Below are 702,906 nucleotides of genomic sequence, written 5' to 3' on the forward strand. Positions count from 1 at the left end.
CCACCGCCGACGTCCGAGTCATCGAGGTCAACCGGACAAACCGGCTGGCCCGGCGGATGGACGGCAAGTCCGATCGCCTGGATGCCGAGCAGATCGCCCGGGCTGTTCTGGGACAGACGTCGACCGCGACTCCGAAGGCCAAGTCCGGCATTGTCGAGGTGATTCGCACCCTGCGGATCACCCGTTCCAGCGCGGTCAAGGCCCGGACTCAAACCTTCAACACCCTGTGGGGCGTGATGATCGGTGCCCCTTCGCCGCTGCGTGACGACCTGGTGGCACTGACCAAGAGGACCCTGATCAACCGATGCCTGCAGCTGCATCCCGAGACCGATGACGTCCTCACCCTCATCGATGCACCCGCACGGCTGCTCACGGCCGGAGTGACCACGGCACTGCGTGATCTCGCCCGCCGCTGGAAAACCTTGGACGCGGAGATCAAAACCCTCGACAAGCAGATCGAGGCTCTGGTCCGCGCCACAGCCCCGGAACTGGTCGAGCTTCACGGTGTCGGGATCGAGCTGGCCGGACAGTTCCTCGTCACCGCCGGCGACAACGTGCACCGCATCCGCAGCGAGGCTGCCTTCGCCAAACTCTGCGGGGTCGCCCCGCAACCAGCCAGCAGCGGCCGCACCACCGGACGTCACCGCCTCAGCCGCAGCGGTGATCGCGCCGCCAACAGCGCGCTCTACATCGTGACCATTGTCCGGATGCGCCGCCATCAACCCACCCGTGACTACGTCGAACGACGCACGGCCGAAGGACTCAGCAAACGCGAGATCATCCGCTGCCTCAAGCGCTACATCGCCCGCGAAATCTACGCCAACCTTCCTCGAACAACACCCCACTCACAACCACCGCACCCCCATGCCGCTTGACGAATATAGGAGCATCGAACGGTTCCACCGCACCCTGGCCGAGGGGTGGGCTTACGCCCGCTTCTACCCGTCGGAGACGGTGCGGCGGGCAGCGCTACCGGGCTGGCTGCACTTCTACAATCATCATCGACCCCACAGCTCAACCGGCGGCAAGCCGCCGGTCACCCGGCTGACCAACCTCCCTGGGCATCACATCTAGCCCCACCCGGGTCGTGAGTGGTCAGGGCGGTCAGGACCGCCCTGACCACTCACGACCGGTGGGACGGCAGGACGCAGACGACGTCGAGACCCAGGACGTGGTTGAGGCGCCCGAAAGCCAGCCACGCGCCGAGGCTCATGCTGAGCTCGACGATCTCCTGCTGGCTGTAGCAAGCGGACATCCGCTTCCAGAACTCGTCGTCCAGGTTGTGGTGGTCGAGGGTGTACCGCTCGGCGTACTCGGCCGCGAGGCGGGTGCGCTCGTCGAAGCGGTCCGTCGTGCGCCACTCGATAACGGCGTCCGCGAACTCCTCCTCGACCTTCTGCCCGTCGCGTTCGGTCCGCCAGTCCAGGCAGAAGACGCACCCGTTGAGCTGCGCGATCCTCAGCCGCGCGGCCTCGAACTCCCGCAGCCCCAGCGTGGTGTGCTCGTACACCGCGAGCGAGAACTGCGAAGCGGCGATCCCGATGCCGGGCACCAGCTCGCCCCACACGTACCCGATCGGGTCCTTGCCCTCGGGGATGTCGATGTTCACGAGCGCCTCCTTCCGAGCTTGCCGGCTGCCGGGCGCAGCGGGACGTCGAGTGCGTCGTAGAGACCGGGTTCCGCGCCGGCCAGCCAGTCGATGGCGCCGACGAGCCGGCCGACGGCGGTCGCGTTGCCGCCCGCGGACCGGTTTTCGCCTTCGTCGGAAGCTTCGACGCTGACCTCGATGCGCGGCCGGCCTTCGATGATCACGCGGTGCGCGCCGTCCCCGCTCGGCGGCGTCGGCCAGTCCGGCGCGCACGACGGGTGGATGCGGGTGACGTGCTCGACGACGATCCGCGGCTCGCCGTCGACGATCCCCTGGACCTCGAACCGCACCGCGCCCTGCGTGCCCTTTTCGAACTCGCCCATGGTCCGCGTGGACACGGTTTCCTCCAGGGGCCGCCGGTCGAGCGTCTCGCGCAGCTCGGCCACCTCGACGCCGAGGCCGCGCGCGATCAGCCGCACCTGGCCGCCCCACACCATCGACGGCACGCCGGTCATCAGCATCGGCGGGTCGTAGTCCATCGGCTGGCCCATGCCGACCAGGTACCGGACGGAGTCGGGCTGCTCGTAGGTCGAGTAGTCGAAGATCTCCTGGCAGCGGATGACGTCGACGTCGGTGCCGAGCCCGCTGATCAGCAGCGGCAGCACGTCGTTGCCCCAGCCGGGGTCGACGCCGGAGACGAACAGCGAGCCGCCGCCCTCGTCGATCGCCTTCAGCACCGGGTCGCGCAGCTCCGGCGGCGCGTTGCGCTGGTCGTAGAGCGGGTAGAGGGCCGGCGTCACGACGACCGCGCCCGCCCGGACGGCCCGCACGATGTCGGCGAACGCGTCGTCGAACCGGACGTCACCGGAAGCGGCGTAGACCACGGCTCCCGGGCTCGCCGCCAGCACCGTCTCGACGTCGTCGGTCGCTTCGACCCCCAGTTCGACGTCGAGCCCGGCCAGCGCGCCCGCGTCCTTGCCGACCTTCGCCGGGTCGTGGACGAGCACCGCGGTGAGCTTCAGCGCCGGATGGGCGTCGACGGCCCGGATTGCCGCACGGCCGACGTTGCCCGTGCCCCACACCACTGTGGCGATCATGGCCCGAGTTTTCGCCCGTGCGCGACGGTCCGGGAAGGGATTCGTTCCGCCCAGCGGACCGTCCGGACGTTGGTAGCATGCAGTTCGTCCGGACGTCGTATCGGAGGCCCACGATGACGATCGACCCCAAGCCCCGCAGCCGCACGGTGACCGACGGGATCGAGGCGGCACCCGCCCGCGGCATGCTCCGCGCCGTCGGGATGGGGGACGGCGACTGGCGCAAGCCGATCATCGGCGTCGCCAGTTCCTGGAACGAGATCACGCCGTGCAACCTGTCGCTGGACCGGCTGGCGCAGGCGTCGAAGGAAGGCGTGCACGCGGCCGGCGGCTACCCGCTGCAGTTCGGCACGATCTCGGTGTCCGACGGCATCTCCATGGGCCACGACGGCATGCACTTCTCGCTGGTTTCGCGCGAGGTCATCGCGGACTCCGTCGAGACGGTCATGCAGGCCGAGCGGCTCGACGGCTCGATCCTGCTGGCCGGCTGCGACAAGTCGCTGCCCGGCATGCTGATGGCCGCGGCGCGCCTCGACCTGGCGTCGGTGTTCCTCTACGCGGGCTCGATCGCCCCCGGCTGGGTGAAGCTCACCGACGGCACCGAGAAGGACGTCACGCTGATCGACGCCTTCGAGGCCGTCGGCGCGTGCCGGGCGGGGCGGCTCAAGACCGACGACCTGGACCGCATCGAACGCGCCATCTGCCCCGGTGAGGGCGCCTGCGGCGGCATGTACACGGCGAACACGATGGCTTCGGCCGCCGAGGCGATGGGCATGAGCATGCCCGGCTCGGCCGCGCCGCCGTCCGCGGACCGCCGCCGCGACCACTACGCGCACCTTTCGGGTGAAGCCGTGGTCGGGCTGCTCGAGAAGGGCATCACCGCGCGGGACATCCTCACGCGCGAGGCGTTCGAGAACGCGATCACCGTCATCATGGCCCTCGGCGGTTCGACCAACGCCGTGCTGCACCTGCTGGCCATCGCGCACGAGGCGAAGGTCGAGCTCACCCTCGACGACTTCAACCGCGTCGGCGACCGCGTGCCGCACCTGGGCGACCTTAAGCCGTTCGGCAAGTACGTCATGAACGACATCGACCGCCACGGCGGCATCCCGGTGCTGATGAAGGCGCTGCTCGACGAGGGCCTGCTCCACGGCGACGCGATGACCGTCACCGGCCGCACGGTCGCGGAGAACCTCGCCGAGCTGGACCCCGAGCCGATCGACGGCGAGGTCCTGCGCCGGCTGGACAACCCGCTGCACCCGACCGGCGGCATCACCATCCTGCGCGGCTCGCTCGCCCCCGAGGGCGCCGTGGTGAAGTCCGCGGGCTTCGACACCGCCAACTTCGAGGGCCCGGCGCGCGTGTTCGAACGCGAGCAGGAGGCGATGGCGGCGCTGAACGAAGGCCGCATCGAGGCCGGCGACGTCGTCATCATCCGCTACGAGGGCCCCAAGGGCGGCCCGGGCATGCGGGAGATGCTGGCGATCACGGCGGCGATCAAGGGCGCCGGCCTCGGCCGCGACGTCCTGCTGCTGACCGACGGCCGCTTCTCCGGCGGCACCACCGGCCTGTGCATCGGCCACGTAGCCCCGGAGGCCGTCGACGGCGGCCCGATCGCGTTCGTCCGCACCGGCGACCGGATCGCTGTGGACATCAAAGCGCGCAGCATCGACCTGCTGGTCGACGCGGCCGAGCTGGCGCGGCGGCGCGAGGGCTGGGAGCCCCTGCCGAACAAGTTCCCGGAGGGCGTGCTCGGCAAGTACGCGAAGCTGGTCCGCTCGTCGTCCTACGGAGCGGTCACGAGCTGAACGAGGGTGGGCCGGCGGCCCCTCACGAGCTGAACGCGGCCCGCAGCGCGCGCTTGTCGACCTTCCCGACTTCCGTGAGCGGCAGCGCGTCGAGGAAGTCCACGCCGGCCGGAACGTAGTGTTCCCGGCCGAAGGTGGCCCTCGCGTGGGCCCGGACCTCCTCGGCGGTGACCTCCCCAGCGGCGACGACGACGGCGTGCAGCAGCTGGCCGTCCAGGCCGGGCACGCCGAACACGGCCGCGCTCGTGATCGACGGGTGGGTCGCGATGGCGTGCTCCACCACGGTCGTGGGGACCTTCGTGCCGTGCTCGCCGACCACGACGATGTCGTCCGCGCGGTCGAGCAGGGAGAGGTAGCCCTCGTCGTCGAAGCGGCCGAGGTCGCCGGTGCGGAGCCAGCCGGGGCCGATCTCCGGGCCGCCCAGGTAACCGTCCATCATGGACAGTCCGCGCACCTCGACCTCGCCCTCGGCGGTGAGGCGGGCTTCCATGCCGGGCACGATCCGCCCGACCGAGCCCAGCCGCTCCGGGCGGTCGATCAGCTCGGCCGCGGAGATGCTCGCGATCATCGGGGCCTCGGTGAGGCCGTAGCCCTGGCCGACGACCGGCCCGAACACCTCGAGGGCCTGCGCGAGCCGGTGCGGTGGCAGCGGCGCGGCGCCGAGGGACAGCGAGCGGACGCTGCTCAGGTCGGTGGCCGGCCGCGCGGGGTGGTCGAGGACCGCCGCCAGGCGCGGTGGGGTCAGCGAGAGCGTGTCGATCCGGTGCTCCCGGATCGCGGCGAGGACCGCGCCCGCGTCGAAGCCGTCGTGCACCACGACGGTGTCGCGCCGCAGCAGCGCGCCGAGCACGGTGGCGTTGCCGGTCATGTGCGTCATCGGGGCGACGAGCAGCGTGCGGCCCGGGCCGTCCGGCGACGGCGCGAAGATGTGCGCCATGCCGTCGTAGATGCCGCTGTGGCGGATGAGCTTCGGGGTGCCGGTGGTGCCGCCGGTGGGGAAGAGGAGACGGACCGTTTCCGGCGGGTCGAGCGGCTCCGGCTCGCCGTCGAGCTCGGGGAGCGTCCGGACGTCGGTGCCCGGCCAGTGCTGCGGGCGGTCGGTGACGACGGTGGTCACGCCCGCCCGTTCGTAGCGCTCGCCGTCCGGTGCGGACGCCGGGACCAGCAGGACGGTCGCCCCGCGCAGCAGGGCGGCGAGCTGGACCAGGACCGTCTCCGGGCGGTTGCGGAGGTCGACCGCGACGACGCCGGTGCCGCCGAGGCCCGCGTGCAGCCGGCGGAGGCGGGCACGGGCCTGGTGGTAGGTCGTGACGCCGCCGGAGATGAACAGGGGGCGGTCGCCGCCGTCGTCGAGCGCGGCGAGGACCTTCGTCAGGAAGAAGCTCACCCGGCGACGGTACTCAGTCCTGGTAGGAGAGCTTTTCGAGTTCGGTGTCGAAGTCGAACCAGTCGCTCTCGCTGCCGGCCGGCACGACGTCGTAGGTCCGGTCGAGGAACGCCGCGATCTCCTTCGCGGGCGCTTCGAGCACGGCGGCGCCGTCGGGGGAGTTCAGCTCCACGACGACGAGGGCGGGGTCGCCGGCCGGCCCGATGCGGACGTCGCCGTCGCCGCAGCGCGCGAGGAGGCCGTCGGCCAGCAGGTCGCGGCCGAAGAGCCAGCGGACCGCGCTCGGGCCGGCGTGCAGCACCACGGCGACCGCGTACGGGTCACGGGTGTCGTAGGCCAGCTCGGCGGGCACCGGCCGCGGACCGGCCCCGAAGGTGCGCAGGGCGAAGTCGATGCTGGCGCTGGTCTGGCTGTGCGGGTCGGTCATCGGACCGCCTTTGCTACTCGTCGGTTAACTTCGGCTGGTTCCACAGATAACGCATAGTGAGTTCAACGCCCAGCGTTCCGAAAAACTTTCACACTTCGGGGTGATCAAGAAGTGTCGGAGGTCACCGCCGGCGTGGCCGAACGGGCACTTTCTCACGCACCGTGACGCGCCCCGGGAACTTCGCGTCCCAAGTTTTCGGAGCTGCCCGGGTGCCGGATGGGTCGGCGCCCCGGAGTTGGGCCTTCCGGGTGGGAAGGACCACTGCACACCAGTCCGCGCCGCCGTCCAGCCGCGAACCCCTGTCGAGGCCGGAGGGCGTGGTGGGTGACGTGGAGGTTGCCGGACATGGGTGAACGTGGACGGCTACGGCTGCATCCGGGTGAGGTGCCGGTGCCCGCGCCGGGTGCCGAAGAACTGCTCGGGCGGGTGGCGGTGGGGGACGAGACGGCGTTCTCGGCGCTCTACGACCTGATCGCCGGCCCGGTGCTCGGGCTGGTGACGCGCGTGCTGCGCAACCACGCGCAAGCCGAGGAAGTGGCTCAGGAGGTTCTGGTGGAGGTGTGGCGCAAGGCCGCGAGGTACGTCCCGGAGCGCGGGAGCGCGCTTTCGTGGGTGCTGACGATCGCGCACCGCCGGGCCGTGGACCGCGTGCGTTCGCACCAGGCCGTGCTCGACCGCGAAGACCGGGCGGGCCGGATGGACGTGCGGCGGCCGTTCGACGAAGTCACCGAGTCCACTTTGGCCGGTCTGGACCAGCAGCGGGTGCGGCAGTGCCTGTCCGCGCTCACCGACCTGCAGCGCGAGTCGATCGTGCTCGCCTACTACAACGGCTACACCTACCCCGAAGTCGCCGAGGTGCTGAAGGTGGCGCCGGGAACCGTGAAGACCCGGATCCGCGACGGCCTGATCCGGCTGCGTGACTGCCTGGGGGTGGACCGATGACCGCCGAGCTGCACACGCTGACCGGGGCCTACGCGCTCGACGCCGTGTCCGATGTGGACCGGGCCGAGTTCGAACGGCACCTCGGGGAGTGCCCGGCCTGCCGCCAGGAGGTCGAGGAACTGCGCGCGACCGGCGCCCGCCTCGGCGCGGCCGCCGAAGTGACGCCGCCGCCGGAGCTGAAGCTGGTCGTGCTCGCCGACGTGGCCCGCACCCGCCAGCTGCCGCCGAGGGTGCCGGTGGTCCGCAAGCTCAGCCGCGCCAAGACGTGGCAGCTGCGCATCGCGCTGTTCGGTGCCGCGGCGGCGGCCGTGGTGGCGGTGATCGTGGCCGGCGTGCAGACCACGACCACGGTCCCGCAGCAGAAGGCCGACCCGGTGCTGGCCGCCCCGGACGCCACGGCGATCCAGGGCTCCGGCCAGGGCAGCGCGACGCTCGTGGTGTCCCGCAGCCGGAAGCAGGCGGTCCTGCTCGCGTCCGGGCTGCCGGCCCTCGACGCGGCCCACGTCTACCAGGTCTGGCTGATCGGCAAGGGCGGCGCGCACTCGGCCGGCCTGATGCAGCCGGAGTCCCCGGACCGCATGCGCCCCATGCGGGCGGAGCTGCCCCCGGGCGTCGACCGCATCGGGATCACGGTCGAGCCCGCGGGCGGTTCCCCGGGCCCGACGACCCCGGCGGTCACCCGGATCGACCTGACCTGATCTGACCTGATCTGACGACCGGGCGTCACTGTCGTTTTCCATTTCCAGGGCCGCGCTTTCCCAAAACGGTGATCTGGATCACCTGATCGGGTACCAATCCGATTTCCGCGTAGTTCCGAATACCCGTCAAGAAGAAGTTCTCAGCTGATTGTGGGAGTGATTTTTGTGACCAAGCTTCGTGTCGCCGGAATCGGCGTCGCCGCTGTCGCCGCCCTTTCGCTGGCCGCGTGCAGCAGCAGCGACACCGCTTCGTCGGGCAGCTCCAGCGCGCCGGCCCCGTCCTCCTCGGTGGCCGCCCCGTCGTCCAGCGCCGCCTCGGGTGGCGATGGCATGACGACCAACGCCGACGTGTTCGGTCCCGCGTGCAGCCAGCTGCCGCAGGGTTCCGCCCCGGGTTCGCTGGACTCGATGGGCCCGCAGCCGGTCGCCTCGGCCGCCTCGACCAACCCGCTGCTGACCAAGCTGGTGGCCGCGGTCAAGGCCACCAACCTGGTGGACACGCTCAACAGCGCGCCGGCGATCACGGTGTTCGCGCCGGCGGACCCGGCGTTCGCGGCGCTGGGCGACGCCAAGTTCGCCGAGCTGGCGGGCAAGCCGGCCGAGCTTTCGCCGATCCTGCAGTACCACGTCGTGGGCAAGCGCTACGACGCCAAGGGGCTCGCGTCGGCGGGTTCGCTGGACTCGCTCAACGCCGCCGGTGGCCCGCTGAAGATCGAGGGTTCGGGCGAGAACATGACCGTCAACGGCGCGAAGATCCTGTGCGGCAACATCCCCACGAAGAACGCCACGGTCTTCGTGATCGACAAGGTGCTGACCCCGGGCACCAACAAGTAAGTCAGGAATTCCGGCCCAGTGCCGGGCCGAGGCGTTCCGCGATGTCGGTGAGGATCTGCACGTAATCTTCGTGGTCGAAGGTGAACGGCAGGGCGAAAGCCACCTCGTCGACTTCGCGGAACGCCTTGTGCGCGTGGAGGCGTTCCGCGATTTCCGCGGACGTGCCGACGAAATCGGGGGAAAAGAGCATCCGCGCCGGGCCTTGCGGTTCGGCCGTGCGCGGCAGCCGTTTCCGGGCGTATTCCTCGTACTTCGCGCGCTGCTCCGCGGTCGCGCTGTCGGTCGGGATCACGACCAGGCCCTGCGAGACCCGGGCGGCCTCGCCGTCCGGGTGGTGCGCGCGGAACGCCCTGATGTGCGACAGCTGGATTTCCGCGAAGTCCGTGCTGTCGCTTTCGGCCTTGACCACGCTGCTGGTCAGGAAGTTCACCGCGTGCTTGCCCGCCCACGCGGCCGAGCGCAGGCTCGCACCGCCGTACCACATCCGGTCGCCGAGCCCGGGTGCCTGCGGCTGCACCCGGTCGGAGAACACCTCGAACCCCTGGGTCCCGCTGAACCCGGTGGCCGGCTTGCCGCGCACGAAGCCGAGCAGCCGTTCCACGCGGTCGTAGGAGAAGTCCTCGACGTCGGCGGTGTCCGGGTAGAGGGCGCCTTTGACGTCGTCCCAGCGCATCGGCGGCCCCACGCTGAGGCCCGGGTTGAGCCGCCCGCCGGAGAGCAGGTCGACGGTGGCGAGGTCCTCGGCGAGCCGCAGCGGGTTCTCCCAGCCGAGCGGGATGACGGCGGTGCCGAGGTGGATCCGGCTGGTCCGCTGCGACGCGGCGGCGAGCACGGCGACCGGCGACGAGATGCCGTACTGCAGGTGCCGGTGCCGCACCCACGCGCTGTCGAACCCGAGCCGCTCACCCAGTTCGATGATCTCGAGGGTCGACTCGTGCCCCCGGCGCGGGTCGGCCGCGTCGAAGAGGCCGATGGTCAGGAAGCCGAGCTTCCGCAGAGGTCGTGCCACCCCGCCGATTCTGCTCCGGTGCTCCGGGGTGTCCCACGTGGTGGACTACCGCACCCGGTCCAGCCCGTCGAGGATCAGGTCCAGGCCGAACTCGAACTCCGCCTGGTCGTCGCACCAGCCCAGCGTCGAACCCGGGTGGTCGTGGGCGATCTCGCTCAGCATGGCCACCAGGTTCGGCAGCTGCGCGGCCACTTCCGCCGAGACCTCGGCCGACGCGTCCGGGCCGGGGTCGAACGGCTCCTGGCTGAACCCCAGGGCCCGGCTGCCGAGCGCGTGCAGCGCGTGGTGGATCCGGTCGTGCGAGAACCCGCCCTCGCGCATCAGGCCGACCAGGTTGTCGTAGTACTTCAGCACCGCCACGCTGGTCGAGGACCGCGTCCCGAACAGCGCCGGCGCCCAGCGGTGGCGGAGGAGCACCGCACGCGCGGCGAGGATGCGCCGCCGGGCCGTGTCCTTCCAGTCCGGGCCGGCGTCCAGGCGCGCGACGGCCTCGTTGATCTCCTGGGCCACGACGTCGACGATCCCGGCGAGCACGTCTTCCTTCTTGGCCACGTGGTAGTAGAGCGACATCGCTTCGGCGCCGAGCTCCTCCGCGAGCCGGCGCATCGTCACCGCGGCCAGGCCGTGCTCGTCGGCGAGCGCGACGGCCGTGCGCAGGACGCGCTCGCGGCTCAGCGGGATCCGGGCTTCGGTGGTCACGCGCAAGATCGTACAGCGTAAGTCTTCCTTGACGCGGCGTCGTGCCCGGATCTACCTTACGACGTAAGACTTACAACGTAAGGGAGACGTCATGAAGGCCATCGTCCAGCGTGTGTACGGCCCGCCCGACAGCATGAACTGGGAAGACGTGCCCGATCCGGTGCCGGGCGAAGGCGAAGTGCTGGTCCGCGTGCACGCCACTTCCGTCAACCCGTACGACTGGCACTTCCTCAGAGGCGAGCCCTACGCGGCGCGGCTGATGACCGGCGGCTTCGGGCTGCGCCGCCCGCCGGTGGGTGTCCTCGGCTGCGACCTCGCGGGCCGGGTCGAGACCGCCGGGACGGAGTTCGGCCCCGGCGACGACGTCTACGCGCTGCTGCCCCGGGGTGCGCACGCCGAGTACGTCTGCGTGCCGGAGAGCCTGCTGGCGCGGATGCCGGCGAACCTCTCCCCCGAGCAGGCCGCGACGCTGCCGATGGCGGGCGTCACGGCGCTGCTCGCCCTGCGCGGGGTGCGGCCCGGGCACCGGGTCCTGGTCAACGGCGCTTCCGGCGGTGTCGGCACCTTCGCCGTCCAGCTGGCCAAGGCGCTCGGCGCGCACGTCGACGCCGTGTGCGGCGCGGCCAACGCCGACCTGGTCCGCTCGCTAGGCGCCGAACACGTCGTCGACTACCGGACCGAGGACTTCACCCGCGTCGGCCGCCGCTACGACTTCGTGCTGGACATCGCCGGCGGCCGGTCGGTGTTCGCCTGCCGCCGGATCCTCGAGCGCGGCGGGACGTTCGTCGCCGTCGGCGGCCCGGCCGGGCGCTGGCTGCAGCCCGCCGGGCACGTCTTCGCCGCGCTGGCCGCCGGGCCGTTCGCGCGGCGGCGGGTCGTGCTCGCCGACGCGGTGGGCTGCCCGGACAAGAAGGCGGTCCTGGGTGAGCTGGCGGCGTTCGCCGAGCGCGGCGAGCTCACCCCGGTCGTCGACCGGACCTACCCGTTCGACGACCTGCGGGCCGCGTTCGCCTACCAGGAAGCCGGGCACACCAGGGGAAAGGTCGCCGTCACCCGCGCAGCGCGGTGATCGCGGCGAGCTCTTCGGGGCTCAGGACGAGGTCCTGCGCGGCGAGGTTCTCCCGCACGTGCGCGAGCGACGTCGTCCCGGGGATCGGCAGGACGGCGGGCGAGCGGTCGAGCAGCCAGGCGAGCGCGACCTGGGAGACGGTGGCGCCGTGGCGCGCGGCGATCGGTTCGAGGACGCCGCGGACCGCCGCCGGGCCTTCGGTGTCGGTCGGCGCGCCCGGCGTGCTGAGCGAGACCGGCTGCCAGGGGACGAAGACCGCGCCGGCCTCGGCGGCGGCGTCGAGCAACGGCTGTTCGTGGCGGTCCACCAGGTTGTAGTGCGCGGTGACGGCGGTGATCTCGACGATCTCCCGCGCGGCCTTCAGCTGCTCCAGCGTCACGTTGGACAGGCCGATGTGCCGGATCACGCCTTCCCGGCGCAGCTCGGCGAGCGTGCCGACCTGGTCTTCGAAGGACGCGTCCCGCGCGTAGCCGCTGTGCAGGTAGTAGAGGTCGATCCGCTCGACGCCGAGGCGGCGCGCGCTCAGCATCGCGGACTGGCGCAGGTACTGGCGGTGCCCGATCGCGGCGATCGTCGAGAGCTCCGGGCCGCTGCGGACGAAGCCGCCCTTGGTCGCGAGCAGCAGGTGCCCGGGGTAGGGGTGGAGGGCTTCGCGGATCAGCTGCTCGTTGGTGTGCGGGCCGTAGACGTCGGCGGTGTCGATCAGCGTCACGCCGGCGTCGACGACGCGGCGCAGCAGCTCGAGGCCCGCGGCCCGGTCGGGGTAGTCACCCCAGTGGCCGGGGCCGGTGAGCCGCATCGCGCCGTAGCCGATCCGGCCGGTCGTCAGGTCGCCGAGGGAGAGGGTGGTTCGTTCGGTCATGGCTCCACCGTCGCCCGGTCCTCCGGTGGCGGCCAGGGAGGGAACTGCCTATGCAGCCTGGTACCAGGCACGCGGCGGGCGGTCTTGCGACACTGGGGGCATGGCAGCCACCGAACTGGGCGAGTTCCTGCGGGCTCGTCGCGCGGCGCTCGACCCGCGACGGGCCGGGGTGCCCGACGACGGCCGGCTCCGGCGCGTCCCCGGCTTGCGCCGGGAGGAGCTGGCCCAGCTCGCGCACATCAGCATCGACTACGTGGTCCGGCTGGAGCAGGGCCGCACGCGGCGGGTGTCCCGGCCGGTCCTCGACGCGCTCGCGGACGCGTTGCAGCTGGCCCCGGACGAACGCGCGTACCTGTTCACCCTGGCCGACGTCGCCCCGGAGACCCGGGCGCCGGCCGGGGACCACGTCGCCGGCCCGCTGCGGCAGCTGCTCGACGGCATGCCGGACGTGCCGGCGATGGTGCTGAACCGCCGTCAGGACGTGCTGGCCTGGAACCGCGCGGCGGTCGCGCTGCTGGGCGACTTCGGCGCGCGGCCGCCCGCCGAGCGCAACCTGATCCGGCTGACGTTCCTCGACGAGGACTACCGCGCCCGGTACGCGGACTGGCCGCGGGCGGCGGGCGCGTGCGTCGAGGTGCTGCGGATGGAGTCGGGCCGCGACCCGGCCGACCCGGTGCTCGCCGCCCTCGTGCGCGAGCTGCTGGAGAAGGACGCGGACTTCCGGACGTGGTGGGAGCGCCACCAGGTGCGCGGGGCCCGGGAGCTGACCAAGACCTACCGCCACCCGGTGGCCGGCCCGGTCACCCTGGACGTGCAGCAGTTCGCCGTCGAGACGCACCCGGGTCAGCGGCTGGTGGCCTACACCGCCGAACCCGGGTCGCCGTCGGAAGAAGCGCTGCGGTTCCTGCTGCAGTGGTCCGCCGAGCCCGCGCAACGCTGACCGCGGGCCCGGCGGGCCGGGTGTCAGCCGTTGTGCGGGCAGTTGCCCCGGTAGTCCGAAATGGACAGGCTGGTGCCCGGGATCGGGCAGAGGAACTGCTCGTAGCGGGTGTCGTTGTCGATGAACCGCTTGAGCCAGGACAGCGTGTACTTCGCGATCGTCGTGTTCGACGAGTTCGGCGCGAAGTGGCTGGCACCGCGCAGTTCCAGGTACGCCTTGTCCAAAGAGGACGGCAGGCTGGTGTAGAACGGGATCGAGTGCGTCGCCACCGGCGCGATGGTGTCCGCCTCGGCCCCGACGACCAGCGTCGGCACGCGCACCGTGGACCAGCTCTTCGTCAGGTTCCAGCCGGTCAGCGGCACCGCGGCCTGCAGCGACGGCCGTGAGCGCGCCGCTTCGAGCGTGCCGCCGCCGCCCATCGAGTGCCCGACGACGCCGAGCCTGCTGCTGTCGATGCGGGACCGCACCGAGCTCTGCTGGGTGAGGTAGTCGAGCGAGGCCAGCAGCTGCCTGCCCCGGCTGTCGGGCTGGTCGCTGGTGGTCAGGGTGTCGATGGTGAACACCACGAAGCCCTGGGACGCCAGGCGCGGGCCGAGCCACGCCATGCTCGACTGCGTGGCGGTGAAGCCGGGGGCGATGGAGATCGCGCCGAAGGTGCCGGCGGTGGTGGTCGTCGGGTAGTAGATGGTGCCGCCGCCGAAGCCGGAGACGGACAGCCGCGAAACGGTGACGGTGCTGGTCGCGAAGCTGCCCCGGCTGGCCTCGATGCTGGCCGTGGTCGGGGCGGGCCCGCGTTCGTAGGGGTTGTCGGCGGCGGGTGCCGGCGAGGCGACCGCGGTGGTCACCGCCAGCGCGGCGGCGATGACCCCGGCGGCCTTGGCGCGCCACGGTCGGCGGCGGGAAATTTTCTCACCCGGGCCAGACGACGTCGGCGGGCTGGTGAGTAAGGACATGGATCGCTCTCTTTCCCCGGGCAGGCGAAAGCGGGCCCGGACACGGACGGGCGGACCGATGTAACCGTTGCACGGCAACGAAGAGCGTGCCGTCATCCCGGGTGCGGGGAACCGCTTCCCGGTCGCCCTATGAAACACTTCGTCGAAATGTTCCACAACGGCCGAACGGGTGAGTGGTTGACAGACTGGGCGGTCGCTCAGTGGGCCGGGGAGGCGCGGCACTCACGCGCGTGACAAAACCCCCGGGTCCCGGGTCCCGGGCGCCGGTCGCTCAGCGGCCCGCACTTTCACGTGAAAGTGCGGGCTCAGGGGGTGGCGCTCGGCTCCAGCGCGCCGCGGACGAGCGTGTCCAGCAGGGTCGTGGCCACCGTCAGGTCGACCGTGCGCGCGGCCAGCACGTCCGAATACAGGAACGACTCCCCGAGCCGTACCACCGCGAACGCGAGATCCGGCAGCCCCACCAGCGGTGTCAGCCCGGCCGCTTCGGCGTCCGCGCGGAAGAGCTCCACGTGCTCGTCGACCAGTGCCGGCTGGACCGCGCCGCGCGGATCGGTCAGCACCCGCAGGGCGACCGTCGACTCCGCCTCGATCAGCTTGCGCATGCCGTCGCTGGCGGCGACCTCGCGGCGGTACTCCTCCATCACCCACAGGCAGCGCAACCGGCCCTCCGGCGTGCGGACCGCGTCGCCGTGCGTGGTGCGCCAGCCGTCGAGCGCGCGCTGCCAGGTGCGGTCGGACAGCAGCCGCAGCCCCGCGCCCATGAGGTCGTCGCGGTTGCCGACGCGGCGGAAGAACGTCGTGCGCGAGATCCCCAGTTCGGCGGCCATCCGGCCGAGGTCGAGGCGGGTGCCGGTGACCAGCAGGCGGGCGGCGTGCCGGACGATGTCGTCGGTCGAGACGGTCACCGGGCCAACCCTATCCCGCAGGTCGCGGACAGTTACCTTGAAGTGCGCGGGGCCCGGTCGGTTAGCGTGGACGTCGTGCGCGTAGACATCTGGTCCGATCTGGTCTGTCCCTGGTGCTATCTCGGCAAACGCCGCTTCGAGCAGGCGGTCGCCGAACTCGGGGTCGACGTCGAGGTGGTGCACCACTCGTTCCAGCTCGACCCGTCGTTCCCGCGCGGGACTTCCCGGCCGACGCGCGAGGTGCTGTCCGAGAAGTACGGCCGGACACTGGAAGAAGCCGACGCGATGGAAGCGCAGATGGAAGAGCGCGCGGCCGCCGACGGGCTCGAATACCACCTGGACGGTGTCCACATGGGCAACACCGTCGACGGCCACCGCCTGGTCCACCTCGCCACCGACCGCGGCGTGGCCGACGCCGTCGTCGATCGCTTCTACCGCGCGCACTTCACCGAGCGCCGGTCGCTGTTCGACCGCGATTCACTGGTGGAGCTGGCCGCCGAAGCGGGCCTGGACGCGGCGGAAGCGCGGGCCGTGCTCGAATCCGACGCCTACGAAGCCGAAGTCGCGGCGGACGGCGAGCAGGCCCGCGCCCTCGGCGCGTCCGGCGTCCCGTTCTTCGTGGTCGACCAGCGCTTCGGCGTCGCCGGAGCCCAGTCGCCCGAGGTGTTCGCGCAGGTGCTGACGCGCGCGGCGGAGGTCAGCGGCGCCGCCGCCGGCTGAACCGCGACCGGTCGGTGGCGACGCCGGCCAGGTGCAAGGCGACGCACAGCAATCCGGCGGTGGTCAGCGTGCCGGTCGTGACGACCGGACCGAGCCCGAACCCGGCCAGCTCCATCAACAGGGCGAGCCCGAAGAGCACGGCGGCGAGAATGGCGAGCATGAGACCCTCGTTTCGGTGGGGATGACGCCGAATGGTCCACACCATTACGACGTTCGCGGTACCGGTGGTCCCGGCTTGGCTGGCCGGTAATGCCCCGGCTTCCGCGCGGTGAAACGAGAACTTCCGCGTGGCTGCCGCCCCCATTTTCCACGCTACCGGCCGGCACCGACAATTCCACTGGGGGAGCCGAGCCGGACTCCGCGTCGCGTCAGGACGGGGGAGGCGCGGTGCTGGAGCGCAGGACCAGTTCCGTCGGCACGCTCACCGGTTCCCCCACCTCCGCGCCCGTCTCGATCTCCGCCAGCAGCGCCGCCACCGCGTAGCTGCCCACCGCCTCGAACGACTGGCGGATCGTCGTCAGCGGCGGCCAGAAGTGCGCCGACTCCTCCATGTCGTCGAACCCCACCACGCTCACCTCGCCCGGCACCGCCCGGCCCGCCTCGTGCAGTGCCCGCAGCAATCCCAGCGCCATCTGGTCGTTCGCCGCGAACACCGCCGTCACCGTGGGGTCCGCCGCCAGCGCCACCCCCGCCTCGTACCCCGACGACGGCGACCAGTCACCGGTCAGCACCGGGGGCACGAACGCGCCCGCGAGCTCCAAAGTGGACCGCCACGACTTCCGCCGCCGTTCGGCCGAATAGGACTGCGGGGGCCCCGCGATGTGCCACACCGTCTCGTGCCCCAGCGAAAGCAGGTGCCGGGTCGCCGTCGCGGCGCCGTCCGCCTGGTCCGTGTCGACGACCGGGTAGTCGTAGCGCGCGCTGGAGTCGATCACCACCACCGGGAGCCCGTGCGGGAGCTCGATCGAGCTCTGGTCGAGCTGGTGCTGCTCGATCAGGATGATCACGCCGTCGACCGCCTGCTCGTTGAGCTTGCTGAACGCGCCCGTCACCTCGCCCTGCGTCGGCCGCGTCACCGGCATCAGGATGATCGAAAACCCCTGGGCGACGACCGCCGCCGCGATGGCGTCCAGGGTGCGGCTGTTGCCGAACGTCGGGAGCGCCGAAATGATCACGCCGATGCTGCGGAACTTGCCGTTGCGCAGTGCGCGGGCCGCGCTGTTGGGACGGTAGCCGATCCGGCGCATCGCGGCGAGGACCCGGTCGCGCGTGGCGTCGTCGACGTTCGTCTTGCCGTTCGCGACCCGGGACACCGTCTGGCCGGAGACCCCAGCCTCGCGCGCGACGTCCGCCATCGACGGTCCACGGCGCGGGGAAGCAGTCGGCACGGGTGGCTCCTCGAAGTGTCCTGGACATGTTTACGTCAACACGTTACCCTCCGACCGTCCATGTTGACGTAAACATCTGCACGAACACCGGAGGGACGATGACGTCCACAGCGCCACCGCCGGTCGCGGCACCGGCCCGCCCGGCGCCGCCGGCCCGTCGCCGGCGGCGCAACTGGCGCGGCTGGCTCTTCGTCGCCCCCTTCATGCTGGTGTTCGCGCTGACGTTCATCGCGCCCGTCGTCTACGCCTTCGTCCTCAGCCTCTTCCGGGACCAGGCCTTCTTCGGTGGCACGGTGTTCGTCGGCGCCGACAACTACGCGCAGGTGCTCGCCGACCCGAAGTTCTGGGAGTCCTTCCAGCGGGTGCTGGTGTTCCTCGCCGTGCAGGTGCCGATCATGCTGCTGCTCGCGATGGTCGCGGCGCTCGCGATCGACAGCGCCCGGCTGCACGCCGCCGGGTTCTTCCGGATCGTGATCTTCCTGCCCTACGCCGTGCCCGCCGTGGTCGCCGCGCTGATGTGGGGCTTCATCTACGGTGACCACTTCGGACTCGCCGCGGACCTCAACCACCTGCTCGGCACCGACGCCGTGAAACCGCTGTCCCAGAACTGGCTGCTCACGTCGATCGGCAACGTCGTCACGTGGGAGTTCGTCGGCTACAACATGCTCATCTTCTACTCGGCGCTGAAGGTGATCCCGAAGGAGCTGTTCGAAGCCGCCGCGATCGACGGCGCCGGCGCGTTCCGCACGATCGTCTCCGTCAAGCTCCCCGCGATCCGCGGCGCGATCGTGATCGCGACGATCTTCTCGATCATCGGCAGCTTCCAGCTGTTCAACGAACCCAACATCATGCGCAACCTGGTGCCGAACGTGATCGGCACCTTCTACACACCGAACATGTACGCCTACAACCTCTCCTTCGCCGGCCAGCAGTACAACTACTCCGCCACGGTCGCGATCGTGATGGGCGTGATCACCGCGGTCATCGCCTACGTCGTGCAGCTGCGCGGCACCCGGAAGGGGATGTGACGTGGCCACGCTTTCGGTGACGCGCCCCAAGAAGTCGCGCACGCTCACCGCCGTCATGGCGCTGTACCTGCTCTACACCCTGGTTCCCCTGGTGTGGCTGGTGATCAACGCGACCAAGACGCAGGCGGCCCTGTTCTCGACGTCGGGCCTGTCCTTCGGCGGCCCGTTCGCGCTGTTCGACAACATCGCCCAGACGTTCACCTACAACAACGGGATCTTCTTCCGCTGGCTCGGCAACACCCTGCTCTACGTCGTGGTCGGCGCCGGCGGGGCGACCATCCTCGCCACGGCGGCGGGGTACGGGCTGGCCAAGTACCGCTTCCCGGGCCGCCGCGCGGTGTTCGCCGTCGTGCTCGGTGCGGTGGCCGTGCCCGCCACCGCACTCGCCGTGCCGACGTTCCTGATGTTCAGCAAGCTCGGGCTGACCAACACCCCGCTCGCCATCATCATCCCGTCGCTGATCAGCCCGTTCGGCCTCTACCTGATCTGGGTCTACGCCGCCGACGCCATCCCCGACGAGCTGCTGGAAGCGGCGCGGATCGACGGCGCGGGCGAGTTCCGGATCTTCCTCACCGTGACGCTGCGCCAGCTCGTGCCCGGGATCGTCACCGTCGCGCTGTTCACCGTGGTGCAGACGTGGAACAACTACTTCCTGCCGCTGATCATGCTCAGCGAGCCCAAGTGGTACCCGCTGACCGTCGGGCTGAACCAGTGGAGCGCGCAGGCCAACGGCGCCGGAGCGCAGCCGATCTTCAACCTGGTGCTCACCGGTTCGCTGCTCACCATCATCCCCCTCGTCCTCGCTTTCCTGCTCATGCAACGGTTCTGGCAGTCCGGGCTGAGCGCGGGCAGCGTCAAGCAATAGCCGTCACACCGTCGTGAAGGGACATTCGATGCCACGCATCCGCAGTCGCGCCAAGGCGTTCGCCGCCGTGGCGCTGGCCGCCGCACTGGCGGCCGGTTGCTCGTCCGGGAGCTCGTCCGGGCCCGCCGCCGCCACCGGCACCCAGGACTCGGTCGACGCCGCGCTCAAGGCGGGCGGGGAGATCACCTACTGGAGCTGGACGCCGTCGGCCAAGGACCAGGTCGCCGCGTTCGAGAAGGAATACCCGAACGTCAAGGTCAACTACGTCAACGCCGGGACGAACAAGGACGAGTACACCAAGCTGCAGAACGCGATCAAGGCCGGCTCCGGCGCCCCGGACGTCGCGCAGATCGAGTACTACGCCCTGCCGCAGTTCGCGCTGACCGATTCACTCGCCGACCTGAACCAGTTCGGCTTCGGCTCGTTCGAAAAGGACTACAGCGCCTCGACGTGGGCGCAGGTCAAGAACGGCAACGGGGTCTACGGCCTGCCGCAGGACTCCGGGCCGATGGCACTGTTCTACAACAAGGAAGTCTTCGACAAGAACGCCATCGCCGTGCCGAAGACGTGGGACGAGTACATCGCCGCGGCGAAGAAGCTGCACGCCGCCGACCCCACCAAGTACATCACCTCGGACACCGGTGACCCGGGCTTCGTGCTGAGCATGATCTGGCAGGCGGGCGGGCGCCCCTTCGCCGTCGAAGGCCGGAACGTGAAGGTCAACCTCGCCGACGCGGGCACCAAGAAGTGGACCGCGATGTGGGACCAGCTGATCCAGGGCAAGCAGCTCGCCCCGGTCAAGGAGTGGTCCGACGACTGGTTCCGCGCCCTCGGCGACGGCACCATCTCCTCGCTGGTCACCGGCGCCTGGATGCCGGGCAACTTCATCTCTTCGGTGCCCGGCGGGGCCGGCAAGTGGGCGGTCGCGCCGATGCCGACCTACGACGGTAAGCCGGTGACCTCGGAAAACGGTGGTAGCACGCAGTCGGTGCTCAAGCAGAGCAAGAACCCGGCGCTGGCCGCGGCGTTCGTGCGCTGGCTCAACCACGGCGGCGGTGTCCAGCCGTTCATCAAGAGCGGCGGCTTCCCGTCCACGACGGCGGACCTGGGCGCGCCCGCGTTCGTCGACCAGGCCGTGCCGTACTTCGGCGGCCAGAAGGTCAACGAGGTGCTGACCCAGGCGTCGAAGGACGTCGCACCGGGCTGGACCTACCTGCCGTACCAGACCTACGCCAACAGCGTCTTCAGCGACACCGCGGGCAAGGCCTACCTCAACGGCACCGGGCTCGACGCCGGGTTGGCGGCCTGGCAGCAGGCCATTGTGGACTACGGCAACCAGCAGGGCTTCACGGTCAGCGCGGGATGACCGTCCACATCGAAGGTGACGCGGGCCAGGTCGTCGGCCCGGTCCCGCGTCGCCTCTTCGGCTCGTTCGTCGAGCACATGGGCCGTTCCGTGTACACCGGGTTGTACGAGCCCGGACACTCCACTTCGGACGAACGCGGGTTCCGCGGCGACGTCCTGGAGCTGGTGCGGGAACTCGGGCCGACCGTCGTCCGGTACCCCGGCGGCAACTTCGTCTCCGGCTACCGTTGGGAGGACGGCGTCGGCCCGGACCGGCCCGTCCGGCTCGACCCGGCCTGGCACAGCGTGGAATCCAACCGCTTCGGCCTGCACGAGTTCGTCGCGTGGGCCGAAGCCGCGGGTGCCGAGGTGATGTACGCGGTCAACCTCGGCACCCGCGGCATCCAGGAAGCCGTCGACGTCCTGGAGTACTGCAACCACGCCGGCGGCACGGCGCTGAGCGAGCGGCGGCGCGCGAACGGCGCCGACCACCCGTTCGGCTTCAAGCTGTGGTGCCTGGGCAACGAGATGGACGGCCCGTGGCAGATCGGCCACAAGACGGCCGACGAATACGGGCGCCTGGCCGCCGAAACCGCGCGGGTCATGCGGATGATCGACCCGGCCGTCGAACTGGTCGTCGCGGGCAGCTCGCACGCGGACATGCCGACGTTCGGCGAGTGGGAACGCACGGTGCTGCGCCACACGGCCGGCCTGGTCGACCACATCTCGCTGCACGCCTACTACCAGGAACTGCACGGCGACACCGACAGCTACCTGGCCAGCGGGGCCGCGCTCGACGCCTACATCGGCAAGGTCGCCGGGATCATCGACGAGCTCGGGCTCGGCGGCCGCGTCGGGATCAGCGTCGACGAGTGGAACGTCTGGGACCTGCGCCGCTGGAACGAAGTCGACCAGGCGCGCTTGGCCGAAGGCGGCTGGCGGGAGCACCCGCGAATCATCGAGGACGACTACACCGTCACCGATGCCGTCGTCGTCGGCTCGCTGCTGAGTTCGCTGCTGCGCAACGTCGACCACGTCACCATGGCGAACCAGGCGCAGCTGGTCAACGTCATCGCGCCGATCCGCACCGAGCCCGGCGGCCCGGCCTGGCGGCAGTCGACCTTCCACCCGTTCCGGCAGGTCGCCGCACTGGCCGGCGGGTCGAGCCTGCGCCTGACCGTCGACGGCCCCCGGCTGCGCACCGCGCAGCACGGCGAAGTCGACCTCGTCGACGTCGCCGCGACGGCCGAGGAGTCCGGGCGCGGCGCGGTGTTCCTGACCAACCGCGCCACGGCGTCGCCGACCGAGGTCCGCATCCGGCTCCGCGGCGCCGGGTTCGGCGTGTACGCCGCCGAAACGCTGACCGCGCTGGAGGGCGAAACCCGGCATGCCGTCAACACCGCTGTCTCGCAACCGGTCCGGCCGGTGCCGCTCCCCGGCATCGCCGTGAACTCCGACCCAGGGGGGACCACCATCACCGCGACACTGCCACCGCTGTCCTGGACCGTGCTCCAGCTGAGCCCGGAGGCGGGCCGGCATGCCTGAGTTCGCCGTCGGGGACACCGACTTCCTGCTGGACGGCCGCCCGTTCCGGATCCTTTCCGGTGCCCTGCACTACTTCCGGGTGCACCCGGACCTGTGGGCCGACCGGATCGACAAGGCCGGGCGGATGGGCCTCAACACCATCGAGACGTACGTGCCGTGGAACGCGCACGCGCCCGAGCCCGGCGTCTTCGACCTCACCGGCGGGCTCGACCTGGACCGCTTCCTGCGGCTCGTCGCCGACGCCGGGATGTACGCGATCGTGCGGCCCGGCCCGTACATCTGCGCCGAATGGGACAACGGCGGCCTGCCGGCGTGGCTGTTCCGCGACCCGGACGTGGGGGTGCGGCGCTTCGAACCGCGCTACCTCGCCGCCGTGCGCGAATACCTCACGCGCGTCTACGAAGTCGTGGTCCCGCACCAGGTCGACCGCGGCGGGCCGGTGCTGCTGGTCCAGGTCGAGAACGAGTACGGCGCGTTCGGCGACGACAAGCGCTACCTGAAAGCGCTTGCCGAGCACACGCGCGCGTCGGGGATCACCGTACCGCTGACCACAGTGGACCAGCCGACGCCGGAGATGCTCGAGGCCGGCAGCCTGGACGGGGTGCACCGCACCGCTTCGTTCGGTTCCGGCGCGGTGGAGCGGCTGGCGATCCTGCGGGCGCACCAGCCGTCCGGGCCGTTGATGTGCAGCGAGTTCTGGAACGGCTGGTTCGACAACTGGGGCGCGCACCACCACACGACGTCCGCCGCGGATTCGGCGGCCGAGCTCGACGCGCTGCTCGCGGCCGGCGCGTCGGTCAACCTGTACATGTTCCACGGCGGCACCAACTTCGGGTTCACCAACGGCGCCAACGACAAGGGCGTCTACCAGCCGATCGTGACGTCGTACGACTACGACGCGCCGCTCGACGAAGCCGGTGACCCGACGCCGAAGTACCACGCCTTCCGCGACGTGATCGCCCGCTACCACAAGGTTCCCGACACCGTCCCGCCGCCGGCGCGCCCGGCACCGACCCCGCACGGCGTCCTGCGCGACCCGGTCCGCCTCCTCGACGCCCCGGACCGCTGGGGCACCTGGGAGTTCCACGAAGAGCTGCCCGCGTTCGACGGCCTGACGCCGATGCCGCGGCTGGCGTTGCTGCGCTGCGCCGTCGAGGGGGACCGGCCCGGCGTGCTGACCTTCGGCGAGGTGCGCGACCGCGCGACGGTGTTCTTCGACGGCGACCCGGTGGGCACGCTCTCGCGGGAGCACCACGACCGCGCGATCGCGCTGCCGCGGGCGGCGGGCGAGCTGCTGGTGCTGGTCGAGGACCAGGGCCGCGTCGACTACGGCCCGCGGATCGGCGAGGCCAAGGGGATCGTCGGCGGCGCGGAGCTGCACGGCGAGCCGCTGACCGGCTGGGACGTCCTGCCGCTCGACCTGGCCGAGGTGCCTTCGCTGCGGTCCGCGACCAAGGCCGTGGTTCCGGGCCCGGTGGCGGGGCCGGTCCTGCTGCGCGCCGACATCGATGTCGACGCGCCCGCCGACCTCTTCCTCGACACCGGGGAGTGGGGCAAGGGCCTGGCGTGGTTCAACGGCTTCCCGCTCGGCCGGTACTGGCGGCGCGGGCCGCAGCGGACGTTGTACGTGCCGCGCCCGGTGGTCCGGGCCGGCGGCAACGAACTCGTCGTGCTCGAACTGGGCACGATGCTCGACCCCGGGGCCCGGTTCACGCCGCGGCCGCTGCTGGGCCACACGGAGGCCTGAGAGAAGTCCCCCCCCGCACCGAAGGGCAGTTCGACGATGAACCGCAGGCGTTTGCTCACCGTCCTTTGTGTACCTCTGATCGGCGCCGCGGTGGTCGCGGCACCGGCGGTGGCGGCCACCGCCGTCACGGTCAAGCCCGACCCGACCTACCGGCAGCAGCCGTTCGACGGCTGGGGCGCCAGCCTGGCCTGGATGGCCGAGGCGACCGGCGGCTACCCCGACGCGATCCGCAACCGGCTGGCCGACCTGGTCTTCGGCGCCGACGGGCTGAACCTGAACATCGCCCGGTTCAACGTCGGCGGCGGCAACGCCCCCGACGTCCCGCCGTACCTGCGCGCGGGCGGCGCCGTCCCGGGCTGGTGGAAGGCGCCGGCGGGCACCACGCGCGCGGACAAGGACTGGTGGACCCCCGGCGACCCGGCCGAGTTCGACACCGCCGCGGACCCGAACCAGCGCTGGTGGGTCGACAGGATCAAGCAGCGCGTCACGAAGTGGGAGGCGTTCAGCAACTCGCCGCCGTACTTCCAGACCGTGTCGGGATACGTCTCGGGTGGCTTCACCGCCACCGACGAGCAGCTGCGCCCGGACAAGATCGGCGACTTCACCGCGTACCTGGCGCAGGCGGTGCGCACGCTCGAACGCGCGCACGGCATCAAGTTCACCTCGGTGAACCCGCTGAACGAGCCCAACACGAACTACTGGAAGACCACCCTCGGCGCCGACGGCAACCCGACCGGCGGGCGGCAGGAAGGCGCGCACATCGGCCCGTCGGTCCAGGCGCAGCTGATCCCGGCGATGGCGGCCGCGCTGGCCGGGTCGAAGACGATCGTGTCCGCGCCCGACGAGACCAATCCGGACATCTTCGCCGCGGACTGGTCCGGCTGGTCGGACGCGGCCCGCGCGGCGGCGGGCCGGCTCAACGTGCACACCTACGGCACCGGCAACCGGCCGATCCCGCGGGACCTGGCCAAGGGCGCGTCGAAGCCGCTGTGGATGAGCGAGGTCGGCGGGAGCTGGCTGGACCGGCAGGACTTCACGTCGATGGACCCCGGCCTCGGGATGGCCGAGCAGATCACCGACGACCTGCGCCTGCTGGAGCCGAGCGCGTGGGTGAGCTGGCAGCCGATCGAGGACTACAACAACATGAAGCCCGGCGGGGAGTCCGCGGCCGGGATGAACTGGGGCGAGATCCAGGTCCCCTTCGACTGCCCGGCCTCGGCCACGCCGCAGACGTGCCGGATCCGGACCAACACGAAGTTCGACACGATGCGGAACTTCACCCACTACATCCGGCCGGGTGACCGGCTGACCGGGGTGGACGACCCGGCGTCGACGGCCGCCATGCGCGGCGAGGACCTGGCGACGGTCGTGCACACGAACGCGGGCACGGACGCCCAGGACGTCACCCTCGACCTGTCCGGCTTCCGCGGCATCCGCCCGGGTGCCTCGGTGACGCCGGTCGTCACCGACGTCACGGGTGCGTTGAAGCGGGGCAAGCCGGTGAAGGTGACTTCGGCGCACGCCACGTTGCGGGTGCCCGCGCGCTCGGTGACGAGCTTCCTGGTCGACGGCGTCTCCGCGACGGCGGCCGGCACGGGCCTGGGCTCGGGCAAGCCGTTCGCCTTCACCGGCGTGCAGAGCGGCAAGACGCTGTCGGCGGAGAACGGCACCCTGGTCCAGCGCACGACCGACGCCTCGGCGGCCGCCCAGCGCTGGACGCTGGCCGACCGCACCGGCCGCTACGGCAACCGCGACCGGTTCACGATCACCAACACGGGCACCGGCCAGGTGCTGGCCACGGCCGGCGGCGCGGTGGCACTGGCCCCGGCGGGCACGTGCGACCCGGCCGCGCAGTGGACGCTCTCCACGACCGGCGACGGCACGTGGACGTTCGTCAACGCGGCGACCGGGCAACTGCTGGACGTGCCGGGCGAGTCCCGCGACGACGGCGCCCGGATCGGCCTGTACCGGCCGACCAACGGCCCGAACCAGCGCTGGCAGGCCGTGGCCCGCTGACCGCGGTCCGTCGTCGGCGGCCCACCGGCGCGGCCCTCGCCGGACCGGGGGCCCTGGGCCGGTAGAGTTCACCCGGACCCGTTGAAACGCCAGCGGTGGTCTTGGTTGACGCTGCTGGCGAGCTCATCCCCGTGCTCGCCGCTTGACGCATGGGAGGGGTGGGCCTTGCCGACCACTGGCGACGGCATGGCGGAGCGGGTCGACGAGCTGAACGCCGTACTGGCCGATCTCGTCGGGGTCCTCGAATCGGTGTCCGACACACCCGGGCTGCTCGACGCGGTCTGCGGCGAGGCGGTCCGCGTGGTGCCGGACGCGGACCTGGCCAGCATCATGGTGGTCCGCGACGGCGTGACGCAGACGGCGGCCTTCACCGACGAGCGCGCCCGGCGCATCGACGACGTACAGTACGCGGCGGGCGACGGTCCCGGCCTGGTCGCGGCGCTGACGGGCGAAGTCGTGCGGGTGACCGTCGGCGAGACGGACGAGCAGTGGCCCGAGTTCGTGGCCGCGGCGAAGGAAACCGGCGTCGGCAGCTACCTGGCGGTCCCGCTGCGCGTGGACGACACCCTGGTCGGCGCGGTCACGCTGTTCGGCTTCGGCGCCCACGGCTACCACGAGTTCGACACGAAGGTGCTGCGCCTGTTCACGTTGTGCGTGGAGACGGTCCTGCGCCTGACCCGCCGCTACCGCGAAGCCCGGCGCCTGGCCGACGAGCTGCGCAACGCGATGGAGACGCGCGCGGTGATCGAGCAGGCCAAAGGCATGCTGATGCTGATCCACCGGGTCAGCGAGGACGCCGCGATGCAACGCCTGATCGTGGAGTCCCAGCACACGAACATCAAGCTCCGCGACGTCGCGGCCCGCTTCACGAGGAGGATGAGCTCGGCCGACGGCGGCCCGCCGCGCCACTGAACATCGTCCCGAGACCATCCTGGACCGGCTCCGCACCGAGCCGGTCCAGCGCGTCCCAGACGGTGACGGCGGTGGCGGTCAGCACCGGTTTGCCGAGCCGCGCTTCCAGCTCACCGAGCAGCGGCGTGGTGTGCAGGGCGGTCTCGGGCAGGAGCACGGCTTCGGCGTCGTCGTGCGCGCCGGCTTCGGCCAGTCCGGTGATCCGCGCCGGGCTCCAAGTGGCCAGGTCCCGGTCCGAGCCGGCGCCGGCCGAGACCGCGTGCACCGTCTCGACGCCCGCCTCGGCGAGGAACGCGGAGAACCGGGCGGTCAGCTCCGGGTGGTAGACGGAAGCGAGTGCGACGCGCCCGGCGCCCAGCCGCTCGAGCGCGGCGAGGTAGGCGAGTGAAGTGCTGCTCGCGGGCACCCCGAGGTGCGCGGCGAGCGCGCCGGCCTGGGCGCGGCGCCGTCGAGCCCGCGGGTGAAACTGCAGCTCGAGCAGGCCCAGCTGACGACGTCCGGGGTGGTGGCGAACGCGTCGGCGGCCCGGGTGAGGCGCTCGGGCGCGCCGATCTCGCGCACGGCCGCGGTCTGGCCTGCCGCGTCCGACCGGCCGGCGGCCGGGCCCCACGCCGGATAGGCGAAGCCGACGCCGATGGCCGGGTCGAGCCGCCGGCACAGCTCGGCGAAGTCGTCCTCGCCGCGGTCGCGGGTCGGGTACAGCAGTCCGAGTTCCACGCCCCCGGGCTACCCGGATTTGGCGGACGGGCGCCGGTGCAGGAGGTCGAACCGCGACCACATGGCCTCCGCCGCCTCGATCGACTCGCTCGTGCGGGCCGGGTCGACCGCCGCCAGCTGGGCGACGATCGCCTGGACCAGGGCCATGCCCGCGGTCAGGGACGGGAAGAACGTCACGCCCTCGGCGGGCACCATCAGCACGTGCTCGGCCGCGCCCGCGAGCGCCGGGCTGGCGGCGTCGGTGACGGCGAAGACGCGCGCGCCGCGGCTCTTCGCCTCGTTCGCCGCCAGGACCGTGCTCTCGTAGAGGCGCCAGAAGCTGATGGCGACCAGGACGTCGTCGCCGGTCAGCTTCGCCGTCTGGTTGGCGAGCTCCGCGTCGCCCGCCGTCACGGCGTGGACGTCGTAACCGGCCAGGCGCGCGTTGTGCGCCATCGCGATCCCGACCGCCGCGTAGCTGCCGTCGGCGATGACCAGCGTGCGGCGGGCCGCGCCGATCGCGCGGGCGACTTCGCGCAGCACCTCCTCGTCGAACCGGCGGTTGAGCAGGGCCAGGCCGTCGAGGTCGCGGCGCAGGGACGCCGAGCCCGGCGAGTCGACACCCCGGTGCTCCTCGGCGACCTGCGGCGCGCTCAGCGACGACATGTACCGCGCCCGCAGCTCCTGCTGCAGCGCCGGCCACCCGGCGAAGCCCAGCGCCTGCGCCGTGCGCGTCACGGTCGCGACGTTGACGCCGGCGAGCTGCGCCAGCTCGGCCGTCGACCCGAACGACGCCCGCCGCGGCTGGGAGACCAGCACCTCCAGCACGGCGGCCGACTTCGGCCGCAGGCCCCGCGCGGGCAGCCGGTCGCGCAGCCACGTCTCGAAACCGTCGTCGGTCTCCGCCACTTCGGTGCCTCCCCTCGTCCGCGTAGACCGTAACGCAGCGAGTTCGTCTTGCAATGAACGTTGCAAATTCCGAGAAACGCAGTATACGTTGTCCGCACTCCCCGACGCCCGGACACGGAAGGCGTTCCCCATGACCCTGCTGGCGCGACTGGACCGGCTCCCGCTGAGCCGGCCCCACTACAAACTGCTGCTCATCGGCGGGCTCGGCTACACCTTCGACGGCATGGACTCGGCGGTCGTGGCCTTCCTGCTGCCCAGCGCCAAGGCCGCGTGGGGGCTCGACAACGGCCAGCTCGGGCTGATCGGCTCCGCGACGCCGTTCGGCTTCCTCTTCGGCGCGATCGCGGCCGGCCTGCTCGGCGATCGCATCGGCCGCAAGAAGGTCATGATGTACGCGCTGGCCTTCTACGCGCTGTTCTCGGTCATCGCGTCCTTCTCACCCAACTACGAGGTCTTCCTCGGCGCCCGCGTGCTGGCCGGCGCCGGTGCGGGCGCGGAAAGCGCGATCATCGCGCCGTTCCTGTCCGAGTTCGTCCCGGCCAAGCGGCGCGGCTGGTTCGTCGGCGCGCTCGCCGGGTTCTTCTCCTTCGGCTTCGTCGCGGCCGCGCTGATCGGGCGGTTCGTGGTGCCGTCGTTCGACGAAGGCTGGCGCGTCGCGCAGCTCGTCACCGCGCTGCCGATCGTGATGCTGCTGTGGTGGCGCCGGTCCCTGCCCGAGTCGCCGCGGTTCCTGCTGGCGCAAGGGCGGTCGACCGAAGCCGAAAACGTCGTCGCGAAGCTGGAGCGCGACGTCGAACGGGCGACCGGCGCGGTCCTGCCGCCGGTGCCGCCGTCCGGCGCGCAGCCCGCGACCGAGACGCCGAAGGTCAACCTGTTCAGCGCCCTGAAGTTCCTGTGGAGCCCCGCGATGCGGCGCCGGACGGCGGTGATCTGGACAGTCTGGTTCGTGATCACGTTCTCCTACTACGGTTTCTTCTCCTGGATCCCGACGCTGCTCGTGGAGCGCGGCATCACGGTGACGAAGAGCTTCGAGTTCTCGATCATCATCTACCTGGCCCAGGTGCCCGGGTACTTCTCGGCCGCGTGGCTGTCCGAGCGGCTCGACCGCAAGCACACGATCGCGCTGTACCTCGCGGGTTCGGCGGTGAGCGCGTTCTGGCTGAGCCAGACGAGCGCGCCGTGGTCGATCACCCTCGCCGGCGCGGTGCTGTCGTTCTTCCTCAACGGCACGTACGCCGGGGTGTACTCCTACACGCCCGAGGTGTTCCCGACCTGGATCCGCGCCAGCGGCACCGGCCTGTCCAGCGCGTTCGGCCGGGTCGGCAGCATCCTGGCCCCGACGATCATCGGCCTGTCCGCGGCGAGCCTCGGCTTCGCCGGCGTCTTCGGCCTGACGACGGCGGTGCTGGCCGCCGGCGTGCTCTGCGTGCTCGTCTTCGGCCTGTCCACCGCGGGCCGGTCCCTGGAAGAACTGACCGAACACGGCGCCCCGAAGGCGGTCGCGAAGGAGATGACGAAGTGACACTGTCCACAGTGGAAGAACGGGTGCGGACCGAGCTGGGCGTGCGGCTGTTCACGGTCCTCGCGTGGATCCCGGAGCGCGGGGCGTTGCGGCGCGTGCACAGCAGCCACCCGGCGGAGTACCCGGTGGGCGGCGAGAAGACGGTGGAGGTCGCGGCCGGCTGGCTGGACCGCTGCATCACCGCGCGGGAGCCGTACTTCGGCCCGGACCGCGCGGCGGTGCGCGAGATCTTCGCCGACCACGAGCTGATCGAATCCCTCGGCTGCGGCTCGATCATCAACGTGCCGGTGGTGTCCGGCGGCCGCACGCTCGGGGTGCTGAACATCCTCGACGCGGAAGGCGCGTACGACGAGAAGTCGGTCGCACTGGCCGAATCCCTGGCCCCGCTCGCGGTGCCGGCCCTGCTGGAGGTGACCCGGTGAACCTGGTGCTGCGCAACGCCCGTCTGCTCGACCCGCGCTCCGGCGAATACACCGAGGGCGACCTGCGGTGCGCCGACGGCCGCATCGTGGAAACGGGCCCCGGGCTCACCGCGCCCGACGTGCCTTCCCTCGACCTCCGCGGCGCGGTCGTGCTGCCGGGCCTGGTGGACGCGCACGTCCACGTCACGGCGTCGACGGCGGACCTGGGCTCGCTCCCGTCGACGTCACCGTCCTACGTGACCGCCCACAGCGCCCGCACGATGAGCCGCATGCTGGACCGCGGCTTCACGACGGTCCGCGACGCGTCGGGCGCCGACTACGGCCTGGCGGACGCCCAGTCGGAGGGCCTGTTCCGCGGCCCCCGCCTGCTGTTCTGCGGCCGCGCGCTGAGCCAGACGGGCGGCCACGGCGACAGCCGCACCAGGGGAGCCCACGCGAAGGACGACCACCCGTGCTGCGCGGGTCTCGGCCGCGTGGCCGACGGCGTCGACGCGGTCCGCGCGGCCGCCCGCGACGAGCTGAGGAAAGGCGCCCACCACATCAAGGTGATGGCCTCGGGCGGCGTCGCCTCCCCGACGGACCGCATCGATTCGACCCAGTATTCGGCCGACGAACTGCGCGCGATCGTCGAGGAGGCATCGGCGGCCAACCGTTACGTGGCGGCCCACGCGTACACGGCTCGGGCGATCAACCGCGCCCTGGAACTGGGCATCCGGTCGATCGAGCACGGCAACCTGCTGGACGAGCGGAGCGTTTCGCTGTTCCTGGAGCACGACGCGTACCTGGTGCCGACGCTGGTGACGTACTGGGCGTTGAAGGAGGAAGGTCGCGAGCACGGCCTCCCGGAGTCGAGCTGGCGCAAGGTGGACGACGTCCTGGGCGCGGGGTTGTCGGCCCTGGAGCGCGCGGCCCGCGGCGGGGTGAAGATCGTCTACGGGACGGATCTGCTGGGCGGGATGCACCGGCACCAGAACCACGAGTTTCGCCTGCGCGGAGAGGTCCAGACGCCGTTGGAGGTCATCCGTTCGGCCACCTCGACGGCGGCGGACCTGGTGAACCTGACGGGGGAGATCGGCACACTGGCGGTGGGTGCGTATGCGGACCTGCTGGTGGTGGCGGGGGATCCGCTGGCGGACATCGGGGTTTTGGCGGAGCCGAAGAACTTCACCCACATCGTGCAGGGCGGGACGGTGGTCGGGGGTACGGCCGCCTGAACTTCGGGGGGTGGGTGGTGCCCCGGTGTTGCCGGGGCACCCACCTGCGCTACATCAGCAACGCCACCACTGGACCGCGGCGAGCGCGGCGGCGGCGATGGCTGCGTAGGTGGAGAAGTAGTGCACGAATAGCTCCTTGAAGAACCGCTGTTTCGGGGGATAGGCCATGCCGGCTTCGGGGGCCTAACATGGATCAAGCTACCCGGAGTAGACCGAGAGTCGCGGACTTCAAACCGAGAAGCGGTATCACCGCGCTCTCAGAAACCACTCCGGGTGCTGGTGTGCTTGATCGCAAGCACCCTGCGGGTGAAATAGTGCCCACGATCAGGCACTGTTGCAAGGATGTGACGCGACTTCACCCGTTAGTGGCGGTGTGGCCTGCTGTTTTGCGGCGGACACGCCATGGCGACCGTCCCCTCGTCTCCTCTGCGCGCGTCGGGGATGAACCCTTCGACGTCCACCGTGACCTCGTCCAGCCGCGCCTGCAGCCGGTCCGCTTTGAGGTCGCGTCCGCGGCCCCGGTAGAACGCGATGGCCTCCGTCCACGCCTCGATCGCGTCGTGCGGGTTGTGCAGCCCGCACAGGATCTCTCCCAAGGCCTCCAGCGCCCGGGCCTGGCCCGATGCCGTATGGGCCTTCCGTGCCAAGGCCACAGCGGCCCACGCCAGCCGCAGTGATTCGCGGGCGCGGCCTTCGGTGTGCGCGAGCCGGGCGCGGACGGTGCAGAGCTTCATGGACGCCGTCAGGTCTTCGCGGTCTTCGAGGTTGGCCAGCGCCTGGCGGCAGTGCATGTGGGCGAGCTCCGGGCGCCGCTCGTACGTGTGCAGGGCGGCAAGGGCCGTGTGCGTCGCGATCTGTCCCATCGTGTCGCCCAGGACGGTGCGGGCGTGCAGGGCGCGGTGGTAGTGCGGGAGGGCCTGCGCGTGCTGGTCGAGGTCCGCGAACGCATCGCCGAGGTAGTGCTCGGCGATGCCTTCCCGGACGGGGTCGGGTGACCGGCGCGCGAAGTCGATGCACCACCGGAAGAGACTGATCGCCTCGGCGTGCTCGCCGCGGCGGTGGTGGAGGCGGCCGAGGTTGATCTTGACCGTGAGGATCCCGACGGTTTCGTCGTACTCCGTCGCGATTTCCAGCGCCCGATCGAGGTAGTGGCGAGCTTTCTCGCAATCACCGAGGGCCAGGTGGCGTTCCCCGAGGTCGTTGAGGGACGACGCTTCGGCGACGACGTCCCGCGTGGCCCGGGCCGCCCGGATCGCCACCTGCAACCCCTGGGTGATGGCCGAAGTGCACCCGTGGCGTTCCCAGCTGTCGGTCAGCAGGTGCGGGAGCGCGATCGCGTAGTCCCACTGCGCACGACGTTCGCATTCGCGGATCAAGGCGGACAGGTTGTCGCGCTCGCGCAAAGCCCACTGCGTCGCGGCCGTGGCCGTGTCGAACGTGAGGGGCACGATCCCGGGCTCGGCCGGGAGCATCGGCGGGCGGCCGCGGTAGGGGTGCGCGATCAGGTGGGCGCGCAGCGCGGTCTGCAGGTAGTGCGACGACAGCCGGCGCAGCGGGCCCGGGTCGTCGTCCGGGATCAGGGTCCGCGCGTACCGGTGGAAGATGTCGGGGACGCGGTAGCGATCGGGTTCGCCGGGCTGGTCGACGAGGTGCCACGCGACGAGGTTCTCCAGGGCCCGGTGGGTGGCTTCGGCCGGGTGATCGCTCGCGGACAGCAGCGTGCCGACGTGGATTTCGGTGCCGGGGTGGTACCCGAACAGCCGGAAGACGTCCTGGGCGGTGGGGTCGAGGGCCTGGTAGGACCCGGAAAACGTGGTGCGGAGGCCGACGTCGTCCCCGTCGTCGCCGATGCTCAGCAGGGTTTCCGGGTCCCGCAGCTGGTCGAGCATGGTGTCGAGGCTGACCCCGGCCCGCCCGGCGGCTCGCTGGGCCAGCAGGGTCAATGCGAGCGGAAGTCCGTCGCCGAGCAGCGTCAACGCGCGCGCAGCTTCCGGCTCTTCCTCGGCCCGTCCGCGCATCCGCTTGCTGAGCAGCGCGAACGACTGTTCTTCGTCGAGGTGGCCGAGCTTCGTGGTGGGGATGTCGTGCCTGCGGGCCAGCGCGGCGAGGGAGTTGCGCGAGGTGAGCAGCACCGTGCACGACTCGAGGACGTCGACGAGGTCGTCCACCTGGTCCGAACCGCCCGCGTTGTCGAGGATGACGAGCATCGGCCGCCGGACGGCGAGCAGCGAACGCAGCTGGGTGGCCCGTGCCGTGGCGCTGACCAGGTGGTCGACCGGGTAGTCGAGCGCGGTGAGGGTCAGGTCGACGACCTCGTCGGTCGTCCTCGCCGGTCCCGGCCCGAACCCCCGCAGGTCGATGCAGACGATGCCGCCGGGGAAGTGGTCCGCGGACCGGTGCGCCCAGTGTGCGGAGAGGGCGGTTTTCCCGATGCCCGGTAGTCCGCTGACGATGGCCGCGTGCGCGTGGCCGGTGCCCGGCGCGAGCAGGTGCCGGTCGAGCGCGTCGAGCGCGTCCGCCCGGCCGACGAACCCGCGGAGGTTCCGGGGCAGCCCGACGCGGATCGCGCCGGCGGCGGGCTTCGGGGTGGGCCGCGGCACGGGCTTCGCCTTCGTGCCCGGGTAGCGGTCCCGCAGGTGCGAGTGGTGCTCCCGCAGGTCCGTGGCCGCGTCCCGGTCGCCGGCCGCCGCGAATTCCTTGAGCACCGCTTCGACGTAGGTGCGTGCTTCGTGCGACTGGCCCAGTGCGTAGAGGGCCGTGACCCGGAGCTTCACGAACGTCGGCTCGCCCCCGTACGGGTGAGGTACTTCGCTCAGCTGCTTGAGCGCTTCGCCGGGCCGGCCGGTCGTCAGCAGTTCGGCGGCGAGGAAACTGTGCGCGGGTGCCCAGTCCGCGGCCATCGTGTGCCGCCGCCAATTCTGCGCGGGTTCGGTGGTCAGGCCGGCGAGCGGCTCGTCGCGCCACAACGCGAGGGCTGCACGTGCGACCTCGCATGCATTTTCATGGTCGCCGTCGACGCTGGACCGCCGGGCGCGGTGCATTTCGTCGGTGAATCGGCGAAAATCAACGAGATCGGGAGCGATATCGAGGAGATAACCACCGTTCAGTGCGCGGATCGAAGGCGGCTCGTCGGTCTCGTCGAGGCTCTGCCGCAGGCGGTTGATCGCTTTGTACAACGCTTCTTTGGGATTGGCCGGTGGGGCTCCGTCGCTCCACGCCCAGTTCAGCAAGTGGTCCTGCGAGAAACGCTTTCCCGGGTCGGTGAGCAGGGCAGCGAGCAGGTGGCGCGCTTGCCGGGACCCCCAGTCCTCGGTCAGGTTCCCGTGCATCCGCACCGTTGTCTGCCCGAGAATTCCGTACGCGATCTCCATTCTTCGTTCCTTTCCCCTCTCCTTCCGTCAGCCTTGCATCGTTTTGGTTAATCGGCGACGACGGCGCGATAACGATCGATTGTGTCGGAGAACTGGCCAAGGTTTGTCCGTGCTTTGTCCGTCGCGTGGGAAGCCCGCCGGGAGCGCGGCCCCGGAAGCTCTCGTCGCGGAACACCCGACGACGGCGAGGGGATGCTCGATGAGCGAGTTGTGGGTACGAGGGCCGGTCGGCCTGGACGCCGGTGCGCGCGTCACGCGACCGCGGTGCCGCGCGGTGCTGGTCGTGGTCCCGTCGGTGACCGCCGGCACCCGGCTGGTCGAGCTGGTTTCCCTGCTGGAACCGGATTTGCGCGTCCAGGTGGTCTACACCGTGCCGCACACGACGGAACGCTGGCCGGGCGCCGAAGAGTTCGTCCGCGGCCTGCACGGCCTGGTGCTGCCGTGGGAGCAGGCCGTCGCCCACCGGTTCGACCTGGTGCTGGCGGCGAGCCCCCGCCAGTTGGCCGAGCTGCACGGTCCCGTCCTCCTGGTCGGGCACGGCGCCGGTCCGGTGTCCCGCCGGTTCAGCCGGAAGGCGGGCCACGCCACCGAACCCACCACCGGCTTCGACCGCGAGCTGCTGACCTTCCGCGGGCGGGTGCTGCCGTCGGTGCTCGGCCTCGGCACCGACGCCGAGGCGGACCTGGTGCGCGAGCGGTGTCCCGAGGCGCTGCCGAACGCCGTGGTGGCCGGGGACATCTGCTACGACCGGATGCGGGCGAGCCGGCACCGGCGTGAGGCGTACCGCGCCGCGCTCGGGGTGGCGCCGGACCGGCGGCTCGTCGTGATCAGCACGACGTGGTTCACCGATTCGGCGTTCGGCAGGCTGCCGCGGCTGTACCGGGACGTGGTCGACGCGCTCCCGGCCGGGGAGTTCGCCGTCGCCGCGGTCCTGCACCCCCTCGTCTGGGCGGTGCACGGACGGCGCCAGGTCAGCGCGTGGCTGTCCGACGCGGTCGCGCGCGGCCTGCTGCTGATCCCGCCGGAATCCGGGTGGCAGGCGACGATGCTCGCCGCCGACTGGGTGATCGGCGACCACGGTTCGACGACGGGCTACGCGGCGGCGATGGGCTGTCCCGTGACCTACGTGTCGATGCCGGCCGGGCAGCCGCGGGAGGGGAGCGTCGCCGCCGCGGTCCGGGCGCACGCCTTGCCACTGACCTGGGGACGCCCGCTGCCCGGGCAACTCGATTCCGCTCGTGCACGCGTTGCCGGGCTCTCGGCGGCCGCGGCCGGGGCGATCACGTCCCGGCCGGACCGCGCGGCGGAGATCCTGCGGGACGCGATGTACCGGCTGCTCGAACTCTCGGCTCCCGGCGCCCCGGCCGTGCCACCGCTGGTGCCCGCCGCGCTTCCGCTGCCGGAGTGGTCGGCGTGACGGCCCCGGGCGTGTGGCGGGTGCGCGTCCGGCTGGCGCGGTCGAGCGTCGCGCTCCTGGTGGCCGACGCCCGCGCCGCCGCCGAGGCGTGGGCCGTGTGCGCCGACGTCGTCCTGACCGGCGTCCACGGTTCTCGCGGTGCGGCGGTGACCGCGATCCGCCGTGCGGCCGGGCGTTACCCGGGCGCCGCCGTGGCGCTGGCCTGGTCCGACGACGGCGCGCTGCTCGCCGGGTCGCGGTCAGTCGTCGGTGAGTTCCCCGGCCCGGGGGTCGCCGAGCTCGGCGTAGAGCCGCCGGGCTTCCGCGCGGTGCTCGCGGGCGTGCTCGAGGTCGTCGTGCCGGGCCTCCAGCTCGGCGAGCGCGGCGAGGATTTCGGCGGTGTAGTACGGCGAATCGAGCGGGCGGATCACCGCCAGCGCGTCGAGTAGCCGCGTCCGGGCTTCGCCGGGACGGCCGTGGCGCTCGTGCAACCGGGCGAGCGCCGTGACGACGCGGGCGTGCTGGTTGGCGTCGCCCAGCTCGGCCATCGCCGTGGCGGCCGCGGTGAGCTCGGCGGCGGCCGCCTCGTCCCGGTTCAGCTCGATGAAGAGTTCCCCGCGGCGACGGCGGGCCAGCGCCACCCCGCGCCGCAGGCCGATCTGCGTGTGCAGCTCGGCGCTGCGCTCGTACAGCTCGAGGGCCCGCTCGAGGTCGCCGTCGCGCCGCGCCGCGGCGGCGAGCCGGGACACCGCGGTCGCCCGCGTCGGCCCGTGGTTCTCGCGTTCACCGATCTCGAGCGCCACGGCGTTGTGGGCGGCCGCGTCGTCGAACCGGCCGAGCTGTTCCAGCGCGTACCCGAGCTGACTGTGCAGCCGCGCTTCGACCAGCGGCCGGCCACACCGCCGGGTCGCGGCGATGCCCACGGCGGTGAGTGCGAGGAAGGGTTCGTAGTCGCGGTTGTAGAGGAAGTACCCCCAGGACGCCTCGCACAGCTGCCACACCTCGGTGTCCCAGCCCCGCGCCGCGGCTTCGCGGACCACCACCCGGATCACCTGCTGGTCGCGTCGCCACCAGTGGATCGCCTGGTCCCGGTCGGCGAAGGTCCCGGTGGCCGGCCCGGCGAGCGGGGCGAACCGCGGCCGGAACGGGTGGATGAGCTCGTCCGCGGCGATCGCGCGGTCGACGTACCAGCGGACGTACGCGCGCACCGCCGTCAGGCGCTGGGGTTCCGGCGTCTCGCGTTCGCACCGGGCGCGGGCGTCGTCGCGGACCACGTCGTGCTGGCTGACGACGTCGTCGTGCTCGCTCAGCAGGTTGGCCTCGACCAGTTCGTCGGTCAGGCCGTCGAGGCTGTCGACCGGCGTGGCGAGGACGTGGGCCAGCGCGTCGAGGGCGAGGTGCTCGCCGGGCAGCAGACCGCAGAGGCGGTAGAGCTCGGCTGCGGCCGGTGACAAGGATTCGTACGACGCTTCGAACACCTTTCGCGTGCTTTCGGCCGCCGGTGCGTGGCGGAATTCCCGGGCGAGGCTTCGTTCGGGACGCGTGCGAAGGCGGGCTCCGACGACCGCGATGCGCAGCGGGAGACCGCCGCAGGCGCGCAGGATGCCCGCGGCCGCGGCCGGATCGGCGTCGAGGCGCCCGCGCCCGGCGCGGACGTCCAGGAGCGCGTGGGCGTCCCGGTCGGCCAGCGGTTCGACCGGGACGATGTCCGCGCCGTCCAGGCTGAGCCCGCTGAGCTGGGTGCGGCTGGTGACGAGGACGAACGCGGTCGGGGCCGCGGGCAGCAGGGCGCGGACCTGTCCCGCGAAGACGACGTTGTCCAGCAGGAGCGCCAGCGAGTGCCCGCTGGTGAAGGCGCGGAACAACGCGGCGCGCTGGCCGGTCTGGGCGGGGATGTCGTCCGCCGGGACCCCGAGCGCGGTGAGGAAGCCGTGGAGCGCGATGTCGGGCGATTCCGGGCTTTCGTCGTCCGACGCGAAACTCGCGTAGAGGACGCCGTCGGGGAAATCGTCGCGGCGGGTGGTGAGCCAATGGACGGCGAGAGCTGTTTTTCCGACGCCGCCGACACCGGTCAGGACGGCGATCCGCGGGTGCTCACGACGGTGCCCCCGCAGGGAATCGAGCTGGGCGAGTTCGCGGTCACGCCCGACCATCCCGGGTGGCGGTGGTGGCAATTGGATCGGTCTCGGCCGCGCTGTGTGGTGGTAACGTGCCGTGCGGCGCTTCTGCCCCGGACGCGTCATGGTTCCCCTCCCCGATGCAGGCCCGACCTTCCGGTCTACCGGTTTTGCGGCCGCGGCGGGAGGTCAGTGTGCGCAGTTACACAACACGGAGAGTGTCACTCCATTGTGGACTACTCTCAGTTCATCGAATTGCTCACTGTGTGCTATTGCTTTCCCCCGCGCGGGCGCATCGGGACGCGGTGTTGTTGCAGCAAGCGATAGATCTTGCCGTAGGAGACGTCGTGTGCGTCGGCGAGCGCGCGGACGGTTGCGCCGTCCAGGTAATCGGCGATCACCTCGTCGGTGTCGAGCTCGCGTTTGATGCCGCGACCGGTTCGGGGCAGGTCGGCGCCGTTGCGGCGCAGCAGAACGCCGGTCCAGCTCAGTGAGAGCCGGTAACGCCGGGCGATTTGCGTGACGGTCGCGCCGTTCTCCCAGTCCTGCACCATCCGGCGATTGCGATCGCTGCGCCCGGCGGCGTCCCGATCGGGTTGTTCCGGCGTGTCCATGCGTGCTCCCGTGACAGTCGCGTGCGTGGTGCTCGGTTCTCGCGATTGTCCCGCATGCCCGGGCTCGAATCGAGCGGCATCCGAGCGTTTCGGTGACGGGGTTCTCGTGCAGGTGCACGCGTGCTGCGCATGGATTCAGTGTTGCCGTCGCAAAGCCAGAACGTCGAGCCGTCCGGCCGGGGCCGACGGGTGAAACTCCACAGTGGACCGGCGGGGTCGGCGGCGGGCGCCGCCGACCCGTGCCGGCTACCAGTTCCGGACCGCCGGTGCGTAGCCCGCCGGCTTGGTGCCCACCTTCAAGCCCGGGCTCACGATCCAGTTCTGGTACTCCGCCGTGAACATCCGGTACACCGACGCCGGCGCGACCGCGCTCGCCTCGTCCAGCAGCTTCCGCTGCTCGGCCGGGAGCTCGAAGTCCAACGCGGCCATGCTCTTGCCCAGCTGCTCGGCACTGCTGGCGCCCACGATCGCCGACGCGATGCCCGGCTGGGTGGCCACCCAGTTGATCGCCACCTGGGCCATCGTCACGCCCAGCTGGGCCGCCACCTGCTCCAGCGGCTTCAGCAGCTGCCAATCGCGGTCGGTCCACTGGTTGTCCGCGTCGCTGAAGCGGCCCGCGCCGCCGTTGCGGTACTTGCCCGTCAGGAAGCCGCCGGCCAGGGGGCTCCAGGCCGTGACGCCCAGGCCCAGTTCCTGGCCCATCGAGACGTGCTCGGTCTCGATCTCGCGCTGCACCAGGGAATACGGCAGCTGGAGGTTGATCATCGGGGCCAGCGAATGGGCCTCGGCGTACGTCTGGGCGCGGGCGGCGTACCAGCTCGGGACGTCGGACAGGCCCGGGTAGCGGATCTTGCCCGCGCGGACGAGGTCGTCGAACGTGCGGACGACCTCCTCCACCGGGGTGATGCGGTCCCACGTGTGCAGCAGGAACAGGTCGACGTAGTCCGTGCCCAGCCGGCGCAGCGACGCCTCCAGGGCGCGGATCATGTGCTTGCGCCCGTTGCCGCCCGCGTTGGGGTCGGCCGGGTCGACGCTGTTGGTGAACTTGGTGGTCAGGACCACCCGGTCGCGCGTGCCCGTTTCGGCGATCAGCTTGCCGAGGATCGTTTCGCTTTCGCCCGCCGTGTAGAAGTCCGCCGTGTCGAGGAAGTTGCCGCCTTCGTCGAGGTACTTGCGGAAGATCGGGCGGACCTCGTCCTCGGTCTTCCCGTAGGCGGCGTGGAAGCCGCCGGTGCCGAAGTTCATCGTGCCGAGGGCGAGCCTGCTCACGCGCAGACCGGAGCGGCCGAGGAGGTAGTACTGGTCGAGAGGCATGGGAAGGGCTCCTGGGAAAGGGAAATCCGTTGACTTCTCCACCGTGCCCGCGCATTTTTGGACCCGCAAGTCCACTAGTGGTGGCCGTCACCCGAGGGCACGACGAAACTCACCGTCTTGCTGTCCAGCACCTTGTGGGTGGGGTCGGCGAGCCCGATCCACACGCGGTGCGGACCCGGCGGCAGCGCCTGGATGATGAGCGGCTCGCCACTGGCGTCGGCCCAGTGCCACGGCGCGTCGTCGACCGTCACGTGGATGTGGCCGACGCGTGGGGAGACGTCGAGGGCGGCCGGGCCGTAGACCGGGACGATCCGCAGGTTCTCCGCGCGGTACCGGAGCACCACGAGCCCCATCGCGAGCTGCTCGGGCAGCGGCGCGTCGACGACGAGCGCGGGCGGCGGCTGCGAAGGGAGCGGGACGACCGGCGCCGGGGCCCAGCCGGCCGGGGCGGCGGGTGGTGCGGGCGGCGCCGCGCTCGGCGAACAGGCGGCGGCGAGCGCGACGACGGCGGTCAGGACGGCTCCGCGGATCAGGTGCGTCATGCCCTCGACGCTAGGTTTTCCATGGTCGGCTTCGCGCCCGTCGGACGACGCTGCCGGCGTACGTCGCCGGGCAGGCGCCCCGATGCGGTGGGGTCGGCCGCATCGGGGCGCGTGGACTCAGCGGCAGCGGTAGCTCGCCGCCGTGGCCGGGTCGCCGTGGCCGGTGTAGCGCGAGACCTTCGGGTACGCGCACAGGTCACGGGTCGCGCCGCTCGCGGTCGCCGCCGCGAGGGTGGCCGGGGCCTTGCCGTGCTCGACCCAGTCGACCAGCGCGCCCAGCGGGTTCGACGGCTGCGGGCCGATGCCGCCGCCGCAGTGCTCGACGCCCGGGGCCAGGAACAGCCGGTAGAAGTCGTTCACCCGCTGCGGGCCGCCCAGTGCGCGCTCGACCTGCTGGCGGTAGTACAGCGCGCCGCCGGGCGGGATGAGCTGGTCGCTCGTGCCGACGTAGGTCAGCAGCTTGCCGCCGGAGCGGCGGAACGCCGACAGGTCGGGGTCCGACGTGCCGATCACGCCGTCGTACTCGCGCACCGACTGCCGGAAGACGTCCCGGTACTGCGCGTACGTCAGCTTGGAGGTGTCGAAGCCCGGCTGCTTCTCGAGGAACGACTGCACCCACAGGACGGCCACCTGGAAGCCCGGCGCGGTCAGCGTGCCGTCGGGTCCGGCCTGCGTGCCCGCGACCCACGTGTAGTCCGCGCCCTTCGGCAGCCCGGCCCACAGCTTGCGGCCGCGCTCGTCGGTCGGCCCGGCCCAGATCTTGCGCATGACCTCGGCGTCGGCCGCGGTCACGGTGAACTCGTTGCCGTCGCAGACGACCTTCGTGCCGACCAGGCTGCGCGGGTCGTAGCTGCACTCGTCCGGGTGATCGATGATGCCGTCGGTGACGCCGTCACGCGCGTCGCACGCCTGCACCGCGGCCTTCTGGAACGCCGAAAGCACGCAGTTGCTGGGGAAGTCGTGCTCGTTGTTCATCACGACCTGCGGCCAGAGCGTCGCGACCGCGAACTGCGACCACTCGACGGCCGGGGCGTTCGCGAGGATGCCGTCGAAGTCGCCGGCGTGGTTCTGGGCCTCCGAGTAGCCCTGGCGGCCGCCGGTCGAGCAGCCGGTCCAGTAGGAGAACGTGATCGGCCGCTGGTAGTGGCGTTCCGTGACGGCCTTGCCGAGCACGGCCTCTTCGTGGGCCGACCGGGTGGCGAAGTTCGTCAGCAGGGTGCGGTCGACCTTGCCGCCGGCGGTCAGCGCCCACGACGTGTCGAGCGGGTTCGCGGACACGCCGGCGTCGGTCGTCACGGCGCTGTAGCCGTCCTTGACCGCCTGGGTGAACGGCGCCCCGGACTCGCCGGCGGCGTAGGCGCTGCCGCCGAGGGCCTGCAGGCGCCCGGTCCAGCCGGATTCGGGCAGCCCGACGACGACCTTGACGTGGTCGTGGCCGTCGTGGGTGAGGGTCACGGTGATCCGGCAGAACGCGGGCGCGTCGGTCTTGCGCTCCGCCGACACGGATTCGACCTTCGCGCCGGGCGGGGCCGGCACCGCGACGGCGGCGCACGCCGGCGCGGCCGAAGCCGAGGCGGCGGGTGCGAGCTGCGTGACGGTGGTCAGCAGGAGCGGCACGGCGGCCGCGAGGAGTATGCGTCTCATCGGTCTCTCTGATCGCTTGCGTCTTTCATCCGCTGCGAAAGCTAGGTGCCGGGCCGGGGGCACCGCGCCCGTCGGGTGACGCTGTCGATGTACGTCACTCGGCGCTGAACTGCGGAAACGTGCGTTGGGTAAGGTCGTTTCCATGGTGCTGCGTGGCCGGGAAACCGAGCTGAAGGAGCTGGGCGAGCTCGTCGACGGCCCGGAAGACCGAGCCGGGGTGCTGATCCGCGGCGAAGCGGGCATCGGCAAGTCCGCGCTGGTGACGGAGACGGCGGCCGCGGCGTCGGTCGCCGGGCTGCGGGTGCTGCGCACGACCGGCGCCGAGGGCGAGCAGAACCTCGCGTACGCCGGGCTGCACCAGCTGCTGTACCCCGTCCGTGGCGGGGCGGCCGGGCTGCCGGCGCCGCAGCGTGACGCCCTGCGGACGGCGCTGGGGCTGGCGGACGGCGCTGAGCCGAGCGCCTACCTGGTGGGGCTGGCGGCGCTGACGTTGCTGGCCGAGGAAGCCGTGGCGAAGCCGTTGCTGCTGGTCGCGGAGGACGTGCACTGGCTGGACCGCGCGAGCGCGGACGTTCTCGCGTTCGTCGCGCGGCGGATCGAGACCGAGCCGGTCGTGCTGGTCGCCACGCTGCGCGAGGGCGCGGAGTCACCGCTGCTCGACGCGGGTCTGGCGCCGATGCCGCTGGATCGGTTGGCGGCCGACGACGCGGCGGAGCTGCTGGACTCGGTGGCGCCGCGGCTGGCCCCGGCGGTCCGGACGCGGTTGCTGGCCGAGGCGGCGGGCCACCCGCTGGCGTTGACGGAGCTGCCGGCGGCGGCGGCCGAGCTGGACGGGCTGGACCCGGTGCTGCCGTTGACGGAGCGGCTGGAGCGCGCGTTCACGGCCCGGGTGGCGGCGTTGCCGTCGGCGACGCGGACGGCGTTGCTGGTGGCGGCGCTGAACGAGACGACTTCACTGGCGGAGACGCTGGCGGCGACCAGCACACTGCTCGCGGACGGCGCGCCCGCGACCGGCGCCGGGCAAGGTGCGGCGGCCGACTCTCCCACCACCAGCGCCGATCCCGAAATCCTCGCCCCCGCCGTCGAGGCTCGGCTGATCGAACTCACCGCCGGTGTCGTCACCTTCCGCCACCCCCTCATGCGCTCCGCCATCCCCGCCGCCGCCAACGCTCTCGACCGGCGCCGGGCCCACCTCGCCCTCGTCGAAGCCCTCCAAGACCAACCCGACCGCCGCGCCTGGCACCAGGCCGCCGCCACCGCCGGGCCCGACGAAGCCGTCGCCGAAGAACTCGAGCGCACGGCCGAACGCGCCCGGTACCGGGGCGGAGCCGCCGCCGCGATCGCCGCGCTGGAACAGGCCGCTCGGCTCAGCTGTGCGCCCGGGCCGCGGGCCGATCGGCTGCTCAAGGCCGCCGAACTGGCCGTCGAATCGGGACGGCGGGAGACCGCCGAACGGCTGGTCCGCGAAGCCCGGCCCGCCGACCCTCGACGCCGGGCCACCGCGAGCCGGCTGCTCAGCGAGTTCGAAGACGGCGTCCGCGAAGATCCCGCGCGCGTCGCCGAGCTGGCCGAGGTCGCGCGGGCCGTCGCGGCCGACGGGGAGCACGACGCCGCCATGCGGATCCTCTGGAGCGCCGCCATGCGCTGCTTCTGGACCGAGCCCGGGCCCGCCGCGAGGCAAGCGCTGCTCGACGTCGCCGACCTGCTGCCCGTCCCGGCCGACGACCCGCGGATCGTGGCCGTCACCGCGTACGTCGCGCCGTTCGAGCGGGGCGAGGCCGTCCTCGGGCACCTTCGGGCGCTGGTCGCGCGGACCGGGGCCGATCCCGAGGTCGACCGGTACCTCGGCAGCGCCGCGCTGCAGGTCGGCGCCTTCGACCTCGCCGCCCGGTTCTCCGCGGCCGCCGCGCCCGGGCTGCGCGCGCAGGGGCGGCTCGGGCTGCTGCCGCGCGCGCTCGCCGTGCTCGCCTGGAGCCGCGTGCGGCTCGGGGACCTGGCCGGCGCCGTGCCCGCCGCGGCGGAGGCGGCCCGGTTCGCGCAGGAGACCGGGCAGCCGTTCATGGCCGGGCTGGCCACCGCCGTCCAGGCCGAGATCGCGGCGCTGCGGGGTGACCACCGGCAGGCCGGGGCGCTGGCCGCGGAGGCCGAACGCGCCGGGCTCGCCGCCGGGGCGCGGCCGGTGCTCGCCACCGTCCAGCTCACGCGTGGTCTCGTCAACCTCGGCGAGGGGCGCTTCGAGGACGCCTTCGCCGACCTTCGCCGGCTGCTCGATCCCGCCGACCCCGCGTACCAGCTGGCGTTGCGCGCGTACTGCGTCGCCGAGCTGACCGAAGCCGCCGTCCGGGCCGGGCAGACCGACGTGGTGCGGGACATCCTGGCCGAGCTGGAGCGCCTCGGCTCGACGTCACCCGCGCTGCACATCGGGCTGCGGTACGCGCGCGCCGTGCTCGACCCGTGCGACGAGCGGTTCGCCGAAGCGCTGCAGGCCGACCTGGCCGGCTGGCCCGCCGAACGCGGCCGCGTCCACCTGGCGTTCGGCGAGTGGCTGCGGCGGCAGCGGCGGGTCGTCGAATCGCGGACGCACCTGCGCACCGCCCGCGAGACGTTCGACGCGCTCGGCATGACGACGTGGGCCGAGCGGGCCCGGCGCGAGCTGCGCGGCGCGGGCGAGTCGAGCCCGAACCGCGGTCCGGACGCCCGGGACAAGCTCACCCCGCACGAGCTGAGCATCGCGCAGCTGGCCGCGGAGGGGCTGACGAACCGGGAGATCGGGCAGCGGCTGTACCTTTCGCACCGGACCGTCGGCACGCACCTGCACCGCATCTTCCCCAAGCTCGGCGTGAGTTCGCGCGCCGACCTCGCCGGGACGCTGAAGGCCCTGGAAGGGTGACTTACACCCGCTGCGTCACCTGACGGGCGCGCAGCTCACCGGACACTCCCTAACGTCGTGAAAGTCCCACAGTCTTTCGCGCAGGAGTCACGATGATCAGCAGGAGAAGGTTCGGGCAGGCGTTCGCGGCGGGACTGGCGGCGACCTCCTTGGCGGCCTGCTCGTCCCCGGCCGCCCCCGTCGCGTCCACGGCACCCGACCTGCGGGCCGGGTCCGGCGAGCACACCTCGCTCGGCGAGGTCAAGCACGTCGGCGCCGGGGTGCTTGACATGGCGTACTTCGAGGCCGGCCCGGCGACCGGGCAGCCGGTGGTGCTGCTGCACGGCTGGCCGTACGACCCGTACAGCTACGTCGACGTCGCGCCGATCCTGGCCGCGGCCGGCTACCGGGTGATCATCCCGTTCCTGCGCGGCTACGGGCCGACCGTGTTCAAGTCGGCGGCGACCGTCCGCAACGGGCAGCAGGCCGCGGTGGCGCTCGACGTCGTCGCGCTGATGGACGCCCTCAAGATCGACAAGGCCGTCCTGGGCGGCTACGACTGGGGCGCGCGGACGGTCGACATCATCGCGGCGCTGTTCCCGCAGCGGTGCAAGGCGGTCGTCGCGGTGAGCGGGTACATCGTCACGAACCTGGTGGCCAACCAGAAACCCCTGGCGCCGCAAGCGGAACTCGGCTGGTGGTACCAGTACTACTTCGCGACCGAGCGCGGCCGCGCGGGCTACGCGGCGAACCGCCACGACTTCAACAAGCTGATCTGGAAGACGGCGTCCCCGGCGTGGCACTTCGACGACGCGACGTACGACCGCAGCGCGGCGGCGTTCGACAATCCGGACCACGTGGCCATCGTCGTCCACAACTACCGCTGGCGCCTGAGCCTCGCCCCGGGCGAGCCGCAGTACGACGCCTACGAGCAGAAGCTGGCCACCAGCCCGGCGATCACGGTCCCGTCGATCACGATCGGCAGCGACTTCGACGCGGCGGCCAAGGACGGCAAGGCGTACCGCGCGAAGTTCACGGGCAAGTACGAACACCGGGTCCTCGACGGGATCGGCCACAACGTGCCGCAGGAAGCCCCGAAGCCGTTCGCCCAGGCCATTGTGGACGCCGACCGGATGTGACGTGGCCGGTCGTGAGTGTTCAGGAGGGTCAGAACCCGCCTGAACACTCACGACCGGCGCTCAGCGGGACGCGCGGTGGATGACGTCGACGACGGCGTCGGGAGCCGCCGACGCGATCGCGTGCGGGGAGGGCACCTCGGTGATCGACGCGTGGGCGCGCCGGGCCTCGAAGCGTTCCGCCGCCGGGGGAATCGCCTGGTCGCGCGTCGCAATCAGTGCGTACTTCGCAATGGCAGAAGGGGCTGTGGAGAGCACCTTCTCGTCGAACGCCGCCGCCAGGATCGGGCGCTGGCCCGCTGCGGCGACCGCGGTGTCCAGGGCCGGCAGGCCCGCGGCGAAGAGCGAGGGGTAGCTCGCCGCGTTCACGAACAGGTCCGGGCCGACCGCGTGCGTCGTCGACGGGCCGATCAGCGAGCCCGGGAACCGGGCGTTCAGCTGACCCGCCGTCTCGCCCGCCTCCGGGATGAACGCCGCCGCGTAGACCAGCGCCTTCACCTCGGACGTCGAGCCCGCCAGCTCGCTGATCAGCAGCCCGCCGTACGAGTGCCCGACGAGGATCTTCGGGCCCGGCACGGAATCCAGGACCCCTTGCAGCGAAGCCACATCCGCCGCGACGCCGCGCAGCGGGACCGCCGGCACGAGCACCGGGTAGTGCTCGGCCAGCAGCCGTCGGGTCACCGGGGCCCACGCCGACGCGTCCTCGAACGCGCCGTGGACCAGCACGACCGTCGGCTTTGGGTGCGACGTCACGGCGGCGCCGGGGGTGGCGGCGGTGAGCACGCCCGCCCCGACGACCGCCGCGACGCCCAGGACGCCGAGCGCGCGCTTCATCACGCGACCGTCGCGTCGAGGGTGACCTCGATGTTGCCGCGCGTCGCCTTCGAGTACGGGCACACCTGGTGCGCGCCGTTGACGAGCTCGTCGGCGGTGGCCTGGTCGATACCGGTCGCCTCCAGGTGCAGCACGGCGCTGAGCTGGAACTCGCCCGCTTCGGTGTCGTGGTGGAGAGTGACCTCCGCGACGACGGCGAGGTCGTTCAGCGGCACCTTCTTCACGCTCGCGACGCGGCGCACCGCACCGACGAAGCAGGACGCCCAGCCCGCCGCGAACAGCTGCTCCGGGTTGGTGCCGTCGCCCGCGCCGCCGAAGGCCTTCGGGACGGCGAGGGTGACGTCGAGGGCGCCGTCGTCGGAGGTCGCGCGGCCGCCGTTGCGGCCCTCCGCGGTGGAGGTGGCGACGGCGGTGTAGGTGACTTCGGACATCGTGTTCCTTTCAGCGGGTGATGGCACCACGCTAGGAATCCGGGCACCCCCGCGGCGACCGTCGTGCGACGTCACCCGTGTAAGTCACCGTTTTCCAGGCGCAGCCACCGGTCGACGCCGATCGCGTCGAGGAACCGTTCGTCGTGGCTGACGACGACGAACGCGCCCCGGAACGCCGCCAGCGCGCTCTCCAGCTGTCCGGTGCTCACCAGGTCGAGGTTGTTCGTCGGCTCGTCGAGCAGCAGCAGCTGCGGCGCCGGTTCGGCGAACAGGACGCAGGCCAGCGTGGCGCGCAGCCGTTCCCCGCCGGAGAGCACGCCGACCGGCAGGTGCACGCGCGAGCCGCGGAACAGGAAGCGGGCCAGCAGGTTCATCCGCTGCGCCGTCGGCAACGCGGGAGCGGCCGCGGCCAGGTTCTCGGCCACCGAGCGGTCGTCGTCCAGCAGGTCCAGCCGCTGGGAGAGGAACGCGATCCGGCCGTCGGCGCGGGACACCGCACCGCCGCCGGGCTCGAGGTCGCCCCGCAGGATCCGCAGCAGGGTCGACTTCCCGGCGCCGTTGGGGCCGGTGAGCGCGATCCGCTCGGGGCCGCGGATGGCGAGGTCGACGCCGGTGCCGAAGAGGTCGCGCACGCGCAGGCCCTCGCCGAGGAACAGTGTCCGGCCCGCCGGCACCACCGTTTGCGGCAGCTCCAAGCTGATCTTCTGCTCGGTGCGCAGCTCGCGCTCGGCCTGGTCGAGCTTGGCCTTCGCGGCGCCGACGCGCGCGGTGTGCGTGCCGTCCGCCTTGCCCGCCGACTCCTGGGCGTTGCGCTTCATGGTGCCGGCGAAGATCTTCGGCAGCCCGGCGTTGCCGAGGTTGCGCGACGCGGTGCTCGCCCGGCGCGCGGCGCGTTCCCGCGCCTGCTGCAGTTCCCGCTTCTCGCGCTTGACTTCCTGTTCGGCACTGCGGATGTTCTTCTCCGCGACCTCACGCGCGGCTCGGACGGCCGTTTCGTACGACGTGAAGTTCCCGCCGTGGAACCGGATTTCGCCGCGGTCGAGCTCGGCGATCCGGTCCATCCGGTCGAGCAGCGCGCGGTCGTGGCTGACGACGAGCAGGCAGCCGGACCAGTCGTCGAGCACGGCGTGGAGCTTGCGCCGTGCGTCGAGGTCGAGGTTGTTCGTGGGTTCGTCGAGCAGCAGCACGTCGGGGCGCTTCAGCAGCTGCGCGGCGAGACCCAGCGAGACGATCTGGCCGCCGCTGAGGGTGCCGAGCGTGCGCTCGAGTGCGACGTCGCCGAGCCCGAGCCGGTCGAGCTGGGCGCGGCTGCGTTCCTCGACGTCCCAGTCGGTGCCGATGGTGGTGAAGTGCTCCTCGGCGACGTCCCCGGATTCGACGGCGGCGAGCGCACGCAGAACCGGCGCCACGCCGAGGATTTCGGCGACGGACGGCTCCCCGCTCAACGGCAGGTCCTGCGGGAGGTAGCCGAGCATGCCGTCGGTGACGACGCTGCCGGCCGACGGGGTCAGGGTGCCGGCGACGAGCTTCAGGAGCGTCGTCTTGCCGGCGCCGTTGGGCGCGACGAGCCCGGTGCGCCCGCCGGGGAAGGTGGCGGAGAGGCGGTCGAAGACGGGGGTGTCGTCCGGCCAGGAGAAGGACAGGCCGGACAGAACGATTTCGGACACGGTGAAGACCTTTGTGGAGGGTGGCGGAAAAGGTGGTCGACAAGGGCGGCCCGCACCGGCGCTGCCGGGGGCCTGCCTGCTCCGGAGCTATCCGGAGATGTCGACGTCACCTGCCACGCTTCCGAAGATAGCAGGGTTGACCGCCGGGGTGCGGGGTAGCCGCCGTGCATGCGCGTAGTCGTCACCGGAGCAACCGGCAACATCGGGACGGGCGTGGTCGCCGCCTTGCGCGCCGACCCGCGGGTCGGCACGGTCGTCGGGCTGGCCAGGCGGCCGGCGGAGGGGATCATCACGGCCGACGTCGAGCGCGACGACCTCGTGCCGCACTTCCGCGGCGCCGACGTGGTCGTGCACCTGGCGTGGCTGTTCCAGCCGGCCCGCCGTCCCGAACGGACGTGGCGCGCGAACGTCCTCGGCTCGATGCGGGTGTTCGACGCGGTGGCGGCCGCCGGCGTGCCCAAACTCGTGTACACGTCTTCGATCGGGGCGTACTCCCCGCGGACGGACGACGAGCCGGTCACCGAGGACTGGCCGACGCACGGCTGGCCAGGAGCGGCTTACACGCGGGAAAAAGCTTATCTGGAGCGGTACCTGGACGCGTTCGAGGTCCGGCACCCGGAACCGGCCGTCGTCCGCCTGCGGCCGGGATTCGTGTTCCAGCGCGCCGCGGCGACCGAACAGCGGCGGCTCTTCGCCGGGCCCTTCGTCCCGGGCTCGCTGGTGCGGCCGGGCTTGATCCCGGTGGTGCCGGACGTCCGCGGGCTGCGTGCGCAGATCGTGCACACAGCGGATCTCGCGGACGCCGTTCGCCGGGCGGTGACCCGGCCGGTGCGGGGGGCGTTCAACATCGCGACCGGTCCGGTGGTGGACGCGCGGTTCGCCGCGGACCTGCTGGGCGCCCGCACGATCCCGGTGCCGGCGGCCGTGGTCCGGGCCGCGGTGGCCGCGGCCTGGCGCCTGCACGCCGTCCCGGCGACGCCGGGGCTGTTCGACGCCGTCCTGCGGCTGCCGCTGCTCGACACGAGCCGCGCACAGTCCGAATTGGACTGGCAGCCGCGCCACGATGCCGCGGACACGCTGAAGGAGTTCCTCGCCGGGCTGCGTGCGGGTGCCGGGGCGGACACCGCGCCGCTGGCCCCGGACCGCCACCGCCTGCACGAGATCGCCACCGGGGCCGGCCGGAAGCCGTGAGTCAGCCGCTGGACGGAGCCCTGCTGAGGTCGACCACGCAGAAGCGGTTGCCGTCCGGATCGGCGAGCACGACGAAGTCCGGGACGGCCGGGTAGCGGTCCCACGCCACCTCGGACGCCCCGAGCCGCAGGAGCCGGGCCACTTCGGCCTCGTGCTCCTCGGTCGTGTCGACGAGCAGGTCGAGGTGGATCCGCGGGTACGGCTCGGGTACCGATTCGCTGGACATCAGCCCGAGGGCGCGCCCGGAGCCGTCGGCGTGCTCGAGGGTGCGCCAGCCCTCGCTCGCCCACTCGTCGGTGGCGACGAGGTTCAGCGCCGCCGTCCAGAAGGCGGTGGCGCGCGGGACGTCGGAGACGCCGATCACCGGGAAACCGAGCCGGAGCACCTCAGCGGCCCTGCTTCTCCGGCTCCGGGTACTGTCCCCGCGCACGATCCGCCGCGGCCGTCGCGATGCCGGTGGCGATCATCGCCACTCCGAGACCCAGGTGCAGCCAGTCGTCGGCGTTGTCCATCGGGAGGAAGTTCGCCGCGCTGTCGTGGTCCATCGCCAGGCCGAACACCCACAGCAGCACGTAAACCCCGCCGCCGATCATCAGGAACGCCCGCGAACTCCCGTTGGCGCGGGAGGCCAGCACGCCGAGCACACCGAACAGCAGGTGGACCAGGTTGTGCAGCACGGACACCGTGAACACGCCGAACAACTGCGCACCCGACTCGTGCCCGGCGAACCGCAAGGCACCGTAGTCCGCGGTGATCCCGGGGACGAACCCCAGCACCCCCACCGCCAGGAACGCGATCCCGAACAGCGCCGCGGCGGTCCGGGCGGTACTGCGTCGAACTCGCACATCCGTCATGGGCCGGGGCTACCCGGCGGCCGCGCCGGCAAACGGACCCGGCGTCAGGCGAGCTCGGCCGAGACCACCGCGGGCAACGCGCGGAGCTGCTCGAGCAGACCGTCGATCTCGTCGCCGCCCAGCAGGACGGCGCAGACCATGCTGCTCTCCCGGACCCCGTCCCTGATGTCGACGGACAGCTCGTGCACCGAAGTGCCACCGAGCGCGCGGACCAGCGCCGGGATTTCCCCGGCGCCACCGGTGAAGTACGTGGCGATGCGGCGGCGCAGCAGCATGGCCGGGCGGGTGGCGAAAGACGTGGGACTGGACATGGCGTGATCTCCACGGGGAAGTGCGGATGGGATCGGGGCCAGGTCCCGAAAGAGGTGCCGCGGGGAATCCGCGATCGCCGGAGCTGCGCGCCGGCGACCTGGGTTCAGCCGGCGCGCCGGACTACGAGTCGCGAGAACATCGTGGGGCGCTGCACGGCGACAGGCTAACACGCCGGGGCAAGTCCCTCAGCTCGCCCGGATGACTCCCAGGCCCAGCGGCGTGATCTCGTGGATCTGCGACTTGCCCGACCGCGCGCTCGTGATCAGCCCGCTCGCCCGCAGGATCGACGCGTGCTGGCTCGCCGTGGCCAGCGAAATCCCCGTCAGCTCCGCCAGCTCGCTGGTGTTGCAGCGCGTGATCGCGACCGTCATCAGCACCCGCGCCCGCGTGTGGCCCAGCAGCGCCGCCAGTGACGGGCCCGGCTCCGCGTCGCTGTCGAAGCGCGTGTGGCTGATCGAATAGACCAGCACCGGGGGCAGGCCCGGGTCCTTGTACGTCGTCGGCATGCCGTGCGCGAAGAACGTCGGGATCAGCCGGAGCCCACGGCCGTCCAGGTGCAGTTCCTGCTCGATCGGGAAGCGGACGCGCAGCACCGGCGGGGTCCACGTGATGTCCGGGTGCAACGTCGACAGCAGCAGCTGCGGGCCGCCGCGGTCCAGGCCGGACTGCAGGCGGCGGCGGTCGCGGGCGACCGCGCGGCGCACCGCCGGCCAGTCCGGGGCCACGCACTGGCGGTAGTAGTCGTGCAGGGCCGTGCCCAGGCGCCGCAGTTCGGCGGGTTCGCCCTCGCCGAGGCGCCGCAGCCACGGCGGCACGCGGGTGCCCTGCGCCGCCAGCTCGGCGACGTCGGCCGCCAGCACCGGGGACGTCGTTTCGAGCACCGTCGAGACGCCTTCGCCGATGGTGCGGGCGCCGGCCGGGGTGAGGAAGTCGGGGCAGTAGCCGTACGGCGGGACCGCCGACATGAGCAGCCGGCCGGACTGGGGGACTGCGGAGCGTGATCCCCGGCGCCACCGGCCGAACAGCGGTTCGCCTTCGGGGCGCCGGATCCGGTAGCTGCTCATCAGCAGCTCCCACATCGGGTCGGCGTCCTCGGCGATGGTCACCCGCGCCAGGTCCGCTTCCGTGAAGTGAATTTTCAACAACGCCGACCGCTCCCTTCCCGGCTGAGGATAGCCCTGGTGGAGCGGGTTTTCGCTGGCACGGGCCCGACGTCACAGAGGTTCCGGAATTCGGGTCCCGAGTGGACGTTTCGGGCTGGCGCGAAACGTTTTCGAGCCGGTTGACGCTGCTCGCGCGCCGCTGGCACGTTCGGCTCGACGAGAGTGTCTTCACCCGGCCGGGGGACAACGTGGTGACGATCTGAACACTTTCCGTCACTGGGGCTGAACTTTACTGGGGAAGGCGGACGCCCGCATGACGAACGACGCACGCAGAGCGCGGTTCCTCCGGCGCGCCGGAGGACGCCGATGACGGCCGACGAAGTCTCGTACCGGTCCGTGCCGGTGCGGACCCGGCCGGCGCCCGTGCTGACGCTCCCGGCCTTCACGGACCTCAAGTACCGCCTGCTCGGGCCGGTGTCGGCGGTCGGCGTCGACGGGCCCGCCCGGCTCGGCGGCCCGAAGCAGCGGACCGTCCTGGCCGCGTTGCTGCTCAACGCCAACCAGGTCGTCTCCGAAGACCAGCTGATCGAACTGCTGTGGGAAGACCGCCCGCCGGCCAGCGCGCGCGGGCAGCTGCAGGTGCGCGTCTGGGAGCTGCGCAAGCTGCTCGGCCGCGAAGTGATCGTGCGCCGCGAACCGGGGTACCTGATCGAGGTCGGGCCCGGCGAACTGGACACCGAGCTCTTCGACGACGTCGCCAAGGACGCGCGGCGGCTGATCGAGAGCGGGGAGCCGCGCCGGGGCGTCGAACGCCTGCGCGCGGTCCTGGAACTGTGGCAGGGCCCGCCGCTGGGCGGGGTCACCGACGTGCTCGTCCGGCGCAGCGGCCAGCTCCTGGCCGAGCAGCGGATGACCGCGCTCGAGACGCTCTTCGACGCCGAACTCGCCACCGGCCGGCACACGCACGTGGTGCGGGAGCTGCGCCACTTCGTCGACGAATACCCCTTCGGCGAGCGGCTGCAGGAGCAGCTGATGCTCGCGCTGCAGCGGTCCGGCCGGACGCCGGAAGCGCTGGAGGTCTACACCGCGACCCGCGAGCGCCTCGACGCCGAGCTGGGCGTCGAACCCGGCGAGCGGCTGCGGGCGATGCACCTGCAGGTCCTCAAGGGCGAGGGCGACGAGCCGCCCGAGCCGCCGGCGCCGGTGGGCGAGGTCGTCGTCCCGGCCCGGCCCGCCGAGCTGCCCCGGGACGTCCGTGGCTTCGCCGGGCGGACCGAACAGCTGGCGCAGCTGGACCACCAGCTCGCCGCGCGCGCCGGGTCCTACGCGTCGGACGTCTGGCTCGTGCACGGCATCCCCGGCGTCGGGAAGACCGCGCTCGCGCTGCACTGGGCCCACCGCGTGCGCGAGCGGTTCCCGGACGGGCAGCTGTACGTCAACCTGCGCGGGTTCGACGCCGATCGCGAGCCGATGGAGCCGGCGGTCGCGCTGGCCCAGCTGCTGCGCGCGCTCGGCGCCGACCCGCGGCGGATCCCGGAGGAGGTCGACGCGCAGGCCGGGCTCTACCGGTCGCTGCTCGCCGACCGCCAGGTGCTGCTCGTGCTCGACAACGTCCGCGACGCCGAGCAGGTCCTGCCGCTGCTGCCGCCGACCGGGACGGTGCTGGTCACCAGCCGTCACCGGCTCGGCAGGCTGGTCGCCGAGTACGGCGCGTTCTCCCTCGGCCTCGGCGCGCTGACCGAGGCCGACTCGCGGGCGTTGCTCGGCGGCGTGCTCGGCGAAGGCCGGGTGGCGGCCGAGCCGGCGGCGGCCGGGGAGCTGGCCGAGCTGTGCGGGCACCTGCCGCTGGCGCTGCGGATCGCCGCCGCGAACATCGCGACCGGCCCGGACACCACGGTCGCCGCGATGGCCGCGGACCTCGCCAAGGGCGACCGGCTCAAGCAGCTCGTCGTGGACGGGGCGGAGGAGAGCGCCGTGACGCGGGCGTTCGCCGTCTCCTACGAGGCGCTCGCCCCGGAGCTGCGGCGGCTGTTCCGGCTGCTCGGCCTGGCTTCGTCCGCCGACTTCACCGCCCGCGGCGCCGCGGCGCTCACCGGCGACCCGGTCGACACGGTGGCGCGGCAGCTGCGGCTGCTGGCCGCGGCGCACCTGGTCGAGCAGCACGTGGCCGGCCGCTACCGGCTGCACGACCTGCTGCGGGCGTACGCGCTGCGGCAGGCCGGGGCGCACGAAGCCCCGGCGGCGCGGGCCCGGGCGTGGCGCCGGTTCGTCGAGCTGTACCTCTCGGGCGCGGATGCGGCCGAACGGATCTTCGGCAGGCGGCACGACCCGCGGCTGCCGCGCGAGCCCGCGGTGGTGCCGGCGAACCCCCTCTCCTTCGCCGACTCCGCCGAGGCCGCCGCCTGGCTCGACGCCGAGCACGAGAACCTCTGCGCCGTCGTCACGCAGGCGGTCACCGACGGGCCGTACCCGATCGCCTGGTACCTCGCCGACGCCGTGCGCTCGGCGTTCTACCACCGGGGACGGCGGGTCGAGTGGGTCGACATCGCGACCACGGTCCTGGCCGCCGCGCGCCGCCTCGACGTGCCCGCGGTGGAAGCGGTCACCGCGCAGAGCATCGGCCTGGCGTTCGTCCACCGGGAACGGCACGAGCAGGCCGTCGAGTGGATGACCGAGGCGCTGCGCGTGTTCGAGCGCGTGGACTGGCCCGAGGGCAAGGCCGCCGCGCTCAACGCGTCCGCCATCGCGCTGCGGGTCGCCGGCCGGTTCGAGGAGGCGGCTTCGCAGTTCGAGCTGGCGCTGGAGCTGCAGCGGCAGTCCGGCTACCGGCTGGGCCAGGTGAGCGTGCTGAACAACCTGGCTTCGGTGCACCGGCAGCGCTGCCTGCTCGACGCGGCCCGCGCGTGCCTCGACGAGGCGCTGGAGCTCGCGGTCGCGGAGGGCTACCAGCTCGGGGAGGCGGTGGTGCTCGTCGGGATCGGCGTCGTCCAGCGGCTGCAGGGTGACCTGCCGGGCGCGCGGCGGTCGCTGACCCGGGCGTTCGACCTGCACAAGGCGCACTCCCACCCGTACGGCCAGGGTTCGGCGCTGTGCGGGCTGAGCCTGGTGTCGATCGACCTCGGCGAGTTCGAGCAGGGCCGCGCGCAAGCCGTGCAGGGGCTGGAGATCGCGCGTCAGGAACAGAACCGCGAGACCGAAGTGGGCGCGCTCAACGCGCTGGCCAGGGCGGAGGCGGCGCTGGGGGAGACGTGCTCGGCGGTCCGCCACCAGCAGGAGGCGGTCGCGGTGGCCCGGCACTGGGGTTCGCCGTGGCACGTGGCGGAAGCGCTGAGCGGCATGGCGGCGGTCCACGGCGCCCGCGGCGACCACGCGGAGGTCCTGCTGATCGGCACGGAAGCCCTCGACCTGGCCCGCGGCGGCGGGTTGCGCCTGATCGAGGTCCGCTGCCTGCTCGCGCTGGCCCGCGCCCACGCGGGCCAGGGGCGGCGAGAGGAAGCGCGCCGCCTGTGCGGCGAAGGCCTGCGGCTGGCGGCCGGGCTCCCCGCGTTGCAGACCCGCGCCCGCGAGGTGCTGTCCCGCCTCTGATGAAGTCATGAACGACTCGTTCACCTCGCCTGACGCGATGAACGAGTCGTTCATGACGTCCGTGCCGCGCGTGCTTGCCGGGGGAAGCGGATTGGAAGCGGGCGCGCCTAGCGTTCCGACCGTCCCTTCCGGCGAGAGAACCTTCGGAGCTTTGATGAGATGGGGTAGAGCCGTCGCCGCGGTCGGTGCCGCGGTCGCGCTCGCGGTGTCGGGGGTCGCCGGTCCGGCGGCCGCCGGTGAGGCGAAGTACGTCGGGGAGCTGGCGCTCACCGAGACCGGCGTGGTCCGCGGGACCGCGGCCGCCGACCTGGTGACGTTCAAGGGCGTGCCGTACGCCGCCCCGCCGGTCGGGGCGCTGCGCTGGCGAGCACCGCAAGCCGCGAAGGCGTGGGACGGCGTCCTCGACGCCACGAACTTCCGCAGCCAGTGCGCGCAGCTCGGCGGGCTCGGCGGGATCATCGAGTCCTACGAGGAGAACTGCCTCTACCTGAACGTCTTCGCGCCGAAGACCGCCGGGGTCAAGCCGGTCGTCGTCTGGTTCTACGGCGGCGGTTTCCAGAACGGCACCAGCTCCACCTACGACGCCGCGCGCCTGGCCGCGCAGGGTGACGTCGTGGTCGTCACCGTCAACTACCGCGTCGGCGTGCTGGGCTTCCTCGCCCTGCCGTCCCTCGACGGCGAGACGCCCGGCGTGCAGTCCGGCAACTTCGGCATCCAGGACCAGCGCGCGTCGCTGAAGTGGGTGCAGCGCAACATCGCCGGCTTCGGCGGGAACCCGGGCAACATCACCATTGGCGGCCAGTCCGCCGGCGCCGGGTCCGCGTGCATCCACCTCGCTTCGCCCGCCTCGGCCGGGTTGTTCCAGCGCGCCATCGGCGAAACCTACAGCTGCGGCTCGCCGCTGCTCACCAAGGACGCCGCCGAAACCATGGGCACGACCGTGGCCACGCAGTCCGGCTGCGCCGACGCCGCCACCGCCGCGAACTGCCTGCGCGGCAAGACCGACGTCAAGGCGCTGATGCAGGCGTGGCCGCCGCTGCCGCAGGGGCCGGTGGCCGGGGGCAGCGAACAGCCGCTGCAGCCGATCGACGCGTTCCGGCAGGGCAGGTTCAACCGCGTGCCGATGCTGTGGGGCAACAACCGCGACGAGATGCGGCTGATCGTCAGCATCCAGTACGACGCCGCGGGCAACCCGGTCACCGCCGAGTCGTACCCGCGGATCATCCGGAACACCTTCGGCGTGGACGCCGACCGCGTGCTGGCGAAGTACCCCGCGGCCGCGTACCCGACGCCGGGGCTCGCGCTGTCGCAGGTGCTCAGCGACGCCGGGGACGACCAGCTCGCCACCTGCCAGCACGTCACGGCGTACCGCGCCGCGATCGCCGGGCAGGCCAAGCTGTTCGTCTACCAGTTCTCCGACCGCACGGCCCCGCCGGTCGTCGACATCCCCGGTTTCGACGAGGGTGCCGAGCACGGCGCGGAGCTGAACTACCTGTTCCCGAAGTTCACCGGCGCGACGCTGAACGCGCCGCAGCAAGCGCTCTCCGACCAGATGGTGAAGTACTGGTCGACGTTCGCCCGCACCGGCGACCCGAACGCCTCGGGGCTGCCCGCGTGGCCGCGCTTCAGCACGGGAACGGCGCGTGACGCGCTGTCGCTGGACCTCGCGTCCGCCGGCGGCAACCAGAAGATCGACCTGGCGACGCGCAGCCAGTGCGACTTCTGGGCGACCGTGCCGCCTCCGCCGGGAGCCTGAAACCCGTTGGTGCCGAAGGGGACTGTCCGCGAGGGCAGTCCCCTTCTTCGTGTCCGGGGGACACCACGGATCGCGTCGCTCCTGTCGCGGCCGGTGACTTTCAGGCCCGGGGAAGCCGGTGGAAGCGAAGCAGAAGCCACTCCTTCTAGATTTTTTCAGGTACCGCAAGAAAACTGTGAGGAGGGCCCATGCCGGACGGGATCGCGATCGTCGGCCTGTCCTGCCGGCTGCCCTCGGCCGCGGACCCCGCCGGGTTCTGGGCGCTGCTGCGCGAAGGCCGCAGCGCGATCGGGGAACCACCCGCCGGCCGCGCCGCTTCCCCCGGCGCGCCGCCGGCGGCGTACCTCGAGCGCGTCGCGGACTTCGACCCCGCGTTCTTCGGGATCTCGCCGCGGGAAGCCGCCGCGATCGACCCGCAGCAGCGGCTGATGCTCGAACTCGCTTGGGAGGCCGTGGAAAACGCCGGTCTCGTGCCGGGACCGCGGACCGGCGTCTTCCTCGGCGCCGACTCCGACGACTACGCCACCCTGCTCGACCGCGCCGGTGCCGACGCCGTCACGCGGCACTCCATGGCCGGGATCCGCCGCGGCCTGATCGCCAACCGCGTCTCCTACGCGCTCGGTCTGCGCGGGCCGAGCTTCACCGTCGACTCCGGACAGTCGTCGTCGCTGGTCGCGGTGCACCAGGCCGTGGAAAGCCTGCGCCGCGGGGAATGCGCGGTCGCGCTCGCCGGCGGTGTGCACCTCAACCTCGTGCCGGAAAGCGCTGTCCTCGCCGAGCGTTTCGGCGGGCTGTCGCCCGACGGCACCGCCCACGTCTTCGACGCGCGCGCCAACGGGTTCGTGCGCGGCGAGGGCGGCGCGGTCGTCGTCCTCAAGCCCCTCGACCAGGCTCTCGCCGACGGCGACCTCGTGCACGCGGTGCTCCTCGGCGGCGCGGTCGGCAACGACGGCGGCGGCGCCGGTCTCACCGCGCCGGACGCCGACGGCCAGGCCGAAGTCCTGCGGCGGGCGTACGCGGAGATCGACCCGCGGTCGGTCCAGTACGTCGAGCTGCACGGCACCGGCACGACGGCCGGCGACCCGGTCGAAGCCGCCGCGCTGGGCCGGGTCCTCGGCCGCCCGGACGCGCCGCTGGCCGTCGGGTCCGCGAAGGCGAACGTCGGTCACACCGAAGCCGCGGCCGGGATCACCGGCCTGGTCAAGGTGGTTCTCGCGCTGCGGCACCGGAAACTGCCACCCACCCCCGGCTTCGAGACCTCGGCGATCCCGTTGGCGGAACTCGGCTTGCGGGTCCAGACGTCGTTGTCGGACTGGCCCGAGCCCGGCCGCCCGCTCGTGGCCGGCGTGTCCTCGTTCGGCATGGGCGGAACGAACTGCCACCTGGTCCTGCGGGAGCCGCCCGCGCGGGAGAAGGCGGCACCGGACGTCCCGCACGCGTTGCCGTTCCTGCTGTCGGCGCGTACGCCGGAAGCCCTGCGCGATCAGGCTTCCCAGCTGTCCACGATGTCCGAAATGGACACCGTCGACGTCGGTCTTTCGCTGGCGACCACGCGCAAGCACCACGAACACCGGGCCGTCGTCATCGGCCGGGACCGCGCGGCGCTCCTGGCCGGCCTGCGCACGCTCGCCGCCGGCGGCAGCGCCCACGAGATCGTCCGGGGCCGGGTGGCGGACCGGGGCGCACTCGCCTTCCTGTTCAGCGGGCAGGGCAGCCAGCGCGCCGGGATGGGCCGGGAGCTGGCCGAAGCCTTCCCGGCGTTCGCCGACGCCTTCGCCGAGACGTGCGCGGCCTTCGACGGCCTGCTCGACCGGCCGCTGGCCGACGTCGTCCTCGAAGACGCCGTCGACCGGACGGAGTACACCCAAGCCGGCCTTTTCGCGTTCGAAGTGGCGCTGTTCCGGCTGTTCGAGGCCGCGGGGGTGCGGCCGGACTTCGTCGCCGGGCACTCGGTCGGCGAGCTGGCCGCCGCGCACGTCGCCGGCGTGTTCTCCCTGGCCGACGCGGCCCGGCTGGTCGCCGCCCGCGGCGCGCTCATGCAGGCCCTCCCGGCCGGCGGGGCGATGGTCGCGGTGGAAGCCGCCGAAGCCGACGTTCAGCCGATGCTCGGCGAGCGCGTCTCGCTCGCCGCGGTGAACGGGCCGTCGGCGGTCGTGCTGTCCGGTGACGAGGACGCCGTCCTCACCGCGGCGGCGGAGCTGGCCGCGCGCGGGCACCGCACCAAACGGCTGACCGTCAGTCACGCCTTCCACTCCGCGCGGATCGAGCCGATGCTGGCGGCGTTCGGCGAAGTCGCGAGTGGACTGTCCTATGCGGACGCACGGATCCCGGTGGTGTCGAACGTGACCGGCCGGCTCGCGACGGCCGAACTGGGCACCGCCGCATACTGGGTGCGGCACGCGCGCGAGGCGGTCCGGTTCGCCGACGGCGTCCGGACGCTGGAAGCCCGCGGCGTAACGGACTTCGTCGAGATCGGCCCGGCCGGGGTGCTGACCGAGCAGGTGCGCGCGACCGTCGCGCGGGCCACCGTCGTCCCCGCCCAGCGCGGCGCGCGGTCCGAGACCGCTGCATTGCTGCGGGCGCTGGCGACCCTGCACGTCACCGGTCGCGACGTCGGCTGGGCCGCGCTCTTCGCGCCGTGGCAAGGCAACCGCGTCGAGCTGCCGACGTACCCCTTCCAGCGCGCCGGCTACTGGCTGCCCGCCGAGCTGCCGGACCGGCGGGACATCCTGACCGCCGGTCCGGTTGCCGAGCGGGTCCCCGAACGCGGGGCCGGGGACCCGCTCGTTCCCCTCGACCTGGTCCGCGCCGAGGTCGCGGCCGTCCTGGAGTACGCGTCGGCGGCCGAGGTCGACCCGGCGCGGAGCTTCCGCGACCTCGGCGTCGACTCGCTGACCGGCCTCGAGCTGCGTGACCGGCTCGCCGAGGCGACCGGCCGCGCGCTGCCCGCGACGCTGCTGTTCGAGCACCCGACGCCCGAGGCCGTGGCCGCGCACCTGGCCGGTGCCGCCGAATCCCGCGACGACTTCGCCGCCGCGTCGGACGAACCCATCGCGATCGTGGCGATGGCCTGCCGGTTCCCCGGTGACGTCCGCACGCCGGAAGACCTCTGGCAGCTGGTCGCTTCGGGCCGGGACGCGGTGTCCGCGCCGCCGTCGGACCGCGGCTGGGACAGCGACGCCGTCCGCGAGGGCGGGTTCCTGACCGGTGCGGCCGAGTTCGACCCGGCGTTCTTCGGCATCAGCCCGCGCGAGGCGCTCGCGATGGACCCGCAGCAGCGGCTGGTGCTGCAGGCGGCGTGGGAGGCCTACGAGCGCGCGGGCATCCGCCCGGAGACGGTCCGCGGCCACCGCGACGGCGTCTTCCTCGGCGCGACCTCGCACGAATACGGCCCGCGGCTGCACGAAGCCGAGGACGGCCACCTGCTGACCGGGACGTCGCCGAGCCTGATCTCCGGCCGCGTCGCGCACGTCTTCGGGCTGGAAGGCCCGGCGATCACGGTGGACACGGCGTGCTCGTCGTCGCTGGTCGCACTGCACCTGGCGGTGCGGTCGCTGCGGGCGGGCGAGTGCGGGATGGCGCTCGCGGGCGGGGTCACGGTCATGTCCGGGCCCGGGATGTTCGTCGAGTTCGCCAAGCAGGGAGGCCTGTCCGCCGACGGCCGCTGCCGCGCGTTTTCGGCCGACGCGGCCGGCACCGGCTGGGCGGAAGGCGCCGGGGTGGTGCTGCTGGAGCGGCTGTCCGACGCGCGGCGCCACGGCCACCCGGTGCTGGCCCTGGTCCGCGGCACAGCGGTGAACTCCGACGGCGCGTCCAACGGCCTGACCGCCCCGAGCGGCCCGGCCCAGCGACGGGTGATCCGGGCGGCACTGGCGGACGCGGGACTGACGGCGTCCGAGGTGGACGTCGTCGAGGCGCACGGGACGGGCACGGTCCTGGGCGACCCGATCGAGGCGTCGGCGGTCCTGGCGACCTACGGCCAGGACCGATCGAGGCCGTTGTGGCTGGGCTCGCTGAAGTCGAACATCGGCCACGCCCAGGCGGCGGCCGGCATCGGCGGCGTGCTGAAGCTGGTGCTGGCGATGCGGCACGGGATCCTGCCGAAGACGCTGCACGTCGGCGAGCCGACCCCGCACGTGGACTGGACGTCGGGCGCGGTCGAGCTGCTCACCGAGAGCCGCGCCTGGCCCGAGGTCCCGCGCCCCCGCCGGGCGGCGGTCTCGTCGTTCGGCATCAGCGGCACGAACGCCCACGCGATCCTGGAGGCGCCCCCCGAGCACCCCAACGCCACATCGGGGCGCTCGGTCTCGCCGTGGGTGCTCAGTGCCAAGACTCCGGATGCGCTCCGGCGGCAAGCCCTTGACCTGCGGGAACACCTTCTCGCGCACCCCGAGCTGGCGTCCGGCGAGGTGGCGGCCACGCTGGCCGCGCGGAGCCGGTTCGAGTACCGCGCGGGGATCGTCGGCGGTCAGCTCGACGCGCTCGAAGCGCTGGCCGGGCACGGCACCGGCATCCACCGCACGACCCCGGGCAAGCTCGCTTTCCTCTGCACCGGCCAGGGTTCCCAGCGCGCCCGGATGGCCCAGCCCCTCTACGAAGCCGACCCGGTCTTCGCCGCCGCCCTCGACGAGGTTTTCGCGGCGCTCGACCCGCACCTGGACCGTCCACTCAAGACTGTCGTCTTCGCCGACGACACCATTCTCCTCGACCGCACCGCCTACACCCAGCCCGCGCTCTTCGCGGTCGAAGTGGCGTTGTTCCGGCTGTTCGAGCACCACGGCATCCGGCCGGACTTCGTCGCGGGGCACTCGATCGGCGAACTCGCCGCCGCGCACGTCGCCGGGATCCTCGACCTCGCCGACGCCGCCCGGCTCGTCGCCGCCCGCGGCGCGCTCATGGACGCACTCCCCGCCGGCGGGGCGATGGCCGCCATCGAAGCGACCGAGGCCGAAATCCCGCTCGGCGACGGCGTTTCCCTCGCCGCGGTCAACGGGCCCCGGTCCGTCGTCGTCGCCGGCGACGAAACCGCCGTCGCGAAGATCGAAACGCACTTCGCCGGACTCGGGCGGCGGACCCGGCGCCTCACCGTCAGCCACGCCTTCCACTCCCCGCACATGGACGGCATGCTCGACGCCTTCCGCGCGGTCGCCGGGTCGGCCACGTTCCACCCGGCGCGCATCCCGCTGGAGGTCGACGGCGATCCCGCGACGCCGGAGTTCTGGGTCCGGCACGTCCGCGGCACCGTCCGCTTCGCCGACACCGTCGCCCGCCTGGCCGACGACGGCGTCACCACCTTCGTCGAGCTGGGGCCTGACGGCGTCCTGACCGCCATGGGCCGCGATTGCCTGCCGGACGGCGACTTCCTCCCGACCCTCCGCTCCGGCCGCGACGACGTCCAAGCCGTGTACCCGGTGCTGGCGGTGCTCGGCGAAGCGATCCAGAGTGCGTCCACAGTGGACCTGCCGACCTATCCCTTCGAGCGGCAGCGCTTCTGGCTCCCGCCACGCTCGCTGCGCGCCGACGTCGCGGCCGCGGGCCTCACCCCGACCGGCCACCCGCTGCTCGGCGGCGGCGCCGAGGTCGCCGGCACGGACGGTGTCCTGTTCACCGGCCTCCTGTCCGTGCGGACCCAGCCGTGGCTGGCCGATCACGTCGTGCTCGGCGCGAACCTCCTGCCCGGCAGTGCTTTCGTGGAACTCGCGCTGCTCGCCGCCGGGCAGGCGGGCTGCGACCGGCTCGACGAGCTCGTCCAGGAGACCCCGCTGGTCCTGCCCGCGGACGGCCGCGTCCAGCTCCAGGTTTCCCTCGGCGCACCCGACGAGTCCGGCCGCCGCGCGGTGGCCGTTTCGTCGCGGCCCGACCAGCCGTCGGTGACCGCGGGCTGGACCCGCAACGCCGCCGGGTCCGTCTCCGCCGGTGGAGCCGTGCCCGCGCCGGAGCCGGTCTGGCCGCCGGAAGGAGCCGAGCCCGTCGACCTCGACGGCCGGTACGACCGCATCGCCGCCGCCGGGTTCGGCTACGGCCCCGAATTCCGGTGCCTGCGCGCGGTCTGGCGGCGAGGCGACGAGCTGTTCGCCGAAGTGGCACTGCCCGAGCACCGCGTCGCCGAGGCCGCGGACTACGGCCTGCACCCCGCCTTGCTCGACGGCGCCCTGCACGTCGTCGCCTTCGGCGACCCGGAAGGCGTCGAGGCGGGCCGGATCCCGTTCTCCTGGCACGACGTCCGCCTGCACGCGGCCGGCGCGAGCACGATCCGCGTCCGCTACACCACGGCCGCCGGAATGTCTATTGTAGACACCGAAGGTGCTCCGGTCGCCGAAGTCGGTGCCCTGTCCCTGCGGCCCGTCGCCGCGGACCAGCTGACGGCCACCGTCTCCCGCGACGACCTCTACCGCGTCGCCTGGACACCGGTGCCCGCCCCCGCCACGGCGGCCACCTGCGTGCTCACCACCGGCCTCGACCTGGCCGAGGTCCCCGACTTCGTGGCGGTGCGCACCGCACCCGGCACAAGCGCGGTGCCGGACCGGGTGCGCACCGCCACGAACCACGCGCTCGGCCTGATCCGCACCTGGCTCGCCGACGCCCGCTTCGACGGCGCCCAGCTCGTCTTCGTGACCAGCGAACTCGCTGACGCCGGGGTGCGCGGGCTGGTCCGCTCGGCCCAGACCGAGCACCCCGGCCGGTTCGTGCTCCTGGACACCGACACCGAGCTGACGCCGTCGGAAATCGCCGCCGTCGCGGCCACCGGCGAACCGGAACTGGCGTACCGGGACGGCGTCGTGCTCGTCCCGCGGCTGGCCCGGGCCACCGTGCCGGACGCGGTCCCGGCTCCGCACGGCACCGTGCTCGTCACCGGCGCGACCGGCGGTCTCGGCCGCGCGCTGGCCCGGCGCCTCGCCGAACAGGGCGTCCGGCACCTGCTGCTGGTCAGCCGCCGCGGTCCCGCCGCGGAAGGCACCGGAGAACTGGTCGCGGAACTGGAGGAGCTGGGCGCGGAGGTGACCCTCGCTGCCTGCGACGTCGCCGATCGCGACGCACTGGCCGCGCTGCTGACCGAACACCCGGTGACCGCGGTCGTCCACGCCGCCGGTGTTCTCGCCGACGGTCCGGTCGAGACGCTCACCACCGAGCAGCTCGACGACGTCCTGCGCGCGAAGGTCGATGCCGCCTGGAACCTGCACGAGCTGACCGGCGAGCTGACCGAGTTCGTGCTGTTCTCCTCCGTTTCCGGCCTGCTCGGCACGGCGGGGCAGGCCAACTACGCGGCCGCCAACGCTTTCCTCGACGCACTCGCTGAACATCGGCGTGCGCAGGGACTTCCGGGCACGGCGCTGGCGTGGGGCCTGTGGGAGACGGCGGACGGTATGGGCGGCGGGCTGGCCGCCGCGGACCGGACCAGGATGTCCCGCACCGGCGTCGGCACGTTGTCCACTGTGGACGCGCTCGACCTGTTCGACACCGCCCGCGGCGCCGCAGACGCGCTGCTCGTGCCTCTGCGCGTCGACGAAGCCGGACTGCGTGCCGCGGGGACGGTGCCGTCGTTGCTGCGGAGCGTCGTCCGCTTGCGCGCCGGCCGCGGTGCGACGAAGACCGCGGTGACCGTCGAGGGGATCGCCGACGTCGTCCGCGCCGAGGTCGCGGCCGTGCTCGGGCTGGGGAACCCGGCCGCGGTCGAGCCGGGCCGGGCGTTCAAGGAGATCGGGTTCGACTCGCTCACGTCGGTCGAGCTGCGCAACCGCCTGGCCGCCGCGACCGGGCTCCGGCTGCCCGCCACGCTCCTGTTCGACCACCCGACTCCGGCCGCGGTGATCGACCGCCTGCACGCGGAACTGGGCGGCGGCGAGGAAGCCGCGGAAGCCGCCACGCAGACCGCCGTCGCGGGGGACCCGATCGCCATCGTCGGCATGGCCTGCCGCTTCCCCGGCGGCGTGACCGGCCCGGACGAGCTGTGGCAGCTGGTCGTCGACGGCCGGGACGCGATCAGCGAGTTCCCGGTCGACCGCGGCTGGGACGTCGAGGCGCTGTACGACGCCGATCCCGACCGCCCCGGCCGCACGTACACCACCCGTGGCGGGTTCCTGCACGACGCGGGCGAGTTCGACGCCGAGTTCTTCGGCATCAGCCCGCGCGAGGCCACCGCGATGGATCCGCAGCAGCGCCTCCTGCTCGAAACCTCCTGGGAGGCCTTCGAAAACGCCGGGATCGATCCGCTCGGCCTGCGCGGCAGCCGCACCGGCGTCTTCGCGGGCGCGATGTACCACGATTACACCGCGCGCCTGGCCCCGCTGCCCGAGGAAGCGGAGGGCTACTCGTTCACCGGCGGGTCCGGCAGCGTCGTTTCCGGCCGCGTCGCCTACACCTTCGGGTTCGAAGGCCCGGCCGTCACGGTCGACACCGCGTGCTCGTCGTCGCTGGTCGCGCTGCACCTCGCCGCGCAAGCCCTGCGGCAGGGCGAATGCGGCCTCGCGCTCGCGGGCGGCGTCGCGGTGATGGCCACTCCCGGCTCGTTCGTGGAGTTCAGCCGCCAGCGCGCGCTCGCCCCGGACGGCCGCTGCAAGCCGTTCGCGGCCGCCGCCGACGGCACCGCCTGGGCCGAGGGCGCCGGGATGCTGCTGCTGGAACGCCTGTCCGACGCCCGCCGCAACGGGCACCCGGTGCTCGCCGTGCTGCGCGGGTCCGCGATCAACTCCGACGGCGCGTCGAACGGCCTCACCGCCCCGAACGGCCCGTCGCAGCAACGCGTGATCCGCGCCGCGCTCGCGACCGCGGGCCTGACGACGTCCGATGTGGACACCGTCGAGGCGCACGGCACCGGCACCCCGCTCGGCGACCCGATCGAGGCGCAGGCCCTGTTGGAGACGTACGGCCAGGGCCGGGAAACGCCGCTGTGGCTGGGTTCGCTCAAGTCGAACGTCGGGCACACGCAGGCCGCCGCGGGTGTCGGCGCGGTCGTGAAGATGGTTCAGGCGATGCGGCACGGCGTGCTGCCGAAGACGCTGCACGTCGACGAGCCGTCCCCGCACGTCGACTGGACGTCGGGCGCGGTCGAGCTGCTCACCGAGAACCGCGCCTGGCCCGAGGTCGCACGGCCGCGGCGCGCGGCGGTGTCGTCGTTCGGCATCAGCGGCACCAACGCGCACGTGATCCTCGAAGCCGTTCCGGAACCGGAGCCGTCCGCGACAGCGAACGAGCCGGTCCCGTGGGTGCTCTCGGCCCGCACGGAACCCGCACTGCGTGAGCAAGCCAGGCGCCTTCTGTCCCTTGTGGACGGCGATCCCGCCGGAGTCGCGCGGGCGTTGGTCGAGCGATCGGTGTTCGACCACCGCGCCGTCGTCACCGGTGACCTGAAGGCGGGGCTCACCGCGCTCGCCGAGCGGGGGACCGGCGCCGGTGTGGCGCGGCCGGGGCGCCGGGTCGTGTTCGTCTTCCCCGGTCAGGGTTCGCAGTGGGCCGGGATGGGCCGGGAACTCCTCGAGACCGAACCGGTGTTCGCCGAGCGGATGGCCGAGTGCTCGGCCGCCCTCGACTCCTTTGTGGACTGGCACCTCCTGGACGTCCTCGGCGACGCCGAGGCGCTGCAGCGGGTCGACGTGGTCCAGCCCGCGCTGTGGGCGATGATGGTGTCGCTCGCCGCCGTCTGGCGAGCGCACGGCGTCGAACCCGCCGCCGTCGTGGGCCACTCCCAGGGCGAGATCGCCGCCGCGGTCGTCGCGGGTGGACTGTCGCTTTCGGACGGTGCCCGCGTGGTCGCGCTGCGCAGCAGGGCGTTGCTGGCGCTGTCGGGACGCGGCGGCATGGTGTCCGTGGCCGCTCCGGCCGATCGGACGCGGGAACTCATCGCTCCTTGGCCGGGGCTCGCGGTCGCCGTGGTCAACGGCGGCGCCTCGACCGTGGTCTCCGGTGACGCCGACGCGCTCGACGAGCTGCTGGCTTCGGACGTCCCGGCCAAGCGGATCGCCGTCGACTACGCCTCCCACTCGCCGCACGTGGAAGTCCTCGAAGACGAGCTGGCCCGCGTGCTCGCCCCGGTGCGGCCGCGGTCGGGCGAGATTCCCTTCCACTCCACCGTGACCGGCGAACTCACCGACACCGCCGACCTCGGCGCCGCGTACTGGTACCGCAACCTCCGTCAGCCCGTCGAATTCGCGCGCACCACAGAAAACCTCACCGAAACGGGCCATGACGTCTTCATCGAGTGCAGCCCGCACCCGGTCCTCGTCAGCGCCCTCGCCGAGACCACCACCGCCCTCGGCACGCTCAAGCGGAACGACGGCGGCCCGGTCCGCGTGCTCGCGGCACTCGGCGAGGCGCACGTCCACGGCGTGCCGGTCGACTGGGTGCCGCCCGCGGGCACCCGCGCCGCCCTGCCGACCTACCCCTTCCAGCGCGAACGGTTCTGGCTCGACGCGGTCGAAACCCCCGCCGGCGTCGACGGGCTCGGCCTCGACGCGGCCGGGCACCCGCTGCTGGCCGCGTCGACCCGCCTCGCCGACCCGGACGTCCGGCTGTTCACCGGCCGGCTGTCGCTGCGGGCGATGCCGTGGCTCGCCGACCACGCCGTCCTCGACACGCCGTTGCTGCCCGGCACCGCGTTCCTCGACCTCGCCCTGCACGCGGCCCGCGAAACCGGTGCCACCGTGGAAGATCTGACCGTCGAAGCGCCGCTCGTCCTGCCGCGCCGCGGCGCCGTGCTCGTCCAGGTCACCGTCAGCGAAGACGCCTTGAAGATCTTCGCCCGTACCGAGGACGGGCCTTGGACGCGGCACGCCTCGGGCACCCTCGGCCCGGCCACCACCGCGGTCCGCCCGCCGCTGACCTGGCCGCCTGCCGGGACCGAGATCGACGTCGAGAAGTTCTACGTCGCCGCGGCCGAAGACGGTTTCGACTACGGCCCCGCCTTCCAGGGCCTGGCCCGGGCCTGGCGGTCCGGCGACGACGTCCACGCCGAGATCAGCCCGGCCGAGCCCGGCACCTTCGTGGTGCACCCGGCGCTGCTCGACGCCGCGGCCCAAGCGGTCCGGCTCGGCGGCTTCTTCGCCGACGACGCCCCCCGCCTGCCGTTCGCGTGGTCCGGGGTCACCGCCCACGCGTCCGGCGCCCGGGCGCTGCGGGCCCGGCTTTCCCCGGCCGGCCCGGACGCGGTGTCGCTGGCGGTGGACGACGAGGACGGCCGCCCGGTGCTGACGGCGGAAGCGCTGACCCTGCGCCCGTTCTCGCCCGCGCAGCTCGCGGCCGGTTCGGACTCGCTGTACCGCCTCGCGTGGCAGCCGATCGAGACCGGCGCGCCGGTCGAGGGCGACGTCGTCGTGTCCGCCGGCACCGGCGAAGTCCGCGAAGTCCTCACCCGGCACCTGGATCTCGTGCGCGAGTTCCTGGACTCGCCCGCCGACGGCCGGCTCGTGGTGCTGACCAGCGGCGCGACCGAAGACGACCCCGCCGGCGCCGCGCTCTGGGGGCTCCTGCGGTCGGCGCAGGCGGAGCACCCGGGCCGGATCGTGCTGGCCGACGTCGACGACGATCCGCGTTCGCGGCAAGCCCTGCCCGCCGCACTCGGCACCGGGGAGGGGCAGCTCGCCCTGCGTGCCGGGGTCGCGTACGTCCCGGCGTTCGCCCGCGCGGACGTCCGCGCCGCCACCGGGCCGCTGCTCGACGCGGCCGGCACGGTCCTCGTGACGGGGGCGCTCGGCACGCTCGGGCGGCTCGTCACCCGGCACCTCGTGCTCGCCCACGGCGCCCGCCACCTGCTGCTGCTCAGCCGCCGGGGACCGGAAGCCGACGGCGCGGCCGAGCTCGTCGCCGAGCTGGCGGAGCTGGGCGCGGCCGCCGAGGTCGTCGCCGCGGACGCCGCCGACCGGGACAGGCTCGCCGAGGTGCTCGCGGCGATCCCGGCCGAGCGCCCGCTGACGTCGGTCGTGCACGCCGCCGGGGTGCTGGCCGACGCGACCTTCTCCGCGCTCACCGCCGAGCAGCTCGACACCGTGCTGCGGCCGAAGGTCGACGCCGCCCGGCACCTGCACGAGCTGACCGCGGGACTCCCGTTGCGCAGCTTCGTCCTGTTCTCCTCGGTCGCGGGCACGCTCGGCACCGCGGGGCAGGCGAACTACGCGGCCGCGAACGCCTACCTCGACGCGCTCGCCCGGCACCGCCGCGCGAACGGGCTGCCGGCGTTGTCGCTGGGCTGGGGCCTGTGGGCCGAGGTGAGCACGATGACCGGCGGGCTGGACCGCACCGACCTGGGCCGGCTGGGCCGCACGGGCGTGCTGCCGCTGTCGAACCGGCAGGGCCTGGACCTCTTCGACGCGGCCTGGGCGGCCGGGGAGGCGGTCCTGTACCCGGTCCGGTTGGAGACGTCGGCCGCGCGGCTCGGCGAGGTCCCCCCGCTGCTGCGCGGGCTCGTCCGCGCTCCGGCCACCCCGGCGAAAGCGCGGATCGAGCTGACCGACGTCCCCGCCGCCGAGCTGCCGAAGGTGCTGCTCGACCTGGTCCGGGGCGAGGTCGCCGCGGTGCTCGGGCACCAGGGGACGGCCGCGATCGACCCCGCCCAGCCGTTCGCCGAGATCGGGTTCGACTCCCTGACCGCGGTCGAGCTGCGCAACCGGCTCACCGCCGCGACCGGGGTGCGGCTGCCCGCGACGCTCGTCTTCGACCACCCGACGCCGTCGGCCGTCGCCGCGCACCTCGAACGCGGGCTGGTCACCGACCCGGCCCGCCCGGAGGCGCTCGACCACGTCGAGCGCCTCGAGCACGCCCTCGCCGACGTCGACGAGTCCGTGCTGGCCACGGTGCTGGCCCGGCTCGAAGCCCTCGGCGCCCGCCTGCGGCGGCCCGAACCCGAACCCGGCGACCCGGCGCAGCACCTGCGCACCGCTTCGGCCGACGAACTACTCGACTTCATCTCCAAGGAGCTGGGCAACCATGGCTGAGCACGACGACCGCGTGCTGGAGAACCTCCGCTGGGTCACCCTCGAACTGCACCAGGCCCGCGAAAAGCTGCGGGCCGCCGAGGAGCCGATCGCCGTCGTCGGCACCGGCTGCCGGTACCCCGGCGGCGTCACCACGCCCGAGGACCTCTGGCGGCTGCTCGACGGCGGCACCGACGCCATCACCGAGTTCCCCGGCGACCGCGGCTGGGACGTCGAAAGCCTGCACCGGCCGGACGAACCGGGGCACTCCAGCACCCGCCACGGCGGGTTCCTCGCCGAGCCGGGCGCGTTCGACGCCGGGTTCTTCGGCATGTCCCCGGCCGCCGCCGAGGTCACCGACCCGCAGCACCGGCTGCTGCTCGAACTGTCCTGGGAGGCCGTCGAACGCGCCGGCATCGACCCGCAGTCGTTGCGCGGCAGCCGGACCGGCGTGTTCGCCGGGACGATGTACGCCGACTACGGCACCGGCGCGGCCGACGCGGACCTCGCCGGCCGGGTGCTGATGGGCACCTCCGGCTCCCTGGCCTCGGGCCGGATCGCTTACACCTTCGGCTTCGAAGGCCCGGCGCTGACGCTCGACACCGCCTGCTCGTCGTCGCTGGTCGCCGTGCACCTGGCGGTGCAGGCGCTGCGCCGGGGCGAGTGCACGCTCGCGCTCGCGGGCGGGGCGACGGTGCTCGCGACGCCGTCGGTGTTCGTCGAATTCTCCCGCCAGCGCGGGCTTTCCGCCGACGGGCGCTGCAAGGCGTTCGGCGCGGGCGCCGACGGAACCGGCTTCGCCGAGGGCGCCGGGGTCCTGTTGCTGGAACGGCTTTCCGACGCGCGCCGGCTCGGGCACCCGGTGCTGGCCGTGGTGCGCGGCTCGGCGGTGAACTCCGACGGCGCGTCGAACGGCCTGACCGCGCCGAACGGTCCCGCGCAGCAGCGGGTCATCGCGCAGGCGCTCGCCGACGCGCGGCTGGCACCGTCCGATGTGGACGTCGTCGAGGCGCACGGGACCGGTACCGCGCTGGGCGACCCGATCGAAGCCCAGGCGGTGCTCGCCGCGTACGGACAGGATCGGGCGGAGCCGCTGTGGCTCGGGTCGGTCAAGTCGAACCTCGGGCACACCCAGGCCGCCGCCGGCGTCGCCGGGCTGCTGAAAATGATCCTGGCGCTGCGGCACGGCGTGCTGCCGAAGACGTTGCACGCCGACGAGCCGTCACCGCACGTGGACTGGACGGCGGGCGCGGTGTCGCTGTTGACCGAACCGCGGCCGTGGCCCGCGGGGGATCGCCCGCGCCGGGCCGGTGTGTCGTCGTTCGGGGTCAGCGGGACCAACGCGCACGTGATCCTGGAGGAGGCGCCCGCGGCCGAACCGGCGGTCTCGTCGCCGGACGTTCCCTCGGCACCGTGGGTGCTGTCGGCCCGGAGCGCCAAGGCGTTGCGTGACCAGGCCGCCCGGCTGCTGTCCGTTGTGGACGAGAACCCGCTCGACGTCGCCCACTCGCTGCTGAGTTCACGCAGCCGGTTCGACCACCGCGCGGTCGTGCTCGGCGAGGACCGGCGCCGGGGGCTCGCGGCGCTCGCCGCCGGGGAGGAATCGTCCACTGTGGTCACCGGGACCGCCGACGCCGGGCCGGACGCGGTGTTCGTCTTCCCCGGCCAGGGTTCCCAGTGGGCCGGGATGGGCCGTGAGCTGCTGGAAACGTCTCCGGTGTTCGCCGCCCGGCTGGCCGAGTGCGCGGCCGCGCTGGTGCCGTTCACCGACTTCGACCTGCTGCGCGTCCTGCGCCGCGGCGACGAGCTCGACCGCGTCGACGTCGTCCAGCCCGCGCTGTGGGCCGTGATGGTGTCGCTGGCGGCGCTGTGGGAGTCCCACGGCGTGCGGCCCGCGGCCGTGCTCGGGCACAGCCAGGGTGAGATCGCCGCCGCCTGCGTCGCCGGTGCACTGTCCCTTTCGGACGGTGCGCGGGTGGTCGCGCTGCGCAGCAAGGCACTCGCCGCGTTGTCCGGCCAGGGTGGCATGGTGTCCGTGCGGCGCCCGGTCGGCGAGGTCGAGCAGCTGCTGGCACCGGGGCTGTCGATCGCCGCGGTCAACGGGGCCGCGTCGGTCGTCGTGTCCGGCGCACCGTCCGCATTGGACGAACTCGTCGAGAAGTGCGGCGAGCACGCGAAACGGATTCCGGTGGACTACGCGTCCCACTCCGCGCAGGTCGACTCGCTGCGGGAGCGGCTCCTCGCCGACCTCGCGCCGATCCGGCCGCGCCGGGCCGAGGTCCCGTTCCTCTCGACGGTGACCGCGTCGGCGTTCGACACCACCGGGCTGGACGCGGAGTACTGGTTCACGAACCTGCGGCAGCCGGTGCTGTTCGACCCGGCGCTGCGGGCCGCGCTGGCCGAGGGCTGGACCGCGTTCGTCGAGCTCAGCCCGCACCCCGTGCTCACGCTGGGCATGCAGCAGACGGCGCCGGGCGCGGTCGTCGCCGGTGCGCTGCGCCGCGGCGACGGCGGCCTCGGCCGGGTCCGGCTGGCGCTGGCCGAACTGGCCGTCCGCGGGATCGACGTCGACTGGGCACTCCCGGCGGGACGGCGGATCGACCTGCCCACGTACGCGTTCGACCACCGCAACCACTGGCTCACCACCACACCACTATCACTTTCACGTGAAAGTGATCCGGAGGAGCCCCCTCCAGATCACTTTCACGTGAAAGTGGTGGGGCTGACCGGCGCCGAGCGGCGGCGGGCGCTGGTGAAGCTCGTCCGTTCCGCCGCGGCGGCCGTGCTCGGCCACGCCTCGACCGACGACGTCCGGCCGGCCGGGTCGTTCCGCGAGCTGGGCTTCGACTCGGCGGCCGGCGTCCAGCTCCGCAACCGCCTCGCCGCGGCGACCGGGCTGGAGCTGCCGGTGACGGTGGTGTTCGACCACCCGACCGCCGCTGCGCTGGCCGACTACCTGCTGGCTTCGCTGGCGGACACGCCGTCGGACGGCCTCGACCGCCACCTCGACGCGCTCGAGGCCGGCCTGCGCGACCTCGACGGCGCCGCGCGCGACCACGTGCTGACCCGGCTCCGGACGCTCGTCGCGGCCGGGCCGGCCGCCGCGGCGGAACTGGCGGGCGCCACGGCCGACGAGATGTTCGCGCTGCTCGACGAAGAACTGGGTGCCGCCAAGTGACGAACGAACAGAAGCTCCTCGACTACCTCAAGCGCGCCACCGGCGACCTGCGCGAAGCCCGCGGCCGGGTCCGGGAGCTCGAGGACCGCGCGCACGAGCCGATCGCCGTCGTCGGGATGAGCTGCCGGTACCCCGGCGGTGTCGCTTCGCCCGCTGACCTGTGGACGCTGGTCGACGAGGGCCGCGACGCCGTCACCGAGTTCCCGGCCGATCGCGGCTGGGATCTGGCGAAACTGGCCGATCCCGCGTCGGCTTCCGGCACGAGCTACGTCCGGCACGGCGGTTTCCTCGACGACGTCGCCGGGTTCGACGCGGCGCTGTTCGACCTCAGCCCACGCGAAGCCACGGCGATGGACCCGCAGCAGCGCCTGCTGCTCGAAGCCGCCTGGGAAGCGTTCGAACGGGCCGGCATCGCGCCGGATTCCGTGCGCGGCAGCCGAACCGGCGTCTTCGCAGGCACCAACGGCCAGGACTACGGGCCGCGGCTGCACGAGGCACCCGCCGACGTCGAAGGCCACCTGCTGACCGGGCTGGCCGCGAGTGTCCTTTCCGGACGGATCGCCTACGCGTTCGGCCTCGAAGGCCCGGCGCTCACGGTGGACACCGCGTGCTCGGCGTCGCTGGTCGCGGTGCACCTGGCGATCCGGTCGCTGCGCGCGGGGGAGAGCACGCTCGCGCTGGCCGCCGGCGTGTCGGTGATGAGCACGCCCGGCGGGTTCGTCGAGTTCAGCCGCCAGCGCGGGCTCGCCCCGGACGGCCGCTGCAAGTCCTTCGGCGCCGGCGCGGACGGCACCGGCTGGGCCGAGGGCGTCGGCGTCCTCGTGCTGGAACGCCTGTCGGACGCGCAGGCGAACGGCCACGACGTGCTGGCCGTACTGGCGGGTTCGGCGGTCAACTCCGACGGCGCGTCCAACGGCCTCACCGCGCCCAGCGGCCCCGCGCAGCAGCGCGTCATCCGGGCCGCGCTGGCCGACGCGCGGCTCGTCCCGTCCGATGTGGACGCGGTCGAGGCACACGGCACCGGCACCGTGCTGGGCGACCCGATCGAGGCTTCGGCGCTGCTGGCGACCTACGGCCAGGACCGGGAAACGCCGCTGTGGCTGGGATCGCTCAAGTCCAACATCGGGCACGCGCAGGCCGCGGCGGGGATCGGCGGGATCATCAAGACGGTCCTCGCCCTCCGCGCGGGGAAGCTGCCGCGCACGCTGCACGCGGACGAGCGCTCACCGCACGTCGACTGGACGGCCGGCGCGGTGTCCCTCCTGACCGAAGCCCAGCCGTGGCCCGCGGGGGATCGCCCGCGCCGTGCGGGGGTCTCGTCGTTCGGGGTCAGCGGGACCAACGCCCACGTGATCGTCGAGGAGGCCCCCGAGCGCCCCGATGTGGCGTTGGTTGCGTCTGACGCACCGAACGCCACATTGGGGCGCTTGGGGCCGTGGCTGCTGGCGGGCAAGTCGCCCGAGGCGTTGCGGGCTCAGGCTGCTCGGCTGGGTGGGGTCGAGCCGAGCGTCGACGTCGCGTTTTCGCTGGCCACGACCCGGGCGCAGCTCGAGCACCGGGCCGTTGTCGTCGGGGAGCTGCCTGCCGGGCTGGCCGCGTTGGCTGCGGGGTTGCCCGCCGCCGGGCTCGTCCAGGGCCAGGCTCGCGCCGAGACCAAGCTGGCCTTCCTGTGCACCGGCCAGGGGGCCCAGCGGCCGGGGATGGGCCGCGAGCTGTACGCCGCGTTCCCGGCGTTCGCCGCCGCGTTCGACGCCGTCTGCGCCGAGATCGACGCCCGCCGGGACGGCGCGCCGCCGCTCAAGGACGTCGTCTTCGCCGACGTCGGCACGCTGCTCGACCGCACCGACCACGCGCAGGCCGGGCTGTTCGCGGTCGAGGTCGCGCTGGCCCGGCTCGTCGAGTCGTGGGGCATCCGCCCGGACGTCGTCGCCGGGCACTCGCTCGGCGAGATCACCGCGGCGCACCTGGCCGGCGTGCTCTCCCTCGCCGACGCGGCCGCGCTGGTCGCCGCGCGCGGCCGGCTGATGGCGGCGGTGCCCGCGGGCGGTGCCATGGCCGCGATCGAGGCCGGGGAAGCCGAACTCGACCTGCCGCCGGACGTCGACCTGGCCGCCGTCAACGGGCCGGCCGCGGTCGTCGTCTCCGGCCCGGAAGACGCCGTCGCGGACGTGGTCGCGCACTGGGCGGCCCGGGGACGCCGGACCCGGCGGCTCACCACGAGCCACGCCTTCCACTCCGCCGCGATGGACCCGGTCCTCGAGCCGCTGGCGGAAACCTTGCGGACACTGGACTTCCGGCCGCCGGTCGTCCCGCTGGTGTCCACCCGCACCGGACAGACCGCCAATATGTCCACAGTGGACTACTGGACCGCGCAGGTCCGGGAGCCGGTCCGCTTCGCCGACGCCGTCGCGACGTTGGCCGGGCAGGACGTCACGGCCTACCTGGAACTCGGCCCCGACGGCGTGCTCACCGCGATCGCCCGCGGCCTCACCGACGCCGTGACGGCGGTCGCGCTGCGCCCGGACCGCGACGAGCCGGCCACCCTGCTCACGGCGGTCGCCACCCTGCACACGCACGGCGTCCCGGTCGACTGGACCGCCTTCTTCGCCGGTGCGCGGCGCACCGACCTGCCGACCTACGCCTTCCAGCACGAGCGCTACTGGCTCACCGCGGACGGCCGCACGCCGGCTCGTGCCCGCCCCGAACTTCCCGTAGCGGGCGGGAACCTGACCGACCTGGTCCGCGCGCAGGCCGCGGCCGTCCTGGGCCACCCCGAAGCCCTCGACGCCGAGCGCGCGTTCGCCGACCTGGGCTTCGACTCGCTGACCGCCGTCGAACTCAGCTCCCGGCTGGGCACCGCGACGGGGCTGACGCTGCCCGCCACGCTCGTCTTCGACCACCCGACCCCCGCCGCGCTCGCCGCGTGGCTCGCGGGCAAGACGCCGACCGGGGCGATCACCGCCCACGCGGGCTCGGCCGACCCGATCGTCGTCGTCGGCATGGGCTGCCGCTACCCGGGCGGCGTCGCGTCCCCGGCCCAGCTGTGGGACCTGGTGCTGAGCGGCACCGACGCGATCAGCGCGTTCCCCGCCGACCGCGGCTGGGACGTCGACGGGCTGCACGACCCGGAACCCGGCCGGCCGGGCAAGACCTACGTCCGGCACGGCGGGTTCCTGGCCGACGCCGCCGGGTTCGACGCCGGCTTCTTCGGGCTCAGCCCCCGCGAGGCCCTGGCGACGGACCCGCAGCAGCGGCTGCTCTTGGAAGTCGCCTGGGAGACGTTCGAGCACGCGGGCATCGACCCGCGCGCGGTCCGCGGTGACGCCGTCGGCGTGTTCGCCGGGACCGCGTCCCAGGACTACGGGCCGCCGCTGCACGAGGCTCCCGAGCACGTCGGCGGCAACCTCGGCACCGGCACCGCGGCCAGTGTCCTTTCCGGACGGATCGCCTACACGTTCGGCTTCGAAGGCCCGACGCTGACCGTCGACACGGCGTGCTCGTCGTCGCTGGTCGCGCTGCACCTCGCGGCGCAATCCCTGCGCGCGGGCGAATGCACGCTCGCCCTCGCCGGCGGGGTCACGGTCATGTCGAGCCCCGGCGCGTTCGTCGAGTTCAGCCGCCAGCGCGGGCTCGCGCCGGACGGCCGCATCAAGTCCTTTTCGGACACCGCGGACGGAACGGCGTGGGCGGAGGGCGCCGGGATGCTGCTGCTGGAGCGGCTTTCGGACGCGCGGCGGCTCGGGCACCCGGTACTGGCCGTGATCGCCGGGTCGGCGGTCAACTCCGACGGCGCGTCCAACGGCCTCACCGCGCCCAACGGGCCGTCGCAGCAGCGGGTGATCCGGCAGGCACTCGCCAACGCCGGACTGTCCGCTTCGGACGTCGACGCGGTCGAAGCTCACGGCACCGGCACGGTGCTGGGTGACCCCATCGAGGCGCAGGCCGTCCTCGCCACCTACGGCCAGGACCGGACGGCGCCGCTGTGGCTCGGGTCGCTGAAGTCGAACATCGGCCACGCGCAGGCCGCGTCCGGGGTCGGCGGGATCATCAAGATGATCGAGGCCATGCGCCACGGCGTCCTGCCGCGGACCCTGCACCTCGAATCGCCATCGGCCAAGGTGGACTGGACGGCCGGTGCGGTCGCGTTGCTGACCGGCACCACGCCGTGGCCCGAGACGGACGTCCGGCGAGCCGCCGTGTCGTCCTTCGGCGTCAGCGGCACGAACGCCCACGTGATCCTCGAACACCCGGCGGGCACCGCCGCACCGGACGGGTTCACGGGCCCGGTGCCGTGGCTGCTGTCGGCGCGCACCGAGACGGCGTTGCGCTCGCAGGCCGGGCAACTGCTCGAGGTCGACGCCGATCCCGCGGAGGTCGCGCGGGTCCTCGCTTCCGGCCGGGCCGCGTTCGCGCACCGGGCGGTCGTTCTCGCGGCCACGCCCGAGGAACGTGCCGCCGGGCTCGCCGCGATCCGTGACGGCCGTGGTGCGATCACCGGGGAAGCCGGACCCGGCCGGACGGCGTTCCTGTTCACCGGCCAGGGTTCCCAGCGGGCCGGGATGGGTCGCGAGCTGTACGGGACGTACCCGGCGTTCGCGGCCGCGTTCGACGCCGCGTGCCCGGATCCGCGGGTCCGGGAGGTCGTCTTCGCGGGCGGCCCCGAGCTCGACGGCACCGAGTTCGCGCAGCCGGGCATCTTCGCGGTCGAGGTCGCGCTCGTGCGGCTGCTCGAATCGTGGGGCGTGCGGCCGGACGCCGTGCTGGGCCACTCCGCCGGCGAGATCGCCGCCGCCCACGTCGCCGGCATCCTGACCCTCGAAGACGCGGTCACGCTGGTCACCGCGCGGGGCCGGTTGATGCAGGCGCTGCCCGAGGGCGGCGTGATGATCGCGGTGCAAGCGTCCGAAGAGGACGTCCGGCCGCTGCCGGCCGGGGTGTCGCTGGCCGCGGTCAACGGGCCGGACGCCGTGGTGCTGTCCGGGGAAGCGGCCGCGGTCGCCGAGGTGGCGGCGCGGTTCGCCAAGACCAAGCGGCTCGCCACGAGCCACGCGTTCCATTCGCCGCTGATGGCCCCGATGCTGCCGGACTTCCGCGCGGCACTCGAAACGGTGTCCTTCGCCGCGCCCGCACTCCCGTTCGTCCCCACCGGCGGGACCGGCCCGGAGACGGCGGAGTACTGGATCGGGCAGGTCGAAGCCACCGTCCGGTTCGCCGACGGCGTCGAGGCCCTGCGCGCCGACGGCGTCACGACGTTCGTCGAGATCGGCCCGGACGCCGTGCTGGCGGCGCTGGTCGAGGACGCCGTGCCGGTGCTGCGCGCGGACCGGCCCGAATCCGAGACGCTGCTGACGGCGGTGGCCCGCCTGCACGTCCAGGGCAAGAGTCCACAGTGGACGTCGATCCTGGGTTCGGCGACCACGCGGGTCGACCTGCCGACGTACCCGTTCGAACGCGAGCGGTACTGGCTCGACCCGGGTACGCCCCCGGCGGCCGACCCGGCCGGCGCGCGGTTCTGGGCCGCCGTCCGCGACGGCGACGGCACCGGGCTGGCCGAAACCCTCGGCGTCGAAAGCTCCACAGTGGACGCCGTGCTGCCCGCGCTCGCCCGCTGGCGCGGCGAAGCCGACGGCGGGACCACCGGCTGGCGGTACCGCGTGGCCTGGCAGCCGATCGACACCCCGGCCGCGCTCGACGGCTGGTGGCTCGCCGTCGTCCCCGAAGGCAGCGACGTGCGGCTTCCTGAAGGCGTCACGGTGCTGGAGGTGCCTGCCGGGATCAGCCGCGCGGACCTCGCGGCGCGGCTGCCGGAGACCGACGGCGTGCTGTCGTACCTCACCGCCGCCGAGGACGTCCTCGTGCTGGTCCAGGCCCTCGGGGACGCGGGCCGGGACGCGCCGCTGTGGTGCGTCACGCGCACCGCCGTCCAGGTCGGACCGGGCGAGCCGGTGGACCCCGCCGCGGCCGGGATCTGGGGTCTCGGCCGCGTCGTGGGGCTGGAGCACCCGCGCCGCTGGGGCGGGTGCGTCGACCTCGCGGACGGCGCCGACCTCGTGCTCGGCGGCGGCGAGGACCAGATCGCGGTGCGGCCGTCCGGGGTGTTCGGACGGCGGCTCGTGCGGACGACCGGGCGGCAGGTCCGCGAGTGGCGCCCGCGCGGCACGGTGCTGATCACCGGCGGCACCGGCGCGCTCGGCGGGCACGTCGCCCGGCGCCTGGCGGCCGGCGGCGCCGAGCACCTGGTGCTGACCAGCCGTCGTGGCCAGGCCGCACCCGGGCTCGCCGAGGACCTGACCGCGCTCGGCGCGCGGGTGACGGTCCGCGCGTGCGACGTCGCCGACCGGGCCGCGCTGGCCGCGCTGCTGGCCGAATTCCCGCCGTCCGCGGTGGTCCACGCCGCCGGCGCGGCCGATCCCGAGCACCTGGCCGGCACCTCCGTGGCCGAGTTCGCCCGCGTCCGCGCGGCGAAGGTGCTGGGCGCGGCCCACCTCGACGAGCTGCTCGGGGACACCCCGCTCGACGCGTTCGTGCTGTTCTCGTCGATCGCGGCCACCTGGGGAAGCGGCGGCCAGGGCGCGTATTCCGCGGCGAACGCGGCGCTCGACGCCGTCGCCGAATCACGCCGGGCCCGCGGCCTGACCGCGACGTCGATCGCCTGGGGCCCGTGGGCCGGGCCGGGCATGGCCGAGGGCGAGGCCGGCGTCCGGATGGCGCGGCGCGGGGTGCCCGGGCTGCCGCCGGAGCGCGCGGTCGCCGAGCTGATCGCGGCGGTCGAGCGGGACGAGCCCACGGTCGTCGTCGCGGACGTCGACTGGGCGCGGTTCGTACCGGCGTTCACCGCCCAGCGCCCGAGCCCGCTGCTCGGCGAGCTGCCCGAGGTCCGCGAGGTCCTGGCGCTCGAACCGGCGGCCGGCGGCGCGGTCGCGGAGATCCTCGGCACCGCCCAGGGCCCCGAGCTGGACCGGCTCCTGCTCGACATCGTGCGCGGCGAGATCGCCGTGGTGCTCGGGCACGCGACGCCGGAGTCGGTGGACGTCCGCCAGCCGCTGCGCGACCTCGGCCTCGACTCGCTGGCCTCGGTCGAGCTGCGCGACGGGCTGTCCCGCGCGACCGGGCTCGTCCTGCCCAGCACGCTGGTCTTCGACCACCCGACGGCCGAAGCGCTGGCCGCGCACCTGCGCACCCGCGTCGAGCCCGCGCCCGACGGCCTCGCCGAGGAGCTGGACCGCCTCGAAGCCGGCCTGACTTCGGCGGGTGCCCAGGACCGCGGCCGGGCGCTGGCTCGCCTGGAGGTCCTGCTCGCCCAGTGGCGCGAGGACCGCGAATCGATCGCGGAACGCCTCGACTCGGCCGACGACGACGAGATGTTCCGCCTGCTCGACACCGAATTCGGCATCTCCTGATGCCGCCGACGACTCCCTGTTCCCCGAGGACCACCCATGTCGAGTGAAGACAAGCTCCGCTACTTCCTCAAGCGCGTCACCGCGGACCTGCACGACGTCCGCGCGCGGCTGCGTGAGGCCGAAGAGAAGGCCGGCGAGCCGATCGCGATCGTCGGCACCGCCTGCCGGTACCCCGGCGGGGCGGACACGCCCGAACGGCTGTGGGACCTGGTCGCCGCGGGGACCGACGCGATTTCCGGCTTCCCCGCCGACCGCGGCTGGGACACCGCGCGGCTCTACCGGCCCGGCGGCCCCCGGCCCGGGCACAGCTACGTCCGGGAGGGCGGGTTCCTCGCGGAGGCCGCGGACTTCGACCCCGAGTTCTTCGGGATCTCACCGCGTGAAGCCGTCGCCATGGACCCGCAGCAGCGGCTGCTCCTCGAGGTCGCGCACGAGGCGTTCGAGCGCGCCGGCCTGCCCGTCGACGGCCTGCGCGGCAGCCGCACCGGCGTGTTCGTCGGCGGCATGGCCCAGATCTCCGGCCCGTCCGAGGAGCAGATCGAGGCCCTGTCCGGGTACCTCCTCACCGGCAGCGCGGCCAGCGTGTTCTCCGGCCGGATCGCCTACACCTTCGGGCTCGAAGGCCCGGCGATCACCGTCGACACGGCGTGTTCGTCGTCGCTGGTCGCCCTGCACCTCGCGGCGCAGGCCCTGCGCGCGGGCGAGTGCACGCTCGCTCTCGCCGGCGGGGTCACCGTGATGACGACGCCCGAGGGGTTCGTCGAGTTCAGCCAGCAAAACGGGCTCGCGGCCGACGGCCGCTGCAAGGCGTTCGCCGAAGCCGCCGACGGCACCGCCTGGGGCGAGGGTGCCGGGATGCTCGTGCTGGAACGGCTTTCCGACGCCCGCCGCCACGGCCACCCCGTGCTCGCCGTGCTGCGCGGCTCGGCGGTGAACTCCGACGGCGCGTCCAACGGCCTCACCGCGCCGAACGGCCCGTCACAGCAACGGGTGATCCGGGCCGCGCTGGCCTCCGCGCGGCTGGCACCGTCCGATGTGGACGTCGTCGAGGCGCACGGCACCGGGACTTCCCTGGGCGACCCGATCGAAGCCGAGGCGCTGCTGGCGACGTACGGCCAGGACCGCGACCGGCCGTTGTGGCTGGGCTCGCTGAAGTCCAACATCGGGCACACGCAGGCCGCCGCCGGGGTCGGCGGGGTGATCAAGGTGATCGAAGCGATGCGGCACGGCGTGCTGCCCCGCACGCTGCACGTCGACGCGCCCTCGTCGCACGTGGACTGGACGGCCGGGCAGGTCCGGCTGCTGACCGAAGCCGTGCCGTGGCCGGAAACCGGCGCGCCGCGGCGGGCCGGGGTTTCGTCGTTCGGAGTCAGCGGGACCAACGCCCACGTGCTCATCGAAGCGGTCCCGGCCGAGGCGGACGAACCGTCCTCGTCGCTGCCCGTGGTGCCGTGGGTGCTGTCGGCCAAGACCGGTCCGGCGCTGCGCGATCTCGCGCGTGCGCTGCGAAACCACGACGGTGACCCGGTCGACGTCGGCCGTGCGCTGGCCACCACGCGGTCGGTGCGCGAACACCGGGCCGTGGTCCTCGACGCCGCCGGGCTGGACGCGGTCGTCGACGGTGTCAGCGAGCCGGCCGACCCGGGCGACGTCGTCTTCGTGTTCCCCGGGCAGGGCTCGCAGTGGACCGGGATGGGCCGGGAGCTGCTCGGTTCCTCGCCGGTGTTCGCGGCGCGGATGGCCGAATGTGCTGCAGCGCTGTCGTCATTCGTGGATTGGGACCTGCTGGAGGCCCTCGACGGCGACCTGGAGCGGGTCGACGTCGTGCAGCCCGTGCTGTGGGCGGTCATGGTGTCGCTGGCGGCGGTGTGGCGCTCGTACGGTGTCGAGCCCGCCGCTGTGGTGGGGCATTCGCAGGGTGAGATCGCGGCCGCGGTGGTCGCGGGTGGACTGTCCCTTGAGGATGGTGCTCGGGTGGTTGCCTTGCGGAGCAAGGCCATCCTGCGGTTGTCCGGACTGGGCGGCATGGTGTCGCTGGGCGCGTCCGTCGAGCGGGCGCGAGAGCTGATCGCGCCGTGGGACGGAAGGATTTCGGTCGCCGCGGTGAACGGCCCGTCGTCCGTGGTGGTGTCCGGTGAGTCCGGCGCTTTGGACGAGCTGCTGGCGTCGGTGGACGTCCGGGCGCGCCGGATCGCTGTCGATTACGCGTCCCACTCCGCACAGGTCGAGTTGCTGGCCGACGAGCTGGCTTCCGTGCTGGCCGAGGTGAAGCCGCGCTCCGGCCGGATCCCGTTCGTGTCCGCGGTGACCGGGGAGGTGCTCGACACGGCGGAGCTGGACGCGGCCTACTGGTACCGCAACCTGCGTGAACCGGTCCGGTTCGACCAGGCCGTCTCGACCCTGCTCGGCCTGCGCGCGACGGTCTTCGTCGAGTGCAGCGCCCACCCCGTGCTCACCGTGGGCGTCGAAGAGACCATCGACGAGGCCGGGGCGGCCGCCGCCGCGGTCGGCACCCTCCGCCGGGGCGACGGCGGCCTGACCCGGGTTGTCACCTCGCTGGGCGAGGCGTTCGCCCGCGGTGCCGACGTCGGCTGGGCCGGGCTGTTCGCGGGCACCGGCACTTGCCGCGTCACCCTGCCCACCTACCCGTTCCAGCGCGACCGCTACTGGTCCGAGGCCGCGCCCGGCCGTCGCACGGCCGTCGACGACCTGCGCTACGAAGTCACCTGGCGGCTCGTCCCCGTCGAACCGTCCACTGTGGCGGGTACCTGGGTCGTGTGCGGCCCGGACGACGACCTCGCCGACCGCATCGCCCGAGGCCTCACCCGCCACGGCGCCGAGGTGATCCGCACGGCCGAACCCGGCGATGTCACCGGTGTCACCGGCATCATCGCCGTCGCCCCGGCCGGGCGGACTCCGGACCACCCGGACGTTCCCGCCGGGCTCGCCGCCGCGTTGGCCCTCGTGCACACCGACGTTCCCCTGTGGATGGTCACCCGCGGCGCGGTCTCGACCGGCGCCGCGGACCCGGTCACCGACCCGGAGCAGGCCCTCGTCTGGGGCCTCGGCCAGGTCGTCCGCCAGGAGCAGCCGAGCCGCTGGGGTGGCCTCGCCGACCTGCCCGCCGACACCGGCGACGCCACCGTCGACCTGTTCCTCGGCGCCCTGACCGGCCCCGAGGACGAACTCGCCGTCCGGCCCGACGGCGTCTTCGCCCGCCGCCTCACCCGGCCGGCCGCCACGAGCGCCCGGCGCACCTGGCGTCCCGAAGGCACCACGCTGATCACCGGCGGTACGGGCGCGCTCGGCGCCCACGTCGCCCGGCGGCTGGCCGCCCAAGGGGCCCCGCACCTGCTGCTCGTCAGCCGCAGTGGCCGTGCCGCCGAAGGCGCCGCGGAGCTGGCAGCCGAGCTGACCGGCCTCGGGTCCCGGGTCACCCTCGCCGCGTGCGACGCCGCCGACCGCGACGCGCTCGGCGCGCTGCTCGGCGACCTGCCCGCGGACGCGCCGCTGCGCGCGGTGGTCCACACTGCCGCCGTGCTCGACGACGCCATGCTCGGCGAGCTCACCCTCGACCAGGTCGGGCGCGTGCTGCGGGTCAAGGCCGAGGCCGCGCTCGCCCTGCACGAGCTGACCCGCGACCTCGACCTCGACGCGTTCGTGCTGTTCTCGTCCCTCGCCGGCACCTACGGCGGCGCGGGCCAGGGGAACTACGCTCCGGGAAACGCTTTCCTCGACGCGTTCGCGCGCTACCGCCGCGGCCTCGGGCTGCCGGCGACGTCGATCGGCTGGGGCCACTGGGCGGGCGGCGGCATGGCCGACGGCGGCCTGGAGACGAAGCTGCGGCAGCGGGGGGTCCCGCCGATGCCGCCAGAGCTGGCCCTCGACGGCCTGCAGCGGGTCCTCGACCTCGACGACACGGCCGTCGTCGTCGCCGACGTCGACTGGACGGCCGCGCAGGAGCCCGGCCGGCTGCTCGCCGACCTGCTCCCGCACACCGGGACCGACGCCGCCGAGCCCGGCCTCGCGGGTCTGGCGCCGGGGGAGCGGGACCGGCGGCTGCTCGAGATCGTGCGCACGCAGATCGCCGCCGTGCTCGGGTTCGCCGAGCCGGACCGGATCGACCCGGCCCGCGCCCTCCGTGACCTGGGGTTCGACTCGCTGACCGCGGTCGAGCTGCGCAACAAGCTCGGCGCCGCGGTCGGCCTGAAACTGCCCGCCACGCTCGTTTTCGACCACCCGAGCCCGGCCGCGCTGGTCGGCCACCTCGCGTCGCACTTCGGCGGCGCGACCGCTACCACCGAACTCGTCGAGCGCGGTGCGGCCGACGAGCCGATCGCGATCGTCGCGATGAGCTGCCGCTTCCCCGGCGGCGTCGGCTCGCCCGAAGACCTCTGGAACCTCCTGGCCGAAGGCCGGGACACGGTCGCGCCCTTCCCGGCGGACCGCGGCTGGGACGTCGATGCCGTGTACGACCCCGACCCGGAAACCCCGGGCCGGTCCTACGTCCGGCACGGGTCCTTTGTGGACGACGTGACCGGTTTCGACGCCGCGTTCTTCGGGATCAGCCCGCGCGAGGCCCTCGCGATGGACCCGCAGCAGCGGCTGCTGCTGGAGACGTCGTGGGAGGCGTTCGAACGCGCCGGGCTCGACCCGTCGGCGCTGCGCGGCAGCCGGGTCGGCGTGTTCGTCGGCACCAACGGCCAGGACTACGGTACCCTGCTGATGAACGCCCGCGACCAGGTCGAGGGCTACCTCGGCACCGGCAGCTCGGCGAGCGTCTTCTCCGGCCGCGTCGCGTACGCGCTGGGCTTGGAAGGACCGGCGGTCACCGTCGACACGGCGTGTTCGTCGTCGCTGGTGGCACTGCACCTGGCGGCGCAGGCGCTGCGCTCGGGTGAGTGTTCGCTGGCGCTGGCCGGCGGTGTGACGGTGATGTCGACGCCGATCGGGTTCGTCGAGTTCTCGCGGCAGCGCGGCTTGGCCGCCGACGGCCGCTGCAAGCCGTTCGCGGCCGCCGCCGACGGCACCGCCTGGGGCGAGGGCGCCGGGCTCCTGCTGGTGGAAAGGCTTTCCGACGCCCAGCGGCTCGGCCACCCGGTCCTCGCCGTGCTGCGCGGTTCCGCGGTGAACTCCGACGGCGCGTCGAACGGGCTGACCGCGCCGAACGGGCCGTCGCAGCAGCGGGTGATCCGGGCCGCCTTGGCCACGGCGGGACTGACACCGTCCGATGTGGACGTCGTCGAGGCCCACGGAACCGGGACCCGCCTCGGTGATCCCATCGAGGCGCAAGCGCTGCTGGCCACCTACGGGCAGGACCGGGCGGAGCCGTTGTGGCTCGGTTCGGTGAAGTCGAACCTCGGGCACACCCAGGCGGCGGCCGGGGTCGCCGGGGTGATCAAGGTGGTCGAGTCGTTGCGGCACGGTGTGCTGCCCCGGACGTTGCACGTCGATTCGCCGTCGTCCCAAGTGGACTGGTCGGCGGGTTCGGTTCGGCTGCTGACGGAGTCGGTTGCTTGGCCTGCGTCCGACCGGGTGCGGCGGGCCGGGGTGTCGTCGTTCGGGATCAGCGGGACCAACGCGCACATCGTGCTGGAGGAAGCGCCCCGTACCGCCGACCCGGTCGAGACGTTCTCCGGGGGAGTGGTGCCGTGGCTGGTTTCGGCGCGGACCGAGGAAGGTCTGCGGGCGCAGGCTTCCCGGCTGCTGTCGTTCCTCGAAACCGGTCCGGATCTCGTCGCGACCGCGCGGACGCTCGCCACGGGCCGGGCGTCGCTCGAATGCCGGGCGGTCGTGCTCGCCGCGGACGTCGAGGGCTTCCGCCGCGGGCTGACCGGGCTCGTCGAGGGACGGCCCGTCGCCGAAGTGGTGCGCCCCGGGGGTGTCGGCAAGGTCGCTTTCCTGTTCTCCGGTCAGGGTTCGCAGCGCGTCGGGATGGGCGAGGAGCTGTACGTGGCTTTCCCGGTCTACGCGACGGCGTTCGACGCGGCGTGCGCGCACCTGGACCCGCGGCTTCGCGACTTCCTCGGTTCGGCCGAGACCGAGTTCGCCCAGCAGGGCATCTTCGCACTGGAAGTCGCGCTGTTCCGGCTGCTGGAGTCGTGGGGTGTCCGGCCGGACTTCGTCGCCGGGCATTCGGTGGGTGAGATCGCGGCGGCGCACGTCGCCGGGATCCTGTCGCTGGAAGACGCTTGCGCGCTGGTTTCGGCGCGAAGCCGGTTGATGCAGGCGCTGCCACCGGGTGGCGTGATGATCGCGGTCCAGGCGTCCGAAGAGGACATCGAGCTTCCTGCCGGTGTGTCGCTTGCCGCGGTGAACGGCCCGGACTCGGTGGTGCTGTCCGGCGAGGAAGCCGCGGTGACCGAGTACGCGTCGACGTTCGCGAAGACCAAGCGGCTCACCACGAGCCACGCGTTCCACTCGGAACTGATGGAGCCGATGCTGGCCGAGTTCGCCGCGGCGATCGACGGGCTGGTGTGCGCCGAACCGGTCATCCCGTTCGTGTCCACTGTGGACGATTTGGTGGTGACGCCGGGGTATTGGGTGCGGCAGGTGCGGGAGCCGGTCCGGTTCGCCGAGGCCGTCGATCGGCTGCGGGCTTCGGGGGTGACCGGGTTCGTCGAGCTGGGCCCGGACGCGGTGCTGACGCCGATGGTCGACGGGGCGATCCCGACCCTCGTCGCCGGCCGCCCGGAGGAGAGCGGCGTCCTGACCGCGCTCGCCCACCTCGACGTCGGCTGGGCGCGGGTGGTGGGCGCCGGTCCGATCCGCACGGACCTGCCGACGTACGCGTTCCAGCACGAGCGGTTCTGGCTGGACGCGGCCGCCGAGGGGCAGCCCGGCACGCTCGGCCACCCCCTGCTCAGCGCGGCGGTGGAGCTGCCCGAATCCGGCGGCCAGGTGCTCACGGGCGTCCTGTCGACGCGGAATTCGCCGTGGCTGGCGGGCCACGCGGTGCACGGCACGGTCATCCTGCCCGGCACGGCGTTCGTCGAACTCGCCCTCCGCGCGGGTGCCGAAGCCGGTTGCGGGACTCTGGAGGAGCTGACGATCGCGGCACCGCTCGCGCTGACGGAACCGGTGGGTGTTCAGGTGGCGATCGGTTCGCCGGATGACGCCGGTCGCCGTCCGGTCACCGTCCATTCGCGACGTGACTCCGAGCCGTGGACGCGGCACGCGACCGGCACCCTGTCCGACAGCGCTTCGGCGGCCGAGGAGCTCGGCGAGTGGCCGCCGCCCGGAGCGTCCGAAGTGGACGTGACGGACCTGTACCAGGGCTTCGAAGACCGGGGCTTCACGTACGGCCCGACGTTCCAGGGACTGCGATCCGCGTGGCTCCACGAAGGTTCGGTGTTCGCGGAGGTGGCCCTGCCGGCCGCCGACCACGACGCGGCGGCCCGCTTCGGCGTGCACCCGGCGTTGCTGGACGCGGCCCTGCACGGCCTGGGCCTGGGCGGCCTCCTCCCCGACGACGGCCAGGGCCGCCTCCCGTTCACGTGGACGGGAGTGACCCGCCACAGTTCGGGCGCGGCGTCGCTGCGGGTGCGGCTGACGCCGATCGAGCCGGGCACGGTGTCCCTGACGGTCGCGGATGGTGGGGGCCGGCCGGTGCTGACGGTGGCATCGCTGGTGCTGCGTCCGGTGCTCCCGCAGGTGAGCGACGCGCTGTTCCGCCTGGAGTGGCGCGAGGCCGAGCCCGGTACGGCGGCGGTGTCACCGGTGTTCACCCCGGTCGAACCGGCGGACGTCCGCACGACGACGGCGACGGTCCTGGCGGCGATCCGTGCGTGGCTGTCCGGAGACCGCGACGGCGAGCTGGTGTTCGTGACCAGGGGAGCGGTCGCGGCGGCGGACGGCGACGAGGTGCCCGACCTGCCCGCGGCGGCGGCGTGGGGCCTGGTCCGCGCGGCCCGGACGGAGCACCCGGGCCGCTTCCGCCTGCTGGACCTCGACGACTCCCCGTCCCCGGAGCTGCTGCCGGACGGCGAGCCGGAGCTGGCAGTCCGCGCTGGGCGGCTGTTGGTCCCGCGCATCGCCAGGGGCACAGCGCCAAGCCTCGACCTGCCCCCGGGCGACTGGCAGCTGGTGGTGACCGCCCCAGGCACGGTCGACGGCATCACGGCGGTCCCGCTCCCCGCGGCGGCGGGCACTGTGACGGGCCCCGCGGGTTCGCTCGCCACCGGCGCGGACATCACCTCGCACCGCGAGGCCGCAAGCCCGGCGGCTTCGCTCGCCGAGGGTGCGGATGGAACCCACCCGGCGCCGCTCGCCGCCGGGGAGGTGCGCGTCGCCACCCGTCCCGCGCCGCTCGCCGAGGGTGCGGATGCCACCCGCCTCGCGCCGTTCACCGCCGGGGAGGTGCGCGTCGCCACCAACCCCGCGCCGCTCGCCGCCGCCGAGGGCGCGGATGCCACCCACCCCGCACCGCTCGTCGCCGGGGAGGTGCGTGACGTGACCCGCTCTGCGCCGCTCGTCGCCGGGGCGGCGAGCGACGCCACCCGCCCCGCGCCGCTCGGCGCCGGTGAAGTGCGCGTCGCCGTCCGGGCCGCCGGGGTCAACTTCCGTGACCTCCTCAACGTCCTCGGCCGCTACCCCGGCGGGCCCGTCCCGCTCGGCCAGGAAGCCGCCGGTGTGGTCACCGAAACCGGCCCCGGCGTCACCACCCTCCACCCCGGCGAGCGCGTCTTCGGCCTCTTCCCCGGCACCTTCGCCACCCACGCCACCACCGACCACCGCCTTCTCAAACCCCTTCCCGCCGGCTGGAGCTTCGCCCAAGCCGCGACCACTCCCGTCGCCTTCCTCACCGCCTACTACGGCCTCGTCGAGCTCGCCGAGCTCAAGCCCGGCGAGTCCGTCCTCATCCACGCGGCCGCCGGTGGGGTCGGGATGGCCGCCGTGCAGGTCGCGCGGTACCTCGGCGCCGAGGTCTACGCCACCGCCAGTCCCGGCAAGCACGCCGCCGTCGACGTCGAGGCGAGCCACCTGGCCTCCTCTCGCACCCTCGAGTTCGCCAAGCGCTTCCCCCGGATGGACGTCGTCCTCAACTCGCTGACCGGCGAGTTCATCGACGCCTCCCGGAAGCTCCTCGCCGACGGCGGCCGGTTCCTCGAGATGGGCAAGACCGACGTCCGCGAGGCACCGGGCTACCGCGCCTTCGACCTCGCCGAAGCCGGGGCCGAGCGGCTCGGCCGGATGCTCACCGAAGTCCTGGAGCTCTTCGCCGCCGGCCACCTGCGGCCGCTCCCGGTGCGCGCGTGGGACATCCGGCGCACGCCGGACGCCCTGCGCTTCCTGAGCCAGGCCAAGCACATCGGGAAGCTCGCCCTGACCGTCCCGCGCGCGCTCGACCCGGACGGCGTCGTCCTGATCACCGGCGGCACCGGTGCGCTCGGCGCCGCCCTCGCCCGGCACCTCGTCCGCGGCGGTGCCCGGCACGTCGTGCTCGCCAGCCGGCGCGGGATGGCCGCGCCCGGTGCGCGGGAACTCGCCGCCGAGCTGCCCGAGGTGACGATCGCCGCGTGCGACGTCGCCGATTGGGACGCCGTGGCCGAGCTGGTCGAGACGCTGCCGCTCACCGCGGTCGTGCACGCCGCCGGCGTGCTGGCCGACGCGACCGTCGACCGGCTCACCGACGACGACCTCGCGGCCGTCCTGGCCCCCAAAGCCGACGGCGCGCGGCACCTGCACGAGCTGACCCGCGACGCCGACCTCGCCGCCTTCGTGCTGTTCTCCTCGGTGTCCGGTCTCGCGGGCACCGCCGGCCAAGGCGCGTACGCGGCCGCCAACGCCTACCTCGACGCGCTCGCGGCCCACCGCCGGGCCGACGGCCTGCCGGGCACCTCGATCGCCTGGGGCGTTTGGGAAACCGGCATGGCCGGAGAACTCGCCGAAGCCGACCGGGCCCGGATGAGCCGCTCCGGCCTGCTGCCACTGTCCACGGAGGACGGATTGGGCCTGTTCGACGCGGCGGTCGCGGACGCGGCGAGCCTGCTCGTCCCCATGCGGCTCGACCCGGCGGCCCTGCGCGGCGACGACGTCCCGCCGCTGCTGCGCGGGCTCCTCCGGGCGCGGGCGCAGCGCACGACCCAGGCGGCCGACGCCGCCGGGCTGGTGCGGCGGCTGGGCGGGCGGACCCCGGCCGAGCAGGACGGGATCGTGCTCGACCTGGTCCGCGAGGCGATGGCCGCCGTGCTCGGGCACGCCGACGGCACCGGCGTCGACCCCGGTCGCGGGTTCCTGGACGTCGGCTTCGACTCGCTGACCGCGGTCGAGCTCCGCAACCGGCTCGCCACCGCGACCGGGCTGCGGCTGCCGTCCACCCTGGTCTTCGACCACGCTTCACCCGCCGAGCTCGCGGCGCACCTGCGCGGCGAACTCACCGGCGCCGAGCCGGACGCGGACCGGCTGCTGTCCGAAGTGGACAGCCTGGAAACCCGCCTGCTGGCCGCCGATCTGGACGACGCCGCGCGGGCGGCCGTGCACGGCAGGCTCCGGACGCTGCTGGCCAAGTGGTCCGGCACCGCGCGGGCCGCCACCGTCCCGGACCGCCTCGCCACGGCGTCCGCGGACGACCTCTTCGACTTCATCGACAACGCACTGGGGAGCTGACGGTGTCCAACGAGGACCGGCTGGTCGAGTACCTCCGGCGGGTGACCGCCGAACTGCAGCAGACGCGCACGCGCCTGCAGGAGGTCGAGTCCGGCGAACCCGAGCCGATCGCCGTCGTCGGCATGAGCTGCCGGTACCCCGGTGGCGTGGCGTCGCCCGACGACCTGTGGGACCTGGTGCGGGACGGCCGCGACGCCGTCACGCCGTTCCCGGCGGACCGCGGCTGGGACCTCGCCGCACTGTCCGATCCGGACGGTCGCGGCACGAGTACCGCGGCCGCCGGCGGTTTCCTCGACGACGTCGCCGGGTTCGACGCGGACTTCTTCGGCATCTCGCCGCGCGCCGCTCTCGCGATGGACCCGCAGCAGCGGATCCTGCTCGAATCGGCGTGGGCGCTGTTCGAGGACGCCGGCGTCGACCCGGCGGGCCTGCGCGGCGGCCGCACCGGCGTGTTCGTCGGCGCGTCCTCCTCCGGCTACGGCAGCGGCTGGTCCGTGGCCCCCGAGGGGCTCGAAGGCCACCTGCTCACCGGCAACGCGGGCAGCGTGATCTCCGGCAGGCTGGCCTACCAGTTCGGCCTCGAAGGCCCCGCAGTCACGGTGGACACGGCGTGCTCGTCGTCGCTGGTCGCGCTGCACCTCGCCGCCCAGGCCCTGCGCGCGGGCGAATGTTCGCTCGCGCTCGCGGGCGGGGTCATGGTGCTGGCCTCGCCGACGTTGTTCGTCGAGTTCAGCCGCCAGCGCGGGCTGGCCGCGGACGGGCGGTGCAAGTCCTTCGCCGCCGCCGCGGACGGCACCGGCTGGGCCGAAGGCGTCGGCCTGCTCCTGCTGGAACGGCTGTCCGACGCCCGCCGCAACGGTCACGACGTCCTCGCCGTGGTCCGCGGTTCCGCGGTCAACCAGGACGGCGCGAGCAGCGGTCTCACCGCCCCCAACGGCCCGTCGCAGCAACGGGTCATCCGCGACGCGCTGGCCGGGGCCCGGCTCGCACCGTCCGATGTGGACGCGGTCGAGGCACACGGCACCGGCACCCGGCTCGGCGACCCGATCGAAGCGCAGGCCGTGCTGGCCACCTACGGCCGCGACCGTCCGCACCCGCTGTGGCTGGGCTCGCTGAAGTCGAACATCGGGCACGCCCAGTCCGCCGCCGGTGTCGGCGGCGTGATCAAGATGATCCAGGCCCTGCGCCACGGCGTGCTGCCGAAGACGCTGCACGTCGACGAGCCGACCCCGCACGTCGACTGGACGGCCGGGAACGTCCGGCTGCTCACCGAGCCGGTGCCGTGGCCCGAGACCGGGCGGCCGCGCCGGGCGGGCGTGTCGTCGTTCGGGATGAGCGGCACGAACGCCCACGTCATCCTCGAGCAGGCCCCGGCGGCCGAACCGGCCGGGCTGACCGCGTTGCCGGTCACGCCGGTGCTGCTGTCCGCGCGGACCGCGTCCGCCTTGCGCGAGCAGGCCGAACAATTGTCCACTGTGGACGCGGATCTGCCGGAGCTGGCGGCCGCGCTGGCCACGCGGGGCGGGCTGGACCACCGGGCCGTCGTGGTCGCCGGCTCGCAGGACGCGCTTCGGGCGGCGTTGCGCGAGTTCGACGTCATCCAGGGCGAACCCGGCGGCAAGACGGCGTTCCTGTTCACCGGCCAGGGTTCGCAGCGGGCCGGGATGGGCCGCGAGCTGTACGAGGCGTTCCCGGCCTACGCGGCAGCCTTCGACGCCGTGTGCGCACACCTCGACCCGCGGGTACGAGAGCTTTCGGGGTCGGCGGAGACGGAACTCGCCCAGCAGGCCATCTTCGCCCTCGAAGTCGCGCTCTACCGGCTGCTGGAGTCGTGGGGGGTGCGGCCCGACCTGCTCCTCGGGCACTCGGTGGGCGAGATCGCGGCCGCGCACGTCGCCGGCGTGCTCTCCCTCGAAGCCGCCTGCACGCTCGTCGCCGCGCGGGGCCGCCTGATGCAGGCCCTGCCGGAAGGCGGCGCGATGATCGCCGTGCAGGCCACGGAAGCCGAAGTCCTGCCGCTGCCCGAAGGTGTTTCACTGGCCGCGGTGAACGGCCCGGACTCGGTGGTGCTGTCCGGGGTCGCCGAAGCGGTCGAGGCGGTCGCCGCGAAGTTCGCGAAGACCAAGCGGCTCAAGACCAGTCACGCCTTCCATTCGGCGCTGATGGAACCGATGCTCGCCGAGTTCCGCACCGTCCTCTCCGGACTTTCCTACGCCACCCCGGCGATCCCGCTCGTGTCCACTGTGGAAGAGGACGCGGCCTGGGACGCGGACTACTGGGTCCGCCAGGTGCGGCAGCCGGTCCGGTTCCACGACGGCGTCGAGCGGCTGCGCGCCCAGGGCGTCACCGTCTTCGCCGAACTGGGCCCGGCCGCGGTCCTCGCCCCGCTCACCGACGGCGCCGTCCCGCTGCTGCGCGCCGACCGGCCCGAGGCCGCGACTCTGATCCGCGGCCTGAGCACCCTGCACGTCCACGGCACGGCCGTCGACTGGCCGTCGTTCTTCGGTGGCGCACGACGCCTTCCGCTGCCGCACTACCCGTTCGAGCACGAGCGGTTCTGGCTGGCCTCGCCCGTCGCGCCCGGCGACGTCACCGCCGCCGGGCTCACCCACCCCGACCACCCGCTGCTCGGGGCCGCGCTGGCGCTGGCCGACGGCGACGGCTTCCTGTGCACCGGCCTGCTTTCGCCGCGGTCGCACCCCTGGCTCGCCGACCACGTGGTGCTCGGCTCGACGCTGGTGCCGGGCACGGCGTTCGTGGAGCTCGCCCTGCGCGCCGCCGAGCAGGCCGGCTGCGACGGCATCGGCGAACTCACCCTCGAAGCGCCGCTCACCCTCCCGGACAGCGGCGTCGAGGTCCAGATCGCCGTCGGCGCCCCCGGCGCAACGCGCACCCTGCGGATCTACTCGCGCCCGGCCGGCTCGGCGTTCGACGAGCCCTGGACCCGGCACGCCACCGGCACGCTGACCAGCGGAAACCGGCTCGCGACCAGCGCGGTCGAGTGGCCGCCCGCGGGTGCCGAACCCGTCGACGTCGACGACCTCTACACCCGGTTCGGCGACCGCGGCTTCGGCTACGGCCCGGCGTTCCAGGGCCTGCGCGCGGCCTGGCGGCGGGGAACCGACGTCTTCGCCGAGGTGCAGCTGCCCCTGGACAACGCGGGGAAGTTCGCGCTGCACCCGGCGTTGCTCGACAGTGCGCTGCACGCGATGGCGCTCGGCGTTCTCCCGGACACCGGTGCGGGCCGGGTGCCGTTCAGCTGGACCGGCGTGACGGTGCTCGCGCGCGGCCGCTCGACCCTGCGCGTCCGGCTGTCGGCCACCGGTCCCGAGACGATCACGCTGGTGGCCACCGACGAAGCCGGGGAGCCGGTCGTCGCGGTCGAGGCGCTGACCGTGCGGCCCGTGGCGGTGCCGCGGCAGTCGCTGTTCGCCCTCGACTGGCCGCAGTTGCCGCCGGGCGGCACGGCCGAGGACATCCGGGCGGCGTTCCTGACCGTCGACGCCGGTACGGATCCCGCCGCGGTGCACGCTGAGACCGCGCGGGTGCTCGCCGAGCTGCAGGACTGGCTCGCCGCGGATCCCGCACCGGACGAGCGCCTGGTCGTCGTGACGCGGGGCGGGGACGACCTCGTGGGTGCGGCCGTGGGCGGTCTGGTCCGGGCCGCGCAGGCCGAGCACCCCGAGCGGTTCGTGCTGGTGGACACCGACGACGTCGAGGGGCTGACCCGGTTCCCGGCCGGCGAGCCGCAGTTCGCGGTCCGCGAGGGCCGGGTGTTCGTGCCCCGCCTGACCCGCGCCGCCGTGCCGGCGGCCGATTTCCCCTCGTGGGACAAGGTTCTCGTCACCGGTGGCACCGGCGCGCTCGGCACCGCGCTCGCCCGGCACCTCCTCGACCGGGGCGTCGGACGCGTCGTCGTCGCGGGTCGCCGCGGTCCGGCCGCCCCCGGGGCGGCGGCCCTCACCGAGCTGGGTGCCGAGGTCGTGGCCTGCGACTTCACCGACCGGGACGCCGTTTCGGCGCTGGCCGGCTCGCTGCCCGGGCTCTCGGCGGTGGTGCACGCCGCCGGAGTGCTCGACGACGGCGTCCTCACTTCTCTGACACCGGAGCGGCTCGAGGCCGTGCTGCGGCCGAAGGTGGACGCGGCCTGGCTGCTGCACGAACTCGTTCCCGACGCGCACCTCGTCCTGTTCTCGTCGGTCGCGGGCGTCTTCGGCGCGGCCGGACAGGCGAACTACGCCGCCGCCAACGCCTACCTGGACGCGCTGGCGGACCACCGTCGCGCTGCCGGTCTCCGGTGCAGCTCGATGGCCTGGGGTGCTTGGGAAACCGGCATGGCCGACGGCCGCGCCGGACTGTCCATCGAGGACGGTCTCGCGCTGTTCGACGCAGCGTTGTCCGCGGATCAGGCGGTCACCCTGCCCGTGCGACTGGACCTCGCGGCCTTGCGCGGCGGTCCGGTGCCGGCGTTGTTGCGCGGTCTCGTGCGTACCCCGGCCCGGCGCGTCCGCCCGGTTTCGTCGTTCGGCGACCGGCTGACCGCCGCGCCCGCGGCCGAGCGGGAGACGTTGCTGCTGGACCTGGTGCGGACGGAAGCGGCGGCCGTGCTCGGGCACGAGCCGGGTGCCCGCGTCGACGCCACGCGTGCGTTCAGCGACCTCGGCTTCGACTCGCTGACCGCGGTCGAGCTGCGCAACCGGCTCGCCGAGGCGACCGGGCTCCGGCTGTCGTCGACGCTCGTCTTCGACCACCCCGGCGCGGACGCGCTGGCCGCGTACCTCGGCGCGGAGCTGCTGGGCACGTCGGTGTCGGAAGTTCCGGCGACGGTCGTCCCGGCCGACGAGCCGATCGCGATCGTGGGCATGAGCTGCCGGTACCCCGGCGGCGTCGCCTCGCCGGACGACCTGTGGCGACTGGTCGCGGAAGGCCGCGACGGCATCGGGTTCTTCCCGGAAGACCGCGGCTGGAACGTAGAACACAGCACCGACCCGGAGCGTTCGGGCACGACCTACACCCGTGAAGGCGGGTTCCTCTACGACGCCGCCGAGTTCGACGCGGCGTTCTTCGGGATCTCGCCGCGGGAGGCGCTGGCGATGGACCCGCAGCAGCGGTTGCTGCTGGAGACGTCGTGGCAGGCGTTCGAACACGCGGGCATCGCGCCGGATTCGCTGCGGGGCAGCCGGACCGGCGTCTTCGCCGGCTTGATGTACCACGACTACGGCGCCCGGCTGACGACCGCACCGGCGGACGTCGAAGGGTTCCTCGGGATCGGGAACTCCGGCAGTGTCCTTTCCGGACGGATTGCGTACTCGTTCGGACTGGAAGGCCCGGCGGTCACGGTGGACACGGCGTGTTCTTCGTCGCTGGTCGCGTTGCACCTGGCTTCGCAGGCGCTGCGGTCGGGCGAGTGTTCGCTCGCGCTGGCCGGGGGTGTCACGGTGATGGCGACCCCGGCGACGTTCGTCGAGTTCTCGCGCCAGCGCGGACTCTCGGCCGACGGGCGGTGCAAGTCGTTCGCCGCCGCGGCCGACGGCACCGGGTGGGGTGAAGGCTCCGGCGTCCTCGTTCTGGAACGCCTGTCCGACGCCCGGCGCAACGGGCACCGCGTGCTCGCGGTGGTCCGCGGTTCGGCGGTCAACTCCGACGGTGCGTCGAACGGCTTGACGGCGCCGAACGGGCCGTCGCAGCAGCGGGTGATCCGCGCTGCGTTGGCGACTGCGGGTTTGACACCGTCCGATGTGGACGTCGTCGAGGCGCACGGCACCGGTACTCGACTCGGGGATCCCATCGAGGCCCAGGCTGTGCTCGCCACCTACGGGCAGGATCGCGCGGAGCCGCTGTGGCTCGGGTCGATCAAGTCGAACATCGGCCACACGCAGGCGGCGGCGGGGGTCGCGGGTGTGATCAAGATGGTGCAGGCCCTGCGGCACGGGGTCTTGCCGAAGACACTGCACGTCGACGAGCCGACCCCGCACGTCGAGTGGACCGACGGTGCGGTTCGGCTGCTCACGGAGTCCGTCGAGTGGCCGGCTTCCGGCCGGCCTCGGCGGGCCGGCGTGTCGTCGTTCGGGATCAGTGGGACCAACGCGCACGTGGTGCTGGAAGAGGCTCCCGATGCCGTGGTCGCGTCGGCCGGGCTGCCGGTCGTGCCGTGGGTGCTCTCGGCCAAGTCGCCTGCTGCTCTTCGTGAGCAGGCACGACGGCTGATTGCGGCGCCGGAGCAGCCGGTCGAGGCGGTGGCTCGCACGTTGGCCACCGGACGCGCGGCGCTGGACCACCGGGCTGCGGTCGTCGGTGCGGACCGGGCCGAACTGCTGCGCGGGCTCGAGGCCGTGGCGGCGGGGTCGGGTGCCCACGTTGGACAGGCCGAGAGCGGCAAGGTCGCGTTCCTGTTCACCGGGCAGGGTTCGCAGCGGGCCGGGATGGGCCGGGAGTTGTACGAGACCTTCCCGGTCTACGCGGCTGCTTTCGACGCTGCCTGCGCCTATCTTGACCCGCGGGTCAAGGAACTCTCCGGGGCAGCGGATACCGATCTCGCACAGCAAGGCATCTTCGCTCTCGAAGTGGCTCTCTTTCGCCTGGTGGAATCGTGGGGTGTCCGGCCCGACGTCGTCGTGGGGCACTCGGTGGGCGAGATCGCGGCGGCGCACGTCGCCGGGGTACTGAGTCTCGAAGACGCGGCCACGCTGGTCGCGGCGCGGGGGCGGTTGATGCAGGCGCTGCCCGAGGGTGGCGTGATGATCGCGGTCCAGGCGTCCGAAGCGGACATCAAGTTGCCGGAGGGTGTTTCCCTGGCTGCGGTGAACGGGCCGGACTCGGTGGTGCTGTCGGGCGAGGAAGCTGCCGTGACCGAGTACGCGTCGACGTTCGCGAAGACCAAGCGGCTCAACACGAGTCACGCTTTCCATTCGGCACTGATGGAGCCGATGCTGGCCGAGTTCGCGGCGGCGATCGACGGGCTCGCCATGGCCGAACCGGTCATCCCCTGGGTGTCCACTGTGGAAGGCGACGGCTCGGGCTACTGGGTGCGTCAGGTCCGGGAGTGTGTCCGGTTCGCTGATGCGGTCGCGGCCACGGACGCGCGGACGTTCGTCGAGATCGGGCCGGACGCGGTGCTGAGCGCGATGGTCGACGGTGCCGTTCCGGTGCTGCGGGCCGGTCGCGCCGAAGTCGCGTCGGCGATGTCCGCGTTGGCCCGGCTGTACGTCAGCGGGGTTACGCCGCGGTGGTCGGCCGTGTTCGCCGAATCGACTCCCGTCGATTTGCCCGGTTACGCCTTCGAGCGCAGCCGGTACTGGCTCGACGCCGGTCCGGCCGCGGGGGACGTGACGGCGCTCGGCCAGTCCGCGCCCGGGCACCCGCTGCTGGGCGCGGCCGTCGAGCTGCCCGACGCGGGGACGGTGTTCACGGGTTCGCTGTCGGCTCGGACGGTGCCGTGGCTGGCCGAGCACGAGGTGCTGGGCACGCCGTTGCTGCCGGGTTCGGCGTTCGCGGAACTGGCGTTGCGCGCGGGCGCGGAACTGGGCTGGCCGGTCGTCGACGAACTGACGTTGGGCGCGCCGCTCGTCCTGCGCGGCGAGGTCACTCTCCGCGTGAGGGTGGGATCCGATCGCACCGTGACCATCCACTCGCGACAGTCCGATGAGGACGTTTGGACGCTGCACGCCACCGGCAAGGTGAGCGCGGAAGCCGTCGAAGGGGAAGACCTCACCGAATGGCCGCCCGCGGTCGCGGTGCCGCTGGACGACCTCTACGACCGCGCCGCGGAACAGGGTTTCGGTTACGGACCTGCGTTCCAGGGCCTGCGGGCGGCTTGGCGGGACGGCGAGACGGTGTACGCCGAGGTCGCGCTGCCGTCGGAGTACGCGCCGGAGGACTACGGCCTCCACCCGGCCCTGCTCGACGCGGCTCTGCACGGACTCGGCCTCGGCGGCTTCGTCGACGGCCCGCACCTGCCGTTCTCGTGGACGGGCGTGTCCCTGACGGCGGCCGGTGCGGGCGCCCTGCGGGTCCGCATCCGGCCCGCGGGCCCGGACGCGGTGACACTGACCCTCGCCGACGAGACCGGCCGCGCGGTGGCGAGCGTGCGCTCGCTGGCCTTGCGCCCGGTGGCGGCTGCGCAGGTCACGCATCCCCTGTACCGCCTGGACTGGGTCCCGGCCGACGTCACCGAGCCGGTGCCGGTGGTCGCCGTCGAGTGGGAGTCGTGTGACCTGGCCGAGGCGGTGGCGAACGCTCTCGCGCTGGTGCGGAACTGGCTCGCCGACGAGCGCTCCGCCACGGCCCGCCTGGTCTTCGTGACCCGGGGTGCCGTGGCGACGCGGCCGGGGGAGGACGTCACCGACCTGCCTGCGGCCGCGGCTCGCGGCCTGCTGCGGACCGCGCAGCTGGAACACCCGGGCCGGTTCGTGCTGGCCGACCTCGGCCCGGACGACGAGCTGCCCGCGTTGCCCGGCGAGCCGGAAGCCGCGGTCCGGAACGGCCGCGTCCTCGTGCCGCGACTGGCCCGCGCCGAAGCGGCCGGCGACCCCGTGCGGATCGCCGGCCCGCGGGGGACGGTCCTGATCACCGGCGGCACGGGTGCCCTCGGCGCGGCCATCGCGCGCCGGCTCGCGGAGCAGGGGACCGGGCACCTGGTGCTCACCTCCCGCCGCGGCCTCGACGCGCCCGGGGCCGAGGACCTCGTCGCCGAGCTGGAAGCCGCCGGGGCGAAGGTCACCGTGGTCGCGTGCGACGTCGCCGACCGGGCGGCCGTGGCGGACCTGGTCAAGACGCTGCCCCCGACCGCGGTGGTGCACGCGGCCGGCGTCCTCGACGACGGCCTCCTCGCCACCCAGGACCCGGCCCGCCTCGCCGCGGTGCTCGCCCCGAAGGCCGATGCGGCCCGGCACCTGCACGAGCTGGCCCCGGACGCGAACCTGGTGCTCTTCTCCTCGGTCGCGGGCGGCTTCGGCAGCGCGGGGCAGGCGGGGTACGCGGCAGCGAACGCCTACCTCGACGCACTCGCCACCCACCGCGCGGCCCACGGCCTCCCGGGCCGATCGCTGGCCTGGGGCCCATGGCTGGACGGCGGCATGGCCGCCGAGCTCGCAGCGACCGAGCGGCGCCGCATCGAGGGCGGCGGCGTGGGTGCGGTTGATGCCGAGGCCGAGGCCCGCCGTTTCGACGGTGGTGGTCTGCGTGCGGTTGATACCGCGGCTGAGGGCCGTCGTTTCGAGGGTGGTGGCGTGGGTGCGGTTGATGCCGCGGCCGAGGGTGGTGGCGGTACCGCACCCCAGGTTGCTGCGGCCGAGGGCCGCCGTATGGAGGGTGGTGGCGATACCGCAGCCCAGGTCGCCGCAACCGAGGGCCGCCGGATCGTGGGTGGCGGCGGTACCGCTGCCCAGGTTGCCGCAGCTGAGCGCCGCCGGATCGAGCGCAGTGGTATGCGCTCGATCGATACCGAAACCGGGCTGGCGATGTTCGACGCCGCCCTCTCGCACGCCGAACCCGTGCTCTGGCCGGTGCTGCTCGACCACGCCGGCCTGCGGGCCCGGGGCGAGCACCTCCCGCCGATCCTGCGCGGGCTCGTCCGGGTGCCGATCCGGCGGGCCGCCTCGGCACCTCGCACCGAGAACCTCCTCGAGGTCGTCCGGGCGGAGGCAGCCGCCGTGCTCGGGCATGCGTCGGCCGCCGCGGTCGATGCCGGGCAGGCGTTCTCCGAGCTGGGGTTCGACTCGCTGACCGCCGTCGAGCTGCGCAATCGGCTCGACGCCGTCACCGGGCTGCGGCTCGCCGCGACCGTCGTGTTCGACTACGCCACCCCCGCCGCACTGGCCGAGCACCTCGAAGCCGAGCTGACCGGGGAACGCGCGGACTCGGAAGCGCCGGTGATCGCGGCCGTCGACGAGCCCATCGCCATCGTCGGCATGAGCTGCCGCTACCCGGGTGGCGTCACCAGCCCGGACGACCTCTGGCGCCTGGTCGCGGAAGGCCGTGACGGGATCGGCGAGTTCCCGGCCGACCGCGGCTGGGACGTCGAGTACGACCCCGACCCCGAGCGCACCGGCACGACCTACACCCGCGAGGGCGGATTCCTCTACGACGCGGCGGAATTCGACGCGGCGTTCTTCGGGATCAGCCCCCGCGAAGCCCTCGCCATGGACCCGCAGCAACGACTGCTGCTCGAGACGTCGTGGGAAGCCTTCGAGAGCGCCGGAATCGACCCGGGTTCGCTGCGCGGCAGCCGGACCGGTGTCTTCGCCGGCCAGATGTACCACGACTACGGCGCTCGCCTGACCACCGTTCCCGAGGGCGTCGAAGGGTTCGTCGGCATCGGCAACTCCGGCAGTGTCCTTTCCGGACGCGTCGCCTACTCGTTCGGGCTCGAAGGCCCGGCCGTCACCGTCGACACGGCGTGCTCGTCGTCCCTGGTCACCCTGCACCTCGCCGCCCAGGCGCTGCGGCAGGGGGAGTGCTCGCTCGCGCTCGCCGGCGGGGTCACGGTGATGGCGACGCCGGCGACGTTCGTCGAGTTCAGCCGTCAGCGCGGCCTGGCGCCGGACGGGCGCTGCAAGCCCTTCGCGGCCGCCGCCGACGGCACCGGCTGGTCGGAAGGCGTCGGGGTCCTCGTGCTGGAACGGCTGTCCGACGCCCGGCGCAACGGCCACCACGTGCTCGCCGTCGTGCGCGGGTCCGCGGTCAACTCCGATGGCGCGTCCAACGGCTTGACCGCACCGAACGGACCCTCGCAGCAGCGGGTGATCCGGGCGGCGCTGGCGACCGCGGGGCTCAAACCGTCCGATGTGGACGTCGTCGAAGCGCACGGCACCGGCACCCGCCTCGGCGACCCCATCGAGGCTCAAGCGGTGCTCGCCACCTACGGGCAGGGCCGGGAAACCCCGCTGTGGCTCGGGTCGATCAAGTCCAACCTCGGCCACACCCAAGCGGCCGCGGGGGTCGCGGGCGTGATCAAGATGGTGCAGGCGCTGCGCCACGGCGTACTCCCCAAGACCCTGCACGTCGACGAGCCGACCCCGCACGTCGACTGGACCGCCGGTGCCGTCCGGCTCCTCACCGAGCCGGTCAGCCTGCCGGAAGGGGTCCGGCGGGCCGCGGTGTCGTCGTTCGGGATCAGCGGCACCAATGCCCACGTCATCCTCGAGGCCGGTCCGGAACCTGCCGAAACGGCCGTCCCGGCGCACCCGTGCCCGCCCGTCGTGCTCACCGCCAGGTCGCCGGCCGCCCTGCGCGCGCAGGCGATCCGGCTGCGCGCGCACCTGGCCGGCCACCCGCTCCCGGCCGTGGCGCACGCGCTGGTCACCGCGCGGGCGCAGCACGCCCACCGCGCCGTCGTCGTCGGCGACGTCGAGGCCGGGCTGGCCGCGCTCGGCCGTGGCGAACCCGGCGTCGTCACCGGCGCCGTCGTGCCGGACGGCCGGACCGCGTTCCTCTTCACCGGCCAGGGCTCGCAGCGGCCGGGCATGGGACGTGAGCTGTACGAGGCGTTCCCGGTCTTCGCGGAAGCGTTCGACGCGGTTTGCGCGCACCTCGACCCGCGGCTGAAGACCGTTCTCGACACCGCCGAACTCGATCGCACCGAGTTCGCGCAACAGGCGATCTTCGCACTGGAGGTCGCGCTGTTCCGGCTCCTGGAAGCGTGGGGCGTCCAGCCCGACGTCGTCCTGGGCCACTCGGTCGGGGAGATCGCGGCCGCGCACGTCGCCGGGGTGCTGAGCCTCGAAGACGCGGGCACGCTCGTGGCCGCGCGCGGTCGATTGATGCAGGAACTCCCCGAGGGTGGCGTGATGATCGCCGTCCAAGCGTCCGAAGTGGACATCCGGTTGCCGGACGGCGTCTCCCTGGCCGCGGTCAACGGACCGGACTCGGTGGTGCTCTCCGGTGAGGAAGACGCGGTCACCGAGTACGCGGCGACGTTCGCCAAGACCAAGCGGCTCAACACCAGTCACGCCTTCCACAGTGGACTCATGGAGCCGATGCTCGAAGAGTTCCGAGAGGTCGTCGAGGGCCTGACCTTCGCCGACGCCGTCATCCCGATCGTGTCCACAGTGGAGGACGGCGACCCGGCCACGGCGGCGCACTGGGTCCGTCAGGTCCGCGAGCCGGTCCGGTTCCACGACGGCCTGCGCGCCACCGGTGCCACGGACTTCCTGGAACTCGGCCCCGATGGCGTGCTGAGCGCGATGGTCGGCGACGGCGAGGCCGTCCCGACGCTGCGTGCCGGCCGGCCGGAGGTGGCAACGCTGCTCACCGCGCTGGCCCGGCGGTACGTCCGGGGCGGCGCGGTCGACTGGGCCGCCGGCTTCGGCCCCGGCGGCGGGCACGTCGACCTGCCGACCTACGCCTTCCAACGCGAGCGGTTCTGGCTGGCCGCCGCGCCGACCGGCGACGTCACCTCGGCGGGCCTGGCCGCGACCGGCCACCCGCTGCTCGCGGCGGTCGTGCCGCTGGCGGACGAAGACGGCGTCCTCGGCACGGCCCGGCTCTCGCCGCGGACGCACCCGTGGCTGGCCGACCACACCGTCGGCGGCACCACGCTGCTGCCGGGCACCGCGCTGCTGGAGCTCGTGCTGCGGACCGCGGCAGAAGCCGGCTGTGACGTCGTCACGGAGCTGACCCTGGAAGCGCCGCTCGTGGTGCCGGAGCAGGGCGTTCAGGTGCAGGTCACGGTCGGTGCTCCCGAAGCCGGCGCGCGGCCGGTGCGGGTCCACGCCCGCCGGGACGCGGCCGAGCCGTGGACCCGGCACGCCGAGGGCACAGTCAGCGAGGGCGCCAAGCCCGCGGTGGCCTTGACCGAGTGGCCGCCCGCCGGTGCCGAGCCGGTCGCGGTCGACGACGTCTACCCGCGGTTCGCCGAGGCCGGGTTCGGCTACGGGCCGGCGTTCCAGGGCCTGCGGGCCGCGTGGACGCGGGGCGAGGAGCTGTTCGCGGAGGTCGGCCTGCCCGACGTCCCGGCGGGATTCCTGCTGCACCCGGCGTTGTTCGACGCGGCCCTCCACACGGCGGCGCTGCGAGGCGACGGCACCGCGAAGCTGCCGTTCGCCTGGACCGGCGTGCACCTCACGGCGACCGGGGCGACGAGCCTGCGGGTCCGGCTCACCCCGGTGCCGGAGGGGTTCGCGCTCGCCCTCGCCGACGGGACGGGCGCTCCGGTGGGGGTCGTCGACGCACTGGCCCTGCGGCCGTTCTCGGCCGAGGGCCTCGGCGTGCGCGACGCGCTGTTCCGCGTCGACTGGGTTCCGGCGGCGGTCACCGAGCGGCCGTTCACGAGCTGCGCGGTGCGCGATGACGACCCCGACCTGGTCGCCGCGCTGGAGCGGTCCGGTGCCGAGGTCGTGAGTGGGAAACAGTGTTCCAACCCCGGTTCCCGCTCACGACCGGAGGTGGTGTTCCTGCCGGTGCCGCGGCTCGAAGGCGCGGTGCCGGACGTGGTGCGGGAGACCGTCACGAGCGTGCTGGACACCGTACGGGAATGGGTGGCCGGGGACGGGGCACGGCTGGTCGTCGTGACCCGCGGGGCCGTCGCCACCCGGCCCGGCGAAGACGTGCCGGACCTCGCCGCGGCCGCGGTGTGGGGCCTGCTGCGCTCCGCGCAGGCCGAGCACCCGGACCGGTTCGCGCTGCTCGACCTGGACGACCCGGCCGCCGTGCCGGTGCCGACCGGGGAACCGCAGGCGGCGGTCCGCGACGGCGATCTCCTGGTGCCCCGGCTGGCCCGCGTCCGCGCCGGCGACGGCGAAGTCCCGGCGACCGGCGGAACCGTTCTGGTCACCGGCGGGACGGGCGCGCTCGGCGCCGCCGTCTCACGCCACCTGGCCACGCGCGGGGCCGAACACCTCGTACTGGTCAGCCGACGCGGCGAGGCCGCGCCGGGGGCCCCCGAACTGGCCGCTGAGCTGCGCGAACTCGGCGCGGACGTCACGCTCGCCGCGTGCGACCTCGCCGACCGGGACGCGGTGGCCGCGCTGCTCGCGGAACACCCCGTCACGGCGGTGGTGCACGCCGCCGGGGTGCTCGCGGACGGTGTCGTCGAGACCCTCACGCCGAAGCAGGTCGAGACCGTGCTGCAGGCCAAGGCCGACGCCGCCTGGCACCTGCACGAGCTGGCCGGCGACGTCACGGAGTTCGTCCTGTTCTCCTCGGCCGCGGGCACCCTCGGCACGCCGGGGCAGGCCAACTACGCGGCCGCGAACGCGTTCCTCGACGCGCTCGCCGCCCACCGCCGCGCGGCGGGCCTGCCCGCGCAGTCCCTCGCGTGGGGCCTGTGGACCGGCGGCATGGGCGACGGCGAACGCCGGGGCGGCGTCACCGCACTGTCCACGGAGGACGGACTAGCGCTGTTCGACGCGGCTCGCGCGGACGGCGGCGCGACGCTCGTCCCGATGCGGCTCGACCTCACGGTGCGCGGCGAAGTGCCCGCGCTGCTCAAGGGTCTCGTGCGGGCCCCGGCCCGCACGGCCGCACCCGCGCAGCTGCGGGAACGCCTGGCCGCGGTGCCCGAAGCCGGGCGGCTCGACGTGCTCGTCGGGTTCGTCCGCGCCCACGTGGCGGCCGTGCTCGGGCACGCCGACCCGGACGCCGTCCCGCCCCGGCAGGCGTTCCGCGACCTCGGCTTCGACTCGCTCACCGCGGTCGAGCTGCGCAACCGGATCGGCGCCGAAACCGGCCTGCGGCTTCCCCCGACGCTGGTGTTCAGCTACCCGGACGCGACCGCGCTCGCGACGCACCTGGAAGCCGAGCTGCACGTCGAACCGGCCGAGCCCGACCTGGCCGCCGTGCTCGCGGCGATCCCGGTGGACCGGCTGCGGGAAGCCGGACTGCTCGACGCGGTGCTGCGGCTCGCCGACCCGGCCGCCGGTCTCACCCGAACCGCCGAACCCGCCGAAGCCTCGATCGACGCCATGGACGTGGACGACCTCGTCTCCCTGGCCCTCGATCTTCCCTGACCAGAACGAAACCGCGGAGACCGACCACCATGGCCACAGCACCGGACAAGATCGTCGAAGCCCTGCGCGCGTCGCTCAAGGAGAGCGACCGGCTGCGGGAAGTCAACCGACGGCTCGAAGCGGCGGCGGGCGAACCGATCGCCGTCATCGGGATGAGCTGCCGCTACCCGGGCGGCGCCGGGTCCCCCGAAGCACTGTGGGACCTCGTCGCCCGCGGCGGCGACGCCGTCACCGGCTTCCCGGCCCGCCGCGGCTGGGACCTCGAAGGGCTCTACGACCCGGACCCGGACGAGCCGGGCAAGGTCTACACCCGCGAAGGCGGCTTCCTGCACGACGCCGACCACTTCGACCCGGCGTTCTTCGGCATCAGCCCGCGTGACGCCCTCGCCATCGACCCGCAGCAGCGGCTCCTGCTGGAGGTGTCGCACGAGGCGTTCGAGCGGGCCGGGCTGACCACGGACGCGGTGCGCGGCAGCCGCACCGGCGTGTTCGCCGGCGTGATGTACAACGACTACGCGGGCCGGATGTACCAGGTCCCGGAGGGCTTCGAGGGCCTGCTCGGCAACGGCAGCGCGGGCAGCGTCGCGTCCGGGCGGCTCGCCTACACCTTCGGGCTCGAAGGGCCGGCGGTCACCGTCGACACGGCGTGCTCGTCGTCGCTGGTCGCCGTCCACCTGGCCGCGCAGGCCCTGCGCCAGGGTGACTGCAGCCTCGCGCTCGCCGGGGGCGTTGCCGTGATGGCGACGCCGTCCGCGCTGATCGAGTTCAGCCGGCAGCGGGCGCTGGCCCCGGACGGCCGCTGCAAGGCGTTCGCGGCCGCCGCCGACGGCACCAGCTGGGCCGAGGGCGCCGGAGTCCTGCTCCTGGAACGGCTTTCCGACGCCGAGCGCCTCGGCCACCCGATCCTCGCGGTGGTGCGCGGCACCGCGGTGAACTCCGACGGCGCGTCCAACGGCATGACCGCGCCCAACGGTCTTGCCCAGCAGCGCGTGATCCGCGCGGCGCTGGCCAACGCGGGGCTGACCGCGTCCGAAGTGGACGCCGTCGAGGCGCACGGCACCGGGACTTCACTGGGTGACCCGATCGAAGCCGAGGCGCTGCTGGCGACGTACGGGCAGGACCGGGAGCGGCCGCTGTGGCTGGGGTCGCTGAAGTCCAACATCGGGCACACGCAGGCCGCCGCCGGGGTCGGCGGGATGATCAAGATGATCCAGGCGATGCGCCACGGCGTGCTGCCTCGCACGTTGCACGTCGACGCGCCTTCGCCGCACGTCGACTGGGCGTCCGGCGCGGTCGAGCTGCTCACCGAGCCGGTGGAATGGCCGGAGACCGACGTCCGGCGGGCGGGCGTCTCGTCGTTCGGGGTGAGCGGCACGAACGCCCACGTAATACTCGAAGCCCGGCCGCGACCCGAGCCCGTCCCCGCCGTGGCGGATCCGGTGGTGCCGTGGGTCCTTTCGGCTCGCAGTGAGCCGGCGTTGCGTGACCAGGCCCGGAACCTGCTGTCACTTGTGGACGGTGACCCAGCCGCCGTCGGGGCCGCGCTCGTGCGGACGCGGCAGGTGTACGAGCACCGGGCCGTCGTCGCCGGGGATCTGCGGGCCGGGCTGACCGCGCTGGCCGAGCAGGGTGTCGGCGCCGAAGTCGCACGCGGGACGCGCAGGGCCGTGTTCGTCTTCCCGGGTCAGGGTTCGCAGTGGGCCGGGATGGGACAGGAACTCCTGGCGACCGAACCGGTGTTCGCCGCGCGGCTGGCCGAATGCGCGGCCGCGCTGAAGCCCTTCGTGGACTGGGACCTGCTCGACGTCCTCGACGGCGACCTCCAGCGCGTCGACGTCGTGCAGCCCGCGCTCTGGGCCGTCATGGTGTCGCTCGCCGAAGTCTGGCGCTCCCACGGTGTCGAGCCCGCCGCCGTGATCGGGCACTCCCAAGGTGAGATCGCCGCCGCCGTCGTCGCGGGTGGACTGTCGCTTGAGGACGGCGCGCGCGTGGTCGCGCTGCGGAGCAAGGCGATCCTGCGGCTGTCCGGTCGCGGTGGCATGGTTTCGCTCACCGTTCCCGTGGCACGCGCGGAAGAGCTGATCGCGCCGTGGGGCGAGCGGCTCTCGATCGCTGCTGTCAACGGGCCGACCTCGGTCGTCGTCTCCGGCGACGCCGCCGCCCTCGACGAACTGCTGGCCCAGGACGTCCCGGCCAAGCGGATCGCCGTCGACTACGCGTCCCACTCCGCCCACGTCGAGAGCATCGAAGCCGAGCTCCTCGAAGCGCTGGCCCCGATCCGCCCGCGCACCGGTGACGTCCCGTTCCACTCCACCGTCACCGGCGACCTGCTCGACACCGCCGCGCTCGACGCCGCGTACTGGTACCGCAACCTGCGCCAGACCGTCCACTTCGACCGGGCCGTGCGCGGCTTCGGCGGCAAGCCCGTGTTCGTCGAGTGCAGCCCGCACCCGGTGCTCGTCCCCGGCCTCGACGACGCCGCGGTCGGCACCCTCCGCCGCGGCGACGGCGGCCGCGCCCGGCTGCTCACCTCGCTCGGCACCGCCTTCGGCCACGGCGTCGCCGTCGACTGGGCCCGCGAGTTCGACGGCGTCGACGCGACCGGCGTCGAACTGCCGACCTACCCGTTCCAGCGGACGCCGTTCTGGCTCGACGCCCCGGCCGTCACCGGTGACCTCGCCGGGCTCGGCTCGGCCGGGCACCCGCTGCTCGGCGCGGTCGTCGCGCTCGCCGACGGCGACGGCTACCTGTTCACCGGCCGGCTTTCGCCGAAGTCGCACCCGTGGCTGGCCGACCACGTCGTCCGCGGTTCGGTCGTGCTGCCCGGCACGGCGATGCTCGAACTCGCCGCACGGGCCGCGCAGGAGACCGGCACCCGGGTCGTCGAGGACCTCGTCCTGGAGACCCCGCTGGTGCTGCCCGAGCAGGGCGCCCTCGAGGTCCAGGTCTCGGTCGGCGCGCCCGACGGCACCGGACGCCGCCCGGTCGGCGTGTTCAGCCGGGACGGCGACGACGGCTGGACCCGGCACGCGAGCGGCGTGCTCGGCGGCCCCGAGCCGGCGGGCACGGACCTGCTGACCTGGCCTCCGACTGGCGCCGAAGCCCTCGACGTCGACGGCCTCCACGACCGGTTCGCCGCCCAGGGCTTCGCCTACGGCCCGGCGTTCCGCGGGCTGCGCGCGGCCTGGCAGCTCGGCGAGGAGCTCTACGCCGAAGTCGCGCTCCCGGCGGACCTCGCCCCCGAGGCGGCCCGGTTCGGCCTGCACCCGGCGCTGCTCGACGCGGCCCTGCAAGCCGCGGCCCTCGGCGGCGGCGAGCGGGCCATGATGCCGTTCGCGTGGTCCGGCGCGGTCCTGCACGCGGGCGGCCCGGCCACCCTGCGCGTCCGCATCCGGCCGGCCGGCGACGACGCCGTCGCGCTCGACATCGCCGACGGCACCGGGGTCGCCGTGGCCACCGTGTCGTCGCTGGTCCTGCGGCCCCTCGCCGCGCAGCAGCTCGTCACCGACTCGCTGTTCCGTCCGGAGTGGACACCGGTCACGGTGCCGTCCGATGTGGACACCGACTTGACGCTGGTGCCCGTCGCCGGTGACCCGGCCGACGTCGGCGGGAGCGTCCGGCGCGTCCTGGCCGAGGCGCTCCGGGTGATCCAGGACCACCTGGACGGCGACGGCCGCCTGGTGTTCGTCACCCGGGGCGCGACCACCGGCGAAGACCCCGCGGCCGCCGCCGTCTGGGGCCTGGTCCGTTCGGTCCGCGCCGAGCACCCCGGCCGGTTCCTGCTCGCGGACACCGACACCGACGACCTCACCCCGCTCCTCGCCGTGCTCGCCGCGGGGGAGGAGCCCGAAGCCCTCCTGCGCGACGGCGTCGTGCTCGTACCGCGGCTGGCCCGCGCCGAGCAGCCGGACGCCGAGGCCGCGCCCGCGTTCGACGTCAGCGGCACGGTCCTGATCACCGGCGGCACCGGCGCGCTCGGTTCGCTGCTGGCCCGGCACCTCGTCACCGAGTACGGCGCCCGCCACCTGCTGCTGACCAGCCGCACCGGTGCGCCCCACCCCGGCCTCGCCGACCTCGACGCGGACGTCCGCGTCGTCGGGTGCGACGTCGCCGACCGCGCGCAGCTCGCCGCGGTCCTCGAAGACGAGCAGGTCACCGCCGTCGTGCACGCCGCGGGTGCGCTCGCCGACGGCGTCGTCGAGTCGCTGACCACCGAGGACTTCGAGAAGGTGCTGCGGCCCAAGGTGGATGCCGCGCTGGTTCTGGACGAACTCACCGACGCCCCGACGTTCGTGCTGTTCTCCTCCGCGACCGGCACGCTCGGCAGCGCCGGGCAGGCCGCCTACGCCGCCGCGAACGCGGTCCTCGACGCCCTCGCGCGGCGACGGCCGGGCGCGCAGTCGCTGGCCTGGGGCCTGTGGGCGCGCAGCGGCGGCATGACCGGCGCGATGACCGACCTCGACCGGCGGCGGATGACCCGCGCCGGCTTCCCGCCGCTGGCCGACGAGCAGGGCCTCGCGCTGTTCGACACCGCCCGCACGCTGGCCGACGAGGTGCTCGTGCCGGTGAAGCTGAACGTCGCCGCGCTGCGCGACCAGCCGGTGCCGCCGGTGCTGCGCAAGCTGGTCCCGGCCCGCGCGGCCGCGGTCGACCCCGGCCTGCGGTCGCGGCTGGCCGGGCTCGACGAAGCCGGGCGCGAGCGCCTGCTGACCGAGATCGTCCGCACGCAGGTCGCCGTGGTGCTCGGCCACGCCGACGTGTCCACTGTGGACGTCTCGATGGCGTTCCGGGACCTGGGGTTCGACTCGCTGACCGCGGTCGAGCTGCGCAACCGGCTCTCGGCCGCGACCGGGCTGCGGCTGCCCGCCGCGCTCGTGTTCGATCACCCGACGCCGGTCGCGCTCGCCGCGTTCCTGCGGACCGAACTCGGTGGGGCCTCGGCCACCCGCGAGACGGCGGCCGTGGCCGCGTCGGACGAGCCGATCGCGATCGTCGGGATGAGCTGCCGGTTCCCGGGCGGGGTGACCTCGCCGGAAGACCTCTGGCGGCTGCTGGACGACGGCGTCGACGCCATCGGCGAGTTCCCGGCCGACCGCGGCTGGGACGTCGAGGGGCTTTACGACCCCGAGCCGAAGCCCGGCAAGACCTACGTCCGCGCGGGTGGGTTCCTCGACGGCGCCGCGGACTTCGACCCCGGCTTCTTCGGCATCTCGCCGCGGGAAGCCCTCGCCATGGACCCGCAGCACCGCCTGCTGCTGGAAGCGGCGTGGGAGGCGTTCGAGCGGGCCGGCCTCGACCCCGGCACGCTGCGCGGCAGCCGGACCGGCGTGTTCGCCGGGCTGATGTACCACGACTACGGCCCCCGCCTGTCCGACGGCCCGGACGACGTCGAGGGCTTCCTCGGCGTGGGCAACTCCGGCAGCGTCGCCTCGGGCCGGATCGCCTACACGTTCGGCCTCGAAGGCCCGGCGGTCACGGTCGACACGGCGTGCTCGTCGTCGCTGGTCGGCCTGCACCTGGCCGTCCAGTCGCTGCGCTCGGGCGAGTGCACGATGGCGCTGGCGGGCGGCGCGACGGTGATGGCCACCCCCGGCACGTTCGTCGAGTTCTCGCACCAGCGCGGCCTTTCGCGCGACGGGCGCTGCAAGGCGTTCTCGGCCGACGCGGACGGCGCCGGCTGGGCCGAAGGCGTCGGCATGCTCCTGGTGGAACGGCTTTCCGACGCGCGGCGGCTCGGGCACCCCGTGCTCGCCGTGGTCCGCGGGACCGCGGTGAACTCCGACGGCGCGTCCAACGGCCTCACCGCGCCCAACGGCCCGTCGCAGCAGCGGGTGATCCGCGCCGCGCTGGCGAACGCCGGGCTGCGACCGTCCGATGTGGACGTCGTCGAGGCGCACGGGACCGGGACGTCGCTGGGCGACCCGATCGAAGCGGACGCGCTGCTGGCGACCTACGGCCAGGAACGCGCGCACCCGTTGCTGCTCGGCTCGGTGAAGTCGAACATCGGGCACGCGCAGGCCGCCGCCGGGGTCGCCGGCGTCGTCAAGATGGTGCTCGCGCTCGGCCACGACACCGTGCCGCGCACCCTGCACGCCGCGACGCCGACCCCGCACGTGGACTGGTCGTCCGGCGCGATCCGGCTGCTCTCGGCGCCCGAGCCGTGGCCGTCGACGGGCCGGCCGCGGCGGGCGGCGGTCTCGTCGTTCGGGATCAGCGGGACCAACGCGCACGTGATCCTCGAAGCGGCTCCCGCGGTGGAGCCGGCCGCGGTCGAGCGGGTGGTGCCGCCGGTGGTGCCGTGGGTGTTCTCGGCCCGGAGCGCGGAAGCTCTGCAAGCTCAGGTGGGTTCGCTGAGCGGCGATCTGCTGGACGTCGGGTTCTCGCTGGTCACCACCCGGGCACTGTTCGAGCACCGCACGGTCGTCCTCGACGGCGACGCGATCACCGGGGTGGCCCGGCCGGGGCGCCGGGTGGTGTTCGTGTTCCCGGGGCAGGGTTCCCAGTGGTCCGGGATGGGCCGGGAGCTGATCGGTTCGTCGCCGGTGTTCGCGGCGCGGATGGCCGAGTGCGCGGCGGCGCTGGAGCCCTTTGTGGACTGGAAGCTCCTGGACGCGCTCGACGGTGATCTGGAGCGGGTCGACGTCGTGCAGCCGGTGCTGTGGGCCGTGATGGTCTCTCTGGCCGAGGTCTGGCGGTCGTACGGCGTCGAGCCTGACGCGGTCGTCGGGCACTCACAGGGCGAGATCGCGGCTGCGGTGGTCGCGGGTGGACTGTCTCTTGAGGACGGTGCTCGTGTGGTCGCGCTGCGGAGCAAGGCGATCCTGCGGCTGTCGGGCCTGGGTGGCATGGTGTCGCTGGCCGCGCCGGTCGAGCGGGTCCGGGAGCTGATCGCGCCGTGGGACGGGCGGATCTCGGTGGCGGCGGTGAACGGTCCGTCGTCGGTCGTGGTGTCCGGTGAGGCCGCCGCGCTCGATGAACTGCTGGCTTCGGTGGACGTGCGGGCGCGGCGGATCGCCGTCGACTACGCGTCGCACTCGGCGCAGGTCGAGCTGCTGGCCGACGAGCTGGCTTCGGTACTGGCCGAGGTGACGCCCCGGTCCGGGCGGATTCCGTTCGTGTCCGCGGTGACCGGGGAAGTGCTGGACACCGCCGGGCTGGACGCGGCCTACTGGTACCGCAACCTGCGCGAACCCGTGCGGTTCGACCAGGCCATCGGCGGGTTGCTGGAATCAGGGCACACGGCGTTCGTCGAGTGCAGCGCGCACCCGGTGCTGACGGCGGGCGTCGAGGAGACGGCCGACGCTCGTGAGGTGGTGGCCACCGGCACCCTGCGCCGGGACGACGGCGGTGTCGACCGGCTCACGCGGTCACTGGCGGAGGCGTTCGTGGCCGGTGTCCCGGTCGACTGGACGGTGGCGTTCCGCGGGACCGGCGCGGCCCGGGTCGAGCTGCCCACGTATCCGTTCCGGCACCGGCGGTTCTGGCCGAGCGACCCGGAACCGCGCACGGCGAACCCGGTCGACGACCGGTTCTGGGACGCGCTCGAGCGCGCGGACCTGGGCGCACTCGGCGTCGACGAGGAACAGCGTGCGGCCCTGGACTCGGTGCTGCCGGCCCTGTCGTCCTGGCGGCGGCGCAGCCAGGACAAGTCCACTGTGGATGGCTGGCGCTACCGCGTCACCTGGCGGCCGCTGAAGCCCGCCGCGGCCCAGCTGAGCGGCCGCTGGCTGCTCGTGGTTCCCGAAGGCGGCACTGATTCGCTCGAGGCCTCGCTCACCGCGCGCGGGGCGGAGGTCACCCGGCTGCCCGTCGACCCGGCCGCCGGCCGCCCGGCGCTGGCCGCGCTGCTGGCCGGACACGAGGACGTCGACGGCGTCGTCTCGCTGCTCGCCGCCGCGTCCGGCCGGCACCCGGCGTACCCGGCCGTCCCGCTGGCGCACGCCGCCACCGTCACCCTCGTCCAGGCACTCGGGGACGCGGGTGTCGAAGCACCGCTCTGGGTCCTCACCCGGGGTGCGCTGAGCACCGGCCCGGCCGACCCCGTCGAAGATCCCGAGCAGGCCCTCGTCTGGGGCCTCGGCCCGGTCGTCGGCCAGGAGCACCCCGCGCGCTGGGGTGGCCTGATCGACCTGCCCGCCACGGGGGACGTCGCCGACCAGGTCGCCGCCGTGCTGGCGGCGCCGGGCGGCGAAGACCAGCTCGCGGTCCGGGCCTCCGGTGTGCTCGCCCGGCGGCTGGCGCACGCCACCGGCGGTGGCACCGCGAAGGCGTGGCGGCCCCGGGGAACCGTGCTCGTCACCGGCGGCACCGGGGCCCTCGGCGCGCACGTCGCCCGGTGGCTCGCCCGCGGCGGGGCCGAGCACGTCATCCTCACCGGACGCCGGGGTCTCGACGCGCCCGGCGCTCCCGAGCTGGTGGCCGAACTGGAACAACTCTGCCGCGTCAGCGTGTCCACTGTGGATCTCGCCGACCGCGAGGCGCTCGCGGCGCTGCTGGACGGCGCCGGGCTGACCGCCGTCGTGCACACCGCCGCCGCGCTCGACGACGCGCTCCTCGAGCAGCTCACCCTCGAGCAGGTCGAGCACGTCCTGCGGGTCAAGGCCGAAGCCGCGGTCAACCTCCACGAGCTGACCCACGACCTCGACGCGTTCGTGCTGTTCTCCTCCTTCGGCGGCATGTTCGGCGCCGCGGGCCAGGGCAACTACGCCCCCGGCAACGCCTTCGTCGACGCCCTCGCGCGCCGGCGGCGGGCTGAAGGGCTGCCCGCGACCGCCGTCGTCTGGGGGCACTGGGCCGCGGGCGGCATGGCCACCGGCGCCGTCGAGGAGCGCATGCTCTCTCGCGGCGTCCCCGCGATGGACCCCGACCTGGCGATCGCGGCCCTGCAGCGCGTGCTCGACCACGACGAGACCAGCGCGGTCGTCGTCGACATCGACTGGGCCCGCGTCGTCGCCGTGTCCGGGACGCCGAGCCCGCTGTTCCGCGAGATCCCCGAGGTCCGGCGGCTCGTCGCCGAGGCCGCCCCGGAAGCGGCGACCGACTTCCTCGGGGTCGTCCGCGCGCAGGTCGCGGCCGTGCTCGGCTACGACTCCGGCGCCGACGTCGACGCCGACCGGGCGTTCCGCGACCTCGGCTTCGACTCGGTCACCGCCATCGAGCTGCGCAACCGCCTCCAGGCGGCCACCGGGCGGCGGCTGCCCGCGACGCTCGTTTTCGACTACCCGAACCCCGAAGCGCTGGCCCGGCACCTCGGCGGCGAGCAGGAGACCGCCGCCTCCGTCACCACGGCGAGGACCGACGAGCCCATCGCGATCGTCGCCATGAGCTGCCGGTTCCCCGGGGGCGTCGGCTCGCCCGACGACCTGTGGCGGATGCTCGACACGGGCGGCGAGGGCATCTCCGGGTTCCCCGCCGACCGCGGCTGGGACCTCGGCGGCCTCTTCGACCCGGACCCGGACGCCCCCGGCAAGACGTATGTGCGGGAAGGCGGTTTCCTCGACGGCGTCGCGGACTTCGACCCCGCGTTCTTCGGGATCAGCCCCCGCGAAGCCCTTGCGATGGACCCGCAGCAGCGGCTGCTCCTGGAGACGTCGTGGGAGGCGTTCGAAAGCGCCGGCATCACCCCGGCCACCCTGCGCGGCAGCCGGACCGGCGTCTTCGTCGGCGCGAGCACGTCGTCCTACGGCGCCAACCTGGCCGAACCGCCGGAAGGCACCGAAGGGCACCTGCTCACCGGCACCTCGATGAGCGTCACCGCCGGCCGGCTCGCCTACACCTACGGCACCGAAGGCCCGGCCGTCACGCTCGACACGGCGTGCTCGTCGTCGCTGGTCGCGCTGCACATGGCCGGGCAGTCCCTGCGCAGCGGGGAAAGCGAGCTGGCGATCGCCGGCGGCGTGACCGTGATGGCGTCGCCGGCGCCGTTCGTGCTGTTCAGCCGTCAGCGCGGGCTCGCGAAGGACGGCCGCTGCAAGGCGTTCTCCGCCGACGCGGACGGGATGGGCATGGCCGAGGGCATCGGCATGGTCGTCCTGGAACGGCTTTCCGACGCCCAGCGCAACGGCCACCCGGTGCTCGCGGTCATCCGCGGTTCGGCGGTCAACTCCGACGGCGCGTCGAACGGTCTCACCGCGCCGAACGGCCCGTCGCAGCAACGGGTGATCCGGCAGGCGCTCAGTGTCGCCGGGCTGCAGCCGTCCGATGTGGACGCCGTCGAAGCGCACGGCACCGGTACGTCGCTGGGTGACCCGATCGAGGCGCAGGCCCTGCTGGCCACCTACGGCCAGGACCGTGCCGAGCCGTTGTGGCTGGGCAGTGTCAAGTCGAACATCGGGCACACGCAGGCCGCTTCCGGGGTCGCGGGCGTGATCAAGATGGTCATGGCCCTGCGCCACGGCGTCCTGCCGCGCACGCTGCACGCCGCCGAGCGCTCGACCCACATCGACTGGACGGCGGGCTCGGTCGAGCTGCTCACCGAGCCGCGGCCGTGGGAACCGGGCGACAAGCCGCGCCGCGCCGGGGTTTCCTCCTTCGGCGTCAGCGGTACCAACGCGCACCTGATCCTGGAGCAGGCGCCCGGAACGACGCCGGCCGAGCCCGTGACGCCGCCCGCGGTCCCTTGGGTGCTCTCGGCTCGCACCGCCGATGCACTGCGGGAACAGGCCGCCAACCTGCTGTCGCGAGTGGACGCCGCGCACCCGGCTGACGTCGGGTTCTCGCTGGCGACCACGCGGTCCGAGTTCGCGCACCGGGCTGTCGTCGTGGGCCGGGACGTCGCCGAACTGCGGGACCGGCTGGGGAAGCTGACCGGGCCCGGCGTCGCGGAAGGCGTGGCCGGGACACCCGGCAAGGTCGTGTTCGTCTTCCCCGGCCAGGGTTCGCAGTGGACCGGCATGGCCGCCGAACTGCTGGACGCCTCCCCGGTGTTCGCCGCGCGGATGGCCGAGTGCGCGGCCGCGCTGACGTCCTATGTGGACTTCTCGCTGCTGGACGTCGTCCGGGCGGGCGAGCCGATCGAGCAGGTGGACGTCGTGCAGCCGGTGCTGTGGGCGATCCTCGTGTCGCTCGCCGCCGTCTGGGAGTCGCTCGGCGTCCGGCCCGACGCCGTGCTCGGGCACAGCCAGGGCGAGATCGCCGCGGCCGTGGTCGCCGGGGGACTGTCCCTCGAGGACGGTGCCCGGGTGGTCGCCCTGCGCAGCCAGGCCATCCGTGAGATCGCCGGCCGGGGCGGGATGGTCTCGGTCGCGCTCGGCGCCGACGCCGTGCGTGCCCGGCTGGCGGACTACGCGGACCTCTCGGTCGCGGCGGTGAACGGGCCCGGTGCGGTCGTGGTGTCCGGAGGTGCGGCCGAGCTGACCCGCTTCCACGACACCTGCGCCGCCGACGGGGTGCGCGTCCGGCGGATCCCGGTGGACTACGCCTCGCACTCGGCCCACGTGTCCCGCATCGAGGACCGGCTGGCCGGGCTGTTGGCCCCGGTGCGCCCGGTGCCCGGCCGGGTGCCGTTCTGCTCGACGGTGACCGGCGAGCCGGTCGACACCGCCACGCTCGACGCGTCCTACTGGTACCGCAACCTGCGTCAGACCGTGGAGTTCGAACAGGCCACGCAAGCGCTGCTGGAGTCCGGGCACGACGTGTTCGTCGAGTGCAGCCCGCACCCGGTGCTGACGATGGCGATCGGCGGGACGGCCGAGCGCGCCGGACGTCCGGTCGTCACCGGTGGCACCCTCCGGCGGGACGCCGGCGGCGCCGACCGGGTCCTGCTGTCCGCCGGCGAGTTGTACGTCCAGGGGGTGCCGGTCGACTGGGCCGGGGTCTTCCCCGGGGCCGGGCGCGTCGAGCTGCCGGTGTACCCGTTCCAGCACCAGCGGTTCTGGCTGGACTTCCAGCTGCCCGCGGCGGCGAAGGCGGAAGACGCCGGATTCTGGTCCGCGGTGGACGCGGGCGACCCGGCCGGGCTGGCCGCGGTCCTCGGCGCCGACTCCGAAGCGGTGGCGTCGGTGCTGCCCGCGCTGGCGCGCTGGCGGGCCGACCGCGCCGAAGAGTCCGCTGTGGACTCGATGCGCTACACCGTCGAGTGGGAGCCGGCCGCCGAACCGGTCGCGGGCGAGCCGGGCCGCTGGCTGGTCGTCACCGCGGACGGCGGCGACCCGCTCCTCGCGGAATTCACCCGCCACGGCCACGAAGTCGTGGTCGCCGGGCCGGGCGGAGAACTCGCCGGCGAGTTCACCGGCGTCGTCTCGCTGCTCGCCGCCGACCGCTCCGAACTGCGGCCCGGCGTCACGGCGGGGCTCGTCGCGAACCTCGTGCTGTCCCAGAAGCTGACCGAAGCCGGGATCACCGCACCGCTGTGGTGCGTGACCCGCGGGGCCGTACGCGTCACGACGGCGGACCTCCCGCCGGACCCGGTGCAGGCCCAGACCTGGGGTTTCGGGCGCGTGCTCGGCCTCGAACAGCCGCAGCGCTGGGGCGGTCTGGTCGACCTGCCCGCCGACGCGGACGAGGACGCGCTCCGGCGCTGCCTTGCCACCATCACCGGCGGCGGCCCGGAAGACCAGGTCGCCGTCCGCGCCGACGGCGTCTTCGGCAGGCGGCTGGTCCGCGCGGCCAAGCCGGCCACCGCGCCCGCGCCGTGGCGGCCGCGCGGCACCGTCCTGGTCACCGGCGCGACCGGCGCGCTCGGCCCGGTGATCGCCCGCAAGCTCGCCGCGGACGGCGCCGAGCACCTGGTGCTCACCAGCCGCCGGGGCAGCGCGGCGACCGGGATGGCCGAGCTGGCCGCGGAACTCACCGAGGCCGGGGTCGGCGTGACCGTCGCGGCCTGCGACGTCGCCGACCGGGACGCACTGGCGACGCTGGTCGAGAAGACCGAGGCCGACCACGGGCCGATCCGGTCGGTGGTGCACGCCGCCGCGCTGATCCGGCTCACCGCGCTGGCCGAGTCCACTGTGGACGAGTTCGCCGACGTCCTCGCGGCGAAGGTCGCCGGGGCCGCGCACCTCGACGAACTCTTCGCCGGCCGCGACCTCGACGCCTTCGTGCTCTTCTCCTCGATCGCCGGGGTGTGGGGCAGCGGCGACCACGGCGCCTACGCGGCGGGGTCGGCCTACCTCGACGCGCTCGCCGAGCGGCGGCGGGCGGACGGCGGCACGGCGACGTCGATCGCCTGGGGCGTGTGGGACGCCCGGCACGTCCTCGACGACGGCGTCGTGGTCGAGGACCTGATGGACCTCAACCCCGAGTGGCACGGCCTGTCCCCGATGGCGACGGCGGCCGGGATGCGCGGGATGCAGCGGGCGCTCGACCTCGGCGACACCTTCGTCGCGGTCGCCGACGTCGACTGGGCGCGGTTCACCGCCGCGTTCACCTCGGCGCGGCCGAGCCCGCTGCTCGGCGGGATCGAGGACGTCCGGCGCATCCTCGCCGCCGAAGCGGAGGCCGACGCCGCCGCTATCGGGACGATGGAAGCGTTTCGGGAGCGGCTGCTGGCAATGTCGGTCGTCGAGCGGCAACGGACCGTGCTGGAGCTGGTCCGGGGCATGGCGGCGACCGTGCTCGGGCACGATTCGCCGTCGGCGCTCGACCCGGCCCAAGCGTTCCAGGAGCTCGGGTTCGACTCGCTCACCGCGGTCGACCTGCGCAACCGGCTCGCGACGGCCACCGGGCTGCGGCTGCCCGCCACGCTCGTCTTCGACCACCCGAGCGCACAGGCCCTCGCCGCACACGTCCTCGCCGAGCTCCTGCCCGGCGACGCGGGCGCGGGCCTGGCGGAGCTCGACCGGCTGGAGGCGGCGCTCTCCGGCGGTGTCGCCGACGGCCCGGCGCGCACGGAGCTGGCGCTGCGGCTGACGACGCTGCTGAGCCGGCTGACCACCGCCGAACCGGCGCCCGGGGACCGCGACCTCGGTGCGGCGACCGACGACGAGCTGTTCGACGTCCTCGACGGCCTGCGCACCCCCTGACCTTTCGCACCTAGGAGCACCACGATGGACACCCCCGAAGAGAAGCTGCGGGAGTACCTCCGCTGGGCCACCACCGACCTGCGCGACACCCGCAAGCGGCTGGCCGACCTCGAAGACCGGACGCACGAGCCGATCGCGATCGTCGGCACCGGCTGCCGGTACCCGGGTGGCGTCCGCTCGGCCGCCGACCTCTGGCGGCTGGTCCACGAGGGCGGCGACGCGGTCGGCGAGTTCCCCGCCGAGCGCGGCTGGGACGTCGAGGCGCTCTACGACCCCGACCCCGACAGCCAGGGCACGACGTACGCGCGCGGCGGCGGCTTCCACCGCGACGCGGGGAAGTTCGACGCGGGCTTCTTTTCGATCAGCCCGCGCGAGGCCCTCGCGATGGACCCGCAGCAGCGGCTGCTCCTGGAGATCGGCTGGGAGGCGTTCGAAAGCGCGGGCATCGACCCGGTGTCGGTGCGGGGCGAGCAGGCGGGTGTGTTCGTCGGGGGCGGGTTCTCCGACTACGGCGGCGCGATGCAGTCCGCGCCCGAAGGCGTCGAAGGCCACCTCGTCACCGGCAAGGCCGGCAGTGTCCTTTCCGGACGGATCGCCTACACCCTCGGCCTGGAGGGGCCGGCCGTCACCGTCGACACGGCGTGTTCGTCGTCGCTGGTCGCGCTGCACCTGGCCGTGCAGGCGCTGCGGCGCGGCGAGTGCACGATGGCGCTGGCCGGCGGCGTGACGATCATGTCGACCCCGGCCGTGCTGATCGAGTTCAGCCGCCAGCGCGGGGTCGCCCCGGACGGGCGCTGCAAGGCGTTCGCGGCGGCGGCCGACGGCATGGGACTGGCCGAGGGCGCGGGCGTGGTGCTGCTCGAGCGGCTTTCGGACGCGGTCGCGAAGGGCCGGACCGTGCTCGCGGTCCTCCGCGGCTCCGCGATCAACCAGGACGGCGCGTCCAACGGCCTGTCCGCCCCGAGCGGCCCCGCCCAGCGGCGCGTGATCCGCCGGGCCCTCGCGGACGCGCGCCTCACACCGGCCGAGATCGACGTCGTCGAGGCGCACGGCACCGGCACCGAGCTGGGCGACCCGATCGAGGCGCAGGCGCTGCTGGCGACGTACGGCCAGTCCCGGTCGGGTGCGCCGTTGTGGTTGGGCAGCGTGAAGTCGAACATCGGGCACGCGCAGGCGGCGTCCGGGGTCGCGGGTGTCCTCAAGATGGTCGAGGCGCTGCGGCACGGTGAGCTGCCGAAGACGTTGCACGTCGACGAGCCGTCGCCGCACATCGACTGGGCGTCGGGTGAGGTTTCGCTGCTCACCGAGGCCCGGGAGTGGCCGGCGGCGGACCGGCCCCGGCGGGCGGCGGTGTCGTCGTTCGGGGTGAGCGGCACGAACGCCCACGTGATCCTGGAGGAGGCGCCGGAAGTTGCGGTGTCCTCGAGCCGCGGCGGGCCGGGGGTGGTGCCGTGGGTGTTGTCGGGCAAGACGCAGAGCGCGTTGCGGGCTCGGGCTGCGCAGCTCAGTGCGGTCGAGGGGGCGCCGGCGGACGTCGGGTTTTCGCTGGCCACCACCCGGACCGTGCTGGAGCACCGGGCCGTCGTCCTCGGGGACGGGGACGAGCTGCGGCGCGGGCTGGCCGCGCTGGCCGCCGGTGAGCCTGATCCGGCGGTCGTCGAGGGGACGCCGTCGGGTGGGGGCGGGGTCGTGTTCGTCTTCCCCGGTCAGGGCTCGCAGTGGGCCGGGATGGGGCAGGAACTCCTGGCGGCCGAACCGGTGTTCGCGGCCCGGATGGCCGAGTGCGCCGCGGCCCTGGAGTCCCATGTGGACTGGAAGCTCTTCGACGTCCTCTCCGACGAAACCGCGTTGCAGCGCGTCGACGTCGTGCAGCCCGCGCTGTGGGCCGTGATGGTGTCGCTGGCCGCGGTGTGGCGCGCCCACGGTGTCGAACCGGCGGCCGTGATCGGGCACAGCCAAGGGGAGATCGCGGCGGCCTGCGTCGCCGGGGCACTGTCCCTTGAGGACGCCGCCATGGTCGTCGCGGTGCGCAGCCGTGAACTGTTGCGCCTGGCAGGCGGGGGCGGGATGGTCTCGGTCGCGCAGCCGGTCGCCGCGGTGACCGGCCGGATCGAAGGCACCGGGCTGGCGATCGCCGCCGCCAACGGGGCCGCGTCCGTGGTCGTGTCCGGCCCGGCCGACGCACTCGAGAAGCTCCTGGCCGGGTGCGAGGCCGACGGCGTCCGCGCCCGGCGGATCCCGGTGGACTACGCCTCGCACTCCGAGCAGGTCGAAGCCATCGAAGAGCGGCTTCTCGAAGTCCTCGCGCCGGTGCGGCCGCGGGCGGGGGAGCTGCCGTTCTACTCGACCGTCACCGGCCGCCCGGCCGACCCGACCCAGCTCGACGCCGGCTACTGGTACTGCAACCTCCGCCAGACCGTCGAGTTCGAGCAGGCCACGCGCAAGCTGCTCGCCGACGGCCACGGCGTGTTCGTCGAGTGCAGCCCGCACCCGGTGCTGGCCACGGCCGTGCAGGAAACGGCGGAGGACGCGGGCCGCGAGATCGTGGCGGTCGGCTCGCTCCGCCGTGACGACGGCGGCCGGCCGCGCCTGCTGCGCTCGATGGCCGAGGCCTTCGTGCGAGGGGTGCGCGCGGACTGGGCCACGGCGTTCGAGGGCGCGAACACCGTCCCGCTGCCCACCTACCCGTTCGAAGGCGAGCACTACTGGCTCCCGGCCACGGCGGCCGCCGCGGACCTCGGCTCGGCGGGGCTGGCCTCCGCCGGGCACCCGCTCCTCGGGGCGGCGGCCGAGCTGCCCGACGACGGCGGATTCCTGTTCACCGGAAGGCTTTCGCTGCGCTCGCACCCGTGGCTGGCCGAGCACGCCGTGCACGGCACGATCCTGCTCGTGGGCACGGCGTTCGTCGAACTCGCCCGGCACGCCGCGGCCGAAGCCGGGTGCGCCGAGGTGGAGGAGCTGGCCTTGGAAGCGCCGCTCGTGCTGCCGCCCGAGGGCGCGGTGCTGATCCGGCTCACCGTCGGCGCGGCCGGCGACGACGGCCGCCGATCCTTGACGCTGCACTCGCGGCCGGAGGACGACCTGCTCGGTGAGTGGACGCGGCACGCCGCCGGGTTCGCCGCGCCGGGTGGCGCCGTCCCGGCGGCCGGGCTCGCGCTGTGGCCGCCGGCGGACGCCGAGCCGGTGCCGCTCGACGACGTCTACGGGCGCGCGGCCGACCGCGGGTTCGCGTACGGGCCGGTGTTCCAGGGCCTGCGGGCCGTCTGGCGGCGTGACGACGAGGTCTTCGCCGAGGTGGCGCTGCCGCACGAGCACCACGCCGAGGCCGCGCGGTTCGGCGTGCACCCGGCGTTGCTCGACGCCGCCCTGCACGCCGTCGCGCTCGGCTCGTTGAACACCGAAGGCACCGGGCGGCTGCCGTTCTCGTGGGCCGGGGTCCGGCTGTACGCGGCGGGCGCGACGGCGTTGCGCGTGCGCCTCACGCCGTCCGGCACGGAGACGCTGACCGTCGAGGTCGCCGACGAAGCCGGGGCACCGGTCGCGGTGATCGACGCGCTCGCCTCGCGCCCCGTCGTGCCCGGCCAGGTGCGGGCGGCGCGCCGGTCCGGCCCGCTGTTCCGCGTCGACTGGGTGCCCGGCGGTCCCGGTGCCCGGGTGGACGCCGAGTTCGTCCCGGTTCCGCGGGGCGGCGTCCGGGAAGTGCTGGGTGCGGTGCTGGCCCGCATCCAGTCCGATTTGGACGGTGACCGGCGATTGGTGTTCGTCACTTCCGGGGCGACTACCGACGATCCGGCCGCCGCGGCCGTCTGGGGACTGGTGCGTTCGGCGCAGGCCGAGCACCCGGACCGGTTCGTCCTGCTCGACCTGGAGCACCCGGGCGACCCGGTGCCCGCCGAGCTGCCCGCGGACGAGAACCAGCTGTCGGTCCGAAGTGGACAGATCTACGTGCCGCGCCTGGCGCCGGTCGCCGCCGAACCGGCCGAGCCGCCGTCGTTCGACGGCAGCGTGCTGATCACCGGCGGCACCGGGACGCTCGGCCGGCTGGTCGCCGGGCACCTGGCGCGGAACGGGACGAAACGGCTGGTGCTGGTGAGCCGGCGCGGGTACGCCGCCCCCGGCGCCGCGGACGTCGTCTCCGGCTTGACCGCGCTGGGTGCCGAGGTGACCGTCGTCGCGTGCGACGTCGCCGATCGGGCCCGGCTCGCGGAGGTCCTCGACGACGTGCCCGACCTCGCCGCCGTGGTGCACACGGCGGGTGCGCTGGACGACGGCGTCGTCGAAACCCTGACACCGGAACGGATCGACGCCGTGCTGCGGGCCAAAGCAGACGCCGCGTGGCACCTCCACGAGCTGGCTCCCGCCGCGCACCTGGTGCTGTTCTCGTCGGCCGCGGGCACGTTCGGCACGCCGGGGCAGGGCAACTACGCCGCCGCCAACGCTTACCTCGACGCGCTGGCCCGGCACCGGCGGGCGCTGGGCCTGCCCGGGCAGTCGCTCGCCTGGGGCCTGTGGGCGGACACCAGCGAACTGACCGGCACGCTCGGCCCGGCCGGTTTGGACCGGTTGCGCCGCACCGGGTCCCGGGCCTTCACCGCCGAGGACGGACTCGCGGCGTTCGACCTGGCGCTGGCGTCCGGCGAGCCGGTGGTGGTGCCGGTGCAGCTCGACCTGCGCGTACGCGGCGACCAGGGCGTGCCGCCGTTGCTGCGGGGGCTGGTCCGCGCGCCGCTGCGGCGGACCGCGGCCGTCGACACCTCGCTGCGCGGTCAGCTGGCCGGGCTCGCGCCGGAGGAACGGGACCGGGTGCTGCTCACGCTCGTACGGGCGCAGGCGGCCGCGGTCCTCGGGCACGCCGGGCCGGGCGCGGTCGAGCCGGGCCGCGGGTTCCTCGACCTCGGGTTCGACTCGCTCACCGCGGTCGAGCTGCGCAACCGCCTGCAGGCCGCGACGGGCGCGCGGCTGCCCGCGACGCTCGTGTTCGACCACCCGACGGCGACAGCGCTGGCCCGGTTCCTCGCCGAGCGGCTCGGCACGGACACCGCTCCGGCGCTCGCCCCCGCGCTCGCCGAACTCGGCCGCCTCGAGACCGTGCTGGCGCCGTTCACCGGCGAGGCCCGCGAGGTGATCACGGTGCGGCTCAAGGAACTGCTCTCCCGCTGGAGCACCGAACCCGAAGCCGGCCCGGCCGCCGACATCGACGCGGCCACGGACGACGAGCTGTTCGGCGTCCTCGACGAGCTGCGCACCCCCTGACCCCCGCCCGCCGGGGCACACCTTCCTGGAGCCATCGGATGTCGAACGAACAGAAGCTGCGCGACTACCTCAAGCAGGCCGCCAAGGACCTGCGCGAGGCCCGCGGCCGGGTGCACGAACTCGAGGAGCGCGACCGCGAGCCGATCGCGATCGTCGGGATGAGCTGCCGGTACCCCGGCGGCGTCACCTCGCCCGACGAGCTGTGGCGGCTGGTCGCCGACGGCACCGACGCCATCTCGGGGTTCCCGGACGACCGCGGCTGGACCGCCGGCGACGTCTACGACCCCGACCCCGAGACACCCGGCAAGTCGTACGTGCGCGAGGGCGGGTTCATGTCCCGCCCCGCCGACTTCGACCCCGGCTTCTTCGACATCAGCCCGCGCGAAGCCCTCGCGATGGACCCGCAGCACCGGCTGCTGCTGGAGACGTCGTGGGAGGCCTTCGAGCGCGCGGGCATCGACCCGGCTTCCGTGCGCGGCCACAAGATCGGCGTCTACGCCGGCGTGATGTACCAGGACTACGCCGCCCGCCTGACGTCCGTGCCCGAGATCGTCGAGGGCTACCTCGGCAGCGGCAACGCGGGCAGCGTCGCCTCCGGGCGCGTCGCCTACACCTTCGGCTTCGAGGGCCCGGCGATCACCGTCGACACCGCGTGTTCTTCGTCGCTGGTCGCGCTGCACCTCGCCGTCCAGTCGCTGCGCCGCGGCGAGACGACGATGGCCCTCGCCGGCGGCGTGACGATGATCGTGACACCCGCCGGGTTCATCGAGTTCAGCCGCCAGCGCGGCCTCGCCCCGGACGGCCGCTGCAAGTCGTTCGCCGGCGCGGCGGACGGCACCGCGTGGGCCGAAGGCGTCGGAATGCTGCTGGTGGAACGGCTTTCCGACGCGCGGCGGCTCGGGCACCCGGTGCTCGCCGTCGTCCGCGGCACCGCCGTCAACCAGGACGGCGCCAGCAGCGGCCTGTCCGCACCCAACGGGCCCGCGCAGCAGCGCGTCATCCGCGCCGCGCTCGCCGACGCCGCGCTGACGTCCGACCTCGTCGACGCCGTGGAAGCGCACGGCACCGGCACCGTCCTCGGCGACCCGATCGAGGCACAGGCCGTGCTGGCCACCTACGGCGCCGAGCGACCGGCCGACCGGCCGCTGCTGCTCGGCTCGTTCAAGTCGAACGTCGGTCACACGCAGGCCGCGGCCGGCGTCGGCGGCGTGATCAAGATGGTCGAGGCCATGCGCCACGGCGTCCTGCCGAAGACCTTGCACGTCGACGAGCCGACCCCGCACGTCGACTGGGAAGCGGGCGCGGTCGAGCTGCTCACCGAGGCCCGGGAGTGGCCGGAGACCGGCCGTCCGCGCCGGGCCGGGGTGTCGTCGTTCGGCGTCAGCGGCACCAACACGCACGTCATCCTGGAGGAAGCGCCGGACGCAGAAGCGCCGGAAACCGCTGCGGCGCCCGCGATCCTGCCGTTCGTCCTTTCCGGACGGACCGAAGCCGCGTTGCGCGCCCAGGCCGGGCGACTGCTGGACGTCGACGCCGATCCGGTCGACCTGGCGGCGTCGCTGGCGCTGAACCGGGCGCACTTCGGTGAGCGGGCCGTCGTCCTCGGGGACCTCGACGCGGGGCTGCGTGCGCTCGTCGCCGGGGAACCGTCGCCGTCGGTGATCCGGGACGCCGTCACCGCGGGTGAAGTCGCGTTCCTCTTCTCCGGCCAGGGTTCCCAGCGCGCCGGGATGGGCCGGGAGCTGTCCGAGACGTACCCGGTCTACGCGGCGGCGTTCGACGAGATCTGCGCGGGTTTCGACCCCCGCGTGCGTGAGCTGGTCCTCGACGGCGGCGCGGACCTCGACCGCACCGAGTACGCCCAGGCCGCGCTGTTCGCCGTCGAGGTGGCGCTGTACCGGCTCGTCGAGTCGTGGGGCGTCCGCCCGGCCGCCCTGCTCGGGCACTCGATCGGTGAGATCGCCGCCGCGCACGTCGCCGGGGTGTTCTCGCTGGCGGACGCGCAGACGCTCGTCACGGCCCGCGGCCGGCTGATGCAGGCGCTGCCGGACGGCGGGGTCATGGTCGCCGTCCGGGCGAACGAGGACGACGTCCGGGCGGCGCTGCGCGAGGGCGTGTCGATCGCCGCGGTCAACGGGCCGCGGTCGGTGGTGCTCTCCGGCGAGGCCGGCGCCGTCGCCGGGGCCGCGGCCGGGTTCGGGAAGGCCAAGGCCCTCACCACCAGTCACGCGTTCCACTCCGCGTTGATGGACCCGATGCTGAGCGAGTTCCGGGCGGCCATCGACGGAATGGCGTTCGACGAACCGCGGATCCCGCTGATCTCCGACGTGACCGGCGCGTTCGCCACGCCGGGCCTGCTCACCAGCCCGGACTACTGGGTGCGGCACGTGCGCGAGACGGTCCGCTTCGCCGACGGTGTCACGGCGCTGCACACCGAGGGTGTCCGAACGTTCCTCGAACTCGGTCCCGACGGCGTGCTGAGCGCGCTGGCCCAGGACTGCCTGCCCGGCGACTCGGCGGCCGTCGCGGTCCTGCGCGCCGGACGGCCGGAAGCGCGTTCGGCCGTCGCCGCCCTCGCCCGGCTCCACACCCGGGGCGTCACCCCGGACTGGCGCGCCTACTTCGCGGGCAGCGGCGCTCGCCGTGTCGACTTGCCGACTTACCCGTTCCAGCGGACGCGCTACTGGCTGGAAGCCACCGGGTCCGGCGAGTTCATCGAGCCCGCCGTGAAGCCGGAACCGCCCACGGGAGCGCTGGCGGCCCGGCTGGCCGGCGCGCCGGCCCACGAGCGGATCCGGGTGCTGACCGACCTGGTCCGCGGGCAGGCCGCGGTCGTGCTCGGCCACGGGTCCGCCGACGAGATCCGCGCGGACCGGCCGTTCAAGGAGCTGGGTTTCGACTCGCTCACCGCCGTCGAACTGCGGACGCTGCTGGCCACCGCGCTCGGGCGCGAGCTGCCCGCCACGCTCGTCTTCGACCACCCGACGCCGTCGGCGCTGGCCGCGTTCCTCGACGGCGAGGAGATCGCGGCGCCGGAAACCGTGGTGGCGCACGACGAACCGATCGCCATCATCGGGATGAGCTGCCGCTACCCGGGCGGAGTTGGTTCGCCCGACGACCTGTGGCGGCTGGTCGCCGACGGCACCGACGCCATCTCGCCGTTCCCCGCCGACCGCGGCTGGGACATCGACGCGATCTTCGACCCCGACCTGTCCCGGCCGGGCACCACGTACTCGATCGAGGGCGGGTTCGTCGACGGCGCCGCCGAGTTCGACGCCGCCTTCTTCGGCATCTCCCCGCGTGAAGCGCTGGCCATGGACCCGCAGCAACGGCTGCTGCTGGAGGCGTCCTGGGAGGCGTTCGAGCACGCCGGCGTCGACTCGACGGCGTTGCGCGGCGCGAAGGTCGGCGTCTTCGCCGGCACCTCGGCGCAGGACTACAGCTCGCTGCTCGCCACGATCCCGGCCGAGGCCGAGGGGTACGTCGGCACCGGCACCGCGTCGAGCGTCGTCTCCGGCCGGATCGCCTACACCTTCGGTTTCGAGGGGCCGGCGCTCACAGTGGACACGGCGTGCTCGTCGTCGCTGGTGGCGCTGCACCTGGCCGCGCAGGCGCTGCGTTCGGGCGAGTGCTCGATGGCGCTGGCGGGCGGGGTGACCGTGATGTCCACCCCGGCCGGGTTCATCGAGTTCAGCCGCCAGCGCGGCCTCGCCCCGGACGGCCGTTGCAAGTCGTTCGCCGCGGCGGCCGACGGTGTCGGCTGGTCGGAAGGCGTCGGCGTGCTGCTGGTCGAACGGCTCTCGGACGCGCTGCGCAAGGGACACGAAGTTCTCGCCGTGGTCAAGGGTTCCGCGGTGAACCAGGACGGCGCTTCGAACGGGCTCACCGCACCGAACGGGCCCGCGCAGCAGCGGGTCATCCGCGCCGCACTGGCTTCCGCGCGGCTGGCACCCTCCGATGTGGACGTCGTCGAGGCGCACGGCACCGGCACGGTCCTCGGCGACCCGATCGAGGCGCAGGCTGTGCTGGCCACCTACGGCCAGGACCGGCCGGAGCCGCTCCTGCTGGGCTCGCTCAAGTCGAACATCGGCCACACGCAAGCCGCGGCGGGCGTCGCCGGCGTGATCAAGGTGGTCCAGGCGATGCGCCACGGCGTGCTGCCGGCGACCCTGCACGTCGACGAGCCGTCGCCGCACGTGGACTGGACGGCCGGCTCGGTCGAGCTGCTCACCGAGGCCCGGCCGTGGCCCGCTTCCGACCGGGTCCGGCGGGCCGGGGTGTCGTCGTTCGGGGTGAGCGGCACCAACGCGCACGTCATCCTGGAGGAACCGCCGGTCGTCGAGCCGCGGGAAGGGGAAGCCGGGCCGGTGCTGCCGTTCGTGCTGTCCGGGCGGGATGCCGAGGGCTTGCGGGCGCAGGCGGCGAAACTGCGGGCTGCCGACCTCCCGTTCGCCGATGCCGCTCGGACTCTGGCCACCGGGCGGGCGGCGCTGGAGCACCGGGCCGCGGTCGTCGCCGCGGATCGGGACGAGCTGATCGAGGGGTTGGGGGCGCTTGCGGAGGGGCGGGCGCACCGGTCCGTCGTGCAGGGCACGCCGGTGAGCGGCGGGGTGGCGTTCCTGTTCACCGGTCAGGGTTCGCAGCGGGCGGGGATGGGCCGGGAGCTGTACGAGACGTTCCCGGTGTACGCGGCGGCGTTCGACGCGGCCTGTGCGTTCCTCGACCCGCGGGTCGGGGAGCTGTCGGGTGCGCCGGACACCGATCTTGCGCAGCAGGGGATTTTCGCGGTGGAAGTGGCGTTGTTCCGGCTGCTGGAGTCGTGGGGTGTGCGGCCGGACGTGGTCGTGGGGCATTCGGTGGGGGAGATCGCGGCGGCGCACGTCGCCGGGGTGCTGAGCCTTGAAGACGCGGCCACGCTGGTCGCCGCCCGGGGGCGGTTGATGCAGGCGCTGCCCGAAGGCGGCGCGATGATCGCGGTCCAAGCGTCCGAAGCGGACATTCAGGTGCCGGAGGGTGTTTCCCTGGCTGCGGTGAACGGGCCGGACTCGGTGGTGCTGTCCGGTGAGGAAGCCGCGGTGACCGAGTACGCGTCGACGTTCGCGAAGACCAAGCGGCTCAACACGAGTCACGCTTTCCATTCGGCGTTGATGGAGCCGATGATGGCGGAGTTCGCCGCGGCGATCGACGGGCTCACCGTTGCCGAGCCGGTCATCCCGTGGGTGTCCACTGTGGAAGGTGGCGGCTCGGGCTACTGGGTACGTCAGGTCCGGGAGTGCGTCCGGTTCGCCGACGCGGTCAAGGCCACGAACGCGAGCACGTTCGTCGAGATCGGGCCGGACGCCGTCCTGAGTACCATGGTCGACGGTGCCATCCCGGTGCTGCGCAAGGACCACGGCGAAGTGCGGACCGCGATGGCCGCCTTGGCGCGGCTGCACGTCCGCGGGGTGACGCCGGACTGGACGCGCGTGCTGCCCGGCGGCCGGAAGGCCGACCTGCCGACGCAGGCGTTCCGGCGCGAGCGGTTCTGGGTGGAGCCGTCCTGGAACGCGGGGGACGTCACCGCCGCCGGGCTGGCCGCCGCGGACCACCCGCTGCTCGGTGCGGCCGTCGAGCTGCCCGGTACCGGCGGGTGTCTGCTCACCGGCTCGCTGTCGGTCAGGACGCACCCGTGGCTGGCCGACCACGCCGTGCAGGGCACCGTGCTGCTGCCCGGCACCGCGTTCGTCGAGCTCGCGCTGCGCGCCGCCGACGAGGTGGGCTGCGCGGCGATCGAGGAGCTCACCCTCGCCGCGCCGCTGATCCTGCCGCCGAAGGGCGCGGTCCGGGTCCAGGTCGCCGTCGGGGCGGCCGACGACGACGGCAAGCGGCCGGTCACCGTGCATTCGGCCACCGGCGACGACGACCAGGCGTGGCAACTGCACGCCACCGGCACCCTCGCCCTCGAGGCACCGGCACCGGGCAGCCTGAGCACTTGGCCGCCCGAGGGCGCCGCGGAGATCGACGTCACCGGGCTCTACGACGGCTTGCAGGACAACGGTTTCGGCTACGGTCCCGCGTTCCAGGGCCTGCGCGCGGCCTGGTCGCTCGACGGCGCCGTCTACGCCGAAGTCACCCTGCCCGACGAGCAAAAGGCCGCCGCGGGCCGGTTCGGGCTGCACCCGGCGTTGCTCGACGCCGGTCTGCACGCCGTCGGGCTCGGCGACTTCGTCACCGCCAAGGGACAGGGGCACCTGCCGTTCTCGTGGAACGGCGTCACGCTGCGGACGTCCGGTGCGGCGAGCCTGCGGGTTCGGCTGGCGCCGGCCGGGCCGGACACGATCAGCCTGACCGTCGCCGACGCACAGGGCCGGCCGGTCGCGTCGGCGGAATCCCTGCTGCTGCGCGCGATCTCGGCGGCCGGCATCGAAGCGCGGGCCGAGTACCACCGGTCGCTGTTCCGCCTCGACTGGGCGCCCGCCGCCACCGGCGCGGTACCGGCGGCCACCTGCGCGGTGCTCGGCGACCCCGCACTGGCGGCCGCCTTGCGCGGTGCCGGAGCGGTCGTCAAGACGGGCGGCGAACCGGCGGACTACACATTCCTGCCGATCACCGGCGACGACGTCCACCAGGTCACCACCGAAGTGCTCCGGACCGTGCAGGACTGGTCCACCGGGCGGCTGGTGTTCGTGACCAGGGGTGCGGACCAGGACGTCGCCCTGGCGGCCGCGTGGGGTCTCGTGCGCACCGCCCAGGCCGAAAACCCGGACCGCTTCACGCTCCTGGACCTCGACGGCGACCTCGACGGCCGCGCCGTCCTGGCGGCCCTCACCGGCGGCGAACCCCAGGTCCGGCTGCGTGGCGGCGAGACCTTCGCGCCCCGCCTGGCTCGCGTCCCGGCGGGGGAGGCGGCCGCACGCGAGTGGAACCCGGACGGCACCGTGCTCATCACCGGCGGCACCGGCACCCTCGGCGGCCTGCTCGCCCGGCACCTCGCCGCGAAGGGCATCCGGCACCTCGTGCTCGCGGGCCGTCGTGGACCGGACACGCCGGGTGCCGCCGAGCTCGTGTCCGCATTGGACGGTCTGGGGGCGCGGGCGGAAGTCGTGGCGTGCGACGCCGCCGACCGCGACGCCTTGGCGTCGCTCCTGGCCGGGATCCCCGCCGAGCACCCGCTGACCGCCGTCGTGCACACCGCCGGCGTCCTCGACGACGGCGTCATCGCCTCGCTGACCCCGGAGCGGTTCGCGACCGTGCTGCGGCCGAAGGCGGACGCCGCGTGGCACCTGCACGAGCTGACCGAGCACCTCGACCTGGCCGCGTTCGTGCTGTTCTCTTCCGCGGCGAGCACGCTCGGCAACGCCGGGCAGGCCAACTACGCCGCCGCCAACGCCGTCCTCGACGCGCTGGCCCGCCACCGGCACGCCCGCGGCCTGCCCGCGACGGCGCTGGCCTGGGGTCTGTGGGAGCAGTCGAGCGGCCTGCTCGGCGAGCTCACCGACGTCGACAAGCGCCGGATGAACCGCGGCGGCTTCGGCGCGCTGGCCACGGCGGACGCGCTCGCGCTGTTCGACACCGCCCTCGGCCTGGCCGAACCGGTGCTGCTGCCAATGGAGCTGGACCTCGCGGCGATGCGGACGCGGATCGGGAATGGCCCGGTGCCGCCGCTGTTCCGCGGGCTCATCCGCGGCGCCCGCCGTCCGGCCGCCGCGCCGGAGGAAGGTGCGCTGGCCGCCCGGCTGGCCGCGGTGCCCGCCGAAGAGCAGGAAGCCGTCCTGCTCGACCTGGTGCGGACGCAGGTCGCGGCCGTGCTCGGGCACGCGTCCGCCGACGCCGTCGACCCGGAACGCGGGTTCGGCGACTTCGGGTTCGACTCGCTCAGCGCCGTCGAGCTGCGCAACAACCTGGCCGCCGCGACCGGCCTCCGGCTGCCCGCGACGCTGATCTTCGACTACCCGGACCCGCGGGTTCTCACCGGCTTCCTCCTCGCGGAACTGGGCCGGGGCGAGACCGGCGTGGCCGATCCGGCGCTCACGGCGTTGGCCCAGCTCGAGGCCGGTCTGGCCGCCGGGGAACCGGCGGAAGCGACGCGGATGGCGCTTAGAACCCGTTTGGAAGTGCTGCTTGCGACCCTCTACCCGCGGACCGGTGACGAGGGCGGCACCGGTGCGGGCCTGGACACCGCGACGGACGAAGAGCTGTTCGCCCTGATCGACCAGGACTCCGAGGTCCACTAGCGGCCGCCCGCCGACCCACCGATCCACCGAGGAGACGCCCGGAATGGCGAACGAAGACACCCTCCGCGACTACCTGAAGCGGGCCACGGCCGACCTGCAGCAGGCCCGGCAGCGGCTCGGCGCGACGCGCTCGCAGCTGGCCGAGCTCGAAGCGCAGGCCAGGGAACCGATCGCCATCATCGGGATGAGCTGCCGCTACCCCGGTGGCGTCGGCGACCCCGACGGGCTGTGGGACCTGGTCGACACCGGCCGGGAGGGCATCGGTCCGTTCCCCGAGGACCGCGGCTGGGACCTGGGCAAGCTCTACGACCCGGACCCCGACCAGCCCGGCACGTACTACGTGACCGAAAGCGGTTTCCTGCGCGGGGCCGCGGACTTCGACCCGGCGTTCTTCGGTATCTCGCCCCGCGACGCCCTCGCCATGGACCCGCAGCAGCGGCTGCTGCTGGAGCTGTCCTGGGAGGCCGTCGAAGCGGCCGGGCTGGCCCCGGCGTCGCTGCGGGGCAGCAGGACCAGCGTGTTCGCCGGCGTGATGTACAACGACTACGCCGCCCGGCTGCAGCCCGTGCCCGACGGCTTCGAAGGGTTCATCGGCAACGGCAGCGCGGGCAGCATCGCGTCCGGGCGCGTCGCCTACACCTTCGGGCTGGAAGGCCCGGCGCTCACCATCGACACGGCGTGCTCGTCGTCGCTGGTGGCGCTGCACCTGGCCGCCACCGCGCTGCGCCGCGGCGAGTGTTCGCTGGCACTGGCCGGCGGCGTGACCGTGATGTCCACCCCGACCGCGTTCATCGAGTTCAGCCGGGCCCGCGGGCTCGCGCCGGACGGGCGCTGCAAGTCCTTCGCCGCCTCCGCCGACGGCACCAGCTGGGGCGAGGGCGCCGGGATGCTGCTGGTGGAACGGCTTTCCGACGCCCGGCGGCTCGGCCACCCGGTGCTGGCCGTCGTCCGCGGGACCGCGGTGAACCAGGACGGCGCCTCGAACGGCCTCACCGCGCCGAACGGCCCGGCCCAGCAGCGGGTGATCCTCGACGCGCTGGCCGCCGCCGGGCTCTCACCGTCCGAAGTGGACGCTGTCGAGGCACACGGCACCGGCACGGTGCTCGGCGACCCGATCGAGGCCCAGGCGGTGCTCGCCACCTACGGCCAGGACCGCGCGGAGCCGCTCTACCTGGGGTCGCTGAAGTCGAACATCGGGCACAGCCAGGCCGCGGCCGGCGTCGGCGGCGTGATCAAGATGGTGCAGGCCATGCGCCACGGCGTGCTGCCGAAGACACTGCACGTCGACGAGCCGAACCCGCGCGTCGACTGGACCGCGGGCGCCGTCGAACTGCTCACCGAGGCCCGGCCGTGGCCGCAAACCGGGCGGCCGCGGCGCGCGGGCGTGTCGTCGTTCGGGGTCAGCGGCACCAACACGCACGTGGTGCTCGAACTGCCCGAGGAGACCGACACCGGCGAGCGGACCGTGCCGCCGGTGCTGCCGTTGCTCATTTCCGCCCGCAGCCAGGACGCACTTGCCGCCCAAGCGCGGTCTCTTGTGGACCGCATCGACGAGGAGTCCCTTGTGGACACCGCGTTCACCACGACAACCCGCGCGCGGCACCCGCACCGGGCTGTCGTGCTCGGCCGCGACCGCGAGGAACTCCTTGCCGGGCTGGCGGATCTCGCGGCCGGGAAGCCCACCGCCGTCACGGACACCGCGGCGCCGGGCAAGACCGCGTTCCTCTTCTCCGGGCAGGGCGCCCAGTACGCGGGCATGGCGACGGAGCTGTATGAGGCGTACCCGGTGTTCGCGGCCGCCCTCGACACGGCTTTGGCCGAGCTGGACCCCGCGGTGCGCGGGGCGGTGTTCGACGGCGACCGCCTGGACGACACCGAATTCACCCAGCCCGCGCTGTTCGCCGTCGAGGTCGCGCTGTTCCGGCTCCTCGAAGCCTGGGGCGTGCGGCCGGACTTCCTGCTCGGGCACTCGATCGGCGAGATCGCGGCCGCGCACGTGTCCGGCGTCCTCTCGCTGGCCGACGCGGCCACGCTGGTCACCGCCCGCGGCCGGCTGATGCAGGCCCTGCCCGCGGGTGGCGTGATGGTCGCGGTCGAGGCCGGCGAGGGCGAAATCGCCCCGACGCTGCCCGACGACGTCGCGATCGGCGCCGTCAACGGGCCCGGCGCGGTGGTGCTCTCCGGCCCGGCCGAATCGGTCACGGCAGTCGCCGCGGCCTGGGCGGACAAGGGCCGCAAGACCCGCGAACTCGTGACCAGCCACGCGTTCCACTCGCCGCTGATGGCGCCGATGACCGCGGACTTCCGCGCCGCGCTCGCCGGGCTCGCGTTCGGGACGCCGTCGATCCCGGTCGTCTCGACCGTGACCGGGAAGCCGATCGCCGACGAGTTCGCCGACCCCGGCTACTGGGTCACGCACGTGCTGGCCACGGTCCGGTTCGCCGACGGCGTTTCGACCCTGCGCGAGGCGGGCGTGACGACGTACGTCGAGGTCGGGCCGGGCGGCCGGCTGGCGGCGCTCGTGCCCGAGGACGCCGTCGCCGTCGCCACGCTGCGGCCCGAGCGGCCGGAACCGCTGACCTTCGCGGCCGCGGTCGCCCGGCTGCACACGCGCGGCCGCGAACCGGACTGGGCGGCGCTGTTCGAGGGCACCGGCGCGCGGCGGATCCCGCTGCCGACGTACGCCTTCCAGCGCGACCGCTACTGGCTGGAAGCCAAGGAAACCGCCGGTGACGCGGCTTCGGCCGGCCTGGGGGCGACCGAACACCCGCTGCTCGGCGCGGCGGTGTCGCTGGCCGGCGGCGACGGGTTCCTCTTCACCGGCGTGCTGTCCCGGCGGGCGCACCCGTGGCTCGCCGACCACGCCGTGCTGGGCACGGTGCTGCTGCCGGGCACGGCGATGCTGGAACTCGCGCTGCGGGCGGGGGAGCAGGCGGGCTGCGGACGCGTCGAGGAGCTGACGCTGGAAGCCCCGCTGGTTCTCGGCGACGACGGCGTCCAGGTCCAGCTTTCGGTGGGCTCGCCGGACGCCGAAGGGCGGCGGAGCGTCGGCCTGCATTCGCGCCCGGACGGCGCCGCCTTCGACGAGCCGTGGGTGCGGCACGCCACCGGCTTCCTGGCGCAGGGGACGGCCACGCCGGGACCGGACCTGAGCGAGTGGCCGCCGCCGGGTGCCGAACCCGTTTCGGTGGAGGGGATCTACGACGCCGTCGAGACGGCCGGATTCCACTACGGACCGGCGTTCCGCGGGCTGCGCGCGGCTTGGCGCCGTGGCGACGAGGTGTTCGCCGAAGTCGCGCTCGACGCCGAGTACGACGCCGGGCGCTTCGGCGTCCACCCGGCGTTGCTGGACGCGACCCTGCACGCGGCGGGCCTGGCCACGCCGGACGCGACGCCGGAAGGGCGGCTCCCGTTCGCGTGGACCGACGTCTCGCTGTTCGCCTCGGGCGCCTCCGAGGTCCGGGTCCGGCTGGTCCCGGCGGGCACCGATGCGGTGTCGCTGACGCTGGCCGACCCGGCCGGGAAGCCGGTCGCCACCATCGGTTCGCTGGTCTCACGACCGGTGTCGGCCGACGGTCTGGACGCCGCCCGCAGCCTGCGGGACGCACTGTTCACCGTGGACTGGCAGCCGGCGCCGGAAGGGGACTTCGCCGGGCCGGTCGAGGTCGTCGAGCTTCCGGCCACCACGGGCTCGGTGCCTTCCCGGGTCCGGGCGGCGGCCGCCGCGACGTTGAAGCTGCTCCAGGACTGGCTCGCGGGCTCGTCGGAAGCCCGGTTCGGGCTGGTGACGCGGGGTGCGGTGGCCGACGAACCCGACCTCGCCGCGGCCGCCGCGTGGGGGCTCGTGCGGGCCGCGCAGTCGGAGAACCCGGGCCGGTTCGTGCTGCTCGACATCGACACCGGCGAGCTGTCCGACGATGTCCTCGCGGCCGCCGCCGCCACCGGGGAACCCCAGCTCTCGCTCCGCGACGGCGAACTGCGGATGCTGCGCCTGGTCCGCCCACCGAAGTCCGATGTGGACGCTCCCGTGCTCGACGGCACGGTGCTGATCACCGGTGGCCTCGGCAGCATCGGTGCGCTGACCGCCCGGCACCTGGCCGGGCAGGGGGTGCGGCGGCTGGTGCTGACCGGGCGTCGCGGACCGGACACCCCTGGTGCCGCCGAACTGGTCGCAGAACTCACTTCGCTGGGCGCCGAGGCCGTCGTGGTGGCGTGTGACGTCGCCGATCGTGAGGCGCTTGCGAAGGTGCTGGCGGACATCCCCGACCTGACCGCGGTCGTGCACGCGGCGGGCGTGCTCGACGACGGCGTCGTGGAATCCCTGACGCCCGAACGGTTCGAGGCCGTGTTCCGGCCCAAGGTCGACGCCGCTTGGGCGTTGCACGAGCTGACCGTGGACCGGCCGCTGTCGGCGTTCGTCGTGTTCTCGTCGGCTGCCGGTGTCATGGGCGGTGCGGGTCAGGGCAACTACGCCGCGGCCAACGCGTTCCTCGACGCGCTGATGACCCGGCGCAGGGCCGCCGGCCTCCCGGGCACCGCAATGGCGTGGGGCGCCTGGGCCCAGGGCATGGCCGCCGACCTCGCCGACGCCGACCTGCGCCGGATGAGCCGCGGCGGCATGATCCCGCTGTCCACAGTGGACGGACTTGCGTTGTTCGACGCGGCGCTCGCTTCGCCGTCACCGGTGCAGCTCCTGAGCCGGCTGGACCTCGCCGTGCTCGGCAAGCAGGCCGCGTCCGGGATGCTGCCGTGGCTGCTGCGCGGGCTCGTCCGGACGCCGATGCGGCGAGCGGGCGAGGCCGTCGACACCGGGCTCGCCCAGCGGCTGGCCGGACTGGCCGAGCCGGCGCGCCGGGAAGTGCTTTCCGACGTCGTCAGCACGCACGTCGCGGCCGTGCTCGGGCACGGTTCGACGGCCGCGGTCGACCTCGACGGCGCGTTCAAGGACCTCGGGTTCGACTCGCTGACCGCGGTCGAGCTGCGCAACCGCCTCGGCGGCGCGACCGGCCTGCGGCTGCCCGCGACGCTGATCTTCGACTACCCGAGCCCGGCCGCGCTGGTCGAGCACCTGGTCACCGAGCTGGGCGGCGCGGCCGCCCCGGTGGTCCCGGTGACGACGTCCGTCCCGGCCGACGAACCCCTGGCCATCATCGGGATGAGCTGCCGCTACCCCGGCGGCGTCCGCTCGCCGGAGGAGTTCTGGGAGCTGATCGCGGCCGGCCGCGACGGCATTTCGGGCTTCCCGACCGACCGCGGCTGGGACCTGCCCGAGACGGACTTCGTGCCCGAAGGCGGGTTCCTTTACGACGCCGACCGCTTCGACCCGGAGTTCTTCGGCATCTCGCCGCGCGAAGCGATGGCGATCGACCCGCAGCACCGGCTGCTGCTGGAGACGGCGTGGGAGTCGTTCGAGCGCGCGGGCATCGACCCCGGCTCGGTCAAGGGCAGCCGGACCGGCGTGTTCGCCGGGCTGATGTACCACGACTACGTCTCGCGGCTCACCGCCGTGCCGGACGACCTGGCGGGCTACCTCGGCAACGGGAGCGCGGGCAGCGTCGCCTCGGGGCGCGTGGCCTACACGTTCGGGCTGGAAGGGCCCGCGGTCACGATCGACACGGCGTGCTCGTCGTCGCTGGTGGCCCTGCACCTGGCCGCGCAGTCGCTGCGTTCGGGCGAGTGCACGATGGCGCTCGTCGGCGGCGTGACGGTGATGTTCACGCCGACCGCGTTCCTCGAGTTCAGCCGTCAGGGCGGGCTGTCGGGCAATGGGCGCTGCAAGTCCTTCGCCGCGTCCGCCGACGGCACCGGCTGGGCCGAAGGCGCCGGAATGCTGCTGGTGGAACGGCTTTCCGACGCACGGCGGCTCGGGCACCCGATCCTGGCCGTGGTCCGCGGGACGGCGGTCAACCAGGACGGTGCGTCCAACGGCCTCACCGCGCCCAACGGCCCGGCGCAGCAGCGCGTCATCCGGGAAGCGCTGGCCGGAGCCCGCCTTCGGCCGTCCGAAGTGGACGTCGTCGAGGCGCACGGCACCGGGACCTCGCTGGGCGACCCGATCGAGGCGCAGGCGTTGCTGGCCACCTACGGGCAGGAGCGCTCGGAGCCGCTGTGGCTGGGCAGCGTCAAGTCGAACATCGGGCACACCCAGGCCGCGGCGGGGGTCGCGGGCGTGATCAAGATGGTCCAGGCCATGAAGCACGGCGTGCTGCCGGCAACGCTGCACGTCGACGAGCCGTCTCCGCACGTCGATTGGGAAGCGGGCGCGGTCTCGCTGCTCACCGAAGCCCGCCCGTGGCCGGAGACGGGCCGTCCGCGCCGAGCGGCGGTCTCGTCGTTCGGGGTCAGCGGCACCAACGCCCACGTCGTGCTCGAACAGGCTCCTGACCTGTTCGCTCCCGCCGAGAGCCGGTCGGCGGGTGTCGTGCCGTGGGTGTTGTCCGGGCGGAGTGCCGGTGCGCTGCGGGGGCAGGCCGAGGCGCTCGCCGCCGTGACCGCGGAGCCGGTGGACGTCGGGTGGTCGCTGGCCACCACGCGGGCCGCCTTCGACCACCGGGCCGTCGTGCTCGGGCGGGATCTCGCGGACTTCGCCACCGGCCTCGGAGGTGCCCAGGTGGTGAGCGGGATCGCGGGCCGGCCGGGCAAGGTCGTGTTCGTCTTCCCGGGGCAGGGTTCGCAGTGGGCCGGGATGGCGGTCGAGCTGCTCGGCTCGTCGCCGGTCTTCGCCGAGCGGCTCGCGGAGTGCGCGGCCGCGCTGTCGTCCTTTGTGGACTTCTCCGTGCTCGACGTGCTGCGGGAGAACCGTGACCTCGACCGCGTCGACGTCGTCCAGCCGGTGCTGTTCGCCGTGCTGGTATCGCTGGCCGCCGTGTGGCGGGCGCACGGGGTCGAGCCGGCCGCCGTCGTGGGGCACTCGCAGGGCGAAATCGCCGCCGCGGTCGTCGCCGGTGCGCTGTCCCTCGAGGACGGTGCGCGCGTGGTCGCCCTGCGCAGCAAGGAAATTCTCGCGCTCGGCGGAGACGGCGGGATGGCGTCCGTGGCGCTGTCCGCCGAAGCGGCCGCCAAGCGGCTGACCGACTGGGGCGGCGAACTCTCGCTCGCCGCGGTCAACGGCCCGTCCTCGGTCGTCATTTCCGGTGACGCCGGTCTGCTCGCCGAGTTCGTCGCGGGCTGCGCGGCCGACGACGTCCGCGCCAAGCTGATCCCGGTCGACTACGCGTCGCACTCCGCGCACGTCGACCGCATCCACGACCGGCTCCTGGAAGTCCTGGCGCCGATCACCCCGCGCACCGCCGACATCCCGTTCTGCTCCACCGTCACCGGCGGCTTCCTCGACACCGGCGGGTTGGACGCCGCCTACTGGGCCCGCAACCTGCGTGAGACCGTAGACTTCGCCGGTGCCACGAAAGAACTCCTGTCCGACGGCTACGGCGCCTTCGTCGAATGCAGCCCGCACCCGGTGCTCACCATGGCGATCGAGGAGACGGCGGAGCGGGCGGTCGTCGCCGTCGGCACCCTCCGGCGCGAGGACGGCGGTCCGGCCCGGCTGCTGACGTCGCTCGCCGAAGCGTGGGTGCGGGGCGTGCGCGTCGACTGGACCGCGGCGCTCGACGGCGGCCGGCGCGTCGACCTGCCGACCTACGCCTTCCAGCGCGACCGCTACTGGCTCGAATCACCGGCCGGTGCGGGCGACGTCAGCTCGGCCGGCCTGGCGACGGCGGACCACCCGCTGCTCGGCGCGGTCGTCCCGCTGCCGGAGTCCGGCGGGCTGGTGTGCACGGGCGCGCTGTCGCTGCGCACGCACCCGTGGCTGGCCGACCACAGCCTGCTCGGGACGGTCCTGGTCCCCGGCACGGCGCTGGTCGAGCTAGCGCTGCAGGCGGGGGCGCACGCCGGGCGTCCGGTGCTGGACGAGCTGACGCTGGAGGCGCCGATCGTGCTGCCCCCGGTGGGCGGGATCCAGGTGCAGGTCGTGGTCGGCGCGTCCGGCGAAGTGACCGTCCACTCGCGACCGGCGGGCTCCGAAGACCCGTGGCAGCGCAACGCTTCCGGCGTCCTCGGCACGAGCTCGGTCCCGGGCCTGTCCCTGACAGAGTGGCCGCCGGCGGGAGCCACCGCCGTCCCGATCGAGGGCGCGTACGCGGCGCTGGCCGAGCGCGGGTTCGGCTACGGCCCGGCGTTCCGGGGACTGCGCGCGGTCTGGCGCCGGGACGAGGAGGTCTTCGCCGAGGTCGTGATCGACGACGCCGACCGCTTCGGCCTGCACCCGGCGCTGCTCGACGCGGCCCTGCACGCGGGGATGGTCGCGGGGGACGGCGACGGCGGCGCGCGGATGCCGTTCGCGTGGACCGACGTCGTCCTGCACGCGACCGGTGCGTCGGCGATCCGCGTCCGGCTGACCCCGGACGGGCACCTCGACGTCGCCGACCCGACCGGCGTCCCGGTGGCGACCATCGGCTCGCTGGCGACGCGCCCGGTCTCGACGGTGACCGCGGGCCGCGACCCGCTGTTCCACGTGCAGTGGACGCCGGTCGGCTCGCCGGTCGCGACGGGCCCCGCGGAGCTGTTCGAGGTCCCGGCGGGCTCGGTGCACGAGGTCACGGCGTCGACGCTGGCCAAGCTCCAGGAGGAATCGGCGCGGCTCGCGATCGTGACGCGCGGTGCGGTGGCGACCCGGCCGGGCGAGGACGTCCCGGACCTGGCGGCGGCCGCCGTGTGGGGCCTGGTGCGCTCCGCGCAGACCGAACAGCCGGGCCGGTTCGTGCTGCTCGACGCCGAGGCCGGCACCCCGCGTGAGCTGCTGGAACGGCTCGCGGCGGGCGAGGAACCCCAGGTCGCGGTGCGAGACGGGCAGGTACTCGCCCCGCGCCTGGCCCGCCTGCCGGTCGAGGCCGCCGAAGCGGACGGCTTCGACCCGGCCGGGACCGTGCTCATCACCGGCGGCACCGGGCTGCTCGGCAGCCTCGTCGCCCGGCACGTCGCCGCGGCCGGTGCCGGGCACATCGTCCTGACCAGCCGCCGGGCCGCCGAACGGGCCGGACAGCTGGTCGCCGACCTGACCGCGGCCGGTGCGCGGGTCACCGTCGCCGAGTGCGACGCCGCCGACCGCACGGCCCTCGCCGGCGTCCTGGCCGCCATCCCGGCGGAGTTCCCCCTCCGCACCGTCATCCACGCCGCCGGCGTCCTCGACGACGGGCTGCTCGCCGGCCTCACCCCGGACCGCCTCGCCACGGTGCTCAAGCCCAAGGCCGACGCGGCCCGGAACCTCCACGAGCTGACCCACGACCTCACCGGCTTCTTCCTCTTCTCCTCGGCCGCCGGCATCCTCGGCAACGCGGGTCAGGCCGGGTACGCCGCGGCCAACGCCTACCTGGACGCCCTCGCCGCCCACCGGCGCGCGAACGGGCTCCCGGCGACGTCGCTGGCGTGGGGCCTCTGGGACGAAGCCAGCGACCTCACCCGTCAGCTCGGCGACGAAGGACGCGCAAAGGTGAGTCGCGCCGGGTTGCGGCCGCTCTCCACCGAGGAAGGCCTGCGGCTCTTCGACACCGCCCGCACGACGGCGGAAGCCGTGCTGGTCCCGATGCACCTCGACGTCGCCGCGCTCCGGCGGCAGTTCGGGACCGGGGGCGTGCCGCCGCTGCTGCGGGGGCTCGTCCGGCCGGCGATCCGCAAGGCCGCCGCCGCGGAAGCCGTGCCGCTCACCGGGCTCACCGGGGACGCGCTCCGGGACGTCGTCCTGGCGCAGGTGGCCGGCGTGCTCGGGTTCGCCGGGCCGGAAGCCATCCCGGCCGGGGTCGGCTTCCCGGAGATGGGCTTCGACTCGCTCACCGCCGTCGAGCTGCGCAACCGGCTGATCGGGCTCACCGGCCTCCGGCTGCCCGCCACCCTCGTCTTCGACCACCCGACGCCGGACGCGCTCGTCGAGTTCCTCGGCGGCGAGCTCGTCCCGGCGGAACCGGAAGCGTCCACAGCGGACACCGCGCCGGAGGAGGAGACCGGCAGCATCCAGCTCCTCTACCGGAAGGCCTGCGACGAAGGGAAAATCGCCGAAGCCGTCGAGTTCATCAAGGCGGCCTCGCGCCTGCGCCCGGCGTTCGACCGCCTCGACGACCTGAAGCAGCTGCCGGAACCGGTCCGCCTCGCCCGCGGCGACACGACCCCCGCGCTGCTCTGCTTCGCCGCGCCGGTCGCCATCACCGGGGCCCAGCAGTACGCGCGGTTCGCCGCCGGGTTCCGCGGGGAACGCGAGCTGACGATGATCCCCGCACCCGGGTTCCGGCCCGGCGAGCTGCTGCCCGCCACCGTGGAAGCGACCGTCGAGCTGCAGGCCGAACTGGTCTGGAACGCCGCGGGCGGCACGCCGTTCGTGCTGCTCGGGCACTCCTCCGGCGGCTGGCTGGCGCACGCCGTCGCCACGCACCTGGAGCAGCTCGGCTCGCCGCCCGAAGGCATCGTGCTGATGGACACCTACGTGCCGCAGAGCGGGCAGATCGACCGGTTCAAGAGCACCTTCGTCACCAGCGCGCAGGACCGCGAGGAGGAAGCCGGCGGCATCGACGACCGCAAGCTGACCGGCATGGGCTGCTACTTCCGCGTGTTCGCCGACTGGACGCCGGCGGAGACCGCCGTGCCGACGTTGTTCGTGCGCGCCACCGAATCCCTCCAGTCGGTCGGCGGGGAAGCGGCCGAAGGTGACGCGTGGCGGCCGACCTGGACGCCCGCGCACGTCGGCGTGGACGTGCCCGGCAACCACTGGTCGATGATGGAAAACCACGCCACGACGACCGCCGACGCCGTCCGCGCCTGGCTCGAAGACCACTGAAACCCGAGAAAAGGAAGAAAATGACCGACTTCGTCATGCCGCAGATCGACCCGGCGCTGCTGCCGCCGTCCGTCCGTTATGGACTGTCGGACACGCTGCCGTGGCTGGGCCGGATGCGTGCGGCCAACCCGGTGCTGCGCGACCCGTTCGGCATGCACCACGTGTTCACCCACGCCGAGGTGCAGCAGGCGCTGGCCGACCCCGGCACGTTCTCCAGCGACCCGTCGCACGTGATGCCGCAGGCCGCCGCCGAGCTGTCCGCCGGCATGCTCGCGGTGATGGACCCGCCCGCGCACACCAAGGTCCGCCGGATCGCCAGCGCCGCGTTCACCCCGAAGCGCGTCAAGGACCTCAACGACCGCATCGCGCAGATCGCCGAGGAGCTGCTCGACGCCGCGCCCGGCGACGAGTTCGACTTCGTCACGGCGTTCTCGCAGTACCTGCCGCTGGTCGTGGTGTCGGAGCTGCTCGGCATCCCGAAGACCGACCTGCCGCAGTTCATCGCCTGGACCGAGGCGCTGCTCCAGGTCACCGTGCCGAACCCGAACGACGCCGCCGAGATGGACGCCGCCATGCAGGCGGCCATGTTCGGCCCGCTCGTCCAGATGCAGCAGTACATGGCCGGCTTGTGCGCGGAGCTGCGTGCGAACCCGCGTGACGGCTTCATCAGCGACCTGCTCCAGGCCGAAGTGGACGGTGAGCGGCTCGCCGATCACGAAGCCGTCAACCTCGCCATCCAGCTGCTGCAGGCCGGGCACATCACGTCGGCGTCGGTGCTGGCGAACTTCGTGCTGCGGCTGGGCGAGCACCCGGGCGTCGAGGCGCGCCTGCGCGCCGACCCGGCGCTGATCCCGGCTGCCGTCGACGAGGCACTGCGGTTCACCCCGCCGGTGCCGCGCCTGCAGCGGTTCACCACCACCGACACCGAGCTCGGCGGCGTCGCCATCCCGGCGAAGAGCATGGTCTTCCTGTCGCTGCTGTCGGCCAACCACGACGAAAAGGTGTTCGCGAACCCGGACGCCTTCGACATCGACCGCGGTGCCGCCCGCAACCTCACCTTCGGCCACGGCATCCACTACTGCTTCGGCGCGGCGCTGGCCAAGACCGAGGCGAAGTTCGGCATCGAAGCCCTGCTGCGCCGGTACTCCTCGATCGAGGTCCTGACCGGCGAGCCGGTCGAGTTCTACGAAAGCGAGCTGTTCACGCCGAAGAGCGTCCGGGTGCGGGTGCGGCGGGCGTGACCAGCGCACTGTCCACCGAGGACGTCCCGTCGGCGCGGTTCGGCCTGGGCGAGCAGCTCGCCTGGCTGCGGCGCAAGCGCGAGGACGGCGGGGTGCACGTCGACGCGTCCGGGGCGCACCACGTCTTCTCCCACGCCGACGTCGAGCGCGTCACCAAGGACCCGGCCACGTTCTCCAGCAACCCGGCGCGGGTGCTGCCCGAGGACGTGCCGAACATGACCGAGGGGATGATGCTCGTCGCCGACCCGCCGCAGCACGGCAAGCTGCGGCGGCTGGCGGCGCAGGCGTTCACCCCGCGCAAGATGCGCGACCTCGGCCCGCGGGTCACCGAGATCGCCGAGGGCCTGCTCGCCCGCGCGCCGGAAGGCGGCTTCGACGCGGTCGAGCACTTCACGGTCGAGCTGCCCGCGACGATGATCGCCGAGCTGTTCGGCATCCCGGCCGCCGACGCGGGCGCGTTCCGGTCGCTGGTCGAGCAGATCATGGCGATCGAGCCGCCGGACCTCACCGACGAAGCCGCGGTGCGGGCGGCGGCGGACAGCGCGCTGGGCGGCCCGTTCCTCGAGCTGATGGGCTACCTGCTGCAGCTGTGCGCGCGCCGGCGCGCCGAACCGGGGCCGGGGTTGATCTCGGACCTGGTGCGCGCGCGGCTGGACGGCGAGCGGCTGGCCGATCCGGAGGTGGCGAGCCTGGCCGTGCAGATCCTGCAGGCCGGGCACCTCACCACCGCCGCCGTGCTCGGCCACGCCCTCGTGCTGCTGGCCGAGCACCCGGAAGCGCAGGCCGCGCTGCGGGCCGACCGCGCGCTGATCCCGGGCGCGGTCGAAGAAGTGCTGCGCTGCCGGCCGCCGTCCACGCGGCTGCAGCGCTACACCACGGTGGACACCGAGGTCGCCGGGCACGGGATCCCGGCGGGCGCGGTCGTCGTGCCGTGGATGCTCTCGGCCAACCACGACGACGCCGTGTTCGACGCCCCGGACGTGTTCGACATCCGCCGCAGCCCGAACCGCCACCTGACGTTCGGGCACGGCATCCACTTCTGCCTCGGCGCGATGCTCGCGCGCGTCGAGCTGACCGGTGCGCTGAACGCGCTGTTCGACCACGTTCCGCTGTGGACGGTCGACGGCGTCGTCGAGTACCAGGAATCCCACCTGCTGTTCGGACCGAAGCGGGTTCCGCTGGTCGTCAGCACCACCCCCATCGATCGGAGAGATCTCCCGTGACCGAAACCCTCGACACCGCGACCGGGGTGCCGTCGTTCCCGCTGCCGCGCGGCAAGTGCCCGTACCACCCGCCCGCCGCGTACGCGGAGCTGCACGAGAAGGCACCGCTGTCCGAAGTGGAGCTCGTCGACGGCAAGCGGGCCTGGGTCGTCACCGGCTACGCGGAAGCCCGCGCGCTGCTGTCGGACCCGCGGCTCTCGGCCGCCCGTTCGCACCCGGACTTCCCGAACAACGCCAAGATCATGCCCGGCACCGGCATGCCGCAGCCGGTGCCCGAGGGCGACGCGCTGACGTTCGCGCAGCTCGACGACCCGGAGCACAACGCCCAGCGCAAGCTGGTGATCCCGAGCTTCACGCTGCGCCAGGCCAAGGCGATGCGCCCGAAGATCCAGAAGATCGTCGACGAGCTGATCGACGGCATGCTGGCCGACGGCCCCGGTGCGGACCTCGTCTCGGCGTTCGCGGTGCCGTTCCCGTCGATGATGATGGCGGAGCTGTTCGGCGTGCCGGAGGAGGACCGCGCGGTCTACACCGAGCACGTCCAGTACCTGGCGACCCGGCCGGACATGATGGTGCCGGCGATCTACACGCTGTCCGACTTCTACACGAAGCTCTTCGAGCGCAAGCGCGCCGAGCCGGCCGACGACCTGGCCACGCACATGGTCACCAGCTTCGACGAGCGGCCCGAGGAGATCGGCTTCCAGCAGCTGCTCAACTCGGCGATGCTGGTCACGGTGTCGGGCAACGAGTCCACGATGACGATGATCTCGCTGGGCGCGTTCGCGGTGCTGGACAACCCGGCGCAGGCGGACGTCCTGCGTGCCGACCCGGCGGGCGCGGCCCCGCGCGCGGTGGAGGAGCTGCTGCGCTACATCTCGGCGGGCGACATCATTTCGCGCCTGGCCACCGAGGACATCGAGATCGGCGGCCGGACCGTCCGCGCGGGCGAGGGCGTCATCCTGGCCACGCCGGCGGTCAACCGCGACCCCGAAGCGTTCCCGGCGCCGCACGAGCTCGACCTGCGCCGCGACCACAAGACGCACCTGACCTTCGGCCACGGCCCGCACCAGTGCGTCGCGATGAACTTCGCGACGGCCGCGCTCGAGGTCGTCTTCTCGACGCTGTTCACCCGCCTCCCCGGCCTGCGGCTGGCGGTCCCGTCGGAGGAGGTGCCGCCGGGCGGGCTGGGCGTCCACCGCGTCGCCGAGCTCCCGGTCACGTGGTGACCGCGGACCGCTGGTTCCGCCGGTTCCACGAGGCGCCGGCGGCCAAGGCGCGGCTGGTGTGCCTGCCGCACGCGGGCGGTTCGGCGTCGTTCTACTTCCCGGTGTCGCGGGCGCTCGCCCCGGACGTCGAAGTCCTGTCCGTGCAGTACCCGGGGCGGCAGGACCGGCGGAAGGAACCGTTCGTGCCCACCGTCGAAGGGCTCGCCGACGAGATCGCCACCCTGCTGCGGGGGCTCGACGAGCGGCCGCTGGCGCTGTTCGGGCACAGCATGGGCGCGATGGTCGCGTACGAGGTCACGCGGCGGCTGGAGGCCGGCGGCCCGGAGCCGGTGGTGCTGTTCGTCTCCGGCCGCCGCGCGCCCGACCGGTACCGCGACGACCGCGTCCACACCCGCTCCGACGAGGGGGTGCTGGCCGAGGTGCGCCGCCTGAGCGGCACGGAGGCGGACCTCCTCGGCGACGACGAGGTGGTCCGGATGATCCTGCCGGTGCTGCGCAACGACTACCGCGCGGTGGAGACCTACCGGCACCCGCCGGGCGTCCGGCTGGCGACGCCGGTGGTGGCGTTCACCGGCACCGAGGACCCGGTGGCGTCGGTGGACGAGGTCTCCGCCTGGGCGGAGCACACCACCGGCGGCTTCGAGCTGGTGCCGCTGCCGGGTGGCCACTTCTTCCTGACCCGCCACCAGGACGCCGTGCTGCGGACGATGGCCGACCGGCTGGGCCGGGTCCCCGCCTGAGAGCGGACCGCGGGGTGCGGGTGGTCAGCACCCCGCGGTCTACTCGGAGTAGCGCGGTTGCGACGTCCGGGCTATTTCCGGCCGGATCGGTCACACCGGGCCCCCTTTCGTCGATGTGCCCCGCGGGGATCCCCACCGCGAGTGTGGGGACGGGACACATCTGGGGGGATGACTCGTGCTGCTTTCCTTGCGATCGCGCGGCCGGATCGCCTTGGCCACCGCGCTCACCGCGGCGTTCGCGCTGCTCGTACCGGGGGTCGCGCACGCGGCGCCACCGTCCGACGACGACTTCGACCAGGCGACGGTGATCACCGCGCTGCCGTTCACCGCGCAGCAGGACACGAGCGAGGCCACCCGGGCGGTCGACGACCCGTCCTGGTGCCAGTCGTCCGACGTCCGGGCGTCCGTCTGGTTCCGGTACACGGCCACCGCGGACGGGTACCTGCGCGCCTCGACCAAGGGCAGCGACCCGGAGATGATCCTCGCGGTCCACACCGGGACCCGGGGCGCGCTCCGCGGCGTCGACAACGGCTGCGGCATCGGCGCGGACGCGACGTTCCTGGCGAAGGCCGGCACCACGTACTCCATCATGATCTCCGGCTACGACGTCCCGGGCGGCGCGCTGTCGCTGAGGCTGGACTCCGTCCCGGCCGCGGCCAACGACGACTTCGCGAACGCGCAGCCCGTGCCGTCGCTGCCGTTCTCCGCGCAGCCGGACTTCTCGGTCGCCTCCTACGAAGCCGACGACCCGGAGTCGACCTGCCAGTCCGAGGCCAACCTCGCCCCGTCGGTCTGGTACGCCTACACCAACACCGGCGAGGCGAAGTCGGTCACCGCGCGGACCACCGGGTACGGCTCGGCCCTCTCGGTCTACACCGGGAGCAGCCTGCCGGAGCTGAAGCAGGTGGCCTGCAAGAACGACTCGTACGGGCAGCCGACCGCGTTCCGCGCCGCCACCGGCACGACCTACTACGTCCGCGTGACCGGGACGGCCGGTTCGTACGAGCCCGTCACGCTGTCCCTGGCCGACGCGCCGGCGCTGGACCCGTCGATCTCCCAGTCGCCGTCGTACCCGACGGTCTACGACACCGTTTCGTTCTCCGCGGGCTCCTGGAACGAGATCGACCGGCCGATGACCGCCGACTGGGACTTCGGCGACGGCGCCACGGCCCCGGCCGGCACCGCGCCCGTCTCCCACCACTACGCCACCGACGGCACGTACACCGTCACCATGCACGCGACGTCGCCGGACGGCCGCACGGCCACCAAGACGACGCTCGTCACGGTGACCACGCACGACGTCGGGATCGCCAAGTTCACCGTGCCCACCGCGGCCCGCGTGGGCGTCAGCAAGCCCATTTCGGTCGACGTCAGCAACACCCGCTACGCCGAAACGGCGACGGTCGTGCTGTCCCGCAACGACGGGACCTCCTGGCGGCAGGTCGCCACGCTCACCCTGACCGTGCCCGCGCGGCCCACCAAGACCGTGCGGTTCCCGTTCGCCTACACCTTCACCCCGGAGGACCTGGCGGACGGCAAGGTCACCTTCCGAGCGAGCGTCTCGCTGGACTACCCGATCCGCGACGCCCGGCCGGCGGACAACGAAGTGATCGCCATCGCCACGACCGTCAAGCCGGCCGCCACGCGCATCACCGCCGTCTGAACACTGGGGGGAACAGAATGAGGACCACCGCTTTCCGGCGCCTGCTGGTCGCCGGCCTGGCCGTCGCGGCCGCACTGGTGGCACCGGCCACCGCGCAGGCCGACACTCCGGCCAACGACGATTTCGACACCGCCACCACCGTCACCGCCCTGCCCTTCCGGGCCACCCAGGACTTCGGCGAAGGGACGAAGGCCGCCGACGACCCGACCTCGTGCTACGCCTGGATCGCGACGAGCGCGTGGTACGACTACACCGCGTCCGCCGACGGGTTCGTCCGGGCCCTGCCCACGGGCGCCGGCCAGTTGCCGTTCATCGCGGTCTACACCGGCTCGCGCGGGGCGTTGTCGCAGGTGCCCGGCGCCTGTGCGGAGTGGAACTCCGGGCCGTCGGTGACGTTCCCGGTCACCGCCGGGCAGACGTACCACATCATGGTGTTCAAGCCGTACGCCGGCGCCGGCCAGGTGGCCACGCTGGACCTTTCCAACGTCCCGCGGGAGGCGAACGACGACTTCGCGGCGGCCGCGGTGGCGACGCTGCCGGGGACGTTCTCGGGTGACCTTTCGCGGTCCACGAGCGAGCCGGGCGAGGTGACGGCGAGCTGCGATCCCGAGGCCGACCACTCGGTGTGGTACCGGTACACACCGGACCGCACCCGGCCGATCAGCGTGGAGCGGCGGGGCGGCCGGACGCCGTCGGTCGCGGTGTACCGCGGCCCGGAACTGTCCGAAGTGGACTGCGCGGGGGAGCTGGACGGCACCAAGCGCGTGGTCTTCACGGCGGAGGCCGGCCGGCAGTACTGGCTCCGGGTGGCCACCGACGCCGACGGCGCGTCCCCGTACGACATCCGCCTGACGACCGCGCCGGCGTTGACGCCCAACGTGTACCTGTACTCCGGGGTGAATTCGGTGTTCGACGACATCCAGATGTTCCCGAACGCGGGCGACCACCTCGGCCGCCCGCTGGTCAGCGGTGAGCTGAAGTTCGGCGACGGCACGTCGGTGGCGCTCACGTCGAACGCCGCGCTGACGCACCGCTACGCCGCGGACGGCGACTACCGCCTGGAGATCAGCGCGACGACCGACGACGGGCGCTCGGGGACCGGCAGCCAGGTGGTGCACGTCGAGACGCACGACGTCGCGCTGACCGGGCTGTCCCTGCCCGCGCAGGCGCGTGCGGGGCAGACGAAGCCGGTCAAGGTGTCCGTGGTGAACAACCGCTACGACGAGAAGGTCGTCGTCTCGCTGCGCAAGAAGGGCGAGAGCGGGTACTTCGAGGAGGTCGGCACGCTGACCCAGTTCGTGCCGGCGGGCGGCCGGGTGGAGTTCCCGTTCGCGTATTCGTACACGCCGGCCGACGCGGCGGCGGGACAGGCGGAGTTCGAGGTGACGGCCACGCTCGAGGGCCGTTACGACGGCGACGCCCACCCGGTGGACAACCGGCTGACCGGCGTCACCAAGGTCCGCGCGAGCTGAGTCCCCCGCCCGGGCGCTTGCCGGCGCCCGGGTGAGGTGACCACGGTCCGTGGCCGGTCGGCGGTGTGCGCCGGCCGAGTCCACTTTCGCCTTGGCGGGGCCCCTCGTCCCGCCAAGGCGGAAATTCACCTACCTCGCAGGGGACCCCGTGCATCCTTCGAATCGTTCTCACCCTCCGCAAGGGTAAAAAGCCGCGCGGTGGAAGTTCACCCTGTGTAGCTGATGCGTACGGGGGAAACGGCTCGCGTTCCTTGACAGCACCGGTCCCGCCGGAGTTATGTCACCGCCTGAATTCCGCGGAAAAGGAACCGGAAATCGTTCTCGGGCCACCGGTACGAATCGAGCCACGCCACCGATGAAAGAAGACCCACGTCGTTCCGCCCCCTCCTGGAATCCGGGTGACTGGGGGCTGCGCACCAAGATCTCCGTCGTGCTGCTGCTGCCCGTCCTGGTCGCCTTGCTGCTGGCCGGGGCCCGGGTGCAGGGCGAACTCGCCCGGGCCGGCGGGCTCAGCGCCGTGCGCGACCAAATGCCCGTCGTACAAGGGATTTCCGAACTCGCCGGGCTCGTCGACGACGAGATGATCCACGACGGTGCCGCCGCGCAGACCGCCGCCGTCGACGGGAAAGCCGCGTCGGTGCGCCGGGACGCCGCATTTTCGCAGCTCACCCCGCAACTCGCCGGCGCATTGGAAGATCAGCTCGGTAAATTGGCCGAGCTGCGCCAGCAGACCGGTTCCGCGGCCGCCAAAACCGCCGCTTACCACGACTTCACGGTCGTGCTCGGCGAAGTGATCCCCGGCGTTGTCGGCCAAGCCGGGAATGCCGATCTCGGCGCGTCGGCGAGCCTCAGCGCGGCGTTGGTGCAGCTGAGGACCGTGCTCGCCGTCCAGGAAGCCGTGGCGGGCGACCCCGGTGGCGCCGCGGTGGCCGAGCGCGCCGCGTCCGAAGAGGCCGTGCTCACCGGTCAGATCCGCCGCGTGACGCCGGCGGGCGCGGCGGCGGCCCGGTTCGCCGCGGCGACCAGCCCGGGTGCCGGCGGCCCCGCCGCGAAGCGCGCGGTGCTCGGCACCGTGCTGGCCGAACAGGTGAAAACGCTTTCGGACGCGGTCGGCGTGCAGACCAACCTCGCCCGCTCGGACGCGCTGCGCGACGCCGCGCTGGTGCTCGCGGCCCTGCTCTGCGCCCTCGCCATCGCGCTCGCCGTCGCCCGGTCGGTCGTGGCCCCGATCCGGCGGCTGCACGCGGCCGCGCTGGACACCGCGCGCCGACGGCTGCCCGGCACCATCGAACGCATCCGGGGCGGCGAGGACGTCGACTGGCGGGCGACCCCGCCGCTGCCGGTCGACTCGGAGGAGGAGGTCGGCCAGCTCGCCCGCGCCTTCGACGACATGCACCGGCAGGCGGTCCGGCTCGCCGTCGGCGAGCAGGCCGAGATGCGGATCCAGGTCAGCGAGATGTTCATGACGCTGTCGCGGCGCAGCCAGTCGCTGGTGGAGCTGCAGCTTTCGGTGATCGAGGACCTCGAAGCCGACGAGCAGGACCCGCAGCGGCTGGCCGAGCTGTTCCAGATCGACCACATCGCCACGCGGCTGCGGCGCAACGGCGAAAACCTGCAGGTCCTCGCCGGTGGCCGGCCGGTGCGGCGGGAAACCGGCCCGGTGGCGACGGTCGAGCTGCTGCGGGCGGCGACGTCGGAGGTCAAGGACTACCAGCGCATCACCCTCGGCAACGCCCCGCGCGGCTCGGTGCAGGCCGAAGCCGCGGCCGACATCGTGCACATCCTCGCGGAGCTGCTGGAGAACGCCATCCGGTCGTCGCCGCCGGGGGAGCAGGTCGTGCTCACCGCCGACCGCGGCTTCGACGGCGGCGTGCTCGTCGAGGTCGTCGACGTCGGTCTCGGCATGACCCGCGAAGACCTCGAAGCGGCCAACGCCCGGCTGGCCGCCGGCGCGTCGGTGAGCCCGGAGACCACCCGCCGGATGGGCCTGTTCGTGGTGAGCAGGCTGGCCGCCTCGCACGGGATCACCGTCCGGCTGCGGCCGACGACCACGCGGACCGCGAGCGCCGGCATCACCGCCAGCGTGCACGTGCCCGGTGTGCTGGTCCTGGTCGACCTGCCGGCCCGGCCCGGCCCGCTCGCGCTGCTCCCGGCCGTCAACGGCACCGCGCGGCCCGAGCTCGAACCCCGGTGGCCCGCCGAAGAACCCGGCCCCGCGCCACCGGCGGACCCGCTGACCCCGATCTTCGACCAGATGCTGTCGCACTGGTTCGCCGAAACCCCGCCGGAAGCGGCGCGCCCGGCGGGCTGGGCGAGCCCCGCCGACCAGGTGCGGCAGGCCGCCGAAGCCGCGGTCGGGACCGTCGGCGAGCCCGAGTTCACCGACTCGGGCCTGCCGACCCGGCAGCCCGGCGCGCAGCTGGCCCCGGGCTCGGCCGCCCCGCGCCACCCGCAGCAGGGCGACCCGTCCTTCCGCGACCCGGCGGCGGTGCGGAGCAACCTTTCCCGGCACTACAGCGGTATGCGCGCGGCCCGCCACCGGGTCTCGGCCGAGCCGGACGCGGAGCAGCGATGAGTACCCGGCAGGAAGGAATGGAAGTGACCGACGGGTCCCGGAACTGGCTGGTGTCGGCGTTCACCCAGGAGGTGCCCGGGGTGGCGCACGCGGCGCTCGTCTCGGCGGACGGGCTGCTCGTGGCGGCGAACGACACCCTGCCGCGCGACCGCGGCGACCAGCTCTCGGCGATCGCGTCCGGGCTCGCCAGCCTCGCGCTCGGCACGGCCGACCTGTTCACCGCCGGCCGCGTCGTGCAGTCGGTGATCGAGATGGAGCAAGGATTTCTGCTGCTGATGAACGTCGGGGACGGCTCGAACCTGGTCGTGCTGGCCAACCCGGGCTGCGACATCGGGCTGGTCGGCTACGAGATGACGTTGCTGGTGGACCGGGTCGGGAAGGTGGTCGAGACCCCGGCGCGGCCGGCGGCCTCGCCGGGAGCGGCCCGGTGACCGACGGCCGGCGACGCGAGGGCGGGCGGCACGCGGCGTCGCTGGCCCGCCCCTACGCCTGGACCGCCGGTCGCACGCGGCCGAAGGTCGACCTGGCGGTGGAAGCCCTCGTCGAGACGACGGCGGAAGGCCGCACCGCGTCCTTCAGCCCGACCAACCCCCTGGCCGCGGTGATGGAGCTGTGCCTGCACAAGCGTTCGGTGGCCGAGGTCGCGGCCCACCTCGGCGTGCCGCTCGGGGTGGCCAGGGTGCTCATCGGCGACCTGCTCAGCGCCGGCCAGGTGTCCATCCGCGACACGCTCACCGCGGACGCCTCCTGGGACGAACGCAACGACCTGCTCGAAAGGGTCCTCAGTGGACTACGTGCACTCTGACAAACTGATCACGTCGGCCAAGATCGTCGTCGCGGGCGGCTTCGGGGCCGGGAAGACGACGTTCGTCGGCGCCGTCTCGGAAATCGACCCGCTGCGCACCGAAGCGCTGATGACGTCGGCGGCGGTCGGCGTCGACCGGGTCGAAGCGGTGCCCGGGAAGGTCGCGACGACGGTCGCGATGGACTTCGGCAGGCTCACCCTCGCCGAGGACCTGATCCTCTACGTCTTCGGCACGCCGGGCCAGCACCGGTTCTGGTTCATGTGGGACGACCTGGTCTGCGGCGCGGTGGCCGCGATCGTCCTGGTCGACACGCGCCGGCTGGCGGACTCGTTCGCGTCGATCGACTTCTTCGAATCCCGCGGCCTGCCGTTCCTGGTGGCCATCAACCAGTTCGAGGACACCCGCCAGCACCCGCCCGCGCAGGTGCGCGAAGCCCTCAAGGTCCCGGCGGCGGTGGAGGTCGTCACCTGCGACGCGCGCTCCCCGGAGTCCACGAAGCGGATCCTCATCGCCGCGGCCGAGCACGCGCTCGCCGAGCACCACTCACCACGATCGCGGAAAGCCTGACAGGAGCCCGGAATGCCCATGAACCACGACGATTTCGCGATGGGGCACTGGCTCGTGGTGCTCGCCTACCTGACATCGGTGGTGGGGTGCGCCCTCGGGCTCGCCTGCACGCTGCAGGCGCGTTCGACCGACAACCCGCGCGTCCGGCTGACGTGGCTGGGCCTCGCGGCGCTGTCCATCGGCGGCGTCGGCATCTGGGTCATGCACTTCATCGCGATGCTCGGCTTTTCGACCCCGGGGATGCCGGTGCGCTACGACATCCTCCGCACGGCGGTGTCGGCGCTCCTCTCGGTGGTGGCGGTGTTCTGCGGCCTGCTGGTGTTCGGCGTCCGCAACCGCTTCGCCTGGCGCCGCCTGCTCCTGGGCGGCCTGCTCACCGGCCTCGCGGTGGCGGTGATGCACTACACGGGCATGTGGGCGGTCCAGGTCAAGGGCACGATCGGCTACGACCCGACGCTGGTGGTGCTGTCGGTCCTCATCGCGGTGGTCGCGGCGACGGCGGCCCTGTGGTTCACGGTCGGCCTGGACAAGCTCCTGCCCCGCCTGGCCGCGGGCCTGGTGATGGGCGCGGCGGTGACGGGCATGCACTACACGGGCATGGCGGCGGTCCGCCTGAACCTGGACCCGGCGGCGCCGGACCCGTCGGGCACGGAGGTGTTCTCGTTCCTGTTCCCGGTGTTCGTGCTGGCGGCGCTGGCGATGGCGGTCCCGATCTGCGCGGTGCTGATGGCGACGTCGAGTTCGGAGGCACCACGGCACACGACGGTCGGGTCCTGAGCGGCCTTGAATCAGTCCGTGGGCACCGGGAAGCGGTCCGCGCTGAAGTGCACCAGGATCGCCGTCGCCGTCGCGCAGACCTCGTCCCCCGCACGCAGCGTGCCCGACGCGTGCAGCTTCCGCCCGTCACGGCGGACGAGCCGGCCCTCGGCGACGAGCGGGACCGCGTACGGCGTGCCGCGGTGGTAGTCGACCGTCAGCGAGGCCGTCATCCCCGGGTAGCCCGCGGCCGCCGTGGCGCGGCCGAGGACGTGGTCGAGGACCGCCGCCACCCAGCCGCCGTGGACCCGGCCGGGCGGCCCTTCGTGCGCGGCGCCGAGCAGCACCTCGGCCCGCACCGACTCCGGGCCGACGGCGACCCAGGCCAGCGGCGGGGCCAGCGGGTTCCCGGGCCCTTCCAGGGGGTTGTTGACGCTCAGGTGCCCGCCGCCTTCGAGGGCGGCCAGCAGCAACGGCGGCGCCTCCCCGGCCGCGCGCAGGGCCGTGGTCACCGCTTCGACCCGGCGCGCCGCCGCGGCCAGGTCGGCTTCGTCGTCGCGCACGCGCACCGAGGCTTCGATCAGCTCGCGGATCCGGGTGCCGAGCAGGGCACGCCCGGGCGGAACGCCGTCGATCACCGGGAAGGTCATCGCACCCCCTGAAACTAGAACGTGTTTCAGGTTACCAGGTCGGGCGGGCGGTGACGCCGCCGTCGACGACGAGGTCGTGGCCGGTCACGAAGGACGCCAGCGGGGAGGCCAGGAAGACGCACGCGTTGCCGACGTCGGCCGGGGTGCCCAGGCGGCCCAGCGGGGCCGAGCGCTGCCAGCGCTCGACGCCCTCGGGCCAGTCCCGCGCGAGTCCCGGCCGGTCGATCAGCCCCGGCGACACCGTGTTGACGCGGATCCCGCGCGGCCCGTACTCCAGCGCCGCGCCGCGCGCGTGCACGACCAGCGCCGCCTTCGCCGCGCTGTAGTGGACGTGCCCCGGTGCGGGCTGCCGGGCCTCGATCGACGCCACGTGCGTGACGCTCCCGCCCTCGCCCAGCAGCCGGGCCGCCGCCCGGGTGCAGGAGAACGCGCTGGTCAGGGTCGCGTCCAGCATCGCCCGCCAGCGCTCGGCCGTGATGTCGGCAAGGGGTTCGACCGGCTGGACGCCGGCGTTGTTGACCAGCGCGTCGAGCCGCCCGCCCCACTCCGCGACGGCGTCGAGCAGGGCGTGGCAGGCGGTGTCGTCGGTGAGCTCGGCGGCGAACGCGCGGGCCCGCCCACCGGCGGCTTCGATCGCCTCGACGACGTCGTCCGCGGCGCCGGGACGCCGGTGGTGCACGGCCACCGCGCTGCCCGCCTCGGCGAACCGGAGCGCGATGCCGCGCCCGATGCCCCCGGACGCGCCGGTGACGCAGGTGATCGTGCCGGAGAGATCGAGTGCGCTGCTCATCGCCTCGATCGTAGATCCGCGCCCCGGTCCGTCGTACCTTGTGGGCATGGCCAAGACCCAGAAGTTCGCCGAGCTGCTGCGGACCCAGATCCGCCACGAGTTCACCGCCGCCCAGCAGTACATCGCGCTCGCCGTCTGGCTGGACGCGCGTGACCTGCCGCGGCTGGCCAAACGCTTCTACCGGCAGGCGATCGAGGAGCGGAACCACGCGCTGGCGATGGTGCGCTACCTGCTCGACCGCGACCACCCGGTGGCGATCCCGGGCACCGGCGACGTCCGGAACGACTTCTCGAGCGTGCACGAGGTGATCGAGCTGGCCCTGCAGCAGGAGCGCGCGGTCACCACGGACATCGAGGCGATGGCGAAGGCCGCGCGCGCCGAGGAGGACTACCTCGGCGAGCAGTTCATGGGCTGGTTCCTCAAGGAGCAGGTCGAGGAGGTCGCCCAGATGACGACACTGCTGGCGGTCGTCGAGCGGGCCGGCGACAACCTGTTCGAGGTCGAGAACCACCTCTACCGCGAGGCGGCGACCGAGGCCGAGGACGCCCCGGACATGCCCCCGGTGGCGGGCGGCAAGCTCTGACGGCGTGAGCACGGGTGGCGCCGGGGGCGGGTCGTGCGTCGCCGGGCTGGGTCCCGCGTCGGACTGGTACCGCAACATCGAGGCCCGGCCGCCGGTCGAGGTCGTCGTCGGCACCCGGCGGTTCGCGCCGCGGCACCGGGTGCTCGGCGAGGCCGAAGCGGCGGAGGTCATCGCCGCCTACGAGCACCGCAACCGCTGGGCGCGCCCGATCCTGCGGCGGTGCTGAGCAAGCTGCTCGGCTGGTCCTACGACGGCAGCGAGGCCGCGCGCCGCCGGCTGGCCGGGCAGCTGCCCCTCGTCGCGTTCGGCGATCCGTCCGTCCACCGAGGACCCGGCGGAAGCGGCATCCCCCCGGGCGATGCCGCTTCCGCCTTTTCCTTCAGTGGCAGAAGGAAACTTCCGGGAACCCCGGCCGGTCGAGTAGTGGCCGCGGCTCGCCGCGCAGGTGCTGGTCGAAGAAGGCGTTGACGTAGGCCCGGGTGATGGCCTGCGTGCGCACGCCACCCGTCGTGGCGCCCATGTCGATGCCGAACTCGTCCGCCAGCAGACCGACGTCGGTGAAGGACGCGTGCTGCGTGCCCGCCACCTCCGCCCAGCGCTTCCAGCCGGTCAGCTGCGCCCAGTCCCGTTCCCACGGCTCGTTGCCCGGCGCGCACGCCGTGGCCGCGAGCTGGTGGCTCACGAACATGAACGGCCGGTCCAGGCCGGGCGCGGTGAGCGGGACCTCGGTGGTGCCGTCGATGTCCATCCCGGCCCGCACCCGGGCGTCGGCGACCATCGTGGGCAACGAGCTGGCTCCGCCGACGGAGTGCCCGGCCATGCCGATCCGGGACGCGTCGATCAGTGACCCCCACTTCGAGCGCGTCAGCGAGTCCAGCACGAACGACACGTCGGCGGCCCGGCCGAGCACCAGTTTCCGCCAGAAAGCGCTGTCGTGCGGCACTTCGCACGACGCGCACCCGGCGAACCGCCCGCCGGGCATGCTCTGGCCACTGTTTTCGTAGGTGTGGCCGATGACCGCGACCGCGTAGCCGTGGCTCGCCAGGTCCTCGGCGAGCGCGGAGAGCGTGGCGCGCGGCTTGGTGTAGCCGGGGGACAGGACGACCAGCGGCAGGTGCCGCCCGCCCGGCCGGGCGTCGGCCACGGAGTTCGTCACCATCGTCGTGAGCAGGTCCGGCGGCACGTCCAGGCCGCTGCCCTCGAGCAGGGCCGCGGATTCCGCCGGCGTGAGGTACTGCGTCTTCGGGCCGGTCGAGGCCGCCGCCGGGTAGAACAGCGTGACCATCAGCTCGCGGTAGGGCACCGACGGCACCCACGGGTCAGGCCGCGAAGTGTCCTTGAGGTACACCGAAGTGCTGCCCACCGGCCGGTCCCCGGTCGGCGCGGGCAGGTACGGCGTCGACGTCCGCGCGAAGCCCACTTCCGGGTACCGCGCGGACGGCTGGGCCAGCAAGGGCTGGGGTTCGCCGCTCAGGTGCTCGTCGAAGAACGCCCGGACGTACGCGGCGGTGACGGCCTGGACGCGCGCGGCCGGTGTCGTCGCGCCGAAGCCGACGCCGAGCTGTTCGCCGATCAAGCCGAGGTCGGTGAACGACGCGGAGACCGTCCCCGCCACGACGAGAGAGCGCTTCCAGCCCGTCAGCCGGTTCCAGTCCGGTTGCCGCGCTTCCGTGCCCAGGAAGAGGAACGGCCGGTCGAGCGCGGGCGGCGGGCCGTCCGTGGTGCCGTCGAGGTCGAGCCCGGTCCCGACCCGCGGATCGGCCGCCACCGCGTCGATGGTGTTCGCGCGCCCGGCCAGCCCGATCCGGGACGGGTCGATCAGCGGTGCCCACTTCGAGCGCAGCAGCGAATCCAGCACGGCCGGAACGTCCGCGGTCCGGCCGGTCACCGCGACGACGGTGCCGTGGCTCGCCAGGTCCTCGGCGAGCGAGGTCAGTTCGGCGCCGGAGGAGAGGACGACCAGCGGCAGGTGCCGCCCGGCCGGACGCGCGTCGACGAACGCGTCGGTGCGGACCGCGGTGAGCGCCGACGGCGGGATCGTGGTGATCCCGGCTTCCGCGAGGGCGGCTTTCGCCTCCGCTCCGGTCATGAACTGCTTCCGCTTGCCCGATGCGGAAACCGCCGGGTAGAACAGGTCGCCCCGCGCCAGGGCAGCCGTGCCCACCGGCCGGTCGCCGGTCGGTTTCGCCAGTGCGGGCGCCGGAGCCGCCGACGCGGCGGGTGCGGACAGCGTGAGGGCGAGCGCGGTGATCACCATGAGGCTCTTCATCCGATGAACGTCACTTCCGGGTAGGCGGGCGACGGCGCGGCCAGCAGGGGCCGCGGGCGGCAGCGCAGGTGCTGGTCGAAGAAAGCGCTTACGTAGGTCCGCGTGACGGCCAGCGCGCGCTCGGCGTCGATCGACGCGCCGAGGTCGACGCCGAGTTGCGCGGCGAGCACCCCGAGGTCGGTGAACGACTGGTGCACCGTGCCGGACACCATGAGCCAGCGCTTCCACCCGGTGAGGTGGGTCCAGTCGGTTTCCCAGTCGTCGTACGGTCCCTGCTGCCCCGGCGTGTAGCCGTCCATGCTGCCGAGGAACAGGAACGGCCTCGCCAGTCCGGACGACGGCAGCGGCACGTGGACGCTGCCGTCGATGTCGGCGCCGGCGCGGATCCGCGGGTCGGCCAGCATCGCCTGCGTCGTGACCGCGCCGCCCGCCGAGTGCCCGGTCATGCCGATCCGCGCCGGGTCGATGAGCGCGCCCCACTTCTTCGAGCGCAGCAGCTCGTCGAGCACGAACGACGTGTCCTTCGACCGGACCCGCGTGAACTTCTCCCAGAAGCCGGGCTGGTCGTCGGCTTCGCACGCGGCGCAGCCGGTGACGTGCCCGTCCGGGAAGGTGGTCGCGCGGTTTTCGTAGGTGTGGTCGATCGCCGCCACGGCGTACCCGCGGCCGGCGAGTTCCTCGGCCAGCGCGGTGAGCGTGGCGCGGGGCTGGGTCCACCCCGGCGACAGCACGACCAGCGGCAGGCCGTGCCACCGCCCGGCCGGCCGCGCGTCGACGACGGCGTTCGTCCGGACGGTGCTCAGGACGTCCAGCGGCAGCCCGGGGATGTTCTCCCGTTCGAGGTTGCGTTCGGATTCCAGCGGCGTCATGTACTGCTTCGTGGGCCCGTTCGCCGAGGTCGCCGGGTAGAACAGGGAGACCATCAGTTCCCGGTAGGGCACCGACGGTACCCACGGATCAGACCGCGAAATGTCCTTAAGGGACAGTGAAGTGACACCGACGGGCTCGTGACCCGTCGGACGGGGCAGGTGGGGCGTGGTGCTCGCCTCGGCGGGTGCCGCGGACAGCGTCAGGGTCAAGGCGGTGGCCACCGCGAGTGTGCGCATGATTCCCCCAGGAACCGGATCAGGAGAGGTGGCGGAGACGACGGAAGCAGAACCAGGTGAGCAGCGCGGTTATCGCGAGGTAGAGCGCGAGTTCGAGCCACTGCAGCGGCCAGAACCGCGAGCCGGGCTGGTAGGTGAGGCGCTGCTGGTAGCCGTGCTGCCCCAGCTGGGACATGCACGCTTCCATGCTGCCGCGCTCCGGCGGGCCCTGGCCGGGCCGCGGGGCGCAGTTCTGCACGAACGACGGCAGCGGGGAGGCGATGGTGCCCGCCGGGTCCACGGTTTCGTTCGCCAGTACCCACGCTCCGGCCGGGTTGCGCACGCCGATCTCCAGGATCCCCTGGGTGTCGTCGCCGGTGATGTTCGTGATGTCCTCGCCGACGATCGCGACCGTCATCGTCTGCGGCGGGATCAGGTACGGCCGCACGAAGTTCGGCACCAGGAGCAGCACGGCGGCGAGCACGGCGAGCGTGACGGCCATCGCGGCCACCGTCCGCTTCAGCAGCATCCCGACCGCGACACCGAGCGCGAGCGCGAAAGCCGCGTAACCGATCGGGGCGATGCCGCGCGCGCCGAACACGACCGGCGCGATGCGCGAGAGCATCCCGCGGTCGGTCTGCGCGGCCGCGAGCGCGTCGATCGGGCTGGCCCACCACGACACCGCCCAGCCGAGCAGGCCGGCCGCGACCATCGCGACGAGCAGGCCGAAGCCGAGTTTGGTGGTGAGCCACCGCTTGCGCGTGACGGTCTGGTTCCACACGAGGTTGTGCGTACCGCTTTCCAGCTCGCGCGTGATCAGCGGGACGCCCCAGAACACGCCGATCGCCGCCGGCAGCAGGTAGAGCACCAGGATCGTCCCTCCGAAGAGGGCGTCCTGGTCGGAGAAGTTCGTGCGCCCGACCAGCTCCGGGCCGGTGATCGCGAGCACGATGCCGATCACGAGCAGCACGGCGAACACGGACAGCGCGGGGGCGCGGAACTGGCGCCAGGTCAGCCAGGTCATCGCAGGACCTCCAGGGCGGGTCGGGCGGCGGCGGGGTTGCTCATGTACTCGAGGACGAGGTCTTCGAGGCCGATCCGCGCGACCGTCCACACGGGATCGAGGATCGGCGCCTCGGTGCGGACGAGCACGGTGGTCTGCCGGTCGGTGTGCTTCGCGGAGATGACGTGCTGGTCCGCGGGCAGCGTTTCGACGTCCCGCCGCGGCCCGGAGAGCCGGTGGTGCGTGGCCAGCAGGTGCTCGACTTCGCCGATCACCCGCACCTGCGAATCGACGAGCACGATGAGGTGGTCGCAGACCCGTTCCAGGTCGTTGACCAGGTGCGAGGACATCACCACGGACAGCTCGTGCTCGGCGACGGCTTCCATCAGGTCCTGCAGGAACTCCCGCCGCGCCAGCGGATCCAGCGCGGCGACCGGTTCGTCGAGCAGCAGCAGCTCGGGCCGCTTGGCGATGCCGATCGTCAGCGCAAGCTGGGCGCGCTGGCCGCCGGACAGCTTCCCGGCGTGCTGCTTCGGGTCGAGCCCCAGGCGTTCGATGCGCTTTTCGGCGAGCGAGGTGTCCCAGCGCGGGTTGAGGTGCGCGCCGAGCCGCAGGTGCTCTTCGATGCTCAGCCCGACGTAGACCGGCGTGTTCTGGGCGACGTAACCGACTTTCGCCAGCTGGTCCGGTCCGCTGCCGGGCACCCCGCCGCACACCTCGATCGTGCCGGTGGTCGGCTCGAGCATGCCGGACGCGATGTTCAGCAGGGTCGACTTGCCGGCCCCGTTCGGCCCGACCAGCCCGGTCACGTGGCCGGGCTCGATTTCCAGGGTGCAGCCGGACAACGCCCAGGTGCGCTTGTACTTCTTGCCCAGTCCCCGGGCACGCAGGACGCTCACGCTATGTCCTCTCTGGCGGAGTCGCGAAACGTGGACATCAACAGGGCCTCGATGCTCTCTTCGTCGAGACCGGCCTTGCGCGCCTTGCCCAGCCAGCGGCGCAGGTCCTGCCGCAGTGGCCCGAGCACAGCGAACGACGCACCGCCGTTCAGCGTGGCGGTGACGAAGGTGCCGACGCCGGGCCGGGCGGAGACGAGCCCGTCGTGCTCCAGCTCCCGGTAGGCCTTCAGCACGGTGTTCGGGTTGATCGCGAGGGAAGCGACCACGTCCTTGACCTTCGGGAGCTGATCCCCCTCGTCCAGCAGGCCGAGGCGCAGCGCGTGCCGCACCTGCTGGACCAGCTGCTGGTACGGCGACAGGCCGGACCTCGCGTCCAGGTGGAACTCGATCATCGGTTACTCCATTTATCTAGTTGCCTAGTACTATAGACATGCAGCACAAGTCCGCGCCACTGATCTTTTCCGGGGGCCCGGCCAACCTCACCGCCCCCTCACCCGTCTGGGGAGGTGATCGTTTCCGTTCTTCGAAAGGACTTCCTTTGCGTCGTCTCACTGGGGGAGGCTTCGTGCGCGGCTTGGTCGTCGCGCTCGGGGTCGCACTGGCGGTGCCCGCGGTGGCCTCCGCCTCCGTCGACAGCGTTCCCACGCCGCAGCTGAGCTGGACCGATTGCCAGGACGGCTTCCGATGCGCCACGGCGAAGGTGCCGCTGGACTACGACCGCCCGGCCGGTACGAAGATCGACCTCGCGCTCATCAAGGAACCCGCTACCGATCCCGCGCGCAAGATCGGCACGCTGTTCGTCAACTTCGGCGGCCCGGGCGCGTCCGGCCTGCAGCGGCTGCGGGAGCGCGGCAAGTGGCCGTGGCTGTTCTCCGCCGAGCTGCGCGCGCGGTTCGACGTCGTCTCGTGGGACCCGCGCGGGATCGGCGCCAGCACCGCGGTGCGCTGCTTCGACACCCTCGCCGAGCAGGAGTCCTTCTTCGGTTCCTTCCCGGAGATGCCCGGCGACCCGAGCGGCAATTCGGCCTTCTACGCCAAGTCCGAGGAACTGGCGGACCGCTGTGCGGCCAAGGCCGGCCCGGTCCTGGAGCACGTCTCGACGGCGAACACCGCGCGGGACCTGGAAATGCTGCGCCGCGCGGTCGGCGACCCGAAGCTGACCTACCACGGCATTTCCTACGGGACCCAGCTCGGCGCCACCTACGCGAACCTGTTCCCGAACCGGATCCGCGCGATGGTGTTCGACGGCACGATGGACTTCGCCGGCAACGCGACCGGCCACGACGGGGCCGGCAAGACCGTCCCGCTGGACACCCGCCAGGACGTCGCCACCGGGATTTCCCGGACGTTCGAACAGTTCCTGCGCCTGTGCACCGAAGCCGGCCCGAAGTGCGCGTTCTCCTCGGGTGACCCGAAGGCGAAGTGGACGGCGCTGACCGCCCGCGCGAAGCAGGCGCCGATCACCGTCGACGGCGAGACCTGGACGTATTCCGGGATCGTCAACGCGGCCGCCGACCTGTCGGACTCGCGCGGCTGGCCGGACATCGCGGCGCTGCTGCAGCGGCTTTACGAGGCCCCGCAGGCCCAGCAGGCTTCGCAGGCGTTCAAGGCGGGCGAGCCGTACACGTCCAACCGCACCGAAGCGTTCAACGCCATCCAGTGCAGTGACAGCGATGTCCCCACCGACCCGGCGATCTACAGCCGGTACGCCGAATCCGAAGACCGGCGCGTCCCGTACTTCGGCCGGATCGCCGTGCTGGACATGATGAGCTGCGCGTTCTGGCAGGCGAAGGACACCGACCGGTTCACCGGCCCGTGGAACCGCCCGACGTCGGCGGAGATCCTGGTGCTCAACAACCGGTACGACCCCTCGACGCCGCTGGCCGGGGCCCGGGACGGCGCCGCGGAACTGGCGCGCGCCCGGGTGTTCGTGACCGAGGGGTACGGGCACTCGTCGATGTACGTGCCGAGCACGTGCACCGAGCAGGTCAAGCGGGACTACCTGATCTCGGGCGCGTTCCCGGCCGCGGGCAAGACCTGCGCCGTCGACGCGAGCCCGTTCGCGGGCTGAGGCGGGCGGGCCGCGCCGGCGACGGTGCGGCCCGCTGCCACGAACGCGCCGTGCCCGCGGACCTTCTCGGACGCGCCCCGGCGACCGGCGCGGTCAGCACCGGCCACCACGAGTGCGCGCGGCCGCACCTGGAAGTCACCCAGGTGGGTGGTGCGGGGCGGGGTTCACGAGCCCCGCGTCAGTCCTCCGGTGTCTGCAGGCCGATGGTGGGCCAGGTGGACGGCGTGGTCGTCCCGAGCACGTCCCGCCGGCCGCGGCGGCCGGTCAGCGCCTGGCTGCGGTCGGCGACGTTCGACGAGCGGGGGAGCACGAGCGGGCCGACGGGGTCCTCCGGCAGTGCGTTCTCGGTCATGAGGGTTCCTTCCGTGGTCGAGGGCACCGCTTACACGTCCGCCGGTCCCGATCGGTTGAGCCCGGCTTGACACGGGGCCCCGTCGTCTCGCACTATGCGAACAAGTGTTCGATGATTCCCCTGGGTTCGCTCGCGGCTTCCGTTCGCGGGTGTCTCCGGTGCGAGTACGTGGTGCTGGAGGTGCGTGGCGATGGCGGTGCCGGAGGCGCTGGCGGGGATCCCGGGGGTCCGCACGGCGGCGCAACTGGGCGAGCCGGACCCGGCGGGCCGGCTGACGGTCTTGCCCGCACTGGCCGGGCTCCTCCCCGGAGGCGCCCTGCGGCGCGGCACGACGGTGTCGGTCCGCGGCGCGACGTCCCTGGTGCTCGCTTTGGTGGCGGCGGCCACCCGCGACGGCTCCTGGGCGGCGGTCACGGGCCTGCCGGAGCTGGGCCTGGCCGCGGCCGCGGAACTCGGCGTCGACCTGGACCGCATCGCCTTGGTGCCGCACCCCGGGGCCGAGCCGGCGGCGGTGGTGTCGGCGCTGGTGGACGGGTTCGACCTGGTGGTGCTCGGCCGGTCGCTGGCCGGGAGCGTCCCGCCTCAGCTGGCGCGTCGCCTGGCCGGCCGGGTCCGCAACCGGGGCTCGGTGCTGCTGGCGGCGGGGTCCTGGCCGGGCGCGGATCTGGAGCTGACGGTTTCGGACCGCCGGTGGCACGGCTTGAGCGCGGACGGCCACGGGCACTTGAGGTCTCGTTCGCTGGTGGCGACCAGCCGGGGCCGGGGATCGGCGGGCCGGCCCCGGTCGTTGCCGCTGCAGCTGCCGGGCCCGGCGGGCGCGTTGGCGACGGCGACGCGCGCGGAGGCCCCGGTTTTCCCTGCGCGCGTGGGGTGAGAGCACGTGCGATGGCGGGCGTGGTGCCCTGGCCCGGTGTCGGCTCGGCGACCGGCCGGGTGGCTGGGTGATCTGGTCGGCCGAGACCGCGGGGCAGACCGGCCGAGGGGTGGTCGGCTGGTCGGCTTGGCGTGGGCTGCGGGAGGTGTTCGTGGCGTGGGCTGTGGTCGGTCGAGGGGTGGTCGGCTGGTCGGCTTGGCGTGGGCTGCGGGAGGTGTTCGTGGCGTGGGCTGTGGTCGGTCGAGGGGCGGTCGGCCGGGTGGCCTGGCGCGGGCTGCCGGAGGCGCTCATGGCGTGGGCCGTGGTCGGTCGAAGGGTGATCGGCTGGTCGGCTTGGTGCAGGTTGCCGGCTGTGTCCATGGCGTGGGCCGTGGTCTGTCGAATAGTGGTCGGCGGGGCAGCCTGGCGCGGGTCGCCGGCTGTGATCGCGCCAGGCCGGGCCGGTCCCGGCGGCTTGCGAGCCACTCGGTCACCGCGCGGCCGTCGAAGTCCGAGCACCTCGCCGAAGGCGTCCGGTGAGCGATGCGCCGCGGCTGCTGGTGCTGTGGTGCCCGGACTGGCCGGTCGTCGCCGCGGGGGCCGCCGCCGGCACGCCGCCCACCGCTCCCGCCGCCGTTTTCTCCGCCAACCGCGTCGTCGCCTGCTCCGCCTCCGCGCGGGCCGGCGGGGTCGGGCGCGGGATGCGCCGGCGGGATGCCCAGTCCCGCTGTCCCGGCCTGGTCGTCCACCAGCACGACCCGGACCGCGACGCGCGGCTCTTCGAATCCGTCGCCGCCGCCGTCGAAAGCCAGGCGGTCGGGGTCGAGGTCGTCCGGCCCGGGCTGGTGGCCGTGCCGGTCACCGGGGCCGCCGGGTACTTCGGTGGGGAGGCCGCGCTCGCCGAGCTGCTCATCGACGAAGTCGCCGCCCGGGCCGGGGTCGAGTGCCAGGTCGGGATCGCCGACGGGCTCTTCGCCGCGACCCTCGCCGCCCGGCGGTCCGCGCTCGTGCCGTCCGGGCGCGCCGCCGGGTTCCTCGCGCCGCTGGCGATCACCGAACTGGACCAGCCGGGTGACGACCGCGGTGAGCTGGTCGCGTTGCTGCAGCGGCTCGGGCTGCGCACCCTGGGCGCGTTCGCCGCGCTCGCCGAGCGGGACGTCGCCGGCCGGTTCCCGAAGGACGCCATCACCGCCCACCGCCTCGCGCGCGGCCTTTCCGAACGCCCGCCGCTGCGCCGTGCCCTGCCGCCGGACCTGTCGGTCACCGAAACCTTCGAGCACCCGCTGGCCCGGATCGACGAAGCCGCGTTCGTCGCGAAGACGCTCGGCGAACGCTTCTTCGCCGGCCTCGCCCGCCACGGCCTCGCCTGCACCCGGCTGGCCGTCGTCGCGGTCACCGAAGCCGGCGAGGAACGCGTCCGCGTCTGGCGCTGCGCCGAACCGCTGACCGCCCGCGCGACGGCCGACCGCGTCCGCTGGCAGTGCGAGGGCTGGCTCAACGCCCGCGACCGGCCCACCGCCGGCATCGTCCGGCTGCGCCTCGACCCCGAAGAAGTGGTCGGCGGCCAAGCGCTGCAGTTGCAGTTCGGGTCGCTGGGCCGCGACGCCGACGCCGCCGAGCGCGCCGCCCGCGCCCTGGTCCGCATCCAGGGCCTGCTGGGCCCGGACGCGGTCGTCACCCCGCTCCTCGACGGCGGCCGCGGCCCGGCCGAGCGCGTCCGGCTCGTCCCGTGGGGCGAGCCCCGCACCCCGGCCACGGCCGACCAGCCCTGGCCGGGCCGCCTCCCGGCCCCCTCCCCGACGGTGGTGGCCGCCCGCCGCATCCCGGCCACGGTCCTGGACGCGGCGGGCAACGAGGTCCGCTGCACCCCCCGCGGCGAGCTGAGCCGCCCACCCGCGACGGTCACCACCGAGGACGCCCCGCCCCGGCCCGTCCTCGGCTCGGCGGGCCCCTGGATCGTCCACCACCGCGGCGACCGGCTCGCCCGCGTCCAGGTGGTCCTGGACACCGACGAAGGCGACGTCGCACTCCTGCTCAAGGCCACGATCGGTGATGATCCACAATGGACGGTCGAAGGCTGCTACGACTAGTGCTCGCGGTGGCGGTCCTGTGACGACCACGACTCCGCCACGGTCCACAGTTGACACCGCCCGCTCCCCGGCTCAGGATCGAAGCCAGCAGTCGTACGTGTGTTCGATCGGTATTCGCTGGCTTCCCCTCAGTGAACTTTCCCTGCGGGAGCTGGCTTTGGCGTTCAACAACCCGAGCGTGCCGTGGTCCGAAGTGGAGCGGGTCGCCTCCGGGCGGGCGCCCGTGCCCGGGGACGGCAGTGATGCCCCGGCGTGGTCGCGCAAGCGCGAAGGGTATGGCGGGGCGCCCGACGATCTGCGGGCGCGGAGGCGGCGGGACGACGGTGGGGACCGGATCCGGGCGCCCTACGCCGAGCTGCACGTCCACTCCAACTTCAGCTTTCTCGACGGCGCCAGTCATCCCGAGACCCTCGTCGAAGAAGCCGCGCGGCTGGAGCTCGACGCGCTCGTGCTCACCGATCACGACGGTGTGTACGGCGCCGTCCGGTTCAGCGACGCCGCCCGGGAGCTCGGGGTGCGCGTCGGGTTCGGGGCCGAGCTCTCGCTCGACCTGCCCGCGCCGCAGGCCGGTGAACCGGATCCGAAGGGGTCGCACCTGCTGGTGATCGCCCGGCAGCAGGACGGGTACCACCGGCTGTGCCGCGTCATCTCGCGCGCCCAGCTCGCCGGCGGGGCGAAGGGGCGGCCGGTGTACGACGTCGAGGAGCTGGTCGACGAGCTGGCCGGGCACGTCGTCGTGCTGACCGGGTGCCGGAAGGGCGCGGTCCGCCAAGCGCTCGCCCGCACCGGGCCCGCCGCCGCGCACGCCGAGCTCGCGCGGCTCGTCGACCGGTTCGGGCGGCAGCACGTCGCCGTCGAGCTGATCGACCACCGGCTGCCGCTCGACGACGCGGCCAACGACCTGCTCGCCGAAATGGCCCGCGACCTGCGGCTGCCGACCGTCGTCTCGAACAACGCGCACTACGCCCGGCCGGAGGACGCCGTCGTGGCGGACATGGTCGCCGCGGTCCGGGCGCGCCGGTCGGCCGAGGACCTCGAGGGGTGGCGGCCGCCGTCGGGGCAGGCGTTCCTGCGGTCGGGCATGGAGCAGCGGCGCCGGTTCGAGCGCCGCTACCCCGGCGCCGTCGGCCGCGCCGCCGTGCTCGGCGTCGAAGTGGCGTTCGACCTGCGGCTGGTCGCCCCGGACCTGCCGCCGTTCCCGGTGCCGCCCGGGCACGACGAGATGTCGTACCTGCGCGAGCTGACCCGGGCGGGCGCGGCGGACCGCTACGGCCCGCGCGAGGCGAACCCCCAGGCCTACGCCCAGCTCGACCACGAACTCGCCGTCATCGAAGCCCTCGGCTTCCCCGGCTACTTCCTCGTCGTCTGGGACATCGTCCGCTTCTGCAAGGAGGCGAACATCCTGTGCCAGGGCCGCGGCTCGGCCGCGAACTCCGCGGTCTGCTACGCCCTCGGGATCTGCCACGCGGACCCGGTGAAGTGGAACCTGCTGTTCGAGCGGTTCCTGGCCCCGGAGCGGGACGGGCCGCCGGACATCGACATCGACATCGAGTCCGACCGGCGCGAGGAAGCCATCCAGTACGTCTACGCCAAGCACGGCCGCTTCCACGCCGCGCAGGTCGCCAACGTCATCACCTACCGGGCGCCTTCGGCGATCCGCGACGCCGCCAAGGCGCTCGGGCACAGTCCCGGGCAGCAGGACGCCTTCGGCAAGCTCGTTGACCGCTGGGGCGGCGTCACGGCCACGAAACAGCAGTCCTCCGGCGAGATCCCCGATGATGTGCTCGACCTCGCTGCCCGGATCGAGGACTTCCCGCGCCACCTCGGCATCCACTCCGGCGGCATGGTGATCTCCAAGCAGCCGGTGTCCGAAGTGGTCCCGGTCGAGTGGGCGACGATGGCCGATCGCAGCGTCCTGCAGTGGGACAAGGACGACTGCGCCGCCGTCGGGCTGGTCAAGTTCGACCTGCTCGGCCTCGGCATGCTTTCCGCGCTGCACTACGCGATCGACCTCATCGCCGAACACCACGAGTCCACTGTGGACCTCGGCCGGCTCGACCTGGCCGACCCGGCCGTCTACGACATGCTCTGCGAGGCCGACGCGATCGGCGTCTTCCAGGTCGAATCCCGCGCCCAGCTGGCCACCCTGCCGCGGTTGCGGCCGCGGGAGTTCTACGACCTCGTCGTCGAAGTCGCGCTGATCCGGCCCGGCCCGATCCAGGGTGGTTCGGTGCATCCCTACATCCGGCGCCGTCGCGGCGAGGAGCAGTGGCAGCACGCGCACCCGTTGCTGGCGTCCAGTTTGGACCGCACGCTCGGCGTTCCCCTGTTCCAGGAACAGGTGATGCAGATGGCCGTCGACGTCGCGAGCTTCACCCCCGCCGAAGCCGACCAGCTGCGCCGCGCCATGGGCGCCAAGCGGTCGAGCGCGAAGATGAAGGCGCTGATGGCGCGGTTCTTCGCCGGCTGCGAAGCCAACGGGATCGGCCGCGAGCTCGCCACCCGGATCTTCGAGCAGATCCACGCCTTTTCCGGGTACGGCTTCCCCGAAGCGCACTCGATGTCGTTCGCGCTGCTGGTGTACGCGAGCGCGTGGGTCAAGCGTTACTACCCGGCCGCGTTCTGCGCCGGGCTGCTGCGCGCCCAGCCGATGGGGTTCTACTCCCCACAGTCGCTGGTCGCCGACGCCCGGCGGCACGGCGTCCACGTCCGCGAACCGGACGTCAACGCCAGTCTCGCCCACGCCACCCTCGAACCCGATCCCGGCAGCACCGGCGGCGTCGCGCTGCGCCTCGGCCTCGCCGGCGTCCGCCACCTCGGCGGCGACGTCGCAGAGCAGATCGTCGCCGAACGCGAGGCCAACGGGCCGTACGGCGGCGTCGGCGACCTCACCCGCCGCGTCCGGCTGAAGAAGAACGCCGTCGAAGCCCTCGCGACCGCGGGCGCGTTCGGCGGCGACCGGCGGCAGGACCTGTGGGCGGCCGGCGCGGCGGCGGCCGCCCGGCCGGGTCACCTGCCCGGCCTCGCGCCGGGGCTCGACGCGCCCGCGCTGCCGGGCATGACGCGGCTCGAGATCACCGCCGCCGACCTCTGGGCCACCGGCGTTTCCCCGGACAGCCACCCGGTGGAGTACCTGCGCGAACTGCTCGACGCGCGCGGGGCGATCACCACCGCCGAGCTCACGCGCGTGCGGGACGGCACGCGCGTGTGGGTCGGCGGCGCGGTCACCCACCGGCAGCGCCCGGCGACCGCGGGCGGGATCACGTTCCTCAACCTCGAAGACGAGACCGGCATGGCCAACGTCCTCGTCTCGCCCGGCCTGTGGCGACGGCAGCGGCTGGTCGCCCGCACCAGCGCCGCGCTGCTGGTCCGCGGCCGGGCCCAGGCGGCCGAAGGGGTGGTCACCCTCGTCGCCGACCGGCTCGAACGCATCGATCTTTCGATGCGCGCGGGGCCGTCCCGGGACTTTCGTTGACTTGCGGGCCGCGCGGTGGTTCTCTCTCTCTCTGAGAGCGCTCTCAGCCATCCGTTCGTGCCCGACGAGAGGATGGACTTCCCATGACAGCACGACGTCTGCGCTGGGCAGCGTGGCCGGTGATCGCCGTGCTCGCCGCGGCGGTGCCCGCCGCCGAAGCCGCCGAACCGCCCGGAGCGACGGTCACCGTCGACGTCCGCGCGGGGCTGGCCACCGTGCCGGACACCGGGATCGGCGTCAACCACGCGGTGTGGGACAGCCAGCTGGGGACCGACGCCGTGGCGGACCTGCTCGGCGGCGCCGGCGTGCGGATGCTGCGGTACCCCGGCGGGTCCTACGGCGACATCTACCACTGGAAGGACAACACCGCGCCGGGCGGCTACGTCGCTCCCGACACCGATTTCGACACGTTCATGGGCGGTGTCCGGCGGACCGGGGCCCAGCCGATCGTCATCGCGAACTACGGCACCGGCTCGCCGCAGGAGGCGGCGGACTGGGTGCGGTACGCCAACGTCGAGAAGGGCTACGGCGTCAAGTACTGGGAAATCGGCAACGAGAACTACGGCAACGGCCACTACGGGGCCGACTGGGAAGCCGACGACCACGCCGACAAGAGCCCGGCCGCGTACGCCAACGAAGTCGTGGCGTACGCCGACGCGATGAAGGCCGCCGACCCGGCGGTGAAGATCGGCGCGGTGCTGACCACCCCGGCGAACTGGCCGGACGGCATCGTCGGCGAGGGCGACACGGCGACGTGGAACCAGACGGTGCTGTCGATCGCCGGCCCGCACGTCGACTACGTCATCCTGCACTGGTACCCCGGCGGCTCGACGGCCGCCGAGGCGCTCACGAAGACCGAGCAGGTGGGCGACATGATCTACCTGGCCCGCGAGCAGATCGCGCGGTACGCGGGCCGCCCGCTGGGCATCGCGATGACCGAGACGAACACGCCGGTGGGCATGAACACCCAGCCCGGCGCGCTGTTCGCCGCCGACGCCTACAGCGCACTGCTCGCCAACGGCGTGTTCACAGTGGACTGGTGGAACACGCACAACGGCGCGACGAAGGTGTCCACTGTGGCCGGTTATCCGGACTACGCCGACTTCGGCCTGCTGTCGAGTGCGACCTGTCTCGCGGACGGCTGCGAGCCGGCCTTCAACACCCCGTTCGCGCCCTACTACGGGTTGAAGCTGCTGAGCGGGTTCGCACGTCCCGGCGACCAGTTCGTCCGGGCGGGTGCGGACGACCCGCTCGTCAGCGCGCACGCCGTCCGCCGCCCGAACGGTGACCTGGCGGTGCTGCTGATCAACAAGGACCCGGACGCGTCGCGCGCGGTGACGCTCGACTACACGGGTTACACCCCGGCCGCGGCCACGCCCCAGGTGTCGACCTTCGCCAACGGCGCGACGTCGATCACCACCGGCGCTTCGGGTTCGGCCGGCGCGCAGACGCTGCCGCCGTACTCGCTGACGACCGTGGTCCTGCACCCGGTTTCCCCCTCGGCCGGCCCGGGCGCGCCCGGGCAGCCGACCGGCACGACGACCGACCGCACGGCGACGGTCGCGTGGCCCGCGGCGGCGCCGGCCGGGCACCCGATCGCGAAGTACGAGGTGTACGCGGACGGTCAGCTGTGGGGCGAGACGGCCGGGACGACGTTCACGGCCCGGAACCTGGTGCCGGGCAGCCGGTACGCGGTGAACGTGCTGGCTCGTGACACGGCGGGGAACGTGTCGTGGGCGTCGCCGCCGTTGACGCTGACGACCGGCGCCCCTGCCGCGAGCAGCTGCACGGTCCGGCTGACGGACGTGACGGACTGGGCGAGCGGCTTCGTGGGCGGCATCCACGTCGTTTCGCCCGCGGTGACGGGGGATTGGACGCTGACGTTCTCGTGGCCGACCGCGCGCCAGCGGGTGACGAGCGGCTGGAACGGAACGTGGACGCAGACGGGAAGCACGGTGACGGTGACGTCGACGGCGTCCGTGGCGTCGGGCGCCGACGTGGGATTCGTGGCGGACTACGGCGGGCCGAACATCCTGCCGGCGGCGTTCACGCTCAACGGAACCCTCTGCTCGGTGGCGTGAGCCGGCTGCGGTCAGTCCGCGTTCGCCAGGTGGGCGAGGGCTGACCGCAGCACCCGCCGCGTTTCCGCGTCCAACCCCTCGAGCAGCTCGTTCTCCACCACCCGGATCGCGTCGCGCACCGCCGCGTGGCGGCGGGTTCCGAGAGGGGTCAGGCGGACCACGCGGGCGCGGCGGTCCGCCGGGTCGGGGTCGCGGCTGACCAGGCCCTCCGTCACCAGGCCGTCCAGCAGCGCGATCAGGCGGGTCTTGTCGTAGCGGATCTGCTGCGCCAGGACCAGCTGGCTCGGCGCCGAGCCGCGGGCCAGTGCCGACAGCACCACGTACTGCCACATCGAGAGCCCGTGCTCGGTCAGCACGGGCTGCTCGGCTTCGGCCAGGCGGCGGCCCGCCCACGCGCAGAGTGCTCCGAGATCCTCGTCCACCCGCCGGATTTTACGCGTGGACAAATGATACGCAGCTGCGTACGGTTAACCCCATGACAGCATTCCGTCCGGGGCGCGCCGAGACGCGCACGACGTCCATCGCCGCTTCGCCCGAACGAGTCCTCGGCTACCTGGCCGACGCGCGCAACCTGCCCGACTGGGCACCGGGGTTCGCGCCCGCCGTCGAGCACGACCACGACGACGTCTGGCGCATCCCGGACGACGCCGGCCCGCGGCTCGTCGCGGTCAAAACCGCGCCGGAGCACGGCGTCGTCGACTTCGTCAGCGCGGCGGCGCCGAACCTCGGCCTCTTCACCCGCGTCGTCCCCAACCTGACCGGCGCCGAGCTGATCTTCAGCCTGTTCTTCCCCGAGGGCACCGACCCCGCCGCGGTCGACGCGCAGATGGCGGTCGTCGACGACGAGCTGCGGACCGTCAGAGAGCGCGTCGAACGCTAGGGCACCCGGCGGAACCCGGGCGGCGGCCGCAGCTCGGTGACCTCGCCGGTGGCGTCCGCCGCGACGTCCGGCGTGCCGCCGCCAGGGAAGTCCCCGCACCCGCAGCGCCCCGACCGGGCTCGTGGGGTTCACCCATGGCACCTGCGAAGGAGCCGACAGGTAGCTCAGCGGATCAGCTCGTCGGTGACCCACCGCACGACGCCGTCCGGGTACGGGTTCGCCAGGCCCAGTACGACGTGCCCGAAGCCGGCGCCGACCGCTTCCTCGATCTTTTCCCGGGTGGCGGCGGGCTTGTCGTAGTCGACCGGCAGGAAGATCGAGCGGGTGATCTCCGCCGGGTCGCGGCCGATCTCCGTGCAGTAGCGGTCGAGCAGCCGACTGCGGCCGGCGAGGTCTTCGATGTCGCCGCCGCCGGGGATGTTCCACTGGTCGGCGTGCTCGGCGACCACCCGCAGCGTCGCGCTCGCCCGGCCGCCGATCATGATCGGCAGGTGTGCCTGGACCGGTTTCGGATTCCCGAAGGCGCCCCTCAGCTGCACGTACTCGCCGTCGAAGTCGAACGGTTCCGGTTCCGTCCACAAGCGACGGATGACCGTGCACGCCTCGGCGAGCGCGGCGACGGCGTCGTCCCGGGAGTGGTACGGCAGGCCGTGCCCGTCGTATTCGCGCCGGGCCAGGGGGTGGCTCGGCCGGGAGCCGGCGCCGATGCCGAAGTCGAGGCGCCCGCCGGACACGACGTCCACCGTGGCCGCGATCTTCGCCAGCACCGCGGGCGGCCGGAAGCGGTTGCTGGTCACCATCAGGCCGAGCCGGATCCGCTCGGTCTGCGCGGCCATCGCCGAGAGCAGCGTCCAGCCTTCGAAGATCGGGCCGTCCGGGTCGCCGCCGATCGGCATGAGGTGGTCGAACAGCCAGGCGTGCTCGATCTCGGGGATCGCGTCGGCCTCGCGCCAGACGCGCTGGATCTCGTCGTAGCCCACGTTCATGGGCGGGGTCATGATGCCGAAGCTGGTCATCAACGCCTCCGGAGGGACGGGTCGAGCAGGGCGGGCGGGGTGTCGAACTTCTCGTGCGCGGCCAGGTCGACGCCGGGGGCGACGATCGCGTCGATCTCGTCGAGGACGTCGGCGGGCAGCACGGTGTCGGCGGCGGCGAGCTGCGACTCGAGGTGGCCGGGCGTGCGCGGGCCGATGAGCGCGCTGGTCACGGCCGGGTGCGCGGTGACGAACCCGAGCGCGAGCTGAATCAGCGAAAGTGCCGCCTGGTCGGCCAGCTTGGCGAGCTTCTCGACGGCGTCGAGGCGGGCCTGGTTGGCCGGGTCGGTGAGGTCGAAGCGCTGGGGGAGCGCCTGCGAGCGGCTGGTCGTGATCTCCTGCCCGGCGCGGACGGCCCCGGAGAGCCAGCCCGACGCGAGCGGGCTCCACGCGAGCACGCCGAGGCCGTACTCCTGCGTCACCGGCAGGACGTGGGCTTCGATGCCGCGCTGCAGGATCGAGTAGCTGGGCTGCTCGGTGGCGTACCGGCTCAGGTGGTGCTCGCGCGCCGCCCACTGGGCCTGCACGATCCGGTACGCGGGGAACGTCGACGAGCCGAAGGCGCGGATCTTGCCGGCGCGCTGCAGGTCGGTCAGCGCGGAAAGCGTTTCCTCGTCGCTCGTGGCCGGGTCCCAGCGGTGGACCTGGTAGAGGTCGACGTGGTCGACGTCGAGGCGGCGCAGGCTGTCGTCCAGCGCCTTGACCAGCCAGCGGCGGGAGCTGCCGCGGTGGTTGCGCTCCTCGCCCATCGGCATGGCCGCCTTCGTGGCGAGCACGAGGTCGTCGCGGCGGTTCTTGATGGCCCGGCCGACCATGACCTCCGACTCGCCTTGGCCGTACATGTCGGCGGTGTCGATCAGGTTGATGCCGCCCTCGATGGCGGCGTCGACGATGGCGGTGGCGTCGTCCTGGGTGGTGCGCCCGATGGCGCCGAAGTTCATCGCGCCGAGTGCGAGGGCGCTGACCTGGACGCCGGTGCGGCCCAGAGTGCGGTACTGCATTTCGATGGCCTCCGTGGCAGGATGGCAAGCGGAACATTGCTCCGCTAACGATACGGAACAATGTTCCGGTTAGCAACCCTGGAGGTGTGGTGAGCCCGAGCAAGCCCAAGCGCGCCGACGCCCGGCGCAACGAGAAGACGCTGCTGGACGCGGCGGCCGCCGTCTTCGTCGCCTCCGGCGTGGACGCGCCGGTGCGGGACATCGCGGCGAAGGCGGGCGTCGGGATGGGCACGATCTACCGCCACTTCCCGACCCGGGCGGACCTGATCATCGCCGTCTACCGGCACCAGGTGGAGGCGTGCGCCGAAGCCGGGCCCGCGCTGCTGGAAGCCGCCGGCTCGCCGCACGCGGCGCTGGCGGAGTGGATCGACCTGTTCGTCGACTTCCTGGTGACCAAGCACGGGCTGGCGGGCGTCTTGCAGGGCGACGGCTTCGACACGCTGCACGCGTACTTCCTGGACCGGCTGGTGCCGGTGTGCGCCCGGCTGCTCGAAGCCGCCGACCTGACCGCGCGGGTGCGGCCGCTGGAGCTGATGCGCGGCGTGGGCAACCTGTGCATCGGCGCGGAGGACAACCCGGACTACGACGCACGGCGCCTGGTCGGCCTCCTGATCGCGGGGCTGCGGGCGTGATCGACCAGCTCACGGCCGACCCGTACCCGCTGCTGTCCCGGCTGCGCGCGACCGAGCCGGTGTCCTGGCTGCCGGAGCTGAACGGCTGGCTGGTCACGCGGCACGACCTGGCGCTGGAGGTGATGCGCGACGCGGCCACCTTCACCGTGGACGACCCCCGCTTCTCGACGGCCCGGGTCGTCGGCCCGTCGATGCTTTCGCTGGAGGCGGCCGAGCACACCCGGCACCGGGCACCGTTCGCCCGGCACTTCCGCCCCCGCGAGATCGCGGACCGCTTCACCGGGTTCGTCCGCGCCGAATGCACCCGGCTGGTCGACGGGTTCGCTGCGGCCGGTCACGCGGAACTGCGGCGGGAGCTGGCCGGCCCCCTCTCCGTCGCGGTGGTCGCCGACGCGCTCGGCCTCGACGACACGGACACGGCGAAGGTGCTGGCCTGGTACGACGCCATCGTGTCCACAGTGGACTCAATTTCGGCGGGTGGCGCGCCGGGTTCCGGTGGCGCGAAGGCGTTCGGCGAACTGCGTGCCCACATCGAGGGCTCGGTCGGCCGGCGCTCACTGCTGACCGAGGCGGCTTCGGCGTTGGCGTTGCCGGAGGTGGTGTCGAACGCGGCGGTGCTGATGTTCGGCGGCATCGAGACGACCGAGGGCATGATCGCGAACCTCCTGCGGCACCTGCTGCGCGAGCCGTCGCTCCCGGACCGCGCCCTCCTCCCGGCGGCCATCGAGGAGTCGCTGCGCCTGGAACCCGCGGCGGCGGTCGTCGACCGTTACGCGACCCGCGACGTCTCGCTCGCGGGCGCGTCGATCGCCCGCGGCGACCTCGTGACGGTCTCGCTCACGGCCGCCAACCGCGACCCGGCGGTGTTCGAAAACCCGGACGTCTTCGACCCGCACCGCCCGGACCTGCGCAAACAGCTGGCGTTCGCGCACGGCCCGCACTTCTGCCTCGGCGCCGACCTCGCCCGCCTGGAGGCGCGGATCGCCGCCGAGACCGTGCTGGACCGGCTGCCCGGCATCGCGTTGGCGGAAGATGTCCCGCCGGCCGGGCTGGTGTTCCGCAAACCCGCGGCCGTGCCCGTGCGCTGGGTGCCATCATGACCGCATGACGGCGTGGCGGGAGTTCGAAGCGGCGGAACCGGAGTTCGCCGGGCGCGTGCGGACGTTGTTCGACGCGCACAAGCACAAGACGATCGCCACCCTGCGAGCCGACGGCTCGCCGCGGATTTCGGGGATCGAGACGGTCGTCGCGGACGGCGAGCTGACGTTCGGCTCGATGCCGAACGCGCGCAAGGGCGCGGATCTGGCCCGGGACCCGCGGTTGGCGCTGCACAGCGCGACGGTCGACCCGGTGGAGGGCGCCGAGGCGGCGTGGCCGGGGGAGGCGAAGATCTCGGGCCGGGCGGTGCCGGCGGACGGCGGGGGTTTCCGGGTCGACATCGCCGAGGTGGTCCACACGCACTTGAACGCGGCGGCGACGTTGCTGGTGGTGGAGTGGTGGACGCCGGCCGGAGGGCTTCGCAAGGTCGAGCGCGAGTGAGCTGGACCGCTCGCCGGATGTCATGAACGAGTCGTTCATGACGTTCGGGTGGCGGGGTGCGCGGCTTGCTCGGGGGTGTTGACGCCGCCGCCGCTCGGCCCCGGCTGCCCGGCTCGGTGCCGGCCTGCGGCGATGGGGCTGCGCTGCAGGCCGCCTCACCGGGTCTTAAGTCAACTGCTTGACTTAATGGTCGATCTTGGCCATCCTCGAGAACAGGGGACATTCACCAACGAGGAGCCCGTGATGACGCCGACCCACACCGATCCGCTGCCGCGCTTCCCGTTCGAAACCGCGTCCGCTCTCGAACCGCCGGCCGAATGGGCCGAGTTCCGCGAAAAGTGCCCCGTCGCCCACGTCGCCCTCGCCAGCGGTGACCAGGCGACCCTGATCACCCGCTACGACGACGTCAAGACCGTCCTCTCCGATCCCCGCTTCACCCGTCCGACCCCCGCCGACAACGCCGCGCGGGTGGCCGACACCGAGTCCGGTGGGGTCTTCAACTCCGAGATGGCCACCGTGCTGCCGCAGCACGGCGAAGCCCACATCACCTGGCGGCGCACGCTCGGGAAGTGGTTCACCGCCAAGCGGATGAACGCGCTGCGGCCCGGGATGGCCGCGATGGCCGAGCAGCTCATCGACGACCTGGTCGCCAAGGGTGCGCCCGGGGACCTCAAGGCGGGCGTCGCCTTCCCGCTGCCCGTCTGGGTCATCTGCGACATGCTCGGCGTGCCCGACGCCGACCGGGACCGGTTCGCGCACTGGTCCGACGTCATGCTCAGCATGACCCGCTACACGCAGGCCGAATTCGACGCCGCCCAGCGGGAGTTCGGGCAGTACATGGGCGGGCTCATCGCCGGGAAGCGGGCCGAACCCGGGGAAGACATCCTGAGCGCGCTGCTGCCCGAAGGGTGGCCGGACCCGATGCTCGTCGCCACCGGGATCGGCCTGCTCATCGCCGGGCACGAGACGACCGCGAACATGATCGCCAAGATGGTCGCGATGCTGCTGGCCGACCGGAGCCGGTGGGAGGCGCTGCTCGCCGACCCGTCGCTCGTGCGCACCGCCGTCGAAGAATCGCTGAGGCTGGACGCCAACGCCGGCGTCGGCATGATGCGCTACCTCGGCGAAGACTTCGAAGTCGGCGGCACCGTGTTGCCGCGCGGCACCACCGCGATGTGCAGCATGGCCGCGGCCAACCGCGACGAGCGAGCGTTCGGCGACGCCGCCGAGATGGACCTGGGCCGCAGCCCGAACCCGCACCTCGCCTTCGGGGCCGGCGCGCACGCGTGCCTCGGGCAGCCGCTGGCCCGCACCGAGCTGCAGGTCGTCCTGGAAGTGCTGCTGCGCAAGCTGCCCTCGCTCGAGCTCGCCGTCCCGGCGGACGAACTGCGCCGGGTCGAAGGGCTCGCGGTCGGCGGCCTGCGGGAACTGCCCGTCCGCTGGTGACGGACCGGGCGCAGGCGACGCGGGAGCTGATCCTGACCGTGGCGGAACGGCTCTACGCCGAGCACGGCGTGCTCGCCGTGTCCAACCGGCAGATCAGCGAGGTCGCCGGGCAGGGCAACAACACCGCGGTCGGCTACCACTTCGGCACCCGCGCCGATCTGGTGCGCGCCATCGCGCGACGGCACTCCGCCCGGGTCGAGGAGCTCCGCCAGGACATGCTGGCGGAGCTCGGCGGCCGCGCCGGCCTGCGGGACTGGGTCCGCTGCCTGGTGCACCCGTCGACCGAGTACCTCGCGACGGCGGGCCCGCCCAGCTGGTTCGCCCGGTTCACCGCGCAGGTGATGACCGAGCCGTCGCTGCGGGCGGTCGTCGCGGCGGAGACGCTGTCTTCGCCGTCGCTGGCGCGGACCGTCGAGGGCCTGGCCCGGTGCCTGCCCGAGCTGCCGCCCGAGGTCCGCGCCGAACGCAACGCCATGACCCGGCAGCTGCTGATCCACACGATGGCCGAGCGCGAACGCGCGCTGGCCGAAGGCGGCGACACCCCGAGGTCCACCTGGCGCGAGGTCGCCACCGGCCTGACCGACGCACTGGTCGGCCTGTGGCTCGCGCCCGTCACGAACCACCCGAGGGAAAGGAACGGCCGTGAAGGTCACCGTCGATGAGGAAAAGTGCTGCGGCGCCGGAACTTGCGTGCTGCTCGCGCCGGACGTGTTCGACCAGCGCGAAGACGACGGGATCGTCGTCCTGCTCGAGGAGCGCCCCGGCGAGGAGCACCACAAGATCGTCCGGGAGGCGGCCAGCGTCTGCCCCGGCGTCGCGATCTCGGTCAGCGAGGACGCGTGAACGTCCTCGTCGTCGGGGCGTCCGCCGCGGGACTCGCCACGGTGGAAGCACTGCGCCGCAAGGGGTACGAGGGCAGCGTGACGGTGCTGGGGGCGGAGGCACACCTGCCCTACGACCGGCCGCCACTGTCCAAACAGGTTCTCGCCGGGGCCTGGGAACCCGAGCGGGCCCGGTTGCGCCCGCCGGAGGCCTTGGCCGGCCTCGCGGCCGACTTCGTGCTGGGCGACCCGGCGGTCCGGCTCGACGCCGCCGCGCGGACCGTCCACACGCTGGGCGGGCGGGAACTGACCGCGGACGCGATCGTGCTGGCCACCGGTCTGCGGCCGCGCACCCTGCCCGGCCAGCACGGCCTGGTGGGCGTCCACGTGCTGCGCACCCTCGACGACGCGCTCGCCCTGCGCGCGGACCTCGCGCCGGGCAAGCGGGTGGTGGTCGTCGGGGACGGGGTGCTGGGCGCGGAGATCGCGGCCACCCTGTGCGGGCTCGACGTCGAGGTCACGCTGGCCGGGCCGCAGGAAGCGCCGCTGGCGTACCAGTTCGGCCCGCTCGTCGCCGGGGCGCTCGCCGCGCTGCACGCCCGCGGGGGTGTCCGGCTCCGGCTCGGGGCCCCGGTCACCGGGCTCACCGAGGCGGACGGGCGGGTCGCCGGGGTGCGGCTCGAGTCCGGCGAGGTGCTGCCCGCCGACGTCGTCGTGGTGGCCTTCGGTGCCGCGCCGGCGACGGAATGGCTGGCGGGCAGCGGCGTGCTGTGCGACAACGGCGTGGTGTGCGACTCCCGGTGCCGCGCGGCCGAGGGGATCTACGCGGCGGGCGACGTCGCCCGCTGGCACCACGAACGGCTCGATGTCCTGCTGCGGCTGGAAAACCGGACCAACGCCACCGAACAGGCGATCGCCGTCGCCGGCAACGTCCTCGGCGAGGACCGCCCGTACACGCCGGTGCCGTACTTCTGGACCAACCAGTTCGACGCCCGGATCCACGTGCACGGCACGCCGGCCGCGGACGCCGAGGTGTCCATTGTGGAAGGAAATCCGGCGGGGGGCCGGTTCGTCGTGCGCTACCACCGGGGCGGCGCCGTCGTCGGTGTGCTCGGCTGGAACATGCCCAAGCAGGCCCGGCTGCGGCGGCAGGAGATCGACGGCGCGGTCTTCGCCGGGCGGTCCTGAACCGGGGAAACCCGCCATCCGTCGGTTGACGGCGCCGCGGGGGACGGCCGATCCTTGTTCGCGTTAACACCGCGTGGGAGGGAACGGACATGAGGAAGAGAGCGCTTTCCCGCATCCTCGGCGTGCTGGTGGCCGCGGCCCTGCCGCTGCTGCCCGCCACGCCGGCCGAGGCCGCGGTGGCCGCGGTGAAGATCGGGGACACGCAGCTCGACCCGGCGGCGCTGTACTTCGTCTCCTACGACGGGCTGGTGAACAACGACTCCTTCCAGCAGAGCGGCATCTTCAGCTACGCGGGCTACCAGTACGCGGCCTGGTACACCGCCGACCGCAGTGCCGTGCTCGCCCGGCGCGCCGGGTTCACCGGTGCGTGGCAGACCCTCGTGCTGCCGCACAAGCTCACCGCCGACGACTCGCACAACGTGATCTCGATGGGGGTTTCGCCCGACGACGGCCGCCTGCACGTGGCCATGGACACCCACGGCAACCAGGTCTACTACACCGGATCCGCGGTGGGCCTGCTCTCGTCGCCGGCCTCGCACGCCTGGACGGCGTCGGCGTTCGGCCCGGTGCAGCGCACCCTGGACGGTGTCGACCTCGGCGCGATCACCTACCCGCAGTTCGTCGTCACGCCCGAACGGAAGCTGCAGCTCAGCTACCGGACCGGCGGTTCCGGCAACGGCGTCGACGAACTCGCCGAGTACAGCGGCGGCAGCTGGCGCAAGCTCGGGCCGTGGACGTCGGCGACCGGCTCGTGGACGGCCGGCAACGGCGTGACCAGCACGACCCGCAACATGTACCTGCACGGCCTCACCTACGGGCCCGGCGGGCGGTTGCACGCGGCGTTCACCTGGCGCGAGGGCAACACCGGCGTGCTGTGCAACGCCGGCGGCCTCGCCAACCACGACACCGGGTACGTCTACAGCGACGACCGCGGCCGGAGCTGGCGGACCAGCTCCGGCGCTGCCGTCGCGACCCCGGAGTCGGTGAGCATGCCAGGCACGGTCGTCGACCCGCTCGGCGTCGACCACGGCCTGATGAACCAGGAGAGCCAGGCCGTCGACGCCGCCGGGCAGCCGCACGTCGTGATCAGCTACGTGCCCGGCCGCTTCACCCAGTGCGTCACGAACTACTCCGCGCAGCGCAAGCAGTACGGGCGCACGTTCTTCTTGAGCCGGGCGGCCGACGGCGGCTGGACCAAACGCGAAGTGCCGGTGGCGCCGGAATCGACCCAGCGCACGAAGCTCGTGTTCGACCGCGCCGACAACGCCTACCTCGTCATGCCCTACGGCCGGATCGTCGCGGCGACCAAGGCGAGCGGGTGGACCGACTGGAAGACGGTGTACACCCCGGACCTGCGCGCCTTCGGCGAAGTCGACGTCGACGACTCGCGGCTGGCCGCCGACGGCGTGATTTCCGTGATGTACCAGCAGGTGTCGGCCGGGACGACGCCCTCGCCGATCCGGGTGGCCGACTTCCGGCTGGGCTGACGCTCACTCGACGGTGACGGACTTGGCCAGGTTGCGCGGCTTGTCGATGTCGTAGCCCAGGCTGAGCGCGGCGTGGTAGGCGAGCAGCTGCAACGGGATCGTCAGCAGGATCGGGTCGAGCTCCGGCTCGGTCTTCGGCACGACGATCCGCGGCACGTCGAGCTCGCCGAAGTCGACGTCCTCGTGCGTCACGGCCAGCACCGCGCCGCCGCGGGCCTTGATCTGCTGCACGGCGGCCAGGTTGCGCCCGGTCAGCTCGTCCGAGGGCACGATGGCGACGGTCGGGAGCGCCGCGTCGATCAGGGCGAGCGGGCCGTGCTTGAGCTCGGACGTCTGGTACGCCTCGGCGTGGCGGTAGGAGATCTCCTTGAACTTCTGCGCGCCCTCGCGCGCCACCGGGTACCCCCGGACGCGGCCGACGAAGAACAGGCTGTTCGCGGTGGCGACCTCTTTCGCGTGCTCGGCGATGCGCGGTTCCTCGTCCAAAATGGACTTGATCTGGCCGGGCATCGCGCGCAGCGCGTCGATGATCCGCTGACCGTCCGCATTGGACAGGTCGCGGACCCGGCCGAGCGCGAGCGCGATCAGGGCGAAGCCGATCGCCATGTTGGTCAGCGCCTTGGTCGACGCGACCGCGATTTCGGGACCGGCGTGCAGGTACACGCCGCCGTCGCAGGCGCGGGCGATGGTCGAGCCGACGACGTTGACCAGGCCGACCACGCGGCCGCCCTTGCGCTTGATCTCCTCGACGGCGAAAGCGGTGTCGATCGTCTCGCCGGACTGGCTGACCGCGATGTAGAGCGTGTCGGCTTCGACGATCGGGTTGCGGTAGCGGAACTCCGACGCGGCTTCGGCGTCGGCGGGGATCCGTGCCAGCTCCTCGATCATCGTCGCGCCGACCTGGCCGGCGTAGTAGGCGGAACCGCAGCCGAGGATCTTCACGCGGCTGAAGCCGCGCAGCTCCCGGGGCGTCAGGTTGAGCCCGTCGAGGCGCGCGACGCCGAACCGGTCGTCGAGCCGGCCGCGGATGATCCGCTCCACGGATTCCGGCTGCTCCTGGATTTCCTTGGCCATGTAGTGCGGGTAGCCGCCCAGGTCGAGGTCTTCGGCGGCGATGTCGATCTCGGTGGCCGGCTTGGTGGTGTCGCTCTCGTCGACGGTGAAGGTCCGGTAGCCGGTGGCGAAGACGGTCGCGAACTCGCCGTCGTCGAGGTGCGCGACCTGCGAGGTGTGCCGGACGAGCGCGGCGAGGTCGCTGGCGATGAACATCTCGCGCTCGCCGACGCCGATGATCAGCGGCGAACCGTTGCGCGCGATGACCAGCCGGTCCGGGTATTCGCTGTCGGTGACGGCGATCGCGTACGTGCCGGTGATCCGGGAGACGGCTTCGACGACGGCGTCTTCGAGGGTGCCGGCGCCGGAGCGGGCGATCAGGTGGGCCAGGACCTCGCTGTCGGTCTCGGACGTGAGGGTGACCCCGGCGTCGGCGAGCTGGGCGCGCAGGGCGTCGGCGTTGTCGATGATCCCGTTGTGGACGACGCAGATGCGGCCGTTCTCGGAGGTGTGGGGGTGGGCGTTCGCCTCGGACGCGGGCCCGTGGGTGGCCCACCGCGTGTGCCCGATGCCGACCTTCCCGGTCAGGCGCTTGGGCAGCGCCGCGGCGAGGTTGCGGACCCGCCCGACGACCCGGTGCACCTGGGCGGTGCCCTTGGCGCCGAGCACGGCGATCCCGGCCGAGTCGTAGCCGCGGTACTCCAGCCGCGTCAGGCCTTCGAGCAGGATGGGGGCGGCGTTCTGGCCGCCGATGTAGCCGACGATTCCGCACATGGCGAACCTCTTCTAGCCGTAGACGATGCGGCGCAGCTGCCGCTCGGACAACGCGGGCGCGGCGACGAGGCGCCCGCGGAGCTCGGCGGCGATGAGCGGGAAGATCTCGGGGTTCTTCCGCCCTTCGGCCTGCAGCTCGGTGTGCCGTCGCCGGACGTAGGCCTCGGTGGGCGTCCGGTAGAAGGCGAGGACGTCGTCGACGACCCGCGCGGCGACCCCGGGCGGGAGCCCGGTGGACGCGGCGACGCGATCGACGATCTCGGTGTCCGGCACGTCGGCCATCATGCACTGCGTGGATGACGAAACCCAAATTCTTGCCCGAAATCGGGCAAGTTCGCTTCGATCAAGGGGAGACGCACGGTCGCGTGCGGGAGGATCCCCAGCTCCACCAGGGCGGCCTTGGCCATCGCGGTGCCCGGGCCGGCGTGCATGACGGCGTCGATCACCGGGTTGAGCGCGTGCTGGATCCGGCGCGCCGACGCCAGGTCGCCGGCGCGCACCGCGCGGATGAGGTCCGCGGTGCGGTCCGGCACGACGTTGCCCACCACGCTGACCAGGCCCGCCGCGCCGCACGCGAGGTACGGCAGGTTCAGCTCGTCGATGCCGCAGTAGTACGCCAGCGACGTGCGGGCCAGCACGGTCATCGCTTCGAAGAGGTCGCCCTTGGCGTCCTTCACCGCGCGGACGCGGGGGTGGCCGGCGAGCTCGACCAGGGTCTCCGGCGCCATGGCGATGCCGGCCCGCGCGGGGACGTCGTAGAGCATCACCGGCAGCTCGGTGGCGTCGGCGACCGCGAAGCAGTGGGCGAGCACGCCCGCCTGCGTCGGCCGCGAGTAGTAGGGGCAGACGAGCAGCAGCCCGTCGGCGCCGGCCGCCTCGGCGTCGCGGGCTCGGCGGACGCTCTCGGCGGTGTCGTAGGTGCCGACCCCGGCGATCACGGTCGCTTGGCCGCGGGTCCGGGCCACCACGCTCCGGACGAGCCCGGCCGACTCGGTCGCGCTCAAGGTCGGGGCTTCGCCGGTGGTCCCGCCGACGACCAGGCCGTCGGCCCCGCCGGCGAGCAGGTGGTCGACGAGCCGGGTGAGGCCGGGTTCGCTGAGCGTCCCGCCGGGCCCCATCGGGGTGACCATCGCGACGAGGTTGGCGCCGAAGTCCGTCATGGCGTCGACCCTGCCCGTGGTGAATGCTGCGGTCCAGCGATGCTTTTTTGCCGGTACTGCGTAGCCTGGCTTCATGATCGAGGTCGGTGCACTGCGGGCGCTGCGTGCGGTGGCGGCGCTCGGCACGCTGGCGAAAGCGGCCGACGAGCTGGGGTTCACGGCGTCGGCGGTGTCGCAGCAGCTCAAGCGCCTGGAACGGCAGGTGGGCGTGCCGGTCCTCGCCCCGGCGGGCCGCGGCGTCGTGCTGACCCCGGCCGGCCAGGCGATCGCCGACTCGGCGCCGGAGGTTTTCCAGGCACTGGAGCGCTGCGCCGAGGCAGCCCGATCGGTGTCGGAGGGCGCGCCCCGCGGCACGCTGCGCGTGGCCGCCTTCTCGACCGGCATCCGCGGCCTGCTCGCCCCGGCACTCGGCCGGTTGTCCGCGCGGTGCCCGGAGTTGCGCCTCGACATCACCGAGCAGGACCCGGACCAGGCCCTGCGCAGCGTCGACGCGGGGACGGCCGACCTCGCCCTGATCCACGACGCCGACGGCCTGCCGGCCGTGCTCCCGCCGTCGTTGACGCAGCGGCACGTGCACACCGACGTCGGCGACGTGGTGCTGAGCCGCCACCACCCCCTGGCGGCGGTCGACCGGCCGCTCGGTGCGGAGCTCGCGGGCCACGCGTGGGTGACGAGCCCGCCGGGAACCGTGTGCCACCAGTGGTTCCGGCGCCTGTTCGAGACGGCGCCGGAGGTCCGCCACCTGGTCGACGACTTCGCGACGCAGCTGTCGTTGGTGGCGGCGGGCGAGGTGATCGCGCTGATCCCGAGGCTGGCCCGGCCGCCGTTGGGGGAGGAGCTGGTATCACGGCCGTTGCGGCGCCCGCCGAAGCGGGAGGTCCACGCGGCTTGGCGGCGCAGCGCGGACACGAGCCCGGCGATCCGGGCGGTGCTAGCGGAGGTGGCTACTCGGCCTTCTCGTCCGGAGCACGCCGGCTGAAGAGCGGGCCCGCCGCGCGCCCCGTCACGAAGATCGCGACCACCGAAACCGCACCCGCGCCGAGCGCGACGCTGGCCTGCGTCGGTGCGCCGTGCCCGATGAACTGAGCGGCGATCAGGGCGAAGACGACGAGCGCGCCGAACCCGAGCAACGCCGAAGCCGCCCGGAAGCCGAACCAGGCCCACTCCAGCCGTCTCCGGTGCCGGGCTTCGACGACCTCCGCGTCGTGCCGTTGCCCGAGCCGCAGCTCGACCAGCTTCAGGACCCGATCGGCGCTGTCGGGTTGTTCCTTGTAGAGGTCACGCACGTGTTCGAGCACCCGCATGCCCAGCCACTCGTCGACCAGCGAAGAGCCCGACGTGGTCTGTTCGGTCATCGTCGGTCCCCTGCTTCCGGCGTGAGGGCGGCGTGCTCCGAAACGACCAGGGCGAACTCGCCGAGGACGTCCCGGGTGGCACCGGTGACGTCCCGGCAGGCGGCCACGACACCGGTCGCCGGGTGGTGCCGCGGTGGTGGCACCAGGCCGAAGGCGCGGGCGAGGGTACGTACCCAGCCGCGCCGGGGTTCCGGTGCGGCTTCTTCCCGGGCTGCCTTGCGGAGCAGGAGGGCGGCCTCGAGGTCGTCGCGTGCGGTGCGCCGGCCACGGCGGGGCCCGGGCACGCCGGAAGTCGACAGCCGCCAGATCTTCTTGAACAGCCGCGCTCTGGTCGGGCCGATCGCGCCGGCGGGGATCTCGGTGTACCGCGCGACATCGGCGTAACCGGAGCCGCCGCGCAAGATGATCAGGAGCAGGTGCCGCTCGGTCACCGACAAGCTGCTCAAGGTCCGGTCGACTTCGGAATACCGGCCTGCCGGGTACTCCCGCACCGCCCGCAGCACCCAAGCGATCAGCGAGTCCTCGTCGTCGATGCGGTGCACCTCCCGGCGCAAGCGGGCGGGTACGTCCGCCGCGATCGATTCGCCGGTCGGGGGATCGATCCCCGCGCCTCGAACCAGCGTCGTCAAGAACGGTTCGACCATGGCCAGGAGGTCCGACCAAGCGGCTTCGTCGCCGTCGCGGGCGGCGGCCAGCAGTGCCGAAGTGCGTTCCCGGCCGGCCTGTTCCCGCCACTGCGGCGTCACTGAGGTCCGGCCGGGTTCGTCCACCTTCCCACTGTCGCCGTGGCCGTCCCGCCCGGCAAGGGGCCGGTCCGGTGACCGACGCCTGGCACGGCGGCGCGGAAGCGGGCTAAGCTCGCCGGCGAACGGGTGCGGCGTCGGAACGCCCGTTCGGCGACTTCCCTTGGCGCATCAAGCGGAGGAGTGCGCCTTGCCCACGTTCGCCGGGATGAGCCTGCCGGTCGCCAGTCTCGATCGCTCGCTTCCCTTCTACGAATCCCTCGGGTTCACCACCGAAGTCCGCAACGGCCGGTTCGCGCTGCTGCGGCTCGGGGCCGGCACCCTCGGGCTCCTCGAGCTCGGCGACGCCGTCGAGCGGGACAGTGGCCGGCTGCGGGCGTTCGTCCAGGTCGAGCTGCTCGCCGACGACCTCGACGAGCTGTACGCCGACTTCCTCGCCCGCGGGGTGCCCGTTTCCGGGCCGCCCCGGGACCGCGGGTTCGAACGGCAGCTCCAGCTGCGGGACCCGGACGGCTTCACCGTCGAGTTCGCCGACCACAGCCCGCGCTAGCCGGGGGGCGGAGGTCGGCCGCCGGGTTCGCGGAGGCCTTGTGCTCCTGACGTACGATTCCGGCACCGGCGGGAGGGGGCAGGGTGTTCGGTCGGAAGAAGAGGCTCGACGATCTGAACGATCTGATGGCGCAGCTCAGGCCCGACCTGAGCCGGGAATCGCTCGGCGTCGGCCCCGATTTCCCGGGCGTCGCCCCGAACCCGCTCCTGAGCGGTGGTGCGCGGAATCGCACCGCGGAACTGCGTGCGGGGGTGCTCGCGCTCGGCGTTCTCGTCGACTGGCGGGAGGTCAACAGCAATCCCCGCGTGGTCCTGATGTTCGACGTGGAGACCGCCGACGGCCTCTCGTTCCGCGGTATCGCGGACGAAGACCTCACGCTCACCGAGCTCACCCGGCTCGCCCCGGGGCAGACGTGGCCCGTGCGCTACCGGCCGGCCGTCATGGACCACTACGTCGCCCTTGCCCGGGACGCGGACCCCGCCCACGTGCAGCAGCTCTCCGATCGGATCGCCGGCCGCAAGCGGACCTGACCCCGGGTGACGGTGCGGGAGCTTTGTCCCCCACGCCCTAACCGTGCGCGGTGATGGCCGCTTCGGCGCTCGGGTACGTCGGGAAGAAGTCCGCCAGCCCGATCAGGCCGAACGTCCGGCTGAGCCGGGCGGGGACGGCCGCCAGCGCCACGCCGGCACCCGCCGCCTCGGCGACGTTGCGGGCCGCGATCAGGGCGGAAATGCCGCTGGAGTCGCAGAACGTCACGCCGGCCAGGTCGATCACCAGCAGCTGCCGGCGGTCCAGGGGCGCGGAGGCGATCGCGGCGCGGAGGCGGGGTGCCGTCGCCACGTCGAGCTCGCCTTCGACCGTGACCACCGGGCCGGATGCGGTGGTCCGGGTGGTGGTCGAAAACTGGGTCACGATGGATCGCCTCCGGGGAACGGGATGCTCAGCGCGAGCAGCGCGGTGTCGTCGTCGACGCCGTCGCCGAAGCCGGCGAGCAGCTCGGTCACGGCCGCGACGACCGCCGGTGCGGTGGTGGGCGCGCGGCCGGTCAGGTACGCCTGCAGCTGCTCCCCGCTGTAGCGGGTGCGGCCGTGGACGCGGGCTTCGGTCAGCCCGTCGCTGTAGAGGAGCAGGGTGTCGCCCGGCGCCAGCCGGACGTCCACGGTGGCGAAGCGCGCCTGCGGGAACGCGCCGACCAGCTGCCCGCCCGGGATGTCGAGGAACGCCGACGTGCCGTCGGCGCGCAGCAGCAGGGCCGGCGGGTGACCGCCGGAGCCGAGGGTGACCGCCGCGCCCTCGTCGTCCGGGCGGACGACGCCTTGCACGACCGTGCAGTAGCGCGGGTCCGCACCGCGGTATTCCTGGTGCAGCACGGTGTTGAGGTGCGCCAGCACGGTGGCCGGCGCCGGGTCGTACGCCGCGGCCGCGCGCAGCGTGTACCGCGCCAGCGACGTCACCACCGCGGCGCCGGCGCCCTTGCCGGAGACGTCGCCGAGGAAGAACCCCCACGCGTCGCCGGTCAGCGCGAACAGGTCGTAGAAGTCGCCGCCGACCTCGTCGGCCGACGCGGGGTGGTAGTACGCCGCGACCCGCACGCCCGGCACCTCGGCCAGCGCCGGCGGCAGCAGGGTCTGCTGCAGCGTCCGCGCCAGCCGTTGCGCCCGGTCGCGTTCGCGTTCGGCGGCTTCGCGTGCCCGCAGCAGCTCCTGCTCGTAGGCGCGCCGGTCCCGCGCGTCGAAGACGGTGGTGCGGATGAGCTGCGGCTGCCCGTCGGTGCCGACTTTGACCGTCGACGTCACGAGCACCGGCAGCCGCGTGCCGGTGGCGGTCTTCAGCTCGAACGCGACCCCGCCGAGCTGGCCCTGCATGCGCAGCAGCGGCGCGAAGTGCGTCTCGTGGTAGATCCGGCCGCCGACGGTCAGCAGGTCGGCGAACCGGCGCCGCCCGACGACGTCCTCGCGCTCCCAGCCCAGCCAGCCGAGCAGCGTGGCGTTGATCTTCGCGATCGTGCCGTCGAGCAACGTCGAGAGGTACCCGCAGGGCGCGTGCTCGTAGAGGTCTTCGGCGCTGTCTTCGAGCAGCGCCGAGAACGCCGGGCCGGCCTGGTCACCGGCGTCGCACATCATGGCCGGTCCACGAACGCGGTGATCGCGGCGGCGGTGGCCTCCGGCGCGCTGAGCTGCGGGCAGTGCCCGGTCGCGTCCAGCGTGACGAGCACGCTGCCCTCGATCCGCTCGTGCGTGAACTGCCCGACCTCCTGCGGCGCGATGGCGTCCTGCGCGCACTGGACGACCAGCGTCGGCACGGAAACCTTCGCCAGGTCGGCGCGGTTGTCGGAGAGGAACGTCGCCCGGGCGAACACCCGCGCGATCGTGGGATCGGTGCGGCAGAAGCTGTTCGTCAGCTCCTCGCCGAGCTCCGGGCGCTCCGGGTTGCCCATGATCACCGGCGCCATCGCTGCCGACCAGCCCAGGTAGTTGGAGTCGAGCGCTTCGAGCAGCTCGTCGATGTCCTCGCGGCTGAACCCGCCCCGGTAGTCTCCGTCGTCGAGGTAGCACGGCGACGGCGTCAGCAGCACCAGCTTCGCGAACCGGTCCGGCTCCCGGTTGGCGGCCAGCACCGCGATCATCGCGCTGACCGAGTGCCCGACCAGGACGACGTCCCGCAGGTCGAGCTCGTGGCAGATCGCCAGGACGTCGTCGGCGTAGCCGTCGAGACCGCTGTAGCGCCCGGCGGTCCACGCCGAGCTGTCCGACTGACCGGCCCCGGTGTGGTCGAACAGCACCAGCCGGTAGCGCTCGGCGAGCGGCGGGACGACGAGGCGCCAGAGGTTCTGGTCACAGCCGAAGCCGTGCGCGAGCAGCAGAGTGGGGCCGTCCTCGTTACCGGCGACGACGACGTTGTTCCGGTGGCGCATGCTCACCGGTACATGCTCCCACCCGGCGGCCCGGATCGCGTGGTTCAGCGGGCGAGAGCTTCGTCGCGGGTGGCCGTGACGGCCAGTGCCTCGCGCAGGCCGGTCAGCTGCAGGGTCCGGGCGACGACGCTGCGCTCGGGCGCGACGACCCGCACCCGGGTGGCGGTGCCGGCGCCGCGGCGGGCTTCGAGCAGGGCCGTGATGCCGATGGAGGCCAGGAACGAGACCCCGGTCAGGTCGATCACGAGCAGTTCCGGCGGGTCGGCGAGCGCCGCGGTGATGCCTTCGCTCAGCACCGACGCGCTGAGCAGGTCGACTTCGCCGGCCACGTCCAGGACGACCGCGCCGCCGACGCGTTCGGGCGTCACGCGCACCAGGTCCTGGGGCCGGAGCCGATTGCCGTCCGTGCTCACGTGGTGCTCCTCCTCTGCCTGGTCTCCACCGAATGGTGGCTTACCCAGACCGGGTGACGGCCAAACCTCACCACCTCCGGCGCCCGGGCCAGGGGAGATGTCCGTCTCGCGGTGCCGGCGGGGTGTAACGGATCACCCGGTCGGCCGATAGCCCGATCGTGTCCGGGCGTGGCCCGGCCCTCATGAACGGACTATCCGATGCGACGCCTGTCCCTCGCCGCCGCCCTCGCGGCCGGCACCCTCGCCCTCGCCGCCTGCTCCGGCACCTCCGGCACGGTGGAACCCGCCGGGGCCACCTCCTCCGCGGCCGCCGCCGCGCCCAGTTCGACCGCGCCGCAGGCGCTCGAGGCCGCCAAGGTCGGGTCCGCCGTGGCCGACGCCGCCAAGCAGGCGTCCTCGGTGCGCGTGAAGGGCACCATGGCGAGCGAGGGCAACATCAACCTGGACCTGCAGCTCAACCAGGACAGCGCGAGCGGCACCGTGGTCAAGGACGGCATCGAGATCCCCGTCCTGCGCGTCGGCGACAAGTACTTCTTCCGCTTCACCGACTCGCTGGTGAAGGAGGCCGGCATCCCGGCCTCGATCGGCAAGAAGCTCACCGGCAAGTGGGTCCCGTCCACCGCCAAGATCGGCGCCGGCATCGGCGACGCCTTCAAGGTGTTCCTCGACTACAAGTCGTTCACCGAGAACACCGTCGGCGAGCTGGCTTCCGCGAGCTTCACCGGCGGCGAGCCCACCACGCTCGGCGGCGTCCCGGCGCTGAACTTCACCAGCCCGGACGGCACCGCCACGGTCGCCGCCGACGCGCCGCACTACCTGCTGCGCATGCAGGACCCCAAGAGCGGCGCCATCGAGTTCAGCGACTGGAACAAGCCCGCCCCCGTCGAGGCGCCCCCGGCGTCGGAGATCTACTCCGGTCCCGGCGCCTGAAGCCGGACGGGGACGCCGCCCCGGACCGTGCCCAGGTTGGTCAGCGCGACGTTCTCCAGGCCGTTGCCCGGACCGCCGTCGCTGGTCACCGCCAGCGCGAGCGTGTTGCGCCCGTGCGGGTCGAGGACGCCGGTCGGCAGCACGAACGTGTGCTGCGGGCCGACGTCCGCGACGTACTGCCCGAGGTTCCACCCGTTGACGAAGATCAGCGCCCGGTAGCGGCCACCCGATCGCGGGACCGCCGGGTCGCCGATGGTCAGGCCCAGTGAGGCGTCGTGCCCCTTCGGCACGGCGAGGGTGAAGTCCGTGCGGTACCAGGTCGTCCCGGGTGCCGCGGTGGCGGCGGGCACCTGCCCCGCCGCCCACCCCGCGTCGGAGTGGCGGGGCAGGGTCCAGCCGGCCCGTTCGCCGTCGAGGCCGCCGTTGTTCAGCGGGCCCCGCACGGGATCCGCGACGCCGCCGCGGATCTTCCACGCGACGCCGTCGAGCGACGCCGAGATCAGCCCGCGCCCCTCCTTGTGGGCGTCGTTGACGCCGCCGTCCTCGTTGTGGCCGTTGTTCCGCACCATCACCGACAGCACGTGGCCGCCGTCGCCGCGCAGGTCGGCCGGCACGGTGAAGCTCGCGGTGCCGGTCGTGGGCGGCGAAGCGAGCGCGCTCGGCAGCACGTGCTGGCCGAGGTAGCGCCCGTCCAGCCACGCCTGCAGCATCCCGGCGCCGCCCCCGCCGTAACCGAAGCTCAACGACTCGGGAACCGGGCCGCCGAAGTGCCCGCGGTACCAGACGTCGCCGGTGTGGAAGCCGTAGTCGTCCGCGGTGAGCGCGGGTTTGTCCGCGGGCAGCCACGCCGAGTCGTCGTAGGCGGCCGCCGCCTCGGGCGAGCCCGGGGCCTGCTTCCAGCCGGTCAGCGCGGGCAGGGGCACCGCGTCCGGGCCGGGGAGCCGGGCCGCCGCCAGCAGGCTCGACGACGACGTCCGCCGGGCCGGGACTCCCCGCCCGTTCCACGTGACCCGCGTTCCCGGGCCCCACACCTCGAGGTCGCTCGCTTGGGCGGTGTCGCCGGTCAGCGCGAGCACGTTGCCGTCGAGGCGGGCCGTCCGCAGCAAGGCGGGTCCGCGGACGAGGGCGGGCCCCTGCCGCCAGAACGTGTCCGCGGTGGCGTCGTCGGCGAGCAGCAGGGTGACCGGTGGCCGGCCGGCGCCGGACACCCGGACCCGAATCAGTCCACCGTGGACGTAGTTCAGCCGCAGGTCGCCGCGCGCCGCGTCCCAAGTGGACGTGACGTCGCCCGCCAGCACCTCGACCTTCGGCTCCCGGGCGTAGCGCAGGACCGTCTCACCGTCCTCGCCCGGCCGTCCGTGCAGCAGGGCGGTTCCCCGGACCACGGTCATGATCTCCGACGTCGAGTACACCAGGTGCTGGCCCGCCAGCTCGAAGTTCGCCACCAGCTGCTTGGCGTCCTGGCCGCGCACCCGCAGCGTGCCCGCCTGCGGCACGGTGTAGGAACCGTCCGGTGTGGACAGCGGGAAGGTGAAGACGTCGTCCGTGGTGTCCTTCGAAGGGTTGTGCATCGGCACGTAGAAGTGCGTCAGCGTGTCCGGGTTGACGTTGTGGTACACCTTCACCGCGGCCGACGACGGCGTGACGGGCTCCGCCTTGTCCTGCTTGGTGATCGGTGGTACCGCCTGCAGGAAGTAGCCCAGTTCCTTCATCGTGAACGCCTTGGGCCGCAGCTGCCGGGCCTCGTCGATGGCCGCGCCGTAGTCGTAGGAGCTGAAGACGACCGGTGCCGGCAGCCAGCCCCACGACGTGCCGCCGAAGGTCATGTAGAAGTTCTGGACGGTGAGCCCGTTCGCGATGTTGGTGCCGTAGAAGACGCGCTCGTACCCGGGTCCCTGGCGGACGGCCGTGCACGGGTAGGTGCCGTTGCTGCCCCAGTAGTCGAACCAGCCGCCGCCGAACTCGGCGGTGAAGCCGGGGGTGTCCGGCGACGCGCTCGCGCCGCCTTTCGCTCCGCCCGGGCCGTACAGACCCCAGTCCGGTGCGGTGTTCGGGGTACCGGGCGTGGCGTCGGGGCGGCAGGTGCCGCCGGGGTAGGTGTCCCACGCGTAGAGGTCGACCTTGCCGGGCACGGTCCCCGGCACGCCGGAGTCCGGCGGCACCCAGATCCCGTTGCGGCCCTTGTCGTTGTGGAAGATCGGCACGCCGATGCCGTCCGCGCGGACCTTGTCGTAGAGGTGGGCGATGTAGTCGCGCTGGCTTTCGCCGGTCGCGGCCAGTTCGTTCTCGATCTGGTACAGGATCACCGGACCGCGGCCGTCGACGTACTGGTGCCGCGCGATGACGCGGTCGATCGCGGTCAGCCACTCGTCGGCCGCGGCCAGGTAGTCGGGGGCGTCGCTGCGGGCCGTGCCCGCCTGGGTGGTCAGCCAGCCGGGGAAGCCGCCGCCGGTGACCTCGGCGTTGATGTACGGGCCGGGCCGCGCGATCACGTACAGGCCGGCCTCGCGGGCGAGGTCGAGCACCTTGTCCATGTCGCGGACCCCGGTGAAGTCGTACACGCCGGGCGCGGGCGAGTGGTAGTTCCAGTCGAAGTAGATCGACACGGCGGTGTAGCCGGTCGCCTTCATCTTCTGCAGCACATCGCGCCAGAGGTCCGGGCTGGGCAGCCGGAACGGGTGGAACTCGCCGGACCAGACGAACTCCCGCCGTCCGTCGAGCAGCATCGAATACTTGTCGAACGTGATCCGGTGCTTCGCGGTGGTGACGGCCGCGGCGGCGGTGGGCGCGGTGCTCAGCCCGGCCGCGGTGACGAGAACGAGGAACAGGGCGAGCAGACGCCTCATCGTCGAAGCCTTCCGGGACGCAGGAACCGCGCGAGCGGCAAGCGGGCCTCGGCGACGGCATCGGCGACGAGCGCGGCGTACCGCTCGGCGCCGTACCGGCTGAGGTGGGTCGCGTCGTCGACGCCGTCGTGCGCGAGGGTCAGGTAGAGCGGCCACGAAGCGGCTTCGCCGAGGCCTTCGACGAGAGCCTGGCTGCGCGCGGTCAGGTCGAGCAGCGGGATCCCCTCGCCCCGGGCGACGTCCCGCATGACCGCGGGCAGGTCGACGCCCAGGTTGTTGACGACGAGGCCGAGCGGGGTGAGCTTCCCGTCCGCGCCGAACCGGTGCCGGACCGGCGGCGTGACCAGCACCGCGGCCCCGCCCTGCTGCCGGACGCCGTCGACGAGGAGCGCGAGGTTCGCCCGGTAGCCGGCCTCGGTCGTCTGCTTGTCGTTGTGCGCCAGCTGGATCAGCGCGGTGTCGCCGGGCCGGATCATCGGGCGGACGCGCGGGAAGTAGCGGGGATCGGTGAGATAGCCGGCCGTGCCGGCGCCGGACTGGGCGTAGTTCCGCACGCTCGGCCCGGCGCGGAAGAACGCGGGCAGCGCCTGGGCCCAGCCGTTCTTCGGCGGGTTCGCCCAGTCGGCGGCGGTGGAGTCGCTGAGGACGAAGATCCGCGGGGCGCGCGGCCGGGGTGTCACGGCGAGCCACGCCGGGCGCGGCACCGGACCGGTCAGCCGGACCTGCAGGGGAACCGGGACGCCGTCGGCGGTGTGCAGGGCCAGCGGGACGTTCCGGGACAACGTTCCCCGCGGCCAAGGGACGCCGAAGGTGCAGTCCGCCGCGGCCGCCGGGCCGCCGTCGAGCCAGTGCAGCCGGACCTCGGGATCGGCCGCTCGCGTGGCGGCCGGGCGCGCGACGGCCGTGGCGGCCAGCGCGGACACGCCACCGAGGAAGACGCGCCGGGTGAGCGGGAACTGCGGGGACATCGCCGGCCTCCGGTCAGCTCGCGACCGCTGTGGTCGAGCCGATTCAAGCCAGCGGCGTCCGGGCTTGTCAACCTCGGGGACCCGATCAGTCCAATACCCCAGTAAGCGCTTTCTCCGGAAACCGGCGGTCCTCAAACCCGCACCCGCGTGCTAGCGTGGGAGCGCTCCCAGATCGAACTGTCCTGTCGAGCGGTACTCCAGGAGGTCGGTATGAAGTGGCGTTTTCCCCGCGCGGCCGTGGCCGGCCTGCTGCTGGCCGCCTGCGCTGTCGTGACCCCCACGCCGGCCGGCGCGGCCACGCCCACGCGCGTCATGGCGCTGGGTGACTCCATCACGGGGTCGCCCGGGTGCTGGCGGGCCCTGCTGTGGCAGCACCTCCAGCAGACCGGGCACACCGACGTCGACTTCGTCGGCACGCTGCCGCTCCAGGGCTGCGGGTTCACCTACGACGGCGAGAACGAAGGCCACGGCGGCTTCCTCGCGACCGGGATCGTGCGGGACAACCAGCTGCCCGGCTGGCTGTCCTCGACGCACCCGGACGTCGTCCTGATGCACCTGGGCACCAACGACGTCTGGAACGGCATCGCCGCGAGCACGATCCTGGACGCCTACACCACGCTGCTGGGGCAGATGCGCGCGAGCAACCCGGCGGCCAAGCTGATCGTCGCGAAGATCATCCCGATGAACCCGTCGAACTGCGCGGCCTGCGCCCAGCGGGTGGTCGACCTGAACGCCGGCATCCCCGCGTGGGCCGCGGCGCACAGCACGGCGGCGTCCCCGATCACCGTCGTCGACCAGTGGACCGGGTTCGACACCGCGGCCGACACCACCGACGGCGTGCACCCCAACGGCACCACCGGGATCGCGAAGATGGAGAGCAGGTGGTACCCGGCCCTGGTCGCGGCGCTGAGCCCGGCCACGCCGGCCGCCACCGGGCTGCACGTCGACGGCACCCGCGTGCTCGAGGCGAACGGCGCCGCGTTCGTGATGCGCGGGGTCAACCACCCGTACGCCTGGTACACCGGCCAGAACAGCGCCTTCGCGAACATCAAGTCCTTCGGCGCCAACACCGTCCGGGTCGTGCTCGGCAGCGGCAAGCGGTGGGGACCCACGTCGGCGGCCGAAGTCACGAACATCATCTCGCTGTGCAAGCAGTCCCGGCTGATCTGCGTCCTGGAAGTGCACGACACCACCGGCTACGGCGAAGAAAGCGCGGCGGCGAGCCTCGACCAGGCCGCCGACTACTGGATCAGCATCGCGAGCGCGTTGAAGGGCCAGGAGAACCACGTCGTCGTCAACCTCGGCAACGAGCCGTTCGGCAACAACGCGCAGGTGAGCGCGACCTGGGCGAGCGCGACGTCGAGCGCCATCACGCGGCTGCGCGGTGCCGGGCTGCAGCACCTGATCATGGCCGACGCGCCGATGTGGGGTCAGGACTGGCAGAACATCATGCGCGACAACGCGGCCTCGGTGCTCAACGCCGATCCGCAGCACAACACGGTGTTCTCGATCCACATGTACGGCGTCTACGACACCGCGGCGGAGATCACCGCCTACTTCGACGCGTTCCGCACCGCCGGGTTGCCGCTGGTCGTCGGCGAGTTCGGCAACATGCACAGCGACGGCAACCCCGACGAGGACACGATCATGGCCCAGGCGCAGGCCCGCGGCCTCGGCTACCTCGGCTGGTCGTGGAGCGGCAACGGCAGCGACGTCGCCTACCTCGACATGACCAACGGCTTCGACCCCACCAGCCTGACCGCGTGGGGCGAGCGGTTCCTCAACGGCACCAACGGCGTCCGCCAGACGTCGAAGGAAGCGACGATCTACGGCGGGGGCACCGTCGACACGCAGGCGCCGACGACGCCGGGCACCCCGGCCGTCTCGGGCGTGACCTCCTCCGGCGTCACGCTGAGCTGGACGGCCTCGACGGACAACGTCGGCGTCACCGGCTACGACGTCCTGCGCGCGCCCGGCGCGTCCGGCGGCACGTTCGCCGTGGTCGGCTCGGCCGCGTCGACGACGTTCACCGACTCGGGCCTGACCGCCTCCAGCACGTACCGCTACCAGGTGCGGGCCAAGGACGCCGCGGGGAACACCTCGGCCGCGTCCGGTGCGGCGTCGGCGACGACCGGCGCGGGCGGCGGGAGCGGGGCGTGCAAGGTCGCCTACGCCGCGCCCGGCTGGGGTGGCGGCAACGGGTTCACCGCCTCGGTGACCATCACCAACACGGGCACGAGCCCGGTGACCGGCTGGACACTGGCCTTCACCTACACCTCGGGTCAGCGGGTGACGCTGCCCGGCTGGGGCGCGACGTTCACCCAGTCCGCCGCCGGCGCGGTGACCGCGACGAACCTGGACTGGAACGGCACCCTCGCGCCGAACGCCTCGACCGGCATCGGTTTCAACGGCACCTCCAGCGGCACCAACCCCGCGCCGGTGTCCTTCGCCCTGAACGGGAGCACTTGCACGATCGGCTGATCGAGTCTACTTCGGACGGAGAAGGTCATGTCCTTGCGCACATCCGCCTTCGGCCGGCTGCTGGCCGTGGGCCTGCTGGCGGCCGGGCTCGCCCCGGCCCCGGCGGTGGCGGCCGCCGCACCGCAGATCGACGAGCTGAACCGCGGGGTGATCAGCGTCCACGGCGCGGCGGGCAACCGGGTCGGCTGGCGGCTGCTCGCCGGCGACCCGGCCGGTGTGTCGTTCGCCGTCTACCGCGACGGCACCCGGGTGACCACGACCCCGGCCGGTGGTCCGACCGGCTACCTGGACGCCGGGGCGCCCGCGGGGGCGAAGTACACCGTGCACGCGGTGGTCGACGGCGTGGAGCGGATGTCGGCGTTCGCCGCGGAGGAGTCGCTGACGCTCGACAGCACGGCCGCGGCGAGCACCCGTGACGTGCCGATCCAGGTCCCGGCCGGCGGCACGACGCCGTCGGGCGAGAGCTACACCTACAGCGCGAACGACGCCAGCGTCGGCGATCTGGACGGCGACGGGCAGTACGAGTTCGTCGTCAAGTGGGATCCCGGCAACGCCAAGGACAACTCGCAGTCCGGCTACACCGGCAACGTCTACGTCGACGCCTACCGGCTGGACGGCACGCGCCTGTGGCGGATCGACCTCGGCCGCAACATCCGCGCGGGCGCGCACTACACGCAGTTCCAGGTCTTCGACTACGACGGCGACGGCAAGGCCGAAGTCGCGATGAAGACCGCGGACGGCACGCGCTCGGGCACCGGCCAGGTCATCGGCAACGCGAGCGCGGACTACCGCAACTCCAGCGGGTACGTGCTGTCCGGCCCGGAGTTCCTGACCGTCTTCAACGGCCAGACGGGCGCGGCGGCGGCCACGGTGAACTACGACCCGCCGCGCGGCACGGTGTCGTCGTGGGGCGACAGCTACGGCAACCGCGTCGACCGCTTCCTGGCCGGCACGGCGTACCTCGACGGCTCGCGCCCGAGCCTGATCATGAGCCGCGGCTACTACACGCGCACGGTGATCGCGGCCTGGGACTTCCGCGGTGGCGCGCTGACCGAGCGCTGGAAGTTCGACTCGAACACGGCCGGCTCGCAGTACACCGGCCAGGGCAACCACCAGCTGGCGATCGCCGACGTCGACGCGGACGGCCGTGACGAGATCGTCTTCGGCGCCATGGCGATCAACGACAACGGCAGTCCACTGTGGAACACCCGGCTCGGCCACGGCGACGCGATGCACGTCGGCGACCTGATCCCGGGCCGGCCGGGGCTGGAAGAGTTCAAAGTGGACGAAGACACGTCGAAGCCGGGCGCCTGGATGGCCGACGCGAAGACCGGGCAGATCCTGTGGCAGTTGCCGTGCGGCTGCGACAACGGCCGCGGGGTGTCGGACGACATCTGGGCGGGCAGCCCGGGTGCGGAGTCCTGGTCGTCCGGGGTGGCGGGGCTGCTGAACACGAGCGGCCAGAACATCGGGCGCAAGCCGTCGTCGGCCAACTTCGTCGTCTGGTGGGACGGCGACGCCCAGCGCGAACTGCTGGACGGCACGCACATCGACAAGTACGGCACCGGCGCGGACACGCGCCTGCTGACGGCGTCGGGCGTGCACGCCAACAACGGCACGAAGAACACGCCCGCGGTGCAGGCGGACCTGTTCGGGGACTGGCGCGAGGAGGTCGTCTGGGCGACGTCGGACAACCGGGCCCTGCGGATCTATTCGACGACCGACCCGACGAGCATCTCGCACGTGTCGCTGATGCAGGACCGGCAGTACCGGGAAGCCGTGGCGTGGCAGAACACCGCGTACAACCAGCCGCCGCACCCGAGCGTCAATCCAGCGTGACGGGCGCCGAGCTTTCGAAGCGGTAACCGACCCCGCGTACGGTGGTGATCGGATCGAGGTGCGGCTCGAGCTTCGCCCGCAGCTTGCGGACGTGCACGTCGACGGTCCGGTCGTTCCCGTCCTGCCGCGGCCACAACGCGCTCTTGAGCGCGGTGCGGGTGAAGACGCGGTCGGGGTGGGCGCGCAGGTAGTGCAGCAGATCGAATTCGAGGCGGGTCAGCTCGAGCGGGCGACCCAGCAGGATCGCCCGCCTCGAGCCGGCTTCGATCCGCAGGAGCGGATCGGGAACGGCCCGCAGGTGCCGCCGCGAGCTGACGACGTCGACACTCGCGACGCCGTCGAGCGCACTGGCCAGCCGAGCGGCGACGGTGGCGGCGTCGACGGCCCGGCCGACGAGGTCGATCCGAATCCCCACGTGCAGAACCTCGGCGTCGGCTCGCCGTTCCGGCAGGATCTTCATGCGGACAGATTGTCGAGGTCCGACCGGGGGAAGGGTAGTGCGCCCGGCTGGTGAAACGACTTGCTTCCCGCCGGGCCGGCCGCGGGGCAGGATGGCCACCGTGGTGGAGATCAGCTTCCTGACCGAGTCCGACCGCGCCGCCTGGGAAGTGCTGGCCCGCGGGAAGGACACCTACTTCGCCGTCGACCGCGCGGCCGCCGACTACGACCGGACCTGGCGGCGCCTGCTCGACGACGACCGGATCCGCGGCATCGCCGCCCGCCTCGACGGCCGGGTCGTCGGCATCGCGCACTACCTCTTCCACGCCAGCGTCTGGTACTCCGGCAAGTGCTACCTGGCCGACTTGTTCGTGGATCCCGCGGTCCGGCGCCAGGGCGTCGCGACCGCGGTGCTCGGCTGGGTGGCGCGCGACGCCGAGGAGCAGGGCTACCCGGGTCTCTACTGGAACACCCTCGAAGACGCCCCGGCCCGCGCGCTCTACGACCGGGTCGGCCGGCTGCACGAAGGGCTCATCCACTACGGCTACCGCCGCGGGCCGGGCTGATTCCCAGCATGTGGGTGCAGTCCGCCGGACTGGTTAGAGTCCGGGCGTGACCTCGACGATCCGCGCCGCCGCGCTCGTGCTGATGGCCGTCGTCGTGCTCGCCGGGTGCCGCCACGATCCGCCCGCCGCACCGGGAAAGCGGTGGCCCGTCGTCGCCGAGGCGGCCGAGCCGAGCCGGGGTCAGTCGAGTCCGAGGTGATCGCGCAGGGTTGTGCCGGTGTAGTCGGTGCGGAACGAGCCGCGCTCTTGTAGCAGTGGGACGACTGTGTCGGCGAATTCGTCCAGGCCGCCCGGGGTGACGTGCGGGACGAGGATGAACCCGTCGCTCGCGTCGGCTTGCACGGGGGAATGGGTGGGCTGAGGCGGCCGAGCCGAGCCGGGGTCAGTCGAGTCCGAGGTGATCGCGCAGGGTCGTGCCCGTGTACTCGGTGCGGAACGAGCCGCGCTCTTGTAGCAGTGGGACGACTGTGTCGGCGAATTCGTCCAGGCCGCCCGGGGTGACGTGCGGTACGAGGATGAACCCGTCGCTCGCGTCGGCCTGCACCAGCTCATCGATCGCGTCGGCGACCGTCGACGGCGAGCCGATGAACGTCTGGCGGGCCGTGACTTCGATGATCAGCTCGCGGATCGACAGGTTCTTCGCCTCCGCCAGCTGCCGCCACTCCCGTGCCGTCGCCAGCGGGTCGCGGTACATCCGGACGCTCGCGCGGCCGCGGGCGATCGTGTGGTCGCCGAGGACCGGGTCGGACTCCGGCAGCGGGCCGTCCGGGTCGTACGAGCTGAGGTCGGTGTTCCACAGCTGCTCGAGGAACTTGATCGCGGTCTGCCCGCTGACCTGCTGCCGCCGGACGACGTGGGCGCGCTCGTGGGCGTCCGCGTCGGTGTCGCCGAGGACGAACGTCGCCGCCGGCAGGATCACCAGCTGCTCTGGCGTCCGGCCGTACTTCGCCAGCCTGCCCTTGACGTCGGAGTAGAACGCCTGCCCCGCTTCGAGCGTGCCGTAGCGGCTGAAGATCGCGTCGGCGGTCGCCGCGGCGAACTCGCGGCCCTCCTCGGAATCGCCGGCCTGGATGATCACCGGACGGCCCTGGGGGCTGCGCGGCACCGGGAACCGGCCCTCGATGTCGAAGTGCGCGTCGTGGTGGGCGAACGCGCCCGCCGACGGGTCAAGCAGGAACACCCCGGTTCCGGCGTCGGCGGCGACCTCGTCACCGCGCCAGGAGTCGAACAGCTCCCACGCCGTGCGCAGGAACGTCTCCGCGCGCTCGTAGCGCTGGTCCTGCGGCAGGAAGCCGCCGCGGCGGAAGTTCTCGCCGGTGAAGGCGTCCCACGACGTGACGACGTTCCAGGCCGCGCGCCCGGCCGAGAGGTGGTCCAGCGACGCGAACTGCCGGGCCACCTCGAACGGCTCGTTGAACGTCGAGTTGATCGTCCCGGCCAGCCCCAGCCGCTCGGTGACCGCCGCCAGCGCCGACAGCACGGTGAACGTGTCCGGGCGGCCGACGACGTCGAGGTCGTAGATCTCCCCGTTCTGCTCGCGCAGCCGCAGGCCCTCGGCCAGGAAGAAGAAGTCGAACTTCGCGCGCTCGGCGGTCTGCGCGAGCTTGACGAACGAGCTGAACTCGATGTGGCTGCCGGCCGCGGGGTCGCTCCACACGGTCGTGTTGTTGACGCCGGGGAAGTGCGCCGCGAGGTGGATCTGCTTGCGGGTCATCTCGGTCCTCCTCAGACGGCGGCGTAGCGGTTGGCCGGGCGGGCGAGGCCGAGCAGCCCGCGCAGGGTGCTCGCCTCGTACCCGGTGCGGAAGGCCCCGCGGCCCCGCAGCTCGGGTACCAGTCCCCGGGTGATGGCGGTCAGGTCGTGCGGCACCGCGCCCGGCCGCAGCCGGAAGCCGGACAGCCCGGCCGCCTGCCAGTCGAGCAGGAGGTCGGCGAGCCCGGCCGGGGTCCCGGTGAAGACGTGCGCGTCGGAGGTGTACCGGGCGCCGGACAGCTCGTCGAGCCGCGCCTTGCGGTCCGCGGCCGCCTGCTCGGTCTCGCCGAGGAACACGACGACGTCGCCGAAGACGTGCAGCGTTTCGGCACCGCGCCCGGCGAGCTCCTGCTCGTCCCGCACCTCGGCGACGATCGACGCGGCCCGCGCGCGGTCGGACGGCGTCACGTAGACGACGTCGGCGGAGCGGGCGGCGAGCCGGTAGGGAACGGCGGCGTGGGCCAGCGCGGTGACCGGCGGCTGGCCCTGCGGCGGCCGAGGCGTGATCGACGGGCCCTTGACCGAGAACCAGCGGCCCTCGAAGTCGATGTAGTGCAGCTTCCCGCGGTCGACGAACCGGCCGGTGGCGACGTCGCGGATCTCGGCGTCGTCCTCCCAGCTGTCCCACAGCCGGCGCAGCACCTCGACGTAGTCCGCGGCCTCGTCGAACAGGTCGCGCAGCGGGCTCGGCTTGCCCGGCTCCGCGGAGTCCTCGAGCCGGAACTCGCCGAACTCGCGGCGCCCGAAGTGCCGGTTGTCCTCGGCGCGCCCGGCGACCTGCACGCGGACGCCCGCGCGGCCGGTGCTGACGTAGTCGAGCGTGGCGATCGCCTTGGACAGGTGGAACGGCTCGGTGTGGGTGACGACGGCGGTCGGCACCAGCCCGATGTGCGAGGTCAGCGGCGCGACGCGGGCGGCGATCAGCACCGCGTCGAGCCGTCCCTGGACGATGCCGTCCCGCTCGCCCGGCCGGTCGAGCGGGTGCACGGTCTGCAGGGCCAGCGAGTCTTCGAGGGTGACGAAGTCCAGCAGGCCGGCCTCGGCTTCGCGGACGACGTCGGTCCAGTAGCCCGCGGTGAGCAGCTCACCGGGCCGCGCGCCGGCTTCCCGCCAGGCGGCGGGGTGCCACCCGGCCCCATCCAGCGCGACGGCGATCCGTGGTCCTGTCATCCCCGCGTCCCTTCTCTCGGCCCGTCCCCGCAGTGTGCGCCGGTTGCCGCGGGACGGGCCGGAGTGGCCAGTGGCTGGGACGAGCCGGGTGCGCCGGAATAAACCGCGGGTCAGCCGACTTCGTTCAGCTTCCCGGTGGCGACGTCGAAGACGAACCCGCGCACCGAGTCCTTCTTGGGGACGAACGGGCTGCCCTTGATCCGCGCGATCGACTGGCGGACGTCTTCGTCGAGGTCGGAGAACGCTTCCGCGGCCCACGCGGGCTTGACGCCGACGTCCTGCTGGATGGACTTCTTGAAGTCGTCGTCGGTGAAGGTGAGCATGCCGCAGTCGGTGTGGTGGATGAGGATGATCTCCTCCGTGCCGAGCAGCCGCTGGCTGATGGCGAGCGAGCGGATCTCGTCCTCGGTGACGACGCCGCCGGCGTTGCGGATCACGTGCGCCTCGCCTTCCTGCAGCCCGAGCACGCCGTAGACGTTGATCCGGGCGTCCATGCAGGCGAGCACGGCGACGTGCTTGGCGGGCGGCAGCGGCAGCGGCCCGGCGAAGCGCGCGGCGTATTCGGCGTTGTTGGCGAGCAGCTCGTCGGTGACCGACATGGTGGTCCCTTCCGCGTGGGTGTGGTGGGCCGAGTGGACGCGTCGCGTGCACCCGTGCGCAACCGTGCCCACCACCTGGACTGTCCACTGTGGATTCCGGTTCCGCTCCGTGGACGTCCTGGCCGGGCGGTCGCGCCGCCGCCGACAATGCCCCGCATGACGAGCGAAGAAACGGCGTACGACCGGACCCGCCTGGCCCAGTGGCGGGACGGGGAGGCACGCCTGCCGGGGCTGAGCCGGCGCGACCTGCTGTGGCTGACCGCGGCCGGTGGTCTCGCGCTGGCCGCGGGCACGGCCACGCCGGGGGTGGCCGCCGCGGAACCGGGACCGATCGTGAAACCGCTGCCGCCCGAGCTGTTCGACGTCCACGGAACCAACGCCGAGATGCGCTGGGAGTCGATGCGCGGCCAGGGCTACCTGACGCCGGTCGACCGGTTCTTCGTCCGCGACCACACCTCCACGCCCCTGCTGGACGCCGCCGGCTGGCGGCTGAAGCTGTTCGGCTCGGGCCTGCGTGGCGCGCCGACGGCCGGGGCGCCGATCGAGCTGTCGTACCGCGACCTGCGCGCGCTGCCGTCGGAGACGATCACCGCGTTCGTCGAGTGCACCGGCAACGGCCGCGGGTTCTTCACCAGCCAGCAGGGGCAGACGGTCAGCGGGACGGCGTGGAAGCTGGGCGCGGTCGGCGTGGCGCGCTGGCGCGGCGTCCGGCTCGCGACGGTGCTCGCGCGGGCCGGGCTGACCCGCGACGCCGTCGACGTCCTGCCGGAAGGGCTCGACCCCGACTACACCGCGGCGGGGGTGAACCTCGGCAAGGTGCGGCGGCCGCTGCCGGTGGGCAAGGCACTGCAGGACACCCTGCTGGCCTACGAGATGAACGGCCGGCCGCTGCCGCCCGATCACGGTTTCCCGGTGCGGCTCGTGGTGCCGTCGTGGGCCGGGATCGCGTCGATCAAGTGGCTCGGCCGGATCGAGGTCTCGGCGACGCCGCTGGTGTCGCCGTGGAACACGCAGTTCTACCGGCTGCTGGGCCCGGACTACCCGCCCGAGGGCACGCTCGTCACCGAACAGGTGGTGAAGAGCGCGTTCGAGCTCCCGTGGGACGCGACGCTCGCGGCCGGGCAGCGGCAGGTGCTGCGCGGCCGGTCCTGGTCGGGCCACGGCCGGATCCGGCGGGTCGAGGTGAGCACGGACGGCGTCACGTGGGCGCCCGCCAAGCCGATCAGCCCGGCACTCGACCGCGGCTGGCTGCAGTGGGAGTTCCCGTGGCGGCCCCGCACGGCCGGGTCGTACACCCTGCGGGCGCGCGCCACGGACGTCACCGGCACCCGGCAGCCGGACGTCTCGCCGTACAACACGCAGGGGTACCTGTTCGGCGCGGTCGTCCGGCACCCGGTGACGGTGGCCTGACCAGGGCGTGGTTGGTCGCGGTGAACTGACGGAGAAGGCGTGGGCCCTGGAAACCGCGGATGAGCGGCTGCGGTTGTGGACCAAAGACGGCAGTTCCGTGACCTGGCCACCCGCTATGCCGAACGTGCCGCCTACTACCAGGCCGAACTCACCATCGCCGCCATCGTCCTCCGGCTCCGATGACTTACAGGACAGCTCTTAGGGCAGCCCGAGGTGCTCCCGCAGCGTCGTGCCCTCGTATTCGGTGCGGTAGACGCCGCGGTCCTGCAGCTCGGGCACCAGCCGGCCGACGATCTCGTCGAGGGTGGCCGGGAGCAGGTGCGGGCTGATGGTGAAGCCGTCGACCGCGCGGGCGCGGACGTAGTGCGCCCACTCGTCGGCCACCTGTCCCGGGGTGCCCACGAACCCGTGCTGCCGCGGCTGCACCCCGAGGACCAGCTGGTGGATCGACAGCTGCTTCGCCTCGGCCAGCTCGCGCCAGCGCCGGATCCGGTCGAGCTTGCCGGTCCGGTCCTCGATCGAAACGGTGCCGCGGGAGGGGTCAAGCTCGCCGTCGACCGGTTCGACGGCCGGGAGCGGGCCGTGCGGGTCGTGGTCCGACAGGTCCCGGCCCCAGTACTGCTCGAGGAACGCGAGCGCGCGCTGGGGCGTGATCTGCCGTCGCCGGACGTCCTCGGCGCGTTCGGCCGCGTCGGCCGGGGTGTCGCCGAGCACGACGGTCGCGCCGGGCAGGATCCGGACGGCGTCGGCGGGGCGGCCGTGCCGGGCGAGCCGGGCGCGCAGGTCCTCGGCGTAGGCGAGCGCCTTGCCGAACTCGGTGTTGGCGGAGAAGACGACGTCGGCGTACTTCGCCGCCAGTTCCCGGCCGCCGCCGGAATCCCCGGCCTGGAACAGCACCGGCCGGCCCTGGGGGCTGCGCGGCACGGCCGGGGTGGTTCGCACGCCGATGAGGTCGGTGTGGCGCGCGACCGGCCCGGTCCCGGACCAGAGCGCGAGCGCCGCCTCGACGAACTGCTCCGCACGCTCGTAGCGGCGTTCGTGCGGGAGCCAGCCGCCGCGGCGGAAATTGGCGCCGGTCCAGGCGTTGTCGGTGGTGACGATGTTCCAGCCGGCCCGGCCGCCGGACAGGAAGTCCAGGGAAGCCAGCCGCCGGGCGAGGTCGGCGGGGAAGTTGTACGTCGTGTTCTGCGTGGCGACCAGCCCGATCCGGCTCGTCGCCGCGGCGAGCGCGCTCAGCTGGGTGATCGCGTCCGGGCGGCCGGCGATGTCGAGGGCGTGGACGCGGCCGCGGTTTTCCCGCACCCGCAGGCCTTCGCCGAGGAAGAAGGCGTCGAACAGCCCGCGTTCGAGCGTCCGGGCGACCGCCACGGCGGTGTCGATCTCGGTGTGCGGCGCGTTCGACGGGTCGTCCCAGAGGAACTGCGGGCCGACACCGGGGTAGAACACGCTGAGGTGCAGCCGCGCGCTCACGCGAACAGGCTTTCCGGGCGGCGGAGCCCGAGCGACGACCGCAGCGTCGTCCCGGGTTCGGGCGGGATCAGCAGTCCTTCGCCGCGCAGGGCGGGCAGGACTTCGCCGATCAGCACCGGCAAGTCGGTGGCGGGCACGCCGGGGCGCAGGTGCACGCCGTCGACGCTGGTGGCGAGCCAGCCGAGCAGTTCGGCCAGCCCGGCCGCGGATCCGGTGTAGCGCAAGCGATCGCCGCGCGGCCACGGACCGTCGGGCGCATCCGGGCCGAGGAGGACTTCCAGCTCGGCGAAGACGAGGGGAGCCCCGGCGGCGCGGGCCCGCACGGCTCGGGTGCGCACGTCGCCGAGCCCGGCGCCGCCGACGAGGACGACGTCCGGGCGCGCGGCTTCGGCGAGGTCGTCGGCCGCGACGACGACCGGACGGCCCTGCGGTGGCCGCGGGGTGATGAGCGGGCCCTTGACGGAGAACCGTTCGCCGGTGAAGTCGACGTGGTGCACCTTGGCCGGGTCGAGGTACCGGCCGGTGGCGGTGTCCTTCACGACGGCGTCGTCGTCCCAGGAGTCCCACAGGCGGCGCACGACTTCGACGACGTCGGTCACTTCCCGGTGCAGCGCGGCGGGATCCAGCCGGGTGCCGCCGATCGTGGCGAGTGCTTCGGCGGATCCGTCGGCGGCGACCACCCAGGCGGCGCGGCCGTGCGAGGCGTGGTCCAGGCTCGCCAGCTGCGCGGCGAGGTGGAACGGTTCGGCCGTCGTCACGTTCGCCGTCGCCGCGAGCCCGAGCCGGTCGGTCAGCGTCGAGACGTACGCCGCGCGCGTGGTCGCTTCGAGCCGGAACCCGTCGCGGGGTGGCACCGGCGAGTCGGGGAACGTCACGAAGGTGAACCCGGCGGTCTCGGCGCGCGAGACGGCTTCGGCCCACGCTTGCGGTGCCGGCGGATCCGGCGCGGTGTCGAGCTCCACCGCGACGTGCAGGCTGCGAGAAGTCATGCCACCACCAGTATCCGCCGTGCCGCCCGGGCGCATGCGCGTTCAGGATGTGGAACCCGCGGCCGGTTCGTTGACCGGGCTCGGCCGAGCTTCTTAAAGTCTGAGCGTCCACTGATTTTCCTTCCACTTTCCGGGAAACAGGTACCCCCATGCCCGAATCCGTCTGGGTGGCCCAGTCCGATCCGCGGGTCCGGCCACTGCTCGCCGATCTGGCCCGCGAATACTCCGCCCGTTACCACCGCGTGCTCACCGACGTCCACTTCGAACTCCGCGAATACCCGGCCGAGCGCTTCGCCGCCCCGGACGGCGGATTGCTGTTGCTGGTGGCGGACGGGCACGCCGTCGCCGGCGGCGCTTTCCAGCACTACGAAGGCGAAACCGCCGAGCTCAAGCGGATCTGGACGCACCGGGCGCACCGCGGCCGCGGGCACGCCCGGCGCGTGGTCGCCGAGCTGGAGGCCGAAGCCGGGCGCCGCGGGTACTCGCGGATCCACCTGACCACCGGCCCGAACCAGCCCGAGGCACGCGGGCTCTACCTGGCCACCGGGTACACGCCGCACTTCGACGTCGACGTCGTGCCGACCACCCGGTTGCCGTTCTCGAAAGCGCTTCCCGCGCCGGTGGCCGCGGGATGACCAGCGACGTCGGGACCCGGCCCGCACCCTCGGCGGCACCGGAAGAATCGCTGAAGATCGTGCCCGCGCGGCACCCGGCGACGTGGGTGGCGGCCGTCGTCGTGGCGGTGCTCGTCGCGATGGCGGGCCACGCGCTGGTCACCAACCGGGCGTTCGACTGGCCGACGTTCGCCCGGTTCGTCTTCCAGAAATCGATCCTGGAAGCCGTCGCGCTGACGCTGGAGCTGACGTTGTTCGGTGTGGTGGCGGGATTCCTGCTCGGCACCGTGCTCGCGTTGATGCGCATTTCCCGGAACCCGTTGCTGCGCGGGGTGAGCTGGACCTACACGTGGATCTTCCGGTCCGTGCCGCTGATCCTGCAGCTGCTGTTCTGGTACAACCTCGCGATCCTGTACAACGAGATCTCGTTCGGCGTCCCGTTCGGGCCGTCGTTCTTCTCGGTCGGCACGATGAGCCTGATCCCGCCGTTCCTCGCCGCGGGACTTGGCCTCGCCCTGCACCAAGGCGCGTACGCCGCGGAAATCGTCCGCGCCGGGTTCCTTTCGGTGGACGCGGGACAGCGCGAAGCCGCGGCGGCGCTGGGCATCCCGGCGGGCCGGCAGTTCCGCCGGATCGTGCTTCCCCAGGCGTTGCGTACGATCGTGCCCACCGCGGCGAACGAGATCATCGGTCTGCTGAAGGCGACTTCGCAGGTCTACGTGATGGCGTTGCCCGAGCTGTTCTACCAGGTCCAGGTGATCTACACGCGCAGCGGCCGGGTGATCCCGCTGCTGCTCGTCGCGACCGCCTGGTACCTCGCGCTGACCACCGTGCTGTCGGTCGGGCAGTACTACGTCGAACGACGGCTGGGGCGTGGGGCGTGACCGGGGAATTCATGGTGGACGTCCGGGGCGTGCACAAGAGCTTCGGCGCGCTGAGCGTGCTCGAGGGCGTCGACCTCCGGGTGCGCCACGGGGAAGTGACCGTGCTGCTCGGGCCGTCCGGGTCCGGGAAGTCGACGCTGCTGCGGCTGATCAACCACCTCGAACGCGCCGACCGCGGCTTCATCAGCGTCGGCGGCGAGCTGATGGGGTACCGGCGCGCCGGCGACCGGCTGCACGAGCTCAAGGAACGCGAAATCCTCAAGCAGCGCACGAAGATCGGCTTCGTGTTCCAGAACTTCAACCTGTTCGGGCACCTGACCGTGCTCGAAAACGTCGTCGAGGCCCCGGTTTCCGCGCAACGCCGCCCGCGTGCCGACGCCGAGGCCAGAGCGCGGGAGCTGCTCGCCCGGGTCGGTCTCGCGGAGAAGGCGGCCGAATACCCGCGCCGGCTGTCCGGCGGGCAGCAGCAGCGCGTCGCGATCGCGCGGGCGCTGGCCCTCGAACCGGACGTGCTGCTCTTCGACGAACCGACGTCCGCTCTCGACCCCGAACTGGTCGGCGAAGTGCTCGCGGTCATCCGGGACCTGGCGAAGGCGGGCACCACGATGGTCGTCGTCACGCACGAGCTGGGTTTCGCGCGCGAAGTCGCCGACACCGTCGTCTTCCTCGACCAAGGCCGGGTGGTCGAACAGGGCCCGCCCGCCGAAGTCCTCGACCACCCCCGCCACGCCCGGACCCGGGCCTTCGTCGACAAAGTCCTTTGAGGAGAGTCATGAGAAAGCTCGTGCTGGCTTCGGTGCTGCTGCTCGCCGCGTGCGGCACCCCCGAAGCGGCCACCACCGCCGCGCCCTCGGGTGGGGTCAACATCACCGCCGACCAGCACCGCGTCCGCGCGGAGCAGGTCGCCGCGATCGCCGCGCTCGTGCCGCCGGAGGTCCGGAACCGCGGCACCCTGGTCGTCGGCACGACCGGCAACGGCACCCCGCCGCTGTCCTTCCGCGCCGACGACGACAAGACGGTCATCGGCGTCGAACCGGACCTGGCCCAGCTGGTCGCCGACGTGCTCGGGCTGAAGCTCGACCTGCGGGCGTCGTCGTGGGAAAACCTGTTCCTGTCGGTGGACAACCGCCAGTTCGACGCGGGGTTCTCTAACATCACGGTGACCGAGGAGCGCAAGGACAAGTACGACTTCGCCACCTACCGCAAGGACACGATCGCCTTCGAAGTCCGCGGTGAGAAGACCTTCGAAGTCCGGGAACCGAAGGACATCGCGGGGTTGACGGTCGGGGTGAGCGCGGGCACGAACCAGGAGCAGATCCTGCTGCGCTGGGACCAGCAGAACAAGGCGGCCGGGCTGCCGGCGGTGAAGTTCCAGTACTACCAGGCGACTTCGGACTACTACCTGGCGCTGCAGTCGGGCCGCATCGACGTGTACGCGGGCCCCAACCCGACGTCGGCCTACCACGTGGCGGTGGAGGGCAAGACGAAGATCGTCGGCACCGTCTCGGGCGGCGGCACGATCCCGGCCGACATCGCGGCGATGACCAAAAAGGACAACGGGCTGGTGAAACCGCTGCGGCAGGCGCTGGACTCCGTGATCCGGAACGGGAAGTACGCGGAGGTGCTGAAGCGGTGGAACCTGACGTCGGAGGCCCTGCCGACGTCGGAGGTCAACCCGCAGGGCCTGCCACGCAAGTGAAGCGCTCAGCGGTGCGTTTCCATCGCGTCCTCCTTCCCCGTCGTGCTTCCGACGGTAGGAAGGGGAGTGGGGGTGGAAGCCGGCCGTCGCAGTGAAAAACCGGCCGGCAACAACCCTTGACAACGGGGTGCGGCCGAACGGGCCCGGCGCGTTCAGCGGATGCGGCGGGCCCGTTCGCGGCAATTCTGCAACGCCACTGGCCCCGCGCGGGCTCCCGGGTGTTCGCTGGAGCGGGAGGGCGTGCGATGCGGAAGGTGAACGCGGGACGGCGGATCGGCTGGCTGCTGCGGACGAACCGCGTGCTCGGCGCCCGGCCACGCTACCGCCGCCTCGCGGCCTTCGCCGCGGATTTCGACGCCGACGGCGTGACGCCCTCGGTGTCCATCAGCACCCTGTCCCGCTGGGAGAACCGCGTCACGACCGTGCCGGGCGCGGCGGTGCGGCGCTACGAACAGCTGCTCGACCTGCGTCCCGGCCTGCTCGCCGCGGTCAACGACACGGTCGCGCGGTACCTCACGCCACCGACCCAGGCCGTCCCGCCGTGGGCCCGGCACCGGCGGCCGAACCCGGGCGCGCCGCTCGACGAGCTGGTCGACCTGGCCGTCACCGATGCCGTCCTCGGCAGCGAGGAATGGGACCGCCTGACCGAGCTCCTCGCCTGCCGGCCGCAGCTGATCCTGAGCCCCGCGTCGACGTGGGACCGGCTCTCGGAGCGGCTGCTCACCGAGATGTGCATCGCGGACGGCGTTTCGTGGATGCGCCGGGCCGAGGCGTTCCACCGGCTCATCGTGCACCCGGTCGGCCAGCGGGCGGCGATGACCACGGCCGCCGCCGCGGCGGCCGACACCTCCGCGCAGAGCCTGATCGGCACCCTCGGCGTCTTCAGCGCGAGCGCCCACCCCGACGCGAGCTCGTCGGTCGTCCGGCACCTCACCGACCCGCTGACCGACCGGACGTTCTACGGAGCCCTGCTGACCAGCGTCAAGAAACTGCGGTTCGGGCACTTCGACGACCGCCAGACGGCGGCCCTGCTGCCGATCCTGTGCGCGCTCGTGGCGGCGGGCGGCGGCGAGCGGACGTCCCTGGCGGCCCGGTTGCTGCAGCTGTTGCCCCGCGAGCTGCAGGCGAAGGTCCCGAGCCGGGTGTGGGCCGCGGCGACGGCGGCGCTGTGGCCGGCGGCGGCCCCGGTCGCGGAACGGCTGTCCGCCGAGACCCTGGAAGCGATCGAGGAGCCGCCCGCCGACCCGCTGCTGGCCGTGTTCGTCGACGAAATGCTGCACGACCCGGTGTTCGACGTCCGGCTCTGCACGATGTTCCTGCTCTACGCGACGCCGTATCGCGCGCCGTTGGCGCACGCGCTGGCCGGCGAACTGGTCACCACCCTCCGGCGGCGCGGCCGCCCCGACTGGGTCCAGCGGCTCCTCGACGCACTGCGCATCCTCGGCGGCGCGGAGGAACGACGGCTGATCGAAGCGATGGTGCTGTCCGAACACCTCGGACCCGCGGTGCGCGATTCCGCCGCGTACGCACTGGGCCACGTGGGCGGCGCGAGCCCCGACGACTTCTACCGCCGGGCGTTCGCGTTGCACGCGCGCCACGAGGAGAGCGCGCACTCGACGTCGGTGCTGGACCGGCTGGTGTACTGCATGGGGATCACCGACCGCCGCGCCCTGCTCGGCGAAGTGGTCACCCGCCCGGAACTCCCGGCCCGCATCCGCACGGCGGCGACGTGGTGGACCGGGCTGCCGGCGTACATCCGGGAGAGCGCGGCGCTCTAGCCCGGCTCACTTGTCCGTGTCCGTGTCCGTGTCCGTGTCCGTGTCTGGGTCCGTGTCCGGCTCCGGGTCGGTAGGGAGTCCGCCACTCGGCTGGTCGTTGATGAACGGGTCGCGCTCGATCCATTTCTTCCCTTCCGCCGCGATGCCTTCCAAGATGTGCAACGTGTGGGAGAATCCGGCGGCGTCCCGGCCCATCCTCGCCAGCGATCGGGGATCGTTCTGCCCCGGCGCTGCCTTGTCCGCTGCCGCGGCCGGGTCGGTGACCCGGATGTTCCGCGACGGGCCGTTCATGAGGGTCAATTCGAGTGTGGAGCTGAGGTCGTCAGGGGTGGCGACGTGGACGGAGGAAACCGCGTCGAAGCGGTAGTTGTTGCGCTCTTGGCCGTTGCGTTTGGCGTGCTCGAAGTCCATTTCGACGCTGACTTCGCGCACGCCTTCCTGGGTGATCAGGAAGATCCGGATGTCGTACTTCGAGTACCGCCAAGGACCGAACGGGTCACGCGCTCGCTTGTAGTCGCGGCCGGGGGCTTGCAGGAACGCGTGGGTGAGGACGTCCCGCCAGGCGAGCCGGTAGTGCTTCAGCGTTTCGTCGAGCACCATGATCTTGTCCGCCGTGAGCCACTTCTCCATCTGGGTCTCGTTAGGTCGGGTCGATTTCAGTTTCCGCACCCAGCGGTCGTATTCGGCCTGCCGGTCGCTCATCGTCTTGTCGTGGTCCAGCTCGCCCTCTTTGATCCGACGGCGTTCTTGGAGGATGTGCGACCAGCCCGCGCCGGCGACCCAGACGCCGACCACGGCCACGAAGGTCGCCGCCGCGTTGGGCAGGATCGCCACCCGCAGGGCCGCCGAAACGACGTAAGCGGAAAGACCCACGAAAGCGATTCCGGACACCACGCAGCGGGCTTTCATCGCCGCGGTGACCCGGTACCGGTCACGGTATCGGTGCAGTGTTCCCGCGGCCCAGCGGGCGACCGTGTCCCTGGTCAGGTAGCGGATGAGCCAGTTGACGCGGCCGGCGGTGAACAGCTTCTCGCGGTAGAGTTCGACGACCTCATCGCGCAGTGCGGCGCGGAAGCCTTTGGTATCGTTCAGCCACTTCTTCAGTTTCACGTCTTCGGGCCGGTACTTGACGAAGTAGCGGTCGAACGATTCGTCGACGTCGTGGGCGAAGATCGAGTCCAGTCCCGGGTCGGAGCCCCGCCTGCTGCGATGCCGGCGTTCTTCGGCCGAGAGCCGTTCTCGCCGGTATCCCCAATCAACGCCGTGCTTGGCCACGACGTAGGCCGCGGCGGTGGCGAGCAAGCAGGCGAAGATCGGCAGGGGCCGGGAAGCCAGGATCGTCGTTTTGACCAAGTACCCGATGGCGGGTCCGCTCGCCAGTGTGCCGATGGCGGCACGGGCGCGGTCCGCCAGCGTGGTGGTGCTCGGAGCCGGACCGCGAGCTCGCGGCGGGATGGGGTCGGGCTGGAAGTAGGCCCAGACGGATTTCTGTCGCTTGTCGGCGAACCGCATCCTCTCCGCGTTCTGCCTGGTATCGGCCCAGAAGGTGTCCCTGAGGCTGCCGGTCAGGACGAGGTCGAGGTGGCGCACGATCATCTCGCGGTGGTCGGCGGGCAGCTTCTCCAGTTCTTTGAGGGCATGACCGGGGTCGCTGCCGGTCTTGCTGAAGTACTCGAGGAACTCGCACACGGCGTTCAGTGACTGCGTCCAGTCGTCGACCGGCAAGTTCGCGCAGGTGATCGGCATGGTGGCCAGCTGCTTGCGCTCGTCGGGGGTCAAGTCGCGGTAGGAGCGTTTGCTGAGCATGGCGAGCACCCAGTGGAACTCGACTTCGGCGCTGTCGTAGCCGCGTGCCTTCGCTTCCTGGATCAGCCGGCGTGCCTCGGACGGTACGCCGTCCCGGAGGTAGGCAAGGCCTACTCGGTACTTCTCTTCCGGCGAAGCGTCCTGGTGCAGCTGGTAGACAGTCGAGTTGTGGACTTCGTTGGCCTGGATGCCGACCTGCGAACCGGTAGCGGTGTTCTCCGTCTTCGGTTTTTCATCGGTCACGACAATCCTTTCGCCGCCACTATGAGGGCCGCGATCTTCGCGGCGGGTCCGGCGAGGTCCCCGAGAAGCCCGCCGAGCCGCTTGAGCGCCAGCACGAACTTCTGCTTACCCTCGCGAGTGGTGGCCCCGAGTGCTTCGTCGGCGATGTCGAGCTCGCTGCGGGCTGCCTGGTAAGTGGCGTCGTCGAGCCGGCCGCTGGAGTGCTCCCGTGTGACATCGGCTCGTAGTGCGGCCAATTCGGTGCCGAAGTCGGTCGGGCCATCCCCGCGCCGGGTGATGTTCTGGTGAACGGTGCTGCCGGTGACGGTGTGGGCCTGGATCCCGACCGGACCGGTCGTGACGTTCCGGACCGTGCCGCGGTCGTCCGAAGTGGTGTTGTCGTCCATCGCGATGAGCTCCTGTTCCTTGATCAGTTCGACGGCGAGCCGAACGGCGAACGCGGCCGCGTTCGCCGCCGCCGTGGGTTGCCACTTCCGGTCTGCCTCGGTGGTCTTGCTGCCATCGGCCGGATCGCTGATACCGCGCACGATCGCGATGGGCGCGCCGTTCAGGTGGCCGGCCTGTGCTACGCCCGCGGCTTCCATCTCGACCGCCAGAGCGTCGTTGAAGTGCTCGCGGATCCAGCGCCGTTCCGCGGACGAGCGTGAATTGTGGACGACCTCGCCGGCCGCGATGGCACCGAAGTGGACCTCGGTGCCGGGCGGAACGTCCCGGGCCCAGTGGCCCGTCCGCGCCACGTGCTGCGCGACCTGGCTCACCCCGTGCGCGGTCTCCCAGACCCGCGGCCGGGCTTTGAGCCCGTCGTCTTCGCTGGTGGCGCCGTGGTAGGCGTAGACGTGGGTCGCGACCACGACGTCGCCCAGCGGCGTGTCCCACAACGCCCCGGCGAGACCGACGAAGACGAGCGCCACCGGGGAGAAGTGCTGTATCGCGCGTTCGGCGAGGACCGCGGCGGGCTGAGTTCCCTTGCCGGTGAGGCCGAGCGCGACCCGGCAGGAGGTGCCCCGGATCGTCCCGACTTCGAACCGGGTGCCCCGGCTGTGCTTGAGCACTTCCGTGCCGGTCAGCCGCTCGCGGACTGCTTTGTACTCTTGGTTCAAGGCGGTGAGCATCACCACCAGGTCGTCGGTCATGTGTTCCCCTTCGTCGTGGTTGCCGCTACAGGCCGGACGAGTGGCGGGTGGAGCGTGGTCCGGTCACCGGCCTTGAACAGGCGGGCCGGTCGGCCCCGGCCGATCCGGCGCTCGGCGCCGACGGGCACGATGAAGTCGTTCACCGCCTGGACTTTCCGGTAGAAGTTGCGCAGATCGAGATCCACGCCCCACACCGCTTCGTAGACCTGCTGCAGCTCGTTGATGGTGAAAGTGCTGGCGCAGAACGCGGTGGCGAGAGCGGACGACTCGAGTTTCGAGCGTGCTCGTTCCAGCCCGTCGTCGAGGATGTCCCGGTGGTCGAACGCGAGCTCGGACCGTCCGGCGAGGATCTCGGCCACCGGTGTCCAGGAAGCGCGTGCGGCGTCGGTCCCCGCGAGCGGTTCCGGAAGGCCCGGAGCGATGGCGAGGTAGGCGACGGAGACGACTCGCCCCCTGGGGTCGCGGTCCGGGGCGCCGTAGGCGCCCAGCTGCTCCAGGTGCAGCCGCGACGCGTCGAGGTCGGCCTCCTCGCGAAGCTCTCGGTGGGCGGCGGCGAGCACGTCTTCCCGGTCGTGTTCGAGAAAGCCGCCCGGAAGGGCGAGCGAGCCGCGGAAAGGACTGACTCCGCGTTCGATCAGGAGCACGTGGAGGGCCGACTCGCGCAGCGTGAAGATCACCAGGTCGACGGCGAGCAGCACGGGCGGAGGGGTCCAATCTTCGTCAGTCATGCGATCGACCGTAATTTACTGTCATGTCGACAGTAAAGATGCGTTCGGCGTAACGCTGCGTGGCAGCCGGAGTCCGTACTGCAAATATAGTTTTAACTTTGACTACCTGTCGTGGCCGCGTTAGGCTGCGCCCCGTGCAGGACGTGACCGCCGCCGAGCTGGACTTCTGGTCCTTCGTGGCGCTGGCCAACCGGCGGCTGGCCGAGGAGTACGGCTTCCGGCACCAGCTCGCCACCGAGGTGCTGCTGACCCTCAACCGCGCCTCCGACCTGGTCACCTACGACCTCGAAGCCGCCGTGCACCGGCCGCGCGGGCGGTCGTGGTCGGCCTTCCGGCTGCTCTTCGTGGTCTGGCTGGCCGGCCCGCTGGAGCCGAAGAGCGCCGCCCGGCTGACCGGGATGAGCCGCGCGGCCGTGTCGAACCTCGCCAAGGTGCTGGTCGCGGACGGGCTGCTCGACCGCACCCCGGACGAGCACGACGGCCGCTCGGTCCGGCTCTCGCTGACCGACGCGGGCCACGACGAGATGGTTTCGGTGTTCCAGGAGCACAACGAGCGCGAGTTCGGCTGGACGGACGCGCTCACCGAGACCGAGCAGCGCATCCTCGTGATGCTGCTCGGGAAGCTGATCACCAGCCGCGCCGGCTTCGACGCGCGCAGCCGTAGTTAGTAAAGGTGTGAACCAAGTTGGCTGAGGAGGCGCCCACCGTGATCCCCGCACTGTTCACCGGCTTGTGCGACGACGCCGCGGTGTTCCCGCCCGGCCTGGCGCCGCTGCCGGACGCCGTAGTTGCACACGACGGGTACTCGACGGCCTGGTACGCCGACCTGGTCGGCCCGCTGGTGGTCGCCGCCCCGGCGCTCGGCGAGCTGGCCGGCGTCCTCGGCGCCCGCGAGACGCCGTTGCCGCTCGCGGTGACGCTGCCCGGCGGCCCCGCGCAGCTGCCCGGCGTGCTGGCCGCCGTCCCCGCGCTGCCCGTCGACCTCCAGGCGCTCGAGATCGCGGTGCCGGACGGCATGGGCCCGGCCGAGGTGCTCGACGCGGTGTCCGCCGCGACCGCACCGGTGTACGTCGAGATCCCGCGCGACGACCGGCGCGTGCCGCTGCTGCGGGCGCTCGCGGGCACGGGCCACCGGGCGAAGTTCCGGACCGGCGGCGTCCGCGCCGAGCTCTACCCCGGCGACGCCGAACTGGCGGCGGCGATCCGGGCCGCCGTCGACGCGGGCGTCCCGTTCAAGGCGACGGCCGGCCTGCACCACGCGCTGCGCAACACGGACCCGGAAACCGGCTTCGAGCAGCACGGCTTCCTCAACCTGCTGCTCGCGGCCGCCGACCCGGACCACGCCGAGGCCCGCCTCGCCGAGCGCGACGGCCGGGCGGTCGCCGCGCTGGTGCGCGACCTGCCCGCCGGCGTCCGCGCGCGGTTCACTTCGTTCGGCACGTGCAGCATCACCGACCCCCTGACCGAACTGGCCGAGCTCGGCCTGCTGCCCCGAGGAGAGGCATGACCACGATCGCGATCCCGGCGGATTCCCCCTTCGGGACCGGCAACCTCCCGTACGGCGTGTTCTCGCCCGCCGGCGGCACCCCGCGCGTCGGCGTCCGCGTCGGCGACTCGGTGCTCGACCTGGCCCGCGCACTGGGCGACGACGTGTTCGACGCGCCGACGCTGAACCCGTTCATGGCGCAGGGCCACGACCGCTGGGTGGCGGTCCGCGCGCAGCTGACGTCGCTGGTGACCGGCGAGGTCCCGGACGACGCCGTGCACGCGCTCGCCGACGTCACGATGCACCTGCCGATCGAGGTCGCGGACTACGTCGACTTCTACGCGTCGGAGCACCACGCGTCGAACGTCGGCCGCCTGTTCCGCCCGGACGCGGAACCGTTGCTGCCCAACTGGAAGCACCTCCCGGTCGGCTACCACGGCCGCGCGGGCACGGTCCTGGTCTCGGGCACGGACATCGTCCGCCCCAGCGGCCAGCGCAAAGCCGACCCGGCGCCGGTCTTCGGGCCGAGCACCCGCCTGGACATCGAGGCGGAACTGGGTTTCGTGGTGGGCACGGGAACGCCGTTGAACACCCCGATCTCCCCGGACGACTTCCCCCGCCACGTGTTCGGCGCGGTGCTGCTCAACGACTGGTCCGCGCGGGACATCCAGGCGTGGGAGTACGTCCCGCTGGGCCCGAACCTCGGCAAGAGCTTCGCGACTTCGATCTCGGCGTGGGTGGTCCCGCTGCTGGCTTTGGAAGCCGCGCGCGTGCCCTTGCCGGGCCAGGACCCGGAGCCGCTGCCGTACCTGCGGGAGAGCTCGCCGTGGGGCTTGGACGTCGAGCTGGTGGTGGAGTGGAACGGCGAGGAGGTCAGCCGCCCGCCGTACCGCGAGATGTACTGGTCACCGGCCCAGATGCTGGCCCACCTGACGGTGAACGGCGCGTCGTCCCGCACGGGTGACCTGTACGGCTCGGGCACGATTTCCGGCCCGGAGAAGCACCAGCGAGGGGCGTTCCTGGAGCTGAGCTGGGGCGGCGCGGAACCGTTGACGGTGAAGGGCGAGCAGCGGTCGTTCCTGCAGGACGGCGACGAAGTGGTGATCACGGCAACGGCCCCGGGAGCGGACGGCACGCGCCTCGCGTTCGGCGAGGTGCGCGGCCGCATCCTCCCGGCGGGGGAGTGAGTCAGCGGGCTTCGGCCAGCCGGCTTTTGGGGCAGCAAAGCCCATCCCCTGTCGTGAGCTGTGCGAATGCCTCGAGCCACGGCCCCCGCCCTCGTCCGGCGTGGGGGCCGACGGCGGGCAGTGCCGAACGGGCCCGGCTCATTCGAAGAACTTCAGGCTCCACCCCGTGTCGGTGTTCGCGCCCGGGACGCTCGCCCGCCGGTAGGTCGTCGACCCCCACCAGCAGAACGTTCCCGTGTACCAGTACCGGTTCGCCCACGAATACGGCGTCCCCTTGGCGACCGCGTGGTACATCAACGGGAACTTGGGCCCGGCAGGCGGGCTCGTCGCAATATCGCCGTTCAGCAGGACGAAGCTGTTGTGCCCCGGCCCGTTGACGTACAACGTCGGGTCCCAGCCCGCCATCATCGTGGCCCGGTTCGAGCCGAACAGGCAGCCGTTGGACTTGTACCAGTCCCACACGTACGTCGGGTCGCCGCCGGCGCGCAGGCGCAGCTCCGCGATGCAGTACTGGTCGCTCCAGCTCCCGTTGGCCGAATAGACGATGTGCAGCTGCCCGTTCGGGTCCTTGATCGCCTCGGGGGCCTCGTTGATGTACGGGTTGCCGACGACCCGCTCCCAGCTCTCCCGCGGCTGCGAGATCACGTACCGCGCGCCGGACGGCGTCGTCGGGGTGCTCATGCGGGCGATGTACAGGTTCTGCTCGACGTTCGTGTCGCCGGCCCAGCCCGACCAGACGAACCACCGCTGGCCGCCGAAGGTGAACATCGTGCCGTCGATCGCCCACTTGCCGTCGGGGAGCGCGAGCTGCGTTTCCGCCGTGTAACCGCTGTCGGCGACGGCCGAGCTGATCACGTACATCCGGTGCGCCGCCCCGGTTCCGGCCGTGAAGTAGACGTAGAACCGGCCGCCGTCGGTGACGATCTCCGGGGCCCACACCTCGCCGAGCCCGCGGCTGTCCGACCAGATCCGCCGCGCGGGCGCGCTCGCCAGCCCGTCGGTGGACGCGGCCTGCCGCACCACGATCCCGCCACCGGACGACTGGACGGCGACGTAGGTCGACCCGACCCGCAGCACGCTGGGATCGGCCGCGCGCAGAGCGGTCTGCCCGGCCTCCGCGGTCCCGGTGGTCACTGCGGCGAGGAGGGCGAAAACGAGAACGAGGCGGCGGAACACGACGACCACATCCCTCGGTCGATCCAGACGGGGGAACTGAAGGATCACCCGCGACCGGCCGCGTCCGGTAGAGCTTGCTCGATCAAGGTGGCACCAGATTGGTCTGAACCGGTGAGCTGAGATCATGGTCACGCCCGCCCCTCGCCCCCACGGAGGACCCCGATGACCACGCCGGCTCGCGACGCACTGGTGGCCGTGGCCACGCTTCTGGCCCCGGACACCCCCGAGGTCCCCGCCCGGGCGGCGGCCGCCCTCGACGACCCCGCCGCGTACGTGCGGGAGCACGCCGACCGCCTCGACGACCGCGGCATCGACGAGCCCTTCGACGGCCTCCCGTGGATCGCCCTGGTCGACGCCCTCGCCGACCACGGCCTGCTCGCCGAGGTCGACTGGAAGGAAGCCGCCGACGAGATCACCGCCCAGCTGCGTGCCCTGCGCTCGGCCCCACCGGCCGATGAGCTGTGGACGTCTCTGGCGGCGAGCGAACTCCCGACGTACGACTTCCTCGAGACGGCGGGGAACCGGCTGCGCGAGACGGGAACGGCGCTCGCGGTCCTGGACATCGAGTCGGACTGCTACCCGCTCGTCCTCCTGCCGGCGACCGACGCGGAGAAGCTGACGACTTCCTCTACCGCAGCCGGCTTCACAGCGGAGGTGCTGGGCGGGTAGCTCAGAACAACGTCGCCGGCTCGATCGGTTCCGGCTCCGGAAGCGCCTCGAGATCGGGCACCAGCGCTCGTACGTCGTCGTGGAAGCGGCGGGCCAGTGCCGGGGCCTCGTCGTTGTCCGGGGTGTGCACGAAGACCGTCGGTGTCCGGCCCTCGCGCAGCCAGCCGGCGACCACCTCGGTCCACGGCTGCCAGCCCGCGACCGTCTCCTCCACCGAGTCCCGGCCCAGGTAGCGGACGACCGGCTGGTCGGTCAGGGCCCGCGTTCGCCGCGGTAGCCGCGGTTTCTTGCCCCACGCCTCCTGCTCGGCCTCGCTGATCGGCGGGCTCGCGAAGAAGACGGTGGTGTCGAACGGCACCCACTCGGCCTCCGCGCCGGCGAGCGTCCCCTCCAGCAGCGACGTCGAGCGTGGGTCGGTGAAGAACTCGGGGTGGCGCACCTCCACCGCGCGCCGGAGATCGGCGGGGAGGCGGCGCAGGAAACGGGCGAGGGCGTCGACGTCCGCGGGGCCGAACGAGCCGGGCAGCTGGGTCCACAGGACCGCCCGCTGACCCAGGGGTTCGATCGCGTCCAGGAACGCCCGCATCTCGGTCTCGACCCCGGTGAACCGGCGCTCGTGCGTGACGACCTTGGGCACCTTGACCACGAACCGGAAGCCGGGGCCGGTCTGCTCCGCCCACGTCTCGGCGGTGCCGCGGGCCGGCGTCGCGTAGAACGTCGTGTTGCCTTCGACCGCGGTGCACCAGCCGGCGTAGGCCCGCAGGCGCTCCTTGGCCGGCAGCGACGGCGCCAGGAACCGCCCCGGCCACGCCTTGTGCGTCCACATCGCGCAGCCGACGTGCAGACGTGCCACCCGCGTCAGCTCCCGTCGAAGACCCCTTGCCGTGGTCGGATGGTACCGCCCCGGCGCGTCAGCGAGTCCGTGCTCCCCGCTTCTCCGCGGTGTACCGCAACCGGTGCGGGCCCGCCCAGGGCTCCTCGGTGGTCGCCAGGACGCCGCCGCGGGTCTGTCGGAACGTCCAGAGGTGCACGCCGGTGATGCCGTTCACGGGAGCGCCCCACGCGGTGCAGCGGGCCGGCTTCACGGCCGTGACCGTCGACTCGACGTGCATGTTCTGCAGCGACCAGGAAAACACCGAGCCCGGCCGCAGCGGTCCCGGTTTCCCTTGTGGGCGGGGGTGATTTCCGGGATCCAGCGCTGCCGGCGGTCGATATCCGTGTGCAGGTGCCGGATTTCCGCCGGCGGCGCCTTGATGAGCACGCTCGCCCGGCTGATCACCGGCGCGGTTTCGTCGACGGTCACGCCCCGGCACTTCTGAAAGGCGGGTGAGCTCGCCGAGGCCGCGGAGGAAGGCGTTCGTCGTGGTCGATCCTTTCGCTCAGAAGATGGCCAGCGGGTTCACCGGCAGCCCGGTGGTGCCGAGGATGCGCGGAACCGCGGCCACGAAAAGGAATGTGCAACGGCCCTGCTCCCGGCAGACCGCCGCGAGTTCCTCGCCGCGGGCGCCGTCGATCAGCACCAACCCGAGGCGGGCGAGGCCCAGCCGGTGCAGGGCGCCGGGGAAGTCGTCCTGCACCGGCGGCGACGCGTCGCCGATGTCCCCGGCGTAGACGGCGATCCCGTGGTCGTGCATCCACCGGACGGCCCCGGAAGTCATTCCCGGCAGCGCCCGGCCGTGGTCGGGGACCCGGTCCCAGCCCGCGCGCACGACGAGCGCGTCACCCGGCTCCACCACGACGTCCGCCCGCGCCGCCGCCGCGTCCAGGTCGTCGGCCGTGACCGCGTGGCCGTCGGGCAGCTTGCCGTCCGGGGCCAGGTCGAGCAGCACGCCGCGGGTCACGATCCCGTCGGCGAACACGTCCGCCGCGCCGTGGGTCACGCCCGCGGGCCCGGAGCTCTCCGCCTGCGCGATCCCGGGGTAGACCTGCCCGTCCACGACCATGTGCGACAACGCATCCAGGTGCGTCACCTCGGGGTGGTGCGTCGTGACCAGCATCAGCTCGGCCATCGCCAGCGGCGGCGAGCCGGTGAACGACATGATGGTCTGCACGCCGGTGGTGTCCGCCCGCAGCGCGGCCATCGGCCCGCCCATCAGCGGTGCGGTCGGGGTCTTGCGCGCCAGTGACACCGTCAATCCCTTGCGCGCCTGGGCAACGCCACGCGCGCGGGCCTCGGCGGTGATCAGGTTGACGGTGCCGAGCTGATCGGTGGCACCCCAGCGTCCCCAGTTGCTGGGGAACTCTTCGGGGTTCTGAACCATGGCTGCTTCCTTCGCTCGGGGACAACGCCAAGATCGTCACCGAGCGGGCCCGCGGCCACCAGCCCAGCCACTGCCCGTTCGGTGCCCACTCCGGTCGGCGGCGATGGATACAGTCGGGTGCATGACATCACTCGGCCGGACCGTGCGGGAGCTGCAGCGGCGGGCTTTCACGGGGCGGGACGAGGAGGTCGCCCTCTTCCGCGACGCGCTGGGCGCGCCCGGCGTGCTCTTCGTGCACGGCGTCGGCGGGGTGGGCAAGAGCGCGTTGCTCGACGTCTTCGCCGACGTGGCGGCCGAGAAGGGCTTCGAGCCGGTCCGGGTCGACGCCCGGCACCTGGCCCTCGGGCGGGCAGCCCTGCCCGCCCCGGCCGGCGACGTGCTGCTGATCGACACGTACGAACTGCTGGAGCCGGTCGACGACTGGGTTCGCGACCAGTACCTGCCGTCCCTCCCGGCGTCCTGCCTGGTGGTGATCGCCGGGCGGCGTGGTCCCGGGCCGCGGTGGCGCGCGGACCCGGCCTGGCGGGCCCTGATGAGGGTCGTCGCGCTCGGCAACCTCTCGGCCGAGGAGGGAAGCGCGTACCTGACCACCCAGGACGTTCCCGGCGAGACGCACGACCGGTTGCTGAAGATCAGCCGCGGCCACCCGCTCACCCTGTCGCTGATGGTGGACGCCGTACGCCGCGGTGCCGCGCCGCGGACGCTGTCGGACCTGCCCGACGTCGTGGGCGCGCTGCTGGCGCAGATGCTCGACGAGGTGCCGAGCGCCCGGCACCGCACGGCGCTGGAAGTGTGCGCGCTGCTGCTCGTCACGACCGAGGACCTGCTGCGCTCGATGGTCGGCGGTGACGCCGGCGAGTTGTTCGCCTGGCTGCGCACACAGGCGTTCGTCGACGAGTCCCCGTACGGGCTCTACCCCCACGACGTGGTCCGCGACGCCATCACCGCGGACCTGCGCTGGCGCGATCCCGGCCGCTACGCCGACCTGTACCGCCGGAAGCTCGCCGTGTTCCACGACCAGGTCCGGGCGACGGCGGACGAGCGGGAGCGGCTGGACCTGGTCGTGCTGACCGTCGTGCTGAACGGTGCCCGTTCCCCGTTCGCCGCGCTGGCGTCGCTGCCGCCGACGATGGGGGCGCACGCCGACGGGCTGCGCGACGGCGACCGGTCGCCGATCGTCGCCATGACCGCCGAGTGGCAGGGGAGCGCGCAAGCCGAGCTGGTGGCGCACTGGCTGCGGCGCCGGCCCGGGGACTTCCGGGTCTTCCGCACCGAGACCGGCGAGCCGCGCGGTTACGGCGCCTGCCTGGACCTGACCGAGGCCGACCTCGGCGTCGACCCGGGCACCGACGCGATGTGGGGCTGCGCCGCGAAGTTCGGGCCGCCGCGCGCCGGGGAACGGGTCCGCGCCTGGCGGTTCTTCCTCGACCGCGACCACGGACAGCGCCCGTCCCCGTCGCTGACGCTGTTCGTCGCGTGGCAGATGCTGGACATCCTCCTGGTCGGCGCCGACACGGCGTGGAGCTTCGTCGGCGCGTTCGGCGACGGGGAACTGTGGGCACCCGCGATGGAATCCCTCGACTTCTGGGCGGCCACCGAAGCCGGTTACGAAGTCGGCGGCGCGCGGTTCCCGGTGTTCGCGCACGACTGGCGCCGGACCGGCATCACGACGTACACGGACCTGCTGCACACCCGCCAGCTGGGCGCGCCGGCGCGACCCGCCGGGCAGGACCTCGACGAGCCGGTGCTGTCCGAGCCGGAGTTCACCGACGCCGTCCGCTCCGCCCTGCGCACCCTGCACACGCCGGAACTCCTGCGCTCGAACCCGCTGCTGCGGTCACGGCTGGTCCGGCAGCACGAACGAGCCGGCCGCACCCCGGCCGAGATCCTGCGGGACCTGCTCGACGAAACGGCGGCCACGCTGAAGCCGGATCTCGGCGTGCTGATCGAGCGCACGTTCCTGCGCCCGATCGGCGTCCAGGAGCGCGTGGCGAACTCCCTGCACCTGTCGTTCAACACCTACCGGCGGCACCGCGACAAGGCGGTCGCGCAGCTGACCGAACTGCTGTGGGCCCGCGAAACCGGCTGATCAAGCCGGCAGCCAGTCGGCGAGGGCCGGGTGGCGGCGGAGGGCGACGAAGACCGCCTTCTCGTCCGCGGGGCGGGCCGGGTCGAAGAGGACCTCCGCGCCGCCGGGCCCGACAGCCAATTCGGTCTCGCGGCTGCGGCGGGTCGCCCAGCGGCGGACGCCGGCCGGGTCGGTGTAGGACACCGTCACCGTCGAGCCGACGATCCGGGTGCCCGACTCGTCGCCCGCGAGGCGGAGCTTGACGTCGACCACGGCCGCGGGCACCCGGCAGCCGTGGGCCAGCAACCGGTCGCGGGTCGCGGCCAGCCGGGTCTGCCGGCGGCCGTCCGCCACGGCCCATCCCAGCGTGAGCAGCGTCAGCCCGAGCAGCAGCGCGGGCGCCCACCAGTCGGCGTAGTAGCACACCCACGCCCAGAACCCCCAGGGTTCGTCGTGGTGGAAGACCGGATCGACCGCGGTGCCGACGGCGAGCGGCGGAAGCCAGTCCCGGGCCGAAACCGCAACGCCCACAGTGCTTCCGGCCAGTGCCAGGACCGCCGGGAACACCGGCCCCGACGGGCGTGCCCGGTAGCGCCGCGCGGCGGCACCGGCCAGCGTCGCCGCGAGGAGGCAGCCGAGCAGGCCGAAGGTGCCCCACATGAGGACGTAAGGCGGGTCTCCGTCCCCGCGGTCGTCGAAGACGCTGTCGATCGCCATCGTCCGGAACTGCTCGAGGATCCCGCCGAAGCCCAGCCCGGCCAGGAGACCCAGGGCCGGCGTGGCCACCGACGCCACCGCGATCCCGGCGAGCAGCCAGGGGTTCCCGTGCCACCGCTCAAGACGCTCTCGCCGGGCCCGCGCCGGATCCACCGTGTTCACCACGCCCACCTCCGTTCGGCGGGGCCCAGCCTCCACCGGGCCGCGCGCTACCGAACCCGGGTTTCGGCCACGCGGCGACGCGGGTGCCGAGGTGCGGCACCCGCGTCACAGGGGGTGAAGTCAGGAGACCTGGGCGACCTCCGTGTCCGTCAGCGCCTTGCCGACCACGCGGACGTCGTCGACCGCGCCGGGCCAGAAGTCGACGTTGCGGCCGTCGTACTTGGCGCGGCCGACCGTGAACGCGCCGGTGCTGACCAACGCCGGTCCGGCCGGGGCGGTCGCGACCTTCACGCCGTCCACGTAGAGCCGGATCTCGGTGCCGGCCCGGACGCCCGTCAGCTCGTACCAGCGGCCGGTCTCCGGCACGACCTCGTACCGGGCCCGGTTGCCGCCGGGCGTGCTGAACGCGAACGCGCCCTGCCCGTACTGCAGGTAGAACGGGCTTTCCCGGTCCCGGCCGTCCTGGCTCACCGCGGTCGCGTAGTTGCCGGGCAGCTGGTCGAGCCGCACCTTCGCGGACACGGTGTAGTCGCCGGTCGTGTCGACGACCGGGCCGTAGGTGTCGGCCGAGCCGCCGCTGAACTGCAGCGCGCCGTCCTTGAAGGCCGCCCCGGTCGGGGTGAGCGTCAGCGGGTTCTTGCCACCGCTCGAGTCCTTCGCGGTCGTTCCGCCGCGCTCGTCGAGGTTCCACGAGCCCTTCCCCGCGTACGGGTAGGGCTTGCCGGCGCCGGCACCGGCTTCGATCACCCGCCGGTTGATCTCGCGGACCGGACCCGGGTCGACCTTGATGCGTTTGCGGTCGTAGGTCCAGAGCCCGTTGAGCTCGCCTTCCAGGTCGGTGACCTGCGTGTACACCGACGCCGACAGCTCGGCCCGAGCCTGCCCGAGGTAGAACGTGCGGGTGTTGTCGACGTACTTCGCCGTCAGCGCCGCCTTGTCCGCCACCCCGCTGTAGATCGCGATCGGCGCACCGGGCCACTGGTGACCCGGCGTGCGCAGCGTGAAGCCGCCGTGCTCACCGTCCATCGCGACGCGCTTGCCGTCCGAGGCCGCCGGGTCGGTGTTGTTGTAGTCGTGGTGGTCGATGACGTCGCCCGCGCCCGAGTCACCCTTCGAGGCACAGCAGTTCACCCCGCTGTGGGCGTTGACGATCCGGCTCGGGTCGGTGGCCTTGACCTGGTCGGTGATCCGGCCGGTCGCGGTCTTGTCCCACTCGCCCCAGCCCTCGTTGAACACGATCCAGGCGTAGACCGACGGGGAGTTCTGCAGCTGGTGCATCTCCTCCAGGCCCTGGCTGAGCCACGCCTGCTGCGCCGCCGGGTTGTTGCCGTCCTCGACGGACACGAAGTCCTGCCACACCAGCAGTCCGAGCTGGTCCGCGTGGTAGTACCAGCGGGCGGGCTCGACCTTGATGTGCTTGCGGACGGCGTTGAAACCGAGGTCCTTCTGCGCCTTCAGGTCGAAGACGAGGGCCTCGTCGCTCGGCGCGGTGTTCAGGCCGTCCGGGTAGAAGCCCTGGTCCAGCTGCATCAGGTTGAAGATCGGCTTGCCGTTGAGCGTCAGCTTGGGCGTGCCGTTGACGTTCGTGATGCCGGTGGACCGCATGCCGAAGTAGCTCTTGACCCTGTCGCCGCCCAGCTTGACCTCCAGCTGGTACAGGTACGGGTCGTCCGGCGTCCACAGGTGCGGGTTCGGCACCGGAATCTTCAGGTTCGCGTTCGCCGGCCCGGTGACCGTACCGACCTGCCGGCCACGAGCGTCCTTGGCGACCGCCGTGACGGTGGCGTTGCCCGCGGACTTGACGGTGAGCGCCAGCGAGTTCGTCGTAAGGTCGGGCGTCGTCTTGATCTCGTCGATGCCCTTGTCCGCCACCGGTTCCAGCCACACCGTCTGCCAGATGCCCGACGACGGCGTGTAGAAGATGCCGCCGGGGTTGGCGGACTGCTTGCCCTTGGGCTGGTACGGGCCGGTCGTGTCGGTGACGGCGACGACGATCTCCTGCTCGTCACCGCGCTTGAGCGCGTCGGTGATGTCGGCGCTGAACGCCGTGTACCCGCCGGTGTGCTCGGCGACGACCTTGCCGTTCACCCAGACCTTGGCCTGGTAGTCGACCGCGCCGAAGTTGAGCTTGAGGCGCTGCCCGCCGCCGATCTTCCAGTCGCGCGGGACGCTGACCGTGCGGCGGTAGAACATGTGGTCCTCGTGCCGTTCGAGCCCGGAGAGCTGCGACTCGATCGGGAAGGGCACGATCACCTTCTCGGGCAGCTTCTTGCCGAACGCCGGCTGCTGGCCCTCCTTGGCGGCCGAGAACTCCCACGGGCCGTTGAGGTTGACCCACTTGTCGCGTTCGAGCTGCGGCCGCGGGTACTCCGGCAACGGGTGGCGCGTGTCGACGTGCTCGCCCCACGGCGTCTTGAGCCGTTCGGCCGACGCGTTCGCGACGATGCGCGCGGCTTTGCCGATCTTCGTGCCGTCCACCGCGAGCGCGCCCGCGCCGTCGTAGTAGAGGGTGACCCGCTGGCCCTTCAGGACCGCCTCGGCCAGCCGGATCGTGACCCGGCTGCGGCTCGCGGTGAGGGACGAGACGGGCATCGGCGTCGCGTCGACCTCGATCCGCAGGTGGTCCGCCAGGTCGCCGGTCCCCGAGACGCGGCCGTCGAAGTCGGCCGTGAGCGTGCGGCCGTCCTGGGAGACGTCCGCGGTGCGCGGCACGGCCCGGAAGCCGGCCGGCGGCGTGAACGCCGAGAGCGGCACGATCTGCTTCGCGATGGCCGCGCTGGACCAGCGCAGGAACATGTTCGCGCCGCCGGTGTCCTGGAACATCTCCAGCTTGAAGTCGTGCTGCGTGCCGGCGGCCAGCGTGACCGGAGCGCTGGTCTGCTCCTTGTCCCAGTCGCCGACCCAGTGGTCGATCACCGGCGCGCCGTCGATGAACAGCCGGAACCCGTTGTCACCGATCGCGTAGAAGGTGTAGTCCCCGGTCTGCGGCACGGCGAGCTGCCCGCTCCACCGGGCGGTCGTGTTCTCGGTGCGCCCGGTGACCAGCCCGAAGACCGAGGTCAGGTCCGGGTGGTCGACCTCCCCGTCGAGCGCGGTGCCGGCCAGGTTCGCGAAGTCGTGCGCACCCGGCGCCGACATCGTGAAGTACTCGGCCTTCAGGCCGTGCACGGCCTCAGCGGCACTCGCGGGCGGCGTTCCCGACGCCACGCCCAGCGCCACCAGCAGGGCCAGGAGGACAGAAGCGGCTCTTCTCATCGGCGGGGACCCTTCACTTTTACAACGTTGTAAAACGCTCCTGGTGAGATCCAATCAGATAAATCGGACTCCTGTCCAGGCCGTCTCCCGGGGCGGCCGCTCGTCTGATCACGGGCGGTGGGCCGGTTGGCACCGAGCAGGCTTGACGGCGGTGGGCGCCGGCGTGGGCGAAGGGGAGGGCGGGGTGAGCCGTGGAGCGGCCATCGCCCTCGAACCGGTGGCCGCTCGCTGAACTCCCCGCGAACCCTTCACCTTTTACCGTTGTCCTCCCCGGCGAACGCGGGAACCATTCACGTTCGTCCCGGCACTCGGCGGAGGGAGCGACATGCGCGTGCGAAAGCTGCTCGTGATCGGCGCGGCGGTGACCACACTCGTCAGCGGGATAGCGGCCCCGGCATCGGCCGTCGTCAGCGCGGTAAGCCTGGAGGGCGCCAAGAACTTCCGCGACATCGGCGGCTACCCCACGACCGACGGCCGCACAGTCCGCACCGGCGTCGTCTACCGATCCAACAAACTTTCCCACCTCACCGACGCGGATCTCCAGCGGCTCACCGCGTCGGACGTCTCGCTGGACGTCGACCTGCGCAACGTGCAGGAGCGCCACGACGAGCCGGACCGCGTACCCGCGGGGGCCCGCTACCAGGTGGCCGACGTCGTCTCGCTCGCGCACGGCCTGCGGTTCCACGACAACGCCGCCGTCACGCTGGTGAAGGCCATCGCGGCCGGGCTGCTCAACGGATCGGACAACCTGGGCCAGTCGATCGGCTACCCCTTCATGGTCGACTTCGTCGGCGCGGACCACGCGTTCGGCGACCTGCTGCGCGCCATCGCGGCGAACGGTTCCGGCGCCACCGTCTTCCACTGTTCGGCGGGCAAGGATCGCACCGGCTGGGGTACGGCGATCCTGCTGAGCCTGCTGGGCGTGCCGCGCGCGACCGTCGAGGCCGATTTCCTGCTCAGCAACGACAAGCTGGGCGACCCCGAGGCTGTCGAGCTGAGCTGGCTGCGCGCGGCTTTCGCCGAGGTCGATCACCTGTACGGCTCGATGGACGCCTACGCCCGTCAAGGCCTTCGCCTCGACGACGCGACCATCGACGCGCTGAAGGCCCGCCTGCTGGCCTGACCTCCGGCCGGACTCAGCGAGCCGCGAGCGCCCGGCGCACCTCCTCCGCGCCCAGCACCACGTGGGAGTGCAGGGAGCCGACCTCGTCGATCTCGATCTCGACCACGTCGCCGGGTCGCAGCCCGAGGTCGAGCCCCGGCACGACGGACGTGCCCGTGGAGAGCACCGCGCCGTCGGGGAAGTCGTTGTCGCGCCACAGGTATTCGACCAGCTCCGCCGGTTCGCGGTTGAGCTGCGAGGTGTTCGCTTCGCCGGCGAACACCTCGTGGCCGTCGCGGCGGATGCGCATGCGGAGCCCGAGCGACAGCGGGTCCGGTACCTCCCAGGCCGGGCGCACCCGGGCCGACACCGCGCACGAACCCGTGTAGATCTTGGCCTGCGGGAGGTACAGCGGGTTCTCGCCTTCGATGCTGCGGGAGCTGACGTCGTCGACGACCACGTACCCGGCGACCTCCCCGGTACTGGTCAGCAGCAGGCCGAGTTCCGGCTCCGGCACGTTGTTGGCGGAATCGGCGCGGACGGCGATCGGTTCGCCGTCGGTGACGACGCGCCACGCGGCCGACTTGAAGAACAGCTCCGGCCGCTCCGCGCGGTACACCCGCGCGTAGACGTCCTCGTCGGCGCTCTCCTCACGGCGGGCTTCCTCGGACCGCTGGTAGGTCACCCCGGCGGCCCACACCTCCATCCGGCCGTCCAGCGGCGGCAGCAGGCGCGCCCCGCCCACGGGTGCGCCGGCGGCCTCGGTCAGCTCGCGGATCTCCGCCACGGAGCGGCGCAGCAGGTCACCCATCGACGCCACCGCGAGCGGCCGCAGTTCCGCGTCGGCGAGCAGGCCGACGCGGACGCCGGTTCCGTCGGAGAATCGCACCAAGTGGCTCAAGCCGGACCTCCTGTCACCGGGTTTCGAAGACCCCGTAGCCCGCGACCGCGTGGGCGCGGACGCCGTCCATGTCGAGTTCCACGCCGATGCCGGGCGTGTCGGGGAGCGTGATGTAGCCGTCCTTGACGATCGAGCCGCTCCCGTCGGGGACGTGGACGTAGCTGTCCCACACCGCGCGCTCCTCCAGAGCGTGCCACTCCTGGACGAAGAAGTTGGGGATCGCCGCGCACTGGTGCGAAGTCGCCATCGTGCCCAGCGGCGTCGACACCAGGTGCGGGGCGAACGGGACGTAGTGCAGCTCCGCGAGGTTGGCGATCTTCTTCGCCTCGGCCAGGCCGCCGCACTTCGGGACGTCCGGCTCGATGAAGTCCACGGCGCCGCGTTCGAGCAGTTCGCGGAATCCCCAGCGCAGGTAGAGGTTTTCGCCCGCGCAGATCGGCGTGCGGGTCTGTTCGCGCACCCGCACCAGCGCGTCTACGTTCTCCGCCGGCAGCGGCTCCTCGAGCCACATCAGGTGGAACGGCTCGAGCTCCCACGAGATCCGGCACGCGCTCGGCACGTCGTAGCGGGCGTGCAGGTCGATGGCCAGGTCGACGTCCGGGCCGATCGCTTCCCGGACGGCGGCCACGCGCTCGACCATCGAGCGCAGCTCGGCGGCGTTGACGGTGTGGTTGAAAGCGTCGAACTTGGCCGGGTGGTGCAGGTCGTCGATGTCGAACTTGAGGGCGGTGAAGCCTTCGGCGACCATCCGCTGGGCCCGGTCGACGCAGCCGGCGACCGAACCCGCCGGGTCGTCGCCGTCGCCGCAGTCGGCGTAGAGGCGGACGCGGTCGCGGAACTTCCCGCCCAGCAGCCGGTACACGGGCTGACCCGCGGCCTTGCCCGCGAGGTCCCACAGCGCGAGCTCGATCCCGGACAGGGCGATCACGAACACCCCGCTCTGGGCGCCCGCGAACACCTTGCTGCGGCGCAGTTTCTCCCAGCACCGCTCGACGTTGCGCGGGTCCTCGCCGAGCAGAAGGGGTGTCAGGGACTCGATCATCCCGACGACGGCACCCGCGCCGGCGTCCGGATTGGCCTCGCCGAACCCGCTGAGGCCCTCGTCGGTGTCGATGCGCACCAGCGTGGCTTCGCCGTGGTAGGCGACCACCGCCGTCGTGATGTTCACGATCCGCATTGCTCTCCTGCCGCAGGGTCATGCAGATGAACGGGCTAACGTGAAGTGCAACTTGTCCGATAAGCTGATGACATGCAAAGGAGACAAGAGTCTCCGGACGCTGTCAAGGTCCGGACCCTCCCGGTGCAGGTGGCCGCCCACCTGACCCGCCGCATCGTCAGCGGCGGGTTCGAGGACGGCCGGGCTCCGTCCGAACTCGACATCGCCGGCGAGTTCGGGGTTTCTCGCGTGGTGGCGCGGGAAACGCTCAAGATCCTCGCCTCGCTCGACATCGTCGACGTCGCGCAGGGCCGCCGGGTCGTCGTGCGCCCCCGCGCGGAGTGGGACTACCTGAGCCCGTTGCTGATCGAGTGGCTGCCCACGGAGATCGTCGACGAGCTGCTGCAGGAACTGCACCAGATGCGCGCGCTGCTCGAACCCGAGCTGGCCGCGATGGCCGCGGCCGGCATCACCGACGAGACGCTGGCCCGGCTCGGGGACGAGGTCGAGCGCATGGCGGCGCTCGAGACCGATCCCGAGGCCTACCTCGAGGTCGACCACGAATTCCACATGGAGATCTGCCGGGCGGCCGACAACCGCATCCTCGACCGGATCATGTACTCCGCCCGCTGGCTCGGCACGGCCAGCCGGCGCCTGACCAACGAGGCACCGGCCGGCCTGCGCCGCGCCACCGCTCAGCACACGAAGATCTACGAGGCGCTCGTGGCGCGCGACCCGGAATCGGCCCGCGCGGCGATGCGCGAGCACCTGAACAACAACTTCTCCACGCTCGTCGCGGAGAAGGAACAGCGAAGCAAGCGGGCCGCCGAGCGGCGTTAGCAGACTGCACGACCGAGTTCCGGAACCGATGACGAGGACGGACAGGTATGGCGGCACCGGCTATCCCGCCGATCCGGCTGGGGCTGATCGGCACCGGGCTCGCGGTCGAGAAGCTGCACTGGCCGGCGTTGCGCACGCTCACCGACCGGTTCGCGCTCACCGCGTTCACGGACTCCTCCGCCGAGCAGGGCAGGAGGTTCGCCGCCTACAGCGGAACCGATCCGGCCCGCGCCACCGCCGACCGGGCCGCGTTGCTGGCCCGCGACGACGTCGACGCCGTGCTCATCTCGGTGCCGATCCCGCACCTGTACGAGGTGGCGCGAGACGCGCTCGCGGCGGGCAAGGACGTGTTCTGCGAGAAGCCGACCGGCGTCGACGCGGAGCAGGCGGAAGACTTCCTGGTGCTGGCGGCCGGGCACCCGGACCGCACCTTCATGGTGGGGGAGAACTACTTCTACCGCGACGACCTGCGCTACACCCGCGCGTTGCTCGACAGCGGCGCGATCGGCCGCCCGCACCTGATGGCGTGGCGGCACGCCGGGCAGTCGGTGCCCCGGCCGGGCGGGTTCACCAGCACGCCGTGGCGGCAGCGGCCGCAGTACCGCGGTGGGGTGCACCTCGATTTCGGCGTGCACCACATCGCCCAGATCCGGCTGCTCTGCGGCGACGTCGCCCGCGTGCACGGCGCCGTGCAGACGGCCAACAGCACGATCGACGGACCGTCGGACCTCACGCTCAACCTCGTCTTCACCGGAGGCGCCATCGGCAACTACACCGCGTCCTTCCCGGAAATCCCGGTGCCGCCCGAACCCAACGACATGCGGCTGTACGGCACCGAGGGCGTGCTCGTGCTCGCCGGATCCGACGCGGAACGCCGCGTGACGCGCAGCAGCTCCGACGCCACCACGCACACGACCGTCTTCCGCGGCATCGACAACGGCTACCGCGCGGAACTCGCCGACTTCGCCGACGCCGTGCAGTTCGGGCTGCGGCCGGTCGGCAGCGTCGCGCAGAGCGTCGCCAACGCGATGGTCGTCCAGCGGGCGCTCGACTCCGCGGAACAGGCGGCCGCCCTGACGCTCGACCCCGTGCCCGGCGCGGGCGCGGTGCCGCTGTGGCGGCCCCGCGGCTCGACCGGGCTGTTCGACGGGCTGCCAGGACAACGCAGCAGCAGTACGGCGTCCTTCGCCGCGTGAACGACCCGCAGCGCGGTACTCGCCGCGCTGTCCCGCCGGTTGCAACGTCGCCCGTCGGTACGAGGAGTTGTCATGGAAGAGAAAACTGACCTGTCGAGGCGCACGTTCCTCGGAGTGAGCGCGCTGGGCGTGCTCGGTCTCGCCGGGTGCGGGAGCGGTCCCGCACCCGCACCGCAAGTCGACGTCCAGGTGCCGCAGGCACTGCTCGACCAGGCGGCGCGGCTCCGCGGCGGGTCCGTGGGGATGTTGTCGCAGAAGCTGTACTCGGAGGCCGCCAACAAGGCGCTGGACAAGTCCCTGCAGGTGTTCGCGCAAGCCACCGGCACCACGATCCGCAACGACCTGGTCTCCGGCGACGCCGGTGACATGGTCGCGAAGATGGACGCCGAGGTGAAGGCGGGCACCAACCGCGACCTGGCCTTCTTGAGCGACCGCCGGTTCGTCGGCCAGCTCCACAACCTCGGCGCCCTCACCGACGTCACCGACGTGGTCGAGGAGATGAAAGCGCTTTACGGAGAGCCCGCGACCGAGGCGAACGACTACTGCGTGTTCGACGGGCGCTGGTTCGCGATCCCGTACCACTTCATCGCGTCCGGGATGTACCTGCGCAAGGACTGGTACCAGGAAAAGGGTCTTCCGCTCAAGCCCTACTACACGTGGGAAGAGCTGCGCGACAACGCGTTGGCGGTCTCGGACCCGGCGAAGCGGCGCTTCGGCTGGGGACTCACGGTGAACCGCTCGGGTGACGCCAACGGCTTCATCCAGAACGTCGTCAACACCTACGGCGGGGCGATCGCGGACAACACCGGCACGAAGGTGGTGTTCAACTCGCCGGAGACCGTCGCCGCCGTCACGTTCATCGGCGACATCTACACGAACCCGAAGTACCGGCCGATGCTGCCGCCCGGGATCGGCAGCTGGACCGATTCGAGCAACAACGAGAACTGGCTGGCCCAGATCCTCGGGCTCACGCTCAACCAGTTCAGCGTCTACGCCGATTCGAAGACCAAGAAGAACCCGGTCTACGCCAACACCCACGTGTTCAACGGGGCCACCGGGCCGGCGCTCGACCGGCCGCTGGCGTTCGGCGAGTCCAACTCGTTCGTCGTGTTCAAGGGGGCGAAGAACCCCGACCTCGCCAAGCTGGTCGCGAAGTTCATGGCCGGCGGGAGCGCGCTGCTCGGGGTCGCGAAGGAAGCACCGTGCCTGGTGAACCCGTCGTGGAGCAAAGTGTGGGACTCCGACCCGTACTACACGAGCGGTGACCCGGCCTACCCCGCGTTGCGGGAGCAGACCCGCGCGCAGCTCCCGGTGACCACCAAGACCGGGTACGCGTTCCCCCAGGCCCCGAGCCCCGGCGAGCAGGCCGCCCTCGCCGCCTACCTGCTGACCGACATGATGCAGTCGGTCATCCAGGGCACCCGGCCGGCCGACGCGGTCGCCGCGACGCACACCCGGATCGTCCAGATCTTCGAACAACAGGGCTACCGGCAATGACCACCCTGCGTCCGCGCCCGGCGCCGGCCCGCCCGGCGCCGGCCGCGTCGTCCTCGCTCACGCCGACGCAGCGGCGGCTCGGGCGCGACTGGCGCCTCGCCGCGGTGTTCATCGGGCCGACGCTGGTGCTCGTCGCCGGCCTGATCCTCGTCCCGATCGTCAGCTCGATCTTCACCAGCACCACCGAACGCCACGGCGCGGAAACGGTCTTCGTCGGGCTGGACAACTACACCGCCCTCGTCGGCGACGGCTTGTTCCACCAGGGCGTGCTCAATTCGTTCGTCTTCACCGCCTACGCCGAGATCTTCAAGGTGACCTTCGGGCTCATCGCGGCGTTGATGCTGCACCACATGCGCCGCGGCAAGGCACTGGTCGCCGCGGTGATCCTGCTGCCGTGGGTGATCCCGACGGTCGTCACGGCCTTCACCTGGCGCTCGCTGCTCGACCCGATCTTCGGCAGCGTCAACGTTCTGCTGACCGACTCCGGGATCGGCCCCGGCCTCGCCGCGATCGGGCTCGTCGACAAGTGGCCCGCGGAGTGGCTGTCCGATCCCGCGCTCGCGATGCCGGCGGTCATCCTGGTCAACGTCTGGAAGGGCATCCCGTTCTTCACGGTGACGTTCCTCGCCGGCCTCAAGGCCATCGACCACGGTCTCCACGAGGCGGCGATGGTGGACGGCGCGTCGCAGTGGCAGCGCTTCCTGCACATCACGCTGCCGGGGCTGCGTCCGGTCATGATCGTCACGGTGCTGCTGTCGTCGATCTGGACGTTCAACAACTTCGACCTGATCTGGCTGATGACCCAGGGCGGGCCGGGGGACGCGACCGCCCCGTACGTGATGGTGGCCTACTCCAAGGCGATCCAGCAGCTGCAGCTGGGCGCGGGCGCCGCGGTCACGCTGGTGATGCTGCCGGTCATCGCGATCCTCGTGGTGCTCCTCGTGCGGATGATGCGCCGCAGCGACCAGCCCGGCGCGGCCGACCTGGGACGCACGCGGCTGACTCCGGCGCAGCGCAAAGCTTTGCCGTGGGCGGTCGTCGTGGTCGCGCTGCTCCTGCTGGCCTGGGCGTCCCCGCACATCGTGTGGAAGGCCGCGCTCGTGCTCGGCGTGTTCGTGGTGCTGGCCGCGGCTCTCGGCCGGGTCGTCTCCGCGCTCGCCATCCGGGGCAACCGGGTGGCGGCCCGCCTGGTCGGCGGCGCCGGGTCGGGGCTCGCGCTCGTGGGTCTGCTCGGCTTCGTGCTCGCGCCGCTCTACTGGATGACGGTCACGGCCTTCAAGTCCGACGACCAGATCGTCGCGCGCACCGACGACCTCTGGCCGACCCCGTGGAGCACCGAGCAGTTCACCAACCTGTTCACCGGCCGCGCGTTCGGCACCTGGTACCTCAACACGATCCTGGTGTCGGTGGCGTCCACCGTGATCGCGCTGGTCTGCGCGGCGCTGGCCGGGTACGCGTTGGCACGGCTGAAGTTCCGGGGTTCGGAGAGCTTCACGGTGACGATCCTGCTCACCTACGTGATGCCGGGCGCGCTGCTGTTCATCCCGCTGTACCAGCTGATGAGCGGGATCGGGCTGAACGACTCGTTGTGGTCGCTGGTGCTCGCCTACCCGACGTTCACCCTGCCGTTCGCGACGTGGCTGCTCGTCGGCTACTTCAAGTCCATCCCGGCCGACCTCGAGGAGGCCGCGCTGGTCGACGGCTGCACGCGGTTCGGGGCGTTCCGCCGGATCGTGCTGCCGCTGGCCAAACCGGGCCTGCTCGCGGTCGCGCTGTTCACGCTCACCAACGCGTGGAACGAGTTCCTCTTCGCCTTCGTGTTCATCACCAAGGACGACTACAAGACGCTGCCCGTCGGCATGCAGTCGATGATCTTCGGCGACGTCGTGCCGCAGGGGCAGCTGGCCGCGGCCTCGCTGCTGATCAGCATCCCGGTCGTGCTCATGTACGGGTTCGGGCAGCGGTTCCTGACCGAAGGCCTCACCGCCGGGGCGGTGAAGGGGTGATCACGGAGGAGCACGTCGCGACGGCGTCGCGCCCGAGCGACCTGCGCATCACCGACCTGCGGGTGGCGAACCTGACCGGCGTGCCGTTCCGCTCGTCGCTCATCCGGATCGACACGAACCAGGGCCTCGTCGGCTACGGCGAGGTGCGCGACGGGGCCAGCGCCACCTACGCGCTCGTGCTCAAGAGCAGGCTCGTCGGCGAGAACCCCTGCAACGTCGACAAGATCTTCCGCAAGATCAAGCAGTTCGGGCACCACGGCCGCCAGGGCGGCGGGGTCTCCGGCGTCGAGATGGCGTTGATGGACCTGGCGGGCAAGGCGTACGGAGTGCCGGCGTACGCGCTGCTCGGCGGCCGGTTCCGGGACGAGATCCGGTGCTACGCGGACACGCCGTCGCTGCCGGACCCGCACGAGATGGGCGCCCGGCTGCTGGAGCGCAAGCGGCGCGGGTTCACGATGCTGAAGATGGACGTCGGCGTCGACCTGCTGTGGGACGTGCCGGGGGCGCTGATCGCGCCGCCGGGTGCCCGCGCGGACGACACGACGATGCACCCGTTCACCGGCATCCAGGTGACGGCCACGGGTGTCGATCACCTGGCGTCCTATGTGGACACAGTGCGGTCCGTCGTCGGCTACGACGTCGCGCTCGCCGCCGACCACTTCGGCCACATCGCCCTCGACTCGTGCATCCGGATCGGCCGCGCGCTGGAGCCGTTCACGCTGGCGTGGATCGAAGACCTGATCCCGTGGCAGCTGACCGACCAGTGGCGCCGGCTCACCGAGGCCGTCGCCGTCCCGACGTGCACGGGGGAGGACATCTACCTCTTGGAGGGTTTCCGGCCGCTGCTGGACGCGGGCGCCATCCGCGTCGTGCACCCCGATCCGGCGACGTCGGGCGGGATCGCGGAGACCAAGCGGCTCGGCGACTACGCGCAGGAGCGCGGGATCGCGATGGCGCTGCACCTGGCGGCGTCACCGATCGCGACGATGGCGTGCGTGCACCTGGCGGCCGCCACGGAGAACTTCCTCGTGCTCGAACACCACGCGGCCGACGTGGAGTTCTGGAGCGACCTCGTCACCGGCCCGCTGATCCGGGACGGCCACATCACGGTGCCGGACACACCGGGACTGGGCTTCGGCGACCTCGACGAGGAACTGGTGCGCCACCACCTCGACCCGCGCGCCCCGGTGTTCTTCGCCGAAACGACGCACTGGGACGCGGAGTCGAGCCACGACCGCCTGTGGAGCTAGGCGCGGCCCTGTTCGGCGCGCCACCGTTCGTACTCGGGCCGGGCCTCGTCCGACAGCGGGTAGTACCGCCGCAGGTCGCCGCCTTCGGCCAGCCGGATCCGGGAGAACTCCTCCCATTCCGCGTGCTCCTCGGCGTGCGCCACCAGAGCCGGGGCGAGCTTCACCGGCACCACGACAGCCCCGTCGTCGTCGGCGACCACGATGTCCCCCGGCTCGACGAGCGTGCCCCCGCAGGCCACCGGCACGTTGACGGCGACCGGCACGATGCCGGTCTGGGTGTGGAAGTTCGGGGTGGCGCCCCGGATCCACAGCCCGAGTCCGAGCTGCTTGGCCTCACCGGTGTCGCGCAGGCACCCGTCGACGACCACGCCGGCACCGCCGCGGCCCTTGAAGTAGGTCAGCATCATCTCGCCGAACACCCCGCTGCCCATGTCCCCGCGCGCGTCGACGACGATCATGTCGCCGGGCTGGGCGTGGTACATGACGTGCCGGTGCAGCTGCTTCTCCGGCTCTTCGTATTCCTCGACGGGGTAAAGGTCTTCCCGCTTCGGCAAGAACTGCAGCGTGAGCGCCGGCCCCGCGACGCGCACACCGGGCGTCACCGAAACGGGCCCGCTGATGAACGCGCTGCGAATCCCCATCCGGCTGAGCTCACCACTGGCGGTCGCGCTGCCGATCTTCGCGAGCGCCGCACTGAGCTCGGCGGGCGGGCGGACGATGTCGTGCGTCTCGACCACTTCGGTGGCTCCCTCGGATCCGCGCTGACTTCCGGTTCCAGCCTAGCCCGGCTTTGGCGTATCCGGCCCGTTTCGTTCGTGGCTGGTGGTCATCCGGTCCGGGGTGGCGACCCGTTCTGCGTGTGGCCGGCCGGCCACACGCAGAACTCGGTGCCGTCCGGATCCGCCAGCACGACGGTGCCGTCGTCACGGACGCCGAGCCGTGCGGCGCCGAGGGCGACCAGCGCGTCGACCGCCGCCCGCTGATCACCGTCCGCGGCGAGCAGTTCGAAACGCTGCCGGCCCGGCTCCGCCTTCGACGTCACGGGCGCGCCATCCCACACGTCCCAAGCGACTTTGGTGCCACCGCGCGGTGACTGGATCGCGGTCTGCTCGCCCCGGTCCCACACCAGGGGCCAGCCCAGCGCCGCGCCCCAGAACAGGCCGGCCTGCCGAGTGCCGGCACAGGTGAGCTCACCCAGCGGCCCGCACCCGGCGAGGTAGCCGTTATCGGGCTCGATCACGCAGAATTCGTAGCCCGCCGGATCGGCCAGGACGACGTGCCCCTCCTCCGGCCGCTGCCCGACATCGACGTGACGGCCGCCGAGCCCGACCGCGGTGGCCACGGTGCGCCGCTGGTGGTCGAGGTCGGCACTGGTCAGGTGCAGGTGCATCCGGTTCGCCCCGAGCCGCCCACCGCGGCCCGGCACGAACCGCAGGCCCAGCTGGGTGTCCCCGCCCGGCAGCAGCACACCGCCGGCATCGCCGACGACTTCCCGGCCGAGCAGGCCGGCCCAGAACCGGGCCGGCACAGCGGGGTCGTCCGCCTCGAAGGTCACCGCCAGCAGTCGCGAACGCACGAGCGGAACGTAGACACCGCCCTCGTGGAGCGGCAAGCCAATATGGAACCGGGGAAACCCGATCGCTGGGTCGAGAGCCGGGAGGGGCTGCGGCGTGGACCGGCGCATACACGATCCGGTAACCATCAGTCGTCGGGCGAACCACTCAGCCGCTTCGTCGGGTCCTCATGCGGCCGCGGCTGCCTGGCATCCACCGCCGGGTCAAGACCCGTGCCATCCTGCTCAGGCGGATCGTTGCCGTCCGAAGTCCCGGAGCCGATGCGCGCGGGGAGCGCCTCATCCATCGGCACAACGGTCGAAGCCCTCGCCCTGCTGCGCTTGGACTCCTCGATCCACTCGCCGACCTTCGAGCCGCAACCCGAAAGGTCTTCCCGAAGACCATCGAGGTCGTCGAGTGCGCTCAAGAACGGCAGGTGCCATGTCCCGAAAAGCGCGAGGGCCAGTAGAACCGCCGCGATGGTGAACCCGGTTACCGTCGAATGCTTGTGGCCGGCGGAGCTGGGTGCCCATTTCAAGGACTCCGCTCCGGCCAAATAGTCCCGAACCCGCCGTTCCACCGCTGATTTCGTACCTGCAACGGTGCGGGAGAGCCGGACTCCGTAGAGGCCATGCTGTCGCGAGGCCAAGGAAGGTACATCCGTCACCTGACGGATGTACGTGTGTCTGTCTGTTTTCCCTCGGCTAAGGCTCCTCGCAATGACCGCCACCGTCAGCTCAGCCGCGTGGACCAGCCGAGCACCGTCGCCCTGCACCCGAGACATGCACACCAGCCCTGTCGCCGGCGTCCACATCACAAACGTCCTCAATTCGGCACGCGCGCACGATCGCCAGGGCAGGCCACTCGCCGTCGGGTTGAACCGGAACACGCGGGCGTAGGCTTTCGGGGTGCGGATCGGCGAACTGTCCCAGCGCACGGGCGTCAGCCCGCGCTCACTGCGGTACTACGAAGACCAGGGCCTGCTGACCAGCGCCCGCTCCGAAGCGGGACAGCGCCACTACGCCGACACCGCGGTCCAGCGCGTCACGCTCATCCGCCGGCTGTTCGACGCGGGCATGTCCAGCCGCGTCATCGCCACCGTGCTGCCCTGCGTGGACGTCCCTGACGATCTGGATGTCGCCGAAGAGACGTTCGCGGCGATGATCCGCGAGCGCGACCGGATCGACGCCGACATCGCGCACCTGGTCGAGACCCGAAAAGCGCTCGACGTGCTGATCAAGGCCAACAGCCGGCACCGGGCACAACTGGCGCTGTGACCCGCGCCTCAGCCGGTTGCCCCTCACACCGGTGTCAGCGGTGAGGATGGCGACAGCGCCCGGAAGCACCGGGCCGGTCGGGCGAGAGGTGGCAGAAAATGGGGCAGGCGTGGGGTTTCGGCAGCTACGGCGGGCCCGAGGTGCACGAGTTCTTCGACCGGCCCGATCCCGCCCCCGGCCGCGGTGAGGTGCTGATCCGGGTCGACGTCGCCGGCGTGAACCCCCTGGACCACCTCCTGCGCTCGGGCCTGGTCCCCGGGCTCGACGGCGGGCGTCCGTTCCCCCGCGTGCTGGGCATGGAGGCGGCGGGAACCGTTCTCGCGCTGGGCGAGGACGTCGACGGGCTCGAGGTGGGTGACGCGGTCTTCGGTTTCGCGCTCACCGGCGGCGGCACCTACGCCGAGACGACGGTGCTGTCCGCGCCCAACACCGCGCGCATCCCGGCGGGGCTGTCCGCGACCGTGGCCGCGACGCTGCCGGTGGCCGGGACGACCGCGGTGGACGCGCTCGACCAGCTCGGCCTCCCGGCCGGCGCCACCATCCTCGTCAACGGCGTCGGGGGCGGGGTCGGCCTCGCCGTCGCCCGGCTGGCCGTCGCGCGTGAGCTGCGGGTGATCGGCACCGGGAGCACCGCCAAGCGCGAGCACGCCGAGGCCGTCGGCGTGCGGTTCGTCGACTACACCGCCGGGGACGTCGTCGCCGCGGCCCGCGAGCTGGTTCCGGACGGCTTCGACGGGATCGTCGACCTGGCCGGAGGCACCTCGCTGCGGACGGTCGCCCCGCTGGCCCGGGAGCCCCGCACCGTCATCTCGGTGGGCGATATGTCCGTGTCGGAGCTGGGCGGGCGTTTCGTCGAGCGTCGCCTCGACCGGGAAAGCCTGGAGCGGTCCGCCCGGCTGGCCCTGGATGGGGTCCTCGCACCCGTGATCACCGCGGTCCACCCGTTTTCCGACACCCCGGCCGCGCTCGCCACCGTCGAAAACGGTCACGCCGCGGGGAAGGTCGTCATCAAGGTGGCCTGAGGCGGGCCGCCTCCCGCGTTCCGGGGAGACGGCCCATCGAAATCAACCGCGAGCGGCGGCCGGCGGCATCAGCTTCGGGTATTCCTTCTGGAACTTCTCGATCATCGTGGCGGTCGGGACGACCCGGTTCGGGTTGCCCTGGCTCGTCGCCTGCTTCTCGCCCCACGCGCCGGCGGCCTTGCGCTGGTCGGGGGTGCCGTGGCTGTGGAAGCAGTCCCCGATGGAGGCGTCCAGGTAGGTCACCTCCTGCTGGGTGCGGGCGTCCCACGCGAAGCCCTTGGCGTGCGCGACGAAGTAGCCGCCGTAGGCGTCGGGGCCCATCTCGGAGGACTCGTTGCGCGGGTGGTTGTCGTGGGCGAAGTCGACCTGGTGGCCGTACTCGTGGCCGACCACGGACTCGACCGAGACGTCGTCGAACCCGAGGAAGTCGACGGTGTCGAGCAGGCCGTCACCGAGCGCCACGCGCTTGCCGCCGAGGCTGTCGGCCGGGGCGGAGAACGCGTTGAGGGTGATCAGCGGGTTGCGCCCGCCCTGCATCGCGGGCACTTCGTAGAGCACCTTGGTGGCGAGCGCGGCGGCGGCCTTCACCTTCGCCGGCGCGAGACCGAGGCTGAAGGTCTGCGCCATCTTCGCCTGGCTGCCGAGATCGGTGCCCTTCCAGGCGACGAGCTGGATGTTCCAGCTCTCGATGTCCCAGAAGCCGCGCAGCTTGTCGATCGTGGCGGTGGCGCGCGGGGTGTACTGGCCGTCGGTGCCGAAGACCTGCGGGGTCTTGTCGGACGCGACGCCCTGGACGTAGAGCTGGCTGAGCGCCGACAGTGCGTCGAGTGCCTGGCTCTCGAGCGGGGTGAGCTGCGAGGCGAGCTTGTTCGCGTAGGTCAGCAGCGAACCCTCGGTGCAGCCCGGGATCGGGCCCTGCGCGGCCTGGCGCTGGGGGCCGACGTGCGGGATGGGCGACTCGATGAGCCGGTCGACGCCGCTCAGCGCGCTCGCGGGCAGGCCGTTGTAGAGGTCGACGACGTCCTGGTACAGCTGCGCGACGTCCTGCTCGACGGTGGCCGGCGCGGCCGCGGCGGGAACGGCCGTGGCGAGCGCCAAAGCCGCCGCGGTGCCCGCTGCCGCCAACGTCCGGCTGAAGAATCTGGTCCGGTTCGGCAAGGTGGTTCCCCTCTTCTGCTCCGGTTCAAGATCACCAAGCACCGCCACAGTAGGGCGGTGGTTGGCGGCGAAACCGGCGCCAGGAAGAGAACCCCGAAATGGCTCACGTCTTTCGGAGGGTTTTCACCGTGCGGACATCGGCCGAAAGTACTAGGAGTTTCAGGTGGCGGTGGTCCGGTGCCCGGCCGCGTAGTGGGCGGTCCCGATCGCCCCCGCGACCGCGAGCACGAACCCCGCGGCGGCCGCGGCGGTGAAGCCACTGCGGACGCGGTCGTCCAGCAGCACCACCCCGATCAGCGAAGAGACCGCGGTGTTGGTGGTGAACATGATGGCGGTGACCGCGGTGGCGCGCCCGCGTTGCAGGGCCATCGCGAACGCGACGGCCGCCGCGAGCCCGTTGGCGATCATCGACCAGATCGCCGGCTCCAGGACGAGCCGCCAAGCCGGCCCCGACGCGTCGAGCGTCCGCGCCGAGATCCCGACGGCGCTGAACCCCAGCCCGGCGCAGAACCCCAGCACGATCGGCGCCCAGCGCCCGTCGGCGCGCTGCGCGACGAAGGCGATGGCCGCGATCACCCCCGCACCCGCCACGAGCAGCAGCTTCCAGGTGGACGGCAGCGGCTGCGCGGGACTCGGATCGGCGGACAGCCCGAGCAGCACCAGCCCCGTCGCCCCCACACCGAGAGTGGCCCACCCGGCCCCGGCCAGCCGAACACCGAGGACGGCGGAGATCGTGGCGGTGACCCCGACGCTGAACGCGAGCACGGACTGCACGAGAAAGAGCGGCAGCCGATGCAGCGCGGCGGCGGCGAAGACGAACCCGAGCAGGTCAACTCCGACCCCGAGGAAGTAGAGCGGCTGCCGCCGCAGCGCGACGAGGTCCTGGGGCGAGCCACCGAAGGCCCCGGCCCGCCGCACACCGGCGGACTCCAGAATGGACCCACTGCCCGACGCGACAGCGGCCAGCACGGCGAGGACGTATCCGAGGATCACGACAGGAGTCTGTCAGCCCGCACGGGGTCGGCTTCACCTCGGCAGCCACTTCGGACGGACGATCGTTCAGCCGACGTCACCAAGGCGACCGAGTCGATGCGGGTCGCGGAGGAATTGCTGATCGCCGGCTACCGGGGCATCCCCCTCATCGGCACCCTCCGACCAGCGGCCGGCTCCTCGCCGTGCGACCACGTGCGCCATCAGGGACTCGAAACCCAAACCCGCTGGTCAAGTGGGCCTTTTGGCTGGTCGGCGCGGCTTTGGTGGGCCCGGCGCCCGCCCAGGAGCGAGTGCCGGGTCCACTCCGGTCGGCCTTGTGGGCCGGTCAGCTTCCCGCTGGAACGGTCCCCGCCTGGTCGGTGATGGCGGTGCGGACCGAACTGTAGGCGGACACGGTGTTGGCTTTGATGCCTTCGATCCCCGCGTCGCCTCCCGGCGTCAACTGGGTCGTCCGTTCCCCGATGAACTCGCCGGTGTCGCAATCGACGATGATCTCGTAGAGATAGCCACCGTCCGGGGGTGTGACACCGAGGGCGACGCCCTTGCGGCCGTCCAGGTTCGCCACCTGCGCGGTGATCTTCAGCCCGGGGATCTTGGCCACCGCGCGGTACACCGCTTCCTTGAGATCGGCGGGTACGACACCGGTCTTCAGCAGATCGGACGCGAGTCTCAGCACACCTCCGCCGCGGGGCTTGTTCACCAGATAGGGATCTTTGAGCATGAGGTCGTAGAGCTGTTGCGGGTCACGGGGCAAGTCGGCCAGCTGCTGTTCGGTGGGTGCGCCCCATTTGTCGGCGCCCCGGCCGGCGAAGATCAACGCTTTCTCGGGGAACTGGCCACCCCGCGCGCGCCACTCACCGGACTGACGGATTTCGTTCACGTTCTGGCCCTCGGTGGTGGTGGCGGTTTGCTCGTTGCCCACCAGCCACTGCTTGTTCCCCGTCTGCCCGATCTTGAGCAGCCATTCACTGTCGAAGTCACTCGGCTGCCAGGTCTGCCTCAGCTCTTCGGCGAGGAAAGCGAACTGGCGCTCTTTGCTGGCGACCAGGTACCAGCCGCGGGTCTCGGTGTACCGGAATTTCCCTGCGGGAATGGGCGCCTCGCCCGTGACGTGGATCATGTCGGCCGCTTTGCCCAGCGCCTGCTGCACCGACGCGAATTTCACCGCCGGCACCGACGACGTCGACTGGGCCGAGGGGCCACCGTGGTCTCCGCCGGTGCTCGCCACGGTGCCGCCGACGGCAACGACCACTACCGCGGCGGCCGCCGCGCTGAGCCACCAGCGCCGTCCGGCGGGGAGCCCTGGCTTTCGGGTCGGCTCGGTCACCGGGTCGGTGTCGGCCACCAGGGTGTCCCTGCCTTCGAGTGAGCGCACTGCGTTCAACAGTGTGTTTCGTGCCTCGGCCAGGGGCTGCCGGTTGGCGAGTTCGCCGGGGCGCATCAAGATCAGCCCTTCGTCCAGCTCTTCGTCCGTCCACAAGCGGTGGACGTTGTCCTCAGTCATCGGCCTGTACTCCTTCCTCATCGCGCGCGGAGCTGGATGCCGCGGACGCCTTCAGCAAGCGCCGGGTCCGGTGCAAGCGGGAGCGCACGGTGCCGGCGGGAACACCGAGCGCCTCGCCGATCTCGGTCGGCGTCAGTTCTGCCCAACTGGTCAGCAGCAGCACGTCCAGATCGTTCGGCGAGAGTTCCGCCAACGCCCTGGCCAGGTGCTGCACCCGGGTCTGCGCGTCGATCCGTTCGGCCACCCGATCGGCATGCCCGTGCACAACCCGCCTGCTGTGCTCGTGCGCGGCCAGGTGCAACTGCCTGCGTTGGGCAGCGACCTCGTTGCGGACCTCCGTGCGCAGTAGGTTCGTCGCGATACCGAACAGCCAGGACCGGGCGCTTCCTCGCTCGGCGTCGTAGCGGTCGCGCTGCTGCAACGCGATCAGGAACGTCTCGCTGAGCAGGTCACCGGCAACGTCGACACCGATCCTCCCGACCAGATAGCGGTGCAGGACCGCGGCGTGCTCGTCGAACAGACGCCGGAAAGTCTCCTCGAGATCACCGCGACGCAGGTCAGGCCGATCACCACCGCTTGCCGGAGTTGATTGCCGCGTCATAGTCACAACAAGTATTGGGCTTGCGCGGCGGTAGCGTTGCACGCGAACGGAGGAGTCATCCGGTCGCCGACTCGGGCTGCGGTGCCGGAAGGGTGCGCGCTCGCGAACCGATCTCGACCACCCAAGCAGAGTGCGTCGATCCGCCCACGTGCAAGAAGAACTGCTCCAGCTCGGGCCTCGTCGGCGCCTCGGCGAACGTCCAGTACGCCTCGGCCTGTTCATCGACCACTGTGCCGATGTTCCCCGAGACCGTTCTCCGGCGCACTGGACCGGTACGGACTGGTCAGCAGCAGCACCGTCAGCGCGAGGCAGCCCGCGCCGATCACCCCCGCCACGGCCGGCACCGGGCCGAGCTCGTCGCGCGGTGTCACGCCGGGGCCGCGGGCGTCGGGCGGGACGACGGCGGCGGGCCTGCCGCTGCCGCCCTCCTCGGAGAGCACGGCGGTCACCGCGGACAGCGGGTTCACCGTGCCCCAGGGCAGCGCCGGGTCCGGCAGTTGCGCGGCCGGATGCGTCGCGGTGGCAGGCAGCCGGTGCTTGACCTGGGCGGCGCTCAGCGTGGGGCGGTAGGCGCGCACGAGCGCGGCGGCGTGCCGGTCTGGGTTGCGCCGCTGGTGGCGCCTGCGGTGGATGGTTGGAGCGTCGCTGACGGTGACTCATCAGATCTAGGAGCGGGACGGTCGGGCGGTGATCTGTTTACCGAAGTCCACGGCCAGCGGCCGCACTGGAGCCCGAGTTACGTGTCGCACCCGTTCCGACGACTGATCGTCAAGGCTGATCTGCCACCTGTGCGGTTCCACGACCTGCGCCACGGCGCGGCGACGCTGTCCCTGGCCGCGGGCAACGACCTGAAGGCCGTGCAGGTACTGCTCGGTCACACCAGCGTGCTCCCGTCGCTGGCTCAGGCTTGTGCGGAGACAACCGCGAGCTTGGTTCGCCGCGCCGGCTACGACCGGAGACGGAAGATCTGCAGGTCAGGTGCGAGATCTATCCGGCAACGGCGACGTCGAGCGGTCGAGCGCGGCCCGCGCTGGCAGGACTCTGGGCCGGACCCACAGCGGCCCCAGCTCGGACCCACAGAACAACAAAGCCCACCGACGGCGACCCCGAATTTACCGGGAAACCATTGGTGGGCTTTGCTTTCCGACTGTGCGCCATCAGGGACTCGAACCCCGAACCCGCTGGTTAAGAGTCGCGATCTTGACGTGTCGGGCGGTATCGAGTGATGCCAGGCAAGGTCGTTTCCTCGGTCGGCGGGTCGTGGACGTGTCGGCCTGTGTCGGGGTCGGCCGTCGCGGCCGTGCGCTCTCGGGCTCCCCTCGGGCTCGCAAATATCGGATCGTGGCAGCCGGTCCAAGCGTGTGGTGACCGGCTCGTCAAGGGGCGGTGGCTACCGCTGGGGCAGGTGGCTGAGTCGGGAGGTGCCGGGGTCGAGCCGTGGCGGGGCTCCGACAGGGACTTGCCCAAGGCCTTGCTCTGTCTCTCCAGCGCTGGTGGACCGGGCTGGCCGTCTCAGCTCGGTGTACGTCTCGTGCCGCCGTGGCCGCGAGTGTATTTCGATTCTGTGCTGGTGCGGTCCTACGGACTCGGTGGCAGGTCGCTGCTGGGCGAAGGTCGGCGGCGCGGCTTAGCGTTCGGAGCCGGCACCTGCTTCGCCCTGGTGGTGAACATCGGCTCGGCGCCGCTGCTGAGCGTGCCTTGGAGTACGGGCTGTCGAGACCGGCTCCGAGACTCGTATCGGCGATGGTGAGACCGACGAGCAAGCTCCAGATGATCGAGCCAGGCGATGAGACAGCTGAGGTTGTACACCTGACCTCGGTCTCGCACCTGGAGCGTGGCCGGCTCTGTTCGTGTGGCGCCTAGCGCGCCGTACGCCGACGACGACTCGTTGGCTGTTCGACTGGCGATCTGCAAAGCCTTGACGATCCTCCAGGTCAGGATTCCGGCGTCGATCACAGTCCCGGACATGGCCACCACCGAGACGATCGACATCCGCCGGTGACTGGACGCGGCGACGCTGCTTGGGGGAGGTGAAGTCGAACGGCTGTGGACGGTGCTGCCTTTGACTGTTCAGGACGCCACGGCGGACCTCCGCCTACCGGTCGTGTTCCGGGTCACCCGCGAATTGACAGTTCTGGTGGCCGGCCGTCAATGGACCGTCGGCTACGTCATCAGCACGCCGAAGCCGCTTCGTTTAGCTCGATTGGATCGGATGGGGGACGCGTCGTTCTCGCGCCCGGCACGAACGCCCGGGTACGAGTGACGCTGGCGGTTGATGCCGCCGCGCAAGTGCGAGCACGGTCGGGGGAGGTCCAGTTCGCCCGCCTCGCTCCTGAAGCATGATCGGTCGTTACACAGGAGACCGTCTGACGATGGCTTTTGACCTGAATTTCGCTCATCAGCCTGCGAACTTCTCGACGTAGTCGCCTTCGACCCCGAGGGCGCGCACGAACCGGTACATCAAGCGTTTGGTCACGGCACCGGGCCGCTCTCGCAGTTCCCCGGTGACCGCGGTTGTTCCCGCGACGTGGTCCGTGCCGCTGTATCGAGTTACGGCGTCGATGTCCACAAAGGACGTACGTGTCGCCTTGGCCGAGGCAACGCCTGCCATGTTGGTCACGCCCACTACGAATTGCCACTGTCCGCCGTAGCCGAATCGGGAACCAACAGTGCCGGCCAAGGATATCATGCCTTCGACCAACCCCACTACGTCATTGTCCCACACCAAAAGAGGTGACCGGAGTCGAAGTTCCGCACAGTGACGAATCCGGTGGCGAACAAGGCCATCGAACCGTCGTCGGAAAGCTCGACATCGAGACGCGTCCCGCCGTTGTGGCTGCGACGCGATGGATTGATCCGGCGGGCGGTTATTTCGTAGGAGTGCCAGCCGCGGCCGGTGGCCCGGGGTTCGTTTCCGTACAGGGCACTTCTCCAGCCCGGGGTCGCGTCGGCGAAGGCCTTGTGCACGATCGGCGTCAGCTCGTCGGTCGCCAGGTGCGCAGTCAGTAGCTCCGGAGGGCCGGCGAGGGGAGTGGCCACGACGTAGCAGCGTGCTCCTTCCGATGCTCCCTCGGGGGCCGGGTCCCTGGCGATCTCGGCCTCGATGACCTGCTCGGCGGTTCGCTGCCTTGTCGAGCGAGCGGAGAACAGCCGCATGACCTCCGGGTCGGAGAGGTAGTGTTTGGTTTTGTCCCCTCGGCCGAGGTACCTGCCGTCGACCATGTGGGGTGCCAACGGACTGGGCGGCACGAGCCTGGCGAAGGCCCGGGTGGTCATCGCCGAGCACGACGAACTGGGTGCACTCGACGGATGGCTCCGGCAGGCCCATCCCGAACTCGCCGACCGGATCGCCGAAGCAGGCGGTTCGGACTGGCCGCTCAGGCTTGCATCCATCGAGCAAGTCTGGGCCTGGGCGGCGGCGGAGCGGTTCGTCCGGGGCCGGCACGAAGAGGCCCGGGACACCCAGCGGGAGGCCGACCTCGAGGCCGCGAAACACCGGCTTCGCACGACCACCGCGGAACTTGCCACCGAGCAGGCGTGGCACCGCTGCCTGGCGACGATGAACGACGGTGCGAGCCGCGCGCTCAAGAGTTACGAGTTCTTCGCCAAGCGCCAGGGAGGCGGCCGAGGTCCGACCTCCGTGCACTACCGGGCGGCGGCTCGGTCGGCGATCGCAGTGGCCAAGACCGAGGTCCCGGCGTGGGTGATGCCGATCGAAAAGGTGGCCGAACTGTTCCCGGCCAGGCAGCACACCTTCGACGTCGTGATCGTCGACGAGGCCAGTCAAGCCGCGCCCACGGCGTTGTTCCTGCTCTGGCTGGCCCCGAGGATCATCGCGGTCGGCGACGACAAGCAGTGCACGCCGACCGGCAACCAGCACGACCACGCGAAGATGCTCGACCGGTTGCGGACCGAGTTCCCCGAGCTTCCCGCGCACGTCCTGAACTTCCTCGCGCCCAATGGGAACCTCTACAACATCCTCGGCAGCGCGTTCCCCGCGACCGTCCGGTTGCAGGAGCACTTCCGGTGCATGCCCGAGATCATCTCGTTTTCGTCCAAGGAGTACTACCAGGGAACACTGGTTCCGTTGCGGCCGCACGGCTTCGACCGCTTGGACCCCATACGAGTCGACTACGTTCCGGACGCCTTTACGACCGGCCAAGGCGACGACCTGATCAACCGCGCAGAAGCCGAGCGCGTCGCCGATCTCGTTACCGCCTGTGCGGGAGATCCGGCATACACCACACGGACGTTCGGGGTCATCGCTCTGCAAGGCAGCAAGCAGCGGAAACTGATCGAACGCCTCATCGCCGAGCGGCTGTCGGAGGAGGAGGTGGACCGGCGGGAGATCGTGGTCGGCGACGCCTCCGACTTCCAGGGCGACGAACGCCATGTCATGTTCGTCTGCACGGTGGTGGCGGGAAAGACGAAGCAGTACCCGAACAGCCTGCCCTTCGCGCAGCGGCTCAACGTGGCCGTCAGCCGTGCGATGGACCAGATGTGGCTGGTGACATCCCTGTCCGACGGCGATCTGACTCCGGAAGACCAGCGGTACCGGATGATCAGCCACTACATGGGCTTCGAGAACCCCGGTGCAGAGGCACCGGAAGTGGCGTCCCTTTCCTCGACGACCTTGTGCGATCCCTTCGAGTCGTTGTTCGTCCAGCAGGTCTACCGCTTGATCCGGCTGCGGGGGTTCCACGCCGACCCGATGACCCGGTTCGGGGAACGCACGGTCCACGTGGTCGTGCGCGGGAGCGGAACCTCGGTCGCGGTGATGTGCGACGAACACCTGGGGCTGCCCGCGGAGCGGAGGCACGCGGACGACGAAGCCCTCCGTGACATGCGGCGAGCGGGCTGGCCCTTCTGCCGGATTTCGCACAGCCAATTCCTCCTGGACGAGGAACTGGCTCTCGAACCACTGTGGAAAGTGCTCGCCGAATCCGGGGTGCACGGAGAGGAGAACGCCCAGTGGAGCCGCTCGACGAGCGAACGCTGACCGCCGTGGCCGCGTTGATCTGCGGTGACGACAGCCAGTACTACCGCCGCTCCAAGGATCTGGTCGAATTTTTCCGGCGGGCGGGATGGGCTGTCCCGGACGATCTCGGCGGCGCCAGCCGTCGGCTGTGGACCGTGGGTGTGCTGCGGGATCACCGGGGCGACACCGAAGGCGTGGCGCGCGTTCTCCTCCGGTTGGCGGATCGCCGCGAGTACCCGGCCGATGACGACACGGCCGACGAGGTCCGTCGGCGCCTCAACCGGCTGCTCGCCGCAGAGAACCTGCACGTGGCTTACGGAGAGGACAGACGTCCTCGACTGTGCCAGGGGTTGGATGCCGCACCGGTAGCCGACGAGCTGCGCAGCAAAAAACTGCTGTACTCGCTCGAGGACATCGTCACCGACGCGAGCCTGTTGCCGTTGCTCGTGCAGCGGATCGACGAGTTCGAGACCTGCCGCGCGAGTGGTTGCCACCTCGCGGCGATGATCCTCATGGGCAGCCTCATGGAGGGGCTGCTCCTCGACGCCGCCGAATCCCGGCCGGTTCCGGACGAGATCTGGGCGGAACCGGCCTTCCGGCAGAAGCGCATTCGCAAGCCGGACTCGAGCCGCGACTGGACGCTGCACGCCCTGATCCACGTGGCGTACCGGCTTTCGTGGATCGACGTCGACGCGTACAAGATCGTCGAGGCGTTGCGGTACTTCCGGAACCTCGTTCACGCCAACGAGCAGCGCGCGGTCATCGGGGACGTTCCCGATGCCGACACGGTCGACATGTACTGGCCTGCCGTCATCGGGGCCATCAACGACCTCGGCCGGACCAGGCCGGGTCGTGGCGGGGCGGGCACGCGTCGTAACCCCGGCGGCGAGAACCCGTGGCGAAAGGCAGGAGGCGCCGGGAGCCGCTGATGATGGCCGGCCTGCCGGACAATCGACGAGCCTCACCTTCCGGATGTGCGACATCGTCAAATGGCACGTTACGCCGTGACGGCGACGAGGCCCATACCCGATGTTGCTCGCGTCTGCGGGAACAGCGGACAAGGCCACTGGAGGTGGCGTTCAGCGAGGTGCGTGTTGGATGGGCAGGATCCGGCTGGTCCTCTCGCCGGGTACGGCGATGTTGATCGGATCGGGTTCATCCGGTGGGAAGTCGGGCAGGGCGATCCAGTGGTGTTCGGCGAGCTCATATGCGGTGATGGGGGGTCGCGGTGGAATGTGCAAGCCGAGCAGGAGGTGTCGGCGCGCCACGGGAAGTGCGGTGTCGTCGGCGATCAAGTGGACTTTGAGGTCGCGCGCGGTGTTGACGAGGGCCTTGACGATGGCCCGCTCGGCGTCGACGCGGTCGAGGTCGCGGTCGTCGAGTTTGGCCAGGACGTCGGCGGGGATCACCGCGAACTTCCATCGGTGGCGCGTGAGCACGGCGAGTGGCGTGTGGATGTCGCCGTAGGCGGTGAGAGCGAGGTGCACGCCGATGTCCCCGAGCCGGTGCAGATGTTCGTCGATGCCGATGACGGAGGCGAAGGCCGCGGCGGGAATACCGAGAACCAGCTGCGACGGTGGTACCGGCCCGGCATGCAAGGTCGCGGCGAGCCGGTCGTCGAGGTATCGGTCGCGCAGGATCTGCTCGGGGAGATCGAGCAGCACGTGTGGAGTCGTGTGACGCCGACTTGTCCGCCACAGAGCGAGGTCGCGGCACAATGCGGGCAGCATGTGGTCGATGACCTCATGGGTGAGACCGGTGGCGCCGGCGAGGTCGTCGAGCTCGGCAAAGGTGTGTTCAGTGCCGTCGGTGTCTATCCAGGCCGGCACTGCGTGCGCGCCTGCGACACCGGGTTTGTCGAGGCTTTGGATGTCGCGGTAGAGCATTACGAACCGGCCGGCAGCCAGGGCGGCGCGAGCGCGTGTCAGCAGTGCGGCCCGGTCGGCGATGTTGCCCGGCTCCTCCTCGCCCATCATGCCGGGGGTTTCCCACGTCAGCATGGGGGGAGCAGGAAGGCCGGCTCGAGCGGTCCGAATCGCCGCGTTCGCACCACCGGAGCGCTGGGGTTCGACCGAAGCAAGTGCCAGGTGCGGCCGGATCAAGGCATACCGCTCGCCGAGTGGTACAGGCTCGGCCATTGCGTCGCCGAAGCGCGACAACCAGCGCCGGAACCCGGCGCTGTGGTGCCGCTCGTTGACCAGGACGATCAGGTCGTGCCCGCGTCCGCCGACCTCGGCGCGCCAGGAGTGTCCCAGCGTGGCTTCGATCCGGTCGGTGATTGCGGCGCGCAGCGCGTCGAGCTCGGTAACGGCCAGCAGTCGGGTGGACGTGCGGTTCGGCAGGCGGATCACTACGAGGAGCTTCGCGCCCGGGGCGGCTCGGGCAGCGTCGACTTTGGCCAGAAAATCGATGTCGACCTCGTCCATGGTGGCCCCGGCCGCGGCGGAGCCGTGTGTGTGGAGTACGAGGGGAAGCCCTGCGGGATCGAAGTGGGCGTACCGCCCGGTGGCGAGATCGCGTTCCGCGGCGGCGTAGAGCACGTCGTTCTCGGTCGGCGCGGGCACCGGGTTCGCGTCGCGCGTGTCGCCGAACAGCCGACGCTGCAGATGATGTCCCGCGTTGTGGCGTAAGTGATCGGACATGCTCAACGGGCTGCTCCTCCCGGTGCCGGGTCGTCACCCGGGCCGCTCGTGCGTGGATTCCGGTTGCCGCGGGCGCGCCAATCGGTCAACCTCTTGCGTCCGTTGCTCCGGTTACGGCGGATCGAGTCCGGACTGCCGCCGAGCCGGTCGCTGACTTCGGTGGTCGAGTAGCCGAAGACCTGTAGCAGGACGGTGGCGAATTCGCGGGCGGGCAGTTCCTCGGCCGCGTACTGCAATGTCTCGCGCAATTCGAGGTGTTTCTCCGTGTCCACTGTGGAACTCCACAGTGGGACGGCGTACTCGCCGAGTTCGTCGGGCGACTCGCGGGAACGGCGCAAGACGTCCAGCGCGAGGTTCTTCGCGATCGCCAACGCCCATGCTTCCCGGGACTTGACCGGCCGTCTCCAAGTCAGCCACACGCGGACGAGCGCCTCGTCGGCGACGAGCACGTAATCCTCTTGCGGAATGGTCCGGGCGAGATGCCAAAGGAGTGTTCCGCGGTAGTCGCGAAAGAATTTCTGATATTCGGCGAGTTCCTGACCGGTCTGCGCGCTGTGCTCCGGTGGCGGAGGACCATCGTCACTCACGTCGTCGGCGACCCGCTCGGGCGGGACGGACGGTTGAGGATTCGCACGTCGAGGCCGGGGCGGCGAACGCGCCACTCGATCTCGCCACCTGCGGCGAGTACACGGATCGAGAACAGGACAGCGTGACGGTGCTTGACGAGACGCGCCAGCGCGCGCACCGCGCTGAGGAACGTCGACCACAGCCAGCGGCTGGCCAGTGACGTGCCGGCAGCAGCGAACGCGGTCACCAGGTACGACACCGGGTGACCCTCCTTCCGGGGAACGGGACGCGCTCCACCGCGCGTCCTTCACCCTCATGACGTGGACCGTAGCGTACTCGTGCACACCCTTCACCCGATCGTGTAAGGCAAGGCGAACCAAGCGACCTGCGGCGCCGTACCGGCCAATGGGGACGAAGAGCAGCTCGCCGAGGCGCTGGTTCGGCTACGCCCTGCCGGGGTTCAGTCTTCGAGTCGACGACGCACGCTCTGGAACCGGCAGCTGTTCGCCATCGACGTCTCCGTCTACAACGCACTGGAGGCGGCCGGTTCCGCTATGAGCTGGTTGCGGTCGAGGAGCTTGTGCCGCCGGCTGATGTCGCCGATGCGCTGGCGCTGGACGTCGGCGCAGCTGCGATCGTGAGGCGCCGAGTTTTCTTCCATCACGAGCAGCCGGTCGACTTGTCCTCCTGCTGCTGTCCGGCCGAGACCGCGGCCGGCACCAGGCTCGCTCGCGGGCCAAGATCCGCGGCCGCGCGTGCCAGGACGTCCAGGAGGTCGAGACCCTTCCGCTGTCTGAGGGGATGCCGATGGTCAGGCAACTGCGCATGATCTGCAGCGACGAGCAGCGGCCAGTCGAAGCATCGGCGCTCGCCAAAGGGGGCACGCCAGTACGAACTGCACTACCGGTAGGAAATCAGTTCGACCTCACTGTGCTCCACCGGATCGTCGGCTTTGGCGTCGGCTGCGCGTTCGCGACTCGCGTTCGGCATGACGTTTGCCCAGCTTGACGACCGGTTCCGAAGCTCTGGGAAATGCCGACATGTTCCCCCGGCGCCGATGGCCGCCAGGCCATCTGGAGAAGCGTGCGCCGCAGGCGCTCCGTCGAGGCGCACTCGTCGCGAGTGGCGCGCTTTGACGCGTGAGCACCACGGTGGCCGCGACCCTGATCGCGGTGTTCGTCCTCCACCGACACTTGCATTCCCCACCACCCGCGTCCGTGGCCCGTCTGATCTGCCCTCGGCCATTGGCTCGTTAGGCAGGTACGTCGACTTCGGACTTCGAGATCGACGTGCGGGGCGAAGTATCCTCAGCTGCCAGCGAGGGTGTTTCTCCTCAGTTGATCGCGGGCCTGGCGTAGCGGGCGAAAGCCGGGTGGACGCCATGCCGCGCGGTCAGGATGGGCGGCTCGCCTTCAAGACTTCCCTGGCGTATTCGACCGTGCCCGCACAGTCGAGCACGACGGAGGCGAAGTGGTCGCGCAGCAGCGCCTCGCTCAACCAGTTGTCGAACGAGCCGGAGAAAGGCCCCTCAGATTATCAACGGTGAGGTCGGCGGAACAGCTGCCAGCGGCCGACCGACAGCACGGGGAGAACGGGCTCGGCCGCCACTGGGTGAACAGGCCGGTTCAGTTCCCGCAATGCCTTGATCAGGTCGGCACACACGGTCAGCTTCGCCAGGACGAGCGCGTGCTGGCGGTTGATGAGAACGAGTTCGACCCGAGCCGCTTTGCTGCCCAGCCAGCAGAGGAACACGTGCCACAACCCGAAGGCGACAGCCAGTGCCACTGTGGTGGGGGCGCCCGGATTCAGCTGCGCGGCGCTCAAGCCGATGGCCGTTCCGGACAGGACCACTCCGATCCCGAGCGGGAGGACGAAGGCGCGTCTCTGGCCGTGCCAGACCCACCGCCAAGCGGCGCGCCGGTCGAGGTCGTCCCGGACGCGTCCGGTCCAGCCGACCGGATCGTGGTCCCGCGCGGGTGGCCATTCTTCCTCGGCGACGGGTGATCGCATGCCCGGCCGGACTCGTCCGTCTGAGGTTGTCAAGCCGCGCACCAGTGGCCTGCGGCGGAGTTCGGCGAGGATCTGATCGTAGTCGTCGATGACCTCGGCCGGCGCCGGTCCGGCCTGCAGCTGCTTCCGTACGGTCGCTTCGAGTACGAACGGGCTGGTGATCCATGCGCGGAGCGGGCGAGAAGCCCAGTAGCCGACGACCAAGCCGCCGCCTTGGACCAGGACCAGTGCGATGCCGAGCAGGAACACCGGCACGATCGACCACGTGAACTGGACCTTGCTGTTCACGACGTACATCGATGCGCCGAGGCCGGCGAACGCGCCGGCCACGGTGTTGACCATGCCCATCATGGACAGCTGGGCGAACAGGCTCGATCGATTGCGGACGTCTTCGACGTGATCGCCCGTCGTCCACCGCAGCCGCCGGTTGGCGGACCGCGACAGAACGGCCGTGACGGCCACCGACATCACCAGCCACAGGTCGGTCAGCACGAGCGCGAACACCGTGATGACCAGTGCGACGATCATGACTCCTCACGGTACCGATCGGACGCGGTGTGTGCCCATGACAGCAGGCTCACCGGTCGATACGGTGTGACCAAGCAGGGTGAGGGGGCTGGTTTTGGCTGGTGGGCACAGGCCGCGTCGGGCGGTGCCGTTCCTGGATCGGGTGCCGCCGCGGCAACTGATCCACGAGTTCCTCGCGACTCGGCGGGACCGGGAGCGGCCGGGGCTGGTGTGCGTGCACGCCCGGGCCGGGCTCGGGAGCTACAGCCTCGCCGCCGAGGTGTGCGAAGACCATCTGGCGCACGACGGCGCTTACGTCGAAGTGCAGGCGACCACGGTGGACGGGCAAGCCGTGCCTCCGGGCGTGCTGCTGGGGCAGGCACTGCGCGGTCTCGGGCTGGCGGAGCCGGACCTGCCGGCGTCGGACACCGAGCGGGCGCACGCCTATCAGCGGAAGTCCGCGGGGCGGCGCTTCGTTCTGCTGGTCAAGGACGTCGTCGCTGCCGAGCAGGTCGAGCCGCTGATCCCGCACGCCGCGCCCGACGCGGTGGTGCTGGTGACCAGCCGCCGGGCTCTGCGGCGGCTCTACCCGCACGGCTTCCTCGCCGTCCCGCTGGACGGGTTGCCGACGGAGCAGGCGCGCGAGCTGATGCTCACCAGCCTGGGGCAGACGGCCGCGCAGCTGGAAGCCGCTCTGGTGGACGAGCTGTGCGACCTGTGCGACGGGCACCCTCTGCTCATCCGGCTGGTGGCCGCGCACCTCCTGGGCCGGGCCCGGGCAGCGGAACCGCTGGTCGCGCGGGTGCGGCGGTCCCGGGCCGCGCTGCTGGAGCTGGACGTGGCGCAGCCGGTCGCGTCAGCGCTCAAGCTCGCTTACGACGGATTGTCGGACGTCCATCGCCGGGCGTACCGGCGCGTGTCGCTCATTCCAGGGCCGGGCTTCACGGCGGCCGCGGCAGCGATCGCCTGCCACACCGACGTGCTGAGCGCGGCCGAGCTGCTCGACGAGCTGGTCGACGCGTGCCTGCTGGCATTCGACGAAGTCACCGACCGCTACGCGTTCCACGCCGTCGTTCGTGAGCACGCCCGGCTACGAGCCTTCGACGACGAAGACAGCGACGTTCGCGACGCGATCGTCGCCGACATCGTCGAGTGGTACCTCCTGGAGGCGGTGCCTCGTGACGCGGCGTTGTCGGGTCGTTGGCGGGTCGGTGACGTCTTCGTCGCTGTGCGGCAGCCGTTGCCATCGAGGGATGACGCGATCAGGTGGTTCGAGGCGGAGTGGCAGAACCTCGTGGCCTGCGTCTCCGCCGCCGAGCACGTCGAACGCCACGAGGCCGCCTGGCAGCTGTGCGTCGCGTTGTTCAAGTTCCTGCACATGCACGGGCACACCGCGGCCTGGCTGGAAAGCCACCGTCTGGGTCTCGCCGCAGCCGAACGAACCGGTGACCTCCCGGCGATCATGCAGGTGACCAACCAGCGCGGCGCGGCGTGGGTCGCTATCGGTGACTACGACGCCGCGAAGGCCGATTTCTCGGCTTCGCTGGCAGCCGCCGAGTCCGCCGGGCACGTGCTGGGCAAGCAGTCCAATCTGGAGTGGCTCGGCAAGGTCGCGGCCCGGCGGGGTGACTTCGAAGAGGCGTTCGCCAGGTACGACGAATCCGAGCGGGTGATCGAAACGGCGGGCTCGGCTATTTCCGCGGACCAGTCCGCTCGCATGCGGGCATTGCTGAACCTGCAGCGGGCTCGTGCCCACCAGCAGTCGGATGACGCACCGGCCGCGAGGGGTGCGGCGACCCGTGCGCTGAGCTGGTTCGCCGCGACCGGTGAGCGAGAGAACCAGGCCAAGTGCCTGCTGGTACTGGGAGAGCTGGCCGAAGACTCGGCCGCGCATCGCGAGGCTGCCGAGCTGTTCGAGGCGGACGGCCTCCGCAGGCCGGCTGCCGAAGCGTGGCACCGTGTCGGGCAGCGCGACGCCGATCCGGCCGTTCTCGAGCGAGCACGTCGGCTCTACGCGGAACTGGGCGATCGCCGGGAGGACGACGTCAAAGCCGATCTTGACCGACTGCGGTGATCTCGACGGCAGTCCGTCCGATGTGGACGGTGATCGGGCCGCCGAGAGAGCGGCCCGCCTCGAACCAGGGGAGTAGGGCGGCGGCTGCCTCGGGGAAGGCCTGGACGACCGTCGTTTCACCCGAGCGTTTCGTGATCCGGCAGTGTGCCTGATCGATGCTTTGCACCACGAGACGGCAGACCGGCTGCGCGCCGAACACCGCGGCCGGCTCGGGCCCGTTCCCGGCCGTGAGCACGACCGCGGCGAGGGCGTGGAGGTCGCGGCGAGGGTGGTCGGAAGCGACCACCAGGTAGCCGTCCAGCTCCGCCGGTGGGCCGCCGTGCGGTGACGTGACATCGGCGGGCCAGCGGTCCAGGCGAACCGTGCGGTCGCCGACGGTGTCGGTGACCGCCCACCAGGCCCTGACAGCCCGCCGAGCGGGTACGAGGTCTTCCGGTTCGTACGCTGGGACGAGCGCGGCAGCCGTGGGCTCCGGCAGGGTCATCAAGTTGTAGAAGACGCTCCGGAGGCGGTCGGCGGAGTCCCCTGGTGCGGACGTCGCGAGACTGCGGATTTCTCGGTGACCGACCGGTGGTGCCACGGCTTGGAGCAGCTGGGGGACCAGCGGAGTGTGCTGGTCCAGCCGCGGGTAGTGGCGGCCGAGGGCACCGATCGCCGAATCGGCGACCACGTCGTTCTCGGGGAAGGTCGCCAGCAACACGGGCTTGCCGAGCGCTGCGGCGTAGCCGGTGACGGCGCCGTGGTCACCGATGACGACGTCCGCTGCGAGGAGCGCCTGCTGCCAGCCACGGGTGGGTGGCACGAGGCGGAGGCCGGCGCGCAGGCAGTCGCCGAGCCAAAGTTCGATCTGCGCGGGGCCGTGGGCGTACCAGACGTTGGGGTGCAGGGCGGTGGAAACGACGTAGCTGTCGAGGTCGAGGTCGGCCAGCACCCGGGACAGCAGTTCCGGGAACCGGCCGAACAGCGAACGGGGTCCCCACGTCGAGGACACGAAGACGACGGTTTGATTCGGACCGGCATCCAGTCTTTCGCGGCAGGCGTTGCGCGCGGCAGAGCTGGCGAGCAGCCGGTCGAAACAGGGATCCCCGCCGACGACCGCGGCGGGTACGGCGGCCGGCACCGCAGCGGCGAGCCGCTCGATTTCCTTGTCGTGGGTCAGGATGATGGCGGTCGGAACCACCGCGCCACCCTGGAGCAGCGATTGCGCGGAAAGGCCGTACACGTCCGGCGTCCGGCGTCCGGCGTCCGGCGTCCGGCGTCCGGCGTCCGGCGTCCGGTTGAAGTATTTAGTGTAGCCAATTCCGTGGGACAACACCGCGAGCGGCGCGGCGATTTCGTGCAGGTTCCCACTATTGTGTACTGAAATGGCGAGGTCGAATTCAAGCGTGAGCGCTTGCTGCCACGGCAGTACAACGGCGCCGCGGAGGTTCAGTTCGTGCTCGACACCGGACTCAGCGGCCGAAGCGCCGGGAATGGTGTGGACGAGCTGTACCCGCCGGTCTGAGTCGAACACGGTCAGCACGTCGTCCAAGCGGTTGAGCGCGGTGACGGTGTGGGCAACCACGAGAACCGTCCGCTCGACCGGCGCCGTGTTCCAGCGCCGGCTCTGCGGCCCGACCGGGACCTTGACCCATTGACTGACTGACACGTCCGCACTCCCGCAGGCCGGTGATCTTCGAGAACCGTACCGGGGTCAACGAAGGTCTGGCGGCAACGACGTCGCCGGACTGCGGCGCACCCGGCGAAGCTGGTCTTCGGTGACGCCGACGGCGGTCCGGAGATCGGCCCCGCTCAAGTCGGCGTTGACCAGGATCGTGCCGTCGAGCCGGGTGCCGCCGAGGTCGCACTCGGAGAGGCTCGCGTCGGTGAAGTCGCACGCGTTGAGGTCCGCTTCGCGGATTCTCGAGCCGGCGAGGACGGTCCGGACAGCTCGAGCCCCGCTCAGCCGCGCCGCGGTCAGATCGGAGTCGCGCAGGACAGCGCGGTCCAACCGGGCGCCGCGAAGGTCGAGCTCGCGCAAGCACGCACCGCTGAGGTCGGCTCCGGTCAGGTCGGCGCCGCCGAGGTCGAGCCCGGCGAGGTCCGTGTGCGGCAGGACGGCACCCCGCAGGTCGAGCACGTCGTGACGGGACTTGCCGCGGCTGTTCAGCGCCGCCAGTGCCGCGACCACGTCGTCCGGGACGGCGTCACCGACCGGATGCGTGCGCAGGTAGCCGGTGATGGTCCGCAGCACCCGGTCGCGGTCGCGCGGTGAGTCGTGGAGGATGCGGTCGAGCGCGCGCAGGCCGCCGGCGCGGACCGTGACGTCCGTAGAGCCGAGCTGCTCCACGGCGTTGGTGAACCGGTCGGTGTACTGCTTGTCCCGGTCGAGCACGAACTTCCGGCCGGTGTAGTAGAGGCCACCGGCGACGAATGCGGCGCTCAGCACGGTCGCGACCTGGCCCCGGATCGTGCCGACGGCAGCTATGCGGTCCTTCGCGTCCAGGCGGTCGAGGTCGGCGCCGCCGAGCCAGCCGACCACGGGACCGAACAGGAACCAGAGAGCACCGGCGGTGACGACCAGAGCCGCGAGCGCGAGGAGCGTCCGGAAGACGGCACGATTCATCCCGTCATTGGACTACGGCAGCGGACGACGCGGTGACGGAGGGTGCCCTGGGTGGGTAGGGTGGCGTCGACCGGAGGGGGAAGACCTGGTGCCGACGTCGCTCGTCCCGGACCACGTCCAGGGCCGGAATCCGCACTACGTGAACCACGACCTGGAGCTCGCCGAGGCCGTTTCCGAGATCGAACGCGCGGAAGACAACCTGGTGATCGTCTTCTCGGGAGCACCGGGTAGCGGCAAGACCGCGACCGCGCGCGAACTCGCCTTCCGCGTGAAACACCGGTTCCCCGACGGAGTGCTGTTCGCGGACCTGCGCGGTGCGCTCGACCGCCAGGGCACCGAAGCGGAAATCCTGCGGGTCTTCCTCGCCGACCTGGGTGCGGAGACGGCCGACCTGCCCGACCGGCTGGACGCCTTGCGGGCGCGCTTCCAGGCGCGGACAGCGGACCGACGGGTGCTTCTGCTCGTCGACGGTGCCGCGCGGTCGAGCCAGGTGCGCACCCTGATGCCGGGCGACGGCCGTTCGCTCGTACTGGTGACCGCCGGGCAGTCGCTGTCCGATCTGGCCGTCGACACCCGCGCCAGGGTCTTCGAGCTCTCACCGCTGGCGGACTCCGCGGCGATCGAGCTGCTCGGACGGCTCCTCGGGCCGGACCGGGTCGCTGCCGAGCGTGGCGCGGCGAGCGAGCTGCTCGGACGGCTCCTCGGGCCGGACCGGGTCGCTGCCGAGCGTGGCGCGGCGAGCGAGCTGATCACGTTGTGCGGCAACCTGCCGCTCGCCCTCTGCGTGGTCGCGAGCATCTTGAGCCGGCCGCGCAACCGCACCGTCGCCGGCACGGTCGAACGGCTGCGGGACGAACGGCGCCGCCTCGCGGCGCTGTCACCGCCGACGGACTTGTCCCTCGACAGCGCGTTCACCACGGCGTACCGCCAGCTCGGTGACCCCGCCCAGCGGTGCTACCGCGCCTTGGGGCTCGAACCTCGCACCGGCGCGGTGAACGCCGAGGCGTTGGCACACGCGCTGAGCGAGCCGGCGTACGAAATCGCCGAGAGCCTGTTCGAACTGTTCGAGCACAGCTTCATCGAAGAGACCGGCCCGGACCGCTACGCGGTCAACGACCTCGTTGCCCTGCATGCGTCCTACATGGATGATCGGACGCCGGATGAGCGCTCTGCCGAGACCGAGCGCTTGCTCGAGTTCTACCACCAGCGCAGCTACGACGCCGATGTCGTGCGTGCGCCGGACCGGCCGTGGCGAAGCGCGCTGTTCCCGGAACTGCGATCGCGCGGGGCGTTCGCCGACGCGGCGGCCGCCTCGGTGTGGCTGGAGCAGGAGCGGACGACGCTGACCAGGCTCGTCGGTCACGCGTTCACGCTCGGTGAGCTCGATCGGGTCACCTCCTGGTGCGTGCTGCTGTGGCCGTTCCATGAGTCCGGCAAGCACCTCGGAGACCTCTTCGCCACGCACGAATGGGGAATCGACGCGGCCAAGGCGATGGGTCGGGCCGACCTCGAGAGCTTGCTGCGCACCCAGAAGGCGTTCGGGCACCACTGGCTGGGAGAGGCGGATACCGCGGTGACCCTGTTCGCCGCTGCGGCCGAGCGAGGTCGCTCGGCCGGGAGCCCGGAACTCGAGGCCACCGCGCTGGAGGGGCTGGGGCTGGCGCAGCTCGAGCAGCGTGCGCCCGAGGCGCTGGGGACGCTGCGGCGGAACCTGGACTTGGCCGGCCGGATCGGTGATGCCCGGCGGATCGCGCTGGCGCGGCTTCACCTCGCGAAGGCGGAGGAGCCCGAAGCCGGGCTTCGCCTGCTGGCTGCTGCGAAGGGCTACTTCGACACCGCCGCCGACCAGGTCAACCAGGCCAAGGCGGCGATCTGGCAGGGCAAGCACCTGGTGGGAGCCGGTCGGATTCGTGAGGCCGGCCGGACTCTCGAAGACGCCGTCGAGCGGATGGCCACCCGGGGACGGCGATTCGACCAGGCCGAAGCCCTTGTCGCGCTCGGCGAGGCCCGGGAAGCGGTCGGCGACGTGGCCGGCGCGCGGGAGTGCTGGAGCGAGGCCTTGAGCTGTTACGAGGACCTCGGGTTCCGCGTCCGGGCCGGCGAAGTGCGAAGGCGGCTCACTCGTCAGCCCCCTCGTCCAGTCGGTTGACTACCACGTCCACGATGCGCCCACCGACGGCGAGCTGCCAAGTGCCGGTCGGCTCTCGGCCCGCAGCGAGCTCGCGGAGAGCGACGGCGGCGAACAGATCGCCGGACGCGCTGAGCTGGTATCGCGCTCCCCGGCGGTCGCGGAGAAGCCAATGCCCGTCGATGCCCGGCGCGGTGGCCAGCACGGCGCCCGGTGCGTGTTCGAGCGCGGTCGAGAGCCACTGGGGCGTGCCGTCACCCGATCCGCCGACGACGACGTCCGCCAGCTCGTGCCACCGGCGGGACGTTTCGTGCGGGCCCACGACGAGGACGTGGGAGCCGGTGTCCGGGTGGTGCCGGAGGGCTTCGGCGGGGAACCGGGTCACTTGCGCCGATGCAGGCCCGCTGTTGGTGACCTGGACCAGGTGTGAGTGACACCGGTCGAGCTCGCGGGCGGGAACTGGCAGCAGCGGTGCGTCCACGGCCGAGGACGGTTCGGGGAGGTCGAGGTGCTCGTACAGCACGGCCCGCAGGAGCGACGCCGAGCTGCCGGGGCGGGATGTCGTGAGCGAAGTGACGTCCGCGAGGTGGGCCGGGTCGTGTCCTTCGATGGCCTCGCGCAATTGACCGGCCAGGTCGTCGAGCCCGGTCAGCCGCGACGCCCGGCCGAGGAACAGGCCGATGGGCGAGTCGGGCGCCACGGCCTGCTCGGGGGCCGTTGCCAGTACGACCGGGACGCCGAGGGCAGCGGCGTAGAAGGTCACCGAACCGTGGTCACCCACCACGACGTCGGCGGCCACCAGGCTCGCCCGCCAGTCGTCGACGTCGTCGAACACGGTCACCCCGGCCCGGACGCACCCGGCCAGCCACTGTCGGACCTGCCACGGTGAATGCCCCCACCACACGTTCGGGTGCACGGCAACGGCGAGGCGGAAATCGTCGGCCGGCAGCTGGTTCGCGAGCAGCTCCGGCAGGCCGGCGAGGTGGCCCAGCAGGGATTCCCGGCCCCAGGTCGAAGAGAGCACTACGAGATTCTCGATGTCGGAAACGCCGAGCGCGCGCCTGTATGCGGCTCGTTTGACGCGTGATGCGGCGAGCTGGTCGAACGCGAGGTCGCCGACGACTCTGGCTCGGCTGACTGCTGCCGGGCAGTCCCGTTCGAGGCGGTGAAGCTGCTCGTGGTGGGACAGCGCGAGGACATCCGCGATCACCTGGCCGTCGTGGAGAAGCCAGTCGGCCGACAAACCGAAGACCGGTTTCCGGTTTCCGGTTTCCGGTTTCCGGTTTCCGGTTTCCGGTTTCCGGTTTCCGGTTTCCGGTTTCCGGTTTCCGGTTTCCGGTTTCCGGTTTCCAAGTATTTATTGTATCCCATTCCGTGGGGAATGATCACGAGGGGGCAGTCGAGTTCGTGGAGCGTAGGGCCGTGGCTGGCCGCGATGGCCAGGTCGAACCGCTGCTCGGCGGCATCGGCCCAGGCGAGGCGGCGAACGCCCCGTGCCTTGAGGAAGTCATCGGTACCCGCCGGGAAAGCGGATGACCCGGGATCGGTGAACACCACTTCGAGCCGGATGTCCTCCGCGATCAACCGGACGACGTCGAAGAGGCGTGTGGCCGCGGTCACGTTGTGGGCGACGGCGAGTACCCGTCGCGCCGGGGTGAACGTCTGCCACCTTGTCTCGTCTACCGGGGTCGTCACATCCGATCATGGTAGTTCGCAGCTCCGGGCCGGGCGTCATGGTGGAGCCGCCCGGCGGGCGTGAGTCGGGTGAGTTGCGTCGCCCCCACCGTGGAGCAGCGGCGAGCACCGGCGACGATCAGCCGGTCGGGCCGGGCCCAGCGCACGGCCGGCACGTCGCGGATGAGACCCACGCGATCGAGGAACTTCGGGCCGTCGGAGGATGAGCGGGACCACCGCCTACCGCTCGTCGTGGATCAGCTCCTGAAACGGTGCCCCGCCCTCTGTGCTCGAGGCGGTGAGCTGAGCCAGGAGGATGAGCGCCGCATGCGAGGCGGAGTTCGGTTCGGTGGTGACGATGACGATTCGCTGCCCCCGACCGTGTGGGAGCGGCATCGCTTGGTGGACGACGTCCAGCGGCCCGACCAGTGGATGGCGCATCCGGTGCGTCGCGATGTCCCAGTCCCGGACCCGGTGCTCAGACCACAACGCGGTGAACTCCTTGCTCTGCATGACCAGTTCGCCGATCAGGGAGGCCAGTCCCGGGTCGTCCGGGTACTGGCCGACGGCGAAGCGCAGCTTCCCCACCACGTCGCGGGCCTTTTTCAGCCAGTCGTCGTAAAGGTCGCGAACGTGAGCGTCGAGGAACACCAGGTGCGCGGTGTTGGGACGCCGGCCCGGCTGGTCGGGACTGTGCGGGTCGAGATGACCGGCGAACAAGGCGTGTCCGGTGCGGTTCCAGGCGAGTACGTCGCTGTAGCGGCCGAGGACGACGGCAGGGGCGTCGCCGAGTGAACTGAGCAGCTGCTGGGTGGCCGCGTTCACTCGTTCCGGTGCCGGCCGGCGCGACCCGCCGGTGGCGCCCTTCCGTGCGGTGCCGGCGAGGTCGTGCAGATATCGTCGCTCGGTCTCGTCCAGCCTCAGCGCACGGGCGAGCGCGTCGAGCACCTCGGGTGAAGCGTTGAGCGACTGGCCCTGTTCGAGCCGGGTGTAGTACGACTCGCTCACTCCGGCCAGCTGGGCCAGCTCGTCGCGGCGAAGTCCCGGCACTCGCCGCCGCTCGTTGTACATCGGCAGTGCGACGTCAACGGGCTGCAACTGCGCGCGGCGTGTCTGCAGGAACCGTCCGAGCTCGGGCTTGCTGGTCATGGGTCAAGTATGGATCGGCACGGCGGTGGCTACCTGACCCTGCGGGTGTAGGGAAGTGCCCGATCGGCCAGGCCGGACGTCCCTCGGGTGACCCGGTCGCGGTCCCAGCTGCGGCTCCGAGCCGCCTTCGGTCCGTTCTCTTCATCACCTCTCGAAGCCCCAGCGTCGCACGGCGAAGCCCGGCCCGGCCTCGGCGACCTCCACCGCGAGACCGCCGCCCAGGTGCGCGGGGAACACCAGCGCGTGTTGATCGGCAGCCCGGGCGAGCAGACGACGGCGGGTCGCGGTAGCGGCCGGAGGATCTTCGCAGAAGCAGCTGCTCAGATCCGGTGCCACGATCTGGATCGGGTTGTGCAGCACGTCACCGACGAACACGGCGTGGTCCCCGCCGGATTCGAGGGACAGGACCGCAGAGCCCGGTGTGTGCCCGGGCGCCGCTTCGAGGCGCAGTCCTCGGCTCAGCTCGAAGTGGTCCTCCCACAACCGGAGCTGCCCGGCCCGCTCGACCGGCCGGATACTGTCGTCGAAGACGCCTTCGTTGGCCGCAGCGAGCCGTGGCCGGCCGAGGCCGGCTGGATTCCAGTACTCGAAGTCGGCCCGGGTCAGCAGATAGGTGGCGTTGGGGAAGGTCGGTACCCAGTCGCCATCGACGAGCCGGGTGTTCCAGCCGACGTGATCGGCGTGCAAGTGCGTGAGGACGACGGTGGTCACGTCTTCCGGGACGACGCCGGCGGCCAGCAGCCGGGTGAGGAAGTCGGTGTCGAGCCGGTCGAACGCCGGGGTTCCCGGGCGCGGCTTGTGGTTGCCGACGCCGGTGTCGACGAGGATCGTCTCGTCGGCGGTGCGCAGGACCCAGGTCTGCACGCAGGTCTGCAGCAGATCGGTGGGCGGGTTCCAGAAAGCCGGAGTCAACCAGTCCTGATGCGCTCGCCAGGTGGCGCGGTCGAGTTCTGGGAACATCGCCTGCGGTGATCGGGTGGCGCCGGTGTACTCCAGGACCCGGGTGATGTCGACGGAGCCCAGTGTCAAGGTCTGTTTCATGCGGTTGACCCCCTGGTGAAATTCTGGTCACGCTCAGTAGTATCGGGCCGTGCCGAGGGAGCCGGACAAGGTACGCCCGGCTCCCAGGGTGTGGTTGCCGCGGAGGTCATCAGATGTGCTTGTCCACATGGCCGCAGGCGACGCCCGGGCTCACACCGTCGTGGTGAGGGCCACGTCGATGTTGCCTCGGGTGGCGTTGGAGTACGGGCACACCTGGTGGGTGGCGGCCACGAGCTTGTCGGCCGTGACCTGGTCCAGTCCGGGCAGGTGCACGGCCAGCCCGACCGCGAGCGTGAAGCCGCCGGTGTCCAGGGCGAGCAGGCTCACCGTGGACGTCACGGTCGACCCGGCGACGGCGACCTTTTCTTCCCTGGCGATCACCTGCAATCCATTGTGGAAGCACGCGGCGTACCCGGCCGCGAACAGCTGTTCGGGGTTGGTCTTGTCACCGCCGGGACCGCCCATTTCCTTCGGGATCGCGAGGGCCTCGTCGAGCACGCCGTCAGCGGTGCGGACCTCGCCGTTGCGGCCGTCGCCGGTCGAGATCGCTTGGGTGCTGTAGAGCGCGGACATGTTTGTCTCCTTCGTTTCACCATGGGCGGATCTCTGGCTGCTGATCAGCAGAGGTGTCCGTGGAGTCGAGTGTGGACGGGTGCCGCGCCGGCTGCCTGACCCTGCGAGTGTAGGGCTGCTCATGGGAAAGGTGATCCCGTCAGGGGCAGGCTGTCCGCCGCCGGGTGACGCAGAATCGGCTCAGCGCGCCACGCTGTCCTGAACCGAACGACATCGATTGCTTGATACCGGACGAGAGGTCACCGATGAATCCGCGTCTCGCCGCCATGAGGGGCGTCTTCGCCGCCGCACTGCTCGCCGCACCGTTGTTGCTGGGACCCGCCGCCTACGCCGGGGCTGCCGAACCGTGCTCGGGGAGCCACCAGGCCACGCGGTGTGCGCTCACGACGACCACCGTCGCCACACCCGAGCTGTTCCCCCACTCCGCAGACTTCGACCCCCGGACCGGAACCTTCTTGGTGGGGTCGGTGAAGAAAGGCACGGTAACCGTCGTCGACCGCGGCGGAAGCACTCGTACCCTCGTCGACGACCCCGCACTGGTGTCCGTACAAGGGATCCGCATCGACCGCGCGCGCAACCGGGTGCTGGTCACCGACGTCGACCTTGGAACGGCCGACACCACCAGCACCGCCGGACCGCTGAAGATCGCCGGCCTGGGCAGCTACGACCTGCGCACCGGCCGGCGGCAGTGGTACGCCGACTTGGCCGCCGTCGCGCCCGGGAACACTTCGCACCTGGCTGCCGACGTGGTGGTCGACTCCGACGGCACCGCCTACGTCGTCGACACCCAGAGCCCGACCCTGTTCCGCATCACGCGCACCAGCCGGCCATCGGTCCTGCTGACGAGCCCGCTGCTCGCCGGCACTCCCGGCCTCGGCGTCCCGGGCGTCCTGCCCGACATCGCCGCCAGCTCGATCGCTCTCGTGCCCGGCTGCCTGCTCATCGTGGCCAAGGGCGATGGCACCTTGGTCCGGGTGCCGATCCACCACCCCGACCAGGCATCCGCCGTCAAGCTCGACACCGGCCTGGTTCCGCTCGCGGCGTCGCTGCGGGCCCTGCCGGACGGTTCGATCGCCGCGCTCAGCAGCGGTCTGCTCTCCCAGAAGCCGGCGGTGGTGCACCGCGTTCTTCCGGACAACTCCTGGCACAACGCGAAGGTCACCGTGACCGACACGGTGCCCGACCCGATCACCAGCGGCATCACCGCCGGACCGCACGGTTCCACCTACACCGTCAGCGGCGGGCTCGCGGACCTGCTCCAGCACGAACCCAACGTCGGTTTCACCCTGCGCCAGGTTCGCGTCAGCTGACCCACACCCGCGGGCCGGGCGGGCCGGAACCGACCTCGCCCGGCCGGCGGTGTGCCGCATCGGATCTACAATGGAGTCTGTCGTGAGCACCCGTATCTCCCTGATCACACGAGTCACCGGCGGACTGGTGCGAGGAGCCGCCACCCCGGCCGGTGCCGTCTTCCACTCGATTCCCTACGCGGCGACGCCCACCGGCGCACGGCGATTCGCGCCACCCGCGGCCGCCCCGTCCTGGACGGGGGTTCGAGACGCCTCGTCGCCGGGCCCGAGCGCCCCGGCGGTGCCCCGGAACTTCGGCCGCTTGGACCTCGCCCCGGTCCTCGGCACCGGCCGGCGAACCGGCGACGACTACCTCACCGCGACGGTCAGCACACCCGATCCTCATGCCGGTGGCCTGCCGGTGCTGGTGTTCGTGCACGGCGGCGGTTTGACCGCCGGGAGTGGATCCGTCGACGTGTACGGTGGAACGTCCTTCGCCCGGGACGGGGTCGTGCTGGTCACGCTGAACTACCGGCTCGGCGCGAGTGGCTGGCTCGACGTTCCCGACGCTCCCGCCAACCGGGGACTGCTCGACGTGCTCGCCTGTCTGCGCTGGGTCGCCGAAAACATCGGGTTCTTCGGCGGGGATCCGAACCGGGTGACCGTCGCCGGTCAGTCCGCTGGCGCGATGATCGTCGCCGCGCTCCTGGCCTGCCCCGCGGCCGAGGGGCTGTTCCAGCGGGCGATCAGCCAGAGTGGAACCGGGGACTGCGCGTTCGAACCCGGCCAAGCGGCCTTGGCGACGCGAGGAATCTCGTCGCTGCTCGGCCGCGAAGCCACCGCCTCGTCATTGGGGGACCTGACCGATGTTCAGCTCGCCGGACTGTCCGCCGCGCTGCCGCCGCTCGACCACGCCGCACACGGTTTCCTCGACACCGCGGTCGGTGCCAGCCCGTTCAAACCGGTGCTGGACGGTGTGCTGCTGACCGGTCAGCCGGCCGACACCCTTCGTCCCGGACTCGCCACCGACCTGCTGATCGGCAACACGGCTGACGAGGGCAACCTCTACACCATCCCCAACGGCCTGGCCGAGACGGCCGGCGAGCCCGATCTGCTTGCCGCGGCGCGACGTCGCTTCCCCGATCCGGAAGCCCGCCTGGCTGCCTATCGCGACCTGTTCCCGGACGAGTCTCCCGGCCGGCTGCTGTCAAGGGTCATCACCGGCGCGTTCACCGCAGGCAGCCGCCGGTTGGCCGCAGCACACGTCGTGCGCTCCCGGGGCCGCACGTTCTCCTACGAGTTCCGGTGGGCCTCGGGCGCCTGCGATGGTCGGCTGGGAGCGTGTCATTGCATCGAACTTCCTTTCGTGTTCGACCAACTCGCGTTGCCGTCGTTGCGTGGACCACGCGGTCTGCTCGGACCCGGAGAACCGGACACCGCTTTGGCGGAGGAGACCCACGGAGCCTGGGTTCGATTCGCCGAGACCGGCCACCCTGGCTGGGTACCGGATAGCCGGCACATCTTCGGCAATGCTTAGTTCCACCACAGCCGGTGGAGGACCGCCAGAGCGCTCAGCTGCTGTCCGTGGGGCATCGAAGCCTGATCGTCGGTCCCGCAACGCATGGCGGGTCAAGGGATGCGAATTCGCCTTGTCCGCGATCGCCGTCTCCGGATCGGCCTGGTGTGAGTGCTCAGCCCGCCGCGCGCTACCGAGTGAGCGGCCTTGTGGAAGTTTCGATCCCGGAAGCCGTCGGGGAAACGTGGTCAGCACTGCGGATCGGCGGTGAGGCGCGCAGTGGTTTCGGTGTCCGGTTGTGCTGAAGTAGTTGTGCCTCAGGCGTGACCGGCGTGTAGAGGTTGACGAGAGAGCCGTCGGGATCACGGATCAGAGCCGACAGGTTGCCCCACGGCATCATCGTCGGCGGTTGAACGACGTCGAGTTCGTCGCCGAACTCGGCGGCGAGCCGCTCGTACACGGCCGTGGTGTCGTCGACGAGGAACTCGGCGATCGCACTGTTGTTGGCACCTCCGCGGGGCGTGCCGGGGGTGATGAAGGCGACGCGGGCGGAGCTGCTGACCGCAAGGGTGGCGGAAGGGGTCACCAGTTCGACGAAATCCTCGGTCAGGTGCTGCGGGGTCGCGCCCGTGAGCACCTCGTAGAAGCGGACGAGCCGCGGGACGTTCTCGGTGATAACGCGAATGGAGGCGAGTTGAACCGTGGATGCGTGGGTCATATCGGAACGCTAAACACAATACCGGTCACTTTTCGCCCGGAAATGCTGGATCATGGTGTCATGGCACGACCGACCACACGAGTCTTGGGCCTGCTGGAGTTGTTGCAGGCCGGAGGGATCCGCACCGTCGCCGACCTCGCCGAGCGGCTCGGTGTCGATCAACGCACCGTGCGGCGTTATGTGGACCAGCTACGCGAAATGGACATCCCGGTGGACGGCGTTCGTGGCCGTTACGGCGGCTACCGCCTCGCCCCCCACTACCGCATGCCACCACTGATGCTGACCGACGAGGAGGGCCTGGCCGTCGTGTGGGCGTTGATGGTCAGCCAGCACGCGCGGGGTGGAGATCCGGTAAGCGCCCTGGCGATGGAGAGCGCCAGAGCGAAGGTCCGCCGAGTGCTGCCCGCCACGCTCGCCCGCCGGATCGACGCAGTGCTGCAAGTGGTGGACTTCACCGGGAAGCGAGGCCCGGACGCGGACGAGGACAACACCGACCCTCACCACGTTGATGACCAAAGTTTTCGCACACTGATCGGGTTGGCCGAGGCGGCGCGAGATCGACGGCCGGTCGCGTTCGAGTACCGGCCTCGCCAGGGCCCTGCGGCAATCCGGCACGTGCAGCCCCACGGCATCGTGGCGCACCGCAACCTGCTCTACCTCAGCGGCTTCGACGCTGAGCGAAAGGCGCAGCGCACCTACCGCCTGGACCGGATGGCTGATCTGCGGTCGTTACCGGGCACGTTCGCCGCGCCCGTGAGCTCCGACCCGGCAGCGCAGGTGTTCGGGCCCCTCTCGGCGGCACCGTCGCGACACGATGTCCTAGTGCTCATCCGCGCTGATCCGGGCCACGTGCGGCGCTGGATACCGGAAACACTCGCATCAGTGCAGCCGGCACCCACCCCCGACTCCGCGGACGGCAGGTGGCTGCAAGTGTTCCTGCGTGCCGAACACCTCGAGTGGGTTGCCGGCACACTGGCCATGCTCGACCGGCCCTTCATCATCCAACAGCCGCAGGCCCTCAAGGCAGTGGTTCTCGCACTCGGACGCCGGCTGGCTGAAAACTGCCTTCCCAGCTCGCCGGCCACCTCCGGCTGAGCCACCGTTGCGAACGAGACCTCCGGCTGCTCGCTGGACGTGGTCGCGGCCGGTTGACTCAGCGGGGCAGCACACGCTTCAGGTCGCGGCCGCGGAAGAAGCGCCCGAGCCGGTGGCCGCCGGGTATGCGCCAGCCGCGAGGGTCGGGTGAGCATGTGTGCCGGGCCGCCTCGGGCGAGCCGGTCCTGCTCGGGCGTGCACTCAGGCATCAGAAGTCCGCAGGCGCTTGCCAAGTGTCGTCGTCCAGGAGGCGCTTGAGGATCTTGCCCGTCGCGTTGCGGGGCAGGTCCGGGACGAAGTAGACGTCCCGCGGCACGGCGAACCGCGCCAGCCGCTGGTGGACGTACGCGCGGATGTCCTCGGCGTGCAGCGAAGCGCCGCGCCGGGGCACGACGTACGCGGCCAGCCGCTGGCCCCACTCCGCGTCCGCCACCCCGACCACCGCGGCGTCGTGGACGCCGGGCAGCGCGACCAGTGCTTCCTCGACCGGGCGCGGGAAGACGTTCTCGCCACCGGAAACGATCATCTCGTCGGCCCGGCCGGTGACGAACAGCCGTCCCGCGGCGTCGAGGTAGCCGACGTCGCCGGTGGCCATCAGGTCCGCCGCGCGCGCCGGGTCGGTGCCGTTGGTGTAGCCGTCGAAGAGCATGTCGTTGCCGACGAAGATCTGGCCCTCGCCGCCCGGCGGCACCGGCTTGCGGTCCTCGTCGAGGATGGCCAGGCGGGTGCCGAGCAGGCAGCGCCCGGCCGTGGTCGGCGCCGCGCGCAGGTCGGCGGGGTCGGCGATGCTCGCCCACGACACTTCGGTCGAGCCGTAGAAGTTGTAGAGGACGTCGCCGAAGGTGTCCATGAACGACGTCACGAAAGCGCCGGACATCGCCGAGCCGCTGCTCGCCACGATCCGCAGCGACGACAGGTCGTAGCGTGCGCGGACGCGTTCGGGCAGGTCCATGATCCGCTGCAGCATGATCGGCACGACGAACAGCGCGTCGCACTTCTGCTCGGCGATGGTCCGCAACGTCTCTTCGGCGTCGAACTTGCGGATCAGCGCCAGCGAGGCCCGCAGCGCCATGCCGATCTGCATCGCGGCGAGGCCCCAGCTGTGGAACAGCGGTGCGGCGACGAGGATGCGGTCACCCGCGCGCAGCGGGATGCGGTCGAGGATCGCGGCGGCCGAGCCGAGCCCCTTGGGTGTGGGGCGGCGCGCGCCCTTCGGCGTCCCGGTGGTGCCGGAGGTGAGCACGACCAGCCGGCCCGGCCGCTCGACCGGCTTCGGCGGATCGGCGGGCGCGGCGTGGATCAGCTCGTCGACGGTCGGGTAGCCGGCGTCGGCGTCCGGCCAGGTGCTGATCCGGGCGAAGTCGCCGGGGACGTTCGCGATGGTCTGCGCGAACTCGTCGTCGGCGAGCACGGCGGACGGCTTGTGCTCGGCGAGCACGTCCTTGACCGAAGCCGCGGACAGGCCGGTGTTCAGCAGGACGACGTCGGTGCCGAGCTTGCTGGCCGCGACGAACGACTCGACCATCGCGGAGTGGTTGCGGCACATCAGCGCGATCCGGTCGCGTTCGCTGACACCGAGTTCGCTCAGTGCGTTGGCGAGCCGGTTGCTGCGCTCCTGGACCTGGCGGAACGTGCGGAGGTTGCGCTCGTCGTGCAGCGCCTGCTCGTCCGGGACGCGGCCCGCGGCGGCCTGGTAGCCGCCCGCGACAGTGGCGCCCCACTGCGCGAGGGACTGGAGCTGGCGGGCCAGCTTGTCCGGCCGCGCCGGGCTCAGCACGCCGGCGCGCACGAGGATGCCGGCGGTGCGCAGCTTGGTCGCTTTGACGCCCTCTTGGGTGGAGCAGGGGTCGGCCTGTCCGGACAGGCGTAGCTCAAGGCGCCCGGCGATGGCCTTCAGGTCTTTTTTCGCTGACGCCAACAGGTCCTGGTATGACGGCGGCAGCATCATCCGGACGAGGAGTTCGGTTTTGCCGCCGACCAGGGGTCTCAGCTCCACGGAGACCCAGGTGCCGTCTTCGGGGACACTGCACCACACGATGTGCTCGCCCGGCCGGTACACGACGGCCTGGATCTGCTTGTCCCGTACGGGCAGGCCTTCGGGGACGAGCCGGATCACGCCCTTGGGACCCCGGCCACGGGTGGCCCGTTCCTCGATCTCGCACCAGCTGATCTCCGGGACGAAGCAGGGGTACCACTCCGGCGATCCGACGATCTGCCACACCACTTCCGGCGGGTGCCCGACCACGGCACTCGCCTCGATCACATCATCACGCATCGTCTGTCCTCACGGTCGTACCGAACGCACGTTCAGGTCACGGCGGCGTCAAGGTAACAGCGAATGGGTGAAGCTCGATAGCCCGAACGGCGGATACTGGAAAGTAGTAATCGTCGTAGTAGATGGTGTAAATCACTGCCACGTGCTGCTTGACACGGGTGTGCGACAGCTCGTTCTGTCCACCGTGGACATCGGGTTCATGCGGCGGCGAACTGGTGTTGCGCCACCTTCGCCTTCGCGCAGACATCGGCGATCGTCGCGACCAGCCGCAAATGCCCGGCGTGGGTCCCATCGGCTCGCCGGCTGATCTCAACATGTGGAACGTGCGTGTTCCAGACTCTTGCGCTGTGGCGGGAGCTGCCCCATGCTTCACCTCGAAATTGTTGACGAGCCTGCCCGGAGACGTCATGGTCCTGAAAACCTTCAGCAGGCCCTTATGTTTCTGTCACGGCGAAGGCGACCAGGCGTTTACGCTGCCGTTCGCAGCCTGCCCACGGTGGTCACCGGGTCTGTCGAAGGCTTCGCGACTTTCGTGGTGGCATGGGTTGCCGCTCGCGTGGGCGGTTGCCGTTCGGCCATGACGAGGTCGGGTGTACCGGATCCGCTTTCGTGACGTGCGGCGTGTGGTGGCGGTCGGCGACATCGGCGACTTCGACCTCGCGGTGGTCGGCCTTGACGCGGGGGAGCCACGCTGCTGGACACGCTGGCGGGCCAGCCGCGTGGTCCCGCCGGCGGCGTTGCCCCAGGCGATCCGTCAGGGCCGCAGTTCCGCCGCGGTCGCCGCGTCGGCGCCGGAGTGTGAGCTCATGCGCTTCGACGACCTCGGCGCGCTGCGCCTGCTGGTCGTCCTGTCCGAAGGCCCGAACTCACCCGTTACGTGGAGGACGAACTGGGGCGCTGCTGGAGCACGACGCTCACACGAGCAGTCCGCTGCTGCCCACGTTGCGAACCTTCCTCACTTGCGGCGGCAACAAGGCACGTACCGCCGACGCGCTGTTCGTTCAGCGCCGACCTTGTACCACCGGCTCGACCGATTGCGGGAAATCCTCGGGCTCGACCCGGCGGAGGTGGACAACCAGCAGTGGCTCCAGCTCGCCGTGCGTGGCTACGACCTGCTGCATCGCCGGACCCCTCGGCACCCGTGCGCCGTCGAACCAGGGGTAATCGGTGCGTCGCCTCACCTGACGCCGTACCGGTGGCCTGGTGATTTTCAGCCGCCGCCGAGGACCCGCGCTCGCCCGCGCCGACCTCGCCGGCGCAGTGCACCCGGCCGACGGGAGTGCCAGCACAGCTGCGGCGGGCACGTCGAGCCCGGCCCGGCTGCGGCCCACTGAGCCCACCCCGTGCGGTGGACCTCAGTGACCGCCTGGCCGACGACCAGAGCCAGGCGGCAACCGGTGCCGGGCCCTGGTCGTCGCCATGACGGCCGCGCGCTATCCGCGGTGCCACTTCTGGTTCGCGCCGCCGGTGCAGTCCCACAGAGCCAAAGCTGCTCCGTCGTTGCCGTTCCAGCCCTGGATGTCGACGCACTTGTTGGCTTGCGGGTTGACGAGGTCGCCGGCCGCGCTCAGGACGAACTGCTGGGCGACGTTGCCGCTGCAGGTGGCGATCTGGATGACCGCCCCGTTGTCGGTCGAGCCCCAGGCGACGTCCATGCACATGTTGTTCTGCGTCCGCAGCGTCCCGCCCGTGTAGGTCCAGCTCTGGGCGACGGTGTTGTTGCAGCCGTACGTCTGCAGGTGGACGCCGTCGCTGAAGTTCTGGGCCGGCACGTCGATGCACTTGCCGTTCCAGTCGCTGATGATCCGGCTTCCCGACGGGGGCGGAGGTGTCCCGCCACCGGTGAAGCCGGTCAAGGTGATGCCCGCGGCCCGGGGACTGCCGTCGTTCACCAGCGACTCGAAGTTGCCGACGTCGTCGAACGCGAACGCGTAGGCTTTGCCGTCAGCCATGTTCGCGTGCACCAGGCGCGCGTACTGGTTCGTCGGATTGTTCTTGTAGAAGTCGGCCGCGTTGGTGCTCGGCTGGGTGTCGATCGTGCCGAGCGTGCCGCGGTTGAGGGCGGCGCAGAGTGTTCGGGAGATCGGGCCGACGACCTGGTCGTTCGGGGCCGCCAGCGCGCCGTCGCAGCCCCAGACGTTCGCCGAGGACGGCTTGGCGAACGACGCCACCTGCTGCCCGGCGCTGTTGGTGAAGTTCATGACGTTACCGCTGGTGCGGCCGAAGTACCTGGTGTTCGGCTGGTCCGCGAACGGCACCACGGTCAGCACCTTGCCGGTGTAGGCGTTCCACGCCGAACTGATGTAGGGATCGAGGTACGTACTGCTGAGCTGACCGGAGTCGGCGGCTTTGCCGGGGGCGAGCACGCGCAGGACCGTGCCGTCGGAGCGCGTGTAGACCGAGCCGCCCCAGCCGGCCTGTGCCTTGATGCCGTTGATGACGTTTTCCCGGCCGTTCGCGACGAGCGTGCCCGTCGAGTTCACCGCGCCGGAACCGGTCGTCACGCTCACCGTGTGCGGGATGGCGAACATGTCGACCTGAGAGCTGTTCAGCCAGAGACCGGCGTCGTTGTAGGTGAACTCGCTCCAGTCGAACAGGATGTCGCGGTTCGAGTCACCGGTGGCCCACGGGGCCGGCTGGACCAGGCCGTCGGGGGTGAGGAAGAAGTTGAGGCGCCGGCCGAACGAGAAGTAGACGCGACCGGAGATGTTGCGCGGGACCTGGATCGTCGTGCTGCCGCCGTTGCCCGGTCCGGCGATGGAGACGTCGGGTGCCGGGACCGGGGGGTTGCCGCCGCCGCTCCACGCGGTGAAGGTGCCGCCGGCGTTGACGTACCCGAGCCGGCCGGTGCTCAGGTTCACCCCGAGCACGTACAGGTAGACGGCGTCGGCGCGGCCGGTGTTGTTGGTGATGGACAAGGGCAGGAGCGCGGGACCGGAAGCGGCGGCGGGGGTGGTGCCGCCCGACACGACAGTGGCCGCGGCCGCTGCGAGCCCGGCGAAGATCGCGGTCAGTTTTCTTCGAGTTCGCACCGGCGACTCCTTTGTCCGAGGTGGGTGCTCCAGGAGTTGAACCCCGCCGTTCGGGGGCACCGGTCCGCCCGGTGCACGAGGTGTCACCATGGCGTGGACACCGCCGAAACGCGGCGCGCACCGAAGTGGTGTCACGGACGGAGATCGTCAGGGGAGCGGCACCCGACGGTAGGCCCGCGCCGCTGACCGGGTCAATGGTCTAGACGTGTGGCGGGGCCTCTCGTGCAATCGTGTTGCCCGCGCGGACGCGGGTCCCGACCCGCCGGCGGCCGTGTTGGTGAGTGACAGTCAATCCAGAACGTCTACGTTCCCGACTCTTGCGTGATCGCTTGTCGATCCGCATACTGCGGGGAGGTACGTGATCGAACTCACTGGCGAGCGACACCGCGACCGGAGGTTGACATGGCCGTAGGCCGGGGCGGCGGCCCGGATGTGCTATCCGTGCCCGTGACGAGCGCGACGGGCAAGCGAACCGGCGTAACCGCGGCGCTGGTACCGAGGTGTTCGCCGGTTCCCGGCGATTTCCCTGTCGCCCCGATTGCCGGTGAACGGACGGGAAGTGAGCCGTACGGCGCCGGTCCGGTGTCCTCGGGTGGTAACGACCTGGACCGAGAATCCGGAAGCGAGAGTCGTAAGTAATGGCCCGCTGAAGTTCATCGACGAAGCCATTTCGGTTCTGACGCGGTGAAGCAATGGTGTCGAATCGGTGGATTGGCGTGCCAAAATTCTGCCTGTGAGCGGGTTGTCTTGAAATCGGTTTCTGTCTCGTTGTGACAGTGACACCGCGGTCGGCGCCACCATAGAATAGATGTTGCCCGAAACTTTCCGACAGCGGTTTCGTGGTCGAGTCAACCTGCGGCGGCGCCGGTCGAGATGGGCACCCGCCACTTCCTGAACTCCGGAGGGGTCGTCACGTCACGGGCCGGCGGTCCCTCCGGGACCAGTACCACCCGTCACTGCACACACCGGAAGATCGGCTTAGCCACATGAACAAGATCAAGCAGTTCGTGGCCGGGTGCGCGACGGTCGCGCTCGCCGCGGCCGGCATCACGACGCTCGCACCCCCCGCGCAGGCGGCGGCACTGCCCTCGCCCGACTACGTCTTCCAGGCATGGAACGACAGCTTCCTGGTCCAGGCCAACGGCGAGACCTACTACACCAACCAATTGAAGAGCATTGGCACCGAGCGCTCCGGCTCGTGGATCGCCGCTCTCAACATCCAGGTGGCGCAGGACGTTTACGAACGTACGCACACCGCGGCCGACCGCCAGCGGGTCCGGGATCTGATCGCGACCTTCCTCAAGTACGAAGGCACCAACTGGACCTCGTGGGCCACCTGGAACGACGATCTGGCCTGGATGATCACCACTGTCCTCCGCGGTTACCTCGCCACCGGAGACCAGTCCTTGCTGAACCTGGCCGCCGATCAGTGGAACAAGACGTACGACCGGGGATGGACCGGCGCGGGAGGTGGCGGGATCTGGGAGGAAATGAATTCCAAGTACAGCAAGTGCTCACTGAGCAACAACCCGATGGTCAGCACCGCGGTATCGCTGTACCAGGTCACCGGTGACGGCGCCTACCTGACCAAGGCGAGGACGATCTACGACTGGGTCAAGAGCAAGCTCGTCAACGCTGCCACCGGTGTCGTCAACGAGTGCATCGCGTTCCCGAACGGCCCCAACGGGCCGACCGAGCTGCAGGCCTCGGACAACGCGTACAACGCGGGTTCGTTCATCGAAGCCGCCGACTTCCTGTACCGCGCGACCGGGAACGCCGGATACCGGGACGACGCCCAGCGGACAGCCGACCACTTCCTGAACACGGTCCCGATCGTGTCGAACAACGCCGGCCGCGGCTCGTCGTACCAATACTGGCTCTTCAAGGGAATCAGCGACTTCTGCACCGACACGAACACGTGCGGCAGGTACGACGCCTACATGCGTTCCAACGCAACTCAGGCCTGGAACATGCGCAACGGTGCCAACCTCACCTGGAACGAGTGGACCAGGCCGACGAACGAGCCCAACCCGGACGCGTTCGAGATGAACGGCATGGTCGGGCTGTTCCAGGACTTGCCGACGACCGACCCCTCGCCGTTCACCGGCAACTACGAACTCGAGAATGTCGCCAGCGGCCTGTCGCTGGCAGTGCAGGGAGGGTCCACGGCCAACGCGGCCCCCATCGTCCAAAATCCCGACAACGGGTCCGCCGGCGCGTCGTGGACCTTCGAGCTGCACAGCAACGGGTACTACCGGATCAAGAACGCCGGAAGTGGTCAGCTGCTCAACGTCGCGGCCGAGTCCGGCAAATTGGGAGCCGCGATCGTCCAGTGGCCGGCCGGCAACGGCGGGGCGGGTAACGATCTTTGGAAGCCCGTGGTCAACCCGGACGGCACCTGGTCGTTCTACAACCGCAACAGCAAGCTGGCCCTCGATGATCCCGCCGGCAGTACCGCCCCGGGAACCCAGTTCGTGCAGTGGGCGCCGAACGATTCGGCCGGCCAGAAGTTCCGCGTGGTCTCGCGAACCACAGGCGGTAACGCCACCGACGGCTCCGGTCCGGTGCGGTCAGCCATCGGGGGGAAATGCCTCGACGTCAACGCCGGCAGCAACGCCAACGGCACCGGCGTGCAGATCTGGGGCTGCAACGGCACGGCGGCGCAGTCGTGGAAAGTGAACTCCGACGGGACGCTTCGAGCCCTGGGCAAGTGCCTCGACGTCGCAGGCTACGGCAACGCGAACGGAACCGCGGTGACGCTCTGGGACTGCACGGGTGGCGACAACCAGCAGTGGCAGCCTTACAACGGCGGTTACCGCAACCCGTTGTCCGGACGTTGTCTCGACGACCCCGGCTCGTCCAGCGCCGACGGAACGCGCGTGGCGCTGTGGGACTGCAACGGTAGCGCCGGACAGCGCTGGTCGCTGCCCGGCGCTTGAGGCGAACACCGGGCTGCGCCCGCGCCTTCGATTTGCCCGTCACCAGAGAGATACAGGAGATGATTTGCTCGTGAGCGTGCGGAAACTGGCTGAAGCGGGTGTACCGGTACTGGTACTGGGTGTCGCGATCTTGGCGGCCTGCGTGACACCAACGGCAGCGTTGGCCTCAGAGCGGCACTCGGTAGCCGCAGTTCGATCCGCAGTTGTCGAGGCTTCGCCGACGCGCCAGCTCGTCGGCCAGGTGACCGGCTCCACGTACTTCGAAGTGAGCCCACCGGCCGCGGGGACCTACGCCTTCGAGTACGAACTCGAAGGAACCGCTTTCTTCGACACTTATGTCGACGAGGTCGAGCTCGGCTACGTGGGCGGTTCGGCCGGTGTTCACCGGACGCGTCCGCTGTCGCTGACCGCCGGCGGCCACTTGGTGCACGTCGTCGGCCCGGAGGGTACCGGAACGGCCTCGGTGTACCTGGTCGAGCTCCGGTAGCTCGGCGTCCGGTCGGGTGGGTGCCGGTCAGGACGAATGCGGGGTAGCAGCGTACTCGCTCGTGGGCGGGCGAGCACGCTGCTACCGCGGTTCGGCCGTTACCCGGGAGGTGCCTGGGTGGACCTGGTCCGTGCTTCGTCTACATGAGGGTGGTCAGCAGTGAGCAGGCGAGCTCGCTGAGGTGGTTGGCCAGGACCTCGGGCGAGTCGGTCATGCCGCGTTGGAGCCAATCGATGACGACCTCGCTCACCCCTGCCACGAGGGCCAGCAAGACCCGCTCGAACCGCAGCCGGTCGCGTTGGCGGCCGGCGACGCGCCGAGCCAGGCGACCGATGAGTTCGGCGTCTTCGCGCAGCAAGCCGCGTCGCCGTAGCTCCATGCGTGGTGCGTTGATGTAGATGACGCGCGCGCGTGTCGGGTGCTCGAACAGCGTGGTGACGAGCGCCTGCATCATCGGTCGCAGTAGCTGTTCGAGGTCTCCGGGCCGCTTCGGCGCCACGGCGGAGACTTCGGCCAGCAGCCAGTCGTTCAGTTCGCGGTGGACGGTGATGAGCAGGTCGGCCCGGTCGGCGAAGTGCTCGTAGAAGTAGCGTTTCGCCACTTTCGCCGTCGCGCAGACATCGGCTACCGTCACATCGTCGTAGCTGCGGGCGGCGAACAGTTCCACCGCCGCCTCCGTGATCCGGCTGCGCCGATCCGCGGTGCGCTCCTGCCGTGACTGTCCCGCGTAGGTCTCCCCGCGCTCAGCCCTGTCCTCGCGTTGTTCCACAGCATCCCGTCCTAGCACACCGATACCACACCCAACCTTATCCCGAGGTCTTTCGCACGGCGCAACTTTTCAGGAACGTGTGCGTTCCAGAGTCTTGTGCGTCGCTGTGCGGCGATCCATACTGCTGGCTCAGTTCAGTGCAGAGCACGCCGCCAGGAGGACCGCATGGCCACCGAGGACCAACGGCGGACTGCACTGGACCCGCTGCCGAGAGCGACGAGCCGGGCCGGGTGGGTGCTCGCGTTGCTGTTCGCGGCCAACCTGCTCAACTTCTACGACCGCACCATCCCGTCCATCGTGGTGGAGCCGATCAAGGCCGAGTTCGGTCTGTCCGACGCCGAGATCGGGTTGATCAGCGCCGCCTTCACGGTCGTGTACGCCGTCGTCGGTATCCCGCTCGGACGGCTGGCCGACCGCCGATCGCGGCGGGTCATCCTGTCCGCCGGATTGGCGGTGTGGAGCCTGCTCACCGCGGTCACCGGGCTCGTCGGCGGCTTCGCGGCCTTGGTCGTCGTCAGGCTGCTGCTCGGTGTGGGGGAAGCCAGCTTCGCCCCGGCGACCAACTCCCTGGTGGCAGACCTCTACCCGCCGGATCGCAGAGCTCGCGCCACGGGGCTGTGGCAGCTGGGTCTACCGGTCGGGCTGGTCCTCGCGTTCTTCACCGTCGGCTCGATGACGGAAGCGTTCGGCAGCTGGCGAGCTGCCTTCTTCGTCGCCGCGGTGCCCGGTTTGGCGGTAGCGGCCGCGCTGGCGTTCATCCACGAACCGGCACGAGGCGCGTCGGAATCCGCACCGGTGGCCACGGCCCAGGTGGGAACCCCGTTCCGCAGCCTGGTGCGGGTGCCCACCTTGTGGTGGCTGGTGGTCGCGGGTCTCGGCTCCCAGATCGCCTCGTACGCGGTGGCGACCTTCAGCGTCCCGCTGTTCCAGCGGCACTTCGGCACCAGTCTGGCCGTCGGAGGCGCTTTCACCGGGATCACGATCGGCGTCACCGGCCTGGTCGGGTTGACACTCGGCGGTCGCGTCGCCGACCGGGCCGGCCGTCGCTCACCTGCGGGACGGGTGCTCACCGGCGCATACGGTCTGCTCGGGGCCGCCCCGTTGACGGCGGCGGCGTTCTTCGTCGACGCCACGATGCCCCTGGTGTTCGTGGTCGTCTTTTCCGCGGGCTGGCTGTTGCAGTACCTCTACTTCACCGCCGCCTACCCGGCCGTGGCCGATGTCGTCGAACCCCGCCTCCGCGGCACCGCCATGGCTCTGTACTTCGCTGCCTCGTACCTGCTCGGCGGCGCACTGGGACCGTTGATGGCTGGTGCCCTGTCGGATCGCTTCGCCGCGTCGGCGCGAGACCTCGGAAGCGAATCAGCTGCCGCGTACGGCCTGCATCTGAGCTTGGCGATCGTCATCCCGGTAGGCCTGCTGATCGCCGCGGTCGGTCTTTTCGTCGCTTCGAAATGCGTCGCGCGCGACCAGAAGAAAATGCGAAGCGCGCTGCGAGCCGCCAGGTGAGGAAACACCCGGCAACGGAGGCGGCCCTCCGGCCACGTCCGCCGTCATGCGGACGCATCGCGGCGGGCCTGGCGTCGATCGACGAGGTGGTTGACCACGATCACCGCGGCCAGCAGAACCAGACCGATCGGCAACCCGTAGCGTCGCTCCGCGACGAGCCGGACCGTGGCGGCTGCCGCCAGCAGCAACCCGGCGACGATCCACGGCCATCGCTTGGGCCGCACTTCCGCCGGCGCGGCCGAGCTGCGTGAACGATCGGAACCGACCATCTTGCCCTCCCTTGAAGGTGTCGCGTGATGACTGTCGCTCAGACAGCACTGCCCGGCTGGGTCCATTTTTGTCCTGGGCTGCCGTTGCAGTCCCAGATTTGGAGCTGGGTGCCGTTGGCGGCCGACCCGCCGGGGTCATCGACACAGCGTCCGGACGTGGGGTTGAGGTAACCGCCGTCGACCGGGGTCCACTGCTGATTCCTGAGCCCGGCGCAGTCGGACAGCTGCAATTTCGTCCCTCCGGCGGTCCCTCCTGCCGCGCTCTCCAGGCACTTCCCGAGGGATCGCAGTGAATGATCGGAGTACGCCGTCCAGCGCTGGTTCGGCGCTGCGCCGACGCAATCCCAGATGATCACCGGTGTGCCGTTGGCGACGTTGCCCCCTTGAACGTCTGCGCACTTGCCCGCGATCCCCGACCTGACTGCACCGGAACTGCCGGGTGTCGCCGCGAACCCCGGTGCCGACCACCCTTGGTTGCGGCTGCCGTTGCAGTCCCACAGCTGCAGCTGGACGCCATTGGCGGTGTTGTCGCCCGGAACGTCCAGGCATCGGCCGGAGGCGGGATTGCGGTACGAGCCGTCGTAGGTCCGCCACTGCTGGTTTCCCGCTCCGGTGCAGCTCCAGAGCAAGACCTTGGTGCCGTTGGCTGTTGCTGCACCTGTTGCGTCGAGGCATTTTCCGAAGGCCCGCAGCGAGCCATCGGTGTACGAGGTCCACTGCTGCGCCGCGCTCGAATTGCAGTCGTAGAGCGTTACCGGAGTTCCGTCGGCGGTGCCTGCTGCCTGGACGTCCAGGCACTTGCCGGTGACGGCGGAGTGCACCGCCCCGGTCGCGACGACAGCTGGGGAGATGGCGCCGGGCGCCCACGGGGCGGTGATGTTCCAGCTGGTGTCGCTCATGAAGTGGGCGGTGGTGTCCTGTGCGGCCGGTGACTTCCCGGCGCCGTCTTGCCCGACCCAGACGGTTCCGTTGGCGAACCGCAAGAACTTGCTCGGTCGAGACCAGGAGAGCAGGGACGTGCCACTGCCGGAGTTGCCAGGGACGGGGCAGAAGGTGGCGTCGCCGGCGAACGTCGACGTGCCGTCGTAGTCGGCCCTGACGACCTGCGAGTTGCTCTGTCGCAGGAAGCTTCCCGGGTAGTTGTGGGACTCGAACGAGATGCACGAACCGCCGGTCAGGCCGGTACGGACGGTGAAGGTCGCGTCCTGCTTGTCCAGGTCGGAACTTCCGCTGGTGATGACGGAAGCAGCGGCCACTCCGTTCTGGTGCCGGACGAACCGGTCGGTGGAACCGGCGGTGGTGGCCTGAATCGACACGCTTTCGTTGATCGGAAGGGAGACGCGCTGCCCGGCGAGGTCTCTTGACGCCGCGATCAGGCTCTGGTTCGCGGCCCGCACGGCCGACGGGTCGATCTTGACGACCTGCCGGTCGTAGGTGGCGAAGCCGTTGCTCTCGGTTTCGACGTCGTAGGGTTCGGTGTACACGGCGGCGTTGAGACCTTTGTGGACCATCAGTCCGGTCAGCGCCTTCGCCATGCCGAGGAACCTGTTGGTCAGCGTGGCGGCGTCCGGTTCCATTTCATAGCCGAAGCCGCGACCCACCTGGAATTCGTGGCCGTTGACGATGAGGCCGAGCCCGCCGTACTCGCCGAGGACGTTGGCCCGGCCACCTGTCGGTGGCGCCGAGTCGGGTCCGGTGTAGGTGTGGTAGTCCCAGACGTCACCGTTGCCGCTGTCGGAGGAACCACAGCAGTTCACCCCGCTCATGTTGTCCACGAGACGGCTGGGATCCCAGGTCTTGACGGTGTTCGCGACGCCGGCGGGGTCGAACGAGCCCCAGCCCTCGTTCTGGTCGACCCACATGACGATCGACGGAGAACTGACGTGCTGGCTGACGACGTTGTGGAACTCGCTCAGCCACTGGTTCTGCGCGGCCGCGTCAGGTGCGTTGATCATCGCCGGCATGTCCTGCCACACCAGCATCCCCAGTTTGTCCGCCCAGTAGTACCAGCGTTGCGGCTCCACCTTGATGTGCTTGCGGATCAGGTTGAACCCCCAGCTCTTCTGCTGCTGGATGTCGGACCTGAGCGCGTCATCGGTCGGGGCGGTGTAGATGCCGTCGGGCCAGAACCCCTGGTCGAGCATGCCGGTCTGGAATACGAAGTTCCCGTTCAGGACGATCCGGGGTATGCCGTCGACTGTCTTCAGGCCGATCGAACGCATGCCGAAGTACCCGCCGACCGCGTCACCGCCGCCGGCTCCGGTCAGCATCACCGAGGCGTTGTAGAGGAACGGGTCGTCGGGGCTCCACCAGTGTGGATTCGGTATCGGCACGCGGATCCGGCTGCCGATGCCGCCGGAGGCCGTGGCCACGACCGCCCCGCCGTCGGGCAGTGACACGGCCACCTGCACGCCCTGGCTGCCGATACCGGCGCCACGTACGACGATGTCGAGAGCTCGGCCGGGAACGTCCGGGACCATCTCCAGGCTCGTGATGTGGGCGGGAGCGACCGGCTCGAGCCACACGGTCTGCCAGATCCCCGATGTGGCCGAGTAGAAGATTCCGCCCGGTGAGTTGCGCTGCTTGCCGACCGCGCCGCTGCCCGCATCGGTGGGGTCGTAGACACCGACGATGATTTCGTTGGAGCCGGAGCGCAGGTAAGGCGTGATGTCGAACTGGAACGCGTCGTAGCCACCGGTGTGTGAGCCGACCTGGCTGCCGTTGACGTACACCGTAGCCTGCTGATCGACCGCGCCGAAGTTGAGCAGCGTGCGACGTCCGTTCCAGGCGGACGGTACGGTGAAGGACCTGCGGTACCACATCCGGTCCAGATGACGCTGGATGCCCGACAGCGCCGACTCCGCCGGGTAGGGAACGTTGATCCGCTCCGGCAGCGTCTGGTTCACCGGAGGTGCCTGGCCGGCCGAGGCGGTGCCGAACTGCCATTCACCGTTGAGGCTCTGCCAATCCGCGCGGGTCATCTGCGGCCGGGGGTATTCCGGCAGCGGGTTGGCGATGTTCGCGGTGGCCGCGACCGTCCACGGCGTAGTCATCGGCGCGGGTTTGACGGGGGCCGCGACGCTGGGTGGTGCCCCGGTCGTGAGGGTCACCGCCGTGGCGGTGACGACCACGCTTGCCAGGGCAGCCAGCCGGCGTAACCGCGGCCGTACGGCTGGGAAAAGGGGCGCTCTGATCGACGGCAAGGGAAGCTCCTCTGCATGGCTGACAGTCGACGGGACACGGTGGGGTCGGCACTGAGTTCCGACCGGCTGGGCTCAGGCGGGGAGCCTCCAGTGCTGGTTGGCGCCGCCGGTGCAGGCCCAGATCACCAGCTGGGTGCCGGGAGTGGTGGATGAGCCGGGATCGTCGAGGCACTTACCTGACTGCGGGTTGAGCACCGAGCCGTCGCCGCGGGGCTGCCAGGCCTGCGCGGCGCTGCCGTTGCAGTCGTACAGCTGAACCGGGGTGCCGTCGGTTGTGCCGCCTGCCGTGACGTCCAGGCACTTGCCGAGCGCTTGAAGGGTGCCGCCTTGGGCCGTCCAGCTCTGCGCGCCGCTGCTGTTGCAGGTGTAGATCTGGACCGGGGTGCCGTTGGCCGTGGCGGCGGCGCGGACGTCGGCGCACAGGTTCTGGTAGCCGACGATCGGCGCGGACCCGCCGAGCGTGACGCTCCCGGCGAGCCGGATGTCACGCGATGATCCACCGATCTGGATCTGGTAGGTGCCGGCGGTCCGGGTCCAGTAGCCGCTGGTCCATGCCTGGAAGCTGCGGGCGTCGAGGGTGGTGGTGACCCGCTGGGTCTGGCCTGGGTCCAGTGTGACCTTGTCGAAGCCCCGCAGGTTCTTCGCCGGTTCGCCGGTGCTCGCCGGCTGCCCGACGTAGATCTGGGGGACTTCCGACCCGGCGCGGGTGCCGGTGTTGGTGAGGTCGAAGGTCACGGTGACGCCGTTGGCGGTGGGGGAGCTGACGGTCAGGTTGGCGTACCGGAAGGTGGTGTAGGACAGGCCGTACCCGAACGGGAACAACGGTGCGATGTTGTGCCGGTCGTACCAGCGGTACCCGACGTCGATGCCTTCGGAGTACTGCACGGTGCCGTTCTGTCCCGGCCACTGGGCGGCGGTGTGTGCCGGGACGTCGGCGAGCGAGGCGGGGAACGTGACCGGCAGTTTGCCGGAAGGGTTGACGTCGCCGAAGAGGATCGAGGCGAGGGCGTTGCCGTACTCCTGGCCGGGGTACCAGCTCTCGATGATGCCGCGCACCGAGCCGGCCCACGGCATCGTCACCGCCGAGCCGCTGTTCACCACGACGACGGTGTTCGGGTTGACGGCCGCGACGTCGGCGACGAGCTGGTTCTGCTCGGCGGGCAGGGAGAGGTCGGGCAGGTCGCTGCCTTCGGCCTCGAAGCGGCCGACGACCACGACGGCCAGGTTCGCGACGCGGGCCGCGGCGACAGCCTGGTCGTGCGCGGTCGAACTGCCGGTCACCCGCCAGGTCTGCGCGGGGCTGGTGTTGCAGGTGTAGAGCTGCAGCTGGACGCCGTTGGCGGGGTTGGCGGCGGGGACGTCCAGGCACTTGCCGGACGCCGGGTTGACCAGGGCACCGCCGGAGACAGTCCACTTCTGGGCTCCGGTGCCGTTGCACTCGTACAGCTCGATCTTCGTGCCGTCGGCAGTGGCGCCCCCGGTGACGTCCAGGCACTTACCGAGTGCGCGCACGGTGCCGTCCGCGCCGGCGGTCCAGATCTGGGCGGAGCTGCTGTTGCAGTCGTAGAGCTGGACGGGGGTGCGTTCGCGTCGTTCGCCGCGGCGACGTCGACGCACTTGCCCGCCAGGCCGTAGATCGGTCCGGAGCTGCTGCCGGAGGCGTAGGTGACCGTGGCGGCGGAGCCGGCGCGGGCCTGGATCCCTCGGAAGGGACTGACCGCGCCGCTGGGGTTGACCCCGGCGCTGCCGCCGCCCTGGTACAGCGGGGCGGCGTCGCCGCCGCTGCCGAGCACGGCGATCGACTTGGTGGCGGAGGTGATCGGCAACGTCGCGTTCGCGTTCTTCAGCAGGACGGTGCCCGCCGTGGCCACCTGGCGGGTCAGAGCGGTGTGCGCGGCGGAGGTGACCGGGGTGGTGAGGGTGCCGGTCTGGGCGTGGTCGAAGAGCCCGCGCCGGAACATCGAGGTGAGGATGCGCCGGACGTGGTCGTCGATCGTGGCCTGGGACACCTGGCCGGCGTTCACGGCGGCGGTGAGCGCGGCACCGTAGTAGCGGCTGTCAGGCATTTCCATGTCCAGGCCGTTGTTGGCCGAGGCAACGGTGGAGTGGGTGGCGCCCCAGTCCGCGGTGACGAATCCGCCGAAGCCCCACTCGTTCTTCAGGACCGAGTTCTGCAGTGGGCCGTTTTCGCAGGCGAACGGGCCGTTGATGGCGGAGTAGGAGCACATCACGGAGTCGGCGCCGCCGGTCTTCACCGACGTCTCGAAGGCGGGCAGGTAGATTTCCCGCTCCGCGCGGTCGCTGACGATCGCGTTGTCCGCGCTGCTGTTGCGATTGGTCTCCTGGTTGTAGACGGCGTAATGCTTGACCTGCGCCATCGGACCTTGACTCTGGATGCCCTGAATATCCGCGGCGCCCAGCTGCGCGGTGAGGTAGGGATCCTCGCCGAACGACTCGAATGCTCGCCCCCACCGCGGGTCCCGCACGATGTTGATGGTGGGACCGAGCTCGACGTTGGTGCCTTTACCCCACTGCTCGGCGCCGATCGTCTCCCCGTACTGGCGCATCAGGGCGGTGTCCCAGCTCGCCGCGGCGGCGACGGGGGAGGCGAGCTGGGTGACGCCGGTGACGCCGTCGCCGACCCCGGCCGGCCCGTCCTGCAGGTGCAGAGCGGGTATACCGAGGCGGGTGTTGGCGTCGACGCAGCCGACGTAGCCGCAGGACGCGCCGCCGTGCAGCATCGTGAGCTCTTCGGGCTGGGTCATCGCCGCCAGGAGTTCGGCGGCGCGCTGCTCAGGGGGCTGGGCGGTGTTCATCCATGGCTGGATGGCAGCCTGGGCTTGCGGTATCCCGCTGACGGCGAGCAGGACTGCGGCGGACGCGGAGATGAGCGCACGGAACATCCTGGGTGGAGACGAACGCATAGGGCCTCCTCACGTTTGTGGATCGGGAGATCCGAGTTCAGCTGGTGGCGTTGAGCAGGTCGAGTGCGCTCTGCTGGCACCCGTAGTCACTCGTGCCGGGGCCACCTGCCCAGTGCGGTCCGTACTGGTCGAGGGCAGTGCGGTCACGGGCGTACGCGGAGTCGGCCCAACCGCGGAGCGTCGCGGCGTAGGGATGGTCGCTCAGCTGGGAGCTGAGCTTGCCCAGGCCGCGCACGTAGGCGCCCTTGAAGCTGGGACCATCGCCGGTGCAACCGTCACCTTCGCCCGGCTCCTGCAGCACCCCGCCGCTCTGCAGCCTGACGCTCGAGGCGTCGGCCAGGCCGCGGGCGGTGTCCAGAAGTGAGGTGTCGCCGGTGGCCCGGTACAGTTCGGTCAGGCCCGCCAGCACCACACCCTGGTTGTAGGTCCAGGTGGGCTGCCCGTTGTTGGAGCAGGAGTCGGTGAGACCGTCGTTGATCAGGTGGTCGCCGTTGATCATTCCGCTGTCCTTGAACCAGCTCCACTCGTTCTTCGCCCGGGTGAGGTAGGTGGTGTCGCCGGGGATGCGGTTGTGCAACGCCGCGGAGAGCTGCAGGAACAACTCGTTGGTGATGGCGTTCTTGTAGTTGCCGTTCGTGCTCCACCGGACACCGCCGCCGCAGGTGCCGTTCCAGTTGGCGAACATGTGGTCGGCGTCGGCGCGGGCGGTGGTCAGGTAGCGGGCGTCGCCGGTCAGGTCGTAGGCGTCCACCCAGGCCAGGCCCCACCAGCCGGTGTCGTCGAGGTATTCGTTGGTGAAGTTGCCGCCCTGCGCGCCGAGGTTCTTGGCGTAGGTGTCGGCGATCGCGTACTGGTAGCTGCCCATGCCGGTGACGCGGGCGTTGTCGATGACGGCGGTCAGCGCGTTGGCGCTGGTCCACCAGCCGTTACCGCCGAACAGTTTCGTGCCGCGGTCGTACGACATCATCAGAGCGGTCGCCGCCGCGGTGCGTCGGTCGCCGGCGTTCCACGTGGTCCGCGCCCACGCGGTACAGGCGATGGCCGTGCTCCCGGCAGGCTGGCCGCAGGCGCGCAGCGCGCCGATCCCTTGGGCGTTCCAGTCGTCGACGTTGAACATCAAGGTCCGCCAGCCCGTGCCGCCGGAAGGGGTCGTGGTGTCGCCGAGCTTGCTGCCCGAACTCCAGGTCCGGCCGCCGTCCATCGACCGGTCCAGCCAGACTTCATCGCCGGTCGTGCCGTTGTCGATCGACGCCCACCCCATCGCGTCGGCGTCGTCGAAGCGCAGCGTCAGGGAACGGCCGGACGAGGTGGCGGTGACCGCGATCCGGTCGTGGGGGGTCAGGGAGGGATCGCGGGGTTCGCAGTACTTGTTACAGATCCCCGCGGCAGCTGCGTCCGCGCTTGAGGTCGTGGGGGCGCCCGCCGGCTGGGCGGCTGCGCCGACGGACAGTGTGGTCGCGATCATGAGAACCGCGGTCAGCAGTGATCGTGTGCTGTTCATGGGAGTGCTCCACAACTCACGGAGATCAGGCGTTCGGAGGGGACCAGGTCCGCATGGAGGTCACGGTCGCCGGGACCGTGGCTGGGGCGCAGTCACCGTGCACCCCAACCCGCGGCTCAATGGGTTTCCATCAGTCCACCGATCTGCTCGTGCGGTCAGGCCGCGTCGGCCGTCCACTTCTGGTTCGGGCCACCGTTGCAGTCCCAAAGGGCGAGCTGGGTGCCGTCGACGGCGGACGACGCCGGGTCGTCCAGGCACCGGCCCGATGCGGGGTTGCGGTATCCGCCGTTGTAGGGCTGCCACTGCTGGTTGCTGCCTCCGTGGCAGTCCCAGAGCGCCACCGGGGTTCCGTTCGCGGTGCCGTAGCCGGTGACGTCGAGGCACTTGCCCACGGCCTGCATGGTGCCGTCGGGGAAGGTGCTCCAGAGCTGGGCGGTGGTGGCGTTGCAGCCCCAGATCTGTACCACGGTGCCGTTGGCGTTGCTGCCGCCGTTGACGTCCAGGCACTTTCCGGTGATGCCTGAACGCACCGGCCGGCCGGCCGTGCCCGGCGGCTTGAGCCATCCGGCGCTGTCGGCCGCCTGGATGCCCGCGTTGAACGCGTCAGCCATCTTGCGGTAACCGTTGTCGTTGGGGTGCAACGCATCGGAGAGGTCCGCGGCGGTGAGCGCGCTCATGTCGACGTAGCGGACGTGCCGGCCCGCGGCCTGTTCTTGCTGGACGATGCCGGGGATGGCGGCGTTGAAGGGCCCGCGCAGCGGTTCCTCGGTGGAGCTGGTGGAGATGATCACCGAGCCGACCAGGACGGTCGCGTCGGGGGCGTCGCGGGTGATCTGGTCGAGCAGGGCGTGCAGCCGGTCGGGTGCGGTGGGGATCTGGTACTGCTGGCCGAGGTCGTTGGTGCCGATCTCCAGGGTGACGACGTTGGGCCGGTACCGCGCCAGGGTGTAGTCGGCGATACCGGCGATCTGGTCGATGCGCCAGCCGGAGTGGCCTTCGTTGTCCGGGTCGGCCATGTCGCCGTTGCGGCCGCTGCCGACCAGGTCGACCGCGTGCCCTTCGGCTCGTAGCTGGTCGGCGAGGAACGCCCGGTAGCTGTTTCCCGTGCTGCTGCCGATTCCCCAGGTGATCGAGTCACCCAACGGCAGTACCCGCAGCGTGGACGCTGCCGCCGTGGTGGCGGCAGGCGTGCTTGCTGCTTCGGCTGTCGCCGGCAGCGCGGCGGTGCACGCGAGTGCGGTGATCGTGACGCAGGCAGCTTTGAATCCGTTCATCATCCATCCTCGTGCTCGCAGTGGGTGAACTTCCTATGTGGACAGTCCCCATTTCTGGTTGGCGGCCGCGGTGCAGTCCCAGATCTCCACCTGGGTTCCCCAGGCGGTGGACCACCCCGGTACGTCCAGGCACCGGGCCGACTGCGGGTTGTACAGCGATCCGTCCGGACGGGGCACCCAGACCTGCGCACCGGTACCGTTGCAGTCGTAGAGACTCACCAGGGTGCCGTTGGCGGTGCCGCCGCCGTTGACGTCGAGGCACTTGCCGAGGACCTGCAGGGTGTTTCCGGCGCGGTTGGCGGTCCACTGCTGGGCGGCAGTGCCGTTGCAGGTCCAGACCTGGATGGGCGTGGCGTTCGCGTTGCTCGCATTGCGCACGTCCAGGCACAGCCCCGCGTAGCCGCTGATGGCGCTGGGCTGGGTGTCGGTCATGGTGATCTCGACCGAATGCGATCCGCTGAGGGTGGAGGGCAGGAAGTGGTCGGCTCGGTCGACCCCATCGAGCTTGAAAGAGCTGATGACGTTGCCGGCACCGCGCAGGGTGACGTTGAGGTTCGCCGCTCGGTACCTCAGGTCGGAAAGTGTGGCATCGCCCCAGCCCCAGCCCCAGGGCAGCGTCGGCGTCCAGGTGATTCCGTCCGGAGTGAGGTTCATCCCGAACAGGCCGTTGTACACCATCCGCAGGTACGCCGTCGCCGACCAGGTCTGGTCCCGCACCGGTCCCCAGTGGCCGCCGGTTTGCCAGCCACCGTCCGGGGCGCCGGAAAGGAAGTTGTAGATCTCGTAGAACCCGCCGCTGCTGTTGGCGAGTGCAGCCAGTGTGGTGGCTTCAGTGGCGAAGCGGGCCTGGTTGCCGGTCTTGGTGGCGGCCTCGGCCCAGTAACCTTGGATCATCGGCCACACGCTGACGTTGTGGCGACCGGGCCGGCTGTCGGCGTAGCGCGGGAAGTGCGAGTAGACGTCCACGATGCCGTGCGGCTGGATATGGGCGTTGTGCATGATCGACCGGGCCTGGTCGGTGCTCGCGATGCCGAAGAGGATTGCGAAGGAGAGGCCGGTGCCCTCCTCGGACGAATCCAGCGCGCCGGACGGGCCTCCGTCACCGTTGTGGATCAGGTAGCCGTAGGTGCCCTTGGCGGGGATCCAGAAGTACTGGTTGATCCGCGACTTCAGGGTGTCCGCCGCCGCGTTCTGGGTCGTGACCTCGGCGGCGGGTCGGCCGAGGGCGGACGCCATCAGGGCAGCGCTGCGGAACGCCGAGTAGTACAGCGTGTTGGTGCTCAACGCCATGAGCTTGCTGGTCGCGTATGAGCCGACGAAGCCACCTTTGCTTTCGGTGTCGTCAGCCGGCGGAGCCGGGTATCCGGCGATGCCGTCGTTGAAGAACGACGGGCCCTCGAAGAGGCCGTACGTGGAGTTGAAGTTCGCACTCTTGCGTGCGTTCAGGGTGTTGAGGGCGGTCTGGTACGCGTTGGCCAGGAAGGATCGGTCGCCGGTGGCCAGGTAGTGGTTCCAGGCGGCGGTCAACCACACGACCTGGTCCCACCACTGGTCGTCCTGTTGGAGTATCAACTGGCCGTCGGCCTGCCTGCGGACCACCGACCACAGGGTGTTTGCGGCGGTGGCGGGATCGAGCAGGCTCGCCGCGTTCCACGAGTTGACCGATGCATCCCTGGTCCACGGCTGCGGGTACTCGGCGCCCGCGCGCAGAAACGTTCCCGGGGGGTCGGTGAGCAGACCCGACTGGTTGTACACGGCCGGGTCGTAGCGGATGGTGTTGACGTCGAGCAGGTTCGTCAGCGCCTTGGTGTAGGCGGCACCCAGGGTCGATTGTGTGCCCGGATCGGTGAATCGCAGAGTGGGCCGGCTGGCTGAGACGGACGTCGGTTGGGCGATCTGCGGTGTTCGGTCGAGTGGGGCGCCGGAAGCCACGCCGGGTGTCAGCGATGCGGTCAAGGCGAGGCAGCACGCGGTCCGGAGCCAGCGCCGAGCTGCATCACGGCGATGTGTGTGCATGGAGAACTCCAACTTCGACAACGTTGTCGGTCAATGCGCCCGGCCGTTGGCTGCCATCGAAGTGAATTAGGAGCAGCAGTGCAGGAGAGCGCTCTCCAGTTCAGTTTCACTCCGCCTGTCGACGATGTCAATCGTCAACGAGAATTTGGTCTCGACCCGACAAATTGTGTCCAGGAACCGCAAATCCGCTGCGGCGAGAATCGCTCGTCAAAGCCGTTCAGGGGCGCAATTGTGGCCACGGCGGGAGCGGCGGCGCTGAGCCGCTCCCGCCGTGGCGTGGTCGCCGATACCTAACTACGCGACCACTTCTGGTTGGACGCACCGTTGCACGTCCAGATGACGAACGGAGTGCCGTTGGCCGTGCCGTGGCCGGTCACGTCGAGGCACTTCCCGGATCCCACGTTCACGACCGCACCGCTCGCCTGGACGCGCCATTGCTGCGTGGCTGTTCCATTGCAGTCGTAGATCTGGATCGCGGTCCCGTCGGCGGTGCCGCCCCCGGCGGTCTCGAGGCACTTGGTGTCGAACACCTTGAGCTGGTTGGTGGTCGTGGACGTCCACGCCTGGTTGTTGCCGTTGTTGCAGTCCCACAGCGCCGGGATCGTGCCGTTGGCTTGGTTCGCCGCGGGGACGTCGGCGCACTTGCCCGATTCCTGGGCCTTGAGGATGCCGACGGTGTCACCGCGGGCCCACTTCTGGTTCGCCCCGCCGTTGCAGCCCCAGAGGACCAGCGCGGTGCCGTTGGTGGTGCCGTGCCCGGTCGCGTCGAGGCATTTGCCCGACCCGGTGTTGACGACCGAACCGTCGGCGTTGACTGTCCACTGCTGGGCAGCGGTGTTGTTGCAGCTGTAGATCTGCACCGGTGTCCCATCGGCGGTGCCGCCGCCGCGGACGTCGAGGCACTTCGTGCCGTAGACGGTCAGCTGCTTTGCGGGGGTCGCCGTCCAGCTCTGGTTGGCGCCGCCGGTGCAGTCCCACAGCGCCACGGCGCTGCCGTCGGTCTGGCTCCCGGCCGGCACGTCGGCGCACAGCCCGGACTCCTGGCCCTTGAGAATCCCGCCGTAGTTGCCGTCGGCGTTCGGGGTGACGCTGAAGTTGTCGAAGAGGTTCGTCTGGTAGCCGACGACCCCGACCCCGACGAGCCCGGTGGTGAACGCCGTGTCGGTGACGGTACCGAGCGTGGCACCGTCGAGGGTCGCGGTGATCCGGTTCCCGCTGAAGCCGAGCTTGATGTTGTGCCAGGTGTTGAGGCCCAGTGCCGCGTGGGAGCCGGAGGCGAGCGTGGTGAGGACGCCGCCGCTGCTGTTCTTCGCGATGGACCACGCGCCGGTGTCGGCGACGCGCAGCTGGTAGGCGGCCTGGTGGCTTTGCGGCCGGTTTTGGGTGTTGGCCCGGCCGAGCAGGGTGACGGTGCCGGCCTGTTGCATGTCGACGTCGGTGCTGACGGTGTAGTTGCTCCACTGTGGATCGCCGACGAGGGTGAAGGCGTCGCTGTCGTCCTGCCAGTTGATCGGCCGGACCGGGGCGACCTGCTGCAGGCATTGTCCACCACGCCCGGCCGCGCACGGGCGGACCTCGAACGATCCCTGCATGTCGGAGAAGTACTTCGCGGCGCTGCGGGAGGGGTAGCCGTCGAAGTTGTCGGAGTAGGGCAGGGCGAGGTTCCCGGCCGGGGGACTGCTCGCGGTGCCCTTGCCCTGGCCGGTGGTCGTGGTGACCGTGTAGATCCGGTTCGGCTGCAAGGTCAGGGAGTAGGTCCCCGACGCCGGGGTGATGTCAGCCTGCTTGACGAAGTAGTCGGCGGGGTTCGACGAGCCGAGATCGGTGGACCAGACGTGCACGGTGCCGGTGTTCAGCCCACCCGAGGCGGTGACGTTCACGGTCTGGGCGGCCGTCGCACTGGTGGTCTCGTAGATCGTCGAGTAATCGGTGTTGTTGGTGGACTTCAGGGAGATGTAGCTGCCGTTGGCCCGGTTGCCGCCGAGGTAGCCGCTGGCCGAACCGGTGAGGAACTTCCAGCCGGGCTGGGTGAACTGGGCGACCTGCGCGTTGGCCCAGAGGTTCTTGCCGAGCGCGTAGGTGCCCGACCACGGGGTGTTCGCGGTCGCCAGCCCGACGGTGTTGTAGGGCAGGTTCGAGTACAGGGCGGCGATGAGTGGCCAGTTCATGAACCCGGTCATCTGGCCGTCGAGGTAGCCGCGGGTGATGGTGCGGATGTAGGCGGCCGAACCGGTGTTGAAGTCCTGTGAGCCGAATTCGCTGGCCCACAGCGGCTTTCCGGTCGCGACGGCATTCGCGGTCGAGGAGCAGGTGGTCGCGTCGGAGAGGTAGCCGCACGGGTAGTGGGAGCCGACGACGCCGACCGCGGCGTTGAAGCCGCTGTCGGAGAGCATGTCGTCGGCGGTGTTCCAGCCGCTGTCGTCGCCGACGATCTGCACCGAGCCGTAGCCGCGGGAGTTCAGCGCCGCGCGCAGGTTCTTGTACCAGGTCTTGTCGTGGCCGCGTTCGTTCCAGCCGCCGAGGTACGAGATGGTCAGGCCGTGTTGCTTCGCGCAGTCTAGCCAGGAGATGTCGTAGTCGATCATGTCCTGGGACCAGAAGTTCCCGCCGCCGATCCAGCCCGGCGCGGCCCAGGGCAGCGCCACCAGCTTGATTCCGGGGTTGCGGGCGACGGCTTGTTCGCCGAGCCAGAATTCGTAGCCGGCGTTGCAGTTGATCTCGCCGCGTACGTGCTGGTGGCTGGGTTCCGAGCCGTCGGTGGAGTTCGCGTCGCCGCCGATCTCCAGTTTCAGCAGCTGCACGGCGGCGCCGTAGCCCGGCTTGAAGAGGTAGTCGAGGATTTGTGAGCGTTGGGCGGGTGGGTAGTCGATCAGTAGGCGGGAGTTGCCGCCACCGCCGCTGATCGCGCCGACGCCGTCGAAGGTGCGCCCGGTGCTGCCGCCGTTGACGGCGATCGTGGTGGCCGCGCCGGCGGGTGGGGCGGTCACCACCAGTGTCGCGGTGGCGAGCAGAGTGGACAGGAGCAGAAAGAGGAGCCGGCGGAACGTGGAGCCGCGGCGTTGCGGACGCATGGAAGATCTCCTTCGGAACTTCATCGGGGGAGGGGACGGAAGGATGCTCAGGATGACGGCAAAGTCCACTGCTGGTTGGTGGCGCCGGTGCAGTCCCAGATGACCAGCTGCGTACCGTCGGTCGTGCTGGCACCGGGATCGTCGAGGCACTTGCCGGACGCTGGGTTCACCAGCGTTCCGTTCGTGGGGACCCACTGTTGGTTGGCGCCGCCGGTGCAGTCCCACAGCACGACCGCGGTGCCGTTGGCGGTGCCGCCGCCGGTGACGTCGACGCAGCGGTTGTACAGACGCAACGTGCCGTCACCGGAGATGTGGACCGACTGGGCCGACGAGCCGTTGCAGGTCCAGATCTGGATCCGGTTCCCATTGGTCGTGGCGGTGGCGTTGTCGTCCAGGCACTTTCCCGCGCCGACCGAGGTAACGGCTCCGGTCCGGGTTCTCGGTAGGGTCCAGCGCTGGTTGGCGGCTCCGGTGCAGTCCCAGATCACCAGCTGGGTCCCGTTGGCGGTACTGCCGCCGGGATCGTCGAGGCAGCGTCCGGACGCCGGGTTGCGCAGCGCTCCGGTGCCGGGCTGCGCGACCCACTGCTGCCCGTTGCTGAGATTGCAGTCCCAGAGCTGGACGAGGGTGTTGTTCGCGGTACCACCGCCGTTGATGTCGAGGCACTTGCCGAACAGCATCACGGTGCCGTCGCCGGGCACGGTCCAGTGCTGCGCGGCGGTGTTGTTGCAGTCGTAGATCTGGGCATGGGTGCCGCTGGCGCTGCTGCCGCCCGCGGCGTCGAGGCATTTCCCGGTGATCCCGGAGGTGAGCGAGCCGGTCGGGCCGATGACTGTGGCCGGCGGCTGGGCGCCGCCGTCACCTGCGTAGGACGGTGGCGCCGACAACGCGCCGCTGGCCCACGTCGTGTTGGCGGTGGTGCCGAGCGTGAGGTTCAGTGTGCCGCCGTCCAGCGCGAACCCCGGCGGCACGTAGGCGTTGTTCCACGTCGCGCCGTTGAGGGTGGCGCTCTGCACGTAGGGTGCGTCGGCCGAGGCTTGTGGCGCGTTGATCGCCATCGTGGCGCCACTCGCGAGGGTGACGGCGACCGACGGGAACAGCGGGCTGCCGATGACCAGGTCGGAGGTGCCTGGGGTCATCGGGAACAGGCCCATCGCCGACCACACGTACCACGCGCTCATGGTGCCGAGGTCGTCGTTGCCGACGCTCCAGTTCGCCGGCGCGTTCGGCCACATCTGGTTCTGCACCTGCCGGACGATCCGCTGCGTCTTCCACGGCTGTCCGAGGTAGGCGTACTCCCACGGCAGCTCGATCGAGGGCTCGTTGCCGAGGTCGGCGTGGGTCCCACCGGCGCCGTGCAGGTCCGACAGGACGCTGTCGAGGTAACTGGTCAGTTTCGCGGTGCCGCCCACGGCGTCGGCCAGGCCGCGTACGTTGAACGGGACCATGCCGGTGTACTGCCAGGACGTGCCTTCGACGAACTGGTCACCGCTGGCGGGGTCGAACCCGCCGCGCCACGAACCGTTCTTCAGCTTCGGCTGCATGAACCCGGTGGCGGGGTTCAGGACGTTGCGCCAGTTCTGCGCCCGGTTGGTGAACTGGCTCTTCGTCGCGGTGTCGCCGAGTGCTCCGGCGAACGCGCCGATCGCGAAGTCCGTCGTGGCGTACTCGAGTGTCGTCGCGACGGAACCGTAGAACCCGTACGGGTACTGGGCGTCTGAAGGCAGGTAACCGTAGTTGGACAGGTACTCCAGCCCGGTCCGGATCGCGTTCGGAGTGGTCCCCTGGGCCACCATGGCTTTCTTGGCGGCCGTGGTGTCGAAGTTGCGGCCGCCGAAGGCGTGGTAGTCGGCGATGATGGTGGGCGCGGAGTCCCCGTTCATCACCTGGGTGTCGTATTCGTTGAGCGACCACTTGGGCAGCGTGCCGCCCTGGGCGTGGTCGTTGACCAGGGACTGGGCGCTGTCGCCTGCTTGGCGCGGGGCCACGAGGGCCATCAGCTGCGCCTGTGTGCGGTAGATGTCCCAGCCGGAGAAGTTGCCGTACTGCGCGCCTTGACCGCCGGAGACGGTGTGCACCTGGTGGTCGAAGCTCCGGTAGCGGCCGTCGACGTCGCTGACCACGTTGGGGTGCAGCAAGGAGTGGTACAGCGCGGTGTAGAACACCGTCTGCTGGTCGGTGCTCCCGCCGGTGATCTGGATCTTGCGCAGCAGCGCGTTCCAGGAATCCTTGGTGGCCTGCCGGGTGCCTGCGAAGTCCCAGCCGCCGTTTTCCTTGGTGAGGTTGGCCCGGGCGCCGTCGGCGGAGACGTAGGACAGGCCGACCTTCGCCTGCACGACCCGGTTCGCCGAGGTGTCGAAGGTGACCGAACCACCGTTGGTGAACGTGCCGTTCGTCGCGAACGGACGATCGAAGAGCATGGTGAAGTAGAGGGTGTAGGTGGGGCTCGAGGCGCAGAAGTGCCCGGAGGTCACCGATCCGCGGACTTCGGTCGGGCTGACCGCGGCGAAACCGATGTTCGTGGTGGAAGTCGCGGCGGCCCCGAGCTTGAACAGCAGGTTGGCCCGATCTGTTGCGGGGAAGGTGAACCGCGCCATACCGGTCCGGGTCGTCGCGGTGAGCTCCGTTTTGACGCCGTTGCCGAGGGAGACGGTGTAGGCGCCCGCGCTCGCCGATTCCGAGCTGTGGGAAAACCCCGACGTCGCCGAGCCGTCGACTGCGCCGACGGTCGGCAGGATCGGGATGTCGGCCATCGCGTTGCAGCCCGGGCCCGACAGGTGCGTCAGGCTGAACCCGGTAATGGTGCTGTCGCCGTAGGCGTAGTTCCCGCCGGGCGGCCGCGAGGGCGTGTCGGGGCTCCATTGCACCATGCCGAACGGCGCGTCGGCGCCGGGGAAGGTGTTGCCCTCGTGGGAAGTGCCGAGGAAGGGGTTGACCAGTGCCGCGGGGTCGGCCACCGCGGCCGCGGCGGCGGTGGGGGCCGCGACGGCGGTCAGCGAGCCGAGCAGGAGTGAGGACAGGGCGAACAGGCGACTCCAGTGTCTTCCCATTGCGTCTCCAAGATCGAAAGGCCGCAAATCCGGACAACGACGCGAAGAAAGAAGCCTGGAGTTCCATGGGCAGTGGTGAAGAGCCCATCGGAAACACTCGGCTTTTGCGTCGGCGGTGCACGGCCGACCCGCCGCCGAATATCACCAGTCACGACGATCGTCCGTGATTAACAGGACAGTCCCGCGTTGCCGCAAAGTCAAGTTCGTGCTGAAGTTCTGTCTCGTCCTTGTCGTGATTTACCAATGCAACAAGAGGTGTCATTCATCGGTCGGCTATTCGGTCGACGATCGCGCACGGTTGCTGCGGAAATTGTTCGGCGATTCTGAACCCGGCGTCTGTGAGTGGTCTTTCGGCGGTTCTCGGGCCATGTCGTCTCCGAAGCGCGCTCATCGATGAACTCGGGCTAGCAGTATGAGGCCACTATCGCCGGCTACGCAAGAGTCGGGAACGCGTACGTTCCGTATTTGGGTGTGGATGTGCGGGACGCGGCGGCAGGGTCTGTCGCGGACTCTCAGTCCAGGGCGACGGGGAAGATCCTTTCGTTGCTGTTGTCGGGGATGCGGTCCTTGTCGCCAGTGTTGCTCGTGGTCAGCCACAGGCGTCCGGCAGGGCGGCTCAATCGGTCTGGTTGCTTGGTGGGAGGGGGGCGTCACCGCCGTTGCGGGAGTAGTGCACGCCGACGATCGACACCGCGTCGTTGAAGGCGGCGTTGCCGAGCGCAGCTGGACGTACCAGTGGACGTCATGGCCGTGTTCGATCCGGCCCGGCGCCGCCAGGCGAGGCCGTACAACGCGATGCCGGGGTTGCGGTCCTTCGCTTGCTCCGCCAGCCAGAACTCGTAGCCGGCGTTGCAGTTGACCTGGCCCCCGGCGTGCTCGGTGGAGGGTTTGGAGCCGCTGGTGGAGCTGGCGTCGCCGCCGGTCTCCAGCTTCGGCAGCTGCAGGTTCGGGCCGTAGCCGCTGATCGCGCCGATTCCGTCGAACGGGCGCCGGCTCTGGGTGCCGTTCACGGTGATGGATGTGGTCGCGGCTTCGGCCGGCCCGGCGCCGATGGCGAGCGACGCGGCGAGTAACGCCAGTACGGAGGGCAAGTCGTGCCAGGCAACGCATAGGGCCATCCTTCGCCGTGAAGAGACGGCAGAAGGTCCGCTCGACCAGAGGAGCGACCATGCACCGCCGGGAAGATGACCAGTGTGCGGTTGTGTTTGGTTTACTGTCAACCCCGTCAGTATGAGACAACTTCACACAACGCGACAAGACTTGGGCCAGCGGGTTGCCGTTTCGGCAACCCGGGCCTGGGATTGCGGCATCGGAACGATCTTCTGAGCTTGAGCGTACCTGAGAGCGCTGCAGCGAAGGGAGTAGTTGTGTTGCTTCGGCGAAGACGTCGGCGGCTCGCGATGTCAGCCGTCCCCTCGTCGCAGGTGCTGCAAGTAGGCCGGCATGGATGCGGCTCCTCGTGCCGCGCAGTGATCGACTGTTACATGCGCGCCACTCTGTGTTAACACATTGGTTGAGTGTCCGACAAGATACAACATCGGTACTTTTGTAGTCTACAACCCGTGGCCGCCGTCGGAGGCCGCCGATGCGTCCTTCGGGCTACCGGTGGAGCACTTCCATCGGCAGCGGGGCAAGCTCCAGGACTTCGCCGAACGGTTCGCCGACAAATTTACCGCCGGAGCACGGTGATTGTCTTCAGGCCGCGCGATGGAGGATCGGAATCCGTTGCAGCTGCGGGTGTTCGACCATGAGAGCCCGCTCGTGATGGCGCAGTGGCCACGTCGGACTGTTCGCGTGCTCGAGTGTCGCGGGGTTCAGAGCCTCGTCGCGTCGAGGGCGGGCGTCCGGACGTCGAGACTTGTTCGGCGCTTCGTCCGCTCGCGGCCACGTTGATGTTGTATGTTGTGTCATATATGAGATCTGAAAGCACCGACGGGACACTTGGCGATCGCATCGATCGGCGGCTACCTCCGCATGGTGTACTTCCGCTTCGACAGTTGACTGGGGGCACCGGAAACTTCCGCGAAGCCTTCACGTGGGAGCGGAGATACCTTGTCCAGGGAGGCGAGGGTCGACGAGGACCTTGGCGTGTCCCTCGGGATCGGCGAGTTCGGCGAAGGCCGCGGGCACTCCGGCGAGCCCGACGCGTCCGGTCAGCAGCGGTGATGCGTCGACGCGGCCTTCGGCCAAAGCGTGGAGGGTGTCGCGGAACTCCAGGGGTGTATAGCCGACCGCGAAGCGGAGGTCGATCTCCTTGTTGATCGCCATGGCGGGACGCCATTTGTCAGTGCCCATGCAGACACCGACGACCACGACCGTGGAGTGCAACGGCGTGTCGGCGAGCACCCGTTCCAGCATGCCCGGCACGCCGACGCACTCGAACACGACCGGGGCCTTGGGTGCGGTCAGGCCGGCTTTGCCGAGCAGGCGCCAGGTGTTCCACCAGGGGACCGGCAGCCGGCTGAGCCCCTCGACCGCGTCCATGGCGGCGGTGATCGGGCCCTGCATGGTGGTGAAGTGCCGCCGGTCGCCGTGCTCGAACGGAGAGACTTCCCGGGGATCGACGACCAGGTCCGCGCCGCACTCGACGGCGAGCTGACGGCGCAGCGGGGACGGGTCGCTGGCGATGATCTTCCGCACCCCGCGGGCCTTGAGAACGCTGATCACCGCGAGCCCGACCGGGCCGCACCCGAGGACGACGGCGATGTCGCCGCGCCGCGGCCGGCCCCGGTCGACCGCGTGCCAGGCGACCGCCATGGGTTCGGTGAGCGCGGCCAGGTCGGGAGCGAGCCCGTTGGGTACAGCCAAGGTGAGAGCTTCCTGCGCCACGACGAGCTCGGCGTATCCGCCCGGTGCCTTGGCCGACAGGCCCACGGCGTGAACTTCCGCGCCGTGGCGGACAAGCGGAAGTGCCACCACCGGCGTCCCGACGGCGAGCTTGCCGCGCGTGCCCGGTCCGTGCTCGGCGACCACGCCGTAGATCTCGTGGCCGAGCACGACCGGATCGTCGGCGCGCATGTAGTCGGGATAGCCGATCTCGGCCAGGACCTCGGCGAGATCGTCGGCGTGGAGGCGCGAGTGCAGATCGGAACCGCAGATGCCGCAGCGCTGGACTTCCAGGACCAGTTGTCCCCGGCCGGGAACCGGTTCGGGCACGTCGGTGACGGCCAGTTCGTGGTGGTAGCAGACGACCGCCCTCATTGCGGGGCCCCGGCGGCAGGTGACGGGGCGCTCGCGGTGGAGAGGCGGTACGCGGCCGAGGTGCGGCGCGCGGCCATGCGTCTGAAGCGCCACGTCCAATCCGGCCACAGGGTGGCGTTGCGGCCGGTGGCGTCGAAGTAGAAGCTGCGGCAGCCGCCGAGCTGCCAGACGGTGGTGGACATCTTCCGGTCGAGTTCGCGGTTGTAGGCGTCGTGGGCGCGCTGGTCGACTTCGATGGTGGTGGCGCCCGTCCGATCCATCGCTGCGAGCTGGTTGCGGATGTGGGTGGCTTGCGCCTCGATCATGTAGACCATCGAGCTGTGCCCGAGGCCGGTGTTGGGGCCGAGCATCAAGAACAGGTTCGGAAAGCCGGGGACGGACGTGCCGAGGTAGGCGCGCGGCGAGCCCACCCAGTGCTCGGCGAGCGTTCTGCCGCCGCGGCCGCGCAGCTGCGCGGCGACGGGGATGTCGGTGACGTGGTAACCGGTGCCGAAGATGATGGCGTCGACCTTCCGCTCGACGCCGTCGCGGTCGACGACGGAGTGCGGTCGCACCTCGGCCAGTGCCGAGCTGACCAGCTCGACGTGGGGTTTCTGCAGTGCCGGGTACCAACTGTTGGACGGCACCAGCCGCTTGCAGCCGAGTGTGTAGCCGGGGGTGAGCCGTTCGCGCAGCTCGTGATCCTGGACCTGCTTGGCCAGGTGGGCCTTGGCGACTGTAGCCAGCCGGTCCATGAGCACGGGCCTTTTGACAAAGCCGAGAACGAGGGCTTCCTTGGCGGTGTAGACGCCGGCCCGGATCGCCTTCTGCGCCGGCGGCACCCACCGGTAGAGCGCTCGCTCGTGGTCGCTGATGGCACGTTTCGGGTGGGGCACGATCCATGGAGCGGTGCGTTGCAGAACGAACAATCTACTGACGCGGTCGGCGATTTCGGGAACGTACTGGATCGCGGAGGCGCCGCTGCCGATGGAGGCGACCACCTTGCCGGTCAGGTCGTAGGAGTGGTCCCAGCGGGCCGAGTGCATCAACTGTCCCTCGAACGTGTCGATGCCGGGGACGTCGGGGAGCACCGGCTCGGTCAGTGGTCCCACCGCGGAAACCAGTACTTGGGCGTCGTACTCGCCCTCGCTGGTGGTGATCCGCCACCGCTGGCTGTCCTCGTTCCACGCCGCGTCGCGCATTTCCACGCCGAACCGCAGGTGATCGTCCAGCTTGAACTTCGCCGCGCAGGACTTGAGGTAGGCGTGGATTTCGGCCTGCGGGGAGTAGGTGCTCGTCCACCCGGGATTGGGGGCGAAGGAGAACGAGTAGAGGTGGGACGGCACGTCGCAGGTGCAGCCGGGATAGGTGTTGGACTTCCAGACGCCACCCACGTCGTCGTTGCGTTCGAGGATCAGCAGGTCGTGGATCCCCGCCCGCTTCAGCTGGTGGGCCAACCCGATCCCGGCGAATCCGCTGCCGATGATGATCACTCGTGCGCTACCGCCCACTGCGCGGCCTCCCGGTCCGGTCCGTCGCGTCAAAAGTACGCACTCAGTACTTTTGAAGCAAGCCGGGTTTTCAGGAGCCGGCGAGTACCGCCTCGTGGATGGCGACGATGGGCGCGAGGAGGGGGCCGAGTTCGGGCGGCTGTCCCGGGGGTGTGTCCCGGATGACGCGGGTCGCGAGTTCGTCGGCGGCCCCGATCGCGCCGATGAGCTCCAGGTCCGACGGGCGGTGGGCCGCCGGGTCTTCGGTGGCGGCGTGCTCGGCAAGCCGCGCGAGGTTCCGCGCGTGCCGTTCCAGGACCTGATCGCGCTGGTCCAGGAGAAGGGGTCCGGCGGCGCGCAATTCGACCATGAAGCTGACCGCGTACGCCGGCGCGTTCTCGAAACCGTCGAGGTAGGCCCGCACTCCCGCGCGAAGCCGTTCTCGCCACGGCGCGCCGGCCACCTCGGCGACTCGGGTGTGGATGAGGTCGAGGAGTTGCCGGCTGGCTTGGAGGTGGGCCTGGGCGAAGGCGTCCTGTTTGTCGGTGAACGACGCGTAGAACGCGGACCGCGACACCCGGGCCCTGCTGATCACGTGTTGCACGGAAGTCAGTGGGTAGCCGCGCGCGGCCACCTCTTCGGTCACCGCCTGCAGGATCCGGCCCTGCTGCGACGCGGCGACCTCGGACCCGGACAGGGCGGCGCGTCCCCGGGGGAGGTCGACTCGGTTGGGCATCAGGGTCAACGTGACCGGTAGATCCTCGCTGTTTCCCGGGGTGCTCACGGGCGCAGGATAACGGACCCCTTCGGCACAGACGCTTCCCTTGGGTACGCCACCGTGCAAAAGTACAACCATGGTTTCCAAAAAAGGGGCTACTGGCTCGAAGCATGGAAAGCGCTCTTTCGCGGGTCAGTCGATGCTCGGCGAAGTCGTCGGCGCCGTGCTTGCGCCCGTTGTGCTGGGAGGCGTCTCCGGGCTCCTGCTCGGCGCGTCGGCTCCGGTTTATTGGGTGGTGCAGGTCGTCGCGGCCGTCGGGGGTTTCTTCGGAGGCTTCGAGCACCACGGCTGGCGACCGGGATTGATCCGCGGCATCACCGGCGGCGTGCTCTACGGAACGGCGCTCCTCGCCGTCCGCGCCCTGACCGGTTGGACGGACGCGATCGACCTGGGCGACCTTCCTGTTCTCCTCATCGTCATCACGGCTCTCGCCGGCGCCGTAGCCGGCGGGCTCGGAGGTGCGATGCGCGCCCGGCACGCTCGATGACGGATCTTGACGTAGGCGGCCTGGAAGCTTAGCGTATAAAACGAACGTTACAGATAGGTTGAGAGCGCCAGGGATGTCCTCGACGCCTGCGGGGGTGAGCGCGTCGCGGTGCGCCCTTGGTCCGGCGGAGCTCTCTACTTCCCTCGCCACCCCCACGACCACCACTTACGGCAGGACGTCTTCATGGCAGCACCTCACTCCTCAGCCGCGTCCACCCGCCCCGGGGGCGCCGGCCTGCTGGCCGGCCGCACGGTGTCGCGCATCGGGTACGGCGCGATGCAGCTCTCCCGCCTGCGTGCGGACCGCGACGCGGGCGTGGCCGTCCTCCGCCGCGCGGTCGAACTCGGCGTGGACCACATCGACACCGCGAACTTCTACGGCGACGGCTTCGTCAACGGGCTGATCCGCGAAGCGGTACGGCCTGGGGACGGTGTCACCGTCGTGAGCAAGGTCGGGGCCACGGCCAACCCCGGCGGTCCGCGGCCGCTGCGGCTCGCACAGCGTCCCGAGGAACTGCGGGCGGAGGTGGAGGCCAACTTGGCCGGCCTCGGCGTCGACCAGCTCGCTGTGGTCAACCTGCGTCGCGCCGACGCCGGTCCGGGCCTGCGCCCCGAGGGTGACCAGGTGGTCGATCTCGACGACCAGCTCGCCGTGATGACCGCCCTGCGCGACGAGGGCAAGATCGGCGCCATCGGGCTCAGCAGTGTCAGCCTGGAGGTGCTGCGCCGCGCCTTGCCCGCCGGTCCGGTCTGCGTGCAGAACGCCTACAGCCTGGTGGCCCGTGATGACGAGGAGCTGCTGGAACTCTGCCTCGCCGAGGGCATCGCCTGGGTGCCGTACTTCCCGTTGGGGGGCGCCGTCCGCGGCCTGCCGAAGGTCACCGACGAACCCGCCGTGATCGCCGCCGCGGAGGAGGCGGGCTGCACCCCCGCACAGATCGGTCTGGCCTGGATCCTGCGGCACGCCCCGCACACCCTGCTCATCCCCGGTACCGCGGACGCGGGGCACCTGCAGGCGAACGTCGACGCCGGAGCGGTGGAACTGGACGACGCAATCCTCGCGAGCCTGGACGCCATTGCGAACGCCGGTGGCGCCGGACCGGACCGGGCATGAACGACGCGCTGGTGCTGGGTGGCGGGGGTGTTGCCGGAGTGGCCTGGACGACCGGCCTGCTGGCGGGGCTGGCCGAAGCGGGGCAGGACGTCAGCGGGGCCGAGCTGATCGTCGGGACCTCGGCAGGCGCGACGGTCGCGGCGCAGCTGGGGAGTGGGTTGAGCTTGGCCGACCTCTACCTCCGGCAGGTCGAACCCGAGTTGCAGGCCGCCGAGATCGTGGTCGAGGTGGACCGGGCGACCCTCGCTTCGGCGATGGCTGCCGCTGTGCGGAATGCCTCGTCGGCGCTGGAGGTCCGGCGCGCCGTGGGGCGGCTCGCGCTGGAGGCCGGTACCGTATCGGAAGCCGAGCGGCGCACGGTGATCGAATCGCGCCTGCCCTCCCACGAGTGGCCGGCACGGGCGGTGAAGATCGTCGCGGTCGACGCTGAGAGCGGTGAGCCGCGCGTATTCGACGGTGAGTCCGGCGTGAGCCTGGTCGACGCCGTCGCGGCGAGTTGCGCCGTGCCCGGCGTGTGGCCCCCCGTGACGATCGGAGGGCGCCGGTACGTCGACGGCGGCGTGCGTTCCCACACGAACGCCGACTGCGCAGCCGGAGTGGCACGTGTCCTGGTGGTCGCGCCGACGGGACCGCCATCACCGATGCCGAGCGAGAAACGGTTGACGGAAATCATCGAGGAACTGCGGGCCGGTGGGTCCGAGGTCGCCGTGGTCGAGCCGGATGGCGCGGTGCGCCTGGCGATCGGCGGGAACGCACTGGACCCGGCCACGCGCGGACCGGCCGCCGAAGCTGGCCGCGACCAGGGCCGCCGACTGCAGATCGAGTGGAAAGAGGCCTGAGCTGGAAGCGTGTGGGTGACGGCTGCCGGCGCCGACCGCGCCCCGGTCCTGAGCGGAGGGCGGGCCGGCCCCCCTCCTTCAGAAAATCGCGTGAGGGTTGACCGGCACTCCGCTCGCGCCGTGGACGGGCATCGCTCCCAGCGCGAAAAGGAAGTCGTGACGGCCCAGTTCGCCGCAGACGTCGGCCAACGCGGATACGTCCGCGTTGTCGACCAGGGGCAGACCCAGCCGGGCGAGGCCGATCCCGTGCAGCACCGGCGGTGCCCCGGCGCCCGGCGGGAGGTCGCCGATGTCACTGGCCAGCACGCTGATCTCACGCTCGGCCATCCACCGGACCGCGTCCAGCGTCATCGCCGGCAACGGTTCGGCCAGGTCCCGGTGGACGACCCAGCCGCCGCGCACCACCAGGGCGTCGCCGGACTGGACGTGAACACCGGCCCGCTGCGCGGCAGCGTCGAGATCCGCGGCGGTCACCTCGTGGCCCGGCGTGAGCCGGCCACCCGGCGCCAGGTCGAGGAATAATCCGGCGGTGGTGATCCCGGCGGCGAAGGGTGTCGTCGATGCGTGCTGCAAGGTGCCCCGGCCCGCCGCGTTGTCGACCGCGACACCGGGGTAGACCCGGCCGTCCACCGGGAAGTGCGCCAGTGCGTCGACGTGCGTCAGTGCTACGTGGTGGGTGTTCACGACGAGGACATCGGACAGCGCCCTCGCCGGCGACCCGGTGAAGTAGAGCAACTGCTGTACCGGCGCCGGCATCGGGGTGAGCCCGTGCGGCACCGGGCCACCTCCGGCGAGGGGCACCGCGGCGACGGGGTGGGCGAGCGACACCGCGCGCCCGATGCGGACCGACGCCGCGCCCCGGGCCCGTGACCGGTCGGTGATGAAGTTCAGCGTTCCGCGTTCGTCACGCTCGCCCCAGCGGCCCCAATTGCTCGGCGGGTCCGTCGGCTGATCTTTCACGAGGCACGTGCCGGCGCGAGGCGCGGGAACAGCCGTTCGGCGTTGCCGCGGTTGAGGGCGTGACGCTGCTCATCGGTCAGCTCGAACGCGTCAAGCCGTTCGGTGAATTGGCGGGACTGGTCCGGGCGGAACTCGTAAGGCCAGTCGGAGCCGAAGGTGAGGTGCGTGGGGTCGGCGAAGGCCAGCAGCGAAGGGAGCGCGTACGGGCTCCCGGTCAGCGCTGTGTCGTAGTAGAAGGTCTTCAACTGGGCCACTGTGTCGGCTTCGTCGGTCTCGCGGGAAATCATGTGGGCGATCCGGGTGGCGGCGTAGGGGACGTAGCCCCCGCCGTGGGAGAGCAAGACCCGCAGCCGGGGATAGCGGTGCGGACAGTCGTGCTTGACGAGGTTCACCGCCGCGCGGGTGCTGTCGGCCAGGAAGTCGACCACACCCGAGGTGACCCCCTCGACCCCCGGCCCCGGCAGGGCGGCGGGGTGGACGAAGAGCACCGTTTCCCGCTCGTCGAGCAGCTGCATCAGCGGATCCCAGCGCGGCGAGCCGACGTAGGTGCCATCGACGTTGCCGAACAGGATGACGCCGTCGGCGCCCAGGTCGTCCAGCGCGTACCGGGCCTCGTCCAGGGAGGCGTCGAGGTCGGGTAGCGCCAGCGTCGCGAAGAAGCCGAAGTGTCCGGGGTCCTCGCGCACCAGCTCTCCGCAGAACTCGTTGACCGTGCGCGCCAGCCGGCGTACTCGTGCGGGGTCGTCGCTCGGGCCCCAGCGGACGCTGGGGTTGGGCACCGACAGGATCGCGGTGCCGATGTCGATCGCGTCCATGGTTGCCAGCGTGGTTTCCGCGTTCCAGTCGATCAGCGGTCCCTGGTAGTCGGGGTTCTCCTTGAGCCAGGCCAGATATGCGGGAGGCACCACGTGGGTGTGGGTGTCGATGCGCCCCCGCATCCGCTCCGGTACCGGCGGGGTGGTGGTCGTCGCGTGCTCGACAACGGCCATGACGATCTCCTTCGGTGATAACGCGTCCAGAACCGCGCGGTCAGGGCGCCGCGCGGGATTGCTGTTGCTCGGCCAGCCGGATCAGCGCGTCGGCGAGCTGCGCCATCGTTTCCGAGTGCGCCGTCGAGCCGGCCTGCGCGGCCAGGAAGGCGCCCTCGAACGTGGCCCCGGCGATGTCGACCAGCCGGTCCGCGATCTCGACGGCCGCCGGCCCCCCGGGCTCCGCGAAGCAGAGGGCCAGTGCGTCGCGCAACCCTTCGCGCTGTTGCTGCCTCAGCCGGGCGACGGCGGCGTTCGCCTCACCGGTGGGTGCGCTGAGGAGCAGGATGGTTTGCAAGCGCAGGAACCCGGGTGACTGTTCGATGATCCGGGCCGCGCGCTGCAGCACCCAGGTCACCCGCTCTCGCGGGGACCCGTCTCGAGGCACGTCGTCGAGGGACGTCTCCGCCGCGAAACGGGCCGCTCCCCGCTCCATCACCGCCTTGAGGACGCCTTCCTTCGACCCGAAGTGCCAGTAGATGGAACTGGCCGGCAGTCCCGAGGCACTGGCCAGCGCGGAGATGCTGGTGCCGTCGTAGCCGCGGGCGGCCATCAGTTCGCTGGCCGCATCGAGGATGTCCTCTCGGGAGCGGTCGCCCTGCTGCTGGCGCCGGTTCTTGGCAGGTGGTGAACTCATTGCCGCAGCTTACGGAGAGGTTCGGTGCCCATCACCCGAGCGCCGTTCACGACGCTCCGTCCGCGCGGGCGGTAACCCGGAACCGCGGGATCGCGGCCCGGCGCGAGGCAGGCTTGCCCCGCCAGGCGGCGAGGCCGACGGCGAGCAGGAGGGCGGCGCCGTTGAACAGGTCGGGGGTCCAGATCGGCAGGCCGGCGAGTTGGAGGCCTTTGACGCCGACGGCGAGGACGTAGGCGGCTACGACGGTGCCCCAGATGTTGAACCGTCCTCCGCGGAACTGGGTGGAGCCGAGGAACACCGCGGCGATGACCGGGAGCAGGAAGCCCGGTCCGATGGTCGGATCTCCGGCCGACAACTGAGCGGTTTCCAGCAGCCCCGCTCCCGCCGCCACCACACCGCCGGTCACCAACGCACCCAGGATGATCCGCGACGTCCGAATACCGGCCAGCGCCGCCGCCTCACTGGATCCGCCCATCGCGTCGACGTTGCCGCCGGTGGCGTAGATCCGCCGACCCAGCGGGGTGCGTTCCAGGACGTACCACAACAGGATGGACACGGCGATCATGATCCAGAACGGGTAGGCCAAGCCGAGGAACTGACCGGTGGCGATCCGGGAAAAACCCTCCGGCAGACCGACGATCTGCTCACTGCCCGACAGCCAGCCGATCACAGCGGTCAGCAGCGAAGACACACCCAAGGTGGCGATGAACGACGGAATCCGGGCTCGGGTGATCATCAGCCAGGAGAACACCCCGACCCCTGCCCCCGCCATCAATGACAACAGCACTGCCACCGCGACGGGCAGGTGCCCGAGCAGCAGCCAGGCGACCACGATCGCGCCCAGTCCGACTTCGGTCCCGATCGCGAGATCGACGACGCCGGCGGCGATCGGCACCACGAGGCCCACCGCGACCAGGCAGGTGATCGCCTGGTCCGACAGCAACGACCTCCAGGTGCCGGCGGTCAGGAAGGAGTCGGGTACCCACAGCGAGAACACCACGACCATGACCGCCAGCAGGTACAACGCGGCCACGTTGCGGAACGCCAACGCTCCCCGCCAACGTCGACCCGCCAGGACCGGCAGCGTTTCACCCGGGGCTTTCCCGGGCGCCGCGACGTTCATGACGCTGTTCTCCTCGCTGCGTTCGCTCGCTGCACTGTCAGGTCCTGCGCACTGGCGGGATCGCACACCGACGGCTGCTTCACTTCCGGACACCGCACGGTCAGGCACCGCGCTCACCTCCGCGGTCCTCGCCGGCGGCTGCCCGCAGGTCCAGTTCGTCCCGCACGAGGCGAGCCTCCGTCAGTTCGGCCCGGGGAACCTCGCTGACCACCCGGCCCTCCATGAGGACCAGCGCCCGGTCGCACAAGGTCACCAGCTCCTTGGTGTCGGACGAGCACAGCAGCACCGCGGCCCCTTCACTGCGGGCCGCGAGGATCAGCTCGTAGATGGCCGCCTTCGCGCCGACGTCGACGCCCTGGGTGGGCTCGTCGAGCAGCAGCACCCGGGGACGGACCCGCAGCCACTTGGCCAGCACGACCTTCTGCTGGTTACCGCCGGAGAACAGCTGCAACCGCCGCTCGGGGTCGGCCGGGCGCAGCCCGACGGTGTCGATCCAGGCACGGGCCTCGGCCCGCTCGGCCCTGAAATCGAGGCGGCCGAACGCCCGCCGCAGCGGTCGCATCGCCGGCAGCGTCAGATTTTCCCGGACACTCATGCCCAGCACCGCGCCACCCCGCCGGCGGTCGGCCGGTACGTAGGCCATGCCGGCCTCGATCGCGGCCATCGGGTCGTCGGCGACCAGCTCCTCCCCGGCGACGTCCACCCGGCCCCCGTACCGGTGCGCGGCACCGAACAGCATGGGCCCGAGCTGCTCCCGGCCCGATCCCAGGATGCCGCCGATCCCCACGATCTCCCCGGCTCGCAGGGTCAACGAGAAGTTCTGGATCTCCGCACCGCTGATGCCGGCGATCTCCAGCACCGGCGGCCCCGGAGCGGCCTGCCCGCTCACTGACGGGTCGGCCACGGCCCGGCCGGCGATCAGGGCGACGACAGCGTCGTGGTCCAGCCGGTCGGTGGGCTCCTCCGCCACCACCTGGCCGTTCCGCAGGACGACCACGCGGTCGGCCAGCTCGAGCACCTCGTCCAGCCGGTGGGAGATGAAGACCACTCCCGCACCGGAGGCCGCGACCCGCCGGACGGCCTCGAAGAGCAGCTGCACCTCGTCGCCGTGCAGGGCCGTCGTCGGCTCGTCCAGGACCAGCACGTTGTCCGGGCGGGTCCAACCGTCCATCGCCCGGGCGATGGCGACGATCGCCCGTTGCGCCGGGGACAGCCGGCCGACGGGAAGGGTCACGTCGAACGCGGGACCGAACGGCGCGATCAGCTCTTGTGCGTGCCGACGCTCCGCCGCCCCGTGCACCGGGGCCAGACCTCGGCCGGGGGTCGTGCGGCGCAGACCCAGGTTCTCGACGGTGGTCAGGATGTCGGCCAGCCCGAGGTCCTGGTGGATGAAGTGCAGCTCCTCCCTCGCCGGGAGCCCGGACACCAGCCGGCCTCCGGCGTCGCGGACCTCCACGACCGATCCGGGATCGGCGGAGTGGACCCCCGCGAGGATCTTCACCAGCGTCGACTTCCCGGACCCGTTGTGGCCGAGGACCGCCACGATCTCGCCGGAGCGGACCTCCAGGGCCACGTCGTCGAGTGCCTTCAGCCCGGGGAACGTTTTCGACATGCCGCTCACGCGCAGCAGCGGTACGGATGCGGTAGCCATCGGCTCACCCCGCCGGGTGCCACAGCGTGGCGAACCGCTGCTGGTAGTCCGGGTAGGCGGACCAGCCCCGTGAGGGGTCGAAGGTGATGTCCCGCTGTCCGAGCAGCTGGATCGGCACTTCGCCGGCCTGCTCGGACGCCGTCGGCTGATCACCTTCGACCAGACGCGCCGCGGCGTCGACAGCGGTCCACACGGCGATCGGGAAGTCGACGGCCAAACCGGCCGTCACGCCGCCGTCCTTGATGTCCTGCAGGCCTCCGGGCTGGGGCGCGTAGCCGAGGGTCGTGACCGACAGACCGGCCGCCTTCATCGCGGTCGGCAGACCGGCGGCCACCTCGGCGCTCGCGAACACCGCCACGTTGGTTTTGGGGTGGGACTGCAGGTCGGTGACGACCGTGCGGGCGGAGGTCGTGCCCAAAGCGGCGACGTTGATCTGCACTGCCCGGACCGCGCACCCCGCGCAGTTCTTCCGCATTTCGTCTTCGAAAGCCTGCTGCTGCTTGGTGGAGAAGTCGATCGCGGGCACGCCGTAGAACACGACGTCTGCCTGGTCGCCCTTGTTCACGATGACCCAGTCGGCCATCAGTTTGCCGGCTGTCTGCGTCGTCTGCAGACCGATGTAGTTGAAGGTGACGCCGTACGGTGCGGTGTCCCTCGCGACCGAGATCGTGACCACTTTGATGCCGGCGGCGGAGAGTTCCTTGAGCGCACCGCCGAAGACGTTCGGATCGATGCCGGAGATGATCACGACGGCCGGCTTGAGGGTGCGGACGCTGGACACCGCAGCCTGCATGGACTGTGCGGTGGTGCCGGCGCTCACCGCGGTCAGCGTGCCCCCGACCTCCTTGATCGCGGGGGTCAGCAGCTTGGCCGTGAACCCGCAGGCGGCGGTCCCGCACTGCAGGAAGGCGAACTTCGTCCCGGCCGGCAGCGGCCTGCTGAGCGGCTGCGTCACCGGGAACGCACCCGAGTGACCGGTGTAAGGCGCGACAGCCGCCTGCGCCGCCGCCGTGTTCGCTCCCTGTCCCGGTGCCCCGGACGAGGTCGAGCTCGCCCCGCAGGCGGCGACGGAGGCAGCCATCACGCACGCCGCTGCCACCCTGGGCGCGGTGCGGCGGGTCCAGCGCCCACCGGCACTCTTGGGCGGCGGCGGGAACGGCGTGGTCTGCCCCGCCGGCCCGGATGTCCCGGACCGTGCGGGCGCGGCGCTGCCGCGCTTCGGGTGACCGATCTTCGCGAGCAGCACTCGACTCTCCTGTCGTCAGTGACACGTTGTCGTTTTTCCTGCCAGCGATGCGGGCCTGGGCCCTTCGCTGCTCGAACCGCCGGCGACTGGGCGGCTTGCCGAGTGGTGCCGACGCGCGGCCGGTGCGGCAGGATCGGCCGGGTGGTCTGCTTCTGTGGCGGTCGTTACATACAGCGGTAGAGCGAAGCTAAGGGAGAGGTCAGGCCCTGTCAAGGGCTCCTGCTGCCGCCGATCGGCCTTGACACAAGTGGACCACGAGGTTCAGCATTCGTGAATCGAATGCACAGAGGTGAAAGTTGGACGTTGGTGGACAGCGGGAACGGCGTTGCCCCGCCCCCGCACCTCGAACGCTCTCCCTGCGTGGTCCTCGCAGACATGCCCTCATCGGAGGAGACGAGAAGATGACTGAGCACATCGCGGTGCAGCACTTCATCGGTGGTGAACGAGTCGGTTCCGCCCGGACCTCGAACAGCATCAACCCGGCGACCGGCGAGGTCATCGGCACCTACGCCGACGCGGACAAGGCGGACGGGCAAGCGGCGATCGACGCCGCCCGCAGCGCCTTCCTCGGCAGCGATTGGCGGCTGGACGCGATGCGCCGGGCCACCGCGCTGAGTCACCTGGCCGACGCTTACGCCGACCGGATGGAGGACGTGGTCGCCACGCTCTGCCGGGAGAACGGCAAGCTGCCGGGCGAGGCCGGGTTCGAGGCGCACTTCATCGTCCGGGCCCTGCGCTTCGCCTCGGGGCTCGCGCTGCACACTTTCGGCCGCGTGAGTGACACCCAGCCGGGCCGGCAGGCCATGACGATCCGCCAGCCGGTCGGTGTCGCGGGGCTGATCGCCCCGTGGAACTCGCCGGCGTACCTCTCGATCCGGGCTCTGGCCCCGGCCCTCGCGGCCGGCTGCACCACCGTGCTCAAGCTGCCCGGCCAGGCCGCCCAGTCCGGCCACCTGGCGGCGGAGATCTTCGCCGGCGTTCCGGAACTGCCGGCCGGGGTGGTCAACGTCGTCATCGAGTCCGGCTCCGAGGTCGCCGAACTACTGGTGGAGTCACCCCAGGTACCGGTGATCAGCTACACCGGCAGCACCGCGACCGGCCGGATCATCGCCCGGAACGCCGCGGAGAACTTCAAACGGGTGGGGCTGGAGCTGGGCGGCAAGACGCCGCACCTGGTCTTCGCGGATGCCGATCTCGACCTGGTCCTGCCGACCGTGGTGGCCTCCTCGACCGTGTTCGCCGGGCAGTTCTGCATGACCGGGAGCCGGGTGCTCGTGCAGCGCGAGATCGCCGACGAGTTCACCCGGCAGCTGGCCGAGCTGCTCGAGGCGGTCAAGCCCGGCCCGGCGTCGGATCCGGCCAGCCAGATCGGGCCGATGATCGACACCGCGTCGGTCGCCCGCGTCGACGCCGCCGTCGAGGAGGCCATCGCGGCAGGCGCGAAGCCGATCGTCCGCGGCGGCCCGAGCACCAACCCCGACTTCGCGGGTGGCGCCTTCTACCACCCGACGCTGCTGTCGGTGGAGGACGCCTCGCTGCCGATCGTGCAGGAGGAAACCTTCGGGCCGGTGCAGACCGTCCAGGTCTTCGACACCGAGGACGAGGCGGTCGCCCTGGCCAACGGCACCAAGTACGGGTTGTCCGCGTCCGTTTACAGCCGCGATGTCGACCGGCCGGTGCGCCTGGCCCGGCAGCTCGACGCCGGCCTGATCTCGGTCAACTCCTGGGCCAATCTGACCATCGAGTTCGAAGAGGGCGGGTACAAGGCCAGCGGACTCGGCCGGCTCGGCGGCACGGCCAGCATGGAGGACTTCCTCGAGTACAAGCAGATCGTGCAGGACTACGTGCCGGTTCGGCACTGACCCACCGGGCGGCACGCCGCGCAGAGCCCGCAACACCGGGCACCCGGAACACCGGAAAAAGGAGCAGTCCCATGAGCAGCCCGTCCACCCACGCCGGCCGTGTCGCCGTCGTCACCGGCGCGGCAGGCGGGTTCGGTACCGCCATCTCCGTCGAGCTCGCCCGCCGGGGCGCCGACATCATCGCGGTCGACCTGAACCCCGCGGACAAGACGGTCGCGGCCGTGCAGGAGGCCGGCCGGAAGGCGCTCGCGCTGCAGGCGGACCTCACCGACCCGCAGCAGGTCGAAGCGATCACCGCCGACGTGCTCGGATTCGCCGGGCACGTCGACATCCTCGTCAACAACGCCGGCGCCTTCCCCTTCCGGGACATCTGGGAGCTGGACTTCGCCGAGTGGAAGCGCATCCAGGGCATCAACCTGGACTCCCAGTTCCTCATGGCGAAAGCGGTGATGGGCTCGATGCGCGACAATTCCTGGGGGCGAATCGTCAACGTCGCTTCGAACTCGCTTGGTCTTGCGGTGCCCGACATGGTCCCCTACATGGCTGCCAAGGGTGGGGTGATCGGCTTCACCCGGGCCCTGGCCACCGACCTGGCTCCGCACGGCATCACCGTCAACGCCGTGTGCCCGACCGCGTCGAGCACCCCGGGCGGGCAGACCTACATCGGCGACGAGGTGCTGGAGATGGTCGCCGGCATGCAGGCGATCAAGCGGATCGGGACGGCCGCCGACATCGTGGGCACCGTCTGCTTCCTCTCCAGCGACGATTCGGCGTTCGTGACGGGGCAGACCATCGTCGCCGACGGCGGCCTGATGCGGGTCTGAGTGGTCCTCGACATCCCTCGGCAAGGAGCCGCCATGAACGACACCACCGAGATCACCCAGGTGATCCTCAAAGAGCGCCAAGGGCGCGACCGCGGCTGGTTCGACCAGGAAGGCTCCTGCTTCCACCCGCACTCGCGGGTCCGCATCACCTGGTTCGACGGATCCGGGGCCGAGTTCGTCGAGCTGTCCCGGGAGAGCTTCGCGGAGGGTCTCCGGCCGAGCCACCGGCTGTACCCGCCCGTGGTGCACTCGGCGGGCGACCGGGCGATGGCGGAGGTACCGACCGAGATCTCGATCGTCCAGAGCTTCGGTGGCGTCGACGCCTACGTCATCTCCGACACCAGGCTGTTGTACCGGCTGGAACGTATCGAAGATAGATGGAAGATCTCCAGCCTCGATTGCGTCTACGACCGCGACACCCTCGTCCCCGTCGTGTTCGGAACGTCGCCGAAGATCGACACAGAGATCCTCGCCCGATTCCGCAGGCCGTTCATGTACCTCGCCTACCACCTGCACGAGATCGGCAAGTCACTTCGCGACGATCTCTACGGGAGCGATCGCCCGGAGCAGGTCGACGAGCTCTACGCAGCCGCCTTCAGCTGGCTGCGCCAGGCGCCTTCCGCCCGGTGACCCAGTCGGCCCCGCACGCGAAACCACCTGACAACGGCCAAGGAAGAAGGACATGAAGGCTGCCGTACTGCACAAGCTGGGTTCCGCGCCCGCGTACGACGAGTTCCCGCCGCCGACGGGCGGTGGCGGGAACTCGGTGTTGCGGGTCGCCGCCGCCGGCGTCCACCACTTCGTGCTCCTGCGCGCTTCCGGACGTTTCTACGGCGAGGTGCCCCCGGTCCCGCACGTGGTGGGCACCGACGGGGTCGGCTTCACCGAGGACGGGGACCGGTTCTTCTTCGACGAGACCGTGGGGCTCCACGGCGCCTGGGCCGAACAGACCCTCGTCCCGGGCCACCGGTTGATGCCGGTGGCTCCCGGCATCGACGACCTCGCGGCCGCCGCCCTGGGCAACACGGGGCTGGTGGCCTGGACCGCCCTGACCTGGCGTGCGCGGCTCCAGCCGGGTGAGACGGTGCTGGTGCTGGGTTCCACCGGAGCGTTGGGACGCATCGCCCACCAGGCAGCCAGGGCGCTGGGCGCCGGTGCGGTGGTGGCGGCCGACCTGCCGGGCCCGGCTTTCGATCGGCTCGAGGCTGAGCCCGGCCTGTCCGCCGTCTCCCTCCTCGACGATCCCGACGACTTCGCGCGAATGGTGCTCGCCCGCGTCGGTCCCGTCGACGTGATCATCGATCCGCTGTGGGGCCTGCCCGCACTGGGTGCGATCAAGGCGGCACGGCACGGTGCCCGGTTGATCCAGATGGGGCAGGTCGCCGGTCCCTCACTCGATCTCCCGGCCGCCGAGCTGCGGGCCCGAGCGCTGGATCTGCGCAGCTACGCGCTCTTCCACTGCCCGTTCGAGGACCGCCGGGCCGCCTACCTGGAGCTCACCCGGAGTGTCGCGGCCGGCAAGGTGCAGGTCGACGTCGAGGCCGTCCCGTTGCGAGAAGTCGGAGCCGCGTGGGAGCGGCAGGCCACCGGAGCGAGCCGAAAGCTCGTGCTCGTCCCCGGATAGCGCGGCTCACTGTGCACCGGTTCGGCCACGGCTCCGCCGTCCATCCCATTCCCGTCGGCGTACTGCTCACCGGTCAGCAGCGCGCCTTCGCCAGAGACCTGGTCGGTCGATGACCGTGCAACTTCCGCCGGTGAATAGAGTGAGGACGTGACCGCCCCCCAGCTGCCGCCCGACCCGAGTGACGAGCCCGGAACGTCGCCCGCGCGACAGGGTATCCAGTCCGTCGAACTCGCCATGACGGTGCTGCAGGCGCTGGAGCAGGGCCTCGGACCCATGACCCTCAGCCAGATCGCCGTTGCGAGCCGGATGCAGCCGAGCAAGGCGCACCGCTACCTGGTGAGCCTGGGGCGCGCCGGGCTCGTGGCCCAGTCGTCCCGGTCGGGACGTTACGACCTGGGCCCCGCCCTGCGGCGGCTGGGCATCGAGGCGCTGCGCCGGATGGACGAAGTTTCCTTGGTCTCCGAGCACCTGCCGGCCCTGCGCGACCGGACCGGCCACGCGGTCAACCTCGCCGTCTGGGGTGACAACGGACCGGTCGTCGTCCGCTGGGAGTACGGGTCGTACGCACTCCCCATCACCGTCCGGGTCGGCGCCACGATGTCGTTGCTGACGTCGTCCATCGGCCGGGTGTACCTGGCCCACCTGCCGAAGACGCTCACCGGGCCCCTGCTTCGCGGCCAGCTCAGGATGCCTGGCGCCCCTAGCCGGAACGAGGTCGACGAGTTCACCGCTGACGTCCTGCGCACTGGCGTCGCGGTCACCTCCGGTGGGGTCGTTCCCGGCGTGGTCTCGGTCGCCGCACCGGTGTTCTCCGCGGCGGATTCGTTGCCGTTGGTGGTGGCCGTCGCACTACCCGCGCCGCAGGCCACCGATGCCGAGCTCGCCTCCGTAACGGCTGGACTGCTCGGCTCGGCCCGGGCGATGTCGCAGGAGCTCGGGCACTCGTAGTCACGAGTGGCGCTCCCACCGTCGACGGCCTCGGTCAGCTGGACGCGGCTCGCTCGACGCCGTGGTCGGCAGTTGTCCGCCCGTGCCATCCGTGATCGGCCAGGACGTCGGCGAGCTCGTCGAGCACGGCCGGCAGGTCGGTGACCGAGCGCGCGGTGCCGAAGACGTAACCGTCGGGGCGCTGCACGAAAGCCTGCGCGTCGTTGGCCTGGAACCACTGGTCGTATTCCGCGTCGAGGTCGAGGTAGTAACCGGGGCCGGGGCCCCGGGACACGTGCGCGATGTCCACGTCCAGCCGGGCGATGAGGTCTCGCTGCTTCTGGTCGAACAACTCGGGCGGAACGGCGTGGCGGGAGACGATGCGCCACCCGGACCCGAACTCGTCGAACCGGTCGACCCTGCGGTCGAGCGCCACCCGGGCCTGGGGGGAAAGCCGACCGACGGCGCTCCCGAGCTCGTTCTCCGAACCTCTGGCCACGATGCCGGGTCCCAGCCGGGGAAAGCTCGGCGGGGTGGGTACGTTCCCGGCGCGCAGCATCTCGTCACGCTGCCGTGCGGCCTCGGGATCGCGCATGAGCACGAGCTCGCCGAAGGCCATCGAAATCTCGGTCAGCCGGCGCACGTGCGGCGCCCGCTCCGACTCGTAGGTGTCGAGCAGAGTCGGGTCCGCGTCGCCGCGGAAGACCGCGTCGAGCTTCCACGACAGGTTCAACGCGTCGCGGATCCCGGAGCACATGCCCTGGCCCATGAACGGCGGCATGGTGTGGGCGGCGTCGCCGGCGAGCAGCACCCGACCCTGCCGCCAGGGAGTCGTCAGGGCACTTTCGAAGGTGTAGACGCCTCGCCGTTCGATCCGGCCGACGTCGGGAGTGATGTCCCAGCGCTTCAGCAACTCCCAGCAGCGCTGCTCGTCCATCAGCTCCGCGCGGTTTTCGCCCTCGTTCAGCGCGAACTCGAATCGCGAATGGCGCGGCCCTGACCAGCGGCCGGCCAGCAGCGGCCGGTTGATGTCGAGCACCTGGTACACCTCGGGCAACTGGGGCAGGTGAACGTCCGGGTCGGTGTGCTCGATGTCGATGACGAGCTGGTCGAGGGCCGGGAATCCGAGGTCCGTCCGCCCGCTGCCGATGCAGGAGCGCACCCAGCTGCGCGCTCCGTCGGCGCCGATGACGTAGCTGGCGCGGACAGTACCCGGCTCGGCGCCCGGCCGTGGCTCGGCTTCGGGACCGTGGCTGGGGACGACGGTGAGAGTGACCGCGTCGCCGTCCTGCACGAGTCCGGTCGCCACAGTCCCCATGCGGACCTCGACGCCGAGCGTGCGGACCCGGGCGTCGAAGATCGCCTCGATCTCCGGCTGGTAGGAGAGGTAGCTCTCCTTCCAGCCGGCGCCCCCCTTTCCCAGCATGACGGTCGCCAGGACGTCCATGTCCGCCGAGGTCAGGCTCCACTCCACCATCGGACGAGCCACCAGCTCGACGTCTTCCGCGACGCCGAGCTTCTGGAAGGTGCGCATCGTCTCGCTGTCGAGGTGGCCCGCTCGAGACAGCGAGTAGCGCTCGGGCCAGCGCTCGAGTACGACCACGTCCAGACCTCGCTGGGCGAGCAACCCGGCGGCGATCATGCCGACCGGCCCGTAGCCGACGATGGCGACGTCGCAGTCGGTAGGCCGAGCATGCGTCCGCTCGGGGGCCTTGCTGGAAGGGATCACGTCGTCTCCTGGTGGCTGCGGCTCGATGGCTGGAGCGTCGGTTCGCGGCTCGTCTCGAGAACAGCCTCGCGACGTCGGGTCCCAAGACCACGGTGCAGCTGGCGTTACCGCGATCGTCCAGTTCCGTAAGGAGCGTTCCAGTTACGTCGGTCACGGTAAGTGGACGCGTGTCGCGCGTCAAGCCGTCCGCGTAGTGCGGGAACGCGGCCGCCGGGCTTGACCTTGCGGCACCCCCGCCCGGAGACCCGGCCAGTAAGGTGCGTTCACTTATATGCAGTCAATTCACTTGAGTGGTATGTTGCTGCGACGACGACCCCCCGTTGTTGAGGAGTTGGTATGGGTGTCCACCGCGTGATCAGCCTCGTTCGTGAGGTGCCGAACCTCCCGTTGACCTGCGCCTTCTACACAGAGTTCGGCCTACGGGAAACCTCACCCGGCACCTTCGCCACCGAGATAGGCGGCGAGCAGTTGTTCCTGCGCAGCGGCGACGTGCCGCGGATCGCCGAGTTGAACATCGCCGCGGACGCGGACGCCGACCTCGACGCGATCGCGCGGCGGTTCGAGAGTCTCGGCATCGCCTCGGTCCGCTCCGATGCCGGACTGGAGGCGACGGAGCCGGTGAGCGGCGTCCTGGTCCGCGTTTCAGTGGCCGATCGCCTGCCGCGGGATCCGGCGCCGAGCGTGCCGACGTCGGTGGATCGGACCGACCTCGTCCAGCGGGAGCCGGTCCGGCCGCTGCGGCTCGGTCATGTGGTCATCGGCTGCACCGACGTGGAGGAGGCAAAGCGTTTCTTCATCGACGGCATCGGCATGCGGCTCAGCGACTACGTCATCGGCGGGCCGTTCATGCGCTTCGAAACTGACCACCACAACGTCGTCCTCCTGCCGGCTCCGATGACGCTGCTGCACCACACGGCGTGGAAGGTGCGCGGTGTCGACGAGATCGGCTACGGCGGTTCGCGCATGATCGAGAACCACCCCGAGCGGCATGCCTGGGGGCTCGGCCGGCACGCCGCGTCGGCGAACTACTTCTGGTACCTCAAAGACCCCGCGGGGTCCTTCTCCGAGTACTACTACTCGGAGATGGACGGTCTGGCGGACTCGCCGTACTTCTGGGACCCCGACCCCGGCAGCGAAGAGCTGCCCGTCGCCGCATGGGCGTCGCCGGCCCTGCACGACCGGCCGCTGGTTCCGGAGGCCATGCGGGCACCGATCCTGACCGCGGACCAGTGAGCGCGCCGGCGAGCCGGCCGGCGGAAAGCTACGACGTCCTAATCGTCGGCTACGGCCCGGCCGGCATGGTGCTCAGCGCGCTGCTGGGCAGTCGGGGACACCGGGTCGGTGTCATCGAAAGGTACGCCGGGCTCTACAACCTGCCCAGAGCCGCGACGTTCGACGACGACGCCATGAGGTTGCTGCAGAAGCTCGGCATCGCTGGACGAGTCGCCGTCGGCACTCGTGTCCAACGCAGTTACAACTGGTGCAACGCCGCGGGGGAAACCCTGATCGGCAACGAGTTCTCCGACTTCGGCCGCTCGGGCTGGCCGGAGTTCAACATGATGTTCCAGCCGGTCCTGGAACGCGAACTCGACGACCTGTGCCGGCGCACCCCCGGCGTCGAAATCCTCCGGGGCCGGGTGGCCACGGACTTCCGGCAGACCGGCGACGCGGTGGAGGTCGTCGCCCGGCCGGCCGACGAACTGGGAAGAGCCGCGACCGGGTCGGAGGACCGGGCCCAAAGGGTCACCGCCCGGTTCGCCGTCGGGTGCGACGGCGGAAACAGCTCGCTCAGGTCGAGCCTCGGCATCGAAATCGACGACTACGGCTTCCAAGAGCCGTGGCTGGTCTGCGACTTCCGCCTCACCCGCGAGGTCGACCTGCCGATGGCGCTGCAGTACGGCGATCCTGAGCAACCGACCTCCATCATCTCCATCGGACCGCACCATCACCGGTTCTCCTTCATGCTCGACGAAGCCGTCTCCTCGGCCGAGGCCGTCGACCCCGCGCACGTCTGGCGGCTGGTCAAGCGCTGGATCACCCCGGAGGACGCCGAACTCATCCGCGTCGCGCCGTATACCTTCCGCTCGACGGTCGCCCGGGAGTGGAAGCAGGGCCGGTTCCTGCTGGCCGGCGACGCCGCCCACCAGATGCCACCGTTCCTGGGCCAGGGCATGTGCTCCGGCTTCCGAGATGCGCACAACCTCGCCTGGAAACTCGATCTCGTGCTGCGGGGATCCGACGAGAAGCTGCTCGACACCTACGCCGCCGAACGTTCGCCGCACGTGCGGGCCATCACCGAAAAGGCGGTCGAACTCGGCCGGATCCAGACCATCCGCGACAAGCGGGCGGCCAGACTGCGCGACGAAGAACTGCTCCGGCGCAAGCGCGCGGCCCAACTCCCCGAGGGTTTCCGTTTCCCCGGCTACGACGCGGGTTTCCTCGCGGCGGACGCCCCGGGCGACAGCGCCCGCGGAGAGTTGTTCCCGCAGGCGTGGGTCGCCCACCCACCGGGCCGCAGGCAGCGCTTCGACGACGTGTCCGGCAGCGGATGGCTGCTCCTCGCCCGAGACGCAGCCGTGATCGCGGACCACAACGACAACCTGGCCGCTTGGCGCACGGTGGGCGGCGCGGTACTCGTCCTCGGCGCGTCGGCGGACAGCGAGCTCGAAGCCGGGACGGCGATCGACGACGTCGACGACGCGTACCGGCGATGGTTCGACGAGCACGCCTGCGCGGCGGTCGTGGTCCGGCCCGACTGGTACGTCTACGGCTCAGTCGCGTCCGCCGACTTGCTCGGCACCCTCCTGCGCGCGTGCGTCTCGGACCTGTGCCCGCAGCGTCCCGTACCCGGCACGCTCCAGGCGTAGAGCGACCTGTCCGCTGCTGCCGTCCTGTCCCAAACCCGTCAACTTCCCATCGAACGAGCGGAGCAAGAGCTATGCGGATCGCCAATGTCGCCGGGCGCGCTGTCCTGGCACACGGCAAAGAGCCCGTCGACGTCTTCGAAGCGAGCGGAGGCCGGTTCGGTCCCAGTCCCGCGGCAGTCTTCGAGCGGTGGGCCGAGTTCCGGGCCTGGGCCGGCACCGAGTACGGGGCGGTTCAGGCCGTGCCCGATGCGGATTGGCTGGCCGGCGAGCAGGTCGGAGCGCCCAGCCCGCATCCGCGGCAGGTGTTCGCCATCGGGCTGAACTACGCGGAGCACGCGCGGGAGTCCGGCTACGACCTGCCGACCACGCCGGTGGTCTTCACCAAGTTCCCCGCGTGCATCGTGGGGCCGCAGCACGAGCTGACCTTGCCCCAAGGCAACGTCGACTGGGAGGTCGAGCTGGTCGCCGTGATCGGCGCGCACGCCTACCGGATCGAGGAGGAGCAGGCGTGGGCGGTGGTCGCCGGTCTCACCGTCGGCCAGGACCTGTCCGAGCGCGTTCTCCAGCACTCCGGTCCGGCTCCCCAGTTCAGCCTGGCCAAGTCGTTCCCCGGCTTCGGGCCCACCGGCCCGGTCCTGGTCACCCCTGACGAATTCGCCAACCCCGACGACCTGGAGATCGGCACCCGGCTGGGCGACGAGGTCCTGCAGCTGCACCGAACCTCCGGCATGGTGTTCGGGGTGTCGGCCCTGGTCGCCTGGCTTTCCCACATCACCCCGCTGTTCCCCGGCGATCTCGTCTTCACCGGCACGCCGTCCGGGATCGGGATGAGCAGGACACCGCCGCGTTTCCTGCAGCCCGGTGACGAGCTCGTCAGCCACGTCGAGGGCATCGGCCGGATCACGCAGCGGGTGGTCGGCTCGTACACCGTCGCCGACCCGCCCCACAAGACCGCAGCCGCCCTCGCCGGGGAGGGATGAGGTCCTGGGTGCGCCCGGCTGCCGAGACGATCACGAGCGGGCCGATCGGATGTCGTGGAACAGGAGGGTGACGCGGGCTCAGCGCCCGTGCCGCGGCGCGGGCGCTGAGCCCGCACTTCTCCGCGAGCTTCCATCCGGACAGCGGGCTTGCCTTGTCCGCCGAGCGCGGCGGTGTTGCGCGGGCGATGAACGACACCCTCGCCGCCGCACGCCGGCACCGTGATCGCGGGGCGGACCGGCGACGAGTTCCTTTCCGCACCCCGGCTCGACGTCGTCCTGCGGACGGTTGCCGCGACGCGGGTTCCGGTCCACCTGCACCCCGGGGGTGCCGTCGCGGGCGACCAGCGCCTCCGCTTACGAGGGCTCGGCCCGCTGGTCACCGCCCAGGTTCCCGGACCGCGGCCCGGGGTTGGCACCGGGAGACTGCGGTGCACTTCCTCCAGCTCGTGCCGGCCCTTTCTGGCCCGACCGCCTCGACGAGGCGCTCTCGTGGCGGTTTGGCCGCTGAGGACATCGCGCACGAGACCGCGGAGCGTCCGCTGGATCTGCGGATCGCCTGAAGGGTGACCACGAGCAATGTGGTCTATCTGTGCGTGGTTTCGTCAACGTGGTGTGGCGCTCGGGTGCAGGCCCGTGCAGTCGGACAGGTAGGCGCGCGGCTGAGCTGGTGCGGTCGTTCAATTGTCTCCGCCGACGGCGGAGACAATTGAACGACACGTGGGGCTGAAATCCTGCGAAGGTGAAGCGGTGAGAAGCCGTCGGGCTACCCTTGGTTCACCTGTGGCTCGGGAAGAAGCGGGTACGGATGGATCTTTCGGGTGGCTGTGACCTGGCCGTCGATCCTGGTCTGAACGGCTACGGCCGTCTGGGGAGCCCGGCCGGTGGTGACCCAGGTGTCGAGTAGATCGGCGAAACTGTCACTGGCCACTTGTGGCCCGCTGCCTCCTACGCAGTGGTATTCCCCGGGAACCATGAAAAGCCTGGCGAAATTCTGTGTCGCGGCCGCTCCGCCGGTCTTGGCTTTGATGGCCTTGTAGAACTGCACGGTGGCGTCCGGCGGCATGGCCTCGTCAGCCCAGCCGCTCCACATGATCAGCTTTCCGCCGGCGTTGCGGAACGCCCGGAGGTCCGGATTGGCGTCGTACTGTGACGCCAGAGCCGTGAGGCGGGCGGGATCGGTGTCGAAGTTGAAGCTGGTCTCTTGGAACGCCGGACCGGGATCGTGAGAAAATCCCAGGTAACGGTCGAACTGAAGACCGATACCGCCCTCGAGTGACGGGCCGCCGGTCTCATTTATCCGGGAAGTCCATTTCAGTTCGGAGCCGGGCTCGTTGCTCGCGTACGAGGTGATCGCTTGGCCGCGCGAGTTGCGAACCGGCCCGTAGAACAGCCGTGCGGCTCTCACCTGGGCGGCGCTGAGGCAGTCGGCGCCGTCGGGGTTCGCCGGTGGGCACTGGGCGACCGAGGGGTCGAAGTGACAGGTTTCGGGATCGGTGATGGTGCCGTCGACGGCACCGCACGCCTGCAGCGCAGCCCCGTGAAGGATGGGGAGTTTTGCGGTCGTGAGGATCGCGTGACCGTTGGCGTCCCGGTTGACGACATCCGTGTAGATGCCGTCGTACCCGATCACCGACGACCAGTCGGGGAAGGCCGGCCCGGAAATGATGCCGTTGAAGTCGGTGGGGTACCGCGCGGCCTCGACGAGCCCTTGACGCCCGCCTTCCGAGCAGCCGCTGAAGTACGACTCGCGCGGTTCCGTTCCGTAGAAGGCATGGACGATCGCCTTGGCCGCCACCGTGGTCACGTGGGTCGCACGGTAGGCGAAATCGATGTCAGCTTGTGGGTTGTCGTAGGCGAATCCTCCGTTCAGCCCGGGATCGACGTGGCCCAGGCTGTTCGCCACGGTGGCGTAGCCCTTGCCCAGGAACGGCGCGCACTCGTTGAGGTAGTAGGCGCCGCCCAGGCCGTGGCTGCCGTTCGCTTCCAGCATGTGGTTCCAGCCGGAAACGGGGAGCTGGACGATGAAAGTGTCCGACGGTGTCACGTATCCGTCGACGGTGCACTGGGTCACCGCCTGGCTTCCGGTGCCGCTGGTCGTGAGCTTCGCTGACGTGATGAATGTCGTGGCGCCTTGGAGGGACTCGAAATTGTCCCCGCCATTGGCAGCCAGCGCCGAGCACTGTGATTCTGCGCTGGCTGCTCCTTCCGATGTCTGCGCGTCGTGGGGGGCGATCACGGCGTCCGCGGGCATTGATGCGGCGGCCAGGACCATGACCAGCAGCGTGGTGGCCGCGATGCTGACGACGGTGGAGGTTCTCGACCGGCTGATGGGAAACGAGAGGACATGGCCAATACGAGCTCGCACGTTCTTCCCTTCGAACGACGATGGTGAGTTTGTCCGGCTGCGCTGCAGTAGCCTTTTCGATGAATTCTCTTCATCCTGTTGCGGCCACAATGTCCGTATTCACTATCATGCACTTACTTCACCAATAATGAAGAGAGGGTCGGGTGGTGTCAAGCGTGGGCGGCTCATGCTCGATCGCGTCGACCGGTGCCTGCCCATTCCGAATTGGAGTTGCAGGAGATTCGGTGCAGCAGCCGGACATCGTGGGCGCAGGTCGCTGCGGGGTGTACTGCTGACGGCCCGACGGCCAACGTGCTTGCCTGCAGCCAGGCGGCGGAACTCACCTGTCGACAGCGCGCCGGCATGGGCCGCTCGGCAGGCCGGATGCCGCAGTACCTGTACTTTGCCGCCGCGGCGAAAGACCTCGAAGCTTAGGAGCGGCCGGCTGTTCCGCTGCACCTGAAGCTGATTGGCGGTCAAGGACGGCGAAGCGGGAGAGAGGTGGTCAGGCTCGGTCGAGACGTGGTTAGAGCACTTCTTCGACGAGCAGCAGGATTGCCGCGGCGACGGTGGCCAAAGCCGGAACTTTGAGCACGTTCCCGATGACTTTCGGGACTAGCAGGTAGTCCTCGACGAGCCAGTCGACGACGAAGAATCCCGCCCTCACCAGGCACACCGGAAGCGAGACGGTCAACGCGACCAGGCTCACCAGGGCGCCGCCGATCACGGAGCCGATCACGGGGATGAGGTCGAGCACCGCGACCGCGATGGTCGGCGGCGCCGCGTAGGGCACGCCGAAGATCAGCAGCCAGACCAGGGTGACGAAGCCGGCGATGACCGAGACGGCCACGTTGCCCAGGACGTAACCGCCGACCTTGGCGAAGAGGTTGTCACCGATAAGGATGGCCCGTGGCCGGCGGGAGTGCGGGACGAGCCGGTGGAACGTGGCGCGCATGCCGGTCAGGGCTTCGAATAGTGGTTCGCAGACGCCCAGAACACCGCTGGTGAAACCGCCGTCGGAGCTGAGCATCGATTCGATCGCCTGCTGCAGGTGGAAGCGTTCGTCGAGGCGGCCGAGGAAGGTGTTGTGATCCGGGGCTTGCCGGACCAGCGCGGCGGATTGTTCGACGAACACGGTGGTGACGCTGAGTCGGCGCGGGAAGCGGTGAGCCACCAGCCACGGCACGGCCGGTTCCGCGCCTATGGTGACGAACAGCGCGAGCCCGACCAGGACAAGGATCTGCTCGGCGCCGGCGAGGAGCCGGATCAGGCCGTAGGTGACGGCGACGCCGGCTGCGGCGGCCATCCCGATGAAGAAGGGCGATCGGCGGTCGAGTCGTGTGCCGGTTCCACCCAGCTGCTGTTCAGGAGTACTAATCGGCTTCGGCCTCCGCGACCGAGCTTTCTTCCTCGACACTGTGGGGCTGCCCCACCAGCAAGATCGGATGATGAGGTCACGAGCGCCGCGCTGTCTCGCACCGAAGGGCGCGTGGAGGAAGGCCGGCGTGACCCGTGGCCACGGATCCGCGCGCGAGTGATCGGCTGTGTGTCCAACCGCGGGCAGGGTGACCGTCCGCGCCGGGTTTGTACCAGCCGATGCCTGCCGGTTGCGGCCGTCGGATCCGGAAGTGCCGGCGCGTTGACGCCGACCCGCTCATTACGCCGTGGATAGGATCACCGGCGCGGGGTGAAGGGTGCTCAACTTCCCTTCGGCGGGGCGGTGGAGTCGCGAATCGTGAGGCTCACGTCCAGAGTGACCGGATGGGCCGGCCGGACCTGCTGCTCGATCGCTGCGACCAGCATCGCGACCGCGGTGGCTCCCTTGCGGCCGATGTCCTGGGTCACGGTGGTGAGTTTCGGGGTGACGTACTTGCTGAATTCCAAGTCGTCGAAGCCGACGACGGAGACGTCGCGGGGGACGGAGATTCCCCTTGCGATCAGGCCCTCCATGATGCCGACCGCCAGGATGTCGGCGGTGGCGAACACCGCCGTCGCGCTCGGATGCCGCCCGAGCAGGAACTTCCCGCAGCCGAAGCCTTCGTCGTGCGTGGTGTTGACGACCTCGACCATGCCGGGATCCCGGGCCAGCCCGGCGTCGGCGAACGCCGCTCGGAACCCGTCGAAGCGTTCGCGGACCACGCCCGCGCGGCCGAAAGCCGGACCGGCGAACACGATGTTCCGGTGGCCCAGGGAGAGGAGGTGCTCGGCGGCGAGGCGGGCGCCCACGAAGTCGTCCGAGCGCGGTCCGGCGGTGAGCCGGTTACGGGAATAGCTGTCGATCGCCACCATCGGGACCGGGCCGGCCGTGGCCTTGGTCAGCTTGTCGATCTGCTCGTCGACGAACCCCAGCAGGATGGCGCCGTCCAGACTCCAGGAGTGCAGGGCCTCAGTGACCTCCTCCAGGTGCGCGATGCCGCGAAGGAGCAGGTGGTAGCCCGACTTGCGCAGCTCTCGCTCGACGTGCCCGGCGATCGCCATGTGGTGTGGGCTGATCATGAGGCTGTCTTCGTCGGCGGCCGGCACCAGCAGGCCGATCAGCTTTGATGAACTGCTGGCGAGGCTGCGGGCCGACGCGCTGGGAACGTACCCCAGTTCCGTCGCGATCCGGTGCACGCGCTCCCGGGTGGCGGCCGACACCCGCGCCGCCTTGCCGTTCATCACGTTCGACACGGTCATCATGCTGACGCCCGCCTCGTCGGCGACCTCCCGCAGTGTGACCCGCACGCGCACCGTCCTTCCCCGATTCCAGTGTTGACAGCGTAGCAAGCGCACATTACCTTCCTGCCATCAGGTATAGCGCTAAACCCGTTGAGGGGGCCCGTTGACGACGCTCAGCTCACCCGCCGTGGCCGCGCCGCGGCACACGACACCGGACCGGTGGTGGCGCACCGCCGTGGTGTACCAGGTGTACCCGCGCAGTTTCGCCGACGGCGACGGGGACGGCACCGGCGATCTGGCGGGCGTCCGGGCGCGGCTGCCGTACCTGGCCTCGCTGGGTGTCGACGCGCTGTGGTTCACGCCCTGGTACGCCTCACCGCTGGCCGACGGCGGCTACGACGTGGCCGACTACCGGGCGATCGACCCGGCGTTCGGCACGCTCGCCGAGGCCGAAGCGCTCATCGCCGAGGCGCGCGAGCACGGCATCCGGACCATTGTGGACATCGTCCCCAACCACGTCTCGGACCGGCACGCGTGGTTCACTGAGGCGGTGGCCGCCGGGCCGGGATCCCTGCAGCGGCAACGCTTCTGGTTCCGCCAGGGTCGCGGCGAGCACGGCGAGCTGCCCCCGACCGACTGGCCCTCGACGTTCGGCGGCGCGGCCTGGACGCGAGTCACCGAGCCCGACGGCCGCCCGGGGGAGTGGTACCTGCACCTGTTCGCCTCGGAACAGCCCGACCTCAACTGGAGCCACCCCGAGGTGCGGCGCGAACACGAAGACGTCCTGCGCTTCTGGTTCGACCGCGGGGTCGCCGGCGTGCGGATCGACTCGGCGACCATGCCGGTCAAGGACCCCGCGCTGCCGGAACTGACGGAGGGGAGCCCGCACCCGTTCGTCGACCGCGACGAGGTGCACCAGATCTACCGCTCCTGGCGGGCCGTCGCGGATTCCTACGCCGAGCAGCGGGTGCTGATCGGCGAGGTGTGGCTGGACGACGCGGCCCGGTTCGCCCGCTACCTGCGCCCGGACGAGATGCACAGCGCGTTCAACTTCGACTTCATGCGCCGCCCGTGGGACGCCGAGCAGCTGCGGGAGTCGATCGACGACACCCTCGCCAGCCACCGGCCGGTGCGGGCGGCGCCGACGTGGGTGCTGTCCAACCACGACGTCACCCGGCCCGTCACCCGCTACGGCCGCGAGGACAGCTCCTTCCTGCACGCCCGCACCTTCGGCGTCCCGACCGACCTCGAGCTCGGGTACCGCCGGGCGCGGGCCGCGGCACTGCTGTCGGCGGCCCTGCCCGGATCCCTCTACATCTACCAGGGCGACGAACTCGGTCTGCCCGAAGTGGACGACCTACCCGCCGAAGCCCGCCAGGACCCGGTGTTCCGGCGCACCGGCGGCGCCGACCCCGGCCGGGACGGCTGCCGCGTGCCGTTGCCGTGGAGCGAAACCGGCGCCAGCTACGGATTCAGCACCGATCCGCGGGCGACGGCATGGCTGCCCCAGCCCGCGGTGTGGGCGGAGCTTTCGGTGCTGCGCCAGGAGAACGCGCCGGCGTCCATGCTGACCCTCTACCGCGCCGCGCTGGAGCTGCGCCGCACGACCCCGGCGCTGATCGGCGAGGACTTCGCCTGGCTGGACCCGGCACCCGGCGTGCTCGGTTTCCGCCGCGGCGGGGACTTCGCCTGCTTGGTCAACTTCACCGCCGAAGCCCAGCCGCTGCCGCCGCACGCGGAGGTCCTGCTGGCCAGCGGCGAGCTTTCCGGGCTGCTGCCCGCCGACACCGCCGTCTGGCTACGCCTCAAGCAGTAAAGGAGGGACATCGATGTCCCCGAAAACCTTCGCCACCGTCCTGACCGCCGCGCTCGCGTTCTCCGCTCTCGCCGCCTGCGGCACCGACAGCGGCGGGGACACCTCCGCCGACGGGAAGACCGTCGTCAAGGTCGCGCTCGAACCGGGCCAGGACAAGAGCGCCGTCGACGCCTTCAACACCCGCGTCGGCCAGTTCGAGCAGGCGAACCCCGGGATCGACCTCGTGGTCCAGGAGTTCAAGTGGGACCCTGCGAAGTTCACCGCGCAGCTGGCCGGCGGCACGCTCCCGGATGTGATCACCGTCCCGTTCACCGACGGACGCGGCCTGATCGAGCGCCACCAGATCGCCGACATCAGCGGCGACGTCGCCCAGCTGCCCTACGCCGGAAAGTTCAACCCCGAAGTGGCCAAAACCGGTCAGAACGCGGAAGGCAAGCAGGAAGCGATCCCGATCGCGGCCTACACCCAGGCCCTGCACTACAACCGCACGCTGTTCGAGCAGGCCGGTCTCGACCCGGACAAGCCACCGTCCACATGGGACGAAGTACGCGCCGACGCGAAGCAGATCGCCGAGCGCACCGGCGCCGCCGGGTACGCTCAGATGACCAAGGACAACACCGGCGGCTGGATCCTCGTCACCCAGGACTACGCGTTCGGCGGCCGCACCGAAAAGCTCGACGGCGACAAGGCCACCGCCACCATCGACACGCCGCAGCTGCGCCAGGTGCTGCAGAACCTGCGCGCGATGCGGTGGGACGACAACAGCATGGGCGCGAACTTCCTCTACGACTGGAACGGCATCAACCAGGACTTCGCCGCCGGCCGCGTCGGCATGTACGTCTCCGGCGGCGGAAACTACAAGGACCTGCTGTCCCAGAACGCGATCAAGCCCGCCGACTACGGCGTGACCGCCCTCCCGCTCACCGGCCCGGACGCCGGTGCCCTCGGTGGCGGCACGCTCGCGGTCGTCAACGTCAAGGCGTCGAAGAAGGCCCAGTCCGCAGCGGTGAAGTGGATCGACTTCTACTACCTGCGCAAGCTGACCGACCAGGCCGCGGCGCAGGCCGACGCGAAGACCACCGCCGATGCCAAGCAGGCGGTCGGCTCGCCCGAGCTGCCGGTGTTCGACAAGGCCACCTACGACGAGCGGCTGCGGTGGATCGGGCAGTACGTCAACGTCCCGCTGCCGCAGATGACGCCCTACACCGGCAAGATGTTCGACCAGCCGCTGCTGCCCGAGCCGACCCGGGCGACCCAGAAGGTCTACGGGGTGCTGGACACCGTGGTGCAGAAGGTCCTCACCGACCGCAACGCCGACGTCGGCGCGCTGCTCGCGGACGCCCAGACCCAGGCACAGGCTCTGCTGGACCGGTCGTGACCACCGCGGCGCCACCCCGGATCGACGCGCCCGCGCCGGTCCGGGAACGCGCGAGGCGGCTGCCGCTGCGGTGGGCGCGCCGCGGCGGCCTCGCCCCGGTGCTGTTCCTCCTGCCCGCGCTGGCCGTCTTCGGGCTGTTCGCCTGGCTGCCCATCGGCAAGTCCGCGCTGATGAGCTTCCAGCGGACGAACCTCGTCACCGCGCCGGAGTTCGTCGGCCTGGACAACTACCGCACCGTGCTCACCGACCCGATGTTCTGGACCGCCGTCGGCAACACCGGCCTGTTCGCCCTGCTGGCGCTGCTGATCGGCTACCCGGTCCCGCTCGCGCTGGCCGTCCTGATGAGCGAGATCCGCAAGGCGCGCGGCCTGTTCAGCGCGCTGGCCTACCTGCCGGTGGTGATCCCGCCGGTCGTGGCCGTGCTGCTGTGGAAGGTGTTCTACGACGCCGGCCCGGACGGCCTGTTCAACAAGATTCTCGGTCTGGTGGGGGTCGGCCCGGTGCCGTGGCTGCAGTCCGCGTCGACCGCGCTGGGCTCGCTCGTCATCGAGGCCACCTGGGCCGCGGCGGGCAGCACCGTGATCATCTACCTCGCCGCGCTCACTAGCGTCCCGCCCGAGCTCTACGAAGCCGCCGAGCTCGACGGCGCGGGCATCCGCGGCAAGGTCTGGCACGTCACGCTCCCGCACCTGCGCGGGGTGCTGCTGACGACGTTCATCCTGCAGATCATCGGCACCACGCAGGTGTTCCTCGAACCGTTCCTGTTCACCGGCGGCGGCCCGGCGCACGCGACCACGACGATCCTCCTGCTGATCTACAACTACGCCTTCGCCGACAGCCTCGGCGGGGACTACGGCGCGGCCACCGCGCTCAGCGTCCTGCTCGCCGGGACCCTCGCCGTCTTCTCCGCCGTGTTCCTGCGGCTCACCCGGTCCTGGAGCACGTCATGAGCAACCGCGGGCTGATCGCCCCCACGGAATGGCGGCGGCCCGGGGTCCGGCGGTTCACCCGCGCCCTGCAAGGACTCCTGCTGGCCGCGTTGTTCGCCGCCGGGCTCGGCCCGCTGCTGTGGCTCGCCAAGGCCGCCGTCACACCCACGCAGGACACGTTGCGCGACCCGCTCGCGCTGTGGCCGCACGGCATCGACTTCGCCAACCCGGTCACGGCGTGGACCCGCGTCGAGGTCGGCAAGTACTTCCTCAACACGATCTGGGTGGCGCTCGGTGCCTGGCTGGTCCAGCTGATCGTCGCCACGACCACCGGGTACGCCCTCGCCGTCCTGAAACCGCGCTACCACAAGGTGGTCACCGCGATCGTGATGGCGACGCTGTTCGTCCCGTCGGTGGTGCTGCTCGTGCCGCTCTACCTGAACATGGTCGAGCTGTCCCTGATCAACACGTTCTGGGCGGTGTGGCTGCCCGCCGGTGCCAACGCGTTCAACGTCGTCCTCGTGCAACGGTTCTTCGCGAACCTGCCGCGTGAGGTGTTCGAAGCGGCCCGGGTGGACGGCGCCGGGCCGCTGCGCATCTTCGTCTCGGTCGTGCTGCCGATGTCGAAACCGATCCTCGGCGTGGTCTCGGTGTTCGCCGTGATCGCCTCCTGGAAGGACTTCCTCTGGCCGATGCTCGTCCTGCCCGACCCGGCGGTGCAGCCGCTGTCGGTGCGACTGCCGGCGCTGCAGACCTTTGTGGAGCTCGACGTCTTCCTCGCCGCGCTGGCTATCGCCACCGTCATCCCGGTGGCCCTGTTCCTCGTGTTCCAGCGCCTGGTGCTGCGCGGTGACGCGCTCAGCGGCGCGGTCAAGGGCTGACCCCACCAGTCGAAATATCGGGAGCGATTCAATGAAGAAACCGTTCTTGTTTCTCGCGGTGACCGCGATCGCCGCGTCGTTCACCACCGCACCACCGGCCGCCGCGGCCACCACCAGGCTGGAAGCCGAGTCGGCCGCGTTGTCCGGGGGCGCCGTGGCGCAGAACGATCACCCCGGCGCGAGCGGCGGCCGGTTCGTCGGCGGGTACGTCGACGGCAACCGCGGCGCCGCCAAGACCGACTTCACGGTCAGCTCGACCGGCGGTTCGACCGCCCTCGTGCTCGGCTACGCCAACGGCACCGGCTCGACCCGCACCTTGTCGTTGTCGATCGACGGGGTGGTGCGCCAGCTCTCGTTGCCCGCGACCGCGAACTGGGACACCTGGGGCCAAGCGACCACCACGGCCACCTTGTCATCCGGCACGCACCACGTCGCGTATGCCTTCGGAGCGGCCGACAACGGCAACGTCAACCTCGACTACCTCGACGTGACCACCGGGACGGTCAGCGCGCCGGGATCTCTCGAAGCCGAGTCCGCTGCCTTGACGGGTGGCGCGGTCGTGGAGACCGACCACGCGGGCTACACCGGCAGCGGGTTCGTCGGCGGGTACACCGACGGCAACCGCGGCACCGCCAAGACGACCTTCTCCGTGACGGCCACGGGCGCCACGAACCTGGCACTCCGCTACGCCAACGGCAGCGGCGTCACGCAAACACTTTCCCTACTGGTCGACGGCGTCAAGCTGCGGCAGATCTCCCTCCCGACGACGTCCGGCTGGGACACCTGGACCACCGCGACCGAGACGGTGACGCTGTCCGCCGGCGCCCACACCGTCGCCTACCTCTACGACACCACCGACAGCGGTAACGTCAACCTCGACAACCTCTCCGTGTCCGCGAACACCCCGGCCGGTCCCGGGGAAGCCGAAGGCGCGTTTCTGTCATCCGGCGCGACCATCGCCACCACGACTTCCGGCTACAACGGCAACGGGTACGTCGCCGGGTTCGACCACGTCGGCGCGCGGCTCATCCGGACCGTCGTCATGGCCTCGGCGGGCACCGCGACGGCCACCGTGCGGTTCGCGAACAGCAGCGGCGCGAACCGCGTGCTCGCGGTGTCGGTCAACGGCCAAGACGCCGGGAGCCTGACCCTGGCCTCGGGCACCGGCTGGCGCACGGCCACGGCCTCCGTCCCGCTCCGCGCGGGCCTGAACACCCTCGGCCTCGCAAGCACGTCCGCCACCGGTGGAGACGTCCTCGTCGACAGCCTCACGGCCGCCGGGGAGACCGCGGCCGCCGCCCGCGGCGCGACCACCCCGTACACCGAATACGAAGCCGAAGCCGGGACCCTTTCCGGCGGCGCGACGACGTTGGCCGCCGATCGCGCGTACCGGACGGTGCCGTCGGAAGCCAGCGGCCGCCGCGCGGCCCGGCTCAGCGGCACCGGCCAGTCCATCGCCGTCACCCTCACGAAACCGGCTAACGCGCTCGTCGTGCGGTTCTCGATCCCGGACTCCGCCGACGGCACCGGCACCACCACCCCGCTGGCGCTCTACGCGAACGGCACCAAGGTCAAGGACATCACCCTGACTTCGCAGTACAGCTGGGTCTATGGCGACTACCCGTTCACCAACACGCCGTCGCAGGGGCTGGCGCACCGGTTCTTCGACGAGGTCCGCACGACGATCGGAGCCTTCCCGGCCGGCACCGTGCTGAAGCTGCAGAAGGACTCGACCGCGGTGTCCACCATCGACGTGGACCTCGTCGACGCCGAGCAGACCCCGGCCGCGCTGCCCGCCCCGGCCGGCGCGCTGTCGATCACCTCCTACGGGGCGGTGCCCAACAACGGCTCCGACGCGACGAACGCGATCACGTCGGCGATTTCGGCGGCCCGGTCGCAGAACAAGCCGCTCTACGTCCCGGCGGGAACGTTCCGCATCAGCGCGCCGATCACCGTCGCCGACGTGAAGATCTTCGGCGCGGGACCGTGGTCGTCGGTGCTGCAGGGCACCGGCCTCAAGGGCGGATTCTTCGCCACCGGGGCCAACGTGACGATCGCCGACCTGGCGATCTTCGGTGACAACCGCGTCCGCGATGACGCGAACGGCAATGCCGCGCTGGAAGGGAATTTCGGCACTGGTTCGCTGGTGCAGAACCTTTGGATCGAGCACACGAAGGTCGGGCTCTGGGCCGACTCCGGCACCGACGGCCTGTACGTCGCCGGCCTGCGCATCCGCGACACCTACGCCGACGGCGTGAACATCCACGCCGGGGGCGGGGTCACGAACAACGTCCGCGTGAACCAGTCGGTGCTGCGCAACACCGGCGACGACGCGCTGGCGATGTTCTCCGAGGGCAACGCCGTGACGAACAGCGCGTTCACCGCGAACTCCGTGCAGGTGCCGACACTGGCCAACGGCATCGGCATCTACGGCGGCACGAGCAACCGCGCGGAGGACAACCTGATCAGCGACACCGTTGCCGCGTCGTCGGGCATCGCGGTCAGCACGCGGTTCAACCCGGTGGCGTTCAGCGGAACCACGGCGGTGCGGCGCAACACCCTGACCCGCACCGGCGGCGACGAGCCCAACTGGAAGAAGCCGTTCGGAGCACTGCAGATCTTCGCGCTGAGCAAAGACATCAGCGCGCCAGTCGTGGTCGAGGACCTGACGATCGCCGACACGACCCGGCAGGCCGTTCAGGTCACCGACGAACGCCTCGACCCGGGCGCGGCCATCGTCGGGCGGAAGGTCACCCAGCTGAGCCTGGACAAGGTGACGATCACCGGGGCGGGCACGTACGGGATCGACCTCAGCTCGGCAGGTTCGGGCACGGTGTCGAACACGACGGTCGCCGGTGCTGCGGCGGGTGGGCTGACGAACCCGGGGAACTTCGCCCTCGTGCGTGGGCCGGGAAACTCAGGATTCTGAGTGGGTACCGGGGCGCATCACGGTGAGTCGTGAGGCGCCCCGGTCCTGCTCGCGGAACGGGCTGTGACGGCCGGCGGCCGGCGGCCGGCTTCACGACGGCATGCGGTCACCGAGAGGTACCCGCTTGTTAGCCTGATCCATCAGAGCGGCGAGTTGCCGTTCAGGACGACGTGACCGGTCCTCGCCGCGGGTCCGGCGGCGAGGCACCGGTTCCGGGGCGGCACCGGGAGCGAGGCCGGTCGTGTGGTCGCGCTTGTCGATGCGATCAGCGCCCGCACTGCGGCGGCCCTCGGGTCTGCTCAGGGGGTGAATGCGCCGATCGCGGCGTAGTCGCTGATGGCGTCAGGCGCGATGACTTCTGCGGGTGCGCGGCCCTGGAGGATCTGCTTGATCGGTTTCTCCAGTTTCTTGCCGGTCAGCGTCCGTGGGATGGCCGGGACGGCGTCGATTCGATCGGGGACGTGTCGGGGGGAAAGCTGGTCTCGCAGGGCCCGGCGGATTTGCTGCCGCAGCGTGTCGTCGAGATCGATGCCGGGCGTCAGGGTTACGAACAACAGCAGCCGGCCGGGGCCGCCGTACGGGTCTTCGAGGTGCACGACCAGTGAGTCGGTGACCCCGGGCAGCTCCTCGACGACCGAGTAGAACTCGGCGGTGCCGAGGCGGACCCCGCCGCGGTTGAGGGTGGCGTCGGAACGGCCGGAGATGACGAAGCTCCGTTCGGGGGACATGGTCACCCAGTCGCCGTGGCGCCAGACCCCGGGGTAGGTGTCGAAGTAGGCGGTCCGGTATCGGTGGCCGTCCGGGTCGTTCCAGAAGCCGATGGGCATCGACGGCATCGGCTGCCGGACGACCAGCTCACCGACCTTTCCGACTACTTCGCTCCCTGCGGTGTCGAACGCGGTGACGTCGACCCCGAGGCAAGGCGCAGTCAGCTCGCCGCGGCGAGCGGACACCCACGGGTTGCCCGCGACCAAGGCGGAGCAGATGTCGGTTCCCCCCGATAGCGAGTTGATGTGGACCGCGTCGCCGAGGTGCTCAGCGGCCCAGTCGAAGACTTCGCCCGGCAGTGGTGAACCGGTGACGCCGAGCGTGCGCAGTGCGGGCAGCTCGCCGGGGTCGATGCCGGCTGTGCGGCAGGCGGCGAGGTAGGACGGGCTCGTGCCGAACAACGACACGCGCGCGTCTGCGGCGAGTTGCCACTGCGCTGCGAGGTCCGGGTACTGCGGGTTTCCGTCGGTGAGCACGATGGTGGCCCGGCGCAGCAACCCGGAGACGAGGATGTTCCACATCATCCACGCCGTCGTGGTGTGCCAGAGGATCCGGTCGCCGGGGCGGGTGTCGAGGTGCAGGGCGTGGGCTTTGAGGTGTTCGAGCAGGATGCCGCCGTGGCCGTGGACGATCGCTTTGGGCAGTCCGGTCGTTCCGGAAGAGAACAGGACGTAGAGGGGATGGCCGAACGGGACCCGGTCGAACTCCGGCGGGGCGGGTTCGTTCAGCAGCTCCGGCCAAGGGTGTGTGCCGTCCACTTCGTACTGTCCGTATGGAATGGAGATCGTGTGGCGCACGGTCGGCAGGCCCGCGCGGATCGTCGTGACGTCGGCCGTCTTGTCGATCTGCTTCTCGCCGTAGGTGTAGCCGCCGACGGTCAGCAGCACGGTGGGTTCCACCTGGGCGAAGCGGTCCAGGACGCTGCGGGCGCCGAACTCCGGCGCGCACGAGGCCCACACGGCGCCGAGCGACGCGCAGGCCAGGAAGGCGACCAGGGTCTCGGGGATGTTCGGCAGGTAGGCCACGACGCGGTCGCCGCGGCCGACTCCGAGCCGTTGCAGGCCGGCGCGGGCGCGGCCGACCTGGTCGGCCAGTTCGGCGAAGGTCAGCGAGGCCGGCGCACGGGTCTGGGAGTATGCGAGCACGGCGAGCCGTCCGGCGTCGCCGGGTTCGCCGAGCATGTGCTCGGCGTAGTTCAGCTCCGCGCCGGGGAACCACTGCGCGCCGGGCATGTCCGCGGAGCCGAGCACGCGGTCGTAGGCTCCGCCCACCTCGAAGTGATCCCAGATCGACGTCCAGAATCCGGCCAGGTCGGCAACCGACCAGCGCCACAGTTCGTCGTAGCCGGTGAACGCCTTTCCTCGTGCTGCCAGCCAGCTGGTGTAGGCGTCCAACCCGGTCACTGTCACGCTCCGTCGTGGGCGTCGGTCATGAGTTCCGCGAGGTCCTCGGGGGCGAGGAACGACGGCGGGGGTGGCGGGCCCCAGGCGTAGAGGCTTTTCTCGCCGGCGACGACGCGGGGTTCCCAGAGCTGGTCTTCGAGGATGCAGTCGATGTCGGAGTAGTACTCGGAGAAGTTCCCGGCGGGGTCGCGCAGGTACCAGAAGAAGTTCGAGCCGATGTAGTGCCGGCCCAGGCCCCACGTGTGGCGTTCCGGGTGGCCCTGGAGCATCGCGGTGGCGCCGCGGCCGACCTCGTCGACGTCGTCGACCTCCCACGACGTGTGGTGCAGGAAACTCACCGGGGCCTGCTGCACCAGCACGTTGTGGTGGTCGGTCGAGCAGCGCATGAACGAGGCGAAGCCCGGGGCTTCGTCGCTGACCTTGAAACCGAGACCCTCGGTGAAGAACCGTTGCGTCGCGGCCTGGTCGGTGGAGCCGAACACGACGTGACCTAGCTTGCGCGGCCGCACCGCGGACTCGCGGTCGATGCCCGGCGCGCGGACGTTCGCGCGCGTCACCGAGCCCGGACCGTTGTAGGCCACGGGTTCCGGCGCCTCCTGCCGCAGGCGGGGTGCGACCGACACGACGACGTCGAGCCCGGTCACCGGGTCCTTGGTGTGCAGGGAATCGCCGTCGATGCGGCTTTCGACGTCGAGGCGGGCCAGCGACGCGGTGATGCGGCCGAGGTCGTCGGGGTCGTCGGCGCCGATGCCGAGGGTGAGCAGCCGGCGCTGCGGGGTCTGCCGGAGTTCGAGCTGTTCGCCACCGTCGGCGGTGGCGAAGCCCGACGCTGTCGGCGTGAGGCCGAATTCGGTGTAGTACTTGGCGGTTTCGTCGACGTCCGGGACGCCGATGGCGATCTTGGTGAGGCGGTGCAAGCTCATGGCTGTCCTCCGGGTCAGATGAGCGGGGTGATCTGGTCGTCGCGCCCGAGCAGCGCTTTGCCGTAGATCTCGTAGTTGACGGTGGGCAGCACGATGGCGTGCCGGGCGGCCACGGCGGAGTCGCGCCAGATCCGCTGCAGCGGGTTGACGTCGGCGAAGCTGCCCGCGCCGTGTGCGGAGAGCAGGATGTCGATCGCGCGGGTGATGTTCTCGACGGCCCAGCCGGTGTCGGCGCGGGTCCGCGCGCGCAGCGGGACCTCGGGGTAGGTGCCGTTCGCGGCGGCGGAGTCGATGTCGTCGGCGGCGCGGTAGGCGTGCAGGTGAGCGGTGTCGATCCGCATCGCGGCCTCGGCCAGCTGGAGCTGGAAGGCGACGGAGTCGGCTTGCGTGGTGTAGCCGGTGTAGGAGATGCCCTTGCGGGCAGCCTTGTCCCGCACGAGCCGCAGGGCCTTGCGGCCGAGGCCGAGCTGGGGCCCGGCGAGCACCAGGGTCAGCACGGGCACGAGTGCGGCCCGGTAGAGGTCCTCTTCGGGCTCCTCGACGGCGTACTTCCCGCCGATGGCCGGCGGCACCGACATCACGCGGTGCTCGGGCACGAAGACGTCGTCGGCGATCAGGCAGTTGGAGCCCGACGAGCGCATTCCGGCGACGAACCAGGTGTCTTCGAAGCCGAGGTCGGTGCGGGGTAGCAGGGCCATGCCCTGGTCGACGACCTCGCCGCGATCGTCGGTCAGCGGGATGCCGAGGCCCGCCCAGTCGGCGTGCCAAGAGCCGGAGTTGTAGTACCAGCGCCCGGTGACACGCCAGCCGCCGTCCACTTTGGTCGTCTCGGCGGTCGTGGCCAGCACGCCGGAGACCTTCGCGTCGGGGTTCGCGCCCCAGATGTCGTCCTGGGCCTGGACGCTGAAGAGCCCGGCCAGCCACGCGCAGACGTTGCTCAGCGCGACGACCCAGGCGGTGCCGCCGTCGGCTTCGGCGACGGCGGAGGAGACGTCGAGCATGGCGCGCACCGGAAGGCCGTAGCCGCCGTAACGACGGGGCTGCGCGATCTTGAACGCGCCGACGTCGGTCAGGGCCTGGATGCTCTCTTCGACGACTCGTCGGTCGGCTTCGCCTTGGACCGCGTTTTTTTCCAGCAACGGCTGGATGTCCGCGATGCGGGCGAGGATCTGTTCGGTGGTGAGCGTCGGTTGCTCGGTCGCGAGGGTCATGACGTCGTTGTCCTTCCGGGCGGGTCAGCGGGCGCAGGCGGCGATCTGGTCGGTGATGGGCGGACGCGGCCGCTCGGCGAAGCGGGAGTGCGTGCCGAACGTGCGGTGGGCGTAGACGAGCGGCGGCAGGTCGGTCCGGCCGAGGTCGGTGACCAGGCCGAACAGCAGAAGGTGGTCGCCGGCTTCGACGACGCGGTCGAGGTCGCAGGCCACCCAGCCGGCGGCGTCGCGCAGCCGGGGCAGGCGGTCGTCGGTGAACCACGCCGTGTCGCCGCCGAAGCGGTCGGCGCCGCGGGTCGCGAACCGGACGGCGAGGTCGTCCTGACCCTGGCCGAGCAGGTTCACGCCGAACCGGCCCGCATCTCGGATCTCGGCCAGCAGGGCCGAGCGCCGGTCGAACGCGACGCTGACCAGCGGCGGGTCGAGCGACAGCGAGGTGAACGAGCTGACCGTCGCGCCGTGCGGGCGGCCGTCGGCGCCGCTCGTGGTGACCACCGTGACCGGTGCGCAGACCGCGGCCATCACCGCGCGGAACCGGTGTCCGTCCACGGTGGTCATGCCGGCTCCGTGAACCGGTGGCGCATCGTGCCGATGCCCTCGATCGTGGTGACGAGCTCGTCGCCGGCAGTGAGGAACCGCTGCGGGGAGCGGGCCATGCCGACACCCGAGGGGGTGCCGGTGAAGATCACGTCGCCGGGCCGCAACGGCAGGATCGCCGAGAGCCGCGCGACGATCTCGGGCACGGAGAAGATCAGGTCGCTGGTGCGGCCCTTCTGGACGGACTCGCCGTTGACCGCGCAGCTCAGCTCCAGGTTGTCGCGGTCGGCGAACTCGTCCGGGGTGACCAGCCACGGCCCGGTGGGTCCGAAGCCGGGCGCGGACTTGCCGAGGCTGAACTGCGGGGCCGGGCCGGCCAGCTGGACCGTCCGGTCGGAGAGGTCCTGGCCGATGGTCAGCCCGGCGATGTGGTCCCAGCCGTGTTCGGCAGCGACGTTGCGCGCTTCGCGGCCGATGACGGCGACGAGCTCGACCTCCCAGTCCACTGTGGACCCGGTGAGTGCGATCTCGCCGGCCGGGCCGGTCAGGCAGCTGGGGAACTTCGTGAACACGGCGGGGGAGTCCGGCAGGCCGAGCCCGGACTCGGCCGCGTGGTCGCGGTAGTTCAGCCCGACGCCGAAGACCTGCGACGGCGTCGGCGACGGCGCCCGCAGCGCGGCCTCGTCGAACGCTTCGGCTCCGGTGGCCGGGCGACCGGCCGCCCATTCGGTGAACTCGTCCCAGCGGGCGTAGACGGCGTGGGGGTCGGCGGAGAAGCGCTGCGCACTGGCGCGCTCGACGTCGACGGCCCCGTCCCCGGTGAGGAGGACGAGCCGGCCGGCGAGGTTGGCGATCCGCATCGAGCTGCCTTTCGGTCGATGAGCCCGACGCCGCGTTCCGCTCGGTCGTGAGCCCGGGTCTCGGGGTGGCGGGATGCGTCGGTCGATTCATGCTCTGCGCACAATCTACGACTGTCAAGACAAGAATCGATTCTTATGACGAGAGTGTGTTACCGTGGGGCATGGCTAAGAGAGCGGGTGGCGAGAGCCTGGCCGTGTCGGTCCACAACCGGCTGCGTTCGGCGATCCTCAACGGAGAACTGGTCCCGGGCGCGCGGGTCAAGCCCGCCGATCTCAGTGCGGAGTTCGACGTCAGCCTCAGCGTCGTGCGGGAGGCCCTCGGCCTGCTCGCCGCCAAGGACCTCGTGCAGGTCGACCGCAACCGCGGGTTCCGGGTCACCCCGTTGTCCTTGCAGGCGCTCACGGACCTGACCGAAGCCCGCGTCGTCAACGAAGGCTGGGCGCTGCGGCTGTCGGTCGAACGCGGTGGCGTCACCTGGGAGTCGGAGGTCTTGGCCGCGCACCACCGGCTCGCCGGGCAGCCGATGATCCTGCCCGGGCCGCCGATCCGGCGCAACGAGGAGTGGGCCCGCGCGCACCTGGAGTTCCACCACACCCTGATCAAGGCCTGCGGCAACGTCGTACTGCTTGACATCTGCACCCGGCTGTCCGACGCGGCCGAGCTGTACCGCGCGTGGTCCGGCCCCGGTGGCGAGGAACGGCATCGCGACGTCGCGGGCGAGCACCAAGCGCTCGTCGACGCCGCGCTGGCACACGACGCCGACCTGGCCGCCACCCGGTTCGAGGCGCACGTCAACCGCACCAGAGAGATCCTGATGGAGTCGAGTCTCGCCGCCGAGCCCGCCTCGTGACGGCAGCTGAAGTCGGCGAGCTGGTCGTACGCGAACGGCAGGGGCGCGACCGCGGCTGGTGGGACCGGATGCAGGCGTGCTACGCGCCGGATTCGACGGTGCGGCTGAGCTGGTTCCGCGGCAGCGGCGAGGAGTTCGTCGCCCGGTCGCGGGAGATGACCGGCCGCGGCGACGTCGCCCGCCACCGGCTCGGTCCGCCCGTCGTGGACGTCGACGGGCAGCGCGCGATCGCCGAGGTGCCCGCGGCCATCGACGTGCGGACCGTGCTCGACGGCGTCGAGGTCGACCTCACGTCTTACACCCGGCTGCTCTACCGAGCCGAAGTCCGGAATGGACGATGGCTGATCGCGTCTTTGGACCCGGTCTACGAACGTGACGTTCTCGCGCCCGTGCTGCCCGGGGCCTCGGTGCCGCCGGCCTCGTTCGAGGGACTTCGCCCGTCCTACCGGTTCCTGGCGCATGTGCTCGGCCGCCGCGGGTACCCGGTGCCCGACGACCTTTACGGCGACGACCGCCCCGGCGAGGTTGCCGCCCTCTACGATTCCCACTTCGCCTGGCTTCCCGGAAAGGCATCATGACCAAGACCGCACTGACCGGCGTCCGCGTCTTCGACGGCACCCGCCTGACCGAACCCACCACCGTGGTCATCGACGGCCCGGTGATTGGCTCCGACACGAGCGGCGCGGACGCCGTCGACTGCACCGGGGCCACCTTGCTGCCGGGGCTGTTCGACGCCCACGTTCACCTGCTCACCCCGGACGACCTGCGCGCCCTGGCCGCCCACGGCGTCACCACGGCGCTCGACATGGCGTGCTGGCCCCGCGAACGCGTCGACTCCTTCCGCGGCCGGGTGCCCGACGTCCGCAGCGCGGGCCTGCCGGCCATCGGGCCCGGCGGCAACCACGCGAAGATGCCGGGTATGCCCGAGGAAGCGATCCTCATCGCGCCAAGCCAGGCCGCGGGCTTCGTCGCTCGCCGCGTGGCCGAGGGTTCCGACTACATCAAGGTCGTCATCGAAGGCGACCTGCTCGACCAGGCCACGATCGACGCCGTGATCGCCGAAGGCAAGGCACACGGGAAGCTGACCGTCGCCCACGCCTCGTCGGTCGACGCCTATCACCGCGCGGTCCGGGCGGGGGCGGACGTGATCACCCACGTCCCGCGCGACGGCGTCCTCGACGCCGAGACCGCGTCCCGGATGGCCGAGCAGGGGCAGATCGCCGTGCCCACGCTGGCGATGATGGAGGCGGTGACCACCGGCCTGCGTCCGGCCGGCGACGACTACGCGGCCAGCCGTGACTCGGTCGCGGCCCTGCACGCGGCCGGCGTGCCGGTCCTCGCAGGCACCGACGCGTTCTCCGCGCCGATGCTCCCCGTGCCGGTCGCCCAGGGGGCGAGCCTGCACCACGAACTGGCCTTGCTGGTTGCGGCGGGGTTGTCCGAAGTAGACGCTTTGCGTGCGGCGACCGAGCTGCCCGCGCGGTACTTCGGCTTCCCGGACCGCGGCGCCGTGCGCGAAGGGCTGCGCGCGGACCTGGTGCTCGTCGACGGCGACCCGACCCGGGACATCACGGCGACCGCCAACCTCCGCCGGATCTGGGCGGCCGGGGAAGTGGTGGCGTGAGCGGGCTCGTCGACGTCCACGCGCACTTCCTCACCCCGGAGTACGTCGAAGCCGCGATCGAGGCCGGGCACGGCTCGCCGGACGGCATGCCCGGCTGGCCCACCTGGGACGCGGCCCGGCACCTGGAACTGATGGACCGCTGGGGAGTCGCGGTCGCATTGCTGTCGATCTCCTCGCCGGGCACCCACTTCGGCGACGACGCCGCGGCGCGAAAGCTGGCGCGGCAAGTCAACCACGCCGGCGCCGAGATCCGCCGGGCGCACCCGGACCGGTTCGGGCACTTCGCGTCGCTGCCACTGCCCGATGTGGACGGTGCCCTCGCCGAGCTGGCCCACGCGGTCGACGAGCTCGGTTGCGACGGCGTGACGATCGAGACCAACGCCGGCGGCCGCTACCTCGGAGACCCGGCCTTCGCGCCACTTTGGACGGAGCTGGAGCACCGCCGGACGCCGGTGTTCGTGCACCCGACGTCACCGCCGCACGCGGAGGTGATCGCGCTCGGCCGGCCGCGTCCGATGCTGGAGTTCCTCTACGACACCGGCCGTGCCGTCAGCGATCTGGTCTTCAGCGGAACCCTGACCCGGTACCCGGGCATCCCCTGGATCTTCACCCACGGCGGCGGCGTGCTGCCGTTGCTGGCCGACCGCCTCGAGCTGTTCCGCACGGCTGCCGGCGAAGCCGGCGGACCAGCGGTCCTGGAGCAAATCGGGGACCTGTGGTTCGACATCGCGGGGACACCGTTCCCCAACCAGGTCCCGGCGTTCGAGCGAGCTTTCGGCGCGGAACGGCTGCTGTACGGCAGCGATTACTGCTGGACCCCGCCGGCCGCGGTCGACGCCCAGCTGGCCGGGATCGACGCGGCCGCGCAGCCACCGGACACCACCTGGCGAGACCTCACCACCCGCAACTGCGCGCGCCTGTTCACCCGGTTGGACCACCTTGGCACGTGAGCTGCGCTCAGAAGACAGCGACGGGGTTGACCACGAGTCCGGTCGTCCCCGGTGATCCTGGGTGAAGCCACCACGAGCATGAATCGTCGCCCGGACCATCGTTCGCGTGCCGACCATCGCGAACGAGAGCTCGGACTCGAAGGTGTCCACCGCGGCCGACGTCGTGCAGGCGCTGCTCGCGCCCGCGACCTTCTGGCAGCCTGACGGGACGCGAGCCGGCGCGAAGCGATCCAGGGTGGTGATCCCGGCGGCCTTGCGCGGCTGAGATCCGGCCGCCGGCCCAGGACATCGAGGCCGGTATCGGTACTACCGTCACCATGACTGGACTCGCCGCCCGTACAGGACGTGCTGCGGTCGACGCGTCTTGTAGCGACTGTCCGGATCGACTGCTCAGTGAGCGTGCCGATCGGCGCCGGCTTGTGCTGTTTCGATGCCGGCGTGCAGATCGGTGGCGCCGTCCAGGGCGGTCCCGGCCGACCACACCGTGACACCGAGGATCAGCAGGCCGCTGAGCAAGGCGGCCGGGAGCTGCCGGGCCGGCGTGTCGAGCAACGCGGTGACCCGGCGGGGAACGGGGCCGCCGGTCGCGGCGAGGGCGAAGCCAGGCCGGGGCCGGCCGGCGAGCGCGGCCTTGGCGACCGCGGTCGCGACGAGGGTGCGGTCGCCGACGTGGCGGGCGGCCGCTTCGTCGGCCCAGCGTTCCAAGGCGAATGCGGCCGCCGCGCTGAGCGGACGCAGCAGCGGGTTCAGGACGCCGGAAATCGAGATGGCGGCGAGGAAGTAGTGGTGGCGCAACCGCAGATGCGCTTTCTCGTGGGCGAGCAGCGCTTCGCGTTCGCGGGTGTCGAGAGCGTGGAGCATGCCGTGGGAGACGGCGATCCGGCCGCCGCGGCCGGGCGCGGCGAACGCGACCGGCTCGTCCTCGGGTAGGACGACCACGCCTGGTCCCGGCTGGTGCCGGTCGAGTTCCCGGGTGAGTTCACGCAGCCAGCGGACGTAGCGGTCGACGGCGAGACTGCCGGTGACGGAGAGCACGAGCAGCAGGATTCCACTGACGACCGCCACGGGGACGCTGGTCGATTCCAGGCTGCGGATGGTGTCGGGTGACCAGTGGCCGGCACGGGCGATCGGCGGGAGCAGGGCCAGCCCGGCTACGGCCTGGAAGGCGAGAGTGGCCGTGCTGGCCAGGGCCAGGACGAGGCAGCCACCGGTGAGGAGCCAGCTCGCCGCGCGGGGCGGCAGGTGCGGGGCGACGGCGCGGGCCAGTGGCCAGGCCGCCAGCGGCAGCACCAGCGGCACCCAGGCGTCGAGGTCCATTGCCGTCAGCTCTCGTGGTCGCGCAGGAGTTTCCGAAGCAGCTGTTCGTCCGTTTCGGACAGTGTGGAGACGAATCGGGCGAGCACGCTGTGGCGGTCCGGCTCTCCGTCGAGGACCTTCGTCATGCGGCGGGCGGCCAAGCCGGGCTCGTCGTCGACGGCGTGGTAGCGGAACGAACGTCCCAGCTTTTCGCGGCTCGCCATGCCCTTGTCGTGCAGCCGGGAAAGGATCGTCACGACGGTGGTGTAGGCCAGGTCGCCACTCAGCCGCGCCTGGACGTCTGCCGGTGCGAGCGGGCCGTCGGCGGCCCACAGCACCGCGAGCACTTCGGCCTCCAGCTCGCCGCGTGCCCGCCGGGTGGATTCGTCCCGCCGCCTGCGCATGCCTTCACCCTACCGAGCAACTGGACGTTCGGAGCCACACCACCACCGTGTGCATCTACGAGTAGTGTAGAACTACTACATAGTTGTCGTAAATTGATGGACAGTTCCGTCGTGGGAAGAGGTGGCGCGCGTGAACCCGTTGAGTGCCACGTCGTGGCTCTCGAGCCTCGGCGCAGTCGGCGTGTTCGTTGTGCTCTTCGCCGAGACCGGCCTGCTCGTCGGTTTTTTCCTGCCGGGCGACTCGCTGTTGTTCACCGCCGGTGTGTTCTGCAGCACGAGCGCGACGGCGGTGGTGCACCTGTCGTTGCCGGTCGTGCTGCTCGCTGCGGTGGCCGGCGCGCTCTCCGGTGCGCAGGCGGGCTTCGTGCTGGGCCGCCGAGGCGGTCGCGCCGCTCTGGCGAAGGTCGGCAACCGGCAGCTGCATCGCGGCGTCGAGCGTGCCGAGGAGTTGCTCGCACGCTACGGCTACCCGAAGGCGATCGTGCTGGCGCGGTTCGTGCCCGTGGTGCGGACCGTGCTGAACCCGCTGGCCGGCATACTGGCTGTCCCAGCCAGGATCTTCGTGCTCTGGCAGGTGCTGGGCGGCGTCGTGTGGTCGGCCGGGATCACCGTCGCCGGGTACTTCCTCGGGGCGAGCATCCCCGGGGTCGATCAGTACCTGCTGCCGATCATCGCCGTCGTCGTGGTGATTTCGCTGGTTCCGCTGGCGCTCGAGGTGAGACGGGCGCGCCGGTCGCGGAAGAACTCATCGACAGTCAAGTAGAAGTGCCAGGGTGCTGCAGCTCGATCGGGAGGGAACGAAGGCGTGGACGGCGGAGCCATCGACGGCGGCTGGTACCTGGATGTGACCGGCTTCGCCCGGCATACCCCGTGGCTGCACGGGTTCATGCAGATCTTCACCAACGCCGGCCTGCTGCTGTTGGCCGTCCTGGCGGGCGTGCTGTGGTGGCGGGCGCGCCACCAGGCCGTCACGCGGATGGCGGCCGCGCTGTGGGTTCCCACCGCAGTCCTCCTCGCCTACGGCGTCAGCAACCTGGTCAAGATCGCCGTCCGAGAGCCGCGCCCGTGCATCCGGTACCCGACTGTGCCGACCGTTGCCACTTGCGACTTCGCGACCGACTACTCGTTCCCCAGCAATCACGTGACGATCGCCGTGGCCGCGGCGATTGCTCTGCTCATCGTCAGTCGCCGCGCCGGGCTCGCTGCATTGGCGATAGCTTTGGTGATCGGGTTTTCCCGGGTGTACCTCGGGGCGCACTACGTGCATGACGTGTTCGCCGCGGCGGTGTTGGGGGCGGTCGTGGCGTTGTTCGGTCCGCTCACGCGCGGACCGCTGACCACGCTGGTCGACCGGATGCGAGCCGGGAGACTGCGGCCGCTGGTCGGGACGGCTGTCGTGCCGTCGACCTGACCGGTGCCGACGCCGGTCATTCCGGCGGCTTTGAGAAAGCGGCGGCGGTCCTGGTCGTTCTCGAGGCTCCGGTTGATCATCGCCCTCCGTCGCGCTCCACACCAGGTCCGCCGGGTGCTGAACCTCGTGAGCGTCAACGCGCGGTCACGTACGCGTCAAGTGGACGTCGTTCCAGGACACCTCGCGCAGGTCGCGGTGCACCCACTTGGCGATGCGGTCGATGACCCACGGCCTGCTCATGTCGTTGCGCTCGTAGCCGAGCAGCCGGACGCGCCGCTTCGGGGCGACCAGCACGGCCCGGATGACCGTGGCGCCGTCGGGGTCGACGCTGGTGATGAGGTCGGCGATGCGGCCGAGCCGCCGTCCCTGCGGGTCGTAGGCGATCGTTCCGAGCAGGTCACTTGCGCGCATCGCGGGCTCCTGGGATCCGGCCGATCAGGTGGTCGCGCAGCCAAGTCTCCAGTGGGGGTTCGCTGAGGACGTCGACGCGCAGCGACAGGGTGAGGTGGCTGCCGACCTCGGCCACGTGCTCGAACGGGATTCGCAGTGGGGCGGGTGTTTCTTCGGCGCGCAGCCGCGCTGCGACCGCGGCGAGCCAGTGCCCGAACCGGCCGCCGATCCGCCGCCCGAGCGCGACCTGCCCGGCCAGCAAGGCGACGACGCGGACCCGGCCGTCTTCGCTTGCGGCGAGCTCGACGTCGTCGACCTTGCCGACTTTGGCGCCGTCGAGGTCGACGATCTGGCGGTCGAGGAGGTGGAAGTCGATCCGCAGCGGGTCGGGGGTGGTCATTGGCCCGCTCCTGTGATGATCATCAGAGGAATCGCGGCGATCGCCGCGACGAGGATGACGCCCAGGTAGCCGACGCCGAGGATGTTGCGGACCCGGCCGTTGACCTGGTCGCCGAGGTACTCGCGGTCGTTGGCGACGACGAGGATCGGCAGGTAGGTCAGCGGCAGCACCACCGCGGAGAGCAGCAGGGTGTATTCGGTGAGCTGGACCGGGTCGATGGTCGTCAGCAGCAGCGCGGCGCCGAGGACGACGCTGGCGAGGACGACGGTGTGGAACCGGGCCGCTTGCCGCGGGGCGACGCGCTTGCCCCATTCCCAGCCGAAGTACTGGGCGACGGTGTAGCCGGAGGACAGCCCGGTTTCCAGCGCGGCGCCGAACGTCGCGGCGAACACGCCCAGGATCACGACCGCCAGGCCGAGCTGGCCGAGGGCGAGCCCGACCGGCAGTGTGGTCTGGGTGATCGCGTCGACCTTCACCGACGCGGGCTCGAACACCACGGCGGCGCAGGCCATGATCGCCAGCGAGAGCAGGCCGCCGAGCGGGAACCCGACGAACACGTTGATGCGTTCCGTGCCCAGGTCCTTGCGGGTCCACTTTTCCTCGACGCCTCCGGAGGAGAAGAAGAACACCTCGTATGGGGTCATCGCCGCGGCGAACAACGCGACCGCGAAGTACCCGTAGGTCGCCCAGTTCTCCGTCTGCGGCGGCCCTTCGCCGACCTGGCCCAATAGCTCGGGCCAGGACAGCGGCAGCGTCACCAGCGCGACGACGAAGACGATCAGCGCCAGGCCGAGCAAGCCGAACACCCGCTCGAGGGTCTCGAACTTGGTGCGCCACAGGACAACCCAGAGCACGACGGCCACGACTGGCACCCACAGCAGGTAGTGGACGCTGGTGGCCAAGTGCAGGGCGAGTGCGACGCCGCCGATTTCCGCGCCCAGGGTCAGCATCGTGACGAGGTAGGAGCCGGCCAGGTTCACCAACGCGATCCGCGGTCCGAGGCGCTCGCGGATCAGGTCGAACACCGGACGGCCGCTGACCGCGGCGATCCGGCCGGCCATGTCGGCGTACACGCAGATCCCGACGATGCCGACGATGACGACCCACGCCAGGCGCATCCCGAACCGGGCGCCGGTCTGGGAGTTCGCGACGAGGTCACCGATGTCGACGAAGCCGCCGATCGCCGTGAGGATCCCGAGGGTGACGGCCAGGATCTTCTTCATCGGTGGCGCTCCAGGAAGCCGGCCAGCAGTTCGCCGGTTTTGTGCAGTTTCGCGGCCACGGCGCGCTCGGCGTCCTGACCCGTGTCGGCCGCGGCGGTGACGGCGGCGATCTCGGCGCCTGCTTCGGTCAGCAGCGGCGCGCACTCGTCGTGCAGTGAGACCGACGCGGAATCAGGGATCTCTTTCGCGGTGAAATCGTCCGCGGCCGTGGCCAGGGCATCGCGCGCTTGCCACAGGACAGCCGACCGGTATGGCGCGAGCACCTTCCCGTCGATGTCGGCGGTCACCACCAGCTCGGTGGTGCGAACCTGTGAGAGGGACTGCTCGACCGTCGTGAGCGCTGTATTCCGGTAGTCGTCGGACGATGTGGGCAGAACGGACGGAACGACCACGGCCGCCAGTGCGAGGGCAGCCACTCCGCTCCCCACCGCGATTTTCACCGCTCGGCGCGTCATCGGATCACCGTAGTGCCGGTCGGGCGTCTCGGCTGATCGACGAGCGGGCTGCGGGGTACTGCGCGCCTTTGAGCGAGCGCGCCAAGGGGCCTCGCTGTTCCGGCCGGCTCGGGCTACCCGGGGAGGTCGCCGGTGCCGGTGGACTCGAAGCGTTCGGCGACCGGCGCGGCCTGGTCGGCGAAGCGCTCGTAGAACCGAGTGGTCGAAGCGACCGTGACCGCGTTGCGCTGACCGATCGTGGTGGCCGTGGTGGCGAGCTTCACCACGGTGACCCGCACGTCGACCTGCGGTCGTCTCATCGCGGTGTTCGCCGACTCCGGCGACTACACCGCCGCGCTGTCCGGACCATGCCTGTGATCCCGCTGTAGGGCCGGGTGGATGAACGTCCTCGGCTGGCCTGCCGTGCTGGTCGGGGAGCTACAGGGCGGTCCGGCGAGCCCGGGCGTGGCCGCAGGCCGGGGGGTGGGCCTGACACCAGCACCGGTCGTCCCGGCGCGACCGGCGTGCCGACGACGCCCGAGGAAGAGTTTTCGGGCGTGATGGATGCGCTCGGAACGGTTGTCGCGAATCTGGATGAACGGGCAGCCGATCCAGCCAGTCAACGGGGTCGCCCCAGCCGGGACGCTCGGCTGCATCGGCGCCGAGCCGGCCGAGGTGCCGGGCGTGGGCGGCACGGCCGGCGGTCTGCCGAGTACGTCTCGGAGGGCGGGGCTGACGAGCGGCACGCTCGGTGTCGGCGGCAACTGGCCGGTCGGGCCCGCGGTCGGCAGGCCGCTGGTCGTGTCGGCGGCGCTGGACCTGCTGCACCGTGCCGCTGGACGATGAGAACGCGGGGATCGGCCGTAGGGACGCATCTTCTGGCTGGGCCGCGCCCGGCGCGGGGATGCGACGCCGAGCGAGCCGCGCTCTGGTCGGGGCCACCGTACGACCCGGACGACGAGTTCGTTTGCCTTGTCGGCCCTGCCGGAGCCGGGTACGTGGGTGGGCGTTGGGGTGGAATACGAAGGCCTCCGGGACAAGCAACGTGGTCCTGGGCAGCCCCGCTTCACTGCCGGCGGCGGCGGTTCGGGCTGCCCGCGGATCCGCGACCGGCGTGCACGGTCTTCGCCTCGGGGCGGCGCCGCCAAACCGGCAATCCCGGCGAAGGTGATCTCGGAGCGGAATCGGGCTTTCGGGGCACCCAGGGTGGGATTGCTCAGCGGCGGTATCCGTGCTCTGGAGCGTAAACCTCACCGCAATCCACGATGGACAGTCAACTTGCGAAGCGAACGTACCGGGGGCCGAGTTTGTTCGGCAAGGTTCGCGGGTAGTAGCCCCTGCAAGTGATAGCGGGGAGGTCCAGCGTGGTGGGTCGGGATGGCTGAAGCCAAGCCTGAACTGGTTCTGACATTCGGGCACGACGAACTCGTCATCCGGCGGCGCTACGAGGTGCTCAGCATCGTCAACGACATCCTCATCGCCCTGTGGTTCGTCGCCGGAAGCCTTCTGTTTTTCTCCGAATCTCTCGTCACGACCGGCACGTGGCTCTTCCTGATCGGCAGTGTCGAGCTGCTGATCCGGCCGATCATCCGCCTCACCCGCGCCGTGCACCTGCGCCGGATCCGCCAGGACGGGGCCGTCGACTCGACGCCGGACTTCTGATCAGCCTGCGCGTAACCGCCGAATGCCGGGCTCCCGCGGACAAATCACCACTGTGCGAGAAGGGGTCGAGATGTGTCGTCTGTTCGGTTTGTCCGCCGCACCGCAACGTGTCCACGCCACGTTCTGGTTGCTCGAGGCCCCCGACAGCCTCGCGGCGCAGAGTCGTCGTGAACCGGACGGGACCGGTCTGGGCGTCTTCGACACCGAGGGCCGGTCGCACGTCTGGAAACAGCCACTGGCCGCCTACGAAGACGAGAAGTTCGCCTACGAAGCCAAACAAAGCGAGTCGCTGACTTTCCTCGCGCACATCCGCTACGCCTCGACCGGCGGTCTCGAACTCCACAACACCCACCCCTTCGTGCAGCACGACCGCCTCTTCGCCCACAACGGCGTGATCGGCGACCTCCCGGCACTTGAAGAACGGCTCGGCGACCAGCGGGGACTCGTCGAAGGGGATACCGACTCCGAACGGTTCTTCGCGCTAGTCACGAAGGAAACGTACGCCCGCGGCGGTGACGTCGGTGCGGGGATCACCGCCGCCGCTCGCTGGGCCGCCGAGCACCTGCCGATCTACGCGCTGAACCTGATCCTGACCACCGCCACCGAGCTGTGGGCGCTGCGCTACCCGGACACCCACGACCTGTACGTGCTGCAACGCGAACCCGGCGGCCCGCACGGCGACCGGCACCTCGAACACGCCAGCACGGCAGGCCGCATCCGCGCCCGGTCCGGCCCCCTGGCCCACCACCGCGCCGTCGTCGTCGCCAGCGAACGGATGGACGAGGACCCCGGCTGGCAGAACCTGCAACCCGGGCAGCTGCTGCACGTCGGCGCCGACCAGATCGTCACCCGCCGGACCGTCCTCGAGCAACCGCCACGGCACCAGCTCACCCTCGACGACCTCGGCGCCCACGCCGCAGCATCCCAGCACGGCCGGTAACCCGGAGCACCTCATGCCACTCAGCCACCCCTCCTACCCGCAAGACCAGCGCCGCGCCGGCGTCGCGGTCAACCCGTCTTCACCCGCGAACCCGTCGCCGTCCCGCGCGACCGGATCCCGGCCGGCGAACTCGACAACGACACCGCCTACCAGGTCGTGCACGACGAGCTGATGCTCGACGGCAGCGCCGGCTCAACCTCGCCACCTTCGTCACCACCTGGATGGAACCGAAAGCCCGCGACCTGATGGCCGAGTGCTTCGCCAAGAACGTGATCGACGAAGACGAAGCACCCCCGCACCGCCGACCTGGAGCAGCGGTGCGTGCGCATGCTCGCCGACCTCCGGGACGCCGAAGACGCCGCCGCGACCGGCTGCTCCACCACTGGGTCGAGTGAAGCGTGCATGCTTGCCGTTGCGCTCGAACGCCGCTGGCAATACCGCCGCCGCCGTCGTGGGTGGCTGGCTGTGGCGGCGGGTGAGCAGTGCTCGAGGAACTGCTCGAGTTCGCGGAACCACAAGCTGTCGCCCTCGACGGACACGACCAGCTCCGTGAGCGCGTCGCCGTCGGTGCGCAGCTAACGGGCCAGGGCCGGCAAGTACCCGCAGGTGCGCGGATCGGGGGCGTGGCAGGTGGCGCCGAGCAAACTCGGCCGCGACTTCCGTCACGCTCCTGCCGACCCTCGTCTGCTCCCGCTGCTGCCGGCAGGGCCTCCGGATCGTGGTCGTCGTGGCCGGTGCAGGGCACTGGTTGCGGTCAGTCGCTGGAATGAGCGGTGTTGTCGAGCCAGTGCTGGACGAGGTCGATGTCGCCGTCGATGCTGATGTCGGCCGTTCCGCTTTCGGCGAGGGCAATTCGCCGGGTCAAGATCAACAGCAATGATCGTGCCGGGCCGGTCACCGTCACGTCGGCCTGGCGGGTTCCTGGCTGCCACGTCGCCCCGTCCGGCCGCCGTTCGACGTACCACGCGCCCGCGCCGTCCGTGAGGTCGGTGGCCCGCCACTGCAGGGTCTGCCCGGTGCCGCGGATGGCGTAGGCGGACTCGGGCCGCTGCATGCTCCATGTGGGCGAGGTGAGCATCGCGAGGTGGTTGGAGATGAGCGCAGCGGCGACGTCGGCGTCGGCGTCCGCCGGGCGGTCGGCGGCCTTGGCGGCGTCGCAGCCGTGGACGACCGCTTCGTTGAGCATGCTGGACATCCAGAACTGGGTCCCGGAGCGCTCGTCACCCGCGGCGTTGAACACCGGTGCCTCGAGCGCGTCATCGGAGCACGCGTTCGCGACCCGCTGGGCGGACTCCGACAGCCATGCCTGCCACTCGCGGGGGTCGGTGGGAGGTGCGGCCATTTCCGTGGGCAGCTGCGTGGGGTCGGCGATGCGCTGCTCGATGATCTCCGCGACCCAGTGTTGGGTTTGGCCGACGTGTGCGACCAGGTCGGTGATGGTCCACTTCGGGGCTGTCGGCACGGCGGCATCGGGTCCGGCCACGACGGCTGATTCCGCCAAGCGCCGGGTGTGTTCGACGATCGCACGCCGGGTACGTTCCGCGTTTAGTTCAGTCATTGTGTTTTCCTTGACCTTCGGCTGGCCGGTGATCGTTTACTGAGTCCCGCTCCGCGGGTGTCTCGGCTACGCGTCGAACGACGGTAGCGGGGATCGACATGCTTCATCAGAAAGTTGCGCGGAGATGCCCCTAGGCGAACCGCTTCTCCTGGGAGAGCGGTACGTTGCCGGTACTACGTGTCGCGTAGAAGGTAGAAGTGTGCGGTCGGCCGAAGGGGCGGGGCCTGCCGGATGATGCTCAGATCTTAGCGCTGTACGCACTGACCGACGGCCCGCTCCACGGGTACGCGATCGACGAGCTGACCGGCGAACGGCTGGGGCCCGGCAGTCTCTACGGCGCGCTCGCCCGCTTGGAGGCGAAGGGGCTGAGCGAAGCACTCGACGGTGACGGTCGGCAGCGCCCGGTACGGATCACCGAGCAAGGCTGCGCCGTCCTGGAACGTGAGCTACGGGCCATGGCCCGCGTGGCCGACGCGGGTCTCCGGCGGCTCGGCGTGCGGCCGGCATGACCGTCGCGCAGTGGCTGGTCCGGCTCTACCCCGAGCGTTCCGGGACCGCTGGGGCGCGGATCTGGCGGCAGACGTCGGCGCGTGCGGCGCCCGGTCGTGGCCGAACCTGCTCGCGGGACTGCCCGACCGGCGCCCACGTCACCCCGGCGATCGGGTACGGCGGCCGCCAGGAGATCGTCGACGGCCTCCGCGACCTCCTCATCGAGCGCGCGACTTCCGGCAGCACGCTCGCCGAGGTCGCGGAGACCCTGACCGTCGACGACGTCGCCGCGCACCTGTACACGCCGGAGCACCCGGAGCCCGACCTGATCATCCGCACGAGCGGCGAGCAGTGCCTGTCGAACTTCCTGCTCTGGCAAGGCGCCTACGCGGAACTGCAGTTCTGCGACGCCTACTGGCCGGCCTTCCGCGAGATCGACTTCCTCCGTGCCCTGCACGGCTACGCCGGGCGGGAATGCCGGCGGTGAGCCGTCGTACCGTGGTACTACTCTCCGCGCCGGATTGCCTCCCGCGGTACCACGAAGCGGCCCGGGTCCCTTCCTACCGTTGAGAAGGACGGGCCGGGGCAACCGGTTCGCGGATCCAGGGGATGAACGATGATCGAGGCACACCAGCTGACCAAGCGGTACGGGGAAAAGACGGCCGTCGACCACCTGGACTTCACCGTCCGGCCGGGCGCCGTCACCGGGTTCCTGGGGCCCAACGGCGCGGGCAAGTCCACCACGATGCGGATGATCGTCGGGCTGGACGCGCCGACCAGCGGCTCGGTCAAGGTCAACGGCCGCCGCTACGCCGAGCACACCTCGCCGCTGCAGGAAGTCGGGGTTCTGCTCGAAGCGAAGTCCGTCCACGGTGGACGGTCGGCGTTCGACCACCTGCTCGCCCAGGCCCAGACCCACGGCATCCCGCGGCGGCGGGTCGACGAGGTGATCGAGCTGACCGGGCTGCAGTCGGTGGCGAAGAAGCGCGCGGGGAGTTTCTCCCTCGGGATGGGCCAGCGGCTGGGGATCGCCGCTGCCCTGCTCGGCGACCCGGCCACGATCATGCTCGACGAGCCGGTCAACGGCCTGGACCCTGAAGGTGTCCTCTGGATCCGGAACCTGCTCAGCGGCCTGGCGGCCGACGGCCGCACCGTGTTCGTCTCGTCGCACCTGATGAGTGAGATGGCGCTGGTCGCGGAGCACCTCATCGTCGTCGGCCGGGGCCGCCTGCTCGCCGACACCACCGTGCACGACCTCGTCCGGGACGCCGGCGGCGACACCGTCCAGGTGGCCACCGCGGACCCGGCGCGCCTGCGCGAGGTCCTGTCCGGCACCGGAGTCGAGATCACCGGCCGCACCGGTTCCGAGGAGCTGCAGGTGAAGGGCCTCTCGGCGCGCGCCATCGGCACCAAGGCCGCCGAACACGGCATTGCCCTGTTCGAGCTGTCCGCCCGGACCGTCTCCCTCGAAGAAGCCTTCATGGACCTGACCCGCGACGCCGTCGAGTACCACGGCGTCACCACCGGCATCGACGCGCTCGGGAGGGCGGCATGACCACCTTGACCCCGGAAGCCCCGGCCCGCACCGTCCGCCCGGCCTACCGGGTGACCGGGCGCCACGTCCTGCGCTCGGAGTGGACCAAGCTCTGGTCCCTGCGCTCCACCTGGATCACCCTGGGCCTCGGCCTGGTGTTCCTGGTCGCGTTCGGGCTGATCTCCGCCGCGCGGTACAAGTCGAACATCGGCTCCGGCCAGCCGCTGGACCCGGACTTCGCGCAGGCGACCGCCCTGAGCCTGTCGCTGTTCGGCACGAACTTCGCGCAGCTGGCCCTGGGTGTGCTCGGCGTGCTCGTGACCGCCGGCGAGTACTCCACCGGCATGATCCGCTCGACCTTGACCGGGGTCCCGCGCCGGCTGCCGGTGCTGTGGTCCAAGTCGGCCGTGTTCGGCGTCGTCGCCCTGCTCGTCGGCATGGCCGGCGCGTTCCTCGCCTTCGTCTTCGGCAACGCCATCGTGGCCGGGACGCCCGCGGCGATGTCGCTGTCGGACCCGGGCGTGCTGCGCAGCCTGCTGGGCGCCGGGCTCTACCTGGGCCTGGTTGGCGTGATCGGGGGCGCGCTCGGCGCGCTCCTGCGTTCGGTCGCCGGTGGCATCTCGGTCCTCGTCGGCGCGCTGATGCTGATCCCGGGACTGGTCTCCCTGCTCCCGGCGTCGTGGCAGAGCGGCATCAGCCCGTACCTGCCCAGCAACGCGGGACAGGCGACGTTCGCCCTGACCCACGACGCCACGACACTGGCACCGGCCGCCGGAATGCTGGTCTTCGCCGGCTGGACGGTCCTCCTGCTGGGTGGTGCCGCCTACCGGCTCGCCCGCTCCGACGCTTGACGACGCCCCCGCCGGCGCGGCCCCCTGGGTGCCGCGCCGGCGGTTTTCCGCAACGATGAGCAGGTGACGCCCGTGCCCGACGACCCAGCCGCGGCGCCGTCGTGGACCGGATCCCCGCTGGTCGCACGCCTCACGTCGTACGGCCAGCGGCTGCGGCGGTCCGACCGGCGCCACCCGTGGGTCCTGGACCTGGCGGTGATCGTCGCGCTGTTCCTGCTGTTCTGCGTGCCGGACCTCGTCCCGGGCATCGACGACGGGCACGGTCCTGACGAGCTGCGGCTCGCGTTCACCCACCTGCCGGCGGCCGGCACCCTCGCCCTGCAGGCCGGCCTGCTGCTGCCGCTGTTCTGGCGGCGCCGGGCCCCCTCGGTCGCGCTGGCCCTGACCGCGGCGGTGTTCGTCGTCCAGTGGTCGCTCGGGGTCTTCCTGCGCGCCGACGTCGCCCTGCTCGTCGCGCTCTACAGCGTCACCCTGCACGCCCGGCTGAGGCACCTGCCGTGGGCGTGCGCCGGGGTGGTGGTCCTCCTGCTCCCCGTGGCGGCCCGGGTCTCCCGCGCGGTGTCGTTCTGGGAGGCGCTGTTCTTCCTGCTCACCGCCGTCACCGCGGCCGTCGCGCTCGGGCTGGCCGTCCGGATCCGCCGGGCCCAGCTGGCGAGCCTGCGCGATCGCGCGCGGCAGCTGGAGATCGAGCGGGACCAGCGCAGCCGGCTGGCCGCCGTCACCGAACGCACCCGGATGGCCCGCGAGATGCACGACATCATCGGCCACAACCTGTCGGTCATCATCACGCTGGCGGACGGCGGCGCCTACGCGGCCGACGTCACCCCCGAACGCAGCAAGCAAGCGCTCGAGCTGGTCGGCGACGCCGGGCGGCAGGCGCTGGGGGAGCTGCGGCGCATGCTGGGTGTCCTGCGGGAGAAAGCGGACGCGCCGGAGCTGAACCCGCAGCCGGGCATCGGCGACCTTGACGCGTTGTGCACGAGGATCCGCGCCGCCGGACCGGAGATCCTCCTCCGGTCCGCCGGTGAGCTGGACACCCTCGATCGCGGGGTGCAGCTGATGACCTACCGGATCGTCCAGGAGGCGCTCACCAACACGCTCAAGCACGCCGGCCCGCGCACCCGCGTCGACGTCCTGATCGCCGTCGAAGGTCCGGCGCTGCGCATCCGCGTCCAGGACGCCGGTCCGCCCGACGCCGCTGCGCCGCTCGATCCACCCGCCGAGGAAGGGCACGGGATCGCCGGGATGCGGGAACGCGCGGCCCTGTACGGCGGCACGGTCACCGTCGGCCCCACCGCCGGCGGCGGGTGGGTCGTGCAGGCGGTCCTGGATCTCACCCCGATCTCGGTGCCGCCCGGGGGTGCGCCGTGACGACCGTGCTCATCGTCGACGACCAGCCCCTTCAACGGTTCGGCTTCCGGATGCTGCTCGACGCGACGCCGGACACCGACGTCGTCGGGGAAGCCGCGCACGGGGCCGAAGCGGTGCGCCGGACCGCGGAACTGCGGCCCGACGTCGTCCTCATGGACATCCGCATGCCGGGCATGGACGGCATCGAAGCCACCCGGCAGATCCTCGCCACCGGCGGCCGGTCTCGCGTCCTCGTCCTGACCACTTTCGATCTGGACGAGTACGCATATGCCGCGTTGCGTGCCGGAGCGAGCGGGTTCCTCCTCAAGGACGCCCATCCCGAAGAACTGCTCGCCGGCATCAGGGCGGTCGCGGGCGGCGACGCCGTCATCGCCCCGGCGCTGACCCGGCGGCTGCTCGACACCTACGCCCAGCGGCTCCCGGACACCAGCGCCGATCCGCCGTCCCGGACCGATCCCCGCTGGCTGAGCTTGACCGAACGCGAGCAGGAGATCCTGGTCGCCATCGGCAGCGGGTGGACCAACGGCGAGATCGCCGAACGTCTGGTGCTGTCGGAATCCACGGTCAAGACCCACGTCGGCCGGGTGCTGGCGAAGGTGGGTGCCCGAGACCGCGTCCAGGCGGTGATCTTCGCTTACGACCTCGGCTTGACCCGGCCGAATCCGCCGAGCGTGTGAGCCCGCGGCGGCTTCATGGCTCGCGCTGCGGCAGCCAGACGAACTCAGTGGTCCCGCGCTCCTCGGCGTCGGTGATGAAGATGCCGCCACGGTGGGCTGTGACGATTTCGCGGGCGATGGCGAGGCCGAGCCCGTTCCTCCCGCCCGCGCGGTCCCGGCTCACGTCGAGGCGGACGAACCGGTCGAAGACGCGGTCGCGGTCTTCGACCGGGATGCCGCTCGCTGCCGGTGGTCGTTCTGCTGTGGACAGATGTTTCCGCGTGCCGGACGGCGTTATCGAGGACGTTGCGGAACAAGCGTTCCAGATGGCCGGCGTGGCCCGAGACGACCGCGTTGCCGGTGCATTGCGCGTCATCACGCCGCCGGCCGGTGTCGAGGATCGGATGTCATGCAGCTGTGGACCTCGCCAAGACGTTCACGACCGAATCGCGCTGCAGCCAGCTGGGCGGACCTATCCATTTGCGCACTGCAGCGCGGGTGATTCGCTGCCGAAGGACATCCTGCGCTCGTAAAGTGATTAGCCTCCACGAAAACCGGGTACGGACAGAGGCGTGCGACTACCCGGATCGCACGTCACCTGGAGGGGAATCCGTGAATTTCATCCACTGCCGTTCGCACCGAAGACTTGCCAGCGCGACTGCGCTCGTAGCGACCGCAATCACCACGCTGCTGCCTGCGGCCGCGCCGGCTTCGGCTGCGACCGGTTCACCGACATACAGCTACACCAGCGAGGTCGGCGACTACCTCGGTCAAGGAAACGCTGAGCACTACAGCCCCGCCACCGCGGATTTCGTGTTGGAAAGCTACTGGGGCAACACGGCCGTTCGTTTCACCGTGCTCGAACCTCGCCACGGCGGCCCGTACGCCGGCACGTACTGGGCGGTTTACTTGAGCCCGCCCAGCGGACAGCAGCTGCATGCCGGCCGCTACGCCGGGGCAACCAGCTACCCCGGCGCCACCGCGACCGCCCCCGGGCTGAGGGTCGAGGGGGAAGGCCGCGGCTGCGGGACCACCTACGGCGAGTTCACCGTCCGCAGCATCAGTTTCGATGCTGCCGGTGAACCGACGCACCTCGACGCGACCGTGATCGCTCGCTGCGACTCGACAAGCGCACCGGCTTACACCGCTACGCTGCACTACTGACAGAGATGATGTTGGGGAGCATCTCCGGGCCGGGCCTGCCGAGCTACTGACTGATTTCGGGTCCTTAACCGAATGTGCCGGCCCGGCCGGGAGGTGCTCGTCGCACCGAACCTGGCGACCTTGACTTCATAGGAGCCGGGCACAGGCCCCATCTCTGTCTCGGCCACCTTGCCCGGCTGGTGCGTGCCGCCCTGCCCAGCAACGAGCAACAAGACGATGATGCCCTCTACCACAGCCGAGACCGAGCAACGGTCCGACGTGGCCGGTGGCGTCGACACCCACCTCGACACCCACACCGCCGCGGTGATCGACACGATCGGGCGGGTGCTGGGCACCCGCCAGTTCCCCGCCGGAGCGGCCGTCCGGCGGACACCGCCTACGTCCGAGACGCGACCGACCGCATCGTCCGGCGCAACGCAGCCCAAGGCGACACCGCGACCGACGTCCTCTACGGCGACGCCGCCGACGGGGACAGCGCCGATCTCACCTGCTCCACCGACAAGCGCCTGCTAACGCGCACGCTGACGCTGCCCGGCGGGATGCTGTACACCGTTCGCGGTGGAGACGGCGCCGCGGCGCCGACATGGGACCTGCCCGACGTGCGTGGCAACATCGCGCACCTGCGACAACAACGGCAAGCAGGTCGGCAGCCTGCGGACGTACACCCCGTACGGCCGGCCGCTCACACCCCGCCGGTGCGGTCGACCCCGGCGCCGTGCCGGACAACCAGCCTGGCCAGAGGGACAACGGCTGGCTGGGACGGCACCAGCGGCCGTACGAGCACGCCGACTCGCTCGAACTCGTGCGGATGAAGCCCGGACCTACTATCCCCTCGTCGGCCGCTTCCTGTAGGTCGACCCGGTCGTTGGCGGATCCGCCAACGACTACGACTACGTTCTCGCCGGCCCCATCACCAAGACCGACCTCAACGGCTAGTGGTGGTCCTTCATCAGCAAGGCCGCCAACTGGGTCAGCAACAACTGGCGCCCGATCGCCCAGGTCGCCGTCGCGGTCGCCGGCGCCGCTGCCGCGATCGCCGGCGCCGCACTCGGGTTCGCAGGGTACGCCGCGTCGAACGCCGGTACGCCGAACTGGTCGTGGGGCGGGGCCATCCGTGCCACTGTCGGAGCAACCCAAGCGAAGGCAGCCGGACGCACACTGCGGTACGTGCGTGGACGAGTTGTCCATCGGAAACGCTACTTCTACCGCGGTTCACACTGGTCCCGCTCGGCGCGTGGCTTGCGCCGTGGTTTGTCACCGCAGCCGGGGAAGGGGCTTCTGTTCGTCAGAAATGACCGCAAATCGCTGCCCGCGAGCGTGAGATCCGGCGTCGATGCCATTCAATCGCGGCAACAGCCTGAAGACCCCTGTACCTCGAGCACGTCCGAGGCCACGACACCGGCGGCCACTGGGACCTCGATACCGTCTACCCCGCTGCGATTGACGCTTTCGACGACGTCCTCGGCAAGCGGGCTGAGGGCCCGCGCGGCTACACCCCAACGGAAAGCCTTGCTCCGAGATCGGTCGACGCTACGAACTGGCCGACGAGTCGGATTGCTGCGAACTCTCGAACCGGCGCGGGCTCGGTCGCCTCTTGCCGAGCTGCCCACCCCGGACGGGGTCGAGTCTCTTCTGCGAGAGCCCGTCGCGGCTGCCCGCCGCCGATCGCGACGGCGGCGGGCAGGTAGCACCGCGTCCTCGGTTTGGGGGGCGTGCCGGACCGATCACTTCAGCACCAGACAAGTGGACTGGCCGCGGCCGGAATGACGTCCGAACCGACGTTCACCGAGTCGAGTGACGCGCCGGTGCCTGAACCTCGGCAGGGCATCGGCCCCCTCGAACCTGCCGAGGTGCCGGACACGGAGCGGCTCCGTGTGGCGCCTCGGAGGCCGAAACGGCGTCACCCGCCTGGCGGCCTCCCCGAACGAACCGGGAAACCACTCGGCAGGACCTGTCCGAATGGCTCTGCGACCCCTTGGTCAAGCCGTGAGTCGGTGGCGGAACGCGATTGCGGGTACTACCGAAATCGTTCATTGATGGACTGTGCGTAACGGCCGGTGGGGTGGCACAGCTGTTCAGCGACGGGCGGGGACGCTGTAGGCGTTGGCCGTGCCGGAGTTGCGACTGCTGGGGCTGGCCGGGCTGCTCTCGGTCGCCGGAGATCAGCTGGCGCGGTTGCGCTGTTGATCCGCACGCGGGCGAGGGCGTCGGGAGCCGCCTGGGGCAGGGCTGGTCCTCCTATGTCGCTCGTCGGGTTCGCCTCCCGGGATGAGCCGGACGCGTCCGCCAGGCCGCGGCCGCCGTCGAGAACGGTATGAGGACGGCGTCGGGCGAGCCAGTGGCCTGAGCTATCCGAGATACCAGGCCGTAGAACTGCTGGGATGGGTCGACCGACAACAGCCATCACCAACCGTCCCACCACGAATTGCGCCGGAAATCGCGTCGGCGGGCGAAGGCCCCGTTCACCGTCGTTCCGCCCGCGACGTACCCCATTTGGGCATCCGGGTAACTCCGTGCGATCCTGCAAGTGAGCGCCGTCACCAGTGGCATGGGAGGGGTCCCCGGATGACACGGTTACTCGTTTACGTTCGGTTATGGCTCATCACGCGAAGTGATCGAACTTGAAGCTATGGACGTCACCTCTCTTTTCGCGCTGCCGCTCGTCGTGCCGCGCGAGAACCGCTATGCGCAGCTCGGCCTCGCGCCGGAGGCGACGGCCGCCGAGATCCGCGCGGCGACCGACCGGTACGTCGCCCGCTTGAAGGCGGCCGGCGCGAGCGACGAAGAGATCGCGCAGGCGCACGGGCTGAGCCTGGAGAAGGCCGAGGACCGGGCCGCATACGATGCGGAACACCCGCCGCTGTCGTTGCTGCGGCTCGAACCCGCGGGCGATCCGGTCTTCGACGACCGGGCGACCAGCCTCGCCGCGCTGCGCCGTGAGCTCGAACGGTTCCTGCTCGACGCCGGGGAAGCGGTCCACCACCCGGACGACACCACCCGGACGGACTTCACCGCGGACTTCAGCCCCACCCCCTTGCTCGACCACCAGCAGCCCGGGCGCACCGACGGATGACGGGGAACATGGATGACAAGAACCCGAACCTGCACCGGGTCGTCGGCATCGACCTGGGTACCACGTACTCGGCGATCGCGATGTTCGACACCGACGAGGACACCGCGGTGATCGTTCCCGACCGGACGTTCGACCCGCCCGCCGACACCACCCCTTCCGTGGTCGGCTTCGACCCGGACGCCGGCGTCGTGATCGTCGGCGCCGCGGCGAAGCGGGCGATGTCCCTGCCCGGTCGCGGCCGGGAGACGATCATCGAGATCAAACGTGAGATGGGCGCGCTCTTCGGCGAGGAGACGCTCAGGCTGTTCGGGGCGAGGGGTACGTCGTTCCGGGTGGACGATCCGCTGCGTGTCCGGCTGCACGGCGAGTGGTTGCGGCCGCAGGAGGTCAGCGCGCTGGTGCTGATGCGGATGAAGGAGATCGCCGAACGCGAGCTCGGCCGCGGCGTGCACGACGCGGTGGTCACCGTGCCCGCCTACTTCACCGAGCGGCAGAAGAAGGCCACCGAGGAGGCGGCGCTGCTGGCGGGCCTGCATCCGCGGCAGCTGATCCCGGAGCCCACCGCGGCGGCGATCGCGTACGGGGTGGACCGCGCCGACGAGGAGAGCAGGATCTACCTGGTCTTCGACCTCGGCGGTGGCACGTTCGACGTGTCGATCATCGAGTCCGAGGACCGGCAGATCACCGTTCTCGCCACCGCGGGTGACGCGCGGCTGGGCGGCGGCGACTTCGACGCGGCGATCGCGAAGTGGCTCAACGAGAAGCTGGGCCGCTCGTCCCCGAGCGACGACGAGCGCATGCAGGCGCTGGCCGCCGCCGAGAAGGCCAAGCGCGAGCTCTCGCTGCACGAGACCACCACGATCGACCTCGGTGGTGGCGCGGCGTCGGTCGAGCTCGACCGCACCACGTTCAAGTCGTTGATCAAGCCGACGCTGGACCGGTCGCTGAAGAAGGTCCTCGAGGCGCTGGAGCTGGCGAAGGGCGGCCCGGGCGAGCCGCCGCTCGCCGTCGACGCCGTTCTGCTGGTCGGCGGCTCGACCCGGATCCCGCTCGTGCGGGAGATGCTGGTCGACCACTTCGAGAAGGACGACGATTTCGTCCGCGCCGACGGCGATCCCGACACCCTCGTCGCGCGGGGTGCCGCGATCCTCGCCGGCCGGTTCGAGGCGTCGGACTCCTTCGACCTGAACCGGCGGCCGACCGCCGAGCGCCAGTCCGACGCCGACGACTTCGACATCCGGCTCATCACCGAGCACACCCTCGGCGTCGGCGTGCAGGACGACAGGTTCGACCCGCTGATCGAGCGCGGCGCGAAGATCCCGACGCGCAAGGACAAGCGCTACACCAACCAGAAGGACTCCGAGAACGTCGAGGTGCCGATCTACCAGGGCGAGTCGGGCATGGTGTTCGACAACACGCGGGTCGGCACGATCGTCCTCGACAAGATCGAGCCGCGGGAAGCGGGCTACCACCAGTTCGACATCACGTTCAAGCTCGACGTGAACGGGCTGCTCGAGGTCAAGGTGTTCCACGCCAACGCGGGCCGCGAGTACGAGGCGACGTTCCGGCAGAGCACCAGCATCGGCAAGATCGACATGCTCGCCGAGAGCAGGCGCCGGCTGCTGCGGCTGCTCGAGCCGAGTGCCCGGGACGCGGGTCCGGCGGCGGGCACCGACGCTTTCCCCTTCACCGTTCCGCCGCCCGTCGACGTGGTGCCCGACAGCGCTCCCGCCGTGGATCCCGACGCCGTGCCCGCCGAGTTCCGGCGGCTGTTCCGCAAGGTCACCGCGTGGACCGCGGACCACGAGGTACCGCAGGACCTCACCGTCGCGCTGGGCGAGTTCACCGCAGCCGTGCGCACGGGCGCGGAGCTGGACGGCTTCGCCGACCGTCTCGAGGACGCCTATGACCGCGCCCGGCGCTGACCCCGTCCGCCTGATCGCGCACGAGCTCGACGCGGAATACGTCGGGGTCGGCAGGCGCGGCACCCTGTACCGCGCGCCTGCCCGCCGGCGGTGCTACCGGCTGATCCCACGCGCCGAGCTCGGCGCCGACCACCGCGACGAGCTGAACCGCTGGCAGCACCTCGGATCCCGCGCGGGCCTGGCCACCGTGGTCCCCGCCGACACGGCGGGCGACCAGCAACGTCTCGGCGGTCGCTGGTACCAGGTCGTCTGCTACGAGACGAGCGGCAGGCACAGCCTCGCCGACGCCATCGCCGATCCCGACCCGGCCCGGCGCGTCGATGCGGTCGTCACCGCACTGCGCGCGTTGCCCGGCTGGTGGGAGTCGCTGGGACCGGGCATGGTGCCGATGCCCGCCGACATCGTGCTCACCGACACCGGCCCGCAGCTCCTGCCGCTGCCGCGCTGGGGCGCACCGTCGTTCACCGAGCTGCTGACCGCTCCGGAACGGGTGCTGTACCTCGCACCGGACCTCGCGCGCGGGCAGACCGCGGTCGGCCGGGAGGAAGACCTGTTCGCGCTCGCGGTCGCCGCGTTGCGTTGCTTCGGCACCAGCCCCGACAGCGACGCCGAACGACTGTTGCACCGCGCGGCCTGCGCTGTCGCACCGTCCGGGGAACGGCTCGACGGCAGGCTGCCGGTGTGGATGCGGCGGGTCGGCCCGATCCGGGCGGTTCTCGAGGACCTGTGCGAGCTGACGACCGCGCCTCGACGTGGCGACGCAGACGTCCGCCGGCTGGCGGATCGGTTGCAGCGCGCCAGGAACGCCATGGACCCCGTGGCCGCCGTTCAGGCACTGCGCGACGCGGGTGAACCGGACCAGGCGCTCGCGCTGGCCCGCGCGGTGCTCGTCGACGACCCGCACTACGACGTGCTGGTCCTCGCCGCCACCATCGCCTACCAGGACACGGCCGCGCCACTCGAAGCGCTGACCTTGCTCGACCGCGCGGTGGAGGCCGCCCCGGAACGCGTCGAGGCGTACGAGGAACAGATGTCGGTCGTCGCCGTCGGCGAGGTGTGGGCGGTGGTGCAGACACTGCTGTCCGACGCCATCGACGATTCGTTCACCCGCAGGCTCGACACCACCGTGCAGACCGCGTTCCACCGCCTGCCGCACGCGTTGCGCGGCAAGCACGCGCCCGCGATGGCGAGCCACCTCATCCGCCAGGGCCGTGTGCGCGAAGCGAACGCGTTCGCGCACAAGTGGTTGCACGACGGCAAAACGCTGATGTGGTGGCGGTTCGACCTGATGATCGCCTACGCCACCACGTTCTGGCTGCTCGGCCGCCACGCCGAGGCCGTCCAGGTCACCGGCGTGATCGAGCAGGGCCTCCGGCGCGTGCGGGAGAACGGGTCCGTGGAGATCACCGCGATCGAGCTGTACGAGCTGCTGCTCGAACAACTCGAGGACGAGATGGCCGAGGAGGAGAACCCGTGACCGCGGTGCTGCTCGTGATGTGCGTCGTGCTGGCGCTGGTGTGCCTGGCCGGCGCCTGGCACTTCCTCGTCGTCGTGCCGAGCCGCTGGCGTGAGCCGCTGCACGAGGCACTCGGCATTCTCGCGGGTGACCGGCACCAGCGGGAGCAGCTGGAGAACGCCGACCGCCTGCTCGGCGAGGCGATGAACGCGGGCCCGCGCGGACGCGACCTCGCCGACGCGCGATTCGCGCACGCCTACGTCCGCGCGATGCTCGGCACCTACCAGGCCGACCGGTACTGGCTGGCCGCCGGCACCGTCGACAGCCTCGCCACGGCCTCCGGGCACGACCCAGCGGCCGCGCACCTCACGGTGTGGTTGCACCACAAGCTGGAACGCCACGAACGCGCCGTGGAGCTCTACCGCGAGCACGAGGCCGCACTCGCCGAACGGCCGGGTGCCCGCCTCGCCGCCGCCGCGTCGCACCTGCACCTGGCGGGCGCGCACTGGCGGCGCCGGGAGACCGACGAGGCCCTGCACCACTTCGATCGGGTCCGCGACCTCGACGTGCTGACCGAGGAGATCCCGAAGGCCGCGGAGAACCTGCACGTGCTCAAGGGCATCCAGCTGTTCTTCGACCATCGGCACTCCGAGGCCCGCGCGGCCTTCGAAGCGGCTCGTGAACGCGCCATCGAGCGCGAGCTGAGCACCGTGGAGGCGGAACTGGGGCTGCTGGCCTGCGACTGGGCGCAAGGCGACCCGGACGAGCTCGACGAGCGGCTGGGCGCACTGGAGCCGGACGCGAAGGCGGGTGAGGAGTACCGCAAGCAGCTGGGCACGGCGATGACACTGCTCTCGGTGCTCGTCCTCCTGCGGCGTTGGGCGAACCGGCCGGAGATGTCCGGCGCACCGGGTACCGAGGATCGCCAGGAGCTGTCGCGGCGCATCAACGCGATGGTCGAAATCGACGAAGAGCTGGGCGACGCGTACCTCGTCGAAGGCCTGCTCTGGTACTACTTCGCGGCCAACGAGGGTGAGCGCGGGACGGCGCTCGCGGTCCTCGAACGCGGGATGGGACTCAACGCCGCCAAGGCCATCACCGTCCCCGAAGTGCTGCAGCTGGTCGAGAAGGAACGGGCACTGGGCGGCCAGGGCGACGCCCGGTCGCGGTTCCTGCGGCTGGTGCACGAGTTCCTCGCCGATCCCGGCGTACCTTCGGGACACCGCGAGGAGCTGCGCTCGTTGCGCGACCAGTTCACCCGCTACGCCGAAGACCTCGGCGAGGACCTGACGCTCCCGGTGCGCCCCGCGTCGCCCGAGGAGCTGCGGCAGCGGATCGAGGCCGTGCGCCGCCGCATCGAGCTGATCATCTACCCGCGCCTGCGCGACCTGCCCGACGACGCACCCGCCCGGGTCCGGCTACGGGAACGGCTGGCGGAGCTGGACGCGGTCGCCGACGTCTTCGCCACGCAGGCGCAGGCGCTGCACCAGAGCGAGCACCAACTCGTAGTCACGACCGGAGAGTTCCTGCTGCCGCAGGAGGAATGGGACGAGCATGCCGTCACCGCTGACCCGGATCCGAACAGCGTGGAAGCGGCGGCCGAGCCTGGACCGTGAGCGCCTGGTCGGGCTGTTGCCGCCGGTGGAGTACCGCCGGGCGCCGGACGAGCAGCAGCTGTTCGACGAGGCGTCGCTGCCGGCCTCGCTGCCGCTGATGCTGAAGCTCGACCAGGAGACCGAGTACCTGCTCTGCCGCGAGGTCGCCGCACGCGCGCTCGGGTACGTGCCCGAACCCGAATCGCTGCCCGGATGACCGCCGACCGGCGTGACACGCCCGCCCTACCGCACGTGCCGCCCCAGCTCCCCGACCTCTCGGGCCTGAGTTTCGGCGGAGGGGACCTCGGTGAGCACTTCCGGCGGCTGGAGGAGATCACGCGGCGGCGCGCCGAACGCGCGGCGCCGTCCGCGCTCTTCCTGCCCGACTTCGTCACGCTCGCCGCCGAGGACTCCCTCGACATCGGCGACGACGGCGAGGACCTGCTCGAGGACGCCCGCGCGAACGTCGCCCGCGGCGAGTACGCGCTCGCGCTGGACCAACTCGCGGAGTTCCTCGAGATTTCCCCCGGCCATGCCGAGGCGCGCTACCTGCTGGCCTACTGCCACTACCGGCTCGACGACCTGCTGACGGCGCTGGAGATCACGCTGCCGATGTGGCGCGAGCGGCCGGACGATCCCCAGGTGCGCCAGGGCGTCCTGGAGCTGCGTGCCACGCTGCGCGATGTGCTGACCCCCGAGGAGACCGACGCGTTCCTCGACACGCGTGAGCACGACCCGCGCGGCGCGGTCCAGAGGTTCCGGCGGTTCATCGAGCTCGCGCCCGAAGAGCCGGAACCGCCGTACCTGCTCGCGATCATGCTGGCGCTGGACGGTGACTTCGAGGCGGCGTACCGCACCGCACAGGCCGCGGTGGCCGAAGTCGAGGGCGACGCGAGTCAGCTCCGCACGCTCGCGGACGCGCTCCTGACGGCGGCGTTGCGGCCGTTGGCGAGGGATGCCGTGCATGCACTCGCCGACCGGGCGTACCAGCGGGCCCGCAAGGCGTTGCGGCGGCTGGATCGCGAGTGGCGCGAGACGGAGCTGGTTCGTGACTTCGACGCGTACCTCGAAGGACTCGCCCGCGGTGCGCGCTCGCCCGCGAAACCGTTGCCCCCGCCCCAACTCTCGCCCGAACGCGCGATGCGGCTCTACGCGCTGATCGCCGACCAGTACCGGGAGGAAGTCACCGGGCTGGTGGCGGACGGGCGCTGGGCTGCGGCCGAACGGGTGCTGGCCAAGATCCTGGACCTCGTGCCGGCCTACCCGCCTCCGAACTACCTGTACGCGTTCTGCCTGATCGTGCAAGGCAAAGAGCCGGACCGAGCCATCACCGCCGCCGGGATCGCCGCACGCGATCCGATGCTGGCCGATGCGGAGCTGCTGCTGGTCAGGGCCAAGGAGACGAAGGCGGTCCTGACCATCAACGCGGCGTTCGACGAGCACAACACCGCGATGGCCGCGATCGGCAGCCCGCCCACCCGCCACCAGCTGATCACCTTGCGCCGCACCATGGAACAGCTGCGAGACCGCGTGCCGGGACTGAAGGCGATCGCCGGCACCAGGGAGAACGAGCGGCACGTGCGGAAGCTCTCGGACGCCGTGGCACAGCGGCTGGCGGAGATCGACGAGGCCCTGGCCGCCGTGAACGTCAACGATCTGGTCCTGCGCTTCAACCGGTGGGCCGAGAAGGCGGGCGCCGATTCGCGGTCCGTGGCCTTGCTCGGACTGGGCGTCGGCCTCTACCGCGCGGAGCTCTCGGACCTCGGCCGGGAGGCGCGGCGGTTGCTCCGCTCCACCACCGATCCGCGGCAGCGGAAGGTGCTCCAGGACATCGTGACCGCGGCCGACCGGTTCGCGTGAAGGGGCAGCAGATGACCGAGCCCGAGAGCCACGACGGTTGGGACGTCTTCATCAGCTACGCGCGTGAGGACTACCAGAAGGCCAGAGATCTCGCGGACAGCCTGCACGAGTGCATCACGTCGCGAGGCGTGCCGCCGCGGATCTTCATCGACGTCGGCCGGGAGGGCTTCCCGCCGGGCGTCGACTGGGAGCAGTACCTGGAGACGGCGCTGCCCCGGTCCCGGTACTTCGTCGCCCTCTACTCGTTGCGGTACTTCACCAAGAACGTCTGCCAGTTCGAACTCCAGCGCGCCGTCGACCTCAACAAGGCGGGCAAGGTCGGGTTCATCCCGGTGCTGATGGAGGAGGCGGCGAAGGACAAGATCTGGTTCACCGCGAGCAAGTACAACTGGGTCGCCGTCACCCACCCGAACTGGTTCGAGACGCTGCGCGACGCGCTGGGCCTGCGACCCGCGCGCAACCGCAGGCAGCTCCGGTTCGAGGGACCGCTGTCCGGCGCCGTGGTCAACCACACCCTGCCCACGGTGCGGGTGTCGGTCACCGGCGCCGACGGGACGACGGTGCTGGAGAGCGGTGAGCCGATCACGCTCTCCACCGTGCCGCCCGGCTCCGGTCTCAACGGCACCCTCGCCCACCCGACCGAGCACGGCACGGCGACGTTCACCGACCTGTCGTTCCGCCGGGCGATCGAGTCCGTGCGGTTGCTCGCGCAGGCACCCGGCTGTGAACCCGTCGAGACCGCGCCGATCCAGGTGAGTCCGCCGGCGCCGCAGCCGAGCGGCCCGGACCGCGTGCACCCGCGCCTGCCCGCGAGCGGCCGCCAGGCGTTCTTCCCCGACGCGCGGCGGGTCGTCGTGCTGAACGGCGGGCACCTGTCCGTGCACGCGCTCGACGAACCCGGCCGCGTGCAGGGCACCGCACGCCTGGCCGGACGGCCACGGCTGTGGGCACGCGGGGCCGGTTCCGTGGCCGTCGCCGACTGGACCGGTCAGGTCGTGGTGGCGGCACCCGACGGGAGCACCCGCACGGCGAACCTCGCCCGCGCGCCCGGCCTCGCCGTGCCGGGAGCGTTGGTGTTCGACGGGGAGACGCCGCTCGCCGGCATGTGGAACGGCACCGTCTGGTCGCTGGCGGGACCGGAACCCGAGGCGGTGCTCGAGCACCGCGCGGGCGTGGGGTTGCTCGGGGCCGACGGCGAAGGACGGCTACTCGTCGGCGATCTGGACGGGGTGCTGACCGTGTACGACGAGGGTCAGGTCAAAGCCGAACACCAGCTGGAACGACTGCTGCTGGGCATCCACCACGGGCCGGCGTACACGCTGATCGCGGGCGAGCACCACATCTACCGCCTGGACAACGGAGCCGAGCGCCCGCTCGTCGTGGACCTGCCCGTCAAGCAGCTCGCCGACGCGCTGGTGGGGCCGGACCTGTCGATCGTGCTCAACGACGAGGGTCTCGGTGTCTGTTTCGACGCCGAACTGGGCGTGCACCTGGGTTTCCGCACGGTGCCCGGCGCCCGCGTCGTGTGCGCGTCCCGGGACGGCAGGCTGGTCGTCTTCGAGTACCCGGACGGCTCGCACGTGCTGATGCAGGACGGCCGCATCGAGGTCACCTCGGCCCACCCGCTCGCGATCTCGCCGGACGGGCGGCTCGCGGCGACATCGGACGGGCTGGGCACGCTGATCCTGCCGGTCGACGAGCTGCGCACCGGGGCGGAGGAACAGCCATGACCGCTCCGGAGAGCCGGCCCGAGGTGCTGCGTCCGGTCGCGGACAAGCTGCTGGCCCGCTACGAGCAGGGCGCCCGCCTGAGCGCCGACGAGCTGGACGCGTTGGCGGAAGCGTGTTTCCGGCTGGCCGTGCACCCCACGACACCATCGGCGGAGGCGCTTTCGCTGCTGGCGACCGCGCACCGCGTCGATCCGGACAACCCCAAGCACCCCTACCACGTCGGTCTGGTCCACCTGCGGCACGGACGGCTCGACGCCGCGCTGAGCTGGCTGACCGCGGCGGCCGGGTCCGCGCCCGCCAACCACCGGGTCTGGGCCCACCTGTCGATCGTTCACCAGGGCCTGCACGAGCAACGCGCCGGCACCCCCTCCTACGAAGGCGAGGAGCGGCAACGGGCTGAAGAGATCGCATCGGCCGTTCGCGCGGGCCGGGACCTGGACGGGGCCGCGCCGGCGTCGCTGGTGCGCCCTGGGGAGTCCCGTTGGTCCGGCATCCACGACATCAGCGCGGAACTGGTGCTGCGCAGGCCCACGGGCGCGCGCGGCCGGGACGTGGTCGCCGAGGACCTGCGGCGGATCGCCGAGCTCGCCGGGCGGCGGGCCGGCGGCACCGCGGCGTTCGCCGTGTCGGCCGTGCAGTGGCTGGTGCACGGGTATCCGCCCGCGACGATCCGCCGGCTCGCGGCACCGTTGGCCGACGGACCGGCCCGCCGCGTGCTCGACCTGGTGTGCGAGCTGTTCGAGGCCGACGAGGAGTCGCTGCCCGCCCGCCTCGCCGGTTGTCTCGAGCGGCGGGAGCTGCCCGATCTGCTCGTCGCGCTCGTCCACCAGCGGCGGTTGCTGTGGCGGCCGCTGCAGGTGCCGAGCCTGGCCGCGTACGCGGCGGCGCGCCGGTTCACCGGCGGTGATCCGGCGGCTCACCTCGACGCGATGGCGTCGGCCTTGCGGGCCATCGAAGCGGCCACACCGCCGAAGCCGCTGACCGATGTGGTGGTGGCGAAGGAACCGGATTCCGATCCGGACGCGCTGCTGGCGGCGTTCGAACGGGATGCCGAGTCCTTCGCACGGCTGAAGAAGAGCGCGAGCGACATCGCCAAATCGCTCCGCCGCGCCGATCTGGCGGACGCGTCCCGGATCCGTGCGGATCACGCGGTGCTGGCCGACATCGCGAAACGACTCGACCACGTCTGTGCCGAACGGGTGTGGGAGCTGGAGAAGGTCGGGCAGGCCGCCGTGCACAGCGCCCGCTCCGAGGAGTTCGGTGAGCGCTTCGAACGCTGCAAAAAGGCGTTGCAGGAACCGAGCCCGCTGAACGGTCACCTCAGCAAGATCCGCAAAAGGCTGCACTCGTGCGAAGTCTCGGACGCGGTACCGCCGTCCGCGGGTGTCGCCGAGATCGACCGGGAACTCGAGGCCTTCGCTCCGGCGACACGTGTCGAGCCCATTCCGCCTGGTGCCGAACCGGCCCCACCTCCGCCGCGTTCCGCCGACCCCCGGGAGCGGGTCGCCGCCGCGGTGGCAGCCGTCGACCGGTCGCTGGCGGGCAACGCCGCTCGTGCCTGGAAGTCACTCGACGCCTACCCGCCGTCGCTGCACCGCCGTTCCGCACTCGTGCTGCTGCGGTCCAACCTCGGCGGCCGCCTCGCCGAGTCCCAGCACCGGATGGGCGCGCACACTCCCGCCCGCAGGCTCTGGCAGGCGATGCTCACCGAGAACCCGATGTCCACCGCGGTCCTGCACAACCTCGCGGTCGCGCACACAGCGGCGGGCGACGTGGCCGCGGCGAACCGGTCCTGGAGCCGTTACCTCGAGGCCCTCTACTCGCAGGCGCTGCTCGTGGACTCACCGGCACGGGGCGCTGCCGAGCGGGCGGAGGTCCACCGCGTGCTGGCCGGTTCGTTCGGCACGGCGGCGTTGTGCGGCAGGTCGCCCGGCGACGGCGCACCCGACCCGCCGCCGCGCGGCGTCCCCGCCGAGCTGACCAGCCCGGCGCGGGTCGCGCTCGCCCTCGCCCACCTGCGCCTCGAGGAGCTCAACCGCGCGCTGTCGTACCGCGGTCCGGTGCTGCGCCTCGGTGTCACGCGGTCGGTGGGGCTTTCCCAGCTCGGCGAAGCGTTCGACGCCCGGCTGCACCTCGTCGCGACCGCCTGCGCACCGCTGCCGAGACGGGTGCGCGCACCGTTCGAAGAGCTGTGCCGTGCCGCGTTCCAGGCCGCCCACGAAGCCGCGTGCGACCCCGGCAGCCGGGTGCGTGCGGCGACCGACCCGGCCGAGGAGGAGGCGCACGTCGCGTGGACGCACGCACGCGTCCGCTGGAAGTCGCGCATCGCCAACGAGCTCCTCGGCGCGGACGACTGGCCCGTCAGCGAAAGCTCCGGCGAGATCCTCACCAGTCTGCGCCTGCTCGACGAGCTGCGACTGGACCCGGCCGACGAGACGGTGCGCAAGGCAGTCCTGCGGCTCGGCGCGCCGAGCACGTACCTCAGGCAGCTCAACGACCTGTCGGACCTCGCCGCCCGGTTCGCCGTCGAACGTGTCTTCCGCGCCGCCGAGAACCGGCTCGACTCCTCGGCGGACTTCCCCCGCCGGTACCAGCGCCTGTACCGGTCCTGGCACGCCACCGGCGCCCCCGAGCGCTACCTCGACCTGCTGGACGATCCGCACGCGGTCTACCTGCCGTCCGTGGAACACGCTCTCGACCTGCTGAACACCAACGCGCCGGACCACGAGGTCCGGGACGCGGTACTGGCGGCTTTGCCCGCCATGGAGCACTGGGTCACCCGGTTGCGTGGCGCCGCCGGCCCGGCCGCCATGCTCGGAGAACTCCTGGACGCGGTGGACGAGCAGGACCGGGCACGGCCGCTGCTCGCCGAAGCGCGTGCCGCCTGCATCCCGCGCGACTCCTTGGCGTACGTGCGCCTCTCGATCCAGTGCGACGACTTCAGCGACGCCCGTACACGGCTGCGGAGACTCGCCGGCCGGGGGAAACACCCGGAGGAGGTGCGCCGGCTGATGATCAAGGTCCACCGCCGCTGGATGCGGTGGGACGGCCCCCTGCCCACGACCGAGGAAATCGGAGACGACTTCGGCCAGGTGTCGTACCTCGACGCTGGCGACGCACACCGCCGGCTCCTGGTCGAGGTGACGATCGCCAAACACCGGCGCCGTCCGGGCGAGGTGGACTCGGACTCGCTGGCCAAGGACCTCCGCCGGCTGCTGCGTGACGACAAGGGAAATTCCCACGCCCGCTACCAGCTCACCCGCCTGCTTTACCAGCACGCGGTCTCGGTCCGCACCGCCATGCGCGCGACGTTCGGCGCACGGCGCGAGGCCCTGCGCGACGAATTGGCCCGCCTGCGCACCGAATGCGCGACGCATGCTTCCGCGTTGCTGGACCGCGACCCAGCCGACAGCTACCACGCACTCACGGACGAGTCCCAGTTCGTGGAGGTCCAAAAGATCGCCGCGAAGGTCGGCTGACGACGCACCGAGCGCAAATACGCACAGGGCAAGTGCGACGAGTGTGCCGAGCAGGTCGGAGACCACTGCCCGCACGGGTTGGCGCTCAGAGGCGATCACGCAACGCCTGCAGGGCTTCGCGCAGGTGCTCCAGCACGGTCAGCAGCGGCGGGATCGGCTCGTCGAGCGCGTCGTGGCGGCATCCACACAGGAGGGATTTGACAGGGCGGCAGCAGGGGCTGAGCCCGACGGTGACCGGGGTGGTCTCCGGGGCCGCGTGTTGTGCATGTGCATCGCCTCCTCCTCGTTCCGCAGTGCGAACCACCCGGTGCGGACATCCTCTGGATAGCCGGCCGGCGTGTTCGGCTACGCGCGTCGACCGAGATGTCTGCGGTGTCGATCATGTCGGCCAGGGGTGGTTCGGGCCGCGTTTCAAGTGGGTGGAGGCGGTGGGTGAGAGCGGTGTGGCGGCGTCCGGCGGCCGGGGGTGCGCACGGCCGCGGCGAGGGCTTCGCGGGAGCCGACGAGGATCAGCAGCCTCTTGGCGCGAGTGATGCCGGTGTAGAGCAGGTTGCGTTGCAGCATCAACCACGACGTGGTTGTGACGGCGTAAACCGACTGCTGATGTCCGTGGTTTGTGACTGCGGTCGGTGGTTGTTTGCTTGATCAACGTCGCTGGGAAGTGACGGCAGTGTGGGCGCGGTCAGAGTCCGGCGAGAAAGAGGATGCCGGCGGCGATGAGGCCGAGTTGGACGAGCAGGACGAAGACGTGTTCGCTGATCCGGCCGACGATCTTCTTGCCGGTCCAGGCGCCGAGCAAGGTGGCCGGGGTGAGGGCGACGCCGAAGAGCAGGACCTGCCGGGTGAGCCGGTCGTCGGCGCCGGTTCTTGCCGGTGGAGGAGGGGCTTGTCTTTGCGATCGCCAACAGGCTTCGCCGCGCGGCGGGACCCCGCGAGCCCCGGTGAGCAGTGCTGGGTGCCCGTGTCCGATCAGGGTGCGGAGCCGGTGGTGACGTCGAGGCCGCGGGCTGCCACCACGTCGGCGCGGCCGTCGGCTAGCCGGTAGCACATGCCCACGACCGCGGCCTGGCCCTCGTCGACCCGCTCGGCGAGCACGCGGGAGCGCTCCAGCAGCAGGTCCACCGTGTGACGGACGTGCTCGGCGAGGACCTCACCCGGTTCCACGCGACCGGCGGCCCGCGCCGCCAGCACGCTGGGTGTCACCCGCTCGACGACGTCCCGGATGTAGCCACCGGGCGTCACCCCGTCCTCCAGGGCAGCGGACGCGGCGCCCACCGCGCCGCAGGAGTCGTGGCCAAGGACCACCACCAGCGGGCAGTCCAGCACCGCTACGCCGTATTCGATGCTGCCGAGGACCTCCGAGCCGGCCACGTGACCCGCGGTGCGGACGACGAACAGGTCACCCAGGCCGCGGTCGAAGATGATTTCGGCGGCCAGCCGGGAGTCGGAACACCCGAACAGCACGGCGAACGGGCGCTGCCCCGGCGTGACCTCGGCGCGGCGTGCCGCGTCCTGGTTCGGGTGCTCCGGGGTGTCCGTCACGAAGCGGAGGTTTCCGGCGCGCAGGACCTCGAACGCTTCAGCAGGGGATGGGGACTCGATCTTGGCCATGGTCGTAGTCTAGGCGAGATGCGCTGATCACCTCCCTGCCAGCAAGTCGGAACTCCCTCGGTTGTTCGATGATCCGCGCGGCCTACTGCACCGCGACACCCGAAATCGACGTCGGGCCCTGGGCGCCACGAGTGTGTCGGCACCGCACCCTCCGTGGCGGGCGTGCCGGTCTGCGCGGGAACCTTCGTAGCAGCGGCGGTCGTCATGGTGCCTCATGCCGGCGCGACGGCGCTGAGCGTCAAACGAAGCGGAACACTACAACGGGTCAGGGGCCGGCAAGTCAATCTCGGTGTGCCGCGTGGCCAGGGTTGACGCCACATCGGCCAGCTTGACGTTCAGGTCCTGGGACGTGCGCCGGAGCACCTCGAACGCGGCGTCCGCGGAGACGCCGCGGCGGGCCATGATGATGCCCTTGGCCTGACCGATCACGTCTCGGCTTTCGATCGCTGTGCGCAGGTGCGCGGCCTTCAGCTCGGCACGGGTCACGGCGTCTGTGGTGGCCAGGGCCAGCGACGCGTGCGTGGCCAGCAGTAGCAGGACGTCACGGTCGGCCTCGTCCAACCCGTTCGCGGCCCGTGAAAAGACGTTGAGGGCGCCGACCGAGCTACCTGCCGGCGAGCCGGGGATCAGGGCGGTGGCGAGAACGGACTTGACGCCGAGCTCTACCGCAGCGGGTGCCCACCGCGGCCAGCGCGGTTCATCGGCCAGATCCGGGCAGATCGCGACGGCAGGCCCGCTGGGCACCGCTGCTTCAACACAGGGGCCCTCGGCGAAGCGGTACTGCAGCAGGTCCAGGTCCGTGGCGAGATCGTGGGTCTCGGCCGGGGTGTGGAAGCCACCATCGGCGTCCAGCACGGTGAAGCTGGCCAGGTCGGCGGCCGGAACCATCACGATCGTGGCATCGAGGATGCGCTGGAGCACGTCCTCGACCGAGGGGGCGGCCAGCAACGTCGCCGTCAACTGGGCGAACCGCTCAGCAAGCGGTGCGGGGCCGGTCGGGTCCACGTCGGCGTTCGACACGAACGCCTTTCTGTCGAGCTGCCAATCCTGCTCACCGGTCATGCCGTTCTCCCTGGAGTTCCCGCAGAAGACGGCTGCCTGCTCAACCATCGCAACGACCAACTTAGCCGTAGGGGTCGCCGCAGGAGGAGCGAGAGGTTCGCTCGAAGTTCGATCAGAGTAAAGGTGTGCTGCAGTGCGCCTCGCCGGCGAATCACTCACAGTCTGACCAGTCTGGGTTTGGTCGGCTGATCCGGGGCCTACGGTCGCCTTCAGGAATCGGGGCGAAGGCATGGGGTGGCGAGGATGGACGCTGGCAAGACTCTGTTCGCCCGGGTGTTCCCGCGCGCCCGTCGGGACCTGGACCGCCCGCAGGAGCACGACCTTCTCGCCGGCGAACGGTCCCATACCCGGCCGCGATCGACATCCCTTACCCGAGGTGGTGGCGGCGCTCGCCGGTGCGCTGCTGCTCGATGAGGACCCCGCCGTCTACTGCGTGCTACGTGGTCTCGCGCCCCCGGCGAAAGCACGGCGAGCGCGGACCGAGCGGGCCGTACCGGAACTCCTCGCTCTGCTGATCGCCTGGCCGCACACCACCGACTTCCTCAGCGCGGTCAGCGGGCGACGCCGACGGCCAGCTTTGCTGGCCTACGTCGACACCGTCGGCCGACTGCAGTCGGCAATCGAAGCGAACCACGGTTGTCAACCCAGCGATTCCGGTGAGGCGGTGACCGCAATCCCGCAGCTGACCGCCGCTGCGCCTGCCTCTTGGACAGCGGCTGTGTGGAACTGGTAAAAGGCGAGCGTGCAAGTGGTGGTGACCCGGTGGGTCAGGTCCAGGCCTCCTCGGGGAAGCGCCAGGCCTGCTCGCCGAGAAAGTCTTCCAGGCTGCGCGGCGGGCGGTTCAGCAGCCGGGACACCTCGGTAGTGATGGGCTGGTTACGACCTAGGCGGCGAAGGCGGCGAGTGCGTCGACGCGGGTGTCGAACACGCGCAGCACCGTCCCGGCCAGGCCGAGCAGCTCGAAGGTCCGCCGGTTGTGCACGCCGGCCGCGACGTGCATGGTCACCGCGTCGTCGGTGGCGGTGTGGGCCAGCCGGACGATTTCGTTGGCTCCGGTGGACGCCAGGAAGCTGACCTGCGTCAGGTCGAGTACGAGCCGCAGGGGTTGCCCGGCCAGGATGACCGCGAGGTCGTCGCGCAGGTGCGGGGTGCTGACCAGGTCGAGCTCGCCGGTGACGGCAACGACCAGCGTGGCTTGGTCGATCCAGGTCGGCACGACCTGCAGAGGCCATGTGCTCGTCGCGGTCGAATCCGCCACTTGCAGGAAGGGCGCAAGTTCACTGAACTGAGGGAGAAGGGCGGGTGGGACGCAGATACGCAGCCGAACGTACTCCCGCGCGCAATCCGAGGCCAGCTCGCGCAGTTCCCGCACCACGAAGTCGTCGGTGGACGTCACCGCGGTCATGGCGACGGTGAGCGCGCGCGGTGTGGGTGAGCGGGCGGTCAGCAGCGCCAGGCGCAGAGTGTCGCGAAGCTCGACGTGTGCCGCCGGGCCGACGGCGCCGGACACCACCACTTCCACATCGGCGTCGATGCCGGGGGAAGACATGGTGATCATCCAGGTCGGCTGCGCGCCGTGGTCGCCCATGCCGGTGAGTCTTCCAGCGCAGGTGTCCGTTGGCGCGCCGGCGTGATCGCTAGCCGGGCTGGCGGATGAAGGTCATCGTGACCGTGGTGCCGGCCGCGTTCTTCTCCACCACGGCTTCCGCGGACAGTGCGCGGATCAGCGGCAGCCCGCGGCCGTGCAGCGGTCCGGGCCGCGCGGCCGGCTGCCAGCGGCCGTGGTCGGCGACGGTGACGACCACGACGTCGCCGCGGTCGCAGGCGTGCAGGTCCAGGACGCCGTCGGCACCCCGGTAGGCGTGGACGACCACGTTGGCCATTGCCTCATAGGCCGCCAGCAGCAGCGTTTGCCGTGCTTGCTGGTCCAGGCCGGCGCGCTCGGTCCAGGCGTCGAGGTGTTCGCGCAGCAGAACCAGCTGTCCGGCAACGGCCGGCACGGCCAGGCACTGCAGGTCCTCCATCGCGGTGACCGCGCGCTCGTCGACACCTGGCTGGGGCTTGGGGGACGGGTCGGGCACGGCGATGGTCACCGGGAGAGCGCGGCGGAGACGGTCGAGGTGACGGCCAGCGCGTCGAGCAAACCGGTCAGTTCAAGGGTGCGGGCGACCGCGCTGCGCTCGGGAGCGACGACGCGGACCCGGGCGTTCGGACCCGCGTCACGCTGGGCTTTGAGCAGGACCGTCATGCCGACGGAGGCGAGGAACGAGACGTCGGTCAGGTCGATCACGAGCAGTTCCGGCTCGGCGGTGAGCCGCGCGGTGACGGCCTCGTCCAGCACCGGCACGCTGAGCAGATCGACTTCCCCGACTACGGTCAAGACGGTCACGCTGTCGATACCGCTGGGGTGGTGGGCCGCCACGCGCAAAAGATCCTGCGGGAGGAGTCGGCCCTCTGCGGTCACCTGTATCCCTCCGACTAGTACAACTATCCGTCTTTACCCTGTTCCTTCGGGGGCCAAACGTGAAGGTTTGTGTTCCGGTCATTCACGATGGTCGGGGTGGGTACCCGGCTGGACGTCGTTCCAGGACACCTCGCGCAGGTCACGGTGCACCCACTCGGCGATGTGGTCGATGACCCACGGCCTGCTCATGTCGTTCCGCTCCTAGCCGAGCAACCGCGCTCTCCGGCCCGGCGCGACTAGCACCGCGCGGATCACCGGAGTGCCTTCGGTGATCAGGTCGGCGACGCGTCCCAGCCGCTGTCCGGAACGGTCGTAGGCGGTCGCGCCGAGCAGGTCACTTGCGTACATCGCGGGCTCCCGGGATTCGCCAATCAGGTGCTCGCGCAGCCAGCCCTCCAGCGGCGGTTCGGCCAGCACCTCCGAGCGCAGCGACAGGGTGAGGTGGCTGCCGACCTCGGCCACGTGCTCGAACGGGATCCGCAGTAGTGCGGTGCCCCTCGGCGCGCAGCCGCGTCGCGACCGCGCCGAGCCAGGGCTGCCGATCCGTCGCCTGAGCGCGACCTGACCGGCCAGAAAGCGACGACGCGGACCCGGCCGTCTTCGCTTGCGGCGATCTCGGACCGCGGCGGTGATCTCGAAGGGCGTGGCGGCCTTCGTGGCGCTCGGCGTCTCCGTGTGTGGGGGCTACCCGTCGACGTCGACGAGTTCGGTGAGGCCGCTGACGATGAGCACGGGCATCAGCAGCGGAGGCGCGAGGAGGCGAATGTGGTCGGCGTAGGTGAAGAGCGCGTTGACAGCGCCGCTGTCGAGGTAGGCGATACCGCGGAGGTCGACGGTCACCTGACCGGTGCTGGTGGCGTCGGCGAGGGCTTGGGTGAAGTCGGCGACGTTGCTGAGGTCGACCTCGCCGGTCGCGGTGAGCACCGTCGTGCCGTTCTCGGCGTGACCAGTGTCGAGGGTGAGCGGGGTCGTCATCGGGCGATCTCCGTGTGCAGGTGGACGGTCGTGCCGGTCGCGGTGGGGTGGACGCTGACCTCGGTCATGAACGCTTTCATCAACTCCATCCCACGTCCACGGTGGCTGTCGGGGTCCGATTGCGGGGGTTTCCACCGGCCGCTGTCGGCGATCGTGAACTCCAGTCGGTCGACCAGGGCGGTGGCGCGGAACCGGACCAGACCTCCGGGGGAGTCGCGGTGGCCATGCTCGATCGCGTTGGCCACGGCTTCCCCCGCCGCGACCAGGACGTTCTGGATCTGGCCCTCGTCCAGGCCGCAGCGGGCGAGCCAGCCGCGCAGCGTGTTCCGGGTGGGGGCGAGCTGGCCCGCATCAGCGGGGAAGTCGAGCTCGAGCGGGCCGGGCTGGCGGTACAGCAGCAGCGCGACGTCGTCCTCGTAGCCGTTGGCCGGGGCCATGCCGGACATGAGCAGGCCGGCCAGTTCCTCCGGTGCGGTCGCGTGGCCTTCGCTGACGAAGTCGGTGGCCCGGCCGATGCCTTCGTCGAGTGGACGGCGCCGGCGTTCGACGAGTCCGTCCGTGTACGCCAGCAGCGTCGCCCGGGGCGGCACGACGACCCGCGCTTCGGGGCGGGGACGTCCTGGTCGCACGCCGAGCGGAATGGAGTGCGCGTCCTCGAGTAGGTGAGTGGAGCGATCGGCGTGCACGAGGATCGGCGGTGGGTGGCCGGCGCTGGAGTACGTCAGCTCGCCGGTGCCGGGATCGAGCACCGCGCAGAAGGCAGTGGTGCAGGTGGCGCCGGGCAGCTGGGCGGCGAAGCGGTCGAGGCTGGTCAAGGCGGCGGCCGGGGTCGGGTGTTCGAGCAGCAGGGCACGGCACGCACTGCGCAGCTGCCCCATGACCGTGGCTGCGGCCAAGCCGTGTCCGACGCAGTCGCCGACGACCAGCGCCATGCGTCCGTCTTCGAGGTCGATCAGGTCGTACCAGTCGCCGCCGACCTGCAGAGGAGGTGACGCCGGCTGGTAGCGGACGGCGAAGCCGCCGGGCAGCTGCTGTGGACCCAGGATGGCGTGCTGGAGGGCAAGCGCCGCCGCGCGCTGCTGGTCGAGCTGGTGTACCCGCGCGAGGCCTTGCCCCAGCCGGCCGGCGAGCACGGCCAGCAGCAGCTGGTCCTCGTCGGTGAAGGGCCGGCGTTCGGTGAGCCACACCCACAAGACGAGGACGCCGTCCGGGTGCTGCAGCGCGACCCCACCGGTCCCGGGCTCCCCGGCGATCGGGGCCAGGAGATCGCCTTCGCTCAACGCGGTGATGGCCTGCGCCACCTCGGGGGCGAGGTCGGGCCAGCGCGCCGGTTCGCCCGCGCCGATCACGAGCGGCGGAGCCGTTCCGTCGCCGGCGGAGGAGAACGTGACGGCCAGGACGCGGTGGGCCCGCCACACCTGGCGCAGTTCCTCGACCGTGGCCGACAGGGCCTCGGTCACGGTGTCGGCTTGGGCGAGCTGCTGGGTGAGCGCGGCCAGCACTTCCTGGCGTCGCACCGCGTAGTGCTCGGTGGTGACGTCGCGGAACGTGCCCACCGTGACCTGTCGGCTGGTGTCGGGATCGGCGACGTGGTTGAACGTCGCGGTGACCCAGAGGCGGTGGCCGTTCTTGTGCGAAACGGGGATCGTGTAGCTGCCTTGCGGAGCGTCGAGCAGCAGGTCGAACGCTTCGCGGACTTGCCGGTAGGCCTCGGGATCACTGCCTGCGTTCGGCCACCACGGGTGGACCGGCGTGTAGGGCAGCCCTTCCGGGCCGTAGCCGAGGATGTCGGCGAAGGTGGCGTTGATCTCGATCACGGCGCCGTCGGAATCGCAGACGAAGAAGGCTTCTTGGAGCGAATCCACCAGCGCGGTGCGCCAGCGGGCGTGATGGGTGCGCAGCCTGACCAGCTCGACGTTGGCCCGCACGCGAGCCAGCAGTTCGGCCGCGGCGAACGGCTTGACGAGGTAGTCGTCGGCGCCGGCCTGAAGGCCTTCGATGGACGCTTCCTGACCTGCGCGGGCCGACAGCAGCAGGACGGGCACGGCGGCGGTGCGCGGCTCCGCGCGCAGCGTGGCAACCAGTGCGAGACCGTCGAGCTCGGGCATCATCACGTCGCTGATCACCAGGTCGGGCGGCGCGGCGCGGATCGCGGCGAGGGCTTCCCGGCCGTCGTCGGCGGTGCCGACGCGGTAGCCGGCGCCCACGAGGAGGCGGGCCAGGTATTCGCGCATGTCGGCGTTGTCGTCGGCGATCAGGACGCGGGCGCTCGTGCTGGTCGCCTCGCTCATCCGCTGGGCCACCGCAGCGTCGCTGTGCTCGCCGGGCAGCCAGCGCAGGGCTTCCTGCACGTACTGTTCCGCGGTCGTCGAGGTGACGCCGTCGGCTCCGGTCGGCTTGACCGCGTCGGGCGGTAGGTGCGCGGCCCCGAAAGGCAGGCGGACGGTGAAGGTGGTTCCGGTACCTTCGGTGCTGTCGCCGGTGATGGTGCCCCCGTGGAGCTCCACCAGCTCGCGCACGAGCGCCAGGCCGATGCCGCTGCCCTCATTGGAGCGGGAGCGGGCGTTCTCGATGCGGTGGAACCGTTCGAACAGCCGGGGAATCTCCGCCTCGGGTACACCGACGCCGGTGTCGGCGATGGTGACCACCGCGTGGTCGTCGTCGCGGCGGACCTCGACGACGACGGATCCGTCGAAGGTGAATTTGAGTGCGTTGCTGAGCAGGTTGAAGACGACCTTTTCCCACATTTCGCGGTCCAGGTACACCGGTTCGTCGAGCGGTGGGCAGTCCACGGTGAACGTCAGCCCGGCCCTTTCCACCGCAGACCGGAACACGCTGGCCAGTTCCGCGGTGACGACCGCGAGGTCGGCCGGTGCGTAGCCCGCCTGCATGCGGCCGGCTTCGATGCGGGAGAAGTCGAGCAGGGAGTTGACGAGCTTGCTCAGCCGCAGGCCGTTGCGGTGGACGACGTCGAGCTCCTCGCGGATCTGGTCGTCCAGGCCGTCTTGGCGTCCGCGCAGTTCCTGGACCGGTCCGAGGATCAGCGTGAGCGGCGTGCGGAACTCGTGGCTGATGTTTGAGAAGAACGTCGTCTTCGCCCGGTCCAGCTCGGCCAGCTCTTCCGCCCGCCGCTGCTGGGCTTGGTAACTGCGTGCGCTGGCGACGCCGGCCGCGAGGTGCCCGGCCACCAGGTCGATGAACCCCCGGTAGCCGTCGTCGAGGTCGCGGTAGCGGTTGAGCCCGGCGACCAGGAATCCGTACGGCGAGGTTCCCCGCTGCCGCAGGGGTACGACCAGTGCGCGGGTGGGCGGTTCCGGCCACACCCCGGCGGGTAGCCCGGCGTGCCGGTCGTCGTCGAGGTCGACGACGACCGGCACGCCTGCCGCCAGCGCCGGGACCGGCCAGGTGTCGGAGTCGTCGGCGACCAGCACCGGCGGGGCGGCCGGGTGCTCCGGTGGAGCCGGCCAGCCGGGCGGCGCCGGTGTCGTCGACGAGGTAGGTCAGCGTGAACGGCAGATCACGCTGGTTGCGGCCGAGCTGACGTTCGGCGAACCGCAAAACTTGCTGCTCGGTGCGGATGACGCTGGGGTCGGAGCCCAGGTGGCGCAGCGTCTCCATCCGGCGTTCGGCGATGACGCGTTCGGTGTCTTCGCTGACCACGCACAGCATGCCGACGACCTGGCCGGTGTCGTCGCGCAGCGGGCTGTAGGAGAACGTGTGGTAGGACTCCTCCTGGTAGCCGGAGCGTTCCAAAAACAGCAGGAGCGCCTCGTCCCAGGTGGCTTTGCCGGTGTCGAGCACTGTCTGGATCCGCGGGCCGATGTCGTCCCAGATCTCCGCCCACACCTCGCTCGCCGGCCGGCCGAGTGCCCACGGGTATTTGCGGCCCAGCGTCTGGCGGCGGTAGGCGGCGTTGCAGAAGAAGGTCAGGTCCGGGCCCCACGCCATCCACATCGAGAAGCGGGAGGACAGCAGGATGTTCACGGCGGTGCGCAGGCTCTGCGGCCACTGCGCGGGTGGTCCGAGCTGCGTCGCAGCCCAATCGACCTTCGCGAGGTGCGGTCCGATCTCGTCGTCGGCCGTGAACGCGTCGATTCGGGACTCCGGTCTCGGGTCCCGCCCAGCCTCTTCGAAACCCATCCAACGCCTCCGGTTTGCTTCGTTGTCGGCAGACTATCGTCGCGGTACGGGGTTCGCCGGGGCAGCGACGCGGCGAACTGGTGCGCTTTCATGCTGGTGTCCTGCAAAGACTTGACGAGCATCCGGAACGCGCGGACCGGGTCGAGGTGCTCGACGGCGACCAGCAGCTGTGCTCCGGCGAGTGCGATCGCCGCATGGGTGGCGAACAGGGCGCCGGTCAGTGAAGGCGTTCCCGGCGCTGGAATCAGGTTCGGCGAGTCGGAAGGCCGCGCCCGGCGATGCGCGCTCGGCGGACCCGCGGTGGAACCAGCCGCAGTCTCGGTGCTTCCAGAGCCTGCTGTCCTTCACCTTGGGCAACAGCGCGGTCCGCCTGTTGGAGATGACGAATGTCTCGGCAACGCTCATGAGCGGCGGCACGTGGTGCCCGCCGAACCCGATCGTGTCGGTGACCGATCGCCACGGCCGGGACGTCGGCGGCGTGAACGACTACGCGGACTCCCCGATGGTCTTCGCAGACGGCCGGCGGCCCGGGACACTTCGTCCCGGGCCGCCGGTGCACATCGGCAACTGCGGTCATAGAGCCTCCGGCGCCACGGTCGCGGCGCACCCGTGCTTCGACGCCATGCAGCGCCTTATTGCCGGTGTTCCTGAGAAACCTGCTCCCGGACCTCGATCCTCGATTCCTCACCTCGCAGAACTGAATCGCTCCTCGGCGTATATGGGACGGCATGAACAAGGCATGGATCGGGTTGCTCAGTGCCGTGTTGGTGGCGTTGATCGGGGTAGTGGGTACCGTCGTCGTCGCCACGATCAACAAATCAGCACCCTCCGCTTCGCCTTCGGTGCCTCCGCCCAGTCCGACGAACACCTCGCCGAGAAGTGTGATCGCGCCGTGACGCTGACCGAACCCGACCACGGCACCGAGATCGACGGGGTTGCGGTGTAAAGGTCACGGGCCGTGTCTGCGCCCTGCAGCCGGGTGAGTCGGTGGGGCTGTTCGACTACGACGCCTACGACGACAACTTCTACCTGGTGTACGACCAGAACAGCGGACCCCAGCCGGTCGCGATCCGAAATGACGTTACCTTGTCATGGTGGACCAGCCGATCGGCGATCCGGGAGACAACCGCAAGGTCTACACGATCAAAGCGGTAGTGGCACCCGAAGAGTGTGGTAAGAAAATTGCTCAAACCCACCCAGGTGCGGAGGAGAACTACGTCTTCCGCCCGCTGCCTGGCGGTTGCACGCTATCCGATCAGCGTCAGATTCTGGAGAGTCGGAAATAAGGTGGGAACGGCCGGTCGAGAAGTTCGAGGATGCGGTCGCGTTCACCGCGGCGGCGCACGACGAGTTCTCCCGATGCCGTTACGGCATCGGTGACGAACTTCGCGACCGTCCGCGGCGGTGGGCGCTGCGGACTCGGCAGGGTCGCCGTCACGGACTTCGAGCCGGACGACCCCGCGAGCGGTCAGGAAACCTGCCGTGCAAGGCCTCCCGGGAGAGGAGCTCGGCCCGGTCGAGTGCCCGACCGGCGAATCGGACTTCCGCGGACGCGAACTCGCCCGTCTCGCAAACCACGTCAGACGGCTAAGGCCGAGAGCGGAGGCGACCTCCTGGACGGCCAAGGTTCGTTCATTCGCTCATCGCCTTCACCGTGCCCTTTCTGGCCGTTACCGGCGAACAAGCTTCACCGCCGTGACGGCCTTCGCGGCCGCCGCCGTCAAGTTCGTGGATCTGGGTGCGGCAGCTGAAGCGGCCGGCGAGGATCCAGTGTTGCCGGCGAGGCCGCAGCAGCCCGAGCCGAGCTGCTCGCCGTCGAGGCCAGCCGTTTTCGGCGATGCCGGTACCACGCGGGCCGCGGCGCGCGATCCACTGCCGCACGGTTTCGTCGGCGAACAGCGAGATCTCGCCGTTTTCGACGCCTGTCAGAGCGGTGGCGAGACGAGCCGGCCCTGGAGCACGGCTGGGCGAATTCACCAGGCGCCCGGCGTGGAGACGGCGGACGACCTGAGCGGTCGCGGTGAGCCAGCCCATCGTGCAATCCGACCGCGGGCGCGTCCAGGGCCGTCCGTCTCATCCTGCCGCCGCAACGTCATGACCCGCAACAAACTAGAAGATCGCCTGGGGGTTCACCGGTACGCCGGTGGCACCGCGCAGCCGGGGCGGTGCGATGACGAGGAGGAACGCGTACCGGTTCAGCTCGGAGCAGACGGCCGCCAGCTTCTCGACTTCGGCGCCGTCGATGAGCGGCATGCCGAGGCGGGCCAGCCCGATCACGTGCAGCGGCAGCGGGACCTGCGGGTCGACCGGGGGGTGCGCGTCACCGATGTCGCCGGCGTAGACGGAGACGTCGCGTTGCCGCATCCAGGCGACGGCGTCGACGGTCATGCCGGGCATCGGGTTTGCCGGGTCCCGGGAGAAGGTCCACCCGCCGCGCACCACCAAGGCGTCTCCGGGTTCGACGCGTTGCCCACTGCGTTGTTCCGCGGCGTCGAGGTCGGCGCCGGTGACGGGGTACGCCGGCGGCAGCCGGTCCCCGGGAGCGAGATCGAGCAGGACGCCCCGGGTGAGCACGCCGTCGGCGAACGCGGTCGTCGACCCGTGCCGCACGCCGGTCGGGGTGACGGCTTCGGTCAGGGGACGGCCGGGGTAGACGTGCCCGTCGACCGGTATGTGCACGAGCGCGTCCAGGTGGGTCAGCTCGGGGTTGTGAGGGGTGACGACCAGGACCTCGGCCATGCCCATCGGCGGGGTGCCGGTGTAGAGCATCGCCTGCTGCACCGGTGGCGACGGCGGGGTGGGTGGGGCGAACGGCCCGCTCATCATCGACGCCGGTTCGATGGGCCTGGCCAGTGACACGCACCGGCCGGTGCGGGCCTCCGCCAGGGCTCGCGCGCGGGTCACGTCGGTGATCAGGTTCAGGGTGCCGAGCTCGTCGTCGGCGCCCCACCGGCCCCAGTTGGTGAGGCGGTCGATGTTGTCAGGCACGTGCGGACTCCCGCGTGTTCAGGCTGGTCAGCCGGTCGAACGCGGCGCGCAGGCCGGTGTCACCGGAGCCGCGCGCGCTGAGGTAGCCGTCGGGACGGACGAGGATCCACTGCCCCTCGGCCAAGGCCAGCGTGTCCCGGACCCGCCCGTCGGGGTCCCACACGCCCTCATCCGGCCGACGCCGGCTGATCGTCGTCTCCGCCAGCCAGGCCGGCCGTGCCTGGCCGGCCGTGGAGGTGCGGTCGGTGTGGACGAGCAGGTGCCAGGCTGGTGTGCGCAGCACCGAGCGCAGTGTGGTCCAGCCGGGTGATTGCGCATCGGCCGCGGAGACCTGGGTGAGTCGCTGGCCGGGTTGGGGACCGTCGCCCGGCTCCCGGCCGGGCACCGTGAGCGCGCTGTCGGGATAGGCGATGCCCAACCCCGACATGCTCCGGATGAGCTGGCGCATGAAGCCGTGATCGGAGTCGTGGGTGTCCTCGCCGCCGGTGTCGACCATGGCCGTGTTCATGACCTCGCCGGTGGAGGCGAGCAGCGCCTGGCCGATGGGAACGCGCTCGGCGTCGTAGGTGTCGAGCAGCACGGGATCGGCGTGACCGTGGACGACCATGGCCAGCTTCCACGCCAGGTTGTACGCGTCCTGGATGCCGGTGTTGAGGCCTTGCCCGGACGCGGGGGAGTGGACGTGGGCGGCGTCGCCGGAGACGAAGCACCGCCCGACGTGCATGGCGGGTACCGCGCGCTGCTGGATGGTGAACTTCGACGCCCAGCCGGGGCGCTCCACGACGGTGTCGCGCCCCAGGGCCTGGGACAGCTTGGTGCCGAGCTGCCGGGCGATCCGCTCGGGGTGGTCGGGCTCTCCTTCGCCGGTGGTGTCCAGCAGCCGCCACTTGCGGGAGTCCGGGAACGGAAACATCATCAGCGCGCCGCCGGCCGGGAACAGCCAGTGCACACCGTCGCGGTCCAGGTCGGTGCGCACGATCGCGTCGGCGATCAGCCAGGTGTGGGCGGCTTCACCGGTCAGCGGCAGCTGCAGGGCTTTGCGGACGGTCGAGTGCCCGCCATCGCAGCCCCACAGGTAGCGGGCGCGCACGGTCTCCCGCCTCGAGCCGTCGCCGGTGCGCAACGCCGCCGTGACGACCTCGTCGTCGTGCTGGAACGACTCCAGCGTGGTGTTCCACTCCACCTCGACCCCGGCCGAGCCGGCGTGCGCGCGCAGCACGCGCTCGGTGATCACCTGGTCGATGTTGAACATGTACGGGAACCGGGTCGCCAGGTCGCCGAAGTCGAAGTCGACCCGGCTCGCGCGGCCGGCCTGGTGGCGGATGAACGCGTTCACCCTCGTGCCGTGCGGGGCGATGTCGCCGAGGATCCCGAGCTGGTCGTAGATCTCCAGGCTGCGGGCGTGGGTGCCGAGCGCGCGGCTGGTCGTGGCCGGGCCCGGCGCGGCGTCCACCAGGCGCACCGAGACACCCCATCGGGCCAGCTGCAGCGCCGCCGCGAGCCCGACCGGCCCCGCGCCCGCGACGAGGACGTCCACGTCATAACCTGTCATGCCCTCTCTCCTCCCAGTGTCACCCAACCTGACACTGGGAGATTATCCCACGAGCAGAAGGAGCGCGAGCCATGGGCCGGGAAAGTCGCGACGAGGTGGACCTGCCGCTGCTCGCACTCCTCCAGCGAGGGGTCCGGTGGTTCTCCGAGGAGCTGGTGGAGCGCCTGGACGCCGCCGGCGTCGCCCCCATCACCCCGGCGCACGCGGCCGTGCTCGCGCACCTGGACCCCAGCGCGCCGCTGAGCGTCGCCGAACTCGCCCGCCGGGCCGGGGTCACCCGCCAGACCATGCACCGCGCGGTCACCCAGCTCGTCGGCGAAGGCCTGCTGACCAGTGCGCCGGGACCGGGGTTCCCGCGCAGCACCCTCATCGGGCTCACCGCCGCGGGTTGTCAGCGTCGTGACGTCGCATCCGGGATTATCCGTGACCTGGAGCAGGATCTCGAAAGCCGGCTGGGTCCGGGGGGACTCGCCGGGTTGCGCGACCGGCTCACGCGAGCGTGGCCGCGGTGAAGAACGGCTCCTGCTCGATGCCGCCGCACCAGACGCGCAGGAGGTTGCGGGTCGCGGTGATGTCGGTGGTCGGGTCGCCGTCGAGCAGGACGAGGTCCGCGCGCAGGCCGGGTTCGACGGCGCCCCGGTCGTCGAAGCCGAAGTGGTGGGCGGGCAGGACCGTGGCCGCGCGGAGGGCTTCCAAGGGCGACAGCCCGGCGTCGACGAGCAGCTCCAGTTCGTGGTGCAGGCTGCTGCCGTGCTCGACGCGGGCAGGTGCACCCGGTGCGCTGTTCGCGTCAGTGCCCGCGAGGACCGGAACACCCGCGGCGTGCAGCGCCGCGACGCTGCGGGATGCCCCCGCGAACGCCGGTGGCCGGCCGACGTTGCCCGCGATGGTCTCCATCATGGACAGCGTGGGGACCGTGATCGTCTTCGCCGCAAGCGCTTCCGCGACGAGATCGGCGGTCAACGGCGCACCCAGCGGGACGTGCGTGACGACGTCGGCGTGGATTCCCACGGCCAGCGCGAACGCGCCCGGCGACGCGGCGTGCGCGACGACCGAGCGCCCACGGGCGTGGGCGGCCTCGACGAAAGCGTGGGCGGCCGCCGGCTCCGGACCGCCCTCGCCGGGGGCTTCGAGCACCAGCTTGAGGTAGTCGGCGCCATCAGCGATGCGCTGGTCCACAGAGGACTGCGCCTGCTCGGCCGTCTGCAGAACGGCGTTGTCCGCGAGACCCGGCATCCGGGCGTGCGGGCCGCCCGGGCCGATCGCCGGGGTGCCGGCGCTGCGGATGTCGCACAGACCCGGGACGTCGCGCAGGGCCGCGAGCCGGCCGGGTGGCCACGTCGCCATGTCGAGGCCGGTCGTCACACCCCACCCGGTGAGCTTTTCCAGCGTCCGCCGGTCTTCGAGGTGGATGTGGGCGTCGATCAGCCCGGGCAGCAGCACCGCGCCGCCGCCCTCGACGACGTCGGCGCCGGCCGGGTCGGTCCCGATGACCGGTCCGTCGATGACCACAGTGGACGGTCCGGTCAGTTCGCGGCCGTCGAAGACCCGGACGTTGCGCAGCGCGATCTTCACGAAGGAATCCTCCCGGCGTTGGCGGCGAGCCGGTAGGCGTCGCGGACCGCGGGGACCAGGCGGGTCGCGGCCGCCGGGTCGACGCGGTCGGGAACGAGTTTCAGGATGTCGCCGGAGCGGCGGTCCGGTGGGACGTCGTCGCCGCGGGCGGCGACTACCGCGTGGAAGTGCGGGTAGTTCTCGCCGAAGACGAGCAGGTACGTCGCCGGGGCGCCGGTGACCTCGGTGATGGCGGCGACGAGGTCACGGGCGCGGCGGGCGAGCGAGTCCAGTTCGCCGTCGTCGAGCCCGGTGATGCGTTCGGCGTGGCGCCGGGTGCGGAGGATGAACCAGCCGGGCACCGCGTAGGCGGGCACGACTTCGGCGGCCCACCGGTCGTCGCGGAAGACGACCGAGGACTCGTCGGCGTCTTCCATCCGGCACAGGAGGCACTCGGGGGGAGTCAACGGTTCAGGGGGCACCGACGAGCACCGACATCGGGTTGGGGAGCTCGGCCTTGAGCGACCACGCGCGGTCGGTCAGCTCACCGACGTCGGCGCCGCCGCGGCGGGCCTCGAGCATCGCCTGCGGGTCGAACGCCGGGCCGACCGAGTCGGCGGCGTACTCCGGGCCGTTCATGTACGCGGTCGCGTCGTCGGGCTCGGCGAAGTTGTCCACCTGCATCTCGACGAAGTTGCCGTCGGGGTCCTGGTAGTACATCGACGTGGTCACGCCGTGGGCGATGCACACGGCCGGCGCGACTCCCTTGTCCCGCAGCGATTCGTAGCGCGCGAGCAGGTCGTCGAGGTGGTCGAAGGTGTAGGCCGTGTGGTGCATCGCGGCGGTGGCCGGCGTCTTGCGCTCCAGCGGGACGGGGGAGTTGAGGAGCGCGACGCGGTGGTGTTCTTCGTCGAAGGTGATGAAGGTGAGGTTGTCGTCCTCGTAGACGACGTGGGCGTCGAGCACGGCGCAGTACCAGTCCCGCATTTCCTTGGCCTGACTGGTCTGGAACACCACGTGGGCGAACTTGGGCTTGGCGGGCATCGGGTTTCCTTTCTCGGCGTTGAGTGAAGGTCCGGGGTCGGGTCTAAGGTAGGGAAATGAACCGGGTGCGCATCGAGCCGATGCCCTCCGCGAAGGTCACCAGTTCGTCTCCGGCACTCAGGAAACGGGCGGGCCGGCGGGCCATGCCGATCCCGGCCGGGGTGCCGGTGAAGACGACGTCGCCGGCATACAAAGGCAGAATCGAAGACAGGTAGGCGATGATCTCGCCGACGGAGAAGATCATGTCGCTCGTGCGCGACTTCTGCATCTGCTCGCCGTTGAGGTGGCAGCCGAGACCGATGTCGTCCCGATCGGGGAACTCGTCGGGAGTGACCAGTTCCGGTCCCATCGGCGCGAAGCCGGGGTAGGACTTGCCGAGGTTGAACTGCGGAGCCGGTGGCTTCAGCTGCAGCTCCCGCTCGGACAGATCCTGCCCCAAGGTGAGGCCGGCGACGTGGTCCCATGCCCGCGAGGCCGGCACCTGGTAGGCCTCGCGGCCGAGCACGACGACCAGCTCGGTCTCGAAGTCGACCGAGCCGCGCGGCAGGTTGACGAGCGCGGCCGGTCCGGTGATCGACGCGGGGAACTTGGTGAACACCACCGGCGTTTCGGGAACGTCCATCCCGGACTCGGCCGCGTGCTCGCGGTAGTTGAGCCCGATCGCGAAGACCTGCCGGGGCCGTGGCGCGGGCGACCCGAGCACTTCGGCGCGGTAGGGCCGGGGCACGCTGCCGGTGCGTTCGGCGGCCCAGTCGCGAAGGTCATCCCAATGGCCGTAGAGGCATTGCGGATCCGAGGGCAGGCTGCCGCTGGCGGATTCGATGTCGATCAAGCCGTCGCCGGTGACCAGGCATGCCCGACCGGCCGCGTTGACGATGCGCATGACGGCTCCTTTGCTCCGGCCTCCGATGACAACATAGCAATTATATGTGATAACAGCAAGGTTGTGCCGGACGGGTGTTCGCGCAGGTAGGCGTTATAGTTGAGGACGATTCGGCTCGCATCCGACTGAGCAGGGGGCTTCCGTGGCATCACCGTCGACCGGCGTGCGGCCGATCGAATCGCGCTCGGTCACCGAGCAGGTCACCACGGAACTGCGCCGGTCGATCCTGTGCGGTGACCTTGCGCCCGGGCGTGAGTTCTCGTTGCGGGAGATCGCCGGGCTGCTCAACGTCAGCTTCATCCCGGTCAGGGACGCGTTGCGCAACTTGGAGAGCGAAGGCCTCGTCATCACCCGCCCCGGCCGCAGCGCTCTGGTCGCGCCGCTGGACCTCCAGGATCTGCAGGCCATCTACCGGCTCCGGCGCACGATCGAGCCGGAGATCGCCAGCCGCGCGTGCGTGCTGCTGTCCGACGGGGAGCTCGACCGGCTCGAGCGGCAGGCCGCGGGGTTCGGCGACGAGCGGCTGGGGATGGACGAAATCTACGACGCGCACCACGCTTTCCACCTGGCTCTGCTGGCGCCCGCCGCGAGCGCGTGGGACGTGCGGCTGCTCAGCACGCTCTGGCGCGCCGCCGAGCGCTACATCCGGATCGGCTTCGGGGCCCTCGACCCCGACCCGGAGGAACACCACCGCCGCGAAGAAGCCCACGAAAGCCTGATCGAGGTCTTCCGCCGCCGGGACCCGGAGGCGGCAGCGCAGGCGGTGCGCGACCACCTCGAGCGCAACGAGCAGCTCGCCTTGCGGGCCCTCGGGAACGGCGAGCCGGCCGATGTGCCGAAGCGTGCGCGGGCAACCAAGAAAACCAAGACCCGCTGACTTCCTGACGAGGCGTGCCGGCTCGAACTTCGGCATTGCCGTTATCACATATAGCGTCTACTCTCCCTGGCACGGTGCCGGGCACGAGTGCGCTCTTCGCAGCCCACGTGCGGGTCGGCGCACTCCCCTTTTCCCTTTGGCAGGAGGCCAACGATGGCCCAGCAACGCGAAGTCCTGACCTACGAGACCGATGGCGTCACGCTCACGGCCTTGGCGGCCGGGCCCGCGCAGTCGGACCGGCCCTTGATCGTCGCCGTGCACGGCGGCACCTACACCGCCCGCTACTTCGACGTCGCGGGTTCCACCGGCGGCTCGTTCCTGGACGTCGCCGCCGCGCACGGGCACCGGGTGATCGCGTTCGACCGCCCCGGCTACGGCGGCAGCACCCCGCTCGACCCCGCGGCCAACACCTTCGAGCGGCACGCCGAACTGCTGGCCGCCGCCATCATCGCCGCGACGAAGGACGCGGGCAGCGAGCAGGTGTTCCTGGTCGGGCACTCGATCGGCGGCATGATCGCGTTGATGATCGCGGCGAGCCGGCCGGACTTCCCTCTCATCGGCGTCTCGGCCACGGGGATGGGCGCGGTGATCCCGTCGGGCGGTGCGGCCGAAGCCCTGGGTTCGCTGCCGCCGGACGAGACCGTCGACCTCCCGTACGAACAGCGCGACCAGGTGATGTTCGGGCCGCCGGGGACCTACACCGCGGACGGTCTCGCGCAGGCGCACGAGGCGTACGCCCCGGTTCCGGTCCGGGAGCTGGTCCAGGCGCCCGCGTGGCCCCGCGAGCACCTGCCCACGGTGGCGCCGAACGTGCGCGTCCCGGTCCACAATGCACTCGCGGAGTTCGACGCGTTGTGGGAGAGCAACGCGGAGAACGTCGCGAAGTTCGCGGCGATGTTCGGCTCGGCGCCGTTCGTGGACGCGAGCGTGGCCCGCGGTACCGGCCACAGCATCGACCACCACGTCCTCGGCCACGCGCTGCACCTGCGTCAGCTGGCCTTCGCCGACGAGTGCGCCGCCTGGGCCCGCGTCGGAAGCGTGCGGTGATGCCGGTCGACGACCTTCCCGACGCCGTCCCGGTCCTGATCGCCGGCGGGGGACCGGTCGGGCTGGCCGCGGCGGTCGAGCTCGGTCGCCGCGGCGTCGAGTGCCTCGTGGTCGAGCCGCGCGTGACGGTGTCCATCGCGCGGCCGCGCTGCAAGACCCTCAACGTCCGCACCATGGAACACCTGCGCCGGTGGGGACTGGCCGAGCGCCTCCGGGAGCGGGCACCGCTGCCGGTCGGCTGGTCGCAGGACGTCGTGTTCTGCACGTCGCTGACCGGGTGGGAGTTGTCGCGGTTCACCGGAGTTCTCGGGCTGGCCCCCCACGGGGACCGCTTCGCCGAACTCGGTCAGCAAGCTCCCCAGTACGTCCTGGAGGAGGTGCTGCGCGAGGCCGTGGAGGATCTCGACCCGTGCCGCCTGGTGCTCGGTGCCCGGGTGACCGAGCTGGAGCAGACCGACGACGTCGTGACCGTCACGATCGAAACCCCTTCCGGAGAATGGAAAGCCGTCCGCGCCGAGTACGTGCTCGGGTGCGACGGCCCGCGCAGCACGGTCCGCGATCGGATCGGGTCGGCCTACGTCGGCGGCGAAGCGCTGCGTCCCAATTTCGGCATGGTGTTCACCTGCCCGGAGCTGAACACGGTCACGCGGCACGGGCCGGCGGTGCAGTACTGGGTCGTCAACCCGTCGGCGCCGGCGCTGGTCGGCCCGCTGGACCAGGCGGGCACCTGGTGGGCCATCGCCTTCGGGGTCGACCGGGAGACGGGCGAACGCGAAGCGCGCGCCCTCGTCGACGCCGTGGCCGGGCGGCCGGTCGCGGCCACGGTCGTGTCGACCGATCCGTGGACCGCACGCATGCAGATCGCCGACCGGATGCGGGACCGGCGGGTCTTCCTCGCGGGCGACGCGGCGCACCTCAACCCGCCGTTCGGCGGCCACGGCCTGAACACCGGCGTGGCCGACGCCGTGGACCTCGGCTGGAAGCTCGCCGCCGTCCTGGGCGGCTGGGCGGGTCCGGGCCTGCTCGACAGTTATGAGGCGGAGCGGCGGCCGGTTCAGGAGCGCGTCATCGCGGCGGCGACGGCCAACATGCGGGTGCTCTCGACCGAACTGCTCGCCGACAACCTCGAAGACGACGACGCTGCGGGCGCGGGCGCGCGGGAAGCGGCGGGCGCCCGGATCCAGAAGACGAAGAAGGCCGAGTTCCATTCGCTCGATCTCGTGCTCGGCCTGCGGATCGACGAGTCACCCGTGCTCCCGTCCGGTGGTGGCGTGGCGGCGGGAGCGCGGCTTCCCCACGCCTTCCTCGACGACGGCCGGTCGCTCTACGACGTCCTGGGACCGGACCACACTTTGCTGGTGCTGAGGGAAAACACCGGCGGAGAGCGGATCGCCGACGCCGCCCGCGAGTGCGGTTTCCCGCTGCACGTCGCCGATCTGACGGGCACCGGGTACGCGGAGCAGGCCTCCGCCGCGTTGTTGCTCGTGCGTCCTGATCAGGTGGTCGCGTGGTCGGGAGATGCGAGCCCCGCGGACGCCGGGGCGTTGCTCGGCGTGGTCCGCGGGGCTCGCTGATGGTCAGGCGGCGGTCGCGTGCTCGATCCCGCCGGCCCAGACTCGCTGGATGCGGCGGGTCGCCCGGATGTCGGCGACGGGATCACCGTCGACGAGCACCAGGTCCGCGCGGTAGCCGGGGAGGATGACGCCCCGGTCGTAGAGCCGGAACGCCTGCGCGGGCAGGACGGTCGCCGCCCGGAGGGCCTCGACGGTGCTAAGGCCGGCACCCACCAGCAGCTCCAGTTCGTGGTGGAGGCTGCTGCCGAACGGCGGGTTCACCGGGATCCCCGGTGTGTGGTTCGAATCGGTGCCGGCGAGGATCTGCGCGCCGGCGCGGTGGAGGGCGGTGACGCTGTCGCGGGCGGCGGCGTAGCTGGTGCCCGGGATCCCGAGCCCGGCGAACCCCTCCATGATCGTCAGGGTCGGTACGGAAACGCGGCCGCGGGAGGTGTACTGTCCCGCGACCGCCGGCGTCAACGCGGTGTCGAGCGGGACGTGGTGGATCATGTCGGCCCCGGCGAGCAGGGCCTCGGCGACCGCGGCGGAGGCGGGCGCGTGGGCCATGACCTGCTTGCCGTAGCGGTGGGCGACCGCCGTCAGGGCGTTGAGCGTGGGCTGGTCCAGCCCGGGGATGTCGATGATCAGCTTGATGTAGTCGGATCCTTCGGCCACCCGCGCGGCCACGAACGCCTCGGCCTGGTTCGGGTTGCTGACCAGTGCCGATTGCGGGAATCCGGGGATCTGGCTTTCCAGGCTGCCGGGGGCGGTCGCGGGCACGCCCGCGCTGCGGATGTCGGTCAGGCCGGGACGGCGGCGCAGCGAGTCGACCAGCGAACGCGGCCAGCACGCCATGTCCAGGCCGGTGGTGACGCCGTAGCTGGTCAGCTGCTCCAGCGTTGCCACGTTCTCCAGGTGGATGTGGGAATCGATCAGGCCGGGCAGCAGCGTGGCGCCCTTCCCGTCGATCACGCGGGCGCCGATGGTGGTGACGCCGATCAGGCCGTGGTCGATGACCACGGTCCGCGGCGCCGACAGCGTCCGGCCGTCGAAGACGCGCACGTTCGTCAGCGCGATCTTCTCGCTCGCCGCGGTGCCCGCGGCCAACGCCGTTCCGGTGGCCAGCGCGGGAATCCCGACGGCGGCGCCGGTCGCGGCGGTGCCGAGGAACTTCCTCCTGGTCCAAGGGGTGCTGCTCATGGCGTCATGTCCTCTCGTCATTGGGCGAACACGAGATATATTTGATAACACTCAGGTCGGCGAAACGACCTGAAGATCGGAGTGGGCGGGGTCAGAGGTGGTTCGGTTCGTCCGGAGCGCCGCGGATCAGCAGGGAGGCGGTGTGGGCGATGTGGTCGCGCAGCAGTTCCTGGGCGCGGTCGGAGTCACGGGCGATCGCCGCTTCGAGGATCTGCCGGTGTTCGGAGGCGAGATCGCGGTCCGGTTCGGTCCCGAAGGACACCGACCACTGCAGGTAGAGTTCCGCCTCCTGGCGCAGGGAGCGGGCCGTGGCGACCAGCCGCTGGTTGCCGCAGCCGGCCAGCAGGGCCGCGTGGAACGCGCTGTGCGCCGCGGACCACTCGTCGCACGGGTGGTCGGGGTCGTCGGCGTGCTCGAACGGCGTCCGCTCCAGGAGGTGGTGGGCGGCCATCGCCTGGGCCTCCCAGTGCACGCTCCCGTCCTGGATGGACAGCCGCAGCACCAGCGACTCGATCTCGACCCGGGCCTGGGTCAGCTCGGCCAGGTCGCGGTGCGACAGGGGAGTGACGAGGTAGCCCTGGTGGGGCCGGGTCGTCACCAGGCCGTCGGCGGCCAGCCGGGTGAGGGCTTCGCGGGCCGCGCCGACGCTCGTCTGATAGCGCTCGGACAGGAGCGGGAACTTCAGCCGCTCACCCGGGGTCAGCCGGCCGCCGAGGATGTCGGCGCGCAGTCGCTGGTAGACCGCGTCCGTTCGGGTCGCGCCCGCACTCCCGCTCATGGCGACATCGTAGCGGGTTACGAGTGCAACCCCAAGATTCGAAAGTTTATTGACAACTCGAACATTGGGCCGTAGAACAGACCCGCCGCACCAGGTGCGGCGTGTCGGCCCGGATCGGGCGACCAGGGGCGGCGGTCCGCCGCATCGATCTTCCTCTTTCGTTCGCAGACAACCGGAGGCCGTTGATGTCCTCTCCTGCTGCCCTGCCGCGGTTCCCGTGGCTCGTCGTCGCCCTCGGCTTCGGCGCCATCGTCTTCGAGGGCTACGACCTGATCGTCTACGGCTCGGTGGTGCCCGCCATGCTGGCCCACCCGGGGTGGGGGCTGTCCCCGGCCGAGGCCGGCGCGATCGGCAGCTACGCCCTGCTGGGCATGTTCCTCGGGGCGCCGGCCTCGGGGTGGCTCACCGACCGGTTCGGGCGGCGCCGGCTGTTCATCGGCCTGCTCGTCTGGTTCTCGGTGATGATGGTGCTCGTCGCGCTCGCGCCGACGCCGGGATTGCTGGGGTTGTTCAGGTTCCTGGCCGGGCTGGGCTTCGGCGGGATCCCGCCGACCGCCATCGCCCTGGTCGTCGAGGCCGCGCCGGCGGGCCGCAAGCTGTTCTACAACTCGGTGATGCTGTCCGGGTTCCCCGTCGGCGGCGTCGTCGCGGCGGTCGCGTCCCTCACACTGCTCGGCCCGATCGGGTTCCGCGGGCTGTTCGCCCTCGGCGCGCTGCCGTTGGTGACCCTGGTGCCCCTGGCGTGGTGGGTGCTGCCGGAGTCCGTTCGCTTCGCCGCCGCCGGGGCGGAATCCGGCGGCGGGAAGGTCCGGGCGCTCCTGCGCGGCCGGGCCGGGGTGGCCACGCTGCTGTTCGCCGTCGCGAACTTCTGCGGCTTCCTCCTGGTGTTCGGGCTCAACACGTGGCTGCCGCAGCTGATGCGCGGCGCGGGCTACGACCTGGGTTCGGCCCTGACTTTCCTGCTGCTGCTCAACATCGGGTCGGTGGTCGGCGGTTTGGTCGGCGCCGCGATCTCGGACCGCTTCGGCGGCCGCGCGGTGGCGACGGTGCTGTTCGTGCTCGCCGCCGCGGCCATGCTGCTGCTGACCGCGCCCCGGTCGCCGATGGCGACGTCGGTGCTGGTCTTCGTGGCCGGGGCGATGACGGTCGGCAGCCAGTCGGTGTTGTGGGGGTACGTCGCCACGCACTACGACACCGCGGCGCGTGCGACCGCCCTCGGCGTCACGTCTGGGATCGGCAGGCTCGGCGCGGCCGCGGGGCCGGCGATCGGCGGGCTGCTGGTCGCGAACGGCGTCGGGCTGGCGGGCAACGTCCTCGTGTTCGCCGGGGCCGCGCTGGCCGGTGCGGTGAGCAGCGTCCTGGTTCCCCGGCGTCGCACGGCGGCGGCTACGGCGGCGCTCGCGGCGGATCCCGTTTCGTAACCCCGGACAGCAGTGCCCCGCCGGGATGCCGCGTGGCCCGGCGGGGCACTGCGCGATCGCGTCAGAGCCCGAGCAGGCGTTCGGCGTTGCCGTGGGCGATCTTGGCCCGGTCGGCCTCGTCGATCGGGGCCGTGCGCAGGAATTCGGTGGCGGTCCCCATCTCTTCGAACGGGTAGTCGGTGCCGAAGAGGATGTGGTCGGCGCCCAGCGCGAGCAGGGCGCACTGCAGCGGCGGGTGGTCGCAGACACCGCTGGTCGTGATGTACAGGTTGTGCCGCAGGTAGTCCGACGGGTGCTCGCGGGCGAGTTCGATGCCGTGGTGGTTGTGGAACCCCCAACGGGAGTCGAGCCGCCAGAGCACGTACGGTAGCCCCTCGCCGAGGTGGCCGAGCAGCAGCTTGGCGTCGGGGAACTCGTCGAACACCCCGCCGAAGATCAGCCGCAGCACGTGGGACGCCGTGTCCGTGCCCCAGCTCCACATCGGACCGATCAGCTCGGGGTGCCCGGACAGGACGTGCGCGGTGTCGACGCCGTTGGCCGGGTGCAGGTACAACGGGACGTCGAGTCCGGTGGCGTACTCCCACACCACGCGCAGCGCCGGGTCGTCGAGGTAACGGCCCTGCGTGTGCGCGTTGACCAGCGCGCCTTTCAGGCCCAGCTGGGTGACGGCTCGCTCGAGCTCCTTGGCGGCGGCTTGCGGGTCCTGGAGAGGCAGTGCCGCGAAGCCCGCAAAGCGATCCGGGTGTCCGGCGATCGTCTCGGCCAGCAGGTCGTTGACGGCCGTGGCGCGCGCGACCGCGACCGCGGGGTCGGTCTCGGCCTGGATGCCGGGAGCGTTGAGCGACAGCACCTGGACGTCGAGCCCGGCGGCATCCATTTCGGACAGTCGTTCGCCGGTGAGGTCGAGCAGGCGCCGGGACGCCTCGGCCCACTTGCCGGGCTGCGCGATCGTCGCGGAACTGGCGCCGTAACCGGCCAGCTCCCCGGTCACGAAGTGCTCTTCCAGGCCGATCACGCGCATGATGTCCTCCGAGGTTCACTATATTGCATTGAGTTCACCAATGGTGGAACATGTACTCATGGGTGTCAAACATGACGACGTCGTGGTGATCGGCTACGGGCCGACGGGGATGACGACGGCCGCGCTGCTCGGCCGGGCCGGGCACCGCGTCACCGTGCTGGAGCGCTACGCCGGGCTCTACAACCTGCCGCGCGCCGCGAGCTTCGACGACGAAACGATGCGGACCTTCGCCCGGCTCGGCATCGCCCCGCGGCTGCTGCCGACACTGCACGCGCAACCGACGTACGAGTGGCGCAACGCCAACGGCGACCTGCTCATCGAGCACGCTTACGCCGACGAAGGCCGCAGTGGCTGGGCCGAGTGGTACATGATGTACCAACCGGATCTGGAAGACGCCCTGGACGAGGTCTGCCGCGAGACGCCGGGAGTCGACGTCCGGCTCGGCTCGGCGGTCACCGGTATCGAACAGACTCCCGACGGGGTCGTGCTCACCACAGCCGACGGATCCCGTTTCGCGGCAAGCTACGTCGTCGCGTGCGATGGCGGCAACAGCTTCACCCGCGAGGCGCTCGGTATCGGCCAGGACGACTACGGCTTCGCCGAGCCGTGGCTGGTCTGCGACTTCCGGCTGCACGAAGATGCCGAAGCGCTGGGGTTGCCGCGAGCGTTGCAGCTGGGCGATCCGCGCCAGCCGACGTCGATCATCTCCCTCGGCGAACGGCACCACCGGTTCAGCTTCATGCTCGACGCGGGGGAGTCCGTCGAGGACGCTCCAGCGGTGTGGACCCGCGTCGCGGACCGGCTGACCCCGGACGACGCCGACCTGATCCGCGTGGCCACCTACACCTTCCGCTCCCTGGTCGCGCACCGCTGGCGGTCCGGCCGCGTGCTGCTCGCCGGCGACGCCGCCCACCAGATGCCGCCCTTCCTCGGGCAGGGCATGTGTTCGGGGGTCCGGGACGCGCAGAACCTCGCCTTCAAACTGGACCTGGTGCTGCGCGGCGCGGCCGGCGACGCGATCCTCGACACCTACCAGTCCGAACGCGAGCCGCACGTGCGCGCCGTCATCGAAAAGGGCGTCGAACTGGGCCGGGCGCAGACGATCCGCGACCCGGAGCTGGCCGCCGAGCGCGACCGGCGGCTGCTGGCCGAACGGGCGGCAGCCGCGAGGCCCGCGAACCTGCGGCTGCCCGGTCTCGGCCCCGGCTTCGTCGGTCCCGGCGGTGGCGAGCTGTCGGTCCAGGGCCGCGTTGACGACGGCGCCCGGGTGGACCGGCTGGACCAGGTCGTCGGCGGCGGCTTCCACTTCCTGGTCACCGAGGAGGCGCTTTCCGAGCTCGACCAGCAGGCCCTCGCCGTGGCCGGGGTCCGGGTCGTGGCGTTCGGCGAACAGCCCGGCGGCCCTGTGGTCGTCGACGTCGACGGCACCTACCGGCGCTGGTTCGACGAGCTGGGCGCCACCGCGGTCGCCGTCCGCCCCGATCTGTACGTCTTCGGCGCCGGCACCGATCCGAAGGGCTTGGCCCTGGCGCTGCTCGACGGATTCGTATAGTGATCCGGTGGCAGACATCGACGGCGCGGCCGACGCCCGGCAAGGCATCCAGTCGGTCGAAATCGCGATGACCGTGCTGCTCGCGCTCGAAGAGGGGCGCGGGCCGATGAGCCTGACCCAGCTCGCCGCGGCGAGCGGGATGAGCGTCAGCAAAGCGCACCGGTACCTGGTGAGCCTGGGCCGCATCGGGCTCGTGGCCCAGTCGCGCAGCTCGGGGCACTACGACCTCGGACCCTCCATGCGGCGGCTCGGCATGGAGGCGCTGCGGCGGATGGACGAGGTCGGCCTCGCCTCCGAGCACCTGCCCGGGCTGCGCGACCGCACCGGCCACGCGGTGAACCTCGCGGTGTGGGGCGACCACGGCCCGGTGGTCGTCCGCTGGGACTACGGGTCCTACGCGCTGCCCATCACCGTCCGGGTCGGCGCGACGATGCCGCTGTTCGCCTCGTCGATCGGCCGCGTGTACCTCGCGCACCTGCCCGAAACCCTCACCGGACCGGTACTGGACGCGGAGGCGCCGCGCCGCCCGGCCGCCGCGGAGCTTTCGCGGATCACGAAAGCGGTGCTGCGCGACGGCGTGGCGGTGACCTCCGGCGGGGTGGTCCCCGGCGTCAGCTCGGTGGCCGCGCCGGTGTTCGCCGCGGGCGAGTCACTGCCGCTGGCGGTCGCGCTGGCCTTGCCGGCCCGGGAAGCCACCGACGCCGTGCTCGCCGACGTCACCGCGGCGCTGCTGGAAACCACCGCGGCGATGTCGGCCGAACTCGGGCACTCCGCCGGTCAGAGGTAGTTCTGGGTGATCTGCTGGTACTCGGTGAAGTCGTCCAGGCTGGCGACCCCGCCGAGCCGGCCCAGGCCACTGCTCTTCCAACCGCCCTCTTCCATCTCGACGGCCAGGTTCGCCCAGCTGTTGATGGAGACGAGGCCGGCTTCCAGCCGCCGGGCGACGCGTCGGCCGGTCGGCGTCGCGGCTCCACACGCACGCGCTCAGCCCGTACTCGGTGGCGTTGGCCAGCTCGACGGCCTCGTCCTCGGTGTCGAACCGCTCCACCACCTGAACGGGACCGAACACCTCGTCCTGCACGATCGGCAGTGAAGTGTCGGAGACTTCCAGCAACGTCGGGTGGTAGAACGCGCCCGCGGCGAGTGCCGGGTCGGTGGCGGGCCCGCCGCGGACGATCGCGGTGGCCCCGGCGGCGATGGCCGCCTCGACCAGGGCGTCGACCCGGGCGACCGAGGCCTTGTCGATGAGCGGGCCGAGCTGGCTCGTTTCGTCGGCGGCTGGGCCCGGCCGGACGGCCCGGAACCGCTCGGCGACCGCCTCGACGACGTCGTCGGCGATCTCCCGGTGGAGGAGGACCCGGCTGCCGGTCATGCAGAACTGGCCGGCGAAGACCGTGCAGGACTGGACGATCGTCTCGACCGCGGCGTCGAGGTCGGCGTCGGGGAACACCAGGTGCGGCGTCTTGCCGCCGAGCTCGGCGCTGACCCGCTTGAGCGACTGCGCGGCGTCCGTGAGGATCAGGCGTCCGGTGGCGGTGCTGCCGGTGTAGCTCACGACCGGCACCCGCGGCGACCGCACGAGGTGACGGGCGCCGTCGCTGCCGGACTCGATGAAGATGTTCACCAGGCCCTCGGGCAGATCGCCGACCCCGGCGAGGATTTCCGCCATCACGCGGGCGGTCTGCGCTGCCTGCGCGGGCATCTTGACCACGGCGGCGCAGCCCGCCGCGAGCGCCGGGGCCAGTGACCGGATCGACAGGTAGGCGGGGGAGTTCCAGGGCGTGATGATCCCGGCGACCCCGACCGGCCGTCGGATGGACATCGACTGCTGACCCGGCTTGGTCTGGCTGACCCGGCCGAAGTCCTGCAGTGCCAGTCCCGCGGCGAATCGGAGTGCCCGCGGGATGAAGTGGACTTCGTAGCCCGCTTCGCCGGCCAGCTTGCCGTTTTCCCGGCACAGCGTGGCGATGAGATCGCCCGCACGGGCCTCGTAGGCGTCGGCGAGGTGGTGCAGCGCCGCGGCCCGGCGCATCGCGTCGTCGCGCCAGCCGCTGCCGGTGAAGGCGTGCGCGGCGGCGTCGATGGCCGCTTCCGCGACCGCTGCGTCACCGTCGGCGTACCAGCCGATCGTTTCGCCGGTCGCGGGGTTGACGCTCGGCCGGTCGAGGAGGTCGGGGCCGGCCGGCTTGCCGCCGATCCAGTGCCGCGCCTGCGGTTGGGGGGCCATGTGTTTCTCCGTCCGATAGCCGGGATCTTGTGCGGGCGAGGTAGCGGCTCAGACTCGCCAGAGGCCGCCGTCGGCCACGATGGTCTGACCCGTAACGAAAGAACTGTCCTCACTGGACAGGAAACAAGCGGTGCCGACGATGTCGGCCGCGGTGCCGATTCGCTTGATCGCCTGCATCCCGGCGACCGCCTGCAGGATCTCCTCGCCGATGAACTGCTCGCCGCCGGGCGTGCGGGACGCTGTCGGCGCGATCGCGTTGACGGTGATGCCGAACGGTGCCAGGTCGCTGGCCAGCGCACGGGTGAACCCGACGACCGCGCCCTTGCTCGCCATGTAGTGCGTCATCCGCGGCACCGCGAGGCCGAGCGAGTTCGACGCCAGGTTGACGATCCGGCCCCAGCCTGCCTCGCGCATCGGGCCGATCACCGCCTTGGTCATGAGGAACTGGGAGTCCACGTTGATTTCATGGGTGCGCTTCCACTGCGCGAAGTTCAGCTCGAAGACGTCCGCGAACGGGAAGACGCCGGCGTTGTTGACGAGGATGTCGACGCGACCGGCGAAACCGAGCAGCTCCGGCGTGAGGGCGGCGACCTGGTCCGGATCGGACAGATCGCCGCGCAGGGCGAGCCCTCGGCGGCCGATCTCGCGGACGGACTCGACGGTGGCGTCGGCGGCCCGCTGGTCGATGGCGATGATGTCCGCTCCGCGACGGGCGAATTCGGTGGCGATGGCCCGGCCGAACCCCCCTGCCGCGCCGGTCACGACGGCAGTGCGCCCGGTGTGGGTGGGCGGGTACTGCGCTGCTGGTCCTGGGGACATCGTTGCTCCCTGCGCGGGCGTGAGCGGTACGTGCCGAGACCGCATCAGAGTTCACCATGATGCATTGACTTCACTTATCATGGAACAGTGGCTTCGCGACTGTCAAACCTGGGCATCCTTGTCGCGACAGTCCGGCATCTCGGAGGAAAGGAACTGCTGTGAAGATCGTGACCCTCGAGGAGCACTACCTCGACGTCGCCGTCGCGCGGGCCAGTGCTCCCGCCGCGCAGGCGCTGAGCCCGCACTTCGCCGCGAGCTTCGCCGCGGACAGCGGCTTGCCGTACTCGCCGAGCGCCGAGGTGCTGCGCGACCTCGGCGAAGGGCGCATCGCGGACATGGATCGCCACGGCATCACGATGCAGGTCCTGTCGAGCCTCTCGACCCAGCAGTTGCCCGCCGACGTCGCGGCCGATCTCGTGCGCACGACGAACGACACCCTCGCCGATGCCGTGCGCCGGCACCCGGACCGCTTCGCCGCCTTCGCGGCGCTGCCGACATCGGTGCCCGAGGCCGCCGCCGCCGAGCTGGAACGCTGCGTCGGCGAGCTGGGGTTCGTCGGCACGATGATCATGGGCCGGACCGAGGACGAGTTCCTCTCCGCGCCCCGGTTCGACCCGATCCTGCGCGCGGCCGCCGCGCTGCGCGTGCCGATCTACCTCCACCCGGGTGTGCCGCCACAGGCGACGAGCGCCTCGAACTACGAGGGGCTCGATCCGCTGGTCACCGCGCGGTTCCAGACCGCGGCCTGGGGGTGGCACCAGGAAACCGCGGTGCACTTCCTCCAGTTGGTCCTGGGCGGCGTTTTCGACCGGTACCCGGACCTGCAGGTCATCCTCGGTCACTGGGGCGAACTGGTGCCGTTCTACCTGGACCGGCTCGACGAGGCGCTGCCGCAGCGCGTCACCGAGCTGGAGCGATCCATCGGCGACTACGTGCGGCAGAACGCATACGTCACGCCGAGCGGGATGTTCAGCCACGCGCAGCTGCGGTACTGCGTCGACGTCCTGGGTGCCGATCGGATCATGTACTCCGTCGACTATCCCTTCATCGGCAACGAAAGCGCGGTGGACTTCCTGGACAAGGCCGACCTGCCCGAAGCGGCGAAGGAGGGTATCGCCCACCGGACGGCGGAGCGGCTCCTGGGTCTGCCGCAAGATTCGAAAGTTCGTTGACTAATCGAATCTTCCCGGGTAGACAAGAAGCGACCTGAACCGGCGCCGACCGCGGGAGAACCGTCCACATGCGACTAGCCAACATCGGGAACCGCGCCGCGCTCGTCCTCGGCACAGCCGGTTCCGAGCGAACTCTCGATGTCGCCGACGCCTCGGCCGGTCGCTGGGGGCCCGGCCTGCCGGACGTGTTCCGGAACTGGGCCGACGTCACCGCCTGGGCGGCCCGCCTGGAGGCTCCGGCCGACCGGCTCGTCACTCTCGACCGCGCCCGGCTCGGCGCGCCTTCCCCGGCCCCGAGCCAGGTCTTCGCCGTCGGCCTGAACTACCACGCCCACGCCGCCGAGTCCGGGTTCGCCGCTCCCACGCAGCTTCCGCCGGTCTTCACCAAATACGTCTCGAGCTTCTCCGGGCCCGACACCGACGTCGTCCTGCCGCCGGACGGGAACGTCGACTGGGAAGTCGAGCTGGTCGTGGTGATCGGCCGGGAAGCCCACGAGGTGACCGAAGCCGGCGCGTGGTCGTACGTCGCCGGGCTCACCGCGGGCCAAGACCTCTCCGAACGGCTCACGCAGCTGCGCGGGCCGGCACCGCAGTTCGGCCTCGGCAAGTCGTTCCCCGGGTTCTCCCCGCAAGGCCCGTGGCTGGTGACGCCGGACGAGTTCGCCGATCCCGACGACCTCGAACTGGGATGCGCCATCGACGGCGAAGAGGTCCAAAAAGGACGTACCAGTGATCTGATCTTTTCCGTTCCCCGGTTGATCGAAGCGCTGTCCGAGACCGTGACCCTCCAGCCCGGCGACGTCGTGTTCACCGGAACGCCGGCGGGGGTCGGCGTCGGCCGCGAGCCGAAGCGGTTCCTTCGAGCAGGTGAGCGCCTGGACAGCTGGGTCGACGGTATCGGCGAACTGCACCAGCGGTTCGTCGCCGCCCCGGACGGCGAGTGAGGAGAACAGCCATGGCACTGCACGGACTGGGCAAGGTCACGATCGGCGTGCCCAACGTCGCGGAAACCATCGCCTACTACATCGACTTCGGCCTCGAACACCGCGGCGACGGCCGCTTCGCCACCCGCCACGGCGGAGAACAACTCCAGATCGTCGGCTCGCCGGGCCGCCGGCTGGTCGAACTGGCCGTCGCGGCCGACGACCAGGACGACATCGCGACGATCAGCCGGCGGTTGCGCGCCCACGACGTCCCCGTGGCGGAGGCCGGCACTTCCCTGCGCGCGGTCGAGCCGGTCACCGGCACCGAAATCCTGGTCGAGGTGCGACCTCGGATCGTGATCGACCCCGCGGTGCCGGCGACGCCGTACAACGGCCCGGGCCGCATCGACCGGTGGGGACGAGCGCCCTTCACCACCCGCACCGAGCCGGTCCGGCCACGCAAACTCGGGCACGCCGTGCTCGGCAGCACCGACCTCGAAACGACGAAGCGGTTCTTCACTGAAGGGCTCGGCTTCAAGGTCAGCGACTACATGGGCGACAAGGCCGCGTTCCTGCGCTGCTCGGTCGAGCACCACAACGTACTGGTGATGGCCGCGCCGGTGAACTTCCTGCACCACACGAGCTGGCAGGTCGACGACGTCGACGAGGTCGGCCGCGGCGCCCACGCGATGCTGGAGGCCAACCCGGAACGGCACATCTGGGGACTCGGCCGCCACTACGCGGGAGCGAACTTCTTCTGGTACCTCAAGGACCCCGCCGGCAACTTCTCGGAGTACTACTCCGACATGGACACCGTCCCCGAGGACGAGTTGTGGAGCCCCGAAGTGCTGCACGGCTTGCAGGGGCTCTACGCCTGGGGCCCGCCGCCACCGCCGTCGTTCCTCGAACCCGACGACCTCGCCGCCCTCATGACCGGCGCCCACTCAGCAGCAGGGCGATGACCAGCCCCGGAAGCACCCTGCTGGTCGTTCCCGGCGCGAACACGGTCGCGCCGGAGAACGGATTCCGGTCGGCGCGGCGGCTGTGGGCATCGCTGCCCCGGGAGCTCGCGACCTGTTTCGCGCTACGGTCGAGCGTGCTCTGCGCGGCGATCGTGGGGGAGGTGCAGGACGCCGTACCGGAGTACCGCGGCTCGGTGGAAGAAGCATTCGGCCCGGTCGTCGTCCACTGCGTCCGCCTGGTGATCACCCGGATTCTCCGCAGCGTCGGCGAGACCCCTGCGCCGCCGCCGCCGGCGCCCCTGTTCCGGCGCATCGGTGAAATCGAGTTCGCCGAGGGCCGTGGCGTGGAATGCTTGCAGACGGCCTATCGGGTCGGCGGTCGCGCGGTGTGGCGGTACCTCTCGGAAATCGAACAGGCCGCGGGCGTGGATCCGAACGTCCTGTGCGCGACCGCGGACGCGATCTTCGCCTACGTGGAGGAGATTTCGACGCTGTCGGTCGAGGGATACCGGGCCGCGCAGGGCCGGGTGGCCGGCCCGCGGGCGCGTCACCGGAAGCGGCTGCTGAACATGTTGGTCGGCGAGGCCCCGGCGGTCTGGCAGGCGCTGTCCGCGCAAGCTCTCACGGCCGAGTGGAGCATGCCGGCCGAAGTCACCTGCGTGGCGCTCGAACCCGCTACCGGCGGGCAGGACTTCGCCGAGCCGGACCTGCATCCGGAGGTGCTCGCCGATCTGGGTTCCGACGAGCCGTTCCTGGTCACCGGCGACGCCGCGCGGCACCTGGACCAGCTGGCCGCGCGGTTGCACGGCCGGCGGGCGGTGGTCGGGCCGACCGTGCGACTGGCCGAGGTCCGGCGTTCGCTGCTGTGGGCGCGCCGGACGCAGCGGCTCGTCGCCCGCGGCGTCCTGCCGGACGAGCCGGTGGTGCGCTGTGCCGATCACCTGGCCACATTGGTGCTGCTCGCGGACGATTTCCTGGTCCGCCAGCTGTGCGCCCGCAGTCTCGAACCACTCGACGGCCTGACACCGAAGCAGCGAAGTGTGCTGAGCGAGACGTTGCTCGTCTGGCTGCAGTCCCGCGACAGCGCTCCCGAGATCGCGAAGAAGCTGCGGGTGCACCCGCAGACGGTGCGGTACCGCCTGCACCAGATCCACGATCTGTTCGGCGTCGGCCTCAGTGATCCCGACACCCGCCTGAGCATCGAGATCGCCCTGCGCGCCCAGGTTCTCCTGGGGCCTCCGCGGCGACCGAAGGTCCACGAACCCGTGCCGTCGCGAACAGGCAGGTGAACGAATGCGTTACGACGTCATCATCGTCGGGTACGGTCCGGCCGGGATGGTGCTCGCGCCGCTGCTCGCGCAACGAGGGCACCGCGTCGCGGTCCTCGAGCGCTACGCGGGCCTGTACAACCTTCCCCGAGCAGCGACCTTCGACGACGAGACGATGCGGATTTTCCAGAAGATCGGGATCGCCGACGTCGTCGCCGCCGGCACGACTCCCCGGCTCGTCTACGACTGGTGCAACGCCGAAGGCCGGGTCCTGGCGAGACACACGTTCGCCGAGCGCGGGCTGTCGGGGTGGCCGGAGTTCTCCATGATGTACCAGCCCTGGCTGGAGGATCAGCTCGACGGCGTCTGCCGGAACCTGTCGGGTGTCGACGTCCTGCACGAGCACGAAGTGACGGGACTGCGTCAGGACGACCGGGAAGTGATCGTCGAAACAGTGACCCCGCAGGGTCTTCGCAGCTTCACCGCGCAGTACGTCGTGGGCTGCGACGGCGGCAACAGCGCGGTCCGGGAGCTGCTGGGTGTCGCTCTCGACGACTACGGCTTCTGCGAGCCGTGGCTGGTCTGCGACTTCGAGCTCAAGCGGTCCGCGGACGGCCTGCCGCCGGCCCTGCAGCTGGGCGATCCGGCGCAGCCGGTCTCGATCTTCACCATCGACGACAAGCACCAGCGGTTCGCGTTCATGCTGGACGACCGGCACGAGATCACCGAGGCGGACGTGTGGCGGAAGGTCTCGCGCTGGCTCAAGCCGGACGAGGCCGTCCCGATCCGCGTCGCCACCTACACGTTCCGGTCACGGTCGGCGCAGCGGTGGCGCGACGGGCGGGTCTTCCTCGCCGGCGATGCCGCGCACGAAATGCCACCGTTCCTTGGGCAGGGCATGTGCTCGGGCATCCGCGACACCGCCAACCTCGCGTGGAAGCTGAGCCTGGTCCTGTCGGCAGCGGCGTCGGAAAGCCTGCTGGACACCTACCAGGTCGAACGGGCGCCGCACGTCCGCAAGATCACCGAGAAGGCGATCGAGATGGGACGCCTGCAGACGATCCGCGATCTGGCCGAGGCGCGGGCTCGCGACGAGGTGATGCTGAAGGCCCGCGCGGCCGGAGACCAGCCCGCGGCGTACGCGTTCCCCGCCTACGACGCCGGGTTCCTGTCCGGTTCGGGCTCGGGCCGGGGCCGGTTGTTCCCGCAGGGCCGGGTACGCGCCGCAGACGACGCGATCACCCGGTTCGACGACGTGGTCGGTGACGGCTTCCACGTCGTCACACTCGATCCGGTCGCTGTGGGTGACCTGCCGGTGGACGTCGACCTCTGCGTGATCGCCGAGGGGGGCGTGACGGACGTCGACGGCGTCTACCCATCGTGGTTTTCCGAGCACGGCTGCACGACCGCGGTGGTGCGTCCCGACGGCTACGTCTTCGGCACCGCCCGCGATGCCGCCGGGCTGACCCGGGTCCTGGCTGAGCTCGGCGAGCGCCTCGACCGACCCCGACGCACAAGGAGAATGCCGTCATGAACGAGAGCAACCCCGTCCTGCAGATCGTGATCGCGAGCACCCGCCCCGGCCGGGTGGGACCGGCCTTCGCCGAGTGGTTCGTCAAGGTGGCCGAGGGCCACGGCGGTTTCGTGGTGGAGACGGTGGACCTCGCCGAGCGGAACCTGCCGTTCCTCGACGAGCCCAAGCACCCGAAGCTGCGGGAGTACCAGCACCAGCACACGAAGGACTGGAGCGCGACCGTCGATCGCGCCGACGCGTTCGTGTTCGTGACGCCCGAGTACAACTACGGCTACAACGCCGTGCTGAAGAACGCGATCGACTTCCTGCACCAGGAATGGGCCGACAAGGCGGTCGGCTTCCTCGGTTACGGCGGAGTCGGGGCCGGCACGCGCGCGATCCAGCAGCTGAAGCAAGTGGTCACGACCCTGCGGATGGTGCCGATCTTCGAGGCGGTCAACGTCCCGTTCGCGGCCGGAAAGCTCACGCCCGACGGCGAAGTGGCCGCCGATCCGCAGCTAGACGCGGCCGCGGTCGTCATGCTCGACGAACTGCTGCGCGTCACGAAGCTGCTGCGCTGACGGTCGCGGAGGGTGGTTGGCCGCCCGGGGCCGGGTCGGGGATGCTGTGGGGATGGAGGACACGCCGGAGCCGGGCCTGCGTGCGGACGCGCGCCGCAACCAGGAACGCATCCTCGATGCCGCCCGCGTGGTCATCGCCGAGCAGGGGCCGGACTTCGGCGTGCCCGACGTCGCGGCCCGGGCCGGTGTCGGGCTGCGCACGGTCTACCGGCGCTTCGCCCGGCGTGAGGACTTGATCGGTGCCGTTTTCGAGCGGTACGTCACCGACGAGGTGCAACCCATCGTCGAGGCGGCGGTGGACCGGCAGGATCCGTGGCAGGCGTTGGCCGCCGGTCTGGAGGCCACTGTGGTCACCGTGGCGGCCAACTCGGCGCTGCTGACGGCGGCGCGGGACACGGCACTGGTCACCCGGGCCACCGCGGAAGGCTTCGTCAAGCCGCTGAGCCGGGCGCTGGAACGTGCGCAGGCGGCCGGTGTCGCGCGCCCGGACCTCGACGCGAGCGACTTCCCGTCGCTGATCGCCATGGTCGTGGCCACGATGCTCGCCGTCCCCGATCTGGAGACCGAGCAGCCGGCGCGGTGGCGCCGGTACCTGGTGCTGCTCTTGGCAGGCTGCCGCGCGAGCGAGAGCGGTGATCCGCTGCCGTGACTGTGGTGTGGACCACAATCTAAGTGACATGAGTGTGTCACTTAGTCGTAAAGTAGGCGGAGTCAGCAAGACCCTCGCTACCGGGAGTTGCCCATGTCGGCCGACATCGCGGATCCGCTTCGACTGCCCTTCGACCGCCCGGCGGTGCTCGACATCGGCCCGCTCTGGGCGGAGCTGCGAGCCCGGCACCCGATCACCCCGGTCGTGACCCCGGCCGGGGATCCCGCCTGGCTCGTCACCGGCTACGCCGAAGCGAAGGCGCTGTTCAACGATCCGCGCCTCGGCCGCTCCCATCGCGAACCGGAGACGGCGGCCCGGATCTCCAACTCCGGCTTCAACGGCGGCCCGGTCGGCGAGTTCGACGCCGAGCCGGCCTTCAACGCCCGGCTGCGCCGGGTACTGGTGCCCTCCTTCTCCGCGCGCCGGATGCGGCGGCTGGAGGACGGGATGCAGAAGCTGGCCGACTCGCTGCTGGACGACCTGATCGCCGCCGGCGGCGACGGTCAGGTCGTCGACCTGCACGAACACCTGTCCCTGCCGCTGCCGATCTTCGTCATCTGCCAGTTGCTGGGCGTGCCCTACAGCGAACGCGACTACTTCAAGAACCTGTCCGAGCGATCCGCGACCATGACCGGCGACGACCCGTTCACCGCGATCGTCGAGCTGCTCGACTACGCCGGCGAGCTCGCCGAGGTCAAGCGCCAGGACCCGGGCTTGGACGTGATCACCGATCTGGTGCAGGCGCAACGCGATGATCCCGAGTTCACCACCGCCGAGCTGACCCAGGTGGTGGCCGGCGTCCTGTTCGCCGGGCACGAGACCACGGTCAACCGGATCAGCATCGGCGCCCTGCTGCTGCTCGAGAACCCCGAGGCGCGCCGCCGGTTCGTCGAGGACCCGGCCGCCCGCCCGCAGATCGTGGAAGAGATCCTGCGCCTGGCGGCACCGGAGAACTTCGGCTTGGCCCGTTACGCCCGGGAAGAGATCACGGTCGGCGAGGTCACCATCGCCGCCGGGGACGCGGTCATCATCTCCACGCTGGCCGGCAACCGCGATGCGTCGGCGTTCCCGGAGCCCGAGGCCTTCGACCCCGCGCGGCCCGCCGCCGCGGCCCACTTGAGCTTCGGGTACGGGGCGCACTACTGCATCGGCGCGAGCCTGGCCCGCACCGAACTGCGGGTCGCGCTGACGTCCCTGTTCACCCGGCTGCCCGATCTTCGGCTCGCGGTCGACGCCGGTGAGCTGCGGCTGCACACTGAGCGGCTCACCGGCGGTCTGCACGAGCTTCCCGTGACCTGGTAGCCCGCCGTCTCCCCGGGAGTGCTGATGTCTGTCACCCACGAGCTGTACACGGGCCGGTTCTGGGCCGACCCGTACCCCGCCTACACCGAGTTGCGCCGAGCCGCGCCGGTGCACCGCATCGAGCAGGCCGGCACCACGGTGTGGCTGCTAAGCCGCTATGCCGACGTCCGGGCGGCACTGGCCGACCCGCGCCTGTCCAAGGACGCGCGCTACACGCTGCCGCCCGGGCAACGGGCGGCGGCCGCGCGTTCGTCGGTGGAGATGATGGTGCTGATGGATCCGCCGGACCACACCAGGTTGCGCAGGCTGGTCTCGCGCGTGTTCACCGCCCGCCGCATGGAAGCGCTGCGCCCCCGCGTCCGGCAACTCAGCCACGAGCTCGTCGAGGCGCTCCCGCCGGCCGGGCGCGTGGACATCTTGCGCGAATACGCGTTCTTGCTGCCGGTGTTCGTGATCTGCGAACTGCTCGGGGTGCCGGCCGCGGATCGCGACGACTTCGCGGCGTGGTCCAACGTCGTCGTCGACGAATCCACACCCGCGGCGGCGAGGGAAGGCATGGGGAAACTGCAGGCCTATCTGTCGGAGCTGATCGAAGCGAAACGAAAGCAGCCCGACGACGGCTTGATCAGTGCGTTGATCAGCGACTCCGACGACGACAAGCTCACGCACCCGGAACTTGTCGCGATGTCGGTGATGCTGCTGATCGCCGGGCACGAGACGACGGTCAACCTGATCGGCAACGGCCTCCTCGCGTTGCTGACGCATCCGGACCAGCTCGCCGTGCTCCGGGAAAACCCCGACTTGATGCCGGCCGCGGTCGAGGAGTTCCTGCGGTGGGATTCCCCGGTCCACTCGCTGAGCACCTTCTACACCACCGAAGACGTCGAATACTCGGGCGTGACGATCCCGGGCGGCTCCGTCGTGCGGCTGTCCCTCGCGGCCGCCAACCGCGACCCCGAGCGGTTCCCCGACGCCGAGCAGTTGCGGTTCGACCGCGCCGAACCCGGGCACGTGGCCTTCTCCCACGGGCTGCACTACTGCCTCGGCGCCCAGCTCGCGCGCGTGGAGGGCCAAGAGGCGATCCGGACGCTGATCACCGCCCGCCCGGGCATGGCGCTGGCTGTGCCTCCTGTAGAGCTGAGTTACCGGCGCAGCCACGTCGTGCGCGGTCTGAAGGAACTGCCGGTCACCTTCCACCCTTGAGTCACGCCGACCGCGGCACGGCAACCCCAGGCGTTCAGCGCCGTCGACGGTCAGGCAGGCCCGTCAGGAAGGCCGAGGTGTCCGACAGGAGCGGCGTGATTGCGTGCCGTCGGTCAGACCCTGGTTCCGGCCGACGACCGTGCGCGTCAGCCCCGGTGCCACTTCTGGTTCGCCGTTGCCGTTCCAGCCCTGGATGTCCACGCACTTGTACGCCTGCGGGTTGACGAGGTCGCCGGCCGCGGACAGGACGAACTGCTGGGCCGGGCTTGCTGAACGAGGCGACCTGCTGACCGGCGGTGTTGGTGAAGTTCATGACGTTGCCTGACGTCCGGCCGACCGCGCCGGCCGGCGGTCAGCCGCAGGCCGGGTGCTTACCGGAGCGTATGGCCTCTTCATCGCCGTGCCGTTGACCGGGGCGTCCTTTGGTCTCCGCCGAACTGCCGGCTGCCTTGAGGAAGCGCCGACGGTCTTGGTCGTTCTCCGCGTTCCGGTTGATCATCGAAGCGGCACAGCGTTCGCCGAACACGGACGAACTCCTCCTCGCCCGCGCAGGTCGCAGATTCGATTCAACTCGGCTGGGCGAGCGTGGCCCCCGCCGCACGCGAGCTTGCCCTGACCGTCAGCGATCAGCTCACCGGTGCAAGCCTTGGGCGATCAGCTGCGGCCGGTTCATACCCGGTCGCGCAGCTTGGCGGTGATGCGCGCGAGCTCGTCCAGCATGAGACGGGCAGCGTCGTCGAGCCCGGCGTCCGCCTCCTTCAGTTCGCCGTCCGGGGTCACTTTCAGCATGGCGAACGGGATGTTGACGGATTCCAGTACGGGCACCATCCGCAGCGTCGTCACGACTTGCTTGAGCTGCTGCACGGCCCTGGTGCCCGCACCGACACCGCCGTAGCTGACGAAGCCGACCGCCTTGTCGGCCCATTCGTGGCAGAGGAAATCAAGAGCGTTCTTCAACACCGCGTTGTAGCCGTAGTTGTATTCCGGCGTGACGAACACCAGTGCGTCGGCCCGGTCGACGATCGCGCTCCAGGACTTGGTGTGCTGGTGGGTGTAGGTGCGCAGCCGAGGGTGGTGGGGCTCATCCAGGAACGGCAGGTTCACTTCCGCCAGGTCGACAACTTCTACGTCGAAACCGGGGTGTTCCTCGGCCAGCCCGGCGAACCAGGCCGCGAACGCCGGGCCGATCCGGGTCGGCCGGGTGCTGGCGATGTGAATCTGCAGCAGGGGAGGTGACGACACGTGGTCTCCTTAACCTGAAGGGGACATCGATCAGGTGGCATCGCGCCACGTCTGCCGGATCAATGCCTTTCGGCACCTTGGGTGTGCCGACTGAGCTGATTGTGGTGTTATATCACATAACGGCGCTGAGACAGGATTCAGTGCCTCACGCTCGCCTCACGCCGTTAGACTTGATATCAGTTGACGAGAACAGGAGCTGCCCGGTGAGACCGCCCATCCAGCGCATCGAGTCACGTTCGGTTACCGAGCTGGTCACCGCCGAGCTGCGCCGTTCGATCGTCGCCGGTGATCTCGCGCCCGGAGAGCCGTTCTCGCTACGCCGGGTCGCCGAGATGCTCGACGTCAGTTTCATACCGGTGCGCGAGGCCGTCCGAAACCTCGAAAGCGAGGGGCTGATCATCACGAGGCCGGGTCGCAGCGCGATCGTCGCGCCACTGGACCTCGAGGATCTGCAGGCGATCTACCGGCTGCGTCGCACGCTCGAACCCGAGCTGGCCGCACGGTCGTGCCGGGTGATTTCCGTGGCCGAGCTCGACCGGCTGGCGGCGCAAGCAGTGGACTTCGGGGACGCTCGTCACACGATCCAGACCGTGTACGACAGCCACCACGAGTTCCATGCGGCGTTGCTCGCGCCGGCCGCGTCGCCTTGGGACGTGCGGCTGATGAACCTGCTCTGGCGCGCTGCCGAGAGGTACATCCGGATCGGTTTCGGCAGCGCGGAGGGTGCCGCGGGAGACAACCATCGGCATCAGCGCGCCCATGAAGATCTGCTGGACGTCTTCCGCGGGCGCGACCCGGTCGCGGTGCGTGAGGCGGTGCTGGTGCACCTCACGCACAACGAGGAGTCCGCTCTCGCGGCGTTGCGCAAGGCGACCGTGGTCGTCGAGGGTCAAGGGGAGCAGAAGGGCAGTGCCTGAGCCGATCCGCTCAGCCGGCGGTGAGCCATTGCCAGGTGCCGGCGTAGAACTCGGCGACTTCCTCGGGACGGTCGTCGCCGAGTTCATTGTCGCTCGGGCTTCCACCGAGCCGCGCTGCGTTCCACGCCAGGAGGGCGTAGCTCTCGCGGAACCGGCCCAGCTCGGCGGCGGGGATCACTATTTGCTCGCCGGGTACTGCGGCAGCAAGCGTGGCGTTTTCGTAGATGGCGTTGAGTGACAGGATCCGCCAGCGGTCGTCTCGACGGGCGAGGCGGTAGTTCAGGCGTGTATACGAGGTCAGGTTTCCTGCGATACCGTCCGCGTCGACCGCCAGCCGCATAGTCACCGGTGCCTCGACGTAAGCCTTGTCTCCTCGCACGTGGACTGCCGGGGTGAACATGCGATGCAGGGCGGTTGCTCCCCGGCGTGCCATCGCGGCCGAGCCGGCTACGAAGCCGCTGCCGTCGCCGTCGTACCAGCTCAAGTGCACGGTCGAGTCGGGCCAGTACTGGTCCGACATGATCTTCCACCAGCCGCGGTCGCGAGCTTGCCGCTCCGTGATGACCACCTGCGCGACCTGTGCGATGTGAGGCGATCCGAGCACTCCGGGTAACCCCGGCTCGGGGTCGACGATCGTCATGGCGACTCCCTTGTCGTGTCCAGCTCTCTTCGTTCGCCGTGTTGCCGGGCAAACCGAGCCGCGTCTTGCTGTTATATCATATCAAGGCTACGGTGGTCGGCACCACAGGCGACGACGCCCGGCGCCGACGAGGTCGCCAGTTCGACCGAGGAGTGATCCTGATGTCCGCTGCACCGAAGTTCGCTCACGTCGTTTTCCAGACCGCGCCGCCAGAATCCCTGCGCACGTGGTACTGCACCATCGACGGGTACGCTGCCGATTCCGTCGGCCCGTCGTTCGACCCGGAGGAACTGCCAGCGGGCCGCCGCGCCGGTGCGACTGTCGAAGAGTTGTCCGACGCTCGGGCGGCACGGTCGAACTTTCCCGACCCGATGCCCCTTCTCTTGGGCGCGGAGCACTGACGCCATGAGCCGACAGGTACTGGCGGCGGGGTCCTACGCCATGGGACTCACGCCGTTCACCGCCGCCGGTGCGGTCGACGAGTCGGCGCTGCGCGAGCACGTGCAATGGCTTGCACAGGAGAACGTCGGCTTCTGGCCGGGAAGTCCCGCGACGGGCGAGGGCGCGCTGATGACCGACGCGGAACTGCTGCGCGTTCTGGAAATCGTCGTCGACGCGACCAACGGCCGGCTACCCGTCGTCGCGGGCAGCCGCGAATTCCCCACCGCCGCGGAGAACATCCGCTTCGCACGGGAGGCGGCGGCACGTGGCGTGGACGCGGTCCAGATCTACCCCCCGACGCTCGGGCACTCGCTGGCGCCGACGGAGCCGATGGCCGAACGCTTCTACGACGAAGTGCTCTCGGCACTTGAGATGCCGGTGGTGCTGTCGTGCAACTTCACCACGGGCTTCGAGATCACGGCCGCCGTGCTGGAACGGCCGATCGTCGACCACGACCAGGTCGTCGGCGTCTTCAAGCACCACCCGGACCAGCACAACGTATCGGCTTTTGTGGCTCGATTTTCGGCGCACACCACGGTCTTGACCATGACACAGCGGCTGATGTTCTCCCACGCGGTGGGCGCGACGGCCGAGCTGGACAATCTGCAGAACATCGCGCCCCGGCTGTGCCGAGGTCTGCACGATGACGTCCACGAAGGTGACATCGACGCGGCGAACAGCAAATACCGGATCGTTACGCGGCTCTGGGCCGGAGTTTCGGCGGTGATCGCGCGATACGCGGTTCCGAGGGTCGTCGCCTACAAAACCGTGCTGACATTGCTTGGCCTGCCCGGCGGACACGCCCGCAGCCCCTACCTGGAGCCGTCGCCGGACGCGGTGCGAGCGCTCGCGCAGCTCATCGACGACGTCGGGCTCAAGGCGTTGGAGGGACTGAAATGACCGCCGGGCACGAAAGGAAGAAGAACGTGATCGACAGCGCCGTCGACGCTCGTGGCGTCTCCCCGCAAGTGTTCCGCGACCTCATGGCGGGCGTGTGCGCGCCGGTCACGGTAGTGACCACCATGGACGGTGACGTACCCGTCGGGGCGACGGTCAGCTCGTTCGCCTCGCTGTCGCTGACGCCGCCGCTGATCACCGTCGCGTTCGATCGCCGCTCCCGCGTGCTGGCCGCCATCCGCGACACCGGCCGGTTCGGCGTGAACCTGCTGGGCCAGTCGCAGGCGGAACTCGCGGTGCTGTTCGCCACCCGCGACGCGGACCGCTTCGGCCGCAGCGAATGGCACTCCGACCACGGGCTCCCGCGGCTGGACGGCGCGGCGGGCTGGCTCGACTGCGACCTGTCCGAGGCCGTCGAGGGCGGCGACCACCTGCTGCTGCTCGGCCACGTCGTCGGCGCCGGCCGGGCCGAGTACCCGCCCCTCGTCTACGCCCACCGCATGTTCGGCACCCACTCGCACTACGGCGAGCGCCTCCGGCCGCTGATCACCGACGCCCTCGCGGCGCTGACCCGGTGAGCGCACCCACCCGACAGAAGGAGCACGCACGCATGGCTTCCCCCACCACCGAAACCGCGGTCACGCCCGGCGAGGTCCTCGCCCGCGTCCGCGCGCTGCTGCCGCTGCTGGAGGAGAACGCGGCCCGCGGCGAGCAGCAGCGGCGCGTCGTCGAGGAGAGCATTACCGCGCTGGCCGGTGCCGGAGTGTTCAAGATCGCCCAGCCGCGCCGCTACGGCGGGTACGAACTGCCGGTGCGCAGTCAGCTGGAAGTCGCGGCCGCGGTCGCCGAAGCCGACGGCGGCACCGCCTGGGTCGTCACGCTGCTCAACCAGTGCGCGTGGATGACCGGCCTGTTCCCGGAGCAGGCCCAGGACGACGTGTGGGGCGCCGACCCGGACGCCCGGATCTCCGGTGTGGTCACGCCGAGCTCGCAGTCGGTCAAGGTCGAGGGCGGCTACCGCGTCACCGGCCGCTGGTACTACAACTCCGGTTCCTGGCACGCCGACTGGGCCGTGCTCGGCTTCCCGGTCGTCGACGACGCGGGTGCGGCGGTCGACCACGGACTCGCGCTGATCCCGCGCAGCGAGCTGGGGTTCGAGGAGACCTGGTTCGTCGCCGGCATGCGTTCGTCCGGCTCGAACTGCCTCATCGCCGAGGACGTGTTCGTGCCCGCGCACCGCGTGATCTCCGCGCCTAAGGCGTGGCTCGGCGAGGTCGGCACTGAGCACACCGACGAATCGCTTTACCGCAGCGCGTTCACGCCGGTGCTGGCGCTCGGCGTCGCCGCACCGCAGCTCGGCATGGGCCGCAAGGTGCTGGAGATCGTCTGCGCCAAGGCGCTCACGAAACCGCTCACCTTCACGTTCTACGAGACCCAGGCCGACTCGCCGGTGTTCCGGCACCAGATCGCCGAGGCCGCGATGCTGCTCGACACCGCACACCTGCACGCCTTCCGCGCCGTGGACGAGATCGACCAGGCCGCCGCCGTGGGGACGTTCCCCGACGATGCCGCCCGGGCGCGGGCCCGCGCCGACGCCGGGTGGGTGGTCCGCAACGTCACCAAGGCCATCGACCTGCTGCTCTTCGCACACGGCGCGGCCGGGTTCGGCGACAGCAACGTGCTCCAGCGGTTCTGGCGCGATTCGGCGGTCGCCGCGCGGCACGCCTACATCGTCCCGCAGGTGAGCCTCGAGATGTACGGCACCGCGCTGCTCGCCGGCGAGGGGCAGATCACGCCGATGCTCTGACGCACTGTCCGCAGTAGACCACACAGGAAGGAAAGCCCTTGCGGAGCACCGTCGCCCCAAACGGGTCCACCGATCCCGCGCCATCCGGTTCACCCGGGCGCGAGGCCGTGGTGGTCCAGGGGCTGACCAAGCGGTTCGGCGACGCGACCGTCCTGCGTGACGTCGACCTGACGATCGAACCCGGTGAAGTCCACGCCCTGGTGGGGCAGAACGGGTCCGGGAAGTCCACGCTGATCAAGATCCTCTCCGGCGTCCACACCGCCGACGGCGGCCGGATCACCGCGGGCGGGCGTTCGTTGTCCACCCCGGTGCGGCCCGCCGAGCTGCGTCAGCACAGCCTCGCGTTCGTGCACCAGGACCTCGGCCTGGTCGACGACCTGACGGTGCTGGAGAACGTCCGGGTCGGCCACTACGCGACCCGGCGCCTGTCGCGCAAGATCGACTGGGCGGTGGAGCGGCGGCGGTGCGCCGAAGCGTTCGCGCGGCTCGGCGCGTCGATCCCGCTCGACGCCCGCGCCGGTGCGCTGTCCCCGGGGCAGCGCGCGGTCGTCGCCATCGCCCGCGCACTGCAGGGCAGCCACCCCGGCACCGGCTGCATCGTCTTCGACGAGTCGACGCAGTCCCTGCCGCGGGAAACCCTGCCGGAGTTTTACGACATCGTGCGCACCATCGCGCGGTCGGGCACCGGGATCCTCATCGTCAGCCACCGCCTCGACGAGGTCCTCGCGCTCGCCGACCGCGTCACGGTGCTGCGCGACGGCGTCACGGCCGCCGAGGGCCTGCCGGTGCCGGGCCTGACCGAGGCGCACCTGAGCACGCTGATCCTCGGCCGGGAGCTCGCGAGCGGGCGGATCGGCGCGGACGCCGCGCCGGGAGCCACTTCCGGCACCGTCCTCGAACTCAAGGGCTTGCACGGCGCGCAGCTGGCCGCCCTCGACCTCGAAGTGCGCGGTGGTGAGGTCGTCGGCATCACGGGGGCGGGCGACACCGGACTGGAGGAGCTCTCCGAAATCATCGCCGGGAACTCGCGCGACTGCGGTGGGGCGCTGCGGATCGACGGCCGGGACTTCACGGTGCCGGGATCCGGGTGCGCCGAGCTGCTCGGTGCCGGGCTGGCCGTCGTGCCCCAGAACCGGATGCGCGACGGGCTGGCCGCGGAGATCAGCGCGATCGAGAACGTCACGCTGCCCCGGGCCGGGCACCGCGGGCGGGCGTTCCTCGCCCGGCACTGGCAGCGCCAGGAGTTCGCCGAGGCCGTGCGGTCGTTCGGTATCACTCCCGCGCTGCCGCACGCGCCCGCGGCCGCGTTCAGCGGCGGGAACCAGCAGAAGCTGCTGCTGGCCAAGTGGCTGCTCGGCGCGCCGAAGGCCGTCGTCGCCTGCGAACCCACGCAGGCGGTCGACGTGGGCGCCCGGCTGGACATCCTGCGGGCCCTCCGCACCGCGGCGAACGAGGGCAAGGCCGTGCTGATCTGCTCGATCGAGGTCCAGGACCTCGCGTTGGTGTGCGACCGGGTCGTCGTGCTGAGCGCCGGTGGCGGGCACACCGCGCTGGACGGTGACGTCACGGCGGAAGCGATCACCGAGGCGACCTATGCCTGACCCCGCACCCATTCTTCCCGGGCGCCGGGCGGCGCCCCACCCCGAAGGAGCCACCGCCGTGAGCACGACGGAGCAAACGCCCCCCGAGACCGCCGGAGCCACGGAAGACACCGGAACCCCCGAGGCACCGGCGAAAGCCCGGCGAGTCAGGACGTTCGGCGGTGAGCTGTCGCGGCGCGGCAGCCTGATCGGCGTGTGGGTGCTGCTGTTCGTCCTTTTCGGACTGCTCAGCCCGGCTCAGTTCCTGAGCGCGGGCACGCTGCAGACGATCTTCGGTTCCCAGCAGACACTCGTGTTCGTCGCGCTCGGTGCCCTGTGCGCGTTCTCGGTGGGAGAGTTCGACTTCTCGGTCGCCGCCGTCGCCGGCCTGTCGGCGACGCTGCTCGCGGTGCTCGTGAGCGGAGCCGGGTTCCCGGTCTGGCTCGCGGTCGTCGTGGCCGTCACGGCGGCCGTGGTGGTGGGCGCCTTCAACGCGTTCCTCATCATCCGGGTCGGCATCAACCCGATCGTGACCACGCTCGGCGTGGCGACCTTGCTCACCGGTGTGTCGTCGCGGATCTCCGACGGGGGAAGCGTTTTCCTCACCAGCCCCGGTTTGTTCTCGGCGGCCGCCACGGAGGTGCTCGGGTTGCCGATCAGCTTCTACTACGGTCTCGCCGTGGCCGCGGTGTTCACCTACGTCGTCACGTGCACCCCGCTCGGGCGGCACATGCGGTTCGTCGGCGCGAACCGGTCGGTCGCCCGGCTGGCCACGGTGCGCGTCGACCGGATCCGCGCCGGTGCCTACCTGATGTCGTCGCTGCTGTGCGGGATCGGCGGCGTGCTGCTCATCGGCACGGTCGGCGGGTTCGACCCGGCGAGCGCGTCGACCTACCTGCTGCCGGCGCTGTCGGCCACGTTCCTCGGCACCTCGGTCATCCACCCCGGCCGGTTCAACCCGGCGGGCAGCATGATCGCGATCTACTTCCTCGCCACCGGGATCGTCGGCCTGCAGCTGCTCGGGTTCGCGGGCTGGATCAGCGATGTGTTCTACGGCTCCGCGCTGATCATCGCGATCGTCCTGTCCACACTCTTCCGCCGGGACGCGCGCCGGTCCTGACGACCGCGCCCGGTACACCCTCGAACGGAGTACTCATGTCGAAGCGCAGAGCAGCGGGCCTCACCGGCGCGCTGGCGCTCGTGATCGGCCTCGGCACCGCTTGTGCGGACGCGGGCAGCGCCGCGGGCCCGAAGGGCACCACCCCCGGTGCGAACGTCGAACACGCCACCTCACAGGTCCAGTCGCACCGCACCTCGTCCACCGCGGTCAAGGCGCCCGCCGCCGCCATCCCCGGGCTGGACAAGCTGCGGGGCAAAACCGTCGGCTACATCCCGATCACCTTGAAGGCCACGTACTTCCAGGCCCAGCTGGAGCAGCTGACCGAGGCCCTGACCCCGCTCGGCGTCCGCGTGCAGGCGTGCGACGCACAGGCGCAGCCCACCGTCGCCACGCAGTGCCTCAACCAGGCCGTGGCCGCCGGTTCGGCGGGTATTATCACCGACTCGGTGCCGTTCGCCCTGGCCCGCAACGCCTACGCCGCCGCGGTGAACGCGAACATCCCCGTCGTCGCCTCCGACGTGTCCGACGCGCTTCCCCCGGAGTGGCGCGGGAAGGTCGTGGAGACCAACAACGGCCAGGACGTCGGCGGCCGCTTGATGGCGGACGCGATCATCTCGGACTCGAAGGGCAGCGCGAACGTCCTCTTCGCCAACACGACGTCGACGAGCACCACGCAGAAGTCGTCGGACGCGGTGCAGGACGAGTTCGCGAAGTACTGCCAGGGCTGCAAGGTCACCACCGTCGCGTGGGACGCCACCGCCGTGCAGAAGATCCCGACCGCGGTCAGCGTCGCGCTGAACGCGGACCCGTCGATCGGCTACGTGTTCGCCAGCTACGACCAGCCCGCCGGCCCGCTCGTGATCCAGGGCATGCAGCTCTCGGGCCGCAACCGGTCGCTGAAGCTCGTCGGCTACGGCGCCGACGTGTCCGCGATGCAGCGGATCTCCACCGGCGCGCAGCTCGCGGACGTGGCCGCGGACCCGGCGCTCGTCGCGTGGAACAACGCCGACCGCCTGCTGCGCATGACCGCCGGCCAGCAGCCGCCCGGCGACGACGGCTACACGACCCCGCGGCGCGTGTTCGACAGCACGAACATCCGCACCGTGAACGGCAGCAGCGTCGACGCGTTCAAGAACGGCTCGTGGTTCACCGACGGCTCCTTCCGCAAGACCTACCAGGAGCTGTGGGGCGTCCCCGCGGCCTGAGCCACCCGTTCCCCGTACCCAGAAGGAGCACACCCGACATGTCCGACCCCCGTCCCGGCGGTACGTTCCCACTGGGCGACCTGACCGTCACCCGCATGGGCTATGGCGCGATGCAGCTGACCGGGCCCCGCGTGTTCGGCCCGCCCGCCGACCGGCCCGGCGCCGTGGCGGTGCTGCGCGAGGCCGTGCGCCTGGGCATCACCCACATCGACACCAGCGACTACTACGGCCCGCGCGTCACCAACGAGATCATCCGCGAGGCCCTGCACCCGTACCCGGAGCAGCTGCACCTCGTCACGAAGGTCGGCTTCACCCGCGACGAGTCGGGGGGCTGGCCGCCCGCGTCGTCCCCGGCCGAGCTGCGCCAGGCCGTGCACGACAACCTCGCCCACCTCGGGCTGGAGTGCATCGACGTGGTCAACCTGCGGATCGGTGGGCCGCGGGAATCCGTGGCGAAGTCGTTCTCCGTGCTCGCCGAGCTGCGCGAGCAGGGCCTGATCCGGCACCTCGGGCTGAGCACGGTCACCGCGGAGCAGATCGCCGAGGCGCAGGAGATCGCGCCCGTGATGTGCGTGCAGAACCTGTACAACATCGCCCACCGGGGCGACGATGACCTGATCGACACGCTCGCCGCGCAGGGCATCGCGTACGTGCCGTACTTCCCGCTCGGGGGCATCTCCCCGGTGCAGTCCGGGGTACTCGACGACGTCGCGGAGCGCACCGGGTCGACACCCAAATCGGTGGCGCTCGCGTGGCTGCTACGCCGTTCGCCGAACATCCTGTTGATCCCGGGCACGTCCTCGGTCGGGCACCTGCACGAGAACGTGGCCGCAGCCGAGCTGCACCTCCCAGACGACGCGATCGCCGAGCTCGACGGCATCGCCGCACAACCGGAAAAGAGCTGACCCGTGAAGTCCACCCCCTCCTTCGCCCACGTCGTCTTCCAGACTGCCCAGCCCGACGCGATGCGCGAGTGGTACTCGGCGCTGCTGGACGCCCACGTCGTCTACGAGGGCCACGGCCTGACCTTCCTCACCTTCGACGAGGAGCACCACCGCATCGCGCTGGCCCACATCCCCGACCTCGTGCGCAAGCCCGCGAACGCGGCCGTTGTGAACCACGTGGCGTACACCTTCGACTCCTTGGAGAGCCTGCTCGCGCGCTGCACCGAGCTGCACGCCAAGGGGATCGAGCCGTGGAAGCCCGTTCAGCACGGCGTCACGACGTCGCTGTACTACGAAGACCCCGACGGCAACCACGTCGAGCTGCAGGTCGACAACTTCGCCACCGCAGCCGAGGCGACCGCCTACATGGAAGGCCCGGAATACGATGCCGACCCGATCGGCGTGCGCTACCGGCCCGAGCTGATGGTCGACGCGCTGCGCGACGGCGCGTCGCCGCGAGACCTCCAGACGCGGAAGTGGGCGTTGGAAACCAGCCCCGAACTGCCCCACCCGATGGAGGACTGACCCCATGCGGATCGTCAACGCCGCGGGCCGGCTGGGGCTGCTGCGCGAGTCCGGCGTCGTCGACGTCGCCGAGGCCAGCGGCGGCCGGTTCTCCCCGGACCCGCAGGCCGCCTACGACGTCTGGCCGGACCTGGTGGAATGGGCCGGCGGGATGGGCGACGACGTGGCGGCCCGGCCGCTCGTCCAGGCCGAGCTGGGTGCCCCGGCGCCGTGGCCGCGGCAGGTGTTCGCCATCGGGCTCAACTACCTCGACCACGCCGAGGAGGCCGGAATCGATGTCGTGCCGGATTCACTGGTGGTCTTCGGCAAGTACGCTTCGGCGATCACCGGCGCGGACGCCGAGGTCGAGGTTCCGGCGGGCTCGGTCGACTACGAAGCCGAGCTGGTGGTCGTGATCGGCAAGCGCGCCCACCGCGTCGACGCCACGGATGCGTGGTCGCACGTCGCGGGGCTGACCGTGGGGCAGGACCTTTCGGAGCGCGAGCTGCAGCTGCGCCCGCCGACACCCCAGTTCTCGCTGGGGAAGTCGTTCCCGGGCTTCGCCCCGATGGGTCCCGCGCTCGTCACGCCCGACGAGTTCGCCGACCCCGACGACCTCGCGATCACGTGCATCCTCAACGGCGAGACCGTGCAGAACTCCCGCACGAAGCTGATGATCCACCCGATCGCGGAGATCGTCGCGCGACTGTCGGCCACCGTGCCACTGCTGCCCGGTGACGTCGTGTTCACGGGCACTCCCGCGGGCATCGGGTTCGCCCGCGAACCTCGCCTGTTGCTCAAACCCGGCGACGAGCTCGTGACGTCGATCGAGGGCATCGGCTCGATCCGCACGCGTTTCCGTGCCGCCGCGCACTGACCCCTTTTCCCTCGAAGAACGGACACCGATCCCATGAGTGTGGACTGCCTCGTCTGCGACCTCGAAAACGCCGACGAATCCGCTGTCGTGTTCCGCGACGACCTGTGGGCCGCCGAGGTGGTACCGGGCTACGACGTGCCCGGCTGGTACTTCCTCCGCGCCCGCCGCCACGCCGAGCGCATCGCCGGGCTCGACGACTCCGAGGCGGCGACGTTCGGCCAGCGCGCCAAGGACATGATCACCGCCGTCACGGAAGCGACCGGCGCCGAGGCGACCTACCTGCTGGCCTTCGGGGAGAGCTTCCCGCACTTCCACGTCCTGATCACCGCGCGCGGCGCCGACGTCCCCGCGGACCGGCGCGCGGGCGACATCCTCAAGCTGCGCGGGGAACGCGCCGACGCCGAGGCCGCGCGGGCGCTGGTTCCCGCCGTACGCCGGGCCTACGCGGACGTGCTCGCCCGCACCGGTCAGTCCACCGACGCGGGCTGACCGCACCAGAAAGGAAACGCAGTCGTGACCAAGATTTGTGTCCTCGGTGGCACCGGGTACGCCGGTGGGGCCATCGCACGCGAGGCCGCGGGCCGCGGCCTCGAGGTGGTCGTCTTCAGTCGCAGCACCCCCGACGACCTGCCCGCCGGCGCCAAGTCGGTGACCGGCTCGGCGCTGGCACGCGGTGACGTCGCCCGCGCCGCGTCCGGGGCCGACGTGATCGTGGTGGCCTTGGCGCCGAATGGGGACCTGGAGACGAGCTTCGCGGAGGTCAACGCCGAGATCGCCGACGTGGCGAGGATCCTCGGCGCCCGGCTCGGTGTGGTCGGCGGCGCGGGCTCGCTGCTCGTCGAGCCCGGCGGGTCGAAGCTGTACGAAACCGAGCAGTTCCCCGACCGCTTCAAGGAGTTCGCGCGCGCGTCGGACGCCGTGCTGGAGGCGTTGCGGGGGAGCGACCCCGACCTGGACTGGTTCGTGCTGAGCCCACCCCACGGATTCGGGCACTACGCACCGGGCGTGCCGACCGGTCAGTTCCGCATCGGTCGCGACGTCCTGCTCTCCACCGCGGACGGCCGTTCGGAGATCTCCGGCGCCGACTTCGCCCAGGCCTTCGTCGACGAGATCGAGCACCCCGTCCACCGCCGCGAGCGGTTCACCGTCGCCTACTGACGCACAACCCGGGAGAGATCATGATTCTGGTGACCGCGGCGAGTGGTCGTACCGGGCGCAGCGTTGTGCGCGCTTTGGCGAAGCAGGGAAAGCAGGTGCGGGCGGTGGACATCGCTCCGTCGGTGCACGAGGTCACCGAACTCGGCGCTGCGGAGACGGTTGTGGTCGACCTGCTGGAGCCGGGCGCGCTGGCCGAAGCGATGGACGGCGTCGACGCGGTGGTCCACATCGGACCGTTGTTCCACCATCGCGAGGCAGACATCGGTAGGGCCGTGGTCGCTGCGGCGCGGCGTGCCGATGTCGGGCACTTCGTGCAGTTTTCGGTGACTCATCCGCAGATCGAGGCTTTGCTCAACCACCAGGCGAAGCTCGCGGTCGAGCGGGCGGTTCTGCAGTCTCCGATCCCGTTCACGATCTTGCAGCCGATGCACTACCTGCAGAACATCAACGTGCCGCTCACCGTCGAGTCCGGCGTGCATCGTGAGCCGTTCTCCCCGGACACGCGCTTGGCGCAGGTCGATCTGGAGGACGTCACCGCCGTGGCCGCGCAGGTGGTGGGGGACCCCCATCACCATTACGCGATCTATGAGCTGTGCGGGTCCGATTACGTCAACGGCCACGAGATCGCGGCGGCCATCGAGAAAGCATCCGGCCGCACCGTCGAAGCAGAGGCGCGTCCCATCGGCGATTTGGCCGACTCAGCGCGGCAAAAGCGCGAAGAGGACGAGTTCACCTACGACGCGATGTACCGCTTATTCGGTCACTACAACCGGTACGGGATCACCGGCAACCCGAACGTGCTCACGTGGCTGCTGGGCCGGCCGCCGACGACGCTGGCGGAGTACGTCGAGCGCGAGCTTGCCGGGAGCTGAGCCGGCCTGGAGTTGTCCGAAGTCGCGTGTGCGCGCGCCGAGTTGTGAGGAAAGAGCATGACCACGTCGATCGACCACATCACCGTCAGCGGCGCTCCGGGTGTCGAGGAACTCGTCACCCGTGCGGAAGGCCTCCGCGAGCTGCTGAGCAAGAACTCCGCCCAGGGCGAGCAGGACCGGCGCGTCGTGCAGGAGAGCATCCAGGCGCTGAAGGAAGCCGGTCTGTTCAAGCTGTTGCAGCCCAAGCGGTTCGGTGGGTACCAGACATCGATCCGAACCCTGGTCGACGTATCCGCGGCGGTCGGCGAGGCCGACGGCGGAACCGCCTGGGTCGTCTCGCTGCTGAACTCGGGTGCGTGGCTGGCGAGCTGCTTCCCGGAGCAGGCGCAGGGCGACGTCTGGGGAGCGAACCCGGACGCACTGGTGTCCGGGGTCTTTTCCCCGAAGGTCGAGTCGAAGAAGGTCGACGGCGGGTTCCGCGTCAGCGGTGAGTGGTTCTACAACTCCGGGTCGTGGCACGCCGACTGGGCGGTGCTGAGCCTGCCGATCACCGACGACGCCGGAGAGATCGTCGACCTCGGCATGGCGCTGGTGCCTCGTACCGACGTGGACCTGAAGGAGACCTGGTTCGTCGCCGGCATGCGCGCGTCCGGGTCGAACTGCCTCGTGGCCGAGGACATCTTCGTGCCGGCCCACCGCATCATGTCCGTACCGCCGGCCATCGAAGGCGACTTCCCGACAGAGCACGTCGAGGAGACGCTCTACCGGTCGCCGCTCGGGCCGTTCTTCGCCGTCGGCATGGTCGGTCCGCAACTCGGGCTCGGGCGCGCAGCGCTGAAGCTGGTCCGGGAGAAGGCCGCCACCAAGGGAATCAGCAACACGATCTACACGCGACAGGCGGACTCCGTGGCGTTTCAGCTCCAGCTCGCCCAGGCCACGATGATGCTCGACACCGCGCACTTCCACGCCCACCGCGTCACCGACGACCTGGACACCGCGGCGGCGAGCGGCGAGAAGCTGGACTTCTCGGCCCGGGCCCGGATCCGGGCGGACATCGGCTGGGCCATCGAGCACGTCGTGAAGGCCATCGACACCCTGCTCTACGCGCACGGCTCGGGGGCATTCGCCGAGGTCAACCCGCTGCAGCGGATCTGGCGCGACTCCGAGGTCGCGTCGCGGCACGCGGGCATCCTGCCGATGGTGTGCTACGAGATCTACGGCAAAGCGCTGGTCGGTTCCGAAGAGCGGATCACGCCGATGATCTAGCGGGCCGTGCCGGCCTGCGCCCGTGTCGTCCACAGTGGACGACGCGGGCAGGCCGGCAGGGGAGCGGCGGTGAACAGGAACTTTCACCGCCCAGTTCCCGCCGCACCGTGGCGGGCCCCTAGACGAGTAATGCGTAAGTGTGGGTGGTGACTGGAGACGGACGAAGGGTGTCCAAGATCCGTTTGTGACGACAGACCTGAACACCCTTCTCACCGCACTCTACGTCAAGATCGACGACCACCTCACCGGCCGGCGCCGAACGGGCAGACCACCGATGCTGACCGACGCGGAGCTGGTCACCCTGGCCGTGGCCCAGGCATTGCTGGGGTTCACCTCCGAGGCCCGCTGGCTGCGGTTCCTGCCCGCCCGGATGCCCGGGGCGTTCCGCTGCCTGCCCGGCCAGTCCGGCTACAACCGCCGCCTGCGTGCCGCATTGCCGCTGATCAAGTTCGTCATGCGCTGGCTGGCGGCCGATACCGACCTGTGGACCGACGCCACCTGGATCGTTGATTCCACCTCGGTGGAGTGCGGCCGGTCCCGGCCCACGGTCATGCGTTCGGAGCTGGCCGGCTGGGCCAAGTACGGCTTGTGCCGCTCACACTCGCGCTGGTTCTGGGGACTGCGGCTGCACCTGGTCTGCACCCCGGCCGGACTGCCGATCGTCTGGGCGCTGGCTGATCCGAAGGTCGACGAGCGGCAGGTGCTCATGGCGATCTGCGGCCACGAACCCCACCTGCTCACCGACCGCCCGGGGCTGTCGATCATCGCCGACGAAGGTTCCGTCTCCTGCGAACTGGACCACTACCTCACCGAGCGCGGGGTCCGGCTGATCCGGCCGTCCTGCCGCAACCGCACGCCCCATTCCGGTGAGCCGTTGCTCAAGTCCATCCGCCAGCTCATCGAGTCGGTCAACGACACCCTCAAAGGCCAGCTCAACCTCGAACAACACGGTGGGCGCACCATCGAAGGCGTCGGTGTCCGCGTCGCCCAACGCCTCCTGGCTCTTACCGCCGCCATCTGGCACAACCGCGCCACCAGCCAGCCCATCACCCGATCCCTGACCGCTTACGACCACTGACCGAGTTACGCACTACTCGTCTAGACCTCGGCGCCGTCGATCAAGGGCGTGCCCAGCCGGGCGAGCGCGACGGCGGGCAGCGGCAGCACCGTGCCCCGGAGGACGGTGTCGAGGTCGTACCCCGCTCATCGTCGGAGCCCCATCGGCCCCAGTTCGTCAGCACGCCAGCGTCGGTCACTGTGACTCGCCATTCTGGGCCGTAGTCCCGGCTGCGACGCATCGTGCGGCTCGGTGGTGCCACGTCGACAACGTCGGTCAGCGCGCCTGCAGGGGCAGTTGCAGGTACGACGCGTGATCTCCACCCGAGTGGATGACGTGCTGCCCGCTGTTGGCCGGGGTGTACTCGGAGAGCCGGGGCATCATCGGCCCCAGCAGGGAGCGGCCGCTGATGACGAAGCGGAGCTGTTCGCCGGGGTGGAACGCCAGACCGATCGGCAACAGGTCGATTTCGATCTCGGCGATCTCGCCGGCAGCGAGCTTCTCGATCCGGTCGAACGTGTGCGCCGGCACCTCGTCGGTCGAGAGTGCCTCGTCCAGGTGGCGCATGGAAACGCGCAGACGACCGTCGGATCCCTTGTAGCGCAAGATCGAGGCGCCGCGTTCGGTGACGTCCTGGACCATCGCGCTCTGGTTGGGCACCGTGAACTGCTGCAGCGGGGTGCCGTAGGCGTCGAGTTTCTGGACCAGGACGAACAGGTCCATGTCGTCGGCGCCGCGGGCTTCGACCCACAGGTGCGCCTTCGGGTAGCCGACCAGCACGGTCTCCTGGTCGAAGCCCGTGACGAAGGAGACCACGTCCGGGTTCGCCCCGACGTCGTAGACCGCGGCGCCCACCTCGGTCGGTGCGGTGGTGGTCAGCGTGCGCGAACGGCCGTCGAGGTAGAACTTCGTCGCGGTGACACCGGCCGGCGGGAACGCGTCGGCGGCGACGTCGACCTGGTCACCGCCTTCGAGATCGAGGACCGAGTAGCGCACGCGGGGCGTCTGCTCCCACCCGTTGTCCTGGTCCTTGAGGTAGTGGTCGAAGAACCGGCGCAGGTCCTCACGGTTGGCTTCGTCGTAGTAGTCAGGCCATTCCTGGGTGTTGTGGATGCGCAGCCACTTGTCCTGCGACCCCATCCGGCGCCAGGCGCGGAACGTTCCCGCGGTGTGCAAGGTGTTGGAGTAGCTGGCCACGACGTAGGCCGGCACGGTGATCCGGTCGAACTGCGGGATCTTGTTCTCCCACAGCTCGCTCATCAGCGGGTAGCGGTCGGCTTCGGCGATGATGTCTTCCTTGCGGCTGTTGCCCCAGAAGCTGTAGTCCCGCAGCTGCCGGGCGAAACCGTGGTCCGGCATGCCGCCGCGCAGCACCAGGTCGCGGTAGACGTCGCTGACGCCCTCCCAGGGGTTGATCGCGGCGAGGTGCGGGGGCTGTTCGGCGGCGGTGAACCACTGCGAGACCGCGAGGTAGGAGGTGCCGCTCATCGCGACCTTGCCCGTGCACCAGTCCTGCGTTGCCAGCCACTCGATCAAGTCGTGACAGTCGCGGCCTTCCTGCCGGTCCCACAGGACGCTGTCGCCCTCGGAGTTGGCCACGCCGCGGATGTCGGGGTTGCAGATCGCGTAGCCGCGGGCGCACCAGTAAGCGGGGTCGGGGCCTTCGAACTTCTCCAGGCCGGAGACGATGCCGTTGTCCAGCCCGACCAGGTTGAACACTCCCATGACGCTGTCGGAAGTTCCCTGGCCCTTGCCGTAGGGGCTCCAGGCCACGATGACGGGTACCTTGTCCGTTCCTGCCGGGCGCAGCACGTCGACGTGGATCGTCACGCCGTCTCGCAGGGTGACCGCGACGTCCTTCTCGAAGACGACGTCGACCGGCAAGGGCAGGAAAGGTGACGTGATCTGGAAGCCGGCCTCCAGCGTGCGGGTGCCGGGGTCGAAATCGCTCAGGATGCCGTACCTGTCACCGGCTTCGAGGGGGCGGGACGGCATGTAGATCTTCTGGTCGTCGGCCATGGTGAGCTCCTTTGGTTCCTGCGTCCGAGGACCGCTCCGTCCAGCGTGCGGGGAGGCCGAGACGTCACTGACTGTCATGAACGTACCGCCGTTCGCCAGACATATCAACATCCGTTGAGATCACACGAACGCGTGGTCTTCCCGGTTGTGGCGCCTCCCGGCAGCCGGATTCGGGCGAATTCAGGCGCGCCGCCATGGAATATCCATCGTTGTTGACGATGGGCTCGACCAGCTGGGCCGGAACGTCACCCGGCAAGCCCTCCTGGAAGCGGCGCGGGCCTGCTTCGCCGCCGACGCGGGCGTCGACGCGGCCCTGGTCATGCAGTTCTCCAAGTCCAAGGACGAGCTGTTCGGCGCCGTGATGTCCGTGCCGCCCTCGACGCTGGAGCAGCTGACCGACGCCTGGCGCGGCCCCCGAGACGGTGATCCGCTGTCCGCCGAGCCGCTGCGGGCGATGCTGCGCGGCGCGATCGCCAACGAGCAAGCAGCCGCGCAGCTGCGCGATTTCCTGGAGGCCCGGCTCATGCTCGGCGTCTCGGCCCACTTGCAGGACGATGGCGACACGCGCCTGCGCGCGGTGCCGACCATCGCGGATGAGCCCTTCGACTCGATCGTGGCGACCGCGGCCACCGCGTTGCAGCCCCTGCTCGCGCCGGACAGCAGCCGTTCCCGGCAAGACGACGGCGGTGCTCATCGAGCCGGGCGGGGTCAGGTGCGGCTCCCTTCGTCGGCTGCCCGGCCTGCTCCGGCGCTGAAGGTGACCGGCGGTTCCCGCAAGCCGCGGACAGCATCGTGGTGACCGAGCCGTCACGTCGAGCGCAGGAGTGAACCACGGCGGAATCCCGTCCGGCTCGGTGCCTGAAGGTGGCCGAACCTGACCACGCGGCAACGGCGGGGCCGAACTTTTCCCTTCGGTTCGTGTCGGTGCTGGCGGTCAGGCGGGCCAGTCCTGTGTGGTCAGCGGCGTACCGTCGAATCCGGCGACCGGCTGCAGGGCCGGGTCGCTTCCGTCGCGCAGCCCGGTGGAGGCGTCGGGGTGGTCGTCGAACCAGCCGGTGGCGGGGTAGCGGTACATCCAGTCGACGGCCAGCTTGCGGCGCGCGATCAGCCAGACGCCGTCGCGCTGCTCGAACCGGTCGAGGTACCGGGCCCAAAGTTTGACGTAGTCACCGTTCCAGTGGTGCCTCTCCGATGCCTGGTGGTCGGCCTGCAGGTAGGTTTCGACGTGGGCGACGTCCGGTCCGTCGAAGTCGATCAGGCTATTGCCGAGGAAATGCATCGTCCGGACGAAGCGGGGCATCTCGGCGGACAGGAACTCCACGAAGCCGTCGACGGATCCGGCGTGCAGGCTCTCGGGGAACTGCACCCACGCGTCCGCGTGGAAAGCGCCTCGGACGAGGTTCATGTCCACTCGGTCGAGGCCGCGGCAGTACCGCAGCACGACGTCGTGGATTTCTGCCCGGGCGCTCAGCTCTTCGATCTTCATTGACCTCTTCCTCACTAAGCTGGTGATCGTCTGTGTGAATGGGTGTGCCGGCGGGCCGTCACCTGGTGACAGGTCGCCCGGTCGCCGTCGCGGCCGGAGCCGGTGGGAACCGGTGGTTGTTGCCGACCACCGAGTTGCGCAGCACGCCGAGCCGTTCCACCTCGACCTCGACAGTGTCTCCGGCCCGCAACAGCCGGGGCGGGGTGCGGGCGTAGCCGACACCGGATGGTGTCCCGGTCGCCAGGAGGTCACCGGGTCGCAGGCTCAAGGTGTGCGAGACCTGCGACAGTGTCTCCCCGACGGTGTAGATCATCTGGTCGGTGCGGGCGTCCTGCACGATTTCGCCGTTGACCCTGGTTTGCAGCCGCAAGCCTCGGCGCAGATCGCCGACTTCGGCGGCGGGGATCAGCGGCCCGATCGGCCCGGAACGGTCGGCGTTCTTGCCCAGCGTCCATTGAGAGGTGCGCTTCTGCGCGGTTCGAGCCGTCAGATCGTTGAACACGGAGTAGCCGACGACCGACGCCAGCGCGTGCTCGGGCGAGGCGTCGATGAGGGGCGCTCCGATCCACGCGACCACTTCGCCCTCCCAATCCAGTCCCGGCTCGTTGGCCGGCACGGGAACTTCCGCTCCGTCGACGGTCAGGGACTGGGTCCACCGGGCGAACAGCGTCGGGTACGGCGGCAGGGCCTGATCGTGGTAGCTGCCTTCCGCGACGTGGTCGCGGTAGTTCAGCCCGATGCACAGCACCCGCGCATCGGGCAGCACGGGCGGTACCAGCTGCAGCTCGGTGGTCGGCACCGTCGGACCGGTGAACGGCCGGGACAGCTGCTCGGCCGGGTCGACCCAGAAGTCCCTCAGCGAGGCGATGACGGTGACGGTTTCGCCTTCATCGGCCAAGGCGGCGACTTCCACAGCGGAGGCACCGGGCTGGCGTCGGACGCCGACGATTCTCATCTGTTCACCTTTCTGGGTGTGGTCCTCGACCACGAGGTGCTTCGGCCGGTGCACGCGCGTCGCTGCCGGCGGCGTGGGTGCCCGGATCTCGGCCGGGGGCTGCTGAGCTGACCGCCGGTCGGATGACCAGCATGCTGGCGGGAAGGTGGGTTCGGTTGACCACGCGGCGCACGGTGCCGGCGGTGAAGCGCACGGAGTCGTAAGGCTGCAGCGTCGCTTCGGTCTCTTCCGTGATCATCACCAGCTCGCCGGCCAGCAGGACGTACACGGTCTCCGCCGGCTGAGGGGCCATCGCCGCCTCGCCGCCGGGCAGGTAGTGCGAGAGCGTCACCGTCACGGCGGACCCGGGGCTGTCGTCACCGCCTTGGAGACGGACGGGGCCGACGCCGCGGTGTCCCGGCGGGTCGAACGGCTCGGCGTCGGCGAGCCGGGTCACCTGCATGCCCATGATCGATCACTCTCCTGCGGTCGGGGCTGGGTGAAGCGCCTGGCGCAGGCGCGCAAGCATGTGCGGGACGTCGGTGTGGCTACCGGCGGCGAAGGTGTAGAAGTCGGGACGGGCCAGGACTGCCTGGCACCCGTGTGCGGCGAACCAGCGTTGGTAGAACCCGTCGACGTCGTGGAGGTGTCCGCGGCCCGAAAGGTCAGCGACGACGCCGCCGAGCTGCTGGAACCAGGCCAGGTCGCCGGCGTCGCACAGCTCGGCGGGATCCCCGCCGAGGCTGATCAGCTGCCAGCCGCCGCCGACAACGTCGTCGAACAGGCCGACGCGGCCGTCGACGTGGACCCGTCCCTGCGGCGCCAGCCGCCCGTCGACGCCGGCACTGTCGATCGTCAGCGACGGCCGGCCCAGGCGCGGGTGGGGTGGTTCGCGGGTGACCGCCTCGGGATCGGCTGCGAATCTTTTCATCTCCGCGTCGCGGGCGGCGGCCCGTTCGAGGTCGAGTTCGCAGATGACCCGGCCCGCGGCCACGGCTTCGTCGATGAGTTCCCGGACGTGCCCGGCGCGTTCGGGACCGTAGGTCTCCAGCACCGCCGGTCCGGCGAGCCCGCGGTGCACCAGGTCCAGGCGCCAGGCCAAGGCGAGCGCGTCGCGCAGACCCGAGCACATGCCCTGCCCCAGGAAAGGCGGCATGACGTGCGCGGCGTCGCCGGCCAGGAAGACGTTTCCCACCCGCCACGGGTGCGCCCACCTGCCCCGGAAGGTGTAGACGGCGTGTCGTTCGAGCCGGGCTGTCTCGGGGGTGACGCCCCAGGAGGCCATCAGCCGCCAGGCGGTGGCTTCCAGGCCCAGTTCCTCGATGGTCATGTCCGCGCGGCGCATGAACTCGAACCGCCGCCGGCCCGGGCCGCTGTTGACCGCGGTCGCCGGCTGCGCCGGGTCGCAGTACTGGGTGACGAAGGCCGTCCAGTTCTCCTCGACCAGCGGCGCGTAATCCACCACCAGCCAGTCGGCGGTGAACCCCGAGTCCTCCATGCCGATTCCCAGCCGGCGGCGCACGGCACTGTTGGCTCCGTCCGCGCCGACCAGCCAGCGCGACCCGACCGGCGCGACTTCGGCCGGGGCGTCGGTGCGGTGCAGGTGCACCGACACCCCGTCGTGGTGCTGGCTCACGGTCTGGAAGGACCATCCACGGTGGACGCTCACCCCGGGGGTCGCGACGGCCAGGCCCTCCAAGGCGGCTTCGAGGTCCGGCTGGTGAAAGCCGTTGGTGTTGGCCCAGCCCGATTCGGCCGCCCGGTTCCAGTCGATGGCTTGCAGCAGCTCGCCCCGGCCGTTGCGGAACTCGTAGCCGCCGCGGTCACCTCGTGACGGTTCGAACAGCTCGGCGTGCTCGGCCATGAGCCCGGCGGCCTGCAGGATGCGGATCGCCTCGTGATCGATCGTGCAGGCCCGGGGGAGGGGATAGCGCCGCGGCCGGCGCTCGACCACGGCGACCCGGAGACCGGCCTGCCCCAGAAGGACCGCTGTGAGCAGTCCGACGGGACCGCCGCCGACGACCAGGCAGTCGACCACCCGCGGCGGGGCCGCGGCCGGGTCCCGTTCCGGAGTCATCGTCATGTGCCCAGGTCTCCCGTGCTCGGAACAGTCTGCTCGTCCTCGGGGCCCGGCAGCGCCTCAGCCGCCGAGAACACCCGCTCGCACGTCCGCTGCATCACTGCCGTTCGCCCTCCTGCCGTCTCTTCGGCACCCGGTGTGGCCGCGGGATGGCCGAGCCACTCAAACAACCCGTATGTTTCGGGTAGTTTGTGATCCTGGCTTTGACACCGGTGTGCTGTCAAGAGCTAAAATATGCGTATGTTTTCCCGTCCCCCTGGTCTCGCGCAGAACCTGGCTTCCGAGATCGAGCAGCTGATCGGCAGCCGCGGCCTGCGCCCCGGCGACCGGGTCGCCACCATGGAGGAGCTGCGGGAGCAGACCGGCTACGGCCGGGCCACGATCGGCGAGACCTGTCGCTTGCTGGCCGAGCGCGGCATCGTCGACGTCCGCCCGGGACGCGGCGGGGGGCTGTTCGTGGCCAAGACCAGTCCCGTGGTCCGGCTCCGCCAGACGCTCTTGACGGTGCCGCAAGGTGCTACGACGGTCGCGCACGCGATCGCCGTCCGTGACTCGCTCGAGGAGCTGGTGGCCCTCGAAGCCGCGGCGAACCGGACCGATCGGGACCTGCGGGACCTCGACGACTGCCTGGACACGATGCGCAGCTCCGGTGGTGATCTCGAGGCGTTCCTGCACGCGAACTGGGCCCTGCACGAACGCATCGCCGAGATCACCTCGAACGATCTCGCCCGGGCCTTGTACGTCGCGCTGATCCGCGCGATCACCGAGCTGTCCAGCCGGGCCGACCCGCAGACGTCGTCGGCCTCCGCCGGCTACCTCGCCGAGCGGATGGCCGTGCACGAAGAACTGGTCGAGGCGATCAGGCTCGGCGACGCGGATCGCGTCCGCGCCGCCGTGGCGGCGCACCGGGGCGACGCCGACTCCGGCGTGCTGGACGGCTGCTCAGGCCGGCTGCCCGCCGCAGCGAAGTGACGATGGTTTCGGGACAGCCACTGGTCACGTTTCCCCGTTCCGGGTGCCGGATGCGGCGACTTGGTGCCCACCGGGAACCACGACGCACTTCTCGTGCGGTGAACGTGCTTGTGCCGACCACGCTGCCGGCAGCTGGTCGAGGGGGACTGTGCGGACCGCGACGCGCAGCTCGCCGCGGAGGAGTGCGGTCCACAGCCAGTTCAGCGCTGCTCGCTTCGCGGCGAGCGGTGTGTGGAGGCCGGCGAAGCCGGACAGCGTCAGCTGCTTCCCGCGCAGCAACCCGGCCGGCACCTGGGCGACGGTGCCGGCCGCGTTGCCGATGTTGACCACCCGCGCCCGGGGCGCGCACACCTGCAGCGCTGCCTCGAGCGGACGTCCGTAGACGCCATCCAGTACGACGTCGACCGGGCCGGCCGCCGCGAGCAACCGGCCCGCCAGCTCCTCGGCGGGCTCGTTGGCGCGCAGTTCGACGACAGCGTCCGCGCCGAGGCCGAGCAGGCGCTGCAGCGCCGTCCGGTCGCGGGCGAGGCCGACCACGCGGCGCGCGCCGCTCAGGCGCGCGATCTGGACCGCGAGCTGCCCGACGGCCCCGGTTGCTCCCAGCACCAGCACCGCGTCCCCGGAGCGCAGGCCGGCGTTTTCGATCAAGGGCATGAAAGCCGCAGTGCCGGAGTTGCCGACGGCGGCGCCCAGGACGGGATCGAGCTTTTCGGGAAGGGGGAGCAGGTTCTCGTCGTCGACGAGGACCTGCGTGGCGAAGGTGCCGGGGCGGGCCGGTGAGGCATGGCACTCGGCGTACACGCGGGTGCCGGTGGGGTAGCGGCCGGATTCGAGCACGACGCCGACGCACTCGCTGCCGGGGACGTAGGGGGCGTCGTGCCGGGCGGAGTGGAACGTTCCCGACGCGATGGCCAGGTCCAGCGGGTTCAGCGGTGCCGCGACCACGGCCACCACGGTGGTGCCGGGCGCGCTGGGGGCAGCACGATCGAGCCCGGTCTCGGTTCGCTGCCGGGAGCGTCGACGATCACCGCCGGCACCCGGTCTCGCTGGTCGGCCGATCCGGGCCGGGAAGCCCCGCTCGCCGTCATGCCGCACCTCGCGCGTTCACAGCGGTGCCGGTTGGTGCCATGAAGAGGTCCTTTCCCGAGCGGGCGGCCGCACATCCGAACTTGACAGACGGTCGCCGTCGCATCAGAGTAGCGAAAGACGCGAAAGATACGGGTGTTTTATAGCCCGGTTTCGACTCAGAGGGAAGTGCCATGGTGCGTGAGGGAACCATCGCCGGCCCCGTGGCCGGTCTGCGGTTCGACACCCCGACCTGCTCGGGCGTCACCGACCGGGCCGGGAGGTTCCAGTTCCGCGACGGCGAAATCGTCACCTTCTCGGTCGGGCAGGTCGTGGTCGGCGTGGCGCGCGGCGCGACCCGGCTCACCCTCGCCGACATCGTCGCGCGAGTCGACGGCAACATCGCCAAGATCGCCGATCCGGGCTTGACCAACATCGCCCGCTTCCTGCTGACCCTCGACGAGGACGGTGATTCCGACACCGGCATCACCCTGACGCCGCAGGTCCACGAGCTGGTGGGCGACCGGGCCATCGACTTCCGCTACCGCCCGATGTCCCTGCCCGGCGCGCCGGCCGATCCTGTTCAGGCCTTCACCGATGACCCGGCCGTGATTCAGCTGCTGCGAGAACTGAACGAGGCGAAGGCGTTCAGCGGTGCCACTCCGCGCACCCTGACCTCCGCGGCGGCGGCACGCAACGAGGTTCGTCGCACCGTTCTCGGCATCCGCCGGTTCCGCGATGTGAAGATCCCGCTGCGCAACGGCTCGTTCGTCTACGCCGACGTCTTCCGCCCCGACGGCGACGACCCGGTTCCAGTCGTCATGAACTGCGGCGTCTACGGCCGCGCGTTCGTCCACCACTCGATCCGCGACGCGGATGACGCCGAACGGCACGAGGTGATGGAGGACCGGTACTTCCGGGGCAACCCCGACGGCTACGAGTACGAAAACCACGAAAGCATCAACACCGCGACGTGGATCCCGCGCGGCTACGCCCTGGTCCGCGTCGACAGCCCCGGTGCGGGCAAAAGCCCCGGCACACTGGGCATCTGGGGGATCGAGGAAGCCGAGGCCTACTACGACGCGATCGAATGGGCCGGCACCCAGCCGTGGTCGAACGGGAACGTCGGTTTGTGGGGCATGTCCTACTACGCCGTCAGCCAGCACGCCGTGGCAAGCCTGCGGCCCCCGCACCTCAAGGCGATGATCGCGATCGGTACCGACACCGACCTTTACGAGGAAGTCGCCTACACCGGCGGCATCCTCAACGAAGAGTTCTTCCCCGGCTGGTTCGCCAACGGCATCGTGCCCGCGATCTGCGGCGAGGTCGAAGCCAAAGACTTCCTGGCGACCGCCCGGGCGAACCCGTTCAAGGACTCCGATCCGGCGGCGATCTTCGGGCCCCGCTCCGAAGTGCTGATGAGCCCCGACCTCGACGCCCTCACCGTACCTTTGTGGACGGTCGCCGCGACGGCGCACCCCGGCAACTTCCACCAGCTCGGCAGCAGCGAGACCTACCTCAACACGCCCACGTCGAACAAGAAGATCGACTTCTGGGAGGACTGGTTCGTCAAGTCCTACTCGGAAAGAGCGGTCGAGGATCACGTCGCTTTCTTCGACCACTGGCTCAAGGGCGTCGACAACGGGATCATGGACACCCCGCCGGTGCGCTTGGAGATCCGCACCGGACGCGGCGGTTCGTACCTGCAAGAAGAGAACGAGTGGCCGATCGGGCGCACTGAGTACGTCCGGTGGTACCTGGACGCTTCAACGGCGGAGCAGGAGTACGACGGCTGCGACCACGTCGGGGCGCTGACCCGGACCGTTCCGCGGGCACAGCAGTCGGTGACCTATTCGGCCGAGGTCGAGCCGTCGGTGGTGTTCTCACCGGCGGTGGACACGGCCGAATTCCGCCGGCCGCCGACGCCGGCGGTCACGCAGACCGGGTCGACGTCCGCGCCATGCTCACCAGGCGCCACGTTCGTCAGCGCACCATTCGAGGACGACACCGTCCTCGCTGGCTACAGCAAGGCCGTGCTCTGGGTCGCCTCCACCAGCGAGGACATGGACATCTTCGTCGCGCTGCGGGTGCTCGACGAGCACGACCGCGAAGTCGACTTCTGCGGGCCGGCTCTCATCCCCGGGATCTCCACCCTGTTCTACCCGCTGGCCAAGGGCTGGCTCAAGGCTTCCCACCGCAAGCTCGACGCGCAGCGCTCGACCGGATTCCGGCCGAAGCACACCCACCTGCGCGCCGACTACGCACCGCTGCGGGACGGCGAAGTCGTCCCGGTCGAGGTCGAGATCATCCCGAACACCGGTCTGATCCGCAAAGGACAACGCCTGCGGGTCGACATCCAGCCCTACACCGGCGTCGGGCACGGGATGCGCCACGCCTACGACCCGACTTACCACGACGGGGCCCGGAACACGGTCCACACCGGTCCCGAGTACCCGAGCTACGTGCAGGTGCCGGTCGTGCCGCCCAGCCGGTGAGCGCCGTACCAGGACGCGGCACCAGCAGTTCAAGCAGGAGGAACGAACACCATGACCATGAACGGCACCGTGGCCGTCGACCGGCCCCGGGCTCAGGAGATCCTCGCGTACGTCGAGAAGTTGAAGCCCTGGTTGCGCAAGCACCAGGCCGAGGCCGAACAGCAGCGGCGCGTTCCACAGGAGACCGTCGAGCGCCTCGACCAAGCCGGCGTGTTCAGCCTGACCACCCCGACGCGTTTCGGCGGGGCCGACTTCACGACCCGGGAGACCCACGACATCATCCGCGCGCTGGCCTCGGGGTGCGGGGCCACCGCCTGGGTGGTCTGGGCCGCGGCCGGCGGCAACCTGTGGAGCTGCGCCTTCCCCGACGAGGTCATCGCGCCGGTGTACGAGACGCCGTGGGTCGGCAACCGCACCTTCGCCCTCGGCGGCACGAGCCGGCGGATGTCCGGGACCGCGCGGCAGGTCGAGGGCGGCTGGATGATCAAGGGCACCTGGCCCTTCGCCACCGGCAGCGTCCACGCCTCCCACGGTTACCTCGCGGTCTTCCACGACGACACCGACGACGCCAAGGTCGGCATGGCGCTGGTCCCGAAGGAACAGCTCGTCGAACGCGACGACTGGGAGGCGATGGGCCTGGCCGGCACCGGCAGCCAGACCGTCGCGACCGACGGTGAGCTGTTCGTGCCCGACGAACGTTTCAGCACCCCGGAACGGCTCAGCACCCGGATCGCGGAACTCACCGGACAGGGGCTCGGCCCGGCCCGGGGTGGCCTGGTCCGCTCGCTGATCATCGGCGCGGGCCTGGCCCTGGGGATGGCCGATCAGGCGATGGAGGCTTTCCTGGCCACCATCGGCCGGCGCAGCCTCCCCTACTCGCCCTACGCCCAGCAGATCGAGGCCCCGGTCGCGCACCACATCGTCGGCCGCGCCCACGCCGAGATCCGGGCGGCGGCCCGGGTCGCCGACGCCGCGGTCGCCGAGCTGGACCGCTGTCAGGCCGAGGCCACCGACCCCACCGAGAACGAGGCGCTGCAGCTGCACACCGACGCCGCCTACGTCTGGGACACCTGCAGCCGTGCCGTCGAGACGCTCTTCCGCGCCTCCGGGGCATCGGCGATCGTCAAACGCAACCCGCTGCAGCTGGTCACCCGCAACTGCCTCGCCGGCAGCATGCACGCGGCCAACCACCTCGACACCTGGCTGGAAAACGTCGGCCGGATGCTGTGCGGAACCGACTCCGGGCCGCTCTCGGCCAGCGTGCTCGAGCGACGCACGAGCTGACCGGCGATCACGACGAGGAGGGCAGCTTGTCCGAACCCATCGACCCGCAGCACTTCCGGCACGTGCTGGGACACTTACCCACCGGCGTCGCCGCGGTGACCTCCTGCTCGGAAACGGGGGAGCCGGTGGGAATGACGGTCGGGTCCTTCCTGTCCGTCTCCCTGTCTCCGCCCCTGGTGGCGTTCCTGCCCGGTAAGCAGTCCAGCACGGCGGCGAAAATCCTCCGCCACGGCCGCTTCTGCGTCAACGTGCTGGGAGCGCACCAGGAGCCGGCCTCCCGTGCCTTCGCCACCGCCGGCGACCGCAAGTTCGACGGTCTCGACTGGAGACCGTCGCCCGGCGGCCTGCCCCGGCTGGAGGACGCCGTGGCGTGGATCGAATGCACCGTGGAGGCCGTTCACGACGCCGGCGACCACGACATCGTCGTCGGCCGCGTGACCTGCCTGGACGCGACAGGACCGTCGTTGCCGCTGGTGTTCTTCCAGGGCGGTTACGGGCGGTTCGCTCCGCTGTCGCTCGCGGCCGCTGGCGAGCCCGATCTCGTCGAGCACCTGCGGCTGGTCGACGTGGCCCGTCCGGTCATGGAGGAGGTGGCCGGACGCAACGGAGTGGAATGCCTCGCCTCGGCCACCGTCGGCGACGAGATCGTCCTGCTCGCGACCGCCGGCACGCCCGCCGGCGGCCGCACCTACAGCCGGGTCGGTCAGCGACTGCCGCACATTCCTCCGCTGGGAACGGCGCTGGTCGCCTGGTCCGAGCCGGCCACCCGGGCCTGGATCGCACGAGCAGGCGACTCGCTCTCCTCAGGCCGGGGTGAAAACCCGCAGCACCTGGTCGATCGGGTCCGCGAGCGTGGCTGGTCGGTCGCGACCTGGAGCGACAGCCTGCGGAAGCTCGAAACCAGTGTCGATGAAACGACTTTGAAAGGCCTCACGCCGCACGGACGCCGGGCGGTGCGGCACCTGATCGGGCAACTCGGCAGCGAACACGAACCCGACGATCTACACGACCCGAGCCGGCAGTACCGCATCCGCAGCGTGTCGGTTCCCGTGTTCGATGCGTGCCGGCAGGTCGTCATGCAGCTGACCGTCGATGGTCTCCCGCCTGGTGCCGGGCAGGCCGACGTCCACCGGTACGTCACGCAGCTGCAGGACGCGGCGGAGCGGGTGTCCGGCGCACTGCCCGGTGCCGGGCGAGCCGCACCCGTCCCGGCAGGAAGGAAACGCTGATGAGCCTCACCGCCACGACCCGCTCAGCCGACGCCGGCGCCGCGGGCCCGCTCCGCGATCTGCTCGTCGTGGACTTGAGCCGCGCGGTCGCCGGGCCGCACGCCGCGATGATGCTCGGCGATCTCGGCGCCCGCGTCATCAAGGTGGAAGCGCCGGGCGCCGGCGACGACGCCCGCAGCTGGGGACCGCCGTTCGTGACACCGGCGGGGCGCGAACGGGAGTCCACGTACTTCCTTTCCGCCAACCGGAACAAGGAATCGATCTGCCTGGACCTCAAGGCCCCCGCCGATCTCGCGGTCCTGGAAGAACTGGTGTGCCGCGCGGACGTCCTGGTGGAGAACTTCCGCACCGGCGTGATGCAGCGGCTGGGACTCGGTGCCGAGCGGCTGCACGAGCTCAACTCGGAGCTGGTACTGCTGTCGATCACCGGTTTCGGGCACGACGGCCCCGAGGGCGGCCGGCCCGGTTACGATCAGATCGCGCAGGGTGAGGGCGGTTTGATGGCGGTCACCGGCTCCGGCCCCGAGGACCCGCAGAAGGTCGGCACCCCCATTTGCGACCTGCTCGCCGGCATGAACGGCGCCTACGGCGTCCTCGCCGCGCTGCACGAACGTTCCCGCACCGGCAGGGGGCAAGTCGTGCGCACGTCGTTGCTCGCGGCCGCGGTCGGCGCGCACGCCTTCCAGGGCACGCGCTGGACGGTTGCGGGCGAAGTGGGGCGCGCCGCCGGCAACCACCACGCGGCGATCGCCCCCTACGGCCTGTTCCGCTGCGCCGACGGCGCGGTGCAGATCGCGGTCGGCACCGAAACCCAATGGCGCCGGTTCGCCACCAGCTTCGGTATCGACCCGGCACTGCCCGGCCTGGCCACCAACCACGACCGGGTCACCCGGCGCGACGAGGTGATCGCGATCGTCGAGAAGGCCTTCTCGACGTGGCGATCCACCGACCTGCTCACCCGCTTGACCGCCGTCGGCATTCCCGCCGGCAAGGTCCGCAGCGTGGACGAGGTTTACGAGTGGGAGCAGACCCGCAGCCAGGGCCTGCTCGTCGACGTCGACCACGACAGCCTTGGCACGATCACCTTGCCGGGGCCGCCATTGCGCTTCTTCGAGCCGTCGGGATCCGAGCGAACCCGTACCGCCCACCGCCCGCCACCGCGTCTCGACCAGCACGGAAAAGCTGTTCGTACGTGGATCACCGAGGACTGCTGATGCCGGAGAACTTCCGCGACTACGTGATGGCCCCCGATGCCGGGAAAATCGCCGGCATCGACAGCCTCGATGCCTACCAGTGGGTGGACCGGCACCTGCAGCAGGACACCTTCCGCGGCGCGATCGAGGCATGGACCGGATTGTTCGCCGCCACCTCGTTCCGCGGCATCACCACCGACGGCACGCTGCGGGACGGGCTGTACCCACGGCGGTCCGAGGCGGCACCGACCGCGGCCATGGTCGCCGCGGCACAGCGACTGCTGGGCACACTCGACGACCAGCAGCGGCGGACCGTCCGTCACCCGCTCGACAGTCGCGTCTGGCGGGCGTGGATGAACCCGGAACTGTACGTCAACCGCTTCGGTCTCCGCCTCGACGAGGTCGCTCCGGACGTGCGTGACGCGGTACTCGGGCTGGTGCGCGCCAGTCTCAGCGAGCCGGGGTTCGAGAAGGTCCGCGGATGCATGCGGACCAACGACTTCCTAGGCCGGCTGGTCGGCGGCCCTCGCGTCATGAACGAGTTCAGCTACAACGTCAACCTCTTCGGCGAACCAAGTGAGACCGCCCCGTGGGGATGGTCGCTCTACGGGCACCACGTCTGCGTCAACGTCATGGTGGTCGGTACGCAGATGGTCGCCAGCCCGGTGTTCCTCGGCGCCGAACCGAACTTCATCGACGAAGGCCCCCACGCCGGGACCAGGCTGTTCGGTGTTCCGGACCGGCTGGCCCTCAACCTGCTGCACGGCCTGCCCGATTCGATCCGCGACGCGGTGGTGCTCTACCCGGACAAGCGCGACCCCGCGATCCCGGCCGGCCGGGAGGTCTTCGGCGACGAACTCCACCTGGGCGGGATGTTCCAGGACAACCGGGTCATCCCGTACGAGGGGGTCTGCGCCGTCAGCTTCCCACCGCACAGCCGCGATCTGCTCTGCCGGCTCGCCGGCACGTTCATCGAGCACCTGCCTCCCGGCCCGTACCACGCGCGTCTCAACGACATCCGCGCCCACCTCGACGACACCTGGCTGTGCTGGATCGGCGGGTCCGGGCCCGACAGCCCGTTCTACTTCCGCATCCAGAGCCCGGTGGTGCTCATCGAATACGAACACCACGCCGGGATCATGCTCACCAACCAGCATCCGGCCAAGTTCCACACCCACACCATCACGCGCACCCCGAACGGCAACGACTACGGCGCCGCGCTCGTCGCGCGGGAAACCGGGCAGCAGCTCACCCTCACCGGCGAGATCTGACACGCGCCGCGGCCGGTCCGAGACGCCGGCCTCCGCCCAGCCGCGGCACACGACGGTGCGGCGGCCGTGCCCGACCGAGCTCGTCGCCGCGGTCGGGCAGCCGGCGACGGGATCGACGCATCACCAGCGTCGACCGTGACCATTGACAACGCCCAGCTCCCAGGACCGGAACACGGGGTGCGAACCAGATGACCACCGAACAGCCACTCCGCGGCGCCGCGCTCGGCAGCGGAAAAAACGCCCGACGAGGCTGGTTGACGGCCGCGGCGGCCTTGATCGGTCTCACCTGCGGTCCCAGCGTGCTGACGGTGACCACGTTCGGGGCGTTCATCACGCCGCTCGACCGGGAGTTCGGCTGGGGCGTGCCCGCCATCACCCTGGGCGCCTCGATCCTCAGCGTCACCATCATGGTCATCTCGCCGGTGCAGGGTCTGCTCATCGACCGGTTCGGCGGTCGCCGCCTCGTCCTGTGCAGCGCCCCGCCGTTCGCGGTGTCGTTGATGGCGATGTACTTCCTGCCTGACAACCTCATGGTGTTCTACCTGGCGTGGGCCATCATCCCGCTGTGCGGCCTGGGGCTGTGGCCGGTCTCCTAACTCCGGGTCACCGCAGGCTGGTTCGAGCGTCGGCTCGGACTGGCGCTCGGGATCGCCAACTCCGGCATCGGCGTCGGCACGGTGCTCATCCCGATCCTGACCGCGGCCCTCATCGCCACCCTCGGCTGGCGGGCGACAGTTCTCGCTTTGGGAGTGGTCGCTCTGGCCGCATTCCCGGTTGCCTTCTTCTTCCTCGCGGAACCGAGCCCGCGCGCGACGGGGGTCCAGGCCACCGGCGACAGCCTGAAGGCCGCCGCCAGGAAGCGGCCCTTCTGGGTGATTCTGGCCGCGTTCTTCCTGCTGGGGACGATCGGTTCCGCGGTCCTCGTCCACCAGATCCGGTTGCTGCTCGACGCCGGTATCGCGCCCGGCGTCGCCAACCTCATGCCGGCCGCGCTGGGCGTAGCGCTCATCGTCGCCCGGCTTGTCACCGGATGGCTGCTGGACCGCGTCAGGGTGTCGGTGATCATGGTCGTCTACCTCGTCGGCGGTGTCGTCTCCTCGCTGCTGTTCGCCTCCGGACCGAACGTGGCAACGGCGATCATCGCCGCGGCGCTGGCGGGTTTGCTGATCGGCGCCGAGTTCGACGTACTCAGCTACCTGGTTCCCCGGTACTTCGGGCGCCGGGCTTTCGGCAAGATCTACGGCATCGCCTTCGCGGTGTTCCAGCTGGCCGCGGCAGCCGCGGCGTACGCGGTGAGCGTGAGCAGGGCGAGCGTCGGCTCCTACACCCCGGCGATGCTGGTTCTGGCGGTGTTGTGCCTGGCATGTGCAGGTCTGTTTTTGTCTTTGGGTCACTACCGGTACGACGTCGCCACATGAGATCTACGTCCAGAAGGTGAAACCGACGCCCGGCGTGACCCGGAACGAGGAGACGCCGGCGCCGGCGTCTCCTTTCGCTTCGGGTCGCTGGACGTGTCCGCTGCCGCGTCTGCGGATCAGGGAACGCGGGTTCCGGTGCCCAGCGTCCAGCGCTGGTTGGCCCCGCCGTTGCAGGTCCACAGCTGGATGCCGGATCCATTCGGGTTCGACGTCCCGGAGACGTCGAGGCAGAGCCCGGACTGCACGCCGGTGATCGTGCCGTCGGAGTTGGTGTTCCACTGCTGGTTGGCGCCGCCGTTGCAGTCGTAGAGCTCGACGTGCGTGCCGGAGGCCGTGCCGCCGGCGTGGGCGTCGAAGCACTTGTTCAGGACCCTGAAGGTCTTGGCCGAGGCGCTGTAGGCGATTTTCTGGTTTTCACCGCCGTTGCAGTCCCACACCGTGAGCTGAGTACCGTTCACGGTCGTGCCGCCGGGGGAGTCGGCGCACCGGCCCGAGTTGGCGCTGGTGAGCGGGCCGCCCAGCGGGGTGCTGCCCCCCGCACTGGGGGTGACCTTGAACAGCGCTGATTCGTGGCTGGCCAGGGTGCGCGAGACCGAGTTGGCGGACGTGCCCGCGTCTGCCCGGGCCCACAGGTTCCGGACCGCGGCGTTGCCGGTGAAACCGAGGTCGGACCAGTTGGCGGTGATCGTGGCGGTGTTGTCGCCGAGGTTGAACATGGCGACCGTGTAGCTGCCGTCGGAATTCTTCGGAGACCGCCAGACCTGCTGCTGGGTGGCCTGGGACACGGGGGTAGCCGGACGACCGCCGTCCCGGTCGACGGCGAGGACCTCGTCGTTCTTCAACATGGTGAGGTCACCGGCGTCGAAGTGGGTCATGTCCACACCGAGCAGTAGCGGAGCCTTGGAGATCGCCCAGAGGGTGAGCTGGCTCTGCCGCTCGGCCGGGGTGAGCCCAGTGGCCGTGCCGTTGCCGACCTCGAGCGAGTCGGGGTCGTTCCAGGCACCCGGACCAGCGTAGGGCGCCCACTTCGGCAGGTCGGCCCAGCGCGAACGGATCATACCCCAATGGGTCAGGGTCGAGCAGTAGCACTCGATGTCACCGCTGATCCGCCAGCTGTTGGCGTACTGCCGCCAGGTGTTGACGTTGCCGAAGTCCAGCGTGTTGGACAGTCCGTAGTGGATGGTCCGCCCGGTTTGACACAGCGCGTCCGACCAGTGGATGACGTCGTCCTGGTCGCTGGTGTGCACGCCGTCGATCTTGATGTAGTCGACGCCGTAGGAGGCGAAGAGGTTGGCCCAGGAGTTCAGGAACGCCTGTGCGGCGGCCGGGTTCTTGTTGTAGTCGATGAAGTACATGACGTTTCCGAAGCCGCCGTAGTTCGACTCGTACCGGCTGGTGTCGGAAACGATGTCGCGGGCGTGGAACGAGGACCCTTGGATCGGGGTGTTCTGGTTGTACGCCGCCACCGGGATTCCGGGAGTGACGTACATGCCGAACTTCTCGCCGAGGCCGTGGACGTAGTCGCCGAGTGCCTTCATGCCGCTCGGGAACTTGGCGGTGTCGACCGCCCAGCGCCCGTACTGGTCCACAGTGGTACCGGGGTTGAGGATGTAGTAGTCGTCAAGGTTGATGTATTGGAAGCCCTTGGCTACCAGGCCGGCATCCGACATGCCCTTCGCTTGTGCCTTCACCTTGGCCTCGGTCGGGCTGCGCATCAGGAAGCTCCAGCTGCTCCACCCGGCCGGCGGCGTCGGGGACGCGCCGTTGTCGGATGCCAGCGCCGGTGCTGCCGTTGTGAGGCTCGAAAACAACAGCGACGCTGCCAACGCAATCGTCGCGACCAGTGCACGTTTGTACATGACGCTCCTCGAAAGTTACTACTACCGGAAGATCTGGCGGGCCGGAACGGTTCAGCCGCGGCGCCACTTCTGGTTGGCGCCGCCGTTGCAGGCCCACAGGCTCAGTGCTGCTCCATCACTTTCACCCCACGCCGTGATGTCGACGCATTTGTTCGACTGCGGGTTGACCAGGTCGCCATTGGCGCTGAGCGCGAATTGCTGCGCCGCGTTGCCCGACGTGCAGCCCGCGATCTGGATGGCTGCTCCGTCGGTGGTGGAACCTCCGGCTACCTCCATGCACATGTTGTCCTGCGTCCGGAACGTACCGCTCACGGAGTCCCATTGCTGGTTCACACCACCGTTGCAGGCCCAGTCGGCGAGCTGCTGCCCGGAGACGTAGTTCGACTTCGGAACGTCGATGCACTTGCTGTTCCAGGTACTGACGATGGAATTGCCGGTCGGCTTGACGGCGGGGGTGACGGCCTGCATGATCACCGCGCCGATGGCTTCGACCGCGCGCGTGTCGTCCTGTGGTGTCTGCGCGTCCCACCGGTTCCAGGTGAGGTCGAGGTCAGTGCGCCGCGTGTTCCAGGCCGCGTCGGCATTGCGTTTCATGAAGTCGTAGTACTGGGCCCACAGGTTGTTCTCCCGGACGAATTCGCCCATTCCCCTGGCGAACTCCGACTGCCAGGTTCCCTCGCGTGTCCCGTTCGTCATGATGCCGTTGACGGTTCGTTCCCGGATGACCCAGTCGGTCGTGCGTTTGGCGTCGTCGAAGACGGACTGCCCTCGGTAGCTGCGGTAGATGGCCTGTGCGGCACCGACGAAGGCGCCGGCGGAATACACCGTCTCGCCGGCGGAAAGGCTGCCGTTCGCCTGCATGTTCTCGTGCACGCCGCCGGTGGACCTGTCGAGCAGCCTCGACCAGGTCCAGTCGTAGACAGCCCGGGCCTTGTCGAGGTAGCCGCGATCCGCGGTCGCCTCATAGATGAGGCAGCCCAGGATGACCGCCGGGCTGTTGCTCAGCGCGCTCTTCTCCGCCTTGTCGACGCTCCACCAGATCCCACCGCCGAGGGCGGAGTCCCAGCCACGGTCGTAGACCCGGTTGAAGGCGTACTGCGCCTGGGTGAGGTAACTCCGGTTTCCGGTGATCCGGTAACCGCGGGCGAAGGCCAGGCCCGCCCACAGCAGGTCATCGTTGTACTCGTTCCAGTTCCAGTCGTAGAGACCGCCGCTGCCCTGGTTCTGCTGCAGGAACGTGTCGAGAAGGCCGCCGACGAGATCGCGGGTCGCCGCGCGCCCGGTGCTCGTGTACACGTCCTCGGCCGCTTGGATGTCCAGGGCCTGACGCCAGAAATAATCCTTTTCCGAGTTGCCGAGAGATTCCTTGTAGTACCGCTGAGTGCCATCGGACACCAGAAATGCGTTGTTGAGCGCGGTAAAGCCCGCATCGGTGTTCACCGAAAGCGGCACCGCTTCCGCCGAATCGGCGTATGCGGCATTTCGCGTGACCGTCATGCCGGTGACGACCAGCACGAAAGCCAGCACGAGCGCGGTGGTGTGCGAGGGGAAGCGGCCTTGACGAACCGTGGGTCGAAGCATTTCGTGGTTCATGCGGCCCCGCAGTCCTGTGTGGACCCCGCGGTGTTGACGCGCAGGGTTCCACCGCTGGTGTTCGTGCTGTTGCTGATGCAGTAGCCGTTGACGGTCTGGAAGCCGGTGTCGTAGGCGCTGCTGCTGCCGCGCTGTGCTGTGAAGTGGTCGAAGGCGACGGGGCCGCCGCCGTAGGCGATGACCGCGGGGCGGTTGTCGTTGGCCGCGAACCTCACCGACGAGTCCGTGAAGCGGATGTCATCGGCGTTGTGGAGGTACCAGCCGTATGCGGGCCGGGTGCCGATGCTGGTGGGGTCGTAGCCGGTGGCGTTGTCGCTGGGCGGTGTGGTGGGGATGGCCGGGCTGCCGCCGGGGACAGTGATGTCGACGTCGGTGAAGGTCACTCCGCTGATGTGGTTGCTGCCGGATTCGCCCCAGAGGGTCGGGGTGACGCTGGGGTTGCTGCCGGTCGCGGTGATGTTGTCGTAGGTGATGCCGCTGATGTGGCCGACGCCGGGGTTGCTGCCGCAGCGTTTTCTGGTCCCGATCTTCTGGAAGATCGGTGAACGGACGCCGGTCATGGTGATGTCGCGGTAGTGGACGTCGGAGATGGCGGCACCGTCCATGGAAACCAAGCCGAGGCCGGATTTGCCGGCACCGGTGATCTTGATGCCTCGGAACTGGTAGTCGGTGAAGTCGCCGCAGGTCTCGGAGCCGAACATCAGCGCGTTGCAGCACCGGGCCGAAAGTGTCGAGTTGGTCACCGTGACGTGTCCGTTGGGGAGCTTAGCACCGAGGGCGTAGTCGCTCTTGAACGCCAGCGCGTCGTCGTTGGCGGCGATGTTCGCGTTGGTGACGGTGACGTTGGTGGTGGAGACGATGTTCCAGCCGTCCTGGTCGCCGGCCGTGTCGATGGTGAGGTGGTCGGAGACGACGTGGTCGCAGCCGTTGATCAGTGCGGCGAAGTGACCGCCGCGGCGCAGGGTGACGCCGCTGAGAGTGAGGTTCTTGCAGCGGGTCAATGAGATGATCTTGTCGGCTTCGCCTGCCGCCGGATTCCTGGTGGCAGTGACCAGGAAGCCGCCACCGTCGATGGTGCCGGAGCCGGTGAAGCCGATGTTGGTCACGTTGTCGCCGTGGAACATGGCGTCGTGGAAGTGGCTGTGTCCGTAGTCCTGGTACCGGTCGTCGGCGTTGGGTTCGGCGGCGTCGTAGGTGTCGGCGACCGAGCCCAGGACGGTGGATCCGGCGTCGAGCTGGATCGTCACGTTGCTTTTGAGGTGGACGGTGTTCTTGGACTTGTAGGTGCCGGCGGGGAACTCCACCGTGCCACCGCCCGCGGAATTCGCCGCGGTGATGGCCTGGGCGATGGCGGGGCTGTCGTTGACGTGGCCGTCGCCCACGGCGCCGTAGTCCCGGACGTTGAACACGGCGGCCGCGGTGCTCGACGCCGGGGCCGCCGGGCTGCCGGCATACGCGGCGGTCGACAGGAACAGGCTGGTCACCGCCACTGTGACGACGCCGAAGAGAGCGCTTGTGCGGTTCATGGTCCTCACCTCTCTCAGCCAAGGGCGACGTGGAAGATCCGCTCGTTGCTGTTGTCGGGGGTGCTGTCCTTGTCGCCGTTGTTGCTCGTGGTCAGCCACAGGCCCCCGTCGGGAGCGGGCTCGACGGTGCGCAGCCGGCCGTAGGTGCCGTTGAAGTAGGCCTGCACGTTGGTCAGATCGCTGCCGCTGATCACTTCCCGGTACATCCGGGTTCCGCGTTCGCACGCGACGTAGAGCACGTCGCGCACGATGGCGATGCCGGAGCAGGAGCCGTCGGCGGTGGGGTAGGTCCGTTTGGGCGCGAGGAAGCCGGCGGTGCCGCACGTTCCGGACGTGCCTTCGCACGCCGGCCAGCCGTAGTTGCCGCCCTTGGTGATCAGGTTGGTCTCGTCCATCACCGCGTTGCCGAACTCCTGCTCCCACAACCGGCCCTGGGAGTCGAAGGCCAGGCCTTGCGGGTTGCGGTGGCCGTAGCTCCACACCGCGTTGCCGAAGGGGTTGTCCGAGGGCACGCTGCCGTCCGGGTTCAGCCGCAGGACCTTGCCGTTGAGGCTCGACCTGTTCTGCGCGTTGTCGCCGTTCTGGGCGTCACCGGTGCTGGCGTAGAGCTTGCCGTCGGGGCCGAACCGCAGCCGGCCGCCGTCGTGGAACTTGTTGCGCAGGATCCCGCTGAGGAGAACTTGCTCCGTGCCGGTGTTGAGCCGGTCGTTCTCGAGCTTGATCCGCACGATCCGGTTGTCGGTCGGTGAGGTGTGCATGAGGTAGAGCCAGTGGTCGCTGGCGTAGCTTGAAGAGATCGCCAGCCCGGTCAGGCCGCCCTCGCCGTCGGTGCTCTGCACGTTCGGCACGGTGCCCACGTCGGTCTTGGCGCCGGTGGCGGGGTTGAGGTGGATGATGTTCTGGGCGTCGCGGCGGGTGTACAAGATGGTGCCGTCGGGCAGCGTGGCCAGGCCCCACGGGATGTCGGTGTCCGTGGCGATCTGCGTGACCGCGCAGACCGGGTTGCCGCACGCGGACCCGGTGGTGAGCGACACGGTGTTGCTGTGCGCGGACACGTTGGCCTGCGCGTCCCGCGCCACCACGTAGTACGTGTACGCCGTGTTCGCGGCGAGACCGCTGTCGGTGAACGTCGTGGCCGGCGGGGTCGTCCCGTTGGCGGTCACCGTGCCCACCCTGGTGGTGCCGCGGTAGATGTCGTAGAACTTGACCGCCACGTTGTCGGTGGCGGCCGACCACCTCAAGGTGACTGTGGTGCCGGAGACGGTCCCGCTGAGCGACCCGGGTGCGGTCGGCGCCTGGGTGTCGACCTGGCACTGCGGTGGCGTGACCGGCACCGTGGAGCTCGCCTGCGAGACGTTCCCCGCTGCGTCACGGGCGTTGACGTAGAGCCCCCACGTGACTCCTGGGACCACGGTCAGGCTGGTGGACAGGGTGCTGCCGCTCACCGACTTGACGAGCTGACCGTCGTGGTAGACGTCGTAGAAGGCGACGCCGACGTTGTCGCCGGCGGCGTTCCACGCGAAGGTCACGGAGTCGCAGGCCAGGTCGCTGACCCGGGCGTTGCCGGGGGCCGTCGGCGGCTGGGTGTCGCCCGCGGCGGTCTTCCACTGCTGGTTGGTGCCACCGTTGCAGGTCCACAAGTCCACCAGGGTGCTGTTCGCCGTGCCCGCGCCGACCACGTCCAGGCACAGCCCGGACTGCACTCCGGTGATGGTGCCGTTGCCGTTGATCTTCCACTGCTGGTTGGCGCCGCCGTTGCAACCGTAGATCTGCAGCTTGGCGCCGGCGGTGGTGCTCTGGCCGGCCACGTCCAAGCACATCGGGCTGTCGTAGACCCGCAGTTCGCCGGCCGCGGTGAAGGTCCATGCCTGGTTTGCGTTGCCGGTGCAGTCGTAGATGTTGATTGCGGCGCCGGATGCCGTGCTCTGGCCGACGACGTCCAGGCACCGGCCGGAGGCGGTACCGGTGATCGGAGTACCGGTGGCCGCCGACGCGGTGTCCACGCTGATCAGCAGTGGAGCGGTCAGCACGGTGACCGACACGAGGATGGCCGGCAGTCGCCGCGGCTTTCGTTGAGGTTGGGCATGACCGAACACGCGTTGCTCCTTGCGAGGGCGGAGAGGGGAAGGGGAGTCAGAACGCGGACCAGTTGGATTACGACGTCGTCCATTTCTGGTTGGCGCTGCCGGTGCAGGTCCAGATTTCCAGCGGTGTCCCGTTGTCGACGCCCCCGGCGGTGGCGTCCAGGCACTTGCCGGATGCGGTGTTGACCACCGTGCCGTCGGCCCTGATCGCCCACTGCTGGTTGCCGCCGTTGTTGCAGTCCCAGATCTGCACCGCGGTGCCATCGGCCGTACTCGCGCCGGTGACGTCGAGGCACTTGGTGCCGTAGACGGTCAGCTGCCCCGACGGTGTTGCGGTCCACGTCTGGTTGGCGCCGCCGTTGCAGTCCCACAGCGCGATCCGGGTGCCGTTGGCCTGGGTGGCGCCGGGCACGTCGGCGCAGCGGCCGGAGCCCTGCCCGCGCAGGATGCCGGTCGGGGCGGTGGCTTTGGCGGCGACGAGGGTCGCGGCGGCGCTGGCCTGGGTGGTGGGGGACCAGAGGGCGAAGGGCCCGACGAAGGAGTTGCCCTGCTGGCCCGCGCTGGTGGTGTCGTTGGCGAGGATGGAGTTGGCGGTGGTGGTCAGGAAGGGGTCGTATCGAGTGCTTCCCGTGGCGTTGGCGAGGGCGCGCAGGTAGCGGGCGAAGATGCCTTTGAAGGCTTGACCGTCGCCGCTGCAGTTGGGTTCGCAGCCCTCGTGGAGAACTCCGCCCTTGGTGAAGTGCTGCGTGGCCGCCGTGGCAATGGATGTCGCCGTGTTCAGCAGGGAGCTGTTGCCGGTGGCGCGGTTGAGCTCGGTGAGGCCTTGGAGGATGACACCCTGGTTGTAGGTGTAGTTCGCGGTGTGGAAACCGCAGCCGGCCGCGTCGAGGCCGTCGCGGACGAGGTTGCCGTTGATGAGACCGGAGCCGGTGAACCAGTTCCATTCCTGGTTGGCCCAGCCGAGGTAGGTGGTGTCGCCGGGGATGCGGTTGTGCAGTCCGGCGGTGACGGCGAGGAACAGTTCGTTGGCGATGGCGGCTTTGTAGGTCTTGGCGGTGCTCCAGTAGACGCCGCCACCGCACTGGCTGTCCCAGTAGTTGTGCATGTAGTTGGCGGTGGTCTTCGCCATGGTGAGGTAGCTGGTGTTGCCGGTGACGTCGTAGGCCTGGAGCCAGACCAGGCTCCACCAGCCGGTGTCGTCGATGTAGTCGTTGGTGAAGGTGCCGTTCTTGGCGAAGGCGCCGGAGATCGCGTAGTCGTACTGGGTGTCGCCGGTGGCTTGGCGGTAGGTCATCACGGTGCTCAGGGAGACCGCGGAGGTCCACCAGTCGCTGCCGATGCGTCCGGTACCGGAGTTGTAGGACTGCATGAGAACCGAGACGCTCCTGGCGGCCGGGCTCGGCGCAGCCTGCGCAACACCGGATATCGGGATCAGCAACGCCAGACTGAGCAGGGCGGCTGCCGCTCGAGCCAGCCATTTTCTCGGCGCGTCCGAAATCGACATGCGGGTTCCTTTACTGCTGCTCGTCGTCGCGGGTGACTGCGGAGGCATCAGGGCGCGGACCACTGCTGGTTGGCGGCGCCGTTGCAGTCCCAGATCACGACCTGGGTGCCGTCGGTGGTGGCGGCGGCGGGATCGTCGAGACAGCGGCCGGAAACCGGGTTGCGGTAGCCGGCGTTGTACGGCTGCCACTGCTGGTTGCCGCCGCCGTTGCAGTCCCAGACCGCGACCTTGCTGCCGTTCGCGGTGGCCGCGCCGGTCACGTCGAGGCACTTGCCGAGCGCACGCAGTGTGCCGTCCGAGGACGTGGTCCAAACTTGCGCGCTGGTGTTGTTGCAGGACCAGATCTGGGCGGCCGTGCCGTTGGCGGTGTTGCCGCCGTTGACGTCGAGGCACTTGCCGCTGATGCCGGAGCGCACAGGGCCGGTGCCGCCGACCGGCACGGGTGCCTTGATCCAGCCGGCGGCGTCGGCGTCCTGGATGCCGGCGTTGAAGGCGTTGGCCATCTTCTGGTAGCCGTTGTCGTTGGGGTGGAGCTGGTCGGCCAGGTCGGCGGCGGTCAGCGCGCTCATGTCGACCAGCCGGACGTGCTTGCCGGCGGCCTGCTCGGTCTGGACGATGCCGGGGATGGCCCGGTTGAACGCGGGCCGGTTGGCCTCTTCGGTGCCGCTGGTGGACAGAATGACCGTGCCGACCAGCACGGTCGCGTCGGGTGCGGCGGCGGTGATCTGGTCGATCAGGGCGTGCAATCTGTCGGGGGCGGTGGGGACCTGGTAGTTCTGGTTGAGGTCGTTGGTGCCGATCTCCAAAGTCACGACGTTGGGCCGGTACTGGGCCAGTACGGAGCCGGCGATGCCGGCGATCTGGTCGATGCGCCAGCCGGAGTGGCCCTCGTTGTCCGGGTCGGCCATGGTGCCGTTGCGCTGGGTGCCGACGAAGTCCGAGGAGTGGCCCTCGGTGGACAGTTCGGTGGCCAAGGCGCCGCGATAGCTGTTGCCGGTGCTGCTGCCGACGCCCCAGGTGATGGAGTCGCCCAGCGGCATCACCCGCAACGACGCGGGCGCAGCCGCGGCTTGGGCGCTGCCGAGCGCAGCCGGCAGGACGACACCCGCGCTGAGCGCGGCCGCCACGACGGCCGTTCGATACCTCATGTTCGCTCCCTCGGTCGGTGCGGCGGGGTGGGGTTCACGACGCGGACGGCAAGTTCCACTTCTGGTTGGTGCCCCCGTTGCAGTCCCAGATCTCGACCGCGGTTCCGTTGCCGGTGGCCGAAGCGGGGATGTCGAGGCAGCGGCCGGAGGCGGGGTTGACGAGGGTCCCGTTGCCGGCGGTCCACTGCTGGTTGCCGCCGCCGTTGCAGGTCCACAGGTCCACCGGTGAGCCGTTGGCGGTGGCGTTGCCCACGACGTCCAGGCACAGGCCGTTGATGGTGACCGAGCTGTTGCCGACGGTCCACTGCTGGGCGGGTGAGCCGTTGCAGTCCCAGATGTCGACGACGGCGCCGGTGGTGGTGGAGGCGGTGTAGTCGTCCAGGCACTTCGCGGTGTTCAGGGCGGAGGTGATCGGCCCGGTCGCGGTGCCGCCCGTTCCACCGGAACCCGCGGTGATGGACAGGTTGTCGAACTGGTCGGTGCGGTAGCCCTGGATGCCCAGCCCGGCTTGCCCGGACTGGAAGGAGGTGTCGGTGACCGAGCCGATCTGACCGCCGTCGACCTTGGCGCTGATCGTGGAACCCTGGAAGGTGAAGGCGAGGTTGTGCCACCGGCCGGTGCCCAGCGCGGTCGTGGTGCCGGTGGCCAGGGTGTGGTTGGAACCGTCGGTGTACATCTTCTCGATCCACCACTGCCCGGTGTCCCGGATCCTCAGGTAATAGGCGTTCATGTGCGACTGCGGACGCAGCTGGGTGTTCGCGCGGCCGATCAGCTCGGTGGTGCCGGCGCCGCGCAACAGGACGTCGGAGCTGACCGTGTAGTTCGACCAGCGGGTGTCGCCGATCAGCGAGTAGGAGTCCGAGTCGTCCTGCCACTCGATCGGCTTGACCGGCGCCATCTGCTGGACGCACTGCCCGGAGCGGCCGGTGCAGGGCTGGACCTCGAACGAGCCCTGCAGGTCGGACAGGTACTTCGCTTCGGTGCCGTTGGCGCCGGCGTCGAAGTTGTCGCTGTAGGGCAGGGCGAGGGAGTGGGCGGCGGGCGCGGTCGCGGTGCCCTTGCCCTGGCCGGTCGTGGTGGTCAGCGTGTAGATGTAGCCCGGCTGCATCGGCAGCGAGTACGAGCCGCCCGAGGGCGTGAGGTCCTGGGTGTGGACGAAAGACGTGCCCGCGCTCGGGGCGTTGACGTTGGTCGCCCAGACGTGGACGGTGCCGGTGGACAAACCGCCTTGGACGTGGAAGTTCGCGGTCTGCGCGGAGGTGGTCGTCGTGGTTTCCAGGATCGTGGAGTAGTCGGAGCCGGTGCTGGATTTGACGGTGACGTAGGTGCCGTTGGACTCCGAGCCGCCCAGGTAGCCGGAGGCGGAGTCGATGAACTTCCAGCCGGGCTGGGTGAACTGGGTGACCTGTGCCGTGGCCCAGGTGCTGGCGCCGATCGTGTAGTTGCCCGACCACGGTGACCCGGCGGTGGCCAGGCCGACCGTGCTGTAGGGCAAGTTCGGGGTGATCGCGGCGATCAGCGGCCAGTTGAAGAAGCTGGTCATCTTCGCGTCGACGTAGCCGCGGGTGATCGCCCGGATCAGCGCGGGGGCGCCGGTGTTCATGTCCTGGGAGCCGTTTTCGCTGTCCCACAATGGCTTGCCGAGGTTGCGGCCGGTCTGGGTGCTCTGGCAGGAGGTCGCGTCGCCGCCGTCACCGCCGTTGCAGGAGTAGTGCACCCCGACGATCGACACCGCGTTGTTGAACGCGGCGTTCTTCGCCATGTCGTCCGCGACGCCCCAGCCCGAGTCGTCGCCCACGATCTGCACGCTGCCGTAGCCGGCGTTGTTCAACGCCGAACGCAGCTGGATGTACCAGTTGACGTCGTGGCCGCGTTCGTTCCAGCCACCGAGGTACTTGATGGTCAGACCGTGTTGCTTGGCGCAGCCCAGCCAGGTGATCAGGTAGTCGATCGTGTCGGTGGACCAGAAACCACCGGTGATCCAGCCTGGTGCGGCCCAGGCCAGGCCGTACAGCCCGATGCCGGGGTTTCGTGCTTTCGCTTGCTCCGCCAGCCAGAACTCGTAGCCGGCGTTGCAATTGACCTGGCCCCGGGCGTGCTCGACGGAGGGCTCGGATCCGTCGGTGGAGTTGGCGTCGCCGCCGATCTCCAGCTTCAGCAGCTGCAGGTTCGCGCCGTAGCCGGGTTTGAACAGGTAGTCCAGGATCTGCGACTGCTGCGCGGCGGGATAATCCTTCAACAGCCGCGAGTTACCGCCGCCGCCGCTGATCGCGCCGATCCCGTCGAACGTCCGGCCACCTTGGGTGCCGTCCACCGTGATGGACGTGGTCGCGGCCTCGGCCGGACCGGCGCCGATCGCGAGCGACGCGGCGAGCAACGCGAGTACGGGGGCAAGTCGTGCCAGGCGACGCACAGAGCCATCCTTCGCCGTAAGGGACGGCAGAGGTCTGCTCGACCAGAGGAGCGACCATGCACCGCCGGGAAGATGGAAGCAGTGTGTGGTTGTGTTTGTTTCACTGTCAACCCTCCCAGCAGGAGACAACTTCACACAACTGGACAAGACTTGGGTCAGCTGGTTGCTGTTTCGGCAACCCGGGTCCGTGAACGCCGCGGAGACTGACCGTGCATTCGACGTGTGCGCGCGCAGAAGCGCTACTGCGTAGGAATAGTTGCCGATATCTCAGCCAGAGCGTCAGCAGCTCGCGATGTCGGCCATCGTCCGGTGCTGGATGCCAAGGCGCGCGATACCGCTACCCCGCGGCCTTCAAATGCCGGTGGGCGTGCTGTTCGGTGATCCGTTGTCAGAAGTCGACCACTCTGCGTTAACGTGGCGACCGAGGGTCAATCAAGATACAACACTGGTTCTCATGAACGGTCGGTCGAGGTTCGCTTGTCCACTGGCTTGTCCGCTCTCGACGCGAGATCGACGGTATGGTGTCTCATATATCAGATGTACCGTGACGGCATCTTCCCCTTTGGAGGCCCGGTGGAATTCGACCGTCGCACGGCTCTGACCATCGGGACGATGGGTGTCGTCACCGCGAGACTGTCCATGCTCGAGGCTTCTCCGGCGGCTGAGGCGGCTGTCGCGCCCACCGGCCCGGTGACCGAAACCCTGCTCCTCACCGGCGCCGACGCCGACCACACCGTCGACTGGGACTTCCAGGTCACGGCCGGCCGGCGCGCGGGGGAATGGGCCACCATCCCGACGCCGTCGAACTGGGAGTGCCACGGCTTCGGCAGCTACCACTACGGCGGCGATCTCGTCCCGGCGGAGAAGGGAAACTACCGGCACTCGTTCACGCCACCGGCGTCCTGGGCCGGCCGCCGGATCTTCGCGGTGTTCGAGGCCGCCATGACCGACGCCGACGTGCGGGTCAACGGTGTCTCGGCGGGGCCGGTGCACCAGGGCGGCTTCTACCGCTTCCGCTACGACGTCACGGCCCTGCTGCGACTCGGCGAGCCGAACCTCCTGGAAGTGACCGTCAGCAAGGAATCGGCGGACAACTCGGTGAACGACGCCGAGCGCCGCGGCGACTTCTGGAACTTCGGCGGGATCTTCCGGCCGGTCTTCCTGGAGGCGCACCCCGCCGCCCGGATCGACCGCGTCGCGATCGACGCACGCGCCGACGGGACCTTCGCTGCGCACGTCGCGCTCGCGGGTGTGACAGCGGCGGCCCGGCTGACCGGCCAGCTGCGCCGGCTCGACGGCACGGCCGTCGGCGGCGCGTTTTCGGTCGCCGTGGCGAGCGGTACCACCACCGCGACCCTGACCGCCACCGCGGCCCAGTCTCCCTTGTGGACAGCCGAAACGCCGAACCTCCACCAGGTCGAGCTGACGCTCGCGAGCGCCGCCGGGACTCCGCTGCACAGCATGGTCGAGCGGTTCGGGTTCCGCACGGTCGAAGTCCGGACCGGTGACGGCGTCTACGTCAACGGGAAGCGGATCGTCCTCAAAGGAGCGAACCGGCACACCTTCTGGCCAACGCTGGGGCGGGCGTCGAGTCCACGGCTCGCCCGGCTGGACATCGAGCTGATGAAGGATATGAACATGAACGCCGTCCGGATGTCGCACTACCCACCGGACGCGTACTTCCTCGACCTCTGCGACGAGCTCGGCCTCTACGTCCTGGACGAGCTCACCGGCTGGCAGCACCACTACGACGAAGGCGTCGGCGCCCCGCTGGTCAAGGCCCTGGTCGAGCGCGACGTGAACCACCCGTCGATCTTGTTCTGGGACAACGGCAACGAAGGCGGCTGGAACACCGCCCTGGACGACGACTTCGGCCGGTACGACCCGCAGCGGCGGGCGGTGCTGCACCCGTGGACGACGTTCAGCGGCGTCGACACCAGTCATTACCAGACCTACAGCAGCACCGCGGCCAAAGCCGCCGGTACCACGGTCTTCATGCCGACGGAGTTCCTGCACGGGCTCTACGACGGCGGGGCCGGCGCGGGGCTGAACGACTACTGGAAGGTCATGGGCGGCACCCAGCGCTCGGCGGGCGGGTTCATCTGGGCGCTCGTCGATGAAAGCGTCGCGCGAGACGACCGCGGTGGCGCCCTCGACACCAACGGCAGCAGCGCGCCCGACGGGATTTTGGGTCCGTACCGGGAGAAGGAAGGCAGCTTCTTCACGATCAAGGACATCTGGGCGCCGGTCCAGCTGGCCAGCCCGGCTTACTACGACTCGGTCTTCCCGGCGTCGTTCGACAAGACCGTGAAGCTCGTCAACCGGTACGACTTCACGAACCTGCGTGCGTGCCGGTTCACCTGGCAGCTACTGGCTTTCCCCGCGCTCGGCGCGGGAACCGGCCACCAGGTCCTGTCCCAGGGCCACGCGGCCGCGCCGGACGTCGCGCCGGGCGCCACCGGCGCGGTGACGCTCGGCCTGCCCGCCGAATGGGCCACCGCCGACGCGCTGCGGCTGAGCGTGACCGACCCGACCGGCCGGGACGTCACCGCCTGGACGTGGCGGGTCCGCAAGGCGCCGGACTTCGCGGCGCGCCTGGTCAAGCCCGCGACCACCGGCAGTGTCACCGCGACCGAGACCGCCACTGACGTCACGCTCGTCGCCGGTGTCACCCGGGTCACCGTCGGCAAATCCGGCGGACGGCTGACCGGCGTGCGCCGCGGCAGCACGCCGGTGTCGCTGGTCAACGGCCCCGCCCCGGCCGGTGGAGCGGCCACGCTCACCGCGTTCAGCCACTTCCGCGACGGCACCGGCTGGGTCGTGCAGTGCGACTACAGCGGCGATCTGGCGTCGGTGCGCTGGCGCCTGGACGCGAACGGCTGGCTACGGCTGGAGTACCGCTACCGCGCCACCGGCGACCACGACCACCTCGGCGTGAACTTCGACTACCCGGAGGCGAACGTCCGGGGCCTGACGTGGCTCGGCGACGGGCCGTACCGCGTTTACAAGAACCGGCTGCGCGGTGTGCGGCCCGATGTCTGGAGCAAGCCGTACAACAACACCGCGACCGGGGCGAGCGGGTTCGCCTACCCGGAGTTCAAGGGGTACCACGCGCGGACCTGCTGGGCGGTGCTGGACACGACCGAAGGCGCGGTCACGGTGGTGGCCGCGGAGGAGGGCTTGTTCCTGCGGTTGTTCACCCCGGCGGTGGGAGCGGATCCGCAGAACGCCGTGGTCACCTACCCGGCGGGTGGTATCTCGCTCTTGGACGGCATCGCGCCGATCGGCAACAAGTTTCACGGCGTCGCGGCGCTGGGCCCGGAGAGCCGGCCGAACGCCGCCACTGGGGACTACCACCGCACGGTGTACTTCCGCTTCGACGCGTGAGCGCGTGTCGGCTCGCCCGTTGTCGAGGTGAGCCGAGTCAGCGTCGGTGGATGAGCACCGCCTCGTGAATGTCCGCGATCGGGGCGAGGAGGGAGCCGAGGTCGGGACGCGCACCCGTGGCAGTGACCCGGATGGCCCGGGTCGCGAGTTCGTCGGCGGCGCCGATCGCGCCGATGAGCTCCAGGTCCGGCGGGCGGTGGGCCGCGGGGTCTTCGGCGGCGGCCTGTTCGGCGAGCCAGGCCAGGTTGCGCGCGTGCCGCTGCAGGACCTGATCTCGTTGGTCGAGGAGGAGGGAACCGGCGCCGCGCAGTTCGACCATGAAGCTGACCGCGTACGCCGGCGCGTTCTCGAAACCGTCGAGGTAGGCCTGGATCCCGGCTCGAAGCCGTTCTCGCCACGGCGCGCCGGACGCGTCTGCGACCCGGTCGCGGATGAGGCCGAGGAGTTGCCGGCTGGCCTGGAGGTGGGCTCGGGCGAAGGCGTCCTGCTTGTCGGTGAACGACGCGTAGAACGCGGACCGTGACACCCGGGCCCGGGCGATCACGTGGCGCACGGAAGTCGCCCCGTAACCGCGTGCGGCCACCTCTTCGGTCACCGCCTGCAGGATCCGGCCCTGCTGTGACGCGGCAACTTCGGACCCGGGCAACGCGGCCCGGCCCCGGGGCAGGTCGAGCCGGCTCGGCATCAGCGTCAACACGGCCGGCAGGTCCTCGTCGCTCCCGGTGGTGCTCACGGCCGCAGAATATCGGACGGTTCCGTCGCCGACGTTTCTCTCGCGCCCGCCGTCGTGCAAAAGTACAGCGCAGCTTCGCGGTCTACTGGGTGGTGCAGGTCGTCGCGGTCGCCGGCGGCTTGAACACCACGGCCGGCGACCGAGCATCGCCGTCGGTGCCCAGTGCACGGTGACCGATCTCGCCGAGACCGCCGGTGCCGGCGTACGACGAGTGCAGAAACTGTTCCTCGATCGGTTCGGGTTGCCCGTCCGTGACCCCGACTGCACGGTGAGACTCCTTCGCGGAGGCTCAGGACCCAGAGCTGGCTTCCCGCATCGAGCTGCCGCCGCTCGCCGCCAGTTCCGACGCGGCTCGGAGGATCCAGTTGTGGAACTCCACCGCGAAGTGCTCCAGGTGGTGCTCGACCACCGTCGGGTCGCACGAGGCGGGGAGCGTCACCGAGAGGCTTGCCGTGAAACCGCCCTCGATGGCGCTGAACGAGTTGGTGATGCCGCCGACGATGGTGCCGTCCTCGAGCACCATGCGCGAGCGCCGGCCGGCCGCCGCTGTCGGAGCTGCCGGGGTCGCAGCCTCGTCCCACTCGCTCATGAAAAACGAGCAGACGTGGTCGCCGAGGGTCTCGACGATGTTGACGCGGCCGCCGCCGGCGTGGATGGAGTAGTGCTCCGGGTGGCCGGCGAGCAGGACGTCCTCGCGCCCGAACGCCCGCGAGAGCCAGTCCGTGAACTGGCCCGCGGTGATGCCGTGCGCGTGCAGTGTGGTGGTGCCGGTCGTCTCTTCGCCGGCCGAGCGCTCGACCTGGTCGCGCAGGTAGGCCTCACCCGCCGCGATCTCGTCGGCGAGGAGGTCGAGGAGGCGCTCGCGGCCGAGCTTGGCCTTGAGCAGCGCGAGAGCACGCTGCGCGGCGCGGACCTCGAACCGCTCGATGGCGGTGTCATCCGCTTCGCCGGCCAGGCGGACCCACTTCGCCGTCGTGCTGCTGGTGGTCGCGGTATCGGTGCTCATGGTGGTCCCTTCGTCGGTCAAGGTGTTTGGACGGGGGAGCTACAGGGAGGACCGGCGAGCGGAACGGCTGGGCGAGGACGGCACGAACACCCTCTGGTCGTCGCTCAACGCCGGTTCCTTTCGCTCTTGGCGACCGTACGGCCGACCGGGCAAGAACTCAACGCTTGTGGAGAAACGTACCATGGCCGTTACACTCGCCGGATGACCGCGCAGGAGGAGGCGCCGACGACGGGGGTCCGTCGCGGCCGCAAGCCCGGACCCGGCAGTACCCGGCAGGCCGTGCTCGACGCGGCGAGAGCGCAGTTCGCCCGTGACGGCTTCGCCGGGACCACGATCCGCCGGATCGCCGCCGACGCCGGGGTGGACGCCTCCCAGGTGATGCAGTTCTTCCGCTCGAAGGACGATCTGTTCGCCGCCGTCATGGCCGTCCCGGCGTCCGCGCTGGAGCGGTTCGACACCGCGTTCGAGGGGCCTGATGAGCACCTCGGCGAACGCGTGGTGCGCGCGTATCTGAGGGCGTGGGAGGGCGGCGCCGAGGAGTCGGAGCCCCTGATGGCGATGCTGCGCGGCGCGGTCGGCAACGAGAACGCGCGCGTGCAGCTGCGCGAGTTCATCCAGTCGCGGTTGCTGCACGGCTCGGGTGGCGGTGGCGATGCGATGCTGCGCGCCGGCCTGGCGGCGGCGATGCTGGTCGGCATCGTCACCAGCAGGCGGATCATCGGGGTGCCCGTGCTCGTCGCCGCCGACACCGAACAGATCGTGGCGACCGTCGGCCCGGCGATCCAGCAGGTGCTCGTCGGCGCGGGCTGACGGTCTCACCCGGTATCCAGCCACGCGCGGATTTCCCCCGTCGTGCCGGCCCAGCGGTGTGGGCCCGCGGGACCTCAGTGCGCCGTCGAGCTTCGTCATTTCCCCACGGGATACCGGCCTCGGACGCGGGCAGGAGGTTCCAGTGCGTACGGCCGGAGTCGTTGTGCGGCAGCAGGAGCCGGGCTTGCTCGTCTCCAGGACGACGTCCACCGGTCCCGCCTCGGCACGCAGCCGGAACCAGTCGTCGGCTGCAGACCGACGACGGCGTCCGGCGCCGAGCACGCGTTGCCGCGCTGCGTGGTCCCGGCCGACGCCGATCACCGGCCCCGCTCCCACCCGTCGGGCGCTCTGCACCGCGAGCTGACCCACGGCGTCGGTGGCGCCGAGCACCAGTACCGTCTCGCCGCGCCGAACGCCGGCGGTCTCCGCCGGCGGCAGGTACGCCGTGGTGCCTGCGTTGCCGACTGCGGCGGCCGGCACCGGGTCGATGCCGTGAGCGAGAAGCAGCACGTTCACGTCGGCGAGCACGCCGCCCACGCTCCCGCTGCCGGGAACGTAGGAAGCTTCGTGACGGACTGAGTGGAACGGCTCGGAAGTGATCTGCACGTCCAGCGGATTCAGCGGCGACGCGACCAGCGTCGTGCCGGGCGTCCGGCGCGGCAGCACCGTCGAGCCCGAGCGCGGCTCGGCGGCCGGGGCATCCACCTGGACTGCGCGCACCGCGGCGAAATCTCTGCCGTGCGACAACGGCTGATCAGCCGGCCTTGCGCGCGGCGGACCGGTTGAGGGTGGTGATCCCGGCGAACTCGTGGGGCTGGATGCCGGCCATGAGGCGGCCGTAGTTCTCCGAGAGCGCTTCGAGGTTCAGCGCGCCGTGGAGGGTGACGACGCGCGCGTCGCGCCAGGCCCGCTGGATGTGTTCGAAGTCCATGATCGCGGTGGAGCCGGAGTTGCGCTGGAGCAGCTCGATCGCTTCGGCGCACCACTTGGCGGCGTAGGCGGTCTCGGCGAGCACCCGCGCGCTGAAGTGCTGCAGGTACTCCGCCGATGCGGGCGTACCGGCGGCGGCGAGCTCGCCCAGACGGTCGGTCTCGGCCGCGTTCGCCTGCGCCATCAGCGTCGCCGACCGGATCTTGCTGTGGACCTCGGTGAGCATGAGGTGCGTCAGCGGCGCCTCGAGCTGGTTCTTGTACGTCGTGCCGCGGATCGGCCGGCCGGCGGAGCGCTCGAGGAAACGGGCCAGCGCGCCTTGGGCGATTCCGATCGACATGCCGGCCATGAGGCTGAACGCCCAGCCGAGCGAGGGGGCCTTCCACAGCGAGCCGGCCAGGCCGTTGTCCAAGGTGCCGGCCACGACGTCGCGGAAGTCGGCGACGCGGTGGGCGGGGACGATCAGCTCGTCGGCGGCGAGGGTGAGGGAGACGCTGCCGGTGGCGCGCATGCCGGCGACCTGCCAGTCGTCGAGGAACCGCAGCTCGTCGCGGGGGACCTGGACCCCGACGAGGTAGCGGCCGTCGCCGTCGTCGGCCATACAGCCCAGGTTCGTATACGGCGCCCACAGCGCGTCGCTGCCGAACGTCCAGGGCCCGCCGGAGATGATCCAGCCGTCCTCGACCCGCTTCGCGCGCCCGCGGGTCGCCGGGAAGTGGCTCGATCCGGCCACGCGGGGGCCGACCCACGCGGGGCCGTAGACCTCCTCCACGACCTGGGCGCCCGAGCCGGCCGGGATCCAGTTCGTCGAGGCCGCCACCCACACCGTCCACCCGGCCGAGCCGTCCCACGACGACACCTCGGTGACGACGTCGAGCTGGTCCCGGACCGGGAGTTCCGCGCCGCCGAACTCCGCCGGGCTCGCGATGTCGAAGGCGCCGGTGGCGTCCAGCGCGGCGATCGTCGCGTCGGAGTGGCGGCCGGCGTGTTCCGCTTCCAGCGCGGCGGCGCGCAGCGTCGGGCCGAGCTCGTGCACCTTGTCCAGGACGGAGGCGAGCGTGGTGGGCTTGTCGTCGGTGACGAGCATCGTGGTCTCCGTGTCGGGTCGATCGTTCCGGGGGCGCTGGACGGTCGCCGTCACCGGGTCGCCTTGATGGCGTTCAGGTAGGCGACCTGGCCGGCTTCGGCGTGTTCGCGCAGGACGTTGAGCTTCATGTCGGGCCGGTGCTCGGCGTTGGGCTCGGGCACGAACGGGTTGCCGGTCCAGGACATCAGCCGGCAGACGCGTCGCCGGATGCGCCAGCCGGCTTCGGTGCGGACGAGCTCGTCGTCGTACCAGCCGGTTCCCGTCCACGTGGGGCCGTCCTCGGCCGCCTCCCGGATGAGCAGCCAGTTCCCGTAGCTGAACGCGTTGGCGCGATCGCCGTCGACGTGGACCAGCTGCCCCATCATCGTGTGCTGGTGGCTGTCGAGCGTTTCGTGGAACTCCGCGAAAGACCGCTTGAAGTTCTCCAGGCCTGCCCACGCGTTGCCGGCCGGACCGAACTCCGCGGTCACGTCCTCGGAGAAGACGAGGTCGAACAGGTCCCAGGCGTGCGCGTCCAGGGCGAATCCGTACAGGTTGAGCAGTTCGATGATCGCTGCCTTGTCCTCGGTGTCAGCCACGCTGCTGGTTCTCCGTCTCGCTGTGAAATGTTACTGATCGCTTGTGTCATGTTCAGGCTTGCCTGTGGCATGTGTCAAGACGTAATCTCGACTCGCTCACCGGTAGCCTGGCGGCCCAGTGGTCCTCCATCGCGAGGCAACGACTCGATGGGGTGACCCCGTGACGGACGTTTCCGACTCTCGCGTCTCGCTGAACGAGACGGCCTACCGCAGGCTGAGGGGCGACATCATCGCCTGCCGTCTGGCACCTGGTCAGCGGCTCACGGAAAAACAGTTGGCGGCCGACACGGGTTTCAGCACCGCGCCCCTGCGTGACGCGCTGACTCGCCTGGATCACGAAGGTTTGATCCGGACTCTGCCCCGCAAGGGCTATCAGGTGACGCCGTTGACGCCGAAGTCCATCGACGACCTGTTCGTCGTCTGGGGGATCGTGGGACCCGAGATCATCCGGCTCGGCCTGCGCCAGGCGAGCGAAGCGCAGCTCGACGCGGCGCGGAAGGCATTCGACGAACTGGACGTGCTTGCTCGGGAGGAGAATGGATCACCGTCGGCTCTCCTCGACATCGACGTGGTCAACAGGACCTTCGCGATCCTGGCCGAGGCCACCGGCAATACCTATTTGATCACCTTCTTCCGGCGGCTCATGGGCGACATGAGCCGTATCCGGGCTCTGCTGCTGACGTCGGGGCGCACGAGCGCCGCGACGGGCCCGGCCGGCCACTGGGTGCGCCGCGTTCTCGACGAGCGTGATGTGGACAAGGCCGCCGAGCACGCCAGGCGCTACATCGAGGACGTCCACCAGCACGTGCTCCGGGCCGTCATCAGGTGGCCGTCGGTGATGAGCAGCGAGGTCAGCGTCCTGCCGCCGCGATGAAACGGTGAATGGCGACCGTCGTGACATTTCACAAGTCGGTGGCTGCGGCGGTGCGGCAGGATCGATGTCGCTCACCGCGAGCTGGTAGTCCCCGTTGCGGACCGAGGTGATGCCGGTGGAGATCTCCGGCAGTGCCCGTGGCGGCGGCGAGGACAGTGGTGCCGAACGGCACTCCGGAGAGGCCGATGTGGTCGCGATGGCGTCACGGCTGCGCTCGAGGAACACCCCGGCGACCAGTGTGGTCACCGAGGCCAGCCCGAACACCACAGCGGACTTGGCCGTACCGGTGCGCTTGTGGGTCGCCTGCTGTTCGACGTGGTGACGCCGGTGTCCGCGGGGACGGTGACCGTCCGGCCCGCCGCAGCAGCAGCAACTCGACCACCCGCAAGACGGTGATCGGGATCGGCGCCGGTGCCAGCCGCCACACGATTAGGGAGGCGGGCAGCTGGTGCCGGCGATGACCACGGCGACTACAGCCACGACCAGGCTCGCTTCGAGAACCAGCACGAGCGAGGCCGCCCGTTTCCCACCGCGACTCCGACGTTGCCGGCCGCCGAAGCGGAGACGACGATCGCGATCTCCGGCAGATTCGTCGCCACGGCGAGCAGGACCAGGCCGCCGGGCGCCGAGCCCGGACGCAGCCGGGTGGCCAGTACGTCGGTCTGATGGGACAGCAAAATCCCGGCAACCCAGATCGTCACGGCCGCCGCGACGAAGATCGGCAGCAGGACCGCTAGCGGAAAGGTGGACACTCACTGACCTCACCTACGTCACCGTGACGACCGCTCAGGATCCCACCCATCCGGACAGTAACACACGACGAATCCTCCGAGATACCCAGGTAGGACAGCCGCGCGGCTCGCGACCCTGTACTTCTCAGCAGGAGATGGATCGAGGATGCTCGGCGGAATAGGACAGGCGCATGAGTACCGTCGTCGATCCCCACCAGGATCCCGCCGCCGACGATCGCCCAGCTGCGGCGGTCACCGACGTGCTGGTCCTGCGAGGCGCGGGGGAACTCGTCGACGCGCACGCCGTGGAGGAGATCGTCGCGCCGGCGTTCGCGGCCGATCCGGCCACCGCCCTCGTTGTGGACCTGGCCGCGGTGACCTACCTGACCATGGAAGCGGTGATCCCGTTCCTCATCCTGGCCCGCCGGTGCGCCGCAGAGGGAACGTCGTTGCGTGTGGTGGCCTCCGAGCCCGCTCGTCGCAAGCTGACAAGCCTGGGCCTGCACTTCACCTTTGCGCTGGAACCACCGCCCGCCGGGGCCTGACCGAGCGGCTCGCCCCCGTGGACTCGTTCGGTTGCCGACCACCCACTTGGCCACGGCGATGTGTCATCGTGCCCGTCCCCGGTGCCGAGACGGCCGGAACAGGGGATCGACGTCCCGGACCGCGGTCGGCCGTGGGGTGAGCCGATGACGCTCAGGCGGTCTCCCCGGTAGTCAGTCCTCGGGGGTTGTCCGGCGGTGAGGCGGACGGTGAAGCCGGCCTGGTCATCACGCCGGCCCACGACGCTGACTTGTCGGAGCTCCGGGAACACCTGGTAGCGGAGACCCTGCTCCGGCTGCACCAGGCGCTCGACCTGGAAGATTTGCTGGTAAACGTGGAGTTCCGCTCCGCCTCCACGGCCGGGCGTCGCCTCGGCTGACGGGAGGCGGGGTCGCGCCCGGCGCTCGCCTCGCCGAGCACGCATGCTGCTGACAGCGGCGCTGTTCGGTACTGCGTTACCGCACCTGCCCGACAGGGACACGGCCAGTCGATGTGGAACTGTCTGGAAGCTGGGGGTGGCCGGAGGGCTGGTTGCTCAACCGTCCGGCCACCCCGCCTCCTTTACCCGTCGATCAGCGTGCCAACCCTGTGCATCGCACACCCATCGGTTCGCTGATAAAAACCGCGCGCGCGGCCTGTGGAACGATGCAGAAGCGCTAGGCCATTCGGCCGTCGCCGACGGGCGAGCGGTCCCAGTTGGTGTCACCTCGCGGTACCTGGCGTGGCAGGGTGCGGTGAAATGAGCGCATGACGTCGTGGAGACCGCCGGACAACCCGGCCGACGAGATAGGCCAGCTGCGGGACGCCCTGGATACGCAGCCGGTCATCGAGCAAGCCAAAGGGATGCTGATGCTGGTGCGCGGCTGGACCGCCGCGACCGCCTTCGCCGCGCTGCGCACCATCTCCCAGCGCACCAACGTCAAATTGCACGATGTCGCCGCGGTCGTGGTCGCTGCCGGCAGCCGCGCTGAAGCCAGCACAGTGGATGCGGAAACGTCCGCTGTGCTCCTCGACCAGCTGCGGCAGTACGTGCTCGGGTCGGCTTTCGACACCCGCCTCCGGGAAAGTGAGCCCGAGACCGATTGAGCGGGCGGTCGGCTGGGCGGTATTGGGACTGGCCCGCTCAGCGGCGCGCCGTCCGGGCCGTGCGCTTCGCCGCCGCATCCGGCCTCGGCTGGGCGTGCGCGGTGCGACGTCGCGGTGGAGACCACCAGCCGACTCGTCCGCACGGTGCGACCGAACTGCAGTCGGCGCGGGCGCTCGTCGGCCGCGTCCCGCAGCCGACTGGTGAGCCTGGCCGACGTTCCGGCATCGTGCGGGCGCGACCTCGCTGAACCCCATCTCTTCGAGCCGAGCGTCGGGAACCTCAAGGACTACCTCGACACGATCGGCGAGCACTCGCGGCGGCCGTTTGCTCCGCGTTCGACCGAGGTCGGAGATTGCCTACCGACCAGCGAGCCTTGCCGCTTTCTGAGTAGCTGTGCCGAGGACCGGTTCGAGGTACCTGCGGACACCGCGCACCGGGTGGTGTCCGCTCACCCCTGACACCACGGCGTTCAAACTCCAGTCCGCGACGCCGTGATCGCGGCACGCCGGGCGAGTTGCCCCGCACGCCGCCCGGTCCGGGGTCGCGGCACGCCGTCGAACTGGTGTCGGTCACAGCTCTCTCCTCGCGAGCTCGTCCTGTCGAGTCCGAGCACGCGAAAGAGCGGTGTTCGGTCGTGCCCCTCCCGCGAGGCCCGGACTCCCGCACGCCGTCGGCGCGTGCCACGGGCGGGTTTTCGGACTCGTGGGCGCCGAACTGGTGTCTACCAGCCGTCGCTTCCCGGACTGGCGTCCAGTGCTGGACCACTCGCGCGGTGACGGCTTTCGTTCCCACTTACCGCTTCGGGGCAATCCAGGATTCACACCGGGTTCCCTGTTGCCTCGCGCGAGTCCTTTGCACTCCTGCGAACCAGCGGCACTCATGAGCCTGACGCGGCCACTTCGCTCGCTTGGCTGGCCTCGGCATCGAACGCTTCCCGATCTTCCTTGACTCGTGTCATCCACTGATGCGGAGGCTGCTGTGCTGCCGAATTCTTTCGCGCTTTCGTTGTCGGACGCTTTGGGACGACTGTCGGGGCTCACAGACCACAGCCTCGACTACGCCGTCGGCACTCCGGAGCCTGGACGGGCTCCGGCCGGGGAGGTCATCGCCGGTATCCGGACGCTGTGGAACGCACTGCGCCGCGTGTTGCGTCCGTCCGGTATGTCGTTGCTCGTGTGCGACAGTCAGCCGGAGAACCGCAGCGGGATACCTCCGGAGCTGGCCTGGCGGATCGCCTTCTCTCTGCAAAAGGAACGTTGGATCCTGCGGAACGCCGTGATCGGGCCGGTCAGGCCGGGAGGGCCGAGCACCGGAATCGGATTCATCTTCGTGCCGCGGATTCGGTACTCCTTCGACATCGACGCTGTGCGCGCTCAATACGGCACGAATCCCGGCGACGTCGTCCTGCCCGACACCGGCTGCATCGCCGATCGGTTCGCGGTGGCCGCCTGCTCCCGCGGCGGTCGGTTGACCGACCTCTTCACCACTGGTTCACAGAAGACGGCGGTAGTCCGATGACTGAGTACGACGACGGTCAGGTCTTGCTCTGCTCTGGTGACGCCGTACGCGAGATCGGCCGGCTCCCACTGCGATCCGTGGATTGTGTCGTGACTTCGCCGCCGTACTGGGGATTGCGTGACTACCGGGTCTCTGGCCAGCTCGGTGCCGAGCCACTGGTCGAGCAGTACGTCGAGCACCTCGGAGCGGTCTTCGACCAGCTTGCTCGGGTGCTGGCGCCTCGGGGGTCGGTTTTCCTGAACCTCGGGGACAGTTACGGCGGTTCGTGGGGGCACTACGTCGCCACCGGATCGACGGCTCGCTCCGCGGCGGCGCGGTCGCGAACTCCGTACGGCACCCACCGGCCACCACAAGCGTCATACCGTGCCAAAGATCTCGTCGGCGTTCCGTGGCGGGTTGTGCTCGGGCTCCTGGAGCGTGGCTGGCTAGTGGAGCGCGAGATCATCTGGCACAAGCCGAACGCGCGACCCGAGAGCGTGCGGGACCGGTTCGCGCACTGTTACGAGAACATCTTCGTCCTGTCTCGGCACCCTCGCGAGACCTGCGAGACCGAGGTCTGGAGCGTCTCCTCCGACCGCGGTCGAGTGGGGCATCCGGCGAAGGGGACGTTGGAAATCGCGCGGCGCTGTGTGCGGCAGGGCTGCCTGCCAGGCGGAACGGTCCTCGATCCGTTCTCGGGAAGCGGGACCACCGGGATAGCCGCGCGAGAACACCGTTGCCGGTTCATCGGGATCGATCTGAATCCGGATTGCCACGAGACAGCGCTGCATCGGCTGGGGCTGAGCTCATGACAGTGGAGCTGGGGCAAGCGATGACCTTGGCGGAAGTGGCAAGCCTGCCGGCGGTGGTGGACCTCATGACGGCAGCGAAAGCCCTGGGGATCCGTCGGACCACGGCGTATGCCCTTGCTCGTGGTGGCTCTTTTCCTTGCCCTGTCTTCCGGGCAGGTGCGTCCTACCGGGTGCCGACCTCCGGATTGTTGCGGCTGCTGGGGCTAGCCACCTGATCCGGTGATCTTTCCCGGGCTCGGGCTTCCCCGAGTGGTGGTGGCAGCGCGAGCATCAAGCTTCGAGAAAGCCCTTGGTGGGTGCTTGACGAACGAAGGGAGAGTGGCTTTGGCAGCCGATGGCTCGGTGTACCGGCGGTGTTCCTGCCGAGACGAGAACAAGAAGTCGCTCGGCGACGCGTGTCCGAGGCTGACGAACAAGCGGCACGGGCAGTGGTACTTCCGGATCGAGTTGCCGAAGGACGCCCAGGACAACCGCCGGCCACGACGTCGCGGCGGTTACGAGAGTGCGGCCGAAGCCGAGAAGGGACTACAGCGGGTGCGAGACCTGCTCGGGATCGCGGAAGACGACGACGCCGAGACGTCTCGAAAGATCGGAGACTTGCTCGCGGGGTTGATCTCGAAGAAACAGCCGCTGCCCGAGACCGAGACCGTGCGTCGTCTCGTCCGGGCCGGATCGGCGGTGCTGGAGCAGCCGCTGATGGGCTCGGTGTTCGACGCGTTCCTGGCGCGCAAGAAGCGCACGGTGAGCCGGAACATGTATCGGTCCTACGAGTCTCATGTCCGGCTGTACCTGCGGCCCCATCTGGCGCAGGTCCGGCGTGACCGGCTTCGCGTGGGGCATCTGGATGCGATGTTCGAGGCGATCGTGGAGCGCAACGAGCAGATCGCGGAGTACCGCGCCAGCGGCGACCCTCGGAAGGTCGCGGCGGTGAAGTGGCAGCGTCCGGTCGGACCGGCGTCGCTGCACCGGATCAAGGAGACCCTGCGGGCGATCCTGCGCCCGGCGGTGGACCAGGGGTTGCTGACGCACAACGTGGCGAAGCTGGTCGAGTTGCCCTCAGCGGTGCGGCCGAAACCCAAGCTGTGGACGCCGGAACGGGTCGCGAAGTGGCGCCGGACCGGTGAGGTTCCCTACCCGGTGATGGTGTGGACGGCCGAGCAGACGGGGCAGTTCCTGGACTTCATCGTCCACCACCCGCTCTATGCCCTCTACCACCTGATCGCCTACACCGGTCTGCGGCGCGGGGAAGCGTGCGGGCAACGGCGCTCCGACACTTACTTGGACGCTGCCCGCATCGAAGTGGCCAACCAGATCGTGCAGTACGGGTGGGAGACCGGGCAGAGCAAGCCCAAAACCCCGTCGTCGGAGGGGATCGTCGCCCTCGACCCGGACACGGTGTTGGTGATGCTCGCACACCAGGCTCGTCAAGACGAGGCCAAGGAGCGGCTGGGTGAGGACTGGGTAGAGAGTGATCTGTGCTTCACCGAGCCGGGCGGCAGTCCGCTGCACCCGGCGGACGTCGCCGACGAGTTCGCCCGGCTGATCAAGCTGGCGGACTTGCCCCCGGTCACTCTTCATGGTCTTCGTCACGGTGCTGCCACTCTCGCGTTGAGTGCGGGGGTGGACATGAAGGTGATCCAGCACATGCTCCGGCACTCGTCGATCAAGGTGACGATGGATCTCTACACCAACGTCGCCGAGGAAGTGGCTGCCGACGCGGCGAAGAAGCTGGCCGCAGCGATCCCACGCAAGGCCGTGCACTCCGCCTGCGCTCTCGGGCTTCCCTCGGGCTCGCAGAGGACCACAGTGGACAGTGCGCAAGCGGACGAAAAGCTTCCAAACACCACAAAACCCCAGGCTGAAAGAAACAGACCTGGGGTGGTGGGGTGTGCGCCATCAGGGACTCGAACCCCGAACCCGCTGGTTAAGAGCCAGCTGCTCTGCCAATTGAGCTAATGGCGCCGGTGTCTGCCGGAGGCTTCCCTCGGCGACGTGGAAAAGATTAGCACCCCGTTCAGGGCCCGTTTCAGGGGGGTCCCCTCAACCGGGTTCGGGCGTTGCCGCCCCGGTGTCGCGGCTGGTCGGGCACACTGTAGTCGGACATCGACGGCGAAACAGGCGGGTGGGCATGCGGGGTGTGAAGGCGCGGCTGCTGGTGGCCGCGGGGGTGATCGGCCTCACCTTGGGTGGGTGCAGCAGTAGCCCTTCGAGTGAACCGCCGGCGAAGGAGACGTCCTCGAGCGCGCCCAAGCCGGCGCCGAAGCCCGCCGTGCTGACGGTCGTGCCTGCGAAGGATGCGAAGGACGTCGCGCCCGGGGAGCCGGTGAGCGTCACCGTTGCCGACGGGAAGGTCGGCGACGTGAAGCTGACCGGGGCCGATGGGAAGGTCGTCGCCGGGAAGGTGCGCGCCGACGGCTCCGGGTGGGACTCCGCCGAGCCGCTCGGTTACAGCAAGTCCTACAAGCTGACCGCCTCCGCGACCGGTGGCGATGGCAAGCCCGTCACCACGGAGTCGAGCTTCAGCACCGCCAGGCCCGCGCGGCAGCTCGGAGTCTCGGTGAACCTCGTCGAGGGGGAGACCGTCGGGGTCGGGATGCCGCTGATCTTCACCTTCACCGGCAACGTCGCCGACAAGGCCGCGGCCGAGAAGGCGCTCAAGATCACCGCGGAGCCGGCCACCGAGGGCGCGTTCCGCTGGTCCGGCGACAAGCAGGTCACCTGGCGGCCGAAGGAGTACTGGAAGAGCGGCACCAAGATCAAGGTCGACGCCGCCGTCTACGGCAAGCCGCTCGGCAACGGCAGTTACGGCCGGGAAGACAAGAGCGTGAGCGGCGCGGTCGGGGATAAGCTCGTCGCCGTCGCCGACGGCGGGACGCACCAGATGACGGTCACGATCAACGACCAGGTCGTCAAGACCATGCCGACGTCCATGGGCAAGCCCGGGCACAACACGCCGGCCGGGACCTACACCGTCATGAGCGAGCACACCGGCTACACGATGAACTCCGCCACCTACGGCGTGCCGGAGGATTCGCCCGGCGGCTACAGCACCTTCGTCCAGTACGCGGTGCGCCTGTCCTACAGCGGCATCTTCTACCACTCCGCACCGTGGTCGGTGCGGCAGCAGGGGCACAGCAACGTCAGCCACGGCTGCCTGAACCTGTCCACCGAGAACACGAAGTGGCTGATGGACACGTCCAAGAAGGGCGACGTCGTCACCGTGCAGAACAGCGGCGGCCCGAAGCTGGAGCCGACCGACGGCTGGAGCGTCTGGCAGCTGTCCTGGGACGAGTGGCGCACCGCCGGCAACTAGGGCGTGTCTGACAAAAGTTTCGGCGGGTCGCTGGAATGCTGGCGGTCGTGTCGCGGTTTCAGTTGCTTTCCGACGATCAATGGACCTTGATCGAGGACCTGCTGCCGGTCCGCACCGGCAAGCGGGGCCGCCCGTTCTCCGACGCGCGAGCGATGGTCGAAGGGATCATCTACCGCTATCGGTGCGGGATTGCCTGGCGGGATGTTCCGGCGGTGTTCGGTCCGTGGCAGACGATCTGGACCTGGCATCGCCGGATGGCCGGTGACGGCACCTGGGACACCGTCCTGCAGCGCTTGCTCGCTGAAGCGGATGCAGCGGGCTTGGTGGATTGGTCGGTGTCGGTGGATTCCACGATCGCGCGGGCGCATCAGCACGCCACCAACATCACCCGCCCCACAGGGGGCTGGGTCGAACTACATCGATCTGCTGACCGAGCCGCCTGACCATGCGATCGGCCGCTCCCGCGGCGGCTGGAGCAGCAAAGTGCACCATCTCGTCGACGGCAACGGCCGCCCGCTGGTCACGCTGGTCGGACCCGGCCAGGCCGGGGACGCACCGATGTTCCCGCATCTCATGCGGCACCTGCAGATCCGCCGAGCCGGACGCGGTCGAGCACGGACCCGACCCAACCGCGTCCGAGGCGACAAGGCCTATTCATCGAGAGCAATCCGCCGGCATCTGCGCGACCGCGGCATCACCGCGGTGATCCCCGAGCCTGCCGATCAGGCTGGCCACCGTAAACGCCGCGGTTCCCGCGGCGGGCGCCCACCCGCCTTTGACGCGGTTGACTACCGCGGCCGCAACGTCGTCGAACGCCGGTTCAACCTGCTCAAACAATGGCGAGGGCTGGCTACTCGCTATGACAAGTTGGCCATCGTTTATCGATCAGCGGTCGTCCTGCACGCCGTGATCACCTGGACCAAAGCATTGTCAGACACGACCTAGCCGTCCTTGGCCGAGGTGCGGAGCAGCTCCCGCGCCTCGGCCTCGCTCGCCACCGCGGGCCCCGAACCCCAGAGCGGCTTGTTCGCCGTCTCGCGGCTGAAGTACACCGCGACGGCGCCGATCGCGCCCGCCGCCATCAGGTACCACGCCGGCCAGTAGTCGTAGCCGGTCGCGGAGATCAGCGACTGCATCACCAGCGGCGTCGTGCCGCCGAAGAGCGACACCGAGATGTTGAACGCGATGGACAGCGCGCCGTACCGGATGGCGGTCGGGAACAACGCGGGCAGCGCCGAAGGCATCGACACTTCGAAGCAGAGCAGCAGCAGGCCGAGGCCCATCAGCCCGAGGAACGTGAGGACGAGGCCGCCGTCGTGCACCAGCAGCATGAGCGGCCACGACAGCACGAGGTAGCCGAGGCAGCCCGCCATCATCACGGGCTTGCGCCCGACGTGGTCGGTGATCCGGCCGCCGACCATGATGATGAGCATCATCACGACCATGACGACGATGATCAGCAGCAGCCCGTGGGTGGCGTCGAGGTGCAGCTGCTCGGACAGGTACGTCGGCATGTACGACAGCAGCATGTAGTCGGTGACGTTGAACACGAGCACCAGGCCGACGCAGATCAGCAGCGCGGGCCAGTAGTCGGTGAACATCTTCCAGAACGGCTCGCCGGAGCGGCCGCGCTTCTCGGCTTCCTCGGCGTGCTTCTGGAACGCCGGGGTCTCCTCGAGCTTGAGCCGCATGTAGAGGCCGATGATGCCGAGCGGGCCGGCGACGAGGAACGGGACCCGCCAGCCCCAGTCGAGCAGCGTCTCGTGGGGGACCCACGCCTTCATGCCGGTGACGACGGACGCGCCGAGCACGTACCCGGACAGCGTGCCGAACTCGAGCCAGGAGCCCATGAAGCCGCGGCGTTTGTCGGGGGAGTACTCGGCGATGAACGTGGTCGCGCCGCCGTATTCGCCGCCGGTGGAGAAGCCCTGCACCATGCGGGCGACGACGAGCAGGATCGGTGACCAGACGCCGATGCTGGCGTACGAGGGGATCAGGCCGATGCAGAGCGTGCCGATCGCCATCATGATCATGGTGACGGCGAGGACCTTCTGCCGTCCGATGCGGTCGCCGAGCGGTCCGAAGACGAGGCCGCCGAGGGGGCGCATGAGGAAGGCGGCGGTGAACGCGCCGAAGGTGCCGATCAGCCGGACGCCGGGCGACACCGTGGGCGGGAAGAACACCTCGGCGATGGTGTCGGCGATGTAGGCGTAGACGCCGAAGTCGAACCACTCCATGGCGTTGCCCAGCGCGGCGGCTCCCACCGCCCGCTTGAGCAGGGATCGGTCGACGACGGTGATGTCCTCGTACCGCAGTTTTTTCCGGGTGCGCAGCTTCGGCCGTGAACGTTCCACCAGAACACGGTGCACCGGGTTGCCGGGACGCGCATGCCGAGCCACCTGGTCGTGAGGGTTACCACGTTCGGGCTAACGCCGGGTGTGCCACCTGCCCCGCCTAGACTGCCGACGCGCATCAGAGGGGGATCCGATGGCAAAGGTCGTGTTACCCGTTTCACCGGTCGAGCGAAAACTACCCGCCCCCACCTGGTGGACGATCCTGGCCGGAGCGCTACTCCTCGTGGTCTTCGCGGGCTACACGGTCTGGGCCGGAGTCTGGACAACGGCCGGCGTCTACCTCGAAGACTTCCGCTCCTACGTGGCCACCGGCAAAGCGGTCCGGGCGGGAACACCCCTCTACGAGCAGGGCGTCTCCCACCTGCCGACAATCGGCGGCACGTTCAAGTACACCCCGTTCGCGGCAGGCCTCTTCGTCCCCCTGACACTGATCCCCAAACTCCTGCTGCCGCTGTTCGCCCTCCTGGTCAACCTGTTCTCCCTGCTGGCAGTCACCTGGATCTGCTTAGGAAGCCTCGGCTACGCCCGGGACAACGGCCGCATCGCCGCAACAGCAGCCCTCACGGCACTGGCCCTCCCCCTGCAACCAGTCCTGATGAACTTCACGGCAGGCCAGGTGAACCTGATCCTGCTACTCCTCGTCCTAGCCGACCTGACGGGCCGAAACCGCTGGTGGACAGGAGCAGGAGTGGGCCTGGCAGCAGCAATAAAGCTCACACCGGCGATCTTCGTCGTCTACTTGCTGCTCACGCGCCGCTTCAAAGCCGCAGCGGTCTCGATGGCAACGTTCGCCGCAACAGTCCTGGCCGGTTTCATAGCCCTCCCAAGGGACTCAGCGGCGTTCTGGGCTGCGAACATCGCAGACCCATCCCGCATCACAGGCGACAGCGACGCAACGGCCCCGGAAAACCAGTCGATCCGAGGCGCACTGGCCCGAATCCTCGACATCCCGGACGTCTCAGGCCCGATCTGGATCCCCATCGCAGCAGCGGTGGCCGCAGCAGCCTTCTGGATAGCCCTCCGAGCCCACCGCAACAACCAGGAACTCCTGGCCGTAAGCGTGATCGGCGCCCTGATGGTCCTGGTAACCCCCTGGACCTGGACCCACTACTGGGTCTGGTTCATCCCCTTCTTCGCCATGGCGGCAACCGCCGCCCACAACGCCCGCACCTGGTACCCAGCCGCAGCCCTCACCGCAACCTACCTACTCCTCTTTTCCTGGCAGGTAGGAACAGGCCGCAAAGACATCCCCCTGGTAGGCCTGGTAGTCCTCCCGGAGAACTACGCACCACCAGCCCAAGCAGCAGCCCACGCCCTCTACGTAGTCCTAGGCCTAGCCCTCCTGCTTCTAGCAGGAGTACGCCCCACCTGGCTAAGCCCACCAACCCACAAAAGGTGACCACGACGACGGGGGTCCGGGGGCAAGCCCCCGGCGGGGGCGGGGGGGTTCGACCCCCACAAAAAGGCGAAACCCCAGGCTGAGGAAAGGTTGCGAAGCAACCGACCAGCCTGGGGCCAATGGGGTGAGCGACGGGTTTCGAACCCGCGACCTCCTGGACCACAACCAGGTGCTCTACCAGCTGAGCTACGCCCACCATCAGCGAGGGAACCGCTTGCGATCACCTCGTTGGCTGTAATCGTAGCGGGTGCCCTCGCGGGGTTCGCAGGGGGTTACCTTTGGTGCTGTTCTTGCACTTCAGCGGCTGCGGCTTTGGCTTCGTCGCTGGTGGGGCCGGGCTGGGGGACGAAGGCGACGCGCCGGTAGTAGTCGAGTTCGCCGATGGATTCCTTGATGTCGGCGAGGGCGCGGTGGGCGAGGCCCTTCTCCGGCTTGGCGTAGTAGATGCGCGGGTACCAGCGGCGGACGAGCTCCTTGACCGAGGAGACGTCGACCATGCGGTAGTGCAGGTGGGCGTCGAGGTCGGGCATGTCGCGGGCGATGAAGCCGCGGTCGGTGGCGATGGAGTTGCCGGCGAGGGGTGCGGTGCCCGGTTCGGGGACGTGCTCGCGGATGTAGTCGAGGACGCGGCGTTCGGCTTCTTCGAGGGTGACGCTGGAGGCGCGGACCTCTTCGGTGAGGCCGGAGTGGGCGTGCATCTCGCGGACGACGTCGGGCATCCCGGCGAGTTTTTCCTCGTCGGCGTGGATGACGATGTCGACTCCGTCGCCGAGCACGTTGAGCTCCGCGTCGGTGACGAGGGCGGCGATTTCGATCAACGCTTCCTTGCCGAGGTCGAGCCCCGTCATTTCGCAGTCGATCCAGACTAGGCGGTCGGTCACCTGGTGACCCTAACCCGACACGGGGATGGGAGTGGCGTTACCTGCGCGTACGGCGCGTTACGCTCGCGGTGTGGTGCAGGACACACGATCGGGGAGCTGAGAGTGACGGAGCAGGGGTCGCCGGCGAGCGAGATCGCCGCTGGTTATGCGAGTGAGGGCGCCGCGCTGGAGCTGGGTGCGGTGGTGATCGACGGTGCGGCGGACACCGCGGCCGCGGTGCGCCTGCCGTTGGCGATGCTGAACCGGCACGGGCTGGTCGCGGGGGCGACCGGGACGGGCAAGACGAAGACGTTGCAGCTGATCTCGGAGCAGTTGTCGGCGGCGGGGGTGCCGGTGGTGCTCGCGGACGTGAAGGGTGACTTGTCGGGGCTGGCCGCGGCCGGGGAGCCGAACGACAAGGTCGCGAAGCGTGCGCAGGAGCTGGGGGACGACTGGGCGGGGACGGCGTTCCCGGTGCAGTTCCTCTCGCTGGGCACCGGCGGGAAGGGCTCGCCGATCCGGGCGACGATCACGAGTTTCGGGCCGGTGCTGCTGTCGAAGGTGCTGGGCCTGAACGAGACGCAGGAGTCGACGCTCGGGCTGATCTTCCACTGGGCGGACCAGCGCGGGCTGGCGTTGCTGGACACGAAGGACCTCCGGTCGGTGATCACGCACCTGACCAGCGACGAGGGCAAGGCGGACCTCAAGGGCATCGGTGGGGTGTCGGCGGCGACGGCCGGGGTGATCCTGCGCGCGCTGTCCAACCTGGAGGCCCAGGGCGGGGAGGACTTCTTCGGTGAGCCGGAGCTCGACGTCCACGACCTGATGCGGCAGAACGACGGCAAGGGTGTCGTCACGCTGCTGGAGCTGGACAACCTGCAGTCGAAGCCGGCGTTGTTCTCGACGTTCCTGATGTGGCTGCTGGCCGAGCTCTTCGAGGAGCTGCCGGAGGAAGGCGACCTCGACAAGCCGAAGCTGGTCTTCTTCTTCGACGAGGCGCACCTGCTCTTCAACGACGCGTCGAAGGCGTTCCTCGAGCGCATCGAGCAGACCGTGAAGCTGATCCGGTCGAAGGGCGTCGGCGTGTTCTTCTGCACGCAGCTGCCCACGGACATCCCGAACAACGTGCTTTCGCAGCTGGGCGCGCGGATCCAGCACGCGCTGCGGGCGTTCACGCCGGACGACCAGGCGGCGCTGGCCAAGACGGTCAAGACCTACCCGAAGACGAAGTTCTACGAGCTCGACACGGCGTTGACGTCGCTGGGCATCGGCGAAGCGATCGTCACGGTGCTGTCCGAGCGGGGTGCGCCGACGCCGGTGGCGTGGACGCGGCTGCGGCCGCCGCGGTCGAAGATGGGCTCGATCGGCGCGGACGCCGTCGCCGCGGCCGTCGCGTCGTCCGACCTGCACGCGAAGTACGGCGAGACGATCGACCGGGAGTCGGCCTACGAGAAGCTGGCCGCGAAGGTCGCCGCGCCCGCGCCCGAGGCGGCGCCGGACGCTCCGCCGCCCCCGGCCGCTCCGGTGCCCGAGAAGGACGATCCGGGCTTCATCGAGTCGGCGATGAAGAACCCGGCCGTGAAGTCGTTCATGCGGTCCGCGGCGAGCGCGCTGGGCCGGGAGATCACGCGCGGGCTGTTCGGCAACCGGCGGCGGTGAGAAAACCTGACGCGACCTGTCAGGTATCGCTGCGAAGCTGGCGCCACCATCGAGACAGGGGAAAGCCATGACCAGCACCGCCACCGCGTCGTTCGTCCTTGACAAATGGGAGCCACAGGCGACCGACGAGGCCGGCGGCACCGAGTTCGCCCGGGTGGCGATCGCCAAGACGTTCACCGGTGCGATCGAAGGGACCAGCACCGTCGAGATGTTGACGGCGTCCAGCGCCACCTCGCGCGCGTACGTCGCCTTCGAGCGGCTTGCCGTCTCGGTCGACGGCCGCAAGGGCGGTTTCGTCCTCCACCACACCGCCGACGACACCGGCCTGACGCTCAAGATCCTCGCCGGCTCGGGCTTCGGCGAGCTGGCCGGGATCTCCGGCACGGCGAACATCGAGCTGGACGCCGAGCAGAACCACACGCTGGTCCTCAGCTACGCACTCTGAGCCAGCACGAAGGCCGTTTCGAGAGCCCCCGATTGACTCTCGAAACGGCCTTCGCGGTTCCCCGCTCCCCGAAGCGGGTGGACGGACCGCCCCGACCACGGCCCGTCCGCGTCCTAGTTGTTCACGATCTGGTCGACGATCTTCTTGGCGTCGTTGATCGGGATGGCGAAGCCGATCCCGACGCTGCCCGCCGAGCCGTTGGCCGAGGCCGACGGGCTGTAGAGCGCCGAGTTGATGCCGATGACGTTGCCCTGGGCGTCGACCAGCGCGCCGCCGGAGTTGCCCTGGTTGATCGAGGCGTCGGTCTGGATCGCGGTGTAGCTGGGCGAGCTCTCGGCCTGGTTGGAGGTGCGGCTGAAGGGCGATTGCTGTTGCTGCTGGCCCTCGCCGATGTCCGACAGGTTCCGGTTCAGTGCGCTGACGATGCCGGTGGTGACGGTGTTCTGCAGCCCGCCCGGCGAGCCGATCGCGACCACCGACTGGCCGACGACCAGCTTGCTCGAGTCGCCCAAGGTCGCGGCCGTCAACCCGCTCGCGTTCTGGGCCTGGACCACCGCGATGTCCGCCTTGGTGTCCGCGCCGACCACGCTGGCCTGGTACTTCTTGCCGTCGGACGTCGTGATCACGACGTTCCGGGCGCCGTCGACGACGTGCGCGTTCGTCAGGATCCGGCCGTCCGCGGTGAGGATGACGCCGGAACCGATGGCCTCGCCCTGGTCGGTGGTCACGTTGATCTGGACGACGCTCGGCGTCACCTTCGCCGCGACACCGCTGACGTCGCCGGTCGTCGAGTTCGAGACCGGCTGCCCGCTCGCGGCCGGCGCGCTCACCGACGTCGTGGTGCCGTCCGCCGAGTTCGTGGTGAGCCCGACGATCGCGGCCCCGCCGACGCCGCCGACCAGCGCGGCGCCGAGGGCGGTCGCGCTGACGATCAGCGCCACGCGGCCTCCCCTGCGCGGCTTGGTCTTCAGCGCCGTGGGCGCCTGGCCCGGCTGCTGGAGCGGCGGCTGCGGGGTGAACAGAGGGTTCGGCGCGGCCTGGTGCTGGTAGCCGTACTGCTGCTGCGTGTACGGCCCGTACTGCGGGGTGCTCTGGTGCGGCTGGTGCCCACCGGGTGAGGCGGGGCCGGGCCGACTCTCGTTCTCGGTCATGGCCCTAGGTTCGCGCCCGTGCTTGTGAACAGCCTGTGGAAATACCTCAGGCTTTGCTGAGAAGAATCAGCTGAGAAAACTCAGGCGGTTCTCAGTCGAAGAACGACGGCACGTCCAGTGCTCCTCCCGCCGCTTCGAACTCGTCGTGCACCGCCTTCCGCAGTTCGGCGTCGCCCAGGTAGTCCGCCGCGGTCAGGGCCAGGCCCAGAGCGCCGTCGCGGACGCCCGCGTCGCCCGTCTCCGAACCGGCCGCGGCCGCGAACTCCTTGGTGTGCAAGGCGACCGTCGGGCCCGAGACCGCGAGCATCGGGTGCAGCGCGGGCATGCGGAACGACAGGTTGCCGAGGTCGGTGGATCCCGTGAGCGACTCCGGCACGATGCCCGGTGGCAGCGGCTTGCGGCCGGTGCCCAGCTGGTTGGCCGTCCAGCGGCCGGCGAGCGCGGTGTTGAACCGGATCGGGAGGTAGGCGGCCTGCGCGTCCCAGGTGAGCTCGACACCGCAGCCGGTCATCGCCGCCGCGCCCTCCGCGATCGACTTCATGCGCGCGGCGAGGTCGCGCAGGGTCTCGGGGTTCTGGGAGCGCAGGTAGAACAGCAGCGCGGCCCGCGCCGGGATGACGTTCGGCCGGGCGCCGCCGTCGGTGAAGACGCCGTGGACGCGGTCGCTCTGCGGGAGTTGCTGCCGCAGCGCGGAAACGCCCTGGTAGGCGGCGACCGCGGCGTCGAGCGCGTTGCGGCCCATGAAGGGTTGCGCGGACGCGTGCGCGCCGACGCCGTGGAAGACCATCTCCAGCTGACGGCGGCCGAGGAACGGGTGCAGCGCGATGTCGTGGCTGAACGGGTGCAGCATGATCACCGCGTCGACGTCGTCGAACACGCCCGCGCGGGCCAGGATTTCCTTGCCGCCCCCGCCTTCCTCGGCGGGCGTGCCGATCAGGCTGACCCGGCCGCCGAGCCGCTCGGCGACGGTGGCGGCGCCGAGGAACCCGCCCGCGGCGGTCGTGCAGATGACGTTGTGGCCGCAGGCGTGGCCGAGCCCGGGCAGCGCGTCGTACTCGGCGAGGACGGCGATGTGCGGGCCGTCCCGCTCGGGCGTGCTGACGCGCAGTGCGGTTTCGAGCCCGCCGACGCCGATGGTGGCGTCGTGGCCGTGGCGCTTCAGGAGGTCGGCCAGCGCCTGCACCGAACGGCGCTCGGCGAACCCCTCCTCCGGGTGCGCGTGCAGATCTTGGCTCAACGCCACCAGATCGGGTGAACCGCGCTCGACCGCGGCCGTCACTTCGGCCCGCGTCGCCTCGTCCGCGCCGGTGTGCGGCGAGGACAGCGGTTCGGCGGCCGCGACGGCGTCGGCGGTCGCCTCGACCAGGGAACGCAGGTAGCTGTCGTCGGGCGGGACGGGTTCGGCGTGGGTCATGGGGCGATGCTAACCGCCGGGTCCGACAATCCGCGGCGCTCAGCCCAGCCGGCCCGCCACGATCTGCGTGACGCCCGCGTACCGTTCGGTGATCCCGGAGAAGCCGCGGGCGCGCAGGCTCGCCGCGATTTCGCCGCGGTCGAACATCTTCTGCCCGCTCACGATCCCGCCGGCCGAGTCGATCAGCCGCGCGGGCTGCCAGCCGCGGCGGGCGCTGGTCAGCAGGACGATCCGGCCGCCGGGCCTCAGCACGCGCGCGAAGGAGTCCAGTGCGGCTTCCGGTTCGGCGAACATGTGGAGGGCGGCGAAGCAGCAGACGCCGTCCACAGTGGACTCCTTCAGTGGGACCCGCACCGCGTCGGCGCGCAAGTAGGCCACGGTGCCGGGGTTGTCCTCGGCGACGGCTTTGGTGAGCATCGTGCGGGCGCCGTCGAGCCCGATCGCGAGCCCGCCCGGGGCGACGGCCGCGCCGAACGCGCGCGTGAAGCGGCCGGTGCCGCAGGCGACGTCGAGCGCCGTCTGCCCGGGTTCGAGGGCGAGGAGCTTCGTGGCGAGGCGGACCTCGCCGGCCATGCTCGGCCCGAACGGGCCTTTGAGCGCGCGGCTGAGGGTGGGGCGCCAGTACCGCTCGTAGACCTGCGGGAGCAGGGTCGTGCGCATCAGCCGCTGGGTGAGGCCGGTCGGGGGACCGGCCTGGTCCGCGGTGCCCAGCAGGTCGAGGTAGCCGCCGGTGGTCTGCGCCGGCGTCTCGAGCAGGGCGTTCAGCCGCTCGAGGGCGGTGGTTCGGCTGGTCGGCATGGCCCCTCCTGTCGTTCGAATACCGGGAGTATGTCAAATCTCGGGCACTCGATCGAGTGAACAATGCACGGGCTCAGGCGTTCGAGCCCGGAATTGTCGGTGGTCCTTCCTAGCGTCGCAGGCGAGGTTCCCGATCCGAGGAGGACAGATGACGACTTCGATGCTGGACAGCGAGATCACGGTGCAGGGCGAGTTCGACCTCGCCGCGGCGGCCCGTTTCTTGACCGGGTTCGCCCCGGCCGGGCAGCCGGCGGCGGAGGCGGGTGCGCTGCGTGTGGCATTCCCGCTCGAGGGGGTGTGGGCGCCGGTGGGAGCGGTGCTGCGCCAGAGATCGCCCGGCGAGGTGGCGGTGGAGGTCCACGGCCCGCCCGAGCACGCGGCGGCGGTCCTGGCCCAGGTGCGGCGGATGTGCTCGCTGGACGTCGACGGCACGGCGTTCGCGGAAGCCGGCGCCCGCGACCCCGTGGTGTCCCTGCTGCGAGAGTTGCACCCGGGCCTGCGCCCGGTGTTGTTCGCCTCGCCGTACGAGGCGGCGTGCTGGGCGGTGCTCAGCCACCGCGTCTGGATGACCCAGGCGGTCCGGCTGCGCCGCCGCCTGGAGGAACGCCACGGCACGGAGGTCGACGTCGGCGGCTGCCGGCTGGCGTCGTTCCCGCCCCCGGCGGTTCTGGCGAAGCTGGAGTTCATGCCGGGCCTGTCGGGCCAGAAAATGCAGCGCCTGCGCGGCATCGCCGAGGCGGCGGCCGCCGGAGCGCTGGACGCGGCGACGTTGCGCGCGATGCCCCCGGACGAAGCCCTGGACCAGCTGCGGCTGCTCCCCGGAATCGGCCGCTTCAGCGCGGAGCTGATCCTGATCCGCGGCGCGGGCCACCCGGACATCTTCCCCCACGACGAGGGCCGCCTCCACGAGATCATGCGCGCCGCCTACCACCTGCCGGAGGCGGGCGTGCCGGAGCTGGCCGACATCGCGGAAGCGTGGGCCCCGTTCCGGAGCTGGGTGTCGTTCCTGTTCCGCGTCGAGGGCGAGGCCCGGTTGAGGGAGTCCCGATGACGTGATCCGCCGGGAACAGGCCCGGGCGGTTCTCGTGCGGGCCCGGGGCGGTGTGCGGTTCCGGCGGTGGCTCACCGCGCCTTGCCGCAGTCGTTGCCGGTGGCGGCTGGCGCGCCTGCCCGCGCACCGCGGGGCGTTTCCGGCCGAGCGGTTCCCGCGGCGTGTTGTTCCCGCGTTGTGGCTGCCGCGGCTCGCGATTCGTTCCCAAGCCCGGGCGATTCTCGGACGGGCCCAGGGCGGCGTGCGGTTCCGGCGGCGGCGCCCGCGCCCGTTCCCGAGCGCAGCCAGTGCCGGTGTGCCGGTGGCGGCTGGCGCACCAGCCCGCGCGCTGCGGGCGTTTCCGGCCGAGCGGTTCCCCTGGCGTGCTGTTCCCGCGCCGCGGCTGCCGCGGCCCGCGGTTCGTCCCCAAGCCCGGGCGGTGTGCGGTTCCGGCGGTGGCGCCCGCGCCCGTTCCCGAGCGCAGCGGTGCCGGCACGAGCCGGTGCCAGCGCGCCTGCCCGCGCACCGCGGGGCCGTTTCCGGCCGAGCGGTTCCCACGGCGTGCTGTCCCGCGCCACGGCTGCCGCGGCCCGTAGTTTGTCCACAGGTCCGAACCCACTCTCACACGAAGGGAGCCTGAGCCTCACCGATCTTGAGCGCCCGTGCTCGCTCGCCGGAGTTCTGCGGGTGTATCCGCGTGGCCAGGCACTGCCGGTGGACGACGAGGGTGTGACTGCCCGGGCCGTTGTTGCTGCGTGAGTCGAGGACGAGCGCGTCACCGCCGGGGCTCAGCGTGGTCCGTTCGCCGCAGAAGTCGCACGGCCAGGTCAACGCCTCGAGGTCGGCGGCGCGGATGCTGAGGCGCACCGACACCGGCGGGTGCCACCGGCTGATCCGCTGGACCACCGCCTCGACCCGCGAACCGACGGGCGGGAAGAGGGCGAGCAGTTCCTCGTGGCTGCCCGTGCGCGAAGCGAACAGCTCGATCATGTCGATCGAGGCCGACAGGCCGTCGTCCTCGTGCCCCGCGATCTCGACGAGCACGCCCCACGGGTGGTGGCTGACGACCTTGGCCTCGACCCGCTGACCGGGCATCAGGGCGAAGCTCTTCGTCTCGAACCGGTCCATCGCTCGACGCCACCCATCATCGACGGAAAGGAGACCACCACGAACCCACTACCGGAGCCCGCGAAACCGCCATCGGCGGGGACTCACCGTAGCCAGATGTCGCCTGTGGTGAGGTATCCGGGTGAGTTCGCCCGTTCCTCTCGCGCTCGGCAGCCCGGCCGGTGACGCCCTGTCAGCCCTCCGGACGGCCGCCGCCGACACCTCGTCGGCCGGCTCGCTGCTCGAGCAGGCCCAGACGCCCGCGGTGATCACCCTGGTGGCCGGCGGTGTGGCGTTGCTGGTCGTCTTCGTCGGCGGCTCGCCGTGGCGGCGGGCGCGCAACGTCGTGACGATCGTGCACGAGGCCGGGCACGCCCTGGCCGCGGTGCTGGTCGGGCGGCGGCTGCAGGGCATCAAGCTGCACTCGGACACCTCGGGCGTCACCGTCTCGCGCGGTAAGCCCGAGGGGCCGGGCATGGCGTTCACCGCGATGGCCGGGTACCTGGCGCCGTCGGTGCTGGGGCTGCTGTTCGCCAGCCTGCTGGGCAACGACCTGGTCGGCACGGTCCTCGTGCTGATCGCGCTGCTGCTGCTCGGGGTCCTGGTGATGGTGCGCAACGCCTACGGGGTGTTCACCGTCGTCGCCAGTGCCGCGGTGCTCGCGCTGGTCGCGTTCGTCGCGCCGGTCGAGGTGCAGGCGCCGTTCAGCTACCTGGTGACCTGGTTCCTGCTGTTCGGCGGCGTGCGGCCGGTGATCGAGCTGCAGACGAAACGCCGTCGCGGCCAGGCGCGGGACTCCGACGCCGACCAGCTGGGCCGGCTCACCGCGGTGCCGCCGGTGCTGTGGGTGCTGGTCTTCGCCGTGGCGACGGTCAGCTGCCTGATCGCCGGCGGGCTTTGGCTCCTGGAGCCCCTGGCCACCTGAGCGAGCCCATGCGGCAAACTGGTCTCTCGCTGGTCCGCGCGGAGGGAGACGAACGATGGACGAGGTCGCCAAGGCCGTGGAGGAGTGCGCACGGGCGGCGAAGCTGGCCGCGCCGTCGCTCGCCGCCGCTTCCGCCGACGCCGTCGACGCCGCGCTGACCGGGATGGCCGAGCGGCTGCTCGCGCACCGCGAGGAGATCCTCGAGGCGAACCGGGCCGACGTCGAACGCGCGAAGGCCGAGGGGATGAGCGCCGGTCTGCTCGACCGGCTCACCATCACCCCCGAGCGCCTCACCGGCATGGCCGAGCAGCTGCGGCTGCTCGCCGGCGCGCCGCACCAGGAGCGCTCGGTCGAGGTGTCCACGCTGGACGGCGGGCTGCGGCTGGTCGAACGGCGGCGGCCGGTCGGCGTCATCGGCGCGAACTACGAGGCGCGGCCGAACGTGACCGTCGACGTGGCGTCGCAGCTGGTGAAGTCGCGCAACGGCGGCGTGCTGCGCACCGGCTCGGCCGCGCTCGGCTCGGCGCAGCGGCTGCGCGAGGTCGTCATCGCGCCCGCGCTGACCGAGGCGGGGATCGACGCCGACTGCGTGCAGCTGGTGCCGCGGGTGGAGCGGGAGGCGGCGTCCGCGCTGGTCCGGCTGCCGAACCTGGTGCCGCTGGTGATCCTGCGCGGCAGCGGCGACAGCACCCGCGCCCTGGCCACCGAGGCGGCGATCCACGGCGTGGGCACGCTCGCCCACGCGGACGGCGGCGGCGTGCTGTACGTCGACCGCGGCGCGGACGTCACCAAGGCGCGTGACCTGGTCTACAACAGCCTCGACCGGCTCGGGGTGTGCAACCGGCTGAACCTGCTGCTGATCCACGAGGACATCCACGACGAGGTCTGGCCGGCGATCTCGGACGCGCTGGCCGAGCGGGGCGTCACGCCGTCGCTGGCCCCGCACGAGCACGCCATCGGCTACGAGTGGGCGCTGGACTCCGACCGGGAGGCGACCGTCACGGTGGCCAAGGTCGGCGCGCTCGCCGACGCCGTCGGGATCGCCAACGAGCAGACCTCGGGCCTCGCGGCGGGCATCGCCACCGAGGACGAGTCGGCCGCCGACGCGTTCTTCGACGGCTACACCGGCACGGGCGTCTTCTGGAACGCGCCGACCCGGCTCCTCGACGGGTTCAAGCTGCTCGCGGTCCCGGAAACCGGCATCAACCTGGACAAGGTGCCCGGTCCCCGCGGCCCGGTGACGTACACGGACCTCTACGTCCGCCAGTACGCCGTCCTGCCGGCCTGACGGTGCTTCTGCCGATCGACCCGCCGGACGTCCGGCGCGCGGACCTGATCCGCGTGGCGGGTGACCGTGAATGGGAACAGTGGACCAGCGTTCCCGGTCCCGTCCTCGAGTCGGTGACGGGTGCGGACGCGGAGGCGCTCGTCAGGCTCGTCTCCGAGCTCCCGGACGCCGGGATGATGCGGTGCTACCACCCGGTGTACGCGCTCAGGGTGCACGGTGCGGAAGGCGTCCTCTTCGAGATCGCCTTCTGCTTCCGCTGCCACAACGCGCTCGGCTTCGCGGGCGGCGCTCAGGCCACGCTCGAAGGGTTCGACCCGGATTCACCGGCGGGGCAGGAGCTGCGCCGCCGGTTCCGGGCCGCGGACCCTAACGCGGCGGGACGTGAGCCAGCTTCCTGAGCTCGTCGACCGTCTCGGTCACGTTGGTCAGGAGTTCCGTCCGAGGTTCCTGGTCGGCGGCGTGGCGGTAGATGGCGGTCGGGCCGTCACTGATCGCGATCGCGGCGACCAGGCGGCCTTCGGGGTCGCGGGTGAGCCCGGTGGTCACCGACACCTCCCGGCCGACCGTGTCGACCGTGGTGAGCGTCCGTTCCTTGTACCAGCCTCGCGTGGTCATACTTCGCAGCTCCGGGGGATGGGCTCGACGGGGGATACGTCGTAGGACGCCCGGATCCCCGAAGGCGTTACGGCATACTGGTCCGGGTGATCTCCCGGCCGCACGTTCTGCTGTCCGCCGCGCAGTCGCTCGACGGCTACCTCGACGACACTTCGCCCGAGCGGCTCGTGCTGTCCACTGAGGACGATTTCGCCGTCGTGGACCGGTTGCGGGCCGAGGCGGACGCGATCTTCGTCGGCGCCGGAACCGTGCGGGCCGACAACCCGCGGCTGCTCGTCCGGTCGCCCGAACTGCGGCGGCAGCGGGTCGAGCAGGGGAAGCCCGAGCAGCCCGTCAAAGTCACCGTGACCACGCGCGGGCTGGACCCGGAGGCGCAGTTCTTCACCGTGGGGGACACCGAAAAGATCGTCTACGCACCACCGGGGGCGGCCGGCGAGCTGAAGCGCGTCGCCACCGTCGTGGACGCCGGGAACCCGCCCGACTTCGGTCGCGTCCTCGACGACCTCGGGCAGCGCGGCATCGGGAAGCTGCTGGTCGAAGGGGGCGGCGGCATCCACACCCGCTTCCTCACCGGAGGCCTGGCCGACGAGCTGCGGCTCGCGATCGCGCCGTTCTTCGTGGGGCAGCCGGGTGCGCCGCGGTTCGTCGGGCCCGGGCTCTACCCGCGGCCGCTCACCCTGGCCGGTGCGCGGGAGCTGCAGGGGATGGCGATCCTCGAGTACCGCGCCGCGGCCGAGCCGAGCGGACCGGACGTCCGGCGGCTCAAGGAAGCGATCGCGCTCGCCGCCGAGTGCCCGCCCAGCCACACCTTCCGCGTCGGCGCGGTGATCACCGACGCCGGTGGCGAGGTCGTCGCCACCGGGCACTCCGGCGAGGGCGACCCGGCGAACCACGCCGAAGAAGCCGCCCTCGCCAAGTGCGCCGGCGACCCGCGCCTGGCCGGGGCGACCATGTACAGCTCACTGGAGCCGTGCAGCCACCGGAGCTCGCACCCGCGCAGCTGCACGCAGCTGATCCTCGACGCCGGGATCCCGCGCGTCGTGTTCGCGTGGCGCGAGCCGCCGGTGTTCGTCGACGCCCGGGGCACCGAACTGCTGCGGCAGGCCGGGCGGCACGTCGTCGAGGTGCCCGCGCTGACCCCGGAGGTCCAGCGCGAGAACACCCACCTCGACTTCTGACGCGCGGCGATCAGCAGGCGCCGTTGTCCTGCCAGACACCCCATTCGCCGGTGGTGCCGGGCTCCTCGCCCTGCGTCCACCACTTGGCGGTCCACTTGTGGCTGTTGTGCGAAACGACGTTGTCCTTGACGTAGACCTTCGTCCGGTCCCACTCGGCCGCGGTGCACGAGCCGCCGCCCGGGGTGGTCGGGGTCGTGGTGGTCGGCGGGGTCGGCGTCGTCTGCGGCGGCGTCGCACCCGCGAACCGGACGCTGAACTTCGTGAAGTCCCAGTCGTTCTGCGGGACGTTGCTGCAGACGCCGTTGTCGGTCGTGCCGACGCAGGCGCGGTCGCGGTTGACCGACCAGAACGTGAAACGGCCGAGGCCGTGGCTGGTCGCGTAGTCGTACACCGTCTGGAAGTCCGCGGTGTAGAACATCTCGGACGCGTCCGATTTGCCGTTCATGCCCGAGAAACCCTCGTGCGAGTAGGCGGTCGCGCTGTCCCAGCCCATGTGCGACATCAGCAGGCCGTGCAGGGCCTCCAGCGCCGACACCTGCGACGAGCCGCCGTTGAAGCCGCCGTCGAACGGCATGATCGAGAAGTTGTTGGGCGTGAACCCGATCGACTTCGCCTGGTCGAGCAGCTGGGTGCCGAACCAGCCGGTGCCGGCCGCGGTGCCCGGCATGGTCACCGACACGAAGAGGCCGGGATTGTTGGCCTGCAACGTCTTCGCCGCGCCGAGCTCGTTCGCGATGGCCGCGGTGTTTTCGTACTCGGGCTCTTCGAGGTCGAAGTCGATGGCCTTGAGCGAGTACTTCGTGACGACCTGCTGGTAGGCGGCCGCGGTCGCGGCGACCGTGCCGCAGGTCTGGCCGAGCTTCGTGCCGCCGTACCCGCCGACGGAGACGGAGATGTCCCCGCCCGCCCCGCGGATCTTCGAGATCGCCGCGGCGACGGTGGTGTCGCTGGAAATCGGGTCGGTGCCGTCCCAGGTGGGACTGCAGCCGCCGCCGTTGGGCGCCAGGATGAACGCGAGCTGGAACGCCTTGAGCCCGGTCGCGTTCATCACGGTGACGGGATCGGGCGGGTTGTTGCTCTGGGGCATCAGGTACGGCGCCGCGGCGTACCAGTTGTTGCTCAACGCCGCGGTGGCCGCCGGAGCGCCGAGCACAAGGCTGACGGCGGTGGTGGCGAAAGTGGCGGCGGCGAGCCCGACGGCGGCCAGTCTGCTCTTGCGCATGAGCTGTCCTCCCGGTGGGGATCGAGGGTGGACAGATCATTGGACTAGACCATTGACGAAGTCAAGCCGACGGCGGAGTTCTGGGTGAAACCTGTCGGATAGTCGGTTTTCCGGGAGCGGATCCGGTCCGCCCAGCCGCCGTCGGTTTCTCCTCGCGTCCGTCCGGCGAAGCCTGCGCGGCGAGCACGAGCGGATCGAAGTCCCGGATGGCCTTCCGGACCGCGGATTCGTGCACCGGGGCAGGCTCGTTCAGCGCCGCGATGGCGTTCGCGTGTTCGCCGGCGGCCTTGCGGACCCCCTGCAGGGCCGAGCCGTCGTCCACCCAGTAGTGCGGCAGCGACCGGGCGACCTGGGCCAGCCGGAGCAGGGACAGCCCGACTTTCGCCTTCGAGTGAAGCGCTTTGAGCACCGGGGCCTGGAGCCCGTCGAACGCCGCCACGGCTCGGAGTGCCCGGTCGAGGTCGCCATCGCGAGCGGTGTCGAGGGCCTGCTGCAACGCCCAGAGCGTGTCGATCTGGTCGTCGCCGGGGTCGAGGCTGCGCATCGACGCGCTGATCGCGCCGGTGAGATCGTCGAACACCAGTGCGGCGGTGATCGTGTCGATGCTCAACGGCGTCAGCGGGGTGCGTCGCTGCAGCTCGACGGCCGCTCTCGCGCTGCGCAACAGATCCCTGGCCAGCCCGCCGGACCAGGCGTGGCAAAGCATCGCGACGATCGGCGGGAACCCGGTGGCCCGCGCCCGGATGACGTCGAGCGACTCGTCCAGCGTCAGCCGCCGGGTGTGAATCACCGTGTCGAACGCCGAGTCGAACGCGTCCCGCCCGGCGAGCCCCCGGCGTTCGAAGGAGTCGAGGGCATCCGTGGACACGGTGACCACGAAGTGGACTTTCTGGATGTGAAAGAGATCCTTCAGCTCGTTGACGATCTCGACCAGGTCGGCGGACTCGCCGATCTTGTCGAGCTCGTCGATGCAGACGATCATGCGCTCGCTCTCGCTGAAGGCCGCGAAGGTCTGCAGCAGGTCCCGCAGCGCGCCGACGAGCTCGGCCCGGCCGAGGGAACGGCTCTTCAGCTTGACGCCGTTTTCCCTGCTCGACTCCCAGAACGACTGGAACTTCAGCACGATCTTGCCGGTGGTCGCCCGTTCTGTTTCCCAGCGCAGGTCGCGGAGCAGTTCCACGGCTCGTTTCACGTGGGGTTTCCGCGTGGCGGTGTCGAGCCGCTTGACGACCTTGAGGATCTGGCCCGCGAAGAGGACCACGAGGAAGGCGCTGAGGCCGAACGCGAAGCCGCGGAAAACGTCCAGGCTGAGGACAAGAGCGACCAAGGACACGGAAAAGGCGACGGCCACCAGTCGTCGGAAGGTCAGGCGGTCCGCGAACCGGTACAGCCGGTCGGTCAGCCGGTCCGGCTGCCGGCTGATGATGGCTCCGGCGATCTCGGCCAGCAGCAGCCGGATGAAGTCCCCGGCGTCGTAGCGCACCGGCGACGGCACGACGACCACCGGCCCGGCCATCGCCGGATCGCTCTGCAGCGCCCGCATGACCGTCGACTTCCCCGAGCCGCGGGTGCCGGCGAGGCCGATCGCCGACGACTCGTGCTCGAGGATGAACTCCTTCACGTAGGCCGCGGTCGCCGACCGGCGGACCTGGGTGACGTCCAGTTCGACGAGCCTCGGCGCGTGGGTGGGGAACGCGATGATGCCCTGGGGACCGAGCTCGTCGTTGATCGACGTGGCGACAGCCTCCTGCACGGCCGCGGCCAGTGAACGGGCGAAGGTGCTGGCTGCTGTCGCGGCCGGTCGCTTGAGCGCGGCCACGGCTGTCCGTCGTCGCAGCAACCACCCCGACCAGGTGACCACGCAGAGGGTGAGGACGAGGTAGCCACCCGCTTCCACGATGCCGAACTTGCGGCCGATCCAGCTGTGCTCGGTGTCGAGGGAAAGGAGCTTGAGCAGCTCCGGCTTCGGCACCTGGGTGATGAGCGCGACGGACCCGGCAGCCAGGAGCGTCAGCAGCCCGAGCAGGAGCAGCCGGGCGACCGAGCGCCGGGTGCGCGTGCTGAGGGCCTCGTCGGCCCGCCGGCGCGCCTCCTCGTAAGCGGTCCGGTCGATCGAAGTCGCGACGGCGATCGATCCGGCGTGCTCGGCGAGGAGGCGCTCGACGATGACGGCCTGGTGGGCCTGGTAGTGCTTGAACTCCTGCCGCTCGAACACCTCGTTCGCGATGTCCTCGATCGTGGCGGGGGACTCGACCTCGAGCATGTCGGAGTAGTCGCTCGAACCGGTTCGGCGTTACGGCTCACTCCGCTTCGAGATCACCTTCCAGCGACAGGTACACCTCGCGCATCTTCTCCAGGAGCGCGGGATCCGGCTCTTCCCACAGCCCGCGGTCCGCCGCTTCGTTCAGCCGCTCCACGATGCCGCGCAGCGCCCAGGGGTTCGCCTGGCGCAGGAACTCCTGGTTCACCTCGTCCAGCACGTAGGACTCGGTCAGCTTCTCGTACATCCAGTCGCCGACGACGCCCGCCGTCGCGTCGAAGCCGAACAGGTAGTCCACCGTGGCCGCCAGCTCGAACGCGCCCTTGTAGCCGTGCCGGCGCATCGCCGCCAGCCAGCGCGGGTTCACCACGCGTGCGCGGAACACTCGGGCCGTCTCCTCGCCCAGCGTCCGCGTGCGGACCGCGTCCGGGGACGTGCTGTCGCCGACGTAGGACGCCGGGGCCGAGCCGGTCAGCGCGCGGACCGTCGCGATCATCCCGCCGTGGTACTGGAAGTAGTCGTCCGAGTCGGCGATGTCGTGCTCGCGCGTGTCGGTGTTCTTCGCCGCCACGACGATCCGCTTGTACGAGTTCTCCATGTCCTCGCGCGCCGGGCGGCCGTCGAGGTCGCGGCCGTAGGCGAAGCCGCCCCACACCGCGTACACCTCGGCGAGGTCCTTGTCGTCGCGCCAGTTCCCGGAGTCCATCAGCGGCAGCAGGCCCGCGCCGTACGCGCCCGGCTTCGAACCGAAGATCCGCGTGGTGGCCCGCCGGGAATCGCCGTGGGCGGCCAGGTCCGCGGAAACGTGGTCCCGCACGAAGTTCAGGTCCGCCGGTTCGTCCAAAGCGGACACCAGCCGGACCGCGTCGTCCAGCATCGTGATCACGTGCGGGAAAGCGTCGCGGAAGAAGCCGCTGATCCGGATCGTGACGTCGATCCGGGGCCGGCCCAGCTCGGCCAGCGGGATCGCCTCGATCCCGGTCACCCGCCGCGAAGCCTCGTCCCACACCGGCTGGACACCCAGCAGCGCCAGGACTTCCGCGGCGTCGTCGCCGGACGTCCGCATGGCCGACGTACCCCACACCGAAAGCCCGACCGAACGCGGCCAGTCGCCGGTGTCCTCGCGGTAGCGCTTCAGCAGCGAGTCCGCCAGCGCCTGCCCGGTTTCCCAGGCGAGCCGGCTCGGGATCGCCTTCGGGTCGACGGTGTAGAAGTTCCGCCCGGTCGGCAGCACGTTGACCAGCCCGCGCAACGGCGACCCGCTGGGCCCGGCCGGGATGTAACCGCCGTCGAGGGCGTGCAGCACCGAGTCGAGTTCCGCGGTCGTGCCCGCCAGCCGCGGGACGATCTCCTCCGCCGCGAACGAAAGCACCCGCGCGACCTGGGCGTCCGGGGCCACCGACGCGACGGCGGTGGCGTCCCAGCCACGCATTTCCATCGTCTGCACGAGTTCCCGCGCCGTTTTCTCGACCGCGTCCACTTCGGACATCGGCGCGTCTTCCTTCAAGCCCAGCGCCGAACGCAGGCCCGGCACCGCGCCCTGCTTGCCGCCCCACATCTGGGACGCGCGCAGCATCGACAGCACCAGGTTGACCCGCGCTTCCCCGACCGGTGCCGCGCCGAGGACGTGCAGCCCGTCGCGGATCTGCGCGTCCTTGACCTCGCACAGCCAGCCGTCGATGTGCAGCAGGAAGTCGTCGAACTCCGCGTCGTGCGGGCGTGCCTCGACGCCGAGGTCGTGGTCGAGCTTCGCGGCCTGGATGAGCGTCCAGATCTGGGCGCGGATCGCGGGCAGCTTCGCCGGGTCCATCGCCGCGATGTTCGCGTGCTCGTCGAGCAGCTGCTCCAGCCGCGCCATGTCGCCGTAGGACTCCGCGCGCGCCATCGGCGGGATCAGGTGGTCGACGATCGTCGCGTGCGCCCGCCGCTTCGCCTGCGCGCCTTCGCCCGGGTCGTTGATCAGGAACGGGTACACCAGCGGCAGGTTCCCGAGCACGGCGTCCGGCGCGCACGACGCCGAAAGCCCCGCCGTCTTGCCCGGCAGCCACTCCAGCGACCCGTGCTTGCCGAGGTGGACGACGGCGTGCGCGCCGAACTCCTCCTCCAGCCAGCGGTACGCGGCCAGGTAGTGGTGGCTCGGGGGGAGGTCCGGGTTGTGGTAGATCGCGACGGGGTTCTCGCCGAACCCGCGCGGCGGCTGGATCATGATGATGACGTTGCCGCTCTGCAGTGACGCCAGCACGATGTCGCCGTTTTCGACGTACAGCTCACCCGGCGCCGGGCCCCAGTGTTCTTCCACCCCCGAACGCAGCTCCGCGGGCAGCGCGTCGAACCACTCCTGGTAGCGCGCGGCGGGGACGCGGATCGGGTTGCCGGACAGCTGTTCCTCGGTCAGCCACTCCGGGTCCTGCCCGCCGGCCGCGATCAGCGCGTGGATCAGCGCGTCGCCGTCCGGCTGGTCGGTCCCGGTCGGGTCGACGCCGGGGAAGGCGTCCGGCCCCAGGTCGTAGCCCTGCTCGCGCATCCGCCGCAGCAGCTCGATCGTCGACGCCGGGGTGTCCAGCCCGACCGCGTTGCCGACGCGGGAGTGCTTCGTCGGGTACGCGGACAGCATCAGCGCGATGCGCCGCTCCGCCGGGGGCGTGTGCCGCAGCCGGGCGTGCGCCAGCGCGATGCGGGCGACGCGGGACGCGCGTTCGGCGTCCGGGACGTACCGGGGCAGGCCGTCTTCGTCGAGTTCCTTGAACGAGAACGGCACCGTGATCAGCCGCCCGTCGAACTCCGGCACGGCCATCTGGTTGCCGGCGTCGAGCGGGGAGAGCCCGTCGTCGCTCGCCGCCCACGTCTCGCGGTCGCTGGTCAGGCACAGCGCCTGCAGGATCGGGACGTCGAGCGCGGCCATCTCGGCGACGTCCCAGGCCTCGTCGTCCCCGCCGGCCCCGACCTCGGACGGCTTCGTTCCGCCCGCCGCCAGCACCGTGACCAGCAGGGCGTCCACCTTCCCCAGCTCGGCCATCATCTCCGGCTCGCGCGTCCGCAGCGAAGCGCAGTAGATCGGCAACGCGCGCCCGCCGGCGGCCTCGATCTCGTCGGCGAGCGTGTGGACGAACTGCGTGTTCCCGGACAGGTGGTGCGCGCGGTAGTACAGGATCCCGATCACCGGGCCCTCGGCGCGCGAAGGCCGCTCGAGAACGCCCCAGCCCGGCTGCCGGGCGGGCGGCTCGAAGCCGTCGCCGGTGAGCAGGAGCGTGTCGGAGAGGAACCGGTGCAGCTGGGTGAGGTTCGCCGGGCCGCCCTGCGCGAGGTACGCGTGGGCCTCGGCGGCGATGCCCGCCGGGACGGTCGAGAGCTTCATCAGCTCGGCGTCCGGCGTCTGCTCCCCGCCCAGCACGACGACGTGCGCGCCCGACGCCCGCAGCGTGTCCAGGCCCTCCTGCCAGCTGCGCGGGGTGCCGAGGATCCGCGCGACGACGATCTTCACGCCGTCGAGCAGCGCCGGCAGCTCGGCGACGTCGAGCCGGGCGGGGTTGCCGAGCCGGTATTCGCCGTCGGCCGAACGGGCGCTGAGCAGGTCGGTGTCCGAAGTGGACAGCAGCAGGATCACGAGGTTCCTCCTCGGGGTCCGCGCCCCGGGTAGACGGACGCGCCGGCGGGAGTTCCTGGCTTCCGGGATCTCTCCCGGTCACAGTGGCGGGACCGCCCCGGACTCTCACCGGGTTCCTCCACCTGCCGACGCGTGGGTTCCGCCTCACTCTCCGGTGCGGCCGACCCGGCGTCAAGGTGACGTGCGCGGCTCAGAGCCGCTTGGCCGTGCGGAACGCCTTCGCGTACGTCCCGGACCCGTCGATCAGCGAGACCCCGCCCGCGTCGCCGAAGGTCGGGCCGTTCGCCACCTTGCGGCTGGACAGCACGCGGTGGTGCCCGTCGCCGTCGATGCCCAGGTAGATGCCCGTGTGCGAGACCTGTGGGCCGAGCTGCGGCTCGAGGTTGAAGAACAGCAGGTCACCCGGCTGGAGCCGGCTGAAGTCCGTCACCTGCTTCTTCTCGTCGGGTATCAGCGTGGTGCCCGGCCCCAGCTCGGCCAGCGCCCACGCCCGCCGCGGCAGGCCGGGGCCCTTCGTGTTCGTGCCGAGCAGCGGGTAGCCCGCCCGGTAGCCGTAGACCATCCGCACGAACCCCGAGCAGTCGAGGGACCGGGCGCGCCGCGGCTCCGCGGCCTCGTGGACGCCGTCCGGGAAGTCCCAGCCGATGCCCAGGTAGTCGTAGAAATCGGACTTCTCGAGCCGCCCCTCGGCGCTGTCCGGGCCGAAGCTGGCGTCCCCGGCCACGCGCAGCTTCTTCACGACCTGGTCGGCCGCGCCGTCGGTGTACTGCAGCGCCACCGCGAGCACGTCCGGGCCGGTGTCGGCGGCCGCCTTCGGGAACCAGCCGGTGAACCACGGCTCCTTCTCCGCGCCCGCCTGCCACGGCTGCGGCGCGAGCCGGATCCAGGCCGTCGACGTGATGCCGGCTGTGGTGAACTTCGGCTCGGTGAACGTCCGGGACCGGCCGGTCAGCATGACCGTGCGGGAGCCGTCGGTGAACGACGCCAGCTGGGCGCCCGCCCCGTCGCGCACGATCGTCCGGGCCGGGTCGGCCAGCCGGTCGTAGGTGTAGCCGCCGGTGACCGCCGCTCCCGAGGGTGCGGGCGACGCCGAGATGGCCGTGATGTCCTGCCGGTCCTGCGTGGCGACGTACAGCGCGGCCGCGCCGGACAGGCCGATGACCGCGGCGAGGACACCGATCCGGACCGCCTTGCGCATCGTCACCTCACACCGTCGGGACCAGGCCGATCAGCACGCCGCTGATCAGCACCGCGTAACTGGCCAGGCTGACGCCGCCGGTGGCGAGCATCGTCGCCACCGGCTTCTGCCGGACCAGCTGGTAGGCGACCAGGCCCGGCACCACGAACCCGAGCGTCTGGTGCACGAACAGCAGCGGGAAGTCGGCCTGGAGGAAGAGCAGCAACGTCGTCTGCAGCAGCACGCCGAGCAGCACGACCGCGGCGAAGAGCCGCTTGCCGTACAGGATGACCATGCGCTGCAACGCCTTCGTGCCGCCGAAGGTCAGCGCCGTCATCAGCACGATGATCGCCGCGCGCCGGTAGTCCTCGACCATCGTCAGCGCGATCCAGCCGGGCGTGATCATCCCGCCGGGGGACAGGTTCGTCGTCAGGTAGCAGACCAGCGACAGCAGCAGGCCGATGGCGAGCCCGACGGTGGCGACCTCGGGGGCGAGGGACGTGGTGAGCATCAGGAGACCGGTTCCAGTTTCGCGAGTTCCTCGATGAGCAGTTCCCCCTGGCCGTGGATGTTGCCGATGGCGATGAGCGACGCCTGCCGCTCGACGCCGCCGACGATCCCGCGCAGCAGTTCCCGCGGCGAGCGCGAACCACCGAGGTCGACGACCCGGTCGTGCCACTCGCTGGGGATCGCGGCGCGGGCGCTGCGGGGCGGTTCGCCGATCAGCACGACGCGCTCCGGGGCGATGCGGGGGATCAGCGCGCCCATCTGGCCGTTGCGCTCGACGCGGTCCGGCCGGCAGTTGATGATCACGTGCAGCGGGTCGGAGATCGCGCCTTGCGCGCGGAGCTGGTCGATGTTCATCAACGTCGATTCGGGGTCGTTGGCGGCGAAGACGTTGGCGAAGCGCAGGTGGCGGCGGCCGGCGCGGTACTGGTGGACCTGGAGCACGCCCGGGTCCGGCGGTGCGGCCCACATGCCGTCCAGCGCCAGCTGCCGGTTGACGCCGAGCAGGTCCGCCACGGCGAGCGCGATGGCGACGTTCTCCTTGAAGGTGATCCAGCCGAAGCCGCGCATCTCCTGGTCGGACACGGATTCCGGGTCGACGGCGATGAGCTCGCAGTCCCGTTTGGCCGCCTCCTCCTGGAGGATGTGCAGCCGGTCCTTCTCCGCGGTCAGGCAGATCCCGCCGACCGGCATCGAGCGGGACAGCGAGCGGGCGACGTCGTCGAGGGTCGGGCCCATCTCGGCGAGGTGGTCTTCGCGGACGTTGCACAGCACGCCGATGGTGGAGCGGATGAGCTTGCTCTGGTTGATCTCCTGCAGGTCCGGCATCACGGCCATGCATTCGATGACGAGCGCGTCGGGCCGGTAGGCCGCGGCGCGGCGGACGATGCCGATCTGCTCGACGACGTTGGCGATGCCGAACTTGCGGTAGACCGGCTCTTCGCTGCCGTCGGGGTGGATGAACCGCGCCGCCGTGCCGGTGGTCTTCGCCGTCGTGACGAGCCCGCCGCCGCGCAGCGCGCCCGCGCAGAGCCGGGTGATGGAGGACTTGCCGCGGATGCCGTTGACGAGCACGCGCGTCGGGATGCTGTGCAGGTGCCGGTAGTGCTGGCGCTGTTCGGCGATCCCGGCGGTGAGCATCGCCGCCGATGCCAGGAGCAGCACGACGTAGAGGAACGTCACGTCAGACCCCGGCCCCGTCCAGCTCGATGCGCTGGAGCAGCACGGTTTCGTCGGTCGCCGCCCCCACCGGGCGCCGGACCTCGCCGAGCCGGTCCCGGCCTTCGGTCAACGCCTGGCGGCAGATCTCGACGCAGGAGGCGATGGTGCCGATCTCGTCCTGCCGCTGCGGGTAGACGACGGCGCCGGTGTCGCCGCGGGCGATCCGCCGGGTCTCTTCGCCGACCCGCCGCAGCGGCCGCACGACGACCAGGAAGTGCCAGGCGAACAGCATCAGCGCGACGACGGCGGTGAGCAGGGCGGCGACCCGCGCCCCCGAGCGCACGGTGTTGTCCGCGAGCCCGAGCGAGCCGATCGGCTGCTCGGCGACCACGACCCACTTCAGCGAAGCCGCGTTGCCCTTGCCGGCCAGGCGCTGCGCCGCGACGAGCGCCGACGACGTCGTCTGGCGGGCGTCCTTGCCGGCTTGCGCCGCGTCGACGCTCTTGATCAGCGCCGGATCGGTGAGCGCGTCGAAGGCGAGGTAGCCCTCGGTGTCGGCGATGGTCCGCTTGCCCTCGTCGACGACGCGGACGCGGCCGCCCGCCGGCCCGAGCAGCGCGGCCATCCGCGGCACGTCGTACTCGCCGACCAGGACGTTCTTCGAATCCGGCAGCGGGGTGAAGGCGTAGACGACCGGGACGCGGCCGCTGGTGTTGTGCTGGCGCAGCCCCTCGCCATCCGGCAGCTTGCCGGGGTCGCGCAGGGACTCGCGCCCGGCCTGCAGCACCACCGACCCCTGCTCGTCGGCGACGTAGACGCTGCGGAACCGGCTTTCGGTGCCGGCCAGCTGGTCGAGCATGCCGCGCAGCCGGTCCGGCTGCTTCCCCTTGCCGAGCCGCGCGACGGACTGCAGGTCGGTGAGGCCCTCGGCGAGGCTGCGGCGCAGCGTGTCGGCCGAGCGCGTGACGCGGACGCCGTGTTCGCTGAGCGTGGTCGGCGAGACCTCGGCGTGCTGCCGCCCGAGCGTCGCGGCGACCGCACCGGACCAGCCGAGCAGCGCCAGTGCGACAGCCGCGATGACGAGCTGGGCGGAGAGGAACGGGCGGACCGGCTTCGCGGGCTTGCGGCGGCGGAGCCGGCAGCGGTAGCGCTCGACCGCGGTCGTGAGGACGTTCACTTCGCGGATCCGCGAGGGCCGGACGGGCTTGCCGAGCCCGCCGGCCGCGACGGCGAGCGCGTCGGTGCGCAGGCGGCGGATCGGCGCGACGACCACGCGCCGCAGCAGGACGAACCCGAGCACGGCGAGGACGAGCAGCGCGGCGGCGGGGATCAGGCCCGGCCAGCGGACCGGCACCGCGTCGACCGGCGAGCGGCCGAACGAGACGACGGACAGGCCGAGGCTGCCGCCGGTGCCGGACGGCGAGACCGGGGCGTAGGCGACGACGGGGGCGCGCTTGCCCGCCGCTTCGGCGTCGCCGGTGAGGACGCCGGCCTGGCCCGCGGCGGCCGCGGTCGAGGCGCGGGCGAGCAGTTCCTGCGCGGGCCGGTCGGTCGCGGCGACGTCGGTGCCGTGCGTGTGCAGCACCGCGCCGTCCGAAGTGACCAGGCGGACCTGGGTGCCCTCGGCCAGCTCGCCGCCGATCCCGCGCAACGCCGTCGAGACGACGAGGAGCTTGCCGGCGCGGGTCCCGGTGAGCGGGAGCGCGGTCAGCACGAGCGGGGTGTCGCCGGGGCGGGCGACCGGGCGGACGGTGAGGTTCGTGACAGCGACCCCGCGCAGCGTCTCCACCGGCACCGGCTCGCCACGCGTGGCCAGCACCTTCTGCGAAGCCAGGTCGTAGACGGCGATGCCGCGCCAGTCGTCGTAGGTTTCCCCCAGGCGGGTGAGGAGCGCGTCGTCGTCGGCGGTGTCGAAGACCCCGGAGCCGGCCGCGACCTGCAGGTCGCCCGCGGCGGCCGTCGCCGACGTCGCGACGCTCTGCGCGATCCCGGCGGTGGTGCGCTGCCTGCTCGCGGTGACCTCGTCGGAGACCCGGCCGGCCCGGTCGTCGGCGCGGACCAGGGAAAGCGGGCCCGCGGTGGACAGGTACAGCGCGGTGAAGGCGGCGATGAGCAGCAGCAGCGCGAACGTCGTCGCGGACGCGACGCCCACTCCGCGCGGGAAACCCGCTTCCGGGATCTGCGCGCGCAACCGGGCGACGCGATCGCCGTGCGGTGTTGGCCGGTTCACCTGGGTCCCCAGGGCCCTTTCGGTCGAGCGATCCCGGAAAGTAACGGGCCACAGGGGCCGTTAGTGGAAGGTCCACTCTTTCGGGTCACGTGAAGGTCTCGAAGTTGTCAGCGGTGACCGTACAACTGACCCCATCGTGGGACAAACGGCGGCACGGAGTGACGACTGGGCAGAGTAAGTACACTCCTGGTGGTGATCAGCCGCCCTCGGACGTTGCTCAGCGTGGCCGGCGTGGTCGTGGCCCTGGGGCTGGTCCTCACATTGGTGCTGGTCCTCGGTGACGACGAGCAACCGCAGCCCGTGCCGGAGGCCGGTTTGGATTCACTCGTAACGAAGTTCACCGCCGGGCTGTCCGCTGACCAGGAGTACCGCTCACCGAAATCCGACGAACGTCGTACGGCGGCCGCGGGGTTCGCCGCCGTGGTGGATCGCCGCGGCACGGCGGACTTCGAGAAGCTCGGCTTCTCCGTGCGCGACGGCGTCGACCCGGCGACCGGGCGGCCGTACACGATCGCGGTGAACGAAGCCGGCGGCGACCGGGCGTGGGGAATGTACGTCATCGACCGGTCCGCGCCGCCGTCGCTCGTGGTGGAGGTGCCGCACCCGGCGTTCGACCTGCGCACCGAGCTCTTCGGCGTCGACCTGTTCCGGCGCGTGCCGGGCGCGGTGCTGCTGGTGGCGGGCGCGCACCGCAAGGCCGGCGACGGGAAGGCCGACGTCGCCCACGAAGAGGACTCGGTGTTCCACGTCGTCGCCACCGCGCTCGCGGGGCGCGGGCTGCCGCAGGTCCAGCTGCACGGCTTCCACGACCAGAACCTGCCCGCGACCGACGTGGTGCTCTCCTCGGGCGCCACGGTCGCGGGGGACGCGGCCCGGCGCGCGGCCGACCGGCTGACGGCCGACGGGTTCGCCGTGTGCCGCGCGTGGGAAGAGCGCTGCAAGGGCCTGGAAGGCACGACGAACGTCCAGGGCAAGATGGCCGCCTCGGACGACACGGTGTTCCTGCACGTGGAGATGAGCCGGACGGTCCGCGAGGCGCCGGACCGGCGCGCCGACGTCGTCCGCGCGCTGACCGAAGCCGACCTCACCAAACCCTGATACTTTTTTTCGACCGCGACGGGTGATTGACACCACACCCCTGCGCCGTAAAGTGCGGAGGCCGGTCGTTCTCGTATTCCACGATTTCGACGGAATGGGGTCATGGGGGCTCGCAGCGCGACCGGCCCGCAATTCCGATCTTTATTCGGGGAGGCCCTTCGTGCGTCGGAAACAACGAGTGGTGGCGATCGCCGTGGCGGCCGGAATGGCGTTCCCCGTCCCGGCGGTGGCCGCGGCGGCGACCACGGCTCCGGCGGCGGACGGCCAGTCGGTCACGCTCGTCACCGGCGACCGAGTGCGGGTGCTGCCCGGGGCGCGCGGGGCGGCGGCCGCGGTCGTGGTCGAGCCCGGAGCGGGCCGCGGCGGCATCGGCTTCCTGCGCGAGACGAGCACCGGCGGCCGGCCGGGCGACGTCACCGTGGTGCCCGCGGACGCGCTGCCGCTGCTGGCCGCCGGGCGGCTCGACCCGCGCCTGTTCGACGTCTCCGAACTGCTGCGCCAGCACCTGGCCGACCCCGAACCGGGCCTGCCGCTGATCATGACCTACGCCGCCGGGGCGCGGCCGGCCGCGGCGGCCGCCACGACCGTCCGGGACCTGCCCAGCGTGCGCGGGGCGGCCGTGCGCCAGGACCGGCGGCGCGGCCCGGAGTTCTGGACCTGGCTCACTGCGTCCCCGGGCACGCTGCGGCCCGGCATCGGCAAGGTGTGGCTGGACGGCCTGGCCACCCCCGCCCTCGACGTCAGCGTGCCGCAGATCGGCGCCCCGGCCGCCTGGCAGGCCGGCTACACCGGCAGCGGGGTCACCGTCGGGCTGCTCGACACCGGCGTCAAGGCCGACCACCCGGACCTGGCGGGCAAGGTCGTGGCCGCCCGCGACTTCACCGGGACCCGGCCGGACGCGAGCGACGACCTCGGCCACGGCACGCACGTCGCGGGCATCATCGCCGGCACCGGCGCCGCCTCCGGTGGCCGCTACCGGGGCGTGGCGCCGGACGCGCGGCTGATCAGCGGCAAGGTCTGCGTCGCCTACGGCTGCCCGGAGTCGGCGGTGATCGCCGGCATGGAGTGGATCGCGCCGCAGGTGCCGGTGGTCAACCTCAGCCTCGGCGGCGACGCGACCGACGGCACGGACCCGTTGTCCCAGGCGGTGAACACCCTCACCGCGCAGTACGGCACCCTCTTCGTCGCCCCGGCGGGCAACGACCGGACGCTCGACCTGCCCGAGCCGCTGCCGGTCGTCGCGCCCGCCGCGGCCGACGCCGCGCTCGCCGTCGGCAGCGTGTCCGCGACCGACGTGACCAGCCCGTTCTCCAACCGCGGGCCGCGCCTCGGCGACTACGCGGTCAAGCCCGACCTGTCCGCGCCCGGTGAAGGCATCGTCTCGGCGCGGGCCCCGGGCACGCGGGACGGCGACGCGGCGCCGGTCGACGCCGACTACGCCCGGCTGTCCGGCACGTCGATGGCGGCGCCGCACGTCGCCGGCGTGGCCGCGCTGCTGCGGCAGGAGCACCCGGACTGGACCGCCGGCCGGCTCAAGCCCACGTTGACCAGCACCGCGCAGCCCACCGGCGACGTCGCGGGTCAGGGCGCGGGCCGGGTGGACGCGGCCCGCGCGGTCACCCAGCAGGTCACCGCCACCACCGGGAGCCTCGGCTACGGCTTCTTCGCCTGGCCGCACACCACGCCGGTGACGAAGACCGTGACCTACCGCAACGACGGGGCCACCGCCGTCACCCTCGCGCTCACCAGCTCCGACGGGCTCGTCACGCCGTCCGCGGCCACCGTGGTGGTCCCCGCGCACGGCACCGCCGACGTCGCCGTCACCCTCCGGCCCACGGCGGCGGCGACCGGCCCGCACAGCGGCCGGCTGAGCGCGACGGCGCCCGGGATCGCCGTGCAGACCGCGTTCGGCGCCTCCCTCGAGCGCGAAAGCTACGACGTCACGGTCCGGCTGACCGGCCGCGGCGGCGGGCCCGGCGCGGGCATCGCCAAGCTCGTCAGCACCACGACCGGGGAAGCGTTCGGCGTCCGGCCGATCGGGGCCGACGGCGTGGCCGTGGTCCGGGTGCCCAAGGGCAGCTACGACCTCAACGCGTTCGACGTCTCGGGCCAGGCGGTGACCCTGCTGTCCAAGCCAGGGGTCGCGATCACCGCGAACACCTCGTTCACGCTGGACGCCCGCACGGGCAAGCCGGTGCGCGCGGTGGTCGACCACGCGGACGCGCACCTGCAGTCGGGCGAGCTCGGCCTGGTCTCGGGGAACCCGGCGGGCGACCGCACCAGCACGCTCGCCTGGCTCGTCCAGCCCGGCAACGAGCTGTTCGCCGCCGGTTCCGGGCGCCAGGTCACCGACCACACCTACGCGATGTACCTGCGGGCCACGCTGGCCGCCCGCGAGCCGGGCACCGATCCGGCCGGGTACGTCTACCAGCTGGCGCTGCTCGAACGGGGCCGCGTGCCCGCCGACCCGGTGTTCCGGGTGCGCGACCGGGACCTCGCCGTCGTCGACGCCCGCTACCGCACCCAGGGCGGGACCACGGACGGCCTGCGCGTCGACTACGCGTCGTTCGGTTTCCCGGGCGCGGACAGCGGCGCGTACCAGATCCTGCCGCACACGCTGCCGAGCCGGCGGACCGAGTACTACACGCCGGGGCCGTCGGTGAGCTGGCAGCACATCCTCGCGGTGTACCCGCCGGACCTGACCGACTCGGAGAACCAGTTCTCCTACCGGACCTACCGGCCCGGTGCCCAGCGCGCGGACTGGAACAGCGGCCCGGTGGGGCCCGCGTTCGGTGCGCCGCGGGACGGCTGGGGCGTGCTGCGCGCGGGTGACCAGCTGACCTACGCGATCCCGGTGGTCTCGGGCAGCGACCCGGAGCAGTACAGCGCGCCGCCGGTGGGCCTGTCCGGCACGGCGACGCTGTCGCACGGCGGGGTGGAGCTGGGCACCAGCCCCGATCCGGCCTTCGGGGCGTTCACCGTGCCCGCCGGCGCCGGCCCGCTCACCCTGCGGTCCGTCGCCACCCGCAGCGTGCCGTGGTCGCTGCTCGGCACCCACGTCGACGTGGCGTGGACGTTCCGCGACACCGGCGAGGCCGTTCCGCCGCCGCTCATGGTGGTCCGGGCGCAGGGCGCGCTCGACGACGACAGCCGCGCTCCGGCGGGCCGGCCGTTCCTGCTCGCGCTGACGGCGCAGCGGCAGCCGGGCGCGGGCGCGTTCCGCCTCGCGGACCTGCGGATCGAGACCTCCGCGGACGACGGCACGACGTGGGCGGACGCGCACGCGATCCGGCTCGGCGACGGCGGCCTGGCGGTGGTGCGCAACCCGGCGGGGGACGGCTTCGTCTCGCTGCGCATCACGGCCCGCGACACCGAGGGGAACAGCGTCACCCAGACCGTGCTCAGGGCGTACCGGACGACGTCAGGGTGACGACGGCGAGCGGGACGGCGAAGGCGGCGGTGGTCAGCAGCCGGAGCACCCGGCGGTGGGCCAGCCACTCGCCGTCCCAGCCGCCCTCGGTGTCGTAGCGCGTGTTCGCCGTGGTCATCAGGGCCCGGCCGAGCCCGAACCCGGCGCCCGCGGCCAGCGCGGCGGGCAGCGGCGCGGTGAGCGCCACGGCCACCGCGGCGACGTAGGGCAGGCCGCTGGGCAGGTAGGTGCGGACGCCGGTGCCCATCTCGAACCCGAACTGCAGCGGGCCGAGGTGCCGGCCCAGCCGGAAGACGGTGTCGGGTACCAGCCGCCGGTTCTCCGGCAGCCGGAACGACCACACGCCCGTCTCGCGCAGCAGCACGGCGGCCAGCGCCACGGCCACCACGCCCCAGCGGACGGCGACCGGCAGGGGCGCGCGCAGCAGCGATCCCGCCACCACGAGCACGAGGGCGGTGAGGGCGCCCCCGCAGACGAGTCCCGCGCAGAACGCCAGTGTCGGTGTGCCCCGCCAGACCGGCGAGCTCAGCACGGAGGCCGAGTTCCGGCTTCAAACGGAGCCGCTGGTGGCGAAGCCGGCGGCCGCGCACAGGACGAGCCACGCACTCGGCAGCAGCCAGCCCGGCGGCGCGAGCACGGCCGCGCCGGCCACGGCCAGCGCCGCTACCACGAGCCCGCCGGCGATCGTCAGCGGGTGCCAGCGGCGCCGGGGGAGCGCCGCGGTCAGAGCTCGGCCCGGCAGATGGTCAGGTAGGTCTGCCCGGTGCTGCCGTCGCCCCAGAACGTCGAGAACCCGTCCGAGCAGCGGTAGACCTTCTTGTCCGGCGTCGTCCACCGCCACGCGTTCTTGGCGATCGTCTGGCCGCAGGTGTTGGACAGCGGCTGGTGGTCGACCTGCACGCCGTTCTCGTTCCACGTGCCGTACTTGTGCCAGCCCGCTTCGCAGTACGTGCTGCCGCGCCAGTAGCCGCCGAAGCAGGCGGCGTAGGTGTTGACGTAGGTGCCGCTGGTGTCGAGCAGCTCGGGGTAGCCGGTGGCGTAGGCGTCCCGGCAGTCGTTGCGGTCCCAGCCCTGCATGCCGTCGGGGCCGGTCTCGGCGTTCGCGCGCCGCAGCCGCGACAGGCCGGACCAGTCGAGCGCGGTCGCGCCGATCGTCAGCACCCCGAGCGCCACCGCCCGCAGGAACGTCCGGCGGGCGGTGGTCCCGGGCAGCTTCGACCCCGCCCGCGTGCGCCCGGCGTCCGGCTCCGCCCGGTCAAGCTCCGGAATCCGCGCCAGCTCGAGTGCCACCGACATCCCCTCCTGCCGTCGGGCCGGCCCAGCCGGCCAAGGTCGTGTCCACGTCGCCCGCGCGGACCGGGAGCCGCAGCCGCCGGACGCGGCCGTCCTCGTCGGCCAGCATCAGCACCGGCGGCGAGAGGTGCGAGACCGAGCGCCACGCTTCGGCGTCCGAGACCACCGGCAGGCCGCGGGCCAGGTCCTGCCACGCCGACGCCGGTTCGTGGGTCAGCAGCGTCGTCCCGGCGCCCAGCTCGGCCAGCCGGTCGACGACGGTCAGGCAGAGCGGGCAGCCGGAGTCGACGGCCGCCACGACCCGGCCGGCGAACCGCGGCCCGAGGACGACGTCCGGCGGCGCCGCCACGAAGCCGTCGGACGTCCGGGTGACGATCCCGCGCAGCAGCCGCACCTCGCGCAGCACCGCCGCGAGGCCGAAGAAGAGCACGGCGATCGCCGCCCAGGTGATCAGCAGCACCGCGGTCGACGTCGTCATCGGCGCTGCCAGCCGACGTCGAGCTCGTCCAGCCAGTCGAGCCGCTCGCGCTCGGTCTTCGCCGCGGAGTCCGCGAGGTGGACCTCGGCCACCCCGGCCGCGCACCCCAGCACGAACGACCGGGCGTTCGTCTTCCACACTTCGCCGTGCTTCGTGCGCGCGCCGGCGTGCGGCGGGATCAGCGCGGCGGCCTCGCGCGGGGCGGGGATGGACAGCGAGCCGTGGTCGCGGACCACGACCACGAGGTGCTCGCCGGCGGGGTCGAGCAGGGTCGCCGGCCGCGGCGTGACGACCATGCCGCCGACCCGGTCCTCGATGCGCAGGGAGCCGAACAGGCCGGCCACGCGGTCGCGGTGCGGCGCCGGACCGGCGTACACCGTCATCAGCTCGTGGTAGTCGCCGAGCAGGGTGGCCACGGACGACTGCCCGTCGGCCGCCTCGGCCACGACGACCTCGCGGCCGTGCACGAGCAGGCGTTCGCGGGTGCGGGCCGGCGCGACGCGGGTGCACGCGAAGTCGTGGTAGCCGCGCGACCCGATCTGGAAGCCGGTGCCGTACGAGCCGCCGACGAACCGGATTCCGGCGACGACGTGGGAAACGGGGGCCCCCGCGGAAAGCCCGACGGTGACGCGGCCGCCGCTCGGCGCCGTCAACCGCAGTGTCTGGATCGCCATCGGACCTCCGATTCGGCGGATATTCCGCCTTGCGAGACTAACCGACGAATTCGGCTCCGGTCACGATTGTTCGGCCATCGGGCGGCGTGCCTGCCGCCGAATGGGGACGGCAATTCTGCCAGCGAATAACATACCGCTCCGTGAATGTTTTCTGGACGGCGGCGATGACCGTTTTGTCCGCGACGGGGGCGATTCTTCTGGTCGCGGCCGGGCTCGGGCACGCGGTGCGCCACCGGGAGCACCGCGCGGTGCTGCGGGCGCACCGCCTGCTGCCCCCGGCGCTCGCCGTGCCGACGACGCTGGTGGAGCTGCTGCTCGGCGCCGCCGTGCTGCTGGTCCTGCTCGCGGCTCCGGCAGCTGCCACGCCGGCCGTGCTCGCGCAGGCTGTCCTGTACGTCGCGTTCGCCGGTTACGCGGGCGTGCTGCGCGTGCGACGACCGGGCGTGCCGTGCGGCTGCTTCGGCACCGAGGCCGTTTCGTGGGCCGTGGTGGCGAGAGCGGCCGTGCTCGCCGCGGGCAGCGCCGGCTGCGCGGCCCTCGGGACGGCGGACCCGCTGTGCGTGGCAGCGGGCGCCGTCCTCGCGATGGCGGCCTACCTGTTTCGCTGACGCCTCACGCGGAGCGTTCTCCGAGGCGGGGGAACGGCTTCGTGGAGAACAGGACCTCCACCGAGACCTCGAAGAACTCCGCGATCCGCAGCGCCAGGTAGAGGCTCGGGCTGTACTCGCCGCGTTCGAGGTAGCCGATCGTCTGGTAGTGCACGCCGAGGGCCTCCGCGAGCTGGCGGCGGGAGATCGACCGCTCCGCGCGCAGCATCGCGATCCGGTTGTAGACGACCTCACTCATGACTACCCCACACGCTGCATGGCCTTCTCCCGCCGTTCGGCCACCGACGAACCCGCTTCGCGCCGCGCCATGCGGCGGAGCAGGACCGGGGCCAGTGCCAATCCGATCACGGCCCACGCGACGAGTACGGCGAGGGTCGGCAACGGCCGCCACGACTGGCCGATCTCGACGACCACCGCGGTGTCCGGCAGCAGCGCCGAGCGCATGCCGAGCCCCAGCCAGTACATCGGGAACACCTGCGCGACGCCCTGCACCCAGCCCGGCAGCGCGGTGACCGGGTAGAAGATCCCCGAGATCGCGCCCAGGCCCATGATCGGCAGCGTGATCAGCGCGATCGACCGCGGGCTGTTGGTCAGCGAGCCCAGCGCGGCCCCGAGCGGCAGGGTCGCCACCAGCCCGAGCGCCAGTACCCACACCAGGTGCAGGTACGACCAGCCGCCGTCCGGCGCCAGCGAGTCGAACAGGAACAGGCACGGGATCAGCACCAGCAGGATCGAGGTGACCTGCGCGATCGCCACCGCCGTCGTCTTCCCGACCAGGTAGCCGAGCATGCCGTTCGGCGTCGCCTTCGCGCGCAGCAGCGTGCCGTCCTCGCGGTCGATGGCGAGGTAGCCCGCCGTGCTGTTCAAGCCGTTGAACACGATCCCGGCGCCGAGCACGCCGGGCACGGTGGCCGCGCCGAGCGAGAAGCCGGTGCCGGGCAGGGTGGCGTTGCGCATGAAGAACAGCGCGCCGAGGAAGAGCGCGACGAAGACCAGCTGCCCGACGACGTCGTCCCGGTTGGTCCAGGTCTGCTTGAACTCGATCCAGCCGCGCGCCAGGCCGGTGCGCAACGCGGCGGTCTTGGCGTTCATCGCGCACCCGCTTCCTGGAGGCCGAGCTCCGTTTCGCCGGCGGTCTCGGCGCGGTGGACCAGCGTCATGTAGGTGTCTTCCAGCGACGCCCGCCGGACCTCGAGGTCCGCGACCGCCTCGCCGTGCTGCTTGAACAGGTCGTACACGTACTTCGTCGCTTCGGTCGTCGAGTGCACGAAGCGCTGGTCGCCGACGCTCCAGCGGACTTCGGCCTCTCCGGCGATCTGCCGGCTCAGCTCGTCGGCCGAGCCGTCGGCGATGATCCGGCCGCCGTTGAGGATCAGGATCCGGTCGGCCAGCTTCTCGGCCTCGTCGAGGTCGTGCGTGGTGAGCAGGATCGTGGTGTCGAGCTCGTCGGAGAGCCGGTGCACGAGGTCGTGGAACTCGCGGCGCGCCTCGGGGTCGAAGCCCGCGGTCGGCTCGTCGAGGAACAGCAGCTCGGGCCGCCCGACGATGCCGATCGCGACGTCGAGCCGCCGCCGCTGGCCCCCGGAGAGCTGCTTGAGCTTCTTGTGCGCGTGGTCGGTCAGCCCGACCGCGCCGATCAGCTCGTCGACGTCCCACGGCCGCGGCATCGACGGCGTCGAGTACGGCGCGTAGTACCGGCCGAGGTGCGCGAGCAGCTCCCGGACGCGCCACTTCCCGTGGTCGCGCCAGGACTGGAGGACGACCCCCAGCCGCGCCCGCCAGTCCTCCCCGCCGTGCGCCGGGTCGGTGCCCAGCACGCTCACCTCGCCGGCCGACCGCATGCGGAAGCCTTCGAGGATCTCGATCGTGGTCGTCTTGCCCGCGCCGTTGGGCCCGAGCAGGCAGACGACCTCACCGCGGTACGCCTCGAACTCGACCCCGTGCAGCACGTCGTTCGCGCCGTAGCGCATGCGTAGCCCGCGCACGCGGACCACCGGATCGGCTGGATCTCTCATCGCGCGTCACCCCCATCTGACTGATGCGATCGAATGTAGCACACCTACTACATTCGATCAGAGTTCTGCTTCGGCGGGAACTTGACCCGCGGTCATCCGGTTCGCCGGGCATGGGTACTTGGCTGGGGCTCGCGCTCCCGGGTGGCGTCGTGGTCCTGCTGGTCGTGGCCGCGATCGAACTGCGGCCGCGCAAGGACGGCTCGCGCTTCAAGGCGCGGCTGTCCTCGACGTACGTCGAGGAGACGACCGCGTTCCTCTACGGCACCAAGCGGCGTGAGCTGGAACACCGGGAAACGATGTCGATGCTCGTCGAGCAGGACTCCGAGGGGGCGCCTCCGTGGCGTGACGTGGACTTGGACGCCGGGATCGCGAAGATCCGGCCCCGTTCGGACCCGCCGGGGCCGGAAAACGGCCAGCTACAGTGACCCCATGCCGACCCCAGCACGCGTGCGAGCCGACGCGTGCCCTGGTGTTTTCGCACCGCACGACGCCGCCGACGGGCCACTCGCGCGGGTGCGGCTGCCCGGCGGCACGATTTCCGCGGTCCGGCTGCGCGCGCTGGCCGACGCCGCCGAGGCGTGCGGCGACGGCGACCTCCACCTCACTTCGCGCGGCAACGTCCAGCTGCGCGGCGTCACCCGCCCCGGCCTCGCCGAGCGGCTGACCGACGCCGGCCTGCTGCCTTCGCCGTCGCACGAGCGGGTCCGCAACGTCCTCGCGTCGCCGTCGAGCGGGCTGCGCGGCGGGCTCGCCGACGTCCGGGGCCTGGCCGCGGCGCTCGACCTCGCGCTGTGCGCGGCGCCGGAGCTGGCCGCGCTGCCCGGGCGGTTCCTCTTCGCCTTCGACGACGGGCGCGGCGACGTCGCCGGGGAAGGCGCCGACGTCTGCTGGCGGGCGACCGGTCCGGCCGAGGGGACGCTGCTGCTCGCGGGCGGCGACACCGGCCGCCGGGTGGCGCGCGCGGACGCCGTCGCCGCGTTGCTCGACCTCGCGCGGGAGTTCGCCCGCGTGCGCGGGACCGCCTGGCGCGTCGCCGAACTCGACGACCCGGCCTGGCGCGGGACGCCGGTCGCCTTCGCGGACGCCGAAGTCGTGGCCGGGGTGTTCCCGCGGGACGACGGCGGGCTCGCGGCGGGGGTCGTGCCGCGCTTCGGGCAGCTTTCGGCCGCGCAGGCGCGGGCCCTGGCGGAGTTCGGGACGGCGGTGGTCACGCCGTGGAAGTCCGTGGTCCTGCCGGACGTGCCCGCGGACGTCTTCGAGCGGCTGGGTTTCGGCGCGACCGCTCTGGGCACGACCGCCTGCATCGGCCGGCCCGGCTGCGCGAAGTCGCGCGCCGACGTGCGCGCCGACGCGGTGTTCCGGCCCGGGCTGCGCGCGCACTTTTCGGGCTGTGAACGGCGGTGCGGCAAACCGTCGCAGTCCCATGTGGACGTTGTGGCGGAAGCGGACGGATATCGGGTCGACGGCCGTTGGGTGCCGCTCGACGAGGTGAAGGGAACCCTGTGATCGACTACCTGCGGGACGGTGCCGAGATCTACCGGCACTCGTTCGCCACGATCCGCGAGGAAGCGGACCTGGCGATCCTGCCCGACGACGTGGCCGGGCTGGCGGTCCGGATGATCCACGCCTGCGGCATGGTCGATCTGGTCGACGACCTGCGTTACACCCTCGACGTCGTCGAGTCCGGCCGCGCCGCGCTCGAAGCGGGCGCGCCGATCCTGTGCGACGCGCAGATGATCGCCAGCGGCGTCACCCGCCGTCGGCTGCCCGCGGCCAACGAAGTGCTTTGCACGCTGTCGGACCCGAGTGTGCCCGGGCTCGCGGAGCGGATGGGCACCACGCGCTCGGCGGCGGCCCTGGAACTGTGGCGCGACAAGCTGCCCGGCTCGGTCGTGGCGATCGGCAACGCGCCGACCGCGCTGTTCCGCCTGCTGGAGATCCTCGACGAAGGCGTGGGCGCGCCCGCGGCGATCATCGGCGTGCCGGTGGGCTTCGTCGGCGCCGCCGAGTCCAAAGTGGAACTGGCGAAGCGCGCCCCGGCCCCGTACCTGGTGGTGCACGGCCGGCGCGGCGGCAGCGCGATGGCCGTGGCGGCGATCAACGCACTCGCGAGCGCCGAAGAATGAGCCTGGGCAAGCTGTACGGCGTCGGCCTCGGCCCCGGCGACCCGGAACTGATGACGGTCAAAGCGGCACGGCTGATCTCCGAGGCGTCGGTGATCGCGTACCACAGCGCGCGGCACGGCCGCAGCATCGCGCGTTCGGTCGCCGAGCCGTACCTGCGCGAGGGGCAGATCGAGGAGAAGCTCGTCTACCCGGTCACCACGGAGACGACCGACCACCCGGGCGGCTACGAGGGCGCGATCGCGGACTTCTACGAGCTGAGCGCGAAGCGGCTGGCGGAGCACCTCGACGCGGGCCGCGACGTCGTCCTCCTCTGCGAGGGCGACCCGTTCTTCTACGGCTCGTACATGTACATGCACGAACGGCTTTCCGGCCGCTTCGAAGCGATCGTCGTCCCGGGGGTGACGTCGGTGAGCGCGGCGTCGTCGGTGCTCGGCCGCCCGCTCGTCCAGCGCGACGAAGTCCTGACGGTGCTCCCGGGCACCCTCCCGGCCCCGGAACTGGCCCGCCGCCTGGCCGACACCGACGCGGCGGCCGTCCTGAAGCTGGGCCGCACGTTCTCTTCGGTGCGGGAAGCGTTCGCGGAGGCGGGAAAGCTCGACGACGCGGTGTTCGTCGAGCGGGCGACGTGGGGGCAGCAGCGGATCGAGCCGCTGGCTTCGGTGGACCCCTCGACGGTGCCGTACTTCTCGCTGGCTCTGCTGCCTTCACCGGCTTACGCTTCGCGGCAGTCGCCTGCTGTCGCTCCGGTTTCTGCCGGGTCCGGTGGCGAAGTCGTGGTGGTCGGCCTGGGTCCCGCCGGTCCTGAGTGGCTGACGCCGGAGGCTTCGGCGGAGCTTTCCGAGGCCGAGCACATCGTCGGGTACGGCCCGTATGTCGCGCGGGTGGCCCAAAAGGCGGGCCAGCAGCGGCACGCGTCGGGCAACCGCGTGGAGGCGGACCGCGCCCGCGAGGCCCTTTCCCTGGCCGCGGCCGGTGCCCGGGTGGCGGTGGTGTCTTCGGGCGACCCGGGCGTGTTCGCGATGGCGTCGGCGGTCCTGGAGCAGGTCGCGGCGGGCCACGGCACGGGCGTCCGGGTCCGCATCGTCCCGGGCGTGACGGCGGCCCAGGCGGCGGCGTCCCGGGTGGGCGCACCGCTGGGGCACGACTATTGCGTGCTTTCGCTGTCGGACCGCTTGAAGCCGTGGGAGATCATCGAGAAGCGCCTGGACGCGGCGGGCGCGGCGGATCTCGTGCTGGCGCTGTACAACCCGGCTTCACGCACTCGGACGACTCAGCTGGCTGACGCTCGTGCGGTCCTGCTCCGCCACCGTTCTGCCGAGACACCGGTGGTGGTGGCACGGGATGTGGGCGGGCCGGAGGAGGACATCCGCGTCACGACTCTCGGGGACCTCGATCCGTCCACAGTGGACATGCGCTGCCTGCTGATCGTGGGCTCGTCCCGCACCCGGGCGGAGAACGGCATCGTCTGGACCCCGCGCAGCTATTGAGGAGGCTCAGAATTTTGATCTTCGCCCGGCGAAGAATTTATTTTTCGCATCCCTGAGCCGCTTGAGCTGCAGAGATGGCAACAACAAGATCAATATTAGTCTTTTGGGTAGTGCTCGAAAACGGCTTCTTGCGGCACACTTGGTGCTCGCCGGAGTGGCGTTCGTGGGTGTCGTGATCGTTGCTGCGATCGCCGTAATCGTGCGCCGTGGAAATGCGCTGTGGCTGCTCGTGATAGCGGGTGTGCTGCTGCTTGCGTTGTTCGTGATCGATCGGGGCGATCCAGCCATGCTCGTCGCGCTGGCCGAACTCGTGAGAAGCATCGGCGGCGCGACCGGGCCATGATCAGGGACCCGACCAGAAATTCGTGAAGGCCACCTTGAGGAACATGGAGTTCCTCAAGGTGGCCTTCACGACCGCGTCAGCGGGTGGGGTCCTTGCCGTTCGGCTGCCGCGGCCCGGGCCCGGCCGACCACCAGCCTGGCACCGTCTTCTCGCCGTGCACCACCGTCGGGGCGATGCCCTCCGTGAACGGCTCGATCTGCAGCAGCTGGCCCCACGACTGGCTCGGCTGCCCGATCAGGTAGCTCGGCACTTCGGGCTCCTCGGCCAGCTCCTCCAGCCACCCGATCGGCCCGCCGTTCGTCGACGACGCCCACTGGGCCTCGTCCGCCAGGCCGCCCGCCGTGATGCGGTACGCCGGGACCTGCGAGATGCCGTCGTGGGACGTCACCGGCTGGACGCACGGGTACACGAACGACGCCGGCCAGTCCACGTACACCGGCTTCGAGCCGATGCGGTCGGTCAGGGTCGTGAACGTCGGGACGCGGGGGGCGGACGCCGCGATCCAGCCGTCCTCCGTGAGATCGTTGTCGACGATGTTGATGCGGACCGCGTCCGTCTCCGGGGGGAGGTCGCGCAGGTTGATGCGGGTGTCGTTCCAGCCGCCGGTGCCCGCGCCCGGGGGGAGCATGAACTGGCTGCGGACGATCTTCACGCCGTCCGGGGTGTTGTGGCCGTAGTCGAGGCTGACCGACGTCGGGCGGCGGGCCGCGCCCGCGGTCGCCACCACGACCTGGCCGTCCGCCCGCTTCTCCGTCAGCGCGTACCAGTCGCTGCGCAGCCGGCCGGCGCGCGTCTCGGGGTCGAGGAAGCTCGACCACATCGGGACCTTCTCCGGCGTGAACCCGTGCGGCGGCTCGGCCAGCGGGTCCTTGTCGTCGACCGGACGGGTGTGGAAGCCGGTCTGGACGCGGCCGTTGTCCTGGTCCGGGTTCGGCAGCGGCGAGTTCTCCTGCGGCTTCTCCGCGACGGTCCGCTGCTCGGACTGCGTGTGCAGGATGCTCGTCGCCGCGTCGCGCTCGACCATCACGTGGTCGGAAAGGTTGCAGCTCTTGCCGAACAGGTGCCCGACGTTCGCCGCGCCCAGGCTGTAGCTGCCGGCCTGGTTGTGGATCGCCCACGCCATCGTGACGAACTCGCCCGCCGCCACCAGGCCGCAGACCACCACCAGCGACAGCGACCCGAGCCGCAGCGCGCGCAGCCGGCCCTCCTGCACCGGCGGGGGCGCGCCCGGCCGGTGCGCGCGGACGTTCTCGACGAACGCGTAAATCCCGGCGATCGCCGCCGCCACCAGCAGGATCGTCGACAGCGGGATGCCGCCGATCGACGGCGCCACGTTCGTCCACTGGACGCCGAGGCGCGAGACGAACCAGTACGTGTTCGGCCCGGTCGCGGCCAGCGCGGCGACGACCAGCAGTCCGGCCAGGAAGGCCGCTCGGTTGCGCTGGGACCGCAGCACGGTCGAGCTGGTCGCGAGCGCGGTCAGCGCCGCCATCGACGCGCCGACCGCGGCGAACGCGCCGAAGTGGTGCGTCCACTTCGTCGGCGTCAGCGCCAGCAGCAGGAAGAACAACGCCGTCGTGCCGATCAGGCGGCGCGCGGGGCCGAGCGCCGCGCCCTGGATGCGGCCGCGGCGCAGCAGCATCACCAGGCAGGTGGCGGTGCAGAGGCCGACCAGCAGCACCGGGAAGCGGCGGGGCGCCGAGCCGTCCGGCAGGCTTTCGAACAACAGCTGGTAGCGCGCGAGTTCCTGGAACCACGACAGGTTCGGGCCGACCTGGGTGCGGATCCGGGTGGCCTCCTGCACCGTCGCGAACGTCTGGTCGGCGAACACCACGACCAGCACGAGCAGCCCGGCCGCGGCGACCGGCGCCAGCACCGGCAGCCAGCCGCTTTCGTTCGCGCGCTGGCGCACCAGCTTGAACAGCGGCCGCGCGGCGACCAGGAACGGCGCCACCGCGAGCAGCCCGGTCGGCGTCGCGGCCAGGGTGAACCCGGCGGCGGTCAGGCCGAGGCAGAGCGGCAGCAGCCGCCGCGTCACCAGCGTGCGCTCGACCGCGCAGATCGCCAGCAGCGAGCCGAGCGCGGCCACCGGTTCCGGCCGGACGCCGTTGTTGTAGGGCATCCACCAGATCAGGAACACCGTCGCCGCGGCCCAGCTGGCCGGGCGGCTGGTGCGGATCTGGGTGCCCAGGCGCGGCATCACCTCGCGGCTGATCAGCAGCCAGCTGAGCACGCCGAGCAGGAACGACGGCAGCCGTATCCACGGTGGCACCGTGCTGACGTGCGTCATCAGCTCGAACACGTGGTAGAACCAGCCGAACGGCGCTTCGGCGACGCCGAACCAGCGGTGGTAGTTCGTCAGGTAGCCGGTCGATTCGGTGACCCGGGCCATCGTGAGGATGTAGCCGTCGTCCGAGGTCACCGGGCCGATGAAGACCCACGCGCCGAGCGCGGCGATCACCGTCGCGTCCCGCAGCGTCAGCCGCCACCAGCCGACCGGCGCCCAGCGCGGGGCGCGGCGCGCGAAGCCGGAGTCGCGCCGCCAGACCGCGATCATGCAGCCGATCAACGACAGGATGGCGACCACGCCGACGACGATCTTCAGCGCGGTCGGCGACGTCTGGTAGCGCGTGTCCGGCACGACCGAGACGTGCAGGCCGGCGATCGGGTCCTTGCTCGAGTTGATCGAGGAGTAGATGCCGACGACGCGGGGCCGCACGTCGCCGTTGGCGTGGAAGATCGGCGTCCCGGCCACGGCGAGGGTCATCTGCGTCGCGTCGACGTCCAGTTCGACGTCGCACTTCTCGGCGGGCAGCGGCTGCTGGGCGATCTGCTGGCCCTGGCTGGAGGCGAGCAGCACGCCGTTGTCGACGCGCAGCTGCATGCCGACGCCGTTGCCCGACTTCGGGTCGGTGCGGCCGTCCGGCACGGTGGCGAACAGCAGGCCCGGACCGTTCGTGCGGGCGTCGACCGAGCGGATCGCCGCGCACGGCAGTTCGGCACGCAGGTCCTGGGCCCAGTACCCGGTCAAGGGCGCGTTGACGGAGCGGGTGTCGCTGCCGGTCGGCCAGACGACCTCCGCCGTGTCCTGCACCACCGGCAGGAAGGGGAAAGCCAGCGCGCACAAGGCCGAGAGCAACCCCAGCGCTACGGCAATCAGACGCATCGGCGCAACGCTAACGGGTCAGCGGTCGGCGGCTGACGCAGCCCCCGGATCACGTGGGGTGAACCGCCCGTGGTGGACCGCCTCCGTCAGGGGACGGCGGTTGCGCCAGCCGTGGCGCTCCAGGTCCGGCACGCTCTCGAGCCGGCTCACCGGGCCCACGCAGAGCCACGCGACCGGCCGGACGCCGTCCGGGATGCCCAGCAGCTCGCTCAGGAACGGCTCCCGGTAGAAGCTCACCCAGCCGACGCCGAGGCCTTCCGCGGTGGCGGCGAGCCAGAGGTTCTGGATGGCCAGGCACACCGAGTACAGGCCGGCGTCGGCGATGGCGTGCCTGCCGAGCACGTCGGGCGCGCCGCGGGCCGGGTCGTAGGTGACGACGATGCCGAGGCTCGACTCGAGGATGCCCTCGATCTTGATGTTCGCGAAGGTGCCGGCGCGGTCCTCGGCCAGCTGCGCGGCGAACACCTCGCGCTCTTCGTGGACGTGCTTCGCGAACTTCTCGCGCGTCGGGTGGTCGTCGACCAGCACGAAGTCCCAGGGCTGGGTGAGCCCGACGCTGGGCGCGGCGTGCGCGGCTTCCAGGACCCTCGTCAGAGTCGCTTCCGGGACGGGCGCGCCGGTGAACTCGCCGCGGACGTCCCGCCGCTTGCGCAGGACCTCGTAGAACTCTTCGATCATCGGTGCAGCACCCATTCGACGGCTTCGGGGACGGTCGCGGCGGTCTCGGTCGCCGGCCGCGGCGGGCGCCGGACGACCAGGACGGGCTTGCCCAGCTCCCGGGCCGCGGTCAGCTTCGCGCTGGTCCGGCCGCCGCCGGAGTCCTTGGTGACCAGGACGTCGACGCGGCCGAGCAGCTCACGCTCGGCGGCCGCTTCGTACGGCCCGCGGGCGAGGATCAGCTCGTGGTGGCGCGGCAGCGGCGGCTCGGGCGGGTCGACGCAGCGGATCAGGAACCACAGGTCGTCGAGGTGCGCGAAGGCGGGCAGCCCTTGGCGGCCGCTGGTGAGGAACACGCGCTTCCCCAGGCCGGGGAGCTTTTTCGCGGCGTCGGCGAGGTCGTCCGCCCAGTGCCAGACGTCCCCGGGGCCCGGCTGCCAGCCCGGGCGGGCGAGCCGCAGCAGGGGAATGCCGGTGAGCCCGGCCGCCTTCGCCGCGTTGGCGCCGATGCGTTCGGCGAAGGGGTGCGTGGCGTCGACGACGGCTTTCACGTCGTTCTCGCGGAGCCACGCCGCGAGTCCTTCTGCGCCGCCGAAGCCACCTACGCGCACTTCGCCGACGGGCAACCGCGGCCGCGCCACGCGTCCCGCGAGCGAAGAGACAACGCGGACTTCGCGCGCTGTCAGGTCTTCGGCGAGTTCCCGCGCTTCGCCGGTGCCGCCGAGGATGAGGATCACCGGGGACGTCCGTACCCGACGGCCTCGCGCCACCGGTCGAGAGTTCGCAGGTTGGCCAGGGTTTCGGCCCAGCTCAGCTCGGGGGCCTGCCGATTCCCGACGTGCGTGGCGACGTGGTCGGCTTCGCGCGCGAAGACACCCTGGGTCGCTTCGACCTCGATGACCTCCGGTTCTCCGCCGGCCGGCGTCAGGATGATCTGCGACGTGCCCGGCGTCCGGAGCGGGTGGATCCAGGCGGGCCGCGGGATGTGGAGGTGCCCGCGCGAGCCGTACACGCGGATGCCGTCTTCGCGGGTCAGGCGGATGCCGCACGAGATCGTCGCGAGGATGTCGCCGGGCAGCCGCAGCAGGCCGGTCGCGTACTCGTCGACGCCGTGCTCGCTCAGCCGGGCCATCCCGCTGACTTCGAGCGGCTCGACGACGTCTTCGCCGGTCGCGGCCTGGGCGACCAGCCGGGCGAGCGACGTGCAGTAGCAGCCGACGTCGAGGATCCCGCCCCCGCCGAGCGCCGGATCGCTGAGGCGGGCGGTCTCTTCGGGGTTGCTGTCGAAGGAGAACGTGGTGTCGACCGCGCGGACTTCGCCGATCGCGCCGCTCGCGACGAGTTCGGCCAGCCGCCGCGTCTGTGGGTGCAGCCGGTACATGAACCCTTCCATGAGGAAGACGTCGTGCGCCCGCGCGGCGGCGATGACCTCTTCGGCGTCGGCGGCGGTGAGCGTCAGCGGCTTCTCGCACAGCACGTGCTTGCCCGCCTCGGCGGCGGCGATCGCCCAGTCCTTGTGCAGGGCGTGCGGTGTCGAGACGTAGACGGCGTCGACGCCGGGGTCGGCGAGGAGGTCTTCGTAGCTGCCGTACGCCTTCGGGATGCCGAACCGCGCGGCGAAGTCCCGCGCCCGCCCGGCATCTCGCGCGCCGACGGCGGCGAGCGTGCCGTGCTCGCTCTCCTGGACACCCGCGGCGAAGTGGCCGGCGATCGTCCCGGCGGCCAGCAGGCCCCAGCGCAGTTCCGTCACAACGACTCCGGTTGGTCGGCCCGGTCACGGGCACTCGAGTAGAGGAAGCTGTCGGGGAAGTTCGTGGCGGCCAGCACCCGCCCGACGAAGATCGTGGCCGCGCGGGTCATCCCGGCTTCGCGGACGAGCGCGGGGAGATCGCCCAGCACCCCGCGCACAACGGTTTCCCCGGGCTGGCTCGCGAGCGCGACGACGGCCACGGGGCAGTCGGCGCCGTAGTGCGGGACGAGTTCGCCGGCCACCCGCTCGACGTGGTTGATGGCGAGGTGCAGCGCGAGCGTCGCCCCGGTGGCGGCGAACCCGGCGAGCGTCTCCCCGGGCGGCATCTTGGTGGACCGCGCCTGGACGCGCGTGATGACGAGGCTCTGCCCGATCTCGGGCACGGTGAGCTCCCGTTTCAGCGCGGCGGCCGACGCGGCGAAGGCAGGCACGCCGGGGACGACCTCGTACGGGACACCGGCGACGTCGAGCCGCCGCATCTGTTCGGCGACGGCGCTGTAGAGCGACGGATCCCCGGAAGTCAGCCGAGCGACGACCTTCCCGTCCTGGTGCGCACCGACCATCCGCGCGACGATCGCTTCGAGCGCGAGGTTCGCGGTGTCGATGAGGATCGCCTCCCGCGGGCAGTAGGCGAGGAGATCGGTGGGCGTCATGCTGCCGGGGTAGAGGCAGACGCCGCACCGGGCGAGGAGGTCCCGGCCCCGCACGGTGATGAGGTCGGCGGCACCGGGCCCGGCGCCGATGAAGTGGACGGTCACCGGCGGCTCCCGAGGATGCGGCCGGCAGGGGCGGTGGTTGGCCGCCCGTTCGGACTCGGGCGCGTGCGGCCGGTGGTGGCGGTGGTTGGCCGTGCGCTCCGACTCGGCCAGGTGCGCCCGGTGTTGGTGGCCCTCGGCCGCCCGCTTGGACTCGGGGGCGTGCGGTGGTTGGTGGCGGTGGTTGGCCGCGCGCTCAGCCTCGGCCGTGTGCGGCTGCTTTCCGTGCTCATCGGCTGCTCCACTGCGTCACCACCCGGGCCGGCGACCAGCCCGTGAACCCGCCCAGTGGGGCCGCTCGCTCCACGCCGATGCGCACCAGCTCGCCGCCGTGCTCCGCGTACGCCCGGGCCAGCACCTGTTCCGCCTCCACCGTCACCCCGTGCGCCACCACGCGCGCTCCCGTGGCCACACATGCCTCCAGTACTCCCGTCACCGTCACGCCGCCGCCGATGAACACCGCGTCCGGGGCCGGCAACGCGCTCAGCACCTCCGGTGCCTCTCCCGTCACCACCTCCAGTTCCGGTACGCCCAGGTCCACCGCGTTGCGGCCGATCCGCTCCGCTCGCTCGGGGTCTCGCTCGATCGCGATCGCCCGGTTCAGCCCGTGCAGCCGCGACCACTCGATGCCGACGCTGCCCGCGCCCGCGCCGACGTCCCACAGCAGCTCGCCGGGGCTCGGCGCGAGCCTCGACAGGGCCGAAACCCGCAGGTCGCGCTTCGTCAGCTGGCCGTCGTGGGCGTACACGTCGTCCGGGATGCCGATCAGGGGCAGTGCCGGACCCACGCACTCCAGCGCGAACACCGTCAGCGGGCCGGGGTCGCCGGACCAGCCGTCGGTGATGCGCTCCTCGGGGCCGCCCAGGTTCTCCAGCGCGAACAGCTCGCTCTCGCCATACCCCCGCACGGTGAGGAGGGAGCGCAGAGCCGTCGCGTCGGCACCCAGGACGAGCACCCGCCGCCGCGGGGCCAGCACCCGGGCGACGCGGGCCGACGAGCGGCCGACGATCGTCACCACCTCGGTCTCTTCGGCGGACCAGCCCAGCCGGGCCCGGGCCAGTGTCACCGACGAGACCGCGGGGAACGCGTCGACCTCGTATCCATGTGCCACGAGCGTAGTGCCGACCCCCGACAAAAACGGGTCCCCGCTGGCCAGGACGCAGATCCGCTGCCCTTCGTGCTCCGCGATGAACGCGTCGAGCGCCGGCAGCAGCGGCGAGGGCCACGGCACCCCGCCGACCTCCGGCGGCAGGTACGCGAGCTGCCTCGGCGCACCCAGCACGACGTCGGCGCCGAGGACGAGGGCCTGGGCCGGTTCGGACAGGCCGGGCCACCCGTCGGCCCCGATCCCCACCACCGTCAGGCGGGTGGGGCCGTCGGGTGCCGCCTGTTCCGAGCCAGGTCGACGTGATTTTTCGCGCACGATTTCCCACCCTAAGCGAGGCGGGCGCTGTGCGATGATCGGCCGGTCGCCGACCTCAGGAGTGCTGTTGAAGCCCTACCCGTTCACCGCCATCGTCGGGTTGCCGGACCTGCGTCTCGCCTTGGTCCTCTCCTCGATTTCGCCCGCCGTCGGCGGGGTGCTGGTGCGCGGCGAAAAGGGCACCGCGAAGTCGACGATGGTCCGCGCGCTCGCCGGGCTGCTGCCGGGCGTCGACGTCGTGGACGGGTGCCGGTTCTCCTGCGATCCCGCCGCGCCCGACCCGCTCTGCCCGGACGGCCCGCACGACGGCGCCGCGGCGCACCGGCGGCCCGCGAAGCTGGTCGAGCTGCCGGTCGGCGCGGCCGAAGACCGCGTCATCGGCTCGCTGCACCTCGAACGCGCGCTGGCCGAAGGCGTCACGGACTTCCAGCCCGGCCTGCTCGCCGCCGCGCACCGCGGGCTGCTCTACGTCGACGAGGTCAACCTGCTGCACGACCACCTCGTCGACACCCTGCTCGACGCCGCCGCGATGGGCCGCGCGACCGTCGAGCGCGAAGGCGTTTCCGTTTCGCACGCGGCGCGGTTCGTGCTGATCGGCACCATGAATCCGGAAGAGGGCGAGCTGCGCCCGCAGCTGCTGGACCGGTTCGGGCTGACCGTCGAGGTCGCCTCCAGCCGCGACCCCGAGCAGCGCGTCGAGGTCGTCCGCCGGCGCCTCGCCTACGAAGCCGATCCCGACGGTTTCACCGCGCGGTACGCCGAAGAGGACGCCCGGCTCGCCGAGGAGATCGAGTCGGCGCAAAAGCTCCTGCCCGCGGTCAAGCTGCCCGACGACGCCCTGCGCCAGATCGCCGAGATCTGCGCGTCCTTCGAGGTCGACGGCATGCGCGCGGACATCGTGACCGCCCGCACCGCGGTCGCGCACGCGGCCTGGGCCGGCCGCGACGAGGTCACCACCGAAGACGTCCGCGTCGCCGCGCGGCTCGCGCTGCCGCACCGGCGCCGCCGCAACCCGTTCGACGCGCCCGGCATCTCGGAAGAGCAGCTGGAGCAGGCCCTGCAGGACGCCGGGGCGGGAGAGCAGCCCGGTCCCGAGGACGACGGCCCCGGCTCGGGTTCGACGCCGGACGAGGCCCCGCAGGAGGTTCCCCAGGGCGACGCTCCGCAGGGGCAGCAGCCGCAGCAGTCGCAGCAGTCGCAGAACGGCGGGCAGCAGAAGACCGTCGGTGCCGGGGAAACGTTCAAGGCCAAGGTCTTCCGGGTCAAGGGCACGGGCGAGGGCGAGCGTGGCCGGCGCTCGCGCGCGATCACCGACAGCGGCCGCACCATCGGCGTGCAGCCGCCGAGCGTCCGCGACGGACGGCCGCACCTGGTCGCGACCGTCAAAGCCGCGGCACCGCACCAGAAAGCCCGCGGCCGCGACGGCGCCGCGCTGAAGCTGCGTCCCGAAGACCTGCGGTACGCGCGGCGGGAAGGCCGCGAGGGCAACCTCGTGCTGTTCTGCGTCGACGCGTCCGGCTCGATGGGCGCGAAGGCCCGCATGCGCGAGGTCAAGACCGCGGTGCTGTCGCTGCTGCTCGACGCCTACCAGCGCCGGGACAAGGTCGGGCTGGTCACGTTCCGCGGTGCCGCCGCCGAACTGGCGCTGCCGCCGACGATCAGCGTCGACGCCGCCGCGTCCCGCCTCGAAGGCCTGCCCACCGGCGGCCGGACGCCGCTGGCGGAAGGGCTGCTGGAGGCCGCGCGAGTGCTGCGCATCGAGGAGATCCGCGACCCGCGGCGCCGTCCGCTGCTCGTCGTCGTCACCGACGGCCGCGCCACCAGCGGCCCGGACGCCGTCGCGCGCGCCCAGGCCGCCGCCGGGCTCCTGACCGGCGTCACGACGGTCGTGATGGACTGCGAGAGCGGCAAGATGCGGCTCGGCCTGGCCGCCGACCTCGCCGCCCACCTGGGCGCGGACCACGTTCCCCTCGCCGACGTCGCCGCCGAATCGCTGGCGGGCGCCGTCCGCGCCCGGACCGGAAGGGCCGCCTGATGCCGCAGGGCAAACCGGAAACCGTGCCGGACGACGGGCTGACCACGCGCCAGCGCCGCAACCGGCCGCTGCTCGCCGTGCACACCGGCGAGATGAAGGGCAAGTCGACGGCTGCGTTCGGGATGGCGCTGCGGGCCTGGAACCAGGGCTGGTCGATCGGCGTGTTCCAGTTCGTCAAGTCGGCGAAGTGGCGCGTGGGCGAGGAAGCCGCGTTCAAGGCGCTGGGCAAGCTGCACGACGACACCGGCGAGGGCGGCCCGGTCGAGTGGCACAAGATGGGCGAGGGCTGGAGCTGGGCGCGCAAGTCCGGCACCGAAGACGACCACGCGGCGAACGCGCGTGAGGGCTGGGCGGAGATCAAGCGCCGGCTCGCGGCCGAGGCGCACGGCTTCTACGTCCTCGACGAGTTCTCCTACCTGCTCAAGTGGGGCTGGCTCGAGGTCGACGACGTCGTGTCCACCCTGGTCTCGCGGCCCGGGCACCAGCACGTCGTCATCACCGGCCGGTACGCGCCGCCGGAGCTGATCGAAGCCGCCGACCTGGTCACCGAGATGACCAAGGTGAAGCACCCGATGGACGCCGGCCAGAAGGGCCAGCGGGGGATCGAGTGGTAGCGCGCGTGGTGATCGCCGCGCCCGGCTCCGGGCACGGCAAGACCACCGTCGCCGCCGGGCTGATGGCGGCCCTGCGCACGGCCGGGCACCGCGTGTCCGGGCACAAGGTCGGGCCGGACTTCATCGACCCGAGCTACCACGCGCTCGCCACCGGGCGGCCCGCGCGCAACCTCGACCCCTTCCTGCAGGGCGAGGATCGGCTGATCCCGTTGCTGCGCCACGGTTCGGCCGGCGCCGACATCGCCGTGATCGAGGGCGTGATGGGCCTGTTCGACGGCGCGCTCGGCACCGAGGGGTACGCCTCGACCGCGCACGTCGCCCGGCTGCTCGACGCGCCGGTCGTGCTCGTCGTCGACGCTTCGGCCGCTTCGCGCAGTGTCGCCGCGACCGTGCTCGGCTTCGCCCACTACGACAACCGCGTGCGGCTCGCCGGCGTCATCCTCAACAAGCTCGGCTCGCAGCGCCACCTCGACGAGATCGCCTCCGCGCTGGAGGCGACCGGCGTCCCGCTCTTGGGCGCGTTGTACCGCAACGAGGAGATCCACGCGCCGAGCCGCCACCTCGGGCTCGTCCCGGCCGCGGAACGGGCCGCGGAAGCGCAGCACGTGCTGCCCGCGCTGGCCGCGTGGGTCACCGAAGGCGTCGACCTCGAAGCGATCGTCCGGATCGCGACCGCCGCACCGCGGCTTTCGGCGCCGCCGTGGGAAGCGCCCGGTGTGGACGGTCCGCGCGTGACGGTCGCCGCCGCCGGTGGCGCGGCGTTCACCTTCCGCTACACCGAGAACGTCGAGCTGCTGGCCGCGTGCGGGGTCGACGTGGTCGACGTCGACCCGCTGCGCGACGAAGCCCTGCCCGAGGGGTGCGCCGGGCTGTACTTCGGCGGCGGGTTCCCGGAGGTGCACGCGGCCGAGCTGTCGGCGAACACGGCGTTGCGCGCGCAGGTCGCTTCGGCGATCGAGCGCGGGATGCCGGTCAGCGCCGAATGCGCCGGGCTCCTCTACCTGTGCCAGTCCCTGGATGGCCTCCCGATGGTCGGTGCGGTGCCCGCGGACGCGAAGATGACCGCCCGCGGCAAGCTCGGTTACCGGCGCGCGGTCGCCGTGGAGGACAACCTCCTGGCCGCGGCCGGGCAGCGCGTCACCGGGCACGAGTTCCACCGCACCGAGGTGACGCCTTCGCACGGCGCTAAGGCGGCCTGGGGCTGGGACCGGCAGCTGGACGGGTTCGCGTCGCCGACGCTGCACGCGTCCTACCTGCACGTCCACTGGGCCGGGTACCCGGAGCTGGCGCACCGGTTCGCCGCGCGGGTGCGGGCCCGTGCCTGACTACGACCTCCACCACCACGGCGACCGCGAGGTCGGGCCGGGGCTCGTGGACCTCGCGGTGAACGTCCGCCTCCCGCGGCCACCTTCCTGGCTGCATGCCGAACTGGTGTCCGCTTTGGACACTCTGGCGGCCTATCCCTCCTCGGTGGACGCCGCGGCGGCGGTGGCCGCGCGGCACGGGTGTGCGGTGGAAGAAGTCCTGGTCACGGCTGGTGCCGCGGAGGCGTTCACGCTGCTGGCGTCGGCTTTGCGGCCGCGCCGCGCCGTCGTCGTGCACCCGCAGTTCACCGAGCCGGAGGCCGCGTTGCGAGCCGCTGGGCACGACGTTTCGCGCGTGATCCTGTCCGAAGCGGACGGTTTCGTCCTCGACCCGGCGCTGGTCCCGGCCGACGCCGACCTGGTGTTCGTGGGCAACCCGACCAACCCGACTTCGGTGCTGCACCCCGCTTCCGCGCTGCTGGCCCTGACGCGGCCCGGGCGGCTGCTCGTGGTCGACGAGGCGTTCCTGGACGCGGTGCCCGGCGAAGGGGAAAGCCTCGCCGCCGGTCACCCCGGTGTCGTCGTGCTGCGCAGCCTGACCAAGACGTGGGGCCTGGCCGGGCTGCGGGCGGGGTACGTGCTCGCCGAACCCGGCGTTGTCGAGCGGCTGCGCGCGGTGCAGGTGCCGTGGTCGGTGTCGACCTTGGCCGGGGTCGCCACGGTGGCGTGCTGCCGGCCGTCCGCTTTGGAGGAAGCCGAGAAGCTGGCGTGCGCGGCGGAGTCCGACCGCGAATACCTGGTGTCCGGGCTGGCTTCGGCGGGCCTCGCCGTGCTCGGCGACCCGCGCGGCCCGTTCGTGCTGGTGCGGGCGCCCGGCGGCGCGGCGCTGCGGGAGCGATTGCGCGAAGCCGGCTACGCGGTCCGCCGCGGGGACACGTTCCCCGGCCTCGGCCCGGACCACCTGCGGCTGGCCGTGCGCGACCGCGCGACGACGGACGCGTTCTTGAAGGCGCTGGAAGAAGTTCGCTAAACACCGACAGGGGGCTGTCGCCGCCACCGCCCAGAGTGGGCGGAGCCGGGAAACACCCGGTGTGGCAGCGAAAGGAACAGCATGCCCGGATTCAACGACGTCGCCTGGTTCGAGATCGGCGCCACCGACCCGGCGGCCGCCGAACGGTTCTACGGTGACGTCTTCGGCTGGAAGGTCGCGCAGGACGACACGGCGAGCACCGACACGGCGTACCGGGTGATCGACACCGGCGGCTCGCGCGGCGGGCTCTCCGCGGGCACCGAGGACTACGCGATCTTCACCGTGCTCGTCGAGGACGTCGCCGCCGCGTGCGAGCGCGCGGAAGCCGCCGGGGGCCGCGTGCAGCGCGCGCCCACCGTCAACCCCGTCGGCGTCACCTTCGCGCACCTGCTCGACCCGGCCGGCAACCATTTTTCCGTGTTCACCCCGCCAAAGTGAGCTGGTCGACGACGCCGTAGGGGATGTCGAGGTCCTCGCGCCGCAACGGGCGGGGCGGGGGCACCTCGGCGGTGACGGCGACGGAGGTGATCCGGTCGGTGCGGAAGGCGCGGATCTCCTCGCGCAGCCGGCACCACGCCACCAGGTACCAGTGGCCGGGCTTGCCGACGTACCCGAGCGGCTCGACGTCCCGCCGCGTCACGGCGCCCGCGCGATCGCGGTAGCCGATGCGCAGGACGCGGCGGGTGTCGAGCACCTGCGGCATCGGCGGTGGGCTGCTCGCGTCGCCGAGCAGGTGGACGCGGGAAGCGAGGTCCTGCGCCGCGGCGGCGTCGTCCTGCCGCATCGCCGCGACGAGCTTGCGCAGCGCCGAGCCGGCTTCGGCGCGGAAGGGCGTGCCGTCCAGCCGGCGCAGCGCGAGCGCCATCGCGACGGCTTCGCCGGGCGTGAGGTTGACCGGCGGCAGCGTGTGCGCGCGGTCGAGGCAGTACCCGCCGGTGCGGCCGGGTTCGGCGTAGATCGGGACGCCGGATTGCTGCAGCGCGCCGATGTCGCGCTCCACGGTGCGGGCGCTGACTTCGAACCTGGCCGCGAGCCAGCGCGCGCTGCGCGGCCTCGGTGCCACGGCGCGGAGCTCTTCGACGAGCGCGTACAGACGGTCGGTGCGGTTCACGCGGCCGACTTTAGGGGTGGGGTACGACAGTTTCAGGCGAGCGCGAGGAGGGCGGCCGCGACGGCGGCTTCGACCCCGGCGCCGAGGACGTCTCCGGTGATGCCGCCGAGCCTGGTCGTGCACCGCTTGAGGAGGACGGCGGTGACTCCGTAGGCGAGGAGTACCGCGAGCGGTCCGCGCCACCAGGGGAGCCCGGGCAGCAGCGTGCTCAGCGCGGCCGCGGCGAGGCCGATGGCGAGCGCGGCGGTGCGGGGGACCGAGCCGGCGACGGTGGCGCCGAGTCCTTCCGGGCGCGCGGAGGGGACGCCGTTCGCGCAGGACAGGGAGAGCGTGCACCTTCCGATGAGGACGGCGGCGAACGCTTGGCAGGGGGTGGTGAGGGCGCCGGCTTGGACGAGGAGGGTGAGGACGAGGGTGGCGACGCCGGTGGGGCCCGCGTCGCCGCGGCGCATGACGTCGAGGGCCTTGGTGCGGTCGTAGGAGGCGCCGAGGCCGTCGGCGGTGTCGGCGAGGCCGTCGAGGTGGAGGCCGCGGCTGCCGAGCGCGACGGCCCCGATGGCGAGGGCGGCGGTGGCGAGGGCCGGGAGGTGGAGCGCTTGGCCGGCGGCGACGACGAGTCCGGCGGCGAGCGCTAGGGGAACGGCGGCGAGGGGGGCCAGGAGCATGGCGCCGCCGGCCGTGCGGCGGTCGATGACCCGGGGCGCCGGGACCGGGATGGTGGTGAGGGTCCCGACGGCCATCCGCGCGGAGTCGGCCCAGCGGCTCACGGCTGGTTGTCCACAGGTGGCTCGGCGGTGGCTGAGTTGTCCACAGATCGCCGAGCGGGGGTTTCGGCGGTGCAGCGGCCGGTAGACTGGACGTGGGACGGCCCCCTGGGAGTGGTGGGGTTTTGTCTTCTCCCGGGGGCGGCCAGGCAGCAACCGCCCGGGCCGGAGCCGGGGGCCGTGGACGTCAGGTCGGGGCCCCCGGGCGGCTCGTGCGTCACGCCAGGTCCGCCAGCAGGCCCATGTCCGCCAGGATCGCCCGGGCCGCTCGCAGGACCGGGACCGCCTGCACCGCGCCGCTGCCTTCGCCCAGCCGCAGGCCGAAGTCCAGGATCGGCTCCAAGCCCAGTGCCTTCAGCGCGAACGCCTGCGACGGCTCCGTCGACCGGTGCCCGGCCAGCCACCACTGCTCCACGCCCGGGGCGATGTCCCGGGCGACCAAGGCCGCCGCGCCGGAGAACACGCCGTCCAGCAGGACCGGGATGCCTCGGACCGCCGCCTCCACCAGGAAGCCCGCCGTGGCCGCGAGGCATGCGCTGCCCAGCGTCGTCAGGCGGTCGAACGGGTCCTCGACGCGGCCCTCTGCCCGCGACAAAGCCGCGGCCACCGCCGAAGTCTTGCGGGACAGGCCCGCCGCGTCCACGCCCGTGCCCGTGCCGACCACCTCCGCGGCCGGGAGGCCCAGGGAAGCCGCGACCACCGCCGCGCACACCGCGGTGTTGCCGATGCCCATGTCGCCCGGGATCAGCAGGTCCGCGCCGGCCTCCTCGGCGGCGATCGCCCGGCCCGCCTCGAACGCCGCGCGTGCTTCGCCGGGAGCCAGGGCGTCCTCGACGTCGATCGAGCCCGAACCGCGGCGGATCTTGTGGGCCGTCACCGCGGCCGGTACGTCCGAACCGTCCCAATCCACGCCGAGGTCGGCCACCCGGACCTGCGCGCCGACCTGCGCGGCCAGCACGTTCACGCCGCTCTTGCCCGCCAGGAACACCCGGACCATCGCCGCCGTCACCTCGCGCGGGTACGCCGAGAGCGCCGACACGCCGTGGTCGCCCGCGAAGACCACCACCCGGACGTCGTCGAGCGGGCGCGGCGGGACGCTGCCGTGCGCCGCGGACAGCCAGGCCGCCAGCTCCTCCAGTCTGCCGAGCGCGCCGAGCGGTTTGACCAGGCCGTCGAGCCGCTCCAGCGCGGCGGCGCGGGCGGCGGGGTCGGGCACGGGTACGTCGAACACGGGCGCCTCCAGCTACAGGTCGAGCGCCCGGCCCGCGACGACCAGCACGACCCGGTCGGCGTCGGCGGACACCCGGTTGTTGAGTGCGCCCAGCACATCACGGAACAGCCGTCCGGACGACGTTGCGGGCACCACACCGCTGCCGACTTCGTTGCTGACCGCGACCACCGGCACCCGCGCCGCGGCCCACGCGGCGAGGAAGTCTTCGAGCCGGTCGTCCAGCCGGTGCTCCCAGCCGCGCTTCTGGTCCCACGCGCCGACGTCGTCGAGGACGCGGGAGAGCCAGGTGCCGAGGCAGTCGATGAGCAGCGGCTCGGTCGCCGTGCGCAGGGTGCCGGCGAGGTCGGTCGTCTCGACGGTCTTCCAGTGCGACGGCCGCCGCGCCTGGTGCGCGGCCACCCGGGCGGCCCATTCGGGGTCGTCTTCGCCCGCGGGCAGGCCGGGCGCGACGTAGACGAGGTGCGGGTGGCCGGCGACGAGCCGCTCGGCGTGCCGCGACTTCCCCGAGCGGACCCCGCCCAGGACGAGCACCTTGCCTTCGTCGCGTCCGTACCGGCGGAGGGCGCGTGCCAGGGTCTCGAGGTACCCGGCGAGCCGGTAGGTCAGCTTGGTCATACCCGGCATTGTGGTGCACGCGCTACCGTGCGCCACGTGCCACTCCGTCTAGGGACAACCGCGGCCGGACTCGTTACCGGATACGTCGCCGACGCTCTGTTCGGTGACCCCCGAACGGGCCATCCGGTCGCCCTGTTCGGCAGTGCCGCGGCTCGCCTGGAACACCGTCTGTGGGCGGACTCGAAGCCGCGCGGAGTCGCGTACGCGGGGTTGTGCACCTTCGCCGCCGTAGGGCTGGGCGTCGCGCTTCAGACGGCGACGCGGCGAAGCCCTTTCGCGCGCTTCGCGGTCACTGCCGCGTCCACCTGGGTCGTGCTCGGGGGCCGTGGGCTCGCCGCCGAAGGCGCCGAAATGGCCAGACTGCTCGAAGCGGGCGAAGTGCCCGGAGCGCGTCAGCGGCTCTCGCACCTCTGCGCGCGCGACGCGACGACGCTCGACACCGCCGAGCTGACCCGCGCGGCCACCGAGTCGATCGCCGAGAACACGTCGGACGCCGTGGTCGCGCCGCTGTTCTGGGGTGCGGTGGCCGGGCTGCCGGGCCTGCTCGGGTACCGGGCGCTCAACACGCTCGACGCGATGGTCGGCTACCGCTCCCCGCGGTACCGGAACTTCGGCTGGGCCGCGGCGCGGGCCGACGACGTGGCCAACCTGGTGCCCTCGCGGCTGGGTGCGGCGCTCGTGGTGGTGTGCGCGGGCGGCCGGGCGCGGGAATCCTGGCGGGTGTGGCGCCGGGACGGTTCGCGGCACCCCAGCCCGAACGCCGGCCAGGTCGAGGCGGCTTTCGCGGGCGCGCTGGGCATCCGGCTCGGCGGCACGAACAGCTACGGCGGTGAGGTCGAGAGCCGGGCGAGGCTGGGAGACGGGCGCGACCCGGAGCCGGTGGACCTGAGGCGCGCGGTGCTCTTGTCCCGCCTGGTCGGGGCGGCCGCGGTCCTCGCCGCGGCAGCGGTGGCGGCGCGATGAGCGGCCTTCTCGTCGCCGGGACGACGTCCGATGCCGGGAAGAGCCTGGTCACCGCCGGGATCTGCCGGTGGCTCGCCCGTCGCGGCGTCCGTGTGGCGCCCTTCAAAGCTCAGAACATGTCCAACAACTCGATGGTCTGCGGCGACGGCGCCGAGATCGGCCGGGCGCAGTGGGTGCAGGCCCGCGCCGCCGGGGTCGAGCCCGAGGCCGCCATGAACCCCGTGCTGCTCAAGCCCGGCAGCGACCGGCGCAGTCACGTCGTCGCGCTCGGGAAGCCGTTCGGGACGCTCGAAGCCGGCGAGTACGCCACCGGGCGGGCCGGGCTCGCGGAGATCGCCTTCCAAGCGTTCGAGGACCTCAGCGGGCGCTACGGCGTCGTCGTCTGCGAGGGCGCCGGCAGCCCGGCGGAGATCAACCTCCGCGGCGGCGACTACGTCAACATGGGGCTGGCGCGGCGGTTCGGCCTGCCGGTGCTGGTCGTCGGCGACATCGACCGCGGGGGCGTGCTGGCCGCGATGTTCGGCACCCTCGCGCTGCTTTCGGCCGAAGACCAGGCGCTCGTCGCGGGCTGGGTGGTCAACAAGTTCCGCGGCGACGTCGGCCTGCTGCGCCCGGGCCTGGACAGCCTCGAAAAGGTCACCGGACGGCCCGTGCTGGGCGTCCTGCCCTGGCTCGACCGCGTGTGGATCGACTCCGAGGACGCGCTGGCGTCCGCGGGCTGGCGCCGGGAGGCCCACGGTCGTGGCCTGCGCGTGGCCGTCGTGCGGTTCCCGCGCGCGTCCAACGCCACCGACGTCGACGCGCTCGCTGCGGAACCCGGGGTCACCGTGACGCTGACCGCCGATCCCGACGTCGTCGTGGCCGCGGACGTCGTCGTGCTGCCCGGTTCGCGCGCCACCGTCGACGACCTCGCCTGGCTGCGCGACCGCGGCCTCGACACGGCGGTCGCGGCCCGTAAGACCGCCGGCCGGCCGGTGCTCGGCATCTGCGGTGGCTACCAGATGCTCGCGGAGTCCATTGTGGACGACGTCGAGTCCGGCGCCGGTGCGGTGCCCGGCCTCGGCCTGCTGCCGGCGCGGGTGACGTTCGCCGCCGAGAAGGTCCTCGCCCGGCCGTCGGGCGAATGGCGCGGCAACCCCGTGCACGCCTACGAGATCCACCACGGTTCGGTGACTGTGAACACCGCCGCGGAGTCCTTTTTGGACGGCGTACGCGCCGGCCCGGTGTGGGGCACGATGTGGCACGGCGCCTTCGAGAACGATGCCTTCCGCCGCGCGTGGCTCACCGAAGCGGCGGCGCAGGCCGGCATCGAGTGGGCCCCGGCGCCCGATGCGCCCGGTTTCGGGGACCTGCGCGAAGAAATGCTCGACAAGCTCGCGGACGCGATCGAGGAGCACCTGGACGCGGCGACGCTGCTGGCGTTGCTCGACCGGGGCGCGCCGGCGGGACTTCCGTTCGTCCCGCCGGGCGCTCCCTAGTCAGGCGGCGACGGCGACGGTCTTCTTGTTCAACGCCTTCTCCGCGAACGCGCCGAACGCCAGGCCCAGCGCGAGCCACAGCGTCACCTGGGTGCCGACCGACGCCGTGCGGAAGCTCCACAGCGTCGACGCCGGGAACTCCGCCGGGACCTCGTCGACCACCGGCATCAGCCAGGCCACCACCCCGATCACGACGAGGTAGCCCGCCGCGGCGAGGAGGAAGCCGTTCCAGGCGCCGAAGCGGTCGGCCAGCTTGCGGCCGAACACCGTCGCGAGGATGCCCGCGAGCAGGGACACCGCGACGAACCCGAAGTAGAGCTCGGTGCGCGAGCCGATCGTGCCCGGCTGCCCGACCGCGGGCGGGTTGGCCGGGTACTTCAGGAACGGCACCAGGAACACCACGGCGAACGCGCCCGCCGTGAGCAGCAGGGCCGTCACGCGGGGACGCAGGTTGCCGAGCCGTCCTTGGGCGAAGGCGAAGGCGAGCGAGAGCAGGCCGCCGATCGCCACGCCGTAGACGAGGACGCCGGCGAGCAGGCCGGCGGTGCTCTGGACGTCCCGGGGGACGAGCTCCTCTTCGTGCTCTCCAGCGGGCTCGGCGCCGGTGCCCGCGTCGTGCGAGTGGGAATGGCCGCCGGACTCTTCGAGGCCGATGGCGGTGTTCACCGACGGCTCACCGAAGGCGTAGGCGAACCCGAACGCGAGCACACCGGCGATCAGGCCCGCGAGCATGCCGCGGACCAGCAGGGTCTTCATCATGGGAGTGCGTGCCGCCGATCAGTGGCAGGGGAAGGCCAGCAGGTGCCGGCCGTCGTGCACGAACTCGTGGACGTACATGTTCGCGAACACCGCGGTGGCGCCCTGCTCGGCGCTCACGAAGTACAGCGCGATCAGCGCGAGGAGCACCACGAACACCGCCCACGGCACGATCTCACGGATCGGGATGCGGATCGGGAGCGGGACGGCGGGAACTGCCGTGTGGGACATGAGCGTGGCCTCCTCGGGCTTTCGCGGCCTCATCGGGGTCGGTCACGAGGGTCCGGGTCTGGCTTCCCCCTGGCGGGGGTCACAGTGGCGCGACCGCGCGGACTTGCACCGCGTTCCGGAATCTCCTCGTCTGGCCGGTTGAGCGTAGGTCCGCCGTTCCGCGCGCGTCAATGTGACAATGCCGCGGTGACTCGAATGGTGGCGGCCCTCGATGTGGGCGGGACGACGATCAAGGCGGCGTTGCTCGACGAGCAGCTGCAGCCCCAGGCGGCACTGCGGGCGGAGACGGCCCGCAGCGCGGACGGGACGGCGCTGGCGGCGCAGGTCGTGGACATCGTGGCCGCGCTGGCGGAGCAGGCGGGCACCGGGCAGCCCGCCGCCGTCGGCGTCGTGGTGCCCGGGATCGTCGACGAGCAGACCCGGATCTGCCACTTCTCCGCCAACCTCGACTGGCGCGAAGTGCACTTCGGCGAGCTCCTGGAAGGACGGCTGGGGCTGCCGGTGGCGTTCGGGCACGACGTCACCGCGGGCGGCATCGCCGAGTTCCGGGTCGGCGCCGGGCAGGGTGCGACGAACGCGGCGTTCATCCCGGTCGGCACCGGGATCGCGGCCGCGCTGCTGCTCGACGGCCGGATCCACCGCGCGCACGGGCAGGCGGGCGAGGTCGGCCACATCGACGTGGGCCACCCCGGCAAGTGCGGCTGCGGCGCGACCGGCTGCCTGGAGGCGATCTCGTCGGCGGCCGCGATCGCCCGCCGCTACACCGAGCGCACCGGCCGCCCGGCTGACGGCGCCCGCGAAGTGGTCGAGCTGGCCCGCGGCGGCGACGAGGTCGCGGTCGCGGTGGTCCAGGACGCCCTCGACGGGCTCGGCCACGGCATCCGGACGCTGCTGACGCTGCTCGGCCCGGAAGTGATCGTCCTGGGCGGCGGCCTGTTCACCGCGGCCGACTACGTGCTGGAGCCGGTGCGCGAGTGGCTGGCCGCGCACCTGACGTTCCAGACGATGCCGGAGCTGCGGATCGCGAAGCTGGGCGACGAAGCCGGCCGCCTGGGCGCCGGCCTGCTGGCCCTGGACCTGCTGGACGGCTAAGCCAGGAGGACGTCGACCCCGGCCGCTTCGAACGCCGCGACGTGGCCGGGGTCCGCGCCCGAATCCGTGATCAGCCGGTCGACCGCCGTCGTGTCGCAGATGCGGGCGAAGGCGTGGCCGCCCAGCTTGCCGCTGTCCGCGATCACCACCACGTGCCGGGCCCGCGAAGCCATCAGCCGGTTGATGCTCGCCTCGCCCTCGTGGTGGGCGTACGCGCCGCGCTCGGCGTCGAACGCGTCCACGCCGAGGAACAGCAGGTCGAGCGTGATCTGGTCGAGGAAAAGGGTCGCCAGCGGCCCGGTCAGCTCGAAGGAGTGCTGCCGCGCGACGCCGCCGGTCACCACGATCTTGATGTGCGGGCGCACCGCCAGCTCGTGGGCGATGTTGAGCGCGTTGGTCACCACGGTCAGCGCCGGGGAGCCGTCCCGGCCGGGTGCTTCCGGGCGCAGCGCGAGCGCGCGGGCGACCTGGGTGCTCGTCGTGCCCCCGTTGAGCCCGATCACCATGCCGCGTTCGACCAGGCCGGCGGCGGCGGCGCTGATGCGCTGCTTTTCGGGGGCGTTGCGCGCGGCTTTGTGCCGCAGCGGCAGGTCGTAGGCCACGTTGCTGGCCACCGCGCCGCCCCGCGTGCGGGTCAGCAGCCGGCGCCCGGCCAGGTGGTCAAGGTCGCGCCGGATCGTCGCGGGGGAGACGTCGAGCTCATCCGCGGAGGCCTCGACGTCGATCTTTTCCCGCTGCCCCACCATGTCCAGCAGTGCGCTGAGCCGTTCGTGCCGGTCCAAGCCCATCCCTCCGCAGCACCTTCCCGAGCTGCCAAGGTACTACGCGTGACGGTGCCGGGACGCGGAAACGCGGGCCCCGTGCGGGGCCCGCGTTCCGGTGCCTAGCGGATCAGAACCACCACTGGGACTTGCCGCCCGCGATGAAGTCCCACAGCTGCAGCTTCGTGCCGTTGCCGCCCACCGTGCCCTCGGCGGTCAGGTAGCGCGGGCTGGCCGGGGTCTGCTGGCGCAGGTAGCCCTCGGGGATCTCGGTCAGGCTCCACCACTGGTTCTTGCCACCGGCCTGGAAGTCCCAGAGCTGGATCTTGGTGCCGTTCTTGCCGATCGAGTTCGCGTCGGCGTCGAGGTACCGGCCGCTCTGGTAGTTCTGGAACCGGTAGTAGCCCTCCGGGTTCTGCGTCAGCCACCACGCCTGGTTCGGGGCGGTGTCGTTGCAGTCCCACAGCTGGACCTTCGTGCCGTTGGCGTTGATGGTGTTCGCGTCGGCGTCCCAGCAGCGGCCGAAGGCCGCGGACTCGATGATGTACGGGCCCGGGTCGACGGCCGCGGCGGCCATCGTGTTCGTCGACTTCTTCTGCTGGACGCCGGCCACCTTCGCCGGGCGCAGCTTGAGCTGGCCGAGCGACGAGACCGCGGTGCCCTTGCCGTCGGCGGGCGCGGCGCCGGCCTGCGGCACGGCGATCAGGCCGAACAGGCCCGCGGTCGCGGCGACCGTCACCATCAGGCGCTTCATCTTCGTCATCGTTCCCCTTTTCGGATCATCGGTGTGCTGACGACGAAGGCGCGCGGCAACCGGCGCCGGGCCGCTGCGGCCCGGCGCCGGGAAGTGCCGGCGAATCCCCCTCGTCGAGACCGCGAACCCCCGAAAGCGGTCTCTGAAACCATCATTCAGGGCCGGTCCGTCCCCGTCGAGAAGATTTCCCGGAGAGGCAAAAACGCAGGTCAGATATGTAACGGAACGAGATCTTCACCCGATGGAGGGGCAAAGACCCGGGGGGATCGTGCGCATCGAACTGACGTTGCCGGACCTCGTCCGCGTCGGCCTCGCCGCCGCGGCCGACCCGATGGGTGAGCTGGCCGCGAGCCTGCAGCTCCTGCAGCGGCGCGACGGCGGCCGCAACGCGGCTTCCGCGGCGTTCAACCGGTGGCGCTACCGCGTCTGGCAGGGGCTGCCGGACTCCGCCGGGGTGCTGATGTGGCTGTGCCGGCCGGACGCGCCGATCCCGGAGTTCCTGGTGCCGGCGGCGGGCCGCTACGACCTCGAGACGGGGCTCGCGGCGGTGCTGAAGGCGGATCCGGTGAGCCTCAAGGCATCGCTGCGCACCGCGCCGCCCGATCGCGACCTGCCGTCGTGGGCGGCCGCGTTCGCCGACGGCGACACCGCGGGCCTGCCCCGATTGGTCCAGGCCATGCAGGACTACCACGACCTGGCGGTCGCGCCGGGCTGGGACGCGGTGTGCGCGCAGGTGGACGCGGACCTCGGGATGCGCACGCAGGTGCTGCTCCACGGCGGCGTCGACGCGCTCCTGACCGGCCTGCGCCCGAAGATCCGCTGGGCGGCACCGGTCCTGGAGGCCGACGACGGGCTCCCCGGCTCGCTCCCGTCGGAAGGAACCGGCCTGCTGCTGGTGCCGACGTACTTTTCGGTGGGCCCGGCGCTGGTCCCGCCGGTGCCGGGCGGCGTCCCCCGGCTGCTCTACCCGTGCGTCCGCCACGCGGCGCACGCCGCGGGCCTCGACCGGGCGGTCCGGAAGCCGCCGGGCAACGCGCTGGCGGACCTGCTGGGCCCGACCCGCGCGGCGGCGCTGACGATCCTGGCGGTCGGCTGCTCGACGTCGGAACTGGCGGCCCGGCTGGGGGTCACGCCGTCGGCGGTCAGCAAGCACACGACGGTGCTGCGGCGCGCCGGGCTGATCATCACGCACCGGGAGCGCAACACCGTGCTGCACTCGCTCACCCCGCTGGGAAGCGCTCTCTTGGACAGCTGACGTCAGCCGAGTGAAGCGGTCGCCGCCACCAGCTCGGCCAGCGCTTCCCGGCAAAGCTCGCCGAAGCCGCGTTCGTTCGACGGCTCCACCCACCGCTGGAAGCCCGTGGTGAAGGCGAGGCCGCCGATCTCGGCCGCCAGGCTCGCCGCCGGTTCGCCGACGCCGCGTTCCCGCAACGCTTCGGCCATCGCGGCCCGCAGTTTCGCGCGCTTGAGCAACTCTCGTTCCCGCAGGTCGCTGTGGCCCGCGACCACCACCTGGACCTTGCGCGCCCACTCGCGCCGCTCGGGACCGAACACCTCGCCGATCGCCGTCAGGGCCGCCGAGATCGCCTCGACCGGCGTCGCTTCCGCGGGCGCCGAAGCGATCGATTCGGAAAAGAGGCGGCTCAGGATGTCCTGGCCCGCGAACAGCACTTCGCGCTTGTCGGCGTAGTGGCGGAAGAACGTGCGCTTGGTGAGCCCGGCCCGCTCGGTGATCTCGGCGACCGTGACGCTCTCGTAGCCCCGGTCGAGGAACTCCGCCACGGCGGCGCGCATCAGCCGCTCGCGCGTGTTCGGCTCCCACCGGCTCATGGGGCCCAGCTTAGGCGATGGCACCGGGTGTCATCACGGTGCTACGGTGATGGCACCAAGTGTCATCACTGCGCGGAGGTCGTCATGCGTGTTTTCGTCACCGGTGCGTCGGGCTGGATCGGCTCGGCCCTCGTCCCCGAACTCCTGGGCGCGGGCCACGAGGTCGCCGGGCTGGCCCGGTCGGACGCCTCGGCGGCCACGATCGAGGCCATGGGCGCCGAGGCGCTCCGCGGCGGCCTGACCGACCTCGAGCTGCTCCGGAACGCCTCGGCGGACGCCGACGGCGTCGTCCACCTGGCCTTCGGGCACGACTTCAGCCGGATCGAGGAAACGATCGAGACCGACGCGCGGGCCGTCGAAGCGATGGGCTCGGCGCTGGCCGGCAAGCCGTTCGTGGTCGCGTCGGGCACGCCGGTCGTGCCCGGGCGCGCGTCGCTGGAGGACGACAACCCGGACGGCGCCGGTCCGGTGGCGGGCCGCACCGAGATCGCCCGCGCGGTGGTCGCGATGGCCGGGCGCGGGGTGCGGTCGTCCGTCGTCCGCCTGCCGCGGTCGGTGCACGGCGAAGGTGACAGCCACGGCTTCATCGCCCAGCTGATCGGCCTGGACCGCGAAAAGGGCGTCTCCGCCTACGTCGGCGACGGGACGCAGCGCTGGCCCGCGGTGCACGTCGTGGACGCCGCGCACCTGTTCCGCCTGGCACTGGAGCAGGCCCCGGCGGGCGCGGTGCTGCACGCGGTCGGCGACGAAGGCGTGGCGATCCGCGACTTGGCCGCGGTGATCGGCACCCGGCTGAACCTGCCGCCCACGTCGGTTCCGGCCGGGGAGCTGGGCTTCTTGGGCCTGATCCTGTCGGTGGACCAGCCCTCGGGCAGCGCGCGCACGCAGGAGCTGCTCGGCTGGCGCCCGACGCGGCCCGGCCTCCTCGAAGACGTCGAGAAGGGCCACTACTTCGGGTAGGAGTGGGACAGCGCCGGCGGAGGTGGCGACAGTGACACCCCCGCCGGCGCCGGGCTTTACGCGATCGGCCGGTCCGTCGGCGCGATCGGGGCGGGCAGGAAGTCCCGCCCGGTCAGGAAGGCGTCGACGCCGGCCGCGGCGCTGCGGCCCTCCGCGATCGCCCAGACGATCAGGGACTGGCCGCGGCCCATGTCGCCGGCCACGAACACGTTGTCGAGGCTGGTCTTGAACGCCTTGTCGCGGACGACGTTGCCGCGCCCGTCCAGCTCGACGCCGAGGTCTTCGAGCAGGCCCTGCTTCTGCGGGCCGAGGAAGCCCATGGCCAGCAAGACGAGCTGCGCGGGCAGCTCGCGCTCGGAGCCTTCGACGGGGACGAACTTGCCGCCCTCGTTGCGCACCTCGACCAGCTTCAGCGCCCGCACGCGGCCGTCGGCGTCGCCCAGGAACTCCTGCGTGTTCACCGCGTACAGCCGCTCGCCGCCCTCTTCGTGCGCGGAGGACACCCGGTAGATCATCGGGTACGTCGGCCACGGGTGGGCGTCCGAACGGGACTCCGGCGGCTTGGGCATGATCTCCAGCTGCGTCACCGAACGCGCGCCCTGGCGGTGCGACGTCCCGACGCAGTCCGCGCCCGTGTCACCGCCGCCGATCACGACGACGTCCAAGCCCTCGGCCGAATACGGCGAGACGTCGAGGTCGCCCGAGGCGACCCGGTTGGCCGGCGGCAGGAATTCCATGGCCTGGTGGATGCCGTCCAGTTCGCGACCGGGGATCGGGAGGTCGCGCCAGTCGGTCGCGCCACCGGCGAGCACCACGGCGTCGTGGGCCAGCAGCTCGGACACCGGCAGGTCCGCGCCGACGTTCACCGACGCCCGGAACTCCGTGCCCTCGGCTTCCATCTGCGCGAGCCGGCGGTCGAGGCGGGACTTCTCCATCTTGAACTCGGGGATGCCGTAGCGCAGCAGCCCGCCGATCTTGTCGGCCCGCTCGAAGACCACGACGCTGTGGCCCGCGCGCGTGAGCTGCTGCGCCGCGGCGAGTCCCGACGGGCCGGAGCCCACGACCGCGACCTTCTTGCCGGTCTTCACCGCGGGCACTTCCGGCGTGATCCAGCCCTCTTCGAAGGCGCGGTCGACGATGGAGATCTCGACGCGCTTGATCGTCACCGGGTCGTCGTTGATGCCGAGCACGCACGCGGTTTCGCACGGTGCCGGGCACAGCGTGCCGGTGAACTCCGGGAAGTTGTTCGTCGCGTGCAGCCGCTCGATGGCCTGGCGCCAGTCGTCCCGCCACACCAGCGTGTTCCACTCGGGGATGAGGTTCCCGAGCGGGCAGCCCTGGTGGCAGAACGGGATGCCGCAGTCCATGCAGCGGCCGGCCTGCTTCTCCAGCTTCGTCGACGCGAAGTCTTCGTAGACCTCGCGCCAGTCCATCAGCCGGAGGTCGACCGGACGGCGCTTCGGCTCTTCGCGGGTGGTGGTCAGAAAGCCCTTGGGGTCAGCCATGTGCGGCCTCCATGATCGCCTCGTTCACGTCGCGCCCGTCGCGCTCGGCCTGCACCTGGGCGGCGAGCACGCGCTTGTAGTCCTTCGGCATGACCTTCCCGAAGCGGTCGACGCCCGCGTCCCAGTCGGCCAGCAGTTCCCGCGCGACGGCGGATTCCGTTTCGTCGTAGTGCTTTTCCAGCGTTTCGCGCAGGAAGTCCGCGTCCTCGGAGTCGAGCGGGTCGAGGTCGACCATCTCCGGGTTGACGCGGTGCGCGGGCAGGTCGAGCACGTAGGCGATGCCGCCGGACATGCCGGCCGCGAAGTTGCGCCCGATCGGGCCGAGCACGACCATCCGGCCGCCGGTCATGTACTCGCCGCCGTGGTCGCCGACGCCTTCGACGACGGCCAGCGCGCCGGAGTTGCGCACGCAGAACCGCTCGCCGACCTTGCCGCGGATGAAGATCTCGCCGCTCGTGGCGCCGTAGGCGATCACGTTGCCCGCGATGATCTGCTCTTCGGCGACGTAGCTCGCTTCCTTCGGCGGCCGCACGATCAGCCGGCCGCCGGAGAGGCCCTTGCCGACGTAGTCGTTGCCGTCGCCGATCAGCCGCAGCGTGATGCCCTTCGGCACGAACGCGCCGAACGACTGGCCCGCGGTCCCGGTGAAGGTGACGTCGATGGTGTCGTCGGGCAGGCCTTCGCCGCCCCACCGCTTGGTCAGCTCGGAGCCGAGCATGGTGCCGACGGTCCGGTTCACGTTGCGCACCGGCAGTTCCAGCCGCACCTTGTCACCGGAGTTCAGCGCGCCCTCGGCCAGCTGGATCAGCGTGTTGTCGAGCGCCTTCTCCAGCCCGTGGTCCTGCCGCGTCTGCTGCAGGCGCAGCCCGGCCGGGGCCATCTCGGGCACGTGGAAGATCGGCGACAGGTCCAGCCCGGCCGCCTTCCAGTGCTCGACGGCCTTGCGCTTGTCGAGGAACTCGGCGTGCCCGACCGCCTCGGCGATCGACCGGAAACCGAGCTCCGCCAGGTACTCGCGCACTTCCTGGGCGATGAACTCGAAGAAGTTGACGACGTATTCGGCCTTGCCGCTGAACTTCTCGCGCAGCTTCGGGTTCTGCGTCGCGACGCCCACCGGGCACGTGTCGAGGTGGCAGACGCGCATCATGATGCAGCCCGACACCACCAGCGGCGCGGTCGCGAAGCCGAACTCCTCGGCGCCGAGCAGCGCCGCGACGATCACGTCACGCCCGGTCTTGAGCTGGCCGTCGGTCTGCACCACGATCCGGTCGCGCAGCCGGTTGGCCAGCAGCGTCTGCTGCGTCTCGGCCAGGCCGAGCTCCCACGGGCCACCGGCGTGCTTGATGGACGACAGCGGCGACGCGCCCGTCCCGCCGTCGTGACCCGAGATGAGCACGACGTCCGCGTGCGCCTTGGACACGCCCGCCGCGACCGTGCCGACGCCGACCTCGGACACGAGCTTCACGTGGATGCGCGCGTTCGGGTTGGCGTTCTTGAGGTCGTGGATCAGCTGCGCCAGGTCCTCGATCGAGTAGATGTCGTGGTGCGGCGGCGGTGAGATGAGGCCGACGCCCGGCGTCGAGAACCGCGTCTTCGCGATCCACGGGTACACCTTCGCGCCGGGCAGCTGCCCGCCCTCGCCGGGCTTCGCGCCCTGCGCCATCTTGATCTGGATGTCGTCGGCGTTGACGAGGTACTCGCTCGTGACGCCGAACCGTCCGGACGCGACCTGCTTCACGGCGCTGCGGCGCTCCGGGTCGTACAGCCGCTCCGCGTCTTCGCCGCCCTCACCGGTGTTCGACTTGCCGCCGAGGCGGTTCATCGCGATGGCGAGGGTCTGGTGCATCTCCATCGAAATCGAGCCGTAGGAGATGGCGCCGGTGGCGAACCGCTTGACGATCTCCGAGACCGGTTCGACCTCCTCGATCGGCACCGGCGCGCGCTTGCCGTACTTGAAGTCGAACAGCCCGCGCAGCGTCAGCAGCTTCTCGGCCTGGTCGTCGACGGACTTCGTGTACTCCTTGAAGATCTCGTACTTGCCGGACCGGGTGGAGTGCTGCAGCTTGAAGACCGTCTGCGGGTTGAACAGGTGCGGTTCGCCCTCGCGGCGCCACTGGTAGTCCGCGCCGGTTTCGAGCTCGCGGTGCGCCGCCCGGACGCCGTCGGCAGGGAAGGCGTAGTTGTGCCGCTTCGCGACCTCTTCGGCGAGGGTTTCGAAGCCGACGCCGCCGAGGCGGGACGTCGTGCCGGTGAAGCAGTTGTCGATGACCTCGTCGCCGAGCCCGATCGCCTCGAAGATCTGCGCGCCGGTGTAGGACGCGACGGTCGAGACACCCATCTTCGACATCGTCTTGCGGACGCCCTTGCCGAGCGCCTTGATCAGGTTCTGCGTGGCTTCCTTCGGCGTCACGCCGGGGATCAGGCCCTGGCGGGCCATCTCTTCGACGGTCGCCATCGCCAGGTACGGGTTCACCGCGGCGACGCCGTAGCCGATGAGCAGCGCGATGTGGTGCACCTCGCGCGCGTCGCCGGCCTCGACGATGAGGCCGACCTGCGTGCGCGTCTTCTCACGGACGAGGTGGTGGTGCACCGCGCCGGTCAGCAGCAGCGACGGGATCGGCGCGTGGTCCTCGTCGACCCCGCGGTCGGACAGCACGATCAGCCGCGCGCCGTCCTCGATCGCCTCGGACACCTCGGCGCGGATCTCGTCGAGGCGCTTGACCAGCGCCTCGCCGCCGCCGTGGACGTTGTAGCGGCCGAGCACGGTGACCGCCTGGAACTCCGGCAGGTCGCCGTCGTCGTTGACGTGCACCAGCTTCGCGAGCTGGTCGTTGTCGAGCACCGGGAAGGGCAGCACGATCCGGCGGCAGCTGGCGGCGGTGCCGACGAGCAGGTTCGGCTCGGCGCCGATCTGCGTGCCGAGCGCGGTCACGAGCTCCTCGCGGATGGCGTCCAGGGGCGGGTTCGTCACCTGGGCGAAGAGCTGGATGAAGTAGTCGAACAGCAGCCGCGGCCGGCTCGACAGCGTCGCGATGGGCGAGTCGTTGCCCATCGAGCCGATCGGTTCCGCGCCGGTGCGGGCCATCGGCTCGAGGATGGCGTCGAGCTCCTCCTCGGTGTAGCCGAACGCCTGCTGGCGGCGCACGAGCGCGGCGTGCAGCGGGACCTCGCGGTCGCGCTCGGGCAGGTCCTCGAGGTTGAGCAGCCCGGCCTCGACCCACTCGTCGTACGGGTGCTCGGTGGCCAGCTGGGTCTTGATCTCTTCGTCCTCGATGATCCGGCCCTCGGCGGTGTCCACGAGGAACATCCGGCCGGGTTCGAGTCGTCCCTTCCGGACGATCGTCGCCGGGTCGAGGTCGAGCACGCCGACCTCGGAGGCCAGCACGACGAGGCCGTCGTCGGTCACCCAGTAGCGGCCGGGGCGCAGGCCGTTGCGGTCGAGGACCGCGCCGATCTGGCTGCCGTCGGTGAAGGCGACCAGCGCCGGGCCGTCCCACGGCTCCATCAGCGTCGAGTGGAACTCGTAGAAGGCGCGCCGGGCCGGGTCCATCTCCTGGTGGTTCTCCCAGGCCTCCGGGATCATCATCAGGACCGAGTGCGGCAGCGACCGGCCACCGAGGTGGAGCAGCTCGAGCACCTCGTCGAAGGACGCCGAGTCACTGGCGCCGCGGGTGATCACCGGGTAGATCCGCTTGAGGTCGCCCGGGACCAGGTCGGTCTCGAGCAGCGCCTCGCGGGCGTCCATCCAGTTGCGGTTGCCGCGCAGGGTGTTGATCTCGCCGTTGTGCGCGACGTACCGGTACGGGTGCGCCAGCGGCCACGACGGGAAGGTGTTGGTGGAGAAGCGGGAGTGCACCAGGCCGATGGCGCTGGTGACGCGCTCGTCGGTGAGGTCGGCGAAGAAGCGCTCGACCTGCGGCTCGGTGAGCATTCCTTTGTAGACGATCGTGCGCGAGGACAGCGACGGGAAGTAGACGTCGTCCTCGACGAGCTCGTGCTCGGCGCGCTTGCGGACGCAGAAGGCGCTGCGCTCGATGTGCAGCGGGTCCGAATGCTCCGGCTTCGGGCGGCGCGCGGCGAGGAACAGCTGCGTGAAGTGCGGCATGGTCTCGGCGGCGGTCGGCCCGCAGTGCTCGGTGTGCACCGGCAGCTCTCGCCAGCCGAGGACGCGCATGTCCTCTTCGGCGGCGATGCGCTCGATGGTCGTCATGGCCCGGCCGCGGCGTTTTTCGTCCTGCGGCAGGAAAGCGGTGCCGACGGCGTAGGTGCCCGGCTCGGGCAGCTCGAAGTCCACGACTTCGCGGTAGAACTCGTCCGGGACCTGGATGAGCAGGCCCGCGCCGTCCCCGGTGTCCGGTTCGGCTCCCCGCGCCCCTCGGTGTTCCAGGTTGCGCAACGCGACCAGGGCTTTGGCGACGATCGCGTGATCGCGCCGCCCGGTCAGGTCGGCGACGAAGGCGACACCGCAGGCGTCGTGTTCGTAGTCGCTCCGGTAGAGGCCCTCGGCCTCGGCGTTGCTGAACTGCTCCCCGAACGGGGGCAGGGAATTGGCACGGTGGGTCACGGCTGGCCGCCTCCCAAGGCGTTGGCGCGACCGGTACTCACTCCATCGTGTGGTTCGAGCTGAACCGGTTAACGAAGTGGTCCGGGACCGCGATGGTCAGTCGAGAACAGTTGCTGTTGTCGAAGTGCAAGATGCCGCGAAGCGTCGGCCGAGCTCCGATGCTCGGAAACCGGACGCGGGTCATCTGGGAGGCCGCACAGCGCTGGGCAGCCGAACATGTCGGTCCTGCGAGCGCGCACGACGGACCACTGTGGTGGGGGTCAGTCGAGCGCGCGGTGTTACTCCCGGGTTCGCCGGGTCTTATGACGATAGTGTGAATTCGCTGTTATCGACATACGTCGTTGCCCCCGGGTGGGAAATGCCACGCTTGCGTTGACGCGCCAGGGGGTAGTCCCATATGTCGGTCTGTCCCTCCCGATTGCTGGCGTGGCTGGCCGCTGACCTGCGGAAACGTCTGTCCCAAGTGGTCTGGGGCACGTGCCGGCGCGCCGTGGCGGGGTGGGAAGCTGGGGACATGGCGGACTCGGCCGATGACTGATCGTTATCTCTCCGTGGCTCGATCCGGGGTCCACGAGATCGAGATCAAGCGCTCCCGGTTCCTCTGCGCGCTCGCCCCGGCGACGTCGGAGGAGGCCGCGCGCGAGTTCATCGCGGGCCGCCGTCGCGCCGAACCGGGCGCGCGACACCACTGCCACGCGTTCGTTTTGGGGCCGGACGGGCGAACCCAGCGCTCCAGCGACGACGGCGAACCGGCGGGCACCGCGGGCACGCCGATGCTGGAAGTGCTGCGCCGCCGCGAGGTCACGGACACGGTCGCGGTGGTGACCCGCTACTTCGGCGGCGTGCTGCTGGGCGCGGGCGGACTGATCCGCGCGTACGGACAGTCCGTTTCGGAGGCACTGGAAGTTGTTGGTGTACTAGAACACCGGCGTCTCGCACTGGTGGAAGTGGCGGTGAGCTACGACCGCGCGGGCCGGCTGGAGAACGACTTGCGAGCGTCGCCGTACTTGCTGCACGCGACGCGGTTCGACGAGAAGGCGCGGTTCGAGATCGGCTTGGCGCCGGGGGAGGCGCCGGCGTTCGAGAGCTGGCTGGCCGATCTGACGAACGGCGAGGCGTCGACGGCGGAGCTTGGCGACCACTGGGTGACCCGGGGTTCCTGACGCGCCGCCGGAAGCGTGCCCGGCTTGGGCGAGGGCCGCGAATGGGTCATTCGCGACTTCGTGTCTGGTTGGTGGCGGTGGTGTCGCGGGGGTCGGCGGCCGCTGGGGTTGGTGAGTGCCCGCCGGGCGCGTGCTCGGTATTCGTGGGCGCTGCCGGGTGTGCTGGGCTTGGGTGAGGGGTCCCGAATGGGTCGTTGGCGGCGTCGGTGGTCCCGAATGAGTCATTCGCGGCCTCGCGCCCGTCCGGGTGGCACTGGTGGTGCCGACGACCACCGGGTGATCCACCGCGGCCGCGTGGTCCGGTCCGGAACCGCTTGGCGCGCAACGAACTTTCGGTGCTTCCGCCGACCCGCCTTCCCGTGGCACCATGTCGTGCCACCGAGTTCCGGTACCACTTCGATCCCCCGAACGTTGTCAGCGCGGCACATGCCGAGCTGACAACGTTGTCACCACGCCCGACAACGTTGTCGCCCGGCGGAAAGCGTGCGGCAAGGAGAGGAAGGGTCCATGTCCAGACCACTCTCGAGGCTGTCCAGACGGCTGCGCGCGGTCGTGCTCGCCGCGGCCGTCGTGGGGGCGGGGGTCGTCGCGACCCCGGCTCACGCCGCGACGCTGGCCCTTACGCAGTACGTGAATCCCTTCATCGGCACCGACAACAGCAACTCGCCCAACCCCGTGCCGGGCGGGGCCGGCGGCAGCACCTACCCGGGGGCCACCGTGCCGTTCGGGATGGTGCAGTTCAGCCCGGACACCCCGACCGCGTCGCCGTCCGGGTACCGCTACAGCGACACCGGCATCGAAGAATTCAGCCTGACCCACTTCAACGGCGCCGGGTGCCCCAACAACGAAGACCTCGGCCTGCTGCCGATCACCGGCGCCATCGGGACTTCGCCGGGCACCGGCTGGACCGGGTACGCCGGGCGCTACACCAAGGCGAACGAATCGGCCGCGCCCGGCTACTACAAGAACAAGCTCGACAACTACAACACGACCGTCGAACTTTCCGCGACCAAGCGGTCCGGCTCGATGAAGCTGACCTACCCGAACACGACGTCCGCGCGGCTGCTCGTCAACACCGGCCGCAGCGCGACCGGCAACCGCAGTGGGTCGATCTCCATCAATGGCAGCCAGATCACCGGTGCGGTGACCGGCGGCGGTTTCTGCGGTTCTTCCAAGACCTACCAGATCTTCTACGTGATCCAGTTCGACCGCGCGCCCAGCGGGTTCGGCACCTGGCTCGGCGGCACGGTGAGCGCGGGATCCGCGAGCACCAGCGGCACGAACTCGGGCGGCTACGTCACTTTCGACACCTCGAGCAACGCAGGAGTGCAGGCGAAGGTCGGTATCTCGTTCGTCAGCCTGGCCAACGCGCAGGCGAACCTCGCCGCCGAGAACCCCGGCTTCGACTTCGCCGGCGTCCGGTCGGCGGCCGACACGAGCTGGAACACGATCCTCAACCGCGTCCAGGTGACCGGCGGTGCGGCCGCGGACCTGCAGAAGTTCTACACGGCGCTGTACCACGTGTTCCAGAACCCGAACACCGCCAGCGACACCAACGGCCAGTACCGCGGGTTCGACCAGGCGATCCACACCGCGTCGCACACCGTCTACCAGAACTACTCCGGCTGGGACATCTACCGGTCGTGGGCCGCGCTGATCGGGCTGGTCGCGCCGAACGAAGCGAGCGACATCGCGAAGTCGATGGTGCTGGACGGCCAGCAGGGCGGCCTGCTGCCCAAGTGGTCGCACAACAACAACGAGCACTTCGTGATGACCGGTGACCCCGGGCCGATCGTCGTCGGCAGCATGTATGCCTTCGGGGTCCGCGGCTTCGACACCGCGGCGGCGCTCACGTTGATGGACAAGAGCGCAGGCGGCGGCACCACGCAGGGACAGGCGATCCGCGGCCGGGAAAGCGGCTACCTCAGCCGGCACTACGTCACCGAGGACCCGTCGGACTCGCTCGAGTACTCGGCGTCGGACTTCGCGATCGCGCAGTTCGCGAAATCCGTCGGTGACACGGCGAAGTACACCACGTACATGCAGCGCGCCCAGTGGTGGCAGAACGTGTTCGGCACCGACTCGGGCTACGTCCAGCCGCGCGGGAGCACCGGCACGTGGGCCTGGCCGGTCGTACCGTCCAGCAACAGCGGCTACACCGAGGGCAACCCGTCGCAGTACACGTGGATGGTGCCCTACAACTACCAGGGCCTGATCAACCTGATGGGCGGCCCCAAGACCGCCGTCCAGCGGCTCGACCACCACTTCACCCAGCTCAACGGCGGCCTCACCCAGCCGTACTTCTACATCGGCAACGAGCCCGAGCACGGCGTGCCGTGGGCGTACAACTACGCGGCCCACCCGCAGGGCACCAGTTCGGCGGTGCGGCGCGTGATGAACGAGTCGTTCACCACCGGCGCGGGCGGCGAGCCCGGCAACGACGACCTCGGCGCCACGTCGGCGTGGTACGTCTTCGCCGCGCTGGGCATGTACCCGGCGACGCCGGGCGCGGACGTCCTGGCACTGCACGGACCGCTGTTCCCCTCGGTCTCGATCGTCCGCCCGAGCGGCACGATCCAGATCACCGGCACCGGCGCGGGCCAGGGCGCGCAGTACGTGCAGAACCTCAGCGTCAACGGGACCGCGACGACGAGGTCGTGGATCCGCTACGGCGACATCGCGGGCGCGTCGACGCTGAACTACACGATGGGCTCGTCGCCGAGCGGCTGGGGCACGGGCACCGCGGACGTCCCACCGTCGTACAACGACGGGTTCACGCCGCCGCCTGCCGCGCCGGACCTCGGCACGAACCTGGCGCAGGGCAAGGCGGCCACGGGCTCGGCGACGTGCAACTCGGCCGAGAGCGCGGACAAGGCCCTCGACGGCAGCCTGGCGAACAACAGCAAGTTCTGCAGCACCGCGGCGACGAAGTTCCTCCAGGTCGACCTCGGGTCGGCGCAGAACGTGTCCTCGTTCGTGGTCGACCACGCCGGCCTCGGCGGGGAGACGACGGGCTGGAACACCGGCGCGTTCACGATCCAGACGTCGACCGACGGCTCGACGTGGACGACGGTCGCGAACGTGTCCGGTTCGCGCGCCAGCCGCACGTACCACCCGATCACGACGCGGTCGGCCCGGTACGTGAAGCTGAACATCACCACGCCCGCCAACGACGGCAACGGCGCGGCGCGGATCTACGAGTTCGAGGTCTACCGCTGACCCCCCGGTCGTGAGTGTTCAGGGCGGTTCTAACCGTCCTGAACACTCACGACCGGCTGGACCACTGCTCGCGGGTGATGGCGTACTCGACTTCGCCGTGCTCGCTGCCCGGGGCGCGCTCGTGCTCGGGGAACTCCTCGAAGTACGTGCGGACGAACGTCATCCCCAGCTTCTCCATCACGCGCCGCGACCGCTGGTTCACCGTCATGGTGAACGCCGTCACGCGGGTGACCCCCAGTTCGGTGAACCCCTTCGCGAGCAGCGCCGCCGAGCCTTCGGTGCCGTAGCCCCGCCCCCAGGCCTTGCGGTGCAGCCGGTACCCCAGCTCCGGCTCGTCGGGCGGGTCCTGCGGACGCGGGCGGAAATGGAACCACCCCAGGAAATCGCCGGTCCGCTTCTCGATGGCCGCCCAGAACCCGTAACCGGGGAAACGCTCGTAGTAACCGAGGAACGCGGGGAGATCGAGGGTGACGATCTCCGTGCGGTCGGCCGGCAGGCCCCCATTGAGGTACTTCATCACGTCCGCGTCGTCGTAGAGCTCGAAGAGCGCGTCCGCGTCGTTCTCGGTGAACCGGCGGAGGATCAGCCGCTCGGTTTCGAGGAATACGTGCATCGGGTGATGCTGGCAGTGACCCCAGTGCGTGGCAACGAAATTACGCGGCGATGGCGAGGACTTCGCCCAGCGCCTGCGAGCCGGCCTCGGTCAGCAGGGCGGGGACGCGCTCGCCGCACTTGCCCGGGTGGGCCGGAGCGATCATCCCGAGCCGGGCGAGCCGGTGCACGGTGGACTGGTCGCAGCAGCTCAGGCCGTCGATGAAGAGGTCGGGCTCGCAGCTGCAGCTGATTTCGGCGTGGCCCCCGGCCACGGCTCTCAACGTGGCCCGCTCACGATGGTTCAATTCGGTGATCATGGCGGTGCCTCCTTCCGTCTCGCTCATTAGACGCCTCACCACCGACAGTTTCCGCCTCTGAGCGTGCGAACCCGGGTATTTCAGGGGTTCACGTAGGGGTGGCGTGTCGCGCTTTTCCGGGTGATCCCCGGATACCCCTAAGCGAGCGGTTCAAGCGTCGTCTTGCGCAGGTGGCGGAAAACGATCGACGTGCGGAACCCCACGATCTCCCGGCGCAGCGCCAGCCGGTCGGTGAGGAAAGCGTGCAACGCGTCGATGTCCGGCGTGGTGACTTCGATCAGGAAATCGTCACTGCCCGCGGTCACGTACACGGAGAGCACTTCCGGCAGTTCGGCGATCGACCGCTGGAAGGAGTCGATGACCACCCGGCTCAGCGGCCGCACCTGCGCCGTGACCAGCGCCCGGACGCCGCGGTTGAGGCTCGCCAGGTCGATGTCGGCGTGGTAGCCGCGGATCACGCCGCGTTCGCGCAGCAGCCGGATGCGTTCGAGGCACGTCGAGGGCGCGATGCCGACCTTGCGGGCGATGTCCCGGTTGGTCTGCCGCGCGTCTTCCTGCAGGTGCCGCACGATCGCCGAATCAAGTTCGTCGAGCACCGTGACCTCCACGTCGGAACCGAATTTCGTTCGGTACGGCGTCCGCGCCGCCGACGATCACTCTAACTTCGGCTGCCATGACCGCACATGAGCACCTCGTCGCCCGGCGTGGCCGTCGATCCGGCATCACCACCATGGTCGCGATCCACTCGACCGCGCTCGGCCCCGCCGTCGGCGGCTGCCGCTTCAAGCCCTACCCCACGATCGAAGAAGCCGTCGGCGACGTCCTGCGGCTGTCGGAGGCCATGACGGCGAAGTGCGCCGTCGCCGGGCTCGCGTTCGGCGGCGGCAAGAGCGTCATCGCGCCGGAGCCCGGGCGGGTCCTTTCGCCCGGGGAGCGCCGGGACGTCCTGCTCGACCACGCCGACCTGATCGCCGAGTTCGGCGGTGCGTACCGGGCCGGCCCGGACGTCGGCACCGGCCCGGCCGACATGCTGGTGCTGCGCGAGGCCTCGCCGTACGCGTTCTGCACGCCCGAGTCCGCCGGCGGAACCGGTTCCTCCAGCGGCCCGACCGCCGCCGGTGTGCTCGCGGCGCTGCGGGCCGCCCTCGGCACGCCGGACGTGGCGGGACTCCGGGTGGTGATCAGCGGCTACGGCTCCGTGGGCGCGCACCTCGCGGCGAGCCTGCACGCGGCCGGCGCCGACGTCGTCGTCTCCGACATCGACCCCGCCAAGCGCGCCGACGCCGAGAAGAGCGGCCTGACCTGGACCGAACCCGGGAAAGCGCTCACCCTGACCGCCGACGTGCTGATCCCGGCGGCGGTCGGCGGCGTGCTCAGCCCCGAGACGGTCGCCCGGCTCGACACGCCGCTCGTCGTCGGGCCGGCCAACAACCAGCTCACCGCCGGCACCGTGGCCGACGACCTGGCCGCCCGCGGCGTGCGGTGGATCCCCGACTACGTCGCGAGCGCCGGAGGGATCCTGTACACACTCTCGCGCGAGGCGGAGGGCTTGGACCACGAGGCCGCGCTCGCCCGCGTCGAGACGATCGAGCAGACCGTCACCGATCTCCTGAAGGCCGCCGACGCCAACGCGACCACCCCGCTGCACGAGGCGGCCGCGCTGGCCGGGCGACGGCTCACTTCTGGTGCGGCGCCACGTACTCCCTGAAGTTCACGGCCTTCCGGCAGCCTCCCGCAGCGTCGCGAACACCTCGGGTGACGTCGTGAAGTCGCCGAGGCGGACCGGCTTGCGGTCGCCGTGGAAGTCGCTCGACCCCGTCGTGAGCAACCCCAGGTCCGCGGCCACTTCCCGGAGTCGCGCGCCGACCTCCGGTGGCTGCTCCGGGTGGTCGACCTCGATCCCGGCGAGCCCGGCCTCGGCCAGCGTGGCCAGCTGCGTGTCGGAGACCTCGGCCCGCCGCTTGACCGACCGCGGGTGGGCGAGCACCGCGACACCCCCGGCTGCCCGGACCAGCCCGATCGCGTCCGCCGTGGCCAGGACGTGCTTGGGCACGTCCGCGCGGCCGCCGTCGGCGATCCACTCCGGGGTGAAGGCGTCGGTGATGCCCACGGCGGCCAGCGCCGCGGCGATGTGCGGCCGGCCGAGCGACGCGCCCGCGGCGATCTCCTTCACTTGCGAAAGGGTGATCGGCGCGCCCAGCTCCCGGCATCGTTCGACCATCCGCACCCCGCGCCGGTCGCGGTCGGTGCGGATCAGCTCCAGCTCGGCGGCCAGTCCCGCGTGCCCGGGATCGACGAACAGCCCCAGCAGGTGCACCTCGGCGTCGTCGAGCCGGCACGAGATCTCGACGCCGGGGATCAGCTCGATGTCCGAAGCAGCGGACGCCGCGGCCAGCCCCGCGAAGGTGTCGTGGTCGGTGAGCGCGAGTACCGTCAGTCCGGCTTCGGCGGCGAGCCGGGGGAGCTCCGACGGCGGTGTCGTCCCGTCGGACGCCGTGCTGTGCGCGTGCAGGTCGATCGTCACCCGGCGGAGGATCTCACAGCCGTCGCACCCGGTGTGGCTCCCGACATACCCGGCTGGAGAGGTACGCGGGCGCCCGGTCGACTTGAATGGGGGTGTGGAGATCCTCACCGACGCCGCCACGCTCGCGCTTTACACGACCGACGCGTCCAACTACCGCCACGTGCCGCGCGGCGTGGTCCTGCCGGAGTCCGTCGACGACGTCGTCGCCGCGGTCGCCGAAGCCCGCGCCCGGGACCTGCCGGTGATCGCGCGCGGCGGCGGCACGAGCGTCGCCGGGAACGCGTGCGGGCCCGGGCTGGTCATCGACGCGTCCCGCCACCTCGGCGGGGTGCTCTCGCTGGACCCGGACACCCGGCTCGCGCGGGTGCTGCCCGGGACCGTGCTCGACGACCTGCAGGCGGTCGCGGCGCCGCACGGGCTGCGGTTCGGGCCGGACCCGTCGACGCACAGCCGCTGCACGATCGGTGGGATGATCGGCAACAACGCGTGCGGTTCGCACTCGGTGGCGTGGGGGCGCACGGTCGACGTCGTCCGCTCGCTGGAGGTGCTGCTCTACGACGGCACGCGGCTGCGGGTCGGGCCGGACGAGCCCACCGAAGGCCGGATCTTCGACGAGCTGCGGGCTTTGGTGCGCGACAACCTGGCGTTGCTGCGCAAGGAACTTTCGACGTGGCCGCGCCGCGTTTCCGGCTACGGGCTCGAACACCTGTTGCCGGAGAACGGCTTCGACGTCGCCAAGGCGCTCGTCGGGAGCGAGGGCACGTGCGTGACGATCCTCGAAGCGACCGTGTCCCTCGCCGAGCTCCCGGACCGGAAAGTGCTGGCGGTGCTGGGTTTCCCGTCCGACATCGCGGCGGCTGACGCGGTGCCGGCGATCCTGCCGTGGTCGCCGCTGACCGTCGAAGGCGTGGACGCCGAGCTGGTCGCGATGCTGCCGGGCCGCGCCGCCGACCTGCCGCCGGGTGGGGCGTGGCTGTTCGTCGAGCTGGCCGGGGACGACCCGGCTTCGCGGGCACAAGCCTTGGCGGCGTCCCTCGATCTGACGGGCTTCGCGATCGTGGACGACCCGGCCGCGCAGCGGGGGCTGTGGCGGATCCGCGAGGAGGGCGCCGGGCTCGCGACGCGGCTCGCCGACGGTTCGGAAGCGTGGCCGGGCTGGGAGGACGCCGCCGTCCCGCCCGAGCGGCTCGGCGCGTACCTGCGCGAGTTCAAGGAGCTCATGCGGGCGCACGGGCGTCGCAGCGTCGTGTACGGCCACTACGGCGAAGGCTGCTTGCACCTGCGGCTCGACTTCGACCTGCTGTCGGCTTCCGGCGTGGCGGACTTCCGGCGGTTCCTGGAAGAGGCCGCGGACCTCGTCGCGGCGCACGGCGGTTCGTTGTCCGGTGAGCACGGCGACGGCCAGGCGCGGTCGGAGCTGCTGTCCCGGATGTACAGCCCCGAGATGATGGACGTCTTCGCGCGGTTCAAGGGGATCTTCGACCCGGCCGGGCGGATGAACCCCGGCATCCTGGTGGCGCCCCGGGCGATCGACGCGGACCTGCGCGTGCGCTCGGCGGCACCGGCCATCGAGGACGCCGTGTTCCTCGGCTACCCCGAGGACCGGGGGAGTTTCGGGCAGGCGATGCGGCGCTGCGTCGGCGTCGGGAAGTGCCGCAACACCAGCGGTGGCGGCGTGATGTGCCCGAGCTACCGGGCCACCCGCGAGGAGCAGCACTCGACGCGCGGGCGCGCGCACCTGCTCGCCGAGATGATCAACGGCGAAGTGATCAAGGACGGCTGGCGATCGTCCGAAGTGCACGATGCCCTCGATTTGTGCCTGTCCTGCAAGGGATGCCTGTCGGACTGCCCGGTCGACGTCGACATGGCGACGTACAAGGCGGAGTTCCTGCACCAGCACTACCGGCGGCGGCTGCGCCCGGCGTCGCACTACTCGATGGGCTGGCTCCCGATGTGGCTGCGGCTCAGCGCGCGGGCACCGCGGCTGGCCAACTTCGTCGGGCGCTCCCGCTTGGCGGGCCTGGTGAAACGGCTCGGCGGGATCGCGGCGGAACGCGATCTGCCGTCGTTCGCGCCTTCGCCGTTCACCCGGTCGCGGGCCGATCTGCGCCGCCGCGCCTCGGGCGAGCGCCGGGTGGTGCTGTGGCCGGACTCGTTCAACAACTACCTGACGCCGTCGGTGCTCGACGCCGCGTACGAGGTGCTCACCGCGGCGGGCTACGACGTCGTGCTCCCCGACCGCGGAGTCTGTTGTGGACTGACGTGGGTGTCGACGGGCCAGCTCGGCGTCGCCCGGCGCGTGCTGGACCGGACCCTGGACGTGCTCGCGCCCTACCTGGCGGACGGCTACGAGGTGGCCGGCCTGGAACCGAGCTGCACGGCGCTGTTCCGCGGCGACCTCCCGGCGCTCATGCCGGGTGACGAGCGGGCCTCCTTGCTGGCGTCCCGCACGTTCACCTTCGCGGAGCTGCTGGAGCGGGCGCCGATCCCGTTCGCGGCGCTGGACGTGGACGCGATCACGCAGGTGCACTGCCACCAGCACGCGGTACTGGGCTTCGGCCCCGACGAGTCGGCCCTCGCGGCGGCGGGCGTCCGCAACACGACACTGGACTCGGGGTGCTGCGGCCTGGCGGGCAACTTCGGCTTCGAGCGCGGCCACTACGACGTGTCCAAAGCGGTGGCGGAGGACCGGATGTTGCCCGCGATCCGCGCGGCTTCCCCGGAGACGGTGGTGGTGTCGGACGGCTTCAGCTGCCGGACGCAGATCGAGCAGGAGTCGGGCCGCCGTCCGGTCCACCTGGCCGAGCTACTGCGGCGCGCCTTGCCCTGAGCCCCACCAGGTCGTCGCCAGTGCGTTCAGCGTAGGTGCCGGGGGTGCGGGCATTTCCCTGAAGTACCAAGGGAAGTTGCTGTAGACGTGCAGCAGCGCGTACGCCAGGCAACGGCGGGGATCGACCTGCTGCCCGTAGCCGTCGAGGAACCGGTGCAGGAGGTCGCCGTCGCCGCTCGTCACGAACAGGCCCACCGCCACGAAGTCGTACTCCGCGGCGCCGCGCATCGCGGGTTCGAAGTCGAACAGGCCGGTGATGCGGCCACCGTCGAGCATGACGTGGTCGCGCATGAACTCCGTGTGCAGCGGCACGACCGGCGGCGTCCCGAGGTCGACGGCGTCGAGGAACGCCGGGACCTGCGCCACCCACGTCTCGTCCAGCCCGGTCCGGCGGTGGTGGGCGACGGCCTTTTCGCGTTGTCCGGCGACGAACGCGGTCCAGCCGGCCGGCGGGAGCGCGGCCAGCCGCGGGTTGTCGAGCGCGTGCAGCGTGGCCAGCAGCTCGCCCAGTTCGGGCATCAGCCGCCGCCTGTCCTCAGTGGACAGTGCGGGCCAGGCTTCCTTGAGCGTCTGTCCGGGCAGGCGTGCCATCAGCAGCCAGCCCCAGCCGTCGTGCTCGCCCGCGTCCTTCAGCGCCGGCGTCGGCAAACGGCCGTGCAGCACTTCGAGCGCCGTGCGTTCGGTGGTGAGCTCGTCGCGGTACAGCGGCGGGTACAGCTTGAGGACCAGGTCGTCGCCGACGGCGTAGACCGGCAGCGAGCCCTCGGTGAACGGCACGACGTCGTCGCGGCCCAGCAGGCCGGTGACCGCGGGCAGCAGGCCGGCGCGGGTGAGCGCCGCGAACCCGGCCTCGGTCGTCGCGGGCGGGAAGGGCACCATGATCCCGACGGTAGGGCGGGTGTCCAGCGGTTATTCGCTGCGCTCCAGCAGCGTGCGCGTCGCGGTGAGCACGAGGCGGCAGACCTCCTCGGGGTCGGCGCTGGCCAGCGGCTCCTTGCCGGAGATCTCGCGGACCAGCGCGATGCCCATCAGCCAGGCGAGCGCGAGGTCGGCGCGCAGCTCGGCGTCCGGCGCGTCGGTCAGCGTGGCCAGCACGCGGGCGTACTCCTCGCCGATCTCCTGCCGGATCGCGGCCGCGACGCCGTCGCTGCCCGACGAGCGCAAGTACGTTTCCAGCGTCCGGTTCCGCGCGCCCTCCGGCGCCAGCATGCTGAGCAAGGAAGCGCTGAAGAGCCGCTCGGGCGGCGTGGCGGCCAGCTGTTCGCGCCCGTTGCGCGCGATGACCGCCTCGAACAGCGCTTCCTTGCTGCCGAAGTACCGGAAGAGCAGCGACTGGTTGACCCCGGCCAGCTTGGCGATGTCCCGCACGGTCGTCCGGTCGAACCCGCGCTCGGCGAACAGCTTCGCGGCGGCGTCCAGCAGCGCCAGCCGCGTCGCGGCCGCGTCCCGCTTCCGGCCGGGCTGTTCGCTCACCGGTGCAGGCTAACCGGCAAACCGGACGCGCGTGCGCCCGCCCTTACGAGCCGGTGAGGCGGATCGCGGCGGCCGGGCAGGTCAGCTCGGCCTGGCGGACCGCCTCCTCCTCGCCCGCCGCCGGTTCCCCGGTGAGGAGGACGACCGTGCCCGTCTCCTCGTCCTGGTCGAACGTGCCCGGCGCGAGCAGCACGCACTGCCCGGAAGCGACACAGCTGGCGGTGTCGGCGGTGATCTTCATCGGCTCACCACTCCACGGGGACGCGGTCGACGCCGCCGGCCACGCGGTTGGTGCGGACCCCGATTTCGTCGATCCCGACCGCGAGCCGCAGGCCCGGGAAGCGCCGGAACAGCTTCGGGAAGACCGTGCGCAGCTCGGTGCGGGCCAGGTTGGCGCCGATGCAGACGTGGGCGCCGGTGCCGAAGGCGAGGTGCACGTTCGGCGTCCGGTCCGGGTCGAACTCGTCGGGGTCGGCGAACACGGCCTCGTCGCGGTTGGCCGCGTCGCTGGAGATGAGGACGGCGTCGCCGCGGGTGATCCGGGTGCCCGCGACCTCGACGTCCTCGTGCGCGTAGCGCAGCAGGCCGGTGCCGCTGGTGGCGGTGAGCCGCAGGATCTCCTCGACGGTCTGCGCCACCTGGCCCTCGGGGTCGGCGGCGAACCGGTCGCGGCGGGCGGTGTCGGTGAGCAGGAACAGCGTGCCCATCGCGATCCGCGTCGACGTCGTCTCGTGGCCGGCGAACAGCAGCCCGGCTCCCATCCGCGCGAGGTCGTCGTCGGTGAACGTCGGGTCGTCGGCCTGCACGGCGACCATGTCGGAGATGACGTCGGGCTGCGGGTCCGCGCGCTTGGCCTCGGCCAGTTCCGTCATGTAGGCCTTGAACTCGGTCATCGCGGCCTGGGCGTCTTCGCCGCCGTCCATCATGGCGATCCGCTCGGACAGGCCGCGGAACTTCTCGCGGTCCTCGTAGGGGACGCCGAGCAGCTCGCAGATCACCAGCACGGGCAAGGGGAACGCGAGGAAGTCGGTGAGGTCGACCGGCGCGCCGGGGTCGGCGTCGCGCGCGGCCTGCAGGTCGTCGAGGCAGCGGTCGGTCAGCTCGGCGATCCGGTCGCCGAGGGCCCGCATGCGCGGCGCGGAAAAGGCGGGCGCGAGCATTCGGCGCATCCGCTTGTGCTCGCGCTCCTCGCTTTCGAAGTCCCCGCTCGGGCCGTCCTGCACGGCGGCGTAGGAGATCCGCGACGCCTGCTCCGGCGCCGGGTGCGACCGCCCGAAGCGCTTGTCGCGGAAGACTTCCTTAGCCTCCTCGTACGAGGTGATGAGCCACGCCGGATCACCCGCCGGGGTGAGCACGCGGCTCACCGGCGCCTGCCGTCGCAACGCTTCGTAGTCCGGCGCGATCTCGAGCGCGTTGCCGCGGGAGAAGGGGAGCCGAGGCGTTTGTTCGGTGGTGGTCATCCGTCGCTCCTGGGGTCGCGGTTCAGGTCGGAAAGCCAGCGGAGTTCGGCGTCGAACCGCCCGAGCACGTGCCGCAGCGCGGCCCGGCTCCACGGATCGGCCTGCCCGGCGGCGAGCTCGGTCAGCCGCCGGTGCTCGGCGGTCAGCGCCCGTTCCCGGACTTCGAGCACCCGCGCCCGTTCTTCCGGGCGCAGCCACCCGAAGTTGCCGACGCGCGCCAGGAATTCCTCCTGGCTGAGCGCCAGTTCGGGCGGGAAGTCCGCCAGCATGTCGTGCAGCAGCTCCCGCCCGACATCGGTGACGGTGTAGACGTGCCGCGGCGGCTTGGCCTCCTGCTCCTCGGCACTGCGGCTCACGGCGCCCGCGTCGACGAAGCGCCGAAGCGTGGGGTACAGCGAGTTGTTCGACAAGGTGTGCCCGGTCGAGGACTCCACGGCTTTGCGCAGTTCATAGCCGTGCATCGGTTCGCGGGCCAGCTTCGACAGCAGGAGGATCTCGATCCACACCTAGGTCACCGTAACCTAGTCCTTGGTGACCCGGCAATGGCTCACGGTGACAGGTGGGCGGAAACTTTCCGTTGCTGCGGTGACTGTTCGTACCCGGATCGGCGCTCGACGTGAGCCCTCGTCCTGTGTAGCGTTGTAAGCAGCTGCTTACAAACCTGGAGCACGGGGGTTCCGCATGACAGTCACCCACACCGAGCCGCTCTCGTACCCCTTCAACGAGGAGGCGGGCCTCGACCTCAACGAGGCCTACGCGGCCGCTCGGGCAGGCGAAGGCATGGTCCGGGTGAAGATGACCTACGGGGAGCCGGCGTGGCTGGCCACCCGGTACGCCGATGCCCGGCTCGTGCTGGGCGACCGGCGGTTTTCGCGCGCGATGGAGAAGGAGAAGGACGCGCCGCGGCGGATGCCCGTGCAGCGGGACGGCGGGATCCTGCAGATGGACCCGCCGGACCACACGCGGCTGCGGACGCTGGTCGCGAAGGCGTTCACCATGCGCCGCGTCGAACTGCTGCGGCCGCGCGTCGCTTCGCTGGCTTCGGAGCTGATCGCGGACATGAAGGCGGCCGGTGCGCCCGCCGACCTCGTCGACGCCTACGCGCTGCCCATCCCGGTCGCGGTGATCTGCGAGCTGCTCGGCGTCCCGGTCGCCGACCGGCCGAAGTTCCGCGTGTGGAGCGACGCCGCGCTGTCCACCAGCGGGCTCACGCCCGAGGAGTTCGAGCGCAACCGCGAAGAGCTGCGCGACTACATGCGCGGCCTGATCGCCGAGCACCGCGCGGCGCCGCAGGACGACCTGATGACCGCGCTCATCGAGGCCTGCGACGTCCGCGACCGGCTGACCGAGCTGGAGCTCGTCGACCTCTGCGTCGGCATCCTCGTCGCCGGGCACGAGACGACCGCGAGCCAGATCCCCAACTTCGTCTACGCGCTGCAGGACCAGCACGAGCACTGGGAGCGGCTGGTCGCCGAGCCGGATCTGATCCCGGCCGCCGTCGAGGAGCTGCTGCGGTTCGTCCCGCTCGGCGCGGGCGCCGGCTTCGCCCGTTACGCCACCGAAGACGTCGAGGTCGGCGGGGTGCTCGTGCGCGCCGGCGAGCCGGTGCTGGTCGCGGTCGGCGCGGCCAACCGCGACGGCCTGCAGTTCGACGACGCCGAGGAACTGCGCTTCGACCGCGGGGACAACCACCACCTCGGCTTCGGCCACGGCGTCCACCACTGCCTCGGCGCACCCCTCGCGCGGCTCGAACTGCAGGAGGCGCTGCGCGCGTTGGTCACCGAGATGCCGGGCCTGCACCTGGCCGGCGATATCGTGTGGAAGACGCAGATGCTCGTCCGCGGACCGCGGTCGATGCCGATCGGATGGTGACGATGAGCTGGGACGTGCGGATCGACGAACAGACCTGCATCGGGTCGGGCATGTGCGCCGCCCTGATGCCGGAGGTGTTCGCGCTCGAAGGGGCTGTCGCGCACACGCTGACGTCGTCGGTCGACGGCGACGAAACGGTGCTCGACGCGGCGGACTCGTGCCCGGCGATGGCCATCACGGTGACCGACGGCGGCCGCGAGATCGGCCCGCGGCCCTAGGGCCGGCCGGCGAGGTCTCCGGTGGGTGGCTCGACGACCCGGCGGAGACCTCGCGGCACTCGCCGGCCTAACCCGCCAACCGGGACCAGAACGCGGCCAGGGCGCGCGCCACCGGGTGCGGGTCGGTCACCGGCCACCAGTGCCCGGTGCCGGGCAGTTCGGCGATCTCGGCGCCGGCGGCCTCGCCCGCGGCCCGGTGCTGCGCGGGCGTTCCGCTGGCCTGGTCGACGTCCTCGAGGGCGATCAAGGCCAGGCCGGGCCGCTGCCGCGCCTTCGCGAGGCCGCGCCCCGCGTCGGCCATCACCGGCTGGGCGGCCGACCGCAGGAGCGAGAGCACCGCCCGCCCCATGCCGTCGTCCATCCCGGCGGCCACGCGTTCCGCGAACGGGCCGGTCATCCCGAGCGCGGTGACGACCGCCAGTCGCTGCTCGAACGTGCCACCGAAGATCTCTTTCACCGAGGTCTCGCCGGCTCCTTCCTGCTGCCACACCTGGGCCCGCGGGTGCCAGACGTAGCCCGGGTCGAAGAGGCCGAGCGCGTCCGATGCCCAGCTGCGGATCAGGTCCGGCCGGGTCATCGCGATTCCGGCGACGTGCGCGCCGCCCCAATCGTGGCCGACGAGATCGACGGGCTCCCGGAACTGCTCCAGCCGGGCGGCCAGCCATTCGCGGTAGCCCTCGACGGTGGCGGAGAAGCCGTCCGGCGCGGGCACCCCGAAGCCGGGCGGGGACAGTGTCACCGCGTCGTCCCGGCCGAGTGCGGCGATCAGCGGTCCCCACACGCCGGAGTTCTCCGGATTTCCGTGCACGAGCACCAGGGGAACAGTCATCTCTCCACTCCTCACTTGCGTGCATGTCTGCAAGTAAGTGTAGCAGCGGCCGGTGGGGCGAGCGCGGCTGGAAGTTACGGCGCGACGGCGAAGGCCGCGCGTACCGAGCGCGTCGCCTCCCGGATGAGAGCCGGGACGTTGCGCACCGGGGGCCGGGCGATGAGCTGCAGCCCGGTCCCGCGGACCAGCGCGACGACCAGTACGGCGGCGGCAGCCGGGTTCGCGTCGGGCCGGACGGACCCGTCGGCGACGCCCTGGCGGACCACGTCCGCCAGGAGCTGCCGGAAGTCGCTGTCCCGGCGGGCGAACAGCGGGGCCAGCACGGGGTCGGCCGCGATCGCCTCGCCCCACAGCTGCAGGAACGCGCGCGCCGACGGCGTCCGCCGCACGACGTTGCGCAGGTACGCCTCGACGATCCGCGCCAGGTGGTCCAGGCCGTCCCCCCGGTAGTCGGGGACGTCGAACCGCTGCGTCTCGTCGAGCAAGGCTTCCAGCAGCCGTTCCCGGCTGCCGAAGTGGTGGTAGACGATGCCGCGGCTGTAGCCGGCGGCTTCCCCGACCTCGGCGAGCGTGACGGCGCGGGACCCGCTGCGCGCGATGAGCGCCATCGCCGCGTCCAGCACGCGCCGCTCGGTCTCGGCGCGTCGTTGCTCCTGCGTTCGCCTGGTCGGCCGCTCGGTCATGCGTCGTGCTCCCTGACTGACGTCGTGATCGACGAAGTGTGCCACGGTCCGCCGGGATGCGACCTAGGGTGCCAGGCGCCCCCGCTCGGTCACCACGGCCGTGATCAGGTCGAACGGGGTGACGTCGAAGGCGGGGTTGAACACCTCGGTGCCCGGTGGCGTGACCGGGGTTCCGGCGTACTCGGTGAGTTCGCGGGCATCGCGTTCTTCGATCGCGATGCCCGCGCCGTCCGCCAGCTGGTCGTCCACAGTGGACGAAGGCGCGACCACGACGAACGGGACGCCGTGGTGCCGGGCGGCGATCGCCAGGCCGTAGGTGCCGATCTTGTTGGCGACGTCGCCGTTCGTCGCGATCCGGTCGGCGCCGACCAGTACGCAGTCGACCATCCCGCGCGCCATGGCGGCCGCGGCCGCCGAGTCGGGCTGGACGCGGTGGGGGACGCCGGCCTGCGCCAGCTCCCACGCCGTCAGCCGGGCGCCTTGGAGCAGCGGACGCGTCTCGTCGACCAGGACCTCTTCGACGAGCCTGCGTTCGTGCAGGTGCCAGACGACGCCGAGCGCGCTGCCCCAGCCGACGGTCGCGAGGCGCCCCGCGTTGCAGTGGCTCAGCAGCCGCAACGGCCGGCGCGGGCACTCCGCGAGCACGATCTCGGCGGCGTGCGCGGAAGCCGTCTTGTTGAGCTCTTCGTCCTCGGTCAGCAGGGCCAGCGCCTCGGCGAGGACGGCGTCCGCGCCCTGGTCGAGCTTGGCGAGCGCCCGCCGGACGCCCCAGGCGAGGTTGACCGCGGTCGGGCGCGCGTGCGCGATCAGCTCGGCGTCCGCCTCGACGTCACCACCCAGCCGGGCGGCCAGCGCGACCCCGAGCGCCCCGGCGGCGCCGAGCGCGGGCGCCCCGCGGACGGCGAGCCGCTTGACGGCGTCGACGAGTTCACCGACCGTCCGCAGCTCGAGCAGCCGGTAGTCCCCGGGCAGCGCCGTCTGGTCGATGATGACGACGGCGCCGTCGGCCCAGTCGATCGTCCTGCGCACGAACCCTCCCGCGAAATCCGGTTGCCGCACTGGTGAAGATGCGGTGGTGACCATTGAACGGCAGAACCCGCCCGGCCTGCACACGCCGCCGGGCTACCACCACGTGACGGTGACCACGGCGACGCGCACGGTCCACCTGGCCGGCCAGTGCCCGCTCACCGCCGACGGCTCGGTGGTCGAGGGCGGCGTGCTCGCCCAGACCGACCAGGTGGCCGCCAACACGGCGGCCGCGCTGGCGTTCGCCGGCGCCGGACCGGCCGACGTGGTCCGCACGGTGATCTACGTGGTGACCACCGACCGCGAGACGCTCTCGGCGGTGTGGGCGCGGCTGAAGGCGTCCTCGATCGGCGAGGCGTTCAGCTCGGCGAGCACCTTGCTGGGTGTCGCCCAGCTGGGGTTCCCGGGCCAGCTGGTGGAACTGGACGTGACGGCCGCGCTCGCGTGAAAGTGGTCAGAGTCCGGCCATCAGGTCCGTTTCCGTGATCCCCGGCCCCTGCCCCCACCGGATGAACCACTCCGTGCCGAAGGCGAACGCGAAGGCGTCGTCCGGCATCGCCAGCATGAACATCTCCTCGCTGATCTGACTGGGGTGCGCCCGCATCGCCGCCCGCTTGACCGACGAGTACTTCGCCACGTCGACCGCCGCCGTGATTTCCGCTTCCGGTTTGCCGAACTCGACGTTCTCCGGCGGTTTCGGGGCCGCCTCCGGCGGCATCAGGCCCTGCTCGACCGCCGCTTCGAAGCCGCGTTGCATGAATTCGCGGTTGAACGTCGCCTGGAAGACGCGGCCGGTGCCGGCCAGCTCGGCCGCGCGCATGCCGACGCGGTGGACCTGGATGTGGTCCGGGTGGCCGTAATCGCCGTTGTCGTCGTAGACCGTCAGGACGTCGGCCGATTCCTCGCGCAGGATCGCCGCGAGCTGCTCGGCCGCCTTTTCGACGTCGGCGCGCCAGAAGCACGACGGGTCGTCGTTCGTCGGTTCGCCCATCATCCCGGAGTCGCGGTAGCCCAGGAACTCGACGCGTTCGACGCCGAGGATCGCCGCGGCCGCGTGCGCCTCCTGGACCCGCCGGTCCTCGAGTTTTTCGCCCTCGGCGAGGAAGCCGTCGGGGACCTCGCCGACTTCGCCCTTGGTGGCGACGACGAGCACGACCCGGTGCCCGTCCTCGACGGCTTTGCGCATGACGCCCGCGGTGCGGAGGCACTCGTCGTCCGGGTGGGCGTGGAAGGTGACCAGTGTTGCCATGACTGCGACGCTACCGAAAGGGTCCGACAAATTCCGCTCGCCGCCGTGCGCCGGTTTTTGTCGGTGGGTGCCGCTAGCGTCCGTGCCCGTGACCGACGACGAGAAGAGCACGCTGCTGGCGTTCCTGCGGGCGCAGCGCGAAAGCGTTCTGGCGATCCTCGACGGGCTCGGGGAGGAGGAGCTGACGAGGCCGGTCCTGCCGTCCGGCTGGACGTCGCTCGGCATGGTGGAGCACCTGGGGTACGCCGAGCGGCACTGGTTCCAGGAGATCGTCACCGGCTCGGCGGATCCCCTGTCCTGGCCGGACGACCACCGGCCGCTGACCACGCCACGGCGTCCGGAGGCCGTTTTCGCGTTCTACCGCGAGCAGTGCCGCCGGTCCGACGAGGTGTTCGCGGCGACGCCGTTGTCGACGCCGCCGCGGGCGCGCCACCCGGGTTCGCTCGGCGAGGAGATCACCGACCTGCGCGGGGTGGTGCTCCACGTCATCGAGGAGACGGCGCGGCACGCGGGCCACCTCGACGCGGCGCGCGAGCTGCTCGACGGCCGCACCGGGCTGGGGCCGCGTTAGCCGGCCTGTTCCTTCGAGCACCACCAGGTCGAGCGGCCGCCGACGGTGCCGTGCGCCATTTCGGCACCGCACCGCGGGCAGTGGTCGCCGGCCCGGCGGTGGCCGATGATCTCGCCGGTGTGCACGCCACCGTGCTTGATCGCGGCGCGCAACGCCTTCCGCAGCGCCTTGTGGAGGCCGGTGAGCTCGTCGTCGTCCAGGTCGTTGACCGGTCGTGCCGGGCTCAGCGCGGCTTGCCAGAGGGTCTCGTCGGCCAGCAGGTTCCCGATCCCGGCGACGACGGACTGGTCCAGCAGCCGGGCCTTGAGCGGCGCCCGCCCCCGCCCGACGCGCTCCCGGAAGTCCGGGCGCGAGATCTCCCCGGCGTCCGGCCCGAGCGCGTCGAGATCGGGATCGAGCCGCACCCGGCTGAGCCGCCGGGTGTCGAAGAGCCGCAGCTGTTCGCCGTCGGCGAAGGTGATCGCGAACCGGAACCACTCGGGCTTCTCGTCGCGATCACGCCGCCGCCGGGGCGGCCCGCTCTCGTCGCCGAACCGCAGCTGCCCGGCCATCCCGAGGTGCAGGCCGAGCGTGGGACCGGGTTTCCCGCGGTCGTTTTCGGTTTCACACCACAGGGTTTTCCCCCGCCGGTGCGCTTCGGTGAGCATGCCGCCCCGCAGCGCGCTCCGGATGTCCCCGGGCGCGTGCGGGCGGCAGACCCAGTCGTCGTGGTCGTCGACCTCCCGGATCTTCCGCCCGAGCGCCCCGGCGAGGACTTGACGGGCGAGTTCCACTTCGGGCAGTTCCGGCATCGCCCCAGTCTGCCGACTGCGGCGGGGGTTCGCAGAAGTCAGGCCGTCCAGACACCGGTGAACAGGGCCATCTCGACGCGATCCGGTTCGTTGCCGTACTCCGGGCGCCGGGCCTGCTCGGCGGCCCAGCGCAGGTAGTCCGACCAGGTGCTGCTCCACCACGCCGTGGTGTACTTCCCGGCCGGGCCCGCTTCCCCGGGCAGGCGCCTCGCCACGACCCGGTCGAGGATCAGCGGCTGGACGCCCCCTTCGCCGCGGCGGTACCCGGCGAAGTAGAGAAGCTTCGTGAAGAACGCCGCCCCGAGGCCGCGGACCTTCGCGGTGGTGCCGAACCGTTCGTAGCTGTCGAGCAGCACGTCCGGGGTGACGTCCGCCCGGAGTCCGGCCAGCGCCGCTTCCAGGCGTTCGGCCGCGCCCGGCTGCTCCAGGACCCGGCTGGTCCGGTGGGGTCCGTAGCCGCGGATCCCGTGGCCCCACGCCAGTACCCCGGCCGTGAACTGCAGGGTCGGAACGTCCAGCGCCCGCCAGCGATCCGCGAGTGCGAACACGTCGGCACGCCGGACCTGGCCGTCGAGCGCGAAGTCTTCCGGCCACGCGCCGGGTGGGAGCCGGGCCGCCCACCGCTGCGGGTCGACCAGGATGGCCTCGGGTTCGCCGGGCAGAGCAACGTGGGGCATGAGCAGGTAGTCGGGTTTCCGGCTCCGCTCATTACACGGTTCAGGACAGCTCGGCCGCGGCGGTCGTCTCCCACGCGAAGCCGTCCGGGTCGGTGAACGCCGCGCCCCCGACCGCGATGCGGTGCGAGCCCGTTCCCTCCGGGGAGACGCCCGCGTCCTTCGCCAGCGCCTTGCGCCGGTACAGCGCCAGCTTGACCGGGCTCTCGCCGGTGTCGAACTCCACGTACACGCGCCCGAAGCTCTTGCCGACCGGGAAGCCGTGGTCGCTGTAGAACTTCTTGCTCGCCGCCACGTCGGCGACGCCCAGCAGGAGCACGACCGGGCCGAACTCGCGGGTGGCCGGGCCCGTGTTCTTCTTCGCCGACGTCGCTATCTTCCAGATCGTCCCGTCCGGGGCCTGTACGACCGCGCCATAACCCCACATGGACTTCGCGGGCGCCTTGAGCGTCGTCGCGCCGGCCTCGAGGGCCGTGCCGACCAGGGAATCGACGTCCGCGGGCTGGGCGACGACCAGGGAGAGCGTGAAGCCGCGGAAGCCGGTGGACGACTCCTGGCCGGCGCGGAAGCGCAGCGGGAGGGCCGGCCCGAAGGCGGCGGTGTGGAAGCGTTCGGCGGCGGCGGGGTCGGCCACCTCGAGGGTGATGGTGTCGATGTTCGTCATGCCGGTAACGCTAGGTCCGCCCCCGTGACCGGCGCTTCTCGATTCCTGACCGGTCCGCGCTAAACCGTTCGGCCCAGTCGCGCGTGGTCCACCCGACCTGGCACGGCACGGAGAGGACGGCGATGGGGTTCGCGGAACAGCTGGACGAGACGGTCGAACGGATCATCGACGAGGCGATCGAGTTCTTCATGACCTCGCGCGGCTGGCAGCGCAACATCCACGGCAACTACGAGCAGTGGCCGGCCACCAACGGCGCCGAGATCACGCCGCCGGGCCGTCCTTCCCGGACCTCGGGCGGCCAGGTCCTGAGCGGCGGCCTGCCCGGGTACGCCGACGGGCTCGACCACGGGTCCGGCCCGAACGCGGGCTCGCAGGTCTACGGGTACTTCGAGACGACGATCCGGGACCTGTTCCGCCCGTGGCGGTCCATCCCGGACCCGGCGGACTTCGACGCCTACCTCGACCAGGTCCGCGACGCCGCCTGGTACGTGTCGCTGACGAGCGCCGCCGACCGGGTCAGCTCGGTCGGCAACGCCGCGCTCGACACCGTCGGCTACCTGCAGGAGAAGATCGGCGGCGAAAACATGCGCGGCGCCACGATCTTCGCGTTCGACCAGAACTTCTGCACCCCGCTGCCGACGGTGCTCCACGGCCAGTACGCCGTCGCGCTGCTGGCCGGCGTGACGTTGTGCGGCGAGAAGGAGATCTGGGCGAAGGCGCGCGAGGACGTCCACGCCATCGCCGACAAGATGCACGCGGCCATGAAGGACCGCGGCTCGGCCGTCGCCGACCTCGGCACGATCACGGCGTTGTTCGCCCTCGCGGCGGCGTTCCCGACCCCGGCACAGCCGATCCTGGCCGGCGTCGGCGCGGCGCTCCCGGCGCTGGAAACGCTGCTCCACGCGGGCGACGAGCCGAACAAGCAGCCGGTCGAGTTCGCCGGCGGCACCCCGGAGAAGGTGATCGCGAGCGCGGGGGAGGCGTTGAAGACGCTCGCGCGCACGATCCGCGGCTGCGAGGACGACATCAAGGGCAAGATCAAGGACGGCATGGACACCGTCACGCGGCGGTCGAAGTCGTTCGCGATGCCGAAGCCGGCTCTGCTCGAAGCGGTCGACGTCAGCGGGATCAAGGTCGACCTGGAGGTGCTGCACTTCCTCGCCACCGACACGCTGCCGCAGATCGAAAAGCAGATCAACGAGGGCGCGGACCTCGTCTACTGGGGTTCGATGTGCGGCGCGGCCTGGTACCGGCCGAGCGACCTCGGCGTCTCCGACACGACGGACGGCCCGTTCCCGGCGTGGCAGGAACTGGCGGCGCTGGCCGGCAACCTGATGTCCGACCTTGCCTGGGAGGTCAAGGAGAGCGCGGCCCACCTGCAGATCGCGGCCGACCGCCACGGCCGCACGGAGGCCGAGATCACGGAGTCCCTGCGCCGCCACGCCAAGAAGCTCGAAGGCTTCGCCGGCCACGACCCGATCGGCACGGCGACGAGGTGGCTGAACGAGCACCCGTGATAAACCGTTGGACGGCTGCGCGCGGGTTTTGGTAGCTTGCCATCGAACCGTGATCTTGCCCGAGGAGGTGGTACCCGTGAACGTTGGATCGTCGTGGGTGCTCCCCTCGTTGTCACGGTCTGGCGGCTGACGCAGGGGCCGCCGGGAGCGCTGTGAGCAAGCACTCCCGAAAGGCTTTTCCATGGATTCTCCGCATTCCGAGCCCGCTGCGGTCATCACGCGGGTGGCGGAACACCACTGGCACGCACTGTCTGCCGACCGCGTGGTCGGCCGGGCCGAAGCGTCCCGGCGCCCCGACGGGCGCCTGTTCCTGAGCATCGACACGTGGCACACCGACGACTTCGCGCGGCTGGCGTCGGCGATGCTGCCGGCGTTGCCCCGTCCGCTGTACACCGTGGTCGACGAGGCCGACGACGGGTTGAAGTCCTGCTGGGAGCACGCCGGTTTCACGACCCGGCGGCGTGAGTTCGAGTACGTCGTGGCCACTGCCCCGGCGACTGTTCCGCCTGGGGCGACGATCGGGCCCGCGGCGGACCAGGATCTGCTGCGTTCTCTCGACGACGTCGTCCGCGCCGAGGTTGAGGCTTCGGCAGGGTGGTCTTCCATGCCCGCCGAGGTGTTGCCGCGTCCCGCTGTCCTGGACTTGGCGAAGTACGTGGTGGCTTCGGAAGCCGGGCACTACGTGGGCTTGGTCCGGTTGGGCCCGGTGCGGCGTCAGACCCGGATCGGGTTGATCGCGGTTCGCGCCGATCATCGGCGTCGCGGGATCGGACGCTCCTTGCTGACCCATGTGCTGGATTCCTTGCACCGCCGGGGAATCGAGTCCGTTTCGTTCGAAGTCGACGAGGGCAATGCGACGGCGATCGCGTTGGTCCAGGGCTTCGGGGCGCGCCGGATGGGCAGCACCGTCGAGCTGGTGGTGCGCTGATGGGCGGCAAGGGAAGGATCGAAGTCGAGGGCACGGTGCTGGAGTGCCTTCGTGACGCGACTTTCCGCGTGGAGCTGGAGAACGGGCACAAGGTGCTCGCGCACATCAGCGGGAAGATCCGGAAGAACTACATCAAGATCCTGCCGTTCGACCGGGTGCTGGTGGAGCTGAGCCCGTACGACCTGAACCGCGGGCGGATCCTGTTCAGGTACCGGAATTGATTCATCGCCGTCGCCGGGCTCCGGCCTGGCGACGGCGTCCCGGGCCCGTTCAGTGCATCCCTTCGACCACGCTGACGATGTGCTGGGGGTTGATCGTCCGCGGGTTCCCGGGCTGCTTGAAGCCCATGGGGAGGGTGATCAGCCCGCCGGTCTTGAGTGCGCAGTCCACGACTTGCACGAGCTCGCGGAACTCGACGAGCACGCGGTAGGTGGTCCCGTTCGTCATTTCGACCTGGTTGAACGACAGCGGCGCGTCCTTTCTTCGGCGATTCGACCGGACTAGGTCGGACGACGCGGGCGCGTTGTTACACCGGTGTGCTGTGATGTTAATCGATTCAGGAGTAACATCCGGCAATTTTTTGCGACCTGGTGAATAGGACGTGTCAGCAAACGATCATCGGCAGGAGGTGTCCTGTGGAAATCGTGAAGGTCGCGGTGTCGATATCGGCTCTGGCGATCGCGCTTTTATCATTTGTGGTGGCCCGGCTTGCTGATCATCTTTCGAAAAAGGCGGAGGACATCCGCACTCTGCTGGGTGATAAGGAGTCGGTGGCGTTCGGTGCGTTGAAGTTGCTCCGCGACGGGATCCCGTCGAAGCCTCGTGATCAGGAATTGGTCATGATGGCGATCATGCAGGCATGCGTCTTCGAACGCTCCGACCGTGCTCGTGCGCTGCTCTACCGCGTCATAGAACTCAACCGAGCGGCGCACCACGCCGGGTTCGCCAAGGCGCTCGACATGGTCGAGCACACCTTCGCGTCGATGAAGGCATATGAGTTCGAGAGTGAAGAGCTCGATCTCGAGCGCGGCAACAAGCGCATCAAGACCGTTCGAAAGGTTTTGAAGTGACCTGGGTTCGATCGGTCGGGTTCAGTACTCCTTCTTGATCACGAAGTACGACCCGCGGATCGTTCCCGCCAGCTTGGACTTCTGGCGGGCGAACTTGAACGCCGCCAGCTCCGCCGGCACCTCCATCCCCTCCGACAGCTTGAAACCCACCGCTCGCTTCCCGCCGTCCTCGAGGGTGTACATCACGTTGATCGACAACCCGCTCTCGTAGAACACGTACGCCATCCGGATGCCCTCGACCTCGAACTCGGTCGCCTCCAGGGCCGGGGACGAGACGACGATCTCGCGCTCCTCCGACAGGATCCGGTGCACCCACTCGACCGTGGACGGCACCTCGCCCGCGGGGGACACCGTGAACACGTGGTCGTACTTGTTCTTGAAGTAGCGAGCCTCGTTCGCGCGCAGGCCGGCGAGGGCGGCCGCGACCGGGGACGACTCCAGGCCGGTGGTCGAGACGGTGGTGAAGTCGACGGCTTCGGGCATGGTGGGCTCCTCCGGGGTCAGCGGCTGGTGACGAAGGTAGTCCACGCGCGAGCCGGCTGTCGTCACCCGGTCCGGCGGTCGGTCACGCCGGCAACGTGCGCCGGAGGAAGGTCAGCGTCAGCTCCCACGCCCGGGCCGCCGCCTCGGGGTGGTGGAACATCGGGGCCACGTGGTTGTGGAACGCGTGCCCGGCCTCCTCCTGCACGTGGATCTCCGCGCCCTCGTGCGCGGCCACCGCGGACTCGACGACAGCCACGTCCGAGCGGGGGATGTACGGGTCCTTCCCGCCGAAGTGGAACTGGATCGGGCACGTCACCCGGGGCAGGTCCCCGATCGACGACGCCACCGTCGAGCCGTAGAACGACACCGCCGTGTCCGGGGCGCCTTCGGCCGCCGCCGCGAACGCCAGCGAACCGCCCAGGCAAAAGCCCAGTACGCCGACGCCGCCGGTCACCGCCGGCCGGGAACGGAGGTGGGCCATCGTCTCCAGCACGTCCGCCAGGCCCAGCTCCGGGTCGAACGACGCCGCGACCTCCATCGATGCCGCCACGCCCGCTTCGTCGTGCGTCGACGACCAGCCCGGGGCGAACCGCCGGAACAGTTCCGGGATCGCCACCACGTACCCGGCCGCCGCGAGGTCCGAAGCCACCGAACGGAGGTAGTCGTCCAGGCCGAAGATCTCCTGGATCAGCACCAGGCCCGGGCCGCGGCCGGATGGCGGGTGCCAGATCGGGAGGTCGGTCATCGCAACGCCCTTTCCAGGATGTCGGCGACCAGGGCGGCCTGGTGACCGTCCGGGTCGAGGTCGGGGTCGAACACCGTCAGCTCGAAGCCCGCCGCGCCCGGGCGCGCCAAGAGCTCGCGCAGCACCGAAACCACCGTCGACGGATCGAGACCGTGCGGGTCGGGACTGTCCACTGCGGACACGTGCGCCGGGTCGAGGACGTCGATGTCCACGTGCACCCAGAACCCGTCCAGGTCCGGGAAGGCCGGCGGCACCGGGGTGCCGGCCATGAGCGACTCCGACGTGACGTGCGCGATGCCCGCCGCCTCCAGCCGGGCCGACTCGGCGGACCGGACGCCCAGGACCAGGACGTCCTCGTCGCGGACGTACGGCCGGAGCCCGTCGATGTCGGCCAGGTCGTCGGCGCCGCGGCCGGTCATGATCGCCAGGTCCTCGCCCGCCGCCGCGCCGACGTGCTCGGCCGCGGGCAGGTGGCGGAAGTCGTCGTGGCCGTCGAGGTAGGCGATCCCGTAGCGGCCGCAGCGGCGCAGCGCCAGCATCGCGCCCAGCGAGATCGAGCAGTCGCCGCCCAGGACGACCGGGAAGCCACCGCCGGCGCGCACCGACGCGATCCGGGCCGCGAGTGCCCGTGTGCAGGCCGCGATCGCCGCCGAGTTGCGGACGCCGTCGCCCGGCTGCCAGGTGCCCACGTACCGCCCGGGCATCACGACCCCGCCGTCCGAGGCGCCCAGGCGGCGCAGGATGCCCAGGTCGCGCAGCACGCCGGGGGTCTTGTAGCAGCCGGGCACCGCGCCCTCGGCCGGCGGGCGCAGGCCCAGGTTGGACGGAGCGTCGAGCAGGACCAAGTTCCCCATCCGGTCACCGTACTGGCTCCGCGGCCGGTCGCGACCTAAGTTGGGAGACCGACCTAGGAGGCGCGATGGCCGACCGCACCAAGTACATCCTGGACGAAGAAGATCTCCCGACGCAGTGGTACAACGTCGTTCCCGACCTGCCCGAACCGCCACCGCCGCCGCTGCACCCCGGCACCCGCGAGCCGGTCGGTCCGGCCGATCTGGCGCCGCTCTTCCCGCAGGCGCTCATCGCCCAGGAAGTGACGACCGATCGCTATGTCGACATCCCGGAGGAGGTCCGGGAGGTCTACCGGCTGTGGCGGCCGTCGCCGCTGTTCCGCGCGCGCCGGCTGGAGAAGGCGCTCGGCACCCCGGCGCGGATCTACTACAAGTACGAGGGCGTCAGCCCGGTCGGTTCGCACAAGCCGAACACCGCGGTGCCGCAGGCGTTCTACAACGCGCAGGAGGGCGTCACCCGGCTGACCACCGAGACCGGCGCCGGCCAGTGGGGGAGCGCGCTCGCGTTCGCCTGCGCGCAGTACGGCATCCGGTGCGAGGTGTGGCAGGTCCGGGCCTCCTACGACCAGAAGCCCTACCGCAAGCTGATGATGGAGACGTTCGGCGCGACCGTCCACCCGAGCCCGTCCGAGCTGACCGAGTCCGGCAAGGCCATCCTCGCCGAGCACCCGGACTCGACCGGCAGCCTCGGGATCGCGATCAGCGAGGCCGTCGAGCAGGCCGCGCAGGACCCGGACACGCGGTACGCGCTGGGCAGCGTCCTCAACCACGTGCTGCTGCACCAGACGATCATCGGCGAAGAAGCGCTGAAGCAGTTCGAGCTGGCCGGTGACACCCCCGACGTGCTCGTCGGCTGCACCGGCGGCGGCTCGAACTTCGGCGGGCTCGCCTTCCCGTTCCTGCGCGAGAAGCTGGCCGGCCGGATGGACCCGGTCATCCGCGCGGTCGAGCCGGCCGCGTGCCCGACGCTGACGCGCGGGAAGTACGCCTACGACTTCGGCGACACGGCCGGGCTCACGCCGCTGCTCAAGATGCACACGCTCGGCCACGACTTCATCCCGGACCCGATCCACGCGGGCGGCCTGCGCTACCACGGGATGTCGCCGCTGATCTCGCACATCTACGAGCTGGGTCTGATCGAAGCGCTCGCGATCGGGCAGCAGGAGTGCTTCGCCGCGGGGGTGCAGTTCGCGCGGGCGGAGGGGATCATCCCGGCCCCCGAGCCGACCCACGCGCTCGCGGCGTGCATCCAGGAAGCGTTGCGGTGCAAGGAAACCGGTGAGCAGAAGGTGATCCTCACGGCGCTGTGCGGGCACGCGCACCTCGACCTGCCCGCGTACGGCGCTTACCTGGCCGGGGAGATGGTGGACAACGAGCTCCCGGACTCGGCGCTCGAAGCGTCGCTGGCGACCCTGCCGTAGTCAGCGCGCGTCGGGGATTTCGGGGCGGGTGAGCTCCGTGCGGGCCGTGGCCAGGACCACCCGGTCGCGGCCCGCCGCCTTCGCCTCGAACACCGCGTCGTCCGCGGCCTGCAGGAGGATCGTGTACTCGGCGGCCGTTTCCGGGTAGACCGCCGCACCGATCGACGCGGTCAGGCCGGCGATCACCTCGGGCTTGCCCGGGCGGATCACCGGGACCGCGACCTCGACCCGCGCGATCGCCGTCCGGATGCGGTCGGCGATCGCCACGATCTCCGCGCTCGTCGCGCCCGGGAGCAGCACCACGAACTCGTCACCGCCGAAGCGGCCCACGTAGTCGCCGCCGCGGACCGAGCCCTGGATCGCCGCCGCGATCGCGCGGAGGACCTCGTCGCCCGCCAGGTGGCCGTTGCCGTCGTCGATGGCCTTGAAGTGGTCGATGTCGATCATCAGGACGCCCGCCGTCGAGGCGAGCTCGGTCGCGCGGGCCAGTTCGTTGCGGGCCAGCTGGACCCAGAACTCGGGGGCCAGCAGCGCCGTCTTGGAGTCGGTGCGCGCGGCGGCCTGGAACTGCGGGAGCAGCAGCCCGATGTGCAGCGCCACCGGCGTCACCATGAGCACCGGCAGCAGCCACGGCCGGACCGTCATCACCAGCGCGATGCCGCAGCCGACGCCGACCGCGGCCAGCACGATCAGCACGTCGGACGGGTTGCCGAACGCCTGCCGCGGCGGCTTGCCCGGGTTGCTCATCAGGATCGCGAGGATGACCAGCACGTAGTTGAGCCCGAAGTACACGAGGCCGGCCGCCAGCAGCGCCGTCATCCCGCCGAAGCCGTCCAGGTGGGGGACGTACGGCGCCACGTACCCGGTTCCCGCCCGGAGAACGGCGCCCGCGGCGAAACAAGCGAGGATGACGGTGGCCCCGGAAAACACTTTCCGGTGAATCACGCCGCGTCGTTTGTAAACGCGGACCCAGGAATGGGCGTAGCTGACGACGATGACGAGTGTGGCCAGTGGCGGGGGCAGCAGGAGCAGCCCGGCGAAGATCCAGATCGACTGCAGGTGCATGTGCGGGCGGCCGTCGGCGGCGAGCTCGCGGATGCGCTCGATGCGTTGCGCCGCTTCGAGGTGCACGATTTCGCCCGCGAGGATCAGTCCACACCAGAGCATCGACTGGGCGGTGATCGGCACGAGCGTGGCCGTCGCGACGACCGCGATCAGCGCCAGCGCGTCGACGACGAGGACATAGCCGAACACCGGAGTGGTCAGCTTCCACATCGCCCACGTACGGATACCTGATCGTGGACGTTCTGAGCTGGGCTTTCGCCCTGGGGACCCGGACAATCCCACGAAACGCCCCTCTTCTCAGGACGGAACTCTTCGCGGAAATCGTCACTGTAATCGAATGAACGCGGTGTGTCACTAGGCCGGTCAGGCTACCGTCCGGTTACGCACCGTACAACAACCCTCACCTAGGAGAAACCATGTCGCACTTCCTCCCCACCAGCAACATCGTCCCGTCCCGCCGCCGCGCGCAGCGGCCGACCGACTGGACGCGGCAGCTCCCCACCGACTGGACCCGCGCGATCCCGACCGACTGGACCCCGCGGCAGCTGCCGACCGACTGGACCGCCCGCGAACTGCCCACCGACTGGACCGTGCGCGAGCTGCCGACGGATTGGACCCGCCCCGGCGTCTCGTCACCGCTGCCGCAGTGCCCGACCGACTGGACGCGGTCCTGACCCGTGCCCGGTGACCGGCCGGCCGGGCCGGTCACCGGGAATCCGGTTGCGCACGACGCCACAGCGCCGCCGCGCCGATCGCCGCCGCCACGCCGATCGCGCCCGCGCCGGCGACCACCCCGTGCGGGGCCGCGCGTTCCGCCGCGAGCCCGGCCAGCACCACGCCCAGGCCCTGCGACACCCGCAGCGCCGTCAGCGCGAAGCCGAACGCCTGCGCGCGCTGGGTGTCCGGGGTCAGCTGGACGAACGTCGTGTTCGCGATCAGGTTGTACGAACTCGCCACCCCGGACAGCGTCAGCAGCGCCAGCGTGCCCTCCAGGTTCGGCCGCAGCGCGCAGCCGAGCAGGGCCGCGCACGCCAGCACCGCCAGCGGCCCGAGCAGCCGCGCCCGCCGCTCGGGCGGGATCCGCGACAACGCCGCCATCCCGAGCACGTTCCCCAGCGCGTACGCCGCCAGCAGCAGCCCGACCACCACCGCGCCGCCCCCGAGTTCGGCGGCGTACGGGGCGGCGATCGCCTCGCCCGCGATGTAGATCCCCGACACGCACCCCAGCGCCACCAGCGCGAGCCGCCGCCGGTCGCCGGTCACCACCGTCCAGCCCGCGCGGACGTGCCGCCACCAGCGCACGCCGGACGATTCGCGGGGCGCCCGCGTGTGGACGCCGGTGACCAGGAACAGCGCCGACGCCGCGAAGCTGATCGCGTCCGCCAGCAGTGCCCCGCCGGTGCCGATGGCCGCCACGAGCAGCCCGCCCAGCGCGAAGCCGGCGACCTGGCCCGCCTGCACCAGCATCATCAGCAAACCCATGCCGGGCACGAAGGTGTCGCCGGGCAGCACCTGCGGCAGCAGTGCCGCGCGCGCCGCGTTCCAGACCGGGTTGAGCAGCTGGACGCCGACCAGCAGCGCCGCCACCGGCGCCAGCGGGAGACCGGGCACCGCCATCGCGGCCACCGCGGCCGCGCGCAGGACGTCGGCCACGACCATCACCGCCCGCGGCGGGTGGCGGTCGGCCAGCCCGGACAGCAGCGGCCCGCCGACCAGGTCCGGCAGGAACGTCAGCGCGTACGCCAGCGCGGCCCAGCCCGGCGAATTCGTGCGGTCGTAGACCAGGATCGACAACGCAACGCGCGCCAGCTGGTCACCGGTGACCGAGACCAGCTGCGCGGAGAACAGCGCCCGGAACTCGGTCACGCCGAGGACGTCCCGGAACCCGACCGCGCGTGCCGCCATGGGCACTCAGGGTACCGGCGCGGACGCCCAGCGTGAACGGCCGTTAGGAGGTCACTGGCCTTCGCCGCACGTGATTTTCGGCTGCGGGTTGTAGTGGACCGTCCGGGTCGAGCGACTGACTTCGCGGCCGGACGCGGCGTCCTTGAGCACGCGCGTGTCCGTCGTGGTGAAGCCGGGCGCGCCGTTGGACGCGTGGCAGTTCTCCGCCGGGCCCGGCTTGGGCTGCGGGTCGCTCGGGTTCGAGCGGCCGCCGGGGATCGACTCGACCGTGTAGCGCTTGGTGCCCCACAGCTTCACCGTGATCGACGACGGCGACCAGATCGCCTGGATCGCGATGCCGGTGGCCGAGTCGTTGGTGAACTTGAGGTCGATCACGCTGGAGCCGTTGGGGTTCTGGAACACCGTCGCCTCGCGCGCGGCGGGGTAGCGGCTGATGTAGTAGCTGTGTTCCTTGTGCCCGGCGTCCTTCATGCCCGCGAAGTAGGACGCGTTGTACAGCGTCGTCGCGAACTGCGAGATGCCGCCGCCGACCTCGCGGCCCGGGGCGCCGTCCTTGATCACGCCCGCCTCGACGTAACCCTGCGGCTTGCCGCGCGGGCCGGTGAACCCGTTGAGGCTGAAGGTTTCCCCCGGCTTGACGATGGCGCCGTTCACCTTCTGCGCGACGACGCGGATGTTCGTGCCGGAGTCGGCCGCGAAGCCGCCGGTGGTGAACTCGCCGACGACCTCCTTCACGCCCAGCTGGTTCGCCTGCTCGGTGGTCACCTTGGCCGGCGCGTCCTTGTAGACGGCGGGCACCTCGCGCCCGTCGGTCTTCTTCAGGACCTCGGGCAGCGGCTTGAGGCTCGGGTCCCAGTCGATGGTCCGGCCGTCGGTGGAGGGGGCGACCGTGGGCTTGCCGCCCTCGAAGACGATGGTCGCCTCCTTGCCCTCCTTCTCGGTGGACTTCAGCTGCGGCCCGGCGGCTTCGGCGATCTTGGCGTTGTCGATCTTCGGGTTCAGGCCGCCGCCGTCGGCGGGCTCGAACGTGATCGCCGCGGCGATCGCCTCCGGCTTCACGGTGGCGTTCTTGCCCTCGCCCTTGACCACCAGCGGGCCCGAAACGGCGGGCCGCGCGAACTGGTCGAGCGCGGCCTGGACGCCTTCGGGGGTGGTGCGGACCGGCGTGCTCGTCACCGGCAGCGCGAGGGTCTCGCCCCGCGCCCAGTGCTCGACGACGGCGGCGCTCGCGGCCGGCACGTCGAGCTTCTGGCCGGCCTTCGGCGGCACGGCGACCGGGTTCACGCCCTCGAACTTCACGGTGCCTTCGGCGGGGTCGCGGTCGACCTGGCCGCGCAGCTGCTCCAGCGCGGCGGTGAGCTTGGCGTCCTCGGCGTGGCTGACGACGCCGACCTCGCGGCTGGAGAACAGCGACGACAGGCGCGTGAACGGGTTCAGCGGCTGCTCGCCGGCCTGGTCGAGGGTCTGCGGCCAGTCGAGCTTCAGCCCGGCGAGGGTCGGCGAGAGCGTGCCCTGGACGTCGCCCGCCGTCACGGCCAGCGGACGGGTGAGCCGCGGCTCGATCCGGCCGCGCAGCTCCTGCTCGGCGGCGGCGCGGTCCATCCCGCCGACGTCGACGCCGGCAACGGTCACCCCGCGCGGCACGCTGCCCTGGCTGACCAGCAGGTCGACGCCGTAGACGACGACGAGGAAACCGAACACCCCGCCCGCGATCCAGCCGGCTTTGCGCAGGTCGCGCTGCTTCGGGGGCGTGGCTTCCGGCTCGGGCCGGACGACCGGCAGGACGTCCGTCTGCTCACCGTGTGACTCGGGCCAGCGCGGTTCGTACGGCAACTCTCCACCCCTTCAACGCGGCACCGGATCGCGCCGGTGACGGCCTCAGCGTACGGGGCACCCGGACAAGCCGTACGACTCGCCCTAACGGGGGATGAACCGGTCACGGAACGGCCGACCGAGGCAACCTCACCGCGCGTCGGGCTCGGGATTGTGTCCCGGCCGGGCCAGGAAGTCGAAGTCGCAGCCTTCGTCGGCCTGCGTGATGTGTTCGCTGTAGAGCGCGCCGTAACCGCGCTCGAACCGCGGCGCCGGGGCCACCCAGGACGCCCGCCGTCGCTCGAGCTCCTCATCGGACACCTCGAGCCGCAGCGTCCGGGCGGGAACGTCCAAGGTGATCAGGTCGCCGTCGCGGACCAGCGCGAGCGGGCCGCCGACGTGCGACTCGGGGGCGACGTGCAGCACGCAGGCGCCGTAGCTGGTGCCGCTCATCCGCGCGTCCGAGATCCGGACCATGTCCCGGACGCCCTGCTCGAGCAGGTGCGCGGGGATCGGCAGCATCCCGTACTCGGGCATCCCCGGGCCGCCGAGCGGGCCGGAGCCCCGCAGCACCAGTACCGAATCGGCGGTGATGTCCGGGTTGTCGATCCGCTTCTTGAGGTCCGCGTAGTCCTCGAACACCACGGCCGGGCCGGTGTGCGTGAGCAGGTGCGCCTCGGCCGCGATGTGCTTGATGACCGCGCCGGACGGCGCCAGGTTGCCGTGCAGGACGGCGACCCCGCCTTCGGCCGCCACCGGGTTGTCCCGCGGCCGGATGACGTCGTCGTCGTGCACCTGCGCGGCGGCGAGGTTCTCGCCGAGGGTGCGTCCGGTGACGGTGGGCCGGTCGGGGTGCAGCAGGTCGGTCAGCCGCGACAGCAGCCCGGGCAGCCCGCCCGCGTAGTAGAAGTCCTCCATCAGCCAGTCGCCGCCGGGGCGGATGTTCGCGAGCACCGGCACGCGCCGCGCGATGGCGTCGAAGTCGGCCAGCGACAGCGGGATCCCGCTGCGCCCGGCCATCGCGATCAGGTGGATCACGGCGTTGGTCGAGCCGCCCAGCGCGAGCACGGTGGTGATCGCGTCGGCGTACGCGCGCTTGTCCAGCACCTGCGTGATCGTCAGGTCTTCCCAGACCATGCCCACGATCCGCGCGCCGCTCGCCGCGGCCATCCGGTGGTGCGCCGAGTCGACGGCGGGGATCGACGCGGCGCCCGGCAGTGTCACGCCGAGCACCTCCGCGGCCGACGTCATGGTCGACGCCGTCCCCATCGTCATGCAGTGCCCGGGGGAACGGGCGAGACCTCGCTCCAATTCGGACATTTCCGCGTCGCCGATGAGCCCGGCACGCTTGTCATCCCAGTACTTCCACATGTCGGTGCCGCTGCCGAGGACTTCGTTGCGCCAGTGCCCGCGCAGCATCGGCCCGGCCGGCACGAAGATCGCGGGCAGCCCGGCGCTCGCCGCGCCCATCAGCAACGCCGGCGTCGTCTTGTCGCAGCCGCCCATCAGGACGGCGCCGTCGATCGGGTAGGACCGCAGGATCTCCTCGGTCTCCATGGCGAGGAGGTTGCGGTAGAGCATCGGCGTCGGCTTCTGGTAGGTCTCCGACAGCGTCGCGACCGGGAACTCCAGCGGGAAGCCGCCGGCCTGCCAGACGCCGCGCTTGACCTGCTCGGCGCGTTCGCGCAGGTGCATGTGGCAGGGGTTGATGTCGGACCAGGTGTTGAGGATGCCGACGACCGGTTTGCCGAGGTGCTCTTCCGGGTTGTAGCCGAGCTGGCGGCCGCGGGCGCGGTGGCTGAAATTGCGCAGCTCGTCGCCGCCGAACCAGCGGTGGCTGCGGAGCTCCTCGGGCGTCTTCATGCGATCCAGTATGGCATCTGATATATGATCTCGGGGGCCTGGTTGAATGGGTTCCGACACTAGTGAGGGAGCGCGCCATGACCGGGACGTTCAGCTTGCCGGCCTCCCGGACCGAAGTGGTCCTGGAGGAGATCCGGCGCGGCATCCTCACCCGCGAGCTGGTTCCCGGCCAGCCGCTCGTCGAAGCGGAGCTGGCCGCGCGCCTCGGCGTGTCCAAGACGCCGGTGCGCGAGGCGCTCAAGGTGCTCTCCAACTCCGGGTTGGTGACGTTCAGCCCGTACAAGGGCGCGTCCGTGGTCACGGTCGACGCCGAGCTGGCGAAGTCCGTCTACGACGTCCGGACGGTGCTCGAGCCGGAAGCCGTCCGGCGGACCGTCGAGCGGCGCGACCCCGCCCTGCTCGAGGACGCGGCGGAGGCGCTGAAGGAGGCGTCGTCGGCGATCGCGGACAAGGACCAGGCCGCGCTCAGCCTGCTGAACCGCCGGTTCCACCGCGCCCTCTACCGCGGCTGCGGCAACCCGCTGATGGTCAGCATCCTCGACGACCTCAAGGACCGCGCGGCGCTGATCAGCGTCGTCGGCTGGGAAGCCAACCCCAGCTGGAAGAAGGAGTGGACCGAGCACAAGGCGGTGCTCGCGGCGGCCAAGAAGGGCGACGCCGAAGGGGCCGCGGCGCTGCTGCGCGAGCACATCGGCGGGTTCCTGGACCGGGTGCTGAAGGCCATCGGGTGAAGCTGCTCCTCATCTCGGACACGCACCTGCCCGCCCGCGCCCGCGTGCTGCCGCCGCAGGTGTGGGCCGAGGTCGAGGCCGCCGACGTCGTCGTGCACGCGGGTGACTGGGTCGAGGTCGCCCTGCTGGACGAGCTCGAGGCGCGCAGCAAGCGGCTGATCGGCGTCTACGGCAACAACGACGGCCCCGACCTGCGGGCGCGGCTCCCGGAGATCGCGCGGGCGGACCTCGACGGCGTCCGGCTGGCCGTGATCCACGAAACCGGCGCGAAGCAGGGCCGTGAGCAGCGGTGCGACGCGCAGTTCCCGGACACCGACGTGCTCGTGTTCGGGCACAGCCACATCCCGTGGGACACCGTGGCGCCGTCCGGGTTGCGGCTGCTCAACCCCGGTTCGCCGACCGACCGCCGCCGCCAGCCGCACTGCACGTACCAGACCGCGCGCGTCGAGGACGGCGTTCTGGTGGACGTCGAGCTGCATCAACTGCCCCCGAGGGGGTAGACAGGTCCCATGGATCCGGCATGGGCCTTGCGGGAGATCGCGTTCCAGCTCGAACGCGCGGGGGAACCGACCTACCGCGTCCGGGCGTTCCGGAACGCGGCCGCGACCGTCGACAAGACCGACGCTTCGCAGCTGGCCTCGATGGCGGAGAACGGCACGCTCACCTCGCTGCCCGGCATCGGCAAGGCGACCGCCGGGGTCGTCGAGGACGCGCTGGCCGGGCGCGATCCGGCGTACCGCGCCAAGCTCGTCGAGAAGGAACTCCCGGACGGCGAGCCGCTGCGGTCGGCGCTGCGCGGGGACTGCCACACCCATTCGGACTGGTCGGACGGCGGCAGCTCGATCGGCGAGATGGCCGTCGCGGGGCGGGACCTCGGCCACGAGTGGATGGTGCTGACCGACCACTCGCCGCGGCTGACCGTCGCGAACGGGCTTTCGCCGGACCGGCTGCGGACGCAGATGCAGATCGTCGCGAAGGCCAACGAGCTGATGGCGCCGTTCCGGCTGCTGCACGGCATCGAGGTCGACATCCTCGACGACGGTGCCCTCGACCAGGAGGACGAACTGCTGGGGCAGCTGGACTTCGTCGTCGCGAGCGTGCACTCGAAGCTGCGGATGCCGGCCAGGGACATGACCCGGCGGATGGTGGCGGCGGTCCGGAACCCGCGCACGCGGGTGCTCGGGCACTGCACCGGCCGGCTGGTCGTCGGCCGCGGCCGTCCCGAGTCGGAGTTCGACGCCGAAGCCGTGTTCACCGCGTGCCGCGAGAACGGCGTGGCGGTCGAGATCAACTCCCGGCCGGAGCGGCTCGACCCGCCGATGCGCCTGCTGCGGCTGGCCGCGGAGATCGGCTGCGACTTCACCATCGACAGCGACGCGCACGCGCCGGGCCAGCTCGACTGGCTGGGCTACGGCTGCGAGCGCGCGATCAAGGCGGGGATCGGCCCCGAGCGCATCCTGAACACCCGCACGGCCGACGAGCTGGTCAGCCGCTGATCTCGATGACCGGGTGCCGGGCCGGGTCGAGCCAGCGCAGGAGCTCCGTCAGGTCCGCGCCGGGGATCGCGACGCAGCCGGCGGTCGGCTTCCCGTCGGTGACGTGCAGGAAGAACGCCGAACCCGCGCCCGGCACGACGGGTGCGCGGTTGTAGTCGATGACGACGGCGTTGGCGTAGACCGCGCCCGCCTTGCCGAGGTTCTCCCCGGCGGCCTCGTCGAACGGGCACGTGCCGGGAGCGCAGGAGAAGTGCGTGTTGTAGTGCGGGGAAGCGACGTCGGACACCCACCAGTCCGAGGTGGTGACTTCCCGGTAGGGCAGCCGGGTTTGCGCCGGTGCGGTACCGAACGCCTCGGTCAGCGGCCAGACGCCCGCCGGGGTGTGGGACGTCGACTCGCTCGCCTGCCCGACCCCGTTCTTCCCGACGTGCGCTCGAACCGGCCCGTAGGCCTTCGTCCACTCGCCGCCGGTGCGCTGCCACGCCGTGAGGACGGCCGTGGTCGCGTCCGCCGGATCGGCTCGGACGGTGATGCGCTGTTCCGGCTCGGGCTGCTCCGGCGAGGCGGCCCCGCTGGTCAGCAGCGCGGCCGCGGCCAGCGTGACACCGAGGGATCTCCTGCGCATACCGGAGAGCCTAACGGTGCCACGCGGGCCGCGCCGGGTTCAGTTGATGGTGTAGGAGTCGCCGTAGACCTTCCACTTCAGCGGCGTGTGCAGGTCGAAGTTGCCCGCGTTGAGGAACACCAGCTGCTCGGTGTCGACGCGGGAGGTGTCGGCGTGCGCCTCTTCCTGCTTCATGATGACCTTGCGCGCGGCGAAGAACGCCTTGAGGTAGGTCGCCTCGTCGCCACCCTGGGCCGGCGTCTTCGCCTTCTTCATCGCGGCCTTGCGGATGCCGCCGAAGCTGTCGGAGCTGTCACCGGGGCCGTGCATGACGATCGCGTCGTAGTAGGCGAACTGGCCGAGGTTGCTGAGGCCGTCCGACTTCCCCTGGCTCACGGCCGGGTTGAAGTAGACGCGGTCGCGCTCGTTGTTCTGCGCGGTCTGGAACGCGCTGGTGGCCGCGGCCTGCTTCCACGCGCTCTCGAACGCCGAGCCGAGGCCGCTGTGCGAATCGGTGCCGTTCACCTTGCGCAGCGCGGGAAGGAACTTCGCGAGCGGGTTGTCCGGGACGGAATTCGTGTACGCCTCGACGAGTTCGAGCATGTCGCCGGTGCCGGAGCAGAACCCGATGATGCCGGCGGTGTACCCGCGGCCGTCACCGATGTCCTCGATGTACTTGTACTGCGCTTTCCAGTCCAGCGACGAGTTTTCCGCGCTGGAGACCAGCTTCATCGCGATCTCCTTCTTCGCCGGCACCGACAGGTCACCGGCGGCTCGGACGCTCGCGCTGGTCACGCTGGTGGTTTCGTTCGCGGCGATCGCGGGGGTGGTGATCACGAGGGCGGCCACGGAGGCGGCGCCGAGCGCGCCGACGAGAACCGGCCGCAACTTCTTGCTCATGGGAGGAGACCCTTTCCGCGGTGTGCGCCGTGGGGGATCACGGCGGTTACGGGTGATGCGGGTGGAGCTGCGGCGTAGCGACACGGTAGCGAAGAGTCAGCGGGCTCCACAAGAGGCGGAATTCGTTCATGTTCGTGAACGGTCCAGACCAGTGCTGGGGTCCGGTTAGGACGGTGGCCGGGGGGCTGCGCCGAGGTCGCCACGGGGGCCGATGTCATGAACGACCCTTTCACCGCGTGGGGCGCGGTGAACGACTCGTTCATGACGTCCGTGCGGGCCGGGCGAGCCGGGACGGCCGGGACGGCTCAGCGGGCGCCGGCGAAGAGCCTGATCACGTCCGGGAGCACGTTCACCGGGATCGTCGGGTCGATCGCCCGCTGCACGCCCAGGCCGATGCCCAGGCTGAGCAGGGCCGTCGCGGCGTCGTCGGCCGACATCGGGAGGGTGATCGCGAAGCGCTCGGCGTAGCCCGTGAGCAGGCCGGCGATGGTTTCGCGGATGGCCTTGTCGCGCGCGGCCAGTTCGGCGCGAACGTGCGGGTCGCGGCGGGCGTTCGTGGCGAACTCGACCTCCAGCGCGGTCCAGGCCTCGTCGCCGATGCTGCGCTCGGCCCACGCCTGGAACGCCGTGAGCAGCCCTTCCATCCCGTCCGCGCCGGACAGCGCCTCGGCGACCAGTGTGACCTGCTCGTCGTGGATCCGGTCGAGCACCGCGAGGCAGAGCTCGTCCTTGCTGCGGAAGTTCGAGTACACCGCGCCCTTCGAGTACCCGGCCTCGTCCGCGACCTTCTCCAGCGACGTCACCGAGTAGCCGTCGCGCAGGAAGAGCTCCTTGGCGGTGTCGATCAGCTGCTGCCGGGTGCGTGCCTGGCTTTCCGCGCGGGTGAGTCGGGCCATGCGTGCACTCTAGTCAGGTCCGGAATCGGGGTACCGTCAGTATCGAGATACTGTTAGTCTCCGAAAATGGAACAACGCCACTTCGAAGTCCTCGTCGTCGGAGCCGGGGCGTCGGGATTGGGCGCGGCCATCCGCCTCGGCCAAGCCGGGGTCACCGACCTCGCCGTGCTGGAGAAGGCGGACTCGCTCGGCGGCACCTGGCGCGACAACACCTACCCCGGCTGCGCCTGCGACGTCCCGTCCGCGCTGTACTCCTACTCCTTCGCGCCGAACCCGGAGTGGACGCGCGCGTTCGCCGGGCAGCCGGAGATCCGGGCGTACCTGCACGAGACGGCCGCGCGGTTCGGCGTCACGGAGAAGATCCGGTACGGCGTCGAGGTCACGCGGTCGCAGTGGAATCCCCGGGATGGCCGGTGGGAACTGGAAACGTCGGCCGGCCCGTACACCGCGCGGATCCTCGTCGCCGGCACCGGGCCGTGGCACGAACCGAAGGTCCCGGACCTGCCCGGTCTCGCGGAGTTCCCCGGCGAAGTCTTCCACTCCGCGCGCTGGAACCACGGCTACGACCTGGCGGGCAAGCGCGTCGCGGTGATCGGCACGGGCGCGTCCGCGGTGCAGTTCGTGCCCGAGATCGTGCCGCGGGTGGCGGAGCTGCACCTGTTCCAGCGCACCGCTCAGTGGGTGCTGCCGAAGCCCGACCACCACGTCCCCGGCGTCGAACGGTTCCTGCTCCGGCGGTTCCCGGCGCTGCAGCGGGCGTTGCGCCGGGCGGAATACGGCGCGATGGAGACGCTCGGGTTCGGCTTCCGGCACCCGTGGCTGCTGCGGCAGGTGCAGAAGATCGGCCTCGCGCACCTGCGGCTGACCGTGCGGGACCCGGTGCTGCGCAAGGCGCTGACACCGGACTACACGCTCGGGTGCAAGCGGCTCCTGATGTCCAACACCTACTACCGGTCGCTCACCGAGTCCCATGTGGACGTCCACGCGACGGGCGTCTCGGCCATTCGGGACGGTCGCGTGCTCGGTGCGGACGGCTCGTCGGCCGAGGTCGACGCGATCATCTTCGGCACCGGCTTCCACATCCTCGACATGCCGGTGTCGGCGCGCGTGTTCGACGGCGACGGCCGCAGCCTCGACGACCACTGGAAAGGCAGCCCGCGGGCGTACCTCGGGACGACGGTGGCCGGCTTCCCCAACCTGTACCTGCTGCTCGGACCGAGCCTCGGCACCGGGCACTCGTCGGCGTTCATGATCATGGAAGCCCAGCTGCGGCACACGGTGGCGGCGGTGACCCGGACGCTGCGCTCGGGCTGGGCGTCGGTTTCGGTGCGGGCTTCGGTCCAGGAGGCGTTCGACGCGGACGTCCAGGCGGCGCTGCCGGGCACGGTCTACCAGTCCGGCGGGTGCTCCAGTTATTACACGGACGTCAACGGGCGCAACAGTTTCAGCTGGCCGTTCTCGACCGGACGGCTGCGCTCACAGGTGGGTTCGTTCGACGAGAAGGACTACGAAATCAGGAGGGCCCATGCGGTTCGGTAGCGGCTACCCGGTCATCGACCCGCGCGGCGCGGTCGTCGCGATCACCGGCGGGGCACGGGGAATCGGCCGCGCGACGGCGGCGGAGTTCGCCGCGCGCGGGGCCACGGTGTGCGTCGGCGACCTGGACACCGTGCCGATCGCGGACGCGCACAGCTTCCCGCTGGACGTGACCGCGCGCGAATCCTTCGACGCCTTCACCGAGGCGGTGACTTCGCGGTTCGGGCGGATCGACGTCCTGGTCAACAACGCCGGTGTGATGCCGCTCGGGGATTTCCTGGCGGAGCCGGACGAGGTCGGCCGGACCACCCTGGACGTCAACGTCCAGGGCCTGGTCAACGGCCTGCGCTCGGTGCTGCCGGGCATGATCGCGCGCGAGCGGGGGCACGTGGTGAACGTGGCGTCGATGGCGGGCAAGATCCCGCTGCCGGGCATGGCGGCCTACAACGCGAGCAAGTTCGCGGCGGTCGGCCTGACGGCGGCGGTCCGCCGCGAGTACGCGGCGACGGGGGTGAGCGTGAGCGCGGTGCTGCCCGGCGCCGTGCGGACCGAGTTGTCTTCGGGGGTGCGGCTCGGGGGAGCACTGCCCACAGTGGACCCGGAGGACGTGGCCGAGGCGATCGCGGGCACGCTCCGGACCCGGCGCGCGGAGACGGCGGTCCCGCGGTGGCTGGCGGGCTGGGACCTGCTGGCGGCGATCACCCCGGAACCGGTGATGTCCTGGGCCCGCGGCCTGATCGGCGACGACCGGGCGCTGACGGAACTGGACCCGGCGGGGCGGGCGGCGTACGCGGGGCGGGTCGCGGCCCAGGTGCGGTCACGACAACCCGGCCACCCACCCAACCGGCGGCCGGGCTCGGCTCAGTCCCACTCCCAGACCATCCCGTAGACCCCCGGCTGGGCGTCCAGCACCGCGATGTGGCTGGTCAGGCTGGGCCCCACCGGCAGCTCCCGCGACCGCTCCCCGTCCGGCGAGCCCTCCCGGGGCTGGTGGTAGCGGTAGCAGCGCACCGGCACCGCCGCCGGGTCGAAGGCCGCCTGCAGCACGATCTGGCGGGCCGGTGCGCGCACCCCGAACTGCAGGTAACTCGTCTCCGGCGGCGTCCCCTCGTACCCGAACTCGAAGTCGAACACGTACGTCTCGCCCGCCCGCAGCGGGTAGTCGAAGCGCAGCTCCACGGCCATCAGCTCGGACGCCGGGTCGCGGCGGACGCGGCCGGGGCGGCAGCAGTTCGCCGACCGCAGCACCGGCCGGTGGCCGCCGCCGGTCTGCGGGCGGAAGAAGGAGACCCAGCGGTCGACGCCGTCCTCGCGGCTGGTCACCACCAGCTCCGAACGGACCGAGCGCTCGGTGCGGTCCGGGCCGAGCGTCGCGCGCTGGTGGACCGAGGCCAGCGCCAGGCGGGCGTTGCCGTCGAGGTCGATGCCGTCGCAGGAGGCCAGCTCCGTCGGCTCGGACCCCAGCGCGCTGGCCAGGCTGACCCCGCCGGGCCACGGCGTGCGCTCGCGGGGGCGCGCGACCAGCGTCGTCAACGCGTCCGCGGGCAGGCCGAGGCATCCTTCCGCGACGCCGACCGCGTGCAGCGAGCGGTGCCCTTCCGGGTGACGCCGGCCGCGGCGCCAGTAGCTCAGCGTCGCCAGGCTGACCTGGGCGCCGTGCGTGGCCATCCGCCGCTGCAGTGCTTCCAGGCTCAGCCCGCGGTGCCGGATCGCCGCGTCGAACGCCACCTCGAACGGTCCTTCCCGGACCGCGGTGGCGACTTCCGCAGGCAGCGCTTCCATCGGGTAAGCATGAATTCTCGCGGAACACCGCGCAACGAGGCCTGCCACCAAAGTAGGTGACAGGCCTCGCCGGGGGATCAACTGACCGTGAGCGCGGTGTCGTCCACGGCGAACGACGTCTGCAGGGACTGGTCCTCGGTCCCGGCGAACTTCAGCGTGACCGTCTGCCCGGCGAACGACGACACGTCGATCGTCTTCTGGACGTAGGCCGAGTTGCGGTCGAGGTTCGAGTACGTCGCCAGCGTCGTCGAGCCGAGGGCCACGACGAGCTTGTCGTAAGCGACGTTCTCGGTCTCACCGGTCCACACGCGCAGCCAGAACGTCAGGCTGGCGCGGCAGTTCGCGGGGATCGTCACCGACTGCGAAACCGTGTCGGTGTGCGCCGAACCCCAGCCGCCGAGCCACGAGCCGTAGCTGCCCGAGCGCGCCGGCGCCTGGCTGCCCCACTGGCCGATCGTGGTGTTCGGGTCGGTCCACGACGCCTGGCCCGACTCGAAGCCCGGGTTCTGCACCTGCTGCCCGCTGCACCCGCCCGGGGGCGGCGTGGTCGTGGTCGGCGGGGTGGTCGTCGTCGGGGGCGTGGTGGTGGTCGGCGGGGTGTCCGTGCACGTCGGGTCGCCGGACTGCGCCGGCACGCTCACCGCGTTCCACGCCGCCTTGACGGTGTTGAACTCGGTGCAGCTGCCCGGGTACAGGTTCTTCGCGGCCTGCAGCGTCCACGTGCGGTAGCGCAGGTAGCTGCTGCCGGACGTCTTCAGCTGGACGGCGCCGTGCATGATGTTGATCGCCTTGCGGATGCCCAGACCGGTCACCGAGGTGTTGTTGCACGTCGAGCTCGCCGGCTGCCCGTTCGTCGGGTTGCTGCCCTCGGCCAGCAGGTAGAACCAGTGGTCGCCGGGCCCGGCCGCCTTGTGCACCTCCGCGTTCGGGGTCGAACTGGAGTAGCAGTTCGGGTCGCCGACCTTCGACGGGTCGTACATGTAGCGGATCGCGCCGGTGCCGACCAGGTTGACCTCCTCGCCGATCGCGTAGTCCGGCGGGTCGTACTGCGACGGCTCGTTCGCGTAGAACTCCGTCGCGGTGCCGAAGGTGTCGGCGATGAACTCCTGCGTGCCGCCGCCGGAGAAGCCGCCGGAGCCGGAGTAGTCGTCGATGCCGTGGCCCATTTCGTGGCCCAGGATGTCGAGCGAGCCGACCCATTCGCCGCTCGGGTTGTGCCCGAGGTTCACGTAGGCCGGGCGCGAGTTGTAGTAGTACGCGTTTTCGTCGTCGAGGCCGACGCGGATCTTCCACGCGCCGCCGTTGCCGGTGAAGCCGTTGCGGCCCACCCATTCCGAAAGCATCTTCTTTTCGGTCTGCGCGACGAACAACGCGTCCGCGCAGCCGGTTTCGATGTTCGTGCCGCTGCCGTTGCCCCAGCTGTCGTCCGGTCCGGTGAGGACGGCGTCGCTGCTGTAGTTGCGGCAGTCCAGGTTGGCCGTGTTCGGGTCGGCCATCGAGTACGTGCTGCCGGACTTCGTGGTGTTGAGCGCCAGCGGCGACGGGCCGTTCCACTTGCCGGTGCCGGTACCCGCGGCGACGTGCTGCACGCTCCGCAGCACCCGGCCGTCCACGGCGTCGACGTAGACGCTCAGGCTGCTCGGCTCGCCGTGCTCGTCGGTGCCTTCGACGTTGCTTTCGTAGGCCAGCCGCCCGCTGCCGTCGGCCACCACGACGAGCTTGCCGCCGGGCAGGCTCTTCGGCCCGCGGACCTGCTTGCGGGCGACGGCCTCGGCCTGCTGCGCGGACAGCTTGGCGCCGCGGACGTCGAGGTCGCCGAGTGCTTGCTGCTGCGCGACCGACGTCGTCTTCACGGTGCCGGCGGCGTCGGTGGCGATGACCAGGTCGCCGCCGATCACGGGCAGGCCGTCGTAGGTGCGGTCGTAGACGACGTACGACAGGCCGCCGGCGGACCGCACGTCCCGCTGGACGAACTTGTCGTGCGTGCCGGTGAACAGCGCGGCGGGGCGGGCCGCGACCAGGCTCGCGGCGGCGCCGGTGGCGTTGGCCTGCGCCTGCGCGGCGGAGGGCGGCGGTTCGGGCGCGGGCTGCGCGGGCGCGGCGACGGCGATGCCGACCACCACCATGCCCGCCGCCGTGGCGCCGCCGAGCGCGGCGAACCGTTGCGGCAATCTCATGACGCTCCTTGGAAAAACGCGAAGGGGAGGGGAGAACCCGATCGACGCTAATCGCGGAGCGGAGGCGTCAGAAGATTCATCACAGCACCGGATTTTCACGCCCGCCGCTGTGAAAGCGTGAAAACCTCAGAGCGTCTCGAAGCGAATGCCCGCCTTGACGAGGCGGTCGATGAGCGCGTCACCCATGGCGGTCGCCGTGGTCACCTGGCCCGCCGTTTCCGGAAGTTCGTCGGTCGCCAGGCACAACGCCGATTCCGCGAGCATCTTCGCCGTCTCGTCGTAGCCGGGGTCGCCGCCGGACACCTCCGTGACGACCCGCGAGCCGCCGCCCTCGCCGAAGAACCGCACCGAGAACCACGACCGCGCGCGGCGCTCGGGGCTCGGCCCGCCGCCGGGCGCGAGCAGCCGCGACAGCGCCCGCCGCGCCGGCGGTACCTGCGCCGCGGCGAGCAGGGCGCCCGCGCCCGCCACGCCGCCGGCCAGCACCGGCAGGTGCTTGACCGCGGCGAAGTGCCGGTAGGTGAAGTCGGGTCCGTAGCGCTCGGACGCGGCCGCCGACCGGCGGACGACCTCGGGGTCGATGGTCGGCAGCGGCACCGCCCACCAGCCGGGGTCGGCGACGCGGTGCGGGCGCCCGAGCGGGGCGTGCGCGAACCGGCCGGCGGGCCGGGGCTCGGCCGCGGCCCGTTCACGAGCGACCCGGGCCCCGGCCGGCAGCCGGGACATGATGGTCAGCGCGCTGAGGAACGTGCCCCCGGACGGCATCCCGCCGGCCCGGACGTACCCGTCGACCTTCAGCGGCACGCCCTCGGGCAGCTGCCGCACGGTGAACCACGCGCCGAGGTCGTGCGGGATGGAGTCGAAGCCGCACGCGTGCACCAGCCGCGCGCCGGTCTCGCGGGCGCGCCGGTCGTGCGCCAGGTACATCCGGTCGACGAACTCGGGTTCGCCGGTGAGGTCGACGTAGTCCGTGCCCGCCTCGGCGCACGCCGCCACCAGCGGTTCGCCGTGCGTCAGGTACGGCCCGACGGTCGTGATGACCACTTTCGCCGATTCAGCTACGGCCCGCAGCGCCTCGGGATCCGCGGAGTCGGCGATCAGCAGGTCGAGCGCGGCGAACCGGTCGTCGATGGCCGCCAGCCGGGCCCGGACGGCTTCGAGCTTGCCGCGGTTGCGCCCGGCGAGGGCCCAGCGCAGGTCGGCGGGCGCGTGGCGGGCCAGGTACTCGGCGGTCAGCCCGCCGGTGAACCCGGTGGCACCGAACAGGACCACGTCGTGCGCGCGCATGTCACTCCTCATCGTCCGACGTCGGGCCCGCTCAGGTTACCCGCCGGTCAGTTCGCGGCGCCGGGTGGAAGTACCGGCGAGTACAGTGCCCCCTCGAACGCGAGGAGGAACCCGTGACCGAACGCTTCGGCAGCTACCAGAACGAGATCTACCTGCAGGGACTCGGGGGTCAGCTGCCGCCGTGCTCGACCGACGCGAACAAGCTCGAGGCGTCGGCCCGCGAGGTCATGGCACCCGGTCCGTTCTCCTACGTCGCCGGCGCGGCCGGTTCCGGCGCGACCGCGCGCGCCAACCGCGAGGCGTTCGACCGCTGGCGCGTCGTCCCGCGGATGCTGACCGGCGCCACCGAGCGCGACCTGGCCACGACGGTGCTCGGCACCCGGCTGCCCGCTCCGGTGGCCGTCGCGCCGGTCGGCGTCCAGTCGATCGTGCACCCGGACGCCGAGTCCGCGACCGCCCGCGCCGCCGCGTCGATCGGGCTGCCGTTCATCCTCTCCACGGCGTCGTCGACGAGCATCGAGGACGTCGCCGCGGCCAACGGCGACGGCCCGCGCTGGTTCCAGCTGTACTGGCCCGGTGACGCGGACGTCTGCGCGAGCCTGCTTTCCCGCGCGAAGAGCGCGGGGTACACGGCGCTGGTCGTCACGCTCGACACGTGGACGCTGGCCTGGCGACCGTCCGATCTGGACCAGGCGTACCTGCCGTTCCTCAAGGGCGAGGGGTGCGCGGTCCCGTTCACCGACCCGGTGTTCCGCGGCCTGCTGGAGAAGACCCCGGAGGAAGACCTGAACATGGCGATCCTGCGCTGGATCGGCATGCTCACCGGCACCGACCGGACGTGGGACCAGCTGCCGTTCCTGCGCGAGCACTGGGACGGCCCGATCGTGCTCAAGGGCATCCAGCACGTCGCCGACGCGCGCCGCGCGGCCGAGGCCGGCATGGACGGCATCGTGGTCTCGAACCACGGCGGCCGCCAGGTCGACGGCGCGATCGGCGCGCTGGAAGCGCTGCCCGGCATCGTCGCGGCGGTCGGCGACCGGCTGGAGGTCCTCTTCGACTCGGGCGTCCGCACCGGCTCGGACGTGCTCAAGGCACTGGCGCTGGGCGCGCGGGCGGTCCTGGTCGGCCGCCCGTGGGTGTACGGCCTGGCGCAGGCCGGCGAGGACGGCGTCCGCCACGTGCTGCGGAGCCTGCTGGCGGACTTCGACCTGACCATGGGGTTGTCGGGCCACCGGACGCTCGCGGATCTCGGCCCGGACTCGCTCCAGCGGAGCCCGAGGTAACGAATCGGGAAACCTCGCGACAGGGCCGGGACGGCCGGTTAACCTTCGGTCCCAATCGTGGGCCGTCGGGGGCGGCCTGCTCCCGTTTTTCTTTCCCGTTGGGGGTTTTCCATGGCCGGAATCGCCATGCGCATCGGTGTCATCTTCGCTGTCCTCGGCTTCGGCTCGCTCATCCTCGAGCAGTTCGACTACGAGTTCCGGCTCATCGCCTGGGCTTCGGACATGCAGCCGTTCTTCGGCATCGGCCTCGGCGTCGTCGGCCTCGCGCTGGTCGGCGTCTCGGCGCTGCTCAACCGCGCCAAGGCCACGCCGCCGCAGCCGGCGCCGGGCACGCCGCAGCAGCAGTACCCGCAGCAGCCCGGCCAGCCCGGCTGACGCCTGACCCGGGCGCCCCTCGGGGCGCCCGGGGTGGGCCGGGTCACGCGAGCGGGATATTGGGAGGCCCGGGTCGTGACGCACGGCTATCCTCGGTCCGAGAATGTCCACGCCATCCCCCTTCGCAGAACTGCGGGCGCGCCTGCCCGAGCTGATGCCGCGCGACGAAGTGCGTCTGCGCCGCCGGCTCGACGGTGCCCGCAAAGCCCGTGACCGCGATGCCGCCCTCGCGCAGATCTCCGCCGACGTCGAGAAGGCCGAGCTGCGCGTGCAGTCGCGGCGCGAGAGCGTGCCCAAGATCGAGTTCCCCGAAGAGCTGCCGGTCAGCAGGCTCAAGGGCGAGATCGCGGCCGCCATCGAGAAGCACCAGGTCGTGATCGTCGCGGGGGAGACCGGCTCGGGCAAGACCACCCAGCTGCCGAAGATCTGCCTCGAGCTCGGCCGCGGCATCCGCGGGCAGATCGGGCACACCCAGCCCCGCCGGCTGGCCGCGCGCACGGTCGCCGACCGGATCGCCGGCGAGCTGAAGACCGAGCTCGGCGACGCCGTCGGCTACAAGGTCCGGTTCACCGACCAGTCCGGGCAGGACACGCTGGTCAAGCTGATGACCGACGGCATCCTGCTCGCCGAGATCCAGACCGACCGCTCGCTGCGCCAGTACGACACGCTGATCATCGACGAGGCCCACGAGCGCAGCCTCAACATCGACTTCATCCTCGGCTACCTCAAGCAGCTGCTGCCGCGCCGCCCCGACCTCAAGGTCATCATCACCTCGGCCACCATCGACCCGGAGCGCTTCTCCCAGCACTTCGACGACGCGCCGATCGTCGAGGTCTCCGGCCGGACGTACCCGGTCGAGACGCGCTACCGGCCGCTCGTCGACCCCGACGACCCGGAGGGCGACGACGAGCGCGACCAGACCCAGGGCATCCTCGACGCCGTCGAGGAGCTGTGCACCGAGGGGCCCGGCGACATCCTCGTGTTCCTCTCCGGCGAGCGCGAGATCCGCGACACCGCGGACGTGCTCAACCGCGCGGACCTGCGCGGCACCGAGGTCCTGCCGCTGTACGCGCGGCTGTCGGCGGCCGAGCAGCACCGCATCTTCCAGTCCCACGCCGGGCGGCGCGTGGTGCTCGCGACCAACGTCGCCGAGACGTCGCTGACCGTGCCGGGCATCAAGTACGTCGTCGACCCGGGCACGGCGCGGATCTCCCGCTACAGCCACCGGACCAAGGTGCAGCGGCTGCCGATCGAACCGGTGTCGCAGGCGTCGGCGAACCAGCGCAAGGGCCGCTGCGGCCGCACGTCCGACGGCATCTGCATCCGGCTCTACTCCGAAGAGGACTTCGAGAGCCGCCCGGAGTTCACCGACCCCGAGATCCTGCGGACCAACCTGGCGTCGGTCATCCTGCAGATGACGTCGCTGGGGCTCGGCGACATCGCCGCGTTCCCGTTCGTCGAGCCGCCGGACCGCCGCCAGGTCACCGACGGCATCGGCCTGCTGCAGGAGCTGGGCGCGTTCGACAGCGCGGCCGCCGGGAACAGCGACCGGCGCCTCACCGACACCGGCCGCAAGCTCGCGCAGCTGCCGGTCGACCCGCGGATGGGCCGGATGGTCCTGGAAGCGGCGAAGAACGGCTGCGTCCGCGAGGTCATGATCATCGCCGCCGCACTGTCCATCCAGGACCCGCGCGAGCGGCCGGCGGACAAGCAGCAGGCGGCCGACCAGCAGCACGCGCGCTTCGCCGACCCGACGTCGGACTTCCTCGCCTACCTCAACCTGTGGGAGTACGTCGCCGAGCAGCAGAAGGCGTTGTCCGGCAACCAGTTCCGCCGGATGTGCCGCACCGAGTACCTGAACTACCTGCGCCTGCGGGAGTGGCAGGACATCTTCAGCCAGTTGCGCCAGCTGGCCAAGCCGCTCGGCATCTCGCTGAACACGAACGCGTCCCCGGTGGACCCGCAGCGCGTGCACACGTCGCTGATCGCCGGGCTGTTGTCGCACATCGGGCTCAAGGACCCCGCGAAGGGCGACTACCTGGGCGCGCGCGGCGCCCGCTTCGGCGTGTTCCCCGGTTCGGCGCTGTTCAAGAAGCAGCCGCGCTGGGTGATGTCGGCCGAGCTGGTCGAGACGTCGAGGCTGTGGGCGCGGGTCAACGCGCGCATCGAGCCCGAGTGGGTCGAGCCGCTGGCGCAGCACATCGTCAAGCGGAACTACTCCGAGCCGCACTGGGAACGCAAGCAGGGCGCGGTGATGGCGACCGAGAAGGTGACGCTCTACGGCGTCCCGCTGATCGCCGACCGCCGCGTCAACTACGGCCGGATCGACCCGGAAGTGTCGCGGGCGATGTTCATCCGGCACGCGCTGGTCGAGGGCGACTGGCAGACTCGGCACCACTTCTTCGCCGAGAACCGGGCGCTGCTGGAAGAGGTCGAGGACCTCGAGAACCGCGCGCGGCGGCGCGACATCCTCGTCGACGACCAGACGCTGTACGAGTTCTACGACTCCCGGGTGTCGGACGACGTCGTTTCGGTGCGGCACTTCGACAGCTGGTGGAAGAAGGCCCGGCACGAGCAGCCGGACCTGCTGTCGTTCGAGAAGTCCATGCTCATCAACGAAACCGCGGGCGGCGTGCGGGAGTCGGACTACCCCGACTCGTGGACGCAGGGCACGCAGGTCTTCAAGCTGACCTACCAGTTCGAGCCGGGCGCGGACGCCGACGGCGTCACCGTGCACGTCCCGCTGCCGGTGCTGAACCAGGTGACGCCGGACGGGTTCGACTGGCAGGTACCGGGTCTGCGCGAAGAGCTGGTCACCCAGCTGATCAAGTCGCTGCCGAAGGCGTTGCGGCGCAACTTCGTCCCGGCGCCGGACACGGCCAAGTACGTCCTTTCGCGAGTGTCCCCTTCGGACGGTCCGCTGCTGGAGGTGCTCGGGCGCGAGCTCCGGGCGCTGCGCGGGATCACGGTGCCGTACGCGGACTGGGACCTTTCGTCGGTGCCGGAGCACCTGAAGACGACGTTCCGCGTGGTCGACGAGCGCGGCAAGAAGGTGGCCGAGGGCAAGGATGTCGAAGCGCTGCAGCGGCAGCTGGCCCCGAAGGTCCGCGAGACGATCTCGAAGGCGGCCAACACGCTGGAGAAGGCCGGGCTGACGAAACCGTCGTTCGGCTCGCTGCCGAAGGTGTTCGAGTCGACCCAGCGCGGCCACGACGTCAAGGCGTACCCGGCGCTGGTCGACGAAGGTGCGTCGGTGGCGGTGCGCATGCTCGACACCCCGGGCCAGCAAGCTCATGCGATGTGGTCGGGCACGCGGCGGATGCTGCGGCTGAACCTGAACTCGCCGATGAAGTTCATCACGAGGTCGCTGTCCAACTCCTCGAAGCTGGTGCTGAACCGCAACCCGCACGGCAGCGTCGCGGCCCTGCTCGAAGACTGCGTCGACTGCGCGGTGGACGCGCTGATGACCGCCGGCGGCGGCCCGGTCTGGGACGAGACCGGGTTCAAGGTGCTGCTGGAGAAGGTCCGCGCCGGCCTGCACCCCGAGGTCCTCGGGGTGCTTACGGACGTCGAGAAGATCCTCCGCGCCGCGAACGACGTCGAGGTCCTGCTGCCGGCCACGCGCGGCCCCGCGGAGTCGCTAGCCGACATCCGTGCGCAGCTCGCCGCGCTGATCTACCCGGGTTTCGTGACGGAGACGGGTGCTTCGCGGCTGCGCAACGTCGTTCGCTACCTGCAGGGCATCTCGCGCCGGCTGGAGAAGCTGCCCACGGAGCCGACGCGCGACCTGCAGCGCACCGCCGACGTCGCCTGGATCCAGGCCGAGTACGCCGACGCGCTGGCCTCGCTGCCGCCGGGCACGTCGTCCCCGGCGTTGCGCGAGGTGCGGTGGATGATCGAGGAGCTGCGGGTTTCCTTCTTCGCGCAGACCTTGGGGACGGCCCACCCGGTGTCGCTGAAGCGGATCACGAAAGCGATCGACGACGCCCTCGCGTGAGCCCCGGTCTCAGAGGAAGACGCGCGCGATGTCGAGCCACTCGTCCGCGTCTTCGCCGACCGCGGTGAGGCCGGTTTCGGCGCGGGACCGGCGGTGGGTGACCCGGAGGCAGAAGTCGAGCGCGCTGCCCCGCACGCGTTGCGCGGCGTCTTCGGGACCCCAGGTCCAGAGCTCGCCGCCGGGACCGGTGAGCTCGACGCGGAACGGCTCGCCCGGCATCGGCGACTGCGCCGCGTAAAACGACAGCTCCCGCCCGGCGACGCCCAAGGCGGCGACGTGCCGGAGCCGCCCGGTCGGCCGGTGCACGACGCCGAGCGCGTCGAAGACGTCCTGGCCGTGCGCCCAGGTCTCCATCAGCCGGAGCGGCACCATCAGGACCGCGGTGGCCCGCGAGCCGAACCAGGGGAAGGTGTGGTCCAGCGGCACGTCGCCGAGCGCGTCCGCGAGTTCGGCCCGGCCGCCGCGCCAGCGTTCGAGCAGCTCCGGCCGCGGTTCGGCCGCACCCGCCGCGGCATCGAGGTCGGCGTCCTTCGGCACGACGTCGAAGGCTTCGGGCGTGCGGATGGCGGTGAGCACGTTGGCATCGGCCGCGGCGAGGTGGGCGAGCTGGTGCGCGATCGTCCAGCCTCCGGCCGGGGTCGGCCGGGACCAGTCGGGCTCCGTCGAGACCAGGGCGTCGAGCTCGTCGCCCTCGGCCACCAGGTCCTGGAGTGCGCGTTCGCGCGGTACCGCGGAGAGGTCGAGCCCGTAGTCGATCATCGCCGTTCAGGCTACCGGAAATGCGGTTTGTCCGGCTCCGGACTTCCGTCGGTTGACCGGGTGCGGGCACGCGAGAAGCCTGGTCCGGCTGGAGACCCTCCTGGGAAAGGACCGGCCGATGTCCTTGGGTGTTTCGTCCGCCAAGCGAAGAATCTTCGCCACGCTCACCGCTCTCCTCTTGCCGCTCGCCGTCGTGCTCGCCCCGGCCGCGCAAGCCGCCGAGCCGCGGCACGACGTGCCGAACCCGTTGCTCAAAGAACGTTTCGCCGAGGGGGAAGAGGAGGACGGCGACGACCCCGCGCTGTCCGCGCTCTGCCAGACCTACATCGGCAAGCCGAACCCGTACCGGCCGCTGGTGCCCAACCGCGACGTCATCGACGGCGACACCATCGTCCCGACCGGCAGCCAGACCGGCTGCAGCACCGCGCAGAACGAAACGACCATCGCCGTCAACCCCGAAAACCCGCGCAACATCGTCGCCGGGTCCAACGACTACCGGCTCTACAACACCCGCGAGTCCCGCAACGACTCCGGTGGTTTCGCCTACACCTCGTTCGACGGCGGCAAGACCTGGGCGAACGTTCGGCTGCCGCACCTGGACTTCCCGACCGGGGCGGCCGCGCCACTGTCGTACATGGACGCGGCGGGCGACCCGGCCATCGCGTTCGGGCCACACAACACCGTCTACTACTCGACGCTCGTCTTCAGCCGGGCCGCGGTTCCGGACGACCAGCAGCAGGCCAGCGGAATCGCCGTGTCGGTTTCGCACGACGGCGGGCGCAGCTTCGGCGACCCGGCGATCCTGCACCTCGACGGCGTCACGCCGGCCGGCACCCCGACGCCCGCGAACATCTTCAACGACAAGGAGTGGATCGCCGCCGACCCCGTGTCGGGCACGGTGTACGTCACCTGGACGCAGTTCACCTACGACGCCGCCGGCAACTTCGTCGAATCGCCGATCGTGCTGTCGAAGTCCGGCGACTTCGGCCGGACGTGGTCGCCGGCGCGCCGTGTTTCGCCGTCGTTGACCGGCTTCCCGGGCGGCATCACGCCGTTCGGCAGCGGATCGAACCCGGTGGTCACCCGCGACGGGACGCTCCAGATCGCCTACGAGACATCGGTGTGCGCCACGGCGGCGTGCGACCGGCCGGCCGACCACGACGCCGTCGTCGTGGCGACCTCGCGTGACGGCGGCCGGACCTTCCGGCACGCCGAGGTGGGGCTCGACTTCGACTTCCCGGTCGACGAAGACGTCGCCAACAACGCGTTGACCGGGGAGAACTTCCGGGTCAACAGCTTCCCGCAGCTGGCGTACGACCGGGTGACCGACCACCTCTGGGTGACCTGGGCCGACGACCGCCACGGCACCTACCGCGACGGCGAGTCGGTCAAGACGGACGGGGACGCCTTCCTGAGCGGCTCCGACGGCCGGCACGGCTGGTCGGCGCCGGTGAAGATCGGCACGGGCGCCGACGAGGTGTTCCCCGCCGTCGCCGCACTGGCCGGGCGCGTGGCGGTCACCTTCTACACGCGCGCCTACGACCCGCACGGCATCGGCCTGGACTACGCCTACGCCACCGGGTGGGGCGACGGGGCCGGCACGGCCCCGATCCGGCGGATCACCACGCAGACGTCGAACCCGCAGGTGCAGTTCGTGGCGGCCGGCGCGGTCACCGGGAAGGAGCTCCAGGGCGTGTTCATCGGCGACTACACCGCGGCCGCGGTCGGCGCCGACTTCCGGCTGTACCCGTGCTGGACCGACTTCCGCGGCAACCCGGGCCGGACCCTGCCGAACCAGGACGTCGTGACGCAGCCGCTCTCGATGTTCCCCTGAGGCGCGGGAGCCGTGCCGGGATGACCGGCACGGCTCACTTCGCGTCGGCGTAGGTGTCCACCGGGGCGATGTGCAGCGGGAACCGCACCGGGCAGGCCGGGCCGAAGAGCATTCGCGCCGCCTCCGCCACGCTGTCCGTGATCGCCGTCGTCACCTCCTCCGCCAGCTCGGCCGGGGTGTGGACGATGACCTCGTCGTGCTGGAAGAACACCAGGTGCGCGGGGGACGGGAGGCGCTGCCGCAGCGTCGCCAGCATGACCGCCGTCATGTCGGCCGCGCTGGCCTGGACGACGAAGTTGCGCGTGAACCGGCCCCAGCCGCGGGAGGCTCGGCGGGCCTTCAGCTCCCCCGCTTCGTCCGAAGCCAGCCCGCCGGTGAGCGCGCGCCACGCCGCCGACGGGGCCGGGGACGTGCGGCCCAGCCGGGAGCGGACCCGCTCGCCGCGTTCGCCGGCCTGGGCCGCGTGCTCCACATAGGACACCGCGTCCGGGAACCGCTGGCGCAGCAACGCGAGCAGGGGGCCCGCTTCGCCGGACGTGCCGCCGTACATCGCCGACAGCATCGCGATCTTCGCCCGCGCCCGGTCGTCGCGGTCGTCGTCGGCCGCCGGGACCCAGCGGGCGCCCGAGAACAGCGCCTCGCCCAGCCGCGCGTACAGGTCCGTCGCCGCCGCGACGTCGGCCAGGCGCCGGTCGCCCGACAACGCCGTGAGCACCCGGGGCTCCAGCTGGGCGGCGTCGGCCACCACCAGCTTCCAGCCCGGATCGGCCCGGACGCAGGTGCGCAGCACCTTCGGGATCTGCAGCGCGCCGCCGCCCCGGCTGGCCCAGCGCCCGGACACCACCCCGCCCACGACGTAGTGCGGCCGGAACCGCCCGTCGGCGACCCACTCCTCGAGCCACGCCCACCCGTTCGCCGTGTACAGCCGCGAGAGCTCCTTGTACTCCAGCAGCGGCCCGACCGCCGGGTGGTCGATGCCCTTGAGCAGGTACTTCCGCGCCGCCGGGACCTCGATGCCGGCTCGCGCCAGCGCGCGGACCACGCTCGGCGGCGAGTCCGGGTTCACCGGCCGCCCGCCGAACGCCTCGCTGATCTTCGCCGCCAGCTCCACCAGCACCTTCGGCCGCTCGCCGGGCCGCACCCGCGGTCCGAGCCGGGAGACCAGCAGCGCCTCGTGCAGGTCGGCCCGCCAGGGCAGCCCGTCGGCCGACATCTCCACGGCGGCCAGCGCGCTCGCCGACTCGGCGGCCAGCAGCAGCCGCATCCGGTCGGGGTGCCCGGTCGCGGCCACCCGCCGCTCTTGCTCGGCCAGCACGCGCCGGACCGCCGTGACCACCGTCACGCCCTCGGGCAGCGTCGGCACGTGAGCGTCGAACAGCGTCGGCTGCGCCAGCTCGACGGCGGTCGAGTCCGGTGGCGGTTCCTCACCGTTCGCCCTGGCCCAGGCCGCGCGCAGGCTCCGCGACTGCCCGTCCGCGCCCTCGTACGCCAGCAGCAGCCCCTCCGCCAGCGCGACGTCGTAGCAGCGCCGCACCCGCACCCCGGCCGCGACGAGCACCGGGTACGTCGACTCCGCCGACGGGAACACCCACCGGGGCTCCAGCGACGCCTCAAGTTCCCGCGCCGACCTGGCGAAACCCGCTTCGTCCAGCCCCGTCACCGTCGACGACGACGTGTGCACGGTGAAGCTCCCGTCCTCCTCACGACCCGCGATCACCTGCACGAAGACATTGTGCCGACCACCACCGACATTTTTCGGGGGTTCGGGTGGCGGAGCCCCGTCCTGGGGCGAAGCCCCAGATGACACCGACAGTTTCCGCGCGCTCGCGGGTGGTGCGTTCGGCCTACGTTGGTTTACTCTCCAGTAGCTCCCATACCGCCGGTACGCCCGCCGTCGGCGTGGGCTCTCTTCCCCGCAGCGATGGAGGTGCCTGGATGAGCCTGGTCGAGCTCGCCACGCAGGTGGCGGACAAGGTGGCCGAGACGGCCCGCAGCGTCGACGTGATGCGGCGCGCGGGGCTCGTCCCCTTCCCCCGGCTCGACGAGGGGGTCCGCTCGCTGGTCGCGATCCGCAAGTTCGGGCCGTTCGCCGGCGCGAACCACATCTCCGCGCGCCGCGACCCGACCGCCGTCGGCATCGTCGACGAGCTCGGGCCGCTCACCTACAAGCAGCTCGACGACCAGTCGAACGCGCTGGCCAGGGCGTGGTCGCACCGCGGCATCGAGCCGGGCCAGGTCGTGGCCGCGCTGTGCCGCGACCACCGCGGCCTGGTCCTCACGATGGCGGCGGCGGGCAAGCTCGGCGTCCGCCTGCTGCTGATGAACACCGGGTTCGCGAAGCCGCAGCTGGCCGACGTCGCCAAGCGCGAAGGCGTCACCGCGCTGATCTACGACCAGGAGTTCACCGGCCTGCTCGACGCGATGCCCGAGGGCGTCGGCCGCTACCTCGCCTGGGTCGACCCGGACAGCGACCTGACCGGCCGGGACGTACCCGTGCTGAGCGAGATCATCGCGAGCACCGACGACCGGCCGTGGCCCGCGCCGGCCAAGCCGGGCGGGTTCGTCCTGCTCACCAGCGGCACGACCGGCACCCCGAAGGGTGCGCCGCGGCCGCACACGTCGGCGCTGGCGTCGGCGCAGTTCCTCGACCGGATCCCGTTGCGGTCCAACGAGGCCACGTACATGGGCGCACCGCTGTTCCACGGCACCGGGCTCTCGCAGTTCATCCTCTCCTTCGCGCTCGGTTCGACGGTCGTGATGCGCCGCAAGTTCACCCCGGAGGAGGCGCTGCGCGGCGTCGCCGAGCACAAGTGCACCGCGCTCGTGCTGGTGCCGACGATGCTGCAGCGGATCGTCGACCTGCCGAAGGAAACCCGCGAGAAGTACGACACGTCGTCGCTGCGGATCATCTTCGTGGCCGGCTCGGCGCTGTCGCCGGACCTGGGCAACCGCGCGAACGAGGCGTTCGGGCCGGTGGTGCACAACCTGTACGGCTCGACCGAGGTCGCGGTGGCGACGGTCGCGACGCCGGAGGACTGGCGGAAGGCCCCGGGCACGGTCGGCCGCGCGCCGGTCGGCTGCAAGGTGGCGCTGTACGACCCGGCCGGCCGCCGCATCACCGAGCCGCACGTGACCGGCCGCGTCTTCGTGGGCAGCGGCCTCAGCTTCGGCGGCTACACCGACGGCCGCCACAAGGAGATCATCGACGGCCTGCTGTCCAGCGGCGACGTCGGCCACTTCGACGAGGACGGCCTGCTGTTCATCGACGGCCGCGACGACGAGATGATCGTCTCCGGCGGCGAGAACGTGTTCCCGATCGAGGTGGAGAACCTCTTGGTGGAACGCGAAGACGTCCTCGAGGCGGCGGTGATCGGCGTCGAGGACCCGGAGTTCGGCCAGCGGCTGAAGGCGTTCGTGGTGCTGGCGGACGGGGTTTCACCGGACGCGGACGAACTCCGCGACTACGTGAAGGCGAACTTGGCGCGGTACAAGGTGCCGCGGGACGTCGAGTTCCTCGACGAGCTGCCGCGCAACGCGACCGGGAAGGTGTTGCGCACCAAGCTTTCCTGACGTCTGTGCCTGCCTATCGGGTCAATCCCAGTCGATCCCGAACACCCCGGGCCCGAAGTCCAGCGCCACCGCGTGCACCCCGTCGCCGCCGTCGAGCTTCAGCTGGCGGCGGGCCAGCGACCCCGCCGAGCCGTTGTGCGAGTACTGCCAGCAGCGCTCCGGCGCCGTTCCCGGCGCGAACCGGACCTCCAGCAGGTACTCCCGCACCGGGCGGCGGAACTCGCGGTAGTGGGTGTTGCGGCACTCCGGGTACGGCGGCCCGCCGTTCGTCAGCGTGTACTCGATCAAGTGCGTCTCGCCGCGGTTGATCGGCTGGTCGAAGAGGAGCTCGGCGACGATCAGGCCGTGGGCCTCGTCGACCTCGGCGCGGCCGACGCGGCAGTTGCGGACCGCGTGCAGCTCCGGGGCGCCCGCCGCCGGGTCGTCCTGGGTGTACACCAGGAGCCAGCGGTCCTGGCCGTCCGAGACTGCCTGGAACACCGCACGGGCCGTGACCGCGCGCTGGCCGCCGTCCGCGGCGATGTCGCACAGGTCGTGCAGCCCGACCAGTTTCAGCGGGAGCTGGCGCTCCAGCGCGTTCGGGGCGCCGACCTTGTCCAGCAACGGCTGCAGCACCTCGCGCGGGAACGACATCGGCTCGCCGCCCGCCTGGCGCTTCCCGGCGCCGCCGCGGGGCCGGGGCGGGGGCAGCAGGCCGAGCAGCGCGCCCGCCGGGACGTCGAGGATCTCTTCCAGCGTACGGACGGCCGAGAGCGAGCTCTGCCGCTCGGGCTGGCGCTTGCCGGACTGCCAATAACTGAGGGCGGTGACGCTGACGACGACCCCGCGCGCCCGCAGCCGGGCCTGGATCCGGTCCAGGGACAGCCCGCTCGTCGCGATGGCCGCACGCAGCTGCGTGGCGAACGCGGTGCGCCCGTTCTCGTCGCCCGCCGTGCTGCCCGCCATTGCCGATCCGCCCCGTGCCGTCCCCCGACGATCCCCGACACGGAGCACGTTAGCAGGATTCCCCGCCCCGGCCGCGTCCCTCTTCGCCGGGCGGTCCGCTGGGGCGAACGGGCTAGTACTGGCAACTGTGAACCATTGCCCCGGCCAGGCCGGACACGCTTGTATGACTTGCCTGCGCCGGTGGCCCCGCCTCCCCCTCACGGACCACCCGGGCGCCGGCCGAGAAGCCGTGGACAACGGCTCCGGTTCACCCGGCCGCGTTGTGCGACCGGCCGGTGTGGCCGCGCGATGACCGGTGGCCCGGCGACGCCCCCAGCGCCGGGCCACCGGTCTTATTACCAACGGGTAGCCTCCGCCTTCCTCCCCTCCACCACCCTCAACCGAGGCGCTGCGCGCCGCTGTAAATTCTTGGCATGACGCTCCGGAAGAACATCCTGATCACCGGCGCCAGCAGCGGGTTGGGCGAGGGGATGGCCCGCCAGTTCGCGGCGAAGGGGCGCAACCTCGCGTTGTGCGCGCGGCGCACCGAGCGCCTCGAAACCCTGGCCAAGGAGCTAGAGGAAGCCCACCCCGGGATCAAGGTCGTCACGCGCACCCTCGACGTCACCGAGCACGACCGCGTGTTCGCCGTCTTCGAGGAGTTCCGCGCCGAGCTGGGGTCCCTCGACCGGGTGATTGTGAACGCCGGGCTCGGGAAGGGGCAGCCGGTCGGGAAGGGCCGGTTCGACGCCAACCGCCAGACCCTCGAGGTCAACTTCGTCGCGGCGGCGGCCCAGGTCGAAGCCGCCGCCGGGATCTTCCGGGAGCAGGGCGCCGGGCACCTGGCGGTGGTCTCCTCGTTCAGCGCCATCCGCGGGCTGCCGGGCAACCTCACCGCGTACGCCGCTTCGAAGGCCGGGATCTCGGCGTTCGTCGACGGCACCCGGCTGGAGCTCAAGCGCAAGGGCATCACCGTCACCGACGTCCGGCCGGGCTACATCGAGTCGGAGATGAACGACCGGATCGGCAAGAACCCGTTGCTCGCCAAGGCCGAGAGCGGGGCCAGGGCGCTGGTCAAGGCGATCGAGGCCGAACCGGCCCGCGCCTACGTCCCGGCGTGGCCCTGGGTGCCGCTGAGCCTCGCGATGCGCGTGGTGCCCGCCTCGATCCTGCGGAAGTTCGCGTGAGCACCGTCGAGGTGCGCGAGGAAGACGCCTTCGACGTCGCCGCGGTGCACGCCTGGCTGACGACGAAGGTCGAGGGGCTCGGCGGCGAGCCGCCGGGCGTCCGGCAGTTCCCCGGCGGCGCGTCGAACCTGACCTACCTGCTGACCTACCCGGACCGCGAGCTGATCCTGCGCCGCCCGCCCGCCGGGCACAAGGCGGCGTCGGCGCACGACATGCGGCGCGAGTACCGGGTGCAGCACGCGCTCCGGCCGGTGTTCCCGTACGTGCCGCGGATGCTGGCCTTCGGCGACGACGAGAGCCTGCTCGGCGGCGACTTCTACGTCATGGAGAAGCTCGACGGCCTGATCCTGCGCGGCGACCTGCCCGAAGGCCTCGAACTGAGCGCGGACCAGGCGCGCGAGCTGTCCGGCAAGGTCGTGGACCGGCTGGTCGACCTGCACGCCGTCGACGTCGCGAAGGCCGGGCTGGCCGACCTCGGCAAGGGCGCGGGGTACGTCGAGCGCCAGATCCGCGGCTGGTCGGACCGGTTCGCCGCGGCGCGCACGGACAACGTCGGCGACTTCGCCGAGGTGCGCGCGTGGCTGGCGGAGAACCAGCCGGCCGAGGTGAAGATCTGCTTGATCCACAACGACTACCGGCTCGACAACCTGGTGCTGGACGGCCCGGGGACGCTGAACATCACCGGCGTGCTGGACTGGGAGATGGCCACCCTCGGCGACCCGCTGATGGAGCTGGGCAGCATGCTGGCCTACTGGGTCCAGGCCGATGACGACGACGTCATGAAGGCGAGCCGCCGCCAGCCGACGCACCTGCCCGGGACCTTCACGCGCGAGGAGTTCGTCGCGCGGTACGCGGAGAAGACCGGGCTGGCCGTGGGCGACTGGCGGTTCTACGAGGTCTACGGCCTGTTCCGGCTCGCGGCGGTGCTGCAGCAGCTGTACCGGCGCTACCGGGAGGGTGCCACGCGCAACCCGGCGTTCAAGGACTTCTGGCAGTTCGTCGGCTACCTGGACTGGCGCTGCCGGGAAATCATCGCGAAGGGAAGCGTGTAGTGGGCGCGATCTACCTGGTCCGGCACGGCCAGGCGTCGTTCGGCGCGGCCGACTACGACGCCCTGTCCCCGCAGGGCTTCGAACAGTCCACAGTGGTCGGTGCGGAACTGCTGCGCCGCGCCGTCTCCTTCACGCAGATCCGCTCGGGCACGCTGGCGCGGCAGCGGGACACCGCGGCGACCGCGCTCAAGGCGCTGGGCAGCGACGTCCCGGTGGTCGAGGACCCGCGCTGGAACGAGTACGACCACGTCGACATCGCGCGCCACCACGCCGGTGGCGCGCCGCAGGAGGATTCCCGGTCGTACCAAGGGGTGCTCGACGCGGCGCTGACCGCGTGGACGTCGGCGGGCACCGGCGGGCCGTGCGCCGAGACGTGGCCCGCGTTCCTCGCCCGCTGCCGTGCCGCGCTCGAAGACCTGGTGGCGTCCCTCGGCAAGGGGGAGCACGCGCTCGTGTTCACCTCCGGTGGCGTGATCGCCACCGTCTGCGGCCTGCTGATGGGCACGCCCGAAGCCGGGCTGCTGAAGCTCAACCGCGTCACGGTCAACGGCGGCATCACGAAGCTCGTGTCCGGCCGCGGCGGCGTCACCCTGTTGTCGTTCAACGAACACCCGCACTTCGAGGCCGACGCGGCTTCGCTGCTCACCTACCGGTAGGAGACGTTCGATGCGGTTCGGCGAGGTCACGATCCACCCGGTCAACGGCCACGGCCCGGAAGACGTCGTGGTCGACGCGGAAGGCCGGATCTACACCGGCGTCGACGACGGCCGCATCCTGCGCCTGTCCCCGGACGGCCGCCGCATCGACGTCCTCGCCGACACCGGCGGCCGTCCGCTGGGGCTCGAGTTGTACGGCGAGGACGAGCTCCTGATCTGCGACGCCCGCGCCGGCCTGCTGGTCGTCCCCCTTTCCGGCGGGACGCCGTCGGTCCTGGCGACTTCGGCGCTGGGCCTGGACTTCGTGTTCTGCAACAACGCGGCGGTGGCCGCGGACGGGACCGTGTACTTCACGGACTCGTCCCGCCGCTTCGGCATCGACAACTGGCGCGACGACCTGATCGAGCAGACCGCGGGCGGCCGCCTGCTGCGCCGCTCCCCGGACGGCTCGATCGACCTGCTCCTGGACGGCCTCCAGTTCGCGAACGGCGTGGCACTGGCCCCGGACGAGTCCTTTGTGGCCGTGGCCGAAACGGGAGCGTGCCGGGTGTCACGGGTGTCCCTTCCGGACGGTCGTGCCGACGTCCTCGTCGACGGCCTGTGGGGCTTCCCGGACAACATTTCGACGGGCACGGACGGGCTGATCTGGATCACGCAGGCTTCGCCGAAGGTGGCGGCGCTGGACGTGGTGCGCCGCCTGCCGGCGTTCCTCCGCGCGGGTGTCCGCCGGCTGCCGACGTCACTGCAGCCCAGCCCGGGCCGCGAGGTGGGCGTGCTGGGAGTGGCGGCCGACGGCAAGGTGGTCCGCGAACTGCGCGGCGAGATCGACGGCTTCCACATGCTGGTGGGCGTCCGCGAGTGGCAGGGGCAGCTGTACTTCGGCTCCCTGGAGGAGAACGCGGTCGCGGTCACCGTCGCCGCGGGGTGATTACCACGGCACGGTTTCCCCGTGCCGGTCCAGGAACCGCAGTCCGGGCTTGCCCGCCTGGGTCTCGAGAACGTCGACCACCGAAGGGATCGACTCCTCCGGCGCCAGCGGCGCGTCCGGGCCGCCGAGACGCGTCCGGTTGTGGCCGGGGTCGATCAGCAGCTTCGTGTGCCCGTCGCCTTCGTACCGGGTCGCGTAGCTGCGCATCAGCTGGTTGAGCGCGGCCTTGCTGGCCTTGTACAGCTCGTAGCCGGGTTCGGTGTTCAGCGTGATGCTGCCCTGCTCGGACGACATCACCGCGACCGTCCCACCCGGGACGACCAGTTCGCGCAAGGCTTCCAGCACCCGCAACGGGCTCAACGCGTTGGTGATCATCACTTCGGTGAACACCTCCGTCGGCACTTCGCCGATCGCGAGGTTGCCGCGGTCGACGGCCGCGTTCACGAACAGCAGGTCGAACCGTCTGCCGCTCAACCGCGCGCGCAGGGCGGCCAGGTGTGCCGGGTCGGTCATCTCCAGGGTTTCGACGGTCAGGTCCGGGGGAGCGTCGCCGCGGGTGGTGGCCGTGACCTGCCAGCCGCGGCGGGTCAGCTCGCGGGACAGGACCAGGCCGAGGCCGCGGGAGGCGCCGATGACAAGTGCTTCGGACATGGGGAACCTCATTTGTCTAGACGCGACGTTGCGTCTAGACAGTAGCACGCTATCGTGGCCGCATGCCCACTCCGCCCAGGGCCCGCTCCGGCAACCGGCGCGACGAAACCGCGCGTCTCGCGGTGCTGCACGCCGCCGACGACCTGCTCGTCGAGCACGGGTTCGGCGGGCTGACGATCGAGGCGATCGCGCGCGAGGCCGGCGTCGCCAAGCAGACGATCTACCGCTGGTGGCCGTCGAAGGTCGAGATCCTGCTCGACACGCTCGTCGAGGACACCGCCAAGCGCTTGCCGGTCCCGGAAAAGGGGCTCCGCGAATACCTGCACGCCTTCGCCGGCTTCATCACCGGCGACCCGGCGGGCAAGGTCCTGCTGGCGCTGCTCGCCCAGTCGCAGCACGACCCGGCCACGGCGGCGAGCTTCCAGGAGCGCTACCTCGGCCCGCGCCGAGAGCGAGAACGCGAGCTGATCACCCGGGCGATCGACGCGGGCGAGATCTCCCCGCGCCTCGGCCCCGATGCCTTGCTGGACGCGCTGTTCGGCCCGATCGTCTACAGTGCACTGATCGGGTCGGACCAGGACGTGGCCGGCGCGCTCGTCGAAGAACTGCTCTAGCGGCCCGTCCACCGCGGCTCGCGGCCCGCCGACCAGGCCGCGTAGAACTCCTTGTGGTCCTTCGCCGTCATCAGCAGCGCCTGCGTGATCGCTTCCAGCTCGATCGCGCTGCCCAGGTCCATGTCCAGTTCGCGGGTCAGCAGCACCTTCGTCGTCGCGTACGCCAGCGCCGGGCCGTCCGCCAGCCGGCGAGCCAGCGCCGACGCCGTCGACGCCAGTTCGGCGTCCGGGACCACTTGGGACGCCAGGCCGATCTCCAGCGCACGGGCCGCGGGCAGCTTGTCGCCCAGGATCAGCAGTTCCGTCGCGCGGCCGAGCCCGACCAGGCGGGGGAGCAGGTACGCCGAACCCATGTCCGCGCCGGCCAGCCCGACCTTCGTGAACAGGAACGCGAACTTCGCCGACTCGGCCAGCAGGCGGAAGTCGCTCGCCAGCGCGATCACCGAACCCGCGCCCGCCGCGACGCCGTTGACCGCGGCGATCACCGGGATCGGGCACTCGCGGAGGGCCTTCACCACCGCGCCCGTCATGCGCGTGAACTCCAGCAGCTCCGCCGTCTCGAACTTCTGCAGCTCGCCGATGATCTCCTCGACGTCGCCGCCGGAGCAGAAGCCGCGGCCCTGCCCGGTGATCACCAGCACCCGGACGTCTTCGTGCTGCGGCAGCTCCAGGACGAGGTCGCGCAGGTCGGCGTAGACGTCGAAGGTCAGCGCGTTCAGCTTTTCGGGCCGGGTGAAGGTCACCGTGGCGACCCCGCTGTCCACGGTGAACTCGAAGTGTTCCCACTCCTTCGTCAGCGGTGCGGTCGCGCGGAACGGGCTCATGACTGGATTCCTCCGCCGTCGAGTACGAGGGTCTGGCCGTTGATCGCGGCGGCTTCCGGGGCCGCCAGGAAGGAGACGGCGAACGCCACCTCCGAAGGTTCGAGCAGCCGGCCGAGCGGGGACGCCGCCGCCAGCGCCGCTTCGGCGTCGTCGGGCGACCGGCCCGTGCGTTCCCGGATGCGGGCCACCGAGGACGCCGTCATGTCGGTGCGGACGAACGCCGGGCACACCGCGTTCGCCGTGACGCCGGTGCCGGCCAGCTCCGCCGCCACCGCGCGCACGAGACCCAGCGCCGCGTGCTTCGACGCCGTGTAGGCGGCCGTGTAGCGGTAGCCGACGTGCGAGGCCGTCGAAGCCACCGTGACGATCCGGCCGCGGTCGCGCTCGCGCATCCCGGGCAAAACCGCCCGGGTGCAGAAGAACGCGCCCGTGGCGTTGACTTCGAGCTGCCGGTGCCAATCGTCCGAAGTGGTCCGGGCGGCCGGGGCGCTGGAAGAGATCCCGGCGTTGTTGACGAGCACGTCCACCGGGCCCGCCGCCGCGAAATACGCGGTGACGGCCGCTTCGTCGGTGACGTCGCACTCCGCGCTGCCGGGCGCCAGCACGGTGTCGCCGAGCGAGCGGAACCGCGCGGCGATCGCCGCGCCGATGCCGCGGGTGCCGCCGGTGACCACGACCAGGCGGCTCACGGGCGGGCCGCCAGTGCGCGCCTGTCGAGCTTTCCGTTGGCGGTACGGGGAAGTTCGGTCACGAACACCACCTCGCGGGGGTACTTGTGCTTGGCCAGGTGGGCTTTCGCGTGGTCCTTCAGCTCGGCCGCGGACACCGGTTCCCGCACCACGACGTACGCGCGCGGCACGACCAGGCCGTCGGTCTCGTGCCCGACGACCGCGCAATCCACCACGGACTCGTGGCCGAGCAGGCAGTCCTCGATCTCGCCGGGCGCGACGAACACGCCGCCGACCTTGAGCAGCGCGTCGGCGCGGCCGTGGTGGCGGAAGTACCCGCCGGACCTGCTGAAGAGGTCGCCGGAGGTCAGCGTGTCGCCGTCGAACGTGCGCGCGGACTTCTCCGGGTCGCCGAAGTACTCCAGCGCGATCGTCGGCCCGGTCACCCGCAGCGGCCCGATTTCGCCGTCGGGCAACGGGTTCCCCAGCTCGTCGACGACCTCGGCGGTGTAGCCGGGGACGGCCGTGCCGAGTGTGCCGGCGCGGGCCTGTCCCGGCCGGTTCGACAGGTAGATGTGGTAGGCCTCGGACGAGCCGATGCCGTCGACGACCGGCACGCCGAAGGCCGCGTCCCACTTCCGGTGCAGCTCCGAGGGCAGCGCCTCGCCCGCCGACGTCGTCATCCGCAGGCAGCTCAGGTCCTGCTCCGCCGCGGCCGGGTGGGCGACCATCGCGCTCATCATGGTCGGCACGTTGACCAGCACCGTCGGCCGGTGCCGGGCGATCAGCTCGAAGATCAGGTCGGCCGTGCTGCGCTCGGGGAACGCGATCCCGGCGGCGCCGACGCCGAACGGGAACAACGCCACGAGGTCGCGCGCGTAACCGAAGAACAGCTTGGGCACGGCGAGAACGCGGTCGTCTTCGCGGAGGCCGAGGACTTCGACGGCGTACCGTTCGAAGCTCTCCTTGGGGCTGCGCAACGGGTGCACGCACGCCTTGGGCGCGCCGGTGCTGCCGGTGGTGAACTTCCAGATCGCGACGTCGTCCACAGTGGTCGGTGCGGCGTCCAGCGTGTCCGGCGCGGCGTCGAGCAACGTCCGGAACGGACGTTCGCCGGGGAGCAGCTCGCTCTCGGCAACCCCGGTGACCAGCAGGTTCCGGGCGCCGGCCGTGCGCAACGCGGGCAGCGTGACGGCGTCGGCGAGCACCGCGACGGCTTCGGTGTAGCCGAGGTAGTACGCGTAGTCCTTGGGCTGCAGGAACGGGTAGACCTCGGCGGTGACCGCGCCGATCTTCTGGGCGCCGTACCAGGCCGCGACGAACTCCTCGCCGTCGCTCAGCGCCAGCAGGACCCGCTGTCCTCTTCGGACACCGGCGTCGCGGAACACGTGCCCGGCGCGGTTGGCCAGCCCCGCCAGCGCCGCGTAGCTGACCGACCGGTCCCCGACGAGCAACGCCGTTCGCGCGCCGCGGCCCGCCGCCACGTGCCGGTCGAGGAAGTGCGTGGCGAGGTTGAACGGCTCACTCACGGGCCAGCTCCCGGATCGCTTCCACCAGCAGGTCGGTCAACGTCGAGAAAGTCTCGGCGCCTTCTTCCGGAGTCGCCTCGGCGGGCTTCCCGCAGTACGCGTCGGTCATCCCCATTTCGCGGAACCCGCCGTCGGACGGGGCCGAAGCCAGGCTCACCGGCACGTGCGGCAGCGTCCGCATCAGCGGCTGGTCCACCAGTTCGGGCCGGTCGGCCAGCACCAGCGACGTCTCGTACCGCCCGGCGTGGCACTCGCCCGACCGGAACTCCTCGGTCAGCCGCGCCGCGTGCCGCCGCCGGACCAGGTCGAGCAACGCCGCGCGCCCGTCGTAGGCGAAGTTGAGCGTCTCCACCGCCCGCCGCAGCGTGACCAGGTGCGCGGGCTCGAAGTGGTTGTTGACCAGCAGGATCCGGCGGAACCGCTGGCCGATCAGCGCGGCCCCGATGTCCACCAGCAGGGCGTGCAGCGTCTCCTCGCCGATGTGGACGCCGCCGGCGAACCCGGTCGCGAACCGCGTGACGCCGTAGGGGACCTCGGGCAGCACTAGCACGTGGACGTCGTCGTCGGCGGCCAGCCGCTCGGCCGCGCGCTCGCACATCCCGCGGGAGATCAGCGGGTCCGTGCCCAGCGGCGCGTGCGGCCCGTGCGGCTCGATCGCACCCAGCGGGAGCAGCAGCACCGGCACGCGCGGGCCGTCCGCCAGTGCGGCGACCTGCCGGGAGGTGAGGTCCGCGAAGTACGTCACGCAAATCAAGCTACACCGCAGCGGCCTGAGGTGTATAGAGTTGCGCCCATGCCCGTCGACGCCTTCGAAACCGGTCCCCAGGACCTGGTCGTGACGTTGCTGGGCAGCTACGTGCACCCGCGCGAAACCCGCCGGGTGTGGTCGGGCGGCCTGGTCGCGGTGCTCGCCGAGCTGGGCTTCTCCGACGGCGCGGCCCGCATCGCGCTGACCCGCCTGGTGCGCCGCGGCCTGCTGCAGCGGCACCGCGAAGGCCGCACCGTGCACTACTCGCTGACCCGGCGCAGCATCGCCCTGCTCGCCGACGGCGACCGGCGGATCTTCTCCCTCGGCCGCCGCGAGCGCGCCGCGGGCGAGTGGACCGTGCTGTGGCAGAGCATCCCGGAGAGCCGCCGCCAAGCCCGGGAACGCCTGGTCCGGCGGCTGCGGTTCCTCGGCTTCGGGCCCTACTCCGGCGGCACGTGGATCGCCCCGCACGACCGCGAGGCCGAGGTGCTCGCCCTGCTCGGCGAGCTCGACGTCACCGAGCACGCCGGGCTGCTGCTCGGCCGGCCGTCGGCCGCGCTGGACGTCCGCCGGTTCGCCGGCCGGGCCTGGGACCTCGACGACCTGGCCGCCCGGTACACCGGGTTCGTCGAGCAGTTCGGCGGGTACGCGGGGCGCGAGCCCCCGGACCCCGAAGCGTTCGAGGTCCGCACCCGCCTGGTGCACACCTTCCGCGCGTTCCCGTCCCTCGACCCGGAACTGCCCGCCGACCTGGTGCCCGCACCGGATCGCCGGGCGGCCGCGGTCGAGTTGTTTCACGATCTGTACGCCGCGCTCGCGGACTCCGCGCAGCGCCACTTCGACGAGGTGACCCGAGGATGACCGAACCCAGCCAAGCGACCCAGGAAGCCTTGAGCTACACCTCGTACCTCGCGCTCGACGAGGTGCTGGGTGCTCAGCGCCTGCGGTCGGACGAGCACGACGAACTGCTGTTCATCGTGATCCACCAGGTGTACGAGCTGTGGTTCAAGCAGATCCTGCACGAGGCGGAATTCCTGCAGCAGAACCTGGAGGCGGGCAACACCGCCCATTCGATCCGCACGCTGCGCCGGATCCTCACGATCCTCAAGGTCGCCGTCGCGCAGATCGACGTGCTGGAAACGATGACGCCCAGCCAGTTCACGAGTTTCCGCGCGCGGCTGGACGCGTCGAGCGGCTTCCAGTCGGCCCAGTTCCGCGAGCTGGAAGCCGTGCTCGGGCGGCGTGACGAGCGCGTGTTCGCGCACTACCCGGAGGGCGGCGAGCAGCGCAAAGGCATTGCCGAGGCGATGGCGCGGCCCTCGTTGTTCGACTCTTTTTTGGCGTACCTCAAGGCTTCTGGCTATCCCGTCGAGTGTGACCGAGACGTCACTCGACCGGTGGAGCCGTCCCCGGCCCTGCAGGCGATATTGCTGGACGTGTACAGCGACGACGGCGGACCGTCGGTCGTCGCCGAGTGTCTGGTCGATCTCGACGAAGGGATGCAGGAGTGGCGCTACCGGCACGTGAAGATGGTCGAACGCACCATCGGCGACAAGACCGGAACGGGGGGATCGTCCGGCGCGACTTACCTGCGCACCACGCTTTTCCAGCCGATGTTCCCCGATCTCTGGGCAGTACGGAGCCGACTGTGACCACCCTCGACGACGTCCGCGCGGACCACAACGCGCTGGCCGCGCACTACTCCCGGTTCGCGGTGGCCGATCGCCTGCTGCTGTCCGGGCATTCGCACCAGGCTTGGCCGGACGTCGCGGAGGAGGGCCTGCTGGAGTCCTTCGCGGACGCCGCCCGCGACGTCGACGCGAAGTGGGAGCGCGCCTTCGCGAAGGCCGACGAGCTGCGCGCCGGGTTCCGGCAGCTGCTCGGCGACCCGCACGGCGAGTACGCGCTCGGCGCGAGCACGCACGACCTGGTGCTGCGGTTCCTGTCCGCGATGGAGCTGCCGCGAAGACCCCGCCTGGTCACCACCGACGGCGAGTTCCACACCCTGCGCCGCCAGTTCGCCCGGCTCGAGGAGGAGGGCGTCGAGATCGTCCGGGTGCCGCTCGACCCGGTGCCCACGCTGGCCGAGCGCGTCGCCGCCGAGGTGGACGACGACACCGCCGCGGTGCTCGTCTCGGCCGTGCTGTTCGAGACGTCGCGGCTGGTGCCCGGCCTCGCGCACCTGGCCGACGTCTGCCGCGACCGCTCGATCGAGCTCGTCGTCGACGCCTACCACGCGCTCGGCGTCGTGCCGTTCGCGCTGCACGACCTCGGGCTCACCAACGCCTGGGTGCTCGGCGGCGGCTACAAGTACCTGCAGCTCGGCGAGGGCAACTGCTTCCTGCGGCTGCCCGCGCACGCCCAGGAGCTGCGGCCGGTGATCACCGGCTGGTACGCCGAGTTCGGGGCGCTGGCCGACGAACGCAACCCCGGCAAGGTCGCCTACGCCACCGGCGGCGACCGCTTCGCCGGCGCCACCTACGACCCGGCCAGCCACTACCGCGGCGTCCGGGTCCAGCGGTTCTTCGCCGAGCAGGGCCTCACACCCGAGTTCCTCCGCGAGGTTTCGCAGCACCAGGTGGGTCTGCTCGCGTCGGTGTTCGACTCGCTCGCCCTGCCCGCGGACGTCGTCACGCGCGACCGGGAGACGCCGCTGGACCGGCTCGGCGGCTTTCTTTCGCTGCGCTGCGCCGACGCGGGCGGTCTGCAGGCCGCGCTGGCCAAGCAAGGTGTCCGCACCGACAGCCGCGGGGCGTACCTGCGCTTCGGCCCGGCACCGTACCTTTCGGACACCCAGCTGGAGACGGCGATGGCCGCACTCGGACCGGCGGTCCGCGGCTGACCCCCTCAGGTACCCCCTAACCCGGGGGTTACCGGTCCGTATCGCGGGACCTGCACTGGTCCGGCGGACGGCGGGGATCTAGGTTGATCCGGGGAAATCGCACTCGGGCGGACGACCTCCGCCCCGCGCCCTTGGAAACCTTGAAGCGCGTCCCGGCCACGAACCGGGCGCGGGAGACAAAGGAGTCACCACCGTGACCGAAGGAGTGTTCACCCGGGGCACCGGGCACGAACAGGTCGTGTACTGCCACGACGAAGCCAGCGGCCTCAAGGCCATCATCGGCATCTACTCCACGGCGCTGGGTCCCGCTCTGGGCGGGACGCGCTTCCACCCCTACGCCACCGAAGCGGACGCACTCGACGACGTGCTCGCGCTGTCGAAGGGCATGGCCTACAAGAACGCGCTGGCCGGCCTCGACCTCGGCGGCGGCAAGGCCGTCATCATCGGCGACCCGAAGACGCTGAAGTCCGAAGCGCTGCTGCGCGCGTTCGGGCGCTTCGTGCAGTCCCTCGGCGGCCGCTACATCACGGCGTGCGACGTCGGCACGTACGTGCAGGACATGGACATCGTGGCCCGCGAGTCCCGCTTCGTCACCGGCCGCTCGCCGGAGGACGGCGGCGCCGGCGACTCCTCGGTGCTCACCGCGTTCGGCGTCTACCAGGGCATGCGGGCCTCGGCCGAGCACCTCTGGGGCAGCCCGGACCTCGCGGGCAAGCGCGTCGGCGTGGCCGGCGTCGGCAAGGTCGGGCACATCCTCGTCGGGCACCTGGTGGCGGCCGGCGCGCAGGTGACGATCACCGACGTGTGGGCCCCGGCGATCGAGCGCACCCGGTCGATCTACCCCGACGTCCGCGTGGTGTCCGATGTGGACGCCCTGCTGCGCACCGAGCTGGACGTCTTCGCCCCGTGCGCCCTCGGCGGCGCGCTCAACGACGAGACCGTGGCGCTGCTGAGCGCCCAGGTCGTCTGCGGCGCGGCGAACAACCAGCTCGCGCACCCCGGCATCGACAAGCAGCTGGCCGACCGCGGCGTCCTGTACGCGCCGGACTACCTGGTCAACGCCGGCGGCGTGATCCAGGTCGACGACGAGCGCCACGGCTTCGACTTCGACCGCGCCAAGCGCAAGACGACCGCGATCTTCGACACGACGAAGGCCGTGTTCAAGCTGGCCGAGACCGAGGGCGTGCCCCCGGCGACGGCGGCGGACCGGCTCGCGGAGCGGCGCATGGCGGAGATCGGCAGGCTGCGGTCCATCATGGCCGGGTGAGTCCTTCCCCCGAAGAGATCTTCGCGACGGCGGGCGTGCAGGGGTTCCTGCACGCCCGCCCTCTCGATTCCTCCCTCGAGTTCTGCCTCGGCGCCGACGAGCCGGTCGTGCTGGCGTCGGTGGTGAAGGTGGCGCTGGCCTACGAGTTCGCCCGGCAGGTCTCGGCGGGGCTGCTCGACCCGGCCGACCAGGTGCGCGCGACCGCCGCGGACCGCCTGGGCGGCAGCGGCTCGGCGGGCTTCGCCGACGACGTCTCCTACAGCCTGCGCGACGCGGCCCGGCTGGCCCTGTCGGTGTCCGACAACACGGCGGCGGACCTGCTCTTCGACCGGGTGGGCGTGGCGAACGTGCGCTCGCTGCTGGCCGAACTGGGCCTGACGCGGACGTCGGTCATCGGTGCCCCGCGTGACCTGCTGCGCACGATCATCGAGGACACCAAGGCCGGGCGGCCGCCGCGGGCGCTGGATCCCCGCCGGACGACGGCGAGCACCCCGCGCGAGATGACCGCGTTGCTGGCGGCGATCTGGGCCGATCCGGTGGGCGTCCCGGTGCGCGAGTGGATGTCGGCCCAGGTGAGCTGGCACCGGCTGACGGCGGGCTTCCCGCCGGAGGTCGCGGTGGCGGGCAAGACGGGCACGATGCCGGGCATCCGCAACGAAATCGGCGTGGCGACCTACCCGGACGGGCTCGCGTACGCGGTCGCGGCGTTCACGGTGGGCGGCGCGGAGACGCTCCGACGTCCGGACATCGACCGAGCGATCGGCGACGCGGCCCGGGCGGCGGTCGAGCAGCTCCGCGGCTCGTGAGTGTTCAGGGCGGTTAGACCCTGAACACTCACGAGGTCTGGTAGAAGACGTCCCAGGGCCGGGCCTCGACCGGGTTCGGGGGCACGATCCGGGAGATCCCGTCACCCTCGAGCACCGCCGCCGCCAGCTCGGCCAGCTTCGCGGCTTGGGGGTGCGGGCTGGCCGGGGGCCAGGCGAACGCCATCCGCGAGCGCAGCACCTCGCCCTCCAGTGGCCGCCACACCACGCGCGGTTCCTTGCGCGGGCCCGGTTCGAACGCGACGCCGTGGCCGGCCAGCACCAGGCCCAGCGCGAACTCCGGGTTGCGCGCGTGGCGGATCGACGCCGGGCGGAAGCCGTGGTCCCAGCACGTGCGCAGGAGGGCGTCGTAGCTGCCCGGGGCCGCCGCGCGCGGGGCGTGCACCAGGCCTTCGCCCGCGAGGTCGGCCAGGGAAAGCGAACTGCGGCGGGCCAGCGGGGAGTCGCGGGGGAGGACCACGCCCAGCGGGGTGTCGATCACCGGGCCGAGCTCCAGGTCGACGACGTCGACCGGCAGCTGCAGCAGGCCTGCGTCCAGCGACCGGTCCGCGAGCAGCCGGGTCTGCTCGGCGGTCGTCAGCTCCTGCAGGTCGAGCCGGACGGCCGGGTGCTGCGCGGCGAACGCCGTCAGGATGCCGGCGAGGACACCGCCGGGCAGCTCCGGGGGCACGCCCGCGCGCACCGCGTCCAGCTCGCCGCGTTCGGCCTTCGCGACCAGCGACGTCATCCGGTCCCACCGGGCAAGCAGGTCGCGGGCTTCGGCGCGCAGGACTTCGCCGGCTTCGGTGAGCGTGACGCGGCGGCCGCGGTCGAACAGCTTCGCGCCCAGCTCGGCCTCGAGCCGCTTGACGCGCTGGCTCAACGGCGGCTGCGCGATGCCGAGCCGCTCCGCCGCGCGGCCGAAGTGGAGTTCGTCGGCGACGACGAGGAAGTACCGCAGCGAACGGAGGTGATCCACGCTGCGACGATAGCCGTTCTCATATCGACATGCCGACGGATCGATCTTGGACAGCGGTCCGCGGTTCATGGTCGGGTGTCCGATATGGACATGGGATTCAACAGGCGCGGGCTGTTCGGCGCGGGTGCCGCGGCGGCGGCCATCCTGGCGGGCGCGGGACCGGCGGCGGCCGCGGCTTCGGGTACGTCGGGGATGACGCTGCGGTGGTGGGGGAACAACGGCTGGGAGATCCGCGCCGGGGCTAAGACGATCCTCGTCGACCCGTGGCTGACGCGGTTCAAGACAGGCACCTACACCCAGGCCGGTGCGAACCCGAAGACGCCGCTGTCGGTCAACCGCACGCTGATCGACGGCTTCCTCGACCGCGGCGAACTGCGCGCGGACCACATCCTCGTCACCCACGGCCACTACGACCACCTCACCGACGTCCCCTACCTGGCCAAACGCACCGGCGCGACGGTCATCGGCACCGAGACCCATTTGAGTCTCATGGCCGCGCTCGGTGCCCCGGAGGACCAGCTGGCGGTCGCGAGCGGCGGCGAAGACCTGACGTTCGACGGCTACTCGATCCGCGTCCTGCGCTCGTTGCACTCGGCGACGGGCGAACGGGCGCGGGTGGCGTTCCCGGGCTCGCGACCGCTGTCGCGCCGGGACCGGCCGTGCGTGATCGAGGACCTGGTGGAGGGCGGGACGCTGGCCTACCAGGTGACCGGCGCGGGCGCGAGCGTGCTGAACTTCGGCGGTTCGAACTACGTCGAGTCCGAGGTGGCGGGCCTGCGCCCGGACGTCGTGTGCCTCCCGGCGGGCGGCGCGAAGGTGACGCAGTACGTGCCGCGGCTGCTCACGGCCCTCGGTCACCCCCGCTACGTGGCGGCGACCCACTGGGACGACTTCGACGAGCCGCTCGGCAAGGTCGTCGACGCGGGTGGGCTGGAGCCGCTGCGCACCGCCGTCACCGCCGCGAGCCCCACCAGCCGGTTCGTGGTCCTGGACCACCTCGGCTCGTTCGTCCCCTGAACGCCGTGAAGGCCACCCCGAGGAACGTGGAGTTCCTCGGGGTGGCCTTCACGAAGGCCGGATCAGCCGCTCTTGCGGCGGAACGTCCGCTTGTTCGCCGCCGGGCCGTGGGCGTGCTGGTTCTTGCCGCCGCCGTTCTCGTGGGAGGCGCCGGAGCGGGCGTGGGCCTGCTTGCGCTCCAGCGCTTCGCGGAACTTGCGCTTGACGTCGTCCTCCTCCTCGCCGCTGGGCGACGGGTTCGGTTCACTCATGCCTACCTCCGGAAACGACGACGTGTGACCGCTCCAGCCTGTCAGTCGCGCACCGGCTTGGCGAGTCGATTTCAGCGTTTCGGGGACGGAACTCCGCCGAACTGCACCGACTTGCGCGTCAGGGGGCGGCCGCAGTGGTCGCACAGCAGGATCGGCCGCAGCCGGTTGCCGCATTCGACGTGGTGCAGCGTGATGTCCGGCTCCTGGCCGGTCACCTCGAAGCCCCGCGACCACTCGGCGATGAACGCCAGCGCCGGGAAGAACGCCAGCCCCTTCGCGGTGAGGCGGTAGTCGCGGGCGTCGGTGCGGGTCTTCGCCGTCCCGGTCCGCAACACGCCGACCTCGACGAGCTTGCTCAGCCGGCCCGACAGCACGCTCGGCCCGATCCCCAGCTCGCGCTCGAACTCCGAGAAGTGCCGGCAGCCCAGCAGCGCCGACACCAGCAGGCCGGTCGACCAGCGGTCGCCGAGCAGCTCCATCGTGTCGGGGAAGAACATCGTCGGGTCCCCGGCCAGGGATTCGGCGTCCTTGCGGCGGAAGCGCTTGGACGCCGTCGCCGCCGCGACGCCGGTGCTGTCGAGGCGCTCGGCCCGCACGTCACGGGCGTCGACCCGGCGCCCGCAGGCCGCGCAGCCCAGCGGCGCTGATGTAGCCAGCTCGCAGTCGAGGTGGATCAGCGTCGGCAGCACCTCGCGGCGGCCTTCGACCCACTCGCGCTCCCACGCCCAGATCGAGATCAGCAGCGGCCACAGCTCCAGGCCGCGCTCGGTGAGCCGGTACTCGTGCCGCGTGCGGCGCGCGTCGCGGTAGGGGACGCGGGCGAGCATGCCCGCCTCGACCATGTCCCGCAGCCGCCCCGACAACGCGGTCGGCGAGATGCCCAGCCGCAGCCGCAGCTCCTCGTAGCGCCGGAAGCGCAGGAACAGGCTCTGCAGGATGAGCAGCGTCCACTGGTCGCCGACCAGCTCCAGCGCCCGGCGGAGCGGATCCCCCGCCGGCCGGACGCGGTGTGCGGTCGCCTCGGTCACCGTCGTTCCCCCTTGTTCAGCGGCCTCAGAGTAACACCTGACTACATCTAGAGAAGCCTATTGACACCTGACTACACAAATCATAGTCTCATCCCCATCAGCCAGCGCGGTGAGCCCGACAGTCAGGGAGCAGCCCGATGACCAGCACCTCCGAACAGCCGCTCATGGTGGCCCGGGCGGCGGACGCGGCCGAGGAGCCCAACCCCTACCTGCTCGGCGTCTACGCCCCGGTCGGCACCGAGATCGACGCGGAAGACCTGCAGGTCATCGGCGAGATCCCGAAGGACCTCAACGGCGTCTACCTGCGCAACGGCCCCAACCCGCGGTTCGCCCCGGAAGGCCGCTACCACTGGTTCGACGGCGACGGCATGATCCACGCCGTCCACCTCGAGAACGGCAAGGCGCGCTACCGCAACCGCTGGGTCCGCACCAAGGCCTTCGAGGCCGAGTCCGCGGCTGGCAAGGCGCTCTGGACCGGCGTCATGGAGAACCCGAAGGGCAACCCCTTCGGCAACGCGCACGGCCTCGGCCTCAAGGACAACGCCAACACCGACGTCGTCTTCCACCGCGGCCGGATCCTCGCCACCTGGTACCTGTGCGGCTCGCCGTACGCGGTCGACCCGCTCTCGCTGGAGACGCTGGGCGCCGAGGACTTCCTCGGCACGCTGGTCGGCGACATGATGGCCCACCCCAAGGTGGACGAGGCCACCGGCGAGCTGTTCTGGTTCGACTACGGCCCGCGCCCGCCGTACCTGCGCTACGGCGTGATCAGCGCGGACGGCAAGGTCGTGAACACCACCGAGATCGAGCTGCCCGGCCCGCGCCTGCCGCACGACATGGCCATCACCGAGCGCTACGCGGTGCTGATGGACCTGCCGCTGGTCCAGGACCCGCACGCGGCGAAGCTGGGCCGCCACAAGCTGCACTTCGACCGCTCGATGCCGAGCCGCTTCGGCGTGCTGCCACGCTACGGGAACGGTAGCCAGATCCGCTGGTTCGAAGCGAGCCCGTGCTACATCTACCACGTCGTCAACGCCTGGGAGCAGGGCGACGAGGTCGTCCTCGACGTCTGCCGCGTGCAGAAGCCGGCTCCCCGGCCCGACGCGCACACGCCGCTCGCGAAGATGCTCTCCTACCTGCGGCTCGACGCCCAGCTGCACCGCTACCGCTTCGACCTGCGGACCGGCGCGTGCCGCGAAGAGGCGCTCGACGACGCCAACACCGAGTTCCCGACCGTCGACTCCCGCGGGGTCGGCAAGCGGAACCGGTACTCCTACGCGGTGCACATCTCACCCGAGTCGACGCTGAAGTTCGACGGGCTCGTGCGCTACGACAATCTTGCCGGCGCCAAGACCGAATACCGGTTCGGTCCCGGCCGGTGGGGCAGTGAGGCTCCGTTCGCACCCCGCGAAGGAGCGGCCGCCGATTCGGCGGACGGTCATCTGGTGACGTTCGTGCAGGACGAGCGTGAGGGACGCTCCGAACTGGACATCTTCGACGCCGCCGATCTCGCTGCCGGACCCGTGGCCAGGGTCCTGTTGCCCCAGCGGGTTCCGCTCGGTTTTCACGCGACCTGGGTCCGAGCGGACCAGCTGGAAAACCTCCGTTCATGAGATGCCATCGAGAGGGTCGCGCCCGGGACTTCCGGACGCGGGGATGGTGGAGTGCGGAGACGATCGACCAGCTCGTGAAGGAGCGGGTCAGTGCCGACCCGGAGGGTCTCGCGCTGGTCGATCCACCGAACACCACCGCACTGGTCGGACGCGACCCGGTGCGGTGGACCTGGAACCGGCTCGACGAACGCGTCGACGTCCTGGCCGCGTTCCTGCTCGCCAGAGGGGTGCGAGCAGGTGACGTAGTGGCCGTGCAGCTGCCGAACTGCTCGGCCCTGGTGCAGGCGTTCCTCGCGATCGTCCGGATCGGTGCGGTGGTCACCCCGTTCCCGGTGTCCTACCGGGAGCACGAGATGGGTCCGATGTGCCGGCGCACCGGAGCTGTCGCCGTGGTGACCGCATCCAGATACGGCGAGCACGAGCTCGCCGGGGCGGCCCTTGGGCTAAAAGGCGCTTCGGCGCCGTCGGTCCGGTTCGTCGTCGCCCGGGGGGACGACGAACCGGCCGGCGCCCTGGCCTGGCCCGAAGAACCACTGTCCGCAGCGGAGAAATCCACTTTGGACTCCTATTTGTCCACACTCGACACCGACGTCGACGACTGCGTGACGATCTGCTGGACGTCCGGCACCGAAGCCGAACCGAAGGCGGTCCCGCGCTGCCACGGCGACTGGCTCGCGACGGCGGTCGGCTGCGTCCAGGCCGCGGGGATGACCCGCGACGACGTCCTGCTCTCGCCGTTCCCCATGACGAACATGGCCGGCATCGGCGGCATGTTCCTGCCCTGGCTGCTGACCGGCGCCGTGTTCGTCCCGCACCACCCGTTCGACCTGTCGGTGTTCCTGGGGCAGCTCGCGGCCGAGCGCGTGACGTACACGCTCGCGCCGCCGGCGTTGCTGACCATGCTGCTGCACAACGAGAAAATACTGTCCGGAGTGGACCTCTCGGCGCTGCGCAAGATCGGCTCCGGCTCGGCGCCGCTGTCGCCGTGGCTCGTGCGCACCTGGGCCGAGCGGCACGGCATCGACATCATCAACTTCTTCGGCTCCAACGAAGGCACCGCGCTGCTGTCCGGCCCGGTCGACATCCCGGACCCGGACCAGCGCGCGAGCTACTTCCCGAACTACGCCTCGGCCGTCACGTGGTCGACGCCCGTCGCCGGCTGGACGTCGGTGCGGCTGCACGATCCCGTCACCGGCGAGCGGGTGACCGAACCCGGGCGCCCCGGTGAGCTGCACATCGCCGGGCCGACGGTGTTCGCCGGGTACCTCACGGCGGTGGGGGAGCCGCTCGACACGTCGTCCTTCGACTCCGACGGGCACTTCCGCACCGGCGACGTCTTCGAGATCGCCGGCGAGCGCGGCGAGTTCCTGCGGTACGTCGACCGGGCGAAGGACCTGGTCATCCGCGGCGGCGTCAACATCTCGCCGGCCGAGGTCGAGGGCCTGCTGGCCGGGCACCCGGACGTCGCCGACGTCGGCGTGATCGGCGTGCCGGACGACGTCATGGGGGAGCGGGTGTGCGCGGTCGTCGTCCCCGGCGCGCGCAAGCCGTCGCTCGACGACCTGGTCGCGTACCTGCGCGAGCGGAAGGTGGCCGCGTTCAAGCTGCCCGAACGGCTCGAGTACGCCGATGCCTTGCCCCGCAACCCGGTGGGGAAGATCCTGAAGCGGAAGCTGCGGGAAAGTCTGGAGTGAGGCCATGACGGTGTTCGTGCTGGGCGGGGCGCAGACCGATTTCGCGCGCAACTACGCGAAGGAGGGCCGCGGGATCCTCGAGCTGTTCGCCGAGGTCGTGCCGGCCGCGCTCGCGGACGCCGGGGTTTCGGCCGGGGACGTCGGGGTCGCGCACGTCGGGAACCTCGCGGCCGAGCTGTTCACCGGCCAGGCCCAGCTCGGCGGGCTGCTGGTGGCCGCGGTGCCGGAACTGGACGGCGTGCCCTCGACGCGGCACGAAGCCGCGTGCGCGTCCGGCAGCACCGCCGTGCTCGCCGCGTGCGCGGACATCGAGGCGGGCCGCTACGACGTCGCGCTGGTCGTCGGGGTCGAGCTGATGCGCAACGTCGACGGGCAGCGCGCGGCCGAGCACCTCGGGTCCGCGGCGTGGGCCGGGCACGAGGCCGTGGGCGCGAAGTTCCCGTGGCCGGCGCTCTTCGCCGACGTCGCCTCCGCGTACGACGAGCGGTACGGGCTCGATCCCGGACACCTCGGGCAGTTCGCGTCGCACGCTTTCGACCGCGCGGCGCGGAATCCGCTGGCCCAGGCGCGGGACTGGCGCTTCCCGGCCGGCGCGTTCGGGCCCGACGACGAGCTGAACCCGGTCATCGAAGGCCGGCTGCGCAAGCAGGACTGCGGCCGGATCACCGACGGCGCCGCGGCGGTCGTGCTGGCCTCCCCGGCGTTCGCCGAGCGGCTCGGCGGCGGCTTCCCACGCATCGCGGGCTTCGGGCACCGCACTTCGCACATCGGCCTCTCGGAGAAGCTGGCGTCCGACGGCGAATACCTGTTCCCGCACCTGCGCGGCGCGGTCGTCGACGCCTACGAGCGCGCGGGCGTGGCCGGGCCGGACGCGCTCGACGTCGTCGAGCTGCACGACTGCTTCACCATCACCGGCCTGGTCGCGCTGGAGCACCTGGGCGCGGCCCCGCCGGGGGACGGCGGCCGGTTCATCGGCGAGGGCGGCCTCGACGCAGCCGGGATCAACCCCGGCGGCGGCCTGATCGGCCTCGGCCACCCGGTCGGCGCGACCGGCGTCCGGATGCTGCACGACGTTGCCCGGCAGGTGACCGGGAAAGCGGGCGAGACGCAGGTCGAGGGCGCGCGGACGGCGTTGACGCTCAACGTCGGCGGTTCGTTCACCACGGTCGTCACCATGATCGTGCGGGCGCCCGCATGAGGCTTTCGGTTTCGCTGGGGTTGTGGCAGGACCGCCCGCCGGAGGAGGCGCTGGAAACCGCGCGCGCCGCGGAGGCCGCCGGGTACCCGGAGCTGTGGATCGGCGAGATGGCGACGTGGGACGCCTTCGCGCTGGGGACCGCGATCGGCGCGGCGACGTCGTCGATCTCGCTGACCTTCGGGCCGCTCGCGGTGACCGTGCGGGACCCGGCGACGATCGCCATGGGCGTCGCGTCCGTGGCGGCGCTGACCGGCCGGACGACGGGGGTCGCGCTGGGCACGTCGAGCGACGTCGTGGTGCGGGGCTGGCACGGCCGGTCGCGGTCCCGGGCGGCGACGGCTTTGGAGGAGTCGGCGATCGCCGTGCGGCAGCTCGTTTCCGGCGAGAAGTCCACTGTGGACGGCTCGGTGGTGGGCTCGCAGGGCTATCGGTTGCGTTTGCCCGCACCGAAATCGCCGCTGACGATCGCGGCGTTCGGGCCGCGTGCGCTCGACGTCGCCGCGCGGCACGCCGACCGGATGGTGGTCAACCTGGTCACCCCGGCCGCGGCCGGTGCCCTGGTGAGCGGTCTCCGGGAAGCGGCTTCGCGGGCCGGCGTGACGCCGCCGCCGGTGGCCGCGTGGGTGGTCGGCGCGGTGGACCCCGGGCCGGCGGAGCTCGAGCAGCTGCGCCGGGGCGTGGTCGGCTACCTGGCCGCACCCGGCTACGGCGAGATGTTCCGCGCGGCGGGGTTCGGCGAGCTGGTCGGCTTCGCGCGCACCCGGCCGCACCCGCGTGAGCTGCTGGCGGCGGTGCCCGTCGAGGCGATCGCCGTGGTCGGGTTGCTGGGGTCGCGCGCGGAGGTCGCCGCGAAGGCCGCCGAGTACGCGGCGGCGGGGATCGACGAGCTGGCGATCGTGCCCGCCACCGGCGACGACGACCCGGGCGGCGCGAAAACCCTCGCCGCGTGTCGATCCGCGGTCGGCCCGTTCGACGCGTAGGCATGAGCGAACCGACGAAGACCAAGAACCTCGACCAGAACGGCTCCCCGGAGCTGCCGTGGAGCCGGGCGCGCGACCTCCTCGCGACCCAGACCCCGAAGGAGGACCTGACGTTCTTCGTCGGGACCGTCCGCCCCGACGGCCGGCCGCATTCCGCCGGCGTGGGCGCGATCTGGGTCGACGAGACGCTGTACTTCGTGAGCGGACCCGGTACCGTCCGCGCCCGCAACCTGGCGGCGAACCCGGCGTGCAGTGTTTCGGTGCGCCTGAAGGGCCTCGACCTGACGGTGGAGGGCGAGGCCGAGCCGGTCGCCGACCCGGCGGCGCTCGAGCGGGTGGCGGCCGCCTATCGCGAGGGCGGCTGGCCGGCGCAGGTGACCGAAGGGGGGTTCGACGCGCCGTTCATGGCCCCGAGCGCCGGCCCGGCCCCGTGGTTCCTGTACCGGCTGGTGCCGACCCGGGCGATCGGCGTCGCGTGCGCCGAGCCGTACGGCGCGAGCCGCTGGGATTTCGGCCGCTGATCGCCGCGGCTGGTCGTGAGTGTTCAGGAGGGTCAGAGCCCTCCTGAACACTCACGAGCCACCCGGCCGAACCTTCGTGGACAGAGCGGCCGGCGCCGGGCAGGTCCTCAGCCGATCGCCGCGGCCACCGTCGCGCCGATGTGGCGCATGCCGGTCGCGTTCGGGTGCAGCGGAGCCGCCACCGAGGTCGGGATCACGCTCTCGAACCACTTCACGCCCGGCAGCTTGCAGACGTCGTGGCCGATCGAGGGCGTCCGGATGTCGACGTACCGCGCGTTGTGCGCCGCGGCCTGCCGGGCCAGCGCCGCGTTCGTCTTGTCGATGCTGCCCTGGATGTAGTTCGCGTCGCGCGGGGTCAGTGGCGCGATCGGCCAGCACCCGTTGTGCGGCAGGTACGTGCCGTAGCCCGCGACGAAGACGGCCGCGTCCGGGGCCTTCGCGTGGATCGCGTCCAGCAGCGCTCCCCACGTCGGCTCGAACGCCGCGATCTTCTCGGCCAGCTGGTCGTGCCCGCCCGCCGTGTACCTGTCGACGCAGTCCGGGTTGATGCCGGGCAGCAGGTTGATGCAGCTCGTCGCCGCGCCGACCAGGCCGACGTCGTTGCCGCCGATGGTCACCGTGACCGTCTTCGTGGCCGCGTTCAGCGCGTCGAGCTGCGGCGGGACCGCGCCGGTCTCCGTCGACTGCGGGGCGTACATGTCCGCGGTCGTCGCCCCGGAGCACGTGACGTCCTTCAGCGGGACGCCGAGCTGCTTCGCGGCGACGTGCGGGTAGTTCGCGAGCGACCGGAGGCAGCCCGGGGACGACAGATCCGGGGGCAGGATCAGCGGTCCGGCCGCGGCCGAGTCCCCGAGCGCCACGTACTCGCCGCCGGCGGCGGCCGCGGTGCCCGCCGTCGTGATCGCCAGCGCGGTGACCATGATCGTGATGAACGCCGTTGTCCTCACTCGCACGCCGTCCTCCTTGACGTTGTGCCGATGGCTGGTCTCCGTGACACCATCGGCACCGCGGGTGGCCGGATTGACTGGGAATCCGGGCAGAGAACGAGGGGATCGGTTGTGACGGAGCACAAAGCCGGCGCGGACCTGGCCCTCGGCGGGCAGCGGGTGCACGAGCGGCTGACCCGGGACGAGCCCGAGCTGATCGCGCGGGTGCTGACGCGCATCCAGGCCGAGGTCGCGGACTACCGCCGGCTGCCGGTCGAGGAGCTGGCCGGCGACATCGCGGGCATCACCCGGCAGGCCGTGCGGGCGTTCGCGCGGAGCCTGCGCGAGGACCGCGAGCTCAACGACGCCGAGCTGCGGCAGATCGGCGCGTCCGCGGTGCGCCGCGCCGAGGAGGGCTTCCCGCTCGAGGCCGTGCTCAACGCCTACCACGTCGGCGCGCGGGAGATCTTCGCCGTCGGCTCGGCCGAAGCGGACGGCGCGGACGTCGCCGACCTGCTCGAAGTGGCAGACCGGGTGCTGGCGTGGGTCGGCGCGGTCACCGCCGCGGTCACCCGTGGCTACCTGGAGGAACTGCGCACGAAGGTCGGGCAGGAGCACACGGCGCGGCGCACGCTGCTGTCGGTGCTGGCCGACGGCGGCCCGGTCGACGTCGTCGCCCGCAGCGCCGGGATCACGCTGCCGGCGCGGTACCTGGTGCTGAGCGTCGAGCTGGGGCCGCACGCCGACGAGGGGTCGCCGGGCGTGGACGCGGAGATCGCCGTCCGCCGCAAGCTGCGCCGGTTCCTCGCCGCGTTCGAACACGCCTGCGGCGACGGCGTGCTGGCGTCCCTGGACGGCCCGGGCGGGCTGGTCCTGCTGCCATTGGCCGGCCGGCTGACGGAGCTCGCGGGCCGGCACGCGGTCCTCGACGCGGCCGGCCGCGCGGCGGGCGTCGACGTGCTGGCGGCGGCCGAAACGGCGGCGCCGGCGGAGGTCCGGGTGGTGGCCGCGCGGACGGCGGAGGTGCTGGACGTGCTGCGCTGGTTCGGCCGCGAGCCGGGCCTGTACCGCCTCGACGACGTCCTGGTGGAGTACCAGCTGACCCGCCCGGGCGCGGCGCGCGACCGCCTGGCCGCGGTGCTCGCCCCCCTGGAGCCGCACCCGGAACTGCTGGAGACGCTGCAGGCGTACCTCGAGCTGGACACGAACCGCCGCCGCACGGCAACCCGCCTGCACGTCCACCCCAACACGGTCGACTACCGCCTGCGGAAGGTCCGCGACCTGACGGGCATCGACCCCCTCCACCCGGCGGGCCTGCCGCGGATCATCGCGGCCCTCGCGGCTCGGCGGGCGTCGTTGCCGCGTGGGGAGTGAGAGGGTTCGGTCCGTCGGCGGTCGGGTGCGTGGCTTCTCGGCGGGTACGGCTCCGGGGCGTTCGGCGGGCTTTGCCTCGGGTCGTCGCGGCTTTCGCGGTTCGGTGAGCGTTGCTGGCGCGTGCGGACTCGGGCCGTCGCCGGCGGATGGGTGCGTGGCTTCTCGGCGGGTACGGCTTCGGGGCATCCGGCGGCTTGCCCCGGATCATCGCTGCTCGGCGAGCGTCGTTGCCGGGTGGGGACTGAGCGGGCTCGGCCCACTGCCAGGGAAGGGTCCGCGACCTGACGGGCATCGACCCCCTCCACCCGGCGGGCCTGCCTCGGGTCATCGCGGCCCTCGCGGTTCGGCGGGCGTCGTTGCCGCGCGGGGACTGAGCGGGTTCGGCCCGCTGGCAATCGGGTGCGTGGCTCTCGGCGGGCGCCGCTCCGGGCGTCCGGCGGGCTTGCCCCGGATCCTCGCGGCTCGGCGAGCGTCGCCACCGCGTGAGAACTGACGGGCACTCACCCCACGCCGGTCAAGTGCGGCCGATGCGCGGGAATCTCCGCCGACCGACGCGGCGACGGCACCCGCACCGCCACCGGCCGCAGCCCGGCGCGGGCCAGGACGCCCGCCGCCACCGCCGCACCCAGCACGCCCGCCGCCAGCGCCGAAGCCGCGTCGAAGCGCAGCTCGCCGGTGCGGCCGAGCACGAACCCCGAGTCCAGCGCCCACGCCACCGCCGCGACCCCGATCGCGGCGGCGGCCGTGCTCCACACCGCCGTCGAGAGCACCACCGCACCCAGCGTCACCAGTGCGTACCACGGGAACCGGGTCGCGCCGGCCACGTCCGCCAGCACCACCGCGACGACCGCGGCCGCGCACCCGAACGGGAACCCGAAGCCACCTGTCATGACCCCAGTAAGACCGCCGGCGCGGGGCGGCACCATGAGCCAGGACGCGTTCCCTACAGCCCGGCCCCGGATCTTGACGCGCTATTGACCCGTCACGCGCCCGATCGCCTCGGCGATCTCCGGCCACACCGCGCGCGGCAGGTTGTGGCCCATGCCCGGGATGACGAGCAGCTCCGCGCCCGGGATCGCCGCCGCCGTCGCCTTGCCGCCGCTGACGTTGATCAGCGGGTCGGCGTCGCCGTGGATGACCAGTGCCGGCAGCCGGACCTCGCGCAGGCCCGCCGTGCGGTCGCCGGAAGCCACCACCGCGGCCGCGTGGCGGAGCGTGCCCACCGGGTGGCGGGCGCGGTCGTAGTGCAGCGTGGCCTTGGCCAGCAGGAACGCCTCGTCGTCCGGGTAACCGGGGGAGCCGAGCCGCCGGTAGCCGTCGACGCTGTCGGCCAGCGCCTGCTCGCGGGTCGAAGCCGGTGGCCGCGCCAGCAGCCCGAGCGCCCACGGCTCGGCCTGGCCGACGGCGGGGTCGCCGGTGGTCGACATGATGGACGTGACGGACAGCAGCCGGTCCGGGTGGTCGATGGCCAGCTGCTGCACGACCATCCCGCCCATCGACGCGCCGACGACGTGCGCGCGCTCGATGCCGAGCGCGTCGAAGAGCCCGACGGCGTCGTCGGCCAGGTCGGACAGCAGGTACGGCGCGGTCGCCAGGTCGCCGGCCGCGAGCGCGGCCAGGTCCGGCGCGGGCAGGTGGTCGAGCCAGGTGGAGAGCCCGACGTCGCGGTTGTCGTAGCGCACGACGAAGAACCCGCGGCCGGCCAGCAGCTCGCAGAAGCCGTCCTCCCAGGTGATCATCTGGGCGCCGAGGCCCATCACCAGGACCAGCGGCGGGGCCGCCGGGTCGCCGAAGGTGTCGTACTCGAGCTCGAGCCCGTTGGCCTGTGCGCGTGGCATGCCCCGATCCTGCCGTACCCGTTCGAACCTGGCACCGGCACGGGCGGTGCGGTTACCGTTACGCCCCATGCCTCCCTCATCCTCGGGCACCGGCCAGCGCCCCCGGTCGCGGGCCGCGGCGGGTCTGCCCGCGCTCACCGCCGAGCGCATCATCTCCGCGGCCACGGCCCTGACCGCCGAGCGCGGCCTCGACAACTGGACGCTGCGGGAGCTCGCCCGCGCGGTCGAGGCCTACCCGGCGGTCATCTACCACCACGTCGGCGACCGCGACGCCGTGGTGAACGCCGTCGTCGACCGGGTCGTCGGCCTGCTGGAGCTGCCCGAAGAGCGGCTCCCGTGGGCGGAGTGGTTCACCGAGCTGCTGGGCAGCCTGCGCGCGCTGCTGCGGACCTACCCGGGCTGCGCGCGGCGGCTCGCCCTCTTCGGCCCGTCGGTCAAGGCGGCCACGCGCAGCATCGACGCCGGCATCGGCGTGCTGCTGCAGGCGGGGTTCGGCCGCGAGAGCGTGCTGGCCTACAACCTGCTGCTGATGACCGCGTGCCAGTTCGTCGCGATGGAGGACGACCGCGACGGCGCGCTCGCCCTGCGGATCGACAACACCGAGGCGTACGCGGCCTACCGCGAGCGGGCCGACCTGCCGGGGATGGCCGAGCTGGGGTCCGCGATGCACGACCTGATGGGCGACCCCGACCTCGCCGCGGGCTACTACGCCCAGCTGTACGACTACGCGGTCGGCCGGTGCCTCGACGGGCTCGCCCACCGCCTGGACGAACTGCGCGAAGCGGACAACTGAGGGTTGACAGCGACTTGACAGTGCCCCGGCGTACCGTGGACGTGCGTCGGTGGTTCGCCCATCGACCCGAAGCCCCTGGCGCCCTCCTCCCCCTCGTGGCGTCGGGGGCTTCGGTCTATTCGCGACCGTGGCGCGGCGACGGTGGCACCGCCCGGATCGCCGGGAAGACTTCGCCGACGAGCGTGACGAGCGACTTCGACAGCAGCAGGTGCACCTGGTCCCGGGTGAGTGATCCGCGCACGAGCCATTCCCGCCCGGCCGCCTTCACCATCCCGCCGAACGCGCGCACGAGCGCGTTCAGCTCCGGCCCGTGGTCGCTCTCGCTGGACAGCCCGACGGCCTCGAGCACGCGGTCGGCGGATTCGCGGTCGGCCTCCTCGAGGATCCGCTCCACTTCGAGGTCACGCCCGATGCCCTCGGGCGCGATCGCGGCCAGCCACATCCGCTCCTGGCTGGTGACCATGTCGAGGAACCACTCGATGGCGACGTCGGCCCGCAGTTCGAGCGGCCCGTCCGGCAGGATCTCGACGGCCAGCCGCGGCACGGTCAGCGCGCGCCGGATGATTTCCAGGTACAGCTCGCGTTTCGTGCCGAAGTAGTGGTTGATCAGCCCGCGCGCGACCCCCGCCGCCGCGGCGATGTCCGAAGTGGACACTTCGGAATACGGGCGTTCCCCGAACAGCCGCGCGGCGCAGGCGTAGATCTGTTCCTTCCGTTCGTCCGGTTCCAGTCTTCGCCATCTCGGCGCCGGCTCGGTGTTCATGGCCCCATCGTCGCACGCCCGGTTGCGCCGGGCAGCCCAGTCCGCACGTTCCCGGACACGGTGCCACGATCGGGGCACGGCCGGTCCGGGAGTGTGATCGGGAGGGTGCTGTTCGGCTCGCGGCACCACTCGGAACCGGAGCCGGAAGCGGGGGCGTGCTCACCGGCCCCTGACTTCGCCGAGATCCTGCGGAGGGAACGTCTCGTTCCCGTCTGCACCATCGGGGTACGCCCGGTTCGGCAGCGTGATCGGGAGGGTGTCGTTCGGCTCGCCGGGGTGCCACGAATGACTCATTGGGGCGGTGGAGGTCGCGAATGAGCCATTCGCGACCTCCGCCCGGCCCCGGCAAGCGGAGCCGCAACCGGCGCCGGCAGCCGGAACCGGCGCCGGAAAAGGGGCACGCTCAGTCCGGCAGCGTGATCGGCGCGAGGTCCTCGAAGAGGTCCCCCGGCCCCGGGTTCGCCGGATCGGTCGCCCCGCCGAAGTGGTGCAGGACGCCCCACACCGCGTTCAGCGCCGTCTGCACCGCGCCCTCCGCCCAGCCCGCCGTCCACGAGACGTCGTCGCCCGCCAGGAACAGGCCGCGGTGGCGGGGCGCCAGCGGCTCCTGCACGAAGTGCGTGAACAGCCGGTGCTGGTAGCGGTAGTGGCCGGGCAGGTTGGCCTTGAACGCGCCCATGAAGTGCGGTTCCGCCTCCCACGACACGGTCACCGGGTCGCCGATGATGTGGCGGCGGACGTCGACGCCCGGGTAGATCTCGCGCAGGGACTGCAGCATCACCTCGACGCGCTCGGACACCGAAAGCGGCAGCCACTTCAGCGAGTCGTCGGCCCACGTGTACGACAGGCAGATGACCGCCGGCGAGTCCGGGTCGTCGCCGAGCAGGTACGTGCCGCGGGGCATCCGGTCGGTGAGCGTCATGCTCATCGCGTCGCGGCCGGTCGCCGGGTCGGTGTCCAGCCAGAACGGGCGGTCGACCGGGACGAACACCTTCGACGACGCCATGTAGTGCGTGCGCTCGATCGCCGTCCAGTGGTCGATCGGGAACAGCTCCGCGTCGCATTCGATCTTGGACAGCAGCATCCAGCTCTGCGCCGTGAACACCGCCGCGGGGAACGTCCGGATGTGGCCTTCGGTGTCGGTCACCGTGATGTTGTCCGGCGCGGTGCGGTGCAGCCGCGCGACGCCGGGCTGCGGGCGTCCGCCGTGGAGGGAGCCGAGGCTCGTGCCCGCCGGCCAGAAAGCGATCTTCTCGGGCGCGTGTTCCCACAGCCGCAAGGGGAGCTGCCTGCTGCCGCCGACGATGCTGCGGTGCTCGTCGTCGGCTCCCGTGTAGACGACGCGCAGGATTTCCAGGATGGAGTTGGGGAAGTCGGTGTCCCAGCCGCCGGTGCCGAAGCCGACCTGGCCGAAGATCTCGCGGTGGCGGAAGGAAGCGAACGCGGGCGAGTCGCAGAGGAAGCCGTAGAACGTCTGGTTGTCCAGCCGCGGCACGAGTTCGTTCCACAGCCGCTTGATCGTCTTCGCGTCCCGGTCGCGGATCGCCGTCTGCATCTCGGCGAACGACGCGTGGTCGGCGAGCGTGCGGTCCCACGCCGCGGCGACTTCGCCGTACACGGCGGGCAGGTCCGCGGGCGTCCGCGCGTAGTGGCTCTGTCCTTTCAGGTCCACGACCGTGCTCGGCGTCCCGGGCGCCAGCGGGTTCGGGAACGGGACCGTTTCGAGCCCGACCTTGTCGATGTAGTGGTACAGCGCGGTCGACGCCGGCGGGAAGCGCATCGCGCCCATCTCCGCGACGACGTCGTCCGGGCAGCCGGGGAACCGGACCGTGCGCAGCCGCCCGCCGAGCTCGTCGATTTCGTACACCACCGGCCGCAAGCCCAGCTTCATCAGCTCGTACGCGGTGACGATGCCGGACAGGCCGCCGCCGATCACCGCGACTTCGGTGCCGTGCCGCTCCGCGGGCACCGAGCCCAGCCCGGCCGGGTGGGCGAGGTAGTCGTCGTAGGCGAACGGGAAGTCGGGGCCGAACATCGTGATCGGGCGGCCCGGCGGTTCTTCGTGGTGGATCGCGGTCGGGACGGCGGAGGTCATGCGGTGGTTCCCCGGTACAGTTCGGGCCGTCGGTCGGCCAGGTGGGTGTTCTCCAGGCGGGACGCGGCGAGCGCCTCCCGCGTGACGTCGGCGTGGACCAGCTCCGGCCCGGACCCGGCGCGCGCCAGGACTTCCCCCGTCGGGGCGGCCACGCAGGAGCGGCCGCAGTAGGTCAGCTCCCGCTCGGTGTCGCAGCGGTTCGCGTAGGCGACGAACAGCTGGCTTTCGTAGGCCCGCGCGGGCACGAGCGTGTCGGCGACCAGCTCGTACGGGCTCATCAGCGCGGTCGGCACGACCAGCAGTTCGGTGCCGGCGAGCGCGTGCGCCCGCACCAGCTCCGGGAATTCGACGTCGTAGCAGATCAGCAGCCCGATCCGGACGCCGCCGAGGTCGGCCTGCACCACGGCTTCGCCGCCCGGGGTGAACCACGCCTTGTCGAGGTCGCCGAACAGGTGGGTCTTGCGGTAGTTCGCCAGCCGCCGCCCGGTCGCGTCGACGAGCTGGACGCTGTTGAAGACGTGTTCGCCGTCGGATTCGGGATAGCCGTAAGCGAGTGCGACGCCGGTTTCCCCGGCCAGCGCGGACATCCGTCGCGCGGTGGGCCCGTCGACGGGCTCGGCGAGTTCGTGCGTGCGCGCGCCGATGTGGTAGCCCGTGGTGGCCATTTCGGCCGTGACGACGAGGTCGGCGTCGGTGCGGGCGAGGACTTCCGGGAGATCGGCGAACGCGCCCTGGTGGATCGCGACCCTCATGCCAGCCTCGACTTCCGGATGCCGTAACCGAAGTAGAGGACCAGGCCGAGCGCCATCCAGCCGCCGAAGACGACCCAGGTGGCGCCGTCGAGGCTGAGCATCATGTACGCGCAGCACAGCACGCCCAGCACCGGCGTCACCGGCGAGAACGGCACGCGGAACGAGCGTGGCCGGTCGGGCTGGCGGCGGCGCAGCAGCAGGACGGCGACGTTCACCAGCCCGAACGCGAACAGCGTGCCGATGCTGGTCGCGTCGGCCAGCTTGCCCAGCGGGATGAACGCGGCCAGCACGGCGACGAAACCGGAAACCACCAGGGTGTTGACCCGCGGCGAGCCGCTCTTGGCGTCTACTTTGGACAGCACGCCCGGCACCAGGCCGTCGCGGGACATCGCGAACAGGATGCGCGTCTGTCCGTAGAGGACGGTCAGCACGACGCTGGAGATGGCCACGATCGCGCCGACGGCCAGCAGCGCGGCCCAGAGCGGGTTGTCCGACACGACGCCGAGGACGTGCGAGAGCGCGGCTTCCTGGCCGTCGAACTCCTGCCACGGCAGCGCGCCGACCGCGGCCACGGCGACCAGGCAGTACAGCACGGTGACGATGCCGAGCGAGAGCAGGATCGCCCGCGGCAGGTCGCGCTGCGGGTTCTTCGCCTCCTCGCCGGCGGTCGAGGCGGCGTCGAACCCGATGTAGGAGAAGAAGAGCTTGGCCCCGCCGGCGCTCATGCCGGCCAGCCCGAGCGGCAGGAACGGCGTGAAGTTCTTCGCCCGCACCGCGGTGAACGCGATCGCGCAGAACAGCACCAGCGTGCCGATCTTGACCACGACCATGATCGTGTTGGCCCGCGCGCTTTCCTTCGCGCCCGACAGCAGCAGGACCATCGCGAGGAGCACGACGACGATGGCGGGCACGTTGACGATCCCGCCCGAACCCGGCGGCTGGCTCAGCGCGTCCGGGATGGTGAAGCCGAACGCCAGCCGCAGCAGCTCGTTGACGTACTGACCCCAGCCGACGGCCACCGACGCCACCGAGACGCCGTACTCGAGGATCAGGCACCAGCCGCAGACCCACGCGACGAGCTCGCCGAGGGTGGCGTAGGCGTAGGAGTACGACGAACCCGACAGCGGGATCATGCCGGCGAGCTCGGCGTAGGAGAGCGCCGAGAACAGCGCGGTGATCCCCGCGAGCACGAACGACAGCACCACGGCCGGCCCCGCCACCGGGACCGCTTCGCCGAGCACGACGAAGATCCCGCTGCCCAGCGTCGCCCCGATGCTGAGCGTGGTGAGCTGCCCGAGGCCGAGCGACCGCTTCAACGTGCCATGATCACCTTCGGCGACGAAGTCGGCGACCGGTTTCCGCCGCACCGTCGCGGCTCGCAGAGTCATGCCGACGACCGTATCTGCCGTTTCCGGCGGGCAAAACAGGACTACATTGCGCGTACAGATGAATCACAGGTGATTCATTGCACAGGATGCGCGGATCGTGGCGATTCGTTCTGCTCGGCGGCGGGCAGGAGCAGGGTGAACGTGGGTGGGGCGGGACGGCTCAGCCGGAGCCGGCCGCCTTCGGCCTCGGCGAGGCTGCGGGCCAGCCGCAGGCCGATCCCGTGATCGCTCGGCGCGGTTGCGAACGGGTCGGTTTCGCCCAGGTCAGGGCCTTCGTCGGCGACGTCGATGGCCAGCGCGTCGCCGGCGTCGCGGGCCACGACGGTGACCGTGCCGCGCCCGTGCGTCGCCGCGTTGTCGAGCAGGACGCCGAGCACCTGGCGGACCGCGGCGGCCGCCACCCGGGCCGGCGGCGGGTCGTGGCGGTTGATCCGCAGCGCCCGTCCGCGCGGGTCGAGCAGGGCCTCGCCGGCCTCGCGGACTTCGCCGAGGAGCGCGTCGAGGTCGAGTTCCGCGCGCGGGGCCCGGCGTTCGCGGCCCAGCGCCAGCAGGTCCTCGATGGTGCGTTCCAGCCGATCGGTCGAGGCGATCCCGGCGCGGATCGCCGCGTACGGGTCGGCCGAGGGCGTTTCCAGCGCGGCTTCGAGCTGCAGGCGCAGGCCGGTCAGCGGGTTGCGCAGCTGGTGCGACGCCTCCGCCGAGAACGCGCGCTCGCGCTCCAGCGTCTCGCCGATGCGCGTCGCCGTGGCGTCGAGTGCTTCGCCGACCTGGTCGATCTCGGCGATGCCCGCGCGGGGGGAGCGGGCGGTGAAGTCGCCGTCGCCGAGCCGCCCGGCGGCCGCGGCCAGCTCCTCGAGGGGCCGCACCAGCCGGGTCGTCGCCCGCCGGGCCAGCAGCCAGCTCACGCCGATCGCCGCGATCGCGAGCACGGCCATGCCAAGCCAGGTGAGCACCACCCGCAGCCGCAGCTCCGACATCGGCAGCGCGGCGCGGACCACCCCGGTCACCCGGGCGCCGCTGAGGACCGGGATCGCCAGCGCCACTTCGTCGCCTTCGCGGTCGATCACGACGTCGACGGTGGCGCTCGCCGCGTGCCGCTCGACCGGGCCGCCGACCGCGGGGCCGTGCCCGGCGAGCAGCCGCCCGTCCGGGCTGTAGACGCCGACGGCGCCGCCGACCTCGTCGTCGTCTTCGACGAGGGGCGGGACGACCGGCGTCCGGCCGGCGCTCAGGTCCTCGGAGACGGCGAGCGCGGCGGCGTCCGCGGCCCGCTCCAGGTCGGCCTTGGTGTCGTCGCGGTAGTACTGCATCACCGCGATGCCGAGCGGCAGCGCGAACAGCACGGTCGCGACCAGCGCGGCGAGCACGGTCAGCGAGATGATCCGGCGGCGCACGGCTAGCCTTCGGCCGCGGACCGGGCCGGGTCCTCCAGGCGGTAGCCGTGACCGCGGAGGGTGGCGATCCGGGGCACCTCGGCGTCGGGCCCGGCGACCGACGCGAGCTTGCGGCGCACCGCCGCGATGTGCACGTCGAGGGTCTTCGTCGAGCCGTACCAGTGCGCGTCCCAGACCTCGGCCATCAGCGTCTCGCGGCTGACCGCGACGCCGGGCTGCTCGGCCAGCCGCGCCAGCAGGTCGAACTCCTTCGCGCGCAGCACGACCTCGCGGCCGTGCAGGGTGGCGCGGCGGCCGGCGATGTCGACGGTCAGCTCGCCGATGGTCACCGGCGGCCGGGCCCCGGCGGGCGCGCCGCGGCGCAGGTGCGCGCGCACCCTGGCCAGCAGCTCGCCCAGCCGGATCGGCTTGGTGAGGTAGTCGTCGGCACCGGCGTCGAGGCCGACGACGACGTCCATCTCCTCCTGCCGGGCGGTGAGGATGACCAGCACGGCGGCGGGCAGCGCGCTCCGCAGCCGGCGGCAGACCTCGACACCGTCCAGGTCGGGCAGGCCGAGGTCGAGCAGCACGAGGTCGAACTCACCGGCTTCGGCGGCCTGCAGTGCGGTCCGGCCGTCACGGCGCCAGCACACCTGGTAACCGTGCAGCCGCAGGGTCGATTCGAGCACGCTGCCGATCGCCGCGTCGTCTTCCACCACCAGCAGGTTCGGCATGCCGGGCAGCCTAACCAACGTCCTGCCGGAATCCGGACGACTGTGGCCTATTCCGTCCGGGTCCCGAGGCCGATCTGCGATATCCGCAGCGAAGCCCCGGAGACGGCTTCGGTAAACGCAGCGACTTCGGCCGCGTCGAACCGGCTGGTGGGACCGGTCACCGCGAGCGCCGCGAGCACCCGCCCGTCCCCGTCGCGCACCGGCGCGGCGACGCTGGACGCACCCGCCTCGGGCTCCCCGTGGCTGACGGCGGCCCCCTCGGCCCCGTCGAGCACCCGCCCGGCGGCCCCGCACCCGAGCGGCAGCTCGTCCCCGACCCGCCCGACGTGCCGGATGGCCAGCGGCCCCTCCTGCTGGGCCACGCAGACCAGCACCGACGTGCTGCGGACGTAGAGGTTGACGGTTTCGCGGCACTCCAGCGCGAGGTCGCGCAGCACCTGGCGGACCGGTTCGGGCAGCTGCCACGCGGTGTTCGCCAGCTGCGCCCACCGCAGCATCCCGGGTCCGACGGTGACCCGTCCGTCGGGCCGCGTCCAGAGCAGGCCGCGCTGTTCACAGGTGGCGACGAGCCGCAGCACGGTCGTCTTCGCCAGGCCGCTGGCCGCGGTGAGATCCTTGACCGCCCACGTCCGGCGGCGTTCGGTGAAGAGAGCGAGCAGGTCGAAGGCGCGCAGCACGCTCCGGACGGCGCCCTCGTCGCCGGTCTGGTGTTCCGTCGTCATCGCGCGACCTCCCCAAGTCCGCTGGACGGACCAAGCGTACCGCGCCGTGGACACCTCAGGCCACGTGTCGCTCGAAGGCCGCGATCGTCTCGGCCAGTACCTCCGCCCCCGGGCGGGCCCACAGCTGCGCGTTGAACACTTCGACCTCGATCGGCCCGTCGTACCCCGCCGCTTCGACGCAGGTGCGCAGGTGGCGGTGGTCGATCGGGCCGTTCCCCGGCAGCGCTCGGCCCAGCAGCGGGTCGGGGAGCGGCACCAGGACGTCGCACACGTGGAACCCGGCGATCCGGCCCGCCGCCGCGGCGATCGACTCCTCGATGCGCGGGTCCCACCAGACGTGGAACTCGTCCACGATCACGCCCACCTGCTCGGCCGGGTGCTCGGCCGCGATCGCCAGTGCCTGGTCCACAGTGGACAGCACCGACCGGTCCGCGCACTGCATCGGGTGCAGCGGCTCCAAGCCGAGCCGCACGCCGCGCTCGCCCGCGTACGGGGCGAGCTCGCCCACGGCGTCCGCGACGCGCCGGCGGGACGCGGCCAGGTCGTGGCCCGCGATGCCGCCGACCACCAGCACGAGCACGCCGGCGCCGAGCGCGGCGGCTTCGTCGATCGCCTCGCGGGTCTGGGCCACACCGTCCACAGGGGACCCTTCCGGGGTCACGCCGGTGAAGAAACCGCCGCGGCACAGCGAAGAAACCTGGACGCCGTACTCCTTGAGCAGCCGCGCGGTTTCGTCGACGCCGGTTTCCGCGACCTTGTCCCGCCACAGCCCGATCCAGCCGACGCCCGCCGCCGCGCAGCCCGCCACCGCTTCGGGCAGCGTCCAGGACTTGGTGGTGATCTGGTTGAGGCTGAGCCGCTCGTCCATCACGCCACCCCGGCGGCCAGCAGCAGCGGCCGCATCCGGGCGACGGCCAGGTCGGGGTCGGCCAGCGCGCCCGCCTCGTCGGCCAGGCGCAGCAACGTCGCCAGGTGCGTGATCGTGCGCGCGGATTCCTGCCCGGCGATCATCCGGAAGTGCCGCTGGTGCCCGTTCAGGTACGCCAGGAAGACGACGCCGGTCTTGTAGTGCCGGGTCGGTGCGCGGAAGATTTCGCGAGACAGCGGTACGGTCGGGTCGAGCGCGGCGCGGAAGCCGGCCAGGTCGCCGTCGTCCAGCCGGCGCAGCCCCGCCGCGGCCACCGGGGCGATCGCGTCGAAGATGCCGAGCAGGGCTTCGCTGTGGCCGGCCTCGTCGCCCGCGATGAGTTCGGGGTAGTTGAAGTCGTCCCCGGTGTAGCAGGCGACGCCCGCGGGCAGGGTGCGCCGGAATTCGGTCTCCACCTCGGCGTCCAGCACCGAAACCTTGACCCCGGCGATCGTGCCGGCGTGCTCGGTGCACAGCGCTGCCAGCTCGCGGGCGGCCGCGCGGACGTCGTCGTGGCCCCAGTAGCCGGCCAGCGCCGGGTCGAACTGCTCGCCCAGCCAGTGCAGCAGCACCGGCCCGCCCGCGTCGGACAGCAGCTTCCCGTACGCGGCGTGGTAGTCGTCCGGCCCGGTGGCCGCGGCGGCGAGCGCCCGGCTGGCCATCACGACCGGGATCGCGCCCGCGCCGCCGACCAGGTCCAGCTGCTCGCGCCAGGCGTCCACAATGGACGCGACGGTCGCGGGCCCCGGTGGCAGCTGGTCGGTGCCGACGCCGGCGCACCACCGCCGTCCGGCCGCGGCCGCGCCGGTGCGCGTCACGAGCTCTCGGGTGGCCGGCCAATCCAGGCCCATCCCGCGCTGCGCGGTGTCCATCGCCTCCGCGACGCCGAGGCCGCACGACCAGAGGTGCTCGCGGAAGGCGAGCGTCGTGTCCCAGTCGACGGTGTCCGGCTCGGCGGCGAGCGCGTCCGCCACGACGTGCGCGGCGGCGTAGGCGATCCTCGACGACAGCGGCGTTCCCGACGGCCCGGGACACGGCGGCCCGGACGGCGTCCAGTCCAGCAGCCCGCCGCCGGGAACCGGGAGCACGAGCATCGGGGGACCTCCCAGTGACTCAGAAAGCGCTTTCCCGAATCCACGGTAGGGCCTGCGCCGGAGCACGACAAGGCCCGACCGGGTCAGCGCTTGGGGCGTCCGGTGCTTTCGCGCAGGACGACTTCGCCGGAGAGCCGGACCGTCCGCGGCCGGGTGCCGGCGGAGCCCTTGATCGCCAGGTCCATCGCCCGCTCGCCGAGCTCTTCCAGCGGCAGCCGCACGGTGGTCAGCGCCGGGGCGAGGTCGCGGACGACCGGGATGTCGTCGAAGCCGGCCACCGAGATGTCGCCCGGCACGGAGAGGCCCTCCTCGCGCAACGCCGTCAGCGCGCCGATCGCCATCACGTCGGTGACGGCGAAGACGCAGGTCGGCAGCTTGCGCTTGCGGCCGGCGAGCAGCTTCTTGGTCGCCTCGTAGCCGCCGTCGCGGGTGAAAGCGGCCTCGACGACGTCGTCCTCGCGCAACGTGATGCCGTGCGCGGCGAGCCCGTCGCTGAACCCGGCCAGCCGGTCGATGACCGTGCTCAGCTGCCGCGGGCCCGCGAGCACCGCGAACCGCTTGTGGCCGAGGCCGACGAGCGCGTCGGCCAGCGCCGCCGCGCCGCCCTTGTTGTCCGGCTGCACGGTGTCGATTTTGAGCCCGCGGTGGCGGCTGACCGCCGCGACCTGCCCGCCGCCGCGGCGGTAGGGCTCGAGCTCGGCGGCCATCGCGCGTTCCCACGTCCGGTCCTCGAACGCCGAGCCGATCAGCAGGATCGCCGCCGCCCGCTGCGCGCGCAGCGTCGAGACGTAGGCGACCTCGCGGTCGGGGTCGCGGAACGTGCCGGCCAGCATCACGAGCAGCCCGTTGTCGGTCGCCACCCGCATCACGCCGCCGGCGATCGCCGCGAAGTAGGGGTCGCTGACGTCGTGGCAGATCACGCCGACCGTGCGGTGCGTGCCGCCGGCGAGGGCCTGCGCGTGCGCGTTCGGGGCGTAAGCCAGCTCGGCCGCGGCGGCGGACACCCGCTCCCGCAGGTCGGCGCGGACGGACGCGGTGCCGTTGAGCACCCGCGACGCCGTCGCGAGCGAGACGTTCGCGCTGCGTGCCACGTCTTCCAGTGTCACGTGCGGCCGGGCCTTCATGGCTGGCTCCTCCAAGATCGGTTTCGGGTGTCTCCGCGTGCTCGGTCGGTGCAATCTACTGGGAGGAGGGTGTCTCCGGAGAAGCCGCTGCTCGGGGGACCTGACCCATTCGAGTGAAACCGGCGGGGAAGATCGGCCGCGGTACGTGTGTTGCAAACAAGGAGAACCTTCAAGTGGTGAGCCCGCCACTGCCGATGACCGCGAAAGGAACCACGCATGCTGTTCGGTGACGAGCACGTCCGCCGCTACGAGGAGACCGACGGGGAGGTCGGGCACGAGTGGAAGGAAGGCGTCCCGACGCTCGTGCTGACCACGAAGGGCCGCAAGACCGGCCAGGAGCGCAAATTCGCCCTGATCTACCAGGAAGTCGACGGAAACCCGGTGATCGTGGCCTCCAAGGGCGGCGCGCCGAACCACCCCGGCTGGTACTTCAACCTCGTCGAGACCCCCGAGGTCGGCGTCCAGGTCAAGGCGGACAAGTTCACCGCGACCGCCCGCACGGCCGAGGGCGAGGAGCGCGCGAAGCTGTGGGAGAAGCTGGCCGCCGTCTGGCCGGACTACAACGAGTACGCGAAGAAGACCGACCGTGAGATCCCGGTGGTCGTGCTCGAACGCCGGTGAAATCGTTGCTGTGATCTGCGCCGCGTTCGGCGCGCGCCGGGGCCGAACCGGGCGGTCGTGGGCTACGAATGACACTCATGAACGACCGCTGGACCGCCCTGGACCTCGAGGGTGAGCTGCTCACCCGACGCCAGATGATCGCCTACGGCCGGCGCTTCGCCCGCGCCGGCCGTGGCGCCTGGTACAGCTTCGCGATCGAGGTGGTCTGGCAGTTCCTCGCCCAGACCACCCGCTTCCGCGTGCGGGGCTCCCGCCACATCCCGAAGACCGGCGGCGTGCTGGTGGCGTCGAACCACCTGTCCTTCGCCGACCCGACCACGCTCACCGCGTTCTGCCTCGCCGCCGGCCGCGTGCCGCGCTACCTGGCGAAGGCGTCGCTGTGGAACCTGCCGGTGGTCGGCCGCGTGATGCGTTCGGGCCGCCACATCCCGGTCTACCGCGGCGCGGCGACGGCCGCGGAGGCCTACCGCGACCTGGTGGCGTCCGTGCGGGCGGGCGAGTGCGTGGCGGTCTTCCCGGAGGGCACGTTCTCGAAGGACCCGGACGGCTGGCCGATGCGCGGCAAGACCGGCCTCGTCCGCGCCGCGCTGGAGACCGGCGCGCCGGTGATCCCGGTGGCCAACTGGGGCACCCACCACCTGCTGCCGTCGACCGCGTGGTTCCCCCGCGGGCTGCCGCGCAAGACCGTCGAGCTGGTCGCCGGGCCGCCGGTCGACCTGTCCGACCTGCGCGACCGCCCGCTCACCCGCGAGGTGCTGGAGGAGGCGACGGCTCGCATCATGGGCGAGGTGACGACCCTGCTGGAGTCCATCCGCGGTGAGCGACGGCCGCTCGCGGCCTGAGGTCCGCGTCACCCCGCCCGGTCCTGCCCGTAGGGGTAGTTTCTGGTGTATGAGTGCACAACACTTTGATGTCGTCGTGCTGGGGGCCGGGGTCGGCGGTTACGTCGCGGGGATCCGCGCGACGCAGCTGGGGCTCAGCGTCGCGGTGGTCGAGGAGAAGTACTGGGGCGGGGTCTGCCTGAACGTCGGGTGCATCCCGTCGAAGGCTCTCCTGCGCAACGCCGAACTGGCGCACGTGGTGACGCAGGAGGCCGCGGCGTTCGGGATTTCGTCCGACAGCCCGATCCGGGTCGACTACACGGCTGCTTACGAGCGGAGCCGGAAGGTCGCCGACGGGCGCGTCAAGGGCGTGCACTTCTTGATGAAGAAGAACAAGATCACCGAGTTCGACGGGCACGGGACGTTCCTCGACGATCACACGCTCGAGGTGAACGGCTCGCAGATCACCTTCGAGCACTGCGTCATCGCCACTGGGGCGACAACCCGGTTGCTGCCGGGGACTTCGCGCAGCTCGCGGGTCGTGACCTACGAAGAGCAGATCCTGTCCAGTGAGCTGCCTTCGAGCATCATCATCGCCGGGGCTGGCGCGATCGGCGTCGAGTTCGCTTACGTGCTGCACAACTACGGCGTCGACGTCACGATCGTCGAGTTCCTCGATCGGATGGTGCCGTTGGAGGATGCCGAGGTGTCGGCTGAGCTCCTCCGGCGGTATCGGAAGCTCGGGATCAAGGTGCTGACGTCGACCCGGGTGGAGTCGATCGACGATTCGGGTTCTTCGGTCGAGGTGACTGTTTCGTCCGAGAAGGACGGGCAGCGGGTTCTGACCGCGGACAAGGTGCTGCAGGCGATCGGGTTCCAGCCCCGGGTCGAGGGTTACGGGCTGGACAAGACGGGTGTCGCGCTGACTGAGCGGGGCGCGATCGCTGTCGATGGGCGTGGGCGGACGAACGTGCCGCACATCTTCGCCATCGGTGATGTGACGGCGAAGTTGATGCTGGCGCACGCATCCGAGTCGATGGGGGTGGTGGCCGCGGAGACCATCGCCGGTGCGGAGACGATGGAGCTCGACTTCCCGATGATCCCGCGGGCGACCTACTGCCAGCCGCAGATCGCCAGTTTCGGGTGGACCGAGGCGCAGGCCCGGGAGAAGGGGTTCGACGTCCGGGTGGCCAAGTTCCCCTTCACGGCCAACGGGAAGGCTCAGGGGTTGGGCGACGCCGGTGGGTTCGTGAAGCTGATCAGTGATGGTGAGCACGGGGAGCTGATCGGCGGGCACCTCATCGGGCCGGATGTCACCGAGTTGCTGCCGGAGCTCACTTTGGCTCAGCAGTGGGATTTGACTGTTCATGAGGTGGCTCGGAATGTGCATGCGCACCCGACGCTGGGGGAAGCGGTGAAGGAAGCTGTTCATGGGCTTGCTGGGCACATGATCAATATGTGATTTCTTTCGCCCCGATTTTTCATTGTCACTACGGCCGGCGCGACGCGTCAAGGCGGGAAAGCGTGCCTTGACCCGCCGCGCCGGCCGTGTGGGCGGCTTCGGATCGGGGCCGCGGGGGTCCGGGCGGGGGTGTGGTGGCGTCGGAGCGGCTGCGGGAGTTCCTGGGGCGGAACGAAATCCTCGTCGAGGTGCCGGGGCTCCGATCTGATCTGGGAGGGTGAGGACCGGGTCATCCGGGCCGCCGCCGAAACGTTCGCGGACCTCGATGTCGACGTTGAAGTGTGCATCTCTGGTACGAAGCCAAGTTCGGTGTGGCCTGCTCGCCCTTCACGAGTACCGAGGCCGCGATCGATGCCTTCGTGGCCGTCTGCTCGTGTGTCGGGGTCCGACGGCAGCTGGCACTTCTACGCTCCCCACGGGCTCGATGACCTCTTCGCGATGGTCGTGCGGCCGAATCCCGTGCTTGCCCAGTGCGAGGCTTTCGAACGGAAGGCTGCCCGGTGGCGGAGCCGGTGGCCCGAAATCGTTCTCATGTTTTCCTGCTCGTTCCAGGATGTGGACGTCCGTGCGATCCAGACTTTGGTCGGTGGTTCCTCGCTCGGTCACTCCTTAGATTCTCCCCATTACACCCGGTCGAGTGACCGAGGATCACAGGGAGACATCGATGGTGAGATTCAGCCGGGTTGCCGCGCACGCGGCTCCGCTGACGGTCGGCGCGTTGCTGCTGACGACGGGCGTCTCGGCAGCGCAGCCGTCCACGGTGGACGCGGCTGCCGCGCGCACCGAGGCCGGGATCAGTGCCCTGCAGAGCATCAAGAAGAGCCTGAGCCCCGCGGAGCGCAAGCAATCGAGCCAGCTGGTCGTCGAGAAGCGGTTGCGTGCTGACCGGTCGCTCGCCGCGAAGCTGCCCGACTACCGCTCCGGCGTCGGGGTCAGTGGGGCCGGCACCGTCGCGGTCGACATCGCTGCCCACGGCAACGGCGTTGCCAACGCTGTGCGGTCGGCCGGTGGCACCGTGCGTTACACCGCGCCGGACGGGGCGGTCCGGGCCGATTTGCCGCTGTCCGCTGTGGACACCATCGCCGGGCGTGGCGACGTCGCCGAGGTGAAGCCCGCCGCGCAGGCCACCACCTGGAGCGAGCCCGGCAACCGCGATCTGCGGCAGGCTGTCGCCGCGCAGGCCGCCGCCGCGACGCAGGTGTCCGAAGGGGACAAAGCGCACGGTGCCGACGCCGCCCGTGCGACCTACGGCGTGAGCGGGTCCGGCACCAAGGTGTGCGTGCTCTCCGACGGCGTCGACTCGCTCGCGAAGTCGCAGAGCGCCGGTGAACTGCCCGCCGTGGACGTGCTGTCCGGGCAGAAGGGCAGCGGCGACGAGGGCACCGCGATGCTCGAGATCATCCACGACCTCGCGCCGAACGCGACCCTCGGCTTCGCCACCGCGTTCACCAGTGAAGCCAGCTTCGCCGCGAACATCCGCGCGCTGCGCACCACCGGCAAGTGCCAGATCATCGTCGACGACGTCGCCTACTTCGACGAGTCGCCGTTCCAGGACACGCAGGTCGCGCAGGCGGTCAACGACGTGACCGCGGCCGGCGTCCTGTACTTCTCCTCGGCCGGCAACTCCGGCAACGCGACCGACGGCACCAGCGGGTATTACGAAGGCGACTTCCGCGCGTCCCCGACGAAGATCAGCGGCGTCACCGGGACCCCGCACGACTTCGACCCGAGCAGCACCACGCAGAACTTCGACGCGCTTTCGGCCGGCTCGCTCGGCAAGCCGGTGACGCTGTTCTGGTCCGACCCGTGGGGCAAGTCCGCCAACGACTACGACCTGTTCATCCTGAACTCGGCGGGCAGCGTCGTGGCCTCCAGCGAGAACGGCCAGTCCGGCTCGCAGAACCCGTACGAGATCGCGAACGTGCCGACCACCGGCTCCGGCTACAAGGTCGCGGTCGTCAAGTACAGCGGTGCCGACCGGTTCATCGCGCTGAACGTCATCCGCGGCCGCTTCGTGGCCTCGGGCTCGCTGAAAGCGTTCAGCACCAACGGTGTCACGAACGGCCACTCGGCGGCGGCGAACGCCTTCAGCGTCGCGGCGGCCCCGGCCGGACCGGCGTTCGGCCGTCCGCTGGAGACCGGTGACCCGGCCAACCCGGCCGGCCCGTACCCGGGCCTGTTCAGCGCGTCGAGCAAGTGGGAGCGCTTCTCCTCCGACGGCAAGCGCAAGCTCTTCTACAACGCCGACGGCACGGCGATCACCCCCGGCAACGTCTCCTCGACCGGCGGCACGACCCGGAACAAGCCGGACATCACGGCAGCGGACGGCGTGGCGACCTCGGTGACCGGCTTCCAGCCGTTCTTCGGGACGTCGGCGGCGGCCCCGCACGCGGCGGCGATCGCGGCCCTGCTGCTCTCGGGCAAGCCGACGGCGACCCCGGCGCAGATCCGCTCGGCGCTGGTGTCCTCGGCGATCGACCTGGGCGCGCCCGGCTTCGACACGGTGACCGGCACCGGCGTGATCATGGCCGGCCCGGCCCTGGCCGCGCTGGGTGTCCAGCCCAAGTAAGCACCGAACTCAGCGGGGCCCGGCGCGCGCCGGGCCCCGCTGAGTCATTTCCCGGTGACCAGCAGGTGGAAGCGGAACGGGCCGCGCTCGATCCGTTCGTGCCGGAGCAGGCCCAGTCCCGCCGCGGCCGACGCCGCTTCGAGTTCGGCCACCGGGCGGAGCCGGAAGCCGTTGTCCGTCAGCATCCGGGCCCGCCCCATCAGGTCCGGGTCGCCGACGCCCAGCACGAACCGGCCACCGGGCGCGAGGACGCGCGCGACTTCCGCGAAGGCCCGCTCGAGGTCGTCCACGAAGTAGACCGTGTTGGTCGTGACGATCGCGTCGACCGTGCCGTCCGCCAGGGGCAGGGCGGTCATCGGACCCTCGGACAGCACCAGCCGCCCCGCCGCGATCTCCCGCCGGAAGGTCGTGCCCGCCCGGGCGAGCATGGTCTTCGAAATCTCGACGCCCTGCACCGTGGCGGTTTTCCGCAGCAGCAGGCCGAGGCCCAGCCCGCCGCCGAACCCGATGTCGAGCGCGGATTCGTCGCCGGACAGCTCCAGCGCGTCGACCGCCTTCACCACCGCCTCGCGGTTCCGGCGGTTCAGCATCGCGCCGACGACCCGGCCCCGCAGGCCGCTAGGGTGGCCGAGTTGCCGGGCCAGCCCGGCTTGGAAACCCTCGCGAAGTCCCATGCGCGCAGTCTAGGAGCAGTGATGGCGAAGACGGCAGTGGTCACCGGCGCCGGATCGGGGATCGGCCGGGCGGTGGCGCGGGCGCTGCTCGAAGACGGTTACCGGGTCGCGCTGGCCGGACGCCGGTCCGCCGCGCTCGAGGAGACCGCCGCGGGCTTCGAAGGTGCCCTCGTCGTGCCCACCGACGTCGCCGACGAGGCTTCCGCCGCCGCGCTCTTCGACGCCGTCCGCGACGAGTGGGGGCGGCTCGACCTGCTCGTCAACAACGCGGGCATCGGTGCGGCCGGGACGATCGCCGACCTGTCCGTCGAGGACTGGAAGCGGACCGTCGACGTCAACCTGACCGGGATGTTCCTGTGCGCCCGGCAGGCGGTGCGCCTCATGCGCGACCAGGACCCGCGCGGCGGCCGGATCGTCAACAACGGCTCCATCTCCGCGCACGTGCCGCGCCCGGCGAGCGTCGCCTACACCGCGACCAAGCACGCCGTCACCGGCCTGACCCGGTCGATTTCGCTCGACGGGCGCGCCTGGAACGTCGCCTGCGGCCAGATCGACATCGGCAACGCGGCCACCGAGATGACCGAACGCATGGCGGCGGGCATTCCCCAGGCCGACGGCCGGGTCGTCGCGGAGCCGACGTTCGACGTCCGGCACGTGGCCGACGCGGTGCGGTACATGGCGGGCCTGCCGCTGGACGCGAACGTCCAGTTCCTCACCGTCACGGCGACGACGATGCCGTTCATCGGCCGCGGGTGATGCCGACATTCAGGTGAAGCGGCGGCCCCGCGGGTCGACGGCGGCGAAGCCCGGTTGGTAAACCGGAGGGCCGATACCGATCACGAGGGGCCGAAGTGCCTGCTCAGCTGACCTACGCCGTAGTCATGGCGGTCGTTTTCGCCTTCGCCGGTTTTCTGGCGAAGCAATTCGTCGGTGAAGGGGTCAAACACCTCGGGCAGCGTTTCTGGCCCGCCGTGTTCCGCAGCCGGCGCCGGACGCTGACCAGGCGCGAACTGCGGCGGTACGCCGGTGGCGTCAAAGCGACGTTCGACAGCCACGCGCTCGGTTTCCTGGCCACCACCAAGGTGACGGTCAGCGAGGTCTACGTCCCGCTCCAGAGCGAGGTGGACGGGCGCCGCGAAGACATCTACGGCAGCATCCGGGACCGCGGCCGGACCGTCGTCCTCGGCCCGGCCGGCGCCGGGAAATCCATGCTGCTGAAGTATTCCATGGTGAAGTGGGCCGACCGGCCCGCCGATTTCGAGCGCGTCCCCGTGTTCGTCGAACTGTTCCGCCGGAACCGCGGCGAGGAGAGCCCGCGGGACCTCGTCGTGGCCGCGCTCGGGCGGGGTGGCGTGAAGAAACCGGAACGGTTCCTGGACCGCGCGCTGGCGGACGGCCTGCTGAGCGTGTTCTTCGACGGTTTCGACGAAATCGTGACCGACCGGCGGGCCGAAGTCACACAACAGCTGAAGGCGTTCGCCGAAAAGTGGCCGAAGTGCCAGATCGTCGTCACCTGCCGGGCTGCGGTCTACGATTCCGAACTGCGGCCGGACTTCGATCACGAGGTGCGGGTGGCCGGTTTCGACGACGCCGCCATCCGCCGGTTCCTCCGGCTGTGGTTCACCTCGAAACGGGCCGGTCGCGACACGCGGTTCGAGGTCGAGCAGATGATGGCCGGACTGCGGGCGAGCCCGCCCATCCTGCTGCTGGCCCGGACCCCGCTGCTGCTCACGATGATCGCCTCGCTGCACGACGCGGATCCCGGGATCGGGCCGGTGCTGCCGGGCTCGCGCGCGGAGTTCTACGAACTGGCGGTGCAGCACCTGCTGCGGCGCGACTCCGAGCTGGGGCGCACCCGCGGCCTCGCGACCTACAAGGCCGGCCACAAGCAGATGGCGCTGCGGGCCATCGCGGTGCGGGCCCAGGGCGCGATGGCGCCGGGGACCGACCGGCGGACCGTGCCGGAGGACGAGCTGCTCGCCACCATCACCCGGGTGCTCACCAGGTTCAACCTGGAGGCGGCGCACGCGGCCCCGATGCTCGAGGAGATCGTCGACCGCAGCGGGTTGCTGGTGCGGGTGGACGGAGGCAACCTCCTCTACGAGTTCCCGCACCTGACGCTGCAGGAGTACCTGGCCGCGATGGAGCTGGCGGACAGCCCCGAGCGGTTGCTGGCGCTGTACGAGGAGAACCCCGGCCGGTGGCGCGAGACGGTCAAGCTCTGGTGCGGTGGCGCCAACCGCGACTGCACGCCGGTCGTCGAGCGGATCTTCGCCGGCGACCGGCGCGGCAAGCTCCTGGCGCTCGAATGCCTGGCCGAGGCGCGCCAGATCGACGAGACGCTGGCCAGGGCGGTGCTGCGGCACTTCGAGGCGACGCTGCCCGGTGCCGAGCCCGATCCCGTCGTGGTGGCCGCGCTGGGCGCGGTCGCGGCCGACCCGGGACCGCGCGGGACGGCGCTGCGCACCCGCCTCACCCGGGCCGCGCTGCAGCGGCACGTGCCCGCGATGCTCGCGCTGGCCGCCACCCGGCTGCGGCCGGCGGTCGAGACGCTCAGCGACCTGGCGACGTGGGCCCCCGCGGCGCGCGTGGCCCTGCGGTCGACGGGGGAGCTCGCGCTGCCGGTGCTGGCCGAGCGCGCCGGGACCGGCTCGACCGCCGCCGTCGACGACATCGCCGCCATCGGGACGGCGTCGGCGGGCGTGGCCTTGGCCGAGCTGCTGTGGGACGAAAGCGACGTCGCCGTCCGGGCCGCGTGGCGGCTGGCCGTGCTGGTGCGCAGCCCGGACGTCGAAGACGAGCTGTCGCGCGCGGAGACCGGGAACCCGGCGGGCGAGTGGTACGACTGGCTGTGGGCGCCCTTCCACACGGCGGGAACCGGGCACCTCGCCGAGCTCATGGGCCGGGTCGGCTACCTGATCGACGACCGCACCGGGGCGCGGATGCCGGACGACGTCGGCCGGGTGGACCCGCGGCTCGCCATGCCGATCGGCGTCCGGGGCGCGTCCCGGCAGTACGACCCGGCGGCGCTGGCCGGGCTCGACCTCGAAGTCGGGCGCGTCGCACGCTCGCTCGGCGTCGGGGTCCGGGACCACACCGGGAACGGCGAAGCACTCGCGGAGATCCACGAGCGGGACGAAGGACAGGCGCGCCGGCTCGCGCTGGCCCTGTTCGAGCGGGCCGGGGTGGGCGTCGGTTACCGGAGCCTGCTGGCCACGCTGCCCACCACCGTCCTGGTGCGGCTGGTGGTGAAGCTGTCCAGGCCCGGGTTCCGCGCCGACGAAAGCCAGTGGCGGACCTTCGACGAGGACCTGAAGGCGCCGGTCGTGCTCCGGCCCGTGGCGTCCGTCGCCCTCGTGGTCCTGCTGGCCGGGCCCTACCTGCTGGGCGTGACGCGGGCGACCGGCTCGGCGTTCGGCTGGTGGCCCTGGACCGCGCCGTGGGAGGGGTGGGCCACCGCACTGGCCGCACTGGGTTTCCTGCTCACCTGCCTCTTCTTCCGCTTCGGTGAAGTCCAGCGGATGACCGTCCTCGCCGGGTTCTTCCTCGTGCTGTCCCTGCCCGGGGTGCTGGCGTACGCGGTGACGACCCTGGTGGACTGGCTCGGCGCGCCCGTCCTGGCGACGGCGGCGTTCGTCCTGACGGTCGTCACCACCGGCCTCGTGCGGCTGCTCGGCCGCCGGGAGCGCGAGATCGCGAACCCGTTCCGCGACCTGCGCAGCCTGGACGAGAGCGTCCTGCGGGGCCGCTCGACGGTGATCTCCGGGCGGGAAGCGGGTCAGGGGATCACGCGCGCCTTCCGGAACTCGTCGAACAGCCGGTAGAACATCTGCTCCGTCTCGACGTACTCTCCGAAGCCCGCCCGCCGGGATTTGGACGTGTCCGCGAACACGTCGTAGTCCCAGCCGAACACGAAGTCGGCGAACGCCCAGGACGAGGAAACGTCGGCGTAGGACGACGAAAGGCCGTGGCGGGTGGCCATGGACGTCCACAGTGGAGCCTTGTCGGCCATGACGTCCACCAGGGACATCCGCAGCGGCGGGGCGACCTCCAGGCCGAAGTACGCCGCGAGTTTCGGCCACAGTTCGCGCCAGCGGAACAGGTCGCCGTTCGCGATGTTGAAGGCGCCCTGGTGGTTCGTCGCCCAGGTCGTCGCCGAGGCCAGGAGGCCCGCGTCCGTCATCTCCAGGAGGCTGTCGTACGCGCCCGGCTTGCCCGGGAAGCGCAGCGGCACGTCCAGTTCCTTCGAAATCGACGCGTACACCGCGATCACCAGCGCCAGGTTCATCGGGTTGCCCAGCGCCGTGCCGCCGACCACCGAGGGGCGGATCGCCGACCACGTCCACGAGCCCGCGCGGCGTTCGAGGAACTGCTGCTGGTCGACGTTGAACTCCGGCGGCAGGTGCCCCGCGTCGGTCTCGCGCGCCGGGGTCTTGAACGGGCCGAGGTGCGCGCCGTAGACCTTGTAGCCCTGCATCAGGCTGACGTGCTCGAGGCCGGGCGCGGCCGCTTCCGCCGCGTCGACGAGGTTGGTCAGCATCGCCAGGTTCGGCGGGACCAGCTCGGCCCAGGTCGGTTTGTCCTGGTAGGCGGCGTAGAAGAGGTGGGTCGTGGCGTCGAGCCCGCTGAGCTTCGCCCGGGTCTCGGCCGCGTCCAGCAGGTCGACGGCGATCGTGCCCGGCCCGCCGCGGCGGGCGAGGCCGGTGACGTCCCAGCCGCCGTCCGCCCGCAGGTGCTCGACGAGGGTGCGGCCGATGATCCCGTTGGCCCCGGCGACCAGGGCTGTCTTGCGCTTCATGGTTCCAGGCTGTCCCCGCGCCGGAGATAAGTCCAAGGCATCCTCGTCACCATGTCGATAAGCTGAGTTCATGACAAGCCTGCGGCAGCTGGAGTACCTGGTCACGGTGGTCGACACCGGCTCGTTCACCCGCGCCGCCGAGCAGCTGCACGTGACGCAGCCGGCGTTGTCGCACCAGATGCGGGCGCTCGAACGCGGTCTCGGCGGGCCGTTGCTCGAACGGCTGCCGCGCGCGGTCCGGCTCACGCCGATGGGGCGGGCGATGCTCCCGCACGCGCGGGCGGCGCTGGCCGACGCCGAACGCGCGCGCTGCGCCGCCCGCCTCGCCTCCGGGACGACGGCGGGCGAACTGCAGGTCGCGACGCTGTACTCGGTCAGCCTCGGCGTGCTGCCGCCCGCGTTGCGCGTGTGGCGGCGCGACCGGCCCGAGGTCGACGTCCGGCTGATCGAGTTCCGGCACGCCGACGAGCTGCGCGAAGCGATGGCCGCGGGCGAGGCCGACGTCGCGCTCGGCCCGCGGCCGGCCGGCTGGACCGGGCCGGTGCGGGAGCTGGGCGTGGAGGAGTTCGTCGTCGTGCTGCCCGCGGACGGCGCTTCGGAGGACGACGAGACCGGCGTGGTCGACCTGGCGACGCTCGCGGACTGCGCGTGGGTGCACTACGCCCCGGGCAACGGCCTCGCGGAACTGGTGGACGCGACCTGCGCGGCGGCGGGCTTCCGCCCCCGCGCGGCGGTCCGCACCGAGCAGACGGCAGCGGCCCCGATCCTGGCGGCGGCGGGCTTGGGCCCGGCACTGGTCCCGGCGAACGTGCTGCCGCCGCGCTTCGACGGCCGGGTGCTGCGGCCGAGCGTGCCGGTGCGGAGGACGCTGGTGGCGTACACGCGCGGGGTGCCGGACCCGCTGACCAGCGCGTTCATCGAGACCCTCGCCGAGCACGCGACGGTCTAGCCGCCTGGAGGCGGTCCTGCCAGGGGTGGTCCGGCGCCAGGGCGGCTGCGAGCCAGCGCCGCTGAGCCGTGTCGAGCACCGGCAGGGCCGCCGTGAAGTCCTGCTCGTCCTTGGGCCGGGTGTCACGCGCCTTGGCCAGCAACTGCACTTCCGGGGCCAGGTAGGGAATTCCGCCCGCCGAGACCGCGCCCAGCCCGGACACCGGCCGCCGCACGGCCGGGTTCCGGCGGGAGACCCACTCGTCGCCCTCGGTCTCGTCGAGCATGATCTGGATCCGCCACGGTGCCGACGGTCCCGGGCGGCACCAGACGTCGTCGACGCCCGGGGGCAGGACCTCGCCGGGCAGCCACGGCCGGAGCGTGCCCGGCGGGTCGGCCGCCCACCACTCCCACGACGGCAGCGCCGCCTGCACCGCCGCTTGGTCGCGGCGGAGGAACAGGACGTCGACGTCGGCGTGCTCGCGGAACGCGTGTCGCACCGCCAGCTCGATCGCGTAACCACCCGCGATCCACCACGGGACGCCGGCGGAGGCGAACAGCACCGCCACCTCGGCCGGGGTGGCCGGGTCCCAGGTCACGAGACCGCGATCCCCGTCAGCACCGGGCCGGTGAACGGCGTCGTCGTCACCTCGTGGACGCGCGAGGACCAGACCGCGTGGCCGTGGCCCGACCACAGCGGCGCCACCGGCAGGTCCCGCAGCAGCTGGTTCTCCGCCAGCCGGTACAGCTCGCCCGCCTCCTCCGGGGTCGCCGCGGCGTCGGCCAGTGCCAGGTTCTGCGTGAAGACCTCGTCGGTGTACCCCGATTCCGCAGCCAGCTGGGACAGCAGCTCGTACGGGCTCGGCGTCGCCAGTTTGACGTCCACGGTGGACGGCCCGTCGAGCGGTCCGGTGTTCGGGGCCGCCTGTGCCGTCACGGAAACGTCCAGCGCTTTGTGGAGTCCGACCACGAGCGTCCTCGTCCACGCCTCCGCGCCCGGTCCGAAGTAGACGGTCGCACCGCCCGGGAAGGCCGCCTGCTTCAACAGGGCCTTGCCCGCCGCCGCGTCGTAGCTGCACGGGCGGCAGGTGCCGGACCGGTCACCCGGGGCGTCCGCCGGGGGCAGCAGGGCCTTCGCCGGGTCGACCTGGTGCGCCAGCGGGCCCGCCTCCAGCGCCGCGCGGTCCACGCCCAAAGCGAAGCCGTGGCGGACCGTCGCGTCGGAAAACCGCGGGTTCGCCACCGGGAACGCCAGGTAGCCCGCCTGCGGGAGGGCCCAGGTCGCGTGGTGGTCGTCGCCGAAGTCGGTGTGCATGGCTTCGTGCTTCTCGCCGGGGACCTCGGTCGCCAGGTCGAGCGTGCCCGCCTTGACCGCGTCGTACTGGGCGCCCGGTTCGCCGACCCGCAGCTCGATCTCGTCGGCCTTCCCGGGCCCGACGCGCTTGAGCGTGCCGCCCGAACCCGGGTGCCAGCCGCCGTCCAGGCGGTACGGGCCGTTGCCGACCGGGGCCTTGGCGAAGCCGTTCCAGTCGCGGGAAGCGAGCACCGACGCCGGCAGCGGCACCAGGCCCGGCGCCGAAAGCAGGGCCGGGACCTGGCCGGACGGGCGGTCGAGCGTCAGCGTGATCGTGTCCGGCGCGGGCGCGGTGATTTCGCGGGCGCGCAACAGCTTCGTGAACACCGGCGTGGACACCCAGTGCGCCGCGGCGACCGCCCGCCAGGTGTCCACATAGGACTGCGCGGTCACCGGCGTGCCGTCGTGGAAGGTCGCGGGCCGCAGCTTGACCGTCCAGTGCACGCGGTCGGTGCTCTCGATCGACTCGGCCGCGCGCGGGGTGAGCTTGCCCGACGCCGCGTCGTAGTCGGCCAGCGGGGTCCACAGCGCCCCGGTCACCAGCCGGCCCGCCTGGTCGGCGAGGTCCGCGGGCAGCAGCGTCGCCGGCTCCCGGATGCCGACGGACAGCACGCCGGGGCGCGCGGGGTCGGTGCCGGAGCAGCCCGTGACGGCGAGGGCGAGGACGGCGAACAGGACGAGCAAGCGCATGCGCCAGTCCTACCAGTCAAGAGCCAACAAAAGACGGTTGTGTCCGGTTGATCTCCGTCGTACCGTTCCCGTGGTCACGCTCCGAGCGTTCTGGGAGGTTTCGCGTGCGCACCTGGTTGCGGTCGTGCTTCGCCGCCGTCACCGTCAGCGCCACGCTGGTCGCGACCGGGCTCCCGGCCGCCGCCTGCGGCGAGGACGACAAACCGGCCACCCCCGCGGCCCGCACGCTGGGCGATCCCGGGGCGATCAAGAACGTCAAGTCCGTCGGCAACGTCCCCGACGCCGCCGGCGCCATCTCGATCAACTTCCTCGACTACGGCCGCCGCGACGTCATGGTCGTGTCCGGCGAGTTCGGGCTGAAGGTCTACGACCTGACGAAGAACCCGGCCGCGCCGAAGCTGGTCGGCCAGGTCAGCCTGCCGGGGCTGTGGGAGACCGAGGACACCGAGGTCGACCAGAACCGCAAGCTGGTCTTCCTCTCCCGCGACCCGCGCGCGTACGGCGGCACCACGCACACCGGCGAGTCCGGCATCTACGTCGTCGACGTCTCGAAGCCCGAGGCCCCGGCGATCCTCAGCTACGTCAAGGTGCCCGCCGGCCACACCACCAGCTGCGTCGACGGCTGCCGCTACCTGTGGACCGGCGGCCCGGCGAAGGCCGACGACCAGCCCGCGGACTGGGGCGGCCGCCCGATCTGGGTCACCGACATCCGCGACCCGCGGCACCCGAAGGTGAACCCGCAGCCCATCGAGCTGGCCCGCAACGACGGCAAGACCGACTACGTGCACGACGTCCAGGTGGACGACAACGGCGTGGCCTGGGTGTCCGGCCGCGGCGGCGTGCGCGGGTACTGGACCGACGGCGTGCACCGCGACCCGCTGACGAACAAGGTCCACCGCGCGACCGCGCACGAGCCGATCCCGTACGCCGGCGGCGGCATCGCCGAGACGGCGGCGCCGTCCCGGTTCATGCACAACAGCTTCCACCCGGCCGGCCACCGCGTCGGTGACGGCGCCTGGCGCGGCCAGGACCTGATCTACGCGACGGAGGAGAACTTCGTCGACGGCTGCGCGGGCGACGGCGTCCTGACGATCTCGTCCCTGAAGGGCTCCTACCACGGCGAAGGCTGGCGCTCGACGCCGGAGAAGCCGTTCCGCCTGGAGAGCGTCGGTACCTGGGGCGTCAACGGCCAGGAGGGCAGCGACCCGGCGTCCGACGACTGTTCCGCGCACTACTTCGACGTCCGCGGCAAGATCCTGGTGCAGTCGTTCTACGCGCAGGGCACCCGGTTCCTCGACGTCAGCGACCCGACGAACCCGCGGCAGATCGCGTACTACCGGCCGGGCGACGCGAGCGCGTGGGCCCCGTACTGGCACGGCAAGTACGTCTACGTCGCGGACAACGCCCGCGGCGTAGACGTCCTGCAGCTCACCCGTTAGGACTTCAGCCAGACAGCGGTGTCGGTCGGCAGTTCGCCGCCGGCCGGCCCGCTGGCCAGCAGGATCTCCCCGGCGGGGAGCGGGATCGGCGTGTCCGAGAAGTTCAGCGCGAACGTGAACCCCGTCCCGAGCCGGAACGCCAGCACCCTTTCACCGAGGTCGAGCCACTCCGGCGAGCCGGTGGGGAGATCCCGCCGGAGCCGCAGCCCGTTGCGGTACAGCGCCAGCATCGACGCCGGGTCCGCCGCCTCCGCTTCCGCCGTGTAGTCCCGCCACTCGGCGGGCTGGGGGAGCCACGCGCCCCCGGCGCCGAAGCCGAACGGCGCTTCGGAGCCCGACCACGGGATCGGGACGCGGCAGCCGTCGCGACCGGGGTCGGTGCCGTTCGTGCGCGCCCACACCGGGTCCTGGCGCAGCTCGTCGGGGATGTCCAGGACCTCCCAGAGCCCCAGCTCCTCGCCCTGGTAGACGTACAGCCCGCCGGGCAGGGCCAGCGTCAGCAGCGCCGCCGCCCGGGCCCGCCGGGTGCCCAGCTCGCGGTCCACCGGGAGCTCGTGCAGCCGGTTCGCGAAGCTGAACCCGGTGTCGCCTTCCCGGCCGTAGCGCGTGACGTGCCGCGTGACGTCGTGGTTCGACAGCACCCACGCGGCCGGCGCGCCGACCTCCTCGTGCGCCTTCAGCGTCCGGTCGATGACGTCGCGGAAACGCTTGCTGTCCCACGGGCAGACCAGGAAGTCGAAGTTGAACGCCGAGTGCAGCTCGTCGCGGCGCAGGTAGCGCGCCGCTCGGGACATGTCCTCCAGCCACATCTCGCCGACCAGCACCCGCTCGCCCGGGTAGCTGTCGACGATCTTGCGCCACGAGCGGTAGATCTCGTGCAGGCCCTCCTGGTCGGAGAACGGCGTCTCGTCGCCTTCCTCCACGTCGGGCAGGTGCGGGTCCTTGACCAGCCCGTCGGCGACGTCGATGCGGAAGCCGTCGACCCCGCGGTCGAACCAGAACCGCAGCACGTCCTCGAACTCCGTGCGGATTTCCGGGTTGTCCCAGTTGAAGTCGGGCTGGCGCGAGCTGTAGAGGTGCAGGTACCACTCGCCGTCCGGCACGCGCGTCCACGCGGAGCCGCCGAAGCGCGACTTCCAGTTGTTCGGCGGCTCGCTGCCGTCCGGGCCGCGGCCGGGGCGGAACCAGAACCGTTGCCGCTCCGGCGATCCCGGGCCCGCGGCCAGCGCGGCCTGGAACCAGCGGTGCTCGTCGGAGCAGTGGTTGGGCACGATGTCGATGATCACCCGGATGTCCCGCGCGTGCGCTTCGGCGATGAGCTCCTCAGCCTCGTCGAGCGTGCCGAAGAGCGGCTCGATGTCGCGGAAGTCGGCGACGTCGTAGCCGCCGTCGTCCATCGGGGACGGGTACCACGGGGTGAACCAGATCGCGTCGATGCCCAGGTCGGCCAGGTGGTCCAGCCGGGCACGGACACCGGCGAGGTCGCCGACGCCGTCGCCGTTGCCGTCCGCGAAGCTGCGGATGTACACCTGGTAGATGGCCGCGCTCCGCCACCAGCCGGTCTTGTCGGTCACGTAAGTGCCCCTCCTTGTTGTTGGGAAGGCCTCAGCCCTTGATGCTGCCGGCGGTCAGCCCGGCGAGGATCTGCCGCTGGAACGCCAGGAACAGCGCCACCATTGGCAGACTGGCCAGCACCATCCCGGCGACGAGCACGTTGAGCGGCATGTCGATCGCCACCCGTTGCAGCATCACCGAGAGCGTCTGCTTTTCGGTGTCCGGGAACACCAGCAGCGGCCAGATGAAGTCCTTCCACGCGGTGACGACCGCGAGGATCGAAACCACGGCCAGGATCGGCCGCGAGATCGGCAGGATGATCCGCCAGAGCGTGCGCACCGGCCCGGCGCCGTCGATGCGCGCCGCTTCGATGAGCTCGTCGGGGATCTGGTCGAAGAACCGCTTCAGCAGGTAGATGTTGAACGCGTTCGCCGCCGCGGGCAGCCAGACCGCGGTCGGCGAGTTGATCAGGTTGAGGTGCAGCAGCGGCAGGTCCGTCACCGTCACGTACGTCGGGACGAGCAGCGCCGTCGCGGGGAGCATCAGCGTGGCCAGCATCAGCCCGAGCACGACGTTGCCGAACTTGGGCCGCAGCTTCGACAGCGCGAACGCGGCCGGGACGTCGATGGCCAGCTGCGCCAGCCACGCGCCGCCGGCGACGACGAGCGTGTTGAGGAAGTACTTGCCCAGGCTCAGCTGGCTCCACGCGTCGGCGAAGGTTTCCGGGTGCCACTCGTGCGGGACGAGCGTCGCCGGCGTCGCGGCCAGTTCCTGCGGTGACTTCAGCGCGCCCGTGATCGCCCAGTAGAGCGGGAACATGAAGGCCAGGATGAAGATCGCGAGCGTGCAAGCGAAAACGACGCCGTAGACGACTTTGCCGCGCGGGCTGCGCAGCGCGGACGGGGAGACGAGGGTCCTCATGACTGGTCCGCCTTCCGCGTCAGCCGGACGTACCACGCCGAGAACACGCCCAGCGCCACGAACAGCAGCAGGCTCATCGCGCTCGCCGCGCCGAAGTCGTTGTAGACGAAGGCGTAGCGGTAGAGCAGCAGGAGCACGGTGACCGTCGAGTCGTCCGGGCCGCCGCCGGTCATCACGTACGGCTCGGTGAACACCTGCATGGTCGCGACGATCTGCAGCAGCAAGAGCACGAGCAGGACGAACCGCGTCTGCGGGAAAGTCACGTGCCGCAGGCGTTTCCACAGCCCGGCGCCGTCGAGTTCGGCGGCTTCGTAGAGCTCGCCGGGGATCGTGCCGAGCGCGGCCAGGTAGATCAGCGTGGTGCTGCCCATGTTGGCCCACGTCGAGACGAAGACCAGCGACAGCATCGCCGTGCCGGACGAGTCGAGCCACTGGCCGCCGGGCAGGCCGACCGCGCCGAGCGCGGAGTTGAACAGGCCGGGACCCGGGTCGTAGAACCACTTCCACATCAGCGCCGTGACGACCGGCGGCAGCATCACCGGGAGGTAGACGGCGAGCCGGAAGAACGCCTTCGCGTGCCGGATTTCGTTGAGCAGCACGGCCGTGAGGAACGGGACGGCGAACCCGAAGACCAGCGCGAGCCCGGTGAACAGCAGCGTGTTGCGCCAGGCGACGCCGAACAGCGGGTCGTCGAACAGCTTCGCGAAGTTGTCGAACCCGACCCACGTCGGCGCGTTGACGAAGTCGACCTGCTGGAAGCTCAGCAGCACGCCGCGCACGATGGGGTACCAGGAAAAGAGCGCGAACACCACGAGCGCGGCGCACAGCAGGCCGTACGCGGTGAGGTTTTCCTTGATCTTGCGCTTGAGCCTGGTGCGGCGGCGGTCTTCCTGCGAGACGGCCGGGCGCCCGGCCCGCGACGAGGACGTCGCGGGCCAGGCGAGGAGGCTACTTGACCTGGGCGAGGACACTGTTGACCTTCGACGCGGCGGACGAGAGCTGCTGGTCGATGTTCGCGTTCTGGTCGGTCAGCACCGCCTGCATCACGCTGTCGAGGGCGGCGTAGATCTGCTGCGCGTTCGGCGGCTCGATGCTGCCCTTGATCTTGCTCGTGGTGTCCACGTAGGACTGGAAGTTCTGCGCGGGAACGTTGGCGTACTTGGCCTTCAGCGCCAGCTGCTGCTCGCGGACCGAGCCGGTCCAGACGTCGGGGGTCGGCTCGGCGGGCAGGCCGACCGGCTGCTTGCCGTCGACGTACTGCTGGATGTGCTTCTCGAAGCGGTCCGGGTTGAGGTACTTCCACTGGATCCACTCGAGGCCGGCCTTGATCTTCTCCGGCGAGGCCTTCGGGTTGACCATGTAGCCCTCGCCGCCGAGGAGGGTGCCCTCGCCGCCGGGCATGCCCGCGATGCCGTAGTCCTCGTACTTGCCGTTGAACTGCTTGACCAGCACCGGCACGTTGTCCGGGGCGGCCATGTACATGCCGAGCTGGCCGGAGCCCATCATCCGCTGCACGTCGGTGGCTTCGAGGAGCTGCTTGGCGCCCATGGAGTTGTCGGTCCAGCGCATGTCGTGCAGGTACTGGAGGGCCTTCTTGCCCTTGTCGTTGTCGAAGTCGGCGACCCACTTGTCGCCGTCCTTGCGGGCGATGTCGCCGCCCATCGAGTACAGCCAGCCGGTCAGGTGCCAGCCGCCCTGGTTGTTCTTGCTGTAGTCGGCGTACCCGACGACCCCGTTGCCCAGCGCGGAGATCTTCTTCGCGGCGTCACGGACCTCGTCCCAGGTCTGCGGCGGCTTGTTCGGGTCGAGCCCGGCCTTCTGGAACAGCGGCTTGCTGTAGAGCAGGCCCATCGTGTAGTTCATCGTCGGCAGGCCGTAGAGCTTGCCGCTCGCGTCCCGGAAGTTGTCGAGCAGTTCCGGCTTGATGTCGTTGATGTGCGGGAGGCTCTTCGCGGCTTCGGTGATGTCGGCTGCTTGGTGGCGCGCGATGATCTGCGCCGGGTCGGTGAAGTAGACGTAGTAGACGTCTTCCAGCTGGCCGCCGGCGAGCTTCGCCGAGAAGGTCTTCGGGTCCATGAAGCCTTCGTGCGGATCGATGTCGATGTTCGGGTGGGAAGCCTCGAACTCCTTGACGTCCGCGTCGAAGACGCTGCGCTCGAACGGCTGGCTGGTCGGCGGCTGCCCGGTGACCGTGATCTTCACCTTGCCGCCGGTCTGAGCGGCGTTGTCGCCGTCACCGCAGGCGGCCAGGGTCAGCGCCAGGCCGCCCGCGGTGAGCAGGCACAACATCCGGCGGGAGACGGTTCGGGACCAGGGACTGCTCATCTCAAGCCTCTTCTCGGGGTCGCGACGGCTGTCACGTGATTGCGGTCACCATAAAGGGATGGACCAGATCGACGCAATAAGACGACGAGAAGTTGCAAGTTACGAACAGGCTGCGGATGGCTGGTGCCCGACAGGGCGCCGGGCCGTGCCGCGGGCACGAAAAAGTGAGCGACGGGTGCGAAACCCGCCGCTCAGCCGAGTGAGGCTTGGGGGTGGGGTCAGGTGGTGCGGCGGGCTGTCGACCCGCGGACCACCAGTTCCGGCGCGAACAGCAGTTCTTCCGCCGCCACCTCGCCGCCGTTGATGCGCTTGACCAGCAGCTCCACCACCGCGCGGCCCATCGCCTCGATCGGCTGGCGGGTGGTCGTCAGGGGCGGGTCGGTGCAGTTCATCAACGCCGAGTCGTCGTAGCCCACCACCGAGATGTCGTCCGGCACCGACAGTCCCTGCCGTCGGGCCGCGCGGACCGCGCCCAGCGCCAGCAGGTCGCTCGCGCACAGCACCGCCGTGGCGCCGCGCGGGTACAGGCGGGCCGCCGCCGCGTGGCCGCCCTCGATGGAAAACATCCCGTGCTCGACCAGCTCGTCCAGCACCGGCAAGCCCAGCTTCGCCGCGTACGACTGGAACGCCGCGAGCTTGCGCTGCGACGGCACGTGGTCCGACGGGCCCAGTACCAGGCCGATCTTCTCGTGCCCCAGCGAACTCAGGTGCCCGACGACCTGCTCCACGGCCACGGCGTCGTCGCACGAAACCTGCGGCAGGCCGAGGTGCTCGACCGCCGCGTTGATCAGGACCGTCGGGAGGCGGCGCTCGACCAGGTGGTGGTAGTGCGAGTGGACCGCGTCCGCCTGCGCGTACAGGCCGCCGGCGAACACCACGCCCGACACCTGCTGCTGCAGGAGCAGCTCGACGTACTCCGCCTCGGACACCCCGCCCGCGGTGCGCGTGCAGAGGACCGGCGTGAAGCCCTGCTGGGCGAGGGCGTTGCCCATGATCTCGGCCAGTGCCGGGAAGATCGGGTTCTGCAGCTCCGGCAGCACCAGCCCGACCAGCCGGGCGCGCTCGCCGCGCAGCTGGGTGGGCCGTTCGTACCCCATCACGTCCAGCGCGGTGAGCACGGCGGCACGGGTGCTGGCGGACACCCCGGACCGGCCGTTGAGCACCCGGCTGACCGTGGCTTCGCTGACCCCGACCTGGCGGGCGACTTCGGCAAGACGACGCGTCATGGGTGAAACTTTACAGCAACCGAGTGCAAAAGTACGACGTGCGGAACCGTGCCGAGCCGGTGATCGACAGTGGCGAAGCGCGCACATCCCGTTCCTAGCTTGGCGATCGTGACCAGCACCCTCGACCGCGGCACCACGACGCGCGGGCTCACCACCCTCTTCGCGCTCGCCCTGGCACTGGCGGCCTACCGCGGCTTCCGGCTGCCGGGCGACTGGGCCGTGACGCTCGAAGCCGTCTCCCTGACCGACGGCTTCCACCGCCGGTTCCTCGTCGGCACCCTGCTCCACCCGCTCGCCCTCGCGACCGGGTACGCGTACTGGGTGTTCGCGGCCGCGGCGTTCGCTGTTCTCGCCGCGGTGCTCGTCGTGGCCGCCGTCGCGTTCGCCCGCGCCCGGCGGCCCGGCCACCGGCTCCTCGTGATCGGCTGGCTGCTCCTGCCGTCCGGCGGCTTCCTCTTCCACGAGGCCGGCTACTTCGACCAGGCCCTCTACCTGCTGCTCTTCGCCGCGCTGTGGCAGCTGCCGCGCCGCCCCGCGGTGGCGTCCGGGCTGCTCACGGCCGCGGTGTTCACCCACGAGATCGCGGCGCTCACCGTGCTACCCGTGTTCGCGCTCGTGCTGCTGCGGCAGTCCTCGGTGCGGATCACGGCGAAGCTGCTCGTGACCCCGGTCGTGGCGGAACTCGCCGTGCTGATGCTTCCCGCGTCGAGCCCCGGCGCCGTCGGCCGGCTCGAAATGGCGCTCGCCACCGCGGACTTCACCCCGCGAGCCGACGCGCTCGCCCTGTTCGAACGCACCCAGAGCCAGAGCTGGCAGCTGTATTCGGTCACCGAAGTCCTGCTGCACCTGGCCCCGATCCTCGCCGTCGTCGTGGCCGGCGCCCTGCTGCAACGCCTCGACGCGCTCGCTGTCGCGGCCGTGGCGGCACCGGCGTTGCTGGCCTTCGCCGGCTGGGACTGGGCGCGCTGGGGGTTCCTGCTGGTCACCAACCTCGCCGTGGTGCTGTGGCTGAGCCCGGCGCTGCGCCCGCTCCCGTTGCTCGTGACCGCGGTGCTGCTCGCGTACCTGCCGCTGCCGTACTTCGACGCCCGGCACCCGCGCGAGCTGGCCGCGAGTCAGCCGCCCCTGGGCAGCCGCACGGTGAACACGGCGCCGCCGTCGTTGTGCGCCGTGAGCGAGCCGCCGTGCGCCAGCACGTTCTCCCGCGCGATCGCCAGCCCGAGCCCACTGCCGTCGGTCGCCTGACGCGCGTGGTCGCCGCGGGTGAACCGGTCGAACAGCACCGGCAGCAGGTCCGCCGGCACCCCCGGGCCGGCGTCGGCGACGCGCACGACGACGTCGTCGCCGGTGCCGTCGAGGGTGACCGTGACCGGCGCGGTCCCGTGCCGGACGGCGTTGCTCAGCAGGTTCGCCACGACGGTGTGCACCCGCCGCGGATCGGCGACGACGGTGACGTCACCGGCGGCCGTCACGGCGGCTTCGACCCCGGTGACCCCGGCGGCGTCGGCGACCAGGTCGGCCAGGTCCACCGGCGCGACCCGCAGGTCGGCCTTCCCGGCGTCGAACCGCGCGATCTCGAGGAGGTCTTCGACGAGCTTCGCGAGCCGCCGGGCCTGCGTGCCGAGGATTTCGGCGGCGCGGGTGCGGGTGGCGGGCTCGGCGTGGTCGAGGGTGTCCACCGTGGCGATCATCGAAGCGAGCGGCGTGCGCAGGTCGTGGGCGACGTCGGCGACGAACCGCTGCTGCTGGCGGTCCTTCGCGTGCAGCTCGTCGATCGACGCGCCGAGCCGCGCGGCCATCGCGTTGAACGACTCGGCGAGCGCGGCGACTTCGTCCCCGCCCTTGACCGGCACCCGCGTCCCCAGCGCGCCCGCGCCGAGTTCGTCGGCCGCCGCGGACAACGCCTTGATCGGACGCCGGATGCGCCGCCCGATCAGCAACGCGGCACCGGCCCCGAGCACGCTCACGACGAGCGCGGTGCGGACGAGCTGCCGGCGCAGCTCGGTCAGGTCGTCGTCGAACCGGCTGAAGTCGAAGAACTGGACGAGGTGGTAGCCGGGGATCGGCAGGTTCGCGTTGACCACGAACACCTTCCGGCCGGTGCCCGGCACCCGCGCGTAGGCGCTGCCGAACTGCTCGGGCCGCCGCTGTTCGAACAGGCCCGCCCGCACGCTCCCCAGCATCGCGAGCTTGTCCGGCACCGGGATGGGCCCGTTCGCGGTCCGCACGACTTCGAGCGGGCCGCCGGGCCGCTCGGTCACCACCGCCCAGTCCGGGTCGACGCCGATCCGGATGCGGTCGAGCCACCCCTCGGTGCCGACCTTCGAGAACTCCTGGAGGAGCTGCCGGTCGGCGCCCGAATTGGCCACGGCCGAGACGGCGAACCGGCCCAGTGCCTCGTCCGCCTGCACCTGGTACGCCGAGTACGCCATGACCGCCGTCGCCGTGGTGGTCACCCCGACGATCGCGGCGACGATCCGGGTCCGGAGGCTGACGGCCGGGAGCTTCACTTGGTCACCAGCCGGTAGCCGAGGCCGCGGACCGTGCGCAGCAGCACCGGGTTCGCGGGGTCGTCCTCGACCTTGGCCCGCAGCCGCGCGACGGCCGCGTCGACGATCCGCGAGTCGCCGACGTAGCCGTAGTCCCAGACGCGCTTGAGCAGCACCTGCCGGCTCAGGACCTGGTCGGGGTGCTCGCCGAACTCGACGAGCAGCCGGATTTCGGTGGCGGTGAGCGCCAGTTCCTCGCCGTCGCGGCTGACGCTCATCGCGGCGGGGTCGATCTCCAGCCCGCCGACGCGCAGCACGCCGTTCCCCGGGGCGGTGGCGCGCGCCCGGCGGCCGATCGCCTTGATCCGCGCGTCCAGCACGCGGGGTTCCGCCGGTTTCACCACGTAGTCGTCGGCGCCGCATTCGAGCCCGGCGACGACGTCGATCGGGTCGCCGCGCGCGGTCAGCAGCACGATCGGCAGCCGGCTGCGGGCCCGGATCCGGCGGCAGACCTCGAACCCGTCCATGCCCGGCAGCATGACGTCGAGGAGGACGAACTCGGCGTCGGCCAGCGCGGTGAGCGCGTGCTCGCCGGTGGGGGCGTGGACGACGTCGTGGCCCAGCGCGCGCAAGGCCAGTGAAAGCGCTTCGGCCAGGGCTCGGTCGTCTTCGACGAGCAGCAAACGCGGCACCGGTCCTCCCCTGGACGATCTCCCGGGCGAGGTTAATGCAGGCCGGCCGGCGACCCGGCGGTTCCGTGCGGAACCGTCGAGCCGCCGTGCCGTTTCGTCACACTAGGCGGCGGCCACCTCGAATTCGGCCACCTGACCCGCGGGCCAGCCGGTGTTGCCGGTGAACGTCAGCCGCACGAACCGCTGCGACGTCGCCGTGAAGGAGGCCGACGCCGTGTTGCCGGAAGCCGGGTCGAACGCGTAGCCGCGCGAACCCACCAGCGTCGTGTACGAGCCGCCGTCGGTGCTGCCGGAGATCGTCACCGTCTCCGTCCGCGCGCCCCACGCCGACGACGGCGGCAGGCGAAGCGTCACTTTGTTGATCGACGCCGCGGCGCCCAGGTCCACCGTCAGCGTCTGCGGGAACGCGTTGTTCGCGCTCTCCCAGTAGCTGGCGGTGGTGCCGTCGTTGGCGTTCGACGGCGGGAACCCGCCCTGCGACGCCGACGCGCTGATCGCTTTGCCCTTCGCGATGTTCGTACCGGACTGCGGCGGCTGCGGCGGGCCCGAGTTCGGCGCGGGCCAGGTCGAGCAGTCGCTCCAGGTGCCGGTCCAGCCGCTGTTGCCGGACCCGCCGAACGTCATCTTCGGGATCGACGCCGGGTAGGGGCAGTTGTACGTCCCGGTCACGCCGACGCCGGACGCGCTGAGGTTGCTGATCGACACCGACCCCTGCGTCTGCGACTGCGCCACGAACGTGCCGGCGCCCTGCACCGAAACGCCGTCGATCGTGATGCCCTGGATCTGCTTGCCCTGCCCGTTGCCGTCGATGAACTGGATCGCCTCGTACGGGCTCTGGATCGCGGTGAACCCGGTGACCCGGATCGTCACGCCGGTGATCGCCTGGTCACGCGCGTCGAACCACAGCGCGCCGACGCCGAACTGCCAGTTCGGGTCGAGCGCCCCGGCCCGCAGCGCGGTGTTTGCCGACAGCGTCACCGTGCCGCCGAGCGGCACCGAGTTGAACCGGTTCGCGACCAGGTAGCCGCCGCCGAGCGCGTTGGTGTCCTGGACGAGGTTGCCGCTCACCGTGTTGTTCGAGCCGCCGTACAACGCGATGCCGTTGGCCAGGTTCGGCTGCACGACGGTGTTGTTCAGCAGCGAGTTGCCCGAGTCGGCCTGGCCGTTGGACCACAGCGCGAGGCCGTCGTCGCCGTTGTTGCGCAGGTAGTTGTTGCGCAACGTCGAGTTCGTGACGGCGCCGTCGAAGTTCACGCCGTCGGCCTGGGTGTCGAGGATGCGGTTGTTCTCGATGGTGAGGTTCGAGGACGCGCCGTTCATCAGCCACAGCCCGCACTTGGTGTCCTGGATCCACAACCCGCTGACGACCGAGCCGTTGCCCAGGACGCCGTGGAACGCGTTGTCCGGGCTGCCGTCGTTGCGCTCGGTCACGTCACCGAAGACCGCGAAGTCGTACAGCTTGATGTTGCCGGACGCGCTGCCGTTGTTGAAGATGTTGTTGCCGTGCAACACCGTGTACCACGGGCCCGCGCCGCGGACGGTGGTCTGGTCGATCTGCAGCGCCGAGCCGATCTCGAACCGGCCCTGCGGAATCCACAGCTCCTTACCCTGCGAGCGCGCCGCGGACAAACCGTTGCGGAACGCCTGTGAGTCGTCCGACGAGTCGTTCGCCGTGGCGCCGTAGTCGGTCACCGACAGCGCGGCGGACGGCTTCGTGCCCGCGCCGCCGACCTGCTCGAAGTCGGCGAGGTCGATGGTGGCCTGCCCGACGTCACCGGAGTCGGCCTGCACCCGGACCTTCGCGCCCGCCGCCAGGTTCTGCCCGAGCAGCACGCGGGCGTCGTCGAAGAAGTGGTGCGTCTTCGAGCCCGTGATGAAGCCGGTGTCCACATAGGTGTAGCGCGACGTCACCGGCAGTGCGAGCTTGGACCCGTTGACCGACACCGAAAGCCGGCCGGACGAACCGTCGGGCAGGTTGTAGTGGACGTTGATCGCGTTGGCCGCCGCGGGCAGCGTGAACTCGACGTACTGGCCGGTCGTGATGCGCACGGCCTGCCGCCCGGAGGCTTCCGAGGCGATGCTGCCCTGGGTGTAGTCGGGGCCGACCGCCGAGCCGTTCGTCGCCGAGCATTCGGCTTCGACGGTCCGGAACGGCACGCTCGCGCCGCCGGAAGCGGTCGTCGGGCAGGTGGCCGCGGCGGCGGGGGTGGCGCCGGAAAGCACGGTCAGGCCGGACGCGGCGAGCGCCACGGCGAGGAGAGCCGGAATGCGGGACATCGTCAGCACCTCTCAGGACGAATAGGCTTCGAGTTCGGACAGCTGCCCGGCGGGCCAGCCGGTGTTGCCGGTGAAGGTCAGGCGCAGGGTGCGCGCCGACGTCGCCGGGAAGGTGATGGTCGCGGTGTTGCCCGAGGCGGGGTTGAACGTGTAGCCCGCGGCGGCCTTGACGCCATCGACCGAGATCGTCTGCGTGCGCGTCCCCCACGCCGAGGACGGCGGCAGCTTCAGCACCAGCCGCGAAACGCCGACGGTGGCACCGAAGTCGACGGTCAGCGTCTGCGGGAACGCGTTGTTCGCGCTCTCCCAGTAGGAGTTCGCGTCGCCGTCGACGGCGTTGGCCGGCGGGAAGCCGCCCTGCGAGCCGGAAGCGGTGACGCTCTTGTGCAGCGCCAGGTTCCCGCCCGGCTGGGTCGGCGTCGTGGTGGTGGTCGGCGGGGTCGTGGTCGGCGGTGGGGTGGTCGTCGTGCCGCCGTTGTCCGAGCCGTACACCGGCGTCGGCCACGAGCCGCAGAACGTCGTCGTCCAGCCCGAGTTCCCGCCCTGGTCGGCCAGGCCCGCCATCGCGTCCGGGCCCATGCAGTTGTAGACGCCGGCCCGGCCGACCCCGGTCGCGACGACGTTCTTCACCGACCCGGTCGGCTTGGCCTGGATCTGCCAGGCGAACGTGCCGGCCCCGGTGATCCGGACGTTCGTGAAGTGCACGTCGGTGGTGGCGCTGTCGATGAACTGGATGGCCTCGTAGTTGTTGTCCTGCAGGTCGAGGTCGGTGACGTCGACGCGGCCGGTGATGGCCGAGTCGCGGCCGTCGAACCACAGCGCACCCACGCCGAACTGCCAGTTCGAGTCGAGCACGCCGGTGCGGATCGCGGTGTTGCGCGCGACCGTCGTCGTCCCCGAGAGCGGCACCGCGCTGAACCGGTTGGCGATGTGGAGGCCGCCGCCCTGGTCCTGGTTGTCCGCCACCACGTTGTCGGACACGGTGTTGTCGTGCCCGCCGTAGATCGCGATGTTGTTGGCGAGGATCGGCAGCAGCACGGTGTTGAAGGAGAACGTGTTGTGGTGGTCGGCGTCGTGCTCGGACCACATCGCGAGGCCGTCGTCGCCGGTGTTGCGCAGGAAGTTGTTCGTCACGGTCACGTTGCTGATGCCCTGGTGCAGGTTCAGCCCGTCGGCGGTCTGGTCGAGGATCCGGTTGCCGGACACGGTGAGCCCGTCGAACGGGCCGTCCAGCCACAGCCCGACCTTCGCGTGCTGCAGCCACAGGTTCTGCACGACCGAGCCGCCGCCCAGCGCGCCGCCGACGGCGTTGGACTGGTCGCAGTCGACGCGGGCGTCGACCTGGCCGATGATCGCGAAGTCGTAGAGCTTCACGGCGCTGCTCGTACCGGGCACGGCCGCGTTGCCGGGGTAGGTCGACGTCCCGCAGCTCGCCGGTTCGCCCTTGCCGAAGATGCCGGCGCGCGGGCCGGTGAGCACCGAGTACCACGGCCCGGCGCCGCGGATCGTCACCTGGTCGACGGTGACGTGGTGGCCGAGGGTGAAGGTGCCGGACGGGATCCAGACCTCCTTGCCCTGGCTCTTCGCCGCGGCCACGGCGGAGTCGAACGCGCCGGCGTCGTCGCTCGTGTCGCCCGCGGTGGCGCCGTAATCGGTGACGGACACCGAGTTCGCCGGCCGCGTCGCCGCGGCGCCGACCTGTTCGAAGTCCGCGAGGTCGATCGTCGCCGGGGTGACGTCGCCCGCGTCGACCTGCAGCTTGATCTTGGTGCCGGCCGGGTACGACGTGCCGAGCAGCGCGCGGGTTTCGTCGTAGAAGTGGTGCGCGTGCCCGTCACCCGGGTTGTTGGTGAACGGGTAGGAGCCGTAGTACCAGGCCCACTTCGACGTCAGCGCGATGTCCCGGTTGTGGGTGCCGCCGACGTAGAGCGAGATCGTCCCGTTCGCGGCATCCGGGACGCTGTAGCGGAAATCGATCGAATTGGCCGGCGCGGTGAGCGTGAACTCGACGTACTGGCCCTGGCCGGAGAGCGTGACCGCCTTCCGGCCGGACGCTTCGCCGGCGAGCGTGCCGGCGGCGCGGTTCGGGCCGATGACCGACCCGTTCGTCGCGGCGTTTTCGGCTTCCTGTTCGAGGAAGGGAACGGTGGCACCGCGGCCGGCGGCGAGCGCCGTGCTTTCCGCGGGTGCGGCGGCGATGGTGAGCCCGGCGGCGGCGATCACGGCGGCGGCTAGCGCGCCGTACCGCGCTGTGAAAGCACTTTTGGGCGCGCTGAAGACAGAGCTGAGGGACATGGGCGGCACTGGCCTTTCCGCAGCAGGTGGGGACCTCTGTGACCGGGATCATACGAATCCTGGACAAGAAATCGCAATAGTTGAACGAACTTACGCAAGTTTGCGACAGGAAGTGACGACTGCGCCGGATGCCCGACGTTCGGTTGCACCCCGCGGAGCAACGCCCCCGACGTCGGCCGCGCTGATAGTTTCTGGGCATGAGCCAGCGACGTGCCGACGGCAGCGCAGGGGACGCGGATTACGGCGCGATCGGTGGCGTGTACACCGATTACCGCAAGCCGGACCCCCGGATCGGCCAGTACCTCCTCGACGCGCTGGGCGACGCGCGGACCGTGCTCAACGTCGGTGCGGGCGCCGGCGCGTACGAGCCGGAAGACCGGGAAGTGACCGCGGTCGAGCCGTCGGCGTCGATGCGCGCGCAGCGGCCGCCGGGCCTGCCGCCCGCGGTGGACGCCGTCGCCGAAAAGCTGCCGTTCCCGGACCGCGCGTTCGAAGGCGCGATGAGCACGTTCAGCGTGCACCAGTGGAACGACCTCTGGGCCGGGCTGAAGGAGGTGCGCCGCGTGACCCGCGGCCCGGTCGCCGTCCTGACCTGCGACCCGGCCCTGCTGCGGCGGTTCTGGCTGCTCGACTACGCGCCCGAGGTGATCGAAACCGAGGCCCGGCGCTACCCGTCGGTCGACGACATCGCCGACGGGCTGGGCGGGCACACGTCGATCATCGGCGTGCCGATCCCGAGCGACTGCACCGACGGCTTCAACGAGGCCTACTACGCGCGGCCGGAGCGGCTGCTGGACCCGGGCGCGCGGCTGTCGTGCTCGGCGTGGAGCTTCGTCGACGACCGCGTGCACCACCGCTTCGCCGCGGAACTGCAGCACGACCTCGACGACGGCACCTGGGACCGCCGCTACGGCAAGCTTCGCGAACAGCCGACGTTCGACGGTTCGCTGGTGCTCGTCGTCTCGGACCCGACGGCATGACGCCGCCGCCGTTCGACCCGGAGCTCGCGCCGATCGTCGAAGCGCTCCGGGCCCTGCGCCCGCCGCTGGCTTCGCCGGCCGACATCCCGGGCCGCCGCGAGCTGAACGCCGTGGAGCACAAGACCGTGGCGGAGCTGGCGGCCGCGTACCCGGCGTACCGCGTCTCGGAGGAGCACGCGGGCGACGTCCCGCTGCTGGTGCTGGCGCCGGCTGCGAGCGTGGGAGTCCTGTACTACGTCCACGGCGGCGGCACGATCGTGGGCAGCCACCTCGGCTCGGACGTGCCGAACCTGCTGGACTGGGCGGGCGAAGCGAACCTGACCGTCGTCTCCCCGGGGTACCGGCTGGCGCCGGAGCACCCGTACCCGGCGCCGGTCGAGGACTGCTACGCCGGACTCCGCTGGACCGCCGAGAACGTCCCGGGCCGGTTGGTCGCCGGCGGCATCAGCGCGGGCGGCGGCCTCGCGGCGGCGACGGCGCTGCTGGCCCGCGACCGCGGCGGCCCGGCGCTGGCCGGCCAGCTGCTGCTCTGCCCGATGCTGGACGACCGCAACGACACGCCGTCGGCGATCGACCTCGACGGCCGCGGTCTGTGGGACCGCACGGCGAACAACGTCGGCTGGACGGCCTACCTCGGCGACCGCCGCGGCACCGCCGACGTCCCGCCGTACGCGGCCGCGGCCCGCGCCGAGGACCTGTCCGGCCTGCCCCCGGCGTTCCTGGACGTCGGCACGGCGGAGACGTTCCGCGACGAGGTGGTGGCGTACGCGTCCCGCCTCTGGCAGGCGGGCGGCGAGGCCGAGCTCCACGTGTGGCCGGGCGGCTTCCACGGCTTCGCCTCGTTGGCCCCGAAGGCGGCGATCAGCCGGGCGGCCCGAGCCGCCCGGCTGACCTGGCTGCACCGCCTACTCGGCCAGTAGCTCCTGCAGCTCCCGCACCGCGACCGCCAGTTCGTCGGCGAAGCGGTGCATCTCCGCCGACACGTGCTTCGGCGTGCTCAGGTAGATGTTCCAGCGGTCCGGCAGCAGCACGTACGCGATGCCGATGCACTGCGGGCTCGTCGAGCCGAACCCGAAGTACTGGATGTTGACCGACGGCGCCGAGCTCGTGCTCAGGTAGTCGTCGCGGGTCTTCAGCCAGCCCGGTGAGGAGTACAGCGCCGGCTCCGAGGTGTCCCCGCGCCGTTTCCCGATCAGCTGCAGCTCCCACAGGTGCTGCTCGGGCGCGTCCCCGGCCTGGCACTCCTTCGCACGCGCGACGTGCTTGGCCGCCGCCGCGCGGAACGCCGAGCGCTTCTCCTCGGCGGACGCGGCCGGGTCGGTCAGGACGTCGGCGAAGCGCACCACCTCCGGCGTGACGACCCGCATCGCCTCGGTGCGGCCGTTGCGGAACTGCCGGGTGGCGATCGACTCGTACGTCGCCCCCGTCAGGCCCTTCGCGCGGCGGTGCGCCAGCTGGTACGCCATCTGCGCGAACGCGTCCGGCGACATCCCGAGCTCCTTGGCCCGGTCGGCTCCGAAGCCGAACGACACCGTCTGCGTCGCCGTGGCGTCCGCGTACGCCCGGAAGGCGATCCCGGCCGCCAGCGCGTCTTCGCGGAGGGAGTCGGTCAGCGTGAAGTCGACCGGCTCGTAACCGGGGACGCCCGAAGCCGGCTCCCGCTCCGCCCGCGAACCGCTCAGCAGCGCGTCGGTGAAGCCGAGGATCGTGGTGCCGTCGAGTTCGCAGTGCTCGACGTTGATCCCCGCGGTGCCGTCCTCGAAGACGATCAGCGACACGGCCTTGTCGTACCAGCGGTTGTCGCCGTACAGCAGCCGGTCACTCGCCTCCAGCGTGTCCGACGGCGCGAAATCGTCCAGGCACAGGCAGAACAACGCGGTCTCGATCGTCTCCAGCGCGGCCGCGTTGCCCGCGTCGAGCAACGCGGTCCGCGAATCCGCCCAGTCCGCACGCGCCTTCGTGGTGAAGTGCCCGGGAGGAACTTCGGCCACGTGGTCGTCCTTGAGGATCGCCCGCAGCGTTTCCGCCAGCTGCGCCGGCGAGTACGGACGGCCGTCCCCGCCGATGACCTCCATCCGGAACGGCGTGTCGTGGTGGAACACGACGATGTGCCGCTCCCGCGAGGGTCCTTCCCAGCCTTCGCGGTACGGCGTGCGCGCGGTGTCCAGCACCTGGCCCGGGATGCGCGTCGCCGAGAACAGGTACTTGTGCTGCACCATCGACTGCGGTGTGCCGCGCAGCAGCACCGGCGGCACCTGCTCCTCGTCGAGCTTCAGCTTGTAGTCCACGGCGGACGCGGTCAGCTCGGCCGCGCGCTCCACCTGGCCCAGCGGGGAGTCCTGGAACAGGAAGAAGAAGTTGGCGTTGAGCGCGATCCGGTCGCGACGGCCGAGGTAGCGGTACGGCCAGAACGTGTCGAGCCAGCTGTGCACGCCGGGGGACCGGTCGTACTCCTCGAGCGCGGCCTGCAGCTCGTGCGCCGGGCTGCCCGGCGCCAGGAACTCCGCGACGGCCGCTTCGGTCTCCGCGAGTTCGTCCGGGGTCAGCAGCGGGGCGCACCACTCGAGGAAGCGGCGGCCGCTGTCCTCCAGCGTGGGCACGGGGACGCGGGGGAGCCGCTCCTCGTTGCCGAAGGTGCGGGTGGACCAGTCCGGACTGCTCACGATCATCCTTCTTCGCGCGGTTCGAGCGCGGCGGCCAGTGCGGCCGCGCCTTCGGGACGGGAAACGAACAACCGGGCGTAGAGCCACCCTTCGGACTCGAGCCCGGCGGGGTCGACGCCGGCGGCGTCGAGGGTGTCGAGGATCTGCGTCTGCTCCTCGGCGGAGGCGAACCGCCGCTGCTGGAACACCCCGCCGACCTCGGCGGTCTCGTAGCCCAGCTCGGCCAGGCTCTCGGCGACCGGGTCGTAGGAGAACATCCGCAGCACGAAGTGCGCCATCCACGGCCGCGCGCCGCGCGCGATCCGCGAGATCGTCTTCTCGGTGACGTAGCCGACGCAGCCGGTGGAGATCACGAGGTCGACGTCGTCGAGGAGCTTCCGCTGCGTGCTGTCCGGGTCTTCGCGCTCGAGGTCGGCGTGGATCGCCTCGTCGAGGAACCCGGTGGAAAGCGCGTACTCGAGCGCGGGCGCCGACGCGTCGAGACCGTAGAACCGCGCGCCGCCGTCGCCGACGATCCGGGCCCGGTCCGCCTCGATCAGCGACGCGTGGTCCAGCGCGGTCACGGCCGGGTCGGTGTAGTGGGCGAAGAGGTCGTCCATCGTGGCGTCACACCGCCGGAGCGCCGCGCTGACGCCGTAGGAGCAGCCGACGTCGAGCACGGTCGGGCGCTCCGCGGGATGTTCGGCGATCAGCTTCGCGAAGTACGGCTTCGCGAGCTGGGGGATGCGGTAATCGACGCGCCGCAGCGTCCCGAAGAACGGGCGCGGGTCGGGCGCGGTGTAGATGTGGTCGAACGAGATCTTGCCGGTCGAGTCGAAGGCCACGGGCCAGGCTCCTGATCTCTCAGTCGAGCAGTTCGTCGCCGCGAACGGCGCTCCCGGTGAGGTGCGCGGGCAGGGTCCGGCCGAACAGCTGCCTGGTCCGCTCCGCGCTGCCGATCACCCCCGGTCGCTCGCTGTAGGCGAAGATCGCGGAATGCCGCGCGATCGCGCCCTCCACCGTACTGACCCGGTGCAAGGCGAAGCGCCCTTTGAACAATTGGAGGTCGCCCGGGCGGAGCTCCAGCCGCCGCACCAGGCGGGTGTCACCGGCCAGGACCGCCCGCACCGCGGGGAAGTTTTCGTCGACGGTGGACCGGATGTCCGGGCAGAACTCGAAGGTGCCGCCCGCGTCCGGGACCTGCGTCAGCATGCTGACGGTGTAGGCGTTCGTGTCGAAGTGCCACGGGTGCGCGCGGCCGGGCGCGATCACGTTGATCGTCAGCCCGGCCAGCGGGTCGGCCAGCTCGTGCAGTTCCGGCAGGCCGAAGCAGTCGGCGACGAACCGCTGGAACAGCGGGCTGGTGTAGAGCCGGTCGATGATCGACGACGCGGGGATCCGGTCACGGGCGACGAAGGCGTTGCCGCGTTCCATGATCGTCCGGCCGGGGTGGTCCGCCGGCAGCGGTTCGCCGATCGCGGTGTTGTAGGCGTTGACCTTTTCGATCTTCGTGTACGCGTGCGGTTCGAGTTCGGCGCACTCGGTGCGCAAGACTTCCCGCAGTTCCGGCCGGACGAAGTCGGCCATCACGCTGCAGCCGGCTTCGGCCAGGTCCGCGCGCGTGCGCTCGACGATTTCCCGCCAGGCGGCGCTTCCCGGATCGGTGAGGGGGTAGCGCTCGGTGTCGACCATGCCCAGTGTGTCCACGGAGGTGCTCATCGAAGTCCTTCCGGCAGGTGAAGCTTCGGTGCTTGCCCTGGTCGTGAAGGAAAGAGTTAGCACAGATCCCAGGCGGTCACCCGGGGGTTTGTGAGCGGTGACACAAGGTCATCAGCCGCCGATTTCGGTGGCCCACGAACTGAGCGTGACGGTGTCCGTGGTGCCCAGATCGGTGTCGAGGGGCTGCTTTTGCTCAGGTTCGCCAGGGACCGGGACCACCGAGATCGCCGCGCCCGTGCGCGTGTCGCCGGAAGTGACGGTGGCCGACCAGGCGAGCACGGCCACCACCTTCGCGCCCGGTTGGACGGTCAGGTCCTGCGGCCCGAGGTCGCGCGCGAAGTACGAAGTGCCGTGCTCGACCTTGACGTCCAGGGCCGTTCCGTCACCCGCCAGCACCTTCAGGTCCGGGTAGCCGGTGACCTTCCGCGGCGCGGTGTCCCGGTTGGTCAGCGTCAGAACGCTCGCGCGGTGCCCCAGCCCGGCTTCGACCGGTCCGACCGAAAGGGACAGCCCGCTCGACGGCGGCGGCGCGTACGTCGGGCTCGGGCTCGGCGTCACTGTGGGCACCGGAGCGGGCGGCGGCGGACTGGCGCAGCCGGCCAGGAGCGCGAGGACGAAAAGCGGCACGATGCGAGAAACCCCCATGCGCCGGAACGATAGCGGGCGCCGGTCACCCGGCGCCCGCCACCTCACGGGGTCAGCAGCGGCAGCAGCGGCTTGCGCACCGCCGTCGCCACCCCGTCCGAAGCCTCCGCCGCGGCGAGCCGCTCGGCCGAGGGGCGGCCGTAGCCCGTGGTGCGCTGCACCAGCGGGCGGCCCAGTGGTTCGACCAGCTCGCGCATGTCGCTGATCGTCTTGTACGAACCGTTCGACGCGCCGGCCATCCGGCTGATCGTCTCCTCCATCAGCGTGCCGCCGATGTCGTTGACACCGCCCCGCAGCACCGCGCGGCTGCCCTCGGTGCCGAGCTTCACCCAGGAGCTCTGGATGTTGTCGATCATGCCGTGCAGCAGCAGCCGGGACAGTGCGTGCACCGCCCGGTTCTCGTTCTGCGTCGCGCCCGGGCGGGCCAGCCCGGCGAGGTAGATCGGCGAGCTCTGGTGGATGAACGGCAGCAGCACGAACTCGCTGAACCCGCGCTTGCCGTGCTTCTCCAGGCCTTCGCGCTGCAGCCGTGCGAGCAGCTTGAGGTGCGCGACCCAGTGCGCCGGCGTGTCGACGTGGCCGTACATCATCGTCGACGTCGTCGGCAGCCCGACTTCGTGCGCCGTCGTGACGACCTTGATCCACTCCGACGTCGGCAGCTTGCCCTTGGTGAGCACCCAGCGGACGTCGTCGTCGAGGATCTCCGCCGCCGTGCCCGGCAGCGAGTCCACGCCGGACTCCTTCGCCGCGATCAGCCAGTCGCGAAGGGACAGGTTGGTCCGCGAAGCGCCGTTCACGACCTCCATCGGGCTGTAGGAGTGCAGGTGGATGTCCGGCTGACGGCGCTTGACCTCGGCCGCGAGGTCGAAGTACGCGGTGCCGGGCAGGTCCGGGTGGATGCCGCCCTGCATGCAGATCTCGGTCGCGCCCGCGGCCCACGCCTCGTCGACGCGGTCGCCGACCTGCTCCAGCGAGAGCGTGTACGCGTCGGCGTCGGTGCGACGCTGGGCGAAGGCGCAGAAGCGGCAGCCCGTGTAGCAGACGTTCGTGAAGTTGATGTTCCGCGTGACGACGAAGGTGACGTCGTCACCGACCGTCTCCCGCCGCAGGTCGTCGGCGAGCTTCGTGAACGCGTCCAGTTCCTTGCCTTCGGCCGACAGCAGCGCGAGCGCGGCGTCGTCGGAGAGCCCGGCCGGGTCCTTTTCCGCACTGCGCAAGGCTTCCAGGACGGTGGAGTCGAACTTCTGCGGCCCGGTCTTGATCCGGTCGCCGATCTCCTTCCAGTCCCCGTAGACGGAGTCGAAGTCGCTGCGGCGGTCTTCGGTGCGGCCGGTGGTGTCGATCTCGGTGTGCAGGGCGGTGCGCCCGGACTCCTGCCAGCCGCCGTCCGGCTCCTGCCACGGGATGCCGACCGGCATGGCGCCTTCGCGGGCCATCCCGGTTTCGTGGTCGACGAGCGCGGCGACGTGCCGCGTGATCCGCGGGTCCAGCCACGGCTCGCCGGCCTTGACGTACTCCGGGTAGATGGTGAGCCGTTCCTTGAGGTCGAAGCCGGCCTTCTCGGTGCGCCGGGCGAGCTCGTCGATCTGCGGCCACGCGCGTTCCGGGTTGACGTGGTCCGGGGTCAGCGGCGAGACACCGCCCCAGTCGTCGATGCCGGCGCGGATCATCAGGTCGTACTGGCTGCCGATCAGGTTCGGCGGCGCCTGGATGCGCATCTTCGGGCCGAGCACCAGCCGCGCGACCGCGATGTTCGCGGCCAGCTCTTCGAGGTCGGCGTCCGGGGTCGCGCGCATCTTCGTGTCCGGTTTGGCCCGGAAGTTCTGCACGATGACTTCCTGGATGCCGCCGTAGGTCTTGGCGACCTTGCGGATCTCGAACAGCGCGTCCGCGCGCTCCTCGAACGTCTCTCCGATGCCGATGAGGACACCGGTGGTGAACGGGACGCTGCTGCGCCCGGCGTCTTCGAGCACTCGCAGCCGGACGGCCGGATCCTTGTCCGGGGAGCCGTAGTGCGGGCCGCCCTTCTCGCTCCACAGCCGGGTCGCGGTCGTCTCGAGCATCATGCCCATCGACGGCGCGACCGGCTTGAGCCGCTGGAAGTCCTGCCAGGTCAGCACGCCTGGGTTGAGGTGCGGCAGCAGGCCGGTCTCTTCGAGGACGCGGATGGCCATCGCGCGGACGTAGCTGAGCGTGTCGTCGTAGCCGTGCGCGTCCAGCCAGTCGCGGGCGGCCTTCCAGCGGTCCTCGGGGCGGTCGCCGAGGGTGAAGAGGGCCTCCTTGCAGCCCATCTCCGCGCCCTTGCGGGCGATGTCGAGGACCTCGTCGGGCGAGAGGAACGGCGATTCGAGCCGGCCCGGCACCGTGACGAACGTGCAGTAGCCGCAGCGGTCGCGGCACAGCCGGGTCAGCGGGATGAACACCTTGCGGCTGTAGGTGATGATGCCGGCGCGCCCGGCTTCGGCCAGGCCGGCGTCGCGGATGCGCGACGCGTACTCGGAAAGCTTCCCCAGGTCTTCGCCGCGGGCGTGCAGCAGGACGGCCGCCTCGGCTACGTCGAGTGTCTTCCCGTCACGCGCCCGGGCGAGCGCGCGGCGCATCGCGGAGGCGGTCGGGGTGGTGGCGTCGGGTTCGGGTCCCATTCCACCCACGCTAGGACCGTCCTCGCGCGACCAGCCAGTGTGCGTTCCGCACCTGGCTCACCCGATCGATGCACGTGATCGTCGTCGCAGGTCAGCGCGCCGGGCGGGTTGTCGATCACCGGCCGGAGGTGTATTACCTAAAGGGTGGCATCTGTGGTCGGCAAGAAGATCGGCGGCCGGACGTACTACTACCTGGCGGAGTCCGCCCGCGTCGACGGCAAGCCCCGGGTGGTCACCCAGCGCTACCTCGGCACGGCCGACGAGATCGCCCGGGCCGTCCCGGGCGGCGAACCGGCCGCGGCTTCGCACCGGACGTACGGCGACGTCGCGGCGGTGTGGGCGACGCTGTCCCGGCTGGACTTCGTCCGCCGCGTCGACGACGTCGTGCGGTCGAAACCCTCGCTGGGGCTGAGCCTCGCGGTCGCGGTGCTGCACCGCGCGACCGCGCCGGAGACGCCGATCGGGCAGTGGTGGGCGGCGAGCCCGGCCGCGGACCTGGTCCGGTTGTCCACAGTGGATGGTCTGTGGCGGGCGCTCGAACGCCTGACCCCGCAGCGGATCGCGGGCATCGAGGAGACCGTTTCCACCGCCGTCCTCGAGACGCTCGACGACCACGAGGCTCTCGCCGTCGACGTCCCGCAGTTCGCTGTGTTCGCCCCCGCGGACTGCACGCTGCCCTCGGCCTGCCGGGAGGTGCTCGCCGGTGTGGGGCTGCGCGTCACCCGTGACGGCGCCATCCCGCTGGCCTCGCGGCTGTACCGCCGCGACAACGCCCCGACGTTCGCTGCGCTGACCGGCGAGCTGGGCCCGGCGACGCTGGTCTTCCACGCCGGGCAGGCCGCGCAGCTCGACCTCGGTTCCCGCAGCGGGTTCGTCGGCTCGCTGCCGCTGACCGACCACCCGGAGCTGCTGACGCAGCCCGCGTCCGCCCGCAAGCGCGTCGACCCCGAGCGGTTCGCCGGGCTCACCGCGCTGGACACGCACGCGGTGGTCGACGGGGTCCGCCGCCGGGTGATCCTGACCCACTCGGCGACCCTGCACGCGGCCCAGTCCCGGGCGTTCGCCGACGAGCTGGCCACCACCACCCGCGAGCTGGACGGCCTGGCCGCGGCGCTGGCCGCCGGCACCCACCGCGGCGACCGCGCGCAGGTGCACGCCGAAATCGGCCGGGTCACGCGGGGCCGGCGCATCGAACGCGTCCTCACCGCCGTGCTCAGCGGCACCCGGCCCGGCGAGATCCGGGTGGAACGGCGGATCGACGCCGCCGCCCTGGCCCGGCTGGACGACGAGTTCTTCGGCAAGCAGGTGCTGGTCACCGACCGGGACTGGCCGGTCGGCGACGTCGTCACGGCCTACCGCGCCCGCACTCACCTCGAGTCGACGTTCCGCTGGCTGACCGGGCCCGCGCTCACCGGCCCGACCCCGCGCTGGGAGTGGACGCGCGCGCGGATCGCGGCCCACGGCCTGGTGTCGGTGCTGGCGGCGACGGTGACCCACCTGATGCGCCGCGAGGCGGACCGGGCGGGCATGAACCTGTCGGTCCGGGAGCTGCTGGACCGGCTCGCGGGCATCGGCGAGCTGGTACTGACGTACCCGTCGACCGGCGGGCGGCCGCGGACCAAGCGCCTGCTGACCGGGTCGGACCCGGAGCAGCAGGCGCTCCTCTCCTTGTTTCAGGACTCCCGGTAGATCTGCAGCGGCGAGAAGCTCTGCACCACCGGCATCAGCTCGATGACGTTGATGTTCACGTGCTTCGGCTGACTCGCTGCCCAGTAGACGGACTCGGCGACGTCGTCCGCGGTCAGCGGCGTGGTGCCCTCGTAGACCTTGTCGGCCTTGGCCGCGTCGCCGTCGAAGCGGACCTTCGAGAAGTCCGTGCCGCCGACCATGCCGGGCTCGACGTTCGTCACCCGGACGCCGGTGCCGTGCAGGTCGCTGCGCAGGTTGAGGCTGAACTGGTGGACGAACGCCTTGGTCGCGCCGTAGACGTTGCCGCCGGGGTAGGGGTAGGTGCCGGCGATCGAGCCGATGTTGATGACGTGGCCGCGGCCGCGCTCGACCATGCCGGGCAGCAGCGCGCGCGTGACGTGCGCGAGGCCGCGGACGTTGGTCGCGATCATCTGGTCCCAGTCGTCGAGGTGGGCCTGGTGGGCGGGCTCGAGGCCCTTCGCCAGGCCGGCGTTGTTGACCAGGACGTCGATCTCCCGCCAGTCCTCCGGGAGCTGCTCGACGACGGTCTTCACGGCCTCGGGGTCGCTGACGTCGAGGGGCACCGGCAGGACGGCGTCGCCGAGCTCGCCGGCGAGCTTCTCGAGCTTGTCCCCGCTGCGGGCGACGGCGATCACGCGGGCGCCCTCGGCGACGAACCGGCGCGCGATGGCGGCACCGAAGCCGGCGCTCGCGCCGGTCACGAACACGGTCTGCTGGGTCATGGGGTGAACCTTTTTCCGGTCAGGAACGCACTGAGGGCGTCGTCGAACTCGGTCTCGCGCTCCAGGTTAGGCAGGTGGCCCGCGCCTTCGATCACCACCAGGGTCGAATCCGCCACCTCCCGGTGGATGAGCTCGGCGTCGGCGACGGGGGTGAACTCGTCCTCGCTGCCGACGACGACCAGGGTGGGGACTCCTATATGGGTGAGCGTCGGCGTGTAGTCGGGGCGCTCGGCACGTCCGCGCAGCGCGGCCGCGGCTCCTCCCGCGGGAGCGTCGCGCATCATCCGCCGGACGTGCGCTTCGACGTCCGGCCTGGTCGCGCGGGTCCGCTTCGAGATCATCTTGGGGAGGAGCTCGTCGGCGTAGGCGGCCATCCCCTCTTCGAGGATCCTCGCGGCGGTGTCGATGCGCGCCTGCTTGACCTCGGGGGTGTCGAGGCCGGCGAAGGTGTCGGCCAAGAGGAGGGCCTCGACCCGGTCGGGGTGGTCCTCGACGAGCTGCATGACGATCTGGCCGCCCATGGAGAGGCCGCCGAGCACGAAGCGGTCCAGCCCGAGGTGGTCGGCCAGCTCGACGAGGTCGTTCGCGAAGGCGTCGAGGCCGGTCTTGGTGCCGGTGGTCCCGCTGGTCTTGCTCTCGCCGTAGCCGCGGAGGTCGGGGGTCACGACCCGGTGGCCCCGCTCGGCCAGGTACTCCGCTTGGGGCCGCCACAGGGAGCGGTCGAAGGGGTGGCCGTGGACCAGCAGGACCGGACGGCCGTCCCGCGGGCCGAGGTCGTCGTGCGCGAGGTTCATGCGGCCGACGCTAAGCGGAGCACTGGCGCGGTGCAATACGGTGCAATGTACTCGGAGCAATGTTTTTCCCTGGCGCTCGCGGGCGGTTCGGGGCAGACTGGGCCGCAGACGGGGTCCGTCACGGGGTCTGACCTGCGCTGATCTTGTTAAGGGACCCCCCTGTTTCGGGCCCTTTCGGGGCATGTAAAGTTCTCCAAGTCGCCAGGGAAACCGGGTGGCCACCGGGACACGAACCAAGCTCTCGCGGAAAGCGATTGAGTGGGTGTCCCACCAAAAACTGCTAGGAATACTCGCTTCGAGTAAGGCCGC

General features: G+C 71.4%; 552 protein-coding genes, 2 tRNA genes, 13 pseudogenes and 2 riboswitches. Of the genes and pseudogenes, 278 read left to right on the forward strand and 289 right to left on the reverse strand.

The genetic code is table 11. From position 1 onward, the window contains the following. Together ACLJQM_RS12910 and ACLJQM_RS12915 are read left to right on the forward strand one after the other, a co-directional pair. On the forward strand, window positions 1–875 hold an 875-nt coding region (locus tag ACLJQM_RS12910; RefSeq protein ID WP_410631383.1), incomplete at its 5' end, for an IS110 family transposase. A 10-nt stretch (window positions 876–885) separates the two neighbouring features. Continuing rightward, window positions 886–1,074 (forward strand): annotated as a pseudogene (locus ACLJQM_RS12915) (integrase core domain-containing protein); the annotation flags it as partial. A 49-nt stretch (window positions 1,075–1,123) separates the two neighbouring features. On the opposite strand, the gene ACLJQM_RS12920 reads toward ACLJQM_RS12915, so the two are convergent. After that, a complete protein-coding gene (locus ACLJQM_RS12920) occupies window positions 1,124–1,609 on the reverse strand; it encodes a carboxymuconolactone decarboxylase family protein (RefSeq protein WP_410631384.1) in 486 nt (161 codons plus the stop codon). Next, window positions 1,606–2,685 (reverse strand): dihydrodipicolinate reductase, encoded by a 1,080-nt coding sequence (locus ACLJQM_RS12925; RefSeq protein WP_410631385.1) that lies wholly within the window; start codon window positions 2,683–2,685, stop codon window positions 1,606–1,608. The genes ACLJQM_RS12920 and ACLJQM_RS12925 overlap by 4 nt, the downstream gene beginning before the upstream one ends. Window positions 2,686–2,798: 113 nt before the next feature. On the opposite strand from ACLJQM_RS12925, the gene ilvD reads away from it, so the two are divergent. Next, on the forward strand, window positions 2,799–4,490 hold the full coding sequence (gene ilvD / locus ACLJQM_RS12930; protein ID WP_410631386.1) for a dihydroxy-acid dehydratase: 1,692 nt from the start codon (window positions 2,799–2,801) through the stop codon (window positions 4,488–4,490). A gap of 22 nt (window positions 4,491–4,512) precedes the next feature. Here ilvD and ACLJQM_RS12935 read toward each other — a convergent pair whose 3' ends face one another. Both ACLJQM_RS12935 and ACLJQM_RS12940 read right to left on the reverse strand, forming a co-directional pair. Continuing rightward, window positions 4,513–5,877: a class I adenylate-forming enzyme family protein gene (locus tag ACLJQM_RS12935; RefSeq protein ID WP_410631387.1), complete on the reverse strand. Its 1,365-nt coding sequence runs from the start codon at window positions 5,875–5,877 to the stop codon at window positions 4,513–4,515. Between the two features lie 13 nt (window positions 5,878–5,890). Then, entirely contained in the window at window positions 5,891–6,304 is a 414-nt protein-coding gene (locus ACLJQM_RS12940; protein WP_247019630.1) for an SsgA family sporulation/cell division regulator, read from the reverse strand. 345 nt (window positions 6,305–6,649) lie between these two features. Between ACLJQM_RS12940 and sigK the strand changes: the two genes are divergently transcribed. The 3 genes from sigK (at window position 6,650) to ACLJQM_RS12955 (ending at window position 8,778) form a co-directional block, all read left to right on the forward strand. After that, entirely contained in the window at window positions 6,650–7,246 is a 597-nt protein-coding gene (gene sigK / locus ACLJQM_RS12945; protein WP_360766160.1) for an ECF RNA polymerase sigma factor SigK, read from the forward strand. Then, a complete protein-coding gene (locus tag ACLJQM_RS12950) occupies window positions 7,243–7,944 on the forward strand; it encodes an anti-sigma factor (protein WP_360766163.1) in 702 nt (233 codons plus the stop codon). Before sigK ends, ACLJQM_RS12950 begins: the two co-directional genes overlap by 4 nt. Window positions 7,945–8,109: 165 nt before the next feature. After that, window positions 8,110–8,778 carry a fasciclin domain-containing protein gene (locus ACLJQM_RS12955; protein ID WP_410631388.1) on the forward strand — a complete coding sequence of 223 codons (669 nt, stop codon included), beginning with the start codon at window positions 8,110–8,112 and terminating at the stop codon, window positions 8,776–8,778. Between the two features lies 1 nt (window position 8,779). Here the strand turns inward: ACLJQM_RS12955 and ACLJQM_RS12960 are convergent, their stop codons facing one another. Both ACLJQM_RS12960 and ACLJQM_RS12965 read right to left on the reverse strand, forming a co-directional pair. Continuing rightward, window positions 8,780–9,787, reverse strand: a complete 1,008-nt coding sequence (locus ACLJQM_RS12960) for an LLM class flavin-dependent oxidoreductase (RefSeq protein ID WP_410631389.1) — start codon at window positions 9,785–9,787, stop codon at window positions 8,780–8,782. Window positions 9,788–9,832: 45 nt separating this feature from the next. Next, window positions 9,833–10,486, reverse strand: coding sequence for a TetR/AcrR family transcriptional regulator (locus ACLJQM_RS12965; RefSeq protein ID WP_410631390.1), 654 nt, complete (start codon window positions 10,484–10,486; stop codon window positions 9,833–9,835). 91 nt (window positions 10,487–10,577) lie between these two features. Here ACLJQM_RS12965 and ACLJQM_RS12970 point away from each other — a divergent pair, with 91 nt between their 5' ends. Continuing rightward, a complete protein-coding gene (locus ACLJQM_RS12970; RefSeq protein WP_410631391.1) occupies window positions 10,578–11,555 on the forward strand; it encodes an NAD(P)-dependent alcohol dehydrogenase in 978 nt (325 codons plus the stop codon). Here the strand turns inward: ACLJQM_RS12970 and ACLJQM_RS12975 are convergent. Then, on the reverse strand, window positions 11,536–12,417 hold the full coding sequence (locus ACLJQM_RS12975; RefSeq protein WP_410631392.1) for an aldo/keto reductase: 882 nt from the start codon (window positions 12,415–12,417) through the stop codon (window positions 11,536–11,538). The genes ACLJQM_RS12970 and ACLJQM_RS12975 overlap by 20 nt on opposite strands. A gap of 100 nt (window positions 12,418–12,517) precedes the next feature. On the opposite strand from ACLJQM_RS12975, the gene ACLJQM_RS12980 reads away from it, so the two are divergent. Next, a complete protein-coding gene (locus ACLJQM_RS12980; protein WP_410631393.1) occupies window positions 12,518–13,357 on the forward strand; it encodes a helix-turn-helix transcriptional regulator in 840 nt (279 codons plus the stop codon). A gap of 23 nt (window positions 13,358–13,380) precedes the next feature. Here ACLJQM_RS12980 and ACLJQM_RS12985 read toward each other — a convergent pair whose 3' ends face one another. Then, on the reverse strand, window positions 13,381–14,310 hold the full coding sequence (locus ACLJQM_RS12985; RefSeq protein ID WP_410631394.1) for an alpha/beta hydrolase family protein: 930 nt from the start codon (window positions 14,308–14,310) through the stop codon (window positions 13,381–13,383). 305 nt (window positions 14,311–14,615) lie between these two features. Continuing rightward, window positions 14,616–15,215 (reverse strand): QsdR family transcriptional regulator, encoded by a 600-nt coding sequence (locus ACLJQM_RS12990; RefSeq protein ID WP_247019644.1) that lies wholly within the window; start codon window positions 15,213–15,215, stop codon window positions 14,616–14,618. Window positions 15,216–15,302: 87 nt separating this feature from the next. Between ACLJQM_RS12990 and ACLJQM_RS12995 the strand changes: the two genes are divergently transcribed. Continuing rightward, on the forward strand, window positions 15,303–15,935 hold the full coding sequence (locus ACLJQM_RS12995) for a DsbA family oxidoreductase (protein WP_360774141.1): 633 nt from the start codon (window positions 15,303–15,305) through the stop codon (window positions 15,933–15,935). Here ACLJQM_RS12995 and ACLJQM_RS13000 read toward each other — a convergent pair. Continuing rightward, a complete protein-coding gene (locus ACLJQM_RS13000) occupies window positions 15,913–16,095 on the reverse strand; it encodes a hypothetical protein (protein ID WP_160701928.1) in 183 nt (60 codons plus the stop codon). The two genes, ACLJQM_RS12995 and ACLJQM_RS13000, sit on opposite strands and share 23 nt — an antisense overlap. 208 nt (window positions 16,096–16,303) lie before the next feature. Beyond that, window positions 16,304–17,290, reverse strand: coding sequence for a LacI family DNA-binding transcriptional regulator (locus tag ACLJQM_RS13005; protein ID WP_360774144.1), 987 nt, complete (start codon window positions 17,288–17,290; stop codon window positions 16,304–16,306). A 131-nt stretch (window positions 17,291–17,421) separates the two neighbouring features. On the opposite strand from ACLJQM_RS13005, the gene ACLJQM_RS13010 reads away from it, so the two are divergent. From ACLJQM_RS13010 to ACLJQM_RS13040, 7 genes are all read left to right on the forward strand, one after another. Next, a complete protein-coding gene (locus tag ACLJQM_RS13010) occupies window positions 17,422–18,351 on the forward strand; it encodes a carbohydrate ABC transporter permease (protein WP_410631395.1) in 930 nt (309 codons plus the stop codon). Window position 18,352: 1 nt separating this feature from the next. Then, complete coding sequence (locus ACLJQM_RS13015) at window positions 18,353–19,216, forward strand: carbohydrate ABC transporter permease (RefSeq protein ID WP_360773586.1); 864 nt, start codon at window positions 18,353–18,355, stop codon at window positions 19,214–19,216. Window positions 19,217–19,244: 28 nt separating this feature from the next. Continuing rightward, on the forward strand, window positions 19,245–20,582 hold the full coding sequence (locus ACLJQM_RS13020) for an ABC transporter substrate-binding protein (RefSeq protein WP_410631396.1): 1,338 nt from the start codon (window positions 19,245–19,247) through the stop codon (window positions 20,580–20,582). Beyond that, window positions 20,579–22,105, forward strand: a complete 1,527-nt coding sequence (locus ACLJQM_RS13025; protein WP_410631397.1) for an alpha-N-arabinofuranosidase — start codon at window positions 20,579–20,581, stop codon at window positions 22,103–22,105. The genes ACLJQM_RS13020 and ACLJQM_RS13025 overlap by 4 nt, the downstream gene beginning before the upstream one ends. Further along, entirely contained in the window at window positions 22,098–23,852 is a 1,755-nt protein-coding gene (locus ACLJQM_RS13030; RefSeq protein ID WP_410631398.1) for a glycoside hydrolase family 35 protein, read from the forward strand. Before ACLJQM_RS13025 ends, ACLJQM_RS13030 begins: the two co-directional genes overlap by 8 nt. 36 nt (window positions 23,853–23,888) lie before the next feature. Further along, complete coding sequence (locus ACLJQM_RS13035; protein ID WP_410631399.1) at window positions 23,889–25,868, forward strand: glycoside hydrolase; 1,980 nt, start codon at window positions 23,889–23,891, stop codon at window positions 25,866–25,868. Window positions 25,869–26,054: 186 nt separating this feature from the next. Beyond that, complete coding sequence (locus ACLJQM_RS13040) at window positions 26,055–26,780, forward strand: ANTAR domain-containing response regulator (RefSeq protein WP_410631806.1); 726 nt, start codon at window positions 26,055–26,057, stop codon at window positions 26,778–26,780. Here ACLJQM_RS13040 and ACLJQM_RS13045 read toward each other — a convergent pair. From ACLJQM_RS13045 to ACLJQM_RS13055, 3 genes are read right to left on the reverse strand one after another with little or no spacing between them, the layout of a single operon-like run. After that, window positions 26,734–27,186: a hypothetical protein gene (locus ACLJQM_RS13045; protein WP_410631400.1), complete on the reverse strand. Its 453-nt coding sequence runs from the start codon at window positions 27,184–27,186 to the stop codon at window positions 26,734–26,736. The two genes, ACLJQM_RS13040 and ACLJQM_RS13045, sit on opposite strands and share 47 nt — an antisense overlap. Continuing rightward, window positions 27,090–27,497 (reverse strand): hypothetical protein, encoded by a 408-nt coding sequence (locus ACLJQM_RS13050; RefSeq protein WP_410631401.1) that lies wholly within the window; start codon window positions 27,495–27,497, stop codon window positions 27,090–27,092. Before ACLJQM_RS13050 ends, ACLJQM_RS13045 begins: the two co-directional genes overlap by 97 nt. A 9-nt stretch (window positions 27,498–27,506) precedes the next feature. Next, a complete protein-coding gene (locus ACLJQM_RS13055) occupies window positions 27,507–28,385 on the reverse strand; it encodes a MurR/RpiR family transcriptional regulator (protein ID WP_410631402.1) in 879 nt (292 codons plus the stop codon). Between the two features lie 130 nt (window positions 28,386–28,515). Between ACLJQM_RS13055 and ACLJQM_RS13060 the strand changes: the two genes are divergently transcribed. The 3 genes from ACLJQM_RS13060 to ACLJQM_RS13070 are packed head-to-tail and all read left to right on the forward strand — an operon-like array spanning window position 28,516 to window position 31,543. Continuing rightward, the gene (locus ACLJQM_RS13060) at window positions 28,516–29,907 is read left to right on the forward strand and encodes an MFS transporter (protein WP_360773608.1); all 1,392 of its coding nucleotides are present in this window, start codon (window positions 28,516–28,518) and stop codon (window positions 29,905–29,907) included. Further along, window positions 29,904–30,329 carry a GAF domain-containing protein gene (locus ACLJQM_RS13065; RefSeq protein WP_360773611.1) on the forward strand — a complete coding sequence of 142 codons (426 nt, stop codon included), beginning with the start codon at window positions 29,904–29,906 and terminating at the stop codon, window positions 30,327–30,329. Before ACLJQM_RS13060 ends, ACLJQM_RS13065 begins: the two co-directional genes overlap by 4 nt. Continuing rightward, the gene (locus tag ACLJQM_RS13070; RefSeq protein ID WP_410631403.1) at window positions 30,326–31,543 is read left to right on the forward strand and encodes an amidohydrolase family protein; all 1,218 of its coding nucleotides are present in this window, start codon (window positions 30,326–30,328) and stop codon (window positions 31,541–31,543) included. The genes ACLJQM_RS13065 and ACLJQM_RS13070 overlap by 4 nt, the downstream gene beginning before the upstream one ends. A 362-nt stretch (window positions 31,544–31,905) precedes the next feature. Here ACLJQM_RS13070 and ACLJQM_RS13075 read toward each other — a convergent pair whose 3' ends face one another. After that, a complete protein-coding gene (locus tag ACLJQM_RS13075) occupies window positions 31,906–34,914 on the reverse strand; it encodes a tetratricopeptide repeat protein (RefSeq protein ID WP_410631404.1) in 3,009 nt (1,002 codons plus the stop codon). Between the two features lie 199 nt (window positions 34,915–35,113). Here ACLJQM_RS13075 and ACLJQM_RS13080 point away from each other — a divergent pair, with 199 nt between their 5' ends. Continuing rightward, on the forward strand, window positions 35,114–36,331 hold the full coding sequence (locus tag ACLJQM_RS13080; protein ID WP_410631405.1) for a hypothetical protein: 1,218 nt from the start codon (window positions 35,114–35,116) through the stop codon (window positions 36,329–36,331). 239 nt (window positions 36,332–36,570) lie between these two features. Here ACLJQM_RS13080 and ACLJQM_RS13085 read toward each other — a convergent pair whose 3' ends face one another. The 5 genes from ACLJQM_RS13085 to ACLJQM_RS13105 form a co-directional block, all read right to left on the reverse strand. Beyond that, window positions 36,571–38,463 carry an NB-ARC domain-containing protein gene (locus ACLJQM_RS13085; protein WP_410631406.1) on the reverse strand — a complete coding sequence of 631 codons (1,893 nt, stop codon included), beginning with the start codon at window positions 38,461–38,463 and terminating at the stop codon, window positions 36,571–36,573. Between the two features lie 233 nt (window positions 38,464–38,696). After that, entirely contained in the window at window positions 38,697–39,041 is a 345-nt protein-coding gene (locus tag ACLJQM_RS13090) for a helix-turn-helix domain-containing protein (protein ID WP_410631407.1), read from the reverse strand. A gap of 246 nt (window positions 39,042–39,287) precedes the next feature. Then, the gene (locus ACLJQM_RS13095) at window positions 39,288–40,355 is read right to left on the reverse strand and encodes an aldo/keto reductase (protein ID WP_410631408.1); all 1,068 of its coding nucleotides are present in this window, start codon (window positions 40,353–40,355) and stop codon (window positions 39,288–39,290) included. Window positions 40,356–40,429: 74 nt separating this feature from the next. Next, entirely contained in the window at window positions 40,430–40,897 is a 468-nt protein-coding gene (locus ACLJQM_RS13100; protein WP_410631409.1) for a DUF6130 family protein, read from the reverse strand. Window positions 40,898–41,014: 117 nt separating this feature from the next. Then, the gene (locus ACLJQM_RS13105) at window positions 41,015–42,541 is read right to left on the reverse strand and encodes a tannase/feruloyl esterase family alpha/beta hydrolase (protein ID WP_410631410.1); all 1,527 of its coding nucleotides are present in this window, start codon (window positions 42,539–42,541) and stop codon (window positions 41,015–41,017) included. Window positions 42,542–42,683: 142 nt separating this feature from the next. On the opposite strand from ACLJQM_RS13105, the gene ACLJQM_RS13110 reads away from it, so the two are divergent. Next, on the forward strand, window positions 42,684–45,431 hold the full coding sequence (locus ACLJQM_RS13110) for an ATP-binding protein (protein WP_410631411.1): 2,748 nt from the start codon (window positions 42,684–42,686) through the stop codon (window positions 45,429–45,431). A 92-nt stretch (window positions 45,432–45,523) separates the two neighbouring features. Then, the gene (locus ACLJQM_RS13115; RefSeq protein WP_410631412.1) at window positions 45,524–46,549 is read left to right on the forward strand and encodes an alpha/beta fold hydrolase; all 1,026 of its coding nucleotides are present in this window, start codon (window positions 45,524–45,526) and stop codon (window positions 46,547–46,549) included. Between the two features lie 60 nt (window positions 46,550–46,609). Here the strand turns inward: ACLJQM_RS13115 and ACLJQM_RS13120 are convergent, their stop codons facing one another. The 3 genes from ACLJQM_RS13120 to ACLJQM_RS13130 form a co-directional block, all read right to left on the reverse strand. Next, the gene (locus tag ACLJQM_RS13120; RefSeq protein ID WP_410631413.1) at window positions 46,610–47,380 is read right to left on the reverse strand and encodes an alpha/beta fold hydrolase; all 771 of its coding nucleotides are present in this window, start codon (window positions 47,378–47,380) and stop codon (window positions 46,610–46,612) included. Continuing rightward, the gene (locus tag ACLJQM_RS13125) at window positions 47,380–47,811 is read right to left on the reverse strand and encodes an organic hydroperoxide resistance protein (RefSeq protein ID WP_247019663.1); all 432 of its coding nucleotides are present in this window, start codon (window positions 47,809–47,811) and stop codon (window positions 47,380–47,382) included. The genes ACLJQM_RS13120 and ACLJQM_RS13125 overlap by 1 nt, the downstream gene beginning before the upstream one ends. Before the next feature lie 71 nt (window positions 47,812–47,882). Beyond that, entirely contained in the window at window positions 47,883–49,478 is a 1,596-nt protein-coding gene (locus ACLJQM_RS13130; protein ID WP_410631414.1) for an ABC-F family ATP-binding cassette domain-containing protein, read from the reverse strand. Window positions 49,479–49,646: 168 nt separating this feature from the next. Between ACLJQM_RS13130 and ACLJQM_RS13135 the strand changes: the two genes are divergently transcribed. Further along, on the forward strand, window positions 49,647–50,669 hold the full coding sequence (locus tag ACLJQM_RS13135; protein WP_410631415.1) for an NAD-dependent epimerase/dehydratase family protein: 1,023 nt from the start codon (window positions 49,647–49,649) through the stop codon (window positions 50,667–50,669). A 1-nt stretch (window position 50,670) separates the two neighbouring features. Here ACLJQM_RS13135 and ACLJQM_RS13140 read toward each other — a convergent pair whose 3' ends face one another. From ACLJQM_RS13140 to ACLJQM_RS13155, 4 genes are all read right to left on the reverse strand, one after another. Beyond that, on the reverse strand, window positions 50,671–51,054 hold the full coding sequence (locus ACLJQM_RS13140; protein ID WP_360773651.1) for a VOC family protein: 384 nt from the start codon (window positions 51,052–51,054) through the stop codon (window positions 50,671–50,673). 1 nt (window position 51,055) lies between these two features. After that, window positions 51,056–51,523 (reverse strand): DUF4383 domain-containing protein, encoded by a 468-nt coding sequence (locus ACLJQM_RS13145; RefSeq protein ID WP_410631416.1) that lies wholly within the window; start codon window positions 51,521–51,523, stop codon window positions 51,056–51,058. A gap of 44 nt (window positions 51,524–51,567) precedes the next feature. Continuing rightward, the gene (locus tag ACLJQM_RS13150) at window positions 51,568–51,834 is read right to left on the reverse strand and encodes a hypothetical protein (protein WP_247019665.1); all 267 of its coding nucleotides are present in this window, start codon (window positions 51,832–51,834) and stop codon (window positions 51,568–51,570) included. Window positions 51,835–52,020: 186 nt separating this feature from the next. Further along, on the reverse strand, window positions 52,021–52,980 hold the full coding sequence (locus tag ACLJQM_RS13155; protein ID WP_410631417.1) for an ArsR/SmtB family transcription factor: 960 nt from the start codon (window positions 52,978–52,980) through the stop codon (window positions 52,021–52,023). Between the two features lie 324 nt (window positions 52,981–53,304). On the opposite strand from ACLJQM_RS13155, the gene ACLJQM_RS13160 reads away from it, so the two are divergent. The 23 genes and pseudogenes from ACLJQM_RS13160 to ACLJQM_RS13270 all read left to right on the forward strand — a co-directional run bounded on the left by ACLJQM_RS13160 (window position 53,305) and on the right by ACLJQM_RS13270 (window position 157,851). Beyond that, entirely contained in the window at window positions 53,305–56,523 is a 3,219-nt protein-coding gene (locus ACLJQM_RS13160) for a BTAD domain-containing putative transcriptional regulator (RefSeq protein WP_410631418.1), read from the forward strand. A 154-nt stretch (window positions 56,524–56,677) separates the two neighbouring features. Further along, complete coding sequence (locus ACLJQM_RS13165) at window positions 56,678–58,279, forward strand: carboxylesterase/lipase family protein (RefSeq protein WP_410631419.1); 1,602 nt, start codon at window positions 56,678–56,680, stop codon at window positions 58,277–58,279. A gap of 188 nt (window positions 58,280–58,467) precedes the next feature. Continuing rightward, a complete protein-coding gene (locus ACLJQM_RS13170; protein WP_410631420.1) occupies window positions 58,468–71,202 on the forward strand; it encodes an SDR family NAD(P)-dependent oxidoreductase in 12,735 nt (4,244 codons plus the stop codon). Between the two features lie 34 nt (window positions 71,203–71,236). Continuing rightward, a pseudogene (locus tag ACLJQM_RS13175) lies at window positions 71,237–74,359 on the forward strand (type I polyketide synthase); the annotation flags it as partial. Continuing rightward, window positions 74,356–81,759 carry a type I polyketide synthase gene (locus ACLJQM_RS13180; protein ID WP_410631421.1) on the forward strand — a complete coding sequence of 2,468 codons (7,404 nt, stop codon included), beginning with the start codon at window positions 74,356–74,358 and terminating at the stop codon, window positions 81,757–81,759. The pseudogene ACLJQM_RS13175 and the gene ACLJQM_RS13180, both read left to right, overlap by 4 nt. Window positions 81,760–81,795: 36 nt before the next feature. Further along, window positions 81,796–92,367, forward strand: coding sequence for an SDR family NAD(P)-dependent oxidoreductase (locus ACLJQM_RS13185; protein WP_410631422.1), 10,572 nt, complete (start codon window positions 81,796–81,798; stop codon window positions 92,365–92,367). Window positions 92,368–92,387: 20 nt separating this feature from the next. Beyond that, window positions 92,388–101,429: pseudogene (locus ACLJQM_RS13190) on the forward strand (SDR family NAD(P)-dependent oxidoreductase); the annotation flags it as partial. A 513-nt stretch (window positions 101,430–101,942) separates the two neighbouring features. After that, window positions 101,943–107,312 (forward strand): SDR family NAD(P)-dependent oxidoreductase, encoded by a 5,370-nt coding sequence (locus tag ACLJQM_RS13195; RefSeq protein ID WP_410631807.1) that lies wholly within the window; start codon window positions 101,943–101,945, stop codon window positions 107,310–107,312. Window positions 107,313–107,356: 44 nt separating this feature from the next. Further along, window positions 107,357–121,273: pseudogene (locus tag ACLJQM_RS13200) on the forward strand (type I polyketide synthase); the annotation flags it as partial. Between the two features lie 24 nt (window positions 121,274–121,297). Continuing rightward, window positions 121,298–126,526: a type I polyketide synthase gene (locus tag ACLJQM_RS13205; RefSeq protein WP_410631423.1), complete on the forward strand. Its 5,229-nt coding sequence runs from the start codon at window positions 121,298–121,300 to the stop codon at window positions 126,524–126,526. 56 nt (window positions 126,527–126,582) lie between these two features. Next, a complete protein-coding gene (locus tag ACLJQM_RS13210; protein ID WP_410631808.1) occupies window positions 126,583–134,739 on the forward strand; it encodes an SDR family NAD(P)-dependent oxidoreductase in 8,157 nt (2,718 codons plus the stop codon). A gap of 43 nt (window positions 134,740–134,782) precedes the next feature. Continuing rightward, the gene (locus tag ACLJQM_RS13215; protein WP_410631424.1) at window positions 134,783–145,561 is read left to right on the forward strand and encodes an SDR family NAD(P)-dependent oxidoreductase; all 10,779 of its coding nucleotides are present in this window, start codon (window positions 134,783–134,785) and stop codon (window positions 145,559–145,561) included. Between the two features lie 20 nt (window positions 145,562–145,581). Then, window positions 145,582–146,802, forward strand: coding sequence for a cytochrome P450 (locus ACLJQM_RS13220; RefSeq protein WP_410631425.1), 1,221 nt, complete (start codon window positions 145,582–145,584; stop codon window positions 146,800–146,802). After that, the gene (locus ACLJQM_RS13225) at window positions 146,799–148,025 is read left to right on the forward strand and encodes a cytochrome P450 (protein WP_410631426.1); all 1,227 of its coding nucleotides are present in this window, start codon (window positions 146,799–146,801) and stop codon (window positions 148,023–148,025) included. The genes ACLJQM_RS13220 and ACLJQM_RS13225 overlap by 4 nt, the downstream gene beginning before the upstream one ends. After that, window positions 148,022–149,251 (forward strand): cytochrome P450, encoded by a 1,230-nt coding sequence (locus ACLJQM_RS13230; RefSeq protein WP_410631427.1) that lies wholly within the window; start codon window positions 148,022–148,024, stop codon window positions 149,249–149,251. The genes ACLJQM_RS13225 and ACLJQM_RS13230 overlap by 4 nt, the downstream gene beginning before the upstream one ends. Then, window positions 149,248–149,991 carry a thioesterase II family protein gene (locus tag ACLJQM_RS13235; RefSeq protein WP_410631428.1) on the forward strand — a complete coding sequence of 248 codons (744 nt, stop codon included), beginning with the start codon at window positions 149,248–149,250 and terminating at the stop codon, window positions 149,989–149,991. Before ACLJQM_RS13230 ends, ACLJQM_RS13235 begins: the two co-directional genes overlap by 4 nt. Before the next feature lie 175 nt (window positions 149,992–150,166). Then, the gene (locus ACLJQM_RS13240; RefSeq protein WP_410631429.1) at window positions 150,167–151,654 is read left to right on the forward strand and encodes a PKD domain-containing protein; all 1,488 of its coding nucleotides are present in this window, start codon (window positions 150,167–150,169) and stop codon (window positions 151,652–151,654) included. Window positions 151,655–151,671: 17 nt separating this feature from the next. Further along, window positions 151,672–153,126, forward strand: a complete 1,455-nt coding sequence (locus tag ACLJQM_RS13245) for a hypothetical protein (protein ID WP_410631430.1) — start codon at window positions 151,672–151,674, stop codon at window positions 153,124–153,126. Between the two features lie 430 nt (window positions 153,127–153,556). Beyond that, on the forward strand, window positions 153,557–155,701 hold the full coding sequence (locus tag ACLJQM_RS13250) for an ATP-binding protein (RefSeq protein ID WP_410631431.1): 2,145 nt from the start codon (window positions 153,557–153,559) through the stop codon (window positions 155,699–155,701). Beyond that, window positions 155,698–156,132, forward strand: coding sequence for a roadblock/LC7 domain-containing protein (locus ACLJQM_RS13255; RefSeq protein ID WP_410631432.1), 435 nt, complete (start codon window positions 155,698–155,700; stop codon window positions 156,130–156,132). The genes ACLJQM_RS13250 and ACLJQM_RS13255 overlap by 4 nt, the downstream gene beginning before the upstream one ends. Beyond that, window positions 156,129–156,506, forward strand: coding sequence for a DUF742 domain-containing protein (locus ACLJQM_RS13260; RefSeq protein WP_247019697.1), 378 nt, complete (start codon window positions 156,129–156,131; stop codon window positions 156,504–156,506). Before ACLJQM_RS13255 ends, ACLJQM_RS13260 begins: the two co-directional genes overlap by 4 nt. Continuing rightward, complete coding sequence (locus ACLJQM_RS13265; protein ID WP_247019698.1) at window positions 156,487–157,074, forward strand: GTP-binding protein; 588 nt, start codon at window positions 156,487–156,489, stop codon at window positions 157,072–157,074. Before ACLJQM_RS13260 ends, ACLJQM_RS13265 begins: the two co-directional genes overlap by 20 nt. Before the next feature lie 18 nt (window positions 157,075–157,092). Continuing rightward, window positions 157,093–157,851: an MHYT domain-containing protein gene (locus tag ACLJQM_RS13270; protein WP_247025553.1), complete on the forward strand. Its 759-nt coding sequence runs from the start codon at window positions 157,093–157,095 to the stop codon at window positions 157,849–157,851. A gap of 11 nt (window positions 157,852–157,862) precedes the next feature. On the opposite strand, the gene ACLJQM_RS13275 is transcribed toward ACLJQM_RS13270, so the two are convergent. Beyond that, on the reverse strand, window positions 157,863–158,480 hold the full coding sequence (locus ACLJQM_RS13275) for a PaaI family thioesterase (protein ID WP_410631433.1): 618 nt from the start codon (window positions 158,478–158,480) through the stop codon (window positions 157,863–157,865). A gap of 31 nt (window positions 158,481–158,511) precedes the next feature. Further along, window positions 158,512–159,270, reverse strand: a complete 759-nt coding sequence (locus tag ACLJQM_RS13280; protein ID WP_410631434.1) for an SDR family NAD(P)-dependent oxidoreductase — start codon at window positions 159,268–159,270, stop codon at window positions 158,512–158,514. 46 nt (window positions 159,271–159,316) lie between these two features. Here ACLJQM_RS13280 and ACLJQM_RS13285 point away from each other — a divergent pair, with 46 nt between their 5' ends. Further along, window positions 159,317–159,853 carry a ferritin gene (locus ACLJQM_RS13285; RefSeq protein WP_247019702.1) on the forward strand — a complete coding sequence of 179 codons (537 nt, stop codon included), beginning with the start codon at window positions 159,317–159,319 and terminating at the stop codon, window positions 159,851–159,853. 4 nt (window positions 159,854–159,857) lie between these two features. Further along, window positions 159,858–160,079 carry a hypothetical protein gene (locus tag ACLJQM_RS13290; RefSeq protein WP_410631435.1) on the forward strand — a complete coding sequence of 74 codons (222 nt, stop codon included), beginning with the start codon at window positions 159,858–159,860 and terminating at the stop codon, window positions 160,077–160,079. 153 nt (window positions 160,080–160,232) lie between these two features. Here ACLJQM_RS13290 and ACLJQM_RS13295 read toward each other — a convergent pair whose 3' ends face one another. Genes ACLJQM_RS13295 through ACLJQM_RS13315 form a run of 5 tightly spaced genes read right to left on the reverse strand, consistent with a single transcriptional unit; the run spans window position 160,233 to window position 165,501 of the window. Continuing rightward, entirely contained in the window at window positions 160,233–162,122 is a 1,890-nt protein-coding gene (locus tag ACLJQM_RS13295; protein ID WP_410631436.1) for an esterase, read from the reverse strand. Further along, window positions 162,119–163,228 (reverse strand): alpha/beta hydrolase family protein, encoded by a 1,110-nt coding sequence (locus ACLJQM_RS13300; RefSeq protein ID WP_410631437.1) that lies wholly within the window; start codon window positions 163,226–163,228, stop codon window positions 162,119–162,121. The genes ACLJQM_RS13295 and ACLJQM_RS13300 overlap by 4 nt, the downstream gene beginning before the upstream one ends. A 19-nt stretch (window positions 163,229–163,247) precedes the next feature. Further along, window positions 163,248–164,231, reverse strand: coding sequence for a transporter (locus ACLJQM_RS13305; protein ID WP_410631438.1), 984 nt, complete (start codon window positions 164,229–164,231; stop codon window positions 163,248–163,250). Next, complete coding sequence (locus ACLJQM_RS13310; protein WP_247019706.1) at window positions 164,228–165,109, reverse strand: ABC transporter ATP-binding protein; 882 nt, start codon at window positions 165,107–165,109, stop codon at window positions 164,228–164,230. Before ACLJQM_RS13310 ends, ACLJQM_RS13305 begins: the two co-directional genes overlap by 4 nt. After that, window positions 165,106–165,501 carry a GntR family transcriptional regulator gene (locus ACLJQM_RS13315; protein WP_160697495.1) on the reverse strand — a complete coding sequence of 132 codons (396 nt, stop codon included), beginning with the start codon at window positions 165,499–165,501 and terminating at the stop codon, window positions 165,106–165,108. The genes ACLJQM_RS13310 and ACLJQM_RS13315 overlap by 4 nt, the downstream gene beginning before the upstream one ends. A 173-nt stretch (window positions 165,502–165,674) precedes the next feature. Between ACLJQM_RS13315 and ACLJQM_RS13320 the strand changes: the two genes are divergently transcribed. Further along, window positions 165,675–167,180 (forward strand): alpha/beta fold hydrolase, encoded by a 1,506-nt coding sequence (locus tag ACLJQM_RS13320; RefSeq protein WP_410631439.1) that lies wholly within the window; start codon window positions 165,675–165,677, stop codon window positions 167,178–167,180. Window positions 167,181–167,358: 178 nt separating this feature from the next. Here the strand turns inward: ACLJQM_RS13320 and ACLJQM_RS13325 are convergent, their stop codons facing one another. Then, entirely contained in the window at window positions 167,359–167,532 is a 174-nt protein-coding gene (locus ACLJQM_RS13325; RefSeq protein WP_247019710.1) for a hypothetical protein, read from the reverse strand. Between the two features lie 190 nt (window positions 167,533–167,722). Here ACLJQM_RS13325 and ACLJQM_RS13330 point away from each other — a divergent pair, with 190 nt between their 5' ends. The 4 genes from ACLJQM_RS13330 (at window position 167,723) to ACLJQM_RS13345 (ending at window position 176,031) form a co-directional block, all read left to right on the forward strand. Next, window positions 167,723–168,406, forward strand: coding sequence for a hypothetical protein (locus tag ACLJQM_RS13330; RefSeq protein WP_360773736.1), 684 nt, complete (start codon window positions 167,723–167,725; stop codon window positions 168,404–168,406). Between the two features lie 515 nt (window positions 168,407–168,921). After that, entirely contained in the window at window positions 168,922–170,475 is a 1,554-nt protein-coding gene (locus ACLJQM_RS13335) for a DNA polymerase Y family protein (protein WP_410631440.1), read from the forward strand. Window positions 170,476–170,632: 157 nt separating this feature from the next. Continuing rightward, the gene (locus ACLJQM_RS13340) at window positions 170,633–173,950 is read left to right on the forward strand and encodes an error-prone DNA polymerase (RefSeq protein WP_410631441.1); all 3,318 of its coding nucleotides are present in this window, start codon (window positions 170,633–170,635) and stop codon (window positions 173,948–173,950) included. 83 nt (window positions 173,951–174,033) lie between these two features. Then, window positions 174,034–176,031 (forward strand): cellulose binding domain-containing protein, encoded by a 1,998-nt coding sequence (locus tag ACLJQM_RS13345; protein WP_410631442.1) that lies wholly within the window; start codon window positions 174,034–174,036, stop codon window positions 176,029–176,031. 11 nt (window positions 176,032–176,042) lie between these two features. Here ACLJQM_RS13345 and ACLJQM_RS13350 read toward each other — a convergent pair whose 3' ends face one another. Further along, window positions 176,043–176,453: a MarR family winged helix-turn-helix transcriptional regulator gene (locus tag ACLJQM_RS13350; protein ID WP_360773751.1), complete on the reverse strand. Its 411-nt coding sequence runs from the start codon at window positions 176,451–176,453 to the stop codon at window positions 176,043–176,045. 53 nt (window positions 176,454–176,506) lie between these two features. Here ACLJQM_RS13350 and ACLJQM_RS13355 point away from each other — a divergent pair, with 53 nt between their 5' ends. Next, the gene (locus ACLJQM_RS13355) at window positions 176,507–176,911 is read left to right on the forward strand and encodes a hypothetical protein (RefSeq protein WP_410631443.1); all 405 of its coding nucleotides are present in this window, start codon (window positions 176,507–176,509) and stop codon (window positions 176,909–176,911) included. Between the two features lie 164 nt (window positions 176,912–177,075). On the opposite strand, the gene ACLJQM_RS13360 is transcribed toward ACLJQM_RS13355, so the two are convergent. Then, window positions 177,076–177,927: an LLM class flavin-dependent oxidoreductase gene (locus ACLJQM_RS13360; RefSeq protein ID WP_360773757.1), complete on the reverse strand. Its 852-nt coding sequence runs from the start codon at window positions 177,925–177,927 to the stop codon at window positions 177,076–177,078. Continuing rightward, on the reverse strand, window positions 177,927–178,946 hold the full coding sequence (locus ACLJQM_RS13365; RefSeq protein ID WP_247025554.1) for an aldo/keto reductase: 1,020 nt from the start codon (window positions 178,944–178,946) through the stop codon (window positions 177,927–177,929). The genes ACLJQM_RS13360 and ACLJQM_RS13365 overlap by 1 nt, the downstream gene beginning before the upstream one ends. An 89-nt stretch (window positions 178,947–179,035) precedes the next feature. Between ACLJQM_RS13365 and ACLJQM_RS13370 the strand changes: the two genes are divergently transcribed. The 8 genes from ACLJQM_RS13370 (at window position 179,036) to ACLJQM_RS13405 (ending at window position 186,059) form a co-directional block, all read left to right on the forward strand. Continuing rightward, entirely contained in the window at window positions 179,036–179,578 is a 543-nt protein-coding gene (locus ACLJQM_RS13370; protein ID WP_410631444.1) for a TetR/AcrR family transcriptional regulator, read from the forward strand. After that, window positions 179,575–180,678, forward strand: coding sequence for a cytochrome P450 (locus tag ACLJQM_RS13375; RefSeq protein WP_410631445.1), 1,104 nt, complete (start codon window positions 179,575–179,577; stop codon window positions 180,676–180,678). The genes ACLJQM_RS13370 and ACLJQM_RS13375 overlap by 4 nt, the downstream gene beginning before the upstream one ends. A 4-nt stretch (window positions 180,679–180,682) precedes the next feature. After that, the gene (locus ACLJQM_RS13380) at window positions 180,683–181,117 is read left to right on the forward strand and encodes a pyridoxamine 5'-phosphate oxidase family protein (RefSeq protein ID WP_360773767.1); all 435 of its coding nucleotides are present in this window, start codon (window positions 180,683–180,685) and stop codon (window positions 181,115–181,117) included. Window positions 181,118–181,360: 243 nt separating this feature from the next. Beyond that, window positions 181,361–182,563, forward strand: a complete 1,203-nt coding sequence (locus ACLJQM_RS13385) for a cytochrome P450 (RefSeq protein WP_410631446.1) — start codon at window positions 181,361–181,363, stop codon at window positions 182,561–182,563. After that, on the forward strand, window positions 182,560–183,225 hold the full coding sequence (locus ACLJQM_RS13390) for a TetR/AcrR family transcriptional regulator (protein WP_410631447.1): 666 nt from the start codon (window positions 182,560–182,562) through the stop codon (window positions 183,223–183,225). Before ACLJQM_RS13385 ends, ACLJQM_RS13390 begins: the two co-directional genes overlap by 4 nt. Continuing rightward, window positions 183,206–183,406: a ferredoxin gene (locus tag ACLJQM_RS13395; RefSeq protein WP_086861071.1), complete on the forward strand. Its 201-nt coding sequence runs from the start codon at window positions 183,206–183,208 to the stop codon at window positions 183,404–183,406. The genes ACLJQM_RS13390 and ACLJQM_RS13395 overlap by 20 nt, the downstream gene beginning before the upstream one ends. Beyond that, window positions 183,403–184,572, forward strand: a complete 1,170-nt coding sequence (locus tag ACLJQM_RS13400; RefSeq protein ID WP_410631448.1) for an NAD(P)/FAD-dependent oxidoreductase — start codon at window positions 183,403–183,405, stop codon at window positions 184,570–184,572. Before ACLJQM_RS13395 ends, ACLJQM_RS13400 begins: the two co-directional genes overlap by 4 nt. 89 nt (window positions 184,573–184,661) lie before the next feature. Beyond that, window positions 184,662–186,059, forward strand: coding sequence for a BNR repeat-containing protein (locus ACLJQM_RS13405; protein ID WP_410631449.1), 1,398 nt, complete (start codon window positions 184,662–184,664; stop codon window positions 186,057–186,059). A 3-nt stretch (window positions 186,060–186,062) separates the two neighbouring features. Here the strand turns inward: ACLJQM_RS13405 and glmS are convergent, their stop codons facing one another. From glmS to dapA, 3 genes are read right to left on the reverse strand one after another with little or no spacing between them, the layout of a single operon-like run. Next, window positions 186,063–187,886 carry a glutamine--fructose-6-phosphate transaminase (isomerizing) gene (gene glmS, locus ACLJQM_RS13410; RefSeq protein ID WP_410631450.1) on the reverse strand — a complete coding sequence of 608 codons (1,824 nt, stop codon included), beginning with the start codon at window positions 187,884–187,886 and terminating at the stop codon, window positions 186,063–186,065. A gap of 12 nt (window positions 187,887–187,898) precedes the next feature. Continuing rightward, on the reverse strand, window positions 187,899–188,171 hold the full coding sequence (locus ACLJQM_RS13415; RefSeq protein ID WP_360773785.1) for a hypothetical protein: 273 nt from the start codon (window positions 188,169–188,171) through the stop codon (window positions 187,899–187,901). Continuing rightward, window positions 188,168–189,046 (reverse strand): 4-hydroxy-tetrahydrodipicolinate synthase, encoded by an 879-nt coding sequence (gene dapA / locus ACLJQM_RS13420; RefSeq protein ID WP_410631451.1) that lies wholly within the window; start codon window positions 189,044–189,046, stop codon window positions 188,168–188,170. The genes ACLJQM_RS13415 and dapA overlap by 4 nt, the downstream gene beginning before the upstream one ends. A gap of 73 nt (window positions 189,047–189,119) precedes the next feature. On the opposite strand from dapA, the gene ACLJQM_RS13425 reads away from it, so the two are divergent. Further along, complete coding sequence (locus tag ACLJQM_RS13425; RefSeq protein WP_410631452.1) at window positions 189,120–190,025, forward strand: LysR substrate-binding domain-containing protein; 906 nt, start codon at window positions 189,120–189,122, stop codon at window positions 190,023–190,025. On the opposite strand, the gene ACLJQM_RS13430 is transcribed toward ACLJQM_RS13425, so the two are convergent. Continuing rightward, complete coding sequence (locus tag ACLJQM_RS13430; protein WP_360773792.1) at window positions 189,991–190,401, reverse strand: hypothetical protein; 411 nt, start codon at window positions 190,399–190,401, stop codon at window positions 189,991–189,993. The two genes, ACLJQM_RS13425 and ACLJQM_RS13430, sit on opposite strands and share 35 nt — an antisense overlap. Then, the gene (locus ACLJQM_RS13435) at window positions 190,398–191,171 is read right to left on the reverse strand and encodes a hypothetical protein (protein WP_410631453.1); all 774 of its coding nucleotides are present in this window, start codon (window positions 191,169–191,171) and stop codon (window positions 190,398–190,400) included. The genes ACLJQM_RS13430 and ACLJQM_RS13435 overlap by 4 nt, the downstream gene beginning before the upstream one ends. 163 nt (window positions 191,172–191,334) lie before the next feature. Here ACLJQM_RS13435 and ACLJQM_RS13440 point away from each other — a divergent pair, with 163 nt between their 5' ends. Continuing rightward, window positions 191,335–191,694: a VOC family protein gene (locus ACLJQM_RS13440; RefSeq protein ID WP_360773798.1), complete on the forward strand. Its 360-nt coding sequence runs from the start codon at window positions 191,335–191,337 to the stop codon at window positions 191,692–191,694. A 125-nt stretch (window positions 191,695–191,819) separates the two neighbouring features. Continuing rightward, on the forward strand, window positions 191,820–192,224 hold the full coding sequence (locus ACLJQM_RS13445; protein ID WP_360773801.1) for a hypothetical protein: 405 nt from the start codon (window positions 191,820–191,822) through the stop codon (window positions 192,222–192,224). A 37-nt stretch (window positions 192,225–192,261) separates the two neighbouring features. On the opposite strand, the gene ACLJQM_RS13450 is transcribed toward ACLJQM_RS13445, so the two are convergent. The 4 genes from ACLJQM_RS13450 to ACLJQM_RS13465 are packed head-to-tail and all read right to left on the reverse strand — an operon-like array spanning window position 192,262 to window position 195,021. Then, entirely contained in the window at window positions 192,262–192,606 is a 345-nt protein-coding gene (locus ACLJQM_RS13450; protein WP_360773804.1) for an STAS domain-containing protein, read from the reverse strand. After that, window positions 192,603–193,817: a PP2C family protein-serine/threonine phosphatase gene (locus ACLJQM_RS13455; protein ID WP_410631454.1), complete on the reverse strand. Its 1,215-nt coding sequence runs from the start codon at window positions 193,815–193,817 to the stop codon at window positions 192,603–192,605. Before ACLJQM_RS13455 ends, ACLJQM_RS13450 begins: the two co-directional genes overlap by 4 nt. Beyond that, on the reverse strand, window positions 193,814–194,614 hold the full coding sequence (locus ACLJQM_RS13460) for an alpha/beta fold hydrolase (protein WP_410631455.1): 801 nt from the start codon (window positions 194,612–194,614) through the stop codon (window positions 193,814–193,816). Before ACLJQM_RS13460 ends, ACLJQM_RS13455 begins: the two co-directional genes overlap by 4 nt. A gap of 38 nt (window positions 194,615–194,652) precedes the next feature. Next, a complete protein-coding gene (locus ACLJQM_RS13465; protein WP_247019766.1) occupies window positions 194,653–195,021 on the reverse strand; it encodes an STAS domain-containing protein in 369 nt (122 codons plus the stop codon). 198 nt (window positions 195,022–195,219) lie between these two features. On the opposite strand from ACLJQM_RS13465, the gene ACLJQM_RS13470 reads away from it, so the two are divergent. Further along, entirely contained in the window at window positions 195,220–195,951 is a 732-nt protein-coding gene (locus tag ACLJQM_RS13470) for a hypothetical protein (protein WP_410631456.1), read from the forward strand. Here ACLJQM_RS13470 and ACLJQM_RS13475 read toward each other — a convergent pair. Beyond that, a complete protein-coding gene (locus ACLJQM_RS13475) occupies window positions 195,930–198,797 on the reverse strand; it encodes a beta-galactosidase (protein ID WP_410631457.1) in 2,868 nt (955 codons plus the stop codon). The two genes, ACLJQM_RS13470 and ACLJQM_RS13475, sit on opposite strands and share 22 nt — an antisense overlap. Beyond that, the gene (locus ACLJQM_RS13480) at window positions 198,794–199,765 is read right to left on the reverse strand and encodes a GDSL-type esterase/lipase family protein (protein WP_410631458.1); all 972 of its coding nucleotides are present in this window, start codon (window positions 199,763–199,765) and stop codon (window positions 198,794–198,796) included. Before ACLJQM_RS13480 ends, ACLJQM_RS13475 begins: the two co-directional genes overlap by 4 nt. 210 nt (window positions 199,766–199,975) lie before the next feature. Here ACLJQM_RS13480 and ACLJQM_RS13485 point away from each other — a divergent pair, with 210 nt between their 5' ends. Next, window positions 199,976–202,246, forward strand: coding sequence for a cellulase family glycosylhydrolase (locus tag ACLJQM_RS13485; RefSeq protein WP_410631459.1), 2,271 nt, complete (start codon window positions 199,976–199,978; stop codon window positions 202,244–202,246). Between the two features lie 27 nt (window positions 202,247–202,273). Next, entirely contained in the window at window positions 202,274–204,085 is a 1,812-nt protein-coding gene (locus ACLJQM_RS13490) for a rhamnogalacturonan lyase (protein ID WP_410631460.1), read from the forward strand. Here ACLJQM_RS13490 and ACLJQM_RS13495 read toward each other — a convergent pair. After that, a complete protein-coding gene (locus tag ACLJQM_RS13495) occupies window positions 204,072–204,545 on the reverse strand; it encodes a winged helix-turn-helix domain-containing protein (protein WP_360773830.1) in 474 nt (157 codons plus the stop codon). The two genes, ACLJQM_RS13490 and ACLJQM_RS13495, sit on opposite strands and share 14 nt — an antisense overlap. A gap of 91 nt (window positions 204,546–204,636) precedes the next feature. On the opposite strand from ACLJQM_RS13495, the gene ACLJQM_RS13500 reads away from it, so the two are divergent. Together ACLJQM_RS13500 and ACLJQM_RS13505 are read left to right on the forward strand one after the other, a co-directional pair. After that, window positions 204,637–205,089: a GNAT family N-acetyltransferase gene (locus tag ACLJQM_RS13500; RefSeq protein WP_410631461.1), complete on the forward strand. Its 453-nt coding sequence runs from the start codon at window positions 204,637–204,639 to the stop codon at window positions 205,087–205,089. A gap of 46 nt (window positions 205,090–205,135) precedes the next feature. After that, a complete protein-coding gene (locus tag ACLJQM_RS13505) occupies window positions 205,136–205,288 on the forward strand; it encodes a hypothetical protein (protein ID WP_360773836.1) in 153 nt (50 codons plus the stop codon). Here the strand turns inward: ACLJQM_RS13505 and ACLJQM_RS13510 are convergent. The 4 genes and pseudogenes from ACLJQM_RS13510 to ACLJQM_RS13525 form a co-directional block, all read right to left on the reverse strand. After that, a pseudogene (locus ACLJQM_RS13510) lies at window positions 205,270–205,431 on the reverse strand (F420-dependent methylene-tetrahydromethanopterin reductase); the annotation flags it as partial. The gene ACLJQM_RS13505 and the pseudogene ACLJQM_RS13510 sit on opposite strands and share 19 nt — an antisense overlap. A 40-nt stretch (window positions 205,432–205,471) precedes the next feature. Continuing rightward, complete coding sequence (locus ACLJQM_RS13515; protein WP_410631462.1) at window positions 205,472–206,803, reverse strand: NtaA/DmoA family FMN-dependent monooxygenase; 1,332 nt, start codon at window positions 206,801–206,803, stop codon at window positions 205,472–205,474. A gap of 11 nt (window positions 206,804–206,814) precedes the next feature. Further along, window positions 206,815–208,011 carry an LLM class flavin-dependent oxidoreductase gene (locus ACLJQM_RS13520; protein ID WP_410631463.1) on the reverse strand — a complete coding sequence of 399 codons (1,197 nt, stop codon included), beginning with the start codon at window positions 208,009–208,011 and terminating at the stop codon, window positions 206,815–206,817. Between the two features lie 110 nt (window positions 208,012–208,121). Beyond that, window positions 208,122–208,610, reverse strand: a complete 489-nt coding sequence (locus ACLJQM_RS13525; protein ID WP_360773845.1) for a beta-class carbonic anhydrase — start codon at window positions 208,608–208,610, stop codon at window positions 208,122–208,124. 156 nt (window positions 208,611–208,766) lie between these two features. On the opposite strand from ACLJQM_RS13525, the gene ACLJQM_RS13530 reads away from it, so the two are divergent. Continuing rightward, window positions 208,767–210,020 carry a sulfite oxidase gene (locus ACLJQM_RS13530; RefSeq protein ID WP_410631464.1) on the forward strand — a complete coding sequence of 418 codons (1,254 nt, stop codon included), beginning with the start codon at window positions 208,767–208,769 and terminating at the stop codon, window positions 210,018–210,020. Between the two features lie 198 nt (window positions 210,021–210,218). Here the strand turns inward: ACLJQM_RS13530 and ACLJQM_RS13535 are convergent, their stop codons facing one another. Further along, entirely contained in the window at window positions 210,219–211,490 is a 1,272-nt protein-coding gene (locus ACLJQM_RS13535; protein ID WP_410631465.1) for an LLM class flavin-dependent oxidoreductase, read from the reverse strand. Next, entirely contained in the window at window positions 211,487–212,479 is a 993-nt protein-coding gene (locus tag ACLJQM_RS13540; RefSeq protein ID WP_410631466.1) for an LLM class flavin-dependent oxidoreductase, read from the reverse strand. Before ACLJQM_RS13540 ends, ACLJQM_RS13535 begins: the two co-directional genes overlap by 4 nt. 149 nt (window positions 212,480–212,628) lie before the next feature. On the opposite strand from ACLJQM_RS13540, the gene ACLJQM_RS13545 reads away from it, so the two are divergent. The 5 genes from ACLJQM_RS13545 to ACLJQM_RS13565 all read left to right on the forward strand — a co-directional run bounded on the left by ACLJQM_RS13545 (window position 212,629) and on the right by ACLJQM_RS13565 (window position 217,454). Beyond that, a complete protein-coding gene (locus ACLJQM_RS13545) occupies window positions 212,629–213,114 on the forward strand; it encodes a GNAT family N-acetyltransferase (RefSeq protein WP_410631467.1) in 486 nt (161 codons plus the stop codon). After that, entirely contained in the window at window positions 213,111–213,977 is an 867-nt protein-coding gene (locus ACLJQM_RS13550; RefSeq protein WP_410631468.1) for an amino acid ABC transporter permease, read from the forward strand. Before ACLJQM_RS13545 ends, ACLJQM_RS13550 begins: the two co-directional genes overlap by 4 nt. 11 nt (window positions 213,978–213,988) lie before the next feature. Then, a complete protein-coding gene (locus tag ACLJQM_RS13555) occupies window positions 213,989–214,741 on the forward strand; it encodes an amino acid ABC transporter ATP-binding protein (RefSeq protein ID WP_410631809.1) in 753 nt (250 codons plus the stop codon). An 8-nt stretch (window positions 214,742–214,749) separates the two neighbouring features. Beyond that, window positions 214,750–215,676, forward strand: a complete 927-nt coding sequence (locus tag ACLJQM_RS13560; RefSeq protein WP_410631469.1) for an ABC transporter substrate-binding protein — start codon at window positions 214,750–214,752, stop codon at window positions 215,674–215,676. 245 nt (window positions 215,677–215,921) lie between these two features. Beyond that, a complete protein-coding gene (locus tag ACLJQM_RS13565; RefSeq protein WP_410631470.1) occupies window positions 215,922–217,454 on the forward strand; it encodes a hypothetical protein in 1,533 nt (510 codons plus the stop codon). A gap of 6 nt (window positions 217,455–217,460) precedes the next feature. Here ACLJQM_RS13565 and ACLJQM_RS13570 read toward each other — a convergent pair whose 3' ends face one another. The 3 genes from ACLJQM_RS13570 to ACLJQM_RS13580 all read right to left on the reverse strand — a co-directional run bounded on the left by ACLJQM_RS13570 (window position 217,461) and on the right by ACLJQM_RS13580 (window position 221,364). Next, window positions 217,461–219,269, reverse strand: a complete 1,809-nt coding sequence (locus ACLJQM_RS13570; RefSeq protein ID WP_410631471.1) for a hypothetical protein — start codon at window positions 219,267–219,269, stop codon at window positions 217,461–217,463. 230 nt (window positions 219,270–219,499) lie between these two features. After that, window positions 219,500–220,636, reverse strand: a complete 1,137-nt coding sequence (locus tag ACLJQM_RS13575) for a purine phosphorylase (RefSeq protein ID WP_410631472.1) — start codon at window positions 220,634–220,636, stop codon at window positions 219,500–219,502. Then, on the reverse strand, window positions 220,633–221,364 hold the full coding sequence (locus ACLJQM_RS13580) for an NUDIX hydrolase (RefSeq protein ID WP_410631473.1): 732 nt from the start codon (window positions 221,362–221,364) through the stop codon (window positions 220,633–220,635). The genes ACLJQM_RS13575 and ACLJQM_RS13580 overlap by 4 nt, the downstream gene beginning before the upstream one ends. Window positions 221,365–221,498: 134 nt before the next feature. On the opposite strand from ACLJQM_RS13580, the gene ACLJQM_RS13585 reads away from it, so the two are divergent. The 3 genes from ACLJQM_RS13585 to fahA are packed head-to-tail and all read left to right on the forward strand — an operon-like array spanning window position 221,499 to window position 224,037. Further along, window positions 221,499–222,032, forward strand: a complete 534-nt coding sequence (locus tag ACLJQM_RS13585; RefSeq protein WP_247019793.1) for a MarR family winged helix-turn-helix transcriptional regulator — start codon at window positions 221,499–221,501, stop codon at window positions 222,030–222,032. Window positions 222,033–222,070: 38 nt separating this feature from the next. Next, window positions 222,071–222,871: a hypothetical protein gene (locus tag ACLJQM_RS13590; RefSeq protein ID WP_360773857.1), complete on the forward strand. Its 801-nt coding sequence runs from the start codon at window positions 222,071–222,073 to the stop codon at window positions 222,869–222,871. Further along, entirely contained in the window at window positions 222,868–224,037 is a 1,170-nt protein-coding gene (fahA, locus tag ACLJQM_RS13595) for a fumarylacetoacetase (RefSeq protein WP_410631474.1), read from the forward strand. Before ACLJQM_RS13590 ends, fahA begins: the two co-directional genes overlap by 4 nt. A gap of 138 nt (window positions 224,038–224,175) precedes the next feature. Here fahA and ACLJQM_RS13600 read toward each other — a convergent pair whose 3' ends face one another. Continuing rightward, window positions 224,176–225,171 (reverse strand): glycoside hydrolase family 43 protein, encoded by a 996-nt coding sequence (locus ACLJQM_RS13600; RefSeq protein WP_410631475.1) that lies wholly within the window; start codon window positions 225,169–225,171, stop codon window positions 224,176–224,178. A gap of 204 nt (window positions 225,172–225,375) precedes the next feature. Between ACLJQM_RS13600 and ACLJQM_RS13605 the strand changes: the two genes are divergently transcribed. Further along, window positions 225,376–225,882, forward strand: coding sequence for a DUF6630 family protein (locus tag ACLJQM_RS13605; RefSeq protein ID WP_410631476.1), 507 nt, complete (start codon window positions 225,376–225,378; stop codon window positions 225,880–225,882). 1 nt (window position 225,883) lies between these two features. Here ACLJQM_RS13605 and ACLJQM_RS13610 read toward each other — a convergent pair whose 3' ends face one another. The 3 genes from ACLJQM_RS13610 to ACLJQM_RS13620 form a co-directional block, all read right to left on the reverse strand. Next, window positions 225,884–226,708: a DUF72 domain-containing protein gene (locus ACLJQM_RS13610; RefSeq protein ID WP_410631810.1), complete on the reverse strand. Its 825-nt coding sequence runs from the start codon at window positions 226,706–226,708 to the stop codon at window positions 225,884–225,886. Window positions 226,709–226,793: 85 nt separating this feature from the next. Then, the gene (locus ACLJQM_RS13615) at window positions 226,794–227,018 is read right to left on the reverse strand and encodes a hypothetical protein (protein WP_410631477.1); all 225 of its coding nucleotides are present in this window, start codon (window positions 227,016–227,018) and stop codon (window positions 226,794–226,796) included. 243 nt (window positions 227,019–227,261) lie between these two features. After that, window positions 227,262–228,143, reverse strand: coding sequence for a cyclase family protein (locus ACLJQM_RS13620; RefSeq protein WP_410631478.1), 882 nt, complete (start codon window positions 228,141–228,143; stop codon window positions 227,262–227,264). A 121-nt stretch (window positions 228,144–228,264) separates the two neighbouring features. Here ACLJQM_RS13620 and ACLJQM_RS13625 point away from each other — a divergent pair, with 121 nt between their 5' ends. Continuing rightward, window positions 228,265–230,232 (forward strand): ATP-binding protein, encoded by a 1,968-nt coding sequence (locus ACLJQM_RS13625; protein ID WP_410631479.1) that lies wholly within the window; start codon window positions 228,265–228,267, stop codon window positions 230,230–230,232. On the opposite strand, the gene ACLJQM_RS13630 is transcribed toward ACLJQM_RS13625, so the two are convergent. Next, window positions 230,233–231,093 carry a hypothetical protein gene (locus ACLJQM_RS13630; RefSeq protein ID WP_410631480.1) on the reverse strand — a complete coding sequence of 287 codons (861 nt, stop codon included), beginning with the start codon at window positions 231,091–231,093 and terminating at the stop codon, window positions 230,233–230,235. A 117-nt stretch (window positions 231,094–231,210) separates the two neighbouring features. Next, window positions 231,211–234,345, reverse strand: coding sequence for a LamG-like jellyroll fold domain-containing protein (locus ACLJQM_RS13635; protein ID WP_410631481.1), 3,135 nt, complete (start codon window positions 234,343–234,345; stop codon window positions 231,211–231,213). Window positions 234,346–234,670: 325 nt separating this feature from the next. Here ACLJQM_RS13635 and ACLJQM_RS13640 point away from each other — a divergent pair, with 325 nt between their 5' ends. Next, complete coding sequence (locus ACLJQM_RS13640; protein ID WP_410631482.1) at window positions 234,671–235,468, forward strand: tyrosine-protein phosphatase; 798 nt, start codon at window positions 234,671–234,673, stop codon at window positions 235,466–235,468. Between the two features lie 13 nt (window positions 235,469–235,481). On the opposite strand, the gene ACLJQM_RS13645 is transcribed toward ACLJQM_RS13640, so the two are convergent. Continuing rightward, on the reverse strand, window positions 235,482–236,348 hold the full coding sequence (locus tag ACLJQM_RS13645) for a fumarylacetoacetate hydrolase family protein (RefSeq protein WP_410631483.1): 867 nt from the start codon (window positions 236,346–236,348) through the stop codon (window positions 235,482–235,484). Between the two features lie 13 nt (window positions 236,349–236,361). Further along, a complete protein-coding gene (locus tag ACLJQM_RS13650; RefSeq protein ID WP_247019817.1) occupies window positions 236,362–237,525 on the reverse strand; it encodes a mandelate racemase/muconate lactonizing enzyme family protein in 1,164 nt (387 codons plus the stop codon). A 72-nt stretch (window positions 237,526–237,597) separates the two neighbouring features. Between ACLJQM_RS13650 and ACLJQM_RS13655 the strand changes: the two genes are divergently transcribed. From ACLJQM_RS13655 to ACLJQM_RS13675, 5 genes are all read left to right on the forward strand, one after another. Beyond that, the gene (locus ACLJQM_RS13655) at window positions 237,598–238,344 is read left to right on the forward strand and encodes a FadR/GntR family transcriptional regulator (RefSeq protein ID WP_410631484.1); all 747 of its coding nucleotides are present in this window, start codon (window positions 237,598–237,600) and stop codon (window positions 238,342–238,344) included. A gap of 47 nt (window positions 238,345–238,391) precedes the next feature. Next, on the forward strand, window positions 238,392–239,540 hold the full coding sequence (locus ACLJQM_RS13660) for a Gfo/Idh/MocA family protein (protein WP_410631485.1): 1,149 nt from the start codon (window positions 238,392–238,394) through the stop codon (window positions 239,538–239,540). A 72-nt stretch (window positions 239,541–239,612) separates the two neighbouring features. Beyond that, window positions 239,613–241,037: an ABC transporter substrate-binding protein gene (locus ACLJQM_RS13665; protein WP_360773897.1), complete on the forward strand. Its 1,425-nt coding sequence runs from the start codon at window positions 239,613–239,615 to the stop codon at window positions 241,035–241,037. Next, the gene (locus ACLJQM_RS13670; RefSeq protein ID WP_360773900.1) at window positions 241,034–243,043 is read left to right on the forward strand and encodes an ABC transporter permease subunit; all 2,010 of its coding nucleotides are present in this window, start codon (window positions 241,034–241,036) and stop codon (window positions 243,041–243,043) included. Before ACLJQM_RS13665 ends, ACLJQM_RS13670 begins: the two co-directional genes overlap by 4 nt. Next, window positions 243,040–244,293: a mandelate racemase/muconate lactonizing enzyme family protein gene (locus tag ACLJQM_RS13675; protein ID WP_360773901.1), complete on the forward strand. Its 1,254-nt coding sequence runs from the start codon at window positions 243,040–243,042 to the stop codon at window positions 244,291–244,293. Before ACLJQM_RS13670 ends, ACLJQM_RS13675 begins: the two co-directional genes overlap by 4 nt. Here ACLJQM_RS13675 and ACLJQM_RS13680 read toward each other — a convergent pair. From ACLJQM_RS13680 to ACLJQM_RS13690, 3 genes are all read right to left on the reverse strand, one after another. Next, window positions 244,290–245,030, reverse strand: a complete 741-nt coding sequence (locus ACLJQM_RS13680) for a ribonuclease activity regulator RraA (RefSeq protein ID WP_247019829.1) — start codon at window positions 245,028–245,030, stop codon at window positions 244,290–244,292. The genes ACLJQM_RS13675 and ACLJQM_RS13680 overlap by 4 nt on opposite strands. A gap of 89 nt (window positions 245,031–245,119) precedes the next feature. Then, window positions 245,120–245,869 carry a VOC family protein gene (locus ACLJQM_RS13685; RefSeq protein ID WP_410631486.1) on the reverse strand — a complete coding sequence of 250 codons (750 nt, stop codon included), beginning with the start codon at window positions 245,867–245,869 and terminating at the stop codon, window positions 245,120–245,122. A gap of 125 nt (window positions 245,870–245,994) precedes the next feature. Further along, the gene (locus ACLJQM_RS13690; RefSeq protein ID WP_410631487.1) at window positions 245,995–246,426 is read right to left on the reverse strand and encodes a hypothetical protein; all 432 of its coding nucleotides are present in this window, start codon (window positions 246,424–246,426) and stop codon (window positions 245,995–245,997) included. 328 nt (window positions 246,427–246,754) lie between these two features. Between ACLJQM_RS13690 and ACLJQM_RS13695 the strand changes: the two genes are divergently transcribed. Then, window positions 246,755–247,123: a MerR family transcriptional regulator gene (locus tag ACLJQM_RS13695; protein ID WP_360773912.1), complete on the forward strand. Its 369-nt coding sequence runs from the start codon at window positions 246,755–246,757 to the stop codon at window positions 247,121–247,123. A gap of 98 nt (window positions 247,124–247,221) precedes the next feature. Next, window positions 247,222–248,145: an NADP-dependent oxidoreductase gene (locus ACLJQM_RS13700; RefSeq protein ID WP_410631488.1), complete on the forward strand. Its 924-nt coding sequence runs from the start codon at window positions 247,222–247,224 to the stop codon at window positions 248,143–248,145. 42 nt (window positions 248,146–248,187) lie between these two features. On the opposite strand, the gene ACLJQM_RS13705 is transcribed toward ACLJQM_RS13700, so the two are convergent. The 6 genes from ACLJQM_RS13705 to ACLJQM_RS13730 form a co-directional block, all read right to left on the reverse strand. Further along, window positions 248,188–249,303: a hypothetical protein gene (locus tag ACLJQM_RS13705; RefSeq protein ID WP_410631489.1), complete on the reverse strand. Its 1,116-nt coding sequence runs from the start codon at window positions 249,301–249,303 to the stop codon at window positions 248,188–248,190. Between the two features lie 159 nt (window positions 249,304–249,462). Then, window positions 249,463–250,296, reverse strand: coding sequence for a hypothetical protein (locus tag ACLJQM_RS13710; RefSeq protein ID WP_410631490.1), 834 nt, complete (start codon window positions 250,294–250,296; stop codon window positions 249,463–249,465). A 325-nt stretch (window positions 250,297–250,621) separates the two neighbouring features. Beyond that, complete coding sequence (locus ACLJQM_RS13715) at window positions 250,622–251,800, reverse strand: CU044_5270 family protein (protein ID WP_410631491.1); 1,179 nt, start codon at window positions 251,798–251,800, stop codon at window positions 250,622–250,624. Further along, complete coding sequence (locus ACLJQM_RS13720; RefSeq protein WP_410631492.1) at window positions 251,793–252,401, reverse strand: RNA polymerase sigma factor; 609 nt, start codon at window positions 252,399–252,401, stop codon at window positions 251,793–251,795. Before ACLJQM_RS13720 ends, ACLJQM_RS13715 begins: the two co-directional genes overlap by 8 nt. Window positions 252,402–252,456: 55 nt before the next feature. Further along, window positions 252,457–252,630, reverse strand: coding sequence for a hypothetical protein (locus tag ACLJQM_RS13725; RefSeq protein WP_410631493.1), 174 nt, complete (start codon window positions 252,628–252,630; stop codon window positions 252,457–252,459). Next, window positions 252,620–252,979, reverse strand: coding sequence for a hypothetical protein (locus tag ACLJQM_RS13730; RefSeq protein ID WP_410631823.1), 360 nt, complete (start codon window positions 252,977–252,979; stop codon window positions 252,620–252,622). Before ACLJQM_RS13730 ends, ACLJQM_RS13725 begins: the two co-directional genes overlap by 11 nt. Between ACLJQM_RS13730 and ACLJQM_RS13735 the strand changes: the two genes are divergently transcribed. After that, window positions 252,911–253,627 carry a tyrosine-type recombinase/integrase gene (locus ACLJQM_RS13735; RefSeq protein WP_410631811.1) on the forward strand — a complete coding sequence of 239 codons (717 nt, stop codon included), beginning with the start codon at window positions 252,911–252,913 and terminating at the stop codon, window positions 253,625–253,627. The genes ACLJQM_RS13730 and ACLJQM_RS13735 overlap by 69 nt on opposite strands. A 1,172-nt stretch (window positions 253,628–254,799) precedes the next feature. Here the strand turns inward: ACLJQM_RS13735 and ACLJQM_RS13740 are convergent. After that, entirely contained in the window at window positions 254,800–255,108 is a 309-nt protein-coding gene (locus ACLJQM_RS13740) for a hypothetical protein (RefSeq protein WP_410631494.1), read from the reverse strand. Beyond that, window positions 255,108–255,623 (reverse strand): hypothetical protein, encoded by a 516-nt coding sequence (locus ACLJQM_RS13745; RefSeq protein ID WP_410631495.1) that lies wholly within the window; start codon window positions 255,621–255,623, stop codon window positions 255,108–255,110. Before ACLJQM_RS13745 ends, ACLJQM_RS13740 begins: the two co-directional genes overlap by 1 nt. Here ACLJQM_RS13745 and ACLJQM_RS13750 point away from each other — a divergent pair. Together ACLJQM_RS13750 and ACLJQM_RS13755 are read left to right on the forward strand one after the other, a co-directional pair. Then, window positions 255,622–257,400, forward strand: a complete 1,779-nt coding sequence (locus ACLJQM_RS13750; protein WP_410631496.1) for an AAA domain-containing protein — start codon at window positions 255,622–255,624, stop codon at window positions 257,398–257,400. The genes ACLJQM_RS13745 and ACLJQM_RS13750 overlap by 2 nt on opposite strands. Next, complete coding sequence (locus tag ACLJQM_RS13755) at window positions 257,373–258,308, forward strand: hypothetical protein (RefSeq protein ID WP_410631497.1); 936 nt, start codon at window positions 257,373–257,375, stop codon at window positions 258,306–258,308. The genes ACLJQM_RS13750 and ACLJQM_RS13755 overlap by 28 nt, the downstream gene beginning before the upstream one ends. Window positions 258,309–258,458: 150 nt before the next feature. Here the strand turns inward: ACLJQM_RS13755 and ACLJQM_RS13760 are convergent, their stop codons facing one another. The 4 genes from ACLJQM_RS13760 to ACLJQM_RS13775 all read right to left on the reverse strand — a co-directional run bounded on the left by ACLJQM_RS13760 (window position 258,459) and on the right by ACLJQM_RS13775 (window position 263,126). Then, window positions 258,459–260,021, reverse strand: a complete 1,563-nt coding sequence (locus ACLJQM_RS13760; RefSeq protein WP_410631812.1) for an EAL domain-containing protein — start codon at window positions 260,019–260,021, stop codon at window positions 258,459–258,461. Window positions 260,022–260,023: 2 nt separating this feature from the next. Continuing rightward, the gene (locus ACLJQM_RS13765; RefSeq protein ID WP_410631498.1) at window positions 260,024–260,608 is read right to left on the reverse strand and encodes a sigma-70 family RNA polymerase sigma factor; all 585 of its coding nucleotides are present in this window, start codon (window positions 260,606–260,608) and stop codon (window positions 260,024–260,026) included. Continuing rightward, the gene (locus ACLJQM_RS13770) at window positions 260,605–260,847 is read right to left on the reverse strand and encodes a hypothetical protein (protein ID WP_410631499.1); all 243 of its coding nucleotides are present in this window, start codon (window positions 260,845–260,847) and stop codon (window positions 260,605–260,607) included. Before ACLJQM_RS13770 ends, ACLJQM_RS13765 begins: the two co-directional genes overlap by 4 nt. A 1,277-nt stretch (window positions 260,848–262,124) precedes the next feature. Continuing rightward, window positions 262,125–263,126 (reverse strand): hypothetical protein, encoded by a 1,002-nt coding sequence (locus ACLJQM_RS13775; protein ID WP_410631500.1) that lies wholly within the window; start codon window positions 263,124–263,126, stop codon window positions 262,125–262,127. 124 nt (window positions 263,127–263,250) lie between these two features. Here ACLJQM_RS13775 and ACLJQM_RS13780 point away from each other — a divergent pair, with 124 nt between their 5' ends. Continuing rightward, the gene (locus tag ACLJQM_RS13780) at window positions 263,251–265,179 is read left to right on the forward strand and encodes an NB-ARC domain-containing protein (protein ID WP_410631501.1); all 1,929 of its coding nucleotides are present in this window, start codon (window positions 263,251–263,253) and stop codon (window positions 265,177–265,179) included. On the opposite strand, the gene ACLJQM_RS13785 is transcribed toward ACLJQM_RS13780, so the two are convergent. Together ACLJQM_RS13785 and ACLJQM_RS13790 are read right to left on the reverse strand one after the other, a co-directional pair. Continuing rightward, on the reverse strand, window positions 265,151–266,710 hold the full coding sequence (locus ACLJQM_RS13785) for a hypothetical protein (protein WP_410631502.1): 1,560 nt from the start codon (window positions 266,708–266,710) through the stop codon (window positions 265,151–265,153). The genes ACLJQM_RS13780 and ACLJQM_RS13785 overlap by 29 nt on opposite strands. Window positions 266,711–266,872: 162 nt before the next feature. Beyond that, a complete protein-coding gene (locus ACLJQM_RS13790) occupies window positions 266,873–267,784 on the reverse strand; it encodes a pentapeptide repeat-containing protein (protein ID WP_410631503.1) in 912 nt (303 codons plus the stop codon). 88 nt (window positions 267,785–267,872) lie between these two features. Here ACLJQM_RS13790 and ACLJQM_RS13795 point away from each other — a divergent pair, with 88 nt between their 5' ends. Continuing rightward, entirely contained in the window at window positions 267,873–269,933 is a 2,061-nt protein-coding gene (locus ACLJQM_RS13795; RefSeq protein ID WP_410631504.1) for an AAA family ATPase, read from the forward strand. Here ACLJQM_RS13795 and ACLJQM_RS13800 read toward each other — a convergent pair. The 5 genes from ACLJQM_RS13800 to ACLJQM_RS13820 all read right to left on the reverse strand — a co-directional run bounded on the left by ACLJQM_RS13800 (window position 269,902) and on the right by ACLJQM_RS13820 (window position 274,349). After that, complete coding sequence (locus tag ACLJQM_RS13800) at window positions 269,902–270,936, reverse strand: hypothetical protein (protein WP_410631505.1); 1,035 nt, start codon at window positions 270,934–270,936, stop codon at window positions 269,902–269,904. The genes ACLJQM_RS13795 and ACLJQM_RS13800 overlap by 32 nt on opposite strands. A 182-nt stretch (window positions 270,937–271,118) precedes the next feature. Next, window positions 271,119–271,607, reverse strand: a complete 489-nt coding sequence (locus ACLJQM_RS13805; RefSeq protein ID WP_410631506.1) for a hypothetical protein — start codon at window positions 271,605–271,607, stop codon at window positions 271,119–271,121. 219 nt (window positions 271,608–271,826) lie between these two features. After that, complete coding sequence (locus ACLJQM_RS13810) at window positions 271,827–272,735, reverse strand: helix-turn-helix transcriptional regulator (protein WP_410631507.1); 909 nt, start codon at window positions 272,733–272,735, stop codon at window positions 271,827–271,829. Between the two features lie 144 nt (window positions 272,736–272,879). After that, a complete protein-coding gene (locus tag ACLJQM_RS13815) occupies window positions 272,880–273,776 on the reverse strand; it encodes an MBL fold metallo-hydrolase (protein WP_410631508.1) in 897 nt (298 codons plus the stop codon). A gap of 150 nt (window positions 273,777–273,926) precedes the next feature. After that, entirely contained in the window at window positions 273,927–274,349 is a 423-nt protein-coding gene (locus tag ACLJQM_RS13820) for an organic hydroperoxide resistance protein (RefSeq protein ID WP_410631509.1), read from the reverse strand. A 467-nt stretch (window positions 274,350–274,816) separates the two neighbouring features. On the opposite strand from ACLJQM_RS13820, the gene ACLJQM_RS13825 reads away from it, so the two are divergent. Beyond that, window positions 274,817–275,659, forward strand: coding sequence for a hypothetical protein (locus ACLJQM_RS13825; protein WP_410631510.1), 843 nt, complete (start codon window positions 274,817–274,819; stop codon window positions 275,657–275,659). A 70-nt stretch (window positions 275,660–275,729) separates the two neighbouring features. Next, window positions 275,730–277,175 (forward strand): carboxylesterase/lipase family protein, encoded by a 1,446-nt coding sequence (locus ACLJQM_RS13830; RefSeq protein WP_410631511.1) that lies wholly within the window; start codon window positions 275,730–275,732, stop codon window positions 277,173–277,175. A gap of 169 nt (window positions 277,176–277,344) precedes the next feature. Here ACLJQM_RS13830 and ACLJQM_RS13835 read toward each other — a convergent pair whose 3' ends face one another. Continuing rightward, window positions 277,345–277,872, reverse strand: a complete 528-nt coding sequence (locus ACLJQM_RS13835) for a VOC family protein (protein WP_410631512.1) — start codon at window positions 277,870–277,872, stop codon at window positions 277,345–277,347. A 60-nt stretch (window positions 277,873–277,932) separates the two neighbouring features. Between ACLJQM_RS13835 and ACLJQM_RS13840 the strand changes: the two genes are divergently transcribed. After that, the gene (locus ACLJQM_RS13840) at window positions 277,933–278,967 is read left to right on the forward strand and encodes a helix-turn-helix transcriptional regulator (protein ID WP_410631513.1); all 1,035 of its coding nucleotides are present in this window, start codon (window positions 277,933–277,935) and stop codon (window positions 278,965–278,967) included. A 208-nt stretch (window positions 278,968–279,175) separates the two neighbouring features. Here ACLJQM_RS13840 and ACLJQM_RS13845 read toward each other — a convergent pair whose 3' ends face one another. Both ACLJQM_RS13845 and ACLJQM_RS13850 read right to left on the reverse strand, forming a co-directional pair. Continuing rightward, the gene (locus ACLJQM_RS13845) at window positions 279,176–281,242 is read right to left on the reverse strand and encodes an AMP-binding protein (protein ID WP_410631514.1); all 2,067 of its coding nucleotides are present in this window, start codon (window positions 281,240–281,242) and stop codon (window positions 279,176–279,178) included. Window positions 281,243–282,675: 1,433 nt separating this feature from the next. After that, the gene (locus tag ACLJQM_RS13850) at window positions 282,676–284,274 is read right to left on the reverse strand and encodes a beta-1,3-glucanase family protein (protein ID WP_410631515.1); all 1,599 of its coding nucleotides are present in this window, start codon (window positions 284,272–284,274) and stop codon (window positions 282,676–282,678) included. 839 nt (window positions 284,275–285,113) lie between these two features. Here ACLJQM_RS13850 and ACLJQM_RS13855 point away from each other — a divergent pair. Next, a complete protein-coding gene (locus ACLJQM_RS13855; RefSeq protein WP_410631516.1) occupies window positions 285,114–287,213 on the forward strand; it encodes an RICIN domain-containing protein in 2,100 nt (699 codons plus the stop codon). Window positions 287,214–287,283: 70 nt separating this feature from the next. Next, a complete protein-coding gene (locus ACLJQM_RS13860) occupies window positions 287,284–287,700 on the forward strand; it encodes a hypothetical protein (RefSeq protein ID WP_410631517.1) in 417 nt (138 codons plus the stop codon). A gap of 139 nt (window positions 287,701–287,839) precedes the next feature. Here ACLJQM_RS13860 and ACLJQM_RS13865 read toward each other — a convergent pair whose 3' ends face one another. Next, on the reverse strand, window positions 287,840–288,487 hold the full coding sequence (locus ACLJQM_RS13865) for a TetR/AcrR family transcriptional regulator (RefSeq protein ID WP_410631518.1): 648 nt from the start codon (window positions 288,485–288,487) through the stop codon (window positions 287,840–287,842). A gap of 216 nt (window positions 288,488–288,703) precedes the next feature. Here ACLJQM_RS13865 and ACLJQM_RS13870 point away from each other — a divergent pair, with 216 nt between their 5' ends. After that, entirely contained in the window at window positions 288,704–289,978 is a 1,275-nt protein-coding gene (locus ACLJQM_RS13870) for a spinster family MFS transporter (RefSeq protein WP_410631519.1), read from the forward strand. A gap of 44 nt (window positions 289,979–290,022) precedes the next feature. Here ACLJQM_RS13870 and ACLJQM_RS13875 read toward each other — a convergent pair whose 3' ends face one another. The 14 genes and pseudogenes from ACLJQM_RS13875 to ACLJQM_RS13940 all read right to left on the reverse strand — a co-directional run bounded on the left by ACLJQM_RS13875 (window position 290,023) and on the right by ACLJQM_RS13940 (window position 312,692). Continuing rightward, window positions 290,023–290,247, reverse strand: a complete 225-nt coding sequence (locus tag ACLJQM_RS13875; RefSeq protein WP_410631520.1) for a hypothetical protein — start codon at window positions 290,245–290,247, stop codon at window positions 290,023–290,025. Window positions 290,248–290,285: 38 nt separating this feature from the next. Beyond that, window positions 290,286–293,378, reverse strand: coding sequence for a ricin-type beta-trefoil lectin domain protein (locus tag ACLJQM_RS13880; protein WP_410631521.1), 3,093 nt, complete (start codon window positions 293,376–293,378; stop codon window positions 290,286–290,288). A gap of 144 nt (window positions 293,379–293,522) precedes the next feature. Continuing rightward, on the reverse strand, window positions 293,523–294,731 hold the full coding sequence (locus tag ACLJQM_RS13885) for a glycoside hydrolase family 3 C-terminal domain-containing protein (RefSeq protein WP_410631813.1): 1,209 nt from the start codon (window positions 294,729–294,731) through the stop codon (window positions 293,523–293,525). Between the two features lie 45 nt (window positions 294,732–294,776). After that, window positions 294,777–295,067, reverse strand: a pseudogene (locus ACLJQM_RS13890) (ricin-type beta-trefoil lectin domain protein); the annotation flags it as partial. Beyond that, window positions 295,061–296,374, reverse strand: a pseudogene (locus ACLJQM_RS13895) (glycoside hydrolase family 3 protein); the annotation flags it as partial. The pseudogenes ACLJQM_RS13890 and ACLJQM_RS13895, both read right to left, overlap by 7 nt. 37 nt (window positions 296,375–296,411) lie before the next feature. Further along, entirely contained in the window at window positions 296,412–297,875 is a 1,464-nt protein-coding gene (locus ACLJQM_RS13900) for a glycoside hydrolase family 76 protein (RefSeq protein WP_410631522.1), read from the reverse strand. Between the two features lie 155 nt (window positions 297,876–298,030). Then, window positions 298,031–299,149, reverse strand: coding sequence for a ricin-type beta-trefoil lectin domain protein (locus tag ACLJQM_RS13905; RefSeq protein ID WP_410631523.1), 1,119 nt, complete (start codon window positions 299,147–299,149; stop codon window positions 298,031–298,033). 33 nt (window positions 299,150–299,182) lie between these two features. Continuing rightward, window positions 299,183–301,105 (reverse strand): ricin-type beta-trefoil lectin domain protein, encoded by a 1,923-nt coding sequence (locus ACLJQM_RS13910; protein WP_410631524.1) that lies wholly within the window; start codon window positions 301,103–301,105, stop codon window positions 299,183–299,185. Between the two features lie 350 nt (window positions 301,106–301,455). Next, window positions 301,456–304,236 carry a ricin-type beta-trefoil lectin domain protein gene (locus ACLJQM_RS13915; protein ID WP_410631525.1) on the reverse strand — a complete coding sequence of 927 codons (2,781 nt, stop codon included), beginning with the start codon at window positions 304,234–304,236 and terminating at the stop codon, window positions 301,456–301,458. Between the two features lie 47 nt (window positions 304,237–304,283). Next, complete coding sequence (locus ACLJQM_RS13920) at window positions 304,284–307,286, reverse strand: lectin (protein ID WP_410631526.1); 3,003 nt, start codon at window positions 307,284–307,286, stop codon at window positions 304,284–304,286. 650 nt (window positions 307,287–307,936) lie between these two features. Then, window positions 307,937–308,377 (reverse strand): hypothetical protein, encoded by a 441-nt coding sequence (locus ACLJQM_RS13925; protein ID WP_410631527.1) that lies wholly within the window; start codon window positions 308,375–308,377, stop codon window positions 307,937–307,939. 940 nt (window positions 308,378–309,317) lie between these two features. Continuing rightward, window positions 309,318–310,487: a zinc-binding dehydrogenase gene (locus ACLJQM_RS13930; RefSeq protein WP_410631528.1), complete on the reverse strand. Its 1,170-nt coding sequence runs from the start codon at window positions 310,485–310,487 to the stop codon at window positions 309,318–309,320. Then, window positions 310,484–311,959 (reverse strand): flavin-containing monooxygenase, encoded by a 1,476-nt coding sequence (locus tag ACLJQM_RS13935; protein ID WP_410631529.1) that lies wholly within the window; start codon window positions 311,957–311,959, stop codon window positions 310,484–310,486. The genes ACLJQM_RS13930 and ACLJQM_RS13935 overlap by 4 nt, the downstream gene beginning before the upstream one ends. Window positions 311,960–312,047: 88 nt before the next feature. Beyond that, window positions 312,048–312,692: a TetR/AcrR family transcriptional regulator gene (locus ACLJQM_RS13940; protein WP_410631530.1), complete on the reverse strand. Its 645-nt coding sequence runs from the start codon at window positions 312,690–312,692 to the stop codon at window positions 312,048–312,050. Window positions 312,693–312,810: 118 nt separating this feature from the next. Here ACLJQM_RS13940 and ACLJQM_RS13945 point away from each other — a divergent pair, with 118 nt between their 5' ends. The 3 genes from ACLJQM_RS13945 (at window position 312,811) to ACLJQM_RS13955 (ending at window position 315,173) form a co-directional block, all read left to right on the forward strand. Then, window positions 312,811–313,221 carry a hypothetical protein gene (locus ACLJQM_RS13945; RefSeq protein WP_410631531.1) on the forward strand — a complete coding sequence of 137 codons (411 nt, stop codon included), beginning with the start codon at window positions 312,811–312,813 and terminating at the stop codon, window positions 313,219–313,221. 183 nt (window positions 313,222–313,404) lie between these two features. Next, on the forward strand, window positions 313,405–314,334 hold the full coding sequence (locus tag ACLJQM_RS13950) for an aldo/keto reductase (RefSeq protein WP_410631532.1): 930 nt from the start codon (window positions 313,405–313,407) through the stop codon (window positions 314,332–314,334). Then, window positions 314,331–315,173, forward strand: a complete 843-nt coding sequence (locus ACLJQM_RS13955; RefSeq protein ID WP_410631533.1) for a patatin-like phospholipase family protein — start codon at window positions 314,331–314,333, stop codon at window positions 315,171–315,173. The genes ACLJQM_RS13950 and ACLJQM_RS13955 overlap by 4 nt, the downstream gene beginning before the upstream one ends. A gap of 78 nt (window positions 315,174–315,251) precedes the next feature. On the opposite strand, the gene ACLJQM_RS13960 is transcribed toward ACLJQM_RS13955, so the two are convergent. From ACLJQM_RS13960 to ACLJQM_RS13985, 6 genes are all read right to left on the reverse strand, one after another. Next, on the reverse strand, window positions 315,252–316,133 hold the full coding sequence (locus tag ACLJQM_RS13960) for a cyclase family protein (protein WP_410631534.1): 882 nt from the start codon (window positions 316,131–316,133) through the stop codon (window positions 315,252–315,254). Next, window positions 316,130–317,122: an amidohydrolase family protein gene (locus tag ACLJQM_RS13965; RefSeq protein WP_410631535.1), complete on the reverse strand. Its 993-nt coding sequence runs from the start codon at window positions 317,120–317,122 to the stop codon at window positions 316,130–316,132. The genes ACLJQM_RS13960 and ACLJQM_RS13965 overlap by 4 nt, the downstream gene beginning before the upstream one ends. A 40-nt stretch (window positions 317,123–317,162) precedes the next feature. Beyond that, window positions 317,163–317,798, reverse strand: a complete 636-nt coding sequence (locus ACLJQM_RS13970; RefSeq protein WP_410631536.1) for a TetR/AcrR family transcriptional regulator — start codon at window positions 317,796–317,798, stop codon at window positions 317,163–317,165. Between the two features lie 46 nt (window positions 317,799–317,844). Continuing rightward, a complete protein-coding gene (locus ACLJQM_RS13975) occupies window positions 317,845–318,921 on the reverse strand; it encodes an ABC transporter permease (protein ID WP_410631537.1) in 1,077 nt (358 codons plus the stop codon). Between the two features lie 100 nt (window positions 318,922–319,021). Continuing rightward, a complete protein-coding gene (locus ACLJQM_RS13980; RefSeq protein ID WP_410631538.1) occupies window positions 319,022–320,572 on the reverse strand; it encodes a sugar ABC transporter ATP-binding protein in 1,551 nt (516 codons plus the stop codon). A 4-nt stretch (window positions 320,573–320,576) separates the two neighbouring features. Then, window positions 320,577–321,527, reverse strand: a complete 951-nt coding sequence (locus ACLJQM_RS13985) for a sugar ABC transporter substrate-binding protein (RefSeq protein ID WP_410631539.1) — start codon at window positions 321,525–321,527, stop codon at window positions 320,577–320,579. Between the two features lie 692 nt (window positions 321,528–322,219). On the opposite strand from ACLJQM_RS13985, the gene ACLJQM_RS13990 reads away from it, so the two are divergent. The 5 genes from ACLJQM_RS13990 (at window position 322,220) to ACLJQM_RS14010 (ending at window position 327,076) form a co-directional block, all read left to right on the forward strand. Then, window positions 322,220–323,680 carry an aldehyde dehydrogenase family protein gene (locus tag ACLJQM_RS13990; protein WP_410631540.1) on the forward strand — a complete coding sequence of 487 codons (1,461 nt, stop codon included), beginning with the start codon at window positions 322,220–322,222 and terminating at the stop codon, window positions 323,678–323,680. A gap of 71 nt (window positions 323,681–323,751) precedes the next feature. Further along, on the forward strand, window positions 323,752–324,504 hold the full coding sequence (locus tag ACLJQM_RS13995) for an SDR family NAD(P)-dependent oxidoreductase (protein WP_410631541.1): 753 nt from the start codon (window positions 323,752–323,754) through the stop codon (window positions 324,502–324,504). Window positions 324,505–324,537: 33 nt separating this feature from the next. Continuing rightward, window positions 324,538–325,134 (forward strand): nuclear transport factor 2 family protein, encoded by a 597-nt coding sequence (locus ACLJQM_RS14000; protein WP_410631542.1) that lies wholly within the window; start codon window positions 324,538–324,540, stop codon window positions 325,132–325,134. 52 nt (window positions 325,135–325,186) lie between these two features. After that, a complete protein-coding gene (locus tag ACLJQM_RS14005; protein ID WP_410631543.1) occupies window positions 325,187–326,128 on the forward strand; it encodes a quinone oxidoreductase family protein in 942 nt (313 codons plus the stop codon). A gap of 147 nt (window positions 326,129–326,275) precedes the next feature. Next, the gene (locus ACLJQM_RS14010; protein ID WP_410631544.1) at window positions 326,276–327,076 is read left to right on the forward strand and encodes an IclR family transcriptional regulator; all 801 of its coding nucleotides are present in this window, start codon (window positions 326,276–326,278) and stop codon (window positions 327,074–327,076) included. 34 nt (window positions 327,077–327,110) lie between these two features. On the opposite strand, the gene ACLJQM_RS14015 is transcribed toward ACLJQM_RS14010, so the two are convergent. Continuing rightward, on the reverse strand, window positions 327,111–328,784 hold the full coding sequence (locus ACLJQM_RS14015) for a bifunctional 3-(3-hydroxy-phenyl)propionate/3-hydroxycinnamic acid hydroxylase (RefSeq protein WP_410631545.1): 1,674 nt from the start codon (window positions 328,782–328,784) through the stop codon (window positions 327,111–327,113). Between the two features lie 336 nt (window positions 328,785–329,120). Here ACLJQM_RS14015 and ACLJQM_RS14020 point away from each other — a divergent pair, with 336 nt between their 5' ends. The 3 genes from ACLJQM_RS14020 (at window position 329,121) to ACLJQM_RS14030 (ending at window position 332,631) form a co-directional block, all read left to right on the forward strand. Beyond that, the gene (locus ACLJQM_RS14020) at window positions 329,121–330,017 is read left to right on the forward strand and encodes a dioxygenase (RefSeq protein WP_410631546.1); all 897 of its coding nucleotides are present in this window, start codon (window positions 329,121–329,123) and stop codon (window positions 330,015–330,017) included. Beyond that, window positions 330,014–331,651 (forward strand): bifunctional 3-(3-hydroxy-phenyl)propionate/3-hydroxycinnamic acid hydroxylase, encoded by a 1,638-nt coding sequence (locus ACLJQM_RS14025; protein WP_410631547.1) that lies wholly within the window; start codon window positions 330,014–330,016, stop codon window positions 331,649–331,651. The genes ACLJQM_RS14020 and ACLJQM_RS14025 overlap by 4 nt, the downstream gene beginning before the upstream one ends. A 71-nt stretch (window positions 331,652–331,722) precedes the next feature. Further along, the gene (locus ACLJQM_RS14030) at window positions 331,723–332,631 is read left to right on the forward strand and encodes a fumarylacetoacetate hydrolase family protein (RefSeq protein ID WP_410631548.1); all 909 of its coding nucleotides are present in this window, start codon (window positions 331,723–331,725) and stop codon (window positions 332,629–332,631) included. A 763-nt stretch (window positions 332,632–333,394) separates the two neighbouring features. On the opposite strand, the gene ACLJQM_RS14035 is transcribed toward ACLJQM_RS14030, so the two are convergent. From ACLJQM_RS14035 to ACLJQM_RS14045, 3 genes are all read right to left on the reverse strand, one after another. Beyond that, window positions 333,395–334,996 (reverse strand): tannase/feruloyl esterase family alpha/beta hydrolase, encoded by a 1,602-nt coding sequence (locus tag ACLJQM_RS14035; RefSeq protein WP_410631549.1) that lies wholly within the window; start codon window positions 334,994–334,996, stop codon window positions 333,395–333,397. 505 nt (window positions 334,997–335,501) lie between these two features. Then, window positions 335,502–336,281 carry an AI-2E family transporter gene (locus tag ACLJQM_RS14040; RefSeq protein ID WP_410631550.1) on the reverse strand — a complete coding sequence of 260 codons (780 nt, stop codon included), beginning with the start codon at window positions 336,279–336,281 and terminating at the stop codon, window positions 335,502–335,504. A 392-nt stretch (window positions 336,282–336,673) separates the two neighbouring features. Beyond that, a complete protein-coding gene (locus ACLJQM_RS14045; protein WP_410631551.1) occupies window positions 336,674–337,699 on the reverse strand; it encodes a LacI family DNA-binding transcriptional regulator in 1,026 nt (341 codons plus the stop codon). Between the two features lie 97 nt (window positions 337,700–337,796). Here ACLJQM_RS14045 and ACLJQM_RS14050 point away from each other — a divergent pair, with 97 nt between their 5' ends. Genes ACLJQM_RS14050 through ACLJQM_RS14070 form a run of 5 tightly spaced genes read left to right on the forward strand, consistent with a single transcriptional unit; the run spans window position 337,797 to window position 345,566 of the window. After that, window positions 337,797–339,449, forward strand: a complete 1,653-nt coding sequence (locus tag ACLJQM_RS14050; protein WP_410631552.1) for a glycoside hydrolase family 13 protein — start codon at window positions 337,797–337,799, stop codon at window positions 339,447–339,449. A 13-nt stretch (window positions 339,450–339,462) separates the two neighbouring features. Further along, complete coding sequence (locus tag ACLJQM_RS14055; RefSeq protein ID WP_410631553.1) at window positions 339,463–340,827, forward strand: ABC transporter substrate-binding protein; 1,365 nt, start codon at window positions 339,463–339,465, stop codon at window positions 340,825–340,827. Beyond that, window positions 340,824–341,777, forward strand: a complete 954-nt coding sequence (locus tag ACLJQM_RS14060) for a carbohydrate ABC transporter permease (protein ID WP_410631554.1) — start codon at window positions 340,824–340,826, stop codon at window positions 341,775–341,777. Before ACLJQM_RS14055 ends, ACLJQM_RS14060 begins: the two co-directional genes overlap by 4 nt. After that, entirely contained in the window at window positions 341,774–342,637 is an 864-nt protein-coding gene (locus ACLJQM_RS14065; protein WP_410631555.1) for a carbohydrate ABC transporter permease, read from the forward strand. Before ACLJQM_RS14060 ends, ACLJQM_RS14065 begins: the two co-directional genes overlap by 4 nt. A gap of 31 nt (window positions 342,638–342,668) precedes the next feature. After that, window positions 342,669–345,566, forward strand: coding sequence for a carbohydrate-binding protein (locus ACLJQM_RS14070; protein ID WP_410631556.1), 2,898 nt, complete (start codon window positions 342,669–342,671; stop codon window positions 345,564–345,566). Window positions 345,567–345,865: 299 nt separating this feature from the next. On the opposite strand, the gene ACLJQM_RS14075 is transcribed toward ACLJQM_RS14070, so the two are convergent. Genes ACLJQM_RS14075 through ACLJQM_RS14095 form a run of 5 tightly spaced genes read right to left on the reverse strand, consistent with a single transcriptional unit; the run spans window position 345,866 to window position 351,268 of the window. Continuing rightward, window positions 345,866–347,737, reverse strand: coding sequence for an acetoacetate--CoA ligase (locus ACLJQM_RS14075; RefSeq protein ID WP_410631557.1), 1,872 nt, complete (start codon window positions 347,735–347,737; stop codon window positions 345,866–345,868). Window positions 347,738–347,739: 2 nt separating this feature from the next. Next, the gene (locus ACLJQM_RS14080; protein ID WP_410631558.1) at window positions 347,740–348,660 is read right to left on the reverse strand and encodes a VOC family protein; all 921 of its coding nucleotides are present in this window, start codon (window positions 348,658–348,660) and stop codon (window positions 347,740–347,742) included. A 14-nt stretch (window positions 348,661–348,674) separates the two neighbouring features. Next, the gene (locus tag ACLJQM_RS14085; protein WP_410631559.1) at window positions 348,675–349,871 is read right to left on the reverse strand and encodes an acyl-CoA dehydrogenase family protein; all 1,197 of its coding nucleotides are present in this window, start codon (window positions 349,869–349,871) and stop codon (window positions 348,675–348,677) included. 24 nt (window positions 349,872–349,895) lie between these two features. Then, complete coding sequence (locus ACLJQM_RS14090) at window positions 349,896–350,429, reverse strand: flavin reductase family protein (protein WP_410631560.1); 534 nt, start codon at window positions 350,427–350,429, stop codon at window positions 349,896–349,898. Further along, window positions 350,426–351,268: a fumarylacetoacetate hydrolase family protein gene (locus tag ACLJQM_RS14095; RefSeq protein ID WP_410631561.1), complete on the reverse strand. Its 843-nt coding sequence runs from the start codon at window positions 351,266–351,268 to the stop codon at window positions 350,426–350,428. Before ACLJQM_RS14095 ends, ACLJQM_RS14090 begins: the two co-directional genes overlap by 4 nt. 161 nt (window positions 351,269–351,429) lie before the next feature. Here ACLJQM_RS14095 and ACLJQM_RS14100 point away from each other — a divergent pair, with 161 nt between their 5' ends. From ACLJQM_RS14100 to ACLJQM_RS14120, 5 genes are all read left to right on the forward strand, one after another. After that, complete coding sequence (locus ACLJQM_RS14100; RefSeq protein WP_410631562.1) at window positions 351,430–352,119, forward strand: GntR family transcriptional regulator; 690 nt, start codon at window positions 351,430–351,432, stop codon at window positions 352,117–352,119. Continuing rightward, on the forward strand, window positions 352,116–352,697 hold the full coding sequence (locus ACLJQM_RS14105) for a nuclear transport factor 2 family protein (RefSeq protein ID WP_410631563.1): 582 nt from the start codon (window positions 352,116–352,118) through the stop codon (window positions 352,695–352,697). The genes ACLJQM_RS14100 and ACLJQM_RS14105 overlap by 4 nt, the downstream gene beginning before the upstream one ends. Continuing rightward, on the forward strand, window positions 352,694–353,743 hold the full coding sequence (locus ACLJQM_RS14110) for an amidohydrolase family protein (RefSeq protein ID WP_410631564.1): 1,050 nt from the start codon (window positions 352,694–352,696) through the stop codon (window positions 353,741–353,743). Before ACLJQM_RS14105 ends, ACLJQM_RS14110 begins: the two co-directional genes overlap by 4 nt. Continuing rightward, window positions 353,740–354,693, forward strand: a complete 954-nt coding sequence (locus ACLJQM_RS14115) for an amidohydrolase family protein (RefSeq protein ID WP_410631565.1) — start codon at window positions 353,740–353,742, stop codon at window positions 354,691–354,693. The genes ACLJQM_RS14110 and ACLJQM_RS14115 overlap by 4 nt, the downstream gene beginning before the upstream one ends. Window positions 354,694–354,799: 106 nt before the next feature. Next, window positions 354,800–354,958 (forward strand): hypothetical protein, encoded by a 159-nt coding sequence (locus ACLJQM_RS14120; protein ID WP_410631566.1) that lies wholly within the window; start codon window positions 354,800–354,802, stop codon window positions 354,956–354,958. 125 nt (window positions 354,959–355,083) lie between these two features. Here the strand turns inward: ACLJQM_RS14120 and ACLJQM_RS14125 are convergent, their stop codons facing one another. Next, a complete protein-coding gene (locus ACLJQM_RS14125) occupies window positions 355,084–356,010 on the reverse strand; it encodes a M56 family metallopeptidase (RefSeq protein ID WP_410631567.1) in 927 nt (308 codons plus the stop codon). A gap of 5 nt (window positions 356,011–356,015) precedes the next feature. Beyond that, window positions 356,016–356,393 (reverse strand): BlaI/MecI/CopY family transcriptional regulator, encoded by a 378-nt coding sequence (locus ACLJQM_RS14130; RefSeq protein ID WP_410631568.1) that lies wholly within the window; start codon window positions 356,391–356,393, stop codon window positions 356,016–356,018. 130 nt (window positions 356,394–356,523) lie between these two features. On the opposite strand from ACLJQM_RS14130, the gene ACLJQM_RS14135 reads away from it, so the two are divergent. Both ACLJQM_RS14135 and ACLJQM_RS14140 read left to right on the forward strand, forming a co-directional pair. Continuing rightward, window positions 356,524–357,156: a DedA family protein gene (locus tag ACLJQM_RS14135; protein WP_410631814.1), complete on the forward strand. Its 633-nt coding sequence runs from the start codon at window positions 356,524–356,526 to the stop codon at window positions 357,154–357,156. Window positions 357,157–357,198: 42 nt separating this feature from the next. Continuing rightward, the gene (locus tag ACLJQM_RS14140; protein ID WP_410631569.1) at window positions 357,199–357,804 is read left to right on the forward strand and encodes a phosphatase PAP2 family protein; all 606 of its coding nucleotides are present in this window, start codon (window positions 357,199–357,201) and stop codon (window positions 357,802–357,804) included. Between the two features lie 144 nt (window positions 357,805–357,948). Here the strand turns inward: ACLJQM_RS14140 and ACLJQM_RS14145 are convergent, their stop codons facing one another. The 5 genes from ACLJQM_RS14145 to ACLJQM_RS14165 all read right to left on the reverse strand — a co-directional run bounded on the left by ACLJQM_RS14145 (window position 357,949) and on the right by ACLJQM_RS14165 (window position 360,571). Further along, complete coding sequence (locus ACLJQM_RS14145) at window positions 357,949–358,215, reverse strand: PRC-barrel domain-containing protein (RefSeq protein ID WP_410631570.1); 267 nt, start codon at window positions 358,213–358,215, stop codon at window positions 357,949–357,951. Continuing rightward, a complete protein-coding gene (locus tag ACLJQM_RS14150) occupies window positions 358,202–358,594 on the reverse strand; it encodes a hypothetical protein (RefSeq protein ID WP_410631571.1) in 393 nt (130 codons plus the stop codon). Before ACLJQM_RS14150 ends, ACLJQM_RS14145 begins: the two co-directional genes overlap by 14 nt. After that, a complete protein-coding gene (locus ACLJQM_RS14155) occupies window positions 358,591–359,817 on the reverse strand; it encodes an NRAMP family divalent metal transporter (RefSeq protein WP_410631572.1) in 1,227 nt (408 codons plus the stop codon). The genes ACLJQM_RS14150 and ACLJQM_RS14155 overlap by 4 nt, the downstream gene beginning before the upstream one ends. Continuing rightward, entirely contained in the window at window positions 359,814–360,272 is a 459-nt protein-coding gene (locus ACLJQM_RS14160) for a hypothetical protein (RefSeq protein ID WP_410631573.1), read from the reverse strand. The genes ACLJQM_RS14155 and ACLJQM_RS14160 overlap by 4 nt, the downstream gene beginning before the upstream one ends. 113 nt (window positions 360,273–360,385) lie before the next feature. Then, complete coding sequence (locus ACLJQM_RS14165) at window positions 360,386–360,571, reverse strand: hypothetical protein (protein ID WP_410631574.1); 186 nt, start codon at window positions 360,569–360,571, stop codon at window positions 360,386–360,388. Between the two features lie 244 nt (window positions 360,572–360,815). On the opposite strand from ACLJQM_RS14165, the gene ACLJQM_RS14170 reads away from it, so the two are divergent. The 4 genes and pseudogenes from ACLJQM_RS14170 to ACLJQM_RS14185 all read left to right on the forward strand — a co-directional run. Further along, window positions 360,816–361,097 carry a hypothetical protein gene (locus ACLJQM_RS14170; protein ID WP_410631575.1) on the forward strand — a complete coding sequence of 94 codons (282 nt, stop codon included), beginning with the start codon at window positions 360,816–360,818 and terminating at the stop codon, window positions 361,095–361,097. Between the two features lie 531 nt (window positions 361,098–361,628). Next, window positions 361,629–361,913: a YrhK family protein gene (locus tag ACLJQM_RS14175; RefSeq protein WP_410631576.1), complete on the forward strand. Its 285-nt coding sequence runs from the start codon at window positions 361,629–361,631 to the stop codon at window positions 361,911–361,913. 70 nt (window positions 361,914–361,983) lie between these two features. Continuing rightward, the gene (locus ACLJQM_RS14180) at window positions 361,984–362,853 is read left to right on the forward strand and encodes a class II glutamine amidotransferase (protein WP_410631577.1); all 870 of its coding nucleotides are present in this window, start codon (window positions 361,984–361,986) and stop codon (window positions 362,851–362,853) included. A gap of 13 nt (window positions 362,854–362,866) precedes the next feature. Continuing rightward, window positions 362,867–363,285: pseudogene (locus ACLJQM_RS14185) on the forward strand (pyridoxal-dependent decarboxylase); the annotation flags it as partial. 322 nt (window positions 363,286–363,607) lie between these two features. Here ACLJQM_RS14185 and ACLJQM_RS14190 read toward each other — a convergent pair. Next, entirely contained in the window at window positions 363,608–364,411 is an 804-nt protein-coding gene (locus ACLJQM_RS14190) for a maleylpyruvate isomerase family mycothiol-dependent enzyme (RefSeq protein WP_410631578.1), read from the reverse strand. A gap of 197 nt (window positions 364,412–364,608) precedes the next feature. On the opposite strand from ACLJQM_RS14190, the gene ACLJQM_RS14195 reads away from it, so the two are divergent. From ACLJQM_RS14195 to ACLJQM_RS14220, 6 genes are all read left to right on the forward strand, one after another. Then, a complete protein-coding gene (locus ACLJQM_RS14195; protein ID WP_410631579.1) occupies window positions 364,609–364,920 on the forward strand; it encodes a PadR family transcriptional regulator in 312 nt (103 codons plus the stop codon). Further along, window positions 364,917–365,387 (forward strand): undecaprenyl diphosphate synthase family protein, encoded by a 471-nt coding sequence (locus tag ACLJQM_RS14200; protein WP_410631580.1) that lies wholly within the window; start codon window positions 364,917–364,919, stop codon window positions 365,385–365,387. Before ACLJQM_RS14195 ends, ACLJQM_RS14200 begins: the two co-directional genes overlap by 4 nt. Window positions 365,388–365,516: 129 nt before the next feature. Then, a complete protein-coding gene (locus tag ACLJQM_RS14205) occupies window positions 365,517–366,455 on the forward strand; it encodes an ABC transporter ATP-binding protein (RefSeq protein ID WP_410631581.1) in 939 nt (312 codons plus the stop codon). Next, on the forward strand, window positions 366,452–367,285 hold the full coding sequence (locus ACLJQM_RS14210; RefSeq protein ID WP_410631582.1) for an ABC transporter permease: 834 nt from the start codon (window positions 366,452–366,454) through the stop codon (window positions 367,283–367,285). Before ACLJQM_RS14205 ends, ACLJQM_RS14210 begins: the two co-directional genes overlap by 4 nt. Before the next feature lie 72 nt (window positions 367,286–367,357). Then, window positions 367,358–368,656, forward strand: coding sequence for a sensor histidine kinase (locus ACLJQM_RS14215; protein WP_410631583.1), 1,299 nt, complete (start codon window positions 367,358–367,360; stop codon window positions 368,654–368,656). Continuing rightward, a complete protein-coding gene (locus ACLJQM_RS14220; protein WP_410631584.1) occupies window positions 368,653–369,333 on the forward strand; it encodes a response regulator in 681 nt (226 codons plus the stop codon). The genes ACLJQM_RS14215 and ACLJQM_RS14220 overlap by 4 nt, the downstream gene beginning before the upstream one ends. A 13-nt stretch (window positions 369,334–369,346) precedes the next feature. On the opposite strand, the gene ACLJQM_RS14225 is transcribed toward ACLJQM_RS14220, so the two are convergent. Beyond that, on the reverse strand, window positions 369,347–369,688 hold the full coding sequence (locus ACLJQM_RS14225; RefSeq protein WP_410631585.1) for an ATP-binding protein: 342 nt from the start codon (window positions 369,686–369,688) through the stop codon (window positions 369,347–369,349). Between the two features lie 236 nt (window positions 369,689–369,924). On the opposite strand from ACLJQM_RS14225, the gene ACLJQM_RS14230 reads away from it, so the two are divergent. Next, window positions 369,925–370,476, forward strand: coding sequence for a hypothetical protein (locus ACLJQM_RS14230; protein ID WP_410631586.1), 552 nt, complete (start codon window positions 369,925–369,927; stop codon window positions 370,474–370,476). 932 nt (window positions 370,477–371,408) lie between these two features. Here ACLJQM_RS14230 and ACLJQM_RS14235 read toward each other — a convergent pair. Next, window positions 371,409–371,588 (reverse strand): hypothetical protein, encoded by a 180-nt coding sequence (locus tag ACLJQM_RS14235; RefSeq protein WP_410631587.1) that lies wholly within the window; start codon window positions 371,586–371,588, stop codon window positions 371,409–371,411. Window positions 371,589–373,105: 1,517 nt separating this feature from the next. Here ACLJQM_RS14235 and ACLJQM_RS14240 point away from each other — a divergent pair. Genes ACLJQM_RS14240 through ACLJQM_RS14275 form a run of 8 tightly spaced genes read left to right on the forward strand, consistent with a single transcriptional unit; the run spans window position 373,106 to window position 385,594 of the window. Continuing rightward, window positions 373,106–373,549 carry a hypothetical protein gene (locus ACLJQM_RS14240; RefSeq protein WP_410631588.1) on the forward strand — a complete coding sequence of 148 codons (444 nt, stop codon included), beginning with the start codon at window positions 373,106–373,108 and terminating at the stop codon, window positions 373,547–373,549. Between the two features lie 8 nt (window positions 373,550–373,557). Continuing rightward, on the forward strand, window positions 373,558–375,474 hold the full coding sequence (locus tag ACLJQM_RS14245; RefSeq protein ID WP_410631589.1) for an Hsp70 family protein: 1,917 nt from the start codon (window positions 373,558–373,560) through the stop codon (window positions 375,472–375,474). Then, window positions 375,455–376,951, forward strand: a complete 1,497-nt coding sequence (locus tag ACLJQM_RS14250; protein ID WP_410631590.1) for a hypothetical protein — start codon at window positions 375,455–375,457, stop codon at window positions 376,949–376,951. Before ACLJQM_RS14245 ends, ACLJQM_RS14250 begins: the two co-directional genes overlap by 20 nt. Beyond that, window positions 376,948–378,546, forward strand: coding sequence for a hypothetical protein (locus ACLJQM_RS14255; protein WP_410631591.1), 1,599 nt, complete (start codon window positions 376,948–376,950; stop codon window positions 378,544–378,546). Before ACLJQM_RS14250 ends, ACLJQM_RS14255 begins: the two co-directional genes overlap by 4 nt. Window positions 378,547–378,571: 25 nt before the next feature. After that, window positions 378,572–378,742, forward strand: a complete 171-nt coding sequence (locus ACLJQM_RS14260; RefSeq protein WP_410631592.1) for a hypothetical protein — start codon at window positions 378,572–378,574, stop codon at window positions 378,740–378,742. Continuing rightward, entirely contained in the window at window positions 378,739–380,385 is a 1,647-nt protein-coding gene (locus ACLJQM_RS14265; protein ID WP_410631593.1) for a tetratricopeptide repeat protein, read from the forward strand. The genes ACLJQM_RS14260 and ACLJQM_RS14265 overlap by 4 nt, the downstream gene beginning before the upstream one ends. Window positions 380,386–380,396: 11 nt before the next feature. Then, entirely contained in the window at window positions 380,397–382,115 is a 1,719-nt protein-coding gene (locus tag ACLJQM_RS14270) for a TIR domain-containing protein (RefSeq protein ID WP_410631594.1), read from the forward strand. Continuing rightward, the gene (locus tag ACLJQM_RS14275; RefSeq protein WP_410631595.1) at window positions 382,112–385,594 is read left to right on the forward strand and encodes a hypothetical protein; all 3,483 of its coding nucleotides are present in this window, start codon (window positions 382,112–382,114) and stop codon (window positions 385,592–385,594) included. The genes ACLJQM_RS14270 and ACLJQM_RS14275 overlap by 4 nt, the downstream gene beginning before the upstream one ends. 411 nt (window positions 385,595–386,005) lie before the next feature. Here the strand turns inward: ACLJQM_RS14275 and ACLJQM_RS14280 are convergent, their stop codons facing one another. The 3 genes from ACLJQM_RS14280 to ACLJQM_RS14290 form a co-directional block, all read right to left on the reverse strand. Continuing rightward, a complete protein-coding gene (locus ACLJQM_RS14280) occupies window positions 386,006–386,158 on the reverse strand; it encodes an ATP-binding domain-containing protein (protein WP_410631596.1) in 153 nt (50 codons plus the stop codon). 405 nt (window positions 386,159–386,563) lie between these two features. Beyond that, window positions 386,564–387,205 carry a carbonic anhydrase gene (locus tag ACLJQM_RS14285; RefSeq protein ID WP_410631597.1) on the reverse strand — a complete coding sequence of 214 codons (642 nt, stop codon included), beginning with the start codon at window positions 387,203–387,205 and terminating at the stop codon, window positions 386,564–386,566. Window positions 387,206–387,460: 255 nt separating this feature from the next. Next, window positions 387,461–388,267, reverse strand: coding sequence for a GAF and ANTAR domain-containing protein (locus ACLJQM_RS14290; protein ID WP_410631598.1), 807 nt, complete (start codon window positions 388,265–388,267; stop codon window positions 387,461–387,463). A 379-nt stretch (window positions 388,268–388,646) separates the two neighbouring features. Between ACLJQM_RS14290 and ACLJQM_RS14295 the strand changes: the two genes are divergently transcribed. Then, on the forward strand, window positions 388,647–389,000 hold the full coding sequence (locus ACLJQM_RS14295; protein ID WP_410631599.1) for a hypothetical protein: 354 nt from the start codon (window positions 388,647–388,649) through the stop codon (window positions 388,998–389,000). A 150-nt stretch (window positions 389,001–389,150) separates the two neighbouring features. Here ACLJQM_RS14295 and ACLJQM_RS14300 read toward each other — a convergent pair whose 3' ends face one another. The 7 genes and pseudogenes from ACLJQM_RS14300 to ACLJQM_RS14330 form a co-directional block, all read right to left on the reverse strand. Beyond that, window positions 389,151–389,855 (reverse strand): STAS domain-containing protein, encoded by a 705-nt coding sequence (locus tag ACLJQM_RS14300; protein WP_410631600.1) that lies wholly within the window; start codon window positions 389,853–389,855, stop codon window positions 389,151–389,153. Between the two features lie 49 nt (window positions 389,856–389,904). Next, window positions 389,905–390,360 (reverse strand): ATP-binding protein, encoded by a 456-nt coding sequence (locus tag ACLJQM_RS14305; RefSeq protein ID WP_410631601.1) that lies wholly within the window; start codon window positions 390,358–390,360, stop codon window positions 389,905–389,907. Further along, window positions 390,357–390,731 carry an STAS domain-containing protein gene (locus tag ACLJQM_RS14310; protein ID WP_410631602.1) on the reverse strand — a complete coding sequence of 125 codons (375 nt, stop codon included), beginning with the start codon at window positions 390,729–390,731 and terminating at the stop codon, window positions 390,357–390,359. Before ACLJQM_RS14310 ends, ACLJQM_RS14305 begins: the two co-directional genes overlap by 4 nt. Before the next feature lie 201 nt (window positions 390,732–390,932). Next, a complete protein-coding gene (locus ACLJQM_RS14315; RefSeq protein ID WP_410631603.1) occupies window positions 390,933–391,193 on the reverse strand; it encodes a PRC-barrel domain-containing protein in 261 nt (86 codons plus the stop codon). 222 nt (window positions 391,194–391,415) lie between these two features. Then, window positions 391,416–391,706: an STAS domain-containing protein gene (locus ACLJQM_RS14320; protein ID WP_410631604.1), complete on the reverse strand. Its 291-nt coding sequence runs from the start codon at window positions 391,704–391,706 to the stop codon at window positions 391,416–391,418. Next, entirely contained in the window at window positions 391,703–395,137 is a 3,435-nt protein-coding gene (locus ACLJQM_RS14325) for a SpoIIE family protein phosphatase (protein ID WP_410631605.1), read from the reverse strand. The genes ACLJQM_RS14320 and ACLJQM_RS14325 overlap by 4 nt, the downstream gene beginning before the upstream one ends. Window positions 395,138–395,399: 262 nt before the next feature. Beyond that, window positions 395,400–395,846 (reverse strand): annotated as a pseudogene (locus ACLJQM_RS14330) (histidine kinase); the annotation flags it as partial. A 220-nt stretch (window positions 395,847–396,066) separates the two neighbouring features. On the opposite strand from ACLJQM_RS14330, the gene ACLJQM_RS14335 reads away from it, so the two are divergent. Together ACLJQM_RS14335 and ACLJQM_RS14340 are read left to right on the forward strand one after the other, a co-directional pair. Next, window positions 396,067–396,792, forward strand: a complete 726-nt coding sequence (locus ACLJQM_RS14335; RefSeq protein WP_410631606.1) for a hypothetical protein — start codon at window positions 396,067–396,069, stop codon at window positions 396,790–396,792. Window positions 396,793–396,940: 148 nt separating this feature from the next. Then, window positions 396,941–397,132 (forward strand): hypothetical protein, encoded by a 192-nt coding sequence (locus ACLJQM_RS14340; protein ID WP_410631607.1) that lies wholly within the window; start codon window positions 396,941–396,943, stop codon window positions 397,130–397,132. Between the two features lie 346 nt (window positions 397,133–397,478). Here the strand turns inward: ACLJQM_RS14340 and ACLJQM_RS14345 are convergent, their stop codons facing one another. The 3 genes from ACLJQM_RS14345 to ACLJQM_RS14355 all read right to left on the reverse strand — a co-directional run bounded on the left by ACLJQM_RS14345 (window position 397,479) and on the right by ACLJQM_RS14355 (window position 400,386). Beyond that, complete coding sequence (locus ACLJQM_RS14345) at window positions 397,479–397,880, reverse strand: hypothetical protein (RefSeq protein WP_410631608.1); 402 nt, start codon at window positions 397,878–397,880, stop codon at window positions 397,479–397,481. Between the two features lie 75 nt (window positions 397,881–397,955). Further along, a complete protein-coding gene (locus tag ACLJQM_RS14350) occupies window positions 397,956–398,834 on the reverse strand; it encodes a cyclase family protein (protein WP_410631609.1) in 879 nt (292 codons plus the stop codon). Beyond that, entirely contained in the window at window positions 398,827–400,386 is a 1,560-nt protein-coding gene (locus ACLJQM_RS14355; protein ID WP_410631610.1) for an FAD-dependent oxidoreductase, read from the reverse strand. The genes ACLJQM_RS14350 and ACLJQM_RS14355 overlap by 8 nt, the downstream gene beginning before the upstream one ends. Before the next feature lie 71 nt (window positions 400,387–400,457). Between ACLJQM_RS14355 and ACLJQM_RS14360 the strand changes: the two genes are divergently transcribed. Continuing rightward, window positions 400,458–400,898 (forward strand): MarR family winged helix-turn-helix transcriptional regulator, encoded by a 441-nt coding sequence (locus ACLJQM_RS14360; protein WP_410631611.1) that lies wholly within the window; start codon window positions 400,458–400,460, stop codon window positions 400,896–400,898. Here the strand turns inward: ACLJQM_RS14360 and ACLJQM_RS14365 are convergent. The 4 genes from ACLJQM_RS14365 to ACLJQM_RS14380 are packed head-to-tail and all read right to left on the reverse strand — an operon-like array spanning window position 400,876 to window position 403,867. After that, window positions 400,876–401,961, reverse strand: coding sequence for an amidohydrolase family protein (locus ACLJQM_RS14365; protein WP_410631612.1), 1,086 nt, complete (start codon window positions 401,959–401,961; stop codon window positions 400,876–400,878). The genes ACLJQM_RS14360 and ACLJQM_RS14365 overlap by 23 nt on opposite strands. Further along, window positions 401,958–402,377 carry a hypothetical protein gene (locus ACLJQM_RS14370; RefSeq protein ID WP_410631613.1) on the reverse strand — a complete coding sequence of 140 codons (420 nt, stop codon included), beginning with the start codon at window positions 402,375–402,377 and terminating at the stop codon, window positions 401,958–401,960. Before ACLJQM_RS14370 ends, ACLJQM_RS14365 begins: the two co-directional genes overlap by 4 nt. A 34-nt stretch (window positions 402,378–402,411) precedes the next feature. Further along, window positions 402,412–402,984 (reverse strand): VOC family protein, encoded by a 573-nt coding sequence (locus ACLJQM_RS14375; protein ID WP_410631614.1) that lies wholly within the window; start codon window positions 402,982–402,984, stop codon window positions 402,412–402,414. Between the two features lie 43 nt (window positions 402,985–403,027). After that, a complete protein-coding gene (locus ACLJQM_RS14380) occupies window positions 403,028–403,867 on the reverse strand; it encodes a fumarylacetoacetate hydrolase family protein (protein ID WP_410631615.1) in 840 nt (279 codons plus the stop codon). A 142-nt stretch (window positions 403,868–404,009) separates the two neighbouring features. On the opposite strand from ACLJQM_RS14380, the gene ACLJQM_RS14385 reads away from it, so the two are divergent. The 3 genes from ACLJQM_RS14385 (at window position 404,010) to ACLJQM_RS14395 (ending at window position 407,365) form a co-directional block, all read left to right on the forward strand. Then, complete coding sequence (locus ACLJQM_RS14385; RefSeq protein ID WP_410631616.1) at window positions 404,010–404,744, forward strand: GntR family transcriptional regulator; 735 nt, start codon at window positions 404,010–404,012, stop codon at window positions 404,742–404,744. Window positions 404,745–404,897: 153 nt separating this feature from the next. Beyond that, on the forward strand, window positions 404,898–405,791 hold the full coding sequence (locus tag ACLJQM_RS14390) for an alpha/beta hydrolase (RefSeq protein WP_410631617.1): 894 nt from the start codon (window positions 404,898–404,900) through the stop codon (window positions 405,789–405,791). Then, window positions 405,791–407,365: an FAD-dependent monooxygenase gene (locus ACLJQM_RS14395; RefSeq protein WP_410631618.1), complete on the forward strand. Its 1,575-nt coding sequence runs from the start codon at window positions 405,791–405,793 to the stop codon at window positions 407,363–407,365. The genes ACLJQM_RS14390 and ACLJQM_RS14395 overlap by 1 nt, the downstream gene beginning before the upstream one ends. 3 nt (window positions 407,366–407,368) lie before the next feature. Here the strand turns inward: ACLJQM_RS14395 and ACLJQM_RS14400 are convergent, their stop codons facing one another. Continuing rightward, window positions 407,369–408,544, reverse strand: coding sequence for an amidohydrolase family protein (locus ACLJQM_RS14400; protein WP_410631619.1), 1,176 nt, complete (start codon window positions 408,542–408,544; stop codon window positions 407,369–407,371). Between the two features lie 91 nt (window positions 408,545–408,635). Next, a complete protein-coding gene (locus ACLJQM_RS14405) occupies window positions 408,636–409,322 on the reverse strand; it encodes a GntR family transcriptional regulator (protein ID WP_410631620.1) in 687 nt (228 codons plus the stop codon). A gap of 185 nt (window positions 409,323–409,507) precedes the next feature. Here ACLJQM_RS14405 and ACLJQM_RS14410 point away from each other — a divergent pair, with 185 nt between their 5' ends. Next, the gene (locus ACLJQM_RS14410; protein WP_410631621.1) at window positions 409,508–410,743 is read left to right on the forward strand and encodes an MFS transporter; all 1,236 of its coding nucleotides are present in this window, start codon (window positions 409,508–409,510) and stop codon (window positions 410,741–410,743) included. A 61-nt stretch (window positions 410,744–410,804) separates the two neighbouring features. Here ACLJQM_RS14410 and ACLJQM_RS14415 read toward each other — a convergent pair whose 3' ends face one another. After that, a complete protein-coding gene (locus ACLJQM_RS14415) occupies window positions 410,805–411,764 on the reverse strand; it encodes an amidohydrolase family protein (protein WP_410631622.1) in 960 nt (319 codons plus the stop codon). Between the two features lie 58 nt (window positions 411,765–411,822). Between ACLJQM_RS14415 and ACLJQM_RS14420 the strand changes: the two genes are divergently transcribed. Together ACLJQM_RS14420 and ACLJQM_RS14425 are read left to right on the forward strand one after the other, a co-directional pair. After that, window positions 411,823–413,316 (forward strand): bifunctional 3-(3-hydroxy-phenyl)propionate/3-hydroxycinnamic acid hydroxylase, encoded by a 1,494-nt coding sequence (locus ACLJQM_RS14420; RefSeq protein WP_410631623.1) that lies wholly within the window; start codon window positions 411,823–411,825, stop codon window positions 413,314–413,316. Window positions 413,317–413,323: 7 nt separating this feature from the next. Continuing rightward, a complete protein-coding gene (locus ACLJQM_RS14425; protein WP_410631624.1) occupies window positions 413,324–414,103 on the forward strand; it encodes an IclR family transcriptional regulator in 780 nt (259 codons plus the stop codon). On the opposite strand, the pseudogene ACLJQM_RS14430 reads toward ACLJQM_RS14425, so the two are convergent. Further along, window positions 414,094–415,543 (reverse strand): annotated as a pseudogene (locus ACLJQM_RS14430) (aldehyde dehydrogenase family protein). The gene ACLJQM_RS14425 and the pseudogene ACLJQM_RS14430 sit on opposite strands and share 10 nt — an antisense overlap. 48 nt (window positions 415,544–415,591) lie before the next feature. After that, a complete protein-coding gene (locus tag ACLJQM_RS14435; protein WP_410631625.1) occupies window positions 415,592–416,362 on the reverse strand; it encodes an SDR family NAD(P)-dependent oxidoreductase in 771 nt (256 codons plus the stop codon). A 158-nt stretch (window positions 416,363–416,520) separates the two neighbouring features. Between ACLJQM_RS14435 and ACLJQM_RS14440 the strand changes: the two genes are divergently transcribed. The 9 genes from ACLJQM_RS14440 (at window position 416,521) to ACLJQM_RS14480 (ending at window position 425,935) form a co-directional block, all read left to right on the forward strand. Continuing rightward, complete coding sequence (locus ACLJQM_RS14440) at window positions 416,521–417,534, forward strand: amidohydrolase family protein (protein WP_410631626.1); 1,014 nt, start codon at window positions 416,521–416,523, stop codon at window positions 417,532–417,534. Window positions 417,535–417,602: 68 nt separating this feature from the next. After that, window positions 417,603–418,478 (forward strand): fumarylacetoacetate hydrolase family protein, encoded by an 876-nt coding sequence (locus ACLJQM_RS14445; RefSeq protein WP_410631627.1) that lies wholly within the window; start codon window positions 417,603–417,605, stop codon window positions 418,476–418,478. 11 nt (window positions 418,479–418,489) lie between these two features. Beyond that, complete coding sequence (locus tag ACLJQM_RS14450; protein WP_410631628.1) at window positions 418,490–419,419, forward strand: VOC family protein; 930 nt, start codon at window positions 418,490–418,492, stop codon at window positions 419,417–419,419. Continuing rightward, window positions 419,416–420,708 carry a helix-turn-helix domain-containing protein gene (locus tag ACLJQM_RS14455; protein WP_410631629.1) on the forward strand — a complete coding sequence of 431 codons (1,293 nt, stop codon included), beginning with the start codon at window positions 419,416–419,418 and terminating at the stop codon, window positions 420,706–420,708. The genes ACLJQM_RS14450 and ACLJQM_RS14455 overlap by 4 nt, the downstream gene beginning before the upstream one ends. A gap of 4 nt (window positions 420,709–420,712) precedes the next feature. Next, on the forward strand, window positions 420,713–422,221 hold the full coding sequence (locus ACLJQM_RS14460; RefSeq protein WP_410631630.1) for a bifunctional 3-(3-hydroxy-phenyl)propionate/3-hydroxycinnamic acid hydroxylase: 1,509 nt from the start codon (window positions 420,713–420,715) through the stop codon (window positions 422,219–422,221). Next, window positions 422,218–422,781: an NADPH-dependent FMN reductase gene (locus tag ACLJQM_RS14465; protein WP_410631631.1), complete on the forward strand. Its 564-nt coding sequence runs from the start codon at window positions 422,218–422,220 to the stop codon at window positions 422,779–422,781. The genes ACLJQM_RS14460 and ACLJQM_RS14465 overlap by 4 nt, the downstream gene beginning before the upstream one ends. A gap of 52 nt (window positions 422,782–422,833) precedes the next feature. Beyond that, a complete protein-coding gene (locus ACLJQM_RS14470; RefSeq protein ID WP_410631632.1) occupies window positions 422,834–423,430 on the forward strand; it encodes a TetR/AcrR family transcriptional regulator in 597 nt (198 codons plus the stop codon). Between the two features lie 93 nt (window positions 423,431–423,523). Then, the gene (locus ACLJQM_RS14475) at window positions 423,524–424,732 is read left to right on the forward strand and encodes a cytochrome P450 (protein WP_410631633.1); all 1,209 of its coding nucleotides are present in this window, start codon (window positions 423,524–423,526) and stop codon (window positions 424,730–424,732) included. A 24-nt stretch (window positions 424,733–424,756) separates the two neighbouring features. Continuing rightward, the gene (locus ACLJQM_RS14480) at window positions 424,757–425,935 is read left to right on the forward strand and encodes a cytochrome P450 family protein (protein ID WP_410631634.1); all 1,179 of its coding nucleotides are present in this window, start codon (window positions 424,757–424,759) and stop codon (window positions 425,933–425,935) included. Window positions 425,936–426,287: 352 nt separating this feature from the next. On the opposite strand, the gene ACLJQM_RS14485 is transcribed toward ACLJQM_RS14480, so the two are convergent. Then, window positions 426,288–426,461, reverse strand: a complete 174-nt coding sequence (locus ACLJQM_RS14485; RefSeq protein WP_410631635.1) for a hypothetical protein — start codon at window positions 426,459–426,461, stop codon at window positions 426,288–426,290. Window positions 426,462–426,604: 143 nt separating this feature from the next. After that, a complete protein-coding gene (locus tag ACLJQM_RS14490) occupies window positions 426,605–427,177 on the reverse strand; it encodes an NADPH-dependent FMN reductase (RefSeq protein ID WP_410631636.1) in 573 nt (190 codons plus the stop codon). Between the two features lie 203 nt (window positions 427,178–427,380). Here ACLJQM_RS14490 and ACLJQM_RS14495 point away from each other — a divergent pair, with 203 nt between their 5' ends. After that, complete coding sequence (locus tag ACLJQM_RS14495; protein ID WP_410631637.1) at window positions 427,381–428,094, forward strand: GntR family transcriptional regulator; 714 nt, start codon at window positions 427,381–427,383, stop codon at window positions 428,092–428,094. A 10-nt stretch (window positions 428,095–428,104) separates the two neighbouring features. Here ACLJQM_RS14495 and ACLJQM_RS14500 read toward each other — a convergent pair whose 3' ends face one another. Further along, window positions 428,105–428,734: a nuclear transport factor 2 family protein gene (locus ACLJQM_RS14500; RefSeq protein WP_410631638.1), complete on the reverse strand. Its 630-nt coding sequence runs from the start codon at window positions 428,732–428,734 to the stop codon at window positions 428,105–428,107. Window positions 428,735–428,826: 92 nt separating this feature from the next. Between ACLJQM_RS14500 and ACLJQM_RS14505 the strand changes: the two genes are divergently transcribed. From ACLJQM_RS14505 to ACLJQM_RS14575, 15 genes are all read left to right on the forward strand, one after another. Further along, window positions 428,827–429,135, forward strand: a complete 309-nt coding sequence (locus ACLJQM_RS14505; protein ID WP_410631639.1) for a hypothetical protein — start codon at window positions 428,827–428,829, stop codon at window positions 429,133–429,135. A gap of 4 nt (window positions 429,136–429,139) precedes the next feature. Beyond that, a complete protein-coding gene (locus tag ACLJQM_RS14510; RefSeq protein ID WP_410631640.1) occupies window positions 429,140–430,075 on the forward strand; it encodes a dihydrodipicolinate synthase family protein in 936 nt (311 codons plus the stop codon). Further along, window positions 430,072–430,650 carry a flavin reductase family protein gene (locus ACLJQM_RS14515; protein ID WP_410631641.1) on the forward strand — a complete coding sequence of 193 codons (579 nt, stop codon included), beginning with the start codon at window positions 430,072–430,074 and terminating at the stop codon, window positions 430,648–430,650. The genes ACLJQM_RS14510 and ACLJQM_RS14515 overlap by 4 nt, the downstream gene beginning before the upstream one ends. 32 nt (window positions 430,651–430,682) lie before the next feature. Further along, on the forward strand, window positions 430,683–431,879 hold the full coding sequence (locus ACLJQM_RS14520) for an acyl-CoA dehydrogenase family protein (protein WP_410631642.1): 1,197 nt from the start codon (window positions 430,683–430,685) through the stop codon (window positions 431,877–431,879). A 110-nt stretch (window positions 431,880–431,989) separates the two neighbouring features. Then, window positions 431,990–433,480, forward strand: coding sequence for an ATP-binding cassette domain-containing protein (locus ACLJQM_RS14525; protein ID WP_410631643.1), 1,491 nt, complete (start codon window positions 431,990–431,992; stop codon window positions 433,478–433,480). Window positions 433,481–433,538: 58 nt separating this feature from the next. After that, a complete protein-coding gene (locus tag ACLJQM_RS14530; RefSeq protein WP_410631644.1) occupies window positions 433,539–434,579 on the forward strand; it encodes an ABC transporter permease in 1,041 nt (346 codons plus the stop codon). A gap of 35 nt (window positions 434,580–434,614) precedes the next feature. Beyond that, window positions 434,615–435,784, forward strand: a complete 1,170-nt coding sequence (locus ACLJQM_RS14535; protein ID WP_410631645.1) for a sugar ABC transporter substrate-binding protein — start codon at window positions 434,615–434,617, stop codon at window positions 435,782–435,784. Between the two features lie 38 nt (window positions 435,785–435,822). Beyond that, on the forward strand, window positions 435,823–436,689 hold the full coding sequence (locus ACLJQM_RS14540) for an aldo/keto reductase family oxidoreductase (RefSeq protein WP_410631646.1): 867 nt from the start codon (window positions 435,823–435,825) through the stop codon (window positions 436,687–436,689). Between the two features lie 3 nt (window positions 436,690–436,692). Beyond that, window positions 436,693–437,253: a VOC family protein gene (locus tag ACLJQM_RS14545; RefSeq protein WP_410631647.1), complete on the forward strand. Its 561-nt coding sequence runs from the start codon at window positions 436,693–436,695 to the stop codon at window positions 437,251–437,253. 4 nt (window positions 437,254–437,257) lie between these two features. Beyond that, window positions 437,258–438,109 (forward strand): fumarylacetoacetate hydrolase family protein, encoded by an 852-nt coding sequence (locus tag ACLJQM_RS14550; protein WP_410631648.1) that lies wholly within the window; start codon window positions 437,258–437,260, stop codon window positions 438,107–438,109. Window positions 438,110–438,142: 33 nt separating this feature from the next. Next, window positions 438,143–438,598 (forward strand): hypothetical protein, encoded by a 456-nt coding sequence (locus ACLJQM_RS14555; protein ID WP_410631649.1) that lies wholly within the window; start codon window positions 438,143–438,145, stop codon window positions 438,596–438,598. A gap of 24 nt (window positions 438,599–438,622) precedes the next feature. After that, on the forward strand, window positions 438,623–439,267 hold the full coding sequence (locus tag ACLJQM_RS14560; protein ID WP_410631650.1) for an NAD(P)-dependent oxidoreductase: 645 nt from the start codon (window positions 438,623–438,625) through the stop codon (window positions 439,265–439,267). A gap of 20 nt (window positions 439,268–439,287) precedes the next feature. After that, window positions 439,288–440,139, forward strand: a complete 852-nt coding sequence (locus ACLJQM_RS14565; protein WP_410631651.1) for an SDR family oxidoreductase — start codon at window positions 439,288–439,290, stop codon at window positions 440,137–440,139. Window positions 440,140–440,196: 57 nt separating this feature from the next. Further along, the gene (locus tag ACLJQM_RS14570) at window positions 440,197–441,405 is read left to right on the forward strand and encodes an oxidoreductase (RefSeq protein ID WP_410631652.1); all 1,209 of its coding nucleotides are present in this window, start codon (window positions 440,197–440,199) and stop codon (window positions 441,403–441,405) included. Window positions 441,406–441,589: 184 nt separating this feature from the next. Further along, window positions 441,590–442,483 carry an IS982 family transposase gene (locus tag ACLJQM_RS14575; protein ID WP_410631815.1) on the forward strand — a complete coding sequence of 298 codons (894 nt, stop codon included), beginning with the start codon at window positions 441,590–441,592 and terminating at the stop codon, window positions 442,481–442,483. Window positions 442,484–442,738: 255 nt separating this feature from the next. On the opposite strand, the gene ACLJQM_RS14580 is transcribed toward ACLJQM_RS14575, so the two are convergent. Next, a complete protein-coding gene (locus ACLJQM_RS14580; RefSeq protein WP_410631653.1) occupies window positions 442,739–444,481 on the reverse strand; it encodes a CocE/NonD family hydrolase in 1,743 nt (580 codons plus the stop codon). Window positions 444,482–444,626: 145 nt separating this feature from the next. Here ACLJQM_RS14580 and ACLJQM_RS14585 point away from each other — a divergent pair, with 145 nt between their 5' ends. Continuing rightward, complete coding sequence (locus tag ACLJQM_RS14585) at window positions 444,627–445,280, forward strand: hypothetical protein (protein ID WP_410631654.1); 654 nt, start codon at window positions 444,627–444,629, stop codon at window positions 445,278–445,280. 135 nt (window positions 445,281–445,415) lie between these two features. On the opposite strand, the gene ACLJQM_RS14590 is transcribed toward ACLJQM_RS14585, so the two are convergent. The 4 genes from ACLJQM_RS14590 to ACLJQM_RS14605 are packed head-to-tail and all read right to left on the reverse strand — an operon-like array spanning window position 445,416 to window position 448,984. After that, a complete protein-coding gene (locus tag ACLJQM_RS14590) occupies window positions 445,416–445,967 on the reverse strand; it encodes a nuclear transport factor 2 family protein (protein WP_410631655.1) in 552 nt (183 codons plus the stop codon). 58 nt (window positions 445,968–446,025) lie between these two features. After that, window positions 446,026–446,922 carry a fumarylacetoacetate hydrolase family protein gene (locus ACLJQM_RS14595; RefSeq protein WP_410631656.1) on the reverse strand — a complete coding sequence of 299 codons (897 nt, stop codon included), beginning with the start codon at window positions 446,920–446,922 and terminating at the stop codon, window positions 446,026–446,028. Between the two features lie 4 nt (window positions 446,923–446,926). Next, a complete protein-coding gene (locus ACLJQM_RS14600; protein WP_410631657.1) occupies window positions 446,927–447,358 on the reverse strand; it encodes a cupin domain-containing protein in 432 nt (143 codons plus the stop codon). Window positions 447,359–447,376: 18 nt separating this feature from the next. Then, window positions 447,377–448,984 carry a bifunctional 3-(3-hydroxy-phenyl)propionate/3-hydroxycinnamic acid hydroxylase gene (locus tag ACLJQM_RS14605; RefSeq protein ID WP_410631658.1) on the reverse strand — a complete coding sequence of 536 codons (1,608 nt, stop codon included), beginning with the start codon at window positions 448,982–448,984 and terminating at the stop codon, window positions 447,377–447,379. Between the two features lie 237 nt (window positions 448,985–449,221). Between ACLJQM_RS14605 and ACLJQM_RS14610 the strand changes: the two genes are divergently transcribed. Then, window positions 449,222–449,953, forward strand: coding sequence for a FadR/GntR family transcriptional regulator (locus ACLJQM_RS14610; protein ID WP_410631659.1), 732 nt, complete (start codon window positions 449,222–449,224; stop codon window positions 449,951–449,953). 24 nt (window positions 449,954–449,977) lie between these two features. On the opposite strand, the gene ACLJQM_RS14615 is transcribed toward ACLJQM_RS14610, so the two are convergent. Further along, window positions 449,978–451,048 carry a quinone oxidoreductase family protein gene (locus ACLJQM_RS14615; RefSeq protein WP_410631660.1) on the reverse strand — a complete coding sequence of 357 codons (1,071 nt, stop codon included), beginning with the start codon at window positions 451,046–451,048 and terminating at the stop codon, window positions 449,978–449,980. A gap of 164 nt (window positions 451,049–451,212) precedes the next feature. On the opposite strand from ACLJQM_RS14615, the gene ACLJQM_RS14620 reads away from it, so the two are divergent. The 7 genes and pseudogenes from ACLJQM_RS14620 to ACLJQM_RS14650 form a co-directional block, all read left to right on the forward strand. Continuing rightward, window positions 451,213–453,513, forward strand: coding sequence for a CocE/NonD family hydrolase (locus tag ACLJQM_RS14620; protein ID WP_410631661.1), 2,301 nt, complete (start codon window positions 451,213–451,215; stop codon window positions 453,511–453,513). Between the two features lie 51 nt (window positions 453,514–453,564). Next, complete coding sequence (locus ACLJQM_RS14625; protein WP_410631662.1) at window positions 453,565–454,797, forward strand: acyl-CoA dehydrogenase family protein; 1,233 nt, start codon at window positions 453,565–453,567, stop codon at window positions 454,795–454,797. A 62-nt stretch (window positions 454,798–454,859) separates the two neighbouring features. Continuing rightward, window positions 454,860–456,026 carry a flavin reductase gene (locus ACLJQM_RS14630; protein WP_410631816.1) on the forward strand — a complete coding sequence of 389 codons (1,167 nt, stop codon included), beginning with the start codon at window positions 454,860–454,862 and terminating at the stop codon, window positions 456,024–456,026. Then, on the forward strand, window positions 456,026–457,240 hold the full coding sequence (locus ACLJQM_RS14635; protein WP_410631663.1) for a CaiB/BaiF CoA transferase family protein: 1,215 nt from the start codon (window positions 456,026–456,028) through the stop codon (window positions 457,238–457,240). Before ACLJQM_RS14630 ends, ACLJQM_RS14635 begins: the two co-directional genes overlap by 1 nt. Then, a complete protein-coding gene (locus ACLJQM_RS14640; protein ID WP_410631664.1) occupies window positions 457,240–458,490 on the forward strand; it encodes a DUF3500 domain-containing protein in 1,251 nt (416 codons plus the stop codon). The genes ACLJQM_RS14635 and ACLJQM_RS14640 overlap by 1 nt, the downstream gene beginning before the upstream one ends. A 188-nt stretch (window positions 458,491–458,678) precedes the next feature. Then, entirely contained in the window at window positions 458,679–459,086 is a 408-nt protein-coding gene (locus ACLJQM_RS14645; RefSeq protein ID WP_410631665.1) for an MFS transporter, read from the forward strand. Window positions 459,087–459,104: 18 nt separating this feature from the next. Next, window positions 459,105–459,908, forward strand: a pseudogene (locus tag ACLJQM_RS14650) (MFS transporter); the annotation flags it as partial. A 116-nt stretch (window positions 459,909–460,024) separates the two neighbouring features. Here ACLJQM_RS14650 and ACLJQM_RS14655 read toward each other — a convergent pair. The 7 genes from ACLJQM_RS14655 to ACLJQM_RS14685 all read right to left on the reverse strand — a co-directional run bounded on the left by ACLJQM_RS14655 (window position 460,025) and on the right by ACLJQM_RS14685 (window position 472,035). After that, window positions 460,025–461,767, reverse strand: coding sequence for a glycoside hydrolase family 27 protein (locus ACLJQM_RS14655; RefSeq protein ID WP_410631666.1), 1,743 nt, complete (start codon window positions 461,765–461,767; stop codon window positions 460,025–460,027). A gap of 51 nt (window positions 461,768–461,818) precedes the next feature. Beyond that, complete coding sequence (locus ACLJQM_RS14660) at window positions 461,819–463,360, reverse strand: glycoside hydrolase family 76 protein (RefSeq protein WP_410631667.1); 1,542 nt, start codon at window positions 463,358–463,360, stop codon at window positions 461,819–461,821. Then, window positions 463,357–464,886 carry a glycoside hydrolase family 28 protein gene (locus tag ACLJQM_RS14665; RefSeq protein WP_410631668.1) on the reverse strand — a complete coding sequence of 510 codons (1,530 nt, stop codon included), beginning with the start codon at window positions 464,884–464,886 and terminating at the stop codon, window positions 463,357–463,359. The genes ACLJQM_RS14660 and ACLJQM_RS14665 overlap by 4 nt, the downstream gene beginning before the upstream one ends. A gap of 14 nt (window positions 464,887–464,900) precedes the next feature. Then, on the reverse strand, window positions 464,901–466,928 hold the full coding sequence (locus ACLJQM_RS14670; protein ID WP_410631818.1) for a PQQ-dependent sugar dehydrogenase: 2,028 nt from the start codon (window positions 466,926–466,928) through the stop codon (window positions 464,901–464,903). A 112-nt stretch (window positions 466,929–467,040) separates the two neighbouring features. Further along, window positions 467,041–468,339 carry a glycoside hydrolase family 76 protein gene (locus ACLJQM_RS14675; protein ID WP_410631669.1) on the reverse strand — a complete coding sequence of 433 codons (1,299 nt, stop codon included), beginning with the start codon at window positions 468,337–468,339 and terminating at the stop codon, window positions 467,041–467,043. 182 nt (window positions 468,340–468,521) lie between these two features. Continuing rightward, entirely contained in the window at window positions 468,522–469,622 is a 1,101-nt protein-coding gene (locus ACLJQM_RS14680; RefSeq protein ID WP_410631670.1) for a ricin-type beta-trefoil lectin domain protein, read from the reverse strand. Window positions 469,623–469,656: 34 nt separating this feature from the next. Next, entirely contained in the window at window positions 469,657–472,035 is a 2,379-nt protein-coding gene (locus tag ACLJQM_RS14685; protein WP_410631671.1) for an RICIN domain-containing protein, read from the reverse strand. A 573-nt stretch (window positions 472,036–472,608) separates the two neighbouring features. Between ACLJQM_RS14685 and ACLJQM_RS14690 the strand changes: the two genes are divergently transcribed. Continuing rightward, window positions 472,609–475,422 carry a glycoside hydrolase family 2 TIM barrel-domain containing protein gene (locus ACLJQM_RS14690; protein WP_410631672.1) on the forward strand — a complete coding sequence of 938 codons (2,814 nt, stop codon included), beginning with the start codon at window positions 472,609–472,611 and terminating at the stop codon, window positions 475,420–475,422. Window positions 475,423–475,459: 37 nt separating this feature from the next. On the opposite strand, the gene ACLJQM_RS14695 is transcribed toward ACLJQM_RS14690, so the two are convergent. Both ACLJQM_RS14695 and ACLJQM_RS14700 read right to left on the reverse strand, forming a co-directional pair. Next, entirely contained in the window at window positions 475,460–476,155 is a 696-nt protein-coding gene (locus tag ACLJQM_RS14695) for a TetR/AcrR family transcriptional regulator (RefSeq protein WP_410631673.1), read from the reverse strand. Window positions 476,156–476,444: 289 nt separating this feature from the next. Further along, entirely contained in the window at window positions 476,445–477,161 is a 717-nt protein-coding gene (locus tag ACLJQM_RS14700; protein WP_410631674.1) for a hypothetical protein, read from the reverse strand. Window positions 477,162–477,362: 201 nt separating this feature from the next. Between ACLJQM_RS14700 and ACLJQM_RS14705 the strand changes: the two genes are divergently transcribed. Both ACLJQM_RS14705 and ACLJQM_RS14710 read left to right on the forward strand, forming a co-directional pair. Then, complete coding sequence (locus ACLJQM_RS14705; RefSeq protein WP_410631675.1) at window positions 477,363–477,971, forward strand: TetR family transcriptional regulator; 609 nt, start codon at window positions 477,363–477,365, stop codon at window positions 477,969–477,971. Window positions 477,972–478,566: 595 nt separating this feature from the next. Further along, window positions 478,567–478,725, forward strand: a complete 159-nt coding sequence (locus ACLJQM_RS14710) for a hypothetical protein (protein WP_410631676.1) — start codon at window positions 478,567–478,569, stop codon at window positions 478,723–478,725. Here the strand turns inward: ACLJQM_RS14710 and ACLJQM_RS14715 are convergent, their stop codons facing one another. Continuing rightward, the gene (locus ACLJQM_RS14715) at window positions 478,726–479,988 is read right to left on the reverse strand and encodes a hypothetical protein (RefSeq protein WP_410631677.1); all 1,263 of its coding nucleotides are present in this window, start codon (window positions 479,986–479,988) and stop codon (window positions 478,726–478,728) included. Window positions 479,989–480,038: 50 nt separating this feature from the next. After that, window positions 480,039–480,566, reverse strand: a complete 528-nt coding sequence (locus tag ACLJQM_RS14720) for a nuclear transport factor 2 family protein (protein ID WP_410631678.1) — start codon at window positions 480,564–480,566, stop codon at window positions 480,039–480,041. Between the two features lie 160 nt (window positions 480,567–480,726). Here ACLJQM_RS14720 and ACLJQM_RS14725 point away from each other — a divergent pair, with 160 nt between their 5' ends. After that, the gene (locus ACLJQM_RS14725) at window positions 480,727–481,440 is read left to right on the forward strand and encodes a GntR family transcriptional regulator (protein WP_410631679.1); all 714 of its coding nucleotides are present in this window, start codon (window positions 480,727–480,729) and stop codon (window positions 481,438–481,440) included. Window positions 481,441–481,910: 470 nt separating this feature from the next. On the opposite strand, the gene ACLJQM_RS14730 is transcribed toward ACLJQM_RS14725, so the two are convergent. Beyond that, window positions 481,911–482,192 carry a hypothetical protein gene (locus ACLJQM_RS14730; protein WP_410631680.1) on the reverse strand — a complete coding sequence of 94 codons (282 nt, stop codon included), beginning with the start codon at window positions 482,190–482,192 and terminating at the stop codon, window positions 481,911–481,913. Window positions 482,193–482,362: 170 nt separating this feature from the next. Here ACLJQM_RS14730 and ACLJQM_RS14735 point away from each other — a divergent pair, with 170 nt between their 5' ends. The 5 genes and pseudogenes from ACLJQM_RS14735 to ACLJQM_RS14755 all read left to right on the forward strand — a co-directional run. Further along, window positions 482,363–482,716 (forward strand): anti-sigma factor antagonist, encoded by a 354-nt coding sequence (locus ACLJQM_RS14735; protein ID WP_410631681.1) that lies wholly within the window; start codon window positions 482,363–482,365, stop codon window positions 482,714–482,716. A 745-nt stretch (window positions 482,717–483,461) separates the two neighbouring features. Beyond that, a complete protein-coding gene (locus ACLJQM_RS14740) occupies window positions 483,462–483,800 on the forward strand; it encodes an ANTAR domain-containing protein (protein WP_410631682.1) in 339 nt (112 codons plus the stop codon). A 668-nt stretch (window positions 483,801–484,468) separates the two neighbouring features. Next, window positions 484,469–484,688: riboswitch (cobalamin riboswitch) on the reverse strand. 64 nt (window positions 484,689–484,752) lie between these two features. After that, a complete protein-coding gene (locus ACLJQM_RS14745) occupies window positions 484,753–485,319 on the forward strand; it encodes a hypothetical protein (RefSeq protein ID WP_410631683.1) in 567 nt (188 codons plus the stop codon). Next, entirely contained in the window at window positions 485,316–486,110 is a 795-nt protein-coding gene (locus ACLJQM_RS14750; RefSeq protein ID WP_410631684.1) for a DNA-methyltransferase, read from the forward strand. The genes ACLJQM_RS14745 and ACLJQM_RS14750 overlap by 4 nt, the downstream gene beginning before the upstream one ends. A 1,140-nt stretch (window positions 486,111–487,250) precedes the next feature. Then, window positions 487,251–487,751, forward strand: a pseudogene (locus tag ACLJQM_RS14755) (site-specific integrase); the annotation flags it as partial. A 248-nt stretch (window positions 487,752–487,999) separates the two neighbouring features. On the opposite strand, the gene ACLJQM_RS14760 reads toward ACLJQM_RS14755, so the two are convergent. Then, window positions 488,000–488,072 (reverse strand) — tRNA-Lys (locus ACLJQM_RS14760). 166 nt (window positions 488,073–488,238) lie between these two features. On the opposite strand from ACLJQM_RS14760, the gene ACLJQM_RS14765 reads away from it, so the two are divergent. Genes ACLJQM_RS14765 through ACLJQM_RS14775 form a run of 3 tightly spaced genes read left to right on the forward strand, consistent with a single transcriptional unit; the run spans window position 488,239 to window position 490,368 of the window. Further along, a complete protein-coding gene (locus ACLJQM_RS14765) occupies window positions 488,239–489,423 on the forward strand; it encodes an Ig-like domain-containing protein (RefSeq protein ID WP_360773981.1) in 1,185 nt (394 codons plus the stop codon). Window positions 489,424–489,458: 35 nt separating this feature from the next. Beyond that, window positions 489,459–489,866, forward strand: a complete 408-nt coding sequence (locus tag ACLJQM_RS14770; RefSeq protein ID WP_410631685.1) for a transposase — start codon at window positions 489,459–489,461, stop codon at window positions 489,864–489,866. A gap of 40 nt (window positions 489,867–489,906) precedes the next feature. After that, a complete protein-coding gene (locus ACLJQM_RS14775) occupies window positions 489,907–490,368 on the forward strand; it encodes a transposase (RefSeq protein WP_410631686.1) in 462 nt (153 codons plus the stop codon). Here ACLJQM_RS14775 and proP read toward each other — a convergent pair. Further along, complete coding sequence (gene proP / locus ACLJQM_RS14780) at window positions 490,365–491,777, reverse strand: glycine betaine/L-proline transporter ProP (RefSeq protein WP_360773984.1); 1,413 nt, start codon at window positions 491,775–491,777, stop codon at window positions 490,365–490,367. The two genes, ACLJQM_RS14775 and proP, sit on opposite strands and share 4 nt — an antisense overlap. Window positions 491,778–491,910: 133 nt before the next feature. On the opposite strand from proP, the gene ACLJQM_RS14785 reads away from it, so the two are divergent. After that, complete coding sequence (locus ACLJQM_RS14785; RefSeq protein ID WP_410631687.1) at window positions 491,911–493,176, forward strand: glycosyltransferase 87 family protein; 1,266 nt, start codon at window positions 491,911–491,913, stop codon at window positions 493,174–493,176. A gap of 120 nt (window positions 493,177–493,296) precedes the next feature. On the opposite strand, the gene ACLJQM_RS14790 is transcribed toward ACLJQM_RS14785, so the two are convergent. Together ACLJQM_RS14790 and orn are read right to left on the reverse strand one after the other, a co-directional pair. After that, a tRNA-His gene (locus ACLJQM_RS14790) sits at window positions 493,297–493,372 on the reverse strand. Window positions 493,373–493,448: 76 nt separating this feature from the next. Then, window positions 493,449–494,057 (reverse strand): oligoribonuclease, encoded by a 609-nt coding sequence (gene orn, locus ACLJQM_RS14795; protein WP_247019850.1) that lies wholly within the window; start codon window positions 494,055–494,057, stop codon window positions 493,449–493,451. A gap of 102 nt (window positions 494,058–494,159) precedes the next feature. Here orn and ACLJQM_RS14800 point away from each other — a divergent pair, with 102 nt between their 5' ends. Then, on the forward strand, window positions 494,160–495,695 hold the full coding sequence (locus ACLJQM_RS14800; RefSeq protein WP_410631688.1) for a helicase HerA-like domain-containing protein: 1,536 nt from the start codon (window positions 494,160–494,162) through the stop codon (window positions 495,693–495,695). Window positions 495,696–495,762: 67 nt separating this feature from the next. Continuing rightward, window positions 495,763–496,140 carry a DUF3224 domain-containing protein gene (locus tag ACLJQM_RS14805; RefSeq protein ID WP_410631689.1) on the forward strand — a complete coding sequence of 126 codons (378 nt, stop codon included), beginning with the start codon at window positions 495,763–495,765 and terminating at the stop codon, window positions 496,138–496,140. A 113-nt stretch (window positions 496,141–496,253) separates the two neighbouring features. Here ACLJQM_RS14805 and ACLJQM_RS14810 read toward each other — a convergent pair whose 3' ends face one another. The 3 genes from ACLJQM_RS14810 to ACLJQM_RS14820 form a co-directional block, all read right to left on the reverse strand. Then, on the reverse strand, window positions 496,254–497,291 hold the full coding sequence (locus ACLJQM_RS14810) for a S1C family serine protease (RefSeq protein ID WP_410631691.1): 1,038 nt from the start codon (window positions 497,289–497,291) through the stop codon (window positions 496,254–496,256). Window positions 497,292–497,382: 91 nt separating this feature from the next. After that, window positions 497,383–498,705, reverse strand: a complete 1,323-nt coding sequence (locus tag ACLJQM_RS14815; RefSeq protein ID WP_410631692.1) for a M20 family metallopeptidase — start codon at window positions 498,703–498,705, stop codon at window positions 497,383–497,385. Between the two features lie 39 nt (window positions 498,706–498,744). Further along, on the reverse strand, window positions 498,745–499,503 hold the full coding sequence (locus ACLJQM_RS14820) for a class I SAM-dependent methyltransferase (protein ID WP_410631693.1): 759 nt from the start codon (window positions 499,501–499,503) through the stop codon (window positions 498,745–498,747). A gap of 148 nt (window positions 499,504–499,651) precedes the next feature. Here ACLJQM_RS14820 and ACLJQM_RS14825 point away from each other — a divergent pair, with 148 nt between their 5' ends. Further along, the gene (locus ACLJQM_RS14825; protein ID WP_410631694.1) at window positions 499,652–500,554 is read left to right on the forward strand and encodes a DNA-3-methyladenine glycosylase family protein; all 903 of its coding nucleotides are present in this window, start codon (window positions 499,652–499,654) and stop codon (window positions 500,552–500,554) included. Between the two features lie 600 nt (window positions 500,555–501,154). Here ACLJQM_RS14825 and ACLJQM_RS14830 read toward each other — a convergent pair. Beyond that, the gene (locus tag ACLJQM_RS14830; protein ID WP_410631695.1) at window positions 501,155–501,661 is read right to left on the reverse strand and encodes a hypothetical protein; all 507 of its coding nucleotides are present in this window, start codon (window positions 501,659–501,661) and stop codon (window positions 501,155–501,157) included. Window positions 501,662–501,782: 121 nt separating this feature from the next. Between ACLJQM_RS14830 and ACLJQM_RS14835 the strand changes: the two genes are divergently transcribed. Genes ACLJQM_RS14835 through ACLJQM_RS14845 form a run of 3 tightly spaced genes read left to right on the forward strand, consistent with a single transcriptional unit; the run spans window position 501,783 to window position 504,251 of the window. Then, window positions 501,783–502,565, forward strand: coding sequence for a M50 family metallopeptidase (locus ACLJQM_RS14835; RefSeq protein ID WP_410631696.1), 783 nt, complete (start codon window positions 501,783–501,785; stop codon window positions 502,563–502,565). Window positions 502,566–502,620: 55 nt separating this feature from the next. Then, the gene (locus ACLJQM_RS14840; protein WP_410631697.1) at window positions 502,621–503,853 is read left to right on the forward strand and encodes an aldehyde dehydrogenase family protein; all 1,233 of its coding nucleotides are present in this window, start codon (window positions 502,621–502,623) and stop codon (window positions 503,851–503,853) included. Between the two features lie 2 nt (window positions 503,854–503,855). Further along, on the forward strand, window positions 503,856–504,251 hold the full coding sequence (locus tag ACLJQM_RS14845; protein ID WP_410631698.1) for a hypothetical protein: 396 nt from the start codon (window positions 503,856–503,858) through the stop codon (window positions 504,249–504,251). Here the strand turns inward: ACLJQM_RS14845 and ACLJQM_RS14850 are convergent. Further along, window positions 504,220–504,468, reverse strand: a complete 249-nt coding sequence (locus ACLJQM_RS14850; RefSeq protein ID WP_410631699.1) for a hypothetical protein — start codon at window positions 504,466–504,468, stop codon at window positions 504,220–504,222. The genes ACLJQM_RS14845 and ACLJQM_RS14850 overlap by 32 nt on opposite strands. An 86-nt stretch (window positions 504,469–504,554) precedes the next feature. Between ACLJQM_RS14850 and ACLJQM_RS14855 the strand changes: the two genes are divergently transcribed. Beyond that, window positions 504,555–505,646 (forward strand): dihydrofolate reductase family protein, encoded by a 1,092-nt coding sequence (locus ACLJQM_RS14855; protein WP_410631700.1) that lies wholly within the window; start codon window positions 504,555–504,557, stop codon window positions 505,644–505,646. 10 nt (window positions 505,647–505,656) lie between these two features. Here the strand turns inward: ACLJQM_RS14855 and ACLJQM_RS14860 are convergent, their stop codons facing one another. The 7 genes from ACLJQM_RS14860 to ACLJQM_RS14890 form a co-directional block, all read right to left on the reverse strand. After that, window positions 505,657–506,868 (reverse strand): chitinase, encoded by a 1,212-nt coding sequence (locus tag ACLJQM_RS14860; RefSeq protein WP_410631701.1) that lies wholly within the window; start codon window positions 506,866–506,868, stop codon window positions 505,657–505,659. Between the two features lie 61 nt (window positions 506,869–506,929). Beyond that, window positions 506,930–509,131: a P-loop NTPase fold protein gene (locus tag ACLJQM_RS14865; RefSeq protein ID WP_410631702.1), complete on the reverse strand. Its 2,202-nt coding sequence runs from the start codon at window positions 509,129–509,131 to the stop codon at window positions 506,930–506,932. A gap of 37 nt (window positions 509,132–509,168) precedes the next feature. Then, complete coding sequence (gene cobN / locus ACLJQM_RS14870) at window positions 509,169–512,732, reverse strand: cobaltochelatase subunit CobN (protein ID WP_410631703.1); 3,564 nt, start codon at window positions 512,730–512,732, stop codon at window positions 509,169–509,171. A 29-nt stretch (window positions 512,733–512,761) separates the two neighbouring features. Continuing rightward, window positions 512,762–512,891, reverse strand: a riboswitch (cobalamin riboswitch). Between the two features lie 31 nt (window positions 512,892–512,922). Next, complete coding sequence (locus ACLJQM_RS14875) at window positions 512,923–513,930, reverse strand: NlpC/P60 family protein (RefSeq protein WP_410631819.1); 1,008 nt, start codon at window positions 513,928–513,930, stop codon at window positions 512,923–512,925. A 7-nt stretch (window positions 513,931–513,937) separates the two neighbouring features. Continuing rightward, the gene (locus ACLJQM_RS14880; RefSeq protein WP_247019884.1) at window positions 513,938–514,420 is read right to left on the reverse strand and encodes a poly-gamma-glutamate biosynthesis protein PgsC/CapC; all 483 of its coding nucleotides are present in this window, start codon (window positions 514,418–514,420) and stop codon (window positions 513,938–513,940) included. Beyond that, a complete protein-coding gene (pgsB, locus tag ACLJQM_RS14885; protein ID WP_410631704.1) occupies window positions 514,420–515,598 on the reverse strand; it encodes a poly-gamma-glutamate synthase PgsB in 1,179 nt (392 codons plus the stop codon). The genes ACLJQM_RS14880 and pgsB overlap by 1 nt, the downstream gene beginning before the upstream one ends. A gap of 1 nt (window position 515,599) precedes the next feature. Next, window positions 515,600–517,768, reverse strand: a complete 2,169-nt coding sequence (locus tag ACLJQM_RS14890; protein WP_410631705.1) for a HAMP domain-containing protein — start codon at window positions 517,766–517,768, stop codon at window positions 515,600–515,602. Between the two features lie 231 nt (window positions 517,769–517,999). Here ACLJQM_RS14890 and ACLJQM_RS14895 point away from each other — a divergent pair, with 231 nt between their 5' ends. Both ACLJQM_RS14895 and ACLJQM_RS14900 read left to right on the forward strand, forming a co-directional pair. Continuing rightward, complete coding sequence (locus ACLJQM_RS14895) at window positions 518,000–518,905, forward strand: hypothetical protein (protein WP_410631707.1); 906 nt, start codon at window positions 518,000–518,002, stop codon at window positions 518,903–518,905. A gap of 160 nt (window positions 518,906–519,065) precedes the next feature. After that, window positions 519,066–522,335 (forward strand): S8 family peptidase, encoded by a 3,270-nt coding sequence (locus ACLJQM_RS14900; protein WP_410631708.1) that lies wholly within the window; start codon window positions 519,066–519,068, stop codon window positions 522,333–522,335. Here the strand turns inward: ACLJQM_RS14900 and ACLJQM_RS14905 are convergent. From ACLJQM_RS14905 to ACLJQM_RS14920, 4 genes are all read right to left on the reverse strand, one after another. Further along, window positions 522,307–522,867, reverse strand: coding sequence for a hypothetical protein (locus ACLJQM_RS14905; protein ID WP_247019894.1), 561 nt, complete (start codon window positions 522,865–522,867; stop codon window positions 522,307–522,309). The genes ACLJQM_RS14900 and ACLJQM_RS14905 overlap by 29 nt on opposite strands. Window positions 522,868–523,058: 191 nt before the next feature. Next, the gene (locus ACLJQM_RS14910) at window positions 523,059–523,625 is read right to left on the reverse strand and encodes a hypothetical protein (RefSeq protein WP_360774047.1); all 567 of its coding nucleotides are present in this window, start codon (window positions 523,623–523,625) and stop codon (window positions 523,059–523,061) included. Further along, complete coding sequence (locus tag ACLJQM_RS14915) at window positions 523,591–524,106, reverse strand: hypothetical protein (RefSeq protein WP_360774050.1); 516 nt, start codon at window positions 524,104–524,106, stop codon at window positions 523,591–523,593. Before ACLJQM_RS14915 ends, ACLJQM_RS14910 begins: the two co-directional genes overlap by 35 nt. Next, a complete protein-coding gene (locus ACLJQM_RS14920) occupies window positions 524,103–524,780 on the reverse strand; it encodes a hypothetical protein (protein WP_410631709.1) in 678 nt (225 codons plus the stop codon). Before ACLJQM_RS14920 ends, ACLJQM_RS14915 begins: the two co-directional genes overlap by 4 nt. Window positions 524,781–524,920: 140 nt before the next feature. On the opposite strand from ACLJQM_RS14920, the gene ACLJQM_RS14925 reads away from it, so the two are divergent. Next, window positions 524,921–525,388, forward strand: a complete 468-nt coding sequence (locus ACLJQM_RS14925; RefSeq protein ID WP_410631710.1) for a MauE/DoxX family redox-associated membrane protein — start codon at window positions 524,921–524,923, stop codon at window positions 525,386–525,388. A gap of 4 nt (window positions 525,389–525,392) precedes the next feature. Here ACLJQM_RS14925 and ACLJQM_RS14930 read toward each other — a convergent pair whose 3' ends face one another. Genes ACLJQM_RS14930 through ACLJQM_RS14940 form a run of 3 tightly spaced genes read right to left on the reverse strand, consistent with a single transcriptional unit; the run spans window position 525,393 to window position 527,403 of the window. Next, window positions 525,393–525,626 (reverse strand): helix-turn-helix transcriptional regulator, encoded by a 234-nt coding sequence (locus ACLJQM_RS14930; RefSeq protein ID WP_043784651.1) that lies wholly within the window; start codon window positions 525,624–525,626, stop codon window positions 525,393–525,395. A gap of 2 nt (window positions 525,627–525,628) precedes the next feature. After that, window positions 525,629–526,480 (reverse strand): ABC transporter permease, encoded by an 852-nt coding sequence (locus tag ACLJQM_RS14935; protein ID WP_247019905.1) that lies wholly within the window; start codon window positions 526,478–526,480, stop codon window positions 525,629–525,631. Beyond that, the gene (locus tag ACLJQM_RS14940) at window positions 526,477–527,403 is read right to left on the reverse strand and encodes an ABC transporter ATP-binding protein (protein WP_360774057.1); all 927 of its coding nucleotides are present in this window, start codon (window positions 527,401–527,403) and stop codon (window positions 526,477–526,479) included. Before ACLJQM_RS14940 ends, ACLJQM_RS14935 begins: the two co-directional genes overlap by 4 nt. Before the next feature lie 110 nt (window positions 527,404–527,513). On the opposite strand from ACLJQM_RS14940, the gene ACLJQM_RS14945 reads away from it, so the two are divergent. The 5 genes from ACLJQM_RS14945 (at window position 527,514) to ACLJQM_RS14965 (ending at window position 531,359) form a co-directional block, all read left to right on the forward strand. Further along, window positions 527,514–527,828, forward strand: coding sequence for a DUF6191 domain-containing protein (locus tag ACLJQM_RS14945; protein ID WP_410631711.1), 315 nt, complete (start codon window positions 527,514–527,516; stop codon window positions 527,826–527,828). Window positions 527,829–527,832: 4 nt separating this feature from the next. Further along, window positions 527,833–528,909, forward strand: a complete 1,077-nt coding sequence (locus ACLJQM_RS14950; protein ID WP_410631712.1) for a precorrin-3B synthase — start codon at window positions 527,833–527,835, stop codon at window positions 528,907–528,909. After that, the gene (locus tag ACLJQM_RS14955; protein ID WP_247019914.1) at window positions 528,906–529,529 is read left to right on the forward strand and encodes a precorrin-8X methylmutase; all 624 of its coding nucleotides are present in this window, start codon (window positions 528,906–528,908) and stop codon (window positions 529,527–529,529) included. Before ACLJQM_RS14950 ends, ACLJQM_RS14955 begins: the two co-directional genes overlap by 4 nt. Beyond that, the gene (locus ACLJQM_RS14960) at window positions 529,526–531,016 is read left to right on the forward strand and encodes a precorrin-2 C(20)-methyltransferase (RefSeq protein ID WP_410631713.1); all 1,491 of its coding nucleotides are present in this window, start codon (window positions 529,526–529,528) and stop codon (window positions 531,014–531,016) included. The genes ACLJQM_RS14955 and ACLJQM_RS14960 overlap by 4 nt, the downstream gene beginning before the upstream one ends. A gap of 163 nt (window positions 531,017–531,179) precedes the next feature. Then, window positions 531,180–531,359, forward strand: a complete 180-nt coding sequence (locus ACLJQM_RS14965; RefSeq protein WP_247019918.1) for a hypothetical protein — start codon at window positions 531,180–531,182, stop codon at window positions 531,357–531,359. 76 nt (window positions 531,360–531,435) lie between these two features. Here the strand turns inward: ACLJQM_RS14965 and ACLJQM_RS14970 are convergent, their stop codons facing one another. From ACLJQM_RS14970 to cbiE, 6 genes are all read right to left on the reverse strand, one after another. Next, the gene (locus ACLJQM_RS14970; protein WP_360774073.1) at window positions 531,436–534,525 is read right to left on the reverse strand and encodes an arabinosyltransferase domain-containing protein; all 3,090 of its coding nucleotides are present in this window, start codon (window positions 534,523–534,525) and stop codon (window positions 531,436–531,438) included. 18 nt (window positions 534,526–534,543) lie between these two features. After that, a complete protein-coding gene (bluB, locus tag ACLJQM_RS14975; RefSeq protein ID WP_410631714.1) occupies window positions 534,544–535,203 on the reverse strand; it encodes a 5,6-dimethylbenzimidazole synthase in 660 nt (219 codons plus the stop codon). Further along, a complete protein-coding gene (locus tag ACLJQM_RS14980; protein ID WP_410631715.1) occupies window positions 535,200–535,919 on the reverse strand; it encodes a cobalt-precorrin-6A reductase in 720 nt (239 codons plus the stop codon). The genes bluB and ACLJQM_RS14980 overlap by 4 nt, the downstream gene beginning before the upstream one ends. Then, on the reverse strand, window positions 535,916–536,932 hold the full coding sequence (locus tag ACLJQM_RS14985; protein WP_410631716.1) for a Gfo/Idh/MocA family protein: 1,017 nt from the start codon (window positions 536,930–536,932) through the stop codon (window positions 535,916–535,918). Before ACLJQM_RS14985 ends, ACLJQM_RS14980 begins: the two co-directional genes overlap by 4 nt. Beyond that, entirely contained in the window at window positions 536,929–537,690 is a 762-nt protein-coding gene (gene cobM / locus ACLJQM_RS14990) for a precorrin-4 C(11)-methyltransferase (RefSeq protein WP_247019927.1), read from the reverse strand. The genes ACLJQM_RS14985 and cobM overlap by 4 nt, the downstream gene beginning before the upstream one ends. Window positions 537,691–537,916: 226 nt before the next feature. After that, window positions 537,917–539,110: a precorrin-6y C5,15-methyltransferase (decarboxylating) subunit CbiE gene (gene cbiE, locus ACLJQM_RS14995; protein WP_410631717.1), complete on the reverse strand. Its 1,194-nt coding sequence runs from the start codon at window positions 539,108–539,110 to the stop codon at window positions 537,917–537,919. Between the two features lie 67 nt (window positions 539,111–539,177). Here cbiE and ACLJQM_RS15000 point away from each other — a divergent pair, with 67 nt between their 5' ends. The 5 genes from ACLJQM_RS15000 to ACLJQM_RS15020 all read left to right on the forward strand — a co-directional run bounded on the left by ACLJQM_RS15000 (window position 539,178) and on the right by ACLJQM_RS15020 (window position 544,531). After that, window positions 539,178–541,145, forward strand: a complete 1,968-nt coding sequence (locus ACLJQM_RS15000) for a putative cobaltochelatase (protein WP_410631718.1) — start codon at window positions 539,178–539,180, stop codon at window positions 541,143–541,145. Further along, complete coding sequence (gene cobO, locus ACLJQM_RS15005) at window positions 541,145–541,759, forward strand: cob(I)yrinic acid a,c-diamide adenosyltransferase (RefSeq protein WP_360774093.1); 615 nt, start codon at window positions 541,145–541,147, stop codon at window positions 541,757–541,759. The genes ACLJQM_RS15000 and cobO overlap by 1 nt, the downstream gene beginning before the upstream one ends. Next, a complete protein-coding gene (locus ACLJQM_RS15010; RefSeq protein WP_410631719.1) occupies window positions 541,753–543,084 on the forward strand; it encodes a cobyrinate a,c-diamide synthase in 1,332 nt (443 codons plus the stop codon). Before cobO ends, ACLJQM_RS15010 begins: the two co-directional genes overlap by 7 nt. Next, window positions 543,077–544,093 (forward strand): Rv2231c family pyridoxal phosphate-dependent protein CobC, encoded by a 1,017-nt coding sequence (cobC, locus tag ACLJQM_RS15015; RefSeq protein WP_410631720.1) that lies wholly within the window; start codon window positions 543,077–543,079, stop codon window positions 544,091–544,093. The genes ACLJQM_RS15010 and cobC overlap by 8 nt, the downstream gene beginning before the upstream one ends. An 81-nt stretch (window positions 544,094–544,174) precedes the next feature. Continuing rightward, window positions 544,175–544,531 carry a VOC family protein gene (locus ACLJQM_RS15020; protein ID WP_410631721.1) on the forward strand — a complete coding sequence of 119 codons (357 nt, stop codon included), beginning with the start codon at window positions 544,175–544,177 and terminating at the stop codon, window positions 544,529–544,531. On the opposite strand, the gene ACLJQM_RS15025 is transcribed toward ACLJQM_RS15020, so the two are convergent. The 4 genes from ACLJQM_RS15025 to ACLJQM_RS15040 form a co-directional block, all read right to left on the reverse strand. Next, the gene (locus ACLJQM_RS15025; RefSeq protein ID WP_247019941.1) at window positions 544,515–545,204 is read right to left on the reverse strand and encodes a helix-turn-helix transcriptional regulator; all 690 of its coding nucleotides are present in this window, start codon (window positions 545,202–545,204) and stop codon (window positions 544,515–544,517) included. The two genes, ACLJQM_RS15020 and ACLJQM_RS15025, sit on opposite strands and share 17 nt — an antisense overlap. A gap of 32 nt (window positions 545,205–545,236) precedes the next feature. After that, the gene (locus ACLJQM_RS15030; RefSeq protein WP_410631820.1) at window positions 545,237–545,944 is read right to left on the reverse strand and encodes an adenosylcobinamide-GDP ribazoletransferase; all 708 of its coding nucleotides are present in this window, start codon (window positions 545,942–545,944) and stop codon (window positions 545,237–545,239) included. Between the two features lie 241 nt (window positions 545,945–546,185). After that, on the reverse strand, window positions 546,186–547,199 hold the full coding sequence (cobT, locus tag ACLJQM_RS15035) for a nicotinate-nucleotide--dimethylbenzimidazole phosphoribosyltransferase (RefSeq protein ID WP_410631722.1): 1,014 nt from the start codon (window positions 547,197–547,199) through the stop codon (window positions 546,186–546,188). 12 nt (window positions 547,200–547,211) lie between these two features. Then, window positions 547,212–547,814 (reverse strand): bifunctional adenosylcobinamide kinase/adenosylcobinamide-phosphate guanylyltransferase, encoded by a 603-nt coding sequence (locus tag ACLJQM_RS15040; RefSeq protein WP_360774106.1) that lies wholly within the window; start codon window positions 547,812–547,814, stop codon window positions 547,212–547,214. Between the two features lie 36 nt (window positions 547,815–547,850). Here ACLJQM_RS15040 and ACLJQM_RS15045 point away from each other — a divergent pair, with 36 nt between their 5' ends. Beyond that, window positions 547,851–548,777, forward strand: a complete 927-nt coding sequence (locus ACLJQM_RS15045; RefSeq protein WP_360774109.1) for a cobalamin biosynthesis protein — start codon at window positions 547,851–547,853, stop codon at window positions 548,775–548,777. Beyond that, window positions 548,774–550,255 (forward strand): cobyric acid synthase, encoded by a 1,482-nt coding sequence (locus tag ACLJQM_RS15050; protein WP_410631723.1) that lies wholly within the window; start codon window positions 548,774–548,776, stop codon window positions 550,253–550,255. Before ACLJQM_RS15045 ends, ACLJQM_RS15050 begins: the two co-directional genes overlap by 4 nt. Here the strand turns inward: ACLJQM_RS15050 and ACLJQM_RS15055 are convergent, their stop codons facing one another. Continuing rightward, on the reverse strand, window positions 550,256–551,014 hold the full coding sequence (locus tag ACLJQM_RS15055) for a CbtA family protein (protein ID WP_360774115.1): 759 nt from the start codon (window positions 551,012–551,014) through the stop codon (window positions 550,256–550,258). A gap of 18 nt (window positions 551,015–551,032) precedes the next feature. After that, window positions 551,033–551,242: a CbtB domain-containing protein gene (locus ACLJQM_RS15060; protein ID WP_247019953.1), complete on the reverse strand. Its 210-nt coding sequence runs from the start codon at window positions 551,240–551,242 to the stop codon at window positions 551,033–551,035. Window positions 551,243–551,437: 195 nt separating this feature from the next. Here ACLJQM_RS15060 and ACLJQM_RS15065 point away from each other — a divergent pair, with 195 nt between their 5' ends. Next, entirely contained in the window at window positions 551,438–552,334 is an 897-nt protein-coding gene (locus ACLJQM_RS15065) for an ROK family protein (RefSeq protein WP_247025027.1), read from the forward strand. Here the strand turns inward: ACLJQM_RS15065 and ACLJQM_RS15070 are convergent. Both ACLJQM_RS15070 and ACLJQM_RS15075 read right to left on the reverse strand, forming a co-directional pair. Continuing rightward, complete coding sequence (locus tag ACLJQM_RS15070) at window positions 552,331–553,116, reverse strand: DeoR/GlpR family DNA-binding transcription regulator (protein ID WP_360774163.1); 786 nt, start codon at window positions 553,114–553,116, stop codon at window positions 552,331–552,333. The two genes, ACLJQM_RS15065 and ACLJQM_RS15070, sit on opposite strands and share 4 nt — an antisense overlap. 109 nt (window positions 553,117–553,225) lie before the next feature. Further along, entirely contained in the window at window positions 553,226–553,858 is a 633-nt protein-coding gene (locus ACLJQM_RS15075; protein ID WP_247019954.1) for an RICIN domain-containing protein, read from the reverse strand. 259 nt (window positions 553,859–554,117) lie between these two features. Between ACLJQM_RS15075 and ACLJQM_RS15080 the strand changes: the two genes are divergently transcribed. Then, complete coding sequence (locus ACLJQM_RS15080) at window positions 554,118–555,104, forward strand: ArsR/SmtB family transcription factor (protein WP_410631724.1); 987 nt, start codon at window positions 554,118–554,120, stop codon at window positions 555,102–555,104. Between the two features lie 2 nt (window positions 555,105–555,106). Here ACLJQM_RS15080 and ACLJQM_RS15085 read toward each other — a convergent pair whose 3' ends face one another. Beyond that, entirely contained in the window at window positions 555,107–555,679 is a 573-nt protein-coding gene (locus ACLJQM_RS15085; protein ID WP_410631725.1) for a TetR/AcrR family transcriptional regulator, read from the reverse strand. 84 nt (window positions 555,680–555,763) lie between these two features. Here ACLJQM_RS15085 and ACLJQM_RS15090 point away from each other — a divergent pair, with 84 nt between their 5' ends. Continuing rightward, window positions 555,764–556,639, forward strand: coding sequence for an SDR family oxidoreductase (locus ACLJQM_RS15090; RefSeq protein ID WP_410631726.1), 876 nt, complete (start codon window positions 555,764–555,766; stop codon window positions 556,637–556,639). A 56-nt stretch (window positions 556,640–556,695) separates the two neighbouring features. Here the strand turns inward: ACLJQM_RS15090 and ACLJQM_RS15095 are convergent, their stop codons facing one another. Both ACLJQM_RS15095 and gltB read right to left on the reverse strand, forming a co-directional pair. Then, window positions 556,696–558,144, reverse strand: a complete 1,449-nt coding sequence (locus ACLJQM_RS15095; RefSeq protein WP_360774126.1) for a glutamate synthase subunit beta — start codon at window positions 558,142–558,144, stop codon at window positions 556,696–556,698. After that, window positions 558,137–562,708 (reverse strand): glutamate synthase large subunit, encoded by a 4,572-nt coding sequence (gltB, locus tag ACLJQM_RS15100; protein WP_360774129.1) that lies wholly within the window; start codon window positions 562,706–562,708, stop codon window positions 558,137–558,139. The genes ACLJQM_RS15095 and gltB overlap by 8 nt, the downstream gene beginning before the upstream one ends. A gap of 530 nt (window positions 562,709–563,238) precedes the next feature. Here gltB and ACLJQM_RS15105 point away from each other — a divergent pair. Next, on the forward strand, window positions 563,239–563,871 hold the full coding sequence (locus ACLJQM_RS15105) for a YigZ family protein (RefSeq protein WP_360774132.1): 633 nt from the start codon (window positions 563,239–563,241) through the stop codon (window positions 563,869–563,871). A gap of 507 nt (window positions 563,872–564,378) precedes the next feature. Then, window positions 564,379–567,090 carry a GH92 family glycosyl hydrolase gene (locus ACLJQM_RS15110; RefSeq protein WP_410631727.1) on the forward strand — a complete coding sequence of 904 codons (2,712 nt, stop codon included), beginning with the start codon at window positions 564,379–564,381 and terminating at the stop codon, window positions 567,088–567,090. A 46-nt stretch (window positions 567,091–567,136) separates the two neighbouring features. Here ACLJQM_RS15110 and ACLJQM_RS15115 read toward each other — a convergent pair whose 3' ends face one another. From ACLJQM_RS15115 to ACLJQM_RS15125, 3 genes are all read right to left on the reverse strand, one after another. Next, complete coding sequence (locus ACLJQM_RS15115) at window positions 567,137–567,703, reverse strand: GNAT family N-acetyltransferase (RefSeq protein ID WP_360777186.1); 567 nt, start codon at window positions 567,701–567,703, stop codon at window positions 567,137–567,139. A gap of 40 nt (window positions 567,704–567,743) precedes the next feature. Next, complete coding sequence (locus ACLJQM_RS15120; protein ID WP_410631728.1) at window positions 567,744–568,001, reverse strand: hypothetical protein; 258 nt, start codon at window positions 567,999–568,001, stop codon at window positions 567,744–567,746. A gap of 137 nt (window positions 568,002–568,138) precedes the next feature. Further along, window positions 568,139–568,597 carry an Lrp/AsnC family transcriptional regulator gene (locus ACLJQM_RS15125; RefSeq protein WP_360777184.1) on the reverse strand — a complete coding sequence of 153 codons (459 nt, stop codon included), beginning with the start codon at window positions 568,595–568,597 and terminating at the stop codon, window positions 568,139–568,141. A gap of 77 nt (window positions 568,598–568,674) precedes the next feature. Between ACLJQM_RS15125 and ACLJQM_RS15130 the strand changes: the two genes are divergently transcribed. Next, window positions 568,675–569,709 (forward strand): Glu/Leu/Phe/Val dehydrogenase dimerization domain-containing protein, encoded by a 1,035-nt coding sequence (locus tag ACLJQM_RS15130; RefSeq protein ID WP_410631729.1) that lies wholly within the window; start codon window positions 568,675–568,677, stop codon window positions 569,707–569,709. Between the two features lie 3 nt (window positions 569,710–569,712). On the opposite strand, the gene ACLJQM_RS15135 is transcribed toward ACLJQM_RS15130, so the two are convergent. After that, window positions 569,713–570,525 (reverse strand): PHP domain-containing protein, encoded by an 813-nt coding sequence (locus tag ACLJQM_RS15135; protein ID WP_410631730.1) that lies wholly within the window; start codon window positions 570,523–570,525, stop codon window positions 569,713–569,715. 94 nt (window positions 570,526–570,619) lie between these two features. On the opposite strand from ACLJQM_RS15135, the gene ACLJQM_RS15140 reads away from it, so the two are divergent. Beyond that, window positions 570,620–573,355 (forward strand): FAD-binding and (Fe-S)-binding domain-containing protein, encoded by a 2,736-nt coding sequence (locus ACLJQM_RS15140; protein ID WP_410631731.1) that lies wholly within the window; start codon window positions 570,620–570,622, stop codon window positions 573,353–573,355. Here the strand turns inward: ACLJQM_RS15140 and ACLJQM_RS15145 are convergent. The 5 genes from ACLJQM_RS15145 to ACLJQM_RS15165 are packed head-to-tail and all read right to left on the reverse strand — an operon-like array spanning window position 573,332 to window position 576,794. Next, the gene (locus ACLJQM_RS15145) at window positions 573,332–574,234 is read right to left on the reverse strand and encodes a phosphotransferase family protein (protein WP_410631732.1); all 903 of its coding nucleotides are present in this window, start codon (window positions 574,232–574,234) and stop codon (window positions 573,332–573,334) included. The two genes, ACLJQM_RS15140 and ACLJQM_RS15145, sit on opposite strands and share 24 nt — an antisense overlap. 30 nt (window positions 574,235–574,264) lie before the next feature. Then, window positions 574,265–574,828 (reverse strand): TetR/AcrR family transcriptional regulator, encoded by a 564-nt coding sequence (locus ACLJQM_RS15150; protein WP_247019983.1) that lies wholly within the window; start codon window positions 574,826–574,828, stop codon window positions 574,265–574,267. Window positions 574,829–574,871: 43 nt separating this feature from the next. Next, window positions 574,872–575,069, reverse strand: a complete 198-nt coding sequence (locus ACLJQM_RS15155) for a ferredoxin (protein ID WP_360777172.1) — start codon at window positions 575,067–575,069, stop codon at window positions 574,872–574,874. Between the two features lie 4 nt (window positions 575,070–575,073). Continuing rightward, entirely contained in the window at window positions 575,074–576,288 is a 1,215-nt protein-coding gene (locus tag ACLJQM_RS15160) for a cytochrome P450 (protein ID WP_410631733.1), read from the reverse strand. Continuing rightward, window positions 576,285–576,794, reverse strand: coding sequence for a PadR family transcriptional regulator (locus tag ACLJQM_RS15165; RefSeq protein WP_410631734.1), 510 nt, complete (start codon window positions 576,792–576,794; stop codon window positions 576,285–576,287). Before ACLJQM_RS15165 ends, ACLJQM_RS15160 begins: the two co-directional genes overlap by 4 nt. A gap of 175 nt (window positions 576,795–576,969) precedes the next feature. Between ACLJQM_RS15165 and ACLJQM_RS15170 the strand changes: the two genes are divergently transcribed. Together ACLJQM_RS15170 and ACLJQM_RS15175 are read left to right on the forward strand one after the other, a co-directional pair. Next, window positions 576,970–578,160: a cytochrome P450 gene (locus ACLJQM_RS15170; RefSeq protein WP_410631735.1), complete on the forward strand. Its 1,191-nt coding sequence runs from the start codon at window positions 576,970–576,972 to the stop codon at window positions 578,158–578,160. Window positions 578,161–578,162: 2 nt separating this feature from the next. Beyond that, entirely contained in the window at window positions 578,163–578,378 is a 216-nt protein-coding gene (locus ACLJQM_RS15175) for a ferredoxin (RefSeq protein WP_410631736.1), read from the forward strand. Between the two features lie 67 nt (window positions 578,379–578,445). Here the strand turns inward: ACLJQM_RS15175 and ACLJQM_RS15180 are convergent, their stop codons facing one another. The 3 genes from ACLJQM_RS15180 to mtnA all read right to left on the reverse strand — a co-directional run bounded on the left by ACLJQM_RS15180 (window position 578,446) and on the right by mtnA (window position 580,919). After that, window positions 578,446–579,207, reverse strand: coding sequence for an alpha/beta fold hydrolase (locus ACLJQM_RS15180; RefSeq protein WP_410631737.1), 762 nt, complete (start codon window positions 579,205–579,207; stop codon window positions 578,446–578,448). Window positions 579,208–579,281: 74 nt separating this feature from the next. Further along, the gene (locus ACLJQM_RS15185) at window positions 579,282–579,890 is read right to left on the reverse strand and encodes a TetR/AcrR family transcriptional regulator (RefSeq protein ID WP_360777162.1); all 609 of its coding nucleotides are present in this window, start codon (window positions 579,888–579,890) and stop codon (window positions 579,282–579,284) included. A 63-nt stretch (window positions 579,891–579,953) separates the two neighbouring features. Next, window positions 579,954–580,919, reverse strand: coding sequence for an S-methyl-5-thioribose-1-phosphate isomerase (mtnA, locus tag ACLJQM_RS15190; RefSeq protein WP_410631738.1), 966 nt, complete (start codon window positions 580,917–580,919; stop codon window positions 579,954–579,956). A 46-nt stretch (window positions 580,920–580,965) separates the two neighbouring features. Between mtnA and ACLJQM_RS15195 the strand changes: the two genes are divergently transcribed. Then, window positions 580,966–581,364, forward strand: coding sequence for a RidA family protein (locus tag ACLJQM_RS15195; RefSeq protein WP_410631739.1), 399 nt, complete (start codon window positions 580,966–580,968; stop codon window positions 581,362–581,364). A 6-nt stretch (window positions 581,365–581,370) separates the two neighbouring features. Here ACLJQM_RS15195 and ACLJQM_RS15200 read toward each other — a convergent pair whose 3' ends face one another. Further along, complete coding sequence (locus ACLJQM_RS15200) at window positions 581,371–582,165, reverse strand: PIG-L family deacetylase (protein WP_247020003.1); 795 nt, start codon at window positions 582,163–582,165, stop codon at window positions 581,371–581,373. 88 nt (window positions 582,166–582,253) lie between these two features. Between ACLJQM_RS15200 and ACLJQM_RS15205 the strand changes: the two genes are divergently transcribed. Beyond that, the gene (locus tag ACLJQM_RS15205) at window positions 582,254–582,736 is read left to right on the forward strand and encodes a DinB family protein (RefSeq protein ID WP_410631740.1); all 483 of its coding nucleotides are present in this window, start codon (window positions 582,254–582,256) and stop codon (window positions 582,734–582,736) included. Here the strand turns inward: ACLJQM_RS15205 and ACLJQM_RS15210 are convergent. From ACLJQM_RS15210 to ACLJQM_RS15220, 3 genes are read right to left on the reverse strand one after another with little or no spacing between them, the layout of a single operon-like run. After that, complete coding sequence (locus ACLJQM_RS15210; RefSeq protein WP_410631741.1) at window positions 582,733–583,527, reverse strand: Fpg/Nei family DNA glycosylase; 795 nt, start codon at window positions 583,525–583,527, stop codon at window positions 582,733–582,735. The genes ACLJQM_RS15205 and ACLJQM_RS15210 overlap by 4 nt on opposite strands. 38 nt (window positions 583,528–583,565) lie before the next feature. Next, the gene (locus ACLJQM_RS15215) at window positions 583,566–584,204 is read right to left on the reverse strand and encodes a hypothetical protein (protein WP_360777153.1); all 639 of its coding nucleotides are present in this window, start codon (window positions 584,202–584,204) and stop codon (window positions 583,566–583,568) included. A 40-nt stretch (window positions 584,205–584,244) separates the two neighbouring features. Beyond that, window positions 584,245–584,865 (reverse strand): glyoxalase, encoded by a 621-nt coding sequence (locus ACLJQM_RS15220; protein WP_410631742.1) that lies wholly within the window; start codon window positions 584,863–584,865, stop codon window positions 584,245–584,247. A gap of 122 nt (window positions 584,866–584,987) precedes the next feature. On the opposite strand from ACLJQM_RS15220, the gene ACLJQM_RS15225 reads away from it, so the two are divergent. The 3 genes from ACLJQM_RS15225 (at window position 584,988) to infA (ending at window position 587,531) form a co-directional block, all read left to right on the forward strand. Further along, the gene (locus tag ACLJQM_RS15225; protein ID WP_360777149.1) at window positions 584,988–586,382 is read left to right on the forward strand and encodes a hypothetical protein; all 1,395 of its coding nucleotides are present in this window, start codon (window positions 584,988–584,990) and stop codon (window positions 586,380–586,382) included. Between the two features lie 262 nt (window positions 586,383–586,644). Then, a complete protein-coding gene (locus tag ACLJQM_RS15230) occupies window positions 586,645–587,310 on the forward strand; it encodes a GNAT family N-acetyltransferase (protein WP_410631743.1) in 666 nt (221 codons plus the stop codon). Further along, window positions 587,310–587,531, forward strand: coding sequence for a translation initiation factor IF-1 (gene infA, locus ACLJQM_RS15235; RefSeq protein WP_410631744.1), 222 nt, complete (start codon window positions 587,310–587,312; stop codon window positions 587,529–587,531). Before ACLJQM_RS15230 ends, infA begins: the two co-directional genes overlap by 1 nt. 49 nt (window positions 587,532–587,580) lie before the next feature. On the opposite strand, the gene ACLJQM_RS15240 is transcribed toward infA, so the two are convergent. Continuing rightward, window positions 587,581–587,757 carry a hypothetical protein gene (locus ACLJQM_RS15240; RefSeq protein WP_410631745.1) on the reverse strand — a complete coding sequence of 59 codons (177 nt, stop codon included), beginning with the start codon at window positions 587,755–587,757 and terminating at the stop codon, window positions 587,581–587,583. A gap of 188 nt (window positions 587,758–587,945) precedes the next feature. Here ACLJQM_RS15240 and ACLJQM_RS15245 point away from each other — a divergent pair, with 188 nt between their 5' ends. Next, the gene (locus tag ACLJQM_RS15245) at window positions 587,946–588,380 is read left to right on the forward strand and encodes a hypothetical protein (RefSeq protein ID WP_410631746.1); all 435 of its coding nucleotides are present in this window, start codon (window positions 587,946–587,948) and stop codon (window positions 588,378–588,380) included. A 21-nt stretch (window positions 588,381–588,401) separates the two neighbouring features. Here the strand turns inward: ACLJQM_RS15245 and ACLJQM_RS15250 are convergent, their stop codons facing one another. The 3 genes from ACLJQM_RS15250 to ACLJQM_RS15260 all read right to left on the reverse strand — a co-directional run bounded on the left by ACLJQM_RS15250 (window position 588,402) and on the right by ACLJQM_RS15260 (window position 590,462). Next, window positions 588,402–588,863 (reverse strand): phage tail protein, encoded by a 462-nt coding sequence (locus ACLJQM_RS15250; protein ID WP_410631747.1) that lies wholly within the window; start codon window positions 588,861–588,863, stop codon window positions 588,402–588,404. An 82-nt stretch (window positions 588,864–588,945) separates the two neighbouring features. After that, on the reverse strand, window positions 588,946–589,608 hold the full coding sequence (locus ACLJQM_RS15255; protein ID WP_410631748.1) for a dienelactone hydrolase family protein: 663 nt from the start codon (window positions 589,606–589,608) through the stop codon (window positions 588,946–588,948). Then, complete coding sequence (locus ACLJQM_RS15260; RefSeq protein WP_410631749.1) at window positions 589,605–590,462, reverse strand: arginase family protein; 858 nt, start codon at window positions 590,460–590,462, stop codon at window positions 589,605–589,607. Before ACLJQM_RS15260 ends, ACLJQM_RS15255 begins: the two co-directional genes overlap by 4 nt. Window positions 590,463–590,527: 65 nt before the next feature. Between ACLJQM_RS15260 and ACLJQM_RS15265 the strand changes: the two genes are divergently transcribed. Then, window positions 590,528–591,880, forward strand: a complete 1,353-nt coding sequence (locus tag ACLJQM_RS15265) for a TrpB-like pyridoxal phosphate-dependent enzyme (RefSeq protein ID WP_410631750.1) — start codon at window positions 590,528–590,530, stop codon at window positions 591,878–591,880. Here ACLJQM_RS15265 and ACLJQM_RS15270 read toward each other — a convergent pair whose 3' ends face one another. Further along, window positions 591,881–593,155, reverse strand: a complete 1,275-nt coding sequence (locus ACLJQM_RS15270; protein WP_360777136.1) for a diguanylate cyclase — start codon at window positions 593,153–593,155, stop codon at window positions 591,881–591,883. 206 nt (window positions 593,156–593,361) lie between these two features. Here ACLJQM_RS15270 and ACLJQM_RS15275 point away from each other — a divergent pair, with 206 nt between their 5' ends. Further along, window positions 593,362–593,619: a hypothetical protein gene (locus ACLJQM_RS15275; RefSeq protein WP_360777134.1), complete on the forward strand. Its 258-nt coding sequence runs from the start codon at window positions 593,362–593,364 to the stop codon at window positions 593,617–593,619. A 31-nt stretch (window positions 593,620–593,650) separates the two neighbouring features. Here ACLJQM_RS15275 and ACLJQM_RS15280 read toward each other — a convergent pair whose 3' ends face one another. The 3 genes from ACLJQM_RS15280 to araD form a co-directional block, all read right to left on the reverse strand. After that, on the reverse strand, window positions 593,651–594,850 hold the full coding sequence (locus tag ACLJQM_RS15280) for an MFS transporter (protein WP_410631751.1): 1,200 nt from the start codon (window positions 594,848–594,850) through the stop codon (window positions 593,651–593,653). A gap of 51 nt (window positions 594,851–594,901) precedes the next feature. Then, complete coding sequence (locus ACLJQM_RS15285) at window positions 594,902–596,683, reverse strand: VanW family protein (RefSeq protein WP_410631752.1); 1,782 nt, start codon at window positions 596,681–596,683, stop codon at window positions 594,902–594,904. Between the two features lie 129 nt (window positions 596,684–596,812). Continuing rightward, complete coding sequence (gene araD, locus ACLJQM_RS15290; RefSeq protein ID WP_410631753.1) at window positions 596,813–598,525, reverse strand: L-arabinonate dehydratase; 1,713 nt, start codon at window positions 598,523–598,525, stop codon at window positions 596,813–596,815. A gap of 77 nt (window positions 598,526–598,602) precedes the next feature. On the opposite strand from araD, the gene ACLJQM_RS15295 reads away from it, so the two are divergent. The 3 genes from ACLJQM_RS15295 to ACLJQM_RS15305 are packed head-to-tail and all read left to right on the forward strand — an operon-like array spanning window position 598,603 to window position 600,752. Beyond that, a complete protein-coding gene (locus tag ACLJQM_RS15295) occupies window positions 598,603–599,256 on the forward strand; it encodes a GntR family transcriptional regulator (RefSeq protein WP_410631754.1) in 654 nt (217 codons plus the stop codon). After that, complete coding sequence (locus ACLJQM_RS15300) at window positions 599,253–599,756, forward strand: metallophosphoesterase family protein (protein WP_410631755.1); 504 nt, start codon at window positions 599,253–599,255, stop codon at window positions 599,754–599,756. The genes ACLJQM_RS15295 and ACLJQM_RS15300 overlap by 4 nt, the downstream gene beginning before the upstream one ends. Before the next feature lie 9 nt (window positions 599,757–599,765). Then, complete coding sequence (locus ACLJQM_RS15305; protein WP_247020043.1) at window positions 599,766–600,752, forward strand: PHP domain-containing protein; 987 nt, start codon at window positions 599,766–599,768, stop codon at window positions 600,750–600,752. Here ACLJQM_RS15305 and ACLJQM_RS15310 read toward each other — a convergent pair. The 3 genes from ACLJQM_RS15310 to ACLJQM_RS15320 all read right to left on the reverse strand — a co-directional run bounded on the left by ACLJQM_RS15310 (window position 600,742) and on the right by ACLJQM_RS15320 (window position 603,152). Beyond that, the gene (locus ACLJQM_RS15310; RefSeq protein ID WP_410631756.1) at window positions 600,742–601,377 is read right to left on the reverse strand and encodes a L,D-transpeptidase family protein; all 636 of its coding nucleotides are present in this window, start codon (window positions 601,375–601,377) and stop codon (window positions 600,742–600,744) included. The genes ACLJQM_RS15305 and ACLJQM_RS15310 overlap by 11 nt on opposite strands. Window positions 601,378–601,416: 39 nt before the next feature. After that, the gene (locus ACLJQM_RS15315; protein ID WP_247020047.1) at window positions 601,417–602,256 is read right to left on the reverse strand and encodes a chitosanase; all 840 of its coding nucleotides are present in this window, start codon (window positions 602,254–602,256) and stop codon (window positions 601,417–601,419) included. 305 nt (window positions 602,257–602,561) lie between these two features. Then, on the reverse strand, window positions 602,562–603,152 hold the full coding sequence (locus ACLJQM_RS15320) for a TetR/AcrR family transcriptional regulator (RefSeq protein ID WP_247020049.1): 591 nt from the start codon (window positions 603,150–603,152) through the stop codon (window positions 602,562–602,564). Between the two features lie 66 nt (window positions 603,153–603,218). Between ACLJQM_RS15320 and ACLJQM_RS15325 the strand changes: the two genes are divergently transcribed. After that, on the forward strand, window positions 603,219–604,691 hold the full coding sequence (locus ACLJQM_RS15325; protein ID WP_410631757.1) for a flavin-containing monooxygenase: 1,473 nt from the start codon (window positions 603,219–603,221) through the stop codon (window positions 604,689–604,691). Further along, window positions 604,678–605,577 (forward strand): SDR family oxidoreductase, encoded by a 900-nt coding sequence (locus ACLJQM_RS15330; protein WP_410631758.1) that lies wholly within the window; start codon window positions 604,678–604,680, stop codon window positions 605,575–605,577. Before ACLJQM_RS15325 ends, ACLJQM_RS15330 begins: the two co-directional genes overlap by 14 nt. On the opposite strand, the gene ACLJQM_RS15335 is transcribed toward ACLJQM_RS15330, so the two are convergent. The 3 genes from ACLJQM_RS15335 to ACLJQM_RS15345 all read right to left on the reverse strand — a co-directional run bounded on the left by ACLJQM_RS15335 (window position 605,550) and on the right by ACLJQM_RS15345 (window position 609,934). After that, window positions 605,550–606,470: a hypothetical protein gene (locus ACLJQM_RS15335; RefSeq protein ID WP_247020055.1), complete on the reverse strand. Its 921-nt coding sequence runs from the start codon at window positions 606,468–606,470 to the stop codon at window positions 605,550–605,552. The genes ACLJQM_RS15330 and ACLJQM_RS15335 overlap by 28 nt on opposite strands. A 77-nt stretch (window positions 606,471–606,547) precedes the next feature. Continuing rightward, window positions 606,548–608,647 carry a M4 family metallopeptidase gene (locus ACLJQM_RS15340; protein ID WP_410631759.1) on the reverse strand — a complete coding sequence of 700 codons (2,100 nt, stop codon included), beginning with the start codon at window positions 608,645–608,647 and terminating at the stop codon, window positions 606,548–606,550. Between the two features lie 126 nt (window positions 608,648–608,773). Further along, on the reverse strand, window positions 608,774–609,934 hold the full coding sequence (locus tag ACLJQM_RS15345) for a saccharopine dehydrogenase family protein (protein WP_410631760.1): 1,161 nt from the start codon (window positions 609,932–609,934) through the stop codon (window positions 608,774–608,776). Window positions 609,935–610,047: 113 nt separating this feature from the next. Here ACLJQM_RS15345 and ACLJQM_RS15350 point away from each other — a divergent pair, with 113 nt between their 5' ends. From ACLJQM_RS15350 to hrpA, 3 genes are all read left to right on the forward strand, one after another. Then, complete coding sequence (locus tag ACLJQM_RS15350) at window positions 610,048–611,217, forward strand: lactate 2-monooxygenase (protein ID WP_410631761.1); 1,170 nt, start codon at window positions 610,048–610,050, stop codon at window positions 611,215–611,217. Window positions 611,218–611,343: 126 nt separating this feature from the next. Then, window positions 611,344–611,592, forward strand: a complete 249-nt coding sequence (locus tag ACLJQM_RS15355) for a hypothetical protein (protein WP_247020064.1) — start codon at window positions 611,344–611,346, stop codon at window positions 611,590–611,592. Between the two features lie 103 nt (window positions 611,593–611,695). Beyond that, window positions 611,696–615,589: an ATP-dependent RNA helicase HrpA gene (gene hrpA, locus ACLJQM_RS15360; protein ID WP_410631762.1), complete on the forward strand. Its 3,894-nt coding sequence runs from the start codon at window positions 611,696–611,698 to the stop codon at window positions 615,587–615,589. Between the two features lie 9 nt (window positions 615,590–615,598). Here hrpA and ACLJQM_RS15365 read toward each other — a convergent pair whose 3' ends face one another. Beyond that, on the reverse strand, window positions 615,599–616,348 hold the full coding sequence (locus ACLJQM_RS15365; RefSeq protein ID WP_410631763.1) for a TIGR03084 family metal-binding protein: 750 nt from the start codon (window positions 616,346–616,348) through the stop codon (window positions 615,599–615,601). A gap of 118 nt (window positions 616,349–616,466) precedes the next feature. On the opposite strand from ACLJQM_RS15365, the gene ACLJQM_RS15370 reads away from it, so the two are divergent. Next, on the forward strand, window positions 616,467–618,182 hold the full coding sequence (locus ACLJQM_RS15370) for a sialidase family protein (RefSeq protein ID WP_360777108.1): 1,716 nt from the start codon (window positions 616,467–616,469) through the stop codon (window positions 618,180–618,182). Between the two features lie 34 nt (window positions 618,183–618,216). Here ACLJQM_RS15370 and ACLJQM_RS15375 read toward each other — a convergent pair whose 3' ends face one another. Continuing rightward, complete coding sequence (locus tag ACLJQM_RS15375) at window positions 618,217–619,905, reverse strand: bifunctional 3'-5' exonuclease/DNA polymerase (RefSeq protein WP_410631764.1); 1,689 nt, start codon at window positions 619,903–619,905, stop codon at window positions 618,217–618,219. A gap of 212 nt (window positions 619,906–620,117) precedes the next feature. On the opposite strand from ACLJQM_RS15375, the gene ACLJQM_RS15380 reads away from it, so the two are divergent. Then, window positions 620,118–621,752 carry an acyl-CoA synthetase gene (locus tag ACLJQM_RS15380; protein ID WP_247020074.1) on the forward strand — a complete coding sequence of 545 codons (1,635 nt, stop codon included), beginning with the start codon at window positions 620,118–620,120 and terminating at the stop codon, window positions 621,750–621,752. A gap of 21 nt (window positions 621,753–621,773) precedes the next feature. On the opposite strand, the gene ACLJQM_RS15385 is transcribed toward ACLJQM_RS15380, so the two are convergent. Next, window positions 621,774–622,697, reverse strand: a complete 924-nt coding sequence (locus tag ACLJQM_RS15385; RefSeq protein WP_247020076.1) for a hypothetical protein — start codon at window positions 622,695–622,697, stop codon at window positions 621,774–621,776. Window positions 622,698–623,110: 413 nt separating this feature from the next. Here ACLJQM_RS15385 and ACLJQM_RS15390 point away from each other — a divergent pair, with 413 nt between their 5' ends. Genes ACLJQM_RS15390 through ACLJQM_RS15405 form a run of 4 tightly spaced genes read left to right on the forward strand, consistent with a single transcriptional unit; the run spans window position 623,111 to window position 626,499 of the window. Then, a complete protein-coding gene (locus ACLJQM_RS15390; RefSeq protein WP_410631765.1) occupies window positions 623,111–623,863 on the forward strand; it encodes an SDR family oxidoreductase in 753 nt (250 codons plus the stop codon). Next, window positions 623,860–624,915, forward strand: coding sequence for a phosphotransferase family protein (locus ACLJQM_RS15395; protein WP_410631766.1), 1,056 nt, complete (start codon window positions 623,860–623,862; stop codon window positions 624,913–624,915). Before ACLJQM_RS15390 ends, ACLJQM_RS15395 begins: the two co-directional genes overlap by 4 nt. Continuing rightward, on the forward strand, window positions 624,915–625,571 hold the full coding sequence (locus ACLJQM_RS15400; protein ID WP_410631767.1) for a histidine phosphatase family protein: 657 nt from the start codon (window positions 624,915–624,917) through the stop codon (window positions 625,569–625,571). Before ACLJQM_RS15395 ends, ACLJQM_RS15400 begins: the two co-directional genes overlap by 1 nt. Window positions 625,572–625,581: 10 nt before the next feature. Continuing rightward, window positions 625,582–626,499, forward strand: coding sequence for an SMP-30/gluconolactonase/LRE family protein (locus ACLJQM_RS15405; RefSeq protein ID WP_410631768.1), 918 nt, complete (start codon window positions 625,582–625,584; stop codon window positions 626,497–626,499). Here ACLJQM_RS15405 and ACLJQM_RS15410 read toward each other — a convergent pair whose 3' ends face one another. Then, a complete protein-coding gene (locus ACLJQM_RS15410) occupies window positions 626,500–627,150 on the reverse strand; it encodes an SDR family NAD(P)-dependent oxidoreductase (protein ID WP_360777096.1) in 651 nt (216 codons plus the stop codon). A gap of 62 nt (window positions 627,151–627,212) precedes the next feature. On the opposite strand from ACLJQM_RS15410, the gene ACLJQM_RS15415 reads away from it, so the two are divergent. After that, window positions 627,213–627,764 (forward strand): TetR/AcrR family transcriptional regulator, encoded by a 552-nt coding sequence (locus tag ACLJQM_RS15415; protein WP_360777094.1) that lies wholly within the window; start codon window positions 627,213–627,215, stop codon window positions 627,762–627,764. Here the strand turns inward: ACLJQM_RS15415 and ACLJQM_RS15420 are convergent. From ACLJQM_RS15420 to ACLJQM_RS15435, 4 genes are read right to left on the reverse strand one after another with little or no spacing between them, the layout of a single operon-like run. Then, window positions 627,761–628,588: an enoyl-CoA hydratase family protein gene (locus ACLJQM_RS15420; RefSeq protein ID WP_360777092.1), complete on the reverse strand. Its 828-nt coding sequence runs from the start codon at window positions 628,586–628,588 to the stop codon at window positions 627,761–627,763. The two genes, ACLJQM_RS15415 and ACLJQM_RS15420, sit on opposite strands and share 4 nt — an antisense overlap. Then, window positions 628,585–629,277 carry an SDR family NAD(P)-dependent oxidoreductase gene (locus tag ACLJQM_RS15425; RefSeq protein ID WP_247020092.1) on the reverse strand — a complete coding sequence of 231 codons (693 nt, stop codon included), beginning with the start codon at window positions 629,275–629,277 and terminating at the stop codon, window positions 628,585–628,587. Before ACLJQM_RS15425 ends, ACLJQM_RS15420 begins: the two co-directional genes overlap by 4 nt. Continuing rightward, window positions 629,274–630,785: a benzoate-CoA ligase family protein gene (locus tag ACLJQM_RS15430; RefSeq protein ID WP_410631769.1), complete on the reverse strand. Its 1,512-nt coding sequence runs from the start codon at window positions 630,783–630,785 to the stop codon at window positions 629,274–629,276. The genes ACLJQM_RS15425 and ACLJQM_RS15430 overlap by 4 nt, the downstream gene beginning before the upstream one ends. Continuing rightward, window positions 630,778–631,530, reverse strand: coding sequence for a creatininase family protein (locus ACLJQM_RS15435; protein ID WP_360777086.1), 753 nt, complete (start codon window positions 631,528–631,530; stop codon window positions 630,778–630,780). Before ACLJQM_RS15435 ends, ACLJQM_RS15430 begins: the two co-directional genes overlap by 8 nt. A gap of 48 nt (window positions 631,531–631,578) precedes the next feature. Here ACLJQM_RS15435 and ACLJQM_RS15440 point away from each other — a divergent pair, with 48 nt between their 5' ends. The 5 genes from ACLJQM_RS15440 (at window position 631,579) to ACLJQM_RS15460 (ending at window position 636,448) form a co-directional block, all read left to right on the forward strand. Beyond that, complete coding sequence (locus ACLJQM_RS15440) at window positions 631,579–632,394, forward strand: PaaX family transcriptional regulator C-terminal domain-containing protein (protein ID WP_410631770.1); 816 nt, start codon at window positions 631,579–631,581, stop codon at window positions 632,392–632,394. After that, window positions 632,391–633,185, forward strand: a complete 795-nt coding sequence (locus ACLJQM_RS15445) for a tryptophan 2,3-dioxygenase (RefSeq protein WP_410631771.1) — start codon at window positions 632,391–632,393, stop codon at window positions 633,183–633,185. Before ACLJQM_RS15440 ends, ACLJQM_RS15445 begins: the two co-directional genes overlap by 4 nt. Then, window positions 633,182–634,375: a kynureninase gene (locus ACLJQM_RS15450; protein WP_410631772.1), complete on the forward strand. Its 1,194-nt coding sequence runs from the start codon at window positions 633,182–633,184 to the stop codon at window positions 634,373–634,375. Before ACLJQM_RS15445 ends, ACLJQM_RS15450 begins: the two co-directional genes overlap by 4 nt. 193 nt (window positions 634,376–634,568) lie before the next feature. Then, window positions 634,569–635,642, forward strand: a complete 1,074-nt coding sequence (locus ACLJQM_RS15455) for a Glu/Leu/Phe/Val dehydrogenase dimerization domain-containing protein (RefSeq protein WP_247020105.1) — start codon at window positions 634,569–634,571, stop codon at window positions 635,640–635,642. Then, entirely contained in the window at window positions 635,639–636,448 is an 810-nt protein-coding gene (locus ACLJQM_RS15460) for a serine hydrolase (protein WP_410631773.1), read from the forward strand. Before ACLJQM_RS15455 ends, ACLJQM_RS15460 begins: the two co-directional genes overlap by 4 nt. Window positions 636,449–636,476: 28 nt before the next feature. Here the strand turns inward: ACLJQM_RS15460 and ACLJQM_RS15465 are convergent, their stop codons facing one another. Next, entirely contained in the window at window positions 636,477–637,424 is a 948-nt protein-coding gene (locus ACLJQM_RS15465; protein ID WP_247020109.1) for a LysR substrate-binding domain-containing protein, read from the reverse strand. A 90-nt stretch (window positions 637,425–637,514) separates the two neighbouring features. Here ACLJQM_RS15465 and ACLJQM_RS15470 point away from each other — a divergent pair, with 90 nt between their 5' ends. Beyond that, a complete protein-coding gene (locus tag ACLJQM_RS15470) occupies window positions 637,515–638,441 on the forward strand; it encodes an MBL fold metallo-hydrolase (RefSeq protein ID WP_410631774.1) in 927 nt (308 codons plus the stop codon). 62 nt (window positions 638,442–638,503) lie between these two features. Here the strand turns inward: ACLJQM_RS15470 and ACLJQM_RS15475 are convergent, their stop codons facing one another. Continuing rightward, window positions 638,504–638,692 (reverse strand): DUF5302 domain-containing protein, encoded by a 189-nt coding sequence (locus ACLJQM_RS15475; RefSeq protein WP_247020113.1) that lies wholly within the window; start codon window positions 638,690–638,692, stop codon window positions 638,504–638,506. A gap of 71 nt (window positions 638,693–638,763) precedes the next feature. Then, on the reverse strand, window positions 638,764–639,720 hold the full coding sequence (locus ACLJQM_RS15480; RefSeq protein WP_410631775.1) for a winged helix-turn-helix transcriptional regulator: 957 nt from the start codon (window positions 639,718–639,720) through the stop codon (window positions 638,764–638,766). Between the two features lie 137 nt (window positions 639,721–639,857). Between ACLJQM_RS15480 and ACLJQM_RS15485 the strand changes: the two genes are divergently transcribed. The 5 genes from ACLJQM_RS15485 (at window position 639,858) to ACLJQM_RS15505 (ending at window position 645,726) form a co-directional block, all read left to right on the forward strand. After that, on the forward strand, window positions 639,858–641,333 hold the full coding sequence (locus ACLJQM_RS15485) for a carotenoid oxygenase family protein (protein WP_410631776.1): 1,476 nt from the start codon (window positions 639,858–639,860) through the stop codon (window positions 641,331–641,333). A 74-nt stretch (window positions 641,334–641,407) separates the two neighbouring features. Further along, a complete protein-coding gene (locus ACLJQM_RS15490) occupies window positions 641,408–643,027 on the forward strand; it encodes a class I adenylate-forming enzyme family protein (RefSeq protein ID WP_410631777.1) in 1,620 nt (539 codons plus the stop codon). Between the two features lie 4 nt (window positions 643,028–643,031). Continuing rightward, a complete protein-coding gene (locus tag ACLJQM_RS15495; RefSeq protein ID WP_410631778.1) occupies window positions 643,032–644,225 on the forward strand; it encodes an acetyl-CoA acetyltransferase in 1,194 nt (397 codons plus the stop codon). Then, a complete protein-coding gene (locus ACLJQM_RS15500) occupies window positions 644,222–645,205 on the forward strand; it encodes an LLM class F420-dependent oxidoreductase (protein ID WP_360777066.1) in 984 nt (327 codons plus the stop codon). The genes ACLJQM_RS15495 and ACLJQM_RS15500 overlap by 4 nt, the downstream gene beginning before the upstream one ends. 2 nt (window positions 645,206–645,207) lie before the next feature. Next, complete coding sequence (locus ACLJQM_RS15505; protein ID WP_410631779.1) at window positions 645,208–645,726, forward strand: pyridoxamine 5'-phosphate oxidase family protein; 519 nt, start codon at window positions 645,208–645,210, stop codon at window positions 645,724–645,726. A gap of 107 nt (window positions 645,727–645,833) precedes the next feature. On the opposite strand, the gene ACLJQM_RS15510 is transcribed toward ACLJQM_RS15505, so the two are convergent. Continuing rightward, entirely contained in the window at window positions 645,834–646,673 is an 840-nt protein-coding gene (locus tag ACLJQM_RS15510; protein WP_410631821.1) for an SGNH/GDSL hydrolase family protein, read from the reverse strand. Window positions 646,674–646,784: 111 nt separating this feature from the next. Here ACLJQM_RS15510 and ACLJQM_RS15515 point away from each other — a divergent pair, with 111 nt between their 5' ends. Next, window positions 646,785–648,026, forward strand: coding sequence for a PucR family transcriptional regulator (locus tag ACLJQM_RS15515; protein WP_410631780.1), 1,242 nt, complete (start codon window positions 646,785–646,787; stop codon window positions 648,024–648,026). 500 nt (window positions 648,027–648,526) lie between these two features. Here ACLJQM_RS15515 and ACLJQM_RS15520 read toward each other — a convergent pair whose 3' ends face one another. Both ACLJQM_RS15520 and ACLJQM_RS15525 read right to left on the reverse strand, forming a co-directional pair. Beyond that, a complete protein-coding gene (locus ACLJQM_RS15520) occupies window positions 648,527–648,916 on the reverse strand; it encodes a hypothetical protein (RefSeq protein ID WP_360777062.1) in 390 nt (129 codons plus the stop codon). Window positions 648,917–648,997: 81 nt separating this feature from the next. Beyond that, window positions 648,998–649,864 (reverse strand): alpha/beta fold hydrolase, encoded by an 867-nt coding sequence (locus tag ACLJQM_RS15525; protein WP_410631781.1) that lies wholly within the window; start codon window positions 649,862–649,864, stop codon window positions 648,998–649,000. Between the two features lie 67 nt (window positions 649,865–649,931). Here ACLJQM_RS15525 and ACLJQM_RS15530 point away from each other — a divergent pair, with 67 nt between their 5' ends. Beyond that, window positions 649,932–650,657: a TetR/AcrR family transcriptional regulator gene (locus ACLJQM_RS15530; protein WP_247020125.1), complete on the forward strand. Its 726-nt coding sequence runs from the start codon at window positions 649,932–649,934 to the stop codon at window positions 650,655–650,657. Between the two features lie 115 nt (window positions 650,658–650,772). On the opposite strand, the gene ACLJQM_RS15535 is transcribed toward ACLJQM_RS15530, so the two are convergent. From ACLJQM_RS15535 to ACLJQM_RS15580, 10 genes are all read right to left on the reverse strand, one after another. Next, complete coding sequence (locus tag ACLJQM_RS15535; protein ID WP_247020126.1) at window positions 650,773–651,420, reverse strand: TetR/AcrR family transcriptional regulator; 648 nt, start codon at window positions 651,418–651,420, stop codon at window positions 650,773–650,775. Between the two features lie 403 nt (window positions 651,421–651,823). Next, window positions 651,824–653,515 (reverse strand): flavin monoamine oxidase family protein, encoded by a 1,692-nt coding sequence (locus ACLJQM_RS15540; protein WP_410631782.1) that lies wholly within the window; start codon window positions 653,513–653,515, stop codon window positions 651,824–651,826. Continuing rightward, entirely contained in the window at window positions 653,512–654,267 is a 756-nt protein-coding gene (locus ACLJQM_RS15545) for a carbon-nitrogen hydrolase family protein (RefSeq protein WP_410631783.1), read from the reverse strand. Before ACLJQM_RS15545 ends, ACLJQM_RS15540 begins: the two co-directional genes overlap by 4 nt. Continuing rightward, window positions 654,264–655,655, reverse strand: a complete 1,392-nt coding sequence (locus ACLJQM_RS15550) for an amino acid permease (protein WP_410631784.1) — start codon at window positions 655,653–655,655, stop codon at window positions 654,264–654,266. Before ACLJQM_RS15550 ends, ACLJQM_RS15545 begins: the two co-directional genes overlap by 4 nt. A 74-nt stretch (window positions 655,656–655,729) precedes the next feature. After that, window positions 655,730–657,049, reverse strand: a complete 1,320-nt coding sequence (locus tag ACLJQM_RS15555) for a sensor histidine kinase (RefSeq protein WP_410631785.1) — start codon at window positions 657,047–657,049, stop codon at window positions 655,730–655,732. 2 nt (window positions 657,050–657,051) lie between these two features. Further along, window positions 657,052–657,762 carry a response regulator transcription factor gene (locus tag ACLJQM_RS15560; RefSeq protein ID WP_360777050.1) on the reverse strand — a complete coding sequence of 237 codons (711 nt, stop codon included), beginning with the start codon at window positions 657,760–657,762 and terminating at the stop codon, window positions 657,052–657,054. A gap of 47 nt (window positions 657,763–657,809) precedes the next feature. Next, on the reverse strand, window positions 657,810–658,484 hold the full coding sequence (locus tag ACLJQM_RS15565; RefSeq protein ID WP_360777048.1) for an IclR family transcriptional regulator: 675 nt from the start codon (window positions 658,482–658,484) through the stop codon (window positions 657,810–657,812). 55 nt (window positions 658,485–658,539) lie between these two features. Then, window positions 658,540–659,352: a sugar phosphate isomerase/epimerase family protein gene (locus ACLJQM_RS15570; RefSeq protein WP_410631786.1), complete on the reverse strand. Its 813-nt coding sequence runs from the start codon at window positions 659,350–659,352 to the stop codon at window positions 658,540–658,542. Further along, entirely contained in the window at window positions 659,352–660,485 is a 1,134-nt protein-coding gene (locus ACLJQM_RS15575; protein ID WP_410631787.1) for a dihydrodipicolinate synthase family protein, read from the reverse strand. Before ACLJQM_RS15575 ends, ACLJQM_RS15570 begins: the two co-directional genes overlap by 1 nt. Before the next feature lie 83 nt (window positions 660,486–660,568). Continuing rightward, window positions 660,569–661,609, reverse strand: coding sequence for a LacI family DNA-binding transcriptional regulator (locus tag ACLJQM_RS15580; protein WP_247020140.1), 1,041 nt, complete (start codon window positions 661,607–661,609; stop codon window positions 660,569–660,571). 216 nt (window positions 661,610–661,825) lie between these two features. On the opposite strand from ACLJQM_RS15580, the gene ACLJQM_RS15585 reads away from it, so the two are divergent. From ACLJQM_RS15585 to ACLJQM_RS15605, 5 genes and pseudogenes are all read left to right on the forward strand, one after another. Beyond that, window positions 661,826–662,230, forward strand: a complete 405-nt coding sequence (locus ACLJQM_RS15585; RefSeq protein ID WP_247020142.1) for a nitroreductase family deazaflavin-dependent oxidoreductase — start codon at window positions 661,826–661,828, stop codon at window positions 662,228–662,230. Window positions 662,231–662,307: 77 nt separating this feature from the next. Beyond that, window positions 662,308–663,072, forward strand: coding sequence for a lysophospholipid acyltransferase family protein (locus tag ACLJQM_RS15590; RefSeq protein WP_247020144.1), 765 nt, complete (start codon window positions 662,308–662,310; stop codon window positions 663,070–663,072). A 49-nt stretch (window positions 663,073–663,121) separates the two neighbouring features. Then, window positions 663,122–664,513, forward strand: a complete 1,392-nt coding sequence (gene lpdA / locus ACLJQM_RS15595; protein WP_410631788.1) for a dihydrolipoyl dehydrogenase — start codon at window positions 663,122–663,124, stop codon at window positions 664,511–664,513. Window positions 664,514–664,794: 281 nt separating this feature from the next. Then, a pseudogene (locus ACLJQM_RS15600) lies at window positions 664,795–665,029 on the forward strand (nucleotidyltransferase family protein); the annotation flags it as partial. A 148-nt stretch (window positions 665,030–665,177) separates the two neighbouring features. After that, window positions 665,178–667,082 carry a S8 family serine peptidase gene (locus ACLJQM_RS15605; RefSeq protein ID WP_410631789.1) on the forward strand — a complete coding sequence of 635 codons (1,905 nt, stop codon included), beginning with the start codon at window positions 665,178–665,180 and terminating at the stop codon, window positions 667,080–667,082. Window positions 667,083–667,126: 44 nt separating this feature from the next. Here ACLJQM_RS15605 and ACLJQM_RS15610 read toward each other — a convergent pair whose 3' ends face one another. Next, window positions 667,127–667,756 carry a class I SAM-dependent methyltransferase gene (locus ACLJQM_RS15610; protein ID WP_360777037.1) on the reverse strand — a complete coding sequence of 210 codons (630 nt, stop codon included), beginning with the start codon at window positions 667,754–667,756 and terminating at the stop codon, window positions 667,127–667,129. A gap of 21 nt (window positions 667,757–667,777) precedes the next feature. On the opposite strand from ACLJQM_RS15610, the gene ACLJQM_RS15615 reads away from it, so the two are divergent. Continuing rightward, on the forward strand, window positions 667,778–668,512 hold the full coding sequence (locus ACLJQM_RS15615) for an SDR family oxidoreductase (RefSeq protein ID WP_247020154.1): 735 nt from the start codon (window positions 667,778–667,780) through the stop codon (window positions 668,510–668,512). Window positions 668,513–668,607: 95 nt separating this feature from the next. Continuing rightward, window positions 668,608–671,580 carry an NACHT domain-containing protein gene (locus ACLJQM_RS15620; RefSeq protein WP_410631790.1) on the forward strand — a complete coding sequence of 991 codons (2,973 nt, stop codon included), beginning with the start codon at window positions 668,608–668,610 and terminating at the stop codon, window positions 671,578–671,580. Here the strand turns inward: ACLJQM_RS15620 and ACLJQM_RS15625 are convergent. Then, window positions 671,535–672,554, reverse strand: coding sequence for an SDR family oxidoreductase (locus ACLJQM_RS15625; RefSeq protein WP_410631791.1), 1,020 nt, complete (start codon window positions 672,552–672,554; stop codon window positions 671,535–671,537). The two genes, ACLJQM_RS15620 and ACLJQM_RS15625, sit on opposite strands and share 46 nt — an antisense overlap. 70 nt (window positions 672,555–672,624) lie before the next feature. On the opposite strand from ACLJQM_RS15625, the gene ACLJQM_RS15630 reads away from it, so the two are divergent. Beyond that, window positions 672,625–673,503, forward strand: coding sequence for a LysR family transcriptional regulator (locus ACLJQM_RS15630; protein ID WP_360777032.1), 879 nt, complete (start codon window positions 672,625–672,627; stop codon window positions 673,501–673,503). On the opposite strand, the gene ACLJQM_RS15635 is transcribed toward ACLJQM_RS15630, so the two are convergent. Then, on the reverse strand, window positions 673,469–674,080 hold the full coding sequence (locus ACLJQM_RS15635; protein ID WP_410631792.1) for a nucleotidyltransferase domain-containing protein: 612 nt from the start codon (window positions 674,078–674,080) through the stop codon (window positions 673,469–673,471). The two genes, ACLJQM_RS15630 and ACLJQM_RS15635, sit on opposite strands and share 35 nt — an antisense overlap. Then, window positions 674,077–675,525: an ABC transporter substrate-binding protein gene (locus ACLJQM_RS15640; RefSeq protein WP_410631793.1), complete on the reverse strand. Its 1,449-nt coding sequence runs from the start codon at window positions 675,523–675,525 to the stop codon at window positions 674,077–674,079. The genes ACLJQM_RS15635 and ACLJQM_RS15640 overlap by 4 nt, the downstream gene beginning before the upstream one ends. A gap of 104 nt (window positions 675,526–675,629) precedes the next feature. On the opposite strand from ACLJQM_RS15640, the gene ACLJQM_RS15645 reads away from it, so the two are divergent. After that, a complete protein-coding gene (locus ACLJQM_RS15645) occupies window positions 675,630–676,964 on the forward strand; it encodes an LVIVD repeat-containing protein (RefSeq protein ID WP_247020165.1) in 1,335 nt (444 codons plus the stop codon). Here ACLJQM_RS15645 and ACLJQM_RS15650 read toward each other — a convergent pair. The 9 genes from ACLJQM_RS15650 to ACLJQM_RS15690 all read right to left on the reverse strand — a co-directional run bounded on the left by ACLJQM_RS15650 (window position 676,961) and on the right by ACLJQM_RS15690 (window position 690,743). Continuing rightward, the gene (locus ACLJQM_RS15650; RefSeq protein WP_410631794.1) at window positions 676,961–678,538 is read right to left on the reverse strand and encodes a glycoside hydrolase family 13 protein; all 1,578 of its coding nucleotides are present in this window, start codon (window positions 678,536–678,538) and stop codon (window positions 676,961–676,963) included. The genes ACLJQM_RS15645 and ACLJQM_RS15650 overlap by 4 nt on opposite strands. Before the next feature lie 31 nt (window positions 678,539–678,569). After that, window positions 678,570–679,439 carry a carbohydrate ABC transporter permease gene (locus ACLJQM_RS15655; protein WP_247020169.1) on the reverse strand — a complete coding sequence of 290 codons (870 nt, stop codon included), beginning with the start codon at window positions 679,437–679,439 and terminating at the stop codon, window positions 678,570–678,572. Further along, on the reverse strand, window positions 679,436–680,410 hold the full coding sequence (locus ACLJQM_RS15660) for a carbohydrate ABC transporter permease (RefSeq protein ID WP_360777024.1): 975 nt from the start codon (window positions 680,408–680,410) through the stop codon (window positions 679,436–679,438). The genes ACLJQM_RS15655 and ACLJQM_RS15660 overlap by 4 nt, the downstream gene beginning before the upstream one ends. Next, on the reverse strand, window positions 680,388–681,764 hold the full coding sequence (locus ACLJQM_RS15665) for an ABC transporter substrate-binding protein (RefSeq protein WP_410631795.1): 1,377 nt from the start codon (window positions 681,762–681,764) through the stop codon (window positions 680,388–680,390). The genes ACLJQM_RS15660 and ACLJQM_RS15665 overlap by 23 nt, the downstream gene beginning before the upstream one ends. A 218-nt stretch (window positions 681,765–681,982) precedes the next feature. Continuing rightward, on the reverse strand, window positions 681,983–682,990 hold the full coding sequence (locus ACLJQM_RS15670; protein ID WP_247020175.1) for a LacI family DNA-binding transcriptional regulator: 1,008 nt from the start codon (window positions 682,988–682,990) through the stop codon (window positions 681,983–681,985). Window positions 682,991–684,105: 1,115 nt separating this feature from the next. Beyond that, window positions 684,106–685,500 (reverse strand): sensor histidine kinase, encoded by a 1,395-nt coding sequence (locus ACLJQM_RS15675; protein ID WP_410631796.1) that lies wholly within the window; start codon window positions 685,498–685,500, stop codon window positions 684,106–684,108. Beyond that, on the reverse strand, window positions 685,497–686,171 hold the full coding sequence (locus ACLJQM_RS15680) for a response regulator transcription factor (RefSeq protein ID WP_247020179.1): 675 nt from the start codon (window positions 686,169–686,171) through the stop codon (window positions 685,497–685,499). Before ACLJQM_RS15680 ends, ACLJQM_RS15675 begins: the two co-directional genes overlap by 4 nt. Window positions 686,172–686,273: 102 nt before the next feature. Next, the gene (locus tag ACLJQM_RS15685; RefSeq protein ID WP_410631797.1) at window positions 686,274–688,448 is read right to left on the reverse strand and encodes a discoidin domain-containing protein; all 2,175 of its coding nucleotides are present in this window, start codon (window positions 688,446–688,448) and stop codon (window positions 686,274–686,276) included. 12 nt (window positions 688,449–688,460) lie between these two features. Next, complete coding sequence (locus ACLJQM_RS15690; RefSeq protein ID WP_410631798.1) at window positions 688,461–690,743, reverse strand: discoidin domain-containing protein; 2,283 nt, start codon at window positions 690,741–690,743, stop codon at window positions 688,461–688,463. Window positions 690,744–690,940: 197 nt separating this feature from the next. Here ACLJQM_RS15690 and ACLJQM_RS15695 point away from each other — a divergent pair, with 197 nt between their 5' ends. Next, complete coding sequence (locus tag ACLJQM_RS15695) at window positions 690,941–691,723, forward strand: class I SAM-dependent methyltransferase (protein WP_360777012.1); 783 nt, start codon at window positions 690,941–690,943, stop codon at window positions 691,721–691,723. Further along, on the forward strand, window positions 691,720–692,643 hold the full coding sequence (locus ACLJQM_RS15700; RefSeq protein WP_410631799.1) for an alpha/beta hydrolase fold domain-containing protein: 924 nt from the start codon (window positions 691,720–691,722) through the stop codon (window positions 692,641–692,643). The genes ACLJQM_RS15695 and ACLJQM_RS15700 overlap by 4 nt, the downstream gene beginning before the upstream one ends. Here the strand turns inward: ACLJQM_RS15700 and ACLJQM_RS15705 are convergent. The 5 genes from ACLJQM_RS15705 to ACLJQM_RS15725 form a co-directional block, all read right to left on the reverse strand. Beyond that, window positions 692,629–694,392 (reverse strand): choline/carnitine O-acyltransferase, encoded by a 1,764-nt coding sequence (locus tag ACLJQM_RS15705; protein ID WP_410631800.1) that lies wholly within the window; start codon window positions 694,390–694,392, stop codon window positions 692,629–692,631. The genes ACLJQM_RS15700 and ACLJQM_RS15705 overlap by 15 nt on opposite strands. Beyond that, the gene (locus tag ACLJQM_RS15710; protein WP_410631801.1) at window positions 694,389–695,210 is read right to left on the reverse strand and encodes a class I SAM-dependent methyltransferase; all 822 of its coding nucleotides are present in this window, start codon (window positions 695,208–695,210) and stop codon (window positions 694,389–694,391) included. The genes ACLJQM_RS15705 and ACLJQM_RS15710 overlap by 4 nt, the downstream gene beginning before the upstream one ends. 19 nt (window positions 695,211–695,229) lie before the next feature. Next, complete coding sequence (locus ACLJQM_RS15715) at window positions 695,230–696,084, reverse strand: arpA protein (RefSeq protein ID WP_410631802.1); 855 nt, start codon at window positions 696,082–696,084, stop codon at window positions 695,230–695,232. Window positions 696,085–696,195: 111 nt separating this feature from the next. Beyond that, a complete protein-coding gene (locus tag ACLJQM_RS15720; protein ID WP_360777002.1) occupies window positions 696,196–696,729 on the reverse strand; it encodes a DUF4232 domain-containing protein in 534 nt (177 codons plus the stop codon). Window positions 696,730–696,773: 44 nt separating this feature from the next. Further along, a complete protein-coding gene (locus tag ACLJQM_RS15725) occupies window positions 696,774–699,371 on the reverse strand; it encodes a bifunctional FO biosynthesis protein CofGH (RefSeq protein WP_410631803.1) in 2,598 nt (865 codons plus the stop codon). 153 nt (window positions 699,372–699,524) lie between these two features. On the opposite strand from ACLJQM_RS15725, the gene ACLJQM_RS15730 reads away from it, so the two are divergent. Continuing rightward, window positions 699,525–701,060: a transposase gene (locus ACLJQM_RS15730; protein ID WP_410631822.1), complete on the forward strand. Its 1,536-nt coding sequence runs from the start codon at window positions 699,525–699,527 to the stop codon at window positions 701,058–701,060. Here ACLJQM_RS15730 and ACLJQM_RS15735 read toward each other — a convergent pair. Together ACLJQM_RS15735 and ACLJQM_RS15740 are read right to left on the reverse strand one after the other, a co-directional pair. Then, entirely contained in the window at window positions 701,045–701,803 is a 759-nt protein-coding gene (locus ACLJQM_RS15735; protein WP_410631804.1) for an SDR family oxidoreductase, read from the reverse strand. The two genes, ACLJQM_RS15730 and ACLJQM_RS15735, sit on opposite strands and share 16 nt — an antisense overlap. Continuing rightward, a complete protein-coding gene (locus ACLJQM_RS15740; RefSeq protein ID WP_410631805.1) occupies window positions 701,800–702,597 on the reverse strand; it encodes an alpha/beta fold hydrolase in 798 nt (265 codons plus the stop codon). Before ACLJQM_RS15740 ends, ACLJQM_RS15735 begins: the two co-directional genes overlap by 4 nt. Window positions 702,598–702,906: the final 309 nt, after the last annotated feature.

Source organism: Amycolatopsis sp. cmx-4-83 (genome assembly GCF_046548815.1).
GTDB lineage: Bacteria > Actinomycetota > Actinomycetes > Mycobacteriales > Pseudonocardiaceae > Amycolatopsis > Amycolatopsis pretoriensis_A.

Excerpts from the sequence above, each read along its gene's own strand:
- ACLJQM_RS12925 (WP_410631385.1), bottom strand. The coding sequence starts at position 2,685 with ATGATCGCCACAGTGGTGTGGGGCACGGGCAACGTCGGCCGTGCGGCA.
- ilvD (WP_410631386.1), top strand. The coding sequence starts at position 2,799 with ATGACGATCGACCCCAAGCCCCGCAGCCGCACGGTGACCGACGGGATC.
- ACLJQM_RS12940 (WP_247019630.1), bottom strand. The coding sequence starts at position 6,304 with ATGACCGACCCGCACAGCCAGACCAGCGCCAGCATCGACTTCGCCCTG.
- sigK (WP_360766160.1), top strand. The coding sequence starts at position 6,650 with ATGGGTGAACGTGGACGGCTACGGCTGCATCCGGGTGAGGTGCCGGTG.
- ACLJQM_RS12950 (WP_360766163.1), top strand. The coding sequence starts at position 7,243 with ATGACCGCCGAGCTGCACACGCTGACCGGGGCCTACGCGCTCGACGCC.
- ACLJQM_RS12970 (WP_410631391.1), top strand. The coding sequence starts at position 10,578 with ATGAAGGCCATCGTCCAGCGTGTGTACGGCCCGCCCGACAGCATGAAC.
- ACLJQM_RS12975 (WP_410631392.1), bottom strand. The coding sequence starts at position 12,417 with ATGACCGAACGAACCACCCTCTCCCTCGGCGACCTGACGACCGGCCGG.
- ACLJQM_RS12980 (WP_410631393.1), top strand. The coding sequence starts at position 12,518 with ATGGCAGCCACCGAACTGGGCGAGTTCCTGCGGGCTCGTCGCGCGGCG.
- ACLJQM_RS12985 (WP_410631394.1), bottom strand. The coding sequence starts at position 14,310 with ATGTCCTTACTCACCAGCCCGCCGACGTCGTCTGGCCCGGGTGAGAAA.
- ACLJQM_RS13000 (WP_160701928.1), bottom strand. The coding sequence starts at position 16,095 with ATGCTCGCCATTCTCGCCGCCGTGCTCTTCGGGCTCGCCCTGTTGATG.
- ACLJQM_RS13005 (WP_360774144.1), bottom strand. The coding sequence starts at position 17,290 with ATGGCGGACGTCGCGCGCGAGGCTGGGGTCTCCGGCCAGACGGTGTCC.
- ACLJQM_RS13010 (WP_410631395.1), top strand. The coding sequence starts at position 17,422 with ATGACGTCCACAGCGCCACCGCCGGTCGCGGCACCGGCCCGCCCGGCG.
- ACLJQM_RS13020 (WP_410631396.1), top strand. The coding sequence starts at position 19,245 with ATGCCACGCATCCGCAGTCGCGCCAAGGCGTTCGCCGCCGTGGCGCTG.
- ACLJQM_RS13025 (WP_410631397.1), top strand. The coding sequence starts at position 20,579 with ATGACCGTCCACATCGAAGGTGACGCGGGCCAGGTCGTCGGCCCGGTC.
- ACLJQM_RS13030 (WP_410631398.1), top strand. The coding sequence starts at position 22,098 with ATGCCTGAGTTCGCCGTCGGGGACACCGACTTCCTGCTGGACGGCCGC.
- ACLJQM_RS13035 (WP_410631399.1), top strand. The coding sequence starts at position 23,889 with ATGAACCGCAGGCGTTTGCTCACCGTCCTTTGTGTACCTCTGATCGGC.
- ACLJQM_RS13040 (WP_410631806.1), top strand. The coding sequence starts at position 26,055 with ATGGCGGAGCGGGTCGACGAGCTGAACGCCGTACTGGCCGATCTCGTC.
- ACLJQM_RS13060 (WP_360773608.1), top strand. The coding sequence starts at position 28,516 with ATGACCCTGCTGGCGCGACTGGACCGGCTCCCGCTGAGCCGGCCCCAC.
- ACLJQM_RS13075 (WP_410631404.1), bottom strand. The coding sequence starts at position 34,914 with ATGGAGATCGCGTACGGAATTCTCGGGCAGACAACGGTGCGGATGCAC.
- ACLJQM_RS13080 (WP_410631405.1), top strand. The coding sequence starts at position 35,114 with ATGAGCGAGTTGTGGGTACGAGGGCCGGTCGGCCTGGACGCCGGTGCG.
- ACLJQM_RS13085 (WP_410631406.1), bottom strand. The coding sequence starts at position 38,463 with ATGGTCGGGCGTGACCGCGAACTCGCCCAGCTCGATTCCCTGCGGGGG.
- ACLJQM_RS13090 (WP_410631407.1), bottom strand. The coding sequence starts at position 39,041 with ATGGACACGCCGGAACAACCCGATCGGGACGCCGCCGGGCGCAGCGAT.
- ACLJQM_RS13095 (WP_410631408.1), bottom strand. The coding sequence starts at position 40,355 with ATGCCTCTCGACCAGTACTACCTCCTCGGCCGCTCCGGTCTGCGCGTG.
- ACLJQM_RS13100 (WP_410631409.1), bottom strand. The coding sequence starts at position 40,897 with ATGACGCACCTGATCCGCGGAGCCGTCCTGACCGCCGTCGTCGCGCTC.
- ACLJQM_RS13105 (WP_410631410.1), bottom strand. The coding sequence starts at position 42,541 with ATGAGACGCATACTCCTCGCGGCCGCCGTGCCGCTCCTGCTGACCACC.
- ACLJQM_RS13110 (WP_410631411.1), top strand. The coding sequence starts at position 42,684 with ATGGTGCTGCGTGGCCGGGAAACCGAGCTGAAGGAGCTGGGCGAGCTC.
- ACLJQM_RS13115 (WP_410631412.1), top strand. The coding sequence starts at position 45,524 with ATGATCAGCAGGAGAAGGTTCGGGCAGGCGTTCGCGGCGGGACTGGCG.
- ACLJQM_RS13120 (WP_410631413.1), bottom strand. The coding sequence starts at position 47,380 with ATGAAGCGCGCGCTCGGCGTCCTGGGCGTCGCGGCGGTCGTCGGGGCG.
- ACLJQM_RS13125 (WP_247019663.1), bottom strand. The coding sequence starts at position 47,811 with ATGTCCGAAGTCACCTACACCGCCGTCGCCACCTCCACCGCGGAGGGC.
- ACLJQM_RS13135 (WP_410631415.1), top strand. The coding sequence starts at position 49,647 with ATGCGCGTAGTCGTCACCGGAGCAACCGGCAACATCGGGACGGGCGTG.
- ACLJQM_RS13145 (WP_410631416.1), bottom strand. The coding sequence starts at position 51,523 with ATGACGGATGTGCGAGTTCGACGCAGTACCGCCCGGACCGCCGCGGCG.
- ACLJQM_RS13150 (WP_247019665.1), bottom strand. The coding sequence starts at position 51,834 with ATGTCCAGTCCCACGTCTTTCGCCACCCGCCCGGCCATGCTGCTGCGC.
- ACLJQM_RS13160 (WP_410631418.1), top strand. The coding sequence starts at position 53,305 with ATGACGGCCGACGAAGTCTCGTACCGGTCCGTGCCGGTGCGGACCCGG.
- ACLJQM_RS13165 (WP_410631419.1), top strand. The coding sequence starts at position 56,678 with ATGAGATGGGGTAGAGCCGTCGCCGCGGTCGGTGCCGCGGTCGCGCTC.
- ACLJQM_RS13170 (WP_410631420.1), top strand. The coding sequence starts at position 58,468 with ATGCCGGACGGGATCGCGATCGTCGGCCTGTCCTGCCGGCTGCCCTCG.
- ACLJQM_RS13185 (WP_410631422.1), top strand. The coding sequence starts at position 81,796 with ATGTCGAGTGAAGACAAGCTCCGCTACTTCCTCAAGCGCGTCACCGCG.
- ACLJQM_RS13205 (WP_410631423.1), top strand. The coding sequence starts at position 121,298 with ATGGACACCCCCGAAGAGAAGCTGCGGGAGTACCTCCGCTGGGCCACC.
- ACLJQM_RS13215 (WP_410631424.1), top strand. The coding sequence starts at position 134,783 with ATGGCGAACGAAGACACCCTCCGCGACTACCTGAAGCGGGCCACGGCC.
- ACLJQM_RS13220 (WP_410631425.1), top strand. The coding sequence starts at position 145,582 with ATGACCGACTTCGTCATGCCGCAGATCGACCCGGCGCTGCTGCCGCCG.
- ACLJQM_RS13245 (WP_410631430.1), top strand. The coding sequence starts at position 151,672 with ATGAGGACCACCGCTTTCCGGCGCCTGCTGGTCGCCGGCCTGGCCGTC.
- ACLJQM_RS13255 (WP_410631432.1), top strand. The coding sequence starts at position 155,698 with ATGAGTACCCGGCAGGAAGGAATGGAAGTGACCGACGGGTCCCGGAAC.
- ACLJQM_RS13270 (WP_247025553.1), top strand. The coding sequence starts at position 157,093 with ATGAACCACGACGATTTCGCGATGGGGCACTGGCTCGTGGTGCTCGCC.
- ACLJQM_RS13275 (WP_410631433.1), bottom strand. The coding sequence starts at position 158,480 with ATGACCTTCCCGGTGATCGACGGCGTTCCGCCCGGGCGTGCCCTGCTC.
- ACLJQM_RS13280 (WP_410631434.1), bottom strand. The coding sequence starts at position 159,270 with ATGAGCAGCGCACTCGATCTCTCCGGCACGATCACCTGCGTCACCGGC.
- ACLJQM_RS13285 (WP_247019702.1), top strand. The coding sequence starts at position 159,317 with ATGGCCAAGACCCAGAAGTTCGCCGAGCTGCTGCGGACCCAGATCCGC.
- ACLJQM_RS13295 (WP_410631436.1), bottom strand. The coding sequence starts at position 162,122 with ATGAAGAGCCTCATGGTGATCACCGCGCTCGCCCTCACGCTGTCCGCA.
- ACLJQM_RS13300 (WP_410631437.1), bottom strand. The coding sequence starts at position 163,228 with ATGCGCACACTCGCGGTGGCCACCGCCTTGACCCTGACGCTGTCCGCG.
- ACLJQM_RS13305 (WP_410631438.1), bottom strand. The coding sequence starts at position 164,231 with ATGACCTGGCTGACCTGGCGCCAGTTCCGCGCCCCCGCGCTGTCCGTG.
- ACLJQM_RS13315 (WP_160697495.1), bottom strand. The coding sequence starts at position 165,501 with ATGATCGAGTTCCACCTGGACGCGAGGTCCGGCCTGTCGCCGTACCAG.
- ACLJQM_RS13325 (WP_247019710.1), bottom strand. The coding sequence starts at position 167,532 with ATGACCGAGAACGCACTGCCGGAGGACCCCGTCGGCCCGCTCGTGCTC.
- ACLJQM_RS13330 (WP_360773736.1), top strand. The coding sequence starts at position 167,723 with ATGGCGGTGCCGGAGGCGCTGGCGGGGATCCCGGGGGTCCGCACGGCG.
- ACLJQM_RS13345 (WP_410631442.1), top strand. The coding sequence starts at position 174,034 with ATGACAGCACGACGTCTGCGCTGGGCAGCGTGGCCGGTGATCGCCGTG.
- ACLJQM_RS13355 (WP_410631443.1), top strand. The coding sequence starts at position 176,507 with ATGACAGCATTCCGTCCGGGGCGCGCCGAGACGCGCACGACGTCCATC.
- ACLJQM_RS13360 (WP_360773757.1), bottom strand. The coding sequence starts at position 177,927 with ATGACCAGCTTCGGCATCATGACCCCGCCCATGAACGTGGGCTACGAC.
- ACLJQM_RS13365 (WP_247025554.1), bottom strand. The coding sequence starts at position 178,946 with ATGCAGTACCGCACTCTGGGCCGCACCGGCGTCCAGGTCAGCGCCCTC.
- ACLJQM_RS13380 (WP_360773767.1), top strand. The coding sequence starts at position 180,683 with ATGACGGCGTGGCGGGAGTTCGAAGCGGCGGAACCGGAGTTCGCCGGG.
- ACLJQM_RS13385 (WP_410631446.1), top strand. The coding sequence starts at position 181,361 with ATGACGCCGACCCACACCGATCCGCTGCCGCGCTTCCCGTTCGAAACC.
- ACLJQM_RS13405 (WP_410631449.1), top strand. The coding sequence starts at position 184,662 with ATGAGGAAGAGAGCGCTTTCCCGCATCCTCGGCGTGCTGGTGGCCGCG.
- glmS (WP_410631450.1), bottom strand. The coding sequence starts at position 187,886 with ATGTGCGGAATCGTCGGCTACATCGGCGGCCAGAACGCCGCCCCCATC.
- ACLJQM_RS13415 (WP_360773785.1), bottom strand. The coding sequence starts at position 188,171 with ATGATGGCCGACGTGCCGGACACCGAGATCGTCGATCGCGTCGCCGCG.
- dapA (WP_410631451.1), bottom strand. The coding sequence starts at position 189,046 with ATGACGGACTTCGGCGCCAACCTCGTCGCGATGGTCACCCCGATGGGG.
- ACLJQM_RS13425 (WP_410631452.1), top strand. The coding sequence starts at position 189,120 with ATGATCGAGGTCGGTGCACTGCGGGCGCTGCGTGCGGTGGCGGCGCTC.
- ACLJQM_RS13430 (WP_360773792.1), bottom strand. The coding sequence starts at position 190,401 with ATGACCGAACAGACCACGTCGGGCTCTTCGCTGGTCGACGAGTGGCTG.
- ACLJQM_RS13445 (WP_360773801.1), top strand. The coding sequence starts at position 191,820 with ATGGCGCAGCTCAGGCCCGACCTGAGCCGGGAATCGCTCGGCGTCGGC.
- ACLJQM_RS13455 (WP_410631454.1), bottom strand. The coding sequence starts at position 193,817 with ATGATGTGCGACGCCGGTGACCAGGCCGGCCCGGCGTTCTCGGCGCTG.
- ACLJQM_RS13470 (WP_410631456.1), top strand. The coding sequence starts at position 195,220 with ATGCGACGCCTGTCCCTCGCCGCCGCCCTCGCGGCCGGCACCCTCGCC.
- ACLJQM_RS13475 (WP_410631457.1), bottom strand. The coding sequence starts at position 198,797 with ATGAGGCGTCTGCTCGCCCTGTTCCTCGTTCTCGTCACCGCGGCCGGG.
- ACLJQM_RS13480 (WP_410631458.1), bottom strand. The coding sequence starts at position 199,765 with ATGTCCCCGCAGTTCCCGCTCACCCGGCGCGTCTTCCTCGGTGGCGTG.
- ACLJQM_RS13485 (WP_410631459.1), top strand. The coding sequence starts at position 199,976 with ATGAAGTGGCGTTTTCCCCGCGCGGCCGTGGCCGGCCTGCTGCTGGCC.
- ACLJQM_RS13490 (WP_410631460.1), top strand. The coding sequence starts at position 202,274 with ATGTCCTTGCGCACATCCGCCTTCGGCCGGCTGCTGGCCGTGGGCCTG.
- ACLJQM_RS13495 (WP_360773830.1), bottom strand. The coding sequence starts at position 204,545 with ATGAAGATCCTGCCGGAACGGCGAGCCGACGCCGAGGTTCTGCACGTG.
- ACLJQM_RS13500 (WP_410631461.1), top strand. The coding sequence starts at position 204,637 with ATGGCCACCGTGGTGGAGATCAGCTTCCTGACCGAGTCCGACCGCGCC.
- ACLJQM_RS13515 (WP_410631462.1), bottom strand. The coding sequence starts at position 206,803 with ATGACCCGCAAGCAGATCCACCTCGCGGCGCACTTCCCCGGCGTCAAC.
- ACLJQM_RS13520 (WP_410631463.1), bottom strand. The coding sequence starts at position 208,011 with ATGACAGGACCACGGATCGCCGTCGCGCTGGATGGGGCCGGGTGGCAC.
- ACLJQM_RS13525 (WP_360773845.1), bottom strand. The coding sequence starts at position 208,610 with ATGTCGGTCACCGACGAGCTGCTCGCCAACAACGCCGAATACGCCGCG.
- ACLJQM_RS13530 (WP_410631464.1), top strand. The coding sequence starts at position 208,767 with ATGACGAGCGAAGAAACGGCGTACGACCGGACCCGCCTGGCCCAGTGG.
- ACLJQM_RS13540 (WP_410631466.1), bottom strand. The coding sequence starts at position 212,479 with ATGACTTCTCGCAGCCTGCACGTCGCGGTGGAGCTCGACACCGCGCCG.
- ACLJQM_RS13545 (WP_410631467.1), top strand. The coding sequence starts at position 212,629 with ATGCCCGAATCCGTCTGGGTGGCCCAGTCCGATCCGCGGGTCCGGCCA.
- ACLJQM_RS13550 (WP_410631468.1), top strand. The coding sequence starts at position 213,111 with ATGACCAGCGACGTCGGGACCCGGCCCGCACCCTCGGCGGCACCGGAA.
- ACLJQM_RS13555 (WP_410631809.1), top strand. The coding sequence starts at position 213,989 with ATGGTGGACGTCCGGGGCGTGCACAAGAGCTTCGGCGCGCTGAGCGTG.
- ACLJQM_RS13560 (WP_410631469.1), top strand. The coding sequence starts at position 214,750 with ATGAGAAAGCTCGTGCTGGCTTCGGTGCTGCTGCTCGCCGCGTGCGGC.
- ACLJQM_RS13565 (WP_410631470.1), top strand. The coding sequence starts at position 215,922 with ATGCGGAAGGTGAACGCGGGACGGCGGATCGGCTGGCTGCTGCGGACG.
- ACLJQM_RS13575 (WP_410631472.1), bottom strand. The coding sequence starts at position 220,636 with ATGACCGACGACCTGGTGGTGATGCTCACCGCCTTGAACCAAGAGTAC.
- ACLJQM_RS13580 (WP_410631473.1), bottom strand. The coding sequence starts at position 221,364 with ATGACTGACGAAGATTGGACCCCTCCGCCCGTGCTGCTCGCCGTCGAC.
- fahA (WP_410631474.1), top strand. The coding sequence starts at position 222,868 with ATGACCACGATCGCGATCCCGGCGGATTCCCCCTTCGGGACCGGCAAC.
- ACLJQM_RS13605 (WP_410631476.1), top strand. The coding sequence starts at position 225,376 with ATGACCACGCCGGCTCGCGACGCACTGGTGGCCGTGGCCACGCTTCTG.
- ACLJQM_RS13610 (WP_410631810.1), bottom strand. The coding sequence starts at position 226,708 with ATGTGGACGCACAAGGCGTGGCCGGGGCGGTTCCTGGCGCCGTCGCTG.
- ACLJQM_RS13620 (WP_410631478.1), bottom strand. The coding sequence starts at position 228,143 with ATGGTTCAGAACCCCGAAGAGTTCCCCAGCAACTGGGGACGCTGGGGT.
- ACLJQM_RS13625 (WP_410631479.1), top strand. The coding sequence starts at position 228,265 with ATGACATCACTCGGCCGGACCGTGCGGGAGCTGCAGCGGCGGGCTTTC.
- ACLJQM_RS13635 (WP_410631481.1), bottom strand. The coding sequence starts at position 234,345 with ATGAGAAGAGCCGCTTCTGTCCTCCTGGCCCTGCTGGTGGCGCTGGGC.
- ACLJQM_RS13640 (WP_410631482.1), top strand. The coding sequence starts at position 234,671 with ATGCGCGTGCGAAAGCTGCTCGTGATCGGCGCGGCGGTGACCACACTC.
- ACLJQM_RS13650 (WP_247019817.1), bottom strand. The coding sequence starts at position 237,525 with ATGCGGATCGTGAACATCACGACGGCGGTGGTCGCCTACCACGGCGAA.
- ACLJQM_RS13655 (WP_410631484.1), top strand. The coding sequence starts at position 237,598 with ATGCAAAGGAGACAAGAGTCTCCGGACGCTGTCAAGGTCCGGACCCTC.
- ACLJQM_RS13660 (WP_410631485.1), top strand. The coding sequence starts at position 238,392 with ATGGCGGCACCGGCTATCCCGCCGATCCGGCTGGGGCTGATCGGCACC.
- ACLJQM_RS13665 (WP_360773897.1), top strand. The coding sequence starts at position 239,613 with ATGGAAGAGAAAACTGACCTGTCGAGGCGCACGTTCCTCGGAGTGAGC.
- ACLJQM_RS13670 (WP_360773900.1), top strand. The coding sequence starts at position 241,034 with ATGACCACCCTGCGTCCGCGCCCGGCGCCGGCCCGCCCGGCGCCGGCC.
- ACLJQM_RS13700 (WP_410631488.1), top strand. The coding sequence starts at position 247,222 with ATGGGGCAGGCGTGGGGTTTCGGCAGCTACGGCGGGCCCGAGGTGCAC.
- ACLJQM_RS13715 (WP_410631491.1), bottom strand. The coding sequence starts at position 251,800 with ATGACTGAGGACAACGTCCACCGCTTGTGGACGGACGAAGAGCTGGAC.
- ACLJQM_RS13720 (WP_410631492.1), bottom strand. The coding sequence starts at position 252,401 with ATGACGCGGCAATCAACTCCGGCAAGCGGTGGTGATCGGCCTGACCTG.
- ACLJQM_RS13735 (WP_410631811.1), top strand. The coding sequence starts at position 252,911 with ATGCGTCGCGGTGGCAGGCAGCCGGTGCTTGACCTGGGCGGCGCTCAG.
- ACLJQM_RS13750 (WP_410631496.1), top strand. The coding sequence starts at position 255,622 with ATGTGGGGTGCCAACGGACTGGGCGGCACGAGCCTGGCGAAGGCCCGG.
- ACLJQM_RS13745 (WP_410631495.1), bottom strand. The coding sequence starts at position 255,623 with ATGGTCGACGGCAGGTACCTCGGCCGAGGGGACAAAACCAAACACTAC.
- ACLJQM_RS13760 (WP_410631812.1), bottom strand. The coding sequence starts at position 260,021 with ATGTCCGATCACTTACGCCACAACGCGGGACATCATCTGCAGCGTCGG.
- ACLJQM_RS13775 (WP_410631500.1), bottom strand. The coding sequence starts at position 263,126 with ATGATCGTCGCACTGGTCATCACGGTGTTCGCGCTCGTGCTGACCGAC.
- ACLJQM_RS13790 (WP_410631503.1), bottom strand. The coding sequence starts at position 267,784 with ATGAATCGTGCCGTCTTCCGGACGCTCCTCGCGCTCGCGGCTCTGGTC.
- ACLJQM_RS13810 (WP_410631507.1), bottom strand. The coding sequence starts at position 272,735 with ATGACCAGCAAGCCCGAGCTCGGACGGTTCCTGCAGACACGCCGCGCG.
- ACLJQM_RS13815 (WP_410631508.1), bottom strand. The coding sequence starts at position 273,776 with ATGAAACAGACCTTGACACTGGGCTCCGTCGACATCACCCGGGTCCTG.
- ACLJQM_RS13820 (WP_410631509.1), bottom strand. The coding sequence starts at position 274,349 with ATGTCCGCGCTCTACAGCACCCAAGCGATCTCGACCGGCGACGGCCGC.
- ACLJQM_RS13830 (WP_410631511.1), top strand. The coding sequence starts at position 275,730 with ATGGAGTCTGTCGTGAGCACCCGTATCTCCCTGATCACACGAGTCACC.
- ACLJQM_RS13835 (WP_410631512.1), bottom strand. The coding sequence starts at position 277,872 with ATGACCCACGCATCCACGGTTCAACTCGCCTCCATTCGCGTTATCACC.
- ACLJQM_RS13840 (WP_410631513.1), top strand. The coding sequence starts at position 277,933 with ATGGCACGACCGACCACACGAGTCTTGGGCCTGCTGGAGTTGTTGCAG.
- ACLJQM_RS13845 (WP_410631514.1), bottom strand. The coding sequence starts at position 281,242 with ATGCGTGATGATGTGATCGAGGCGAGTGCCGTGGTCGGGCACCCGCCG.
- ACLJQM_RS13875 (WP_410631520.1), bottom strand. The coding sequence starts at position 290,247 with ATGGTCGGTTCCGATCGTTCACGCAGCTCGGCCGCGCCGGCGGAAGTG.
- ACLJQM_RS13900 (WP_410631522.1), bottom strand. The coding sequence starts at position 297,875 with ATGAACAGCACACGATCACTGCTGACCGCGGTTCTCATGATCGCGACC.
- ACLJQM_RS13905 (WP_410631523.1), bottom strand. The coding sequence starts at position 299,149 with ATGAACGGATTCAAAGCTGCCTGCGTCACGATCACCGCACTCGCGTGC.
- ACLJQM_RS13915 (WP_410631525.1), bottom strand. The coding sequence starts at position 304,236 with ATGCGTCCGCAACGCCGCGGCTCCACGTTCCGCCGGCTCCTCTTTCTG.
- ACLJQM_RS13920 (WP_410631526.1), bottom strand. The coding sequence starts at position 307,286 with ATGGGAAGACACTGGAGTCGCCTGTTCGCCCTGTCCTCACTCCTGCTC.
- ACLJQM_RS13930 (WP_410631528.1), bottom strand. The coding sequence starts at position 310,487 with ATGAGGGCGGTCGTCTGCTACCACCACGAACTGGCCGTCACCGACGTG.
- ACLJQM_RS13940 (WP_410631530.1), bottom strand. The coding sequence starts at position 312,692 with ATGCCCAACCGAGTCGACCTCCCCCGGGGACGCGCCGCCCTGTCCGGG.
- ACLJQM_RS13945 (WP_410631531.1), top strand. The coding sequence starts at position 312,811 with ATGGTTTCCAAAAAAGGGGCTACTGGCTCGAAGCATGGAAAGCGCTCT.
- ACLJQM_RS13950 (WP_410631532.1), top strand. The coding sequence starts at position 313,405 with ATGGCAGCACCTCACTCCTCAGCCGCGTCCACCCGCCCCGGGGGCGCC.
- ACLJQM_RS13955 (WP_410631533.1), top strand. The coding sequence starts at position 314,331 with ATGAACGACGCGCTGGTGCTGGGTGGCGGGGGTGTTGCCGGAGTGGCC.
- ACLJQM_RS13965 (WP_410631535.1), bottom strand. The coding sequence starts at position 317,122 with ATGGCCGTTGTCGAGCACGCGACGACCACCACCCCGCCGGTACCGGAG.
- ACLJQM_RS13970 (WP_410631536.1), bottom strand. The coding sequence starts at position 317,798 with ATGAGTTCACCACCTGCCAAGAACCGGCGCCAGCAGCAGGGCGACCGC.
- ACLJQM_RS13975 (WP_410631537.1), bottom strand. The coding sequence starts at position 318,921 with ATGAACGTCGCGGCGCCCGGGAAAGCCCCGGGTGAAACGCTGCCGGTC.
- ACLJQM_RS13980 (WP_410631538.1), bottom strand. The coding sequence starts at position 320,572 with ATGGCTACCGCATCCGTACCGCTGCTGCGCGTGAGCGGCATGTCGAAA.
- ACLJQM_RS13990 (WP_410631540.1), top strand. The coding sequence starts at position 322,220 with ATGACTGAGCACATCGCGGTGCAGCACTTCATCGGTGGTGAACGAGTC.
- ACLJQM_RS13995 (WP_410631541.1), top strand. The coding sequence starts at position 323,752 with ATGAGCAGCCCGTCCACCCACGCCGGCCGTGTCGCCGTCGTCACCGGC.
- ACLJQM_RS14000 (WP_410631542.1), top strand. The coding sequence starts at position 324,538 with ATGAACGACACCACCGAGATCACCCAGGTGATCCTCAAAGAGCGCCAA.
- ACLJQM_RS14005 (WP_410631543.1), top strand. The coding sequence starts at position 325,187 with ATGAAGGCTGCCGTACTGCACAAGCTGGGTTCCGCGCCCGCGTACGAC.
- ACLJQM_RS14020 (WP_410631546.1), top strand. The coding sequence starts at position 329,121 with ATGGGTGTCCACCGCGTGATCAGCCTCGTTCGTGAGGTGCCGAACCTC.
- ACLJQM_RS14030 (WP_410631548.1), top strand. The coding sequence starts at position 331,723 with ATGCGGATCGCCAATGTCGCCGGGCGCGCTGTCCTGGCACACGGCAAA.
- ACLJQM_RS14040 (WP_410631550.1), bottom strand. The coding sequence starts at position 336,281 with ATGGCCGCCGCAGCCGGCGTCGCCGTCACCTACGGCCTGATCCGGCTC.
- ACLJQM_RS14055 (WP_410631553.1), top strand. The coding sequence starts at position 339,463 with ATGTCCCCGAAAACCTTCGCCACCGTCCTGACCGCCGCGCTCGCGTTC.
- ACLJQM_RS14065 (WP_410631555.1), top strand. The coding sequence starts at position 341,774 with ATGAGCAACCGCGGGCTGATCGCCCCCACGGAATGGCGGCGGCCCGGG.
- ACLJQM_RS14070 (WP_410631556.1), top strand. The coding sequence starts at position 342,669 with ATGAAGAAACCGTTCTTGTTTCTCGCGGTGACCGCGATCGCCGCGTCG.
- ACLJQM_RS14080 (WP_410631558.1), bottom strand. The coding sequence starts at position 348,660 with ATGAGCTTGCACCGCCTCACCAAGATCGCCATCGGCGTCCCGGACGTC.
- ACLJQM_RS14085 (WP_410631559.1), bottom strand. The coding sequence starts at position 349,871 with ATGACCCTCGCGACCGAGCAACCGACGCTCACCACCGAACAGATCCTC.
- ACLJQM_RS14090 (WP_410631560.1), bottom strand. The coding sequence starts at position 350,429 with ATGACCACCGTGGACGGACACCGGTTCCGCGCGGTGATGGCCGCGGTC.
- ACLJQM_RS14095 (WP_410631561.1), bottom strand. The coding sequence starts at position 351,268 with ATGCGGATCGCCAACCTCGCCGGCCGGCTCGTCCTCCTCACCGGGGAC.
- ACLJQM_RS14100 (WP_410631562.1), top strand. The coding sequence starts at position 351,430 with ATGGCTAAGAGAGCGGGTGGCGAGAGCCTGGCCGTGTCGGTCCACAAC.
- ACLJQM_RS14110 (WP_410631564.1), top strand. The coding sequence starts at position 352,694 with ATGACCAAGACCGCACTGACCGGCGTCCGCGTCTTCGACGGCACCCGC.
- ACLJQM_RS14125 (WP_410631567.1), bottom strand. The coding sequence starts at position 356,010 with ATGGACCTCGACGCCTGGGTGCCGCTGGTGCTGCCGCTGGCGGCCTGG.
- ACLJQM_RS14130 (WP_410631568.1), bottom strand. The coding sequence starts at position 356,393 with ATGCGCAGGCGGCGGGACGAATCCACCCGGCGGGCACGCGGCGAGCTG.
- ACLJQM_RS14145 (WP_410631570.1), bottom strand. The coding sequence starts at position 358,215 with ATGCGCGCAAGTGACCTGCTCGGAACGATCGCCTACGACCCGCAGGGA.
- ACLJQM_RS14150 (WP_410631571.1), bottom strand. The coding sequence starts at position 358,594 with ATGACCACCCCCGACCCGCTGCGGATCGACTTCCACCTCCTCGACCGC.
- ACLJQM_RS14155 (WP_410631572.1), bottom strand. The coding sequence starts at position 359,817 with ATGAAGAAGATCCTGGCCGTCACCCTCGGGATCCTCACGGCGATCGGC.
- ACLJQM_RS14160 (WP_410631573.1), bottom strand. The coding sequence starts at position 360,272 with ATGACGCGCCGAGCGGTGAAAATCGCGGTGGGGAGCGGAGTGGCTGCC.
- ACLJQM_RS14165 (WP_410631574.1), bottom strand. The coding sequence starts at position 360,571 with ATGAGACGACCGCAGGTCGACGTGCGGGTCACCGTGGTGAAGCTCGCC.
- ACLJQM_RS14170 (WP_410631575.1), top strand. The coding sequence starts at position 360,816 with ATGCGCTCGGAACGGTTGTCGCGAATCTGGATGAACGGGCAGCCGATC.
- ACLJQM_RS14175 (WP_410631576.1), top strand. The coding sequence starts at position 361,629 with ATGGCTGAAGCCAAGCCTGAACTGGTTCTGACATTCGGGCACGACGAA.
- ACLJQM_RS14180 (WP_410631577.1), top strand. The coding sequence starts at position 361,984 with ATGTGTCGTCTGTTCGGTTTGTCCGCCGCACCGCAACGTGTCCACGCC.
- ACLJQM_RS14190 (WP_410631578.1), bottom strand. The coding sequence starts at position 364,411 with ATGACTGAACTAAACGCGGAACGTACCCGGCGTGCGATCGTCGAACAC.
- ACLJQM_RS14200 (WP_410631580.1), top strand. The coding sequence starts at position 364,917 with ATGACCGTCGCGCAGTGGCTGGTCCGGCTCTACCCCGAGCGTTCCGGG.
- ACLJQM_RS14205 (WP_410631581.1), top strand. The coding sequence starts at position 365,517 with ATGATCGAGGCACACCAGCTGACCAAGCGGTACGGGGAAAAGACGGCC.
- ACLJQM_RS14210 (WP_410631582.1), top strand. The coding sequence starts at position 366,452 with ATGACCACCTTGACCCCGGAAGCCCCGGCCCGCACCGTCCGCCCGGCC.
- ACLJQM_RS14225 (WP_410631585.1), bottom strand. The coding sequence starts at position 369,688 with ATGACGCGCAATGCACCGGCAACGCGGTCGTCTCGGGCCACGCCGGCC.
- ACLJQM_RS14235 (WP_410631587.1), bottom strand. The coding sequence starts at position 371,588 with ATGGCCCCGCCCCACGACCAGTTCGGCGTACCGGCGTTCGACGCGGCG.
- ACLJQM_RS14240 (WP_410631588.1), top strand. The coding sequence starts at position 373,106 with ATGGACGTCACCTCTCTTTTCGCGCTGCCGCTCGTCGTGCCGCGCGAG.
- ACLJQM_RS14245 (WP_410631589.1), top strand. The coding sequence starts at position 373,558 with ATGGATGACAAGAACCCGAACCTGCACCGGGTCGTCGGCATCGACCTG.
- ACLJQM_RS14250 (WP_410631590.1), top strand. The coding sequence starts at position 375,455 with ATGACCGCGCCCGGCGCTGACCCCGTCCGCCTGATCGCGCACGAGCTC.
- ACLJQM_RS14265 (WP_410631593.1), top strand. The coding sequence starts at position 378,739 with ATGACCGCCGACCGGCGTGACACGCCCGCCCTACCGCACGTGCCGCCC.
- ACLJQM_RS14270 (WP_410631594.1), top strand. The coding sequence starts at position 380,397 with ATGACCGAGCCCGAGAGCCACGACGGTTGGGACGTCTTCATCAGCTAC.
- ACLJQM_RS14275 (WP_410631595.1), top strand. The coding sequence starts at position 382,112 with ATGACCGCTCCGGAGAGCCGGCCCGAGGTGCTGCGTCCGGTCGCGGAC.
- ACLJQM_RS14280 (WP_410631596.1), bottom strand. The coding sequence starts at position 386,158 with ATGCTGCAACGCAACCTGCTCTACACCGGCATCACTCGCGCCAAGAGG.
- ACLJQM_RS14285 (WP_410631597.1), bottom strand. The coding sequence starts at position 387,205 with ATGGCCAAGATCGAGTCCCCATCCCCTGCTGAAGCGTTCGAGGTCCTG.
- ACLJQM_RS14290 (WP_410631598.1), bottom strand. The coding sequence starts at position 388,267 with ATGACCGGTGAGCAGGATTGGCAGCTCGACAGAAAGGCGTTCGTGTCG.
- ACLJQM_RS14300 (WP_410631600.1), bottom strand. The coding sequence starts at position 389,855 with ATGGGCGACCACGGCGCGCAGCCGACCTGGATGATCACCATGTCTTCC.
- ACLJQM_RS14320 (WP_410631604.1), bottom strand. The coding sequence starts at position 391,706 with ATGACGACCCCGCTCACCCTCGACACTGGTCACGCCGAGAACGGCACG.
- ACLJQM_RS14345 (WP_410631608.1), bottom strand. The coding sequence starts at position 397,880 with ATGGGCTGGCTCACCGCGACCGCTCAGGTCGTCCGCCGTCTCCACGCC.
- ACLJQM_RS14355 (WP_410631610.1), bottom strand. The coding sequence starts at position 400,386 with ATGACAGGTTATGACGTGGACGTCCTCGTCGCGGGCGCGGGGCCGGTC.
- ACLJQM_RS14360 (WP_410631611.1), top strand. The coding sequence starts at position 400,458 with ATGGGCCGGGAAAGTCGCGACGAGGTGGACCTGCCGCTGCTCGCACTC.
- ACLJQM_RS14370 (WP_410631613.1), bottom strand. The coding sequence starts at position 402,377 with ATGGAAGACGCCGACGAGTCCTCGGTCGTCTTCCGCGACGACCGGTGG.
- ACLJQM_RS14375 (WP_410631614.1), bottom strand. The coding sequence starts at position 402,984 with ATGCCCGCCAAGCCCAAGTTCGCCCACGTGGTGTTCCAGACCAGTCAG.
- ACLJQM_RS14380 (WP_410631615.1), bottom strand. The coding sequence starts at position 403,867 with ATGCGCATCGTCAACGCGGCCGGTCGGGCATGCCTGGTCACCGGCGAC.
- ACLJQM_RS14390 (WP_410631617.1), top strand. The coding sequence starts at position 404,898 with ATGGCCCAGCAACGCGAAGTCCTGACCTACGAGACCGATGGCGTCACG.
- ACLJQM_RS14395 (WP_410631618.1), top strand. The coding sequence starts at position 405,791 with ATGCCGGTCGACGACCTTCCCGACGCCGTCCCGGTCCTGATCGCCGGC.
- ACLJQM_RS14400 (WP_410631619.1), bottom strand. The coding sequence starts at position 408,544 with ATGAGCAGCACCCCTTGGACCAGGAGGAAGTTCCTCGGCACCGCCGCG.
- ACLJQM_RS14405 (WP_410631620.1), bottom strand. The coding sequence starts at position 409,322 with ATGAGCGGGAGTGCGGGCGCGACCCGAACGGACGCGGTCTACCAGCGA.
- ACLJQM_RS14410 (WP_410631621.1), top strand. The coding sequence starts at position 409,508 with ATGTCCTCTCCTGCTGCCCTGCCGCGGTTCCCGTGGCTCGTCGTCGCC.
- ACLJQM_RS14415 (WP_410631622.1), bottom strand. The coding sequence starts at position 411,764 with ATGCGCGTGATCGGCCTGGAAGAGCACTTCGTGACCGGGGAGCTGGCC.
- ACLJQM_RS14420 (WP_410631623.1), top strand. The coding sequence starts at position 411,823 with ATGGGTGTCAAACATGACGACGTCGTGGTGATCGGCTACGGGCCGACG.
- ACLJQM_RS14435 (WP_410631625.1), bottom strand. The coding sequence starts at position 416,362 with ATGTCCCCAGGACCAGCAGCGCAGTACCCGCCCACCCACACCGGGCGC.
- ACLJQM_RS14445 (WP_410631627.1), top strand. The coding sequence starts at position 417,603 with ATGCGACTAGCCAACATCGGGAACCGCGCCGCGCTCGTCCTCGGCACA.
- ACLJQM_RS14450 (WP_410631628.1), top strand. The coding sequence starts at position 418,490 with ATGGCACTGCACGGACTGGGCAAGGTCACGATCGGCGTGCCCAACGTC.
- ACLJQM_RS14455 (WP_410631629.1), top strand. The coding sequence starts at position 419,416 with ATGACCAGCCCCGGAAGCACCCTGCTGGTCGTTCCCGGCGCGAACACG.
- ACLJQM_RS14460 (WP_410631630.1), top strand. The coding sequence starts at position 420,713 with ATGCGTTACGACGTCATCATCGTCGGGTACGGTCCGGCCGGGATGGTG.
- ACLJQM_RS14465 (WP_410631631.1), top strand. The coding sequence starts at position 422,218 with ATGAACGAGAGCAACCCCGTCCTGCAGATCGTGATCGCGAGCACCCGC.
- ACLJQM_RS14470 (WP_410631632.1), top strand. The coding sequence starts at position 422,834 with ATGGAGGACACGCCGGAGCCGGGCCTGCGTGCGGACGCGCGCCGCAAC.
- ACLJQM_RS14475 (WP_410631633.1), top strand. The coding sequence starts at position 423,524 with ATGTCGGCCGACATCGCGGATCCGCTTCGACTGCCCTTCGACCGCCCG.
- ACLJQM_RS14480 (WP_410631634.1), top strand. The coding sequence starts at position 424,757 with ATGTCTGTCACCCACGAGCTGTACACGGGCCGGTTCTGGGCCGACCCG.
- ACLJQM_RS14500 (WP_410631638.1), bottom strand. The coding sequence starts at position 428,734 with ATGACGATCGTCGACCCCGAGCCGGGGTTACCCGGAGTGCTCGGATCG.
- ACLJQM_RS14510 (WP_410631640.1), top strand. The coding sequence starts at position 429,140 with ATGAGCCGACAGGTACTGGCGGCGGGGTCCTACGCCATGGGACTCACG.
- ACLJQM_RS14515 (WP_410631641.1), top strand. The coding sequence starts at position 430,072 with ATGACCGCCGGGCACGAAAGGAAGAAGAACGTGATCGACAGCGCCGTC.
- ACLJQM_RS14520 (WP_410631642.1), top strand. The coding sequence starts at position 430,683 with ATGGCTTCCCCCACCACCGAAACCGCGGTCACGCCCGGCGAGGTCCTC.
- ACLJQM_RS14535 (WP_410631645.1), top strand. The coding sequence starts at position 434,615 with ATGTCGAAGCGCAGAGCAGCGGGCCTCACCGGCGCGCTGGCGCTCGTG.
- ACLJQM_RS14540 (WP_410631646.1), top strand. The coding sequence starts at position 435,823 with ATGTCCGACCCCCGTCCCGGCGGTACGTTCCCACTGGGCGACCTGACC.
- ACLJQM_RS14550 (WP_410631648.1), top strand. The coding sequence starts at position 437,258 with ATGCGGATCGTCAACGCCGCGGGCCGGCTGGGGCTGCTGCGCGAGTCC.
- ACLJQM_RS14555 (WP_410631649.1), top strand. The coding sequence starts at position 438,143 with ATGAGTGTGGACTGCCTCGTCTGCGACCTCGAAAACGCCGACGAATCC.
- ACLJQM_RS14565 (WP_410631651.1), top strand. The coding sequence starts at position 439,288 with ATGATTCTGGTGACCGCGGCGAGTGGTCGTACCGGGCGCAGCGTTGTG.
- ACLJQM_RS14570 (WP_410631652.1), top strand. The coding sequence starts at position 440,197 with ATGACCACGTCGATCGACCACATCACCGTCAGCGGCGCTCCGGGTGTC.
- ACLJQM_RS14580 (WP_410631653.1), bottom strand. The coding sequence starts at position 444,481 with ATGGCCGACGACCAGAAGATCTACATGCCGTCCCGCCCCCTCGAAGCC.
- ACLJQM_RS14590 (WP_410631655.1), bottom strand. The coding sequence starts at position 445,967 with ATGAAGATCGAAGAGCTGAGCGCCCGGGCAGAAATCCACGACGTCGTG.
- ACLJQM_RS14595 (WP_410631656.1), bottom strand. The coding sequence starts at position 446,922 with ATGAGAATCGTCGGCGTCCGACGCCAGCCCGGTGCCTCCGCTGTGGAA.
- ACLJQM_RS14605 (WP_410631658.1), bottom strand. The coding sequence starts at position 448,984 with ATGACGATGACTCCGGAACGGGACCCGGCCGCGGCCCCGCCGCGGGTG.
- ACLJQM_RS14610 (WP_410631659.1), top strand. The coding sequence starts at position 449,222 with ATGTTTTCCCGTCCCCCTGGTCTCGCGCAGAACCTGGCTTCCGAGATC.
- ACLJQM_RS14620 (WP_410631661.1), top strand. The coding sequence starts at position 451,213 with ATGGTGCGTGAGGGAACCATCGCCGGCCCCGTGGCCGGTCTGCGGTTC.
- ACLJQM_RS14625 (WP_410631662.1), top strand. The coding sequence starts at position 453,565 with ATGACCATGAACGGCACCGTGGCCGTCGACCGGCCCCGGGCTCAGGAG.
- ACLJQM_RS14635 (WP_410631663.1), top strand. The coding sequence starts at position 456,026 with ATGAGCCTCACCGCCACGACCCGCTCAGCCGACGCCGGCGCCGCGGGC.
- ACLJQM_RS14640 (WP_410631664.1), top strand. The coding sequence starts at position 457,240 with ATGCCGGAGAACTTCCGCGACTACGTGATGGCCCCCGATGCCGGGAAA.
- ACLJQM_RS14645 (WP_410631665.1), top strand. The coding sequence starts at position 458,679 with ATGACCACCGAACAGCCACTCCGCGGCGCCGCGCTCGGCAGCGGAAAA.
- ACLJQM_RS14655 (WP_410631666.1), bottom strand. The coding sequence starts at position 461,767 with ATGTACAAACGTGCACTGGTCGCGACGATTGCGTTGGCAGCGTCGCTG.
- ACLJQM_RS14660 (WP_410631667.1), bottom strand. The coding sequence starts at position 463,360 with ATGAACCACGAAATGCTTCGACCCACGGTTCGTCAAGGCCGCTTCCCC.
- ACLJQM_RS14665 (WP_410631668.1), bottom strand. The coding sequence starts at position 464,886 with ATGAACCGCACAAGCGCTCTCTTCGGCGTCGTCACAGTGGCGGTGACC.
- ACLJQM_RS14675 (WP_410631669.1), bottom strand. The coding sequence starts at position 468,339 with ATGCAGTCCTACAACTCCGGTACCGGACGCATCGGCAGCGACTGGTGG.
- ACLJQM_RS14680 (WP_410631670.1), bottom strand. The coding sequence starts at position 469,622 with ATGAGGTATCGAACGGCCGTCGTGGCGGCCGCGCTCAGCGCGGGTGTC.
- ACLJQM_RS14700 (WP_410631674.1), bottom strand. The coding sequence starts at position 477,161 with ATGAGCACCGATACCGCGACCACCAGCAGCACGACGGCGAAGTGGGTC.
- ACLJQM_RS14705 (WP_410631675.1), top strand. The coding sequence starts at position 477,363 with ATGACCGCGCAGGAGGAGGCGCCGACGACGGGGGTCCGTCGCGGCCGC.
- ACLJQM_RS14715 (WP_410631677.1), bottom strand. The coding sequence starts at position 479,988 with ATGCTCGTCACCGACGACAAGCCCACCACGCTCGCCTCCGTCCTGGAC.
- ACLJQM_RS14735 (WP_410631681.1), top strand. The coding sequence starts at position 482,363 with ATGAGTACCGTCGTCGATCCCCACCAGGATCCCGCCGCCGACGATCGC.
- ACLJQM_RS14740 (WP_410631682.1), top strand. The coding sequence starts at position 483,462 with ATGACGTCGTGGAGACCGCCGGACAACCCGGCCGACGAGATAGGCCAG.
- ACLJQM_RS14750 (WP_410631684.1), top strand. The coding sequence starts at position 485,316 with ATGACTGAGTACGACGACGGTCAGGTCTTGCTCTGCTCTGGTGACGCC.
- ACLJQM_RS14765 (WP_360773981.1), top strand. The coding sequence starts at position 488,239 with ATGCGGGGTGTGAAGGCGCGGCTGCTGGTGGCCGCGGGGGTGATCGGC.
- ACLJQM_RS14770 (WP_410631685.1), top strand. The coding sequence starts at position 489,459 with ATGCTGGCGGTCGTGTCGCGGTTTCAGTTGCTTTCCGACGATCAATGG.
- ACLJQM_RS14785 (WP_410631687.1), top strand. The coding sequence starts at position 491,911 with ATGGCAAAGGTCGTGTTACCCGTTTCACCGGTCGAGCGAAAACTACCC.
- ACLJQM_RS14805 (WP_410631689.1), top strand. The coding sequence starts at position 495,763 with ATGACCAGCACCGCCACCGCGTCGTTCGTCCTTGACAAATGGGAGCCA.
- ACLJQM_RS14810 (WP_410631691.1), bottom strand. The coding sequence starts at position 497,291 with ATGACCGAGAACGAGAGTCGGCCCGGCCCCGCCTCACCCGGTGGGCAC.
- ACLJQM_RS14815 (WP_410631692.1), bottom strand. The coding sequence starts at position 498,705 with ATGACCCACGCCGAACCCGTCCCGCCCGACGACAGCTACCTGCGTTCC.
- ACLJQM_RS14820 (WP_410631693.1), bottom strand. The coding sequence starts at position 499,503 with ATGCCGACCAGCCGAACCACCGCCCTCGAGCGGCTGAACGCCCTGCTC.
- ACLJQM_RS14825 (WP_410631694.1), top strand. The coding sequence starts at position 499,652 with ATGACGACTTCGATGCTGGACAGCGAGATCACGGTGCAGGGCGAGTTC.
- ACLJQM_RS14830 (WP_410631695.1), bottom strand. The coding sequence starts at position 501,661 with ATGGACCGGTTCGAGACGAAGAGCTTCGCCCTGATGCCCGGTCAGCGG.
- ACLJQM_RS14840 (WP_410631697.1), top strand. The coding sequence starts at position 502,621 with ATGGACGAGGTCGCCAAGGCCGTGGAGGAGTGCGCACGGGCGGCGAAG.
- ACLJQM_RS14850 (WP_410631699.1), bottom strand. The coding sequence starts at position 504,468 with ATGACCACGCGAGGCTGGTACAAGGAACGGACGCTCACCACGGTCGAC.
- ACLJQM_RS14860 (WP_410631701.1), bottom strand. The coding sequence starts at position 506,868 with ATGCGCAAGAGCAGACTGGCCGCCGTCGGGCTCGCCGCCGCCACTTTC.
- ACLJQM_RS14865 (WP_410631702.1), bottom strand. The coding sequence starts at position 509,131 with ATGCTCGAGGTCGAGTCCCCCGCCACGATCGAGGACATCGCGAACGAG.
- ACLJQM_RS14875 (WP_410631819.1), bottom strand. The coding sequence starts at position 513,930 with ATGCGCAAGGCGGTCCGGATCGGTGTCCTCGCCGCGGTCATCGGCCTG.
- ACLJQM_RS14880 (WP_247019884.1), bottom strand. The coding sequence starts at position 514,420 with ATGCTCACCACGTCCCTCGCCCCCGAGGTCGCCACCGTCGGGCTCGCC.
- ACLJQM_RS14915 (WP_360774050.1), bottom strand. The coding sequence starts at position 524,106 with ATGACGACGTCGACCGCGGTGCTGCTGATCACCTGGGCGGCGATCGCC.
- ACLJQM_RS14920 (WP_410631709.1), bottom strand. The coding sequence starts at position 524,780 with ATGGCGATCCAGACACTGCGGTTGACGGCGCCGAGCGGCGGCCGCGTC.
- ACLJQM_RS14930 (WP_043784651.1), bottom strand. The coding sequence starts at position 525,626 with ATGAGTGAGGTCGTCTACAACCGGATCGCGATGCTGCGCGCGGAGCGG.
- ACLJQM_RS14935 (WP_247019905.1), bottom strand. The coding sequence starts at position 526,480 with ATGAACGCCAAGACCGCCGCGTTGCGCACCGGCCTGGCGCGCGGCTGG.
- ACLJQM_RS14940 (WP_360774057.1), bottom strand. The coding sequence starts at position 527,403 with ATGAGAGATCCAGCCGATCCGGTGGTCCGCGTGCGCGGGCTACGCATG.
- ACLJQM_RS14945 (WP_410631711.1), top strand. The coding sequence starts at position 527,514 with ATGGGTACTTGGCTGGGGCTCGCGCTCCCGGGTGGCGTCGTGGTCCTG.
- ACLJQM_RS14950 (WP_410631712.1), top strand. The coding sequence starts at position 527,833 with ATGCCGACCCCAGCACGCGTGCGAGCCGACGCGTGCCCTGGTGTTTTC.
- ACLJQM_RS14960 (WP_410631713.1), top strand. The coding sequence starts at position 529,526 with ATGAGCCTGGGCAAGCTGTACGGCGTCGGCCTCGGCCCCGGCGACCCG.
- ACLJQM_RS14970 (WP_360774073.1), bottom strand. The coding sequence starts at position 534,525 with ATGCGTCTGATTGCCGTAGCGCTGGGGTTGCTCTCGGCCTTGTGCGCG.
- bluB (WP_410631714.1), bottom strand. The coding sequence starts at position 535,203 with ATGATCGAAGAGTTCTACGAGGTCCTGCGCAAGCGGCGGGACGTCCGC.
- cobO (WP_360774093.1), top strand. The coding sequence starts at position 541,145 with ATGCCGCAGGGCAAACCGGAAACCGTGCCGGACGACGGGCTGACCACG.
- ACLJQM_RS15020 (WP_410631721.1), top strand. The coding sequence starts at position 544,175 with ATGCCCGGATTCAACGACGTCGCCTGGTTCGAGATCGGCGCCACCGAC.
- ACLJQM_RS15030 (WP_410631820.1), bottom strand. The coding sequence starts at position 545,944 with ATGGCCGTCGGGACCCTCACCACCATCCCGGTCCCGGCGCCCCGGGTC.
- ACLJQM_RS15040 (WP_360774106.1), bottom strand. The coding sequence starts at position 547,814 with ATGACCAAGCTGACCTACCGGCTCGCCGGGTACCTCGAGACCCTGGCA.
- ACLJQM_RS15050 (WP_410631723.1), top strand. The coding sequence starts at position 548,774 with ATGAGCGGCCTTCTCGTCGCCGGGACGACGTCCGATGCCGGGAAGAGC.
- ACLJQM_RS15055 (WP_360774115.1), bottom strand. The coding sequence starts at position 551,014 with ATGATGAAGACCCTGCTGGTCCGCGGCATGCTCGCGGGCCTGATCGCC.
- ACLJQM_RS15060 (WP_247019953.1), bottom strand. The coding sequence starts at position 551,242 with ATGTCCCACACGGCAGTTCCCGCCGTCCCGCTCCCGATCCGCATCCCG.
- ACLJQM_RS15065 (WP_247025027.1), top strand. The coding sequence starts at position 551,438 with ATGGTGGCGGCCCTCGATGTGGGCGGGACGACGATCAAGGCGGCGTTG.
- ACLJQM_RS15075 (WP_247019954.1), bottom strand. The coding sequence starts at position 553,858 with ATGACGAAGATGAAGCGCCTGATGGTGACGGTCGCCGCGACCGCGGGC.
- ACLJQM_RS15085 (WP_410631725.1), bottom strand. The coding sequence starts at position 555,679 with ATGAGCCGGTGGGAGCCGAACACGCGCGAGCGGCTGATGCGCGCCGCC.
- ACLJQM_RS15090 (WP_410631726.1), top strand. The coding sequence starts at position 555,764 with ATGCGTGTTTTCGTCACCGGTGCGTCGGGCTGGATCGGCTCGGCCCTC.
- ACLJQM_RS15095 (WP_360774126.1), bottom strand. The coding sequence starts at position 558,144 with ATGGCTGACCCCAAGGGCTTTCTGACCACCACCCGCGAAGAGCCGAAG.
- ACLJQM_RS15105 (WP_360774132.1), top strand. The coding sequence starts at position 563,239 with ATGACTGATCGTTATCTCTCCGTGGCTCGATCCGGGGTCCACGAGATC.
- ACLJQM_RS15110 (WP_410631727.1), top strand. The coding sequence starts at position 564,379 with ATGTCCAGACCACTCTCGAGGCTGTCCAGACGGCTGCGCGCGGTCGTG.
- ACLJQM_RS15115 (WP_360777186.1), bottom strand. The coding sequence starts at position 567,703 with ATGCACGTATTCCTCGAAACCGAGCGGCTGATCCTCCGCCGGTTCACC.
- ACLJQM_RS15120 (WP_410631728.1), bottom strand. The coding sequence starts at position 568,001 with ATGATCACCGAATTGAACCATCGTGAGCGGGCCACGTTGAGAGCCGTG.
- ACLJQM_RS15130 (WP_410631729.1), top strand. The coding sequence starts at position 568,675 with ATGACCGCACATGAGCACCTCGTCGCCCGGCGTGGCCGTCGATCCGGC.
- ACLJQM_RS15145 (WP_410631732.1), bottom strand. The coding sequence starts at position 574,234 with ATGGTGCCCTTCCCGCCCGCGACGACCGAGGCCGGGTTCGCGGCGCTC.
- ACLJQM_RS15155 (WP_360777172.1), bottom strand. The coding sequence starts at position 575,069 with ATGAAGATCACCGCCGACACCGCCAGCTGTGTCGCTTCCGGGCAGTGC.
- ACLJQM_RS15160 (WP_410631733.1), bottom strand. The coding sequence starts at position 576,288 with ATGACCACCACCGAACAAACGCCTCGGCTCCCCTTCTCCCGCGGCAAC.
- ACLJQM_RS15170 (WP_410631735.1), top strand. The coding sequence starts at position 576,970 with ATGACAGTCACCCACACCGAGCCGCTCTCGTACCCCTTCAACGAGGAG.
- ACLJQM_RS15175 (WP_410631736.1), top strand. The coding sequence starts at position 578,163 with ATGAGCTGGGACGTGCGGATCGACGAACAGACCTGCATCGGGTCGGGC.
- ACLJQM_RS15180 (WP_410631737.1), bottom strand. The coding sequence starts at position 579,207 with ATGACTGTTCCCCTGGTGCTCGTGCACGGAAATCCGGAGAACTCCGGC.
- ACLJQM_RS15185 (WP_360777162.1), bottom strand. The coding sequence starts at position 579,890 with ATGACCGAGCGGCCGACCAGGCGAACGCAGGAGCAACGACGCGCCGAG.
- ACLJQM_RS15200 (WP_247020003.1), bottom strand. The coding sequence starts at position 582,165 with ATGGCAACACTGGTCACCTTCCACGCCCACCCGGACGACGAGTGCCTC.
- ACLJQM_RS15210 (WP_410631741.1), bottom strand. The coding sequence starts at position 583,527 with ATGCCGGAACTGCCCGAAGTGGAACTCGCCCGTCAAGTCCTCGCCGGG.
- ACLJQM_RS15215 (WP_360777153.1), bottom strand. The coding sequence starts at position 584,204 with ATGCCCCACGTTGCTCTGCCCGGCGAACCCGAGGCCATCCTGGTCGAC.
- ACLJQM_RS15220 (WP_410631742.1), bottom strand. The coding sequence starts at position 584,865 with ATGACGAACATCGACACCATCACCCTCGAGGTGGCCGACCCCGCCGCC.
- ACLJQM_RS15225 (WP_360777149.1), top strand. The coding sequence starts at position 584,988 with ATGGGGTTCGCGGAACAGCTGGACGAGACGGTCGAACGGATCATCGAC.
- infA (WP_410631744.1), top strand. The coding sequence starts at position 587,310 with ATGGGCGGCAAGGGAAGGATCGAAGTCGAGGGCACGGTGCTGGAGTGC.
- ACLJQM_RS15240 (WP_410631745.1), bottom strand. The coding sequence starts at position 587,757 with ATGACGAACGGGACCACCTACCGCGTGCTCGTCGAGTTCCGCGAGCTC.
- ACLJQM_RS15250 (WP_410631747.1), bottom strand. The coding sequence starts at position 588,863 with ATGCCCGAAGCCGTCGACTTCACCACCGTCTCGACCACCGGCCTGGAG.
- ACLJQM_RS15255 (WP_410631748.1), bottom strand. The coding sequence starts at position 589,608 with ATGACCGACCTCCCGATCTGGCACCCGCCATCCGGCCGCGGCCCGGGC.
- ACLJQM_RS15260 (WP_410631749.1), bottom strand. The coding sequence starts at position 590,462 with ATGGGGAACTTGGTCCTGCTCGACGCTCCGTCCAACCTGGGCCTGCGC.
- ACLJQM_RS15265 (WP_410631750.1), top strand. The coding sequence starts at position 590,528 with ATGGCCGACCGCACCAAGTACATCCTGGACGAAGAAGATCTCCCGACG.
- ACLJQM_RS15270 (WP_360777136.1), bottom strand. The coding sequence starts at position 593,155 with ATGTGGAAGCTGACCACTCCGGTGTTCGGCTATGTCCTCGTCGTCGAC.
- ACLJQM_RS15275 (WP_360777134.1), top strand. The coding sequence starts at position 593,362 with ATGTCGCACTTCCTCCCCACCAGCAACATCGTCCCGTCCCGCCGCCGC.
- ACLJQM_RS15280 (WP_410631751.1), bottom strand. The coding sequence starts at position 594,850 with ATGGCGGCACGCGCGGTCGGGTTCCGGGACGTCCTCGGCGTGACCGAG.
- araD (WP_410631753.1), bottom strand. The coding sequence starts at position 598,525 with ATGAAGACGCCCGAGGAGCTCCGCAGCCACCGCTGGTTCGGCGGCGAC.
- ACLJQM_RS15295 (WP_410631754.1), top strand. The coding sequence starts at position 598,603 with ATGACCGGGACGTTCAGCTTGCCGGCCTCCCGGACCGAAGTGGTCCTG.
- ACLJQM_RS15305 (WP_247020043.1), top strand. The coding sequence starts at position 599,766 with ATGGATCCGGCATGGGCCTTGCGGGAGATCGCGTTCCAGCTCGAACGC.
- ACLJQM_RS15310 (WP_410631756.1), bottom strand. The coding sequence starts at position 601,377 with ATGCGCAGGAGATCCCTCGGTGTCACGCTGGCCGCGGCCGCGCTGCTG.
- ACLJQM_RS15315 (WP_247020047.1), bottom strand. The coding sequence starts at position 602,256 with ATGAGCAAGAAGTTGCGGCCGGTTCTCGTCGGCGCGCTCGGCGCCGCC.
- ACLJQM_RS15320 (WP_247020049.1), bottom strand. The coding sequence starts at position 603,152 with ATGGCCCGACTCACCCGCGCGGAAAGCCAGGCACGCACCCGGCAGCAG.
- ACLJQM_RS15325 (WP_410631757.1), top strand. The coding sequence starts at position 603,219 with ATGGAACAACGCCACTTCGAAGTCCTCGTCGTCGGAGCCGGGGCGTCG.
- ACLJQM_RS15330 (WP_410631758.1), top strand. The coding sequence starts at position 604,678 with ATGCGGTTCGGTAGCGGCTACCCGGTCATCGACCCGCGCGGCGCGGTC.
- ACLJQM_RS15335 (WP_247020055.1), bottom strand. The coding sequence starts at position 606,470 with ATGGAAGCGCTGCCTGCGGAAGTCGCCACCGCGGTCCGGGAAGGACCG.
- ACLJQM_RS15340 (WP_410631759.1), bottom strand. The coding sequence starts at position 608,647 with ATGAGATTGCCGCAACGGTTCGCCGCGCTCGGCGGCGCCACGGCGGCG.
- ACLJQM_RS15345 (WP_410631760.1), bottom strand. The coding sequence starts at position 609,934 with ATGCGCGCGCACGACGTGGTCCTGTTCGGTGCCACCGGGTTCACCGGC.
- ACLJQM_RS15355 (WP_247020064.1), top strand. The coding sequence starts at position 611,344 with ATGCGCATCGGTGTCATCTTCGCTGTCCTCGGCTTCGGCTCGCTCATC.
- hrpA (WP_410631762.1), top strand. The coding sequence starts at position 611,696 with ATGTCCACGCCATCCCCCTTCGCAGAACTGCGGGCGCGCCTGCCCGAG.
- ACLJQM_RS15365 (WP_410631763.1), bottom strand. The coding sequence starts at position 616,348 with ATGATCGACTACGGGCTCGACCTCTCCGCGGTACCGCGCGAACGCGCA.
- ACLJQM_RS15370 (WP_360777108.1), top strand. The coding sequence starts at position 616,467 with ATGTCCTTGGGTGTTTCGTCCGCCAAGCGAAGAATCTTCGCCACGCTC.
- ACLJQM_RS15380 (WP_247020074.1), top strand. The coding sequence starts at position 620,118 with ATGAGCCTGGTCGAGCTCGCCACGCAGGTGGCGGACAAGGTGGCCGAG.
- ACLJQM_RS15385 (WP_247020076.1), bottom strand. The coding sequence starts at position 622,697 with ATGGCGGGCAGCACGGCGGGCGACGAGAACGGGCGCACCGCGTTCGCC.
- ACLJQM_RS15390 (WP_410631765.1), top strand. The coding sequence starts at position 623,111 with ATGACGCTCCGGAAGAACATCCTGATCACCGGCGCCAGCAGCGGGTTG.
- ACLJQM_RS15405 (WP_410631768.1), top strand. The coding sequence starts at position 625,582 with ATGCGGTTCGGCGAGGTCACGATCCACCCGGTCAACGGCCACGGCCCG.
- ACLJQM_RS15410 (WP_360777096.1), bottom strand. The coding sequence starts at position 627,150 with ATGTCCGAAGCACTTGTCATCGGCGCCTCCCGCGGCCTCGGCCTGGTC.
- ACLJQM_RS15415 (WP_360777094.1), top strand. The coding sequence starts at position 627,213 with ATGCCCACTCCGCCCAGGGCCCGCTCCGGCAACCGGCGCGACGAAACC.
- ACLJQM_RS15420 (WP_360777092.1), bottom strand. The coding sequence starts at position 628,588 with ATGAGCCCGTTCCGCGCGACCGCACCGCTGACGAAGGAGTGGGAACAC.
- ACLJQM_RS15440 (WP_410631770.1), top strand. The coding sequence starts at position 631,579 with ATGCCCGTCGACGCCTTCGAAACCGGTCCCCAGGACCTGGTCGTGACG.
- ACLJQM_RS15445 (WP_410631771.1), top strand. The coding sequence starts at position 632,391 with ATGACCGAACCCAGCCAAGCGACCCAGGAAGCCTTGAGCTACACCTCG.
- ACLJQM_RS15470 (WP_410631774.1), top strand. The coding sequence starts at position 637,515 with ATGGGATTCAACAGGCGCGGGCTGTTCGGCGCGGGTGCCGCGGCGGCG.
- ACLJQM_RS15475 (WP_247020113.1), bottom strand. The coding sequence starts at position 638,692 with ATGAGTGAACCGAACCCGTCGCCCAGCGGCGAGGAGGAGGACGACGTC.
- ACLJQM_RS15485 (WP_410631776.1), top strand. The coding sequence starts at position 639,858 with ATGACCAGCACCTCCGAACAGCCGCTCATGGTGGCCCGGGCGGCGGAC.
- ACLJQM_RS15495 (WP_410631778.1), top strand. The coding sequence starts at position 643,032 with ATGACGGTGTTCGTGCTGGGCGGGGCGCAGACCGATTTCGCGCGCAAC.
- ACLJQM_RS15500 (WP_360777066.1), top strand. The coding sequence starts at position 644,222 with ATGAGGCTTTCGGTTTCGCTGGGGTTGTGGCAGGACCGCCCGCCGGAG.
- ACLJQM_RS15505 (WP_410631779.1), top strand. The coding sequence starts at position 645,208 with ATGAGCGAACCGACGAAGACCAAGAACCTCGACCAGAACGGCTCCCCG.
- ACLJQM_RS15520 (WP_360777062.1), bottom strand. The coding sequence starts at position 648,916 with ATGACAGGTGGCTTCGGGTTCCCGTTCGGGTGCGCGGCCGCGGTCGTC.
- ACLJQM_RS15525 (WP_410631781.1), bottom strand. The coding sequence starts at position 649,864 with ATGCCACGCGCACAGGCCAACGGGCTCGAGCTCGAGTACGACACCTTC.
- ACLJQM_RS15530 (WP_247020125.1), top strand. The coding sequence starts at position 649,932 with ATGCCTCCCTCATCCTCGGGCACCGGCCAGCGCCCCCGGTCGCGGGCC.
- ACLJQM_RS15535 (WP_247020126.1), bottom strand. The coding sequence starts at position 651,420 with ATGAACACCGAGCCGGCGCCGAGATGGCGAAGACTGGAACCGGACGAA.
- ACLJQM_RS15540 (WP_410631782.1), bottom strand. The coding sequence starts at position 653,515 with ATGACCTCCGCCGTCCCGACCGCGATCCACCACGAAGAACCGCCGGGC.
- ACLJQM_RS15545 (WP_410631783.1), bottom strand. The coding sequence starts at position 654,267 with ATGAGGGTCGCGATCCACCAGGGCGCGTTCGCCGATCTCCCGGAAGTC.
- ACLJQM_RS15550 (WP_410631784.1), bottom strand. The coding sequence starts at position 655,655 with ATGACTCTGCGAGCCGCGACGGTGCGGCGGAAACCGGTCGCCGACTTC.
- ACLJQM_RS15560 (WP_360777050.1), bottom strand. The coding sequence starts at position 657,762 with ATGCCGAACCTGCTGGTGGTGGAAGACGACGCGGCGATCGGCAGCGTG.
- ACLJQM_RS15565 (WP_360777048.1), bottom strand. The coding sequence starts at position 658,484 with ATGACGACGGAACACCAGACCGGCGACGAGGGCGCCGTCCGGAGCGTG.
- ACLJQM_RS15570 (WP_410631786.1), bottom strand. The coding sequence starts at position 659,352 with ATGGACGAGCGGCTCAGCCTCAACCAGATCACCACCAAGTCCTGGACG.
- ACLJQM_RS15575 (WP_410631787.1), bottom strand. The coding sequence starts at position 660,485 with ATGCTCGTGCTCCCGGTTCCCGGCGGCGGGCTGCTGGACTGGACGCCG.
- ACLJQM_RS15580 (WP_247020140.1), bottom strand. The coding sequence starts at position 661,609 with ATGAAGGCCCGGCCGCACGTGACACTGGAAGACGTGGCACGCAGCGCG.
- ACLJQM_RS15585 (WP_247020142.1), top strand. The coding sequence starts at position 661,826 with ATGCTGTTCGGTGACGAGCACGTCCGCCGCTACGAGGAGACCGACGGG.
- ACLJQM_RS15590 (WP_247020144.1), top strand. The coding sequence starts at position 662,308 with ATGAACGACCGCTGGACCGCCCTGGACCTCGAGGGTGAGCTGCTCACC.
- lpdA (WP_410631788.1), top strand. The coding sequence starts at position 663,122 with ATGAGTGCACAACACTTTGATGTCGTCGTGCTGGGGGCCGGGGTCGGC.
- ACLJQM_RS15605 (WP_410631789.1), top strand. The coding sequence starts at position 665,178 with ATGGTGAGATTCAGCCGGGTTGCCGCGCACGCGGCTCCGCTGACGGTC.
- ACLJQM_RS15610 (WP_360777037.1), bottom strand. The coding sequence starts at position 667,756 with ATGGGACTTCGCGAGGGTTTCCAAGCCGGGCTGGCCCGGCAACTCGGC.
- ACLJQM_RS15615 (WP_247020154.1), top strand. The coding sequence starts at position 667,778 with ATGGCGAAGACGGCAGTGGTCACCGGCGCCGGATCGGGGATCGGCCGG.
- ACLJQM_RS15625 (WP_410631791.1), bottom strand. The coding sequence starts at position 672,554 with ATGAAGCGCAAGACAGCCCTGGTCGCCGGGGCCAACGGGATCATCGGC.
- ACLJQM_RS15630 (WP_360777032.1), top strand. The coding sequence starts at position 672,625 with ATGACAAGCCTGCGGCAGCTGGAGTACCTGGTCACGGTGGTCGACACC.
- ACLJQM_RS15640 (WP_410631793.1), bottom strand. The coding sequence starts at position 675,525 with ATGCGCTTGCTCGTCCTGTTCGCCGTCCTCGCCCTCGCCGTCACGGGC.
- ACLJQM_RS15655 (WP_247020169.1), bottom strand. The coding sequence starts at position 679,439 with ATGAGGACCCTCGTCTCCCCGTCCGCGCTGCGCAGCCCGCGCGGCAAA.
- ACLJQM_RS15665 (WP_410631795.1), bottom strand. The coding sequence starts at position 681,764 with ATGAGCAGTCCCTGGTCCCGAACCGTCTCCCGCCGGATGTTGTGCCTG.
- ACLJQM_RS15670 (WP_247020175.1), bottom strand. The coding sequence starts at position 682,990 with ATGACGCGTCGTCTTGCCGAAGTCGCCCGCCAGGTCGGGGTCAGCGAA.
- ACLJQM_RS15685 (WP_410631797.1), bottom strand. The coding sequence starts at position 688,448 with ATGTCCCGCATTCCGGCTCTCCTCGCCGTGGCGCTCGCCGCGTCCGGC.
- ACLJQM_RS15690 (WP_410631798.1), bottom strand. The coding sequence starts at position 690,743 with ATGTCCCTCAGCTCTGTCTTCAGCGCGCCCAAAAGTGCTTTCACAGCG.
- ACLJQM_RS15695 (WP_360777012.1), top strand. The coding sequence starts at position 690,941 with ATGAGCCAGCGACGTGCCGACGGCAGCGCAGGGGACGCGGATTACGGC.
- ACLJQM_RS15700 (WP_410631799.1), top strand. The coding sequence starts at position 691,720 with ATGACGCCGCCGCCGTTCGACCCGGAGCTCGCGCCGATCGTCGAAGCG.
- ACLJQM_RS15705 (WP_410631800.1), bottom strand. The coding sequence starts at position 694,392 with ATGATCGTGAGCAGTCCGGACTGGTCCACCCGCACCTTCGGCAACGAG.
- ACLJQM_RS15715 (WP_410631802.1), bottom strand. The coding sequence starts at position 696,084 with ATGAGCACCTCCGTGGACACACTGGGCATGGTCGACACCGAGCGCTAC.
- ACLJQM_RS15720 (WP_360777002.1), bottom strand. The coding sequence starts at position 696,729 with ATGGGGGTTTCTCGCATCGTGCCGCTTTTCGTCCTCGCGCTCCTGGCC.
- ACLJQM_RS15725 (WP_410631803.1), bottom strand. The coding sequence starts at position 699,371 with ATGGGACCCGAACCCGACGCCACCACCCCGACCGCCTCCGCGATGCGC.
- ACLJQM_RS15735 (WP_410631804.1), bottom strand. The coding sequence starts at position 701,803 with ATGACCCAGCAGACCGTGTTCGTGACCGGCGCGAGCGCCGGCTTCGGT.
- ACLJQM_RS15740 (WP_410631805.1), bottom strand. The coding sequence starts at position 702,597 with ATGAACCTCGCGCACGACGACCTCGGCCCGCGGGACGGCCGTCCGGTC.